811 protein-coding genes, 8 tRNA genes, 1 rRNA gene, 1 other RNA gene and 3 pseudogenes are annotated in these 922,746 nt (G+C 49.4%); 481 read left to right on the top strand and 343 right to left on the bottom strand.

Features of this window, described 5'->3' with window-relative positions:
• Nucleotides 1-48: 48 nt before the first annotated feature.
• Together JUB14_RS15050 and JUB14_RS15045 are read right to left on the bottom strand one after the other, a co-directional pair.
• A complete protein-coding gene (locus JUB14_RS15050; protein ID WP_207507116.1) occupies nucleotides 49-405 on the bottom strand; it encodes a SpoIIAA family protein in 357 nt (118 codons plus the stop codon).
• Nucleotides 406-434: 29 nt separating this feature from the next.
• On the bottom strand, nucleotides 435-1,997 hold the full coding sequence (locus tag JUB14_RS15045) for a hydroxymethylglutaryl-CoA reductase (RefSeq protein ID WP_207507115.1): 1,563 nt from the start codon (nucleotides 1,995-1,997) through the stop codon (nucleotides 435-437).
• 81 nt (nucleotides 1,998-2,078) lie between these two features.
• Between JUB14_RS15045 and JUB14_RS15040 the strand changes: the two genes are divergently transcribed.
• Nucleotides 2,079-2,828, top strand: a complete 750-nt coding sequence (locus tag JUB14_RS15040) for a TIGR04283 family arsenosugar biosynthesis glycosyltransferase (RefSeq protein ID WP_207507114.1) — start codon at nucleotides 2,079-2,081, stop codon at nucleotides 2,826-2,828.
• A 4-nt stretch (nucleotides 2,829-2,832) separates the two neighbouring features.
• Here JUB14_RS15040 and JUB14_RS15035 read toward each other — a convergent pair whose 3' ends face one another.
• From JUB14_RS15035 to JUB14_RS15025, 3 genes are all read right to left on the bottom strand, one after another.
• Nucleotides 2,833-3,318: a vitamin K epoxide reductase family protein gene (locus JUB14_RS15035; RefSeq protein WP_229367845.1), complete on the bottom strand. Its 486-nt coding sequence runs from the start codon at nucleotides 3,316-3,318 to the stop codon at nucleotides 2,833-2,835.
• Between the two features lie 84 nt (nucleotides 3,319-3,402).
• A complete protein-coding gene (locus JUB14_RS15030; RefSeq protein WP_207507113.1) occupies nucleotides 3,403-4,092 on the bottom strand; it encodes a haloacid dehalogenase type II in 690 nt (229 codons plus the stop codon).
• A gap of 157 nt (nucleotides 4,093-4,249) precedes the next feature.
• Complete coding sequence (locus JUB14_RS15025; protein ID WP_207507112.1) at nucleotides 4,250-5,932, bottom strand: L,D-transpeptidase family protein; 1,683 nt, start codon at nucleotides 5,930-5,932, stop codon at nucleotides 4,250-4,252.
• A gap of 269 nt (nucleotides 5,933-6,201) precedes the next feature.
• Here JUB14_RS15025 and JUB14_RS15020 point away from each other — a divergent pair, with 269 nt between their 5' ends.
• Complete coding sequence (locus JUB14_RS15020; protein ID WP_207507111.1) at nucleotides 6,202-6,591, top strand: nuclear transport factor 2-like protein; 390 nt, start codon at nucleotides 6,202-6,204, stop codon at nucleotides 6,589-6,591.
• A 54-nt stretch (nucleotides 6,592-6,645) separates the two neighbouring features.
• On the opposite strand, the gene JUB14_RS15015 is transcribed toward JUB14_RS15020, so the two are convergent.
• From JUB14_RS15015 to JUB14_RS14995, 5 genes are all read right to left on the bottom strand, one after another.
• Nucleotides 6,646-8,352, bottom strand: a complete 1,707-nt coding sequence (locus tag JUB14_RS15015) for a glycoside hydrolase family 15 protein (RefSeq protein ID WP_207507110.1) — start codon at nucleotides 8,350-8,352, stop codon at nucleotides 6,646-6,648.
• A gap of 392 nt (nucleotides 8,353-8,744) precedes the next feature.
• Nucleotides 8,745-8,987 carry a hypothetical protein gene (locus JUB14_RS15010; protein ID WP_207507109.1) on the bottom strand — a complete coding sequence of 81 codons (243 nt, stop codon included), beginning with the start codon at nucleotides 8,985-8,987 and terminating at the stop codon, nucleotides 8,745-8,747.
• A gap of 290 nt (nucleotides 8,988-9,277) precedes the next feature.
• The gene (locus JUB14_RS15005) at nucleotides 9,278-10,177 is read right to left on the bottom strand and encodes a carbon-nitrogen hydrolase family protein (protein WP_207507108.1); all 900 of its coding nucleotides are present in this window, start codon (nucleotides 10,175-10,177) and stop codon (nucleotides 9,278-9,280) included.
• A gap of 35 nt (nucleotides 10,178-10,212) precedes the next feature.
• Nucleotides 10,213-10,818: a GNAT family N-acetyltransferase gene (locus JUB14_RS15000; RefSeq protein WP_207507107.1), complete on the bottom strand. Its 606-nt coding sequence runs from the start codon at nucleotides 10,816-10,818 to the stop codon at nucleotides 10,213-10,215.
• Nucleotides 10,818-11,219: a nuclear transport factor 2 family protein gene (locus tag JUB14_RS14995; protein ID WP_207507106.1), complete on the bottom strand. Its 402-nt coding sequence runs from the start codon at nucleotides 11,217-11,219 to the stop codon at nucleotides 10,818-10,820. The genes JUB14_RS15000 and JUB14_RS14995 overlap by 1 nt, the downstream gene beginning before the upstream one ends.
• Before the next feature lie 775 nt (nucleotides 11,220-11,994).
• Between JUB14_RS14995 and JUB14_RS14990 the strand changes: the two genes are divergently transcribed.
• A complete protein-coding gene (locus tag JUB14_RS14990; RefSeq protein WP_207507105.1) occupies nucleotides 11,995-12,411 on the top strand; it encodes a response regulator in 417 nt (138 codons plus the stop codon).
• 303 nt (nucleotides 12,412-12,714) lie between these two features.
• On the opposite strand, the gene JUB14_RS14985 is transcribed toward JUB14_RS14990, so the two are convergent.
• The 10 genes from JUB14_RS14985 to JUB14_RS14940 all read right to left on the bottom strand — a co-directional run bounded on the left by JUB14_RS14985 (nucleotide 12,715) and on the right by JUB14_RS14940 (nucleotide 26,249).
• On the bottom strand, nucleotides 12,715-13,146 hold the full coding sequence (locus tag JUB14_RS14985; RefSeq protein WP_207507104.1) for a response regulator: 432 nt from the start codon (nucleotides 13,144-13,146) through the stop codon (nucleotides 12,715-12,717).
• 482 nt (nucleotides 13,147-13,628) lie between these two features.
• On the bottom strand, nucleotides 13,629-14,906 hold the full coding sequence (locus JUB14_RS14980) for a Y-family DNA polymerase (RefSeq protein ID WP_207507103.1): 1,278 nt from the start codon (nucleotides 14,904-14,906) through the stop codon (nucleotides 13,629-13,631).
• Nucleotides 14,907-14,909: 3 nt separating this feature from the next.
• Nucleotides 14,910-15,308 (bottom strand): LexA family protein, encoded by a 399-nt coding sequence (locus JUB14_RS14975; RefSeq protein WP_207507102.1) that lies wholly within the window; start codon nucleotides 15,306-15,308, stop codon nucleotides 14,910-14,912.
• A 262-nt stretch (nucleotides 15,309-15,570) separates the two neighbouring features.
• Entirely contained in the window at nucleotides 15,571-18,009 is a 2,439-nt protein-coding gene (locus tag JUB14_RS14970) for a TonB-dependent receptor (protein WP_207507101.1), read from the bottom strand.
• Entirely contained in the window at nucleotides 17,990-19,339 is a 1,350-nt protein-coding gene (locus tag JUB14_RS14965; RefSeq protein WP_207507100.1) for an HTTM domain-containing protein, read from the bottom strand. Before JUB14_RS14965 ends, JUB14_RS14970 begins: the two co-directional genes overlap by 20 nt.
• Nucleotides 19,340-19,366: 27 nt before the next feature.
• Nucleotides 19,367-20,509 (bottom strand): imelysin family protein, encoded by a 1,143-nt coding sequence (locus JUB14_RS14960; protein WP_207507099.1) that lies wholly within the window; start codon nucleotides 20,507-20,509, stop codon nucleotides 19,367-19,369.
• Nucleotides 20,510-20,598: 89 nt separating this feature from the next.
• Nucleotides 20,599-21,759 (bottom strand): DUF4856 domain-containing protein, encoded by a 1,161-nt coding sequence (locus JUB14_RS14955; protein WP_207507098.1) that lies wholly within the window; start codon nucleotides 21,757-21,759, stop codon nucleotides 20,599-20,601.
• 205 nt (nucleotides 21,760-21,964) lie between these two features.
• Complete coding sequence (locus JUB14_RS14950; RefSeq protein ID WP_207507097.1) at nucleotides 21,965-22,318, bottom strand: hypothetical protein; 354 nt, start codon at nucleotides 22,316-22,318, stop codon at nucleotides 21,965-21,967.
• Between the two features lie 411 nt (nucleotides 22,319-22,729).
• The gene (locus tag JUB14_RS14945) at nucleotides 22,730-24,889 is read right to left on the bottom strand and encodes a cation:proton antiporter (protein ID WP_207507096.1); all 2,160 of its coding nucleotides are present in this window, start codon (nucleotides 24,887-24,889) and stop codon (nucleotides 22,730-22,732) included.
• 262 nt (nucleotides 24,890-25,151) lie between these two features.
• Nucleotides 25,152-26,249 (bottom strand): Ldh family oxidoreductase, encoded by a 1,098-nt coding sequence (locus JUB14_RS14940; RefSeq protein ID WP_207507095.1) that lies wholly within the window; start codon nucleotides 26,247-26,249, stop codon nucleotides 25,152-25,154.
• Between the two features lie 864 nt (nucleotides 26,250-27,113).
• Here JUB14_RS14940 and JUB14_RS14935 point away from each other — a divergent pair.
• Nucleotides 27,114-27,440, top strand: a complete 327-nt coding sequence (locus JUB14_RS14935; protein ID WP_207507094.1) for a hypothetical protein — start codon at nucleotides 27,114-27,116, stop codon at nucleotides 27,438-27,440.
• Nucleotides 27,441-27,477: 37 nt separating this feature from the next.
• Here the strand turns inward: JUB14_RS14935 and JUB14_RS14930 are convergent, their stop codons facing one another.
• Entirely contained in the window at nucleotides 27,478-27,924 is a 447-nt protein-coding gene (locus tag JUB14_RS14930) for a response regulator (protein ID WP_207507093.1), read from the bottom strand.
• 477 nt (nucleotides 27,925-28,401) lie between these two features.
• Nucleotides 28,402-28,827 (bottom strand): response regulator, encoded by a 426-nt coding sequence (locus JUB14_RS14925; RefSeq protein ID WP_207507092.1) that lies wholly within the window; start codon nucleotides 28,825-28,827, stop codon nucleotides 28,402-28,404.
• 427 nt (nucleotides 28,828-29,254) lie between these two features.
• Here JUB14_RS14925 and JUB14_RS14920 point away from each other — a divergent pair, with 427 nt between their 5' ends.
• From JUB14_RS14920 to JUB14_RS14910, 3 genes are all read left to right on the top strand, one after another.
• Nucleotides 29,255-30,301 (top strand): SDR family NAD(P)-dependent oxidoreductase, encoded by a 1,047-nt coding sequence (locus JUB14_RS14920; protein ID WP_207507091.1) that lies wholly within the window; start codon nucleotides 29,255-29,257, stop codon nucleotides 30,299-30,301.
• A 175-nt stretch (nucleotides 30,302-30,476) separates the two neighbouring features.
• Entirely contained in the window at nucleotides 30,477-31,148 is a 672-nt protein-coding gene (locus JUB14_RS14915) for a Rossmann-fold NAD(P)-binding domain-containing protein (protein WP_207507090.1), read from the top strand.
• Nucleotides 31,149-31,270: 122 nt separating this feature from the next.
• Nucleotides 31,271-32,053, top strand: a complete 783-nt coding sequence (locus JUB14_RS14910; protein WP_207507089.1) for a sulfite exporter TauE/SafE family protein — start codon at nucleotides 31,271-31,273, stop codon at nucleotides 32,051-32,053.
• Nucleotides 32,054-32,151: 98 nt separating this feature from the next.
• On the opposite strand, the gene JUB14_RS14905 is transcribed toward JUB14_RS14910, so the two are convergent.
• A complete protein-coding gene (locus tag JUB14_RS14905; RefSeq protein WP_229367843.1) occupies nucleotides 32,152-32,559 on the bottom strand; it encodes a GNAT family N-acetyltransferase in 408 nt (135 codons plus the stop codon).
• Nucleotides 32,560-33,023: 464 nt separating this feature from the next.
• Between JUB14_RS14905 and JUB14_RS14900 the strand changes: the two genes are divergently transcribed.
• From JUB14_RS14900 to JUB14_RS27705, 3 genes are all read left to right on the top strand, one after another.
• Complete coding sequence (locus JUB14_RS14900) at nucleotides 33,024-33,641, top strand: TlpA family protein disulfide reductase (protein ID WP_310586145.1); 618 nt, start codon at nucleotides 33,024-33,026, stop codon at nucleotides 33,639-33,641.
• A 189-nt stretch (nucleotides 33,642-33,830) separates the two neighbouring features.
• A complete protein-coding gene (locus JUB14_RS14895) occupies nucleotides 33,831-34,454 on the top strand; it encodes a methyltransferase family protein (RefSeq protein ID WP_207507088.1) in 624 nt (207 codons plus the stop codon).
• A gap of 54 nt (nucleotides 34,455-34,508) precedes the next feature.
• Nucleotides 34,509-34,685 (top strand): NrtR DNA-binding winged helix domain-containing protein, encoded by a 177-nt coding sequence (locus JUB14_RS27705; RefSeq protein ID WP_310586151.1) that lies wholly within the window; start codon nucleotides 34,509-34,511, stop codon nucleotides 34,683-34,685.
• A 104-nt stretch (nucleotides 34,686-34,789) separates the two neighbouring features.
• On the opposite strand, the gene JUB14_RS14890 is transcribed toward JUB14_RS27705, so the two are convergent.
• The 3 genes from JUB14_RS14890 to JUB14_RS14880 all read right to left on the bottom strand — a co-directional run bounded on the left by JUB14_RS14890 (nucleotide 34,790) and on the right by JUB14_RS14880 (nucleotide 37,148).
• A complete protein-coding gene (locus tag JUB14_RS14890) occupies nucleotides 34,790-35,647 on the bottom strand; it encodes a sugar phosphate isomerase/epimerase family protein (RefSeq protein ID WP_207507087.1) in 858 nt (285 codons plus the stop codon).
• A gap of 102 nt (nucleotides 35,648-35,749) precedes the next feature.
• Nucleotides 35,750-36,553: an SDR family NAD(P)-dependent oxidoreductase gene (locus JUB14_RS14885; protein WP_207507086.1), complete on the bottom strand. Its 804-nt coding sequence runs from the start codon at nucleotides 36,551-36,553 to the stop codon at nucleotides 35,750-35,752.
• 214 nt (nucleotides 36,554-36,767) lie between these two features.
• Nucleotides 36,768-37,148 carry a hypothetical protein gene (locus tag JUB14_RS14880; RefSeq protein WP_207507085.1) on the bottom strand — a complete coding sequence of 127 codons (381 nt, stop codon included), beginning with the start codon at nucleotides 37,146-37,148 and terminating at the stop codon, nucleotides 36,768-36,770.
• 484 nt (nucleotides 37,149-37,632) lie between these two features.
• On the opposite strand from JUB14_RS14880, the gene uidA reads away from it, so the two are divergent.
• From uidA to JUB14_RS14835, 9 genes and pseudogenes are all read left to right on the top strand, one after another.
• On the top strand, nucleotides 37,633-39,501 hold the full coding sequence (uidA, locus tag JUB14_RS14875; RefSeq protein ID WP_207507084.1) for a beta-glucuronidase: 1,869 nt from the start codon (nucleotides 37,633-37,635) through the stop codon (nucleotides 39,499-39,501).
• 93 nt (nucleotides 39,502-39,594) lie between these two features.
• Nucleotides 39,595-40,323 (top strand): NUDIX hydrolase, encoded by a 729-nt coding sequence (locus JUB14_RS14870; RefSeq protein WP_207507083.1) that lies wholly within the window; start codon nucleotides 39,595-39,597, stop codon nucleotides 40,321-40,323.
• A 218-nt stretch (nucleotides 40,324-40,541) separates the two neighbouring features.
• Nucleotides 40,542-40,757, top strand: coding sequence for a DeoR family transcriptional regulator (locus JUB14_RS14865; protein ID WP_207507082.1), 216 nt, complete (start codon nucleotides 40,542-40,544; stop codon nucleotides 40,755-40,757).
• A gap of 30 nt (nucleotides 40,758-40,787) precedes the next feature.
• Nucleotides 40,788-41,330, top strand: a pseudogene (locus tag JUB14_RS14860) (DeoR/GlpR family DNA-binding transcription regulator); the annotation flags it as partial.
• A 12-nt stretch (nucleotides 41,331-41,342) separates the two neighbouring features.
• Entirely contained in the window at nucleotides 41,343-41,690 is a 348-nt protein-coding gene (locus JUB14_RS14855) for an L-rhamnose mutarotase (protein WP_207507081.1), read from the top strand.
• A gap of 31 nt (nucleotides 41,691-41,721) precedes the next feature.
• Nucleotides 41,722-42,657, top strand: a complete 936-nt coding sequence (locus JUB14_RS14850) for an aldo/keto reductase (RefSeq protein ID WP_207507080.1) — start codon at nucleotides 41,722-41,724, stop codon at nucleotides 42,655-42,657.
• Between the two features lie 13 nt (nucleotides 42,658-42,670).
• Complete coding sequence (locus JUB14_RS14845) at nucleotides 42,671-43,702, top strand: zinc-binding alcohol dehydrogenase family protein (protein ID WP_207507079.1); 1,032 nt, start codon at nucleotides 42,671-42,673, stop codon at nucleotides 43,700-43,702.
• 6 nt (nucleotides 43,703-43,708) lie between these two features.
• Entirely contained in the window at nucleotides 43,709-44,518 is an 810-nt protein-coding gene (locus JUB14_RS14840) for a sugar phosphate isomerase/epimerase family protein (protein WP_207507078.1), read from the top strand.
• Between the two features lie 237 nt (nucleotides 44,519-44,755).
• The gene (locus JUB14_RS14835; protein WP_310586150.1) at nucleotides 44,756-45,103 is read left to right on the top strand and encodes an acyl-CoA thioesterase; all 348 of its coding nucleotides are present in this window, start codon (nucleotides 44,756-44,758) and stop codon (nucleotides 45,101-45,103) included.
• Nucleotides 45,104-45,161: 58 nt separating this feature from the next.
• Here the strand turns inward: JUB14_RS14835 and JUB14_RS14830 are convergent, their stop codons facing one another.
• Together JUB14_RS14830 and JUB14_RS14825 are read right to left on the bottom strand one after the other, a co-directional pair.
• The gene (locus tag JUB14_RS14830; protein WP_207507077.1) at nucleotides 45,162-46,550 is read right to left on the bottom strand and encodes an aldehyde dehydrogenase; all 1,389 of its coding nucleotides are present in this window, start codon (nucleotides 46,548-46,550) and stop codon (nucleotides 45,162-45,164) included.
• 84 nt (nucleotides 46,551-46,634) lie between these two features.
• A complete protein-coding gene (locus JUB14_RS14825) occupies nucleotides 46,635-47,144 on the bottom strand; it encodes an ester cyclase (RefSeq protein WP_207507076.1) in 510 nt (169 codons plus the stop codon).
• A gap of 91 nt (nucleotides 47,145-47,235) precedes the next feature.
• On the opposite strand from JUB14_RS14825, the gene JUB14_RS14820 reads away from it, so the two are divergent.
• A complete protein-coding gene (locus JUB14_RS14820) occupies nucleotides 47,236-48,132 on the top strand; it encodes a LysR family transcriptional regulator (protein ID WP_207507075.1) in 897 nt (298 codons plus the stop codon).
• A 75-nt stretch (nucleotides 48,133-48,207) separates the two neighbouring features.
• Nucleotides 48,208-49,767, top strand: coding sequence for an arylsulfatase (locus tag JUB14_RS14815; RefSeq protein ID WP_229367842.1), 1,560 nt, complete (start codon nucleotides 48,208-48,210; stop codon nucleotides 49,765-49,767).
• Between the two features lie 389 nt (nucleotides 49,768-50,156).
• Here the strand turns inward: JUB14_RS14815 and JUB14_RS14810 are convergent, their stop codons facing one another.
• Both JUB14_RS14810 and JUB14_RS14805 read right to left on the bottom strand, forming a co-directional pair.
• On the bottom strand, nucleotides 50,157-51,518 hold the full coding sequence (locus tag JUB14_RS14810; protein ID WP_207507074.1) for a site-specific integrase: 1,362 nt from the start codon (nucleotides 51,516-51,518) through the stop codon (nucleotides 50,157-50,159).
• Nucleotides 51,519-51,527: 9 nt separating this feature from the next.
• Nucleotides 51,528-52,376, bottom strand: a complete 849-nt coding sequence (locus JUB14_RS14805; RefSeq protein ID WP_207507073.1) for an XRE family transcriptional regulator — start codon at nucleotides 52,374-52,376, stop codon at nucleotides 51,528-51,530.
• Nucleotides 52,377-52,518: 142 nt separating this feature from the next.
• Between JUB14_RS14805 and JUB14_RS14800 the strand changes: the two genes are divergently transcribed.
• Complete coding sequence (locus tag JUB14_RS14800) at nucleotides 52,519-53,091, top strand: helix-turn-helix domain-containing protein (RefSeq protein ID WP_207507072.1); 573 nt, start codon at nucleotides 52,519-52,521, stop codon at nucleotides 53,089-53,091.
• Nucleotides 53,092-53,220: 129 nt separating this feature from the next.
• A complete protein-coding gene (locus tag JUB14_RS14795) occupies nucleotides 53,221-53,475 on the top strand; it encodes a hypothetical protein (protein WP_207507071.1) in 255 nt (84 codons plus the stop codon).
• A gap of 13 nt (nucleotides 53,476-53,488) precedes the next feature.
• Here the strand turns inward: JUB14_RS14795 and JUB14_RS14790 are convergent, their stop codons facing one another.
• Nucleotides 53,489-53,734 (bottom strand): hypothetical protein, encoded by a 246-nt coding sequence (locus tag JUB14_RS14790; protein ID WP_207507070.1) that lies wholly within the window; start codon nucleotides 53,732-53,734, stop codon nucleotides 53,489-53,491.
• Between the two features lie 47 nt (nucleotides 53,735-53,781).
• Here JUB14_RS14790 and JUB14_RS14785 point away from each other — a divergent pair, with 47 nt between their 5' ends.
• The 7 genes from JUB14_RS14785 to JUB14_RS14755 all read left to right on the top strand — a co-directional run bounded on the left by JUB14_RS14785 (nucleotide 53,782) and on the right by JUB14_RS14755 (nucleotide 59,204).
• Entirely contained in the window at nucleotides 53,782-53,985 is a 204-nt protein-coding gene (locus JUB14_RS14785) for a hypothetical protein (RefSeq protein ID WP_207507069.1), read from the top strand.
• Nucleotides 53,986-54,004: 19 nt separating this feature from the next.
• On the top strand, nucleotides 54,005-54,241 hold the full coding sequence (locus JUB14_RS14780; RefSeq protein ID WP_207507068.1) for a hypothetical protein: 237 nt from the start codon (nucleotides 54,005-54,007) through the stop codon (nucleotides 54,239-54,241).
• 45 nt (nucleotides 54,242-54,286) lie between these two features.
• Nucleotides 54,287-55,015 carry a hypothetical protein gene (locus JUB14_RS14775; protein ID WP_207507067.1) on the top strand — a complete coding sequence of 243 codons (729 nt, stop codon included), beginning with the start codon at nucleotides 54,287-54,289 and terminating at the stop codon, nucleotides 55,013-55,015.
• A 62-nt stretch (nucleotides 55,016-55,077) separates the two neighbouring features.
• Nucleotides 55,078-55,398 (top strand): hypothetical protein, encoded by a 321-nt coding sequence (locus tag JUB14_RS14770; RefSeq protein ID WP_207507066.1) that lies wholly within the window; start codon nucleotides 55,078-55,080, stop codon nucleotides 55,396-55,398.
• A gap of 86 nt (nucleotides 55,399-55,484) precedes the next feature.
• Nucleotides 55,485-56,861 (top strand): DUF4942 domain-containing protein, encoded by a 1,377-nt coding sequence (locus JUB14_RS14765; protein WP_207507065.1) that lies wholly within the window; start codon nucleotides 55,485-55,487, stop codon nucleotides 56,859-56,861.
• 237 nt (nucleotides 56,862-57,098) lie between these two features.
• Nucleotides 57,099-57,620 (top strand): hypothetical protein, encoded by a 522-nt coding sequence (locus JUB14_RS14760; protein WP_207507064.1) that lies wholly within the window; start codon nucleotides 57,099-57,101, stop codon nucleotides 57,618-57,620.
• A gap of 384 nt (nucleotides 57,621-58,004) precedes the next feature.
• Entirely contained in the window at nucleotides 58,005-59,204 is a 1,200-nt protein-coding gene (locus JUB14_RS14755; RefSeq protein WP_207507063.1) for an AbiH family protein, read from the top strand.
• 60 nt (nucleotides 59,205-59,264) lie between these two features.
• On the opposite strand, the gene JUB14_RS14750 is transcribed toward JUB14_RS14755, so the two are convergent.
• Nucleotides 59,265-60,725, bottom strand: coding sequence for a toll/interleukin-1 receptor domain-containing protein (locus JUB14_RS14750; protein ID WP_207507062.1), 1,461 nt, complete (start codon nucleotides 60,723-60,725; stop codon nucleotides 59,265-59,267).
• Nucleotides 60,726-61,256: 531 nt separating this feature from the next.
• Between JUB14_RS14750 and JUB14_RS14745 the strand changes: the two genes are divergently transcribed.
• From JUB14_RS14745 to JUB14_RS14650, 20 genes are all read left to right on the top strand, one after another.
• A complete protein-coding gene (locus JUB14_RS14745; RefSeq protein ID WP_207507061.1) occupies nucleotides 61,257-62,327 on the top strand; it encodes a hypothetical protein in 1,071 nt (356 codons plus the stop codon).
• A gap of 797 nt (nucleotides 62,328-63,124) precedes the next feature.
• Complete coding sequence (locus tag JUB14_RS14740; protein WP_207507060.1) at nucleotides 63,125-63,835, top strand: hypothetical protein; 711 nt, start codon at nucleotides 63,125-63,127, stop codon at nucleotides 63,833-63,835.
• Between the two features lie 8 nt (nucleotides 63,836-63,843).
• Nucleotides 63,844-64,323, top strand: coding sequence for a hypothetical protein (locus JUB14_RS14735; RefSeq protein ID WP_207507059.1), 480 nt, complete (start codon nucleotides 63,844-63,846; stop codon nucleotides 64,321-64,323).
• Entirely contained in the window at nucleotides 64,323-64,523 is a 201-nt protein-coding gene (locus JUB14_RS14730) for a PilZ domain-containing protein (protein WP_207507058.1), read from the top strand. Before JUB14_RS14735 ends, JUB14_RS14730 begins: the two co-directional genes overlap by 1 nt.
• Nucleotide 64,524: 1 nt before the next feature.
• Complete coding sequence (locus JUB14_RS14725) at nucleotides 64,525-66,564, top strand: DNA cytosine methyltransferase (RefSeq protein WP_207507057.1); 2,040 nt, start codon at nucleotides 64,525-64,527, stop codon at nucleotides 66,562-66,564.
• Between the two features lie 8 nt (nucleotides 66,565-66,572).
• The gene (locus JUB14_RS14720) at nucleotides 66,573-66,914 is read left to right on the top strand and encodes a LytTR family transcriptional regulator DNA-binding domain-containing protein (RefSeq protein WP_207507056.1); all 342 of its coding nucleotides are present in this window, start codon (nucleotides 66,573-66,575) and stop codon (nucleotides 66,912-66,914) included.
• 22 nt (nucleotides 66,915-66,936) lie between these two features.
• Nucleotides 66,937-67,236, top strand: a complete 300-nt coding sequence (locus tag JUB14_RS14715; RefSeq protein ID WP_207507055.1) for a hypothetical protein — start codon at nucleotides 66,937-66,939, stop codon at nucleotides 67,234-67,236.
• A gap of 117 nt (nucleotides 67,237-67,353) precedes the next feature.
• On the top strand, nucleotides 67,354-67,779 hold the full coding sequence (locus tag JUB14_RS14710) for a hypothetical protein (RefSeq protein WP_207507054.1): 426 nt from the start codon (nucleotides 67,354-67,356) through the stop codon (nucleotides 67,777-67,779).
• Between the two features lie 63 nt (nucleotides 67,780-67,842).
• On the top strand, nucleotides 67,843-68,550 hold the full coding sequence (locus JUB14_RS14705; protein ID WP_207507053.1) for a hypothetical protein: 708 nt from the start codon (nucleotides 67,843-67,845) through the stop codon (nucleotides 68,548-68,550).
• A gap of 62 nt (nucleotides 68,551-68,612) precedes the next feature.
• The gene (locus JUB14_RS14700; RefSeq protein WP_207507052.1) at nucleotides 68,613-68,903 is read left to right on the top strand and encodes a thioredoxin domain-containing protein; all 291 of its coding nucleotides are present in this window, start codon (nucleotides 68,613-68,615) and stop codon (nucleotides 68,901-68,903) included.
• Entirely contained in the window at nucleotides 68,903-69,580 is a 678-nt protein-coding gene (locus tag JUB14_RS14695) for an ASCH domain-containing protein (protein WP_207507051.1), read from the top strand. Before JUB14_RS14700 ends, JUB14_RS14695 begins: the two co-directional genes overlap by 1 nt.
• Nucleotides 69,581-69,615: 35 nt before the next feature.
• On the top strand, nucleotides 69,616-69,756 hold the full coding sequence (locus JUB14_RS14690; protein WP_207507050.1) for a hypothetical protein: 141 nt from the start codon (nucleotides 69,616-69,618) through the stop codon (nucleotides 69,754-69,756).
• Nucleotides 69,753-70,298: a hypothetical protein gene (locus JUB14_RS14685; RefSeq protein WP_207507049.1), complete on the top strand. Its 546-nt coding sequence runs from the start codon at nucleotides 69,753-69,755 to the stop codon at nucleotides 70,296-70,298. The genes JUB14_RS14690 and JUB14_RS14685 overlap by 4 nt, the downstream gene beginning before the upstream one ends.
• A gap of 213 nt (nucleotides 70,299-70,511) precedes the next feature.
• Entirely contained in the window at nucleotides 70,512-71,114 is a 603-nt protein-coding gene (locus JUB14_RS14680; RefSeq protein ID WP_207507048.1) for a hypothetical protein, read from the top strand.
• Nucleotides 71,111-71,659, top strand: coding sequence for a hypothetical protein (locus JUB14_RS14675; RefSeq protein WP_207507047.1), 549 nt, complete (start codon nucleotides 71,111-71,113; stop codon nucleotides 71,657-71,659). Before JUB14_RS14680 ends, JUB14_RS14675 begins: the two co-directional genes overlap by 4 nt.
• Nucleotides 71,660-71,907: 248 nt before the next feature.
• On the top strand, nucleotides 71,908-72,348 hold the full coding sequence (locus tag JUB14_RS14670) for a hypothetical protein (protein ID WP_207507046.1): 441 nt from the start codon (nucleotides 71,908-71,910) through the stop codon (nucleotides 72,346-72,348).
• The gene (locus tag JUB14_RS14665; RefSeq protein ID WP_207507045.1) at nucleotides 72,332-73,156 is read left to right on the top strand and encodes a DUF5131 family protein; all 825 of its coding nucleotides are present in this window, start codon (nucleotides 72,332-72,334) and stop codon (nucleotides 73,154-73,156) included. Before JUB14_RS14670 ends, JUB14_RS14665 begins: the two co-directional genes overlap by 17 nt.
• 234 nt (nucleotides 73,157-73,390) lie before the next feature.
• A complete protein-coding gene (locus JUB14_RS14660; RefSeq protein ID WP_207507044.1) occupies nucleotides 73,391-73,789 on the top strand; it encodes a hypothetical protein in 399 nt (132 codons plus the stop codon).
• Between the two features lie 132 nt (nucleotides 73,790-73,921).
• A complete protein-coding gene (locus JUB14_RS14655) occupies nucleotides 73,922-74,116 on the top strand; it encodes a hypothetical protein (RefSeq protein WP_207507043.1) in 195 nt (64 codons plus the stop codon).
• Between the two features lie 38 nt (nucleotides 74,117-74,154).
• A complete protein-coding gene (locus JUB14_RS14650; RefSeq protein ID WP_207507042.1) occupies nucleotides 74,155-74,526 on the top strand; it encodes a hypothetical protein in 372 nt (123 codons plus the stop codon).
• An 85-nt stretch (nucleotides 74,527-74,611) separates the two neighbouring features.
• On the opposite strand, the gene JUB14_RS14645 is transcribed toward JUB14_RS14650, so the two are convergent.
• Nucleotides 74,612-75,472, bottom strand: a complete 861-nt coding sequence (locus JUB14_RS14645; protein WP_207507041.1) for a hypothetical protein — start codon at nucleotides 75,470-75,472, stop codon at nucleotides 74,612-74,614.
• A gap of 144 nt (nucleotides 75,473-75,616) precedes the next feature.
• Between JUB14_RS14645 and JUB14_RS14640 the strand changes: the two genes are divergently transcribed.
• Together JUB14_RS14640 and JUB14_RS14635 are read left to right on the top strand one after the other, a co-directional pair.
• Nucleotides 75,617-75,892 (top strand): hypothetical protein, encoded by a 276-nt coding sequence (locus tag JUB14_RS14640; protein WP_207507040.1) that lies wholly within the window; start codon nucleotides 75,617-75,619, stop codon nucleotides 75,890-75,892.
• 22 nt (nucleotides 75,893-75,914) lie between these two features.
• Nucleotides 75,915-76,280 carry a hypothetical protein gene (locus tag JUB14_RS14635; protein ID WP_207507039.1) on the top strand — a complete coding sequence of 122 codons (366 nt, stop codon included), beginning with the start codon at nucleotides 75,915-75,917 and terminating at the stop codon, nucleotides 76,278-76,280.
• Nucleotides 76,281-76,752: 472 nt separating this feature from the next.
• Here the strand turns inward: JUB14_RS14635 and JUB14_RS14630 are convergent, their stop codons facing one another.
• From JUB14_RS14630 to JUB14_RS14525, 22 genes are all read right to left on the bottom strand, one after another.
• Nucleotides 76,753-77,211 (bottom strand): D-Ala-D-Ala carboxypeptidase family metallohydrolase, encoded by a 459-nt coding sequence (locus tag JUB14_RS14630; RefSeq protein WP_207507038.1) that lies wholly within the window; start codon nucleotides 77,209-77,211, stop codon nucleotides 76,753-76,755.
• 2 nt (nucleotides 77,212-77,213) lie between these two features.
• Complete coding sequence (locus JUB14_RS14625; RefSeq protein WP_207507037.1) at nucleotides 77,214-77,780, bottom strand: phage holin family protein; 567 nt, start codon at nucleotides 77,778-77,780, stop codon at nucleotides 77,214-77,216.
• Complete coding sequence (locus JUB14_RS14620; RefSeq protein WP_207507036.1) at nucleotides 77,777-78,127, bottom strand: hypothetical protein; 351 nt, start codon at nucleotides 78,125-78,127, stop codon at nucleotides 77,777-77,779. The genes JUB14_RS14625 and JUB14_RS14620 overlap by 4 nt, the downstream gene beginning before the upstream one ends.
• Complete coding sequence (locus JUB14_RS14615) at nucleotides 78,042-78,356, bottom strand: hypothetical protein (RefSeq protein WP_207507035.1); 315 nt, start codon at nucleotides 78,354-78,356, stop codon at nucleotides 78,042-78,044. Before JUB14_RS14615 ends, JUB14_RS14620 begins: the two co-directional genes overlap by 86 nt.
• Nucleotides 78,353-79,864, bottom strand: a complete 1,512-nt coding sequence (locus tag JUB14_RS14610) for a hypothetical protein (protein WP_207507034.1) — start codon at nucleotides 79,862-79,864, stop codon at nucleotides 78,353-78,355. Before JUB14_RS14610 ends, JUB14_RS14615 begins: the two co-directional genes overlap by 4 nt.
• A 1-nt stretch (nucleotide 79,865) precedes the next feature.
• Nucleotides 79,866-80,744 carry a hypothetical protein gene (locus tag JUB14_RS14605; protein WP_207507033.1) on the bottom strand — a complete coding sequence of 293 codons (879 nt, stop codon included), beginning with the start codon at nucleotides 80,742-80,744 and terminating at the stop codon, nucleotides 79,866-79,868.
• Between the two features lie 84 nt (nucleotides 80,745-80,828).
• On the bottom strand, nucleotides 80,829-82,070 hold the full coding sequence (locus tag JUB14_RS14600) for a hypothetical protein (protein WP_207507032.1): 1,242 nt from the start codon (nucleotides 82,068-82,070) through the stop codon (nucleotides 80,829-80,831).
• 43 nt (nucleotides 82,071-82,113) lie between these two features.
• Nucleotides 82,114-82,977, bottom strand: coding sequence for a hypothetical protein (locus JUB14_RS14595; RefSeq protein WP_207507031.1), 864 nt, complete (start codon nucleotides 82,975-82,977; stop codon nucleotides 82,114-82,116).
• A gap of 91 nt (nucleotides 82,978-83,068) precedes the next feature.
• On the bottom strand, nucleotides 83,069-83,509 hold the full coding sequence (locus tag JUB14_RS14590) for a hypothetical protein (RefSeq protein ID WP_207507030.1): 441 nt from the start codon (nucleotides 83,507-83,509) through the stop codon (nucleotides 83,069-83,071).
• Nucleotides 83,510-83,521: 12 nt separating this feature from the next.
• Complete coding sequence (locus JUB14_RS14585) at nucleotides 83,522-84,361, bottom strand: hypothetical protein (protein WP_207507029.1); 840 nt, start codon at nucleotides 84,359-84,361, stop codon at nucleotides 83,522-83,524.
• Nucleotides 84,361-86,250: a hypothetical protein gene (locus JUB14_RS14580; protein ID WP_207507028.1), complete on the bottom strand. Its 1,890-nt coding sequence runs from the start codon at nucleotides 86,248-86,250 to the stop codon at nucleotides 84,361-84,363. The genes JUB14_RS14585 and JUB14_RS14580 overlap by 1 nt, the downstream gene beginning before the upstream one ends.
• Nucleotides 86,251-86,314: 64 nt before the next feature.
• Entirely contained in the window at nucleotides 86,315-87,271 is a 957-nt protein-coding gene (locus JUB14_RS14575; RefSeq protein WP_207507027.1) for a hypothetical protein, read from the bottom strand.
• Between the two features lie 5 nt (nucleotides 87,272-87,276).
• A complete protein-coding gene (locus JUB14_RS14570; RefSeq protein ID WP_207507026.1) occupies nucleotides 87,277-87,603 on the bottom strand; it encodes a hypothetical protein in 327 nt (108 codons plus the stop codon).
• A gap of 26 nt (nucleotides 87,604-87,629) precedes the next feature.
• Nucleotides 87,630-88,592, bottom strand: a complete 963-nt coding sequence (locus JUB14_RS14565; protein WP_207507025.1) for a hypothetical protein — start codon at nucleotides 88,590-88,592, stop codon at nucleotides 87,630-87,632.
• Between the two features lie 62 nt (nucleotides 88,593-88,654).
• Nucleotides 88,655-90,745, bottom strand: a complete 2,091-nt coding sequence (locus JUB14_RS14560) for an SGNH/GDSL hydrolase family protein (protein ID WP_207507024.1) — start codon at nucleotides 90,743-90,745, stop codon at nucleotides 88,655-88,657.
• 224 nt (nucleotides 90,746-90,969) lie between these two features.
• Nucleotides 90,970-91,347, bottom strand: a complete 378-nt coding sequence (locus tag JUB14_RS14555) for a hypothetical protein (RefSeq protein ID WP_207507023.1) — start codon at nucleotides 91,345-91,347, stop codon at nucleotides 90,970-90,972.
• Nucleotides 91,347-93,236 (bottom strand): hypothetical protein, encoded by a 1,890-nt coding sequence (locus JUB14_RS14550; RefSeq protein WP_207507022.1) that lies wholly within the window; start codon nucleotides 93,234-93,236, stop codon nucleotides 91,347-91,349. Before JUB14_RS14550 ends, JUB14_RS14555 begins: the two co-directional genes overlap by 1 nt.
• A gap of 131 nt (nucleotides 93,237-93,367) precedes the next feature.
• The gene (locus JUB14_RS14545; RefSeq protein ID WP_207507021.1) at nucleotides 93,368-95,752 is read right to left on the bottom strand and encodes a hypothetical protein; all 2,385 of its coding nucleotides are present in this window, start codon (nucleotides 95,750-95,752) and stop codon (nucleotides 93,368-93,370) included.
• Nucleotides 95,749-97,422: a hypothetical protein gene (locus JUB14_RS14540; RefSeq protein WP_207507020.1), complete on the bottom strand. Its 1,674-nt coding sequence runs from the start codon at nucleotides 97,420-97,422 to the stop codon at nucleotides 95,749-95,751. Before JUB14_RS14540 ends, JUB14_RS14545 begins: the two co-directional genes overlap by 4 nt.
• Nucleotides 97,419-97,637, bottom strand: a complete 219-nt coding sequence (locus JUB14_RS14535) for a hypothetical protein (RefSeq protein WP_207507019.1) — start codon at nucleotides 97,635-97,637, stop codon at nucleotides 97,419-97,421. The genes JUB14_RS14540 and JUB14_RS14535 overlap by 4 nt, the downstream gene beginning before the upstream one ends.
• Nucleotides 97,634-102,328 (bottom strand): tape measure protein, encoded by a 4,695-nt coding sequence (locus JUB14_RS14530; RefSeq protein WP_207507018.1) that lies wholly within the window; start codon nucleotides 102,326-102,328, stop codon nucleotides 97,634-97,636. Before JUB14_RS14530 ends, JUB14_RS14535 begins: the two co-directional genes overlap by 4 nt.
• Before the next feature lie 342 nt (nucleotides 102,329-102,670).
• Entirely contained in the window at nucleotides 102,671-104,047 is a 1,377-nt protein-coding gene (locus tag JUB14_RS14525; protein WP_207507017.1) for an SNIPE associated domain-containing protein, read from the bottom strand.
• Between the two features lie 235 nt (nucleotides 104,048-104,282).
• On the opposite strand from JUB14_RS14525, the gene JUB14_RS14520 reads away from it, so the two are divergent.
• Nucleotides 104,283-104,822 carry a collagen-like triple helix repeat-containing protein gene (locus JUB14_RS14520; protein WP_207507016.1) on the top strand — a complete coding sequence of 180 codons (540 nt, stop codon included), beginning with the start codon at nucleotides 104,283-104,285 and terminating at the stop codon, nucleotides 104,820-104,822.
• On the top strand, nucleotides 104,822-105,058 hold the full coding sequence (locus tag JUB14_RS14515) for a hypothetical protein (RefSeq protein WP_207507015.1): 237 nt from the start codon (nucleotides 104,822-104,824) through the stop codon (nucleotides 105,056-105,058). Before JUB14_RS14520 ends, JUB14_RS14515 begins: the two co-directional genes overlap by 1 nt.
• 83 nt (nucleotides 105,059-105,141) lie before the next feature.
• On the opposite strand, the gene JUB14_RS14510 is transcribed toward JUB14_RS14515, so the two are convergent.
• The 5 genes from JUB14_RS14510 to JUB14_RS14490 are packed head-to-tail and all read right to left on the bottom strand — an operon-like array spanning nucleotide 105,142 to nucleotide 108,176.
• Nucleotides 105,142-105,888 carry a hypothetical protein gene (locus JUB14_RS14510; RefSeq protein ID WP_207507014.1) on the bottom strand — a complete coding sequence of 249 codons (747 nt, stop codon included), beginning with the start codon at nucleotides 105,886-105,888 and terminating at the stop codon, nucleotides 105,142-105,144.
• 19 nt (nucleotides 105,889-105,907) lie between these two features.
• On the bottom strand, nucleotides 105,908-106,405 hold the full coding sequence (locus JUB14_RS14505) for a hypothetical protein (protein ID WP_207507013.1): 498 nt from the start codon (nucleotides 106,403-106,405) through the stop codon (nucleotides 105,908-105,910).
• Nucleotides 106,402-106,689 (bottom strand): hypothetical protein, encoded by a 288-nt coding sequence (locus JUB14_RS14500; protein WP_207507012.1) that lies wholly within the window; start codon nucleotides 106,687-106,689, stop codon nucleotides 106,402-106,404. The genes JUB14_RS14505 and JUB14_RS14500 overlap by 4 nt, the downstream gene beginning before the upstream one ends.
• 43 nt (nucleotides 106,690-106,732) lie before the next feature.
• A complete protein-coding gene (locus tag JUB14_RS14495) occupies nucleotides 106,733-107,200 on the bottom strand; it encodes a hypothetical protein (RefSeq protein WP_207507011.1) in 468 nt (155 codons plus the stop codon).
• A 13-nt stretch (nucleotides 107,201-107,213) separates the two neighbouring features.
• Complete coding sequence (locus JUB14_RS14490) at nucleotides 107,214-108,176, bottom strand: hypothetical protein (RefSeq protein WP_207507010.1); 963 nt, start codon at nucleotides 108,174-108,176, stop codon at nucleotides 107,214-107,216.
• A 236-nt stretch (nucleotides 108,177-108,412) separates the two neighbouring features.
• Here JUB14_RS14490 and JUB14_RS14485 point away from each other — a divergent pair, with 236 nt between their 5' ends.
• The 13 genes from JUB14_RS14485 (at nucleotide 108,413) to JUB14_RS14425 (ending at nucleotide 113,461) form a co-directional block, all read left to right on the top strand.
• A complete protein-coding gene (locus JUB14_RS14485) occupies nucleotides 108,413-108,616 on the top strand; it encodes a hypothetical protein (RefSeq protein WP_207507009.1) in 204 nt (67 codons plus the stop codon).
• A 106-nt stretch (nucleotides 108,617-108,722) separates the two neighbouring features.
• A complete protein-coding gene (locus JUB14_RS14480; RefSeq protein ID WP_207507008.1) occupies nucleotides 108,723-109,103 on the top strand; it encodes a RyR domain-containing protein in 381 nt (126 codons plus the stop codon).
• 150 nt (nucleotides 109,104-109,253) lie between these two features.
• Nucleotides 109,254-109,799, top strand: coding sequence for an Ntn hydrolase family protein (locus JUB14_RS14475; RefSeq protein WP_207507007.1), 546 nt, complete (start codon nucleotides 109,254-109,256; stop codon nucleotides 109,797-109,799).
• A gap of 125 nt (nucleotides 109,800-109,924) precedes the next feature.
• A complete protein-coding gene (locus JUB14_RS14470) occupies nucleotides 109,925-110,113 on the top strand; it encodes a hypothetical protein (RefSeq protein WP_207507006.1) in 189 nt (62 codons plus the stop codon).
• A 4-nt stretch (nucleotides 110,114-110,117) separates the two neighbouring features.
• Nucleotides 110,118-110,462, top strand: a complete 345-nt coding sequence (locus JUB14_RS14465; RefSeq protein ID WP_207507005.1) for a hypothetical protein — start codon at nucleotides 110,118-110,120, stop codon at nucleotides 110,460-110,462.
• Entirely contained in the window at nucleotides 110,459-110,653 is a 195-nt protein-coding gene (locus JUB14_RS14460) for a hypothetical protein (protein WP_207507004.1), read from the top strand. The genes JUB14_RS14465 and JUB14_RS14460 overlap by 4 nt, the downstream gene beginning before the upstream one ends.
• Nucleotides 110,654-110,679: 26 nt before the next feature.
• On the top strand, nucleotides 110,680-111,006 hold the full coding sequence (locus JUB14_RS14455; RefSeq protein ID WP_207507003.1) for a hypothetical protein: 327 nt from the start codon (nucleotides 110,680-110,682) through the stop codon (nucleotides 111,004-111,006).
• A 1-nt stretch (nucleotide 111,007) separates the two neighbouring features.
• Nucleotides 111,008-111,244: a hypothetical protein gene (locus tag JUB14_RS14450; RefSeq protein ID WP_207507002.1), complete on the top strand. Its 237-nt coding sequence runs from the start codon at nucleotides 111,008-111,010 to the stop codon at nucleotides 111,242-111,244.
• A gap of 13 nt (nucleotides 111,245-111,257) precedes the next feature.
• Nucleotides 111,258-111,623, top strand: coding sequence for a hypothetical protein (locus JUB14_RS14445; RefSeq protein WP_207507001.1), 366 nt, complete (start codon nucleotides 111,258-111,260; stop codon nucleotides 111,621-111,623).
• A gap of 33 nt (nucleotides 111,624-111,656) precedes the next feature.
• Nucleotides 111,657-112,244, top strand: coding sequence for a hypothetical protein (locus JUB14_RS14440; RefSeq protein ID WP_207507000.1), 588 nt, complete (start codon nucleotides 111,657-111,659; stop codon nucleotides 112,242-112,244).
• Entirely contained in the window at nucleotides 112,241-112,816 is a 576-nt protein-coding gene (locus tag JUB14_RS14435; protein ID WP_207506999.1) for a hypothetical protein, read from the top strand. Before JUB14_RS14440 ends, JUB14_RS14435 begins: the two co-directional genes overlap by 4 nt.
• Before the next feature lie 28 nt (nucleotides 112,817-112,844).
• Nucleotides 112,845-113,099, top strand: coding sequence for a hypothetical protein (locus JUB14_RS14430; RefSeq protein WP_207506998.1), 255 nt, complete (start codon nucleotides 112,845-112,847; stop codon nucleotides 113,097-113,099).
• A gap of 17 nt (nucleotides 113,100-113,116) precedes the next feature.
• Nucleotides 113,117-113,461: a LytR/AlgR family response regulator transcription factor gene (locus JUB14_RS14425; protein ID WP_207506997.1), complete on the top strand. Its 345-nt coding sequence runs from the start codon at nucleotides 113,117-113,119 to the stop codon at nucleotides 113,459-113,461.
• Here the strand turns inward: JUB14_RS14425 and JUB14_RS14420 are convergent, their stop codons facing one another.
• From JUB14_RS14420 to JUB14_RS14385, 8 genes are all read right to left on the bottom strand, one after another.
• On the bottom strand, nucleotides 113,462-114,754 hold the full coding sequence (locus JUB14_RS14420; RefSeq protein WP_207506996.1) for a terminase large subunit domain-containing protein: 1,293 nt from the start codon (nucleotides 114,752-114,754) through the stop codon (nucleotides 113,462-113,464).
• Nucleotides 114,754-115,254: a helix-turn-helix domain-containing protein gene (locus JUB14_RS14415; protein ID WP_207506995.1), complete on the bottom strand. Its 501-nt coding sequence runs from the start codon at nucleotides 115,252-115,254 to the stop codon at nucleotides 114,754-114,756. The genes JUB14_RS14420 and JUB14_RS14415 overlap by 1 nt, the downstream gene beginning before the upstream one ends.
• A gap of 843 nt (nucleotides 115,255-116,097) precedes the next feature.
• Nucleotides 116,098-116,167, bottom strand: a tRNA-Ser gene (locus JUB14_RS14410).
• A 108-nt stretch (nucleotides 116,168-116,275) separates the two neighbouring features.
• A tRNA-Ser gene (locus JUB14_RS14405) sits at nucleotides 116,276-116,346 on the bottom strand.
• A gap of 46 nt (nucleotides 116,347-116,392) precedes the next feature.
• A tRNA-Met gene (locus JUB14_RS14400) sits at nucleotides 116,393-116,464 on the bottom strand.
• A gap of 56 nt (nucleotides 116,465-116,520) precedes the next feature.
• Nucleotides 116,521-117,597 (bottom strand): DNA cytosine methyltransferase, encoded by a 1,077-nt coding sequence (locus JUB14_RS14395; protein WP_207506994.1) that lies wholly within the window; start codon nucleotides 117,595-117,597, stop codon nucleotides 116,521-116,523.
• Complete coding sequence (locus tag JUB14_RS14390; RefSeq protein ID WP_207506993.1) at nucleotides 117,585-118,295, bottom strand: methyltransferase domain-containing protein; 711 nt, start codon at nucleotides 118,293-118,295, stop codon at nucleotides 117,585-117,587. The genes JUB14_RS14395 and JUB14_RS14390 overlap by 13 nt, the downstream gene beginning before the upstream one ends.
• Complete coding sequence (locus JUB14_RS14385; RefSeq protein ID WP_207506992.1) at nucleotides 118,243-118,770, bottom strand: ParB N-terminal domain-containing protein; 528 nt, start codon at nucleotides 118,768-118,770, stop codon at nucleotides 118,243-118,245. The genes JUB14_RS14390 and JUB14_RS14385 overlap by 53 nt, the downstream gene beginning before the upstream one ends.
• 125 nt (nucleotides 118,771-118,895) lie before the next feature.
• Between JUB14_RS14385 and JUB14_RS14380 the strand changes: the two genes are divergently transcribed.
• Nucleotides 118,896-119,945, top strand: a complete 1,050-nt coding sequence (locus tag JUB14_RS14380) for a TIGR03299 family phage/plasmid-derived protein (protein WP_207506991.1) — start codon at nucleotides 118,896-118,898, stop codon at nucleotides 119,943-119,945.
• A 186-nt stretch (nucleotides 119,946-120,131) separates the two neighbouring features.
• Here the strand turns inward: JUB14_RS14380 and JUB14_RS14375 are convergent.
• The 3 genes from JUB14_RS14375 to JUB14_RS14365 all read right to left on the bottom strand — a co-directional run bounded on the left by JUB14_RS14375 (nucleotide 120,132) and on the right by JUB14_RS14365 (nucleotide 121,159).
• A tRNA-Arg gene (locus tag JUB14_RS14375) sits at nucleotides 120,132-120,205 on the bottom strand.
• Nucleotides 120,206-120,927: 722 nt separating this feature from the next.
• A tRNA-Pro gene (locus tag JUB14_RS14370) sits at nucleotides 120,928-121,001 on the bottom strand.
• Between the two features lie 71 nt (nucleotides 121,002-121,072).
• Nucleotides 121,073-121,159, bottom strand: a tRNA-Ser gene (locus JUB14_RS14365).
• Between the two features lie 122 nt (nucleotides 121,160-121,281).
• Between JUB14_RS14365 and JUB14_RS14360 the strand changes: the two genes are divergently transcribed.
• The 12 genes from JUB14_RS14360 (at nucleotide 121,282) to JUB14_RS14305 (ending at nucleotide 139,885) form a co-directional block, all read left to right on the top strand.
• Nucleotides 121,282-122,244 (top strand): vWA domain-containing protein, encoded by a 963-nt coding sequence (locus tag JUB14_RS14360; protein WP_207506990.1) that lies wholly within the window; start codon nucleotides 121,282-121,284, stop codon nucleotides 122,242-122,244.
• A gap of 42 nt (nucleotides 122,245-122,286) precedes the next feature.
• Nucleotides 122,287-122,997, top strand: coding sequence for a hypothetical protein (locus JUB14_RS14355; protein ID WP_207506989.1), 711 nt, complete (start codon nucleotides 122,287-122,289; stop codon nucleotides 122,995-122,997).
• A 33-nt stretch (nucleotides 122,998-123,030) separates the two neighbouring features.
• Complete coding sequence (locus JUB14_RS14350) at nucleotides 123,031-123,972, top strand: phosphoribosylaminoimidazolesuccinocarboxamide synthase (protein WP_207506988.1); 942 nt, start codon at nucleotides 123,031-123,033, stop codon at nucleotides 123,970-123,972.
• A 66-nt stretch (nucleotides 123,973-124,038) separates the two neighbouring features.
• Complete coding sequence (locus JUB14_RS14345; protein WP_207506987.1) at nucleotides 124,039-124,461, top strand: STAS domain-containing protein; 423 nt, start codon at nucleotides 124,039-124,041, stop codon at nucleotides 124,459-124,461.
• Between the two features lie 111 nt (nucleotides 124,462-124,572).
• Nucleotides 124,573-125,493: a ribonuclease Z gene (locus JUB14_RS14340; RefSeq protein ID WP_207506986.1), complete on the top strand. Its 921-nt coding sequence runs from the start codon at nucleotides 124,573-124,575 to the stop codon at nucleotides 125,491-125,493.
• 317 nt (nucleotides 125,494-125,810) lie between these two features.
• Nucleotides 125,811-130,385: a glutamate synthase large subunit gene (gltB, locus tag JUB14_RS14335; protein WP_207506985.1), complete on the top strand. Its 4,575-nt coding sequence runs from the start codon at nucleotides 125,811-125,813 to the stop codon at nucleotides 130,383-130,385.
• A gap of 61 nt (nucleotides 130,386-130,446) precedes the next feature.
• The gene (locus tag JUB14_RS14330; RefSeq protein ID WP_207506984.1) at nucleotides 130,447-131,961 is read left to right on the top strand and encodes a glutamate synthase subunit beta; all 1,515 of its coding nucleotides are present in this window, start codon (nucleotides 130,447-130,449) and stop codon (nucleotides 131,959-131,961) included.
• 201 nt (nucleotides 131,962-132,162) lie between these two features.
• Nucleotides 132,163-133,431 carry an alkaline phosphatase family protein gene (locus JUB14_RS14325; protein WP_207506983.1) on the top strand — a complete coding sequence of 423 codons (1,269 nt, stop codon included), beginning with the start codon at nucleotides 132,163-132,165 and terminating at the stop codon, nucleotides 133,429-133,431.
• Between the two features lie 111 nt (nucleotides 133,432-133,542).
• A complete protein-coding gene (locus tag JUB14_RS14320) occupies nucleotides 133,543-133,998 on the top strand; it encodes a GNAT family N-acetyltransferase (protein ID WP_207506982.1) in 456 nt (151 codons plus the stop codon).
• A gap of 157 nt (nucleotides 133,999-134,155) precedes the next feature.
• Complete coding sequence (locus JUB14_RS14315) at nucleotides 134,156-137,611, top strand: ATP-binding protein (protein ID WP_207506981.1); 3,456 nt, start codon at nucleotides 134,156-134,158, stop codon at nucleotides 137,609-137,611.
• A 134-nt stretch (nucleotides 137,612-137,745) separates the two neighbouring features.
• A complete protein-coding gene (gene ggt / locus JUB14_RS14310) occupies nucleotides 137,746-139,434 on the top strand; it encodes a gamma-glutamyltransferase (protein ID WP_207506980.1) in 1,689 nt (562 codons plus the stop codon).
• A 193-nt stretch (nucleotides 139,435-139,627) separates the two neighbouring features.
• Nucleotides 139,628-139,885, top strand: a complete 258-nt coding sequence (locus tag JUB14_RS14305; RefSeq protein ID WP_207506979.1) for an SWEET family sugar transporter — start codon at nucleotides 139,628-139,630, stop codon at nucleotides 139,883-139,885.
• A gap of 60 nt (nucleotides 139,886-139,945) precedes the next feature.
• Here the strand turns inward: JUB14_RS14305 and JUB14_RS14300 are convergent, their stop codons facing one another.
• Nucleotides 139,946-140,368 carry an OsmC family protein gene (locus tag JUB14_RS14300; protein WP_207506978.1) on the bottom strand — a complete coding sequence of 141 codons (423 nt, stop codon included), beginning with the start codon at nucleotides 140,366-140,368 and terminating at the stop codon, nucleotides 139,946-139,948.
• A 143-nt stretch (nucleotides 140,369-140,511) separates the two neighbouring features.
• On the opposite strand from JUB14_RS14300, the gene JUB14_RS14295 reads away from it, so the two are divergent.
• The 4 genes from JUB14_RS14295 to JUB14_RS14280 all read left to right on the top strand — a co-directional run bounded on the left by JUB14_RS14295 (nucleotide 140,512) and on the right by JUB14_RS14280 (nucleotide 144,231).
• A complete protein-coding gene (locus JUB14_RS14295; protein ID WP_207506977.1) occupies nucleotides 140,512-141,108 on the top strand; it encodes a collagen-like triple helix repeat-containing protein in 597 nt (198 codons plus the stop codon).
• 380 nt (nucleotides 141,109-141,488) lie between these two features.
• Nucleotides 141,489-141,932, top strand: a complete 444-nt coding sequence (locus JUB14_RS14290) for a DinB family protein (RefSeq protein ID WP_207506976.1) — start codon at nucleotides 141,489-141,491, stop codon at nucleotides 141,930-141,932.
• Between the two features lie 159 nt (nucleotides 141,933-142,091).
• Nucleotides 142,092-143,336: a pyridoxal phosphate-dependent aminotransferase gene (locus JUB14_RS14285; RefSeq protein WP_207506975.1), complete on the top strand. Its 1,245-nt coding sequence runs from the start codon at nucleotides 142,092-142,094 to the stop codon at nucleotides 143,334-143,336.
• 103 nt (nucleotides 143,337-143,439) lie between these two features.
• On the top strand, nucleotides 143,440-144,231 hold the full coding sequence (locus tag JUB14_RS14280; RefSeq protein WP_207506974.1) for a queuosine precursor transporter: 792 nt from the start codon (nucleotides 143,440-143,442) through the stop codon (nucleotides 144,229-144,231).
• On the opposite strand, the gene JUB14_RS14275 is transcribed toward JUB14_RS14280, so the two are convergent.
• Complete coding sequence (locus JUB14_RS14275; RefSeq protein WP_207506973.1) at nucleotides 144,217-144,978, bottom strand: TrmH family RNA methyltransferase; 762 nt, start codon at nucleotides 144,976-144,978, stop codon at nucleotides 144,217-144,219. The genes JUB14_RS14280 and JUB14_RS14275 overlap by 15 nt on opposite strands.
• A 35-nt stretch (nucleotides 144,979-145,013) precedes the next feature.
• On the opposite strand from JUB14_RS14275, the gene tamL reads away from it, so the two are divergent.
• The 6 genes from tamL (at nucleotide 145,014) to secG (ending at nucleotide 152,486) form a co-directional block, all read left to right on the top strand.
• The gene (gene tamL, locus JUB14_RS14270) at nucleotides 145,014-147,443 is read left to right on the top strand and encodes a translocation and assembly module lipoprotein TamL (RefSeq protein WP_207506972.1); all 2,430 of its coding nucleotides are present in this window, start codon (nucleotides 145,014-145,016) and stop codon (nucleotides 147,441-147,443) included.
• Between the two features lie 207 nt (nucleotides 147,444-147,650).
• On the top strand, nucleotides 147,651-149,096 hold the full coding sequence (miaB, locus tag JUB14_RS14265) for a tRNA (N6-isopentenyl adenosine(37)-C2)-methylthiotransferase MiaB (RefSeq protein WP_207506971.1): 1,446 nt from the start codon (nucleotides 147,651-147,653) through the stop codon (nucleotides 149,094-149,096).
• A gap of 149 nt (nucleotides 149,097-149,245) precedes the next feature.
• Nucleotides 149,246-150,541 (top strand): sigma-54 interaction domain-containing protein, encoded by a 1,296-nt coding sequence (locus tag JUB14_RS14260; RefSeq protein WP_207506970.1) that lies wholly within the window; start codon nucleotides 149,246-149,248, stop codon nucleotides 150,539-150,541.
• Between the two features lie 87 nt (nucleotides 150,542-150,628).
• The gene (locus JUB14_RS14255) at nucleotides 150,629-151,126 is read left to right on the top strand and encodes an LptE family protein (RefSeq protein WP_229367840.1); all 498 of its coding nucleotides are present in this window, start codon (nucleotides 150,629-150,631) and stop codon (nucleotides 151,124-151,126) included.
• A 59-nt stretch (nucleotides 151,127-151,185) separates the two neighbouring features.
• Nucleotides 151,186-152,019, top strand: a complete 834-nt coding sequence (locus tag JUB14_RS14250) for a DUF8458 domain-containing protein (protein WP_207506968.1) — start codon at nucleotides 151,186-151,188, stop codon at nucleotides 152,017-152,019.
• A gap of 98 nt (nucleotides 152,020-152,117) precedes the next feature.
• Nucleotides 152,118-152,486: a preprotein translocase subunit SecG gene (gene secG, locus JUB14_RS14245; RefSeq protein ID WP_207506967.1), complete on the top strand. Its 369-nt coding sequence runs from the start codon at nucleotides 152,118-152,120 to the stop codon at nucleotides 152,484-152,486.
• Nucleotides 152,487-152,563: 77 nt separating this feature from the next.
• Here secG and JUB14_RS14240 read toward each other — a convergent pair whose 3' ends face one another.
• Entirely contained in the window at nucleotides 152,564-153,271 is a 708-nt protein-coding gene (locus tag JUB14_RS14240; protein ID WP_207506966.1) for a hypothetical protein, read from the bottom strand.
• Between the two features lie 226 nt (nucleotides 153,272-153,497).
• Here JUB14_RS14240 and JUB14_RS14235 point away from each other — a divergent pair, with 226 nt between their 5' ends.
• From JUB14_RS14235 to JUB14_RS14220, 4 genes are all read left to right on the top strand, one after another.
• Nucleotides 153,498-153,794, top strand: a complete 297-nt coding sequence (locus JUB14_RS14235) for a co-chaperone GroES (protein WP_207506965.1) — start codon at nucleotides 153,498-153,500, stop codon at nucleotides 153,792-153,794.
• 70 nt (nucleotides 153,795-153,864) lie between these two features.
• A complete protein-coding gene (gene groL, locus JUB14_RS14230) occupies nucleotides 153,865-155,493 on the top strand; it encodes a chaperonin GroEL (RefSeq protein ID WP_207506964.1) in 1,629 nt (542 codons plus the stop codon).
• Between the two features lie 169 nt (nucleotides 155,494-155,662).
• Nucleotides 155,663-156,112 (top strand): DUF4174 domain-containing protein, encoded by a 450-nt coding sequence (locus JUB14_RS14225; RefSeq protein WP_207506963.1) that lies wholly within the window; start codon nucleotides 155,663-155,665, stop codon nucleotides 156,110-156,112.
• A gap of 183 nt (nucleotides 156,113-156,295) precedes the next feature.
• Nucleotides 156,296-157,246, top strand: coding sequence for a glutaminase (locus JUB14_RS14220; RefSeq protein WP_229367839.1), 951 nt, complete (start codon nucleotides 156,296-156,298; stop codon nucleotides 157,244-157,246).
• Here the strand turns inward: JUB14_RS14220 and JUB14_RS14215 are convergent.
• Complete coding sequence (locus JUB14_RS14215; RefSeq protein WP_207506962.1) at nucleotides 157,243-157,920, bottom strand: ABC transporter ATP-binding protein; 678 nt, start codon at nucleotides 157,918-157,920, stop codon at nucleotides 157,243-157,245. The genes JUB14_RS14220 and JUB14_RS14215 overlap by 4 nt on opposite strands.
• Nucleotides 157,921-158,174: 254 nt before the next feature.
• Here JUB14_RS14215 and sucC point away from each other — a divergent pair, with 254 nt between their 5' ends.
• Nucleotides 158,175-159,398: an ADP-forming succinate--CoA ligase subunit beta gene (gene sucC, locus JUB14_RS14210; protein WP_207506961.1), complete on the top strand. Its 1,224-nt coding sequence runs from the start codon at nucleotides 158,175-158,177 to the stop codon at nucleotides 159,396-159,398.
• An 86-nt stretch (nucleotides 159,399-159,484) separates the two neighbouring features.
• On the opposite strand, the gene JUB14_RS14205 is transcribed toward sucC, so the two are convergent.
• The 5 genes from JUB14_RS14205 to JUB14_RS14185 form a co-directional block, all read right to left on the bottom strand.
• The gene (locus tag JUB14_RS14205) at nucleotides 159,485-160,624 is read right to left on the bottom strand and encodes a hypothetical protein (protein WP_207506960.1); all 1,140 of its coding nucleotides are present in this window, start codon (nucleotides 160,622-160,624) and stop codon (nucleotides 159,485-159,487) included.
• A 146-nt stretch (nucleotides 160,625-160,770) separates the two neighbouring features.
• On the bottom strand, nucleotides 160,771-161,646 hold the full coding sequence (locus JUB14_RS14200; RefSeq protein ID WP_207506959.1) for a helix-turn-helix domain-containing protein: 876 nt from the start codon (nucleotides 161,644-161,646) through the stop codon (nucleotides 160,771-160,773).
• A gap of 12 nt (nucleotides 161,647-161,658) precedes the next feature.
• Nucleotides 161,659-162,078 (bottom strand): nuclear transport factor 2 family protein, encoded by a 420-nt coding sequence (locus tag JUB14_RS14195; RefSeq protein ID WP_207506958.1) that lies wholly within the window; start codon nucleotides 162,076-162,078, stop codon nucleotides 161,659-161,661.
• A gap of 67 nt (nucleotides 162,079-162,145) precedes the next feature.
• Entirely contained in the window at nucleotides 162,146-162,703 is a 558-nt protein-coding gene (locus JUB14_RS14190; RefSeq protein WP_207506957.1) for a carboxymuconolactone decarboxylase family protein, read from the bottom strand.
• A 113-nt stretch (nucleotides 162,704-162,816) separates the two neighbouring features.
• Complete coding sequence (locus JUB14_RS14185; RefSeq protein WP_207506956.1) at nucleotides 162,817-163,941, bottom strand: alpha/beta hydrolase family protein; 1,125 nt, start codon at nucleotides 163,939-163,941, stop codon at nucleotides 162,817-162,819.
• 222 nt (nucleotides 163,942-164,163) lie between these two features.
• On the opposite strand from JUB14_RS14185, the gene JUB14_RS14180 reads away from it, so the two are divergent.
• From JUB14_RS14180 to JUB14_RS14170, 3 genes are all read left to right on the top strand, one after another.
• On the top strand, nucleotides 164,164-166,893 hold the full coding sequence (locus tag JUB14_RS14180) for a TonB-dependent receptor (protein WP_229367838.1): 2,730 nt from the start codon (nucleotides 164,164-164,166) through the stop codon (nucleotides 166,891-166,893).
• 210 nt (nucleotides 166,894-167,103) lie between these two features.
• Nucleotides 167,104-167,637: a gluconate 2-dehydrogenase subunit 3 family protein gene (locus tag JUB14_RS14175; RefSeq protein ID WP_207506954.1), complete on the top strand. Its 534-nt coding sequence runs from the start codon at nucleotides 167,104-167,106 to the stop codon at nucleotides 167,635-167,637.
• Nucleotides 167,638-167,735: 98 nt separating this feature from the next.
• Nucleotides 167,736-169,460, top strand: coding sequence for a GMC oxidoreductase (locus tag JUB14_RS14170; protein WP_207506953.1), 1,725 nt, complete (start codon nucleotides 167,736-167,738; stop codon nucleotides 169,458-169,460).
• A gap of 93 nt (nucleotides 169,461-169,553) precedes the next feature.
• On the opposite strand, the gene JUB14_RS14165 is transcribed toward JUB14_RS14170, so the two are convergent.
• Nucleotides 169,554-171,092 carry a M20/M25/M40 family metallo-hydrolase gene (locus JUB14_RS14165; RefSeq protein ID WP_207506952.1) on the bottom strand — a complete coding sequence of 513 codons (1,539 nt, stop codon included), beginning with the start codon at nucleotides 171,090-171,092 and terminating at the stop codon, nucleotides 169,554-169,556.
• 256 nt (nucleotides 171,093-171,348) lie between these two features.
• Between JUB14_RS14165 and JUB14_RS14160 the strand changes: the two genes are divergently transcribed.
• Nucleotides 171,349-171,987, top strand: coding sequence for an NAD(P)-dependent oxidoreductase (locus JUB14_RS14160; protein WP_207506951.1), 639 nt, complete (start codon nucleotides 171,349-171,351; stop codon nucleotides 171,985-171,987).
• A 280-nt stretch (nucleotides 171,988-172,267) separates the two neighbouring features.
• Here the strand turns inward: JUB14_RS14160 and JUB14_RS14155 are convergent, their stop codons facing one another.
• On the bottom strand, nucleotides 172,268-173,509 hold the full coding sequence (locus tag JUB14_RS14155; protein WP_207506950.1) for an aminotransferase class V-fold PLP-dependent enzyme: 1,242 nt from the start codon (nucleotides 173,507-173,509) through the stop codon (nucleotides 172,268-172,270).
• 154 nt (nucleotides 173,510-173,663) lie between these two features.
• On the opposite strand from JUB14_RS14155, the gene JUB14_RS14150 reads away from it, so the two are divergent.
• Together JUB14_RS14150 and JUB14_RS14145 are read left to right on the top strand one after the other, a co-directional pair.
• Nucleotides 173,664-174,539: a DUF4349 domain-containing protein gene (locus tag JUB14_RS14150; RefSeq protein ID WP_207506949.1), complete on the top strand. Its 876-nt coding sequence runs from the start codon at nucleotides 173,664-173,666 to the stop codon at nucleotides 174,537-174,539.
• Nucleotides 174,540-174,717: 178 nt separating this feature from the next.
• Nucleotides 174,718-174,927: a zinc ribbon domain-containing protein YjdM gene (locus tag JUB14_RS14145; protein WP_207506948.1), complete on the top strand. Its 210-nt coding sequence runs from the start codon at nucleotides 174,718-174,720 to the stop codon at nucleotides 174,925-174,927.
• An 89-nt stretch (nucleotides 174,928-175,016) separates the two neighbouring features.
• Here the strand turns inward: JUB14_RS14145 and JUB14_RS14140 are convergent, their stop codons facing one another.
• Nucleotides 175,017-178,433 carry a DUF7133 domain-containing protein gene (locus tag JUB14_RS14140; RefSeq protein ID WP_207506947.1) on the bottom strand — a complete coding sequence of 1,139 codons (3,417 nt, stop codon included), beginning with the start codon at nucleotides 178,431-178,433 and terminating at the stop codon, nucleotides 175,017-175,019.
• Nucleotides 178,434-178,690: 257 nt separating this feature from the next.
• Between JUB14_RS14140 and JUB14_RS14135 the strand changes: the two genes are divergently transcribed.
• The gene (locus tag JUB14_RS14135) at nucleotides 178,691-179,050 is read left to right on the top strand and encodes a cupin domain-containing protein (protein ID WP_207506946.1); all 360 of its coding nucleotides are present in this window, start codon (nucleotides 178,691-178,693) and stop codon (nucleotides 179,048-179,050) included.
• Nucleotides 179,051-179,070: 20 nt separating this feature from the next.
• On the opposite strand, the gene JUB14_RS14130 is transcribed toward JUB14_RS14135, so the two are convergent.
• On the bottom strand, nucleotides 179,071-179,961 hold the full coding sequence (locus tag JUB14_RS14130) for a diacylglycerol/lipid kinase family protein (RefSeq protein WP_207506945.1): 891 nt from the start codon (nucleotides 179,959-179,961) through the stop codon (nucleotides 179,071-179,073).
• A 54-nt stretch (nucleotides 179,962-180,015) separates the two neighbouring features.
• On the opposite strand from JUB14_RS14130, the gene JUB14_RS14125 reads away from it, so the two are divergent.
• The 3 genes from JUB14_RS14125 to JUB14_RS14115 all read left to right on the top strand — a co-directional run bounded on the left by JUB14_RS14125 (nucleotide 180,016) and on the right by JUB14_RS14115 (nucleotide 183,182).
• Complete coding sequence (locus JUB14_RS14125) at nucleotides 180,016-181,053, top strand: App1 family protein phosphatidate phosphatase (RefSeq protein ID WP_207506944.1); 1,038 nt, start codon at nucleotides 180,016-180,018, stop codon at nucleotides 181,051-181,053.
• A 128-nt stretch (nucleotides 181,054-181,181) separates the two neighbouring features.
• Nucleotides 181,182-182,342, top strand: coding sequence for a trans-sulfuration enzyme family protein (locus JUB14_RS14120; RefSeq protein WP_207506943.1), 1,161 nt, complete (start codon nucleotides 181,182-181,184; stop codon nucleotides 182,340-182,342).
• Nucleotides 182,343-182,780: 438 nt separating this feature from the next.
• Nucleotides 182,781-183,182 (top strand): response regulator, encoded by a 402-nt coding sequence (locus tag JUB14_RS14115; RefSeq protein ID WP_207506942.1) that lies wholly within the window; start codon nucleotides 182,781-182,783, stop codon nucleotides 183,180-183,182.
• Between the two features lie 50 nt (nucleotides 183,183-183,232).
• Here the strand turns inward: JUB14_RS14115 and JUB14_RS14110 are convergent, their stop codons facing one another.
• Together JUB14_RS14110 and JUB14_RS14105 are read right to left on the bottom strand one after the other, a co-directional pair.
• Nucleotides 183,233-184,135: a sugar phosphate isomerase/epimerase family protein gene (locus JUB14_RS14110; RefSeq protein ID WP_207506941.1), complete on the bottom strand. Its 903-nt coding sequence runs from the start codon at nucleotides 184,133-184,135 to the stop codon at nucleotides 183,233-183,235.
• 18 nt (nucleotides 184,136-184,153) lie between these two features.
• Nucleotides 184,154-186,301 (bottom strand): outer membrane protein assembly factor BamB family protein, encoded by a 2,148-nt coding sequence (locus JUB14_RS14105; RefSeq protein WP_207506940.1) that lies wholly within the window; start codon nucleotides 186,299-186,301, stop codon nucleotides 184,154-184,156.
• 151 nt (nucleotides 186,302-186,452) lie between these two features.
• Here JUB14_RS14105 and JUB14_RS14100 point away from each other — a divergent pair, with 151 nt between their 5' ends.
• Entirely contained in the window at nucleotides 186,453-187,163 is a 711-nt protein-coding gene (locus tag JUB14_RS14100) for a 3-keto-disaccharide hydrolase (protein ID WP_207506939.1), read from the top strand.
• A 218-nt stretch (nucleotides 187,164-187,381) separates the two neighbouring features.
• On the opposite strand, the gene JUB14_RS14095 is transcribed toward JUB14_RS14100, so the two are convergent.
• Together JUB14_RS14095 and JUB14_RS14090 are read right to left on the bottom strand one after the other, a co-directional pair.
• On the bottom strand, nucleotides 187,382-188,920 hold the full coding sequence (locus tag JUB14_RS14095) for a BCCT family transporter (protein ID WP_207506938.1): 1,539 nt from the start codon (nucleotides 188,918-188,920) through the stop codon (nucleotides 187,382-187,384).
• Nucleotides 188,921-188,963: 43 nt separating this feature from the next.
• Nucleotides 188,964-189,245, bottom strand: coding sequence for a DUF427 domain-containing protein (locus tag JUB14_RS14090; RefSeq protein ID WP_207506937.1), 282 nt, complete (start codon nucleotides 189,243-189,245; stop codon nucleotides 188,964-188,966).
• A 210-nt stretch (nucleotides 189,246-189,455) separates the two neighbouring features.
• On the opposite strand from JUB14_RS14090, the gene JUB14_RS14085 reads away from it, so the two are divergent.
• The 3 genes from JUB14_RS14085 (at nucleotide 189,456) to JUB14_RS14075 (ending at nucleotide 191,929) form a co-directional block, all read left to right on the top strand.
• On the top strand, nucleotides 189,456-189,839 hold the full coding sequence (locus tag JUB14_RS14085; RefSeq protein ID WP_207506936.1) for a VOC family protein: 384 nt from the start codon (nucleotides 189,456-189,458) through the stop codon (nucleotides 189,837-189,839).
• Between the two features lie 117 nt (nucleotides 189,840-189,956).
• A complete protein-coding gene (locus JUB14_RS14080) occupies nucleotides 189,957-191,165 on the top strand; it encodes a multidrug effflux MFS transporter (RefSeq protein ID WP_207506935.1) in 1,209 nt (402 codons plus the stop codon).
• Between the two features lie 383 nt (nucleotides 191,166-191,548).
• Nucleotides 191,549-191,929 carry a VanZ family protein gene (locus JUB14_RS14075; protein ID WP_207506934.1) on the top strand — a complete coding sequence of 127 codons (381 nt, stop codon included), beginning with the start codon at nucleotides 191,549-191,551 and terminating at the stop codon, nucleotides 191,927-191,929.
• 26 nt (nucleotides 191,930-191,955) lie between these two features.
• On the opposite strand, the gene JUB14_RS14070 is transcribed toward JUB14_RS14075, so the two are convergent.
• The 3 genes from JUB14_RS14070 to pgi all read right to left on the bottom strand — a co-directional run bounded on the left by JUB14_RS14070 (nucleotide 191,956) and on the right by pgi (nucleotide 195,751).
• Nucleotides 191,956-192,126, bottom strand: coding sequence for a hypothetical protein (locus tag JUB14_RS14070; RefSeq protein WP_207506933.1), 171 nt, complete (start codon nucleotides 192,124-192,126; stop codon nucleotides 191,956-191,958).
• Between the two features lie 5 nt (nucleotides 192,127-192,131).
• Nucleotides 192,132-194,012, bottom strand: a complete 1,881-nt coding sequence (locus tag JUB14_RS14065) for a sialate O-acetylesterase (RefSeq protein WP_207506932.1) — start codon at nucleotides 194,010-194,012, stop codon at nucleotides 192,132-192,134.
• An 89-nt stretch (nucleotides 194,013-194,101) separates the two neighbouring features.
• Complete coding sequence (gene pgi, locus JUB14_RS14060) at nucleotides 194,102-195,751, bottom strand: glucose-6-phosphate isomerase (protein WP_207506931.1); 1,650 nt, start codon at nucleotides 195,749-195,751, stop codon at nucleotides 194,102-194,104.
• Nucleotides 195,752-195,903: 152 nt separating this feature from the next.
• Here pgi and JUB14_RS14055 point away from each other — a divergent pair, with 152 nt between their 5' ends.
• Nucleotides 195,904-197,427: a glycosyltransferase family 39 protein gene (locus tag JUB14_RS14055; protein ID WP_207506930.1), complete on the top strand. Its 1,524-nt coding sequence runs from the start codon at nucleotides 195,904-195,906 to the stop codon at nucleotides 197,425-197,427.
• Nucleotides 197,428-197,632: 205 nt separating this feature from the next.
• Here the strand turns inward: JUB14_RS14055 and JUB14_RS14050 are convergent, their stop codons facing one another.
• From JUB14_RS14050 to JUB14_RS14035, 4 genes are all read right to left on the bottom strand, one after another.
• Nucleotides 197,633-199,384, bottom strand: a complete 1,752-nt coding sequence (locus JUB14_RS14050) for an arylsulfatase (RefSeq protein ID WP_207506929.1) — start codon at nucleotides 199,382-199,384, stop codon at nucleotides 197,633-197,635.
• A 90-nt stretch (nucleotides 199,385-199,474) separates the two neighbouring features.
• Nucleotides 199,475-200,260, bottom strand: a complete 786-nt coding sequence (gene rluF, locus JUB14_RS14045) for a 23S rRNA pseudouridine(2604) synthase RluF (protein ID WP_207506928.1) — start codon at nucleotides 200,258-200,260, stop codon at nucleotides 199,475-199,477.
• Nucleotides 200,261-200,308: 48 nt separating this feature from the next.
• Entirely contained in the window at nucleotides 200,309-201,112 is an 804-nt protein-coding gene (locus JUB14_RS14040; RefSeq protein WP_207506927.1) for a glycoside hydrolase family 25 protein, read from the bottom strand.
• A 149-nt stretch (nucleotides 201,113-201,261) separates the two neighbouring features.
• On the bottom strand, nucleotides 201,262-201,897 hold the full coding sequence (locus tag JUB14_RS14035; protein ID WP_207506926.1) for a peroxiredoxin: 636 nt from the start codon (nucleotides 201,895-201,897) through the stop codon (nucleotides 201,262-201,264).
• Between the two features lie 384 nt (nucleotides 201,898-202,281).
• Here JUB14_RS14035 and JUB14_RS14030 point away from each other — a divergent pair, with 384 nt between their 5' ends.
• Together JUB14_RS14030 and JUB14_RS14025 are read left to right on the top strand one after the other, a co-directional pair.
• Nucleotides 202,282-203,742 carry a PAS domain-containing protein gene (locus JUB14_RS14030; RefSeq protein WP_207506925.1) on the top strand — a complete coding sequence of 487 codons (1,461 nt, stop codon included), beginning with the start codon at nucleotides 202,282-202,284 and terminating at the stop codon, nucleotides 203,740-203,742.
• On the top strand, nucleotides 203,742-204,140 hold the full coding sequence (locus tag JUB14_RS14025; RefSeq protein ID WP_207506924.1) for a response regulator: 399 nt from the start codon (nucleotides 203,742-203,744) through the stop codon (nucleotides 204,138-204,140). The genes JUB14_RS14030 and JUB14_RS14025 overlap by 1 nt, the downstream gene beginning before the upstream one ends.
• Nucleotides 204,141-204,240: 100 nt before the next feature.
• Here the strand turns inward: JUB14_RS14025 and JUB14_RS14020 are convergent, their stop codons facing one another.
• On the bottom strand, nucleotides 204,241-205,344 hold the full coding sequence (locus JUB14_RS14020; protein WP_207506923.1) for a 3-keto-disaccharide hydrolase: 1,104 nt from the start codon (nucleotides 205,342-205,344) through the stop codon (nucleotides 204,241-204,243).
• A 129-nt stretch (nucleotides 205,345-205,473) separates the two neighbouring features.
• Here JUB14_RS14020 and JUB14_RS14015 point away from each other — a divergent pair, with 129 nt between their 5' ends.
• On the top strand, nucleotides 205,474-206,349 hold the full coding sequence (locus tag JUB14_RS14015) for an AraC family transcriptional regulator (protein WP_207506922.1): 876 nt from the start codon (nucleotides 205,474-205,476) through the stop codon (nucleotides 206,347-206,349).
• A 1,161-nt stretch (nucleotides 206,350-207,510) separates the two neighbouring features.
• A complete protein-coding gene (locus JUB14_RS14010; RefSeq protein ID WP_207506921.1) occupies nucleotides 207,511-207,684 on the top strand; it encodes a hypothetical protein in 174 nt (57 codons plus the stop codon).
• 225 nt (nucleotides 207,685-207,909) lie between these two features.
• Here the strand turns inward: JUB14_RS14010 and JUB14_RS14005 are convergent, their stop codons facing one another.
• The gene (locus tag JUB14_RS14005) at nucleotides 207,910-209,805 is read right to left on the bottom strand and encodes a hypothetical protein (RefSeq protein ID WP_207506920.1); all 1,896 of its coding nucleotides are present in this window, start codon (nucleotides 209,803-209,805) and stop codon (nucleotides 207,910-207,912) included.
• Nucleotides 209,806-210,147: 342 nt separating this feature from the next.
• Nucleotides 210,148-210,221: transfer RNA gene (locus JUB14_RS14000), tRNA-Ala, on the bottom strand.
• Between the two features lie 273 nt (nucleotides 210,222-210,494).
• Between JUB14_RS14000 and JUB14_RS13995 the strand changes: the two genes are divergently transcribed.
• Nucleotides 210,495-211,607, top strand: coding sequence for a fatty acid desaturase family protein (locus JUB14_RS13995; RefSeq protein ID WP_207506919.1), 1,113 nt, complete (start codon nucleotides 210,495-210,497; stop codon nucleotides 211,605-211,607).
• Nucleotides 211,608-211,698: 91 nt separating this feature from the next.
• Here the strand turns inward: JUB14_RS13995 and JUB14_RS13990 are convergent, their stop codons facing one another.
• A complete protein-coding gene (locus JUB14_RS13990; RefSeq protein ID WP_207507211.1) occupies nucleotides 211,699-211,842 on the bottom strand; it encodes a hypothetical protein in 144 nt (47 codons plus the stop codon).
• A gap of 603 nt (nucleotides 211,843-212,445) precedes the next feature.
• On the opposite strand from JUB14_RS13990, the gene JUB14_RS13985 reads away from it, so the two are divergent.
• The 4 genes from JUB14_RS13985 to JUB14_RS13970 all read left to right on the top strand — a co-directional run bounded on the left by JUB14_RS13985 (nucleotide 212,446) and on the right by JUB14_RS13970 (nucleotide 226,847).
• Complete coding sequence (locus JUB14_RS13985; RefSeq protein ID WP_207506918.1) at nucleotides 212,446-214,932, top strand: PKD-like domain-containing protein; 2,487 nt, start codon at nucleotides 212,446-212,448, stop codon at nucleotides 214,930-214,932.
• Nucleotides 214,933-214,987: 55 nt separating this feature from the next.
• Nucleotides 214,988-222,844 carry an Ig-like domain-containing protein gene (locus tag JUB14_RS13980; protein ID WP_207506917.1) on the top strand — a complete coding sequence of 2,619 codons (7,857 nt, stop codon included), beginning with the start codon at nucleotides 214,988-214,990 and terminating at the stop codon, nucleotides 222,842-222,844.
• A 130-nt stretch (nucleotides 222,845-222,974) separates the two neighbouring features.
• Complete coding sequence (locus JUB14_RS13975) at nucleotides 222,975-225,413, top strand: cadherin-like domain-containing protein (protein WP_207506916.1); 2,439 nt, start codon at nucleotides 222,975-222,977, stop codon at nucleotides 225,411-225,413.
• A gap of 153 nt (nucleotides 225,414-225,566) precedes the next feature.
• Nucleotides 225,567-226,847 (top strand): DUF11 domain-containing protein, encoded by a 1,281-nt coding sequence (locus JUB14_RS13970; protein ID WP_207506915.1) that lies wholly within the window; start codon nucleotides 225,567-225,569, stop codon nucleotides 226,845-226,847.
• A 75-nt stretch (nucleotides 226,848-226,922) separates the two neighbouring features.
• Here the strand turns inward: JUB14_RS13970 and JUB14_RS13965 are convergent, their stop codons facing one another.
• The 4 genes from JUB14_RS13965 to JUB14_RS13950 all read right to left on the bottom strand — a co-directional run bounded on the left by JUB14_RS13965 (nucleotide 226,923) and on the right by JUB14_RS13950 (nucleotide 228,989).
• Nucleotides 226,923-227,462, bottom strand: coding sequence for a 3'-5' exonuclease (locus tag JUB14_RS13965; protein WP_207506914.1), 540 nt, complete (start codon nucleotides 227,460-227,462; stop codon nucleotides 226,923-226,925).
• 182 nt (nucleotides 227,463-227,644) lie between these two features.
• Nucleotides 227,645-228,040 (bottom strand): hypothetical protein, encoded by a 396-nt coding sequence (locus JUB14_RS13960; protein ID WP_207506913.1) that lies wholly within the window; start codon nucleotides 228,038-228,040, stop codon nucleotides 227,645-227,647.
• 50 nt (nucleotides 228,041-228,090) lie between these two features.
• Nucleotides 228,091-228,441, bottom strand: a complete 351-nt coding sequence (locus JUB14_RS13955) for a PadR family transcriptional regulator (protein ID WP_207506912.1) — start codon at nucleotides 228,439-228,441, stop codon at nucleotides 228,091-228,093.
• Between the two features lie 74 nt (nucleotides 228,442-228,515).
• The gene (locus tag JUB14_RS13950) at nucleotides 228,516-228,989 is read right to left on the bottom strand and encodes an Lrp/AsnC ligand binding domain-containing protein (protein WP_207506911.1); all 474 of its coding nucleotides are present in this window, start codon (nucleotides 228,987-228,989) and stop codon (nucleotides 228,516-228,518) included.
• Between the two features lie 568 nt (nucleotides 228,990-229,557).
• Between JUB14_RS13950 and JUB14_RS13945 the strand changes: the two genes are divergently transcribed.
• The 6 genes from JUB14_RS13945 (at nucleotide 229,558) to hslV (ending at nucleotide 236,899) form a co-directional block, all read left to right on the top strand.
• Complete coding sequence (locus tag JUB14_RS13945) at nucleotides 229,558-230,793, top strand: DUF819 family protein (protein ID WP_207506910.1); 1,236 nt, start codon at nucleotides 229,558-229,560, stop codon at nucleotides 230,791-230,793.
• Nucleotides 230,794-230,960: 167 nt separating this feature from the next.
• Nucleotides 230,961-232,748 carry a translation elongation factor 4 gene (gene lepA, locus JUB14_RS13940; RefSeq protein ID WP_207506909.1) on the top strand — a complete coding sequence of 596 codons (1,788 nt, stop codon included), beginning with the start codon at nucleotides 230,961-230,963 and terminating at the stop codon, nucleotides 232,746-232,748.
• A 113-nt stretch (nucleotides 232,749-232,861) separates the two neighbouring features.
• Complete coding sequence (locus JUB14_RS13935) at nucleotides 232,862-234,523, top strand: pyruvate dehydrogenase complex dihydrolipoamide acetyltransferase (RefSeq protein ID WP_207506908.1); 1,662 nt, start codon at nucleotides 232,862-232,864, stop codon at nucleotides 234,521-234,523.
• A gap of 127 nt (nucleotides 234,524-234,650) precedes the next feature.
• A complete protein-coding gene (locus tag JUB14_RS13930; RefSeq protein ID WP_207506907.1) occupies nucleotides 234,651-235,613 on the top strand; it encodes a helix-turn-helix transcriptional regulator in 963 nt (320 codons plus the stop codon).
• Between the two features lie 54 nt (nucleotides 235,614-235,667).
• Nucleotides 235,668-236,177: a DinB family protein gene (locus JUB14_RS13925; protein ID WP_207506906.1), complete on the top strand. Its 510-nt coding sequence runs from the start codon at nucleotides 235,668-235,670 to the stop codon at nucleotides 236,175-236,177.
• 182 nt (nucleotides 236,178-236,359) lie between these two features.
• Complete coding sequence (hslV, locus tag JUB14_RS13920; RefSeq protein ID WP_207506905.1) at nucleotides 236,360-236,899, top strand: ATP-dependent protease subunit HslV; 540 nt, start codon at nucleotides 236,360-236,362, stop codon at nucleotides 236,897-236,899.
• A gap of 47 nt (nucleotides 236,900-236,946) precedes the next feature.
• Here hslV and dacB read toward each other — a convergent pair whose 3' ends face one another.
• Entirely contained in the window at nucleotides 236,947-238,416 is a 1,470-nt protein-coding gene (gene dacB / locus JUB14_RS13915) for a D-alanyl-D-alanine carboxypeptidase/D-alanyl-D-alanine endopeptidase (RefSeq protein WP_207506904.1), read from the bottom strand.
• 196 nt (nucleotides 238,417-238,612) lie between these two features.
• Here dacB and JUB14_RS13910 point away from each other — a divergent pair, with 196 nt between their 5' ends.
• The 5 genes from JUB14_RS13910 to JUB14_RS13890 all read left to right on the top strand — a co-directional run bounded on the left by JUB14_RS13910 (nucleotide 238,613) and on the right by JUB14_RS13890 (nucleotide 243,488).
• Complete coding sequence (locus JUB14_RS13910) at nucleotides 238,613-240,037, top strand: MBL fold metallo-hydrolase RNA specificity domain-containing protein (protein ID WP_207506903.1); 1,425 nt, start codon at nucleotides 238,613-238,615, stop codon at nucleotides 240,035-240,037.
• A 98-nt stretch (nucleotides 240,038-240,135) separates the two neighbouring features.
• Complete coding sequence (locus tag JUB14_RS13905) at nucleotides 240,136-241,089, top strand: acetyl-CoA carboxylase carboxyltransferase subunit alpha (RefSeq protein ID WP_207506902.1); 954 nt, start codon at nucleotides 240,136-240,138, stop codon at nucleotides 241,087-241,089.
• Nucleotides 241,090-241,129: 40 nt separating this feature from the next.
• Nucleotides 241,130-241,762, top strand: a complete 633-nt coding sequence (locus JUB14_RS13900; RefSeq protein WP_310586142.1) for an HAD family hydrolase — start codon at nucleotides 241,130-241,132, stop codon at nucleotides 241,760-241,762.
• Complete coding sequence (locus JUB14_RS13895) at nucleotides 241,752-242,891, top strand: site-2 protease family protein (RefSeq protein ID WP_207506901.1); 1,140 nt, start codon at nucleotides 241,752-241,754, stop codon at nucleotides 242,889-242,891. The genes JUB14_RS13900 and JUB14_RS13895 overlap by 11 nt, the downstream gene beginning before the upstream one ends.
• Nucleotides 242,892-242,894: 3 nt before the next feature.
• Nucleotides 242,895-243,488: a 1-acyl-sn-glycerol-3-phosphate acyltransferase gene (locus JUB14_RS13890; RefSeq protein WP_207506900.1), complete on the top strand. Its 594-nt coding sequence runs from the start codon at nucleotides 242,895-242,897 to the stop codon at nucleotides 243,486-243,488.
• On the opposite strand, the gene JUB14_RS13885 is transcribed toward JUB14_RS13890, so the two are convergent.
• From JUB14_RS13885 to JUB14_RS13855, 7 genes are all read right to left on the bottom strand, one after another.
• Nucleotides 243,485-244,789 carry a sensor histidine kinase gene (locus tag JUB14_RS13885; protein WP_207506899.1) on the bottom strand — a complete coding sequence of 435 codons (1,305 nt, stop codon included), beginning with the start codon at nucleotides 244,787-244,789 and terminating at the stop codon, nucleotides 243,485-243,487. The two genes, JUB14_RS13890 and JUB14_RS13885, sit on opposite strands and share 4 nt — an antisense overlap.
• Nucleotides 244,789-246,159 (bottom strand): sigma-54-dependent transcriptional regulator, encoded by a 1,371-nt coding sequence (locus JUB14_RS13880; protein ID WP_207506898.1) that lies wholly within the window; start codon nucleotides 246,157-246,159, stop codon nucleotides 244,789-244,791. The genes JUB14_RS13885 and JUB14_RS13880 overlap by 1 nt, the downstream gene beginning before the upstream one ends.
• A gap of 88 nt (nucleotides 246,160-246,247) precedes the next feature.
• Nucleotides 246,248-247,414, bottom strand: coding sequence for an ABC transporter permease (locus JUB14_RS13875; protein WP_207506897.1), 1,167 nt, complete (start codon nucleotides 247,412-247,414; stop codon nucleotides 246,248-246,250).
• A 60-nt stretch (nucleotides 247,415-247,474) separates the two neighbouring features.
• Nucleotides 247,475-248,722, bottom strand: coding sequence for an ABC transporter permease (locus JUB14_RS13870; protein WP_207506896.1), 1,248 nt, complete (start codon nucleotides 248,720-248,722; stop codon nucleotides 247,475-247,477).
• 41 nt (nucleotides 248,723-248,763) lie between these two features.
• Nucleotides 248,764-249,462: an ABC transporter ATP-binding protein gene (locus JUB14_RS13865; protein WP_207506895.1), complete on the bottom strand. Its 699-nt coding sequence runs from the start codon at nucleotides 249,460-249,462 to the stop codon at nucleotides 248,764-248,766.
• On the bottom strand, nucleotides 249,459-250,922 hold the full coding sequence (locus JUB14_RS13860; RefSeq protein WP_207506894.1) for a TolC family protein: 1,464 nt from the start codon (nucleotides 250,920-250,922) through the stop codon (nucleotides 249,459-249,461). The genes JUB14_RS13865 and JUB14_RS13860 overlap by 4 nt, the downstream gene beginning before the upstream one ends.
• Nucleotides 250,923-250,938: 16 nt before the next feature.
• The gene (locus JUB14_RS13855) at nucleotides 250,939-252,183 is read right to left on the bottom strand and encodes an efflux RND transporter periplasmic adaptor subunit (RefSeq protein WP_207506893.1); all 1,245 of its coding nucleotides are present in this window, start codon (nucleotides 252,181-252,183) and stop codon (nucleotides 250,939-250,941) included.
• A 423-nt stretch (nucleotides 252,184-252,606) separates the two neighbouring features.
• On the opposite strand from JUB14_RS13855, the pseudogene JUB14_RS27700 reads away from it, so the two are divergent.
• From JUB14_RS27700 to JUB14_RS13820, 8 genes and pseudogenes are all read left to right on the top strand, one after another.
• A pseudogene (locus JUB14_RS27700) lies at nucleotides 252,607-252,981 on the top strand (DinB family protein); the annotation flags it as partial.
• Between the two features lie 306 nt (nucleotides 252,982-253,287).
• Nucleotides 253,288-253,545 carry a single-stranded DNA-binding protein gene (locus tag JUB14_RS13845; RefSeq protein ID WP_229367835.1) on the top strand — a complete coding sequence of 86 codons (258 nt, stop codon included), beginning with the start codon at nucleotides 253,288-253,290 and terminating at the stop codon, nucleotides 253,543-253,545.
• A 73-nt stretch (nucleotides 253,546-253,618) separates the two neighbouring features.
• Complete coding sequence (locus tag JUB14_RS13840; protein WP_207506892.1) at nucleotides 253,619-253,924, top strand: hypothetical protein; 306 nt, start codon at nucleotides 253,619-253,621, stop codon at nucleotides 253,922-253,924.
• A gap of 15 nt (nucleotides 253,925-253,939) precedes the next feature.
• Nucleotides 253,940-254,128 (top strand): annotated as a pseudogene (locus tag JUB14_RS28005) (phage integrase N-terminal SAM-like domain-containing protein); the annotation flags it as partial.
• On the top strand, nucleotides 254,105-254,722 hold the full coding sequence (locus JUB14_RS13835) for a tyrosine-type recombinase/integrase (protein ID WP_207506891.1): 618 nt from the start codon (nucleotides 254,105-254,107) through the stop codon (nucleotides 254,720-254,722). The pseudogene JUB14_RS28005 and the gene JUB14_RS13835, both read left to right, overlap by 24 nt.
• Before the next feature lie 184 nt (nucleotides 254,723-254,906).
• Nucleotides 254,907-255,626: a hypothetical protein gene (locus tag JUB14_RS13830; RefSeq protein ID WP_207506890.1), complete on the top strand. Its 720-nt coding sequence runs from the start codon at nucleotides 254,907-254,909 to the stop codon at nucleotides 255,624-255,626.
• A gap of 215 nt (nucleotides 255,627-255,841) precedes the next feature.
• On the top strand, nucleotides 255,842-256,462 hold the full coding sequence (locus tag JUB14_RS13825) for a dihydrofolate reductase family protein (protein ID WP_207506889.1): 621 nt from the start codon (nucleotides 255,842-255,844) through the stop codon (nucleotides 256,460-256,462).
• A 171-nt stretch (nucleotides 256,463-256,633) separates the two neighbouring features.
• Entirely contained in the window at nucleotides 256,634-257,575 is a 942-nt protein-coding gene (locus JUB14_RS13820) for a proline dehydrogenase family protein (protein WP_207506888.1), read from the top strand.
• A gap of 137 nt (nucleotides 257,576-257,712) precedes the next feature.
• On the opposite strand, the gene JUB14_RS13815 is transcribed toward JUB14_RS13820, so the two are convergent.
• A complete protein-coding gene (locus JUB14_RS13815; RefSeq protein ID WP_207506887.1) occupies nucleotides 257,713-257,892 on the bottom strand; it encodes a hypothetical protein in 180 nt (59 codons plus the stop codon).
• A gap of 70 nt (nucleotides 257,893-257,962) precedes the next feature.
• On the opposite strand from JUB14_RS13815, the gene JUB14_RS13810 reads away from it, so the two are divergent.
• Nucleotides 257,963-259,099 (top strand): FAD-dependent monooxygenase, encoded by a 1,137-nt coding sequence (locus tag JUB14_RS13810; protein ID WP_207506886.1) that lies wholly within the window; start codon nucleotides 257,963-257,965, stop codon nucleotides 259,097-259,099.
• Nucleotides 259,100-259,218: 119 nt separating this feature from the next.
• Nucleotides 259,219-259,782 carry a DUF4256 domain-containing protein gene (locus JUB14_RS13805; RefSeq protein ID WP_374757811.1) on the top strand — a complete coding sequence of 188 codons (564 nt, stop codon included), beginning with the start codon at nucleotides 259,219-259,221 and terminating at the stop codon, nucleotides 259,780-259,782.
• Between the two features lie 34 nt (nucleotides 259,783-259,816).
• Here the strand turns inward: JUB14_RS13805 and JUB14_RS13800 are convergent, their stop codons facing one another.
• From JUB14_RS13800 to JUB14_RS13790, 3 genes are all read right to left on the bottom strand, one after another.
• Nucleotides 259,817-260,782 carry a c-type cytochrome gene (locus JUB14_RS13800; protein WP_207506884.1) on the bottom strand — a complete coding sequence of 322 codons (966 nt, stop codon included), beginning with the start codon at nucleotides 260,780-260,782 and terminating at the stop codon, nucleotides 259,817-259,819.
• A gap of 76 nt (nucleotides 260,783-260,858) precedes the next feature.
• Nucleotides 260,859-261,974, bottom strand: coding sequence for a lipid-A-disaccharide synthase (lpxB, locus tag JUB14_RS13795; protein WP_207506883.1), 1,116 nt, complete (start codon nucleotides 261,972-261,974; stop codon nucleotides 260,859-260,861).
• Between the two features lie 114 nt (nucleotides 261,975-262,088).
• Nucleotides 262,089-262,508 (bottom strand): 6-pyruvoyl trahydropterin synthase family protein, encoded by a 420-nt coding sequence (locus JUB14_RS13790; protein WP_207506882.1) that lies wholly within the window; start codon nucleotides 262,506-262,508, stop codon nucleotides 262,089-262,091.
• A gap of 189 nt (nucleotides 262,509-262,697) precedes the next feature.
• Between JUB14_RS13790 and rfaD the strand changes: the two genes are divergently transcribed.
• From rfaD to JUB14_RS13775, 3 genes are all read left to right on the top strand, one after another.
• Nucleotides 262,698-263,663 (top strand): ADP-glyceromanno-heptose 6-epimerase, encoded by a 966-nt coding sequence (gene rfaD, locus JUB14_RS13785; RefSeq protein ID WP_207506881.1) that lies wholly within the window; start codon nucleotides 262,698-262,700, stop codon nucleotides 263,661-263,663.
• A 127-nt stretch (nucleotides 263,664-263,790) separates the two neighbouring features.
• Nucleotides 263,791-265,236 carry a Fe-S cluster assembly protein SufB gene (gene sufB, locus JUB14_RS13780; protein ID WP_207506880.1) on the top strand — a complete coding sequence of 482 codons (1,446 nt, stop codon included), beginning with the start codon at nucleotides 263,791-263,793 and terminating at the stop codon, nucleotides 265,234-265,236.
• Nucleotides 265,237-265,344: 108 nt separating this feature from the next.
• Entirely contained in the window at nucleotides 265,345-267,576 is a 2,232-nt protein-coding gene (locus tag JUB14_RS13775; protein WP_207506879.1) for a monovalent cation:proton antiporter family protein, read from the top strand.
• A 2-nt stretch (nucleotides 267,577-267,578) separates the two neighbouring features.
• Here JUB14_RS13775 and JUB14_RS13770 read toward each other — a convergent pair whose 3' ends face one another.
• The gene (locus JUB14_RS13770; RefSeq protein WP_207506878.1) at nucleotides 267,579-268,484 is read right to left on the bottom strand and encodes a 1-aminocyclopropane-1-carboxylate deaminase/D-cysteine desulfhydrase; all 906 of its coding nucleotides are present in this window, start codon (nucleotides 268,482-268,484) and stop codon (nucleotides 267,579-267,581) included.
• 56 nt (nucleotides 268,485-268,540) lie between these two features.
• Between JUB14_RS13770 and JUB14_RS13765 the strand changes: the two genes are divergently transcribed.
• A complete protein-coding gene (locus JUB14_RS13765; RefSeq protein WP_207506877.1) occupies nucleotides 268,541-269,575 on the top strand; it encodes an RluA family pseudouridine synthase in 1,035 nt (344 codons plus the stop codon).
• Between the two features lie 81 nt (nucleotides 269,576-269,656).
• Nucleotides 269,657-270,100: a GNAT family N-acetyltransferase gene (locus tag JUB14_RS13760; RefSeq protein WP_207506876.1), complete on the top strand. Its 444-nt coding sequence runs from the start codon at nucleotides 269,657-269,659 to the stop codon at nucleotides 270,098-270,100.
• A gap of 66 nt (nucleotides 270,101-270,166) precedes the next feature.
• On the opposite strand, the gene trmD is transcribed toward JUB14_RS13760, so the two are convergent.
• The 18 genes from trmD to JUB14_RS13670 all read right to left on the bottom strand — a co-directional run bounded on the left by trmD (nucleotide 270,167) and on the right by JUB14_RS13670 (nucleotide 289,843).
• Entirely contained in the window at nucleotides 270,167-270,844 is a 678-nt protein-coding gene (gene trmD, locus JUB14_RS13755) for a tRNA (guanosine(37)-N1)-methyltransferase TrmD (RefSeq protein WP_207506875.1), read from the bottom strand.
• Nucleotides 270,834-271,409 carry a ribosome maturation factor RimM gene (gene rimM, locus JUB14_RS13750; RefSeq protein WP_207506874.1) on the bottom strand — a complete coding sequence of 192 codons (576 nt, stop codon included), beginning with the start codon at nucleotides 271,407-271,409 and terminating at the stop codon, nucleotides 270,834-270,836. Before rimM ends, trmD begins: the two co-directional genes overlap by 11 nt.
• A 100-nt stretch (nucleotides 271,410-271,509) precedes the next feature.
• Nucleotides 271,510-272,001, bottom strand: coding sequence for a 30S ribosomal protein S16 (locus JUB14_RS13745; protein ID WP_374757810.1), 492 nt, complete (start codon nucleotides 271,999-272,001; stop codon nucleotides 271,510-271,512).
• 192 nt (nucleotides 272,002-272,193) lie between these two features.
• The gene (locus tag JUB14_RS13740) at nucleotides 272,194-273,702 is read right to left on the bottom strand and encodes an OmpA family protein (RefSeq protein WP_207506872.1); all 1,509 of its coding nucleotides are present in this window, start codon (nucleotides 273,700-273,702) and stop codon (nucleotides 272,194-272,196) included.
• 54 nt (nucleotides 273,703-273,756) lie between these two features.
• Nucleotides 273,757-274,162: RNase P RNA component class A (gene rnpB, locus JUB14_RS13735), an RNA gene on the bottom strand.
• A 98-nt stretch (nucleotides 274,163-274,260) separates the two neighbouring features.
• Entirely contained in the window at nucleotides 274,261-275,571 is a 1,311-nt protein-coding gene (locus JUB14_RS13730) for a DUF4403 family protein (protein WP_207506871.1), read from the bottom strand.
• Between the two features lie 133 nt (nucleotides 275,572-275,704).
• Nucleotides 275,705-276,700 carry a Smr/MutS family protein gene (locus JUB14_RS13725; protein WP_207506869.1) on the bottom strand — a complete coding sequence of 332 codons (996 nt, stop codon included), beginning with the start codon at nucleotides 276,698-276,700 and terminating at the stop codon, nucleotides 275,705-275,707.
• A 70-nt stretch (nucleotides 276,701-276,770) separates the two neighbouring features.
• Nucleotides 276,771-277,685 carry a DUF2279 domain-containing protein gene (locus JUB14_RS13720; RefSeq protein ID WP_207506867.1) on the bottom strand — a complete coding sequence of 305 codons (915 nt, stop codon included), beginning with the start codon at nucleotides 277,683-277,685 and terminating at the stop codon, nucleotides 276,771-276,773.
• Nucleotides 277,686-277,692: 7 nt separating this feature from the next.
• Nucleotides 277,693-279,771 (bottom strand): VWA domain-containing protein, encoded by a 2,079-nt coding sequence (locus JUB14_RS13715; protein WP_207506865.1) that lies wholly within the window; start codon nucleotides 279,769-279,771, stop codon nucleotides 277,693-277,695.
• Nucleotides 279,772-279,944: 173 nt separating this feature from the next.
• Nucleotides 279,945-280,691: a 3-oxoacyl-[acyl-carrier-protein] reductase gene (gene fabG / locus JUB14_RS13710; protein WP_207506863.1), complete on the bottom strand. Its 747-nt coding sequence runs from the start codon at nucleotides 280,689-280,691 to the stop codon at nucleotides 279,945-279,947.
• Between the two features lie 175 nt (nucleotides 280,692-280,866).
• Nucleotides 280,867-283,404 (bottom strand): ATP-dependent Clp protease ATP-binding subunit, encoded by a 2,538-nt coding sequence (locus tag JUB14_RS13705; protein ID WP_207506861.1) that lies wholly within the window; start codon nucleotides 283,402-283,404, stop codon nucleotides 280,867-280,869.
• A 52-nt stretch (nucleotides 283,405-283,456) separates the two neighbouring features.
• The gene (locus JUB14_RS13700) at nucleotides 283,457-284,140 is read right to left on the bottom strand and encodes a WbqC family protein (protein WP_207506859.1); all 684 of its coding nucleotides are present in this window, start codon (nucleotides 284,138-284,140) and stop codon (nucleotides 283,457-283,459) included.
• 117 nt (nucleotides 284,141-284,257) lie between these two features.
• Nucleotides 284,258-284,881: an L-threonylcarbamoyladenylate synthase gene (locus tag JUB14_RS13695; RefSeq protein WP_207506857.1), complete on the bottom strand. Its 624-nt coding sequence runs from the start codon at nucleotides 284,879-284,881 to the stop codon at nucleotides 284,258-284,260.
• Between the two features lie 12 nt (nucleotides 284,882-284,893).
• Nucleotides 284,894-285,904: a glycosyltransferase gene (locus tag JUB14_RS13690; protein ID WP_207506854.1), complete on the bottom strand. Its 1,011-nt coding sequence runs from the start codon at nucleotides 285,902-285,904 to the stop codon at nucleotides 284,894-284,896.
• A gap of 319 nt (nucleotides 285,905-286,223) precedes the next feature.
• Nucleotides 286,224-287,147 carry a YihY/virulence factor BrkB family protein gene (locus tag JUB14_RS13685; protein ID WP_207506853.1) on the bottom strand — a complete coding sequence of 308 codons (924 nt, stop codon included), beginning with the start codon at nucleotides 287,145-287,147 and terminating at the stop codon, nucleotides 286,224-286,226.
• Nucleotides 287,147-287,575, bottom strand: coding sequence for an acyl-CoA thioesterase (locus JUB14_RS13680; protein WP_207506851.1), 429 nt, complete (start codon nucleotides 287,573-287,575; stop codon nucleotides 287,147-287,149). Before JUB14_RS13680 ends, JUB14_RS13685 begins: the two co-directional genes overlap by 1 nt.
• 47 nt (nucleotides 287,576-287,622) lie before the next feature.
• A complete protein-coding gene (gene mltG, locus JUB14_RS13675; RefSeq protein WP_207506850.1) occupies nucleotides 287,623-288,657 on the bottom strand; it encodes an endolytic transglycosylase MltG in 1,035 nt (344 codons plus the stop codon).
• A gap of 109 nt (nucleotides 288,658-288,766) precedes the next feature.
• On the bottom strand, nucleotides 288,767-289,843 hold the full coding sequence (locus JUB14_RS13670; protein WP_207506848.1) for an Ldh family oxidoreductase: 1,077 nt from the start codon (nucleotides 289,841-289,843) through the stop codon (nucleotides 288,767-288,769).
• 339 nt (nucleotides 289,844-290,182) lie between these two features.
• On the opposite strand from JUB14_RS13670, the gene JUB14_RS13665 reads away from it, so the two are divergent.
• From JUB14_RS13665 to JUB14_RS13610, 12 genes are all read left to right on the top strand, one after another.
• Nucleotides 290,183-290,812, top strand: coding sequence for a DUF502 domain-containing protein (locus tag JUB14_RS13665; RefSeq protein WP_207506846.1), 630 nt, complete (start codon nucleotides 290,183-290,185; stop codon nucleotides 290,810-290,812).
• A 92-nt stretch (nucleotides 290,813-290,904) separates the two neighbouring features.
• Nucleotides 290,905-291,516: a hypothetical protein gene (locus tag JUB14_RS13660; protein ID WP_207506844.1), complete on the top strand. Its 612-nt coding sequence runs from the start codon at nucleotides 290,905-290,907 to the stop codon at nucleotides 291,514-291,516.
• A gap of 108 nt (nucleotides 291,517-291,624) precedes the next feature.
• A complete protein-coding gene (locus JUB14_RS13655) occupies nucleotides 291,625-293,514 on the top strand; it encodes a helix-turn-helix domain-containing protein (protein ID WP_229367831.1) in 1,890 nt (629 codons plus the stop codon).
• 319 nt (nucleotides 293,515-293,833) lie between these two features.
• Nucleotides 293,834-296,803: a SusC/RagA family TonB-linked outer membrane protein gene (locus tag JUB14_RS13650; protein WP_207506842.1), complete on the top strand. Its 2,970-nt coding sequence runs from the start codon at nucleotides 293,834-293,836 to the stop codon at nucleotides 296,801-296,803.
• A gap of 45 nt (nucleotides 296,804-296,848) precedes the next feature.
• On the top strand, nucleotides 296,849-298,420 hold the full coding sequence (locus tag JUB14_RS13645; protein ID WP_207506840.1) for a RagB/SusD family nutrient uptake outer membrane protein: 1,572 nt from the start codon (nucleotides 296,849-296,851) through the stop codon (nucleotides 298,418-298,420).
• Nucleotides 298,421-298,445: 25 nt separating this feature from the next.
• Nucleotides 298,446-299,753, top strand: a complete 1,308-nt coding sequence (locus tag JUB14_RS13640; RefSeq protein ID WP_207506838.1) for a SusE domain-containing protein — start codon at nucleotides 298,446-298,448, stop codon at nucleotides 299,751-299,753.
• A 70-nt stretch (nucleotides 299,754-299,823) separates the two neighbouring features.
• Nucleotides 299,824-301,218, top strand: a complete 1,395-nt coding sequence (locus JUB14_RS13635) for an alpha-amylase (protein WP_207506836.1) — start codon at nucleotides 299,824-299,826, stop codon at nucleotides 301,216-301,218.
• A 27-nt stretch (nucleotides 301,219-301,245) separates the two neighbouring features.
• Nucleotides 301,246-303,084 carry a glycoside hydrolase family 13 protein gene (locus JUB14_RS13630; RefSeq protein ID WP_207506834.1) on the top strand — a complete coding sequence of 613 codons (1,839 nt, stop codon included), beginning with the start codon at nucleotides 301,246-301,248 and terminating at the stop codon, nucleotides 303,082-303,084.
• Nucleotides 303,085-303,310: 226 nt separating this feature from the next.
• Nucleotides 303,311-304,555, top strand: a complete 1,245-nt coding sequence (locus tag JUB14_RS13625; protein WP_207506832.1) for a 3-phosphoshikimate 1-carboxyvinyltransferase — start codon at nucleotides 303,311-303,313, stop codon at nucleotides 304,553-304,555.
• Nucleotides 304,556-304,635: 80 nt separating this feature from the next.
• The gene (locus JUB14_RS13620) at nucleotides 304,636-306,231 is read left to right on the top strand and encodes an FMN-binding glutamate synthase family protein (RefSeq protein WP_207506830.1); all 1,596 of its coding nucleotides are present in this window, start codon (nucleotides 304,636-304,638) and stop codon (nucleotides 306,229-306,231) included.
• On the top strand, nucleotides 306,228-306,929 hold the full coding sequence (locus JUB14_RS13615) for a hypothetical protein (RefSeq protein ID WP_207506828.1): 702 nt from the start codon (nucleotides 306,228-306,230) through the stop codon (nucleotides 306,927-306,929). The genes JUB14_RS13620 and JUB14_RS13615 overlap by 4 nt, the downstream gene beginning before the upstream one ends.
• Nucleotides 306,930-306,942: 13 nt before the next feature.
• A complete protein-coding gene (locus tag JUB14_RS13610; protein ID WP_207506825.1) occupies nucleotides 306,943-308,616 on the top strand; it encodes a S8/S53 family peptidase in 1,674 nt (557 codons plus the stop codon).
• 714 nt (nucleotides 308,617-309,330) lie between these two features.
• On the opposite strand, the gene JUB14_RS13605 is transcribed toward JUB14_RS13610, so the two are convergent.
• The gene (locus JUB14_RS13605) at nucleotides 309,331-309,885 is read right to left on the bottom strand and encodes an NUDIX hydrolase (RefSeq protein ID WP_207506824.1); all 555 of its coding nucleotides are present in this window, start codon (nucleotides 309,883-309,885) and stop codon (nucleotides 309,331-309,333) included.
• A gap of 80 nt (nucleotides 309,886-309,965) precedes the next feature.
• On the opposite strand from JUB14_RS13605, the gene JUB14_RS13600 reads away from it, so the two are divergent.
• Nucleotides 309,966-310,892, top strand: a complete 927-nt coding sequence (locus tag JUB14_RS13600; protein WP_207506822.1) for a DUF2911 domain-containing protein — start codon at nucleotides 309,966-309,968, stop codon at nucleotides 310,890-310,892.
• 243 nt (nucleotides 310,893-311,135) lie between these two features.
• On the opposite strand, the gene JUB14_RS13595 is transcribed toward JUB14_RS13600, so the two are convergent.
• The 6 genes from JUB14_RS13595 to JUB14_RS13570 all read right to left on the bottom strand — a co-directional run bounded on the left by JUB14_RS13595 (nucleotide 311,136) and on the right by JUB14_RS13570 (nucleotide 320,003).
• Nucleotides 311,136-314,315, bottom strand: a complete 3,180-nt coding sequence (locus JUB14_RS13595) for an efflux RND transporter permease subunit (protein ID WP_207506820.1) — start codon at nucleotides 314,313-314,315, stop codon at nucleotides 311,136-311,138.
• Between the two features lie 64 nt (nucleotides 314,316-314,379).
• Entirely contained in the window at nucleotides 314,380-315,504 is a 1,125-nt protein-coding gene (locus JUB14_RS13590; protein WP_207506817.1) for an efflux RND transporter periplasmic adaptor subunit, read from the bottom strand.
• A gap of 52 nt (nucleotides 315,505-315,556) precedes the next feature.
• Nucleotides 315,557-316,906 carry a TolC family protein gene (locus tag JUB14_RS13585; protein WP_207506815.1) on the bottom strand — a complete coding sequence of 450 codons (1,350 nt, stop codon included), beginning with the start codon at nucleotides 316,904-316,906 and terminating at the stop codon, nucleotides 315,557-315,559.
• A 292-nt stretch (nucleotides 316,907-317,198) separates the two neighbouring features.
• On the bottom strand, nucleotides 317,199-318,902 hold the full coding sequence (locus JUB14_RS13580) for a sodium:solute symporter family protein (RefSeq protein ID WP_207506813.1): 1,704 nt from the start codon (nucleotides 318,900-318,902) through the stop codon (nucleotides 317,199-317,201).
• Entirely contained in the window at nucleotides 318,899-319,045 is a 147-nt protein-coding gene (locus tag JUB14_RS13575) for a hypothetical protein (RefSeq protein ID WP_207506811.1), read from the bottom strand. Before JUB14_RS13575 ends, JUB14_RS13580 begins: the two co-directional genes overlap by 4 nt.
• A gap of 175 nt (nucleotides 319,046-319,220) precedes the next feature.
• The gene (locus tag JUB14_RS13570; RefSeq protein ID WP_207506809.1) at nucleotides 319,221-320,003 is read right to left on the bottom strand and encodes a helix-turn-helix transcriptional regulator; all 783 of its coding nucleotides are present in this window, start codon (nucleotides 320,001-320,003) and stop codon (nucleotides 319,221-319,223) included.
• A 713-nt stretch (nucleotides 320,004-320,716) separates the two neighbouring features.
• On the opposite strand from JUB14_RS13570, the gene JUB14_RS13565 reads away from it, so the two are divergent.
• The 3 genes from JUB14_RS13565 (at nucleotide 320,717) to JUB14_RS13555 (ending at nucleotide 323,934) form a co-directional block, all read left to right on the top strand.
• Nucleotides 320,717-321,487, top strand: coding sequence for a LuxR C-terminal-related transcriptional regulator (locus tag JUB14_RS13565; RefSeq protein ID WP_262897608.1), 771 nt, complete (start codon nucleotides 320,717-320,719; stop codon nucleotides 321,485-321,487).
• Between the two features lie 349 nt (nucleotides 321,488-321,836).
• A complete protein-coding gene (locus JUB14_RS28115; protein ID WP_374757809.1) occupies nucleotides 321,837-322,196 on the top strand; it encodes a LytTR family transcriptional regulator DNA-binding domain-containing protein in 360 nt (119 codons plus the stop codon).
• Between the two features lie 484 nt (nucleotides 322,197-322,680).
• Complete coding sequence (locus JUB14_RS13555; protein ID WP_207506803.1) at nucleotides 322,681-323,934, top strand: Rossmann-fold NAD(P)-binding domain-containing protein; 1,254 nt, start codon at nucleotides 322,681-322,683, stop codon at nucleotides 323,932-323,934.
• 23 nt (nucleotides 323,935-323,957) lie between these two features.
• Here the strand turns inward: JUB14_RS13555 and JUB14_RS13550 are convergent, their stop codons facing one another.
• The 5 genes from JUB14_RS13550 to JUB14_RS13530 all read right to left on the bottom strand — a co-directional run bounded on the left by JUB14_RS13550 (nucleotide 323,958) and on the right by JUB14_RS13530 (nucleotide 328,993).
• Nucleotides 323,958-325,076 (bottom strand): MlaD family protein, encoded by a 1,119-nt coding sequence (locus tag JUB14_RS13550; RefSeq protein ID WP_207506801.1) that lies wholly within the window; start codon nucleotides 325,074-325,076, stop codon nucleotides 323,958-323,960.
• Between the two features lie 5 nt (nucleotides 325,077-325,081).
• Entirely contained in the window at nucleotides 325,082-325,855 is a 774-nt protein-coding gene (locus tag JUB14_RS13545; protein ID WP_207506799.1) for an ABC transporter ATP-binding protein, read from the bottom strand.
• 12 nt (nucleotides 325,856-325,867) lie between these two features.
• Complete coding sequence (locus JUB14_RS13540; protein WP_310586140.1) at nucleotides 325,868-326,650, bottom strand: MlaE family ABC transporter permease; 783 nt, start codon at nucleotides 326,648-326,650, stop codon at nucleotides 325,868-325,870.
• A 162-nt stretch (nucleotides 326,651-326,812) separates the two neighbouring features.
• Nucleotides 326,813-327,856 carry an SDR family NAD(P)-dependent oxidoreductase gene (locus JUB14_RS13535; protein WP_207506797.1) on the bottom strand — a complete coding sequence of 348 codons (1,044 nt, stop codon included), beginning with the start codon at nucleotides 327,854-327,856 and terminating at the stop codon, nucleotides 326,813-326,815.
• Nucleotides 327,857-327,940: 84 nt separating this feature from the next.
• Nucleotides 327,941-328,993 carry an endonuclease/exonuclease/phosphatase family protein gene (locus JUB14_RS13530; RefSeq protein ID WP_207506795.1) on the bottom strand — a complete coding sequence of 351 codons (1,053 nt, stop codon included), beginning with the start codon at nucleotides 328,991-328,993 and terminating at the stop codon, nucleotides 327,941-327,943.
• Nucleotides 328,994-329,314: 321 nt separating this feature from the next.
• Here JUB14_RS13530 and JUB14_RS13525 point away from each other — a divergent pair, with 321 nt between their 5' ends.
• From JUB14_RS13525 to JUB14_RS13490, 8 genes are all read left to right on the top strand, one after another.
• Nucleotides 329,315-330,688: a DEAD/DEAH box helicase gene (locus JUB14_RS13525; RefSeq protein WP_207506793.1), complete on the top strand. Its 1,374-nt coding sequence runs from the start codon at nucleotides 329,315-329,317 to the stop codon at nucleotides 330,686-330,688.
• Nucleotides 330,689-330,961: 273 nt separating this feature from the next.
• The gene (locus tag JUB14_RS13520; protein WP_229367823.1) at nucleotides 330,962-331,684 is read left to right on the top strand and encodes a DUF1361 domain-containing protein; all 723 of its coding nucleotides are present in this window, start codon (nucleotides 330,962-330,964) and stop codon (nucleotides 331,682-331,684) included.
• 170 nt (nucleotides 331,685-331,854) lie between these two features.
• A complete protein-coding gene (locus JUB14_RS13515) occupies nucleotides 331,855-334,251 on the top strand; it encodes an ABC transporter permease (RefSeq protein ID WP_207506791.1) in 2,397 nt (798 codons plus the stop codon).
• A 100-nt stretch (nucleotides 334,252-334,351) separates the two neighbouring features.
• A complete protein-coding gene (locus JUB14_RS13510) occupies nucleotides 334,352-336,775 on the top strand; it encodes an ABC transporter permease (protein ID WP_207506789.1) in 2,424 nt (807 codons plus the stop codon).
• A 146-nt stretch (nucleotides 336,776-336,921) separates the two neighbouring features.
• Entirely contained in the window at nucleotides 336,922-337,404 is a 483-nt protein-coding gene (locus JUB14_RS13505; RefSeq protein WP_207506787.1) for an amidohydrolase family protein, read from the top strand.
• 182 nt (nucleotides 337,405-337,586) lie between these two features.
• Nucleotides 337,587-338,471 carry an ABC transporter ATP-binding protein gene (locus JUB14_RS13500; protein ID WP_207506786.1) on the top strand — a complete coding sequence of 295 codons (885 nt, stop codon included), beginning with the start codon at nucleotides 337,587-337,589 and terminating at the stop codon, nucleotides 338,469-338,471.
• A gap of 50 nt (nucleotides 338,472-338,521) precedes the next feature.
• On the top strand, nucleotides 338,522-342,187 hold the full coding sequence (locus JUB14_RS13495; RefSeq protein ID WP_207506784.1) for an ABC transporter permease/M1 family aminopeptidase: 3,666 nt from the start codon (nucleotides 338,522-338,524) through the stop codon (nucleotides 342,185-342,187).
• Between the two features lie 328 nt (nucleotides 342,188-342,515).
• Entirely contained in the window at nucleotides 342,516-343,676 is a 1,161-nt protein-coding gene (locus JUB14_RS13490) for a mannonate dehydratase (protein WP_207506783.1), read from the top strand.
• 103 nt (nucleotides 343,677-343,779) lie between these two features.
• On the opposite strand, the gene JUB14_RS13485 is transcribed toward JUB14_RS13490, so the two are convergent.
• The 4 genes from JUB14_RS13485 to JUB14_RS13470 all read right to left on the bottom strand — a co-directional run bounded on the left by JUB14_RS13485 (nucleotide 343,780) and on the right by JUB14_RS13470 (nucleotide 346,439).
• The gene (locus tag JUB14_RS13485) at nucleotides 343,780-343,944 is read right to left on the bottom strand and encodes a lmo0937 family membrane protein (RefSeq protein WP_207506782.1); all 165 of its coding nucleotides are present in this window, start codon (nucleotides 343,942-343,944) and stop codon (nucleotides 343,780-343,782) included.
• A 208-nt stretch (nucleotides 343,945-344,152) separates the two neighbouring features.
• Nucleotides 344,153-344,923: a hypothetical protein gene (locus JUB14_RS13480; protein ID WP_207506781.1), complete on the bottom strand. Its 771-nt coding sequence runs from the start codon at nucleotides 344,921-344,923 to the stop codon at nucleotides 344,153-344,155.
• 163 nt (nucleotides 344,924-345,086) lie between these two features.
• Nucleotides 345,087-345,950, bottom strand: coding sequence for an SDR family NAD(P)-dependent oxidoreductase (locus JUB14_RS13475; RefSeq protein ID WP_207506780.1), 864 nt, complete (start codon nucleotides 345,948-345,950; stop codon nucleotides 345,087-345,089).
• A 66-nt stretch (nucleotides 345,951-346,016) separates the two neighbouring features.
• A complete protein-coding gene (locus tag JUB14_RS13470; RefSeq protein ID WP_207506779.1) occupies nucleotides 346,017-346,439 on the bottom strand; it encodes an ester cyclase in 423 nt (140 codons plus the stop codon).
• Nucleotides 346,440-346,899: 460 nt separating this feature from the next.
• Here JUB14_RS13470 and JUB14_RS13465 point away from each other — a divergent pair, with 460 nt between their 5' ends.
• Both JUB14_RS13465 and JUB14_RS13460 read left to right on the top strand, forming a co-directional pair.
• Complete coding sequence (locus JUB14_RS13465) at nucleotides 346,900-348,555, top strand: alpha-amylase family protein (protein ID WP_207506778.1); 1,656 nt, start codon at nucleotides 346,900-346,902, stop codon at nucleotides 348,553-348,555.
• A gap of 115 nt (nucleotides 348,556-348,670) precedes the next feature.
• Nucleotides 348,671-349,396, top strand: coding sequence for a 3-keto-disaccharide hydrolase (locus JUB14_RS13460; RefSeq protein ID WP_207506777.1), 726 nt, complete (start codon nucleotides 348,671-348,673; stop codon nucleotides 349,394-349,396).
• 12 nt (nucleotides 349,397-349,408) lie between these two features.
• On the opposite strand, the gene JUB14_RS13455 is transcribed toward JUB14_RS13460, so the two are convergent.
• On the bottom strand, nucleotides 349,409-350,452 hold the full coding sequence (locus tag JUB14_RS13455; protein WP_207506776.1) for a dienelactone hydrolase family protein: 1,044 nt from the start codon (nucleotides 350,450-350,452) through the stop codon (nucleotides 349,409-349,411).
• Between the two features lie 177 nt (nucleotides 350,453-350,629).
• Here JUB14_RS13455 and JUB14_RS13450 point away from each other — a divergent pair, with 177 nt between their 5' ends.
• Nucleotides 350,630-352,765 carry an alpha-amylase family protein gene (locus tag JUB14_RS13450; RefSeq protein WP_229367821.1) on the top strand — a complete coding sequence of 712 codons (2,136 nt, stop codon included), beginning with the start codon at nucleotides 350,630-350,632 and terminating at the stop codon, nucleotides 352,763-352,765.
• A gap of 5 nt (nucleotides 352,766-352,770) precedes the next feature.
• On the opposite strand, the gene JUB14_RS13445 is transcribed toward JUB14_RS13450, so the two are convergent.
• Nucleotides 352,771-353,886 carry a glycoside hydrolase family 43 protein gene (locus JUB14_RS13445; protein WP_207506773.1) on the bottom strand — a complete coding sequence of 372 codons (1,116 nt, stop codon included), beginning with the start codon at nucleotides 353,884-353,886 and terminating at the stop codon, nucleotides 352,771-352,773.
• Between the two features lie 278 nt (nucleotides 353,887-354,164).
• On the opposite strand from JUB14_RS13445, the gene JUB14_RS13440 reads away from it, so the two are divergent.
• Together JUB14_RS13440 and JUB14_RS13435 are read left to right on the top strand one after the other, a co-directional pair.
• Complete coding sequence (locus JUB14_RS13440) at nucleotides 354,165-354,737, top strand: SRPBCC family protein (RefSeq protein WP_207506770.1); 573 nt, start codon at nucleotides 354,165-354,167, stop codon at nucleotides 354,735-354,737.
• Nucleotides 354,738-355,056: 319 nt separating this feature from the next.
• The gene (locus tag JUB14_RS13435) at nucleotides 355,057-355,620 is read left to right on the top strand and encodes a matrixin family metalloprotease (protein WP_207506768.1); all 564 of its coding nucleotides are present in this window, start codon (nucleotides 355,057-355,059) and stop codon (nucleotides 355,618-355,620) included.
• Here the strand turns inward: JUB14_RS13435 and JUB14_RS13430 are convergent.
• The 6 genes from JUB14_RS13430 to JUB14_RS13405 form a co-directional block, all read right to left on the bottom strand.
• Nucleotides 355,617-356,108 (bottom strand): hypothetical protein, encoded by a 492-nt coding sequence (locus tag JUB14_RS13430; protein WP_207506766.1) that lies wholly within the window; start codon nucleotides 356,106-356,108, stop codon nucleotides 355,617-355,619. The genes JUB14_RS13435 and JUB14_RS13430 overlap by 4 nt on opposite strands.
• Nucleotides 356,109-356,115: 7 nt before the next feature.
• A complete protein-coding gene (locus JUB14_RS13425; protein WP_207506764.1) occupies nucleotides 356,116-356,664 on the bottom strand; it encodes a hypothetical protein in 549 nt (182 codons plus the stop codon).
• Nucleotides 356,664-359,390 (bottom strand): hypothetical protein, encoded by a 2,727-nt coding sequence (locus JUB14_RS13420; protein WP_207506761.1) that lies wholly within the window; start codon nucleotides 359,388-359,390, stop codon nucleotides 356,664-356,666. The genes JUB14_RS13425 and JUB14_RS13420 overlap by 1 nt, the downstream gene beginning before the upstream one ends.
• Before the next feature lie 97 nt (nucleotides 359,391-359,487).
• Nucleotides 359,488-360,279, bottom strand: coding sequence for a COG1470 family protein (locus tag JUB14_RS13415; RefSeq protein WP_207506759.1), 792 nt, complete (start codon nucleotides 360,277-360,279; stop codon nucleotides 359,488-359,490).
• A 148-nt stretch (nucleotides 360,280-360,427) separates the two neighbouring features.
• A complete protein-coding gene (locus tag JUB14_RS13410; RefSeq protein ID WP_207506757.1) occupies nucleotides 360,428-361,006 on the bottom strand; it encodes a hypothetical protein in 579 nt (192 codons plus the stop codon).
• Between the two features lie 265 nt (nucleotides 361,007-361,271).
• The gene (locus JUB14_RS13405; protein WP_207506755.1) at nucleotides 361,272-361,847 is read right to left on the bottom strand and encodes a hypothetical protein; all 576 of its coding nucleotides are present in this window, start codon (nucleotides 361,845-361,847) and stop codon (nucleotides 361,272-361,274) included.
• Between the two features lie 403 nt (nucleotides 361,848-362,250).
• Between JUB14_RS13405 and JUB14_RS13400 the strand changes: the two genes are divergently transcribed.
• The 5 genes from JUB14_RS13400 (at nucleotide 362,251) to JUB14_RS13380 (ending at nucleotide 366,770) form a co-directional block, all read left to right on the top strand.
• Nucleotides 362,251-362,496, top strand: coding sequence for a hypothetical protein (locus JUB14_RS13400; protein ID WP_207506752.1), 246 nt, complete (start codon nucleotides 362,251-362,253; stop codon nucleotides 362,494-362,496).
• 6 nt (nucleotides 362,497-362,502) lie between these two features.
• On the top strand, nucleotides 362,503-362,988 hold the full coding sequence (locus JUB14_RS13395) for a YybH family protein (RefSeq protein ID WP_207506750.1): 486 nt from the start codon (nucleotides 362,503-362,505) through the stop codon (nucleotides 362,986-362,988).
• A gap of 425 nt (nucleotides 362,989-363,413) precedes the next feature.
• The gene (locus JUB14_RS13390; protein WP_207506747.1) at nucleotides 363,414-364,277 is read left to right on the top strand and encodes an SDR family NAD(P)-dependent oxidoreductase; all 864 of its coding nucleotides are present in this window, start codon (nucleotides 363,414-363,416) and stop codon (nucleotides 364,275-364,277) included.
• A gap of 155 nt (nucleotides 364,278-364,432) precedes the next feature.
• Nucleotides 364,433-365,923: a flavin-containing monooxygenase gene (locus JUB14_RS13385; protein ID WP_207506745.1), complete on the top strand. Its 1,491-nt coding sequence runs from the start codon at nucleotides 364,433-364,435 to the stop codon at nucleotides 365,921-365,923.
• A 163-nt stretch (nucleotides 365,924-366,086) separates the two neighbouring features.
• Nucleotides 366,087-366,770, top strand: coding sequence for an MCP four helix bundle domain-containing protein (locus tag JUB14_RS13380; RefSeq protein ID WP_207506743.1), 684 nt, complete (start codon nucleotides 366,087-366,089; stop codon nucleotides 366,768-366,770).
• A gap of 85 nt (nucleotides 366,771-366,855) precedes the next feature.
• On the opposite strand, the gene JUB14_RS13375 is transcribed toward JUB14_RS13380, so the two are convergent.
• Nucleotides 366,856-367,410: a hypothetical protein gene (locus tag JUB14_RS13375; protein WP_229367818.1), complete on the bottom strand. Its 555-nt coding sequence runs from the start codon at nucleotides 367,408-367,410 to the stop codon at nucleotides 366,856-366,858.
• A 228-nt stretch (nucleotides 367,411-367,638) separates the two neighbouring features.
• Here JUB14_RS13375 and htpG point away from each other — a divergent pair, with 228 nt between their 5' ends.
• Both htpG and JUB14_RS13365 read left to right on the top strand, forming a co-directional pair.
• Nucleotides 367,639-369,465, top strand: a complete 1,827-nt coding sequence (gene htpG, locus JUB14_RS13370; protein ID WP_207506742.1) for a molecular chaperone HtpG — start codon at nucleotides 367,639-367,641, stop codon at nucleotides 369,463-369,465.
• Nucleotides 369,466-369,780: 315 nt separating this feature from the next.
• Entirely contained in the window at nucleotides 369,781-370,842 is a 1,062-nt protein-coding gene (locus JUB14_RS13365) for an AI-2E family transporter (RefSeq protein ID WP_207506741.1), read from the top strand.
• A 68-nt stretch (nucleotides 370,843-370,910) separates the two neighbouring features.
• Here JUB14_RS13365 and JUB14_RS13360 read toward each other — a convergent pair whose 3' ends face one another.
• From JUB14_RS13360 to JUB14_RS13350, 3 genes are all read right to left on the bottom strand, one after another.
• Entirely contained in the window at nucleotides 370,911-371,087 is a 177-nt protein-coding gene (locus tag JUB14_RS13360; protein ID WP_207506740.1) for a hypothetical protein, read from the bottom strand.
• Nucleotides 371,088-371,266: 179 nt separating this feature from the next.
• Nucleotides 371,267-373,057, bottom strand: coding sequence for a transcription termination factor Rho (gene rho / locus JUB14_RS13355; RefSeq protein WP_207506739.1), 1,791 nt, complete (start codon nucleotides 373,055-373,057; stop codon nucleotides 371,267-371,269).
• Between the two features lie 273 nt (nucleotides 373,058-373,330).
• A complete protein-coding gene (locus JUB14_RS13350; RefSeq protein WP_207506738.1) occupies nucleotides 373,331-374,494 on the bottom strand; it encodes a mechanosensitive ion channel family protein in 1,164 nt (387 codons plus the stop codon).
• Nucleotides 374,495-374,924: 430 nt separating this feature from the next.
• Here JUB14_RS13350 and JUB14_RS13345 point away from each other — a divergent pair, with 430 nt between their 5' ends.
• The 3 genes from JUB14_RS13345 (at nucleotide 374,925) to lptC (ending at nucleotide 377,594) form a co-directional block, all read left to right on the top strand.
• Nucleotides 374,925-375,653: a type III pantothenate kinase gene (locus JUB14_RS13345; protein WP_207506736.1), complete on the top strand. Its 729-nt coding sequence runs from the start codon at nucleotides 374,925-374,927 to the stop codon at nucleotides 375,651-375,653.
• The gene (gene bamG / locus JUB14_RS13340; protein WP_229367816.1) at nucleotides 375,631-376,923 is read left to right on the top strand and encodes a BamG family beta-barrel-assembly machinery protein; all 1,293 of its coding nucleotides are present in this window, start codon (nucleotides 375,631-375,633) and stop codon (nucleotides 376,921-376,923) included. The genes JUB14_RS13345 and bamG overlap by 23 nt, the downstream gene beginning before the upstream one ends.
• An 86-nt stretch (nucleotides 376,924-377,009) precedes the next feature.
• A complete protein-coding gene (gene lptC / locus JUB14_RS13335) occupies nucleotides 377,010-377,594 on the top strand; it encodes an LPS export ABC transporter periplasmic protein LptC (RefSeq protein WP_207506734.1) in 585 nt (194 codons plus the stop codon).
• 43 nt (nucleotides 377,595-377,637) lie between these two features.
• On the opposite strand, the gene JUB14_RS13330 is transcribed toward lptC, so the two are convergent.
• The 11 genes from JUB14_RS13330 to JUB14_RS13280 form a co-directional block, all read right to left on the bottom strand.
• Nucleotides 377,638-378,078, bottom strand: coding sequence for a c-type cytochrome (locus tag JUB14_RS13330; RefSeq protein ID WP_310586139.1), 441 nt, complete (start codon nucleotides 378,076-378,078; stop codon nucleotides 377,638-377,640).
• Nucleotides 378,075-378,740, bottom strand: a complete 666-nt coding sequence (locus JUB14_RS13325) for an SCO family protein (RefSeq protein WP_207506721.1) — start codon at nucleotides 378,738-378,740, stop codon at nucleotides 378,075-378,077. The genes JUB14_RS13330 and JUB14_RS13325 overlap by 4 nt, the downstream gene beginning before the upstream one ends.
• A 44-nt stretch (nucleotides 378,741-378,784) precedes the next feature.
• The gene (locus JUB14_RS13320) at nucleotides 378,785-379,219 is read right to left on the bottom strand and encodes a viral A-type inclusion protein (protein ID WP_207506719.1); all 435 of its coding nucleotides are present in this window, start codon (nucleotides 379,217-379,219) and stop codon (nucleotides 378,785-378,787) included.
• 48 nt (nucleotides 379,220-379,267) lie between these two features.
• Entirely contained in the window at nucleotides 379,268-380,968 is a 1,701-nt protein-coding gene (gene recN / locus JUB14_RS13315) for a DNA repair protein RecN (RefSeq protein ID WP_207506718.1), read from the bottom strand.
• A gap of 232 nt (nucleotides 380,969-381,200) precedes the next feature.
• A complete protein-coding gene (locus JUB14_RS13310; protein WP_207506716.1) occupies nucleotides 381,201-381,428 on the bottom strand; it encodes a hypothetical protein in 228 nt (75 codons plus the stop codon).
• 18 nt (nucleotides 381,429-381,446) lie between these two features.
• Nucleotides 381,447-382,361 (bottom strand): type IX secretion system protein PorD, encoded by a 915-nt coding sequence (porD, locus tag JUB14_RS13305; RefSeq protein WP_207506715.1) that lies wholly within the window; start codon nucleotides 382,359-382,361, stop codon nucleotides 381,447-381,449.
• Complete coding sequence (gene coaBC, locus JUB14_RS13300; RefSeq protein WP_207506714.1) at nucleotides 382,358-383,566, bottom strand: bifunctional phosphopantothenoylcysteine decarboxylase/phosphopantothenate--cysteine ligase CoaBC; 1,209 nt, start codon at nucleotides 383,564-383,566, stop codon at nucleotides 382,358-382,360. The genes porD and coaBC overlap by 4 nt, the downstream gene beginning before the upstream one ends.
• Nucleotides 383,567-383,699: 133 nt before the next feature.
• Entirely contained in the window at nucleotides 383,700-384,017 is a 318-nt protein-coding gene (locus tag JUB14_RS13295) for a DNA-directed RNA polymerase subunit omega (RefSeq protein ID WP_207506713.1), read from the bottom strand.
• Nucleotides 384,018-384,052: 35 nt separating this feature from the next.
• Nucleotides 384,053-384,973 carry an outer membrane protein assembly factor BamD gene (locus JUB14_RS13290; protein ID WP_207506712.1) on the bottom strand — a complete coding sequence of 307 codons (921 nt, stop codon included), beginning with the start codon at nucleotides 384,971-384,973 and terminating at the stop codon, nucleotides 384,053-384,055.
• A gap of 74 nt (nucleotides 384,974-385,047) precedes the next feature.
• Nucleotides 385,048-385,665 (bottom strand): T9SS type A sorting domain-containing protein, encoded by a 618-nt coding sequence (locus JUB14_RS13285; protein WP_207506710.1) that lies wholly within the window; start codon nucleotides 385,663-385,665, stop codon nucleotides 385,048-385,050.
• A gap of 199 nt (nucleotides 385,666-385,864) precedes the next feature.
• Complete coding sequence (locus tag JUB14_RS13280; protein ID WP_229367813.1) at nucleotides 385,865-387,475, bottom strand: OstA-like protein; 1,611 nt, start codon at nucleotides 387,473-387,475, stop codon at nucleotides 385,865-385,867.
• Nucleotides 387,476-387,628: 153 nt separating this feature from the next.
• On the opposite strand from JUB14_RS13280, the gene tilS reads away from it, so the two are divergent.
• The gene (tilS, locus tag JUB14_RS13275) at nucleotides 387,629-388,966 is read left to right on the top strand and encodes a tRNA lysidine(34) synthetase TilS (RefSeq protein ID WP_207506706.1); all 1,338 of its coding nucleotides are present in this window, start codon (nucleotides 387,629-387,631) and stop codon (nucleotides 388,964-388,966) included.
• A gap of 211 nt (nucleotides 388,967-389,177) precedes the next feature.
• The gene (locus JUB14_RS13270) at nucleotides 389,178-391,442 is read left to right on the top strand and encodes an OmpA family protein (RefSeq protein WP_207506704.1); all 2,265 of its coding nucleotides are present in this window, start codon (nucleotides 389,178-389,180) and stop codon (nucleotides 391,440-391,442) included.
• Between the two features lie 89 nt (nucleotides 391,443-391,531).
• Here the strand turns inward: JUB14_RS13270 and JUB14_RS13265 are convergent, their stop codons facing one another.
• Nucleotides 391,532-392,542 (bottom strand): SDR family oxidoreductase, encoded by a 1,011-nt coding sequence (locus JUB14_RS13265; RefSeq protein WP_207506702.1) that lies wholly within the window; start codon nucleotides 392,540-392,542, stop codon nucleotides 391,532-391,534.
• Nucleotides 392,543-392,619: 77 nt separating this feature from the next.
• On the bottom strand, nucleotides 392,620-393,084 hold the full coding sequence (locus tag JUB14_RS13260) for a hypothetical protein (RefSeq protein WP_207506700.1): 465 nt from the start codon (nucleotides 393,082-393,084) through the stop codon (nucleotides 392,620-392,622).
• 1,137 nt (nucleotides 393,085-394,221) lie between these two features.
• Here JUB14_RS13260 and JUB14_RS13255 point away from each other — a divergent pair.
• The 4 genes from JUB14_RS13255 to JUB14_RS13240 all read left to right on the top strand — a co-directional run bounded on the left by JUB14_RS13255 (nucleotide 394,222) and on the right by JUB14_RS13240 (nucleotide 398,097).
• Nucleotides 394,222-395,958, top strand: a complete 1,737-nt coding sequence (locus tag JUB14_RS13255) for a M14 family metallopeptidase (RefSeq protein WP_207506698.1) — start codon at nucleotides 394,222-394,224, stop codon at nucleotides 395,956-395,958.
• A gap of 63 nt (nucleotides 395,959-396,021) precedes the next feature.
• Nucleotides 396,022-396,513, top strand: a complete 492-nt coding sequence (locus JUB14_RS13250; protein WP_207506697.1) for a hypothetical protein — start codon at nucleotides 396,022-396,024, stop codon at nucleotides 396,511-396,513.
• Nucleotides 396,468-397,763, top strand: a complete 1,296-nt coding sequence (locus JUB14_RS13245; RefSeq protein WP_310586138.1) for a DEAD/DEAH box helicase — start codon at nucleotides 396,468-396,470, stop codon at nucleotides 397,761-397,763. The genes JUB14_RS13250 and JUB14_RS13245 overlap by 46 nt, the downstream gene beginning before the upstream one ends.
• A gap of 28 nt (nucleotides 397,764-397,791) precedes the next feature.
• Nucleotides 397,792-398,097 (top strand): rhodanese-like domain-containing protein, encoded by a 306-nt coding sequence (locus JUB14_RS13240; protein ID WP_207506696.1) that lies wholly within the window; start codon nucleotides 397,792-397,794, stop codon nucleotides 398,095-398,097.
• A gap of 79 nt (nucleotides 398,098-398,176) precedes the next feature.
• Here the strand turns inward: JUB14_RS13240 and dapF are convergent, their stop codons facing one another.
• Nucleotides 398,177-398,959 (bottom strand): diaminopimelate epimerase, encoded by a 783-nt coding sequence (gene dapF, locus JUB14_RS13235; protein WP_207506695.1) that lies wholly within the window; start codon nucleotides 398,957-398,959, stop codon nucleotides 398,177-398,179.
• A gap of 123 nt (nucleotides 398,960-399,082) precedes the next feature.
• The gene (rplS, locus tag JUB14_RS13230) at nucleotides 399,083-399,445 is read right to left on the bottom strand and encodes a 50S ribosomal protein L19 (protein ID WP_207506694.1); all 363 of its coding nucleotides are present in this window, start codon (nucleotides 399,443-399,445) and stop codon (nucleotides 399,083-399,085) included.
• Nucleotides 399,446-399,691: 246 nt separating this feature from the next.
• Between rplS and JUB14_RS13225 the strand changes: the two genes are divergently transcribed.
• Both JUB14_RS13225 and JUB14_RS13220 read left to right on the top strand, forming a co-directional pair.
• Nucleotides 399,692-401,173 carry an NAD(P)H-hydrate dehydratase gene (locus JUB14_RS13225; protein ID WP_207506693.1) on the top strand — a complete coding sequence of 494 codons (1,482 nt, stop codon included), beginning with the start codon at nucleotides 399,692-399,694 and terminating at the stop codon, nucleotides 401,171-401,173.
• 147 nt (nucleotides 401,174-401,320) lie between these two features.
• Complete coding sequence (locus JUB14_RS13220) at nucleotides 401,321-401,575, top strand: hypothetical protein (protein ID WP_207506692.1); 255 nt, start codon at nucleotides 401,321-401,323, stop codon at nucleotides 401,573-401,575.
• 17 nt (nucleotides 401,576-401,592) lie between these two features.
• On the opposite strand, the gene feoB is transcribed toward JUB14_RS13220, so the two are convergent.
• Both feoB and JUB14_RS13210 read right to left on the bottom strand, forming a co-directional pair.
• The gene (gene feoB / locus JUB14_RS13215; RefSeq protein ID WP_207506690.1) at nucleotides 401,593-403,791 is read right to left on the bottom strand and encodes a ferrous iron transport protein B; all 2,199 of its coding nucleotides are present in this window, start codon (nucleotides 403,789-403,791) and stop codon (nucleotides 401,593-401,595) included.
• Between the two features lie 37 nt (nucleotides 403,792-403,828).
• Nucleotides 403,829-404,056, bottom strand: coding sequence for a FeoA family protein (locus tag JUB14_RS13210; RefSeq protein ID WP_207506688.1), 228 nt, complete (start codon nucleotides 404,054-404,056; stop codon nucleotides 403,829-403,831).
• Between the two features lie 268 nt (nucleotides 404,057-404,324).
• On the opposite strand from JUB14_RS13210, the gene JUB14_RS13205 reads away from it, so the two are divergent.
• The 6 genes from JUB14_RS13205 to JUB14_RS13180 all read left to right on the top strand — a co-directional run bounded on the left by JUB14_RS13205 (nucleotide 404,325) and on the right by JUB14_RS13180 (nucleotide 410,022).
• The gene (locus JUB14_RS13205; RefSeq protein ID WP_207506686.1) at nucleotides 404,325-404,987 is read left to right on the top strand and encodes a heme exporter protein CcmB; all 663 of its coding nucleotides are present in this window, start codon (nucleotides 404,325-404,327) and stop codon (nucleotides 404,985-404,987) included.
• Nucleotides 404,988-405,020: 33 nt separating this feature from the next.
• Nucleotides 405,021-405,683 carry a cytochrome c biogenesis protein CcsA gene (ccsA, locus tag JUB14_RS13200; RefSeq protein ID WP_207506685.1) on the top strand — a complete coding sequence of 221 codons (663 nt, stop codon included), beginning with the start codon at nucleotides 405,021-405,023 and terminating at the stop codon, nucleotides 405,681-405,683.
• 36 nt (nucleotides 405,684-405,719) lie between these two features.
• Nucleotides 405,720-405,950: a CcmD family protein gene (locus tag JUB14_RS13195; RefSeq protein WP_207506679.1), complete on the top strand. Its 231-nt coding sequence runs from the start codon at nucleotides 405,720-405,722 to the stop codon at nucleotides 405,948-405,950.
• A gap of 59 nt (nucleotides 405,951-406,009) precedes the next feature.
• Nucleotides 406,010-406,444, top strand: coding sequence for a cytochrome c maturation protein CcmE domain-containing protein (locus JUB14_RS13190; protein WP_207506677.1), 435 nt, complete (start codon nucleotides 406,010-406,012; stop codon nucleotides 406,442-406,444).
• Complete coding sequence (gene ccsA / locus JUB14_RS13185; protein WP_207506675.1) at nucleotides 406,441-409,041, top strand: cytochrome c biogenesis protein CcsA; 2,601 nt, start codon at nucleotides 406,441-406,443, stop codon at nucleotides 409,039-409,041. Before JUB14_RS13190 ends, ccsA (JUB14_RS13185) begins: the two co-directional genes overlap by 4 nt.
• 201 nt (nucleotides 409,042-409,242) lie before the next feature.
• The gene (locus JUB14_RS13180) at nucleotides 409,243-410,022 is read left to right on the top strand and encodes a sugar phosphate isomerase/epimerase family protein (protein WP_207506667.1); all 780 of its coding nucleotides are present in this window, start codon (nucleotides 409,243-409,245) and stop codon (nucleotides 410,020-410,022) included.
• On the opposite strand, the gene JUB14_RS13175 is transcribed toward JUB14_RS13180, so the two are convergent.
• Entirely contained in the window at nucleotides 410,019-410,408 is a 390-nt protein-coding gene (locus JUB14_RS13175; protein ID WP_207506665.1) for a VOC family protein, read from the bottom strand. The two genes, JUB14_RS13180 and JUB14_RS13175, sit on opposite strands and share 4 nt — an antisense overlap.
• A gap of 81 nt (nucleotides 410,409-410,489) precedes the next feature.
• Between JUB14_RS13175 and JUB14_RS13170 the strand changes: the two genes are divergently transcribed.
• Both JUB14_RS13170 and JUB14_RS13165 read left to right on the top strand, forming a co-directional pair.
• Nucleotides 410,490-411,953: a M20 family peptidase gene (locus tag JUB14_RS13170; protein WP_207506663.1), complete on the top strand. Its 1,464-nt coding sequence runs from the start codon at nucleotides 410,490-410,492 to the stop codon at nucleotides 411,951-411,953.
• Between the two features lie 160 nt (nucleotides 411,954-412,113).
• Nucleotides 412,114-413,382, top strand: a complete 1,269-nt coding sequence (locus JUB14_RS13165; protein WP_207506661.1) for a DUF2254 domain-containing protein — start codon at nucleotides 412,114-412,116, stop codon at nucleotides 413,380-413,382.
• Here the strand turns inward: JUB14_RS13165 and JUB14_RS13160 are convergent.
• Entirely contained in the window at nucleotides 413,379-414,659 is a 1,281-nt protein-coding gene (locus JUB14_RS13160; protein WP_207506659.1) for an acetyl-CoA hydrolase/transferase family protein, read from the bottom strand. The genes JUB14_RS13165 and JUB14_RS13160 overlap by 4 nt on opposite strands.
• Nucleotides 414,660-414,844: 185 nt before the next feature.
• Here JUB14_RS13160 and JUB14_RS13155 point away from each other — a divergent pair, with 185 nt between their 5' ends.
• From JUB14_RS13155 to JUB14_RS13135, 5 genes are all read left to right on the top strand, one after another.
• Nucleotides 414,845-415,138, top strand: a complete 294-nt coding sequence (locus JUB14_RS13155; RefSeq protein WP_207506657.1) for a DUF3817 domain-containing protein — start codon at nucleotides 414,845-414,847, stop codon at nucleotides 415,136-415,138.
• A gap of 147 nt (nucleotides 415,139-415,285) precedes the next feature.
• The gene (locus JUB14_RS13150; RefSeq protein ID WP_207506656.1) at nucleotides 415,286-415,786 is read left to right on the top strand and encodes a peptide deformylase; all 501 of its coding nucleotides are present in this window, start codon (nucleotides 415,286-415,288) and stop codon (nucleotides 415,784-415,786) included.
• A gap of 208 nt (nucleotides 415,787-415,994) precedes the next feature.
• The gene (locus JUB14_RS13145) at nucleotides 415,995-418,124 is read left to right on the top strand and encodes a DUF5916 domain-containing protein (RefSeq protein WP_207506655.1); all 2,130 of its coding nucleotides are present in this window, start codon (nucleotides 415,995-415,997) and stop codon (nucleotides 418,122-418,124) included.
• A gap of 69 nt (nucleotides 418,125-418,193) precedes the next feature.
• On the top strand, nucleotides 418,194-419,363 hold the full coding sequence (locus JUB14_RS13140) for a L,D-transpeptidase family protein (RefSeq protein ID WP_207506654.1): 1,170 nt from the start codon (nucleotides 418,194-418,196) through the stop codon (nucleotides 419,361-419,363).
• Nucleotides 419,364-419,555: 192 nt separating this feature from the next.
• Nucleotides 419,556-420,740 carry a L,D-transpeptidase family protein gene (locus JUB14_RS13135; protein WP_207506653.1) on the top strand — a complete coding sequence of 395 codons (1,185 nt, stop codon included), beginning with the start codon at nucleotides 419,556-419,558 and terminating at the stop codon, nucleotides 420,738-420,740.
• Here the strand turns inward: JUB14_RS13135 and JUB14_RS13130 are convergent.
• On the bottom strand, nucleotides 420,695-421,495 hold the full coding sequence (locus tag JUB14_RS13130; RefSeq protein ID WP_207506652.1) for a murein L,D-transpeptidase catalytic domain family protein: 801 nt from the start codon (nucleotides 421,493-421,495) through the stop codon (nucleotides 420,695-420,697). The two genes, JUB14_RS13135 and JUB14_RS13130, sit on opposite strands and share 46 nt — an antisense overlap.
• A gap of 399 nt (nucleotides 421,496-421,894) precedes the next feature.
• Between JUB14_RS13130 and JUB14_RS13125 the strand changes: the two genes are divergently transcribed.
• Nucleotides 421,895-423,082 carry an MFS transporter gene (locus JUB14_RS13125; protein ID WP_207506651.1) on the top strand — a complete coding sequence of 396 codons (1,188 nt, stop codon included), beginning with the start codon at nucleotides 421,895-421,897 and terminating at the stop codon, nucleotides 423,080-423,082.
• An 8-nt stretch (nucleotides 423,083-423,090) separates the two neighbouring features.
• Here the strand turns inward: JUB14_RS13125 and JUB14_RS13120 are convergent, their stop codons facing one another.
• The 4 genes from JUB14_RS13120 to JUB14_RS13105 all read right to left on the bottom strand — a co-directional run bounded on the left by JUB14_RS13120 (nucleotide 423,091) and on the right by JUB14_RS13105 (nucleotide 429,113).
• On the bottom strand, nucleotides 423,091-424,005 hold the full coding sequence (locus JUB14_RS13120) for an EamA family transporter (RefSeq protein ID WP_207506649.1): 915 nt from the start codon (nucleotides 424,003-424,005) through the stop codon (nucleotides 423,091-423,093).
• Nucleotides 424,006-424,168: 163 nt separating this feature from the next.
• Entirely contained in the window at nucleotides 424,169-425,581 is a 1,413-nt protein-coding gene (locus JUB14_RS13115) for a leucine-rich repeat domain-containing protein (protein WP_207506647.1), read from the bottom strand.
• Nucleotides 425,582-425,729: 148 nt separating this feature from the next.
• Nucleotides 425,730-428,525 carry a M16 family metallopeptidase gene (locus tag JUB14_RS13110; RefSeq protein WP_207506645.1) on the bottom strand — a complete coding sequence of 932 codons (2,796 nt, stop codon included), beginning with the start codon at nucleotides 428,523-428,525 and terminating at the stop codon, nucleotides 425,730-425,732.
• Nucleotides 428,526-428,645: 120 nt separating this feature from the next.
• Nucleotides 428,646-429,113 (bottom strand): DUF2147 domain-containing protein, encoded by a 468-nt coding sequence (locus tag JUB14_RS13105; RefSeq protein ID WP_207506643.1) that lies wholly within the window; start codon nucleotides 429,111-429,113, stop codon nucleotides 428,646-428,648.
• A gap of 56 nt (nucleotides 429,114-429,169) precedes the next feature.
• Between JUB14_RS13105 and JUB14_RS13100 the strand changes: the two genes are divergently transcribed.
• Together JUB14_RS13100 and JUB14_RS13095 are read left to right on the top strand one after the other, a co-directional pair.
• Nucleotides 429,170-429,583 (top strand): hypothetical protein, encoded by a 414-nt coding sequence (locus JUB14_RS13100; protein ID WP_229367809.1) that lies wholly within the window; start codon nucleotides 429,170-429,172, stop codon nucleotides 429,581-429,583.
• A gap of 66 nt (nucleotides 429,584-429,649) precedes the next feature.
• Nucleotides 429,650-430,171: an acyl-CoA thioesterase gene (locus tag JUB14_RS13095; RefSeq protein WP_207506641.1), complete on the top strand. Its 522-nt coding sequence runs from the start codon at nucleotides 429,650-429,652 to the stop codon at nucleotides 430,169-430,171.
• Between the two features lie 2 nt (nucleotides 430,172-430,173).
• On the opposite strand, the gene JUB14_RS13090 is transcribed toward JUB14_RS13095, so the two are convergent.
• The gene (locus tag JUB14_RS13090) at nucleotides 430,174-434,781 is read right to left on the bottom strand and encodes a translocation/assembly module TamB domain-containing protein (protein WP_207506639.1); all 4,608 of its coding nucleotides are present in this window, start codon (nucleotides 434,779-434,781) and stop codon (nucleotides 430,174-430,176) included.
• 74 nt (nucleotides 434,782-434,855) lie between these two features.
• On the opposite strand from JUB14_RS13090, the gene tsaD reads away from it, so the two are divergent.
• The 6 genes from tsaD (at nucleotide 434,856) to JUB14_RS13060 (ending at nucleotide 441,213) form a co-directional block, all read left to right on the top strand.
• The gene (gene tsaD, locus JUB14_RS13085; protein ID WP_207506638.1) at nucleotides 434,856-435,854 is read left to right on the top strand and encodes a tRNA (adenosine(37)-N6)-threonylcarbamoyltransferase complex transferase subunit TsaD; all 999 of its coding nucleotides are present in this window, start codon (nucleotides 434,856-434,858) and stop codon (nucleotides 435,852-435,854) included.
• 49 nt (nucleotides 435,855-435,903) lie between these two features.
• Nucleotides 435,904-436,704 (top strand): MOSC domain-containing protein, encoded by an 801-nt coding sequence (locus JUB14_RS13080; protein ID WP_310586137.1) that lies wholly within the window; start codon nucleotides 435,904-435,906, stop codon nucleotides 436,702-436,704.
• A gap of 29 nt (nucleotides 436,705-436,733) precedes the next feature.
• Nucleotides 436,734-437,576, top strand: coding sequence for a hypothetical protein (locus JUB14_RS13075; RefSeq protein WP_207506637.1), 843 nt, complete (start codon nucleotides 436,734-436,736; stop codon nucleotides 437,574-437,576).
• Between the two features lie 171 nt (nucleotides 437,577-437,747).
• Entirely contained in the window at nucleotides 437,748-439,460 is a 1,713-nt protein-coding gene (locus tag JUB14_RS13070) for an FAD-dependent oxidoreductase (protein ID WP_207506636.1), read from the top strand.
• 326 nt (nucleotides 439,461-439,786) lie between these two features.
• Nucleotides 439,787-440,251 carry a YsnF/AvaK domain-containing protein gene (locus JUB14_RS13065; RefSeq protein ID WP_207506635.1) on the top strand — a complete coding sequence of 155 codons (465 nt, stop codon included), beginning with the start codon at nucleotides 439,787-439,789 and terminating at the stop codon, nucleotides 440,249-440,251.
• A 53-nt stretch (nucleotides 440,252-440,304) separates the two neighbouring features.
• Nucleotides 440,305-441,213: a YsnF/AvaK domain-containing protein gene (locus JUB14_RS13060; RefSeq protein WP_207506634.1), complete on the top strand. Its 909-nt coding sequence runs from the start codon at nucleotides 440,305-440,307 to the stop codon at nucleotides 441,211-441,213.
• Nucleotides 441,214-441,293: 80 nt separating this feature from the next.
• Here the strand turns inward: JUB14_RS13060 and JUB14_RS13055 are convergent, their stop codons facing one another.
• A complete protein-coding gene (locus JUB14_RS13055; RefSeq protein ID WP_207506633.1) occupies nucleotides 441,294-442,484 on the bottom strand; it encodes a hemolysin family protein in 1,191 nt (396 codons plus the stop codon).
• A complete protein-coding gene (locus JUB14_RS13050) occupies nucleotides 442,481-442,735 on the bottom strand; it encodes a hypothetical protein (protein ID WP_207506631.1) in 255 nt (84 codons plus the stop codon). The genes JUB14_RS13055 and JUB14_RS13050 overlap by 4 nt, the downstream gene beginning before the upstream one ends.
• Nucleotides 442,736-442,995: 260 nt before the next feature.
• On the opposite strand from JUB14_RS13050, the gene fbaA reads away from it, so the two are divergent.
• From fbaA to JUB14_RS13020, 6 genes are all read left to right on the top strand, one after another.
• Nucleotides 442,996-444,075, top strand: coding sequence for a class II fructose-bisphosphate aldolase (gene fbaA / locus JUB14_RS13045; protein ID WP_207506629.1), 1,080 nt, complete (start codon nucleotides 442,996-442,998; stop codon nucleotides 444,073-444,075).
• Between the two features lie 167 nt (nucleotides 444,076-444,242).
• Nucleotides 444,243-445,397 (top strand): AI-2E family transporter, encoded by a 1,155-nt coding sequence (locus JUB14_RS13040; RefSeq protein WP_207506627.1) that lies wholly within the window; start codon nucleotides 444,243-444,245, stop codon nucleotides 445,395-445,397.
• Between the two features lie 113 nt (nucleotides 445,398-445,510).
• A complete protein-coding gene (locus JUB14_RS13035; RefSeq protein WP_207506625.1) occupies nucleotides 445,511-448,078 on the top strand; it encodes a DUF5686 and carboxypeptidase regulatory-like domain-containing protein in 2,568 nt (855 codons plus the stop codon).
• A 133-nt stretch (nucleotides 448,079-448,211) separates the two neighbouring features.
• Entirely contained in the window at nucleotides 448,212-449,363 is a 1,152-nt protein-coding gene (locus JUB14_RS13030) for a lytic transglycosylase domain-containing protein (protein WP_207506623.1), read from the top strand.
• 183 nt (nucleotides 449,364-449,546) lie between these two features.
• Nucleotides 449,547-449,888: a hypothetical protein gene (locus JUB14_RS13025; RefSeq protein WP_207506616.1), complete on the top strand. Its 342-nt coding sequence runs from the start codon at nucleotides 449,547-449,549 to the stop codon at nucleotides 449,886-449,888.
• Nucleotides 449,889-449,922: 34 nt separating this feature from the next.
• Nucleotides 449,923-450,828, top strand: coding sequence for a metallophosphoesterase family protein (locus tag JUB14_RS13020; protein WP_207506615.1), 906 nt, complete (start codon nucleotides 449,923-449,925; stop codon nucleotides 450,826-450,828).
• A gap of 88 nt (nucleotides 450,829-450,916) precedes the next feature.
• On the opposite strand, the gene JUB14_RS13015 is transcribed toward JUB14_RS13020, so the two are convergent.
• Nucleotides 450,917-451,216: a hypothetical protein gene (locus tag JUB14_RS13015; protein ID WP_207506614.1), complete on the bottom strand. Its 300-nt coding sequence runs from the start codon at nucleotides 451,214-451,216 to the stop codon at nucleotides 450,917-450,919.
• A 377-nt stretch (nucleotides 451,217-451,593) separates the two neighbouring features.
• On the opposite strand from JUB14_RS13015, the gene JUB14_RS13010 reads away from it, so the two are divergent.
• Nucleotides 451,594-453,978, top strand: coding sequence for a TonB-dependent receptor (locus JUB14_RS13010; RefSeq protein WP_374757814.1), 2,385 nt, complete (start codon nucleotides 451,594-451,596; stop codon nucleotides 453,976-453,978).
• A 75-nt stretch (nucleotides 453,979-454,053) separates the two neighbouring features.
• Here the strand turns inward: JUB14_RS13010 and JUB14_RS13005 are convergent, their stop codons facing one another.
• The 4 genes from JUB14_RS13005 to JUB14_RS12990 form a co-directional block, all read right to left on the bottom strand.
• Nucleotides 454,054-454,458 carry a lipocalin family protein gene (locus JUB14_RS13005; protein WP_207506612.1) on the bottom strand — a complete coding sequence of 135 codons (405 nt, stop codon included), beginning with the start codon at nucleotides 454,456-454,458 and terminating at the stop codon, nucleotides 454,054-454,056.
• Between the two features lie 68 nt (nucleotides 454,459-454,526).
• The gene (locus JUB14_RS13000; RefSeq protein ID WP_207506611.1) at nucleotides 454,527-456,383 is read right to left on the bottom strand and encodes a M1 family metallopeptidase; all 1,857 of its coding nucleotides are present in this window, start codon (nucleotides 456,381-456,383) and stop codon (nucleotides 454,527-454,529) included.
• Nucleotides 456,384-456,565: 182 nt separating this feature from the next.
• A complete protein-coding gene (locus JUB14_RS12995) occupies nucleotides 456,566-458,020 on the bottom strand; it encodes a DUF5723 family protein (protein ID WP_207506609.1) in 1,455 nt (484 codons plus the stop codon).
• Between the two features lie 104 nt (nucleotides 458,021-458,124).
• A complete protein-coding gene (locus tag JUB14_RS12990; RefSeq protein WP_229367807.1) occupies nucleotides 458,125-458,910 on the bottom strand; it encodes an OmpA family protein in 786 nt (261 codons plus the stop codon).
• Nucleotides 458,911-459,098: 188 nt separating this feature from the next.
• Here JUB14_RS12990 and JUB14_RS12985 point away from each other — a divergent pair, with 188 nt between their 5' ends.
• Nucleotides 459,099-459,260 (top strand): DUF1328 family protein, encoded by a 162-nt coding sequence (locus tag JUB14_RS12985; protein ID WP_207506607.1) that lies wholly within the window; start codon nucleotides 459,099-459,101, stop codon nucleotides 459,258-459,260.
• Nucleotides 459,261-459,339: 79 nt separating this feature from the next.
• On the opposite strand, the gene guaA is transcribed toward JUB14_RS12985, so the two are convergent.
• Nucleotides 459,340-460,869, bottom strand: a complete 1,530-nt coding sequence (guaA, locus tag JUB14_RS12980) for a glutamine-hydrolyzing GMP synthase (RefSeq protein ID WP_207506605.1) — start codon at nucleotides 460,867-460,869, stop codon at nucleotides 459,340-459,342.
• Between the two features lie 233 nt (nucleotides 460,870-461,102).
• Here guaA and JUB14_RS12975 point away from each other — a divergent pair, with 233 nt between their 5' ends.
• Nucleotides 461,103-461,294: a cold-shock protein gene (locus JUB14_RS12975; RefSeq protein ID WP_207506603.1), complete on the top strand. Its 192-nt coding sequence runs from the start codon at nucleotides 461,103-461,105 to the stop codon at nucleotides 461,292-461,294.
• Nucleotides 461,295-461,452: 158 nt separating this feature from the next.
• Here the strand turns inward: JUB14_RS12975 and JUB14_RS12970 are convergent, their stop codons facing one another.
• Nucleotides 461,453-462,838, bottom strand: a complete 1,386-nt coding sequence (locus JUB14_RS12970; protein ID WP_207506601.1) for a Gfo/Idh/MocA family protein — start codon at nucleotides 462,836-462,838, stop codon at nucleotides 461,453-461,455.
• A 123-nt stretch (nucleotides 462,839-462,961) separates the two neighbouring features.
• Here JUB14_RS12970 and JUB14_RS12965 point away from each other — a divergent pair, with 123 nt between their 5' ends.
• From JUB14_RS12965 to JUB14_RS12930, 8 genes are all read left to right on the top strand, one after another.
• The gene (locus JUB14_RS12965) at nucleotides 462,962-463,465 is read left to right on the top strand and encodes a YdeI/OmpD-associated family protein (RefSeq protein WP_207506599.1); all 504 of its coding nucleotides are present in this window, start codon (nucleotides 462,962-462,964) and stop codon (nucleotides 463,463-463,465) included.
• Nucleotides 463,466-463,675: 210 nt separating this feature from the next.
• On the top strand, nucleotides 463,676-464,158 hold the full coding sequence (locus JUB14_RS12960; RefSeq protein ID WP_207506598.1) for a hypothetical protein: 483 nt from the start codon (nucleotides 463,676-463,678) through the stop codon (nucleotides 464,156-464,158).
• A gap of 183 nt (nucleotides 464,159-464,341) precedes the next feature.
• On the top strand, nucleotides 464,342-465,367 hold the full coding sequence (locus tag JUB14_RS12955) for a 3-hydroxyacyl-CoA dehydrogenase family protein (RefSeq protein ID WP_207506597.1): 1,026 nt from the start codon (nucleotides 464,342-464,344) through the stop codon (nucleotides 465,365-465,367).
• Nucleotides 465,368-465,912: 545 nt separating this feature from the next.
• Nucleotides 465,913-467,670 carry an SGNH/GDSL hydrolase family protein gene (locus JUB14_RS12950; RefSeq protein WP_207506596.1) on the top strand — a complete coding sequence of 586 codons (1,758 nt, stop codon included), beginning with the start codon at nucleotides 465,913-465,915 and terminating at the stop codon, nucleotides 467,668-467,670.
• 89 nt (nucleotides 467,671-467,759) lie between these two features.
• Complete coding sequence (locus JUB14_RS12945; protein ID WP_207506595.1) at nucleotides 467,760-468,089, top strand: hypothetical protein; 330 nt, start codon at nucleotides 467,760-467,762, stop codon at nucleotides 468,087-468,089.
• Nucleotides 468,090-468,320: 231 nt separating this feature from the next.
• Nucleotides 468,321-470,060, top strand: coding sequence for a P-loop ATPase, Sll1717 family (locus tag JUB14_RS12940; protein ID WP_207506594.1), 1,740 nt, complete (start codon nucleotides 468,321-468,323; stop codon nucleotides 470,058-470,060).
• Nucleotides 470,061-470,123: 63 nt separating this feature from the next.
• The gene (locus JUB14_RS12935; RefSeq protein ID WP_207506593.1) at nucleotides 470,124-471,830 is read left to right on the top strand and encodes a rhamnogalacturonan lyase family protein; all 1,707 of its coding nucleotides are present in this window, start codon (nucleotides 470,124-470,126) and stop codon (nucleotides 471,828-471,830) included.
• 107 nt (nucleotides 471,831-471,937) lie between these two features.
• Nucleotides 471,938-472,495, top strand: a complete 558-nt coding sequence (locus tag JUB14_RS12930; protein WP_207506591.1) for a VanZ family protein — start codon at nucleotides 471,938-471,940, stop codon at nucleotides 472,493-472,495.
• 113 nt (nucleotides 472,496-472,608) lie between these two features.
• On the opposite strand, the gene JUB14_RS12925 is transcribed toward JUB14_RS12930, so the two are convergent.
• Nucleotides 472,609-473,079, bottom strand: coding sequence for a hypothetical protein (locus tag JUB14_RS12925; RefSeq protein ID WP_207506589.1), 471 nt, complete (start codon nucleotides 473,077-473,079; stop codon nucleotides 472,609-472,611).
• Nucleotides 473,080-473,392: 313 nt separating this feature from the next.
• Between JUB14_RS12925 and JUB14_RS12920 the strand changes: the two genes are divergently transcribed.
• The 25 genes from JUB14_RS12920 (at nucleotide 473,393) to JUB14_RS12800 (ending at nucleotide 494,569) form a co-directional block, all read left to right on the top strand.
• Complete coding sequence (locus tag JUB14_RS12920; RefSeq protein ID WP_207506587.1) at nucleotides 473,393-473,881, top strand: DUF2306 domain-containing protein; 489 nt, start codon at nucleotides 473,393-473,395, stop codon at nucleotides 473,879-473,881.
• Nucleotides 473,882-474,616 (top strand): carboxylesterase family protein, encoded by a 735-nt coding sequence (locus JUB14_RS12915; protein ID WP_207506584.1) that lies wholly within the window; start codon nucleotides 473,882-473,884, stop codon nucleotides 474,614-474,616.
• A 49-nt stretch (nucleotides 474,617-474,665) separates the two neighbouring features.
• Entirely contained in the window at nucleotides 474,666-475,430 is a 765-nt protein-coding gene (locus tag JUB14_RS12910) for an SDR family oxidoreductase (protein WP_207506582.1), read from the top strand.
• Nucleotides 475,431-475,477: 47 nt separating this feature from the next.
• Nucleotides 475,478-475,798, top strand: coding sequence for an EVE domain-containing protein (locus tag JUB14_RS12905; RefSeq protein WP_310586149.1), 321 nt, complete (start codon nucleotides 475,478-475,480; stop codon nucleotides 475,796-475,798).
• Entirely contained in the window at nucleotides 475,791-476,252 is a 462-nt protein-coding gene (locus tag JUB14_RS12900; RefSeq protein ID WP_207506571.1) for a MarR family winged helix-turn-helix transcriptional regulator, read from the top strand. Before JUB14_RS12905 ends, JUB14_RS12900 begins: the two co-directional genes overlap by 8 nt.
• 238 nt (nucleotides 476,253-476,490) lie before the next feature.
• Complete coding sequence (locus JUB14_RS12895) at nucleotides 476,491-477,801, top strand: mechanosensitive ion channel (RefSeq protein WP_207506569.1); 1,311 nt, start codon at nucleotides 476,491-476,493, stop codon at nucleotides 477,799-477,801.
• A gap of 229 nt (nucleotides 477,802-478,030) precedes the next feature.
• On the top strand, nucleotides 478,031-478,351 hold the full coding sequence (locus JUB14_RS12890; RefSeq protein WP_207506567.1) for an ArsR/SmtB family transcription factor: 321 nt from the start codon (nucleotides 478,031-478,033) through the stop codon (nucleotides 478,349-478,351).
• On the top strand, nucleotides 478,348-478,851 hold the full coding sequence (locus tag JUB14_RS12885; RefSeq protein ID WP_207506565.1) for an SRPBCC family protein: 504 nt from the start codon (nucleotides 478,348-478,350) through the stop codon (nucleotides 478,849-478,851). Before JUB14_RS12890 ends, JUB14_RS12885 begins: the two co-directional genes overlap by 4 nt.
• A gap of 351 nt (nucleotides 478,852-479,202) precedes the next feature.
• Complete coding sequence (locus JUB14_RS12880; protein WP_207507186.1) at nucleotides 479,203-480,813, top strand: hypothetical protein; 1,611 nt, start codon at nucleotides 479,203-479,205, stop codon at nucleotides 480,811-480,813.
• Nucleotides 480,814-480,949: 136 nt separating this feature from the next.
• The gene (locus JUB14_RS12875) at nucleotides 480,950-481,543 is read left to right on the top strand and encodes a GNAT family N-acetyltransferase (RefSeq protein ID WP_207506564.1); all 594 of its coding nucleotides are present in this window, start codon (nucleotides 480,950-480,952) and stop codon (nucleotides 481,541-481,543) included.
• A gap of 208 nt (nucleotides 481,544-481,751) precedes the next feature.
• Nucleotides 481,752-482,705 (top strand): DUF4886 domain-containing protein, encoded by a 954-nt coding sequence (locus tag JUB14_RS12870; protein WP_207506563.1) that lies wholly within the window; start codon nucleotides 481,752-481,754, stop codon nucleotides 482,703-482,705.
• A 104-nt stretch (nucleotides 482,706-482,809) separates the two neighbouring features.
• The gene (locus tag JUB14_RS12865) at nucleotides 482,810-483,175 is read left to right on the top strand and encodes a DUF2200 domain-containing protein (protein ID WP_207506562.1); all 366 of its coding nucleotides are present in this window, start codon (nucleotides 482,810-482,812) and stop codon (nucleotides 483,173-483,175) included.
• Nucleotides 483,176-483,241: 66 nt separating this feature from the next.
• Nucleotides 483,242-483,658, top strand: coding sequence for an NAD(+)--rifampin ADP-ribosyltransferase (arr, locus tag JUB14_RS12860; RefSeq protein ID WP_374757813.1), 417 nt, complete (start codon nucleotides 483,242-483,244; stop codon nucleotides 483,656-483,658).
• Between the two features lie 54 nt (nucleotides 483,659-483,712).
• Complete coding sequence (locus tag JUB14_RS12855; RefSeq protein ID WP_207506560.1) at nucleotides 483,713-485,071, top strand: serine hydrolase domain-containing protein; 1,359 nt, start codon at nucleotides 483,713-483,715, stop codon at nucleotides 485,069-485,071.
• A gap of 453 nt (nucleotides 485,072-485,524) precedes the next feature.
• Nucleotides 485,525-485,968, top strand: coding sequence for an L-2-amino-thiazoline-4-carboxylic acid hydrolase (locus JUB14_RS28110; protein WP_207507185.1), 444 nt, complete (start codon nucleotides 485,525-485,527; stop codon nucleotides 485,966-485,968).
• 159 nt (nucleotides 485,969-486,127) lie between these two features.
• Nucleotides 486,128-486,655, top strand: coding sequence for a GNAT family N-acetyltransferase (locus tag JUB14_RS12845; protein ID WP_207506559.1), 528 nt, complete (start codon nucleotides 486,128-486,130; stop codon nucleotides 486,653-486,655).
• Between the two features lie 157 nt (nucleotides 486,656-486,812).
• The gene (locus tag JUB14_RS12840; protein WP_207506557.1) at nucleotides 486,813-487,961 is read left to right on the top strand and encodes a C45 family peptidase; all 1,149 of its coding nucleotides are present in this window, start codon (nucleotides 486,813-486,815) and stop codon (nucleotides 487,959-487,961) included.
• 124 nt (nucleotides 487,962-488,085) lie between these two features.
• Nucleotides 488,086-489,150: an NAD(P)H-dependent flavin oxidoreductase gene (locus tag JUB14_RS12835; RefSeq protein ID WP_207506555.1), complete on the top strand. Its 1,065-nt coding sequence runs from the start codon at nucleotides 488,086-488,088 to the stop codon at nucleotides 489,148-489,150.
• 47 nt (nucleotides 489,151-489,197) lie between these two features.
• Nucleotides 489,198-490,112 carry a DUF6454 family protein gene (locus tag JUB14_RS12830; RefSeq protein ID WP_207506553.1) on the top strand — a complete coding sequence of 305 codons (915 nt, stop codon included), beginning with the start codon at nucleotides 489,198-489,200 and terminating at the stop codon, nucleotides 490,110-490,112.
• Nucleotides 490,113-490,313: 201 nt separating this feature from the next.
• Complete coding sequence (locus tag JUB14_RS12825; protein WP_229367804.1) at nucleotides 490,314-490,850, top strand: LVIVD repeat-containing protein; 537 nt, start codon at nucleotides 490,314-490,316, stop codon at nucleotides 490,848-490,850.
• Nucleotides 490,851-490,862: 12 nt separating this feature from the next.
• Nucleotides 490,863-491,639, top strand: a complete 777-nt coding sequence (locus tag JUB14_RS12820) for an LVIVD repeat-containing protein (RefSeq protein ID WP_207506551.1) — start codon at nucleotides 490,863-490,865, stop codon at nucleotides 491,637-491,639.
• The gene (locus tag JUB14_RS12815) at nucleotides 491,636-492,331 is read left to right on the top strand and encodes a DUF3575 domain-containing protein (RefSeq protein WP_207506550.1); all 696 of its coding nucleotides are present in this window, start codon (nucleotides 491,636-491,638) and stop codon (nucleotides 492,329-492,331) included. The genes JUB14_RS12820 and JUB14_RS12815 overlap by 4 nt, the downstream gene beginning before the upstream one ends.
• An 89-nt stretch (nucleotides 492,332-492,420) precedes the next feature.
• Nucleotides 492,421-492,915, top strand: a complete 495-nt coding sequence (locus JUB14_RS12810; protein WP_207506548.1) for a heme-binding domain-containing protein — start codon at nucleotides 492,421-492,423, stop codon at nucleotides 492,913-492,915.
• A gap of 83 nt (nucleotides 492,916-492,998) precedes the next feature.
• Nucleotides 492,999-493,874 (top strand): dienelactone hydrolase family protein, encoded by an 876-nt coding sequence (locus tag JUB14_RS12805; protein WP_207506547.1) that lies wholly within the window; start codon nucleotides 492,999-493,001, stop codon nucleotides 493,872-493,874.
• Nucleotides 493,875-494,017: 143 nt separating this feature from the next.
• Nucleotides 494,018-494,569 carry a cupin domain-containing protein gene (locus JUB14_RS12800; protein ID WP_207506546.1) on the top strand — a complete coding sequence of 184 codons (552 nt, stop codon included), beginning with the start codon at nucleotides 494,018-494,020 and terminating at the stop codon, nucleotides 494,567-494,569.
• Nucleotides 494,570-494,645: 76 nt separating this feature from the next.
• On the opposite strand, the gene JUB14_RS12795 is transcribed toward JUB14_RS12800, so the two are convergent.
• The 3 genes from JUB14_RS12795 to xth all read right to left on the bottom strand — a co-directional run bounded on the left by JUB14_RS12795 (nucleotide 494,646) and on the right by xth (nucleotide 498,282).
• Nucleotides 494,646-494,960, bottom strand: a complete 315-nt coding sequence (locus JUB14_RS12795) for a ferritin family protein (RefSeq protein WP_207506545.1) — start codon at nucleotides 494,958-494,960, stop codon at nucleotides 494,646-494,648.
• Nucleotides 494,961-495,329: 369 nt separating this feature from the next.
• The gene (locus tag JUB14_RS12790) at nucleotides 495,330-497,063 is read right to left on the bottom strand and encodes a hypothetical protein (protein ID WP_207506544.1); all 1,734 of its coding nucleotides are present in this window, start codon (nucleotides 497,061-497,063) and stop codon (nucleotides 495,330-495,332) included.
• A 439-nt stretch (nucleotides 497,064-497,502) separates the two neighbouring features.
• Nucleotides 497,503-498,282, bottom strand: a complete 780-nt coding sequence (gene xth, locus JUB14_RS12785) for an exodeoxyribonuclease III (protein ID WP_207506543.1) — start codon at nucleotides 498,280-498,282, stop codon at nucleotides 497,503-497,505.
• A 202-nt stretch (nucleotides 498,283-498,484) separates the two neighbouring features.
• Between xth and JUB14_RS12780 the strand changes: the two genes are divergently transcribed.
• The 3 genes from JUB14_RS12780 to JUB14_RS12770 all read left to right on the top strand — a co-directional run bounded on the left by JUB14_RS12780 (nucleotide 498,485) and on the right by JUB14_RS12770 (nucleotide 502,055).
• Entirely contained in the window at nucleotides 498,485-500,638 is a 2,154-nt protein-coding gene (locus tag JUB14_RS12780) for a S46 family peptidase (protein WP_207506542.1), read from the top strand.
• Nucleotides 500,639-500,886: 248 nt separating this feature from the next.
• Entirely contained in the window at nucleotides 500,887-501,516 is a 630-nt protein-coding gene (locus JUB14_RS12775) for a DinB family protein (protein ID WP_207506539.1), read from the top strand.
• An 83-nt stretch (nucleotides 501,517-501,599) separates the two neighbouring features.
• Nucleotides 501,600-502,055: a Gmad2 immunoglobulin-like domain-containing protein gene (locus JUB14_RS12770; protein WP_207506537.1), complete on the top strand. Its 456-nt coding sequence runs from the start codon at nucleotides 501,600-501,602 to the stop codon at nucleotides 502,053-502,055.
• A 59-nt stretch (nucleotides 502,056-502,114) separates the two neighbouring features.
• Here JUB14_RS12770 and JUB14_RS12765 read toward each other — a convergent pair whose 3' ends face one another.
• Together JUB14_RS12765 and JUB14_RS12760 are read right to left on the bottom strand one after the other, a co-directional pair.
• Nucleotides 502,115-502,828 (bottom strand): hypothetical protein, encoded by a 714-nt coding sequence (locus JUB14_RS12765; protein WP_207506535.1) that lies wholly within the window; start codon nucleotides 502,826-502,828, stop codon nucleotides 502,115-502,117.
• Nucleotides 502,829-503,228: 400 nt separating this feature from the next.
• Complete coding sequence (locus JUB14_RS12760; RefSeq protein ID WP_207506533.1) at nucleotides 503,229-503,996, bottom strand: cupin domain-containing protein; 768 nt, start codon at nucleotides 503,994-503,996, stop codon at nucleotides 503,229-503,231.
• 90 nt (nucleotides 503,997-504,086) lie between these two features.
• Here JUB14_RS12760 and JUB14_RS12755 point away from each other — a divergent pair, with 90 nt between their 5' ends.
• The 3 genes from JUB14_RS12755 (at nucleotide 504,087) to JUB14_RS12745 (ending at nucleotide 507,003) form a co-directional block, all read left to right on the top strand.
• On the top strand, nucleotides 504,087-505,064 hold the full coding sequence (locus tag JUB14_RS12755; protein WP_207506532.1) for a helix-turn-helix transcriptional regulator: 978 nt from the start codon (nucleotides 504,087-504,089) through the stop codon (nucleotides 505,062-505,064).
• A 204-nt stretch (nucleotides 505,065-505,268) separates the two neighbouring features.
• Complete coding sequence (locus JUB14_RS12750) at nucleotides 505,269-506,003, top strand: acyl-[acyl-carrier-protein] thioesterase (RefSeq protein ID WP_207506531.1); 735 nt, start codon at nucleotides 505,269-505,271, stop codon at nucleotides 506,001-506,003.
• A gap of 79 nt (nucleotides 506,004-506,082) precedes the next feature.
• Nucleotides 506,083-507,003, top strand: a complete 921-nt coding sequence (locus tag JUB14_RS12745) for an aspartate carbamoyltransferase catalytic subunit (protein WP_207506530.1) — start codon at nucleotides 506,083-506,085, stop codon at nucleotides 507,001-507,003.
• A gap of 22 nt (nucleotides 507,004-507,025) precedes the next feature.
• Here JUB14_RS12745 and JUB14_RS12740 read toward each other — a convergent pair whose 3' ends face one another.
• Together JUB14_RS12740 and JUB14_RS12735 are read right to left on the bottom strand one after the other, a co-directional pair.
• On the bottom strand, nucleotides 507,026-507,730 hold the full coding sequence (locus JUB14_RS12740; protein WP_207506529.1) for a DNA alkylation repair protein: 705 nt from the start codon (nucleotides 507,728-507,730) through the stop codon (nucleotides 507,026-507,028).
• Nucleotides 507,731-508,244: 514 nt separating this feature from the next.
• Nucleotides 508,245-509,369, bottom strand: a complete 1,125-nt coding sequence (locus JUB14_RS12735; RefSeq protein WP_207506528.1) for a trans-sulfuration enzyme family protein — start codon at nucleotides 509,367-509,369, stop codon at nucleotides 508,245-508,247.
• 388 nt (nucleotides 509,370-509,757) lie between these two features.
• Between JUB14_RS12735 and JUB14_RS12730 the strand changes: the two genes are divergently transcribed.
• The 3 genes from JUB14_RS12730 to rlmB all read left to right on the top strand — a co-directional run bounded on the left by JUB14_RS12730 (nucleotide 509,758) and on the right by rlmB (nucleotide 512,834).
• Nucleotides 509,758-510,657, top strand: coding sequence for an SDR family oxidoreductase (locus JUB14_RS12730; RefSeq protein WP_207506525.1), 900 nt, complete (start codon nucleotides 509,758-509,760; stop codon nucleotides 510,655-510,657).
• A 231-nt stretch (nucleotides 510,658-510,888) separates the two neighbouring features.
• Nucleotides 510,889-512,085: a GWxTD domain-containing protein gene (locus JUB14_RS12725; RefSeq protein WP_310586148.1), complete on the top strand. Its 1,197-nt coding sequence runs from the start codon at nucleotides 510,889-510,891 to the stop codon at nucleotides 512,083-512,085.
• A complete protein-coding gene (rlmB, locus tag JUB14_RS12720) occupies nucleotides 512,061-512,834 on the top strand; it encodes a 23S rRNA (guanosine(2251)-2'-O)-methyltransferase RlmB (RefSeq protein WP_207506521.1) in 774 nt (257 codons plus the stop codon). The genes JUB14_RS12725 and rlmB overlap by 25 nt, the downstream gene beginning before the upstream one ends.
• A gap of 76 nt (nucleotides 512,835-512,910) precedes the next feature.
• Here the strand turns inward: rlmB and JUB14_RS12715 are convergent, their stop codons facing one another.
• Nucleotides 512,911-513,372, bottom strand: coding sequence for a hypothetical protein (locus JUB14_RS12715; protein ID WP_207506519.1), 462 nt, complete (start codon nucleotides 513,370-513,372; stop codon nucleotides 512,911-512,913).
• A 1,530-nt stretch (nucleotides 513,373-514,902) separates the two neighbouring features.
• On the opposite strand from JUB14_RS12715, the gene JUB14_RS12710 reads away from it, so the two are divergent.
• Both JUB14_RS12710 and JUB14_RS12705 read left to right on the top strand, forming a co-directional pair.
• Entirely contained in the window at nucleotides 514,903-515,754 is an 852-nt protein-coding gene (locus JUB14_RS12710; protein WP_207506517.1) for a sensor histidine kinase, read from the top strand.
• 25 nt (nucleotides 515,755-515,779) lie between these two features.
• Nucleotides 515,780-516,484, top strand: coding sequence for a response regulator transcription factor (locus JUB14_RS12705; RefSeq protein ID WP_229367802.1), 705 nt, complete (start codon nucleotides 515,780-515,782; stop codon nucleotides 516,482-516,484).
• Here JUB14_RS12705 and JUB14_RS12700 read toward each other — a convergent pair whose 3' ends face one another.
• Complete coding sequence (locus JUB14_RS12700) at nucleotides 516,485-516,877, bottom strand: RidA family protein (RefSeq protein ID WP_207506515.1); 393 nt, start codon at nucleotides 516,875-516,877, stop codon at nucleotides 516,485-516,487.
• Nucleotides 516,878-517,024: 147 nt separating this feature from the next.
• On the opposite strand from JUB14_RS12700, the gene JUB14_RS12695 reads away from it, so the two are divergent.
• The 3 genes from JUB14_RS12695 (at nucleotide 517,025) to JUB14_RS12685 (ending at nucleotide 520,785) form a co-directional block, all read left to right on the top strand.
• Complete coding sequence (locus JUB14_RS12695; protein ID WP_207506513.1) at nucleotides 517,025-518,362, top strand: NAD(P)/FAD-dependent oxidoreductase; 1,338 nt, start codon at nucleotides 517,025-517,027, stop codon at nucleotides 518,360-518,362.
• 86 nt (nucleotides 518,363-518,448) lie between these two features.
• The gene (locus JUB14_RS12690) at nucleotides 518,449-520,023 is read left to right on the top strand and encodes a 4Fe-4S binding protein (RefSeq protein ID WP_207506511.1); all 1,575 of its coding nucleotides are present in this window, start codon (nucleotides 518,449-518,451) and stop codon (nucleotides 520,021-520,023) included.
• Between the two features lie 81 nt (nucleotides 520,024-520,104).
• Nucleotides 520,105-520,785, top strand: a complete 681-nt coding sequence (locus JUB14_RS12685) for a type 1 glutamine amidotransferase domain-containing protein (protein WP_207506510.1) — start codon at nucleotides 520,105-520,107, stop codon at nucleotides 520,783-520,785.
• Nucleotides 520,786-520,831: 46 nt separating this feature from the next.
• On the opposite strand, the gene JUB14_RS12680 is transcribed toward JUB14_RS12685, so the two are convergent.
• Together JUB14_RS12680 and rfbC are read right to left on the bottom strand one after the other, a co-directional pair.
• Complete coding sequence (locus JUB14_RS12680; protein ID WP_207506508.1) at nucleotides 520,832-521,560, bottom strand: tyrosine-protein phosphatase; 729 nt, start codon at nucleotides 521,558-521,560, stop codon at nucleotides 520,832-520,834.
• 180 nt (nucleotides 521,561-521,740) lie between these two features.
• Nucleotides 521,741-522,274, bottom strand: coding sequence for a dTDP-4-dehydrorhamnose 3,5-epimerase (gene rfbC, locus JUB14_RS12675; RefSeq protein ID WP_207506507.1), 534 nt, complete (start codon nucleotides 522,272-522,274; stop codon nucleotides 521,741-521,743).
• A gap of 106 nt (nucleotides 522,275-522,380) precedes the next feature.
• On the opposite strand from rfbC, the gene pyrF reads away from it, so the two are divergent.
• The 4 genes from pyrF to JUB14_RS12655 all read left to right on the top strand — a co-directional run bounded on the left by pyrF (nucleotide 522,381) and on the right by JUB14_RS12655 (nucleotide 525,915).
• On the top strand, nucleotides 522,381-523,208 hold the full coding sequence (gene pyrF / locus JUB14_RS12670) for an orotidine-5'-phosphate decarboxylase (protein ID WP_207506506.1): 828 nt from the start codon (nucleotides 522,381-522,383) through the stop codon (nucleotides 523,206-523,208).
• Between the two features lie 56 nt (nucleotides 523,209-523,264).
• Entirely contained in the window at nucleotides 523,265-524,494 is a 1,230-nt protein-coding gene (lysA, locus tag JUB14_RS12665) for a diaminopimelate decarboxylase (protein ID WP_207506505.1), read from the top strand.
• 75 nt (nucleotides 524,495-524,569) lie between these two features.
• A complete protein-coding gene (locus tag JUB14_RS12660) occupies nucleotides 524,570-525,298 on the top strand; it encodes a pseudouridine synthase (protein WP_207506504.1) in 729 nt (242 codons plus the stop codon).
• 74 nt (nucleotides 525,299-525,372) lie between these two features.
• Entirely contained in the window at nucleotides 525,373-525,915 is a 543-nt protein-coding gene (locus JUB14_RS12655; RefSeq protein ID WP_207506503.1) for a hypothetical protein, read from the top strand.
• A gap of 78 nt (nucleotides 525,916-525,993) precedes the next feature.
• On the opposite strand, the gene JUB14_RS12650 is transcribed toward JUB14_RS12655, so the two are convergent.
• The gene (locus JUB14_RS12650; RefSeq protein ID WP_207506502.1) at nucleotides 525,994-527,424 is read right to left on the bottom strand and encodes a circularly permuted type 2 ATP-grasp protein; all 1,431 of its coding nucleotides are present in this window, start codon (nucleotides 527,422-527,424) and stop codon (nucleotides 525,994-525,996) included.
• Nucleotides 527,425-527,846: 422 nt separating this feature from the next.
• On the opposite strand from JUB14_RS12650, the gene JUB14_RS12645 reads away from it, so the two are divergent.
• The 4 genes from JUB14_RS12645 to JUB14_RS12630 all read left to right on the top strand — a co-directional run bounded on the left by JUB14_RS12645 (nucleotide 527,847) and on the right by JUB14_RS12630 (nucleotide 534,070).
• On the top strand, nucleotides 527,847-529,319 hold the full coding sequence (locus JUB14_RS12645; protein ID WP_229367796.1) for a DUF5723 family protein: 1,473 nt from the start codon (nucleotides 527,847-527,849) through the stop codon (nucleotides 529,317-529,319).
• 118 nt (nucleotides 529,320-529,437) lie between these two features.
• Complete coding sequence (locus JUB14_RS12640; protein WP_207506500.1) at nucleotides 529,438-530,775, top strand: alkaline phosphatase D family protein; 1,338 nt, start codon at nucleotides 529,438-529,440, stop codon at nucleotides 530,773-530,775.
• A gap of 148 nt (nucleotides 530,776-530,923) precedes the next feature.
• Nucleotides 530,924-531,421, top strand: coding sequence for a peptide-methionine (R)-S-oxide reductase MsrB (gene msrB / locus JUB14_RS12635; protein ID WP_207506499.1), 498 nt, complete (start codon nucleotides 530,924-530,926; stop codon nucleotides 531,419-531,421).
• Between the two features lie 81 nt (nucleotides 531,422-531,502).
• Nucleotides 531,503-534,070: a penicillin-binding protein 1A gene (locus JUB14_RS12630; protein WP_207506498.1), complete on the top strand. Its 2,568-nt coding sequence runs from the start codon at nucleotides 531,503-531,505 to the stop codon at nucleotides 534,068-534,070.
• Nucleotides 534,071-534,143: 73 nt separating this feature from the next.
• Here JUB14_RS12630 and JUB14_RS12625 read toward each other — a convergent pair whose 3' ends face one another.
• Complete coding sequence (locus JUB14_RS12625) at nucleotides 534,144-535,916, bottom strand: ABC transporter ATP-binding protein (protein ID WP_207506497.1); 1,773 nt, start codon at nucleotides 535,914-535,916, stop codon at nucleotides 534,144-534,146.
• A gap of 170 nt (nucleotides 535,917-536,086) precedes the next feature.
• On the opposite strand from JUB14_RS12625, the gene JUB14_RS12620 reads away from it, so the two are divergent.
• The 9 genes from JUB14_RS12620 to JUB14_RS12580 all read left to right on the top strand — a co-directional run bounded on the left by JUB14_RS12620 (nucleotide 536,087) and on the right by JUB14_RS12580 (nucleotide 544,103).
• Nucleotides 536,087-536,656 carry a DUF4126 domain-containing protein gene (locus tag JUB14_RS12620; RefSeq protein WP_207506496.1) on the top strand — a complete coding sequence of 190 codons (570 nt, stop codon included), beginning with the start codon at nucleotides 536,087-536,089 and terminating at the stop codon, nucleotides 536,654-536,656.
• 18 nt (nucleotides 536,657-536,674) lie between these two features.
• On the top strand, nucleotides 536,675-537,613 hold the full coding sequence (locus tag JUB14_RS12615) for a helix-turn-helix domain-containing protein (protein WP_207506494.1): 939 nt from the start codon (nucleotides 536,675-536,677) through the stop codon (nucleotides 537,611-537,613).
• An 89-nt stretch (nucleotides 537,614-537,702) separates the two neighbouring features.
• The gene (locus tag JUB14_RS12610; protein ID WP_207506493.1) at nucleotides 537,703-539,097 is read left to right on the top strand and encodes a glycosyl hydrolase; all 1,395 of its coding nucleotides are present in this window, start codon (nucleotides 537,703-537,705) and stop codon (nucleotides 539,095-539,097) included.
• Nucleotides 539,098-539,197: 100 nt separating this feature from the next.
• On the top strand, nucleotides 539,198-540,013 hold the full coding sequence (locus tag JUB14_RS12605; protein WP_207506492.1) for a sugar phosphate isomerase/epimerase family protein: 816 nt from the start codon (nucleotides 539,198-539,200) through the stop codon (nucleotides 540,011-540,013).
• 121 nt (nucleotides 540,014-540,134) lie between these two features.
• The gene (locus JUB14_RS12600) at nucleotides 540,135-541,280 is read left to right on the top strand and encodes a Gfo/Idh/MocA family protein (RefSeq protein WP_207506491.1); all 1,146 of its coding nucleotides are present in this window, start codon (nucleotides 540,135-540,137) and stop codon (nucleotides 541,278-541,280) included.
• A gap of 2 nt (nucleotides 541,281-541,282) precedes the next feature.
• Nucleotides 541,283-542,053, top strand: a complete 771-nt coding sequence (locus JUB14_RS12595) for a 3-ketoacyl-ACP reductase (protein ID WP_207506490.1) — start codon at nucleotides 541,283-541,285, stop codon at nucleotides 542,051-542,053.
• 123 nt (nucleotides 542,054-542,176) lie between these two features.
• Nucleotides 542,177-542,695, top strand: coding sequence for a hypothetical protein (locus JUB14_RS12590; RefSeq protein WP_207506489.1), 519 nt, complete (start codon nucleotides 542,177-542,179; stop codon nucleotides 542,693-542,695).
• 158 nt (nucleotides 542,696-542,853) lie between these two features.
• Complete coding sequence (locus JUB14_RS12585) at nucleotides 542,854-543,420, top strand: DUF2911 domain-containing protein (protein ID WP_207506488.1); 567 nt, start codon at nucleotides 542,854-542,856, stop codon at nucleotides 543,418-543,420.
• Between the two features lie 71 nt (nucleotides 543,421-543,491).
• Nucleotides 543,492-544,103: a class I SAM-dependent methyltransferase gene (locus tag JUB14_RS12580; RefSeq protein WP_207506487.1), complete on the top strand. Its 612-nt coding sequence runs from the start codon at nucleotides 543,492-543,494 to the stop codon at nucleotides 544,101-544,103.
• A gap of 66 nt (nucleotides 544,104-544,169) precedes the next feature.
• On the opposite strand, the gene JUB14_RS12575 is transcribed toward JUB14_RS12580, so the two are convergent.
• The 5 genes from JUB14_RS12575 to JUB14_RS12555 form a co-directional block, all read right to left on the bottom strand.
• Nucleotides 544,170-545,162: a sugar phosphate isomerase/epimerase family protein gene (locus tag JUB14_RS12575; RefSeq protein WP_207506485.1), complete on the bottom strand. Its 993-nt coding sequence runs from the start codon at nucleotides 545,160-545,162 to the stop codon at nucleotides 544,170-544,172.
• Between the two features lie 117 nt (nucleotides 545,163-545,279).
• Nucleotides 545,280-545,681 (bottom strand): VOC family protein, encoded by a 402-nt coding sequence (locus JUB14_RS12570; protein WP_207506483.1) that lies wholly within the window; start codon nucleotides 545,679-545,681, stop codon nucleotides 545,280-545,282.
• A 57-nt stretch (nucleotides 545,682-545,738) separates the two neighbouring features.
• Nucleotides 545,739-546,605, bottom strand: a complete 867-nt coding sequence (locus JUB14_RS12565) for a ThuA domain-containing protein (RefSeq protein ID WP_207506481.1) — start codon at nucleotides 546,603-546,605, stop codon at nucleotides 545,739-545,741.
• Between the two features lie 98 nt (nucleotides 546,606-546,703).
• Nucleotides 546,704-547,135 carry a VOC family protein gene (locus JUB14_RS12560; RefSeq protein WP_207506479.1) on the bottom strand — a complete coding sequence of 144 codons (432 nt, stop codon included), beginning with the start codon at nucleotides 547,133-547,135 and terminating at the stop codon, nucleotides 546,704-546,706.
• A gap of 80 nt (nucleotides 547,136-547,215) precedes the next feature.
• Nucleotides 547,216-547,746: an SRPBCC family protein gene (locus tag JUB14_RS12555; protein ID WP_229367793.1), complete on the bottom strand. Its 531-nt coding sequence runs from the start codon at nucleotides 547,744-547,746 to the stop codon at nucleotides 547,216-547,218.
• A 178-nt stretch (nucleotides 547,747-547,924) separates the two neighbouring features.
• Between JUB14_RS12555 and JUB14_RS12550 the strand changes: the two genes are divergently transcribed.
• The 4 genes from JUB14_RS12550 (at nucleotide 547,925) to JUB14_RS12535 (ending at nucleotide 551,796) form a co-directional block, all read left to right on the top strand.
• Nucleotides 547,925-548,908 carry a GlxA family transcriptional regulator gene (locus JUB14_RS12550; RefSeq protein ID WP_207506477.1) on the top strand — a complete coding sequence of 328 codons (984 nt, stop codon included), beginning with the start codon at nucleotides 547,925-547,927 and terminating at the stop codon, nucleotides 548,906-548,908.
• Nucleotides 548,909-548,986: 78 nt separating this feature from the next.
• Nucleotides 548,987-550,570 (top strand): glycoside hydrolase, encoded by a 1,584-nt coding sequence (locus tag JUB14_RS12545; protein WP_207506476.1) that lies wholly within the window; start codon nucleotides 548,987-548,989, stop codon nucleotides 550,568-550,570.
• Nucleotides 550,571-550,849: 279 nt separating this feature from the next.
• A complete protein-coding gene (locus JUB14_RS12540; protein WP_207506475.1) occupies nucleotides 550,850-551,227 on the top strand; it encodes a hypothetical protein in 378 nt (125 codons plus the stop codon).
• 143 nt (nucleotides 551,228-551,370) lie between these two features.
• Nucleotides 551,371-551,796 (top strand): hypothetical protein, encoded by a 426-nt coding sequence (locus JUB14_RS12535; RefSeq protein WP_207506474.1) that lies wholly within the window; start codon nucleotides 551,371-551,373, stop codon nucleotides 551,794-551,796.
• A gap of 231 nt (nucleotides 551,797-552,027) precedes the next feature.
• Here the strand turns inward: JUB14_RS12535 and JUB14_RS12530 are convergent, their stop codons facing one another.
• Nucleotides 552,028-553,374 carry an FAD-binding protein gene (locus tag JUB14_RS12530; RefSeq protein WP_207506473.1) on the bottom strand — a complete coding sequence of 449 codons (1,347 nt, stop codon included), beginning with the start codon at nucleotides 553,372-553,374 and terminating at the stop codon, nucleotides 552,028-552,030.
• A 428-nt stretch (nucleotides 553,375-553,802) separates the two neighbouring features.
• On the opposite strand from JUB14_RS12530, the gene JUB14_RS12525 reads away from it, so the two are divergent.
• A complete protein-coding gene (locus tag JUB14_RS12525) occupies nucleotides 553,803-555,137 on the top strand; it encodes a peptidoglycan DD-metalloendopeptidase family protein (protein ID WP_207506472.1) in 1,335 nt (444 codons plus the stop codon).
• Between the two features lie 167 nt (nucleotides 555,138-555,304).
• On the opposite strand, the gene JUB14_RS12520 is transcribed toward JUB14_RS12525, so the two are convergent.
• Both JUB14_RS12520 and JUB14_RS12515 read right to left on the bottom strand, forming a co-directional pair.
• Nucleotides 555,305-557,506, bottom strand: coding sequence for a xanthine dehydrogenase family protein molybdopterin-binding subunit (locus JUB14_RS12520; protein ID WP_207506471.1), 2,202 nt, complete (start codon nucleotides 557,504-557,506; stop codon nucleotides 555,305-555,307).
• The gene (locus tag JUB14_RS12515; RefSeq protein ID WP_207506469.1) at nucleotides 557,487-557,972 is read right to left on the bottom strand and encodes a (2Fe-2S)-binding protein; all 486 of its coding nucleotides are present in this window, start codon (nucleotides 557,970-557,972) and stop codon (nucleotides 557,487-557,489) included. The genes JUB14_RS12520 and JUB14_RS12515 overlap by 20 nt, the downstream gene beginning before the upstream one ends.
• Before the next feature lie 181 nt (nucleotides 557,973-558,153).
• On the opposite strand from JUB14_RS12515, the gene JUB14_RS12510 reads away from it, so the two are divergent.
• From JUB14_RS12510 to JUB14_RS12500, 3 genes are all read left to right on the top strand, one after another.
• Nucleotides 558,154-559,173, top strand: coding sequence for a threonine aldolase family protein (locus JUB14_RS12510; protein ID WP_207507181.1), 1,020 nt, complete (start codon nucleotides 558,154-558,156; stop codon nucleotides 559,171-559,173).
• Between the two features lie 328 nt (nucleotides 559,174-559,501).
• Nucleotides 559,502-561,058 carry a bifunctional GNAT family N-acetyltransferase/carbon-nitrogen hydrolase family protein gene (locus JUB14_RS12505; RefSeq protein WP_207506467.1) on the top strand — a complete coding sequence of 519 codons (1,557 nt, stop codon included), beginning with the start codon at nucleotides 559,502-559,504 and terminating at the stop codon, nucleotides 561,056-561,058.
• A gap of 196 nt (nucleotides 561,059-561,254) precedes the next feature.
• Nucleotides 561,255-561,932 (top strand): hypothetical protein, encoded by a 678-nt coding sequence (locus JUB14_RS12500; RefSeq protein WP_207506466.1) that lies wholly within the window; start codon nucleotides 561,255-561,257, stop codon nucleotides 561,930-561,932.
• A 66-nt stretch (nucleotides 561,933-561,998) separates the two neighbouring features.
• On the opposite strand, the gene JUB14_RS12495 is transcribed toward JUB14_RS12500, so the two are convergent.
• A complete protein-coding gene (locus JUB14_RS12495; RefSeq protein ID WP_207506465.1) occupies nucleotides 561,999-562,865 on the bottom strand; it encodes a glycerophosphodiester phosphodiesterase family protein in 867 nt (288 codons plus the stop codon).
• Between the two features lie 417 nt (nucleotides 562,866-563,282).
• On the opposite strand from JUB14_RS12495, the gene JUB14_RS12490 reads away from it, so the two are divergent.
• Together JUB14_RS12490 and JUB14_RS12485 are read left to right on the top strand one after the other, a co-directional pair.
• A complete protein-coding gene (locus JUB14_RS12490; RefSeq protein WP_207506464.1) occupies nucleotides 563,283-563,663 on the top strand; it encodes a hypothetical protein in 381 nt (126 codons plus the stop codon).
• Between the two features lie 177 nt (nucleotides 563,664-563,840).
• Nucleotides 563,841-564,131: a hypothetical protein gene (locus JUB14_RS12485; protein WP_207506463.1), complete on the top strand. Its 291-nt coding sequence runs from the start codon at nucleotides 563,841-563,843 to the stop codon at nucleotides 564,129-564,131.
• A gap of 138 nt (nucleotides 564,132-564,269) precedes the next feature.
• Here JUB14_RS12485 and leuS read toward each other — a convergent pair whose 3' ends face one another.
• On the bottom strand, nucleotides 564,270-567,080 hold the full coding sequence (gene leuS, locus JUB14_RS12480) for a leucine--tRNA ligase (protein ID WP_207506461.1): 2,811 nt from the start codon (nucleotides 567,078-567,080) through the stop codon (nucleotides 564,270-564,272).
• A 263-nt stretch (nucleotides 567,081-567,343) separates the two neighbouring features.
• Between leuS and JUB14_RS12475 the strand changes: the two genes are divergently transcribed.
• Both JUB14_RS12475 and JUB14_RS12470 read left to right on the top strand, forming a co-directional pair.
• Nucleotides 567,344-568,162, top strand: coding sequence for a porin family protein (locus JUB14_RS12475; RefSeq protein ID WP_207506460.1), 819 nt, complete (start codon nucleotides 567,344-567,346; stop codon nucleotides 568,160-568,162).
• A gap of 164 nt (nucleotides 568,163-568,326) precedes the next feature.
• The gene (locus JUB14_RS12470) at nucleotides 568,327-568,878 is read left to right on the top strand and encodes a hypothetical protein (protein ID WP_207506459.1); all 552 of its coding nucleotides are present in this window, start codon (nucleotides 568,327-568,329) and stop codon (nucleotides 568,876-568,878) included.
• On the opposite strand, the gene JUB14_RS12465 is transcribed toward JUB14_RS12470, so the two are convergent.
• From JUB14_RS12465 to JUB14_RS12455, 3 genes are all read right to left on the bottom strand, one after another.
• Nucleotides 568,879-569,886, bottom strand: coding sequence for an MBL fold metallo-hydrolase (locus JUB14_RS12465; protein WP_229367788.1), 1,008 nt, complete (start codon nucleotides 569,884-569,886; stop codon nucleotides 568,879-568,881).
• A gap of 266 nt (nucleotides 569,887-570,152) precedes the next feature.
• Complete coding sequence (locus JUB14_RS12460) at nucleotides 570,153-571,583, bottom strand: hypothetical protein (RefSeq protein ID WP_207506457.1); 1,431 nt, start codon at nucleotides 571,581-571,583, stop codon at nucleotides 570,153-570,155.
• A gap of 19 nt (nucleotides 571,584-571,602) precedes the next feature.
• Nucleotides 571,603-572,121 carry a hypothetical protein gene (locus JUB14_RS12455; protein WP_207506456.1) on the bottom strand — a complete coding sequence of 173 codons (519 nt, stop codon included), beginning with the start codon at nucleotides 572,119-572,121 and terminating at the stop codon, nucleotides 571,603-571,605.
• A gap of 252 nt (nucleotides 572,122-572,373) precedes the next feature.
• Here JUB14_RS12455 and JUB14_RS12450 point away from each other — a divergent pair, with 252 nt between their 5' ends.
• Nucleotides 572,374-572,871 carry a GtrA family protein gene (locus tag JUB14_RS12450; RefSeq protein WP_207506454.1) on the top strand — a complete coding sequence of 166 codons (498 nt, stop codon included), beginning with the start codon at nucleotides 572,374-572,376 and terminating at the stop codon, nucleotides 572,869-572,871.
• A gap of 78 nt (nucleotides 572,872-572,949) precedes the next feature.
• Here the strand turns inward: JUB14_RS12450 and JUB14_RS12445 are convergent, their stop codons facing one another.
• On the bottom strand, nucleotides 572,950-574,131 hold the full coding sequence (locus tag JUB14_RS12445; RefSeq protein ID WP_207506453.1) for a thiolase family protein: 1,182 nt from the start codon (nucleotides 574,129-574,131) through the stop codon (nucleotides 572,950-572,952).
• Between the two features lie 284 nt (nucleotides 574,132-574,415).
• On the opposite strand from JUB14_RS12445, the gene JUB14_RS12440 reads away from it, so the two are divergent.
• The 7 genes from JUB14_RS12440 (at nucleotide 574,416) to cobA (ending at nucleotide 583,074) form a co-directional block, all read left to right on the top strand.
• Nucleotides 574,416-575,597: a sulfite exporter TauE/SafE family protein gene (locus JUB14_RS12440; protein WP_229367786.1), complete on the top strand. Its 1,182-nt coding sequence runs from the start codon at nucleotides 574,416-574,418 to the stop codon at nucleotides 575,595-575,597.
• A gap of 60 nt (nucleotides 575,598-575,657) precedes the next feature.
• On the top strand, nucleotides 575,658-576,848 hold the full coding sequence (locus JUB14_RS12435; protein ID WP_207506452.1) for a trans-sulfuration enzyme family protein: 1,191 nt from the start codon (nucleotides 575,658-575,660) through the stop codon (nucleotides 576,846-576,848).
• Nucleotides 576,849-576,923: 75 nt separating this feature from the next.
• Nucleotides 576,924-577,637 carry a phosphoadenylyl-sulfate reductase gene (locus JUB14_RS12430; protein WP_207506451.1) on the top strand — a complete coding sequence of 238 codons (714 nt, stop codon included), beginning with the start codon at nucleotides 576,924-576,926 and terminating at the stop codon, nucleotides 577,635-577,637.
• Nucleotides 577,638-577,754: 117 nt separating this feature from the next.
• Nucleotides 577,755-578,693: a sulfate adenylyltransferase subunit CysD gene (gene cysD, locus JUB14_RS12425; RefSeq protein WP_207506450.1), complete on the top strand. Its 939-nt coding sequence runs from the start codon at nucleotides 577,755-577,757 to the stop codon at nucleotides 578,691-578,693.
• Nucleotides 578,694-578,715: 22 nt separating this feature from the next.
• Nucleotides 578,716-579,960 (top strand): sulfate adenylyltransferase subunit 1, encoded by a 1,245-nt coding sequence (locus tag JUB14_RS12420; protein ID WP_207506449.1) that lies wholly within the window; start codon nucleotides 578,716-578,718, stop codon nucleotides 579,958-579,960.
• Between the two features lie 83 nt (nucleotides 579,961-580,043).
• Nucleotides 580,044-582,239, top strand: a complete 2,196-nt coding sequence (locus tag JUB14_RS12415; protein ID WP_207506448.1) for a nitrite/sulfite reductase — start codon at nucleotides 580,044-580,046, stop codon at nucleotides 582,237-582,239.
• A 73-nt stretch (nucleotides 582,240-582,312) separates the two neighbouring features.
• Entirely contained in the window at nucleotides 582,313-583,074 is a 762-nt protein-coding gene (cobA, locus tag JUB14_RS12410; RefSeq protein ID WP_207506446.1) for a uroporphyrinogen-III C-methyltransferase, read from the top strand.
• 28 nt (nucleotides 583,075-583,102) lie between these two features.
• Here cobA and JUB14_RS12405 read toward each other — a convergent pair whose 3' ends face one another.
• A complete protein-coding gene (locus JUB14_RS12405) occupies nucleotides 583,103-583,453 on the bottom strand; it encodes a hypothetical protein (RefSeq protein WP_207506444.1) in 351 nt (116 codons plus the stop codon).
• Between the two features lie 115 nt (nucleotides 583,454-583,568).
• On the opposite strand from JUB14_RS12405, the gene JUB14_RS12400 reads away from it, so the two are divergent.
• From JUB14_RS12400 to JUB14_RS12390, 3 genes are read left to right on the top strand one after another with little or no spacing between them, the layout of a single operon-like run.
• On the top strand, nucleotides 583,569-584,477 hold the full coding sequence (locus tag JUB14_RS12400) for a lysophospholipid acyltransferase family protein (RefSeq protein WP_207506442.1): 909 nt from the start codon (nucleotides 583,569-583,571) through the stop codon (nucleotides 584,475-584,477).
• Nucleotides 584,470-585,456, top strand: coding sequence for a glycosyltransferase family 9 protein (locus tag JUB14_RS12395; RefSeq protein ID WP_207506440.1), 987 nt, complete (start codon nucleotides 584,470-584,472; stop codon nucleotides 585,454-585,456). Before JUB14_RS12400 ends, JUB14_RS12395 begins: the two co-directional genes overlap by 8 nt.
• A gap of 57 nt (nucleotides 585,457-585,513) precedes the next feature.
• Nucleotides 585,514-586,392 (top strand): carbon-nitrogen hydrolase, encoded by an 879-nt coding sequence (locus JUB14_RS12390; protein ID WP_207506438.1) that lies wholly within the window; start codon nucleotides 585,514-585,516, stop codon nucleotides 586,390-586,392.
• A gap of 83 nt (nucleotides 586,393-586,475) precedes the next feature.
• Here JUB14_RS12390 and JUB14_RS12385 read toward each other — a convergent pair whose 3' ends face one another.
• Nucleotides 586,476-587,171 (bottom strand): outer membrane beta-barrel protein, encoded by a 696-nt coding sequence (locus tag JUB14_RS12385; protein ID WP_207506436.1) that lies wholly within the window; start codon nucleotides 587,169-587,171, stop codon nucleotides 586,476-586,478.
• Nucleotides 587,172-587,659: 488 nt separating this feature from the next.
• On the opposite strand from JUB14_RS12385, the gene JUB14_RS12380 reads away from it, so the two are divergent.
• Nucleotides 587,660-588,457, top strand: coding sequence for a DUF3050 domain-containing protein (locus JUB14_RS12380; protein ID WP_207506434.1), 798 nt, complete (start codon nucleotides 587,660-587,662; stop codon nucleotides 588,455-588,457).
• Nucleotides 588,458-588,707: 250 nt separating this feature from the next.
• Here JUB14_RS12380 and JUB14_RS12375 read toward each other — a convergent pair whose 3' ends face one another.
• On the bottom strand, nucleotides 588,708-589,373 hold the full coding sequence (locus JUB14_RS12375) for an SGNH/GDSL hydrolase family protein (protein WP_207506432.1): 666 nt from the start codon (nucleotides 589,371-589,373) through the stop codon (nucleotides 588,708-588,710).
• A 447-nt stretch (nucleotides 589,374-589,820) separates the two neighbouring features.
• On the opposite strand from JUB14_RS12375, the gene JUB14_RS12370 reads away from it, so the two are divergent.
• Nucleotides 589,821-590,198, top strand: a complete 378-nt coding sequence (locus tag JUB14_RS12370; RefSeq protein WP_207506430.1) for an MmcQ/YjbR family DNA-binding protein — start codon at nucleotides 589,821-589,823, stop codon at nucleotides 590,196-590,198.
• Here the strand turns inward: JUB14_RS12370 and JUB14_RS12365 are convergent.
• Nucleotides 590,195-591,151 (bottom strand): DUF2279 domain-containing protein, encoded by a 957-nt coding sequence (locus JUB14_RS12365; protein ID WP_229367783.1) that lies wholly within the window; start codon nucleotides 591,149-591,151, stop codon nucleotides 590,195-590,197. The genes JUB14_RS12370 and JUB14_RS12365 overlap by 4 nt on opposite strands.
• Before the next feature lie 264 nt (nucleotides 591,152-591,415).
• Here JUB14_RS12365 and JUB14_RS12360 point away from each other — a divergent pair, with 264 nt between their 5' ends.
• Nucleotides 591,416-591,979 carry a cupin domain-containing protein gene (locus JUB14_RS12360; RefSeq protein WP_207506428.1) on the top strand — a complete coding sequence of 188 codons (564 nt, stop codon included), beginning with the start codon at nucleotides 591,416-591,418 and terminating at the stop codon, nucleotides 591,977-591,979.
• Between the two features lie 144 nt (nucleotides 591,980-592,123).
• On the opposite strand, the gene JUB14_RS12355 is transcribed toward JUB14_RS12360, so the two are convergent.
• Nucleotides 592,124-592,918, bottom strand: coding sequence for an SDR family NAD(P)-dependent oxidoreductase (locus JUB14_RS12355; protein ID WP_207506426.1), 795 nt, complete (start codon nucleotides 592,916-592,918; stop codon nucleotides 592,124-592,126).
• Nucleotides 592,919-593,152: 234 nt separating this feature from the next.
• Between JUB14_RS12355 and JUB14_RS12350 the strand changes: the two genes are divergently transcribed.
• From JUB14_RS12350 to JUB14_RS12340, 3 genes are all read left to right on the top strand, one after another.
• On the top strand, nucleotides 593,153-593,626 hold the full coding sequence (locus JUB14_RS12350) for a DUF2243 domain-containing protein (protein ID WP_207506424.1): 474 nt from the start codon (nucleotides 593,153-593,155) through the stop codon (nucleotides 593,624-593,626).
• Between the two features lie 6 nt (nucleotides 593,627-593,632).
• Entirely contained in the window at nucleotides 593,633-594,439 is an 807-nt protein-coding gene (locus JUB14_RS12345) for a cytochrome c oxidase assembly protein (protein ID WP_207506422.1), read from the top strand.
• 104 nt (nucleotides 594,440-594,543) lie between these two features.
• Nucleotides 594,544-595,533, top strand: coding sequence for a phosphotransferase (locus JUB14_RS12340; RefSeq protein WP_207506420.1), 990 nt, complete (start codon nucleotides 594,544-594,546; stop codon nucleotides 595,531-595,533).
• Between the two features lie 18 nt (nucleotides 595,534-595,551).
• Here the strand turns inward: JUB14_RS12340 and JUB14_RS12335 are convergent, their stop codons facing one another.
• From JUB14_RS12335 to JUB14_RS12315, 5 genes are all read right to left on the bottom strand, one after another.
• Nucleotides 595,552-596,487: a sterol desaturase family protein gene (locus tag JUB14_RS12335; RefSeq protein ID WP_207506418.1), complete on the bottom strand. Its 936-nt coding sequence runs from the start codon at nucleotides 596,485-596,487 to the stop codon at nucleotides 595,552-595,554.
• A 126-nt stretch (nucleotides 596,488-596,613) separates the two neighbouring features.
• Complete coding sequence (locus JUB14_RS12330; protein ID WP_207506417.1) at nucleotides 596,614-598,521, bottom strand: sensor histidine kinase, YfiR-like protein-associated; 1,908 nt, start codon at nucleotides 598,519-598,521, stop codon at nucleotides 596,614-596,616.
• A gap of 9 nt (nucleotides 598,522-598,530) precedes the next feature.
• Nucleotides 598,531-599,112 (bottom strand): TOL_0243 family YfiR-like periplasmic protein, encoded by a 582-nt coding sequence (locus JUB14_RS12325; protein ID WP_207506416.1) that lies wholly within the window; start codon nucleotides 599,110-599,112, stop codon nucleotides 598,531-598,533.
• Entirely contained in the window at nucleotides 599,109-600,896 is a 1,788-nt protein-coding gene (locus tag JUB14_RS12320) for a TOL_0244 family TonB-dependent receptor (RefSeq protein ID WP_207506415.1), read from the bottom strand. The genes JUB14_RS12325 and JUB14_RS12320 overlap by 4 nt, the downstream gene beginning before the upstream one ends.
• Before the next feature lie 153 nt (nucleotides 600,897-601,049).
• Nucleotides 601,050-601,451, bottom strand: a complete 402-nt coding sequence (locus JUB14_RS12315; protein WP_207506414.1) for a response regulator — start codon at nucleotides 601,449-601,451, stop codon at nucleotides 601,050-601,052.
• A 398-nt stretch (nucleotides 601,452-601,849) separates the two neighbouring features.
• On the opposite strand from JUB14_RS12315, the gene JUB14_RS12310 reads away from it, so the two are divergent.
• The 7 genes from JUB14_RS12310 (at nucleotide 601,850) to JUB14_RS12280 (ending at nucleotide 610,717) form a co-directional block, all read left to right on the top strand.
• Nucleotides 601,850-602,929 (top strand): agmatine deiminase family protein, encoded by a 1,080-nt coding sequence (locus JUB14_RS12310; protein WP_229367779.1) that lies wholly within the window; start codon nucleotides 601,850-601,852, stop codon nucleotides 602,927-602,929.
• 22 nt (nucleotides 602,930-602,951) lie between these two features.
• Nucleotides 602,952-603,644: a hypothetical protein gene (locus JUB14_RS12305; RefSeq protein WP_207506413.1), complete on the top strand. Its 693-nt coding sequence runs from the start codon at nucleotides 602,952-602,954 to the stop codon at nucleotides 603,642-603,644.
• A 127-nt stretch (nucleotides 603,645-603,771) separates the two neighbouring features.
• Nucleotides 603,772-606,087 carry a peptidylprolyl isomerase gene (locus JUB14_RS12300; protein ID WP_207506411.1) on the top strand — a complete coding sequence of 772 codons (2,316 nt, stop codon included), beginning with the start codon at nucleotides 603,772-603,774 and terminating at the stop codon, nucleotides 606,085-606,087.
• 30 nt (nucleotides 606,088-606,117) lie between these two features.
• Entirely contained in the window at nucleotides 606,118-607,488 is a 1,371-nt protein-coding gene (locus tag JUB14_RS12295) for a peptidylprolyl isomerase (RefSeq protein WP_207506409.1), read from the top strand.
• 57 nt (nucleotides 607,489-607,545) lie between these two features.
• On the top strand, nucleotides 607,546-608,508 hold the full coding sequence (locus JUB14_RS12290; RefSeq protein ID WP_207506407.1) for an AAA family ATPase: 963 nt from the start codon (nucleotides 607,546-607,548) through the stop codon (nucleotides 608,506-608,508).
• A 136-nt stretch (nucleotides 608,509-608,644) separates the two neighbouring features.
• A complete protein-coding gene (locus tag JUB14_RS12285; protein ID WP_207506405.1) occupies nucleotides 608,645-610,234 on the top strand; it encodes an aldehyde dehydrogenase (NADP(+)) in 1,590 nt (529 codons plus the stop codon).
• 63 nt (nucleotides 610,235-610,297) lie between these two features.
• On the top strand, nucleotides 610,298-610,717 hold the full coding sequence (locus tag JUB14_RS12280) for a lysozyme inhibitor LprI family protein (protein ID WP_207506403.1): 420 nt from the start codon (nucleotides 610,298-610,300) through the stop codon (nucleotides 610,715-610,717).
• Between the two features lie 6 nt (nucleotides 610,718-610,723).
• Here JUB14_RS12280 and JUB14_RS12275 read toward each other — a convergent pair whose 3' ends face one another.
• On the bottom strand, nucleotides 610,724-611,314 hold the full coding sequence (locus tag JUB14_RS12275) for a nucleotidyltransferase family protein (protein WP_207506401.1): 591 nt from the start codon (nucleotides 611,312-611,314) through the stop codon (nucleotides 610,724-610,726).
• A gap of 234 nt (nucleotides 611,315-611,548) precedes the next feature.
• Here JUB14_RS12275 and JUB14_RS12270 point away from each other — a divergent pair, with 234 nt between their 5' ends.
• A complete protein-coding gene (locus tag JUB14_RS12270) occupies nucleotides 611,549-612,328 on the top strand; it encodes a DUF1835 domain-containing protein (RefSeq protein ID WP_207506399.1) in 780 nt (259 codons plus the stop codon).
• Here JUB14_RS12270 and truA read toward each other — a convergent pair.
• Entirely contained in the window at nucleotides 612,323-613,081 is a 759-nt protein-coding gene (gene truA / locus JUB14_RS12265) for a tRNA pseudouridine(38-40) synthase TruA (RefSeq protein WP_207506397.1), read from the bottom strand. The two genes, JUB14_RS12270 and truA, sit on opposite strands and share 6 nt — an antisense overlap.
• A gap of 408 nt (nucleotides 613,082-613,489) precedes the next feature.
• Here truA and JUB14_RS12260 point away from each other — a divergent pair, with 408 nt between their 5' ends.
• From JUB14_RS12260 to JUB14_RS12235, 6 genes are all read left to right on the top strand, one after another.
• A complete protein-coding gene (locus JUB14_RS12260) occupies nucleotides 613,490-615,163 on the top strand; it encodes a glutamine--tRNA ligase/YqeY domain fusion protein (RefSeq protein WP_207506395.1) in 1,674 nt (557 codons plus the stop codon).
• A gap of 242 nt (nucleotides 615,164-615,405) precedes the next feature.
• A complete protein-coding gene (locus JUB14_RS12255) occupies nucleotides 615,406-616,503 on the top strand; it encodes a T9SS type A sorting domain-containing protein (protein ID WP_207506393.1) in 1,098 nt (365 codons plus the stop codon).
• A 90-nt stretch (nucleotides 616,504-616,593) separates the two neighbouring features.
• A complete protein-coding gene (locus tag JUB14_RS12250) occupies nucleotides 616,594-616,959 on the top strand; it encodes a DUF6686 family protein (protein WP_310586136.1) in 366 nt (121 codons plus the stop codon).
• A gap of 113 nt (nucleotides 616,960-617,072) precedes the next feature.
• The gene (locus JUB14_RS12245; protein ID WP_207506391.1) at nucleotides 617,073-617,609 is read left to right on the top strand and encodes a ferritin; all 537 of its coding nucleotides are present in this window, start codon (nucleotides 617,073-617,075) and stop codon (nucleotides 617,607-617,609) included.
• A gap of 210 nt (nucleotides 617,610-617,819) precedes the next feature.
• Nucleotides 617,820-618,533 (top strand): SDR family oxidoreductase, encoded by a 714-nt coding sequence (locus JUB14_RS12240; protein ID WP_207506390.1) that lies wholly within the window; start codon nucleotides 617,820-617,822, stop codon nucleotides 618,531-618,533.
• A gap of 411 nt (nucleotides 618,534-618,944) precedes the next feature.
• Nucleotides 618,945-619,556, top strand: a complete 612-nt coding sequence (locus tag JUB14_RS12235) for a c-type cytochrome (RefSeq protein ID WP_207506388.1) — start codon at nucleotides 618,945-618,947, stop codon at nucleotides 619,554-619,556.
• 99 nt (nucleotides 619,557-619,655) lie between these two features.
• Here JUB14_RS12235 and JUB14_RS12230 read toward each other — a convergent pair whose 3' ends face one another.
• Nucleotides 619,656-620,723: a hypothetical protein gene (locus JUB14_RS12230; RefSeq protein WP_207506387.1), complete on the bottom strand. Its 1,068-nt coding sequence runs from the start codon at nucleotides 620,721-620,723 to the stop codon at nucleotides 619,656-619,658.
• A 52-nt stretch (nucleotides 620,724-620,775) separates the two neighbouring features.
• Complete coding sequence (locus JUB14_RS12225) at nucleotides 620,776-621,411, bottom strand: ABC transporter ATP-binding protein (RefSeq protein WP_207506386.1); 636 nt, start codon at nucleotides 621,409-621,411, stop codon at nucleotides 620,776-620,778.
• A gap of 129 nt (nucleotides 621,412-621,540) precedes the next feature.
• Here JUB14_RS12225 and JUB14_RS12220 point away from each other — a divergent pair, with 129 nt between their 5' ends.
• Complete coding sequence (locus JUB14_RS12220) at nucleotides 621,541-622,380, top strand: sterol desaturase family protein (RefSeq protein ID WP_207506385.1); 840 nt, start codon at nucleotides 621,541-621,543, stop codon at nucleotides 622,378-622,380.
• 44 nt (nucleotides 622,381-622,424) lie between these two features.
• On the opposite strand, the gene JUB14_RS12215 is transcribed toward JUB14_RS12220, so the two are convergent.
• The 3 genes from JUB14_RS12215 to JUB14_RS12205 are packed head-to-tail and all read right to left on the bottom strand — an operon-like array spanning nucleotide 622,425 to nucleotide 628,289.
• Entirely contained in the window at nucleotides 622,425-623,522 is a 1,098-nt protein-coding gene (locus tag JUB14_RS12215; protein WP_207506384.1) for a DUF4249 domain-containing protein, read from the bottom strand.
• A gap of 43 nt (nucleotides 623,523-623,565) precedes the next feature.
• On the bottom strand, nucleotides 623,566-624,645 hold the full coding sequence (locus JUB14_RS12210) for a DUF4249 domain-containing protein (RefSeq protein ID WP_207506383.1): 1,080 nt from the start codon (nucleotides 624,643-624,645) through the stop codon (nucleotides 623,566-623,568).
• Nucleotides 624,645-628,289, bottom strand: coding sequence for a TonB-dependent receptor domain-containing protein (locus JUB14_RS12205; protein WP_262897607.1), 3,645 nt, complete (start codon nucleotides 628,287-628,289; stop codon nucleotides 624,645-624,647). The genes JUB14_RS12210 and JUB14_RS12205 overlap by 1 nt, the downstream gene beginning before the upstream one ends.
• 187 nt (nucleotides 628,290-628,476) lie before the next feature.
• Between JUB14_RS12205 and JUB14_RS12200 the strand changes: the two genes are divergently transcribed.
• Nucleotides 628,477-630,366, top strand: coding sequence for a GEVED domain-containing protein (locus JUB14_RS12200; RefSeq protein WP_207506380.1), 1,890 nt, complete (start codon nucleotides 628,477-628,479; stop codon nucleotides 630,364-630,366).
• Between the two features lie 3 nt (nucleotides 630,367-630,369).
• Here the strand turns inward: JUB14_RS12200 and JUB14_RS12195 are convergent, their stop codons facing one another.
• Together JUB14_RS12195 and JUB14_RS12190 are read right to left on the bottom strand one after the other, a co-directional pair.
• Nucleotides 630,370-632,082 carry a helix-hairpin-helix domain-containing protein gene (locus JUB14_RS12195; protein ID WP_207506377.1) on the bottom strand — a complete coding sequence of 571 codons (1,713 nt, stop codon included), beginning with the start codon at nucleotides 632,080-632,082 and terminating at the stop codon, nucleotides 630,370-630,372.
• Between the two features lie 214 nt (nucleotides 632,083-632,296).
• Nucleotides 632,297-632,821: a DUF2062 domain-containing protein gene (locus tag JUB14_RS12190; protein ID WP_207506375.1), complete on the bottom strand. Its 525-nt coding sequence runs from the start codon at nucleotides 632,819-632,821 to the stop codon at nucleotides 632,297-632,299.
• Nucleotides 632,822-632,957: 136 nt separating this feature from the next.
• On the opposite strand from JUB14_RS12190, the gene JUB14_RS12185 reads away from it, so the two are divergent.
• The 9 genes from JUB14_RS12185 to JUB14_RS12145 all read left to right on the top strand — a co-directional run bounded on the left by JUB14_RS12185 (nucleotide 632,958) and on the right by JUB14_RS12145 (nucleotide 643,500).
• Nucleotides 632,958-634,064, top strand: a complete 1,107-nt coding sequence (locus JUB14_RS12185; protein ID WP_374757808.1) for a Gfo/Idh/MocA family protein — start codon at nucleotides 632,958-632,960, stop codon at nucleotides 634,062-634,064.
• A 61-nt stretch (nucleotides 634,065-634,125) separates the two neighbouring features.
• Nucleotides 634,126-635,409 carry a beta-1,2-mannosidase gene (locus tag JUB14_RS12180; RefSeq protein ID WP_207506373.1) on the top strand — a complete coding sequence of 428 codons (1,284 nt, stop codon included), beginning with the start codon at nucleotides 634,126-634,128 and terminating at the stop codon, nucleotides 635,407-635,409.
• A gap of 409 nt (nucleotides 635,410-635,818) precedes the next feature.
• Nucleotides 635,819-637,207, top strand: coding sequence for a S41 family peptidase (locus tag JUB14_RS12175; protein WP_207506371.1), 1,389 nt, complete (start codon nucleotides 635,819-635,821; stop codon nucleotides 637,205-637,207).
• Nucleotides 637,208-637,275: 68 nt separating this feature from the next.
• Complete coding sequence (locus JUB14_RS12170; protein WP_207506369.1) at nucleotides 637,276-638,313, top strand: LA_2272 family surface repeat-containing protein; 1,038 nt, start codon at nucleotides 637,276-637,278, stop codon at nucleotides 638,311-638,313.
• 197 nt (nucleotides 638,314-638,510) lie between these two features.
• On the top strand, nucleotides 638,511-639,131 hold the full coding sequence (locus tag JUB14_RS12165; RefSeq protein WP_207506367.1) for a sensor histidine kinase: 621 nt from the start codon (nucleotides 638,511-638,513) through the stop codon (nucleotides 639,129-639,131).
• Between the two features lie 248 nt (nucleotides 639,132-639,379).
• A complete protein-coding gene (locus tag JUB14_RS12160; protein WP_207506365.1) occupies nucleotides 639,380-640,978 on the top strand; it encodes a sensor histidine kinase in 1,599 nt (532 codons plus the stop codon).
• Nucleotides 640,975-641,733 carry a LytR/AlgR family response regulator transcription factor gene (locus tag JUB14_RS12155; RefSeq protein WP_207506362.1) on the top strand — a complete coding sequence of 253 codons (759 nt, stop codon included), beginning with the start codon at nucleotides 640,975-640,977 and terminating at the stop codon, nucleotides 641,731-641,733. Before JUB14_RS12160 ends, JUB14_RS12155 begins: the two co-directional genes overlap by 4 nt.
• Nucleotides 641,734-641,942: 209 nt before the next feature.
• Complete coding sequence (locus tag JUB14_RS12150) at nucleotides 641,943-643,091, top strand: acyltransferase family protein (RefSeq protein ID WP_207506360.1); 1,149 nt, start codon at nucleotides 641,943-641,945, stop codon at nucleotides 643,089-643,091.
• Between the two features lie 229 nt (nucleotides 643,092-643,320).
• Nucleotides 643,321-643,500 (top strand): CsbD family protein, encoded by a 180-nt coding sequence (locus JUB14_RS12145; RefSeq protein WP_207506358.1) that lies wholly within the window; start codon nucleotides 643,321-643,323, stop codon nucleotides 643,498-643,500.
• Nucleotides 643,501-643,590: 90 nt separating this feature from the next.
• Here JUB14_RS12145 and JUB14_RS12140 read toward each other — a convergent pair whose 3' ends face one another.
• Both JUB14_RS12140 and JUB14_RS12135 read right to left on the bottom strand, forming a co-directional pair.
• Nucleotides 643,591-645,843, bottom strand: a complete 2,253-nt coding sequence (locus tag JUB14_RS12140; RefSeq protein ID WP_207506356.1) for a PAS domain S-box protein — start codon at nucleotides 645,841-645,843, stop codon at nucleotides 643,591-643,593.
• A gap of 382 nt (nucleotides 645,844-646,225) precedes the next feature.
• Complete coding sequence (locus tag JUB14_RS12135; RefSeq protein ID WP_207506354.1) at nucleotides 646,226-646,642, bottom strand: response regulator; 417 nt, start codon at nucleotides 646,640-646,642, stop codon at nucleotides 646,226-646,228.
• Nucleotides 646,643-646,893: 251 nt separating this feature from the next.
• On the opposite strand from JUB14_RS12135, the gene JUB14_RS12130 reads away from it, so the two are divergent.
• The 7 genes from JUB14_RS12130 to JUB14_RS12100 all read left to right on the top strand — a co-directional run bounded on the left by JUB14_RS12130 (nucleotide 646,894) and on the right by JUB14_RS12100 (nucleotide 650,701).
• Nucleotides 646,894-647,118, top strand: a complete 225-nt coding sequence (locus tag JUB14_RS12130) for a hypothetical protein (protein WP_207506353.1) — start codon at nucleotides 646,894-646,896, stop codon at nucleotides 647,116-647,118.
• A gap of 162 nt (nucleotides 647,119-647,280) precedes the next feature.
• Nucleotides 647,281-647,511, top strand: a complete 231-nt coding sequence (locus JUB14_RS12125; RefSeq protein ID WP_207506351.1) for a hypothetical protein — start codon at nucleotides 647,281-647,283, stop codon at nucleotides 647,509-647,511.
• Nucleotides 647,512-647,683: 172 nt separating this feature from the next.
• The gene (locus JUB14_RS12120) at nucleotides 647,684-647,914 is read left to right on the top strand and encodes a hypothetical protein (protein ID WP_207506350.1); all 231 of its coding nucleotides are present in this window, start codon (nucleotides 647,684-647,686) and stop codon (nucleotides 647,912-647,914) included.
• Between the two features lie 362 nt (nucleotides 647,915-648,276).
• On the top strand, nucleotides 648,277-648,717 hold the full coding sequence (locus JUB14_RS12115) for a response regulator (protein ID WP_207506349.1): 441 nt from the start codon (nucleotides 648,277-648,279) through the stop codon (nucleotides 648,715-648,717).
• A 377-nt stretch (nucleotides 648,718-649,094) separates the two neighbouring features.
• The gene (locus JUB14_RS12110; protein ID WP_207506348.1) at nucleotides 649,095-649,544 is read left to right on the top strand and encodes a response regulator; all 450 of its coding nucleotides are present in this window, start codon (nucleotides 649,095-649,097) and stop codon (nucleotides 649,542-649,544) included.
• 246 nt (nucleotides 649,545-649,790) lie between these two features.
• Complete coding sequence (locus JUB14_RS12105; protein ID WP_207506347.1) at nucleotides 649,791-650,216, top strand: response regulator; 426 nt, start codon at nucleotides 649,791-649,793, stop codon at nucleotides 650,214-650,216.
• A gap of 251 nt (nucleotides 650,217-650,467) precedes the next feature.
• Nucleotides 650,468-650,701, top strand: a complete 234-nt coding sequence (locus JUB14_RS12100; protein ID WP_207506346.1) for a hypothetical protein — start codon at nucleotides 650,468-650,470, stop codon at nucleotides 650,699-650,701.
• Between the two features lie 134 nt (nucleotides 650,702-650,835).
• Here JUB14_RS12100 and JUB14_RS12095 read toward each other — a convergent pair whose 3' ends face one another.
• Both JUB14_RS12095 and JUB14_RS12090 read right to left on the bottom strand, forming a co-directional pair.
• On the bottom strand, nucleotides 650,836-651,264 hold the full coding sequence (locus tag JUB14_RS12095; protein ID WP_207506345.1) for a response regulator: 429 nt from the start codon (nucleotides 651,262-651,264) through the stop codon (nucleotides 650,836-650,838).
• Between the two features lie 678 nt (nucleotides 651,265-651,942).
• Nucleotides 651,943-652,030 (bottom strand) — tRNA-Ser (locus JUB14_RS12090).
• Between the two features lie 203 nt (nucleotides 652,031-652,233).
• Between JUB14_RS12090 and purL the strand changes: the two genes are divergently transcribed.
• Nucleotides 652,234-654,528: a phosphoribosylformylglycinamidine synthase subunit PurL gene (gene purL, locus JUB14_RS12085; protein WP_310586135.1), complete on the top strand. Its 2,295-nt coding sequence runs from the start codon at nucleotides 652,234-652,236 to the stop codon at nucleotides 654,526-654,528.
• Between the two features lie 317 nt (nucleotides 654,529-654,845).
• Complete coding sequence (locus tag JUB14_RS12080; protein WP_207507174.1) at nucleotides 654,846-655,037, top strand: cold-shock protein; 192 nt, start codon at nucleotides 654,846-654,848, stop codon at nucleotides 655,035-655,037.
• Nucleotides 655,038-655,207: 170 nt separating this feature from the next.
• On the opposite strand, the gene JUB14_RS12075 is transcribed toward JUB14_RS12080, so the two are convergent.
• Both JUB14_RS12075 and JUB14_RS12070 read right to left on the bottom strand, forming a co-directional pair.
• On the bottom strand, nucleotides 655,208-655,567 hold the full coding sequence (locus JUB14_RS12075) for a YrdB family protein (protein WP_207506343.1): 360 nt from the start codon (nucleotides 655,565-655,567) through the stop codon (nucleotides 655,208-655,210).
• A complete protein-coding gene (locus JUB14_RS12070; protein ID WP_207506341.1) occupies nucleotides 655,564-656,487 on the bottom strand; it encodes an alpha/beta fold hydrolase in 924 nt (307 codons plus the stop codon). Before JUB14_RS12070 ends, JUB14_RS12075 begins: the two co-directional genes overlap by 4 nt.
• 333 nt (nucleotides 656,488-656,820) lie before the next feature.
• Here JUB14_RS12070 and JUB14_RS12065 point away from each other — a divergent pair, with 333 nt between their 5' ends.
• The gene (locus JUB14_RS12065; RefSeq protein WP_229367776.1) at nucleotides 656,821-657,951 is read left to right on the top strand and encodes an alpha/beta hydrolase; all 1,131 of its coding nucleotides are present in this window, start codon (nucleotides 656,821-656,823) and stop codon (nucleotides 657,949-657,951) included.
• A 107-nt stretch (nucleotides 657,952-658,058) separates the two neighbouring features.
• On the opposite strand, the gene JUB14_RS12060 is transcribed toward JUB14_RS12065, so the two are convergent.
• Nucleotides 658,059-658,577: a hypothetical protein gene (locus JUB14_RS12060; RefSeq protein WP_207506339.1), complete on the bottom strand. Its 519-nt coding sequence runs from the start codon at nucleotides 658,575-658,577 to the stop codon at nucleotides 658,059-658,061.
• A 465-nt stretch (nucleotides 658,578-659,042) separates the two neighbouring features.
• Here JUB14_RS12060 and JUB14_RS12055 point away from each other — a divergent pair, with 465 nt between their 5' ends.
• Entirely contained in the window at nucleotides 659,043-660,827 is a 1,785-nt protein-coding gene (locus JUB14_RS12055; RefSeq protein WP_207506337.1) for an ABC transporter ATP-binding protein, read from the top strand.
• Nucleotides 660,828-660,911: 84 nt separating this feature from the next.
• Here the strand turns inward: JUB14_RS12055 and JUB14_RS12050 are convergent, their stop codons facing one another.
• The 9 genes from JUB14_RS12050 to JUB14_RS12010 all read right to left on the bottom strand — a co-directional run bounded on the left by JUB14_RS12050 (nucleotide 660,912) and on the right by JUB14_RS12010 (nucleotide 668,063).
• Nucleotides 660,912-661,790 carry a manganese catalase family protein gene (locus JUB14_RS12050; protein ID WP_207506335.1) on the bottom strand — a complete coding sequence of 293 codons (879 nt, stop codon included), beginning with the start codon at nucleotides 661,788-661,790 and terminating at the stop codon, nucleotides 660,912-660,914.
• Nucleotides 661,791-662,030: 240 nt separating this feature from the next.
• Nucleotides 662,031-662,639, bottom strand: coding sequence for a trimeric intracellular cation channel family protein (locus JUB14_RS12045; protein ID WP_207506334.1), 609 nt, complete (start codon nucleotides 662,637-662,639; stop codon nucleotides 662,031-662,033).
• Nucleotides 662,640-662,688: 49 nt separating this feature from the next.
• Nucleotides 662,689-663,153: a GNAT family N-acetyltransferase gene (locus tag JUB14_RS12040; protein ID WP_207506332.1), complete on the bottom strand. Its 465-nt coding sequence runs from the start codon at nucleotides 663,151-663,153 to the stop codon at nucleotides 662,689-662,691.
• A gap of 81 nt (nucleotides 663,154-663,234) precedes the next feature.
• The gene (locus JUB14_RS12035) at nucleotides 663,235-664,341 is read right to left on the bottom strand and encodes a hypothetical protein (protein WP_207506330.1); all 1,107 of its coding nucleotides are present in this window, start codon (nucleotides 664,339-664,341) and stop codon (nucleotides 663,235-663,237) included.
• Nucleotides 664,342-664,478: 137 nt separating this feature from the next.
• The gene (locus tag JUB14_RS12030) at nucleotides 664,479-664,955 is read right to left on the bottom strand and encodes a DUF4188 domain-containing protein (RefSeq protein WP_207506328.1); all 477 of its coding nucleotides are present in this window, start codon (nucleotides 664,953-664,955) and stop codon (nucleotides 664,479-664,481) included.
• A gap of 73 nt (nucleotides 664,956-665,028) precedes the next feature.
• Nucleotides 665,029-666,645, bottom strand: coding sequence for a tetratricopeptide repeat protein (locus tag JUB14_RS12025; RefSeq protein ID WP_207506327.1), 1,617 nt, complete (start codon nucleotides 666,643-666,645; stop codon nucleotides 665,029-665,031).
• A gap of 547 nt (nucleotides 666,646-667,192) precedes the next feature.
• Nucleotides 667,193-667,420 carry a HepT-like ribonuclease domain-containing protein gene (locus tag JUB14_RS12020; protein WP_207506325.1) on the bottom strand — a complete coding sequence of 76 codons (228 nt, stop codon included), beginning with the start codon at nucleotides 667,418-667,420 and terminating at the stop codon, nucleotides 667,193-667,195.
• Nucleotides 667,420-667,701: a nucleotidyltransferase family protein gene (locus JUB14_RS12015; protein ID WP_207506324.1), complete on the bottom strand. Its 282-nt coding sequence runs from the start codon at nucleotides 667,699-667,701 to the stop codon at nucleotides 667,420-667,422. The genes JUB14_RS12020 and JUB14_RS12015 overlap by 1 nt, the downstream gene beginning before the upstream one ends.
• A gap of 89 nt (nucleotides 667,702-667,790) precedes the next feature.
• A complete protein-coding gene (locus tag JUB14_RS12010; protein ID WP_229367774.1) occupies nucleotides 667,791-668,063 on the bottom strand; it encodes an acylphosphatase in 273 nt (90 codons plus the stop codon).
• 129 nt (nucleotides 668,064-668,192) lie between these two features.
• Between JUB14_RS12010 and JUB14_RS12005 the strand changes: the two genes are divergently transcribed.
• The 3 genes from JUB14_RS12005 (at nucleotide 668,193) to JUB14_RS11995 (ending at nucleotide 670,645) form a co-directional block, all read left to right on the top strand.
• The gene (locus tag JUB14_RS12005) at nucleotides 668,193-669,878 is read left to right on the top strand and encodes an N-acyl-D-amino-acid deacylase family protein (protein WP_207506322.1); all 1,686 of its coding nucleotides are present in this window, start codon (nucleotides 668,193-668,195) and stop codon (nucleotides 669,876-669,878) included.
• A gap of 176 nt (nucleotides 669,879-670,054) precedes the next feature.
• Nucleotides 670,055-670,336 carry a 2TM domain-containing protein gene (locus tag JUB14_RS12000; RefSeq protein WP_207506321.1) on the top strand — a complete coding sequence of 94 codons (282 nt, stop codon included), beginning with the start codon at nucleotides 670,055-670,057 and terminating at the stop codon, nucleotides 670,334-670,336.
• Between the two features lie 48 nt (nucleotides 670,337-670,384).
• Nucleotides 670,385-670,645 carry a 2TM domain-containing protein gene (locus tag JUB14_RS11995; protein WP_207506320.1) on the top strand — a complete coding sequence of 87 codons (261 nt, stop codon included), beginning with the start codon at nucleotides 670,385-670,387 and terminating at the stop codon, nucleotides 670,643-670,645.
• 76 nt (nucleotides 670,646-670,721) lie between these two features.
• On the opposite strand, the gene JUB14_RS11990 is transcribed toward JUB14_RS11995, so the two are convergent.
• Both JUB14_RS11990 and JUB14_RS11985 read right to left on the bottom strand, forming a co-directional pair.
• Nucleotides 670,722-671,516, bottom strand: coding sequence for a thymidylate synthase (locus JUB14_RS11990; RefSeq protein ID WP_207506319.1), 795 nt, complete (start codon nucleotides 671,514-671,516; stop codon nucleotides 670,722-670,724).
• 77 nt (nucleotides 671,517-671,593) lie between these two features.
• A complete protein-coding gene (locus tag JUB14_RS11985; RefSeq protein WP_207506317.1) occupies nucleotides 671,594-672,025 on the bottom strand; it encodes an OsmC family protein in 432 nt (143 codons plus the stop codon).
• 167 nt (nucleotides 672,026-672,192) lie between these two features.
• On the opposite strand from JUB14_RS11985, the gene JUB14_RS11980 reads away from it, so the two are divergent.
• The 3 genes from JUB14_RS11980 (at nucleotide 672,193) to JUB14_RS11970 (ending at nucleotide 674,458) form a co-directional block, all read left to right on the top strand.
• Nucleotides 672,193-672,972: an NYN domain-containing protein gene (locus JUB14_RS11980; RefSeq protein ID WP_207506315.1), complete on the top strand. Its 780-nt coding sequence runs from the start codon at nucleotides 672,193-672,195 to the stop codon at nucleotides 672,970-672,972.
• Between the two features lie 46 nt (nucleotides 672,973-673,018).
• A complete protein-coding gene (locus tag JUB14_RS11975) occupies nucleotides 673,019-674,122 on the top strand; it encodes a sialidase family protein (RefSeq protein ID WP_207506314.1) in 1,104 nt (367 codons plus the stop codon).
• Nucleotides 674,123-674,194: 72 nt separating this feature from the next.
• Entirely contained in the window at nucleotides 674,195-674,458 is a 264-nt protein-coding gene (locus JUB14_RS11970; RefSeq protein ID WP_207506313.1) for a 4a-hydroxytetrahydrobiopterin dehydratase, read from the top strand.
• A gap of 112 nt (nucleotides 674,459-674,570) precedes the next feature.
• Here JUB14_RS11970 and JUB14_RS11965 read toward each other — a convergent pair whose 3' ends face one another.
• The gene (locus JUB14_RS11965) at nucleotides 674,571-675,032 is read right to left on the bottom strand and encodes a DUF4112 domain-containing protein (protein ID WP_207506312.1); all 462 of its coding nucleotides are present in this window, start codon (nucleotides 675,030-675,032) and stop codon (nucleotides 674,571-674,573) included.
• A gap of 135 nt (nucleotides 675,033-675,167) precedes the next feature.
• Here JUB14_RS11965 and rsmI point away from each other — a divergent pair, with 135 nt between their 5' ends.
• The 10 genes from rsmI (at nucleotide 675,168) to JUB14_RS11915 (ending at nucleotide 684,750) form a co-directional block, all read left to right on the top strand.
• The gene (gene rsmI / locus JUB14_RS11960; RefSeq protein ID WP_207506311.1) at nucleotides 675,168-675,836 is read left to right on the top strand and encodes a 16S rRNA (cytidine(1402)-2'-O)-methyltransferase; all 669 of its coding nucleotides are present in this window, start codon (nucleotides 675,168-675,170) and stop codon (nucleotides 675,834-675,836) included.
• Between the two features lie 73 nt (nucleotides 675,837-675,909).
• Nucleotides 675,910-677,034: a lipoprotein N-acyltransferase Lnb domain-containing protein gene (locus tag JUB14_RS11955; protein ID WP_310586133.1), complete on the top strand. Its 1,125-nt coding sequence runs from the start codon at nucleotides 675,910-675,912 to the stop codon at nucleotides 677,032-677,034.
• Entirely contained in the window at nucleotides 677,031-677,822 is a 792-nt protein-coding gene (locus JUB14_RS11950; protein WP_207506307.1) for an inositol monophosphatase family protein, read from the top strand. The genes JUB14_RS11955 and JUB14_RS11950 overlap by 4 nt, the downstream gene beginning before the upstream one ends.
• Nucleotides 677,823-677,976: 154 nt before the next feature.
• On the top strand, nucleotides 677,977-678,369 hold the full coding sequence (locus JUB14_RS11945) for a sugar 3,4-ketoisomerase (protein ID WP_207506305.1): 393 nt from the start codon (nucleotides 677,977-677,979) through the stop codon (nucleotides 678,367-678,369).
• A gap of 30 nt (nucleotides 678,370-678,399) precedes the next feature.
• Nucleotides 678,400-679,494 (top strand): DegT/DnrJ/EryC1/StrS family aminotransferase, encoded by a 1,095-nt coding sequence (locus JUB14_RS11940; RefSeq protein WP_207506303.1) that lies wholly within the window; start codon nucleotides 678,400-678,402, stop codon nucleotides 679,492-679,494.
• Nucleotides 679,494-680,420, top strand: a complete 927-nt coding sequence (locus JUB14_RS11935; protein WP_207506301.1) for a glycosyltransferase family 2 protein — start codon at nucleotides 679,494-679,496, stop codon at nucleotides 680,418-680,420. The genes JUB14_RS11940 and JUB14_RS11935 overlap by 1 nt, the downstream gene beginning before the upstream one ends.
• A complete protein-coding gene (locus JUB14_RS11930; RefSeq protein WP_207506299.1) occupies nucleotides 680,413-681,174 on the top strand; it encodes a class I SAM-dependent methyltransferase in 762 nt (253 codons plus the stop codon). Before JUB14_RS11935 ends, JUB14_RS11930 begins: the two co-directional genes overlap by 8 nt.
• Before the next feature lie 34 nt (nucleotides 681,175-681,208).
• A complete protein-coding gene (locus tag JUB14_RS11925) occupies nucleotides 681,209-681,742 on the top strand; it encodes a YfiT family bacillithiol transferase (protein WP_207506297.1) in 534 nt (177 codons plus the stop codon).
• Between the two features lie 43 nt (nucleotides 681,743-681,785).
• Nucleotides 681,786-681,941: a FeoB-associated Cys-rich membrane protein gene (locus tag JUB14_RS11920; protein WP_207506295.1), complete on the top strand. Its 156-nt coding sequence runs from the start codon at nucleotides 681,786-681,788 to the stop codon at nucleotides 681,939-681,941.
• Between the two features lie 328 nt (nucleotides 681,942-682,269).
• Nucleotides 682,270-684,750, top strand: a complete 2,481-nt coding sequence (locus JUB14_RS11915; protein ID WP_207506292.1) for an AsmA family protein — start codon at nucleotides 682,270-682,272, stop codon at nucleotides 684,748-684,750.
• A 47-nt stretch (nucleotides 684,751-684,797) separates the two neighbouring features.
• Here the strand turns inward: JUB14_RS11915 and acs are convergent, their stop codons facing one another.
• The 3 genes from acs to JUB14_RS11900 all read right to left on the bottom strand — a co-directional run bounded on the left by acs (nucleotide 684,798) and on the right by JUB14_RS11900 (nucleotide 688,769).
• Nucleotides 684,798-686,687 (bottom strand): acetate--CoA ligase, encoded by a 1,890-nt coding sequence (gene acs, locus JUB14_RS11910; protein ID WP_207506290.1) that lies wholly within the window; start codon nucleotides 686,685-686,687, stop codon nucleotides 684,798-684,800.
• An 81-nt stretch (nucleotides 686,688-686,768) separates the two neighbouring features.
• Nucleotides 686,769-688,469 (bottom strand): sodium:solute symporter family protein, encoded by a 1,701-nt coding sequence (locus JUB14_RS11905; RefSeq protein ID WP_207506288.1) that lies wholly within the window; start codon nucleotides 688,467-688,469, stop codon nucleotides 686,769-686,771.
• Nucleotides 688,470-688,505: 36 nt separating this feature from the next.
• Nucleotides 688,506-688,769 carry a DUF4212 domain-containing protein gene (locus JUB14_RS11900; protein ID WP_207506286.1) on the bottom strand — a complete coding sequence of 88 codons (264 nt, stop codon included), beginning with the start codon at nucleotides 688,767-688,769 and terminating at the stop codon, nucleotides 688,506-688,508.
• 208 nt (nucleotides 688,770-688,977) lie between these two features.
• Here JUB14_RS11900 and JUB14_RS11895 point away from each other — a divergent pair, with 208 nt between their 5' ends.
• On the top strand, nucleotides 688,978-690,225 hold the full coding sequence (locus JUB14_RS11895; RefSeq protein ID WP_207506284.1) for a THUMP-like domain-containing protein: 1,248 nt from the start codon (nucleotides 688,978-688,980) through the stop codon (nucleotides 690,223-690,225).
• Between the two features lie 23 nt (nucleotides 690,226-690,248).
• On the opposite strand, the gene JUB14_RS11890 is transcribed toward JUB14_RS11895, so the two are convergent.
• Both JUB14_RS11890 and JUB14_RS11885 read right to left on the bottom strand, forming a co-directional pair.
• The gene (locus JUB14_RS11890; RefSeq protein ID WP_207506282.1) at nucleotides 690,249-691,253 is read right to left on the bottom strand and encodes a glycoside hydrolase family 18 protein; all 1,005 of its coding nucleotides are present in this window, start codon (nucleotides 691,251-691,253) and stop codon (nucleotides 690,249-690,251) included.
• A gap of 58 nt (nucleotides 691,254-691,311) precedes the next feature.
• Nucleotides 691,312-691,668, bottom strand: coding sequence for a Spx/MgsR family RNA polymerase-binding regulatory protein (locus JUB14_RS11885; protein ID WP_207506280.1), 357 nt, complete (start codon nucleotides 691,666-691,668; stop codon nucleotides 691,312-691,314).
• 136 nt (nucleotides 691,669-691,804) lie between these two features.
• On the opposite strand from JUB14_RS11885, the gene JUB14_RS11880 reads away from it, so the two are divergent.
• Both JUB14_RS11880 and JUB14_RS11875 read left to right on the top strand, forming a co-directional pair.
• Entirely contained in the window at nucleotides 691,805-692,143 is a 339-nt protein-coding gene (locus tag JUB14_RS11880; protein WP_207506278.1) for a hypothetical protein, read from the top strand.
• Nucleotides 692,144-692,253: 110 nt separating this feature from the next.
• Nucleotides 692,254-692,691, top strand: a complete 438-nt coding sequence (locus tag JUB14_RS11875) for an SRPBCC family protein (RefSeq protein WP_207506276.1) — start codon at nucleotides 692,254-692,256, stop codon at nucleotides 692,689-692,691.
• Nucleotides 692,692-692,747: 56 nt separating this feature from the next.
• On the opposite strand, the gene JUB14_RS11870 is transcribed toward JUB14_RS11875, so the two are convergent.
• Together JUB14_RS11870 and JUB14_RS11865 are read right to left on the bottom strand one after the other, a co-directional pair.
• The gene (locus tag JUB14_RS11870; protein ID WP_207506275.1) at nucleotides 692,748-694,166 is read right to left on the bottom strand and encodes a dicarboxylate/amino acid:cation symporter; all 1,419 of its coding nucleotides are present in this window, start codon (nucleotides 694,164-694,166) and stop codon (nucleotides 692,748-692,750) included.
• 158 nt (nucleotides 694,167-694,324) lie between these two features.
• Nucleotides 694,325-695,623 carry a dicarboxylate/amino acid:cation symporter gene (locus tag JUB14_RS11865; RefSeq protein WP_207506274.1) on the bottom strand — a complete coding sequence of 433 codons (1,299 nt, stop codon included), beginning with the start codon at nucleotides 695,621-695,623 and terminating at the stop codon, nucleotides 694,325-694,327.
• A gap of 248 nt (nucleotides 695,624-695,871) precedes the next feature.
• Here JUB14_RS11865 and JUB14_RS11860 point away from each other — a divergent pair, with 248 nt between their 5' ends.
• From JUB14_RS11860 to JUB14_RS11830, 7 genes are all read left to right on the top strand, one after another.
• Entirely contained in the window at nucleotides 695,872-696,300 is a 429-nt protein-coding gene (locus tag JUB14_RS11860; protein ID WP_207506273.1) for a hypothetical protein, read from the top strand.
• Nucleotides 696,301-696,448: 148 nt separating this feature from the next.
• Nucleotides 696,449-696,847, top strand: coding sequence for a YkvA family protein (locus JUB14_RS11855; protein WP_207506272.1), 399 nt, complete (start codon nucleotides 696,449-696,451; stop codon nucleotides 696,845-696,847).
• 118 nt (nucleotides 696,848-696,965) lie between these two features.
• A complete protein-coding gene (locus JUB14_RS11850) occupies nucleotides 696,966-697,421 on the top strand; it encodes a DinB family protein (RefSeq protein WP_207506271.1) in 456 nt (151 codons plus the stop codon).
• Nucleotides 697,422-697,474: 53 nt separating this feature from the next.
• A complete protein-coding gene (locus JUB14_RS11845; RefSeq protein ID WP_207506269.1) occupies nucleotides 697,475-698,497 on the top strand; it encodes a hypothetical protein in 1,023 nt (340 codons plus the stop codon).
• A gap of 257 nt (nucleotides 698,498-698,754) precedes the next feature.
• Nucleotides 698,755-699,669, top strand: coding sequence for an ABC transporter ATP-binding protein (locus tag JUB14_RS11840; RefSeq protein WP_207506267.1), 915 nt, complete (start codon nucleotides 698,755-698,757; stop codon nucleotides 699,667-699,669).
• 118 nt (nucleotides 699,670-699,787) lie between these two features.
• Entirely contained in the window at nucleotides 699,788-701,119 is a 1,332-nt protein-coding gene (locus JUB14_RS11835; protein WP_207506265.1) for an ABC transporter permease, read from the top strand.
• 221 nt (nucleotides 701,120-701,340) lie between these two features.
• Nucleotides 701,341-704,310, top strand: a complete 2,970-nt coding sequence (locus JUB14_RS11830; protein ID WP_207506263.1) for a glycosyltransferase family 117 protein — start codon at nucleotides 701,341-701,343, stop codon at nucleotides 704,308-704,310.
• A gap of 95 nt (nucleotides 704,311-704,405) precedes the next feature.
• On the opposite strand, the gene dnaJ is transcribed toward JUB14_RS11830, so the two are convergent.
• Both dnaJ and JUB14_RS11820 read right to left on the bottom strand, forming a co-directional pair.
• Nucleotides 704,406-705,563: a molecular chaperone DnaJ gene (dnaJ, locus tag JUB14_RS11825; RefSeq protein ID WP_207506261.1), complete on the bottom strand. Its 1,158-nt coding sequence runs from the start codon at nucleotides 705,561-705,563 to the stop codon at nucleotides 704,406-704,408.
• An 82-nt stretch (nucleotides 705,564-705,645) separates the two neighbouring features.
• A complete protein-coding gene (locus JUB14_RS11820; RefSeq protein WP_207506259.1) occupies nucleotides 705,646-706,206 on the bottom strand; it encodes a nucleotide exchange factor GrpE in 561 nt (186 codons plus the stop codon).
• 117 nt (nucleotides 706,207-706,323) lie between these two features.
• Between JUB14_RS11820 and queG the strand changes: the two genes are divergently transcribed.
• Both queG and JUB14_RS11810 read left to right on the top strand, forming a co-directional pair.
• Nucleotides 706,324-707,271, top strand: a complete 948-nt coding sequence (queG, locus tag JUB14_RS11815; RefSeq protein WP_207506257.1) for a tRNA epoxyqueuosine(34) reductase QueG — start codon at nucleotides 706,324-706,326, stop codon at nucleotides 707,269-707,271.
• A gap of 191 nt (nucleotides 707,272-707,462) precedes the next feature.
• A complete protein-coding gene (locus tag JUB14_RS11810) occupies nucleotides 707,463-708,305 on the top strand; it encodes a universal stress protein (RefSeq protein WP_207506255.1) in 843 nt (280 codons plus the stop codon).
• A gap of 60 nt (nucleotides 708,306-708,365) precedes the next feature.
• Here the strand turns inward: JUB14_RS11810 and JUB14_RS11805 are convergent, their stop codons facing one another.
• Nucleotides 708,366-708,674: a hypothetical protein gene (locus JUB14_RS11805; protein ID WP_207506253.1), complete on the bottom strand. Its 309-nt coding sequence runs from the start codon at nucleotides 708,672-708,674 to the stop codon at nucleotides 708,366-708,368.
• A 93-nt stretch (nucleotides 708,675-708,767) separates the two neighbouring features.
• Here JUB14_RS11805 and corA point away from each other — a divergent pair, with 93 nt between their 5' ends.
• From corA to JUB14_RS11790, 3 genes are all read left to right on the top strand, one after another.
• Nucleotides 708,768-709,853: a magnesium/cobalt transporter CorA gene (gene corA, locus JUB14_RS11800; protein ID WP_207506251.1), complete on the top strand. Its 1,086-nt coding sequence runs from the start codon at nucleotides 708,768-708,770 to the stop codon at nucleotides 709,851-709,853.
• A gap of 45 nt (nucleotides 709,854-709,898) precedes the next feature.
• Nucleotides 709,899-712,373: a bifunctional UDP-N-acetylmuramoyl-tripeptide:D-alanyl-D-alanine ligase/alanine racemase gene (locus tag JUB14_RS11795; RefSeq protein ID WP_207506249.1), complete on the top strand. Its 2,475-nt coding sequence runs from the start codon at nucleotides 709,899-709,901 to the stop codon at nucleotides 712,371-712,373.
• Nucleotides 712,374-712,808: 435 nt separating this feature from the next.
• Entirely contained in the window at nucleotides 712,809-713,303 is a 495-nt protein-coding gene (locus JUB14_RS11790) for a YciE/YciF ferroxidase family protein (RefSeq protein WP_207506247.1), read from the top strand.
• Nucleotides 713,304-713,387: 84 nt separating this feature from the next.
• Here the strand turns inward: JUB14_RS11790 and JUB14_RS11785 are convergent, their stop codons facing one another.
• Nucleotides 713,388-714,854, bottom strand: a complete 1,467-nt coding sequence (locus tag JUB14_RS11785) for a glycine--tRNA ligase (RefSeq protein ID WP_207506246.1) — start codon at nucleotides 714,852-714,854, stop codon at nucleotides 713,388-713,390.
• Nucleotides 714,855-715,194: 340 nt separating this feature from the next.
• Here JUB14_RS11785 and JUB14_RS11780 point away from each other — a divergent pair, with 340 nt between their 5' ends.
• Nucleotides 715,195-715,746, top strand: coding sequence for a hypothetical protein (locus tag JUB14_RS11780; protein WP_207506245.1), 552 nt, complete (start codon nucleotides 715,195-715,197; stop codon nucleotides 715,744-715,746).
• Between the two features lie 65 nt (nucleotides 715,747-715,811).
• On the top strand, nucleotides 715,812-716,786 hold the full coding sequence (locus JUB14_RS11775) for a ComEA family DNA-binding protein (RefSeq protein WP_207506244.1): 975 nt from the start codon (nucleotides 715,812-715,814) through the stop codon (nucleotides 716,784-716,786).
• Between the two features lie 55 nt (nucleotides 716,787-716,841).
• Here the strand turns inward: JUB14_RS11775 and JUB14_RS11770 are convergent, their stop codons facing one another.
• Nucleotides 716,842-717,615, bottom strand: coding sequence for an LOG family protein (locus JUB14_RS11770; protein WP_207506243.1), 774 nt, complete (start codon nucleotides 717,613-717,615; stop codon nucleotides 716,842-716,844).
• Between the two features lie 124 nt (nucleotides 717,616-717,739).
• Between JUB14_RS11770 and rpiB the strand changes: the two genes are divergently transcribed.
• Entirely contained in the window at nucleotides 717,740-718,174 is a 435-nt protein-coding gene (rpiB, locus tag JUB14_RS11765) for a ribose 5-phosphate isomerase B (RefSeq protein WP_207506242.1), read from the top strand.
• An 80-nt stretch (nucleotides 718,175-718,254) separates the two neighbouring features.
• Here the strand turns inward: rpiB and JUB14_RS11760 are convergent, their stop codons facing one another.
• Nucleotides 718,255-719,664 carry a hypothetical protein gene (locus tag JUB14_RS11760; RefSeq protein ID WP_207506241.1) on the bottom strand — a complete coding sequence of 470 codons (1,410 nt, stop codon included), beginning with the start codon at nucleotides 719,662-719,664 and terminating at the stop codon, nucleotides 718,255-718,257.
• A gap of 245 nt (nucleotides 719,665-719,909) precedes the next feature.
• On the opposite strand from JUB14_RS11760, the gene rbfA reads away from it, so the two are divergent.
• The 5 genes from rbfA to JUB14_RS11735 all read left to right on the top strand — a co-directional run bounded on the left by rbfA (nucleotide 719,910) and on the right by JUB14_RS11735 (nucleotide 726,431).
• Nucleotides 719,910-720,311: a 30S ribosome-binding factor RbfA gene (gene rbfA, locus JUB14_RS11755; protein WP_207506239.1), complete on the top strand. Its 402-nt coding sequence runs from the start codon at nucleotides 719,910-719,912 to the stop codon at nucleotides 720,309-720,311.
• An 18-nt stretch (nucleotides 720,312-720,329) separates the two neighbouring features.
• Nucleotides 720,330-721,559: an ABC transporter permease gene (locus JUB14_RS11750; protein ID WP_207506238.1), complete on the top strand. Its 1,230-nt coding sequence runs from the start codon at nucleotides 720,330-720,332 to the stop codon at nucleotides 721,557-721,559.
• Nucleotides 721,560-721,736: 177 nt separating this feature from the next.
• On the top strand, nucleotides 721,737-724,352 hold the full coding sequence (locus JUB14_RS11745) for a M1 family aminopeptidase (RefSeq protein WP_229367772.1): 2,616 nt from the start codon (nucleotides 721,737-721,739) through the stop codon (nucleotides 724,350-724,352).
• 167 nt (nucleotides 724,353-724,519) lie between these two features.
• Nucleotides 724,520-725,923, top strand: a complete 1,404-nt coding sequence (locus tag JUB14_RS11740; RefSeq protein WP_207506237.1) for a Gfo/Idh/MocA family protein — start codon at nucleotides 724,520-724,522, stop codon at nucleotides 725,921-725,923.
• Nucleotides 725,924-725,996: 73 nt separating this feature from the next.
• Nucleotides 725,997-726,431, top strand: a complete 435-nt coding sequence (locus JUB14_RS11735; protein WP_207506236.1) for a hypothetical protein — start codon at nucleotides 725,997-725,999, stop codon at nucleotides 726,429-726,431.
• 140 nt (nucleotides 726,432-726,571) lie between these two features.
• On the opposite strand, the gene JUB14_RS11730 is transcribed toward JUB14_RS11735, so the two are convergent.
• Nucleotides 726,572-727,129 carry a hypothetical protein gene (locus JUB14_RS11730; protein ID WP_207506235.1) on the bottom strand — a complete coding sequence of 186 codons (558 nt, stop codon included), beginning with the start codon at nucleotides 727,127-727,129 and terminating at the stop codon, nucleotides 726,572-726,574.
• Between the two features lie 182 nt (nucleotides 727,130-727,311).
• On the opposite strand from JUB14_RS11730, the gene polA reads away from it, so the two are divergent.
• A complete protein-coding gene (gene polA / locus JUB14_RS11725; protein WP_207506234.1) occupies nucleotides 727,312-730,149 on the top strand; it encodes a DNA polymerase I in 2,838 nt (945 codons plus the stop codon).
• Nucleotides 730,150-730,192: 43 nt separating this feature from the next.
• Nucleotides 730,193-730,975 (top strand): OmpA family protein, encoded by a 783-nt coding sequence (locus JUB14_RS11720; protein WP_229367769.1) that lies wholly within the window; start codon nucleotides 730,193-730,195, stop codon nucleotides 730,973-730,975.
• A 403-nt stretch (nucleotides 730,976-731,378) separates the two neighbouring features.
• On the opposite strand, the gene JUB14_RS11715 is transcribed toward JUB14_RS11720, so the two are convergent.
• The 5 genes from JUB14_RS11715 to JUB14_RS27890 all read right to left on the bottom strand — a co-directional run bounded on the left by JUB14_RS11715 (nucleotide 731,379) and on the right by JUB14_RS27890 (nucleotide 735,447).
• Nucleotides 731,379-732,290, bottom strand: a complete 912-nt coding sequence (locus JUB14_RS11715; protein WP_207506232.1) for a sugar phosphate isomerase/epimerase family protein — start codon at nucleotides 732,288-732,290, stop codon at nucleotides 731,379-731,381.
• A gap of 6 nt (nucleotides 732,291-732,296) precedes the next feature.
• A complete protein-coding gene (locus JUB14_RS11710; RefSeq protein WP_229367767.1) occupies nucleotides 732,297-733,580 on the bottom strand; it encodes a Gfo/Idh/MocA family protein in 1,284 nt (427 codons plus the stop codon).
• A gap of 244 nt (nucleotides 733,581-733,824) precedes the next feature.
• Nucleotides 733,825-734,445: a YceI family protein gene (locus JUB14_RS11705; protein ID WP_207506230.1), complete on the bottom strand. Its 621-nt coding sequence runs from the start codon at nucleotides 734,443-734,445 to the stop codon at nucleotides 733,825-733,827.
• A gap of 63 nt (nucleotides 734,446-734,508) precedes the next feature.
• Nucleotides 734,509-735,123 (bottom strand): YceI family protein, encoded by a 615-nt coding sequence (locus tag JUB14_RS11700; RefSeq protein WP_207506228.1) that lies wholly within the window; start codon nucleotides 735,121-735,123, stop codon nucleotides 734,509-734,511.
• A 192-nt stretch (nucleotides 735,124-735,315) separates the two neighbouring features.
• On the bottom strand, nucleotides 735,316-735,447 hold the full coding sequence (locus JUB14_RS27890) for a hypothetical protein (RefSeq protein WP_262897605.1): 132 nt from the start codon (nucleotides 735,445-735,447) through the stop codon (nucleotides 735,316-735,318).
• Nucleotides 735,448-735,617: 170 nt separating this feature from the next.
• On the opposite strand from JUB14_RS27890, the gene JUB14_RS11695 reads away from it, so the two are divergent.
• The 13 genes from JUB14_RS11695 (at nucleotide 735,618) to JUB14_RS11635 (ending at nucleotide 753,464) form a co-directional block, all read left to right on the top strand.
• Complete coding sequence (locus tag JUB14_RS11695; RefSeq protein ID WP_207506226.1) at nucleotides 735,618-736,769, top strand: sensor histidine kinase; 1,152 nt, start codon at nucleotides 735,618-735,620, stop codon at nucleotides 736,767-736,769.
• Nucleotides 736,770-736,858: 89 nt separating this feature from the next.
• Nucleotides 736,859-737,638: a LytR/AlgR family response regulator transcription factor gene (locus JUB14_RS11690; RefSeq protein WP_207506224.1), complete on the top strand. Its 780-nt coding sequence runs from the start codon at nucleotides 736,859-736,861 to the stop codon at nucleotides 737,636-737,638.
• Between the two features lie 71 nt (nucleotides 737,639-737,709).
• On the top strand, nucleotides 737,710-738,444 hold the full coding sequence (locus JUB14_RS11685) for a carbohydrate-binding family 9-like protein (protein ID WP_207506223.1): 735 nt from the start codon (nucleotides 737,710-737,712) through the stop codon (nucleotides 738,442-738,444).
• 45 nt (nucleotides 738,445-738,489) lie between these two features.
• Complete coding sequence (locus JUB14_RS11680; protein ID WP_207506221.1) at nucleotides 738,490-739,629, top strand: YncE family protein; 1,140 nt, start codon at nucleotides 738,490-738,492, stop codon at nucleotides 739,627-739,629.
• A gap of 185 nt (nucleotides 739,630-739,814) precedes the next feature.
• Complete coding sequence (locus JUB14_RS11675) at nucleotides 739,815-741,059, top strand: MFS transporter (RefSeq protein ID WP_207506219.1); 1,245 nt, start codon at nucleotides 739,815-739,817, stop codon at nucleotides 741,057-741,059.
• Between the two features lie 221 nt (nucleotides 741,060-741,280).
• Complete coding sequence (locus JUB14_RS11670; protein ID WP_207506217.1) at nucleotides 741,281-741,871, top strand: RNA polymerase sigma factor; 591 nt, start codon at nucleotides 741,281-741,283, stop codon at nucleotides 741,869-741,871.
• A 68-nt stretch (nucleotides 741,872-741,939) separates the two neighbouring features.
• A complete protein-coding gene (locus JUB14_RS11665) occupies nucleotides 741,940-743,022 on the top strand; it encodes a FecR family protein (protein ID WP_207506216.1) in 1,083 nt (360 codons plus the stop codon).
• A gap of 239 nt (nucleotides 743,023-743,261) precedes the next feature.
• A complete protein-coding gene (locus JUB14_RS11660) occupies nucleotides 743,262-746,600 on the top strand; it encodes a TonB-dependent receptor (RefSeq protein WP_229367765.1) in 3,339 nt (1,112 codons plus the stop codon).
• Nucleotides 746,601-746,660: 60 nt separating this feature from the next.
• On the top strand, nucleotides 746,661-748,130 hold the full coding sequence (locus JUB14_RS11655) for a RagB/SusD family nutrient uptake outer membrane protein (protein ID WP_229367762.1): 1,470 nt from the start codon (nucleotides 746,661-746,663) through the stop codon (nucleotides 748,128-748,130).
• Between the two features lie 22 nt (nucleotides 748,131-748,152).
• Nucleotides 748,153-749,526 (top strand): FAD-dependent oxidoreductase, encoded by a 1,374-nt coding sequence (locus tag JUB14_RS11650; protein ID WP_207506215.1) that lies wholly within the window; start codon nucleotides 748,153-748,155, stop codon nucleotides 749,524-749,526.
• 60 nt (nucleotides 749,527-749,586) lie between these two features.
• Entirely contained in the window at nucleotides 749,587-750,753 is a 1,167-nt protein-coding gene (locus JUB14_RS11645; RefSeq protein WP_207506214.1) for a hypothetical protein, read from the top strand.
• Nucleotides 750,754-751,122: 369 nt separating this feature from the next.
• On the top strand, nucleotides 751,123-751,641 hold the full coding sequence (locus tag JUB14_RS11640) for a gluconate 2-dehydrogenase subunit 3 family protein (RefSeq protein ID WP_229367760.1): 519 nt from the start codon (nucleotides 751,123-751,125) through the stop codon (nucleotides 751,639-751,641).
• Between the two features lie 107 nt (nucleotides 751,642-751,748).
• Nucleotides 751,749-753,464 (top strand): GMC oxidoreductase, encoded by a 1,716-nt coding sequence (locus JUB14_RS11635; RefSeq protein ID WP_207506213.1) that lies wholly within the window; start codon nucleotides 751,749-751,751, stop codon nucleotides 753,462-753,464.
• A 137-nt stretch (nucleotides 753,465-753,601) separates the two neighbouring features.
• Here JUB14_RS11635 and JUB14_RS11630 read toward each other — a convergent pair whose 3' ends face one another.
• Entirely contained in the window at nucleotides 753,602-754,120 is a 519-nt protein-coding gene (locus JUB14_RS11630) for a DsrE family protein (protein WP_229367757.1), read from the bottom strand.
• A gap of 28 nt (nucleotides 754,121-754,148) precedes the next feature.
• On the bottom strand, nucleotides 754,149-754,319 hold the full coding sequence (locus JUB14_RS11625; protein ID WP_207506212.1) for a DUF1059 domain-containing protein: 171 nt from the start codon (nucleotides 754,317-754,319) through the stop codon (nucleotides 754,149-754,151).
• Nucleotides 754,320-754,817: 498 nt separating this feature from the next.
• Between JUB14_RS11625 and JUB14_RS11620 the strand changes: the two genes are divergently transcribed.
• From JUB14_RS11620 to JUB14_RS11595, 6 genes are all read left to right on the top strand, one after another.
• Nucleotides 754,818-755,498: an RNA polymerase sigma-70 factor gene (locus JUB14_RS11620; protein WP_207506211.1), complete on the top strand. Its 681-nt coding sequence runs from the start codon at nucleotides 754,818-754,820 to the stop codon at nucleotides 755,496-755,498.
• A 61-nt stretch (nucleotides 755,499-755,559) separates the two neighbouring features.
• Nucleotides 755,560-756,585, top strand: coding sequence for a FecR family protein (locus JUB14_RS11615; RefSeq protein WP_207506209.1), 1,026 nt, complete (start codon nucleotides 755,560-755,562; stop codon nucleotides 756,583-756,585).
• A complete protein-coding gene (locus JUB14_RS11610) occupies nucleotides 756,582-759,947 on the top strand; it encodes a SusC/RagA family TonB-linked outer membrane protein (protein WP_207506207.1) in 3,366 nt (1,121 codons plus the stop codon). Before JUB14_RS11615 ends, JUB14_RS11610 begins: the two co-directional genes overlap by 4 nt.
• Nucleotides 759,948-759,975: 28 nt before the next feature.
• Nucleotides 759,976-761,658 carry a RagB/SusD family nutrient uptake outer membrane protein gene (locus JUB14_RS11605; protein ID WP_207506199.1) on the top strand — a complete coding sequence of 561 codons (1,683 nt, stop codon included), beginning with the start codon at nucleotides 759,976-759,978 and terminating at the stop codon, nucleotides 761,656-761,658.
• Between the two features lie 94 nt (nucleotides 761,659-761,752).
• Complete coding sequence (locus JUB14_RS11600; RefSeq protein ID WP_207506198.1) at nucleotides 761,753-763,117, top strand: polysaccharide pyruvyl transferase family protein; 1,365 nt, start codon at nucleotides 761,753-761,755, stop codon at nucleotides 763,115-763,117.
• Nucleotides 763,118-763,122: 5 nt separating this feature from the next.
• A complete protein-coding gene (locus JUB14_RS11595; protein ID WP_207506196.1) occupies nucleotides 763,123-764,409 on the top strand; it encodes a polysaccharide pyruvyl transferase family protein in 1,287 nt (428 codons plus the stop codon).
• 133 nt (nucleotides 764,410-764,542) lie between these two features.
• Here JUB14_RS11595 and JUB14_RS11590 read toward each other — a convergent pair whose 3' ends face one another.
• On the bottom strand, nucleotides 764,543-765,901 hold the full coding sequence (locus JUB14_RS11590) for an alpha/beta hydrolase family protein (RefSeq protein ID WP_207506195.1): 1,359 nt from the start codon (nucleotides 765,899-765,901) through the stop codon (nucleotides 764,543-764,545).
• A 305-nt stretch (nucleotides 765,902-766,206) separates the two neighbouring features.
• On the opposite strand from JUB14_RS11590, the gene JUB14_RS11585 reads away from it, so the two are divergent.
• The 5 genes from JUB14_RS11585 to JUB14_RS11565 all read left to right on the top strand — a co-directional run bounded on the left by JUB14_RS11585 (nucleotide 766,207) and on the right by JUB14_RS11565 (nucleotide 774,643).
• Complete coding sequence (locus JUB14_RS11585) at nucleotides 766,207-766,764, top strand: RNA polymerase sigma factor (protein WP_207506194.1); 558 nt, start codon at nucleotides 766,207-766,209, stop codon at nucleotides 766,762-766,764.
• A 23-nt stretch (nucleotides 766,765-766,787) separates the two neighbouring features.
• Nucleotides 766,788-767,786, top strand: a complete 999-nt coding sequence (locus tag JUB14_RS11580) for a FecR family protein (protein WP_207506193.1) — start codon at nucleotides 766,788-766,790, stop codon at nucleotides 767,784-767,786.
• A gap of 116 nt (nucleotides 767,787-767,902) precedes the next feature.
• Entirely contained in the window at nucleotides 767,903-771,310 is a 3,408-nt protein-coding gene (locus JUB14_RS11575; protein WP_229367753.1) for a SusC/RagA family TonB-linked outer membrane protein, read from the top strand.
• Between the two features lie 55 nt (nucleotides 771,311-771,365).
• Entirely contained in the window at nucleotides 771,366-772,799 is a 1,434-nt protein-coding gene (locus tag JUB14_RS11570; protein WP_207506192.1) for a RagB/SusD family nutrient uptake outer membrane protein, read from the top strand.
• A gap of 158 nt (nucleotides 772,800-772,957) precedes the next feature.
• Nucleotides 772,958-774,643, top strand: coding sequence for an FAD-dependent oxidoreductase (locus JUB14_RS11565; protein WP_207506191.1), 1,686 nt, complete (start codon nucleotides 772,958-772,960; stop codon nucleotides 774,641-774,643).
• 117 nt (nucleotides 774,644-774,760) lie between these two features.
• On the opposite strand, the gene JUB14_RS11560 is transcribed toward JUB14_RS11565, so the two are convergent.
• Together JUB14_RS11560 and JUB14_RS28105 are read right to left on the bottom strand one after the other, a co-directional pair.
• Entirely contained in the window at nucleotides 774,761-777,691 is a 2,931-nt protein-coding gene (locus JUB14_RS11560) for a purple acid phosphatase family protein (RefSeq protein WP_207506189.1), read from the bottom strand.
• A gap of 235 nt (nucleotides 777,692-777,926) precedes the next feature.
• On the bottom strand, nucleotides 777,927-778,238 hold the full coding sequence (locus JUB14_RS28105) for a LytTR family DNA-binding domain-containing protein (protein WP_374757812.1): 312 nt from the start codon (nucleotides 778,236-778,238) through the stop codon (nucleotides 777,927-777,929).
• Between the two features lie 707 nt (nucleotides 778,239-778,945).
• Here JUB14_RS28105 and JUB14_RS11550 point away from each other — a divergent pair.
• The 9 genes from JUB14_RS11550 (at nucleotide 778,946) to JUB14_RS11510 (ending at nucleotide 788,485) form a co-directional block, all read left to right on the top strand.
• Nucleotides 778,946-780,607 carry a glycoside hydrolase family 140 protein gene (locus tag JUB14_RS11550; protein ID WP_207506185.1) on the top strand — a complete coding sequence of 554 codons (1,662 nt, stop codon included), beginning with the start codon at nucleotides 778,946-778,948 and terminating at the stop codon, nucleotides 780,605-780,607.
• A gap of 468 nt (nucleotides 780,608-781,075) precedes the next feature.
• Entirely contained in the window at nucleotides 781,076-781,564 is a 489-nt protein-coding gene (locus tag JUB14_RS11545; protein WP_207506183.1) for a hypothetical protein, read from the top strand.
• Nucleotides 781,565-782,089: 525 nt separating this feature from the next.
• Nucleotides 782,090-782,299, top strand: a complete 210-nt coding sequence (locus JUB14_RS27885; RefSeq protein WP_310586132.1) for a nucleoside hydrolase-like domain-containing protein — start codon at nucleotides 782,090-782,092, stop codon at nucleotides 782,297-782,299.
• 77 nt (nucleotides 782,300-782,376) lie between these two features.
• A complete protein-coding gene (locus JUB14_RS11535) occupies nucleotides 782,377-783,384 on the top strand; it encodes an aldo/keto reductase (RefSeq protein ID WP_207506181.1) in 1,008 nt (335 codons plus the stop codon).
• A gap of 90 nt (nucleotides 783,385-783,474) precedes the next feature.
• Nucleotides 783,475-784,371: a helix-turn-helix domain-containing protein gene (locus JUB14_RS11530; protein WP_207506179.1), complete on the top strand. Its 897-nt coding sequence runs from the start codon at nucleotides 783,475-783,477 to the stop codon at nucleotides 784,369-784,371.
• 166 nt (nucleotides 784,372-784,537) lie between these two features.
• Complete coding sequence (locus JUB14_RS11525; protein ID WP_207506177.1) at nucleotides 784,538-785,014, top strand: hypothetical protein; 477 nt, start codon at nucleotides 784,538-784,540, stop codon at nucleotides 785,012-785,014.
• Nucleotides 785,015-785,081: 67 nt separating this feature from the next.
• Entirely contained in the window at nucleotides 785,082-786,308 is a 1,227-nt protein-coding gene (locus JUB14_RS11520) for an exo-beta-N-acetylmuramidase NamZ family protein (RefSeq protein ID WP_207506176.1), read from the top strand.
• Between the two features lie 84 nt (nucleotides 786,309-786,392).
• Entirely contained in the window at nucleotides 786,393-786,941 is a 549-nt protein-coding gene (locus JUB14_RS11515) for a 2'-5' RNA ligase family protein (protein ID WP_207506174.1), read from the top strand.
• A 134-nt stretch (nucleotides 786,942-787,075) separates the two neighbouring features.
• Entirely contained in the window at nucleotides 787,076-788,485 is a 1,410-nt protein-coding gene (locus JUB14_RS11510; protein ID WP_207506172.1) for a Gfo/Idh/MocA family oxidoreductase, read from the top strand.
• A 167-nt stretch (nucleotides 788,486-788,652) separates the two neighbouring features.
• Here JUB14_RS11510 and JUB14_RS11505 read toward each other — a convergent pair whose 3' ends face one another.
• Nucleotides 788,653-789,633 carry an SMP-30/gluconolactonase/LRE family protein gene (locus tag JUB14_RS11505; RefSeq protein ID WP_207506170.1) on the bottom strand — a complete coding sequence of 327 codons (981 nt, stop codon included), beginning with the start codon at nucleotides 789,631-789,633 and terminating at the stop codon, nucleotides 788,653-788,655.
• Between the two features lie 254 nt (nucleotides 789,634-789,887).
• Here JUB14_RS11505 and JUB14_RS11500 point away from each other — a divergent pair, with 254 nt between their 5' ends.
• Nucleotides 789,888-791,414, top strand: coding sequence for an alpha/beta hydrolase family protein (locus JUB14_RS11500; protein WP_207506168.1), 1,527 nt, complete (start codon nucleotides 789,888-789,890; stop codon nucleotides 791,412-791,414).
• Between the two features lie 163 nt (nucleotides 791,415-791,577).
• Complete coding sequence (locus tag JUB14_RS11495; protein ID WP_207506167.1) at nucleotides 791,578-792,477, top strand: sugar phosphate isomerase/epimerase family protein; 900 nt, start codon at nucleotides 791,578-791,580, stop codon at nucleotides 792,475-792,477.
• 161 nt (nucleotides 792,478-792,638) lie between these two features.
• Here the strand turns inward: JUB14_RS11495 and JUB14_RS11490 are convergent, their stop codons facing one another.
• Nucleotides 792,639-793,070 carry a universal stress protein gene (locus JUB14_RS11490; RefSeq protein WP_207506166.1) on the bottom strand — a complete coding sequence of 144 codons (432 nt, stop codon included), beginning with the start codon at nucleotides 793,068-793,070 and terminating at the stop codon, nucleotides 792,639-792,641.
• Nucleotides 793,071-793,338: 268 nt separating this feature from the next.
• Between JUB14_RS11490 and JUB14_RS11485 the strand changes: the two genes are divergently transcribed.
• Entirely contained in the window at nucleotides 793,339-794,787 is a 1,449-nt protein-coding gene (locus tag JUB14_RS11485; RefSeq protein ID WP_207506165.1) for a Gfo/Idh/MocA family protein, read from the top strand.
• A gap of 92 nt (nucleotides 794,788-794,879) precedes the next feature.
• Here JUB14_RS11485 and JUB14_RS11480 read toward each other — a convergent pair whose 3' ends face one another.
• Together JUB14_RS11480 and JUB14_RS11475 are read right to left on the bottom strand one after the other, a co-directional pair.
• Nucleotides 794,880-795,266: a hypothetical protein gene (locus JUB14_RS11480; protein WP_207506164.1), complete on the bottom strand. Its 387-nt coding sequence runs from the start codon at nucleotides 795,264-795,266 to the stop codon at nucleotides 794,880-794,882.
• A 61-nt stretch (nucleotides 795,267-795,327) separates the two neighbouring features.
• A complete protein-coding gene (locus JUB14_RS11475) occupies nucleotides 795,328-795,573 on the bottom strand; it encodes a FixH family protein (RefSeq protein ID WP_207506163.1) in 246 nt (81 codons plus the stop codon).
• 268 nt (nucleotides 795,574-795,841) lie between these two features.
• On the opposite strand from JUB14_RS11475, the gene JUB14_RS11470 reads away from it, so the two are divergent.
• The gene (locus tag JUB14_RS11470) at nucleotides 795,842-796,573 is read left to right on the top strand and encodes a hypothetical protein (RefSeq protein ID WP_207506162.1); all 732 of its coding nucleotides are present in this window, start codon (nucleotides 795,842-795,844) and stop codon (nucleotides 796,571-796,573) included.
• A gap of 164 nt (nucleotides 796,574-796,737) precedes the next feature.
• Nucleotides 796,738-797,496 (top strand): type I methionyl aminopeptidase, encoded by a 759-nt coding sequence (gene map, locus JUB14_RS11465; protein WP_207506160.1) that lies wholly within the window; start codon nucleotides 796,738-796,740, stop codon nucleotides 797,494-797,496.
• A 78-nt stretch (nucleotides 797,497-797,574) separates the two neighbouring features.
• Here the strand turns inward: map and JUB14_RS11460 are convergent, their stop codons facing one another.
• The 6 genes from JUB14_RS11460 to JUB14_RS11435 form a co-directional block, all read right to left on the bottom strand.
• Complete coding sequence (locus JUB14_RS11460) at nucleotides 797,575-798,822, bottom strand: hypothetical protein (RefSeq protein ID WP_207506158.1); 1,248 nt, start codon at nucleotides 798,820-798,822, stop codon at nucleotides 797,575-797,577.
• A gap of 103 nt (nucleotides 798,823-798,925) precedes the next feature.
• Nucleotides 798,926-800,176, bottom strand: coding sequence for a hypothetical protein (locus JUB14_RS11455; RefSeq protein WP_207506156.1), 1,251 nt, complete (start codon nucleotides 800,174-800,176; stop codon nucleotides 798,926-798,928).
• A gap of 65 nt (nucleotides 800,177-800,241) precedes the next feature.
• Nucleotides 800,242-800,850 (bottom strand): hypothetical protein, encoded by a 609-nt coding sequence (locus tag JUB14_RS11450; RefSeq protein WP_207506154.1) that lies wholly within the window; start codon nucleotides 800,848-800,850, stop codon nucleotides 800,242-800,244.
• A 235-nt stretch (nucleotides 800,851-801,085) separates the two neighbouring features.
• Nucleotides 801,086-801,877: a LytR/AlgR family response regulator transcription factor gene (locus JUB14_RS11445; RefSeq protein WP_207506152.1), complete on the bottom strand. Its 792-nt coding sequence runs from the start codon at nucleotides 801,875-801,877 to the stop codon at nucleotides 801,086-801,088.
• A 12-nt stretch (nucleotides 801,878-801,889) separates the two neighbouring features.
• Complete coding sequence (locus tag JUB14_RS11440) at nucleotides 801,890-802,972, bottom strand: sensor histidine kinase (RefSeq protein WP_207506150.1); 1,083 nt, start codon at nucleotides 802,970-802,972, stop codon at nucleotides 801,890-801,892.
• Between the two features lie 243 nt (nucleotides 802,973-803,215).
• Nucleotides 803,216-803,629: a DUF2511 domain-containing protein gene (locus tag JUB14_RS11435; RefSeq protein WP_207506148.1), complete on the bottom strand. Its 414-nt coding sequence runs from the start codon at nucleotides 803,627-803,629 to the stop codon at nucleotides 803,216-803,218.
• A gap of 512 nt (nucleotides 803,630-804,141) precedes the next feature.
• Here JUB14_RS11435 and JUB14_RS11430 point away from each other — a divergent pair.
• Complete coding sequence (locus JUB14_RS11430; RefSeq protein WP_207506146.1) at nucleotides 804,142-805,026, top strand: alpha/beta fold hydrolase; 885 nt, start codon at nucleotides 804,142-804,144, stop codon at nucleotides 805,024-805,026.
• A gap of 169 nt (nucleotides 805,027-805,195) precedes the next feature.
• Here JUB14_RS11430 and kynU read toward each other — a convergent pair whose 3' ends face one another.
• From kynU to JUB14_RS11380, 10 genes are all read right to left on the bottom strand, one after another.
• Nucleotides 805,196-806,473, bottom strand: a complete 1,278-nt coding sequence (kynU, locus tag JUB14_RS11425) for a kynureninase (RefSeq protein ID WP_207506145.1) — start codon at nucleotides 806,471-806,473, stop codon at nucleotides 805,196-805,198.
• Nucleotides 806,474-806,576: 103 nt separating this feature from the next.
• Entirely contained in the window at nucleotides 806,577-807,983 is a 1,407-nt protein-coding gene (locus tag JUB14_RS11420) for a hypothetical protein (protein WP_207506144.1), read from the bottom strand.
• Between the two features lie 371 nt (nucleotides 807,984-808,354).
• A complete protein-coding gene (locus tag JUB14_RS11415; protein WP_207506143.1) occupies nucleotides 808,355-808,714 on the bottom strand; it encodes a heavy-metal-associated domain-containing protein in 360 nt (119 codons plus the stop codon).
• A gap of 58 nt (nucleotides 808,715-808,772) precedes the next feature.
• The gene (locus JUB14_RS11410) at nucleotides 808,773-809,027 is read right to left on the bottom strand and encodes a heavy metal-binding domain-containing protein (protein ID WP_207506142.1); all 255 of its coding nucleotides are present in this window, start codon (nucleotides 809,025-809,027) and stop codon (nucleotides 808,773-808,775) included.
• Nucleotides 809,028-809,069: 42 nt separating this feature from the next.
• Nucleotides 809,070-809,636: a helix-turn-helix transcriptional regulator gene (locus tag JUB14_RS11405; RefSeq protein ID WP_207506141.1), complete on the bottom strand. Its 567-nt coding sequence runs from the start codon at nucleotides 809,634-809,636 to the stop codon at nucleotides 809,070-809,072.
• A 5-nt stretch (nucleotides 809,637-809,641) separates the two neighbouring features.
• A complete protein-coding gene (locus JUB14_RS11400; protein ID WP_207506139.1) occupies nucleotides 809,642-811,867 on the bottom strand; it encodes a TonB-dependent receptor in 2,226 nt (741 codons plus the stop codon).
• 117 nt (nucleotides 811,868-811,984) lie between these two features.
• A complete protein-coding gene (locus tag JUB14_RS11395; RefSeq protein ID WP_207506137.1) occupies nucleotides 811,985-812,434 on the bottom strand; it encodes an HYC_CC_PP family protein in 450 nt (149 codons plus the stop codon).
• Between the two features lie 179 nt (nucleotides 812,435-812,613).
• Entirely contained in the window at nucleotides 812,614-812,820 is a 207-nt protein-coding gene (locus JUB14_RS11390) for a heavy-metal-associated domain-containing protein (RefSeq protein WP_207506135.1), read from the bottom strand.
• 105 nt (nucleotides 812,821-812,925) lie between these two features.
• Nucleotides 812,926-815,160 (bottom strand): heavy metal translocating P-type ATPase, encoded by a 2,235-nt coding sequence (locus JUB14_RS11385; RefSeq protein ID WP_207506134.1) that lies wholly within the window; start codon nucleotides 815,158-815,160, stop codon nucleotides 812,926-812,928.
• Nucleotides 815,161-815,482: 322 nt separating this feature from the next.
• Complete coding sequence (locus tag JUB14_RS11380; RefSeq protein ID WP_207506132.1) at nucleotides 815,483-815,821, bottom strand: tRNA-binding protein; 339 nt, start codon at nucleotides 815,819-815,821, stop codon at nucleotides 815,483-815,485.
• An 83-nt stretch (nucleotides 815,822-815,904) separates the two neighbouring features.
• Between JUB14_RS11380 and JUB14_RS11375 the strand changes: the two genes are divergently transcribed.
• The 6 genes from JUB14_RS11375 (at nucleotide 815,905) to JUB14_RS11350 (ending at nucleotide 825,025) form a co-directional block, all read left to right on the top strand.
• Nucleotides 815,905-817,131: an ABC transporter permease gene (locus JUB14_RS11375; RefSeq protein ID WP_207506131.1), complete on the top strand. Its 1,227-nt coding sequence runs from the start codon at nucleotides 815,905-815,907 to the stop codon at nucleotides 817,129-817,131.
• Nucleotides 817,132-817,245: 114 nt separating this feature from the next.
• Nucleotides 817,246-818,295, top strand: a complete 1,050-nt coding sequence (locus tag JUB14_RS11370; protein ID WP_229367749.1) for a lactonase family protein — start codon at nucleotides 817,246-817,248, stop codon at nucleotides 818,293-818,295.
• Nucleotides 818,296-818,443: 148 nt separating this feature from the next.
• Nucleotides 818,444-821,020, top strand: a complete 2,577-nt coding sequence (locus JUB14_RS11365; RefSeq protein ID WP_207506129.1) for a calcium-translocating P-type ATPase, PMCA-type — start codon at nucleotides 818,444-818,446, stop codon at nucleotides 821,018-821,020.
• Between the two features lie 728 nt (nucleotides 821,021-821,748).
• Nucleotides 821,749-823,062, top strand: coding sequence for an aminotransferase class V-fold PLP-dependent enzyme (locus tag JUB14_RS11360; RefSeq protein WP_207506125.1), 1,314 nt, complete (start codon nucleotides 821,749-821,751; stop codon nucleotides 823,060-823,062).
• Between the two features lie 84 nt (nucleotides 823,063-823,146).
• Nucleotides 823,147-823,644, top strand: coding sequence for a GNAT family N-acetyltransferase (locus JUB14_RS11355; RefSeq protein ID WP_207506123.1), 498 nt, complete (start codon nucleotides 823,147-823,149; stop codon nucleotides 823,642-823,644).
• Nucleotides 823,645-823,837: 193 nt separating this feature from the next.
• The gene (locus JUB14_RS11350; protein WP_207506121.1) at nucleotides 823,838-825,025 is read left to right on the top strand and encodes a hypothetical protein; all 1,188 of its coding nucleotides are present in this window, start codon (nucleotides 823,838-823,840) and stop codon (nucleotides 825,023-825,025) included.
• 148 nt (nucleotides 825,026-825,173) lie between these two features.
• Here the strand turns inward: JUB14_RS11350 and JUB14_RS11345 are convergent, their stop codons facing one another.
• A complete protein-coding gene (locus JUB14_RS11345; RefSeq protein WP_207506119.1) occupies nucleotides 825,174-825,524 on the bottom strand; it encodes a winged helix-turn-helix transcriptional regulator in 351 nt (116 codons plus the stop codon).
• Between the two features lie 106 nt (nucleotides 825,525-825,630).
• On the opposite strand from JUB14_RS11345, the gene JUB14_RS11340 reads away from it, so the two are divergent.
• The 15 genes from JUB14_RS11340 (at nucleotide 825,631) to JUB14_RS11270 (ending at nucleotide 838,167) form a co-directional block, all read left to right on the top strand.
• Nucleotides 825,631-826,260, top strand: coding sequence for an NAD(P)H-dependent oxidoreductase (locus tag JUB14_RS11340; protein ID WP_207506117.1), 630 nt, complete (start codon nucleotides 825,631-825,633; stop codon nucleotides 826,258-826,260).
• 203 nt (nucleotides 826,261-826,463) lie between these two features.
• Nucleotides 826,464-827,465 (top strand): glycoside hydrolase family 43 protein, encoded by a 1,002-nt coding sequence (locus tag JUB14_RS11335; protein ID WP_207506115.1) that lies wholly within the window; start codon nucleotides 826,464-826,466, stop codon nucleotides 827,463-827,465.
• A 305-nt stretch (nucleotides 827,466-827,770) separates the two neighbouring features.
• A complete protein-coding gene (locus tag JUB14_RS11330) occupies nucleotides 827,771-828,778 on the top strand; it encodes a hypothetical protein (RefSeq protein ID WP_207506113.1) in 1,008 nt (335 codons plus the stop codon).
• A gap of 101 nt (nucleotides 828,779-828,879) precedes the next feature.
• Nucleotides 828,880-829,713, top strand: a complete 834-nt coding sequence (locus tag JUB14_RS11325; RefSeq protein WP_207506111.1) for a hypothetical protein — start codon at nucleotides 828,880-828,882, stop codon at nucleotides 829,711-829,713.
• Between the two features lie 602 nt (nucleotides 829,714-830,315).
• Nucleotides 830,316-830,498 (top strand): hypothetical protein, encoded by a 183-nt coding sequence (locus JUB14_RS11320; RefSeq protein ID WP_207506109.1) that lies wholly within the window; start codon nucleotides 830,316-830,318, stop codon nucleotides 830,496-830,498.
• Between the two features lie 112 nt (nucleotides 830,499-830,610).
• The gene (locus tag JUB14_RS11315) at nucleotides 830,611-831,450 is read left to right on the top strand and encodes a helix-turn-helix domain-containing protein (RefSeq protein WP_207506107.1); all 840 of its coding nucleotides are present in this window, start codon (nucleotides 830,611-830,613) and stop codon (nucleotides 831,448-831,450) included.
• 80 nt (nucleotides 831,451-831,530) lie between these two features.
• Entirely contained in the window at nucleotides 831,531-832,148 is a 618-nt protein-coding gene (locus tag JUB14_RS11310; RefSeq protein WP_207506105.1) for a cupin domain-containing protein, read from the top strand.
• Between the two features lie 205 nt (nucleotides 832,149-832,353).
• Nucleotides 832,354-832,944 (top strand): Crp/Fnr family transcriptional regulator, encoded by a 591-nt coding sequence (locus JUB14_RS11305; protein ID WP_207506103.1) that lies wholly within the window; start codon nucleotides 832,354-832,356, stop codon nucleotides 832,942-832,944.
• Nucleotides 832,945-833,073: 129 nt separating this feature from the next.
• A complete protein-coding gene (locus JUB14_RS11300) occupies nucleotides 833,074-834,246 on the top strand; it encodes an MFS transporter (protein WP_207506101.1) in 1,173 nt (390 codons plus the stop codon).
• 103 nt (nucleotides 834,247-834,349) lie between these two features.
• Nucleotides 834,350-834,727 (top strand): nuclear transport factor 2 family protein, encoded by a 378-nt coding sequence (locus JUB14_RS11295; RefSeq protein ID WP_207506099.1) that lies wholly within the window; start codon nucleotides 834,350-834,352, stop codon nucleotides 834,725-834,727.
• 168 nt (nucleotides 834,728-834,895) lie between these two features.
• Entirely contained in the window at nucleotides 834,896-835,495 is a 600-nt protein-coding gene (locus JUB14_RS11290) for a hypothetical protein (protein ID WP_207506098.1), read from the top strand.
• A gap of 63 nt (nucleotides 835,496-835,558) precedes the next feature.
• Nucleotides 835,559-835,927, top strand: a complete 369-nt coding sequence (locus JUB14_RS11285) for a VOC family protein (RefSeq protein WP_207506097.1) — start codon at nucleotides 835,559-835,561, stop codon at nucleotides 835,925-835,927.
• A 34-nt stretch (nucleotides 835,928-835,961) separates the two neighbouring features.
• Nucleotides 835,962-836,480: a VOC family protein gene (locus JUB14_RS11280; RefSeq protein ID WP_310586131.1), complete on the top strand. Its 519-nt coding sequence runs from the start codon at nucleotides 835,962-835,964 to the stop codon at nucleotides 836,478-836,480.
• Between the two features lie 299 nt (nucleotides 836,481-836,779).
• Nucleotides 836,780-837,478 (top strand): GNAT family N-acetyltransferase, encoded by a 699-nt coding sequence (locus JUB14_RS28000; protein WP_207506096.1) that lies wholly within the window; start codon nucleotides 836,780-836,782, stop codon nucleotides 837,476-837,478.
• 116 nt (nucleotides 837,479-837,594) lie between these two features.
• A complete protein-coding gene (locus JUB14_RS11270) occupies nucleotides 837,595-838,167 on the top strand; it encodes a dihydrofolate reductase family protein (protein WP_207506095.1) in 573 nt (190 codons plus the stop codon).
• Between the two features lie 30 nt (nucleotides 838,168-838,197).
• Here the strand turns inward: JUB14_RS11270 and JUB14_RS11265 are convergent, their stop codons facing one another.
• The 4 genes from JUB14_RS11265 to JUB14_RS11250 form a co-directional block, all read right to left on the bottom strand.
• A complete protein-coding gene (locus JUB14_RS11265) occupies nucleotides 838,198-839,235 on the bottom strand; it encodes a serine hydrolase domain-containing protein (protein WP_207506094.1) in 1,038 nt (345 codons plus the stop codon).
• Nucleotides 839,236-839,547: 312 nt separating this feature from the next.
• Nucleotides 839,548-840,048 carry a GreA/GreB family elongation factor gene (locus tag JUB14_RS11260; protein ID WP_207506092.1) on the bottom strand — a complete coding sequence of 167 codons (501 nt, stop codon included), beginning with the start codon at nucleotides 840,046-840,048 and terminating at the stop codon, nucleotides 839,548-839,550.
• A gap of 100 nt (nucleotides 840,049-840,148) precedes the next feature.
• On the bottom strand, nucleotides 840,149-841,039 hold the full coding sequence (locus tag JUB14_RS11255) for a Nif3-like dinuclear metal center hexameric protein (protein ID WP_207506090.1): 891 nt from the start codon (nucleotides 841,037-841,039) through the stop codon (nucleotides 840,149-840,151).
• Nucleotides 841,040-841,140: 101 nt separating this feature from the next.
• A complete protein-coding gene (locus JUB14_RS11250; RefSeq protein WP_207506089.1) occupies nucleotides 841,141-841,443 on the bottom strand; it encodes a DUF1330 domain-containing protein in 303 nt (100 codons plus the stop codon).
• A 352-nt stretch (nucleotides 841,444-841,795) separates the two neighbouring features.
• On the opposite strand from JUB14_RS11250, the gene JUB14_RS11245 reads away from it, so the two are divergent.
• Nucleotides 841,796-842,671, top strand: coding sequence for an SMP-30/gluconolactonase/LRE family protein (locus JUB14_RS11245; RefSeq protein ID WP_207506088.1), 876 nt, complete (start codon nucleotides 841,796-841,798; stop codon nucleotides 842,669-842,671).
• Between the two features lie 265 nt (nucleotides 842,672-842,936).
• Here the strand turns inward: JUB14_RS11245 and JUB14_RS11240 are convergent, their stop codons facing one another.
• The 6 genes from JUB14_RS11240 to JUB14_RS11215 all read right to left on the bottom strand — a co-directional run bounded on the left by JUB14_RS11240 (nucleotide 842,937) and on the right by JUB14_RS11215 (nucleotide 848,378).
• Nucleotides 842,937-843,476, bottom strand: coding sequence for a porin family protein (locus JUB14_RS11240; RefSeq protein WP_207506087.1), 540 nt, complete (start codon nucleotides 843,474-843,476; stop codon nucleotides 842,937-842,939).
• Nucleotides 843,477-843,562: 86 nt separating this feature from the next.
• Complete coding sequence (locus tag JUB14_RS11235; RefSeq protein WP_207506086.1) at nucleotides 843,563-844,612, bottom strand: hypothetical protein; 1,050 nt, start codon at nucleotides 844,610-844,612, stop codon at nucleotides 843,563-843,565.
• 27 nt (nucleotides 844,613-844,639) lie between these two features.
• Entirely contained in the window at nucleotides 844,640-845,371 is a 732-nt protein-coding gene (locus tag JUB14_RS11230) for a hypothetical protein (protein WP_207506085.1), read from the bottom strand.
• Nucleotides 845,349-845,903: an RNA polymerase sigma factor gene (locus tag JUB14_RS11225; protein ID WP_207506084.1), complete on the bottom strand. Its 555-nt coding sequence runs from the start codon at nucleotides 845,901-845,903 to the stop codon at nucleotides 845,349-845,351. The genes JUB14_RS11230 and JUB14_RS11225 overlap by 23 nt, the downstream gene beginning before the upstream one ends.
• Before the next feature lie 256 nt (nucleotides 845,904-846,159).
• Nucleotides 846,160-847,281 carry an ATP-binding protein gene (locus tag JUB14_RS11220; protein WP_207506082.1) on the bottom strand — a complete coding sequence of 374 codons (1,122 nt, stop codon included), beginning with the start codon at nucleotides 847,279-847,281 and terminating at the stop codon, nucleotides 846,160-846,162.
• A 101-nt stretch (nucleotides 847,282-847,382) separates the two neighbouring features.
• On the bottom strand, nucleotides 847,383-848,378 hold the full coding sequence (locus tag JUB14_RS11215; RefSeq protein WP_207506080.1) for a DUF1028 domain-containing protein: 996 nt from the start codon (nucleotides 848,376-848,378) through the stop codon (nucleotides 847,383-847,385).
• A 164-nt stretch (nucleotides 848,379-848,542) separates the two neighbouring features.
• On the opposite strand from JUB14_RS11215, the gene JUB14_RS11210 reads away from it, so the two are divergent.
• Nucleotides 848,543-849,424, top strand: coding sequence for a sensor histidine kinase (locus JUB14_RS11210; RefSeq protein ID WP_207506077.1), 882 nt, complete (start codon nucleotides 848,543-848,545; stop codon nucleotides 849,422-849,424).
• 6 nt (nucleotides 849,425-849,430) lie between these two features.
• Here the strand turns inward: JUB14_RS11210 and radA are convergent, their stop codons facing one another.
• Entirely contained in the window at nucleotides 849,431-850,798 is a 1,368-nt protein-coding gene (gene radA / locus JUB14_RS11205) for a DNA repair protein RadA (RefSeq protein ID WP_207506076.1), read from the bottom strand.
• Nucleotides 850,799-850,988: 190 nt separating this feature from the next.
• On the opposite strand from radA, the gene JUB14_RS11200 reads away from it, so the two are divergent.
• Nucleotides 850,989-851,711 (top strand): porin family protein, encoded by a 723-nt coding sequence (locus tag JUB14_RS11200; RefSeq protein ID WP_207506074.1) that lies wholly within the window; start codon nucleotides 850,989-850,991, stop codon nucleotides 851,709-851,711.
• A 232-nt stretch (nucleotides 851,712-851,943) separates the two neighbouring features.
• Here JUB14_RS11200 and JUB14_RS11195 read toward each other — a convergent pair whose 3' ends face one another.
• On the bottom strand, nucleotides 851,944-852,357 hold the full coding sequence (locus JUB14_RS11195; protein WP_229367746.1) for a LytR/AlgR family response regulator transcription factor: 414 nt from the start codon (nucleotides 852,355-852,357) through the stop codon (nucleotides 851,944-851,946).
• A gap of 326 nt (nucleotides 852,358-852,683) precedes the next feature.
• Between JUB14_RS11195 and pheS the strand changes: the two genes are divergently transcribed.
• Nucleotides 852,684-853,724 carry a phenylalanine--tRNA ligase subunit alpha gene (gene pheS, locus JUB14_RS11190; RefSeq protein ID WP_207506072.1) on the top strand — a complete coding sequence of 347 codons (1,041 nt, stop codon included), beginning with the start codon at nucleotides 852,684-852,686 and terminating at the stop codon, nucleotides 853,722-853,724.
• A 111-nt stretch (nucleotides 853,725-853,835) separates the two neighbouring features.
• Here pheS and JUB14_RS11185 read toward each other — a convergent pair whose 3' ends face one another.
• Nucleotides 853,836-854,567 (bottom strand): esterase family protein, encoded by a 732-nt coding sequence (locus JUB14_RS11185; protein WP_207506070.1) that lies wholly within the window; start codon nucleotides 854,565-854,567, stop codon nucleotides 853,836-853,838.
• A 376-nt stretch (nucleotides 854,568-854,943) separates the two neighbouring features.
• Between JUB14_RS11185 and clpB the strand changes: the two genes are divergently transcribed.
• Nucleotides 854,944-857,550, top strand: a complete 2,607-nt coding sequence (gene clpB / locus JUB14_RS11180; protein ID WP_207506068.1) for an ATP-dependent chaperone ClpB — start codon at nucleotides 854,944-854,946, stop codon at nucleotides 857,548-857,550.
• 206 nt (nucleotides 857,551-857,756) lie between these two features.
• Here the strand turns inward: clpB and JUB14_RS11175 are convergent, their stop codons facing one another.
• The gene (locus JUB14_RS11175; RefSeq protein WP_207506065.1) at nucleotides 857,757-858,464 is read right to left on the bottom strand and encodes a hypothetical protein; all 708 of its coding nucleotides are present in this window, start codon (nucleotides 858,462-858,464) and stop codon (nucleotides 857,757-857,759) included.
• A 128-nt stretch (nucleotides 858,465-858,592) separates the two neighbouring features.
• Nucleotides 858,593-859,027 carry a CHRD domain-containing protein gene (locus JUB14_RS11170; RefSeq protein WP_207506063.1) on the bottom strand — a complete coding sequence of 145 codons (435 nt, stop codon included), beginning with the start codon at nucleotides 859,025-859,027 and terminating at the stop codon, nucleotides 858,593-858,595.
• A gap of 199 nt (nucleotides 859,028-859,226) precedes the next feature.
• On the opposite strand from JUB14_RS11170, the gene JUB14_RS11165 reads away from it, so the two are divergent.
• The 3 genes from JUB14_RS11165 (at nucleotide 859,227) to JUB14_RS11155 (ending at nucleotide 861,034) form a co-directional block, all read left to right on the top strand.
• Complete coding sequence (locus tag JUB14_RS11165) at nucleotides 859,227-859,484, top strand: hypothetical protein (RefSeq protein ID WP_207506061.1); 258 nt, start codon at nucleotides 859,227-859,229, stop codon at nucleotides 859,482-859,484.
• Between the two features lie 197 nt (nucleotides 859,485-859,681).
• On the top strand, nucleotides 859,682-860,245 hold the full coding sequence (locus tag JUB14_RS11160) for a type 1 glutamine amidotransferase domain-containing protein (RefSeq protein WP_207506059.1): 564 nt from the start codon (nucleotides 859,682-859,684) through the stop codon (nucleotides 860,243-860,245).
• Nucleotides 860,246-860,464: 219 nt separating this feature from the next.
• Nucleotides 860,465-861,034: a type 1 glutamine amidotransferase domain-containing protein gene (locus tag JUB14_RS11155; RefSeq protein ID WP_207506057.1), complete on the top strand. Its 570-nt coding sequence runs from the start codon at nucleotides 860,465-860,467 to the stop codon at nucleotides 861,032-861,034.
• A 68-nt stretch (nucleotides 861,035-861,102) separates the two neighbouring features.
• Here JUB14_RS11155 and JUB14_RS11150 read toward each other — a convergent pair whose 3' ends face one another.
• Nucleotides 861,103-862,803 carry a response regulator gene (locus JUB14_RS11150; RefSeq protein ID WP_207506054.1) on the bottom strand — a complete coding sequence of 567 codons (1,701 nt, stop codon included), beginning with the start codon at nucleotides 862,801-862,803 and terminating at the stop codon, nucleotides 861,103-861,105.
• Between the two features lie 705 nt (nucleotides 862,804-863,508).
• On the opposite strand from JUB14_RS11150, the gene JUB14_RS11145 reads away from it, so the two are divergent.
• Complete coding sequence (locus JUB14_RS11145) at nucleotides 863,509-864,483, top strand: DUF4382 domain-containing protein (protein WP_207506053.1); 975 nt, start codon at nucleotides 863,509-863,511, stop codon at nucleotides 864,481-864,483.
• A 97-nt stretch (nucleotides 864,484-864,580) separates the two neighbouring features.
• Here JUB14_RS11145 and JUB14_RS11140 read toward each other — a convergent pair whose 3' ends face one another.
• Nucleotides 864,581-865,024 carry a CHRD domain-containing protein gene (locus JUB14_RS11140; protein ID WP_207506051.1) on the bottom strand — a complete coding sequence of 148 codons (444 nt, stop codon included), beginning with the start codon at nucleotides 865,022-865,024 and terminating at the stop codon, nucleotides 864,581-864,583.
• Nucleotides 865,025-865,449: 425 nt separating this feature from the next.
• Here JUB14_RS11140 and JUB14_RS11135 point away from each other — a divergent pair, with 425 nt between their 5' ends.
• Nucleotides 865,450-867,741 (top strand): GH92 family glycosyl hydrolase, encoded by a 2,292-nt coding sequence (locus JUB14_RS11135; protein ID WP_207506049.1) that lies wholly within the window; start codon nucleotides 865,450-865,452, stop codon nucleotides 867,739-867,741.
• A gap of 115 nt (nucleotides 867,742-867,856) precedes the next feature.
• A complete protein-coding gene (locus JUB14_RS11130; protein WP_207506047.1) occupies nucleotides 867,857-868,273 on the top strand; it encodes a c-type cytochrome in 417 nt (138 codons plus the stop codon).
• 69 nt (nucleotides 868,274-868,342) lie between these two features.
• On the opposite strand, the gene JUB14_RS11125 is transcribed toward JUB14_RS11130, so the two are convergent.
• The gene (locus JUB14_RS11125; RefSeq protein ID WP_207506045.1) at nucleotides 868,343-869,824 is read right to left on the bottom strand and encodes a gluconokinase; all 1,482 of its coding nucleotides are present in this window, start codon (nucleotides 869,822-869,824) and stop codon (nucleotides 868,343-868,345) included.
• 311 nt (nucleotides 869,825-870,135) lie between these two features.
• Between JUB14_RS11125 and JUB14_RS11120 the strand changes: the two genes are divergently transcribed.
• A complete protein-coding gene (locus JUB14_RS11120; protein WP_207506044.1) occupies nucleotides 870,136-870,348 on the top strand; it encodes a hypothetical protein in 213 nt (70 codons plus the stop codon).
• A gap of 24 nt (nucleotides 870,349-870,372) precedes the next feature.
• On the opposite strand, the gene JUB14_RS11115 is transcribed toward JUB14_RS11120, so the two are convergent.
• A complete protein-coding gene (locus JUB14_RS11115) occupies nucleotides 870,373-871,602 on the bottom strand; it encodes a metallophosphoesterase family protein (protein WP_207506042.1) in 1,230 nt (409 codons plus the stop codon).
• Nucleotides 871,603-871,763: 161 nt separating this feature from the next.
• Between JUB14_RS11115 and JUB14_RS11110 the strand changes: the two genes are divergently transcribed.
• The 5 genes from JUB14_RS11110 (at nucleotide 871,764) to JUB14_RS11090 (ending at nucleotide 883,234) form a co-directional block, all read left to right on the top strand.
• Nucleotides 871,764-872,846: an endonuclease/exonuclease/phosphatase family protein gene (locus JUB14_RS11110; protein WP_207506041.1), complete on the top strand. Its 1,083-nt coding sequence runs from the start codon at nucleotides 871,764-871,766 to the stop codon at nucleotides 872,844-872,846.
• A 627-nt stretch (nucleotides 872,847-873,473) separates the two neighbouring features.
• Complete coding sequence (gene pgeF / locus JUB14_RS11105) at nucleotides 873,474-874,217, top strand: peptidoglycan editing factor PgeF (protein WP_229367743.1); 744 nt, start codon at nucleotides 873,474-873,476, stop codon at nucleotides 874,215-874,217.
• Nucleotides 874,218-874,487: 270 nt separating this feature from the next.
• Nucleotides 874,488-877,742 (top strand): SusC/RagA family TonB-linked outer membrane protein, encoded by a 3,255-nt coding sequence (locus JUB14_RS11100; protein ID WP_207506039.1) that lies wholly within the window; start codon nucleotides 874,488-874,490, stop codon nucleotides 877,740-877,742.
• Between the two features lie 104 nt (nucleotides 877,743-877,846).
• On the top strand, nucleotides 877,847-879,586 hold the full coding sequence (locus JUB14_RS11095) for a RagB/SusD family nutrient uptake outer membrane protein (RefSeq protein ID WP_207506038.1): 1,740 nt from the start codon (nucleotides 877,847-877,849) through the stop codon (nucleotides 879,584-879,586).
• Between the two features lie 87 nt (nucleotides 879,587-879,673).
• Nucleotides 879,674-883,234 carry a VCBS repeat-containing protein gene (locus tag JUB14_RS11090; protein ID WP_207506037.1) on the top strand — a complete coding sequence of 1,187 codons (3,561 nt, stop codon included), beginning with the start codon at nucleotides 879,674-879,676 and terminating at the stop codon, nucleotides 883,232-883,234.
• A gap of 139 nt (nucleotides 883,235-883,373) precedes the next feature.
• On the opposite strand, the gene JUB14_RS11085 is transcribed toward JUB14_RS11090, so the two are convergent.
• The 4 genes from JUB14_RS11085 to JUB14_RS11070 form a co-directional block, all read right to left on the bottom strand.
• Nucleotides 883,374-885,059 carry a lamin tail domain-containing protein gene (locus tag JUB14_RS11085; protein ID WP_207506035.1) on the bottom strand — a complete coding sequence of 562 codons (1,686 nt, stop codon included), beginning with the start codon at nucleotides 885,057-885,059 and terminating at the stop codon, nucleotides 883,374-883,376.
• A 78-nt stretch (nucleotides 885,060-885,137) separates the two neighbouring features.
• Nucleotides 885,138-885,497, bottom strand: a complete 360-nt coding sequence (locus JUB14_RS11080) for a cupin domain-containing protein (protein ID WP_207506032.1) — start codon at nucleotides 885,495-885,497, stop codon at nucleotides 885,138-885,140.
• A 17-nt stretch (nucleotides 885,498-885,514) separates the two neighbouring features.
• The gene (locus JUB14_RS11075; RefSeq protein WP_207506031.1) at nucleotides 885,515-886,036 is read right to left on the bottom strand and encodes a hypothetical protein; all 522 of its coding nucleotides are present in this window, start codon (nucleotides 886,034-886,036) and stop codon (nucleotides 885,515-885,517) included.
• A gap of 111 nt (nucleotides 886,037-886,147) precedes the next feature.
• On the bottom strand, nucleotides 886,148-886,684 hold the full coding sequence (locus JUB14_RS11070) for an RNA methyltransferase (protein ID WP_207506030.1): 537 nt from the start codon (nucleotides 886,682-886,684) through the stop codon (nucleotides 886,148-886,150).
• Between the two features lie 214 nt (nucleotides 886,685-886,898).
• On the opposite strand from JUB14_RS11070, the gene JUB14_RS11065 reads away from it, so the two are divergent.
• The 4 genes from JUB14_RS11065 to JUB14_RS11050 all read left to right on the top strand — a co-directional run bounded on the left by JUB14_RS11065 (nucleotide 886,899) and on the right by JUB14_RS11050 (nucleotide 893,390).
• Complete coding sequence (locus JUB14_RS11065) at nucleotides 886,899-888,569, top strand: zinc-dependent metalloprotease (RefSeq protein WP_207506029.1); 1,671 nt, start codon at nucleotides 886,899-886,901, stop codon at nucleotides 888,567-888,569.
• Between the two features lie 139 nt (nucleotides 888,570-888,708).
• Nucleotides 888,709-891,318 carry a DNA mismatch repair protein MutS gene (gene mutS, locus JUB14_RS11060; RefSeq protein ID WP_207506028.1) on the top strand — a complete coding sequence of 870 codons (2,610 nt, stop codon included), beginning with the start codon at nucleotides 888,709-888,711 and terminating at the stop codon, nucleotides 891,316-891,318.
• 103 nt (nucleotides 891,319-891,421) lie between these two features.
• On the top strand, nucleotides 891,422-892,732 hold the full coding sequence (locus tag JUB14_RS11055; RefSeq protein WP_207506027.1) for a Gfo/Idh/MocA family protein: 1,311 nt from the start codon (nucleotides 891,422-891,424) through the stop codon (nucleotides 892,730-892,732).
• Nucleotides 892,733-892,913: 181 nt separating this feature from the next.
• A complete protein-coding gene (locus tag JUB14_RS11050) occupies nucleotides 892,914-893,390 on the top strand; it encodes an META domain-containing protein (protein WP_207506025.1) in 477 nt (158 codons plus the stop codon).
• Nucleotides 893,391-893,445: 55 nt separating this feature from the next.
• Here the strand turns inward: JUB14_RS11050 and JUB14_RS11045 are convergent, their stop codons facing one another.
• The 10 genes from JUB14_RS11045 to JUB14_RS11000 all read right to left on the bottom strand — a co-directional run bounded on the left by JUB14_RS11045 (nucleotide 893,446) and on the right by JUB14_RS11000 (nucleotide 906,583).
• Nucleotides 893,446-894,348 carry a sugar phosphate isomerase/epimerase family protein gene (locus JUB14_RS11045; RefSeq protein WP_207506023.1) on the bottom strand — a complete coding sequence of 301 codons (903 nt, stop codon included), beginning with the start codon at nucleotides 894,346-894,348 and terminating at the stop codon, nucleotides 893,446-893,448.
• 128 nt (nucleotides 894,349-894,476) lie between these two features.
• Complete coding sequence (locus JUB14_RS11040; RefSeq protein ID WP_207506021.1) at nucleotides 894,477-895,799, bottom strand: cytochrome P450; 1,323 nt, start codon at nucleotides 895,797-895,799, stop codon at nucleotides 894,477-894,479.
• Nucleotides 895,771-897,123, bottom strand: coding sequence for a cytochrome P450 (locus JUB14_RS11035; RefSeq protein ID WP_207506019.1), 1,353 nt, complete (start codon nucleotides 897,121-897,123; stop codon nucleotides 895,771-895,773). Before JUB14_RS11035 ends, JUB14_RS11040 begins: the two co-directional genes overlap by 29 nt.
• An 82-nt stretch (nucleotides 897,124-897,205) precedes the next feature.
• Nucleotides 897,206-898,096: an FkbM family methyltransferase gene (locus JUB14_RS11030; protein ID WP_207506018.1), complete on the bottom strand. Its 891-nt coding sequence runs from the start codon at nucleotides 898,094-898,096 to the stop codon at nucleotides 897,206-897,208.
• Nucleotides 898,097-898,111: 15 nt separating this feature from the next.
• Nucleotides 898,112-900,394 carry a lipase maturation factor family protein gene (locus JUB14_RS11025; protein WP_207506017.1) on the bottom strand — a complete coding sequence of 761 codons (2,283 nt, stop codon included), beginning with the start codon at nucleotides 900,392-900,394 and terminating at the stop codon, nucleotides 898,112-898,114.
• Between the two features lie 16 nt (nucleotides 900,395-900,410).
• Complete coding sequence (locus JUB14_RS11020) at nucleotides 900,411-902,699, bottom strand: lipocalin-like domain-containing protein (protein WP_207506016.1); 2,289 nt, start codon at nucleotides 902,697-902,699, stop codon at nucleotides 900,411-900,413.
• Nucleotides 902,700-902,712: 13 nt separating this feature from the next.
• Nucleotides 902,713-903,864, bottom strand: a complete 1,152-nt coding sequence (locus JUB14_RS11015; RefSeq protein WP_207506015.1) for a glycosyltransferase — start codon at nucleotides 903,862-903,864, stop codon at nucleotides 902,713-902,715.
• A 586-nt stretch (nucleotides 903,865-904,450) separates the two neighbouring features.
• The gene (locus JUB14_RS11010) at nucleotides 904,451-904,618 is read right to left on the bottom strand and encodes a hypothetical protein (protein ID WP_207507210.1); all 168 of its coding nucleotides are present in this window, start codon (nucleotides 904,616-904,618) and stop codon (nucleotides 904,451-904,453) included.
• A gap of 189 nt (nucleotides 904,619-904,807) precedes the next feature.
• Nucleotides 904,808-905,590 carry a 3-keto-disaccharide hydrolase gene (locus tag JUB14_RS11005; RefSeq protein ID WP_207506014.1) on the bottom strand — a complete coding sequence of 261 codons (783 nt, stop codon included), beginning with the start codon at nucleotides 905,588-905,590 and terminating at the stop codon, nucleotides 904,808-904,810.
• Nucleotides 905,591-905,644: 54 nt separating this feature from the next.
• Nucleotides 905,645-906,583 (bottom strand): sugar phosphate isomerase/epimerase family protein, encoded by a 939-nt coding sequence (locus JUB14_RS11000; protein ID WP_207506013.1) that lies wholly within the window; start codon nucleotides 906,581-906,583, stop codon nucleotides 905,645-905,647.
• Nucleotides 906,584-906,862: 279 nt separating this feature from the next.
• Between JUB14_RS11000 and JUB14_RS10995 the strand changes: the two genes are divergently transcribed.
• The 7 genes from JUB14_RS10995 (at nucleotide 906,863) to JUB14_RS10965 (ending at nucleotide 921,274) form a co-directional block, all read left to right on the top strand.
• Entirely contained in the window at nucleotides 906,863-909,211 is a 2,349-nt protein-coding gene (locus tag JUB14_RS10995) for a PAS domain-containing sensor histidine kinase (protein ID WP_207506012.1), read from the top strand.
• A 108-nt stretch (nucleotides 909,212-909,319) separates the two neighbouring features.
• Complete coding sequence (locus tag JUB14_RS10990; RefSeq protein WP_207506011.1) at nucleotides 909,320-912,466, top strand: PAS domain-containing protein; 3,147 nt, start codon at nucleotides 909,320-909,322, stop codon at nucleotides 912,464-912,466.
• A 189-nt stretch (nucleotides 912,467-912,655) separates the two neighbouring features.
• Nucleotides 912,656-916,675 (top strand): PAS domain-containing protein, encoded by a 4,020-nt coding sequence (locus JUB14_RS10985; protein ID WP_207506010.1) that lies wholly within the window; start codon nucleotides 912,656-912,658, stop codon nucleotides 916,673-916,675.
• A gap of 420 nt (nucleotides 916,676-917,095) precedes the next feature.
• Nucleotides 917,096-918,313: a DUF2264 domain-containing protein gene (locus JUB14_RS10980; RefSeq protein ID WP_207506009.1), complete on the top strand. Its 1,218-nt coding sequence runs from the start codon at nucleotides 917,096-917,098 to the stop codon at nucleotides 918,311-918,313.
• 106 nt (nucleotides 918,314-918,419) lie between these two features.
• Entirely contained in the window at nucleotides 918,420-919,637 is a 1,218-nt protein-coding gene (locus JUB14_RS10975) for a nucleoside permease (RefSeq protein ID WP_207506008.1), read from the top strand.
• A 205-nt stretch (nucleotides 919,638-919,842) separates the two neighbouring features.
• Entirely contained in the window at nucleotides 919,843-920,607 is a 765-nt protein-coding gene (locus JUB14_RS10970) for an exodeoxyribonuclease III (RefSeq protein ID WP_207506007.1), read from the top strand.
• Nucleotides 920,608-920,728: 121 nt separating this feature from the next.
• Nucleotides 920,729-921,274, top strand: coding sequence for a pseudouridine synthase (locus tag JUB14_RS10965; RefSeq protein WP_207506006.1), 546 nt, complete (start codon nucleotides 920,729-920,731; stop codon nucleotides 921,272-921,274).
• Nucleotides 921,275-921,276: 2 nt separating this feature from the next.
• On the opposite strand, the gene JUB14_RS10960 is transcribed toward JUB14_RS10965, so the two are convergent.
• From JUB14_RS10960 to rrf, 3 genes are all read right to left on the bottom strand, one after another.
• Complete coding sequence (locus JUB14_RS10960; RefSeq protein WP_207506005.1) at nucleotides 921,277-921,609, bottom strand: GNAT family N-acetyltransferase; 333 nt, start codon at nucleotides 921,607-921,609, stop codon at nucleotides 921,277-921,279.
• Nucleotides 921,610-921,653: 44 nt separating this feature from the next.
• The gene (locus JUB14_RS10955) at nucleotides 921,654-922,154 is read right to left on the bottom strand and encodes a PAS domain-containing protein (protein ID WP_207506004.1); all 501 of its coding nucleotides are present in this window, start codon (nucleotides 922,152-922,154) and stop codon (nucleotides 921,654-921,656) included.
• Between the two features lie 327 nt (nucleotides 922,155-922,481).
• A 5S ribosomal RNA gene (rrf, locus tag JUB14_RS10950) occupies nucleotides 922,482-922,593 on the bottom strand.
• Between the last annotated feature and the right edge of the window lie 153 nt (nucleotides 922,594-922,746).

The following is a 922,746-nucleotide window of genomic DNA, read 5'->3' as shown; positions in this document are numbered from 1 at the left end:
GGTTCAGCATGCTGAACCGGCCTCTGCTTTTAATTCCACTTCCAGGTACTATTCCTGTACCCAGACCATGGCCAGCTCACGTTCTTCAGGGTCGAAGAACTTTACCTCGGCATCGCTGAATGGCTTCATGAGTTGGGTGAGCCAGTCTTCCCATTTCTTAGCGCCGACCATCGCTACACGCCTGAAATCATTGGCGTGCTTGATATCCAGTTTCAGGTCCTGCAGGGCGCTGGCCATATTCCAGCCTTCAAAACCATTCATTTCCCAGTACAGGTTTATCTTCCCGTACTGACGGATCTTTGCTTCTACATGGGGAATCAGCTGGGTGTAGTCTTCTTTTTCCAGGGTGCCCGATACGACTACGGCCACCAGGTCTTTTTTATCTGTATCCAGGTACTTTACCATTGTTCAACGTGTTTTATTAGTAGTACCACCTAATTTTCATTTTGTTTGCGACTGGCTTCGTGACTAGACACCCAGTCAAGCGATGAGATAGCGGCGGCCAGTGACAGTTCACCCGCTATCACTACCCCGGCCATGATCTCAGCCAGTTTGTTGACTCCTCCGGCACCGTAGCAGCCCATCAGCTCGAGGCATTCGCGCTGGGTGGGCAGGCCGGTACCTCCCCCGTAGGTACCCACGACCAGGGATGGCAGCGTCACGGAGGCGTACAGATTCCCTACCGGCGTAATCTCAGAGTAGGTAATGGCCGCCGATGACTCGGCCAGACAGGCGACATCCTGTCCCGTAGCGATAAATAAGGCCGCCAGTCCATTGACCGAATGAAGACCGTTGTTATTGGTACCCGACAGCAACGATCCTACGTGGCCGATGCGGGCGTGACGATCCAGTGTTTCGGGCTCGACCTGCAACTCCCGTACCAGCAGGTCGCGCGGAATCAGGATCTCAGCCGTTACCCGTTTCCCCCTTGTTTTCAGGATATTGATCTGCGAGGGCTTTTTATCCGTAGCCATGTTGGACTCCAGATAGAAATGCTCGATGCCTTCGTAGTGCTGCAGTATCCAGTTGCAGGCTGACAGCGTAGCCTTACTGACCATGTTCTGTCCGGCGGCATCGCCGGTCGTGTACCCAAACCGCAGAAAAGCCAGCCGCCCGTTGAGATAGCTGTCTACATAGATGAGCCTGGCGTAGTTGGATGTAATCTCCGCCTCAAACCGGAGCTCGGCCTGGTGCTCCTCTATCCACCTCACAAAATCACGGGCGGCACGGGCATTAGCCAGTTGGAACACCGGAGCCCGCTGCATGCCCTCATCCTGAATGGTACAGGTTACTCCCCCACTCTTGTTGATCAGCTTCATGCCCCGGTTGTAGGAGGCCACCAGGGTACCTTCCGTCGTAGCCATCGGGATCAGGTACTCCCCCCGCGCATACTCACCCTTCACCAGCAGAGGACCGGCCAGTCCGATGGGTACCTGGGCTACGCCGATGAAGTTTTCACAGTTGCCTCTTACGGCTCCGGCTTCAAAGGAGTAACTGGCAAGATGTCTGGGCTCCGTTGATGTAAATTCCTGCATATACCGCTGCCGCTGGCGGATAGCTTCCGGTGTAAAATCATCTAACGCATCACGGGGGATGCCCACCGTGGATTCCGACTCAGTCTCAGATGTCTGTAGCTCGTCTTCCACTTTGAGGGTAAGTGTACCAAAGGGCTCAGTATACAGCGTTATTTCCAAGGTATGTTTTCCTTCCGGTAGCTGCATACCCAGGGCCCTCACCAGCACTGACCGGCGCAGCGGGAACGACAGGGGATGTTCTCCTGATATGCTACTGACCTGTACCTCCTCCCCTCCGTCCGGTTCCAGAGTGAACGCCTCGGCCGGGTACTCGCGGCCATCAATGAGTGCCTGCTGCAAGCCCGTAAACCGGGCGTCGGCCAGGCGGTTTTTTAGGGAGAAAGAAAATCCATCGATTGTATTTCGGAGACTGTTACGGGTGTAGAGTTGCTTTAACAGTACATTCGGGAGAAATTTGAACATGAACTGAGGGATGAGGTTAGGTAAGTATAACCCTTCTACCCGAACTTAGTTTATCAGGTACTACCAAACGGCCCATACTCCGTGATATCGGTTTCTATTATAATCCCTACCTTCAATGAAGAAACGGCGCTGCCCCGTACGTTGCGGCTGATACGACAGCTATCGCCCGCCCCTTACGAAGTGATTGTGGCTGACGGGGGGAGTACTGACCGTACGCTGGAATGGGTTATGGCAAAACAGCCGGAAATGCCCTACCTGAAACTGGTACAATCAGAAGTAGCCTGTCGTGCTACCCAAATGAATCGGGGTGCCCGGGCCGCCTCTGGTGACATCCTGTGCTTCCTGCACGCCGATACTACCCTACCCGACGACGCCCTGCTGGTAATCCGGCGGACACTGACTGATACCCGTACAGCCGCCGGGGGCTTTATATCCCTGATGCGCGGCCCCCTGCGTACCTGTTGGATTACGTCCTTCCATAACTATATCAAGAGTTACTACGCCCCCCTTCTGTTCCGGCCACATCTGTTCTTTTTTAAGGGGGCCCGGCTGCTGTTTGGTGACCAGGTGATATTTTGTCGTCGAGAGCAGTTCATGGCCTGTGGCGGCTATACTGACGGCCTTCCCATCATGGAAGAAGCCGACCTGATGCTGAAGCTGGTCCGGTACGGCCGGATACGACAGGTCAACCGCATCGTGGAGTCGTCGGACCGGCGAGTGGCGAAGTGGGGGTTCTGGCGGGCCAATGCCATCTATCTGTACGTAGGTTTTTTGTGGGGAGTAGGTTACTCCCCCGAGAAGCTAAAAAGGTTCTACGCGGATATCCGGTAGTGGCTTACTTTCTGGCCTTATAGAGATCAAATAGAGGCTTGACGGCCGCGAAGTTCAACATGGCTCCTGCTACGCAGTATAGACATACCTTTTTCTGCACCTTAACCATGTTGTAGAGGTAGTGAGCCCCTCCGGCAGCCTGCCCCAGTACAATCCCTCCCATAAGGAGGTCAAAATACTTAGAGTAAGGGGTTCGACGCGAAGCCGCCGTAGCCAGCAGCATTGTAGCTGCATACATAAACAGACTGATAGGACCATCTGGGATGCCCAGCAGTACGGCATCTTTGGAAGAATTAACCTTTTCGGAGTCGAATAGCTCCCCGGGCAGGTCGGGCATGTGCTTGATATAGCCCATCTGATACAGGGATATAAAGCTAAAGTCTACCAGTCCGGTGGCGGCCAGTGCCGCTATCTTACGCCGACTCTCTGTGGCCTCACTCCGGTCTTCGCGCATGGCGTCTATTACGGATCTGTCCTCTGCTGTGATCATTTGTTCTTATATGATTAGTGGATATATGTATAGCATTTTTTCTTAACCAGCTGTGCCTGGGTTTGTTTACCTCCTTCCTGTACCTTATAGCCGAATGAGCTTTTCAGCCAGGTCCACCAGACTGACTCCAACCAGTTGTGGTTCAGGCGCCAGCGGATATAGGGTCTTGCCCGAGCGGGCTATAAATCCAGCCTGCAATCCTGCTCGTACGGCTCCGGTTATATCCCAGCCGTGGGCGGCAATCAGCATGGCCTCGGAAGGCTTTGCACCCAGCGCATTCAGCACATACCTGTAGGGGTCCGGAGCTGGTTTGTACTTTTTGACGGAATCAACCGAGAAAAGAAAATCAAAGTATCCGGCCAGTCCGGATGATTCCATTTGTTGCTCTAGGGCTTCGTCGGCACCATTGGTAAGAGCAACTAGTTGAAAACCAGCGTCGCGGAGCATGGTCAGCCCTGGCTCTACATCCGGATGCGGTGGTAACTGCCGGATCATGCCCAGTAGCTCCTGCGCCTCCTCATCCGGTATCTTATTTCCATAGATATCTTCTACCATCTCGAAGGTAGCGTGTCCGATCTCACCGAAGCTGTGGTACTGGTTGGTAACGGTATCGATCAGCGAGTACTGCAGCATCAGTGTAAACCAGTGCGTAAAAGCGAACTCATTGCCAATGGTCTCGTTCATTCGGCTCTTCATCTCACTTAGATCCAGGAGTGTTTCGTTGACATCAAACAGCAGTAGTTTGGGTTTAGTAAGACGTTGAGCGGTAGGCATAGATCAATAGTAAAAGGTGAACAACCAGTTGTGGCAGGGACTATTAGGTGAGCCTGCCTGCCAAATTATTAACCTGCTGTACCCTGATAAGTTTTCCCGCTAAGGCAAAAGGAAAGGGGCTCCTGTGCAGGAGCCCCCTTTCTCAACTTTACTTCTATTAGAGTACACTATCAAACTCCGAGGTCAGGCGCTTATCCAGTTCGTAGATGTCCTGCCGGAAGTTTACCTGCCCGTTATTGTCTTCAAAAGCTGTCATGTAGAAGATGTAAACCGGTATCTTTTCATCCAGCTTTACTACCTCGTGCTCCAGATTGCTCATTTTCTGCTCTACCTGCTGGCGGTTAAACTGCGGGAAAAGCCAATCGGCAAACCAGGCCGGCTCTTCGATCCGGATGCACCCGTGACTGTACGCCCGGTGCGTTTTTTCAAAAAGATGATCAGACGGAGTATCGTGCAGGTAAATAGCAAAATCGTTTGGGAACATAAATTTCACGTTACCCAGTGCATTCCAGGGCCCGGGCTTTTGCCGGATGCGGTAGCTATCCAAGTTACCCCAGTTCACCCTGCGAGGACTGACTACCTCGGCATTGGGTCCCCAGCCATCCAGGATTTCGTAGTGGTTCCGGCTCAGGTAGCTATGGTTTGACTTGATCTTGGGCCACAACTCCTCATTGGCGATGCTATTAGGTACATTCCAGTAGGGGGAGAATTCGACGTGTTCAATCATATCGCTGAACACCGGCGTTGAGTTCATTTCTTTACCTACTATTACCTTCATCTGTTTGATCTCATTGCCATTCTCCACGACCCGAAGCTTATACTCCGGAACATTCACCAGTACATACGTCTTTGGCATTTCGCCGGAGGCGAACCAGCGGATCCGGTCCAGGTTCAGCATGATCTGCTTGAGGCGTGTTTCGACAGGTACATTCATTACCTCCACCATAGAGCTGGTGATTTCGGGCTGTACCTCCAGTCCGTTGCGGGCCTGATACCGGTTCACAGCACTGATCAGAGATGAATCGTACACGGCCGGTCGCTGCCATTGCCCGGGGGCGGTAGTCAGGTCACCGGTCATGTGGAGCCTTTTGCGGATCGCGACTACCCGCTGGCTTGAATCGCCGAGCGAGAGCTCGCCCCCTTTCTCGATAGCAGGCCATCCTCCTTCTTCCATGATACGGCGGTAGGTTTTCAGGTGCTGCTGCAGTTTGTCGTACTGCGCCAGACTTGGTCTAAAGCTATCCAGTGAAGCATCCACCTGCCCCTGCACAGCCTGTTGAAGATGAGTAAATAGGGTGTCCGGTTTTTCAGGCTTTATATGCCACGAATCAGATAGCTTACCAGACTTCACCTTTCCGGTAGCGATCATATCAGCCAGCTTGAGGTAGGTAGCCGATAGCAGCACATCCATGCGGGCGCCGGTTTCGGCGCCTGCCCCTTTGCTGTTGGCGCTATCGATCAGGCTACGTAGTTGGTTGTGCGGGAATGCATCCGGATTAAGCCCTTCCTGATCAATTTCATTAATTATAGTCAATAAATCCTTTGCAGAGCCTTTGGTCCAGGCGGGGCTAAAATCGCGACTGCTATAAAAAGCAAAAAGCTCCGGAGCAACGCGCTGCTCGTTGATCTTCTGAAAGTCCTGATTGATACCGGTAGAGTCTAGCCACTCCTTAATGACACTACTGGCGTCATCCTGGGGGTAGTTAAAGTCGCTTTGGGAAATTTCTGACCCACCACTCAGGGCCACTCCATTCTGCTCAGTTTGCTTGCCCTTGCCTTTCTCGCAAGCCACAGTTGTGACCAGCACCAGTAAAAGCGCATATATAGTTGATAATTTCATACGTGTACATTTAAATTCGACATAGAGATAAGAGCCCTAAAACACTGTTTCTAAGCTCACTAGACTGTCCTACTAAGTAAACAGAAGAAAAAAAGAGTCAGGCTCCACAGGCGGGATGCGCCCATTAGCGGAGCTACCTAACCGGCAGATCTCCAGCCTACGTAGCCAGAAGAGATTATTGAACAGCCTGTACCTTATTACTGTTAAAACAATGGTGCCTCTGTGCACCCGATGAAAGATAATTTGGAGATAAATCAGGCACTTACACAATGGAAGATGGACTATTGCAAAGTCGCAACTCCTATGAGGTATTTGAGGACCACCTCAAGCTGGCACAGGAAGAAAGGCTTGAAGAAGACCTTCAAAGAAATGCGGCGGAGGATAAAGTTCTGCTTACTAACTATGGTAATTTTTATGGTCATGATGGAGTCAGGCAGGCCGCCGCTCTACTGGCCCGACAACTGCCTGATGGTACCTATGAATACAAAATCAAGCAGTGCCACGGGGCTGTCTGCTTTCTGCACTGGACGGGAAATTCAAAGGAAACAGCTATTGAGGATGGTGCTGATTCCTTCCTGATTGAAAACGGAAAAATCAAAGTTCAGACGATCTACTATACCGTAAAAAAGAAAAATTCGTCAGCAGGTGGCGAGCTCTGAAAAAATATAGTCGGTTGGCCATTTGGTATGAAACTGAGCGTACTTATCCGGTAGTTATTTATTATAAAAAGAATTTTTATAGTCAACTACCACCCCTATCAGTGAGGCGTGTACAAAGGCCTGCGGAAGATTACCGAGCCATTCGCCCGTTACGGGATCACCCTCTTCCGGCATAATGCCCACATCATTCATGAAGCGCAGAGCCGCAGCCATAATCTGCCGGACTCTCTCCTGATCACCTCGCATGACCCAGTACTGCGCTACCCAGAAAGTCCCGGCCAGGAAAGCTCCTTCTTTCTGTGAGTCAAAATCAACCAGGTGACGACGGTAGAGGTGGTTCTGGCAGTAGTCTTCTTCCAGCTTTTTGACGGTCTTCAGCATAGCGGGGGTATCGGCCTCTATAAAACCCCATATAGGGAATAGCACAGCACTCACATCGACATCATCACTTCCCGCATAGACCGCGTACGCTCCATCTGGGGTCATACAGTTTTCTTCAACATACTGTCTGATCCGTTCGGAAGCATCCTGCCAGCGCTTCTTTTCCTCTGCATCCGTCGACTGCTCGGCAATGTACTTCAGACACACTGATGCCACTACTTTGCTGGAGGTATACTGGAAGGGGCGCGTTTCTTCCCATAGGCCATGATCAGGTCGCTGCCAGTTTTCGACCAGAAAATTGGCTAGTTTCTGAACAGTACTCCAGTGCTCTCGGGTGTCGAAATGGTTATAGATTAGCTTGGCCGCCAAGATAACATTACTGTTTGCATCCAGCTGCAGCTGATTATTGGCACAATTCCCGTAGCGAACGGGACGGCTGTCGCGGTAACCCGCCAGATCGAGCTCTATCTCGGTACCGGCGGGTTGCTCATCCAGGGTAAGCATAGGTACTACCGGCTCAGGTATGCGATGCATAGCCGAGCATATAAAACTCAGGAATTTGCGTTCTTCTTCACCGTCGCTTCCGGCACGCGTCAGGGCGCTAACAATCATAGCGGCATCTCTTAACCATACGTAGCGGTAGTCGTAGTTACGTTTACTGCCCAGCACTTCGGGTAGTGACGTAGTAGCCGCAGCAATGACGCCGCCATTCTGTACATAGGTAAGCATACGGAGCTGGCGCAGCGACTTACGTACCTCCTCCTCGTAAGGTCCCCGGTAGGTAACATGGCTGGCTATGCTACGCCAGTTCTCGAGGGTAAGCTCCCGGGACTGGTCTAGTACCTCCTTCGGATGATCCAGGGCTTTTTCGGCGAATATAAACCAAGCCTCCTCACCGGCGGGTACCCGGCAGGTAACTGATCCATCGCCTACCTCCATCGGATGCGAAGCGTAGAAGTGGTAGTCGTAATCAAGGGTAGCGTGGGTTGTCCCTTCCCCTTCGAGCCGCGGTGCCTGCCGGGCATAGTTGGGCCTGGGATAGATGCGCATGGTATAAGGTACCGGCGACGCGGAGAGTTTTCGGCAGATCCCATAAAAACTACTCACCAGCGGCATCCAGTCTTCCAGTACCAGCTGACCGGCCTTACCCTTAAAAAAGGTCTGCAGGATGGCACTTTCTTCCAGGTACGTCCGCTTTTCACATTCCATGTCCGGCAGCTCCAGTTGCCAGGCTCCCCCTTTTTCAGCATCCAGGAGCGAAGCGAATAAAGAAGGTTCATCAAAGCGTCGGGGGCAGTACCATACGATGGTGCCTTTTTTGTCAATCAGGGCACAGGTACGTCTGTCCCCCACCATACCTAAATCCTGTATATTGGTCATTTTACCGAAGGTAGCTCTGTGATATCAACCAAAATAGCTACCAGTGGTTTAGAGAGGAGTATTTTCAGACCAGGATTCAAGCCTATAACCTATTCATTTGAATTATAAAGTCTGCTTCTTTGTGCCAGTCCGAGCGGAGCGGCAGCGGGCGGAGCGCCCCCCGCTGCGGTCGAGGACGAGTAGGGCTTCAACCGCCAGGTGGCCCTGTACGCTCAGCCTGACAGTAGTTTACAAATTAATTCATCTGTCAATAATATAGATCGTAAATCATTTCCAAAAAGCTACTTACTAACTCATTATAGAGCCAGATGTGTAAATGCTATGAAAGCAAAAGCCTACCCGCTTTGACGGATAGGCTTTTGCTTTTTAACCTATAAATATATTGAAGGCTTCTAAGCCATCTCCATAGTTTCTTTGACTACGGCACAGTGTTCGTACATTTCCAGTTCTTCGAAGTACTCAAGGTACCAGGGCAGAGTTTCTCTGTCCAGCGTTTTGCATTTTTCACGGAAACTATCCATCTCCGATAGAGGTAATGATTTTCTAACGTACTGATCTACTCTCTCGGATGCATCATTAACATTCTGGATAGCCCCAAACAGCTTATCCAACGGATTGGAGGGATTATTACTCATGATTCTTACAATTATACAGTTAGGAGGTTACATTCAAATATACTTAATCTGCATAATATAAACATAGATCTTCATTACAAAACCTACATTATATTTTGCAATTACTCTAATTGGACATACAAAACGTAAACAGGTTTAATCTGGTATCTGTAGTTTTTAAAAAACAGGAAGTATTGACGTGCCAAAGGAAGAGTAGCTAGTGGAAGAATGTGATGTACTGCAGAACCTTAATACAGAAAGAAAAAAGGCGGGACAACTGTGTCGTCCCGCCTCCGTAATGCTATATACTTCTATACCTGTCGCCTCACGACCTCGACTGGTTCATCTACGAATCCGGCTGCCAGTCGACTGTGGTGCTTGAAGTTAAATACCTGCCCATCCTGACGTACCGACTCGATCTGTGTAAAGTCCAGGGTCTGCACGAGCCAGCCCGCTTTCTGCGGCGTATAGGTACTGATGATCCCTTCTTCGGGCATATCCTTATCGGGGGTACAATAGAAGGCTGCATAGCCGTAGTTGACATCCACGACCGGTGACCAGGGAGCAACGCCGATCGTTTGGGATACGACGGTGAAGGCTTGGTTTTCGAGAGCCCGGGCCCGGGCTCCCACGTGTACCCGTGTAGACCCGCGAAGGGATTCGGTACAACTGGGAGCCAGTATAAGCGAGGCCCCGGCTGCACTCAGCCATTGCGAACCCAGCGCAAACTCCACATCAAAGCAGATCTGAATACCAAAGCTTCCCCAGGGCGCATCAAACAACGTCAGCGTCTTTGGGGCGCTGTTGATCCCCCACTCCTCGTCTTCAAAGCGGGTCATAAAAAACTTATCCTGATACCCTACCATCCCCTTCGCAGAAAACACGTAAGCACGGTTTAACAGGTTACCCTCTTCGATCACCGGCAAGGTAGGTGCCACTATGATCAGGTTATATTGTCTGGCCAGATCAGCAAACGCCTGGCAGAAATCCTGTCTTAACGAATCAAGCTCACGTACCTGCCGGGTCAAATCAGTTTGTACCTCCGGATTAAAAAGACTTACCAGCTCCATGGACCCGTACTCCGGAAACAGCACCAGTTGTGCCTGCTGCCGGGCCGCATCAGCCACCCACTCTTCGATATGGGTACGCCAGTCGGCAAATGTCTTATGTTCAGTTATAGGATATTGCGCTGCCGCAATCGTTACTTTCATCTCGTATATCTCTTTAACGGGTACAATACCAACATTTACAGGTCACGCAGCCAGAACGTCATCGTCTTGGGCGTGGATTCCGACTTGCCTATATCGGGCCAATCGAGGGTAGCTTGCAGCGATGGTACCTTACGGTAGCCACGTTTCTGCCAGAAGGAGTCGTTGCTCCGGTAGCTGACCGGTCGGTCGGGATGATGTTCGTCCCGCTCTACCGCACAGAAACAGGTAGTTCGGTAGAGAGCCAGCCTCTGAGCGTGGGCTTCGCGCTCATCGAAAAAACGGTGCCCCAACCCCAGCCCCCGGTACTCAGGTAGCAACAGACTCTCCCCAAAATAAATGATCCGGTCCAGATCGTAGCCTGATTCTATAAATGGGGCCTGTAACTCCGGCATTTCATCCCGAAGTGGCAGACAGGTAGTAGCCCCGACCATCTTTGCTCCATCATACACTCCAAACAACATCGACTGCTCCGACTTTACGTAGGTCTGCAGGTACGTCTTTTCGTACTCGGCGGAGCCTTCGTACAGGTACGGAAAGTCCCGGAACACTGCTATGCGTAACTCCGCCAGCGGGTCAAATAACTCTGCAATGGCCCTGCCTTCTTTGGTTATATAATGGAGTGATTCTTTGGAAACCGCCATTACTCCGTAACCAGTTGAATCCAGTGCGTCAGGTTATAGTAGGTAGTTACGCGACTGATCTTACCGGCAGTTACCTCCAGAAACGCCGCTGCGGGTAGCACGTACTTCTGACCATGCGCGGCAGGTAAGCCTTCCTCAGCTTTCTTATAGGTACCGTTCACCACAAACTCGGCGGCAACCCGGTTGCCGTTGGCCTCTGTCATAAATACCATATCCGTCAGGGTTTCGGCGTAGCTTTCATCCATGTTACGCATAAATTCGGTAAATTTTTCGATCCCAATACGCGGCTCACCCTGGTTAGGCTCGTGGCGGATTTCCGGATCTACAAGGGCCAGCATTCCGTCCCAATCCTGACGATTAAAAGCGTCGTAGTAGTTTTTTACGGTTTCTAAAGCGGTCATTTATGTTAGAGTTTATTAACTGAGAACTTAAAACAGAACACCCCCCTATCCAAATCGGTTCATGCGTACCTGCATTCTTCCCCTGAGGTACGAAGTACCAAAAACGGGCAAATAGTCATAGAAAGCGCTAAACAGGAAGTAGAACTGCCGGGAAGAATACCCTCAGAATGGGTATTCTGAGGGCTGTTAATCAGACCTATAACAGGTCGATCAGTAGTAGTGATTATCAAAGAATGCAATTAGTACTCTTCCTATAAATTCGAGTAGTCGGAGCGGTCCCCAAATCCCAGTTCGCCGTCGGCTTGTCCGACGGGTACTACGTCGGGGTCCCGGTCTGCGACGGCGGCTTCGTAGTTGACGCTTCATTGCTCCGAAATTAGGCAAATCAGTAGAGGCAGCCAAGTTGCAAAGACGCATTTCAGCCCATCCGGCTCCTATCATCCAGGCTACTCTTTGAGAATCAACCTTCTTTATCAGTAAAATTTTTTCAGGGGTAGCCTTACCAGATCCACCTCTTCTTTCGTTCCTCTTCTGCCAATTATATATACTAAAAAATAGACATTAATCCATAAGAACGGTGTAAGCCCGTAGCAGCTATCCGGCGGAGCCAGTTGACCCTGTAACACCCTCTTTTTGTGCCCATTAAGACACAAAAAGAGACCCACTATTAATTTCTTTTTTAACAGCTATAACGTTACCTTTGCAGCGTATTTTGTATACAGATCCAAAATCTGCAAAACACCTTTGCACGTATATCCTCCTTAAAAGAAAAACTATGATTAAGAATTTGTTGCTGATTGATGATGATGAAACTACCCTTGAACTTATAAAGCTTACAGTTATCCGAAATCATTTTGCTGAGAATGTAATCACTCTGAAAAATGGTCAGGAGGGGGTAAACTATTTCCATCAGTTAGCTACCAGCCAGGAAGGGGTAGCACCGGACCTGATCTTCCTTGATATTTTTATGCCGGTAATGGATGGTTGGGAGTTTCTGGATGAGTTCTCCAAGAAGTTCCAGCCACAGTTTCCCAACACTCCGATCTGCATACTTACCTATTCGCTCGAACCCGAAGATCAGGATAAGGCTCAGGAGTACCCCGGCATTATTTACGCCTGGAACAAGCCTCTTTTCATCGAAGATCTCGAAAAGATAAAGAACCACGAGCAATTGAAGCACCACTTCGTATAGATACGCCTTACATACCGTAGCAGCAGTGTAAGATTTACCCTGCTGCTACTGGACATGAGAGAATACCAGCCTCCGACCAGTACTCTCATTATCTATCTATCAGCCACAAGCGTACTGCTACTGCCGGTGGTTTTCGGACTGATACCTTACCAGTAGCCGCCTGCCCTGTGCATAGCTAGCTGGCTGCCCATAGCGATGCTTCTTCCCGGATAGCGGGGAAGTGCTAAGTGCTGTTCGGAGTAAAGAAGTGATAAGTTGGAAACACCAAGAGACTTAAACTGGCAGCAGGGCTGTCAGGCCGGTTTAGTTTAGCGAATCCTTATTAAAAAAGAAGTGGGTATGGCTGTGGGTAACGACATTCAGAACCCGATTTAGGGTTTGTACCAGTTCACTATAATGGTCAGGCTTGACCATATAGCCGGCAGAGCCCATTTTTTGGGTTTCGTTCACATCCTGGGTATTGGAAGAGGTGGAGTAGATAACAATGGGTACCTCTTTAAGGCGGTCAATCTTTCTGAGTTCGGCCAGACATTGCTTTCCATCCATTCCCGGCATATTCAAGTCCAGAAATATAACTTCCGGCTTGATCGACAGATCAACATAAAGCTTTTCTACGGCTTTCCTTCCGTTATCTTCCAGTACACATCCCAGCTCGGGATTTATATCGCGCAGAGCTTTTTCGAAGAGAAAATGTTCATCGACATCATCGTCAATAAGTAGGCAGGTCGTAGTCATGTGTATAGTTGGATAGAGGTGTGAAGGCTGTTGCACTAAATATATAAAATATCAAAACAATAATCAATGGTTTTCAGCGACTTACTCAAAAACACTTCTCATTAACCAAAAGCTATATATCGTACAGGAGGAATCTCATGAGGAGCTTTTTGATAAATACATACCATCGCCACCCAAAATATCGTTACAAATACAGAAAATGGCCTTCACAGGTGCAGGAAGGTCTATTTTAAAAAGTTACCTACTTCCACCTGCCCAACGATCTTAAGGCTTATACGGGTGTTTGTTTACCGTCTCCTGGTACTAGACAAGCAGAAGAATAAATTGTAACTATTAAATAGTTTTACTATATACCCGTTACTTATACATAATCATCACGTATATTTACACTACTTTTTAATAACAATTATAAAGTTATTGAAAGGTGGGTAAACTAATAGAATTCCCTAATGGCCTTGCCAGTAGGGAATTTTTTGTAGTGACTACCGTAGCTCATTGGCCCCTATCTCCAGCAGTTCAGCCCAGCGTGTCGTATAACAGCGTGATTTCCTCTCCTGACGCAAGTGCCAGGAGCTATTATACCCCTGCAAAGCCACCCGCACCGTATCGCGCCCCATGCGCCGGTTGATCTTATCCAGGGCTACCAGGGCTTTTCGGTCCAGCTCCCGCTTTCTTTCATTCATGGCAAATAGATCGGTCTGTACCTGGTCTTCGGGTACGAGGCCACTGACCATGATACCCGCTTTCTTATAGTAATATCCTTTGCGGAATATGAGTTTCAGGCCCCTCATGGCTACTTCTATCATCTCCATGGTCGAGTTGGTAGCGACAGGCAGATGTAGCACTTTAGAGCCGTAGTACTGGGGCTGGTCGGGGCGGTGCCGGTTGGTGAAGGTAAATACGTGCATCAGGTGAGCCGCTGACTTTTGCTTTCGTAGCTTTTCGGCGCAGCGGGCCGTGAAGGTGGCCACAGCCTCCTGCAGTATCGCGTAGTCGGTCACGGGTGTGCCAAAACTGCGACTGGTAATGATACCTTTTTTAGGCTGAGGCTGCTCGTCCAGATCGTAACAGGGCTCTCCGCGCAGCTCCCGTACCATTCGCTCCCCCACGACGCTCATGTGCTTCTTAATCCAGTTTATATCGGTTCGGGCCAGATCAAGCGCCGAAGAGATACCATGCTCCTCCAGGAGCTTGCCGTACTGGCGCCCCACTCCCCAAACATCCCCAGCGGCCGTTGCCGCCAGCGCCTGATCCCGTACCTGATCATTGTCTATCAGGAATACGCCCGTTTTCGTGTACTCCTTGACATAGCGATTAGCTAATTTAGCCAGAGTCTTGGTGGGAGCTATACCCACACAAACGGGGATACCAGTATACTGCCGTACGGTTTTGCGAATACGCCGGGCCAGCTTGTCCAGGTCTGTGTAGGGCATATTGCGCAGGTCCAGAAAAGCCTCATCAATAGAGTATACCTCCAGGGCCGGTACCAGCTCGTGCAGCGTACACATAACGCGGTTGCTCATGTTGCCGTACAGGGCATAGTTACTCGAAAACACCTGCACCTGATGTTTTTCCAGTACCTCCTTCATCATAAATGCCGGAGCGGCCATGTTAATGCCTAAGGCCTTGGCTTCATTGGAGCGGGCAATGACGCAGCCATCATTATTAGAAAGAATAACCACCGGCTTATCTTCCAGCGTAGGATCAAATACCCGCTCGCAGGAAGCATAGAAATTATTACAGTCAATGAGAGCGAACATAGCTTATTGCTTATGAATGGTATAGGTGACGACGCCCCAGATCTGGAAGTCCATGCCGGGTTCGATACGGATGGGATCATAGGCAGGATGTTCGGCCTGCAGAAAAGCACCTGCCGAGGTAATCAAAAGCCGCTTGACCGTAAACTCTCCGTTCAGAGCGGCCACAATGACCCGCCCGTTGGTAGGAGTCTTGGAGCGATCCACAATCAGGATGTCATCTTTTCGAATCAGTGTACCTTCCATGCTGTTGCCTTTGACCCGCACACAGAACGTCGAATGAGGTTTGTCGATGAGGTAATCGTTCAGATCGAGGTCCAGCTCGATGTAGTCGTCCGCCGGAGACGGGAAGCCGGCCTGTACCGGACTAACGTACAACGGCAGACGAATCGTAGTCTTTTGCATAGTCTAAGAGGTGTAAAAATGTTAGCTATATATTCTATTTTTTACACAACTATAACAAATATCAATCACATTTGTCTATTTATTTTAATCAATAGTTAATTATCACAGCCACTCATCTATCTAAAAACAGAGCTCGCCTTTCTGCCTAACTCGCTAAGGTTGAACAGATTTCAATAGGTACATCCTTGTAGTGACAGCCATAAAAAAATGGCAGCCCTACCAACTCGTAGGGCTGCCGTTGCAGTAATATACTAAGTACGTCTTATAACTTTACCTGTAGGGTAAGGTAGTACCCTCTCCCATCCGAAGGCAGGATACCCGGCCCCGGATAGCCCGTAGCCCGGCGGGTGAAGTACATGGTGTTGGCCAGGTTATTGACGCTGCCTTCCAGCCGGAAACGCTTAAAGTCGTAGGAAGCACTGGCATCCATAATGGTATAGGCCGGTATGACACCTACTACTCCGGCCACGCCGCCATCCACCGCGTTGGTGGCCTCCGTAAACTGGTCGGACAGGTGTGTGTACTGCAAAGAGGCCTTCAAGCTACGGTACCCGATCCGCAGTCCCGACTTCAGATTTACCTTAGGTACAAACTCCACCTGTTTACCGGCTACGCCCACCATCTCACTATTCCGGTACTCCGACTGGATCAGAGCCAGGTTGGTAAATAGCACACCGCTCAGTTCCGGCTTCTGGGGAAGGAAGTAGTGCAGCACATCGCCTTCTACATAGGACTCTACTCCCATGATCACAGCCTGACCAATATTGCCCCGCTTCCGCATGACACGGTTGCTCTCGTCATAGAACTGCACCTCACCGATGCGGTTGTTGTAGTTGAGGTAGAAAGCACTCAGGTCGAAGTTCAGGAATTGAGTCTGGTGGCTACGAATCCCGACATCCACCGAATGCCCCTTTTCATCTTTCATGTTCGGATCAATCACCTGCGAAGGATTGGCAATTCGCATATCGCTGAATGTAATGGAGCGGTAGTTCTGAGAAGCATTGGCGTAGACATCCACGTACGGGACAGGCTTGTAGCTTACCCCCAGGCCACCCAGCAGGAACTGGCGGCCGTTGGTACGGCTCTCGTCGGTACGCTGGATAGTGATGATGTTACCGGCCAGATCACGGGATATGCTGCCGTAGTATCCATTGGCGGTGGTATGAATATACTCGTAGCGCAGCCCCGGTGTCAGGCTGAGCTTGTCGTTGAGGTAAAAGATATTCTCCAGGAACAAGGATACGTTTTTGTTCGGGAAGCTGTAATCGTAGGTAATAAACCGATCCGGCTCCACAAAGGTAAAATCAGCCCCCTTACCAGTACTTCCCAGCCCCTGCATACTATGATTGTAGCCCGAGTAGTAGCGGGCGCCGATCAGCAACACCGACTGGGCTGGTCCGACGAAGTAGCGCTTCAGGTACCGTGCCTCCGCGCCCCAGTTCGTAAACTCTCCCTTGATCAGATCACGCTCACTGTTATCATCGACGGTAGCTACCCGGTTGGGGCGGAAGCCCAGGGAGTAGCGATGCGCCGCCAGACCAAACACACGCAGATTGAATTCATTGAAGGCATTGAACTTATGATCAAAGTGCAGGGCCATCATGTTCCAGTCTACCTCAAACCAGTTGCGTTCGCGGTTGCTCTGGCGGGGGTCCTGCCTAAACATGGCGTCGGACAGCCCGCCCGGTTGCTGAGCCAGGTAGTCCATGTGGGTAACATCAATACCTATGGTGGTATTTTCAGAGATCTTATAGTCTACATCCGCAAAGAGATTCAGGTTGTTGAAGCCGGAGTTGGGCCGCCAGCCGTCTCCCCGCTTGTACTGGGCAAAGCTGTAGTAGCTTACCTTGCCTACCGTACCGCTGGCGCTGACAAAGCCGTTGTAGAAGCCAAACGAACCACCCGTCTGACGAACCGTCAGCTCGAGCTTGCGGTCCTGTACGGGCTTTTTCATCACGAAGTTCAGCAGGCCGCCAAACTGCGTACCGTACTGCAATGAAGCCGCTCCCCGTACAATCTGGATCTTTCCTACGGCTTCGATGGGTGGCGTATAGTAGCTCTCGGGATACCCCAGCGCATCGGCGCTGATGTCGTAGCCATTCTGCCGTACGTTGAAGTTAGAAGTACGGTTGGGGTCCAGGCCACGCCCGCCGATGCTCAGCTGCAGACCGGCTCCGTCGTTTTCCCAGATATTCAGACCGGCCACCCGGGCAAATACCTGACGGGCATTGTTGGTAGCCAGGTTGGCCGTAAGCTTCTCGGGCAGAATCACCTCCGTTTTTTTTCCTTCGTAGATACCCATACTCTCCACGCCCCGCATACGGGTAAAGCTCAGCTCCCCCTGCTTCTCTTTGACCAGTACCTCATCCAGGTTCTCGTCGCGTGTCATCAGCTCAATCCGTAACTGTATGGGTTGCCCCTGTACCTTTACCGTCTGCTTGTAGGCTTTGAAGTCGGGATGGGTAACATGCAGGTCATAGGTACCATTGGGGATGTCTACAAACCGGAACTCTCCTTCCGTTTTAGTGCTGGCAGTACGCTGTCCGTTTCCCAGATATAAGGTACAGCCGGATAGTGGAGTATTACTATTTTTTGAAATAACTACACCCCCTACCAGTACTCCCGTCTGGGAGGGTGACTGTGCCAGCGTGCAGGTGGCAAGCAGACAGAGGAGGAGGCAGTTAAAAACCTTTGATTTCATCGTTGAAGGGGGTAATCCAGGATTTGGGACTGAATGTTTCTGTTTCATTAGCCAGATTGACCTCAGGGTCTATCAGGGGACGCCCAAGGCGTCCATTGAGCGTTACGTAGGAGTCGGCAAAGACCTGCGGGCGGTCAAAGCCCTGCTGCGTGTAATAGTCACGAAGGATGTGGGCGTACTGCAGGATCATGTCCGGCTGGGTAGCCATCATCTTCTCCTGCAGGGGCGTCAGGAACTCACTGTTATTTACAATTACTTTTTTGCCAGCCTGGTCCCGCACCGTAAACTCAGTATGGCCGGCCTTCTCTATCAGCATAACCCTCCACGAAAACCGGTACCCCTGCTCGGTCCAGAACAACTCGCCGGGATACAGCAGGTACCTGAATGGCAGCACCAGTTGCGTAGCAAAAAACACCACAAATACCCCAGCCAGTACATAGTTCAAAGCCGGGTGCATGCGGTAGATCCTGCGCGGGAGCAATTGATCCCCCCGCAGCCGTAGCATCCGGCCCAGGAAGTTGATAATGCGCTGGTGAAAACCGGCGGAGAAGAAAATCAGTGCCGTCATAATCATGACGTAGGGAAACATCCCGATCGGGAACAGCAGAGCCGTCAATCCGTGAAATACCACTACCGCCGCATAGGCCCACGGACGGGTACTGCGGTTCCAGAGCAGGAACGGAATACTCAGGTCGTACAGGCAGCCAAACCAGCTAAACAGGTAGGCCACCCACGTGTAGTTGAGCAGGAAACCAGCTACCGGCAGGTCATTGTGGGCCGGTAGCCAGATCCGGAGCGGCTGGGCCTGCAACAGCCAGTCGCTGTTGAGCTTGGCCAGTCCGGCAAAAAAATACAGAAAGCCCACAAACAGCTTTACCACATCCAGACACCAGGCCGGTACCTGATCGGCCCGTAGCTTCGGGTTGCGGTAGGCATCCACTGAGAAGTAGACATGGGCCGGCAGGAATATCAGCATAAGGCACATCATGCTGATGAAGTAGTAGTGGTTGAGGTAGGTAGTCTTGTCGATGAGCTCGATGTACGTAAAGCTCAGAAACAGCGTAGCCGCCGCCAGCCTGTAAAAAAGCCCGAGGGCTACCAGCAATGCCGATAGCCCACAGACCGCAAATAGTATATAGGTAAATTCTCCCAGTGGCTTTACAAACTCAAGGCCGTAAAAGGGGAAGAAGTACTTGGGCCTGATATACAGTTCATAGATCCAGCCGTAACTCCAGAATCGTACAATACCCCCCAGCAACAGGAGCCCGAACAGGATCCTGAAAACGGCTAACGGAGCCGCGGAGGTAGTTGTATGTAAGTATCTCTGCATGTACTAGCGGAGCCTTTTGCCTCCTGATTAGTCGCCGTCGTTATCCACGTAGGTAATGGTGATACTCATGGCAGAGGCCATGTCTACTTTCAGCATCCGGACCGCCTTCTGCATCTCGGTGTATACATCCTTTACCGCCTGGTTATTGGTTTTGATCTCATTGTACAGATTAGGCTGCAGGGCATCCATCTTGGCCTTGCTGGCAGCGAACTGGGCATTGATGAGTTCAGCCAGCGTCTTGCCGGTGCTGCTATCCTTAGCGCCCAGTGCGGTGAGGTAGCTACTGAAGGAAGGACCGGTTTCGCCGGTTTTTACATTCTTTCCATTAAAGAAATCCACGACAGCCTGATGAGCTGTTTTGGCCAGTGTCAGTGACAGATCTTTCTTATAAAAAGCTTCCACTTTTTCCGGAGCCACTACCCCATTCAGCATGGCCCCCGATGGGATACCAAACTTACCCGAACGAACGTAGCGCTCAAAGTGCATGACGTAGCTGTTAACCAGGTTGGAAGTAGAGGAGCTGATATCCAGGCCGGTCTTGCTGATGAAGGAGTCACGGTAGCTGCCTTTCCACTCGTTGATTACCATAGTCAGGAGGCTATTCATCCGGTCGGTGACGCGCTTGATGTAGGCACGACGGGCTGCCGCCTCCGGTGTGGTGGTATAGTAATCTACGATCTCGGCGTCAGTAGCTCCTACCCCGTTGATCAGGTAGTCCAGCGCCGGGAAACCCTGACGGGCAAAAGAAGTAGGTAGTTCCAGATCCGAAGCGGGATTGGCTATGTTGGTAGCGATGCCTTGTACATCGGCCGGATAGATATTGAAGTAGTAGCGCATGGTATGCACCTCGCCCGGACCAATATCAAACAGTTCTACCTTCTGCCACTCAATGTAAGCCTCTTCCCAGGCCTTACGAAAGGCAGTCAGCGTAGTCTGATTAGGCGTAGCTGCAAATGCGTCCGAAGCGGACTTCATGACATCAAACTTTACCCTAAAATTATCGTAGGAAGGAATGATGATGTTATCGGCCATGTGGGTAAGCATAGCCTTCCGGTCCATATTGTCCGTGTCGGTACCGGGTGTAGGCTCTTCACCTCCGTTACCACAGGCCCAGATGATGGCCAGCATCACACAGAAGTAGGTGGTATTTTTTACCAGTTGTCTTAACATATTGAATAGATCTTTCAACAAACAGAAGCAGAGTACCTCATGCAAGGCACTCTGCTCCATTAGCAGTAGCTTATATTCTTATAATACTATTAGTTGATCCCAAATTTGGTACTGATCGTCTTGATAGCCTGCTCGATCTGGTCATTCTTTACTTTCCACATACCATCAGTAGTATACGCCAGGCTGTTCAGGATTGCATCCGAGAAAGCAGCATCAGCACCCGCTACTTTGGCATAACGAAGTGAGTAGATAAAGCCCAGTCCTTCGCTGTAAGCGTGTGCACGGCGAGCCGGATCAGTAGCATTTTCGCGGGTCTTTTTGAGGTAACCAATAGCGGCGTTAGCGATAGCTTTTTCAAGTTCGGTCCGGATTATACGAGCCTGCTCCTGGTAGGTAGTTACGTCGTTATTTACGATAGCGGCACGACCTTTCAGGAAAGCCTGGTGCATCTTGGGGTATCCTTCTTTGTTATACTCCCATACGTAAGCACCCAGGAAAGTCTCTCCACCGTTTGAAGTAGCAGTAGCATCACCGGCATATACAGGCTTCAGAGTAAAGTTAGCATAAGCTTCGTCCCAGTTGTGCTCCAGTTGGGTGTAAGGCTTACCAGCTACCAGCGTATAGTTATCAGCTTTCAATCCTTCGTTCAAGAGTACGTTGCCGATGTAGTCCAATTGATAGGCTCCGATCAGCGACTTGGCGATTACCTGTCCCCATTCGATACCTTGTGCATCTACCAGGTAGTTACCCAGCTTACCGGCTTTTCCTGCTTCGGCAACAGCCGTTACAGACTTACTGGTATTAGCCAGCATAACCATTGATTCATCAATGAGTTTGCGATCTTTCTCAGGATCAGCCGCCGAAACAGCCGTAACACTGCGTAGCTGTAAACCAGTAGAGTTCAAGTTGGCGTAGTCGCCGGTAAAGGGATTACCTGAGTTGGCATACATGTTCTTCAATACAGTGGCATCCAGAGGCGTAGTAGCACCGGCAGCGGTCACTGTCTTGGCGTAAGCATCCCACGCTCTGAACATATTGATACGGGCATTACCAGCCGTAAGATCTACTGTACTGGCTCCGTTTTGGTCTACAAACAGGGAAGAGTAAGGAGTCGTAGCGGTAAGTTTAGTGTAGTCAATGCTGGAACGGAGATTCTCTTTCGGCTCCACCTCATTGTTACAGGCTGTAACTCCCATCACCGACAGAGCAAGTACTAATGCAGAGCGCAAGGGTAAAGTTTGCTTTTTCATTTAGAACAGAATAATGTTTGTAAACTTCATGAACAGGTAATCCATCCACTTGCTTATTTAGACTAATTACAAATGGTGCCGCAAACATAGACACTATTTAGAATTGGTACAAATAAAAGTGAATAAATAATTAGGAGCCGTTTAGCTCCTATCCCGTCTGATGTTTAAGAATAAAATTATCCTGTGTTATAAAGTATCTTATCACCTATACCGGTATACGATTTTTATTCCGGTACTTCTGCATCAGCATGTACCCTTTGACCATACGGTTATCCCACAGCCACCACCATTTTTTGGCCGAGAATGTAAAAAGGATATGACCGTTGGGCTTGTCCAGTACGAGTAGCATTTCTACGTCAGGTACCTGCATGATCGTTGTGGTGGCATTGCTGTACTTGGTTCTTTCCTGCTTCCAGTCTTCCAGTTGTGCTCGCAGACACCGTTCTATTTTTGAGATTGAGCTTTCTTCAGTAGCTAGTTTCTTCCCAAATTCCTGCAAGCTGTACTCCAGGCTGTTCAATTGTATTCCGTTACTGCATTGAATATGTATATTACTCATAGCCTCACAAAATTTAAATGTCACATCTCCATACCTCCTTGGCTGGCTTGGAACTGACTCTTCATAGCAAATACCTCAGATCCTGAATGGTGAAGAGTCAAAGATGGAAAATAAAAAATCGAACCAGTCATGTATAATAGACGCATTAGCCGTACCCTTGCCTAAGCACCTACAAGATAAGCATCTATTTTACAACCAGTTAGCCGTTAGATAAAATTGTAGAGGGCTGACTACTATAACCAGTAGCCGGTAGTAAAGCTCCTTCTGTGGAAAATATAGGAATTAGCTTCCCCACTCTTACGGCTCAGCAACGTATAGCCAAGAAAAATCGGGAAACAGGAAGGCGTATATAAGTAAATATTAGCAGATAATCAGCTACTTATCGCCATTGTAGATATCAACAGCGGTTTACTAGGGATTTTCATCCCCAGGCTTTCTTCCGAATAGTCTGTTGAAGTCCTCCCGTAGTTTCCGCATGGTAGCATTCCCTACATTCGTAGGGCTAGCATTAATAGGTTTAAAGCCTTTCCCGGTTCGCAGACCATTCTGATGGGGATAGATAAGTACCTTACTGATATCTCCAAAGTAGCGCTGCATCTTGAAGGGAAGATTATCCAGTATGGGTAGGTGTGAAACGGATCCCCTACGCGCCGAGGCAAATACAAACAGGTCATCAACACGTATGGTATCCGATAAGGCTGAGAATTCGGCCCAGTTATCAAACGTTTTAAATTCAATGGGAATATTAATCTGCCATCGCTTCATCAGTTCTCTGACAGCGTCGCCGGTTGCCTGACCGCAGAAGTAAGTAATAGGAATAGACAGCTCCTGCGATAGCTTCACGATTTTGGTAAACCACAGCTCAAAGCCATTTTCGCGCTCGGACAGCGGCAAGGCCGCTATGAACATACGTTTATGGATAGCCAGCGGCTGAGCAAAGTCACAGATAAATGCGGTTTTGTCGGCACTGTCAATGATACTGTATATTTTCTCGCCAAAGATCTTGTCCACCACTCCCGAACGCCCCGGCCAGCCCAGCACAATGATATCCGCCATCACCTCAATAGAGGTCCGGGCAATGCCACTGGCTACATTATGGTCAATCGTGGCAATGAAACTTACATCGGTTTCGGTCGCGGAGGCGTGGTGTACAAAGCTGGCCATGCTGTTCTTGGCCTTGATGATGTTCAATTCTGCTTCCTCGTCGTTGGGTACTACGGACAGGATTGATATGGGATTCTGGGACTTCCGGTCTTTGATCAGGATGGAAAAGTCCAGCAGCTTTTCAAAGTTATTGATATTGGCAATGGGTAGTAGTATATGTTCCGCATCCCCTCCGTGAGTGGCGTCCTGCACCGGCTCACTCTCGGAGGCTACTACGATCTTTTTAGCGGCTTTCTCCGTCGCGAAGGACGAAACGATACAGGTAATCAATATCAGGATGATCGTGCCATTGAGGATGTTTTCATCCAGGATTTTGGCATTGTACCCTACCAGGATCACGGCCAGCGTGGCCGCTGCATGAGCACTACTCAATCCAAATATAAGCTGTCGCTGCACCGTCCTGTACTTAAATATCAGCTGGGTGGTCAACGCGGCCAGCCACTTGCTTAGGAGCGCCACCACGGTAAGAGCTCCGGCAATGATCAATGCCATGGGACCATTGAAGATAACCGACACATCCACCAGCATACCGACACTGATCAGAAAGAAGGGGATAAACAGGGCATTACCGATAAATTCAATGCGGTTCATTAGGGCCGACGAGCGCGGAATCAGGCGATTGAGGGCCAATCCGGCGACGAAGGCTCCAATGATCGGCTCGACACCGGCTACCTCCGCCAAAAACGCGGCAAAGAAAACTACCGACAGCACAAAGATGTAGTGGGAGTGCTTCTCTCCTTCCAGCTTACGAAAAAACCATTCGGCTACGCGAGGTATCACCAGGAACATGATAGCCGCAAAAATCAGGAGCGAAATCCCTAACGTAATCCAGAAGCTTTCGGTAATACCACCATCCCCTGAGCCGGTGATCACGGCCAGCAGAATAAGCACTGCTGTATCGGTCAGGATGGTGCCTCCCACCGTGACGGCTACCGCCTGGTTATTGGCAATGCCCAGTCGGCTTACTATGGGATAAGACACCAGCGTATGGGTGGAAAACATACTGGCCGTCAGGAAACTAGCCTCAAAATCGTAGCCGAGCAGGTAGTAGCATACCGGATAGCCTATCCCCAGGGGGATGATGAAGGTAAAGAAACCAAATACAAGGCTCTTGTTCCGGTTGGCTTTGAACTCAGCCATGTCCAGCTCCAGACCCGCGATGAACATGATGTAGAGCAGCCCGATCGTTGAAAATAGATCAACGGCCGAGTTCTTGGCCAGTAAATTGAGTCCGTTAGGCCCTACTACTACTCCTGAAATAATCAGGACAATGATACCAGGGATATTGAACCGCCTGAGCAGTATGGGGGATAGCAGAATAATGAACAGAATCAGGGAGAATACCAGTACCGGGTTGTGTAACGGCAGATCAAATTCGTTCACCAAATGATCGAAGAAACGTGGCATAGAGGCTGGATTTATACACGCATCTTTAATAACAGAGATCTGGTTTTTATTACATCATCAGTGATGAACCTGATGCAGTAAAGTGCTCAAAACTACACAGAGTTCTTTACGTTTTATGAAGTAGCTGCTGTTTCTGATACGTTGGGGCGAAATTGATTTTAAAAGCCCAATTTTTTCGTTGAAAAAGCCTGTAAAACGCTTGTCTGCTCCCCTATTCCAATCAGCTACTTACTTTCAAGACAGAAAAGAGCTACTTTGACTACTACTCAAATGGAATACCCGTCTCCTCAGCAATGACCCGCAGGGAAGCTACCACTTCTTTATTAACCGGTATTCCACTTTTCATTCTGAGCTGGTAGGCGTGCCTTTCGGGATCACCGGGGATAAGTACTCCCTCCGTACCGGGCATAGGCTTAGTGGCACGCATGGTGTGTATCCATTCGTCGATATCTTTCTTGAAATCGAGTTTATCACGGAAGCCTTCAATATCCATCGCTCCAAAGAAATGACCAATCCCTTTGCCAACCTGCTTGCCCGAGGGTGCAACATGAATCGCGAAAGGAGCTGCGAACGGCCCCCAGTTGGCTCCGCTCAGTACCGCCGACAAGATATCTACCATACTGGCCAGGCAGTATCCCTTATGTCCGCTTCCGGTGTCAGTACTACCCAGGGGCAGCAGTGCTCCGCCCTCTATCATCTCGGCTGGCTCGGTGGTAGACTTGCCGTCTTTATCAATACACCAGCCTTCGGGTATCTTCTCCCCTTTTCTTTTAGCAATCTCTACCTTGCCGTACGAGACGGCACTGGAAGCAAAGTCAATGATAACAGGCGGCTCATGCAGTCCCGGAAAAGCAATGGCCACGGGGTTGGTACCCAACATCTTCTCAGCTCCATTAAAAGGGGCTACGCCTTTGGTTGTATTGGTCATGGAAATACCAATCAGATCTTCCTGCAGGGCCATGACCGGATAGTAACCGGCCGCGCCATAGTGGTTGGTATTACAGACACTGACCCAACCGGAGCCATGCGCGTTGGCTTTGCGCATGGCTATCTCCATGCACTTTGGCCCTACTACCAGCCCCAGTCCATTATCACCATCTACCGTAGCGACGCTTCCCTTCTCCCGTACTATTGTTAGTACCGGCTTCGGATTGATGCGTCCTGCTTTTAATAAGTCGTAGTAGGTCTTAAGGCGAGCTACCCCGTGGGAGTCGATGCCATGTTCATCACTGTAGGCCAGCACATCGGCCGCCAGCGCGGCATCATCGTGAGGTACGCCAAAATACCCGAAAACCTCTGTGGTAAACCGGCGCAACTGCTCCGCTGAAATAATGACGTTCTGGTGGTCTTTCGAAATCATTGCATAATGTTTTTTAGCTGATCTGGTATCTAGCTAAAATGTCCTGCCCTCCTGTTTTTACTTCAAGTACCGATAGCAGAATTTCTTCACCATCCTTAGACTATGATAACAACCTACTGCTAAGGCTTATAAAAAAGGAGTCATAAACCAGGTTTATGACTCCTTACAATAGTAGTGAGTATTAAACTATCGAGTAGAAAATTATGTAGCTAATTTTCGAATCCTGAAATAATAAGTTAAAAAAACTGTGCCACAGCTTCATAGAGTGCAGGCCCCGACCCCTGTTTCTTTTCAGGTACTTTAAGTAAATCAGTCCTCACTTTGCACCTGACTCCCCTGCTTAGTCTACTACCCAAGGTTTACCTGAGGCATTCTACTAATCACTCCCCGGAATAGCTACACAAATTGTATTAATATAAGTATAGTTAGTTTTAACTATACTGATCTTCTATTTCATTAGTACTACAAGTACCTTCTCCATACTAGTAAAAAAACTTTCACAATGGCTTAGCCGGCCGTAGTAATGGTACTATTCCAACAGATTCAAGGGTAGTTCCAAGAAAGCAGAGCAAGTGTTATTTATTTATCTTAAATTCATAATTCGTTGATAATTAAGGCTCTCAACAGAGCCAATATTTAGACAAGTACTTCTGTTGATCATCTAGTCAATGACTATGCCTGCAACAGTACCGGAACAGTTATGGATACCTATAAGCATACCAGGTAATATTGAGTGTACTATATAACAGACTCATTTCAAAAAACGCATAATTGTACTTTATCAACAACGGCTTCCGGCGCCAGAAAAACTAAAGAACCTAGTCAGAACACTTCATTCTAATAAACATATTTCCACAACCCACTATGAAAAACTCGCTCCCGCACCAGCATATTACTAACTTATCCCAAGGAGCCGCCACTAAGCGTTATTCTGTAATATACCTTCATGATGAAGAGTATCATCAAATTGGTTGTGATACCTACCTGCAGGCTCAGACTATTCTGGAGGGACTATCTGCTGATGCCGCTCAGAAACCCGTTGGTATCTTTGACGCCAAGACTGAATTATTCGAGTGGGAGCCCGAACGTCAGCAACTCTATAACCAGGCTTCAATCGGGGAGCAGGGAAAACGTGCGGAAGAAATCATCAATATTGCTCAGGTACTACGACTGCATGATAATACCAATTAGTAAGCAGCCAGTATACGGCTTTTAATCTGTAACTACCTTACTGAGTAGGAGAACACAGGCTAGAACTGCTGTCGGAGAAAAAGTAGCTGGTATTGCGGATTGGTTTTTCCAGGAGTGAGTAGATGGTTTTAACTATCTCTGTGAATCCGGTTGGCTTCACTATATAGCCTGCGGCTCCAAGTTCCCTGGTCTCGGATATGTCGCGGGGATAGTTTGAAGTTGAATAAATGATAATGGGCACCTCCTTTAGCCGGTCAATCTTTTTGAGCTCGGACAGACATTGCTTCCCATCCAGCCCCCTCATATTAAGATCCAGAAAAATAACCTCGGGGGTAAAGCTTTCTTCTTTGTATAGCTTTTCTAAAGCACTCATACCGCTGATCTCAGTCACACACTGAAGAGTAGGATTTACATCATGCAAAGCAGAGGAGAAGAGATACTGATCATCCGTATCATCATCTATTAATAACCAGGTAACGCTCATAATCACTTTCCTTTTCTAACCAAAGCTGGTAGAAGTCACTCCTGTAACCTTCCTCCCTACACCACAACTCTCACACCCAAAATATGTTGTGACTTTTCTATATAATGTCCTCCTTAATAAAGCATCCTCTACCAATCCCCGTCCCCTGCCAAGCTATTCAGAAAGTACTGGTAGTTGTCTGAATCCATATAGAGGCTCCGCATCTATTCCTGGTAACTCAATCTATTCAATTACTTATTTATCAGCGTATAAAAACAAAAGAGTCAAAGGCTAGTATCCTTTGACTCTAGATCATCTATACACACTTTATGTATGAAAGTCTCATACAAATATGTTCATATAGAGCAAATACAATGCCAATTTTATATTTCCAGTTTTTAAGCTATTAGAAAAAAGCAGGAAAGTATATCATGCTGTAACGTTCGTACAGTCCTTCCGGTCTTCGAATCCTTTCCCGGTTGAAGTTTTGAGAGTACTCTAGGCTCTCTTGGGATAGTAGAAGTAGCTATTGTCCCAGGTGGGGGTAGCTATAACTTTATTCAGGGTATCTACCAGATCCGAAAACGCATCAGGCTTCACTACATAGCCTGCCGAACCCAGTTCTTTTGTTTCGGACACGTGCAGAGGATTGATGGAAGTTGAATAGATAATGATAGGTACCTCTTTAAGACGATCAATACTTCTAAGCTCAACCAGACACTCTTTTCCATCCATACCCGGCATGTTCAGATCAAGAAAAATAAAGCCGGGAGTCAGGCTTTGTTCATTCTTAAGCTTTTCAACAGCCTTAATTCCACTATCCAATACTACACAACTCAGATTAGGATTGACCTGATGCAAGGCAGTGGTGAAGAGATCATGCTCTTCAACATCATCGTCTATAAGTAAGCAGGTTGCGTTCAATTGTGTATTTAATTTAGTAAGCTGAGGAAAAAACACCCAAATATACAATTTGTTTGAATTCTTTTTTAGGAATAATCGGCGTCTGCCATCCTATTTATTCATGTATTTCTATCTTTTCTTTCTGATTTAAAGCCATTAAGCCTTTACCTGTATCCTCAATCAGGAGGCTGATGCCATAAGCCCTTTCAGAATGCTTTTAAATACTCTATTTAATTACCTACCAGATAGATGAGCTTACAACAGCCTGATTCGGCAGCCTCCCCAATAGTACATACTACCCTGACAATTATTCATTGTTTTAAAATGAGGTTACGGCTACCACTATACGCTTATGGTAAGACAGTGTAGTATGTCACCAGTCGAAAACATTCCTGCTAGCTAGCTGTTAATCAACAGGAAACATAGGTCACGTAAACACACAAAAATTATGAACACAGAGACAGTGAAAACGGCGTTGATTACCGGAGCCTCAAGCGGTATAGGTAGGGAACTGGCAAAACTATTTGCTAAGGATAGTTACAACCTGGTGTTGGTATCCCGCGGTGAAGATACACTACAACAACTTGCTGACGAACTTAAGCAAAAACATAATCTAGATAAGGCCCTGGTCATCAAGAAAGATCTGGCAAGGGAAAATGCAGCTCAGGAGCTTTATAATGAAGTAAAGCAAAAGGGAATCACGGTTGATGTACTGGTCAATGATGCCGGTGTGGGTGTTCATGGAATATTTGCTACCGAAACGGATTGGGAGAAGGAAAGTGCCATGATTCATCTGAATACAATCTCTCTGACTCACCTGACCAAGCTGTTTCTGAAAGATATGGTGGCCCGTGACGAGGGAAAGATCCTGAACCTGGCATCCATTGTATCCGTCATGCCTTCGCCGCTGATGGCCGTTTATGCCGGTACCAAGGCCTACGTCTATAACTTTACCCAATCGCTGGTCAACGAGCTCAAAGATACCAATGTGACCATCACGGCTCTAATGCCCAATGCTACCGATACGGACTTCTTCCGCAAGGCCGGAGCCGAAAACGCCCGGGTTACTGAGCAGCTGGACGATCCGACTATGGTAGCCCGTGATGGATATAAAGCCCTGATGAAAGGAGAATCCAAAGTAATCGCAGGGGGTTTAGTGAATAAATCGTATGAGGTACTATCTCACCTGCTTCCGGAGGAAGCTTTGGCAGCAATGATGCGAAAATACATGGAGCCTAAGGATGGTAGCTCTCCCCTTATGTCCAAGGGAACTCAGAAGCAACTAGCCTGGGGACTCGGACTGGTGGTAGTCGGACTGGTAGGCTACTCCATCCTGAATACGATCAATAATATGAGCGATTACGACAAAGCGAAGTACCGCTATAAGTTGAACCGGGCTAGCCGCGGTGCCAAGCGATCCATTCACGACGCCGGCGAGAACTTATCAGACACCATTGCCAGCGCCAAAGCCTCCGTATCGAGCGTGCTGGCTTAACCATCATTGGTAGCTCTTGTGAGTGAAAACAGCTGGCAGGGTTGAGCTACCTGGCGATGGATTGATAAGAATAGATAAATAATAGAGCGCTGTTACAGACTAAGTATACCCCGATCAGGGTCTTATTCGGTAGCAGCGCTTTATATTTGCCCCCTACACCAGCTATACTACTTCCATGAATACTTATCCCCTCAGAGTAATTATTACCGGCGCCACCGGCATGGTTGGAGAAGGTGTCATGCATACCTGCCTCATTCACCCCGACGTAGAAGCCGTACTGGTCATCAATCGAAAGCCCTGCGGGGTGGTACATCCCAAGCTTACGGAGGTAATTCACAGTGACTTCTTTGATCTTACACCCATTAAAGACCAACTGAGGGGCTACAATGCCTGCTTCTTCTGCCTGGGTGTATCATCAGTAGGTATGAAGGAAGAGGAATTCTACCGGCTCACCTACACCCTGACCATGCACGTGGCTCAGACACTTAGCCGGCTGAACCCTGACATGACCTTTTGCTACGTATCCGGCGCCGGTACCGATAGTTCTGAGAAGGGGCGCATCAGCTGGGCCCGGGTAAAAGGAAAAACTGAAAATGACTTGATGAGGCTGCCCTTCCGGCAGGTATATGCCTTTCGACCCGGATTTATCCATCCAATGAAAGGTATGCGGTATACCCATAGCTACTATAAATACATCACCTGGCTCTTCCCGGTGGGGCGGTCCTTATATCCAAAAGGATTTTGTCGGTTAGATGAGCTGGCTCTTGCCATGATCCATGTCACCAAAAATGGGTATCCCAAAAACATCCTGGAAGGAAACGACATCATCCAGGCTGCTAAAGCCTAAGGCTCCCTGTATGACAGTTGAGAGGTTTACAGGCAAAACTTTACCAGAAAGAGACTCGATCCATACAAGTCAGACCGCTGGTAAGTACTTTTGCAGCCACGTTATGGTGATCACCTCCTGCTATGCCTGAAATTCCCTTAGAGTTACTACTGTTGTGCCTGGCTTCGTTCGGAGCCGGATTTATAGATTCCATTGTGGGCGGCGGCGGATTGCTGCAGACTCCCGCCATGCTCATTATACTTCCTCAGTATCCGGTAGCTACCATACTGGGTACGACCAAGATTCCTTCGCTCAGTGGTACTACCCTGGCGGCGTTCCGCTACGCCAGCAAGGTCAAGATCAACTGGAAGGTCCTCCTGCCGGTCATAGGGATCGCTTTTCTGGGTGCACTATTAGGTGCCTACTGCATCACCCTGATCAGCAGCCAATTTATTAAGCCCGTCATACTGGTGATCCTGGTCCTGGTGGCTATCTATACCTACTCCAAAAAGGACTTCGGCCTCCACCAGGAAAAAAGCTACTCTACTCTGAAGCAAATCCTGATTGGACTGGTCTTTGGGCTAACTATTGGCTTTTATGACGGGCTGATTGGCCCCGGTACGGGCGCTTTTCTGATGCTGGCTTTCGTCTCTCTGATCGGCAATGATTTCCTTCACTCCACTACCAACGCCAAGTTTGTCAATGTCGCTACCAACGTGGCAGCGATCATCTACTTCAGTCAGTCCGGTCATATCCTGTACCAGTACGCGATTCCTATGGCTATTTTCAATGTAGGTGGCTCCTTCCTGGGTACCCGGCTTACGCTACTCAAAGGCAACAAATTTATCCGGACCTTCTTTCTGGTAGTAGTATTTGGCACCATCGTTCGCTTTGCCTACGATCTGTTCATAAAGCCCATGCTGTAAGTACTTTATCAGGATAAATGAACTCCATATTCTATACGAACCGAAGCCAGCGCTACTTGCGCTGGCTTCGGTATAAATGGCGATAGGCAGGTACTTAACTACTTAAGAATACGCTCCATGATTACGTATTCGATCCCTGCTTTTACAAACGTAGCCTCTGTACTTTGCAATCCGAATTTTTCATAGAAGCCCATCTTATCCCGCCTGGCATTGCACCACAGCCGTCTGATCTGTTGTTCACGGGCTACATCAAGTACATGGTTCAAGAGATAGGTACCTAATCCCTGCCCCTGTTCATCTACCAACGTTGCAAACTTCCTGAATTGCATTTCGTCACCTTCATTAAAACAGGAAATAACCGACATGAGCTTGTCACCTTTATAGAGTCCATAATGCTGGGCCTCTTCATCCCCCCTGATCTTTACAAATTCAATGGGCTTTTCCGGCCACATCACAAGCTGTCGTATAGGCCAGGTATCTTCCGCGGCGATTTCTTTTATGATCATATTTTTAAGAATGTGTAATATACCCGAAGGCTGATCAGTACCTGCCTCTCCATTTTTAAATATCCTCCTACTTTCATAGGCCTATTATAAAAGCATGAGATCAATAGTGCGTATAGCAGAACAAAACAAGTCTGCTGCTGCCTGCGGGCAGAAGCACGAAGTACTTCCAAGATCGTAGAGAATAGCCAGGAGTACATGTATCGAAGTGGCACTTTATCAGACTGAAATGGAGAGGTACCTACTTTATTACTTTTATAATACCCTCATAGCAAATTTAGCCACCGGCACCTGCTTCTACTAGCCTGGAGACAACTATTTTATTAAGTACCTAATGACTACACCACGACCAACACCTACCTATAGGTACTACTGAATACGGAAGTACTTCAGCATATACCTTATATTTGAGAGCAGAAATAGAATGAGGCTTTGTCAATTAAAGTACCCTCCAAAAAGATACAACCGTGGATACCATAAAGAGATTGTTTAGGAAAGTACCTGATTGGGTAGTAGTACTTGTTGTTTTTGGATTCCTATACGTAACGGGGCTGCACACTCCGGTCATTGGGCAAGTGCAACGGTTGATTCTGGCCACTGGCCTGATGAACCCATCCATTCCTGAAACCACTCAACTGGAAGCGGCACATCGCTCCGATGCAGCTACGTATTCCCCTGGCTACCAGTTTACAATGACTACGCTTGATGGGCAACAAGTTACTCTGGAGTCGCTACGGGGAAAGGTTGTATTCCTAAATCAGTGGGCTACCTGGTGTCCTCCCTGCCGGGCCGAGATGCCGGCCATTGAGAAGCTGTACCAGTCTATGGATAAGGAGAAAGTAGCCTTTGTGATGCTATCCCTGGATAAGGACCCTGCCAAAGCCGAGCGGTACTTAAAGCAGCAAGAGTTTTCATTCCCAGTTTATATTCCGGCTAGTTCGTTACCCCAGGACTTCATTTCCCAGGCCATCCCCACTACCCTGATTCTCGACACCCGCGGACAAATTGTGCATCGCATTGAGGGAATGGCTAACTACGATACGGACGGATTTCGCCAGTACCTGAATGATCTTGCCGGCCAATAATCACTGTACTACTTTTCCTGTGGTAGCTACTCAAATGCTATGAAACAGTATGTTCAGCTACCAGGTACAGTGCATGTTAGCTAAGTGCTCTAAGTACTTCATCAACAGATATGGGAAAATCAATCCCTGGGTTTGTCTCCATTTTTGTAATATAGTGTACTCACATTAGACAAATACCTTTCACTTGCTATGTCCTCCTATTGGTCTATCATTATTGCATGGCTGTTGTTCGGAAGTCTTCATAGTGTCACAGCCTCTACCGTTGTGAAGACCTGGCTTAGTAGTAGAATGGGTAAACTCTATCACTACTACCGTCTGTTCTACAATCTGGTGGCTTTGGCTACTTTTTGGGTAGTGCTGGATTGCCATCGCCAGGCACCTGTTGACTACCTGTGGTCACCAGGCAGATGGGAGCAAATAGTAGGATCAACCGTGCTGGTTGTAGGGCTAATAGTACTCTGGCTGGCCTTACGGCAGTATGATCTAAGAGAGTTTACCGGGCTGAATGTAGTTTGGAAAAGCCCACCTACGTATGCCTCACAATTGAAGCAGGGAGGAATACTGGGATACGTCCGCCATCCACTGTACAGCGGTACCATACTCGTGACATTTGCTCTATTCATCATCAGTCCTACCATAAGTAATGGCCTTCTGGCTGTATTTACAACTCTATACATCAGGGTAGGCATCTACTTTGAAGAGAGGAAGCTCATCCAGACTTTTGGAAACACCTACAGACACTACCAAAAGCGAGTACCTATGCTTTGGCCACTCTTAAGGTATAGAAAGGCCCAAAAGGATCATGTAGTATAGCCACCATATCTTCTATTTACTGCTACTCCCGGGAGCCAGGTAGGTTGTCCGACCATCCTAGGTAAGACCCTGGATCAGCGTAACTTTGCTAAGAAGCTGGTGAGTCTGGGGTTGATCAAAAAGCTGGATGAGCAGCGCCATATCGGTGCCCATCGCTCTCCATATCTGTATCAATTTGAGAAGGAGGCGTATGAGGAAGCGCTAAGACAGAGTATTGTGCATACGTATTAGCCGGAGTTATAATCATCTTAAGGCGTTGATTACAACCATACAAAAAGCGGTGCCTGCTCTTGCAGGCACCGCTTTTTGTATCAGGCAAACTTTTGATCTAGATTCTACACTTTTAATTTACCTACGTTTTTGTAGCTGAGGGCAATGGCCTCCAGCGGTGTACCTTTGGTCACGGCATCCTGCTCCACAAAGAAATGCTTGATACCGGCCGTCTTACGTGCATCGAGGATACGCTGAAAATCAATGGAACCCGTACCTACCTCGGCAAACTCACGTTTTTCGGTTTTGGCCATATCTTTCAGGTGAACCAGCGGGAAACGTCCGGGATTCTGTTTGAACAGTTCAACGGGATCTACACCTGCATAATTAGCCCAGTACAGGTCCAATTCCATTTTTACCAGCTTTGGATCGGTTCCTTTCAGCATCACATCGTAAGGTACCTGCCCGTCTAGCGTCTGGAATTCAAAATCGTGGTTATGGTACCCAAACTGGATACCGGCTTTCTGGCAGACTTCACCCGCCTCGTTGAACGTGTCGCACAACTTCTTATAATCATCTATCGTCTTACGGTCGTTAGGGAACAGAAAGGCTAACATCATGAATTTCTGACCCACTTCAGCCGCATGATCTACCGCTACGTTCCAGTCTTTCTTCAGGTTGTTAGGCATATAGTGACCGCTGGGCGTTGTAAGGCCCAGGCTATTGAGTAGCGCTTTGAATTCACCTGGTGTCTTGCCGAAGAACTTACCACCCGAGTAGCCAAAAGTCTCCACTTCCTTGTAACCTATTTCGGCTACTTTTTTGAGCGTTCCATCGGGATCTTTACCTAACTCATTGCGGAGGGTATAGAGTTGCAGACCGACGTTTTTGATAGGTTTGGCAAAAGCGTCTACCTTGTTGAGTAGTGGTAATGTCAGCGCCAGAGCGCTGGTTTTAAGAAATTCTTTACGGGAAATGTTCATAGTACTTATTGATTGATATAAATGCCGGACTGGCAACACCTGCTATATTAATGGATTTCGAGAGAAAATAAATTAATCAATATACTGCTACTTCCTGACAGCTTAGATGGCTGATACGCTTTTCATTTTTTGAGCAATCATTCTGGCGGCCGAAGCCGGATTGAAGCGGTAGTATAGATCCATCATTTTGGCATCATTACCTACCAGCACCCGGTATCGGTTCTGTTCCATGCCTTCAATGATGATTTCAGCGGCTTTGTCTGCGGATAACACCTTCATCGACTTACTGTTGGAGGTAGATCGGTGTGGTGTGCTCGCTCCTGAATTCTGGGTTATGTTGGTACTTACCGCCCCCGGAAATACAATAGTCACATGTACCCAGGTATCGGCAAGCTCTGAATGAAGTCCTTCGGTAAATAGTTTTACAGCCGCCTTGGAGGCACCGTATATAGTCTGGCCCGGCACGGGCAGGAAACCGCCCATACTCGATACATTCACGATATGTGCTTCGGGACGGGTTAGCAAATGCGGCAGGAACGTCTTGGTCATGTACAGGGTACCGTAGAAATTGACGTTAAATACCCGCTCTATTGCCTCATAGCCCAGCTGATCTACCTTGATAAATGGCTGGATAATACCCGCGTTGTTGATGATACCATCCACCGCACCGACTTGATCAAAGATATCACCCAGCAATTTTTCAACAGATGCCTTATTAGTAATATCCACCGCAAAGGTGCTAAGTGATTGGCTGTGATTAGCTAACGCCACCGTTTCCTTCAGAGTAGCTTCATTGATATCAATAGCCACCACGCTGGCCCCCTTGGACAGGAGGTGGAGTACGATTTCACGTCCCATTCCACTTCCTCCACCTGTCACGACAATGGTTTTGTTTTGGACTTCCATTTACTTATAAGTACCTGAGTTGAAACATTGGAATTGACAAATTGAGAGTCTTAAATGGATGGTGAGCTAGTTGGAAAACATTCATAAAAACCGTCGGCCGGCATTGAAATCCGGCCGACGGTTGCTCATTTAAGATAATCAGTACTAGATACTGGGTGAAGCTCAGGAAAAAGCAGATTTTGCAGGTACCTGGTTTAGCAGGTACCAGTATTCCTTACTTTCCTTTACGAACGGCAGTTGCTTCAAACATACTCATCAGTTGCCCTTTCAGATGGTCCTCGTCTACTTTGGCCAGTTCAATACCTATGTCACCCACCTGATCATTATCAAAATGAATGATGATAGTGTCGCCATTCTCCTCAACCTTCGTAATAGGAACTGCCGGTCTGGTACCGGTAGGGTCTTTCAACTCTCCCGTCAGTTTACCATCCTTGCGGGTCAATTCCGTAATAAATTTTACATCTCCATTGGGTACTCCTGTTACCAAAATCTCCCATTGACCGGCAAAGAAGTCGGGTGCCGTTGTGGTTTGCGAAAAGCCATTTACACAAACTCCAAGAATAAAAATGAACAGAAACAAGCTTACTTTTTTCATACTATAAATTGATTAAACGTGAAACTTCATTACTTACTACCCTTAAAGGACATCCCCTGAACATCCAGGATCAATGTCAAAACCTGTTGATCCGAGCCTCTTTCAAACCGGAGTACTATACCATTTATTTCCTACGTTGAATATAATCGCTTCATTTCCACGTGTTAGCCTACCTTCATGTACAGCTTTCCTTCTTTAGGGTGATTTCGATTTATTCACAGGGTAACCCGCTCACTGTATATTTCCCCGAATAACACTTCCAACTGCTGAGCCGAAGGAGCTGCTAACAAAGCAGTCTCCGCTATAAGTACTTATGAACCAGCAGTTACAGTCGCACCTGCTCGTTGAATTTCGCTATCGATGGCCAAAGGTAGAAAAAGAATTTTATCATTGTCTAACTTTTAGACAATAACTTTTAGCCAATTATATACCTTTGTAATCCAATCCTAATTCAGACTAAGTCGTACTCTTACCAATCAAGAAAATGAAGTCCATCTATCTGGTATCCTTACTCCTCCTGCTGAACCTGGCCCATTCAGGCCAAACCCAAACCTTCGCCTCTGCTGATCCGGACCGGATTGCCCTGTACCCACTGCAGAATGATTACCGCAATACCCTGAGCCTGTCGGGCATGTGGCAATTCAGGAAAGACTCCCTGGAAGTGGGTGCAAAAGAAGGATGGCAAAATGGCTTAAAAGAATCAAGGTCTATAGCAGTACCGGGTAGCTGGAACGAGCAGTTTACGGATATGCGTGACTACCTGGGTATGGTATGGTACGAAAAGCAAAGCTACGTACCCAGCTCCTGGAAAGGGCAGCGTATTTTTATCCGAATCGGCTCGGCTAACTATGCCGCCAAAGTCTGGATCAATGGTCAGCCGGTAGGGATGCACGAAGGGGGACACCTACCCTTTGCGTTTGAGGTGAGCCCCTATATCAACTGGGGAGCCGCCAATCGGATCTCCATCCAGATCGAAAACCATCTGAAGCCTTCACGGGTACCTACGGGTAATGTACAGGGTGGGCCTTTTTCCAACTTCCCCAAGTCCAACTACGACTTCTTCCCCTACGCCGGTTTGCATCGGGATGTATGGCTGTACTCTCTGCCAGCCGTAGCTTCTATCAAAGATATTACCGTCAAGCCCGGTTTTACGGGTACGACAGGTAGCCTGGAAGTAGCCGTCGCCACCGAGGGTAAAGCCACCCGGGGTACCATCACGGTTACTGGCAACGGCAAGAAATATGAGGCTCCTATCCGCATAGCGGGCAATGCCGCCACGGCTACTGTTTCTATCCCGGATGTACGGCTGTGGTCACCCGAAGACCCGTACCTGTACCAGGTAGAGGTGACGGTTGGCGATAACAAGACTACCCTCGACCGCTATACCCTCGAAACCGGCGTACGCACCATCTCTACTACTAGTACCCAGGTGCTGCTTAATGGCAAGCCGGTGTTCCTGAAAGGATTTGGCAAGCACGAAGACTTCCCCATCTTCGGCCGGGGTGCGGCCAATCCGGTTATTGTTAAAGATTTTTCACTGATGAAGTGGGCCGGAGCCAATTCGTTCCGTACCTCCCACTACCCCTACGATGAAGAGTTTATGCGCATGGCCGACCGGGAGGGCTTCCTGGTGATCGATGAAATCCCGGCGGTAGGACTCTACTTCCACGGCGACACCACCGAACTGGCACAACGTCAGGTCATGGTGAAGCAGTACATCAACGAGCTCATCAAGAGGGATAAAAACCACCCGTCGGTGGTCATGTGGTGCGTAGCTAATGAGCCCTTTCCAAGAGAGGTAAGTGTCACCGGAGGTCCAGGCGGCCGGGAGGCAACTCCCAAAAGTATTGAGCTGTTTCAGGAGATGTTCTCTCTGGTCAAACAAAAGGACCCAACCCGACTGGCGGTACTTGTGGGAGTGATGGGCGGCCCCTCCGAATGGGTAGGTATGTCGGATATCATCTGTATCAACCGGTACTATGGCTGGTATACCCACGCGGGTGACATGAACGGGGCCGTCAAACTACTGTCGATGGAAATGGATGGTTTGCACAAGAAATTCAACAAACCTGTCATGGTTTCGGAGTTCGGTGCGGATACCTACCCCGGTATGCACTCGGATGAACCGGAGATGTTTACCGAGGAGTTCCAGACCAACTTCATCAAGGCCTACCTCGACGTGGCTGCTACCAAGGACTACGTAGCCGGTATGCACGTATGGGCGTTTTCTGATTTCAAAACCGGACAGGGTATTATCCGTTTCGGGGGAGTCAATTACAAAGGAGTTTTTACAAGAGATCGTAAACCAAAAGCTGCCGCCTTCTATCTACGGTCGCGTTGGAATAAGAAATAAATGTATACCACAAAAACGCGGATCACCCATACCGATAAGGAGTCAGGATATTTATCTTTGAATCCTGTCTCTTTACCGGAAAACCAGCTTCCCATGCATAACCCCAGTGAGCAAAACTATATTCAGCAGCTTTCTATTGATTGCGTTATATTTGGCTACCAAAATAAGCAACTCAAAGTACTGGTACCTAAGCTTATATTCAAAGGGGACTTTTGGGCGCTGCCTAGTGGATTTATCTACCAGAATGAGAGTATAGATGAGGCCGCCCGTCGAATACTGGAAGGCCGAACCGGTTTTAAAGATATCTATCTGGAGCAGTTTCGGGTATTTGGTGAAACAGGGCGTTCCAGCAGACAATTTTTGGAAAGACTCGTAGAGCTGAATCAGGGAGATTTGGGAGCTGAGCGGTTTAACAATCAGGAATTTGAATGGTTTACCCGGCGCTTCATCTCCATTGGCTACTACGCTCTGGTGGATATTAATAAAGTCACACCTCAGAAGAATAATATAGATGAATCCATTGATTGGTATGACATCAAGCATCTACCGGATATGATCATGGATCATCATGAGATCGTAGCCAGAGCCCTGGATACCTTACGGCTCAACCTGGACGAGAAACTGATTGCCTTTAACCTGCTTCCCGAGACATTTACGATGAAGGAGGTGCAGGAGCTGTATGAGGCTATCTATGACAAACCCTTTGCCCGAAATAACTTCCAAAAGAAGATCCTGGACCTGAACGTGCTGGAGCGTCTGGAGAAGAAGTTCACAGGTGCGGCCAATAAGGCTCCTTACCTGTATCGCTTCCAAAGATCGTAACTAGTTTATCCTGATAAGAACATCTTTACTTTCCGGGTTGGCAGAAGCATTCTTGCTTCTGCCAACCCGGATTTTATGTATCAATTCAATCATATTATGATCGAACCAATAAATGTGTTCAGAATTTGAGCCTACTATGAGTATATTTAGCTACTTCGATGCCTCATATAGATATTTAAGTACTAATTTATACAAGTAGTTAAAAACGTAGCCTACCCATGACCCAGCGCCAACGTCTTCACGAGATTACCCGATACGTCCGGGAGCACGGCGATCTATCGGTCGCACAGGCTTGTGAACTGTTTGGTACCTCACCGGCCACCATCCGCCGTGATTTTGGACTGCTCATGGAGAAAGGAGCCGTCAGCCGCACCTGGGGAGGTATCTCGCGAAGGCAAGAGGAGGCTAGCGATCCGGCGGGGCAACCAGCCTAGCTTCGTGAAACGCTATTTGCCGACGAAAAGAAAAAGATTGCCGCGAAGGCCGCCTCTCTCGTCGAGGATGGCGACGTGGTGATTATTGACGGCGGTACCACTACATATCACATGGCAAGGTACTTGGCTAACCGGCCGGTAACCGTCATTACCAACTCAATCCTTATCGCCAGCCAGATAGACCTGGAACGCCAGAGCAAGTACGGAGCCGAGGTACTGCTGACAGGGGGGCTGATCTACCCCGAAGCAGGAATGCTGGTAGGGCCGCAGGCCATCAGGAACATCCGGGAGTACCATGCCCGCTGGGCGTTTCTGTCGGTCGGGGGTATTGAGACCGAAGGGGCTACTAATTCGAGCCAACTGGTTGTAGAGACGCAGCGGGCCATTATGGACCAGTGTGAAACCCGTGTCCTGTTGGCCGACCACAGCAAGTTTGGTCGAAAGAGCCTGTGCCGTCTGTGCGGGATCAACGAAATGGACCTGCTGATTACCAATATGCACTCCGGTCAGGCCGACCTGATCGACAGCCTGAGGAGCCAGGGACTGGATATTATACAAACCAATGAATCCTGATATACAACCCTTATGAAACGCTACTGCCGCGCCCTGGATCTGGTGGATGATCCCGCTCTGATTGAAAAGTACATCTGGCACCACGCTCCCGAAAACCACTGGCCGGAGCTGCAAACCCTACTGAGGGAGTCTGGAGTTGTGAGTATGGAAATCTATCGCTTCGGTACCCGGATGTTTATGATCATTGATGTGGAAGATACGTTCAGCTTTGAACGCATGGAGCAGGTCCATCAGCATCCCATATCTAAGGAATGGGAAGAGCTGATGTGGCAATTTCAGAAGCCGGTACCCGGCGCCAAAGAGGGTGAGAAGTGGGTCCTGATGGAGCGGGTATTTCAGTTTCCCGCACAGGAATCCTAAGCATAGAATATTCTAACGACGAACCGATACTATGGAATACAGACAGTTGGGCCAAACGGACATGCGGGTATCAATCCTGGGGTATGGGGCCTCTCCCCTCGGAGATGTATTCGGCACGACCGACGAGCACGAAGGCGCCCGCGCCGTGCATACCGCCCTGGATGGGGGCATCAATTTCTTTGATGTAGCCCCCTTCTACGGTGATACCCTGGCCGAAACCCGCCTCGGCAAAGCTCTGAAAGGTAAGCGAAAGGACGTGTACCTGGCTACCAAGTGCTGCCGCTACGGGGACGGTAGCTTTGATTTTTCGGCCAAAAGGGTACTGAGCAGTATTGATGAATCACTGGCGCGCCTGCAGACCGACTACGTAGACCTCTACCAGGTACACGATATTGAGTTTGGCGACCGGGAGCAAGTACTCAACGAAGCCATACCGGCCGCCCTGCGGGTGAAGGAGCAGGGCAAAGCCCGCTACGTGGGCTTTTCGGGCCTGCCGGTACGCTACCTGGCCGACATTGCCTGTCTGGTGGAGGTGGATACGGTACTATCGTGGGGGCACTACACCCTGCTCAACGACCAGATCAACGACGAACTGGTGCCCCTGTCGCGGCAGCGGGGCTTTGGGCTGCTCAACGCGGCTCCGCTCATGCAGCGCATCCTGTCCGACGCGCCCGTTCCGGCCTGGCAACAGTCGCCTCCGGCGGTGAAGGCCATCCGTCCCCGGCTGCTGGAGCTGTGTCGGGAACACGGTGTAGCTCTGAGCGATGTAGCCTTGCGCTATGCCCTTGACCACCCCAGCATCGCCACCACGATTGTGGGAATGGCCGAACCCGACTATGTAGCCCAAAACCTCCGGGTTCTGGATTTTAGGATTCCAGATGGGTTACTGGAAGCACTAATGGGAACGATCGCTCCCGTCAAAAATCAAATGTGGTACGAGGGCAAGCCCGAAAACAACCTCTCCTAATCCCTACCCTGATATGAACCAACAGCAGGCATTTGTACTGGTTGAGCCCGGCCTGACCGAAGTAAGAACCATAGAGGTACCCGTTCCGGGCGAAGGAGAAGCCTTGCTCCGGGTAAGCCAGGTGGGCTTCTGCGGAGGCGACCTGAACGGGTACCGGGGACTGTTCGAATTGCAGGAGTACCCCAACATACTGGGTCACGAGATCGGGGCTACCATCGAGGCGGTGGGACCGGGTGTACCTTCCGACTTCCAGCCGGGCCTCAGGGTCACGGTCAATCCTTATCAAAACTGCGGCGTGTGTCTATCGTGCCGCAAAGGCCGCACCAACGCCTGCCAGGACAATAAGACCATGGGGGTACGTCGTCCGGGAGCCATGACGCACTACATCACAGTTCCCTGGCACAAACTGCACTCTTCTGACAAACTAAGCCTGCGGGAGCTGGCACTGGTGGAACCCCTGACAGTAGGCTTTCACGCAGCTAACCGGGGGCGCGTTACGGCCGATGATACGGTAGCCGTGATGGGTTGTGGTATTGTAGGCATGGGGGCGCTGGCTGCGTCGGCCTATAAAGGAGCGACCGTGATTGCCATAGATATTGACGACGACAAGCTGACCATTGCCCGCAAGGCAGGAGCTCATCATACAATTAATGCCTCTACCTCCGACCTGCAGACCGAACTTCGTAACCTAACCGGTGGTGATGGCCCGGATGTCATCATTGAGGCGGTGGGACAGGCCGCTACCTACAGGGCCGCCGTGGACGCCGTGGCCTATACCGGCCGGGTGGTGTACATCGGGTACGCCAAGCAGCCGGTGGAGTATGCTACGGGTACTTTCGTTCGAAAAGAAATAGAAATATTGGGCTCTCGCAACTGCCTGGGCGAATTCCCAGAGGTAATCCAGTACCTGGAAGCGGGAAAATTCCCGGTCAGTGAGGTGATCAGCCGAACGGTCACGCTGGATGAGGCCGGAGCGGCTCTGGCAGAGTGGTCGGCACAGCCCGGCCCGATTATCAAAATGATGTTAGACCTCCAGGAAAATTAACCCTATATGAAACCTGCCGTAACCATTGCACTGGTCCCCCAGATCCGGAAAGGCCCCTGGATCTACTGGGACGACCTGGAAACCAGTATGCAGAAAGCCGCTGAACTGGGCTTCCCGGCCGTGGAGCTATTTACTCCGTCGCCCCTCGATGCAGAGCAGATCAACAAGCTGTGTATGACGTATGGGCTGCAGATTGCCGCCGTGGGTACCGGAGCCGGTAAGGTACTACAAGGGCTCACGCTTACTGATCCAGACCCGCATGTGCGGCAAAAAGCGACCGGCTTTATACAGGAGATGATCCATTTCGGCGCCCAACTCGGGGCACCGGCCATCATAGGTTCCATGCAGGGCAACGTGCCGGTGGATGTCAATCGGGAGCAGGCGTTGGAATGGCTGGCCCAAGGGTTGAATCACTTGGGTAGCTATGCTGAATCGCAGGAAGTACCCCTGATCTACGAGCCCCTCAACCGTTACGAAACCAATCTTATCAACCGTCTGGGTGAGGGGGCCAGGTTTCTTAACGGCCTGGGCAGTCGCAACGTCCGCCTGCTGGCCGACTTGTTTCACATGAACATCGAGGAAACTTCCTTAGCCGACAGCATCCGGGAAGCCGGGTCGCTGATCGGGCACGTCCACTACGCCGATAGCCACCGCGGTCCCATGGGCACCGGACATACGGAGGTACCTCCTGTGATGGAGGCCCTACGGGCTATCGGGTATGACGGCTATGTGTCAGCGGAGGCTTTTCCCTGGCCTACTCCCGACGAGGCCGCCCGGAAAACTATAGCGTCTTTCCGCCTTCACTTTGTATACTAACCAGGATCAAGTTCCAGTAGTGCATAGCCCTATATCATCACGCTGAACAGAAGTCATGACCGCAGATGAACAGAAGAATCTTAGGACGTTAAGGCGACTTCGTGTAGTTTTGAGTGAGGATATCAACTTATGGAATTAGAAACTTTTCAAACTACAATCATCTGGGCTCAGATTGATGGAAACATGCATTTGCGTCATTCGGCCTATGCAGATATTGCCGCTCACGCGCGCGTTTAAATCCTGAATCAGATAGGTCTTGACCACAAAACCTTCACCTCTCTTCAGCTAGGTCCCATTCTGTTCAGAGAGGAGTTGATCTATATGCGGGAAGTAGTACTGAACGAAACCATCTCCGTCAAAACGACTCTGACCCAATCTACCCCTGATGCCTCACGCTGGTCGTTCCGGCACGAGCTGTACCGCTCCGATGGGGTAAAAGCGGCCATCGTCAACGTAGATGGAGCCTGGCTGGATCTGACCAAAAGAAAGCTAACTACCCCGCCTAAGGATATAGTGGCCCGCCTGCTCGACCTACCAAAGAGTGAAGACTACAAGCAAACCGATGTACCGGGTAAAGCTCAGTAGCACCAATTACTCTTTTAACCTTTAAGGCATACGTCCCTCAACAAGCCGCCTGGGCTGTTTACTTCATGAACATCTTCATGTACTTCTCTTTCTTTTCGGTATAGGGAGGATAGCGGAACGGGATGTCAAGTAGCGTGGTGGTTTTGAGAATACCCTTGGCGTGGGTAAAAGTGTCAAAGCTGTACTTACCATGGTAGGCACCGAAGCCACTGGTACCAATCCCGCCAAAGGGAATAGCAGGGTTGCCCAGGTGCATGAGAACATCGTTGATACAACCTCCTCCGAAGCGAATCGTATTCAGGATGTAGTCCTGATTCCTGTTGTCATCGCTGAAGAAGTATAGCGCCAGCGGGTAGGGATTTTTGCCAACGATGGCGGGGACTTCTTGGAGCTTATCAAAGGTTAATATGGGTAGTACGGGGCCAAATATCTCCTCCTGCATGATTGGATCATCCGGGGAAACTTCATCAAGCAAAGTGGGAGCGATGTACTTTTCTTCCTCCTTAGCCTGACCACCCAGTAGTATCCTGCCCTGGCTGAGGTACTTCACTACCGCATCAAAGCGCTTCTTATTGACCATCCTTGGATAATCCGGACTTATGGAGGGATCGTCACCGTAAAACTTCCGGATGGCTTCGGCCACGTTCTGGACAAATTCCTCCTTTTTCGAGTGATGGACCAGTACATAATCCGGGGCCACGCAGGTCTGACCCGCATTCACAAATTTACCCCAGGCAATCCGGCTGGCCGCCTTTTCCAGATCAGCGGTTTCATCAATGATGCAGGGACTCTTTCCGCCCAACTCCAGGGTAACCGGTGTCAGGTGTTTGGCGGCCGCGGCCATGATAATCTTACCTACCGGTACACTTCCGGTAAAGAATACATGGTCAAAGGCGAAATGATCCATCAGTTTAGGTACCACCACGTGACCCTGTCCCTGCACAACAGCAATGTACTCCTCCGGGAAGAACTCCTTCACGAGAGCTTCCGCAACCAGTGCCGTTTGAGGTACCTCTTCGGATGGTTTCAGGATGGCGCAGTTCCCCCCAGCAATAGCACCAACCAATGGACTAAACAGGAGCTGAAAGGGGTAGTTCCAGGGCGCGATAATAAGAGTGAGCCCCAGCGGGTCATGATAGATCCGGCTTTTGGAAGGCTGAGCCACCAGCGGAGTCCTGACCTTATCTGGCCGCATCCAATCCTTCAGGTGATTAAGAGTGTAGTTGATTTCCTCGTGAAGAAAGCCTATTTCGGTAGCGTACGCCTCGGCCGAAGCTTTGTGCAGATCGTCGTACAGCGCCTGCGTAATGCGGTCCTCATACACTTCTACCGCCTGCTTGAGCTTCTTAAGCTGCTTTTTCCTGAAACTGTAAGACCGGGTGGCCCCACTTTCAAAAAACTGCTTCTGCGCAGTAAATATGGCGGAATACGTTGAGTTAGCTACCATCTTGAATCTTTCGTTTTGCCGGAACAGACATGACTATGTCCTGTTACAACCTCCATAAATTCTAAATGTTAGAAGAAGCGCTATTCACCTTTTGCTCACCGCCTGTCGCTTTAGCTGTTCCTCCATACCATACCGGTCTACCTGAATCCAGTATTCGACAATCTTACCCCCTACTAACCTATACGTAGCACTGGCAATTTCAACCAGTGGCTTACCCGTCGGCTCATAGCCATCCAGTGTAGTTAGATGATTACCAGTCTGCTTCCAACGGGCGTATACTTTGTCCCCATCGGCTAAGAGTTCGGTAATCTCAAAAGTGAAAGCACCGTAAATCACCAGGAATTCCCGCACGTGGTTAGCATAGTTTTGCGGCGTTCGCTCAACCACTACTTCATTTTCAGCATTGAGCTGGTGAGCGATTACCCGCTCCGCCATAAATAAGGGAGCGCCTTCGGGCCCTTTACCGGAACGTACCTCTTCCAGAAAAGCCCTTACTATTTCTTTGTTTGAAGGTGACACTTTCAGGTGCCCAGCATCCTGTGCTATGGTAGCTACGTTGTTCATTAGTAGAATGATGATTAAGATTTTCTTCATGGCTATGACTCATTTTACCACAAAGGAAAAAGGTTGCCACTAATACCGGAAATACTATTTTTGTCAAATACTAATACCAAAAAGGTATAATATGGACCTGCGACACCTTAGCTACTTCCTAGTGCTGGCAGAGGAATTACATTTTGGCCGGGCCGCCGATCGCCTGCACATTTCACAACCACCCCTTACCCGGATGATCCAGCAGATAGAGTCTGACCTGGGCGTGGTACTTTTTGAACGAACCAAGCGAAGTGTCAAACTGACTCCTGCCGGAGCCGACCTACTGAAAGATGCCAAACAGATGGTACAGCAGATGCAAACCCTGAAGAAACGCCTGGCCACACACGGACAGGCCCTCCGGGGTAGCATCAGGGTCGGGTACGTAGGAGCCGTTATGCACAGTCCATTACCTACTCAGTTAGCAGATTTTTCCCGAAGTAATCCCGATGTACAACTCCATTTTGAAGAATACCCCAACCAGAACTTGCTGCATGAATTGAATAACGGAACGCTCGATGCCGCCTTCGTCCGGACCTGGCTACCTACCGACAACCTGCAGGAGGATCTGATCCTGAGCGAGTCTTTTGTAGCGGTACTGCCCGCTCATCACACATTGGCTGAGAAAGAAACAATTAGCGTTAGTGAGTTACAACAGGAGAAGTTTATCACCTTTAGCCGCGAATGTGGCCCTACTATATTTGACAGCTTTGTGGCCTTATGTACCAAGGCAGGGTTTTCACCACAGATCCTACATCATGCCTCGCAGCTAAACTCGGTATTGAGACTGGTCGAAAGTGGCTTTGGTGTCTCACTGCTACCCCAGCATACTCAGAGAGGATACAACCTTAATCTTGCCTATATACCACTCGAAGATGCTACCGAAACAGTGCCCTTGCTAATGCTCACCCGCAAAGAGAATCCCAATCCGGCTTTAAACAAGTTGAAGCTACATCTAAAACCAGTATCTACTCCCGGACAGTATGAGTAGCAACAGTACCCTCATATTCTTTATCGTCTTTGAGGAGGCTGGAACAGATAGGCAAATCTAAAAATTAAGGTTATAATGAAGACAAAATCAGTACTAACCATTTTACTGATATACCTGGCTCTTATTGCCAAAGCTCAAAAGCCAAATATCATCGTCATTATGGCGGATGATCTTGGGTACAGCGACATTGGATGTTACGGCTCCGAAATTCACACACCAAATCTGGATGCACTGGCCGCCAAAGGCGTAAAGTTCACCCAGTTTTACAACGCCGCTCGCTGCTGCCCCAGCCGGGCCTCACTACTTACGGGCGTGTACCCTCACCAGGCAGGTATGGGTCGCATGGTAGTTACCTCGGCCATCAAAAACCGTGATCCTGAAACACCCAACCAAGGCTGGCTGAGCCGTAACACCGTCACAATAGCCGAAGTACTTAAGCAAGCCGGCTATCAGACCTATATGTCAGGTAAATGGCACGTGGGCGAAGAGCGGCCTGACTGGCCCCTACAGCGGGGTTTCGATAAGTACTTTGGCCTCATTAGCGGAGCCAACAGCTACTACCGCCTGCTGCCGGGAAGACTGATCCTCGAAGGCAACGAGCCCTACGAAATACCCGAAGGATTTTACTTCACCGATGCCATCTCCCAAAAAGCCGTAGACTATATTGACGCCGCTGCGGGCAAACCTTTTTTCATGTACGTAGCCTACACGGCTCCCCACTGGCCGCTACACGCACCCGATGAAGAGATGGCGAAGTACCGGGGCAAGTACCTCAAAGGATGGGACAAACTACGGGAGGAGCGCCACCAGCGACAGAAGAAGATGGGACTGCTTCCCGCCAATTCGGTGCTTTCAGAACGTGATCCAGCTATCCCGGCCTGGGAAACGGCGCCAGATAAGGACGAGTGGGACCAGAAAATGACAGCTTACGCCGCCATGGTTACCCGTATGGACAAGGGTATCGGAGAGATTGTAGCCAAATTGAAAGCGACCGGTCAACTGGACAATACGCTGATCATGTTCCTGTCGGATAACGGCGCTTGTGCCGAAGAACTGGACGGACGGGCCAAACGTGATCTGGGTGAGGAGGCCTACGAACGCTCGTTGGTCACCACACCGGGCGAGAAAGGCTCTTATGTAGCTTACGGAAAAGAGTGGGCTAACCTGGGCAACGTGCCGTTCCGGCTGTACAAGAGCTACACGCACGAGGGGGGAATATCCACTCCCATGATTGTGCACTACCCTAAAATGGTAAAAAAAGCTTTTCAGACCGATCAGGCGGGGCACATCATGGATATCATGCCTACCTGTCTGGAACTGGCCGGGGCCAGCTACCCGACCACCTACAATGGCCACACCATCAAACCTGCGGAAGGCAAAAGTCTGATACCGATCCTGCAAGGCAAGGTCCGTCCTTCCCATGAGTACATAGCCTGGGAGCACTTCGACAGCCGGGCTATCCGGCAAGGTAACTGGAAGATGGTATGGTCCAAAGAGGGTAAGAAATGGGAGCTGTACGATCTATCCAAAGACCGCTCGGAGTTGCACGATCTGGCAGGTACTATGCCCCAAAAGGTGCAGGAACTACTTAAGCAGTACACGGCCTGGGCTAGCCGCGTGGGAGTGAGTGAATGAGAAGGGGTGAGGGATGATTTAAATTAAAAAACTTGTAGCCTGATATAGATTTGAATAAAAGCGATACAATCTATCTACTACTTGTCAGTCCCCCCCGGCGATTATGCCTATTAATCGAGGCTTTATAATACTTAATTGCCTCCTCTCAACATTCCTTTTGAATCTATATTCACTTTGAGTTTGCACCAAAAGAAAAAACCACTCACGCTTTAATACGTAAGTGGTTGATTTACAAGTGATCCCGACAGTATTACAACCTTGATAATCTATTTCTTTCTCTTGTTATCAGGATTTATAAATAATTGCCACACTTGCTTAATTCTGATCATTCTTATAGTATCACCACTTATCGCAAATGTTTCAGTCATGTTTCAGTTGAGGCCCAAGTTTCAGTCATGTTTCAGTAAAGTTTCAGTTGCCTCCGATACCTTCTTGTCAGATGGATCACTGCCATTCTGCCGCTTCCGGTAGACACTATTCAAACTATTTACCGCCTCATCATCAAACGAAGATAGGTAGGTTTCCGTAATTTTGATACTACCATGCCGAAGCCCCTTGCTGATATCATAAATACTGGCTCCCGACTTACGGGCCAGCTCCGCAAAAGAGTGCCGCGCCACGTGGCTGGATATATTGCTGGGGTCATCCAGTTTGGCACTCTTGGCTATCTCCTTCAAATCCCGGTTGATCAGATAGGTCTTTGACTCAATCTGGGATTCCAGAAAATACTTATCCGAAAAGTCCTTGTCGTCTGATAAGTACGGAAACACAAACTGATCCTTCTTCTTCCCATCCAGGTAGGGCTCAAGAATCCGCACTGCCTCCTCCACCAGTAACAACCCTCTTATCCCGGCATCGGTTTTTTCCATGGTATACCTCATCTGCAGGCGCCCATCGGCATCCCTATAAAAATCACCTACTTTCAACATAAGACAATCCCCGATCCGCATGCCGTGTACGTAGAACTGAAGCAGAAAGACATTCCGGGCGTGGTACCGCTTCTGGGTAGGGTCCAGTTCCAGGGCGGCAATGCGCTCTATTTCCTCATAGGTTAGTTTTCGGCGATTGGGTTTATTCTCCTTCTTGCGCTTGACCCGCTCAAAGGGATTCCGCATATCGATCAGCTCCTCATTCAAGGCTTCATTGAATATCCTGGTGAGCCTTTCCAGAGATTTATTGACTGTACTCTGCTTATTGCCCTTGACCGTCCGCTCCCAGCTCTCGTAGTCCTTTACCAGCTTCACAGTAATTTCCGTAAAGCCGATAGTTTGCAACCCAAGAAATTCTTTAAACTTCGCCAGCGTAGCATCAAAGTTTTCGGCGTGCCGGGGTTTTTCCTTCCTGATACGTTCTACCTCCTGCTCAAAGAAGGCCAGGTAGCAGGTATCAGCGGTTGGTTTGTTAGTTGATGAGGGCGCAGGTAGTAAGGGTTCCGCCTGGCGTTTTAGTTCAGCCTGAATCTGCTCCACCGTCAGATCACCGTTCTCCTTCTGCAACCCCTCCACCACTTTGTAAATGGCTTCAATCCTGTTTTTGAGCGTCAGGTTAAATGCCGTTGCCTGCGGACAGGATGCACTGATCCAGTTGGCCTTATCAAACGCCGCCTTCGGGTTGAAGTACTTCTGTTTGGATAGTCTGATGACGGTACCCTCCCGCTTGTGCTTACGCTGGGCGGTATAGCGAATCATCACCGAATAGGTACCATCTGAATTGGGTTTGCTATTCAATTCAGCTTTCACACTCACTGCCATAGGCTGCTTTTACTTTGGAGGTCCGTAGAATATTGACTCAATCGTCCAGATCTTTTGAATATCTTCCTTTACAACACTGACCGTAGGCCCATCCTGATCATCACATTCGAGTGTCAACCAGCCCTGGGTAACCAGTTCGTTCTTCCGAATCCTACGGACCACAATTTCACCCGCAAAGTGTACGACCACCAGACCCGTGGTGTACTTCCACCGCTCCTCGGGCACTTCGGCGGCGATCACCTGCCAGCCCGGCAACAGAGCCGGCTGCATGTAATCATTGCCAATCTCGACCAGGATGGAATTCTTGGGTACCGGCCGGTTCCCCAGATCGACGCGCCCCATCTTATCCCAGTCCGGGTTACGGCGCTGCCCCACCTTGACCAGCGGTACAAAATTGGCTACATAATTGCCTCCCCCCTGGCGTTTGTTCATTATAATATCTTCGGTTACGCCCAGGGCCTCCAGAATTCGTTTTAAGGCATCGGCCCGAAAGCGCTTGGTCTTCATATAGCTGTTGACCGAAACAGTACTAACCCCCAGCTTTTCAGCCAGCTCTTTCTGAGGTATCCCGTGGCTTTCCAGGTATTTCCTTAACTGATCCCCCTCGTGCAGATCTGGCGACAGCATACCACTCGTGGCGGCCCTAAGGTCTTCGGGCAATGTTTCGTCCGTGAATCCCAGCTTGGTATGGATACGCTGCCACATCCTGTTACTGATGGGACGCTTGCCGGATAGCATCATGGAGAGGTTGGCGGGAATAATTCCAACTAGCTCAGCAAAAACAGTTTGCTTGCCATCAGCATACTGATCGATATACCGTTTGAGCTTGGCCGCCCGGACCACATTGCTATCTGTCATATCAATTTTTATAAGTTTATATATTTTATGATAATTTAGGTTAATTTTGCTAGTACAAGAATAGATATACCCTTAGAAAAGGTACTAAAAACTTTGATAACGCAATAGTTTTCGCCTGTGGGCGGTATAAATCAATAGACTTATGGCAAATGCAAATCAACAAAGCTCCCCAAAAAATGCGCTAACCGTCCCCCGGTCCAGCGTAAAAGAAAGAGTGAAAGTCTTTGGATATGAGCGAGTTTCGAAGGAAGCGGGCTTGAGGTGCTACCAAACGCTGTTAAACTACTGCAATGGTAACAAAGCCCATACTTCAACCGAAAATGCGATCCTGTCCGCCCTGGAACGACTGGAGGCTGATCGCATCCGACAGACCAACCAGATAAATAATACCTATAATCAGACCGCCTTTCAGGTTGTCCCCCTCAATGATTTTAATATCTTGAAAGAAGAAGTGAATCTTCTGAAAGGACAACTGGAGATCCTGATGAAGAGTCAGCTGGCTGCTCACCAGTGGGTCAATACGAAGAAGGCGTCTGCGATCCTGAATTGCAGCCAAATCACGCTACACAGGAAGAAAGACGCGGGAGAGCTGGAATTCCGGATGGTGGGACGGCGAGTAGCTTACAACATCAACAGCCTTATTAAATATCTGGAGTCGAAGCACTTCAAGCCCGAGGTGATCAACGAGCGCGTCATGACCGCGCTCTCTAACTGAAAAAAATTATCTGTTTTATTTTTTTATATTAGATATTGTATTAATTTTGATAAGTCAAGTATGACAAAACAGCCCGAGAGCAAGACCCCCGGGCTGTTTAATTCAAATCAAAATTAATAGACAAAGATCATGAAAAACGGCAACAAAATCAACTACATGGTATCCCAGGGAAAGGGCCAGTACTTCAAGCGGGACGGCGACTTCGTCAAGATCGTCTGTATCTACGACTTCAATCCCTCCATCGAGCGGACCAAGTATAATCAGGCTATGATAGAAGCCCTTCATTGCGAACCCTGCACCGAAGAGGACTTTCTGGCCGCTGAGCGTAGTGCCTGCCAGCTCCTTGGCCTTCCAACGCTGACTCCAACAATCTCTCATAACTAGGCCGATGAATCTATCATCCGCCGAACGAACTGGCCTGATCCTGCTTAGTGCAGGATCGGCTTACCTGCTCTCCCGTGTACTCGTCGGTATCTGGGTCCATCCGTTCCCACTTCCCGCCCGAGGTATTCTCAGTGTTATGCTGCTGCTTGTTATCCTTATCCTCATCTGTATTTGTTATGATCAAGCCAAATACACGTTCCAGCGATATCGCCGCCCTGTTTCGTTTCCTGGCCTTCGTATTCTTATTGTCCGTTGGCACCGGTGTCTGGACTATTTACGTCCTGCTCTGCAACTATTCAGCAAGTCATGAACAGCAGCAACCTAACGCCAAGCCTCCCACCCGACAGACCACGGCCCTGCGATGACTGCAGCTGTCCCCTGGGTATTTGCCGACGTAGTGAAGCGGCCTACCAGCAGCAGCAGCTCCATTATCAGGCCTTACAGCAGGGAGGCATTGATCTCTACGATACGAAAGGAGATTATGCCCTGACGGAATACTATTCAGAATAATCTTTAACCACACAATTTTATGTCAGCAGTTATAGACCTCCCCATGGAGGCCAGGGAAGCTATTGCCCTTCCCGCCCCACCCAAAATATTGCCCCAATGTGACAAAAACACGGTCCTGCGTATCACCTACCTGCTGCGGCATGTCCGGGAGGAATATGAGTTTGAAACCCACAGCCTGGGGGAGATGAAAGAGGAGCTGGATAACAGTCTGAGCGAATGGGAAAACAGGTTGCAACAGGCCATCCGCTACGAATAGGGCACTACTACATTATCATTCATTCACTTTATACACTCAGCACTTATGGAAAATCAGAAAGAAAAAACCCAGGAAATCACCATACAGACCCAACCGGAAAAAATTGAGGTCGAGCACAAATCTTATCAGATTGTCAGATCCGATGAGGAATCGGGTGAAATGCTTGTCATGGATAAGTACCTGTACTTTGAAGGTCGTCCGCGAGAGTATCGCTTCAACGGACAGAGCGGCCAGTTCAACCTGTACGGTGATCGTATCCTGACTGATGAGAAGGGCCGTACATTAACCAGCTTCTCATTTTTGCCTATTGCCTACCGGATCTTCGAAGATCAGTTATTTGGCCGTACGGTTCGCGAATTATGGGCGGAGATATTCTTTATAGATGACGAGGATTGTGTATCGTCCATCATGTTCAATAACACTTCAGTCAACGAGCTATATCGTATGATGGAGCCGATTCTGTACGAGCGGCAGACACTATGTGATGTAACAGTTACAGTACGGCCGGAGAAGGTATTCAGCAAGGCCGATCCTACGAAGTCTTGGTTCATTGCCCGCTTCTCCTACGAGACTGCACCGGCGCATAAGGTGCGGGAGTACCGGGAGTACGCCCGTGATCATCGGGTATATCGCAGTGAGACCCTGACCAGTGGGGCCAAACACAAGCTCATTTCCCGGACCTTCTACAATGCGATAGAAACCCTGGAAGATTACCATAATACGTACGATTCAGCACTTGGCACATCATCCCCTGATAGCCAGGGAGCGGCCTAAAATATCACTTCTCAACAACTAAACAGCGGGCTCCACTTTGGGGCCCGCTTACATCTTATACTATGGACGCATTACAATGTGATATACTAGGAGTGCCTAATGCCCCTAAACCAGCTATGGTACCAGACCATACAGCAGCGGAAAATAAGAGCATACCCCCTCCCAACGAATGGACACCCGTAGCCCAGCTACCAGAGCTTTCCTGCCGGGTACTCCTGCTATTCGCTCAGCATGGCATTGGGGGAGAGTACCATTGGTCTACGGGTCATTGGGATCACAGACATAAATCCTGGCACGTCGACTCAAAGCACTACCTCGGCATGGAAATCACCCACTGGCGAAATGCCAAATCACTCAACGTTCCTCCTGTCACCTACTCATGAGTAACAAGGAAGACAAGTCAAATTAAAATATGAGTACTATGTTTTCACCCGATTTTTACCCAACTCCTCCTGAAGTTATTGCTCACATGATTGGCACAAATGACATATACGGGAAAACCATATTAGAGCCTTCTGCGGGCAAAGGAGACCTGGTAGACGCCCTGAAAGCACAGGGAGCTACGGTCTTGTGTTGTGAAATGCATCCAGAGCTGGCCGAAATTGCCGCCAGTAAGGCCACCTTTCTTGCGTACGACTTCCTTGGATTGCGATCCGAACAGATCAGCCACATTCATGCCATCTACATGAACCCCCCCTTTTCCAATGCCGATAAGCATATCCTGCACGCCTGGGAGATTGCGCCGGATGGGTGTCACATTGTAGCTCTATGCAATGCGAACACATTGGACAGAGACCATACACAGGGACGCAGACAGTTGACCGCGCTACTCCGCAACTACGGCACCCGCATCAGCCTTGGTAATTGTTTTGCTCAGGCCGAACGTACCACCGATGTGCAGGTGGCGCTGATCAATCTCTATAAGCCCGCCTCTGCCGACAATTTTGATGGGTATTTCTCGGATGAAGCCGACGATGAGCTTCCGGAAGGGAACGGCCTATTGCCCTACAATGCGGTCAGGGAGGTAGTACAGCGATACGTCAATGCCCTACGCCTCTATGATCAGGTAATAGACAATGCCGTATCAATGAATAGCCTGGTTGGAGAGTTTGGTATTGAAAAGTTAACATTCACCTGCCGGGAGGGCGAAAAAGACCGCAGCCGGGAGGAGTTCCGGCGGGGCCTGCAGAATAAAGCCTGGGAGTGGATCTTCCGCAAGATGGATATGGAGAAGTTCGTAACCAAGCGGCTTCGGGATGACATCAACCGCTTTGTAGAGCATCAGACCAAAGTTCCCTTTACCATGCGGAATATCTACAAGATGATGCAACTAATAGCCGGCACGCATAGTCAGCGCATGGATAAGGCATTGATTGATGTCTTTGACCGCCTGACCCAGTACCACCATGATAATCGCTATAACGTAGAAGGCTGGAAAACCAATAGCCACTACCTGATGGGCGAAAAGTTCATCCTGCCTTATATGGTAGCTCCTGCTTACCATGGTGGTATGACCCTAAGTATCAGCTCTCACAATACCGATCTGGTGGAAGACTTGGTAAAAGCTTTATGTTACATCACCGGTCGAAACTACACCCATATAGGTAGGCTAAACGCTTATCTGCACGAGGAGCTACCTCTGGCCCCTAACGAAAGTACCCGCCGGTACAGGGTATTTGAATACGGCAAGTGGTATGAATGGGGCTTCTTTCGGATCAAGGGCTTTAAGAAAGGTACGATGCATTTTCAATTTCTGGATCTGGATGTGTGGGCCTTGTTTAATCAACACATTGCCAGGATCAAAGGGTACCCCCTTCCTGAAAGTGTAAGTTGGAAAGCTGCTTGAATGACTACAAGAAATAAAGTATATGCCCAAACCCAATGAGCAAAACAAAAGTAAGCTACGATAGAACCTCCTTCCTGAATCGATGGCGTGAAAGACGTTACTCTCGTCCTTGTACCTGGGTAATTATTGGAGTACAAGAATATTGGTTCGGACCCGAAAGCTTCTGTTATAAAATATGCTTTTTCGGGTTAGAAGTGCAGGTATGGTTCAAACGAAAGTTCTTATAGAGGGTAACACATGAAAGATAGTCTCATTATTGGCTACGTTGGCCCCAGCTTCACTACGCTAACAGCCCAGGCTATTGAAGCGGCAAAAGCTCTTGAACTGGCCAGGGTGCATTGTCCACAGCTGATCATTATAGACCCTGCCCGGGTGGAGCTGGATAAGTTGAACGAGGAGCGAATGGAAGAGATCCGTACGATGAATCGCGATTCTTTTACCCCTGTCATATCATGGGATGAGTTTGCCTCCTTGTCAGATCAGGAATTTAAGGAGCTGGCAAGGCAGTTGGAGCCGCCTCCGCCTCCCGTATCTCTATTCCCGGATGAAGTAAAGCAAACGATAAGGAAGAGGGGTTACACCACGGAGATGGTACTACCCGTAGTGATACCTCCCGAACCCAAAGGCTTCCGAACGTTTGTTGTGGATGGTATCGAAGTCAGAGCAGCTACCTGGAAGGCTGCCAGAAAGAAAGCCAACCGTCTTAACGACCGCAGCGGCGGCCGCACTAATGTCGTCAACATCAATTCAAAGATTTAGCCTTATGGAGCAACCTCTAAACCACTTCTCATTCACGATCACGAAACAGGGACCGCCTCCGGAGTACAATACCTATATGTGTATTACCCCGGAGTCTGTTCCTGTATTACACCCCTTCGTTGAAATTGAAGCACTCCAAGGCGAGGTAAGACAAATATCTGATGGCAGGACTCTCTATAAGCTAAATCTTACAGCAGAGAAGCAGCATATTTTCAAAGAAGCACTTATCAAGGCAATTTATCCCACATTAGACAACTGATCCTTGTCAGCAATATCCTGAAGTTAAACAATACATATATATACTGTATATTGTGCACAAATGCGACTAGGCATAATTAGTCGGTCGAACTCCCTAAATATTTTAACTAGCCTCCCAAAACCACCATGAACAGAATAGTAATATTAGGAAACGGCTTTGATATGGCCCATAACCTTGCTACTGGCTACCGAGACTTTATTAAGTATTTAAAGGCCGAGTTTATTGATTTCGTAAACACTGGTAGTGAACAACAAATAGTAGTCGAACACAAACTATTCTATTTTACACCTGGGGAGGGAGTTCAAATTAATGAAACTATACCCCTAAAGGCGGTATTTGATCCTCCTAAACCAATTAATTCTTGGGACGAGCTTTTGAATAACGCGTTGATAAAATACAACAACAACCTTACAGTTAAGGCGCAGGTATCTTACAAAAATAGGTTACTTGGCTACGTATTTAATAGCTCAAATATTGTAACATGGGGTGGCTTTGAAAACGACTACAAGGAGGTTCTAACTAACATTATGCTGGGCAGAACCCCAACTAAGAACGGGCTTAACTTTAAGGGTTATACTGTCGAGATGCTGAATAAAGATCTTGGAGAGATTATAGAGCTACTATATATTTATTTAAAGGAACATATTACCATTCCCAAATCATTGGATCAGGAAATACTCCCACGATTGTTAACACAACCGATGAGAGAGTGGAGAACTAATAGCAATTCTATTTCAAAATATGGTAAAATTTCATTGATAGATAAAAATGGCGAAGCCGAAAAGTTAGAACATGTGCTATTTCTAAGCTTTAACTATACTTCTACAATTCAAAATTACCTATTTAAGGATAGTAATTTTCCCGCTATTGACAATTGTAACTTAGATTATAATAGTAGAAACAGAATTACTACCTCATTAAGGTACATCCATGGCGACTTAAATGATGGTGTCCCAAACTCTCTTATATTTGGATATGGTGACGAGCTAGATGAAAATCAGGCCCTTCTTGAAACATTAAATGATGAATTTTTAAGGCACATAAAATCCGTCCTATATACTCGCAGTCCCTACTATCGCGAAGTCATTGATTTCTTAGATGCGGATGAATTCGATATCATCATTTATGGACATTCATGTTCCAACACTGATAGGACGCTTTTAAATACATTGTTTGAGCACGAGAACTGCATCTCTATTCAGCCTTATCTTCACAATAAGAGTGATATGTCTATATACACGAATATTTACCGTTGTTTCAAAGACAAAAAGCTGATGCGTTCCCGTGTAGTCGATCAAACCAATACAATACGGGGCTGGGCATAACTATACTTCCGTAGCATCTCTGATTTTCTCCTAAAATTTGAGCTGACCCCACTACCCAATTTATTTTGATGTTGCAATATTGTTTACGTCAATTATTGTGTACAACGGAATTACATCCCTGGCAGTAGTGGTAAAGCCTACTCCTTTTTTGCCAAATCTCTCCTGCTTTAACCCTGTTAAAATTCCTCTCATCTCCTCAGGCGTCTTTACCTGAAACAGTACTTTGACCTTATCGAAATGGCGCCTTGAAGTCATTCTATGGAACAACTCAAAGAATCCACTCGTCTTGAAGGTATAGGTAAACGGAAACCATTCTAACTCGTTTAAATCAGCTATATAGTGGCAAAGCAAGTCTGACTCAATGAGAAGATCTTTTGTAAACCCATCTGGAATCCGTTTTAAAATGATTTCAGCAGTAGCGCTATAATAATTCTTTGAGTAAATCATCTTATAATACCTCTCAATTGCTTTGCTCTCAAAGTTAAGTTCACAATATGATTCTGCGGTTCTTTTTGATGTTGATCCATTCGCGAAATAGTACCTATTGTACAACAGCTCTTCCACTAGTACATATTTCTCATTCTTTATGCCTATGGCCACCAGGTACAAGAATAACTCATGAGCTATAAATCTAAAATTGTCAAATTCAAAGGTAAGATAGCCATTCCTTTCTGCTGAGGGATAGAACAGTATCGTTATTTTTTCGAGAAACTTTAATAGAATATCAATATCGAATTTATACTCATCCCTTAGTAGCTTATCAAAGAACGTAATGAAGTCATCTCGTAAGGGCAAGTATTGATTAATAGAATCAAACAGGAGCTTTTCATAAGTTACATTTTCTGACACTTTACTGTGTATTGAGTACTCTTGAAGAGCTGTAAAGAACTCATTTAGGAATTCTTTAACAATGGGGTTTACCCTTTGAGGGTTCTTACTTACCTGGCTATCGAATCCCCTGATGATAAATGAAGTTTTAAACGTAGAAGATGCCTCTTCAAATAAATATGCAGGAGGTGTACCTAACTTAGGTTTTACATGGGCAGGTCTATTATAAATGCTTCTCAGTAATTTTTCGTAATTTATTTGATACTTTTCATTGGTACTAAAGTCTATATATACACTGCCTTTAAGGAATGTAGGGAGGTAAGCCATCTCATTTTCATCACACTCGACTATGATAGGTATAAATTTATTCTGCTTTGTATTATTATAAATATTTGGACTTATAATCATAGTTTCTGTACCAACGCCTCCACTTCGTTGATCCGCCTTCTCTGCGTATTTTTTATCCAGGATCATTAATACCTTATCGGTCTTCTCTGACTCCACATTAGATTCCATGAAGTGATACTTATCATTACCTTCCTTCAAATCCCATTTGTCAAGGATTACATCTACTCCATCAGACCTTAATCTTTCAGAAAGGTCTAGAACCCAGGTTTCATGATCGGGACTGGACCAGCTGTAAGAAATAAAGACCCTTCTGTATAGTAATCCTTCTTTTGTTGCTACCTCCATTAAAACAGTATGTATAGTTATTATTTGATTATCCTCCCGTATCCAAGCCAGATCCAGCGGTTTGTACCATACACTTCTTACCCCTGCCCTAATCAGGGCAATGAAAATGAGGTTAGCAATTGGCTGGTATAGCTACTACAACTGGCTTGGTGTGGGATGATGCAATATACTCATATTATCTATCAGGATCTGATTTGAGAACCACTTCAGTTAGCACTTTGCCCCTGATACTGAGCAGAATAAAAGGAAAGTAAAAAATATTTTAGATATAGTATTAATTTTGATAATTCATTTTTATATATTTGGACTATCAATTTGTACTGCAAAGCGACGCGGAGGTAGGAGCCCGTATCGCCTTGCATAGTAGAAACTTATTGCAAGTTTCTTGCCCCGTAGCTGCTCCTACCACTACGGGGTTTCTTTATGCCATTGATTAAATAATTATCTAATTATGATAAGTTTACATCAACTCCCCTGACCGCACCAGCGGTCAGATCTAACTCTATCTGCAAATCTTGAACATAGTATGGTATGAATGGCTATTCAATTCAGAAGAGGTGGTTTAAGTTCTCGTTAGAACATCCCGAAGAGCCCATATTGGGCAATCACGGTCACCTGCTCTGGTTTATCTCGGAAGAGTTTAATGGTAAAGGCTGGCCGGATCGCCTACGCCACGATGTGACAACCGGTATGAATACCCTGCACATCGGTTCCTGGAACACGTATAAGAAGTGTCTCGAGGATCTGGAAGGCTGGGGCTTTATCTCGATCCTGCAGCGGGGACGAAATCAGTACGTGGGTTGGATCATTACCCTGGCGGAGAACGAACAGAACTATACGCCCAAGTTTGCTTCATCAAAAAATGACAAAGCACTTGACAAAGCTGACTGCGCTTCATCAAAAATTGAGGAAGCACCTGACAAAGCTCCTGATGAAGCAACCATTCTGCCCGCTCTGTCAAAAAATGACAAAGCATCTGACCAAGCAACCTTCTCCGCTTCGTCAAATATTGATAAAGCACCTGACGAAGCAAACCCCGTTGCTCTGTCAAAAATTGACGAAGCACCTGACGAAGCAAAAGATCCCTCTATAGATATATTAAATAAAACTATTAAAACTCTGGAGGAGGAAAACATTTTAAACGAAAATTCCACCTCCTCCTCTGAGAGTGAAGTTCCGGATTTTGTCAAAAAAAATCGGGAGGGTGCCGTCCCTTACACCCCTACCCCCGTCCGGGATCTGGACTACTACCACCAGGAAATGCAGAAAAGTGTCAAGCTCAAAGATGCGGCCTTTATGTGGGCCAATCGGGAAGGGTACGAGCTGACAGACGTCCTGTACTTCCAGATCATGGCCGACTTTATCCAGGAAAAGAAAGGCCTTGATTACGTCCCTCAGCCCAATGACATCAAGCCCCATTTCATGAACTGGCTACGCATACGCATCTCATATCTACAAAAAAATAAACACCGCAATGGAAACAGTAATCACACAGCACCAAGAAGAGGCAGTACTCTACGCCCTACGTCCATCGCCCATTCTGACTACGGAGGAACAGGAAGTCGTTGCACGGTGGACCTCCAGCGAGAGGGTACTTCCTGAACTGACCGAGGAAGAAACCCGTCAGGTCATTGAAAAAGCCCGTTTTGATAAGGGTCAGAGTCTCTATAATTCCGCTTACAACAAGATCATCAAGGGAGATGTGACCTACCCTACTATTACCCCACACGAGTTTCTGGACCTGATTGTCAAGCGCGCCAATGCCCGGTTTGCTGATCGTGGGCAGGACCGGACCTTCTCGGTAGATGACGACAATCGGGATGTAATCAACCTGCTCTGTATGTACTTTACCGATGACCCGCGGTTTGAGGAACAAACCGACTCTTCGGGTAAGAAGTACTCCCACCGTAAGGGGATCATGCTCGTCGGTAAGAGAGGATGCGGAAAAACGCTACTTATGGAGATGTGCAGCTTCAACCCGAAGCTCCCCTACTCGATTTCAGTCTGCCAGAATATCGTCAATGAGTTCCTGAAGAAAGATCAGGCTATGTCTACCCTGAGTAAGTACTCCGACAACCCAGCCAATCTGGATGCCTACTCACACTGGGGGCATACCTGGATGGGCCGCTTCTTCGATGACTTCGGCTCAGAAAGTCAAGCTATAACCTACGGCAATGAGCGCAACGTCATGGATGATATTCTGATGGAGCGTCACCGGTCTCTGCCCTATATCAGTACCCATATCACCAGCAACCTTACTTTGAAACAGTTAATGGACATCAATTTTTATGACGAACGCCTGCTGGATCGCATGAAGGAGATGTTCAACGTCATTGAATTCCCCCCTACTGCTCAATCACGCCGTCAGTAATCACTATTGCCATACTACTCAATCATCCATGAAAATCACCAAACTCACCAAACAGGAACTAGCCGAAGGTCTGACTCTTGAAATGGTCAACCGCGTGAATATGTACAAAGGGTACAGCCCCATCCAGCTACGGCAAGGCGATGAACCCATCCACCTGCTCAAATGCTCTGCCGGCTACTGGGTACGTAATCCCGAAGGGGAAGGATATCTGCGCGATGAACGGGGTACCCTGCTGGTATTCGACGAACGCGAATGTCAGATCGGCCGGGCCCGCTACCTGCAGCACTACGGTTTCGAAGAGAAACAACTGAAGGCCGAGAAACTCATTGCCTCCTGGCTGGAAGAGGTACGTCAGAAGCTGGACGCGCTGAAACTACGGGTAGAGGTTCTGGAAGGTAGCGTCAACGGCCGGGAAGGTATGCTATCGCAGATCCTCAAACAGCATAACCCCACCGCCTGGGCCAAACAGCAGGCACAGGATGAAAAGGAGCTGGGCCGCCTGAAACCTCAGTACGAAGAACTGGAAGCCATGTACCAGCAAAAAGAGTTTGTTGGTCTGCTCGGGATACTGGATATCAAAAAGTTCGATAGCCTGATGCTGGTAGCCCGGCTTAATAACTCATCCGAAATGGAGGTCCTGAAAAATACCTTCAGTCGCACCCAGATCGACAATTGGGATGGAGATACCCTACTGATGTACGCCCGTCTGGAAGTAGAGAAAGAATACGCCGGAATCTAATCTGACCCATGCAGCATACCATTCACTTTCCCGATGCCCGGTTTGTGGGCGCCATTGATCCCGATCTGCATATGCCCGGAGTTGCCATCTGGGACCGGATTCTTAAAAAATGGCTCTGTCACCAGTCCATTTCCAACGATGAAGTACTGGGCTTTCTCCACCAGAATTACAAGCGGAGTGAGCTGGTGATCTTTCTGGAAGCGGGCTGGGTCCACTCGAAGGCCAACTTCCGGGGAGGCTTCGGTACGGATGCACATACCATTGCCAAGAATGTCGGGGAAAACCACGCCATGGGTAAGTTCCTAAGCGGCCAGCTCAAAAAGGCAGGCTTTCAGGTGGTCGAGATCGCACCGCTGGTAAAGAAGGTACTGAAGGTAAAAGGGAAGTGGACACCCATCGGACGCCGGCACGTGGATACTGAAAGTGGCATCAAAAGAATGAATGATGATGTCAGGGATGCAGTTTGGATCGTCATGCGCTACCGGTAATGTTCCCCTATGCCCAACCCAGTACGGAGCAGCCCATTCGGGAAGGCCAGTCGGTAGAGATCCGGTACGAGCCCTCCCACAGTGGCGACCCTATCACCATACCCGGTACCGTCGTCAGGGTTGATCCCCCCTACTGTTACATCGATACTCCCAATCAGAAAAATCAAAAAGTACACCGCAAACATTTATCCCCTCTTTGAAATGAAAAACACAACATTTACACACATTCTCAGACAACTAAATGACCCTCGGGTTCAACTTGCCTACATAGATCTTTTTTGTGGAGCTGGCGGTACCTCGACCGGAGTTAACCGTACTGACTGCGCCCGGGTAGTGGCCTGCGTCAATCATGATCCCATGGCCATTGCTTCTCACAGTGCCAATCATCCCAATGCCATGCACTTTGTTGAGGACATTCGTGTCCTTAACCTCAGCAGCCTGGTGCATCTGGTACAGGCCATCCGTAAGCAGTACCCACACATCAGGATCGTGCTCTGGGCCAGCCTTGAGTGTACAAACTTTTCTAAGGCCAAAGGAGGCCAGCCCAGGGATGCCGATAGTCGTACCTTAGCCGAACACCTCTACCGCTACGTGGAGGACCTACAGCCTGATTATATTCAAATTGAGAACGTAGTAGAGTTCATGAGTTGGGGGCCGTTGGATGAGAATGGAAAGCCAGTTTCCCGGAAAAATGGCAGGGACTGGCTACACTGGCGGGAGCATATTTGTGAATACGGATACCGCGACGACTGGCGGGAACTCAATGCCGCAGACTTCGGCGGCTATACCTCCCGCAACAGGCTATTCGGCATATTTGCCAAATCAGATCTACCCATTGCCTGGCCCAAACCCACGCATGCCAAGAATCCCCAAAAGGACAGCCTTTTCGGCTCTTTACAGAAGTGGAAGCCCGTTCGGGACTGCCTTGATTTTTCCGATGAGGGAGAAAGTATTTTCGGCCGGAAGAAACCTCTTGTAGAGAAAACACTGGAAAGGATCTATGCCGGGTTAGTAAAGTTTGTGGCGAATGGCGACGATAGTTTCATTACCAAATTCTTTTCAGGACGACCCGAAGGCAAAAACACATCTTTGAACGTTCCGGCTGGTACCATAACCACTGCTGCGAATCAGGGATTAGTTAGCGCTACTTTTCTAGTCCAAAGCAACGGAGGTTTACCCTCAGCCAAGGTAACCTCAGAAGAGCAACCTGCCCGAACCATCACCACTACTGATAACAAGGCAGCTGTGTTTCTCACCAAGTACAACTCTACCAATCCGTCCTCTATGAAGGTAAGCCCGGGTGTAGATATAAATGATCCGGCTCCTACGCTGGGTTGTCAACGTTTACCCTCTTTTGTACGTGCAGAGTTTATGTACAAATACTACGGGAATGGACATAACCTTCAGGATTCGGATGTGCCGGCCGGTACCATTACTACCAAAGATCGGATCTGTGTTGTCTTCCTCGATCAACAGTACGGTAACTCTAAGCCAGCTTCTACTGATCATCCTTCAGGATCTATTACAGGTACCCCAAAAATGAATCTGGTTACCTGCAATCAATGGCTGTTGAGGTATCAGTTCGATGAGTCAGGGAGATCTATTGAGGAGCCCTCACCAACCATCCTAACATCAGGGAAACAGAACTCTCTGGTCACCTGCGAGCCTTGGATCATGAACTACTATTCTGGTAGTCCTGAGTGTCGGAACAAGTCATTGGATGAACCTTGCAACGTGGTACGTACTGAAAATTGTCAGTACCTGGTAGCCCCCCAGTGGATTCTTCAGAATCAGCATGAAAACAAGGGTAAGTCATTGGAAGAACCAGCCCCCACTTTACTAACAGGTACTCACCACTACCTGATGAGTACCCAGTTCAATAATATAGGCCGAACATTGGACGAACCTTGCCAGGTTATTACGGCCAACAGGAAGCACCACTACCTGGTACAAACCGAAACCGGTGAAGCCGCCATTCTGATCTACCCTGAGGACAGTCCGGCCATGCAGCGCATCAAGGTATTCATGGCGGCTTACGGAATTATTGATATCAAGATGCGGATGCTTAAAATTCCAGAACTTAAGCTTATTCAGGGCTTTCCCTCCAACTACATTCTAAAGGGTACACAGACGGATCAGAAAAAGTTTATCGGCAACGCTGTCCACTCTGATGTGGTGGAGGCCTGGTGTCGTACCCTTAGTCAGCAGCTAAATTCTTTCGTAAAAAAACTAGTAGCCTAAGAAATTCAATGGTACACACAACCATCTATCCCCATACCAACCGCAAGCATCGAAAAGGACACGTACTCCCCTTTGCTCTCTCGGATGTCCTTTTTATCCGTGGAGGATCCAACTGCTCCTACTTTATACTCAAGGGTGGTAAAGAATGGCAGTCTACTTATACAATGGTGTTCTACGGGCAATACCTGCCTGATCACTTTGTTCGCATCCAGCGCAGCTACATTATCAATCGGTGGGAGGTGAAGCGAATCTGTGAAGACACGAAGAAAGTACAACTGAGTGACGGTACGGAACTGTCTGTTTCGCATCCACAATGGAAGGCAATTAAATATCAATTACAAAGGCAGTAAAATTTCCATTTCGATTAATAACATGAAAAATTCCCATTATCCCTTCTACCTTGAATTCCCCGACGTAGCCAGTAAGGTAAGAAGGCATCTGACTGAACAATTCAAAAAGCAATTTGGCCCCTACTTCGCCGGCACCACGCCGGATGGTAAAATTTGGTTCTCCTTCGACTCCCCCAAACAGCTAGAAGGCTTCCATGTTAGCACCCATCTGCTTTACAGAGGCATGTTAGGATTGCAGACAATTGATGAATCAGTGAGCGCGGAAACCGTGGGCTTTTCGCGCGTTGGATTTAAATGGGAAGTCTACGACAAAAAGAAGTAGCGCTACGATTATTTTTTTGCCCAATAAATTATCATAATTATAGTTTTATTTAATTTTAACATTAACTTTGATAGCCAATTAAATAAACATCCCCTTACACTATTACCAACATACCCCATGGAAAAACAACTGTTTGCCGACGTGCCCGAGGAGGAGCGCTCGAAGTACCTGCGCGATAATTGCGACCGCGTAGAGCCCACTACCTACATGAAGACCTTTGAATCCGAAGAAATCAGCGGTTTCAAGGATGAACTCTCTGAGCTGGACATTGAGATGGAAAACATCCAGGAGGCCAAAAAGGAAGCGATGGAGGAGTTTAAGCTACAACTCGAACCTGTTAAAGCGCGTCGTAAGGAACTACTCAGCAACATCCGTTTGCAGTCCGTAGAGGTCAAAGAGGACACCTTCATGTTTGTAAATGAAAAGGAGCGGATGGTAGGTTTCTACAACGCCAAAGGGGTACTTGTCAAATCCAGACAAGCCCGCCCGGGTGAGATGCAGACAACCATATTCTCAGTCACCCGTACCGGTACCGACGACTAATCCGGCCCTCTCCCATTTTACCCAGACCATCCATAAACTCATCCATCTGAAATAAAGCCATTCATGAAACCAGAATACCATTTTGATATTAAGGTAGAGGGTGATACCCTTACCATCCGCGAAGGCAAAGCCCTTGAATTAAAAGAGCCACAGTCGGTAGTCCTCAAGGGTGTATTGGACACTCCGCTGGTGTGGCTGCAAAAGCGTATCGGCCTGATCAACCAGCATCACTGTCACATAAAGGTAGACCGCCACCTGATGATTATCGTGATGTTCATTGAAGAGCGTGATCATTATCAGGATGTGATCACAGGTATGTTGGAATATCACCCAAAATTCCTGGAATTTGGCATTAATAGCGGAAAGTATAAGTCACACTTTGAGATGGCTGACTTCTTCAAGATGAACCGCTCATTCTTTGAGAACTTTGAAGTGGCCAGTAAACTGGTATCGGATCTACGGAATTTCAAGGCAAAGGTTAGTAAGGAAGTAGAAAAGTCTGACGACAATCGGGGTAACATTTCAGAGAAAACTCAACAGATCGTTGAAAGCAATCTACCAGAAGCCTTTAAGCTAAACCTCCCTATATTCAAAGGCACTGATAGGCAGACCATAGAGGTAGAGGTTTATATCCGCGCCTCGGACTTCTGCTGTACGCTCATTTCCCCCCAGGCCAATGACATCATTGAGCAGATGCGTGATTCACAGATAGATCAGGTATTGAAGGAGATACGCGAATTAGCACCGGACATTGCCATTATTGAGTGCTGATTCTACACCTCCGGGCACTTCCTCCGGAGGTCTTTCCCTCTATCCCAATCTATTCCCCCACCATGAAAGTACATATCAAGCAAACCTGTCCGGCTTGCCAGGGCAGTGGAAAACCAAATAATCCAGCATGGGAAGAATTTAAGCAGTGGAGCAAGACCGTGGGAGTCAGAACGCTGGAACAGGAGCACCATAAAATGAAGGAGCTGGGCCTTACCTGGGATGGCCCCAACCGCCCCTCCAATACCTGTACCCCCTGCAAAGGTACCGGTGAGATAGAGCAGTGGGTAGAGCTGGAAGAGATAGCCCCTCAACTAAGTAGTATGCACCTGGCCGAGAAAGGAGGTCTGTCGTAATGGAATACCCTGTACAATATACTGCTGAGCAGATTCGCGCAATTCTGGCCGGTCAGAAGACACAGGATCGGGTACCAGTCGAGCCCCAGCCGATCTGGAATGTAGAGGTAGATGGAAACCTCTACGCTGGTGATTACACTGACTATGTTAAAGTGGATGGGCATCCGGATTGGGCCACTCGCTTTACCAATAAGAACTGCCCTTACAAGGTAGGTGATACCCTTTGGGTACAGGAGGACTTCGCACTTCATTTTATGTGGGCTGGTGCGGAGATACAAGAATGGATCCCTGGACCACTATCTGGAACTCCATGTATTTGGTATAAGGCTAATAACAGTTCAGTAGGCGGATGTACAGATGGGCAAAAAGAAAAAGGCTGGCGTAACGCTGAAACTATGCCCCGCGAAGCCTGCCGACTGGTACTGGAGATTACTGATATCCGCTTAGAACGACTACAGGAACTTTCAGACGAGGATGCGAAAGCGGAAGCTCCATTTATATCATCTATCATGAAAAAGTATTGGCCACAGTTAAAGGACAGTATAGAACGATCAATTGAATTCGTGGAGTTCGGTCACCGCTGGGAGGAAATCTACGGAGAGGGTAGTTGGGGACGTAATAATTGGGTATGGGTCAGAACCTTTAAAGCCATTCAGAAAGGAGGTGCGCTGTGCTAGTAAGAATCTTATTTGAGTACCTCACTGAGCTTATTATGGCCGCTTTTATTCTGGCAGTAGTGGTTGGCTTCATTTATCTGTTCAAGCTGCTGTTCCCGCTGGATATTATCGCATTGGCCGCCTATATCGGCTACGAGATGTACCGCTCATCCAAGGAGAAAGGAGAGGAAGAATGAGAAACACGCAGCTACGTAGGATGGAAGAACAGGTACTGCTTCGTCAGATCTGTCTGGAAGGGACCACAACCACTGAGGAAAAGCTACTGAGTATTCGTGATGCTGAATTTATTGAGCATTGCCTAACTGTGCAGACTGCCCGCTCCCTGATGGGTTTAGGCAAACAGGTCAGCAACAGGCAATACCGGCAGGTACACAGTCATCTACTGGAAAAGGAAATAGCAGAGTGCTATGAATTGGGCCTGATGCCAACCATCCCAGTAGGTGCAGAGGATATTATCAGCCTTGAGTACCTGTTTCGATTTCGGTACAGCATCCTTAATGCATCTGGCCAGCAGCGTACTAATTATAAATCTGAAATCATGGCAAGTACAGAGGACACGGCTTTATTGGTACTGCAGGATCAGCTTAGAAAGAAAAGTCAGCGGCTAAAATCCGTGGATGAGGTAGATAAGCAGATATACTCCATCACCATCCGGGACGGTAGCGTATACCGGCCGTATCAAATAGAATTGATTGATGAGAAAGGAGAGGAAGAATGAAAAGGTTTGTGATGTGGTTTGAGGCCCATTTCCTTGGCTATCCCTACTACCGTGTAACCTATCAGGATAGCAGGATTACCCGACTGCTTACTTACAGTGAAGCAAAGGCATTGACCGAGATCTTCCATGGAAAACTTTGGCTTGACTACAATGCGCCTCTTTACGGGCGGACATAGGGACAATGTTTCATTAAGACTAACCCCACTACCTCTTATGGATTTAGAAGTAAAACAAGTAAAGGTTTACAAGTTCAAAGATGGAGCCAACCTGGTAAACATCTACATCGAGCCGCTGCCCGAAGGCAAAGGGCGGCTGATCGTTTCTACCCAGTACAAGATATTCCAGCGCTACTTTGACGGCTGTAATCCGGACATCTGCTCCTTTATTCTGAATCGGGGATTATATGGTATTTGCTACGCCTTAGATAATGGGTTAGTGGGATCGGTTGAGTACTTGGTAACACAACTTACTCCAATCTGGGATGAGTTTGAGGAGGAGCTTAGAAAGGAAGTAGAGCAAAAGGATACTCTCTACCTTACCATTCCATTTCGTAAGATATGGTATAAGACAGAGAAAGGATTCAAGTCCAATAAGATAGGTCTGGGATTGACTCAATCAAGGGTTGATGTAAGTGACGAAACCGGAAGTAATTGCGGGTATATGATTGCTCGGTTGGGAGGAGGGTTCGAGGTTGGCCTAAATAAAGACAAAGATTCAGCCTACTTCGCGTATCCTGTTGATATATGGAACTCTTACTCTGTGGCTACGAATCGTCCCTTTGTTGCCATAGAAAAGAAAGGAGGTGATGCCCAATGAACCTCCCATTCAGCACCAATTATAAGGACGGCCAGCTCAATCATTTCGTAGAGAAGATCATGGCCTCACTGCCCTCTTCCAAGCCTACGTACTATGATAACCGCTTTGATGAGTATAGCGATGATCTGATTCAGTACGGCCAGTGGATCAAGCCCCTATCCGATAAGGGAGTCAGGTACCGGCCCGATATGAAGCTGGATAATGTCCTTCCGAAACTACACACGTTCCGCAGAGATGAGAACGGACGATGGCAGGCCGGTAAAGTCATCCACGCTACGCTGTTTAACCGGACTAAGTTTTCCTGGCAGTTTGCCATTATGCCCTGTATTCGTGTCCAACCGGTCCTAATGACCCGGGAGGCTCATAAACGCATGGAAGTACGATTTGGCTTTGCCAATGCTACCCCATACAGTACCGAGGAGGAGCTACTGCCCATCGCCATCAATGATGGATTTGAGAATCTGGATCAGTTCGAAGAATGGTTTCTGCCCAAGCCCGGCCAATGGGATGGACGAATTATTCACTGGACGCAAAAAGTCTACTAGCCATGCCTTACTACTGTACGAAAAAGCCCTACCCAAGTCAATTAGAAGCCCAGGCCGCCCTGGGAAAGATCAAGATTGGCCTCAAGAATAAGCCCCTCAAAAAGGCCTATTGCTGTGAATTCTGTGGATTCTATCATGTAACATCTATGACCAAAGGAGACCTCAAAAAGGCGAAAAGAGGGGAAACCAAACCCAGTGTAAATTTTTATCAGAAGCCTAAGAGGTAACACCTAAAAAACGAACATACTATGAAAGCTGAAATAACTCCCATTGAAGAGATTATTCAGGTCATCCGCAGCCTGAATACTACTGAACCCGTCACGTCGGACAATGCCTATATGGCCTCCCGGCAGATGCACCACCTCCTATACCCCATGAAGCCTCTGCAAAAGCTGCAGCACAACGTAGAGCACTGTAGGGAGCTGTTCCTGCTTATCACCCAGCAGAGCGCAAAAGCCAAGATCAATGTCCATGCTCTACCCACCGAGCTGGTACTTGTAGGAGAGTCGGCTAATCCCACCAAACACCATATGGTAACCATCAACTACAACGGTTCGGTAGATTACACCATAGATAACAGTCGGGCTGTGGTCAACTGCTTTCAGGTTGCAGATAAGATTCGGGCGCTGGGCTATGATGCAATGGGCTATACAGCGAAAGGAGGTGAGCTCCATGGGAAAAGAATCTAACATCGAATGGACAGATGCTACCTGGAACGTTGCCCAGGGTTGCACGAAGGTAGATGCCGACTGTAAGTATTGCTATATGTACCGGAATAGCTACAACAAAACCCGGTACAACCCGATGGAGGTGGTAAAGACCAAAACGGTTTTCAAGCTACCCCTCCGAATCAAAGAGCCCAGCAAGATATTCACCAGCAGCCTGACTGACTTCTTTCACGAACAGGTAGACCCATTTCGGGAGGAAGCCTGGGATATCATCGAACGCTGCCCGCAACATACTTTCCAGATTCTAACGAAGCGCCCCGAGCGGATTAAGGACTGTCTGCCCAAGAATTTAAACGTATTTGATCCAAATGCTAAGAATTTCCTCAATAACGTTTGGCTCGGCACCTCGATTGGTAGTGAGTCCGGAGTGAATCGGATCGACCAACTCACGCCGTACTGGTGGTGCGTCCCAGTCCTTTTCCTGTCCCTTGAACCGCTACATGGCCCGATCGCCCTGGGTGATATCCCTGAATTTAATATGATCGACTGGGTGATCGTCGGCGGCGAATCTGGCAACGACTCGGGTGCCTACCGCTACCGTCCCTGCCAGGTCGAATGGATCGAACAAATCGTCGAGGAGTGCAAAATTGAAGGTATCCCAGTCTTTGTCAAACAGCTGGGCACCCACTTGGCTAAGGAGTTGAAGCTAAAAGACCGCCACGGCCGTAACATGGAAGAATGGCCCGCTTACTTGGATCATCTAAAAGTTCGCCAATTCCCTGAAATCAGTATTTCAGAATCAACTCCTGATAAAGGTTTAACCGTCTAACCGAACTCTATGGAAAACCTATCTTTTGTACTGTGGATGCTCCTGTTTCCGGTCATGTGTACCCTAAGCGAATACATATCCTCAAAAATTGATAAGCCCCGGAAAGAGTATAGTGATGAAGTTGAATGGCATGCTTTACTATGCCTAATAGCCTTCTATATTCTGATTGGCTGCACACTTTACCGCCCGTAAATCACTCAGTTAACAAGCTATCTAACTCATAAATAAATCTCCATGAACACAGATCAGTCACCCCCACCAGTACTCCTCTGGGCCATTGTCTCCATGATGGGACATCAACAGATAGCCGGCATGCTGGATGAATACCAGATCGGCGGTCAGTCTTTTATCCGGGTAACCGTACCCGAAACAAGTAAACAGCCTTCCTTTACCAGGCTGCTGACCTCTAACGCCGTGTACAGCATTGATTTCTGTGATGAGCAGACCGCCCGATGGAAAGCCGAGAATCTTGATGCGGCTCCTATTGCCTCCTGGGATGCCAACCAGATGATAAGGCAAAATCTCGAAAGAACAGGTCAGGTTATCATCAAGCGCAGTCTGTTGCCTGAAACTGCTCAGGATACCAGTACTCCATCAAGCAGTCAGTCTGGGGAGGAAGATGATGACTTCTGACCTCCTAAACATAGCGACTACCCGTACGATCAATTCAGATAACTGATAGTACTATAAACCAATAAGTTTCAATCCAGTGACCGACCGCAGCGGCGGACCGCATCAATGTCGGTCACTCATTTTAACTTTCAGATGGAAAACACACCCACAGCCCGTCCCCTACTATCCCCTGATTGTCGTTTACGTGACCGTTCTTTCGAAGCGATGCTGATCCAACGCCGGCTCCACCCACGGGAAACCGAAATGATCATCGTTCCCCGTCAGGGTGAACCGAACCGTCATTACCAGATTCCGCCCATTACTACCTTTCTGTATCACCTGAATTAAGCCCCGAAGATTACTACCACGTATACTCACAATACTCAATGAAAAGCCAAAGAGAAGTAGAAAGAGAGTATAATAAGCTCTTGCAGGACGTTGCCACAAAAGACTACTACAAGGTAGATTTAACCAACCGTGTGAACTGCTATTTGTGCAGCTGCGGTCAAATCACTAAGACAAAGGATCTGGACGCAGGCACTACGCCTATGTTCATAAAGTGCGAAACCTGCGGGAAGGATGCCCGTTCCACTTTTTACCAGGACATACGCCCTGATCAGGAGCCTACCTATGAGTGGTACCGGCCGGCTTTGAAAGAAGTGCTAAAGCTACGGTCCAAGGAAACGACACTTGATCACGTGCTAAGTGGTGGTTTGCTACTTCGGAAATGTAATCTTAGCCTGACAGTACCAAGGTGAACCTATAAATTAGTATAGCGCCCTGGTGTTGCTTCGGTGCTATGCTATTCTTTTCGGGAATTGGGATGTAGCTTAAAGTAAATAGTTATGGCGCTTCGTAGGTCACTGTACCTACGTAAATCATGGTGTCCCTACGTAGTCTTTGATAACTTATTTCCCTGGCCTCATTTGATTGAAAGGAAATTCCTACTTTAACCGATTTTTCATTAATTATGGAGATGCTTACACCGGTAAAGCCTACAAAAAGAGAAGTTAAATAACCTTCCAGAGCGTTTAGATCCTTAAAGTGTTCGGGGTTATATTCAATTATAGCCGACATAAATTTGGTATCTCTAACTGTTACTGGAAATGATCCAGTATTCACCCCTCTTGCATATAAGGATGATACCTGTGAGGCTAAATCATCAATCCTACTTAGAAGTATTGAATCAATGTCACCCGGATCTATAGAGTCTTTTATGATCTTCGTCTGGATTACCCGGTAAATTGGATTGTCTACCTCTTTATCTGCCATTGCCTCAATAACCGATCTCATTAATCTGGGCTTTAGGTCTTCCACCCCAAACATATCATTCTCATAGAACAGAGTCCTTTCGGTAAGAATATCAAAAGGAAGCTTTGTAGTGTTCTCGGCCAGCACGACTACAGGTAGACGAACCGCGTGTCTAACTGCTAACTCATACATTACATTAGGGTTTAGGTCGGTCAGATTCGCAATAACCAGATCATTGTTAAGTAGCCGCTCAATAACTTGATTGGTAATTGACCCGCTTTGATAGATGTGATGCGCCGCATAGGCTTCAAATCCAAGTTCGTTCAGAACAGGTTGTATAACGGCCAAAAACAATCCTTCTGCCTTTTTACGGGTTTCACTACCATCGGCCCCGATTGGGGTAACTATAAAGCAGGTTTTGCCACTGAATGGCTTTTGGGTATCTGTACTCATATTTTTACGGTATGGGTTATGTCCCGAAAAGTCTGAAAACTAGAGCAGTTTTCCAACTAAGTTCTTTTTGTACGCACTCCTGGTATAAACTAATTACCCATTTGTATTTAAAATGTATTATAGTTGCAGTCACAACTATACGACATGAAGCAACAGGTTTTAGACATCGCAAATCAGGCCATTGGGGAGCTAACGGCCCGGCTCGAAGCATGCCGCAAAGAGGATAAAGACCACTTTGTGCACGAGAACTACCAGTTGTACTTTGAAGGAGGAAAGGAGGCTATCGCTATCGTTGAAGCCTGGGCCGAGAAAAACGGTCTCGTTATGTCGTGTGGCGGGATGTTCGGCAACTACCCGCCCCACTGGATTGAGTTGGTTATTCCCTTTGCAAAGCGGCACAGCGTTGCAAAAAAGTCTTAATGGTTAAACGCAGATTGCACACATGAAAGATATAGCACAGAAAGAAGCTGAGAGTATCTACGCAAACATAACGGGCTATGCCAACTACTCCCAGATGAACGGGATTGAAAAGGAGTGGATTATTAAGTGTATTACGGAAGGATTAATTCAATCCAAAATCCACGCTCCATCTTCTGGGATAAAATGGATCCAAATCGACAAAGATAATTTACCCGAAGGGCTAGTATTGGCGGCGAACTTCACCCCTGACACCCAAAGCTACAAAGAGAAGATGATGGGTAGCTTACATGTTATGGATGGTGTGGTTTGTTGTGTGCACGATTATGATATGCTCTCTAACTGCACCCACTACATCGACATCCATAAGTTCGATGTACTAGAGGGGTAACCGAGCAGATGCAGAAAAAAAAATCAAAAATTATTTTCTGGAAAATCACCCCACTTTACCCTCGTTTTCTACCCTTAGATGAGGCTTTTTCTATTATATAGCAAAAGCCCACATTTATAGCAAAAAGCGCCTTACCGCCAGTGCTGTGGCCTTGACAAGACTTTTTGGAATGGGTAATTTAGTGGTGTAAATAAACCCCATGCTCCATGACAACATGTTTCCAGGTTGGAATTTGGCCTCCTCAACAAGTAAAACCCACTGCGATTTCCAGTGTAGATTTTCTTAGAGGTGGCTTCTTAAACATCAATTCAAATGGTGAATGTCTCACAGAGAGTGAAGCGATTGCCAAAGTAAAAGAGTTTAGTCATAAGTACCCTATTCTTACATTCTGTATAATAGAAGGCTAATACAAAAAGGAGGGAACCAAGCGGCTCCCTCCTTTACAACTACTCAATCGAACATACTTCACATTTTATATTGGTCGGTAGCGCACCTTACCTGCATCCCGGTAAGCTACCAGTACCTGACGGCGGTTTCTGGCTGAAAAGCTCACATGAACCCATTTGGGATTTCCCTGCTCATCGGGGAATTCACTGATTAGCTGATCGTACGGCAGTTGCAAGGCGATGATCCGGTCCAGTACCTCTTTATTCGTTACGCCATCAGCTTCGATATCCGCCGCCTCCCCTACCAGATGCTGGCTCTTTGCGGCTCCGCCAATGGCCCGGTTCAATCGGGCGCAGCGGTAACCTGACGTAATTCGTATAGGAACGTTTAGGTTTATACGCAGCGGTTCCAGGATATTTACACAGAGGGCGTTCAGATTCTGTACGATCTGGGGCGATGGCTCAAACTGCTCGGCAATGCCCTTGCGGGTCGCCTCCTGGCTAAACAGGAATTCAGACAGACGGAAGTGGGTGGTTAGATTCATAATTAGACTCCCTGATTGTTTTCTATCTGATCAATCCGGTCCATGGTTCGCTTTCCCAGAAAAGGGAAACCTACTACGCCCAGATTGCGATGAATGCTTTTAATCTCCCGCGCGATAAAGGCCAGTACGGTACTGAAGTAGATGGCCTTTTCCAGATTCAGCTCAATCCCCAAGCCTTCTATATTTACGCCCTGCAGGACAGAGAAGGGGCGTATTCCCATGATCTCTACCGAAATCAAAGCATTCAGGGTCACCAGCGCAATGAAATAGGAAATAAGCTTTGACGCCATTTTATCCCGAAAAGACTCACCCGTAGGTGGGGCGGTGGTTGGGTCGATTCTATGGAGGTGTTTGGCAGCTCTGAAACCAGCTAGTCCATCCATAACAATGAAGATACCCAGCCAGGGTAGCAGCGATGTATCCCCAAACAGATACGTTTTAAACAGGCTGCTCAGGATGCCAATGATACCCCACGCAATGGCCACGGTCTTATCAGTCATATAGCTGAAAATGTCCATCAGGTTCACAATGGACCCGATGAGAATATTGGAAATTGTTTTTCTGATCATGATGAGATGACGATGGCGGTTAGCATAGTGGCGCCGATCACCTTGACGGGATCGAGCCATTTATGACGATTAATTTTTTTCATCAGCTTACCGACTTCTTTCTTGTGGTGGTCCTCCATGAGATGGATCTGTGTATCCTTCATCCGGATGGCGTTTCTTAGTTCCTCTACCTCTTTACTTTGACTGTTATAGGCAGTCTGCAGGTATACGTGTGCCTCTTTCAGTTGCTGGTACCGTATCAGGCTATCCAGCAGGGAATTTTCATAGCGTATCCAGGCCGAATCTTGCCCTTTGAGCTGAGCGTAGGCTGTCCCGGTGCCGCTTATAAGCATCGTTATCCACAGCATGGCTATCATACAGATCTTTAGCCCGTAGGTATTTTTCATAGTAGAATTGGGTTGAGTCACGGTGCTCATTGGCTTTCTGGACGTAGATAAAGGCACTATCGGCAGCCTGCTTGATTGGATCAGGCTTGGGCTTACGGCAGTGCCTGACGAGAATGAACAGGGTCAGCAGCACAAAGACCAGGGAAAGGATAGCCGGGATGGGGCGGAGTTTGGTTGCGATTACGGTCATTGCTGTATAAGAGTTGCGTGAACACCATACCCTGATACCGTCCCCCCATATACTTTTGAGGGATTCCGCGGGTCCCTAAACTCGACCTTGTGACGTTGGTTGTCAGCGAACGGATTCAAATACATGAACATAATTTTGTCGTCCTTCCACCGTGCACGAAGGATACCCCGCTTCTCGTACCATGCCCCAATTACGTCACTGCCGTTGGCACTGGTCTTTACCCAGGCTCCACCGTCCACCCTGAACTCACAGTACGCGGTCTGTCCTCCGGCCACCTGCCCCGACGTGCGATTCCACAGCCATATACCGAAATGCGTAAAATCACCAATGTACTGATTCAGTGAGGCCCCTCCTTTAATACCGTCACGTACCTTGAAGTCGTAATACGGGAAGTCCTGGGTATACTGACTACTGCCCTTTGGAAGCCACCAGTCACCGCCTTTGTGCATGGGTTCGTAGAAGGTGATACCTTTCATATCCTCCCTTACGCGTCCATGCAATCCCCAATCTACATACACATCGCCATACTCCATGGCGAGGAATGACCAGGTGTAAAGTAGCGCCGGATCCTGAACGAGTTTGTCCTTTCGAAAAAAGGTACCGTCAGGGTATTCGTAACGACTGGTATAACCGGGATGCCACTCATGGTAGCCGAAAACGAACATACCGGTTTTCTTACCCATACGGGTATACAACTCCATAGCCTTTATCTTATCCAGAATACTCCGCGGCGTATCACCGGGTTCGTTGGAGTAGATCGCCTCGACGACGGTATTCGTTTCAGCCAGGTTGGTTTGATACATCGTCTGTTCCGGCCACTGGGCAGGAGGCAGAGCGTAGTACTTTTCGAGTTTTTCCCGACTGGCATAATTTAAACCGGGGGGACCACCCCGCGAAAAGTAGTTATGACACAGGATGTAGGGAATTCCGTCGCGTTGGTACTGTTCCTCGAACCGTTGTTTGAGCCGAGTATAAAATATTTTATAAAGCCGGTCGGACTCCCAAATGAAGTCGGATCCCTCCATGGTTTCCCCAATGAATACCCGACACCGGATATCCACACGGTTTGCCGCGTCAATAATTTCTTTTTCAGACCACGGCCAATGTTTCCACCACGCCAGATTCACACCGTCCACCCACCGATCCGGACCTTCGTAGTTCAGGTTAAATATTTCCCGGACCCTCGGGGCAGCATTGTATTCACGGTCACGGTACCTGGGGTCATTGCGAAACCTGGCTTCGCCTCCCTCGGCTTGCACCGTGAATTTGTCCCAGTGGGTCACCCCCGCCTGGAATAGGGTGTCTTGTGTCCAACGTGCGTTCGTTACCGTTTTGACGTATACTTTGCCCGAGGGCAATGTCATTTTCGGTAGTATGGTCGCGAATTGAGGAATCGCACTTTTGGCAGCGTTGTAGTTAGCCGGAATCGGATTGTAGAAATCGACCGGCGTTTGGGCTACCGTGACAATCTGTGTCAACAGTAGCCAAAGGACTAAGAACTTTCTCATGTTATCCGGTGATTACCCAACTGACAAAACCACCGGTTTCACCGTGACCAAAGTATTGGCCCGCGTTGTGATCAAACCACCCCTTTTCATTCGGGTTCAGGGTCCACCTGGCTAATGTGTCGAGTCCTTCTTTCACGATGACCAGTACGACCCTGCCCGGGTGGTCACCTCCCCACACGTAGTTTTTAAGTCGTTGCTTCGTCCTGATTTCCTGACCACCCACAAAGTACCGATATTCATAACCGGGACTCGGTTTCAAGGTACCCTGGTCCGTGATCAACCATACGTCGGCAGAGTCCCGAAACTGCAAATTGATTACATAGTCATAGCCCTGACTTAATATGTGCACTTTCTTTTTACCGGTCGGGCCATTAGGTGGATTGACAACATCAGGCCCCGTAGGACGGTCGGTACTACCCGTCTCCCACGGCTTAATCGTGACCGTCTGGGTAACCTTCCAGCCTCTTGCTACACTCTGTATCGTTATCTCCACCGCGCCAGTTGTCGGCAGGTTTTGGAGCCTATACGGCTGGAATAGCTCCTGCCTCTGATCCCTATAAGTCCATACATCGTTGCCCTTCCGGATCGTGACCGTATAAGGCTGAACGCCCGCATGGCGGGAGTAGAGGTCAAATTCCAGTTCATTACCTTTCTGAACGACGCTTATAATCCGAAAGTCATTATCAGGATCGTCAGCAGGCTTATCAGTTGTAGGCTTATCGGGTCGCTTGCCCTGCACCGAATCCAGATACGCCTTGACATACTTCTGGACGTACTCTTCGGTCGCCAGCTTGCCCGGCGGAATAATCGTTTGAGCGGATGCTACGGCACAGGATAGTAGCAAGGCCTGGAACAGGATAAATTTGAGTAGTAGTTTCATGGTTAAGTAAGGAAGTAGGGGCCGGTGGGTTGTTCCGGCCCCTGATTGATCAACAGATAGAAGCTAATAGCCTAATGGAGACGATTAGGCAGGGGTGTACGTCTTCATCTTAAAGCCAAAGACACCCGACACCGCATTCAGGATGTTTCCGGTATCCGAAGTGTGGTAGCCCAGCGGACGGATGAAGTTACCCGCCGAGATGGATGGCTTCCAGATCTTGGTGGTCAGATCGTTTGAATCCATTTTACGCTCTACGCGCAGATCCATCGCGAAAGGCAGCGACGAAGGAATGTTCTGCAAGCCCGGCTCGAGCTCATTGTACTGAGCAATGTTGAAGTAAGCCAGACCCAAAGAGGTATTGTCTGCCTCAAAGTCCTCTGCCTGCAGGTACGTGTACCGACGATCGTGAGCTGATACCTGCTCGAATGCCACCGCACCCGGATCGATGTAGATGGCCTGATCCTGTCCGTACTCGGTGTCAATGTCCTCGTCGTAGTAGAATACCCACGGCAGCTGATTGTACACCTTCGCAAAGTCCACCCCGTCGTTGTTGGCCGTCATGTAGCCCATTGAACGGTGCCACTGCATCCAGATAGAGCCGCCGATGAGAATACCCTTACCTCCGAACTTGTTCATGGTCTTGGTATTCATCAGGGCTTCACGCGGATTGATCAGAGGCAGAGTAGCTGCTCCTTTCACCTCGTAACCGTTCACCTCCACCAGCGGAGCGCCCGCTGTTGGCAGTACTACCGCCGGATAAGCCTTGTTCTTCCCGATGCGGGCAATGAGCTGCTGCAACACGTACTTGTTGTACGGACGGAACAGCCAGGGCTCCATATCCCGGTACATCTTATCGCCAATATTGGCCATAGCCGAGGCCAGGTTGGCATCCAGCGTCATCTTACCGCGGAGGTAGTCCTGAATGAACTGCTGGGCACGTGGCTCCAGTAGCTCCTTACGAACATCCTGCTTGAAGTGCTTTTCCACGTGGTAATCGTACTTCACGGTTACAGTAGTGGCTGCTGTGGCTTCCACTGGTGAGGCATCCACCCGGGTACGCTCGGTTAGCACGGTACCTCCTACTCCCTGGGGATGGTAGTTGACATCTACGTGCAGGATAGGAACCTGACGGGTTCCGATATTACGCCAGGCGCGGCTGGTGGGATCAGCCTGAATGGGGTTGATCGCCGAGCGAATCGAGTTGAAAGCCGGATCCTGAACAGCGGCTACGGCTCCCAAAGTCTGGAACTTGTAGTCGTTGTTGAACGTGTGGCGGATGGCCGCCATCATTACGCGGGCGGTGCCCAGGTTGACATTGTTTGTCATTGTCTTACCAAAATTAAAAGTTTACCTAACTTGTTTCCTGCGATTAACCCATCGCATCGGCCTGCCAGGCATCGGCCACACTGACCGACCTGGAACCGCCTCCGCTGCCACCTTTGCCTGGATCGAAGTGACTACCACCTCCGCCCCCGCCACCATCGGACTTACGTACGTAGTCCTTCGTGGCTTCCATGAGCAGATCGTCAATGGCGTAGTGTTTACCATCGACTACCAGTGGCGTGCCGTTCTCGTCGAGCAGATCAAAGCCGCCTTCTTCCGAGCGTTTCAGGTTTAGCTTTTTGGTCTTAGCCAGGTTCATCAACTTGGGGATCATCACTCCTCTGATAATTTCCTCCTTGTTATACTCACTGGCTATATCCTTCACCGAAGCCACCTTTGTAAAAAGAGCCTCATTCATCAGCTTGGACTCGTACCGCTCCGTGATTTCCTTCTCCTTGGCCTCAATAGCCTGCTTGCTGTTGGTTTCCAGTTCGCCGATCTTTTTGGTCAATTCGATAATCTTCTCGTTGGCGGCTTTGCCATCTTCCTGATTTCCTTCTTTCCTGGCTTTTTTGGCTTCAGCGTAGGCTTCGGCCAGGTCGTCGGCCAGTATACCTAGCTTGGCAATGCCCTGCGTGGATTTAATCTTATTGAACTTTTCCTCCCCGATGATTCCCTTCAGCACGTCGAACTTATCGCCCAATTTGGCATCCATTGCATTATAGATTTCGGCCCGACCTGCCTCCTTATGCTCGTTGGCGAACGCCGGAATATGGTTGGACAGCTTATCAAAAAGCGGGATCATGTCCTCCTCGTTTTCGATGGTTTCGAGTTTTGCAGTTTCCTCTTCGGAAAGCTTTAATCCGATTGCCTTAGCGGCCAGTTTAAATGATGCTACGATCTTTTTCATTGTCGATTGCTCCTCTCAGAGCCGTATTTGAATAAGTTATACAATTGCCCTAATGGGCCTTTTTGGATTATTAATGGTGTAAATAAGGTCGCTACTCTTCCAGCTTTACCAGCTCACCACCGTCGATAAAGCCGATCAGGCGGGCGTTGGTCAGGTGCATGGGCTGACCTTTGCGGGAGCCTTTGTCATGGCGGGGCAGCCCTTCCCAGTGCCCTTTTGTACAGGACGGCGTGAGCTTTTTGGTAACCACCTCCGACTCACCATCCACGGTTTTGGTATCCGGCCCATCACACTCATACACGACCGTAGCCGAGTACGGCAACTCCTCATAGCGCTCCCTGGCTGACTTCTGGGGAGTCTCCTGGGGGACTTCCGGAGCCTGCACAGGTGGATTGCTTTCTGAGGCATTGGCGGCACTGGCCGCTGCACCCTCCCCCAGGCTTTGAATCGTCGCTTCTTTTTTTTCGGGATCAGAAGGCGCCACTGCGGCCGGCTTCACTTCATTGGCTTTGCTTTCGTCTGTTCGTGCCATTGGAATTTAGATTTAGTTAAGATGTAACAGGTATTGTTTTATCAGGTAATCGTACATACTCTTCGTGATCGGCAGCAGGCGATGGCGGCAGTTATAGCCCCCCACGTACCAGAATATACTCTGGGCGGTTGTGCCGGGAATCTTCCCCTGCCACCTCTCATTCGCCCAGCTCTCTACTTCCTCCTGCTTCCAGGCCCGGCCCAACCGGCTGGAGCAAAAATTCCTTGTGGTCTTAATGCGGGTACCCATGTAGTAGTAGTACTGGGTACCTACCGTCTCCCCCACATTCAGGGTATAGCTCCGGCTGAACTGGTACAGCGCATCCGAGGCGTAGGTCGAAATGTTCCGGGTACTGAGTCCTTCCTTCAGCAGCAGTTCTTTCAGGGAGCGTCTGAACTCCGCTTTTGTACTGCGCGTCAGAATATGCTGCTGCAGGGCCTGCTCAATGGGCGTTACGTACGTGGCCTCTATGCCTGATCCCAGCAGGGTACTGCGTACACTCTGGGCGGCCAGCCGAATCTCCTCCATCATCCGTCTGGACTCTCCTACCGAATCCGGGAACACCCGTCCGAAATAGCGGTCCAGTACTTCCAGTGACAGGTCCAGCTTTCCCATCAGCCCATCCACCATTGTCGCGTAGCCCGAAGCGGCCAGAATAACCGGAATCTCCGTCCGGATACTGGTCAGCAGCATGAGATTGTTCATCAGCGGGGCCGCTACGTCCATCAGATCCACATAGCCGTAGAGCCTTTCCAGCAGGGACTGATTCAAGCGGGCAAGCTGCTCGGTCCATTCAGACAGAAACGCTTCCAGCTCCTCATCCAGCTCCTCTATGTCCTCGAATTCATCCATCAGAGCTGTTTGTTATTCTTGATGTCCACCGGGGCGTTCAGTACCATATCCGGCATCAACGTATCCGGGATGCTATTGGCAAGCTCGTCGGTCAATTCCCAGAGAACTTTAGCCACCTGATCAATGGGCAGGTCCAGAAAGTTCTCATTCTTCACCAGGGCTTTATTGACATTTCGGTCGAAGTACATGCTGAACATATACTCCCTCACCAACAGCTTGTACTCGGGACTTCCCAGCTTGGCGATACGTGGCAAAAAGGCAAAGGCATACATCTTGGCCTCATTGGTCAGGCTCAGGAAAGGATCAAGCTGCGTACGCAACTGATACCGCTTGTAGTAGTCGGAGTCTTTACTCGTATTATCCTCCAGTACCTTTTTTTCAAGCAAAAGAACCGTTTCTGTCGCATAGCCATTCTTCTTGGCATCGTTGAGCATCGACCGGGTTTCCTCGGCGTTGCTCAGGTCGAACCGGATCGGCATTACCACCGAAGGAATACCGTTATCGGCTTCTTTGAGCAGCATCCAGCGGGCGCCCATCTCGTATTGCCATTGCAGTAGCCCGCACAGGTGGGAAGAGTGCTTCACCAGCATGCGGTACATTTCCTCCCGGTCCTTAGACTTGGCAACGCCTGACTGTACTTCGGGTGTCTGCAGTGCAAAGAGCATCTTCATACCGGCGTACACCTTCTTTTCCAGCCGTTCGTACTCCTTAACCAGCTCCTGCAGGGATTCAATGGGACGGGGAATGAAACCGCCCGGTACCTGCGGCAGGCTCACACTTCCCTGCTCGGGCGTGTAGCCCATTTTCTTGGCCATGGAAAAGATCAGCACGTCCAATCCGGAATTGTTCAGATCATGGCCGGTACCCTTACAGTCCGGGCACTGTACCTTTACATTAGGTAGCAACCGTCCCTCCTCATCCCGCTGCGGAATATCACCGTCCTTACACTCTTTGTTCGAGCACTTATTCAAGGCTACCCGCCATTCCTGGGCGTGGATGTGGTGGATGATCTCCACCTGAATATCGTTGTAGCGGGCCTGGGCATCTTTGATGTGCGGATACACCCGCTGGAACAGCGTGTTGTACAGCTCATTGCCGTAGGCATCGCGCTTTTTAAGCTTCTTGCCTACCTTACGGGCGGGCAGGGTGCCGCATTGGTGACGCAGCGGACTGAAAACCTGCTGGGTCTGTTGATTATCTACTAGTACCTCACGAAGGCCCCATACCTTCCAGACTCTACGCCCATCCACACTTACCTCCTCGGCGACCGTAAAGCTCTCGTGATCCATGAAGTACAGGATACGCCCATCCCGGATGGAGTGGTTGCCCGACTGTATCAGATTCTTGCGCTCACTTTCCAGTACAGCAAACTTGTCCCGCTCAAATCGCAATACGTTGGCCGAGGGAATGATTTCCTTAACCGGCTGATAGCGCTCCACCTCAGATTTGGGCTGCACGACCGGCAGGACGACGAGGACCGCGTTAGGGTCCTGTATGTAGGCATCCTTAACATTCTCAAAGAAGAACTCCTCCCAGGTACTGGCCCCTCTCGGCTCCATGTAGCTTTTCAGCAGTTCCGCCTCCTCATTCTCCGCCCAGATTATGGCGTAGTCATCCGCCTCCCGGATGTAGTCCAGTGCATCTTCGATATCATCCAGAAGCGTCAAAAACGGATTCTTATAAATATCCGCGCGGTACTGCTTAAACCGCGGCTTTTCGTTCGGACGGTTCTTATCCAGGTAGTCCGGATACGTTTCTCCAAATACCTTATCAAATTCCTCTTTGATCTCGATGGCCTTGGTCTGAAAAGGGCACATCAGATCATCCGAATTTGTGACATTCTTCGAACGGCTCAAAAAGGGCTGTATATGGAGCTTAAAACTTAGCATGTCAGATAGAGGAATAACGGGAGCAGGCTGGTGGGTAAAGCCTGCTCCCTGAACTGGATATGGTTTAGGCGGTAGCCACTACGGTGAAGCAGTGGCTCCCCCAGATACCTACCTCATTTTCGTAGGCGACGGTAAACTTGTGGGTACCGGCTGGCAGAACGGTGATGCTAACCGCTCCCGTAGCCGCGTCCACGGTTCCGGTGATCGTAGCGGGCAGGGCATCGTTGCAGTTGTAGTACAGGCTGTACGCCCCACAACCACCAGCAGCTTCCTTGATGGCGCGGGTAATGCCAATGGCGCCAGCGGCGGTACGGTTGTACTTCTTACATTCTCCCTCACAGCCTGCAACCAGCGTAAGGTTGGTAAGACCAGTGGCATCAGCGAACGTGTACTTTAAAGAAGAGGCATCCAGATCCGCCAGGTTCACGCCCTGGAATGGCTCCAGTTCTCCGCGTAGGCCCGTCCAGACCACGGCGAAAGAACCTTCAATGGACTTCTGGATATCGTCCTCGATCACGTGGCCGATCTCTTTAAAAATAGGCTGATGCTCATTGGCCCGGAGAATCTGCACCGTCGCATCAGTGAACATGAATACATCCCGTCCCCTTGAATTCTCCCGCAGGTCGTTGAAGAATTTAATATTCAGGAAGAAGTGCTCAAAATCGAATTCTGCCTTTTCGTTTACCTCACCGGTCGGCTTGGTTTCTACCTGGGTACCACGAGCCTTGGACGTCATTACCTCAGTAGGCTTACCCTTACGGCCTGAAATGGTCGGATTGCCGAAGAAATGAGCGGCCCCCTTAAAGGCCATATCACGCAGCACCTTCGCTACGTTCTTGGCATCTACCGTGACAGCACTACCTCCACCCGAATACGTGTAGGAGTCCCCGAATTTTACCGCATCCGGATCGGTAAATACCAGTGCCACAAACCGGCTCCGTGCATTTTTGTTGTTGACGTTGCTTCGCAGAATGCGGGTTTCACTACCGGTACACCCCAGAATGTCTTTGATATTCGACATGGTTGTTAAGAATTAATTGGTTGAACATAAGTACGGATGCGGTACGTAGCGGGCAGCTTATAGCCACGCACGACCGTAAGGGGGGACTGCAGGGCAGCCTTCGCCCAGAAGGTTTCGTTGAGCTCCACGACGAGTTCCGAATCTGCCTGGGGAGTAGGCTCTACCGCAAAGGACAGCGAATCACCGTTGAAGGCTCCCGTAAACCGAATGGGCTCAATGGCCTCGGTAGTGACAGCTTCGGCAGTGATTGCTTCGGCAGGACTGGATTCCTCCCGGCTAATTTCCTCCTGTATCTCCTCGGCGGGCAGAAGCCATTCTGATTTCTTTTTCATCTTATCGGTATTAATAATATATCTAATCAAAGCTTGATATCGAAAGCCTTCTGATCGGCCGTGTTGGACTTGATGCGAACCCGGGCTGTGAAATCACCCGTAGAGGGCAGTAGCAGGATGCGCGCCCAGAAGTTGGTTTTATACTGATGCCCCGTCACCCACGAACCATTATGCTCCCCTACCGGAATATTGGAAAACTGTGACACTCCGTCCACCGAGAATTCAACCTCCTGCGTAGCGTAGGTAGAAAGCACGACTACCGGACCATCCGGGGCTGTGGGTTGTGGATCAAACCACAGCAGCTTGATGCTGGAATTCACCGGAGCCGGAGCGGACAACAGCGCAATTTCAAATTCTACTTCCTTGGCATTCTCCGAATCTTCGGCATCCATCACCAGTACCTTAAAGGTACCATTGGCGGTATAGCTCTTGGAGTTAGTATTACCAGCCGTAGCCCCGTCAAAGCTGTACAGGGCACCACCTGGTGCATGCTGTACTTCTTTTACCACGACGATAGCCGTAGGGACAGTAGCAATGACTGTATTCTGAATCTCAACCACAAAGGACAGGCACTCCTGATGCAAGGCGGCTTCGATATCAGATTCATAGGCTTGTGCTCGGTTATAGCAGGCATCCGGTTCGTAGGTACTGGCAATGGGTGCTCCTCCATCACTGAGATAATCGGCATAAGGGACACCATCCACCATGTCAGGTACTTTCCAACCGGTCCGCTGCGCATGGCTGGCTACGACGTTGACCGCCCCATAGGTCTTTTCACCGTAATCACCCAGATAGGCAATCAGACGCTGACCTTCCTCCAACGGTGTACTTAGCGAGATGATAGCCTTACCGGAAAGGATGGGTTGTTGACCCAGTTCCGCTTTGGTTATATCATCGTAGAGCAGGGTCAGGGTACCATCGGCCACATCAGCCCGGATGACTACCTCCTGACTCTCGTCGTAGAACCCGCTTTCTATAATGGCAAGCATATTTTTTAAAATTTTCATTAAAATCTATTATTACACACCGCAATGGTGGGCAGGCTCATTGATCAGATTACAGGATTAACCGTCAGCCTCAATAGCTCATCTGGATACCCAGAAGTACCGGATGTTACCACAAATTCAAATAGTTCGCCTTCTGCCACAAACTGAGCACCTATATTACTAGGAATAGAGGCCAGCGAACCGCTTGCGGCATTAGCAGCAATGGTAATTGTACCGAGTGACGTTCCCCGTCCGGTAGGATATACGTACCTGTACACCTCTAAGGTGATAGCCGAAGGAACCTGTACCGTAGGGGCTGCTGTGATTGAGGCAATACCTGTTGAATAAGCAGTAGGTAGCACTACCCGTCCTTTGGCCCCGGTTAACATTTCACATACACCACGCCCCGGACGCTCCACTTCAAACCCTGCCGGATCGGGCGTGTTATCATCCACATACAATAACACTTCGGCTCCTATGTAAGAAGCGTACTCTCCCGTTTTAGTTATACGCAATACACGGTTGGCCGCTGTTCCATTCATAAAGAATGTGGCACCCGAAAGAGAAAGAGGTGCTTGAATGTTTCCACCTATTTCCAGAACCAGCTTACGGTAATTATCAATACCCATGTTCTTCAGGTAGCGGCTTGTGCCCCGCCCTCCATCATTATTGAAGGTTATATCTAGGAAGCCGCTATTCCCATTCGTGACAGTGCCTCTAAAATACTTACGAGGATTTGCCGCTGTGATACGCCCCATCAGATAGGGGCTGGATGGTAGTTTGGTCCGGATTGTATTTACCCGATCCACATAGATCCGGCAACGCCCCGTAGTTCCCTGCATTACTGCCGGTGGTATTACATTAAGCAATCGTGTGACCGAAGCCGAATGAACATTGGCGGTATAGTTGGCTGGGAGGCTGTAAGCTACCACCCCAATCACTTCTACATATGCTCTCACACCGTTAGGCACAAGCTGATTCCATTGTGCCTGTGATACACCCAGATCAATATGGCCTACCCCGCTCGATACTAGATTGGCATCTAATACCTGCTCATAATATTGGTTATCATTGTAGTATCCCGAATAGTAATCCGCAGCATTTCCCCCTCTGGCACTGGCAGTTTTTTCTGCATTGTATCTCCGTGATACTTCTCCCTTAGCATAAGGGTTTAGCAGCAAGGCAAATTCTGTCAACATCGATACCTGACCATCTGTATTTGGGTGTACCATATCCCCCAATAAGGGCAGCTCGGTAGTTGCCAGCTTAGTTGTATCGGATACACCGAAAACTTTCTCCCAGGTATCAAACAATATAGTTCTGGACAAAGCTCGATAGGCTATTAAGTACCCATTTCTAAGGCCCTGGTTCCATTTTTCGACCAGCGCCTGATCAGCCGCAAGGTCTTGCCCGAATGTTGGGTACTGAGTGCTGGATGGATAAGTTCCGGTCCAGGGCCGGGCCGTCATGGGATTGGGTATTCTGAAAATAATAATAGCTTCAGGATTGGCCACACGAATACGAGTAACTGCTTGTATTAGACGTTCCGCAATGTAATCTGAAATTTCTGCCTGTGACAGATTGCCGACAGCAGCATTAAGGATGCAGTCATTTATGCCATAACAAAGCATCCATATATTGCCTTCTACCTTCAGGGCATCGGCCAGTGGTACGGCACCGACTGGCTTTTTTAGATTATAATCCCAGGTAGAAGAGCCTTCGCTGGGGCCTACAAATGCAGGGTTGCCTGCATTATTTAGAAATCCGTTCAGGGTAAAACCACTTCCTCCCAGGTTAACAATACCTTTGATATCAGCGAAAGGCATTCCAGGCTTACGCAGCCCGGTGCTTAATGCTATCATGTTTGCACTCCCCCCTTGCTCAACCGTACTATCACCACACATTTTTATTACCTCATTCTTTAGATTTATTTTTTGCGGAGTCTCGGTGGGGGTGGAGATAGCTACCTGAGCGGCCTCAACCAATACCTTTTTGGCATAGTCTATAGTATCATCTAGACTTTGCTTTACCCAGTCTACCTCTTCAGTCAGCACCTCCCGAACTCCGGAGGCTAAAATCCGCTTGCTGTTATTGGTAGGCAGCTTGGCAATAATGCTTTGCTTTATGGTCGTGTCGTTAATCTCCGGAGCGGACATAAATAGTGGCTATGGTTATATCGTCGTATCGTGGGAATAGTCGTTTTTGTATACACCGTAGGGTGGTATTTTTACCGTCTCGCATATGCAAATACGTATTGAGAATCTGTCCAATCAGTCGTAGTTACTGTCAGAAAAGGCACCAGCAACGATATTAACCAGATTCCACCTTTACTTAATAGTGAGTTCGTTTTATTAAACTTTTGCCTTTGCATATATTTCGATTATTCTAAATCATTTTGTAAGCTATCTGGAGGCACTACGGCGGGCATAAAGCCCAGTATAGCCACTATCTGCTCACCGATCTCCGGAAATTTATTAAGGGCGTACATGAGCATATCAAACACTATGGCATCGGGAATATTGACATCCTGCTTAATTTGACTAACTACTTCTACCGGCACACCTCCCTCGGGTCTTAATCGCGTAAACTCCTGAATACTCATCCCCCCCTGCACCCACCCCCGATCTATTTGCATCACCGCCCGAATATTCACATCCCGCGTCAGGGGAAGTTCGGCTTTCTGCTCTTCGGTCAAATGCGGAAAGAGCGAATGGATCAATTGCGGCTGTGTCTTGATTAAATCAGTAATCTGTGTCATTAAATAGTTTGATTCGAATCATAGGATAAACGGCGCACCTCAAAGCGGAAAGGGCAGGCACTGGTCAGTGACTCACCGGTTAGTTTAAAGTCCAGTGACTGATTATAGGCACTACCAGTCCCCTGCCAGGTGCGTACCGTAAGGCTTTTGCCATCGGTATTATTGGACATGCTTTCCATGTTTTTACTGTAATCGGCCAGCTGGTTAACCAGCCCCGCAAACCAGGGAAAACGGCACGTCCAGACAGCTCCCTGCATGGTTCCTCCGTAGCCTTGCGTTTTGGCGTAGCAGCTTAATACATAGTAGCCCGACAGCAGCGCGTGATCATCACCCCCCACAATCTCATTCCATACCTCATTTTGCGCCATCACCGAGCGGTAAAATACCATGTGTTTGAGCCTTCTTCCCAGGAAGGCCTTTGTCCCCAGGGTAATCAAGGAAGCAATGGCAGGGGTGCTTTCCAGGTACTCCACCCCGTTATTCAGGATACTGATCCCCTGATGATGACCTACCAACGTTGTATAGTTCCCCAGATTCACCCGGGCGCCATTCACAAGCCTTCCAGTCAGGTACCCTCCGTACTGCGAACTACCCAGACGATAGGCACACTGGTTATTCATGAAGTCAGCGGAAGTTGTAAAATCAGCGTCCGTAGGAGGAGCCGAAAGGGCCTCGGTTCTGACCTCCGAACCCGCCCCGGTACCGTTCAGGAATACATTCCGCATACCAGTCAAGGCAAACGTGCCTTCCTTCCCGTTGACCGTTTTTCTCCGGTGGTAAAGCTGGAATCCATTCAGCAGGATCTCTACATCATCCACGTTGGACAAATCCACATCCTCTGTAACTTCGGTGTTCCCCATCAGCTGGATCCGGATATTCCTCAGCTGAGGATTACGTCGAACGGTCTCCCCTACCTGCCGCATGGTTTTTAACGGCCGGGCCAGTTCAAAGCCTGACCAGCCGTCATTGCCGCCCACGCCGTTGACGTATATCGTAGCATTCACCGCATTTTCGGGGCCATCGATCATGCCCTGCTGCTCATAGGAACCCGTCCCCAGGGTAAGGGTGCCTGAGAGTACACTACGGCGATAGCGATATTCCTTGGAACCGTACCAGTTGGTACCATTGGTGCCGGGAACAAAAAGCGTGGTATTGTTGCCCACGACCACTGATCCTCCATTACCCAGTAATAGGGAAACCTGTGAGCGTTCCGGCGTCCAGATGGTAATATTATTGCCTGTATTAGAGGCTCCCACCGGATTGGCCAGATTGATCGCACCCACGTTATTTCGGTAGTAGAACTGATCACCCGCACCGGTACTGCCCGTCGCGTTTTCGGTTTCCAGCACGCCATCCACCCGAACATTCAACGAGTAGCCGTGATGAACAAGCCTGTATTGTCCCTCCCCCACGTTCACGGCTCCGTCATCCGACAGGGTCCGCTTCCGGAAGTAGAGTTTATTGGTGACACCAGCAAGTATGTAGATACTCAGGGTAGGTACGTAGAAAGTGACATCCCCCCCGTTGGCTAAACTTACCTCCACGGTACCGGTGATACGAAGCTCCACCTGGCTAAACTTGCCGTTGACAATCTGTGCCGCCCGGTTCAGTGTCCTGATCGGGTTACCACTGCTACCGGTTCCGGAATCATTGCCACTCGTACCGTCGATAAACAGGATAGTCGCCAACGTCGAAAAGCGGTTAGGGTACTCCGCCATCAGCCCCTCAGCATAAGAATTAGTTTGGGTTAGGGCTGCCTCAATCCAGTCTACCACCTTGAAGAGAATCCCTCTGGCGGTATATGCTTTTATACTCCTGAGGATGTTATCGGGTAGCTCGGACTCGATATCCTGCTTGATCGTTGCATCATTAATCTGGGGGGCAGCCATAACAGACAGAAGAAAGGATACGGGTTTTGGTAAAAGTATTCTTCCGTACTTCAGCTAGTCAATAGGATAGTAGCCACTATTTTTCAAAACCCTTGCAAGGCTCAGAATATCAGAGCGTTACAAGGACTTTGTTAGATGGCAAAATCTTCGCTCCAATCGTCACTGAACTCACTTCTATACTTCTCATCCTTAATGGCGAAATCTTCACCCCAATCGTCCGAAAACTCTCCTACCACGTCTTTTCGTACAATCTCACAACTGTACGCTACTGCCTCGGGCTGGATCTGTACCAGACAGGTTTCCTCTACATACTCTTCCTGAGCCGGTACCAGACGCAGAGATGTCAGGCCGTGTGGCTCGATCCGGATCAGCGTAGACGGACGACTGCGTACCTGTTTAGGTGCCCTGAAACAGGCGGAGGACTCCCCATTCACAAATACCTCCACCACCGAGACATCCGCGGCCCCAATGACCTCCAGCTGGTATTCTCCCGCCCTGAGCGACATTTCACGAACCACCGGAAGGATTGCCCCATCTGGTCTAAGTAAATACAGCTGTACGCCATGCGTAGGAGGCAGCCATTCCAACCGTCCAAAACCCAGTTGTACCCCACTGAGGTACCGCCCCCGGTTATGCCGGATCTGTCCCGACACCGTGAGTCTGGCACTAAACTGCAAACGCTTACTGGCCGCGGACAGGATGGTCGTATCCATGCCATCGCGCATGCTGTATTCTACGCCATCTATTACTACCTCTTCGTGCTGCAGCCAGGCAGTCAGCGTATCACAGAAAGCCTCGGATATAGGATCACTCACCAGCTCCACCGTCTTAGTGATGTTCACCGCCCGCTTGCGCTGGTAGCCATCCAGTCCCCGCTGCGTGACCGACTCAAGGAAAGGCTGAACCGTACCCAGAGATACGGGAAGCCGGAGGCGTTGCGAAAGTCCCGGTTCGTGGTACTCATAGCCAAACACCTCATTGGGCGCCAGTACCTCCACCAGGCAATCCTGCTCGTGGGAGCCGACATTGAGGTAATTACTCACGGCTTTCAATGCATTGTCCCGAAGGTCTACCAGCCCTAATTGATAGCTTCCCGTATAGTCTTCCGGTAGGGTGACCTCCAGTACGACCTGTCGGCTCCTGCGCATCAGGGGGCCTTCCAGAATCTGTACATCGGCAATGTGAGAGGCATTATACCGGTCTCCGCGTTTTGCGTAGGCCGTAACCGGTTGCCCATCGGGCCGGGTGATAACACTGTACGCCCCGGTAAGTCCCAATGCCTGGGCTACACTGGCGGCATCATCTCCCAGCTGGGCGGTATAGCTCTCTTCTTCCAGGGTATAGATGTTTCCGGGCAGTACATCGGGGGAGACACTGATCTGCCATCGGCGCATGAGCTGAGGCGGAATCTCAGCCTCGGACAGGGCCGTGAGCGTTGGATAGTTCGTATTGGGTACCTTCTGGGTGCCCGCTAACACGGTGATCACGGGTACCACTCCCGAGTTGGTCCGGTACTGACCCGAATTAGGATTCAACGCCGCTTCCAGCGTGGTCACGGTATCGCTATCCGCTACCGTACGGGTAAGGGATGTTCTTCCTTCGGCGGTAATCTGGATGGAGTTACCCGACTGCCAGTCTCCCTGGACCTTGACTTTCCAGTAATCATAGGTACCGTTATTGCTGATCCACTGGGCTACGACCGTAGGCTTGGTGGTATTCTGAAACGTACGCTCTCCGGCCAGTGCCTGGGTTTCTCCCAGCGTTCCGCTTTCGATGGTCAGGGTATCAAGTCCCCCATTCAGTACCTGCAGAATGGATTCAGAAGTATCTCCTACTACCGCCGTGTAGCTCTGGCCGTTCAGCTTGAATATATTTCCCGGCTGTACATCTTTTCCCACGCGAATTTTATACCTGGTCTGGGCGGCCTGATTAATGGTGTTCAAGGGTCTGGCCAGTAAGGAAGGACTGTTCTCATTGCTCTCCAACACCGTACCCAGTCCCACCCGCAGGGGCTCATCGGTCAGCCGGAACCGTCCGGTACGGAATATCCGGAGGGAAAGCACATTGCCGTTTACCTCGCCCAGCACCGGGGCATAAGGGTAGCCTTCGAAGAATTCCTTTAACGCCTGCATGTACTTTGAAAGCTCCGTCTGCTGACCGCGAAAGGTGCCAATGACCTGCTTACCGTTCTCCCGCAGTAGTGCAAACTGCCGGTAGCTGTCGGCCGTAGGCAGATCATTGACCAGTAACCGTAAAAAGGTGTACAGCTCACTTTGCTGAGGGCGGATGGTGCCTATATCTTCCAGTATCTCATAGCCCGGCTCCCCTTTGTTCTCCCGGATCAGCACGACCTTACACAGTTCCGGGAGCAGGCCCGCCAAATCGGTGCGGGGAATCAAGAGCCGGAAGTGGTCACCCGGGCGTGCCGGCAGACAGCTCAATGAAGTGGGTGCATCCAGCGAACGAGGGGTACCCGTAAGCGGAACAAAGCGGAGGAAGTTAGAATACTGATTCATGGTTGTAAAAGTTTTCCGGTCACGACGGCCACGCCGTCTTCAATGCTATATGTAGCCTCATCCACCTCCATGTGGTAGGAAGTGCCATCAGAGGTCCACTCGATCTGATCCCCGATCGCATGGTAGTCACTCAGGCTTAGTTGCGTTTCAATCGAAGCCACGTACGGAGTGTAGCGGCTCTGAAAGCTGGAAAGGGTAGAACCTGACGTCTGCCCGTCCTGACTGAGAAGCCGCAGCGGATAGTTATAATATAAGTCGGAGGCCCACGCCTGCTGCTGCACGGAAACCAGATCGTGGGAAGTGAGCAGAAACAGCCGGTCGTCAAAGTCGGCATCCTCCTTCTCTCCTACCTGGCTGTAACGCATGCGGCGAAGCTTCTCGATCAGGTACTGACTTCCCACCAGGTACGACAGCGACAGGTCCAGCTCGCTCAGAGTATCAAAGCCGGTACCGTAGGTAAAGCGTCCATTAGGCTCCCCATTCCCCTGTACAGTTTTGGACTGCCACGTCTGAAAACCGTACACGATGGATGAATACATTAGCGGAAGAGGATCTAAGGCCATTTTCTCCACGTGCCGGATGTACTGTTTTCCGGTAGCTGCTGCTTTGACCGTAAGAGTCAGATCCGAATGGCCAATCTTCAGGTTCAGCAGCTTGCGGATATCCGCAAACAGCAGGTCCATATTCACCTTCATCATACGGTCCACGCCCCGCAGCAGTGCCCCGCTGGTCAGGTAGAGGTCAGACAATAGGGAGCCACCCGTCAGGGTAAGCCCATTGGCGGTAGCCCAGCGGTTCAGCAGGGTATCCAGCCTCAGACAACGAACGGCCGTTACCTCATCAGGTACCTCGGTGAGGCTGATGCCGTTTTCGGTGGAATAGGTAAAGGTGTAAACCTCCTGATTGCACTGCACCCATATCCCTACCGCATAGCCCTTGCTGATCAGAAGGTCGGAAGCAAAGAGCCATTGCACCGCCCCTGCGGTATAGGTACCCACCAGCAGCTGATCTACCACCTTATCCGCCTGATCGTAAATCCGCACATATACCACATAGGAATTGGAATTGCGTATGACGACCGACACGGGTAGGAGCATCTCCAGCCGGATGGTCAGATCGTAGTCCGTATTATTGCGCCAGAAGGGCAGCGTGCCATCGGCTTCCAGGTACAGCCCCAAACCTTCTTTGCTGGTCGCTTTGACCGGAACCGCATGACTGGGCGTATGACCGGATACCAGTGTTTTCTCAGCGGGTACTGTAGCCGTGATAGCTCCCCCAAGCGGCAAACCGTGTAGTGTATACGTTTCCGTCGCTTCCCATTCCGAAACCGTCTGAGCCGCGGTGATGACCTTACGGGCGGAACGATCTACCAGCCCAATGCTGATACCCTCCTCCCGGATCTGCATGGTATTCCAGTCCAGGGCGCTCTCCCAGGTGGAGCCTCCTTCTTCAATGCCCAGGATGATCCTGGCCGCGTGCCGCTCCTGCTCCCATCTCGTACGGATGATGCCCACCGCCAGCGGGTCCCGAAAGAGCAGACCGTCCTCTTCCAGCACCCCGCTGGTATTCTCCACGATGCCCCCCCACCCTGCGTCCCTCTTTTTAAGCAACCGGAGATTCTCCCAGTTCAACGGCTCTTCAATAACCGTTTTGTTCAGATAGATCTTCATGAAGCCATTGGGGTTTTAAAGAAACGTTTGCTTTCGAGCGCTTTGGCTTTTAGCTTATCGCGCCATACCCGATTTGTTTGTATCAGTCGGGTTTGCTCTTCCGAACTGGTACAGGTTTCAATTAAGTACAGGAGCGTGCGGAGCCCTTCGGTTTCCTCGACGGTGAGCATCACGGGCAATTTTTGGGGATCGAAGACAGAGGCAGTTTGGGTCATCTTTTGTAGCGATTAGTATATATGTGATTGAGTGAGTTAGCGCGACGTTCGGTAATGCTCAGACCAGTTTTGGTAGCGTTGACAATCACCCCCGGCTTATTTTCCAGAGTAGTGTTCAACTTACGTACTTCGCTCAGCAGGGCCGGATCATAGGCAAAATCCAGCGAAGGCAGGTCCTGTACATTATTCAGCTTCATGGATAGCTGAGGCATGGCCAGGTCAAAGAGCTGGGGAAATTTCTCTTTCAGCTCATCGTACTTGATGTAGCCATCCACCAGCTGACGGGTGGTTGGTGGCATCCTCAGACGACGGAGGCGCATGTTCTGGTAGGTGGGAATAATGGCCTCCCCTTCGTTCATATTCACCGGAATGGTATCCCGTCCACTGGGCTGACCTGCTTCTCGTTTCAAATACTCCGTACCGTGGTATCGGTTGCTGCGCCCCCCGCCATTGTTGACCTGATCAGCACCGTCGCCGTTACCGCGCCCGCTACCTCCGTCCTGGTTACTCTGTCCGCTACGATCAGGTATAACAGGCGGGTTACCTTCATTAAAGTCAGGACCGTGGTAGTGTGACGCATCCAGATTGCCTTTCAGGGCGTGCAGTTCACTAATGGCATCATTCAGGGCTCGTTTGTTGGAGAACAGACGGTGCTTGGCTGCTTTGAGCTTGACGATCTCCATGTCGATTTCAATCATAGCCAGGTGCTTCTGAGCGTTAAACATGGCACCGTTCAACCCGTTGACGATTTCGGCATGGCGGCGGTTCTCATCCGTACGGGCCTGCACGGCCTCCCGTTCCGCTTTTTCAATCGCCTTCTGCTGTCTTCGGATATAGGACTCCAGCGTATCGGCCAGTTGCTGTATCCGATTGTTTGCCGCCTCCTCCCTGGCCTCCATCTCACTTTTTACCTGATCGTGGTGGTCCTTCTGCCGATTATTCAAGGCTTCAATAGCCAGGGTAGTCTCTGCTTCCTTGTTACCCTTGGCATTCTGGTACTTCTCGTGAACATTGGCCTTTAACTGCTCAAAGGCATTATGAATATCGGCCAACTCCTGCTGGGTAGCACCGCTGGCAATGGCGGCCGCCACTTCCCGGTCACGGGCTTCGTTCAGCAGACGTATCTCCCTAGCCTCCCCTTCAGTCAAGAGCTGTCCCCGGAAATTATGATCCTCCTGAGCCCGGAGTTTTTTATCTTCAATGGACTGATTGTAGACTCTCAGCTTTTCCTCTTCGGCTTTCTTAAAAGCAGCGAGTTCTTCATTGATCAGTTCAACCGCCTTATCGTGCCGGGCCTGATTAAGAGCTATCTGCTTATTGATAGTATCTCGTACCTTTTCCTCTTCGGCGTTGATGCGATCCATGTTAGCCTTATGCAGGGCATCCTCAGCAATCATCTTGCTCTGGATCATCTGCATCTCGGCTTCCAGCGAACGTTGCTTTTCCAACAGCATGGACCGCTCCTGCTGCAGGCGTTCCTGGGCCTGCTTATAGAACATAAGATTAACCTGCTCGATGGCGGTACCAATAGCCCCCACTACATCCCCACTGACAAGCTGCCCCAGTGCCTTCATAGCCAACTGGGACTCCTGCATAGTGAGCTGCATCTGCTCATTCACGTCCTGGATCTGCTGCCTGGTAGCCAGCATGGCCGACTTCTGTTTCAGTAGTTCCTCTTCGTTAGCCAGGTAATGCTTGACCGCCGCCTCCCGCTCCTGATAGCTCATGGTGGTATCGTTGAGCATCTCCTGCATGGCGCCCTGGTTGGCATCTACCAACCCATCGATGACATCCGTAATTTTATCGATGGACTCCATAGCCATCTCCCCCGTATCGATGAACGTCTGCCGGATCCTGCTCATGACATCCACGATCTGCTGCCCGATCTGCACCATGCCCTGGGCAATGGCCATGACCATACTCGCCGTAGAGGCCGCTGCCTGCGTAGCCGCCTGGGTGGTCGCGGTCTTGGCGGCTTCCAGGTTGTTCATAGCCTGCTGGGTGAGCGGATTGTTCTCACCGTAGCGGGCCAGATTCATCATATACTCGGCATTGGCCCGGGCCTCCCGACCTTTGGCTTTCTCCAGTTCCTGCTGGGCCAACTGGTCGAAGTGGACGCTCATGATCACCTGCTCCTGTCCGGTGAACTGCGCCACGTTGGCCAGCCGCTGGGTCTGGTAGTCCTGCTGAGCGGCCAGTAAATCCCGATGGAGTTGCACATACTCAGCCTTCAGCTTATCCATCAGCTCAAGACGCTTATGGAGCTCCTCCCGATGAGCCTCGGTTTCCTTATCCAGTTCCTTATGAATATCTTCTGTTAACTTTTCTCTTGATTTGAGCAACTTATGGTGCTGATCATCGATCAGGGCGGATAGTTTTTCATTGGCCTGCTGCTGTGCCTGCTCCCGTTTGGCATCATAGAGGTCATTGACCGCCTGGATAGCTTCCTCTTTTACTTTCTCATCCGCTACGGATTTCTCAATGGCCGCCAATTTCTTAGCCCGCTCCTGCTCAATATCCCACTCCACCTGATTGAGACGCCCATTGGACAGGATCTTCATGTGCTCCATGTGGATCTGCTCCGTCTCATCCAGCATCTTGGTCGTAGCATTCTTTCGCTTCTCCTCCTCCCGCTTCTGGGCTTCGGTCTGGGTATTGCCCAGATCTACAATCTTCGTGACCGTCTTGCCTTCCAGTTCCACCAGAGCCTCCTTATGCCGACTCATTTCGGCGTTGTACGCCTGCGAGCCTTTCTGCAGGGTTTCCAGCAGGATGGCGTGCTTGGCGTTTTCGGCATTGACCGCCTGTATTTTCTCAGACTCGCGAAGGTTGTTGGTGTTAATGGCGGAGGTAGCCATGGCCTTATCAATCTCCTTCATGCGCTTATCCAGATCCAGCGCCACGTTGGTGATCTTGCCCTTGGTCAGCCCATCCCACGCCTCGCCCAGACTGCTTACCCCCGATAGGGCCTGGAACTGCTGCAAGTTCATACCCCGGATTGCCTCGGCCAGCTTATTGACATCGCCCCCCACTTTCTGGTAGAGTTCGGGAGCCTTTTCTTTCAGCCGGTCCATCAATTCAGCCTCCTGCTGGAACAGCTTATTACGTTCTTCCTGTAGATTATTGAGTCGGTAGTTTTCCCGGGCCAGCCCAATGCGGGTATTTAGCGAATTATTCAGCTGATCAATAATACCACGCAGTTGTGCATTACTGATCTTCTCTGCATCAATACCGCTGAGGTATTCCGGATATTCGCTGATCATGGTCTTGATCGCATCAATACGACGCTTGGTACCCTCCTCGTGGGAAGTCGCCACGTTGACCAGCTCGGCTAGCTTGGCCCGCTGGGCTTCCAGTTCCAGTTGCTCGTGACCGATGGCCTCGGTATGAGAAGCGGTGGCAACATTTACCAGTTGATAGGCCGAGTAGAGGGAGGATAGCAATCCAATGACAAAGCCCAGTGGATTGGCCCGCATAGCTACCCACAACGAATTGACCGCCCCTGACAGTCCGGTTGTGGCTACGGTACCTGCTGCCGTAGCGGCCGTATTGGCCGCAATGCCGGCTGCTGTGGCTTTGGCCTCGAGTGCCAACAGAGCTTTTGTTTTAACTACCGTTTCAAGTATGGTTTTATAGGCAATCCAGCCCGATACACCAGCTTTTACTACACCGATAGCTATTTCCATATTTCGGCTGCTGTTACCCAGCCAGTCGAAGAATTCCCGCAGCGCGTCGGTCGTCCCGGCAATCAGGCCCGTACGGCTGGTACCCAGACGGGCAAAGAACTGGTAGACCGAATCTGATAGGTTAGACAGTTTTCCGGTGATGGTGGTAGATTGCCGCTCCATCAGCCCCGCAAAGCGCCCCCCTTCCTCACCCAGCGAGAAAAGTGCCTTCTGTACGTCGGTGTAACTTATAATACCCTTGGATATATCTTTCTGAATAGTGGAGACGCTTTTGCCCGTTACGTTAGACAGGGCTTCGAGCATATTGACCCCTGCTTCCTGAAACTGCCGGAGTTCAGCCCCGGTGAGCTTACCGGCTGCCCGAACCTGACCAAAGGCCAGAATCAATTGAGGTAGTTTTTCGGTACCTACGGCGGCCGATATATTACCCAGTGCGCCCAGGGTACGGATTACCTCATCAGAAGCCACCCCGTAGGCCAACAGGCGTTGGGTAGCTTCCTGGGTTTGTTCAAGTGTAAAAGGTGTCTTTTTGGTGAATTCAATGACCTCCGCCATCAGCTTATCCGCCTTGGACTTGCTTTGCAGCATCACCTCCAGGCTGATTTGAAACTGCTGCATATTCCCAGCGGCTTCCAGCACCCTTTTGCCGTAGTTAATCAGCTGATCCACCGCGAAGGCGCCCAGCATGTAGGCTTTGAAGGAAGCTACCTGATTGGATAGGTACCCGTACTGGCTTCCTATCTGTTTTAGGGCTCGTTCGTGATCAGCGGAGGCCTTTTCCTGTGCCTTCTGCGCCTGGGTCTCTGCAACAGTGCGCTTATTGATGGATTCCGTCAGATCCCGGATTGCCAGCGATTGAGTTCGATAAGCGTTATCAATCTTGGAATTTCCTTCCCCTACCTTGGCGGTAAGAGCTTCCTGAGCCTGAGAGACCCGGTTGAGTTGCTGTATAAGTTCGGGGAGCTCCGAGTCAACGGAGACCTTAAATCTGGTTTGCTGATCCACCTTGTAATAATTAGATATATTACTAATTTTATGGACGCGTACCCGATTCTATCTTGTGGTGTTTATTGCAGCAAAAACCGCTCATTTGAAGCGGTTTTTCTTATATAAACCTATTTAGTTGGAGCTGTGGTGTGATCTATGCAACGGCTGGGTTGATAAATACAGCAGCAATATCTATCCAAATACTAGCAATTGAATAAAAGCGCTAGCAATTTTATTTATTCGTATTAAAACTTTTATTACTTTTGATAATAACACCCTGTTGTGGTGGAATTAGAGGAGTAATAAAAAAACGGCACTCTGGTAGATCAGAGTGCCGTTTTTCTGTAAGCTAATTTGAAGTTAAATTAAATCCTCGTCAAATAAATCCTCTGGGAATGCAAAAACTGGCTCATCTGACGACTTCTCAACAGTAACCCTGTTCATGAGTGATAGCGTTTCTCTATACTCTTTTGCCTCTGCTAATGGTATAAACTCAACATCGTCCTTGTAATTAGTTTTGATGTATTCTTCAATCTCATCCAATCCGACTTTAAAGAACTCCCGCCGATGATTAGTCATGTTAACTCGCCGACCGGCAAAAGCCTTGTGTATATTGTATTCGAGCTGGGGTGCATCTTCGGAGAAGATTATTGCGTGAACATCAAAACGGAAGGGTACGGATGCATCTCCCAGTTCCCGCACCCGGTCCATAGGTTCAAGTCGCCTCGTCATACCTATTTTGTATACCCCCTCTCCAAATGAGCCAATATTTGATATGACATAGATATGCCCCGCTCTGGTGAGCTGTGCCATGGATATGGCTCGTTCTTTTTTATCGTGAGCATTTTTCAGGTTTTGCTCTAATAGGGCAATTTTTTCATTAAGCTCATCTAGGTCCTTCTGATCAGCCTTTCCTAAGTCGCTCATCGCTTTTTCCAAGGCCTTTTGATAGCGCCTCTCCTCCTCCGCTGCCTCACGCTTCGCTTTTTCATATTCCATCCTAGCCTTTTCCTCCTCCCGCATCTGTTCCCTTACCCTGCGCTGTTCCTCCTTCTCTTCGTACTTCTTCCGTTCATATTCATAGTACAGAGCTAACTCTTCATATTTCAATTCTAAGTAACTGTCCTGTATACTAGTATTTTGAACGCGGCCCAGTCGGTTGATTGTAAAAAACGCATTTTGAATTTTTAGCTCTGTCTGAGCAAAGTTATGCCACTTTACCTTTGCTATCAGGCTATCACACTCTCCATTGAAAGCAAACATCATAAGTTTTTTATACTTGTTAACCAATTTAGTACCCTCTGATGTATCACCATTAATGGACCATTGACCAATACATACAGCAGCAGTGTCGCTGGTGATTGCCATCTTTTGTTTTTTGTGATTCTCAAGTATTCTGTCCTTATATTCTTGTGATGTTTCAAAGTCAAACCGTGGCTCATAGAGCCCGTAATCATAAAGATCTGTCGTCTCCTTATTTATCGCAATTAAGTCCTCAATCTCATTATATGTTATCAAGGCTTGCTTGTATTTGGTACTTAGAGTCTCGCATGATTGCCTGATCTCGGTGGCTGATTGTTGGAGTCTTGCAACCTCTTCATTAACTGAAATAATGTTAGAATACTTAGCTATAAGCTCTTCCTTCTTCTTATTCGTAATGAAGAGAAAGTAGAGGGCCAGGAATAAGGCTGCGAGTAGTAGGGTAACAGTAAGAATAATTGGTAAACCTAGTTGCATAACTTAAGAGGATTGGTACATAAATCCACAAAGTACCCTCCCCCTGGCTTCTCCCCAAAAATTTATTTAACGGCACCCAGGGCTAATATTCCCAATAGATTTTAGTACCATAAGTGACCGATCAACAGCAAATAATATCTTAAAATCAGCCATCCAGACCGTTGGATAAAATTTTTTGTAGGAAGTAGTCAAAGGGGGTACTTTGAAGAGTTATAAACTAACTTTAATCATTTCTATGAAAAGATTTATTTACCCTCTTTTAGCTATTGTATTAATTGTTTCTTCCTGTAAGGGACCTGCCGGGGAGGATGGAAAAGACGGCGCACCTGGTCCAATGGGGCCAAAAGGAGAAACCGGAGCTACCGGGCCAAGAGGGCCAGCGGGAGCGGCCGGGCAGAATGGACAAAATGGAACTACGGCAAAATATTACGACTTCCAGCTAGATGTTACAGAGGCCCTAGGAGGCCACAGGTTCAAAACTGAGGTAGCTAATGATGAAATGGTTTTTGTGTATCTCCAAAAGAGCCAATATTTCAGAGTACTCCTTCCTTATAGCGGCTACGCGTTTGATGTAAACAAGAGTTTTCTAAGGGTAGATATGAATTACGAATACTCGGACCTGACCCTTTACGTAGACAACGAGACAACAATTCCAAGTGGAACCACCTTTACCTTCCGCGCAGTGGTGATTAAAGCATCTCCCGGCGCTCGCCTGAATGTGGAACGTTATCAGGACTACAACAACTTGAAAGCAGATTTCAATTTACCGGATTGATGAAACAATTTCTCTCGGACGCCTGGCCCATCCTGCGGTTCTATCTGGTCATGTTTATGCTTAGTCTAGTACTCGGCTGGCTGTTTGGCACAGATCGACAAAGCCGCAAAAGTTCAGACTACTGGGACGAAGAAGAGCAGATCCACCGCGGTCTGGATGAAATGTACCGGGAGGAAATTCAACAGGATTCAATCAAGCGAGCGAAACAGGAAAGATTTACCATACCTACCATATAGGGAAATATAAAAGACATAGTAAAGCCGCTGTACACGATGTACAGCGGCTTTCTGTTATTTTATCTGGCTCCTCCTGGCCTCTTCTATCTTTCGCTCATGCTCTCTTCGGTAGGCGGCAACGTAATCGAAGTATTCCTCAATAGGTAGATTAGAGAAGTAGCGTATCCTTTCAGGACTTCCGTCTGCGACTCGATAAAGCTCATTGTATCGCTCGTCGTATCGGTGTAGTCGTACCGCGACGATAGATTCTGTAATGTCGAAAGCATTAATCGTAGTGACTGGGCCGCAGAGGTCAGGGTATCGGGCTGCGACAGCCTGCCCAAGGGCACGTGCCTGTTTAAGTCCATGCTCAAAAAAAAAGTGTACAGGTACGGATATGGTCGCCACATGTCTTTCTTTTTCCGGGCCTCGGTAATGTCGTACGTAAATGGATCCTCGTCCTCATGAAAGTAGAGCACCGAAGCCATATCATAGACAAACTCGATGGTGGAGTTATAATGCTCGATCCGGTCCCGCACATTAGTCACGGTATTCAGCATGATGGGTGCATTATGCTTAAACCAGTCGGGATTATTAAGATTAGCCAATGAACCGATGACAAAATCCTGAAAGACATTCATGAACATCATCAGGCTATCGCGGTCCATCTGCCAGGCTTCGTGCTCAAAACTAGTTTCGGCAAAGGCATGAAAGCGATGAGGACGGGTAGGTACTCCCCCATCCTTGTATTCATAGTACTGCGTCCCTTCCAGTTCGAAGAGTTTACCATCCTGCGTTTTGGCCGGCACAATATCACCTGCCTCTAAAAGTTGCTTAAAGTTTCCGTTCATTAGATAGTAGGTGATTGGATTAACAGACCGACATAAGTTGCACCTGGGCAAACTGGCACCGTACGGCCCAGGCATACAGGGATGGGTCATAGTTCTTTTCCTGCCCTACCTCCATCAGCCACCCCTCCCGTATTACCCGTAGGGTATTCAAATCTACGTTCGTCACCTGCACGTCATAGGGGCCAGCCAGGGCGGTGAGCAGCGCTTGCAGCGTCTCTGACTTCCGACTCAGTACCAGCAACGTAAGGGTAGCGGTGTACTGATCCCTGCCCCCGGTACCATAGGTTTTTGCTTTGGTAACAGGCTGCATGGATTCCGCGAGCCACGCCAGCTGCGTATCGGCTTTGCTTTCTATTCCTACGATCTGGATAGGTTCCGTTAGTGTCTGCAGGCGGTTGCGCTTATCCCCCTGGTGGTAGACGGACTGAACCTGCCCGTGGTGAATAATCTGCTGCTGACAGAGAGGAGTAAGTGAGGATTTTAGCCCCTCACTTACCTGGGTAAGATTTAATTTCATACGACTACTTCTTGTTTGGATTTCACTAATTCGCAGAAGATATACCGGTTCTGTCCCAGAAACAGAAAAGCATCGGGATAGTAATCCAGCATGGTTTTAAGTCCTTCCAGCTCAATCATGTGCCTGAACTGCTCGGGCGAAAGACCGTAATCGGCTACGGTACGATCACAAAAGGGACAGAAAATCTGACCGGATGGATCTACATGAAATAACATGTCAGCAATAACAAAAGTAGATACTTCCAATGACTCATGGTCTGAAACATAACGTACTAACTGAAGCATAGAAACAAGGGTGGGATAAAAATGAATTTATAGAGTGAGGGTATTAATTGAAATGATTGAAAACTTTGATTGATAGGGAATCCATGACGACTTTCTGTTCCTCCACCGACAGGTACCAGGCGGCCCCGAAGTAGGCTTCCAGATACAGGGCAATCTCATTCATATCCGCATCCATAAAACCGACCACTACTTCACGCATGCCCCGGTAGATGATCTGGTAGTTGCGCATCAGATCCCCTTCCATGGTAAAGTCTACCTTACCGATTTGGCGCCCCTGCCTGGATCGGTAGGCGGCGTAGGCCCGGCTGTAAGCACCGCTACGCTTAGCGCTTTGGGTGATCATCTGATTGCCACTGGTGTTTTCTCCCTTTTGCTGGATGCGATGAGTAACGGCGGCAATGCCATCCCCGGCCGCCTCCACGAGATGATCTCCCCAACTATTTTCCAACAGCTGGGCTTTCTGGGAGAATACCAGCGCGATTTGGGTGAGGTCTGATTCAATTCTGAACATGCTTCGTCTGCGATTAAATAAGACCAGCCTTCGACCAGCCTCCCGTTTCATCCGGCGTAGCCTCCAGCGTATAGCTGTTTTCCAGCTGCTTGGCAATGACCGCCGCGCCCCGGGTCAAATAGGACTTAAACTGTTTCTTATAGCTGTCCCGATTCTCTTCGGTAACGATCAGGTTCGTATTGGTAAAGAGATTGAAGTTGTGGCTCGAAAGCTTTTCCAGCATAAACTGATAGCCACAGGCATACTGATAGGCAGGGGCCAGTAGCTCCGCGTTACGTTTAACAAGGGCAGAAAGATCTCCACCTAATTTTATAGAAGCGTCCATGAAAGGATTGGATACAGCATCACCAAGGTTATTGTCCTGAATACATAGTGCAGCTGCTATACACGTATGGGATTCAGGGGAAATTATTCCAGAAAAATCCACTAGACCGGCCGTAGAACTCACCTGCAAGAGCAGATTCAGCCCACGGTCATTGGTTATATCGCAAGGAAAGGGCAGGTCGGTTATATCTGCAACGTGCTCAAAGATAGTTTCGTATAATGACTTAGTAAGAGTGACATCAATCAGCTTAAGGGTAACCACCCCTTCTTCTACTGTACGTACGGTGACCTGATCTATCTTCAGTCTGGTAAAACGCATGGCGGAGGTTTCTATACGGTACTCATATACGTTACCGGCCTCCAATATATTTTGACCCAGAGCCAAAGGCTTCGTATACACCAGTTCGTGACGGAAGGCTCCCTTTTCGGAAAGGATACATTCCAGCTCCAACAGGAGCATATCATACGCTAACCCACTGATCCTATTCCATACGCCTGCCAGTCCTTCCTGCCCGGGATCATCCAGTTCCTGTACATCTTCCCGACGCACCAGGGCACTACCTAATTCCTCACTAATGCCCGGCAGCGCATTTACCAACAGCCGCCCGGTGGCAACGGGAGCAAATCCCACCAGTTTATTGAAAGGATTCATAGTATTTATTATGATAGATTAGATATAATATTAATTTTGTTAAGGCAAATTAGTAATTATATATGAACATACAACACGAGATAACAAAACGTATTGACGCGTCCCCCACACGTCGGTATTTCTTTCGCTTAGAGCCAGATAAACCCAAGGTGGTCAATCCCTTCAAAACCCGGCGCAGCGTAAAGGTCTTCCTCCACATCGGGGGTACGGTCTACGAGTTTGTCCACCACTGGGACGTGAAGCAGCCACCTCACTTTTTTTACATGGATGTCCCGACGAATGCGACCTGTACGAAGATCGAGTACGTCATGCTCAATGAGAAGGGCAACCCCATCCCTCCGTATAAGAGCATAGCCGTATCGGAGAAGTTTGAAGATGTCTTTGAAAAGGAGCTCTTGTTTAAGAAGCCTGATCCCGAAGAAGAGAGCGAACTAATCTGATAGCACACTTTCCCATTTCTGAAACACTTTCTGCCTATTCTGATACGCTTTCGGGCGTCTCTGATACACTCTTTCCCAAAATTGAAACACTTAACTATTTCAAACTATGTCAGCTATAAGCAATTTCAGTACAGAAACACAAAGACTAAGTAAGATCGTATACATCGCTATGGTTTGCCATCAGGCCAATAAAGCTTGGTGTGAGGCAAATGACGATCAATCCCAGAAAGATTGGAATGAAGCCGAAGCGTGGCAGAAAGAGTCTGCTATCAAAGGGGTAGAGTTTCGGATAAACAATCCGGAATCGGGCGAATCAGCTCAGCACGATGCATGGATGGCTGATAAGGTTGCCAATGGGTGGAAGTACGGACCGGTGAAAGATGCTGAGAAAAAGGAACACCACTGTATCGTACCCTTCGAGCAGCTCCCGGAATTCCAGCAGAAGAAAGACAAACTCTTCTGTGCCATTGTAGATGCCTTGAAATAATTAAGCTCCGCAATTTTCTGAGGCACCAAAGACATGTTAACGACATTCATGTTCCCGACATCAATGTCGTTAACTTCGGAATAGTCCAACAAAAGCAATAGCTCACCTTAATAGTACCTTAATAAAATTCAATTTATAACCTCTATCTACATGACCTGCATCGTAGGCCTCATCGAAAATGAATCAGTTTACATAGGCGGTGATTCTGCCGGAGTAGACGGATTGGATATCATTATCCGAAAAGACCCCAAAGTATTCAAAGTAGGCGAATTTGTCTTTGGCTGTACCTCATCTTTTCGCATGATGCAGCTGGTTCGCTTCTCTTTCTTCCCTCCCACCAGACCCCCGGAAATGGACGTATACGAGTATATGTGTACCTCCTTCGTGAATGCCCTGCGTACTACATTAAGAAACGGAGGGCATGCCAGAATAAAAGAGGGAGAAGAGGAGGGCGGTTGCTTTCTGGTAGGCTACGTTGGTAGGCTATTCATCATTGAAGAAGATTACGATGTAGGTGAATCCATTGATCGGTTCGCTAGCGTAGGGTGTGGTTCTCCCTATGCCCTGGGTGCAATGACTGCCATGGAAAGACTGAAAGTAGACCTAAGTGCCCGCGAAAAGGTGACCACCGCCATTAGCATCGCCTGTAACAGATCAGGCGGAGTAAGGCCTCCCTTTGTCATTGAACACACATAGCCAAATTGTAACCTCTAAAAAGGTACATTCTTACTCAAAATGTTGCGTTTTTGAGAAACTACGCAACTATTAACCAAATACCCCATTAGTGCCACCTTTTGTGCCACCTCAAAATAAACCTCACTATGTCACACGAATTACCCCACTACTCTACCGAGGAGGAAGCCTCCCGGGATCTGGATACCAAAGGATTTGCCTGGCGCTGGCGTGTCGCCAAAGAGAAGCATGCCCCGGACTGGAATAAGGTCAGACTGTACTTCCTGGAATCGGGCGGACGGTACAAGGAGAGGTATACCTGGGCCTATACGCATTGATCCTATGAAAGATAAAACCCAGGTAAAGCCCGAAGGCAAACCCGTATTCTACGCGGTCCTGTACAATGATTTCAGACGTGCCGCCTTAGACTGTGGCTATGCCCTTGCCCTGCATGGTAGCATGGCCAGAGACATGGACCTTATTGCCATAGCCTGGACAGAAGATGCCGCACCGGTTGAAACATTAGTGGCCGCCATATCAGACTGCATTGGTCAGACCATTTGGAAGGACTACCACTTGAAAAATCCAAGCCAACGCCCCCACGGCCGTATTACGTATACACTTAGCATCATGGGAGACTGGTTTATTGATCTGAGTATTATACCACCAACCAAGCCGCTCGTATGAACCATACCTGGTCTCCCTCCACCAAAGCCACTACGCTAGAAAAAAAGGTCAAAGTAGAAGAGTGCACGATATGCGGATGTGAGAAGCTCATGTTCCCAATCAATACCTACTACCGCCGTAGTGGTATGCTGTTTCAGTCTGCTCCTGAATGCATTGATTGGGCGGTAGAGAATGCGAAAACGATTGATTGACTATCACCAATATCACACGTAATACTATGGGACTTTACATGTTTGTAAACGAAGATGATAGAATAGCAAAAAGAAAGGTATCAGATAAGGACATAAATGAATCGTTTCAGGAAGCGTTGAAGTGCGACTCGTCCTTAATGATTGAAGAACATGTACATGTTAAGAAGGGTGGATTTTTACGAAAAGACAAGGTAGAAACAACGTATACCCTTTTTCACGAAACACCTGCCCTTGATGGATCTCCTTATCAGGCAAGGTATCAATTTTCAGGGTCGGGAGAAAAACAGGTCGTAATGGCATATCTACACGGCATAATTAACGGAGTCGCCCATATTCATAAACACAGCCATTAGTATGCCTGACTACAAAAACGTTTTATCGGCCTTTGAAAAGATGTCTCTCGCAGATATAGCCATTATTCGTGATGAGGCAAAGGCACTATCGGAGTCGATGAAGCAATCCAAAGAAATAACACCTGATAAGGCAAAGGCATTAGAATACGATAATGAAGCAACCCAGTACAATGATTTATCAAGACTCGCCGAAGTTTTCATAAAGAGAAAAGTACATGAGCTCCGCCAAATGATGTAGCGCACAAGAAGATATGAAAAACATCCTGACCACCATCCCCAAATCCAAGTTCCGTGACTGGCCCACCTGTGAACGGGTACTGCAACGCTGTGATGGATTGACGGATTTGAATGGTAATGGTGAATGGTTCTGGCTGATCAATACCAAAGCGCTACCAAAAGATTCGGGTACCGGTGCGGTCTGCTATATGATCTATGACGGACTGATCCGCGGCTACATGGACATAGTTGATACGGATATTTCAGAGAACTGGCGCGATGCTCACGACATAGGAAAGCCCAGAACAACCAAGTGCCTGGTAATGGCTAACTGGCACCCGATTACCCCCCAACCACATACCGGATTCCAGGGCTACCGGTACACCCAACTCAAACCCTGATTACCATTACCTCTACCTGTAATTCACAAAGCAATGACTACCCGCAGAATCGAATTGATTGAAGAAAAGGCCCAGTTCCTAAAAGGAAAGATCTGTACCATTGGTACTAGTAAAGAGCCCTTCCTTGTCCAGGAGTATACCTATAAGGATGGACAACTCACCATGATCACCGATAAGAAAAACCTGGTGTATGATGCCGTGAATGCTTTGAAGGCACTGGAAGAGTTTCGGCCAGTTCCTCAAGATCTCCCAGCTCCTGATCAGAGCAAGGAGACCAATGATCCTCAGCAACCAGCAATGGAAGAGATTGAGCCTACTTCCGAACCCCCTCTTCCAGTACAGCAAAAGCCAATGACACTACTCGATCTGAATACAGAGCTGGAACCACTGGTAAGGGCATTCAAGAAATTAGGCAACCGTCTGGAAGATCTTCAGTTTGGGGCAGATCACAAGTATTCTGTCAGCTTATATCACGCCCAGTCACTGGATGAGGAATTCAGTGCAGAGATATATCAAAAGGCTATTGCCCAGACTAGGGGGCAGATGGATGAGATAGAAGGTCAGTATATCCAAAAGGTATCCAGCTACCTACAACAGAAACCCGTACAGGTAATACAATGAACCCTTCGGAGCAATCTTACCAATCTGCTCACCGGAAGCTTGTTGAAATAGCTTACAAGTGGGTACTGAATAATGCTAGCTGTGGCGTAGCATTTAAGGAGCTGGTAACTACGGCCTGTAACGGCGAATGTCCTGATGTGATAGGATTTGGGGCATGGGGATACTCAGTACTGATAGAAGTAAAGGTAAGCCGTGCCGATTTTCATGCTGACAAAAAGAAGTCATTCAGACAGCATCCGGAATTGGGGATGGGTTCCCGTCGCTTCTATTGCTGCCCTACCGGAATGATAAAGAAAGAGGATTTACCCCAGGGATGGGGCTTAATCTATGTCAATGAGAAGGGCCGGGCTACGTGTGTGTACAATCCATACCGACAGTTCCTTCAGGTACCCCCTTCGGTGGGACATGATGAGAGAATTGAAGCCTTACCAAAGAACATCAAAGCCGAGCACGGTCTAATGTATAGCGCTTTGAGAAGATTGCACATTAGAGGTCGAATTGATGAAATATACGATCAGCCAGGCAAGAGTGAGGTGTCCAGGTTATCCACTGAGGTGTCCAGTTTATTCTGATAAGGTGTCCATATTAACCAAATAGCAAATGAAACAAGCAATCATCTCACTTTGGAAGAACACCACCTTCCCCCTATTCCTCATCGCGGTCATCGTGTGGTCTCAGATAATAATTTACCTACTCAAATTAACAGAATACATCAGATGGGAGTGGCTGTGGGTATGGGCTCCTCTGTGGCTACCATTAGCCTGCCTCTGCTATGGAGTAGTTGTATTTATACTCTGGGTAGCCTTCACCGTGGGTAAGGTTCGTTCGGAGACAAGAATAGAAAATAAAATCTAATTCTATGATAAGCACCCATGGAAGAGTTACAATACATCCAACTTGATAAGATAAAGAATCATGCAATCCCGTTTCAGCTGGAAGAGATCACCTATCTGCAGGGAGCCCATAACTATACAATATTTTCCAGCCACCTGGGTAAACAGTCGGTATCTTCCAGGACTCTTAAAGCGTACGACCAGCATTTACCCAGCTCATTCATCCGGATTCATAAAAGCTTCATTGTGAATCTACACCAGGTAGAGGGTGTAGATTCAGAAACACATACCATACATCTGAATTGTGGTAAGTCGGTTCCAGTTTCACGGCGCAGGTGGAGCTCAATCAGTGAAGTTATAGCAGATAGCCTAAAACGGGAGTAATTAGGCTGCATAGCCCAGGGAAGCAAATACCTCCATATCAAAGTTCATCAGGTCATACCTGAATGTATCTCCCATATGTCCGTAATCTTCCTTATTCATATCCGACTTATCCAGCCCTCCCTCAATTGTGGTCTTCATTCGCTTGATATCTGATATCAGCGTCACACAGGATGGATCAATACTGATGTTATCTCCGAAGAACTTGGTCAGTGCATTACAGATCAGGCGGCTATTGACGTGCTCTGGATTGGATGTTGGATAATAATCAAAGTACACCCACTCCGCCCCGTACTTCTGAAAGTACATCTCGATCAGGGCCCTACCTCCTCCACTGCCCGAAGTAAAGGCAGACCGTGCATTCCCCGAAGCATCCCCTGTTATATAGATGATGTTATTCCTGTACTTCAGGGCCAGCTCCCGTACCAGGGCTTCCAGATCTTCCCCGTCACCTCCGAGCATATAGTACTCTTCAAGGTACCGACGCTCCCCGTCTGCAGTACGCTGTGCCACCAGACAGGAGTTACGAATGTTATAGTCAAAGCTGAGGTATACCGGCAGGCGTGGGTCATAACTTACCGGCCGTACAACCTTATTCAGATCGATGTGGCGCCAGAACGGATTCCCATTCAACTCGATCCACTTCACTTCATAAAGAGCCGCGAATACATCATCAGGTAGCTCTCGTTTAGCCGCTTCAATTTCCTCCCGGCTCAGGATTCCTTCATCTACCGCATCCCAGGCCGTAATCTTATGGTACTCCCAATCCACCATCTTACCCTTTTCCACATCCTCCACCAGCTTGGAACCCCAGTGGTTGGGATTGGTCTTGTTCCCGATGAACTTTACCATGGCCCTCGTCTTGGTAATCGTCGAGCGCAGCGCAAACCAGGCGGTTTCCTTCGCCCGGGTAAATTCATCGAATACCGCGGCATAGACATCCTCCCCATAGAGTGAATCAGGCTTATCCGCCGACTTAAACCAGATACGTGCCCCATTCCACAGCTGCACATAGAGTTTGGACTTATTGGTCTTAACGAGCCTTCGATTGATCAGTACGCCCAGGTACCGCTCCATCCTATCGAACGCTATTTCAGCCTGAGAAGATACGGGAGCTACCCACCAGTAGTTTCTACCCAGTTCCCCCTCGGTAACCGCCTTATTCAGTAGCCACACGATATGGCTATACGTCTTACCTACTTTCGTACTGGCCTCGGTAATGGTATACCGGCACTGGGATTCCAGTATCCGGCGCTGGTAGCTGGCCAGGGGAGAGAACTGCAATTCAATTTCCATCAGGCTTTGATCGTCACGGTAATCTTCTCATTGGTCTGCAGGCCGGCATCCATTCCAAGTAACTTGGATCGTCGCTCCATCAGCTGTAAGAGTGCGACCATAAAGCCCACATTCGGTTCCTTTTCCTTGGTAATCTTGGTCACCTCCCCCTGTAAGGAATTCTGGGTCTCCTCTCTTCCTTCCTCCTCCCCTTCCTTCTTCTTCGCCTTTCCTTTCCCCTTAATTCGCGTCTCCTTATAATCAAGCTTACTACGGTCCCATGCCTCCCAAAGCTCCTTCTCCATTACATCGAGCTTATTGAGCTGCTCGAGAATAATGTCGTTCATATTATCCATATTCACCTGCCTCCACCTATCCCGCAACATATCCAGATCACGACTCACCTGGGAGGGCGATACCCCCACCTTCTCGGCGATCTTATATTGAGGCATTCCTTTCAGATACAGGGCAGATACCTGATTCAATCGGACCTCTAATTCTTCTTCAGTACTGAACGGCATGTTGCAAGTTGTTATGGGTTGCAAGTAAACTTATCAAAGTTAGCACTATGGGTAATACAGAAAACACCCCCCTCCTCCACTTTTTTCACGGATGGGTATAAAAAAAGCCTCAGACAACCGTCCGAAGCTTTTCAGAAGTAAACCCTCCTCTTTATGTGATTGCCGATGGAAGTCAGCTGCCTGTCTTTCCAGGCTGTCAGTCTTTCCCGATCATGCACTTGCTTTCCTTGCGTTGCGCACCATGCACTACCATACAGTAAACCAAAAGCATTGAGGCTAGCTACTGTACCTATGATCGGGCTTGAGCGATAAGACATCATCCGCTTTGCTTTATGCGCAAACCTCCTAGGGTTGCCCGGAAAACCTACCACCGCAAAATAGTAGCCGGGACTTAATCTTATTACCCCCGTCCTCTCCTGGATCGGGGGTGTTGCTATCTATCAAAAACAAACGGGCATCAAAGGGAAGAAAATACCCGGCATTAGTTGATTAACCATGTGGAAGTTGAGTTGCCGGGCATTTTACCAATACTATACACACACTATATAAAACTCCTGGATTCGAAAAATAGCCCTAGCTATCCGCCTACCTATGATCACTCAGTTCTTGGAAAAAGATTCGTAGTGCTTGCAATCACTACCAAGCTCGGTTCACCAGGGCGTTCGGTCTGTCAAAAAGTGTTGCCTTTCAGGTTTAAAAACTGTCCCGACAAAAAGCCGGGACATTCTGACTATTCCTAAACCTTTAACCTACTCATACTCCTCGGCAGCTGGCCTTGACTGCGTCTTCCTTTGCAGGGTTCGGACGGCCCGTCAGCCCCCCTGCTCTGGGTTTCGGAGTAGTTGCGGAGCTGGATTCGAACCTACGCCTCTAGATTAGCTGTCTAGCGCTCTACCAAATGAGCTATCTCCGCCGTGTTGTCCAAACTATTAAAAATTGCCTCGGCTACTTACCGAGACAATTTAACCATTACAAACCCAATATCATTATAAGCGTAAACCACTCACATTTGAATGATTGTAGTGGAGCTGGATTCGAACCTAACCTCCAGGCATCTCCCGGCCCAGTGCTCTACCGTTAAGCTATCTCCACCCCTGCCTGCCCTTAGGGCGTACGGACCAAGTCCGAAGGACTTCTGTTGCGGGGAATGGATTTGCACCATTGACCTTCGGGTTATGAGCCCGACGAGCTACTACTGCTCCACCCCGCATTGTTTATGCAACAAGTATAGGGCAGTATTTTCAATTATCAAAATTATATTTTTATCTAATTATCATTCCTTTTGATAGTTTCCCCAATATCCTTCCTGATCCCCTCCGCAATCGCCTTCATCATCAGGGGAGGCACGGTCCTGCCACAGGCTTCGTACTGGTTTGCCAACGTACCCAGCAGAATAAAATCATCCGGGAAGGTAGTGATACGCTTCATTTCCGATACAGTCAGTACCCGCGGCCGGTCCCAGTGGTAGTAGGTCGGGCTGGTGGTCAGCGTGGGTGCTGGCTTGAAGGGGGAGAGCCGGTAGTGGGTGTACATGTTCCGCTTCCCAAACGCTTTCAGGTAGGCTGTATCAAACTTATCCCCCACCTTCGTAAGCTCGTATACAGTCAACCCCTTCCCCCGCAGAGGTTTGAGCGGTTCACCAGGTAGAGGCAGCCCATGCATGACTTTGCCGAGCGGAATGACATACCGGCTGGGCGCAGGATGTTTGGGTACCATGCCCAGGTCCTTCCGATAGCCGATAAAGATCAGACGCTCCCTCCCCTGGGAAACACCGTAGTACTTGGCGTTCAGTACCCGGGCCTTCACCACATACCCACAGCTTTCCAGCTCCCGGAATATCTTCTTAAAGTATCCCTTCGCTTTCCCCATCACCAGACCCTTTACGTTCTCCGCCACAAAGGCCTTCGGCTGCATGATCCTCAGGAAGCGGGTGTACTCAAAGAAAAGGTCATCCGTCCGTTGCGTCCGGTTGCCGTAGCTTTTCTTCTTTCCCCACAGCTTCTCCCGCTTGCCGGCCGTCGAGAAGCTGGAGCAGGGAGGGGAGCCATCCAGAATATCCAGCTCCCCCGGCCTCAGCCCCAGCTCCGCCATTACCTTGTTTGGATCCATCTTCCGGATATCCTGCTCATAGACCCGGGTACCGATATGATTCTTTCGGTAGGTCCGCGCCTGGTAATCCAGAAACTCTACCGAAGCCAGTACCTGCCATCCCGCCATTTTGTAGCCCAGGGAGCTGCCCCCCACCCCACTGAATAAAGAAATGACCTTTCCGGATTTGGGTAGCGCATTCACCTCGGCCATGCTGGGTACGTATCCGTATCCTTGTGGTGTTATTTGACGCATAGCCAACCCTTAAAATTCAGGTTCTGATAGAAGGTCTCCACCTTCGTGAATCCGGCCGCGTAGAACATCTGCAGGTTCTCGGCCTCACTCAGGGGCTTCATGATCTGACGGAGGACAAACTGCTTTTCCAGAATCTGATCATGGGTAAAGTGCTCGGCCTTCATATCGTAGTGAGAGAAGGTAAATATCTCCTGAAACAAGCCCATCGGCAGGTATACCTTTTCGGTCACGATCAGGGCGCCATTGGGCTTCAGGGCATCATAAGCCGCTTTGAGTACTTTGGGCCGGGCTTCAATCGAAAGGAACTGCAACGTGAACAGGGAGATGATGACGTTCACCCGCCCCGTCATAAAAATACCAGGCTGGGTAATGTCCTGGCAATGGTAAGTAATCGGCGGCTCCGATCTGGCAGGCAGCAGGTTCTGACTTATATCGAATCCCACGTAATGATGATCAGCACCAAATCGCTCGGCCAGGCGGCGAAGTGTTTCACCAGTGGAGCATCCCAGATCATAGACCACCGACCCCTGCTGATCCAGAAAGTAAGAGACAATGCCCCGCACCGCCCGCTGAATATCCTTATAGGCCGGTACCGACAGGGCAATGTGCTCGTCAAAGCCTTCAATGCGATCGAACGAAAAGTCCTTACCATTCGTATCCACATTCGGGGCAACGGTGTTTGGTTTCGATGTCATCATCAAGTTCTTTGGTTTCTTTGGGGTCTTCCTCTATGATATCTAAATCATCCGGTATATCCAGATCCAGCAGGCCATCAAACGTGGTAGCCAACTTGATAAACTCGGCGTCCAGACCGGCCATGAACTCGGCAAAACCATCCTTGCTTTCGGTCCCGTACCTGGAGGATATCAGCAGGACCAGCTCTTTGGCTTCTTTCAACGTGGCAGCCTGCACGAAGACCACCGGGAAGGCTGTCTCGGCGAACCCCTCCTCCGACAGCAGGAGATGACGCTGGTGACCGTCTACGATCCAGTTGTACTGACCGTCCTGCCAGATAAAGAAGGGTACCTTAAAGCCGCGCTTTTCCAGACTCTCTTTGAGCTTTTGCCGTTCGTTAGGCAGGAGCTCTTTTAACTTCCCCTGTAGCCACTCCATCTCCGAAAGCCGAAGGGTCGGTAAACTATCAAGTAGCTTCTGATCAATGGTAAGTTCCATATACTGTTTTTGGGGTAATGTTATGGTCATTTGATAATTACACCAAAAAAAAGAACAGATAACTTTTTTCTTTATTAAATATAGTATTAATTTTGATAAGTCAAATCAAAATTAATAGAAAGAATATGGGACACAACATTGAACGAAACAGTGACTTCGTGTCGCTGAGGGAAAAGCCGTGGCACAACCTCGGTACCATCGTCGAGCAGGAAATGAGTATCAACGAAGCCCTGCTGCTGTCGAATCTGGACTTCACCGTCGAAAAGCTCCCCAACCACCACCATTTGCCTTCGGGAGAGATCGTAGAGAGTACTACCAGCTTCTTTTCCTTCCGGACCGACAACGAACGGATACTGGGTGATCAGCTGGGACGCAAGTACACCCCCCTGCAGAATCGGGAAGCTTTCGGGCTGATCGATGAAGTCGTGGAGAAAGGCGAACTAATCATTGAAACGGCGGGCTGCCTGGAAGGCGGCGCCAAGGTATTTGTCTGCTGCCGGCGCAAAACCCCAATGGTGATCGGCAAGCAGGATGAAGTCTATCAGTATATGGTCATGGCCAACGGCCACGACGGTCACCTTTCGGCCATGGCTTACTTTACCACCGTTCGTGTAGTCTGCAACAATACCCTGAATCTGAGCTTACGAAAGGGAAAGTTCACGCAGAAGATTGTCATCCGCCATACCCCACAGGTCCAGTCCAAATACTACGAAGCCCTCCGAATACTGGGAGCGCTGCCACAGAATGAAGAGCGCGCTACCTATATATATAATAGGATGGCAAAGACCCGTCTTACCCAGAAGCAGTTCTACGATTATATAGGTAATGTATTCTTTGACTCGGACGAGATCAAACAGGCCGCCCAGGGTGTCAGTCATAAGGAGTTGCTCAGTACCCAGAAAAAGAAAATGGTCACGGACGTCATAGCCTACTGCCATCAGGGGGTAGGTCAGGACATAGCTCCCGAAATGTCTGCCTGGTGGGCTTACAACGGGATCACCTCCTACCTAAACAACTTCTATGAATACAAGTCGGAGGAGCGGCGTATGACCGGCCTGCTCTGGGGCAAGGAAGCCGACCGGATGGAAACGGCCCTGGGCCTGATGGCCGAACCGGAACGGATCATCCCGGTTTCTGCCGATCTGTCTACTTCGCTGAAATTTTCGCTGAACTAAAAAATTAACAGGATTTAAAATTTTGATAAAGTGGCTGATTTGCCATTGAGCAACAAAAGAGGGGAAATGGCTGCCTGAATCGGACAAATGACTGACCTTTTGGAGAAATGTTTCAGTCATGTTTCAGTAATAAAACAAGAATGGCCTGCAATCTATTGATTTACAGGCCATTTGTTTATCTGTTTGTGATCCCGACAGGATTCGAACCTGTGACCGTCTGCTTAGAAGGCAGATGCTCTATCCAGCTGAGCTACGGGACCCCATTGAGTGCTTTGGCTTTCTAACTAAGGAAGCTAAGGCGTCTTAACTGCGCACAAAAGTAATACATTAAATCAATTTTGAAAACCCTAAGGCAGATCAGAGCTGTATTAATGCATCTTTTTAACAAATAAACATCGTCAGAACGACGAAATAGAGTGAATGTTACAGGGTTATAAAGCGGCCCGAGCCCTTACTCTTTTATAGATTACTTCCCCAGTACCTCCTGCTAGCATTGTTAATTTTAGAATCTACCATTCCGCCGTCTGCACTACATAGACCTATGACCTGATACGTCACTACACTTCAAATACTCACTACTGTTGAAAGCTGTATAGTGAAACACCTGTGAGATTTCTTTTAAAGGATTCGAACGGAATCAGAAGGCGCCGCTGCCATGGTGGCCGCTGCCGCTTCAACACAGTGGCTCCTCCGGCCGCCTACTTAGAAGGCAGATAATATAGAGATATTACAGATTCTTGTAAAGACAGCTCTGTAAAGCAAAAACCTGTATGGTTGCTCTTACAGGTTTTCTTTTTGTATCGGGAGACAGGGTTCGAACGACAGCGGGAGGCGTCGATGCCATGGTGGCCCTCCAGCCGACCGTCTGCGATCCTCTGGTCCCAGTCCAGATGGGATACCTAGTCAATACCAGCCCTTGTTTGGTAAAGTGTATAAAGCAAAAAATCCTGCAAGATTGCTCTTACAGGATTTTCTTTTTGTGTCGGGGAGACAGGATTCGAACCTGCGACCCTCTGGTCCCAAACCAGATGCGCTACCGGGCTGCGCCACTCCCCGAGACTTGTATAACCGAACCAGGATTTTCAACTTCCCGGGATAAACGCTTGCGGGTCATGCACGTTTATCAGCGGAGAGAGCGGGATTCGAACCCGCGGTACCCTTACGAGTACGGCAGTTTAGCAAACTGCTGGTTTCAGCCACTCACCCATCTCTCCTCCTTTCGTGCCACAAATATAGAGGGTTAATTCTCATTAAAACAAACATTGCTCTAAAAAAAACTTCAACAGAAATCGCTATTCCCTATTTTTGAGGCACTTTACTGATAAACTTTTTTTTGATGAACTGGAATTACCCGCTCGGGGCGACTGAATATATCTTCATTTTTCTGTTTTTGCTTGCCTATGTTACCTACTTCATCCGGATGATCCGGATCACCCGACTACTTAATACCACTACCCGGACCCTCTTCCTTAAATTTTTCCTGCGGTCTATCGCCTTTGCGCTGCTGGTGGTGGCTCTACTGGGGCCGTCTTTCGGGGAGGCAGGGCGTGAAGTACAGGCCGAGGGAAAAGACATATATCTATTGACGGATCTGTCGAGATCTATGGATGCGACTGATGTAGTACCTACCCGTCTGGAAAGAATAAAATACGAAACAGCGCGGCTCCTTAGCAATGCTGGCAACAACCGCTTCGGATTGATCGTATTTTCAAACGATGCCTTCGTCCAGGCACCGCTTACGTTTGACCAGCCCGCCCTGGAGTTATTTGTGCAGTCGCTCCGGACGGACCTTCTTCCCCGCTCAGGTACCAACCTGTGTAGTGCCCTGGAGCTGGCCTACCAGAAGATGCTCAACGATCCTACGGCGGCCAACCACGCCAAGATGATCGTGCTATTAACAGACGGCGAAAATTCAGGCAACTGCAGCGCCAACCTCTTTAACAATATCCGCCGGTTTGGCCTGCGTGTATTTATTGTAGGAGTCGGAACCCGCAATGGCAGCTCTATTCCCGACAACGGAAAGGTACTGCGCACGAAGGATAATGAGGTAGTCGTTACGAAGCTGGACCCCGCTACGCTGCAAAGGCTCGCCGAACAAACCAACGGCAGCTACTATGAGGTCAATAATGAAACGAATGATATGCCTCGCTTGATCGCCGATATTAATGCCGCGTCCGGCAGGCTCATCGACAGCCGTACCGTGACCGTCACCTCCAATAAGTACTACTATTTTCTGGGGGTAGCGCTCTTTTTATTAGTCTTAGATGTACTGGTTACCGTCCGAACATTCCGACTTTAAGATTCAATTACTAATTTTACCCTCTGATTTCGGCCAACGCCTATGACTGCCTTCCTGCTTTACTTGTTACTCTGGATCTGGGACAATCGCTCGTATGAAGCGATCAGCCGGTTCAATCGTATCAAGACTCAGGCCGAACAAGCCTATCAGGACAAGCAATATGGTCAGGCGGCGAATCACTACTACCGCATTACCTACGGTTCGTTTTTCTCGGAGCCTGCGGCCCGCCTTAACCTGGCTCACTCCTACTACCAGGCTGGCAGGTTACAGGAAGCCCTGCACCACTACCAGCTTCTGGACCACGTCCAGGACCGCCAGGTAGCCTCTAAGGCCAATGTCCAGATAGCGCTGATAGCGGCAACCCGAAAGGATACAGCCCAGGCACTGGACCGGCTCGTAACGGCGCTACGACAGGATCAGGAAAATCTGTCGGCCCGCTATAATTACGAGATACTCAAGAAAATCTATTCAGGGAGTACTCCTCCTCCCAAATCTCAGCAGGAAACGACACCTCCGCCCCGGGAAGAGACGAAGGAAGCCCCTGCCCCACCTCCACAGCAGGAAGGGCAGTCACCCGAGCTGGCCGAACAGCGTGAACAGCTCCTGCAACAGCTGCGCCGGCTCCGGATGTCCGAAGAGCAGGCCCGAAGTATCCTGGATGCAATGAAAACCAACGAAATGCAGTATATCTACCAGCTACGGCGCCGCCAATACCGTAAAGAGTCCGATAAAAGCGAGGATGTAGAATGGTAGCTCCATTATTTATAATTACTCATATCAACTTGTATGAACGCCCTAAAAGAAACAAATTTTCAATTTCCCGGTCAGACAGGCTTTTACCGCGGTAAAGTACGTGACGTATACGCCTTCGAAGACCGGCTGATAATGGTGGCTACGGATCGGATATCAGCTTTTGACGTGATACTACCACGCCCTATCCCCTACAAAGGGCAGGTCCTTAATCAGATTGCAGCGCACTTTCTGCGGTCCACTAGTGATATACTTCCCAACTGGCTGCAGGATACTCCTGATCCTAATGTTGGTGTTGGACTGCGTTGCGAGCCTTTTGCGGTAGAAATGGTCGTTCGCGGCTACCTGGCGGGCCACGCCTGGCGTGAGTACCGGGCCGGCAAGCGTACCCTGTGTGGTGTAGACCTACCCGAAGGCTTGAAGGAAAATGATAAACTGCCTACTCCGATCATTACACCAACGACCAAAGCCCACGAGGGACACGATGAAGATATCTCACGGGAAGAAATACTGGCCCAGGGCATTGTGGAAGCTCAAGACTACGAACAACTGGAACGATTCGCCCTGGCGCTGTTTGAACGGGGTACACAGATGGCGGCTGAGCAGGGATTAATCCTGGTAGATACTAAGTACGAGTTTGGAAAACTGAATGGCATGATTTATTTGATTGATGAAATACATACACCTGATTCTTCAAGATATTTTTATAAAGATACCTACGAAGAAAATCAGGCAAAAGGAGCTCCCCAAAGACAGCTTTCGAAAGAATTTGTCAGGGAATGGCTCATCGAAAATGGCTTTCAAGGCAAAGAGGGTCAGCAGGTACCTGCTATGGACGACGCCTGGATCAACACCATTACCGAGCGCTACATAGAGCTGTTTGAGAAGGTAACGGGTACTGCTTTTGTAAGAACGGAAAGTGGAGATATTTTGCAACGAATCGAAGAAAATATTCTTCGTTCATTAAATTCGCATTGATACAAACACTTTTGAACCGGATTCTTAAAGAAATAGATCCACGAAAACAATCAACTCTACTAACGGATGAACTACAAACTGGAACGAAGCGAGCAATACGCACTAATCGATCTGAAAGAAAATTCTTTCGCGGATGAGATACCCACTTCTTTTGAGGAGTTGGCTCGTAAATTATTCCGGGAAGGTTATCATAACCTGATCGTTAACATGAACGAAACCAAATCTATTGACACCACAGGTGCCGGTGTACTTAGAAAAGTCAATCGTTTGTGTATCAACGACCTGGGCCTTTTAGTAGTAGTAACCAAGGATGATGATTTTATAGATCTGCTGGAAGACTCCAAGATCCCGGACCTGACTATAATGCCTACCCTCGAAGAAGCGGTAGATGCTGTATTCATGAATGATCTTGAAAATGAATTCGGCTCAGGCGATGACGACTATGACGAAGACGACTACGGTGGAGTAAGCGAAAGCAAAGAGCCGTAAGAATCTAGCAGAAAGCCATAACTCATCTCTGCCATAGCACGTAAGTCAACCCACTGGATCGTCGAACTTCAATTTTCTTAGAAGATATAATTACAAACCAGCTGCACAGCATTGACATTTCAGGTTACCATATTAGGCTCCGGCTCGGCTTTACCCCAGCCGGGGCGTCATTTTTCTTCGCAGTTATTAACGGCTGGGCACGAGTGCTTCCTGATTGACTGCGGAGAAGGTACCCAATACCGTCTGCTTGAACAAAAGTTTCGCCCCAGCCGCCTGCGGGCTATTTTTATATCGCATCTCCACGGTGACCACTACTTCGGCCTCTTCGGGCTGCTCAATACCCTGAGTCTGGGCAAGCGTACCGAGGAGTTGTACCTGTTCGGCCCCAAAGGCCTGGGAGATATCCTTACCGAGGTATTCCGGCACTCCAGTACCCGCCTCAGCTATCCCCTTCACTACCACGATCTGGATGCTGACAATCCCGGGCCCATCTGGTCTACACCTACCCTAACCATACATACTTTAACACTCCGGCACCGGGTGCCCTGCACGGGTTTTGTGTTTCGTGAGAAAAGCCGGGCTCGTCGGATCATTAAGGAGAAGATCACCCTGGACATGACCTATGAGCATATGCGCCTACTCAAGGAAGGGCAGGATGTATACGACAAGGAAGGTAAGCTGCTATACACCTACGAAGAGTATACCCTTGCTCCCCCCAAGCCCCGCTCCTACGCCTACTGCTCGGATACGGCTTACCTGCCCGACCTGGTCCCTTACTTACAGGATGTAGATCTGCTGTATCACGAAGCTACCTTTCTGGATGATCTGACCGAACGCGCTAACAAAACCTTTCATTCTACGGCCGCACAGGCTGCACGCATAGCGGAGCAGTCCAACATCGGTAAGTTACTGATCGGACACCTCTCCTCCCGCTACCTCGATAGTGATGCCTCACTACTGGAAGCACGCTCCGTATTCCCCAATACCTTCATGGCTGCCGAAGGAGTTACCTTCGAAATCGCTGCCCAATAGTCAACTTTTCATCACTTTTTTGGGCTTCAGAAAGCATTTCTGATTATGGAATTGCTATCAAATAAAGTTACTAGTTAATACTTTATCAATATTTCGATATATAGTATAAATTAACTAGCAACTTTTAACTATATCTATAATATTTCGTGTTTGGCCTATTTAGCCAAATATTTTTTATTATTATCTTGCATCAGTTTACCTCATCCGCATCCTCGTTATCAGTTTCACCTTATATTGATTTTCGCTTTTCAGGTGAACTGATTTATGATTTTTTCAATTAGAACATTTGTAAGTAATATACCAATAACATTACAGGAATGTCAGAAGTAGTAGTAGACCAACCAGGCCTCTATCGGTCAGAATTTGAGCACGACGCGTGCGGAATCGGCTTCCGTGCCAATATGAAAGGTCGCAAGTCACACCAGATTGTTGCCGATGCGATCCATATGCTGGAACGCATGGACCACCGTGGTGCTTGTGGCTGTGATCCCAATACTGGTGACGGGGCAGGTATATTAATCCAAATCCCCCACGAGTACTTTGTGGAGGAGTGTACGCGACTAGGTTTTCAGCTACCTGCGGCTGATGAGTATGGCGTTGGGATGATCTTCTTCCCAATGGATGAGAAGGTACGCGAAGAGTGCCGCGACATACTTAACCGCAAGATCAAGAAGCTGGGACTAACCCTGCTGGGCTACCGCAAGGTACCTACTCTGAACGAAACACTGGGTGAAGGTTCTCTATCCGTAGAGCCTCACGTAGAACAACTGTTTGTGAAGCGTCCTGATCTGCTCGACGACATGGGCTTTGAAAGAAAGCTGTTCGTACTGCGTCAGGTAGCTACCCGTCTGATTAATGACACGGTAAAAGGAGCGAAAGAATACTTTTACTTTTCGTCGCTTTCCAGCCGTACTATTTCCTACAAAGGTCAACTTACAACCGCTCAGCTTAAATATTACTTCCCTGATCTGGAGAACGAATCGGTGGTGTCGGCATTTGCCGTAGTACACTCCCGCTTCTCTACCAATACATTCCCATCGTGGAAGCTGGCTCAGCCTTTCCGGTATATCGCCCACAACGGAGAGATCAATACTGTAAAAGGAAACGTCAACTGGATTCGCGCCGGAGAGAAGTCATTCAGCTCGGAGTACTTCACGAAGGAGGAAATGGACATGATCCTTCCGATTTGTGATACCAAGCAGTCTGACTCGGCCAACCTCGACAACGCCATTGAGCTTCTGTACCTGACCGGACGTTCACTGCCGCACGTAATGATGATGCTGATCCCCGAAGCCTGGGATGGCAACGAGCAGATGGATCCTGTACGTAAGGCATTCTATGAGTACCACGCTGCTATCATGGAACCATGGGATGGTCCTGCTTCTATCTCATTTACTGATGGTAAGATCGTAGGTGCTACCCTGGACCGTAATGGTCTGCGTCCTTCCCGTTATTGGGTACTGGATGATGATACTGTCATTATGGCTTCTGAAGCCGGTGTACTCGAAGTAGACCAGGCCAAAGTCGTAATGAAAGGCCGCCTGCAGCCCGGACGTATGTTCGTGGTGGATATGGAGCAGGGCCGTATTATTCCTGACGAAGAACTCAAAGCAGATATCTGCTCACGCCAGCCTTACCAGGAGTGGCTTGACGAATACAAACTGCGTGTAGACGACCTGGAGCAGCCTATCCGGATGTACCGCCAGTACGACGATCATGCCCTGCTGAAGCGTCAGATGGCGTTTGGATTTACTTCGGAAGACATTCGTATGATCCTGGCGCCGATGGCCCAGTCGGGTGCCGAAGCCATAGGTTCTATGGGTACTGACGTACCTCTGGCCGTGCTTTCTGACCAGAGCCAGCACCTGTCCAACTACTTCAAGCAGCTGTTTGCGCAGGTAACCAACCCTCCCATCGACTCTATTCGTGAGCGCTCAATCATGTCCTTGATCTCGTTTGTGGGAGCTACCGAGAATATTCTAAATGAATCACCTAAGCACTGCCGTCAAATCGAACTTGCTCAGCCCGTACTGACCGTTCAGGAATTTGATAAGCTGCGCTTTGTAGATAAAAATCATTTCCAGGCTAAAACTATCAATACCTACTTCCGCGCTGACGAAGGCGGTAAAGGTCTGGAGAGAGCGCTGGAGCGTATCTGTCGTTACGCCGAAGATGCCATCGAAGATGATTTTGAAATCATAATCCTGTCGGATCGTGCCATTGACTCTGACCACGCTCCTATCCCGTCGCTGCTGGCTACATCAGCCGTACACCATCACCTGATCCGTAAAGGTCTGCGTGGCAAGGTAGGTATCCTGGTAGAAACCGGCGATGCCTGGGAAACCCACCACATCGCTACGCTGATTGGCTACGGTGCATCAGGTGTTTGTCCGTACATGGCGTTTGAAACCCTTTCTTACATGAACCGTAAGAATCTGGTGGATGGCGAGTTTACCGACGAAAAACTGCACAAGAACTATATCAAGGCAGTAAACAAAGAGCTTCTGAAGATATTCTCGAAGATGGGTATCTCTACCTTCCAGTCGTACCAGGGCGCTCAGATTTTTGAGTGTCTGGGTCTGAATAAAGAAGTAGTTGATAAGTACTTCACCGGTACCATCTCCCGTATTGGTGGTATGGGACTGGACGAACTAGCCAAAGAGGTACAGATTCGTCATAAAGTAGCTTATCCTGAGCAGCCTGTACTGAATCCTCGTCTGGAGGTAGGTGGTTTCTACCAGTGGAAGCAGCGTGGTGAAGCACATACGTTCAACCCGCAGTCAATCCACCTGCTGCAGCAGTCTACCAAGACGAACAGCTACGATCAATACAAGAAATTCTCTAAACTGATCGACGATCAGAGCCAGAAGGCCATGACGTTGAGAGGTCTGCTTCGTTTCAAGAAAGGAAATGCTATCCCCATTGAGGAAGTAGAACCTATCGAAAATATATTCAAGCGTTTTGCTACGGGTGCTATGTCCTTCGGATCTATTTCGTGGGAAGCCCATACTACCCTGGCTATCGCGATGAACCGCATCGGCGGTAAGTCTAACTCAGGTGAAGGTGGTGAAGACGAACTGCGTTACAAACCGCTGGAGAATGGCGACAGCCTCAACTCCCGCATCAAGCAGGTAGCATCGGGTCGCTTTGGGGTAACCAGCCACTACCTGACCAATGCCGAGGAACTACAGATTAAGATGGCTCAGGGTGCCAAGCCTGGTGAAGGTGGACAACTCCCCGGCCACAAGGTAGATGACTGGATCGGACGTACCCGTCACTCAACACCGGGTGTAGGTTTGATTTCGCCTCCTCCTCACCACGATATCTATTCGATTGAGGACCTGGCCCAGCTGATCTTTGATCTTAAGAACGCTAACCGCGCGGCTCGTATCAGTGTGAAGCTGGTATCCGAAGCCGGAGTAGGTACTATCGCGGCGGGTGTGGCTAAGGCACACGCTGATCATATCCTGATCGCCGGACACGACGGAGGTACCGGAGCTTCACCTCTCAGCTCAATCCGTCATGCGGGTCTGCCGTGGGAGCTTGGTCTGGCCGAGACGCACCAGACTCTGGTTAAGAATAAACTACGTGGCCGCGTAACTGTACAGGCCGACGGACAACTGCGTACAGGTCGTGACCTGGCTATCGCAGCCCTGTTGGGCGCGGAAGAATGGGGTGTGGCTACCGCTGCCCTTGTCGCTGCCGGGTGTATCATGATGCGTAAGTGCCATCTCAATACCTGTCCGGTAGGGGTTGCTACCCAGCGCAAAGAACTCCGCGCTCTCTTCACCGGTAAGCCTGAGCACGTGGTGAACATGTTTACGTTCATGGCCCAGGAGCTGCGTGAGATCATGGCTCAGCTTGGCTTCCGTACCGTCAACGAGATGGTAGGTCAGGTACAGTACCTTGAGCTACGCAACGACCTGAAGCACTGGAAATATAAGAACCTGAACTTCGACGCGATGCTGCACAAAGAAGCAGCCGGACACGAGGTAGCTCAGTTCAAGCAGGAAGAGCAGGATCACGGTATCGAAACGGTACTGGATTGGGATCTGATGAGAGCTGCTGAGCCTGCTCTGGAAAGATCTGAAGAAGTATACGCTGACTTCACCATCAACAACCTCAACCGCTCCGTAGGTACGATGCTCTCTAATGAGGTGTCGAAGCGGTTCGGAGGAGCAGGTTTGTCTAAGGGTACGATCCACTTCAAGTTCAGAGGTACCGCCGGACAAAGCTTTGGCGCCTTCAACACCACCGGTCTCCGTCTGGAACTGGAAGGTGACGCCAACGACTACTTCGGTAAAGGTCTTTGCGGTGCTGAGCTGGTAGTATATCCGGATCGCGACGCGAAGTTCAAGCCCGAAGAAAACATTATCATTGGTAACGTGGCCTTCTACGGAGCTACTTCCGGTGAAGCGTATGTTCGGGGTACGGCCGGCGAGCGCTTCTGCGTACGTAACTCAGGTGCCAAAGTAGTAGTGGAAGGTGTAGGTGACCATGGCCTGGAGTACATGACAGGTGGTGTGGCGGTGATCCTGGGTGAAACCGGACGCAACTTTGCCGCGGGTATGTCAGGAGGTGTAGCCTATGTACTGGATAAAGCTGGTGATTTCAAAGAGAAGGTAAACTTTGAAATGGTAACCCTTGAAACGCTCACCGACGAAGATAAAGGTATTCTGCGTGAGTTTGTTGAGAAGCACTTCCAGCTCACTACCAGTAACGTTGCCTTCCAGATCATGCAGAACTGGGACGAGGCGGTGAAGCAGTTTGTGAAGGTACTGCCAACTGACTTTAAGGTAGCACTGGAAAGCCGCGGGATTACCCTGGCTCAGCAAATAGCCGATAAGAATGTGGTGTACAAAGACATTGTTGTTGATGTAGCCCATCAGTAAGCATTGCCCGTCTGTGTAAGTTATTATTCAAGTTTAGACCAAGAGATAAGTATATATAGGTATGGGAAAGCCCACCGGATTTTTAGAATTTGATCGCGAACTGCCTAAGAAGCGTAGTATTGAACAACGCGTAAAAGATTACCAGGAGATCGAAACGCAGCACAGCGATGAGCAGTCACAAAAGCAGGCTGCCCGCTGTATGGACTGCGGTGTCCCCTTCTGTCACAATGGCTGTCCGCTCGGAAACATCATTCCTGAGTTTAATGACGCTGTGTACGACCAGAACTGGGCTCTTGCGTATGAGATCCTGTCTTCAACCAACAACTTCCCTGAGTTCACCGGACGTATCTGTCCGGCTCCGTGTGAGGCTTCGTGTGTACTGGGTATTAATAAGCCACCGGTTGCCATTGAGTTCATTGAGAAATCAATCGCTGAGAAGGCCTTTGAATTGGGGCTGGTAAAACCCCGCCTTCCCAAGAAGCGCACCGGCAAGAAAGTAGCCGTCATTGGTTCAGGACCTGCCGGAATGGCCGCTGCTTCGCAGCTCAACCAGGCTGGTCATACGGTAACGCTTCTGGAGCGTGCCGATCAGATCGGTGGTCTGCTGCGCTACGGTATACCTGATTTTAAACTGGAGAAACGCTTTATTGACCGTCGCCTGGAAGTAATGGCGCAGGAAGGCGTTGAATTCCGCACCGGCGTTAACGTTGGCGTAGATATCAAGGTTGATGAATTGCTCCGCGATTTCGATGCTATTGTACTGTCTACCGGCTCTACCGTACCCCGCGACCTCAAAATCCAGGGACGTCACTTCAATGGCGTGTACTTCGCAATGGAATTCCTGAGCCAGCAGAACAAGCGGGTGGCCGATATCGCCCGCGTAAAAGATCACCGGGGTGCTGCCTACCAGAATGGTGAACTACTGGCTACTGACAAGCATGTAGTAGTGATTGGTGGTGGTGATACCGGTTCTGACTGTGTAGGTACCTCTAACCGTCACGGAGCTAAGTCCGTAACCCAGATTGAGCTGATGCCAATGCCATCTGCTACCCGTGATATCACAACACCATGGCCTAACTGGCCGATGATGCTGCGTACCTCTACGTCGCACGAAGAAGGTTGCGAGCGTCAGTGGGCTATCAATACCAAAGAGTTCATTGGTGACGAAAACGGTAATCTGAAAGCCCTGAAGATCGTTAAACTCGACTGGCAGAAAGATCCTGAGACAGGCCGTATGAGTATGCAGGAGATTCCTGGTACCGAAGAAGAAATTCCTTGTGACCTGGCTCTGCTAGCCGCCGGATTCCTCCATCCACAACAGGAAGGCCTGCTGAATGACCTGGGACTGGAATTTGACGAGCGTGGTAATGTCAAGACCAAAGTCAACGGCTACCAGACGATCAGCAACGAAAAAGTGTTTGCAGCCGGTGATAGCCGTCGCGGTCAGTCGCTGGTCGTATGGGCTATCAGCGAAGGACGCGAAGCCGCCCGTGCCGTGGATGAGTACCTGATGGGTGAGTCACTCCTGGAAGCTAAGGCCGTATCTATGCTGAATCCTACTTTCGCTCACGTGTAAGTAATAGAATATAGTTTTTGAAAAAGGGAGGCTCATGAGCCTCCCTTTTTTGTTATTCATACTGAAGGTACTCCAGTGTCAGCCCCTGCCTTCGAAAATTATGCACTATCATCAGCCACAAAAAGTAATATTCCCGTAACGTTGTTTTACTAACGTTTTTGTTATTTTGAATAATCAACCCCGATCATAAAAACATCTATAATGCTAATACCCCGAATACTTTCTGTCTACTTACTGGCTACTCTATTCTTTACCGGCGTAGCCAATGGGCAGGACCTGACCCAGAAGGTAGTACCTAACCGGACCAACAGTACTCAGCAACAACAGAAACCCTACATTATACTTATCTCAGCGGATGGTTTCCGGCATGATTTCGCCAAAAAGTATGGGGCTCAAAACCTGCTGCGACTGAGCGGACAGGGAGTAGCCGCGTCGGCTATGCTTCCCTCCTTTCCTTCGTTGACCTTCCCCAACCACTATACGATCGTAACAGGGCTGTACCCGGCGCACCACGGCCTGGTCAACAACACCTTCTACGACGAAAGCAAAAAGATGCGCTACTCGATGAGCAACAAGCGGGCCGTAGCGGATAGCTCCTGGTACGGGGGGACTCCTTTGTGGGTACTGGCGGAGCAGCAGCGTATGCTGAGTGCCAGCTTTTACTGGGTAGCCTCGGAGAGTGCCATCCAGGGCACCCATCCCTCCTACTACTATATCTACAATGAGAAGATCCCCATTGATACCCGTATTCAAACCGTGAAGGAATGGCTGCAGCTACCGGAAGAGAAGCGCCCTCACCTTATCACCTTCTACTTTCCGGAAGTGGATCACGAAGCCCACACTTATGGTCCCGATTCCAAAGAAGCTGGCGAAGCTGTCAGATTTGTGGACGAGAGCATAGGCAAGCTGGTGGCAACGGTTGACTCCCTGCAACTACCGGTTAACTATATTTTTGTATCCGATCATGGTATGACACAGGTGGATACTCAAAATACCCTGTCACTGCCAGCGTCCATTGACACCAGCCAGTTTATCATCCCCTCCGGTGATGTGATGCTGCACCTGTACGCTAAGGATAAAAAAGCGGTTAAGTCGACTTATGAAGCGCTTAAAAAAGAGGCTAAAGACTATGATGTGTACCTGACCGAGTCAACACCGGCCCACTGGCACTACAGCAAGAAGGATGACCGCTACAACCGCATCGGCGATATCCTGCTGGTACCTCGTCCTCCCAAGGTCTTTAACATCTCAAACCGGAAGGTTACTCCTGGTAAACACGGATTTGATCCCCGGATACCTGACATGCATGCTACCTTCTACGCCTGGGGGCCATCTTTCAGGGAGGGAGTCAAAATTGACACTTTTGAGAATATACACGTATACCCGCTGGTAGCTAACATCCTGGACCTGAAGTATAAGAAGAAAGTAATTGATGGGAAAAAGAAGGTACTGCAGCAGATCATCAAATAGCTCGGGGAAATAGCCCCAGGGCTTTACTCTATTTTCTTTGTTTATTTTCACAGGTAAAGGAAGCGTCTGTCTTCCTTTATTTGTTTTTGACCATACCATCACCAAAGCCCTATGCATTTTCGCGAAGCACTACCTTCCGACTTCCCTGCTATGATGGTCGTGCGGCTTACTGTCAAAGAGAACCAGCTTTCTGACCTGAGCCTGGTTACGGAAGATCATTACCTGTCGATACTCCGGAACGGTGGAAAAGGGTGGGTTTGTGAAGCAGATGGACAACTCGTAGGGTTTAGTATTGTGGATCTGCAGCAGCACAACATCTGGGCCTTATTTATCTCACCAGACTATGAGAAAAGAGGCATCGGCCGGAAGCTCCATGACTTGATGCTCGACTGGAGTTTTGAGCAGCCTGTTGATAGATTATGGCTTGGTACCGAAGTGGGATCACGCGCGGATGTCTTCTACAACAGGGCTGGCTGGACTAGGGCAGGTATACAACCCAATGGGGAAGTACGCTACGAGATGACTAAAATCCAGTGGAATACGATACGCAGTGGCATATTTATCTAATGCATAAGGCATCCTGCTTTTTTTTATTATACCTATTTGACTTAATTTGAAAGCCCTTCTCTATAAAGTATTTCCTGAATCTATCGCTCCGATGTAGTACGGCTTTCCGGGTACTATGTCCGCTTTTTCTTTCTGAACCCCTTACGCAGTCCATACTATGAAACAGGCTGAAACTACGCATCAATTTCTGTCGGGAGGTGGTGAATTAGGCGAACTGATACGTTCCATGGACTGGAGCATGACTCCGCTTGGAGAGGTAGATTACTGGCCCCAAAGCTTACGATCCGCTCTAAGTATCTGCCTGGGTTCAGGTTTTCCGATTGCATTGTACTGGGGACAGGAACTGACGCTATTATACAATGATGCCTGGAGTCCAATACCGGGCAAGAAGCACCCCTGGGCACTGGGGCGTCCGGCCCGGGAAGTATGGCCGGAGCTGTGGGATACCATTGGCCCCCTATTTGAGCATGTTGTAAAGACTGGTGAGGCTACCCGGTCAAAAGACGAACTGCTACCGATGCAACGGCATGGCTACACCGAAGAGTGCTACTTTGACTATACTTTTACTCCCATTCGGGGCGAAGGTGGCTCGGTAGAAGGTATTTTTAACGCTGTTATAGAAACTACCTACCGCGTTATCAGCGAACGACGTACGCACATACTGCAGACGCTGGTCGAAAGCACGAACAGATGCCGGTCGGTCAATGAGGTCGGCAAGCTGGTAGTCAAGGCGCTCAAAGGTTCAGACAAAGACCTACCCTTTTTTCTGCTGTACAGGTTGGGAGAAAAATCAGGATTCCAGCAGGAAGCTCATCTGATAGCGACCACCGGTATTACACTGAGTGAAAATATCTGTCCTAGAACACTTTCATTATTGGAAGGTGAGGAAGACCGGGTATGGCCGCTATCGGAGGTACTAAAAACGGGTCAGCCTAAGTATATGAGTGATCTGTCGGTCCGCTTTGGCAAAATACCCGAAGGCGTGTGGCCGGAGCCGATCAACGAAGCACTAATTGTACCCATAAAGATGGCATCTTCCGGCCTGTCGGGTTTTATCATTACCGGTATCAGTTCACGCCGGGAGCTTGACAAGGAATATCAGGGATTTATTGAATCCATAGCCAGCCATATTTCTACCGCCTTTATCAACGCCCGGGCGTACGAAGAAGAGCGGCGGCGCGCCGAAGCGCTGACTGAGATTGATAAAGTCAAAACCGCCTTTTTCAGCAATGTCAGCCACGAATTCCGTACACCCCTCACCCTGATCCTGGGTCCACTTGAGGAGTTGCTGGGTAAAGCCGAAGAGCTACCTGCTCCACTCTCCCAGAATCTGGAAGTCTCCTACCGCAATGCGCTACGGCTCCAGAGGTTAGTCAACAGCCTGCTTGAGTTTAGCCGGCTGGAAGCGGGCAGGGTTCAGGCTCGTTACGTACCAGTCAACCTGGGAGCTCTCACCAAAGACTTGTCCAGTGGCTTTCGGACTATTATCGAGAAGGCGGGGCTACAGTTTGAAGTAGAGTGTGAGTCGCTCGGCTGCCCGGTGTACGTTGATCGTGAAATGTGGGAGAAGATTGTCCTTAATTTACTATCCAATGCCTTTAAGTATACGCTCAAAGGTAGCATTCATGTAAGTCTGAAACGTGAAGGTGACTGGGCGGTATTCTGCGTAGAGGATACGGGCGTAGGTATACCTAAGGAAGAGTTACCCCGTATGTTTGAGCGCTTCCACCGGGTACCTACTACAGTAGGCCGCACCCATGAAGGTACCGGTATCGGCTTATCCATGGTACATGAACTGATCAAGCTGCATCAAGGGCAGATCCAGGTACAAAGTACCAGCGGACAGGGCAGTACCTTTAGGGTATCTATTCCATTGGGAAAGGCCCACCTGCCGCCGGAGCAGGTTTCGGAGCAACAGGTACAAACAGAAGGCTCTTACCTGCTGCGGGCTTTTGTGCAGGAGGTAGCTCCATTGGTAGAAACCGAAACAGTTAGTCCAAAATGGATTGCGCCCGATCCGGGTTATATCTCTGAAGACGATACCCTGTCCAGACAGGAACCGGTGGCGAATATTCTGATTGTGGATGACAACCATGACATGCGTGCGTACCTGCAGCGGCTGCTTGCGCCACACTTCCTGGTACGCACGGCGGCCAACGGCAGGTCGGCTCTGGACCGGATAGGCCGTCAACTACCGGATCTGATCATCAGCGATGTGATGATGCCAGTCATGGGTGGCAAGGAACTGCTGAGCCGACTCAAGCGTAAGCCCGAAACAGCCCGTATACCGGTTATTCTGCTATCTGCGCGTGCCGGTGAAGAAGCCCGTCTTGATGGACTGGAAGCGGGTGCCGATGACTACCTGGTGAAGCCATTTTCGGGTAAAGAATTAATTACAAAAATCAAGTCTCAGATCAAGATAGCCCGTGTACGCAGCCACAATGAAACCCAGCTCAGAAACCTGTTCCTGCAGGTACCGATGGCGGTTGCTATTACCCGTGGTGTTAATCATGTAATAGAACTGGCCAACGATCGTGCGCTGGAGATATGGGATAGAACCGCCGAACAGGTCCTTAATAAACCGGCGATGGTTGTATTTCCGGAGCTGCGGGGGACCCCACTCGAGGAAATTTCCAATCAGGTATACAGCGAGGGCAAACGCTTTGTAACGGCTGAATCTCCCGTCAACCTCATGCGCAACGGCAGCCTGACGACTATCTACGCGCAGTTTGTTTATGAACCCATGCGCGACGAAAACGGCAAGGTAACCGGCATCATGATCGTTGGTCATGAAATTACGGATCTGGTCCGGGCCAGACAGCTGGCTCAAATCAGTGCCCATGAGCTGGAAAAGAAAGTAGAAGAAAGAACGGCCGAACTGGAAAAGAAAAACCAGGAACTGAAACGGACCAATCAGGAGCTCGAACAGTTTGCCTACGTGTCCAGCCATGACCTGCAGGAGCCTCTGCGGAAGATACAGACGTTTTCGGACATGGTACTGGCCAAGGTGAAAGATCCCGCTTTCGACGCCACCAGCTACTTACAGAAGATCAATGCCTCAGCCCAGCGCATGTCAGTACTTATTAAGGACCTGCTCAACTACTCGCGGGTCAATAAGGCCGAACTGCACTTTGAACCGGTTAATCTTGATCAGATCATGGAATATATCAGGGAGGATTTTGAGGTACTGATCCGCCAGAAAAACGCTAAAATAATCAGTACGCCACTTCCGACGATCATGGGGGTTCCCGTTCAGCTCAACCAGCTGTTTTATAATCTGATCAGTAATGCGCTGAAATTTACCGAACGCGCCCCCGTCATCAATGTAAGTGCCCGTACCGTTGCTTCCCCCAGCGAGACTCCCCACCTACCTCAGGAAGCCGAAGGCAACTACCTCGAGCTCACTTTTGAAGACAATGGTATTGGATTCTCGCAGGAATACGTGGATAAAATATTCACCATTTTTCAGCGGCTCAACGACCGTCAAAAGTACAGTGGTACCGGTATCGGACTGGCTATTTGTAAGAAGATAGTCGAGAACCACGGCGGGTACATTACCGCCACGGGTGTAGAAGGCCAGGGTGCCACTTTTACCATATACTTACCTATGTAAACCACGGTGCATGCCTGAGGCAGATTAATTTACATAGCACAGAAGGCGGAAAGAACGCTGCAAAAGAGTAAAATCAAGGCTCCGGATACTTCTGCTGGTATTAATCCCGCATTTCTCCAGGTACCTAACATTTCATGAAAAAAGTAGTAGCAGTAGTATCCATTCTCTTTATTTCCCTCTTTTCTCAGGCACAGGACCGGCTTTCTGGCCGTAGCTTTGCTACCCGCTCGGAGGTTATTGCCCCCCACGGTATGGTCGCGTCGAGCAATCCGCTGGCCAATCAGGTAGGGATCGAAATCCTGAAAAAAGGAGGCAGCGCTGTAGACGCAGCCATTGCCATTAACGCCATGCTGGCACTGACCGACCCAGCCATGTGTGGTCCGGGCGGGGACCTGTTCGCTATTGTGTGGGACGCGAAGCAAAAGAAGCTCTTCGGGCTGAATGCCAGCGGACGCTCTCCCCAAGCCCTCTCCATGGAGTACTTTCAGGAAAAAGGGCTCAAACAAGTACCTATTCGTGGCCCTCTGTCTGTAACAGTACCCGGCTGTGTGGATGGCTGGTATCAACTCCACGGTCGGTTTGGTAAGCTCCCTATGCCGGCCCTGCTTTCCCCCACCATTACCTACGCCCGTGAAGGGGTACCCGTAACGGCCGAGGTAGCCGACTGGATGCGCATTACCTACGATGCCCAAAAAGAAGCCTTGGATAAACGATCTACCTTCCGGCAGGTGTACATGCCCAACGGGAAGTTTCCCGTAAAAGGAGAACTATTCCAAAATCCTGATCTGGCCCGTACGCTGGAAGCTATAAGTAAGGGCGGGCGGGATGCCTTCTATAAAGGTCCCATTGCCAAAGCCATCGCCGATCATGTACTCAAAGAAGGCGGGTTTCTGTCAGCAGAAGATCTGGCACGTCATTCTTCTGAGTGGGTCGAGCCGGTGTCAACCAACTACCGGGGGTATGATGTGTGGGAGCTACCCCCCAACGGACAGGGCATCGCCGCCCTACAGATGCTCAATATACTCGAGGGCTTTGACCTGAAAGCTGCCGGCTTTGGTAGTGCAGATTATCTGCACCTGCTGGCCGAAGCCAAAAAACTGGCATTTGAAGATATGGCTACCTACTACGGTGACCCGGCTTTTTCCAAGCTCCCTACCCAACAGTTAATCTCAAAGGAATACGCCGCCGAACGCCGCAAGCTGATCAACAAAGACAAGGCTGGCGTGTACCAGGCTGGCAAACCCGGACCTCAGCATACCGTGTACCTGACTACCGCTGACGCGGAGGGCAATATGGTATCGCTTATTCAGAGCAACGCGTACGTATTCGGATCGTTTGAGGTACCTCAGGGAGTTGGCTTTGTGCTCCATAACCGTGGCAGTGGCTTTGAACTACAGGATAAGCATATCAATGGCTACGCACCGGGCAAGCGTCCCTTCCATACCATTATACCCGGCTTCGTTACCAAAGAGGGGCTCCCCTACCTGAGCTTCGGTGTACTGGGTGGCGATATGCAGGCACAGGGGCACGTACAGGTACTGACCAATATGATTGACTTTGGTATGGATGTGCAGGAGGCTGGGGACGCTCCCCGGATCAACCACCACGGTACCTTCCCCGCTCAGGGACACACGACTACCGTAGGTACTACAGCGGTTGAGTCGGGCTTTTCGTATGAAACCATTCGTGAGCTTATGCGGCGGGGCCATGTGGTCCAGTTTGACTATGGATTCTTTGGTGGCTACCAGGCCATCCGATACGACGGAAAAGTATACTACGGTGGCTCAGACGCCCGAAAAGACGGACAGGCTACCGGCTATTAACCGCTTTTACAGCAGCTATTTATACAGGTATACGCCTACATTAGGACCTCCTGAATCTGTGTGATTCAGGAGGTCTTACATTTTTAAGCCCAGTTATTGTACTTTATAAAGAATCATAGAAGATATACAACCAGATCCTATAATTATCCCGCTATCTTTGCTTCAAGTAACACCACCTATTCAAGCACAGTAGATGTTAGAAGTTTTAGGATATCTGGCCGGATGCCTTACCACGCTGGCTTTCGTACCCCAGGTTATACAGATTTATAAAACCAAGTCGGCCAAAGACGTTTCACTGGCGATGTTTTTGCTCTTTACGCTGGGAGTATTCATGTGGCTCACCTATGGCCTGATGACCAACTCCTTCCCGGTAGTAGCCGCCAATGCCGTAACGCTGTTGCTATCACTGGTCATTCTTTTCTTTAAGTACAAATACAGGAATGTAGCCTGAGCTATAACAGGAAAGGCCCGCACTGCAGCGGGCCTTTCCTGTTAGTAATGCCTAATTATTTTAAGAAACCAGCTGAGCATCCAGTGTCAGCTCCGCGTTGAGCAACTTGGATATAGGACAACCTTGCTTAGCTCCTTCTGCCAGTTCCTTAAATTTATTTTCATCTATCTCCGGAATCCGCGCTTTCACTAGCAGATGACTTTTCGTAACGGCTCCCTGTGATGGGTCCAGAGTTACGGTAGCGGTGGCATTGATCTCATCCGCCGTAAATCCTGCCGCGTTCAGGTCAAAGCTTAGCTTCATGGCAAAGCAGCCCGCGTGAGCCGCCGCGATAAGCTCTTCGGGGTTGGTACCCTTGCCCTCAGCAAAACGGGTATTAAATGAATACTGCGTATTTTCAAGCACGGTACTCTGAGTACTGATTACTCCTTTTCCTTCTTTTCCGGTGCCGTTCCAGACGGCGGTAGCTTTACGGTTGATCATGTGATTGTAATAGAGGTGAAAGTTGAAGATCTATTTCCACTACTAAACTACAGCTTTATATTAATGTTCAACTATAAAACATATTATGTACTTCATGAGTAGATATAGGGTATACACAATTAAAATCCTTAACTCATTCACTCATGAAAAAACTATTTTTTTCTCTCTTACTGTCCACGTCTGTCCTGTTTTTAGGATGTGAAGGTCCCGAAGGACCACAGGGAGTACCCGGCCCACAAGGACCGGCTGGCCCGGCTGGTCAACCCGGTCAGAATGGTCAAGCCGGCGTTAATGCCATTTTTGATTTTGAAGGATCTCTCAACAGTGGAAACGATTACCGTGTCTACTTTGACTTCCCACCTGAGGAGATTGAAGTATTTGAAACAGATGCCGTATTGGTATACCGCCTATGGGAAGAATTGGAGGATCCATCAGGTCCCATACCGGTCTGGCGCCTGCTTCCCCAAACAGTATTAATGCCGCAGGGAATTATGCAATACAATTTTGATCACTCCTTCCTGGATGCCAGCGTCTTCATAGACGCACAATTTGATAGGGCTACCCTTGGTGCTGAATGGACTCAAAATCAAACCTTCCGGGTAGTTATTATCCCGGCCAGTTATACCGAAAATTTACGGGTAAAAGGGGTTGACCTTTCAAACTACGAGGAAGTGAAGAAGTACTATCAGATTGACGAGAGCAGTATCAAGAAGTACAAAGCCAGAACCAAGCAGCTTTAATATCAGAAAGGCCGGGTACTAAGCCCGGCCTTTTTTATTTATATAGGATACTTTTGTAAGGTATAGCACACAAAAAAGCCAGCTATGATCTGACACAACTGGCTTTTCTAACCTATGAAAACAAAAATTCTACTTGCAGTAATACTCAGTTAGCATGTAACTGTGTCATCGAGTATAGTACTCATTCTTTTTAACAAGTGACTATCGACACAGCTATGATTTTTATTAAAACAAACATCCTGTACGGATATGCGTCTTTAGTATAGGAGACGTAATCTATAAGAATATACCCCTACAATATTTTAACATTTAATAGAATATACCGTAAAATATCAAGAAAAGGGCCATAGTAGTCTACTATCCAGCAATTTTGATTTACAATGAAGGAGGTAATCAACAAGATTGAACAGACTGTACGCCAGTCGTTACCGGCGCTGCGCGCCATTCCGGAAGAAAAATTAGGCTTTAAGGACTCTCCTCTGAAATGGAGCAGGAAGGAAACCATCGGACATCTGGTGGACTCAGCGCAGAATAACATTCAGCGTTTTGTCCGGAGCCAGTACGAAACTACGCCTAGGATCATCTATAATCAGGATGAGTGGGTACGCCTGCAGGATTATGAGCACTACCCCACCGAGGAGTTACTGCAATTGTGGGAAGGACTGAATAACCACCTCTGCCGGGTACTGCGGGCCATGCCGCCGGATCACTACTTCAAGACCTGCAACATCGGAAAAGACCTGGCCGAAGAACATACTCTGCTATTCCTGGCCGAAGACTACCTGGCGCACATGGAGCACCACCTACGCCAGTTGGTTGAATAATCCATAGCTAAATCCTCAGGAGCACGAAGCACTACATTTCGCCCCATCTATACCTTCCATTCTCTCCAAATTCCCTACCTTTGCTTATAGCAGTATGACTGCTTGGCAGAGGTTTTATTTGCTAAGCTTCAGGTAAGCATTAACTATTCCCGCGTACGTATGGATTTTTTGAAAAGTCACCGACTTGACCACCTTAAATACGACATCAGAGGACCTGTATATCAGAAGGCACTGGAACTGGAAAGCCAGGGCTATAAAGTTATCAATCTGAATATTGGCAATCCGGCTCCGTTTGGTTTTGACGCGCCCGACGAGATCGTTCACGACATTATCATGAACATCCGTAACGCGCAGGGCTATGCCGACTCGCGGGGCTTGTTTCCGGCCCGGAAGGCGGTGATGCACTACACGCAGACACTGGGTATACCGGATGTCGAAATCAACGATATTTTTATCGGGAATGGCGTCAGCGAACTGATCCTGCTATCCATGCAGGCCCTGCTCAACCCGGGCGACGAGATCCTGGTACCTTCGCCTGACTACCCCCTCTGGACTACCTCGGTAGCGTTGAGCGGTGGTAAGCCTGTTCACTACATCTGTGACGAAGAGTCGGACTGGAATCCTGATCTGGATGATCTCGAAAGCAAAATTACTCCAAAAACACGTGGACTGGTACTAATCAACCCGAACAACCCAACCGGTGCGGTATACGATAAGGCCATCCTGGAACGTATAGCTCGCATTGCCGAAGAGCATAACCTGATTGTGTTTTCAGACGAGATCTACGACAAGATCCTCTACGATGGAGCCGTACATTACCCCATGGCAACTATGGTACACGATACCCTTTGTGTGACCTTTGGTGGTTTATCCAAAAACTACCGGGCGGCCGGCTTCCGCGGGGGATGGATGATCCTAAGTGGTGCCAAGCAACGCGCTAAATCCTATATAGAAGGTATCCTGTTTCTGGCCAGTGCCCGCCTTTGTGCCAATGTACCTACGCAGTTTGCCATACAGACGGCCCTGGGGGGCTACCAGAGTATCAAGGACTTGGTACTACCTACTGGCAGGCTACATAAGCAGATGAGTCTGGTGTACGAGAGGCTTACGGCCATACCGGGTATAACCTGCGTAAAGCCAAAGGGCGCTTTGTACCTGTTCCCACGGATCAACCTCAAAAAATTTGATTTCAGGAACGACGACCAGTTTGTGTATGAGCTACTAAGTGAGCAAAAAGTACTGGTCGTATCAGGTACCGGATTCAACTACTTCCGCGACGACCATTTCCGGATTGTATTCCTGCCAACGGCCGATGAACTAAACCAGGCCATGGACAAAATAGAAATCTTCCTCGACTCCCGGCGTATCCATTCGTCCCGAACTCTAGAAGAAGTAACAGCCTGATACAAAAAGCGGCCCGGACCTACAGTCGGGCCGCTTTTTGTATGTGGAAGTTTTATAAATTGCATTATTCATCACACTTCCCATTTATCCCTTTCTTTCAGCAATGGAACAGCACTCCCTCTATGAAAAAAAACGGCAACGTCTGTTTCTGTTTCTATGTGGCTTATTCCTTACCAACACCCTAATTGCCGAGATTATCGGAGCCAAGATATTTTCGGTGGAAGACCTGCTGGGAATTGCTCCTTCCCAGATACCCGTCGGTGGACAGTTGTATGACTTTAATATGACCGCGGGGGTGGTTACCTGGCCCATCGTGTTTTTGAGTACTGACATCATCAATGAGTACTTCGGACGAAAGGGCGTTCGCCGGATTTCTTTTCTCACGGCCGGCTTCATTGTGTACCTATTCACAGTCATCTACATGGCTACCCTGTTGCCCCCGGCTCAGTTCTGGCTGGATGTCAACAATGTGGATGATGCAGGCAACGCATTCAACATCAATTCGGCCTTTTCCCGCATATTCCGTCAGGGGATGGGTATCATGATTGGCTCCATCGTCGCGTTTCTGCTGGGGCAGTTGCTTGACATCTCTATTTTCAGCTGGCTCCGTAAGCGTACCGGCCCCAAGCACATCTGGCTGCGCGCCACCGGATCTACCCTGTTTTCCCAGCTGATTGATAGCTTTGTGGTACTCGGCATCGCCTTCTTCGTATTTGGTAACTGGAGCATTCAGCAGGTACTATCGGTAGGAGTTATTAACTACCTCTATAAAGGAGTTGTCGCCATATTGGCCACACCAGTCCTGTACCTGGCTCACTACGTGATCGACAGCTACCTCGGCAAGGAGAATGCCGAAAAGCTAACCGAAGAAGCCGCTGTCTCAACCTTTGTGTAATTGTCGGCGCAGGTTATCACAAATAACGGCTGTAGCAATGCCTACATTGAGCGATTCCGCGCCACCAAAGCGCGGAATCGTCACTTTATGGGTGACGTATGCGCCTACGGCTTCACCGATTCCCTGAGACTCGTTGCCCATTACCAGGTACCCTCCCTGCGTCGGGTACCGGAAGTCATACAGCGACTCGCCTTCCAGAAAAGCCCCCACCACGGCGGCTCCGGCCCCATGCTGGCTCAGAAAATCGGGCAGATCGGTGTAGTAGGTATCGATGCGGGTAAAGGAGCCCTTGCTGGCGGCTACTACCTTGGGATTGTACAGATCGGTAGTACTTTCGGAGCAGATAACCTTGGTGATGCCGTACCAGTCGGCGATCCGCAGAATGGTACCTAAGTTGCCCGGATCACGAACATCGTCCAGAAGCAGGACATATTCGCCCGGATCGGCAGACAAAAACCGGTTCTCCTTTGTTTTAGCTACGGCCAGGCAGGAGTCATTGCTCTGGAATGATCCCAGCTTTTCGAGTTCAGAAAGAGTGACGGTCTCAATGGATACCTGACTAATTGCCAGGGTGCCCTGGTGTTGTTGCAGAAACTCCTTGGTGGCCCAGATGGTCTCAACTTCGTAGTCTGAAGCCAGTAATTCTACGACACTTTTGGCTCCTTCTACCACGAAGGATTGGTGCTGCTGACGATACTTCTTAATTTGCAGCGAATTTATATACTTGATCTGATTCTTAGATAGCATTGAATACCAAGCGTTGTGTAATACTGATATGCCTTATGGCCCTGTTTCTGTCGGGGTTGTCAGGCTGTGCCCCTCAATCCGTTACCGAATCCAGACGTTACCTGTTAGGTATTTCCACCATTAAGGGAAATAAGGTTATCAAAGATGATGAGCTGGAAGCTCTGATTCCTCAAAAAGCCAACCGACGTTTCCTGGGACTGCCTATATTTCCGTACCTGGCCCTCTACCAGGTGGGGCAGGTGGCCTATAACCGGGAGGAAAAGCAACGCAAATTAAGTGAGATCACCCAAGAATACCAGCAAAAGGCCGCACTCTACGCCGATGATCTGGACAAATTGAAAAGAATACAGCGTAAATACGGCAAACGAATAGAGAAAGCCCGGCGCAAGGTGGAAGAAGGTAACTTCATGATGCGGGTACTGGGGGAAGCGCCTGTGTACTTCGATGAGAACGAAGCCGCCCGCAACGCCGATAAGATGCGCAACTACCTGTTCAACAACGGCTTTTATAACGCTAGTGTAAATTTTAAGACCGACACCATCTTCCAGCGTATCAAGGTAGACTATCATGTACAGGAGAACCGTCCTACCCACCTGCGCACCATATCTTATCAGGTTAGGGATTCTAACATTGATAGTTTACTCCAGAATACGAAGAAACAGGCTGAACTGAAGCCCCTCCAAAGGTATGACGGAGATGCGTTTGAGGCGGAACGTATTCGTATTGAGACGCTTCTGCGCAACAATGGCTACTACGGATTTTCGCGCCAGTACGTTTCGTTTCTTGTCAATGATACCATCAGCTCCCCCGATAGCTCCCATAAGGTAGTCGATATACTGGTACGGGTGAATAACCCGCCCGCGCAACCGGGGCAGAGCCAGGCCAGGCACACAGCCTATACCGTAGAGTCGGTTACTTTTGAGGTACTCCCTCCCGCCGCGCTGCCCGATACGTTGTTCCGGAAAGACTCCACTACCTGGAACGGCATCAACTACATATTTACGGGCAGGAGATTTTCGCCCCGCATTCTGAACAGTAAGATTCGCATTCGCCCCGGACAACTGTACAGCCAGGAGGACGAGCGGCTTACCCAGCGTCAGTTGTCGCTGATGGATCAGTTCCGCTTTGTCAACTACGGCTTTGACTCAACCGGCAACCGCCTGCATGGTCACTTCCGGGCCATACCGCTAGACAAATATCAGCTATCAGCGGATCTGGGACTTAACGTCATTCAAATCCAGCAAACGCCCGGTCCCTTTGCTAACCTGTCCTACAAGATACGAAACGTGTTTAGTGGTCTGGAAAACTTTGAGGTTAACCTGCGCGGGGGTATCGAAGCTGTAACCGGTTTTAGTGACGCCCGCCTGTACCGCAGTCAGGAGTTCAGCCTCAGCTCTTCGCTGCAGTTTCCGCAGTTATTGGCTCCCATTGGTGGTATCCGCTATCAGTTAGGTAAGTTTAGTCCGACTACGCAGGTCAGTGCTGGTTATAACTATGTCAATCGACCCGAGTATACCCGTACCAGTGTCAAGTCAGCGTTGACGTACTCCCTGCAACCGTCCCTGACCCGCTTTTACAATCTGTCGATCATTGACCTGAACATCATCAACACCAGCCGCCTGAATCCCAGCTTCCGCAACCTGCTGGACACACTACAGCTACAGGGCAACAACCTGATCAACAGCTTCCGGAAATCATTCGTGTCAGATATTAACTTTTCATATGTCTATAATACCAATACGCTGCTGGGCATACCCACCAAAGCACAGTACCTACGCCTGGCGGTGGAGTCGGGAGGTACCACGTTGGGTATATTTCCCGGCCAGCAAAAGTTGATTCAGAACCTGTTTGGTGATCTGCAGTTCTTCCAGTACATCCGTCTGAACGCCGACTACCGCCGCTACTGGCCGGTCAACTCCCGTGCCTCATTTGTAGCCCGGGTCAACACCGGCAGTGTACACAGCTACGGGGTCAGCTCGGTACCTCCATATGAGAAGTACTTCTTCGCGGGGGGCTCCAACAGCATCCGGGCGTGGCTCCCACGCCGTCTGGGTCCGGGTTCTACGCGCCCCCGTATTACATCCAGCAACCTGTCGGTAGAGGCACCGGGAGAACTCCTGCTGGAAGGTAACCTGGAGTACCGGGGATTTCTGGCCGAATTTTTCGGTAATCTCAACTACGCCCTCTTTATAGATGCGGGTAATGTCTGGAACTTCCCACGAGCCAGCTCTGATTCACCCGGCGACTTCGACTGGCGTACCTTTACCAGCGAAATAGCCGTAGGGACCGGCTTCGGTATCCGCTATGACTTCTCCTACTTTGTACTGCGGTTTGACTTTGGCGTGAAGGTATACGACCCCTACCTCAAGGAGTTTGTGCTGGACGACCTGAACCGCCGCCGGCTGTTTGACACCCGACAGACCAATTTCCTGAATCTTAACCTGGGCGTTGGCTACCCCTTCTAGTCTTCTTTCTTGATAAATTTTACGTGAAGTCGCTCTGCCACTTTGTCAGTACTATCACAATAATTAGTACCTTTGCGACTTGATTTAATGAGCAAGAGGTCCTTATATACCTCAGCAGCCCCACTCATACGATTAGGTGTTTATATAATTTTTAATTCTGATTAATTACGGTTCCCTACCGCTTATAGATTACTGTTGACTTTTGATATGGAACAACGAATCACCGAAACATTAAAAATACTGACCGAAGCCGATAAAGAAGCGTGCGAAATTGTAAAGGTTTCTGAAAATGAACCGGCTCCTTTGAATAAAAAACGTTTGTTCATCGAAAGCTACGGCTGTCAGATGAACTTCTCGGATAGCGAGATAGTGGCATCGGTGATGCGTAACGCGGGCTTTGCTACTACCTCATCAGAGGACGAAGCCGACCTGATATTTCTGAATACCTGTGCCATCCGTGATAATGCCGAGCAAAAGGTACGTAACCGTCTGCAGCACCTCAATGCCCTTAAGAAGAAGAGGCCGGGCATGCTCATCGGTGTACTGGGCTGTATGGCCGAGCGCCTGAAGGCTAAGTTTTTGGAAGAGGAAAAGATGGTGGATATCGTGACGGGACCAGACGCTTACCGCGACCTGCCCCGCCTGGTAGAAGAAGCCGAAACCGGCCAGAAAGGCGTTAACGTGTTCCTGTCGCGTGAGGAAACTTATGCGGATATCTCTCCCATCCGCCTCAATTCTAACGGTGTTACTGCATTTATCTCCATTATGCGTGGCTGTGACAACATGTGCAGCTTCTGCGTAGTACCCTATACCCGGGGCCGTGAGCGCAGCCGCGATGCCCACTCTATCATCAAAGAGGCTCTTGACCTGTTCCGTGACGGGTATCGTGAGGTAACCCTGCTGGGACAGAATGTTGACAGCTACAAGTGGACCAGCGCCGATGGCACCGAGCACGTCAACTTTGCCCAATTACTCGAGCAGGTAGCCCTGGTAAGTCCCGACCTGCGTGTACGCTTCAGTACCTCGCACCCCAAGGATATTACGGATGAAGTACTGTACACTATGAAGAAGTACGACAATATCTGTAACTACATCCACCTGCCGGCACAGAGTGGCAACAGCCGCATCCTGCAACTGATGAACCGTACCTACGACCGGGAGTGGTACATCCAGAAGATCGACCGCATCCGCGCCATACTGGGTGACGACTGTGGCATATCCCACGACATGATTTCGGGCTTCTGCTCCGAAACCGAAGAAGAGCACCAGGATACACTTACTCTGATGGAGTATGCCCGCTACGACTATGGGTACATGTTTGCCTACTCGGAGCGCCCGGGTACTCCTGCCGCTAAAAAACTAGTCGACGATGTACCGGAAGACATCAAGAAGCGCCGGCTCAGCGAGATCATCGCTCTCCAGCAGAAACTATCCCTGGAACGTAATCAACGGGCTGTGGGCAAGGTACACAAAGTACTGGTAGAAGGTACCTCCAAGCGCTCGAATGAGCAACTGCAGGGCCGCAATGATCAGAATAAAGTAGTCGTATTCTCGAAGGAAAACTTCAGAAAAGGAGATTACGCTTATGTACTGGTTACGGAATGTACCGCCGCTACGCTGATTGGCCATGCGGTTGAACTGGCGACTGTCTAATAAGTATTAAATTCCGGACTCAGGCATAAAGCCACTGGGTCCGGTAAAGATTTATATAGCTTTCCTGCACGAGGTTTGGGTACGTGTATTCGTAGCAGAGAAAGTACTAGCAGAATAACCCATTCGGGCTATTCTTTAAGGATGATTACATGAATATAAACGAAATTCAAGCCATAAAGAACCGGTTCGGGATTATTGGTAACTCGCCGGGACTCAATTACGCTATCAATGTAGCCATACAGGTAGCTGCCACCGATCTCACGGTACTTATTACCGGGGAGAGTGGTAGTGGTAAAGAGTCATTCTCCAAGATTATCCATAGCCTGAGCTCTCGCAAACATGGTCCTTTTATTGCCATCAACTGTGGAGCTATTCCCGAAGGCACCATTGACTCCGAGTTGTTTGGTCACGAAAAGGGAGCTTTTACCGGAGCCCTGGATGCGCGTAAGGGATACTTTGAAACCACCAACGGAGGTACTATTTTTCTGGATGAAATCGGTGAAATGCCCGTAGGTACCCAGGCTCGTCTGCTACGGGTACTCGAAAATGGAGAGTATATTCGGGTGGGTTCGTCGAAGGTCATGAAGACCGATGTGCGGGTAGTAGCAGCTACCAACGTAAATCTGCGCGAGGCTGTAAACAATGGCAAATTCAGGGAGGACCTTTACTACCGGCTCAATACTGTACCCATCTTTGTACCACCCCTGCGTGAGCGGGGTGAAGATGTACTGATGCTATTCCGCAAATTTACCAACGACTTTGCTGAGCGCTACCGTACCAAGCCCGTCCGCCTGACTGCCGACGCCCGGGAAATGCTGATGGCCTACGAGTTTCCGGGTAATATCCGTCAGCTCAAGAACATCGCGGAACAGATTACCATTCTGGAAACGAACAACGACACCCAGATTACTGCCGAAACCCTGCACCGCTATCTCCATCCGGTTCAGAACTCGAGCCGTCGGGCTTTGGTACCATTGGGAGCCGGAGACGAAAGCACGACATCTTTTTCGGAGCGCGAACTACTCTACAAGGTACTCTTTGATATGCGCCGGGATGTAAACGAGCTAAAGAAACTGGTCCGGGAAGTACTGCAGAACGAGCATTACGGCGGCGATATCCTGAATGACCACAAAGAGCTGTTCAGTACCCTGAGCGCCCCAGACAGCCTGGTTAACACGCCACCGGTCGAAACACCCAGACTGCTCTCTCCTCCCCCTCCCCGCACGGTAGACCTGGATCGGTACTCCGACGCCCGTAGTGAGATTGAGGACGTGATCCACGAGACCGAGGAGGACGAATCACTTTCGCTGGAAGAGAAAGAAAAGGAAATGATCATCAAGGCCCTGCGCAAGAATAATAATAAGCGCAAATATGCGGCTCAGGCACTGGGTATTTCTGAACGGACCCTTTACCGGAAGATCAAACAGTACAATATTGAAGAGTAAAATGGTGTTGTATAACACCTGACATAAGATTCTCCCCTATCAATGAGGCAGTTACCTGTTTTACGTTCATTACATAGATACCGCAGTATGGGTATCACACTCACCTGCTGCCTGGTCCTGTCCCTGCTAAGTGGCTGCGGGATTTACTCCTTTACGGGTACCAGTCTGTCTCCGGATATTAAGACGTTCACTGTTAATAACTTTAACATGGGTACAGCCGGTGGTCCATCCAACCTGCCCCTGCTGCTAACTGAAAAAATCAAAGAATATTTTCAGCGAAATACCAACCTTACCCTGCTTCCCTCGGGAGGAGACCTGCTGCTGGAAGGCACCGTTACAGGCTATGATGTAGTACCCGTAGCCCCCACTGCCAACGACCAGGCCGGCTTTAACCGCCTGAACGTGACGGTACAGGTCCGGTTCGTGAATACCCTGGATGAGACGAAGAACTTCGACCAGGCTTTTACCTTCTATGCTGACTTCCCGCAGAGTCAGACGCTCAATCAAAACGAGGCGCGTTTACTGCCCACGATCCTGGATCAGATTGTTCAGAATATTTTTAATAAATCGGCGGCAGATTGGTAAATTGCACGTCTTTGTTGTAATTTCATTGAATACTTCTGACACATTTGCCTCCTTTTGATATGAGTACTGTAGATAGAGAAACCTTTTCGTATTGGGTCATGAGTCCGGCTGATACCAGCCCTGCGGATATAGCACGGCTGGAAGCAACCGTAAAAGCCTACCCGTACTGCCAGATTTCCTACGCGCTACTGGCCAAGGCATCCTCCCAGAAATCATCCTACTCACTGTCCGAAGTAGTACCCCGTGCGGCGGTATACGCGCTAAACCGGAGCGCCTTGCGCCGAATGGTGGAGAATGAATTTGAATGGTCGCAGTCGTTGCTTGGCCGCCTGTCTGACCTGCCTTACGGCCGGAACGAGTCTCGTGATAAAGCCGCTCCGTATGGGCTGGAAAAACCTATATCCCTCATTCGCTTCGAAGATCGTTTTAACTCTACTGCCGACGCTACTACCGACAAAGAGAGCCAGGCAGCCGCGATAACACCACTTCCGGTGGACGATACCGTAGTCACTGAGAAGGTCATTGAAGACGAACTAACCTACAAGCGGCTGAAAGTAGCTCCACTGCCGACGATTGAACTCCTGCCCTCAGCCGAACCACGTGATAATAGCCGCCGTCAGCAGCAGGAACTGATCGAACGATTTATTCAGAATGACCCCCGTATTGGACCTATTCGAATAAATCTGGAAGATAAAACCGAACCGGAAGATCTGACAACCCGCACACAGGCAGCTACTCTGGACTGTCTGGCCACCGAATCAATGGCGAAGATTCTGGTACGACAGGGCAAAATTGACAAGGCTATCGACGTATACCAGAAACTTGTTTTGAAAAACCCAGAAAAAAAGGATTACTTTGCGGAAAAAATTAACGAGTTGATGACGGACAAGTAAGCTAACCCTTTGCTTTTCAAGACCTCACTGTAAGAATAAATCCAACGTACTATATTAATAATTTTCAATCATTCACCTTTTTATTTTAACGTAAACGCATGTATCTGGCTCTTGTAATTTTAGTTGCGATTATCGCTGTGTTGTTGATTCTCGTGGTGTTGATACAAAACTCAAAAGGAGGCGGTCTTTCCAGCGAATTCGGCGGAATGGGCTCTTCTCAAATGTTTGGTGTAAAGAAAACAACCGATCTGCTCGAGCAGATCACCTGGGGACTGGCTGGCGCTATTATGCTCGTCTCCCTGGTTTCATATATTTTGGTAGGTGATGGCTCACAGGCGGGCGAAGGTATCAACAGTATCAACGTTGACCGCGCTCAGAACACCACACTTCCCGGAGGTAGCGTAGCTCCTGTACCTAATGCGACTACTACACCAGCTGCTCCGGCTCCGGTTGACAGCGCGCAATAAGACGAACTATACTGGTAACAAGTAAGAAGGCCAGCCCATTGGGGCTGGCCTTCTGCTTTTATAGCTAAGACGCCGGACTAGGCTGCCCCCAGGTGCCGTACCACTAGTTGCTTGGCTACAGGCAGCAGGGTCTCGTGCAGCGGATAGTCGTGCCGGCTCTCGACCATGTAGGTTGCCGGGTTGGGCAGTGAGCGGTACTTCCGGGCCAGCTCCACTTTCAGGTTTTCAAAGGTAGTACCTATCCCCTTAGTTACGGAGTCCACCCAGAAGGTATGGATATAGCGCTGCCTGCCGGAGTCGTACAGGGCCAGCTGGTAGCGGAATATCGCCGTTTCGTGCTGAGAGGACCGGTGAATAAACAGGTATCCTTCTTCGGTACGAAGTGGGATGATGCCAACGGGTGCGAAGGTCAGATCGGCCTCCACCTCCTGGAACCGCTCCTGCCCCTCTGACAGGGCAGTCGAAAAGCGTGGAATGGCAAATTCCAGAATGCCGTTTAATTCTGACAGATAATCATCGTCTTTATACATTTCCTCGTACTGCAGTCGGAGCTTTTTCAGGTCTACGCCTGTCAGCTTTTTAGGAAATGATGACTTTATACTCTTTTTCTTCTCTTTAAAATGGAGGCTACTCTCATAATGGCTCCGCAGTTCTGGCAGGTACGGAAACAACCGGTGCTCCGTAAACTGACTCTGTACGTGCTGTAAGTATGCCAGTAAGACATATTTTTTATACTCGAAATCCAATATTCCTTCTGTCAACCAGTCACCATGAAGCTTTGTCATAACACATACGAAAAGGTTAATGATGAAAATATAACATTATTTTTATAAACGCCAAACGTTCTTTTACGATTGTTCATTATACCTTGCTTTTATTCTTTTAAAATCACAAATAGTCAAAACTGTCAGTTTAATTCTGAAAAAATGACAGAAAAAGCGGCTGGCACAACTTATGTAGCACTGAGGTTGTCAAATACATTACTGACAACCATAAAAACGTTTTATACCTATGTCAACTGTAACAGAAGTACAAGTGAACGTACAACCCTTAGCGGATCGGGTTCTGGTAGAACCTGCACCAGCCGAAGAAAAAACAGCGTTCGGTATCATTATCCCTGATACCGCCAAAGAAAAACCACAGCGCGGAACTGTAATCGCAGTAGGTCCTGGTAAGAAAGACGAGCCAATGTCTGTGAAAGTTGGTGATACCGTTCTTTACGGAAAGTACTCCGGCACTGAGCTTGCCGTTGACGGTAAGGACTGCCTCATTATGCGTGAATCTGACATCTATGCCATCATCGGCTAAGATTGACGGGATTCCCGCATTTTTTGTTACTATCCAGTTCAAACACTAACATTTTTTAACATTTACAAGTATGTCTAAGAAGATATTTTTCGATGTAGAAGCCCGCGACAAAATTAAGCGTGGTGTTGACACCCTTGCTGATGCCGTGAAGGTAACTCTCGGTCCCCGTGGTCGCAACGTAGTTATTGATAAGAAATTCGGCTCACCTACCATTACTAAGGATGGTGTGACTGTAGCTAAAGAAATTGAACTGAAGGACGCCATGGAGAACATGGGTGCTCAGTTGGTAAAAGAAGTTGCTTCCAAGACAGCTGATCAGGCTGGTGATGGTACTACTACTGCTACAGTACTGGCTCAGGCCATCTACACCATTGGTGTAAAGAACGTAGCCGCCGGTGCCAACCCAATGGACCTGAAGCGTGGTATTGAGAAAGCTGTTGCGACTATCGTAAAAGACCTCGAAAACCAAAAGAAAAATATCTCTACTTCCAGAGAGATCGCCCAGGTGGCTACCATCTCTGCCAACCATGACGAGGAGATCGGTCAGATGATCGCTCAGGCTATGGAGAAAGTAGGTAAAGAGGGTGTTATCACAGTGGAAGAAGCTCGTGGTACCGAAACCGAAGTAAAGACTGTAGAAGGTATGCAGTTTGACCGCGGTTACCTGTCGCCTTACTTCGTAACCAACACCGAGAAAATGGAAGTTGAAATGGAGCGTCCTTTCATTCTCATCTCTGAGAAGAAAGTATCTTCTATGAAAGAACTTCTTCCGGTATTGGAGCAGGTAGCTCAGACTGGCCGTCCTCTGCTGATCATCGCTGAAGACGTTGACGGTGAGGCCCTGGCTACTCTGGTAGTTAACAAGATCCGTGGTGCCTTGAAAGTGGCTGCCGTTAAAGCTCCTGGCTTTGGTGATCGTCGTAAGGCTATGCTGGAAGACATCGCTATCCTGACCGGTGGTACTGTTATCAGCGAAGAGCGCGGTTTCAAATTGGAAAACGCTACGCTTGACTACCTCGGTACCAGCGAAAAACTGATCATCGACAAAGACAACACTACTATCGTTAACGGTAGCGGTAGCTCAGAAGATATTCAGGGTCGTGTAAACCAGATCAAAGCTCAGATCGAGAATACGACATCTGACTACGATCGTGAGAAGCTGCAGGAGCGTCTGGCTAAGCTGTCAGGTGGTGTAGCTATCCTGTACATCGGTGCTGCTACCGAAGTAGAAATGAAAGAAAAGAAAGACCGCGTTGACGATGCTCTGCACGCAACCCGCGCCGCCGTTGAAGAAGGTGTGGTAGCTGGTGGTGGTGTAGCGCTGATTCGTGCTGCTGCTTCTCTGAATGATCTGAAAGGCAGAAACGAAGATGAGACAACCGGTATCAACATAATTCGGGTTGCTATCGAAGCACCTCTGCGTACCATTGTTGCCAACTCAGGCGGTGAAGGCTCCGTAGTGATCCAGAAAGTGAAAGAAGGAACAGGTTCTTATGGCTACAATGCCAAGGACAATACCTTCGAGGACTTGCTGGAAGCAGGTATCATTGATCCTAAGAAAGTAACTCGTCTGGCCCTAGAAAACGCTGCTTCAATTGCTGGCTTATTGCTGACAACGGAGTGTGTGATTGCTGATGAGCCTGAGGAGAGCAATGCTCCTTCTATGCCTCACGGTGGTGGCATGGGTGGCATGATGTAATCCTGCACCTATTCATAGCAAAAAGCACGGGCCATGGCCCGTGCTTTTTTATTTGTACCCCTTCTGACCTTCCCTTACAAAATTCTTCCCAAACTATTTGCTTTTAGTACCAGTTTATGTTATTCTTAACAATAATTTAATATTGAGATAACATTATAGTAATACTGATATGCGTAGAGCGATGGTACGAAAAAGTCTGGCAGCCCTGGTTATTGCCCTGATAGCGTTAGGAAACAGTACAATGGCACAGCGGGCGTCTCTTCCGGCCTTCCTTGAACAAAAGCAGGTATGGAATGAAAAGCTGATCATCGTCTATGCTCCCGAAGAGCAGCAGCACCTGGTCAAGCAACAACTGGATGCCTTGCACCCCTATATACAAACCCTGCATCAGGAGAAAATGGTTGTAGTACTAATCCCTACCCGCCTGAGCAAAGCTGACCGTACATACCTTCAGCACAAACTACACTACCAGCCCGAGCGCTTTAATGTATGGGTGATTGATGAAAAGGGTACTTTGCGGATGACAGGTACCAAGCCCGCTCAGGCCAATCAGTTGCTTCAGATACTCAATATACAGGAGCGTCCCAATGCCGTAGCCAAAGCACAGCTATTCTGGTAGTACTAAGCTTTATACTTTATAGCAAGAGCCGTCTGAACAATCAGGCGGCTCTTTTTATTGGTATATAAGTCTCAAAAAAGTAAAATTCGCCTACTTTTGGAGCCAAGAACTCATTTAGGTCTGTTTACATCAGATAGGTTTCCTGCTAGTTCAGCGCATTACATTTTCATTTTTTAAGTACCAATGAATCCCCTGCCGATTAACGACGATATTGATGTGATACATTTTGGATCAATACTGGAAGAGATACAAGAAGCCATTGCGAAGGAGGAGCCCGAGGGACAGGTGGCACAGTACATCCCTGAACTAGCCAAGGTAGACCCAGCTAAATTTGGTATGCATCTGTGCCGGCTTGATGGAGAAAGCTACTCGATTGGTGATAGCGACGAGAAGTTTTCGTTGCAGAGTATTACCAAGGTACTTACTCTGACTCTGGCCATTTCATTGATTGGAGACAAGGTATGGGACCGGGTTGGCGTTGAGCCCTCTGGTAGCGCATTCAACTCCCTGACGCTGCTTGAAGTTGAGAACGGTAAGCCCCGTAACCCACTGATCAACTCCGGTGCCCTGGTTATTGCTGATATCCTGGTGAGCCACCTGTCAGACCCTAAGAAAGACTTCCTGCACTTTGTCAGAAAGCTGGCCGGTAGTGCCGATATTCATTATAACTACCAGGTGGCGCAGTCCGAAAAAGACTGGGGCTACCGCAACGCGGCCCTCCTGAACCTGATGAAGTCATTCGGCAATGTTGATAATGATATAGATACCGTACTGGACCTGTACTTCCACATGTGCTCCACTGAGATGAGCTGTGCCGAGCTGTCACGTACCTTCCTCCTGTACGCCAACGGTGGGAAACTAGTCGATACGGGAGAGCGGATCCTATCCCGCAGCCATACCAAGCGTGTCAACGCCATCATGCAGACCTGCGGGTTTTACGACGAAGCCGGTGAATTTTCGTTCAAGGTAGGCTTGCCCGGTAAGAGTGGGGTCGGCGGAGGTATTGTAGCCATCCATCCTGGTCAGTACAGCGTAGCGGTATGGAGCCCCCGTCTCAACAGGAAAGGTAACTCAGCCCTGGGTATGCTGGCTCTGGAGCGGCTTACTTCGCTAAGTGGTTTGTCAATATTCTAATTATTGGGAATCTCCCCTTCCATGAGCCCGTCCCGCATGGTCAGGCGGCGGTCAGCCATTTCGGCCAGGTGCTCATTATGGGTCACGATGACAAAGGTCTGATCCAGTTCATCGCGTAGCCGGAAAAACAGGCGGTGCAGGTCTTCGGCATTTTTGGAATCCAGGTTACCGCTGGGTTCGTCGGCCAGTACTATAGCCGGACGATTCATCAGGGCCCTCGCTACGGCCACCCGCTGCTGCTCTCCACCCGACAATTGGGAGGGTAAGTGATCCATCCGGTCAGGTAGTCCCAGAAGCTTCAATAGGTCGGTTGCCCGCTTTTTGATAGCATCCTCACTCTCCTTCCCCCCTATAAATGCGGGCATAGAGACGTTTTCTAACGCTGTAAATTCAGCTAACAGGTTGTGAAACTGGAAAACAAAGCCAATTCGCTCGTTTCGGAACAGGGCCAGCGACTTGTCATTCAGCGATGACACATCCGTTCCCTGTATCATAACAGAACCTTTATCCGGACGGTCCAACGTACCTATAATATGCAGCAGAGTACTTTTACCGGCTCCCGAAGCCCCCACAATAGCGACAATCTCTCCTTTCCGGATTTCCAGATCTATTCCTTTTAATACTTGCAATTCACCGTATTTACGGGCTATTCCGTTGGCTTGGAGTAAGGTCATAGTCAAATAATAGTAAGCGTATCGCCGCCGCGATATCAGAAGCGTATAAGTGCTCCTATTAGGTTATCAGTCAAACCCGAAGGACCCGCCTCTTTATAGGCTCGTTATCATCAGGTTTCCCTTTAATAAATCAGTTGTGCCGGCTTTTGTTTATGGGTCGGCAAAGGCTTTCTCGACAAAAGCTTTGCAAAACTACCTGCCGTTTTGAATAATTCGTTAATTTGCCGTGAAAATACCAATTTACTATAACACTCATGAATATTCACGAATACCAAGCCAAAAGCATCTTAAAGAAATACGGCGTACGTATCCAGGAAGGAGTCGTGGCTGATACGCCCGATAAAGCCGTAGAAGTGGCCCGTGAGCTTAGCTCGCAGACCGGTACCAAATGGTACGTGGTAAAGTCGCAGATTCACGCGGGTGGACGCGGTAAGGGTAAAATAGTTGGTAGCGAACAACGTGGGGTAGCCCTTGCCAAATCGGTTGAGGACGTACGTACTATTTCAAAGAATATTCTGGGAAAGGTACTTGTTACACACCAGACGGGTCCCGAAGGGAAGCGTGTTAATAAAGTACTTATAGCGGAAGACGTATACTACCCTGGCGCCAGTGAGCCCAAGGAGTTCTACCTGTCTATTCTGCTTGACCGTGCCAAGAACTGCAACGTGATCATGGCCTCTACCGAAGGAGGTATGGATATAGAAGAAGTAGCTGAGCACACTCCCGAGAAAATTATGAAGGAGTGGATTGACCCAACCGTAGGCCTGCAGGGCTTCCAGGCCCGCAAAATTGCTTTTGCATTGGGGCTGGAAGGTGATGCTTTCAAGGAGATGGTGAAGTTCGTATCGGCTCTTTACAAAGCATACATTGAAAGTGATTCGTCGATGTTCGAGATCAACCCGGTTTTGAAAACATCTGACAATAAGATCCTGGCGGTAGATGCCAAGGTAAACCTGGACGACAACGCTCTGTTCCGTCACTCTGAGCTGGCCGAAATGCGTGATACCAACGAGGAAGATCCTCTGGAAGTAGAAGCAGGCGCCAGCAACCTCAACTACGTCAAACTGGACGGTAACGTAGGCTGTATGGTAAACGGTGCGGGTCTGGCGATGGCTACCATGGATATCATCAAACTGTCGGGTGGTGAGCCTGCCAACTTCCTGGACGTAGGAGGTGGAGCTAACGCCAAAACCGTAGAAGCCGGTTTCCGTATCATCCTGAAAGATCCTAACGTAAAAGCTATCCTAATCAACATCTTCGGAGGTATCGTACGTTGCGACCGCGTAGCCGCCGGGGTGGTAGAAGCCTACAAAGCAATTGGTGAAATACCTGTACCGATCATTGTTCGTCTGCAGGGTACTAACGCCGAAGAAGGAGCTCGCATCATCAACGAGTCAGGTCTGAAAGTATACTCAGCCATCGAGTTCAAAGAAGCCGCTGAGAAAGTATCTCAGGTACTTAAGGAGCTTGGCTTATAATTACCAGATTACTACATAGAAAAAGGCGGTCCAATGGGCCGCCTTTTTCTATGTAGGCTCCTACTGAGGTACTTTAGACAGAGCATTTATTTCACCAATTTAAATGCACGTTGATTATCCCCTACCCATTTGTACTTATAGACAGTACTCTGTTGCTGTCCGTCTTTATCCTTGCTGTTATGAGACATATAAAATAGTCCATCGCCCAAAGGACATAGACCGGTAGCTCCCCATTTAAAATGCCAGCCCCGAATGCCTGATGCCGGATCTTTGGGACCTGCGTTCAGCAAAGAGAGTGTTTTCACCTCCACTTTTTTATTGTCAGACGTTACATACCCTTTGACTGGCTCCTTCTTGCCATCAATGACAAACAAGTCATAATTAGGAAACTGAGTTTTCGATCCCTGGTACACTGCCGCAAAAAGATTTCCGGTAGATGGGTCATAAGCCAGATTCTGGATGCCATACCGAGTGCTGCCTGTTTTCACAAAGTATTTTTCCAATGGCTTGTCCGGCCCCGAATGGTGCAGCTTATCCTGTGATAGTTTCTGCGCATACCGGTCCCAATCACTGACATCGTATTTTAAAATCACCTGATTATCATTATCGGTTCTTGACGTATCACCATATACTCCGTAGGCTACATAAAGAAACTTCTTAGTACCCTTAGAGCTTCCGATAGCCGGAGCAAATGCCACTCCGTCAATTCCTGAACAGGCGAACCGATGCGGCCTTTCTTCATCACCATCTTTCACCTTTGCGGCATAATCATGTACAGCCTCCTGGATATACACTGTACGTAACACATCTTCTTTTTCCACATTCATGTCCGGACGTACAATCCGTGATCCATCAAATATAGCAATATAAAATCCGTCTTCATTCTCGGTGTCAACTCCCAGCTCTTTATGTATGCCCTTGCCTATTGCATCGTTTTTGTATTCCAAAGAACCGTAGATCTTCCCGTCATCGCTAATATCCAAATCACCAAGATGTCCGACAAAGCCGGTTACACTGCCTATCAACTTACCCGATAGATCCGTTTTTACCAACCTGTCTGTAAAGGAAAAGTAAACATACCCCTTTGCTTTATCCACCACAACTCCCTGCACATGCATTCTGCCTTGTTTACCTGAATAGATAGAATCAGGCAGGCTTATTGTTTGAGACTGAGATCGTAGTGATAGTGACGTTAAAGCGATGAGACATAAAATGAACTTCTTCATCCGTTGTATAGCTAAGTTGAATTAGCCAAATATACTTGTTCCTGGATTGAACACTGCGGAAGGTCTAAAAGTAAAAGCCTTTTAGAATAACCCAAGTACTGCCCTTTCGTTAGGGAGGTCCATTCTATATTTGTATGATTCTCTACTCATTCTGCTAATGCCCTTGAAAAGCCAACGGTTTCGCGGTAAAGCTGGGGGGAGACATCTGCCCTGTTTTTGAAAAAGCGGCTAAAGTAGTACTCATCCTCGTAACCCAGTTCCCAGGCAATCTGCTTTACAGGCTTATTGGTAAGATACAGCTCCCGCTTCGCTTCGATGACGATACGCTCAGCAATCAAGTCCGTGAGGGTTTTATTGAAATGCGTTTTTGCCAGTTTGGCGAGTGCTTTGGGCGAAATATTCAGAAGCCCGGCATAATCACTAGCCGTATGGAGACTCTTGTAATGTGCTTCGATATAATTTTTTAGGTTTTTTAAAATGAAAGGTTCCTGCCCTTCAATCGCCGACTCTTCCCGTTGACCTGTTTTCTGACGGGTAGCTGTAATCAGAAAGATCTTCAGGTACGAAACCAACAAGTCGTGGTGGGTCAGAGCCGGAGTTTGCATCTCGTCCCGGATTTGGGAAAGTACCATTTCGAATGTACGCTGGGCTTGCTCATCCACCGAAATATAGGGCGCCTGATAGATATTGTTGAACAACACCCCATGGCAGGCTATTTCCTGCTGGTGCTTATGGATACAGAAAAAATCAGGATGAAACTGGAGTACAGTACCGCTTACTCCGCCCTCCATCTGAAGCATAAACGGCTGATAAGGTGAAAAGGCAAAGAGCATTTGCTCGTTTACCGGATAGTCAGCAAAATCGGCCGTAAGGGTACCCTTTCCCTCTTTTATCCAGATGAGCGAATAGTAGTTGAGACGCTGCAGATGGTCAAAATGGACACCATCATCAAACGAAAATAACTTGAAAGCCAGGTGGCCGGTCTGTTTGTTTATAAGCGTAAAGGTAGTAGGGTGAGTCATGGAGGGAGCGTATTAGTGCAGCTTTTGTTCATTTTCCAGAATGGGTAGATCATTGATACTGGCGTAGCGTTTGGTCATTAGCCCCTGCTCATCAAACTCCCACAACTCATTGCCATAGCTACGGTACCACTGCCCGTCGGCATCATGCCATTCATATTCAAACTGGACGGCCATCCGGTTATTCCGAAAACCCCACAACTGTTTCTTTAGTTTGTAGTCCCGTTCTTTCTCCCACTTCCTTTTTAGAAATCTTTTAACCTCTTCCCGTCCGTTTATAAACTCCGCGCGGTTGCGCCATTCCGTATCAACGGAGTAGGCCAGACAAACCTGCTCAGGGTCACAGGAGTTCCAGGCATCTTCGGCCAGTTTAACTTTTTGCAGAGCAGTTTCTTCGGTAAAAGGAGGAACAGGAAATCTTACTTCAGTAGCCATATGTGTAATGATATAGTGTAGAAAGGTGCATCCGGCCCCAATGAGAGGCCGGATGCACCGAATAGATTTAAGAAAGTGTTGGAGCCAGGGGAAAATCTACCGGAACCTGGGTCAGGTTGTGCAGATAATTCATGGCTATTTTATCGCTGATCTGAAGGATGAGGTCCACCAGGTGTTCACGGGTGTATCCTTGCTCAAAGAAAGCGGCTACCAGATCAGGCAATACATAGCCCCGGTTTTTTGTAACATCAGCGGCCAGAGCTACCAGCGCGTTCAGCTTGGGGTTGGCGCTTTTACCCCGGCGTATATCCAGAAGCTGCTCATCGGTAAACCCGTTCATCTTGCCGATGACGGTATGTGCACTTTGGCAGTACACACAGCCATTCACCTGGCTCACCACCAGATTGATGGCTTCTTTCTCCCGGTTGGATAAGGAGGTTTTTGTATTTTGATACGCCAGATACCGTGCCAGGCCATTGCCAGAATAGGCAATGGTGGCGTACAGATTAGGGACGAATCCCAGAGCACTTTGCAGATTGTCGAAGATAGCCTGATTAGCGGGACTTACTTCGTCGCGGGTGGGTACTGAAAAAGTGATGCCTGGTGTTTCGGTTAGATGATCCATGTTTTTGGTTGCCTTGTGATGTCGATATTGACATCACAAAGGTGGGCTGATTAGGCCCCGGCTAACATGGAAGATTCACGCCATCAGATAGACAATTTTCCTTCATCACTTTATTACAATGCTCCCAGCACCGCCTCATCTCCCTGTAGCGCGTTGGCCGGACGAGGATGAGCTTCATCAAATACCGCCAGTACTTTCCGGTCCAGGACTTGCACCTTGTTCTCGTCTACCTGCTTCTCGTCCAGCTTGAGATACTTTGCCATGAAGGGGTACATAGCTGCGCGTTTGTTGGGGCCGAAGTCGTGCTTCTCGTTGGCTAGGTGTACGTTCGAGACCTTGTCCTTGGCGTTGTAGAGGCTGTAGATATTCTGGATGTGGGGGTACTCTACTTCCGGGGTATTCTTGGTCCAGTCGCCACCGTCGGAAATCAGCAGGAGCGGACGGGGAGCGGCCAGGGCGGCTATCTCAACGTTGTTGGTCTGGAAGTCGCCTTTCTTATGAATAGGCATGCCGCTCTCGCAGGCGCAGCCTCCAAAGAAGTATGACGATACCATCACTGTAGGCGCTGCCACCTTCACCCGAGGGTCCAGAGCCGTGAGCACGAACGTCTGGGTACCTCCCCCCGATTCACCCACTACCGCTACCCGCTCCTTATCCACATCAGGTAACGACAGCAGGAAGTCCAGCGTCCGGATGTTGTTAATGGTCTGCAGCTTCAGGGCCTTGCTCAGTTTGTGTTCACACTGCTTTGAGTCGCCCTGCCCGATCATGTCAGGAGCGAATACAATGGCTCCCATCCGGGCCAGGGTACCGCAGCGCTTCTGGGTCTGCTCATGGAAGCGCATATCAGGGCCATGACCGTGCGGGCTTAGGATCACCGCGTATGATCTTAATTTCTTAGCAGGCCGGTACAGGTTGCCTGTTACATAGATACCGGGCGTACTTTCAAAGGCTACATTCTCTACGGTGTATCCGTCCATCTCCCGGCGGCTGTGGATGATCGGAGCAGAGGTAGGTCGGGCAGGCATAGTGCGCAGATCCATCCCATCAATAACCCGGTCTTTTACCTGCTTAGAGCGGGTCTGCCATTCCGCCAGAGAATGCGGAACATGGCTTGCCAGAAAAGAACGCCCCTGCTCCTCGTTGAAATAAGGTCCCTGACACAGCTCATCCTGGGCATATACAGATGTAGTTATCGCTGTTAGAAAATATGACAGTGCAATAAAAGTGTGTTTCATAGGGTTTGCTGTTTTGGAAAAGCTTTCAGAATAAAGAACGGGCGGTACTTCTACTACTTATTCACCACCAGCTAATTACACAGTGGCTCTTTTACAGCCTGCTGCTCTTTCTTCACAATTTCATAAAACTGGAGGTACAATGATGCTTACCTCCTAACTTCGCCGCTCGAAACATGTGTTTATTCTATGCGTAAAAGTTACAAAATGATTATTTGGGTAGCAATGGCTTTGTCCTCTCCAGTAGGGGCGCAGACTCTACCAAACACTACTCAAAAGCGTGACAGTATTAACCGTGACGGCGGTCAACGTGACGATGTTCACCGCGACGGCGGTACCTTTAATGAAATAATTGTATCGGCTTCGCGTACGGCGGAGCGGGTGATGGAAACACCCGTTACCGTTGAGCGCATCAGTGGAGCTGAACTACAACGCCTGCCGGGTACTGAGCTTATCTCAAGCCTCTCCCGCTATAAAGGGATAGATGTGAACCAGTCGAGCTGGTTGATTACCAGTTTTAGTACGCGTGGCTTTAACAGCTCCAAAGCTGAGCGCGTCGTGCAGCTGATCGACTACGTGGATGTGACCTCACCTACGGCCTCCCTGTACTACGGCAACTGGATGGGCGTACCGGAGCTTGATCTGGAAAGTGTTGACATTATTCACGGAGCCAACTCAGCCCTGTACGGATCTAATGCCATCAACGGAGTACTCCTCCTGAATACTAAAGATCCTTTCCAGACACCGGGTCTGGCGGTGTCGGTGCGGGGGGGAAGTCACAGCCTGTTGGATGGACAGGTACGCTATGCGAAGGTACTTGGTGAGCGGCTGGCCTTCAAACTAAACGCCAACTACTTCACGGCGGATGAGTTTATAGCGTCCAGCGAAGCGGCCATCAAACGTGTTACTTCGGGTGGACTGGCCGGAGCAGACCCCGTCAATAACCCGACGGGCTCCGCACTGGGCTGGAATGCCATCAACCGTTACGGAGATATGGGTTCGACGGTTACCAACCCTACATTAACGGCGTTAAATAATGGAACACCCTACCGGATATACGCTCCAGGCTATTCTGAGGCCGAAATGCTGTGGGCCAATGCGCCGGGCGACCTGTTCAGCCTGGGAGGAAATCAGTACAAAGCCGGTAACTTCCGGATCAATCCTTCGCTGCACTGGCGGATCAATGACCGCATGAAGGCCATCTATGAGTACCGTTATTCATTCAGCAACGGAGTCTTCCAGAGCAGCAGCCGTTACGCCCAACGCGCTATGCAGTACGACCTGCACCGGGCCGAGCTCAGCGGCAAAGACTGGTTCGTACGCGCCTATACCATGTTCGACTACGGCGGCAAGGCCTACGACCTGAGCTCTTTGGGCAATGGGATCATGGGCGCTCCGATAGCAGCCGGTACCCAGGCCAATGGCACCCGCTACCCTACCTTTGCCCAGAACTACTTTACCCTCTGGAACCAACTTTTCAGCGCCGCCCGTACCGGCGGGCTGCCCTCGGGTGCTCCAGTAGCGGGTGTATACCTACCTAATCCTAACGGTGGTCAGCCTTCTGCCTATGCGCTTCCTCAGGCCATCCCCGGCGGACTAAGTGTCGAAGAAGCGCAGCGCCTGGCTTCGCAACTCGCCGCAGGAGTACAACTACCGGTGGATAGTCCGCTCTTTAACCGGATGCGCGAGCAGATTGTGAGCGGTGTAGGTACCATCGATGTCAACGGTACCCGTACGGTACGCGGAGCGGCATTCGCCAATACGGCCCGCTTCTGGGACATCAGCGGACAGCGCGAATGGCAACTAGCCACCAAAACCCATCTGATAGCAGGAGCCTCTTACCGCACCCATATTCTACAGTCGCAGGGTACACTGTTTTCGGATGGAGATAAATCACCGATCAACCCCGGTACCGGCGAAGTTCAACGTCGCGACAAGATCGTCAACTGGGAAGCAGGTGCCTACGCCCAGGTACGTCAGGACCTGTTCAACGACCGCCTGCGCCTGGCATTTGCCGGACGCATTGATCAGTTCCGCAATTTTGGAGCCCGCTTTTCTCCGCGTATTTCGGGTGTATTCTCCCTCGGAGAGAACCGTGAGCACAACATCCGACTAAGCTATGCTCAGGCGTATCGCCAGCCGGCCCAGCTGGACCAGTTTATCTACCTTGACTTTGGTTCGCTGCTGGTACAGGGTAATATTGACAATGGATATGAAGGATTGAATGCCGTTTCGACTTTACCTAATGGCCAGCCCAACCCCAACTTCCTGAAACCACAGCGCATTAACAACCTCTCCCCTGAAAAGGCAAATACCTGGGAACTAGGCTATAAGTCTCAACTGGTTAAAGGACTTTACGTTGATGCCAGCTACTATCGCTCTAACTACCGCGACTTTATAGGTACCCTTCGTTTCTACGGACGTGAAGACGGACTTCCGGTGACAGGGACTCCTCTGCCTGCTCCAACCGGCGACTTTGCCAAGCCTGCTACCGACCGTACCCGAGGACGACTGATTCAGGTATGGGCTAACGCCACCCAGCAGGTTAAAACGCAGGGCGTAGTGCTGTCGACGGAGTATTTCCTGACTAAAAGCCTGCACCTGTATACCAACTATACCTGGTCACACATCAACGAAGCCGATGTACAGGGGTTGATTCTGGGCTTCAATACACCTGAGCATAAATTTAATGTGGGGCTGGATGGTCAGTTCAAGCAACTGACGTATGGTGTCAACTACCGCCGCCAGACTGGCTACACCTTCTTCATGCCGTTTGACGAAGGCTACATTGATTCTTTCGGAACAGTAGACGCTCAACTCGGGTACCGTGTTCCTTCATTAAAGAGTACTTTGAAATTAGGAGGTACTAATCTTACCAACTCCAACGCCATCTATGCGTACGGCTCGGCCCCTATAGGCCGGGTGGTATATCTGGGGTGGGTATACGGCTTATAGTATATAGTTCTACGTTCATTTCAAGAGCCGCTCCTTGGGAGCGGCTCTTGATGCTTTAGGCTACTGCAATCATAGCTAAATGCTACTTTTTACCGTAGAAAAGTCGCCACAACTAAAAAAAAGCCAATTTTATCGCACTTTTTTATCGAAAAAACGTTAGAAAATGGAAGATCTTTCTTTACTTAGTAAATAAAAATTTTTAATAAATAGATGAAAAGACGTTCAGCCCTTAAAAGTATGGGTCTGGCTTTGGGAGGTTTGGTAAGTCTGCCTGCGTGGGCTACCAATTGGACACCCGAATCCATTGGCCGTACGACTACCCTTTCCGAAAATCAGGAGTTGCTCCTGTCTGAAATTGTTGAAGCCATTATTCCGGAGACAACTACCGCTGGTAAAGTCTCACCGGGTGCCAAATCCCTTAAAGTACACCAGTTTGCTGCACGCATGATCAGTGATTGCTACCCGGCTTCTGCCCAGGAGATTCTACAGAAAGGGCTGGCAAACATCGACGCGGCAGCGAACAAGACCTACAGCAAATCATTTACAGCACTGACTCCTAAAGAGCGGGTATCCGTACTGACAGCTATGAGCACTGCTTCTGACGCCACGGAAAAGCAGTTCGTCAATATGATCAAGAACCTGACTATCCAGGGCTATACCAACTCGGAGTACTACATGAACAATGTACTCAAGTACAACATGGCTCCTGGCTTCTATCACGGCTGCGTACCAGTAGCTTCATAAGTCAGTGAGTGAATGAGTGAAGATCAATATTTAATCGATCCTAGTGGTCGCTCATTCATCCAATAAATAATTCAGCATTCCTAATTCAGAATTTTGATATGTCTTATTTCAATATAGACTCCATAAAAGAGCGCACCTTCGACGCCATCGTGATCGGCTCGGGCATCAGCGGAGGCTGGTCAGCCAAAGAATTGTGCGACAAAGGCCTCAAAACCCTGGTACTTGAGCGTGGACGTGATGTACGCCACGTAACCGACTACCCTACTACCATGATGCAGCCCTGGGAGTTTGAGCACAACGGGCAGATCACTCGCGAAGTCCGGGAGGCAAATCCCATTGCCACCAAGTGCTACGCTTTCCACGAAGGTTCGCAGCAATTCTTCCTCAAGGACTCCGAGCAACCTTACATTCAGGACAAACCCTTCGACTGGATTCGTGGAAATCAGGTAGGTGGTAAGTCGCTGATGTGGGCGCGGGGTACCCAGCGTTGGTCGCAGTACGACTTCGATGGCCCTGCGCGGGATGGCTATGCGGTTGAATGGCCGATTGGTTATAAAGATATCGCACCCTGGTACAGCTATGTAGAGAAATTTGCGGGTATATCTGGCAATAAAGATGGCCTGGCTCAACTACCCGACGGTGAGTTCCTGCCGCCGCATGAGCAGTCGTGTGTGGAGAAACATTTCTCTAAGGAGATGGCTAAGCACTACAAGGGGGCTCGTCCGGTTATCATAGGTCGTGCAGCGCACCTGACCAAGCCGCAGCCTATTCACCTGAAGCAGGGACGTGGTCAGTGTCAGCACCGCAATATCTGCGAGCGGGGTTGTCCGTTCGGAGGGTACTTCAGCAGTAACTCGTCAACACTACCATGGGCAGAGAAGACCGGCAACATGACCCTGCGTCCTCACTCAGTCGTACACTCCATCATCTACGATGAGCAGAAAGGTAAAGCTACGGGTGTACGGGTGATTGACGCGAATACCAAGGAGATGACCGAGTACTACGCCAAGATCATTTTTGTGAATGCTTCTACGCTAAACTCTAACCTGATCCTACTGAACTCGATATCAAGCCGCTTCCCCAACGGGTTAGGCAACGACAACGGTCTGCTGGGTAAGTTCGTCGCTTTCCATAACTTCCGGACCACCATCTCGGGCGAGTACGAAGGCTTCCTGGATACGACCACGGCTGGTATCCGCCCTAACGGTAGCTACATTCCGCGTTTCCGCAATATGTTCAAGCAGGATGATAGTGCTGACTTTATCCGTGGCTATGCCGCCGGATTTAGCGGTAGCCGCATCACGTACAACGATCGCTCAGGATTCGGTGAGGACCTGAAATCAAACCTGATGCAGCAGAAGTACGGCAACTGGCGCGTAGGCTCGCACATGATGGGCGAAACTATACCGAAAGAGACCAACTTTGTAGCGCTCGATAAAGACCTGAAAGATCCGTACGGTCTGCCTCAGCTCCATATTAATGTGGGCTACGATGATAACGATGAGAAGATGATCAAGGACTTCCACCAGCAGATGACCGAGATGCTGACGCTGGCGGGCTTCACCAACATCAAGACCCACGACAAGCCCGATAAGGCTCCGGGTCTGGATATCCACGAAATGGGTGGTGTACGTATGGGTAAAGACCCCAAGACGTCACAACTGAACAAGTGGAATCAGATCCATCAGGTGAAGAACGTGTTCGTGACAGACGGTGCCTGTATGACTACCAACTCGACTCAGAACCCGTCGCTGACCTTCATGGCTATCACCGCTCGCGCAGCCAACCATGCTGTGGAAGAACTGCGTAAAGGAAACCTGTAAGGGAGTACCTGATACATAGAATACAACACAGGCCTGCGACTATATCGCAGGCCTGTGTTGTTACTATTAATAGTACACTTCCAAAAAGAGTGATTATTCTATCCCCCCTCTGCGAGCCGGAGCCCGTTTGGAAGGCCAGGACATCGGCGCTCCGTTTGGTCCTAGGGGTACCCGCACCTCTTTGTTCGTAGCTTCGTCTTCACTGGCCATGTAGGCCAGTATGGCGGCCAGAATCACATTGCTGCGTACGTCATCAAAGACAATCTTATCGTAGGTGTCCAGGTTGGTATGCCAGGTGTAGTTAGAGTACGCCCAGCTCAAAGAACTCAACGAAAATGCCGGTACTCCTGCTGCCAGGAAGGAAGCATAGTCTGAACCTCCCCCACCCGGATTACCGGGAAAGGTGTACTTAATATCCTTAGTAATCTCATTAGGTACCTTGGATAGCCAGCGGCCCAGGAAGTCATAGGCGTGCACAAAGCCCTGACCCGAGATATTAGCCACCCGGCCGGTACCATTATCCTGATTGAACAAGGCCTGTATCTTGGGCATCATCTCAGGGTGGTCCTGCACGAAGGCGCGTGACCCGTTAAGCCCCTGCTCCTCGCTTCCCCAGTGTCCGACCAGGATCGTCCGGCGTGGATTGGGATATACCTTTTTCAGGATGCGCATCACCTCCATCATCATGATAGTACCCGTGCCGTTATCAGTAGCTCCCGTGGCACCATCCCACGAATCAAAATGAGCCGACAGCATCACGTATTCATCCGGCTTTTCACTACCCTTAATCTCTGCTATGGTGTTGAAGGTGGGTACTACACCTGTTTCTTTGGATTCGGCAACCAGATTGATGGTGGGCTTCCTGCCACTTTCAGCCAGCCGGTACACCAGTCCGTAGTCTTCCAGACTAAGGTCTATGGTAGGTACTTTTTTGGTGGAGGCACTGAATATTTTATTAGCGCCAAAGCCCTGTGACCAGTATGAAGTCACGATACCAACGGCTCCTGCCTTTTCCAGGGCTAGTGGCAGAGTTCTTCGGTCCTTGCCGGTTTTCTGCAGACGCAGTGACCAGTCCCGGCTCATCTCCTCCCTTTCCTTTCTCATTTTGGCAAATGACTCCTCCGTTGCGTACTCCTTCCAGTTATAGTCAGGGCGGCCGGTAGGCTGGTTCATCGAGATCATGACAAAGTTTCCCTTCACTGTGGGCAGCCACTGCTGGAAAGCCAGTGAATCGGCAAACTCAGGCAGAATTACTACCTCGGCCTTTACGCCTCCCTTAGGGGTAGACGGGCTCCATGCCAATTGGGTACCCGACAGGGTCTTCACCCACGGGCTGATCAGGTCAATGTGGGTGACGCCTCGCTGCCAGCCCCGCCATTCACCCCACTTTTCGTTACGGGCGGGTATACCCCAGCCTTCGTACTTCTGTACGGCCCATTCGTGCGCCTTCTGCATCTGAGGAGTGCCTACTAACCGCGGCCCAATGCCGTCCATCAGTTCGTGCGCGATAGATTCCAGTTGTGAGTTGGCGTTAGCCTCTTTGATGATGTTGTTGATAGTTTCATCCTGCGCCCGGACTGTAGCAGACTGCCAGACCAGCAGGACTAAGAGTAGGAAATTTCGTTTTAACATGGGTTAGATTTTATTTAACAGTTAAATATATCTGCTCCAGGTGAGACTACCATATTCTATATAGATTTAGAACGTATCAGTACCCATGTAGCCACATATACTGAACAAAGTACTTGCGTATCTAAACAAATAATTAGTACCTTTAACCCATTAAAATCTCTCTGTAACATACGATCATCTGGCGGCTACAATGGCTGCTCGCGCTTTTGCTCCAAAAGCGCCGTGAATCTTTATATCATACTTTTCAGAGAGAATAATGAAACAACATACTACAATTGCCATATTGGGTGGTGGAGGTAAAACCGGCACCTACCTGGTCCATGAACTCCTCAACCGCGATTATCAACTCAAACTCCTTCTCCGCCAGCCGGACCACTTTACTATCAGTAGCCCTTCTATACACATCTGTAAAGGCGATGCGATCCAGTACGAGTCTATACGTGAGCTGGTACAGGGCTGTGATGCCATTATTAGTACAGTAGGACAACGCCCCAACGAGCCCCTAGTAGCCAGTCAGGCTACGAATCATATACTGCGGGTGATGGAGGAGTTTCAGATCCGACGGTACATAGCCGTAGCCGGACTAAACCTGGATACTCCTACCGACCAGAAAAGCACCCGTACTCAAATGGCTACCGACTGGATGAAGACTACCTACCCGATTATACATGAAGATCGTCAAAAGGCTTATGAAGTCCTGGCAGAAAGTCCGGTGGACTGGACACTGGTCAGGGTACCCTTCATCGTATTTACGGAAGAACGTGGAACTACGGAGGTGGATCTGGTAGATTGTCCGGGAGAGAAGGTGCAAGCCCCCGATCTTGCCTCCTTCCTGGCTGACCAGCTAACGGATACCCGTTACTACCAGCAGTCTCCTTTTGTGGCTAGTCTATAAAAACAGTTCGCGGTGAAGGTGTTTGGCCCTGCTTTTAATTTAAATTTTTATTAGCGAATTAATAGCCAGGTTACAGGAGTAGTGGTATGGACCGGTGCCACGGTTGAAACCTTGGCACCGGTAGTCACAGAAAAAAGAGTCCAGCCACTAACTTCAAAAAGAACTAGTTTCTAGGCGACCCCCAGCTCCAGCGATTATCATTTATAAGCCAATCTTAAAAGACAAGCCTCCGTTAAAGCAGCTTAGTTTCTTTAACGGAAGCCTGTTAACTATTTCATAATCAACTAGTAAGTAAATTCCTTAACCCTGCTATACACCGCTCTACCTCCTCCCTGGTATTATAGTGAGATAGGCTAATGCGGACTACCCCGTCGTTCAGGTCCTCCACGCCCATTGCTTCCAATAAGCGGTAAGCGTAGAAGTGTCCGTTCTTGGCAGCGATGTCATATTGCACCAGTCCATCCGCTAAGGCCTTTGAACTTACAGTGGGTGAAGTAAACACGATATTGGCTTCACGCTGTTCGGTAGTAGGCCGGCCAAATATCCGGACGGGTAGTTCGCGCAGATGGTCCAGCAGGTACTGACACAACCCCATTTCGTGCTGGTGCATCAGGCCTGATACCTTACGCGCCTTCACATGGAGCGGTACCTCGTCCGCCCCGAAATGATGCTCATAGACGGTACTGAAGTAGTCGCCTATGCCCGCCAGGGCAGCAATGGCCGCGTGATCAGGACCGGCCGCATCCAGGCGTTTGTTCTTGTAAGGTACATTGAAGAAATGGCTCTGTGGCTCGAGCTCTTCCAGAAAATCCTCCCGTACTACCATCACCCCCTGGTGCGTTCCGTAGGTCTTGTAGGTACTGAATACGTAGGCGTCCACATCCAGCTCATCCAGGTTGGGCCAGCTGTGTGGGGCGTACGAAACGCCATCTACTACCACGCGGGTATGGGTACGACGGGCCAGCGCTGCAATCTGATTAATAGGGTTAACGGTACCAATGATATTGGAGCTTTGGGTCACGCACAGGATCACGGTCTGAGGCGTAAGCAGTGCTTCCAAACTATTCAGGTCCAGCTCGCCGGTTTCGGGATTTACTTTCCAGATTTTGAGCGTAGCCCCCTGCCGCTGACACAGCCTTTCCCAGCCACCAATATTTGATTCGTGGTCCTGCTCCGATACAATTACCTCGGTTCCCTTCTTCACCAGCGGTGTACAGGCAATGGTGAGGGTATTGAAGTTCTGGGTGGAGGAAGCCCCCAGTGTAATCAAGTCCGAAGAAACATTCAATAGGGCCGCCATGGTACTTCGTCCTTCATCCATCGCCACCCCGGCCCTATTGGAAATAGGGTTGGCCCCGTAGGGCTGTACTTTATAATTAGTGTAAAAATCGGTGAGACGATCAATAACGTCTCCGGCTACGTAGCTCCCCCCGGCATTATCCAGAAAACCAACTTTACGACCGAGTTCTGTATTGAATACAGGGAATTGCTTTCTGACGAAATATATATCTAATTCTTTCATACGATGCTGGCTCTTGGTTAATCTATGAAGCAGCCAAAATAGTAAAAGATTACCTACCGCTACTACCAAAATTTTTCGGCTGCTTTTACACAATATGTAATTTATTTATATATTAACAAAAACTTCATGTCTCATCCTTACTCCTACTAGACCTATGAAAACCTATCGCAACATCCAGCTAGCCTTACTTACAGGCCTCATGCTCCTGACTTCCTGTAGCCAATATCAAGGACCCGAAACTAGTGAAGAAGCAATGTTAGAGGTAGACTTGATGCGAGTACCTTCCAAGACGGACGAAATGGTAATGCATCCCCAGCCAACTGAGGCTCTCCCCCCTACACAAGAGGCAGCTCCACAAAAAATAGAGCGGAAAATAATCCGTAAAGGAAGGATATGGTTTGAAACCAATGATGCCACTCGTACCCGTCAGCTCATTGATAAGAACATCCATGATTTTAAGGGATATATATCAAACGATGAAGTTGATAAGAGGGAGGAAAGGGTTAACTATTCACTGACAGTCAGGATACCATCGGAGAACTTCGAATTATTTTTCGACTCTATATCAAAAAGTACCTCTCTGTTTGTGAATAAGAGTATAGATGCAGAAGATGTCACAGAAGAATACATTGATGTAGAGGCCCGGCTCAGGACCAAGAAAGAGCTGGAAAGCCGCTATAAGGTACTTCTTCAGCGGACAGGTAACGTGCAGGAGATCCTGGCCATTGAAAAGGAAATGGGCACTTTACGGTCCGAAATCGAATCTATTGAAGGGCGATTCAGGTACCTCCGTGACCGAATTGCCTTCAGTACTGTACAGATCGAGTATTACGTAGTAACGGGTCAATCCCTTGCCTTCCTGTCTCAGGTTGGAGCTGCATTTCAGAAAGGGTGGGATAACCTCCTGACGTTCCTCCTCTCCCTGATCAGTGTATGGCCCTTTGTACTGGCCGGACTGGTACTTGTAATCAGCTTTATCAGTTTCAGGAGGAGTCGCACAAAGCCAGTTATTCAGAGTTTACAATCGTAGGCTTCCAGGTAATTTAAGAACTTAATTAAAACCGGCTCCCATTTTCTTTATTGCCTTACCTGATTCGTCTGGGATATATCCGGGGGTTACCTACCTTTGCCAAACGTCCCGGAATCTAACAGCATTTAATTTCTGAACGGCACGTATAGTAGCGATTTGTAAACCCAATTCTAAAGCAATGGAAGTAAAAGATAGCAATGGCAACCTACTCAAAGAAGGTGATTCAGTAACCCTGATCAAAGATCTGAAAGTACGAGGTTCCTCGGCCGTCCTGAAAAGAGGTACTATGGTAAAGAATATTCGCCTCACGGATAATGAGGAAGAGGTAGAAGGCAAAGTGGATCGTACCGTGATGGTACTTAAAGCAGCTTTTCTGAAAAAGGCGTAGGTAGTAGAATCATTTTATAAGCACTATTTAAAAGCGGAAGTCCGGATCTTACGACCCGGACTTCCGCTTTTTATGATTTCTAAAATCAACTACTGCTTCCGCAGGCTTGACAGGAACTCTACTACATCACGGATCTCGCGCTTGGACATGATATAGCCCATTGGAGGCATACTCGATGGCATGTTCTCACGCTTGGCGATACGGGATACGGCTATCTTCAAAGGCTCAGCTTCGGAAGTCTTCAACTCAAGCTCCTTATCCGACTCGTGTATCAGCGTACCGGTGACGCTCTGTCCGTCTTTCAGCGTAAGCGTAACCATACCAAATCCGGGAGCCAGACGAGCACTGGGCTCGATCAGCGCCTGCAGGATTTGATCACGGGTCAGTACATCGGCAATGGAAGTCAGCTCAGGTCCTACGGCTCCGCCGCGTCCACCGATCGAGTGACAGCGTACACACTGTCCGGTAGAGTTGGTGAAGAAGTACCGGGCGCCCTGCTGACGGTTACCCCCAAAGAGTGCTTCCTGATAATCCGCTACTCCCGAACCAGCCGGCTTAAAAGCAGCCAGTCGGGTCTTAAGTGCTTCCGAATGCGTAGAGTCTACGGCTTCGGCCAGTTCCAGATTCAGGCTGGGCGAAAGCTCTTTATTACCCATCCGGGTCACCAGACCTTCCAGGATACGCTCCGTCTTGGTAGCCGGCATGGTACTAAGTACCCGCAGCATCTGCTGTTGTTCCTTAACGGTCCCCTTATCAAAAATAGCCTTAACCACATCAGTTAGCGTCTCCTGCGTTGGATTCAGCCCGTTAACCAGGCCCAGAGCCGTTGTACGTACATCTTCGTCCGCATCGTTCATCCCTTTCTTAATCACCGTCTCCATATCACTATACTTCTGCTTGTACAGGGCAGTCAGCAGGGCTGAGCGTACCTCGGGAGCCTTATGCTCATTCAGCACCCGTACCAGACTGGTGTTGCTTTCCGGAATGTTGAGCTCGCCCAGCATCTGCGCCGTAGCTACTACCACCTCGTTGCTCTTGTCCTGCAGCAGGTCATTGATGTGCGGCATTACCCTACCTCTTACGGCCACCGGATCACGGGTTATCACTCCCCGATAGCGACCATCTACACGGTCCAGTACCGAAGGGTTAGCCCAGGTACCTAAGGTAGCCAGGGCCTCAGCACGAAGCTCTTTAGACACATCGGTACGCTTGGCAAAAGCGATCAGGTCATTGAGCTGCTCTTCACCACCTACGCGCAGCGCCGCATTGATAGACCGACGTAACAAAGGCTCCGAGCTGAAACGCTTCTCTTTGAGCGTAGCGGCCAGGGCCGATAGTGCCGCCTTGATAGACTCATCGTCGTTGATAGCGCGGGCGGCTTCGGCAACGATGTACTCGTCCTTATCCTGCAGGAACAGGGCTACTTTGTCATTCTTCAACTGACGCAGTACCAGTACCCCAGCCAGTCGAAGTGCCTTATTGGGATTAGTAGACAGAGCTACGATAGGTGCTACTTCGCCAATACGAGCCAGAGCCGTAACACCCGCGTGACGCAGGTATACATCCTCATTGTTGTTGGTTTCAATCATTTGCAACAGGGGAGCTACCGCATCCTTGTACTCGATACGTCCCAAAGCCTGCGCACTGAAGAACTTCACCCGGGGGTTAGGGCTTGATAGCAAAGATACCAGTACCGAACCTGCTTCTTTGATGTCGGCATCGCCGATAACTTTAGCTGACTGAGCTACTATTTCAGGATCAGAATCTTTCAACAGGGGAAGTAAGGTACCCGCGTAGGATTTATCCTGACGAGCCAGTTGTCCCAGGCCCCAGACTCCATGAATACGAGCCATCTGATCACCGGTCTGAGCGGTGGCTTTGCTCAGAATCAAAGAACCTTTCTTGCCACGCTTCACCAATTCAAACTGCGCCTTCTGACGAATGCGCATATCCGGATACGAAAGCAGGGTAAGTAGCTTGTCTTCTGATTGTGCTGAGTAGTCCTGCTGCATCAGTTGTTTGGTCTGAGCACGCAGGTCCTTCATATCATTTTTAGTATCACTCACGTCCAGTCGCCATACACGTCCGGCGTTTTTGGTATCCCAGCCGTTTAGCCAGTCAGCTACGTACAAGGCTCCATCCGGACCGAAACGAATACCGGTAGGCAGTATACCGCTCAGTACTTCCTTCTCTTTGTCCAGCACAAAGGAGGCTCCTTTGGGCTTCAGGCTAAACGACCAGATGGGCGAACGGGCGGGATTCCCGACGAACTCCACCAGGAAGAACTTGTTCTTCCACTCCGAACCCAAAGCAGTACCGGGGTTGTATACCATACCGGTAGGGCCGTTGTGGAAGTTCTGGATGGGAGGCAGTATATAGGCTGCCTGACCTTCCCAGCGTGGAGTGTACAGCTTCTCATCCATCCACACCTTATAGGAGTTATTACGGGGATCGGTGTACTTACCGAACTGCCAGTTGGTACGCCAGCCGGTATCCGAGCCATCCACCAAGTGTACCAGACGCTCGCTTTCACCGGGGTGGTCACCGTCGTTGTCAGAAGTAATCAGGTTGCCGTATTCATCGAATACAAACTCGTGGGTGTTGCGCAAACCGTGGGCAAATACTTCAAAGTTGCTACCGTCTGGTTCTGAGCGTACTATGACCCCTTCGTTAGAGTACTTATGGTTCACACCATCCTTGGTGGTGATGTTGGCTCCGATATCACCGATCCCCCAGTAGATACGTCCATCGGGTCCTTCAATGGCACCAGACATACCGTGACCACCAAAACCTATGTGTACGCCGTACCCGTGGCTGATGGAGGTTTTCTCATCTATAACTCCGTCGCCGTTGGTATCTTTGAGTCGCCACATATCCGGCGCTATCCCTACAAACATATCCTCCGCACGTACCAGCAGAGCACCGGCCACATCGGTCACCTCGGTGAAGAAGTCGCTCAGGATGCGCATGGAAACATCGGCCAGGCCATCGCCATTGGTGTCATCCAGGCGCCATACCTCGTCTTTCTCTACCGCCAGATCGCGCCAGTCGTGGGAGCCGTCTTCGTTCAGGTCTTTGAGCCACTCATTCTCCTTGCTTTTTTCGGGAGCGAAGGTACTGCGCAGAAATGCCCGACGATCCTCCACCGATTGCAGACCGATGGATGGCGTCATCCAGTTGACGTGTCCCCGGATATCAAACTCTGAATTCTTCTGCCGGTTGGTACGGGTCAGATATACCCTGCCCTTGTCATCGATGGACATCGCGATAGGGTCCGGAGCCAGCGAGTCAGTCGCCCACAGATCTACTTTGAGACCATCAGCCAGTTTGATGGGTGTGTTTTCCCGAATCTCTTTGGCCCGCTGACGCGCCTGAGCGGGATCTTCCTTGACGATGAGTGCGGATGATTTCGAACCCGAAGGCGAAAGCTTCATACATGACACCACTACCATGGCCGTTAATGCCATGATGGGTATCGGTTTTCGTAGTACTTTTTTGGAAATCATGAATGATTACTTTTATACAAGACTTGTTGATCCGGGCAGTACCAGGACCTTAATGATAATAGAGCTAAAATACGGGCTTTTATACTATAAAATGAGTAGTATTTACCTTACCACCTACTAATAATCTGATATGAACCCCGTCTTACCGGATTTTGCCTTATTTTTGAAACTTATACCTGGATTAAGTTTTGTTGTGTAGTCATAAGCCGGAGGTATATAAAAATGCTATCCGAAAGCTATAAACACCGTTTTTTACCATGGATAAAATAACTATCACTGATAAATTAGCCCTTTTCTCTGACCATTGGAATCCACGCATAGTGGGTGAACTCAATGGGCAACACGTAAAGCTGGTGAAGTTTAAGGGAGAATTTGTATGGCACAAGCACGACCACGAGGATGAACTCTTCTATGTACTGGAAGGCAGTTTCCAGATGGAGTTCCGTGACCGGACGGTGGAGCTGGGCAAAAATGAGTTCCTGATCGTCCCACGAGGAGTCGAACACCGGCCGGTTGCTGAGCAGGAAGTGTCAGTAATGCTATTTGAACCGGCCACCACGCTGAATACGGGTGACACCAAAGGAGAACTGACCAGAGAAACGCTGGAAAAAATATAGTGTACTACCGGGCTATCAGATTATACCGTCTGTGGCTCCGGTATGGCTACTGACAGGAGTTGGGGGATCATCTGTGCTGTTATTTTCCGGACCTGCCCTTTGTATTCGCCGTCAATCTGAAAGTCCACTTCCTGGTCCAGGCATTCAATTTCAGCATGGGTCACCGAAAACATAGTTACCACCTCCGGATCAAACTCGGTACTACCCGCTATGAGCTTGACCAGCTCGATTACATCCCACTTTTTGGCTATAACTACTTCAAACAAACCATCAAGAATATTGCCGTAGGGATTGATCGCGACGCCGGTACCGTACTTTTGGGCATTGGCAATCACTACCATCACCGCCTCGGTTTCCAGTACTTCCTCCGCAGTACGGATTCTGACTCTGAACGTTTCGTGTTCAGTCAGCGTCTTTATGACCTCCTTAGCATAGCCTAATTGTCCGCGGGTATCACCTTCTTCAAAGTTCTTAACGAGCAAGGCATTCAACCCCAGATCACTCAGATGCAGGCTTATTTCCCCATTGATCCGGACACCATCTATGCGGGCTACCTTACTACTCAATGCTACATCAAGCGCCTCCATAAAATCAGTAGGTACGTTAAAGCTGGTAGCTAGCCCGTTGGATGAGCCCGCCGGCAGGATACCCATCACCGCCTCCCTACCCTCCAGCGCATGAGCTGCTAAGCTGATGGTACCATCACCGCCCGCCACCAATACCCGCGAAGGCTTGTATTCATCTAATAACCTGATGATAGACTGAAGATCATTTTTGCCGGTAGTTGTGTATATTTCCAACTGCCGGCTGGAAGTCTTACAGTGGCTTTCAACCAAATCAACAATGTCCTCTTTTTCCAGGTTACCTGATATAGGATTAACAATGAGCAGCACCTTCTCTTCCGATGGCATATTCTTTTACTGTTATGGTAGGTATCAAAAAGTCAGTAACGAATTTATGAATGCATGAAAAAATGTGAACTTAAACTCTACCGCGGCTACGCCAACCCTAACGAAATGGTTGTATTCGGACATGCCTTCAGGAGATATCCTTCGGCCAAGGATCTGTACGACCGGAAGGGATTCAAGTACATCAATTCTATACTACAGCTTTTTACTATAAAAACTATTGCCAACGCTCGTGTGATCCTTAAGTTTGGCGATATAAAAGTAGAGACCCGTACCCTCAAAGACGGCTTTTTCGAATTTAACCTGCCTCTGCAGCAGCCGCTGGACTGCGGCTGGCACAACTACGAGGTCTGTTTTGAGGATGAGGTTGATGGTGAAAAGCATAGTTTCAGCCGCAAGGGTGAGTTGTTAGTTCCTTATGAAGGTGCTTATTCTATTATATCGGATATTGATGATACCTTTCTGATCTCATACAGCGGGCACTTGTTGAAAAAACTCTACGTAATGTTAACTAAAAATGTGGAGTCACGGATGCCTTTTGAAGATGTTGTTAAACACTACCGCCTGCTTAGCTTCGCCGGACGCGAAAAGAGTGACACCGAAGGTAATACGTTTTTCTTTGTATCCAGCAGCGAGTGGAACCTGTACGAATTTATAGTTCGCTTCACGCACTACAACGGCCTCCCCAAAGCGGTACTCAAGCTCAAAAGTGTGAAGGATAGTCTGGGAGATTTCCTAATGACCGGTCGAGGGTCACACGATCATAAAGAGCGTAAGATCCGGAATATCATTAAGTTTTATCCCCACCTGAAATTTATTCTGCTGGGTGATGATTCGCAGCGCGACCCGCACATCTACGAAGTAATCTGCAAAACGTTTCCGATGAGTATTCGGGCGGTGTATATCCGGCAAACCGAAAGTTCGCCGAAGCAGGTAATCACGCAGCATATGGAAACCATCAGCGGACTGGGAGTAGATACCTGCTATTTCCGCCACAGCAGCGAAGCCATACTACATTCAGTAAAGGTTGGCATCATTACCCAAGATCAGGTTATGGACTTCGAGCGAAAGGAAGCCGAACTGCACATACAGTAATTTCAGAGTATTTAGTCCTACTCCCTACGATGATTAGGCATGGCTTGGTTATCTTGCAGGCCGGGAAGCCGGTGGTTCGGCTCCTGACTATGTCCTGTTCTTAACTAACCCTGTCACACCCATCCGGCATGGACCTTTCGTATATTATTAATGAATTGGGCGAAGACCGCTCAGCGTACTTCAATGCGGTAGCCCCTCCTATCATCCAGACCAGTAACTTCGCGTTCACTTCCTTCGCTGATCTGCGTGGTGCCTTTCAGGACGAAATGTCTACCTATGTATACTCCCGGGGGGTGAATCCAACGGTAGATATACTACGCAAAAAACTGGCGGCCCTCGACGAGGCCGAAGACGCTCTGGTATTCAACAGCGGTGCCTCCGCCATATTCTGCGCCGTACTGGCCAACGTTAAAGGAGGTGACCATATCGTATCGGTGGAGAAGCCCTATACCTGGGCTTACCGGATGTTTGACATTATACTCCCCCGCTTTGGCGTCAGTACTACCTATGTCGACGGTACCCGCATCGAAAACTTTGAGGCAGCTCTGCGTCCTGAAACGCGTCTGATCTACCTGGAGTCGCCCAACACCCTTACCTACGAGCTGCAGGACCTGGAAGCCCTAGCGAAGCTGGCAAAGAGCCGGGGCATCATCACCATCATTGACAACAGCTACTGTACTCCTCTGCACCAGAAACCTCACACCCTGGGCATAGACCTGAGCCTGCAGTCGGCCACCAAGTACATCGGCGGACATAGCGATACCGTGGCGGGCGTACTGACGGGTACTAAGGAAATGCTGGCTAAAATATTTAACGAACAGCTGCTGAATACCGGCTCGGGTATTATGCCGTTTAACGCCTGGCTGCTGCTGCGCGGACTGCGTACCCTACCTATGCGCCTGGAGCGTATCAGCCAGAGTACCCAAAAAGTACTCACCTATCTCAAACAACATCCCAAGATCGAACGGGTATTCTTTCCGCTGGACGAGGATTTCCCACAGCTGGAGTTGGCACGCAAGCAAATGACCGGAGCCTGTGGCCTGCTGACCGTGCAGCTAAAAGCGGATAGCGCTGAGCGAATCGAAACCTTCACCTACGCGCTGAAGCATTTTCTGGTGGCGGTTTCATGGGGAGGCCACGAATCGCTGATCCTGCCGCAGGCGGCTGGTATACCTCCCGAGGAGTTTGACGCGTCCAATGAGCGCCACCGCATGGCCCGCATATACATTGGACTGGAAGATGCCGATTACCTGATCAGGGATCTGGAGCAAGCTCTGGAAAAGCTTTAAAAGTATCCGCTGAATCAGGGTCAAACAAAAGTTACACATCGCTGGTTTTGGTGCTACTGCTTTAGGAAAGTAAAAAGCCTGATATAAAAAGTCTTTTTAATACCTTTTCAGATCAGGCTATAACGGGTACTTTAACGCTATACGATGGAAAAAAATTTACTGCTACAATATGTTAGTCAGGTTTAGTAAGGAAGAAATATAGAGTCTGTCCTTCTTCCTGTTCATTCAGTACTACTGCAATGACTCTTAGGGTCCTTGGGTAGATTCTATCCATCGCAGATAGTCTTTTATAGCTCTATGACTGCTTTCTGTCCATCCACGCTAGCTAGTATGAAATGGTGCGAAATTAGGTTTCAAAAGTGCAGCAACAGCCAATTTTATTTCTCTGATTTACATGTAACTTTACACTGTTAAGGACTACCAGCCAACACTCAAAATATGCCTACCCCCATTACCTGTTTTTTGATCGATGATGATCAGGACGATCAGGAAATTTTTGCCCTGGCGCTGAATAAGGTGGATCCGACCATTCACTGCGTGACAGCAGATGATGGACTCGATGCCATACAGAAGCTGAACAAAAACTCAGAGTTCGTGCCGGAGTACATATTCCTGGATCTGAATATGCCCCGTATGAACGGTAAGCAGTGCCTGACCGAGCTGAAGAAGATTGAGCGCCTAGACCACACGCCGATTATAATCTACTCCACTTCGTCGGAGCCCAGAGATGTACTCGAGACCAAACAACTCGGAGCTACGGATTTTATGACCAAGCCTTCATTTATCGATGCCCTGACCGCTTCGCTGGCTAAGGTATTTGTTGAGTATCCTAAATCGTAGGTATGAAATAAAACTATACTTTCTTACCCAATATACCGGACGGGAGGCTGTTAACGCATAGCCTCCCGTACCTCCGCCAGAAAACGCGGAATTTGCACCCGTGGATCGCCCGAAAGGGTTTCTAATGGAATGTACCCCCGATATCCCACATTCCTGATAATCTGGATGATCTTCTTCAGGTCTGTCTTTTCTTCCTTGCCGTTGCGGTACACATTCTCCTTGATCTGCCAGGTATAGGCGTAAGGAGCCAGTTTGGCTACCTCTTCATACGGGTCCCCTGCCCTAAGGCTACCAATATCCAGGTTGATACCCAACCAGTCGGAGGGGATCTTGTTTCGGATGTAGAGTACCTGGTCTACGGTCTTGAGCAGCTCGTTGTGATTCTGCAGTACGATCATCACGCCTTTCTGTTTTCCGTGCTCCACGCACTGCCTGATACTATCCACCGCCCAGTCCATTACCTCCCGTTCGGCGTACCCCTCCGGCACTCCCTTACCGGCAAATACACGCAGTACCGGCGCATCCATTTTGGCAGCTACGTCTACCCACCTGCGTACCAGCTCCACATCCGCCTCCCGCTTGCTTTTATCGGCAGACGAGAAGTCCGTCCGGACGCCGGTACCACTGATATCTAACCCCAGCAGGAAGGCCTGTTTCTTGATCTCATAGACATAGTCATCCTGTGGTACCTCAGGGTAGCCGGGAAAATAGTACCCGGTTGGATCAACAGCATTAAACCCCAGATCCGAGCAGTAATGGAGTACATCGCCCAGCGTCATCTCTCCTTTACGAAGCGGATCATTAAATGAATATAAGTTACAGCTGAGCTTGATATGGGCAGAGGGGTTGGCAGTATGAGTCAAGGGTACTCCTCCGGCCTCTTTCAAACTCGCTGCCATGGCTACTCCCCCCAGGGGTACTGCTTTCAGAAATTTTCTTCGATCAAATTGCATAGACAGGCAGGTGTAAAGTTAAGGTAGTGCAAAGGCCACGTATTTATCCCCGGACCTGGTTTTCAGTTTTCCACCCCCACAGGCTATTACCACGTACTGTTTGCCATTGACGGAGTAAGTACTGGGGGTAGCATAACCCGCGGCGGGTAGCGGTGCCTGCCAGAGCGTTTTGCCAGTACGGCGGTCAATGGCCCGGATCTGCTCATCGCGGGAGGCTGCGATAAACAGGAGCCCTCCCCTCGTGACTACCGCTCCTCCGTAGTTGTCGGTGCCGGTAGGCGGTACTCCCTGCGCCGTAAGCTCAGGGTATTCACCCAAAGGTACTTGCCAGAGGTGGTCACCCGTATGCATGTTAATAGCCGTGAGGGTACCCCAGGGCGGCTGGCTAATGGGATAGCCCTTGGAGTCGTACCAACGGTTATACCCCGTGTGCGAGTAAGGTACCATAGTACGGGTAGGCTTTGCTTCGGAGGCTACGGCAGATTCCTTCCCGAACAGAAAGTCTACTATGGCTTTCCGCTCCGCTTCCTTAAGGTGCGTAAAAGCAGGCATCATGCCTCTCCCCTTACCCAGTAACTGATGCACCGCGGGCTCATTGCTACGGGCAGATACGTTGAGTAAAGAAGGATAGGTACCATCATGACTTCCCTCCCGGGTAGCTCCGTGGCAGGCCCCGCAGTTTACCTCATAGAGCTTTTTACCTGTCACTGAGGCCGTAGTTCCCTGCTGTTTGGGAGCGTCTTTGATAGCCGAGTACACCGGATTTTCCTTGGCCGGCACATACAGAATACTATTTTCGTCCACCGCGGCACCTCCCCACTGCGGTCCTCCATCGGTACCGGGAAAGAATATAGTACGTTCCCAACCCAATGGAATGAAGGGCTGACCGGTTTTAGCTTTTCGTAGCTCTACCAGTATCTCCTCCCGCTCACTTGCTGACAGTAAAGGACTTAGATCCTTTTCGGTAAAGCTCTGGCGTGTAAAGGGCGTGGGTTTAAGGGGAATGGGTTGGGTAGGCCAGGCCTGTTCACCGGGTATATCCGAAGCCGGAAATGCCCGTTCTTCAATAGGAAACAGCGGCTTACCCGTTACCCGGTCAAATACGAATAAAAAGCCCTGTTTGCTCAATACGGATACAGCGTCAATTTTTCTACCACCGTGAACTACCGTAAAAAGGTTAGGCGGAGCCGGTATATCACGGTCCCAGATATCGTGATGAACAGTCTGGAAGTGCCACAGCCGCTTGCCGGTAGCAGCATCCAGCGCCAGTAGGCAGTTAGCAAACAGATTGGAGCCGTGCCGGTTGCCGCCGTAGAAATCAAAAGCCGCCGACCCCGTAGGCGCATACACAATACCCCGCTTGCGATCAATGGCCATGCCCATCCAGTTATTGGCCGCTCCTACGTTCTTATACCCGTCTTTTGGCCAGGTATCGTAGCCGTACTCACCAGGGCGTGGTACCGTGCGGAATGTCCATACTATGCGCCCCGACCGAACATCGTAGGCGCGGATATCACCGGGAAGGGCAGCGGCGCTTTCGTTCACGCGCGTACCCATGATGATCAGGTCTTTATAGATAACACCCGGTGTGTTGGATATGACATAGTCATCGGCACCGGGACGTTCAAGTCCATCCCTCAGGTTGATCTTTCCTGCGGTTCCAAAAGTACTAACAGGCTTACCCGTACGGGCATCCAAAGCGTACAGGTAGGAGCCATACCCAAAGAAAATACGACTGGCTTTGCCATCGGTCCAGTAGGTAACGCCCCGGCTGGTCATGCTGAAGGTTTCATCGGTGATGTTAGTCTTCCAGAGTTCACGTCCCGTGGCGGCGTCCAGCGCAAAAGCCTGCGAACCGGCCGAAACGCCATAAAGTACCCCATTGATGATAATAGGATTACTCTGCATCTGCGTCGTGTTTCGTATGGTATCCGCTCCGCCCGAAGCATACTCCCAGGCTACTTTGAGCTTTGATACGTTACTGGTATCAATCTGGGTCAGCGGAGAATAATGGTTCCGGTCAGGGCCGCCGTTGTACTCCGGCCAATCGTGGCCATTCTTGCCAATATCTAATTGACTATCATTTCCTATGGGCTCTGAATGTATACTTAGTAGTGTAAACATCAGTACCGCCGGACTTAGTAAGTATAGAAGATTTCGAAGCATGAAACAGAGCTTAGTGGTCGTAAAGGGGCAATACCACATTTGGTATATAAAGGAGAAGGAGAGTCAAGTCTACCACATTATCTTTTAGTATGATAGTAGTACCGGACCATACCTAGCTTTGTTAGACATGCTCAAAATCCAATAGACCATCATGAATAAATTTGTAGTAGCGGCCTCCTTCGTAGCCGCCAGCTTTTTTACCTCGCTTTCTCCTGTACAAGCCCAAACCAAAAGCCTCTTCAACGGTAAAGACCTGAAAGGCTGGCATACCGATGTACCGGAGCAAGACAAGAACCCTAATGCCCGCAATCCCTTTATCGTACGCGACGGAATGCTGGTAAGCCTGGGTACTCCCGGCGGTCACCTGATTACTGATTCCAGTTTTCAAAATTACCGCTTAGAGCTGGAGTATCGCTTTGCAGGTAAGCCCGGTAACTGCGGCGCTTTGGTACATGTTTCCACACCCCGGGCATTGTATGATATGTTTCCCAAGTCCATTGAAATACAGATGATGCACCAGAACGCCGGTGATTTCTGGTGTATAGAGGAAGACATAGTAGTACCTGACATGGAAAAAAGACGTGGCCCCCGCGAAAAATGGGGTGTTAACGGGGACAAGCTACGCCGCATACCCAACCTGACCGATGGCTCAGAAAAACCCGTTGGCGAATGGAATACTATGAAAATTCAATGTCTTAATGATGCAATTACTGTTTGGGTCAATGATGATACAGTAAATATGGGTTGGAATGCTACAGCCCAAAAAGGACAGATAGCACTTCAGGCAGAGGGCGCTGAGGTAGAATTCCGAAAAGTAGTTCTTATCCCACTTACTCCAGTTAAAACTATGAAGGCTCATTGACAAACTTCGTGTCTAAATTATTCTGCCAATAGCCCCAAAATTTTATATAGTTATGGGGCTAGATAATGCTATACCCTGACCAGCATTTGGCCTTTGTTCTTGCCCGAAAACAAACCCAGAAAAGCCTCCGGTAGCTGAGCAAATCCTGTTACTATGGTTTCTTTGTACCTTAGCTTTCCTTCCTTTACCCAACCCGCAGCACATATGTAGTCGTAAGCTCACTTATCTCTAAGCCTCTCCGGATTCAGCATCAGCTTTATAATACCCCAGGCTACCAGCAGCATCAGGATTAGAGCCGGAAAGCCTCCCAGATTAGAGAGAATACGTACTCCATCCAACCCCTTGTTCTCACCTTCCCCGGCAAACGATACCATCACCCAGGCGATCAGACCAATGAGCCCTCCCCAGGCTACTTTTACTGGTAAGGGAGGTTCTACGTGTGTATTACCCGTCTTGTACACGCTGATGTCGCTCATAGCAGCCGTGTTGGAGTCGGCCGCGGTTACGTACGAAAGAAAGGCCGTACCGAGAAAGATAAAACTGGTAAGTGTGGACAGGGGCAGTCGCGCCAGGATTTCGAAGATGACCTGACTGGCTCCTCCCTCCCGGCTGACAACCTGGTACAGGGGCGAGCCTACTCCTGCCATGTCTATCTGAATAGACGTTACGCTGAATATCATGATCCAGACGCAGGCAAACAGGGCCGGAAAGAGCAGGTTGAAGTGAATGAACTCCCGTACGGTGTAGCCCACGGCAATACGCCCCAGGAACAGGGCCGTAATGGGCGTCCAGGCCAGCCAGTTGGTCCAGTTGAAGAGGGTCCAGCTTTTGGCCCAGGCGGTATCATCAGTTATGGTGCCGATCAGGCTCCGCTCAAAGAAATGGAGTACATATTCGCCCAGGGCCTCCGCGCCAAAAGCCAGCATATAACCCGTCGGTCCGGCTATAAGCATAAATACAGCCAATAGAATAAATATCGAAACATTGATCTCCGATAGGATACGTATCCCCCGCAACAGGCCACTCGCCGCCGATAGTATAAAGCAGGTAATAATACTAAGGGCTATAAGTCCAAGTGTAGTAATAGTAGAGGGAATACCAGCCAGTTGCTGCAAACCTCCGGACAGGATGAGTATGCCCGCACCTAACGAGGCCGACATACCGGCCACCAGACAGAACAGACAGATAGCATCGATCAGACCGCCTACCGAACGATGTACTCCTTCGCCCAGCACCGGGTACAGCATAGAGCCCAGACTAAACGGCTGACGAAGGTTGTAGTAGCAAAGGGCAAACGTAACTCCGGCCAGGGTGTAGATTCCATAGGGGATCAGCGACCAGTGCATGTACATGGTCGACACCGCAAAAAGTGCGGCCTCGTGGCTACCAGGCTGTATACCCAGACTGGCCGGTGGAGCATGCAGGTGAAAAAGAGGCTCGGCCGTACCCCAGAATAAAATACCGGTGGCGATGGTTGTGCAGAGTGTAATTGCAAACCATCGCCACCGGTCCAATATAGGTAGTGCATCAGCCCCTCCGATACGCACTTCACCTAAGGGGGACAGGTACACCACTATACATAGTGCAAAAAAGAAAAGAGCTCCCAGCGAAAACAACCACCCAAACCCATCCATCATGGCGCTATTCAGAGCAGTTATGCTTTCTATCATCCGGGCCGGGTCAAGTAAGCTATAAGCAGCTACCAGAATCAGAATAAGGAAAGGCGGCCAGAATACACGGTGACGGAGGGTAGGCATCAGGGAGATTGGATCGGTTGAGTGAACTGACCAATATAGTGAGTTACTCCGTAACTTCCACCCCTTTCCAGAAGGCTACCATGTCTTTCAGCGGCTTGGCCTTATCGGTTGGATTAGGATAGTACCAGGCGGCATCCTTGTTCACTTCCCCATCCACCTCAACATCATAGTACGAAGCAGTACCTTTCCATACACAGGCGGTCTGGGTATCAGACTCCTTAAAGTACTCTTTTTTTACTGACTCGGCCGGAAAGTAGTGATTGTTTTCAATCACCATGGTCTCGTCGCTCTCGGCTAATACTTTATTATTCCAAATGGCTTTCATAGTAGATAACAGTAAGTTTTTAATGCAATAGTTAAGTCTTATAAAGCAGTGGCCGGAGGTGTGGCACGGGGTACTATCCCCTACCTCCGTTACTTGCTTCTCCAATAAAGCTATAATTCTGTGCCAGTGTTTTGGCTATATTTGAAGCCGACATGCCAGTTGCTTTCTTCGGGCCTGTTGCCGATCCAGTTCCTAATCCTTCATTCACCCATGCTCAGCCACGTACACCACATTGCTATTATCTGTTCTGACTATGCCCGGTCCAAGGCTTTCTATACCGATATTCTAGGTTTAACCATCATCAGGGAAGTATACCGTGAAGCCCGGGAATCTTACAAACTGGATCTGGCTCTCAACGGTCACTACATCATTGAGCTGTTTTCTTTTCCCAATCCCCCCTCCCGCCCCTCCCGACCCGAAGCAGCCGGGCTACGTCATCTGGCTTTTGCGGTGGAAGACCTGGAAGCCTCCATAGCCCATCTTACCAGCAAAGGCGTTGAATCTGAGCCTATCCGCACGGATGAATTTACCCAAAAACGCTTCACCTTCTTTGCTGATCCGGATGGACTCCCGATTGAGTTCTACGAGGTATAGCACAAGCACGTTATTGGATAAGTACAATTTAACGTTAGCATTATATAGCTATTTTTCAAGCATTTCCGGCTAATTTTGCAGTAACAAAAATTGGTATTTATCCACATCAACAAACACATGAGCAAGAAGGAGTTAAACAAGGTAATTTTGCTCCTGGGGGTACTGTCGGCACTGGGACCATTTAGCATAGATATGTACCTGCCGGGCTTTCCGGCTATTGCCAAAGATCTTAATGTTAGTATAGCCGATGTAGGTCTGTCGCTGACCAGCTACTTTATCGGAATAAGTGTAGGTCAGTTGTTCTACGGACCCATCATAGATCGTTTTGGTCGCAAGGCTCCCCTCCTTTTTGGTCTGTCGCTCTACACAGTGGCAGCCGTTATCTGCGCCCTGGCTCCGACTATACACTGGCTGATTGCCCTGCGGGCGGTGCTTGCCTTGGGCGGATGCGCCGGTATGGTGGCCGGACGCGCCATAGTGCGGGACTTGTTCCCTCCGGCCGATACCGCCAAGGTTTTTTCTACGCTGATGCTCATCATGGGAGTAGCTCCGCTCATCGCCCCTACCATGGGTGGCCTGATCGTAGCCTCACTAGGCTGGCGGTATATATTTGCCTTCCTGGCAGTGATCAGCGGACTTATGCTGGCGGCCGTGTATTTCTTCCTGCCGGTGAGCCGCCAACCTGACCCTTCCGTAACGCTACGCCCGGCCGCTGTACTGCGCGAATACTGGATAGTGCTCACAGAACCGGCTTTCCTGAACTATGCCATGGCCGGAGGCTTTGCCATTGGAGGCTTATTCGCTTACGTAGCGGGGTCGCCTTTCATCTATATGGATCTCTTCCATTTTACAGATACACAGTACGGATGGTTGTTCAGCTTTAACGCGCTAGGCTACATAGCGGGTAGTCAGTTCAATCGCCTCTGTCTGCGTACCTCCACCACGGCCCGGATAGCCGAACTGTCAGCGCTGAGTATAAGCATAATTGGTTTTCTGATGATAGCCGGAGTTGCTACGCACTCGCTGCCCTGGATAGGATTCCTGACCCTGTTATTTCTGTACCTGTTTGCCCTGGGCTTCCTGACTCCCAACACCTCGGCCCTTACCCTGGAGCCCATTACTCGTAATGTTGGTAGTGCTTCGGCCTTTATGGGCTTTGTCCAATTGATATTCGGGGCACTGGCATCAGCTATGGTAAGCTACCTGCACAACGGTACTGCCCTACCTATGGCCGGTGTTATGGCCTTCTGCGCCATCGCCAGCTTTACCCTCCTACTGGTTCAGAAATTCAAAGCTTCAGGCCGTAATGTAGAAGCCGCAGCCTGATCAGCTATATTGAGTATACTACTATAAAAAGGGCCGCTCTGACGTAGGTGTTAAAGCGGCCTTATTTCATTTTAGCCGGGTCAGTCGTATATTAAGTACATCAACCTATCTACTGTAAACTGGTACTAATACGGTTTATGTTGCTACGGGTGTTTTGCTGTCTACCATATTCATTATCTGGGCTATTTATAAAGTATTTATCAGAAAAGACAAAGATTATAACGACATCATAGCCGGGCTTTTCTTTGTTGTAGTCTTCTTCCTGGTCCTGTACTTTTTGATATCTATTGCCTGACCAAATGATAACTTGCGGTTAAATTTTGGCCGAACGGGCACGAAAAGTGTATATTGACTGCATAATCCGACCAGTAACCTTATCTGAAATGCTTGCCTCTTTAATCTTTTGGTTTTCCCGCCACCGCTGGCCCGCCTGGCTCTGGACATTTCTGATCCTGGTAGCCTGCACCTGGCCGGGCAAGGATTTGCCAGATGCACCAGTCACCTATTTTGATAAGATTGTGCATGTCGGTATGTTCAGTGGCTGGACCCTACTCTGGACTCTCCTAAAGCCCAGACAGTCTGCAATAGTGGCGGCAGTTGGGCTTCTATTTGGAATTTTAATTGAATTTTATCAGCAGATGCTCCCCTTTGACCGAAGCTTTGACCTGTGGGACATCGTAGCCGATGCAGGAGGCGTGCTATTGGGATATATATTATACATACTACTAAACAAATACGCTGATCTATCCCAACAAGGGGTCTAAACCAGCGTAGGTTATACAACTTATATTCATAGATCAGGAGAGGACTTCCCTCCTGAAATTTTTTGTTCAGTGGTTTCCACAGCTTCTTCCGGCTCCTGGTCATCGGATTGAGGCCAGGCATAGGGGAAGCCTTCCTGCTCATTTTCTTCGGACCACTTCCGGAACGACTCGTTGAATGTTTTCAGATTGATACACATAGCTTCTACTGATTAAACTGTACATTCCCGCCATTCTTGACTTCCAGCTGACCACCATTTAACCGGAGCATTTTAGCATGGGTTAGTACCCCATCAACAGTTATAGTATGTCCGGCGTTCAACACTACCTCTGTATCTATACCCGGTACACAACCGCACGACCAGGTAGTTGTACTGTTCCAGTTGCCGCTGGCTATGGTTTCTACGCTGGCTATCACTGATACGTTCAGGGCGGTTTGGGCCTGGCAGCCATAACTGTTCGTTACCTTTACCTGATAGGTACCAGCCCTTGCAGTAGTCGCATTGGGAATAGTGACATTGCGGGAGGTACTACTAAAGCTCTGCGGGCCGCTCCAGTTAAAATTACATCCGTTAGTTGCCACTACTTCCAGTACAATACTTCCCCCCGCCGCTACAGTACGATCTCCGTTGGTTGACACCGTGGTAGCCGTAGAGGCTGGTACCCGTACCCGCGGGGAGAAAACCGTATTGTGGAGAGCATCCTTTGCTTTGAGCCGGTAAGTACCCGTGGTACCTGTCCACTGTGGCTGATCGTTCAGTACCTGATTACAGTCAGCCTCCGCGTACCATTGGTAGGAAGTCCAGCCCGAAGGCGCACTAAATGAGAGGGCATTGTCTCCCCCACAGCTAGCAAGTAGGGAAGGAGGTGGAGTGGGCAGATAGGGAGTAGATCCACCCGTAAAAAAAGCAGCAGGAAGCTGATCAACCCAGGCCTGAGCCAGCGCGATCTGTACAGTACTGGTAAAATGAATTTCGTCGCTGGTCCGGTAGGCGCTCCCTACCATCGGGTCAGTTTCGGGACCGGGAAAAACATGGGCTAAGGCCACAGCCGCATCAGAGCTATTCAGCCCAATCACATCGTTCTGTGCATCTATGACGGGTGGCCATATACGGGAGGTACCGTCTACAGTAAATCGGGAAGCCCTGGCCACTACCCAGGCCAGATCCGGTTTACCACTCAGCGAGCGACTATTGAGGATGAGTTGTCTGAGATCATGCCGATAGTCTTCGCGGGAACGCTGCTCATAGTTATCCGACTCTCCCTGGTGCCACAGAACCGCCCGATAGCCCTGCTGAGCTATGTAGTAGTTGAGGGCCAGCCTCAGATGGCCAAACGGCATTCCGGGAGGATAAGGATAGCCAAAAAAACTAACGGAGGAGAACTGGGTATCAATGGACTCGCGCCAGTTGCGTATACCTGTACCACTCCAGCCAGCATTGAATATCATAACCGGCACATTGAGTTTACTCACCAAACGATCCCCGAATGCCCCCCAGCACCAGGCATAACTACCAAAGGGAGCCGTTTTGGTTTCCTGATCCAGATGCACAAAAACCGGGCAGGGCAACTGTGTGTTGGCATAGCTGATAGGGCCCTGCTGACTAAGATTCTGGAAGTCTACGCTGTTGACACGATCGTCTGCGGCTCCGGGGCCACTGGGCAAGCCATCTCCTCCTGACGCGTTGGACTGCCCTGCCACCAGAAACACCTCTCCCACTCCTACCCGATCTACCACATCCTGCCCCACCACCGCTTCATCACGGATCGCCCGTACCTGGAGCTCGTACCAGCCACCACGCACCACCATAGAACCATAGAACTGTCCACCCGATGGAGTATGATGAATGGCCTGCCAGCCCCCTCCCAGAGGTGCCTCCACACCTTGTCCAGCCACACGGGGTACAAATCGGGCTTCTACTCTATCTACACAATCTGAATAATAGCCGCCAATATTTACGGTGGTTTTATTAAAATTATCCCGTTGAAAAACGGCTCGTGACGTAGGAAAGGTCACAGTAACCTGGGCATAGCCTACCAGAGGTATACTAATGAGTAAGTAAAGAATACCATACAGGAATCGCATAGCTATAAGAAGATAAAGCCACTACACGAAGCTACAATTATTTAAATAGCTTCCGAGTAGCGGCTTTAAAAAATATATGATAGGTACTTTTACCTCCAGCGCTTGTACTGGTTGATCAGTCCGTTGGTTGAGCTGTCGTGATCCGATACCGGCCAGTCGTTCTGTAGTTCAGGATAGATTTTGTTAGCCAGCTGCTTGCCAAGCTCCACACCCCACTGGTCAAAGCTGAATATGTTCCAGATAACCCCCTGCACGAATATCTTATGTTCGTACATAGCGATGAGGCTACCTAATACCCGTGGGTTGATCTTCTTTACCATGATCGAGTTCGTAGGGCGGTTTCCTTCGAACACTTTGAACGGTGTCAGGTAATCTACCTCCTCCTTGCTCTTGCCCGCGGCTACCAGTTCCTCTCTGGCTTCGTCATAGGTCTTACCATTCATAAGGGCTTCAGTCTGGGCGAAAAAGTTTGACAGCAGCATCTTGTGGTGCTCACCGATGGGGTTATGACTATTGGCAGGTGCGATGAAGTCACAAGGGATAAGCTTGGTACCCTGGTGGATCAACTGATAGAAAGCATGCTGGCCATTGGTACCGGGCTCCCCCCAGATGATAGGTCCGGTCTGGTAACTGACAGGATTACCGTCGCGGCCTACTGACTTACCGTTGCTCTCCATATCACCCTGCTGGAAGTAAGCGGCAAAGCGGTGAAGGTACTGGTCGTAGGGTAGAATGGCGTGCGACTCGGCTCCAAAGAAGTTGTTGTACCAGATCCCCAGTAAGCCCAGCATCACGGGTATATTCCGCTCAAACTTGGTATTCCGGAAGTGGTTGTCCATATCGTGAGCACCAGCCAGGAGCTGTTCGAAGTTCTGGTATCCGATAAAGCAGGCAATGGACAGACCAATAGCCGACCATAGCGAATAACGGCCACCTACCCAGTCCCAAAAGCCAAACATATTTTCGGGATCTATACCAAATTTCTCTACTTCCTTGCGGTTGGTCGAGATAGCGACAAAGTGCTTCTTAACGTGCTCGTCGTTTTTTGCCTTCTCCAGGAACCAGGCACGGGCCGTATGCGCATTGGCCATAGTCTCCTGCGTGGTAAAGGTCTTGGAGGCAATCATGAACAGGGTTGTCTCGGGATTCAAGCCCTTTAGCGTTTCGGCCACGTGTGTACCATCCACATTTGAAACAAAGTGTACGTTCAGCCCTTTCTTGCCGTAGGCTTTCAGCGCCTCGGTTACCATTACCGGTCCCAGGTCACTACCACCGATACCGATATTTACCAGGTCAGTGATTTCCTTACCGGTGTAGCCTTTCCACGATCCCGAACGCACGCTGCTGGAAAAAGCCTTCATCTTTTCCAGCACCTCGTTTACCTCAGGCATTACATCCTTATCATCCACCATAATAGGTGTGTTGGAACGATTGCGCAGGGCTACATGAAGTACCGCACGACCTTCGGTCGCGTTGATTTTCTGCCCGGTAAACATCTGCTCGATGGCCTCCTGCAGGCCACACTCCTCTGCCAGTTGTACCAGGTAAGCACGGGTACGGCTGTTTATGCGGTTTTTGGAATAGTCTACCAATATATCCCCCAGACGAATCGAAAACTTTTTGAAACGGTTTTCGTCTTCCTCAAAAAACTCCCGCAGATGTTTCTTTGCGATAGTCTTGTGGTGAGTTTTGAGCTTTTTGTAAGCAGCGGTCTGGTCAAAAGGAGTAACTGAAAGCATGGGTAACTTTATAATGAGTTGAAACAACTAATCTATGAGTACAACCTGAACTTCGGACGATTGTGTATTGCAAAAGTAGCTGTTTACAGGATTTATTAGGAGCTTTTAACAGATTTTGTATATTCGCATCTACCATACACACTTATTGCTCAATGCATACTCCCGTCAGGCTCCCCTGGTTAGTTTGGCTACTGGCGTTAATCAGCGTAGCGCTACACCTTGTATTCTTTAATAATCTCGGGTACCACCGCGACGAACTTCTTTACTTTTCACTCGGCAAGCATCCGGCCTGGGGCTACGCTTCGGTACCTCCGCTGGTAGGTCTGCTGTCCTGGCTGATCCAGTCTCTGCTGGGCGATTCACTTTTTGCGGTGAAGCTGGTACCTGCCCTGATGAGTGGTGTCATGGTAGTACTGGGGGCGTTTCTGGCTCAGCAGTTGGGCGGTCGCAAATACGCCATGAAGTTAGCGGCAGTAGGTATGATCGTCCCTCCCCTGATGCTCCGGGCGTACTTTCTGTACCAGCCGGTATTTCTGGATATTTTTTTCTGGACCCTCTGCTACTACTGGTTTATCCGGTATCTCAACACCGACGCCCCCCGGTACCTGTACTTCCTGAGTGCTACGGCCGGGTTGGGCTTCTTAAATAAGTACCTGATCCTGCTGCTGATTTTCTGCTTGATTACCTCCCTGCTCCTATCAAGACGACGGATTATACTGCAAAGCAAGCATTTTGTGGGCGCTCTGCTGCTTGGGTTTGTTGTAGTACTACCTAACCTGATCTGGCAGTTTGCACATGGCTTACCGGTAACTCAGCACATGAATGCGCTGGAAACTACCCAACTCACTCACGTAGATCGGGTAGCGTTTCTGGTAGAGCAGGTACTGATGCCCTTTGCTGCCATGCCCCTGGTCATTACCGGTGTAGTGTACATGCTGCGCATGCGTCGCTTCAAAGCGGTAGCGATGAGTGCCCTGCTGGTGGTGGCGGTTTTGTTTTCGGTACAAGGCAAAAGCTACTATACCGCCGGAGTATTCCCCTTACTGATTTCCTGCGGTACTATATTCTGGGAGCGGGTTTTGAAAACACCCCTTACTCGTATAGGCCTACCCGTGCTGATGATTCTGGTGACGCTTCCCCTGCTGCCACTGGGTCTGCCAGTATTTGGTACAAAAGGATTGGTAGCCTACTTTAACGGACTGGAGGAAAACTTCGGGATCGACTTCGGACGACGTTTTGAGGATGGTACCGTACATCCTCTCCCGCAGGACTACGCGGACATGATTGGCTGGGAAGAGCTCACCACTATAGTTGACAAAGCGTATCAGCAAACGCAGGACAAAAGCCAGACACTCATCTACTGCGAAAACTACGGACAGGCCGGTGCCGTCACCATTATAGGCAGCAGGTATAACCTACCCGAACCCATGTGTTTTAATGAAAGCTTCCTGTACTGGGCACCCAGGCTCCTCGATAAAGATATACAGGAGTTTATCTATGTAAATGACGAACTGGGCGAAGACATCCCCGCTCTGTTTGCCGACATTAAAGAAGTAGGCCGCATCACCAACCCCTACGCCCGGGAGCGGGGCACGCAGGTATACCTGTGCCGCCAGCCCAAAGTCAACATCAGCCAATTCCTTCGTAAACGCATAGCCGAGGAAACGCCTTTTTAATGGTGAATGAGAGAGTGGTGAATGAGTGAATGAAAGTTATTACTTACGATGGTTCGCTGGAGGAGTACTTTCCACAGCGGTTGCAGAATGTATGATTATCTAATCGAGAATCGCGGCCGTGTACCTATTGGAATCGACAATCCGAAATCGACAATCGAAACTCCTTTTTCACCCTTCCTTCCTTTCTCCTTTCCTCCTTTACCCACTACCTCCTCTTCAGGATTACCTGATAGGGGCCGACTTCTTTTTCACCGTTGGATAGGGATACCTGCAGATCGGTTTTTCCGGCGGGAAGAGTGATGTTTGGTATAGTACCTTTGGTACCATCATTGGTAATCGTTCCTCTGAATGTCTTTCCACTACCCGATATACTGAGTTGCCAGCCGGGGTGAGGCTTGTCTAGAACTACCTCAGCATCGAAGCTGGCGGGACGGGCCACCTCTACTTTCCAATGCCCCTGCTCACCCCAGCCCTGTCCTTGCGTAAGTACCCAGTCCTGCTGACTCAGCCGGGTGGTAGTTTCGTGGTCGGTACCTAGTACGATGTGGGGCTTGGCGTAGTTGTCAGGGCGGGTACCGGATACATCCCGGAACCACGTCATATAATCGGCCTTCATCTTCTCCACTACCTCCGGCAACTGATCCGCCAGGTTCTGCTTCTCGCTGGGGTCATTCTGGATATCGTATAGCTCAAACTTTTCGCCGTTGGGGCTAAGTAGCTTGTAGCGGGGTGCCCGGGCGGCAAAGGCTATAAAGGGTTTGGGTTCATCGCCCCGGTGCCACTGCATATATAACGTCCGCTCCGGCCACTCCACCTCCTTACCTTCAACCAGAGGCAGAAAGCTCCTTCCGTCAATGATCCGGTCCTGAGGTAGTGAGGTACCGGCAGCTTCCAGTAAGGTAGGCATGATATCGATGTGAGCTACCGGGCGGTCACTGACGGTACCCGCCTTCAGGCGTTCGGGCCAGCGCATAAAGAAACACGTACGGATACTCCCCTCCCACACCTGGCCCTTGCCTCCCCGGAAGGGGCCATTGTAGCGGGTAGTCTGGGGCCCGTTATCCGTCATGAATATGACTATGGTATTTTCGGATAGGTCCCACTCATCCAGTTTCCGCATGAGCTTGCCTACATTCTGATCTACATTGTCCACCATGGCATAGATACGAGCCAGGTCTTCAGCACGCTTTTCGGGATTGGGAAAATCACCCCGTAGTGCCGACGATACTCCTTTCTTACGGTACTTAGCCAGTAGCTCTTCGGGTACATCATGAAAGGGATCGTGGGGGGCGTTTGTTGCTATGTAGGCAAAGAAGGGCTTTTGCTGCTGTTGGCTTTGTTCGATGAAGGAGAGAGCCCTATCGAAGTACACATTGGTGCAGTAGCCTTGGGTCTGGACCTCCTCCCCGTTGTGGTACAGAATCGGGTCAGTGTAGCGCCGGTTATTGTGCAGGGGCTCGGAAGGCTGGGCTAGTCCACCGCCAAAGTGAACCAGCGCCTCGTCGAATCCCTGATCGTTGGGGCGCATGGGATAGGCATCGCCCAGGTGCCATTTACCAAATATACCTGTCCGGAAGCCCCGCGTTTTGAGGGCTTCGGCCAGTGTTACCTCTTCGCTATCCATCATAGAACGGCCTACGTAGGTATCTACCACCCGGGTACGGTAGTTGTAGCGGCCCGTCATGAGGCTGGCGCGGGTCGGGCTGCACACCGGACTCACATAGAAGTGACTCATGCTGGCACTCTGCTTAGCCAGCGCGTCGATATTAGGGGTTTCAATCACCGGATTGCCCGTTACGCCCAGGTCGCCATAGCCCTGGTCGTCGGTCATAATGAGTATGATATTAGGGGAGGCGGAAGTGGCTGTCTGTTTATGACCAGACGTGTTACGATGGCAACTCAGAATTGAGGCGCCAACAAGAAAAACGGCTACTGTATAAAGGGCTATGCGCTGCATGATTCCGGAATTGTTAGATCAACAAAGCATGAACCAGCCCATAAATACTACCTCAGCAGGATACATCTGCCATGCCCCCTACGCATCTGGCTAGTCGTAAGCTTCCAGATCCTCACCACGCTGGGCGAACAGGTAAGAGCCTTCCTCGGTCTTGGTCGAGGTAGCCACCATGCGGTTGATCTCCTCCATTTCGGCTGCGGTAAGGTTGCGCCATTTCCCCACGGGTAGGTTATGCAGAGTTACGTTCATGATACGGACCCGTTTCAGGCGGGTAACGTTATAGCCCAGGTAGTCGCACATCCGTCGGATCTGACGGTTGAGGCCCTGGGTCAGGATGATGGTAAACACGTAGCTGCTCTCCTTCCGGACGTAGCACTTTTGCGTGACCGTATCCAGGATAGGTACACCGTTACGCATGCGGTTTATGAATTCCGGCGTGATGGGCTTATCTACCGTGACGACATACTCCTTCTCGTGATTATTACCCGCCCGCAGTATCTTGTTGACAATATCGCCGTCGCTGGTCAGGAAGATGAGTCCCTCAGAGGGTTTGTCCAGGCGACCAATAGGAAAGATGCGTTCCGGGTGCTTGATGTAATCAATGATATTTCCCTTGATGTGCCGCTCCGTCGTACAGGTAATACCTACCGGTTTATTAAAGGCGATATATACCTCCGACTTCCGCTTCGCTTTCAGTGGCTTCCCATTGATCTGAACATCGTCCTGATCGGAAGCTTTATCACCCAGCACCGCCTTCCGGCCGTTGAGCGTCACCCGCCCCTGTTCGATGAGCTTATCGGCTTCCCTACGCGAGCAGAATCCAGTTTCGCTAATGAATTTATTCAAACGGGTTGATGATGCGCTTTCTTCTGCCATTGTATTCTTTATATAAGAGAAGGGCTCATAGTAGCACCTCCCGCTCCTCTAGTTTTTTCCTACTTCCTCCCAGGTTTCCACATCATGCAGGTATACGTTGAAGTCAACGTAGCCTTTTACACCATCTACCCACCCTCTTTCGCTGTGCTGCCAGAAAAGTACATGAGCGTTTTCGGCCAGGTCATCGAGGTGAGTGCGGGAATAGCCGGCCAGCCAGAGTGGGTACTCATCAAAGTTGCCGGCTATGTACTTCTGGTAAAAGTGCTCGTTGGTATAGATAATAGGCTTTACTCCGTAATGATTTTCTATGATAGTAAGCCAGTTCTTCACACCTTTAATGATGATATCGGCTGGCTTACCGGCCTCAATCTCCAGGTCAAGTACCGGAGGCAGGTCCCCTTCCTCCATCCTGACCCGCTTTATAAAGTTGTCGGCCTGCAGGCTTGAGTATACTCTGGGGTTATAAAAGTGATAGGCTCCCCTCCGGATACCTACCCGACGGGCTTCTTTCCAGTTGCGCACGTACTGGCGGTCGGCGTGGGTGGCTCCTTCGGTTGCTTTGATGTATACAAAGTCAACTTTGACCCCTTCAGACTTTACAGCCTTCAGCTTATCCCAGTCAATACGGGCATTATGGTGCGACACATCAATGCCATGTAAAGGATAGCGCATAGGTAGCCTGATCCCGAACCGCTGGACGTGCCTCCACTGGTTCTCGTTGCGATGGCTCATCCACCAGGCTATGCCCCCGATCAGCAAGCCTATTCCTACTATAATTCCCCACCCCATCAGCGGAAGAGGTTTTTTATCGGGTTCTTTATTCGTTTTAAATTGTTGTGCTTTACGCGCCATACCGCCACAAAAATACAAATAGCCTACAAATATGATTGACACAGTATCAGTAAATCATCATACCTGCTTTCGGGTACTTAAGTAAAAAGCCCTTCTCTCATAAAGAGAAGGGCCATATATAATATAAATCCGGCTACGTAAAAGCCAGATTACTTATTAGGCTGAGGCGTGTAGCGCAGGTATGGCTTCACAATACGCAGACCTTTTGTAAACTTCTTCTCGGCATCCTCGGTACTAACCGCAGGTACTACGATCACATCTTCTCCGTCTTTCCAGTCGGCAGGGGTAGCTACCGAGTGAGTAGCCGTGAGCTGCAGCGAGTCTACAACGCGGAGCAACTCGTTGAAGTTACGACCCGTCGATGCAGGGTACGTCAGTGTCAGTTTGATCTTCTTGTCAGGACCAATGATGAATACCGAACGAACGGTTGCTTTTTCGCTGGCATTGGGGTGAATCATATCGTACAGCTGGGCTACCTTACGGCCTTCGTCCGCAATGATCGGGAAGTTTACATCCGAGCCGGTTACCTCATTAATATCCGGTATCCAGCGGTTGTGCGACTCCAGGTCATCTACGCTTACAGCTATTACTTTTACGTTACGTTTTTCAAACTCACCCTGAAGAAGGGCCGTTTTGCCCAGCTCAGTGGTACATACAGGGGTAAAATCGGCCGGATGTGAAAAAAGCATTCCCCAGCTATTGCCGAGCCATTCATGAAAACGGATGGTACCCTGGGTGGTATTAGCGTCAAAATCAGGGGCAACATCTCCTAAGCGTAGTGACATAGTTGTGTAGGTTTGAAGTTTGGAAAGATTAATCTATATAACTTATAGACTATGTAAACGCAAATATAAAAGATATGATTCAATACGAAAGGGTCTTTTTCAGAACTACCGGTAGCTCTTAATCTTTCTACCAGATGGTGTAGTTGAACGGGTATGGAAAAGTACTGTAGTATGTTACCGATTTTTACCCGACTTAAACCAATAATACCGAAAATGGTACTGTTCATCGAATATTTCTGTTGCACTATTGCCTAAGTAAATACATTTAAGTCTGCAAAATTATAGGTTGTTTATACTATACTGATACTAGTACTAATAGTGAAGCAGGTGTAGGCAGCAAGTATCTCCATGGAGACGAGTAACTATATGAATACTTCCGGTTTATTGGAAAACGCAAGCGAGACGCTTTCCCTACTTGTTGAGGGGATCAACGCGGGCGTGTGGGAGTGGAACATCCAGACCGGACAGGAGTGGTGGAGCAAACGCTTCTATGAACTGCTCGGGTATGACGACCAGGAGATTGAAGCAACCAACGAAAACTTTCTGACTGTACTTCTGCACCCTGATGAACGCCACCGGATTAGTCAGGCCCAGAACAATCATATCTATCATCATCAGCCTTATAAGCATAAGATTCGGCTGAAGCATAAGAGTGGTAGCTACCGCTGGTTCGAAACGACCGGCCAGGCTAAGTTCGATAAGGCCGGTAATCCGGTATATATGGTAGGTACTGCTATCAATATTGATCAACAGGTAAGGAATCTGGAGGAACTCGAACGAAGCAGGCAGCTACTGGAAGAAACCCAGACGCTCGCCCGAGTTGGGGGCTGGGAGTATAATCTGGCCCGGCACGAGCTAAACTGGTCCAGTACCATGTACGATATTTTTGGCTTACCCAATGGCCAGGATGTAGAGGTGGAGGAGGTTATAGCGCACTTTACCCCCGACTCGCAGCGCACCATCAGGGAAAAGTTTACCAGTGCCTACGATGGGAAAACACCTTTTGATCTCGAGCTGCAGCTGATTACAAGGCAACAAAAGAAGGTTTGGGTACGCGTAGCCGGTAAACCCCTAAATGATGTACAGGGTCAGATGACCGGATTCAGAGGTACCGTACAGGATATCCATGCGCAAAAGCTGAGAGAGATCCAGTTTACGGACTCCCTCCATACCATTTCCAGGCAAAACAACCGCCTGCTCGACTTTGCCTTCATCGTCTCGCATAACTTACGATCGCACGCCGGTAATCTGGAAATGATGCTGGAAGTAATGAAGATCAGCAACAGTGAAGACGAAAAAAATCGGATACTCACTTTTATTGAGCACATATCCGCTGAACTTAATCAGACCATCAACCAGCTCAATGAGGTCATCTACGTACAGCAGGACATAAACCCGGAGCAACAGCCTATTGATTTCCCGGAGTATATACAACTCACTAAGGAAGCCCTAAATGACGAAATACAGGAACATCAGGTACAGATTGTAGAAGACAACCTTGAGTGTACGACCATTACTACCAATCCCTCCTTTTTACAGAGTATCCTGCTAAGCCTCGTGCTCAACGCTATCAGGTACCGCCACCCCGAGCGTTCGCCGGTGATCCGCATAAGTACCTCCCTTACTAATAACAGACCCGTCCTTACAGTAACTGATAATGGTGTAGGTATGGATCAATCCAAGTTTGAAACTGACCTGTTTACCCGCTATGAGACCTTTGGCGCAAGTACGGAGGCGAAGGGGATCAGCCAGTACCTTACCAAAAGCCAGGTGGAAGCCCTGGGGGTAGCTATAGATGTCAGGGCTATACCCGACAGTGGATCTACGTACCAAATAACATTCTGATGAACAAGATTAACACGGCCTATATTATCGACGATAGCCATATCTATGTATTCGGGCTATCCAAGATCATTGAAACCTATAAGCTGTGCAATAATCTGATGGTTTTTGAAGATGGAGAAAAGGCCATCCGACATATTTCTGATAATCTCCACGATAACACCGTACTACCCGAGATCATACTCCTGGATATCAACATGCCGATTATGAATGGCTGGGACTTCCTGAATGAGTTTGCAAAGCTAAAGAGCAACATCAGCAAGAATATCACCATTTACATGATCAGCTCATCCATTGACCCGGAAGACCTCGAAAGGGCCAAAAGCTACAAGGAAGTGTCGGAATATATCATCAAGCCCATCTCCATCAGCCGCCTCAAAGAACTACTGAGCGCCGCGTAGTGACCTGAATACCTTGAAAACAAAAATAGATCGATTGCAGAAATGAGGGGTACCGGAAACCGGTACCCCTCACTGATTTACTACTCACTGAATCTTACAGTTACTTAACCTTCAGGTTTACTGCAAAGTCATTGACCGGTCCCAGCACGGTTTCAAGTCTGAACTTGACGTTATTGCCCGATGTACTTCCGGCTCTGGCCTGGACGGGTATCTTTAGCTTTTCGCCCTTCTTGAGGGTAAGCGGGAACTTCGGCAGCTTTACATCAAACTGCTCCAGCTGCTTACCGATCAGTTCGGCCGCTATCAGTTCAACTTCCTCGCCCTGGTTTTCTATTTCGATGGTTTGCGCTCCTTTGTCCGACACCTGTATATCCTTACGGGTACTTACCAATATAGGACTTCCCTTTTGTTCAAAGCGGACGGGGCGCAGCTCGATGTCTTTCAGGAAATGCTCAGCGCCTTCGCTCTGGAACTGGATCTGCCCGCTGGTAGTCTGCTGCTGCAGATCATCGCGGTAGATGTTATACAACCGGTTCACCACAAATCCATTCACGATGAATACCGCATCGGCTCCGCGAGCCACCAGTTCACCGGTTGTCCACTCGTCGGGTTTACTTTCAAAGTTGCCCGAGCGAAACACCCGCTTATCCGTAGGCTTGAGGGGTGAATAGGGATTGTACTGATTGACATCATCGGCGTCGTCTTTGGCCGGTGTAAAAGCCAGCAGTGGTACCCCCGCTCCTACGTTGTGGTAATCTCCGATATCCGTTTCCTGAATCTGCATCTCAATACTGCGCATCCAGCACTTGGAGCCGTAATCATACGGTAGCGAGCAGTGAAAGAGCAGCCCTCCGTCGGCGACCGCATTCTCGCGCGGCGCCCATTTCTTTTTACCGAACTTCACCAGGTAACGGAGGTGGTAGTTGCCGTATGACTGCTCCGTAAATACCCCGCCCCAATCCTGACCGGAAACATGGATCATCCCGTCCGTCACTTTGAATACCCCGTGCGGATCTTTATTGAGTCCGATGGGGGTCTGATCGGCGGCCGATCTGGACGGTACCAGGTAGGTACCCCATCCGGTGAAGTCCTTTCCGTTGAACAGGCTCTGCCACGCAGCTGCACTCTGAGCCTGAACAGGGGAGCCTGTATGAAGCAGTAATACAGCAAAAAATGCAGAAAGAAGATTGATTGGTTTATTCATAAACATGAACAGGTTAATGTGCCGGTACAAATAGTACCTTTGATTGATTGGATAAGTATAGGTCAAAAGTAGAAAAGCGATGTACAAGTCTTGTTGTAATAATCCACTGCAAATCGGTAGATACCCCTTATGAAGCGCTACATCCAGTACGAACCCTTTAATATTTATGTATTTGAAGCCGATGAGTGGCAACATCCGGTACATAATCACAGCTATTTTGAGATTATTTTTATCCGGGAAGGCCGGGGAAAGCATTGTATCAATGACAATATATTCTCCTATGCCACGGGTGATGTTTTCCTGCTGGGACCGGAAGACTACCACTATTTCGATATAGAGGCACACACCCATTTTTGCTATATCCGGTTTACCGAAGTATTCCTGGAAGACCACAGCCAGCCCAAGTCACCCGGCTGGATCCGGACGGTAGAGTCACTGCTTCATTCGCCCTACCAGTCGAGGGGGTCGGTCGTATCCGATAGTGAGCAGAAAGCACTACTCGAACACCTGCTGACGGTACTGATCCATGAGTACACCCACCGGGAGGAGGGATCGTACGAGCTTATTATGAATGGGATTATGAAGGCCATCCTGGGTATACTGGCCCGCAACATGGTACAGCAGGATCTGGTCCCACGCAAAGAGACCCGAAGCAAACGCCTGATCGAAGAGATAGTCCTGTACATAAGGCAACACATACGGCAGCCTGAGCAGCTCCGCATCGAACAGCTGGTAGCCCGGTTCAACTATTCGGCCAGCTACCTGAGTACCCTCTTCAAGGACCAGACCGGGGAGTCGCTCCAGCAGTACATCATGAAGTACAAGCTCAAGCTGATCGAAAACCGCCTTCTCTACAGTAGTCTCAGCGTCTCGCAGATTACCTACGAGTTTGGATTTACGGATGGCAGCCACCTCAACAAGCTGTTCAGGAAGTACTATGGTATGACTCCCAACGAATTCAGAAACTCTCTCACCAAAAAGTCCGATGATACACTGATCCCCTAGCCGGGTTAGGCCTTACTACAACGGGCCAATAATTATAAATAGGTACTTAACTAAGTCTCCTCCTCAAACGGATGGGGGCTTTCTTTTTAATAGTACTCCTCCCCTCCTGCTCTCCCAGATTTCAAGCAGGAATTCTCAGATCGGGACATACTAGTGGTAGTAAGAGAGCGCTTATGACCGGCTCCTGTATTCCTAAGCCTACCCTGCATGTACAAACCACTCATCCCCCCGGGCGTTCCTGTTTCTTAGTACCTGTCCTTCGGGGAGGCTAAGGCAGCCCGGAAGTACCGGAGGTGAGGGGACGTTATGTACAGGCTCAAAAAAATGAGGCACGCATGGATACCCATGCGTGCCTCATCTATACTATAAATGACTACTTTAATCTGACTATTGCGATCAGCTTAGAAATTACCTGCGCTGCTCAAATCAAAATCTACATTCTCGAGGGGCTCTTCGTGAGCTTCGGCCTTATCAGTACTGATTGTACTACATGCCGCCACAAATGCAACTAATGCCACTAATAATAACAAAGTCAACTTCTTCATAATAATTGATAGTTAGGGAGGGGTATTGATGGTACTCTTTTCACAGATTGAGTAACATAAAGCAAGTGGCGTGCCAACTTTTATTTTTCTCTAAAAATTATTCATAAAGGTGACATATGATAATCCAGCATTCAACTTGATTGAAAAATTAATACAGGCAAATAATTGATTGACAGGCCATTACCATCAATTATTTCAATATTATTCTGATGATAAATCAGCTCTTTGTTCTGGCAAAGTTTTTATGAATTAGTTGAAGGCAACCAGTACTGAATCTGGTCCTTATATCTTGTATAAGCCATACTCACAGTACTGACCAGGCAGCCTTTTGCCTGCCTGCTTTCACCGGTTGAGTTGAGAACATACCAGATAACTACTAGTGGGTACAGTAGCATACCTGCGTGAACTGGGGCCTGGCTGCTGTCAGGAACAGTAAAAGTGGTAGAGAAAGACTCCCTGCTACTCAGAAGACCGCTCGGTGGTGTATTAGAGTTGCGAATGATTAGTGCCAGGGGTAACTTTAAGCCCTTTACTTAGTAGAGTAACCTAGATTGCCGTTCCAATGATTCAAAAAAGAGTTACATGGTATACTATTGAAGAGAAAAAACCATGGAATATGGAACTGGTCATTGTAATCAATCGGACAGGGATGAAGTTCGAGCCGGCCATTTACTACCATGATAAATATGAAGGCGGCTTCTTCCGATTAATTGATGAAGTAGGCGATGAAGAGAGAATCCCCTTTGAAGTAGCCTTCTGGTCCCCTTTGAATTTCTTTCCGATAGATTAGGAGTAGGGGTATCTGTGAAATATTCTACTGGGTATAGTTTGCTGCTCCTTTCTGCCTTTTAAATATTAGATAAAATGCCCACTGGTATCCGGCTTCTGCCTGTGGAGCGAACTATCCAGCCGTCGCTTTTATGCCTCCATGGCCTGGACTAAGACTGGGCTGGTGAAGCAGAGTGTGTGGGATCGGTTTGTGTTGTTGAAGGGGCAGCGGGTTTAACAACCTTTATTACTTTTTACCATACTTCCGAAAGGCTTGGATGAATTGATAAATAATGAAGCCATTAACTAAACGCCCTATGAAGTCAATAAACATAGCCAAACCGTTTGCACTTATATTATAATCTTCCCCAAGTAAATGTGCCGATAAAAAATCAACCTTATGAACTGGGGATAAGAATTCAAAGAAGGATGGGTATATTTTCAGGAAGTTCTCAAAATATTTTCCAAACATCTTAAAAGTTGGGTAATAACCTAATGAGCACACGTATAGGACATATAATGGCACAGACACTAATGGAACCCACAGTAATGCCTTCACCCAGTTTGTACCAAACTCATTCGAGTACTTATTTAGAAACAAGGTAATACGCTCCCTATCTATCTTTTTACGTTCTGAAACTACATCATAGTGTGCATCTAACTCTTTTGCTAAATAGTTCAATGCTTGAACAGAATCCCCTTGATTCTCTGCAACCTTTTTTAACTGATAGTACCCTACCTGTCTTGAATCTGCATCACCTATTACCTTCCTAGGTAACTTTGAGCCGGATAGATATATCTCATTAATCTTCGATCCTCTTATGTTTAGGCTCATTAAGGAAAAATCACTTGTAATAAAGTTTATTTTACCTAAATCAGAGTTTACAAACAATAGTTGCTGGTGGTCACAATTAATTTCAACCCCTTCAAATATATCTTTACTCCTTTCGTTAATAAAGGGTAAAGAAGTTCTGTTATCCCAACTCAACTCATCGAAAACAGACTCTTCCCCTCTTAAAGGCCACTCATTTACACTTACATTAGTTACATATATATATGACTGATTTATAAATTCATGTATAGAAAAATTCGAGATTGAGAAATCCCTTAATTCCATAATCGCTCTATCAACGCTTACTCCCTTTAACAAAACCCCGTCTGAAATAAGCAAGCTACCAACCCTTAATTGTCTATCTGATAACCCTTTAAGCTCAAATTTATCAAATTTAAACTTATCAACTACCAGTGCAATTAGACCAATCCTAATAGGTGATATTGAAACATTATCGACTTTCCCGCTTACTAATGAGATATGACCTATATGCGAATAGCCATCGATCGTCAACGTATGTAAAATCACATTATTACATATAAGATTACCTACCTTAACATTATTCATATGTATCACATTCTTAATTGGAGGACCTATATTAGATGTAGGAACTGTTACATCAGTCATTTCAAGGCTTCCAATCGTAGAGTTCTCTACTCGTATATTATCGATTAGTGATCCAACACGCATTTCATCTATAACACTACCATTGATTAAAATATGATCAGATTGCAATGGCTGATATATAAAATGTTTTATATAGCATTCAGTAAAAGTAAGCTGCACTAGCATATCTTTGACGCTGAAAACGTCAATATGCTCAACCCTGTTTATTGAAACAGGTAGAGTAACCCTTCTTGAAGACCAACTTGGATTGTTACTACAATCAAAAATCAAAGAATCGATTTTTGATAAATTACCACCTCTTATTTGCAGTTTAGTGATATTTCCTTTTACAAGTATCGAACCAATGTCTCTTAGCTCTTCAACTTTAACATTCAAACTTGCAATATCTCCAAGTGTCAACTGCTTAAAATTACACTCAAACACATTCAAAACTCGCGCCCCATTTAATTGCGCATCCAATACTTGAACGTTTTTAAAGTTTACACTATAAAATAAAATATTCCTAAAATTTGAACTAGCATACGATATTGTCAGATCATCTTTAAAATCAACAGAATAAATACGTATTGTTGATTGTTCAGTATTAATTTTAATATTATGCTTATACATACCATGGCTAACACTCTGATTTCCAAGCAAAATAGAATTTAGAGTTTCAGAAGTAATTTCTAGTGGGGTAGACATTGGTATTATCATTTAGTCCTTTGAGGGCAATGCAAATCAAAGAGTTTTGCCCTAAAAAACTACTAGATGATTGACCCCTTAGCTACTGACCTTTCGTACCTGAACCTGAAATTCAGCCAAAATAAGCTGACCCATACCCTTCCGCAGCTGACACCGCCCTAGTAAGCCTGAAGTACTTCCTGACACTGCTATACTTGGATTTTCAGCTTTCGAGTCGATAGGATATTCTATACATCTATTATGTTCGGTACTAAAAGAATTAGTGTCACCGAATATGCCTACTGAAGAAGGTAATAAAAACAACAAAAAATGCCCTTCCTGATATCAGGAAGGGCATTTAGGTGGAGAATATCGGATTCGAACCGATGACCTCTTGCATGCCATGCAAGCGCTCTAGCCAACTGAGCTAATCCCCCGTGGTTGCTTGGTGTCCCAAACGGAGTGCAAATATGTTCGGTAGTTTTTAGATACGCAATAGTAGCCTCAACTTTTTTTGAAAATTTTCTTATTCTCCCGGTCACCGGGCTACCCCAGCAGTAACAGGATCTTGCCTCAATATACACTTTATCCGGCCTTTACCGTTATATTTGAAATTGGCTTTCAGGTAGGTTCGATCATTCAGCAGTTTGTTCATTCTATTTGTAATTTTGCCCCACAATCAATGAACAACTAACACAGCTCCTCCCTCCATGGTACGTAAAGGTCAGGTAAAGTTTGTCAGCAAAGACAAAAATCAATTCTTCAACACCCTTCGAAAGCGCGTTGATCAGCATTTTGCAGATACAGGGCAATCCAAACACGCCAACGGCACCATGATCCTCAAGTCGGTAGTGCTGTTAGCCGCTTATGTACTACCATTTGTAGCCCTGCTGGCTTTTAATCCTCCCTTTGCACTGAGTATGGTACTGTGGCTGGTAATGGGGCTGGGCGTAGCCGGTATCGGTATGAGTGTGATGCATGATGCCAACCACGGCGCTTACTCGGCTAACTCCAGGGTGAACCAACTCATGGGCTACACGCTGAACCTGGTGGGAGGTGGTGTCCTGAACTGGAAACTGCAGCACAACATACTGCACCATACCTACACCAACGTAGTACCCATGGATGAAGATATTCAGGACCGGTTGGTAGTTCGGTTGTCTCCGCATACCACCACCCGCGCCATTCATAAATTCCAGTGGATCTATGCCTTCTTTTTTTATGGCATTCTTACCCTCTACTGGGTAATAGCAAAGGACTTTATCCAGTACGTATCTTTTATCAGATCTGGAGTCAATACCCAGACCCGGACCGAAAACCTGTCTTTACTGGTAAGACTGATCGCCCTGAAAGTAATGTATCTGTCGGTTATGCTGGCCGTACCGGTCGTGTACTTCTCTATACCATTTTCGGAAGTACTGTCGGGATTTCTGCTGATGCACTTCGCGGCGGGCCTGATCCTGACGGTGGTGTTCCAACTGGCGCACACGGTGGAGGGTACTCACCACCCGCTCGCCAACGACCAGGGCATTATCGAAAACGACTGGGCTATCCACCAGCTGCAGTCTACGGTTAACTTTTCGCGTCAGAACCGGTGGCTGTCCTGGTATGTAGGCGGCCTTAACTTCCAGATCGAGCACCACCTTTTCCCGCGTATCTGCCATGTACACTACCCGGCCATAGCACCGATTGTAAAGCAGACCGCCGAGGAGTATGGACTTACCTACATGGAAAACGAAACTTTTGGAGAGGCATTACGCTCGCACATCGCCACACTGCAGCGCTTTGGTACCTTACCGGATATCAATGAGGCGATCGGATAGCCTTATCAGGCCATACCGTAGTACCCGTTTATAATTTTGGCTCCCTTATATCTAAGGGAGCTTTTTTATTTTCAGGCCCCGGTACTACCGGCTACCGCTTGCCTCCCATGAATTTTGCAAAAAGCCAGATGACCGCCACGATCACCAGGATGACCATGATAACTCCTACATAGACACCGCCCTTGAATATGGTGCCGATGAAGTCACAGCTGGTTAGTCCTAAGCTAAGTAGCACAAGGAGAAGTAAATTCAGGTAAGATTTCATAGTCAGGATGAATGATTAGTGTGAAGCTATACCTCCTAAAAAACCATTCCAATAAGCCAAAAAAAAGCTTTTACCGTCCCCTCCGGGCAAGATTGGTATAAGTATTGTACAATATATACCGCTTCTTCCTGACTATCGGACGAGCGTGTTCTATATCCACTACCTGCAAGTATCAGATTTTTGTATTCCAGCCTTTTAGCCTGTTTTTTCGGCAGAATCACCCTTGGCTGCTCATACAGCAACAAATTCGGTACAGTTATTGCTCCCCAAGGGATGTGTACCTGTACAGGCAAGTACCCATTGCAACCAGTAATTTAATCAGCACACACACACAACTATATAACACCGTGGCCTACTACAGCCTTTACCAGACTGACTGCCATTACCTGCCTTTGCACAGGTTCGCAGCTGGTTTTCCGGAACGCAATGCATGCAGCTCCCTCTGGAACTCCCCCATCCACACCCATCGCTCATTTGCCACATATCATCCCTTGTTTCAATAGCCTATACATACATAAGCACTGGCTTATGCCCTCTATTTTATTGATGTGATTGACCAGTAAGTAAACCCACATGAAGAAATTCTACCTCTTTTTAACTCGTTATCATTATCTGTATTTTATCCTGTCGGGAGCCCTCGGGCTGCTCACTCAGCAGGAGTCCCGGGCCCAGATCCTCCAGAATGGTGCCGTAAGAGCCAACTTCGGAGTGGATGCGGGCGTATACTCCGGTATCATAGAGTATGGAGCAGGCACACCCGCCGCCGGTACCGTGGACTGGTTCAAAGGAACTACGGGCCGGGGAGTCATTAATGAAACCACCCCTTCGACCATAACTACCCTGCTGCAAACCAGCGCTAACCCTATCTACGAGCGCCGGATGAATGGCAACATGAGCAGCTATGTGGATGCATCAGGTACTAAGAAACAGTTGCTGATTGATGCCGTATGGGCGCGGGACCTTTTTGGAGGTACCGGTGGCATCGACCAGACTTCATACACTACGGCCAGTAAGAATGGGGAAGATCCGGCCATATGGAGCCCCGGACCAGCCAACGTACTGGGTAAGAATGACCTGCTGGACATCGGAGGGCACATGGTACGGGACGTTGATACCGGTAAGGATGACCTTTGGTTTTTCGGACTGATCAACCGGGCCGAACCTGGTGGAGACGCCTACATGGACTTTGAGTTTTTTGCTAAAAGCATATCGTACACACCCGGTAGCGGCTTCAGTTCCGGTGGACCTGACCTGGGACATACAGCCTTTCAGTTTGATGCGCAGGGTAATATCACCAAGGTAGGAGATTTTATTTTTAACGTTTCGCTGACAGGTGGAGGTGAAAACGCCAATATAGAAGTTAGAGTATGGGTGAGCCGGGCCGTTTATAACTCCATCACACCCAAGACATTCACCTGGGGCGGCAGCTTCGACGGCCCCTACACCGGCTCGCCTTTTGGCTACGCTACCATTGAACCTCTGCCTGGCAATACCGATGCGGTAGGAATTGTAAATAAGGATGGTCAGAATCCGGCGGCTCCGCCCTGGGGTACCAAGGGCACCAAATCCAACGCCTGGGGGACCTCCTATATTTCTTTCTCAGTGGCTGAAGTAGGTATCAACCTCACCAAGTTTGGTATGGACCACGCCAGCCTTTCGGGTCTGGACCCCTGTCTGTTCCCCCTGCATACCTTTATTGTAAAATCCCGTGCATCCGCTTCCTTCACGGCTCAGCTCAAAGATTTTGCCGGGCCTTATAAGTGGGGACAGCCTACCATCGATCCTATCATAGTAGGTAACGCGCTACTATCCTGTAATAACCTGACCACTACCCTATCGACAGACATTGACCGATCTGACGTAACTTATACGTGGTCAACCGTAGATGGCAAGATTGATTCCAATCCTAACCAGCGAACGATTACGGTAAGTAAGCCAGGCACCTACGTACTGGATGTAACCCTGCCTAACTCCTGCCACGTTCCGAAGAAAAGTGTCACCGTTACCTACGACCCGACCAAGCCTTTCCTGAATACGCCTACGGCCACTTCTCAGGTAGCCTGTAACGGGAATGATGGTTCCATAAAACTGGCTATTACCGGCGGAACCGCTCCTTACAGCTACGCCTGGTCGAATAGTGCTACTACCAAAGATATAAGCGGCCTGTCGCCCGGTACGTATAATGTACTCGTCACTGATGCGGTCGGTTGTACCATCAATGGCTCCGCCACCGTAGGCAGCCGTACTACTGCCACCATTACCCCTACTACCACCAATGCTACCTGCTTCGGATCAAACAATGGTTCGATCACGTTGGGGGTAACGGGTAAAGCCCCCTTTACCTACTCCTGGTCCAACAGCAACATCACTAAAGATATCGTCAATCTGCTGGCGGGTACTTACACCGTCACCGTAAAAGATGCGGATGGGTGTTCTACTGCACTTCCGGTCACTGTATCGCAGCCTGCGGCCGTTACAGGTACTATTACTAAAACCGACGACACCAATCCCGATCCGGCCATCGCCACCGGTAGTGCCGACCTGACCGCCTCCGGAGGCACGCCCGGCTATACCTACCTCTGGTCCAACGGAGCTACCACCGAAGACCTCACCGCTCTGACCCGCAATACCTACTCAGTAACTATCACCGATACCAGAGGCTGTACCGGTACCGCTTCTACTCAGATATGGGAGCCCGAAATCTGTAACGATGGTATTGACAACAACGGCAATGGATTGACTGACTGCCAGGATGGCAACTGTACACCGGCGGCACCAACGGCTATCACGGCCAATAAACCGAAGCCCTGTGTCGGCGAAGATGTCATATACTCGGTGACCAATGCATCAGTCACCCTGGCCTATACCTGGACAGTACCTGTCAATGCCACCATCATTAGCGGCCAAGGTACCGGTAGCCTGACCGTACGCTGGAATAGCACCACCCCGGGGCAGATATGTGTAGCAGCTGATAATGTAGGATGTGTAAGCGCTGCTACCTGCTACTCCGCCACTCCCAGAGAGGCACCTGCCACCCCTAGCTATATCATGAAAAACTAAACTGAGTGGGGCTACCCTTCCAACCCTCCTGACGATGTTAAAAGCACAGTATTTGATGAATATTTCTACGCTTATCATATCCCGGCAAAGGCAGCACAGACTAGTACGAGGCACTATTCAGCTTGTAGCCCTGGTGGCGTTGCTGCTGGTGAGCACAGCTGACCTCTTTGCCCAGACGGTCAATAAACAACTCTATTTCCGAAACCCCTCCCTACTCAGCCGTACAGTTCCTACAGCGACCACTTCTACCCCTACTATTGAGCTGTTAAAGAATACGGCGCAGGTAACGGCCAGCGGTACGTTTAATACTTCTAACAGTGGAACCTCGGCCGGAACCTTGTCAAGTACCGGCACCTTTACTCCCACCGGAGTCAACCGATTGCTCCTGGTAACGATCGCCTCCACGCCCGGAGCCAATAACGCTATATCGAGTGTGACGTTCGGAGGAGTGGGACTGACCAAGCTCCGGGACCTGACTACCGGAACCGATGCCAAGTCAGAGCTGTGGTACCTGGTAAGCCCAGTGACTAGCGCCGGTACAGTCACCATCAACTGGCCCAGCGGGCAGCTTCTGGAAGCAGTAGTGGGGGTAGCGCTCATTAATAACGTGGATATCTCGGCTCCCTTTGGAACAGTAACAACAGCTACGGGCACTACCACTCCAGCCTCAGTATCCGTATCTTCGGCACTTGGGGATATTGTAGTAGACGTTGTGGGAACCCGAGCCAAAAACAACACCATCGGGGCCGGTCAGACGTCCATCTTTAACGCCAGTACCAACAGCATTGGTGCGGTATCCAGTTACAAAACGGCGACAGCGGGTACATCCGGTATGACCTGGACGCTGAGTGGTGGACAAAGCCAGTCCTGGGCGCACATCGGTGTAGCCGTAAAAGGGATATCCACCGATGCCAGCTTTACCCTGACACCTGCTCTGTGCAGCAGTTTTACCATTCCGGCCAATCAGACAATAACCGTTACGGCCTATGCCAGAATAACGACTGGTACGGTTGCCACCACTAACACGCTTCCATTTATCGCCACTCTCCGACACGGTAGTACTACCTTCTTCACGCGGAGTGTTGCTAGCTGGAATGCAACTACCGGTTTGATAACCCTGACTGGTACTCTGACCAGCCCGGTCACCATTCCGGCCGGAGAAAGCATCATGCTGGATCTTTCCAATGACTTTCTGGGAACAGGTATCACGGTCGACTACGACGCGACCACCAAAGCCTCTCAACTCGTACTACCCACCAGTACCTACATCAATATCAACAGCATGGATGCCTATAGTGCTGCCTATGCTTCGGGAGGTTCGATAGTAAGCCAGCCATCAGTAGGCAGTACCGTATACATCCGCTCCGTAGTCAGCGATCCCTTCGGCGTCAATGACATCACGGGCATGAGCCTGCAGATCAGTCAATCGGGTGGTGGCAGCACCACCGTAACGCCTACTTCGGTGGCTACGGTTGGATGTACCCGTATATATGAGTACACCTGGACGCCATCCGTTGCAGGTACTTATACCCTCCTGGGTACTGCCCGGGAAGGTACCGAAGGAACCGTTACGCATACTTCTACCAAGAACTATACAGTAGTAGCGCCTTCTGTATCGGTGACCAAGACCCGTAGCTCACCAGCCTCCGGCCCCATCACAGTGGGTACCAATGTGACTTATAACATTGCTATTGCCAATACCGGCCAGTCGAATATTACGACCCTTCCACTAAAGGATATTTACACGACCACTAATCTGCAGTATGTAAGTGCATCAGTAACACCTAATAATATTTCAGGAGGTACCATTACCTGGAACAACCTCGGCACGCTGAACGCCGGTAGTACCCGCAACATTACAGTTACTTTTAAGGTCATCGGTAACGTTGACCCCGCCACTAACACCGCCAGAGTAGAGGGCGCCGTTGATAACCTGGGGGCTTCTGTACCTACCCTAAACAGTACAGTGGAATTTAATGTGGAGGAACCTCCAGTGGCCAACAGCGATAAGGCTTGTTTACAGGGAGCTACTGACATCAATGTACTGGCCAACGACACCGATCCCGACGTAGTGGGCTTCCTCTCTGCCCACACCGGCTCATACAGTGTTTCTATCGTAACGCCTCCTACCGCAGGTAAAGCTACCGTAACGGTCAATGCCGACAATACCATCCGGTTTACTCCGGGTACCATAGCCGAAAACGAGTCAGTAACCTTTGTATACCGTGTTACGGATGCAGCCAGCTATACCTCTGACGCCACGGTAACGGTACTGTACTCGCAGACCAATGATGCCCCGGTAGCTCAGAATGACGTCGCCACTACTACCACCGAACGCCCCGTAGTGATATCAGTACTGGCTAACGACAGCGACGCCGATGGTATCCTGCAGATACCTACTATTGCCGTCAAGGCCAAGTATGGTACTGCAGTAGTCAATTCAGACAACACCATTACCTATACCCCTAGTCCCGGCTTTACCGGTACAGATGAATTTACCTATCAGGTATGTGACGATGGCTGCCCTACCCCATCCAAGTGTGCAACCGCTACCGTAACCATTACGGTTGATTTTGCCCTGTATGTATGTACCTCCGGCCCCAGTACGCTGACGGTTCCGGCCGTTCAGGATGCCATCAGCTATACCTGGAAGCTGCCTACCGGCGCCGTGGTCGTTAGCGGAGCCAATACCAACGAATTAACCGTCAACTGGAGCAGCGTAGCCCCCGGCTCTTACAACGTATGTGTAACATCGGTCAACGAGTGCGGTGAGAGTGCTGAGCAATGCGTAAATGTCGTAGTGAATACCCTGCAGTTAGCCTTTACTCCGAAGAATGCTTCCTGTTTTGGCGTAAGTAACGGATCCATTGATCTCACTATTACCGGTGGTATTGCCCCCTATACCTATGTATGGTCCAACGGCGCCTCCGTACAGGATCCGGGGGGTCTGGCTCCCGGCACCTATACCGTAACGGTAACCGACAAAAACGGATGTACCGTCACGGGTAACGCTACCATTACCCAGCCGGCCACCGCTATTACTGTTTCGGGTAATGTTACCAATGAGACCTCCCCCAACTCAGCTAATGGTACTATCACCATCAGCGTAAGCGGAGGTACTCCTAACTATACCTATCTGTGGTCCAACGGGACTACTACCAAAGACCTGACCGGACTGGTAGGTGGTACCTACACCGTAATTGTCACTGACGCGGCGGGCTGTACCAAAGAGATGAGGTTTACGGTCAATACCATCGGGGCTGCTTTGAAAGTTAGCTCCATCACTAAGACTGACGTACTTTGCAACGGCAGCAGTACCGGAACAATTGACCTGGAAGTAATAGGTGGTACTGCCCCCTATACCTACACCTGGTCCAACGGAGCCACTACCCAGGACCTGACCAACATCCCTGCCGGTACCTACTCGGTAACGATTAAGGATAATGTCAATGCTACTACTACCACAAGTATCACCGTCAGTCAGCCTGCTGCTGCTCTCAACCTGACAAGAACCGCTACTAATTCTACCTGTAACGGAGCCGATAACGGAAGTATAGACCTGACTGTAACAGGTGGTACCGCCCCTTATACCTACAAATGGTCCAACGGAACCACTACTCAGGACCTGAGTAATCTGGATGCAGGTACTTATAGCGTAACCGTAACTGATGCCAACGGATGTACCGCTACCACCTCGATTACCATTACAGAGCCCGCGGCTCTGACGCTTACGGGGGTAGCTGCCAATACCTCCTGCAACGTACCCAATCAGGGATCGGTCAACATTACTGTAACGGGTGGTACGGCTCCCTATACCTACGCCTGGACCAACGGAGCCACTACCGAAGATATCAGCGGCCTGGCCCCCGGTAAGTATGCCGTTACCATCACGGATAATGCCGGATGTACTACTGTACAGACCTTCATTGTCGAGAATGTATGTGTCGGAATAGCCAAGACCATCAGCAGTGCCCCTGTCAACAACAAGAATGGCTCTTACACGATGACCTACCAGATCAGAGTGAAGAATATGGGCACGACTAATCTTTCGAATGTACAGATAGTCGAAGACCTGACGGCTACTTTCGCGGGTGCTACCTCTTTTACTGTCAATAACATTACCAGCGCGAGATTCACCGTTAATCCTGGCTTCAACGGCAACGCAGACAAGAACATGCTAGGCGCCTCACAGAGTCTGGTGGTGGGTGAAATGGGAATAGTAGAGTTTACGGTTACGGTAGTACCTGGCGCGAAACTAGGTACTTATACTAACAGCGCCGTAGGCTCCGGTAAGGACTCCGGCACCGTAACTACCACCGACAAGTCACAGAATGGTACCGATCCCGATCCGAACAAGAACGATACCCCTACCGATAATGACGATGACACCCCCGTAACCTTTGCCGAAACGCCGCTTATAGGAATCGCAAAGGCACTGACCACAGGTCCGATCAGCAACGGAAACGGCAGCTATGATCTGTCCTTTACCTTCACCGTGCGTAACATGGGTAATGTGCCCCTGAAAGAAGTACAGGTTACGGACGATCTGGCAGCTGCCTTCAACACAACGGCCATGACCGTTAAAAGCATAACGTCCAGCTCCGGATTAAGTGTTAACCCTGGCTACAATGGTACCAGCAACCTGAACCTGCTGGCCGGAACAGATGAGCTGCAGGTCAACGAGATCAAGACCATCACGCTGAACCTGACGGTAGCCCCTGTTGGCCTTGGACCTTTCAAAAATACCTCTATAGCTACGGCAAAAGGTCCCGGTAATACTTCTACTACCGACAAGTCGCAGGATGGTACCGATCCGGATCCCAATACTAACGATGATCCCAAGGACAACGACGAAGATACACCCGTTACCTTCCCCGAGAAGCCGGGTATAGGTCTGGCGAAGCAGGTAGTGAGCACTCCGGTAAGCAACAACGACGGCAGCTATACCTTTACCTACCTGTTTACAGTTAAGAACACCGGAGATGTAGGGCTGAAAGATGTACAGATTACCGACAACCTCTCTACCACATTTGGTGGTAATCCGGTAGTAGTAAGCAGCATCAGCAGCGACAACCTGGCCGTCAACAATGCCTACAACGGCACTACCAACACCAACCTGCTGTTGGGTACCAATACCCTGGCCGTAGGTGAACTGCAAACCGTGCAACTGACCATCCGGGTTTCACCGGGCTCGAACCTAGGTCCTTACAATAACCTGGGGGTTGCTACCGCCACCAGCCAATTCAACACGCCGGTCAATGACACCTCAACCGATGGTACGGACGTTGACCCCGAAAATGACGGCCCCGGTGATAACGATGATCCTACTCCGGTTACGTTTACCGAAGCTCCTAAGATTGGGGTAGCCAAAGAAGTAGCCAGCACAGTTAATAACCAGAATGGTACCTACTCCCTGACCTATACCATCAAGGTACAGAACATGGGGAATGTACCTCTGAATAGCATCCAGGTAACAGACGATCTGTCCAATACCTTTAGCGGTGCTACTACCTTTGCGGTTACCAATCTGTCGGCTACCTCAGGGCTGGTTACAAACAACTCGTATAATGGTTCATCCAACACTTCACTCCTGGCTGGAGGTAGTTCGCTGGCCTCCGGCGCCACCGGTACTATTACACTGACCGTACAGGTAACACCGGGCAGCAAGCTGGGTGTGTACTACAACACAGCTACCGGAACGGGCGTATCGCCGGGAGGAACTACGGTTACCGATAAGTCACAGACCGGCACAGATACAGATCCTGACGACGATGAAAATCCTACCAATAACAACGAAGATACGCCGGTAACATTCACCGAATCTCCGCAGGTAGGTCTGGCCAAGCGGGTAGTAGGTACGCCGGTTAATAACAATAACAATAACAACACCTACACCTTTACGTATGAGATAAGGGTAGAGAACGCCGGCAACGTACCGCTTCATAATGTTCAGATTGTCGATAACCTTAGCGAGACATTTGCAGCCGCCTCGTCCTTTACCGTAAATTCATACAGCATTACACAACAGCCCGCCAGCACTACACTAGCTACCAACCCGACCTATAATGGTACCAGTGCAGCCCCTGAGCTACTGAACGGAACCGGCACCCTGCAGGTGAATGAATTTGCGCTGATCCAGCTTACCGTAACGCTTACCCCCGGAGCAGTGGGTGGTCCGTTTGAGAACTCAGCCGTGGGTACAGCCCAAAGCCCCGGAGGTACCTATGTTATCGACTACTCAGAGGACGGCACCAACGTAGATCCGGATGCGAATGGAAAAACCTCCGACAACAATACCCCTACCAAGATTACCCTCTTTGAGAATCCTAAGATCGGTATAGCCAAGAGTGTAGTCAGTGTAGTCGACAAGACCCCTACCACCAAGGAGATCACGCTACGCTTCATCCTCCAGAACTATGGTAACGTAGAGCTTAAGGACCTGAAAATATTTGACGATATAGCTACTCAGTTCAGTACGGTATCTCCAACCAGCTACACCGCTATTGAAGGGAGCTTGTTTGCCAACGGTAGCTGGGATGGTACCTCTACCTCCAATATTCTGGCGTCGAATCAGACCCTGGCCGTAGGAGCAGTTGACTCGGTATTTGTAAGCTTCGTGATTACACCCGGTGGCACGGCTACCCTGTATAATATAGCCACTGCCGAGGGTACCGGTCCTTTGGGAGGCAAAACCACTGATAAGTCAACGGATGGTACTGATCCTGACCCGAACAATGATGAGGATCCCAAAGAGGAAGTACCTACCAAGGTAGATCTGTACGGCTCATCAATTGCAGCTACCTATGATAACCTGGGTACAGTGACTCTCGGTGGCACCATTACCTACCCTATCCTGGCTAATGATACCCTGAACAAGGTGACCCCCATAGACCCGGCTCTGGTCACCATCACTATTTCAACACAGCCCACCAAAGGTACTGTCACCATCAACTCCACCACGGGTCAGGTAACCTATACCGCCGGTACTACCCAGTCTGGAAAAGATACCTTCATATATACCATCTGTGATTTGGCGAACGGAGTAGTGTGTGATACGGCACTGGTAGCAGTCACGATCGAAGGAGCGTTAAAATACCAGCCCCGCGTGTACCTGCAGGGCGCCCTTTACGGTGTGACTTACTCAGATTCCCCGGCTAACACAACGGTAGACTCGCTCATGCGTGACGACCTGCGCGTACAAGGAGTACTTCCGACGACGACACCATACAGCACCTGGAATGCTACCCTACCGGCTTCGGCACTTGATGCGGCAGTACTAACTACAACCGGACGCGACGCCATTGTTGACTGGGTATTTGTAGAACTCCGCAACGCAGCCGATCCGACTCAGGTAGTACAGAGCCAGTCGGCCCTCCTGCAGCGCGATGGGGATGTGGTAGGTCTGGACGGCATATCGCCCCTGGAAGTAACAGCCCCTAGCGGAACTACCTACTACATAGCGGTTCGTCATCGCAACCACCTGGGTGCCATGACGGCTTCGGCACTGCCACTTACCCCGACCAATACAATCATAGACTTCCGTACTCCCGCTACGGCTACCTACGTCAAAGTAGCCTCTGACCCGATCCACCAGTCGCAGGCGGTGGTCGTACAGGGTAGAGCTCTGTGGGCTGGTAACGCGCAGCAATACGACAAAGTAGTGTACCAAGGTACCGGCAATGAGACAGAAGCGGTCAGCCGCCGCATCATGGGTGCCGCCGGTAACCTCCTCAATGCCCCGTATTACAAACAATCCGGCTACCTCATGGAGGACATCAACCTCAACGGGGAGGTCATCTACCAGGGTAATACGAACGACCTAGAATTTATATATCAGAACATCATAAAAAATCATCCCGGCAACACATTACCAGCAAACAATTTCATCATCCAGGAACAACTCCCCAAATAATAGATACCGGGGGGAAGTGCCATAGTACCCCCAGCATCATAACCATGAATAACTAACTCTATGCAATACCAAATGAATGTCAAACAACTTTCCTCAGCTTATTAAAGAACAACTACACACAAACTATTCTATGAAACACCTCCGACTGTGGCTGTCTTTTATAGCCCTCCTCTTTTTAATGACCACAACAGTATGGGCTCAGACTTCTGACAATACTGTAAAGTACCGGGTTACTTACGACCCGGCCGAATCCAAGTATACGGTATGGGTGGTACCCCAGTACTCAACCCCCAGCAGCCATAATACCAGCCAGGATGAGTACGGATCGACAGCTCAGGTAACCATTAAAGTGCCAGCGGCCTTTAATATCCTGGCTATAACCGACATCAAAGGTACCTGGGACAAAAATCCGATTAAACTAGGCGACCAGGCTAACTTTGCCCCCATGGGAACGTCCCGCTACTATACGATAGGCAAGTCTCCCGAAGAGACCAACTACGGAAAATTCACAGCCAATGAGCCCGTAGCTATTTTCTCTTTTACGGGTAGTGCCTGTGCCGGTGCGGTGGAAATTATGCCCTTCACTGATAGCTTTATCGCCAAAGCCCAGACTGCCTACCAGCTCAACATTCAAGGTAGCTTTTACTCCCGCTCGGGACAACCCGCCGGTGGTAACATAGTCCCTCTTGAGCAGTACATCGGTGTGGATGGCAAGCCTGCTTACTGTCCGCCAGTGGCTACCAATGACCTGCTTACTGGTATAAAGCCTGGTGCAAATGCCGTGGTATCTATCCTGACCAACGACAAACTTAGCGACAGCGAGGTGCCTGAGCTTGACTCAATAACTATAGCCATGTCAGTAGTTATTCCTTCCGGTGCTAACGCTGGTACGTACAACAGCACAGAAGTAGGAGGAAAAGTGGTAATGGAAGTACCTGGTGAAGGTACCTGGACGTACGATCCGGCCACGGGTGAACTGACCTTTGATCCGATTCCAGGTTTCACAGTCAATCCTACGCCGATTACTTACAAACTGACCGAGAAGGCATCCGAACTATTTGATGATGCTACTGTAACAGTTGAATACGACAAGTTGCCACCATTGGCTGTTAACGATACCAACGCTGCTGATCCTACAGATCAGGCCCAGCTATCCAAGCCTGGTGATGCGGTAGTACTGGCGATCCTTGACAATGACAAGCTAGCCGATGGAAGTACTGCTACTTTTACACTGGCTGACGCGGATATTGATACTACTCAAGCCGGTGTACAACATGTATTCACAGTGGCTAACGAGGGTACTTATACCTATAACCCTGCTGATGGTAAACTGACCTTCCAGGCATTGCCTACTTTCACCAGCGATCCTACACCACTCAGGTATATTCTGATCGAGAAATCTACTTCTCTATCGGACACTGCTACGGTAACTATTTATGTTAACGATCCGCCGGTGGCTGTTAATGATACCTACGAAACCGATGAAGATACCAAACTGACAATACCTACACGTGGTATTCTAGCTAACGATACCGATAGCGATACACCAGACAGCGGATTGTCAGTAGTTAAGATGGTGACAGCTCCTGCCAATGGTACCGCTACTGTTAACGCAGATGGTTCATTTGAGTACATGCCTAATTTGGACTACAATGGTACTGATACCTTTACTTACTTCATCACTGATGGCGTATCGAACAGCGACACTGCTACCGTTACCATCACCATCAAAGGTGTTGATGATATCTTGAGTCTGCGTCCGAAAGTATACCTACAGGGAGCTCTCTATGGTGTAACCAGCGGCGGCTTGATGCGTGACGATCTACGTACCAAAGGCTTACTGCCAACTGCATCACCATACGCAGCCTGGGCACCTAAGCAAGGAAAAGGTCCGGCCGCTGAAAGCGTAGCTTCTACTGCTATATTTGATGCTACCGGTGATGATGACGACATCGTTGACTGGGTGTTCGTTGAACTTCGCGATGCCACCACCCCTGCTACAGTAGTATTCAGCCGCTCAGCGCTTCTGCAGAGAGACGGTGACGTTGTAGCCGTAGATGGTACCTCAGCGGTTGAGTTTGTAGCCGACAAACTGGGTAGCTACTATGTGACTATTAAGCACCGCAACCACTTGGCCGTAATGACTGCTGCTGCCGAAGCACTGTCACCAACACCAACGGTAGTTGATTTCCGTCAGGCAGGTACTCCAACTTACGTGCAGGTAGCCAACGACGCTATCCATCAGGCACAGGTAGTTGTAACCCAGGGTAGAGCTATGTGGGCAGGTAATACGATCAACGATGGTAAGGTAGTCTTCCAGGGTACCGGAAACGACGTTGAAGTTATCTACAACCAGATTATCAACGCTACCGACAATACTGAGTTCAAGTTCCCGAACTACGTACTGAAAGGCTACCATAACGGTGACGTGAACATGAATGGTGAAGTGATCTTCCAGGGTACTAAGAATGACGTCGAGTTTATCTACCAGAACGTTATTAAGAACCACCCGGGTAACACTACACCTGAAATCAACTTCGTAATCCAGGAGCAGTTGCCTAGTAACTAATAAATTATTGGATGGGAGCAGTTTTTATCTGCTGCTCCCATTCTTTCTTTATATTGACCACCCAATGTCTGTGTACTTCCTTGGTGAAGATGCACAAAACGCGAAAGAGAGTCGGTACTACTAGTTAAGGCTCAAAATTCATATCCAGCAGAAATGAGAAAATTCACCCTTATCATGGCACTTGCCGGCTCTCTCTTACTGGGGGCTTTCAGTTCGTTTGCTCAGGACTTATCAACGAATCAGGTAAAGTATCAGATAACCTTTGACCAGGCTACTCAGTCGTATACCGTTTGGGTAATCCCTATGTATAATACTCCCAATGCCAATAACCCTAGCACGGACGAAATGGGAAGTACGGCACAGGTTACACTGAAAATACCTAAGGACTTCGTGATGAAGAACCTGACCAGCATTCATGGAAGCTGGCGAAAGCCGCTGACGATATTGGGTAACCCTGCCACACACCCTAAGTTCGCCAACTATACCTACGACAAGAACTTCTACTACTGCTCCGTAGGGAAAGAACCTGGTGAAAGCAGCTATGGGAAATTTACGGCCAATACACCGGTGGCTTTGTTTTCATTTCAGACCACGGGTTGCACCGGCCCTGTTGAAATCCTGGATAAGAGTGATCCCTTCATTGCAGCTGCTTATAAAGCTTACTCCCTTAATGTGGAATGTAGTTTCTACTCCCGCTCTGGGCAGTCATCCGGCGGTAACGGATTACCTACTGAGCAGTTTTTACAAATGCTTGGTCCAGGGGCCCAATGTCAGGAAGCGCCCAAGAAGATTGACCTGGTGCTGACTACCTCGCTGGATAACAAGCTACCGGAGGTAGGTGATAACGTCAAAATTACGGTTGTGGTAAAGAACAATGGTCCGGATAATGCTACGGGAGTACAAGTAAAAGACGCTCTGCCTTCGGGATTAGAAATAGCTGGTTCCAGCTCTACGCAGGGTAGCTACGCCAATGGTATCTGGACGATCGGTTCTCTGGCGGTTGGTGAATCAGTAGTACTGACACTTACTACCAAAGTGGTAGCCACCGGTATACAGTACTATGTGGCGGAGGTATCCAAAGCCGATCAGGAAGATATCAACTCCACTCCTGACAATGGTATACCTGACGAAGATGATTACGGACAAACCTGCGCGGGAGCACCTATCCTGCTTTGTGCCGGACAAGCCGTGGAACTGAGCATTGCCAGTACCTATACCAATGTTCAATGGTTCAAAGATGGTACCTCCATCTCCGGTGCCAATAGTACTACCCTTAAGGTAACTTCTACGGGTACATATACCTTTACCGCGACCAATGCCGGATGTTCTACCGGTGCCTGCTGCCCGATCATTGTGGTGGAAGGAAATTGTTGTCCGGCCGAGATATGCGTACCGGTTACGATCAAGCGGGTACGTACGGCTGCCAAGAGGTAGGTACTTCAATACCGCAAATACAAAGAAGCCCTCCCCAAACCGGGGAGGGCTTCTTTATTATAAAACTAATTGTTTCTACTGGAAGAGTGTCGGCTCGGTATTCTTCGGGATCAGACTCTGGTCATCATGCCGAAGCAGCATCTCGAACAGCGTCACCGTAGCGGCCGCATCGCCGGCCGCCCGGTGCCGGCCATTCAATACTATATCCAGGCTTTGACACAGATTCCCCAGACTATACGATTTGTAGCCCGGCAGTAGGCGGCGACTCAGCCGAATAGTACAGAGCTGCTCACGATGGTAGTGCTCGTCGAGCCACAAAAACTCTTTCTTGATGAAGTTATAGTCAAACTGCACATTGTGGGCCACAAACCAGGCATCCTTAGTAATGGAGCGAACAGAGTCAGCTATTTCGGCAAAGAGGGGCGCATCCTGCACCATCTTGTCTTCAATACCCGTAAGGCGAGAAATAAAAGGGGGAATATTTGTCAGCGGATTTACCAGAGAATGAAATTCGTCTACTACCTGCTGACCGTCGTGTTTATAAATAGCTACCTCAATAATACGCGTAGGGCCTTTAATACCTCCGGTCGTTTCAATATCCACAATGCAATACATGTATCTAAAAAGGGTATGTCTGGTACGGAGTGCCTGCTGTCATTGGGCACTCACGCTATGGTTACTATCCAACTTGAACACTACAAAGTAAGAAAAAAATCCAGGGGATAATCAGGATTAAGAAAGGGTATTTTGTATATGGTAGTAAAAATAGCGTGTATGTGGTGGAATTACGGGCCCGCCTACACAGAGAAGTAGTGAAATAAGGCAGGCAGCACAAAGATCATCGAGAAAACAATAACCCCCAGCACCGTGGCCATCATTACATGGCTCGGGTATTCGCGGCGAAGGACATAAGCGCCGTAGAGGCGGTTCCGGTTCTCGAATACGATATCCGTCAGCGACGCCTCCGACACCAGCAGATGCTTATGCTCGATCTGCAGATGCTTCAAAGTGGGCGGACTGGCCTCCTGAAACAGCTCCTGCTTCACCTGTTCGAATGCATATCCCTCCCACAGAAGCTCCTCTGCCTCACTAGCCATATGATCCAGTAGCTCGGGCAGTAGTTTGCTCTCGACACCGCTCTTCTCCAGATAACGGCGAAGTTCATACAGGCGTTGCTCGTTAAGAGACTTCATAGGCAGTGTATAATTTATAACGTGCGATTCTAGATGATAACTACCTGGTATTATTCAAGGGCCAGTTTAGATGGCTTGATCAGCATCTTCATGGCTTCCATAAACCGTTCCAGCTCGTGGGTCTTGGTGTGGGCGGTCTGAGCGCCTTCGTTCGTGAGGGAGTAGTATTTTCTGAGCCGTCCGTCTACGGCCTCCGACTCCGTTAGCAGCAGTCCATCCTGCTCGAGCTTATGGAGTACCGGATACAAGGCTCCGAAGGTAAGGGTGATGCTACCATCTGTCCGTTCTTTTACTTCCTGGGTTATTTCATAGCCATACATTCGCCCGCGCTCAGCCAGAAGGTTCAGCACTATGGTTTTCAGAGTACCCCGTACGTACTCATTACTTCCGTTGTTTTCCATGATAGGTTTACCTGTTACTACACAAATATATAAGAATTCGGTATATATCGACTCTACTCGGCAAAAAAGTTTACCTATTGCTCCTCATTCAACGGGATAGACCGGTTGATCCGCTCTTCGAGTGAGATGAATGTCTCAGTGCGCTGGATGCCCTGTACCCGCTGGATCTTATCGTGCAGCACCTCGCGCAGGTGTTCGGTATCGCGGCATACGATCTTGGCAAATATGCTGTATATACCAGTTGTATAATGGATATTGACGACTTCAGGAATACGCTCAAGCTGTTCGGCCACCTCTTCGTACAGGGAGCTTTTATCCAGGTATATACCCAGAAAGGCATTAATGTCCCAGCCCAGCCTGGCGGGATCAATGATCAGTTGAGAGCCTTTCACAATCCCCATCTGTTCCATTTTCTTCATCCTCACGTGTACCGTTCCTCCCGACACAAATACTCTTTTTCCGATTTCGGTATAGGGCAATCCTGCGTTTTCCATCAGTAAGGCCAGAATTCGGAGGTCAGTATTGTCAATTTCTAAATTTTTGTTCATTTTTGGACCCTGATTTAGATACCATCTAACAATGTGGCGCAAATTTTAAAAATTATCTAAATTTTAAGAAATTTTACTGCAAATATTTTAATATTCCAGAGAAGCGCTTTACATTTGTATCATCAATTCAACGAAAGAACAACGGTTCTGGTCAGAATTGAAACGTTTTTTGACTACATTGTAGGATGATGAAACTGGCAGCCATGCCCTCCTGTCTCGGGGGTGGTGAGTCCGGGATAAACGCGGTATAATGCCGGCCTCAAGTCGACTGGGGTTGACCACCAAGCTTTTGTACCGCAGCTAACCGCACCGTGGGTGGTTCGAATCCCCCTCCTACAGCACTAAGAAAAACTTATTAAGCGATTGTTATCGCAAGTAGTTTTATTTGGTTTTTAGTTTGTTGATGAAGTGTAATTTGACACGCGGGTTCATTTTGAAACCTGCGTGTTTTCTTTTGTAGCCCTTGTCGCTCCTTCCGTCCATACCGGGTACTCTGTACAGTAGGTACTTTATAAGTCTGTTACTTTGACTATCTTGCGCCTTTACCCGTTTCTACCATTTTATCTTCATGATTCAGAATGACGCTATAGTACTGGGTATCCTGATGCTCATACTGGCGCTGGTATTTTATACGGCCTCCCTCCCGCAGCGCGGCTGGCAGCGATTCTATGGCGTTGTTCCTCCCCTGTTGCTCTGCTACTTCATACCGGGGGTACTTAATTCACTGGGTATCATCGATGGAGCTACCTCGCAGCTCTACCCCGTCGTATCCAGGTACTTTTTGCCCGCCTGTCTGGTACTGTTCACCCTAGGTATGGACTGGCAGGCTTTGTGGAAACTGGGTCCACAGGCGCTCTTAATGATGCTGGCCGGTACCGTAGGTGTCATGATTGGCGGCCCTATAGCCCTCTGGATTGTGAGTGCCGTCAGTCCCGAAACGGTAAGTGGTGAGGGGTCCGAGGCGGTATGGCGCGGCCTGGCCACCATAGCCGGTAGCTGGATCGGGGGCGGAGCCAACCAGACGGCTCTGCGGGAGGTATTTACTCCCAGCGACCGGTTGTTTTCGCAGGTAGTGGCGGTAGATGTACTGGTAGCCGAACTCTGGATGGCCGTGCTGATCTACGCAGCGGGTTACACCGCTCGTATTGACGCCCGGCTCCGGGCCGACAGCAGCCACATTACGACCATTCAGAAACGGCTGGAAGAAATAGAACTTTCTAACCAGCGCATACCTGCTACCCGTGACCTGATGTACCTGGGTGCGGTAGGCTTCGGAGCAACCGGATTGGCCCACTGGCTCTCCGAGCAGATCACGCCCTTCCTGGCGACCAACTTTCCTGAACTGGAAAAATACAGCCTTACCTCTCCATTTTTCTGGATTGTATCTCTGGTAACTATCATCGGCATCTTATTGTCGCTAACGCCCCTGCGCCGGCTCGAATTTGTAGGGGCCTCCCGGCTGGGCAGTGTATTCTTATATGTACTGGTAGCCACCATTGGGATGCAGATGGACCTGGGGGCCGTAGCCGACAATCCGGGCCTGTTTGCCATTGGGTTAGTCTGGATGCTGATTCATGCCCTCTTTATTATAGGAGTAGCCCGGTTGTTCCGGATTCCATTCTTCTTTGCGGCGGTAGGTAGTCAGGCCAACGTGGGAGGTTCGGCTTCGGCTCCGGTTGTCGCCGCGGCCTTTCATCCCTCACTTGCCCCGGTAGGGGTATTGCTGTCTATCCTGGGCTATGCCGTAGGTACCTACGCCGGCTACCTTACCGCTATTATGATGCAATGGGTAAGCGAGATGTAACAGGAAGCCTCCCTGGTACGTTATTGCACTTAGGGATGATGAGTCGTATAAATTATACAGCCCTATTATTATAATCCCCGTAAGGCGTGTAATTTTGTATTCTTAAAATAGGAAACCCCTGTCAAGTACTTTAAAACTCCCCCTCGGGGTTGGGGACAACAACATACATGAAAAATATTCGCAATTTTTGCATTATAGCTCATATTGACCACGGAAAGAGCACCCTGGCCGATCGACTACTGGAATTTACCAAAACGGTAACCAACCGCGAAATGCAGGCGCAGCTTCTGGACGATATGGACCTGGAACGTGAGCGGGGAATCACCATCAAAAGCCACGCCATTCAGATGGACTATATGCTGGATGGTGAGAAGTATACACTCAACCTGATTGATACTCCGGGTCACGTAGACTTCTCGTACGAAGTATCGCGTTCCATTGCGGCCTGTGAGGGAGCCTTACTCCTGGTAGATGCGGCTCAGGGTATCGAAGCCCAGACTATTTCCAACCTGTACCTGGCCATCAACCACAACCTGGTGATCATACCGGTACTGAATAAGATAGATCTGCCCGGTGCTATGCCCGAGGAGGTTAAAGACCAGATCGTGGACCTGATCGGTTGCGACCGCGAGGACATTATCCACGCCAGTGGTAAGGAAGGTATCGGTATTGAGGATATCCTGCACGCCATTGTGCATCGGGTACCGGCTCCGCAAGGCGATCCCGAAGCACCCCTGCAGGCGCTGATCTTTGACTCGGTATTTAACTCCTACCGGGGTATTGAAGTAATATTCCGGATCAAGAACGGAAGCGTTCGTAAGGGTGACCGGGTAAAGTTTATGGCGACCGGTAAGGAATATATCGCGGATGAAATTGGTACGCTCCGCCTGCAGAAACAGCCCAAAGATGTGGTAGAGTGCGGCGACGTAGGCTACCTGATATCCGGGATTAAAGTCGCTCGTGAGGTAAAGGTAGGTGATACATTTACGCATATACACCGCCCCTCGCCTACTATGATCAAGGGATTTGAGGAGGTGAAGCCCATGGTATTTGCCGGTATCTATCCGGTGGAGACCAGCGAGTACGAAGACCTGCGCGATGCCATGGAGAAACTGCAGCTTAATGATGCAGCCCTTGTATGGGAACCTGAAACCTCGGCAGCCTTGGGATTTGGTTTCCGTTGCGGCTTCCTGGGTATGCTGCATATGGAGATCGTACAGGAGCGTCTGGAACGTGAGTTTGACATGACCGTTATTACTACCGTTCCTTCGGTACAATTCAATGTGATCAATACGCGGGATGAAGTACTGAAAGTGAGTGCCCCTTCGGAAATGCCCGAGCCGAACCATATCAACTGGATCGAAGAGCCCTTCATCAATGCTCAGATCATATCCAAGTCCGAGTATGTAGGGGCTATTATGACCCTCTGTATGGACAAGCGCGGGATGCTCAAGAACCAGATCTACCTGACCTCTGACCGGGTGGAGCTCCAGTTCTCGATGCCCCTGGCCGAGGTAGTATTTGACTTCTTTGACCGTCTCAAGACCATCTCCCGCGGCTACGCGTCGCTCGATTACGAGCTCAGCGGCTACGAAGAATCGGACATGGTGAAGCTGGATATCATGCTTAACGGTGACCGCGTAGATGCTCTTTCGGCCATTGTTCACCGTACCAAAGCTTACGAGTGGGGAAAGAAACTGTGCGAAAAGCTCCGCGAACTGATCCCCCGCCAGATGTTCGAAATTGCTATTCAGGCGGCTATCGGACAAAAAGTTATTGCCCGCGAAACCGTTAAGGCCATGCGCAAGGATGTACTCGCCAAGTGTTACGGGGGTGATATCTCGCGGAAGCGCAAACTCCTTGAAAAACAGAAAAAAGGAAAGAAGCGGATGCGTCAGGTAGGTAACGTGGAGATTCCGCAGGAAGCCTTCATGGCCGTACTCAAGATTACCTAATATATCGGCATATAGACAATTTTAACAGCAAAAGGACGAGCGTTCGTCCTTTTGTTGTATTTTTGGCTGACCAATAAATAAGAATTCTGAATTAAATATACTACTGAATTAATATGGCAGAAGCAATCCGTATGCCCAAGATGAGCGACACCATGGAAGAAGGTGTCATTGCCGAATGGCACAAAAAAGTAGGTGATCAGATAAAATCCGGCGATCTTCTCGCCGAAGTGGAAACCGACAAAGCTACCATGGACCTCGAATCGTACGAAGAGGGGACCCTTCTTTATATTGGTGTAGAAAAAGGAGCTTCTGTACCTATTAATGGTATCATAGCCGTAGTCGGCAAAGACGGGGAAGACTACAAAGTGCTGCTGGAAGGTGGAAGCAATGGCAGTTCAGCCCAGAGCGAACCCGTAGAGGAAGTGAAGCAGGAGAAAGAAACCGTAGCTCCAGCTGCTAAAAAGCCAGCCGCTTCCAATGAAAAAATAAACGCCACTGTGGTACGCATGCCCAAAATGAGTGATACCATGGAAGAAGGTACGCTTGTATCGTGGCAGAAAAAAGTAGGTGATAAGGTAAAATCAGGTGATATACTGGCCGAAGTAGAAACCGATAAGGCTACGATGGAACTGGAAGCCTACGAAGAAGGTACCCTGCTCCATACCGGCGTTAAAGAAGGTGAAGCTGTACCCGTCAATGGCATCATTGCTGTCATTGGGGAAGAAGGCGCCAATGTAGAAGCGCTGCTGGCCCGCGAAAACGGGGAGTCCGGACCGGATAGTGACGTAGAAGACATTACGGATAAAGAATCTAAGGTTTCCGAAGTACCTACGGTAAGTGCCTCCGCTCAGGGAACGGTGTCTGCCAATGACTCTGACCGTATCAAGGCGTCTCCCCTGGCTCGCAAGCTAGCCGAAGAAAAAGGCATTGATATTAACCAGATCAACGGCTCCGGCGATAACGGTCGTATTGTGAAGCGTGACATTGACAGCTTCGTACCTGCCGCCAAACAGGCTGCTCCGGCCGCCGCCGAGGCTCCCAAGCATGCTGAATCCAAAGCTCCTGCCGTTTCGCCCGAACCGGTTGCCGCGGGTGACTACGAAGATATCCCGGTATCGCAAATGCGTAAGACCATTGCTCGCCGCCTGAGCGATAGCCTCTTCACCGCGCCGCACTTCTACCTGACCATGGAGATCAAAATGGACAAGGCCATGGAGCTGCGTCCGGTGCTGAATGGTGTTAGCCCGGCGAAGATATCTTTCAACGACATGGTGATCAAAGCCTGTGCCCTGGCGCTGAAGCAGCACCCTGCTGTGAACTCGGCCTGGTTGGGTGATAAGATCCGTCGCTATAAGTATGTCAACGTAGGGGTAGCCGTAGCCGTTGAAGATGGTCTGCTGGTACCTGTAGTACGTGACGCTGACAAGAAGACACTCTCTACCATCTCGGGTGAAGTGAAAGAGTTTGCCGGTAAAGCCAAAGACAAGAAACTGCAGCCTAAGGACTGGGAAGGTAATACTTTCTCGATCTCTAACCTCGGTATGTTTGGTATTGATGAGTTTACCGCTATCATCAACCCACCAGACGCCTGTATCCTGGCCGTAGGCGCTATCAAGCAGACTGCCGCTTTCAAAGAAGATGGTACTCCTTACCCGGTTAATGTCATGAAGGTAACGCTGTCGTGTGATCACCGCGTGGTGGACGGAGCTACCGGATCAGCCTTCCTACAGACCGTGAAGAAGCTGCTCGAAGAGCCAATGAGCATGCTGGTGTAAGCAAAATAAATTCTAGTGGAAAGAGGGTTAGACTACGTTTAACCCTCTTTTTTGTAGGATAGTAAGTACATCCATTCCGGTACTTTTGAAGTACAAGGTACTACCCTACCACCTAACCCGCCCAGCCATGAATCGCCTCGACCGCATTACTGCCATCATGATACAACTGCAATCCAAACGGATTGTAAAGGCACAGGATATAGCTGACCGCTTTGGCATCAGCCTGCGTACCGTATACCGCGACATCCGGACGCTGGAAATGGCCGGGGTGCCTCTGATCAGTGAAGCCGGAATCGGCTATTCAATCATAGATGGATACCGGCTGCCACCGGTACACTTTACCAGCGAAGAGGCCATGTCGTTTGTAACAGCTGAGAAGCTGGTAGATAAGCTTACTGATACCGCTACCCGTACCTCGTACCAGTCGGCCCTGTACAAGATCAAGGCGGTACTGCGGACCAGCGAGAAGGAGATGCTGGATAGTGTCAGTCAGCATATTAAGGTAGTAGAGAATCCTTACCTGCCTAAGGACCGCCACAAAAACCTGCACATCGAGCTGGTCCTGAACAGTATCCTCCACAAAAACGTACTCCGGATCAGGTACTTCTCTACGGCTCATCTGGATACGACGGAGCGAGACATCGAACCAGTAGGTACGTACGCCAACGGCTCCTACTGGTACCTTATTGCCTACTGTCGGCTTCGCCAGGCCTACCGCAACTTCCGTCTGGACCGGGTGGAGTCCATCCAGCGCCTTACTGAACGATTTCATACCCAGCACCCCAGCCTTCAGCACTTCATAGAAGAAACCTCGCGGCAGCAGGATCTGCATAAAGTAGTACTCCGGCTGGATAAGCGGGCTTATAAGTACCTGGGCGACCAGCACTACTACCATGGCTTTGTTTCACAAACCGATAGGGGGGAGCAGATCGAGATGACCTTCCTAACTACCAGCCTGACTGGTATGGCGTACTGGTTTATGCTGCTGGGTGAAGCTGCCGATATCGTAGAGCCCGCCGAACTGAAACAGTTAGTACTGGATAAAGTAGAAAAAGTACGGCTCAGAATTTCTGAAACTCTGCTGACATAGGGCTGTCACTCCCCTGCCTGATCTTTGTAGCATCAACTAAACAAACGATCAGCTATGTTATCATTTATCGAAGCCTACCAGAAAGAACTCGAACAGGAAGCCGTTCAAACCCGCAAAATGCTTGCCATAGTACCTGCCGATAAGATGGACTGGCAGCCTCACCCCAAGAGCATGACCATTAAGGCGCTGGCTACGCATCTGGCCGAGATTCCCATAATGATCACCATAGCCGTCAGCAAGGACAAATGGGATTTCTCAGAAAGTCCCTACAATCCGGCTGACTACCCCGACGCCACAGCCCTGGTAGAGCGATTTGATGAATGCCTGTCGGAGGCACAGGCTGCTTTGGCCAACGCCAGTGACGACATACTCAGGAATGAATGGGTCCTGTGCGACGGGGATACCATCTACGGCGAGTTTGAGAAGTGGGAAGCCATCCGTCATGCTTTTGGTCAGAACGCCCACCACCGCGCCCAGCTGGGTGTATTTCTCCGCCTGCTTGACATCCCTATCCCCGGTCCCTACGGGCCAAGTGCAGACGAAATGCAAGCTGCCTACGTATAGCCCGGGCTGCTATTTTTCCTGAACGTAAATGTACTAATACAGAGCGAGAAACATTCCGAGGATGTACTACCCGCCTGTCAGCTGGCGCCAGAACCTGAACGTTAGCCTCTGGTTTGTAGTTATACTAGCTGTTTATAGGTAGATACATCTTTCAGAAATACGCATTATTTATACATTTGTTCATGGAAAAAATTCACGCAACTACCGTCCTGGGTGTACTGCATAATGGTACCGTAGCTCTCGGAGCCGACGGACAGGCTACCATGGGAAATACCGTAGCCAAGAGTAACGTCAGGAAGGTACGTACCCTCATGGGAGGTAAGATTCTGGTGGGCTTTGCCGGATCAACGGCCGATGCTTTTACTCTACTGGAAAAATTCGAAGAAAAACTGAACGGCTACGGCGGTAACATGAAGCGCGCCGCCATTGAGCTGGCCAAAGACTGGCGTACCGACCGCTATCTGCGTAAGCTGGAAGCTATGATGATCGTTGCCAGTAAAGAGGAGCTACTGGTGATATCGGGTACCGGCGATGTACTTGAGCCCGAGAATGGCATAGCCGCTATCGGGTCCGGAGGTAATTTTGCTCTGTCCGCTGCCCTGGCATTACACAAGCACGCTCCCCAGCTCACAGCCGAAGAGATGGTGCGGGAAGGCCTCAGCATAGCTGCCGACCTCTGCATCTATACCAACCATAATCTGGTGCTGGAAAAAATAAGCTAACACCATTCATCACAAATACCTCCGGGGCTAATGTTCCGGAGGTATTTTTATAAGCTGGCCAGCTGGATCATCAGTTGCACCAGCTCCCGGCTGATCTGACGACTATTCTCAGGCTGGTACTTGTGCGCGATGATGGAGAAGCTAAGCCGGTCGCCGGAGCGGGTGTTGACATAGCCCGCATACGCACGCGTACCTTCAATACTACCACTCTTAGCCCGGACATTACCCGCCGCCCGGGTACCTTTCCCCATATTACGTACCGTTCCCGACTGCCCCATCACGGCTATACTCCTATAGAAGTCGTTGTAGGCTTTGTCTTTGGCCGCCGCGTTGAGTATATCGGTAATGTTCTGGGTAGTCAGTGAGCCAGTAGGCGACAATCCGCTACCATCCTTGATATAAAAACCGCTAACGTCTACTCCTTTCTTCTGCCAGTAGTTTGCCACTGCTTCCGTCGCACCATCAAAGTCAGAGCGGTCGGCCAGTTGCTTCCCCGCGGTCTTGAGTAAGGCATCCGCATATAGGTTGATACTCCACCAGTTAGTTTCCTTAGTTATATCCCGCAGAGCGGGTGAAGTGTAGGTGTCCAGCACTGTACGGTTATTCTGCGAATTAGGTACACTACTCCATACGGCAGCGTCATTCGCTACTTTGATCGAGTCACTCAACAAGCTCTGCTGAAGTGTTGAGACTACGTAGTAAGCGGCATCGGGTATGGCTCCTTTGACTGAGAAGGAGGCGACACCACGGGGTACCGTACCCGTCAGGACGGCTCCATTTCCGATGGGGCTGCTGTATATGATCACCTGGTCACCTGATCCGGCTTCGCCCGTAGTCACCCGGTTGGTGAAGGTCAGGTAAGGCATTGACGGCGATGTACCGATTACCTCCGTAGGGTCGCCCTGGTTCTGGCCCGGCCGGAAGTACACCCGGTACAGGTTTTCATTGAAGTTAAGTCCACGTACCCCGGCCCCATAGTAGTTGCCTACATCTCCCCAGATCCAGCTATCGGCCAGGGGCTGATCATCAAAGTAGCTGGCATCTGCCACGATCTGCCCTTGTACATAGCGTATACCCGCTTTCCTGACCGCTTCGGTCCAGCGCCGCAGTAGTGCCGCATCGCTGGGGTACCCCTTAAACCGGTCACTGCCCAGGGTGGGGTCGCCGGTACCTCGCAGGTAGAGGTTCCCTTTGAGGGTATCGTTCTCCACTTTCCCGTCGTACTCCAAATAGGTTTTATACGTAAAGTCGCCTCCTAATGCCGACAAAGCCGTGGCCGTAGTTACTAGTTTAAGGGTTGACGCCGACGGCAGCGATTGCTGATGATTCATCGCCGACAGTACCTTGCCTGAGCTCACCTCCTTCACACACACTGAAAGAGTGCCGTGACGCATCAGCTCGCTATTCTGCAACTCTACTACCGCATCCTTAAACTGGTCCAGCGCTGCTGAATCAATGGTATCGGGTCGGGTTGCATCAATAATCAAAAGCCATATAATAAGACTAAGCTGTTTCATTTTAGTAGGTATATAGTAGAGTACCTCTTTCCTCCGTTATACGATTTTCTTGCCTGCTCCCCATAAACATGGGGTAAACTGCGCCGTTTTTGGTACTTTTGTAGGAACCATCTTAACTTAACAAACGAATGTCGTTTGATGTTAATGACATTTAAGTTTAGGTAAATCAGACCTATAATATTGAGTAACCATATATATGAAATTGACGTTTTGGGGAGCCACCCGCCAGGTAACCGGTAGCATGTATCTGCTGGAAGTAGATGACTACCGCATCCTGATAGACTGTGGCTCCGACTTTGATCGCGACGAAAAAGAGAAAGACTTACTTTATCAACAACAAAAAAGCGTTTTCCCGTTCGATGCTTCCCTGATAAATACCGTACTTCTTACCCACGCCCACATTGACCACTCCGGTAACATCCCCAACCTGTACAAAGAAGGATTTGAAGGAAGAGTAGTATGTACTGATCCTACTTACGGACTGACGGCTCTGCTCCTGAAGGATGCGGCCATGCTACACCAGAAGCGCCTGAATACCCAGAATGGCAGTACCAACCGTAAGCGGGGCAAGAAAGCCAAGGTAGTACCGAAGGATTTCTTTCTGGAAAAACAGGTAAACGAAGCGCTTGATAACTTTGTACCCGTGGCCTTTGGCCAGCGCTACCGCATTGCCGACCATGTAGCCGTGACTTATATCCCGGCGGGTCACCTGCTGGGTGCCGCTCATATTTATGTTGAGGTTTGGGAAAATGGGGAGAAAAAGACCTTGTGCTTCTCGGGAGATATTGGTCGCAGAAACTATCCCCTGCTTTTAGATCCGCAGTCGGTCCCACAGGTGGATTACCTCATCTGTGAAAGTACCTACGGCAACCGGTTGCACGAAGATAAACGCTCACCCGAAGTAGCACTGGCCGATGTTATCCAGCGTACCTGTGTCGAGATACCGGGGCGACTGATCATCCCTTCATTCAGCGTAGGCCGTACTCAGGCGCTGCTGTATACGCTCAATCGCTTGTATGTGGAGCACAACCTGCCCCCCATTAAGGTATTCTCGGATAGTCCGCTGGCCTATGGTAGTACCAAGGTGTACCAGAAGCACGTACGGCTGATGAACAAGGAAGCCCGGGAGTTTAAGGAGGATAATGATATGCTCTTTGACTTCGAAAACCTGATCTACCTCGAAAGCACCGATGCCAGCCGTGCTATATCCAACTACAACGAGCCGTGCATCATTATATCATCGTCGGGAATGGTGCAGGGAGGACGCGTAGAGCAGCACGTAGCGGCTAATATTGGTAATCCGTACGCAACTATCCTGATGATCGGGTATGCCTCGGAAGGTACCCTCGGCTGGCGCCTGCTCAACGGTCAGGACAATATCATCATCAAGGGCAAGAAGATGCCGGTCTTGGCGAATATAGAAAAAATTGACGTATTTAGCGGCCACGGAGACCGTGAAGACCTGCTGACATTTGTAAAGAACCAGGATGCCAGTCGCTTGAAGAAGATCTTCCTGGTCCATGGAGAACACCAGAGTATGCTTGATTTTCAGAATACTCTGCACTCAACCGGTTACCAGGAGGTAGCTATACCCGAGCGCGGGCAAACCTTTGAATTATAGTCGGACCGTTGTGTTGTCGGACCACCGAAGTGTCGGACCACCGAAGTGTCGGACCACCGAAGTGGTCGAATCTGTAAGTATCGGACGTAACCTAAATTATGAGAACGTATCTCGATTTTGAAAAACCTATTGCCGAGCTTGAAAGCAAGCTCGCAGAAATGAAAAAGCTGGCTGAGGAAAACAATGTTGACGTGTCGACGGCTACCTCTTCTTTAGAAAGCAGTATTATTACTCTTCGCAGAGAGATTTTTGAAAACCTCACCCGCTGGCAGCGCGTTCAGCTATCACGGCATCCCGATCGCCCCTACACGCTCGACTACATCAAGCTCATGTGCGATGAGTTTATTGAGCTGCACGGCGACCGCCAGATCCGCGACGATCCGGCCATTATTGGTGGATTTGCCAACATCGGCGGCCAGAGCGTACTGCTCCTCGGACAGCAAAAAGGACGCAATACCAAAGAGCGTCAGCACCGTAACTTCGGTATGCCCAATCCCGAAGGGTACCGCAAAGCCCTGCGCCTGATGAAGCTGGCTGAGAAATTTAACAAACCCATCGTTACCCTCATTGATACGCCGGGTGCGTTTCCCGGTCTCGAGGCCGAAGAGCGCGGACAGGGCGAGGCTATTGCCCGCAACCTCAAGGAGATGTTCATGCTGAAGGTACCTGTCATCTGTATCGTGATCGGTGAAGGAGCATCGGGTGGAGCCCTGGGTATCGCCATTGGCGACCGGGTACTGATGCTCGAAAATACCTGGTACTCTGTAATATCTCCTGAGAACTGTTCGACCATCCTCTGGCGTAGCTGGGACTACAAAGAGCAGGCTGCCGAAGCCATGAAAGTAACGGCCCGCGATATGAAGGAAAACAAACTGGTTGATGGTGTTGTTCCTGAGCCGCTGGGAGGTGCCCACCTGGACCACGACCGTATGGCTGAAATCCTGAAAAAGGTGATCCTGGAAGAAATAGCCGAGCTGTCGAAGCTGAGCGCTGAAGAGCGGATCGATCAGCGTATTGAGAAGTTCTGCTCAATGGGTGTGGTCATTGAATAATAAGAACATAGTATTAACCTAAGAAGTAATATCAGGAGCTGTGCAAGAACAAATAAAGAATATCATTTTCGATCTGGGAGATGTAATCATTAACATAGATGTTCCGCTGGCAGCCCGGTCATTTGCCGAACTATGCGGGCAGGAGGAAGCCGAAGTCATTGAGCTATTCAGGGAGAAGGATCTTTTCCGGCAGTTTGAGACGGGGGAGCTTGACGAAGCCGCTTTCCGATCGTATGTACGCCAGATCCTGAAAAAGGAAGACTGGGACGACGCTACGATCAACAAAGCCTGGAACACCCTGCTCCTGGACATCCCTCCGGCCCGCATAGAACTTCTTCAAAAGCTGCGTGAGCGGTATAATTTATTCCTGCTCAGCAACACCAGTCCTATCCATATTACAGAAGTCAACGCTATTCTGGAAAAGGCTTCGGGAGTACCCCGCCTTGACGAGCTATTTAACAAGCTGTTTCTTTCCTACGAAATGGGTGTCATGAAACCCGATCATGCTATTTATCTGAAGGTACTGGAAGAAGCCGGTATCAAGGCTGAAGAAACGCTATTCCTGGATGACAATGCCGCTAATATCCAGGCTGCTTCTGAGCTTGGCATCCATACCATCCACGTCCAGAAACCAACTACCATACTGGACTACCTGAAAGACTATGTCGCCTAATACCCGTACCTACCTGATCCAGGGACTCCTGTTTGTTGTTACCATTATAACAACCACGCTCGCTGGAGCAGAGTGGATATTCGGGAATTTGTTTGTATACGTGGATAACCCTCTGAGATGGTCTCATTTCCTGCAGGGGTTCCACTTCTCCATCCCTTTTCTGTTTATCCTCACCGTACACGAGTTTGGCCATTATTTTACGGCCAAAGCGCATCAGGTAGGAGTAACGCTTCCGTACTACATCCCCATCTGGTTCGGAATTACGCAGAGCATAGGTACCATGGGCGCCTTTATCCGCATTACCTCCATCGTTCGCTCACGTAAGAAGTTTTTTGATATTGGTATCGCCGGACCATTAGCCGGCTTTGTGGCGGCCCTGGGAGTACTATGGTACGGATTTACGCACCTACCTCCGCCGGAGTATATTTTTACCATTCACCCCGAATACGAGCGCTACGGATTCAGCTATCCACAGTTTGCATACGAAAATGCGGCCGGTAACCTTCGGTTGGGTGATAACATTCTTTTCTGGCTGTTTAAGACGTACGTGGCTGATCCGGCCTTGCTGCCCCACCCCAACGAAATAGTGCATTACCCGTACCTGTTTGCGGGTTATCTGGCGCTATTCTTTACTTCTCTTAACCTCATTCCTATTGGTCAGTTGGATGGCGGCCATATCCTGTACGGCCTGCTGGGCCGGAAGCGGTTCAGTGCCATTGCTCCGGCTCTGTTCGTTCTATTTGCGACCTATGCCGGCCTGGGGCTATTTCGTCCGGAAGAGTTCTCGGTACCCGATGATGAGGAGTTTTTCACACTGCTGGCCTACCTGTTCTTCTATATTTACTTTCTGTACATCTGTCTGGGAAAGGTTGCTGACAATCCACGCACCGCGCTCATGCTGAGCCTAATGATTGTGCTGGTACAGTTTGCCCTGGCTTTCCTCCGCCCCGAGTGGGATGGTTATCCGGGCTTCCTGCCGTTTATATTTATTCTGGGCAGGTTTTTAGGCGTGTATCATCCCGAAACGGAGCAGAATGAACCTTTGGGTATAGCACGAATCATATTGGGTTGTCTGGCTTTGCTCGTCTTTATCATCTGCTTTAGTCCAAAGCCTTTTGTGATCATATAGCCTATGTTGCGATCACTCATTGCCTATATCTTTCGAATTGCGGGTTGGAAAGTAGTAGGTCCACCTCCCCATCAAGTACCAAAAGCAATTTGGGTAGTTATACCCCATACCTCTAACTGGGATTTTCTGGTGGGTCTGGGTACACGGGCAACTCTCAAAATCTGGATTGGGTACCTGGCTAAGCAGGAGCTTTTCAAGTGGTACTCAGGCTGGTTGTTCCGGGCACTTGGAGGCTATCCGGTAGATCGTTCCAGAAATAAGAACCAGGTAGATGCGGTAGTAGAAACCTTCCGAAACAATAGTTCGATGCATATCTCACTGGCTCCCGAAGGTACCCGTTCGGATGTAGCGCGGATCAAGACCGGTTTTTACTTTATGGCCCTGGGCGCCGAAGTACCCCTTATACCGGTCGTCTTCGACCATAAAAGTAAGACCGTGACGGTACGTTCGCCCCTGTACCTGACTGGTAACTATCAACAGGATATGCGGGAGCTATACGACTTCTACCTCTCCGCGGATAGTATCCATAAATCCTGGCTACAAGAATACAAACGCACAGGTAATATCCCCGAACCGGGACGCTCCTCCTCTAACTAATCAAGCTCCCTATGTAGGTCAATGGTGAACTCCGTCCAGCTGTCGGGCTTGGAACGCAGGGAGAAGGTGTAGCCATGATTGAGCAGGATATCACGGGTAAGGGTGAGGCCTATGCCCTGTCCGTCGGGCTTGGTACTGAAGAAAGGATTAAAAAGCTGGGACTCTACGGCCACGGGTATTGGTATACCATTATTACGGATTACGATTCTGTACTCTGATACCGCGACCCGGATTTCATTCCCGCTCTCGCAGGCTTCCATGGCATTCTTAAAAACGTTGACCAGTACCTGCTCGATTTGTCCCCTATCCAGTGCAACCTGAATACTTGAATCGACACTTGAAGTCTTTATAACTACACCACGTTGCGCAGCCATGGGTTGCATAAACAGGGCCACATCCATGATCAGCTTGTTCAGGTCGGTCAGTTCACGATGGGGCAGCGGCAAACGTACTACATCCGCAAAGTTGCGCATAAAGCGGCTCAACTGTCGGTTGCGTTCGGTAGCAATACGCAGGGCATCTTTCAGCTCCTTATACTCCTCGTCGGGCAGGTAGCTGAGGGTAGTCTGAATGATGGAATCCGTGGCTCCCATGGTATTGTTGACCTCGTGGGCCATCATCCGGATCACCTTGCCGTAGGCCTTTTTCTCTGACTCAAGTATATCCGCCGTCAGTTCTTCCACCATCAGGAAAGATCTGCGGAAGCCCCGGTCCATGAAGTGCGAGCGCTGTACTTTGTAGGTCTCTACCCCGTTATTTTTGATGGTGCGTGACTGACCATCCTGGATGCCGGCCAATTGATTCAATATGGGAGTCTCCAGCTCATCCAGCCCCTTTCCCTCACAATCGAGCCCCCCCAGGCTCAGCATAGATCTGGCGCGGCTGTTGACAGTCGTAATCTTTTCGTCAAAGTCCAGGATCAGGATAGCGATGGGTGATGCTTCAATCAGCTTTTCGAGAAAGTAGTGCTGCTCGTTAAGTTTTGTACGCTCCAGTCGGAGTTGATCAATCATAAGGTTATACACATTGATCAGTACATCTATCTCGCTCTTACCTGAAGGTACAAACTTGATGGTAAAATCGCGATCCTTGATCGCCTCGATGCCCGCCCGTACAAACTCGATGGGCCGTAGAAAATCGCGGTAGATCTGAATGGAGGCGAGAATCGAAAGTACCAGTAGTACCTCAGAAGCGATAAACAGGAGTTGATCTTCCTTGAGCCAGTTGAACGTCAGAAAGATGAGCGCCGCGTGCAGGAGGACAACAAACAGGATGTAACGGGTACGGAGAGAAAACTTCATCAACTTTCTGAATCGTAAGAGATACCGAACTTCTCAAGTCGGCGGTACAGGGCAAATCGGGTAATACCCAGCGAACGGGCGACCTTGGATACTTTATTGTGGTGAAAATCCATAGCCCGCCGGATCATCTGGTACTCGATCTCCTCTAGCGTCATGGTACCTACCTCGGGCAGCGACTTCTGCACGGAAGGTACCGGGCCGGAGGTAAGGTTACGCTGAAATTCTGCCGCTTCAAGCAAGTCCTGGTTAGATAATAGTACCGTCCGCTCCACGATATTCTTCAACTGCCGGATGTTGCCTGGTAGCTGCAGGGTAGCCAGCCACTTCATAGCGGCGGGACTGATTCGGAGGTTAGGCCGCTCGTAGATGGTCTTCAGGTTATTAACAAAAGACTCTGCCAGTACCGGTATATCGTCGGGGCGCTCGCGCAGAGCGGGTAGTTTTACAGTAATAAGGTTGATACGATAAAAAAGATCTTCCCGAAAAGTACCCTGCGCTACCATTTCTTCAAGATTCCGGTTCGTGGCGCACACTACCCGTACATCTACCGTCCGGCTCTTACTGCTTCCCAGTGGCTCGAAGGTACGCTCCTGCAATACGCGCAGTAGTTTCACCTGACTTGACAGATCCAGTTCTCCTATTTCATCCAGAAAAATAGACCCCTTGTGCGCCATTTCAAAACGCCCGATCCGATCCGACTTGGCATCGGTAAAGGCCCCCTTGACGTGACCGAAGAGCTCACTTTCAAACAGTGTTGACGATATACCTCCCAGATTGACCTTGATAAACGGCCGCTGGCGACGCTTACTGTTGAGGTGAATGGCCTCGGCGATGAGTTCTTTACCCGTACCACTCTCGCCCGTAATCAATACCGGTGCTTCGGTATTGGCAATGCGCCCGATGGTTTCGAGAATGTCGAGGAGCTTCGGGTCATTACCTACTATGTGTTCAAACTGGTACTGTTTGTCTAGTTTGGCGCGCGTAGCTGATTGGGGCTTCTGATTGGCCAGGTTCAGCGCCGTTCGCACCGACTGCAGCAGGTGCTCGTTTTGCCAGGGCTTCGTAATAAAATCACGCGCTCCCACTTTCATACCCTGCACTGCCAGGTCTATGCTCCCCCAGCCCGTAATCAGGATGACAGGAATAGCTGGGTACTTGCCGCGGATGATACCCAGTAGCCGCATCCCCTCCTCCCCTGACGTCTCGATGGAGAAGTTCAGGTCCAGAACGATCAACTCAGGGGTATTACTTCGCAAAAAGTCAAGGGTTTCGGTGGGTGAGCCACAGCTTTTTACGTCAAACCCCTCCTTCCTGAACAACAGTGTCATGGAGGTACGGATCGCTATATCGTCATCAACTATGAGGAGCATCGGGTTGTAATGTATAATTGATAATGTAGAATGTATAATTGCTGGCTGCTTTGTCCACCATTATACATTCTACATTATTCATTCTTAATTATTCAGCGTGCAGCGCCACCGCCGGGTGGATCCGCGATGCCTGCTGACTGGGATACCAGGCGCAGAGGGTTACGATGAGGTACACCACGCCCATTGCCAGCGCCATGGCCACTACATAGATACCACCCGCTATATCAAACACATGGAGCAGCGGAAACTGTACTGCAAACAACAGGCCCAGCAGCATACTGATGGTAGCCAGTACCCATATCTCACCCAGGAACTGACGGGTTACGGCCTTTTCGGTCGCTCCCATGGCCCGGCGCAGACCGATTTCGTCCTTGCGCTTGGCTATGTTGAGGTTTAGGATTCCGAAAAGTCCCAAAGCCACGTTTACCAGCAGAAAGCTACAAATAACCAGGAATATAACCACAGGTACCAGCGTCAGTGAATGCTGATTTTTGCGGGAATCGGTCATGTAGGTGACCTCCACGTTCCAGTCCTTGACCATACCGGCTATGTCTCTTACCAGTTTGGCTTCAAAGTTAGCATCGGTACCGGGCTTTACTTTCAGGATAAATTCTTTTTCCCAGGCGTTTTTATCCTTAATAAACGTAAACAGTCCTGGTTCATCACTCATAAATTCGCCTTTCGCTTTATAGTTATCCACCACTCCCACTACCCGCCAGAATGACTTGTCATCCCGCTTCACCAGCTTGCCTATTGGGTTTTCAGTACCAAACAGTTTCTCGCGGGTAGCATTGTTGATCACAATGGGTTCGTGCTTTGCCACCGCATCGGCTTTGTTAAACCAGCGACCTGCTGCAACAGGCAGGTTCATTGTTGTGGCGTAGTTTTCATCCACCGGATAAAAGTTAGTGAGTGTGCTGACATCCTTATAGCTGACCGAATTATTCATCGTATTCATCGAAAAGGGGGTATTTGAGCCCGTACGGGTCACCTCCTCCACTTCCGAGTACTGGTTCAGTCGCTGGATGATGCTGGCTACTTTATCGCCAACAGCTACGGTATCCTGGTTGTTGGACAGATTCAGTACCCAGCGGTCTTCGTAGTCGAAGCCAATTGGCTCCATGTAGTTGCGGACGTTGTACACGATCAGCGACAACACGCCGAATAAGACCATAAAGGAAGCCCAGATCTCCACCATCAGCAGCGAGTGCGCCCTCTTTTTATTCCATATTAATTTAAATAAATGCCGGATCATAGTAGGTGTTAGTTATTAGGTGTTAGCTATTAGCTTCTTAACACACGGTGATTAATGGATTTACGCTTTGAGCGCATCTATAATTTTCATTTTAGACATACGCATGGCGGGTAGTACTCCTGATAGCAGTCCAAATACCAGACATACCCCCATACTGACCGCAAAGACGTTGAAGTTGATGGTCAGGTCGGCGTAGGCAATCCAGCCGCTGGTATTGATGAGCTGAATGATCAGGAAGGACAGCAACAGGGCCAGGAGTCCGCCGATAAACGTGATGAAGATATTCTCGATGATGAACTGCCACAGCAGGGCGCGTGACGGTGCACCGAATGACTTACGTACCCCTATCTCCGAAGCCCGCTCCAGGATACGGCTCACGTTTACATTCACCAGATTGATAGCGGGCAGCCCCATCACCATCAGCATGATCAGTCCTATGATAGTGTAGAATATGGCTTTACGGGAATCAGCATCCTGAAAGAAGGTACTTATAAAATCATCCAGGTACTGGTTGGCCTCGACTTTAACGATATGGAACTTAAAGCCATTTTCGGTACCCGGCAAAGGAATCCGGCTCACGGCACTGTTAAATTCTTCCTGGATAGCGGGTATATCCGTTTTATCCTTAGCCAGTACTATCGCCATGTAGCCCCCTCTTAAACCAGCCCCCTGGTAGTTGCTCTTAGGTGCGGTATACGGAAAGTACACATCTCCATAGGTGTACGGACGTGTAGCCGGGCTCCCCTTAATAACACCGATAATCCGGTAGTTTATATTTTCGATATCAATACTTTTGCCTATAACCGACTCATCGGTGTCTTCAAAGTACTGTTTCCGGAGATCGTCGGTAATCACCACCACCTGTTCTCCATTAGCAATATTCTGATCGTTAAAGGGCTTCCCTTCCAGAAACTGGAAGTCTGTCACATACCAGAAGTCTGCGTCGGTGTACTTGGTGTTCAGCTTGATGCGCTTGCCATTGATATAGGTATTGGCAAAGCCAAACATGGTAGATATACCCACCCGCTCCGGAGTCTTGAGGGTTTTGGCGTATTCCTTCAGAAACTTGTAGCTCACCGGCCCCATATTGCGGCCATTCTGGGAGGTATCCTGCTGCATCATGCGGGTAATGTACAGGGAGCGGTCGCGTTTGCCTTCGGGGTAGTGCGTCCCGAACAGGTGGTCCAGGAAGGAGGTAAGTACCATCAGTACCGTGAGGGTAAGGCTAATGCCAAACAGAGTGATGAATGTATAGAAAGGATGCCGTAGCAACACTTTCCAGGCTATTTTTATATAGTTTAAGATCATGGCTTTTGTAGCTGTTAGGTAGTAGTTTTATCTATTAGTTGCTACACACCAGTAGCCAGGTTAGTAGATAGTACTGAATCCGTTACCTGGGTACCGTCGAAGAGGCGAATCAGGCGGTGGGTCCGTTTGGCCATCGCTTCGTCGTGTGTTACCATCACAATGGTAGCTCCTTCTTTATTGAGGTTCTGCAGGATGCTCAGGATCTCATTCCCCATGGCGCTGTCCAGGTTTCCGGTAGGTTCATCGGCCAGGATGATCTCGGGCTTACCTACAATGGCGCGGGCAATGGCTACGCGCTGCTTTTGTCCGCCCGATAACTCCTTCGGGAAGTGCTTCATGCGGTTACTCAACCCTACTTTTTCCAGAGCCTCCTGCGCCAGTTCGCGACGCTCCCGGGCCGAGCCCTTACGGTACAGCAGCGGTATCTCCACGTTATCCAGTACTGACAGGTCGCTGATCAGGTGAAAGCTCTGGAATATAAAGCCCAGCTTCTCGTTGCGCAGGCGCGCCAGCGCCTTGTCCTGGTATTTGTCTACGGTACTACCGGCTATTTCCACCGTACCCTTCGAAGGCTCGTCGAGCAGCCCCATGATGTTGAGCAGGGTACTCTTGCCGCAGCCGGATGGTCCCATGATGGACACAAACTCGCCCTTGCGGATGTGGATGTTGACGTTGTTCAATGCGAGTGTTTCGATGGAGCTGGTCCGGTACACTTTCTCGATGTTCTGTAGTTTGATCATGGCTGGTACTTGATTTTTTGGTTTAGTTCAAAGTCGTAAAGGGTGAGTAATCGTAAGGTATAGTAGGCCTGCCAGTAGTCCCGCAGGGCCAGTATGTAGTCACGCCGGGCGCGGTCTTTTTCCTGCGTGGCGATGCCCAGGTCCGTCACACTCAGGTTGCTCAGTATAAAGCGCTCCTGGGCGATCTGGTACCGGTTGGCTGCGATCTGATCGGCCAGGGCGGTGAGCTTTACCTGCTTTTGCAGCATCTGTAGAAGCGTCACCTGGGTGAATATTTCCTGCTCAAAGGTAAGCTTGTTCTGGGCTACCGACTGCTGGGCCAGCTCCTGGTTGGCCTTGGCTACTTCGGTACGGGCCTGGTTGCGGCCCCAGGTCATGATAGGTACCGTAAACTGCACCTCCACAAACTCCCGGTCCTGCGGCCGCTGGTATACGTCGGTCGGGCGGGCGCCGCGGTTAGACAGTCCAAAAGCCACATTAAGCGAGGCATTGATTCCGTTTTCCTTTTTTGCCTTGTTCACGTCGCGCTCCGCTTCCAGCAAGGTTCTCTGGAAAAGGATAGCATCGGAACGATTCGCGAAAGCCTCCGCCAGAGCCATCTGGGGGTCTACTTCAATATCATTCATCTCCTTGGGAATTTCCAACTGCAGCTCGCGCTCGTCCCGCGAATTGAGGTACATTTTAAGGCGGAGCGAGGCTACCGCCGCGGCCTGCCGGGATGAAGCCAGGTCTTTCTGAGCGGTCAGTACGCCCATCTGCAGTTGCAGCAGGTCGTTCTGTGATATCTTGCCGAGTTCCAGGCGCTGCTGCGCTATTTTATAGAGTGTATCGTTGTTGCTCAGGTTCTTTTCAGCTATTTGTAGATTTACCTGCGCCACCAGTAGCTCAAAGTATAAGTCCGTAGCAGTAAGGGCTACCTGCTCGAGCGATTCGATAAACTGCTGATTCCCTTCCTGGTACTTCAAGGGCTCGATCCGGCGCTCCCACTTCATGGGGTTGAAGCGTAGCAGCGGCTGGTTGAGGCCAATGGCGAAGGGTATACCGTTGTAAAGCGTGTTGTTACGGGCAAAGTCATCAAAACGCTGCAACTGCTGCTGCACGAATACAGTACCTCCCGTCATGGGCAGGCTCTGACTCAGCGCCAGGTTCAGCATAGAGTTGTTGTTGGAAACCGGCTGAAACGATATGGTACCATCAGGTTGAAGAACCTCCACAAACGAGCGGGTAAAACCGGGCAGGGTACCATTAAGACTGAGTTGGGGCTTGTAGTCCGCCAGGAACGAGCGGTACTGCCAGTAGTTGTTTTTCTTCTGGGTAGTAGCCTGCTTGGCTGCAATAGACTGCTCACGGGCCAGATCCACGACCTGGTGCAGGCCGAGGCGCTGCGTCTGAGCCAGGAGCTCAACGGGTGCCCACAGTAGCCCCAGCAACACCAGAATAAGGAGTAGAAAGTTTTTCATGGCTAAGAGCGCAGGGTTAGATGATGTCCAGTTCTGACAGGTGCTCAAACTGACTCAGGTCAGTCAGGATTACCTTTTCGCCCGCCTGTACTCCACTCTTGATTTCTACGTAATCGAAATTGGAAAGCCCTACCTCTACCTCCCGGCGCTGAGCCTTACCCCCATTCATCACGAATATAAACTGCCGGCGCTTGCCCTTGAAAGCTGGCCCGTTGGCTACCCGCAGGCTGCGTGGACTACGCTCAGTCACCACGAATACCTCCACTTTCATATTGGGACGTAATGACGCATTCTGAGCATCATCCAGCTGAACTACAAACTCCACCACCCCATTCTTCACCACCGGCTTGATCTGCGTGATGGAACCACGGAGTGTCGTTTCATTAAGTTTGATTATGACGGGCAGGGCCGCTTTTAATTGATCGGAGTACACGTCCGAGCAGGAGCCTTCGATGCGGAAGCTACCCAGGTCGGCCACCTTGGCCAGCATCTCTCCTTCGTTCACCGACGAACCGATATTTTCATTCACCCAGGTTAGTACTCCCTTACGGTCGGCAATGATGTCGGCCATACGTAGCTTGTGCTGCATTTCTTTCAGGCTCTTTTCCTCAATCTGGGCACTGAGCTGGGTTTCGCGGAGGCTGGACCCCATGGACTCGCGGTTGTAGGTAAGATCGTTTTCGAGTTGCTTTTTTTCCAGTTCCGCGATGCGCAGTGCGTTCTCGGCCCGGGTTACATCTTCGGCGGTGCCCCCTCCTACTTTCTGCAGGCGTTTGGCATCTTCGTAGTCGGCACGAAGCTTGTTGATGTTTAGTGATTTGATCTTATCGTTGATCTCGGCGTCATACAGGTTTTTGTTGAGCTTCATCCGGAGTTGATCGATGCTGTTGCGCTTGAGCGCCAGCTGATCCTGCATTTTCTCAAATTCGATCAGGGTAAACGACTTGTCCAGTTCCACAATGGCCTGACCAGGAGCTACCTGTGTGCCGGGTGTAAGCAGGATGCGCTTGATGCTGGCTTTGATGGGGCTGGTGATGATCTGCTCAAAGGCGGGTATGACTTCGCCCGAGGCCGTCAGGGTATTCTCGACATCACCTACCTCCACCGTAGCGGTGCGGATGCGGGAGGCTTCAATGGAGCTGCGTAGGGAGTTACGGAAAGCATACACGACGGTAAGCAGGGCCACCAGAGCTACGGCGCCCACCAACCAGCGTCGGCTTCTCTGTTTTTTAAGGTACTCGGGGGCTACTTCTCGATCCATGGCTAAGGCGGGGTTATTTCGTGAAAATTTTCATGGCTAATACCCTTATAGATATACCATTGCCGTGCCAAAAGTTAAGTTATTGCATTACAGACACTTACATAATACATAAAAAGAAAAAACCGTGCGGTTTCGCACGGTTTGTGTGATTTGGAACGGGAGAGTTAAGTGAATATAGGCATTGATAAAGAAAAGAGTTGTCACCTCTCAGGAAGCAGTAAATTTACGATAATGATAAATTTTATCCTGCCTAGTTCCAGGCGATATAAACTTTTCCTTATGTTTCGGTAACATTCACGAAACAGCATTGAAACAGGCGGTATGCGTATCATTCAGCGGCTTATTCAGGAGGTAGCTACCGCCCGAGCGAGATACCTCGATCAATTGGACAGAATTTCGGATGACTAGGCCCGGTGGAAACCAGCCCCTGATCGCTGGAACCTCATCGAAATTACTGAGCATCTTTTCTGGGCCGAACAGGGAGGTATTAATGGCATGTGGAAGACCCTGCACGCTATCAGGGGGGGTACTATGGAACGAAAGTATGAGTCCAATCACAGGGAGATGCCCATTGAACAGGTTATCCAACTTACCTGGCAGCCGAAGGAGCAGGTACCAGCAGTGGCGGTTCCCCGGTTTGGAGGGCCTATGTTATTCTGGAAATCTTCACTTCACAGTTTGCAGGAAGTATTGGATACCTTTGGAGAGGACTTAAAGGAAGACGAGCTACGCGTACAGGCTCATCCTCACCCTATTTTGGGAGCCCTGGATTTTCAGCAGCGGCTGGAATTTTTGTGATTTCATATAGACAGGCATAAGGGGCAGGTCACCAAGCTGCTGGAATCTATGAATGGTTTGTGACGGCTTTCTGATACCGCCGTTGCTGGTGTTTTTCACCTGCGACCAACTACTAAGTACCTCTTTCGCCGGTGATAACACCGGCAAAGGCTAAAAGAAACCAGTAAAGGCTAGAAAGTTTACCGTAGGATAAATTTTTGGGACGGGTGTGCCCGGAGACGATTCTTTTTAGTATGTTAATGGCATCTTTTTCCGGGCCGGATATTCAAAACCTATCTTTTATTTAAATACCTAACTATCTACCCCATGCGCGGCCTCAATAAAGTAACTCTTATTGGGAATCTAGGGAATGATCCAGAAGTCCAAAAGTTACAGGATGGAGTGACTGTAGCAAAGTTTTCGCTAGCAACAACTGAATCGTATAAAGACGCGAAGGGGCAGACACATAGTACCACAGACTGGCATTCCATAGTTCTTTGGCGTGGCCTGGCTGAACTGGCTGAAAGGTACCTGCGCAAGGGGAGCCTGATCTACGTAGAGGGTAGACTTAAAACGCGCTCTTAAGACGATAAGGAAGGCAACAAACGCTAGGTGACCGAAATAATAAGTGATCAGATAATTATGCTTGACAAACGAGATGAATCGTAGTACTCTTCCCGCTTCTGCTTTTGAGGTACCAGCCGAATGGAATTTTGATACCGTTAACCACCATAACCAACCTATTATTCTCATTCGTTTTGAGTATAGTGCCGAATTAAATACCCGAGTGCGGAGCTTGCAGGGAGCACGCTGGAGCCGCACTCTCCAGTCCTGGTACCTACGAGACATTCCCGCCAATCGTCAGTTGCTTGGCATACAATTACCGATGGCCGGTAAGGAAGTACTCAGCCAAATTCACCCAGTCAATCAGGAAGCTCTTCAGCGATTCATCGAAACGCTGTAACTCAAAGCATACAGCGAAAGTACCCTCAGGACCTACCGGAATGAGTTTGCACAGTTGCTGTACGTTCTGAAAGCCACTCCAGCCGAGTCCCTGGATGCGGGGCGTCTACGCAGCTATTTCCTGTACTGTACAACTACCCTGAAACTATCTGAGAACACATTGCACAGCCGGATCAACGCGGTGAAATTTTTTTATGAGCATGTACTAAAGCGGGAAAAGTTTTTCTTTGAAATACCACGGCCTAAGAAACCATCTATTCTCCCTAAAACTATTCATGCTGATGATATAAAGCGCCTATTTGAAGTAACAACAAACCTAAAGCATAATACGATGCTAAAACTCTGCTATGGAATGGGACTGCGAGTAAGCGAAATTGTGAATTTAAAAATTACGGACATTGACAGTAAGAAGATGCAAGTGTTTATTGAGCGAGCAAAGGGTAAAAAGGATCGTTATGTTAACTTGCCGGAAAGTATTTTGGTGCAGTTCCGCACTTACTTCAAAGAATATCGACCTAATAAATATCTATTTGCAGGCCAGTATGGAGAACAATATAGTATTAGAAGTGTCCAAAAGGTATTTTCAACTGGTCTCAAAAGAGCAGGTATAAACAAAGTAGTGGGCATACATGGCCTTAGGCATAGTTATGCGACCCATCTTTTAGAACGGGGAACTGATATTTCATATATACAAAATCTGCTGGGCCACAATGACATAAAAACCACCTTGCGATACACGCATGTCAGTAAAAAAAGTATTCAAAATATTAAAAGTCCGCTGGATACAATGGATCAGTAAGTGTATCGGAATAGTACGCGTTTTGCATTGTTGAAATGGGCAAATGTTAAAATAATACAATAAATTGTAATTTCATTAACCCATAAAGCGATAATTCACTTAGTAATGTGCTATTTTTCTAAGCAGGTGAATTACAAATAGTATATAATAAATATTCGTATATTAACACGTTATATGCCACTTTATGAAGACCGAGCAGTACGACATAAAGACTAACATCGAGATTGGAAAACAATTTTTTGAGAACCTACCTAATGACATACGACCTGGTTGGGCAGGACTTATTTTATCACGCTTTGACACTTACATTCAGGACGTTCCGGCATCAATTCTTGAACTATATCCAATCGTTGACAACAAAGACCGTTGGAAAGAAGCACACGGACAGTTTAATAAAATCAGACGCTTTCTACTTGACAACAAAAACTATCAGCCCGAAGCATATTTACTTTTAGCAGAACTTGTTGCCAAAGTGACTTACAATGCTTCGGGACAACCTGCACCTTTTGACAGCGACAGTGGACACTACATTGCAAGTTTTGCTTTTAAAGCGACAGAACATTTTGACGACAACAGACTTGAAGAAGAAGTAAAGTCTGCAATCCTCTTATTCAGTCGTAACAAAAAGTTCAAGGACAACTTAAACGCCGCCAAGGACTTTTTACTTTATAAAAAAATTGACGACATACTTTGGTTTGACTGGGATCCGATTGGCATCAACGACCTTGCCCCAAGAGACGAATATCAAAGCTATGTGCCTGAAATTTTTGGACTGATTAAAGCAGGTGCAGACAGACAGCAAATTGCTGAGCAACTTTTCAAGTTGGAAACGGACAATATGGGATTGGGCGGCTCAATGGAAAATTGCTTGACTGTTGCGGAAAAGATATTAAATGCCAAGTGACCAAAGCGGCATATAACAGCGGTTTGCTGCAATACAGGCTGACGAATAAAAATCAACAACAAATCGCTATTTTGCTATAGAACAAAGGCTAAGCTGACGGAACATGAAATGCCTGTACTGACAGCAAGCCGATAAACGTTAGCGGTCATTGTAAAGCGACAGTCAAAACATTTTAAACTGACAGACAAAAGCCAAACAAAAAAAGAAATAAACTAGTGAGCAAAATAATATTTGACAGCGGAATTTCACTTGACGGTTTTTTCGCAGGAGATAACAGAAGCCCCAAAAATCCTATGGGTGGAGTTTCAGGACAAATCCATTCGTGGATGTTTAATCAAAAAGCTTTTTGGGAATATCTAGGGTTTGAAGGAGGAAAAGAAGACGGTGCAGACGGAAAATACATTAGAGAAACAATCGCAAGAACAGGTGCATTTATAATGGGTAAACGAATGTTTGAAGAAGGCGAAGCAAGTTGGCCAAATGACTTATACAAAGCAGACGTATATGTATTAACTCACGAAATACGAGAACCTTGGGTACAAGAAGGTACGACAACGTTTTACTTTATAAATGACGGAATAGAAAATGCTTTGGACAAAGCAAGACAATCCGCAAAAGGAAAGGACATAAGAATACAAGGTGGTGCAAACACCATCCAACAGTTTTTGAATGCCGGACTCATAGACGAGTTTTTCATTCACATTGCACCAGTTTTTTTAGGTAGCGGTATCCGCCTGTTTGAAGGTATTGACAAAGACAAATATGACATGCAAATTTCAGAAGTTATACCATCCGACTTGACAACTCATTTGAGATATAAACTGATAAAAAAATAAAAACAACGAACCGCTAACAGGAGCTTTGCAATAGTGGGGCTGACGAACATAAGCGCAAGTTCAGTTTTCCAATTTGGCTTTTGTGCAAGGTTGAGCTGACGGAATTCTATCTCCCCACCATCGCAAAGCCCTGTACGTTGTGTGTAACCCAATCATGACCAAAATTTTAAAATGACAGATTTACAAATCAATGCAAGTGAAGCCTTGAAACTTGCAGCGCTCAATGAATCGGCTAAGGACTTTCTTCTAAATAATCCACAACTTTTCGCTGTACTCTTAAAAGCTGCAAAAAGATACATTGGGGGTGAGAATTTGCAAGAAGCGATTCAAACAGCAAAAAAGTTTAATTCGGCTGGACTCCCAACCTCTTTAGAATTTATGGGAGAAAGTATTTCTTCTACAAATGAAGCTAATGAAGTAACTCAAGAGTTTTTGACCCTAATTGAGGCGATAAAAAAGGAAAATATCACTTCAATTGTTTCTTTAGATTTATCACATATTGGCTTAGCTGTTGACAAAGAACTTGCACTTGATAATTTTAAACTAATTGCCCAAACTGCAAAACAGAGTGAAATAGATGTTATTATTAGTGCTGAAGGTGTTGAAAGGACAGATGAAATCATTCACACCTTTTGTAAAATTTCACCGGATTTTCCAAATGTTGGTCTCACTTTACAAGCATATTTATACAGGACACCGAAAGACTTGGAGCGAATTTTAAAAGAAACTCAGGGAAAAATCCGTGTGGTAAAGGGGGCATTCGCTACACCAATTGGACATTCAATAGGGCGAGGTGACCAATTAGACGATGTTTATATCAATACAGTTGAGACTTTACTTGTGAACAATAGGAAATGTTCAATTGCAACACATCATGACAAAATACAAGATAGGGTAAAAAGATTATTGGATAAACATCAAACCCCCAAAACAAATTATGAGTTTGAAATGCTTTTGGGAATTAGAGAAGATTTATTAAATGATTTAAAAAAAGAAGGATACCCATGCAGAAAATATATTGTATACGGTAAAGAATGGTATTTGTATATGTGTAATCGTATAGCTGAAAATCCTGACAATATATTTCAAGCAATAATTGACATTGTGATGTAAATGGGCTACACACAACAAGGGGCTTTCTGCTATGCTGGTTGACAAATATATCCTGATCGTTCCGTTCGCTTATCATCTACAGTCCGGGCTGGACGAAACAAGCCGGGCAACAGAATATAACATCATCTGTATCAACTTTACTCATCAGCAGTTTGAGCTGACAAATCACGGAATACCAGCACAGCAGAAAGCCCTGACCGTTGTACGGTCCAGAACAAGAATACCCCGGTATCAGTAACCGCTGTCCCCTCAAATACATCGCCTCTTACCTCAACATCACCCAGGTTAGCCTCAGCCGGATCAGGGCGGGTATGCAATAATTAACATATGTAAAATAGATTCCGACCATTTCGGCTGACCTTTGTGAGGTAATCAAATACAGCTCACATGGAGATAGGAATTACAGGTGGCGGCATAGCAGGACTTACAACCGCCATCGCTCTGAAAAGAACAGGTATACAGGCCGTCGTGTACGAGGCGGCTCCCGAAATAAAAGCCGTGGGTGCCGGTATAGGACTGGCCGCCAATGCCATGAAGGGCTTCCAGAAGCTGGGGATTGATCAGGCCATTATGCAGGAAGGCCGGCTGCTGGATGCCCTGGTCATCAAAGACGAGCGGGGAAGGCTAATTACCAAAACAGATACCCTGGCTTCCAGCAAAAAGTACGGAGCTGACAACTTCACCATCCACCGGGCCAGGCTGCACCAGGTACTAATGTCGTACCTGGACGCCGCAGCTGTCCATACCAATAAACGACTCCTCCACTTCGAAAGAAACGGAGATAAAGTCCACCTCCACTTTGCCGATGGCTCGCAAGGATCTGTTGATTATCTCATAGCCGCAGATGGCATTCACTCGCCCGTACGGCAAAAGCTACTGCCTAATGTTAGTACCCGCTATGCCGGATATACCTGCTGGCGAGCGGTAATTGATTATCCTACCGATCACCTGCGGGAAGCGAGCGAAACCTGGGGGCCCAATGGGCGCTTTGGTGTAGTTCCTCTCAAAGACAACAAGCTATACTGGTATGCCTGTGTCAAAGCGAAAGAGAACGATCTGCAGTATAAAAACTATACGGTGGAGGATCTGCTCCAAAATTTTGGCAGCTACCACCACCCCATCCCGGAGGTACTTCAAAACACCAAAACTGAGCAGTTGATCTGGAATGACATTGCTGACCTTTCTCCTTTACCGCAGTACGCTTTTGACACTATCCTCCTGATCGGGGATGCGGCCCACGCCACCACACCCAACATGGGGCAGGGAGCCTGTCAGGCCATTGAAGACGCTGTAATCCTTGCCGATACCATAAAGAAAGCACCTTCCTTACTCGATGCCTTCAAAGAGTTTGAAAGGCTCCGCATGGCCAGGACGCAATACATCGTAAAGCAGTCACGACTCATAGGAGAAGTGGCGCAGCTGCAAAACAAGCTGATCGGGGGGCTCCGGAATAGCCTCATGCGCGCTCTACCCGCCAGTGCGCAGCAAAAGCAACTTGATAAAGTATTAGGTGTAGAGTTCTGATCAAATGGTGCAGTAAAGTGGTAGGGTGAGACATGTCCAAGCCATTGCTATATTGATTAACCCATTGGACTTTTATATTTTCCCTGCGAAATTCATATACGAAAAAAGTAAGCATGACCATGGAAAATAGTAAAGAACTATCACCCGAAGAGCGGGACGAGCTCCTGCGCACGTTGAAAACACGGTTTGAGAAAAACAGAAAACGTCATGAAGGGCTGGAATGGCCCCAGGTTCAGGCAAAGCTGGAAGCCAGTCCGGACAAATTGTGGTCTCTCCACCTCATGGAAAGTACCGGGGGTGAACCGGATGTGGTAGGTCAGGCCAGTCAAACGGGTGACTACCTTTTCTATGATTGTTCCGCCGAAAGTCCTAAGGAGCGCCGAAGTGTTTGTTATGACCTCGAAGGCCTAGAGTCACGCAAAGACCATCCACCAGCTGATAACGCCGTGGATATGGCAGCTGCCATGGGTATTAAATTATTGACTGAAGAACAGTACCGGGAGCTTCAGCTGTATGGGAACTTTGACATGAAAACATCAAGCTGGCTGCAAACACCTGCTGCTATTCGGAAATTGGGTGGTGCCCTCTTCGGTGACCGCCGCTATGACCATGTCTTTGTGTACCACAACGGAGCACAATCGTACTATGCCGCCCGGGGATTCCGTGGCTTGCTTAGAGTCTAACAATTGCACAGTCAGCGAAGAGGGCTCCACCTCCTTATCCTTTACGGACAGGCTTGAACTTCACCACCTCCTGCTTAATGGGCTTTAAGGTCCGCAGGTAGGTGTACATGGCTCCCAGATCCTGTTCGGACATGCCACTGTAGAAAGTCCAGGGCATGATGGTGTTGAAGCCTTCTTTGACTTCAAAAGGATGGAAGGTACCCGGCTGGTAGGATTTGAAACGAGCGATAAAGGCTTCGCGGGTCCAGGAGCCCAGGCCGGTTTCATTATCGGGGGTAAGGTTGGCGGAGGTGAGGGTACCTCCGGTCATCTTGAGGCTAACACCGCCCGCGAAGCCCTTGCTCTTGATGGGCATCCCCATACGGCGTTGGGTGTGGCAGTCGTAGCAGCCAGCCGCACCTACCAGGTACTTCCCGTAGGCGACAGTATCCTGAGGTGATGGCATAGCCTGATGCTCCGCCTTACGGGTCATTTTTTCAAAGACAGGTTTTACTAGAGCCATGGGTCTGGACTCAGGTACTTCGTTGGCAACGGCGGGTAGTGTACGCAGGTAGGCAATGATGGATTTTACATCCTCCTGATCCATTTTTCCGTAGGCAAGGTAGGGCATCATAGGTACCATGGCTTTGCCATTTTTTGAAACGCCGGAGGTAATAGCCCGGTAGATCTCCCCATCGGTCCAGCTGCCGAGAGAGTGGGGCGTGATATTCCTGCCGTAGAAGGTACCCGGCAAACCCATCTTTTTATCGAATACATCGCCCCCTCCTCCGAAGGTACCTTCTTTGGCCGGGCCGGAAAACTTCGTAAAGTCGCGCTGGGAGTGGCAGTCCATACAGGCAGCTACGTTGTTGGCGAGGTACTTGCCGCGCTCGACGCGCTGGGGAGTGACTTCTACTTTGAGGTCCGGAGCGGGACCGATTCGTTTTTGATAGCTGGTACAACTAACGGCCGCAACAAGGCAGCCCATCAGGATTAATGAGTGTACACGTACTTTTTTCATGGCTAAGTTATGATTCTACTAAGCCACAAAAGTAACTGATCTCAATCTTGAATTAATTACCGCTCATCCACCTGTTTCAGCCATTCAACAGGTACTTCACCATCAGCCCCCCCGCCCGCTGCGAGGCTCCCGGTCCGCCTACCAGCTCCTGGAGTCGGGCGTAGTCGTGTAGCTGTTCCTGGCGCTTCGTACCACCGGGTAGTAAGGCGCGTAGCTCTTCCACCAGTTGCTGGGTATTCAGTTCATCCTGAATCAACTCCCTGACCACTTCCTTATTCATGATCAGATTGACCAGCGAGATGTAAGGTACCCGAATGAGTCGCTTGGCAATGGCATAGGAAATTCCGCTGGTGCGGTAACAGACTACTTCGGGGATATTGAGCAATGCCGTCTCCAGCGTAGCGGTACCCGAGGTCACGAGGGCCGCTTCGGTTATATGGAGAATATCATAAGTAGCTTCAAAAATGACCTGCACGTTGGGCAAGGCCTGGTACTTCTCGTAAAGTGAAGCAGGTAAGTTACTCACCCCGGAAATAACAAACTGATAGTCCTGAAAGTGAGGCTGCACCGTCAGCATGGTGTCCAGCATGTTGACGATCTCCTGACGGCGGCTACCGGGCAGCAGGGCCACTACCGGTTTATCAGCAGCTATACCGTGTTTGGCTCTGAAATCCGGATCGGGCCGGAAGGCGGCAATGGCATCCATCAGCGGATTACCCACATAATCTACCTTATACTCGTACTTGCTGTAAAAGTCCGTCTCAAAAGGAAAGATCACGAACATCCGGTCTACAGTAGCCTTGATCTTCAGCGCCCGCTTCTGATTCCAGGCCCATACCTTGGGCGAGATGTAGTAGAAAACCTTAATACCGTGCTGTTTGGCAAAGGCGGCTATACGCAGATTAAAGCCGGGGTAGTCGATCAAGATCAGGGTGTCGGGGCGCTGAGCCAGCAGGTCTTTCTTACATTTTTTGAGGAAGCCACTGATCTTATGCAGGTTCATAGCCACTTCCAGAAAACCCATAAAGGCGGTATCCTTATAGTGGGTTACCAGCTCCATTCCTACCTGCTCCATCTGGTCTCCCCCCCACCCTCTAAACTGCGCCTGCGGGTCGTGCTGCCTGATACCCTTAATCAAATTGGCTCCGTGAAGATCGCCCGAGCGCTCACCGGCTATGAGGTAGTAGGTCATGGTACTTTAATAACTAATTGATAATGCAGAATGTATAATTGGGGCGGGTGTTAATCCTCATGCAACTGCGAAATTCCATTATCAATTTTCAATTATACATTATTAATTATAACCCTATTCCCCATAGTACTCTACCCAGTTCTTAGGGGTTTCGATGAGTTTGATGTAGTGGAGTTGGGCATTGGGTGCCGCCTGGGCGATGGCCGGTGCCAGTATCTTCCAGATCTCCATGACGAATATTTCGCAGGAAGCCATTTTGCCCTGCATGAAGTCTACATCGATATTCAAATTCTTATGGTCCACTTTCTCAACTACTTCCTGCTTGATAATATCACCTAGTACCTTCAGGTCAATCACAAAGCCTGTATCGGGATCAGGCTTCCCTTTCACCGTTACTATTATCTCGAAGTTATGTCCGTGAAAATTATGATTGGCACAGGGGCCGAATACCTCCCGGTTTTTTTCATCCGACCAGTTCGGATTATACAGCCGGTGGGCTGCATTGAAATGCTCTTTTCTGGTTACATATATCATGATACTCTTTCCTTCTAAATCAGCTACAAAATTACACCTTATCCCGGTAGTTCGGAATCATTTAGGCCATCGGACTAAAAAAAATCCTACTTTTAAGACCTGAATATGGTAGATTGATAGCCGTATTTATTTTAACTTTACCTTTTGAACAGAATTGGCGTTCTTACTATATACTCATAATCTACACGTATGATCGTTGTCACGGGTGCTGCCGGTTTCATAGGCAGTTGTCTAATCAGTAAACTAAACCAGGAAGGTTTTAATTTCATCATCGCCGTTGATGATTTTTCCAAGACAGAAAAGCTGGATAATCTGGAAGGGAAAAAGATACAGGAGCGGGTTGAGCGTGACCAGTTTTTTCCGTGGCTTGATCAGAATCACGAGGATGTCGAATTTATCTTCCACATTGGTGCCCGCACCGATACCACCGAGTTTGACCGGGCTATTTTTGAAGAGCTGAACGTCAACTACTCCAAAGAAATCTGGAAGCGTTGCGTATCGTATCAGATTCCGCTCGTGTATGCCTCATCGGCCGCTACCTACGGCCTGGGTGAACTTGGCTACGACGATAACGAATCAGTTATCCCCCAGCTTAAGCCTCTCAACCCGTACGGCGACTCCAAGAATGAGTTTGACCAGTGGGCACTGGCGCAGGACGAGAAGCCCTTCTTCTGGGCCGGTCTGAAGTTCTTCAACGTATACGGACCAAATGAATTCCACAAGGCTCGTATGGCTTCGGTGATCTTCCATGCCTACAACCAGATCAAGGCTACGGGCAAGATGAAGCTGTTCCGCTCCCACCATCCCGACTTCAAAGATGGCGAGCAGATGCGTGACTTCGTGTACGTAAAGGATGTCGTGGAGGTTTGCTCTTTCCTGATGCACCACCGCAAAAACTCCGGTATCTATAATTTGGGTAGTGGCAAGGCCCGTACTTTCCTGGACCTGGTGAAGAATACATTCTATGCCATGGATATGGAGCCCGATATTGACTTTATTGATACGCCGGCCGATATCCGTGACAAGTACCAGTACTTCACGCAGGCCAATATGAGTAAGCTACATTCGATTGGGTACCCCAAGCCATTCCATACACTGGAAGAAGGGATCGAAGATTACGTCAAAAACTACCTGATCCCGCACAAATACTATTGATTCACAGGCCTGGCCTATTTAACATTCATACCTATTCCAATTTTTTACGTAATTTTGGCATAGTCCCAAACTCAAGTCTCCTACTCTTTGTTATCCTTTTGAGCAAATGTAGGTGACAATTAATACTATGAGCAAAGAAGCAGAATTATTAGAAGAGATCACCAGTTCGGAATATAAGTATGGCTTTGTTACTAACATTGAAGCTGACGAAGCCCCTCCCGGTCTGAGTGAAGATATAGTACGGTTTATCTCGGCTAAGAAAGAAGAGCCCGAGTGGATGCTGGAATGGCGTCTGAAGGCTTTCCGTCAGTGGGTTCAGATGGTAGAGCCCAAGTGGCCCAACGTATCGTACCAGCCGGTAGATTTCCAGGCTATCAAATACTATTCCGCTCCCAAGAAGACAAAGAAGGTTGAAAGCCTTGATGATATAGATCCCGAACTACGTAATACGTTTGAGCGTCTGGGTATTTCCCTGGATGAGCAGAAGCGTCTTTCGGGTGTAGCGGTAGATGCCGTTATGGACTCTGAGTCTGTATTTACGACTTTCAAATCAAGCCTCAGGGAAAAAGGGATTATTTTCTGTTCCATTTCCGAAGCCGTACGCGAGCATCCTGATCTGGTAAAGAAGTACCTGGGATCGGTAGTACCTCCCAAGGACAACTTTTACGCCGCGCTTAACTCGGCCGTATTCTCTGATGGTTCATTCGTATATATCCCTCAGGGTGTACGGTGCCCGATGGAGCTCTCTACTTACTTCCGTATCAATGCATCCGGTACCGGTCAGTTTGAGCGTACGCTTATCATTGCCGATGAAGGCAGCTATGTAAGCTATCTGGAAGGATGTACCGCTCCGATGCGCGATGAGAACCAGCTACACGCAGCGGTTGTAGAGATATTCGCCCACGGAAGCTCAGAAGTAAAGTACTCCACTGTACAGAACTGGTATCCTGGTGATGCCAACGGTAAGGGTGGTATCTATAACTTCGTGACCAAGCGGGGTATCTGTGACGGTCCTAACTCCAAAATCTCCTGGACTCAGGTAGAAACCGGTTCGGCTATTACCTGGAAGTACCCCTCGGTAATCCTGAAAGGTGATAACTCCATCGGTGAATTCTACTCGGTAGCCGTAACCAACAACATGCAGCAGGCCGATACAGGTACCAAGATGATCCACATTGGTAAGAACACCAAGAGCCGGGTAGTATCAAAGGGTATCTCAGCCGGGAAGAGCCAGAACTCTTATCGTGGTCTGGTACAGGTATTCAAGCGTGCCGAAAATGCCCGTAACTTCTCGCAGTGTGACTCGCTCCTATTGGGTGATCGCTGCGGAGCCCATACCTTCCCGTATATCGAAGTAAGTAATCCTTCGGCAACAGTAGAGCACGAAGCAACTACTTCCAAGATCGGAGAAGATATCCTGTTCTATTGCAACCAGCGCGGTATTCCTACCGAACAGGCCGTAGCCCTGATCATCAATGGGTACGCCAAGGAAGTACTTAACCAGCTTCCGATGGAGTTTGCGGTAGAAGCTCAGAAACTACTCGAAATAAGCCTTGAAGGTAGCGTAGGTTAATCTATGCTGCGTCGGATATATCCTATTTAGTAAAAAAGCCTTTGCCTCTGGCAAAGGCTTTTTCTATTATATTGCAAGATGTACAAAGTGCCCTAGCCCGAATACCTTATGAACCACGTTCCACAGCTAATCATTGATCTGGCCCTGATTTTGGGAGCTGCGGGAGTCACTACGATTATTTTCAAAAGACTAAAACAGCCACTAGTACTAGGATACATCCTGGCTGGTCTTTTGGTAGGTCCTAACTTCCCCCTCTTTCCAACCATACTGGATCTTGAATCCATCAGGATCTGGGCCGAGATCGGCGTCATATTTCTGCTTTTCAATCTGGGTCTTGAATTTAGTTTTAAGAAACTGGTAAAAGTAGGTAGTACCGCTGCCATAAGCGGCCTCTTTGAAGTTTTTTTCATGCTGCTCTGTGGCTATACAGCCGGTCGTCTGATGGACTGGTCTTTTACCGACAGCTTGTTTCTAGGCGGTATTTTAGCCATTTCCTCCACCACCATTATTATCAGGGCCTTTGACGAACTACGGGTCAAGACTCATCAGTTTGCCAGCGTCGTGATGGGTATACTCATCATTGAAGATCTGGTAGCAGTGTTGCTGATGGTATTACTTTCTACCATGGCTATCAGTCAGCAGTTTGTGGGGGTCGAAATGCTGGCCTCCGTGGGTAAGCTCATGTTCTTTCTGATCCTGTGGTTTCTGAGCGGTATATTCCTATTCCCCTCTTTCCTCCGGTCCTTCAAGAACCTGATGAACGACGAAACCATCCTGATCACCTCCATCGCCCTGTGCTTTATGATGGTGGTAATTGCTACCAAGGCGGGCTTCTCAGCGGCCTTAGGAGCATTTATCATGGGATCAATATTGGCCGAAACTACGCAGGCCGAAAAGATTGAGCACCTGCTCAAACCCGTTAAGGAGCTATTTGGTGCTATCTTCTTTGTATCCGTTGGGATGCTGATCGACCCGTCGGTACTGGTAGAGTACGCGCTGCCCCTGTTCTTCCTGGTCCTGATCGTTATGGTAGGAAAGACGGTGTTTGTATCTATCGGTTCACTGATAGCTGGCCAGCCGTTACGTACCTCCATACAGGCCGGATTGAGCCTTTCGCAGATCGGTGAATTTTCCTTTATTATTGCTAATCTGGGCCTATCTCTGGGGGTTGTGAGCGAGTTTCTCTACCCGATAGCTGTGGGGGTTTCGGTCATTACTACCTTCACTACTCCCTACATGATCCGGGCGGCTGATCCGGTCTATAACCTGGTGCGGCAGAAAATGCCGGAACGCTGGTACAAGGCCCTGAACCGGTATACCAATACGACGCAGACCATCAACGAGTCCAGTCACTGGGATGAGGTACTCAAAGATTACGCTCAGGTTATTGTTACCAACTCAGTGGTGATAGTAGCGTTGCTCCTGATTGCCTCCAATGTACTGTTCCCCATTATACAGCAGCGCATGGCTAATCCAGTCCTGGGAGGAGTACTTACTGCTATACTTACCTTGCTGACGATGGCTCCCTTCCTGTGGGCGCTCATTTTCAAAAGGTCCAATCGTAGTTCATATAAGGCCCTGTGGGTAGACCGTAAGTTTAACCGGGGGCCCCTGGTACTCCTCGAGCTGCTGCGGGTAAGCCTGGCTGTCCTGTACGCCAGCCTGCTGCTCAATACCTTTTTCTCCATTGGGGTAGCTACCGTTATTACGGGCCTTATTATAATACCTGCGTTTGTACTTTTTTATCAGAAGTTACAGCAGTTTTATCACCGGATCGAGTCTCGTTTTATCCAGAATCTGAACTCCCGTGAGCAGGATGGGAAATCGAATTACATACTGCCCCCCTGGAACGCGCACCTTGCTTTCTTCAACATCAGCGCTGATTCTCCCCTCGTAGGTAAATCCTTGAATAGCTTACAACTGCGCGAGAAATACGGCATCAATGTGGTGATGATCGAGAGAGGGAGTAAGCGTATCCTGCTACCCAACCAGTACGAGGTACTCTTCCCCAGTGACCGGATAGAGGTGATCGGAACCGATGAGCAGTTAAGTGTGTTCCGAACGCTGGTAGAGACAGTTAGTGCTGATGGAAAGATCTTACTGGCCGACGACAATCCCATTTCACTCGAGCATATTAAGGTACTTAGCTCTCATACAATTACTGGCCAGACCATTCGGGAAAGCCGGATCAGGGAGTATACTAACGGGCTTATCGTAGGACTGGAGCGGGAAGGTACCCGTATTTTAAATCCGGATTCAACGGAAATTATCAATCCGGGAGATGTCATCTGGATTGCCGGGGATCGAAAGCTAATCCGACAGATATTCCAGATCAGCTAAACTTACTTATCCAGGCTGGCCAGCCGCCCTTGCAGGCCTCCGGTATGTACTGCTACCAGCGTACTGCCGGGGGTAAAGTACCCTTTCTGCATCAAATCATACAGCCCAAACATCATCTTGCCGGTATATACCTGTTCTAAGGGTATACCATGCTGCTGCTCAAAGCTTCGGATAAAATCAAGCAGCTCGGAAGTATAACGGGCGTAGCCACCGAAATGGTAGTCAGTAAAGAGCTGTAAATGTTCTACAAGCGCTGTATCACCGACTAGTGTACGGATTTCTTCCCGTAAAAATTCTCCTCTCTTTAAGGCCGAGAATGCCAGTACCGGAGCCGGGGCTGATAGTATACCGGCCGCAGTACCTCCAGTGCCGGCTGCCACGGCAAAGTAGTCAGTCAGGTGAGTTAGTTGCTGTTCCACCTCTTGTACCATTTCCCCCACTCCCGGCAGGGCCAGCTCGTTACTTCCTCCTTCGGGTACTATAAAGATATCCCCCCGCTCCTTCAGTAGATGTTTTACCTGTTCAGAACACTCCTTTTGCCGATAGGCCTCCCGGCTTATAAAGTGGAGCTGCATTCCCTGCTTCTGGCAATATTGTAGTGTAGGAGATGAATAAGCCGTGAGTTCGTCTCCCCGCACTACCCCGATCGTATTCAGGTCGGCGGCTTTGCCGGCTGCCGCCATGGCAAACAGGTGATTGGAGTAAGCACCGCCAAACGTTAAAACAGAATCATGGCCTAGCTCTTTGGCCCGGATCAGGTTGTACTTAAGCTTTCGCCACTTGTTACCCGACACCGCCGGATGAATCAGATCATCGCGCTTGATATATAGCCTTACTCCTGCCTCTTGAACTACCTCATCACGAAGCTCTTGCAAAGGGGTTGGTCGGGTTGGGGTCAGGAAATCCATGTTTTCTGCTATTTTTGCGGTTTGCAAAGATACGTAACACAACAAAGCCGAGCTGAATGTCGCAGGAAGATATAGACCATAACGGTACCGACGAGGACGAAGACCTGTACGAGCATTACCGCATTGTAGCCGATAAGGGTCAGGGCCTGATGCGCCTGGACAAGTACCTGAGTCTGCACGTGCCCAATGCTACCCGTACCAAAATACAGACAGGTATCGAGACCGAAGCCGTAAAGGTCAATGATAAGCCCACCAAAGCCAGCTACAAGATCAAGCCGGGGGATGTTATCACGCTGTCACTGCCCGAGCCTCCTCGCAATACGGAGCTTATTCCTGAGAATATTCCTCTGAATATACTTTTTGAGGATGATGAACTGATCATTGTAAATAAGCCGGCAGGAATGGTCGTACATCCTGCTCACGGCAACTGGAACGGTACACTGGTAAACGCTCTGGTGTATCATTTCCAGCAATTGCCTACTTCACGCAACGGAGAAATTCGTCCCGGTCTGGTACACCGTATTGACAAGGATACCTCGGGTCTGCTGGTAATTGCCAAAACCGAGTATGCAATGACGCACCTGGCCAAGCAGTTTTTTGATCATACCATTGAGCGTACCTACCACGCGCTGGTCTGGGGGGAACCGAAGGAAGAAAGGGGTACTGTCACGGGTCATATCGGCCGCAGCCCTAAGGATCGCAGAGTGATGGCTGTATTTCCGGACGGGTCACAGGGTAAGCATTCGGTCACTCACTACGAGGTACTAAAGCCACTCCGGTACGTGGCTCTGATCAAATGTAATCTTGAAACCGGACGTACCCACCAGATCAGGGCGCACATGCAATACCTGGGTCATCCCCTATTCAGCGACGCTACCTACGGCGGCGATAAGATCCGGCGGGGTACTACCAGCGGTAGCTACAAGGCCTTCGTCGAAAACTGCTTCCAGATCATACCCCGGCAGGCCCTTCATGCCAAGTCCCTGGGCTTTGTACATCCAAGAACCAAAGAATGGATACAGTTTGATACCGAACTCCCACAGGATTTTCAGGATGTTCTGGCGAAGTGGGAAAGCTTTGTAAAAGTGTAGCTTTAACTATTCCATTTAAAAATTTATAAATTATTCAATATTTTTTTAGCTTCACAGCTCATTCAACTACTAAAACCACGCATGAACGTTATTACCCGCCAAGGCACCCGCCATGATATACCCTCCGTTTTTGAGCTTGTAAAAGAGCTGGCTATCTATGAAAAAGCTCTTGATCAAATAGCGAATACTCCTGATCGGATGGCTCAGGATTACGATGATAAGCTGTATGATTTCTTTGTGGCGGAGGCCGATGGAAAGATTATCGGTTTATCCCTTTACTACTTCCGCTACTCAACCTGGAAAGGCAAGCGATTGTACATGGAGGATATCATAGTGACTGAAGCCATGCGGGGCAACGGCATTGGTAAGCTCCTGTTCGACGCTACCGTACAGGCCGCCCGGGATACCAACTGTACCGGCATGATGTGGCAGGTACTCAACTGGAATGTTTCAGCCGTGGGCTTTTACCGTAAGTACGGCACCCGCTTTGACGACGAATGGGTTAACTGTAACCTGGACTTTTAAGACAACTCATAAAGTAGAAAGGCCCGCAGTGTTGCGGGCCTTTCTGGTAATATATATATTATCGTTCTATTCATTCAGCAGATCAGGGCGCCGCTCACGCGTACGTTCAACCGATTGCTGATAGCGCCAGTCTTCAATCCTGGCTTCGTGCCCTGAAAGTAGTATATCGGGTACCTTATGCCCCTCAAATTCGTAGGGACGGGTATAAACCGGTGGAGCTAGCAGATTGTCCTGAAAAGAATCTGTTAAGGCCGAAGTCTCATCATTAAGTACTCCCGGTACTAATCGGATTATGGCATCGGCCAATACGGCGGCCGCCAATTCGCCTCCCGAAAGTACATAATCGCCGATACTGATCTCTTTGGTAACGAACAGGTCCCGCACCCGCTGGTCAACGCCCTTGTAATGGCCGCACAGCAGGATCAGGTTTTGGTTTAGAGACAATCGGTTCACAATACCTTGCTGCAACCTTTCGCCATCTGGTGTCAGGTAGATCACTTCGTCGTAAGTACGCTCATTCTGCAGATTCCTGATGCAGCGGGCTATGGGTTCAATCTGAAGTACCATACCGGCTCCTCCCCCAAATGCGTAGTCATCTACACTCTTGTGCTTATCGGTAGAGTAATCACGAATGTCATGTATATGTACCTCGGCATGCCCCTTGTCCTGTGCGCGCTTCAGTATAGAATGCGCAAAAAAGCTATCCAGCAAGCGAGGTACACAGGTAATAATATCAATCCTCATCTTCGTCGGCTTCGGGTAATTCATCGTTATCCGATCCTGAATTCAGGTATACTTCCAGCAAGCCTTCTGGAAGCTTTACCAGCACCTGCTGCTTTTCGTGGTCAGCACTGATTACAATATCATCAACGATCGGAATCAGTACCTCACTGCCCTGGTAGTCCATTGCTATTAGGTCCTGGGTATTGGGCGTATAGATGGCCCGGATTATTCCCAGCTCACCCTTCGTTTCATCCACTACAGTATAGCCCTGGATCTGATGATAGTAGAATCCTCCCTCTCCCAACTCTTCCAGCTCTTCGATGGGTAAGTATAAAGCACTTCCTACCAGAGCCTGTGCCTGCTCGATAGTATCTACATCTTCCAGTCTGACGATGGCCTTATTCTGCTTCTGGATATTCATATCCTCCACAAAGTACGGTACTAGCTCGCCTTTGATTTCTACAAATAAAGACTCTACGTCTTCGTAGTCTTCCGGATAGTCTACATCCAGATGTATGGTTACATCCCCCTTGGTACCGTGGGTTCGAACAATGTACCCCAGCAGGTAATGGTTGTCGTGTGCCAAGATTTGTTCAGTTTATAGTGTTAAAAAACTGCCTCCTATAAAACAATATGAGTCTGTACGGCAAGCCGACAGACCCATATTCATACTTAGTATACCGAGATTATTCCGCCGCTTGCTCTTCGGTTGCCTCATCAGCCGCTGCCTCTTCGCCAGCTTCTTCTGTTGCAGCCTCTTCAGCTGGTGGGGTGTTCTTCTTAGTGATAGCTTCCAAACGAGCCTGGTTAACTTTACGCTCAGCGGCAAGTTTGCTTTCTTTTTCAGCATCCTGCTTCTGGGTTTTAACATCCGCAGCTGCAGTCTTTCTGTCTTCTTTTGATTGCTTCCACTCTTCAAAGCGAGTATCCGCTACATCCTGAGAAATAGCTCCTTTGATTACACCTACCTGTAGGTGCTTGCGCAACATTACTCCTTCGTGATGAAGAATCGAACGTGCGGTGTCAGTTGGTTGAGCACCTTTCAACAGCCAGTCTACAGCTTTGTCCGTAGCCAGTACAACCTGCGCGGGATCGCTGTTAGGGTTGAAAGTACCAAGCTTCTCGATAAAGCGACCATCACGTGGTGCTCTGGCGTCAGCTACTACGATGTCATACATCGCTCTTTTTTTGCGTCCACGACGCGCTAATCTAATTTTTACAGCCATTCTGCTAAAATTGTTATGGTGGGGATCTCGTCCCCGGGTTAAACAGGGTGCAAATTTACGAAATCTTTCGGTAACTATACTATATGGCTATCAAAAAAGGGATCTGATTTTCCAGATCCCTTTTTTGATGTATTTGTTATTTTTTTAGTGCTGCTCGTAACCAGCAGGGTACTTAGAGCGCAGTGTGTTCATAGGCTCAATCTTGATCTCAACACGGCGGTTGGCCTGCAGACCTTCGGCTGAAGTATTCGGAGCCAGCGGGCGATACTCACCATAGTGCTCAGTTAGAATACGAGAGGCATCAGTCAGACCTGAACGGATCAGGAAGCGCTTAGCTGCCTCAACACGGCGGCGTGACAGTGACATATTATATCCATAACCAGCACGGGCATCCGCGTGACCTACAAGTACTATACGGCAGTTAGGACGCATGTTCAGAAGCTCAATTACTTGGTTCAACACAGTCTGTGAAGCCGAACGAATAGTAGCTTTGTCAGTATCGAATTCGATGTTGCTGAACAAGGCTTCGCATTCATCCTTAGGCAGGTTGTTTCGAATTGCATCACGGATGTACTTATCCAGATCAATGGCTACCCCACCACCCGATACTACGCTTCCAGCTGGTGTATTAGGCTCTTTATCGAACAGGTCAGCTACGCCATCGCTGTCGGAGTCAGTATACAGACGTGGATCAACCGGAGCAGGCATGTTTGCCTTGGCAATAGAATCAGCATCCTCCATGGTTGGATTGTATGGCGGTGGAATCAAAGCTCTTGGATCAGCCCAACGCAGGTGGTAACGACCTTTAGATATGTCATACTTCCCATCCTTGGACATGACAGCATTACGGCCAAGCTTATAAGTCAGGGCTATTGCTCCGTATCCCCACTTATCCAGTTTTGACTCTCCTTTGTAGAAACCAAAGATGCCCTGTGAAGTAGCGTGACGGGTAATGTCGCTGGCAGTCAGGTCAAGCTTCTCGGTGTTGACGTGATTGATAGTGAAGTCTACACCAATGTCGAAACGGCGGGTAAGTTCATAATGAATAGCCAGACCCAGCGGAACAACGTATTCACGGGTATAGATCGTACCATTACGATCCCATTTACCGGCGGTAGTTGAGCTTGCTTCTGTATTAGAAGACAACAGAAGCAGGTCGGTATTCATGTCATACACATCGGTATGGAAGTACATAACTCCAAAACCAGCATGAGCATCGAATTTCCAGCGGCGCAGCTTGTTGAATCCAAAAAGCAGGCGGTTCAGGTTCATGGTACCATCAATGGTAGCCTGCACAAACGAAGGACTTTTGAAGTACAGGTCACGAGAAACTGGCACAGTTTCGCCCGGAGCCAGGCTTGTGTAGTCCATTCTGGACCCCATAAGGCTACCGTTGAACAAGGTAAGCTGGGCTCCAAAAACCGGCGTAATCTGCTTGTTTAGTGATAGGCCCCACATTCCTGTAATATCCTCCCTCTCGCCCCGTTTGAAGTCATACTGGCTCAAATCACCAAAAAAACGTGATACACCACCATATCCGGTAATAGACCACGTATTCATTTTGTTATTCCCTTCGTAAGTGTACTGAGCGAAAGCATTCGAAGCGAACAACGACAAGCAGGATAAAACAACGTAAAGTTTCTTTTTCTTCATGAGGAAACACCAGTTATGTGATTCAATTAATTCAGCTTTAATAGCGCAATCCGAAAGTAAAATAAGCCTGTAAGCCGGATTCTGTCCCCCGAATTGCTTCGGAGCTCCTATCATTTGTCTGGGACTCCGGTCACCCGAAGCCTCTAACGACCTACCCGTACTGATGCCTCGCCGAAGCGAGAGCTGGAACGAGCAGCCCCAAAACTCAGTACCTATTTGGTCTTTCAGCCCGTAAGGTTTACCCTGCCTCTATCGTCACCGATAAAGCGGTGGTCTCTTACACCACCTTTTCACCCTTACCCAGCATTAAAATATCATGCCAAGGCGGTATATTTTCTGTGGCACTGGCTGTCAGCTAATCGTCACCAATCAACTGCCTTCCCGTTAGGAAGTACGACGCTCTGTGCTGTCCGGACTTTCCTCCCCGACGTTAAATCGGAGCGATAGGACGGCTTATTCACTTCCGTTGGCTACAAAGCTAAGAAATGTTTGCTTTGATTGGCGGCGAATATACTACAAAAACTAATTAATAATTGTTTAGAGCCACTTTTGCATTGTCTACATCAGTCCCTCTATTTTGAGATTTACCCTACCCGTCGCAAAGACAATCGCGTATATATGCTTAGGGGTCAGGTACACCCGGTCGGGAGTTATCTCATTGAGTGACCCGTTCAGTGCCACGCCTTTAGTAACCTGGTAGTGAGTTAAAGCCTGCTGAATAGTCTTACGCGCTTCTTCGATCTGATCCCCTACCGGAAAGATCATCTTTTTTTCAAGCATCCGGCTAAAAGTACTTTGCAAAAGCCAGCTGGCAGTCCTGAACATGACACTACGCGTATCCAGGTCGTAATCCAGGTGCTTCAGGGAGAGCATGCGGGTCTGAGGGTCGTAGTGCGGGATACCTCTCAGGTATATATCGCCATTGATACTTCCTTTAAGACCTGCTTTGATAATCAGCATATCTTCCTGCCCATACATGTGAATACCCGTTATCTGTACCGAATAGCGATCACCACTAAATGAGAAGGTCTCTCCGACTAACTTTTGGCTGGCCAGCCGGGCGGCATCCTGATAAGTAACAGCACTGATCAGACCGACCCGGAAGTTCTCAGGGACTTGATCTACAATCTGAAGGTCAGGGAGCTTGCTACTGCTGGTTACCTCAGGCTTGGTAGCGGAGGTAACGGTCTGGGTATACCCCTTGAGGCCAATGGTAGTGCGCAACAGCTTATTAGAGGCTACCAGAGGAGTCATCACAACGGAGGTAGGAACTACTACCAGCCAGGTGTTGTAATCCTCCGAGAGGAGTACCGGCTGCCGGGCCAGATCCCACGCTTCCTGTACATACTTTTTCAATTCAATGTTTTTGCTGACCTGCTCATCAATCGCTTTTGTGATCTTCTCAAAGTTCTTGTTGAGCAGCCTGCTCACCATTGACTTGATAGGAATGGATAATCCGGCGACTTTGACTGATGGCTCTGATATCCAGTCGTAGCTTTCTACCTGAGTAGTAGATACAACCTGCCAGTCAGGTGTCATATGAACTTTTGAAACAAACCGGATACGGAGAGCGAACTCAGTATCTTTGTAGCCGGACATCGTAAAACCCATAGGGCTGATCTTGTAGCCGGCGCTAACCCATATCCTGATGGGTACATCGAACAGGAAGGTAGAATCCTGGGCAGACACCCGGATATCATTCAACTTCCATACTTTTGCTTTCAGGTTATCGTTTCCCTCGTCCTCGTAGCTATTGTCCTCGTAGATAAGTCCTTTGAGCTGCGCATTGATTTGTCTTTCCAACTCTACAATGGGCATTTCAACCGGTACGTTTAGTACCGATATGTGTTTTTCGTTCTGGATTTGCATATCCGAATAGAGGTATTTCTCCGCAGGGGCCTTAGGTTGCTGATTGTCCCTGGGCTGGCACTGCCAATGCAAACTACAAACAATTACTATAAAAAACAGCCACAAAGACCTGTACGTCCCTGATCTGTACTTTTTACTTGATTTTAACGAGGGTAGCACCGTATCCAAATTTCTCTTTTTGGGCATCTTTAAAAAAATCAACATTCTGATGACGGCTCAGGCGGCGATGCAACTCGGCCCGTAGCACTCCATTTCCCACCCCATGAATAAAAGTAATTTCATCCATACCACTGGCGATGGCCTGTTCCAATTGCTGCTCAAATACCAGCAGCTGAGCTTCCAGTATTTCGGCTTTTGAAAGTCGGGCGTAGTCAGGGCGAATCTTTTCGATGTGCAGGTCCACTACTGACTTTACACCTCCACCCTTAGTAGCTGGTGCAGGTGTGGGCTCAGCAGTCAGCATCTTCTCCCTAAGCTCCTGGGCGCTTAGAGGAGCCTGGGCCTTTGGGCTATCTCCTCCCTCTTCATCCAACTGATACACATAGGCTTCTTTAAGCAGAACCGGTACCTGCTGCTTCCGCTTGTAGAAAGACTGAGCACGGCACTTGAGGCGCTTCTGGAAGGGCTCTTTAGCTTCGAAGGACCCTTCTTTGTGGAACAAGGCCTGCAGGTCAAACGTCGGCCAGGACTCAAAGTCTTTGATCAGCAGGTCGGTCATTTTCTGTGAGGCACGTGGGGATAGTACTCCGGCTCCTAATCCAGTATAACGTCCTTCATGGCTAGCCGTAAAAGTAAAAGGTAGTAGCCAGTCGGTATTATTAATAACGTGTACAGTAAACTCCCGATCATTGATAGGTACAAAGGCCAGGTAAATCCCCTTCTGAGCAAAAACACCGGTGGCTCTGGATGGAGTACTCGCTGCTGATGATCTGGATCTTGGCTCTTCCTTCACCGGGGGCTTGGCCAGGCGCTGCGCCTCCATCGGAGACACGACTACTACCTCCTGACGTAGTACCGGAATACGAAATCCATCTTCAATTTCTATTTCAACCTGGTTGCCCGGCAGAAAACGCGAGATAATACCCTCTTCGCGTCCGTGCACCATTCTTACTTTATCACCTATATTCATCTTGTGTATCTAGTTAATCATGCAAAAACAAAAGCTCCAACCGAGGCCTCTGAACTTCTAAATTAAATTATTAATAGTAAATGGGACGAAAACTAAAGCCTCTCTGACTGAATTCCAGGGCGGGTGCCGGTACCTTCAGCGAATTAAGCATAAACCCAACAGTACGAACAAATTTATTGCGGGTTTTGATCTTGGTCAGATCTACATCAAGCGACAGGTAGTACTGCCGGTAAGGTCTGTATCCTAGTTCAATGCTTTTAGCTGTCTCACCTGCTACCATATCATGAATACCATAACCTGCTGATAGACACAGCCAGGCTGGCCAGTTTGACTCCGGAAAGAAGGACCGTGGGCTCCACGAGAACCAATAGGTCTGGCCGTTGTAATCTTTCAGCCACCGCTCAGCTTTATTGCTTCCCAGTAGCTCAGGCCGCTGCTGAGCCAAGGTGGTATAATGAAAGGAAAACTTAGGTTGGATGCGTATCTCGTCCCACAAAAGAACCTGCCCGGCATACAGCACAGGCCCAGCCAGATTGGCTACCATATCGCCCGGTGAAAAGCCATAGTCCGACGAAAAGCCATCCAGAATTTCAATTGGAGTCTGAAAGAAAAAGCCAGAGATAGCTCCGTAAATGACAGCTTGCTTCTTGCTGACACCTGTCCAGCTGTACATCTGGGCGGTGTGGCGCGAGATCTGATAAGCAGTGTAAAGATGCCCCACTTTGTCCAATTGTTTCCACTCGTGAGTATCATCTGCGATATTGAACCGTACCAGGGGGTTCTTATACCATGTCTTGCTAAGGCCGTACAGGCTCCCAGCGTACAAAGCCGTCTGCGCTGCGAACAAACCGTGCAACTGCCGGTAGTTGGGCCGACGAAGCTGGGTTGAGTCCGGATTTGAAAGGTAAATCTCCCCTTCTCCTCTTACCGAAACGGGGTATATACTTATTACTAATACTAAAAAAAGAAATCTTCGTAGAATCATGTAAACGTTAGTAGCTACCGCTATACTTCCTGAGCCCCCATTCGGTTGTAGCCAGGAGCAGCAGAAGGAAGAACAGCCATTTGAGATGTACCAGTTCTACCATTTCTTCGCTACTTTCCAGTCGATCAGGAGGGCGGTTAGCAGTCATCATCTGTACCAGGGTTTCCAGGGTATTTGGCTGAACAAACTCCCCACCCGTACGCTGCGCCAACTCCCTCAATAGGCCAAAATCGGCCGTTGTATTCAATGCTTCTATCTCAATGTCCCGCACCACAAACTGTCCGCTTACTTCCTGCTGTCCACCACGCATATTAGCAGTAGCTTTGAAGCGGTATACCCCCTCCCCTAATCCACTGATTTCAAAACGCGGATTCTCAGCCGAATGGGTATAGGTATAAGTTTGGGCCTTGCCGGACTCATCTGTTATATCCAGGCGTACTTCCTGACCATATATCTTCTCGTAAATATCATTGTAAATTTCAGTCTGGAAAGCAACCGTCTCCCCGGCATCGAACTCCGCACTTACCGGATATACCCTGAATTTGCGCTTATCTTCCTTGACCGACAGCAGTTGGATGACCTTACGGAAGAGTTCGTCCACGATAACCTGCTTCTCGGTGATGGAGAATTCTTCCTGACGCCACTGCCACAGCCCTTCTCCTGCTAGGATGGCTACCTTGCGATCGCCGGCAGTATTCAGGGCCAGCAGCGGCTTGGTAGTAGCCACACTACCTACACGCTGGTATAAGACTACTTCACTACCCGGCACCAGACGGTACTCACCGAAAGGAACCGAAAGAGGAGGAAGCCGCTCGAGCAGATCCAGACCGGAAGCATCCAGATTCAGAAGCTGAAAGGAGTTGTTAAAACGCCCGGTTACCTTGTCGATCTGACCTGGGTTACCAGCGATCTGTACCGTACGGCTCAGCGTACTGGTAGCTGCGGGAGCTGATTGGTTTCCGAGAATAAAGAAAATAGGGGTGTTCTTCTGCATCAGCCGCCGTACGTACTCATTACCTACTCCACCGGCATCAGGAAGCTGGTGCAGGATGACCAGATCATAGGGCTTTTCCAGAATCTCATTCAGGTTATTCGCTGCTGACAGAGCCCGTACGTCCAGTTCATAGTTTTCATTCTGCTCTATAATACTGCGCAGTGCCTTGATGTCAGGATGTGGAGCCAGCGCTAGTAGCAGGATTTTTTCGCGCCCGTCAATAACGTCAATGTACACCTCCCGGCGATTGTTGCGGGTTGAGAATTCACCCGATATACCTCCTACCTCAACAGTATAATGCTGTACTCCCTTCTGGGTAGAGGAGGTATTAAACGTAACTGATTTGAAGAAGTCGTTTTTATCAATAACTACGTTCTGAGTCGCAATGGTACGACCGCCCTGACGAAGACTGACCGTAGTACTCCGTCCGGCAAATCCAGTGGCCACAATATCAGTCTGCACCGGAAATTGATTGCCCATGTAGGCTACCCGATTGGCAGTCACATTGCGTATCTGCACATCACGCTTAGGAACGGTATCCCCGATGGCTACGGTATGTACTTTAAATGGATAGTTGCCATAAGCCGGCGAAACTCCCTGATTTACAATACCATCTGATAGTAGTATAACATCCGTCAGATTACGACCTTCGTAATTACTCCTAACGTTGTTCAGAAGAGCCGACAGATCTGTCGTTTTCTGGTTGAATTTGATAGAGTCCAGTGCTACTTCAGCCGCTGCCTGATCAAGCGTCTGCACGCTCACTTCATATCCCTGTTCAGCTAATTTTTGCCTTACTTCATTAAGAGCTCCGAGTGTAGGTTGCCCTTGCTGAGCGGTAGACTGCGAGTTATCTACAGCCAGTACTATCTTAGCCTTGTCCACGCTGGTTTCGGTACTTCTGACCAATGGGCTTAGCAGCAGAAAGCAAATAATAGAAACCAAGGTCCCTCTCAGAACCGCCAAGAAAATATTGAGTTGCTTACTCCACGATGGCTCCGGCTTATACAGCAGGTACGCATACAGTACACCTACCAGTAAGCAAAGCAGTATAAACCAGGGTGAAGTAGTAAAGAAAAGTTCAGATCGCATGGGTGAGGCTTAGGTCTCGGGTATATATGGGTATCAGTAAGGTCATCAACAAGATACAACCATAACGATGAAAAACCCTATTGTGGTTTTCAGTTGTTTATAAAAACCCACTGAAAACCACAAAACTATACTATAATAGTAAATAGTAGCCTCTATTATTGCTAAGGCTTTGACTAGGTAAGCATACCCCCATCTACCTGCAACACCTGTCCAGTAATGTACCGTGACATGTCAGAAGCCAGGAACACACAGGCATCAGCCACTTCTTCAGCCTGTCCGCCGCGTTTCATCGGAATTGACTGTTTCCAATCCTCAATAGCCTTGGCATCAATGGCATCGGTCATTTCGGTTTCAATAAATCCGGGAGCTACGGCATTGGAACGTACATTACGCGAGCCTAATTCGAGGGCTACGGATTTAGTAAATCCAACAATACCCGCCTTGGAGGCAGCGTAGTTGGCCTGACCGGCATTACCTCGCAAGCCTACTACCGATGTAATATTAATGATTGAACCACTCTTGGCGCGCATCATAGGTTTGATGGCACCTTTGGTCAGGTTAAATACCGACTTCAGGTTGGTGTTGATAACAGTATCCCATTGCTCTTCGCTCATACGCATCAGGAGGCCATCACGGGTCACACCTGCATTATTAACGAGTACATCCAGTTTTCCAAAATCAGCAACTACATCGTTGATGAGTGTATCAGCAGCCTGAAAGTCGGAGGCATCCGAACGATACCCTTTGGCTTTGATACCATACTGCTGGAGCTCAGCTTCCAGAGCCTGGCCTTTTTCTACATTTGACAGATAGGTGAAGGCTACGTTGGCTCCCTCCTGGGCAAAACGGATAGCAATAGCACGACCGATGCCGCGCGAAGCTCCCGTCACGAGAGCCACTTTATTTTCCAGTAATTTCATGAAACTAGATAAATCAAAAAGTAAAACCGGGCGCAAAAATAAGCGAATGAACACAACTGGACAAAAAAGCTTTCTACGTGATGATGATTGACAAATATTAAGTACGTATAAATAGCCCTAAAGACAAGAAAGGCAGGTCATAAGGCCTGCCTTTCTGTTTATTTATTTTATAGAATTACCCGTTGTTGGTAACTTCTTCTTCTTTCTTTCGAACACTAATAGTTAGTTGTTCACTGCTACCGTCATGATCAGCTACCAGGATATCTCCTTCGCGCAGATCTCCTTTCAGAATCTCTTCGGCAATTGGATCTTCGAGGTACTTCTGAATAGCTCGGTTGAGCGGACGAGCACCGTACTGAGGATCATAGCCCTTCTCAGACAGGAAGTCTTTGGCAGGAATGGTCAGTTCAATCTCGTAACCCAGCCCCTTCACACGGTTGAACAGTTTGCCCAGTGAGATATCGATAATCTGGTGCAGATCTTCGCGCTGCAGTGAGTTGAACACGATCACATCATCAAGACGGTTCAGGAACTCCGGAGAGAATGCCTTACGAAGCGCACTTTGGATGGTGCTTCGCATGATCTCATCCTGATTTTCAGACTTGGCTTTCGTTGAGAAACCAATACCGGTACCAAAATCTTTCAAGTCACGCGCTCCGATGTTGGAGGTCATGATGATAATGGTATTACGGAAGTCTACCCGGCGACCCAGACCATCAGTCAGGATACCATCATCAAGTACCTGCAGCAGGATATTAAATACATCCGGGTGCGCTTTCTCGATCTCATCCAATAGTACTACACTGTATGGCTTACGACGGATCTTCTCGGTCAGCTGACCACCTTCTTCGTAACCTACGTAGCCCGGAGGCGCTCCCACCAAGCGAGATACACTGAATTTCTCCATGTACTCACTCATGTCAATACGTACCAGCGCATCGTCTTTATCGAACAGGTAGGTAGCCAGTACCTTAGCCAGCTCGGTCTTACCAACCCCGGTAGGTCCAAGGAAGATAAACGAACCAATCGGCTTCTTAGGATCTTTCAGACCTACGCGAGTACGTTGAATAGCCTTCACAAGCTTCTCGATAGCTGGGTTCTGACCGATTACTTTGCCTTTCAGCTCATCAGCCATGTGTAGGAGTTTCTTCCCTTCATCCAGCGATACATTGGTTACAGGAATACCAGTCATCATCGCTACAACTTCCGCTACGTTTTGCTCAGTTACGGTATAGCGCTTCTTCTTGGTCTCCTCTTCCCAGGCTTGCTTAGCACGCTCAAGCTGATCGATTAGTTTCTTCTCACGGTCACGAAGCTGAGCAGCCTCTTCGTACTTCTGGCTCTTAACAACCCGGTTCTTCTCCTGCTTGATATTCTCGATCTGCTCTTCGAGCTTCAGGATATCCTCAGGAACCGTGATGTTGCTGATATGTACACGGGCACCTACCTCATCCAGTACGTCAATGGCTTTGTCGGGCAGGAAGCGGTCGGTAATATAACGCTCCGATAACTTCACAGCTGACTCGATGGCATCGTCAGTATAGTTTACGTGGTGGTGATCCTCGTATTTATCTTTGATATTTTCCAGAATCTGGATAGTCTCTTCAACGGATGTGGCATCTACCATTACCATCTGGAAACGACGGGCCAGAGCACCATCTTTCTCAATATACTGGCGATATTCATCCAGAGTAGTAGCACCGATGCACTGGATTTCTCCACGGGCCAGGGCCGGCTTGAACATGTTGGAGGCATCCAGTGAGCCAGAAGCTCCACCAGCACCTACAATCGTATGTAGCTCATCAATGAACAGGATCACATCCGGCGATTTTTCCAGCTCGTTCATCACGGCCTTCATGCGCTCTTCAAACTGACCGCGGTACTTGGTACCTGCTACCAGCGAAGCCAGATCCAGCGTAACTACCCGCTTACCGAATAGTACGCGTGATACTTTCTTCTGTACGATACGCAGGGCCAGACCTTCTGCAATGGCGGTCTTACCTACCCCTGGTTCACCGATCAGGATTGGATTATTCTTTTTACGGCGGCTCAGGATCTGTGCTACCCTTTCAATTTCTTTTTCACGTCCTACTATTGGGTCGAGTTTACCAACTTCGGCCAGTTTGGTCAGATCGCGTCCAAAGTTGTCCAGTACAGGTGTGCGAGATTTCTCTGCTCCCTTGGACTCTTTGCCTGATCCGCTTCCACCAAACATACCACCCCGTGGGTCGTCATCGCCATCGTCGGTTTCGGGTCCCATATGCGGACGAGTACCTGATGATTGATATTCCAGCATCTCTTTAATGACTTCGTAGTTAACATTAAATTTATGGAGTATCTGGGTAGCCACGTTGTCCTCATCGCGCAGGATTGAAAGCAACAAATGTTCAGTGCCGATAAGTGGGCTCTTGAATATCTTAGCTTCCAGATACGTTATCTTCAGTACCTTCTCTGACTGACGGGTCAGAGGGATATTCTGTAGATTCTTGACATTATTTGTAGCGGATCCCTTCGTTGCCTGCTCAATAGTAACGCGGACTTCGTCCAACGAAACACCGAGCTTCTTTAGAAGACCTATTGCTACACCTTCTCCTTCACGTATCATTCCTAGCAATAAGTGCTCCGCCCCAATATAATCATGACCCAGCCGGAGCGCCTCTTCGCGACTCAGGGAGATCACTTCTTTGACTCTATTTGAAAATTTTGCTTCCATGTATAGGCAGGAGTATTTTAGTATCTCTTATATAATTTGTAACGAATATTTTTCAGGCTTTGTTCAATTCGGACCAAATTGTTGGCTGAATGGATTCGGTAAGAATGCGGCGTGCTTCGGGCCCCTGATTGAACAGCAAATCAACAATACTCAAATTAGGTACAAAATCGTTGCCAAAGGTCTGGTAATAGGCGGCACTTTTATAAAAAACCTTCTCAGAATCCTGTTTTTTGTCGTTAAGTAACGATCTGGCATCAAAAATATTTAAAGGAACATCTTCGGAGTATGACATATTGTACCTTAGCTCCTTCTTTATGCCTATAAGTCGCAGACACAATGTCAGTAACTCGTAGTTCAGATCAAAAAGGTACTCTGGCTTACGCCGGTATGTTTCTTCCAGATAGGGAGCGTAGTATTCAAAGTAAGGCGACTTACCATAGGCTGATTGAAAACATCCCCAGTGTCTCCGGATCCAGTCCTGGCTATAATCAATTCTGACTTCGCGGATCTGGGCCTTCTTACTTCCCGCCTGTACTGGTACTGTCAGCACATCTACTTTATTTGTAGTCAGTACATAGCACCGGTTTCGGTAGGTCTGCTTGGGATAATTTTCCTGCGTCTCTAACCAGACTACTTCATGACTCATCAAGCAGGTAAAGTAAGCCAGGCTGGGCAGGTAATGCAGTTCGATCAGTACTTCTCGGGGGGCGTCAATCTGAGTTGCTAATTCTGCCATAACCAAATATGGCGAAGTGGAGGGAATTTATCAAAAAAATGATAGAAAATTATTTACAAAACCTTTGCTCCTAACTCCCAGACACTTTTCGATACAATTTATAATGACTGTATTTCTCTAATACGTCTCGATCTGTCCCAGCCCCTCACGAATCACCTCAAAGTTATCGTCAGTAGCGTCAATGATAGTAGAGGGGACGTTTCCACCGTACCCGCCATCCACGACAATATCGACCAGGTTCATAAATTTTTCGTAGATCAACTCGGGATCAGTAGAGTATTCGATCACTTCGTCGTCGTCACGAATAGAAGTAGTAATGATAGGATTGCCGAGCTCGCGCACGATCTGGCGGGGGATGTTATTATCAGGCACGCGTATACCTACGGTCTTCTTACTGGTATTTAGTAGCTTAGGTACTTTACCGCTGGCCCAGAGAACAAATGTGAAGGGGCCGGGCAAAGCCTTTTTCATTAGCTTGAAACCAGCATTGCTGACCTTAGCGTAGTCAGCGATATGACTCAGGTCGTAACAGATAAATGAAAAGTCGTTCTTCTCTGGCTTAATACCTTTTATGCGGGCAACTTTTTCAACAGCCTTTGCATTGTGGATATCGCACCCCAGCCCATAAATGGTGTCAGTAGGGTAGATTACAAGACCTCCGCCCCGCAGGCATTCGGCTATCTGACGAATCTTTTTTTCTTCAGGATTGTCCGGATATAGACGTATGAGTTCTGCTGCCATAGAATTGTTATATCAGGTTTCTGATATAACAAAGTTAGGGACTATTTCCTTTGAACGAAATTGAGATTTCTGAAAATAAGTAAGATACAATCGGTACAGACCGGAAACCGGGAGTCGTAGACGGCATAGCAGCACGATGGCTTCGGTAAGTAGATCAGGGTCTTCGATGTAGTTAAGGAGCTTACGGTAGCGCATAGCCAGCTCAAATTCCTGGGCATAGAAGCATTTCCGTATAAAGGTCCGGATCCGGCGCGCCAGGATATCAAACTCTTCCTGGGTGCGGTTCAGATCATAAGCTTTGTTACAGACCGCATAGGTAGATTCCAGAATACCGCTGTCCTTCTTATATACATAGGTAGATAACGAATCAGCCACAACTCTTTTGTAGGTCAGTACTTCGTCCTGGTAGAAGTACTTGTACTTGACAGACGATCGGACCCAGAAATCAAAGTCTTCGTACGTCAGGGTTTCGTCATAACCGCCGAGCTCTTCCAGTACGCTCCGGCGCATCATCATGGTAGGTGTACAGATGAAGTACTTCTTGAGTATCTCCTTATAGACATCTCCCGACGGTACAGGTACCTCTGTTTTTTCTTCCTCATCTACCTGGTAGTGGTAGTGAAGCAGCCGGTCATTGGCATCCATGTAGCGGGCGTTGGAGAAAATAACGCCGTATTCATACGAAAGCATTTCGAAAGCCTCTACCTGCCGTTCGATCCGGCGAGGCAGCATGACATCATCACCGGACAGATCAATTATATATTTACCGGATGCTAACCGTAATCCCTGATTAAATGCTACACATAATCCCCTGTTTGTGTCGTTTTTGATAAATTTTACGGTAGGATAGATATTGAGGATATCTTCAATGATGGAAACGGAACCGTCGGTACTGCCATTATCAATTACTATAAGTTCGATGTTGGGGTAAGTTTGATTAAGTACCGAACGCAAGGCAGCTCCCACAAAAGAATGTTGATTATAAACTGTACATATAACAGATACAGGGGTATATCTTGCCATACTTTTAGTGTTTTTAAGTGTGTTGATTAGTCGGGAGATACTTCAATTTTTTTCCTAGTTACAAGTAATGTTTTAAAAAACATAAAAAATTGTGTGTACGGTAAAGGTCCAAACAACCACATGAACTTAGTAAACAAATATTAAACATTTAAAGTATTATATATCAATTACTTAAAACCCGAAAAACTAAACAAAACTAAGTTTTGGCACGATATTAGCTCTACATCAGGTGGAATTGATGTGTTACGGTGCCACCGGACATCTGTTTTTATGGGTTAGGGTAATACATGAAATGCCGGACTTACAATAAGTCCGGCATTTATTCTTTTTGGGCAGCACGAGTACGCCTGGCCAGGATGATACTCGCATTGATCTCAAAACCGAAAATAAGGAGGAGCGCAATCAGGTACAACCAGATCATCAGGGCAATCATGGTACCTATTGAACCATACAGCTTATTATAGGAACCAAAGTTGGACAGATAAAAGGAGAAGGCATACGTAGCCAGTACAATAAGACCGGAAGCTACTATTGATCCTACATTAAAAAACGACATCCGGACCGACCGGTTTGGCGCGAAGCGATAGATAATAGAAACCGCCAGTGTCAGGGTAGCAAAGGTAATCAGATACCGCGTGATGTTGACCAGCATGATGATCCAGGCTTCACGGACAATGTTCCAGTCAGCCACAACGGCCATAACCCGGTCGCCTACAATAAGCAGCACTACCGATACGAATAGCACAATGGCCAGCAGCAGGGTCAACATAGTGGCAATGGCCCGTGTCTTCAGAAACCCACGGTTCTCTACATCCCGGTATACCATATTAAAGGCCCGCATCAGCGACACCATGCCGTTGGTAGCAGTAACGACGGTTAGAAGAAAACCAACCGAGAGGACTCCCTTGCGTGGACGGCTCACAATATCCTGAATCGTATGGTTGGCTTCAGCATAAATACCTCTGGGCATCAGTTCCCGCAGAAACTCCATAATCTGCGCATCGAGGTCTTCTATGGGTATATACGGAATGAGGGTAAACAGGAAGATGACTGCCGGAAACGCGGCCAGAGTCAAACTGAAAGCTACGGATGTAGCACGCTGGTCGATGTCATGGACCAGTATCTTGTCCGTAAGATTGACCAGTATATCGTACAGGGAGACAGTCCCCCGAAAGAGTTTAGTATTGCGTAACCATTGGCCAATTCGCTGCTGAACAGGATGATTCAATAGTTTCTGGAACATCAGGCTTTCTTGTTAGCATCCTGAAAGTACGGACGCAGTTTGTCTAACAAAGCCGGCGGGGCAGCACATAAACGGCCCGTATCCCGGCGCTGAAAAACCAGCGTGGTTTCACCAACATTCAGCAATATACCATCCTGATTCCGAATTTCATAGTCAAATACGACCCGAGCCGTCGGAAGTGTACGGATAATCACCTTAATTGTAAGCAGATCATCGTACCGTGCTGGTTTAAGGTAGCGAAACCGGCTCTCATACACGGGCATGATCACGCCCGAATCTTCCATTTCCTTATAATGATAATCAAGAGTACGTAGTGCTTCCACTCGTCCTATTTCGTAATAGCGGGCGTAGTTGCCATAGTATACATACCCCATCTGATCGGTATCGGCGTACCGGACTCGGATTCCTGTTACTTCGTAGGTAAACATGAACTTGTTATTAAAAACCTGTGGCCCCTGGTGGGGCCACTTACTACTTATTGCTTTATGTTCAGTCGGTTGAGTGCCTGCTGGTATTCACGGGCATTTTTCATATGCTCCTGGTAGTTTTCGGCAAAGGCATGGTAGCCCGAGAAATCAGCCCGAGCACAGAAGTAGATATACTTATGGTCCTCGTGATTGAGCACGGCATCAATGGATGATGGCGCCGGTAGATTAATAGGTCCGGGAGGCAATCCGGTATTGCGGTACGTATTATAAGGAGACTTGATCTCCGTGTGGTAGTTGAGTACGCGACGGATGGAGAAATCACGCCACGCAAACACGATGGTAGGATCAGCCTGCAGAGGCATGCCCTGCTCAATACGGTTGAGATACACACCAGCTACCCGGGGCTTCTCATCATTTTTCTTGGTTTCGGCCTCTACAATGGATGCCAGTACTGTTACCTCAACGGGGCTCATCCCCATAGCCTTGGCCTTGGCCTTACGCTGATCAGTCCAGAACTTCTCGTATTCACTGTGCATCCGGTCCAGAAACTTCTCAGTGGAGACATCCCAGTAAATTTCGTAGGTGTTTGGCAGAAACATGGATACCACCGTCACGGTATCAAAGCCATACTTCTGACTCAAAGCCGGATCATTAAGCGCCTGGCGGAGCCCTTCTTGCCCAAAGGCAAACTTAGGCCCAATCCGCTCGACGAGGTCATCCTTCAGGCGAATGTTGTTAAAGGTAAGCTTTACGGCATCCTGGTCGCCCGCTTTCAGTTTTTTGATGATCGGGTAGTTAGGAGAATCAGCTTTGATCACGTACCGTCCGGGCTTTATGCTTTCGGGATAGTCCAGCAGTTTAGCCAGGAACTGAAACGAAACATAATCATTTACTACCTCATTCTTCTTCAGGGTATCCAGTACTGACTGGTAGGTAGCATTTTCGGGAATATACAGTACAAAGCTTTTATCCTTCTCTACCTGCAGGTTAGGCGTTTTGAAAATCTGCCAGAAATAAAAGGTAAAGGTAGTGGTGAGTACCGCCAGGGTTAAAAATACACCAATTTTGATGTTACGAGACATACGTATCCTACAATTTGAATCTATTTATTTATGTATAAATCAGGAGCTAAGCTTCTCTTTGCTAGCCTATAATGATCTTTTCTTTTATAAAATTTTAGCACCAGCCCGGCTACTGTACTTCAAACTCAAGCCCGAACCGTTGTGCCAATTCGCTGAGTGACTGTACTACCGGAGGCAGTAGGTCGATTCCCTCCTGTCGGCGCAGTGCCTCGGTTTCTCGCTCGGGGTCACCCGGTATGAGTACCTGCTTACCCTCAACGGCTCTGGCTTTACGGAAAGCCCGGATCCAGTTGTCCATGTGACTCTTAAATTCGTCGGCCGGCCGAAATCCATCAACGCGCATTGCACCCAAAAAGTGTCCGGTTCCCTGGCCTACTCTCTCCTGGACAGCCATAAAGCCGGCGGTCGCGAAGGGTGGTACCCACGGACCGTAGTTGGCACCCGACAGTACACCCGAAAGTATATCTACGATAGCTCCCAGGCCATATCCCTTATGACTACCGTGCTCCCGATCCGATCCCAAAGGAAGTAATCCTCCCCCACTCTTCACGGCGTTGGAGTCAGTAGTAGGCTCCCCGTTGGCATCCTGCGCCCAGCCCAGCGGAGCGGGTAGCCCCTTGCGCTGCAGGATCTCAAACTTACCATAGGCTACGGCGGTAGAGGCAAAGTCAGCTACAAAAGCGGGCTCATCCTGCGTAGGTACTGCTACGGCCAGCGGATTAGTGCCCAGCATCTTATCCAGTGAGAAGGTTGGTGTTACCAGCGGAGCGGCATTGGTCATCGTCCAGCCGATCATGTCCTTCTCGAGGGCCATCATAGCATGGTACCCCGCTATACCGAAATGGTTGGAATTACGGACGGATATCCAGCCCGAGCCTACCTTTTCGGCTTTTTCTATGGCTATTTGCATAGCTTTGGGCGCTACCACCAGCCCTAATCCACGGTCACCGTCAACCACAGCCGTGCTGGGCGTCTCGTGTACTACCTGTATGTTGGGGGTAGGGTTAAGCCGACCATGATCATACAGACGAACGTATCCGGCCAGGCGAGCTATACCGTGTGAATCAATTCCCCGCAGGTCGGCGCTTACCAGTACTTCGGCGGCCAGAGCGGCCTGATCATCCGGACAACCTATACTTTTGAATACGTCCTCCGTAAAACGTTGTAAATAGTCGGCCTGATACATATAAATAATTATAAATGAGGCGTTAAATCCTTCTTATTAAAATGAATTATTTTCAACTTTGTAAATAGATTGCAGCAAATATCCGAATAGCCTGACTTGTTACAAAGTACCTTTCAAAATAAGCTTCGCTAATCCGTAAGGTGGGAGGCAGTAATAGAGGTGACTACGGGAAAATACAATTTATTTAACGGTATCATATTCTTGTCTTTTTGGGGAACCTACTCCGGGTATGGAGAGTTGACTACTACAGCAGGAGCAGCTCCCAAAAGATAGATGTGTGGCAGATAAATGAGCATTCTATATAGCTATAACTAACATTTACATATTCCTCCGCAATCTATGGAGATCCAAAATGCTTTTTTTAAACGAATCCTCAACTACTTTGTAAGAGGACTTGTACTGGTAGCGCCCACCTACTTTACGCTCCTGATCATTTGGTCAGGGGTGGAGTTTCTGGATAGTATCCTTCCTATCTACATACCTGTGTCCGAGCAACGGTCGGTGTATCTGCCGGGGCTTGGGGTCCTGATCATCCTGTCGGGTATTATTCTGCTGGGTTTTTTCTTCTCCACGGTAGTCCCCCAGTCTTTCTTTAAATTTAGCGAAGGACTACTCCGCAAGATTCCCCTGGTAAGTATCATTTACTATTCCATCAAGGACTTGATTACGGCCTTCGTGGGTGATAAGAAGAAATTTAACCAGCCCGTACTGGTGACCATTAACCGCGACTCTGACATCAAGAAGTTGGGCTTTATTACCCAGACGGACCTGAGTCACCTGCATATTAAGGATTTCATAGCCGTGTACCTGCCCCACTCCTACGCTTTCTCGGGCGAGTTATTCATCGTTCCAATCGAAAGTGTAACATTGCTCAATGCCTCCAGCGCCGATATCATGAAAATGATCGTATCCGGTGGTGTATCAGTAAAAGCCGCCGTAATCGAAGAGAAAGCCGAAGAAGTGAGCTAGGCGGATTTAGGCAATTATCCGCAACAAAGCTCGCTCCCTGCCCGTTTAGTTTTTAGAAGGAAGTATCCTATATTTGAGCCAAGCGGACAAGAATGAGACAACTACTCACCCTATATCTTGTAGTACTAGCAGCGATTCCCCTTGCCGCTCAGGATCATTATAGCCCTGAACGGGCTCTGAGCAGCGAAGAGCTGCTGCTCAAACGGAATCCTTCTACCCGGGCCATCACTCAGCCCGGTCAGCGCTATCTGGTACTTGATGCTTCGCCCGTAATTGGTCCTTTCAGAAGATATCGCTATTTCTCCGGAGATGATATCCGGTTCAGGCTCCGCAAAGACCGGAAGAAGTACAACGAAAGCATCCACACTGTATCCGACAGCACATTCAGTATAGTCGTCATCAATGAAGCGGCTCGTCGGATGAACTACGTCCCCATAGATTTTACACAAGTCAGAAAGATCAAGGCAAGCCACCGCATTCCCTGGGTTACCGAGGGCGCGTTTCTGTTTCCTATCGCCGGGCTGCTTTATTCCGCAGCTGACTTTCTCAATCCCGGTATCGATAACCAGCGTTTTACTACTGATGTCCGTTCACTGGCCGTCGGCGGCGGACTCATCGCCACGGGAGTATTATGTTACAAACTCAGCTTCCCATCGTACCGGATCAACAACCGGAACCGCCTCAAAGTACTACAGACCTACTAAATCAAGATTTTTCTCTTTCTCCGGCATTTTACCTCTCCGGCTGGTGTTACTAGGCTACATGCCAGGCAGTTGTTGCCCCTATGGCTTGTTGGGCTGTTTTAGATCTCTATGAATAAATTGTTCTTCTATATAGTATTACTTTCTGTTTTTGTAATTAGTACCCCTACTAAAAGTCAGGCGCAGGCCAGGATAGAGGTAGCCCTGGAAGCCGCGCTACCAGCCCCCGAAAGGCCGCTTTACCTGGTTGCTGATTTCAACAACTGGAACCCCGGTAACCCCGACTACGCCCTCACCCGCAATCCGGATGGTACCTACTACATAGTACTTGATAATGTACCGGATCGCTTTTCGTATAAATTCACTCAGGGGAACTGGGATCTGGTAGAAGGTACTGCCGCGGGCAAGCCACTTCCCAATCGTATTTATAATCAATCGACAGACTCAGGTACTATTAAGGTAGCTATTGAGGGCTGGGAGAATGGCTATACCTTCGTGGTCCGCCAGATTCCGGAAACAACACCCCACGACGCCAACCTGTACATTACGGGCAACTTCAACAACTGGAACCCCGGCGATAAGAACTTTCAACTGAATAAGAAGGTAGATGGTACCTATCAGGTAAAGGTGTATACGGACCTTGATAAGATTGAATACAAATTTACCCGCGGGAATTGGGAATCCGTAGAAGCCAGAGAAAGTGGCAAAGCGCTGCCGAACCGCGTATTTTATCCTAACGATGGTATAGATGATACGACTGTACAGGTAGAGATAGCCGGCTGGGAAGATATGATGGGTACGCTGCATTTCTTCTCCCTCTACGACTTGCTACTGGTATTCTCCGTTTTTCAGGGTATTTTGCTCATCGTAGCTATCCCCTCCATCCATTCGTACAACCGCGATGCTAATCGCTGGCTGATGATCTCTCTGGGGCTATCGTCACTGATGATCCTGCTGTACCTGATGAGTAACTACCAGGTGTTTGTCAACGTATCGCCCAAGCTGATCCTGCTGCCGGACTTTATCCTGTTCTTGTATGCGCCGCTGTTTTACTTCTACCTGATCAAGCTGCTGTTTAACGTCAGGAGGCTTCCGTCCCGGTGGTACCTGCACTTTATACCGTTTCTGATACAGTTCTTTGTGTATCTCCCCTACCTGCTCAGGAGCGACAAGATATTCCTGCTGAACCTGATGAATCAGCAAACGGATATTCTGCTCCTCTTTATCACCTTTGGGTTTCTGGGGTTACTATGGAATGGGTATTACTGGCTGCTTTTCCGCCGTACCCTCAATACCTACCGGGCTGACTTCCAGACCAACCAGTCATACGACCAGAATCTGCAGTACCTCAATACGGTACTTATCCTGCAGTTTGTGTGCCTGTGCCTGTGGGGCTTTATGTACGTGCTCCTGTCGGTACACTGGTTCTTCCAGGTTGACCTTACTTTCCTCATCGAAAGTAGCGTGGATGTGATCTGGCTGGCCTTCTCGTTTATCCCCTACTTTGTGGGGTACTATGCTATTCATCAGCCCGAGACATTCAAAGCAGCTCCTCGTCCCTTATCCATATTTGATGATGTGCTGGAGACATCGGTGGGGCAAAGTATGCTCAAAGATGTCAAAGTAGAAACAGACCTGACTGAAGAAAAAGAGAACCTGGCTCCATACATCGAGAAGCTGGAAAAACACATGGACGGCACTAAGCCCTATGTCAATCCGAAGCTGAGTCTGGCGGAGCTGGCCGGCCAGGTAGATATGCCTACACACCTGCTGTCCCGGATCATTAATGAGCACTTCGAGAAGAATTTCTTTGACTTTATAAATTCATATCGGATTGATGAATTCAAGAGGCTGATCAATGATACCCGGAATCATAATCTTACCTTCCTCAGCCTGGCGTATGAGGTCGGCTTTAACTCCAAGACGGCCTTTAACCGATCCTTCAAAAAGATCACCAACCAAACGCCGCGCGAGTACTTCGAATCGGTCACAAACGGCTAAAAACAGGTACCACTTTCGGAATTCGGCACTTGTACCACCATCTAATTAGCTAGTACATACTCGATTACACCTAATTCTATTTTTTAGGGGTTAAATGCAAAATGGGGCGATGCCCGATTGTGGCTACTGTATTTTTGCAGCATTAAGTTTCATTAAACTGCTTTGGGAATGGAGCCTTGTTATCTCGCCAGGATTCAGAGTAGCCTACGGCAAGGTACAGATCAGCATTTTCCAGGCTTAACCTAATCATTAATTTACCCTAGTAAAATCCAATTAACCAACTAATCATCAAAGTCACTTTTCTCATTTTGATTAAATCATGCTTCAACAAACTTTTGATTGTATTAAGAAATACAGATTGCCCTCGGCGCTACTACGAGCGTCACTGATTCTGGTCCTTTGCGGACTAACAAACCTGGCTCTGGCTCAGACCACCGTTACGGGTAAGGTCACTGATGTGGATGGGAGTAGTCTTCCGGGTGTAACAGTACTGGAAAGAGGTACTTTTAACGGTACTCAAACAGATGTCGAAGGTAACTATTCGATCGCTGTTAAGAGCGACACGGCGGTATTGGTGTACAGCTTTATCGGTAAAACCAGTAAAGAGGTACCTGTAAGAAATCAGGCTACCATCAACGTACAACTTACAGATGATACGCAGTCACTGAACGAGGTGGTTGTAATCGGTTACGGAAGCCAGCGTAAAAAAGACCTGACCGGATCGGTAGCTTCGGTATCATCCGAAGACTTCGTAAAGGGACAGATCACTACCCCTGAGCAGCTCGTAACCGGTAAGATGGCCGGTGTACAGATTACTTCCAACGGTGGTGCTCCCGGTGCCGGAAGTACTATTCGTATCCGGGGTGGTTCGTCACTCAATGCGAACAATGATCCACTTATCGTACTGGATGGTGTACCCCTGGATAACTCGGGTATCTCAGGAGCGGCTAACCCACTGGGTATGATTAACCCGAACGATATCGAAAGCATGACGGTACTGAAAGATGCTTCGGCCACGGCTATCTACGGTTCACGGGCTTCTAACGGTGTTATATTGATAACCACCAAAAAAGGTAGCTCCGGACGTCCTTCTATCAACTTCAGTACACAAGCTTCGGTAGCGCAGCCTGTTAATACCGTTGATGTACTTTCGGCAGATGAGTACAGAGACCTGATCAACACCAGAGGTAATGAAAATATGAAATCCTTGCTGGGCACGGCCAACACCGACTGGCAGCAGCAGATCTACCGCCAGGCCTTTACTACTGACAATAACCTGAGCGTGAGCGGAAGCATCAAGAAGCTTCCCTACCGGGTGTCACTGGGCTACCTGAATCAGAATGGTATCCTGAAGACATCGAATATGGGTCGTACGACGGCTTCGGTTGGTTTGTCACCTACCTTCTTTGACAGTCACCTCAAAGTGGATGTAAACCTGAAAGGAGCTCTTACCAACAACCGCTTTGCCAATCAGGGCGCTATCGGGGCAGCGGTATTCTTTGATCCTACTCAGCCTATATATAGCGGCAATGAGACATTGGGTGGCTATTTCGAATGGCTTGACCCTGCTACCGGCAATCCTAATACCTTGGCTACGCTGAACCCACTCGGCCAGTTGATGCTGAGAGATGACCGCTCCAATGTGAGCCGTAGTATCGGTAATATCGTATTTGACTACAAGTTCCACTTCCTGCCGGAACTGCGGGCTAACCTGAACCTGGGTTATGACATCTCAAAGAGCGACGGAACGATCAATGTACCATCCAATGTAGGGATGATGTTTGCCCGCGGCGGACAGGACAACTTGTACTCGCAGAACAAGACTAATACAACGCTGGAGTTCTACCTCAACTACGTGAAGGAGCTACCGGGTATTAATAGCCGTATTGATGTAATGGGAGGATACTCATACCAGGACTTCCTGCGCGACAGCTATACGCTGGACCGCAACATCAAGGGTGATGTCTTTACGGACTACTTCTACAAGTCACAGAATACACTGGTATCCTTCTTCGGAAGAGCTAACTACTCGCTACTGGACAAGTACCTGGTGACCTTTACACTACGAAACGATGGTTCGTCACGCTTTGCACCTGAGAACCGCTGGGGCCTGTTCCCGTCACTAGCGCTGGCCTGGCGCCTCAACGAGGAAGGCTTCCTGAAAGATGTGGAGGCTATCTCAGACCTGAAACTACGTATGGGCTACGGGGTAACCGGACAGCAGGATGTACTGGGTGACTACCCTTACCTGCCCCGCTATACCATCAGCCAGAGTAATGCCCAGTACCAGTTCGGAAACACGTTCTACAATACCCTTCGTCCCGAAGGTTACGATGCGAACATCAAGTGGGAAGAGACCGAAACCTATAACACGGGACTTGACTTTGCCCTTCGAAAGGCTCGTATCTCAGGTAGTATTGAATACTACTTCCGCAAGACCAAGGACCTGCTCAGCGTGATACCGGTACCTGCCGGCTCTAACCTGACCAACCAGATCCTGACCAACGTCGGTAACATCGAGAACCGCGGTATAGAGCTAACGCTTAACGCTACTCCTGTTCATACCTCAGACTTCAACTGGGACCTGGCGTTTAACATCACGCGAAACGTCAATACTATTACGAACCTGACCAAGGTACCTAACCCAACTTTCCCGGGTATACTGGTAGGTGGTATCGGCGGTGGTGTGGGTAATACTATTCAGATCCATACCGTAGGCTATCCAACCAATACCTACTTTGTATACCAGCAGGTGTACGATCAGGCAGGTCAGCCGCTGGAGGGAGTGTATGTAGACCGTAACGAGGATGGTCAGGTTACTCCTGATGATCGCTACCGCTACCAGTCACCCCAGCCGGACTTCTTCCTGGGTCTGTCGTCGCAGTTTACGTACCGTAAGTTCTTCGGTGGATTTGTATCGCGGGCCAGCATTGGCAACTACATGTACAACAACATCAACTCTACAGCTGGTGTATTCAGAGTGAGTTCCAATGCGTACCTCAATAACCTGGGCCGCAACGCCCTTGCCTCAGGCTTTGGCAACGCGCAGTACTTCAGCGACTACTACATGGAGAATGCTTCGTTCTTCCGTCTGGACAACCTGAACGTAGGTTACAGCGCAGGAAAGATACTGAACAACCGCGTAACCGCTACGGTAACTGCCAACCTGCAGAACGTATTCGTTATCACCAAGTACTCAGGCCTGGATCCCGAAGTAGGAGGTGGTATAGATAACAATATTTATCCTCGTCCACGTACGTTCACCCTGGGTCTGAACCTGGGCTTCTGATCCGGAACATACTGTTTGACACAAACCTGTTTTTAAGAAATCAAGATGATAATCATAAAGAATATAGGAAAAATCGGGGCGCTGGTCTGTGGTCTCTTTCTTACACAATCGTGTGTTGAGGACCTGGATCGCCAACCGTTCATTGAAGTGACTTCGGCTACGGTCTACCGTGACCCGGCCAGTTATAAGCAAGTACTGGCCAAGCTATACGCCGGACTGGCCGTTAGTGGTCAGCAGGGTCCTGCCGGACAGCCCGATATTACGGGTATTGACGAAGGATTCTCTACCTACCTGCGTCAGTACTGGCAGGCACAGGAGCTACCTACCGACGAGGCCGTTATCGGCTGGAACGACGGTAGCCTCCGTGACTTCCACGACATGGACTGGACCTCCAACAATGAGTTCCTTACTGCCATGTACAACCGTATCTACTACCAGGTAACGCTTTGTAACGAGTTTATCCGCGAAACTACGGATGCCAAACTGGCCGAACGTGGTATCAACCTGCCCGAAGTAAAGGCGTATCGTGCTGAGGCTCGTTTTCTGCGTGCCTTGAGCTACTACCACGCGCTGGATATGTTTGGTAATGTTCCCTTCGTGACTGAAAACGACGCGGTAGGTTCAGCCCTGCCTCCTCAGATCTCACGCGCTGATCTGTTTGCCTATATCGAATCTGAATTGAAGGCCATTGAAGCGGATCTGGTAGCTCCCAAGCAGAATGAGTACGGACGTGCCGACAAAGCTGCCGCCTGGACCCTGCTGACTAAGCTGTACCTCAATGCCGAAACCTACATCGGACAGCCTAAGTATACCGAAGCCATTGAGAATGCTAAGAAAGTGATCGGTACTGCCTACAAGCTCGATCCGGTTTACGCGCATCTTTTCATGGCCGACAACCATACGTCCAGCGAGATCATTTTCCCGATTGTGTTTGATGGAAACCGTACCAAAACCTGGGGGGGGATGACCTTCCTGGTACATGCTCCCGTAGGAGGCTCCATGAACCCCGCCGAATTTGGTATCAGCGGAGGCTGGGCCGGAGTACGTACCACCAGGAACCTGGTGCAGAAGTTTCCTGACGTAACCGGTCAGGCTGACAACCGTGCGATGTTCTACACCCAGGGACAGACGCTGGAAATCAACGACCTGTTCAACTTCAACGATGGCTACGCTGTAACTAAGTACACCAACGTGACCTCAGGCGGACAAAAAGGCTCTGATATCGAAGGCAACTTCCCGGACACTGACTTTCCCATGCTGCGTCTGGCGGATGTGTACCTGATGTATGCTGAAGCAGTACTAAGAGGTGGCTCGGGTGGAGACCGTGCAACGGCCATTGGGTATATCAATCAGCTACGCCAGAGAGCTGACGCGGCCACTGTCACTGACATTAATCTGGACTTTATCCTGGATGAGCGTGCCCGTGAGCTGTACTGGGAGGGACACCGTCGTACCGACCTAATCCGTTTCAACAGGTTTGTGAGTGGTGCTTACCTGTGGCCATGGAAGGGTAATGTCAAAGAGGGACAGGCGGTAGCCGACTACCTGAGGCTGTACCCGATTCCGGCTTCGGATATTGTGGCTAACCCCAACCTTAAACAGAACACTGGTTATTAATCCTTACGAGTAGCTTAGAGACGAAATGAAAACTTTTTTAATAAATAAACTATATATGATTCTGGGGGTAGCCCTGCTCATGATGTCTTGTGAGAAAGACGAAATGAGGGCTATTCTTAACCCGGAAGCACGCCCGGAGGTAGCACTATCCTCCCCTGCTATTGTCCTGTACAGAGACGAAGCCAACAATGAGGTACTGACCATTTCCTGGCAAAAGCCCGACTATGGCTTCCAGGCCGGAGCCGCCTACTCCATTCTTTTTGACAGAAAAGGAGGCGATTTTAGCAAAGCGGTGGCCATAGCTACTGGTACTCAGCTCAAGAAAAGCTTTACCGCCGCTGAGTTGAACCCAATTCTGCTGCAATTAGGTCTGGTGGCTGGTTCGGCCGCTGACCTGGATATCAAGGTGCAGGCCAAGTTGGGTGAGGCTACTGTACTGGTATCGCCACTGGCTACCTTACAGGCTACGCCTTACCTCGACAAGCTCGACCTGTCCACCCCGTGGGGAATAGTAGGTAGCGCTGCTGTCAATGGTTGGGATGGTCCCGATATGCCATTCTACCAGACTGACAAAGAAAACATCGTGGTAGCTTACGTAACCCTGGCCACTGGCGACATCAAGTTCCGTAAGGACAACAAGTGGGACCTCAACTATGGTGATGACGGAGCCAATGGTACTTTGGAAGTAGGAGGTGCCAACATCGCCGTCAAAGCAGGTACCTATAAAATAACGCTGGATTTGAACGCGCTTACCTACACCATCACCAAGTACGCATGGGGACTGGTGGGTAGTGCTACACCTAACGGTTGGGATGGTCCGGATGTACCTCTGACCTACGACCCCAGTTCGGATCAGTGGCGCGCAGTTGTTACCCTAAAGGAAGGTGAATTAAAGATTCGTCAAAACGGGGACTGGGCCGTTAACTACGGTGGTGCCAATGGTACCCTCGAATTAGGTGGAGGTAACATTGCTGTTACGCCAGGTACCTACCTTGTTTCAGTAAACTTTGCTAAGGGTACCTATACCGTTGAAAAAATAGATGTATGGGGTGTGGCAGGAAGCGCCGCTCCTAACGGATGGGATGGCCCGGACGCTAAGTTCCGTCCTGACTTCGCCAACGATGGCGTATGGATCCTGGACCGTGTTACGTTGAAAGCCGGAGAGATCAAGTTCCGTCAGAACGACAAATGGGACGTTAACTACGGCGACGACGGAGCGGATGGCATTCTGGAAGCCGCAGGCGCTAACATCGTGGTTGTGGCTGGCACGTATGGCATCACGCTGGACTTCAGCAATCCCGGTGCTCCTACGTACAAGATTACTAAGAAATAATTAAGTATATTGAAGGAGGTACGTAGTCATCAGTGGCTTGTACCTCCTTTTATTTTCATCAGATAGTCCTATGCTCAACCTTCGTACCCTATTTCTAGCCGCGGTTCCCTTCCTGCTTTTCGCTTGTAAGAAGACCGAAGTAGATCAACAACCCGACACGGCTCCGGTAGATCTTACCCAATACACCTCCACATCAGGTGTGATGATGCAGGCCTTCTACTGGGATGTAGAGCCGCGCGGTGAGTGGTGGAATACTGTTTCATCCAAAGTTGAAAACTGGAAAAAAATAGGCGTAGATCGTATATGGCTACCGCCTGCCTCTAAGGGTATGTCGGGCGGGTACTCCATGGGCTATGATCCGATGGACTACTTCGACCTGGGCGAGTACGACCAGATGGGTACCGTCGAGACCCGCTTCGGCTCGCGCACCGAGCTGGAAGGTCTGATCGATAAAGCCCATCAGAACAACATACAGGTTATTGCTGACATAGTACTCAACCACAATAGTGGCGGTGAGCTGGAGTTTAACCCCTTCCGCCAGAAAAACACCTACACACTTTTTCAACCCAAGTCCGGCCGCTTCTTCCGAAATCATGAGCATTTCCATCCCAATGGTCTTCATAAGAATGATGCTGAGGCGGCATTCTTCGAAGAGCAGGACCTGTGTCATGATCAGATCTATGTCCAGCGGTGGTTGTGGCAGTTGGATAACTCAGTAGCCAAATACTACAAGAATACCATGAAGTTTGACGGCTGGCGCTTCGACTACGTCAAGGGCTTTGACTCGTGGGTCATCAAGGCATGGATGGATGCCGTGGGAGGCTATTCAGTGGGGGAACTGTGGGACGGCAACGCTACTACCCTTCATAACTGGGTCAAAGATGCGGGTAGTCCGGCCTTTGACTTCGCGGCCTTCTACGCCATGGAAAACGCCATTGATGGTAACAACATGAGCATCCTGCGGGACCGTCCGCAGCTATGGAAGCTCGATCCGAAAATGGCCGTGACCTTTGTCAACAACCACGATACCGAGAAAGAAACCAATCAGGGCAACCGGATCTCTACTAAGGAGGGTAAGCTGCTAGCCTACGCCTACATCCTTACCCATGAAGGTTACCCCTGTATCTTCTACTCCGACTACGAGCAGTTTCTGGACAAGTCGAAGCTCGACAACCTGATCCTGATCAACCGCTCGCTGGCGAAGGGTAGTACTGCAGTACTGCACGCTGACAACGACCTGTACGTAGCCCAGCGCAACGGCGAAGGAGCCATTCCCGGACTGGTGGTATTCCTCAACAACAGCAACTCCGTACAGAGCCGACAGGTAACTACCCGCTGGAAGAATGCTACCCTGTACGACTACTCAGGTACTACTACCAAGACAATCACGACCGATGCCAACGGACGGGCTACCCTGGAAGCACCTGCCAAGGGATATAGCATCTGGTCACTCAAAAACTTCTAATCAAGAACTCACAGGAGACTAAATAGAATGAAAAAAAGTATAATAGCCTTTCTATGGATTTTACTGGCTCCAATGGCAGTCAATGCCGCCAGGCTGGTAGAACGCATGGAACCCGCTTCCTGGTGGATCGGGATGAAGAACCCGGATGTGCAGCTGATGCTGTACGGGAAGAACATCGCTACCTACCGTCCCACCCTCAACTATCCGGGCGTTACCCTCAAGCAGGTAGCTAGCCTGGAAAACCCCAACTATCTGTTCATTACCCTTTCCATTGCGCCCACTGCCAAACCGGGTACCGTTGGGATAGAGCTAAAAAAGGCCAATGATACGCAGAAAGTTGATTTCACCCTGCTGGAAAGACGTAATGGCTCAGCGGAGCGTAAAGGGTTTGATGGCTCCGACGTCATCTACCTCATCACCCCTGATCGATTTGCCAATGGCAATCCGTCCAATGATACTACCCACGATACCACCGAGAAAACGGACCGTAAGAATGAGCACGGTCGCCATGGGGGCGATATCCAGGGCATTATCAACCACCTCGACTACATCCGGGACATGGGCTTCACCGCCATCTGGAACATGCCCCTGCTGGAAAACAACCAACCTCAGTACAGCTACCACGGCTACGCCATCAGCGATTTCTACAAGGTTGATCCCCGCTTCGGTACTAATGCTGACTTTTCAAAGCTTTCGGCTCAGGCCAAAGACAGAGGCATCAAGACCATCATGGACGTGGTATTGAACCACTGCGGCATAGCCCACTGGTGGATGAAAGACCTTCCCTCAAAGGACTGGATCAACTTCCCGGACAACTACCAGCAAACCAATCACCGCCGCGAAACCCACCAAGACCCGCACGCCTCACAGTACGACAAGACCCTGGAGTCGGACGGCTGGTTTGTACCTACTATGCCTGACCTGAACCAGCGCAACCCGTTTATGGCTACCTACCTGATCCAGAATACCATCTGGTGGATTGAATATGCGGATTTGGGTGGACTGAGGGTAGATACCTATCCCTACTCTGACAAAGCTTTCCTGACCGAGTGGAGCCGTCGGGTGATGGAAGAGTACCCCCATCTGAATGTAGTGGGTGAAGAGTGGTCACTGAATCCGGCACTGGTCGCGTTCTGGCAGCGGGGCAAGCAGAATGCCAACGGCTACGTATCGCACCTGCCCTCGCTGATGGACTTCCCATTGCAGGCGGCTACCATACAGGCCCTTACCAGCGACGATGCTCGCGGATTAGAGAAGCTTTATGAAGTACTGGCCAATGATTTTCTTTATCCTGAGCCGGACAACCTGGTTATCTTCCTGGACAACCACGACATGAGCCGCTACCATACCCAGATTAAGGAAAACCTGGACCTCTACAAGATGGGACTGGTGTACCTGCTGACCACCCGCGGTATTCCACAGATCTACTACGGTACCGAGATATTGGCAACCAATCCAAAGAGCGACTCCCACGGTGAGATCCGGATGGACTTTCCGGGAGGCTGGACCGGTGATAAAACCAACGCCTTTGCCGGCAAAGGACTATCCGCAAAAGAGCAGGAAGCGCAGGCTTTTATGCGCAAGCTGCTGAACTGGCGTAAAAATACTACCGCCATTCACCAGGGTAAGCTCATTCATTACGGGCCTGAGCAAGGGGCTTACGTGTACTTCCGCTACGATGATAAAGGTAAGTACATGATCGTCCTGAATAAGAACAAAGATCAGGTAGCTCTGCCCCTGGCTAAGTACTCTGAGGTACCTACCGGTCAGCGTACCTTCACCGATGTACTCAGTGGTGAGAAGCTTACTAATCCCACTACGGTACCGGTTGCGGCACGAGGTTTCCGTATCCTGAAAGTGGAGTAAACTCGTATTACTCCCAAAGATCTAATTACACTTCATCTAGCTCGGCAGCTTTTCTGATCTTCGAAAAGCTGCCTTTTTTCTTTGGCAACCGTACAATTAGGGAGAATCCTGACCCACCTTTAGGCCTCCCCTGCCAAAAAATATGTACCTTGCAGCCGTTTTTCCGGCCCTGCGCAGGAGCGCTGGCCAATAGTGCTATCAGTTACAGACTTTAGTAAAAGATCCAGTGAAAGCTATCCTTGTACACCCGCCTCAGCAACCCATCCGGGCCGTTATACGCCTGGCCGCATCCAAGAGTGAAAGCAACCGTGCGCTTATCATCAATGCACTTACCAACTTCCAGAGCGAGCTCTCTAATGTATCAGAGGCCCGCGATAGCCAGACCATGATGCGCCTGCTCGACTCAAAAGACCAGACCGCTGATGTACTGGATGCTGGAACTACCATGCGATTTCTGACGGCTTACTACGCCATTACGGGCCAGCAGAAAATCATGACCGGTACGCCCCGAATGTGCGAGCGCCCAATTGGCCTGCTGGTAGATGCCCTGCGTACCCTGGGAGCTAATATTACCTACATAAAAAACGAAGGCTTCCCACCAATGCAATTAGATGGCTTTACCTACTCCGGCCAGTCCGAAGTATCCATCCGTGGCGATGTGAGCAGCCAGTATATATCGGCTCTGCTGATGGTAGCTCCTACCCTGCCCGAGGGCCTGACGCTCCGTCTGACCGGTGAAGTAGGCTCCCGCCCGTACATCGAGATGACCCTGCAGCAGATGGCTCAGTTTGGCATATCCTACGAAGCGAACTGGGATGAAAAGGTAATCAAAGTACCTGCCCAAGCGTACAAGCCTACCTCCTACGCCGTAGAGTCAGACTGGTCGGGTGCCAGCTACTGGTACAGCATCGTGGCTCTGGCTGCTGATGCCGAGGTTGAGCTACTGGGCCTGAAAGAGAACTCCCTCCAGGGTGACAGCGCTATCGTTCAGATTATGGAACAACTGGGTGTGAAGAGTACCTTCACCGGACGCGGCGTACTGCTACAAAAGATCGAAGCGGCTCCTTCTCTCAGCTGGGACTTTACCGACTGCCCTGATCTGGCGCAGACCGTGGCCGTATGCTGCGCGGTGAAAAACATCCCTGCATCCATGACCGGACTGGAAAGTCTTAAGATCAAAGAGACAGACCGTATCTATGCTCTGCAGCAAGAGTTAGCCAAACTGGGCGCTGAACTGACCGAAGTAGAAACAAACCACCGCTACGAAGTAAAGCGTACGCAGGAGGCACTCCCTGAGCAGCCGGCCAGCATCCATACGTATGATGACCACCGTATGGCCCTGGCCTTCGCTCCCGTAGGTATGGTTACTCCCATTATCATTGAGGAGCCGGGTGTAGTAGTGAAGTCGTATCCGGGTTACTGGCACGATCTGTCCTCCATCACCAATCTGGAAGAATTACAACCTTCGTGATGGTTTAAGGGTTGAAGTATAAGCAAAGGGATTGTAGAATTAGTCTGACAACCTGTTCGTTTCAACAACCTAAACCTATCATGAATCAGTACGTAGATTATATTTATGGTTTGCCCTGGTGGGTTTTATTTCTGATCCCGCTGGTACTACTCGCCATCTGGGATGTTAGCCAGAAGAAGCACACCATTCTCCATAACTTCCCGGTTATTGGTCACCTGCGGTACCTCATCGAGACCATCGGTCCGGAGCTACGGCAGTATATCGTGGCTAATAACCGGGAAGAACTTCCCTTCAACCGCCGGCACCGTTCCTGGGTATATGCCTCATCCAAGAATGAGAACAACTACCAGGGCTTTGGTACCGATCAGGATATCATGAGCGCGGGCTATGTATTCATCAAGCCATCACTGTTACCATCCAAGTTATCGCAAAGGAAGCCCAAGGGGATAGATCCCCGTCTGCCCTTTCAGTACGCTATTCCGTCGGCCAAGGTCATTGGTCTGGCCCACAACCGTAAGCGCCCATACCGTCCCCGCTCCATCGTCAATGTAAGCGCGATGAGCTACGGCTCTCTCTCGGCCAATGCCATCGAAGCTCTCAATAAGGGTTCGCTGAAATTTGGCAACTACCACAATACCGGTGAAGGCGGCTTATCGCCCTACCATAAGTTCGGAGCCGATGTAGTATTCAATATGGGGACAGCTTACTTCGGAGTACGCGACGACGAGGGTAACTTCGTCATGGAGAAGCTCGTCCGGATGACCGAAGCCAACCCGTTTATCCGGATGATTGAGCTAAAACTATCGCAGGGGGCTAAGCCCGGCCGGGGTGGCCTGCTACCCGCCAGCAAGATCACTCCGGAGATAGCAGAAATACGACACGTACCTATGGGAAGAGATATTATCTCCCCTCCCTTCCACAATACCTTTTCGGATGTAAGGGGTATGGTAGACTTCATTGAAGAAATGGCCGCAGCCACGGGTCTACCGGTTGGGATCAAGGCGGCCGTCGGTAAGCTGGAAATGTGGGAAGAGCTGGCCGACATTATGGTACTGACCGGCAAGGGGCCTGACTACATCGCCATTGATGGAGGTGAAGGCGGTACCGGTGCGGCTCCTCCATCTTTTGCCGACCACGTAGCCCTTCCGCTGGTGTACGGCTTCAGCAGCGTGTACAAAATCTTCCAGAAACGTAATCTAACCCACCGCATTACCTTCATCGCGGCCGGTAAGCTGGGGCTACCCGCGCAGGCGATTATGGCCTTTGCCATGGGAGCCGATGTAGTAAATATAGCTCGTTCGGCTATGCTGGCCATTGGTTGCATACAGGCCCAGGCCTGCCACACCAACCGCTGCCCAACGGGTATAGCCACCAATAATCCCTGGCTGCAGTCGGGCCTTGACCCAACGCTGAAGAGCGAGCGCTTCTTTAACTACATGAGAACCCTTTCCAAGGAAATCATGGAGATCACCCACGCGGCCGGATACGAACATCCGTGTGAGTTTGGAATGGATGATGTAGACGTAGCCATGGGCGACAACAACCATACGCAGTCACTCCGCCTGACCTACGGCTATTCCAAGGATAAAGTACCGCACGAAGGCATGACTGAAATGCTGAATTGTCAGCACATTGGAGGGGTAAATCAACCCGTACAACCCATAGCAAGTAAGTGAACCGCTCTTACAAAATAGCTAAGCGCCTGTTGCTGCTCATGATAGCAGGAATGGCTTTCTCGTGTCAGACGGATAAGCAACCCACTCCCAATATGGGGTACGACTACTTTCCCCTCGAAGTGGGGCAGTATGTAGAGTATCAGGTTCAGGAAACACGGTATTCATTAGCTCAGTCGCCTGCCTCACGTACTTTCCAGCGCCGTGAAACCATCACTGACACGTATACCGATGCCACCGGGCAGACAATATACCTCATAGAGCGCTCCGTTCTACAAATGAATGGGGAGTGGAAAACCGATTCTCTAATGACATCCTGGCGTACTACCGAACGAGCGATGCGTACAGAGAACGGGAGAACGGAAGTAAAACTGTTTTTCCCAGTCACAGAGCGGCAGCGCTGGAACGGCAATCTGTACAATCAGCAGGAGGAAAGGATATTTGAGGCAACACAGGTAGCAAAGCCGATCACGCTGGGGACTCAGCCGTTTGAGCATACGGTTACGGTAGTTCAACAGAATGACTCTACCTTAGTAGCGCTTAGGCGCCTGCGGGAGGTTTACGCAAAAAACGTGGGCCTGGTGCAACGGGAGCGGGTATTTCTGCAGTACTGTAGTACACCGGACTGCGCCGGACAGGGGAAGATTGATTATGGAATAAAAGAGATAAGTACTATTAGTGGGTACGGAACACGTCAATAAGATACAGCTCTACATGAAAAAATATATCACCGGACTACTCATCGTAGCTGGCTTGCTGACCGCAGAAACCTTGCTGGCTCAGCAGGCCCCCCGTTACCTGGTGTTGTTCAAGGATAAAGCCAATTCTCCTTATTCCATTCAGAATCCGGAGGCCTTTCTATCCGAGCGGGCCATCGCCCGTCGTCAGCGACATACTATTCCTGTTACCACGCAGGACCTTCCCGTTAATCCGGCCTACGTGGCGGCAGTGCGACAAACAGGTGCGCGGGTCATTAATACGACCCGTTGGTTCAACGGAGTGGTAGTGGAAGCTACGATGAGTCAATTGTCCGCGATCCAGAACCTGCCCTTCTATCAGGGATTAGAAAGAAATCTCCCCTTAGCTAATATCAATGGTACTGCTACCCCCGGATTAGCCAGAATAGCAGCCACTACTGACAAGCTGGAAACCCTTGAAACCATTGATTACGGTCGTACCTTCGATCAGCTGGCCCTGCTGGGAGTACCTACCCTGCACGAGAAGGGGATTCAGGGACAGGGAGTACTCATTGCCATTTTCGATTCGGGTTTTTCGAGGGCCAATCAACTGGGGTACCTCAAGCACCTGTTTGACGACAAACGTGTTCTTGATACGCACGACTTTGTAGCACGTGACGGGGATGTTTACGATGATGATGACCACGGCCTCAATGTACTTTCCACCATTGCGGCCTATGAGCCAGGTACTTTGGTCGGAGCGGCTTTCAAAGCGAGCTTTGCCCTCTACCGTACCGAAAATGAAATCAGCGAAACACCCTATGAAGAGGTAGCGTGGTTACTGGCTGCCGAGCGATCTGACAGTCTGGGTGCTGACATTATCAACAGCTCCCTGGGCTACTCCACGTTCCTGGGCGAGTTTGATACACCTGCCTACAACTACACTTACGCCGATATGAATGGGAATACCACCATAGTATCCCGGGCGGCCCGGGTGGCGGCTCGCAAGGGTATCCTGGTGGTGAATGCTGCCGGTAATGACGGTGATGAAATCTGGCGCTTTATTTCCGCTCCGGCCGATGTGGATTCGGTACTGGTTGTAGGAGCTACCTATCTCAACCGTTCCTACGCTCCTTTTAGCTCCGTAGGGCCTACCGCCAATGGCCTCCAGAAACCTGATGTCGCTGCCGTAGGTGTAGGTACCGTAGTGGGCAATGACCTGGGTTCAGGCGGTGCCTCTACCGGTAACGGCACCTCCTTCGCTACGCCACAGATCGCCGGGCTGGCTGCTTTGCTAATGCAGGAGTACCAGACTCTTACCGCTCAGCAACTCATCGATGTGCTGGAAAGATCAGGACATCAGGCCAACCGACCAGACAATCTGCTCGGCTACGGAGTACCTTCGGCTGAGCGTGCCCAAGAAATCATCCAACGGGAATTTGGGCCCTTGGGTATGGAACCCGGTGGGATCAATTTTCAGCTTTATCCCAATCCGGTAACGGAGGAAATAGTAGTCAGGTGGGGGAACACGCCGTACAAACCCGGCAACGTGTATCAAATCCTAAGTACAACAGGAAGTGTACTACTAGAAATCAAGGAAAGCGAAAAGCCACTTTTATCTATACCCGTAAAACACCTGCCATCAGGTCTGTACCTTCTGCGTATTACCAATGAGCAGCACGTCCGGACGTATAAATTTGTGAAGCAGTAGGCAGTATTCATATAACCCCTTATTGTACTGTCAGAAGTACTAAAGTCTAGCTCTTATTCGGTAAAACTCAGTAAACAGAGCGGCCTCTCCCTTTTACCAAAGGAGAGGCCGCTCTGTTTTGATAGTCTACACTTCACTATATGTCTGATATTGAGCAGCGATAATTACATCTTTTAGTTAGACTACTTAGTAGCTACTGATTAACTATATACAGGAATAAGGCTAAGAAGCCTCATCCCAGTATCATTGCACCAAAACCTACTCTCTGCTTCCGGGGGTAATCCATTGATGCAGATTTGAAATATAACGGCTTTATTTCCTGCAGCTTTTTAATCACAAAATAGGTAATAGCTATTAGGGGAGAATGAAGACTTATTACAATGAAGTATAAAACCAGAGAGTTCTTAAATCCTGAATAGTGTAATTTATCTATTCTTACTACAAAGAATAAAATCATAAAGTAATAAGGCATAAAGATTCCTGTTAACAACGCAGGATAGCCAAACCACCTCTTCGCAGTAACCCGGCCATTTATATTTGAGTAACGTACGTAGGCAAAGTCTCTTAAATCCAGTAAAAAGTTTAATATAAAATTCTTCAATACCTTAGTTGTTATCCTGGTGTACTACCAAGAGCAATGACCGGGCAGATGTAGCAGATCCAGAACAGAGCTGTTCACCTATTATGATCTGTATCTGATGCGGAGTAACCCTATCACATAGGTGAAGCTGTAACCTGCTGCACCTTACGTACCATCCGGAGGATAGATTCAGAATTGTTGTACTCTGCCACTTTATCCAGAGAGATCCACTTTACTTCTTTAGACTCGGCATTTCGCTCGATGACTTCCTCAGGATCGGCCTCCAGCAGGAACCGGATGTCGTAGTGGTAGTGAGCGGCTTCTTTGGCATTGCCCGGGATCAGGTGTACATCCACGTCAAAAATAGTATCGCTGACGGGGGTTATGTCCCTAACTCCGGTTTCTTCCGTAGCTTCTTTCATGGCTACATTTAATACGTTGGGATCACCGTCACAATGTCCACCCGGCTGAAACCACATATCCAGCTTGGCGTGGTGCATCAGCAGAACCTGCAAACGATCCGGCGACACCACCCAGGCAGATCCTGTTACATGACCTATTGACAAACTACGCTCAAAACATTCGGCATACGCCCGGACAAACTCTTTTGTATTCTCACACATTTCCAGTTCATTAGTATCCAGTGGCTGGTGCTGATCCAGCCGGGTAAGTAACCACTCTCTTCTCATACGGGTAGATATTGTTGTATTTTCCTTCTAATTTAGCCGCTAAGATCAATGGTCTGACTTGAAAATAAAATTTTAAAAACATGAAAAAGTATTTTTTGTCATTTGCTTTCGCCCTGGCCGTAGCCGGTACTTCCCTGGCCCAACGGACTCCTCAGCCTAGTACATCGGCCGGAGTGATGCAGTCGGTTGGAGTAACTGACTTCACGGTAATGTATTCACGCCCTAATGTCAAAGGACGTACTATTTTTGGTGACACATCTGCCCGGGCCGTAGTACCCTATGGAGAGCTATGGCGTACCGGTGCCAACATGGCTACTACGCTGGAAGCCTCTACTGACTTTACATTCGGTGGCAAAACAGTCCCGGCTGGTAAGTACGCGCTGTTTACCATGCCTGGTGCGGGAGAGTGGACGGTTATTCTGAACAAAAACTGGAACCAGGGAGGAACTGGTGCTTACAAGCAGTCCGAAGATGTAGCCCGTGTTACCGCTTACCCTAATTCATCAACATTCAACGAAACCTTCCTGATCACATTTACCAATGTAACGGATAGTACTGCTAAGCTGAATGTATCGTGGGCGGCATTGAATCTGTCTGTACCGGTTGGTGTAAGTACAAATCAGCTGACGATGGCCGGACTAAACAAAGCCGTAGCCGAGAAGCCGGAAGATCCTAACACGCTGATGACTGCCGCTAACTATATCCTGTCGACCGGCAGAGACCTGGACAAAGCGCTGGCTCTGACCGACAAGGCTATCGGCCTGCAGCAGAACTTCCGTAACCTGTGGCTGAAAGCCCAGATCCTGAACCGGATGGGCAAAGTAGCCGAAGCACTACCACTGGCTCAGAAAGCCTTGGCGATGGGAAAGACTTCTAACGACGGTGCCTTCTCATTCATGGGACCTCAGATCGAGAGTGGCATTAAAGCCATGCAGGCTAAACTCCCTGCTGCTGCTAACGCTGCGAATGCCGCTTCATCAGCCGCCAAAGGCAAAAAGAAGAAATAATCTGCTGTACCAGTAATAGTATCTTGCAAATGCGCCACACTGAGCTAGTGTGGCGCATTTGCTTTTTAAGCTACTCCAACCTTTTACAGTGTCTACCCGGTATCCAGCCTTGAACGGCATTCCCCTAATCAGGTAACATACGATCAGCCTGCTGACTTAGTGGCTCCAAATATCCATATATCAAAACAAAACGCGATGCCTCAACAGCTTCGCCTTTTGTTTATTCAATGATATAGCTCGTACTTACACGTGCTTTACTTCTTCTTCGACACCGGCAGGTACAGGTCCGGCTTCATGCAGGCTCTTACGTCCGTAGGCGAATTTGGCAATAATGGCGAATAGTACGGGTACTATAAAGATTGCCAGCAGCGTAGCGGCCAGCATACCTCCTAGCACCGTCCAGCCGATGGTGTTACGGGCGGCAGCTCCGGCTCCACTTGATAGTGCCAGCGGAAGTACCCCCAGAATAAAGGCAAGTGAAGTCATGATAATCGGACGCAAACGCAGCCTTACCGCTTCCAGGGTACCATCCCAGATCGAGTCACCGTGGTCTACCCGCTCTTTGGCAAATTCCACGATCAGGATAGCATTCTTAGCGGCCAGACCGATCAGTGTCAACAGACCGATCTGCGCGTAGATGTTATTACTGATGGCCGGGAAGAACATCAGCGTCAGGATAGCTCCAAATGCACCGATAGGTACCGCCAGCAGTACCGCAAAAGGTACCGACCAGCTTTCGTACAAGGCCGCCAGGAACAGGAACACAAACAGGATCGAAAGCCCGAATATGTATACTGTACTGGATCCGGAGTTAATCTCTTCTAAGCTCAATCCCGAAAACTCATAGCCATACCCAACGGGTAGTACCTGATCGGCCACCTCGCGCAGGGCCTGTATGGCTTCTCCACTACTGTATCCCGGCGCAGGGTTCCCGTTGATCTCCGTAGAGCGGAAGAGATTGTAATGCGAAATCAGCGGTGCACTTTCCACCACCTTATAGCTCACTATAGTATTGATAGGTACCATCTCACCGGCTTGGTTACGTACATAGTAGTTGCCCAGCTCCTGTATATTGGAGCGGAAGCTGGTATCAGCCTGTGCCACTACCCGGAAGTTACGTCCATAGAGGGTAAAATCATTGACATAGCGGCTCCCCAGGAAGGTCTGCATCGTGCTGTACACATCCGAGATATTTACACCCAGTTTCTTGGCCTTGGCCCTGTCTACCGTAAGTTCATAACTGGGTGTTTTAGCGGTGAAGAAAGAGAAGGCCCCATTTATCTCTGGCCGTTTGTTAGCCGCGGCGACGAAGTTTTGTACTACGCCTTCGAAGGTCTGGATATCGTCATTACTTTCCCGTTGTTCCAGTACAAAGCTAAAACCACCCGTCCGGCCCAGTCCCGGAATAGCCGGCGGCGTAATAACGACCACATTCGCTTCTTTCAGGGAAGCAAATCGCTTCCGCAGACTAGCTGCTATATTATCAAGCGATAGCGAATCGGCCTTACGATCACCCCAGGGGGTCAACTGCGTAAAGATGGTACCACTGTTGGATTTGGAAGCAAAGGTTACTACGTTTAATCCACCCAGACCCGCATAGTGGTTGATACCCGGCGTCTCGTCCAGGATCTTCATGATGCTGGTCAGCGTCTCGAGGCTTCGGCCGGTAGAGGCTGCCTGCGGTAGTTCGTAGGTAATGAACAAACGTCCGCCATCTTCCATCGGTATAAAGCCCGTTGGCTTGGTCTTGAACAGCAGCCCCGTACCTACATACATGACCACCATACCAACTATCACCAGCGGAGCCCTCCGAATGGCCTTCTGTACCCCAAGCGAGTACTTAGATGTAACGCGTCGGAACCATTCGTTGAATCGGTAGAAGAAGCGGTTGAGGCCTCTGGACTCCCGGTCCAGCTTCATCGGGCGCAGCAGCATGGCACATAACGCCGGAGTCAGCGTAAGCGCGACAAAGGCCGAGATAAGTACCGAGATAGCAATGGTGATAGCGAACTGCTGGTACAAGCGGCCTACGATACCGGGGATAAATCCTACCGGCACGAACACCGCCGCCAGAATAAGCGCAATGGCTATAACCGGCCCGGAGATGTCCTTCATAGCCCGGAAGGTAGCTTCCTTGGCCGAGAGGCCTTCTTCATCAATATAATGTTGCACAGCTTCCACTACCACAATGGCGTCATCCACCACAATACCAATAGCCAGTACAAACCCAAACATGGTCAGGGTATTAATAGTAAAGCCCAGCGGAATAAAGAAGACAAAGGTACCAACAATGGAAACCGGAATAGCGAGCAGCGGTATAAGGGTAGCCCGCCAGCTCTGTAAGAACAAGAACACTACAATGATTACCAGTATCAGGGCTTCGACCAGCGTCTTTAGTACCTCATCGATCGATACCTGAATAATAGAAACCGATTCAAAAGGTACTATATAGCTCAGGTCGTTGGGGAAGGTCTTGGAGATCCGCTCCATGGCATCGTATACTCCTTGCGCCGTCTCAAGGCTATTGCTTCCGGGGGCTTCGTATACAAGCAGGTAAGCCGCTTCCTTGCCATCCACGTAAGAGTTGGAGGCATAGCTAAACTTACCCAGCTCCACCCGGGCTACGTCTTTCAGGTACACGATAGAGCCATCATCCGGACGAGTCCGTACAATTACATTCCCAAACTCCTCGGCGGTACTTAACCGGCTGTTGGTAAATACGGTATATTCAAATGCCTGTACTGAGTTCTGAGGAGGTGCTCCTACCGAACCTACCGCCACCTGCAAGTTTTGCTCCTGCAGGGCAGCCAGTACTTCGCTGGAAGTAAGGCCCAGTTGAGCCAGTTTGTCGGGCTGCAGCCAGATCCGCATACTGAAGTCATCGGCCCGGCTAAATATATCTCCTACCCCTTTGACCCGAAGTAAGGCATCCCGTACGTAGATATTGGCGTAGTTGTTAATAAAGTTGACATTGTGGGTACCTTTGGGTGAGTAAATAGCCACCAGCATCAGGATACTCGGGCTACGCTTACGTACGGTAAGCCCCAGACGCGTTACTTCGCTGGGTAGTTGAGGAGTTGCTACGCTCACGCGGTTCTGCACGTCCATGGCCGCTACGTCCACATCAGTACCTACATCAAATACCACACTGACCGAGGTACGACCATCACTGGTACTGTTACTCTGCATATAGGTCATGCCGGGCGTACCATTGATCTGCGTTTCGACAGGGGTAGTAACCGTCTGCTCCACGGTAGAAGCATCCGCCCCGGTAAATGTCCCCGATACCTGAATGGTCGGAGGTGTAATATCCGGATACTGGCTAATGGGTAGGTTCATGATAGCCAATACTCCCACCAACAGGATCACCAGGGAGATCACTATAGCCAGAATTGGCCTGTTTATAAATTTATTTGCAAACATAACCCAGATTTAAAACCTAAACTTTCACTCTATATTCTAGGACTTTTCTCATCCCCTACTCCGATCATTTCCCCGCTACGGGTGCTGAGGTACTTACTTTGGCTCCGTTTCGAAGCTTCTGAATACCCTCAGTAACAATTACCGTATTTTCATCAATACCTTCCCGTACCACAATCTTATCTCCCGCCTGATTTCCAAGCTGTACCAGTTGCTGTACTACACTATCGCCCTGTACCACGTATACAAAGTACTCACCCATCTGCTCCATGACCGCTTTGTTCGGAATGAGCAGTGTAGGTCCATTATTGCCTCCTTTTACGCGTACATTCACGGTCATACCTACCTTAAGCATACCCTCCGGATTAGGGAAGACAAGACGTACCTTGATGGTACCGGTCTGTGGGTTGACAGCCCTGTCAATCAGATCAATCTTGCCGGTATAGGCATACAGACTACCATCCGGCAGCGACAGCGTAAAGGTGGAGTCTTTGCCATTGCCCCGCTGCATCAGGTTGGTAAAACGAACAATATCTTTCTGGTTTACCTCAAAATCAACCGCCATCGGACTATCCGTTGAAAGCGTATTCAGGAGGGTCTGGTTTTGGGTAACCAAAGCGCCCATGCGTACCTGCGATATGCCAATTGTACCCGCAAACGGGGCATAAATGTTGGAGTAGTTCAGGCCGGTTCTGGTCTGGTCTACGGCGGCTTTTGCAGACTGTACCTGCATCTGGGCCGTTTCCAGATCGGCCAGAGCATTGTCAAGTATCTGCTTAGCTATGGCCTCCTGCTTGTCCAGAGCTCTATAACGATCTGCCTCCCGCTGTGCCCGGCGCTCATTGGCCTCGGCTACACGTAGCTGAGCCACCGCCTGATCCATTGATGCCTGGTACTGCTGCTGATCTATCTGATACAGTCGCTGGCCTTTTTTGACCTGCTGACCATCCTCAAAGTAGATACCCGTTACGTAACCGCTGGCCATAGCCCGGAGCTCCACCTGCTTAAGGGGAGCTGCCGTAGCCGGATATTCATCAAAGTAAGTAGCCTCACCCCGTTGTACCTGGTACGTCGCTACCTGTACTGGTGGGGGTGGAGCCTGTTGTTGCTGAGCGTTCTTATCGCCACAGGAAACGATAAAACCCGATAAAGCTACCAGAGCCACTACTGATGGGCGTACTATCTTATTCATTGTATAAAGCTATTTATAATCTCTGCTAGGTTAGGATGTTGGTTAAAGTATATCAGGGTCGGATCGTACCCAGTGACCGTTCTACATCAAGCCGGCTGCTGATCAATTGATACAGCGCATTGGTATAGTTAAACTCGGCAGTCTGCAGGTCGGTCTGGGCTATAATCACCTCCAGGTACGTCTTCACTCCCGACTTGTACTGGAGCTGGATAACGTCATAGACCTCACGGGCCAGATCTACGTTTTCTTTAAGAGTCTGGTAGTAGGTAAGGTTGGCTTTGTATTGGGCCAGTGCCTGCTCATACTCGGCATTGACGGCATTTCGCAGCCCGGCAAACTCCCAATCCAGGCGATTGAGCTGCAGTTCGGCGATCTTTATATTATGAATGCGCTTTCCTCCCTGAAAAATGGGAAGCGCCAGCGTGAGTCCAAACAGCGAGTTCGGGAATGCCCGGCTGTACAGTTCGCCAAATTGCTGGTTCTGGAATACGTTGTTGTAGTTCAGGAAAGCAGACACTGTCGGCAGGTAGCTCCACCGCTCATACAGTAGCTCTGCCTGTAGGAGGCTGCGCCGGGTCTGGAGTAGCTGGTACTCGATGCGGTTATCGTAAGTGAGGCTGCGGGTAGTGTCCATCAGCGCTTCCTGCTGTATAGAGGCGCTGTTCAGTTCCAGGTTAATGGCTCGATCGGCCGGATACCCCATCAGGCTCTTCAGGTAAGCTTTCTTAGCGTTCAGCTCTTCGGCGGCCTGCTTGTAGCGGGCTTTGGAATTATTCAGCGCTATGGTAGCTCTCTTATAATCGGTTTTATCTACAATACCTCCCTGAAACTGGTTATAAGCGTCCCTCAGGTTTCGCTCTGACCTCAGAATCTCTGCCTCTACGATTTCCAGTTGCTGCTGGGTAAGTAGTACATCATAAAATGCCTTACTCACATCCACCACCACATCAATCTTGGTGTTGAGTGTATTCTGAGCAGCCTGCCGGTATACATCCTGCGCCGTACGATTGGCCAGGAGCAGATCCCGGTTAAACAGGGACTGATTCACCGTGAAGCCAAGGGTAGACGTATTGGCTACGCCTGACTGTACTTCTCTACGCGCTCCCGAACCTGGATTAGCAAAATCGGGCAGGATAATAACGGGTAGCTTAAGGAAGTGCTGGATGTTGTAGGTAAGGTTGAGCTGGGGGTACCAGTCGGCAAGGCGACTTTTGACCGTACGCGATACGATCTGCTCGTCGATCTGTAACTGCTTAACAGCAGGCTGGTGACTCAGTGCGTACTCTATACATTCCTGTAGGGAAACACTCTGCGAAAGGGAATCCGCCGCCGTCTGCGACTTTACGGTATGGGGAACAGTAAGAAGGGCCGCTCCCCAACAAAGCATTAGCAATGCTCTCATTGAGACAACAAGTAAAAGAAGTGGGCAATAGTATTTGTGACTGAATATCCAGGCTAAGTTAATTAACCATCGGTCACATGAACGGGTATTCTTTTAAAAGCACATGTTGGAAAGAATAGTTTCAAAAATAGAGGGAATAAACATCTATTCGTGAAACATACTTCCTTAATCCTATTTTCAGTAAATATTGTCCCAATGGCAGCTGCCTTTGCAGCTGCCTGACTAATAAATACAATAGAGAGGATGGATTAAATAACTAGAAGTCAGCTATTTACTTATAATACTCAAAGAGTTACTTAGTTGTTGTAGTTACGCTTGATTGGGGCCATATCATTTCGATAATCCAGGCAAAGCCAATAACCAGGACACAGCCAATCAGATTGAGCCACAGGAAAGCAGTCAGTTCAATCCAATAGCTGGCGATTACGAATATTTCGCCAATCACAGCACCCCAGAATACGGCCCGGCTCCCAATACTTTTGAAGTAAAAGGCAACCAAGAACACGCCCAGTATTACGCCATAAAACAGAGATCCCAGCACATTAACAGCCTCGATCATACTACCCAGACGGCTGGCATACTGAGCCACAAAAATACAGAAGATGCCCCACCCAAAGGTAACCCAGCGGGAGACAGTTACGTAGTGCATATCAGAAGCATCGCTCCGGATCATGCGTTTGTATATATCAACTACCGTTGTAGAAGCCAGAGAGTTATAGGCTGCCGCTACCGATCCCATCGATGCCAGTAGTATAACGGCAATCAATAGCCCGACCAGCCCCACCGGCAGGTACTCGATCACGAAACGGAGGAAGATGTAATTGACATCATTGACTTCCTCCCCATTGGCTTTGACGAGTAGTTCCTGTGCTTCCTTTCGAACACCCTGTACATCTACTTCCAGACTTCCCAGAATAGCCCGGGATTTCTCAATGCCCACTTCATCTTCCCGCTCCAGTGCCTGGTGAAGCGCCAGCACCTCTTTTGACTTTTCCGTTTGAATTGCGTCATGGCGTGCCTCCAGTTGCTGGTATGCTCCCGCGTACACTGTTTGCTGTATCCGATCTACCTGTACCTGATTAAAGAACAGAGGTGGATTATTGAACTGGTAAAAGGCAAAAACCAGCACCCCCACCATCAGGATCAGGAACTGCATGGGTATCTTCAACAGACCATTCATGGCTAAGCCAAGGCGGCTCTGCCCTATGGAGCTTCCCGTCAGGTACCGGCCCACCTGCGACTGATCCGTACCGAAGTACGACAACTGCAGAAAGAAACCTCCGATGATACCCGACCAGACGTTGTACCTGTTGTTCAGGTCAAAGGAAAAATCGATCACATTGGTCTTTCCCATTTTTCCGGCTACGTGAAGGGCGTCCGTAAATGACACATCTTCTGGTAATAGATGCACAACCATAAAGCCTGCGATCACCATGCCGAGTGTTACTATGCCCATCTGCAGCAAATGCGTATGAGAGATAGCCTTAGCCCCACCTGTGACGGTATATAGGAGCACCAATCCTCCTGAGATAATATTAGTGATTGTAATATCCCATCCCAGTATGGACGATAGAATGATAGCCGGAGCATAAATCGATAATCCGGTAGAGAGCCCCCGCTGAAGCAGAAAAAGTCCAGCTGTGAGTCCACGCGTCCTTAGATCAAATCGTCCTTCCAGAAACTCATAAGCCGTAAATACCTTCAGCTGGTGAAAGCGGGGCACGAACGTAATACACAGGACTACCATCGCCATCGGTAATCCGAAGTAAAACTGCACAAACCGCATACCATCGGTATACGCCTGTCCGGGTGCCGATAGGAATGTAATAGCGCTGGCCTGGGTCGCCATCAGCGAAAGCGTAACGTGGTACCAGGGGAGCGACTGATCTGCCAGCAGGTAAGATTCAATATTTTTATTTACACGGCTGCGGTAGATCCCGTAGCTGATAATAAAGGTAAGCGTAAGTACCAGAACAATCCAGTCGAGGTAGGTCATTGAAAATGGGTCATAAATAGGTAGAACAACACAATCTGAAGCACCAGTACACCTATAATCAGAGTGTACATCTGGGGCCAGGATTTAACAAAAGGCGGTAAGCCATCCTGCTCGTGCTGGTCTGGGAGGTTAGGGTTAGTCATGGCTGTGTTGAATGGATATAACCTAAGCTGGCAAGGTACCGAATAGGAACCAGGCAAAAATAGAACGCTTTTTGGAAATGGGTAGTATTTTTTTGTGATAAGCGAGGAGAAGGCTTACATTTTATCCTGATGCTATTTACCTGGTAAGTATACCGGTCAGGAGTTATTAACCATTTTAAATAAAACGGTATACAGAAAGAAAATTAATGAGCTCAAGGGTATCAACCATGTCCAGTTTCTTTAACATGTTATGCCGATGAGTATTGACGGTATGTGGACTTAAAAATAACTTACCGGCGATCTCTTCACTTGTCATTTTTTTACCCATAAGCCTGGCTATTTCTAATTCCCGACTACTTAGTACTTCCAGTTGACGTACTGTACCTGTTTCATTATCTACTTCATAAATCAGGTCTTCTTTTCCATTGGAAAGTCGCAGATGTTGCCTGCCGTCCCGCTTCAAATGGGATATATCCGAAGCCAGGGCCAGCAGAAACAGGATATTACCCTGATCATCTCTTTTGAGGCATAGTGTATCCTGTATGATACGGCCCAGACTGCCATCGGGCCTAATAATTCGGTAGTCCAGAATTGCCCGGTATTGTTTGCTCTCGGCATCCGATAAATCTTTTATATGCTGGATTATCCGCCCATGCATATCTTCAATAGCCTGGATATCACCCGGAGGTATTCTTTCAAGTAAAAATGCCACTCCTCCGTCAAGCAGATGCTGCTGGCTCCATCCGAATACTTTGTCTACATCGCCATAGATACACGTGTACAACTTAGTCTTCAGATCCACTATAGCCATAGCCGTCCCACCAAGTATAAGTACTTCGTTTAGTAAAGTATTCCCGTGAAACAAGTCTTTTGATTCAACTACCTGAGACGTCAATAAATCAGATCGCCATATATCTTTGAAAGAGGATACATCAAAGGAGGAGCTAATGGCTGCCATAAATTGTTGACTGGTAGATAACCAAATTACTGAATGATAAGTATTGCTGCTATTACTTTTAAAGTAGATATTTACAAATCATTCCATGATCTAAAAAGATCTTTTTTATAGATCTTCATTAATTGAAGTACTAACCCACTACCACAAACCATGCCACACTACACATGTAACCAATTTTTACTACAATATTTTAGTTGGCTAGTTCAACCTTCTAGTTCTAATCACCTTCTGCATTACACATAAAAAGCACAGTACGATCTGAAAGTTTATCAACAAAAACTTATGCTTTTTATTCTTTATATCTGCACCAAATAGAGTTAAAATCCTGTATTATAAGTAGTATCAGACACTTTATCAGACTAGTGTAACTGCTTAACCGGATTAATGCTACTTATAGCGTTTTAATGAAATCCTGGTAGATAAATGCATATTAAATACCAACGCAGGCAGTAAGTATCGAACCGAAGATAGTTATTGTAACCAGCTGTAAACTAGCGTGTTACTTTATAGGGTTATTCAAATACTCTTAAATATTTTTCACTTTATTAAAATTATTTATTAGTATATTGACGTGACAGTATAGCTCAAATTCCGGCATACTTATATCAACAGTAAGTTACTTACACATAACTGCGTTACCAATAGATCAAGCTGTACACGTAAAAACTGTATAGTCCTTACAAAGACACACCCACTAATACACCTTTTAAGGAATGAATTTGGAAACTGTAAAGCTAAATGAGTTACAAAAAGTATGGAAAAAAATATCAAAAGAATCAGTTGCCCCGGATTATAACTTTGAATTAGAAGATCACCACAGGTTACTAAATTTTTTCCAGATAGGCGACTACTACTTTTATATTTTCAACTACACTAATTCAAACATCGAACATTTGAGTAGCAGTTTATGTGAGATACTTGGTTACCAGTCTAGTATGATTGATATCCAATTTTTACTGGATATTATTCATCCGGAAGATCTGCCGTATGTAATGAACATAGAGTATACAATAAGTGACTTTTTTGATCAGTTACCTGCCGATAAAATCCTGAAATATAAAGTACGATACGACTACCGAGTCAGAAAATCGACAGGCCATTTTATCAGGGTACTCCAGCAGGTGATACCTATCCAGACTGACGATCAGGGGGCTATTCTACGTACTCTTGCCATACATACAGACATATCTCATCTTAAAGATAATGGCAGACCTGTACTCTCTTTCATCGGTTTTGACGGTGAGCCTTCCTTTGTTAATCAGGAAATCTCTGACCTGTTTCTTCCCTCGCGGGAGCTACTAAGTAAGCGGGAAAAACAGGTACTATCGGCTATGATTGAAGGAAATCAGAGTAAGGACATTGCCACCAAACTAGACATTGCTAAGGAGACTGTTGATCGGCATCGCAAGAATATGCTGATTAAGACAGGTGCGCGTTCTACCGCAGAACTTGTAGCGCTGGCTCTCCGTGAGGGGTGGGTTTAATTATAATTTCAGATGCAATTATATTGGTTATGTAACCAATCAAAGCCACTAATACTAAAAGCTACTATACTTGTTTTTTCAATATTTATATAGATAGTCGGCCCATAAGGCCAAAGACAGCATCTATCTGATATTCAAGTAATTAAGAATAATATGTAAAAATTTAGGCAAATGTATACCCATTAATGGGTATTGACACCCATTCTATTCCTGCCTTTATTTGCATATAGCTTTACCGACAAAAATAAAGCAATAACAATGCCAAGTTTTTTTCGATTGAGTTCTTTTTATTAACTTTTTTAAACATATATCCACACTATTTTTTCACACACTATTTTCTATACACACTATGCACTTGTATCCATCAATCAGCGCACCTAAGGCGCCATCAGTTCACGTAGGAGCACACACTCATGTCAATCCTAACACTATTGTCAGAATGGTTGCTTTAAGAAACTACACGCAGCTTTTTTTTACTGACCGCAAATCTTTCATCGTTTCACGTACTCTAAAGTATCTTGAAGAGACACTGCAACCACACGGCAACTTTATCAGAATCAACCGACATGAATCTGTAAATGAGTTGTACGTAAAAAAATGCATGAAATCGGGAGTAGTTATCCTGAAAGACGACAGTAGAATTGTTCCTTCCAGAAGGAGAGCAAAGAAAACGTATGAATATTTTAATGGTATGTCTAAGCTATACTGATACGTACTTCTCATCAACAAAACAGGCCTTCCGGACATCCGGAAGGCCTGTTTTGTTTCCTCTCATTCGCTCTTGTACTCGAGTAGTAGTATGTACCTGATCAGTATCAATCGATATCGGAAGCACGGGTACAACGGTGGAAACCAGCATTTAGGTGCCAGTCTTTATCACCTCCCCTGGTACCTGACTACCTATATTACTGGTATACATGCCTAAACATATTGGCCTCTTCATCAGTAGTTTGAGATATTCAATTTCTTTTTTAGCTTTGGTATACGGAATGTCACCTAGGTAATAGTGTATTCCTATTTTACCCTCCAGTCATGCCTCTTGTAAGGTGTAGGTAGTACATCATGCTACTGTTACAATGGCATAGCCTCAAAATTCGGGAAGAAGTTAAGTGGAGTCAGGAATTTTTCATCCAAGTATAAATAAATACTAACTGGTATTGTCGCAGTAGCGACTACCTTCAATGGATAGGCTTATGTTAAAAATGTACTTTACAATCCTGCTGGCATTACTCTGCACTACCAGCTTCGCTAACTCCATCCTGATCCCGATGGATGATAAGCAGGCCAACCACCTCAAAGCGTACGGCATTGCTTTCTCCATCCTGAAACAGGATCTTGATGTAGACTGGCTCCTCAACTACCGTGGAGGTAGTTTTATGATTAAGTATACATCAACGGCCGAAAAGGAATGTCGCGTGCGGGGGGTATCTTATGAAGTTATTTCGGATGCAAGTGCCAACACTTTACTGGAACAGATATCCGTGCCGGAAGTGAATATGAACGTGGTGAAGCTTCAGAAGGCCCCCCGGATCGTAGTGTACTCCCCCATCAAAGTAGGTCCTGCTACCTTCGAGTCCAATGATGCGGTACTGCTGGTACTCAAGTACGCCGAGATACCATTTGATGTAGTCTATGATGATGAAGTACTTAAAGGAGATCTGCTAAAATATGACTGGCTGCACCTTCACCACGAAGACTTTACGGGCCAGTACGGACGTAATCTGCGGCGTATGTCGCCCGAAGACATCAAAGCGCAGGAAGATATTGCCAAAAAATACGGCTATGGCAAAGTATCACATATGAAGCTGGCCGTAGCCAAGACCATCCGGGACTTCTGCGCCGGTGGAGGGTACCTGTTCGCCATGTGCTCAGCCGCCGAAACCTTTGACATTGCGCTGGCGGCCGAAGGGGTAGATATCGTAGACAGCCAGTTTGATGGAGATGGCATTGACGCCAATGCACAATCAAAACTGGACTTTAACAAAACCGTAGCCTTTGGCAACTTTATACTGGATTATGAAGAAGGCTACGGTGGAATGGCCTTCTCTGATATTAATTCCTCAGCCGGAGGCTATGGCTACGGTCAAACAGAAGAGTTCTTTTCCCTGTTCGACTTCTCTGCCAAATGGGATATTATACCCAGCATGCTGGTGCAAAACCACGAGAGCTTTGTCCGTGAATTTATGGGACAGACCACTGCTTTCAATAAGAAAACCGTTAAACCCAACGTATTGGTCATGGGTCAGAGCAAATCATCGGACCGGTACCTGTACGGTGAGCTAGGCCGGGGACAGTGGACCTTCTATGGAGGCCACGACCCCGAAGGGCGCCGGGGCGGACACCGTATGACAACCGATCTGAACCTATTTCCTCATTCACCAGGCTACCGCCTCATCCTGAACAATGTGCTGTTTCCTTCGGCCCGCAAAAAAAAGAGAAAGACCTGATTTCTCTATATAATAGCAAAGAGCTACTTATAAATCAGCTCAACCTTAACGGGAGTTTTGGCGGTATCAGCCTCAACTCCTTTTTTTATGATAACTGTCTCCTTCTGGTCTTTTTGGTTCTTCTGGTCTTTCTTGGCTTGCCGCTCTTCACGTTCCTCCTGCTTAGCTTTGCTACGGATGAATGTACGGAACAGAAAGCTGCCCTGTAGTGCTTCAAGCGTACCGTCAAGGCGTTGCGAACCACTATTCAGGTTATCAAGCGTGCTGCGTAAGTCGGCAGCGGCCTGTTGATCATTCAGCATTACTCCTACCGGACTGTCGGTGTCAGTCTTTAATCTTTCGCTGGTCTGTTTCAGGTTGTTGACCATGGCATCTGCCGTAGAAGCCGTTTCGCTGAGTTGGGAAAGGGTCTCGCGGGCCTGATCCATCGCTACCCGCAGGTCAGGCATCATGGTAGTATCCGTTACCAGTTCATTAGCAAAGTTGCCCTGTTGATTTAGTTTGGAGGTGAAGCGAGCCAGCGAAGCTGACATAGTCTGGGCATTGTCGGCAGTCCGCTGCAAGCGAGCCATGGTGGCTTCCAGATCGCGGTACAGCGTCTCATCATTCAGAAGTTTACCTACGGTCCCCTCCCCCTCACGAATACGGGCGCTTATGGCTTTGAAGTCATTCGTAATAGCGAGAATATTTCGGTTGTTTTCCTGCAGGGTTTTCATCATCTGCTCAGTACCTTCCGTTTGTTCAACGGCTAGTCGGGCTCCATCTTCAATTGGAGGTACGGTAGGAGTACCTCCATAGATTACTACTATCTTATTTCCGATTAGTCCATCCGTACTTATCTTGGCTTTAGCATCCTGCCGAATGTATTCCTGCGACTTTTCTTCAATATTCATAGTCACTTCTACCTGAGACTTGCCATAGAAACTGATTTTCTGGACAGTACCTATTTTTACCCCTGAAAACCACACATTATTTCCGGCCTGTAGTCCTTCCACATCACCAAAAATGGCAACGGCAGTCACTTTCCGTCCAAATGCTTTTCTGATACTCCCAATGGCAAGTACCCCTACCACCAGTACCACCAGACCCAAAAAAACGAAAATCCCAACCTTTATTGCACGTTTATTTTTATTGGATTCCATATATATTATTCTGTAAAGTTATAGTCGTAAAAACTTCTGACTCTTTCTTCGTCTGTGTCAAATACCTCTTCGAAAGTACCTACCCGGAGGAACTGTCCGTCAAATAGCATGGCGATACGGTCACCGGTTATTTTTGCACAGGTCAGGTCGTGGGTGATGATGATAGAACTGGTATGATACCGCTCCTGTACCTCGTTGATCAGTTCATTAATTTCTATTGAAGTAATGGGGTCCAGACCAGCAGTGGGCTCATCATAGAGCATGATCTCGGGTTTCAGAATCAGGGTACGGGCTATGCCGATCCTTTTTCTTTGTCCACCGGAGAGTTCAGAAGGCATCTGGTTGATGGTCTGTAACAAACCAACCGCCTCCAGTACGGACTCCACCTCCTTGTTTACTTCGGCCCGGCTCAGATTCTTTACATGCCGGACGAGCGGAAACTCAAGATTCTCCCGAATAGTCATACTATCGTAGAGGGCACTATTTTGAAAAGAGAAACCTATCTTTAGGCGTAGCTCCATCAACTGTTTCCGGTCCAGTTGGTCTACATCCCTCCCCAGTACATTTACTTTCCCTTTATCCGGCATGAGCAGCCCGGAAATAATTTTTATCAGAACCGACTTTCCAGTACCCGATCGCCCTAACACCACTACGTTTTCTCCTTTGAATACTTTCAGGTCCACGCCACGCAGTACATGCAGGTCACCAAATGACTTGTACAACCCCCTGATATCAATGACGGTTTTACTGGTATCTATATATGATTTATCCTTTTGCATACAGTAGATTATCTAATAGCCCCGGATGGAGTTGGCAATCTGTACTATTATTACCTCTTCTATGAATATCAGGAACATGGAAAGCACCACCGACGAGTTGGCCGCTTTGCCCACTCCCTCGGTTCCTTTATTAGCATAGTATCCCTTATAACAACCTACGATACCAATGGTAAAACCAAATACGATAGCCTTGATGACGGAGGCCCATACATCCAGGAAGGTAATCTGGTCAAAAGCACTCTCCCAGAAAGCCACAAAGTTGGTTTCCTCGTTTTGAGATACATTCAGAAAGGCCCCCAGCATACCCACCAGAGCGCAGTAGAGCATCAGTATCGGGATGGTAATAGTCGTTGCCAACACGCGGCTCACCACCAAAAACTTGAAAGGGTTAACCGCCGACACCTCCATGGCATCTATCTGTTCGGTAACACGCATGGAGCCCAGCTCAGCACCAATACTGGACCCTACCCTACCCGCACTGATCAGGGCAGTTATAAGGGGAGCCAGGGCACGTACGATGGCAATGGCTACCAGCGACGGCAACCACGAAGCGGCCCCAAACTCAATGAGTGAGGGACGCGACTGCTTGGTAAATACAATACCTGTAATAAATCCGGTGAGGCTGATAAGCGGCAGTGATCGGTACCCAATCTCGTAGCATTGCCTTACTATTTCCTGAAACTCATATGGAGGCTGGACTGCTTCCTTGAAGAAGCGTCCGATAAAAAGAATTGCATCATAAATACTGTAAAAAAAGGAATCAGCCTTTTTTGAAATAACGTATGGTCTGCTCACGATGTATTAATGTTTTTAACCGGCTTTGCAAGTCGATCGGTTGCACTCCAAAGAATGAAACAGCTCTACCCCAGTCAGAGAGTTAAAGAGGTAGACTAAAATGAAAGGAACAGGAGGAGCAACTTCTGTAATTATTTACTACTAAAAATTACGTGCCAGTTGCTACAACTCATTATTCTTAAGGGCAGCCTGATCAGTCAGTGTATTGACCGAACTTCTGGATGTCTCGGTTTCACTTTCGTACCCGCGCTTAGTTTGATCGCCTCCCTCCACATTATCAGGAAGGAACTGATTTACCAATCCCATAGTGGTATTCAGGAAACCGGGAGCAAGCCCTTGCAGGAAGGTAGCTACCCGCGCCGTAACGGTAAGAATTACCTCTGGTTCAGCGTATTCCAGGGCTTTAATGATAGACCTTGCCGAGACTTCGGCATCCTGGGAAAATAAAGGAGAAGAATCAAGAAACTTGAAAATGGCGTACTCTACCTCATGATCACCCTTGATGTAAGCATTGCGCGGACTACCGGTACGCATCAGGTGGGGAACTACGGTAGTTACCTTTATATTGTATTGTTTAAGCTCATTGTGCATCCCCTCCGACAGTCCCACTTGTGCGAACTTACTGGCCGAATAAGGCAACAGGTGGGGAACCGATATCTTCCCACCGATCGAGGTAATATTCACAATTCGGCCACCGCCCCGCTCTTTAAAATGAGGTACCACCGCCAGTATGGTATAAAGGGTAGCCCAGAAATGGGTCTTCATGGCGTAATCATATTCTTCTATACCCATTGTATCCTGAGGACCACCAATGATAATACCGGCGCTGTTGATGAGTACATCCAACTGGCCGTAGTGCCCGATGACCCGCTGAACCAAAGCCTCTACTTCTTCCTGACGGGTTACGTCTACGGTCAGGGCAAGTACCTCGGCCCCTTTCTGCTCCAGTTCCTGACGGGCGCGTTCTACCTGCTCTTCAGTACGGGAGCAAATCACCAGCTTAGCACCTTTGGCCGCTAGCTGACGGGCCATCAGCAAACCCAGCCCCCGGGAGCCTCCCGTGATGAGTACTACTTTTCCGTTGAGATCATATTTGGTAAATTCATTGTAGATAGCCTTGGCAGCCATGAAGGCGCCGGCACCCAGGGCCGCCCATCCCAGGGTTCGGCCTAAAGAAGAGCTGGATTCAGTATTATTTTGGGCCATAGCAGATAAGGTTCTGAAGTTGTTAAAGACTTTGATAAGCTTTACAACCTCTAAAAACCTATGCCATGTCCGTCCCTGTTGTTGCTAGGCTCCTTCTTCCAGTACTTTTAGCTTCTTCTCCAGGTACTCTGAGGAGTAGTCAATCTTGATCTCTACCCACATAGGCAAGTGATCTGACATCTGAAAGGTACGCCAGGTAGCGTACGATGCGTTGGCAGGCATGAGCGGTGTATAGAGTTCTGCCTCATCTTCCCTGAATACATACTCAAAATAATCAAAAATACCGGCCCGCTCTTTGGCTCTGAACTCTTCACCATCTACCTTGAAAGCGATCTGATCATAGAACTTGTCTTTTTTGACATTGCTGCCCGTCAGCTTGTTCTTGACCAAGGCATCTGGTACTTTGAATCCAGCCTCTTCGATAGCCTTCATGGTAGCATCCGTCTTCGCAAAGATATTGAAGTCGCCCAGCAGGATCCAGTTACGGGTGTGAGCATACTTCTCTTCACTACGGTCCCGGATAAAATTAGCTACATCAGTAATTTCCTGCAGACGCCGGGGATCATCAGGAGTACTTTGACCGTAATAAATATGTACAGTGGCCAATACAAAGTCAGTCCAGCCGGCTTTGAAACCGCACATAAAGGGCGTCCGGGCAAACTGCTTCTGTTCCAGCCGAGGTGGAAGTACTATTTCACCCGTCAGGCCACTTAGCCTGACTTTCCGGGTGTCAAAAATAAAAGCCATTCTTTCCTGATTACCTCCGTTGGCAAAAGCTGACACATCAGTAAACACACACTGCCAGTCACTGCCCAGTATCCGCATCACCTGCTGGAGCGCCGTCAGATCATCACGTACTTCTTGTACCGCTACCAGATCAAAATAGCTGATGATCTCGGCAATAAAGAAGTACGAGTCCATGGTTCGCTTTCCTCCCTTATTGGTCGGTGCCAGTTCACGAATATTCCAGGTAGCCAGGAGCAGACTCTCTGTTTGGGTACGTTGAGGTACGGAGGTAGATAGGCCAGCCCTCAGCCTGAGCAGCCCCTTGACGATTCGGATGCGGTCTGACTTTTTCAGTCTGTCAAGCTCGGTCTCCACCTTGCTGGCCAGTACCAGATCTTTATAGAAAGGCATGTGGTAATAAATAGGATGTAAGGATAGTACCAATTGTAAGTTAATTCGTATCCGGAACAGTTACGAATCTACCCTCCGGTTTTTATCAAGCGGTAGCTTTACTTTATTATGCATATCACCAGTGGCTCATCCTGTTTGTTTGGTATCAACCAGGATTAAGTTTGATTTTATATTCTTAGAATAATTATGTATATTTGTAGAAATCAAGCGGTTTGCTGACCAGAGAGAGTATAAGGTCAGCCATGTAGTATATAAAAAAGCTGAACTTTGCATTTTCAAGATTTAGATATCCACGACGATCTAATAAGCGCCGTGGACTCCATGAGTTTCAAACAAGCAACCCCTATTCAGGAACTTGCTATTCCACGCATCCTCCAAGGCAAAGACCTCATTGCCTGTGCTCAAACGGGCACAGGCAAGACGGCTGCCTACCTTATTCCGATCCTGAATGAGATCGCCAAAAATCCGCAGGAACATATCAGTACGCTGATACTGGTCCCTACCCGGGAACTGGCCCAACAGATCGATGAACAGGTACAAGGCCTGGGCTACTTTGTAGGAGCTACCAGTATTGCGGTATATGGGGGTAATAAAGGCCCGGAATGGGACCAGCAGAAAAAAGCCTTAACACAAGGAGCTGATATCATCATCACTACGCCCGGCCGACTGATCGCGCACCTACAGCTAGGATACGTTAAGTTTCATAAGCTACGGCACCTGATCCTGGACGAAGCTGATCGGATGCTTGACATGGGCTTCCTGAGCGATATCATGAAGATCCTGAGCTTCCTGCCTGAAAAGCGCCAGACCCTTATGTTTTCGGCTACCATGCCTCCCAAGATTGGTGAACTGGCCAAGCGCATTCTGCAAAATCCGGAAGAGATCCGCCTGGCGGTATCAAAACCGGCCGAAGGTATTGATCAGCAGTTTTACATGGCGTATGATCAACAAAAGCTACCCCTCTTGTCTCATCTGCTCAAAAAGGCCGATAACCCAAGCATGGTACTTTTTACATCACGTAAGTCTTCGGTCGACACCATTGTACGTGCACTGCGTAGATTGAAATTTGAGGCAAGGGGTATTTCCTCCGATTCAGACCAGTCGGAGCGGGAGGCTGTACTTCGGGATTTCAAGAATCGTAAATTCCCGATCCTGGTAGCTACCGATGTACTTTCGAGAGGAATAGATATCGATAACCTGAGCCACGTAGTGAACTTTGATGTACCCCGCGATCCGGAAGATTATATTCACCGGATAGGCCGTACGGCCCGGGCTGCCACTACCGGTACTGCCATCACATTCATCACTGATCAGGACCAGCACTACGTACAGCGGATAGAAAGGCTCCTGGAACGTGAAGTAGAAAAGACATCCATTACTCAGGAGCTGGGACTAGGTGAATCACCCGAGTATGACCCTCGTCGCTCTAAAAGCAACAGAGGAGCGGGTCAGAACCGGAAGAAGACTTCTAAAGATACAAGAAGCAGTACCCCACGGAACAAAACGCCCCGTCCACCGAAAGATCAGGGAGTGGCTACGCCCCCCGTTGCTTCTCAGAGTGTGGTGGCCGAGGGAGACGTACAGGCACCAAAAGCAAATAAGTCACGGCGCCGTAAGTCCTCTCGGAAGAAGTCTCAAAAGCCTAACGATTCACAAGTACATGCTACTACCCCTGTACAGGAAAGTAACTTGTAAAAGTACTGTAAATTAATTATTTACAGGCAATTATAAAGCGGGGATCAGTATAACGGGTCCCCGCTTCTCCTTTAAGTCTTCACTCCCACACACTTCACACCAAAGGCTAATTTCCTCATGAACAATTAGTTCTATCGAGGCATTAGTATTCTTTTGGGTACAATAAGAACAACTTATATAAAATAACATATAATTAACCTGACTTATAAACCTGTACAGGTTTATTATACGTTTTATAGCTTTGTATGTTCTAACATATAAATAAGCAGGCAGTTGAAATACCTTATACTACAACTCAATAGATTCGGCTATCGGGTATTTATTTCCGATCCTCCTATCATCACGCTGGCTGGTCTGTACCCGCTGTTACTTCTGTTGGTACTGAGTTCAGCGGCTCTGGCATTTCACCTGATCAGGATCCAGTTCAACGCACCCGTTGACTTCTCACTGGACTGGAACCTGTTTCTGAGTTGGGTACCGCTTGTTACAGCTTTCATTGCAGATGTCCTCAGCAGCCGTTTCGGAAAACTGCCCTTGACAATAAGTATTCTGAGTATACTTTGGCTCTTATTCTTCCCTAACGCTCCTTACATGATTACCGACCTGGTACACCTGTCGGTTGACTACGGGAGAGACCTCACCTGGCACGATGTGATCATGCTCTTTTACTACGCACAGGTCAGTATGATCAATGGACTGGTATCGTTGTACTGGATACACCGTACCTGGCACCGTACCTTTCCCCGCTTTCTGGCGATTGCCATGTTTGCGGTAAGCATACCTCTGGCCGGATTCGGCATCTTCCTGGGACGTATTGGGCGCTGGAACAGCTGGGATATCCTGCATAATCCTTCAGAGCTATTTGAAGCCCTGCTGATGGGACTGACGGACCGTACAGCTATGCTACTAAGTCTTGAATTCGGATTGCTGATCAGCGTATCGTACCTGGTTCTGTGGTCATTACTCCGTTTCAGGATTCGCTCCTCCAACAACTAATTTTGAGCCATCGAATCAACTTTCCAAATCTCCGCCCCTAATCCTTAGGCACCTTGATATAATGTGGTAGTACTGAAGATACGCTTTGTGCTTAAGGCTTAACTTTTTTTAACAGTCTGCCTATCACTATTGTCTGTACCTTGAATCGCCATTCAACGTACAGATGCATTATGTTAAAAAACTACCTCAAAATAGCCTGGCGCAACCTGCTGGCCCATCGCAGCTATACCTCACTAACCACAGTGGGTCTTTCGATAGGTATGGCTGCCGGTATACTTATCTTCCTGTTTTTAAGGCATCACCTTAGTACTGACCGCCACCACCAGAAGCTGGAGCGCACCTACCGGATCAATACAGATCTGTACCTGGAAGATGGCTCCGTTGAGTATAATCCCGAAGCCCCACTTCCCATGGCTCAGGTACTACGTACCGAGTACCCTCAGGTAGAGCAGGCCGCGTTTTTTATGATGAATCGTGAACTGACCGTCACGGCAAGACGAACAGGACGTTCCGAGCCACTGCGCTTCCGTGAATACAAGGGTACTGCCTTGGTGGAGCCTGAATGGTTTGAGATACTGGATTATGAGTGGCTGCATGGCCAGCCCAATACAGCCCTCAGTGAACCCAATACGGCAGTACTGACGCAGTCACAGGCTAGCAAGTACTTTGGGGATACTGATCCCATAGGACAGGTGCTGACCTTAAATAATAAGGTAGATGTAACGATAACGGGTCTGGTGGCCGATCCACCTCCCATGACTGATACGGATGTGGGTCTATTTATTTCCATGGCTACGCTTAAGAATCTGAATCCTGACTACGAAGTATCGAACTGGTACTACCTTAACAGTACCAACCGACTCTACGTCACCCTCAAATCGCCGGGTGCCTTAGCCGGACTTGAACAGTCACTCCCGGTACTTTCAAAAAAGCATTACGGGACTGATGCGGCCATATTTCGCTTCAATGTACAGCCGCTGAGTGACATTCACTACGATGTACAGCGGAGTAGCGATACCATTCGCCCGGCCTTGCTCTGGTCCCTGGCAGGTGTAGGTCTGTTGTTAATTATTGCCGGCTGTATCAACTTCATTAACCTGACTCTCGTAAAGGCCATTCGTCGTAGCAAGGAGGTAGGTATCCGCAAGTCGCTGGGTAGCTCACGTCGTCAGCTGGTTGGGCAGTTCCTGCTCGAATCAGCCATTATTATTCTCCTATCTACAGCTTTTGCCTTCTTGTTGGTCCTGGTGGCCCGGCCTGTATTCAACGATTGGGCGCAGGTAGAGCTAGCCTTCCGGGTTGACTGGCAGATGGTGGTTTTTCTGGGGCTGTTACTAGGTGTAGTTACAGTGCTTGCCGGTGGGTATCCGGCACTGATACTTTCCGGTTTCTCGCCCTGGACTATCCTGCGGGGCCAGCTTCCTGCCACATCGGTCAGTAGTACTACCGTCAGGAGCGTTCTGGTTATTGGTCAGTTTGCGGTTTGTCACGTCCTGATTCTGTGCTCGCTGGTAGTGGCTAATCAGATAAAGTACATTCAAAATGCCGACCTGGGCTTCCGAAAGGATAATGTGGTGGTAGTGACATTGCCCAATCAACAAAAAGGCAACCGCGAAGCATTCCGGCAGCAGCTCCTGCAACAACCCGACATTCAGTCGGTCAGTTTTAGTCACCGCCCGCCTTCCAGTGAACAGCAGTTTGGCGGCTCCTTCAAATTCAACGGCAGCTCCGAATGGGCTACCTATCCGGTACGCGACCGGCTGGCTGATGCCAACTACCTCTCCACCTATGGCCTCCAGCTAGTGGCAGGTCGTAATATTATGCCCAGCGATACCATCCGGGAGTACTTGATCAACGAAGCCCTGCTCCACAAACTGGGCTATCAGGACCCAAAAGAGGTACTGGGCAAAAAGCTGCAGTACTACCTATCGGCCACGCCCCTCCCCATCGTAGGGGTAGTCAAAGACTTTCATCAGAAATCGCTACGGGAAGAGATTGCCCCCTGCTTTATAGCCAGCCAGTCTGATTGGTTTGAACGCGCGGGTATTCGTATCACTGGACAAGATCCGGCCGGTACATTAGATCATATACGCCGGGTGTGGCAGCAGCTTTATCCCGATGAAGTACTGGAGTATCAGTTTCTGGATGAGCAGGTAGCAAAATTCTACGAAACCGAAACCCTCATCTCCCGCTTCATCAACACCTTCACCATCGTGGCTATCCTGATCTGCTGCCTGGGATTATATGGCCTGGTATCACAGGTTGTGGTACAACGTACCAAGGAAATTGGCATTAGGAAAGTACTGGGAGCCTCGGTGAGCAGTATCGTGGGGCTGCTATCCCGCGACTTCGTCCGACTAATAGTCATCTCCATTGTACTTGCCTCACCCGTCGCCTGGTACATCATGCACCTATGGCTGCAGGACTTTGTCTATAAGGTATCTATCGAATGGTGGGTATATGTAGTGGCCGGGGCCATGGCAGTAGGTATAGGTATCTTATCACTAAGCTACCAAAGCATCCAGGCCGCCCTGATGAATCCGGTAAAAGCTATTAAAACAGATTAAAGTAGAAAAGCGGCTGCCGCGCGGGAGGAAAGCAGAAAAATACCGTAGGTATTAATACAGCTCTTACTTTCCTCCTTTTGTATATTAAACCTAAAATGCCATGATAAAAAACTACTTCAAAATTGCCTGGCGTAATTTGCTGCGGCGTAAGTTCTACTCTCTGTTGAACATTGCCGGTCTGGCCGTAGGCATCACGTTTACCTTACTCATAGCGAGTTATATCTGGGGTGAGTACCAGATGAACCGCCAGCTGAAAAACGCCAGCCAGCAGTACCTGGTACAAAGCCGCTGGAGGCAGGAGAACATGGGAATGGACATAACTGTCCTGGCCCCCATTGGTCCGGCCTTGAAAGAAGAGTACCCCAGCCTGGTGGCTAACTACTACCGCTTCCACGGCGTAAATGCGACCATTTCAAAAGGAGCAAACCACTTCCGCGAATCCATCCAGATCGGGGACTCTACCCTACTAACGATGTACGGATTTAACCTCCTGCACGGTAACCCACACACTGCCCTGACCGGCCCTAACGCTATAGTCATCACCGCTACCAAAGCCCAGAAATTCTTTGGCAGGACCGATGTACTCAACGAATCACTGACAGTTGAGACGCCGCAGGCAGGCAAGCGGGAGTTTATAGTAACGGGTATCCTTAAACCTCTGCCTCCCAACTCGGTATCACAACTACTCCCCGAGGACAACGAGGTGTTCATGGGCATGGGGGCCCTACCTTACTTTGGTGCCAGTATGGACTCCTGGCTCAATCCGTACATCGTCAACTACATTGAGCTGCAGCCGGGGGTAAATCCGCAGGATCTGGACCAGCCACTGGCCCAACTCATCAGGACCAATGCTACTCCCGACATTCAAAAGAATCTGACGGCTTACGTCACCCCACTCTCGGAGTACTACCTGGAAAGTAACAACGGACTAGTCCGCAAGATGATCGTTACGCTGATGGCGGTGGGGCTGTTTATCCTGCTGATGGCTATTGTTAACTTTGTCAATATCTCCATTGGTACGTCTACCTCCCGCTTGCGTGAGATTGGTGTCCGCAAAGCATTAGGTGGACTGAGATGGCAACTTACGGCGCAGTTCCTTACAGAAGCCCTGGTACTGACACTGATTGCCGCTATTCTTTCTGTTGGTCTTTACTTTCTGTTCCGACCCTTGTTTGGTGAAGTAGTAGGTAAGCCGCTACTAGCCATAGCTGATATTCCCTGGCGTTACAGCTGGATGATGGTACTGCTTATCCTACTTATTGGTGGATTGGCAGGCGGCTATCCGGCTCTGTACTTATCTGCCTACTCGTCGATAGACTCGCTGAAAAGCAAGGGAAACTCCGTACGCGAGGGAAAGTTCGCGGCTGGTGTGATCCTGCGACGGGCACTGGTAACGGTACAATACACCATCGCCATCGTGGTGTTTGTGGCCGCCATTATTGTATCCCGCCAGATCGCCTACTTCTTCAACAGTGATCTGGGCTTCCGGAAAGAGGCCGTTGTAACGGTATCTTCCTTACCCCGTACCTGGTCTGCCGAAGGCGTAACCCGGATGCAGGCCGCACGTGAACAGTTGGCCATAATACCCGGTGTACAGTCGGTCAGCCTATCCTTTGAGATTCCAAATGGGAATGTAGGCAATAGTGCCAGTATCTATGCAGAAGGCCGGGATTCTACGCAGTCCGTCAGTGCCCTTATCATGACTACTGACGAGAACTATGCCCAAACCTATCAGATACCTATGCGGGCAGGCAACTTTTTTAACTATAGTCAGGGCGCTCTGGACTCCACCAGTCTGGTTCTTAATGAGGCCGCTACCAAAGCCCTTGGCTTCCCAACCCCGGAGGCGGCCGAAGGTCAGTCCGTTAAGTTTTTGGGATTTCCAACCGCTTTCCGGGTCAAGGGGGTTGTGCGGGACTTTCATACAGGCTCTATGCACCAGACCATCCGTCCCCTGATTATTTCCCACGTCCAGCTCCGGCCCTTATACCGCTTCTACTCGTTCAGGCTGGCATCCAATACTACTAAACAAACTATGGCAGCCATCGAGCAGAAATGGCACCAGTTGTTCCCGGATGCTCCGTTTGATTATGCCTTCATGGACCAAACCCTTCAGAAGCTGTACCAGACCGAACTCCAGCTGGAAAAAGCGACCTACCTGGCTACGGGCCTGGTCCTCCTGATCGTACTATTGGGTGTGGTAGGTATGGTATCTCTCAGCGTAGCCCGGCGCACTAAGGAAGTAGGGATTCGCAAGGTACTGGGGGCATCAGTCTCCTCCATCGTCACTCTCTTTCTGAAAGAGTACGTCTGGATCATGATTATTGCTAATGTGATAGCCTGGCCCCTGGCCTACTGGCTCCTTTCTGACTGGCTGGCCGACTACGCCTACCGTATACATGTGAACTGGCTCCCTTTTGCACAGGTAGGTATAGCACTGGCTGTACTGACCAGTACAGTAGTAGGTATACAAGTACTTAAGAGTGCCCTGATGAACCCGGTCAAGAGTCTGAGTACGGAGTAGTACCTGCCCCATTCACCCAGGGTTATACAAGAGATACTAACTGACTATCAGTTACTTTTATAAAGATAATTTTAAAAGCGGACTATACTACGATAGTCCGCTTTTTTATTACCTTGGTCGCTATTTTTCACTCAAATCACCCTCCAATGAAAAAACAATTCTCCTCTTACGCACTGCTCCTGGGCGTCTTACTGCTAGGTACGCTCACCTCGGCTACGGCACAAAAGACCTATGAATGGGAGCACTATAAGTTACAGCTTACGGTACCTAACGATTTCAGAGTAAAGAAGAATACCGACGAAACATTCGAAATGTCCGGCAAGGGCATGGAGCTGATTATGGAACTGGTCGAGGAAGATATTACCCTGGACGACCTGGAAGAAGCCACCATTGAGGGGGCCAATGAAATGGAGCTGGATGAGATAGATGAAGCTACCGCCGTTAATTCCAATGGATTGAAAGGCTACTACGTAGAAGGTTTTAAGGAAGGCTCCCGCATTATGTTTGCCGGTATGATGGACCCACGCACCAAAACGAACTTCTTTATTGCCATTATATTCGATGATGAAGACAAACAGGCCGAGAAAGACGCCCTCGCGATCCTGAACAGCATGAAGCGGATGCGCTAGTACCTGCACCTTGTATAATACTGTTTTTTGAAGGCATCGGGGCTCATCAACCGGTGCCTTTTCTGTTGGCCTTTGGTCAGCTATATAGGCCGCTTGTACCCCAGATTATATTCTTAAGGCTGCTAATTTGTATATTAGCTTTACTAATACTCACTTGATAAACCTTCACAACCTACCCTTCTATGCAACTGATTATCCAACATCTCAACAAGACGTACTCCAACGGGGTGCAGGCCCTCAAAGACGTAAACCTCACGATCAATCAGGGGATGTTTGGTCTGCTGGGACCTAACGGTGCCGGTAAGTCCTCCCTGATGCGTACCATAGCTACCCTGCAGGAGCCTGACTCGGGTAGTATACAGCTGGGAGATACCAATGTACTGACCCAGAAAGATGAAGTACGGAGGGTGTTGGGGTACCTGCCGCAGGAGTTTGGAGTATACCCTAAGGTGGATGCCGAAACGCTCCTCAACCACCTGGCTGTACTCAAAGGAATCACCAACAGCGGCGAACGGAAAGAGGTAGTGAAGGCGCTGCTCCAGAAAACCAACCTGTACGATGCCCGCAAGAAGAACCTGGGAGGCTACTCGGGAGGGATGAAACAACGCTTTGGCATAGCACAGGCCTTGCTGGCCAACCCCAAACTGATCATTGTGGATGAGCCTACGGCTGGTCTTGATCCGGCGGAGCGTAACCGTTTTCTGAACCTGTTGAGTGAGATCGGCGAGAATACCATCGTGATACTTTCCACGCATATCGTAGAAGACGTGAAGGAACTCTGCTCCGACATGGCTATTATCAATAAGGGGCAGGTACTGTATAAGGGAAGTCCGCTGCAAGCACTTCTGGATATTGAGGGTAAAATTTGGGAAAAGCGGGTACCTAAGGCGGAGCTGGAAGCCTACCGTCAGCAGTACACCATTATCTCTGAGAAGCTGGTGGGAGGTACCCCGGTGATTCATGTCATGGCGGATACGGCTCCGGGTGATGGCTTCGTGGCTATTCCCGGTGACCTGGAGGATGTGTATTTCTCTCACATCTTTGGGCGGCAGGCAGTAGCTGTATAGCAGTTGCTCCATCGGATCTAATCACCCTCTCACCCTAATCTACCAAGAGAATGATGAAAGAAATAATACGTTTCGAGCTGGACTACCGCAAGAAACGCCCCGCTACCTACCTCTACTTCGGCATCCTGTTCCTACTGTGCTTCTTCGCCGTTACCTCTAAGTACGTCGTCATAGGTGGCGTAGCCGGTGGGCAGATCGTCGAAAACTCGCCCTACAACCTGGCGTTCATGACCACCATCATGACCTTTGCCCTGACGTTCATTGTGTCCGCTATTATGGGAGTACCTGTCCTCCGTGACTTTGAGCACCGGACCGACTCCCTGATGTTTACTACGCCCGTATCTAAGTTTGCCTACCTGTTTGGGCGCTTCTTCGGCTCCTTCCTGGTTACCGTACTGGTGTTCTGTGCCGTCTGGATCGCCTTCATCCTGGGCTTCGCGGTCGGGAAGTACCTACCCTGGGAGCCTTCCTGGGCTTCTAAAGAGATCTTACCCTTCAACTTCTGGCACTACATCCAGCCGTTCCTGACGCTGGGCATTACCAGTATCTTTATTCAGTCGGCGCTGTACTTCGCAGCCGGTACCCTCAGCCGTCAGACCATCGTCATCTACGTGCAGGGGATCGTTCTGCTGGTGCTGTACCAGGTAGCCGACACCATGCTCGAAGACCTTGACAACAAAACCCTCGCTGCCCTGCTGGACCCCTTCGGCATGCGGGCTTTCCAGATCTACACCGAGTACTGGTCACCTGCGGAGAAGAATAGCCAGCTGGTCCCCCTGGAAGGACTGCTGCTCTGGAACCGCCTGATCTGGCTGGGATTCGCGCTGCTGGTCCTGGCGGGTACCTATTGGGGCTTTAGCTTTAATGTAGTACGTAGTGGCTGGCGCAAGGCTAAAGCCGTGGTAGCCGAGAAGACCAGCTTCCGCCCTGAGTCGGTTACCATTCCAGTCGCACAGCAGGTACTTAACGCGGGTAGTTACATGAAAATGCTCCTGCAGCAGGCCCTGTTCTACGCCCGTATGATCATGCGCGATGTACCGTTTGTGGGAATAGTGGTAGTAGGTCTGATCAACCTCATCGTGGGTGCTTTCTACTTCGGTAAGATGTACGGGACCAGCTCCTACCCCATCACGGCCAATGTACTGGGTCTGCTCAATGAGTTTGACCTATTCTTCCTGATCATCGCCATTTTCTACTCGGGCGAACTGATCTGGCGTGAGCGCTCGGTCAACTTCAACCTTATTATGGATGCCCTGCCCGTACCCGACTGGGTCAACCTGGTCGCTAAGTTCATCGGGCTGCTGATCATATACCTGGGTCTGTTGCTGGTGCTGATCGTGGTGGGTATGGGTGTACAGGCGGCTCATGGGTACTTCAACTTCGAACTGCCCCTCTACTTCCAGACCCTCTATACCTCCACGCTGTTCTTCCTGGTGGCCTACACATTGCTGGCCTTCTTCGTGCAGATCATGGCCAACAACAAGTTTGTAGGCTATGCGCTCATGTTTGTGTTCTTCATCGTGACGTTTACCATTGGCGCCATGGGCATCCAGCACCCGCTGTTTATGTTCAACAGTGGTAGCCTGGGTGAGTACTCCGACATGAATCGGTACGGTCACTTTGTCACCCGTTTTTCATGGATGAAGCTTTACTGGTTTAGCTTTGTGTGTATCCTGTTTTCGGTATCTGTGGTGCTGGCCGTCCGGGGCTCAGAAGCCGCCATGCGTACCCGTCTACGTATCGGAAGGCTGCGTCTGTCGCGTCCGCTGGTCACCTTTACGCTGGTAACCATAGTCGCCTTTACCGGTACCGGTTTCTACGTATACTACAATACCAATCAGCTTAACACCTACCGTACGCAGGAGGAAGAAGAGCAGTGGGCGGTAGATTACGAAAAGACGCTCAAGAAATTTGAGTACCTCGCCCAGCCTAAGATTGTGGAAAGCAACCTGAAGGTAGAGCTGTACCCTGGTAACCGCGACTTTTCGGCCGAAGGCTTTTACTGGCTCAAGAATAAGACCGATCGCCCCATTACGGATATTCATATTCAGGAGGATGTAGTGAATGGCGTTAAGACTAACTACCTCAACTTTGGTGGGGGTGAAGCTAAAGTTAAACAGCAGTGGAAAGACTTTGGCTACACGATCTACCAGCTACCTCAGCCCCTCCCCGCAGGTGATTCGGTAAAGATGAACTTCAAGGTCAGCTTTCTGACCAAAGGCTTTGAGGCCAGAGGTAGCAATACCAGCGTCGTGCAGAACGGTACTTTTATCAACAATACCTACTTCCCCTCCATCGGTTACGCCGAACAGGCCGAGCTGGGTGACGACGACCTCCGCCGCAAGCACAAGCTCCCCGAGAAGGAGCGTATGATGGAGCAAACCGACCCGCGGGGTCTCAGCCAGAGCCTCTTTGGCGACGATGCCGACTACATCCGTTTCCAGATGGTAGTGGGTACCGAGCCCGAGCAGATTGCCATTGCGCCGGGTTACCTCCAGAAAGAATGGACCGGCAAGGATAGTACCGGTACCGACCGCCGCTATTTCCACTACCAGATGGATGTACCGATGGTCAACTTCTACTCTATCGTGTCAGCCCGCTACGAGGTGAAGCGCGACAAGTGGGTGGGGCCGAATGGTAAGACGGTCAATCTGGAAATCTATTACAACAAAGGCCACGAGTACAACCTGGAGACCATGCTCACTTCCATGAAGAAGTCGCTGGACTACTTCTCTAAGAGCTTTGGCCCGTACCAGTACCGCCAGCTCCGGATCATGGAGTTCCCGCGTTATTCCAGCTTTGCACAGTCGTTTGCCAACACGGTACCTTTCTCCGAGGGCATTGGCTTTATCCAGAAGATCAGCGATCCGGAGAAAGACCTGGATATGCCTTACTACGTCACGGCCCACGAGATCGGTCACCAGTGGTGGGGACACCAGGTACCCGAGGCGGGTGTAAAGGGAAATGCCATGCTTTCCGAAACGCAATCGCAGTACTCGGCCCTGATGGTAATGAAGCACACCTTCTCCCCCGAACTGATGCAGAAGTTCCTGAAGTACGAGATGGACAAGTACCTGCAGGGACGCGCTATGGAGCGTAAGAAGGAGCAGCCTCTCGTACTGACCGAAGGCCAGGGCTACATCCACTACAACAAGGGTTCAGTGATCATGTACGCTCTGCAGGACTACATCGGAGAGGATAAAGTCAACACCGCCCTCCGCAACTTCCTGGCCGACTGGCAGTACCCAGGCCCGGACTCCAAGCAGAAGCGCTACCCTACCAGCCGCGACCTACTGGGCTACTTCAAGGCCCAGACGCCCGACTCGCTGCAGTACGTCATCACCGACTGGTTTGAGAATATTACTTTGTATGAAAACAAAGCTACGGAGGCTAGCTACACCAAGAAGGGTGATAAGCAGTACGAAGTAACGCTCAAATTCACCTCGGAGAAGTACGTAGCCGACAGCGCTGGTAACGAGAAGCCCGTGTCACTGGGTACCCAGTGGGTGGATGTAGGAGTATATACCAAGGGGGAAGACGGAAAAGATAAGCTAGTGTACCTACAGAAGCACAAGGTAACGGGCAAGGACAATACAGTGAAGGTACTTGTGAACGCCCTGCCTACCAAAGCCGGTGTGGACCCGATCAACAAGCTCATTGACCGTCACCCGGATGACAATACCAAGTCCGTCAGTGAAGGTAGTCCTACTACGTAGGGAATTCTGAATGCTGAATTATTAATTTTGAATAGTACCTGTTGCCTCCCCGTCAGCCATAGTGCTTTCGGGGAGGCTTTTTATGTTTATTTAGACATTCACTTCTCAAAAATTCCTAATTCAGCATTCATATTTTAAAAATTACCTACTTATTGCCTGCGACGTTTACAGGGACCGTAGTATATGTAGAATGATGAGTAGCATTTAAAAGCGGGCTGCCAGCTTTTTTGCTGTAGTTCCTCCATTGTTAAGACTTTTCCTGAAAGAGTAAAGCAGCCAGGGGATAGCCTTCTCTATTAAGAAACAGGCTTTGATCCATAGCTACTCCATGGAAAACAACCGCAGAGACTTTCTCAGGAAAAGCGCTTCCCTCGCCGCCCTTTCCTTAACAGGGCCAGACAGTCCTCCTACCGTATCCAACCAGGTTAAACCCAAATCAGCAGCTACCAACGAATTTATCAAAGATGCCGGGATGCAAATGTGTCTGGCGTATTTCTGGGGCATCGAGGAGCGGAAGGCTGCTCTGGCACGGCAGATGAATGTACTGGGTGCCGTTGGAGGTATCAATCCCCGTATGAAAGGATCAGGTATAGCCGGGCAGTCGGATGTTAAGCCCTGGGATTATAAAGCCGTGGTAGCCGTCAAAGAAGCCTGGGATAGCGTAGGACTGAAACTGAAAGTAATAGAAGGACCTCCCGCCCTGGGTACTCCCACCAAGCTGGGACTGGCGGGACGCGATGAGGAGATCCAAAACTTCATCACCCTGATGCAGAACCTGAGCCGCGTAGGCATTGATACTATCTGCTACAACTGGATGCCCGTCATCAACTGGGCCCGTACCAGCCTCGATCGCCCCAGCCGGGGAGGAGCGCTGGTGAGCGCTTTTGACATAGATGCCGTCCAGGATCAGGCTCCAATCACTGAGTACGGTGAACTCACGCACGACAAAATGTGGAAGAACCTGGAATACTTCCTGAAAGCGGTAGTACCCGAAGCCGAAAAGGTGGGGATGAAGCTAGCCCTCCACCCCGATGATCCTCCGATCGACAGTATACGTGGTATACCCCGCATCATGACCTCCCCCGAAGCATTTAAGCGCCTGCTGGACCTCTACCCCAGCCCTAGCAATGGGATTACCTTCTGTCAGGGAAGCTTTGCGTCTATGGGTGCACAGGGGCAGGGGGTAGATATACCCGCTACTATTGAGTACTTCGGCAAGCGCAAGGCAATTCACTTTGTTCACTTCCGGGATGTACGCGGCTACAAAGACCACTTCGAGGAAACCTTCCACGACGATGGTAAGACCGACATGTACCGGGCCATGCAGGCGTACTACAACGTAGGGTTCCGAGGGCCTCTCCGCCCCGACCACGTACCTACCATGGCCGGCGACAGCAACGAACACGCCGGATATAGTACCATAGGTACTTTGTTTGCGATAGGGTATATACGTGGTTTAATGGAAGGAGTGGTAAAGAGCCGGGTATAAGCTGCCCATAAAAAAGCAGCTATCCGGGATAGTACCCTGGATAGCTGCTTTGTAGTCTGTTCCTACTGATGCTCAGTATAACAGCAGTTTAAAGATCGTTGTACTAGACTATTCGTCCTCCGCCTATAACGCGCAGAAGAACAGCAATGATAGCGATTACCAGTAATATGTGAATAATATTACCAAGTCCGAAACTTCCAAAACCCAGGAAGCCGATCAGCCATAGTATCACGAGTATGATGGCTATCGTATACAGCAAGTTTCCCATTTTGTTGTTGATTAGAGTTAGAGTGATGTTTGTGTTGCTCTAATTCAATTACTAAAAATAGGATACCAGACTATATAGCTCGCTTTTAGCTCAAAATCATAGCTCAGTTACACAATTATGCAGCTAACTTTCCCACTATTGATCTAAACGAAACAATATTTGTAGAAAAAAGAGCACAATCTACTGGAAATCAACTTTCCCAACAGCTCTATTCTACAATACTGTTTGCCAGCTTTACCTGTAGGTTAATATTGACATCACGATCAGAAGTGCCGTTACGGTTGCCGGTACCGAGTCCGACGCCAACACCACCACCTCCCATACCAAAGCCGCCCATGCCTGTGCCCATTCCGACACTAATTCTTGGTGACAGGCCCGACTGGGATGATACACCTTCTACCTGAATACCCAGGTCCAGCGTAGAAACCTGATTGGGGTTCATACCGAGTAAGGCAAAAGGTATCACCAGCTGCTCCGACAGTTCACCATTCTGATTAACGGATATGTGCGAACGCAGACCTGTATCGGTCGTAACCAGGTTGATGAATCGTTGGCCCAGCGGCCCCTTCCATAAGGCCTCTTTATTAAATACATCAAGCATGCGATTCAGACTGATGCTATTAGGGATGTCGACATCAATTTTCTGCATAGCCTTGCGGTCTTCCCGGCTTACCACCGGAAAAAGGAGTGAGTGGCCGCTTTGGCGGGCTCCCGCCGGTTTGAAGGATATCCGCAACCCATTCTGCAGGATCTGTTGCACAGTACGCAGGTCCTGCGTTTTGAGAGTCAGATACAGATACTGATCATCGTTGATTATGCCATACTTCAGTCTGGACTTTTGGTCCTGCTGATCTGGCTGCAGACCATCCGCATAATTAAACGGCGCGTTCCATTTGGCCTGGTAAGGTACTGGTTTGGTGGTAGAACAGGCTGCCATTCCTAACAGCAGCAAGAGGAGCCATTTCGTATTTTGTTTCATAGGGTATGATGCACTGATAATAGTTAGTGTCGTAAAGAAAAACGAACTTCTACCGTATTCAGTACTTAAAAGTGGATTAAATCGCGGCACCTGTTATAAATAAGGAAGGCCAGCAGATATCCGCTGGCCTTCCTGCCCTATTTAAGGCTTGCTATATATAGTCTCACCTACGAATAGACGTATGCCCATCCATAGCATGCTCCAGGTCCAGTTCACCTTTGGGCTGCTGGCTCAGGGCTTCGTCGGCCTTCTCCCCAATGGGTCCTTTTCCGATGGTAATACCACCATCCACCATGTATACCGCTCCGGTCACATAGGAGGCTTCATCCGAAGCCAGGAACAGGTACACGTTAGCTACCTCCTCGGGAGTACCCCGGCGCCCCAGCAGGTTAGCCTGGTTGTTAGTCTTCTCCATTTCCTTATCCATCGGCCCGGTTTCCTTGTGGGTCCAGGCGGTATCAATGGGCCCTGGCCCTACTACATTGCAACGCACGCCAAACGCGGCCTGCTCGGCGGCCAGTCCCTTCGAAAAGGCTATATTGAATGCTTTGGTACCTCCGTAAGGCGTGTTCTGCGGAATACCCAGTACTCCGGCTTCCGAACCCGCCGTCACTATATTCCCCTTGTTTTTCTGAAGCTCCGGCAGCGCCGCCTTAGACATCATGAAGGTAGTTTTGACATTGTTCCTGATCATGTAGTCAAAGCTTTCTTCGGTGAAGTCGGTCAGGTAGTTAGTCTCCACAAATACCCCCGCGTTATTAATCAGGATATCCAGCTTTCCGTACTCCTGCACGGCCCGTTGAACGCATTGCTGTGCCTGTGCCCACAAGGACAAATCTCCCTTAAAAGCCACGGCAGCACCTCCTTTTTGTTGAATTTCACTTGCCACTTCCTCCACGGGATCCTCCGGCAGGCCGGCGACTACCACCTTGGCTCCTTCGCTGGCGAATTTTTTACAAATGGCTTCACCAATTCCACTTCCGCCACCCGTTACAATCGCGACTTTGCCTTCTAATCTATTAGCCATAACTCAAATAAGATTTTTAAAATGATTGATGCAGTTGGTCTTACCATTGACCATTTTTGGTTTTGATCAATGATGCTCTTCTACATGAGCGCCCAGCTGCTTCATAATACCCAGCTCATCAGAACTACCCCATCGCTCTACTAACTGGCCATTTTCAAACCGACCTATCTGTACACCCCGCACACTTATTTTGTGTCCGGTCGCTGCGATTCCTTTGAAGTTACCCTTATGGGTTCCGGTCAGGGTATAGGCAATAGCTACCTTATCCTCATCGGCGACCATCTGATCTACCTGTATATTCATATCCGGAAAAGCCGAACGCATTTTGCTAAAAAACTGAATGTATCCTTCCGGACCCGGCTCTTGTCCCGGTGCCGGATCATGGTCAAAGGCGTTGGGAGCTACTACTTCACGTAGTTTGTCCAGATTACCACTATTTACAGCTTCTCCAAATTGTTTTTGTGCCTGTACAGCGTCTTGCTTGCTCATATCTTTCTCACATTTAATTAGTAAACATCCATTTATTTACAGAACTGCAGCACAAAATAGATACCATGCATCTGCCACTCCTGACGTATAGCTGGAGTCGTCACCACTGATAAAAATGAAACAATCCGCATACAACAAGCTGACAATCAATAGTATTATGATTTAATAAAATAATAAAAGTATAGGTACTTTATCTACTGCTCCCCATCTGTACAGGTAATTCGACAAAGCAGGCAATATACTGGACATAGAGGACTGGATATCGCCTGCACTCACATCGGTGAGATATCCCCCTGTTCGTTTCAGAAACTAAAAAGCCATACTACGAACCACTCAAATTGGACGGACCATTTCAACCTTTTTTACTAAATATCCCTGTGTATAAGCACAAAATAGTTATTGAATAGTTAACATAGTATAAGGTGATGTATTTCGAAACCGGCAACTACTTCCATAAACTATGATACAAGATCTCTGGTACAAGAACTCTATTTTTTACAGTCTCGACCTCGAAACCTTCATGGACCTGAATGGAGATGGCGTTGGTGATTTTGAAGGATTGACCCGCCGCCTCGATTACCTGCACGCTCTGGGAGTTGACACAATCTGGCTAGCCCCGTTCCAGCCCACGCCCAACCGCGACAATGGATATGATATCAGGGACTACTACGGGGTGGACCCCCGCCATGGTTCCAGCGGCAACTTCGTAGAATTCATGCACCAGGCTAATCGAAGGGGAATCAAAGTCATCATAGATCTGGTAGTTAATCATACTTCGGATGAACATCCCTGGTTTCAGGATGCCCGAAGCAGCCCGGATGCCAAACACCGCGACTGGTATATCTGGTCGAAGAAAAAGCCATCGGACTGGGATGAGGGAATGGTATTTCCGGGGGTGCAGGAGCGCACCTGGACCTACGACAAAAAGGCTAAGTCCTACTTTTTCCATCGCTTCTACGACTTTCAGCCCGACCTGAACATCGATAATCAGGAGGTACGTGAAGAAATAAGCCGTATCATGAGCTATTGGCTACAGCTAGGTGTGGCCGGGTTCCGGGTAGATGCGGTTCCTTTTATTCTAGAGACACCCGCTCCGGGAGCCGCAGAGCCCGAGATGCGCTTTGAGTACCTGCGGGACTTCCGCAGAATTCTGCAGTGGCGTAAGGGTGACGCCATACTGTTGGGTGAAGCCAATGTACTCCCCGATGAAACCCGAAAGTACTTTGGTGATGAAGGAGAGGGCATTCATATGATGTTTAACTTCTACGTCAACCAGCACCTTTTTTATACGCTGGCTACGGCGGATACTGAACCACTCAAAAAAGCACTGGAAGAAACCCGCTGCCTGTTCCCGACCTCCCAGTGGGCCAATTTCCTCCGCAACCACGATGAACTTGACCTGGGTCGTCTTACCGACGAGCAGCGTCAGAAAGTATTTGCACGCTTCGGTCCCGAAGAAAACATGCAATTGTACGATCGGGGTATTCGGCGACGGTTATCGACCATGCTTGGTAACCGGGCTCAGAGCGAGCTGGCCTACAGCCTGATGTTTTCGTTGCCGGGCACACCTGTTATCCGCTACGGTGATGAAATCGGGATGGGCGACGACCTGAGCCTTAAGGAACGTAACGCCGTACGCACGCCCATGCAGTGGTCCAATGATCCGCAGGCTGGATTCTCGGAAGCTGATGAGCTGATTCATCCTGTTATAGACGAGGGACCTTATTCCTACCAGCACCTGAACGTGGAAGCCCAGAAACGCGACCCCCATTCGCTGCTCAACTGGATGACCTCCCTGATCCGGCTCCGAAAAGAGTGTCCGGAAATAGGCTGGGGCGAATGGGAAATTCTGGATACGGGGGAGCCAAAAATTCTGGGGATGATATACACCTGGCAAAGAAGCTCACTAGTGGTCCTCCACAACTTTGACGAAAAAGCTCATGAAATAATGTTGAAAGTGGACCAGGCACACCAAAATAAGCTGATCGACCTCATGAAGGACAACGAAAGCGTAGCCGAAGAAGGCAAGACCCACCGGATTACGATGGAGGCCTACGGCTACCGCTGGTTCCGTGCGAGTGATCTGAGCGACCTCATTCACCGGCAAAACAAATAGCTCTGCAAGATTGTCTGCCGATAGTACCGGCATACTCAGGCAAGTATGTATAGTGAGAAAATGCTTTTCTGTAATAGAACAGCTACCAGGCCGGTAGCTGTTCTATTATACTATCATGAAAAGATACTACACCTATATCCGCAGTGGCCTTTTAGTGCTGTCACTGCTCTTTGTAAGTAGCTTGGTAAAAGCTCAGGATGAATTTAATAAACTGGCCTTTCGTCCGCTCTTTAACGGAAAGAACCTGGATGGCTGGGTGGATGTAAATACCTCTCCCGAAACCTGGAAGGTGAAGAAAGGTACCCTGATCTGCTCGGGCAAGCCCATTGGTGTTATGCGCACCGACCGGCAATACGAAAACTTCATCCTGGAGATCGAATGGAAGCACATGGAGGCCGGAGGCAACTCGGGTGTATTTGTGTGGAGCGAAGGTACTCCCTTTGGGGATGATCCGCTCACCAAGGCCATAGAGGTACAGATGCTGGAACTGGAATGGGCCACGCAGAACAACCAGACCGATGCCTATGTACACGGTGAATTATTCCCAACTATGGGGATGAAAGCCATCCCGGATAACCCCAGAGGGCCGCGTAGTAAATCGCTGGAAAAGAGGGCTCTCGGCAAAGGTCAGTGGAACAAGTACGTAGTCGTGTGCGTAGATGGTACCGTAAAACTATCTGTCAATGGTAAGTTCGTGAACGGGCTCCGGGGCTCCGAACGCAAGAAAGGCTATATCTGTCTGGAAGCAGAAGGTGCCGAAATCCATTTCCGCAATATCCGCATTCTTGAGCTTCCACCCGGAGTAACATCTCCTGAGCAAACCGCTCCCCTCGTAGACTAGGCTATAATCCGCTTACAGCCACTTCTTAAAGAAGGCCATGATATCCTGCCGCATCTCGGCATTTTCGAGGTGAGGTACGTCGTAAATGCGGAGCTGCCAGGCATCGGGAGCACCTTCTTTCCGGTATACCTCTTTTAGATTTTCGTCGATAATAGCCAGCCCTTTCAGCGGCGTAAGCGGATCCTGGCTACCGGCTACGCCCAGGTGCGGACGTGGCGCAATGAGGGCATTTATGCTTGACGTTGAGAAATGATTGAGCAGGTCGGGTACGTAGTAGTAGATCCCGTGCCGGTTGAGCCCCTTCTCCTCGATGAGGGTCTGGTAGTCGGTCAGGCAGTTCATATCCACGCATACTTTGATTCGCTCGTCCAACGCGGCCAGCCACCAGGCCATAGTACTTCCCATGGACATCCCCATAGTACCTACCCGTTTCATATCCACGTCGGAGCGGGTTTCGAGGTAGTCTAGTGCGCGCAGGTTGTCGTAGACCATCATGCCCCACATCACCTGCCCTTTCCAGAGCATCTCCTTGAATATATCCAGTTCGGAAGGTCCCTTGCGCTCACCAAAGCCCCAGCTATCCAGGCATAGCCCCGCGTAGCCCGCCCGGGCTAGCGCCAATGCATACGGTGGACTCTGCATTTCCTTGCGTCCCTTTATGAATTCATTCTTGCCTACCTCGTACTGCCCGAAGTGGGAATGGTTGAAAAGTATCACCGGTACCTTACCCGTACTATTCTTGGGTTTAGTAAAATAAGCCGGTACCTCCTGCTGTCCATTGATATCCATCAGCAGCTTTTCCACGATCATCTCATCCGTTTCTTCCCTCGACACCACCTTTACCGATATAGGCCGGTTACGATCAGGCAGTCGGCCCAGTAGCTGATACAGCTCTTTGCGTTGTTTCTTCTTATCAGCGGGCTTATCCGGATCCGGCACGGGCAGGTTCATAGAGGTTTGAAAGGAGAATGAAGTACTTGCATTTTTAGCATTAGCCAGACCGTTGGGAGCCACAACGGATACTAGCAAGCTCAGACAAAGTAGTGGGTAGTTCATAGTCTATTTAACTGATTACCTGGTCGTGCAAGTGGTTGTAAGGAGAACTTTTCAGTTAAAGATGAGGCCCCCGTCGTTTATACTGATTCCCAACACCTGCCCCACCGATCAGTAATGTAGGAGGCCCCTGTACTTTAAGTAGTATAGTCTACACTCAACACACCTCCGTTCCGGTCTATGAATCTGAAAGTTTTTTACCTGCTATATATGCTTTTAGGGGCTGTTTCGTGCCTCGCTCAATCCAAGAAAGGTGCTAACGCACCGGTGACCTGGCCGGCTGATGTACCCTGGTGGAAGGCCAACAACCTCCGCCTGATCCAGACCAACCTGCCCGCCTACGAGGCCGCTACCCTTAACCCTGACTCGCTGGTCAGGGACCTGCTCGACCACTCAGCCAATACCCTTATCATCAACGCCGGTGGTATCATGGCCTTCTACCCTACCCAACTGGACTTTCAGTATACTAATCCGTACATGAAGCCCAATATGCTGGGGGATGTAGTCCGGAAGTGTCACGAAAACGGTATCAAAGTCATTGTACGGTTTGATTTCAGCCGGGTGCATGAGAGCATCTTCAAAGCCCATCCGGACTGGTGCTACATCTCACCGAAGGGCGAGCGGATCATCAATACGGATATGTACGTAGTATCCATTAATGCTCCCTACGTACAGGATAAAGCTTTCAGGATTATTGAAGAAGTCATAGATAAGTACCCGATCGATGGTATATTCCTGAATATGCCCGGCTACCAGGTCAACAACCCCTACGAGGGTAAGTACCACGGCATCGATCAGAACCCATACGACCAAAAGGCCTTTGCGGCATACAGCCAGGGACAGAAACTACCTACCGAGGAGAACAAAGCCGATGCGACGTACCAGAAGTACCTGGCCTTTAAGAAGCATACCGTGGAGGAGTGGTCGAAGAAGCTGCACGAGCTGGTTAAGTCTAAAAACTCTCAGATTGCTATCTGTACCTACCTGGATCGCTACGTCGATATTATCCGGCACGAATCCCAGACCAACAGCCTCCCCTACTGGCCCTACATGTCGTCGGACAATGTCAGCAATGCCGTACAGTCTTTCCCTGACCATATCGTCAGCAACAGCAGCATCCAGCAGATCTCGTTTCAGTCGCGGTATAACGCCGTAGAACCCGAGGAGGTGACCATCCGGCTTTACGAGAATATAGCCAATGGTTCCGGCCTGGACATTAGCCTCATGGGTGACATGCGGGGCTACGAAGACGAGCGGAACTTTGAGGCCGTGAAGAAAGTATACGGCTTCCACAAAAAGTACGAGCCTTACTTTGGGCGCTACACGTCCGTGGCGCAGGTAGCCGTGGTAGCACCGGGTGCCTGGCCCAGCGGAGAGCCTATGCAGGAGTACCGCGGCATCCAGCTCATGCTTAAAGAAGCGCATATCCCGTACGATATCATTGAAGATGCTCAACTGGGGAATCGGGCCGAGAAACTCAAAAAGTACCGGCTCATAGTCCTGCCTGATATTACCTACCTGAGTCAGGAGTCGGTACAGGTACTGAAAGAGGCCAACCACCGGGGCACCCACCTCATCGCCACCAACCGGGCTCTGTTTGACAATCCCCAAGCGCAGCTGGACCTTTTCGGAGCTAAGATGATCCAGAAAGACAATGACGGGGCCGGTAACTACCTCAAGCCCGACGACAAGTCGGTATTCAAGCGGTTCCCCGGGCAGTCGATGCTCTTCTGGAAGTTTAACCTGGGGCAGTATGATTTTTCAGCATCCGATCAGCGTTTTCTCCCCATACTGACCAAGGGACGGCCGGGACCACCCGAGATCATTGGTGGCCACGATCCGTCCGGCTACTATGCCATGGGAGTAAAACAACACCCTGCCAGTAAGGCCGCGCTGCTACCTATTAACCTGGGGCGCCTGTACTACCTGCACGGCTACGAGCAGCACAAAAACATCCTGCTGGACGTCATTGATTATGTAGCTCCGGAAGTTACCCAACTGATTCAGACCAACGCTCCCGAACGGGTGGAAGCAGTGCTGCAACGATATGTGCGTAATACCCCCGACAACTATACAAAGAAAACGGATGACGGTATGATCCTGCACCTGGTCAACCTTACCGGATTCAGTGGAAATACCTACTTCTCCCCCCTACCGGTCCGGGATCTTACTTTCAGGGTGAAGTCTGACTTCCGGCCGACCCGCTTGTTCTCGATGGCGCAGCAAAAAGCCGTCCCTTTCAAGTGGAAGGACGGCTATCTGGACTTTCAGCTTGACCGGCTGAATGAATTTGACGGTCTGGTGATGGAGCGCTGATCCCGTTACTGCGGGGTACGGTAGGCACTTATAGTCTCTATGCTTCCGTCGGGCAGGTGCTTCAGCTCGGTCATCTTGATATTACGCAGATGGGTCTGTCCGCCGGAGAGTACGCTGTCGTGGTAAAAGAGGTACCATTTGCCCTTGAACTCAACAATGGAGTGGTGGTTGGTCCAGCCAATTACCGGATTCAGGATGACTCCCCTGTACGTAAAGGGACCATAGGGGCTGTCGCCCGTAGCATACGCTATGTAATGGGTATCACCCGTAGAGTACGAAAAATAGTACTTTCCGTTGTACTTATGTACCCAGGCTGCCTCAAAGAAGCGGCGATCGTTTTCACCCGCCAAGATGGGCATTCCGTTGCTATGCAGAAGTTGTACATCCCTGACCGGCTCGGCAAAGCTCAGCATGTCTTTATTTAATCTGGCTACCTTGGGCGTAATCGCGGGTTGGTCTTTGGGCGGAGTGGTTCGGGCTGTGTCGTAGGTATTGTCTACCCAGCGCTCCAGTTGTCCGCCCCAGATCCCTCCGAAGTACATGTAGTACGAACTGTCACTGTCTTTAAACACAGCAGGATCTATGCTGAAGCTACCTTCAATGGGCTTAGGCTGCGCTTTGAAGGGGCCCGCAGGAGAGTTGCCCGTAGCCACACCTATCCGGAACACTCCATCCTTGTCCTTTCCAGGAAAGTAGAGATAGTACTTTCCGTTAGCTTCAGCAGCATCGGGAGCCCACAGCTGTCGCTTGGCCCAGGGGACATTCTTGACATCCAGCGCTACTCCATGATCCGTCACCTTACCACCTATGCTATCCATAGAAAACACATGGTAATCTTTCATTGCGAAATGATCGCCGGCATCATTGGGCTTGACGTCCGTTTCCTCATCATGGGAAGGATAAATGTAGATTTTCCCATCAAAAACATGAGCCGATGGATCAGCCGTATACATGTCGGTAATGAGTGGCTCCGAGATAGCATTTTTACCAAGAGTATCTGCGTTTTGTTCGGTAGTCGCTTCTTCCTCACTGTCCCGCGAGCTTTCCTGACAGGAAGTAGCGAAGGCCGATGCGAGTACTATAATAAGAAGTACGTTTTTTGAATGTTTTAGTCCGGACATTGGAAAGAGAATTGTCAAATTTAGGTTGTAAGATATAAAGTATAAGTAGTTTTCGGTCCTACTCAATTTCAGTTCTACTGATTAGCTACAACTAGATTAAGCCATAATTATAAACGGGTTCAGCTCTGATTAGCGTGCCCGGACCCCTGCTTTCATTCTCTCTCCACTTCTCCCTCTCACCTGTACACATTTGCCTGAAAATGAACCTAAAGAAAACAATTAGGGGCGGATGCTTTTTTATAATATATAACAAATTAATGAAGTAACGATTTAAAGACATGATACAAGCACTCTTATTTATTGCTTTTCTTATAGCACCGACTATCGATGACTGGAATAAAAAATATACCAGAAACAACATTACCGTGTATACACGGGAGGAATCAGGCACCAAATTCGTCACCGCCAAAGCAGTAAGTACCTTCAATACTTCCCAGCAAAATCTGGAACAGCTGCTTCTGAATCCGGATGTTTATTCCTCGCTGATCAATAACTGCGAGTCATCTAAGCTGATCGAATCTACTGACCAGCAGAACTTTGTCGCCTACCTTACATTCGACTCTCCTTTCCCATTTAAGGACAGGGATGTGTACATACGCTTCAGCACCGAGAGAAGAAACGAAGACCTGATTATTAACCTGAATGATGACAAGAGCTACCCCAAAAAAGATGACTACGTCCGAATGGATCGCTTGTATGGCCAATGGGTAATAAACAACGCAGGGAGTGGTACACCCGTGGCTTTTACGTTCATGATGGATCCGGGTGGTAATGTATCGGCCTGGATGGTGAACAGAAAAGCAGATAAAGTAGTGTATAACATACTTTTGAATATACAAAACAGGCTTTAGCAGTTATTTCTACTTCTCTGGTTGAACTTTGCAAAATATCTAAAGGTTGGGTTATTGGATTTGTAACTTTCTGTACTTATTTTCGGTCAAAGAAATACACGAATAACTTAACCCTCCTGCCCAACAGGATATCCCTTAAATCAATAATACCTGAAGCTCTACTGCCGACTGGCGTTAGGTGATAGAGCTCCTTAGGACTATATAGCCGATTGTAAAGGAAGGACTGCTGAGGTAGCACTGTGACAGAGAAATGAGAAACGCCCTTTTTGTTGGATTAATAGCACTTTTAGTTTCTTTTACTGGTACACCCTACAAAAAATTGGCTTTACAGCCATTTGATGGCTTTGACAAAGCTTTACTGGATACAGTAAAGCATACCATAAGGGACGTATATGGCTATCAAGTGGTCGTCCTTGAAGAGATTGATATGCCCCAGGAGTCGTTTGTGAATATCAAGCTTCCCCGTTATCGCGCCGATTCCCTTATCCGTTTTCTCAGAGAGAAAGACTACGGCTCCATGGACTATGTGATGGGTCTTACGCCCAATGAGTTATCACATACCAAAAAGGACGCTGAAGGACAGGTCAAAAAACCGGCTTTGAAGTACATTGACTGGGGGGTACATGGGCTGGGATACTGCCCGGGCCCGACTTCGGTTGCTTCCACGGCTAAAATCGAAAGCGAGAATCACAAAGAATTTATAAGCAGGTTGAAGAAAATATGTATCCATGAGTTTGGCCATAACCTGGGCCTCCCCCACTGCCCTACCGAAAAATGCGTCATGCAGGATTCGGGAGAAAAAATGAGCACTATTGATGAAGCTGAACTGAAGCTGTGTCAAAACTGCCGGGAAAAGCTCAACTCATTCAATCTCGCCCATTAATTCAAAAAGGTGTAGGTAATGTTGGTGGTGTAAGCTTTTACGGGTATCAGCACTGTCAGCCCTGAGACCATATACTGTATAGGTATATTATTATACCCTCCTCTCCCAGAAAAAAATGCTGAAGGTGTGGCAGAAACAGTGGTATAGGTTGTCCCTCCGATAATCGAATTGTTGGAAGAATTAGGTGTACCGGTGCCGGTACGCCGGGCCGAGATAATCAAACGACCATCCCAGTCACTGTCTTCTTTGCTAATGTACACATCCCAGATGCCGTTCCTGTTCTGTCCATTGTTCGTTCCGGGCACCAGGTTCATGATTGTCTGATCCGTAGCACTGGCGATTGCCTGCGTATAGTTATTTCCGGCTTCCGTAATGGTGGAGGCCGGTACCGAAACCACCCAACTTCCCGTAGTCGAGAAGAACTGAGCTGAGGCTATATGATGGATCAACATCACCAGTATAAATATATAACGTCCCTTCGGGTTCATATCCTCTTTAATTATCAGTAAGCGTATAGGTAACCATCAACGTGGACGAAGCCTTAACCAGGCTACCATAATTGGATATACCCAATGTATAAGTCAGCTGGTGACCGTTATTGATCCCATTGCCGGTAAAGGCTCCCCCTATACCACTCAGAATAGTCTGCGCTGAACTGGTTAGTGCCAGGTTGCTAATAGATCCCCCTCTGGACCCTCCTCCTGCGCCCACGGGGCTACTTACACTTAGTAGTAATCGTACCCCCGGAGGCACCGACCCTGATGATACGTGAGCTGTGATACGGCGGGTACTTCCTCCGGCCAGTATGGCTGAGGTGTAGTTGATCCACTTTGAGCTGTTTGAGGTCATGGATAGGGACATACCGGCTTCGGTCGTAGCCGGTATGGTCAATACTACTGCATCGTTAGATGGCTCGATATCAAGCAGCGCCACCACCGGCAGGGAAATCGAAGTCGGAGCATGTGAAGTCGCTACTACAGTAGTCTGGCTGTACCCCCATATTGGTAGTAACATCACTAGTACCATCCCAATCGATAACTTCATTACTTATTCTGTATTTTAATGGTTTTGCCCCCATTCATATGAATCTTCCGTTCCTTAGGTGTCAGCATGAACTTCACCTGGGTTTCTTCGCCGGCCACAACGGTGACCTGTCGGTAGTCAGCATCAATGGTGAAGTCGTTAGACCAGGCACCTGTCTTCACTACCGAAATGGTCCAATCACCGGAGCGTACTTCACCGAAGGAGAATTTACCACTGGCGTCCGTTTCGGTATAGAAGGTATTTTCATTATTGGTTAGTTTTAAGACCACCGCCTCCCACCTCTTTTCGGATGCCTGCGAGCCTGCCTGTACCGCCACTCCTACTTCAACGATACCTCTCACCGATGCTGATTTTATGACGGGTATCTCTAAATCCGTAATTTCGTTAGCTTTCACCTTTACCTCTAAGGGCAGCGGTATGTCAGCGATCTCATCTACTTTCAGGGACGAGCGTCTGATGGTAACGTAGTAGTCGCCGGGTACCAGATCATTAAACTTAAAGCTGCCGCTTTCGTCCGTGATCGTAGTTTCCTTCCCTAGCTGCACGATTACTCCGCTTATTTTTTCGTTTGATTTTCGGCTGAGTCTACCGTAGATTCCCCCCAGACTCTTGTCTTTCTTGATGGGCGCATTAATCAGCAGAGTGTACCGGGCCGTAGCCAGCCAGCTTTTCTCAAGTCTGTTTTCGCCCGGAAAAGTGGCGTAGCTCCCCCTCAGGCTCAACTTGTGCCTGTCGTTTAGTTTCAGGATCAGCTCCGAGTTCAGGAAGTTTCGGCTTTCGGTGAGCTCGTCGAGTGCATAGTTGTTGCGGTAGTACAGGTTGAAGCTCAGGTAGTCCTTCAGGCGTATCATCGCATTGGCGCCATAAAACAGGAACTCTTCTGTCTTATTCTGGGTAGAAAACCGGTTGGTCTGCAGATACTCCAGATTACCCCCCAGAGTAAGATTTCTGAAAAAGGTGTAGTTAAGCATGAGCCGGTTCTGTAACGTTGTCCGAGGTGCGGAGTCCTCGGTTGCGATCAGGTTACGAGTCCTTCCCACTTCACCATCCAGCCACACATACACCCTCTTACCCGTGTGGAAATAGGAGTACCGGGCCGCGTTCTCTTTGTAATTGAACTGTTTCTGGAGAGCCCGGTCCTCTTTCTCGCGATAAGTATAGTTAAACCGAAGCTGATTCTGCGAATTAAACTGGTAGGACGCTTCCCCAAAGTAGTTACTGTAGTAAGGCAGCGTACTGTAAATGGTCAGGTCCAGGCTCTGATTTACCTTTGTAATGTTCTGTCCCGCCCCGATCATTATTTTACGGGTAACCTTACTGTACAGCGAGTTGCTGATGAGGGTACTGTTGGTGTAGTAGCCATAAAATTCCTTTCCGGCATAGACCAGATTACTGCTAAACCGGAACCACTTCGGCGAGTAGTACAACCTCATAAATCCCGCGACGTCTGTTTTGCCAGCGGCTGTATTGACCGCCGCTTCCGTTTCGACCCACAGGTCATTTTTCTGGTAGTTAGTACTTATACTGGCTATATCCGTCGTGACCAGCTGATCACGCAGCGCCATATTCTTTGAGACTATATTCAGATTGATATCCAGGTACTCGGTCGGACGGTACGTCAGTACGCCTCCGTAGGTACTTTTGATATCGGCAAAAAAACGGGGCTTGCTGTAGAAACCGGTAAGTTGGATATCGCCCGTATTATAACTCATCTTAAGTCCCCGGCCAAAACGGCTGAACTCCGTAAGGTTTGACACCTGAAGAGTATAGTCCAGGGCCGACACCGCAACCTGTGAATTAGTGTAAACTATAGAGTACTGGTCAAAGCTACCAAACTGGGGCAGGTTGACCTGGTTGGGGCCGTGCAGAACAAAGTCCAGATAGTGTTGCTTTGCAAAGTCGAGGTAGCCCTGCCCCCGGATATCAAACTGGCCACCTGTGTACTGCTGCCCATTGTTTGAAACGGCATTATAGATACCACTTACTTCAATGGGAAAACGCAGGTAGGGGTCACTTTTTTTGGTACTATTCGGATAAGCTTCCACCAGCTGGCTTTTCTGGACCCTCTGCTCTGCCCCGACCAGGAGGGCGTTCAGGTCCACTACCAGGTATGTCTTCTGGGACAGGTTGGGCGGAATAGCATACTGTACTTTTACCGTGTGGGATGTATAAGGTTCAAGGGTAATCCGCTGACTCCCGCTAATCAATCCCTGAGTGGATGAAAGCTGGATCTCTTCCACGGTATTACCCAAATTCTGCACCAGATATACACAGGTAAAGCTGGTACCCTCCCGCAGGAAATCCGGCACTACCACCGGGGTGATCTCTACCTTATGTACCTGATCGATTTCCAGCCACACTTTTTCTTCCATCACCACCCGCTGATCAACCAGTATCTGGAGCGTGATATTACCGGTACCTACCCTGGCGTTCCTGGAGGGCCTTAGTGTGAAGAAAATCTTTTTGGTTTCGCCGGGGCTTACTTCCGAAAGTTCTTTTCGGGTAACTACAATCCAGCCTTCGGGCAGTACCAGATTGGCTCTGGGGTTAATACTGAAGTTATCGTTGTTGGTGACGTCAAAGAAAAGGGTAAAGTACTCATCAGGGGCTACCTTTCTGGGCGCATTGACCAGTTTTATTTCAAAGGGCGCTGCTGCCACGGCCCCAAAACAGAGCAGCAACAGTACTACCAGGAGAACTGTGTTACAAAGTCGAAACCGTTTCATCAATTTGAACCTGTAAAGTTCTGATAAGTAAAATTGATTTGGTGAAGGAAATTCTGAGCTGGCAGGCTGGGTATCAGATTAGTAGTACGTGCCAGCCTTATTCTATATCCAGACTGGCGTTCATCCCAAACAAGTCTTGACCGTAGTCGGCTACCAGTACGCAGTCATACGATCCTTTGGGTATACCCGTAATATCTACTTCATACAGCTTGCAGCTACCCGGATAGATTTTTCGGAAGGGCACTTCGATCTTCTTTACCTTGTCGCCGTTCTTATTGAATAGCTCAAACACCAGCACAGGGTTAACCACGAAGAGCCCGTTGTTTTTTAGCACTACCTGTACCGTTTTACTTTTACCTTCCTGTTTTTCCAGTTTAACATCCTCGTAGCTAAGGGGAGATATCTTGTAGGGACCTACATCCGTAATGACCTGAATGGCGTAGCGGATCTTGGAACCTATTGTAACGCCGGAGCTTGTTTTCTCTTCCTTGATCGGGTCTACTACCTCTACCATTATCAATGACCAGAAGGAGCCATTGAAGGTAGTGTCCTTGGGAATAGCGATACTATATACTATTTCGTAGCTTTCTCCGGCGGCTAAGGTTCGCTCGTTCAGGTTCAGCTTTATCCATTCAGCCGAAGAGTTAGGCTGGCTGTTTGGCTCTGCAAACATGTTGGAATTGGCACAGCCCTGCACGAGGTCATTCTTAAATATCAGTATACGTTCTGCTTTTTTACCGGAATTAGTAAGCTTTATGGTACCGGTCAGTTCATCTCCCCAATTCCCTCTGAAAATATGGGTAAGTCCGTTTTCAACGGTTACACTGGCAAAGGCCTCTGAACCAATAATAATAAGAAAGAAAAGCGTAAATAGTATAGAGGGTTTCATAGGATAACGCCTGTTAAATTCATGAAGGAAAATAAAAAGCAGCCCATATCAGATTTACTTTTTATTATTTCCTCCAAAAAGAAAAGGCCTACAATAATTAGGCCTTTTTTTACTCTTTTCGAAAATATATTTCTTCTAACAGAAGCTCTTATTGATTGATGATGGTATAAGTAACCTGTACTGTATTAGTCTGATCAAAACGAAGGTTTGCGTAATTTGCATCATCTACAAGTGACAGAGAGTACGTTAGCTGATGGCCTTTATTAGCTCCGTTGTCCGTGTAAGAACTACCGATTCCATTGATCAGGTCCTGGGGAGTAGCTGACAGAACAACACCGCTGGCTGCGGCTGTACCACGAGTACCTCCACCAGTTGTAGAGCTTCCAGCCACTACTTTTAGTTGTACACCTGCGGGTACTGCACCAGTTAGTTGTGCGGTGATTTTACGTGCAGTATTGGTTGTACTTACGATAGATGAATAATTCAGCCAGAGGTCCGAATTGCTTACACCAGTAAAACTGATAGGATCCCCCGCTTCGCCTGAGTGCTTAGCCGCCAGCGTAACAGCACTCGTAGAAGTACTGGACTCAATATCAAGAAGGGCTACTTCGGGAATGGTGATAGCTACATTGTGATTAGCTGAATTATTATCACTCTGAGCGTTTGCAGTAAATGCAAAAAATGAAACTGATAGTAAAGAAACTAGTGTGTAAGAAAACTTTTTCATGATTAGTCGCGAGTTTATTGATCTGGTATATCTTTTCTGAACTTTGATGAAACAAAGCTACATCAGGTTCACTCGCGCTTTTGGGTTATTTCGATGTATTGAATCTTTAGAGAGTTTTTTGGCAAAAAAAAGCCGATAAATAATTTGTAACTAAATTTAAATTAAGATCTTCAACAGACCCGCTATAACTAATTAAGACCTAAAAGCTTACCTTTAGGTCTTAACAGATGTAGTTACTTCGGATGGGATACTCTTTAACATTCCATTAATAATCAGTAATCGTATACAGAATACCTAAGGTAGTACTTTGGTCAAATCTAAGCTTCTGGTAGGCTTCCGCTCCATTAGATTGAATGGTATAAATAAGCTGGTGTCCATTAGCCGGGCCATTCCCTGTATAGGAGCTACCAATACCTACAATCAGATCCTGGGCTGAGGCATTAAGCATGATCCCTCCCGTAACGGGTTGACCTAGTTTTCCGCCCCCCGATCCGGTGGCCGTAGTAGCTGCCAGATTAATCGTAATACCATCAGGTACTGTACCGGAAGCAATCTGAGCCGTAACCTTTCTGGATGTCCTTGTCGCCGCTCCCACAATGGACGAATAGTTGAGCCACAGGTTCCTGTTGGTTTGCCCGAAGGTCAAGGCATCACCGGCTTCGGTAGGCGCTGCTACCTGCAACATGATGGCCTGGGGGCTGGATGATTCAATATCGAGTATTGCTACTTCGGGAATCACAATAGCAAATGTGTGACTACTTGAGTTACGGTCCTGAGCCTGGGCCCGGCATCCTACTAGTAACACTAAGAATAGCAGCGTTATGTGGGGGTATCTTCTCATACTATTTACACAGCATGTATTTATTTACTTTTCCCAAATATGCTTTTTTTCAAACTCTTTTCATATAGTCAAAATCACCTTTTTTCCTGTAAAAAATCAGTTTTTTAACTTAATTATCACATTTCAAAAAGGTTATGCCAGATGGTTCCAGGCAATGCTATGAAAAATATTTTAGGAGCAGTTGTAACCGCTCAAACGGTTGATTTTACATCAATTTGTATATCTGACACTTACAAGAAAATAAATAGAGGGCGTATTCACAAAAAAATATAAACAAAAAAGATGGTTTTCTGCCCGGGATCGACCACCAACGGCTCCAATAGCAATATCCTGATCGAGAACAAGGCATAGTTTTTTATCGTAAACGGTAATGAATATACTATCATCTTAAATGCCAATCCCTATGGACAAGCCAAACTATAAAGATATATCGGCTCAGACTCCGGCCCGCCCGGAGGAAAATCCGGCTCGCCCTACCGATCCGGGCGCTCCGGCCCCCGTTACCCCCGGGAAGCAACCCGAGGTGGAGCCCCAAAAGGACGAACCGGAAACAAGGCCCTCATCTCCCGACCCGGAAATACCGGAACTGAATCCTGACCCCATGCCAGAGCAGGACCCCGTCCGGCCACTGATGCAAAACCTGTGTTAGTACCCAATGGATTATAGTCCGCTTGACCGCCCGGAAAGCATTCCGAAGGTATTTATGGAGGCATGGAACCATCGGGATGCTGCCAAACTAGCTTCTCTGTTTGATCCGGATGCTGAATTCGTTAATGTAACGGGGCTTTGGTGGCACACCAGGGAGGATATTGAAAAAGCTCATGCTTATGGACTCGGTACTATATTTAATAAGTCCAAACTCAGGCTGCTGTTCACGAGAGTAAAGTACCTTTCGGAGCATATTGCGGTGGTACAGGCAAAGATGCAACTTACGGGACAGACGCCCATAGAAGGTGTTTCAAACCCGGGTATCAGGAAGAATATATTCACCTTTGTAGTACATCATCAGGGCGGTAGCTGGAGCTGTGCATCGGCTCAAAATACAGACATCATCCCCAATATGGAAACGCATGTACGGGATGAGAAAGGAAATCTGAAACCAGTTGATTACCGGCAAAATGATAACGATTTTCAACTATAACAACTGCACCAGTTGATGTACAAATATAGATTGATACAGTGCTGATAATAAATAGGTTGTCGTCACCAACAAAAACAAACGTATAGTACTTAGGGTAAACAAATTTAATGGATTTGATAGTAGTTTTGGGAATGAGGAGGTCGATATGAACTGAAGGATGAAAAAGGCTCTGGAAGAATATAAGACTGTTATTGCAGTACCTGGAGAGCGCCCCTACAAACCCTAATGGTACCCGACTATACTATCGTCAACCAGCCACCAGCCATCTATACTATCGGAATTATAGCCTAATTATCGATTTAATTCCATCCACAGACAGTGAACCAGGTCTTTGCTTGTTAAGTCAGGTGAGGACCTGGTTTTGTATATAAACTAGTACTCCACTGAATAATTTAGTATCTTCCTTTACTATCAATCCATTAACTATGTCATCCAGCACTTTTCAGGATTCGGTTATACTTATTACAGGGGCCGCCTCGGGAATAGGCAGGCAACTTGCTATTCAGGGAGCGGCCAGGGGGGCTTCTATACTTGCCACGGATATAGATACTACCGGCTTGCGAGAAACGAAAACCTTAGCATCCCAACAGGGACAGGTGATAGAGATTCAGGAGTTGGATGTAGCCGATCCGGAAGCTATTCAATCTTTTGCGGCGCAGGTTATTCTCGGATTGAGCGGCCGAAAGCTAATACTGATCAATAATGCCGGGGTTGGCCTGTTTACGGGCAGCTTTGAACACACCAGTCTGGAGCAATTTGAGTGGCTCCTGTCCATCAATCTCTGGGGGCCTATCCGGATGACTAAGGCTTTTTACCCTTACCTGCTGCAACAAAACCGGGGACATATCGTCAATATATCGAGTGTGTTCGGGCTGGCGGGGGTGGCTAACCAGAGCGCCTACTGTACTTCCAAATTCGGCATTCGGGGCTTTACCGAATCCCTCCGTATGGAGCTGGCTGGCACGGGTATCCACACGACAACGGTACATCCCGGTGGCATCAGGACCAACATAGTTCGAAACGCTACGCCTCGCGGGCCGGTAGCTACCGCGGCTATGCATCAGCAATCGATCAGTAACTTTGAGCAGGCGGCTCAAACTACTCCCGAAAAAGCGGCCCGCCTGATACTGGATGCCATTGCCAATAAAAAGGAGCGACTCGTTATAGGCCCCGATGGCCGGGCGCTGGATCTGGTAACCCGGTTATTTCCGGTCAGGTATTCACGTATAGTAATGAAGCAGATAGAAAAAACGTTTACAAATCCCTATAAGGACCAAAGCAGCCAGTAGCAGTAGTTTTATTTAACCACTTTTGCTGTTTTATTCGTTATTAGTAAACACAAACTTGTTTGCATTAGATGGTGGAAGGAGGTACCAATTGATTGTATTAGGTAGTACAATGATTGGCTACCACGGGTATCACCATTCATTCACTCACTATAATTATGAAGCCAGCGTATCAGGTAGGAATTGTTGGTGCTGGATTTGCCGGACTGGTAGCTGCCCTCCGGCTCCAGAAAGCGGGCAGGGATTCATTTATTATCTTCGAGCGGGCCTCCGAAGTGGGAGGTACCTGGCGTGACAATGTCTACCCCGGCTGCGCCTGCGACATCCCCTCCCCTCTTTATTCTTTTTCTTCCGAACCCAATCCTGACTGGAGCCGCCTGTTTTCAGGTCAGCCCGAGATATTTAACTACCTCAAAGGAGTAGTAACCAAAAATAGTCTGCAAAAGCACATCCGGTACAATGCCGAAATAGTAGAAGCCTGCTTTGATAAAGAGGAGGGCTACTGGGCGGTCAAAACCCGAAATGGGCTAGCTACTACCGTGAAGGTACTGCTACTGGCCGTAGGACCTCTCAACCGCCCCCACATCCCTGATATAGCCGGCCTGACTGACTATACAGGTACCTGGTTTCATTCCTCCAACTGGAGTACCCACTACAACCTCGCCGGAAAGCGCGTGGCTGTAATAGGTACCGGAGCCAGCGCCATTCAGATCGTACCTGCCATCGCGCCGAGTGTGGCCCAGCTTACGGTCTTCCAGCGTACGCCCGCCTGGATCACTTCCCGGTTCGATAAGCCTATGAGGTCTTCAAGTAAAGCAGCCTTCCGTAAGTACCCTCTGATCCAGCGGATGCAGCGCGAATTTTTCTACTGGCTCAATGAGTTTTTCGGCCTGGGATTCGTGGGCAACAAGACCATCAACCGGCTTATGACGTGGGCTGCTCTGCGCAAACTCAAAAAAGAAGTGAAGGACCCGGAAACTCGCCGCAGGCTAACGCCCAACTACACTATTGGATGCAAGCGCATACTTAAATCCGATGACTTTTATCCTACATTCAACCTTTCGCACGTTAATCTTGTAACGGAGAGAATCGAACGCTTTACTGCTAAAGGAATACTAACTCAGGACGGACGGGAACATATACTGGATGCGGTTATTTTCGGAACCGGGTTCGTAGCGGCGGATATAGAAATGGACACGAAGATTATCGGCCTCACGGATCAAAACCTTATCAATCACTGGCGGGAAAGCGGTGCCGAAGCCTACCTGGGTACTACCGTAGCGGGCTATCCCAACCTGGCGTTTGTACTTGGACCCAATACCGGCCTCGGACACAACTCAGTAGTACATATGATGGAATCACAAATGAACTACATCATGCAGTACATCGACTACCTGGAGACCAGCGGGCCGGGCAGCTATCTGGATATCAAGCCGCAGGCTCAGCAGGATTATAATCAGGAGATACAACAAAGGCTCAAAGATACCGTGTGGGCTTCGGGCTGTAAAAGCTGGTACCTCAACGCGAAAGGAAAGAATACTACCCTGTACCCGGGGCTGACGGTCCGGTTCAGAAAAGAAACCAAACAGTTTAACCAGGAGGTATATGAGCTGGTTAAACAGGAGGAGATAGCCGAAAATGCAAAATAATTGCGGACTTATTCGTTAGCATCTTTACATATAGCTTTTCCTGTTACTGATCCATTACACTTTTAGTATATTTAGTGTTTATTACTATAAAATACCTGAAAATGGCCGACAAGCTTATTTTTCAAATCTACTGATTTTCTAAAACGAGCATACCTGTAGTATTATGAAATGGACATTTGTAATTCAGCAAAAACTCAAAGCAGCTTTGCTTCTGGGGGGGATTATGCTCGTGGTAGTGGTCAGTACCATTCTTACCCGTAATAACATAGAGGGTATAGATAAGTCCTTTTCCTCGATCTATCAGGACCGCCTCATGCCGGCAATAGATATCGTATATCTGTCGGAGAACCTGTACAACAAACGGCTCCTGGTCGAGAAGCACCTGTTATCAGACGAAGGACTTAGCCCGGCACAACTTGAGGTACAGCTTCAAAAACATAATTATAAAATAGACTCCCTTATCAGTGTCTTTAGCCAGACGCACATGGTAGACGAAGAGTCCAAAAGTCTGATTGCCTTTCGGCAACGGGTACATGAGTATTCCGATATCGAGCAGGAAGTACTTCGCTTCAGCGAGTCAGGTAATAAGAAAGCCGGACAGCAACTCTTTGAGGAGAAAGGCGGTGCCACCTTCCAGCGTACCATCGTTCGTCTCAACGAGCTCACGCAGATCCAGTCTGTCATTGGACAGGAACTCGTCAAAGAGTCGCATACCTGCGTAGCCCGATCCAATAATATATCTACCCTGCAGATATCGCTGGCCGTAGTAATAGGACTCATGGTACTGGGCCTCATCCAGAGTGCCAAGATCATCAAGCCTGATCGGCAGCCTTTCAATCTCAACTGACCGAGCAGCATTAGGCCTTAAACATCAAGAAGCCCCGTTCCGGATGGAACGGGGCTTCTTGATGTTATCTGGTAGCAGCAACTCATTACTGTCCACCCACACGGCGCCCCTTCTGGGTTTCGCGCTGTACGTTTACCTGCTTTAATAGGTCTTTATTAACAAATAGCCGGGTACCAATGCCGCTCTGAATATCAAAGTGGCTTCCTTTGTAATCCAGTTTAGAGTCTTCGGTAGTAGCCAGGTAGTACTGGTTTCCATTCAGGTTAAAGCGCATTCCTTTGGTATCCTGCTGCGTATCATCCCAGGATACGTTCAAAGAGCCGTTTCCGGTACCTAGTACTACACCCGGTGTAAACGGTCGTACATTAATGGTCTGAATAGTCTTACCATTCTGGATGCTGATACTCCCCTCCGAATTGACGTTGATGTCGTTCGGGTTGATACCCTCCCGCTTTACCGTTATAGGCTTATCGTTATAAAACTGCACCTTTTCCAGCGAGATCCCAGCATTTTCAAGATCACGGCGCAGCTCTTCGGTAAAAGCGGTAAAATTAGTGAAGGGTACCTGACTAGGAGCACAGGCTGTCACGCCGGACATGAGTACTACACCTAAAAATAAGTTCTTAAAGTTCATTTTCATGACAAAGGGGTTCCGGATTGATTCGATTTTAAAAGTTCAATGGATGTACCTCTATGCGCAATATTAGTAAAAAACCTGAGCAGATACCAGTATTCCTTGATCGTATTAGCTGCGGCTGTCAAACTGTCAGCGAGGATGAGGCAAATCGCTAATGGAACGCAATTTTTCGGGCTGTATTGCAAAGACGAAATTTTTCTAATTAAAATATAATCCTAAAACGACACTATTATGGAATCAGTGGTACAAGAGAAAGGTAATCTCAGCATCCACACGGAGAACATCTTCCCTATTATCAAGAAATTCCTCTATTCTGATCACGAAATCTTCCTGCGGGAGCTGGTGTCTAACGCCGTGGACGCTTCACAGAAGCTGAAACAACTGGCTTCTTACGGAGAATTCAACGGTGAGCTGGGCGAGCTGAAGGTAACGGTAAAGGTAGACGAAGAAGCCAAAACGATCACGGTAAGCGACCGCGGTATCGGTATGACGGCTGATGAGATCAAGAAGTACATCAACCAGATTGCCTTCTCGGGAGCGGCCGAATTTGTTGAGAAATACAAGGACAAAGGCAACGACAAGGGCATCATCGGACACTTTGGCCTGGGCTTCTACTCGGCCTTTATGGTAGCCCGTCAGGTAGAAATCATTACGAAATCCTACAAAGAAGATTCAGAGCCTGCTCGTTGGGTCTGCGACGGATCTACTGAATTTGAACTAACTACAGCCGAAAAAACGGACCGTGGTACTGACATTATCCTGCACATAGCGGAAGATTCAGCCGAATTCCTGAGCCCTCATCGCCTGCGTGGTATCCTGGAGAAGTACGGTAAATTCCTGCCCATTGAAATTGAGTTTGAGGAGAAGGTTATCAATAACCCTACTCCGATCTGGACCAAAAATCCGGCTGACCTGAAAGACGAGGACTACCTCAACTTCTACCGTGAGTTGTACCCCTTCTCTGAGGAGCCCCTCTTCTGGATTCACCTCAACGTGGATTACCCATTCAACCTGACGGGGGTACTCTACTTCCCTAAGCTCAAGAACGACTTCCAGGTACAGCGTGAGAAGATCCAGCTGTACAGCCGCCAGGTTTTCATTACCGACGAGGTAAAGGATATCGTACCCGACTTCCTGCAACTGCTCCACGGAGTCATTGATTCACCGGACATTCCGCTGAACGTGTCACGTAGCTACCTGCAGTCTGACAGCAATGTGAAGAAGATCAACGGGTACATCACCCGTAAGGTAGCTGACAAACTGTCGGAGCTTTTCAAAAATGACCGAGAAGGATTCGAGAAGAAATTTGATGATATCGACCTGTTTGTAAAATACGGTATCATCAGTGACGAGAAGTTCTCCGAAAAAGCAAAGGATTTCTGCCTCGTGAAGAACACTGAAGGGAAGTTCTTCACTTTTGAAGAGTACCGCGAAGCCATTAAGGAAAACCAGACTGACAAGAATGATAACCTGGTGTGGCTGTATACCTCCGATCCGAAGAAGCAGGATGCTTTTATTGAGTCGGCAAAAAAGCGCAGCTACGATGTACTGGTATTGGATACCGTAATTGACTCGCACTTCATCAACGCCTTGGAAAGCAAGCTGGAGAAGGTAACCGTCAAACGCGTAGACGCCGATACGGTAGACAAGCTGATCGAGAAGGACGTCAAGCTGGAAAGCGTACTCTCTACCAATGACGAGGAGAAAGCTAAGAAGCTATTCGAAGAACTATTGACCGGCAAGGGCAGCACGGTAGTAGTCGAAGCGATGCCTACTGACGAACTGCCGGTAGTCATTACATTCCCTGAATTCATGCGCCGTATGACCGACATGCAGGCTTCATCCGGACAGCGCTCTATGTTTGGCGATATGCCGCTGATGTACACCGTATCAGTAAACGCCAACCACCCGCTGACTTCCCGCATCCTCAATACTGAAGATGCCGAACAGCAGAAGGCCCTGGCCAAGCAAGCCTACGACCTGGCGTTACTCTCGCAGGGGATGCTATCCGGTACCGAACTGACCCAATTCATCAAACGCTCGGTAGAGGTACTTTAAAATTTTTATATTGGTCTATAAAAAGGGAAGCCCCGGCACTGGCCGGGGCTTCCCTTTTGCTTTCCTGCTTCATAATAAACTTATTACAGTGTCGGGATAGTGTAGCTTTCCACCCCGGAAGTGCCCATTTTAAAAAATATAGCTTCCCTCAAAAAGTGACGCTTCTACAGGCTGTTACGGCATTAGAGAAGGCCCGGCGAAGACAGCCTCTCCTACTTTCGACAGCAGCAGCCGGTAAACAATCGTCAGGCAGAGGTGTTACATACTTATAGATACATGGTACGTATATCCACCAACTGAACGGCTTTACCACCCATGAATTCCGATACAACCCCACATCACAAGCAGGAAACCAACCTGACCCAGCGGCGGCTCATCGCGCTGGGCATGTTTCTCCTGGTGGTGTTTCTTCTGGCCCGGGCCTTCAATGTCCTGCTGCTTATTTTGGCCGGTACACTCTTTGCGGTGTACTTCCGGGGTACATCTAACCTACTGACCAGGCATACCAAACTGTCGGATGGCCTGTCGCTGGGGATAGTGATTGTAGGTACCTTACTGCTGCTGGGCGGACTCGTCTGGCTGCTGGCCCCCCAGATTTCTCAGCAGATATCTCAGCTCAGTCAACACCTCCCCAACTCGTACGAAAAAGTAAGGACCCAGTTAAAAGGTACATCCTGGGGCGAACCGCTGCTGAACAACCTGCCCCAAAACATTAACTTATCGGATATTAACAAAAGCTGGATCCAGAAAAGCATGGGGGTGTTTTCGGCTACGTTTGGCGTGCTGGCGGATATGTACATTATCTTATTTATAGGAGCATTCTTTACCGCTCAGCCGGGGCTATACAAAGAGGGCATCGTACTACTTTTCCCCCTTAGCAAGCGCCCAAGGGCCGCCGAGGTACTCAACACACTGGGTTCAACACTATACAAGTGGCTGCTCGGCAAGTTGTTTTCCATGCTCATAGTGGGTGTATTTACTATTGTAGGGCTGTACCTGATCGGCATACCTATGGCGCTGGCTCTTGGCATTATAGCGGGCTTACTCTCCTTTATTCCTAATTTTGGCCCCATCCTTGCCCTGATTCCAGCTGTTCTGATTGCCCTTACCCAGGGCACCAGCCAGGCACTGTATGTGGTACTGCTATACGTGGGTATCCAGTTTGTAGAAAGCAACCTGATTACGCCCCTGGTGCAGCATAAGATGGTAGAAATTCCACCCGCGATGGTTATCATTTCACAGGTTTTTATCGCTGCCTTTGCCGGACTGCTGGGGCTGATCCTGGCTACTCCCATTGCCGTAATTATCATGGTACTAGTCAAGATGGTTTATATCCAAGACTACCTGGGCGATAAGAATATTCAGATTAGTAAGTAGGCTGGCTGGTCAACACAAAAGGGCTGACACTGGTGTCAGCCCTTTTGTGTTAGGTTTACTTTACCTATTTACGATATAGCATTCTGCCCTTTGGTACCACCTGACTGGTCGTCTTCGGCGTTGCGGCTTTTGCTTATTTTCTCGCTGGCTTTGTTCTTCAGGTGGCTATCCTGTCCGGGCACTTCCTTTACATCCTCTTTGGAACGATGCATATCGTTACTCCCTTGATTGTGTCCTTTTTTCATAGCTTTAACTAGTTTGGTGGATACTATATACGTAACTATAACCCAGCTCTATTGTTAATTACATTTCTTAGTCAAACCAGTAGTTAAGTTTAATGATTAGGTTGCTCATCGGGTACTTCCCAAAAAAGCCCCGCCGGTGTACACCAGCGAGGCTATCAAGAGGAAGGATTTACAATATCTTAACGATTCATTGAAATCAGGAATTCGTCATTGTCACGGGTCCCCTTCATGTTGCTGAGCAGGAAGTCCATTGACTCCATCTGATTCATGTCGGACATATGCTTACGCAGGATCCATACTTTCTGAAGGGTCTCCTTGTCGAGCAGCAGATCCTCACGGCGAGTACCTGACGTCATCACGTCAATGGCAGGGAACACCCGCTTGTTCGACAGCTTACGGTCGAGCTGGAGTTCCATATTACCGGTACCTTTGAATTCTTCGAAGATTACCTCATCCATCTTGGAACCCGTATCGATCAGAGCCGTAGCGATGATCGTCAGCGAGCCACCGTTTTCGACGTTACGGGCCGCACCGAAGAAACGCTTAGGTTTGTGCAGTGCGTTGGCATCCACACCACCCGATAAGATCTTACCGGACGAAGGAACGACTGTATTATACGCACGAGCCAGACGCGTGATCGAATCCAGCAGGATTACCACATCGTGACCACACTCCACCATACGTTTGGCTTTTTCGAGAACAATGCTGGCAACCTTTACGTGGCGGTCGGCCTGCTCATCAAATGTAGAGGCAATAACCTCCGCCCGTACGCTACGCTGCATATCAGTCACCTCTTCCGGACGCTCATCGATCAGCAGGATCAGCAAGAACACCTCAGGGTGGTTACGGGTGATAGCGTTAGCAATTTCTTTAAGCAGAACGGTTTTACCGGTCTTAGGCTGAGCCACGATCATACCACGCTGACCTTTACCAATTGGGGCAAACAGATCAAGAATACGGGTTGAAAGCTGATCGGGACGAGTACTCAGGTTGAGACGCTCTTCGGGGAACAGCGGTGTCAGGTACTCAAAGGGAATACGGTCACGGATCTGCTCGGTAGTTTTACCATTTACGGTTTCCACGCGAAGCAGCGCAAAGTACTTCTCCCCTTCTTTAGGCGGACGTATTTGTCCTTTAACCGTATCACCGGTTTTCAAACCAAATAGCTTGATCTGCGAAGGAGATACATATATATCATCCGGACTAGCCAGGTAGTTATAGTCAGCTGAGCGCAGGAAGCCGTAGCCACCATCCTGCATGATTTCCAAAACGCCTTCGTTCAGGATCAGTCCGTCAAACTCCCTTACGTAGTTGTTGTAGTGGCGTTTGATCTTATTGGTATGATCCTCACGGGATTGAGAAGGAGCAGCAGAACGCTCGTTATCTTCCTGACGTGATTGCTGCATGTTTCTATCGTCTTCGCGGTGACCGTTTTCTGATACTGTAGGCTCAACCGTCACATTACGTACATCTACCTGCGCCTCCTCCGGTAAATTGGTACCAAAGTCATCCGAAATGTCCAGATCTTCACCTACATCAGCCGTTGTATCCACTACCTTGGAAGTAGGTGCCGCTGGCCTGTTGCCGGGCTGACCGCCTTTATTGGCAGGACGTCCGCGACGGGCTGCATTCTTGTCCTCCCTGGGGCCTCTGGCTTCTCTGGGTGCCAGATTAGCAGGAGCAGGAGTAGCAACAGCAGGGGCTGGTGCCGGTATAGGTGCAGGAGCAGATTCAGCGATTGGCTGAGTATCATCATCGGCAGCTTCTTTGGGACGACGTGTCCGCTTCCGCTTCGGCTCTTCCTCTGACTTATCAGTGGACTCTTCGGCGGGCATTATGGCCTGTTGGCTAAGTATTTTGTATACGAGGTCTTTCTTGGTGAGCTTGTTGTAGTCTTTTATACCAAACTTCTCCGCGATTTCCTTTAACTCTGATAAAAGTTTAAGGTTCAATTCATCAATTGTAAGCATACAGAAATGGGAAGTAAAGTAAACTTTACCAGGATAAATGATTGATTATGATAGTAGAAATAATAAGTTAAACAGACAGGTATGTTGAGGGATCACGTGTTGGAACTAATTCGTGAAATAAGAATACAGGTGGTGTGTATCGGCAACCGACAACTTGAAACTTGATAGGAAATTATAGGCTGGAATCGGCCGCAATGTTAGTGCGAAAAAACCGTGATGTCAATAAAGTATCGCCTATTTTTTTCTTATGTAACGCTTTCGATAGAAAAACGTTCAGAAGCCCTCTTTATTTTCAGCTTCGGCAGAGATATGAGGATTGTATTCATTGCGAATATACAGTTCCCTTGCCGGAAATGCAAACCTTGCTCCATGTTTCTCAATTATTTTTATAATAGATAGGTTTATTTCCTCTTTCACCTGGTTAAACTCCCTGACATCCTGGGTCAATACGTAGAAAATAACGAGTATATCCAAAGAGCTTTCACCAAAAGAATCGAAGCGTACGATACCCGGCTCCTGTCGGGTTTTCTCATGTTCATCAATAAGGGTCTGAATGGCTTTTACAATATCCTGCAGTACTTCAGAGGGTGTTTCGTAGCCTATTTTTACAAAGTAACGGGCACGCCTTAAACGTCGTTCGGTCAGGTTATCGAGGTTCTGTGAAGTCAGTAAGCGGTTGGGGATAGTCACGAGGCTCCCGTCGAACGTGCGGAGGCGGGTACTCCGGAAGCCAATGTTTTCGATGGTACCTTCGGTGCCGCCTACGTTGATGGAGTCACCCAGCGTAAACGGCCGGTCCAGCATGAGGGCAAAAGAAGCAAACAAGTTTTCGAGCGTTTCGCGGGCGGCCAGGGCTAAGGCCAAACCTCCGATACCCAAACTTGTCACCAGCGTCAGTACATCTACCTCGAATACTTTACCCAGTATAATAAAGATAACACCTATGACAAAGAAAAGTATAGATAGATCTCTGAAAAAAGGCACCAACTGATCATCCACCCTCGACTCGGTCTTTTCAGCTTTTCGGACGAATACCAATCCGACAAACTTTATGATCCGTACACCGCCCCAGCCAATGCCCAGGATCAACGCCGCCAGGTATAGCTTGTCGATCATCATCCTGAGGGCAGTTTTTCGGACATCGAACCATCCCCACACTTCAGGTACCTTTAACCGCTCAAAAGCAACAAACACGATCAGCAGAACCAGCAGGAATTCAACGGGAGGCCGGATCAGACGCAGAAATTCGGATAGGGGAACGCCCTCGGAGTCATTCCGGAATATCCGGAACACCCACTTGCTCATAAGGCGGGAAAGCGCTCTTTTGATCATGAATCCCACTACCAGAATACCTACTGCCCACAGGTAGTCTTCTACGGTATTGCGCCACACCACCGTCCTGAGCCAACTGCTTACTTCTGTCAGATCAAATTTCATTCGTCACTACTTGCGGTTAATTTTTATTCAGGAAAGTAGCCCATTTCTACACAGAGTCTCGCGCTCCTACCTGGCTACTTAGAGAGTATATAATAAGAATGTGCAGATACATAGCCGGAATTGCTTATCAGAACCAGCCTCACTTGAAAAACCAAACTTACTGTACATACTCAATGTTTGCAAGACTTCGCCCTAAGCACTACCTACACCTGATCCGACGCCGACTTATGATCGGTACAGTCAGAAACAAACGACCAACGCCTCATAGCCAGGTTAAAAAATGTTAATTAATTCATGCTCATAACGTATTCCACCACCTCCTACCTATCTTTGAGCCTAACTCATCATTGACTAAATACCCATACCAGATGGTGTATTTGTATTAAGAGGCTTTTCATTTGTCATCACAAAAGAGGAATTTTGCCAACCTATGAATATTGTAGTTGATTCTGGCAATACTTTCTCAAAAATCGGTTGGTTTTTGGGAGATCAACTCGTTGAGTATCGGGTGCGGCTCCACTTTGATGAACTGGTGTCAGCCATTCGCTCCTACCCCCCACAGCATCTTATTTATTCGTCGGTGAGTCGTCCGGTGGAAGAATTCCAGGCAGCACTCCAACTTGACATTCCTGTTCTGGATCTTAACGGGTATACACCGGTACCCATCACTAAAAACTATGATACACCTCATACGCTGGGGGCTGACCGGGTAGCGGCGGCAGTGGGGGCAGCATCCCTGTTTCCCAACGAGGACCTGATCGTGATAGATATGGGTACTTGTATTACATACGACTATGTAGATAGCGGCGGTAACTTTCAGGGAGGGCTGATTTCGCCCGGCCTGCGTATGCGATTTAAAGCCATGCATTCGTTTACTGAAAGGCTCCCCCTCGTCGAATCAGATGAAATACCTCCGCTGGTAGGCAAGAATACGACCCACGCCATGCAGAGCGGCGTCATGAACGGCCTGCTGGGAGAATTGAACGGAATTATTGAATCATATCGTCAAATCGCACCAGCCAGTAAAGTGGTGATGTGCGGCGGCGACGCACCTTTTTTTGAAAGTCGTCTGAAACCGACCATATTTGCAGTGCCAGAACTGGTACTGATTGGACTGAACCGAATATTACTACACAATGTCGCTTTACAGCAGGATTAAATCTCTCTCCGCCGGGCTTATGCTGGCGGGCCTCTTCTCCACCTCATTTTCAGCACTCTACGCACAGGGCTTAGGCAATTCGCCCTATTCAGTACTGGGTCTTGGTGAATCATACAGTGATGCCTTTGCCCCCAGCCAAAGTATGGGCGAAGCCGGATCGAGCGTCAGCAACGGTATCCATATTAACAATCTTAACCCTGCTCTCTGGGTTCGTAACCGTTATACAACATTTGAGTTTGGTACGATTGGTCAGTACAAGCAAATAGCCAGTACTACCGCCACTCAACGTGACCTTGGCGCCAACCTGGCTTATCTGGCCATTGCCTTCCCGGCTGCTCCCAAGTGGACACTGGGCTTCAGCCTGAAACCATACAGCTTTGTTGACTTTGAAAGTCGTACAACTGCTAAAGTACCTGGCACCATTTACGATGCCTACTACTACTATACAGGGCGTGGTGCCGTCAATAAGGCCGCCTTTACCAATGCTTTCCAGATTGGTAAGTACCTGAGCCTAGGTTTGGAAACTTCCTATCTGTTTGGTAATGTCAAAAGATCTTCCGAATCGCAGTTACTGATTGGTGACGGCAAGGACTACCTAGTAAGCCGCAACGAACGTACCAGTTATGCTGACGTTTCTTTCCGGGGAGGAGCCGCGCTTCGTTTTCCTCTCAAAAAAGATAATAAGCTGAACCTGAACCTGGGTGGCTCATATAGCTTCGGTACCAACCTCAATGCCCGTCAGACCACCAGCTTTGACCTAACTCAAAGTTCGTTCCCCATCGGACAACCTGATACGCTGACGAATAATGCGCAGGGAAGTGTGTACCTACCCTCCCAGTACCGTATGGGTGTCAGCCTGGAGTGGCCGTTCCGGTTTACCATTGCAGCGGACTATGAGCACCAGTCATGGGGCGCATTCCGCAGCTTTGCCAATACCAATGATGGCTTTGCCAATTCAAACAAAATACACATAGGAGCTGAGTATATCCCCCGCTTTACCTCTACCCGCTATCTTGATCTGGCTGCTTACCGGGTAGGCTTTACCCACGGCAAGTCTCCCTATAGTCCCGCAGGTAACCAAATCAATGATACCAGCGTAAGTATGGGTATTACCCTGCCTATCGGGCGTGGTGGTAACTCCTTTACTCTTAGCTTCATCGGAGGACAGCGTGGCGTCATCAGCAACCAGGCTATCCGTGAGCGTTACGGCCGGGTTCTTCTTGGGCTGTCTCTGACGGATGTATGGTTTGTGAAGCAACGTATTGACTAGTATCCGGGTCTAACTTCAACCTCTTTAGCTGTAAAACAAGGAGACTAAGGAAACGTAGTTACGCTGACAGGTGTTAAGTACACAATATGGTATGGTCTAATAAAATAGCATCAGTAGTACCTTTGGGAGGTAAGATACTGTCTTCTGTAAGTATAGTATTGTTATCCTGGCTGTTTGTAGCCTGTGATGATGATAAGAACAAAGTAGCTGTGCCTTATAAGGGGCCCGTTGAGGAAGTTAACGATGTACGGGTACTATACAGTGAAAAAGGGAATCTTAAAGTGGAGATGAAGACTCCCAAGCAGTTTCGGTACGAGAACGAAAACAAGATATTTCCGGATACGATCAACATCAACTTTTTTGATGATACCGGCAGTAGTGTAGTAACTACCCTCCGGGCTGACTCGGGCCGATATGACAACTCCAAGAGCCTGTATGTAGTGAAGGGAAATGTGCGGGTGGTGAACTCACAAACGCAGGAACGCCTGGCTACGACTGAACTCTACTGGAACCCTAATACAAAGAAAGTCTACACGGATAAGGCCGTTACCATTGAAAAACGGCTGACCGGTGATATTGTCAAAGGTATTGGGCTGGATGCGGAGCAGGACTTCTCCCAGACTTCAATACGCAAACCAACAGGTATATTTAGCATTGAAGCTCCTTACTAGGAGCTTCAATGCTTTTATGACTACATCCTGTAAGTACTTCTTTCTATTTATTCTCACACTGGTTAAGTACCTCTACCACCTTCTCCGTATTGGTATAGGTACTGTCTTTTCCCCAGGTGTTGTACACGTACGTAGCGATCTCCGCTATTTCCAGATCTTTAAGGTTGGGATTTGCGGGCATGGGCCGGTTGTACGTTTTTCCATTCACCGTTATTTCACCGGACATCCCATAGCGGGTAATACAGATAAACCAGGACTTGTCATTGAGGTAATCTGACCCGGCCAGGGGTGGATACAGGTTAGCCAACCCCTGCCCATCGGCCTGGTGGCAGTTGGCACAGTGGGTGGTATACAACTGGTAGCCTTCGGCGTAGTACTGATCCCTTTTGAGCTCCTCAGAACTTTGGCAGGCAGCCAGTAAGGCCACTAATGTGCCAAAGGCAAAGGCAAAGGCGCTGACTTTTTGTAAGCGAAATGTAATCACGATTGTTTGTACTCAGCTAGTAGCGTTTTGAGATCCTGTATAAGTTTTTGGGTGCCGTCTTCGGTGGTACCGTCATATATGCCGCGTACCCGTTTCTGCTTGTCCACCAGGATAAACGCTCCACTGTGTATATAGCCTCCTTCGGCCAGGGAGTCTTCGTTGGCAGTTACCATGTAGCTCCCCTGCCCTATCTCATAGATCTTCTCCTTGGGTCCCGTTACAAACTGCCACTGCTTACCCGTCACACCCAGGTCCTTGGCATACTCATTAAGTACCTCAGGCGTATCGTGAGCGGGATCAATGGTGTGCGACAGGATCATCACCTCCGGATTTCCCTTGATCTCGTCATATACCTTAATCATCTGCTTCTTCATGACAGGGCAGATAGTCGGGCAGGAAGTAAAAAAGAAATCACTTATATAGATTTTCCCGTCCAGGTCCTTCTGAGTAACAGTATCACCGTATTGGTTAACAAAGGCGAAGGAAGGGATGGTATGGTATACGGTATCTACTACTTCCTTGCCATCTACCGTTTTGGTGACCGCGTCCCGCTCCCCCAGTATAGGCAGTTTTTTATCTTCAGTACTGCAGCCAGTAGCCAGGACAACTAAAGCAATTGCCGTCAGACTGGCTATCCATTCTTTTTTATTTATAAGCATCATTGGTAATCATTTGGTCAACACTCCGAAGGCACCAATAGCTTCGGCTATTTTTTCAGAAAACCTTCCGCCTCCTGAATACTTTTCAGGGTTTTATCCTTTACCACTGTTATCTTCCCTTTCTCATTATTGAAGTACTTCAGTGCCTGGTCAGCAGGTAGCGCCTTGGCCGAATCCCCTTTGTACTGGTACATCCACTCCATCATCAGGCTATCTGCCAGCACAAGCTGACGAGAAAGATCCGCTGCTTTCAGACGCTCCTCAGCTACGGTATTGCTACTTACTCCTTCCTGCTGCATACTATCCAAAGAAGCGATTTTAGCGTTGAGGTTATGTTTCAGCTTCATTACATCATCCATTTTGGGCATTACCTCATCGTGTATGGTGAGTACTTCTTTCTCGGCTTCCTGTACCTGATCTTTTTCCTGATTACAACTCCAGAGAGCTACTAACGATAGAACAGCAAGTGTCTTAAGATTCATAATGTGGTATGTTGATTGAAGGGGGTATTGTATAACAGATTAGTATCGTCAGGATAATTTGGGTTGTTTTTTCTTACCAGTACTGCTACTGCTGTAGGTTCCGTTCAGGATTTCGCGGGCGTTATGTACCACAGTCTCCGATGGAGTACGTCCTCCGATCATTTGGGCTATCTCCATCACGCGCTCCTCAAAGGTGAGTCTGCGGATGCGGCTTACGGTTCTGGCCGATGAGTTGTCTTTATATACAAAGTAATGAGCAGTACCCTGGGCGGCGATCTGGTGCAGGTGCGTGATGGCAATGATCTGATGGCTATGGGCCATGTGCTGCATCATATTACCCATCTTGATAGCGATCTCACCCGACACACCGGTATCAATCTCGTCAAATATGATGGTAGGTAGCTTACGCTTATCAGCCAGGATGTACTTAAACACCATCATCAAGCGGGAGAATTCACCTCCGGAGGCTACGTTACGAAGCTCCTGCGGACGAATCCCCTTATTAGCGCTGAACAGGAACGATATAAAGTCAGTACCATCTACCGTAGGAGCTACCTGCGATACTTCAATAGAGAGTGAAGCATTGGGCATACCCAACTCAAACAGCCAGCGGCAGATCTGCTGCTCAATTTCAGTCGTAACCGCCAGACGGGAGGCGGAAAGCTTTTCAGCACTTTTTGCCATGCGCTCCTGGGTAGTATCTACGTCCAGTTTTGCTTTCTGAAGCTCATCATCAAGGTTAAGTACCTTGCTTACTTTAGCCTCCAAATCGTGCTGAATGTCCAGTAGTTCCTGTAGGGTACGTACCTGGTGTTTTTGCTGAAGTTGATACAGTTGATCCAGACGCTCACGTACCACGATGGTACGCTCATCATCAATATCAACCATACTCCCCGCGTTGCTGATTTCGTCGGCCAGATCGCGTAATTCAATGAGCGCGCTCTGTGCCCGCTCACGCAGTAGCTCGTAATCCGACACCAGGCGGCTTGCCTGCGTCAGGGTACCTATGGTGCTTTTCAGCATGTCCAGTACCGATTGCTCCGGATTGTCGAGGTAGTCGTACGCCAGCTGCAGACGCTCTTTGATCTCGACGGCATTTTCCAGCAGATTGAGCTCACGCTCAAGCTGATCCTGCTCATCAGGCTGAATATTAGCCTCGCTCAGCTCCTGGTAAAGAAAGTTGTTGTAGTCAAATTCCTTCCGCATCCGGCCGGCCTCTGAGTTGAGTCGTTCGTAGGTATCGCGGGCCTGCTTGTAGGCGCGGTAGTCGCTCCGGTACTTCTTAAGCAGGGCATCGTTGGTGGCGTAGGTATCTACCACCTGTAGCTGGAATTCGTTATTACCCAGCATAATGGTATCGTGCTGGGAATGGATATCCATAAGCTGGTCAGTCACCCGGCGCAGTGTATCCAGGTTAACAGGAGTGTCATTCACAAAGGCGCGTGACTTACCCGACGGGCTGATTTCGCGACGTACAATACAGCTCTGGGTGAAATCCAGCTCCTCTTCATCAAATATATGTTCAACCGCATAACCCGATACATCAAATGTACCTTCTATGACACATTTCTGAGCTGGGTCGTACAGTGATTTACTATCGGCCCGGTTGCCCAGCAACAGACCTATAGCACCCAGCATGATAGATTTTCCGGCACCCGTCTCACCCGTGATGATATTCAACTGCGGATCAGGCGATAGCTCAAGGTGCTCAATAAGAGCGTAATTCTTGATCAGTAAGTTTGAAAGCATGTTGTTGTGGACTGTTAAAGAGCGGTCCGTCGAGAATGCAGGAAAATACAGTACGGGCAGTTAGACAATCTACCTCAAACCGAAAAAAACACCAGTCAGATACCTCTAGTACCAGCACCGGCGCCCATGGCTTATTTACCTGTTCTCCCTGCGAAGTTAATCAAGTATTCAACAAATCAGAAGCTGCAGGGGTTCGGTATAGGTAAAAGATATTCAATAAAATAGCAGAGGCTCAGTAGGGGCTTTTTTTGTCGTAGATAACTTCCTCCATTTCAGCTACCGATATAGCATGGCGGTGTCCCCGTGAGTCCTGTACCGTTAGTAGATCAGGCGTAAAAGACAGCAGTTTGCCAAAGTGGGTATGGCCGCTACGCAGTACCACGTGGAGGTCATGTCCGGATAGTTCGTTAAGCCGGGCGGGTACATCCGCCGCAAAAATCCGGATCAGTCGTTTACTCATAAATAGAGGTAGGTATTCTTATTGAATCAGTTTACGATACAGTTCGGTTTTGGCCGGGTCCATCGAAGACAGCAGGGTGTATACTTGCTGACGCTCCTCCGGGCCAGCCTCCTTCATCATATTATATAGCTCCTCCGACTTGGCATCAAAAAAGGAATTGATCACGATAGCGCCCGGACGGAGTTGTGATACCTGCTTGATAGTACTGAGTACTTCCATCACCTTCTTTCGGGTCTGGCCGGGAGTTTCGGTAGCGGTATCGAGCCCCTGACGATGGTAGGCATAAAGACCTTCGCGAAAAGGAATAAACTGCTGACTCATGAGGTTCTCTATAAGCCAGTAGCGGTTGCGCGTATCCGTATTGTTCCAGGCTTTCTGGAAGGTTGAGGCGTTTCGGGCCAGCGTAGCCAGATTGAAAGCCCGCTGAATAAATGGACTCCCCCCCTGCTTACTGAACGAGTCATAATCCAGCGCCAGCGCTATATAGGCATAGTACGCCAGCGTAAAAGGTAGCTCGTCGGTATAGTTATTTTCGTTAAAAAACATCGGGCTGTTAGGCAGGTACGTAAAGTTGAAGAGACGGTCAACGTACGTAAACAGAACCGATTCATAGGTGGAGTTATAGACCGGACGGGTGATAATCAGCTGGGCGTTGGCCTCATAGCTCCCCTGCGTCACCGACCGGATCAGGTTAATATTCAGCTTGCACTTAATACGCTCTTCGGGAGCAAACTGGTCGTTGGTCCAGCGGGTATTGTTCAGGAAGTCAGTAATGTACGTCTTCAGCTGATCCATCGTCTGCGCGTCCGTTTTCTGCTGCGCAAACAGCTGGTCATAATTCAGGTTGACAGTAAAATTCAGTTCCTGAGCCTGTACTGATGCCCCCCCAATCCATAACATAATACAAAGCCACCGGAAAAGTCCCTTTTTCATACTTCACTCCATTTATCTATAATAATCTCCATAATATCGCGGGCTGCCTTCTGCTTGGATTTCAGCTCGTACTGCCGGATACGTTCTTCTTTGTCAATAACGGTAATTTTGTTGGTATCGTGTGCAAAGCCCGCTCCTGCATCATTCAGAGAGTTCAGCACGATGTAGTCCATATTTTTGCGCATGAGCTTATCCATGGCATTGGCCAGTTCATTGTCAGTTTCCAGGGCAAAGCCTACCAGCAACTGCCCCGCACGCTTTTGAATACCCAGCGTAGCCGCAATATCAACGGTCTTTAGCAGCTCCAGATTCAGTACTTCCTCTTTCTTTTTGATCTTTTGCGTAGCAGCCTGAGCCGGTTTATAATCAGCCACTGCCGCCGTCAGGATGGTAAGGTCACTTTGGGAGAAATGCTCCTGTGCCGCCTCGTACATCTCCTGCGCCGACTGTACTTTTATAATCCGGATCGTGTCATCAGGACTAGGCAGTGAAGTAGGTCCACTCACCAGCGTGACCTGTGCTCCTGCATAGGCGAAGGCCCGAGCCAGGGCAAAGCCCATTTTACCCGTTGAATAGTTACTGATGTACCTTACCGGATCGATGGCTTCCTGCGTAGGACCGGCCGTAATAAGTACCCGCTTCCCTACGGCCACATCCCGCCGGAAGAAATGCTTCTCCAGTAGGGCCAAAATGGCTTCGGGCTCGGCTAAACGTCCATCCCCTACCAGTCCACTGGCTAATTCACCATAGCCGGCCTCAATGAGGGTATTTCCATAGGATGCCAGCCGTTGCAGATTACTTTGGGTGCTGGGGTGGTGATACATATCCAGATCCATGGCGGGAGCAAAAAATACCGGGCAGCGGGCCGAAAGGTACACCGCCGTCAGCAGATCATCGCACAGACCATTAGCACACCTGGCCAGCGTATGGGCAGTAGCCGGGGCTACTATCATAGCATCAGCCCAGAGGCCCAGCTCCACGTGATTATTCCAGGTACCGTCTTCCCCTTTTGTATAAGTGGTTAGAGCTGGTCGCTTTGAGAGAGTAGCCAGGGTAAGTGGCGTGATAAAATCATGGGCCGACTCGGTCATCATGACCTGTACCTCAGCCCCTGCTTTAATCAGTAACCTTACCAGCAGGGCCGACTTATAGGCAGCGATACTACCCGATACTCCTACGATTATTTTTTTACCTGACAGAAACAAGGTTGATCAAGATTTAGATGATTGACCTATTGACTAAGCGGACGCTTATACTTGTGACAAGGCAATACTAAAAAAAGCAGCCGTACGAACAAATTATCGGTTCGTACGGCTGCTCCTTTAATACATGATACTCTTAGACGTTGTCCTCTTCAGCGTTGCGGTGAGCGAAGTAGGTCTTGCCTTCAAGGAACTCATCGATGGCAATGCTGCTGGCCTTAGGCATACGCTCGTAAAACTTAGAGATTTCGATTTGCTCACGGTTTTCGAACACCTCTTCGAGGTTGTCAACGCCCGAAGCAAACTCGGCCAACTTATTATTAAGTTCTTCTTTCATCTTGCTTGAAATCTGACGGGCACGCTTCGAGATGATCGAAACCGACTCATACAGATTACCCGTACCAGCAGCGATTTTGTCGGTGTCACGAGTTACAATAGATGGATTCGTTGCCATAATCTTATCTTATTTTTACTTTTAGTTATAGTCTGTTATTTAATTGAAGACGAGGCTTCCGAGGTAGTTACCCTACCTGGCTTGGTAGCCGGATCACCTTCTTTTTCCTTCTTCTGTAGTTTTGCTTTTTCGGCAGCAGCGATACGATCCAGTTCCTGCATGCTCTCGCCGTATAACTTTTCGGCAGTACGAACGTATTGGCTCTGAGGATATTTATCAATAAATGATTGGTAGTACTTAACTACGTCCTCGTAGCGCTCTTTCTGCTTTGATGCAAAGCTGCTCTTAGCCAGGTTGTACTGAGCATCTACCCGCAGGTACGAAAGCTCTTCGTTAAAGTTGGAATCAGGAAAATCCTTCTGGAAATTTCCGATTGATATCACGGCTGACTTCAGGGAAGCCAGGTTAAAATCACTGATCTTGTAGTATAGCTTTGCCTTTTCGTAGGCTTTCAGCTCAAGCTTGTTGCGCAGCTCCATAATAAAGCGGGTACACTCATTACGGAAGGGGCTTTCAGGATAGGTATTGATAAAGTCCTGCATAGCTGAGATAGCCGTCAAAGTACTCGTCTGATCCAGGTTGTGCGGGGCTGAGTCTTTATAAAGGGAGAAAGCATGCATATACAGGGCTTCGTGGGCATACTCACTACGTGCATACGTGTCGTAGAACTTCTTGAACAGGTACTGGCTCATATTGTAAAGCCCCTGATGGTACTGTGTGTAGGCGTAGTAAAACTGCGCCATTTCGGACTCTGTACTGCCTTTCAGGATTGGAATCAGCTCTTCAAAAAGCAGTCCTGCCTTATAGAACTCCCCTTTTTTGTAGTAGTTGACAGCCGCCTCATACTTTTCCTGGTCGGTACCTGACTTCTGCAGCTTAGCAAAAGGGCTGCACGAGGTAATAAATAATACGGCGATTATCAGTAAGAAATAACCCGCAGTTGTGTTCTTTCGCATAGGGTTGCAAAGATAATAAAAAAAGCTACACCAATCTAACGAAAGGGTAGCTAAGAAAGTGCCTTAAAGTAAAGTTATTGCTGATGGCGAACAAGCATTTTCTTGGTAGCCACTTTTTTACCCTCAACGGCCAATTGGTAGAAGTATATTCCCGTAGGTAGTTCACGGGTATTGACATTGAGTTTAGTATCGTTTTTGTCCAGAGAAAACTCCGCCACTGGCGACCCTAACACATTGTATATAATGAGCTTAGCATCACGCACCGACGAACTCAGCGTATAGTCGATTTCGGCAGATTCATTGGCCGGATTAGGATAGATATTCGATACAGTAATACGGTCGCTGGAGTACAGTTTTTCTTCTACCCGCTCCTTATCCTCAAACCCATAACCACGACGCTCACTACGATCAACCTGAGCTACTACGGGAGCAGCCTCACGTGGCGTTGCCAGCTGAGCCGCTGACGGATTAGCAAACATCAGTGACCGATAGTAGTCGTTCAGCGCATTATGCTTAGGCAGTGCCAGGGGTTTGTATTCTATAACGGCCGGCTGTCTGACCAGCGTCGGCCGATCCAGCCCTGCCGGCTGCTTTTTATAAGCCATATCCAAACGGCTGCGGGTCGCAGTAGTCTGGGCCTGAGCAATGGCTGCGGTGAATACTATATATGCAATAAGTAGAGTTTGTTTCATGGCATTTATTTAGGTACGCGCCAGTAAATAGAGTGTAAGTACTGGTCCTTTTTACAAAAATATACATAAAAAATTGTACTATCAAAACTTATTGTGTAACAGGGAGCAAATTTTTTGAAAATTTCGTAAAAGGTTATTTTTCAGCCCACTATTACCTGAAGGAACAAAAAGTATGCTAAAAGGTTTTTGAGTATTTATCTCAACGTTTTACTGTTCCAATAGCTCCTTTTGCCTTTTTTAACTCGCTCTTACTCACTGGTTCTGCGGCGGGTGGCACCTCAGCCCAAACTGTTTGTGCCCGGGTAGGTTTTTCATTAATCCGCCAGTTAAAACCATCCAGTGTCCTCTTGTCCGATTGTATTTTTTGGGGAGGAATCAGTTCTCCGTCCGGTCGGCCGACAAATGAGATCCGCTTGACCCGGTTATCCAGAAACTGTATATTCATCTTACCACATTCAACTCTGTTTAAGCCGATTAGCTTTTCATCTTCTCCTACGGCATAATAAACACTCTGCCCATTTCCATCTACTAATACCTGCCTCAATTTATTTTCAGAATTGAAATATGCCTGAATCGTCCTTCCCTTGACCTGGTTGTGCTGGTTAAGCAAAGTATCCTCCGAAATCACAAAAGAGTTGCTTTTCAGCAGCATCCGGTTGATCTTATTATTGACCAGATAAGCATTAATTGAGTCCGCTTCTAGCTGATAGTTGTCACTCCACAATATGGGGTTGCGGAAGAACAGGATTGTGGAATCAGCCGTATTGTATACCAGCGAATCACACTTCCCCTGAAAATCGGTCTTGAACATATAGATGTTCTTGTTCCCGATCAGCCTACGGGTACTGTCCAGCTTGTTTTCGTAGGAGTACAGCGTATCAGCCCTTATAAACAAGGTATCTTCCTGTACCACACTACGCACCAGCGCCCGACCGTATACTTTTGAGAACCCTTCCTTCCCTCGGTAAAATCCTTCTTCACCGGTTAGTAACGTCTTGTCGTTTTTGGCATAGATCTCAACATTCCCCTTAGCAAATCCCAGTTCCTTCGTATTGTCAAAGAAAAGAGAATCACCCGTCAACGTATAGGATTCATTATCTACCGACGTGCGGGTATTAAATATAGCTTCCCGGGTTTCGGTATTATAGCGTCCCTTATTAGCTACCAGCGTACCGTCTTTACTCTCTATACGCGTTTTACCCTGAAAGTGTGACCACTTCGTGATAGAATTATATAATAACGTATCCGTAGTGAGCGTATACTTGGGGTTAACCAGCTTTACATTACGGTAATACGTAAATTCCTTGGTCTGGGTATTATAGAACCCCTCCTCACTGGTCAGGATACTTTCCTTATCTACGGTACGACCCGGTACGGGATAACTGGCTATACCCACTGTCATATCGTACACCAGTTTGCGCGAGGTGAGGGTAATTTTCTTATCCTTCAGCATGGCCTTACGACCACTTACAATAGCCAGTCGGGAATCGCCGTAGTAGTACAGCGTATCACCGGTAACCGTGATGGTATCCCCCTGCACAATTTTTACATTACCATACGCTTCAATCAGGTTAGAGGCTACGTTGTGTACGGCCAGGTTACAGTATAGTACGGCTCCTTTATGACGAAAACGTACGTTATTTACGACCCGACGGATCTCTACGCCTCCTTCGTTTATAATAACCAGACTATCTGCTCCAGGAAGCAGCTCTACCCGCTCGGTAGGACCACTCACTCCTCTTGGAGGAACTCCCTGTGCCCATGTATACGACGAAGCAAGCAGCAAACCAAAGAACAATATCAGTTTCATCCCCCGTTTGACTATATGGAGTCCTGAAAGTTTAAAAAGGTTGCCTGAAAGGGGTATTTTTTTTGTTTGCTTCATGCGGTGGAGGTTTCTGCCTACCTTTGAATTATTGCTCATTGAACTCCCAAAATTACATCATTAACCTCAGCCCGGTTTATGCTGGATGCTTTTTTAACGTTTATTAACGCTCATAAGATTCCACTACCACAGGATAGGACCTTATTAACCGTAAGCGGAGGGATTGATTCGGTCGTTATGGTAGACCTTTTTATAAAAGCAGGACTTACAATAGGCATCGCACACTGTAACTTTGGACTGAGAGGAGAAGAATCCGATGCCGATGAGCAATTCGTTAAAAAACTGGCGGAACAGCACGGGGTACCCTTTCATTCAAAACAATTCGATACCCTGGCTTACGCCCGGCAGCAGGGCATATCAACACAGATGGCTGCCCGTGATCTTCGTTACGCCTGGTTTGAGGAGCTGCGTACAGACGGATCATACGATTATATTGCCACGGCGCACCACAGCAACGATGCCATCGAAACCGTACTGCTCAATCTGGTACGGGGTACCGGGCTGACCGGGCTCAAAGGCATTACCTTTCGAAACGGAGCCCTGATCCGTCCCCTCCTGTTCGCCTCCCGACAAGAAATAGAACAGTATGCCGCTGCCCAAAACCTGCCCTGGCGCGAGGACAGCTCCAATCAGAGCTCATACTATCGTCGGAATTTGCTGAGGCACCAGGTGGTACCGGTATTGAAGCAGATCAATCCTTCGCTAGAAGATACGTTTCAGCTCACCGCCGAGCGACTCCGGGCCGCCGAAGCACTACTGGCGGCTCACCTGAAAGAATGGCAACAACAGGTCATGTATACAGAAGGAGGCATTCAGAAGATAGCCATAGCCTCACTACAGCAGATTACGGAGCCGGTATTCAGGCTGGCCGAGCTGCTGCAGCCCTACGGATTTAGCTATCAGCAGGCTCAGCAGATCGTAGATTCGCTGGATGGACTCGCTGGGAAGTTGTTTCTGTCACCTACCCACACACTGGTCAAGGACCGGACCGAACTATTGCTGATGCCTACCCCACCCGCTGCAACGGAAGAGGTACTTATCGATAAGTTCAGTACCACGGTCCAATTTGGTCAAAGTACCTTTACCATTGAGCATGTGCCCCGTACGCCACAGTTTCAATTTTCTACCCACTCCCATACCGCCACCTTTGACACAGCCACGCTACGGTATCCCCTGCGGCTACGCTCCTGGCGTCAGGGCGACTGGTTTTGTCCGTTAGGAATGGGGGGTAAGAAGAAAAAAGTCAGTGACCTGCTGGTGAACCTGAAAATTCCCCGCACGCTGAAAGATACCATACCTGTACTGGTAGATAGTCAGGACCAGATCGTGTGGGTAGCAGGCCTGCGGGCTGACCATCGTTTCCAGATCACCGACGGTACCACCGACGTGACTATTATTACCTTCTTACAGGAGTAGTACCAACAGTGCCCACACCCCGAAATAACACTGGCTATTTCGTCCACCCATTTACTCATCTGAAAACTAATTTTCAAAGAGATGTTTTTCCTTTATTTTTGGCACAGTAAGGCTTAGCTCCTCAAAGCCTGAGCATTAAAAATAGGCACTATATTTGCTCCTTAGCCAACTCTAAGGATAATTTTATTACCCTCTCATCTATAAAACACACATGAAAGGTTTTTACCGACATACATTTCTACTGCTGGCGGCCCTGCTATTTTCATTTGGGGCAATGGCACAAAGTGCCCGTCTGCGATCTGCCAATAAACAGTTCGACGACATGAGCTACACCAGCGCTGTGAGATTGTATGAGGAGTTTTTGCGTATTGACAGAAGACGAGACCCTTCCGAAACGCGGGAAGCCCTAATCAAGCTGGGCTACAGCTACCGCCGCCTGCAGGACACCCGCAACGCTGAGCGTGCTTACAGTGAACTGGTCAATAGCTTTACGGATCTGCCGAGTGAAGTGTACCTCTACTATGCACAGTCACTGGCCTCCAACCGCAAGTACCGCGAATCGCAGAAAATGTACGCCAAGTACGGCGAGAAACAGAAAGAAGACCTGCGCGGTCGCCGCTTTACGGTTTCCTATATGGATATGAGTCGCTTCTATCAGGACTCTTCTTCCTACAAAATTGACTATGTACCTATCAACTCCCGCCAGGCTGATTTCAGTCCGATGTACTATCAGAAGGGACTTGTGTTTGTATCAGCCCGGAACGAAAGTGGACCGGTAAAGCGGGTATTTAGCTACAATCAAACGCCCTTTCTGGATCTGTACTTCCATCCCGACACTGCTGAACTAAGAGCTGTACCTGAATCAACTACTGCCGCTTCATTGGGAGGCTCTGCCATCAATAATACATCGGAAAGTACTACCAATAAGCCTCTCAGTAAGACGGAGGAATTCAGCCGTACGCTCAATACCAAGTATCACGAAGGCCCTATGACTTTCTTTAATGATCAGAAGCGGATGGTATTTACCCGTAACAACGATGACAGGGGCAAATCCGGGAAAAGCGACCAGGGAGTACGTAAGCTGATGCTCTATTATGCCGAACAGAATAGTAGTAGCAAGTGGGGCAATGTAAAAGAACTACCCTTCAATAATAAGGAATACTCATGCGGCCATCCGGCTCTCTCTCCCGATGATTCCAAGCTGTACTTTGTTTCGGATATGCCCGGAGGCTACGGAGGTACTGACCTGTACGTGGTTAGCTACACCGACGGACAGTGGGGTACACCGGTTAATCTGGGACGGGAGATCAACACCGAAGGCAACGAGATGTTTCCGTATATGGATGCTAATGGTATCCTGTACTTCTCGTCGGATGGTCACGAAGGCATCGGTGGTCTGGATGTTTTCATGGTGGAGCTGAAGGATGACATCCCCCTGAGCAATGTCCAGAACCTGGGCGCCCCCATCAACTCCCCCCAGGATGACTTTGGTTTTATTGCCGACGCCAACCGTACCTCAGGCTACCTGAGCTCCAACCGGAAACGCGGTGCCTCAGATGATAACATTTACAGCTTCCGCAGAATATGCAAGCAGCTCAATATCTACGTATATGATGCCAAGACCAAAGAGCCACTGGAAACAGCCGATGTACGCATGCTGAAAAACGGGGTCAATCAGGCACTCCAGCAAACCGGACTGGATGGTAGCATCCGCCTGTGCCTTGATGTAGCTACGGAGTATGAGTTCAGAGCTATCAAGGAAGGCTATGCGGCCAACAGCGTTCGTTTCTCATCGCAGACTCAGTCCTCGCAACCGACTATGGGACTTTCTATCTACCTGGAACGTAGTGAAAACACGATTGTGAAAGGGGTAGTCCGTAAGGAAGTAAACCAGCAGCCGGCCGAAGGAGTAAAAGTGACCTTGCGTAACGAAAAGAACAATGCGGAAAAAACCGTCACTACCGGTCCTGATGGAAGCTATGAGTTTGATATGGACCCTAACTCCAAGTATACCATCGTAGCGGAGAAGGATCGCTACGCTACCGATAAGAATCAGCTCAAGACGAAGAAGCGTGCCGGCGTAGTAGAAAACAACATAGGTATGTACGGAGAAGGAGATGTATTCAGGCTAGACAATATCTACTATGACCTTAACAAATTCAATATCCGATCTGACGCCGCCAAAGAGCTAAATCGGGTACTGGCTCTCATGAAAAAATACCCGGACCTGACCATTGAGATTCGCTCCCATACGGATAGCCGGGCTAATGCTGAATACAACCAGACGCTTTCTGAGCGTCGGGCCCGGGCGGCATTCGCTTACCTGCAACGGAAAGGCATTGACCCTAAACGTATGACAGCCCGCGGCTACGGTGAAAGTGAATTGCTGAACGACTGCGCCGATGGTAAGGAATGCACGGATGCGGATCACCAGCTCAACCGCCGAACTGAATTCAAGATCTTAACTGTAAAATAGTGAAGTAAAAGTGCCTGAATAAGAAAAAGCCTCTGTCGTATGACAGAGGCTTTTTTTATGGCCAGTGGTACCGGTCCCTTAGATTACTATCAAGACCACCGGCGTGTAGCCAGTACTCCGAACGTAAAGGCCAGCGAAGCGAGTGCCCCGTATACGACAGCCTTATGCGTAGCCGCCCATACCTGCGGACTGAAGTCCCAGGACTGCGCGTCAAAATTACCGTGGGCACCATAGTCACCCTCCAGTGGCTCGTACAGGTTATTTTTCCGGTTTGGATCTTTGGGCTCCTTGGTCTGCTGTCCTTCGTACCCTATTTTACCCAGGTACATATCCAGCAACCCCGGAATAAACTTGTTACCCAGTATGGCCTGTACGGTCGGGTATCCTACATACAGCTCACGCTGCGGATGCTTCGCAACGTGTACTATGGCCCGCGCGGCAACCTCGGGCTGATAGATGGTACCCATCGGGCGGGGCTTGTTGGGCAGGTGACTTTTTACAAATTCAAACTGGGTAGTATTCATGGCCGGTAGCTGTACCATACACAGTTCAACGTTGGTATTATCATGATACAGCTCCGATCGCAACGAATCAAAGAAACCCTGTATACCGTGCTTGGCCCCACAGTAAGCGGACTGTAACGGTATACCCCGATACGCCAGAGCCGAACCTACCAGTATGATGTTACCCGAGTTGCGCGGCAGCATTCTTTTCAGAGCTGCCTGGGTACCATATACCTGACCCAGGTAGGTTACTTCCGTAACACGTTTGAAATCTTTCAGATCAAGCTCTTTAAAAGGACCGAATACACTAATCATAGCATTATTGACCCAGATATCGATCGGCCCCAGTTCTTTTTCGATCTGCTCGGCGGCTGCTTCGACCTGTTCAGGATCGCCTACGTCGGTAGGTATAGCCAGTGCTCTTCCACCCATTTCTTCTACCTCCTTTTTAGCACCTTCCAGACCGTCCTTACCACGAGCCAGCAGTCCCACGTTAGCACCATGTTTGGCAAATTCACGAACAATAGCCCGTCCTAGCCCGGCCGAAGCCCCGGTTACTACTACTACTTTTCCTTTCAAATCGCTGTTGTCCTCCATTGTCAGTTTAGTTTTTATACTTGATGTGAGATATAGGTCTTATTGTGTTTTTTATATGGAATAATCCATTCAGGATATCAATCCTTTTCCATAATAGCATCATAGACGAGGCCGGTGGCAATAGCGTATACCGCATGGTGCATGGCATCGATAGCTATGGTCTTAGGCTCCTGCTCCTGTACGGGTGGGGCTACATCCAGGCTGGGCAACATTAGTAGCTCCGTCCCCCAGACAGAGGCAAAATGTACCGCTGTCGCCGGTAGACCTTTGAGTCCGGCCAGTGATATGAGTCCTCTGGGTACTCCCCAGCTTGTGCCGTACGTCCAATGGATTTCCTGAATTACTTTGGGCTTCTTGTCTTTATTCACAGGTTTTACATCCAGTACTTTGGATACCGCTTTCGTAGGCGAATCACTGCCTTTACGCTTCGTAATCTTCATTTCGATCATTTGTGAAATAGTAATAGCAGCCGTACCAGCCAGACCGGCCAGTATGCCTACACCGATAGCAGTACCAATTTCTTTGAGTGGATTGTTGGTCATAGTAGGTATATCGTTTGGTATGAGTGAAGCTGTCCGATGGCAATTAACCCGGACCCTTGTCATATCCACCAAAATATCCTGCCACTGCCATAGGATCATCTTCTACTTCAACTTGTTGATAGCCAACGTATATGTATTACAACCATAACAGCCCTATACCATACCACTACTCTGGTTGCAGAAATCTTACACCTACCCTGAAGCCCCTTAACAGGCAGGTACTTTCTGAGTGTATCCCGAAGACTGCTGCCTACTATCTGCCTTATCAGGATCGCCCTTAGCCATAGCCCTGATTCAGTTCATGATTTGGTTCATGCGGATATAAGTTGAATGTTGGGTACATTTAAGTACCAGGATGATCAGGCACGGGTTGCTCCACTGTTTCCAGTACACAACTACGGTGAGGAATCCATAGATACACAGCATCAGTATAGCACCATCCCTACCCATGCAATATCTTTGCGATCAGAATAGGCAAACTTGATCGTAACGGCATACAGTACTCCCGGGCACATGATAGCCTTACAACTTCTACCTCACCAATTAAACTTCGCGTGAGCACAAGCCATGAAGCTGGTCATCTCCTCGTGCCGTACCTGAATAAACTATATCTGGTCCTGGTCCCGGTTCAGTGCCTCATAAGACCGTTGATTTTGTAGCCTCGAAAACCGAAGAGTAGGGTTATCCCCCACCCATCCATTCTGCTAATTAGATATTAGCCAACCTGAGTTAGGTGTGTAAGTAGGTTGTAGGTATATGGTATAGTTGGAGCTGTTGTTAGACTTAATTGCTCCTCTTTTTGTCAATATTTAGCTTTTATAAAATCGATCAAGATGTAGCAGAAGGGCAAACATATTACCATCAGCCCAAATCCCTAATTGCACCAACGAAAGGATGAAGTTCTGTGTAACTTTCCCCCTTCTTCCTTGGCAGGGGTACGATTACCCACCACTGTGTATTTTCATCCACAAGTATTCTAATACCTGATTCTATATTAGTAATAAATGGTAAGAATTGCTGGGAAGCAAAGGCATCAAGCCTTCCATCTTATAAATCAGAGAGGAGGTGCCAACGCAGTAGCTTTTTGGATGGATTATCGAATTGGCGTACCTTGAACACTATTTGTTACCTATCAATATGTTCAAGTCAGTTCTCAGCCTCCTTTTTCTACTTATAGCAGCCTCGGCTTTTGGTCAATACGAAACCCGCTTTGAGAAGAGCCGGGGCACCCAGACTCCCACCTATGAGGAAGCTATGGCCTACTACCAGAGGTTAGCCAGGGACTTTCCCCAGATTCGTATCAGCCAAAAAGGCCTGACCGACAGCGGGAAGCCCCTTCACCTGATCCTGTACTCCCGAAGCCGTGTATTTGATATGGCTAAGCTGAAAGCGCAGGGGAAAGCAATTCTGCTCATCAATAATGCTATTCACCCGGGTGAATCAGATGGTGTCGATGCCTCCATGATGCTGCTTCGTGACGTAGCGCTGCATCCGGCACGCTTTCCGCAATTGGATAGTGTTGTACTCGCTATTATACCTTTCTATAATATTGGTGGCGCCCTCAACCGCAACAGCACTACCCGCGTTAATCAGGAGGGGCCTGACGAGTACGGCTTCCGGGGTAATGCCCGCAACTACGACCTCAACCGTGACTTCATCAAAGCCGACACCCGCAATGCCCGCAGCTTTGCGGCTATCTTTCACGAGCTGGACCCGGACCTGTTTGTAGACACGCACGTAAGCAACGGGGCAGACTATCAGTACGTGATGACGCTGGACTACACGCAGGAGGATAAACTGGGAGGGCAACTGGGGCAGTTCCAGCGCAATACCTTCCTCCCCTACCTGTACCGCCACATGAAAGAGGCTGGCTACGAGGCCACTCCCTACGTCAATGCCTGGGGACAAACTCCTGATAAGGGCTTCATACAATTCCCCGACTGGCCGCGCTACTCCACCGGCTACGCCGCCCTGTTCCATACCATCGGCGTCATGACCGAGACGCACATGCTCAAGCCTTACGACCAGCGGGTAAAAGCTACCTATGCGTACCTGGAAGGTACTACCAGGCTACTCAGCCAGTACCGTCGCCCCTTGCTCCGGATGCGCCGGGAAACGAAGGAAGCGGTGAAAGCTCAAGAAAGATTTGCCGTGACGTGGCAGGTCAACAAGGAGAAGCCTTCTATGATTGAATTCAAAGGCTACGAGCCGGAGTACTACCCCAGCCAGGTAAGTGGTCTGGAGCGCCTGCATTACGACCGCACCAAGCCCTTTACCAGGACCATTCCTTTCTACGATACCTATGAACCCGTAGATGTAGTGGATCGTCCTGCTGCTTACGTGATCCCCCAGGGCTGGCACCAGGTAGTAGATCTGTTGAAGCTGAACCGGGTACAGATGCAGGCACTGCCACGGGATACGGTGATGGACGTAGAGGCATACCACGTACAGGATGTAAAGACCGCTGCTCAGCCCTACGAAGGGCACTATTGGCACACCAGCGTTGACCTCCGCAAGGAAAAACAAAAAGTCGCTTTCCGGAAAGGCGACTGGTACGTGCCGGTCAATCAGTGGACGAACCGGTATATTATCGAAACCCTGGAGCCCAAGGGCGTTGATTCTTTCTTTAAGTGGAATTTCTTTGACACCATTCTCCAACAAAAGGAAGGTTTCTCCTCTTATGTATTCGAGGATCTGGCGGCGGAGCTGCTGAAAGAGTCACCGGAGCTACAGAAAGCCCTGGCAGAAAAGAAGAAGCAGGATGCTGACTTTGCCAAAAGTGCCGAAGCTCAACTTGATTTTATCTACGACCACTCCCCCCACCGCGAAAAGGAGTACCTTCGCTATCCGGTATTCAGGGTACCAGCCCGATAATGTGTACTTTCGATGATCAGATATGGATTGTCGGATAGCAAAATCCAAAAAAACTAATTGTATATGTCCCGATCTATCCTGCTCATCACAGTAGTACTTGCCGCCTGCCAGGCTGAACAAAAAGAGACTGCTCGGGAGTCAGGGGCCGACAGCTACTGTTTCCGCACAACCTTTCCGGCTGGTGCTCCGTCTGGACAACAGGATGTGACGGAGCTAAGGTGGGAAGTAGCCGAAGATGGGAGTATCAGTGGCATCTATAACAGGATACCCGCAGAAAAAGACAGTCGTACGGGTACCATCACCGGAAAATTGGAAGAAGAGCCTATTGATGGTCTGGTGGTACATGCTACCTACAAGTACCAGCAGGAAGGCACTCAATCGGAGGAAAAGATCAACATTGTAGTCCGGGAGAATCAGGCCATAGTACTGCCCGTAGGGGAATATGTGTGGGTAAATGGGGTTGCTTACCCCCGCGAAGCTGCCCTCAACGATACGCTCCGCCGGGTAGATTGCAGCGAAATAACAACCGCGGCCTCTACACGGCCGAACGAATAAATGCGCGTCAGCGTTACACCAAAGGCCTACGGGTCAAATTTTCATACTCCAAGGCTTTCTCGGACTTTAAGTACCTGAGCCGGTCTTACTACTTTTTATACATGACATTTCAGGATTTAAATCTCATTGAGCCTATCCGTAAGGCTCTGAACACCGAAGGCTACACACAACCAACTCCCATTCAGGCACAAGCCATTCCCCTACTGCTTCAAGGTAAAGACTTATTAGGCTGCGCTCAAACCGGTACCGGTAAAACAGCGGCCTTTGCTATACCCATCTTACAGTTACTGTACGAAAAGCAAAATAGCGACCGGGGAAAAGGCCGTAAGCAGATCAGAGCACTCATTCTGACCCCAACGCGCGAGCTGGCCATCCAGATTGGTGAAAGCTTTGCAGCTTATGGACGCCATACCGGCATCCGCCATACCGTTATTTTTGGGGGAGTAGGTCAAAAACCTCAAACCGATGCCCTGACCCAGGGTGTAGATGTACTGATAGCCACACCCGGCCGCTTATTGGACCTGATGAATCAGGGCTTTGTCCACCTGAAAGGGCTGGAGATGTTTGTATTGGACGAGGCGGACCGCATGCTTGACATGGGCTTTGTACATGATGTTAAGAAAGTGATAGCGGTACTTCCCTCTAAAAGGCAGTCGCTATTCTTCTCGGCTACCATGCCTCCGGCTATCACCAAGCTGGCAGACTCCATTCTGACCAAGCCTGCCAAGGTTGAGGTAACTCCGGTATCCTCCACCGCTGACACCATCAATCAGGCAGTATACTACGTCAATAAGTCGGATAAGAACGCCCTGCTTCTACACATACTCAAAGATAAATCTATTGAAACGGCGCTGGTATTTACCCGCACTAAACACGGTGCGGATAAAGTGGTTAAAGTCCTGAAAAAAGCAGGTATTTCAGCCGAAGCTATTCATGGTAATAAATCACAGAATGCCCGCCAGAACGCTCTTTCTAACTTTAAGAGCCGGAAGACGCGTATCCTGGTAGCTACTGATATAGCAGCCCGCGGTATTGATGTGGATGAACTGACGCACGTAATTAACTTTGAAATACCCAACATACCCGAAACCTACGTACACCGCATAGGTCGTACCGGTCGTGCCGGCGCCAGTGGTATAGCGTTTTCGTTCGTAGATGCAGAAGAAAAGCCGTACCTCAAGGACATTCAGAAACTGATCGGAAAGCAGTTGCCGGTGGTGAAAGATCACCCTTATGCAACTAAGGGGTAACTGCCAGGAATAACCAATACAGCCCATCATGCCACGCAAAAACTATGTAGATGTTTCGCGCGCAGAAATGGAGGAGCTTCGGGATCAGCCCCGTACGCTCATTGTGGATGTGCGCGAGCAGTGGGAATTTGAAGAATTCAACATCGGAGGAGTGAATATTCCCCTGGCATCTATCCGGGACAAACGCCCTGAGCTGGAGCCCTACGATACTATTATTGTTATCTGCACCAACGGGGCTCGTAGCAAGGTAGCGGCAATGGACTACTGCCGGGTACCCGAGTGGCCTGATAAGAAAGTATTACACCTGAAGGGGGGAATACTGGAAGCAGAATAGCAGCTATAAAAAAGCAATGGCGGATATACAACTGGCCCATCTAAGGCAAGTCGTGTATCCGCCACTTTTATATCGCACTCTATGAAAGGTCTACCGATCCATCAAATACCCGAACGGCCGGACCAATAAGATAGATATCGCAATACTGATCTGGGGCGGTCTGGCTGTAGGTCACCTGCAGGGTACCTCCCAGGGTTTCGATCGTAATCGGGCCTTCCCATCCATACTGTACATGGGCCGATAAGGCGCAGGCGGTTACCCCGGTTCCGCATGAATAGGTTTCGTCCTCAACGCCCCGCTCATAGGTACGTACCTTCAGGTAGTTTTCATTCAGTACTTCCACGAAGTTTACGTTGGTACCTCCCTTAGGGCCAAACTCATCACCGTACCTGATGGCACGACCAATGCCTACTACATCCGTCTCGTCGACACTATTCACGTATGTAACGTAGTGAGGAGAACCAGTATTCATAAAGTGGTAGTTGTCCTGGCGGTCTACACCACTCACGTTGCTCATCTTCAGGCTGATCAGCGTAGGGGTAGCGGTTGCTTTATGCGGACCATCCACCGCTATGAAAGTAGTCGTATCTTCAAATAGCCCCAGATCGTTGGCGAAGCGTACAGTACAGCGACCGCCGTTTCCGCACATACTTCCTTCGCGGCCATCGGCGTTGTAGTACACCATCCGAAAGTCGTAGCCGGGCTCCTGACGAAGCAGGATCAGGCCATCCGCTCCGATACCGAAGCGACGGTGACACAGGCGTGCAATTTCTTCCTGCGTAGCATGAAAGGTACGTTCACGATCATCAACCATGATGAAATCATTGCCGGTACCCTGGTACTTATAGAAATGGATTCTCATTTTAAGTTAAGGTATAGAGGCAGTCAATTCCGCCCCTGTTTCGATAAGATTAGCTGATATAAAACAAAGCCCTGACAGGAAAGAGTCCTGCAGGGCTTTATTTTTAGATGTAAAAGCAGTGACTTACTTAGTAGTCTTAAGTTCTTTGATACGAGCTGCTTTACCCTGACGACCACGTAGGAAGAACAGGCGTGCACGACGTACTTTACCACGACGCAGCAGTTCAATCTTAGCAATACTGGGGGATAGAATAGGGAAGATACGCTCTACACCAATTCCGTTAGAAACTTTACGTACTGTGAAGGTTTCGCCTACATCGTTCAGGTTGCGACGCTGGATTACAGTGCCCTGGAACTGCTGAACACGCTCCTTGTTACCTTCTCTAATTTTAACGTGTACGTTAATTGTGTCGCCCGCCTTAAATTCGGGATACTCCTGCTTACGATTCTCGATCGTAGCCTCTACGAGTTTAATCAGTTCGCTCATGACGAATTTTGTATAAATAGATTTGTTTGAAATAGGTCTGCTTCCAGCGGACGGGGTGACGCCCCTTCATTCAAAACAGCCTTCGCGAAAACGAGCGCAAATATACCTCTTCTTTTTAGCTTATAAAAGGTTTCGTCTTTTTTTATCACCTTTGGTTGAGTAGAAAATAAGCCACGGCTAACTGCCCCGCTGCTGGCAAGTACTTTTCAGACACTACTACCTATCTCTGACCAATCTATACTACCTATGAAAATCTTCACCGTACCACAGATCCGGGCTCTTGATGCCTACACCATCCAACACGAGCCCATTGCTTCCATAGACCTGATGGAGCGGGCCTCCCAGGCTTTTGTGGATTGGTTTTGTGATCAATTCGAAGCCCGGCAGCCCGTAGTAGTCTTCTGCGGCATGGGAAACAACGGGGGTGACGGACTAGCCATAGCCCGACTGCTGAGTGATCGGGCCTATGAAGTACAGGTATGGGTCGTAGAGCACTCAAAAGAGGGATCGGCAGACTTTCAATTGAATCTGGATCGCCTGCCAGACAGTATTGACTGCCGGTACATCAAAGAGCAGAGCGATATACCGACTCTGCCTGCTGGTACGCTGCTCATCGATGCCCTGCTGGGTTCAGGCCTTACCCGTCCCCTCAGCGGACTAGTAGCGGAGGTAGTCAGTGCAATAAACAACAGTCAATTAAAGATAATATCGGTAGATATTGCCAGCGGCCTCTACGCTGACCAGGCTAATCAAAAGAATGATGTCATCATTCAACCCGACTACACCGTTACCTTCCAGCTACCCAAACTGGCCTTCATGATGCCGCAGAACAGCTTGTACGTAGGCAAATGGGTTGCAGTCAATATTGGTCTGTCGAAGGAGTTTATCGAGAATGAACCTACCCCCTACTACTACACTGACCAGGATGCCGCTCAGCGGCTGATTAAGCCGAGGGGGAAGTTTTCGCACAAGGGTACGTATGGCCACGCCTTAGTAGTAGCCGGAAGCTTTGGAAAAATGGGCGCGGCCTTGCTGTGCGGGAGGGCCTGCCTCCGGTCAGGAGTGGGATTACTGACTATGCACATCCCCGGCTGCGGCTACACCATTATCCAGACGGCCGTTCCCGAGGCCATGGCTTCTGTCGATACTCACGAACAGCTTATCACTACCCTCCCCTCTCTTCAAACTTACGATGCGATTGGGATGGGGCCGGGCATCGGGAAGGACCCGCAAACGCTGCAAGCCCTCAGAGAGCTGATAACCCGCAGCAACATTCCCCTGGTACTGGATGCTGATGCCCTTAATCTGGTATCAGAGAATCCGGATCTGCTGGAACAGCTTCCCGAAGATACTATCCTTACCCCTCACCCCCGGGAGTTTCAGCGGCTGGCGGGCGAAAGCCAGGATGAGTACCAACGCCTGCAGACAGCCCGCGACTTTTGCGCCAGTCATAAGGTCATTATATGCCTGAAAGGTGCTCATACGGCGGTAGTGCTACCGGATGGGCAAGTCCACTTCAACTCAACCGGGAATGCAGGGATGGCTACCGGGGGTACCGGCGATGTACTGACCGGTATAGTTACCAGCCTGGTGGCTCAGGGATACGCTCCGGCTCAGGCCGCTCAACTAGGTGTATACCAGCATGGTGCAGCCGGCGACAGGGCAGCTCATACGCGGACAGAAGTGGGGATGATCGCGTCAGATATTGTGGAAATTTTGGGATGGTAGAAAAGGGCCAAGGAAATTAATTCCACATTTTGAGTAATGCGGCGAGACCTACTTGGGGCTATATGTAGATTTTTTTTAGGCGGTTACAACCATTCTTAAGCTTAAATGCTCTTTTAATCGTATCTTTAGTAGCATTTCATATAAATAATGGGAAAAACCCGGGCCAGCCTGTTCCCTTGTTTTCCCCAGCAGGCATATAAATTGTATAAAAATATTCGCACCGTTAAAACAGATAAAGAAATGAAAGTAGCTCACCGCTGGGAAGGAATTAACTCCTCAAGAAGAAACGCAAAATTTACGCTGGACCAGTCTACACTACTGGGCGGTTTGGCTTTTTTAATCTTCGTTTACATTATTTTTCGCTTTATATACCCACTGCTCACTAAAGGGGTTCTTTTTTAGCCTTTAGTGTTGAGTTATCAGCTCAACAGTTGGTATACAACGAAGGCCGATACATAGGCCAGGGTCATCATGTACGCTAGCTGTACAAGAGGCCACTTCCAACCATTTGTTTCACGTTGCACTACCGCTAACGTGCTCATACACATCATTGCGAACGCATAAAATATCAACAGGGAAAAGGATACCGCCGTACTGTACATAGGTGCGCCGGTATCCGGATTTCTCTCTTTCCGCAGCTTCTCTTTAATAGTCAGTACATCTTCTTCGGCATCTCTGCCAATACTGTATATAGTCGCCATAGTACCTACAAACACTTCGCGGGCTGCAAAGGAGGAAATAAGCGCAATTCCTATCTTCCAGTCGTAACCAAGGGGGCGTATAGCCGGCTCAATGAATTTGCCGAAATGACCAGCGTAGGAGTTCTCGAGCTGAGCCGAAGCAATGGCGGCATCTTTTTCCTGGGGTGATGCGGCCGCATGCTCCACGGCAGCACGCTCAGCGGCTCTCTCCATTTTGTCACCCGGACCGTACGAGGCCAGTACCCACAATACTATAGATATGGCAACAATGATCTTACCGGCTTCGAGTACAAAGGACTTTACGCTCTCAAACATCATAATACCTACGTGATTCCAGCGGGGAAGCTTGTAAGTAGGCATTTCGAGGATGAAGTAGCTGGTCTCGCGGCGGGGAATAAAGGTAGAGAACAACCAGGCCGATAGCAGCGCCCCCACCAGTCCTAATAGATAAAGTCCCAGCAGCACCAGTCCGGCCAGGTTCAGAAAGCCCAGCACGGTACGATCAGGCACTACCAGAGCAATGAGTATGGTGTAGATAGGCAGACGCGCTGAGCAGCTCATCAGGGGCGTCACCAGGATGGTAAGAAGGCGTTCGTAGCGGTTATTGATACTACGTGTAGACATGATAGCCGGCACGGCACAGGCCACCCCCGATATCAGTGGTACCACACTCTTCCCATTAAGGCCAAAGCGACGCATAAGACGGTCCATGATTACCATCACCCGCGCCATATACCCAGACTCCTCCAGCAAGGATACCAGGGCGAACAGGAAGGCTATCTGCGGAATAAAAATCACTACCCCACCGATACCAGCCAGCAGGCCGTCTGTAAGCAAGTCGTTAAGTACCCCTTCCGGCAGTACCTCCTTCGTCCATTCGATCAGTTGCGCCATACCCGCGTCCAGCCAGTTCATGGGGTACTCGGCCCAGGCAAATACTGCCTGAAAAATCACCAGCAGTACCAGCAGGAACATAGCGTAGCCCCAAATAGGGTGCAGCAACAGGCGGTCGAGGCGACGGGTCCATACCGGCTGTTCGGTTTTGCCTTCGGCCTTCACAACCTTGGCTACGATGGGCTTCAGGCGCTCATAGCGCGCGATGGTCTCATCGGCCAGAAACTCCGTCTCATCAAAGCGGTACTTCTCGATCAGGGTATCCAGTCGAGCCCGCCTGGGCTGATCCAGAAAGGTAAAGTTGTCGTGCTGACAAACGTACTGGAGCGCCAGGTAGTTGTTGGTCAGGTCGTAGGTCTGCTTCACCTCTTCGATCAGGTCAGGCACTGCCTCCGACGGATCAAAAAAGTAGCCCGATGGCTGTACAGAATCGCCGTTGAGCACCTGACGCAGGGCGACTTTAAGATTTTCCTTGCCTTCACCGGTACGGGCGTTGATCTTTACCACCGGCACTCCCAGTTGCATAGCCAGCTGGGTAGCACTGACCGTCAATTTCATGCTGCTGGCAATGTCCAGCATATTCAGAGCCAGGACGATAGGCAGCCCCAGATCCGCAAGTTCGGAGTGCAGCAGCAGGTTACGCTGCAGATTGGATGCATCAGCCACTACAATTACCGCATCCGGATAGTCAGGATGGGACGGATTGGCCAGGATATCCATTACGACCTGCTCGTCGTAAGACTTGGGATAAATACTGTATATACCCGGCAGGTCCACCAGAAGGGCTTCATTATTAGAAACAGAGATCGGAGCCTCCGTAGGAGTAGTTTCAACCACCACTGGCTCCGGTACGGCCACCTCAGCCGCAGCATGACTCAGACGGAACGTACCAAATTTCCGCTCAACCGTTACTCCCGGAAAGTTTCCGGTTTTCTGACGAAGACCAGTCAGCTGGTTAAACAGGGATGACTTCCCACAGTTGGGGTTCCCTACCAGCGCCACTATATATCTATTTGATTTCAAAGGAATTCAGGTTCACCGTATGGTATTCAACAAGTGGCTATTCTACAATGATTGTAGCTGCTTCGTTGAGCCGTAAGGATAATGAATAAAAGCCCCCAATGCTAACACAGATGGGGTCACCAAAAGGAGCTACCGCATCGAGTCGTATTTCACTACCCGGCAGGCATCCCATTTCAAGAAGTTTGAGAGACATCGGGCGATCTGTAAACGACTTGATGATGGCTCTTTCACCTTTTTTCAAGTCAGCCACACTTCGTTTAGACATAGCAGCCGCTTAGCTTATTTAGAATTAATATAATTAATGCAAAGTAACTACTCAAAGATGATATTATCAAATGTAGTACGGGGAATTACGTACTACCTGATAAAAGTCTGCTAAAAACATGGCAGACGTCTTACCACCCTACGATTTTATAGTGTACTTTTGTGGCAAAAACAGGTAATAGCACCTATTGATAAAGTCATAGAAGCTATTGAACAACCGGAAAGAAACCTTCGATCCCGTATACCTGTCAGCTAATTATTTTAAAGTCTTGAACGAAGTTAAGACCCTCATCTGGAAAGAAATAACCCTCGAGTGGCGGCAGCGCTACGCGCTTAACGGGATGTTACTTTACGTGGTAAGTACGGTCTTCGTGTGTTATCTTAGCTTCAACCTCCAGCGCAACCTCCTGACACCCATTGTCTGGAATACCCTCTTCTGGATTATCCTACTTTTTACGGCTGTCAACGCCATAGCCAAGAGCTTTGCCCAGGAGCGGTACGGCCGGTTGCTCTACTACTATACCCTGAGTAGCCCGCAGGCCATTATTATCTCCAAGATCATCTACAACTGCCTGCTGATGCTGGCCCTCTCGATTACCGGTTTTGGATTCTATGTGTTAGTGATGGGTAATCCGGTGGGTAGCCTATCGATGTACCTGACCAGTATTATACTTGGAAGCGTGGGCTTTGCTTCTACGCTTACGCTGGTGGCAGCCATTGCCTCCAAGGCCGAAAACAACGGCGCCCTTATGGCGATCCTGAGCTTTCCGCTCATCATCCCCATGCTACTGATGGTCATAAAACTTGCCAAGAACGCCTTAGATAACCTGGATATGAGCGCCAATCAGGATGAGATACTGGTACTACTGGCTATTGATGCCATCGTAGTAGCTCTTTCTTTGGTATTATTTCCTTATTTATGGCGATCTTAGGATAAATTTGTTACAATTTTTTGTTAGTAAAATATGAAAAAGAACTGGTGGAAAATATTGACGGTGGTCCTGCTCATCTACGTGCTCGTGATGGGGCTGGTAGGACGGGTACCCCGGCAGCCAATCCTGAACGAAACTGTACGTAACCTGTACTTCCACGTGACTATGTGGTTCGGGATGGTAATCTTCCTTTTTACATCACTGGTGTACGCCATTAAGTACCTCCGCAGCAGCAATATCACCGACGATGATAAATCGGCCGAGTTCGCCAAGACCGGTATCCTGTTCGGCCTGATTGGCTACGTAACGGGTGCCCTATGGGGAAGTGCCACCTGGGGTGATCCGCTGCCCAAGGATCCTAAGATCATCAGCGCAGCCATTGCCATGCTGGCGTACTTTGCGTACCTGGTACTACGTGGGGCTTTCGAAGACGAACAAAAAAGAGCCAGAATATCAAGTACTTATAATATATTTGCATTTGTAATCTTTAATGTACTGATCTGGATCCTTCCGCGGCTCACCGACTCGCTGCATCCCGGCAATGGCGGTAACCCCGGATTTAAGATCTATGACTCAGACAACGTCATGAAGCCGGTGTTTTATCCGGCCATTGCCGGTTGGACGCTCCTGGGTGTATGGATAACAACCCTGCGTGTTCGGATGAAGAATCTTGACCGTAAAGTATCAGAATATTAATAACAACCTTCCTCCATTTAGTACCTTATTTTTGAGATGATACCCCTAAAAAGAATAGTTGCAACAGTAGTTCTGTTTCTGACAGCAAGTATAAACCTCCTGGCCCAACAAGCTGCCTCTCAGGAAATTGAAATGGCGGATAGGCTTCGTGAAGATGGTAAAATATGGGTAGTGGTAGGTGTTATAGTATTGATATTTGTCGGAATAGTACTTTACCTGGTCCGGCTGGACAGTAAAATCAGTAAATTAGAAAAGAAAATCCATTGAGGAACGTTTCTCCTCCGAAGGTTGTGTATAATCATATTAATTTATAGTAGTACCTGACTATGAAAAAGACCCATATTTTCGCCCTCATTATTATCGCCATTGCCGCCGGCATTATCCTTTCTACCGCTGGTGACGCCAGTACCTATGTTGACTTCACGCAGGCCGAAGAGCTGGCTCTTAACGGAGACAACGGGAGTATTCACGTTGTAGGTAAGCTCAAGAAGGACTCCCACGGACAGATTATGGGTATGCAGTACCAACCTGAGGTTGACCCCAACTATTTTGCCTTTACGCTGCAGGATAATAATAACCGGGAGCAAACAGTAATTTACCAAAGCCCCAAACCCCAGGACTTTGACAAATCAGAGCAGGTGGTAGTGATCGGACGGATGGAGAAAGACCATTTTGCTGCCGAGAAGATCCTGCTGAAGTGTCCGTCCAAGTACGAAAACGGAAAGCTCGAAACTACTGAATTCAAGGCTGCTAAGTTATGATCCATACCGCTGTGGGCCAATTTGGCCACTTCTTTGTAATTTTATCCTTTGTATCGGCCCTAGTAGCTACATTTGCCTACTTCAGAGCCGGTCTTACCACAACTGCTCCCGATGAGCTGAGCGCCTGGCGGCGCTTTGCGCGTGTAACGTTCTATGTACACGCTGCCGCGGTACTGGGTGTGGTCTTTTGTCTTTACTGGATTATTGGTAACAACTACTTTGAGTACCACTACGCCTGGGATAACTCTTCCATCTCATTGCCTACTGAGTTTGTCATATCCAGTTTCTGGCAGGATCAGGAAGGTAGCTTCCTGTTGTGGATATTCTGGAACGTAGTACTGGGACTGGTTCTGATCGTTACCAATCGCTCGTGGGAGGCACCGGTCATGACTGTGTTTGCCCTGGTACAGGCTTTCCTGGCTTCTATGATCCTGGGGGTAGTTATTCCCGGTCTGGACCTCAAAATCGGCTCTACGCCTTTCCTGTTGCTGCGCGAGTCGATGCCTAACCTGCCGGTATGGAAGATGAACCCTGACTTCATCCCCGAAGACGGTAACGGCCTGAACCCCCTACTCCAGAACTACTGGATGGTGATTCACCCGCCTACCCTGTTCCTGGGTTTTGCGTCTACGCTTATACCATTCTCATTTGCTATTGCCGGTTTATGGCTTCGCAAGACCAGCGACTGGATTCGTCCGGCTCTGCCCTGGGCCCTATTCTCGGCGTTGGTACTGGGTGTAGGTATTCTGATGGGAGCTTACTGGGCTTACGAGACGCTGAACTTCGGTGGCTACTGGAACTGGGACCCTGTTGAGAACACCTCTTTTGTACCCTGGTTGGTACTGATAGCAGCCATTCACACTATGATCATTGGTCGTAAGAATGCCACTGCTCTAAAGACTTCCTTCATCCTGGCTATTGCTACCTTCATCCTGGTATTGTATTCTACCTTCATGACGCGTAGTGGTATCCTGGGCAATGCCTCGGTTCACTCCTTTACGGATCTGGGGCTGTCGGGACAACTATTGCTATATCTGCTGACATTCACCATAGCCGCGATTGGTCTGCTGATCTACCGCTGGAAAATGCTTCCCTCTGACGAGGAAGAGGTATCTTCTTACTCACAGGAGTTCTGGATCTTTATTGGTGCTACCGTACTGTGTCTGTCGAGCTTCCAGATTCTGGCGACTACCTCTATTCCGGTCTATAACAGTATAGCCGAAGCCTTTGGCGTGGTACTGAACCTGGCGCTTCCTGCCGATCAGATCGCCCACTACAACAAGTTCCAGCTCTGGTTCTTTGCCCTGATCATTATCCTGACGGGTGTAGGACAGTACTTCTGGTGGAAGCGTGCTGGTAAGGATAAGCTACAGGTACTTTACATTCCCCTGATGATCACCCTGATCATTAGTGCTGCGGCTATCACCATAGGTAAGATCAACAACATCTCCTACATCGTACTACTGACTGCCTCTATATTCGCCGTTATAGCCAATGGTAGTATCCTGTTCGATATCATTCGGGGTAACTACCGCATCTCGGGAGGAGCCGTAACGCACATAGGTGTAGCCCTGATGCTGATTGGTATCCTGTTCTCATCGGGTTATTCAAAGGTAATCTCTATCAATAACTCGGGATTGATGATCTCGCGTTCGGATGAGTTTACGGCCAATGACAATAAGGAAAACAAGGAAAATATCACACTCTGGCGTAACCGTCCTGAACGGATGGATGACTACCTCCTCACCTGGCGTGATGTCAGAATAGAGGCACGGGAAGTACCAGGCTATATTCCTAAGGACTGGGTAGATATTATCGAAAACGACTTCCGGGCGGTAGCCATGAAAGATATCGTCGTTGATGAGAAGCGCTACTACGAGAAAGGCGACACGCTTGAGATCTATCCCGAGAACTACTACTACGAGATTGAGTACCGTGAGCCATCGGGTAAGGTATTTACGCTGTTCCCACGGGTGCAGATCAACCCCCAGATGGGAGGTATTATATCATCACCTGACATTCAGAGCAAGTACAACAAGGATCTGTATACCTACGTAGCCATGGTAACCAATCCGACGGCTGAGCCTCAGTGGAGCCCAACGGAGGAGTTTACGGTAGCCATGAAGGATACTTTCTTCGTAAATGACTACGTAGCGATCCTGGATAACGTAGTACGTACCGACGAAGTAGAGGGTGTAGCTCTCGGACCTAACGATGCCGCCGTAAAGGCCATTATCCGGGTACTGGACAAAGAGCAGGAGTTTATCATCACTCCGTCGTTCATTATCCGTGACCGGGCCATTGGCCGCAAACCGGAAGTAAGCGAAGAGTTGGGACTCCGAATTCAGTTCAACGAGATCAACCCGCAGACCGGTAAGTTTACATTTGCAGTCAATACTACCCAGCGTGAATTTATTGTGATGAAGGCACTCGAAAAGCCATTTATCAACGTACTCTGGTTAGGTACTTTCGTACTGGTTATAGGGTTTGTTTTAGCTACCATCCGACGTTTCCGTGACTTTGTGAAGATGCGGGATAAGGAAAATCAAAAAACAGCCGCTCCTAAAACACCTAAGCTGAAGCCTCAGCGGGTGTAGTAGATTTGAGTGATTCTGGTAAGAGCTATCAGCACTTACCAGAGAAAATACAAGCCGAAGTACCCGCGGGTACTTCGGCTTTTTTATTAGTGCGTTGAGTACATCTTCTCAGGCAGTCACTTTTTGTAAATGTTTACATACACGTCAGCCTACTACTACATCCTTTAAATGAAAGTACTCTTCTACTGCCCTTACTGGGGTATGGAACACCTAAACTATGCTGAAGCCGCCCAGCGGGTAAAAGCCGCCGGCTACGACGGTATGGAGATAGCCGTATGGGATAATAAGTACGACGAAGCCGCCCAGGCCGTTAAAGAAAGGGGTCTGGACCTGATCCTGATGGCATTTTCGATGGGTGACACCTTCGAGGAAATGCAGCAGAACTACCGCGCCTGGCTCGAGAAGGTAACTTCATACCATCCTCGCTTCATCAACTCCCACACCGGCAAGGACTGGTACAGCTTTGAGCAAAACTGCGAGATGATCCGGGTAGCGATGGAGGTACAGGAACAGACAGGCGTACCAGTCCTGCACGAGACCCATCGCGGCCGGCTTACGTACAGCGCGCCCACGATACTGCCTTATCTTGACGCCTTCCCTCAGCTACGCCTGACCGCTGATTTTTCTCATTGGGTCAATGTAGCCGAATCCTACCTGGCGGATCAGGAGGATACTATTCAGCGGGCCATACAACATACCAGTCATATCCACAGCCGGATAGGCCACCCACAGGGGCCGCAGGTAAATGATCCCAGGGCACCGGAATGGCAGGAAGCCCTGAACGTACACCTGGCCTGGTGGGACGCTATTGTCGAAATGCACCGGCAAAAAGGTACCGACACGTTGACCATTACCTGCGAGTTTGGACCGGCGCCGGGGTACCTCCCTACCCTGCCTTACACCAATCTGCCCGTGGCCAGTCAGTGGGACATCAACCTGTACATGAAAGAGCTGCTAAGCGAGAGGTACAATGAGGGTTAAGCCGTAATTTCGATGCGATTACCGTCAGGGTCCAGCACTACACTTTCGTAGTAGCCGTCCCCGGTTGTGCGGGGTTCGCCTACTACCCGGTACCCGTCGGCTCGTAGCTGCTCGGTCAGGCTATCTACCGCTTCCTTAGTACCTGTCTGCATGGCCAGATGGGTAAGTCCGGTATATTCGCCGCCTGATTCGCCAGCATACTCGGGTATACTTTGCTTTTGCATTATCTCGAGGCGGGCACCATCTGCAAAGCTCAGGAAATAGGATTCAAAACCTTTTGCCGGATTTATGTATTTTTCGTTGGAGGTGGCTTCGAAGTACTTCATATAAAAGTCCCGAAGTACCTCCAGTTGGCGCGTGTAGAGAGCAATGTGTTCCAGTCGCATAGTAGTGAAATAGTGGCAGTATATTTGGTAGCAGTTAAAGTAGTAATCAGTTTTAGTATAACCAAAATCAGTTCGTCCTTCATGCGTAAAGTTTTAGTAGGCCTGGGTCTGGCCTTGCTGGTAGTAGTAAGTATTCTGCTCTGGAATACATTTACTTTTGAATCAAGACAACTCACTGATGTTCCCTCTGCTCCACCAGTCGCGGTAAGTGATTCGGTCATCAGCCACCTTAGCCGGGCTGTTCGATTCCGGACTGTTTCCTATCAGGATGCTTCACTTACCGATAGTACCCAGTTCCAGGCTTTTTTATCCTTTCTCACAACTACCTATCCTAACGTTCATGCAAAACTCTCCCTGGAACGAATCAACAATTTTGGGCTACTGTACCAGTGGAAGGGGAGTGATGCCACTCTGAAACCCATGCTCCTGATGGGGCATTATGATGTAGTACCCGTCATACAGGGTACCGAGCGTATGTGGAAAAAGCCTCCATTTGCAGGCGTGGTAGAGGATGGATTTATCTACGGACGGGGTACACTGGATGATAAAAGTACCGTGATAGGGATTCTGGAGGCGGTAGAATATCTAGCAAGTACCGGTTATAAGCCTACACGTACGGTTTACCTGGCCTTTGGGCATGACGAAGAAATAAGCGGCAGGCAGGGTGGCAAAGCCATAGCGACTACCCTGGAGAAACGCGGAGTACAGCTGGAAATGGTACTTGATGAAGGAGGTACTATCAAAACGGACGGTGTAGCCGGTCTGAAGTCATCAGTAGCACTGGTAGGGATAGCCGAAAAAGGCTACACCAGCCTTGAAATTACCGCCCGGGGTGAAGGTGGCCACTCATCCATGCCTCCCCACAAGACAAGCATCAGTATACTAGCCTCTGCCCTTAATAAACTCCAGCAAACCCCTTTTGAATCTTCATTGAAAGGTACCGTAGGAGAAATGCTCAAGTACCTCGGACCTGAGATGCCCTTCGGGCAAAAGCTAGCCATTGCCAACCGCTGGCTGCTGGAGCCTGTACTAATCAATATTTTTAGTGCTACTAACGCCGGGGCTGCCAGTATCCAGACCACCATTGCCCCGACCATATTGAAAGCCGGTATCAAGGATAACGTACTACCCATTGATGCCACTGCTATCATCAACTTCCGCATATTACCCGGTGACTCGGTAAAGGGAGTACTGGAGCACGTTCGCAATGCTATTGACAATCCAGACGTTTCGGTTAGGACGCTGGGAGAATTTGATACGGAGCCTTCACCGGTTTCTTCTCCTGACGCCGAAGCTTTTCAGCTCCTGAATCGTACGATCCGGAGCTGCTACCCTGACGTGGTCGTGACTCCTTACCTGGTTGTAGGGGCTACGGATGCCCGGTATTTTCGCAAGGTAAGTAACAATATATACCGCTTCACGCCTTACCAGCTCAACGATGATGACCTTAACCGGGTGCACGGTACTAACGAACGTATTGAAGCCACTACCTTCAAGGAAATGATCCGTTTCTACGCAACTTTGATTCGTAATGTAGCTCGCTGAGGCTTTCAAATACAATGAAACAGTAGTAGCGACTCCCAGTGGGAGTCGCTACTTTTTTTGATGGAGGAACTGATACTGGCACGACTGAAATGACAACGAAGAATAGACAAACCTGCCTTTTTATAGTTTAGTAAGAAGTAAAAGTATCTATCGTAGCTTTATGATCACCAGAATACTGCAATGGTTTCGGCTCCACTACTATAATATTCTAAATAGTATTGCCTTCTTTCCAGCGTTAATTGCAATAGGCTTTCTCCTCCTGTCGTACGTAGCCTTGGAGATTGATTTCTCGGACTATGGTAAAAGCCTGAAAGCCCGCTGGGACATCATCAGCCTCAAAGATGCCAGTACTGCCCGTTCCATTGCGGCTACAGTAGTGGGAGGTATATTGTCTCTGGCGGTATTCAGCTTCTCTATGGTCATGATCCTGCTCAACCAGGCGGCTTCCAACATGAGTAACCGCGTGCTGGACAGCATGATCGGCAACCGCTTTCAGCAGGTGGTTCTTGGCTTTTATATCGGTACTATCGTATACGCGCTGGCTCTGCTAAGTACCATTCGCGATATCCAGTCGGGCATTTATATTCCGGCGCTTAGTATATACCTGCTGATGTTCCTTACCATCGTGGACATCTTCCTGTTTATATACTTTCTGCACTATATCACGCAGTCGGTAAAGTACGAGATTATTATAGAGCGCCTGCACCGGAAAACGAAGTCAGCACTGGAGGACACCAAAGAAATATCGCCTGAATCACCCGAAGAGGCATACGTCAAAATCAGCGGAAAAGCTATCAAAACAGAGCGATCTGACTACTTTCAGGGATTTAACCAGAAGGCTCTCCTGCATTTATGCGAAATAAACGACTGGGTAGTAAGCTTTCCTCATCCGGCCGGAAGTTATCTTCTGACCGGTACTACGTATGCCATTATACAATCAAAGGATGAAGTTACGCCCGATCAGGTGAAAGACCTAAAAGTCCAGGTGGATCTGCACCGGGGGCACCCCATTACCAGAAACCCTTACTATGGCTTTGAACAACTTGTAGAAGTAGCCCTAAAGGCACTCAGTCCGGGTATTAACGACCCTGAGACTGCGGTTCTGAGTCTGCACGCCTTGACCGATCTGCTGGCGTTCCAACTGGTACATCGCCCTGACCCGGTGATCAGGGATAGCAACGGCAAGCCCCGGATACTGGTCAGCTTACCTTCGTTCGAAAAACTGTTTGAAAGTTGCTTTCTTCCGATCTGGGACTACGGCAAAGAGGACCGCATGATGCGGGTAGAGCTAATACTAATGCTCGAACAGCTATACGGTGTAGTTTCCTCCGCGGAGCATCAGCTACTCATTACCAAACTACTGGATCAGGTGAAGAAGGCCGTCAAACAGAATACGCTCAACAGCCTCTCCTACTCCAAACCAGACTAAGCATTAATATTCTTGAACCGATCAAAAGCGGCCCTTTCCAGCTCCTCGCGGTGGTCGGGGTGAGCGATATTGATCAGTGCCCGGGCGCGCTGGCGCAGGCTTTGCCCAAACAGGTAAGCTACCCCGTACTCCGTCACTACGTAGTTGACGTGGGCGCGGGTAGTAACTACCCCGGCCCCCTGCTTCAGCAGAGGTACTATCTTGGATTCACCCCGCGTAGTAGCTGAGGGCAGGGCTATGATAGCTTTACCTCCCTCCGACAACGAAGCTCCCCGGATGAAATCCATCTGCCCGCCTACCCCTGAGTACAGTCGCGTCCCTATTGAGTCGGCGCTCACCTGCCCGGTCAGGTCTATTTCGATGGCGCTGTTGATCGCAGTAACCTTTGGATTGGAGCGGATTACGGAGGTATCGTTAGTATAGTTGGCTTCCAGCATGGCCAGCATGGGATTGTCATGTACAAAGTCATACAGACGTCGGCTGCCGATCAGGAAGGTAGATACCATCCGGCCCCGGTATTTCTTTTTCATGCAGCCATTGATAACTCCTTTTTGTACCAGATCTATCACTCCGTCCGAAAACATCTCCGTGTGCAGTCCCAGATCTTTATGGTTAGTCAGGCAGCTAAGGGTCGCGTTAGGAATACCTCCGATACCTACCTGTAGGGTGGCTCCATCCTCCACCAGACTGGCCACGTTTCTGCCTATGGCCATTTCAATATCGGTAGGCTGCTTTGGTTCGTGTCCGAGCAGGGGACGCTCTTCGTAGTACAGGGCACTAAACCGACTCACGTGTACCTGAGCATCACCGTGCGTACGGGGCATCAGCGGGTTGACCATACCTATGACGTAGCGGGCCGTTTCAACGGCGGCCTTCGTTACATCTACCGATACGCCCAGTGAACAGTAGCCGTGCAGATCAGGTGGGGAAACGTGTACAAGCGCTACATCCAGCGGCCATATCCCACGACGGAACAGGAGCGGCGCTTCGCTCAGAAACACCGGAATATAGCTGGCCCGTCCTTCGGCCACCGCCTGCCTCAGATTGCTTCCGATAAAAAGCGCATTGGGGTGAAAAGCCTCATGACAATCCGGATCGGCGATGGGCATGGGACCTTCCATGTGCAAATGGATGGTCTGGACGCCCCGAAGCTCGTCTTTGCGGGCAGCCAGTGCCTCGATCAGAGGCGTAGGTGTTGCGGCAGCGGCCTGTATAAATACCTTATCATTACTTTTTATCAGTTTGACGGCCTCTTCGGCACTTGTAAAATTCTGCATGGTTGTAGTATCCTGTATAGTTCTGAAAATAAGTGGAACATCAGTAAAAGATCATGCCGCAAGTAGTCCAAATTGCACGGGGATGACTATGAGTAAAATCATAGATCAGGCGTGTCATCCTCAGGATTTATTTTAACTGTTTGAAGGTTATATTTGTAGTTTCAACCCATATCTCACTATTCATCATGATTGATCTGATTAAAACCTCCCTCGGTCGCTTACGGATTGTTGGTTTTCTGGAAGGTATCTCCTATTTGGTACTGTTAGGCATTGCGATGCCTCTTAAATATATGGCCGGTCAGCCCGAAGCGGTTAGAATCACCGGTATGGCGCACGGTATTCTGTTTGTGATGTATGTACTGCTGGTCGCTCAGGTAGCGTACGAACTAGTCTGGTCGTGGAAGAAGACGGCACTGGCACTGATCGCCTCTCTCCTGCCCTTCGGTACCTTCTATGCCGACGCGAAGTGGTTTAGGTAGAATCTAATTGTGAATTGGAGGTTGAGTGATTTAGCGAATGGTTTGAGTTTGGTATCTTCTGATTCTAAATTCAGCAATCGATATTCGACAACCATACTCACCGCGCCTATTCACTCATTCTCTCATTCCCCAAATCACTCATTACTTATGAAAGGCCTTAACGATATCCTGCTGCTGGGTGATGCCCGACTGTATGAAGTGTGTGAACCGTTGCAACCGGAAGATCAGGAACTGATTGATACCATAGTAGCGGATCTGCACAATACACTCATGGAGTTCAGGGCGAAGTACCAGGCTGGTAGGGCCATCGCGGCTCCTCAGCTGGGGTATATGAAGAGGCTCATCTATATGAATATCAACGATCAACCTACTGTATTCATCAATCCTGAACTGGTGTATAAGAGTCAGGAAATGATGGAACTGTGGGATGATTGTATGAGTTTGCCGAATCTGCTGGTCCGTCTTCAGCGACACCAGCAGATTCGCATCCGCTTTTATAACCAGAGCTGGCAGGTACAGGAGTGGGATCTGAGCGATGACCTGTCGGAGCTGCTCCAGCACGAGTACGACCACCTCGACGGCATACTATGTACCATGCGGGCTATTGATGAAAAATCGTACCGCTGGCGCCCTACTCCCGAAAAGTAGCCTCCCCTGTATAGTTTTCTTTTACACGTTAAAACTATCAAAAACTAATACTATATTCTGCAAAGTGGCTTTTTGTCACCTAATTGTTTTACAGGAGTTAGGAGTATAAACCATTTCTTCCGAGCTTTGCTTTTCAACTAGTTTTATTAGAATTCCTAGAAAAGTGCAGCAACGTTTACTACCCTTATTCCTTTTAGCTCTTTCGCTAATGTGGCCCGCGCTGGCCCAGAAACCCAACGAAAATTACAAGTACCACATTCATGCCGCTACATCAGACATCAAAATAGACGGTGTAATGGATGAAGAAGCCTGGCAGTCGGCCGAAGTAGCCAGCAACTTCTTCATGATCCAGCCCATGGATACCAGCTACTCCCGCGCCCGGACAGATGTACGTATGGCCTATGATAAGCAGTATCTGTACATCTCGGTAGTTAACTTTAAACCAATTGCGGGTACGTTAATCGTAGAGTCGTTGAAGCGGGATTTTAACTTCGGCAAGAACGATAACTTCCTGCTATTCATGGATACCTTTAACGACCGTACCAACGGATTCTCGTTTGGGGCCAATGCCGTAGGAGCTCAGTGGGACGGCCAACAGCACGACGGTGGAGCGGTAGATCTGAGCTGGGAGAACCGCTGGTTTTCTGCTGTAAAAAACGACGATGAAAAATGGATCTGGGAGGCCGCTATTCCCTTCAAGAGCATCCGTTATAAGCCCGGAATCACCGAGTGGGGCGTCAACTTCAGCCGCCTGGACCTGAGCATAGCCGAGAAGTCAGCCTGGGCGCCCGTACCCCGGCAACTGGCCTCAGCCTCGCTAGCTTATACCGGAGTACTGGTATGGGACCAACCACCACCAAGCCCCGGCCCCAACATCTCTATCATCCCTTACGTAGCTACTCGCCTTAACCGTGACTTCCAGCGCGAAAACTCAATGGGTCGGTCACTCGATGTGGGTGGTGATGTCAAAATTGGTATTACTCCGTCTATGAACCTGGACCTAACGGTAAACCCTGATTTTTCGCAGGTAGATGTGGACGTACAACAAACCAACCTGGACCGCTTTGAGCTGTTCTTTCCGGAGCGTCGTCAGTTCTTTCTCGAAAACGCTGATCTCTTTGCCAACTTTGGCTATTCAACCATCCGTCCTTTCTTTTCGCGGCGTATAGGTTTGGGGGTACCCATACTCTTCGGATCTCGCCTGAGTGGAAAACTGGATAAAAACTGGCGCTTAGGATTACTGGATGTACAGACTGCGGCACAGGATGATCAGCCCAGCAACAACTATGCGGTATTTGCCCTGCAGCGTCAGGTACTGGCTCGCTCCAATGTACGGTTCATGATGGTCAACAAAGAAGCTTTTCAGTACAACCCGGAGATGCATCCGGGTACCAGCCGCTACAACCGTAACGTAGGAGGAGAATTCAACTTGGCCTCGGCCAATGACCTCTGGGCTGGTAAGGTAATGTTCCTAAAGTCATTTAGTCCGGGATTGAAAGGAGACGACTTTGCTCACGCGGCTAACCTGAACTACAACAAAGCGAATTTCTTCTGGCAGTGGCAGCATGAGTATGTGGGTACCAACTACAATGCGGAGGTAGGCTATGTACCTAACGCAGCCCGGAATGGCTATTATAAGATCAATCCGATGATTGGGTACCTGTTCTTTATCAAATCACCACTGGTTATCAGCCACGGTCCGAGGTTCATGAACACGACATACTGGGATAAGCAGCGACAGCTCAGTGATAACGAAATGGTACTGGTATATAATGTTAATTTCAGAAACCGGGGTACCGCTTCTGTCTGGACGGCTACTAACTACGTACGCCTGCTGAGTCCTTTTGACCCGACTAACTTCGGCAAAGAGAGGTTGGCTACAGGTACTGAGCACCGGTGGAGATCAGCAGGATTTGACGTAGTATCAGGGCCACAGAACCTGTTTACCTACGCCGTAAGCGGGCGTTTTGGTGGCTACTACGCTAATGGTACCCGTACGAACTTCAACGCAGAACTAGGATACCGTTTCCAGCCTTATGTAGCTATTGCACTCAGAAGTACTTATAACGATATACGGATGCCAGCTCCCTGGAACCGTACGGAGTTCTGGCTGGTGGGACCACGGGTGGACGTAACATTCCGCAATAACCTGTTCCTAACTACCTTCCTGCAGTACAACAACCAGGCCGACAACGTAAACCTTAATACCCGACTGCAGTGGCGTTACAAGCCGGCATCAGACCTGTTTATAGTATACACCGACAACTACCTGCCCGAAAACTTTATGGTCAAGACTCGTGCCTTGGTAGTGAAGTTCACCTACTGGTGGAATGTCTGACATTCGTCATACTTTGCACGTAGGTTTGTCATAGTGCTCCTTACTATTCATAGGTACCTTGCGTGCATTATGACAAAAGCACTCCTGACACTTTGTTTCCTGGGCATTCTGATAGCCAGTCCGGTTTTAGCACAAAGCCGGACTGGCTTTTCGGCTATAGGAGGTCTCTCACAGGCAGCCCACCGGCAGCTTATTACCCGGCAACTCCTGTCTTATGCCGATTCTGTTGGGGTTGACGTTGCCGACCTGAAAGTACCGGCTGGTACCGATACCCTATATGCCCTTCTGCACGAGCTTCGGTACGGCCGCCGTCCCCGCTACCTTTCGCATCAGGCCCTCCCCGAGCGCATTGATTCCGCAGGTATTCAAAAAGTACTACACCTTTTGCTCATACCCGGATCTGGCACTATTTCACAGGCAACATCTGACTTTGTACCAGTACCGCGACAATACTATCAGCTGGTAAATCACTACCAGCGCCTGCGTCGGGAAAATCAGGTGGATAGTCTGCCCTACCTCCGTACTACTCTCAATCAATTAAGGTGGATACAGCGCTTCACCGACAGCACATTTGTACTGGTGAATGTACCTGCGGCTGAGCTTACTGTGCTGGCTCCGCAAGGCGACGAACTACTGCGTATGCGGGTCATCGTCGGGAAGAAAGGGAACCAGACTCCTTCTATGGTTACCTATTGTTCTACCATTACCCTGTACCCCTACTGGAATGTACCCCGCAGTATAGCCATTGGAGAAATGCTCCCCAAGATCAAAAAAGATTCGGGTTATCTGGACCGGAACCAGCTGCAGGTTATAGGAGCCGACGGCAGGGAAGTTGACCCAACCCGGGTAAACTGGGCGATCATGGACGCCAAGACCTTTACCTACAGGCTTCGGCAATCTACAGGCTGTGATAACGCCCTGGGTGTCGTGAAGTTCAATCTAGACAATCCATTCTCGATCTACCTGCACGATACCAACGCACGCGGGCTTTTTGCTCAGAAGAACAGATGGCTGAGTCATGGGTGTATCAGGCTACAAAAGCCTACCGAACTGGCCAACCTGATGCTGGACAAAACCTACCTTAATAATGACTTCCTCAACAAATGCCTTATAGACGCCAAACCGGGTACAATCAAGCTTCCCCGTCCCTTCCCCGTTTTTGTTCTCTACCAGACGGTGGATCTGGACCAGCAGGGTAATCTGAGATGGCATCCAAATGTATATGCTTGGTCTATGTAGGCGTATATATACCCACTTCTTTGGCGCAGTTTGTATACTTATTTCCGCATACTATTAGCTATACGTAATATATCTTCATTATACAAAAGGCCGTAAACTGCTCATTTACGGCCTTTTAACATATAATCCGGTTTATCCTTTTCAGTTAGCACAACAATTTAAATACAGGTAGTAAGACTATTTACTATTTATATGAAACCGATTATAAAGGCACTAAGCCTATTCACCATATTGCTTGCAGCCGCCAGTGCCTGCCAATTCAAAGGTCCTGATGACATGACAGATGAAGAGCTGGTAATGGAACTGAGTGAGCGGAAGGAATATGAGAAACTACTAAACTACGCTAAGAGTGTAGGACTAGATAGTGCTAAATATGCGTATAAAGAGGGAGGTGCTCCTATATATGGGCTACTGGAAGAGATTGCCTTTGGTCATAAGCCGTCGTACATCAAGTACATGGTTAAAGCCAATGAGCCTGACTCGGCCCGTATCCGAAATGTAGTTAGAAGCCTGGTTAAGGGAGATCCTATCGAAGAAGTAATGGCTTCGCTCGAACCCCAGGCTATGTCGTATCAGCGCTTAAAACAGCACTACCAGCGACTACGGACTGAGAATAAGCGCGATAGCGCCGCTATTGTAGCCAACTCACTGAATGCCTACCGGTGGATGAACCGCCAGGCTAATGGAGCCGAACGAATGGTACTTGTAAATATTCGGGGCGCTTATCTGAAAGGTATTGACTCAACGGGTAAGGATGCACTGAATATGCGGGTGATTGCGGGTAAGAAGGACACTCCAACTCCATCCATGGACACCTACGCTACGCAAGTAATCACCTATCCATACTGGAATGTACCTCAGAGTATTGCTACCAAAGAGATTCTTCCTAAGGTAAAGAATGATGTGTCGTTTCTGGAAAGAAACAAATTTGAGGTTATCGATAGCAAAGGAGAACGGATAGATCCGTACGAGATCGACTGGTCCGGGATGGGCGAATCAGATTTCCCCTATCGGTTCCGTCAGGATACCGGTGAAGATAACTCATTGGGACTTCTTAAGGTGGACATTGAGAATCCGCATGCCATTTACCTGCATGATACAAATGCCCGGTACCTTTTTACAAAGGATCAACGGTGGAGAAGTCATGGTTGTGTACGAGTACAACATCCAGCTGACCTTGCCAACTTCATGGCTGGCGAACAGCTACTGGAAAATGATTTCTTACAGGACCCCAAGGAGGATCATCCCCCCAAGCACCACAAGCTGAACAAAAAGGTACCGGTATTCTTACTGTATCTGGGAGCCGACGTTAATGAGGCCGGCCAACTGGTTTACTTCGAGGATGTGTACGGCTGGGAAAGACGGCCTACTATCTGATCACCTAACTGATCGATACCAGCCAGCAGGCTAGATGAACGCAGATAGTTGTTATCAGGATAATAAAGAAAAAGCCCTGCTCCGCCGTTGAGAAGTTCGATTATCTTCTGATGATCGGCCATAGAGATGGCGGGGCAGCCAAGGCTACGACCCAGGCGACCGGTGCGACGAATAAAATCCTCGCTTACGTAGTCGGCACCGTGCATAACAATTGCCCGCTCAAGAGCGCGATCGTTGTAGCCTTTTTCCATTCCCTGCAAGCGCATGGAAAGACCATGCTTGCCCTGGTAAGTACCTAAGGTGCGGTAAAAACCGAGGCTTGACTGATAAGAAGAGTTTTCATTAGAGAAGCTCTTGGCGTATTCACTACCTGAATTACGGCCATGGGCTACATGCGTATTATAGATAAGCTTTCTGGTAGCCATATCAATAATATATAAACGTTTATTGCGGGAAGACTGGCTGAAATCAGCAATTGCAATGATTGGCTTACGGAGATTCATTTTCTGAAAACCAGCCCAGGCATAGTAAAATGTCTCTTTGGAAAGACCTTTTTTATCTAGTTCGAGAGATTCGTAAAGGGAGATCCACTCGGGAAGGGATTCAACTTCAGGAACAATGGCATCTGAATCTACTTGTGAGGAAATTAATTTATCCGTTGTAATAGAGGGAGGGGTTGAATTTACATTTCTGAAACCAAACAACACGCCTAGAGTTATTACGGCCATCACCAGCACTACCGAAGCCTTCTTCATTTACAGAGAATTTTAGTTTAATGATTGATTACCAGATGCACCTGCTACTTTTTTTCTTAACGCACTTTTACTTCTAAGCTTGCCCAAACGCGCTACTTTTTGCAGCCACTATACTTCACAAACTACCACTTTTATAACACAAGTATTTGACAGAAAGGATATTACTACTAGTAAATAAGCAGGTACATACTATCAACTTCATCCCGAAATGAATGGTTCCCCGGGCTGTCTACTTCAGAAACATCCGGCAAATCTACTTGCACGGTATTCCTGCTAGTACAGTGTCTGTACCTGTCTGTTTTATAAGGTAAATATACTAAAAATTAAATTTCAGTAAACCTGAGGTACCCTTAGCAGGTGAGTTTGTACTTTTGCAGCCTAAACTCTTTATCGGTAGTTGTGTCCAATATTTCTTATACTACTCCTGACCGTTATACAGTCATACGGTCTTTACAAGTATTCTTCACTAACCCTTATACCAGAGCGGTCGGGCTGGTGTTTGCCACCGACAGCCTGCTTTTTGGTAGCTGGGTAGCACGCATCCCCTTCCTGAAGTACCAGCTAGGACTCAATGACGCCCAGCTGGGGCTATCCCTGTTTCTGCTACCGATTGGCTCTATTATGTGCAACCCATTTTCTGGTCGGCTGATCCGTCGGTTTGGCTCAGCCAGGGTGTGCCTGTGGAGTGCCTTTGGGTTCTTTTTGAGTGTACTTATACCCATCAATGCACCTAATGTATATGCTATGGGAGCCGGTATGGCCGTCATGGGTGGCTTTGCCGCTATACTGAACGTGGCCATGAATACCTGTGCTTCCAATCTGGAAAAGAGCCAGGGGATTCGGATCATGTCTGCCTGCCACGGCATGTGGAGCCTTGGTGGAATGCTGGGGAGCACCCTGGCCGGTCTGATTATCTGGGCGGAAGTCAGTGCCCCTGTGCATATGCTAATTATCACGCTGCTCCTTTGTACACTTACAGTGCTGATCCAGCCACTCCTACGCGAGATACCCGAAGAAAAAAATGAGAATGAGACTTCCTTTGCCCGCCCTACCGTTACGCTTGTAATCCTGATATTTATTGGCCTTACGGTTTCGATGGGAGAAGGCGTATCCTTTGACTGGAGTGCGATCTACCTCCGTGAAATCGCTCATGCTACGCCATCAGTATCGGCGCTGGGCTTTGGCTGCTTTGCCCTTACCATGACCCTTGGCCGATTCCTGGGTGATACCATCATCCCGCGCTATGGTGAAAAAAGGCTACTCATACTGGGAGGTATAGTGGGAGCACTGGGCATAGGTATAGCCGTAATCTTCCCCTACCCGTTCACTACGTTGCTTGGCTTTCTAATATTAGGAATGGGATGCTCACTGGGTGCCCCTATGCTGTACGCCATTTCGATGCGGCAGCCCAATACCCCACCCGCGGCAGGTCTGGCTACTTTTGCGACATTCAGCTTTATTGGCTTTATGGCCGGTCCACCATTGATAGGCTTTGTGGCCGAGGCATATGGGCTTCAGTACGGTTTCGGACTGGTAGCGATACTCCTGCTTATGGGCTCCTTACTGAGCCGCTGGGCGCGGGTATAGTACCGTACCTAGCGCTTCTTGCCCAGCGTGATCAATACTACACCAGAAAGGATAATCAAGCCGGCAACTATGGATTGACCCGTCAGAGACTCCCCGGCAAATGCCCATCCCAGTAGCATGGCTACAACGGGATTGACATACGCGTAGGTCGACAGCAACTGCGGAGGTGCGTTGCGGGCCAGCCAGGCGTAGGAAGAAAAACCAATGATTGATCCAAAAATGACGAGATAGATCAGCGCTCCAATCGCCTTCGTAGGTGCGTGACTGATGCTAATGAGGTTAACGGGCTCCACGATCAGACTGGTCAGCAGCAGGAGTCCCCCACCAACCAGCATCTGAATAGCGCTGGAAACAATTTGGTTGGGTAAGTTCACGCGGCCAGACAACAACGTACCGGTAGCCCACGATAGATTGGAGAGAATAATAATAGTGATACCAATCCAGCTTTGAGACGAAGTAGCTTTAAAGCCTCCTGGCTGTACCAGCATAATAATACCCGCCAGTCCGACCAGCAAGCCCAACGAAGCCAGCTTGGTAGGCCGTACTTTACTAAAGCTAAGCCAGTTAAGAACCATGATAAAAAGGGGTAGCATACCACCCATCAGAGCTGCTATACCCGTAGGTATATACTGAATGGCCATGGTCATTCCGCCATTGGCGATGGTAAGAAGCAATACTCCAATCATACCGGCCGATACCCATTCCTTACGGGTAGGTCGCGCATTGCCGGTCAGGCGGGCATAGAGGTATAGGATCAGGCCCGCGGTAAGCAGACGACAGCCCGCCATATAGAGCGGCGGCATCCGCTCGGTCATGAAGTGTATAAACAGATAAGTAGACCCCCACAGTGTATAGACCGACAGGAGGTTTAGCACCAGTTTGGTGCGGGAAGAGCTTTCAGTGGTAGATGTAGATAATGCCATGACTAAGGTACTTTGCCAACTATATTTGCCCATAAACGAGCCCTTCGGCTGACGAAGTTCCTGAAAATCTGTGATATTTTGTACAGAAATTTATTATGGTACTCTACTTATATAATTCATAATTCTTTCTACCTACCAAAGCACCTAACTATCACTATTCCAATTAATAATATACCTCGGTGGCATTGGTTTTCATTTGGTCCAGCAGCAAGCTGTACTTCTTGTCCAGTCCCTTCTTCAGGAATGGATTGCCACGCAGGTAGAGCTTCTCAAGTTGCTTCATTTCCAGAAGCGCTTCAGGAAATTCAGAGAAATTATTTTCGGAAATATCCAACTCTTTCAGCTTGGTTAGCTGCCTGATTTCCGGGGGAAAGGTAGTGTACCAGTTATATCCCAGGTCCACCAGCCGAAGCGAGGACAGCCGGACCATCTGATCGGGCAAATTACTGAGCCGGTTGTGGTGGGCGTACATCACCTGCAGGTCACGCAGGCGATCCATACGACGAGGTAACTCTGTAAGCTGATTGTGCGATACCGCCAGATGATTCAGCTTACGCAACCGGGTTATGGAAGCCGGAAGCTCTGCCAACTGATTATAATAGAGATCGATCACCTCCAGACGGCGCATCTTCCTGACTCCCTTAGGCAGAGCTGTCAATCCACCTTGGTATAGATTCAGATCGTGCAGGTGGCGCAGCTTTCGGAAGCTCTTATTGGATAGATCGGTCAGCCGGTTACGGCCCAGCCACAGGCTCGTCAGTCGCCGGCAATTGCGTACCGCATCAGGAATATCTGTAAACTTGTTCTGCTGAATGTTCAGTATCTGAATGGTCTTATTCGGTGTAATCGTGAGGCTCTCATTAGCTAGTTGATTTTCTCTCAGATCCAGCCTCTTAAGGCGGGGCAGCCGGGCCGCATCAATAAAAGCAGCAGTCAGGTTATTGCCATGTAGATCAAGCTCCTCCAGATTAGGAAAACGATAAATGACCGAGGGTACTTCGGTCAGCTCCAGCTGGTTCAGAAACAGCCGCTTTACTTTGGCAGTATCCACCATGGCCGTGGCTTCAGGTAAGGTAGTAAGAGTACTGTCGCCCTTTCTGACCCGGCGGGCGTTCCAGTTGGGGACAGTATTTAGGCCTTTGCCGGGTATAGTACCAATTGAGATACTATAACCAAACCGGTACGGCTGTTTTTTGCTGTTTTCCAGTTCCCAGCCCGCCAGCCCTTCGGTGAGTTTAACCTTTACGGCATTTCTTAGCGAATCCCGGGCAGGATGATCCGATATGAGTTGATAGATGAGGTAGTCGATCTTTCCGGTTTCGTTGACATAGAGAGCCCCCAGCAGATAGAAGCCTGGATTCGGAGTTCCTTTGAAAAGCTTTACTATTTCGTTCTGAAAGCCATTGATGGCTCCCATGCCTCGTTCATTGAGCCAGTACGGAGGATACTTCCGAACCAGTTCGCTTTCATCAATTTTAAGCTGCCCTGCTTCCTCTCTCGATACCACGCGGGTTTGGGCAACTGAAGCACTATATCCTACGGTAAGGACTAGCAGGATTATTAGTAGCGTTTTCATAGGACCAGGCGTTAGTCTACACGAAAATAACTAATATCATAGTAGTTTATTTTTATTTCCTGTAACAATATTTAGAGAAGGATTAAAAAAGAAGAAGGCGCTGAGGTAATCCCCAGCGCCCTCGTCGTAGTAACGAAATGTAAGCCTGTTAGTTTTTAGGACTTCCGCCCATTGTAGCGGGAGCACCACCCGTAGCAGGGGCGCCTTTACGGGCTTTCTCGAAGTCTCCAGCCTTGATGACCGTGATCTTGGAGTAGTCGATATGCTTATTCATAGCGGCACGGATCTGGTCAGGTGTCAGAGCCTCCACTTTCTTCTCAAACTCCGCATCCCACTTCATGGTGCGGTCGAGGTAGAGATTGTTGTTCAGGGCACCGGCCAGCGACGCATCCTGCGCCCGGCTCACCTGACGCGACTGCAGGTAGCCTGACTTGGCCGCCTTGATCTCATCGGCTGTGAAGCCTTCTTTCAGCGCTTTCTCAAGCTCTTCCTTAAAGGCCTGCTCCAGCTTTTCTACATTCTGAGGAGCATAGATCGCGTAAGCCAGGAAGGTACCATTCTTGTCAAGCGAACTGGCGCTGAACTGTGAACCTACCCCGTAGCTAAGGCCTTCCTTCTGACGGATACGTGTAGCCAGACGGGAGTTAAGGAAGCCACCACCCAGCATGTAGTTGGCCATCACCAGCGCCGGGTAGTCAGGATCAGTATCCTGCAGCGGCATAGCCATACCCGCTACAAACATAGCGTTGGCTTTATCGGGTGTTTCGAACGACTTGTTCTGTGCTTTTACGGTTTGATACGGTGAAGCAACCCGCTTGAATGGCTTAGCGCTCTTCCAACTGCCAAATTCATCCGTAATGATTTTCTGAATTTCAGCCTGATCAAAATCACCTACAACGGCTACACTAGCATTATTGGCTCCGTAGAAGTCTTTGTAGAAAGCCTTTACCTGATCCAGGGTTGCGGCATTGACATCGGCTACATCTTCATCGAATGTTGTCACATACCGGATATCGCCCTTTGGATAGGGGCTCGTAACCCGACGGTACTCGTTGATGGCAATGGCCTGCGGCTCACTACGCTGCGATTCGATCTGGGCCAGTTGCTCCTGCTTGAGTTTTTCAAATTCGTTGGCATCAAAAGCCGGTTGCTTCAGTACCTCAGCCACCAGTTTCATCACGGCAGGCAGGTTTTCACGAGTCGTTTCAATATTGACTCCCGCCTGGTTACCACCACCAAAGAAATTCACACGGGCTTTCAGACGGTCAAACTCATCCTTGATCTGCTGGCGCGACTTGGTCTTGGTACCTTTATCCAGCATACTTCCTGTCAGACTGGCGATGGTAGCCTTGTTCATGAGGCTCTTCTCATCGCCATAACGGAGTGTCATACGGGCTGCCACTACATTACCTCTAGTCTGCTTGGGCAGCAGGGCCACTTCGATGGTATTGGGCTTCTCTACCAGGGTAGTGCGGCTGTCGATGTTAGTCGGAGAAGGATCAAACGCTTCACCCTCCGCCATTACAGCTTCTCCTTTATAGTCTTTAACCAGATCAGCTACGTTCGGAGCAGCGGGAATTTCAGCACGCTCAGGAGCGGCCGTTGGTACAAATGTACCCACGGTACGGTTAGAGGGCTTCAGGTAGTGCTGAGCAACGCGGTATACATCGTCAGGAGTTACTTTACGAATGTTGTCACGGAACAGGAACGCCAGACGCCAGTCACCAGTAGCGATGTACTCGCTGATCCCCAATCCAACGCGCTCAGAGTTACGGAACTGAAGGTCCCAGTTTTTCAGAATAGATGCCTTGGCCCGTTCTACATCCTCCGCCGAGGGCTTCATACGGGCAGCCGAGTCAAGCGTAGCGATAAGGGCATTACGTGCTTCATCCAGGGATTTTTCTTTAAGTACTTCGGCACCAAAGTAAGCAAAACCGGGATCATGCAAGGCAAAGCTGAATGCGTACTGTGAGGAAGCTTTCTTGGTATCCACCAGATTTTTATACAGCTTACCATTGGGCTCCGACGATAGTACCTCTACCAGTACATCCATAGCGGGGTAGTCAGCGTGGGAACCGGGCATGATGTGGTAGGCACAGGCTACCATCTGTACATCACCTGCCCGCTTCAGCTCTACAAAACGCTCTCCGTCCTGTGTAGGCTCGGAGGTATAGGTCACTGGTAGTACACGTTCGGGCTTTTTGAGTTTGCTGAAATATTCATTCACCAGGGCCAGCGTTTTGGCTTCGTCAATTTTACCCGCCACCATCAGGACCGCATTGTCGGGCTGGTAGTACTTCTTGTAGAAAGCCTGCAGGTTTTCAATGGGGACATTCTCGATATCCGAGCGGTTACCGATCGTGGACTTGCCGTAGTTGTGCCAAAGGTATGAGCCTGACAGTACCCGCTCCATCAGCACCCGGAATGGGCTGTTTTCGCCTGATTCAAACTCGTTCCGCACCACACTGAACTCACTCTCCAGATCCTTCTTGGCAATGTACGAATTGACCATCCGATCCGCTTCCAAATCAAGCGCCCACTTGAGGTTTTCTTCGGTAGCCGCAAAAGTTTCGTAGTAGTTGGTACGGTCGTACCAGGTAGTACCATTGGGGCGGGCACCGTGCTCGGTCAGTTCCTGCGGGATGTTAGGGTGCTTGGGAGTACCCTTGAACACCATGTGCTCTAGCAGGTGAGCCATTCCGGTTTCGCCGTAGCCTTCGTGCCTTGAACCTACCAGGTAGGTAATGTTAACGGTAATAGTAGGCTTGGACGGATCGGGAAACATCAGTACTTTGAGGCCGTTGTCCATCTGATACTCGGTGATACCCTCCACCGAAGTGACTTTTTTCATCCCCTTCGGCAGCTCCTGCGCCCACACCGGCGTTGCCGCCAGCAGTCCCACCAGCATCCAACCGGTCAGTTTTTTGGTAGATACATTGATCATTTGTGTTGTGATTAGTCTTAGAGATAGTCGTAATAATATAAGAAAAACGCCGCTTGTCAACCAAATTAGTGACAAGCGGCGCAGAATCTCAATAAGCAGAATACTGGTGATAAAGCATGCTTACCTGACCCGAACCCAAGTATCGGTTCGGCCAATCAGCGAAATACCTACATAGCCCCGTACATCCAGTTTATTGGGATTTTGCAGCGTCATCTTGCAGCTATATTCCTTACCGTTTTCGGGATCGTATATCTTTCCATCTTCCCATACGTTATTTCCGGCATAGGTAAAGTCACTGAGATTGACCAGTCCGATAAGCGGCTGCTTCTTTTTACCCGCTGCAGGATTATTTTTATCTAACTTAGGCGCTCCGGTAGCCGGCTCGTTGGGCTCTTTGAGCCACACGATTTTTCCGTAGTACTTAGTACCTTGCTTGTAAATTTGCACGTGTCCCTTCTTGGAACCCGTCAGCCAAACCCCTAGGATATCGTCTGAATCAGCAGCCGGACGAAAAGATGAAAGAAGGCTAACACTGCATAATACGAGCAGGAATAAGGAAAAGGTAGAGCGAAAACGGGATCTTTGCATATATACTTGAATTGATAACTGGTCAAAACGGTTTTGTAAATCACTTAACGAAGTAAATGAAAAATACATTTATGACAATCAAAAAAAATCTAAGCATAGTACTATTTATTTTCATCCAGGCTGCTTTGAGTGGGTGCTTTCGTCCGTCTATTCCCATCTCTGGTGGGGCAGTGTACCCTATTGATGTATTTTTTGAGAATCAGTCTCCCGATCGCCCCTTTTCAGAGCTACAATGGGTGGAGATAAGCGATGAGAATAAACTAAACGAGCGCCAGAAGAAGAGCGACGAACGCCTGCTATATAGGGGCAATAATGCTGAAACCAAGGAACTCCTCACAGCCCAACTTGTCCTAAAAGCTCAGAAACTAGGGGCTGATGCCCTTATGAATGTACAGTATAAGTACTACACCACCGCCACCACCGAGGGCTATACCATGCGTGGACTAGCCATACAATACCGGGGTGAATAAGGCAGAATGTACCTACACCACCTAATCCAATTAACAGACAAAAATCAATAGAATCATAGTAGCTATATGTTTTACAAAGGCGACCCAACCAACTTACCAACCGAGGCCGAATCAAGGGTAATCATCCGTTTTCAGGATTGTGACCCCTTACAGCACCTCAATAACTCCAAGTACTTTGACTACTTCTTCAACGCCCGGGAAGATCAGGCTTCCAAGCTGTATGGCTTTAGTTTTGAGGCTATGTTCCGGGAGTTGCGCACCAGTTGGGTAGTATATCAGCACCAGATCGCCTACGTACGGCCGGCCGGGATCAGTGAATGGGTACGAATTATCACCAGGGTTATCTATCACGACGAGGATACTATGGTAACAGAGTATGTAATGACCAACGACGACCGTACCCAGTTGAAGACGCTCCTGTGGGTAACCTCCAAACACGTCAGCGTCACGACAGGAAAACGTACCCCGCACCCGCCCGAACTCATAGAGTACCTGAAGGCGATCCAGTTGCCGGGTGTTGACTTCCCGTCCATGGATTTCAACGAGCGTATCCGGGAGATAAAGCAGTCACTGGTACCGGTATCTTAAGACTACTTCTTCGTAGTACTATCGGGGGTGAGAGCGCTGGATGTTAGTTTACCCGACGAGTCAGCGTCGTCCGTATCGGTCGAATCCGGTTTGGCGGGCGTCGCGGCAGGAGCCGCCGGGTTGGACTTAGGCATTACAAAGCGGTTGAAGCTATGGGTAAACTGCATACTTACCCCACCGGTAGTCAGCGTGTTACTCAGGAGGAGTGGGTTCTGGATGTTGCGGTTATAGGCTTTCAGGCGTACACTGCCCGTCTGGGTGAGCCAGTACTCTAGTGTCCACTCCCCTACCAGACTGGCAGCGTCATTCTGAATAATACCGTAATTGAAACGTCCATCGCGCGTTACCCGGAAGCGGTCGTTCAGGAACCGGTATGAGAAGCGTAGCTGCAGGTTGTTCAGGGCATTCTGGTCCAGCGACAGACCCGTCAGACCAACTTCCAGGTTTTCGTTCAGCGCCGATGCCCACTTACTTACCTGATTCGTCACCAGCTCACTGATACTGTTACCAATAAAGGACTGACTCTGATTGGACTGGGCCAGCAGGGCATCCTGCGGAGTCAGCAACTGGTTAAACAGGATCAGGCTACTTACCTGACGGCTCAGTTCCTGCTCATCACTGCGCAGACGGTTTTCAAATGCCGCCACGGCACTTCGGTACTCGCCCGAGGCCGGATATTCCACTATCCGCATATCATAGGCGATCTGGGGCGACATGAGGCGGTCGGTCAGGGTGATGGTCACCTCTACCGGATAGCGTCGCGACAGGGGATTGGAAGCATTGTTACTATTAGTAGTAATACCCGGAAGTACCCCGGCCAGCGATGCCAGCTGTGTATACCCCGCCTGTACATCCAGAATAGCCGCGTACGGATCGCCCGACCAGGTAATACGGCTGCCGGGCTTGATCTCAAACTTCTTGTTCAGGGCATTCTGGAAGGTAAAGGTGTAGTCTCCGCGGGCTATCTCGTACGTACCGGACATTTCGAAATCCCCTTTGGTATCTATTTTCATATTCAACAGGCCGCTCCCGTAGGCTTTAATGATATCACCGGCCTGACGGTCCAGTTGTATCTCGCAGTAGGCGTCGGGTGTAATGTTGAAGTTAAAATCCATCTTGATCCCCCCCATGTCTACCGATCGTTGCTGTCCCTCATCCGTATCGGTTGAGTCTTCTTTGGGAAGCTGACTCACAAACTGAATATAATCCTGGGTAGCCACCTCAGTAGCGCCGTCCAGAGGTATATAGATCCGCGTTCCGCGGTTACTGGTCACGTTGGCTTCAATGGTCAGGTTGTCTATGGGACCAAATAGGGATGCCTTACCGGTCACGTAGGCTGTACCGTAGAACAGGTCGTTGTCGGTGGCATTGGTATTGAGGATTTTGAAGTTGCGCAGGTCAGCGTTAAAGCCCAGGTTGAAGTATTTGAAGCCTTCGTGGTATACTCCCCCGCGCAGGGTAGCGGTATTTCCATCCTGGTCGGTCACTGTCATGTTACGGGCCGCTATTTCGCTTTCACTGAAATAGATCTTATCACTGAAGGTAAGTACCGACTGCAGGTAGTCAAACCGCAGACGTCCATTATCCACCATTACCTCACCCTGCAGGATCGGGTGCTCAAGGTTACCCGTTACCTGAACGGTTCCTTCGGCCTGTCCGCTAACATCCGATACCAATCCCTCCGAAAAAGGCTCAATCACCTTCAGATCTGTATCAAGGAAGCGGGCCTTCATATTAAGAGAGTTCTCTTTCAGGTTAGGATTATACGAGCCGGTCAGAGAGAAAGTACGACGGGCGTTTTTATCCAGGTGCGCATCCACGTAGAACTGGTCAGTCAGTTCATCCCAATCCCCTACCCCTTCGAAGTTACCCAGCTCGTACTTATCGTAGCTGAGTCCCTCGACGTTAAACTCCGCCTTGAGCTCGCTAAAATTCTGTACGCTGCGAAGCTGCGCCGTGCCATCCATCACGCCCCCCAATTTAGTAGCAAATACAGGATTCAGGGTAGCCAGTTTAAAATTGCGGGTTTCCAGCAGTAGACTCTGATCAGAGCCCTGAGCATAGGTACCATTGAGAGCCAGTCGCTGCTTGTCATTGACCAAAGCCAGACTACTAAAGCGGACACTCTGCCCGGATATAGAGATCAGGTTGTTAGGAGTCACCTGCCAGACTTCATCCAGCAGGTTGAGCCGGGAGTTCTGGAGGCGAACATCGAAGCCATCCGTCAGGAATCGTATTTCACCACTCAGATTAGCGCGGTTGCTGCTGCTGACCTGCCGCAAACCAGTCCGAAAATTAATATGATCTTCGTCCCAGGTCGCTTCTATCTCAAGTCGCTCGGTGGGAGCCAGCAGGCTTATTTTATGCTTGGCAGAGGTAACAAAGGCCGAGGCAAGTACCTCCTCACTATTGACAAATTTAGAGGTAGTAACATCTACTTCGGAATTGATAAACTGGTTGCCACTAACCCGTACGGTATCCGCTTTGGCATTCAGCGTAAGGAGGGCGGTATTATCCATCCTGAATTCCCCTTCGGCATGCGCTCCCGGCGATACGTGGGCATCCGGGTACAGAAAGGCCAGTACCTGCGAGAGATCGCGCGTACGCACCTCGTAGTTGATTTCGTAGCGCTTGTTTACTTCGTGGTTGGTCTTTTGCGTATAGTACTCTTTACGGTCCTTTTCATCCCTGAAGAAGTACAGCTTATACTCCTTCAGCACCCGGTTCAGATCCTCAACGGCCGGCGTCAGTACAAAGTCGCCTTTGACCCAGGCTGTCATAAATTCACTTTGCAGCTCCATGGTACGCTGGTCTCCTTCCTGAACCGAAGTAAGCTGCAGGGTATCTATTACCAGATTTCGCTCATTAGCGGGTGTAAGCAGGTGGGTATTCAGGAAACGGGCCCGGCCGGTCAGTGCATCTATGGAGTTACCTACCACCTGTACATCCAGCTTGGTCCCCAGGGTAAAGGGATCCTGGGTATAGCCCAGCGCAAATAAGTTTGCTTTTTCTATTACCCCCTGAATGTCAAAGGCATTCCTGGCACCGGACAAATCAAATTCCCCGTCCAGATTAACCACCAGATTGGTATCACGGGTACTTACCTGCCCGTTGAAGTAGGCTTTCTGTAGATTACCCCGTACCCGTATCGCCCGATAATCATAGTTTTCGAAGCCAAGGCGACTGATGGAAGCGTTAAGATTGGCCGACGAAGACGCCAGATCAAAGCCCCGCCCATTGATGGTACCGGACATATCCAGCTTCTGCCACCGCTCGGGTTGGTCCAGCAGTACTCCCAGGTCTAGGCTCGAGGTAGTCAGTTGACCATTATAAGTAGTATTGTGACTATCATCAATGTGGAATACCAGATCAGGCGTCAGACTTCCGATGTCCGTATCCAGGTGCCCTTTCAGACTAAAATCTTCGAAGGTACCTTTGAAGGTACCCGCCATATGCACCATACCGAACTTCTGGAATGTCTGGTGCAGGTCTGTTTCGGGATAGTACTGTACCAGGTCGGGCGTATGTACCTGCGAACGGTCCAGCCGGAAGTTCATGGACATTCCTTTTATTTCGGGCAGACCTTTGAAAGCCAGATCCCCCACGATGCGACTGTTCTTCCCAAACCTCAGATCTGTATTCCGGACCCGGAAGTTATTGACAATCCCGTCAAAATTCCCGGAGACTTTCCAGATTTCGTCCAGCGTGAGCAGGTACTCTGCAAATAGCCCCAGGTCATCGGAGTGTACCCGACTGTTATCCAGGTGACCTATCATGCGTACCCGGCTGTTGAAATAGCCCAGATCGGCCGGAGTATCGTAGTTAAAGCTGATGTAGTTAGTCAGGTAAGAACGACCTACGTAGGCACTTAGCCCGGCCAGCTCCATCCGCTTGACGCAGTACAGAAAACGCGTATCCAGATCGTGTACTTTGAGCTTAGTCTGCTTGTCAATGGTAGTAAGGTCATTGGCCTGAAAGCGTATGGTATCACCCACCAGCAGAAAATTATCCAGACTGGCATTCAGCTGACCCAGTTCAAAGTGATTGTAGTCAAATACGGTTGAAGTCTTGATACGGGGCTCCCGGGGATCATCGTACTTAAAGGTACCTTCTACCAGGTGCGCTTTTCCGATCGTGAAAGGGATATTCTGGTTGGGAATATAGTTGGTGGTATCGCCGGAGGTAGTGAGCTCGTTGATGCGGGCGATAAAATCATCAATATTCAGATCGCCGTTCTTAGGGTTCTTGATCAGGTGGACATCTGGCTGAAACAGGGTAACCTCGTCAAGATGGACAACACTCCTTCTGTTTTCAATGATCTTGCTTAGGCTCAGGTTGACGTCTATACGCTCCACCTCGATCATGTGGCGGTCCTGAGCATCCCGTATACCTACCCCTCCCAAAGATACAACATCAAACCACTTGATATGGAGCTCCCGGATAGAGATAGGGTATCCCATAGCCTCTGAGACTTTCCGTGCGGCTTTATCTACCGCCCAACTCTGCACGGTCGGAAACTGAAAAGCAACCGTAATGGCCTCCAGCGCCAGCAACGCGAAGATCATTACAACCACCAGCCCATTCACTACCGATCTCAGAATGTTTATCATCTATTGATTCAGGACCATCCACTATCCCGACTTGGAGTAATTTATGTAAATTTGTACAAATTTTACCTATTTACATGAATATTCTAGCCATAGAGTCGTCCTGCGACGAAACCTCGGCAGCTGTCATATCTAACGGCAAAATCTGTTCTAATGTTGTTGCAACCCAGCTCATTCACCAACAGTATGGTGGCGTAGTACCCGAGCTGGCTTCAAGAGCCCACCAACAGCATGTACTGCCGGTTGTTGAAAGAGCGCTTAGTGACGCAAAAGTAACTAAAAAAGACCTGCATGCCATAGCTTTTACGCGCGGGCCGGGTCTTTTGGGTGCCTTACTGGTAGGAACTTCCTTCGCCAAAGCCATGGCGCTGGGCCTGAACATACCCCTGATCGACGTCCATCACATGCAGGCGCACGTACTGGCTCACTTCATTGAAGACCCCAAGCCATGCTTCCCCTTCCTGTGCCTGACCGTCAGTGGCGGCCATACCCAGATCGTAAAGGTGCGTGACTATCTCGACATGGAGATTATAGGTCAGACGATGGATGATGCCGTGGGCGAAGCCTTTGACAAAACGGCCAAGCTCCTTGACCTGCCCTATCCGGGTGGCCCGCTGATCGATAAGTACGCGCAGCAGGGCAATCCGCTGGCGTTTGAATTTCCGCCCGTCGAGATGCCCGGCCTGGACTACTCGTTCAGCGGTATCAAGACGTCGTTCATGTATTTTCTGCAAAAGAAGACCAGAGAGAACCCTAACTTTGTGCAGGAAAACCTACCGGACATCTGTGCCAGTATCCAGCATACACTGGTCAGAATACTGCTCAAAAAGCTGAAAAGAGCCGCGAAGGAAACCGGTATCCGTGAGATAGCCATTGCGGGAGGAGTGTCGGCCAATTCGGGGCTGCGTAAGAGCCTGACGGAGCTGGGGGAAGAGATGGGCTGGAACGTCTACATTCCACGCTTTGAGTACTGTACTGACAATGCGGCCATGATCGCTATCGCTGCTCATTACAAGTACCTGCAGAATGACTTTACGGACCAGAAGGTAAGCCCCCTGGCCCGCATGGAGTTTTAGGTTCCACGCAATTTCACATAAACTCATACACTCTTAACTCATAAACTCCTTGCTGACTCTATCTGAAATCTGGATATACCCGATCAAGTCGCTGGGCGGCATTCGCCTGGATGAAGCTCATGTACAGCTACGTGGCCTTCAGTACGATCGGCGCTGGATGATCGTCGACGAAGATAATCGCTTTGTGACCCAACGCAGCCTGCACCGCATGGCCCTGCTGGACGTAACGCTGGATCAGGAGCGCCTACTGGTAATAGATCGTACCAATCCGGCCGATGTACTCGAAGTACCCATGCAACCTGTTAGCAAAGAGGTACTACAGGTAAGTATCTGGGACGACCACGAGGTAGAGGCCCTGACCGTATCAGATCAGGCCGACCAGTGGCTTAGTACCAGGCTGGAGCGTCCGGTCAGGCTGGTGTATATGCCCGACTCCACCGAGCGTCGCGTTGATCCGAGATACGCTAAGGATGAAGAGAACGTAAGCTTTGCGGATGGCTACCCCTTCCTGCTGATCGGGCAATCATCCCTTGATGAACTAAACAGCCGTCTGCCCGAGTCGATCAGTATGCGTCGCTTTCGTCCCAACCTGGTTGTTACGGGAGCTGCTCCTTTTGCCGAGGATAGCTGGAAGGATATTCAGGTAGGAGCCCTTTCATTTCAATTAGTCAAACCCTGCGCCCGCTGCGTACTTACCACCGTTGACCCGGAGACGGCCCAGACCGGGCCCGAGCCCCTGAAGACACTGGCAACCTACCGTAAACGGAACAATAAGATATACTTTGGACAAAATCTGCTGACCCATACCACCGGACAGATTGCCGTAGGTGACCCGATACAGATTATATAAGAGTAGGCTTTTATAGGAACATAATTACAATGCCTGAGCATACACCCTATCGTTTTCAGCCTATTCACCTGCATTGGTTAAGTCTTGATGTAGTGGCCGGGGCCGTGGTATCGCATATCGCGGCCAGCCGCCTGCCCACCGGCCGCACGCCCCTCAACGTATGGGTGACTATCATATTGGGACTGGTGGTACTGGGAGTTTATTCGCTGGACCACCTGCTGGACAACCGACGAACAGAAAAACCCAAAACTCAGCGACACCAATTCAACCGCGAATACGAGCCCCTGGTCTGGCGGCTTGTGATCGGGACTTTTGTTGTGGCAACCGCACTTTCGTGGCTCATCCCTAGCGACCTCTGGAAGTTTGGGGGCGGTATGGTAGCCTTTGTGGCGCTATACCTATGGGGAGTTTCCAAACTACCCATCAAGAGTCACCGTCAGGCTATGAAGGAGCCCATTACCTCACTTATTTATGCCTGCGGTGTATGGGCCAGTACGTGGTTTCTGGGGTATGAGGTAACCTGGGAGAGCATTGTACTGGGTATCCTGTTTTATCTCATTACTGTTCAGAGCCTGCTACTCTTCTCCCACTTTGAGGCCATCAAGTACCGCGAGTCCTACAACCTGGCCCGCTGGCTGAAACGCGCTAACACCATGAAAGTACTGAAAGGTATTACCATCGTAGCGGCGATAACCTGCGTCACGGTCTGCCTCATGACTGATTACCGTTACGTACAAAGGCTGGCAATCATCCTGCTGAGCATGTCGCTGGTACACCTCTGGATGTGGCGAAATCCGGAGAAGATCATTGCTAATGAACGCTTCCGCATCTGGGGCGAACTCGTATTCGTCATGCCCTGGCTTGTTTTATAATGGTGAATGAGCTGCCGCCGCGCGGTGGGTTATGATTGAGTGAAGGGGGCAGTTACTAACAGAAAATTAACTAGTTAGAAACTTAAGCCTGGCTTCTTTTGCTTTTATAGCAGACTTTAATTCCTAATCCAGCATTCATAATCGCACCGGCGACCCGGTCATAATTCAAACGTGTCTTATATTCATATAGATAGCACCAAAGCCCGTACCTACGATGCCATTGTGATTGGCTCGGGGATCAGTGGAGGATGGGCGGCGAAAGAGCTTTCTGAAAAGGGGCTAAAAACGCTGGTACTGGAGCGTGGGCGCGATGTAAAACACGTAACCGACTACCCCACTACCAACCTGAATCCCTGGGAACTGGAGCACCGCGGCCGGGTACCCCTGGCCATTCTGAAAGACTACCCCATTGGCAGTAAGAACTATGCTTTCCGGGAAGATTCCGCCCACTTCTTTACCAAAGACGCCGAACAGGAGTACATCCAGGACCGCCCCTACGACTGGATCAAAGCCTACCAGGTGGGTGGTCGTTCATTGATTTGGGGGCGGCAGACCCAGCGCTGGAGTGACTTTGATTTTGAGGGACCGGCTCGCGATGGCTTTGCTGTCGACTGGCCCATCCGCTACGCCGACCTGGCTCCCTGGTACAGCTACGTAGAAAAATTCGCGGGCATTACGGGTAATAAGGATGGCTTGCCTACCCTACCCGATGGCGAGTTTCTGCCTCCGCACGAAATGAGCTGTGTAGAGAAGCACTTTCAGAAGCAGGTATCCCAGCTATATAAGGATAGACACGTCATCATTGGCCGGGCCGCTCACCTGACCCAGCCGCAGCCGATCCACCACCAGCAGGGCCGGGCCCAGTGCCAGCACCGTACCCTCTGCGACCGGGGGTGCCCGTTTGGAGGGTACTATAGCAGTAACTCTACCACAATCCCCTGGGCTGCCAAAACGGGTAACATGACCCTGCGCCCCCACTCGGTAGTACACTCTATTATTTACGACGATAAGAAGGGTAAGGCCACGGGTGTACGCGTGGTTGATGCCCACACCAAAGAGATGATCGAGTTCTACGCCCGCATCATCTTTGTAAATGCTTCGCCACTCAATACTAATTTGATTCTGCTCAACTCCACCTCCAGCCGCTTCCCCATCGGGCTCAGCAATGACAATGGACTGTTGGGCAAGTACATGGCCTTCCACAGCTACCGGGGGCGGGTACTGGCCGAGTACGAGGGACAGCTTGATACAACCAATGATGGCCGTCGTCCCAACAGCAGCTACATCCCCCGCTTCCGTAATGTATACAAGCAGGAGACCGATTTCCTCCGGGGCTACGCGGCTTCGTTCTCCGCTACACGTGGTACCTACCAGCGCCAGGAAGGGCTCGGCTTGGCGCTTAAAGAAAATCTGCATAATACTCAATTGGGCAACTGGCAGATCTATGCCGGTATGATGGGAGAAACCATTCCTAAGGAGAGCAGTACCGTCCAGTTGGATAAGCAGCTAACGGATCTATACGGTCTGCCCCAGCTACGCATCTCAATCGGGTACGACGACAACGACGCCCGGATGCTCAAAGATTTTCACGAGCAATTTACGGAAATGTACGAGAAGGCGGGCTTTACCAACATAAGGCCTGTTGATACCAAACGTACCCCCGGCAACGAAAACCACGAAATGGGTGGTGTACGCATGGGAGGCGACCCGAAGACATCACTCCTGAACAAGTGGAATCAGTTGCATAGCTGTAAGAATGTATTTGTTACCGACGGCTCCTGCATGACCTCTACCTCCACCCAGAACCCCTCGCTGACCTACATGGCTCTTACAGCCCGTGCGGCAGACTACGCCGTCAAACAGATGAAGGCACTGGAGCTATAAATACAGACTAGTACAGAGACAAGCCCGTCCCCCATCGGGACGGGCTTCTTTGCTTTCACCTGCACCTTACACTCTGGCGGCTACGAATAATGTATTGAATATCTGACTTGTGTCCGTACAGCCGGTAGACCAGGCAGCTGCTCTGCCTATTCCTGTGGCCTTACAGAAACAGAAAAAGAATTCCCTAGGTACCTATTTGTACTAATCGTGGAACTAGCTACGCACTACCGGTTACAAAACACTGCGTATAAGCCTTTAAAGACAGAATAGCCTGAGGGTACGATATTTTAAGAGTATAGTTTAGAAAAGCTTACTCAATTGTTACCATGAAAGATACGAAAGAGGCGTCAAAGGAGGGTCAACAAAGCGAACCTACAAACGGAGAACTTGAGAAAGAATCCATAGTGATTCCGGTAGTTGAGGAAAGCGTTCATCTGGACCGGAAAGTAATAGAAACCGGAAAAGTGACGGTCTCTAAAAAAACGGTGGAACACGAAGAAACCGTTGAGGGGACCTTCAAATTTGACGACATACAGGTAGAACGGGTAGAGATCAATGAGTATATCAAGGATCAGCCGCCCGGCGTACGTCACGAAGGCGATACCATGATCGTGCCCGTTTACAAAGAGGTGCTAGTGGTAGAAAAACGTTTGCTTCTGGTTGAAGAGCTGCATATAACGAAAAGGCAGACTGAAAAACCTTACCATACCACGGTAATTCTCAGAAAAGAAGAAGTGACCGTCAGCAGAAGTGATCCTGACTCGAATAGTACTCTTTCAGACAAGGAGTAGCTTAACCTGGTAAATTAAATAATGTTAAACTAAACCTTAAAGAAAGAAAAGTTATGAGACAGACCATCGTAGGCATGTTTGACTCCTCTGAGGAGGCAAGGAATGCAGAGAACAAATTAGTAGAGCGCGGTTTTGACCGTTCAAGAATAGATATTTCAGACAGACATGAAGGGTATGATACCCAGCATACCAGTACTGATAGAGATAACGATCACAAAGAAGATTCTATCGGGCATTTTTTCCGTTCCCTTTTTGGAGATACCTATGATGATAATGCCGATAAATTAACCCACGTGGCCCGAAAGAGTGGCTGTATCGTAACCGTACATGCTGATTCCAGAGAAGAAGCGGAGCGGGCGGCCGATATCCTGGATGATGCCGGTGCTATTGATATAGATGATCGGGCAGCACAGTATGGCTACGCAGGAACAACAGGAACTACGACCCATCGTGAAGGATATACAAACATGGAAATTGATCCTGCCACCGGTACCACCGGTCGTGTGAACAACGACCTGACTACAGGACGCGGTACAGACAGAGATTCAGCCTCTATGAAAGTAGTTGAAGAGAATCTGCAGGTAGGCAAGCGTACTGTGCAGACTGGTGGAGTTCGACTGAGAAGCCGCATTATTGAGCGTCCTGTTGAGGAGCATCTGCGTCTGCGTAAAGAACATGTAACAGTTAATCGTACTCCGGTTAATCGTGCCGCTACGGATGCCGAACTAGGTACCTTCAAAGAAGGTGAAGTTTCGATGACAGAACGAGCCGAAGTACCGGTAGTAGCCAAAGAAGCACGGGTAGTGGAAGAAGTTTCACTGAACAAGGAAGTAGAAGTTCGTGATGAAACCATCCGTGATACAGTAAGAAAGCAGGAAGTAGATGTTGAGCAGCTGCGAAATGACAGCGACGATCATCTAACAAACGATAATACCCTGAACCGGGATAATCGCAAGAACTAGTATAGTACTTCAACCTTGACAGCAAGAGGGGCTGCGCAACTAATGCGCAGCCCCTCTTGCTATATGCAGGAATAACTCTCCTACTGCGTATCCTCAATCGTCAGTCGTACCAGTTCGATACGGGTATCCTGCATGGATACGATCTTGAACCTGTAAGGCGGAAGGCTGATTTCGTCATTGACCTTAGGTAAGTCCCCGTGGATATTGATCAGCAGGCCTGCCAGCGTGTCGTAGTCACCTTCGGGTAGTTCCCAATCGTACTTATCATTAAGATAATCTATTTCGTGACGGGCACTGAATATAAAGATATTCTCATCCATCTGGCGTTCCGTCCAGTCCTCGGTACTATCATATTCATCCTGAATTTCTCCGAATATCTGCTCCACAACATCCTCCACGCTCACCAGACCCGAGGTACCTCCAAATTCATCCACGACCAGGGCCAGGCTTTTACGCTCTTCAAGGAAGCGCAGCATGAGGTCGCTGGCCGGCATGGCTTCGGGCACAATCAGGATAGGTGTAATAATGCTGCTGATCTCCTTGGGCTTGCGAAACAACGCCAGTGAGTGGCAGTACCCTACTACCTCATCCACCGAGTCGCGGTAGACGATAATCTTGGAGTGTCCGCTGGTGATGAATGCCTGCCGCAGGTCCTCAATGGAATCTTCCAGACTCACGGCCGATATTTCGGTACGCGGAATCATACAATCCCGGATACGCACATCTTTAAAGTCCAGCGCGTTGATAAACATCCGCTCTTCAATGCTGTGGTCCTCAAACTCGGGATCATCAGCCGAAGCCGTTTCGTCACGTGCACTGGTAGCTTTACCGTCCCCCAACTTCTCACTAATAAAAGGCTCGAGCAGCCAGTAAACAGGGGTCAGTGTCCATTCGGCAAACCGGATCGGAAAAGCTTCAATGCGGTAATGTCTCTTACGTCCTACATTCATCCATAGCATATAAGACGATAACCATAGTACCAGTGCCACCAGCAACAGTACCAGCACGGCCAGTGCCGGATGCAGCTGCAGATCAAGAGTAAGCAGGGAATAACCAGCCGCCACCAGGAAGAAACAGCCCAGCGCTACTACCAGCAACCGGGCCATCCTGAGCATCCGGCGCCAATATACGGCCTTGTGAAAATGAGGATCGTCCTCATGCCGGAGCCGGTGCCAGTCAAAGGGAGCCTCGAGCAGCAGGGCCCGAACGGCGCCATAGTAGCCGGCCAGCAGAAAAAACAGGATTACCAATATCAACTGAGGTACTATCATTTCCTTTTACGTTTGGTAGGCGATGCTTTTTTGGTACCCGTCGTACCGGTATCCTTTGGTTTTTCGCCCGTAGGTACTCCCGTTTCGCCCCGCTTGATCCTATAGTACTGAAATGAGAGCAGACAGGTAATACACAACAGAATAAGCCAGTAGCTATTCTTCATATCGGTACGCTGAAGCTCGAGTACCCACATAATAAAAAAGCCGATAGCACCGGCAATGAGAAGGGTTTTGATCAATTTTGGATTCATGAGAAACTACTCTGTTAGGACCATAAAGGCATAGGGTACTTTTGGTAAAAACAACAAACGGTCCGGCCTTGTTACCGCCAAAGATATACAGATTGGGTGAAACTCAACTGCGACTCCACCGCATGGCTAGTTTACACTACCAATAACAGTCAGAATGTGCTTCATTATCCCTGAAAATAGCTAACTTGCAACGGATAGCTAAAATTTGGCCATAAGCCAGTTTTACAAAATTATTTCTTGAAATAATCTCTTTAATTACCATGAGCGAAACCATGACCCGCTTTCAGCCCGGAGTAGTAACGGGCGAGGGAGTAAGTGAAATCTTCCGTCATGCCAACGAAAACAACTACGCCCTACCCGCCGTCAATGTAGTCGGAACTAACTCTGTAAATGCTGTACTCGAAACCGCCCGCGCGGTGAATAGCCCTGTCATTATCCAGTTTTCCAACGGTGGTGCCAGCTTCTACGCTGGTAAGAGCTTATCCAATACAAATCAGCAGGCTGCTATCGCCGGAGGTATCTCAGGCGCGATGCACGTTCATCAGATGGCTGCCCTGTACGGAGTACCCGTAATCCTGCATACTGACCACTGCGCCAAGAAGCTCCTGCCCTGGATCGACGGCCTGCTGGAAGCTGGTGAGCGCTACTTCGATCAACACGGGAAGCCCCTTTACAGCTCACACATGCTTGACCTGTCGGAAGAGCCTCTGGAAGAGAATATCGAGATCTCTTGCAAGTACTTCGAGCGCATGGCTAAAATGGGCATGACAATCGAAATCGAGCTAGGTGTAACAGGTGGAGAAGAAGACGGCGTGGATAACAGCGACGTGGATAGCTCCAAACTATATACTCAGCCCGAGGAAGTAGCTTACGCGTACGAAGAGCTGCTGAAGATTTCTCCTAACTTCACTATTGCGGCTGCTTTTGGTAACGTACATGGTGTATATAAGCCGGGTAACGTTAAGCTTGAGCCGAAAATCCTGAAAAACTCACAGGAGTTTATCCAGCAGAAGTTCAACACGGAGGCTCTGCCCGTTAACTTCGTATTCCACGGAGGATCAGGTTCAAGCCGCGAAGAGATCCGTGAGGCGATCGAGTACGGTGCCATCAAGATGAACATCGATACTGATATGCAGTGGTCTACCTGGGAAGGTATCCTGAAGTACTACCACGCAAAAGAAGCGTATCTGCAGACTCAGCTGGGTAACCCTGAGGGTGATGATGCTCCTAACAAGAAGTACTACGACCCACGCGTATGGCTACGTAAGGGCGAAGAAAGCATGGCTGATCGTCTGAAAGTTGCATTTGAAGACCTCAACTGCATCAACCGTCTGGCTTAATCAGCTGACGATTACCTGATTCTAATAGATAAAGGCGGCTCTCAGGAGCCGCCTTATTTTTTTGGTCAGACCTGAGTACCCGGAACAAATGCCCCATTTATACCCTATTACGCTGACAATTCCTGACGTAGAGCGTTATACTTTTAACACACTAAGCTCTGCACATCATGATTCGATATATACAGCGTAAAATAGGACTTTCATCCAGGAAAGCAGCCCAACCGTTAGAAGTACCCAGGCTGGCTCCGGTACCGCCCCTTAAAGAGACAGATCCCCAACCGACACCTCTGACCAGAGCCGAGTACAGCTACCCCAAAAAAGTCACCATTGCCGTAGGTATTACCATTATCATGGGTATGCTGGTGCTGCTCTTGTGGGCCAGCCAGAGTATACTACTGCTTGGCTTTGGTACGGTACTCTTCGCCGTCCTGCTAAGGGCTATCGCACATAGTATTCAGAAGCTGTCGCCTCAACTGTCAGACCGCTGGGGGGTAGGCATAGCTACGCTGCTACTGTTCGGGTCAATAGGCGGCTTCATTACCTACGCCGCGCCACATATTTCGGAACAGTTCACTACCCTGACCGAAAAAATTCCACCGGCCATCGAACAGGTAGAAAGCTCATTGAATCAGTCTGGCGTTGGTCGATTTGTACTATCTTATTTTCCATCTAATCCCCAACCACAGCTCAGAAATACATTTGGCCAGCTGACGGGTATAGTAGATGGTTTGTTTGTTTTTATCACGTACCTCCTGGTAATCCTGGCGGGTGGATTCTTTCTGGCCATCAACCCTAAGCTGTACGTAAGCGGCTTTGTCAGTCTGTTTCCTATACCAGCCCGGCAGAGAGCCCACCAGGTCATTGGCCGGATTGCTAAAAAGCTGGAGGGGTGGTTGCTGGGACAGTTTATAGCCATGCTGACCGTAGGCTTACTTACCTGGATCGGGCTGGAGATCATAGGGGTACCCCTGGCTCTGGTACTCGGCGTTATCATATTCATCTTTGACTTTGTTCCCTTTATTGGCCCTCTGGTAGGTGCTTTACCGGGCATACTTGTCGCCTTCTCCTACGATCCGGAGTCGGTAATCTGGGTAGCCCTGGTGTATATTATAGTGCAACAAATTGAAAGCCTGCTGGTAGTACCTCTGGTTCAGCAACAAACGGTATCCCTCCCCCCTACGCTCCTGATGCTGGGCGCCCTGCTGGGAGGTGCTATCTTTGGCCTGCCCGGCACTGTCATCGCTATTCCCGCGCTGGTAGTCATGATCACGCTGGTACAGGAGGTATATATAAAAGATACCCTTGGTGATCCGATGGAGTAGCGTCAATAGAATACGTGTGATATAGGGGTAAGTCAATATCCTTCGTACCTTGATCGTTCTTACAACCTAAACCCTATTGGTTGCATCTTCTGTCCGATGACTATTTATTACTTATGCGAATTGTAGCAGTACTTCTATTCCTTCTGAGTTCCCAACTCCTACAGGCCGGAGGTATACGCGGACGTATTACTACTACCCAGGGCGAGCCACTCCCTTACTCGGGTATACTGGTACAAGGCACCAGCATAGGTACTCTGTCCAATGCCGAAGGCCGCTACGAACTTGATCTTGATCCCGGTCGCTACGACATCCTGTTCCAGTACCTGGGCTTCCGCACGGTGACCCGCTCCGTAACGATAGCTACTGACTTTATTGACCTGGATATAGTCCTGGAAGAACAACCTCTCAACCTCGGTGAGGTACAGATCGGCAAGGGAAAGGAAGATCCGGCGTATAGCATCATGCGGCGAGCCATCGCCAAGTCCCGGTTCCACCAGTTGCAAGTGCGGGGCTATACGGCCCGCGCCTATACTCGCAGCACTGCCCTGCCGACTAAGATTCCCTTTCTGCTCGAAAGAAAATTAAAGAAAGAAGGGGTACAGGAAGGAAAAGTATTCCTGAACGAGAGCGTGGCCGAGATCAGCTACCGCCGTCCCAATACCTACAACCAGCGCATCCTCTCTACCCGCAATAGCCTCGACAACAGTACCCCTACTCCCAACCAGTACGTACTGGCCAGCTTTTACAGCCCTGAGGTTGCTGATGCCGTTACGCCCCTTTCGCCCCGGGCATTCAACTACTATAAGTTTGAGTACGAAGGTTTTTTTGAAGACCGGGGAGAAATAGTCAATAAGATACGGGTAATACCCAGGGCCTACGGCGAGGGTGTATTTAAGGGGAGTATCTATATCATCGAAGACCGCTGGGCCATCCATAGCTTTGATCTGAAGACCACCCGGCAGGGACTCAATATAGACGTTAAGCAGCTATTTACCCCCATTCAGAATGTGTGGCTGCCCGTCAACCAGCAGTTCAGGCTGGAGGGTGGGTACCTGGGCTTTGCGGGAGAATTCAAGTACGTCGTATCCATGACCTATCAGAAGCTGGATATAGACCCAGCCCTACGCGAAGAGATCACTATCAACGATCACAAAAAAGAACCCGAAACAGCTCAGACCAATCGGAAGGCGGACCTGGAAAAGATGATTGAACAGCAGAAGGAGTTCTCCACCAAGAACTTCCGCAAGATCATCAAAAGCTACGAAAAAGAGCAGCGAAAGGAGCGCAAACAGCAGGGGGAAGATGTACGCGCCGTACGGCAGGACTCCATCATCGTTGACTCCCTCGCTAACAAGCGCGACACTACGTACTGGGAACAACTGCGGCCAGTGCCCCTGACTCAGCTGGAGGTAAAAAGCTACGAGATTCAGGACAGTATCAAGGTAGTAAAGCAGGCTAAGGCTGATAAAGACAGTACCCGCAACGACTCCACATCATTCCAGCCCATCCACCTGCTCATAGGCCACGAGTATCGCTTTGCCAACCGTCATTCACTCACCATACAGAGTCCGCTGCAAACCCTGATCTACAACACGGTAGAAGGCTACGGCTTTGATGCGTCGCTGGAATGGACCAAGCGCTGGAAGGACTACAGAGCCAGCCTGCGACCGCTGGCGCGCTACTCCTTCGGCCGCGAACGCCTCAGCGGTACGCTGCGTACGCAGGTGGGTAACCGCAAATGGACGCTGGGGCTAGAAGGTGGCGAGTACATCTACCAGTTCAACACCAACAATCCCATTACGCCCGGCCTCAACAGCATTACAACGCTGCTCTTCGAACAAAACTTCATGAAGATCTATCAGAAGCAGTTTGCGCGGGCCGACTATACCTACCGCTACCTCGGTGATATACTAAGCCTGACGGGCGGTCTTGAATACGCGCAGCGCAGCGAGCTCTTCAACCTGGAGTCGCCCAACCGGTACATCAACTGGAAAGGGCGGGGATTTACCGACAACCGTCCCGACAACATCGAAGCGGCCGATACAGGCTTCCCCACGCACGAAGCGCTGCTCCTGGACCTGGACCTGAACCTGCGTCCCTGGCAGCGGTACGCCATCCGCAACGGCCAGAAGCGCTACTGGTATAACAACGGCCCCACCTTCCAGGTCAACTACCGCAAGGGTATCCCGGCCGGTAGTAGTACCGTAGACTATGATTTTGTACAGGTCGGGATGCGGCATAATCTGGATACCGGCCCGCGCAGCGGCTTCCAATACGCCCTCAGCGGCGGTGGCTTCCTGAATGCCCGGCAGCTGTACTTTCCGGACTACCGGCATTTTATGGGTAACCAATTCTTCTTCCAGACCGGCGACCAGCTGACCCAGTTCCGGATGCTGCCCTACTATGAGTACAGTACCCGCAGAAGTTTTCTGCAGGCCCACCTGTTGTGGTCTTCGCAGCGCTTTCTGATCACCCGCCTGCCCTTCCTGCGCTTGGCCGGACTGAAAGAAACTGTACAGACCCACTACCTCACTACCCCCAGCGCCAACCACTATACCGAGCTGGTGTACGGGGTGGATGGCCTGCTGAGGCTGTTCCGGGTCGAGGTGGTATCGCAGTTTAAAGGGAGCAACTACCAGGGAATGGGCTTTAGAATAGGGACGACTTTAAATATAAGGTAGCGACTCACAGGTCTCTTGATAAGTAGGTACGAGTGGCTGGTGCAAGTTTTTTATGGTACCTGATTTCAGGCTTACAGAGCAGCTATTCACTCTACTGTGGCCCTGATAAGTACTGAACCTAATCATTTCATAAATGAGGTACCTGCCATTTACCTGTATATTCCTTTTGCTGACTACTACCGGTTGTGCGGTAAAGCCGGGTACAGCTCAATCCGGGACAGACTCGCATGGGAATAGCCAACCAGAAATTACGCGGTCAGAAACATCATCTCCTGACGTTACCCAACCAGGTACTGCCAATCCGGATACGGCCCAGCTTAGTGACGCACAACGTCCAGCTGACCAATCAAGTGCTGATCAAACGGCCAAAGCCCAACCGGCCACAACCCAGCCTAGTACGGCCCAGCCGGGTGCGGCCCAGCCAGGTGTGGCCCAGTCAGGTGTAGCCCAGCTAGGTGCAGGAGTACCCTACATTCCACAGCAACTTTCCTTTGCCGGTGAGACTGTACCGCTTACTGACCCGATCGTACGCGACCGGCTGGAACGGGAGCTAATCAAAAACGTATACAGGCACTCAGGTACCTTAACTGCCCTAAAGCGGGTGCAGCGGTATCGCGAGCCCATTACCAGTATCCTCACCAAAAATCAGATTCCCGCCGACTTTCTGTACCTGGCCGTAGCAGAAAGCGAACTGTCGCCCATTGCCGAGTCGCCCAGGGCCGCGGTAGGATTCTGGCAGTTTCTGGAACCGGTGGCCAAAGAGTATGGGCTGGAAGTAAATAAATACGTAGACGAGCGCCGCCACCTCGAGCGCTCCACCGAGGCCGCCAGCCGGTACCTCAGCAGGCTGTACCGCACCTTCGGCAGCTGGACGCTAAGCGCGGCAGCATACAACGGCGGCCCCACTACGGTCACCAATAATCTCAAAGGGCAGCAGGTCTCCTCCTACTATGATCTGTACCTTACCCCCGAAACCTATGACTACCTGTTCCGCATTCTGGCCCTGAAACTCATCCTCGAGAACCCCGAACGCTACGGATTCAGTGTACCTGAGCCGGAATATACTGCCCCTACGCAGGAAATTGAGGTAAGGCAGGACTTGAATCTGATAGAACTGGCCCGACAGTACAACATGACCTACAACCAGCTCAAGTACTTCAACCCCTGGCTCCTGTACCGCTCCGTCTGGTCTACATCTGATAAGTACTACGAGCAAAACAAGGCCTTCAATGTAATGCTGGAAGTACCAGCGGGTAAGGTATATCGGATACAGGTACTTAAATAGAAGCTTTGGTCTAAGACCTATATCTTAATGGGACTATTCAAGAAGTAGTACCTGGTCAAGAAGCATAAAATTAAAGAGTCAAAACAAAGGATAAAGAAAGTAGCCCCGTCTTTAGGTTAAAGAGTTCTGGAGCTACAGGGGCATCGAATGCAATGGTCATAAATTCATAATCCACAAAATACCATGATACGCTACTCCCGATTTATTTTTGCAGGACTGATCCTGTTGACCGAAGTGTCGTGCAAGAACGAGCTTGCTAACGATGAGAATTACCCTATGCCCTGGCGTGATCCGGATGCCGGTGAAGTAGAAGCCATCGGAGAAGCTCTTGCCAAATCCCGGATTGCCGGCTGTAAAGAGTTTCAGGTAAGAGAAAGTACCGAAGCGGGCTCTGGTGACTACCTGATCGGCTGCTCGCTGGATGACCAGACCTGGTCGTACTACCAGGTGTCGGTGGGCGACCAGCGTGTAACCCCATTAACCAGTAATACCGTATCACAAGCACCCGAACCCAAAAGCGAATAATCTTAACCCAAAGTACCTCCTAACAACCACTCCCATGCCCCAGCTATACTACAAACATAACCGCCGCTCTTTTCTGAAATCATCTGCTCAGGCAGCCGGCCTGCTTACCGCCTATGGTATGGGCGTCACCTCTGTACTGGGAGAGACTACTACCGCCGGTGCGGCCGACGAAGTAAAGCTGGCGCTGCTGTCGGATACGCACATTGCGGAGGATGTACAGAATACCTACCGGGGCTTCTTCCCTTCCAAAAACCTGCAGGAAGTAGTACCGGGGGTACTGAACGCCAGGCCGGATGCGGTACTGATCAACGGTGATGTAGCTAGACTAACCGGCGAAAAGGGGGACTACGCGCAGGTAAAAAAACTACTGGCTCCCCTGGCAGAGCAAAAGCCGGTGTATATGACGCTGGGTAACCACGACCACCGCGAAAATATCCAGGAAGCATTTCCGGCTCCCAAAGGGATGCAGAATGTAAAAGACAAGCAGGTGATGGTGATTGAGCAACCCGCCATGCGGTTCGTATTGCTGGACTCAATGATGTACGTCAACAAATCGCCCGGCCTGCTGGGACAGTCCCAGCGGAGTTGGCTGGAAGGATTCCTGCGCCAGTCCGATGCCAAACCTACCATTCTGTTTGTACACCACACGCTCTCTGATTCGGACTCCTCCCTGCTGGATGCTGACCGGCTCTTCCAGATCATCAAGCCCCATCAGAAGGTAAAGGCTGTCTTTTACGGACATTCGCACCAGTACAATTATGATATACTGGATGGGATTCATCTGGTGAATCAGCCGGCCATAGGCTATAACTTCTCGGACACCGAGCCCGTAGGCTGGCTCACCGGTACTTTCGGAAAAGAGGGAGCTGATCTAACGCTACATGCCTTTGCCGGAGATAAGAAGGAAAACGGCAAGAGCAAATCATTAGCATGGAGATAACCGGGAGGATTATCCTCAGAACTGTTAGGGCACAAAAAAAGGAAGCTAATGCTTCCTCCTTTTATTTTTGATATAGCAGGCCTATGGCTTACTTATCTTTTTCAAAGCCTTGTACCTTCACAATCTTGTTGTAAAGACCCAAAATCAGGAAAGTTGGAGCCCACTGTCCAACGAAGAGCGCACCCTTGTCCTGACCGGCGATTTTTAATGTAGCAGACAGAGCCATTGAGCCTAGTGCTGCCCATAAATACGTATCCGAAGGAAGGCGAGCAGTATAATCTTCAATTGCAGCTGCTACGGGGCCTTCCTTGTGATCAGGGTTGAAGCTATCTGCCTTTGATTTCAGATCTGCTGCTTTTGTTTTTACGTCTTCGGTTGTAGTTGCCATAGTTGTTAACGGTTTTAAAGTGTGGTAAATATTCGTAAAACCCTTGTGTTAAGTGTTTGTTATAAAATTCTCATGAACAACAAGTTCCACAGGACTTACTTACGCTACCATACGGTTAAAAAACTGTACCAACTATAAGCCTAGGTTCGGCATTGGTCGAATATATCTTAATTTTGGTCGATAAAATCTGCCTTATTATATAAAATAGTCGCTTTGCCTCCTGCCGGTCGAGTAAAACAACGCCTTTCCGTTACTTTCTTTACCATTGGATACCTTTTTCCTTTTTTACCTTTTTAATTTAACCTATTGCCTTAATGCTCCATTTTTACACCACTTTTTACCGAAATTTCTACTCTTTAGTGCTGCTGTGCCTGCTGATGAGCCTCTCTACCACTGTTACCAGGGCTCAGAGCGGCGGCAAACTGAAAGTAACGGGTAAGATATTCGACAGTCAGAGCAACGCACCCCTGGGCTACGCGAGTGTACGACTGTTCAGACAGGCCGACAGTACCTTTTCGTCCGGAGCCATCACAGACGACTCCGGTAGCTTTGCGATTGATGCCGCCCCCGGCACTTACTATGCTTTGTACGAATTTATAGGCTATAAACCTTTTACTACGAAGGACATCCGGCTATCGGCAGCCAATTCACCGCTTGATCTGGGTACTGTTAAGCTTACTGCGACATCAACTACACTGGATGAGGTAGTAGTGCAGGCCGAAAAAAGCTCTATGGAGCTTACACTGGACAAAAAGGTATTTAACGTGGGGAAAGATTTGGCCAATGCCGGAGGGACCGCCATTGATATCATGCGTAATGTACCCTCACTGGCCGTAGACGTTGAAGGAAATATCAGCCTGAGAGGAAGTAACAACGTACGAATCCTTATAGACGGTAAGCCTTCGGGGCTGGTAAGTTTCAAGGGAGGAGCCGGATTGCAGCAGCTACAGGGTAGCATGATCGAGCGCATCGAGATCATCACCAACCCATCGGCCCGCTACGAAGCCGAAGGTATGGGTGGAATTATTAATATCGTTCTGAAAAAAGAGCGCAAGGAAGGAATTAACGGTTCATTTGATATTATCACAGGTTACCCCACCAACTTTGGTGCCGCAGCCAACGTCAACTACCGCCGCAAGAACCTCAACTTCTTTATTAATTACACCGCATCGTTCCGCAATACCCCCGGACGTACTACCCAGTACCAGGAGCTGTACCGCAACGATACTACCTTCATTACCCAGCAGAGCTTTACGCACAAGCTGAAAGGAATGAACAACAGCGCGCGGGGTGGATTAGACTACTTCTTTTCACCCACCAGCGTACTGACCGGTGCCTACACCTGGCGGATCAGTAAGGGCAAGCGCCTGTCGGACATCCGGTACTACGACTATATATCGTCGCTGAATAACCTCCAGAGCTATACCTTCCGTACCCAGGACGAAACCGAAACAGAACCGAACTCGGAGTACGCCCTCACGTACAAAAAGTCATTTAAACGGAAGGGACACGAGTTTTCGGCCGACCTTCGCTACCTCGACAACTGGGAAAAATCGGATCAGTACTTTGGCCAGCGTACGTTTGATCCCAATGGTACACCTTCGGACATCCCCTACCTGCTTCAGCGCTCGGTCAACGACGAAACCGAAAAGCAGCTACTGGGCCAGCTCGATTACGTACATCCATTCGGTAAAGATGGCAAGTTTGAGGCCGGTTTACGCAGCAGTTTCCGTGACATGACCAATGACTTTACCGTTACCGAGCAAACCGAAACGGGCGGTTGGGTACAGCTCCCCGGCCTGACCAACGACTTTCTCTACGAGGAAAATATCAACGCGCTGTACGGTATCGTAGGTAATAAAGTAAAGAAGTTTTCGTACCAGATGGGGCTAAGAGCGGAGTGGACCTCTGTGACTACAACCCTTAGAGAGACCAACGAGGTCAATCCACGGTCGTATAATAACCTGTTCCCCAGTGTACACGTTACGTACGACCTGCCCCGCCTGCACGCCCTGCAGCTCAGCTATAGCCGCCGGGTACGTCGTCCCCAGTACAACGATCTGAGTCCTTTTATGACGTTCAGTGACAACCGCAACTTTTTCAGCGGTAATCCGGATCTGAATCCTGAGTTTACGGATGCCTTCGAATTGGGTCACATCAAGTACATCGAGAAAGGATCCCTGAGTACCTCCGTCTACTACCGCCATACCACCGGCAAGATCATCAGGATCCGGCGGGTCAATGACCAGGGATTCTCCGTGACTCTACCCCAGAACCTGGCTACCGAAGATGCCTGGGGGGCTGAGTTTACCGGCTCCTATGCGGCATATCAATGGTGGAAGCTCGACGGTAGCCTCAACTTCTTCCGGGCGGTCACCGACGGAGGCAATCTGGATGCCAACTTACAGAGCGATACCTACAGCTGGTTTGCCCGGGGTTCTTCCCGCTTTACCCTCTTCAAGACCACTGATCTGCAGTTCCGTGGTAACTACGAAGCGCCGCAGCTGACGCCGCAGGGACGTCGCAAAGCCATTGCTACCCTTGATCTGGCAATGAGCCGCGATATACTAAATAACAACGCGACACTTACCCTTAACGTACTTGACGTATTCAACTCACGTCGCTTCCGGACCATTACCGAAGGCTTTAACTTCTATAATGAGACCAACTCCCAGGGGCGCCTGCGTCAGATCAACCTGACCTTCCAGTACCGGCTGCACCAGGCCAAGAAGAAAGTACCTACGGGCGAAGCGGATAACTAGGATATACCCGATACAAAAATGGAGCGAGGCCGGTGATATCACCGGCCTCGCTCCATTTTGTATGGATCAGCGTAGCTACTTCTTTTTCAGTTCAAGCAACTGTACCTGGTTATTACCGTCGGTAGAGCGCCATCGTTGGGTAGTGCGTTCATCATCCACCACAATCCAGGTCTTCGCAAATTCAGATTGTCCCCCCTCCAGGGTAATGAATCCCTCAGACTTGGACCAGGTAAAAGACAGAGTGTCTCTGAACTCCTGATCCAGTACCTGGTACTGAATATCCGCTTGCCCAGTCTGGTCAGAATTAAACGTGATGGTACCTATGTTCTGGACGCGGACTCCCTGCTGACCGGGGCGCTGCATTTCGTAGGCAGCTACCTCCCAGGTACCTACCAGCCGATCGCCTACACAGCCCGCCAAGGTCATTACCAGTGCCAGTCCGAAGGTCCATCCTACTACTGCTGATTGTCGTATTTTCATATAGCGTGGATTAAGGTTGAATAAGTATATAACTACTTATAGACCTTATTTTGTTTTGACCACGCCCTTTACTGTACCTTCTCTCCCTGCAATCGTGGTGATACTGTAGGAGCTGCCGGATACACATTATTTTCATACTCCATATCAGCCAGACGCTGGGTAGGATCAATCACAATACGGGTAATATCCGACGGGCTGCGGTTGATCGTAAAGCTGTATTCAGGATAGGTCCAGCCCCAGTCGGTAAGCAGGGTTCTTTTCTGATAGGCGCCTTCTGTCTTCTCCCCCCGCATAATCTCGAGAGGGATGTAGAAATTTTCCTGAGTGCCATCTTTATAGGTCACTACCACATCCAGCGGCATAGGCATCAGGCCGATCCGCTCCAGCGTCACGTTGGTGTTGGTACCAGCCGGTGCTACCTGCTTCACGGCATAGTCAATGGTCTTGGTAGTACCTACCCAGTTTTCCCAGTACCAGTCCAGTTCCAGTCCGGACTCCTTCTCCATGATACGCTTCAGGTCGGTCGGGTTCGGGTGTTTGTACCTCCACTCGTTGTAGTAGCGCTTCATACCGCGGTCAAAGGTCTCCTGCCCGATGATGTAGCTAAGCTGGTGCAGAAATACAGATCCTTTGACATAGCTGGCTACGCTATACGCCCGGTTGGTATTGTAGTGATCCGAGTGGGTCGTAAGCGGCTCTTCCAGTCCCGACTGCACCAGGCTGCGGTAGGCTGCATAGGTAGCCTGGTGGGGATTGGTACGCGACGGGAACAACTGGGCCATTACTTCATTCTGGGCGTAGGTAGTAAAGCCCTCGTCCATCCAGGGGTACTTCGACTCATTAGTACCTAACACCATCTGGAACCAGCTATGGATAGACTCGTGTACCGTTACGCTCACCAGTCCGCGGAAGCTGGTGTGGCTGGTGATCAGCGTAGCCATAGGATACTCCATACCTCCGTCACCACCCTGGATAACCGAGTACTGCTTGTACGGATAACGGCCAAACCTTTGGTTCATAATCTGGAAGCACTTCACCGCGTAGGGCTGCATCTGCTTCCAGTTGTCGGCCAGAGTATCAGTCTGGTAAAAGAAGTGCAGGTCCAGGTCATTATCTACCTTTACCACATCGTGCTTGTAGTCCGGGTCGGCCGCCCATACAAAGTCATGTACATTAGGCGCTACAAAGTGCCAGGTCAGGCGTTCGCCTTTTTTATGGGTGACGTTCTTCTTGCTGTATCCGTGTCCGATCTTGTCGGGATTCTGCAGGTAGCCGGTAGCAGCTATGACGTACGAGGCGTCCATGTTGATCTTGACGTCGTAATCGCCCCACACACCATAAAACTCACGGGCTATATAGGGGTTCGCATGCCAGCCTTCGTAGTCGTACTCGCTCATCTTGGGGTACCACTGCGCCATGGAGTAGTCAATACCTTCCTTGTTGAAGCGGCCCGAGCGGCGGATCTGCTGAGGTACCTGTGCCTCAAACTCCATGTCAAAGGTATGTTGCGTGCGTGGCATCAGAGGTTCCGTCAGGGTTACTTCCAGGATAGTACCTACTACTTCGTACTTGACGGGCTTTCCATTATGCTGCAGAGAGTTGATCTTCTGGTAACCGATTTCGGTAGATGATAACTTGGAGATGCGATCCATCACCCGCGCATCGGGATCTTTGATGGTACGTGAGCGTACATCCATCTGACTACCGGGCTGAAAAGCATTAAAATACAGGTGATAAAAAACCTTATGTAGGGTATCGGGTGAATTATTAGAGTACGCTAACTTCTGGGTTCCGGTGAAGCGGTGCGTCGTGGCGTCGAAGTTGATATTCATGTCATACTTGACCCGTTGCTGCCATCGATCTGTCTGCGCTGACGTCACACTAGCCCAACCGCCCAGAAGCATTACAATGAGGAGTTTTTTCATTATTTGGTTTATTAGTTTATTATAAGATTTTGTTCGCAAAATAACCTAAATAGACGATTTAAGCCGTAAACAAAAGCTATAACGTAAAAAAAAGGGTATGTCAGACATACCCTTTCCATTGTTTTTATAGCAAAGGACTATTCTTAAAACTCAATCCTCAGGCTTAATACCTCAGTGCGCCCCTATTTTTCTGACCTTATACCAAAGCTAATACCAGCGTATACATCCGCTCCCTGGGCTTTGATATTGCCATTCCGGGCAAAGAGTCCCAGCAGGTTATCTGATCCTATCATAAAGGCTCCTACCCTGGCGGCACCGCCGACTGCCCAGGCACCGTTCTGCCGTATGATCGGGAGCGACACGCCTATCTTATCAGCATCCAGTCGAGGAGTAACAGCCAGCAGCGACGAGGCCCGTAAGCCCGGTATCGACGTTACACGCATGCTTTTGATCCAGGTAGTATTGACGTATATATTTCTCATCAGGCGCAGGTCAGCGCTCATGTTCAGTGCCTGCGGAGTAGCCAGTTGAAACTCACTGGTACGGTCGGTTTCGGCTAGTCCAAACTGTTCCTCCAGTACCCGGCCTACTGTACTTAGCCGACTTTCTCCCTCGCGGGGTGTTGTATAGTTGGCCCATTCTGAGGCTGTAATCTGCTTGTCCTGGCTATCTATCGTATACTTTCTGGCCCGCTGATCGCTATAAGTAATACGCCCGATATCGGTAACGGAGGCACTCAGGCGCAGAACATGCTTATCATCCTCACCCAGCAGATCATAACTCATCCCCAGATCAAGCCCCCAGCCCTTACCAGCCGCGTTTCGTCCCAGAAGCCAGCTGGGCGACAGAACTGACATATCATTGACACTGGTATATCCCAGATCAGCATTGAACCGATCTACCTGCAGGAGTGCCGCGTTAGCCATCGAGCTATCGGGTACAAGCCGGTAGCGCAGACTATGGTTCTGGACATACGCACCCGCATAGCCGAAGTACCGCTTAATGGTCACCCCACCCATCAGGCGATAATAATCGCTCTCCGTCAGTACCTGTCCCAGCGACAGTGCCCACTCCGAGTAGGCCTGCGTTACGCTATTGAACTGGTTGTCGGCGTGCGAAGCGTACAGAGCCAGGTACTCAAGGTTCTGGTAGTTCTCGACGTTGGCCAGCCCCAGCCTCACCACACCTAGTAGCTTTTCGGAGGCATTGGTCACCTGTGCCCCGCTTCTGACACGGGTCATAAGCGCTACGTGCGTAGTAGGACTTATCTTAAAAGCCACAGCAGGTCCGCGTAGCTCAGCGGCCAGGGTACCATGCTTGGGTTTGCCATTCCGGATCTCTTCCAGGTCATACGCGCTGAGTGGCCGGGAATTTCGGCCCAGCATCAGATCTACCATTGAAAAAGGTGCCGCATATTTTACATAGTTATTATCAATATGAACACCTCCCGATACAGCGTGTACCCGCAGGGAGTACTTATCATTGACCAGAAGCGCGGGGTTCTGATACACCGACCACAATCCGGAATTCTGCTGTGAAGTAATACCCACAAATCCCTGGGATATCCCAAGCCGAGCCGTCAGCAGCATGATAATGAGCAAACAGTACTTTTTACTATATGAATGAGTTGTGCGCATAGGTTCTAATTGATGTTTTGTTGACTATTCTCCAAAAGTGTGCCTGCACACCAGCAGTGTATAATGGCCTCCCCTGCCTATATAAGGAAGCCCATCAGTGGGTACTAATTTTCCAGCACCACAAACTCTACCCTACGGTTACGGGAGCGATTTTCTTCGGTATCATTGGGTAAAACAGGCTGCGTATGACCATATCCTTTATGAAAAAGCCGGTTAGACGGGATGTCCATTTGCCGGAGAAAGGTATAGATTACCCTGGCCCGGTTCTCTGAAAGAGCCAGGTTCAGCCGCGGGTCACCTACGTTGTCGGTATGGCCGGCTATCTCTATTTTCAGTTGGGGATTCGTACGTAAAGTGCGGTAGAGCTTTTCGAGCTGATCGCGCGATTCGGGCCGTAGCTCGTAGCTGCTCTGGTTAAAGTAGATTTTATCCAGTTGGATACGGTCATTGGCTTTCAGATTAACAAAGACGGAATCTTCGGCCTTTTCCAGCATAGCTGTATACTGGTAGTATTCGCAGGTATCACAGGAAACCAGCATAATCTCCTCCACCGAGTGGTACCCTTCCGACGAGGTCACGATAGTGATAGTATCTGACTCCAGTAGTTTGAATGAAAAAGGGGACTGTCCCGGCTTGCTGATTCCCTGTATACGGGTAGCAGCCTTGTGTACCAGTACCTCAAATCGGCCCGGTACTTCCTGACCGGAAGCCTGGTCAAAGGCTGTAACGGAAAATTGCGTAACGGGTCGGGACCGGGCTACGACCTGCCCGTATACCTGGGGAGAAGCAATCAGAACCAAGAAGAAAAGGGCCAAGCGCATGAATACCAGCAGACTGATTAAGGGCCGGGCCTCCCTGTCTCCTTCTCCACCTGCCTGATAGCCCAACATCTAGATAACGTACTTTTAAGCAATTAATTTGCCAGAAGCGGGGACATTTTACCCCGTATATACACCTAAGTGACGAATTTTAGTCAGGATATTTATACAGATAGGTCTATACGAGCCTATTTTGTGATGGCACAGACTTTTAATTCTATTAAGCATATTGATTTTTTTAACCTTAATCTTTTTCAATTATGCTTAAGTGGACCGTAATATTCCTGATAGTTGCCATCATTGCCGGTGTACTCGGATTTGGTGGTGTTGCTGCCGGAGCTGCCGGCATAGCTAAGATACTTTTCTTCGTATTCCTGGTACTTTTCGTAATCAGCCTGATCAGCGGACGTGTGCGAGGATAGCGTTAGCTAACATGTAGAGATCTTATATAGCAACTGAATAGAAAAGCGGACCCTGAGGGTCCGCTTTTCTATTTTATACTTATTCCCACTCGATCGTTGCCGGTGGCTTTGACGAAATGTCGTAGACTACGCGGTTAACGCCTTTGACGCGGTTGATAATATCGTTGGATACTTCGGCCAGGAAGGTATAAGGCAGGTGCGCCCAGTCGGCAGTCATACCATCCACGGAGGTTACCGCCCGCAGAGCGACTACGCTTTCATAGGTACGCTCGTCGCCCATTACCCCTACACTCTGTACTGGTAGCAGCATACTACCTGCCTGCCATACTTCGTCATAGAGGCCACTCTTCTTCAGACGGCTGATAAATAGGTCATCTACCTCCTGCAGGATGGCTACTTTCTCGGGAGTTACTTCACCCAGGATACGTATAGCCAGTCCCGGTCCGGGGAACGGATGCCGTCCCAGAATATTAACCGGTACGCCCAGCGTACGCCCTACCGCCCGAACCTCATCTTTAAATAAGGTGTTCAGAGGCTCTACTACCTTCAGGTTCATCAGGTCCGGCAGACCACCCACGTTATGGTGCGATTTAATAGTCACAGAAGGGCCATTGACTGATACCGACTCGATCACATCCGGGTATATGGTACCTTGTCCCAGCCACTTCACGTCCTGGATCAGGTGCGCTTCGTGGTCAAATACTTCAATAAAGGTTTTACCGATGGCCTTACGCTTAAGCTCCGGATCAGATAGTCCCTTGAGGGCGTTGTAGAAGCGCTCCTTAGCGTCTACTCCTTTTATATTTAGGCCCATATCCTCGTAGGAGTGCAGTACCTGCTCGTATTCATTCTTACGAAGTACCCCATTATCTACAAAAATACAGAACAGTTTATCACCAATGGCTTTGTGTACCAGCGAGGCCGCTACTGTGGAGTCAACACCTCCCGAAAGCGCCATTACGACGCGGTCGTTGCCAAGCTTCTCTTTAAGGTTCTGGATGGTCATTTCAGCAAATGACTCCGATGTCCAGTCCTGATGGCAGCCACATATATTGACCACAAAATTGTGAAGCAACTTCTTCCCATCGTTAGAGTGCGTTACCTCGGGGTGGAACTGTATCCCGTAGGTAGGCTCATTATCTATCTTATAGGCAGCTACCCGTACCGATTCGGTAGAGGCTATAACCCGGAAGTTGTCAGGGATACTTACTATGGTATCACCGTGCGACATCCACACCTGGGACGCATTTGTCATCCCTGCAAACAGCGGAGAAGTCTCATCAGCCAGATCGAGCCGGGCCCGGCCGTACTCGCGGTGAGCCGAAGGCAGTACCTCCCCTCCCAGCACCTGCGACATGAGCTGCGCTCCGTAGCAAATACCCAGTACAGGTAGTTTATTTCTGAATTGTTCCAGATCAACGCGCGGAGACTCGGCATCCCGCACGGAACATGGACTTCCTGACAGAATAACGCCTTTAATATCAGGTGTTATCTCAGGGATTTTATTAAAAGGATGGATTTCGCAGTACACATCCAGCTCGCGAACCCGACGGGCAATCAATTGGGTGTATTGCGAGCCAAAATCGAGGATAAGAATCTGTTCAGTCATGAAATAGCGTCTAAAACGCAAAGGTAGGGAGAAACCGTCAAAGCACGAAAAAAGATTCCTCTTTCCATTTTAAACACTTTTTACGCTGGCTGGTTATAGAGAGTACGTTAACGGCTGGTACTTAGTCGGTAGAAAGATCTTGTGGGGGTACGCTGCTCAATATTTTGCTAAAAAAACTTGTAAATCAATAATTTAATGTACCTTTGTTTAAATTCTTTTATAAAACAATTATCATGAATCAAGGAGTAGTAAAGTTTTTTAATGATTCTAAAGGTTATGGATTCATTAAAGATGCAAAAACAGGACAAGATTATTTCGTACACATCTCAGGTTTAGTAGATGAAATTCGCGAAAACGACGAAGTGACATTTGACCTGCAAGAAGGAAGAAAAGGGTTGAATGCAGTTAACGTTAAGCTTGCTTAATCTGAGACATACTCATACACCCAACACAAGAAAGGCCTCACCACATGGTGAGGCCTTTCTTGTTATAGAGAGTTTATTTTCTAACCAGGGTCTAAAAGCAAGAAAGCTCCCTGCATCAGCAGGGAGCTTTCTTGCATAAGTATATAGATAACAGTTACCTAGGCTTTTACCTTCCGTTCCTTCATCGCAACCGGATCCCAGTTGATCACTTTCTTCTCAAAGTAGCTCTTGTTGCAGGCCAGTACGGGAGCAGCAGCGCGATATCCGAATACAGGATCTTCGATGGTACCCTGGCTTCCTTTTTTGACATTCTCAAAGAAATCCTGGAAATGGTTGGCGTGCGCATCATCCTCTTTGGGCGACTCAAATTTCACCACCTTAACCGGCTCAGCTTTTCTGGTTTCGGGGGGGTACTTCGCATCGTACTGCTTCTCAAATTCTTTCTGAACTGCTTCCGGGAAAGTAAATACGCTGTCGTATCCACCATATCCGGGTGCTTCGGGGAGTTTCTTCTTGGTAAGTATCAGGCTGTTTTCCGAAAACTCTATTTGCCCCTCAGTACCTATGATACGGGTATTATTATTGATAGCCCCGGCGTTGGCAAAGTTTACGCGTAGTACCATCTGGAAATTAGCGTGCGCGTCTGTCTTGGGATAGTCCAGGATGGATACCAGTACATCGGGTACATCACGGCCATCTTTCCAGTAGCTAAGTTCACCCGACGAGAATATGCGCTCCGGTCCCAGCGAGTTAGTCACGAAGTGAGCGCCCGTAATCAGGTGGACAAACAGGTCACCGGCTACCCCGGTACCGTAGTCGCGGTAGTTGCGCCAGCGGAAAAAGCGGGTCGGGTCGAAAGGTACCTTGGGCGCATCGCCCAGGAAGCGGTCCCAGTCAACCGTCTCACGCGAGGCATCCGGCGGTATAGAGTAGTTCCAGGCGCCGATGGCCCCGAAGCGGTCGTTGTTTGATTCGATGTAGTTGATCTCCCCGATATCACCGGCTGCCACCATACGCTTAGCCTCTTTGAAAGGGGCACTGCTGATACGCTGGCTACCTACCTGCATGGTCTTACCGGATTTTTTCCAGGCATCAATTACCGAAGGCCCTTCTTCGATATGGTGTACCATCGGCTTTTCGCAGTACACGTTCTTACCAGCTTTCAGGGCATCTTTGGTGATATGGTCGTGCCAGTGGTCAGGCGTCACCACGAGTACCGCGTCAATATCCTTACGCGACAGGATCTCACGATAATCACGGGTCGTAAATATATCCTTCCCGTAGACTTCTTTTACCCGGGTCAGGCGGCCGTCGTAGAGGTCAGCGGCGGCTACAAGTTCTACGTCCTTGGAGCTACGCAGGGCTGCGCGAGTATCCATGTGTCCCTGAATACCCATCCCGATGGTAGCGAAGCGGATTTTGTCATTGGGACTTATTTTCTTTAAATCACGAATGATGTTAAAGGGCTTGGCTATACTTTCCGTGGCCAGGAAGGCCGAAGTAGCCGCCACTCCTTTAATAAAATTTCTGCGGTTAGGTTTCATACAGGAATAAAAGGATGTATTGTACTTTTACATTTAAGGCATCTAATATACTTTAATTAAAGCCTGCAACCAATCAGATTTACTTACAATACCAAACTTCTCCGACTAAATCTTACCCCTGCCATGACCTCCCCTACTCTCTTTACCACCCACATACATAACCTAGACTATCTGATGGGAATGACCTATCTGGAAATACCACCCGAGGTAGTACAGCAACTGGGCGGAAGTTTTAGTACCCGACTAGTCTGTACCGTCAATGGTACCCTTAGCTGGCAGTGTGGCCTGGTAGCACTGGGGCAGGGGGCCGCCTACATCAGCATCAGTGCCAAACGCATGAAAACCCTCAAGGTACGACTGGGCGACGAGGTACAGGTATCATTGGTCAGAGATGAAAGCGAGTACGGGGTGCCGGTACCGGAAGAGTTGCAGGAGCTTTTTGAGCAGGACCCGGAAGGGTACGAGCGTTTTCAGCAACTGGCACCCGGTAAACAGCGATACATTATTAACTACGTAGCCACCGTCAAGAACAGCCAGCTCCGGGTAGACCGCGCCATTCGCCTGATCGGGAACCTCAAACGCCTACCCGCTGGCAAGGAAGCTTTCCGGGCCATCCTGGGAAAATAAGGTACTTCTTCTACTTCTTGTAGAAGTTCAGATACATTTTGTAACTCTAGTAAAATAAGTGGGGATTTATACAATATGCCCTCTGCTGATTCAGAATACCCTTTTTCATCTCTTTTACCGTAACTTGCTAATTAACAATTATTTAACATAGCACCAGGCATAGTTTTAATAAGTTGACGAGCAGTGTTAACCTTTAAATAAACTATGCTTATGAAAAAGCAAATTTGGGCAGTAGGGCTAGTATGTGTGATGGGGATTGCCGCTCCATTTGTTTCAGAAGCTCAGACCAATACGAACAAACCGAGACAGAATACCAATCAGCCCCGAACCAATCAGCAGACTGGTGGCCAGCAGACTGGTGGCCAGCAGACTGGTGGCCAGCAAACTGGACAACAAGCCGGACAGCAGACCAATGATCCGGTAGGGCAAATGATACAGGGACTAACGCAGGTGGACATGACTACCATGAACTATGATAACATGGGTGAGCAGAACTTTGTAGATGTAAGCGAAGTACTGCAGGAGGATCAAATGAGAGGACTGGATACCCAGATGAGAGGCAATCAGAACGCCACTGACATACAGAATCAACTCAATACCCGATTCCGTGAAAGAAATCTGATACGAGCCAACCAGGAAGTTGTGGGAGTACACTCTGATGGAAGGTATATCATCCGGAACAGACAAGAATAAAACAAGTAGTATCCATTGATAAAAGCAGCGGCAGCCGGGAGATTCCCGGCTGCCGCTGCTTTTATATTGAGCTATCTACTGAGACAGTTGCCTCATTTTATACTATCATTGGGCTACCGAAGGAGAAACTTTCCTCATAAAGCCTCGTTACCGGATCAACCTAACCACAACTTAACTCTTACTATGAACGACTCTATACACGTACAGCAGATACCCGTCGGGGTAGTTGGCTTGGGACTAATGGGATGCAGCATCGCTACCTGCCTGCTTATAGCCGGACACCCGGTGGTAGCCATCGCCCCCATACCCGCCGACCTGGACCACGCCGAAAGGCGCATCCGGGAGCATCTGACCAAAGCCCAAAAAGAAGGCCTGATCAGCGAGGCCCCTGACCACTACCTCGCCCATCTGACCATCACGGAAGATTACGAAGCGCTGAACCCCTGCGGTCTGGTGATCGAGTGTACGATAGAGAATCTGGACATCAAGAAGTCCGTATACGAGAAGATAGAGCGCAACATCTCTACGGATGCGCTGCTTACCAGCAACACCTCCGCCATACCCATCAGTCTCCTGCAGCAGCAGACCAGCCGCCCGGAGCGGTTCTTTGGGCTGCACTGGTCCGAGCCTTCGCACACCACCCGCTTTCTGGAGATTATCTGCGGAGACCAGAGCGACCAGACGCAGGCCGAGTACCTCTATGACCTCTCGCACTACTGGGGCAAGGAACCCACGCTGGTACGCAAGGATATCCGGGGCTTCATTGCCAACCGCCTGGCCTATGCCATGTACCGGGAGGCCTTCTACCTCGTAGAGAATGGCTACGCGACCGTCGAAGATGTAGACCGCGCCTGCCGCAACAATACCGGCTACTGGATGACGCTCGTCGGGGTATTTGGCTGGATGGATCTGACGGGGGTACCGGCCTACCATACCGTCATGAAGGACCTCTTCCCTACCCTTTCCAACAGTACCGAGGTACCCAAGCTCATTGATGACATCGTCAAGGCCGGTGGCAAAGGCGTCGCCAACGCCCACGGTTTTCATAAATATACCCTAGAAGAGGCTAAACTTTGGGAGGAGACCTACCAGGAATTCGCCTACGACATCCGCAAGCTAGCCCTCAAGTACCCCGCCGATGTCGTTAAACGTAAACTCGCTGAAGGGCATCTGGCTGAGGAGCATCTGAAAGATGATAAAGCTAGTTAAATCGAATTTCAAGCTCAAGTTCAGGCTTTTCTGGGTAATGCTGTCCCTTGCCCTTATCCTAGCTTTCTTGGGTAATGCTGTCTTTCGCCCTCACGGCCGGGCAGGCCCCGCCCTCTCAACGCCTCTTAATTTTATTGGCACCTGTCGGGCCATAAAATAAGGAGGCTTATGAGAGGGCTGTTAGAACTTGCCTAGTTCATGTTTGCGACAGTACTTATTTTTTAATTTAATTACGTGTACTACCATTACCAGAAGGTACTCTGCCAAGTTTCTCAGCTCTCCCCTAAGCCGCCCTGAGCCTGTGGGCCTATGTGCGGTTGGTTTTGCGCAGGCCCGCAGGGTACAGAGGCGTGGGGAGAGCGCCGCCCGCCCGGCGGAGGAGGGCAAGCGATAGTAATACCCAGAGAAGTTGAATAAAGCCAATCGATTGCATGGCCCTGAATAGCCCACCAAAATCGAAAACAAGACGTAAGGCATTACCAATCAAATTAAATCTAGCGACTACCTTTATACACCAAGTCAAAAAGCAATACCCTTAACCCTTTATGCTCCGCATCACCACCACTACCCTACTACTACTACTAACCCTTACCACCGCCGTACAGGCGCAAAGTACCTTTACCTGGTGGAACCCCGCTACCGCTTCGACTCCGGTACTGGAAGGCCAGGCGTGGCCGCAGGAAGTCAAGAACCGGTATGATCGCCTACCGGCCCGGGCCGAGGGCAAAGTACGCCCGGTGGTATGGAACCTGTCGCGGCAGTCGGCGGGCCTGATGCTACGCTTCCGCTCCAATGCTCCTGAAATAAAGGTACGCTACGTAGTCGAAGGCAAACACGCCCTGCCCCACATGCCCGCTACCGGAGCCAGCGGGGTAGACCTCTACGCCATCTCGAGCGACGGCGACTGGCGCTGGTGCTCGGCCAGATTCGCCTTTGGCGACACCATCGAGTACCACTACCGGAATATTGAACCCAACGATGCCTACCACAAGCTGGGCCGCGAGTACCGCCTGTACCTGCCCCTGTACAACAGCGTAAAATGGATGGAGATAGGTACTCCTGAGGGTACTTTGTTTTCCTCCCTGCCCGCCCGCTCGGACAAACCCATCGTCGTATACGGTACCTCCATCGCCCAGGGCGCCTGCGCCAGCCGCCCCGGCATGGCCTGGACGGGCATCCTCTCCCGCAAGCTGGACCACCCGCTCATTAACCTGGGCTTTTCGGGCAACGGGCAGCTGGAAAAAGAAGTACTTAGTATGCTTACCGAAATAGAGGCCAAACTGTACGTGCTGGACTGCCTGCCCAACCTGGTCAACCGCGAGTACTTCTCGCTAGATGAAGTCAAAACCCGCATCCTAAACGCGGTGAGGACGCTTCGGCAGAAGCAGGCCACTACGCCGATCCTGCTGGTCGAACATGCCGGCTATACCGACGAGGCCATCAACGCCAGGAGCCGCCAAAACTACTCCGAAGTAAACGAGGTACTGCGGGCGGCCTTCGCCCAGCTACAGACCGAAGGTATAAAGGAGCTGTACCTGCTCCCTAAGCAGGACCTGGAACAGGACATCGAAACCATGGTGGACGGCACCCACCCCAACGACCTGGGCATGATGCGTTACGCCCAGGGCTACGAGAGAAAAATCCGTGAGATCCTGAAAGAACCCGTAGGTACCATCAGTACCACCCGCCCCGTAATACAGATGCGCGAACCCGGCAACTACGACTGGGACGCCCGCCACCGCGAAATACTCCAAATGAATAAGACCAACCCGCCCAAAGTACTCCTCATCGGTAACTCCATCACCCACTTCTGGGGCGGCCTGCCCCAGGGCCCCCGCGCTACCGGTGCTGACTCCTGGAAGGCGGTATTCGACCCCATGGGGGCACACAACCTCGGCTACGGCTGGGACCGCATTGAGAACGTGCTCTGGCGCGTGTACCACGGCGAACTGGATGGCTATGGGGCCCAGAAGATCTACGTCATGATCGGTACCAACAACTTCCACCTCAACACCGACGAAGAAATTCTGACCGGCTGGCGCCAGCTCATCGAGGCAATTAAAGTACGGCAGCCCGCCGCTACCTTGACGATGGTAGGCGTATACCCACGTCGTAAGGAGGAAAAACGGGTGCGGGAGCTGAACCTGAAACTGGCGGCGCTAACACAGGAGATGGGCGTAAAGTATCTGGATGCTGGAAAGGTACTGGTAAAGCCGGATGGTACCATTGATGAATCACTCTTCACGGATGGACTGCATCCCAATGCGGAGGGGTACCGGAAGGTGTCAAAGGAGTACCGGTAGATAAGCTTCTGCATTAAGGTTTGTTATTTTTGAAAAAAATTAAAATTATTTGCAAATCATAAAGAGTTAACCTAAAATCATATTGAATTATGTTTTACGCATACCCAAACCATCCTAGTTCTGTTGGAGCCACAATAGAAGCAACGATTGAAGAGTTAAAAAAGCTAGACATTAATATAGCTTCATGGAAAGAACTAAATATTACGGGTAACTTCATAAGAGATAAGGTTTTAGAGAGCATTGATTTGAACTCCATCTTTATTGCCGATATATCTACTCTTAACGAAAATGTTACATTCGAGATAGGATATGCTATTGGAAAACAGAAAACAGTAATACTAACTAAAAATAAATCTATAAACGACTCTAATTTATCAATAAAAGAGGTAGGAATATTTGACACTATTGGCTTTCTTTAATATGAAAACACTAATAAACTATCTTCCTTCTTAAAAAATAACAATTCACAAAAACAGAAATTTGAAGTTATTCATTTAAATAATAAAGCCCCTGTCTATTTATTAGAGACAAAGAATAAAACAGACGAGTCAAGTAGAATTACTTCAAGAATAAAAAAGGCTAGGCTACTATTTAGGACTTTTGACCCAAATGAATCACCACGACTATCTGCTCACGATGCAATTGCACAAGTGGCCCAATCCTATGGTGTTGTAGTTTCAATTCTTGGAAAGGAAACCACAAACTATTTAATTCATAATATAAGAGCCTCTTTTATAGCTGGATTAGCCACCGGCATGAATAAAAAAATATGTATATTACAATATGGAGACTCTCCGATTCCGCTAGATTTCCGAGATTTTGTAAATATTTATTATAATATAGATGAGATAAATATTCATTTAGCATCTTTTGCAGAGGAAGTTGTTGAAGCACTCCAAACATCTACGATTGAGACTGATGAGAATAACTATTCTTATTTACAGAAATTAGATTTGGGAGCATCTGCCGCGGAAAACGAGATGCGTACTTTGGAGTCATATTATCTAAAAACGGACGCATATCTTAGATCAAGAAGAGGCGAGAATCAATTAGTTGTTGGTAGAAAGGGCTCTGGAAAGTCTGCTCTCTTCTTACAAATCAGAGATAAAGAAAGAAGTTCTTCAAAAAATGTTGTTCTAGATTTAAAACCAGAAGGATATAAACTAATAAAATTTAAGGAGGTTATACATGACTATCTAGAAGAAGGAACTTATGAACATACAATTTCTGCCTTTTGGGAATATTTGCTTCTGCTTGAAATATGTTATAAGATACTTGAAAAAGACAAAAAATTACATATGGCTAACCCTGATTTGTACGAACCATATTTAAGGCTTGAAGAATTGTACAAAAATGAGAAGTATACAAGCGAAGGTGATTTTTCTGAAAGATTATCATTCTTAATGCAACGTTTCACCACAAACTTTTCTGAAAAATATGGCGAAAACTCAAAAAATCGATTAAAAACACATGAACTTACAGATCTTTTATACAAAAATGATATAAATATCCTTAGAGAAAACCTAGCTCAATATTTAATACATAAAGAAAAGGTTTGGTTACTCTTTGATAATATCGATAAAGGCTGGCCCTCTACTGGGCTAAAAAATGATGACTTAACAATCATTAGAAATCTTATTGATGCTTCCAGAAAGATACAAAGGCAGTTTCTAAGGTCTAGGATAGAAGTATTTCCAATAATTTTTTTACGAAACGACGTTTATGAGCTTTTAGTTAAAGGAACCTCTGACAGGCAAAAAGAATCCAAGGTTCTACTTGATTGGATGGATGCTGATTTATTAAGAGAGCTTGTTAAATTAAGAATTTTAGCAAGCATAGATACTGACGAAGATACAAGCTTTGATAATTTATGGAGAAAAATATGTATACCCCATATAGATGGAGAAGAAACCTCGCAATATCTAATAGAAAGATCCCTATATAGGCCTCGTTTTCTAATCAACCTAATTAATCAGTGCAAAAGTTATGCTATTAACTTAAATCACAAAAGAATTGAAAAAGAGGATATTAAAAAAGGATTATCCTTTTTTTCAACTGATATATTAACAGATATTAGTTATGAATTACAGGACATTCGTCCAGAAACTGAAAATATACTTTATAACTTTATTGCTTGCAAATCCGAGATATCAAGTAAAACTTTATTAAAGATAGTAAGTGATTTTGATTCCGGCAACACGCAAGAAATAATAGATCTACTGTTATGGTATGGATTTTTAGGCATCAAAATTAACCAGGGTGAAACTAAATATATTTATCACTTTAATTATAATATGCAAATTTTAAGTGGGTTCATAAATAGAAAGAATTCTGATATAGTTTACTGCATAAACCCAGCATTTTGGCCATCCCTGATGGTTGAAATGTAATTATTTACTGCTGCGGGTAGACGCCACTCAATTATCCTTTCCAGAACGACCTGCATTTAAATTATGAAACACCCCATTTCTTTATTCTTATTATTCTTCCTTATAACCCAAGCCAAAGCCCAAGTCCTGTTGCCGGTTCCGGCTTCTTCATTTTTGGACGAAGTACCCAAAGGGAACGTGATTACAACGGCGGCCGAACAGCGGGTGCCCTGGCTGTTTAATAACACCGGCATCCGGCTCAATTCGGCTACGAACCTGATGACGCAGGTGAGCGTGGCCGAGGAAGGCACCTATCATCTTTTTGTACGGAGTGGAGGCGACAAGGGTAGTTTCAAAGTGGCCGTCAACGATAAGGTAACAGATGCCCAATTTGGGAATGCCCTGTGGGGCTGGAAGGAAGGGGGGCGCTTTCAGCTGCACAAAGGACTGAATTACGTAAAGATTACCCGCATCCAGCCGGGTGCGGTTTTCGATGTACTGGTGTTGAGCAAGTCGCCCAGTCTGAACGAAGAAAGCGTGTTGGCGCTGCAATTACATGGAGACGTAAAGTTGCTGAAGGAGTACCAGATCCCCCGCTCCAATGCGGTGAAATTTGGGGATGTAAACGGGGACGGGCAAACTGACTTCCTGGTGCTGGAGCCCGATTTTTCGGCGCGCCTTTTTGACCATAGCGGCCGGGAACTCTGGCAGTGGAAAGCGCCGGAGGAATACAAGAAGGAGCGGTCGGAGTTTGAAGCACCGGGCCTTTTGTGGGATTTTGATGGCGATGGACGGGCCGAAGTGGTGCACTGGCGCATGGAGGAGGGAAAAGAATGGCTGGTGATGGCGGATGGGGAAACGGGCCGCGTAAAAAAGCAAACCGGTTGGCCTACCGGGCCTCTGCCGCACGTCTACAACAACTTTCGCCTGGCCGTGGCGAAGCTGAGTGGGGACGCGCCCAACGAACTGGCCGTATTTACCGACTACGGCGGCACCATGACGGTCAGCGCGTACGATGCGGACCTGAAGCAACTGTGGCAGCACACCGAACAGCGGAAGAAAGATAACCTCGGGCACTACATCTATCCGGTGGATCTGAATGAGGACGGGGTGGATGAAATACTGGTGGGGTCGTTGCTGCTCGATGCCAACGGCAAAGAAATATGGAACCGCTTTGACTTGCTGCCCGACAACCACGACCACGCCGACAGCTACAAGTTCGGCGATGTGAACGGGGATGGTAAACTGGATATCGTGACCGCCAACAGTGAAGTCGGCATTTTCATCTACGAAGCCATGACAGGAAAAATTATCTGGCAGCAGGTAGCCGAGCATACCCAGCAAATACAGGTAGGTAATTTTCTGAAAGGTACGCCCGGCCCGCAGGTAGTAGCCGGGGGCAGAGTCTATGGCAACCGTCAGATCGGCGAGCCGTACCTGTCCAGCCAGCTCTACTGGTTCGACAACAAGGGTAACGCCCTGGGCAAGTGGCCCGGCCAGCCCCTCAACGGCAACCCGGACTTTGTGAAAGGCGACTGGCGGGGTGATGGGAAGGAGGAACTATTCTGGTACAAGTTCCGCATCAATGACAGAGGCAAGGGAGAGCTTTATTTTCCAGACCCGGTCTTTCATCAGTTTGATTTTATGGGCCAAGGTGCGGAAGAGGTGATCACCCTAAGCAACGGCCTGCTGCGGGTATACGGCAGTGCCACAGCTACCTACACCAACCGGGACCGCAAAAAGGACAAAATGTATCTGAAAAACAGCGTTGTGAACCATACTCACTACTAGGCCCGCTGGTTCCACTAGTTGTCTGCAGTACCTGGTATTTTTGACCAGCCACTTTACCACAAAGTACCTCATCTGCCAATGCTATCGCCGACTACGCTCAATGCTATATGCAAGAGAAAGAATACAGAAAGAAAAAACTGGGAGCAGGTCACCCGGGCGATGTCCTAACCTATGGGTTATTCATCATTTATCTAGCGGCTCTGGTGTGGATACTACTATTCAAACTTGGGGTACAGTTCGATTACATGAAAACCCGGAGCGTGAACCTGATTCCTTTTGGAGGCCCGTCACTTTCGCAAGGCCGAATCGACTGGAGTGAGCTAATCCTGAACGTAGTAGTCTTTGTGCCGTTCGGCATCTATGCAGGCGTTATATTCAAACGATGGAGTGCAAACAAAGTATTATTTCTGATCCTGGCACTCACCCTGCTGATCGAGAGCCTGCAGTATATCCTTAAGATTGGCGCTTTTGATGTTACTGATATACTTACCAATACCACCGGCGGAGTATTGGGCTGGTTCCTGTTTCAAGCCATTAAAAGAGTAATACAGGATAGTACCAGGGCACAAAACTTCGTCAATATCGTTGCCCTGATTGGCACGCTACTAATGATTGTATTGCTGGTACTATTAAAAACGAACAACCTCGGGATCAGATACCAGTGATAGGTTGCGGTCTACTGCGGCAGTAGGTGTATCAGGCCCAGGCGCCAGTCCAAATCATAAACAACAAGGGATTTACCGTAGTCTGTGGGGACACAGACCACGGTGACGAGGCACTATTTCTTTCTGACGGCCCGTAAACCGTAATGCTTAACCTGCTTTATTTTGAGCTGGTTGTCTACAATCTCTACTTTTTTCAGATCCATGAACTCGCCCTTGGCGTCGAAGAACCCGATCATGCTGGAGAGCGCATTCTCATGCTTCCGCACGTCTACTTTGGGCTGGTAGCCGAAGTTGGGTATATCGATGCTATCCTGCACTTCCATCATTTTGTAGGTCACATCCACCCGGTAGCGGAAACGCAGCGGTGTTTCGTATAGCTTCACTGTGAATTTAAAATCATTCAGCTTATCAGGGTCAGGGACGGGCGCGGAGTAGGTGGCTACTGGCTCAGGATTGACGTTGGTCCGCTCATGGGGAATCGTGTCGTTTACGAAGCCTCCATTTTCTGAAGCCTCTTTTTTCTTTTGGGTTTGGTTGCAGCCAGCCGTGAAAGCCAACAGGGAAAGTAAAATCAGTACTCTCATGCGTAGGTACAAATGGGTGGTTAATGGTTGAGGATGGTTAAAGCGGGGGTAAGTTAGGTATTTTTTCCTCGCACTCCGTCGCTCCCTATGTTACCAATCTGTGTTTTATGCATGGAGGATTTTAGTATATTTATGAGTTGGGCGTCAGGCGGGCGGTTCGCCTATTCCGGCTCACAGGTGTACCTTCCTGCGTACCAGATCCAGAATACCGTTGCAGTCTTGGCAGAAATCCCTATATAGTGTGGTCATATAGTCAGTTAGTACAATTGACCCCTGCTTACCCAAACCGTTAGTACGCCTAAAAGAATAACCAATGGATTATGTATACGGAGACACTTACGGGTTGATTCACCTGATTGCCTCCCTACTTGCTTTGGTAACGGGTACCCTGGTACTTGTTATGAGAAAAGGAACCAGGCAGCACCGGCAAGTTGGATACGGGTACGTAGTAAGTATGGGGGTACTGATCCTGACTGCCTTTATGATCTATCGGCTGTATAATGGCTGGGGCGTATTTCATTATACCACCGTCGCGATCCTGATCACCATGGCATTGGGCATGGTACCTATCTGGCTTAAAAAACCGGTCGGCAAATGGCAGTACCGGCATTTTTCATTTATGTACTGGTCGGTGATCGGCTTGTATTCAGCCTTCGCGGCCGAAGTGTTAACCAGGGTACCCCAGACTCCCTTTTTTGGAATGGTCGGATTGGCCTTTGTAATACTAATGATCGCAGGGGGAGTAGTCTTTGCGAGTAACAGATCAAAATGGTCAAAACAGTTTAGAAAAGAGAAAATCTGAATGAAACACTACCCTTCTTTAACAAGCTCTGTTCTGGTCACCCTATTAATTTTTCTTCTGGCTCCTGCTACGAAGTCCCTTGCTCAAACCCGGCCCAAGCCCAAAGCCAATTACCCGTACCTGCTCTATCTACCTGAGGAGTATTCAACCAGTCAGGAGCAGTTTCCCCTGGTTATTTACCTGGGCGGTAGCTCACAAATGGGTAAAGACTTAAATAAGTTAAAGAGCTACGGAATCCCCCACTATATAGAGCAGGGACAACAGTATCCTTTTATTGTTGCCTCCCCCCAGTGCCCGGGCAACAAATACTGGACCACCGAAAACTGGTTTGATTCCCTGTACCTAAACCTAACCACCAACTACCGGATTGATACTACCAGGATATATGTTACGGGTATCAGCATCGGGGGATATGGTACCTGGCAGGTCGCCATGGACTATCCCGAAAAGTTTGCGGCCATCGCTCCCTTATGTGGCGGCGTCAATGATGGTGATACGGCTAACATCAGCCGATTAAAGCAGCTTCCTGTCTGGACCTTTCATGGCACCGCCGATACTATAATTCCCATTGATGAAACAGAAAGGGTAGTCACCAAGTTGGAATCCCACCGGGGAAATGTCAAATTTACCCGATTGGAAGATGTAGGGCATGGTATCCAGTACCTGTACGCAGATAATACCCTATTTGACTGGCTACTTAGCCATCAAAAAAAGAACAACTTACCCAAGAAGTAAGGCTTTGCTATTAGTCAGCTTTGGGACAAACTAATCACATCAACCAGCTATGCAAACTACTAAGAATACCATCTTGATTACCGGAGGCAGCTCAGGAATTGGACTGGCAATGGCTGAGGTATTTGTAAAGGCCGGCAATGAGGTACTCATCTGCGGTAGGAGCGAAAGCAAATTGTCCGAAGCAAAACAGAAACTTCCGCAGCTTCATACCCGCGTCTGTGATGTTGCCAAAAAAGCAGAACGTCAGGAGCTGTACCAGTGGGCTATATCCGAGTTTCCCCACATCAACATGCTCGTTAACAACGCGGGTATTCAAAGAGAGATTGATTTTCTGACCGGCGCGGCCGAGCTGGATGATGAAGAAAGTGAAATCGAAACCAATCTGACGGCCAGTATTCATTTGTGCGCTCTGTTTATCCCCCATTTTCTTACTCAGAAGACTGAATGTGCCATCCTTAATGTAACGTCCGGCCTGGCATTTATCCCGCTGAAAATAGTACCCGTTTACTGTGCCACCAAAGCGGCTCTCCATTCTTTCTCTATTTCGTTGCGCTCCCAGTTGGCCAAAACCAACGTTCGTGTCTTTGAAATTGCTCCTCCCATTGTAAAAACAGATCTTCATCGGGAAGCCAAGGCCCGCACGCAGGCGCAGCGCGGTATACCTGCCTCGGAAGTGGCGGATGCAACGTTAAAAGCGTTACAAAATAATCAGTACGAAACAATCGTCGGCCGGGCGAAGGCACTGAAAGGGGCCTCCCGCATTGCACCGGGATTTTTTCATAAGCTACTTAACAAAGTAGCGACCGGGGAATAAACCGTAGCTTACTACTGGGAATTGACGAGTTTTTGTTGTAGCGTAATATCTATTTTCTCCCCTGGCTTTTCTATTCTGGAAAGCAACAGTTGGGTAAGCCCGAGAAATGCCAGGAGTTTACGGCTATAGGTACCATTGCGGATGATGACGTGTACGCCTTTCAGATGACGGCTGAATTTTGCCCATCCAGGCGAAAAGTAGATTTTCTGGAAAGTGAGGACATTTCAATTCTACCCCTCATCAATGATTTAGAGTTCATCCGGAATAAGAAAAACTGGGGCTACGCATTCCGGTTTGGCTTCTTTGAGATCAACCAGCACGACTTTGACCTGATTTCGTCACAAATGCTTGTAACCTGCCATGACTAACCCACCTGAATTCCACTTTCAGAGTCCGGAAGAGAGCTCGGGGTATCTGCTTTGGCAAGTCACTATGCTTTGGCAACGTCAAATGAATCGTGCTTTAAGCGAATTGGATCTAACGCATACACAATTCGTAATTCTGGCAACCCTGGGCTGGCTAATTAAAGACAAATCAGAAGTGACGCAGGTGGATATCTCGAACCACAGCAATACCGACCGCATGATGGTCTCGAAAGTAATTGCCAACCTGCAGGACAAAAACTTTGTACACAGACAAGAACACTCTACCGACACAAGAGCGAAATCCGTATCGCTCACCAGAGAAGGAAATAGTATCCTACAAATGGCACTGAAAGTGGTTGAGCAGACAGACAATGCTTTTTTTTCTCATCTGGCTAGCCAACAATCTTCGTATAACAACATGATGAAGGTACTATATAAAAACAATGAGCAATCATAAAGTACTTTCCTGACTTATGGGCAGTAGCTTTCTGGAGTAAATTGAATTTGTTCAAATCGGATTTTTTTCGAAAACCAGGCTTACTATATAAAAAATTTTATATATTAGCTCGACCCTATCCTATTTCTGTCCGGCACCGGGACAGATCCCTCCACTTCCCGGGAAATCTACCAAACCCTCTTCTAATGGTATCTTACAAATTTGGCTAATCAATTTTTAACCACAATTTATACATACTATGGAAAGACAATTTGAAATTCTTGGAAACCGAATCGCAGATTTCCTGCCCGGATTGTTAGGCGCCATCATCGTTTTACTGGTGGGCTGGCTAATCGCCAAAGGCTTAAAGGCCCTGACAGTCAAGCTACTTACTAAGACAGGATGGGATGAAAGGGTATTCAAGGGAGAGACCATAAAAGACACTAATGAGTTTCTGGGCAATATAGTTTACTATATCATCATGATCATTGTGATCATGATTGCCCTGGAAATCCTGGGTATCAACCAGGTGCTGGTGCCCCTGCAAAATATGGTGAATGAGTTCCTGATGTTCATTCCTAACCTGATTGCGGCTATTCTGATTGGCTTTATAGGGTACCTGCTTGCCAAGTTTGTTTCGAATCTGGTAGAAATGGCGGGTAGCTTTATTGATAAATGGGCTCAGGAAACCGGCTATCATGACACGGCCCGACTGGTGCGTATCCTGAAATCCATTGTCTTTATCGTCATTCTTATTCCGTTTATTATTCAGGCGCTCAATGCCCTGCAACTGGAAGCAATTTCAGCCCCTGCCAATAACCTGCTGGCTTCCTTTTTCGATATGATCGGCAATATCCTGGTCGCCGGCATTGTTGTGTTCCTTTTTATCTGGGGAGGGAAGTTTATGGCCAACTTCCTGGCCGATCTTCTGAGGGGTCTTGGTTTGGACAGCGCCGCCGAAAAAATTCAAATTGAAAATATGATTGGGGCCAACCAGTCGCTTTCCCGGCTCATTGCTAACATCCTGTATTTCTTTCTGGTCTTTGTGGGTGTGATCACGGCTGTAGAAATCCTGGGCCTGATGAGGCTTTCCGAAGTACTGGGCGATGTCCTGGAAATAAGCGGACAGATCCTGTTCGGGCTGGTGATCCTGGGCGTGGGTAACTATATATCGCTGCTCATCTACAGCACCATGACCAAGGGCCGCGACAACCAGTTTATAGCCGGGGTGGCCCGGTGGGCTTCGCTGGGATTGTTCTCGGCCATTGCCCTCCAGACCATGGGTATCGCCAACGAAATTGTGGAACTGGCCTTTGGTCTGACCCTGGGGGCTATTGCCGTGGCGGTGGCCCTGAGTTACGGACTGGGTGGCCGGGAAGCCGCCGGAGAACACTTCAAGGATATAGTGAAGAGGTTCAGAAGTGACGCGGACAACATGTCTTCGTCCGCCGGTTCAAAAATTATCTCCCCTCCGGAAAGTAATTCACCTTCTACCCGGACCTCACCCGGTAGTCCTCTGGACCCCAACCGTCCCTCTCCCCTGGGAGATGACAAACCCGATCTGGTGTAGCGTAAGTACTATCAACAAAAAACCCCGTGGTAGCCACGGGGTTTTTTATTTTCTTATCACGCTCTAAGGAGCATTGGAACCCAACAGAATGGTAGTAGTACTTAATACTGTCCGCCCGTTGCACAATCCCCAGACCGATATTTATTATCTAATCTGAAAAAAGATTTGCGAAACCGAATAGTTGCATATATATTAGCAACCAATTGGTTTCTCAATAGCTATATATACCATGAGACGAGACATATTTCAGGCCATAGCCGACCCGACCAGGCGGGCCATCATCGCCCTGATTGCCATGCAGGCCATGACACCGAACGCCATTGCTGATAATTTCAATACGACCCGACAAGCTGTTTCCAAGCACCTCCGCATACTTACCGAATGTGACTTGGTAAAACAGGAACAAAAAGGGAGAGAAATTTACTACTCGCTTGAAATTGAAAAAATGAAAGAGATAGATCGGTGGCTAAACCAGTTCAGAGAGCTTTGGGAAACCCGATTCAATCAACTTGACCATGTATTATCAACCATTAAAAAACAGAAAAAATGAAAAACAGTCTGCTCTTTGATTTTAACGTTGACAAAACAACCAGAACCGTATTTGTTAACAGGGAATTTGACGCTGACCTTTCGCTGGTTTGGGATGCTTTTACCACACAGGAAATTCTTGATCAATGGTGGGCGCCCAAACCATGGGAATCCAGAACTAAATCCATGAATTTTGTAGTCGGTGGACGCAGAATTTATGCCATGGTGGGGCCAGAGGGACAGGAGCATTGGTCCGTTCAGGAGTATACTTCCATTAGTCCGAAGACTAATTTTAAAATGCTGAATGCTTTTGCAGACAAAGATGCAAAGCCTGATCTACCCGGTTCTGAGTGGAATCTGGATTTCAGCGAACAAAACGGAACGACGAGGGTCAATATTACTATCAAAAATGAGTCCCTTGAACGTATGGAGAAGATGATTGAGATGGGCTTCCAGGGAGGATTTACTATGACATTGAACTATCTGGATACGCTGTTACCCACTTTATCGCAACGACAGTAGGAATAAAATCTGCTACTACCATTAGTGGTAAATCCTTCCATATGTTCCTGATAGTTTAACGCTTCTTTATGAATAGTTTAAGTACTAAACAAGTAAAACAAAAACAGATCACGGATACCGACCATTCCACCGTTTTGTAATTCGTATATGCATTCAGGCCGAATCGTTACCATACAATCGAATTCCGATAGATTTCATACGGGCCATTCTTTATAGTATTGATATCAATCAATACTATCCCTTAAAGAATACAACCTTATGAACCGATCGCTCGAACTTGTCAACGCATCAAGACTAGGGTACCTACTGCAATGCACCCTTTTATGGCTCTGTCTGGGGGCGAAGGCAGCCATGGCCCAAGGGCAGGGCTCAAGTCTATCGGAACAGTCCGCTGTCGTGATAACCTCCACTAATCAGAAAACCGAGGTAAGCAGCGACAACAATGGGGTACTACGGGTAAATGTCTCTCCCAAAGATGCGCGAACCTTCAAAAAACGGGGCTGGGTCAGGTACAGTGACTTTGGTGCGCGGGGTGACGGCAAGATCGATGACATCGACGCTATCGCGGCGGCCCATGCCTATGCCAATCAGCAGGGGTTGCCGGTCAAAGCGGACAAGGACGCTACCTACTACATCGGCGGAAAGGAACGCACCGCCGCGATCCAGACGGACACCGATTTCGGCACGGCGGCCCTTATTATCGACGATACCGAGGTAGAGAATCGGAACGCGCCCGTTTTCCTGGTCAGTTCCAGCCTGCAATCGTTTCCCCTGAAAGGAGTCCATTCGCTGAAGCGGAATCAGGAACGGATCGACGCTACCCTACCCGGCCCCTGTCTTATCACAGTCACCGACGCTAACGTGAAGCGCTACATCCGGTATGGCTTGAACCAGAACAATGGCGCATCGCAGACGGATATTTTCATCGTGGATAAAAACGGTAAGGTGGACATGGATGCACCGATCATCTGGGACTTTGACCAGATTACGGAGATCAGTGCGCTCCCTATCGACGAAAAGCCCCTGACTATCAAAGGAGGGAAATTTATGACGATTGCCAATAAGGCAGAATCGAAGTATACGTATTATAGCCGCAATATCACAGTAAAGCGCTCCAATGTCCTGATTGACAGACTCGAACACCGCATTACGGGCGAAGGCGACCATGGCGCACCCTACGGCGGCTTTCTTGGTTTTCGGGACTGCGCCAACGTAACCGTTAAGAATACCGTCCTAACGGGTCACAAAACTTACAGTACCATTGGCGCGGCCGGAAAGCCCGTTTCTATGGGTACCTACGATCTCTCTGCCACCCGTGCCCTTAATTTATCTTTTATCGACTGCCGCCAAACCAACGACATCAACGACCGCACCTATTGGGGCATTCTGGGATCCAGTTTCTGTAAGAACATCCTGTACGACCGCTGTACTTTTTCCCGGTTCGATGCCCACATGGGAGTGGCCAACGCTACCATCCGCAATTCAACGCTGGGACACATGGGCATCAATGCCATCGGCAGCGGGACTTTTCTCGTGGAGAATAGTACCATCCGCGGCGGTACCCTCATCAATCTGCGCTCCGACTACGGTAGCACCTGGCAGGGAGAATTCATAGTCCGCAACTGTACCTTTGTACCATCGGGTGGCCGCCCCGTCAGCGCTTCTCTGATCGGGGGTTCCAATTCCAGTCAGCATGATTTCGGCTATACCGCCTATATGCCCGAGAAGATTCTCATTGAAAACCTCAAAATTGATGACTCCAACCACCCGGAGAACTACCAGGGCCCGGCTATCTTTGCGAATTTCAATCCTCAGATGACTGACGAGTCTTATCAGGAGAAATTTCCGTATGTTATCACCAAAGAAGTCATACTCAAAAATGTGACCACCGCCAGCGGCAAGCCCCTGCGCATCAGCGACAATCCATTCATGTTCAGGAATGTAAAAGTGGCGACCCAATGAGGTAGGGGAAATATCTCATTCGCAGCTGCCGTGGTCTGTGTCCCCACAGACCTTTCTGCCGTTGCTGGTGTTTCTCACCAGCAACTTCATACCTCCATATCAATAAAAGTTAACATCTATTAACCAGATCACATCAATGCATTTTCCTTTTGACGAAGAAATAACCCTTGAAAATACGGTTGCCTTGCTCAGGCCCTTACGTGAAACCGACGATGAAAATTTAGCAAAGGTTGCCACCTCAGACCAGGACCTGCTTCAGTTTTCTCCATCCCCTATTTACAATCCGGAGTTGCTGAATAAATATATTAATAAAGCCATTGAGGATCGCCACAATAGGCTTCGATATGCCTTTATCGTGTTTGACAAAACCAAAAATGCGTATGCCGGAAGCACCAGTTTCTTGAACATATCCAATGCAGACGACCGACTCGAGATTGGAGCCACCTGGTACGGCAAAGAATTTCAAAGAACAGGGCTGAATAGAAATTGTAAGTACTTGCTGTTGGAGTATGCATTTGATAGACTTGACGCTGAGAGGGTTGAATTCAAGACCGACGAACGAAACCTGGCGTCACGACAAGCTATAGAAAAGATAGGCGGGCAATTTGAAGGGCTTTTGAGGCGTCACACGCTAATGCATGATGGATTCAGAAGGAATACAGTATGTTATAGCATCCTCAAGTCCGAATGGAAAGAATTAAGGAAGCGATTTTTGGACTATAAGCGGTAAATACAGCATCAACAACCACGATGAGGGTATAGCAAAAACGACCTTTGCCTCGGTATCTAACTAAAGCAGAGAAGAAAGGCCTAACCACCGGTAAAAACTCTTGCATAAGCGAACCAGTAAGTAATGGTAACAATAAGTATTACCTGTCAGTATAGAACAACCTACCAAAGGTCTTCTAAATAAACCTTTATCAATCCTCAACCTGCGTATGCTATCTTTTAGAAAAAAATTAAGCTGGATCCTATTCTTCCTTGCAGCGATCACCACCGTTCAGGCTCAGTCCTCCCGGGTTTCGGGTACTGTGGGTGTACGTCCTACTCCCACCGATACCCTACACCTGTTTCTGATTGGTAACAGCTTCTCGCAGAATGCGGCCCGGTACCTGCCCCAATTGGCAAAGGAAGGTGGACACCCCCTCGAAATTGGCCGGGCCGAACTAGGTGGCTGCTCACTGCAGCGACACTGGGAGCACGCCGCTGCCGCCGAAGCCAATCCCGACGACCCGAAGGGAAAACCCTACAAAGGAAAATCCCTGCGCATGCTGTTGTCTGAAGGTACCTGGGATGTCGTAACCCTGCAGCAAAACTCTATGAACTCGGCCGATCCGGCCACCTATGAGCCTTACGCCCAAAAACTGTATGATTATATTAAGTCTATACAGCCCAAGGCGGAGGTAGTATTTCACCAGACCTGGGCCTACCGCTCCGATTCGAATGACTTCTCACAAATTGCCCCTAATACCTTTGCCCAAACCGAAAAGGAAATGTGGGAAAAATCCAGAGCCGCCTACCATACAATAGCTCAGAAATTAGGGGTACGTATCATTCCCGTGGGCGATGCCTTCTGGAAAGTTAGCTCCGACCCGACCTGGGGGTACCGAAAGGACCCCAATTTTAACTTTAAGAATCCGGAGTACCCCTCCCTACCCGGCCAGACGCATTCGCTGCACGTAGGCTACCGCTGGACCAATGATCAGAAATGGGGATTTGATTCGCATCATGCCAACGAAGCCGGTTGCTATCTGGGGTCTCTGGTATGGTACTCGTTCCTGTTTGGTGAGTCGCCCCGCGAGCTAACCTTTACGCCCGAACAGGTACCCGCTGATTTTGCGGTTCAGCTAAGAAAGGTAGCCGAAACGACCCAGAACCCTGTCAGAAAATAAGATAAAGGTAGAACTAGTAAAGACGCATGTATGACAACCGTTCAATAAGAAGAAGTCAATCAGAAAGGTAAAATAGATTAAGCGATCCTATCCAGGTACTAGCTATGAACAACGCAAACAATCACGATGAGCGTATGGCAAAAATGACCTTCGCCTCGGTCTATCCACACTACCTGACCAAAGCAGAGAAGAAAGGCCGGACAAAAGAAGAACTGCATCAGGTCATTGAGTGGCTGACCGGGTATGATGAAGAAAAGCTGCAGGCACTTATTGCCGATAAAGTAACTTTCGAAACCTTCTTTCAGCAGGCTACCTTACACCCGAATGCTCACCTGATTACCGGCAAAATCTGTGGCTACAGGATAGAAGAAATCGAGAATCCATTAACACAACAGGTAAGATACCTGGATAAGTTAGTGGATGAATTGGCGAATGGACGTAAGATGGAGAAGATCTTGCGGGTTGCGTAGAGCTATTGACCAAATACATCTTTAACTAAGACGTGAATGAATACAGACAGAAGCGAAGAAAAGCCAATGGAGTCTGCCAATGAGCAGAGTTCACAGCTATTCTATCATGGTACGAAAGCCAATCTGAAACCGGGAGACCTGCTTGAACCCGGATTTAATTCAAACTATGGTCAGAGAAAGAAGGCCTCTTTTGTCTATCTAACCGCCACTTTGGATGCGGCTACCTGGGGAGCTGAACTGGCTCAGGGCGAAGGCCCCGGCCGGATTTATATAGTAGAGCCGACCGGCCCGGTTGAAGATGACCCTAATTTGACGGATAAAAAGTTTCCCGGTAATCCAACCAGGTCATACCGCTCCCGCAGTCCGCTACGGGTGAGGGGTGAGGTAACCGATTGGCAGGGGCACCCACCCGAGCAACTTAACGCTATGAAGGAGAACCTTGAACGGCTTAAAGCGCAAGGTATTGAGGCCATTGATGAGTAAGAAAATGTAAAATCACCTATGCGTTAAAGTATTCTCAACTACCAGGGTACGACAATGCGACTTGTTAAGTGGCTACTAATTTTCCTGGTTTGTCTGGCCCTGGTAGGTATCGGGAGATATAGCTATTACATGCTTCCGGTATTTAGTGCAGGGGCAGCCAAAACTACCTGCTCGTGTATGTACGTCGGAGGTCGTACCCTGGAAAGTATTCAGGAATTTGAACTGGCCCACTTCCCTCTAAACCTCGCTACAATTCACCTGGATAAAGAAAACCAAACTGTAACGGCTTCGGTATTCGGGCTTTCTGCCAGAAAAGCCATTTATAGAAAAGGCCTAGGCTGTACGTTGGTAGTGGGCATAACTGAAGAAGAAATAAGGGAGCAAAAGATTCCCCTCCCTCCTGCCATGACCTATGATCCTGATACCTTGCCCTGGCCCACGGGCAATATCATTGACAGTACCCTCCTTCGGACAGCAACTTCAAGAAGGGTTCAGAAAGCCATATCACAGGCTTTTGTTGAGAAGGACCCGGACAAACCTGTGAATACGCGGGCAGTTGTAGTAGTCTACAGAGGTCAGATCCTGGCCGAGGCCTATGCTGATGGATATGCCTACGATCAGCCGCAATTAGGCTGGTCCATGACCAAAAGCCTCTCAAATGCTTTGGCGGGTATTCTGGTCGATAGAGGGAAATTGAGTTTAACCGCTAAGGGTATTTTGCCCGAATGGTCAAACCCAGAAGATCCGCGCTACAACATTACGCTAGACCATTTACTAAAAATGACGAGCGGACTGCAATGGGACGAAAGCTATTTTTCGTGGAGCCCGGTTACCCGAATGGTGTATACCGAAGCCAACATGAGCGCATTTGCATCTTCTTTACCCCTGGAGGCGCCTCCCGGACAGGAATGGAAATATTCAAGCGGTACCACCAACGCTATATTTGACCTTATAAAAAACACCACAGGTAGAAACTACCATACCTTTCCCTACAAGGAGCTATTTCATAAAATCGGCATGACCAGTACACTCATCGAGCTGGATGCATCGGGACAATTTGTGGGCTCCACCTTTGGGTGGGCTACCACCCGGGACTGGGCCAGGTTCGGTCTACTATATCTCAACGGAGGCATGTGGGAGGGCCAACAAATCCTTAGCAATGAGTGGATAGCCTATAGCCGTTGTCCAGGTACGCAGGCTCCGGATGGAATGTATGCTGCCCACTTCTGGCGTGCTGGATTTGATACGCCTCCACATATACCCGATGACCTTTACTTTGCACAGGGCTTTGATGGGCAAAGGCTTATGATCATTCCATCCAAAGAATTAATAATCGTACGACTCGGACAAACCCATTTTGAGAATTTCGACTGGGATGGTTTTATATCTTCGATTCTGATAGCCCTGGATTAGCATCCATATGGATTAAGAATTGGTACCTTAGTCAAAGTGCATAAAAACTGAGGCAGCCATTCGCTACTACCTTGAGGGGTTAGGTTAGCTTGCCAGTGCAGGACTACCGTTAGATAAAATTCTTAGAGCGGATTATTCTTTCATACTGCCGCTCCCTAGCTTCATGCGCGGAATGATTAAAGAGATGGAAGGTATATCCAGATGAAGCTCTCAGGCAGATGAAGTAACAGAATTTCTCTAACACACGAAGCAAGTCAATTAATCGACGGATAAGATGAATAACTACAGGAAGTACTTTATCAAATCTATTAAGGACTATTATCTGAACGAGTTTGACAGAGTGATTGCCGACACGGACAATCATTATGCGACTATTTCAATAGATACCAAATTTGCTTCTACTTCGGGGAATCCGATCGACAAACGACTTGATTTTAGCGCTTACTTTTTAGCATTCATCAAACCCTGGACGAAAAGGGTGAAACGTTTGACACAATCAGAAAGATTTGTCTTGAAATAGTTACCGCCTACGTACAACCTAAAAATGGGGCTCAGGCCTTCGTCAAACGACTTGTCCCTAAACTGATTAGTACCTGGCCCGGACAAATACTTATCAGATCTTTTCATAAAAAAACGAGTGCTAACCCACATCCTGAAGGCTTCATTGCGCATATTATTACTGACAGAGAAGAAACATTCGGACTTGGCTACGGAGTAGATATTCTGGAATGTGGGATATGTAAGCTATTCAGGAAACATAACTACTACAAATACGCTACGATCCTTTGTGAAGTAGACCAGATTACTTCTGAACTGGCCGGACTTACGTTGATCAGAACGGGAACTATTGCCAACGGAGCAGCAAAGTGCGACTTCAGATTTAAAGTGGAATCTTAACTAAGCAGTCTTAAGTAAATGGACTATACCTTGTATCCTGCTTCGCTTTGAGTGCATTAGTTTCATTATGTACACAGTAGTACCTGCGTCTAATTCCAGGCAGCAGATCTTTACTACCAATAAAAAGTTCAAAGGATATGAAAACGCAGATCATACCAGATGAAATTTGACCACTATATCATACGCCCGTTAACGACCGACGACCTGGTACCTTATTTTGACATGGTTGAGCGGAACCGTAAGAGACTGGAAGATTTCTTTACCGGTACCGTATCACGAACCCAAAGCCTGGATGCTACCAGGGAGTTTCTGGCCGATATAACGGAGCGGGCCAAAAGCCGGACCTACTTCCCCTACCTGATCATTGACGAACGGGATGGACGGTTGGCGGGCTTTCTGGACCTGAAGAATATAGACTGGATGGTTCCAAAATCAGAAATAGGTTTCTACATCGATAAAGAATATGCCGGTAAAGGGGTCGGTACAAAAGCCCTGCAGACCTTTTGTACCTATTGCTTCACAACTTTCGGTTTTCGAAAGCTTTTTCTCAGAACCCATGTGAGCAATACCGCGGCCAGACGCATGGCCGAAAACAGTGGCTTTGAACGGGAAGGTGTGCTGCGCTGCGATTATAAAACTACTTCCGGCGAACTCATTGACCTGATCTACTACGGACGTTTGAATTAATATTGCCCTAAAGTACCTACTCCACAAGGCCGTCGTAAGTACAGGAAGTATACCTTGTAATCTGCTTCGCTTTGAGTACATTAGCTCCATCAAGTACCCATAAGTACTTACACTCCAGATAGCTGGCCTCACTACTACCTACAAGAGCTCAAAGAATATGAAAAAGATATTGATGAAGGGAATCTTCACTTTTGTAATAGGTGTGGTGCTCGCTGTTCCGGTGTACGCCTGCACCATTTTCGTCCTCACCGATGCCGAAAGAACCCTGTTTTTTAACAACGAAGATTATTCGAATCCAGCTACCCGAATCTGGTTTCTGCCCGGCAGTAAGGGGTACTACGGCATTGCCTACGTTGGGTTCGATAATGACTGGGCGCAGGGAGGTGTCAACACCGCCGGATTGGCGTTTGACTGGGTAGCAGGGGTAAATGAGCAGTACGTACCGGGTCCGAACCTGTTGAAACCACGGGGTAACCCCAGCGAACGCATGCTGGAAAGCTGCGCCACCGTGGAGGAGGCCATTGCCTTCTATCAGAAGTACCAGGAGCCCAGCTTCTCCTACGCCCGCATTATGATCGCTGACAAATCCGGTGCATCGGTGATTATTGGCGCCCGCAATGGTCAGCTGTATTTTGACCGATCCAGCCAGTCCAGAGGATTTGGTTATGGTAAAAAGGCCTTAGATGATCACCTGGCTAAAGCCCCCCAACCCACGGTGCAGGGTGGCTTGCCGATTCTGCAGGCCTGTTTGCAGCAGGGGCAGTATGCTACCAAGTACTCCAGTATATACGATCTTCGGTCGGGCGATATCTACCTGGTACCTCCGGGTGATCAGCCGGCGGAAATAAAGCTCAATCTGTCAGCCGAATTGGCAAAAGGGGGACATTACTACGATATGCCTCAGCTAAACAACCAGCTAAACCAGTCGCCATTGGCACTGAGGCCCGGCATGCGGCGCTTTCTACATGATGGATACACGCAAGTACCTGACCCAGATCCCGCCATTGACCAACGATTCAGGACTCTATTTGAAAGCAATGCCACCGGTTCTATGAAGGCTGAGGAGTTCAGTCCGGAACTGTGGCAGCAAATTGCCCCTAATGTAAAGGAGATTCAGGAAGAGGCTAAAAAACTGGGCAGGATTGAAGCATTTACGCTGCTGGAGCGCATAGTAACAGACCAGCAGCGGAGCTATCTCTATCTGATCGAGTACGAAAATGCTACTATTCTGCAGCGCTTTGTTCTCAATGATAAAAATCAGCTGACGGTGGTAAAGTCCGAAGGCTGGGAGCAGAAATCAAAGTAAGTCTTTGGGTACATGGCTGGCAGTAGAGCAGGTACTATGGGCAGAACTACTATATTACAATACCAGCAAAGGTGAATCTTTCGTATGTTTAGGAGTTGACTGTAAGCTATAAATAGTAACTACTATGAGCTGGAAAAGCACGGTAACTGACATCCTGAAGCTGGAATATCCTATACTACAAGCTCCGATGCTGGGAGTATCTACACCCGAAATGGCCGCTGCCGTATCCAATGAAGGTGGACTGGGTTCGTTGGCTGTTGGTGGTTTATCACCGGAAGTAACCCGACAACTGATCCACAAAACCAAAAGCCTGACCAATAACCCCTTTGCTGTTAACTTGTTTGCTCATGCGGTTCCTCCCTATACAGAGGAAGACCTGGAACCCATGCGGCAACTACTTATGCACCTGGCCAGCCAAAGAGGCTACCAACTCGATGCAACGGACCTGTCAGACTTCCGGTTTTATACCTACCACGACCAGCTAGACATCCTGATTCAAGAGGGCATCTCCATAGTCAGTTTCACATTTGGATGCTTAGACAGTACAAGCATTCAACAGTTAAAAAATGGGGGTTGCACACTCATTGGCACCGCCACTTGTGTAGAGGAAGCCTTGTATTTGCAGCAGCATGACATTGACATGATTACGGTTCAGGGCATTGAAGCCGGAGGACACCGGGGTACATTCCTCGATCATATCCCTCTGCCTCAGGTGGGACTTTTCTCTTTACTGCCACAGGTCAAGAGCGCGGTACAAGTACCCTGTATTGCCGCAGGTGGGATAAACAGTGCACAAACCATCAAAGCAGCCTTTGAACTAGGTGCTGATGCCGTACAAATCGGAACAGCCTTTATCGGAACAGACGAAAGTTTGGCCATTGCTTCGTATAAAGACAAACTCATGGCAGCAAAAGATACAGACACAACCCTAACCCGAGCTTTTTCAGGGAGATGGGCAAGAGGGATTCGCAACGAGCTCATGAGTGAAATTGAGAAATCTGGCGTCTCCATCCCCCCTTATCCACTGCAAAATAGTATGATAGCAAAACTGAGAAAACTAGCCCAGCAGGCAGGCGATAGTGACTACACAACCTTGTGGGCAGGACAATCCGCCGGAAGAACAGAAAGAGGGTCAGCCCGTGAAGTATTTCTAAATCTGGTTAAACAGTACAAAACACTATATAGCTAATTAGCCTGCAACACTGGCTTTGAAACCTTTCCACACTTTCATTCCCGATGCATCAGTCCGTAGCAAAGCTATTACTGTCAAGCTTAATCACGCTGCTTTCGTACGGTCCGGTATGGGCTCAGGAAAAAGCTCCCAGTGACCTCATAAGAAAATTCCGAGCCCTCCGCGACACCAGTACCTGGAGGCAGGTAGCGCAGGTACCTCTCCGATTTCCGGTACACCACCCGCAGGGCATGGTCAGGGTTGGTGATGACTTCATTCTATCGTCCGTGGAAGTACTGGACCGCTCGGCTGGAAAGGGTGTGGGACACTTGTTTAAATTTGACGCTACAGGCAAACTCCTGGCGGATGTAAAGCTGGGTGAAGGGCCCAAGTACCACCCCGGCGGCATTGACTACGATGGGCAGCATATATGGGTACCCGTAGCGGAGTACCGGCCCAACAGTAGCTCGGTAGTCTACAAGGTACATCCCGAAAGCCTGAAGGTAGTTGAAGTATTCCGGTTTGACGACCACCTGGGTGGCATCGTCCACAACACCGATGCCCACTCCCTCCACGGTATCAGCTGGGGTTCCCGAAATTACTATGACTGGAAACTGAATGCACAAGGCCAGGTACTTGCCGCCAACCAAAGCCCCGACCAGCTCCGCGTTCCGAACCCCTCCTACTACATCGATTACCAGGACTGCCACTACGCTGGCAGCCACCTGATGCTGTGCGGCGGTTTGAAAAGCTACCGCCAGGGTAATAATCTCTTTCGCCTGGGCGGCCTGGATCTAGTGGACTTGACCACGCACCAGCCCGTACATCAGGTACCGGTACCACTGTGGGCTCATTCGGGCCGCCCCATGACCCAGAATCCTTTCTGGCTGGAAAATACCGCGGAGGGGCTACGTGCTTACTTTGTTCCGGATGATGGGGAGGTCGCTACTCTGTATGTCTACGAGGTACTGGTGAAGTAGCCGTTTAAGCCCTCTATAACTTGATTCAGATAGTACCGGCCTCATCAATCCGCTTTCTCCGTACAGCAAGTTATCCAAAAGTTACATTTCAACCAGCAAATACAACGGTTGATTCGGCATGGTGCTTGCTGTGACTACTTCTTTATCTAGGTTTACAACCATAAGCCACAAAAGTAGCTCCTAGAAGAAACTATTATTCTTATGAAGATACCTGTCTACTCACTACTACTAGTGCTGACCATGACGGCCTGTAATACCGCTATGGACGAAGCCCCCCCCGGCCCCCGGTTTGATGGCACGGCCTATCGGCCTATCTATGCTACGGCTCAGGAGCAAAAAGACATTAAGTCTTTACCGGCCCGGCCCCTCCGCAATCCGGGCAAGATCTACCTGCTGGGGAGCTTCCTGTTCATCAACGAAATGGGCACCGGAGTCCATATCATCAACAACAGCGATCCCAAGAACCCGGAGAACCTGGCCTTTGTGTCCATACCCGGTAACTACGACATTGCCGTCAAGGGCCAATGGCTCTATGCCGACAATGGTACCGACCTGGTGGTATTTGACATCAGCAACCCGACAAATGTTAAGCTTGTCAAAAGGGTGGAGAAGGCTATCCCGCTCAGCAAGTACCCGCCTTTTCAGAATACCTACTTTGAATGTGTAGATGATACCAAAGGAGTAGTAGTAGGCTGGGAGAAAGTAGCCATGACCGTACGGCCCAATTGTTACCGCTAAACCACCCCACTCATGAAAAAAGTCTTCCGAATATTCTATATAGCCTTGATAGCGGGCGTAGTACCCCTGGTGATGTGGCAGTGCGAAACGGCCAACTCGGCCGACGTAGGTCCCGGCGTGACCGGAGTAGGTGGCTCTATGGCCCGCTTTGCCATTACCGACAACACGCTTTATATCGTCACCCACAACATCCTGGATGTGTATGATATTGCTAGTCCTTCCGAGCCGGTCCGTAAGGGTAAGGCCGACCTGGGCATGGGCATCGAAACCATATTCCCCTACCAGAAAAACCTGTTCGTAGGTGCCAACGACGGTATGTACATCTTTGACAGCCGTCAGCCTCAGTCACCTATATTGCTCTCCAAGTACCGGCACGTTATGAGCTGTGATCCGGTGGTGGTACAGGGTCAGTATGCCTACGTGACGCTGCGGGGAGGAGCCGCCTGCCGTCAGTGGAACAACCTCAGCTCGCTGGATGTGGTGGACGTATCCAATCCAGCCAATCCTCAGTTGCTTAGTTCCCAGCCCCTCGAGACACCCTATGGGCTGGGTGTGGATGGCAACAAACTGTTTGTGTGTGAAGGGGACAAAGGCCTGAAAGTATTTGATATCACCAACCCGGCCACCCCGACCCAGACACAGTTTCTGACGGATGTACCTTCGTACGATGTGATACCTAATAAAAATACCCTGATCGTAACCGGGAAGAACGGTCTGTACCAGTATCGCTACGACGGACAAAGTACCGGCACTTCTCTGGAACTACTCAGCAAAATACCTGTGGAATGAAAAAGCCCTATTTAATATTACTAGTAGCGCTGTGGGCGGGATTTAACGCAGGTTTTGCCCAGAGACCAGATTCACTAAACAGGCAGCCCATTATCAAGATCACACCACTCACACTTTTTGATCTGGACAATACCGTGCAGGCAGGCATTGAGATACCGCTGCCCAATCCTAAGTACAGTGTACAGCAGGAAATAGGCTACGGACACACGTCATTCAATGTCTTCCCAACGGAGCGCGAAGAGTACCCCAACAAGGAAACGTGGCGCTTCCGGACGCAGCTCCGTATGTACTACCGCCAGAACCGAAACGGAGCGGGGTACTTTGCGGCCGAGTATATGTTCAAAAAGAACAGCCTTCGGGAGTGGCGTGCCCAGGGCATGGATTGTACCAACCCATGGCAGTGTGCCTACTTTGAGAACCGTATAGTCAATCTGGGGCGCTTCCTCAGCGCCTACCATATCAAAATGGGCTGGCAGTATATACTCTCCCCCCGTATGAACCTGGACTTCTACTGGGGGCTGGGCCTGCGCTCCCTCACCGTACGGAATCTGAGTGTGGAGAATGAAACCCTGTTCACCGATGATGAACCAGTATGGTTCAGACCGGATAGTCCCGGCCGCTATGGGCCGGCTCCCAGTCTGAGCCTGGGTTTCCATCTGGGCTGGCTACTGGGGCCTATTCAGGTACGATAGCCGGTTTTGAGTAAGCCTGGGGATAAACCTGCTTATGGAAAGGTATATTTTAGTACCTTATCCATTCACTCAAAACTCCTCATTCTACTATGATCGGTAAAATCTTTCTGGGCGTACTCGTTTTGCTCGTTGTCATCCAACTCATTCGTCCTACGCCTAATAATTATAACGACCGTACCTATGACATCGCTACCCGCTACAGCGTGCCCGAAGATGTGCAGCACATCCTGAGCGTAGCCTGTAACGACTGCCACACCAACCAGACTACTTACCCCTGGTACTCTAATGTGCAGCCAGTAGCCTGGTGGATGGACCACCACATACAGGAAGGTAAGCAGCACCTTAATTTCTCGGACTTTACCCGGAGGCCCCTGGCGATACAGTACCACAAGCTGGAAGAAATTGTGGAAGTAGTGGAAGAAAGTGAAATGCCCATGAAGGAGTACACCTACCTGGGTATGCATCCGGAGGCTAACCTGACTGAGGTACAGAAGCAGCGCCTGATCCAGTGGGCCCGCGCGCAGATGGATACGCTCAAGGCCAACTACCCTGCCGACAGCCTGGTACGGAAGCGCCGCGGCTAGTTGATGTAGGTATCAAAACAAATAAGCTACTCCCGGTGTAATAGGTGACGTAGCTGTATTTAACCAAAATTTATATTCAACTTATGTCAAGACTTCTGATCATACTCCACCTGCTGCTGGTAGGTAGCCTGAGCTTCTGGGGCTGGCGGCCCGCTGCTCCCGTAACAGAGACGGCCATACCGGTATGCTTTACGCCGGCTATTGCCGAAGATGGCATGAAACAGTTTGCGCTGGACCCGGCTTTTCAGGCGTTGCACCCGGCTCCCCTCCCGCTCCAGTACCAAGCAAAGGGCCAAAACATCACTTTCAAGACTCCCGACGGGAAAGAGGCCAACGGGTACCTGATCAAAGCCGCTAAGGCGAGCGACAAGTGGCTGTTTGTGTACCAGGAGTGGTGGGGACTCAACGACTACATCCGTCGCGAGTCGGACCGCTACTACGACGACCTGCGCGGAGATGTGAACGTACTGGCGCTCGACATGTACGACGGACAGGTGGCTACCACGCCCCAGGATGCCGGTAAGCTGGTATCGAGCGTAAAAGAAGATCGCCTAGTCAATATCGTGAAGGGCGGACTGGCCTATGCCGGACCTAAGGCGCAGGTAGCCAACGTAGGCTGGTGCTTTGGGGGAGGCTGGTCGCTGCGCTCAGGACTGCTGGGTGGTAAGAACACCATCGGGGTAGTGATGTACTACGGTATGCCGGTGCAGGATGTACAACAGCTCAAGACTCTTAACAGCGATGTACTGGGCGTATTCGCCACCGAGGAGCGTATCTCGAAGGAGGTGGTTGAGCAGTTTGACGCCAACATGGACAAGGCAGGTAAGCAGCTTATCTATAAGATTTTTCCCGGGGTACACGGCTTTGCCAACCCCAGCAATCCCAAGTACGACCAGCTCAACGCCGAGCAGGCCTACGGTATGTCCATCGCCTACCTGAAAGATAAGTTTAACGTATAAGACCAGAGTATATCTATACAGGGCATACCGGTCATGAACAGACGGTATGCCTTTTTTTATGGCCTAACGTCCAGCAACCAGCCATGACAATTACCAAAATTGAAGTACAATAAAAGTTTTCGTCTATTAGCTAACACAGAAAAATGGCCTACCAAAACAAGACAATTTCGAATCCCAGAACACACCAGACCATCCGATTTCTACGGACAGGCAAGGACACCAATGGGCAACTCCTAGAAATGGAAGCTACTTACAATGCTTTCTCCAAAGAACCGGCTGCCCACTACCACCCCCATCAGGAGGAAGAGTTTATCGTTTTAGAAGGGGAAATGACCGTACGGATCGACGGTGACCTAAGAGTATTGACAAAGGGAGATAAACTACATGTCCCAAAGAACAAAGTCCACTCGATGTGGAACAACACCACTACCAAAACCGTCGTAAACTGGAAAGTGCGCCCTGCTTTGGAAACAGAGCACCTGCTCGAAACGCTCCACGGGTTGGCCAATGACGGCAAAACCAACGAAGCGGGTATGCCTTCTCTCCTGCAGGTGGCCGTTTTGATCGATAAGTACAATCATGTGATGCGACTGGCTAAGCCCTCCTATGCCGTTCAGAAATCTTTATTCACTATCCTGACTCCCTTTGCCTACCTGCTGGGATACAAGCCAACGGATAAGAAGTACCTTGATTAAGACTATGCCCTCTTAGTACCAGACACTACGAAAGCAAAGGCGGCTGTCCGTATATGGGGCAGCCGCCTTCTTGTTCCTACTCTGCCTCTTCTTCGGCTTTTTCTCCCAGATCGACAATGTCACCTTCCTGAAAAAGGATCATCTGCATAATCTGTCGCCACTTGGGCTTTTTCCTGAGCAGAAATTCCAGATCCATAGCAAAGTGTTTGAACTCTTCCTTCTGTGCATTCTGCATAATGCGTTTGGCCTGATCGTCTTTCTCAACCGATATGCGTTGCTCATACCAGTCAATGGCTTCGGCCTCCTCGATCACGGAACGTACCATGCGGGCAAAGGTGCGGGTTTCTTCCGATAGCTCATGAGGTGGTTCGTGGTACTGGTCAAATCCCATTTTTCTTGTTGTTTAAGATGAGTATATACCTAAAACAACCCATTCTGCAACCAATGGTTTTTGAGAGTTCCTTTGTCCCCTATCCGAATTAGTCCGCTCCTACTAGGGCCGTCTCTTACTTATATTCATGTTCTCCAGTACATATCGGTTGATCAACGATATACCATCATCAAATTGGAATGCAATAGTAGGACTGGCAGGATTAGCATATAATAAAGGATCAGTATATAGCAGGGGTCTATGGTTAACATTGATATTCTCGCCGCACTTGCCAATTGCCAATCAGGCTAACTAAAACCTACCTACCATAGACGAGGTAGGTAGGTTGATCGTGGCAGGTCTATAGTGTGATTAAGGTATCTCTTTGCCTTATTCTGCCTCAGAGTTGGTCCGTCCTCCCTTAAAGCTCTCAAACAACTTGGTATAGCGATTGACTGTAGTACCAAACGATTCCAGTGCAAAACCTACTGCGACTTCCACCCCCCGTGCTGACACCTTATCCATTGACTTTTCAATCTCTTCCAGCCGTTGTGGGTCCGGATCCGGAAATTCTTCCCGCAAAGCTGCCAACGCTCCCCCCAAAGCTATGTCCAGTACCAGTTCAGGATCCAGCCACGGTACGGGATCAGGACCAGGCTCGGGCCCGCGCGGCGGCAGTGGTAGCCAGGGATCTACAAGATCCAGCCATGGTTTAGGGAAGACACGTTCAATCTCGTACAGGATGATTCTTCGTGCCTGGCATGCACCTACGTACTGGCCAAGAACATCGCGGGCGTGACGGCCAATATCCAGCAGGTTACGGGTATCAAGTTTGGCCAGTGGAATGTCCGCCTTGGTCATTACGGCTTCCATCACCCGGTCAGTCCAGATCACTCCCCACTTAAGCCGACGTTGCATACACACGATCTGCGATGGCCGGGATAACCATACCGCTATATTTCGGAAATACGTTTTAATCTGTTCCAGATGGGCCATACCAGCGGGAGAAGCCAGATAACCTAACCGCTTGGGATCACCGAAAGGTGCTCCCTGATCACCAATCAGGTTAATATTCACGAAGTGGTGCCAGGTGGGGTCCGTCACTACCCTACCGACTTTAGCCAGATGTCCATCGTAAGCACATATACCTCCGAATGTCTGTGCTACTGTCGGATCTTTTGTCGCCGATGCTGTATTACCGGCAGGTACGCTACTGGTGGAGATTATTTCCGGTAGGGGACGAGTCCCACCCCCAGCCGCCGGAGGATATTCGGGAACGGGCGGATTAACATAGTTAATTTGCTGGTTCGGATTAGCCGGAGCCACACATTCCCCCTCGTGTGGGTGGTCGGGCATTACCCGAATTACTCCACCAGGGCTACAAAGGAGCGGATGTGGATACGAGAATCTGAAGATGCCCATCCGCCGATGGTACATCTTAGGCTCTATTGGTTGGGGAACATCATCGGACTGGTCATTAAACTGACTTCCCGGACTACTACCCTGACGGTTGGTATCGTTACGACGTGAATGTGTCATGCTCACTTCACTACCTACGGCATCCCCGGCAGGTCCCCACAACCGCATAGATCGGGCTCGTGGTACTGAACCTCCCAGACAAGCGCCCAGCGACCCGTGGTCACCCGTTGCAAACAGTCCACCGCCACCATTCATGAACTGCGTGATGGCTGCCAGTTCTTTGTCACCTAGTCGGTCCGTTGGATATCCATTGCGCTGACGATAAATTGTATCTATTCCAAACAGCCACACCTGATCGTACTTGTCAGGACCAAAGTGCTCGGGATTGTCAAATTTAAACTGGGAGATTCGTCTTGTTATCCGGGTGTCCGGATCCATCATTTGTCCTCCTGAGCGAGCATGAATGTGTGCGAGCGTAATATCAAACTTTACGTGATACCCCGGCATATCAAGCAGACTTTCTACAAATGCCCGAAGACCAAATCCTCCAATCGAAAAGTCGAGGCCACCATCTGCAACAAGCAGCACTCTGACCCGGCATGGGCGAAAAAGTATAGGATAAAGTTTGTTCGGATCGAATGTTAGCAGATGGTCACGTTCACGGACCAGATCTAGCAACTTTTGATTGGTAAGTATCTCTTGCATGGCTTTTAAGATTTAGTTATTCTACACACTACGTCCATAGCTCTGCGTGACCGTTAGACTGGTGGGTGAAGGAGGAGGTACTACAAGTGCTTAGGTGCACTATCAACTTCTCCTGCCTGGTTCACCACCATTTACCGGTCACAAAGCATTATAGGGAGCAATAAAAAAATACTTAATAAGCGCTGCAGCTCTTAATTGTTGATAAAAGTAAGTACAATAGGTACCTACCTCAAGTAAACTTTAGGGAGTGGTAAGGACAGGGAAAACAGAGACTACATTTACCTTATACATTTGATGGCCAGAACTATGGAAGATATATACTAAATGGCTTAAATAGAAGGCAAAACGCTACCTTTTGAGCGATTATGACCACTCAATCAAAAGTTATACACAGTACTAGTCCGAAGCAGTAACGAGCATTAAAAGCTCCTTCTTGACGCTACACTCCCTCAGACAACTCCACCCACACCGGAGCGTGGTCACTGGTTTTCTCCCAACCCCGTACATCCCGATCTACCCCAGTGGCAAGTAGGCGGCCCCTAAGCTGGGGACTGAGCAGGAAGTGGTCTATACGCAATCCTGCATTACGGCTGAAAGAGGTTCGGAAGTAGTCCCAGAAGGTGTAGATGGTCTCGTCCGGGTGGAGGTGCCTGATGGCATCTACCCAACCCTGGCTAAGGAGGGAATGAAAGGCCGAGCGAGACTCGGGTCGGAAGAGGGCATCATCCAGCCACCGATCCGGCCGGTACACATCCCGCTCGGTAGGTATGACATTGTAGTCGCCGGTCAATACTATGGGTTTATTGAGGGTAAGCAGGTGGGCTGCGTAGCTATTCAGCCGCTCCATCCATTGCAGCTTATAGTCAAACTTGGGCCCGGGAGCCGGATTGCCATTGGGCAGGTACAGGCAACCGATCAGGATACCATTCACTTCGGCCTCAATGTAGCGGCTCTGCTCGTCGTTCGGATCACCCGGCAGTCCCCGCTTTACTTCCCCGATATCGTGGTGGCGGGTCAGGATGGCTACTCCATTCCAGCTTTTTTGCCCGTGCCATACCGCCTTGTACCCTACCCCAGTGATGGCTTCCTCCGGAAACTTCTCGTCCGGGGCTTTCAGCTCCTGCAGACAAACTACGTCCGGTGCAGTAGTCTGCAGCCAGCGAAGCAGCACCGGAAGCCGGGCGTTGATTCCATTAACATTGTACGTAGCTATTTTCATAGGTATAGTAGTATGTACGGCTCACGTCGGTTTATGTAGTCCCAGCGTGTGGTTTGAGATAAATTAGCAGACCTTTTAATTGACCTACTAATCATTTATCTATTTTTAGGCTTTTTAGTTTATAACATAGAATACAGTAGGGAACTGCCACCTGGGTGGTAACTATCCCTACCAGAACGATTGTTTTATAAAACTTCATCCTATGAAAAAAGTAACTATTACGTTTTTACTCAGCATCACCCTCGTATTCAGGGCCGCCGCCGACGAAGGTATGTGGCTCCCCCTACTACTGGGGCAGCAGGTCTACAACGACATGGTCAAGAAAGGACTTAAACTTTCTAAAGAACAATTATACAGCATCAACAAAGCCTCTATTAAGGATGCCGTAATTATTTTTGGCAACGGCTGTACCGGTGAGATTGTAAGCTCCAAGGGCCTGATCTTTACCAACCACCACTGCGGGTATGGCGCCATTGCCAGCGCCAGCTCCGTGGAGCATAACTACCTTCGTGATGGCTTCTATGCCAAGAGCAACAGCGAGGAGATTCCCACTAACCTGACTGTACAGTTTCTGGTCAGGATTGAGGACGTGACCAAAGAGGTGAATGATTCGCTGATGGGCTTGTCCGGTGCGGCCAGAGCCAGCAAGCAGGCCGCGGTAATGAGCCATATCAACAGCCGGATGAGCGACCTTTCCAAAAACCTCGAGACCCGGATCAGTCCACTCTTCAAGGGCAACCAGTTCCTGGCATTTGTGTACCAGCGCTACAATGATGTGCGCCTGGTAGGTACTCCGCCGGAGAGCGTAGGTAAGTTTGGGGGCGATACCGACAACTGGGAGTGGCCCCGCCACACCGGCGACTTTTCGGTATTCAGGGTGTACGCTACTCCCGATGGCAAACCGGCTCCGTATGCCACGACCAACGTACCGCTCAAGCCTAAGTACCATCTGCCCATTTCGCTGAAAGGCGTTAAGGAAAATGACTTTGCGATGATCTTTGGCTACCCGGGCGGTACCAATCGCTACGAATCATCGTACGGGGTACAACTGGCAACCGAAGTGAATAACCCTACGCTGGTCAAGCTGCGGGACATGCGCCTTAAGTACATGTTTGAGCAGATGAAAAATGATCCGGCCATCAAGCTCCAGCTGGCTTCGGACTATGCCTCCATTGCCAACTACTGGAAGTTTTTTAAAGGCGAAACCGAGCAACTGCTTAAGTACGATGTGTACGGACAGAAGAAAAAGGAAGAAGAGGCTTTTATCAAGTGGGCGCAGTCTAAGCCTGAGTACAAGGAGATATTCGCTGATCTTGAACAGACCTACTCAGCCTGGAGCCCCTATGCGCTGCACCGGGTATATATCAACGAAGGTATTCTGGGCTCTCCGCTACTATCCTTTGCGGCCTCGCTACAGCAACTGGAAGCCACTATGGCCCAGGCCAATACTGCTGATGTGCAGAAAGCACTGGAAGCCGCCACTAACGCCCGGCAGAACTTCCTGAAGGGCCATAACAAGCCGTCGGACAAGAACATAGTCACATCAGTACTGCAGATGTACTACAACGATGTACCCAAAGACCAGCAACCCACTGTACTATACGGAGCCATTGGCAATGAATATGGTGCACTGGACAAAGCTTCAACCTATGAGCGGTACGTGGATCAGGTATTCAACAGTACCATCATCCTGAATGATGCGAAGTGGAACCAGTTTGTAAAGAACCCTGATGTGACCACTCTACGGCAGGATCTGGCCTACAGCCTGTCGAGCGCATTCATCCGTAACTACCAGAGCAAGTATCTGCCCCTGTACCAGCAGTTTGTTTCCAAAAACAACGAGTGGGGACGTCTGTACCTGAAAGGAGTCCGGGAGATGAATCCGGGCAAAGCCCTGTATCCCGATGCGACCTTTACCATGCGGGTATCGTACGGTAAGGTGGATGATTACCAGCCCCGCGATGCCGTCACGTACCAGAACCACACGACCATGCAGGGAGTATTGCAGAAGTACAAACCTGGTGATTATGAATTTGACCTGCCGGAAGAACTGGTCAAGCTGGCCCGAGCTAAGGAGTATGGCCCCTACAAAGACCCCCGCACCGGCGACCTGGTTGTGAACTTTATCACGAGCAATGACATCACGGGAGGTAACTCCGGCTCGCCCGTTATAAACGGCAACGGCGAACTGATCGGCCTGGCCTTCGATGGAAACTATGAGGCGCTCAGCCACAAAATTGCCTTTGACAAAGATCTGAACCGGACCATCAACGTGGACATCCGCTACGTACTTTGGCTCATTGACCAACTAGGTGGTGCTGATCATATCATCAAGGAACTGACTATTCGAAAATAACATTCTCTCTCCCAACAAAAAGCCCCGCCGGAGCGGGGCTTTTTTTATTCATTTCTAATTCTTCTACATCTAAATACATAATCTGAATCTGATGGCGGAATAGCCTAGGAGTTTAGGGTGAAGGTGAAAATTATCCGGTAAAACGGCGTAGGCCTGGACGGAGAAGTAACGGTCTAAAAAGTCGTTTTTTTACAAGCTGACTCTATAAAATCTGCTGAACTTGCCAGCGTACTCTTAAATCATCAGCCATGAAACTCTTTTATTTTTTAATTCTTTGCCTGGCAACAACTACAGCAGGCGCACAAACAACCCAAAAGCTATGGACAGAGCAGGACAGGCAGGTTTTGCTACTTGGACTGGACAGCACACAGAAGAACCTGCTGCATGAAGTCAGTGCTCTGAATGAGAAGCAAATGCACTTTAAGTCCGACAGCAGCCAGTGGTCCATCGCTCAGGTACTAGAACACCTGGGTGTTTATGAAGAATTACTGTACTGGGACCTCCTAAACAACCAGTACACACCTGAGATGCCCGAACTCGCCGCCCAAGTAAAAGGCGTAGACTCCATCATGATTGCCTACACGCACGACCCTATCAAGCTGAAGGCACCCTTAGTAGGGCAGCCGCTGGGCCGTTTTCATCGCAAGCAGGAGTCGATAGATTATTTCAATCGCTTCCGGGATGCCGTCACGGATTTAGTAAAAGTAACAGAGGCTGATTTCCGCCTGCATTTTATTTTTCGATCAGAGGAGGTCGGGGTTTGGCATATTCGGGACTTGCAGCAGTATACCTTACTCTGGATTGCACACACCGCCCGGCACACCAACCAGATCAGGAGGATTAAAGCCAATCCTGCTTTCCCTAAGCCTGCTCAATAGAACCTGTTGACTGGTTCCGGAATTTTGAATAAATAGCAGGTAACATAGCATCTGCTATTTATTCAAAATCTTTTAGTCAGGAAATGAAGAAAGCTATTTGTCTATTTCTTACCATGTGTCTGCTGGCCTGTAATCAGAATAGTGACAGTACTACCACTACCCATGATGTGCAAGCCGACTCTGCCGGAGCAGAAACGGCCACACGACCATCCGCGCCCTCCGCAGATAGTACCAGTACCAGCTATTCCAACGAGCGGTTCAGAGATGTGACGGTCAAGAAAGTGGACGAGCACACGTACCAGGTACAGGGTCAGGCTCAGGTATTCGAAGCGGCATTTAGCTGGGTGGTGGAGGATGGTCATAATGAGCTCAAGCAGGGCCACCAGATGACCAGTGCCGGGGCGCCTGCCTGGGGCTCTTTTGATTTTACGGTTGAAGTACAGAAACAAGAGCCCAACTCTACCCTCATGCTAGTCCTATATGAGGCCAGCGCTAATGATGGAAGTCGACAGTACCAACTACCGGTCCGTCTGGACTAAATACATGTAATTAAATAATCCTACGCCAGCTCCATCCACTCAGTAAGTACTACACTTCATTATGGCCGCTTCTTGCTTATATACACGTTTTCTAAGACGTACTTATTACCTGAAAACTCGGTGTCGGAATATCGGAAATGAATAGAGGGACGAGCTGGATTAGCATAGGACAACAGATCAGAATTGATCAGAGGTCTATCGGTGGCCGTCAGATTGCCACCACTTTTTATAATTGTAAGATTATACTTACCAGCCCGTACATTTACGGTGAATATGATAGTATGCATAGTTCCTGGCGGAATTGTACCCACTTCATAGGTTTCACCAGACGGAAAACTAGTAACCAGGATAACTCTACCAGACCTTTCGATGTGCATACGGGCCATCGTAGTGGCTGAGCCATCATCGATATCTACCATTAATCTGTCAAAAGTACCTGTTTGTATTCTCGTATAATAAAAATAGATTGGTTGTGTAAGATTAGTCCGGACTCCCTTAAATGAGAGCCATTGATTATGAGCTGTGAGGCCCGGGGCAGAGGCTGTGTTGAATTCTAATGCTTTTTCAGAAGCAGATGACGATGCCACCACTCTAATACGGGGCTGCTGTTCTCTCGTATAAAGGATGGAGTCTCCACTGGGTTCGCCGGGGATGTTTTTTTCTGGTAAACTGCCTATGGTCTGACTTTCAAAATCAGATTTCAAAAGTAAGGAGGAGCGGCACGAGGTCATCATCCCAACCAGCAGCAGAAGAAGTGGTAAGTCTCTTTTCATGTGAATGTTTTTTTGACTTACACGATAAGTTGATTTAGATAGCAGCATGATATACGGCTCCATCTGAACAGTTAGTCGCAAAAAACAAGAATAGGGAAACAAACGTAGTAGAGTTACTTCAAGCGGATTTAGCAACAAATCCATTTTGAAGTTAACTTAGCGCCCCAAAAAGTTAAAAAGGCTGAATGATTCACTCCGAAACATACCGTAGCCGAAACTATGAAGCTGCAACTGAAAGCTAATTGAGCAATATAATTAAGACAGCCCCACTAACGCGGCTGGGCATTAGTGGGGGGGCTGTCTTAATTATACACTTTTTATCAGGTACTAAAAAGTAAGAGGTGAAACTACTCCGCTGCTTTATTCGCTCAAAGCCACTGCCTCTACCTCTAAACTTCCGTTATTTGAAGTACTTCTCAAGTGCCTTGTCCTCGCCTTTCCACTGGGCTATTTTCGCCAGAGCATTCACAAGAGGCTCCTGAATAAAACCCGGAATATCGGGCAGATAGGTACCGCTATATCCCAGCAACAGCGCCATGTGCCAGGGATTATCGGTTATACCCCCCTTAAACAACCCATCGTTGGCGAGGCCATATACCACCCGGATGCTTTTCTCAAGGCCTCTAGCCGGCATGGTCTTAACCAGTAGTACGGTAATAGATCCAGTAGGGTTACTAAAGTAGTGCATTTCACCTCTCCGTGCTATGGCCTTGCCCCCTCTCTCCACTATTAACTCCTGCCCTTCTTTGCCCACCAGCGCTTTACCTTGCAGCACCGTAAAGTACTCATCAAAAGCCTTATGGTAGTGCAAACTATTGCCCCCGTGCGGCTCTACCTCTACCCTGATCAGTTCGTATGCCCCGCCGGTTTCTTTTCCGGTCTTCAGGAACGTCGACTTATAGTTGCCTTCGCTATTGATCACGGTGCGGTCAGTGCGATTGCCTACACTCAAATCCAGCGGGGGCAGGAATAGCGCAAAGCCGGTAATGGTCAGAAAAAGGGTGATAAAAAGGAATAGAGGTAAGCCCACAAGCGTATAGAGCAGCCTGATCCACAGGCGGTAGTTGCCCTTCCAGATACTAACAACTCCGGTGGGGTAAAATACAAATTCAATCCATTTCCAGGGGCGGGACTGACTGGCCGCGGGTGTAAGTGTTACTTCATTCATGGCTATTATTTGTTTTGGTTATTGTACCGGCAAATTTGTACCTTAACCTCCTCATTCTGTTACGGCTAAACGGATTATGATTACGGCAAAATGGATACAATAGCAAATCATAACTGGGGTGATGTTTTTAGCGACATTACGCACCAGGAAGTCTTCCGTAGTAGTCGCTATGCTGAGGTAGTAGGCTACTTTAACGAACCCGAACTAGCCTGTGCCCGCATTGCCACCATCCACACCCCGGGCGTCGAAATCATCCGCGCCGATATCCATAGCCAGCGTAAGCTGGTCCTGGTTGATCCCGAGAGCGTCGAAAAGATCAGCTCCTCGTTTATACTGGGGGGCGGTGTCGAGTCCCGCTTTTCGCTGAATAAAAGCTCCGTACGCCACTGGGACAGTACCCACTGCTTTCAGTACACACCCGACTTTCAGGGCGAGCACATTATACACAATCAGCAGCTACATGCTATATCGGTCTCTTACGACAAAGCCTACTTCCATAGCCTGGCTGAATCGGCAGGAATGCCCTATCTGGACCAGGTACTGAACTGCATGGAGCGAAGCGAAACCCTGCTGGTACCTCCCGGCATGTTAGAGCTTCAGCCCCGCATGGCCGAGCTGCTGCATGCCATCGAGCTATGTCAGTTTCAGGGCCTGACCAGGTACTTATTTTTAGAAGCTAAAATACTGGAACTGTTTGCCCTGCAGATCGAGCAGCTCAATGCTGGACAAACCAACAAGGATCCATGGAGTATCGCTGATCGGGAGCGTCTGAAAGCAGTTCATGAATATATCATCCGGCACCACCTGGAGTCCCTCTGCCTGGCAGATCTGTGCCTCCGCTTTGGCCTTAATGAATTCAAGCTTAAGAAAGGGTACAAGTACCTATTTGGTCAGACCGTTTTTGGGCATGTTCATACCTTACGGATGCAGTCAGCCCGGCACCTGCTTAGTTCAGGGCAAATGAATGTATCGGAGGTCTCCTTCCACATCGGGTACCAAACCATCAGCAGCTTTTCGGAGGCGTTCAAAAAGTACTTTGGCTATCTGCCGGGTAAGATCCGTACATAAGTAAACGCCATACCTACGGCTAAACACAACAGAAGTATAATGAGCATTATACCAGCTTACATCCTGCTGCTAAATCACTGCATTAGTGCAAAACCAGATGTAGTCAAGCCAAACTGGATTTAGCTGCTGCCGTTGTGAGAAGCCTGTAAGCGCTCCCGCCTCCCAAAATTTATCTACCTTTGTGCCCAAATCCAATTGGGCCTTATGATTCACTCAGAAACATACCGCATCCGAAATTACGAAGCTGATACCAATGGTAACCTGTGGCTGTCCTCCCTGGCGAACTACCTGCAGGACGCCGCCAACCGCCACGCCATCGAACTGGGTGCCGGAGCCCCCCAACTCCTGGAACAGGGGCTGGCGTGGGTGCTGTACCGGATGAAAATTACCATCCATCGCTGGCCCCGCATCCCCGAAGAAGTAACGGTAACTACCCACCCATCCGGCGAGGAGAGGGTGTACGTCTACCGCGACTACCGGATGTACGACAGTGAACATAACCTGCTGGTGTCGGCTACCTCTACGTGGCTCTTGTTTGACGTGATCAAAAGAAAACTCACCTCCCCCTCCCCCGATCTGAAGCAGTATTTTGAGCCCTATCACAACTTCCCTCACTTCCCCCGGGCTAAGGAGAAGTACCCCGCTCTACCTACTTCCTGGAAGTACCAGACGCAGGTAACGGCCCGCCACAACGAAATAGATACTACCCAACACGTCAATAATAGCGTGTATTTTCAGTGGCTGCTTGAGGCCCTGCCGGTGGAGTTTATTCACCAGCAGCAGTGCCAGACGGTAGATATTACTTTCAAGGCTGAATGTCTTCGGGGTGAACAGGTTACCTCCCTGTGTGAACCTTTATCTGATGGAGTATACCTGCATCGATTACAGAATGAACGGAGGGAGGAAATCGTGACCGCACTTACCACCTGGCCAGGCTGATATGGGTGCAGAATGAAAATTCTGTTTTCTGTTTGGGTTGGCTGTGCTTATCTTTGCAAAACTTTCCTGTAAAATCGCAATGGCACAACTTTCGGTTCGGCACCTCCTTGGCATCAAAAACCTTACTGAGAACGATATTCAAACTATTTTAGATACCGCTACCCAGTTCAAAGAAGTCATCAACCGACCGATCAAGAAAGTACCTTCCCTACGTGATATTACCATTGCCAACGTTTTTTTTGAGAATTCCACCCGTACCCGTCTTTCTTTTGAGCTAGCCGAAAAGCGGCTTTCGGCTGACGTGATCAACTTCTCGGCCTCGGGCAGTTCGGTAAAGAAAGGAGAAACGCTACTGGATACCGTCAATAATATCCTGGCGATGAAGGTGGATATGATCGTAATGCGACACAGCAGCCCCGGGGCACCGCACTACCTGTCGAGTCGCATACCGGCCAACGTAGTCAATGCTGGTGACGGTACTCATGAGCACCCTACACAGGCCTTGCTGGATGCCTTCTCGATGCGGGAAAAACTAGGCAACCTGGCCGGAAAGAAAATTGCAATCATTGGGGATATCCTGCACTCGCGGGTAGCTCTTTCTAATATATTCTGCCTGCAGAAGCTGGGCGCTGAGGTGATGGTATGTGGCCCTACTACCCTTATCCCAAAGTACATTGGCGAGCTGGGAGTAAAGATCGGTCATAATGTACGGGAAGCCCTGCAGTGGTGCGACGTCGCGAACGTCCTCCGTATACAGCTGGAACGTCAGCAAATCAAGTACTTCCCCTCCCTACGCGAATACTCGTTGTACTTTGGTATTACGAAGCAGATGCTGGACGAAGTAAATAAAGAGATCGTACTGATGCACCCGGGCCCTATCAACCGGGGGGTTGAGCTCTCGTCAGATGCCGCCGACTCGCAACATTCCATTATCCTGAATCAGGTCGAGAATGGGGTAGCCGTGCGAATGGCGGTTCTTTACCTGCTGGCTCAGCAGTAAATCAGCTATTTAGTGACTGTACTTATTCTGATCCTTTTTCGGTACCAGGTTCTCCGGCACCCTTGATCTTTTTTATCTGATCGGGTGCACTGGGGGCTTTAAATTGATTTCCTTCCAGTTCCACAATTACATCTCCGATTTCCTTAGCTACCTGCATAGCCTTTTCGCTCAAGGGACTGTACAGTCCTCCCACTGCTATAATAAAGTTATTCATACTGTACCGTACCCGATTTGCCTTTTCATGAATCGTAGTCCGTACGGTATCCAGTAACTGATCTATCTCCTGCTCGTCCAGCTCATCATCCGGCAAAAACGCCACCAGATGCGCCCAGGTAGCCCAGCCGGCATTGGCAACCATTTCCTGATCAGAATTGATCCACTTCCGGGCCATATCTGTACCATAAGGACTTTCGGCGGCTACACCGGCCACTGCATATTCACTAAGTATATACCAATTGGCTGCATTGACCCATTCTTCAAGAAGTTCCGGAGTCATTTGCTGGGGGTCAGCCATCAGCCCTGCCAGATACATGGCGTCAGAGTTACCGGTCCGATAAAGGGCTAGTGCAAGGGTGTGTTCGTGTTTGTAACGCTTTGCAATTTTTTTCAGGTCTCCGATTTTAACACCATATAGAGGTTCCCGAGCTCCCTGACTAAGGTATACTTTTTTATATGAGCTGTTGCCGTACCTGGCTAGCTCATTCATTACTTCTTGCACTTCTTTCATTAAGGTTTGGGTGTGGTAGTAGTCTAACTAAGTAAATTTACTTATTTATTATCAATAATATACGTTCTTTTACCCGTTTTAAATTAGTAAAATTAGTAAGTGGTTATAATTCCTATTGACTCTAGATCAATCAGACTATTTCTTTCCTTTATTTAACTTTTACAATACGAGACGCTTTATTTTAGTAAACAAGAGTTACAAAAAAGTTAGTAATCTAAAAGAATGATTGAGTCTACTTAAAGCCAATTTCTGGCTTTAAGTAGACCTGAAGGCAGGTTTAACCAGACATCACCACCGTTTGTTACTATTCCTGGCGCAGCCCAGACATAAAACGTTGAATAGAACTATTTTAATATAAAAGGAGGCCGGATCTACTTTAGAAGCAGAAGCGTGATTGATGAGGGTCTTGGGAGGCATAAAAAAGAAATCCCCCAGCAACTAACCGTGCCGGAGGAATATACAGGCCAATAGCCATTGATCTGGCGCTTTACCAGAAGAAATAAAGGTACATAAACTATAAGTTTGAAAGTGCCTGACGAAGGTCTCCAATCAGATCATCAGGATGCTCGAGCCCTACCGATACACGCAACAGGTTCGCTGGGGTGGTACTTTCAGGCCCCTCTACCGAGGCCCGGTGTTCAATCAGGCTTTCTACTCCCCCAAGACTGGTTGCTTTTGTAAATAGCTGCAGTTTATTGATGAAGCGAAGAGCTTCTTCCGCTCCTCCTTTTACCTGTACCGAAAGCATAGCACCGGGCATGGTCATTTGCCGCTGAGCAAGGAAGTACCCCTGGTGACTGGGTAGCCCCGGATAGTGTACCTGCTCTACGGCCGGATGTTCGCTCAGAAAGTCCGCCAGCCGCTGTGCATGGATAGATTGCTGACGAACCCGCACCGCCAGGGTCTTGATCCCCCGGGAGAGGAGCCAGCAGTCAAAAGGAGAAGGAACAGCTCCACCCAATGTCTGTACTAGTCTGACCCGCTGGACAAAAGAATCATCCTGCTTAAACACCAGTGCCCCGCCCAGTACATCACTATGGCCCCCTAGGTACTTGGTTGTGGAGTGCATCACCACATCACACCCCAGATCCAGTGGTCGCTGCAGGATAGGTGTACTCCAGGTATTATCACACACGGTGAGGGCACCTCTACTACGGGCCAGGTTAGCTACGGCTTCAATATCAGTTATTTTTAGCTGGGGGTTTGAAGGCGTCTCCAGCCAGACCAGCCTCGTTTCGGGCCGAAGGGACTCCTCCACCGCCGCCAGATTGGTAGTATCCACTTTTGAGAAGCTCATCCCCCAGTCTGCAAATATACTTTGTAGTAAGGAGGGGGTACCATAGTACGCGTCATCGGGTACGATTACATGATCTCCCGGCTTCAGGCTTTGAAAAACGGCCATAGTAGCCGCCTGTCCCGACGCAAAAGCCATGGCTGTCGCTCCGCCTTCCAGCACTGCCAGCGAGCTTTCGAGCTGTTGTCGGTTGGGATTATCGGCACGGGTGTACAGATACCCCTTTGAAAGTTCGTAGTTGGCATCCCGCTCGTACGTGGTTGAGAGGTACAAAGGAGGTACCACAGAGGCAACATTCGCGTCTGGAAAATGAGTACTTCTGAGAGCTAAGGTTTCGGGATGCATCGTTCTACGGCTTTGATTACATTAGATATCTGACTTTCAAATTAAACAGAGTAGCCTCAGATTCTCACCTCTATACTTTTTAAAGAAAATTTTTTCTCTGTTTATTACAAATTATATTTCTTGGTTGTATATTTGTAACAGTATGCCTGCATACTATTAGCATCCTAACGTTCACTAGTCTAACTAGTTTTGCCTCTTTAAGGAAATACTAGATGTAAACCTGCTCACGAAGATTCTAGCTGATCCAGGTCGAAGCGTGGTAATAGAGTCCCTTCTACTGCCTGCAAAACAAGTTTCATTTTCTTAACCTCTATATATATGGGTAGTAAGGAATCATTTGATATCTTACTACCCGATTTTTTTACTCACCATTTAATCGAACTACAGCATGAACCATACCCAGGGTATGCTCCGGGAAGGAGCTCTTGACGGCAAAACCATAATCGTAACCGGTGGAGGTACCGGACTAGGAAAATCCATGAGCCGCTACTTCCTCGAACTGGGTGCCAACGTAGTCATATGCAGCCGCAGGCTGGCTATACTGGAAGATACTGCCCGTGAGCTGGAAGCTGCTACCGGGGGAAAAGTACTACCGGTAGAGTGTGACGTTCGTAATCCGCAGCAGATTGAGCAGGTCCTGGAGCAGGCCATTAGCCGGTTCGGCCAGGTGGATGGCCTGGTCAATAATTCGGCCGGTAACTTTATCAGTCCTACCGAGCGGCTCTCATACAAAGCCGTTGACGTAGTTGTAGATATAGTACTTAGAGGCACCTATTACTTTACACTGGCCGCAGGTAAGTACTGGATCGAAAAGAACATAAAAGGTACGGTACTTAATATCTCTACTACCTACGCCTGGACCGGCTCGGGCTGGGTTGTACCTTCGGCCATGGCCAAGGCTGGTGTACTGACCATGACTAAGTCTTTAGCCTTTGAATGGGGCAAATACGGTATCCGACTCAATGCCATTGCTCCGGGGCCCTTCCCTACCAAGGGTGCCTGGGATCGCCTGTTCCCGGAAGAGCTGGCCGAAAAATTTGCCTTTGAAAACAGAATCCCTCTGCAGCGGGTTGGCGACCACCAGGAGCTAGCTAACCTGGCAGCTTACCTGATGTCTGACTTCTCGGGCTACGTAACCGGAGAAGTCATTACCATTGACGGGGGTGAGGTACTATCAGGCGGCCAGTTCAACTTCCTGCATGAAGTAAACGACGAGCAGTGGGATCAGATCGGGGAGCAGATCAAGAAAGCCAATCGAGCCAGCAAGAAAGAAGGCACGGGTGACTAGCCCCTTCCCTAACCGCTTGAAATCCGGCCAGAATAGCTACCTTTGTAGCCTTGGCCGTACAAATTCAGGTATATTATACTTTTTCTCCGCGGTTTTTGGGTAAATAGGTCACTTCGTTCGTTATTTGAAAAAAGAAGGACCAATGGTATGAAAACACATTATCTATTAAGCGGCTTACTGCTGGCTTCGGTACTAGTTGCAGGTTGTTCATCTTCCCGTAATGCAGCCCGTATGCCCGAGTCCCGCGGTGGATCAGCAGCTACTCCCCTCTCTTCTGAAAATGAACTTTCACTGGTAGGTGTCCGGAGCAAATTTCTGGAAAAAGACTCTGCCAATATGAGGGTATTCCTGTACGTAGATGCGCTAAAAGGCGGCAAACCCATTCCTGCCGAAGAGTTCGCCAATCTGTATACGCTGAACTATGTCATCTATTCAGATTACGGTACCCGCGACCGCCTGGGCTACGGCAATGTTCCTCTCAGTAGCGGCAATCTTTCGCAATCCGGAGATCAGGTTGTAATCCAGTTTGATGTAAAGAAGCCCGACCGTGACTACGGAGTGTTACTGAGCGAAATTAGCCAGACCGGTACGCTCAAAAAAGTACTGAACGACCTGCCGATCCGTTTCCGTGAACAGCGGGCCAGTGATCGGTACGGAGTTTTCAGCGCCAATGGCGAAGTTCCACTACAGCGCCACTACGTCAATCAGGGAGAAACCATGCAGATCAAAAATCTGAAAAATGATGCGGAACGTCTGTATGTATACTATTACAGCCATCCGTTTGATCCGGCTGGATCTCCCATGAATACGGTACCACGCTCCGTGTCCAAGACCCTGAAAGTTGACAGTCTCTTTACGATCACCACCGGCGAACCTGTTTCCTTCGAGAAGGAAGGGCTCTACTACATGCTGTCAGACACAACCAAGACCGAAGGTTTGGGAGTACTGGTAACTAATGAGCGTTACCCCAAGTTAACCCGGCCTGAAGACTTGGTGGAACCTCTGCTGTACATGAGTACTAACCAGGAGATTAATGAACTCCAGACTGCCCAGAATCATAAAAAAGCGCTGGACAAGTACTGGCTGTCGCTCATGAATGGCAATCCTGACCTGGCCCGTCAGGTTATTAAGAATTACTACCAGCGGGTCGAAGATGCCAATCGCCTCTTCACCAGCTATAAAGAAGGGTGGAAAACTGATAAAGGCATGATTTACATCATCCTGGGCCCACCCGATAAGGTACAGCGTAGCAAGGACAAGGAAGTGTGGGTATATGACCAGCGCGCCAACGCCAGCAACGTTAATTTTACTTTTAATCGTCGAACTAATCAATTTGTGGATGACCACTATGAACTGGTACGCTATGTAGAGTATCAGCCCATCTGGTATCCAATCGTAGAAGCATGGAGAAACGGAGCTATCCGATAAGAAAACCGGCCCGCCCCCAGCAGGCCGACATGGTATTTGGCACACAGTCGGTACTTGAAACGCTCCGCTCGGGTAAAGAAATCGAGCGGTTGCTGATCCAGCGGGAGCTGGGTATGGGTGAAATTGTAAAACTGGCTCAGGAGCTGCAGATACCTTACCAGCGGGTACCCGTTGAGAAGCTAAATCGTGTTACGCGCAAAAACCACCAGGGAGTCATTTGTTTTGTATCTCCTATCCGGTATGTACCGCTACACAATGTACTTACACAAGTATACGAAGAGGGAAAGACGCCCCTACTGCTGATGCTGGACCGTGTAACTGATGTCCGAAACTTCGGTGCCATCACCCGCACAGCCGAGTGTGCTGGTGTACAGGCGCTGGTAGTGCCACAGAAGGGAGCTGCCCAAATCAATGCCGATGCTATGAAAACATCGTCGGGTGCTCTGAACTACCTACCTATCTCCCGCGAGCCTAATCTGGTAGAAACCTTAAGGTACCTGAGCGAAAGTGGCCTACAGATAGTAGCCTGTACTGAGAAAGCCAGTACAGAACTCTATGATGTAGATTTTTCTACCCCTACGGTAATCATCATGGGGTCCGAGGAAGATGGTATTTCACCTGAGCTACTCCGGGCCTGCAACCACCGCGTCAGGATACCGCTTATGGGACAGGTAGAATCCTTAAACGTTTCAGCAGCTACTTCTATAGTATTATACGAAGCCGTACGCCAGCGGGCAACTACTAAGTAATCTCCCGGCATTCAAAAATCAGAAAGCCCCTCACCGATCGGTGAGGGGCTTTCTGATTTTTGAATGCGTCTGACTATCAGCCACACATTGATGGACAAATAGGGCCATCTCCACCTGTTGATCCTTTTCCATCAGAAGTACGACCAGCGGCATTTGAATTAATATCTTTGCCGTTCTTGTCTACACCTATAAAGACAACAGTAGTTCTGCCTTCAGCGTCCTTAGCCAGGTAGAAGCGAATACCAACACATCCCTTTTGACTCAGAATTTCTTCCAGTACAGGAGCACCGTACATAACAGCACGCGTATCAGTTGAAGAAATACCTTTCTGATAGGCCTTTGTCATCTTCTGGAACTCACTCATAGGAATTATTCTACCCATAGCATCTGCTGCAGCTCTCTCCTCACTTGTCAATACTCCTGTTCTTCCTGAAGCAGATTTCTGTTGTTCCAAAGGTGAAACCTCTTTCTGAGATTCCTTTTCGCAAGCCCATAGAGAGCCCGCTAAAATAAGTAAAGTAAAGAGTAGCTTTCTCATAAATAAATGAAATACAGTGGATAATAAATGGTTAATTGATTTATACTAAAATAAAAAAAACATGGTAAGATAAGACGTTACTTTCCTTTTCGGCCATCATCAATTACCGTGCCAAAAATCACAAATACTTAAATTAAATTTTTATTAGCAGGCAATTTTTTTTCGCAAACATAATTGATGTAAATATAGAAAACGAATGACAAAAAAAAGTACGAACTACATTAAATCAATATTAAAAAGTACAACTGCTGCTCAAAATGTAACGTTTTTTATCTGCTTAAACTTTTTCAACAGCATGAAGTAGACTATCACTTTTCCTTTAATCAACCTAGCAGTCTTTCTTGGTTTTCCTTTACGGTTCAAAGATAAAATTAATAAACACTTATATTACAGTGCTCAAGTACTGTTTACAAAAATAGCGTAGTTTACCCCATAAATCGCGTAAAAATACGTATGCACTTTTAATAAATAATGGTTACAGCAAAGACCAATGGTACTTCGTCTTTCTTTACACAACAGAAAACGGAATAGCCCCCCCTATCACGAAATCTTAAGGGCTAACGATCAGAATTATATGTACAAGTAGCCAGCAGACCTGCTACCCGCTCTACCTGCATTCCCATCTTGCCCATAGCAAAATCTGGTTCTGTTACACTTCCAGGTCCAGTAACTTAACTGTAGTAGAAGTGTCTATATCATTTGAGCAATAAAATTTGTATTATTGCCGTTGGAAACCCTTATCTGAGCTACTTCAAAAGATAGAACTGATACCTTAGCCAATAGGGCTGTCGGCTTTGACTCAAAACCACCTACAAATAAACTTTATCTGCTGAATCATAATTGGCCTAATGAATAATTATACTCAGTTCTTTCTTCGCCAACCCCTTTCAAGCTTGTCGGTATTTATTACTCTTTTACCAATAGCCATAATCTGGTACAGACGAGCATATAGCAATAAGGCATTACGTGTTCTATTTTATTATCTTATAGTGAAGCTAGCTATTGATATGGTGATGCTACATTATGCAGCATATAACCTGAATAACCTTTTATTCTATAACATCAATATTCCAATCAGGTATATCCTACTCAGTAGTATGCTGTATCACTACTTTGATTCGAAAAGATATAAACAACTGTTGCTTTTTTCAGCTATATTTTTTGTTCTGTTTTCGATCTGGGATATTGTAAGTGCCAATAAAGATCTAACTGATACCTACAACCATACCATCATACGTTACTCAGCCACTATTGAAAGCGTACTTATGATATTCTGGTTGCTAGCCTTTTATTATGAAGCAATACAATCACTAAAGATAGACAATCTTTTAGCTTTCCCCTTCTTTTGGATTTGTGGAGGTTTGTTACTCTTTTACTCTAGTTTTGTTTTTATTGCACCTCTCATGCATTATAATGCCAGAAGGATTGGTCCTTTGGACTTAGGTTTTTTACTGTATGTCCCTTACTTATTCGAAATAATAAGTATTGTGCTCATTGCTGTAGGTATAATGTACTATTCTCCTCGCCCCTATGATAGATCCTGAACAAATACGCTGGGCTATACTGATAGCAATGCTGGCCATGCTGATGATGGCGGTCTTTGTTATTACGTTCGTGATCCTGTATCAGAAGAGACAGTTGGCCCAGGAGAAAAATCTGCGCGAAATGGAAAAGGAGTACCAGCTCAAACTCCTCGAAACGGCACTGAACTCCGAAGAGTCGGAACGAAAGCGCATAGCACAGGATCTGCATGACGATATTGGTACCATGCTCTCCCTGACTAAGCTGAGTCTTAACCAGTTAATGAAGATCATCAACAAAGATGAACCTCAAACTGAATATACAGCTAATAAGGTACAATCTTTGCTGGAAGAGACTATACTGCATGTCCGACGGATCACGCGGGAGCTGGTGCCCACGACACTGAAGCAGTTTGGCCTACCTACGGCCATTGATGAGTTTGTTCAAAAACTTGACGCTAATCATTCTATATCTATCCATTTTAACTGTATCTTCGAGAATATTCCACGCCAATCCCAAAAAGTAGAGCTGACCCTGTACCGGATCATGCAGGAGTTGGTCAACAATGCACTCAAACACTCCAACGGTGATGAGATAGTGGTTGACTTGCACATGGAGATGGGGAAAATCGAGCTACAGGTAACTGATAACGGAAAGGGATTTGATGCAAAGGCCATGAAGGAAAGTAAAAAAGCCGGATTAGGTCTCCATAGTATAGACAGCCGGCTTAGCGTAGTGTATGGTACCGTATCTTACCTAACCCCCGGAGCCAAAGGGTGTCGGGTGAAAGTACAGGTACCAGTAGAACCTGAAAAAGCAAACAAGGCTGAACCCCTGCATCCATTCAGAAAAAGTGCCTGATATCATACGACTACACTGTTAATTTATGCTACATATTATTCCTGACCATAAAGAAACGTACGATTACAAGAATACTAATATGCTAAAATTAGCTATTGCTGACGATCATGAATTGTTCCGGAAGGGGTTCATCTCTATGCTGAACGCCGTACCCGATTTTGAGTTTGTGCTGGAGGCTTCGAACGGACAGGAACTACTTGACAAGCTTCCTACTAATATGCCGGATATTGTGCTGATGGATCTGCAGATGCCTGTCATGGATGGAATGCAGGCTACGGAGATTATTTTTGAAAAGTATCCTGATGTCAAAGTCATAGTAGTTTCTATGTACGACGAAGACCGCTTCGTTATACATATGCTTGAAAAAGGAGTACAGGGCTATCTGCTTAAGGATACATCCCCCGATGAGGTTGAAAAGGCCATACGTCGGGTATCCGAAGAGGGTTTTTACTATAGCGACTTTGTATCCAGAGCCATGCACCGCAAAATGGTGAACCGCATGCCTACCAAGCAGCCGTTCTTTAACAGCGCCAGCAACGTGGGTCTGTCTAACCGGGAGCAGGAAGTACTGCAGCTTCTTTGCGATGGCTTGTCAACGACCGAGATTAGTGAGAAGCTTTTTATAAGCTCCCGTACTGTGGAAGGACACCGTCTGCGTATCCTGGAAAAAACCGGCACCAAGAATACCGCCGCTGCAGTAGCATTTGCCTATAAAAATCATTTGATCTAGTCATGCATCCGGGATGTAGGCGGTAGCCTCAATTTCGATCATATATTCAGGAGCTATCAGTGCTGATACCTCCACCATAGTGGTACAAGGGCGTATCTGGCTGAATACTTCGCCGTGCGCCCTTCCTGCTTCTTCCCACAAGCTGATATCCGTCACAAACATACGGGTTCGGACTACGTCTGCGTAAGTGGCTCCAGCCTCGGCCAGTACAGTTCCGATCTTTTCAAGCGCGTAGCGGGCCTGCTCGTACATATTGTTTTCACCGACAACTTTCCCCTCACAAGAGGCTACTGTACCGGTTACCTCTACGACATGGCCGATGCGAACGGCTCTCGAATACCCTACTATTGATTCCCAGGGGGCACCCGAAGCAAAATTAGTTCTCTTGTTCATGGGTAATGGCTAATGGAGGTAATTGGGATTACACGATCTAAATGTAGTACTTTGATCGTATGTTACCTAAATTAGTCGCACAGAAGTAAATCAGCCAAAACGTAGTACACACTTCGCCCGCCTGGTCTACAGGCTACCACCTCCAGCATGAAACATATTGTAATCCTCGGAAATGGCATCAGCGGTATTACAGCAGCCCGCCATATCCGTAAGCATAGTAACCATCGCATCACCGTTATATCGGGTGAAACTGAGCACTTTTTTTCGCGTACAGCCCTGATGTACATATACATGGGGCATATGAAGTACGAGCACACCAAGCCTTATGAAGACCATTTCTGGGGAAAAAACCGGATTGAGTTGAAGAAAGCCTGGGTCAGTCGCATAGAGTTTGACAAGAAGGAGCTCGTTCTGGTGGGGGAAGCTCCCCTTACCTATGATATACTTATTCTGGCTGTTGGATCAGAGCCCAACCGGTTTAGCTGGCCGGGACAGGATCTGGAGGGCGTTCAGGGGCTGTATAGCTATCAGGATCTGGAAAAAATGGAAGTATATACTCATGGTATCAAGAGAGGTGTCATAGTAGGAGGCGGGCTAATCGGAGTAGAAATGGCCGAGATGCTCCTGAGCCGGGGCATAGAGGTCACGCTCCTGGTCCGGGAAGAGTCGTATTGGAACCACGTACTGCCGACCGAAGAGTCAGCTCTGGTTACCCGACACATTCAGGAACACAGCATTGATCTCCGGCTTAATAGGGAACTAGCCGAAATCAGACCTGATAGTAGCGGTAAGAAGGTCGGGAGCATTGTCACTACCAATGGGGAGACCATCGAGTGCCAGTTTGTGTGCCTGTCGGTGGGGGTACATCCATTTATACGTATCCTGGCGGATACAGCACTGGAAACGGATCGGGGGATACTGGTGAATGAGTACCTGGAAACAAACCTGCCCGATGTATACGCCATTGGTGACTGCGCCCAGCATCGCCAGCCTCCGGCCGGACGCAAAGCTGTGGAGCAAATCTGGTACACCGGCCGGATTATGGGTGAAACCGTAGCCCGTACTATATGTGGTTCCCGCACGACTTATACACCGGGTATTTTCTTCAACTCTGCCAAGTTCTTTGATATTGAGTACCAGACCTACGGAGAAGTGACAGTTCCCTTACCAGACGATACCGATACGTTCTACTGGGAGCATTCCAACGGCCGGGTAGCCCTGCGAATAAATTATAAAAAAGGGTCAGGCGCGGTAGTTGGTTTTAACGCTCTGGGACTGCGGCTACGGCATGAGGTATGCGATCGATGGATCAAGGAGGGGCGATCTATTAATGATGCGCTTGCTCACCTGAGAGAGGTACATTTTGATCCGGAGTTTTTCAGACGTTACGAGGAGGAGATTGTGCAGGCCTACAACAGCAGCCAGTCCGAACACGTTGTATTACAGAGGGGAAAGAAGTCATTCTTTAGCCGACTTTTCTCCTGATTTACTAGTGCTATAGTACTCGCTTAAACGCTCTGTACATAGAGTCCAAGCCTACTCACCAAGCTTTACATATAGATTTTCATAAAATGAATAAAATACAGAGAATCGGCCTGGGCCTTTTCATTATTGGGTTTCTGGTCTGGATAGCGACCCTGACGATGGGAAAATTTACGCTGACCGATCAGGTCCTGAAAGACAACCTGAAGCCCGAGCATTACGAGCAGTTACACTCTTCGCTGGCGCCCATGCTCAACAAGACCTATGATACACCTTTTGGTTTTAATAAAGATTTGAGTCATACCATTGAGCAGGTCAATGAAGGGTACAAGGTCCAGAACCAGATGGATAAGGTCATCAACGACAGCTATGCCTTTGCCCTTACCAAGGCGGCTTCGCATGGCTATATCCGTGACTCTAACTTATTGCTGTTTTGGGCGAGTATTGGATTGTCCATAGTGGGCGCGCTGATTTATATACTGGCAGGTCTGCGGAAATTACCGGGTAACAAAAACGATAATATCTACCACAATCCGGCTACCTCACGGGGCTGGGTGGGAATCATCATTGGTACCTTTTTGATCCTGTTCTATATAGTCATCTATTTCTTTCCCCAGTACATCGTCAATTGGACGCTGCTCGTTGACCCGCTCAGTAGGGTACTCAGCGGTACTCCGGCCGGGCAGTGGTTTCTGTACGGAACATTGTATACGTTGGCCATCCTGGTGATGGGAGTCCGGATGCTCATCAAATACCGTCACAACCGCTATCAGCAGGTACGTACGGTATCGGTTATGTTCTTCCAGCTGTCTTTTGCCTTTATCATTGCCGAAATACTCATCAGCCTGAGCCTACCCTACTACGACTTCAAGAATATGTGGCCGCTTGACTATGACTTTTTCTTTGAGTGGCACCTCGACTCTCTCACCAGTAGTGGCCAGTTGGGTCTTTTCATGCTGGTATGGGGAATAGCACTATTCACAATTGGAGTCCCCTTATTTACGTACCTCTATGGTAAGCGCTGGTATTGCTCATGGGTGTGTGGCTGCGGTGGCCTGGCCGAAACCCTCGGCGACCCTTACCGCCAGCTCTCCGACAAGTCCCTCAAGGCCTGGAAGGTGGAGCGGTATATGGTGTATGGCGTCTTGGTTTTTGTGGTGGTTATGACGGCGATGGTACTCTATACCTACTTTACCGGTCAGTCCAATATTGGTCCTATCAGCAGCTACAGTGTGCGCAGCATCTATGGGTTCTGGATCGGAGCGCTGTTTTCAGGCGTAGTGGGGGTTGGTTTTTACCCGCTTATGGGTAACCGGGTGTGGTGCCGGTACGGGTGTCCGCTGGCGGCTTACATTGGTATCGTACAGCGGTTCAAGTCGCGCTTCCGGATCACGACCAACGGAGGTCAGTGTATCTCCTGCGGCAATTGCTCTACCTACTGCGAGATGGGGATTGATGTACGCTGGTACGCTCAGCGGGGCCAGGATGTAGTTCGGGCTTCCTGTGTAGGCTGCGGTATCTGCTCGGCGGTGTGTCCACGGGGGGTACTTAATCTTGAAAATGCTGAACCGGGCAGCCGGGTAATGATCGCACCGGAGGTACTCATGGGCAATGACATGCCTGTGATAAAAACTCAGGCTCGCACTACCGGCTCACAGAACTAACGCTTTGATAATGGGCAAACCTTCGGAGTTAGTTTGTTTTTTCCTATTTTTCGGAACAAACTATTCCTACTCATCGACGCCATGAAAGCCCTTATCGTTTGTACCAACCATAGTACCTACCCCACCAAGTCCGGCAAAACCGGCCTGTGGCTGAGCGAACTTACCCACTTTTATGACGAACTGGCCCGCCGTGGGATACAGATGGATCTGGTAAGTCCAAAGGGGGGAGTCATCCCCCTGGATGAGCGGAGCCTGGACCTTAAGGACGAAACCAACCGTAAATACTATGACGATCAGACTTTTCGTCAAAAGCTGGAAAACTCGTTGAAACCATCCGATATTAACCCCAATGACTACCGGCTAGTCTACTATACGGGCGGACATGGTACCATGTGGGACTTCCCCGATAACACCGAGCTACAGGCCATCACCCGCTCCATCTACGAAAGTTACGGCATGGTAGCCGCGGTATGTCACGGACTAAGTGGGCTTCTGAACGTAACCCTGTCTGACGGTACCCTGTTTATCAAGGACAAGTACCTGACCGGATTCTCTAATGTGGAGGAAAAACTGGTAAGCTTTGTCGCCGAAGTACCTTTTTATCTGGAAGACAAGCTCACTGAGAGTGGCGCCCATTATACAAAAGGGATGATTCCTTTTGTCCAGTTTATTGAAGTAGATGAGCGGCTCGTGACGGGACAGAACCCTAACTCGGCCCGAAAAGTGGCAAAAAAAGTACTTGAAGAGATGTATGAGAAGTAGGAGGTTATAGAGACATGCTCTCCTACTCTACTGCCATTGATCAGGCCTATCTGAGTTCATTATTGAGCAACCCAATCTCAGTCATGAGGCGAAAGTAAGGCTGGCTGGCGGCATCTATGAGTTGCGGCATCTGGTCTTCGTTTCGGAGGTTGGTACCCACAAAGGAAACCATCCGGTAGTCTACCATTCGTTCGACGAATTTTTGGATGTGCCGATCTTCTCGGCCGTGGAACGACTGCCAGTCCACCTGAAAAAGTACTCCCATTCTGAATAATTCAATAGCCCTTTCGAAGTTATTCTGAAGGTACACGTATCGTTCGGGATGTGCCAGCAAAGGAACGATATTACGTTTTACCAGACCCTGTATCAGGGCTTCCAGTTCTTTAGGCTCTTCCAGTATACCTGTTTCCATCAGTAAATAGGGCTTTTTTCCCCGCACCCCAAAGGTGAGCAGGGGTTCTCCCTCATTTACCTGATGCAACAGTTCTTCTCCTACGTAATACTCCGCCGCCAAGTCTACCACAAGGGTAATTTTCCGCCTCTTTAGCTCCTCCACCAATTCGGCCTTGGCCTGCTGGATACGCGGCAACGAGTTTTCATAGTACCCCTTCATGATGTGGGGCGTAGCAACTACTCTGGTGATACCGGCATCTACAAGCACCTGGGCCATCCGGATGCTGTTGTCCAGCAGCGGAGCTCCGTTGTCTAAGCCGGGTAATATATGTGCATGAACGTCTACTCTTATTGATGAAATGGGCTTTCCGTAACTTGCCACTGAATTGGATTTACGAGAAAAAAAAGAAAAAGTCATATAGAGGAATTTGACTTTATCTGGGCAATGAGCGTGCCAATCTGAAGCAGAAAATTGTATTAAAAAAAATATCCTGTAATCTGCTGGATTACAGGATAAGGCTATTTTATGGTATATTTATTGTACTATTAGCAGTTCCTACTGTTAAGCAAATAAGGATTTGAAGGTAGGTAACACTATATCTTTTTCGGATACAATAGGATCTTTGACACCCCAGTCAATAGCCAGATCCGGATCATTCCAGATTATACCTGACTCCGAAGCTTTACTATACAGGTTGGTACACTTATAGCTAAAAATGGTGTCTTCCAGCGTCACAAATCCGTGGGCGAAACCTTCGGGTATATAAGCCAGGTTATTCCTTTTTCCATCCAGCTCAAATACTTCATATTTTCCGAAAGTAGGTGAATCGGGACGAATATCAACGGCTACATCCAGTACCCGGCCGCTGATCACCCTCACGAGCTTACCCTGCGCAAAGGGAGCATTCTGGAAATGTAGCCCTCTAAGGACTCCTTTGATCGAGAAAGACTGGTTGTCCTGAACAAAGTTGGTAGGCAATCCGGCTTTACTATACGTCTCCTCATTGTATGATTCAAAAAACGCCCCTCTCTCGTCCTCAAATACCCTCGGAAATATTTCGACTAATCCTTTAATTGACGTTTCGCGAATCTGCATAGATGTTCGATTAATTAATTAAAATCTTACTTGCACAGGTAATCTCCGCGCAAATTTATGAATCTATTGGTAGAGGTTGTAATTTCGGCGAATTATTTCACGCATCATGACCTACCAAGAGCTTTTTCAACATATACAGCAGAAAAAATCCTATCTCTGCGTGGGGCTGGATACCGACATCCGCAAGATACCCGCCCACCTTCACAACGAGGCCGATCCTGTCTTTGAATTTAACCGCCAGATCATAGACGCCACCGCTGACTACTGCGTGGCTTATAAGCCCAATATCGCTTTCTACGAAGCCATGGGCGCCCGTGGCTGGGAAAGCCTGCAGAAAACGCTCGAGTATATACCTGAGAGCCAATTCACCATAGCCGATGCCAAGCGGGGGGATATAGGAAATACCTCGGGCCTTTACGCCCGTACCTTTTTTGATCCTGCTTCGTCCGGATTGGATTTTGACTCAGTGACAGTAGCTCCTTATATGGGTCAGGACTCGGTGACACCCTTTCTGGACTTTGAGGGTAAGTGGGTGATCCTGCTGGCACTGACCTCTAACGCCGGTAGTGCCGACTTCCAGCGATTGACCAATTCCGATGGTACTCTGTACGAACAGGTCCTGCGCACCTCGCAGACCTGGGCGGGCGCTGACCGGATGATGTACGTGGTAGGCGCCACGCAGGCAACTGCTCTGGAACAGATCCGTTCCATAGTACCCGATCATTTTTTGCTGGTACCCGGTGTAGGAGCACAGGGAGGAAGCCTGGAAGAAGTATCACGCTACGGCATGAACGCCCACTGCGGGCTACTGGTCAATGCCTCACGCAGTATCCTCTATGCGGGCAATGGTGCCGACTTTGCTGATGAGGCTCGTAAGGAAGCGCAACGGATGCAGCAGGAGATGGCCTCTTACCTGGATCAGTTTCTGAAATAAGCCCTCCTCACTCTACCTAATTAACATAAGTCATTATAGTAAGTACTCGTATACAAATGCAAGTCATAGATAACCAATATTCAATTCAGGGAGTCAATCCCGTTGAGCTGTGCCAGCAGTATGGCTCCCCCCTTTATGTATACGATGGCGGTACCATCCGCAGGAAGGTACAGGAGCTACAGGATGCCTTTGCCGGCGTTAAAATGAAAATTAAATACGCCTGCAAAGCCAATACTAACCTGGCTGTCCTGCGCCTGATGCGTGAGCTGGGCGTAGAGCTGGACGTAGTATCACCGGGCGAATTCGCCATGGGACGTCGGGTAGGCTACGAAGGCCACCAGATCACTTTTACGCCCAGTGGAGTACCTTACCACGAAGTAAGCACGGCAGTAGAAGAAGGTGCTACTGTGAATGTAGACAGTCTGCCCCTGCTCGAGTGGTTTGGCCAAACCTACGGCAACAGCAAGCCCTGCCTCATCCGCCTGAAACCCAACGTAGCCGCCGGCGGTAATATCAAGATCATGACCGCCCATACCGACTCTAAGTTTGGTATATCAGTAGCCCTGCTGGATAAAGTTATTGCCACCGTACAGAAGTACAACATCAAGGTTGTTGGACTGCACCAGCACACGGGTTCGGATATCAAGGAGGCGGAGCCTTTCCTGCGGGCGGCCAGCGTTATTTTTGAAGCCGCTATGCAGTTCCCGGATCTGGAAGTGATTGATATGGGGGGAGGCTTCAAGGTATCATACCACCCTGAGGATACCCTGACCGATATGAAAACGCTCGGTCAGCAGATCACCGCCGGATTTAAGGACTTCTGCGCCCGCTACGGCCGTGAACTGGAGCTGTGGTTTGAGCCGGGTAAGTTTCTGGTTAGTGAGTCGGGCCACCTGCTGGTTACAGCAACCGTACTGAAAGATGATCCCGCACGCTTTTTCGTACACGTTGACTCCGGCCTCAACCACCTGATCCGCCCCATGATGTACGGCTCCTACCATCACATCCTGAACGTATCTAATCCGGAGGGCGAAAAGCGTACCTACACGGTAGTCGGATATATCTGCGAAACGGATACGTTTGCCACCGATCGCGAACTGCCCGAAGTCCGGCCCGGTGATGTACTTGCCTTCCTGAACGCGGGTGCCTACGGCTTTACGATGAGCTCTAACTATAACGCCCGGGTACGTCCGGCCGAAGTACTCATTGACAACGGACAGGCCCGCCTGGTACGTCGTCGCGAGACGCTGGATGATCTGCTACGTACGCAGGAGGAGCTACTATAAGTACCTGAACATTACATTTTCTTTCTGGCAAGCAGGGCCGTCGTAGGGTGGTCCTGCTTGTTTTACTTAGTACCTGTGAGCTTTACTCCTCTTTCCATACTTTACCAGTCAGCTGAACTGGTAGCTATCAACAAGCCACACGGCCTGCTGGTACACCGGTCGCCTATCGCCAGCGATGCCAGTGAGTTTGCGGTGCAGCTACTCCGCGACCAGTTGGGACAAAGAGTATATCCGGTCCACCGGCTGGATCGCAAGACGGGGGGAGTACTTCTATTCGCGCTGAATGAAGAGGTCAACTCAGCCATGCAGGTACTCTTTGCGGAGAGTAAGGTACAGAAGCGGTACCTGGCCATTGTGCGGGGTCATACTCCGGACTCGCTGGAAATAGACTACCCGCTGCGGCGGGAAGATGGAGTAGTGCAGGAGGCATTCACCTATCTCAAAACTCTGGAGCGAACCGAAGTGGCTATACCTTTGGGCAAACATGCTACCTCACGATACTCCCTGGTCGAGCTCACTCCTACCACGGGCCGGATGCACCAGCTACGTAAGCACATGGCGCACATCTTTCACCCGATCATAGGCGACCGTCCCCACGGCTGTAACAAGCAGAACAAGCTCTTCAAGGAGCGATTTGAAATGACTACGATGCTCCTGCACGCCCAGTGGGTCCGCTTTTCTCATCCTGCTACGGGTGAACCGATACAGATTACGGCTCCGGTACAGGCTGAGTTTCAGCGGATGCTGCAGGAACTGTTTCCACTTGCTAACTTTTCTGCTCTGGCGGAGCTAGTTACGCTGTAACAGATAGGACTAGTCTTTCTTTTGTTTAGCTTTGTGATTCCTGTTTGATTAATCACCAACCCTCTTGTTCACTCATGAAAAAACGTCTCCTCTCCGTAAGCCTTGCCCTGACCGGTATGCTCACGCTTTCCTCCTGCCAGGATTTCCCTACTGTGAAGGCAACAGCCAACTTTGACGAAACTCTGACTATCAATACCAACAGTACTTCGTACAGTGAAAGCAAACTGGTTGACGCCAACAGTGACAGTGATTTTAGTAAGTACAAAAAGAAGATTAATAGCATCGACGTAGAGCGCATTACGTATACCGTTACATCCTTTGGCGGACCTTCTGATCAGGTACTTACTACCGGCACCATTGAAGTAGGCGATCAGGACGGTAACAACCGGGTAGTACTTCATACTATGACTAATGTGAACCTTCCCGCCATTGCTGGTCAGGAAACCGATGTTACAGCCTCTGCCGCTGACCTCAAGAAACTAGAAGACTTCGTGCTGAACGACCCCAACAAATTCACCACCTTTGTTACCGGTAAAGTCAACAAAGGGCCGGTAAAAATGGCCGTTAACCTTAAGTTTTATTCCAAGATGAAAGCACGCGTTATAGGTTCTAACTAATATATGCGCAGGCATTGTATACAGTAAAAAAGAGCGGCTTCTAGAAGCCGCTCTTTTTTATTTTAACTCCACAGGTTATCAGTACAATACCCAGGTATCTTTGCCACCACCTCCCTGGGAAGAGTTTACAACGAGCGAGCCCTTGCGTAAGGCTACCCTCGTCAGTCCTCCTGGTATCACGTGGATATCTTCTCCATACAGGATGTAAGGGCGCAGGTCCACGTGCCGTCCCTCTGCATGGTCATCGATCATACAAGGTACGCGGGAGAGTGAAATGGTTGGCTGCGCAATGTAGTTACGCGGATTGTCCTTGATCTTTTGCCGGAACAACTCATGCTCCGCTTTGGTCGCCTTAGGGCCAATGAGCATACCATAGCCACCGGCCTCGTTGGCTTCTTTTACCACCAGTTGTTCAATATTTTCAAGTACATACTTCATGTCACTTTCTTCACGACAGATGTAGGTCTGCACGTTGGAAATAATAGGGTCTTCCTGCAGGTAGTACTTAATAATGCGGGGTACGTAGGCATAGATCACCTTGTCGTCGGCCACACCCGTACCGGGGGCATTGGCCAGCGCTATCCGGCCCTTCTTGTACACATCAAATATTCCGGGTATACCAATGAGCGAATCCGGATTGAAGACTTTCGGGTCCATAAATGTATCATCAATTCGGCGGTAGATGACATCCACGATCTGTAAGCCATTGGTCGTACGCATTTTTACATATCCGTCCGACACGACCAGGTCGCGTGCATCTACCAGCTCGACACCCATCTGCTGAGCCAGGTACGAATGCTCAAAGTACGCGGAGTTATAAATACCCGGTGTCAACACCGCTACCGTCGGGTTAGGGCGGTCGGCCAGGTACTGAAGCATGGATAGCAGGCGTGTCGGATAGTCCGATACGGGCCGTACGCCGGTGCGAGCCAGCACATCCGGAAATATCTGCTTGGATAGCTCACGATTCTCCAGCATGTAGGAGACCCCCGAAGGACAACGCAGGTTATCTTCCAGGACCATAAATGAGCCATCATCTCCCCGTATCAGGTCAGTCCCTGTAATATGGCACCAGACTCCCTTAGGAGGTTTCAGGCCCATACAAGCCGGCAGAAAGCACTTGCTGGACTCAATCAGGTCCCTGGGTACTACCCCATCTTTCAGGATATGCTGCTTGTTATAGATATCGTGAATAAACATGTTCAGCGCCTTGATACGCTGCTTCAGTCCCCGTTCCAGGTGCTCCCATTCACTATTGGGTACTATTCGTGGAATAATGTCCAGCGGCATGATCCGTTCAGTCCCTTGCCCTTCGGAATATACATTAAAAGTAATCCCTAGGGAAAGCATCGCCCGCTCTGCCGTAAGCCTCCGGTTGATCAGATCCTCACTGGTCAGTAGTTCAAACTTATTCTTAAGATATTCGTACCCGGGCCGTATGGATCCCTCCGGAGCAAACATTTCATCATAAAAACTTTCACTCTGATAACTGGAGAAGGAAAAATTCATATTCACAAAATATGATTAGGTTCTACTACAAATACTACCGAACAATTTATTGCACAAGAGCCATATTACCAAACTAGCTACTAACAATTAGCTCTTAATTAAAATAATAAATTAACAACTTTAGTCAAATTACATTTTTATACCATTTAAACACAATTATTCTGGTTTTTAGGCTTGGTTGTATAAATTTCGCCTGATGTAGCCAGTCTTATTCCGACTAGTACTTATAAAGTTTTATAAAACGTTTTAGCAGGTATCCTGTTAGTATATATTGTATTATTTATAACTTTTAGTTTGATATCTGTTCCTAACGTGCAGGTGATTCCTTCAAGGCTTTTATGCGCAAAATCCAAATAGTATTAGTAGTAAGCTGGTTAGGAATAGCATCAATGGGAAGGGCGCAACATTTGCCGGGAGCTGCCATGAGTAATTATGCTGGTACTCAGGCACTGTATCACAATCCTGCCTTTGTCGCTGACTCACGCCATAGTGTCTTTCTGAATCTGGTGGGAGCTCAGGTATATATGGCTGGCAATCATGCCAAGTACAATGCTCCGTTTTCAATAGCCTCACTGCTTACTAACACTGTACCCGACCAGTATCGTAATGAGCGGGGAGCGATCCGCTTTCCCCGCAGCTATATTGGCGAAACATCCAATGGTAATCTTAAACGCCTCAACGTGGGAGCAGAAGTACGATTACCTTCTCTACTGGTCACCTTGCCCGGAGGGCGCTACGGGATGGCTGTCACCTCCCGTACCCGGATGCTACTCAATACCACTCAGGTTACTGAACCAGTAGCCAGACTGGCGCGTGGTGGTACCCGCGAAAGTGAACTGATGAATCAGGAATTTGATAACCAGAAGGGTAATCTGCATTTTAACGGATTAGCCGAGGTAGCCTTCTCTTTTGGGGGAGTTGTACTCGATGATGAAACCGATTTCTTTAAGGCTGGCGTAACCGTTAAGCGACTAGTTGGGCTGTATAACGCCCACGCCGAGATCCAGGACGCCAGCTTTGAGGTAGTACCTGATCCGGCCTATAATAATAGAAAAGAAATAATACGCCTACCAAATATTACGACCCGCTACGGCTATACTTCGGAGGGGGCTTTCCAGAACTTCCGGCCTACACCGGGCTGGTTGCTGGGTGGTAATCCGGCCGGTAGCGGCTGGGGGCTGGATCTGGGGGTAGTGTATGAGTATCGTCCGGATGTAAATAAGTACAGCTACACCGAAAAAGGAATACGCAAGCGGGATGGCACTAAAAATAAGTATCTGTACCGACTGGCGGTTTCGCTGACAGATATCGGCCGGGTCAATTTCAACAATCCTACTTATGTAAAACAACAGGAAGTCACTGCCGAAGACAAGGAGTTCCGATATGATAACTTTCAGAAACTTCAGGGAAGTGATGGATTTTTTGCCGCGGTAAGTAGCTCTTTAGGCGCTCCTGCTCCACAACCTGCCAGCTTTAAATCCGTTCTGCCTACGGCTTTCCAGGCTAGTCTGGATTATAACATCAAACCTAATGTGTATGTCAATACACTATGGGTACAGAATCTGCGTAGTCCATCCGCCTTTGGTATGAAAGCCGAATCGGTATTGGCCTTTACCCCCCGCTACGAGCACCGCTGGTACGAGCTGTCGGTACCGGTGTCGCTCATGAACCGCTACAGCTCGCTGGGGATCGGCCTGGCCGGACGGGTAGGCCCCCTGTGGTTCGGAACTGACCACCTGACGTCCCTGCTCAATATCGGCAAACCCAAGGTATTCAATTTTTATTTTGGAGTGTCGGCTGGGTTGTTTCGTCGTCCTCCCCTTTCGCCCACCCGCTGCTGGCCGTTAGAGACACCCTGGTGGAAACGCCTGTTTCAGAGAAATGAGTACCGCTAGCCACTATTAAATAATTGATTCCATCTGCTAGTAATTACCAGCTTCCATTTTTCTTCCTCATTTTTGCATTGTACTATTTTAGAGGTACATCAGCCTCTGCCATTTCCTAGTTAGTATTATGCATCATTCATTATCCTCTATCAGGCACTTGAAGTTAAGTCTGCTTGTAGTACTTGTTTCACTCAATAGCGCTTTTGCTCAGCTCAAATCCGGACCTATGGTAGGCTATTCGGATATGCTGGAAGTAATGCTATGGGCTCAGACCGCCCAGCCCGCCAAGGTTAAGATCCAATACTGGGAAGAAGGCAAACCGGCTCAAAAGCGAAGTACCGACGAAGTACTGACTCGGAAAGAATCTGCCTACGTGGTCCGTTTGTTTGCGGATCAGGTTACACCCGGCAAAAAGTATGAGTATGAGGTACATGTTGATGGTAAAAAAGTAGCCATCAAGTACCCGCTACGGTTTCAGACGCAACCACTCTGGCAGTGGCGAAGTGACCCGCCCGCCTTCAGGTTTGCCATCGGTAGCTGTAATTATGTAAATGCCCCCCCTTATGACCGTCCCGGTCGTGCCTACGGTGATGGCTACGAGATATTCGGGAGTATCGCTGATAAAAAGCCCGACTTCATGCTGTGGGGTGGTGATAATACCTACCTGCGCGAGCCCGACTGGAACTCCCGGACCGGCTTCCTGCACCGCTACACCCATACCCGCTCCCTACCGCAGATGCAGCCCCTCCTGGGTAGCACCCATAACTACGCCATCTGGGACGACCACGATTATGGCCCCGACGACTCCGACCGCTCCTTCTGGCTCAAGGAAACTGCCGCTGACGTATTCCGGCTATTTTGGGGCAACCCCAACTTTATATTTCCAGGGGCTACCACGGGTACTTTCACCTGGAATGATGCCCAGTTTTTCCTGCTTGATGATCGCTGGTTTAAAGCTCCTAACAAGTTAGTTAGTCCGCAGCGCGACTACTTTGGCGAAGCACAGATCAACTGGTTGCTGGATGCGTTGGCCAGTAGTACGGCTTCTTTTAAGTTTATCGTTTCGGGTGGGCAAATCATCAATCCAACGGCCGTTTTTGAGAATTACGCCAACTATTCTGCCGAGCGGGAACGGTTTCTAAAAGCCATCACCGATGCCCGGATACCCGGTGTCCTATTCCTGACCGGTGACCGTCACTACACCTCGGTTCATAAGCTGGATCGGGCTGGTACTTATCCGCTGTATGACTTTACTATTTCGCCACTTACCTCGGGTAGCGCCAATCCGGTAGGACCAGAACTCACGCAGCCTACCCTCGAGCCCAGCACTGTAGTCATCCAGCGTAACTTTGCCACCTTCGACATCAGCGGCCCCCTCCAGGGCCGTATTCTGAAAGTTACAGTATACGATGTAAAAGGGCAGGAGCTGTGGACCCGCGAGCTGAGAGCTGCTGAATTGAAGTAGAATAATCCTGTTGGCCGGCAGTAAACCATTCTTTTCGTTTCAACGTTTATTTATATAAGCCTTAAGAGCTTATCATATACCTCCGCACGTACTAAATCGGGGGATCTGAGATAAATAAACAACAACCATAAACCAGGAAGACCTATCCATGAGAAGAATACGATTAATAACCTTGGCCAGTACCATTATAGGATTACTTTCTTTTTCGTGTACCACCAATGCGCAGAAGCAGAAAGAACAGGAGAAAGAGCCCGTTCGTCAGGTACAGAAAACGAAGGAGGAATGGAAAAATCAACTTACCGCCATGCAGTACACTGTACTGCGCGAAAAAGGAACGGAGCGAGCTTTTAGCAGTCCCCTGAACGCCAATAAGCAGAAAGGAGTCTACAAGTGCGCCGCCTGCGGTACACCTCTGTTCAGTTCCCAGCACAAATTTGAATCGGGTACCGGCTGGCCCAGCTTTTACAAACCACTCCACGCTAACAATGTAGAAGAGAGAGCGGATCATGAACTTGGGATGGTCCGGACCGAAGTACTTTGCAAGGTTTGTGGAGGTCATTTGGGGCACGTATTTGAGGATGGTCCTGCTCCTACGGGGCTTCGTTATTGCCTGAATGGGGTAGCTTTGAACTTCGAAAAGAAATAATATACACTATGTAATGAAGCCGAACGTACCAGTTATCGTTCGGCTTTCGTTATATTTGACCCCAATGAACTAATTCGATTAATGGAAGCTATACGAGCTTTTTTTAGAAAACTAAGTACCGTACTCCACCACTTTGTACATCAGATTAAGGCCTTTCTGAGCAATCTTTTCTATGGTTTAGCCAACAGGATTGCTGGTAAAGAACGAGTTGATCGATTCAGGTCACAGGTAGATTACAGATACAGCCGGTTGCAGCAATACTGGGATCGTAACGTTGACCGCAACTCCCCCTACTACCGCCCCATAGTACGCACCTGGAAGTTCTTTGCGTACGGCTTACTGTTCGCTGCTTTTTACATCTTTTGCGTCGAGACCAACTTCCTCTGGCTCATGGGCAGCATGCCCAGCGTAGAAGACCTGCAGAACCCCAAGGTAGCGCAGTCGTCGGAGATCTATACATCAGACGGCGTGATGATCGGTAAGTTCTACACCGAAAACCGTACTCCCGTACCTTTCGAAAAGATATCTCCACACCTGGTAGAGGCACTGATCGCTACCGAAGATATTCGCTTTTTTTACCACTCGGGCATTGACTACAAAGCGCTTGGCGCTGTGGCCGTAGGAATAGTCACGGGCGACACCGACCGCGGAGGTGGAAGTACCATTACCCAGCAGCTGGCCAAAAAATTATTCAAAACCCGCAGGTCAGCGGCCCGCGGATTACTGGGCTATGTACCCGTAGTACGTACCATTATTTACAAAACAAAAGAGTGGCTGACGGCTATAAAACTGGAGCGTAACTTCACGAAGCAGGAGATCCTGACCATGTACTTCAATACCGTCGATTATGGTAATAACACCTACGGTATCAACACAGCCACCAAATCCTACTTTAGCAAAGCACCGGACAGCCTTAATGTACAGGAAGCCGCCGTACTGGTAGGTCTGCAGAAGGCAACGACTACCTATAACCCCATCCGTAACCCGAAGCGCTCCAAGGAGCGGCGGGATGTGGTAATTAACCAGATGGCTAAGTACGGCTATATCAAGCCTCAGGAGGCGGACTCCATCAGCCAGCTACCTATCGAACTGAAAACCAATTTTGAAACCCCTTATGACGGCAACGCCAACTACTTCAAAAATGCGGTGGTGGACTTTGTAAAAAAATGGGGGGAGGAAAATGGCTATGATCTCTACACCGACGGGTTGAAAATATATACCACTATTGACTCCCGGATGCAGGCCCACGCCGAAGATGCCGTATCGCAGAAAATGCAGCAGCTACAACGTGTGTTTGAGGATCACTGGGGAAATAAGAATCCGTGGGTTGACGAAAGCGGGAAAGAAATTGAGGACTTTCTGGAAAACGTAGTGAAGCGTACCCGCCGCTACCAGACTCTGGCCGCCCGCTTCCCTAATCAGCCTGACTCCGTCAACTACTATCTTACCAAGAAAGACACGATGGTTGTGTATGACTGGAAGACCGGTGGCGAGATGACGAAGTTCTGGAGCCCGATGGACTCGCTCAACTACTACAAGCGGGTTCTGAGAGCCGGTATGATGGCCATGAATCCGTATACGGGCCACATCAAAGCCTGGGTAGGTGACCTTAACTACGACTTCTTTAAGTATGACCACGTAAAGCAGGGACGCCGCCAGCCGGGTTCAACCTTTAAGCCTTTTGTGTACGCCACGGCCATTGACGACTCCACCTATAATCTGGGCCCCTGTGACCGGATTCAGGATAAACCCTTCGAGAAAGAAGTGGAGCAGGATGGTAAAATGACGGTATGGAGACCCAAGAACTCAACGGGTTACTTTTCCTACTCCAACATGACCTTACGGAGAGCCCTGGCCCAGTCAGTTAACTCCATTACGGCCTCCCTCACGGATCAGGTAGGTGCCTCCAACGTAGTCCGCTACGCTAAGAAACTAGGTATTAGTAGCAAGCTGGATCCAGTACCTTCCATAGGTCTGGGGCCATTTGATGTCAGTCTGTACGATATGATTGCCGCATATAGCGCCTTTGTCAACAGTGGTATTTACACCGAACCTATTCTGGTAACAAGCATCGAAGATCGTAATGGTGCTGTCATAGAGGAGTTTGTGGCTGAGCACCGCCAGGCTATCCGGCCCGAGTCGGCCTACCTGATGGTGCATATGCTAAAAGGAGGCGTAGAAGAATCGGGAGGTACTTCTTCGAGCATACGCTGGCTGTATCCGGAAGTAGCCAAGGACGGTAATGAAATCGGTGGCAAGACCGGTACGACTTCTAATAACTCCGACGGCTGGTTTATCGCCATTACCCGCGAACTGGTAGCCGGTGCCTGGGTGGGTGGAGATGACCGCAGTATTCACTTCCGAAGTACCCGATTGGGTGAAGGTGCTAAGACGGCCCTGCCTCTGGTAGGCAGCTTCCTGGAGAGGGTATATAAGGATAAGGCCGTTGGACTGGAGCGGGGCCCCTTTCCCAAGCCCAGCTTCCCGATCAGCAAGGATATTAATTGTACACCCGTATACGAAGCCCGACCTGATTCACTGGAATTTGAGCCGGATAGTACCGAAGTTCAAATTGACGAGGAAGAGATTGACTTTGGTCCGCCTCCACCACCGCTGCCGGGCTATGATTCCATCCGCAGAAACTTCTGATAGCATAACTAAAAAGGGAAGGCCGCTGAGGCCTTCCCTTTTTTATATTTCTAAGCTTACAGTAAGCTCCTAGTTAACCGGCTATTTTCAGAACATCCTTGTACTGCATCCGGTATAGGTTAGCATAGAAACCATTCTTCTCGAGTAGTTTTTCGTGGGTACCTTCTTCCTTGATTTCTCCTTTATCTACTACTATGATCTTATCTGCCTCCTGAATGGTTGAGAGCCGGTGAGCAATCACAATGGCCGTACGGCCTTCCATCAGTTTTTCAATGGCCTTCTGGATCAGTTCCTCCGTTTCGGTATCTACCGACGACGTAGCCTCATCCAGTACGATAATCCGGGGATCGTGTACCATCGCCCGCACAAACGAAATCAGCTGCCGCTGCCCTACTGATAGCGTCGAGCCCCGCTCCATCACGTTGTACTCATAGCCGCCGGGCAGGCGCTCAATAAACTCGTGTACTCCTACCAGTTTGGCGGCCTCTATGATCTTTTCGTGTGTAATATCCGGATTTCCCAGGCGAATGTTATTCTCGATGGTATCCGAGAACAGGAATACATCCTGTAGTACTACCCCTATATTGCGACGAAGAGCACCCAGTTCAAAATCATGTACTTCGACATCATCGATGTAGATATTGCCCTTATTGATATCATAGAAGCGGCTCAGCAGGTTGATAATGGATGATTTACCCGCACCAGTAGCGCCTACAAAGGCTACTGTTTCGCCTTCGTTAACCTTAAAGTTGATATCCTTAAGTACGTAATCTTCGTCATTGTAGGCAAACCAAACGTTTTTGAATTCCACATTCCCCTTGATCGTATCCGGATTATGCGTACCCTCGTTGGCAGTATACTCATCACTATCCAGTAGTTTCAGAATACGATCGGTACTTACGATCCCCATCTGTAAGGTATTAAAGCGGTCAGCCAGTTGCCTGATGGGGCGGAAGAACAGGTTAATGAACATCACGAAGGCCGTCACAGTACCGAATGTAACCTCGTAGTTCAGGATCTGCTTTGAGCCGTACCATACCACCAGACCCGTACCCGCCGCGGCTATGACGTCCGCTACCGGGAAGTAGATAGAATAGTACAGGATAGACCGGATGTTGGAGTCGCGGTGCTGCACGTTGATCTCTCTGAACTTTTCGTACTCGATCTTTTCGCTGCTGAATATCTGGACGATGCTCATACCTGTAATATGCTCCTGTACAAAGGAGTTGAGGTTAGAAACCGCCGCCCGTACTTCGTTGAAGGCATCCTTGATCTTCTCCTTGAATACATAGGTACTGAATAGCATCAGCGGGATCATCGAGAGACTAATCAGTGACAGCTTCCAGTCGGTATAAAACATAACGGATATGATCAGGACCAGCTGCAGGATATCACCCGCGATGGCCGCCATACCGTCACTGAATACGTTTGAGAGGGTTTCGATGTCCGAAATAGTCCGGGTTACTAACCGGCCGATGGGCGTATTATCAAAGAACTTAAGACGAAGGTTAACGATCTTCTCGTACAACTGCACCCGGATATCGCGGATGATGTACTGCCCGAGCCAGCCCGACAGGTACGTATTGACAAACTGTACCAACCCCTGTACCACCAACACCACGATCATGATCCCCAGCATCAGGGCCAGCTGGTCGTAATTACTATTAGCGATCGGCTCATCTATGGTATACTTGATCAGCAGCGGAATGACCGGAGCCAGTACCGCACTGACCATAATGATAAAGATCAGCAGGTAAAATTGTTTTTTGTACGGCCCCACGAAAGTGTAAAGACGCTTCAGTGTAGGCAGATCGAATATTTGGCCGCTTTTGGTTTCCTGATTCACGAGTGAAGAAAAGTAGTTACTGGTATGTTTTTTCTAACACAAAAAAATGAACGAAAGTTACAGCTAACCTCTCAATGCTACAATCTATGGGTGAGTAGTAGTCACTGTGAGGGTAGATTTGGGACATATATCTATTTTACTTGTGTAATTCATCCAAAGGTACTCTTTCTATGGAACTCTTCCTTAGTATTTGTCTGGGTTTGGGGCTAAGTGCCAGTACGGGATTCCGCATTTTTGTGCCCATGCTACTGGCCAACATCGCCACCATGAACGGATGGATTACCCCCACCGAAGGCTTTGCCTGGCTTGCCACCTGGCCGGCTTTCTTTGCCTTGCTGACGGCAACCATCGTCGAGATAGGTGCCTATTATATCCCCTTCATTGATAACCTGCTCGATACCATAGCCACTCCCCTGTCGGTGGCAGCGGGTACACTACTGACCACTTCATTTGTAGAAGTAGATAGTCCGGTACTCCAGTGGGGCCTGGGGCTGATCGTAGGTGGAGGTAGCGCCGGGCTCATACAGGCAGGTACTGGTTTGCTACGGCTGGCTTCTTCTAAAACCACCGTCGGGCTGGGCAATCCGGTTATTTCTACATTTGAAAATATTGCCTCCTTCTTTCTCTCCGGAATAGCTATATTTCTACCAATTATTGCTTTTCTGCTCGTTGCGGGTCTACTTTGGTGGCTATTCCGGCGCATAGACCGGTGGAGAAAAAAAACCGTGCAGCCCCAATAGCCAAGCCCTCACTACCCTATGGAGCAATTAGTCCTGAGTAATACACTGCCTACCCATAACCTGCCAAAGGCTGCCGGTGAAGCTCCCGTCCTGAAGATATTTCGGTTCAAGAATAGTCCGGAACCTAAAACACAGACAACGGGTCTGCTGCCCGTCACACCCTTACCTACCAATACCCCCCACCGGCACAGCTACTACGAGATCCTGTTCTTTGAAGAAGGCCAGGGCTTTCACGAAGTAGACTTCCGTACGTATCCGGTCAGTGCGCCCAGTGTTCATTTTCTACCGCCGGGTAAGGTACATCTGCTCACTCCTACCGCCGATTGCCGGGGCTATATAGTAGCGTTTTCAGAAGGGTTTTACTCGTTCTATGGCACTCCGCAGTCCCTCCCCTTGTCGCAGGTACCATTCTTCCAGACGGGCCTCCACGAACCGGTACTCTCCTTACCGGAAGAAACCAAGAAGTACTTTCAGCACATGCTTGAAAATATGGTAGGTGATTTCTTAGAGAACAGTACCGATAATAGCGCTGTACTCGGTTCCTACCTCCACATCTTCCTGCAAAAGTGCCAGCGGCTGGCCGCCCGCCAGACCGAAGTACGTACCCAGTCACCTGCGCCTACGTCGGACCTGACGGGTAGATTCCGAGAAATGGTGGAGAAGAACTTTCGGGAAATGCACGAAGTACAGCAGTACGCCGCCGCTCTGGACGTGTCGCCTGACTACCTAAGTAAAACCATCAAGAAGCATGTAGGCGTATCAGCGGGCGAATATATCCTGGATAAACTCCTGCTGGAGGCCAAGCGGCTGCTGGTATTTACCCAGTTGAGCAGCAAGGAAATCTCGTATCACATTCATATAGAAGACCCTTCTTACTTCGGCCGTATTTTTAAAAGAAAAACCGGCCTCACTCCGAATGAATACCGGGTATCAGTTCGGAAAAGTGCCAGTCACTAGCAAAAAAGTACCTTGAAGCCCCTTTCATACAGTTCTACCTTTGTATTATCCAACTAATACATCACGTAATAATACTATCGTAGAACCTTATGAAGATCAGAGAAGACCTCTCAGCGGCTCAATTGCAGCCCAAGATCGACCGGTTGTGGCAGCTCTCGGCCGAAAAAATCCGGTTAATCAACCAGGAATACGACATCACCAAAGGCTCGCCGGTATTTACGGTGCAGGGTAAGTACACCACCCGCGGCTGGACCGAATGGACCGAAGGGTTCCGTTACGGAGCCGAGGTACTGCAGTACGATGCTACCGGAGAAGAGGAATTTCTGGAAGAAGCTCGTAAGCATACCGTAGCACAGATGGCTTCACACGTAGGACATTTTGGTGTACACGACCATGGCTTCAACAACGTAAGTACCTACGGTAACCTGCTTCGTCTGATGAACGAGGGGCGCATCCCCGAGAACAAGTGGGAGCGCGACTTCTACGAGATTGCTCTCAAAATATCCGGTGCGGTACAGGCTCGTCGCTGGACAAATATCAAAACCCTTCCCGTGGAGAACGGCGGTTATATCTATTCGTTTAATGGTCCGCACTCTCTCTTTGTAGATACTATTCGTTCGGTACGCGCCCTGATGGTATCGCACCGACTGGGCCACAGCCTCATGGGCGAAAACGACCTGAAGGTAAGCCTACTGGAGCGGGGTACCAAGCACTCCATCGCTACGGCTATGTACTCGGTGTACTACGGCGAGGGCCGCGACAGCTACGACCTGCGCGGACGTACCGCTCACGAAAGTATATTCAATACCAACGACGGCAACTTCCGTAGCCCCAACTCACAGCAGGGCTTCTCGGGCTTTACCACCTGGACCCGCGGACTGGCCTGGGCGATGGTAGGCTTTGCCGAGCAACTAGAGTCACTGGCGAGCTTCTCTGACGAAGAACTGGCTTCCTTGGGAGGACGCAGCGCCATTGAGTCTATCTACCTTAAAGCTGCCAAAGCTACCTGCGACTTCTATATAGAAAATACAGCCGCCGACGGTATCCCCTACTGGGATACCGGAGCCCCTCAGCTCTACAAACTCGGCGACTATACCGAGCGCGCCTCGGACCCGTACAATGCTTACGAACCGGTTGATAGCTCAGCGGCCGCCATTGGCTCACAGGGACTCCTGCGCCTGGGTAAGTACCTCCAGGATCAGGGCCAACAAGAAGACGGCAACCGCTACTGGCAGGCCGGACTTACTGCGGTGGACTCGCTATTCCAGGAGCCCTACCTGTCTGCTGATGCGCAGCACCAGGGGCTACTCCTGCACTCGGTATACCACCGCCCCAATGGCTGGGACTACATCCCCGAAGGACAGCAGGTACCTTGTGGCGAATCGAGCATGTGGGGCGACTACCACGCCCGCGAGGTAGCGCTGTACCTGCACCGCATCAACAAGAACCAGCCGTACTATACCTATCTGGGAGCGGTTAAATAATTTTGATTGAGAGAATGAGAGAATTGTGAATGATGAAAGGATTCTCTCATTCTCTAACTGAAGTACTCATTCTCTCATTCTCTAAATCACTCATTCAAAAATGAATCTAGATAGATGCTGTGTGCATACGATTACCACCAAGCCCTGGGGGTTGTCGGAGGCCGTGGAGAATTATGCCGCGGCTGGCATTAAAGGAATAAGCGTGTGGCAGAATGCCATTGAGGGTATAGGGCCGCACCGGGCTGGCGAACTGATCCGTAGTGCGGGACTGGATGTGGTATCGTACGTACGGGGTGGCTTCTTTCCCCACACCAGCAGTACCGAACGCGCCAAAGCCATTGATCACAACCGCAAGCTGCTGGAAGAAGCCGCCGCGCTGGGTGCTCCTCTGATCGTGCTGGTGTGCGGAGCTTCACCCGACCAGTCGCTGGACGTATCGCGTCAGCAGATCCGGGACGGCATAGAAGCTGTACTGCCCCTGGCCGAAAAACTGAACGTGAAGCTCGCCATCGAGCCCCTGCACCCGATGTACGCCGCAGACCGCTCGGCTATCAACACACTGAAACAGGCCAACGATATGGCCGAAGCCATTGGCTCGGCGCACGTAGGGGTAGCGGTGGATGTATATCACCTCTGGTGGGAGCCCAACCTGCAGGGTGAAATAGCCCGCTGTGGTGCCAACGGCAACTTGCTGGCTTACCACGTATGCGACTGGAAAGTCAACACGCTGGACCTGCTCAACGACCGGGGCCTGATGGGCGAAGGCTGCATTAACCTGAAGCAAATCCGTCAGTGGGTGGAAGAGACCGGCTTCAAGGGCTTCTGCGAAGTAGAGATATTCTCCAACATTTACTGGCAGCAAGACCAGCACGAGTTCCTGAAGAAAATTACGGATTCATTCGTAGCGCATGTGTAGGTAGTTGTTAGCTAGTAGGTGTTAGCTTTTAGCTCCGCCAGATCACTGCTTCCAGGATTTAATCGACATTCAGAATTCGAAAATTGACAATTCACTAATTCACTAAATCAAAAATATTCTCATGACTCAGCATACCATTGGTATTATCATGAACGGCGTTACCGGCCGTATGGGTACTAACCAGCACCTGTTGCGCTCTATTAAGGAAATCATCGCGCAGGGTGGTGTTAAGATTTCTGACGACGAAGTCATCATGCCCGATCCTATTCTGGTAGGTCGTAACGAAGCCAAGCTGCAGGAACTTTGCAAGCGCTCCGGGGTACAGAAGTATACAACCGATCTGGAATCCGTTCTGGCTGATCCTAACTACCAGGTATACTTTGATGCCCAGGTAACTGGTCGCCGTGCACCCGCTATCAAAAAAGCCATCCAGGCGGGTAAGCATATCTACTGCGAAAAACCAACCGGTACCACTACCGAGGAGGCTCTGGAGCTGTATGAACTCGCCGAAGCTGCCGGTCTGAAGCACGGGGTAGTACAGGATAAACTGTGGCTGCCCGGCATGCTCAAGCTTAAAAGATTGATGGAAAATGATTTCTTCGGAAAGATCCTGTCGGTACGGGGTGAGTTTGGCTACTGGGTATTTGAAGGACATAGTGTACCTGCTCAGCGCCCATCCTGGAACTACCGCAAGGAAGATGACGGAGGTATCATTGTAGATATGCTTTGCCACTGGCGTTACGTACTGGACCACCTGTTCGGTAATGTGAAGGCGGTATCCTGTCTGGGTGCTACTCATATTGAAGAGCGTATTGACGAAAAGGGTAACCCCTACAAGTGTACCGCCGATGACGCCTGCTACGCTACTTTCGAATTGGAAGGTGACGTGATTGCCCACTTCAACTCGTCCTGGACCGTACGTGTACGCCGCGACGACCTGCTTACCCTACAGGTAGATGGTACCAAGGGATCGGCCGTAGCCGGTCTGCGCGAGTGCTACATCCAGCACTACGGCAACACACCAAAGCCCGTATGGAATCCCGACATCGAGCAGCCGATCAATTTCTACGAAGGCTGGTCTAAAGTACCTCAGCAGGAGCCTTTCGACAACGCCTTCAAAGCGCAGTGGGAGCTGTTCCTGAAGCACCTGGTAAAAGACACTCCGTTCCCATGGGGACTGAAAGAAGGTGCTAAGGGAGTACAGCTGGCCGAAAAAGGCATCGAGAGCTGGGAAAAGCGGTGCTGGGTGAACATTGATGAGCTGTAAGCATGAAAAAAACAGCATTAGTTACAGGCGGTAGCCGGGGCATTGGCCTCGGCATCGCCAAAGCCCTGGCCCGCGAAGGGTACAATCTGGCTATTAACGGAGTACGACCCGAAGAGGCCGCTCAGGAAACGCTGAATGAGCTACGGGGTATGGGCGTGGAAGTTGTGTACTGCCAGGGTAACATAGCCGTAGCCGAAGACCGAGCGCAGATCATTGAAACGGCCTATTCAGCTTTCGGTCAGCTCAATGTCCTGATCAATAATGCCGGTATTGCTCCCCGTCAACGCCTCGACCTGCTCGAAACTACTCCCGAGAGTTATCAGGAAGTGATGCAAACCAACCTGGAAGGCCCTTTCTTCTTCACCCAGGCCATTGCCAAACGCATGGCCGAAGCCCGGCAGGCTGATACCAGCTTTCAGGCTACGATCGTGTTCGTAACTTCTATTTCGGCTACGGTGGCCTCTATTAATCGGGGTGAGTACTGTATTTCCAAAGCCGGACTAGCCATGACGGCTTCGCTCTTTGCTGTGCGGATGGCGGAATATGGCATACCCGTTTACGAAGTACGTCCGGGCATTATCGCTACCGATATGACCTCCAAGGTACAGGATAAATACAACCAGCTATTTGAGAACGGACTGGCCCTGCAGCCTCGCTGGGGTACTCCGGAGGACATTGGTAAAGCTGTAGCGGCCCTCACTCGCGGCGATTTCCCCTACTCGACCGGACAGGTCATCGGAGTAGACGGAGGTATGCTGATTGACAGGCTCTAAAGGCTATTACCTTTACTAATATATTCCCTGCCTCTTCCTTTTCCGGAAGGGGCAGTTTTTTTATGGCTCGATTTTTTTAGAGATATAGCTACTCATATATGTCCAATCAAAGCGATTAATACCATGAAAAAAGGAATAATGCTGGCCCTGACCCTTTTTAGTCTGGCAGCCTGTACCAATAATAACGAAACTCAGAACCTGGCTGATAACGAAACTCCCGTAACCAGGCAGGATGAGGTAGAGCAGGAAGACAATCCACTTGATACCATAGCCACCAGCGAGGCCCTGGGTGAGATGAGTATGCAGTACCTGGATAGCCATATTGGCGAAACGCCTACTCAAAACAACCTGCTGGAAACCGAACCTTTGAACACGCGTCTCAAGGTTATACTGGGTAATCGACTCAATGAATTCAGAGATGTAATGAAAAACGGGGAGCCCCTGAAAAAGGATCAGGTGTACTATACCATGAGTACTGCCGGGAATAAATCAGGCTTTCTGCTCATCGATCCAAAAACCAATGTAATACAGGCTACTCTCATTGGTCCTAACGGACGGGAAGATTTTCCTAAAAGTACGGGGGAGAGTCCGCTTTATGTACCTACAACGGTTAATGCCCGTATGAAAAAGCTAACACCATAATAAATGAATATATATAGCTGACCTTTCAGTTGGAAGGATAGCAAAATAAAAAATACCGGCCCTTACCGGTATTTTTTATGTCCTGACCACACAAAAGATTCGTATTTTACCGCTCTTATTATTTATAACCCTTATCAATTCCAACTCGTATTATAATTATGAAAAAGACACTGTTACTATTTGGATTTCTAACCCTGAGTACCTTCTGTGCACAAGCCCAGACCTTCCGGGGCCTGGACAAGAGTCCACTGGAAATGGCCTACTACCCGGATGATTTTGCCCATACCCGTAAAACTGGTGAAGAAAAGCCACTGGCACGGGTACTTTATAGTCGTCCCCCCAAAAAAGACCGTGAGGTATTCGGCAAGCTGGTACCCTACGGAAAAGTATGGCGTACCGGTGCTAACGAAAATACAGAGATCAAGCTGTATCAGGATGCTACCATTGGGGGTAAAAAGGTAAAGGCAGGTACTTATTCTCTATTCACGATCCCTGGTGAGAATGAATGGACCATCATCCTGAACAATGAAACAGATTACTGGGGTGCGTTCCGCTACAAAGAGCACGAGGATGTCATTCGGGTAACGGCACCGGTTAAAAAAGCCAGTGAGCACATTGAGAACTTCTCTATCCAATTTGCCAAAGCAGGAAATGGTGCAAATGATGCTGTCATGCGTATGGGCTGGGATCAAACGATGGTAGAGGTACCTGTTTCCTTCCAATAATATTAAACGAAACGCTCCTGCTCCCCTGCTTAGGATGACAGGAGCGTTTTTGTGTCATTTTTTAGTAGAGAATGAATACTACACTACAACAGGCCTTCGGAAACATTGATATCTACCTATTTGATCAACTGCTTAAAGGTAGGTTTGACTCGTGCCGGAACGTACTGGACGCGGGCTGCGGTGGCGGACGAAACTTGCTGTACTTCCTGCAAAATGGCTTTGAGGTATATGGTGTAGACCTGCACGAGCAGGCCATCCAGAATGTACAACATCTGGCTCAGCAACTTGCCCCTCAGCTCCCTCCTGATTATTTTCAGGTAGCTCCCGTCGAAGACATGCCATTTCCGGACAATACCTTTGATCTGGTAATTTGCAGTGCGGTGCTGCACTTTGCCCGGGATGAAGCCCACTTTGATGCCATGGTGCGGTCGCTCTGGCGGGTACTGGCGCCCGGAGGGTACCTCCTTGCCCGGTTGGCCTCTACCATTGGTATTGAGGATCGGGTAGAGAGTCTGGGCAGGGGTCGGTACTACCTGCCGGATGGATCAGAACGGTACCTGGTCGATGAGCAAACCCTGCTATCGTATACGCAGGAGCTTGGCGGAGAGCTTTTTGAACCCATCAAAACCACTAATGTCCAGAACCTTCGCTGCATGACTACCTGGTGCGCACAGAAGCTATAAAACAAAGAAGAGCCCGGTTCCTTATGAGGTACCGGGCTCCTTTATAGTTATAGTATTCAAGTATTGCTAGGTAGTCATCAGTGCTTTACGGGCAAACTCCACGCACTTCGCTACTTCCTTAACCGCATCCGAACCGGCCGGAATCTCGTACTCAAGCTCCACCGTAGCCGGGAATTTGTACTTGTTCTTCCGCATCAGCTGCAGTACCTCTACGATGGGCGTATCGCCCTCACCCCAAGGCAGGTTGGCGCCACCATTCTCCTTATTTTTGCGGTCCTTTGTGTGCATGCTTACGATATGCTGATGCTTCTCCTTAATCAGGGGAATGGGATCATAACCAGCGGCTACGTAGTGTCCCATGTCGAAGTTCATCGCATTGTAATTGGACTGCCCCAGGGCCTCATCCCACCAGGTAGGAGTCTGCTGGGTATGGCCGTGGTAGCCTACGTATACCTTGTTTCTGGCTGCAATGTCACCCAGTCGCTTGGTCTGATCACCGCTGGTAGGTAGTTCTATCGTCACCTGATTGGCTCCCAGCGCTTTGGCCGCACGCATAGCGTAGTCTACCTCTGCGTCGGTATTATTTACACCCAGGGCATTGGGCTTAAAACCGTAGATACTCACACCGGCCTTGTTGTACATCTTCCGGAGCTGCGTAAACTTATCCATGGAGACCTTCGAGCGCCAGTCAGCCATCTTTTTCTGGTACTCTGCCATCTGAGCTTTCTGCTCGTCGGTCAGGGGCTGACGCGGACCTCCGGGACGCGGTGGTGCTGCCGGTGCTCCGGCAAATTCCTCGGCAGCAGGGCCCATCAGCTCAATGGCGCTCACGTTACAGTCAATACAGTACTGCAGGATGTTTTCGGCACTGCCGGGCATGCTCCGCCATGAGTAGGTAATGGCTCCTACCTGCACCCCGTTGAACAGGGAGTTGGGCTTACCCAGGTTCTTAATATAGGCCGGTGCGCCAAATGCAGTTTCGGTAAGAAGGCTAAAGCCAGCCAGAGCCAGCGCTGATTTGCCAAAGAACTGCCGCCGTGAAATCTCTTGATTTTCCATAGATTGAATGGTTTTGAAGAAAGTACTACTAGGGCATAAAAGCAGAGAAGCCGGCAAAGCTAACCGGCTACTACTCTACTATTTATTTTATCAAGCCTCTAATTGTCAGATAACCAGTCAGACTGGCTGCTCTACGGGCTCAATCAGGTCCCAGAGGTTGCCATAAAGGTCACTGAATACAAGGACTTTTCCGTACGGCTCCTGCACCGGTCCCCTCATGATTGGGATTTGGTGATGGAGTAAGTTCTGGTAATCCCGCTCAAGATTATCGGTGTACAGGAAAAGAAACACCCTACCACCGGTCTGATTCCCGACCCGGCTTTTCTGTTCCTCGTTGGCGGCTTTGGCCAACAGTAGCGCGCATCCCTCGGACCCCGGCGGAGCTACCCGTACCCAGCGTTTGGTTTCACTTAGTAAAGTATCTTCCAGCAATACAAAATGGAGTTTCTGAGTATAGAATTGGATTGCTTCGTCGTAGTCGGCCACGACCAGTGCGAGTTGAGCTAGTCTTTGTTTCAAGGTGTATCTGTTTGATGTTGATTAAATAAAAACGATTTTGAAAATCGGTAACACGGCCTACTTCCTCCTTTCCTGCTTTTTGCCACCAAGCCACAATAGTCCATCCAGGATCAGGGTATTCTGTACCTCATTTTCAAATGTATAGGACAGGGTCTTGTTGGTCCCTTTTTCGTAGTCGATATCGTTGTGCCCCATGTTCAGGTAGAGCATCTGGTACTTTTTGTTGGTCCAGACAACCGGGTAGTAGCCACTGTGCCATATTTCGTGCTGCTTGGGGCCGGTACCCAACGGAAAGCTGGTCGGGTCAATGGACAGCAGGATCTGAATATCCGGATTGGTACGCAAGTCCTTTTCCCATCGGTACCATTCGTTTGGTGAAGATTTGAAAGTGCGGGGCAGGTGCCGGGTAGCCGGATGCTGTTTTTCAACCCGCAATACCGCGGAAGTAGGTCGCCAGGTATTACTACCGTAGGAGCCCGAGCCCAGGAACTCATTGTGGTACCAGTCCCAGTTTTGAGGATAGGCTGAGGGCGTAAGGGCAAAGGCCGCAAAATGAAATCCCATCCAGCCTCCTCCCTTCTCCATGTAGGTCTTAAAAGCTGCTCGCTGCGCCGGATCTTCCGGCCGACTATCCAGAAACAAGACTACTTGGTAGTCTGACAGGAAAGCTTCGTTAAGATTAGTCCAGTTGGAAGTAGTATCATAGCTAAAATGGTGTGTTGCCGACATCCTGGAAAACCACTGATTCGCCTCCTGCACAAAGCTGATATGGGCCTGGTCGCGCTGGGCGGTGAAAAAGGCCACAACCTTAAAGGAAGAAGTATGGCCCTGGGCAAGGGCATGGTAAGTAGTACTTAGAAATATCAGGCAAAAGCCTGTAACGAAGAGGAGTAACCTGGAGAGAGATAGGGTAAATTGGGGCATCGTGTTAATTAAAAGTTTTGACAGCAAAAAGCCTGCGTACAAGGTAGCATGATGCGCTTGTAAGCAGGCTGCAAAATGGAGTAAATCTTTATATTTAATTAATTCTGCGAGTTGTAATCGTAGTTGACCATCCATTGAATACCGAATCTATCCGTCACCATACCGAAGTAGGCATTCCAGAAAGCTTTCTCGAGTGGTACCGTTACCTGTCCTCCCTCAGCCAGTCGACCAAATAGCTGATCGGCCTCCGACTCACTATCGGCATTAATGGATATAGAGAAGTTATTACCAACCGTAAGAGAGTGCCCCATGGATTCCAGAGCATCAGTGGCCATGAGTACATTGCCAGCTCCGATGGGCAAGGCTACATGCATGATTTTGTCCTGATCTTCAGCTGGTAGTCTACCCGCCTCCGGGGTATCTTTGAACCGCTGTAAGGCCAGGAATTCACCTCCAAATACGGTTTTATAAAAGTTGAAGGCTTCTTCGGTGTTGCCCTTGAAGTTGAGATAGGTGTTAACGGTAGCCATGGTAGTAGTTGGTTTAGGAATTAGAAATTAAATATAGAATGATAGATAGTATTCCACTATTCAGAAGCGATAGTTTGTGATTAAGAATTCAGCACACTATCCAGATGCGCTTCCAGTTGCTCGAAGGTGCCGTTAAAACCCTGTTCCAGCGACTTGTGCATCCCCTGAAATGTCCTTTGCTCCTCCTCCGTAGCATTGATGGGTATGCTTCTCTGAGTCAGGACTGTTTTGCCCCCCTCCTCTTTCAGTGTAAGCGAATTGTGAACTTCCATCGGCCAGGTTGCGCTGAATGGGGCACGGGCGAGACCTCCCTCCTCATCCGAGAAAGAACTGATATACAGAATCTGCTCAGGAGCCAGGATGTCAAGATAGATGAATCGCCCCCACATTTTCATACCATTGGGAGCTTCCATGTTATAATGAAACATACCACCGGGGTATAGCTCTAACTTTGACACAGCCAGGTTCATGCCCTTAGGTCCCCACCACTCGACCAGATGCTCCTGCTCCGTCCACACCTTGAATACCAGCTCGCGCGGAGCATCCAGAACACGAGTGATTATAAATTCCTGTGCTTCTACACCACGCATAGTTTCGGTTACTGCTTCCATTATTCTAAAAGGTTTAGTTAAAGTTTTCTTTTGTACAAAATCCCTAACTCTCAGATCAGCTATACACTTTCTCTGGTTTGGATAGTACAAACTTATAGCTATTCAGCTTTTTAAAAGGGGTGTCAGTACGGCAATTGAGGGGTTGATTGCGACAACTTTTTTGGATAGATTTGAGCCTATGAAACACATCTCCATCCTTGTTCCACAGGGCGCTATTCTAGGTAGCGTCGAAGGCCCCCGACAGGTACTTACCGAAGTCAATAAGCTACTCAAAAGTAAGGGAGCTCCTGCCATGTTTGACGTACAACTGGTAGGACTAGCCCGCGAAGTGACCGTAGCCGGGGGTATTTATACCGTAAATACAGATCTGCTGATCAGTGAGGTCACCAATACCGACCTGATCATCATTCCGGCGCTGGATGGAGATATGGTCAAAACGCTGGAAGCCAATGAGGGCTTTATCCCCTGGATCGTCAGCCAGCACCAGGCAGGTACCGAGGTGGCCAGTCTGTGCGTGGGTGCTTTTCTGCTGGCTACTACGGGCCTGGTCAATGGTCGCAAATGTGCCACGCACTGGATGGCGGCCCATGACTTCCGCCGGATGTTCCCGGATGTGGAGTTGGTGCAGGACCGGATCATTACCGACGAACTGGGTATCTACTCCAGCGGCGGTGCCTTCTCGTACCTTAACCTGATCCTGTACCTGATCGAGAAGTACGTGGGACGTGATGTGGCCGTATTTATGTCCAAGGCTTTCCAGATCGACATTGAGCGCCGCAGCCAGTCGCCCTTTGTGATTTTTAATGGGCAGAAAGACCACGAGGACCTCGAGATCAAAGCTGCTCAGGAATTCATTGAGCAAAACTATCAGGAGCGCATTACCGTAGAAGAACTGGCCGATCGGCTGGCACTGAGCCGCCGCAACCTGGAACGCCGGTTCAAGAAGGCTACGGCCAATTCGATCGTAGAATACATACAGCGGGTAAAGATAGAAGCGGCCAAGATGAGCCTGGAGACGTCGCGCGAGCACATCAACGAAGTGATGTACAACGTAGGCTACACAGACCCGAAGGCATTCCGAACTACTTTCAAGAAAATTACGGGGCTCTCACCCGTTCAATACCGGCAGAAATACAACCGGGAAGAAGTCGTATACGAGTAGTCGTGGTGGATTATTGCCTCTTCCTGAAGCCGACTACCTGACCAAAGCCGGTCCGTCTACTCCCCATTTACCAAATTCATGAAAAAGTACTTTATCCTATCTTTAGTAGTCTTTACTGCTCTTTCTACACAAGTAAGCCAGGCACAAAAAGCAAGTCAGAAACCACTGGTTATTACTATTGACCCAAAGAAACGGGCTCAGCTGATTGATAATTTCGGAGCCGCGGGCTGCTGGTACGCCGAAGGCATCGGCAAACACTGGCCGGCCGAGAAGCGAGAACGAATTGCCGAATTGCTTTTCAGCCGGGAACGTGACACAAAGGGCAACCCCAGGGGTATTGGGCTATCGGCCTGGCGCTTCAACATCGGCGGGGGGACAGCCGAGCAGGGCGACAGCAGCGGCATCAGGGACGTGAACCGTCGGGTGGAGGGCTTTCTGAATGAGGATGGCACCTACGACTGGAACAAACAAGTAGGCTATACCTGGTTTCTTAAAAAAGCGAAGCACTATGGCGTGGAAAATCTCATTGCCTTCTCAAACACGCCACCGGTACAGTACACCAAGAACGGTCTGGGTTTTAAAACGGAAAAAGACTACCGCTCCAACCTGAAAGATGACAAGTACGATGCCTTCGCCAATTTTCTGACGGAGGTACTTCATCATTACGAAGCAGAAGGGTTAAAGTTTCAGTACATCAGCCCGGTCAATGAGCCCCAGTGGGACTGGACCGGCAAAATCGGGGAAGCCAAGCAGGAAGGCAGCCCCTGGCGAAATGAAGAAATAGCGCGAGTAGTAAAGGCGCTGGATCAGTCGCTGGAACGAAAAAAACTGTCTGCTCAGATCATTGCCCCCGAAGCCGCCCAGCTCAATTTCCTGTACGGGGGTACCTCAGGTACTTCGCGACAAATCCAGCATTTTTACGGCAAAAACAGCCCGTTGAATCTAAGCAGTCTGAACCATCTACGTAAGCTAGTGGTGGGCCACAGCTACTTTACTGATAACGGCGACAGCGCCATAGTAGCCATCCGACAACAGGTAGCTGATACGGCGTCGAAGTATGGGGTCAGATTCTGGCAATCGGAGTACTCCATGCTGGCCGACGGCTTCCGGGAAGGTACCAAGGCCCGACGCTCCGCCATGGACTGCGGTCTGTTTCTGGCCAAGATCATCCACCAGGACCTAACCGTAGCCAACGCCGGGGCCTGGCAGTTCTGGAACGCCTTTGAACCTGGACGGGCTGAATTTGATACCCGGTACTACCTCATAGCCCTGCAACCGAATAGTGACCATACGGACGGTACCTTCTCCCAGACAAAAAACCTCTGGGCCCTCGGGCATTATAGCCTGTTTGTAAGGCCGGGCATGCACCGGGTACTGACCCAGCGGAACGATAACCTAACCGCCGTAGAAGCAGCACAGCAGGTGATGGTATCGGCTTTTGCGGGAGAAAAAGGTAAACTGGTAGTGGTAGCTATTAATTATGAACCGCAGGCCCGAAGCCTGCAACTGGATGTAAAGAATAGTAAGAAAGGTACTACCTATACCCGCTACGTTACCACAGCTGATCCCGACGAAAACATGAAGCCCTTTCCGGGCGGAAAACTAAATCAGGCCATTAGCCTGCCTCCGCGCTCGATTACTACGCTGGTCGTGAATGAGTAGGTGCATTATTATGGATAATTCAATTAGTACCAAATGAGTTAGCTTGTAGCTACTGGCAGGCTGAGCGGACAGGACCGCCGCTTGGACTGACACTATTTTATCCAAAACATCTTGGAGTTAAAAACAGAATTGACAACCCAATGCACTAATCAATAGCAAACAGCAATTTTAATGTATCGTTAAATCTTATGGATGGTTTGGGAAGTGACTTTTTAATTGAAGTACTTGGCGAAATTGTAACAGGAATTTATAAAACTATAATTGAAGCCATCTAAGCTATTGAGATATCCCTTTTTCTTTGTCGCCCTTTCCATACTCCTATTCACATCTTGCAAAGAGCCAGTAATATCTGGTATCGATCTAGACGCGCAGATCCACCTCATTGTTAAAGATACACTAGGCCTGAATTTATTAGATCCCTCCACGCCAAATCATTATAATCCTGATGATATCCGGCTGTACTACCTCGTTGATGGACAGAAGGTAGAGCAGTATTACCCTAACCTTTCTTCCCCGCGCCATTTTGCAGTAATGCGTAACGAATCCATTGATGAATACTTCATTCGTATTTTTCTTCATGATGGAACGCTGAACCAGGAAGTAACGACTACCTACATTCAGTGGCGAAAGGGTGACGAGGATACTATTCGCAGCTAGATTTAACGAATGCCTCAGTCAGTTCGGAGCAGCAAGGTGTGGTTCAACGATCAGTTGAAGTATGATCAGGAACTATCTTCTTACACTACCTATTGGGGGAATGGCATCTTTCGTAGACTCATAGAAATCACTAAATGATAAGCTTGAATCGGAAGTTATTAAAACGAGTTACGCTCGGCTTTTTGCTTTTCTTCACACTTGCCTTTTTATGGTACAAATTTGAAACAAGCCACATTCAATATGTGCCAGTAAAGGATTGTGACAAAGCCTCTGCACAAAGTTTGAAAGCGCTTAGTGGCATGGTAGAAGACAGTTGGTTTCAAAGAAAACATTACGATGTTGTTGCGCACACCAGTGGTCTATGTATGTTCTATATGTATTATCAAGAATATAACGCACTGTATTTTGGAGAAGAAATGAGTAGCGGTAATATAATAGGCGTGGCTATGACTCCAGACGAATTACATGAGTTTGCGGATACGATTTCCACAAATACAGATTTTCAGAAAATGCTGGACTACTTAGAAGATATAGAAAAGGCAAAACCTGCACCAGTACATGAGTTCTAGTGCAAGTGTTTTAGAATACTTCCATTCAATAAGAGCGTTTCAGAGTAGTGTGTAGCTACCAAATAATATTTAAAAGTACGTCAAATGTCACAAATCAACGTACTACTAACAAAGTTGAATTTTAATTAATAGGATACTGTCTTATTCTATATTGGGTGCTACCTGAAGTTATACTTATTAAAGGTACTCCTGCACATCAGTTCTAGCTACTGCATACAGTCTGTAGTGTAGTTATTGTAAAGCAAGAGTGGTATTCAGAAACTCATTCCTGAACTTCCCTTGGTGGTCGTACTGACTCACCAGCTTTTTGAATTCCCGCAATCGCTTATAGCGAGCCGCTAGTACGTCAGGAGCCATTGTAAACAGCTTACCCCAATGGGGCCGGGCTCCGAAAGGTGCCAGCTCCTTTTCAATAATTGGCAGAAGTTTACTCACTGCCGGCCAGTCCTGTTTCCAGGTAAAATGGATGGCAACGCTGGGCCGCCCGTAGCAGGGGCTCATCCAGAGTGTATCGGCCGCAATGGTCCGTATTTCCGAAATCAGGAGGTGAGGGCTGACTTGTTTGCCCAGTCGGGCTACCGCCTGGATCGCCTCCATCGCCTGCTGGCGCGGCACAAAGTACTCCGACTGTAACTCTACCCCGCTGCTGGGCGTAAAGCCCATTTTGAAGTGCGGCAACCGCTCGTACCAAGGACCAGGAACGCCCATCTGTTCGGTGCAGTTTTCGGCGGATAGTTCGGCAATCGGGTGCAGGTGCCGGGTTGCGGCTTTAGCTCCATAAAAGTCCGTTTTTGTTGCGTAACGTTCTCCTTCCTCCTCCCTGCACTTGATCCAGACTTCGTTCACCTTATCAGTGCGCCAATCGGTAAAGAGGCTGACACTATATCCGGCGGAGACTATCGCTTCAAAGTTGTCTTTGAGCTGATCCATCGGCAACTGCTCATACACATACTGCCGCATCTGAAAAGTAGGCTGCAGCGCCAGCGTCACTTTGGTGATGATTCCCAAGGCACCCAGTCCAACTACTGCACCATCAAATTGATCCGGATCTTTCTCTTTTGACAGTTGATGGACTTGGCCTTCGGCATCCACCAGTTCCAGCGCAACTACCGATGTAGCCAGGTTACCGTTGGCTACGCCGGAGCCGTGGGTACCGGTGGTAACGGAGCCCGCCACTGATATATGGGGTAGCGAAGCCAGGTTGGGCAGCGCATAGCCTTTTTCGTGCAGGTAAGGAGCCAGTTCGCCGTACTTAATGCCTCCCTCTACCGTAACAGTACCGGCTTTTGCGTCCAGCTCAACCACTTTATTCAGCTCCCGGGTCGAAAGCAGATGCTCCCGGCTATCGGCAATCCGGTTAAAACAATGGCGGGTACCCAGCCCTTTCAGCTTAGGAAGTTTCCTGACCAGTTCCTTTACTTCTTCAGTCGAGCCAGGATAAGATACATTAGAGGTGCTGTACGTTATGTTTCCGGCCCAATTCTTCAGGGGGTCAGCCGAAAACCAGTCAGTAACCGGCACCAGGGTACTTCCGGCAGTAACCGTCGACGATAGCTTTATAAAGGGTCTTCTTTCCATTGGAGTCTATATACATTGGGTAGGACAGAATACATACAAGGAGCTACGTCTGCTTCACAGGGGCTGCTCTTGAAAATATTTTAAGTAAAAGGACGGCTTTATTCCTGGTTACCCTCTTAGAAAATTACCTACAATTTAACTTTAAATAAGACATAGTACTCTCCTCCCTTTCCGTCTAAAAGCTTACTCAAACGCTTTCTCCTGATTTGAGTAATACTGACTCTTTTCTATACCTTCTGACAGTAAAGTACCTGAAAATGTAAACGTTATAGTTACTATTCTACAATTTTATCTTTAATATATCAAAGTTACATGCAATGCAACTAATTAACAATCAGATTATTGTGCAAATTTTAATTTTTTGTAAACTCTTTAAGTGGTAGTTTTGCGGCCAGTGAACCCAAGTGTAACCCCAGGATTTTTTTGTGATGATCAGACGTAGTAAAGGTCTTGCCCTTGTAGTTGCCTTAGTATCCCTCTTCATTTTTACTGCCGCTCAATCTATTTTATTCGATTTTAGCGGCCCTGTTTTTCAATCCGAAGAGCCCGAAGTTGTGGTGGTACCTAAGCCCGCCGCTCCGCCCCCCCGAAAGCCGGCTCCGGTAGTGTATGGTATTCGCACCGACTCCTTGTCTATCGTGGAAGGTGAAGTAAAATCGGGAGAAACCATCTCAACCATACTGGCCGCTTACAACATTGACCCGGCTACGGTTCATGAGCTGGCCCAGAAAGCCAAAGAGGTATTTAATGTAAGAAACATCCGCCCCCGCCGTAATTTCACACTGCTGCACGCCCAAGATGCAGCCCGTACGGCTCAATATTTTATCTATGAGCCGGATGATGTACACTATGTCATCTATGATCTGCGTGACAGTCTTAACGTAATCAAACACCAGCGCGAAGTAGAAGTAGTAGAGCGCGAACTGGTCGGTGAGATCAGGGGCTCTCTCTACCAGTCTGTACTGAAAGCCGGAGGCTCGGCTCAACTGGTGAATAAGCTGGCGGATATCTACGGCTGGCGTCTGGACCTGAACCGTATCCAGGCGGGAGATACCTTCAAACTGATCTTTGAAGAAAAACAGGTCAATGGCAAAACTATCGAGCAGGGTGAATTGAAAGGTGCTTTTATCGAGCATAAGGGCCAGCAGATGTACGCCATCGGCATTGATCAGGGCAACGGCCTCAGCTACTACGACCAGGACGGCAAAAGCTTCAAAAAGGCTTTTCTGAAAGAACCGGTTGAATACAGCCGTATCAGCTCCCGCTACACCAAAAGTCGGTTCCATCCAGTACAGAAGATATTCAAAGCGCACTTAGGTACTGACTTTGCAGCCCCCCGGGGTACTCCTATCCGTACCGTTGGCGATGGTGTAGTTGTAGAAGCAGGTTATTCAAGCGGGAATGGCAACTACGTTAAGATTAAGCACAACAAGACCTACACCACACAGTACCTGCATATGTCGAAGTTTGCAAAAGGTATTCGCCGGGGTTCCCGCGTGGTCATGGGACAAACGATTGGCTACGTTGGTAGTACAGGTCTTTCTACCGGACCTCACCTATGCTACCGCTTCTGGAAGAATGGTGTGCAGGTAGATGCCCTGAAAGAAAAGCTCCCACTGGCTGAACCAGTCGGCAAGAAGTACCGGATGGCCTTCCAGGCCGCTAAAGAAGATATCATCGGACGCATGGAAGCCATGGATGTGAATGGTTCTAAGCAGGATATGCTGGCTGCCAAAGAATCAGATCCTGACGAGAAGATATAGATTTTAGTTGTTAGGTATTAGGTGTAAGCTAGAATACATTGAGTTAATGTACCTACCCTACCAAAAGAGAGCGGCCAATCCCACAGTAGGATTGGCCGCTCTCTTTTTATATACTTTACTCTATTCTAATTTTTAGATGCTAACGGCTAATAGCTATTAGCTAACACCTAACTAAGCTTTGAAAGATCAAAGGGCAACTTACGGATGCGCTGACCGGTAGCCGAGAATATAGCGTTACAAAGGGCGGCGGCCACGGGCGGTAGTCCGGGCTCTCCTACTCCACCGGGCGCTTCTTCGTTTTCGATGATATGGATCTCCACCTTAGGCATCTCATTCATCCGCAGTACGCGGTACTGGTGGAAGTTGGACTGTTGTACCTTACCATCAGCAAAGGTGATACCGGGCTTGGTAGCCGCCGAAATTCCCATTACGATGTTACCTTCGGTCTGAGCGCGGATATTATCCGGATTGACGTACATACCGCAGTCAATCACCGACACTACACGGTCAATCTTTACGCCGGTACCTTCCTTCTTCACATAGACCACATGGCCACAGATACTGCCAAATGATTTGGTAATGGCTATACCTTTACCCATACCGGCGGGTAGCTTCTGGTTCCAGTTGGACTTCTCCCCCAGCGTCTTGAGTACATTCAGGAAGCGAGGCTGGTCCTTCATAAGTTCCATGCGTACCGCCAGCGGATCTTTCCCGGCGGCGTGAGCCAGTTCATCTACAAACGACTCGTGACCGAAACCACTGTTGGACGCGTACACCGAGCGCCACCATACGATAGGGATATCGGTGGTAACGCGGGTAAAGCCTACTTTGGCGTTGGGGAAAGCATAAGGACTCTCCTCGTGGCTGATGCCTTCACCCGCCCAGGGATCGGGCTTACCTTCGGGAAAACTCTTGAATACCTGACCGGATATAGACTCACCAATGAGCGTATGCTCAAAAGCAACGATATTACCATTAGCATCTACCCCACCACGCATAGCGCTGAGCATACCCGGGCGGTAGGGTCCCTGCTGGATATCATCCTCCCGCGTCCAGACTACCTTTACGGGAGCCTTGGCCTGCTTGGATAGGTTAACGGCTTCCAGCACAAAATCCAGATAAGCTTTACGACCAAAAGCTCCACCGAGGAAAGGTACATTCACCTTCATCTTCTCGGGAGCAATACCCAAGTACTGCGACACCTGCTCGATGGCTCCGTCGGGTCCCTGTACCGGAGCCCATATTTCGCAAGTACCGTCCTCCTTTACGTGGGCGACGGCTACTTCCGGCTCCATCGGCGCGTGGGCCAGGAAGGGAGTCTCGTACTGAGCTTCCAGCTTCTTGGCGGCCTTACCGATGGCCTCACTAACATTGCCTATGTTGCTGTACGATGGGGCCTCCTTCTTAGCTGCTTCGCGTAGCTGAGCAAAGTACTTGTCGGTAGTCATCTCGGCAGGATAGTTGCCATTATCCCATTGTATCTTCAGCGCTTTGCGTCCCTGCAGGGCCGCCCAATAGTTGTCGGCCAGTACGGCTACACTTTCCAGCGTTTTGTAGGGCAGCGGGCGTTCAGCCTTTACTACCATCTTTACACCGGCTACTTTTTTGGCGTTGGTATCATCAATCGAAACTACCTTGCCGTGGATGGCCGGGCAGCGCTCGATCGAAGCAAACAGCATACCGGGTACCTCCACATCCATCCCGAACTGAGCCTGGCCCGTTACCTTGGAAGGTACTTCGGGACGAGGCAGCGACTTACCCAGTACTTTGAAGTCTTTCTTGGCTTTCAGAGGGATGTCCTTCGGTACTACCAGTTTGGAAGCATCCTCCACCAGCTCTCCGTACGTTAAGCTCTTGCCGGTAGGTTTGTGGTATATTTTGCCTTCCTTGGCGTAGCAGTCGGCCTTATTAGCATTCCAGCGCGTGGCAGCGGCCTGTACGAACATCTCACGAGCCGCGGCTCCGGCCTGACGCAGACGCCCCCAGCCGGTACGGACGGTACTACTACCACCCGATAACTGACCACCATACTTACGTAATCCGTCGGACTGCTGTATTTTGATCTGATCCAGGCTTACTTCCAGCTCTTCGGCGATCATCATCGGTACCGCCTGCCAGGTAGCCTGTCCCATATCAGGGCGGTGGTTGATGAGGGTGATACCTCCGGCGTTATCGATAACCACAAAAGGGAGAAGCTCGAATGACAGTACGGCAGCTGGTGCCTGCTCACTGATGTTGACTACTGAGGCTACGGCTCCGTTGGCCTTCGTAGTAAAGCCCAGCATAAGGCCTACTCCTGACAGCCCGGCGATCTTCATAAAATCGCGGCGCGTTGCGTTTTCTGCTCTCTTATTTACCTGTGATGCCATTGCCTTTCTTGTTTGCTGCTGCTGAATGGATTGCTTTACGTACGCGCTGATAGGTACCACAACGGCATATGTTACCGCTCATAGCATTATCAATGTCTTCGTCAGTGGGCTTGGGCTTGCTTTCCAGCAGAGCTACCGCACTCATGATCTGGCCGGACTGGCAGTACCCACACTGGGGTACCTGCTCTTCGATCCAGGCCTTCTGCACCGCGTGCAGATTATCCTCACTGCCAATACCCTCAATGGTAGTGATCTTCTTACCGGCGGCGGCTTGCACCGGGTAGGAGCACGAACGTGACGGTTTGCCGTCGATATGGACCGTACAGGCACCACACTGGGAGATACCACACCCAAACTTGGTCCCCTTCAGGCCCGCTACATCGCGGATGGCCCATAGAAGCGGCATCCGTGGATCAACGTCCATTTCGTGCGACTTGCCGTTGATGGTTAAGGTAATTGCTGCCATTATATATAGTTGAAAATGGTAGATGAATACACGTCGAAGTAAATAGTGAGCAATTTAAAAATTCCACGTAGGAATAGCAAAATATAAAGGATGAGCGGATGTTACCTGACTAAGTACGTTCTTTGTGGTTTAATAAGTTCTGGTTACTACACTTTATTAACTAAACAGGATAATTTAGATGATAACGATTGATCTTCGCTCCGATACCATCACCCGACCTACCCCCGAGATGCAGCAAGCCATGTGGGCGGCTGAGGTAGGTGATGATGTACTCGGAGATGATCCTACCGTCAATGCCCTCGAAGAAAAAGCGGCTCGCCTCTTCGGTATGTCGGCGGCGTTGTTCTGTCCCTCAGGTACCATGACCAACCAGCTGGCCATCAAAGTACATACGCAACCCGGCAGTGAAGTCATCTGTGACAAGCTTTCGCATATATACCTGTACGAAGGCGGAGGTATCATGCAGAATTCGTTCTCTTCGGTACGATTGCTGGATGGAGACCGGGGACGACTCAACGCCCGTCAGGTGAAGGATGCCATCAACAATCCGGATGATGTACACGCGGCTGTTACGCGGCTAGTGTCGCTCGAAAATACCATGAATAAGGGAGGAGGCTCCTACTACGATTTGGAAGAGATCAGAGCCATTCGCCGGGTCTGCGACGCCTATAACCTACCCCTGCACCTGGATGGTGCGCGTCTGTTCAACGCTCTGGTCGAAACGGGTGAATCACCCGCTCAGTACGGACTGGAGTTTGACTCGATCAGTATCTGTCTGTCCAAAGGGTTGGGCTGCCCCATAGGGTCGCTGCTGCTGGGCAAGACAGACTTTATCAAGAAAGCCCGTCGCTTCCGTAAATCTATGGGGGGTGGCTGGCGTCAGGCCGGGTACCTGGCCGCGGCGGGTATCTATGCACTCGATCACCACGTGGACCGCCTGAAAGAAGACCATGCCCGCGCCCGGACCATTGGCGACATGTTCCGTCAGAAATCCCAAGTAGAGGATATCTACCCTATTGATACCAACATTGTCATTATACAACTACCCGAAACCATCACGGCCGAGGACTACGTACGTCGGCTCGAAATGCTACGGATCAGGGCAGTCCCCTTTGGTAAGCATCTGGTACGCTTTGTTACGCACCTGGACTTCACCGACGAGCACCTGGAAGAGATGGAAAAGCGTCTGCAAAAAGTATAGATCTATCCTTTTCCGCCAGCTCGCCATGTAGTTGCATTCTACCTGGCAACATTACTTTTACAGCCGTAGCGAAACCTTCGTTACGGCTTTTATTGTTATATTTGAAGAAATACAGTTTTACTGTTTGTGATTTCTGCCCTCTCTCTTTTACCTGTATTGTTTTACTGACACCTGCTAACAATACATCTCAGCAAAGAAGAGCTGTTTAATCCCAGATCCATTTTTTGCATTTTCCTTCTGGCTTTTTTCTTACCTTACTACCAGGGCAAGTAGCTACCAAATGATGCATTAAAGAAGTAAAACCACACAATATCAATACATTGCATTTATGAAGATTATAACCAGAAACCTTACAAAGGAAGATTATCAAGACCTAAAATCCTCAATGATTGAAGCCTACCGGGGCATAGGTGGACAGTACTGGGGCGAAAACAAAATAGATATCCTGCTGGATAAATTTCCGGAAGGACAATTATGTGTGGAGGTGGATGGCAAAGTAGTAGCCTGTGCCTTATCCATTGTTGTTAAATATGATAAATACGGGGACGAGCACACGTACCAGGAGATTACGGGTAACTATAGCTTCCGCACCCATGACCCCAAGGGCGATGTACTCTATGGTATTGAGGTATTTGTACATCCCGGCTACCGCGATTTGCGCCTGGGACGACGCCTGTATGATGCCCGTAAAGAAGTATGTGAGCGCCTGAACCTGCGCAGTATCGTAGCGGGTGGACGTATACCCAACTATAACACCTACTCTAATGAACTGACTCCTAAGGAGTACATAGAAAAAGTAAAGCGGCGGGAAATATATGATTCGACGCTGACTTTCCAGCTGGCCAATGATTTTCACGTCCGGAAAGTACTGAAGAACTACCTGCCCGGAGATACCGAGTCTAAGGAGTTTGCCACGCTGCTGGAATGGAACAATATTTACTTCCAGCCTGATAAGAACCGCACCAATCCCTCCGACTCTATTATCCGGATCGGAGTAGTGCAATGGCAGATGCGTACATTTAATAACGTTCAGGCTTTTTATGATCAGGTAGAGTTCTTTGTGGATGCGGTAAGCTCCTACAAAGCGGACTTTATCCTGTTCCCTGAGTTTTATAATATGCCTCTGCTGGCTGAATTTAACTACCTGCCCGAGCCCCAGGCCATCCGACAACTTGCTAGCTATACGGAGGAGGTTAGAAATAAAATGCAAGAATTCGCCATCTCCTACAATGTGAATATTGTGGGGGGCAGTATGCCGCTGATGGACAACGGACAGCTCTATAATGCAGCTTACCTCTACCGTCGGGATGGTACCTTTGAAGAGTACCGCAAGATTCACATCACACCCAATGAGGTACGTCACTATGGTATGGTGGGTGGCGACGATGTACAGGTATTCGACACCGACTGTGGCAAAATCGGGCTGGTGATATGTTATGACGTAGAATTTCCGGAATTGAGTCGTCTGCTGGGTAAGCAGGGCATGGAAATCCTGTTTGTACCTTTCCTGACTGATACCCAGAACGGGTACATGCGCGTCAGGAACTGCGCACAGGCGCGGGCCATCGAAAACGAATGTTACGTGGCTATATCGGGCTGTGTAGGTAACCTGCCGGGCGTAGAGAACATGGATATTCACTACGCGCAGTCGGCGGTATTTACGCCTTCTGACTTCCAGTTTCCAACCAATGCCATCAAGTCTGAGGCTACGCCTAATACAGAAATGATGCTGATTGCGGACGTGGATCTGTTCCAGCTGAAGGAACTGCACGAGCACGGCTCGGTACAGACTATGAAGGACCGCCGTACTGACCTCTACGACGTGACCATGAAAAAGCCCCGTCGCAAGCCTAAAGTAGTTATCAACCGGACCGAAGAGGCCTGATCATTATAATATAGTGTCACCCATGTTACCAAAAGCGCCTACTTTAAAGAAGGCGCTTTTGCTTTTGGATCTATATTATTCTAAGAAAATTTTGTATCTTAGAGTAGCCATTTCAACTACTCATTAGTTTATCAAATAGCTGTACTTGAATGGCTTACTGCTAGTATACCCGAAGAAGAAATAAATCTAAAACGTCATGAAAGTGTTACATGTGCTCGTGTTACTGTTGCTGCTTTCAGGCCTGAAAACTGCCTTAGCTCAACGTACTAAAGAAGTAGCGTACGATTCGCTTACAGATATACACTACTACAACTTCATTGGCCAAAACCACGACTACAACCGGAATTCGCAGGATGGAGGCTCTCACACCATAGCCATCAAGGGCTCTGCATTTCTTTATAACGGATGGCCTAAAGGGCATATCCAGCTTGACAACGGCAAAAAGCTACACGTACACCTCAACTACGATGTCATGGAAGACAACCTGGTGGTACACTGGGAAGGAAAGGAGATGAGGGTAACACCTACCCAATTCTGGATAAACAACCGGGAGTTTGTCAAAATCAAAGACCATTACTTTGAATTGATCCATAAAGGAAAGATCAGCCTCGTCAAACAGCACAAAGCCCGTCTGGACAGGATTGAAAGAAATGGCTACAACGATGCCATTAAATATGACTTTGAATACTTTAAGATAGAAGCGCTGATGCTGCACATGGAGAACGATGACCTCATCCCCATCCGCCTCAACGAAAAGTACATCCTGTCCCGGCTTCCGGAACAGCAAAAAACCGCCCGCGCCGTAGTCAGGGACAAAAACCTGAACTTAAAGCAAATGGATCACCTGGTAGATCTGCTCCAGGCGCTGGAATAAACAAAAGGAGGAAGGTACCACTATAGCTACCTTCCTCCTTTTTCTATTTTCTCCTTCTACACTACTTTACTTCACCAGCCCAAGTACACGCCCAGCTTCGATGGGGCGGTCGGTAGACAGGATGTCTGCTCCGTTCTCCACGAACTTTACGTACACTTCATCACCACGGGCAATGGCCATTTTGTCTAGGTTACCCAGCGTACCCAGAATACACATGATGCCCTTCTTATGTAGGAAATCATAGAGTTCGGCAGGCGCTTCACGGGTACCTACAAATGCCACCATCCGGTTGTCAGGTACGCCAGCCTCGTGCAGACGCTGGTACTCATCCCTGTTACGAATAGTTACGGATATCATCAGGGAAGGATCCAAACGATGTACCAGTTCGGCCTGCTGCACCGAATAGGTGATGATGGCGGCGTAGTCGGCTGCCCCGGCTCGTTGTACGGCCTCCACCACCCTATGCAGCGGTACACTGCGCTTGACATCCAGCGTATATACAACCTTGCCCCTGCCCCACTTCAGTACTTCATCCAGGGTAGGTATCCGGTAGCGGGTGCGGGTGCCTTTGTTATCCTCCAGGTACAGCGTTTGGGCGTACTCCCAGTCCTGATCCGATACCCTGCCGGTGCCGGTGGTGGTACGTTCGTAAGTATCGTCGTGCATCATAAGCAGTACACTGTCACGAGTCATGGCTATATCCGTTTCGATCACGATGGGCATCCGGCGCGCCAGAAAAGCAAAGGATTCGATACAGTTTTCGGGATATCCGTTGTAATCCCCACCACCACGGTGGGCACTGATCTGCGGCTTTTTGCCCGGCTGGTAGTGCAGGTACTCAGCCAGGTTATCTACATGTACATAGGTACGGGGTGAACAGGCGCTGATACCAAGCGCAAAAGCGGCAATCAGGAAAGACTTTAAAAACTTCATTAGGAGCAATCAACTTTAAATAAATACAATGACTTTTTATGTTTTGCTACTTGCTAGTGATGTAGTTCATTCCAGTCAAGTAGTGTAATCTCATTATCCCGAACCAGCATACAAGCTACTTCACTCTTACCTCCTGTTCCGTAATGATCGAGTTACTTCTATGCATGGATATAGTAGTATGAATAAAAACTGTTAGCTCCTCCCAGATAAAAGGTATAGTTACAAAGGTATTGTTTTCACCTTGAACCGGGGGCTAAAAAAGCTTCAGGACCAGATTCCATCAATATATCCTTCAGTACCACTCATCCTTTTCAGTCTCCATTCGTGTACTATGCAATACAAAGTACCTCGTTATGCCTATATATTTGTACAGTCAATAACGACAATTATTAGCCACTTTTAAAACTATATAAAGCCATGAAAACTATCTTCAAAACCATGATCTGTGCCTTAGCACTTAGTACTTCTGTAGCATTTGCCGGTCCTGATAAAGAAGCCGCTAAGCCTACTTCATTCGCAACGGGTGTTTATACTACCATTGACGGCAAACTGGCTGTGACTCTGGTCAAGAATAGTAACATCCCTACTACTGTTGTGATCCGTAATGCCAAGGGCGACATACTATCCAAGGAACTTGTAGGAAAGAAGCATCTTAAGCACTATTTCAGGTACGATCTGAGTGACCTGAGCGAAGGAGACTATACGCTGGAAATAGTAGGTAACGGAGAGGTAGAGGTAAAATCCTTTGCTATAACCAGCCAAAAACAGGTAATACAGCGCAAGCTGACGATTGAGTAAACCGACCGGACATAGGGCGGACGTTATCAGACCCAATACCATTACTCATATGATAACGTCCGTTTATCCAACACCTTATCCGTTCATTTACTTATTAAAATACAATTCTGATTACTGATATACCTTTGTAAAGTCGATTAAGACAATACTATTAGCCAAAAGAAAAATTTAAAAGCCATGAAAAATCTAGTAAAAATCTTCGCCTGCGCTTTAGCGCTTAGTACTCCGGTCCTGAGTACATCTGCGGCTTACGCCGATAACACTTCCAGGGACACTACTACCATTCAGACATCTACCCGACTAGACGATAAGTCGGCCGCAACGAAGGCCATTCAAAGCCTGCCGGCTTCGGTACCCGCCGAGGAAACACCGGCTCCCTGCAAGGATCGTCTGACTGTAAGCAAGAAATATACACCCGAGCAGAAAGCCGCCATTACTGGTATGCAGCTTTCGGGCCGGTCAAAATAATCAAAGATTAGATTTGGTTACTACCGAAGCTCTTTCCATCAGGAGCCAAGGTAGATAGGTTGTGAACCACTCACAAGTGGAGAATTAAGGGAGGTAATAAGCAAACAGGGAGAGGACTAGCCTCTCCCTGTTTTGTTTCTAAATTACTACGTTGACAATCCGCTTTGGTACCACGATGACCTTCTTAGGGGTTTTTCCTTCCAGCCAGCGCTGTACGATTTCGTTGGCCAGTACTTCCTTTTCGATATCCGGCGGTGCGGTATCCAGGGCAAAAGGCAGCGTAGTACGTACTTTCCCGTTGATCTGGATCGGGTACTCAAATACATCGTCCACCACGTACTGCTGCTCCCACTTCGGAAAGTCAGCTTTGGACACGGTACCTTTCTCATTACCCAGGGCCGCCCACAGCTCTTCGCTGATATGGGGAGCGTAGGATGACAACAGTACTACCAGTTCCTGTAAGATGGCTTTCTTATGGCACTTCAGGCTGCTCAGTTCGTTGACACATACCATGAAGGCACTCACAGCGGTATTGAATGAAAAGTGCTCAATATCCTCTTCGACCTTCTTGATCGTTTTGTGCAGCACGCGCAGTTCTTCGGCTTTGGGAGCTTCCTCGGTTACCAGCCACTGCCCGTTGTCGTTGTAGAACAAGCGCCAGAACTTACGGATAAAGCGGAAGGTACCATCGATGCCGTTAGTATTCCAGGGCTTGGCCTGCTCGAGGGGTCCCAGGAACATTTCGTACAGACGCAGCGTATCAGCTCCGTACCGTACTACGATATCGTCGGGGTTAACTACGTTAAACTTCGACTTGGACATTTTCTCCACCTCTACCCCACACACATACTTGCCCTGCAGAGACCCCGATTCTTCCAGGATAAACTCGGCGTTCTCACCAGCTATATCCAATCGGGTAGCTTTGAACTTCTCTATATCAAGTACATCATTTTCTACGATGTTCACATCTACATGCAGCGGTGTTACCTCGTAGCGGTCCCTCAGTCCGGCGCTCACGAATACAGGCTTGCTGTAGTCGTTGCTCTTGACGCGGTACACAAAGCTGCTCCGGCCTTGGATCATCCCCTGGTTGATGAGCTTCTTGAACGGCTCCTCCTCGGGTACATAGCCACGGTCTTTCAGGAACTTGTTCCAGAAGCGGCTGTACAACAGGTGACCGGTCGCATGCTCGGTACCTCCTATATATAAGTCGACGTTGCGCCAGTAGTTAATCGCTTCATCGGAGGCAAAATTCTCCCCATTCTGAGGGTCCATGTAGCGGTACCAGTACCAGCTACTGCCGGCCCATCCGGGCATGGTACTTAGTTCATATTCGTATTCTCTCTGGTACTTCCAACCTTCGGCCCGGCCCAGTGGTGGCTCACCCGACTCGGTGGGCAGGTACTTATCTACAGCAGGTAGTTCCAGCGGCAGTTCGCTCTCCTCGATCAGATAAGGTACCCCATCCTTATAGTATACAGGTACGGGCTCACCCCAGTAGCGCTGACGGCTGAATACCGCATCACGCAGGCGGTAGTTGATCTTGCCTTTACCCAGGCCTTTTTCTTCCAGCCAGTTGATGAGGGTGGTAGTTGCCTCCTTGTACCCCATGCCATTGACTATGCCGGAGTTGATGTAGCGGCCTTCTTTGGTTGCGTCCGCTTCTTTCTCGGTGTCTTTCTGCGCATCCAGAATGGGTACTATAGGCAGCCCAAAATGACGGGCAAAATTCCAGTCGCGCTGATCGCCTGAGGGTACGGCCATCACGGCTCCCGTACCGTAGCCCGCCAGTACGTAGTCGGCTATGTATACAGGTATTTTCTCTCCGTTGAATGGATTGATCGCGTAAGCACCGGTAAATGCACCTGATACCGTCTTGACATCAGCCATGCGGTCCCGCTCCGACTTCTTCTTAGTCTGATCCAGGTAGGCATCTATCTCACCTTGCTGCTCCGGTGTAGTGATCTCGGCCACGAGCTCGTGCTCAGGGGCCAGTACCATAAAGGTCACCCCGTATATCGTATCAACACGGGTGGTAAATACTTCGATAGTACGATCAGGATGCTGATCTACGGCGAACTTCACCAGCGCCCCTACAGAGCGTCCAATCCAGTTGCGTTGCTGCTCTTTCAGTGATTCAGTCCAGTCCAGTCCATCCAGCCCGTCCAGCAGGCGCTGAGCGTAGGCGGTAATCCGCATCATCCACTGACGCATCAGCTTCTGCTCTACCGGGAAACCACCCCGCTCAGATACTCCATCCTTTACCTCGTCGTTGGATAGTACCGACCCCAAGCCCGCACACCAGTTTACGGTCGCATCAGCTACGTAGGTAAGGCGGTACTTGAGGCTGATCTGGTATTGCTCTTCTTCGCTCATGACCCGCCACTCCTCAGCCGTAAAGATGGGGGTATCCTCATCACAGGGGGCATTTACTTGCCCATTCCCCTTTACTTCAAATTGAGCCAGCAGGGTTTCGATAGGCTCAGCCTTGTTGGTATCGTTGTTATACCAGCTGCGGAACAATTCCATGAATATCCACTGCGTCCAGCGGTAGTAGCCGGGGTCAGAGGTACGTACTTCGCGGCTCCAGTCATAGCTGAACCCAATGTTTTTGAGCTGCTCGATGTACCGTGCTATATTCTGCTCAGTAGTGATAGCCGGGTGCTGTCCGGTCTGGATGGCGTACTGCTCGGCGGGCAAGCCAAAGCTGTCAAAGCCCATCGGATGCAGAACATTAAACCCTTTGAGCCGCTTGTACCTCGAGTAGATATCGGAGGCTATGTACCCCAGTGGGTGCCCCACGTGCAGCCCCGCCCCGGATGGGTAGGGAAACATATCCAATACATAATATTTGGGCTTACCGGTTTGGGTATCTACCCGGTAGGTCTGGTTCTCATCCCAGAACCTCTGCCAGTTACTCTCAATTTCGCGGTGATTGTATTCACTCATTCGCTCTTTCTATTTCGTTGATTGTTAGAATCAATAGGTAGTGTGGCCGCAAAATTAGCGTTTTTGCCCACAAACTCTTACTGCCGCCTTACCTTCACCTCATCTGCTCCACCAAAAAACATGTAGAACTTCATGGGGAAACGGCTACCCATCCTTCTTTTTTACAAGATTTAGCAGGTTACTCTACTGTATGGTATAGATTTTTTCCTACTTCTATCAAACCAAACTAATCATTCTTAACACACTTTAAATTTTAAATGGCTATGAAAAAATTATTCGCTGTGGCTTTCTCCACATTAATCAGTTACGGGACATTTGCTCAATCTCAAGATAGTACAACTGTCGACAGTTCGGCTACTAACTATAGCGTTACTACGCGGACTGTAACTACAACTACTTATGGTTATGACCAAAACAGTAGCAGCAATAGCAGCAGTACCAACACTAATAACTATAAGGCTAATGATGATACCTGGGATCCATTCTTCCGGTTTGGTATCAAAGCAGGTGCTAACTTGTCCAACATTCGTGGCAATGATCTGTCATTGAGCAACAATGGTACTGCTTTTAACTTCCGCGACATGTCTGATCGTGCCTTTGGCTTTGTTGGTGGTGTATTTATGCGCTTTGGTCGTGATTTCTATGTACAGCCTGAAATACTTCTTTCCCAAAAAGGGGGAAAATTCAGTGTTTATGAAAACGGAGTTACTGATCCAAGTGGCGACGTAGACGTACGATTCACTAATCTGGATGTACCACTGCTCTTGGGGGTACGTATTGCTAAAACTTTCCGGATCAATGCTGGACCGGTAGCTACGTTCCGTATGTCTGATAATGGTAAGATTAGCGATAGTTTCCGCCAGTACACCGGTGATAATACTCAGGAAGTACTTGATAACCGTACTGCATTTGGATATCAGGCTGGTGTAGGTTTTGACTTTGGACGTCTGAGTCTGGATGTTCGGTACGAAGGTAACTTCAATGATGTAGTTAACATTCAGTATGGCAACCAGCAGACCCAATCACAGTTTGGACGTAAGAGCAACCTGTGGCAGGCTACTCTGGGCTTCGCCCTGTTTTAATGGGTGATTACTTATAGGACTTACAAAAAAGCCGTCCCTGATCGGGGACGGCTTTTTTGTAAGTCCTAAACATCTATATCTACTATACGTTTTAAACCTTGTATTATATTTATCATCTAACTTATGTGTAAAGGCACAAAACACGATATTAAATAAAAAAAGCCATGAAACAGATTACGGTGTATACGTTTTGGATAGGATTAGCCATGATCCTGACCCAGTGTGTGAGCAGCCAGCCTACTACTACTACCTCAAAAGGTGGCAGTACTGCCCGCACCGCCGCTACTACTAATGACCTTGAGAACGGGTGCCCCCTGGACAAAATGAACTGGCTGGTAGTAGGTAAGGAATTTAATGAAGCGGAACTTGCACAACTAGCCAACCGACTGTCGGATGCCGCCCGCTCAGATGCTCAGCAGCTCAACGAGATGATTGCTCGTGGTGATGCTTCACCCTTGGCGATAACCTCGTCCTTAAAAAGTATAGTAGAGGGTGCTTCTCAGAGCAAAATGCAGGTCAACGACGAATTTTATAAAGAATATGTGAGTAACCGTATGGCTATCTGCTCCATTCTGGACGCTCTGCGTAAAGGGTCGATCAAGAAAGATGAAAGCGTAAAAGCCACCGAAAACGCGTTCCGGAACGTAGCTCAGTCTTTTGATGAACTTAGCAAGAACTTAAAGGAGAAAGCGGCAAGAAAAGCTGCGGGTAACTAATTATAGATTAACTACCTCACCCACCGCCGCCAGATAGATAAGATCTCTATTGGGCGGCTCTTTTTTTAGCTCCGCAAGACTTCGATATGGGTCGCCCAGTGGCTCGTCTGACAAATCAAAAGTACCATAGTGCATAGGGATAAAAGTACGGGCCCTAATTTCGTGAGCTGCCCGTACGGCATCAGTTGGCCCCATGTGGCTGGGCCCCATAAACCACTCGGGTTTGTAGGCTCCTACTCCCAGTAAAGCCACATCTACCGATCCAAATTGGTTATGGAAGTCGGCATAATGGCTGGAGTAGCCCGAATCAGCTCCGAAATAGATGCTTTTACCACCCGACCGGATCAGGTAGCTGCCCCAGAGCCGTACGTTAGTATCATTGAGGTACCGCCGTCCCCAGTGATGAGCCGGCAGGTATATAATTTCAATTTTATTCCTATCTGTTACATACTGCTGATACCAGCCCGCGGCTTGGCACCTTATAGTGGGTACCCACTTTTTCAGTAACTGATCAAGCTTTAATCCAGTTAATATCTCAACCCGCGGATTTTGACGTCCCAGCATCTGGATACTCTTCTGATCGCAGTGATCACGGTGGTCATGCGATAGCAGTATGTAGTCCAGATCTGTAAACTTAGCAGGGTCAACGGGTAGTTGTGAATGCCGCTTCATGAACCGGGAAGGAGTAGTCAGAACCGGATCGGTAATAAGAGTAACACCGTTGAGCCGTATAAAGAAAGAAGCATGTCCCAGCCATACAATACAGTCCTGATTGGAGTGCAAAAAATAGTCATCTTCAACCACCAGAAGCCGAAAGTCCTCCCGCTTTTTCTCTTTCTTTTGTGGATTAGTTTCCGTCTGCCAGCGCCATAAGTCCGCAAAGCCCGGTACGGGTTGAGCATCTTCGTTCAGGAACCGCCCCTGTTTATTAACTGGTGTACCCGGCCAGTCCGGCCCTATCGTTTTCAAATGTTCATTGTGCGTTACTCCGGCTTGTTTCCACTCCATATTTTCATAGATAAATAAAAAGTAAAGCACGAACAAAACAGCAAGTAGTAAGAGTACTATGGCTATCCACATAAAATAATCCGTAAAGCAATCATATAATGTACTAACTCCTACCAACAAGTCATTGTGACTGTATTGTTCAAAAATATTGAGCTTCCTTAGTGAGTTGTCTTCTGATAGTATCTTATGATGAGAAAGGTATAAAAAAGGCGAAGTACCATATAAGTACTTCGCCTTTTTGTTCTAGAATTAAACCAGATAGGTTATTACATATTATCCTGTTCGTTTCTGATGCGCTGCAGAGTATCTCTTACATCATGGTCTACCGTCTCCATGTCATTTCTACCATCCCGGTAGATTTTCATATGTGCCTGGTATAGATCCATACGGACTCTTTCGAGACCTTTCAGTTGTTTTTCTATCTGCTCACGCTCTTTACGTGTTCCGTTCTTGGCCTTCTCGGCCAGGTCTTTCATTTTTCTTTCTACGTGATCAATCTCGTACAGTACCAGATCGCCCAGGCGGTCCATGTTAGTACGGTTCGTATTTGCATAGGCATTACGGTCCTCATTCCGGTACGGATTAGGATAATTGTCATTCATGTAGGACTGATTACCATTGTTGCCCTGGCGATTCATCTGATTCGCATTGCTGCGATTATCGCGGTAGCCATATTGATTATTAGGCTGATTCTGGTATCTCCCGTACGTATCGTTTCCGTAACGGTAGTCATACATGACCCGCGGATCACCCGGATTCATCTGATTATTGTTTCCAGCGTTACGATAATTGGGATTATTGTACTTTGCACTTCCGGGTCGATTCTCATCGTAGAAATTATTCCGACGGTATTCAGCATTCTCCTGGATATTACGGTTAACGCTGCTTACCTCTGGTCTCATTTTCTGATTACTGCTAAATCCATTTTCGTAGTTATCAGCATATTCCCGGTTGTTGTACTGGTTGTTCTCGTATGAATAGTCACCGTAGGCTCGGTTACCGTGTCTGAAATCATCAGTCCGGGTTTCGCTATTCCGAGAATATCCATTCTGGGAATTTCCATTCCGGGCATTACGGTTATTGTTGTTCTGACTGTACCGGTTGTCATAGTTACCATCCTGTTTCATGGACTGGTTGTTGGTACCCTGCTGACCATACTGTTCTTTATAGTCACTCCGTCGGTAATTAGGGTAGTTTCCGTCGTCATACCCGACGTTTTGATCATTTCCGGTGTACTGACGGTTATTACGGTTATTGTACTGGTTGTTGCCGTCGGTCTCACTATACTGACTAGTACGGTCCATCCGGTTATTCATGCTGTAGTTATTGTCCCGGCTGTTCTGCTGATTGTTATGAGCAGTTCGGTTATTCCTGTTCTTCTTATCCTTTGTAGAGCTTTTATCCGACTCATCTGAGTTACGGGTATTTTGTGAATACATAGCCCGGTTATTGTTCTGACTGGAATCACCTTCGGTGTTATAATCTATTCCGGTATTATCATCGGTAGAACGGGTGTAGTTGAAGTCTTCGGTCATAGATCTGGAGAATCTTTCATCGCCGTTAGACCGATCGCGCCTTTCCGCTACATTTTCACTATCATTTCTTTTCAGACTATCTGACATGTCCCTTACTGTCGAGCAGGAAGAAAACATCAGCATTGCTGAAAGTACTGAACCTATTAATGTTATCTTTTTCATGATTGTTCGCTTTTAGTAATTAAAAATTGTGTCTAATCCCTGCACTTATCTGCGGACTTAGGAACAGAAATGCCGGTAGCAATTCTACATAAGTACCTCCCTCTACAAAATACGACGAAGCACTGCGGGCTGAGAAATACTCTAATCCGGCCGTTGCTGAGGGCCCTATCGAGATATTGTTGGTATAGGCTCCCACATTACTGAACCGATCCGGATAGTACCGGCGTGAATTTAATTGCGCTCCTACCCCTGTATAGACAGTCATACGCTCTGCCAGTAAAGGAGCATACCACAGGTATGAGGCATTCAGCATGACCCCCGCATTGCGATAGGAACCATTACGATACGATCGGTCCATTCCCAGGATACCCCCGTATGTTCCTACGGTTATATCCAGCGCGTTACGGTCTCCGTACTTACGCAGGTTTAGTCCAGTAGGCTCTCCTAACTTAAAGCCAATTGCCCAACGTTGAGTCTGAGCGCTGGCCAGTGTGACTACTGATAATAAAAGGATTATGGTAAATACTTGCTTTTTCATAATATCTTATCGTTAGTAAAAGAATGTGACCACATAGTTGTGTAACTGTAAGATATTACCTGAAAACACTGTACCATTACCTATGTACCCATCTGACTATTAAGGCTATGTAGGTCATGAACCCCATTATGTGGAGTCACCTCAACGGCTTTGAATTTTGATAAATTATACGTATGAACATTGTTTTAAGGGGTATTTATTCCTAATATTGGGGCTGTCAAAATGTATACATTAGCCTAACTACACCAACTAGTGATATCCACAGCAAGAACTAAAGTATTCAACAAGAAGGACCTTGTAGCCTATTTCCTGGTAGCTGGTACGGGAGCCGTCGTACAGCTCATTTCAAGTAGCTTATTGCAGGACTGGTTTGGCCTCACCTTTCAGCAGTCCATCTGGCCCTCTTACCTTGTTTCGCTGATTGTAGGATTTACTCTGACCAAGTTGTTTGCCTTTGACGCCCGGCGCACCAACCAGACCCGCCGCGAGATGATCAAGTTTTTTATGGTGGCTATTTTCTCCGGATTTGTAACGGACCTATTTGCCCGCCTTTCCTACATGATTTCAAACGCCTACTTTCAGACCTACGAGTTTCATCTGCCCGGCTCCAAAACCATAAATGTTAATGAGATGGTCTGCTACGTGATTGGTATGGGATTCAGCTTTATGAGTAACTACATTCTGCACAAGACCTTTACTTTCAAGAGTACCGGTTTCTACGATCGTCTGAAAAACCTGATCGAGGACTAACCAGATCAATACCTTATAAAATAGAAAAGCGGGATGCCCTATAAGGACATCCCGCTTTTTTGTGTAGCTGACTAACGACTAAACTCTTTCGATAATAATAGCCGAAGCTCCGCCCCCACCGTTACAGATGGCCGCCAGGCCGTAGCGCCCCTGCTTCTGACGAAGTACGTGAGCCAGGGTAGTGGTGATACGGGCGCCGGAAGCTCCCAGCGGGTGCCCCAGTGACACCGCTCCACCGTGTACATTGACCTTTTCAGGTGCTACCTGCAACTCCTTGATATACGCCAGTACTACTACGGCAAAGGCCTCATTGACCTCAAAGAAATCAATATCAGCCAGCGAAAGTCCGGCTTTCTTGAGTACCTTCTGCGTGGCCAGGATTGGCGTAGTCGTAAACCAGGTTGGCTCCTGCTCGGCGTCAGCGTAGGCTACTATGCGGGCCAGTGGTGTTAGCCCCAGTTCCTTTACCTTAGAAGCTCCCGCCAGTACAAAGGCCGCTGCACCGTCATTGATTGTGGAGGCGTTGGCTGCCGTCACGGTACCTTCGGCCGAAAACACCGGCTTCAGCGTAGCAATTTTATCAAACTTTACCCGCTTGTACTCTTCGTCCTCCACTACCAACAGGGACTCACCCTTTTTCTGGGGTACCTCAACGGGTATAATCTCCTCTTTAAAGAAACCACTCTGGGTAGCTTCGGCACTACGCTGGTACGAACGAATGGCAAACTCGTCCTGCTCTTCCCGACTGATCTCATGCTTGGTGGCAGTGCGGTCACCGCATACGCCCATAGCGCAGCTGTCGTATACATCTGTCAGGCCATCTTTGAGGAGTCCGTCCACTATCTCACCGTGTCCGTAGCCATAGCCGTTGCGGGCCTTAGGCAGGTAGTAGGGTATCTGTGACATGCTCTCCATTCCGCCGGCTACCGCTATACTAATGTCTCCCAACCGGATAGACTGCGCAGCCATAATAGCCGCTTTCATACCCGAAGCACATACCTTATTCACAGTTGTACAAATTACTTCTTTGGGCAAACCTCCGTATAGAGCCGCCTGACGAGCCGGTGCCTGGCCCACATTGGCCGACACTACATTGCCCATGTATACTTCCTCCACCAGAGAGGGATCTATCCCAGCTTTCTCCACCGCCCCTTTGATAGCCTTACCACCTAAGTCTGTGGCGGACAAGCTGGATAGTACTCCTCCGAAGCTTCCAATAGGCGTACGGGCCGCTGATACTATAAATACGTCTTCCTGCATAATGATGTGTAGTAGCTTGATCTACGCCAAAAATAACCTTTCCTGTTTAAAATCCTCCCGGTACTGACTGATGAGTACTTTAGCAGATCAAGCGAGTTGATGAATGTTTTCTATTAAACAAACGTTATACCTCCAATTCTGATTCCCCCAAGCCATGCTACTGTCTAACTTTTAGCCTGTTATTCTTGGAAAATCAACAATTTGCCACTACGTTTGTGGTGTCGTTCCCGTAACGACTATATTTTTAGATTATTACTCTACAAGAATACTATACTTTATAGACTTTGAAGACGTCATTCTCCCAAATAACCACCGCAGAAGAACCGGAAAAAGCACCATGGCAGTCCATGCAGGTGGCTTATATCGCTACCGGTGATCTGGAAGAAGACAGACGCCAGGCCGAACAAGCCCGGCAGCAAGGATATGTGGTTTTGCTAAGGGACTTACCCGAAGAATCTGACCCCGTTTTCAATGGAGTGGTTACCTCGCCTACCCCTTCTACTGATAGTGTAGAAATATCTAAAAATAATACAAAAGAAAAAATAGATTGGCGCGTTCTTCGCAGTAAGGTATCAGCGGTAGCGCTACGTCAGCGGAGCCGTACTGAGATTGCTTTAAACCTGTTTGCGGCTATTTCGCTGATGATCGTAGGCCACCTGTTATTCAGCTACTTTACCTATGATCGCATTGTAGTTGGTATTAATGCCCTGCTGCTGGAAGAAGACTTCTTTTACTACCTGCTGGGTGGTTTTATAGCTCAGATGATCGACGGAGCTTTGGGAATGGCCTACGGCGTAACAGCTACTACTTTCCTGCTTTCAGTAGGCTTACCTCCTTCGGTGGCTAGTGCCAGTGTCCATACGTCTGAGATTTTTACCAGCGGAGTATCGGGTTATATGCACCTTAAGTTCGGCAACGTCAACAGTAAGCTGTTCAAGACTTTGCTTATCCCGGGAGTAATCGGAGCCATCGTGGGCGCTTATGTACTGACCTCACTTGAACAGTATGTCTATATCATCAAGCCTATCGTAGCTGTATATACTCTGATTCTGGGTGTGCTGATTATCAAGAAAGCGCTGAAAAAGCGTATTCAGAAGCGCCCTGTCAAAAATGTAGGCTGGCTGGCTATGGCCGGTGGCTCACTGGATGCCATTGGTGGTGGGGGCTGGGGACCCATTGTATCGTCTACCCTGATAGCCCGTGGCCGTCACCCCAAGTACACCATTGGGTCGGTAAACCTGACTGAGTTTTTTGTCTCCCTGGCCAGCTCGCTGACCTTCATCACACTCATTGGATTTTCACACTGGCAGGTAATAGTAGGACTTATTCTAGGCGGAACAGTAGCGGCTCCAATCGCGGCTTCTTTATCCCGTCGACTGCCCATAAAAACCATGATGATCCTCGTGGGTATTGTAGTAATTGTGGTAAGTTTGAGGATTATTTTCATGGTACTAAGCAGTCTTTAACAATGAGTAAAGTACCTGCCTTGTGCCCCATTTAATATCCTGAGTAAAGAGTCATAGATTATGAAAAAACAAACCAAAGCCATACGCATTCAGAGCAAGAAGTCGCAGAATCGTGAGCACTCTACCCCCCTGTACCTGACCAGCAGCTTCACCTTTGAGAGCGCTGAGCAGGGCAAGGCTATTTTTGACGAAACCGAACAGGGTAACCTGTATAGCCGTTTCTCGAACCCCTCGGTGCAGGAATTTGTTGATAAAGTATGCATGCTCGAAGACTGCGAAGACGGTGTAGCTACGGCTACCGGTATGGCGGCGGTATTTGCCAGTATGGCAGCTCTGCTGCAGTCTGGCGACCATATTCTGGCTAGCCGGGCCTTATTTGGGTCGGCTCACCAGATCATCACCCAGATCCTGAGTAAGTGGGGCATTACCTATACCTACCTGGATGCCGATGCCAGCGAGAACGACTGGGAGGCAGCCGTAAAGCCTAACACGCGTATGGTGTACCTGGAGACTCCCTCTAACCCGGGCCTGGATCTGGTAGATCTGGAAATGATCGGTCGCCTGTGTAAGAAGCATGGTCTGATCTTTAACGTAGACAACTGTTTTGCAACACCAGCCATTCAGTGTCCGGCCGAGTTCGGTGCTGACCTGGTGGTACACTCTGCCACTAAGTTTATGGACGGTCAGGGTCGCGTACTGGGCGGAGTAGTAGTTGGTAAAGAAGAATACATCAAACCCATACGCTTTTTCTGTCGCCAGACCGGCCCTTCGCTATCGCCTTTCAATGCATGGGTACTGAGCAAGAGCCTTGAAACGCTGGAACTTCGCATGGAGAAGCATTCATCCAATGCCCTGCAACTGGCCCAGGCACTGGAAAAGCATCCTGACGTGAAGCGGGTGAATTATCCCTTCCTGCCGTCGCACCCACAATACGACCTGGCCAAGAAGCAGATGAGTGCCGGTGGCGCTATTGTGACCATCGAACTGGAAGGCGGATTTGAGCGCGTGAGCGCGTTCTTTAACGCCCTGCAGATCCCATCGCTTTCGTCTAACCTGGGCGATACCCGTACCATTGTTACGAATCCTTTTACGACTACCCATTCCAAACTGAAAGCCGACGAAAAGGCGGCGCTCAGTATCACCGAAGGTCTGATCCGTATATCGGTAGGGCTGGAAGCCGTAGATGACCTGATTGAGGATTTTGAGCAGGCAGTTGCTGTTTCGGCTGAGAAAGTGGCTGTTGATAAATAAGCTTTCCCTCTTCGGGTAAGGGGACCATTGATTAGTAGTTTATTGAATCTGGAAACAATAAATAATTCATATAGCATGATAACTGGTGCTAACTTAGAATTGGAATCACTACAGGCGGCGATTGCTGGCAAGTCAGAAGCTGAGGCTCTGGCAGTTCTGGCGGATCTGTTCCCCGGTGAGGTAGTGTTTTCGACCAGCCTGGGCTACGAAGATCAGGCCATCACTGACCTTATATTCCGTAATAACATCAACATAAAGGTATTCACGCTGGACACCGGACGACTCTTTAACGAGACGTACCTGACCCTGCAGAAAACTAATAACCGCTACGACACCAAGATACAGGTATACTACCCGCAGACAGCTGCCGTAGAACAACTCGTAAGTGAGAAAGGTCCTCTGAGCTTCTATGACTCCCTCGAGAGCCGCAAGGAGTGCTGCTTTATCCGTAAAGTAGAGCCCCTGAATCGTGCGCTGAAAGGTGCCAGGATATGGGTAACCGGTATCCGGGCTGAGCAGTCAGGCAACCGTCATGATATGCCTCAGTTGGAATGGGACGAAGCGCACCAGCTCTTCAAATTCCACCCTATCCTCCACTGGTCATTTGATCAGGTAAAAGAGTACGTCAAGGTGAATAACGTACCTTACAACCCGCTGCACGACAAAGGCTTTGTAAGTATCGGTTGCGCCCCCTGTACCCGCGCAGTACGCGAAGGAGAAGACTTCCGCGCCGGCCGCTGGTGGTGGGAAGACGAATCCAAGAAGGAGTGTGGACTGCACGCCAAGTAAGTATTGAATCTATAACTTCCGAGGGTTCTGAAAGCTGCCCCACAGTAACCGGTCAGCGTCACAACCTTCCCTGATAACACAGCTGTCTTTACAGCATCAAATTCGTAGTAAAAAACTATGTCAGTAGCCGTTAATCAAACCCAAACCATCGAACGTCCCAGCATGGATTATCTGGATCAACTCGAAGCCGAGGCGATCTATATCATGCGTGAAGTAGCCGGGCAGTTCGAACGCCCTGCTCTGCTGTTTTCGGGTGGTAAAGACTCTATCACGCTGGTCCGTCTGGCTGAGAAGGCTTTCGCTCCCGGTAAGATTCCCTTCCCGCTGGTACACGTAGATACCGGACATAACTTCGCCGAAGCGATCAGGTACCGCGATGAGCTGGCTGCCCGCACCGGTGCCAAGCTGATTGTACGTTATGTTGAAGATACCATCAAAGCCAAGGGGTTGAAAGAGCCTACGGGTAAGAACGCCAGCCGCAACTGGCTGCAGACGTACACCCTGCTGGACACCATCGAGGAGTTTGAGTTTGATGCCTGTATAGGTGGCGCCCGCCGCGATGAAGAGAAAGCCCGTGCCAAAGAGCGTATCTTCTCTTTCCGTGATGAGTTTGGTCAGTGGGACCCCAAGCGTCAGCGTCCCGAGCTGTGGAACCTGTTTAACGGACGGATCCACAAGGGTGAAAACGTACGCGTGTTCCCTATCTCCAACTGGACTGAGCTGGACGTATGGTCATACATCCATCGTGAAAATATCCCTCTGCCCAGCATCTACTTTGCCCACGAGCGTGAGTGTATCCTGCGCGATGGTCGTCTGCTGGCTAATACCGACTTTATCCAGAAAGACGTGGACGACCAGATCGTAACCCGTCAGGTGCGCTTCCGTACGGTAGGTGATATGACCTGTACCGCTGCGGTTGAGTCAAGCGCCGCTACTCTGGAAGAGGTAGTTGCCGAAATTACCGTGTCACGAATCAGTGAGCGTGGTGAAACCCGTATTGACGATCAGCAGACCGAAGCGGCAATGGAAGACCGCAAAAAGGGAGGATATTTTTGATATAGAACGCTTTTATTAAGACATGGATTTACTAAGATTTATAACAGCAGGTAGTGTAGACGACGGCAAAAGTACGCTGATCGGACGTCTGCTTTTTGATACAAAAAATATCCTGGCCGACCAGATGGAGGCCATTGAGAAGGCCAGCAAGACCCGTAATGCCGGCGAAATCGACCTGGCGCTGCTTACCGACGGACTTCGTTCGGAGCGTGAGCAGGGTATTACCATCGACGTAGCCTACAAATACTTCCAGACGCCCAAACGTAAGTTTATCAGTATTGATGCACCGGGACACATCCAGTATACCCGTAACATGGTAACGGGTGCTTCCAACGCAGATCTGGCTATTATTCTGGTAGATGCCCGTCACGGGGTAGTTGAGCAAACCCGCCGTCACTCGTTGATCGCGTCCCTGCTTGGCCTGCCGCATGTAGTAGTGGCCGTCAATAAGATGGACCTGGTAGGTTACTCAGAAGATAAATTCCTGGCCATAGCTAAAGATTACCAGGAGCTAGCCAATAAACTGAATATTAAAGACCTGACCATTATCCCGGTGAGCGCCCTCAACGGCGACAACATCGTGGATAAGTCAGAAGCAATGGCCTGGTACCAGGGCGAAACCATGCTGTCGGTTCTGGAGAATGTCAACGTACTAAAAGACGTTAACCTCACGGACGGTCGCTTCTCGGTACAGTATGTGATCCGTCCTCAGACCGACGACCTGCACGACTACCGTGGCTACGCCGGACGTATCCAGAGCGGTATGTACCGCAAGGGAGAGTCAATTGTGGTACTTCCTTCGGAGCGTACTTCCCGTATAGCCCGAATAGAAGTTGGTGGAAAAGAGGTGGAGGAAGCCTACGCTCCTCAGTCGGTGACCATCCTGCTGGAAGATAATATTGATATCAGCCGGGGCGATATGATTGTACCGGCCAGTAACCTGCCTAACCTGAGCCAGGATATTGAGGCACTGGTGTGCTGGATGGATGACCGTAAGGAACTGAAAGTTGGAGGCAAATTTACCCTCCAGCATGGAACTACTCGTACGCGTTGCTCGGTTCGTAGTATTGAGTATCGGGTTGATATCAACAACTACGAGCAGCTGGAAGACGTTGAGAGTTTGAAACTGAACGATGTGGCCCGCATAGTACTGCGAACAGCCCAACCCATTGCCTACGACCCCTACCAGAAAAATCGCTCAAACGGAGGCGCTATCCTGATAGACGAAACCTCTAACGTGACGGTAGGTGCCTGTATGGTAGAATAAATTTTAGAACGGGGTACTTGTACACCGTTTTACTGCGACTTTTTAATATACTAATCCGATAGAGTTTAAGAAATTTCGAGCTAATGAAAAATCTGACTATTACCGACAACGTTTCAGAAGCTGCAAAGCGTGACATTCACGAGCTGCAGAACAAGATCGGTGTCTTTGCGACAGGCGAAGTACCAGAAGAGGCATTCCGTAAGTACCGCCTAGCCCGCGGTGTATACGGTCAGCGCCAGCCAGGCGTACAGATGATCCGCATCAAACTGCCACACGGCCGCGTTACGGCCGATCAGCTGGTGCGTATTGCTGACTCTTCGGATAAATACGCCACTGGAAACCTGCACGCCACTACGCGTCAGGATATTCAGCTTCACTTTGTAAAACTTGCTGATTCACCCCAGCTATGGGCCGATCTGGAAGATGCTAAGGTAACCCTTCGCGAAGCCTGCGGTAACACCGTACGTAACGTGACAGGCTCAGCCCACGCGGGTATCGATCCGGAGGAACCCTTTGATATAACTCCTTACGCCCACGCCATATTTGAGTACTTCCTGCGCAACCCTATCTGCCAGGAGATGGGACGTAAATTTAAGATAGCCGTTTCTGCTTCTGAGAAAGACTCCGCCTTTGCCTTCATGCACGACGTAGGGCTTATCGCCAAGTGGGGTGTGAACGAAAAAGGGGAGAAAGTAAAAGGCTTCCGTGTACTGATTGGTGGTGGACTGGGTGCCCAGCCTTTCCCTGCTCAGGAGGCGTATGATTTCCTTGAAGATAAATACGCTATTCCATTTACCGAAGCTGTCATTCGTGTATTTGATCGCTATGGCGAGCGTACCCGCCGTCACAAGGCTCGTATGAAGTTCCTTCTTAATGACCTGGGTCTGGAAGGCTTCATGGAGAAAGTACGGGAAGAGTGGCCGGCGCTGAAGAATAAGGAATTTATTGTAAATGCTTCTGACGAAGGTGCCGCTTACGGTATCCGTGAGTCGCTAAGCAAGGAAGCGATCATTGAACTGGGCCGCAACAGCCTGGATGCTTCTCAGCTGGAGCAGTATACCCAGTGGGTAAAGACTAACGTATTCGAGCAGAAGCAACAGGGATGGTATGGTATAAATATCCGCCTCCTCCTGGGCGACATGCACTCGTCTACCGCTCGTCAGCTGGCTGATATTGTACGCCAGTACGCTGCCGACGATATCCGGGTGACGGTTAACCAAGGGTACCTGCTTCGCTTTATCAAAGGCGAAGACCTGCCAGCGGTTTACGAAAAACTCAACGCGCTGGGTCTGGCTGATCCCGGCTTCGACAGTACCGCCGACATTACGACCTGTCCCGGTACCGATACCTGTAACCTGGCTATTTCGAGCAGCTACGGTATTACCCGTGCCCTCGAAACGGTAATGAAGGAGGAGTTCCCTGACATTATCTATAACAACGATATCAAGATCAAGATCAGCGGCTGTATGAACGGTTGCGGTCAGCACAGTGCCTGTAACATAGGCATGCACGGTAGTTCGATCAAGAACGGCAAGTACGTGCTGCCAGCCATGCAGTTCCTGCTGGGTGGTGGATTTGCGGGTGTAGGTGGAGATGGTCAGATTGGTGATAAGGTGATCAAGATCCCTACCAAGCGTGGACCTGATGCCCTGCGTCTGCTCCTGACCGACTATGATGCCAACGCTTTGGAAGGCGAGTACTTCAACGACTACTACCAGCGCCAGACCAAGAACTACTTCTACCAGCTACTCAAGCCACTTGCTGACCTGACCACGGTAGTAGAGAGTGACTACCGCGACTGGGATCACGATGAGCTGTTCAAGACGGAGATTGGTGTGGGTGAGTGTGCCAGCGTAATCCTTGACTTGGTAGCGACTACCATCATCGAGGCTGACGAGAAATTCATCCTCGCTAACGAAAACCTCGAGCTTCAGGTATGGGCCGATGCTATCTACCACGCGTACAATGTGTTCATCACGGGTGCTAAAGCGGTACTGATCAGTAAAGGCATCGCAGCCAATACTCAGCACGGTATTGCTAAAGACTTTGACGAAAACTTTGGCGACCAGTTCTTCCCGGTAGCCGAAGGCGCTGAGCAGCGGGGCTTCCGTGACCTGGTATTCAGCATCAACAAGAACGAACCTACCGAAGAGTTTGCCCGTCAATTTATCGCGGCAGCTTCCAAGTTCCTTTTCGATCTGAAAACATTCCGCGAAAAACAACTGGCCGAAGAAGGAGAGCCTACCTTACAGGAACTGTCTTTTGGTCAGGATAGTTAAGAGTATAGTTGCGTAACCGGGCGGTTGCTTACGGTGCATACCCTGAGCAACCGCCCGATAACTATAATCCAGAATGAAATTAACCCTGATAGGTGCCGGCCCCGGCGATCCTGAACTCATAACCCTTAAAGGAATCAAAGCCCTGCAGAAAGCACGGGTAGTCCTGTACGATGCTCTGACGCATCCCGATCTGCTGGACTACTGCCCCGATGACTGCGTGAAAGTACATGTGGGCAAGCGCTTCGGAAAACATAGTGCCAACCAGGATGTCATCAACTACATGATCGTGGAGTACGCGACACAGTACGGTGAAGTAGTACGCCTCAAAGGCGGCGATCCCTATGTATTTGGCCGGGGCTACGAAGAAGTAGAATTTGCGGCTCAGTACGGTATTGAGTCGGAAGTGATTCCGGGTCTGTCCAGCAGCTATGCGGTACCGGCGCTGGCGGGTATTCCCCTAACGACCCGTGGTGTCAGCGAGAGTTTCTGGGTTGTGACCGGTACTACCAAGTCTCACCTGATGTCTTCTGACTTGATGCTGGCCGCTCAGTCAACGGCAACCGTAGTAGTACTGATGGGAATTAATAAGCTTCCGGAAATCGTGGAGATCTACACACAGCTGGATAAGCTGGACGAACCTATCGCTATCATTCAGAATGGCTCACTTCCTGAGCAGAAGATTGTAACGGGCAAGATCAGTAACATACTACCCCTGGCGCAGATCTGCTGTATAGCTTCACCGGCTATTATCGTAATAGGTAAGGCCGCTTCCCTACCTGATCATCTCAACCAGTGCGTTCAGGAAATCACTCAGAACAAAGATTTAAATTCTTAAGGATTAAGAGGTTGTTGTGCTGGTTATACTACGACAGCCAGCGTAGCAGCCAGGTCCAGTCCAGATCCGGTGTAATACCCCGACCTTTGAATTCCAGAAAATAAATGATAGCTGCCAGGAACAGGTAGCTCACGAACAGCCACTTCTTCTTCTGTTCGTACACCTGCGGGTGATGGAAGTACTCGTATACCATGGAGGCCGAAAATCCTACTACCATCAGCATGATGGACAGCATCCCACAATCAGACCGATAGTGTTTATACAGAGCCAGTGCTGGGGCTCCCAGCACCAGATACATCAGCCACATCCCAAATCCCATTCTGTACAGATACATGCTGAGGCGACGGTCGTTCTTTATATCAAATAATCCTTCAAACATAAGTACTTATAGCATGTTGGAATAAGTGAAGGTATCAACTATACCGTACAATTCCAATTTCTGCTGAATCCTTACGGATTTAGCGTATTTTTGTAAAAATATTTCCCTACGAAAGTTGCTTAACAACCTGTTCATAGTATTACTTAATGCCCTTTCGCACCTGTCGTGGAGTGCCTTATACCGCATTTCAGATGGTCTGAGCTGGCTTATTTTCAACGTAGTCGGGTACCGAAAGAAAGTGATCTGGCAAAATCTTCGAAATAGCTTCCCGGATAAAAACGATCAACAGCTCCAGCCTATTGCCAAAGCATTCTACCGACACTTCACTGATCTTATTGTAGAAACCCTTAAATTACGCCGGGCCTCCGCTCAGGAAGTACAGGAACGACTCGTAGGGAATACCTCTGTCATTGATGATCTCTACGCCCGTGGTAAGAGCGCGGTATTTGTACTGGGACACCGGGGCAACTGGGAACTGGCTAATCTATTCGCATCAGCTACGTTTAAGCATGAGTGTATAGTAGTATATAAACCGCTCAGCAACCCGACGTTTGAGGAGTGGTTCCGGCAGATGCGTACCCGTTTTGGGGGTACTATGGTACCCATGCGCGAAATTTACAGTGAGCTACTCACGCCCCGTACCCGGCCGTACCTCCTGTTCCTGGTCAATGATCAGTCGCCCAATCCTAAGTCGGCCTACTGGACGCGCTTCCTTCATCAGGATACGGGTGTATACCGGGGGGTGGAATCCATAGCCCGTAAGTACGAATTACCCGTAGTATATGCTGACCTCCGCCGGGATGAAGAGCGCCGGGGCCACTATTGGCTGGATATTACCCCCATTACCGAACATCCGGAGGAAGTACCACTTAATGGAGTGCTGGAAAAACAGATAACAATACTTGAGCGTGATATCATAAAGCAGCCGGGCAACTGGCTGTGGAGCCACAAGCGCTGGAAACACCAGCGTCCGGCCAAACTACAACCCGAACAACTACTGGAAGTCAGACAAGATCGTGAGTAGTCCAACCAAGTTCCTGATCCTACGGTTTTCATCCATTGGGGATATTGTCCTTACAACGCCCGTTATACGTTGTCTGAAGGAGCAGTACCCCGGTGCCGAAATCCACTTCTGCACCAAAGCCCAGTACCGGTTTACGCTGGAGGCTAACCCGTTTATTGATAAACTGTGGTGCCTTGATGGGAGCCTGGGCGATCTGATGTCGCAGCTCAGGAAAGAGAAGTTTGACTATATCATTGACCTTCACAATAACCTGCGCACGCTCCGCATCAAGCTGGCACTGGGGGTAAAGGCATTCAGTTTTCCCAAGCTCAACGTACAGAAGTGGCTGCTCACGCGCTTCAAGATCAATACGCTGCCGCAGGTACATATTGTGGACCGTTATATGTCGACGGTCACTCCTCTAGGGATGATCAATGATGAAAAAGGCCTTGACTACTTCATACCCTACCGCGACGAGGTAGAGCTGGAATGGATACCTGCCACCCACCGCAAAGGCTACGTAGCCTATGCCATCGGGGGCCAGCATAACACCAAGAAACTACCCACCCGGCGCATTATAGAACTATGCCGCAAGATCAACTACCCCATCATTCTGCTCGGAGGGAAGGAAGATGCCGAGGCCGGTGAAGAGGTAAGTAAGTACCTGGGCGATGCTCTTATATTTAACGCTTGTGGCAAGTGCAACTTTAATCAGTCGGCTTCGCTGCTCAAACAGTCTCGTCTGGTATTTACGCACGACACTGGTCTGATGCACGTAGCTGCCGCCTTCAAGAAGAAGACGTACTCCATCTGGGGTAATACCATTCCGCACTTTGGGATGTACCCTTACAAGACACCTTTCGTAGTACTGGAAAATACTACGCTCAGGTGCCGTCCCTGCTCCAAGATCGGCTACAAACGCTGCCCGCTGGGCCACTTTAAGTGCATGAACGATATTCCCTTCAATTTTGAATTAAGAGAACTACGAAGGAGAAAATAGGGTTATCAAGGGAGCAATCTTGTAGTATTAAACCGTTGATATTCCAACTACTGATCAATGAATAAAAAAGTAAACGTAGGGATCGTACAGATGAGCTGTACGGATGATGTACAGGCCAACGTGCAGAAAGCCTCTGAGAAGGTACGCGAAGCCGCGGCCAAAGGCGCTCAGATCGTGTGTCTGCAGGAGCTGTTTACCTCACTGTACTTCTGTGATGTCGAAAGTCACGCCAACTTCAGCCTGGCCGAAGCCATACCCGGTCCTACGACCAATCATATGAGTGAGCTGGCCAGGGAACTGGGCGTGGTTATCATCGCGTCGCTGTTTGAAAAGCGGGCCCACGGACTTTACCATAACACGACCGCTGTACTGGATGCCGATGGTACCTACCTGGGCAAGTACCGCAAGATGCACATACCCGATGATCCGGGCTACTACGAGAAGTTCTACTTTACACCCGGTGATCTGGGTTATAAGGTATTTAAGACCAAGTACGCGACCTTTGGTGTACTGATCTGCTGGGACCAGTGGTACCCCGAAGCAGCCCGTATTACCAGTCTCATGGGTGCCGAGATTCTCTTCTACCCTACCGCGATCGGCTGGGATACCAATGAAACAGATCCTGCTACTAACGAGGAGCAGTACGGAGCCTGGCAGACCATCCAGCGCGGCCATGCCGTAGCCAATGGCGTATACGTAGTAGCCGTCAACCGCGTAGGCCGCGAAGCCGACCAGCAGTTCTGGGGGGGATCATTCGTAGCCAATCCGCACGGACGCCTGCTTTATCAGGCCCCGCACGACGAAGAACTGGTACACGTACAGGAGCTTGATCTGGAAAAGCTGGATCACTACCGCACTACCTGGCCATACTTCCGCGACCGTCGTATTGACTCGTATCAGCCTATCACCAAACGATATATCGATCAGGAGGATTAATCCATTACCTGCTCAAAAGAGAAAAAAGCACGCCTCTACCTGGAAGCGTGCTTTTATTATTTATAGCAACCTAACTCTCAATATCAAAAACCAAATCCGGCTGTCAGCTGCCAGAGTGACGAACGGACCGCCAGCGGATCTTCCACCGTTGAGATACCCTTCAAACTACTCATGCTGCCTTCACGACGGAGGTCCAGTTGTACCCCCTGAAAAGTAAAACCTATGCCGGCCTGGTAGCCAAACTTAGCCTGCTGGCTGGTCTGGGCGATAGACTGGTTGGAGTACTTCTTCACCGCTTCTTTCAGATTACCATCCATTACCGTCAGCGAAGCCATAGGTCCGGCGTTGATCCGGAAAGAGCCCAGCCGGAGTCCCAGCAACAGAGGCAGATCAATGGTACCTACCTTGGCGTTGAACGACTGGGTTTCGAGGCCATCCCGGATCAGGTTCATCTTACCACCCTTTACCGACAGTAGTACTTCGGGCTGCAGGTAAAGCATCCGGCCGATGCGGGCATAGATACCACCAACTATACCCGTCGAGTGGCTGTCGTTCTGCTGAAAGAAGTCATAGACTACATTCCCGCCCGACATGACCGGTAGTCCGTCCTGGGTCAGGCGGGGAGTCTTGTACGACAGGTCATCAATCTGGGAATAGTTAGCACCTACCTTCAGACCCACTGTAAACCGGGGGCCTTTGGACTGGGCGTAGCTATTCAGGGACAGCAGGAGAATCATCCCTGCCAGAGACAGGGCACTAGTAAAGATTTTAAAGTTCATGGCTAATAGATGTATTGGACTCATAGCGTATAGCTACGATACAAAAGTAGCTGCCTCCCGAGTACCTGCACAGAGCATATGGTATCAACTGGTAAATTATAGACTTCAATGGTAGATTTTCCTGTCCAAAGTGACACGGACCACCCATGAAACGTACTCTCCATTCCATCTGATAATCTTACTACTCCTTCCGGGTGGTACTCTATATGTTCAGATACATCTACCTGATACTAGCACTTCCATCCTCTTTCTGGAACAGGTTTTTCAAACTCTGTCTTTTCAATTCTTACTCTAAGGACACAGTCATGAAAAAGCCAGTTACCCGGAGTACCTAATACGAAGTAGTAAAGCGAGTCTGTTTAGTAGTAAGCCTTATGGGATAGTACTACGCACCTTCTCAAGAAGAAGGGGTATTTATTTCAAAACCTTTTAGTACTCTAGTCTATTTTACGGTATACCATCATTGATGGCCCTAACTATCCATATCTATGAGTCAGACTTTCAGCCCCCGAATTCAACGCCTACGCGACGACATAGAGCCGCTGCGCCAGCAACTGGTCAGCCACCCCGTATACAACCACATCCGGTCGCTGGACGACCTCCGTATCTTCATGGAGATCCATGTCTTTGCCGTGTGGGACTATATGTCGCTCCTGAAAGCTCTGCAGCGCGCCCTGACCTGCGTGACACTGCCTTGGATGCCTGGCGGAGCCCCACATATACGTTACCACATTAACAAGATAGTACTCGAGGAAGAAAGCAATATAGACCCGCAGGGACGGCACCTGAGCCACTTTGAACTGTACCTGGAAGCCATGAAAATAGCCGGAGCCAGCACCAGTCGTATTCAGAGCCTGCTGGATGACCTGCGCTCGGGTACTCCGTTGATTGATGCACTGGAGCAGGCCCATACGCCGGCGCAGGAATTTGTGCTTCAGACTTTTGATATCATCGACAATAGTGTGGTACCGGTGCAGGCGGCAGTCTTTACTTTTGGCCGCGAAGATCTTATACCCGATATGTACCTGAGCATCGTCAGGAAACTCAGCGAAAGCTTTCCCGAGCAGGTGGGGCTATTTCAGTTCTACCTTGAGCGCTTTATGGAAATAGGAGTCGACCACCACTCACACCTGGCCTACCAGATGACCGAGGAGCTGTGTCTGGACGATGATACACTCTGGCAGAAAGCCACTGAGGCCGTACAAAATTCCCTCACCTACCGCCTCCGCCTCTGGGATGCCATTATGCTGGCCATTACGACCAAGAAGGAGGAATATCTGGCGTAGGTAGAATTCAAGGTACATTGTAAAATAGCAAAAGCCCCATCAGTAGATCAGATGGGGCTTTTGCTATTTTAAGTTCTTTGAAGATAAAGCTACGGAGCATTTCTTCTATTCAACAGGCAGAAGCAAGGAGCTTCAGAATCAAATATGGGAATTAAGGGTTAGGAAGAGATATTTGGTATCGTTAAAGCTTCTTTAATTAAGCTACTTCATATTTTCTTCCGCTCACTCCTGGAGATTAGAGTAGTACTTATTAATTACTAGCCACTTCAAACTGACTTATAATTTCTGGAAAAAGTATATCCGTAATCATTTTCTGACCTTCCGAATTAAGGTGGATATAATCTACAAATAAGTCATCGGACTGCTTATTGATATCCATCACCATCCGTATATTATTCCTATTACAAAACTCTATAATCTTTTGACCTTCCTGATCATACCTTTTATTATGTGCTTCTTCCTGCGTCGCATGGAGGTATACGATCAACGGTATGCCTTTCTGGTTTGATAATTCATAAAAAAAAGTCCATCCCGGATTAAGCTCAGAAACCATCTTTTTGCTGGACGCAGGCTCTTCCTTATGTAAGAAGGTACTAATCCTTGGAAGCACCATCCGTTTGAAAAAAGCTATTGTCGCTAATGATTCATTCTTATCAGGTTTCTGCAGCTCTACACCTACTACTTTGTTAAACTCCATAGTATCACCGGCATCATGGCTGTTGTAGACCAAGCAAATAAGATCGGCATCAAAATCACCGTGCTTTTGAATGAAAGCCATACCGTTATCCGGTCCCCAGGTACCTGCCGAAATATTCAGGACCTGAAAAGAGTCAGTATTAAAGTACCCATTGATACTGTTTTCTAGTAAGGTCGAAGCCAGGTTTTCATTAGGTACCAGATTACCTCCGTTTAACACGCTGTCACCTATAAGTAGTATCTTTCTTTTTGAAGAACTTACTGGCTGGCTCCTCATGCCATAGCTATTTGTAAAGAAGTGATTCCGGTAAATAAATAGGTCCTGGTCAGCACGCTGGATATACTCGTACTGGGAATCCTCTTTGTATAAAGGAAAGTTGTGAAAGCCTAACCATCTTAATCCAAGTTCCAGTACTAGTACTAAAACCAGAAGGGTAAGAATAGATATTCTAACGTACTTCATGAAGCTACTTATTGAGTGTGGATGTGTAATATTACTAGGTCAGCCTACTGCTTACAAGCGAATATTATCTAGTGGTCATATTGATGCATAATCAATAAATACCTGTTTCTTTATTACTGAAAAGCCTGTTCATAAAGAGAAATGAGTACGTATCAGACTCCCGCTTTACTAATTTGCTTCACTTTTACAACTGATCTTATTAGGATGATATCTACTGAAACCTTCCGCCAGCTAGCCCTCTCGTTCCCGGAGGCAACGGAGCAGCCGCACTTTGAGAAGCCTTCTTTTCGGGTAGGCAAACGGATCTTTGCCACACTGGATGTGCCGAATCAACTGGCTACGCTTAAACTCTCCGAACGGGATCAGGATCTTTTCTCGGTATATGACCGAACCATTATCTACCCTGTACCCAATAAGTGGGGCAAGCAGGGCTGGACGCGGGTAGACCTGGCGCGGGTACCTGAGCCTATGCTCCGTGACGCTCTGACGGCTGCTTACTGCGAAGTGGCTCCTGCCAGGCTGGCCGCTGCCACGGTGGCCGCTGCGGTGAAGTCACAGACTCAGGCAGAGGGGGAAGGTTAGTAGAAGAGGGGCCGAAAGACAAAGCCTTGCTTTCGGTTGTACTCCAGGGCCGGTGCGGGCAGGTGAAAAGCACTGACGATGTTGAATACCGTTTTCAGTACCTTACTGCGGGTTTTGATATTCATCAGGTTCAGGTCCAGCGTGAGGTAGTACTGTCGGTACGAGTCATAGCCCAGCCTCCGGTTTTCGGCCGGACTTCCGGCTACCATTTCACTGGCTCCATAGCCCACCGCTATATTCAGCCACTTCGGAAAGCGGTTTCCTTTGGGCAGAAAAGCGGACAGATCCGCTGCCAGCCAGTAGGTCTGTCCGTTGTAGTCTTTCAGCATCTGTTCAAAGTAGTGGTCACCCACCTCCATGACGCGCGCCGTTTCGATATTCGTTTTATGGAATGAAAACTTGGGCATGATCCGTACCTCGTCCCACAGGTGGTACTGCGCCCATACAGCCGCCGACCCTAGCGTATTGGCCCCAACGTCACTGATCGAGGCCCCGTAGGTTTCGCTATATGCATCAAATATCTCAATCGGCGTCTGGAGTACTACTCCTACCAGACTACCGTACAGGATAGCCTTCTTATCGGGTACTCCCGCCCAATGGAGTACGTCTATCCCCGCACGGCTCTGATGAAAGGCCGTCCAGAAGTGTCCCGCTTTATCCACCTGATTCCAGTGGGGAAGGTCGTTGTGGAAGTAGAAGGTAGAGCGTGGTTCGTCCTGCTGGTACCAGGCATTGTTCAGCAGGATAAGGCTGGTGGTATAGCCGGCAGCAAAGCCGGTAATGACACCAATCTGACGATTTCTTTTTTGTATGCGGGTCAGGGAGTCGGACTGAAAGGCAAACGCCGACGTAGCAGATAACAGGAGCGCCGTAAAAATAACGTAGATCCAGCCGAGGGACAATCCGGATTGCTTTCCTATGGAAGTAACTGCTAACGTACTGTTTCTGATCAACCTGGTTTGCTTTTAATTTAAAAATACCTCTTAGAAACTGGTACTAAGGGTAACCTGCTGTTCTAAAGTAATGTTTGACGGGGTGCAGTCGCTATTAAAGAACTACCGCCAGCGGCACTTTACTTTTATTTTCATTATCAGTACCTTAGAGTAGCTATTTATCTGCCTCCAACTGCCCTCCCTATTCCTGACAGGTCTGCCTGTACTTACCTTCCCTACTAAGTGTCGGGTCTGTTGCAAATTCACCCCTGAAAAGACTTTGCTATGAAAAGAAGAAAGCTGATTTCGGCAGTACTTTCCCTCGTTCCAACTCTCATTACTGCCTCTGCCCTAGCCCTTCGAAAGCAGCGGCCGGAGGAAGGGTTTAAGGTCAATGCGGGAGAAGGACGGTACCACGGACACATCCGGCTGAAAGGCGTCAACTCCAATATACTGGATGTAAAAGTGTCCGGAAAGGATACGGATGGGGAGCTGGCAATTTTTGAACAAACGGGGCTGTCGCCCGGACGAGGTACTCCTCTGCATATACATCCTTTTCAAGACGAGATATTTTATGTACTGGAAGGAGAATACTTTTTTAAAGTAGGTGGTGATACGCATCGGCTGCGGCAGGGCGATACTATCTTTCTGCCGCGCAAGGTACCTCATGCCTGGACACAGGTAAGCGTACAGGCCCGGATGTCGGTAACGGTGCAGCCGGCAGGTAAGCTAGAAGAGTTTTTTGTAAAGATGGCCTCTCTGGACCAAGAACCTACCCCGCAGCAAGTGGCTAAGCTATTCTTGGACCATCAAATGCAGGTAGTAGGCCCACCGCTGAAAGTAGAGTGAATATAGACTTGGTACGAACAACAAGCTTTCTTCTATCTATACAGGCGACTATTACTGGTACCCAGCTATTTATATAGTACTATAAACAAAGAAGGTCGGGAGTTCCCGGCCTTCTTCATGGTTACCACATTTTTATATATGCTTCTAGAAAGCTGATTTAAAGACTCCTCCATCCACTCGTAGGGCCGCACCATTGGTAGCTGATGAGAGCGGACTGGCCACATAGGTAACTAGATTGGCTATCTCGTCGACCGTGGCGAAGCGCTGGATGATAGAAGAGGGGCGCGCAGTACGGAAGAAATCAGCCTCCGCCTCTTCGGTAGTAACTCCTTTCTCACGGGCCAGGCTGGCTACAAAATCCCCTACTCCTTCGGAGCGGGTGGGACCGGGCAGGATAGCATTGACCGTTACGTTGGTACCACGGGTAAGTTCAGCCAGTCCCCGGCTTACGGCTAGTTGGGCGGTCTTGGTCATTCCGTAGTGGATCATTTCCTCCGGAATATTAATCCCTGACTCGCTCGAAATAAAGATAATCCGCCCCCAGTTGGCTTCCAGCATCCGGGGCAAATAGTGCCGCGACAATCGAACACCGCTCAGTACATTGATCTCGTAGAAACGTAGCCAATCCTCATCGGGTATGTCGGTAAACTGCTTAGGCTCAAATATCCCGACATTATTAATCAGGATATCAACGGAGGGGAATTTCTGTGTGATAACGGCAGCCTCATCGGCACTGGCAAAATTGGCTGCGACACCATCCACAGTAGCATTGGGATATTCGCCCTTTAACTTATTGATGCCCTCATCCACCCGGGCCTGGGTACGTCCGTTGATAATGACTGATGCGCCTTCCCGTATGAGATGACGGGCAATAGCAAAACCAATTCCACCGGTGGAGCCGGTTACGAGGGCGGTTTTCTCCTGAAGCTGTGTGTTCATTAGAGTTGAGTATATGAGTTAGTATAGCCTTATTAACTCCTGCCTGTTTGTTGCAGTTCGCGCTTCTGCTGTTAAATATTCCTGCGCTGGCTCCTACATAGGCTTGATGGTGCCGTTGCTTTTCCTATGCGCTGTGGTAGTGTCTCCCGGATTCTCAGCCTGTATAAGTCCGGTAACAAAAAGCAGGTTTAGCGGTTAGACCTTATCAAACAGGTGCAGTTAAACTCTTTCAGGATGGATACGACACAGAAGGGAAATCTGGAACCGGCGCGATCCATGCGGGCCGCTCTGCTGATTGGTATTGGTATCATGGCCGCCCTGGACGAAATCATTTTCCATCAGTTCCTGGGCTGGCACCACTTCTACGACCGCTCTACTACCGAAGTAGGGCTGCTGACCGACGGACTGTTGCACTCCGCCGAACTGGTAGCCATTGTAGCCGGTTTCTTCCTGTTTTCGGACTTGCGTCGCCGGCATAGCTTTGTACCTTTGCGGGGCTGGGCTGGGTTTTTCATCGGGGCGGGGGGCTTTCAGCTTTTTGATGGCATAGTAGATCATAAGTTGCTGCGCGTCCATCAGGTACGGTACAATGTCGACATTCTCCCCTACGACCTCGCCTGGAATGGGGCTGCCCTGATCCTGCTTATTATCGGTTTGGTACTGTTAAGGCGGGCCAAAGCCACCGAACGATCTGGAACCGTTGCCTGATGTACCATGCATGAGCATCATCCACACCATGCCGAGTCGACTACACTCGGAGCTTATTTGCCCCTGGTACTACTGCTCTTCGTAGCGGCTATATACCTGTCGGCGGTATGGCGACTCATACAAAGGCACCGGAACTGGAACCTCTGGCGTACAATGAGTTTTATAAGCGGTATAATACTGCTTGCCGTAGCCATGTCGCCCGCTATGATGAGCTACGCGCATGCTGACTTCCGGGGACATATGCTGATGCACCTCCTGATCGGAATGCTGGCGCCGCTGGGCCTGGTACTGGGGGCTCCTATTACGCTGGCGCTCAAATCGCTACCACTCAAGGGGGGCCGTACCCTGACCGCCATCCTGCGCAGTCAGCCCCTTTACTTCCTGAGTCACCCCATCACAACGCTCCTGCTGAATATCGGTGGGATGTACCTGTTGTACCTGACGCCCCTGTACAATGCCACCCTGACCAGTCCCGCGCTGCATTACCTGATTCATATTCACTTTCTGACGGCGGGTTTCCTCTTTACCTGGTCCATCGCGGGTCCCGATCCTGCCCCATGTCGTCCTGGCCTTCAGCTCAGGGTAATGGTACTGTTTGTTAGTATAGCGGCCCATGCGTACCTGAGTAAGGCCATGTATGCCTACCTGTATCCACGCCACTCGCCGCACCCGGCCGAAGAGATACAGGCCGGAGCTAAACTAATGTACTACGGGGGCGACCTTTCCGAACTCCTTCTGGCCGTTGCCCTTTTTTCTATCTGGTACCAGAAGCGCCGACACCCACGGTATAGGATGGGCCTGCTGCTCGACTAATTCCCCTTCTTTGTAGGATTAAAAGTAGGTATCAGCTGCTGTTTATTTGCCAGACTGGCGCCTACCTGTATTTCCTGTACCTTTGCCCTCTAATCGCTACGCACATGTCCGTTTTTCCCGTCACCAACTCTACCCTCTCAGCCACTCATGTCGGTCAATTCCTCATCAATACCTACGGATTAAGCCCGGAAACTATATGTACCCTATTCCGTACAGGTATCAATCACTCCTATATCGTGACGGATGGCTCGCGCAAGTTTGTTTTCAGGGTGTACAGCCTCAACTGGCGAACTGAGCAGGAAATAGCCGAGGAACTCCGACTGTTAGACCTCTTACAGGTACAGGGCGTATCGGTATCGTACGCGGTAGCCGACGCGAATGAGCAGCTGATTCAATCTTTACCGGCCCCCGAAGGCCTCCGGTACGGGGTACTATTTACCTTTGCCGAAGGGAAGAAAGTACGGGATTTCTCACTTGAAACCAGCTATCAGCTAGGTGCCCTGATAGCCCGCCTGCACCAGGTAACGGAGGGCCTTATCCTGGACCGGGCTACATACGATCTGGATACGCTGGTACACCTGCCCTATACATACGCCCGCCGCTTCTTCGCCGAAGATAACCCAGAGATGCAGTACATCCGGAAAGCAGAAGACTATCTACGCGCTGAGTTTGATAAGATAGACGTTTCACAGGTTAGACGGGGCGCCGTTCACCTAGACCTGTGGTACGACAACATGAACATTACCAACACCTTGGAGATCACTCTGTTTGATTTTGATTTCTGCGGCAATGGGTACCTGTTCTATGATCTGGCCTACACCATTATGCAGTTGTATTATACCGAACCGGACAAGGAGAAGTACCAGAAAAAGCTCGAGAGTTTTCTGGCGGGCTATGAGTCTATAACTCCTATCTATGCAGAGGAGAAAAAATGGCTCTCCCTGGCGGGGTTGGCTATCTGGATATTTTACCTGGGGGTACAGTCACAGCGATTTGACAACTGGTCCAATGTCTTTTTGAGTGAAAACTACCTGAAGAGGTACATCGGGATGGCTAAGGAGTGGCTCCACTATAATGAGGTCCAGATCCAGTAGCCTTTACATTATCTTACATTATCTATTCGTTTCAGCGTAGGGTGAAGAAATTTCATTGACCTGCTTTACCCCGATCTTTGGTTCTGAACCAATGGCTTGCCGCATCTGCCCGGTAGTCTGCCGGGAGCCGTCGTGACTCCATCCCGGAGGGCCGAATACATATCCCAGGGCAGCCCGTAGCGAAGGGGCTTTGACTACATCCCGGCCTATATCCATCCACTCGTGCAGCGCAATCTGGAAAGGGTTGTAGGTATTGATATTTGTAGTGAGCCCGTAACGGGGACGTTTGCCTTCTTCCTGAAACGTACCAAACATCCGGTCCCAGATGATCAGGATACCCGCGTGGTTTTTGTCGAGGTACTCTACGTCGGAGCCGTGATGAACGCGGTGGTGCGAAGGGGTATTGAAAATAAACTCAATCAACCGGGGTAGCTTTCCAACGGCTTCGGTATGGATAAAAAACTGGTACAACAGACTGATGGACTGCATCAGGATTACATCCACCGGGTGGAAGCCCAGCAGCGGCATCCAGAGGTAAAAAATAAAACTTCCGGAGAGGTTGCCGGTCCAGGTCTGCCGCAGGGCCGTTCCCAGATTATAAAACTGCGACGAGTGATGTACTACATGCGAAGCCCAGAAGTAGCGTACCCCGTGGCTGGTACGGTGAAACCAGTAGTAGCTGAAATCGTCGGCGAAGAAGATAGCCACCCAGTACCACCACTGCATACGGTCCGGCTCAAAGAGTCGGAACTGGTAAAACAGCGTAACGGCCCCGAATACCACTGCCTTGGACACAATGCCCGTGATCACGTTACCAATGCCCATAGACAGGCTGCTGACCGTATCTTTGGTCTGGTAGTGGTCGTGGTGCCGCTGCAAATGACGCAGGTACAGAACTTCAATGATAATAGACCCTACAAAAACCGGAACGGCGTAGAGAATGATGTCTTTCATAGTATGATGAAGTATAGTGCTTTATAGCAATAATGTCTTTCTATTTAATCTGGTCGCTCTATCGGAGCAATTGATATCAAGTACCTGATAAACAAGATCTTTCAAGGATTGATTGCACCTGGTTTGTCAGAGGGCTGCCTTAGGTATCGCTACTTCTGAATAAACGGGGAGTACAATAGTAAAGGTGGCTCCCTGCCCGGGTATACTGCTGGCCGTAATAGTACCTTTATGATTCTCGGCAATTTTCCGGCAGATGGCCAACCCAATACCAGTGCCCGCGTATTTCTTCTGGTCGTTCAGGCGCTGAAAAATCGTGAATATTTTCTGGCTGTACTGGGCTTCAAACCCAATGCCATTATCCGCCACTTTGATCACCCAATACTTCTCCTCCCCGGGTAGATTTGGAAAGAGCTTCCGGGAGCTATCCGATAACTCCTCCACCGTAATCCGGATGATGGGACTTTCCTGACAGAATTTCAGGGCATTACTGATCAGGTTAGCGAATAGCTGCCCCAGTTGATGAGGGATACCTTTCACGACCGGTAACGCCGGACAAATAATGGTGGCTCCTTTCTGCTGAATAAGCATTTCAAAATCAGATTTAACCAACTCCATCGTCTCGTTCAGGTCAGTTTCGACAAATCCTTCTTCAATCCGGGACAAACGGGAGTAACTAAGCAAATCTCTGATCAGCAACGTCATACGCTCGGCCGAGGCGTGTATCTTTTCCAGGTACTTTGATGCTTCCTCCCCTTCATGCCGCCTGCTCTTTACCAGATCAGTAAATATCTGAATCTTGCGGAGCGGCTCCTGCAGATCATGCGAAGCCACGTAGGCAAACTGCTCCAGTTCTATGTTGGACTTGACCAGCTCTTCGTTTGCTACTTTTAACTTTTCATTGGCCTCCATGATATTCGAGATATCATGCAATATGAATAAAACGCTATATACCTTTCCGGCCTCTTTCAGCGGAACAAAATGGGATTCAAAATAACCGGGGATTATCGCTGAGCGCGTATTTGGGTTGTGCACATAGGTACCCTGCAGGGCTTTCTGAATATCCTGATGTATATTAGAGCCAACCGTTTGCGGAAAAACCTCCGTATACTTTCGTCCCACTATCTCGCTGCGATCTATTTTATAAATCTGTTCAAAACTTTTGTTGACAATGGTATAGCGCATCTGGGTATCCATTACTGCTATCACATGGACCGAGGATTCCAGGATCGTTTCAACAAAATCGTTTTTCTTGAGTAGCTCCTGATTGGCTACCTCCAGCTCCAGGGTTCGCTCACGTACTTTCTGTTCCAGTCTTGCATTGAACGAAGTGATCTGACGGTTCTGCTCCTCTATCTGCCTGAGCATGTTATTAAAAGCATCGGTCAGATTACCTATCTCATCGTTCCCTACTTTGGTAGCCCGTACCGAATAATCAAAGTTTTGTGAAACCTTCCCGGCCGTCTGGGCCAGAGATAGTATGGGACCCGATATTTCTTTCTGAAGTTCCTGAGAAAGAAAATAAGCCAGCAGGAAGGAAACTGCAATTACCCCAAGCGCTATCAGGCCATACAGCTGAAACCGCTGGTACATGGCGAACATATCCTGTCTGATAAATAACGTACCCAGCCGTCTTCCTCCCTGTACCACCGGCTGAAAGCCTTCCAGGTGCGTAGCCGTAAACGAATAACCATCCGTCCCCGGAGCAGGTGGAAACTCCTGCGCTGAAAGGGTATCAGGGTACTTTGAAAAAAGGTTACCCTGCACATCATACAAGGCGGCTGCGACGATATGCTCTTCGGCCAGTAAGGCATGCAGAATCTCGTTGCCTTCCCGCGCATCATCGAAAGCCAGAGCCGCCGAACTATTGGTGGCGATAATCTTGCCAATGGTAGAAAGCTGTGACCGGGTAGACTCGCGATAGGTAATGGACTCGTAAACAAAAAAAGAAGCACATGTCAACAACAGAACAGCTCCGCTTGTCAACAGAATGACCCGCATCAGCTTCTTTTGAATAGGTATATCATTCAGCTTCATAGCCATAGATTATTGCACATGTATATCCGCCAGACGGAGTAGTTTAGAGCTGATAGTAAGGCCGGCCCGCCTGGCAGGCTCAGGATTGATCACCAGTCTGATTTTACTGTTCACTGTATAAAATCGAATCATACCCCCCTGTTTGATAAAATTGGGTGAATCACTCACAGTAAGTACGCCCCGATTGGGCGTAAGTATAGGTACTTCCTTGAGAGAATGATTGAAATCAGGATCAATAAACAGGATATGACAGGGCTTGATGTCTTTTAGCTCCGGGTACTGCTCAACTACTATCGGATGGCTTCCTATCTTTTCGCCCGCGACGGTCTCTCTCAGGTACGTACCAAAGGGATTCTCACCTAGTACGCCAATGACCAACGGGGAGTCTACATTTGTAAATGCACTCTCAGGCCAGCTAATAAACTGAGTAAAATTAAAAAGAAATACGGCCTTCACCTTATACTCCAGAGTTGGCTCCGGTTGCGCCCGCAGGGAGAATATAGTACTAAAAAACAAAAGAGCATACCACACCACCCCCATCTTCAGATCGGCCCATGTACCCCCCGAAAATGGCAGAGTCCTTTTGCTCAAAATCGTCCGGTTATTTTAAAATAAACGCTGCGTGGAAATAGAAGTGGACCAAATTCAGCGTGTCGGTCCTTCCACAGGTTCTGCCCGACTACCGCCAACTCCACCTGCTTTATGTTATAAGCCAATCGGGTGTCAAATGTAAAGTAGGCAGGTACACGGGTAGTAGCAATGGTTTGGGGTAAATAATCGAGGTACCGGCTGACAACATCCAACTGCCAGTTGTTTGACAGATCCAGGATGGACTGAAGCAGTACCTGATTCTTTGCGTCGTTACCCAGATAGGCCGGGTCAAAGTTATGGCCGGGCTTGGCGCGCAACTCCTTCATAAAATAGGTATAGCCCCCTCTTAACCGCCACTGGGGAAGCAGCTGGTAATTACCAGCAAACTCAATGCCCCATGATTCCCCCTCGGAGCCATTCTGTATCTGGTAGGTCAGCGTTCCGGGCAGCGCCTCAACACTATATACGTTTCGGTAAATATTGTAAAAGCCCGCCAGTGAGAGAGAAGAAAGCGTGGTAGGCTGGATGCGGTAGCCTACCTCATGGGCAAGAAGCTTCTCTGAATCAAAGTTAGGCCCGCCCGCTACGCTTGGCTTATCGCCGGGAACCGGATAAGCAGGCAGAAAATAATCCACATCTAAGCGTGTTGGCGTTCTGGCTGCCCTTGATACCGCGCCCCATAAGGTACTTGACTCCCTGATCCAGGCCAGACGTACACTGGGCTGAATCTCCCAGCCTGAATATACATTGTGCTGCAGCTTGGTACCCAGGGTCAGCCGGGTCTGACTTCCAAGTTTTATTTCATCCTGAATAAATGCGGTATACAGGGGCAACTTTTTGAACCGGGGCAGAATACCTACGGCATCTGAGCGGAAGTAAGCATCATCACTAGCTAAGCGATACCCGCCCCCCCAAAGAATAGTCTGTTTGGTACCCAGGGCAAAGCGGTGCTGAAAGTCAATATCATAGGTCTTCAGCTCGTCAGAGCCAGCGGATGGGACATCATCACGGTAATACCGGTCAAAGTACAGCTGCAGGCTCAGATCGGAGGTTTGAGAGAAGGCATGTTGCCAGCGACCTAGTATATTCTGTCCGTTAAAATTGGAGTTTTCTCCCGCCGTTTTTCGTATTCCACCGTGCCAGTCCCCCTGCAGGGTATAGTTGTCGGTAGCCGAAGCGTTCCAGTCGGCTCTGAAACCTCCCTGGGTCATGTTCCAGGCGTCACTGTTGGCTGTACCATCCGGCATAAAAGTATAATCCCGGTCAAAGCGCTGACCATAAACCCGGTACGTTAGCTTGTCGCCGATTTTACCTCCGTAGCGAAGCCCCACATTATCCTTAACAAAGGTACCCACCGAGGCGCTAGCGTACAGCCCCTGTGTACCGGCAGCCGATTTGGTAATAATATTTATTACACCGTTTACCGCGTTAGCCCCCCACAGGGTTCCGCCCGGTCCGCTTACTACTTCAATTTTTTCAATATCTTCCAGCAGTACATTCTGTAGCTCCCACAGTACCCCCCCAAAAAAAGGAGTATATACCGAGCGTCCATCAATCATAACCAGAAGCTTATTAGCAAATATAGTGTTGAAGCCCCGGGAGCTGATAATCCAGCCACTCGAGTTGAGCTGGGCCACCTGCAGGTTAGTTACCAGCCGCAGCGCTTCCGGTAAGTTGGTCGCTCCCGAACGCCGTATGGCCTCGCCCGTAATCACCTGAACTGCCGAAGCCGCCTGCGACAGTTTTTGGGGTGTCCGGGAAACCAGAGAGACCTCTATGTTCATGAGTTCTTCCATGGATAATCTTTATAAGATCATCCACAACAGCCGTGTCATCCTGCTGGGCAAAGCCAACCAGCGGCAACAAAACTAAAGATAGCAGACTAGGATAAGGAAGGTACTTCGAAAAACAACGTCGGTAAAGGTTTTTATTCATATTCACCGGTTAGTAGGGTTTGAAAACACCTGACTCAAAATGTCCGAAAGTTTATCGATACTGGGAGGTTTTACAAAAAAGTCGACTGCTCCCAAACGTCTGCATTCCTCCACTGCTACCGGATCGGCCGAAGTAGAGTAAATATAGGTGGGTACAGCAACCAGTCGCTCTATATTTTTAATTTTTAAAAGGCAAAGGAGTCCGTTGCTACCGGGCATATTCATATCAATAAAAATAAAATCCGGTGTAAATGTCGGATTAATTCTTAGCCTTTCTAGCGTGTTATCACCATTTCCTTCGTATATACAGTCTATGGATTCATTCACCAAAGTGAGTGCCAGCCTGAATATTTCCCATTCATCTTCATCATCGTCAATCAGTAAGCATTGTAATGGGTAGTTCATGATCCGTAGTTATGAGGTTGAATATAAAAATAATATTAAAATTTATAAGATCTCTCGATTACCATATTACCCCTAAGCCGTTCCTAACCTACTAGCTGGGTACTTTGTTTCAGACTTGAGTTATAGATCATAATCCATAAAAGTGAGCTTTAAAATGCCTGGCGCAGACAATGAATGTACCCTACCGGAGGATAAAAGGGTAGTAATGTTGGGATTAAATAGAATCTGGTCAATCTGGTAATCACTAATTACAGCAGCTTTATTTCTTACCGGATCAGAACAACCTTTTATAAAAAGGGCAACTTCCTGATGAGGTGACACTTTTTAGCTGGTATTTTGTTCTTTCATTTAGAACTTTGCAGAAAACTAAAACGAAGGATTCTATAAACCATATAGTTTTGGAAAAGACCATACTTTCAGATCAGACCATAACTCCCAAGCAACTGGGCTTCTTTTTCCCGGCTGAGTGGCACCAACACCGGGCTACCTGGCTTACCTTTCCGCATAACGATGCTTCGTGGCAGGATGATAAGCTGGACCGGATGCGTCCGCAGTACCTGGAATTCATCAAGGCCATCAGTCAGGGTGAAAATGTCGGAATCGTAGCCAATGATGAACAACTGAAGCAGTTTATCAGCGAAAGGCTGGATTCCATTGGGGTGGATCTGAATAAGATAGAGTTTGTGGTAAAACCCACCAACGACGCCTGGTGCCGCGACCACGGTCCGGCATTCCTGATTAATCCTGAAACGGGCCAGAAGATGATCATCGACTGGGGGCACAATGCCTGGGGTGGCAAGTATCCTCCCTACGACGATGATGACCGTACCCCCATTGCCATAGCACGGCACCTCGAGCTCCTGGCCATACAGCCGGGTATCATCATGGAAGGTGGCTCGGTAGACTTTAATGGGGCTGGCTCCCTGCTGACCAGTCGTTCCTGCCTGCTCAACCCCAACCGTAACCCCCACCTTAACCAGGGACAGATCGAAGAGTACCTCTACAACTACTACGGCGTAGATCAGGTACTATGGGTGGAAGATGGCATCATAGGCGACGACACCGACGGACATATTGATGATACGGTACGATTCGTGAATGAAGATACGGTGGTTGCCTGCGTGGAGCAGGATAAAAATGATGAGAACTACCAGGTACTGCAGACCAACCTGAAGCTACTGCATCAGATGCGCCTTGTCAATGGCAAGCAGCTCAACGTCATTGAGCTACCTATGCCCAAAGCGGTACTAATAGATAACTTCCGGGCACCCGGCTCTTACGCCAATTTCCTCATTTGCAACGCGGGTGTGATCGTACCGGTATTTAATAATCCCAACGATCAGGTAGCTGTAAATATACTGGAAGAAGCCTTTCCGGATCGTAAGATCATCCCGCTTCTGGCTTCCGAGATTATCTGGGGACAGGGTAGTTTCCACTGCCTCAGCCAGCAGGAACCCGAAGTTACCAGCGTAAAATAATCCGGATTGTTGAGTCCCCTCTATGCCTGAAATAGTAAGTATTTTAAAAAGTGGAGTACTGGCGGGAGTGGCCCTGGCGACTATGGCCTCCTGCCAGGCTCCCAAGCAAACCCTAACCAGCCTGCAGGTTACCTCACTCAAAGCACTGGACCTGGAAGAAACGGTAACCCGCAGCGACGAACTGCTCATGGCCTACTCCCTGACCTCAGTGGATGCCAATGGCAGAGCCATTGAAACCATAAATGGCAGTTGGGGCATCCAGGATACCCGCAAGGGACAACAATTTGATGAAAAAGCTTTTCAGTCTATTCAGATCCCCATCCCCAAAGACGGTAAGCTGATAGCCTCGCTGGTACTGGTGGAGGTAGATGACTACGACCAGGCCCAAAAGACCCTAACCGAGATCCGGAAGTACCACGATATCGTAAAGGTACCCGCCGGCCTGGCCGAGTTGGCCGACATCGCTCTTACGCCCATTAAGTACCTGTCACTGGGCTTATCGGCGGCGGGAGTGGCCTTTCAGCTGGCCGACCGGCTTGACAACGACGACATTCTGGGGCAGCACAGCACCGAGCTGGCTTATCAGAAAGCACTGGTGACGCCACTCGTGCAGGTACCCCTGCAGTTTAAGGGAAATAACCTGGGTAATACCTTCCATTACGAGCTGGCGTATGATCTGCGGACAAGTACGGTACGCCTGAAACCAAAGCGCTGATTTATTGTGTTTTTATCCTGTACCAAAAGCTCCTAACTTTGGGGGCTGTACAATATTTGAACGCTGAACTTGTTTATTATTCTACATGCACACGTTCAGCTTTGCCTAAGAATTTATTTTTGAGTCTATGCGTACCCCCCGTTTGCTTTGGGCACTATCTGCCACTGTTCTTATCGGTTCCTGCAAAACATCAGCTCCTCCTCAGCAGCAGAAAACAGAGGCACCGGTATTGCTTCAGTTAGGTAACCGTACCTTTTCCACCGACGAATTTTTCCAATCCTATACCAAGAATCGCTTTTCGGCCGATTCATCCACGGCTCTGAGCGCCAGTGAGTATTTTGATCTGTATACCAACATGAAGCTGAAAGTACTGGCCGCCCAGCAGGAAGGCCGGGATACTACGGCGGATTTTCAGGAAGAAATAGCTTCTTATAAAGAGCAGCTGGCCAAAAACTACCTCGTAGATAAAAACCTGGTGGAAGAGCTGGCCTCTGAGGCCTACGAGCGCCTCCGGCAGGAAGTACACGCCTCACATATACTGGTGGCTGTACCTCTGGATGCCTCTCCGGCCGATACCCTGTCGGCGTACCGGGCCGCCGTAGTCATGCGGGGGCGCCTCCTGGAGGGAGCTGACTTTGCCGATATGGCCGCTCAGTACTCTAAAGACCCTACGGCTCCCACCAACCGGGGCGACCTGGGGTACTTTACGGCGTTCCAGATGCTGTACCCTCTGGAGACGGCAGCCTATACCCTATCCGTGGGTGAAATATCCCATCCGGTACGTACAACCTCGGGCTACCATCTGATCAAAGTACACGACCGCCGGCCCAGCCGGGGTAAGGTGCGGGTAGCACATATCATGACCCGTACTAATGCCACCGAAGCCGATAAATCCAACGCCAAAAAGCGAATTGACGAAGCCTACGCCCGCCTTCAGAATGGCGAAACCTGGGAGAAAGTAGTAGAGGTGTATTCGGATGATTTCCAGTCGCGCAAGGCGGCCGGTGTGCTCCCGCTCTTCGGAACGGGTGAGATGGTACCTGCCTTTGAGCAGGCGGCCTATGCTCTCGCTGCGCCGGGCAACTACTCTCAGCCCATCCAGACGCCCTACGGCTGGCATATCATCAGGCTGGTAGAGAAGAGAAATCTTGATCCTTATAATATAGTAGCTCCGACACTCCGCCAGAAGGTAGTGACGGATACCCGCGGAAAGCTTATTGACAGAAGTCTGGCCAACCGGCTGCGTGGTCAGTATACCATACGGGAAAACCCCGACGTACTGGCTCAGGCAACCCGACTGGCTGATAGTACGCTGGTAGCCGGTAAATGGACCTATCCCGATCCGCTCCCATCAGCGCTGGCCGGTAAGACCATCGTTACTATTGAGAAGCAGGCAATTCCGGTCAAAGATTTTCTGGAGTACATCCGTACCCACCAGGACCGCCGTACCTCCGGCCCCGCCCAGACCCGTCCTGCGGCGGAGAGAATTTCCCCGGAGGTCATGGTCAACCGCTTTTACAACGATTTCCTCAACGAGCGACTCATTACATACGAACGGGAGCACCTGGAAGAGAAAAATCCTGAATACCGCGCCCTGATCAACGAACTGCGGGAAGGAGTACTCCTTTCGCAGGTTATGGAAAAGAATGTATGGGAGCGCTCCCTAGCCGATTCGGTGGGTCAGCGTCGCCTGTACGAGCAGAATATAGCGAAGTACCAGTTTCCCGAGCGGGCACTAGCCACCGTAGTGGTAGCGACCGATACGGCAGTGCTGCGCGAGGTACGTACTACCCTGTCACAGAACCCCTACCCACTACAGCGTAAGGCGGAGGAGTTACTTTATGAAGCAGGTAAGAGTGAGGTATCGCCCCGGATGCGGGAAAAACTGTTTGAAGTTATGGCGATCATGCTGCGGAATCCGGAGTATGTGGTTGAAGTGTCGGCCTACCGTACCGCCAACGAGCCTGACTCCGTGTCGGCAGCCCGCCTGCGGAATGTAGTCAGATACCTTACCAGCAACAATATTCCGCTTACGCGTATTATGGAAAAAGACCACGGCTCGTTCCGTCCGGTACCGGAGCAGGATCGCAACCGCCGGACTAGTTTCCAGTTTTATAGCCGTTCGAAGCAGGACGTGGAAAGGTCATTCAATGCCCGGAAGGAAGGCTCGGTACGCATAGCCGAAGGATACTTCAGCCGCGATAACGAATACCTCAGCCCGGCACGCTGGGAAACGGGCGACCAAACATATACCCGTAACGGTGAAGTAGTGTGGGTACAAGTCCGGACTATTGAGCCGGCCCGCGCCAAAACATTTGCCGAAGCACGGGGAAGCGTGATCAACGATTACCAGAAAATTCTGGAAAAACAGTGGCTTGATTCGCTTCGGGCCAGGTATCCGGTAAAAGTCAATGAACAAGAGTTAGAAAAACTCGTCCGATAACACTATTTTAGCCAAGCTATTAATCCTTTTATGAAAATCAACCAACGCCTGTTTCGCAACCTTCTGGCCATAGTCCTGTTAGGTATCTCCCTGACCGGATTCGCTCAGCAACAAAAAGGGGTGAGCATTGACAAGATCATTGCCCGCGTCGACAACTACTATATCCTGAAGTCAGAGCTGGAAGAGCTGTACCAGAGCTATGCCGCCAATGGACAGAAAGCTCCCGATAAGTGTCAGCTGCTGGAGTCGCTCATCATTAATAAGATGCTGCTGGCCAAAGCCGAGATTGACTCCGTAACCGTAGACGAAAAAATGGTAGAAAACCAGCTGGGCGGCCGTATGGACTACATGATCCAGCGCTTTGGCTCAGAAAAGAACATTGTAGAAGCCTACGGCAAGAGCATCGACGCACTCAAGACTGAGCTCCGCCAGCAGGTCAAAGAGCAGATGACCGTGGAAACCATGCAGGAGAAGATTGCCGGTGACGTTAAGATTACGCCCAGCGAGGTTCGTAAGTTTTTCAACGCCATTCCCAAGGATAGCTTACCGTACATTCCGGCGGAGGTAGAAATCGGCCATATCATACGAATGGCTACCGTTACCAAAGAGCAGAAAGAAAAGCTACGCAACCAGCTTATTGAATACAGAAAACGCGCGCTGGCCGGCGAAGAATTCTCGACACTGGCACAGATCTACTCCGAAGACCTAGGCTCAGCCAAGAACGGTGGTGACCTCGGGTTCGCCAAGCGTGGTATGATGGTACCTGAGTTTGAAGGAGTCGCCCTGGCGCTCAAGCCCGGCGAAATCTCCGACGTAGTGGAGAGCCAGTTTGGCTTCCACCTGATTCAGCTGATCGAAACACGTGGTGCTGAATACCGCGCCCGTCACATCCTGCTCCGTCCTGACTACAACCGGGGTACCGACGTCAGCGAAGCTACCCGCCACCTCGACAGCCTGCGCACGCTGATCCAGACGGACTCACTGACATTTGCCAATGCTGCTAAGGATAACTCTGAAGATAAAATGACAGCCGACGCGGGAGGTATTCTGAAAGATCCTCAGACGGGTGTTGGACGCCTGGCCCTGGATGCTTCTATGGATCCTGCCCTGTACTTTGCTATCGATACCATGAAGGTAGGTAGCGTTAGCCCTCCTATCTCCTATCGTACCGAAGATGGCCGCAGTGCAATGCGTATCATCTGGTACAAGAGCAAGAGCGAACCCCATACGGCTAACCTCCGCGACGACTACGAAAAGATTGCTCAGATCGTGCTGATGAATAAGAAAAACAATGCGCTCGAAGATTGGTTTAAGAAAGCGCAGGGCGACGTGTTTATCAGTGTAGAGCCCGAGTTTCAGAACTGTCGCATATTTGGACTTCCGCATTCGGGGAACCAGTAGCGGTGGTTCGGCAGCTTTTCTAATCAGTACTCATCCTAAACCCCAAGTAACAGTATCGTGAAATACCAATCGGACGTAGAGGCCGCCCAAGCTATGACGCAGGCCTACCAAAAGCTCCGCACGGAGATCGGACAGGTGATCGTAGGACAGGAAGAAGTTGTAAAGTTGTTGCTCACCGCTATATTCTGTCAGGGACATTGTCTTCTCGTAGGAGTACCGGGACTGGCCAAAACCCTGCTCATTCAAACCATTGCCTCTTCGCTTGATCTGAGCTTTAACCGGATTCAGTTTACGCCCGACCTGATGCCTTCGGATATCGTAGGTTCCGAGACACTCGATCAGCAGCGTAACTTTAAATTTATCAAAGGGCCCGTGTTCGCCAACATTATCCTGGCGGATGAGATCAACCGGACTCCCCCCAAAACCCAGGCAGCCCTGCTGGAAGCCATGCAGGAGTACTCAGTAACGGTAGCCGGTCAGAAGCATGATCTGAGTCGTCCGTTCTTTGTACTGGCCACCCAGAACCCCATCGAGCAGGAAGGTACCTATCCGCTGCCCGAAGCGCAGCTGGACCGCTTTATGTTCATGATCCAGCTGGACTATCCTTCGTATTCGGAGGAAGTTAACATTGTAAAGAGTACCACCATGGACAGACGGCATCAGGTACGCGAGGTGATTACCGGCGCTGAGATCACCGAATTTCAGCAATTGGTACGGCGGGTACCTGTTACGGACAATGTCATCGAGTATGCTGTTAAGATGGTACACAAGACGCGTCCGAACACAGGCATGGCCGACAAAAACGCCAACGACTACCTCGAGTGGGGAGCTGGCCCGCGGGCTTCGCAGGCGCTTATCCTGGCAGCCAAGTGCAACGCACTACTGTCCGGTAAGTACTCACCCGATATTGAAGATGTCCGATCAGTAGCCCTACCGGTACTACGTCACCGGATCGTCCGGAACTTCAAGGCCGAGGCCGAAGGCATAAGCGTCGATGATATCATAGGCCGACTGGCCTGACCCATACTTCAAAGCCCCTGCTGATGCAGGGGCTTTTTTATTTTTCTCCCATCTATTCTAACTTAGCGGATGAGCCACAGCTCGTATAGTATCCTGTCCGCAAATAGTACTTTTAGTTATACCAAAACCTAATCCCATGCCCATACAAGGAAAAAACTTTATTGGATATTCATTATCTGCGCAAAATACTGACAACTTCCAGTCGTACGTACCTGCGCAGCATACCTATCTACCCGAAAAATTTCATCCCGCTACTCCCCGGGAAGTAGAGAATGCTATGCAACTGGCTGAGCGTGCGTTTGAAGAATTCGCGCTGCTGCCGGCCTCCCGCCGGGCCGACTTCCTGGTAGCCATCACGGAAGAAATCACAGCCCTGGGTGACCAGCTGCTCGAAAGAGCCCAGCAGGAAACGGGTCTGCCCATGGGCCGTCTGCAGGGCGAGCGTGGTCGTACCGTAAATCAGCTCCTGCACTTTGCCAGCATTATTCGGGAAGGCTCCTGGGTAGAGGCTTCCATTGATACCGCCGATCCTGACCGGGCACCCCTTCCCAAGCCCGACCTGCGCAAGATGATGATCCCCATCGGCCCCATTGTTGTATTTGGTTCCAGCAACTTCCCCTATGCCTTTTCGGTAGCCGGGGTAGATACCGCACCGGCCCTGGCGGCGGGCAATCCAGTCATCGTCAAAGCACACCCGGCTCACCCCGGCGTAAGTGACCTCACGGCCCAGGCCGTCGTAAAGGCCGCCAGACGTACCGGGATGCCCGAGGGGGTATTCTCGATGTTATACGATAATGGCTACGAAGTAGGTGCTACGCTGGTCAAGCACCCAGTCACTAAGGCAGTAGGCTTTACGGGATCGTACCGGGGAGGTATGGCCCTGTACAAGATGGCCATGGAGCGCGAAGAACCGATCCCGGTATTTGCCGAAATGGGAAGCGTAAACCCTGTCGTAATCCTGCCCGAAACACTGGAAAGAAAAGCGAGTGAGCTAGCCAAGAGCCTGGCCGGATCCATTACCCTGGGTGCTGGTCAGTTCTGTACCAATCCGGGCTTGATCATGACCGTACAGTCTCCTTCGCTGGACAACTTCCAAGAGCAACTACTCGCCGAAATGGCACAGATCGCTCCGGCTACCATGCTTACCCAGGGAATATGCCAGAACTACCACAAGCTCCGCGACGAAGCTCTTCAGCAGGATGGTGTAGAGGTAGTGTATAAGTATGAGTCGGATGCCGAAGGAAACAACCAGGCTCAGGCTACCATTGCCCGGGTGGAGGGACAGGTATTTATTGATAATCCCAGATTGCAGGAAGAAGTATTCGGTCCCTTCTCGCTGCTGATCGTCTGCAAAGATATGGAGGAGCTTGAGGCGGCTTTCCAGAAGCTGAAAGGCCAGTTAACTACCTCGCTCATGGCCGATGCCGACGAAGCCGCCCGCTACCCGAAACTCCTCCGCCTGATGGGCAGCCGGGCCGGTCGCTTTATCATGAACGGGGTACCTACGGGTGTAGAGGTCAATGCCTCCATGCACCACGGCGGTCCGTTCCCGGCTACTACCGACTCCCGCTTTACCTCGGTAGGGCGTCACGCTATTCTACGCTTTGTACGTCCGCAATCATTCCAGGACTGGGATGAGAAACTCCTGCCTGACGAGCTCAAGAGCCACAATCCGCTTGGTATATGGCGCCTTGTGAATAACGAGTGGACGAAAGAAGCAATTTGATCAAGTATATTATCGTGTGAGCTGTGTACCTACACAGCTCACTATTATTTCCCTCCTTCCTTTATGATACGCGCACTGCCCCTCCTGATTTTATTTTGCTGTACAGCCCTGGCAACCACCGCCCAGAATGATCCTCAGCCCCACCCGATTGATGTATTTGTTGAAGGTTGCTTAGATAAAAATGCCTCTACCTTAGGCATGATGCAGTGCTTTGAGCAGGGTTATACCAAATGGGACGCTGAGCTAAACAAGCAGTACAAGCAGCTAGCAGCCCGACTCAATGCCGATCAGAAGGCTACCTTACTGGCAGCACAGCGCCAATGGATCGCCTACCGTGACCTCGAGTTCAAGACCATGGCATCTATCTACGCCGGTATAGAAGGTACCATGTACCGCCCCATGCACGCCAGCGATCGGATGGAGCTGGTCAAAAAGCGCGCCCTGGACCTGAAAGCCTACAACGATCTCCTGGATTCAAAGTAAACTTGTCTACTCGGGTCTGAACTGCCGGTAGTCGTCGGGCGTGTCAATGTCAATATCACCCTGATCAAAATTCACGAAGGCTACCTCGTTGATGTGTTTCTCGAGCAGTGGCTTGGCTCCTTGTTCGCCTTTCAGGTGCGTCATTTCCTCAAATAGCTGATTACCGATCAGGACCGGAACACCCCAGCTTTCACCGTAGCGGCAAACTACGGCTTTTTTACCCGACTCATTCAGCGTGACCACCATGTGTTCCAGCAGCGAAGGAGTAATATAGGGTTGGTCACACACCAGCATCAATACCGCCTGTAGGTTTCTGTCAGTCAGGTAAGCTCCGACCAGCCCCATTCGTACCGAGGATGCCATACCTTCCTGCCACAGTGTATTGTCAATGATAGTAACGGGCAATCCTTCCAGCTCAGGTACCACCTCTTTCTTATTGGCTCCGACTACCACTACCACGGGACGCAGGTCGGTAGCCAGCGCGGTTTCGACGGTTTTCTGAAGGAAGCTTTTGCCGTTTTCTATGGGGAGAGCCTGCTTGGGTGTCCCCATTCGCTGGGAGGCACCCGCGGCCAGTATTATAATTCCTATGGGCATAGTCAGTAAATAGTAGCTGTCAGCCCCAGGCCACAGCCAACGTTAATATAATAATGAGGCACCTCTATCATTCGGAGGGTGCCATTGTACAAGTATAAATAAAAACCTCAGGATATGACTACTTGTTGTGACTAAACCACAGAGGAGTACCTCCGCCAGTGTAATTCTGCTACTATTTTTCCAGCCAATTACCTACCTTACCGGCAATAATGCCTACTACTTAACATCCCAGCCATGCAATCTACTTCATCCACACCGATGTCATCCAGTTACCACATCCTCAACGGCGACGCCCTGCTTGACGGCTTCCCGCACGATACCGTACCCGGCCAGTGCCTGGTGGCCCGCGAATGCCTGGTGGTAGGTGATGTGAGTGGAGAGCCACTAAGCGAATTCTGGGAGAACAGGGCCCGCTTTATCGGCCAGACCTACGGCGCGTCGCGTGAAGACTACTATCAACGGGTGGTCAGTGAGTTTGAGCAGATACAGGCTATACCGGCCGGTTCGGAGGTAAACCTGTGGTTTGAAGAAGATCTTTTCTGCCAGGTCAATCTGTGGTTTTGCCTGTCAATCCTGCGGGAGAAGGCTTCCCAACTCAAGCTTTATATCGTGAAGCCCCGTACGCTAAACGGCCAGCCCGACTGGCGCGGCTTTGGCCCTATGACACTGCAAGACCTGGCAGTAGCTTACCGGGAGCGGGAGGCTATAACGCAAAGCGATGTAGAGCTACTCAGCCAGTGCTGGCAAGCTTACAAGGCCGATGATAGGGAGAAACTACGGGATTTAGGTACTACCTATTCAGACACCTTCCCCAACTTACAGACCGTCTGTGAAGCCCACCTGGATCGCTTTCCGACCGAGGATGGAGCCGGGCGTCCTCAGCGGGTACTCCGGGATATTATTTCCGAAAAGCAGACGGATGACTTTCTCACTATTTATAATGAGTTCTTCCAGCGGGCCGGAGTCTACGGCTTTGGTGATACTCAGGTAAAGCATCTGTTGGATACTTTATAGCTCCGCGTCGGGCAGCAGCCCATCCGGGTAGCCTACCTCCACCAGGAACAGCCCGTGCGGCGGGGCCTGAGCGCCGGCCTCCTTGCGATTTTTGGACAGGATGATCTTTTCGAAATCAGCTACCGATAGCTTACCCAGCCCTACCTGCATAAGGGTACCCACCAGGGCCCGCACCATCCCCCGCAGGAAGCGGTTGGATTGGACCGAAAATATTAGCACCGGCCCCTGCCAGTACCAGCGGGCCTCGGTGATCTGACACAGGAAGGTATTGACGCTGGTGTGGATCTTACTGAAGCTTTCAAAATCATCGTATTGGAGCAGCAGCGCCGCCGCCTCATTCATGGTAGTAAGGTCTAGCTCGGGACGAAAGACGTGGGCCTCATGGGTCAGGAAGGGATTCTTCTGCCGGATGATCCGGTACTCGTAGCGTCGGTGGGTGGCTATAAAGCGGGAGTGAACGTCGTCGGCAACGGGTACTATCCTATGTATAGCTATATCGGGAGGAAGCAGGGCATTAAGACTATGTACCGCCCGACCGGGATCAGCCATAGCCGCGGGCAGATCAAAGTGGGCGTACTGCTGGGTGGCGTGTACACCGGTATCAGTGCGGCTGCTACCTACTATCTCTACCGGCCCCCTGAATACCTTTTCCATAGCTTCTTCGAGTACCTGCTGTACCGCCACGGAGTTGGGCTGCCGCTGCCAGCCGTTGTAGTGGGTCCCCTTGTAGCTCAGTTCAATAAAATAACGCATGGGGCAAAGATAGAGAGTCCGGCGGGTAAGCGACAAAAAAAACGTCACTCCCAGAGGGTCGTGGCGTTTTTAACTATTCCCGGTTAAAAAGAAGTAATGTTTTTATATCATCTCCTGATAGTGAGTTCCTCAACCCTTCCCTCCTGTATCAGCTCCGTATACTAGTATACAGCTATGAATGAAATCAGGAAGAAATTCGTTTAGCTTTATAGTATCATGCAATTAGTCTCACACTCGCTATACAGGTACTATGCCAGCCTATAACGAGCATGTGAATGTACACTATATCTATTATTTTTCAAATCTATTTTTGCACAATATTTACACTTTTCCCGTTCCATCCAAAAACATTGTAACGTTGAGTGTAAGTACATTAACTTTGAAGATTCAATTGTTTTTCCAGACTATATGACTACGGAAGAAAAAAAAGAAAAGTCCCTCAACTTCCTTGAAGAGATTGTAGAAGAAGATGTCCGCGAAGGTAAGCACGGTGGCCGCGTACTTACGCGCTTTCCTCCTGAGCCTAACGGGTACCTGCACATCGGACACGCCAAATCCATCTGCCTGAACTTTGGTCTGGCTAAGAAGTACGGCGGAGCTACCAACCTGCGCTTTGACGACACCAACCCCGTAACGGAAGATACCGAATACGTGGATTCGATCAAGCACGATGTACGCTGGCTGGGCTTCGAATGGATTAATGAGCTGTACGCCTCTGACTACTTTGATAAATTATACGAATTTGCTACTGAGCTGATCAGGAAAGGTCTGGCGTACGTAGATGACTCATCGGCCGAAGAAATCGCTGCCATGAAGGGTACACCTACTGAACCAGGTACCGAAAGTCCCTACCGCAACCGTAGCGTAGAAGAGAACCTGGACCTGTTTGAGCGGATGCGCCATGGTGAGTTTGCCGAAGGCAGCCGGGTACTCCGCGCCAAGGTAGATATGGCATCGCCCAATATGCACCTGCGTGACCCGCTGATGTACCGGATCAAGTTTGCCCACCACCACCGCACCGGCGACAAATGGAAGATCTATCCGATGTACGACTTCGCGCACGGACAGTCTGACTCCATTGAGGGCATTACGCACTCGATCTGTACGCTTGAGTTTATTCCCCACCGCGCGCTGTACGACTGGTTCATCAATCAACTGGAAATATTCCCGTCGCATCAGTACGAATTTGCCCGCCTCAACATGACGTATACCGTGATGAGCAAACGCAAGCTGCTGCAGCTCGTCAACGAGAAGCACGTCAGCGGCTGGGACGACCCGCGTATGCCTACTATTTCGGGTTTGCGTCGTCGTGGGTATACCCCGGCGGCCATCCGCGATTTCTGTGACCGCATCGGAGTAGCCAAGCGTGAAAACCTGATTGACGTAGGATTACTGGAGTTCTGTATCCGTGAGGACCTAAACAAGACCGCGCTACGCCGTATGGTGGTACTGGACCCGCTGAAGGTAGTCATTACCAACTTCCCCGAAGGAGCCACCGAGATCTGCCACATCGAAAATAATCCGGAGGATCTGGATGCCGGTACCCGCGAAGTACCCTTCACCCGTGAAGTATATATCGAGCGCGAAGACTTCATGGAGAATCCTCCGAAGAAGTACTTCCGCCTGGCTCCCGGTCAGATGGTACGTCTGAAAGGCGCATTCATTGTTCGCTGTGATGAGGTGATCAAAGACGAAAACGGTGAAGTGACCGAGGTACATTGTACCTACCTGGAAAACAGCAAGAGCGGCAACGATACGTCGGGCATCAACGTAAAAGGTACCCTGCACTGGGCACCGGCCACCAATGCCCTGCCCGTAGAGATCCGCCTGTACGACCGTCTGTTCCGGGTAGAGGATCCGTCGTCAGAAGAGGGTGATTTTAAGGATTATATTAACCCGGATTCGTTGACTGTAATTACCGGCTATGCCGAGCCCGCCCTGCGCGAAGCTCAGGCTAGCGACCGCTTCCAGTTCCTGCGCAAGGGCTACTTCTGCGCCGACCTGGAAAGCACGCCGGACCATCTGATATTTAACCGTACCTCCACCCTGCGCGACAACTGGGCTAAGGAATCGGGAAAATAAAGGCACCCGCCGCGTGGAGGAAGGGAGGAAAGGTACGAGAGGAGAAAGGTTTCCGGTCAGCAAGTACCCTACTAATAGCCCCAGTGGCAACCGATGCTCAGGGCGATACATATCAAAAGCGGCTGCTGAGAGAGATCTCCAGCCGCTTTTTTATTGCCTCGTCCATAAAATAACTTTTTATGGACATCCGTTGTCAGAGTAAGCTCCCACACTCATTATCACCACTTTACTCTGTACACACCATGAAGCAGTTCTCTCCGCTTGTCCTGTTTCTGTGCCTCAGCCTTTCGGCACACGCCACGCATTTTCTGGGTGGTACTATCCAGACCCGCCACGTATCCGGCCTTACCTACGAATTCAAGGTCCAGCTCTACTTTGACAGATTAAATGGCAGTCCAGCCTCCGATGCTCAGAATGAGGTAAGGCTCTGCCTGGGGGACGGCAAAGAACTAAATCTACCACGAAATAGGGCTGAATCAGTACCCGTTTCAGATCGGATCACCAAGGGAATCTACACCGGGACCTATACCTACTCAGCAGCCGGTCTGTATTCAGTGGCAGTAGCCCTAAACAACCGCAGCAATGTCGCAAACATACAGCAGGGCCAGGAGGTAGCAGCCTACCTGTACACCCGAATTAATACTGCCTTTCCTAACACAACACCCCAATTACCCCTACCTACCTTAGAAGCAGGTGTGAACCAACTCTACACTACTAACCTGGCGACCAGTGATCCGGATGGTGACAGATTGGTATATAGATTAGTCAGGATTATGGTACCACTCAGCGGACAGTGCAACGAGCCTTCGGTAGCCTCCAGCTACCAGTTCCCTAACGAGGTATCGCGCCAGGGAACATTCACCCTCCAGGATCAGGTACTTAATTGGAATGCTCCTACGCAACTAGGTACCTTCATATATGCCTTTGTGGTGGAAGAATGGCGTAACGACACCAAGATAGCGGAGTCAATTCATGAGCATTCGGTATTTGTACAGGATAAGGCAGGTACTCAGGTGACCATTCCACCCTATCAGGCCGTTGAATTCGGAGATGTCATTACCGCCCTGCCCGTACAGGACTTTCTCCCCAAAGCGCTATTAGTAAATGTGTACCCGGTGCCGAGTCAGGATTGGGTGACCGTGGAGGTACAGAGCCGTCAGCCTTCACCTGTCCACATCCAACTCATTGACCTGCAGGGCCGGGTGCTGCAGGAAGTGGCCTTTCGGGAGCCTTCGCTACGCCGGGAGTACCGCTTTCATATTGAGCCACTTGCCAGAGGCAGCTACCTGATCAGGGTAACTGGTAAGCAGGATACCATCACCCGAAAACTGATCCGTTAAAAATTTATTTAGATTCATTAAAAATTACTCTTGCGCAGAAGAACGCCGAATTGTATTTTTGCGTTACTGAAAAAGACATCCGTTCTCAAAGTGCAAACTATACTATCATTTAAGTCAGCTCAGGAATTGTTCCGCACCGCCAAGGGTGCCAGCTATCAGTGTGACCGTAGCTCCCGGATCATCCTTGAATTTGGTGATCTTGTAGCCGCCTTCCGGATCAATGAATTTCTGAACTTTCGTCGCCACGTTAACAGCATCGACATCCACAGCAAGCTATTTGATCTGTCGGATGAATGTGACTACGAACTGATCGAAGCTGCTCAGCAAAATATATCTCATAAGCTTACGCTTTGTGAGGTTATTCAGCTCCGCGAACTGGTCAATGGTACCCACTTCGCCCTCGAGCTTAACTCCCTTTTGCACGAAGTACTTAGCGCTGAAATTGGCGTATACTAGCCTCTATCCTTCATTATTAGACCAATTCTAAATTTTAGTAATTCATTGGTTTCCTGAACCAATTGAGTTATTTTAGGTTTAGATTTGTATCGAATTAAAAACGAAGTTTAGTTATGAAAGATCTGCTAAGACAACATACTTCTTTGAAAGAAGAAATAGAAATTCTGCTCAACAACCAGGTAAAGATGGAAGCCGAAGCTTCGGCCAAGTACCTGGCGATGGCCTCATGGTGTGACCGCAACGGATTTAAATACAGCTCGGCTTACTTCCTGCGTCAGTCGGAAGAAGAGCGTCAGCACATGCTGAAGATATTCAACTACATCATGACTGTAGGTGGTACAGCGGTATCGCCCGAAATAGGCGGTATCAAGCAGGACTACCCTACATTCCGCTCTATATTTGAAGCAGCTTTACAGAGTGAAATCGCTGTAACCCAATCTATCAACCGCATCGTTACGGCCAGCCGCAACGTAGAAGACTATGCCACGGAAGCTTTCATGCAGTGGTTTGTAAATGAGCAGGTTGAAGAAGAAGACAACGCACGCCGCGCTCTCGAACTCTTCGACGTGATTGGTGAAGAAGGCACCGGCCGCTACTTCATCGACAAAGCGATCAAGAAGTTGGGTGATGGAGGCGGTGACGAAGTTTAGTCATTCCTGAAACGTATAAATAAGAAGAGCCAGACTGTTGCAGTCTGGCTCTTTTTTTACTTTTTAGCTTAGTACTTAGCGGTGGCACCCTGGTGCCACTACTCTTTTTTCTTCACTCTATATGCAGTACAATAGAGCAGCAAATCAAGAAACAGGAAACCTTCCCCGGATTTTGGAGGTTTTTGACCTATTACTCATATCAATTTACTTATGTCAGATACTACTATAAAAACCGCCCTCGTGACCGGAGGCTCCAAAGGCATTGGCTACGGCATAGCCGAAGTACTAATCAAAGAAGGCATCCGAGTTGCAATCACCAGCCGCTCACAGGAAAATGCGGATGAAGCGGCTGCCGCGCTCAATAAAATAAAAGAAGATTACGCGCTGGGCATTGAGTCGGATGTGCGTGATCTGGACTCTCAGCAACAAGCGGTGGATGCCGTGGTACAGCAGTGGGGACGTCTGGACTATATGGTAGCCAATGCCGGTATCGGCCATTTCGCTCCACTCCAAGAACTGAGCTCTGATCAGTGGCAGGAGACTATTGACATCAACGTGACGGGGGTGTTTAACAGCGCCAAGGCTGCTATCCCGGCCCTCAAAGAGACCAAGGGCTACTTCATTACCATAGCCAGTCTGGCGGGTACTAATTTCTTTGCCGGTGGTGCGGCCTACAACGCCAGTAAGTTTGCGGTGGTGGGCTTTACCCAAGCCATGATGCTGGACGTACGCAACGATGGTATTAAAGTTACTACCATTATGCCCGGTTCGGTAGCTACCCACTTCAACGGACACGAGCCCAATGAAAAGGATGCCTGGAAGATTCAGCCCGAGGACATCGGCCAGATCGTCCTGGACCTGATCCGGATGCCGGCCCGTACACTGCCCAGCAAGGTAGAGGTACGACCTACCATGCCTAAGTAGAGCTACTACACAACAGTTTACTATATCAATCGCCCGGACTCTATGGAGTCCGGGCGATTCTGTTTACGAGCTGCTCATATCCACCTATCTATATTGACCTTTTCTAATAAATAGTTGCACCCAGCTATTGCATATGTAGCAACTGTTAGCTAACTTTACTGTATATCAAGCCCTTATAGCCCTACACGTACCGTTATTGATACGTAAAGAGTTACCCTCAACAGCCCCAAATGCGCTCTTGCAGGTAACTTTTGTTGCTTTTTAGAGGTACCTGTTCCTCCCATTGATGAGCAGGAAAAGACGTAACGTAGTACCAGTGGCCATTTCTCAACTTCTGCAGGCCACACCTGTTCCTATTCAGGATCTCTCCGGCGTAACGCGTGTTTTCATCAACAATAATTCCACTCGAGTATGCTTAAAAAACTACTTACATGGACGGGTATTGCTCTTGGTAGCCTGCTCGGTCTGCTGATTCTTTTTTATGCGATGGCTTACTTCCAAACCCAGGCCCGCATCAAAAAAGTATACGAAGTAAACGTTCAACCCCTGGCCATACCCGACGATCCTAACTCTTACGCTATGGGTAAACATATAGCCGAAGTGAGGGGCTGTACCGGCTGCCACGGCAGTGATCTGGCCGGTGGTAGGGCCTTTTCGGATTCCACATCACCACTGGGTACCTTGTATGCCTCTAACATCACTCACGGCATCGGAGGTATTGAATATACCAGTCAGGATTGGGTGCGGGCCCTACGCCACGGGCTAGACAAGAACTACCGCTCGCTCTGGTTTATGCCCTCGCACGAGGTATATCATATCTCTAATAATGAAATGGCGGCACTGATCCACTTCCTGCAACAACAGCCACCTGTTGATAGGGTCATACCTGCCAAGTCCCTGAAGCCCCTGGGCAATGTACTTACGTATCTGGGCCAGTATCCGCTGCTGACCGCGGAAAAGATCAATCATGAAGCGGTTATTCCCAAAGAAGCGCCCTCCTTTACGGTCAATGCTAATTACTGAAAGTACACCGCTACAACCTGACAGGAGTGCATACGTACAGATAATACACAACTCACGAGTTGCGGCTGAGCCAGGGGCTCAGCCGCAACTATATTATACCTACCTACTACGCTTCCACAGCCAAAAAGATACCCCCAACAGACCTGCGGTCAACAACCAGACGGGTGTATGATATAGGATGATGAAGGTAAGTACTACATAGGCTATAAAAAGCGGACGAATGGTGTCTTCGAGCAGACGATCCTGCTGGTACAGCTGGGTATAGTACAACAGCAACGATCCCAGCCCCAGACCATAAAGTTGAATAAGGTCTGGTAGCGTAAGCTGTCCACCCAGGTACCGCGGAGCGATCAGCGTTTCGGGCAGGAGGAGTACGGCGTGCAGAAGTGCCGCCTGTATGTAACGCCTGAACTCCGATACCGGTAAAGACCTCCCCCACAGCCAGATCCTACTCTCCCACTGGTAGATCTCGTAAGAAAGACCCACATTGAGCAGATACGCGAAGGTACAACCAATGGCAGGCAGGCGCAGATCATAGGTACCCGTACGGAAGTAAATTAGGGTCGCACTCATGAACAGCATCGCGCCGGCTTTGCAAAGCAGGATTGTAAGTCCCCGCTCACGAATGAGCCACTCCAGCGTCCAGAAGGTCCAGTTATGGGGCCTCGAAAAGGGAAGCCTGAAGCTCCGGGCTTTCTGCTTTTGTACTGTATCAGGATTACGCAGCCGACTGTCGGCTACTACGACAACCAGTAAGGTCAGCAGCAGCCAGTAAACAGGTACAGGCCACGCGGCAGCTAGAGCAGTGTCCTGCCGGGCAATAAGGAATAGGTAGACACCGTAATAAAGTATAGGCTGTAACAGCCCCATTCCCACTGCAGCCAGGTAGTAATACCGGCGAACCCGCGGAAGTAATCGGGTATGATAGATAAAGGTATACTCGGAACGTACCCACAGCTGCCATACAAACTGGCCCACCATCAGCGCGTACATCACCCAGATCAGGAACAGGTAAATCATACCGAACCGGTCGGTCAGGAAAAACAGGGCAAAGGCACGATGCTCGCGACCACTCAGAAAGCCGAACAGCAGCCCCAGCAGTACAAAGAAGAAGCCCGCCCGCTGCCTGAAAAACTCCCGAACCGTAGAGATAAGCAGTACTTTCATAGCACGACTATCCTCCGGCTGATATAATTATAGTGTAAAGTTTGACTAGTCACTAGACAGGCAGCGGTTGAAGGGTTTTATTCACTAAGGCAAAGCGGGCTGTCAGCAAGAGGTCACTGTGCTCAAAAGGCTGGTGGGACGAAAGCAGGAACGTCACTCCCTCGGCATGGTACCTCTGGATCAGGCTGAATAAAGCCGTACGTGCCTCCTGGTCGATGGTGATCAGGGGTTCGTCCAGGATGATGACCCGTGGCTCACCCAGGAAGGCCAGCGCCAGCGACACTTTCTTGACCATACCGCTGGAGCAGGCTCCCATCGGCTGCGTGAGGTAGTTGATTCCCAAAGCAGTGGTGAGCCCTTCCACTTGTCCGCTCGGGCTTTGTTTGGTCTGGGCCACAAAACCCAACAAATCGGCCGGTGTCAGAAAGGAAGGATAAAGTGGCTCGGCTTCCCCTATATTTACCCGAAGCCGGTACTCGACCGGATGGCTCCGCAGGTCAAACTGCTCATCCAGCCGGATAGTACCTTCGTACGACAGCATACCCGACAGGGTACGGAAGAAAGTAGACTTTCCGGCTCCGTTTTCTCCCTGTATCCAGTAGATTCCGTGCCCTACCTGCCAGTGCGGGATATCCAGTACCTGGTGGGTACCATAGCTCTTACGGAGGTTACTAATGGTCAGGGTCATACAGGAGGAGGTTCTGTGGGTTTAGCGTCTGCAAAATTGTTATTTTTATTGAAGAAGCAGGACAATTTCAACCCTTAAAAATTGTTAATTTAGAGTAAAACTTCTTCTTACACCCCTACTTCAGGTACTATGGAGGCGCTAATTGAGTACTTCGAACACATACCTTCCTCCCACCGCTCTGCTATACTAGTGGGCGGCATTGCCCTATTCTGGCTAATTGAAGGAGCCTTTCCCCTCTTTCGTTTTGAATATAACAAGTGGAGACACGCGGGTACCAATATTATCTTTACCCTTACGACCATTATCATCAATTTCCTGATGGCGTTCGTACTCTTAAAGTCCAGTGATTGGGCCGTGGCTAAGGAGTTTGGTATTCTGCAGTGGCTGCCCGCTCTGCCGCTGTGGGCCTTCACGCTCATAGGCCTGATGCTGCTCGACCTGATCGGAGCCTGGTTTATCCACTGGACTGAGCATAAGGTAAAATGGATGTGGAGGTTCCACCTGATTCACCACTCCGACCTCCACGTCGATACCACCACCGCCAACCGCCACCACCCCGGCGAAAGTGTATTCCGCTTTGTGTTCACTACTATGGCCGTCGTCATAGCCGGAGCTCCCATGTGGATGGTATTCATGTACCAGTCCATATCGGTAGCGCTTTCGCAGTTTAACCACGCCAATGTCACCCTGCCTACCTGGCTCGACCAGGTACTTAGCTGGGTCATTGTGACGCCCAATATGCACCACGTACACCACCACTACGTACAGCCTTATACCGACTCCAACTACGGCAATATCTTTTCCATCTGGGATCGTATGTTTGGTACCTTCACCCGCCTGGAACACGACAAGATCGTGTACGGCATTGATACCCACATGAAGGTCGAAGAAAACGCTCATGTGGGTAACTTGCTGAAGATACCTTTTCAGGAATATCGCCCGCCGGTAGGTACCAAATTAGCCGAGTGATTTCAAAAGAGAAAGCCCCGCCTTAGCGGGGCTTTCTCTTTTGCCTATTCCCAAAACTGGGGAATCTTAGCTGTTCGGTACAGACTTTCGTTACAGGCAGAGCATGGTGGTGGTACTCCGCCCGCAGGAGGGTACGGCAGACCAGGGTCACAGTTAGACCAGTCAGCTCCGGTACGGTCTACGTAGTAGCCTACCCGCTCTACACCAATCGCTCCAAAGAAGCCAAATACCTCTTCGTCCGGATTGGTCAGGCAGGTAATATTGCCGGGAATACTCGAGGGAGTTACATCAAACAATCCTCCGGTATTCTGCAGCGTACGTTTAACAGTATTCCAGAAAATGTAGCCATCCCGTGACAGGGATTGCTGTTCTATCTCGATGTAGTATTTGTCCAGGCACTGTACAGGTACCTCAGCTATCAGCTGACGGGTGATGTCCCTGCCATTGATAAGAGCATCGTTGGCTACGTTGATACAGTTGGGCCCCATACAGCGTACGATGTCCCAGCAGTTGGTGGAGCAGCAGAACAGGCCGTAAAGGACATTGCCCTGGCGATCTTTGACATCTCCACAAAACAAAGTCCGCTTATAGTGCTTCCAGCTCCAGCGGTAGTAGTCGCCGCTCTCGGCCGGATCTTTGGTATCAATGTATACTTTCCATCCGCCCTGTCTGTCCTGCTTCGTAGTGGGATCAACAGTTCGGAAGCTTTCATCATAGACCCGCTCAATCTTACTCACAGGACGAATGGTCTCCGGTTTGGACTGGTACTTCTTTCCATTGGCCTCTATATGCAACTGATAGGTCTGCCCGATTACACCCCGTAATGTCTGGGTCACGTATTCGCCCTGCCCTTTATGCAGCAGATCCTCCCGCCGGCCCTCATTATCTGTGATGTACACAGTGGCCTGTTCGATGGCATAATTGAGGCCTGCATAGGTATAGTTGGCAGCGGTAGTCAGTTTGACAGTATATGGGCCTTCTTCGTTAGAGATAAATCCCTGCACGACTATGCCAGGAGGTACTTCTTTAATTTCCCCGTCATAGGGAGTTATACAACCGGCAAGTAACATCAGACACCAGCCCGTCAGACGGGACAACTTAAGTGCCGGTGTAAAAAATTTGGGGACTCTAACAGCGCGCATGAATGGGTATATAAAAACTTAACTATCAAGTTGTGTAAAATAATCAAAATTCCCAGAAATCCGGTGCTTTAGCCGTCCGGTAACGGCTTTCTTCGCAGGGAGCACAACCCACTACTCCCCCCGCAGGAAGTGGGAGAATCGGGGGGCAGTTGGAATATTCTGCCTGGGTACGATCCACCAGATGCCCCTTGCGGGTAATGCCCGCTACTTCAAAAAGCCCGAATACCTGCTCGTCCGGATCAGTAGTACATACAATATTACCCGGAACAGCCGTTGGGGCTGAGTCAAATACACCACCGGTATTCTGCAGCATCTGCCTGGTAGCTTTCCAGTAAACATAGGCATCACGCGAGATCGACTGTTGCTCTACTTCCAGATACACACGATCCAGGCACTCTACGGGTACTTCGGTAATGAGTTGCCGGTTGATGGTATTGCCATTAATAAGGGCATCGGACCTGAGCGAAATACAATCCGGCCCCAGGCAACGCAGAATATCCCAACAGTACCCGCAGCACGGGAACCGAAAGGCCGGATTGCCGGGAGGAACATCTATGGTAGCACATACATCGGTCAGTTTGTACCTGATCCAGTTCCAGCGGTAGTAGTTGCCCGATTCGGAAGGGTCTTTGGTATCTACGTACACTTTCCAGCCCCCCAGCCGCTCTCTTCCGGTCAATGGTTCAAATGATCGAAAGGTCTCATCATACACCCGCTCGATGGGATTGACGGACCGCAATAATTCCGGTTTTGACTCGTACTTCTTACCCTTCGCCTCAATGTGCAGCTGGTACACGCGCCCGGTTACACCCTGCAGGGTAGTAGTCTGGTATAAGCCGGGTTCTTTCTGCTCGACGAGGTCTTCGTGGTTGCCTTCGTTATCCGTGATGTACACCTTTGCTTTCTCAACCCCAAAGCTCAGTCCCTTGTAGGCATTGCTGGCAGGTACTACTATTTTAATGGAATAAGGCCCCGGCAGATTAGTTATCCTGCCCTGCACCACAATACTCGCCGGGGGATCATGGATCTCGGCCTCGTAGGGTGTCACACAACCCGACAGAATCATAAGTCCCCACGACAGGTACCGTTCAAATCGCTTTATGTGTGGTAGCACCGGTTTCATCAAAACCTGAAATTGTAGGTCAGTGAAGGGAATATAGTGCCAAAAATACTGAGCTTGTAAGCCGAGGCCAGCGAATACGGCTTTATACTATAAAATACCGAAAAGGCATTCTTGTGCGCGTATACATTGTAGATCGAAAACACCCAGCTCCCTTTCCAGCGGCGGTCGGGGTGCTCGTCAAACGTAATGGAAAAGTCGAGTCGGTGGTAGTTGGGGATGCGCCCCTGGTTACGGTCGGTATAGATGGGTACGTTGGCACCAAAGATGGTAGGCTCGTAGAGTACGTAGCGCCCCTTCGGAAAAGTACCGGGGCGACCGCTGCTGAATGTAAAGTTAAATGAAAGTGTAGTGGTCACGTTGGGCCGGTACACAGCCATAGCGTTAAGCGTGTGGGGGCGGTCATAGTTAGCAGGGTACCAGCGTCCGCGGTTGATTCGCTCTTCGGGAAAATCGCCCTGGATCTGTAGAAAGGTACGTGCGTAGGTATAGCTGACCCAGCCGGTCCAGAACCCGGTATTTTTCTTAGCCATCATTTCCAGTCCGTATGCTCGTCCATGACCTTGTAGTACAGCCGTCTCCAGCGCCGGGTTCAGTATGATGTCCGCTCCGTCCTTGTAGTCTACCGCATTCTGTAACTTCTTGTAGTATACCTCGGCCGAAGTTTCATAGGTGTCGTTTTTGAGATTCCTGAACAGACCTATCGATACCTGGTCGGCCACCTGCGGGCGCAGGTACGGGCTACTCGTTGCCCAGCGGGCAGTAGGCAGTGCGGAGGTCGTATTGGATATCAGGTGCAGGTACTGGATCATCCGGTTGTACCCCATCTTTACCGAAGTAGCCGGGTTGAGGGTCCAGCGTAGGGCCAGTCGGGGCTCAAAACCACCGTAGGATTTAACCACCTCCCCCGCAGCGTATTGCTCTATCTCGGTGACAGCATCTTCAGAACGCGGCAGGTCCGGCGAGTACCGGTAGACACTGGCATTACCCAATCGCAAAAAATGCGAGTACCGTAGCCCCGCAACGACCGACATCTGCTCCGTTAGCTTCCATTCATCTTCGAGGTAGAGGGCGGCCTCGGCAGCCCGCTCCCGCTCCAGATCTACCGGCAATACGTTAGAAAAGGGGCCTGGCGTCAGTGTATTGGGCTGGATACCGTAGCTGATGGCGCTGACTCCCATCAGAAACTTGTGACGCTCACCGGAGCGGTTGGTATACTGTACCCGCGCATTGGCATACATTATCCCGGATTCCAGATCGAGTGCATTGGAGGAGTCCGGTATACTGATGCTGGCTGTATACTTGCTGAGTACTCCTACGGCCTCCAGGGTCTCGTCATCGCGCAGCGTGTGTTGCCACCGCAGGGTACCACTCCGGGTGCGGTAACCGTAGAGCGACGAAGAAGCATTGACCTCTACGTTGGAGAGGGAGTCCGAAGGTATCTTGAAGTTGTCATCGCTGTAGTAGCCGGTCAGGGTTAACTCATCGCGTTCGCTGATCTTCCAGTACCATTTGTTAGTGATATCGTAGAAGTTAGCCTTGGTACCACGCAGACTGGCAGGCCCCAGTTTGAACAGGAAATCATTGAAAGAGGCACGTACTGCCAGGAGCGTAGAAAGCTTGCCATTGACAATAGGGCCTTCCAGCGCCAGGCGACTGGCTACCAGGCCTATTCCGCCGCTTCCCGTAAACTTCTCCGAGTTGGGGTACTTAAGGCGTACATCCAGTACCGAAGAGGCCCGGCCACCGTATTGGGAAGATATCCCTCCCCGGTTCAGGGTTACATCCCGCACGGCATCCTGATTGAATACCGAGAAAAATCCGAATAGATGAGAAGTATTGAACAGCGGGGCATCATCCATCAGGACCAGGTTCTGATCAATGCTCCCTCCCCGTACATTAATCCCCGAAGTACCCTCACCTACCGTAGTCACACCAGGCAACATCAGCAGACTGCGCATTACATCCACTTCGCCCATGAAGGCGGGGATACGCTGGATACTCCGGATATTGAGCCGTGAAGCCCCGATCTCTACCTTCTGTACATTCTCTTCGGGCTTACCGGTGGTAACCGTTACCTCATCAAGTAGTCGTGTATCTTCTTCCAGTTGAAAAGTAAAACGATTTTCCCCCTGTTTTAAGACTACCTCCCGCAACAGGGGTTTAAAGCCCAGATAGCTCACCTTTATATTGTAGGTACCTGGCTTTAAGGTTATAAGAAAAAAGCCATCCCGGTCTGTTTGCACACCCTTTCGGGTTTCCATTACAAACACATTCGCATTAGAGATGGGCTGCCCGGAAGAAGCGTTGGTCACCGTACCCATGAAGGCTCCTGACTGGCCCGCCTGAGTTTCTTTGCGATCCGGGACAGACACCGCCTTTTCCGTTGGTTTAGCTGGCTTCGGTTTATCGGTCAGCAACTGGTAAAGGCCAAACATCTGTTGAGCCCGAAGGCTGTCCTTCTGAACAAGGGCAATACTCGCCTGGCTGCTGATTTCTTTAGCATAAAACGTGCGGTGCGGTTCGTTCTGCGGACTCGTCAGTTGCGCCTGCAGTTGATCCACAGGGAGCCGGTAGTTTACTGGTTTAAAACCTGAATCCTCATTGAGCCAGTACTTGTAGAGCAACTGGCTCACTGGCGAGGTAAATAGGTCACCGTCGCCAATGGGAAATGGCTGGCTCAGTCGGTCTGAATTGGCCAGCACCACCAACGTTACCTGACGAGCCGGCACCTTGACTAACAAGCCTGACTCACCCGTAGTCTGACCGTAATGCCAATAATAATCCAATCCCTTATAGTTCTGTACGTACCAACCCAGCCCATAAGGCGTAGGCTGGCCAGCCGTGGTTCGGTTTGGGGTAAAGATATTTTTTTGGGTCTGGGCACTTACGAATTGATGGCGATCAATGGCCTCTGAATATTTTACTAAATCCAGAACAGTCGTAGCTAACCCACCGAAGGCGCCAAATTCATCCAGGTACTCGGTCGGCGTGACGGCACCCTCAGCGTTTAGGCCGTAAGGTTTGGCTAATCTGGAAAAGGCCTGCTCGAAATAAGGCTTCAGTTCGGGCCGTTGGCTCACAAGGGGAAAGTAAGCGGCCAGGGAAATGCCAGGCGCTGTGGAGGCCATCCCCAGCGGATGGACGATGCGTTCCATCAAGAGTTGATAGAATGGCTGGCCAGCCGCTTGCTGGATGATGGACCCTAACCGGCCATAACGATACCCATTGTAATGAAAATACGTGCCGGGTGCCCCCTCCGAAGTGTGAGTCAGCAAGTGCTGAACCTGAATGCGGGGATCACCAAAACTCAAACCGTACTGGGCGATAGGCGTGTCCAGGCGGAGTTTGCCTTGTTCTACCAGTTGCATCAGCAGTGTCGAAGTAAATGTTTTGGTAATGGAGGCTACCCGAAAAGACGTTTGCGGGGTAGCCCGTACTTGACGCTCCAAGTCGGCGTAGCCAAATCCTTCGGCCAGTACCAGTGAATCGCCCTGCTTTAGGGCTACGGCCATAGCAGGAATCTTCAATCGTACCCGAATAGAATCCAGTTCGGTTCGAAAAGCCGGTAAATTCGACTGTGCCGCTGCCAAACAAGTAAAACATCCAATTAAAACAGTGACAATCAGGCAGCGAAAAGTGAACATCTAAGGGAAAATGTGTGTAAGTTTAATACTTTATAAGAGGCTGCTCAGCCTATTCTACTTGCAAGTTTCCACCGCATTTAAATAACATTTTAACCTCTTTGTTCTGGCAGAAATATTGATTTAGTTTTTAACTTTAACTTTTGAATCCTTCTATCGAAGAAGAGTTACAAAACGCCCTCCTATCCTGATGAATTTTCGTGTATTAGCTCTGCTGACAGGGAGCCTGTTGATGTATATTGGATTTTGTGAAAGTGTAATGGCTCAGAAAGTAAAAGCACCTACTGATCAGGCCATTGGTGAATGCGGCACTACTCCCCCTCCTCCCGAAAAAATCAGAAAAATTGAGGATGCCATTAAGAAGAGAAAGGCTCTGGGACCAGCTATCAAAGAATCTTCTCCGCTCCTTGTCCCCATCAAGGCGCATATCGTGCGAAAAAGCAACGGGTCGGCCGGATTGCCTGTAGAGGTGCTCATTACTGCCATTGACACCATGAATAAGCAGTACCTCCCGATGAATATGCAGTTCTACCTGTGTGGACCTATTCACTATATTGATGATGATAACCTGTCCAGCTGTGACGTTGAGCAGGATGACAAGCCCCTTTCGCAGCATAATGTCAATGATGCTGTAAATGTTTATTTCTGTGATGTACTTACCTCAGGCACAGCGGCACTGAATGGTATATCGGCTTTCCCAAGTGATAATTCACTCGACAACCGGATCATCATGCACAACCGGGCCACCCGTAATGGTACTACCCTGGCTCACGAAATGGGCCACTACTGGAACTTGTACCATACGCATGAAACCTTCTTTGGTGCTGAACTGGTAACGCGGGAGAGCGGAGCAAACTGCACCTCTGCCGGCGATCAGGTATGTGATACACCAGCCGACCCATACAGCAGCAGCTACGACTTTACAACCTGTAAGTATACAGATACGGTAAAGAAGGATGCAAATGGGGAACTCTACAACCCCGACCTGACTAACCTGATGTCGTACTACCAGTTGTGCCGCTATCGCTTTTCGCCCGGGCAGTTTGACCGAATGCGGGATGGGTACCTCTATCGAAAGTCACTCATGGATCAAACGGGTAACTACACCATTGCCTGCCAGTCTGATGTGACCACTCCTACCAACCTGACCGCGGAGTACCTGAACTGTGCTGTTACCTTGAGATGGACTGACAATGCCGACAACGAAGGAGGATATATCATTGAACGCTCCACGAATCCGGACGGTAATTTTGTAGCCGTAGGAAGAATGAAAGCCAACGTTACTGAATTTACGGACATAAGTATCGTTGCACAGCCGGGACGAACCTACTTTTATCGGGTTGTCGCTGCCAATTCCAACGCTATATATAGCTCACCGGTTGCCGTTCCTTTTGATACACAAGCGATATACTGCTACTGCACACCTGGTAGTACTGACTGTAGTGACTCCGATGTAATTACCGGTTTTTCTATTCTGCATGACGCTACCCCTCTGCTTAATAATACCAGTGACTGCTCACCCAACGGATACATCAACTACACCTCTACGGTAGCTCCCGCTACCCTCACACGTGGACGTGACTATACATTCTCCCTTCAGAATCCGGGCAGATACCGGGAGGGTTTGGCCATCTGGCTTGATTACAATCAAAACAGAGTATTCGAACAAGAAGAGATTATATTCTCGCTCCAATTTGTAAGTACTGAACCTATTATTAAGGGAAGCTTCACCGTACCTGACAGTGTGAAACTCGGAACTACCCGTTTACGCGTCAGACTACAGTACAACCAGACTCCTACGGACCCCTGCATAAGTAGTGGCAGTAACTGGGGAGAAACGGAGGACTATGCCATCACTATTGCTCCAAGGCCTGCCATCAGTTCCGCGGCTTCGGGTAGCTGGAACGCTACCAATACCTGGTCATGCAACTGTGTACCTACCATCAAGGACCATGTAGTCATAGAGGCCGGACATACTGTAACGGTAGATACAGGTAACGCACGTGCCAGAAGTCTTGAAGTAAAAGATGGCGCTTCAATCCATCTCGGTCAGGATGTTCAGCTCAACTTTCAGGAATAACCTCTACCGGCTATTCCTTTTCTTCAGGTACTCCTCTATCTCTGCCAGCGTGAGCGCGTTGTAAGTCATCTGCCGGGTCAAACCTGCTTTACGACCCACGGCTACTCCGTAGTGCATATCGTAGTAGCCTTCCCGCACGTGGGCGTCAGGGTTGATGCTCAGCATCACGCCTTTCTCCATGCAGTACCGGACCCAGCGCCAATCCAGATCCAGTCGCCAGGGGCTGGCGTTGATCTCGATGACCACGCCCCTTTCGGCGCAGGCATCTATGACAGCTTTGTAGTCGATGGGGTATCCTTCACGCGACAGGAGCAACCGTCCGGTAGGGTGACCCAGTATGGTGGTATAAGGATTTTCAATCGCGCGTATGAGGCGGGCAGTGGCTTTGTCCTGCGTCATGGTTAGGTTGCTGTGCACCGACGCTACCACGTAGTCAAAGGTAGCCAGTATATCATCCGTGTAGTCAAGGGAGCCGTCGCCCAATATATCCGACTCGATACCTTTCAGGATCTTGAACGGACGCCATGGGTTTTCCTGCGCGAAGCGTGTGTTCAGCCGATCTATCTCTTCGTGCTGCCGCTCCACTTGATCGGGTCGTAGGCCGCTGGCGTAGGTAGCACTTTGCGAATGGTCGGCCATACCCAGGTACTCAAAGCCCAACTCCCGGCAGAACAGCGCCATTTGTTCCAGTGTATTCTGTCCGTCGGAGTAGGTACTGTGGTTGTGCAGGATACCTTTCAGGTGGTCCCAGGTAACGAGGTCATCAGTAGTATTCTCCAGAGCCCAGGCCCATTCACCCAGCCCTTCGCGCATTTCAGGTACTATGTAGGGCAGTCCGGCCTTCTGGTACAGCTCTTCCTCCGTCGTGACCGGCTCTGCCAGGGCCAGTTGCAGCAGGGTACCTCCACCAGCAATTGGCTGCGCCAGGTGAGCTTCGGCACCCGTTTCCAGAACAAGCCCATTGGCAAAGCGTTCCTCAGGTACTATCACGATCTCTACCCGTACCTCCACGTCCATCGCTTTTCCCCGCCACACAAAGGGTGACGATAGCTTCACGTCCTGAGTCAGAAAATCCAGTCCATTGAGCTTTTGCTGTACCGCCACAGGCGAATCAGCTCCCACCAGCAGCCTCACCGTCTCCACGATCTCGGTCTTACGGCGTACTTCACCGGTTATTTCTACCTTATCGAAATGCCTGACCAATTCGTCACGCAGCGCTCTGGCCAGCGCGTCGGCTACATCCATCCGTATTTTACCTGCCTGTACTTTCAGGAACACCAGCGAGTCCAGGATCTTCTGCTGGGTACTTTCACCAAAACCTTTCAGCTTGGCGATCTGTCCGCTCTGGCAGGCCAGTTCCAGATCGCGCAGGTTATCGATGCCCAGCTCCCGCCAGATAACCGCGATCTTCTTAGCTCCGATACCTTTTACCTTGAACATCGCCAGTATTCCCTGCGGTGTCTTATCCATCAGTTCTTCCAGCTCCCGTAGCTTACCGGTCTCCAGCATTTCCTGGATCTTTGCGGCTACGCTCTTGCCTATGCCCGGTATGCGGGTCAGGTCGGCGGGAGACATGTCGGCGATATTCCTGTCAGCAAGCCGGTCCAGGTTAAAGGCAGCCGAACTGTAGGTTTTTATTTTGAATGAATCGGCTTCGTGCAGCTCCATCAGCTTGGCCGTAAGCTCGAGTATATCTATGATTTCAGAATTGGTCATGGAAGAAAATAGTCAGCAGTTAGCGTGGTACCTGAGGTACCCCGTAAAATTGGTCAAAATTTTCTTCCGAAGCTTTTTTCAGGAAAGGATTTCTGACGGAACATGCCACTACTACATCGCTGGTGTAGCCTGTTTTGTAGTAGTGGTACGATCGGGAAGTGAAGAAAAAACGACACGGGTACCTGAAGGCAGATACCCGGCTAAGCCTGGGCTATCAGCAGGCATTTGTTAGTACGTTGGCTGGTGCCGGAGCTGTATCGGTCTGCTGTTCCTTCTCCCACCGCGCAGGGAGGGTTTTCCGGAGGATAAATTTAAAGCAATAATTGAGCGCACTAAGGACCAGCAGGCTTGTCAGCAACCAGCCCACCGTCGAAACCAGCAGCGCGCTACCAAACTTATTCACCATGGGCAAAACTCCCAGGCCAAAGCTTACTTTCAGCTCCTGCCAGCTTAGGGGGGTAGCGCCCACACCCAGTACCTTTTCTCCAATGCGCAGGTAAGGTACCAGCAGCAGGATCTGAACTGGGTACAGGGCGTAGCTAATGGCAAACATCAGGGCCATGTTCAGCCGGAACTTCATCGCCAGCAGCGCTATTAAAAGATTATTAGTACCAATTAGTGGAAACACCCCCACAAGAATGGAAAGGGTAATACTCCATGAAAGTTGATTGATGGAAGTATCTTTCGTTAGAAAGCTCTTCCATTTAGTAAACTGTTTGTGTAGCCAGGGCTGTGTCATGTAAATAAGCCGTAGGAAAGATTGTTTCCTGTAACTTTACATAAACTGTACCTGCATAATCCGGTCCGCTCAGAAAATAGTAAAGCAGCTTCGGTTAGTGCTTTTAGGAAGTAACCAAAAAACTAGTCTACTCCTGATGAACCTACTTTTCTTCGCTTCCGAACCTACTACCCGCCGCGATTTCTTAACCGGAATGGCAGGCTTAACCGCTGCTAACCTGCTGTCTTCCCGAGTCTTTGCTAAAAAACAGACAAAAGACAAATTGGGAATTGCTCTGGTTGGTCTGGGTTACTACAGTACCGACCTGCTGGCTCCGGCGCTGCAAAAAACACAGCACTGTTACCTGGCCGGAATTGTGACGGGTACACCCGCTAAGGCTGAACTGTGGAAGAAGAAGTACAACATACCGGATAAAAATATCTACAACTACCAGAACTTCGACCAGATCGCCAACAACCCCGACATCGACATTGTGTACGTGGTACTACCGCCTTCCATGCATAAGGAGTACACCGTACGGGCGGCTAAGGCCGGTAAGCATGTATTTTGTGAGAAGCCGATGGCGATGAGTGTAAAGGAATGTGAGGAGATGATCAAGGCCTGCCGCGACAACAAGCGCAGCCTTTCGATCGGATACCGCTGCCAGCACGACCCCAATACGCAGGCGTACATGAAGATCGCGAAGGAAAAGCCGATGGGAAAGGTAAAACTGATCCACAGCTCGGCAGGTTATAACGAAGGCCGCACCGACCACTGGAAGCAAAAGAAAGAAATGGGCGGCGGTGTCATGTACGACATGGGCGTGTACGCCCTGCAGGGCGCGCGGCTAGCCGCGGGTGAAGAGCCCATACTGGTAACGGCCAGCCACCTGACCAACCGTCCGGAGATCTATAAGAATGTAGACGAAACGACCATGTTCCAGCTGCACTTCCCCAGTGGGGCCGTTGCCAACTGTACTACCAGCTTTGGCATCAATACCAACTTTCTGAAGGTGAACTATGAAAAGGGCAGCCTGTTTATGGAGCCCGCTACCGCTTACAGCGGAAACAAAGGATACAGTACGCTGGGAGAAATCAACTTTCCGCTGGATAGCCAGCAGGCCCGACAGATGGACGACGATGCACTCGCTATTATAAATAACAAGCCCATGCTGGTACCCGGTGAGGAAGGACTGCGGGATATTCGGGTAGTAGAGGCCATCTATCAGGCAGCCAGGACCGGTAAAGCTGTACGACTGGGCTAATGTAAAACACCCATTCATTTATACATTAATTTCCCTAAACCCAACACTCATACCACTCTGAATGAATATTGAACAGCTCACACAGTACCGACAGGAGGCCCACCACCACCTGACGCAGGAACTCCTGCCCTTTTGGGAAAAACGTTGCGTAGACCGAGAGAACGGAGGTTTCATCACCCACTTCGACAAAGACGGCAACGACACCGGTGAAGATGAAAAATCCCTTATAGCCCAGACCCGCAGCATCTATACCTTTTCATCGGTACACCGGGCCGGGTACGGCGAGGGGCGATTTGCGGATATGGCCCGACACGGAGTGGACTTCCTGCTCAACAAGATGTGGGATCACGAGCATGGTGGTTTCTACTGGCTCATGGACCGTAAGGGCAACGTTAAGATTGATGAGAAGATCGTCTACGGCCATAGCTTCGCCATTTACAGCCTTAGCGAGTACACGCTGGCTACCGGCGACCCGCGCGGACTGGAATACGCCCAGAAATTGTTTGACCTGCTGCAGAAGTACGCCGTCGACACCTACTACGGAGGATACTTCGAGATGTTCCAGCGTGACTGGACGCTCAAAGGTCCCGGCTCCGCCGGAGGTGACCGCAAAACCCTGGACGCCCACATGCACCTGATGGAGGCCTTCACGACGCTCTACGAATGCAGTGGTCAGGATGTACACCGTCGTAAGCTGCTGGAAGTGATACAGCTGCTCACCAACAAGATCATGCACCCCGACTACGGCACGGGCATTCCGCAGTTCTGGGCGGACTGGCGCGTGGCTCCGCAGATCAAGTTTGACATCGTATGGGGTTGGGACCGCTTTACCGAAGACGGTACCAAGAGTGCCGCCGAAGACAACACCAGCTACGGGCATAATGTGGAGTTTGCCTGGCTGCTCATGCACGCCCTGGACATACTGGGCATCCCGCACGAGGACTTTCGCACGCAGCTCCTGCAGTCGTTTAACCATGCGGTGGACTACGGCATCGACTGGGAGTACGGAGGAGTATTTGTCGAAGGCTCGCACGCGGGTGAGGTCTATGACCGGGAGAAGGAATTCTGGCAGCAGGCCGAGGTACTCATTGGCTTGCTGGATGCCTACCGGGTCTACGAGGATGAGCGTTTTCTGGAGGCCTATCATGCCGTGCATCGCTTTGTCTTTGACTACATCATTGACCACCAGGTAGGTGAATGGAAGCCCCTGCTTACGCGCCAGGGTGAGCCCATCTGGACGCACATGAGCCACTCCTGGAAGATCAACTACCATAGCGTCCGGGCCATGGTGCAGAGCATAGTCCGGCTGGACAAGCTGATTGAGCAAGAGCGAATGAACGACTGAGCGGCCGCAGCGGTGAGTTAGGAATTTTTAATTATTGCTTGTTGAAGATTTGTCGCTTTACAAAAGGTTGTTAGGCTGCCTGGTGACTGACATACCCGACATTTTTTTAGCTCTTACCAATTCGGTAAAGCAGAGCCGCAATAGCCCGCTACCATTAAGCCCCTGCGGGGCAGTACTTAAGTAGAATCATAAGGTACCCAAAAGCCTTTTGAGCCCCAGCGGCGGCGACACATCTTTATCTTAAAGCCCCGGTAGTACTACTGCCGGGGCTTTATTTATCTCCATTCCATCGTCACCCCAGCAAGGTACTTCATCGTCCAAAATTGCCACTTCGGTCACACTGTTTTTTCAACCTGCTATCCGCCAGGTAACTTTGAACCATCAAACCAATCAACACGAAACAAAAGCCATGAAAAAGATACTCACCCTGGCCTGCCTGTTTAGTACCGCTTCTTTTGCTATGGCACAGCAAGGTACTACCTCTAAAACGCTGTACGAGCAGGGTGCCCGCTGGAACAGCCCCGTCTGGGAAAGCACCTACAAGGAAAACCTGACCGAGCAGGAGAAACTGGCGGGGCTGTCGCTGGTGTGGTCAGAGGCTAAATATAACTTCGCCTTCTTCGACAAAGTACCTCATCTGGACTGGGACAGCCTGTACGTCAGCTACATCCCGAAGGTCCAGAAAAGCAAGAGCACCGTTGAGTACTACCTGACCCTGCAGGAGATGTTTGCCCAGCTGAACGACGGCCATACGGGTGTGTATCCTCCCATGGAAGTCCAGAACCAGCACGCTAAGGTAGGTGTCGTCACCGCCCTGGTGGAAGGCAAGGTACTGGTGCTGGACGTAGTGAATAAAAAACTAGCGGCACAGGGCGTGCAGAAGGGCCTGGAGATTACCCACATCAACGGTGAAGAGGTACACGCCTTTGCCAACCGCACCATCCGCCCCTACGTAAGCTCCAATACCGAGCAGTACCGTCTCAATGCAACCTATGGCTTCCAGTTCCTGCTGGGCAAAAAGGAGGAACCGGTAGATGTTACCTTCCGGACCGCCGACGGCAAAACATTAACCCGCACACTCAAGTATGACGTACCTTTCATGGATTTCTTTACGTCACGTCGCCTGCTCGAGTACCGCATGCTGCCGGGTAACGTAGCTTACGTAGTACTTAACAGCTTTCACGATGAGAAGATCAAAGCTGAGTTTGACTCTATATATCCTCAACTCAAAAAAGCCGGTTCACTCATTCTGGATGTGCGTGAGAACGGGGGTGGCAACAGTGGCAACGGCTGGGACATCCTGGCCCGGCTGACCAACAAAAACTTTCCGCTCGTAAAGTGGGAAAGCCGCAACTACCAGCCCGTTAAGCGAGCCTGGGGCAGTACCCAGAGCTGGTTTGGTGATACCTACGACTACAAGATCACCAACCCTGACACCACCGATTACTTCCACGGCCCGGTAGTGGTACTAAGCAGCTCCTACACCTTCTCGGCCGCCGAAGACTTCCTGTCGTCGTTCAGGCAGGCAAAGCGTGGGCTTATTATTGGCGAACCTTCGGGAGGTAGTACCGGACAGCCGTTATTCTTCCGGTTGCCGGGAGGTGGATCAGCCCGCATCTGCGCCAAGCGTGACTACTTTTACGACGGTACAGAATGGGTAGGTACTGGTATCCAGCCCGACGTGTACGTAGCGCCTACTATACAGGATGTAAGAGCCGGAAGAGATACCGCACTCCAAAAAGCACTGGAAGTACTAAGCAAAAAAAACATAAAAAAAGACAGGGGAAACCGCCAGTAAGGTGTCCTGAATAGAAACAGAACTATTTTAAATAAAACTATCAAAGAGTTTTAACAAGTAAAAAAGCCATGAAAACATCTATTATCGCCCTCACACTAGCGTCAGCCATCAGCATCAACTCCTTTGCCCAATCCGATGCTACTCCTGAAAAAGAACTATCAACACGCCTGGCTCAGGTGAGCTTTGTCCCTCCTCTGAGTACCAACGGGATCTATAGTACCCGATACATCAATAACTTCTCCCTGAACATGCTGGGTGGAGCCGCCGGAGGCCTGAATGGAGCTGAGTTTAGCGGCCTGTTTGCAATCGAAACGGATAATGTACGGGGTGCTCAGTTTGCCGGAATATTCAATGCCGTAAGAGGCTCCTTCAAAGGCGCTCAGTTTGGTGGTATAGTCAACGTAGCTGGTAAGGAGGTAAACGGTGCCCAGTTTGGTGGAATTGCCAATATAACCGGTAAAGAGCTGGATGGAGCGCAGTTTGCAGGCATAGCCAACGTAGCTACATCGGTGGAAGGCGCTCAGGTAGCGGGTATTGTGAATGTGGCAGCAGGCAATGTAAAAGGCGCTCAGATTGGCCTCATTAACCTGGCTAACCATGTTGATGGTGTACAGATAGGACTCATCAACGTAGCCAAAGATGGTTACCGCCGCGTAGAGCTGTGGGGAAGCGACGTGCTATACGGAAACGTAGCGCTGAAGATGGGCGGTAACCGCAAGTTCTATAACATATTTGCGGCCGGTGCTACCCTACCCGAGACCAAAAATACCCGCTGGGGCTACGGCTACGGAATAGGTACCAATTTCTTCATCGGAAAAAAGAGCCAGCTGAGCATTGAAGGAATGTCCTATCAGATCCACGAACACAGAACCAGCTGGAACGCCCTGAACCAGTTGAATCAGCTACGTGCCAGCTTTATTCTGCCCCTTAAAAACAACTTTGCTCTGACGGTGACACCTACCTTCAATGTACAGGTAACGCAACTCCGTACCAACGATGGTACTATTGGTACCGAGTGGGTAAGCTACAATGTGTACAACAAGCTGTTCAACAACAAGACGCGAGTCATGATGTGGCCGGGCCTGAACGTAGGTATCCAGTTCTGATCATTCTCTGACTACACCTTCACTTCATCAGCAAGGGTCTGTTTGAAAAAAGAGGTATATCTTGGTCGGCCTCACCGCCGGTTCATCCGGAAATATCGCCACTTTGGTATACCTTTTTTTTCAAATAACCTGAAAACTTAGAACTTGCATCTAATCAGAGCTCACCCGCTCTCTATTGTGCCAATGAAATGATCTCCATGTCGGATTCAAAAGATATATTACCTAACGTACACTTCCAGGCTCAGTTCGCCGCCTTGAAGAATCAGGTAAGCCCGCATTTTCTATTCAATAGTCTGAGTGTGCTTTCATCGCTGGTTCGCAAAGACCCTGACTTGTCGGAGCAGTTCATTGACCATATGGCCCGGGTGTACCGCTACCTGCTCGAGCAGAAAGACGACCAACTGGTCACCCTGGGTATGGAGCTGGATTTTGCCCGTTCGTACGCGTTCATTCAGGAAGTACGTTTTGCCCGCAAATTCAAGGTCCTGTTTCAGTGTGACGAATCGGCTACCAAACGGACACTGCTCCCGTTTACCCTGCAGCTACTGATCGAGAATGCCATCCGTCACAACAGGATGTCGGCCTCCGAGCCGCTCACAGTAACCATCTCGACCCGGACCGACGGTCAGCTGGTAGTCTCCAATAACTTACAGATCCGGACGGTACCTGATCGTACCATTCCACAGGGGCTTTCGAGCATCTGTCAGCGTTACGAGATGTACACCGATCAAGTGGTAAGCGTGGAGGAAATAGCGGACCAGTTTCAGGTCACAGTGCCGCTCCTGCCGCCCAATTATGAGAGAGCAGAAGCTTTCTGAAACGATATTGAACTCTAAAACACGAGCAGCCTCTGATAAAAAGAAACTCTTGCTAACCCGGCCAACACTTGAATACTTCTATTCAGAAAATTACCATACTCCTGTTCTTCAATATACTACTGGTATGCCAAACGAGGTACAGTACCATAACCTTTGGAAGGTGATGTTTAACTACGTAACTTTCCGTAAAATACCCCTGATGCCCCCCAACACTTCATTGGTATTTTATGGATAACCCTCTAATACAAATGTACGTACCCCCCATGAATAATGAAGATAGTGGTATAACCCCTGAAGAGATCCACCGTCAATCTGAGCTATTCAAAGCCCTGATCGAACATAGCTCGGATGTCATTGTTATATCCGATGCACAAGGAATAGAGCGCTACGTAAGCCCATCTGTCAAGCGGGTACTTGGCTACGAACCCGATGAATTCCTGATGCGGAGTCAGTACCTTCTCCATCATCCTGACGACCGGGACCGGGTACGCGATACATATTTCGGATTTGTGAACCAATGCTGCGAGAAGCCAACCCCTATAGTATTCAACTGGCGTTTTCTGCACAAAAATGGAACCTGGCGCTGGGTAGAGGCCACCGCTTCTAACCAATTGGACAACCCACTGGTCAACGGCATCATCCTGAATATCCGGGATATACACGAGCACAAGGAAATGGAAGCCCGGCTGGCCGAGAGTGCTCAGCGCTTCCAGACGATCATGAGTAGCATCAAAGATGCCATTCAGATCTTTGACGCGGAAGGAAAGATCCTGTTCACAAACCGGGAGAACCACCTGCTCGACTTTACGATGGAGAGCTTCAACCAGCAGCAGGAGCCTCTCTGGTGGGTTCATCCTGACGATCGCCCCCGGGTACTGGATCTGTTTACGAAACTGGTTATGGGCGACATGCAGGAAGTAACGGTGGAGTACCAGGTGCAGGACGCCAACGGATACTACCGTCACCTGGAAACCCACGCCTCCAGTCAGCTCAACAACAAGGCTATTGGCGGAATACTGGCCAACGTGCGGGACATAACGCAGCGGAAAAAGCTGGAAGAGTCGCTCAGGCTGGCCAAGGAAAAAGCCGAAGAGGACGCTCGTAAAATCGAACAGAACAACCTGGAAATAAAGCTTAAGAACCGGGAGCTTAAGAAGCTGAACGAAGAAAAGAACGAGTTGCTTCAGATCGTATCGCACGACCTGAAAAACCCGCTGTACAACATCCAGCACCAGGCCAACCTGATTCTGGATCATCCTGAAAGCAGTACCGGACAGGCTCAGAATATCCTTCAGTGCGCTGATAAAATGCTCAGTCTGATCAAAAACTTCCTGAGTATCCATGCCATTGAGTCGGGCAAGGTACAGCTACACTGGCAGCCGGTTGACCTCAGGAAGAAAGTCAACAAAGTACTGGGAGTATATAAAGATGCCCTGGCCGCCAAAAACATACAGGTAGACGCTCAACTGCCTGGCGTATACCCACACGCGTGGGCCGACCCGGATGCCGTGTATCAGATCATGGATAACCTGATCTCGAATGCCATTAAGTACTCCCCCGTCAATAGTACGATCCATGTAGAGCTGGCTACGTCCGGCGTGTACCTGGTCACCCGCATACAGGATGAAGGCGCCGGCGTACCACTGGATGAAGTAGATAAATTATTTCAGAAATTTACCCGCCTATCCACCCGACCCACCGCGGGCGAAAGCTCCAATGGTTTGGGACTGGCCATAGCCAAGAAATTGACCCAACAACTCTACGGCGACATCTGGTACGAACATCATCCGGGCCGGGGCGCCACCTTTGCCTTTGAATTACCCATACACTCTACCGAACCCTTATGAACGTACTTATTATAGAAGATGAAGACCTGACCGCCGAGCGGTTAGAAAGCCTGCTGCTCCGCTATGATTCCGGCATTCAGGTACTTGATAAGATTCCTTCCGTCAGGGAGGCGATAGAGTTTCTGCAGAACCGGGCTCAGGAACTGGACCTGGTGTTTATGGATATTCACCTGGAGGACGACCTCTGCTTCCGTATCTTCGATCAGATCAACCTGCAGGTACCGATCATATTCACGACGGCCTTTGATGAGTACATGATCCGGGCCTTCCGGGTCAACAGCATTGATTACCTGCTTAAGCCCGTGAGCCTTGAGGGCCTTACGGCGGCCATTGATAAGTTCAAGTCCATGAAGCGTCAGTTCTCCAAAGCCGACCTGGATACACTCCTGATGGCCATCGGGCAGAACAAGCCGGAGTATAAGACCCGCTTTATGGTAACAGTAGGTACTCGTATCCGGACTATTGAGGTTGCCGAGGTAGCCTACTTCTTTTCCGAAGAAAAAGTAACATTCATGGTTACGCAGGATGGCCAGCGACTCCCCATCGACTACAGCCTGGATAAGCTGACCACGATGCTCAACCCGGATGATTTTTTCCGGGCCAACCGCCAGTTTCTGGTGTCCCTTTCCTGCATCAAAAACATCCATACGTACTCGCAGAGTAAACTCAAGCTGGAACTGGCTCCGGCTCCCAAGCCTGAAGTCTTCATTGGCAAAGAAAAAATAACGCCTTTTAAAAGTTGGCTGGATAAGTAGTTATATAAATTCTGAATGATGAATTCCTGAATTCTGAATTAGTCTGATAATGATAAAAATGCCCTGGTAGCCATTGCTTCGGGGCTTTTTTATAAAGCTGTCCCATTGCTCAGCGATTAAGAGCACTGCTATCAGGTAGTAGTATGAATGTCAGCGCTTTTAGTAGGTATAGTAAGATATTGTTCCCAGTACAACCCCTACCCTGACCTATGCATACCGTTACCACCCCTGTACCACCTGCCCAGGAGCCGGTTATAAGCACCAGGCCCGCCCGGCTCCAGTCACTCGATGCGCTCCGGGGCTTCGACATGCTCATGATTGCCGGCGGGGGCGCGTTTATCTCCCTGCTTCACGGCAAGACCGGCTGGGGCTGGGTCGATACCCTGGCCGGACAGTTTGAGCATCCGGCCTGGCACGGTTTCTCATTTTATGATTTTATCTTTCCGCTGTTTCTGTTCATGGCGGGCGTGTCTCTGTCGTACAGCCTTAGCAGTGGAGTGGCACGGGGTCTTTCCAAAAATACCCTATTCAGCAAGGTCGCGAAGCGGATGCTGATCCTGATTTGCCTGGGTATTCTCTATAAGAATGCGCCCGTTGATCCGTTTAATCCGGCGGGTATCCGCTACGGTAGCGTACTGGGCCGCATAGGTATGGCTACTTTTTTTACTACGCTTCTTTATCTCAACATTTCACTCCAGCAGCGCCTGTTGGTGGTGGCTGGTATCCTGCTTACCTACTACGCAGCCTTGTTTTTAATACCGGTGCCCGGCTACGGCGCCGGCGACCTCAGCTTTGAAGGCAACCTCATCGGCTGGCTTGACCGGCACATCATGCCGGGGCGCCTTCTGCAGCATACCTACGACGAGCTGGCGCTAAGTACCCAACTACCCGCTTTTTGTCTGACTATTTTGGGTTCTGTAGCCGGTGACTCTCTACGTATGGGTACCGGCTCTACTACTATACTGAAAAGGCTGGTGCTATTCGGAGTGGGTGGTGTCGCGCTCGGACTGCTGTGGAACCTTCACCTACCCATTAATAAGCACCTATGGTCCAGTTCCTTTATACTCCTCACGGGAGGCATGGCTTTCCTGTTTCTGGCAGCCTTCTACTGGGTTATAGATGTGCAGGGGTATACCCGCTGGGCGTTCTTTTTCAGGGTCATTGGCATGAATTCGCTCGCCATCTACCTGGCCTATCGCTTTATTGATTTCGGCAAATCCTCCAGTCTCTTGTTTGAAGGACTCTATAAGCATCTGGCCGAACCCTGGCACGAGGTAGCCAACGCCCTGGGGGCGCTGGCACTGGTGTGGCTATTTTTGTACTTTTTATATCGAAGCAAAATCTTTGTGAAGGTATAAACAGACACATCCAAGCTAGATCTTCTACATCAGTAACCTCAAAATTAGATTCAGACATAATTTAACTAACCTCTTCAAACTGTGACCTGATTGCACATTACCGTGAATCAGATTACCCACAAACCGCCTAAATTAGCTCATTTTTGTGTTTTAACTGTCTGGAATGGTTTCTTTACTATATATAGTAATTAGTAAAGGAAATAGATTATTCACTAAAACGATATAAGCCATGAACGAGCAAAGAACAAAAGGTAACTGGAACGAAATGAAAGGTAAGTTAAAGCAGAAATACGGTGAATTGACCGATGATGATCTGACCTACGCAGAAGGTAAAGAAGATGAAATGTGGGGTAAGATCCAGCAGAAAGTAGGTAAGTCGAAAGACCAGATACACCGCGAATTATCATAGAGTATAGAGTACTGTATATATACCAACGAAAAGAGTCCGAAGCCAGTAGCTTCGGACTCTTTTCGTTGGTCGCCTCTCAGGAAGCGAGTCTCAGAATAACTTATCTGTACTACCAAGACTCTTCTCACCGTACAGGGAGTATGCTTTCATGGCTACCTCCCGCACGATCCGATCCAGGTTATGAGCAGCTTCATTGACCAGCCCATATAATTCAACTTTTTCTAATTCGCTATCGGAGTCTTTGATCAGGTACATCAGTCCCATGATCTCCGTAACGGGGCGTCGGATCTCGTGGGAGTTCAGCCAGGATATTTCTTTGAGTATCCTTACGTGTTCCTGTAGTAATACCTCTCTCTCTTTCCGCTCAGTCACGTCATTCTGGATGGCTATGAAGCCCTGGTGGTTGCCAAAGTCGTCGTAGATAGGAGTGCAGTCGATCTGCATCCAGTACTTACGCCCCTCCCGGGTGTAGTTGATGATCTCGACCGAGAAGAATTGCCGGGCACGGATCGCTTCGCCCATGTGCCTTACCGTCTGCGGGTCTGATTCAGCGCCCTGCAGTACCTCACCCGGCTTCCGGCCAGCTACCTCCTCGAAGGTATAGCCGGTCACTTCCGTAAATCGTGGGTTAATGTAGCTGATCTTCCCTTCCACATCCGTAATCACGATCACATTATTCACCTTGGTGATTATTTCGGCCAGTCGTTTATTCTCCGCGTTAGCCTTAATAAGCTCATCAATATCCCGCAGAGAGCCTATCATCTGTACGGCTTCCTGATTACTATCAAAAATAATGTGGCCACTATCCTCTACGTATTTATAAGTCCCATCGGCACATCTGAACCGGTACTGTTCACTCCAGAAAGTGGACCCATTCCTGATGCCTTTATCCAGACTTTCACTAGCCCTCTGCCGGTCTTCCGGATGCACTCTTTCCTCCCACCAACTCAGTGGCGTTTCCTGGTATTCCGGCCCGTAGCCGTATATCCGCTCCAGCCCCTGGTTCCAGATCAGCATCATGGTCTTCAGATCAAAATCAAAAATGGCCTCACTGGTTGCTTTGGCCACCGACTCGTAACGGTGTAACCATATACGCACCTGCTCTTCGTTCCTTTTATGCTCCGTTATATCCTTAAAATATACCGCTATGCCTTCCTGCGTGGGTATTGCCGTTACAAAGAACCATTGCTCCCGGCTAGCGTAGTACTCTTCAAACCGGCTCACGCTGCCCTTCTCCATAACATTGGTATACTCCGGAAAGGACTTCAGCGATACTGCATCCGGGAATACATCCAATACAGCCAGGCCTACCACTTTACCGGCCTCTATCTCCAGAAGTTTTTCGAAGGCCTTGTTGACACGAGTCACCCGCCAGGATCTGTCCAGTTCTATGACTCCGTCCGTAATACTATCCAGCGTTCGGCTCAGGGTACTTCCGGCCTGGTCACGCTCCTTCTCCATATTTTTCATGGCAGTGACGTCCTGTACCATACCCCTCAGTATGCGTACCCCGTCCAGCAGGTCGGCTTCGCCCACCTGCCGCAGGTACCGGAGCTGCTCATTCCACCTGATCCGGTATGATACCTCCGTCTTCTGCCCGGTTCGCAGTAGTTGCTTGTTAGCCCGTAGTACCTTGGGCAGGTCTTCGGGTATGATAGCTTCAAACAACTCCGCATACGTAGGCGAGCCTTTGTCTTCAGCAGAAAACAGCCCCAGTATCTCATCCGCCCCCACCAGACGATCCTCATCCGGGTAATACTCCCAGCCGGCTACCTTGGCTAGCTTCTGTACATATCTCAGCCTTTCTCTCTTTTCAAGAAGCTTTTCATTCAACTCTTCCAGCTTTTTGCTTTTTTGCTCTGCCTCCTGTTCCGTTTTTAATCTTTTGGTTATATCCTCAGCTATCACCAGCGCGGCTTCTTCACCGTTAAAGTCAACCGGGTAGGTGTTGATGGTCACGTAGATAATCTCTCCGTTATTAAGGCGGTGCCTCCATGTACCCGCCGTCTGGTACTCATCATGAAATGTACCCACGAAATTCAGAAACCGCTCCACATCCTCCTGAGGCCTTAACTCCAGGCAAGTCATGCTCAGGAACTCATCCCGGCTGTACCCGTACTTCTGCACAGCCGCCTCATTGACCGCCAGAAACCGCTGATCAGCTAGCTTGTATATCCAGGTGGGGGAGGGATTATTCTCAAACAAGGCCCGGTACTGCTTTTCCGACCGCCTCAGCTTCCGGTAGTTTTTCCTGATCATCAGGTACAGCATCAGAGAAGAAACCGCAACAAACAGCAACCCTTTGGCAATAGCAACCGTAAGTCCCCGATCAATCTGAAACACATAATGAAGCAGTAAATCCGTGGCCACTATCCCGGTCGTCCCTACTATAAAGTAGATAAGTGAGGTTCTTAAAGGAATCCGATGCATGAAAAACAATTACAAATTTACCTATGCAAACTCTTCAAAGGTGTGGCTAAAGCCATGAACTGTGGTGTATAGATAAATTCTTCCGTATGATCGTATCCGGGTGCCTGGGTACTAGTATAATTAGCCACTAGTATCGATCTACCCTGTCCTTTCAAAGAATTTTTTATTCAGTGGGCAGAGTCCCTGAGTTAATATGCCGTTTTCGCATCAGCCAAACGATGAGCAGTAGCCCCTCAGGTCAAGTATAGAAAAGGGGCAGGTGTTAGCTCTGCCCCTTCACAAAATTATTTCGCTGCTAGTACAAGCGCTTTCGGTGTACCTGAAACTGTCGGAGATAAGACAGGTGGTTCCTCGATAATGGTTTCTGTATCAACTCCACTACGCAGGAGTAGCGCGAAGCCTGCTGCTGGTACTTAGGGTCATCAGATACCGTGATCATACAAACGCTGGTATTGGGAAACTCCTGCTTATGACGTATCGTAAACCACTCCAGAAAGTCCCAGCCATTCATTTGAGGCATGTGTATGTCAAGCAGCACCAGATCCGGGGCATTCGTATTCTTTTCCAAAGTCAATGTCTCAAAGTAATCAATACCTTCTTTGCCGTTCCTGAGCACATGAATATTCTTGGCAAATTGATTAGCAGACACTAGCCGCTTCAGGATACTGATGGTATCTTCTTCATCTTCTATTATAAGCAGATTATCAATCATCACTAAGAGCTGTCATTAATACATTATTATACAAATATGCGATATAAATCCTGACAAACCTACACTTGTAACCGCGTTTCTGATGCCGCCCCCGATAGTTGTTATCCAGATCTACCAGTTATTACTCTCTCACCTGTCGGCAGGAAAATGGTTTGACACCAGTTCATTATAATCTTTTTTATAACGCTTTTTGTGGAATATTCTTTAAACAAAATTTATATATTTGTTTTAGGATAAACTGATGCAGATCTATGAAATTCGTTTCGTTGACCGGAACTGTATTTGAAGGAAATACGCCTACCGAAGTCCTGTTACAAATAAGGAACGACTTCTGCTACGGAGCCGAAATGAAGGTCTTTCTGGACCGTTTCGCCTGTCACCTCAATACCCACTACCAAATCAGCATTACTACCCGGGACCCGGACGAAGTCCTTGAGCAACTCCTTGACCAGGCTTACCTACTTAAAATCAACTAGTAGCGTCTGTTTAAGCTTTCCTGAACAAGTAGCGAACCTTTTACTGGCTATCCCCCTGCCCTTCCTATGTTCTAGGTCCGTCGGGACTGAATTAATCAAAGATTTTTTTAAACATATTTAAGCAGGTAGTGTTAGTGCTGTGAGAGACTAAGGCAGAGACAGATGCGGTACTTAACAGCACACGGAACTATACTCACAGGGTATTCTCACTGGGATATTCTGGAAGAGCTAAAGAACTCATCGCCCAGCGATGCGCACCTTCACATGGATCACTTCATGGAGGATCTGATGATGCGTGTGCAGTGGTTCTTTGACAAAGAGATCAAAGAGTGTTGCCACCGCCAGATTCTAAGCCATCTGGAGGAAGCCGGCCTGCTGCTAAGAATCGAGTAATCCAAATAATGATTTGAGTATAAGGTTTATAGAGTAATGATTCCCTCGTCAGAGTTGCTGGCGGGGGAATTTTATTTTTTATAGGAAATTTTCTAATTATTTTCTAACATTAACACTCAACAGCGGTTACATACAAGATTGTTAGTTAGTAGTAATGAAAGTTGTAGCGAAGATGAGATACCTAACTGCAAATGGAAAGATCATATCGGGCACGTCTACACTGGATGTCCTTAAAGACTTGAAGAACTCGACGTTCTATGATGCTAATCGCCAATGGGAAAAGTATCTGGAATCCCTGTCGCTTCGGGTATATCTGTTTTACGGTGAGCACCTTGATGAACGGGACGACCGCCTGATCGTCGATCAGCTCGAAGAACTGGGTTTCCTGCTGAAGCTGGAGTAATACCCTTAGTTCTTCCATACAATCATAACATACTTTACATACGTAGGTAATCCTGATGGAGTAGTACATCTACTGCCGATTAGTAATAACAAGGGGGCATATCCAATAACCCCATTGCTCTGAAAGAGGAGATCTTCCACCGGATGGAAGATCTCCTCTTTTCTGTGTGTCATCTCTTCCCGCCCACAAACTTACTCCCTTTGAACTGACCCTAGTGTACTAGGACTCAGACACCCACCGTGCACATGACTAAAATCATTTTCACATTTTCTAAATTTGTTTTAATTTTTGCGCACAATCTTTGTATACTTTTGGTTACTATATACCAGTATATCCATGATCATTACTCCTTTACTAATAGAATGAAAAACGGCCTTTGTCTACTAATTGATGATGATGAGGAAGATCACGAGATCTTCACCATAGCCATGATACAGACAAACCCGCATATAGATTGCGTAGCTGTAACTAGTGGGGCAGCTGCAGTCGAAAAACTTCGCAACGATCCCGACTTTATTCCCGATATCATATTCCTGGATATGGATATGCCGGGTCTGAATGGAAAGCAGACGCTCGTTGAACTAAGAAAGATAGACCGGCTGGACCACGTACCGATCATTATCCTGTCAACCTTTGAGGATGAAGGTTTTGTAGCCGAAACTAAAAAGCTGGGTTCCATTGGCTATGTAGTGAAGCCTACCTCGATCCGGGAACTGACCAAAACCCTGACCTGGGTACTTGAAAGTCCCTTCCTGAAGGAGAATCATTTTTTCTGCCCCCGCAATCCATTCAGCCTTTTCTGACTGCGCTACTAATCCGGTATATCCATTCAGGCAACGCTAAAAGAGCCTGCATTGCCACCAGACTCATGGCATCGAAAACTGGTTGCGGCCCTTTATTCAGCTCAAAATAAACAAACCTAGTACCTAAAGGTTACTATATCATTAGTTCTCTGAATTCCTATACAGTGATGTCTAATGGTTAATTCCCCCCACTGATGTATTATTTCAGTGGGGGGATTCTATTTTAGATCCCCTACCTACCCAACCATTATCAGCCCCAATTGCCTTATTTCGCTGTTTATCAATAATTTAATGACATTTTAACTCACTTCATGGTACAGATATGTTACCTTTTCAGTTACTTTGTGTCGGAATTACACCTTTTACCCTCTATCCGATTGAATACTATTTGTTTCCTGATTGACGATGATGCGGATGATAGTTATTTTCTGTCCACTGCCATCAACGAAGTGAGACCTGATCTGCTGTGTGTTACTGAATTAAGTAGTCAAATCGCCCTAACGAAACTGTACGAAGCCGCTCATCAGATACCTGAATTTATTTTCCTTGATCTTAATATGCCCGTCATAGATGGCAGGGAGCTTATTACGCGAATCAAACAGATAGAATGGCTGGCGGAAGTACCTATCATTGTTTTCTCGACTTCGAGCATCATGAAGGACATAGATGGAGTAAAAGCCCTGGGAGCGGCCGGTTACATGGTCAAACCCGGTGGCTACCATGACCTAGTCAAAGCGGTGGCGCTGGTACTGAGCCAACTGCCCGAAAGCGCTGACTTCATCCTGTACAAGGAAGGCCCCCAAACCATGTCAATCTACGAGGACTAGTGGCTGATACGCCTGCTATTGAAATAAGAAAAGCCCCAAAACGTATCGTTTCGGGGCTTTTATATTATAGGTATTTCTGTATGAAGCAGTACCTGATTATGGACTATATACAGGCTATGACTTCAAAAAAGTCACCAATTTTAGTGAATTAATAAAATTTATTAAGAAATCATCAGGCAAAATTAGTTGATAGTATCTACCTTTGTTATACCCCGGTATACTTAACCTACTAATTTAGTCCACACCTTGAATATTGTTTGCTACTTCATCGATGATGATTTTGATGATCATCATTTTTTTAAGTCGGCTCTGACCACAATAGATCCTAACATCGAATTGGTTATTGAGAGTAGTGGGCCTGCGGCCCTGCATAAGCTGGAAAGTGATGAAAGCTTTACCCCGACTTACATCTTCCTGGACTTGAATCTGCCCCAGATAAATGGTAAGCTGCTTCTGGCCGAGCTAAAAAAGCTACATCGGGTCAGGGACATTCCTGTCGTGATTTATTCTACCAGCAATTATCCCGGTGATATACTGCTTTGCCAGGAACTCGGAGCAGTAGGGTACATTATCAAGCCCAATGGGTATAAAGAAATTATCAATACACTACGCAACACCCTTGCTACTCTTTCCACTAACACAAATCACTTCTTTACTACTACGGATGAGTAATCGCTACTGCTAGGCAAGTATAGACTTTCAATACAATCACGCTAAATCATATCATTCTGTAAGGATAAGTGCCGGAAGCCTGGTTGATAAATATATCTTCAATAGAAGAGCAGAATCAGCTACATTAGTAGTTGCTTTATTATGAGCGTACTCAATGCAGGAGTACGTAGTATTATCTACATTATTCGGGGCTGAACTACAAACAATACGCATATACGTTGGTTCCAAACAGAAGAGTAAGAGGTTTGCCAATGACATACATAACAAACAAGGGAGACATTATCTCAGGTGAAACACCAGTAGAAATATTCGAGAAGTGGAAAGAGTCATCTCCATTCCACTCACGACTAACGTTCTGGAGTTACGTCGAATATCTGACCCTGCGGGCTCAATTTTACCAAAACAAGCGTACTCTTATACGCAGTGGACTATTTCAACTATTGGATGAGTTGGAAGAGGTGGGGATCATTGTAAGAGTACAATAGGTATATTCTAGAATAAGACAATTCCGGACTCAATCAGATCGAATCGTGTAGATCGGATCGGGCAGCCCCAATCGGGCGGTTTCTTCTTATCAGCTATTACCTATACATACCTTATTTGGTAGACAAGACCGGCGCTACTTACCCGTATTTTTATTGAGCGACTTCAGGAACACCTGTTGTTTTAACTCCTCCAGATCAGGAAAGAAACAAGGTTTTTTCAGGAAATAAGAGACTACTGGATATTCTTTGGCGCGTTTATAATCCTCTTCATCTACGGAAGTTGTCAGAATGCAGATCTGCGTGTGAGGAAAGTGATGCATATACAGCCGGGTATACTCATCCAGAAACTGCCATCCATCTATAACGGGCATATCCAGATCCAGCATGATAAGGTCCGGCACCAATCCTTCCTGCCCGGCAGTAACCTGTTCTAAATAATCCAAAGCATGCATCCCGTGCTTCAACTCAATAATGTTCTCAGCCAGGCTGCACCGTAGAATTGTTTTTCGCAGCAGGTGCATGGTGGTATCATCATCTTCAATCAGAAAGATGTTCTTGACCATAATGATAAGTGAGAAGGAGTTTGGTGAAGGTAGCCACAACGAACTACTCAGCTCTAGTCAGGATCGTTCAGAGTCAGCGGTACCTTACAAGGTGCGGTCGGCGATGAGGAAACTAATGTTTCATGGAAAGTCTAAGACTTCTCTATTTTAAAGGTACATATATTTTTGGTCAGAAGTTCATCTAATGGCATAAATTACCTTATAATCAATCACTTAATTTACCATAACTGCTATAATAACACATGAGAGCAGTCTAAAAGCTCTTCGTAATCTCACAAAAGCAGTATAACGGCAGGGATCAGACTCTTCCTTCATCACATTATAGTACAGTTATAAGACAGGGGAGCTTACATGCGTTCAATGCCCTCCACTACCTCATTGAATTCCACCAGATTACGAATTAGATGGTTAGATATTGGTCCATAACAGTCTCGGGAACTGTACTGGTACAAAGTCTAATTGACACATTGCTAAGTTATCTCATTAGCTAAGAAAAATACAATTATAGAATTGGGCACTGGATACTTAGAGGTAAATTGAACCTTGACTCAGAACCTTATAATAAGTAGATTAAATAGACAGATAAGTCATTCCTTAGAAACGAATTTTGGCGATGATATGCCGACAAAAAAGACAAACCCCCGTAAATGCTTGATTTACAGGGGTTTAATTCTAGGGTGGCAGAGGGAGAGGGATTCGAACCCCCGGTAGGTTGCCCTACAACGGTTTTCAAGACCGCCGCGTTCGACCACTCCGCCATCCCTCTAAGAAGATCTGCTGTGTCGCAAACGTGGTGCAAAATTAAGAATGAAATCTTTCCAGTCAATAGTTTGCCAGAAATATTTCTCAGAAATTGTCTTGTGTCGAGCTAAAAGCCTAATTTTGCGTGAGTAAAGAGGTCCGAAAATTTTTGGTACCGTAGCCATATACTACGTACCACGGGCTATGTACCTGTAAACTGAGAAAAAAGTGTCATCTACCGAAGTTCTGGACGGCAATGCCCTCCCCACTGTCGAAACCGCCCGCAAGCTGGGTGTACTCCCCGAAGAGTTTGATCGCATCAAAGAAATACTAGGTCGTGACCCTAACTTCACCGAGTTGAGTATCTTTTCGGTGATGTGGTCAGAGCACTGTTCCTACAAGAACTCCATCGTATGGCTCAAGACCCTCCCCCGCGACAGCGAACGCATGCTTGCCAAAGCCGGGGAAGAGAACGCCGGTCTGGTGGACATCGGCGATGGCCTGGCGTGTAGCTTCAAGATCGAATCACATAACCACCCCTCGGCCCTCGAGCCCTACCAGGGCGCCGCTACGGGTGTAGGTGGTATCAACCGCGATATATTCACGATGGGCGCGCGTCCCATCGCTCAGCTCAACTCCCTGCGCTTCGGTAACCCCAACCTGCCCAAGACCAAGTGGCTGGTAAAGGGTGTCGTGAAGGGTATCGGTGACTACGGCAACGCCTTCGGTATCCCTACCGTAGGTGGCGAGCTGTTCTTTGATGAGTCATATAACACCAACCCGCTCGTCAACGCCTTCTCGGCGGGTATCGTGGAGGCAGGTAAGGTAGCCAAGGCTACGTCGTACGGTGTAGGTAACCCCGTATTTATTGTGGGATCGGCTACGGGTAAGGATGGTATCCACGGCGCTACGTTTGCGTCGGAAGATATCACTGACAAGTCTAACGAAAAACTCCCCGCGGTACAGGTAGGTGACCCCTTTATGGAGAAACTTCTGCTGGAAGCTACGCTGGAAGTAATTGCTACAGGCCACGTGATCGGTATCCAGGATATGGGTGCCGCCGGTATCATCTGCTCTACGTCCGAAATGAGCGCCAAGGGTGAGCACGGTATGATCATCGACCTGGATAAGGTACCTACCCGCCAGCAAAACATGCATGGCTGGGAGATACTACTGTCGGAGTCGCAGGAGCGTATGCTGGTAGTAGTAGACAAAGGCCAGGAAGATGTTATAAAAGGCATATTTGATAAGTGGGATCTGCACTGCGTACAGATTGGTGAAGTAATAGCCGCCGGTGCTAACGATACGGGACGTCTGTACTTCTACCAGCACGGTCAGCTGATCGCCGATGTACCCGCGCACGACCTCGTGCTGGGTGGTGGCGCTCCGCAGTACCACCGCGAGTACCGCGAGCCGGCTTACTATCAGGAGTTCAAGAAATTCAGCATCGACAGTGTACAGGATGTAGCGGGCAATGAGGTGTCAGCTGTAGCGAAGCACCTCCTCTCCCACCCCAACATCTGCTCACGCCGCTGGGTAGCGGAGCAGTACGACTCGATGGTAGGTACGGCGACGCGCACCACCAACGAGCCTTCGGATGCCGCCGTGGTACGTATCCGCGACGCGGCCCGTCCTGACTACGAAAAATCACTGGCGATGACCGTCGACTGTAACAGCCGCTACGTCAACGCCGATCCCTTCATAGGTGCTCAGATCGCCGTGTCGGAAGCAGCGCGTAACCTGACCTGCGCCGGCGCCGAGCCCCTGGCCGTGACCAACAACCTCAACTTTGGTAACCCTTACGTACCCGAGGTATACTGGCAGTTTGTACAGGCCGTGAAGGGTATGGGCAAGGCCTGTGAGAAATTTGGCACTCCCGTAACGGGCGGAAACGTGAGCTTCTACAACCAGAGCTCCGACGACGGACCGGTATTCCCGACGCCAACCATCGGTATGATTGGTCTGGTGGAGAAGCCCGAGCTTCAGACGCCGCTGGCTTTCCAGGCCGAAGGTGACCTGATCTATCTGGTAGGTACCCCTAAGAATGACATTGCTTCATCCGAGTACCTGTACAGCTACCGTGGTGTGAAGCAGTCGCCCGCTCCGGCCTTTGATCTGGACGAGGAGTACAGCCTGCAGCAGGCCGTGCGTCAGCTCATCACCTCCGGTGTAATAGCATCGGTACACGATCTGTCGGATGGTGGTCTGTTCGTGGCCCTGGCCGAGTCAGCTATGTTCCGTAAGCTGGGCTTTGACATCACCACAGACGAAGGCTTCCGTAAGGATGCTTACCTGTTCGGCGAAGCGCAGAGCCGCGTACTGGTGAGCGTAAAGGCTAATAAGCAGCAGCAGTTTGAGCAGCTACTAGGCGGCCTCAACACAGCATTCCGCCAACTGGGTACTGTGACCAGCGAAGGTTTTGTAGTAGATGGTCAGACGCTGATCGGTACCGCCGCCGCCAAAGACCTGTACGACAACTCCCTGGCCAACATCCTGGAAGGAACACCCGAGGTAGTTCGGTAAGAAGCTAAATAAGCGACATAAATCATCCTCAATCACAAGGATGGAGTAATAAGGAAAGCCTTCCGAATGTAGTACGATCTACTAAACGGAAGGCTTTCTTATGTCCGGAAACTCCACTAGAAGTCTATAATCGGACGGTGGAAGTCAGGCAGAAGCTTCAACCACTGAGCAGGAGTTACAGATATATTTTAGCTATTTTTCTTGCTATTGAAGCCTCTGGAGGCACTTTAAAGACTTTTCGATGCATTGGGGCAAAAAAAATAATGAACTTATGTACTACCTGGGATGTAGTACCTATGTATTATAAAAACAACAGCATGAATAACGGAATAGTAAAATTCTTTAATGACACGAAAGGATTCGGATTCATTAAGGATGACAAATCAGGTCAGGAGTACTTCGTACACGTTTCTGGACTAGTAGATGAGATCAGAGAAAGTGATGAAGTGTCATTTGACCTTCAGGAAGGAAGAAAAGGACTAAATGCAGTTAATGTTCAGCTAGTTTAGTCTTAGCAACATATAATAAGCAAACAAAAAGCCTTACGGAAACGTAAGGCTTTTTGTTTGCTTTGTCTTGTCCTGATTATAGTTTACTACCTTTTAATTGTTCTGGAATAAATCTACAGGGTTTCACTATCACCTTACCTACTTCCGATACACTTTTCAGTAGAGTTTATTTACTGCCTCAGCAGCCACTGGACCCGGTCGTACGACACCAGGTAGTGTACTACCAGGATTCCCGCCAGGAACAGGCTATTACGCAGTTGTCCCAGGTCATAAAGAGCGGCAATGGCTGATCCGAATACAAAGGCTTCTATCAGGAGGCGTACCATGCCCGATACCTGCACCGGAGGAGTACCGGGGTCATTGGGTACCCTGAATACCCCCCACATGGCCGCCAGGAGAACCGGCAGCAGTACTACCAGCAGATATTTTATATTTCCCTCGGGCTTTTGCCAACCCCACATTCCTACGGCTACCAGGGCGGCTATTTCCAGTAAAAAACGTACTCCCAAGTTGATAGGGTTCTGGCTCATTGGATTGGGTAGTTTGATCTTGTTTTTTGTTCATCCCTGTTCACCTGCTCCAGGAAAGCTACTGCATCACGGATAGGCTCCGCACTTTCAGGCCCCAGCCAGAGCATGTGGCCCCACTTATTATTGTAGGTACGCAGGGCGGAGCCTCTGATGAGGCTGTTGGCGTACAGGGCATGCTCAAGATCCACAGCGGCATCGTTGATACTATGGAGGATCAGGGTAGGTACCTGCACCCGGGCCACCGTCTCCCGGCTCACGCGCTGGTCCAGATCCACCATGAAGCCCGCGTACGAACGCAGCTTGCTCACTACCCCGTACAGCTCAGCGATTTCTTCCTTCGAGATAGCTGCTTGGTTGATGCTGGAAAACTCCGCAAACATGGTTTTGGCCATAAGACGAGGCAGCAGCCTGTACAGCCCTCGGAACAAGCCCCAACTGTACTTCTCCATTGTTTGATTAAAAAGCAGCTTGCCCTTTCGGTACCTGGGGTTATCGGGAGTGAGCCATTCTTTGGTAACAGCCGATACCAGGAGCAAGGCGGATACCCGGTCCGGATAGTGAGCGGCCAGCTCCAGCGCCGCTGGGCCGCCGGCCGATATACCTACGACTACCGCCCGATCTATATTCAGTTCATCCAGCAAGGCCACAAACAGGTCGGCCGTAGTACGGGGCGTGGTAGTGGCGAGTAGGGGTGTATGTCCATAGCCCGGCCGCGAAGGGGTGATGAGGTAGTACTTGCCGGTGTCAAAGCCCTTATGGAAGAGGGTTTCGTGGCAGTTGCCCTGTCCACCGTGGATATATAGCAGAGGGGTACTATTTCCATAGGGGCCATTTCCATGGGGGCCATTCCCATGGATGTTCTGTCCATAGGTACTGACCTCCACGCTACCCCGACTTGTATGTAGTATTTCACATTTCATAATGCTTCATGGCTAATAGATAACCAAAGCTACACAGCCCTTAGGCCGGGTGCCAATCTTTGATGGTGAAGTGGAAAAATAACCGGATGAAGACTCTCTCCGACCTGATGAATCAGACCAGCACTAGGCAGGTACCTCGCTGATAATCAGCAAAAAAACTGACCCTTACGTATATGCCGAGTATATTACCCTTCTCCGGCAATAGAATCCCGTCACCAGACTATTTTGTTTAAGGCTTCCTACTTAGTATCCCCTTTCCCCATCAAAAGCTTCAACAAAAGCAGCTGGCACTATTATACTGAGCTGTGTACCAGACCTTTAAATTTACAACTTATGAAGACAAATAAACTACTCAGAAATAGCCTGACCGTAGCTGGTGCCACCTGCCTGTTGTTACTTTCTTCCTGTGCCACTAACAACACCATGTCCGGATCTGACAATCTGGGTAACATGGAAGCCAGTTCAGCCGCAGATCTTGAACCGAATCAGCCCAAGCCCGACTGGGGTAAAAACATGACTGATCCCATGGCCGTAGTCATAGAGCAACTGGCCAGCTACAAAGCTCCCCCCCTGACTACCCTGACCGCCGAGCAAGCCAGAAAACAACCTACCCCCGCTCAGGCGGCCATGGCCGTAATGAAAGAAAACAATATTCCCAAGCCCCCCAGCAACGTAGACACCATGGGCCGGAAAATCCCGGTCGACGGAGGTCAGATCCATATGCGGATCTATACTCCCAAGACCGGTAAGGACTCTTATCCGGTCATCGTATACTACCACGGCGGAGGCTGGGTCATCGCAGATCTTGATACGTACAATGCATCAGCGGAAGGGCTGGCCAATAAAGCCGAAGCCGTAGTGGTGTCGGTAGCCTACCGGCAGGCGCCCGAATACAAGTTTCCAACCGCCCATAACGACAGCTACGCTGCCTACGAATGGACCGTTAAAAACGCGGCTTCCATCAAAGGAGATCCTAACCGGATAGCCGTAGTAGGTGAAAGCGCCGGAGGCAACCTGGCCGCCGCGGTTAGTATGATGGCCCGGGATAAAGGAATGCAACTGCCTATCCATGAAGTACTGGTTTACCCCATAGCGGGTCATGACTTTACTACTGAATCGTACCGGGAGAGTGAGAATGTAAAGCCTCTGAGCAGTGGCCTGATGAAGTGGTTTTTTGACAAGTACCTTAATAGTCCGGCTGAAGGTGACAATCCTATGATTTCTCTTGTAAATGCTGATCTGAAAGGTATGCCTCCTACCACTATTATCGGAGCGCAGTACGATCCGCTACGGACAGAAGGTAAAACACTGGCGGACAATATGGAAAAAGCAGGTGTACGTACCAGTCACAAAGTGTACGACGGCACGACCCATGAGTTTTTTGGGATGGCAGCCGTAGTGTCCCAAGCCAAAGATGCCCAAGCTATGGCGGTATCTGAATTAAAAGAGGCCTTTAATAAATAAGGGCTTCTCTAAATAAATTATAAAGCGGGGGAGACTGCTCTAAGGCAGTCTCCCCCGCTTTGTATAAAAGTTTTCGTTCGTATACAGATCTGATCCCGCTTCAGGACTTAGATCGACTTTGTTTTCTTATAGTAGTAAGGGCTGTTCTGACTGGCCATTCGCATCATATCGTCGACCAGGGTAGCAGGGGTACTTTTGATATCTCCATTCAGCCGGTTGCTGTAGTCCCACACCATGCGACCCGTTTCCTTATCAAAGATCTGCAGGCTTACTGCCGTTTTGTTGGTCGGGCCGCCCATTCCTCTCGGGGCACCTACTCCTGCCCGCCATACCGCCAGTCCCAGGGTCTTCGCCTCTGCATCACTCATTACTTTCTTAACCAGATAGTTGGACACAAGGATAGCATCTACCCCCAGAATATCACACATCTGGGCGGGAGTGAGCGGCTGGTCGTCGAAGTGCCCGGCCGCCGCCAGACGATCATTGGTATCCTGCAGCTTCTGAATGGAAACAAAAATGCGCTTCTCAATCTTCCCTTTCAGCATCCAGCTGTACATCCGCTGCTGAAAATTCAGCGACTCTTTCCGTTGCAGTTCACTGATGGACCCGTTACTAACTTTTTTCATACCATTGATAGCTACTTCCGGCGGGACAATGGCAATTACCTGATGTTTGGCCACCTGCGCGTACACCTCTGTATTCTGAATCTTTTTTGTGCACCCGCCTATACACAGCACAGCACTTACCAACACAGCTAAGGAGAGTAGTTGTTTTTTCATCATTGCAATAATTAAAGTTGAGGTTTATTATGGTTAAAAAGAGATTTACAGAGGTATTAAAAGGCAGGAAGTGGGCTGTGCTGCATCAGCCCCTGCGCTGCCTATTGTTTTCAAAGGTAACAAAGGGAGGCGGCAGTTAAATCTATTTATTCACAGGCGATTAAAAATTATAATTCTGCAGAAGAAAATCAAAAAACGGCTTCCGGAACGATAATTCACCTTTTGAGAAAAGCCCCAGAGCAGGTAAGCTATTGCAATCAGGAAGACTGAACCATTTCAGGTACTGGTAGTTCTACGTAATAAAAAGGAGACGTGAGTATCTGGGATATTTTTAAGCGACTGCAGCCTTTTGTCCGACCTTACCGCAGCCTTATCCTATTTGCATTGTTGCTTACACTGCTGGGCGCACTTACGGCCCAGGTCAACCCCATTGTACTGCGCTATACCGTAGATACCATCCAGAGTATGCTGGACAGAGGCTGGGGAGTAGCACAAAGTACCCTATTACTGAGTCAGATTTCGCTGATCCTGTTTGCTAAGGAAGTTATTAATACCTTCATCGTATTCGGGCAACGCTACTACGGCGAAAAAATTCGTATTCAGGTATCCAGCGAACTGTCACAGACGGCCGTTGACCGAATTCTTACCTACGGACTGAGCTTTTACAGCGAAAACACCAATCAGAAAGGCAAACTTCAGACCCGCATAGACCGGGGTGTAGAAAGCCTGACCAAGCTCATTCAGAACTTCTTTATTGATATACTCCCCCTTTCGGCCAATGCAATCGTAGCCCTTGTCATCATGTTTTCGGCCAATGTCTATGTAGGTAGTATAGCCCTGTCGATACTGCCCGTCTATTTCTGGGTTAGCTACAAACAGGCGGAAAGGCTACAGGGGGTACGTCGGAAGTTAAAAACTCAGCGCGAAAATAAGAGCAGCGGTCTCATCAACCTTATTGAGTCCGTACTGGTGATCAAATCATTTGTCAGGGAGAAGTATGAGGGAAAGAGGCAGTACCAGCTCCAGCTGGATCTGATGGAGTCACAACTCAGAACCCGCCGTACCAACTTCCTCTTCGACGGTATCAAGAGCTTTATTGAACAGATAGGCGTTGTACTGATCATCATCCTGACGGCCTACCTGGTACTTGACCAGCAGATGTCGATCGGGGCCATTATGTTTCATATTCTGCTTTTCAATAACGTATCAGCGCCTATCAGGCAGTTGCACCGCATCTACGACGAGATGAACGACGCCCTCACCTATTCGGAAGGGTTCTTCGATATTCTGGACGACGCCGGGGCCGTCGAGACCGGAGGCAGCTACGTACCCAGCCGGATCAGGGGAGATATAGAAATGCGCGATGTGTCATTTACATATCCCAATGGTACCAAAGCACTTCACAATATCTCTATCAATATTCGGGCGGGACAAACCGTAGCACTGGTGGGGCTGTCGGGTGCCGGCAAAAGTACCCTCATCAACCTGCTGGTGAGGTTTTACCCGCCCGACTCTGGTCAGATCCTGCTGGATGACATGCCGCTTGACCGCTACGACCTGCCCGAACTACGGGATGATCTGGGGATGGTACTACAGAAGAATCATATTTTTAAAGGATCTATAGCTGAGAATATCCGCTACGGCAAAATGGATGCTACCTACGACGAAGTGGTTGAAGCCGCCCGCCAGGCCTACCTGCACGAGCAGATCATGGAACTACCCGACCAGTACGAGGCGGATGCCCAGATGCTGTCGGGTGGGCAGCAGCAACGGATCGCCATTGCCCGATTGTTCCTGAAGAACCCTTCCGTGATTTTTCTGGACGAACCTACCGCCAGCCTGGATGCCATTGCTACCGAACAGATAAAAAACAGCCTGGATGCTATCAAGCAGGGCCGAACCGTAATTATCATCTCCCACAGTCTGTCGCAGATCATAGATTCGGACTGTATCTACGTCATGAAAAAGGGGCGCGTGGTGGAACATGGCACGCACGATGAACTCTACGAAATGAACGGTACCTACCGCGAAATCTTTAATGCTTCGGCCCGTAGCCTCAATCTGGATAAAATAGCCCGGACGCTGGACAAGGAATAAGGTATAGTCTACTAGCCCGGAAAAACAACGGGGAGACTACCGATTGGCAACCTCCCCGTTAGCAATCGTTCAATTGTACCTATACTAGCTAAGCTTCTCTTTGATCTTGTTGAGCATGCCATCCCCGGCTCCATCCATCATTTGCTCCTTCTGGGCATAGCCCTTCGGATCGGGAGCGCCAAGATTGGGCTCCTCCCCGTGCGGCATGGCGTGTACAAATGAGAATTCGCCTTTACCATCGATGGACCGGCCACGGGTCCAGCGTCCCAGCGGTGGCTCGGGACGATTAATATTAGTAGATATAAACGCGTAGCTAAATTGTGAGTGCTCCTCAGCCTGCGGGAAGCTGTTCGGTATGGGGTGGTTGTTTTCCGGTCCGCCCAGTTCTTCCAGTACCGCCATCCACTGGTTCTGGTGCATGGTATCGCGGGCAATCAGAAAAGCCAGCATATCTTTCATACCCTTGTCTTCGGTCGACTCCCAGAGGCGGGTTGCCAGTACCCTACCACTCGACTCCGCCATAACGTTGGCGTGCATATCGGCCGCCAGATTACCAGTTCCAACTACCCATGAGCCATTAAAAGGTACTCCGTTGCTGTCGACAGCCATGGCCGCCATACCAGACGAAAGTACATGGCGTGGATCCATACCCCCCATGATACTACCTACGATAGGATTTTCGCCCGCTATTTTATCTTTCAGATCGTGATTGGCACCTTCCAGATTCAGAGCTACTGCAGTGGCCAGCATTTCAATATGAGCCATTTCCTCGGTACCTGTTTCCAGCAGCATGTCCCGGTACTTTGCCGGTCCCCGTGAGCCCCAAGCCTGAAACATGTACTGGAGACATACACGGATCTCCCCCTCGATTCCACCGATAGCCTGCTGAAGCAGTTTCGCAAATGCCGGATTGGGCTTGTCTACACGTACCTTGTACTGCAACTTCTTATCATGGTAAAACATACTGAAATTATTTTGGTGTGAAAAAACTGGTTACATGGCAAGAACCTGAGTACCAACCGGTTGTTTTGAAAAATGTAAAACAGAGTGACAAATAAAAATATAACACCTGATTTACAGGCAGTTATAAACATTAAATTTTTATTATGTACTTTCACGGGTACACTATCAGATTGTAACTGATCGCAGGTGCGAATTATACTACCGCACCGGATCTGCTACACGAAGAGAAGCCAAGAAGAACTAGCGGAAAAAGCGGGGAACCCGCCAGTGGTACCGCACCGCCAGGATACGGATCAGGATAATAACGGCCGAAGCCAGTATGAAAGCGGTGTTACGCTCAGCACCCAGGTAGTCGAGCAGCAGGTAGCAAACAGCCCCTGCCAGACAGGCCGTGGCGTATACCTCCTTCTGATAAATAATAGGAATGTCGTTGCTCATGGTGTCGCGGATCACACCTCCCATGACGGCCGAAAACACCCCCATGATTGCAGCAATCTCGGGTTGTACGTCCATGTTCAGGGCCTTCTCGGTACCTACGATGGTGAAGAGGGCGATGCCGAAGGTGTCGAACAGGAACAGGGTACGGCGCAGCCGGAGCAACTGCTTGTAGAAGATGAAAGTAGCCAGTACCCCCAGCAGGATGGCATACACAATGGTGATATCGCTGATCCAGACCAGCGGGTAGCTGCCCAGCAGTACGTCCCGCACGGTACCTCCGCCAATGGAGCTTACAAACGCCGTGAAAGTAGCCGCAAACCAGTCCTGATGTTCCTTATCCCGTACCGCCAGTGCCCCCGATATGGCAAATGCAAACGTACCGACGATCTCAAGGATATATTGGATGTTCATGGGTGAGGTTTTCTAGCGGACAGCAACAGCCGTAGCTTTTTTGGCGAATTTAGGAAAGTAAGTCCAAATGTAGCTTCATTCCTTCGTGCGTTGCCTCAAAGCCCAGCTTTTCGTAGAATCGAATGGCTTCCGGCCGCTTTTTGTCGGTAGTCAGCTGAAGCACATGCGCGTTTCGCTCCCGGGCTCTCTGGATGGCCCACTCAAATACCTGCTGCCCGATGCCTGCTCCCCTGACCTCTTCCCGCACCCGGACGGCTTCAATCTGAGCCCGTATGCCTCCCCGGTACGTCAGGTAGGGTATAAAGCTCAGCTGTAAGGTAGCTATAATCTCCCCCAGCTCATTTTCTACTACCACCAGTTCCTGATTCTGATCCCGGCTGATCCGCTCGAAGGCTTCGTAGTACTCGTCGGGCAGAGGGTCCCGGTAGTCTTCTCTCAGTTGCCCTAGCTTATCATTGGCCAGGAGCCGGACGATCACCGGTACATCTTCTCTGGCTGCTTTTCTGAATATCATGCTGGCTGTATATATCCTCCGATACTAGTAGTGGAATAGATCTGTTGGGGGAACAAAGTAAAAAATAGTAGGAGACTGATCCTACTCCTCCAGAAGATTTAGGATATACTGCCGGGCTCCTTCCAGAAAAAACTCCGGTTTACGCTTTCCAAAGAACACCTCATACCGCTTCCTCTTTTCGGTGATAAGTTGATCGTTGGGATCACCATAGTCTACTACCACGATGCGGGCATCTTTCCGGACCATTCGGGCCAGTAGCTGGCGCATCTCAAAGTCGGCCTGCGGTAGCGAATAACCAATGAATACAATACGGGTGGCCTCTGACAGTTCAATACCTGCAGCCTGCCAGATCAACTTGTACTGCGGGTTGGAGAAGTTTTTCAGGAAGGTCGGCATGATAAGGTTGGATATCAGCTTGTGCGAACCCTGCTTGCCAAACTGGGCGTCGCAGTACCTGCAGTTGACGGGAGTCATGTACTGCTCGATGGCGATGCGGTTATGGAAGTCGACGTAAAGCCGGAGGCACTTGGGGCACTGCAGCCAGTTGAGCGAGCCGTGCAGTTTGAGAAGCTTAACGCTGAACCCGCCCAGTCCCAGCATTTCCAGTCCCGGCATCACCGACTGGTCATTGGGCTCAAACGAGCTGAAATGGCAGCAGTAGTCTACCACGGCATTGTTGGGGTAATGGGTACTGATCTGGGATTTGATGGAGTCGTCCAGCAGCGTGTCCCAGTTGGTACTGATCACACTGACGGGGTCCAGGTTGGCATAGCGGTGGCCTTTCCGGGCGGATGACTTATCGGTGATGTACTTCGCAAACTGGTCGATGTAGTCTTTGGCGGAACTGCGCAGGGTACATTCGAGGGTTTTGCCGATCAGGTAGTAAATCAGGTCACGGGTATTCAGGGTATCTTTGACACTCAGATTCCTGAACGACACATTATCGGCTATACAGCGGTCCAATGGGGTGAAGATATCCTCCAGCGGAATACTGTCGTGCAGTTTACGGGGCACCAGCAGTACATTGGTCAGAAACGCCCTGAACTTCTGTACACTATTATCCTCAAACTCCTGCGGATGGTCACGATCTATCTCAAATATTTTCTTTACCAGGTCTTCCTGCGCGGGCGCGGAAGCTTCCTTCGAAAACCCTGCCCCTACTATATATACGGTCTTATCAGTCACCATCAATCACTAGTCAGTCGTGTGGACGGAGGTAGTTGTACTACCTTCCTGCCTCAACAAACTAGTTTCGACGTATAAGGGTTATGGAGGTACGTTTAAGAAAATAGCCGTTACCCGGTAGTGAAGGCCTGGACAAGTACTTATTCTGCCTTCAGTACCCTACCAGCGGCGGTCTCATTTCTTCCTGATACCGGCACCAGCTCACCTACTTTGCCAAGCCCATATACTGGCATATTATTATAAATACATTCATACGCTCCCGCCTCCACCTTGTAGGTTTCGTGCCAGATCCCTACGTCTCCGTTACTTCTGATATTCTGGTTGAAAGCCTTCCAGGCCGGATAATGCTGTCCTGTACGATCCTTCGCATAAGCCTCCAGATGCTCGAATGACCTCCAGTACTGTGTTATGACGGGCGGTACTCCTCCGTACATCTGAAAACCCAGGAAGCCGCTCTCCGGCTTTTGAGAAAGTTCTTTGAGCATTTTGGGCATGGCCATAGCGACTGGTACCCATTTGTGAAATTTCCAGAAACGATTGATGCGCATGCCAATCATGAAGACAACAAAGCTTCCTTCGATTTGTACAGTCATGCGTTGATTGATAGTGTTAGGCATAGAAAAAGTTGGCAGTAAGGTAAAATTGAATTAGTAGACATAGTTTACAAAGTGACAGCAAAGAATCCCATCTTCACCCTTTCTTTACCTTCTCGTCGGCATGCTTCAGGAGCCCTTCCAGTTGTTTTTCGACTTCTGTTGCCTTCTGGAGGTCATTCATCTTTCTGGCACTTACTAGCTTCCCCTGCAAAGACTGAATACGGTTTGGAGCCATCCGGAGAGCCTGTTCAAATTGACTAATAGCTTCCTGCGGACGGTCTGCAGCTAACAAAAACTCACCATATACCTCATGCAAGGGTTTGAATAAGCCCGGTGGCCCGTACAGGTACCCTTCCTCCTGAGCGGTAGCCTTCTGAAACCAGCTATCGGCTTCTTTCAGATCATTATTCATCCAGGCCTGCAGGCCGAGTAATTCCATCCTGATGGCATCGGCCTCCCGGATATCCAGTTCAGAGGGAATGTTTTCAGCGTAGCGGCTCACTCCACAAACTGGAATACCGGTAGTATTATTCCTGAGTAAAGACGCCTTACCCAGATCCGACTCCAACTCCTGTACTACACGGGCCAGTGCAGATTTATCTCTTTGTTTAAAAGCTTTGGTACCTTCGATGAGGTACCCGGCAGTACGGGTACTAAGCGTCAGATCTTTTGTATCTATACCCAAAACAGCCAGATCGCCCTCCCAGTCCCCGGTTTCAAAAAGATAATGGCCCTTCATCTGTAGCAGATGATAGCGGGCCAGGGCCGAGGGCAGCTCCTTAGCATACGTAACCTGATTCTCCAGCAACTGCCGGGCACGATCATGCCGTCCCTGCTGAAGATAGCCATACTCCAGCCACAGATGCGCATGGTAGCTCAACGCGTTATTGGTAAGTTTTCGCTTTGCCTTCCGATCTACACTCGCCTGCCATGATACTTCGTTGGCACGAACTACATCATCCCACATCCCCAGAGCCAGGTAAATATGAGAGGGCATATGCAGCGCATGCCCGGCATAGCTTGCTACTTTATCGTATTTATTGGCAGCAGCCAGTGCATTTCTGGCGTGGTCCGGATGATCTTCGGAATGTATAAAGTAATGGAGTGCTCCCGGATGATCGGGGGCTCTACTCAGGATGGCTTTAGATATAGTAGCCGCTTTTTCATTCACACTCTCCCACTTACTCCAGTCCTCTTTCAGCCCAAGCAAGGACAAGGCATAAAAAGCGGCAGTCTCTATATTGGTAGGGTACCGCTTGTACACCATTTCCATATGGGCAGCATGGGCTTTGTCACGATCAGGCTTGGAGCCTTCTCCATAAAGAATATCAACAGCAGCCAGGAAATCTTTTTCCATGGAAGTTTTGGCTTTGCTGACCCGTTCAGCCGGAGTACTTCCGAGCTTCTGCAGGGCAGCACGCGCCTTTTCAGTATCCACATCTCCCCAAACCGGGTGGTTGTAGGTCATGGCTTCTCCCCAATAGGCCATAACAAAATTGGGGTCAATCTGCTGAGCCTCAACAAAGGCCTCCGCGGCATCTACATATTCAAAATTATGCAGTAACAAGAGCCCTTTCTTAAAGTGAGTCATGGCTCTCTCCGAGCCTGCTACATCCAGTTCCAGGCTTGCTGTTTCTGCGCTTTTAGAACTTTGGGGCTGTGTGCAGGTAGTAAGAACACATATACTAATGAGTAGTATAGGAATTTTCATAGCAGCACCGGTTTTATGTGAGAGACGTGAATGAAATATGTTGGTGATTTTTGAAGAAGGCAGCAGAATGTAGCAATCCAGTAGCAACCAATCCCTCACAGATATGAGGTCAATGCGCCAGGCAAGTAAGCAACCTTGCCTACGACATATATCTATTGATCAACAAGTTAACTTTATTATCAATCTATTCCTAGAAACTACCGCTGAAAATATACCTGCGCCAGCTACTCTCACCAAAGCTTCTTTTGAAAATCCTGCCCCTACTACATATATGGTCTTACCAATCATTATCAGGTACTAGTCAATGGTGTAGATAGGGCTAGCATTGCTACCTGACTCAATAATTAGTTTGGACGTAGACGTATAAGGATTATGGGATTGTACTTGCTTAGCTGCGGGTGCATCTGAAAACAATACATGAAGCTACCTAGGTGCACCCTTTTACTTTTGAATTATTACTTCAATCTGCATCGCCAACTCAGATAGTATACCTTCAACGACTCCCCATACCGCCCACAAATCCACTCCGATGTAGTCATGAGTTAGCTTATCTCATTCCCGCGATCTTTTTCCATTCAATATCCGGATATCTTGATCGGAATTCAATGTCAAGTTGTTTCGTTGCTTCTCCGATAATTTCAAAATTTCTTATTACAGCGTCCTGAATCAGGTTATGCTGTAAGAATCCCTCTTCATCCAGTCCTTTGGTGTATTCTCGAATCTTTGCAATGCAGTCAGCAATATGTTCTAAGTAGATAACAGGGTTTTTCATCATTAGACAATCCTGATTAAGTCCCTTTGTATATATGGCATAAGACGTTCATTTACAGAACGAATGGTTATCAAATCCACTTTAACCCCCAGTACCTCAGACAGTTCCTGTTCCAAACCGATCAGGTCAAGAAGATTAACCTTAGTATTGAAATCAATCAGAATATCCAGATCACTTTCCTTTGTTTGCTCATCCCGTGCATAGGACCCAAATACACCAACTAATATAGGATCATACTTTCCTGTTATTTCCCTGATTACCTTTTGTTGTTTGGGAGTTATCATATTCTTACCTGAATTTGATATTTATAATCCAATGGCTCTACATTCTGCGTTAGAAGTACAGCTTTTTATTCCTTATTTTCCTTCTACTTCTACCGCCTAAGCTCAAACTCCGTAAACCCCTGCACCTCTCCGTCCTCTACTTCCACATGATCTACCCGGGCCAGCATGGGGCCCTTATGGCACCAGTATAGTAGTTGTTCCAGTGCCTCTTCGGTCCCTTCGGCTTCCATATAAACGTCTCCGTTGGGCTGGTTCAGGACGAAGCCTTTCAGGCCCAGCTCAAGTGCTTTTTCCTCGGCACTGGCTCTGAACCATACCCCCTGGACCCGTCCCTGAACGGTAATGTTGAGATGTTTTTTCATGGGTGAATCTATAATTAAAATCCGCATTGCTAGTGCAATACTGCTATTTACAAATGTCTGATGATTATTTTTCATATTTTGCCCGCTTTCCGTGCTGCGGCCTATTCCCTGAAACAAATCCAGTTGAAGATGAAGAACCTCTACCTATATACTATTTGTCTCTGTCTTTGTTTGCTCACGCTGCTGTCCTCCCCGGGTCAGGCCCAAACCTACGACCTCCTAATCCGCAACGGCACCGTGTACGATGGGCTGGGTGGCACCCCTTACGTAGCCGATGTAGCTATACAAGGTGACCGCATCGCGGCTATCGGAAAACTAAAAAAAGCCAGAGCCCGCGAGATAGTAGATGCAGGAGGGCTGGCCGTAGCGCCGGGCTTCATCAACATGCTCAGCCACGCCTATACCTCCCTGCTGCGGGATGGACGCTCACTATCAGGCATCAAGCAGGGTGTCACGCTGGAAGTATTCGGTGAGTCGTCGATGGGCCCACTCTCAGACCAGATGAAGCAGGATATGATCAGCCAGCAGGGGGAGTTTAAGTACGATATTCCCTGGACTACCCTGGGTGAGTTTCTGGAACATCTGGAAAAGCGGGGCGTCTCGACCAACTTTGCTTCTTTCGTGAGTGCCTCCGAAGTCAGGGAGAATGTCATTGGTATGATCAACCGCGCCCCTACTCCCGACGAACTGGAACGCATGAAAGCCCTGGTACAGCAGGCGATGGACGAAGGGGCCGTGGGCCTTACGACCATGCTGATCTATGTACCGGCGACCTTTGCCAAGACGGACGAACTCGTAGAACTGGCCAAAGTAGCTGCCCGGTACAACAGCCTGTTTACGGCCCACATGCGCAGCGAGGGCGACCGTATCGAAGCGGCCGTAGACGAAATGCTGCGGATAGCGAAGGAAGCCAACATCCCCGTAGAGATATACCACCTCAAAGCCGCCGGAAAGCACAACTGGCACAAACTGGACCCAGTACTGGCCCGGATAGACAGCGCCAACCGGGTCGGTCTGAAAGTAACGGCCAATATGTACAACTACATAGCCGCCGCCACCGGACTGGATGCCGCCATGCCACCCTGGGTACAGGAAGGCGGCCTGCAGGAGTGGCGCCGACGCCTGCAGGACCCGGCCATCCGGGCCCGGGTAGCCGAGGAAATGACCCGCCCCGCGGACTGGGAAAATCTGGCGCTGGGCGCGGGGCCGGAGGGCATGATCCTGACTAGCTTCAGACAGGACTCACTGCGCAAGTACACCGGCAAAACGCTGGTCGAGGTAGCCGCCCTGCGGGGTAAGTCCTGGTACGAAACGGCTATGGACCTGGTAGTACAGGACGACTCACGTATCGGAACCGCCTACTTCCTGATGTCGGAAGAGAATGTGAAGAAACAGATCCGGCAGCCCTACATGAGCTTCGGCTCCGACTCGGGTTCCCAGGCTCCCGAGGGGCTATCCTTGAACTCTAACCCCCACCCACGAGCCTATGGTAACGTGGCTCGGCTGCTGGGCAAGTACGTACGGGAAGAGAAAGTCATCACCCTGCCGGAGGCCATCCGCCGCCTGACCTCGCTCCCCGCCACCAACCTGCACCTCCGGGACCGGGGCCAGCTCAAAGCCGGCTACTACGCCGATGTGGTGATATTTGATCCGGCCAGGGTTCGGGACCTGTCTACCTTTGATCATCCTCATCAGCTATCTGAAGGCGTACACCACGTATGGGTGAATGGCACACAGGTACTAAAATCGGGAGAACATACGGGCGCTACACCCGGCCGTGCCATGCGGGGCACGGGCCGCAAAGGGCAACGCTAAGGCGCTATATCCGGGCCGTCGGGACAGGAAATAATTTATTCTCAAATTTTATGAGGTTTGTCCTGAAAAACGGGAAGTTCGTCGGATTCAGATAGCTATTGGGTAGTATCAGGTAGTATCTTTGAATCAGATAATTACAACGACCTATATACTACTAACCCTATACCCCTACAACCATGGAACCTCAACGCAACGAACACCTCTGGAAACTAGCCCAGAACCGGGCCGCCTTCAAGATCCACCTGCGTACCTACCTGGTCATTATCAGTGGCCTCTGGCTCCTGTACCTGATCATGTACCTGCAGTCCTGGGGCAAAGGGTTGCACCCCTGGCCGATCTGGCCTATGCTGGGCTGGGGTATTGGTCTGGCGACCCACTATTTCTCGGCCTACCGGACTATCGACCAAAAAAGCATGACCGAACGCGAATACGAAAAACTACTACGCGGAAGCCACTAAGCGACCTGGTACCACTACCCTTTTAGCAAAATAATACCTTGTATAGTCATGGAAAACCGCAACGAAAGACTCTGGAGGCTCGCCCGGCTGCGCGCCAAATTTAAAAACAATGTGATCGCCTACTGCATCGTCAACCCTTTCCTGATTGCCATCTGGTACTTCAGCAGCGGCGGGGACAGCTTTTTCTGGCCCGGCTTCCCACTCTTCTTCTGGGGGATCGGACTGGTTTTTGAAGGCTACAATGCCTATTACAGCAAAGGGGATCTGGTCGAGAGGGAATACCAGAAACTACTCAAAGAGCAACGCTAACTATTCTATACACGCATAAAATAAGGAAGGGCTGACACACAACATGTCAGCCCTTCCTTATTTTGTATGATTAGTACTACACCGCTACGGGAGCTTTGATGCCCGGCCAGGGGTCATAGTTCTCGAGGGTAAAGTCTTCGTATGTAAAATCAAAGATGCTCTTCACGCTAGGGTTCAGCTTCATCGTCGGCAGCGGACGGGGCTCGCGCGTCAGCTGCAGATTGACCTGCTCGAGGTGGTTGAGGTAAATGTGAGTATCACCGCCGGTCCAGATAAAATCACCGAGCAGTAAGCCGCACTCGTGCGCGATCATCTGGGTCAGCAACGCGTAGCTAGCTATGTTGAAAGGTACCCCCAGGAACACATCCGCGCTGCGCTGGTACAGCTGACATGACAGTTTGCCATTGGCTACGTAGAACTGGAACAGCGCGTGGCAGGGCTGCAGGGCCATAAATGGCAGATCGGCCGGGTTCCAGGCCGATACGATGATCCGGCGTGAATCCGGATTTTTCTTCAGCTGGTCCAGGATATCCTTCATCTGGTCAATAGTAGCGCCATCGGGGGCCATCCAGCTGCGCCACTGCTTGCCGTATACAGGTCCGAGGTTGCCTTCTTCGTCGGCCCATTCGTCCCATATACTTACACCGTTTTCCTTGAGGTACTTAGTATTGGTATCACCCTTCAGAAACCACAACAGCTCGTGGATCACCGATTTCATGTGCACTTTCTTGGTCGTTACCAGCGGAAATCCTTTCTGCAGATCAAAGCGCATCTGGTACCCGAATACACTCAGGGTACCCGTGCCGGTACGGTCAGATTTGCGGTCGCCGTTTTCCAGGACGTGGCGAAGTAGATCGTGATATTGTTGCATGGTTATTAGCAAATAGGGATTAGGTAGTTAGCTTTTAGCTTACTTAGTTCTAAATTAAAAGCAGGTCAAAGCCCTTCTTAGGCCTCTTCCTCAATGGATACCTGATGAGTAATCTGGGTAGTGGACTCAAACTGAGCCGTTGCGGAGCAGTACTTCTCCATCGATAGTTTCACCGCCCGGGCCACCTTAGCCTCATCCAGGCCAACGCCTTTCAGTTTGAAGTGCAGGTTCATGGTGCGGTACGGCTTGCGCTCGGTGTCGGGCTCTTTTTCCCGGTCGCCTTCGGCTACTATACGAAAATCGGTGATTTGCTGGCGCTGCTTTTTCAGGATCAACACAATGTCAATGGCGCTACAGCTGGCAAGTCCCATCAGGAGGAGCTCCATGGGCCGTACTCCGGCGTTATGGCCCCCTATCTCGGGCGAACCATCAATATGTACTATGGCATCGGACGAACCGGTAGATTCAAAATGAAACGCGTCGTCTACGCGTACGAGTTCAACTTTCATGTGTCAGTAATAGAGTTTTATCCGGGAGCGAACGAGAGATCATTATCCCAATCTTATGACTACAAAAGTCCGATTAGTTTCTGTAAGTTCAAATAAAAGCTTAAATACTAAACAGGCATAGTTATTTTGCGGTACTTACTATGATATAAACATTTCAGATACACTTCATGATAACTACTGATAGAGATCTGCGCCTGGCAGTTCTGATTGATGCTGACAACGTTCCCTACTCTACTTTGCAGGAGATGCTGGAAGAGATAGCCCGCTACGGCACCCCTACTTTTAAGCGTATATATGGCGACTGGACCAACCCGCGCCTGGTGGGTTGGAAATCGGCGTTACTGGAAAATGCCATTACACCTATACAGCAATACAGCTATACCTCCGGCAAGAACGCCACGGACTCGGCCATGATCATTGACGCGATGGATATACTGTATACGGGCCGGGTAGATGGCTTTTGTATCGTATCCAGCGACAGCGATTTTACCCGTTTAGCCATACGACTCCGTGAGGCCGGTATGAAGGTATTCGGGATGGGCGAACAGAAGACCCCGGTTTCTTTTACGTCGGCCTGTGACCGCTTTATTTATATTGAGATTCTGCGGCGCGATCGTGATCAGGAACCAGTCAGCAACGATCAGCCCGATCAGAATGGTACTAAGGCTAAGCCCGCCTCTAAGAAAAAGGCTCCCAAGAGTGATTCATCTGACAAAAAACTGAGAAATCTGATAGCGGGCAGCATCAATGACCTGGCCGATGAAGATGGTTGGGTATTCCTGGGCGACTTGGGCAATCTGCTGATCAAGAAGCGACCCAGCTTTGACTCCCGCAACTACGGATATTCTAAATTACTCCCCCTGATCAAGAGCATTGATGCTTTTGAAGTAGATGAGCGCGAAACCGGCAAATCAAATATTCGTCACGTATACGTTAGAAATAAGTAGATTTAGGACTAAAACTTCCTTCTCCTACTAACCTAACGTGTACTTTATGAAGAAATCATTCTTGCCCCTGCTGGTCGGTGGACTCACTTTTCTCTTTGCTATGCAAAGCTACGGACAGACTCATGGACAGTCATCTAGGGGGGAGCCGGCCGCCGGGGATCCGGTCTCCGGACAGCCGGCCCAATGGAAGAAGGTAAGTCAGGAAATGATCTTCAACAATCCGCCTTTCAAAGAGTGTCACGCGTCTACGATTGAAGAGGTACGGCCCGGTGAACTGGTGGCTGCTTGGTTTGGTGGTCCACACGAGGGACATAAGGATGTAGGTATCTGGCTGGCTACCCAGAAACAGGGAAAGTGGAGCCAGCCTAAGCTCATGGCGGAAGGTATCATGGATGCGAATCTGCGCTACCCCTGCTGGAATCCGGTGCTGTTCAAAACCCGCGAGGGGAAGCTGTTCCTGTTTTATAAAGTAGGCCCGTCGCCGAGGGAGTGGTGGGGCATGGTCATGAGTTCCGACGACAACGGCAGTACCTGGTCGAAGCCTGAACGCCTGCCCGACGGGATCCTGGGACCGATTAAGAACAAACCCATCCAGCTCGCTAACGGAGATATACTCAGCCCGACCAGCACCGAAACCAAAGAGGCGTGGCGGGTACACCTTGAGCGCTCTTCGGACCTGGGTAAGACCTGGCAACTGGTACCGGTGGACCCAAACACGACACTCGATGTAATACAACCCAGTCTACTGACTTACCCCAACAACCGCATGCAGATCCTCTGCCGCAGCAAGCACGACCGGATCGTAGAAGCCTGGTCAGAAGACGGTGGAAAAACCTGGGGAGAGCTGAAAAAGACGGATATACTGAACCCTAACTCCGGCACCGACGCCGTTACACTACGTGATGGTACCCAGGTACTGGTATATAACCCGACTACCCGGGGTAAGGAGTGGGACAAGGGACGCCAGAAACTCCACGTAGCTACCTCCCGCGATGGCCGCACCTGGACCGACATAGTCGTACTGGAAGATAAAGAAAAGGGCGAGTACAGCTATCCGGCTGTGATCCAGACGCAGGATGGTAAGGTACATATCACCTATACCTGGGAGCGAAAGAACGTCAACCATGTGGTACTGGAGATGAGCAAATAGCCGACAGAAAACATCCGGTAGCCTTTCGTCGTTGAATAGTTATCAATTACTATTCATCAACAAAGAAACGATATGGATCAGGCAGTTATGTGGGTTGAACAAGACAATAAACTCAAACGGAGCTTTGAGTTTGAAGATTTCAGGGAAGCATTCGCTTTTATGTCCCGGGTAGCCGAGGTAGCCGAACAGATGAATCACCACCCCTGGTGGTCCAATGTATATAATAAGGTAGATATTGAGCTAAGTACGCACGACGCCGGTAATACCATCACCGAAAAGGACCAGCAGCTGGCCGAAGCCATTGATACCATCTACGATGATTTTGATGATCTGTAATGGAATGTCTGGGGTAAATATCTAATCATGGAGGTACCTTTATTATAAGGTACCTCTTTTCTTTTGGAAGCTATGGTTTTGAATCATTAACAAAGCATTTAAACTAAATAGATTAATTAAATAACCAGACAAAGAACCGGTAGCTCAACCAGGCTAAAAACCCAACCACCAGTAGGAGTACTAACAGAATGGGAATCACTATCTTCCAGGCTCCGCCTTTATGTCGGCCTTCCACATAATGCTCGCGCATGAGTTTCACATTGCGAACATTTGCCTTAAAAGCCACATCAAATAGATCACCTATAATAGGAACAGAACCCAGCAAGGCATCTATCAATACATTGAGGGTCATCCTGGCCACTACATATCCGCTGGCTCCGTTTTTTGCCATGATTGAGATCATATAGCCTGATACAAGCAGGGTAGCGAAGTCACCGACACCGGGAATAAGCCCTACCATGGCATCCAATCCGAACCGGATGTTAGTGCCGGGAATTGTAAAGCGGGAATCCAGCCATTTGGCCATTGACTCCATATCCGATATAGCCGTCTTTTGCTTTGAAACTGGGTGCATAGCTGGTCATGAGTAGTGAATAAAAATATAGCTACCAATAGTGTGCCACCGGTAAGGGAGACAGGTATACTCCCGGTATAATTGCCATCCTCGCCCCTATTCACTACTTTCGGTGCTTATTATCTGATTCCATTCATGAAACTATACATTGTCCCTACACCCATCGGTAACCTAGAGGATATCACGTTACGGGCCATTAATGTGCTCAAAAGTGTGGATGTAGTGCTGGCTGAAGACACCCGTACCTCGGGCAATCTGCTGCGACACCTGGGCATCAACAAGCCCATGCAGAGCTACCATATTCATAACGAGCACCAGACCATTACACGACTGCTGGAGCGGATGCTCAAGGGCGAGACCATGGCCCTGGTATCCGACGCGGGTACGCCGGCCATCTCGGATCCGGGCTTTCTGCTGGTGCGGGAGTGCATCAAGTACAAGATACCGGTGGAGTGCCTGCCCGGCCCGACGGCTTTTATACCGGCGCTGGTCAACTCTGGACTTCCCTGCGACCGCTTTACGTTTGAAGGATTTTTGCCCCATAAGAAGGGCCGCCAGACCCGCCTGAAAGAGTTGGCCGAAGAGGAGCGTACAATGATATTCTATGAATCGCCCCACCGACTGGTCAAGTCGCTGCAGCAGTTTGCGGAGTACCTCGGAGCGGAGCGGCAGGCTTGCGTATCGCGGGAGCTGACCAAATTATACGAAGAGAACGTGCGTGGCACGTTACAGGAAATAATTACTTATTTTGCTGAAAAAACTATCAAAGGTGAAATTGTTATCGTCATTGCCGGAAAAGAATAAACGTATGGTTATCAGCCTCCCCCTCAGGCTCCTTTTCATTCTTCATTTTGCATTTTTCTTTATTCATTCCTCTGTGGCTCAGTCCCTGAGTCCAGATGCCCGGGTCAGCCTGGTGACGGTCGGGCCGGGTCAGGAGTTGTACTCGAGCTTCGGCCACAGTGTACTTTGGATCTCAGACCCTGCTACTGGCATCGACAAAGCCTATAACTACGGTACCTTCAACTTCAACACCGAGAACTTCTACATCAAGTTTATGCGGGGTACCCTGCCCTACCAGCTATCGGCAGGTCCGCTGATGCCGCAGGTGTACTACTGGCAGGCTGAAAACCGCTCCGTACAGCAGCAGTTACTGAACCTTTCCCCGGTACAAAAGGACCGCCTGTACCAGTTTCTGGAGCGTAACTTCCTACCCGAAAACCGTGAGTACCAGTATAAATTCTTCTACGACAACTGCTCCAGCCGCTTACAGGATGCCATTATCGCGGCCTGCGGCGACAGCCTCTACTACCCCGGCTATACGCACGATACGCTAAGCTTCCGGCAGTGGATAGACCGTTACGCTCATACTCAAAAACCCTGGGCCGACTTCGGGATGGACCTGGCTATTGGAGCACCGTCGGACGAGATAGCTACGCCCATGCAGGCTACTTTTCTGCCCTACAACCTGAGTGCCGCCTACGACGACTCCCGGGTACTGATCAACGGACAAACGCTTCCGCTGGTAGCCAACACCATAGACCTGTATACGGCCGTACCCGTCGAGGATGATGACGCCTGGCTTACCCCGCAGATATTCTTCTGGGTATTGGCGGGCCTCGTGCTGCTGTTTACCATGTGGCAGATGAAGTACAATAAGCTCAACTTCCTGTTCGATAAGATCCTGTTTACGGTTGTTGGCCTGACGGGTTGGTTGATCGTGCTGCTGTGGTTTGGGACCGACCACGGTGTTACAACCTGGAACTACGATATTCTGTGGGCCTTCCCGCTCTGGTTTCCGTTTATATTCTCCATTTCCAAAACCAACAAACCCGCCTGGTTTCAGTTTGCTTTGATAGGATACGCTGTGTTGCTGCTTATAGCTACCGGCAACCTCCTGAAGCATAACTACGTAGTCATACCCATCCTGGTGACGCTGATCATCCGGGTATACTACATGAATAATTCACTATCCAAAATTCCACAAAAGAAGACAGCATGAATCTTGAAGCACTCACCCAGCAAGCCATTGAGGTAGTCAAAAAGGCCTCCGCTTTTATCCAGCAGGAAGCGAATACATTCAATACAGACCGCATCGAGTACAAGGATATCAACAACCTGGTATCGTACGTCGATAAAGAAACCGAAAAACTGCTGGTAGCGGGTCTGCGGGAGATACTGCCCGAAGCAAGTTTCATCACAGAAGAGGGTACCACCGGTGAAGAAAAGGATACCGAAGCCCTGAACTGGATCATCGACCCGCTCGATGGAACCACCAACTTCGTACACGGCTTGCCGATCTATTGTGTGAGTGTAGGACTGGTGCGCGGTAAGGAGCCTCTGATCGGTATTATACACGAGCCCAGCCTGGATGAACTGTTTTACGGCTGGCAGGGCGGTGGAGCCTGGTGTAATGGTAGGCGTCTGCAGGTATCAAAAGCTCAGCACCTTAGCGATAGCCTGATCGCTACCGGATTCCCCTACCGTAACTTTGAGAAGCAGAGCAAGTACATGGATATCCTGAGCACGCTGATGCGCAAGACACACGGGGTACGCCGGTTAGGTGCGGCAGCCGTGGATCTGGCCTACGTTGCAGCCGGGCGTTTTGAGGGGTTCTATGAGTACAATCTGCATTCGTGGGATATGGCGGCCGGAATACTGCTGATCAAGGAAGCCGGAGGTACCGTCACGGATTTCGAAGGTGGCGACGACTACCTGTTCGGTGGCAATATAGTAGCGGCCTGTGCCATGCAGAAAGAGCTGGTAGCCGTTATCAAAGAAATCTTCTAAAGTAACTGATCTATACTTAGTTAGAAATAAATATTTAATATATTGTAGATTGATCTTGTATGTAAAAAAACAGCTATTTTAGATCCCTGAATTGGGTAAAGCTTTATTACCGTTCAATGCATACTGTTTGTTAGTGACACTATTTTACATGTCCATGCCCAAGTGTATAAAGCTAGATACCTACCCCGCCGATTCTGGTAATCTTACTGTATTTGAAAATATTATCCCTGGTCCCATCAGACGCGTATTTTACATCTATGGAGCCGGGCACATACCCAGAGGCGGACACCGCCACAAAACAACCTGGAACGCGCTGATCTGTCTGCAGGGGCACTGCAAGGTATACGTAAACAATGGACAGGAAGAGAGCAACTACCTCCTGGATACGCCAAGTACCTGTCTGATTCTTGAGCCCCAGGACTGGCATACCATGGAGGCTTTCTCCCAGGAAGCCATCCTGCTGGTACTTTCCAACCAGTACTATGACAAGAGCGACTACATCTACGAGCCTTATCCTTCTACCACCAGTAAAGCTTTTTTTGATTAACGGCTGGCCTGCCCGGTTCTCCCCTCATATATGATTCCATTTCTGGACCTCAAGCGTATTAATGAACGTCACCAGTCAGCCATAGAAGAGGCCAGCCTGCGGGTACTCCGGTCGGGCTGGTACATCATAGGAAAAGAATTACAGGCTTTTGAACGGGATTTTGCCAGCTACTGTGGTACTGACTACTGCCTGGGCGTAGCCAACGGCCTGGAAGCCATCGAGCTGATCCTGCAGGCCTACTCTTTTCAGCCGGGCAGCGAGGTAATTGTACCGGCTAACACGTATATAGCCTCGGTGCTTCCCGTGAGTTATCTGCAGCTGGTGCCTGTATGGGTAGAGCCCGATCCGGTTACTATGCTGATTGATCCCGCCCAAATAGAAGAAAAGATTACTGACAGGACCTGCGCGATCCTGACGGTAGACCTGTACGGCCGCTGCTGTGAGATGGAGCCGATCCGGGCGCTGGCTCAACAATACAATCTTAAGATAATAGCCGATGCGGCCCAGGCCCACGGCGCCCGCTACCAGGGCCGGACAGCCGGCAGCCTGGCCGACGCCACCGCGTTTAGTTTTTATCCCACCAAAAACCTGGGAGCCCTGGGCGATGCCGGAGCCATCACTACTCACGATCCAGTCCTGGCCGAAAAGATCAGGTACCTGCGCAACTACGGCTCAGGGGTCAAGTACTACAATGAATACCAGGGCATCAACAGCCGTCTGGATGAGATACAGGCTGCGATCCTGAACATCAAACTACCCTACCTGGATGAAGACAATAACCGCCGGCGGCAGATAGCCCGGCGCTACCTTCAGGAGATCAGGGTACCGGGACTGGTGCTTCCCCCTGCCGATAGCCTGGAAGACGATGCCTGGCACCTGTTTGTGGTCAGGCACCCCGACCGCCAGCGACTTAGGGAGTACTTACAGGGTGAGGGCATCCTGACCGAGATCCACTATCCGCTGCCGATCCACAAGCAACCGGCCTATGCCGCTATCAACCACCTCCACCTGCCGGTTACCGAGCAGATCCATAATCAGGTGCTGAGCCTGCCCCTCAACCCGGCCATGACCGACGCGGAGATGGAGCGGGTGATTGAGGTACTTAACCAGTTTGAAAGAGCCTGATGCAGCTATCCGTCATTATACCGGTCTATAACAGTGAGAGTACCATCGGCTCGCTGATCGACACCTTACAGGAAGCGCTGGCCGGGGTTGATTTTGAAATCGTACTGGTCAATGACGGCAGCCGTGACCGGTCAGAAGTAGTATGTACCCGGCTGGCCGAGCTGCATCATAATATCCGGTTCATCTCGCTGCGACGCAACTTTGGGGAGTTTAACGCCGTGATGTGTGGCCTCAACTACGCCCGGGGCGAGTACTGCGTCATGATTGACGACGATTTTCAGAATCCTCCCTCCGAAATCATCAAACTGATAGATACCGCCACGCGAGGTGATTATGATGTGGTTTATACTTATTACCCTAAAAAGGAACACGCTTCCTACCGCAACTGGGGTAGCCGACTTGTCAACTGGCTCACCAGCTACCTGCTCGACAAACCCAGGAGCCTGTACCTGTCCAGCTTTAAGCTGATCCGGCAGGACGTAGTGCAGGAGATCATCAACTACAAGGGCCCCTACCCCTACATCGATGGGTTGATCTTTCGGGTGACGCGCAACATAGGTACCGTACAGGTAAGCCATCAGAAGCGGCAACAGGGGGAGTCAAGCTATACGTGGCGCAAGCTCATTTCGTTGTTTCTGAATATCCTGTTCTGCTACTCGGCCTTGCCCATCCGGCTGTTTATGCCCGTGGGGCTGAGCCTGGTTGGGCTCGGGAGCCTGCTTCTGCTGTTCCTGTTTGGGCAGTGGGTGATAGGTCCCAACGACCCAAAGGGTTGGCAGGTCGTAACGGCAACACTCATCCTGATTGGCGGTATACAATGTACCCTGCTGAGTGTACTGGGCGAGTACATCGGCAAGAGCTTCATGGCCCAAAGTGGTCAGCCTCAGTATATCATCAAGAAAACCCACTTGAACCGCCATGATTGACAACAGGCTCGAGTACCAGCGTATGTACGACGTAGAACGCCGCCTGTGGTGGTACCAGTCGCTGCACGGTCGGGTCCTGCGGCAGATCCGGCGGCAGTTTGGCCCGAACAACCGCTCCATCCGCATTCTGGATGCAGCCTGTGGCACCGGAGGGCTGCTCTCCTACCTGCGCGAGCAAGGCTACCCACACCTGACCGGCTTCGACTACTCCCGCCATGCCATTGATTTTTCGCAGGAGCGCGGACTAGACGTGAGCTTTGGCGATCTGCGGCGGGTGGATGACTTCCGGCCCAGTGAGCACTACGACGTTATTACCTGCAACGATGCGCTGTACTTCCTGACGGATGAAGAAATAACAAACGCGCTGACTTCTATCCGCAAACGCCTGCTCCCCGGAGGGCTGCTGCTGGTCAATATCCACGCGTTTGAGGCGTTTGCGGGCACCCATGACGTAGCCGTAGGTAGTTCCCGGCGCTTTCAGCACGCCGACTTCGAGCGATACGCCGGGCAGGCAGGGCTGACTATTCAGCGCCATACCTATTGGCCCTTTGCGCTGTCGGTACCCATCCTGGCCGTCAGGCAGTGGCAGCAGTACCAGCTCCGGCAGGGCCGGGTCAATATCCAGGAGGTAGACTCGGACGTCAGCTATCCCGGCGACCTTATCAACGGTCTGCTGCGGGGTATCATGAAGCTGGAAGAAACCGCCCTGTCGAGCGCCCCCTTTGGCAGCTCTTTGTTTTTGGTGATGAAATAGAATATTTTTAGGCGTACTACTCTACCAACTCCTCATGGAACTCGAACAACTACGCTACCCGATCGGCCAGTTTAGAGGCAAGGCCAGCTATTCGCTGGATGAAGTCAAAGCCAACATTCAGATCATAAGCGCCCTGCCCTCCAAGTTCATCAATCTGCTGGGTAGCTGGGATAACCACAAGCTGGATACTCCCTACCGTCCCGACGGCTGGACCGTCCGGCAGTTGATTCACCACGTTGCGGATAGCCACATCAACGCCTATACCCGCCTGCGGCTGGCCCTTACGGAAGACAATCCCACCATCAGGCCTTACGAAGAAGGACTTTGGGCAGAGCTTCCCGACGCTCATACCGCTTCCATCGAGTACTCCATCCAGCTCCTGCGATACCTGCACCTGCGATGGGTACTGCTCCTGAACTCGCTGGATGAAAGCAGTCTGGCCCGTACCTATTACCATCCGGCCAGCAAACAGACCGTACGGATGGATGAGTACATCGCCATGTATGCCTGGCACAGTGAGCACCATTATCAGCATGCTTATCAGCTAGCTAAGCGGAACAATTGGTAGGCTTAAGTGTGTTTGTCTAATATCAATTGACCATTACCTATCCATGACTCAGCAGATCATAGTTATCCTGATTTTTGTGGTTGCCCTGGGCTACCTGGGCTGGCGTACCTGGAAGTCGCTGGACCGTCGCAATAGTAGTGGCTGCGGCAAGGGCTGTGGCTGCGAAGTGGATAAGGTGACCATCAGTCCCCGACGGTAAATCATTTACAGATTTGATATAAAAAAAGGAGTACTCTCAACGGTGAGAGTACTCCTTTTTTCGTTTGATCTAACGGTCCACTTACATTGGGGAAATAATTGTACAAATCTAAGGCAGCTTTCTCAACTTCATCAACATCTACAGCCGACAAAGTGCTGACTGTTTTCACAACGCCACTATGAGGCCACCCTAGAAGTATCCGGCGGAGTGGCACAGTTTTGTAATAATACATCAGATACCCGCTTTGGGTATGAAGATCAGGCTGTTCCTGAGTGGATGATGTATAGCCTCCTATAAGCTGTCGCCTCCCGGATTACTTCTTACTTATATGTATTCGAAATTGTTAAAAGGCTTCGCACTGGTAGCCCTGAGTCTCTTTCTGCTCATCGGCGGAATAAGTGTATGGGCGTGGAGAAACCAGGATGAGGTCTTTGAACAAATCAAAGAGTATATCAATGAGAATATTGACGGGCAGTTGGAAGCCAGCAAGTTTACATTCGCTCCCCTGCGGAGTGGAGTAGGATTTACGTTTTCGCTGCACAACGTCACTTTAGATGATACCCTATACCCTGCTCACAAAGTACATCTGCTGCAGGCCCACCGCCTGAATGTAACCCTGGATATAAGGGAGTTTATGAGCCGTCGGGTGAAGGTAAAGAGTCTGGCCGTTGAAGATGGGAAGGCTACCATATTTACACGCAAAGATGGCTACTCAAACCTGTCCGTCATCACTTCGGGCAAATCCAACCGAAAAAAGACGCAGAAAATGTCCTCCACCGACTTCTTCGGCGGTATCAGTAATCTGTCCTTCGAGAACTTTAGCCTTTCCTACGCCGACTCACTCAAAGAAAAATATTTTGGTGGGACGCTACGTGATGTCAGCTCCCGGCTGATGCGGAAAGACTCGGTCTGGAATGGCACCACCGAGGGGGACATATACTTCGAAGGCCTTACCTTCTCCCCCAAAAAAGGCTCTTTTCTAAAAAAGCAGGAAACCAGCCTCCAGCTTTCTTTTGCTTATAATCAGTCAAACCGCCAGTTGATCGTCCATCCCTCCGAGCTTCTGATTGCTTCGGGACATCCCATACAGCTATCGGGGCACCTTGACCTGGCCCAGAAGCCGGGAAAAGTAAAAGCAGATTTCACTACCGATACCATTGCCCTTCCCACCGCACTCAAACTATTACCCGGCTACATTGAAAAGATGGTGACCCGGGTAAAAATACTACCGGTGGTAAAGGCCAAAGTACATCTGGACGGAGAAATGGGCCCAGGTACTCCCCGGGTAGAGATTGCCTACGAGTCGGGTCTTTTTGATTATAACCTACCGATTGGCAAGCTCCGGAAACTAAAAGCAAAAGGTACTTTTACGAACCAGGCGGACCTGTCACGCCCGGTAGGTGATGCCAACTCGCGCCTGACGGGTACTCAGGTCAGAGGGTACTTTGAATCAATTCCGCTGGAAGGCAGTATCATTGTCAAAGACTTTAAGGATATAAAGACAGTCATCGAAAGCTCACTACAGGCTAGTCCGGCTGCGCTGAATGCCCTGCTCGACCCCAGCCGCTATCGGGTCCGGAGTGGCTCCATTAGTGTGGGATTTCGCTACCAGGGCGACCTGCTTTCCTACTACGACAAGACAACCAACCGCCCCACCGGCAAGCTGGCCGGAAAGATCATTATGAACAATGTAGCCTTTGCCTACCTGCCCCAGAATGTAAATCTGAGCAGTATCAAGGGTACCATCTCCATTGATGAAGATGAGCTACAAAGCAAAGATCTGCGATTTTCTGATGGAAAGAATACCTACTTTGTCTCTGGAAATGCTGCCGACCTGCTGACTCAGATCATGGGTGCTCCCATTACTCCCAAAGCCAATCTGCACGTTAAGATCCCGGACTGGGAACTGGCCTGGCTTGACTTCTTTCTGAAGAAAAAATCAACCGAGCAACCACTCGCGCCCTCCGGATTCAGGTTGTCACAAGTACTTGATAAAGTAATAGATCAAACCGAAGTAGTAGCCACGCTGGAATCAAATAAGGCCCGGTACAAGCGTTTTTCGGCTCAGCAGATACGCGGTAAAATGACGCTGACGGATACAAAGGTGAGCCTGAATGATATTTCGATGAATGCCTTTGGGGGTAGCCTGAAGGTAGCGGGCTATATTAACAACATTAGTACAACCGGACTACCCTTCCTGCATGCACAGGGGAAACTCACTAATACCGACGTGCAATCCGTATTTTACTCCTTAAATAACTTTGGTCAGAAGGCTATTACGGATCAGAACATTCAGGGAAAGCTGGACGCAGATTTTGTATTCGAGTCCAGCCTGACCGATAAGGCGGGTCTCCTGCCTGAGTCCATGCGGGGGAAGCTGGACATAGCGCTGACTGGGGCCGAAGTCAAGCAGTTTGAGCCATTTCTCAAAATCAAAAATCTCCTATTCAAAAGCCGCAACTTTGACCATGTCAGGTTTGCCCCCATCCGGAAGCAGTTTGTGCTGAAAGGGCAGGAAATTGAAATTCAGGAGATGGAGATTGAATCTAACGTACTTACCCTATTCGTAAACGGGATATACAGCTTCGGCAAGAAAACGGACCTTAGCATACAGCTTCCCCTTCAGAACCTAAAAAAGCGGGACTCTACCTACCAGCTCGCTCAGCACGACATGGAGTATATGAAAGGGATGAACGTATTTCTGAGGGCGGTGGACGAAGGAGGAGAAGTAAACATCAAGTATGACCCATTCAAGCGGCTCCGCAAAGAAAAAGACGAAAAAGCTCAGATACCAGAAGAGGGACGGTAGTACTACCGTCCCTCTGGGTGTTGACTATATAAGCGTTCTGCAACTACTTACAAAGCTCCTTCCCGGATCTCATCCACAATACCCGGATCAAGCAGTGTGGACGTATCGCCCATGTTGGAAGTATCGCCTTCGGCTACTTTTCGTAGGATACGGCGCATGATCTTTCCGGAACGTGTCTTGGGCAAGCCGGTCACAAACTGCATCTTGTCAGGTCTGGCGATGGGTCCAATAATGCGCGTTACGGTAGCGGCAATATCCTTACGTAGGGATTCAGCATCTTCGGGCTTTGTCTCTGTAATAACGTAGGCGTATATACCCTGCCCTTTAATGTCGTGCGGGTACCCTACTACCGCTGACTCCACCACGCCCAGGTGCATATTGATGGCATTCTCAACCTCAGCCGTACCGATGCGGTGACCCGATACGTTGATCACGTCATCCACCCGGCCGGTTATACGGTAGTATCCATCCTCATCGCGCAGACAGCCATCCCCCGTGAAGTACATATTCTCGTAGGTAGAGAAGTAGGTCTGGCGGCAGCGCTCATGGTCGCCATAGGTAGTACGGATAATACCCGGCCACGGAAACTTGATACACAGGTTACCACTCACACCATTACCTTCTATTTCCTGCCCGTTTTCATCCACCAGTACGGGCTGTATACCCGGCAGCGGCAGCGTAGCATAGGTAGCTTTTTCGGGAGTAACACCCGCCAGCGACGATATCATGATACCTCCCGTTTCGGTCTGCCACCAGGTATCTACCAGCGGTGCCTTGCCTTTACCGATGTTCTGCTTGAACCAGTGCCAGGCTTCGGCGTTGATAGGCTCCCCTACCGATCCCAGTTTCTTGATTGATCCCAGGTTATAGTCTTTGACGTACTGCAGACCGAAGCTCATCAGCGAGCGAATGGCCGTAGGAGCCGTATACAAGATATCAACTTTGTGCTTGTCGGCGATCTGCCACAGGCGACCGGCATCCGGCCAGGTAGGTACTCCTTCGAACATCAGCGAAGTAGCTCCGGCGCAAAGAGGACCGTACACAATGTAGCTATGACCCGTAATCCAGCCGATATCGGCCGTACAGAAATGGATCTCTCCCGGCTCGTACTGGAATACATTCGTAAAGGTATAAGTAGCGTACACCATGTAGCCCCCGCAGGTATGTACTACCCCTTTGGGCTTACCCGTAGAGCCGGATGTATAGAGGATAAAGAGCATGTCCTCGGCATCCATTTCCGCGGCTACGCAATCTACCTCCACGTGTTTTACTTCTTCCTCCCACCAGTGGTCGCGGCCTTTCAGCATAGATACCGGCGTACGGGTACGGGTCATTACGATCACGTTCTCTACCGTTGGGCAGCGCTCAAGCGCGTCATCTACGGTCTCTTTCATGGGGATTACCTTCGAACCCCGGTAGGCTCCATCAGACGTAATGACCATGGTACAGCCAGCATCGTTGATCCGGTCGGCAATGGAGCGGGCCGAAAAGCCTCCGAATACTACCGAATGAACGGCTCCGATACGGGCACAGGCCAGCACGGCAATGGCCAGCTCGGGTACCATCGGCAGATAAATACAAACCCGGTCACCTTTTTGGACACCGTATTTGCGGAGTACGTTAGCAAACCGACATACCCGGTCAAACAGGTTGCGGTAGGTGATCGTAACGGGGCGGTCGCCCGGATCGTTGGGTTCCCAGATAATGGCCGGCTGGTCACCCCGCTCCTTGAGGTGGCGATCCAGCGCGTTTTCGGTTATATTGAGCTTCCCGCCGACAAACCATTTTATGTTCGGCTCTTTAAAATTCCACTCCAGTACTTTTTTCCAGGGTTTACGCCACTGAAACTGCTGCGCTACCTCCGCCCAGAATCCCTCCGGATCTTCTACGCTTTGTTTATATGCACTCTGGTACTCTTCAAAAGTTTGTATTTTCATGATATTTACTAAGGGTTAATGAATAGCTGGGTGACTGCTCTAGACAGTATGTGCAAAGTTAAAAAAGAAAAGTACTTTTCATTAATGCGCCACCGCTTCACCTGCTCCCATGGGCAACCGAATATCCTCTACAATCTGCTGTACATCTTCCGGAGGAGCAGGTGTAAAGGAGTTAACGGCTATTGCAACTACAAAATTTACCAGCATAGCCACGGAGCCGAAGCCCTCCGGCGATATGCCAAACCACCATTCGTCTTTGGTAGGTAAGGTAGCATCCAGCCAGCCCATTTTGTACTTTACCATGTAGTACAGCATCAGCGCTATTCCTACGACCATCCCGGCCACGGCTCCTTCCTTATTCATTCGCTTATAGAATATCCCCAGTATAATAGCCGGAAAGAACGAAGCCGCCGCCAGTCCAAAGGCCAGGGCTACTACCGCCGCCACAAAACCCGGTGGATTGATACCAAAGTACCCGGCCACGCACACCGCCACCACGGCCGACAGGCGGGCCGCAATCAGCTCACTTTTCTCACTAATATCAGGCTTGATCATCTTCTTGATCAGATCATGCGAGACAGAGGAAGAAATCACCAGCAGCAGACCAGCGGCCGTAGACAGGGCCGCGGCCAATCCTCCGGCGGCTACCAGCGCGATAACCCAGTTGGGCAGATTGGCAATCTCGGGATTGGCCAGTACCATGATGTCGTTGTCGATCGTCAGCTCGTTCTGGGCCTTGTCGGCTACGTACTGGATGCGTCCGTCGCCATTTTTATCGTCAAATACCAGCAGACCCGTTTTCTCCCAGTTACTAAACCACTGAGGTACCTCCGTGTAGGGCCGGTCCCGCACCGTTTCGATCAGGTTAGTACGGGCAAAGACCGATACCGCGGGTGCGGCAGTGTACAGGATGGCGATGAAGAGCAGGGCCAGTCCCGCGGACATGCGGGCATCTTTTACCCTTTTTACCGTAAAGAAGCGAACGATCACGTGCGGTAGCCCGGCCGTACCTACCATCAGGGCCAGCGTAATCGCAAATACATCGATCACAGACTTGGTACCGCGTGTATATTCAGCAAAACCCAGCTCGGTAGACAGGCCATCGAGCTTATCCATCAGGTAGGTACCTGAGCCATCGGCCAGAGTACCACCCATCCCAAACTGGGGAATGGGGTTACCCGTCATTTGAATTGAGATGAAGATAGCCGGTACCATAAAGGCAAAAATCAGGACGCAGTACTGGGCTACCTGGGTGTAGGTAATTCCCTTCATCCCACCAAGTACGGCGTAAAAGAGTACGATGATCATCCCGATCACGACCCCCGTATTAATATCTACTTCCAGGAAGCGGGAGAACACCACGCCTACGCCGCGCATCTGCCCGGCTACGTAGGTAAATGACACCAGCAGGGCGCAGACTACTGCCACCGAGCGGGCGCTCTTGGAGTAGTAACGGTCACCAATAAAGTCGGGTACCGTAAACTTACCAAACTTGCGTAGGTAGGGCGCCAGCAGCAGGGCCAGCAATACGTAGCCGCCCGTCCAGCCCATGAGGTATACAGCTCCGTCGTAGCCCATGAAGGAGATAATACCCGCCATTGAGATAAACGAAGCGGCGGACATCCAGTCGGCAGCGGTAGCCATACCGTTGGCCAATGGAGATACCCCTCCACCCGCCACATAAAACTCCTTGGTAGAGCCCGCCCGCGACCAGATGGCAATACCTATGTACAGGGCAAACGAAAGCCCTACGATAATATAAGTCCAGATTTTGACGTCCATAAACAGGATGAGTTGAAGGAATGGAAAGAGGAAGATTTATTCTTGGTCGTATCCGTATTTTTTGTCGAGCTTGTTCATCAGGTACACGTACACGAAGATCAGCACGACAAAGATGTAAATGGAGCCCTGCTGCGCAAACCAGAAGCCCAGCTTGAAGCCCCCCAGCCGGAACTGATTGAGCGCATCAGCGAAGAGGATGCCGGCCCCGTAGGATACAAGAAACCAGATTGATAATAAAATACCGAGGTAGGTAAGGTTTTCTTTCCAATAGCGTTGTGCCTTCTGCACTTTGTCATCCATAGATCTAAAAAAGTAGGGATTGAAGTAAGAGTGTATGCTATTAAAATTGGACAAGTGACCATTTATACTGACTCTTACCCCTAACTTATCCGAACGGATGACTAAAAAATAGTGATTTATAGAGTGTAAAAGCACTTTTGTGGCTGATCTGTTCTCCAGATGCAGGCCTAAGAGTGACATATAAGCCGCCACCCGTTATTTTTGAGGCATGACAAATCCATCAACACCCGAGGGAACTGGCTCAACCGGCCTGACAGAAGCCGAACAGAACTTTGTACTGGAGCATATTCAGGATGACGTGGCTACACTGCTGCTGAAACACCGCTCCACTCAAGACCTGGACATACCGAAGGTAGTAAAGCAGATAGCCGCCCGCCAAAAGGCTCGTTACAAGCTTCCCGAGTGGTACTGCAATGAGCAGTTGCTATTCCCGCCGCCGCTGTCGGTAGAGCAGGGCTCGTCGCAGGCTACGGCCCGCTACAAAGCCGGACTGGTAGCCGGTCAGCACCTTGCCGGCAGGCACCTCATCGATATCACCGGAGGGATGGGCGTGGATTGTTACTACATGAGCCAGTCCTTTGCGCATACTACCTACTTTGAGCAGCAGGCCGAAGTAGCCCGGTCGGCGGCTTATAACCTGAAGGTACTGGGAGCGGACAGCATTACCATCCGAAACGAAGAAGCCCTCTCGGCCCTCAGCCAGCACCCCCTCCCGGCCGACTGGATTTACGCCGATCCAGCCCGACGTGACGAGCAGCAGCGCAAGGTCGTACGCCTCGCCGACTGTACACCGGATATTGTCACGGCGCTGCCCCTATTGCTGCGGTGCGCCCCCCACCTCCTGGTCAAAACCTCGCCCCTGCTGGACATTGACCTGTCGGTCAAAGAGCTGCGGGGAGTACAGGAGGTACATGTGATAGGTCTGGAAAGTGAATGCAAGGAAGTACTGTACCTGATCACGACCGATACTCCATCTACGCATGAGCCGACGGTGAAGGTACGTATCCTGAATGCCGGAGGCAGTACTGCCTCCGGACTTGACTTTACCCGAACCGAAGAAGCGCAGGCGGAGGTACAGTGGGGAGACCCCATGAGCTACCTGTACGAACCCCACGCGGCCTTACTCAAAGCAGGGGCATTCCGCAGTGTAGCCAGCCGCTTTGGCCTTACAAAGTTAGCCCCCAGCAGTCACCTCTATACTTCGGATACCTGGCTACCGGACTTCCCCGGCCGGGGATTTGCCGTAGTGGCGGTTTGTAAGCCCGATGCCCGTGATCTGCACGCCTACCTGCCCAAAGGCAAGGCCAACCTTACGCTGCGCAACTTTCCGGCTACCATACAGGACCTCCGCAAGAAGTGGAAAATAAAAGAGGGGGGTGACCAGTACCTGTTTGCTACGACGCTGGCCGATGGCCGTAAAATAGTAGTGGTGGCCCAAAAACCACCACTATCCTGATTTATCAAGAAGTATTTAAGAGATTATTTTCCTCCCTTGGCGCGGTTGATAGCCCGCAGCAGAGAGCGGTCGTCGTTGACATCTAAGCCAATCTCCCAGATCATTACACCCGGACAGCCCCGCTCAATAGCCAAGCGAGTTTTAGCCTCGGTTGTAACGATACCGTTGTAGAACGAGCCTTTCCAGTAGTCATCGTAGGCGCTGGCGCCGTCGGCCAGGAGCTGTTTGTAGCCGGGACCGTACTGTCCAAATCCTTTCTTAGCGTAGAAAGGTAAGCCCAGTACCGCTTTGGAAGCCGGTAGCCCCCGCTCCTTGATCCAGTAGTCGAGACTCTGCATAGCCAGTACGTAGGGAGAGTGAGCAGCCAGGTAGTCTTTGCTGTAATCGTCGTCGTAGGCCATCAGGTTGAGCCAGTCCATGGCATCGAAGGCTTCTTTCTTAATCCCGTAGCCTTTCTTGCCGTAAGACACCACCGCAGCCGTCAGCTTCTTACCTTCGGCGTGCAGTTGCTTACTCAGGTCCCGTACCAGCGCTACGTAGTGGTCGGCCGAAGGATGGTCCTCATCGGGGTACTCCCAGTCCAGGTCCACTCCGTCCAGGTTGTACTTCCGCACAAACTGCATGGTACTTTCGATAAAGGCACGACGGCCTTCGGGGCGCTCGGCCATCCGGTGAAAACGGCCGTCTTCTCCCCCACCGTCACCGATGCCCCAGCCTCCGATGGAGATAAACACCTGCTTGCGGTTGTCGTGTACATGTTTGACGAGGCGCTTCAGGATGGAATCATCTTTGAGCGGAATGAGGGTATCACCCGTTGGAGCCGGTATGGCAAACGAATAGTTTACATGCGTGAGCAGGTCCATGGGTATGCTCTCCGGAGAGGCAGATCCGGGAGTGTAGTAGCCTATCACCATGAAATTCTTAGGCGCAGATTTACTACTGGTAGAAGCAGTTCGTGACAGGCTCGAACAGCCGGCCAGTGCTACAAAGGCTACTAAAAGGGCAATTTGTTTAAAGGTACGGGTCATTGGATAGTCAGATACGTAAAATCGTGTAAAGGGTTAGGAATATCAGGTACTAGATTCATTATTTCTGTAAAGCTTCACCGTAGGCTTCTTCCGAAAATCCCAGCGCTACAATAGTACCGCTTTCATCTTCGATCAGGGGACGCTTGATCACCGAGGTTTTCTGGAGCATCAGCTTAGTGGCTCCCTCCTTACTACCCGCCTCGGCCTTTTCAGCATCCGATAGTTGTCGCCAGGTGGTACCCGCTCGGTTAACCAGCTTCTCCCAGGGCTCCTGCCTGAGCCAGTTGTCTAGTTTTTCGGCGGTGATGCCCTTTTTCTTATAGTCATGAAACTGGTAAGCTACCCCCTGTTCGTTTAGCAAGGTTAGCGCTTTCTTAACCGTGTTGCAATTAGAGATTCCGTATACAGTGTACATCTTCTTTTTCTAATATATTTTACAATAATAAAAATAGTTAATAATATTTTTTAATAATTTTTGGTCTAAATGTTTCTGTAGCTAAATAGTGCAACATTTTCCAGAAAGCGGTGTCTTTTATAGGAAAGACGAAAAGATGAGATTTGCTGTACTTACCATTTGGCTACTACTACCAGGAGGCTCACTGCTGGCCCAGACGGATTTCGCTCCCAGAATTCAGCCCCTGGATTCCGTACCGGAACTTCAGTACCGTTATATACCTCCCAGTCAAAAGCCCTGGCTGAACCAGCGTGACACCAGCCAAATTACCTACTCCGAATGGGACAACATGCCCATCCTGCGTCCAAAAATGGTGGAACCCATGCCGGGTGCCTTCCCACAGCCAGCTCCACAGCTTCAGGAGCGGATGGCACCTATGCCTAACCCCATGCACCCCAGACGCCGGGACAGTACAGAAGAAAAACCTATTCATTAATATCGGATATCGCTAAACTCTTTGCCCCCACAGGATGTTGACCGGTTACTAGTAACCGACACTTAACTCTATGATGACTACTAGTCGCTGATTACTGGTCATTAAAAAACATGAAGATCCATATCAATACTCCCGTGTCGGCTCCCATCCGTAAGGTTTGGGAAGGCTTTGACAAATCGCTGTTCCTGAAACTGAATCCCCCGTTTCCACCCGTACGGCTGCTGCGGTTTGATGGTAGTCATAAAGGCGATACTGTAAGTGTAGAACTCAACTTCCTACTCTTCCGGCAGCAGTGGACCAGCCTGATTACTGAACAGGAGTCGGATCAGGAAGAGATATTCTTTATAGATAAGGGCATCAAGCTTCCGTTCTTTCTGACGTACTGGCGGCACAAGCACCGGCTGTTGCGTGATAATACTGGTACAGTCATAGCCGACGAAATAGAGTACCGTACTCCTTTTACTATACTCGACTACCTGATGTACCCTATCTTATGGGCACAATTTGCGTACCGTAAACCTATCTATAGAAAAGCTTTTAAAGTTTAAATAAAAACTCCCGACCAGTAGCTGGCCGGGAGTTATACTATATCTATACTATATGATTAGATCTGATCTGCCTGTTCCAGTTCCTGCACTACACCATTGGCAGGGATCTGATCAGAAGCCTGCATTTTGGCGTCATCCAGTTCCCCTTCCCAGCGGGCAATCACTCCCGTAGCTAAGCAGTTACCTATTACATTTACCGAGGTACGGGCCATATCCATCAGCTCGTCGATACCCATGATCAGTAGTACGGGCCACTCAGGTAATCCGAAGTTAGCTACCGCTCCCAGTAGGATTACTAGCGTAGCACGCGGTATACCGGCCACGCCTTTACTGGTCAGCATAAGCAGGAACACCATGGCAACCTGCTCACTGATCGGGAAGTTGGTACCCGACGCCTGGGCCACAAATATGGTAGCCAAGGCCAAGTACAGGGTAGATCCGTCGAGGTTGAAGCTGTAGCCGGTAGGCATTACGAAGGATACGATCTGACGAGGTACCCCGAATTTTTCCATCCGCTCCATAGCCTTGGGCAGAGCCGACTCCGAGCTAGTGGTAGCAAAGGCAATGGACACGGGCTCGGCGATATTCTTGGCAAACTTGATAATGGGAATTCGGGCAAATAGTGCCACCGGTACCAGTACCAGTCCCAGGAAGGCCAACAGCGCGCAGTACAACGTCGCCAGCAGCATAGCCAGGTTCTTAAGTACATCAATACCCATGTGGCCTACGGTTTCAGCAATGGCGGCTCCAACCCCGATCGGAGCAAACAGCATCACGATCTTGGTGAACTTAAACATCACCTCAGCCAGGAGCTCTACGCCACCTACAAACTTCTTCTTTTTCTCTTCCGGTAGCATAGCCAGCGCCACACCAAACAGGACACTGAATACTACGATCTGCAGTACCTCACCATTATAGATCGACTTAGCGATATTCTCGGGGAAAGAGTGTGTAATGATACTCTGCCAGCCCTGCTGCTCTACCTTGGGAAGTGCTTCGTTCAATGCAGCCGGCGGAATGATACCTTCACCGGGCTTAAACCAGTTGGCAAATATCAGCCCGATAAACAGGGCAATGGTCGTAACTACTTCAAAGTACAGCAGGGATTTCCAACCCATGCGCCCGACCTGCTTCAGGTCCGAGTGGCCAGCTATACCCGCTACCAACGTAGCGAACAGCAGCGGAGCGATGATCGTCTTGATCATCTGCAGGAATATCTGACGCAGGAAGCGGAGGTTCGTAGCCAGTTCGGGGAAATCGTAGCCAACCTCGGTCCCGATCAACATAGCTACCAGAATAGAGGTAGTCAGGTTTTTCTTTATGAAAGCATACACCAGCAGACCTGCCAGCGCCAGCCATCGCAACGAAAGCAAAACCGGGTCCGCAATCGCGAGTATACCGTATTCACTTAGTACTGTAGCCAGGGCGGCTACTGAAATCAGCCCCCAGTTGAGGAGCAGCAAATTTTTCTTCATACGATTAGTAAAGGGAGGCTACAATTTCTGTTACAATTAGCAAACATAGAAAAAAACAGGAAAGATAAAAGCAGACCTAGCCCCGCTTACTAACAATTACTTACGTAAGCCAACTTAACTACAGAATAATACAATTGTTAAGACAAATAGTTGAAATTTCATAGGTTATCATCCCAGTTTTTGGGATGCGGCTGGGTGAGTTTGCCGAGGCTTTTGCCTACTATGATCGCTACTGTGGCGTCACTCGTAATGTTCACTACGGTGCGGCACATATCCAGCGGACGATCAATGGCTAGTATCAGAGCTATACCGGCCGGATTGACCCCAATAGACTCCAGCACAATCACCAGCATCAGGATACCTGCTCCCGGCACAGCGGCCGTGCCGATGGAAGCCAGCAGGGCCGTAAGTACTATGGTGAGCTGCTCCATGATCGTGACATCATCCCCAAAGGCCTGCGAGATGAATACCGCCGCCACGGCCTGGTACAGGCTGGTACCATCCATGTTGATGGTAGCTCCTACCGGCAGTACAAACGACGTTATTTCTTTCTCCACCCCAATGTGCTCCTCTACCCGCTCCATGGTCACGGGCAGGGTAGCCGCGCTGGAACTCGTGGAAAAGGCCAGGAGCTGGGCCGGCCCCATCCCCTGAAAAAACCGGCCATACGATACCCCCGCAAATAGCCGAACCAGCGTGGGGTAAAACAGGAAGATAAGCGCCGCCAGACCAATCAGCACCGTCAGGGCATATACCCCCAGCGCCTTAAATATATCGGGTGAAGGCGACTCCGCCACCAGGGCCGCCAGCAGAGCGAATACTCCGATGGGAGCGATGAGCATGATCAGGTCGATCATTTTGAGGATAACCTCATTGACACCATCAAAAAAACGCTTGACCGGCTCCGCCTTTTCGGTGTCTATAAGGATAAGCCCAATGCCGAAAAATACCACGAAGAAGATTACCTGCAGCATATTGCCGTTGGAGCCCGCCGCCCCGATGATATTATCAGGTACTACCTCCACCAGCGCCGTGAGCGGCCCCCGGTTTTTACTGGCCGCGGCAGCGGACATGCTTTGATCCGCGTTGGCACCAAAACTTCCCATCAGCTCCGTACGGGTGGACTCCTGAATAAAGCTCCCAGGATTGATCAGATTCACCACCAGCAACCCTATGGTGATAGCAACTATGGTCGTAATCAGGTACATTCCGATGGTACGGGTACCCAGGCGGGACAACTGACGGATATCCTGCAGATCAGATACTCCTTTGATGAGCGAAGATACAATGAGTGGTATAGCGATCAGCTTCAGCAAATTGATGAAAATGGTACCAAACGGCTTGACCCAGTCAATGACAAACCGGCCCCCCCAGGTAAAGGAGGAGAGTAAATATCCGGCGGCAATACCGGCAACCATACCAATCAAAATCTGCCAGTGTAGAGCTAATCGTTTCATAAATCAGGGTTAGGAATATTTAGATTGTTTAGGCTAAAGGGTACAGACCACAAGACATAATCGTAGCTGTACGTACCACTAAACATAGCCATAAACGGACAAATATCCATTATAGTCTCTAATCCGGCTCCTATCCTACCTGTTTCCACTCAATATATCCACCAGCTTAATCTATTGACAATCTGCTATTAATACTGTAGCTTACAAACCCAAACCACTCTTTTCATACACTAAACCCTACATCCCTCATGGAACAAAAACTGCTTCTCGAAAAGGAACTGGAGCCTATCTTTCTGGGCAAATTCCCGGACTTTCCGGACGAAGTCAAAGAGTTTCTGGTTAAGTACGGCCCTTACCTTATGCTAGTAGGAGCAATCCTTGGTCTATTGGGTATCCTGACCGCCCTGGGCATTGGTACCGCCGCAATTCCTTTTATGCCTTATGGCAGTTCGGCCGTATTCTGGGTGGGGATGGTACTTACTGCTCTGGTACTTGTCATGTACCTGCTGGCATTTTCACCACTTCGTAACCGCCGGATTCAGGGTTGGCGCATCCTGTACTACGCCCTGCTGCTCAATCTGCTCGGCAGCCTCATCCAGCTCAACATTCTGAGCCTGCTCATCGGTGGTGCTATTGGCTTCTGGGTCTTATTCCAGATCCGGAGCAAGTACTCCTGAGCCACCAGGGGTTCGGGCGGGTGCTGCTACTGCGCCCGACCCCTTTTCGCACCAGCTTGTTCTGGTGTAGTCCTGGCTGACTAATGGGCATCCCGGCTCTGCAAAAGGACACGCACTGATTACCAGGATCCACCATCCGGAAAGTAACGTGAATTTTATAAAAAACTTAAAGCAGAAGGTACGCGAGTTAAAAAAGGAAATTCAGGTACTGCTGCTTGCCTACACAGACTCCCGCACCCCACTGATCGCTAAGTTAGTTATTGGGCTCACCGTCGGCTATCTACTAAGCCCCATCGATCTGATCCCTGACTTCATCCCTGTCATCGGGCTCCTCGACGACCTGGTCATCGTCCCGCTCCTTATTCTGCTCTCCATTAAGCTTATTCCGCCGGTGGTGCTGAACGAGGCCAGGCAACAAGTACTGGTCCATCCCGAACAACTAAAAAAGAATAACTGGATAGCAGCCACCGCCATTGTACTCCTCTGGGTGCTTATTCTGTACGTAACCTACCGGAAGTTTGGGTACCTGATAGAAACGAAGAGCTAGCCAGGGGGCAATGGCAGAAGATTATGTAAGGCTCTCTACCAGCTCAGTTCAAAAATTTGGCACCTGCCCCTATTTTTTATGGACAACCTTTCTACAAACCGTCTGAACTAACTAACCAATGGAAGCAGTATTAAAAGCCTGGAAAACCAGCAGGACTATCTACCTGGATTTTATTAACAACTACACAGCCGAGCAACTGAACAAAATACCGGATGGCTTTAACAACACCCTCATCTGGAACATCGGGCATGTCATAGTGGCCCAGCAGTCCCTGATATACAGAGGCTCTAATCTGCCTATGAATATATCTGATAGCCTGGTTGACCTCTATAAACCCGGCACTAAGCCTACTGCACCTGTATCACCGACTGAGATAAATGAGCTGAAATCTCTGTTAACTTCCCTTATAGAGCAGACGGAGGAAGAGTTAAAGAGTGGGAAGTTTGTCACGTACAACGAAAGAATGACAGTAACTGGATTTCATCTTGGTTCGCTCAAAGATGCTCTTGAATTTAACAACTACCACGAAGGTATACACCTGGGGTACATGATGAGCCTCCGAAAGTTTGTTTAAGCGGCACCGGCAAGTGCTTTATCATGTAGAGAATAGTCAACCCTTGAAATATCATGCGTCTACTTTCAGTCATACTATTGATATTTTTGTCCAGCTACAGCTTGGCTTGTGATTGTGATGATCAAGGAGAACTCTCCCAACAGGATATTGAACAGAATGACTATATCGCCTTAGTCAGGATAAAAGAGATTATTCCCGCAAAGGCTGAGGATCTGAGAACTACCAACAAGACCTACTACTATGCTATCGTAGTGGAGGAGCTGACGCATTATAAAGGTGATCGAGTTTCAGAGATCGTCGTAGCTGGAGGCAACAAAAAGTTTGGAACCTGGACTTCCTGCGACTTTGGAATGAACGAAGGACAGGAATGGGTCATTTTTGGGAATTACTATAAAAGAAAGCCTTTTGTAGGGCTCTGCGGGCGAACAGTACGGTACAAAGATGAAAGAGGATTTCGGGATTGGCAGTTTCAGAGAGGATTTAAAGAGCTTACATTCCTGGATACCTTTTTTCAGAAAACACAAGAAGCTTTGAAATTAGTACCCGGGACAGATACGACCCTGTACTCAAGCGGTAGCATTGAAAGAATAGCTCCCTATCTGCAAGGTCAGCTACATGGTACTGCTGAATACTTCTTCCCGGACGGGTCACTCTATGGAAAAACCAACTACCTCAATGGTAAGCTACATGGAAAGTCGTACTGGTACTACGACGACGGTGCTGTGGAAACCGAAGCTACTTACCTGAATGGTGTGCGAGTTGATACATCCATCTATTTCATTAAAGTAGGAGTTGGATACAAACCAATGATCGTTCAGGTATTCGACCGGGAAGGAAACGTGCTACTCTTCCAGCACTATACCGGAGATTACCAAAACTGGTATGTCTGCAATGAGGATAGTTACGAGTCATCAATAAAAAAAGTAAAGCACGTGTTCTATCACAAGAATGGACAGATTAAAGGCATTAGTTATACACTAGATGGGAAAAACTGGGGTACTTACAGGGAGTATGACACTCAGGGAAGGATAGTGAAACAATGGGAGTATGATGACCAGGGAAGGGTGATTAAGTAATTCACCTTAGCTTTTGCTGGTGTTTTTTCACCAGCAAGGCTTTATATACCAATCGCCGCAAGTACCTGTTCAGGCTACTGTCGCTCCATTAGGCCACTCAGTCCTCTTTTAAGCCATTCATCCTTTGGGGGGATTATTTATCCGGTAAAAGTTGTGTAAGGTGACGCTTCTTTGCAATTTTGAAAAGTACCCCTTCCTGCTATATATAAATGTGGGGTATCTGCGTACATTACTCACACACCCCCTACTGTTATCGTATGAACATTCTTGAAACGCACAACATCGTAAAGGAATACGCAAACCACCGAGCCCTTGACGATGTGAGTATTTCGATTCCAAAGGGCTCCATCTTCGGACTTCTGGGACCGAATGGTGCCGGCAAAACCTCCCTGATCCGGATTATTAACCAGATTACCGGCCCCGACAGCGGCCACGTTCTATTTGACGGCAAGCCCCTCAGTGAGCGGCATATCGAGCGGATCGGGTACCTGCCGGAAGAGCGCGGTCTTTACAAAAAGATGAAGGTAGGTGACCAGCTCCTGTACCTGGCCCAGCTCAAAGGCCTGTCGGAAAAGCAGGCCATGGAAAAGCTGAAAAGCTGGTTTATCAAGTTCGATATCAAGACCTGGTGGGACAAGAATGTTTCGGATCTCTCAAAGGGGATGCAGCAGAAGGTACAGTTTGTATCGACGGTCCTGCACGAGCCCGACCTGATCATCCTGGATGAGCCTTTCTCGGGCTTTGACCCCATCAATGCCAACCTGATCCGGGACGAGATACTGGAATTGCGCCAGAAAGGCAGTACGGTGATATTCTCGACGCACCGCATGGAGACCGTAGAAGAACTCTGTGACTACATAGCCCTTATTCACAGGTCCAAGAAAGTACTTGACGGGCCTAAGAATCAGATTAAGGAACAGTTCAAGACTAATACCTATTATGTCGAATATATGGGTATACTTAATGGACTGGCGGAGCAATATGCCGTGAGCGCTACCCGTGAAGTAGAACCCGGTTTTCACCGTTCTGATATTCAGCTCCCCGAAGGCGTCAACTCCAATCAGTTGTTACGGGACCTGATCAACCAGGTAGAAGTCCGTGCCTTCGGCGAAAACATCCCGACCATGAATGATGTGTTTGTACGGGCCGTCAATGAAATTCCCGAAGCGTGATAAAGAGTTTATGAGTTCAGAGTCTATGAGTACTCTAAGCATAGCAGTCACCTAATCAGGGTCATGAATACAAAATAAAGCTTACAGCATATAGCCTAAAGCATACCGCAACCTACACATGAAAAATATACTACTCGTTCTTAAACGTGAATACATGGTCAGGGTCAAGAAGAAATCCTTCCTGATCATGACCTTCCTGGCCCCGCTCCTGTTTGTCGGTTTTTATGCTACCGTGATCTGGGTAGCGGTGGGCTCCGTCGAATCCAAGACCGTACAGGTACTCGACCAGAGTGGTCTGTTTACCGGTCAGTTCCAGAACTCCAAGACCATTAACTTCCAGTACCTCACCATGTCGCTGGATTCGGCCAAGGCCAGCCTCAAAGCTACCAAGTCCACGGCGCTGGTGTACATCCCGGAGGATGTCATGGAAAATCCCAAAACAGTCAAGATTTACGCCCCCAAGAACGTGAGCCTTGAGCTGCAGTCAGACATCGAGAAAACCATTGAAAAGCAGATAGAGAGTATCAAGCTGACAGAAGCGGGTATTACTCGCCGGGTACTGGAAGACTCACGCATCAATGTCGACTCCCAGACCATCAGCCTTAGCGAAGAAGGAGAAAAAAGCAGTAGCTCGGGCGCTGCCACCGCCATCGGGGGTATCTGCGCGTTCCTGATCTATATCTCCGTATTTGTGTACGGTACGCAAGTCATGCGGGGTGTCACCGAAGAAAAAACCAGTCGGATCGTAGAGGTAATCATCTCGTCGGTGAAGCCTTTCCAGCTTATGATGGGTAAGATCATCGGGGTAGCGCTGGTAGGTCTGACGCAGTTTGTGCTGTGGATACTCCTGACGGTAGCCCTTACCTCGGTAGCCGGTGCCATGCTGGGTGACCAGCTCCCCAAAGATCCCCAGCAGATCGAGCAGCAATTCAATGATCTTAACAAGAATATGCCTGCCTCAGCCTTAAAAGCTAACTCAGGTCCCGCAAATCCGGTATCAGAGGTACTATCTGCGGTCAACAGCCTGAACCTGCCCCTGATCATCTCCTGCTTTCTGTTCTACTTCCTGGGAGGCTACCTGCTGTACAGTGCCCTCTTTGGGGCGGTAGGGGCAGCCGTAGACAACGATGCCGATACGCAGCAGTTTATGCTCCCTATTACGTTGCCTATTATCTTCTCATTTGTATTCGCCCAGTTTGTTCTCCGCGACCCCGACGGTAGCCTGGCCTTCTGGACCTCCATCATACCCTTTACCTCGCCCATCATCATGATGGTACGGATTCCCTTCGGCGTCCCCGGCTGGCAGATAGCCCTTTCGATGGTGCTGCTGGTACTGGGCTTTATGGGTACCACCTGGCTGGCGGCCCGTATCTACCGGATCGGTATCCTGATGTACGGCAAGAAGGTATCGTACAAGGAGCTGGCCAAGTGGGTATTCTACCGGGGATAATCCAGGCCACTATTTTTCTATACAAAAAGACCCGCCGCTGAGGCGGGTCTTTTTGTATGCTACCCGCCCCTACCCCTTGTTTAACACTTTTTAAGACATTCCGAAAGGGATGGTTGAGGTTATTTTGCTAATTTTGAACCGGCTGTCATAGTAGACGCTTGCGTATGCGGTCACATCCACCTCTATTTGATCAGCCATTGTAAACTGTAAACCAATTTTACATGACCCAATTCACTCGTTACAACAACCTAACCGGTTGGATTGTATTTGCGATTGCCTTACTTACTTATTCCATTACCGTCGAGCCTACGGCTAGCTTCTGGGACTGTGGTGAGTTTATTGCCTGTGCTTTCAAGCTGCAGGTACCCCACCCACCGGGGGCTCCTTTCTTCCTGATGATCGGACGGCTATTTTCAATGTTATCTTTTGGTGATCTGGATAGTGTAGCCTTCTGGGTCAATATGGTATCGGTGGTAAGTAGTGCTTTTACCATTCTTTTTCTTTTTTGGACCATCACACTGCTGGGTCGTAAGCTTCTGGGCAGATCCGACGAAGCCCTTACCACCGCTGATACTATTCTGTTGCTGGGCTCGGGTGTAGTAGGAGCTCTGGCTTATACCTGGTCTGACTCCTTCTGGTTCTCGGCCGTAGAAGCCGAAGTATACGGTTTGTCATCATTCTTTACGGCTATTGTAATCTGGGCCGTATTCAAGTGGGAGCGTATTGAAGATGCCGCCGCCGAAAACCGCTGGCTGATCTTTATTGCTTATCTGGTAGGTCTTTCGATCGGTGTCCACTTGCTCAACCTCGTTACACTGCCGGCACTAGCCCTGGTGTACTACTTCAAGAAGTACAAAAATATCAGTGTTTTTGGTGGTATCCTGGCGTTTGGCGCCGGACTGGTAGTACTCGCTATTATCAACTCAGGTATAATACCCGGCTTGCCTAGTATGGCGGGTAAGTTTGAGATCTTCTTTGTCAACACCCTGGGACTTCCTTATACTTCAGGTGTCATATTCTTTGTGATTCTGTTCCTGGGAGCTCTGGTATGGGGTATTCGCTACTCGGAAAAAAATAACAAAACGATTCTGAACGTAGGCCTGCTCTCCCTGACCTTCGTACTGATCGGGTACTCGAGCTACCTGATGGTACTGGTACGGGCCAACTATAACCCGCCTATTAACGAAAACAGCCCTGAGGATGTACTAAGCTTTGTATCGTACCTTAAGCGCGAGCAGTACGGCAGCCGTCCGCTGTTGTACGGTCCTACATTTGTGTCACGTCCTGTCAGTCAGAAACGCGGCGAGCCTATGTACCGTCGTCAGAATGGCAAGTACGTTGTGTACGACTATAAGCCGGAGTACGAGTATGAGCCTAATGCCAATGTACTATTGCCACGTATGTACAGTACCCAGGGAAGCCACCCGCAGCTCTACCGGGATATGACTGGCCTGGCCGAAGGGCAGAAACCGACCATGGCTGATAACGTAGGCTTTATGCTGTCGTACCAGATCGGACATATGTACTGGCGCTATTTCCTCTGGAACTTTGTAGGTCGTGAAAGCGACGAAGAAGGTGCCGGTAACCTGCTGCCGTGGGATGTGGCCAAGGACTATCCTTCAACGATTTCTAACAACAAAGCCCACGACAACTTCTTCATGCTGCCCTTTATACTGGGTCTGCTGGGCATTGTTATCCAGTACTTCCGCAACCGCCGTGACCTGCTGGTATTGGGTCTGCTGTTCCTGCTCACGGGTGTAGCGCTGGTTGTATATCTTAACTCCCCACCGGTGGAGCCACGCGAACGTGACTATATCTACGTAGGTTCGTTCTATATCTTCTGTATGTGGATAGGCTTCGGGGTGATTGCCATTGCCGAAGGTATGGCGGCATTCCTCAAGAACTCCACCTCCCGCTCAGCCGTAGCCGCCGCGCTTGGTCTGGCGGTACCGATTATGATGGGCTTCAAGGGCTGGGACAACCACGACCGCAGCAACCGCTACCACTCCGTAGACTTTGCCCGGAACCTGCTCAACTCCTGCGCTCCCAATGCCATCTTATTTACGGGTGGGGATAACGATACTTTCCCACTCTGGTACGTACAGGAGGTAGAAGGCTTCCGGACCGACGTACGGGTGTGTAACCTGAGTCTGTTGGGTACCGACTGGTACATCAACCAGATGAAGCGCCGTACTTACGAATCAGAAGCGCTGCCGATTTCGCTAGAAGCTAACAACTACGCCTTTGGTAAGAATGACATCGTACCTTTCTATGAGATACCCGGCGTAAAAGGCGGTATTAACCTGAAGGAGTACATGAACCTCGTGAAGCAGGAGAACAAAGCCATCCAGGTACCTCTTACCAGTGGCGACATGACTTCGATCCTGCCTTCGTCGGTGCTGTTCCTGCCTGTTAATACGGAGGAGGTGCGTAAGATGAATATCATCAAGAGCGACTTTGCTCCCTTCCTGAGCGACTCGATCAGCTGGACCATCGGTAACCGTGACCTGTACAAGTCAGACCTGATCATGCTGGATATCATTGCGACCAACGACTGGAAGCGTCCTATATACTTCTCGTCGACTCTGGCCGGCTCCAACTACCTCAACCTGAAAGAGTACATGCAGCTGGAGGGTTACGCCTTCCGCCTGTTGCCGGTACGGGTACCCGGTGCTACCGATGGATACGTCAACTCCGACATTATGTACAAGACCATAATGGACAAGATGTTCTGGCGTGAGCTCAACAACCCGGATGTATACTATGACAATACGTACCTGGGGTCGCCGATCTTCACGGCCCGTATTTCGTTCCTGCGCCTGGTAGGTCAGCTACTTTCTGAAAACAAGGTAGAAGAAGCCCGTAAAGCAATGGAAAGAGCCCTGACGGTTATGCCGGATAAGAGCATCCCGTATGACCAGATCTCAGCTAATTTTATCCGCCCACTCTTCCAGATGGGTAGCAACAAGCAGGCTCTTGAGATCGCGGATACCATGGCACGTCGTTCTGACGAAAACCTGGAGTTTGTGAAGAAGTATGGTGCAGTCAACCAGCGTGACGCCAACATCGATCTGTACATTCTGCAGACCATTGTGGCTGCCTGCCGCGAGTCCAACCAGACTGAGGCCGCTACCAAGTACGACGCTATATTCCAGAAGCACATCGCGGGCTTTAACGTAATGGGTCAGTAGTTAATAAACTACTGAAATAAACAGAGAGCCCCGACAGCATGTGCTGTCGGGGCTCTCTGTTTATTTCTGCTACTAATCTAAATCTATGATACTGATCAATGGAAGAAGTCTTTCATCTTATCAAAGAAGCCTTTCTCATTCTTACCTGGCTTGGGCTGGAAGTTCGGCGAGTTGCGTAGCTTCTCAAGGGTAGCCCGCTCGTCGGATGAAAGCTGTTGAGGCGTCCATACATTAACGTGCACCAGCTGATCACCCTTACCGTAGCCATTGAGGTCTTTGATCCCTTTGCCTTTCAGGCGCAGGATCTTACCCGCCTGGGTACCCGGCTCTACCGTAATACGTGCTTTGCCATCGATGGTTGGGATTTCCATGGAGGTACCCAGCGCCGCATCCACAAAGCTCAGGTGCATATCAAATACCACGTTGTTGCCATCACGCTTCAGGTGCTCGTCTTCCTCCTCCTCGATCACGATGAGCAGGTCGCCGGCCACACCCCCGCGTGGCGGTACGTTACCTTTACCTGACATGGATAGTTGCATACCATCGGCTACACCACCCGGTATGTTGAGCGCGATCAGGTCGTCCTGTAGCTGACGTCCTTCACCCGCACACACTTCGCAGCGCTCGCTGATGATTTTGCCATCGCCGTTACAGGTCGGGCAGGTATTGGATGAGACCATTTGGCCCAGCATGGTGTTAACTACCTTGCGTACCTGGCCACTACCATTACAGGTCGTACAGGTACTAAGTGCTGTACCATGTTTGGCACCATTACCGCCACAGGTATTACACGAGACATGGCGCTTCACTTTTATCTTCTTCTCGACTCCGTTGGCTACCTCCTGCAGGTCCAGCTTCAGCTTAATCCGCAGGTCAGAGCCCCGGCGTACCCGGCGTCCACCGCCTCCGCCAAAGATATCTCCGAAAGGACTTCCTTCACCACCGAAAATATCACCAAACTGGGAGAATATATCGTCCATGGTGAATCCACCGGCTCCGTAGGCACCTCCACCGCCTCCGTTACTACCCACTCCGGCATGACCGAACTGATCGTAACGACGACGCTTGTCTTCGTCGCTCAGGATACTGTAGGCCTCAGCCGCCTCCTTGAACTTGTCTTCGGCAGAAGGGTCGTCCGGATTTTTGTCGGGATGGTACTTGATGGCCAGCTTCCGGTATGACTTCTTGATTTCGTCAGCCGATGCTCCCCGGTCTACCCCAAGTATTTCGTAGTAATCTCTTTTCTGTGCCATTTTTTTCAGTCCCCAATTGACTGCTCCAGTCAAAAGTTATGGTTTTTTATGATTTGTTCCTCCGTTCGGAGGAAGAGGGTTTCTAAGCTCCAATTACTACTTTGGCGTACCGTAGTACCTTATCGTTGAGGTAGTATCCTTTCTCGATCTCGTCTACTACCTTGCCTTTCAAGTCTTCGGTTGGTGCCGGAAACTGCGTCACTGACTCGTGCAGCTCAGCATCAAAAGGCTGACCTTTGGCATCCATTGGTTTCAGACCTTTGCTTTCGAGCATCTTGTACAGCTTGTTATGAATCAGATCAACTCCTTCTTTAAGAGGCTCTACTTCGGTTGTGGTTTCGAACGACTGCTTAGCCCGCTCAAAATCATCCACCACCGGCAGAATCGACCGCATCAGGTCAGCGTTGGCGTTGGCAATAAGCTCCAGTTTTTCCTTAGCGGTACGACGACGGAAGTTTTCAAAGTCGGCATACAGCCGTATATATTTATCTTTCAATTCTGCTAGTTCAATTCTCAGCTCCTCCACAGGATCTTTCTCCTGAGCTTCGACGGTAGCTTGCTCCTCCGCCTCGTTGTCAGTCACTTTTTCCATTTCGGGTTCTTCGGCGTGAGTTTCCTGGTTGTTCTGCTTATTTTCGGACATAATTGACTTATACTTTGGTTGCTTATATTCAGCAAGTATTGTGCTAAATTACTTTGCCAGCTCACAAATACTGACATCTTGGCACTAAAAGGCCCAGTTGCTTCGTAATTTTGTGATATGACTACTCAAGATATAATCAGTCAGCAGCGCAGTAAGTTCCTTAAAGCCAAAGCCATCGAACTCGGTTTTGACTTTTGTGGCATTTCTAAGGCGGAATTTCTGGAAGAGGAAGCGCCCCGGCTGGATGAATGGCTTACGCGCAACTACCACGGTCAGATGGCCTGGATGGCCAACCACTTCGACAAGCGCCTCGATCCCCGCAAGCTGGTGGATGGCGCCCGGTCGGTCGTGACTGTACTGCTTAACTACTACCCCGAGCAATCACTCCCTACTACCGAAGAAGATTATAAGATTTCAAAGTACGCCTACGGCACTGACTACCACTATGTACTGAAAGACAAGCTCAAAGCCTTGCTGGATGCCCTTAGGGAAGAAATAGGTGAAGTCGATGGCCGGGCCTTTGTAGACTCAGCGCCCGTCATGGACAAGGCCTGGGCCGCCCGGAGTGGTCTGGGCTGGATCGGTAAGCACACCAACCTCCTCAACCGCGACCTGGGAAGCTTTTTCTTTATCGGTGAACTCATACTGGATGTAGAGCTGGCACCGGATGGTCCGGTCAAAGACTACTGTGGTACCTGTACCCGCTGTGTAGATGCCTGCCCTACTGATGCCATCGTAGAGCCCTACGTAGTTGATGGCAGCAAGTGCATCAGCTATTTTACGATTGAGCTGAAAGAGGCCATACCTGACGAGGTACGCGGTAAATTTGGCAACTGGGTGTTTGGCTGTGACATCTGTCAGGATGTATGTCCGTGGAACCGGTTTGCGCGGCCACACCGAACTTCCGAATTCAATCCACCGGCTCAGCTTGCAGAACTTACCAACAAGGATTGGGAAGAAATAACCGAAGAGGTATTCCGGGAAATATTCCGACGCTCGCCTGTTAAACGCACCAAACTGGAAGGATTAAAACGGAATATAGCCTTTGTAAAGTCAGCCGAGTAAGTACAACTGATCTTCATAAAGGTACTCATCAAACTGATATCCCAAAGCTCGTATAGAAGGAGTAAAGCCCGGATTGAAAGTCTGAGGGTATGTTACTGGCATAATAATTTTTGCTATTTCAAAAGAGGCAACTAGTCATTCCCTGGTTAATAACCTTAACTTGATGCTCAGAACATACACTCATCCAATCCATGAAAAAAATCCTTGTTCCCATTGATTTCTCTGAAAATGCCGACCGGGCGCTGGCCGCTGCCAAACTAATGGGCAGCCAGGCTGACACCCAACTCATCATCCTGCACTCCTACCAGCCTTATATTCCGGATGCTACCGTACCGGCGGGGGTAGGTGCGCTACCGATTGAGAACGGCACAGAAGAGGCATTTCGTAACCGACTAGAAGACTACGTGGCCCGGGCCCGGAATGAAGGCTATCAGGCCGAAGGAATCTGGGCTGTCGGAGGAATCCATCCGGCAGTATTCGATGCCATTGAAGAGTACCGCCCGGATATGGTAGTCATGGGCCGCACCGGCACCGGTGGCTTTCTGGACAAGCTCGTTGGCAGCAGTACTACCAAAATAGCCCTGGACGCTCCTTGTCCGGTCATGATCATCCCTCCCCAGACCGAGCCTAAATCCCTGCGCAAAGTTGTATACGCCACGCAGCTAGAGCACGATGAAATTAATATCCTGCGGAAAGTGATGCGGAATGTAGAGCACTGGGGCGCCCAACTCACCTTCCTGAAAATTCGGGGAGCGGTACAACCCAACATACAGCCCGACCACCAGTACATGGAAGAAATCCAGTCTGTATTTGGAGTACCCGATGAAAGCTTTGTTATCCGGGAGTCTGATTCGGTCAGAGGCGGCATCGAAGCTTACTGTGATGAAGTAGGAGCCGACTTACTGATCGTGTCGTCGCGGGAGCGGACATTCATAGAGGCCTATATTACGAATCCCAGCGTGACAAAGAAGCTCATTCTTGATACCCATATACCCGTACTGGTGTATCATATGAAAGATGATGACCGGTTATAAAGATTGCCACTCATCCTCGGGTGAGTGGCAATCTTACCAGATAAGCACTGTTTCTTTTACTTATGGATTGACCTGTGTCTCTTCCACTGCCGATAGGTTTACCGGTTTGCTGTTGTGAGATAACTTTCGGGGCATATTAGGGCTAACGCAAGGTCTATAGATAGCTCCGGTCGCAAAGTCCACTATCGCACCTGGCCAGAACAATACAATATCCAGGATGAGGGCTTCTACTCTGATCTCACGCTGTGGCTGCCCCGCTTGTGGCTTACTACGCTGACACTGGGTGATAGAACCGCCAAAAAGAGTGGCACATCCGGTCATGGACAATGACATACATACGCCCAAAACGGCGCAAATTATTTTTTTCATAGAGGATGAGTGAAACGCTAAAAATTAGGGATCGCATAGTTAAGAGATTTTACCTGAAATCCTTTTCAAGCCATACAAAATAAAGATTCGTTAATGTCAAAACGCCGTCATCGACCCAATAAGAAAAATCTGCTGACCTCACCGGGTACCCTTACCTACGTTGGGCCTGACGTTGAACTCAAAACCCAGATCAAGCGGGTTGATTATAGTGAGCGTTTTCACCGGGAAGAGATAGTTAAAAGCGTTGCCGCCTGTACACCTGACTCTCACGTCAAAGAGCCCCATGTTACCTGGATTGATGTAGACGGTATCCACGAAAGCCACGTAATTGGTCAGTTAGGGCAGCTTTTTCGCCTGCACCCCCTCCTGCTCGAGGATATTATGAATACGGAGCAAAAGCCCAAGCTCGAGTACTACGACGACGGGGGCCGGCTGTTCATGACGCTCAAAATGCTCCATATTGAAGAAGAAAAACCTTTTTGCCTCAACGCCGAGCATGTGAGTTTTGTACTGGGTGAAAGAGCTCTGATCTCGTTTCAGGAAGAGCGCACGGGGGATATATTCGTACCCGTTATTGATCGGTTAAAAGCCTCTGTGGGTAAAACCCGCCGCTACGGAGCTGACTACCTGCTGTACGCCCTCATGGATATCATCGTGGACAACTACTTTCTGATCCTGGAAAAGATGGGTGAAGAATTGGACCTGATGGAGGAGGAAGTTATTAGTGGCAATCAGAATCTCTCCCTGGCTGATCTGTATTCGCTAAAAAGGGAGCTGACCCTATTCAGACGGGTGGTATGGCCCCTGCGCGAAATCATCGTTCAGCTCATGCGGGATGATAATCCACTCATTACCCGCGACGTATCGCCTTACCTGCGTGACCTGCACGATCACATCATGCAGGTTATTGATACCATTGATTCTTACCGCGAACTTCTGGCCAGCTTAGTGGACGTACACCTGTCGACGCTCAGCAATCGCATGAACTCGGTCATGAAAACGCTGACGATCTTTTCGGCCATATTTATGCCCCTGACCTTTATTGTAGGGGTATACGGTATGAACTTTGAGTTCATGCCGGAGCTCACTACCCGCTACGGGTACTTTGTGGTGTGGGGGATCATGATTGTAGTGACCATTGCACTTATAATCTACTTTAAGTGGCGAAAATGGATGTAGCGGGCTAAGGAAATATCTACCTTTGCCGGCAAAGTATTACATCCTATGAGTCTTGTTGAAACTACTCCTTCGCAGATCACTACCTCAGCTTCGTACCTGCTCACCGACAGCCGTCAGCTGAGTTTCCCAGAACAAACCCTTTTCTTTGCCATCCGTGGAGAACGACACGATGGTCACCGCTTCCTGGCGGACCTGTACCAGCGTGGTGTACGGGAGTTTGTGGTAGAGCAGGATGCCTTACCTACCGACCTTAAGGCAGAGATAGCAGGCTGGACCGACGCGACGGTATGGGCAGTCCCTAATTCCCTGCGGGCACTGCAACACCTAGCGGCCCGGCATCGGGCACAGTACGACCTACCGGTCGTAGGCGTTACGGGCAGCAATGGCAAAACCATCGTGAAGGAGTGGCTGGCTCAGCTGCTAACCCCCGACCACTACGTAGTAGCCAGTCCCAAGAGCTATAACTCGCAGGTGGGGGTACCCCTGTCAGTATGGGCACTCAACGAAAAACATACGATTGCGGTGTTCGAAGCAGGTATCTCGCGTCCGCACGAGATGGAGTACTTACAGCCCATCATCCAGCCTACTATTGGAATATTTACCAACATAGGATCTGCGCATGATGAGGGATTCCGGAGTCAGAAACAGAAGATCACCGAAAAGCTCCGCCTGTTTACCAAGGCTGATAAATTAATCTACCGAAAGGACTATACCGCCATTGAGGAAGAGGTACGGCTGATCCTCTCCCCCGTTAACCGGCACCTGCAGACACTGACATGGGCTACCCATACCGAGGCCGATGTACAGGTACAGCTTACGCCCGGTACACAAGGAGTGCAGATTCGGCTATCGGGTGCGCTGGGCGAGCATAGCTTTACAACCCATTTCCGCGATGATGCTTCACTCGAAAACCTCATTCACTGCCTGGTATTCCTGCTGGACCTGGGTATGGCGGCGGAGGTCATCCGGGAGCGCATCCAGCGGATACGGTCAGTTTCGATGCGCCTTGAAATCAAGGAAGGTATCAATCGCTGCTACGTCATCGACGATACCTACAACAATGACCTGCAGGGCCTTACGATGGCGCTTCACTTCCTGGCTCAGCAGGAGCACCGCCACCAGAAAGCAGTAATTCTGTCGGATGTACTGCAGACGGGACAGCCCGAAGAAGAACTGTATGGACAGATTGCTCAGCTTCTGCAGGAAAAAGGCGTGCAGCGACTAATTGGTATCGGACCTAAACTACAGCAGAATCAAAGCCTGTTTCAGCAGCTGTCGCAAACGGAGTTTTATGCGGATACCGCTTCTTTTCTGAAGGAGTTTTCTTTCCCCTCTCTTACCGAAAGTGTAGTACTTGTCAAAGGGGCCCGAACTTTCTCTTTTGAGCAGATCGTCAATCGTCTTCAGCAGAAAGTACACGCCACGGTACTGGAGATCAATCTGGACGCTCTTACTCATAACCTCAACTACTACCGCGCCAAAGTAGGCCGCCAAACCAAGGTAATGGTGATGGTGAAGGCCTTTGCCTACGGTAGTGGTAGTGCCGAAGTGGCTAACCTGCTGCAGTTTCACCGGGTCGACTACCTGGCTGTCGCCTACGCCGACGAGGGAGTAAGCCTGAGGCAGAGTGGAATCACGCTACCGATCATGGTCATGAATCCCTCCCGCCCTACCTTCGATACCCTATTGGAGTATAACCTAGAACCTGAGCTATACAGCCAGCGCATCCTGACCGATTGGCTCGACTACCTCCGCCAGCGTTCCGATAGTAGTCAGGCTCCGGCGGTACATGTCAAGCTAGATACAGGTATGCACCGGCTGGGATTTATGGAAGAGGAACTTGAGGGCCTCCTGGCTCAGCTACAGGCCAATCCATCCCTGCGGGTAGCGAGTGTATTCAGCCACTTGGTGGGTGCCGACGAGGGGGAACATAACCCATTCTCGCGGCTGCAGTACCAGCGCTTTATAGAAGGTGTTACCCGGATCGAAGAGGTACTGGGCCGAAAGGTCATCAAGCACATCCTTAACTCGGCCGGTATAGTACGCTTCCCCGAGTTCCGGCTGGATATGGTACGGGTTGGGATCGGGTTGTACGGTGTGGAAGCCACCGGACAGGAGCAGCGCTTCCTGCAGTCGGTAGGTACCATGAAGACAGTAATCTCTCAGATCAAAAAGATCAAGGCCAGTGAGACCGTAGGATACAGCCGGCGCGGACGCCTGACCCAGGACACTGTACTGGGTACCCTAGCCATGGGCTATGCTGACGGCTACGACCGGCGCCTGGGCAATGGCGTGGGCCACGTGTGGGTGAACGGTACCCTCTGCCCTACTATAGGAAATGTATGTATGGACATGACCATGGTGGATCTTACTCACGCCACCGCCGAAGAAGGCGACGAAGTAGTTGTATTTGGGAAAGAGCTCCCTCTGATTGACCTTGCTTCCCGTATCGGCACCATCCCGTACGAGCTCCTGACCGGCGTAAGCGAGCGGGTCAAGCGGGTCTTTTTTAAAGAATAACTCCCTGCAATTAGCCGGAAGAATAGACGTCTGTTCTTCCGGTACTATACGTTAAATCTTTGTTAAATTATGCTCTGAGGCCTCTTTAGCCAACTGACGCTTTTTTTATACGGTGTGGCTGTTGTCAATTTTCACCCAGTTGTGGATGATTACCCACGTCTTTCTCTCTCCGCTGCTGCAGATTAGACATCTGCGGTTACAAGATATTCTCCTTTAAAGCTTCTCTGGGTCAAGTATGCCCACTTTTTGGTATTATTTCCTATTAATTTAGACTTGGTCAGGTCTTATGGCATACTCTTTTAACTATTAGTTACGAAGTGGGCGCATGAGTGAAAGATTAGTTTAGTAGTGATCGCGTCCACAAATCAGGGAGTCTTTTCTTATGGCTCCCTGATTTACAAAACATTAAATAATAAACCTTAAACCAACTAAGTTATGTCAGGCAAACTGAAAAATTTGAATGATCTGCTGGAACACCAGCTACAAGACCTTTACAGCGCAGAGAGTCAAATCATTGAAGCTCTGCCTCTTATGCAAGAGAAAGCTTCAAACGACAAATTGAAGAAGGCTTTCCAGATGCACCTGGAGCAAACCAAGAAGCAAAAAGAGCGACTGGAAAAAATAGCTCAGCTACTGGATATCAAAATTCAGGGAGAGAAGTGCAAGGCCATGGAAGGTATCATCAAAGAAGCTCAATCTTTCCTGAAAGAAGATGCCTCTCCTGAGGTAATGGACGCCGGCCTGATCGCCGAAGCCCAGCGCGTAGAACACTATGAAATAGCTGGCTACGGTACTGCCAGCCACTACGCAAAAGAATTGGGTCATAGTGAGGCAGCTAAACTGTTGACTCAGACGCTCGAAGAAGAAAAAGATACTGACGAGAAGCTTAACGATCTGGCTATTCAGCGTATCAATGTGAAGGCTGAGTAGTATTACAGTTGATTTATATATAGATAAATGCAAAAGAGCGACTACCCGTAGGTAGTCGCTCTTTTATTAGTAACACTGTAAGGATCAGATAACTTCCAGGATACGCTCCATAGCTACTTCATATCCTATCTTATCTTTCAGCTCACTGATATGTACCCGCTCCTGCTCCATCGAATCGCGGTGACGGATGGTAACGGTGTCGTCTTCCATAGTCTGGTAGTCAACGGCAATACAGTACGGCGTACCGATCAGGTCCTGACGGGTGTAGCGCTTACCGATAGCGGCGTTATCATCATATACCGTCCTGAACGATGACTTCAGCGATTGAGCGATCGACTGAGCTTTCTCGGCCAGTCCATCCTTCTTCACCAGAGGAAGTACGGCAGCCTTCACCGGTGCCAGCGCAGGGTGTAGTTTCAGGTACACACGCTCCTTCTGTCCTTCGCCTTCTCCTACCGTTTCGCGGGTGTAAGCGTTGCAGAAGGTAGCCAGGAACAGACGGTCAGCTCCTACGGAAGTTTCTACTACGTAGGGTATGTAGTTCTGGTTGATTTCTGAGTCAAAGTACTGCTGCTTCTTCTTGGACAGTTCCTGGTGGTTGCGCAGGTCAAAGTCAGTACGGGAGTGAATACCTTCGATCTCGCGGAATCCGAAGGGGAATTTATATTCGATATCCACGGCGGCGTTGGCATAGTGGGCCAGTTTCTCGTGGTCGTGGTACTGGAGGCTTTCGGCCGGTAGTCCAATCGCCTTGTGGAATTTCATACGAGCCTCTTTCCAGGTGTTGTACCACTCCATTTCAGAGCCGGGGCGAACAAAAAATTGCATCTCCATCTGCTCAAACTCCCGCATCCGGAACGTAAACTGACGGGCTACAATCTCATTACGGAAAGCCTTACCAATCTGGGCAATACCGAAGGGTACCTTCATCCGGCCGCTCTTCTGTACGTTCAGGAAGTTAACAAATATCCCCTGAGCTGTTTCGGGACGCAGGTATATCTGGCTGGAATCTTCGGCTACGGAGCCTACCTGTGTACTGAACATTAGGTTGAACTGGCGTACGTCGGTCCAGTTGGCAGTACCTGACACTTGACATTTAATGCCTTCGGCAATGATGAGGTCACGTACTCCGGCCAGATCTTCGGCACCCAGCAGGCGGCCCATTTCATTGAGCAACTCCTGGGCTTTTTCGGGCTGACCGGCTTCACGGTACTCCTCGGCTTTACCTTCCAGCAGTTGGTCAGCACGGTAGCGTTTCTTGGAGTCCTTGTTATCGATCATGGGGTCATTAAACCCATCCACATGGCCCGATGCCTTCCAAGTTAGTGGGTGCATAAATATCGATGCATCTATCCCCACTATGTTGTCATTCAGCTGGGTCATGGCCTTCCACCACACAGCTTTTAAGTTATTTTTCAGCTCTACGCCATTCTGACCATAGTCATACACGGCCTGTAACCCATCGTATATTTCTGAGGAAGGAAAAACAAAGCCATACTCTTTGGCATGACTGATAATGTCTTGAAGTGAGGTAGCAGGTGCCTGGCTCATCTTTATTCTATATTTATATCAATGTGTATTTTGAAATCCTACTCTAGACAGAGAATAGCCGCAAAAGTAGGCATTTTATGGAGATTCTTGGTAATGTGTATGATTTAAGTATTTTTGATATATAGTGTATAAATAGAAGACTATGAAGGCAAACACGGATATAGCTGAGAATAAATCAGAGCAAATCCAGCCGTTGTATTTTCTATGAAGATAAGGAAATAGGTTATTGATCCGGCTCCTGATGATCCACTTAGTGTCTTAGGGATGCAGCATTCGGGGTAGCTGCTACAAGAAAAAATAGCAAACATTAATACAAAGCCACACTAATCATTCGACCAAGATGAAGTATATTAACTACCTAATTCTTTTTCTCCTTACAGCCTCTATATCTATATCCTGCAAGGAGAAGAACGATCCGGTAACGCCCCAACTGGACTTTTATGGTATTATAAGCGGGCATAATCCACAGGGGAGAGAGTGGACTCTAACTCATTTTTACTCCCGACCAGCCAGCCTGAGTTCCTATGAAAATACGGTCAGGAATGGAACCGATGGAGCCCTCTACTGGTCCGACTGGATTAAGGATAACTACTATCGCTTTGGCCCGGATGGATATGGAGTATGCTATGAAGTAGGAGTTGTTAGCCCCTATTTAGATGAAGAACTCTCTAAATCATGGGATGATTCCGTCAAAGCTTTTCGTTACGAATACATCCAGTTTACCTACCGGGGTGGAGACAGCGTAGAGATTATTAATCGAGTTCAAAAGCCGGCTTTTTTTGGCACCTGGCAAATCATCAAATTAGAAGAAGATGAAATCATACTCTATCAGCAGGATAAGGAGTTCAACCAGGAGCATGCGCTTGTTTTCAATCCTCATACAGGTGATTAATAGGAGATCCGCTGCTCCGCCTATTGCTACCTGACAGTAACCTAACAGGACCTTATTTCCACATCATGCTGCGCCGCCTTCTTTACCATATTCAGGATTTTTTTGGTATCTCACCCAAGGAGGCCCGCGGGGCACTTTTGCTCATTGTATTTAGTTTGGTACTGCTCTGGACGCCAACGCTATTCAGGCACTGGGTACTCCCGTACCTGTCCGAACCGTTACAGCCTGTTCAGCAAATAGCATTGGATAGTGTAGCGGCTAGCCTGGCGACTGCACCTGCAACCGCTGAGGAACATGAAGCCCCTACCACCAGCCCAGGCACTGCAACTACCTCAAAACCCGCGCGCCTCTTTGCCTTCAATCCCAATGAGGCCAGTACGGAGCAACTCCAGGAACTGGGGATCCCTCTCTTTCTGGCCCGACGCATCGACAACTATCGGCGCAAGGGTGGCAAGTTTCGACGGAAGCAGGACCTCCGCCGCATTTATGACTTCCCGGATGACTTGTACCAGCGGCTGGAGCCGTACCTGGTACTGGATGAGTCCCTCCCGACTACTGCCAGCGCCAGCGCGTCGGCTCCCGCCGAGCGAAATCCCGCCAGTCCTCTACCCACCGAAATCAGAGCCAGCTCACGACCCACCATAGTACCCTTTGATATTAACACAACGGACACCTCCCAACTGATCAGGCTCAGGGGCATTGGCAGTGCCTTGTCACTGCGGATAGTACGATTCAGGGATGCGCTGGGCGGATTTCATTCACCGGCACAGTTCAGCGAAGTGTATGGTCTGGACTCACTGGCCCTGGCCGAACTTCACCGCTACGCCCGCATACAAGCCAATGTACAGAAACTGAATATTAACACCGCCACAGCCGAAGATCTGACTCGGCATCCGTATCTGAGAAACAAGCGGCAGGCTGAAGTCATCATCAGGTACCGTGAGCAGCACGGCCCCTACCAGTCGGCGGATGATCTGAAGAAGGTAAAGGTGCTGGATGAGAAGACAATCAGTAAAATTAGTCCGTATCTGGCCTTCTGAAAAAGAGTATTCATCAGATGACACGCCGGCCATCCGATGAATGAGTGAGATAGTACTAGAAGTTGGGTTTGAGCAGGTACTTCGAATAGAATTCGTCAATAACCCTAACCGCCTCATCGGGGGTATCTACCAAGCTAAACAGTTTAAGATCCTCAGGGCTAATATTTCGCTCGCCTTCCATCATGGTCTCTTTGATCCAGTCAATCAGGCCGGACCAGTAGCTGCGGCCAACCATTACAATAGGGAACCGACCGATTTTCTTGGTCTGGATCAGCGTGAGGGCCTCGAAGAGTTCATCCAGGGTACCAAATCCACCAGGCAACACGATGAATCCCTGCGAATACTTTACAAACATTACTTTTCTGACAAAGAAAAAATCGAAGTTGATATTCTTGTCGGGGTCTATGTAGATGTTGCTATGCTGTTCGAATGGTAGTTTTATGTTCAATCCTACTGATTTTCCACCTTGCTCATAAGCTCCTTTGTTACCGGCTTCCATGATACCCGGTCCCCCACCCGTGATAACACCGTACCCGTGGCGTACCAATTTGGCAGCGATCTCCTCGGTAATGGTATAGTAGGGGTTGTCAGCCTTGGTACGGGCCGAGCCAAATATCGATACGCAGGGCCCAATCCTGGCCAGCTTATCAAAGCCTTCCACGAATTCGGCCATTACTTTGAAGACCACCCAGGAATCAGCACTCTTGATCTCGTTCCAGTTACGGTCTTCAAACGCTTCTTTTATACGCTCTTCGTCTTCCGGAATGGTAGGGTTAAGTAGAGAAATATCTACGTTAGCCGGTCCCGGATCTTTCAATTCTTCATTCATATTCAATGATGTGTTTAATTATACAATTTCAACTCCGTAACTTTACACCGCTTGCTAGTAAGCAGGATAGTTACAACGTCAATGTAGCTATTTTAGTTATTCGGCAATTATAATTAACAATAAAATGAGCAAAAAGATTGCCATAGGCGCCGACCATGCCGGTTTTCCTTATAAGGAACCCATCAAAGAGTGGCTTACTAACAACGGCTACGAGGTCACAGATTACGGCACAAACAGCGCTGAATCAGCTGATTATCCGGACTTTGCGCATCCGGTAGCCAGTGCCGTAGAAAACGGTGAATTCGAAATGGGAGTACTCCTGTGTGGCAGTGGCCAGGGCGTATGTATCACCGCCAATAAGCACCAGGGTATCCGGGCGGCTCTGGTGTGGGAACCTGTCCTGGCTGAGCTGACGCGCCAGCATAACAACGCCAACATTATATGCCTGCCCGTACGCTTTATTGAGCTGGACAAGGCCCTGGAGTGCGTCGAAAAGTTTCTGAATACAGAGTTTGAAGGAGGCCGTCACCAGACGCGCGTCGGCAAGATCGCCTGCTAAGAAGGAGTAAGCTCCAAAGAAAAAAGCCCACCGAACAGGTTCCTAACCAATTCGGTGGGCTTTTTAGGTGAATGTCCCCACTACCCTACTTTCTCATAGATACCCTTCCACTTGCTGGGCTTGTAGCGCCTTTTGAGTGCCGGTACCCGCTCAAACAACTTGGGCATGATATTCTGCTTGTCGATCACGTACTCCGGCGGGTCTTGACGGAAGTTGTCGTAAACGTGGATTACGCTGTCAAAGTTATCCAGGTTCTCGAGGTCATAGCTAGCAAGGTCCCAGTTGAGGTAAGGCGTAGCTGAGAAGTTATTCATGTACTCGCCTTCGTCTTCGCCCAGTACCAGTATGTGCTTCCCTTTGATCTCTTCCGGGAGCAGTGCCTGCTTGGTCCGGAGGTTTTCCAGCCGCCCTACCGATAGCTGAGGTACCAGATCGAGTACGCCCTGGTACTGGATCAACAGGATACCTCCCATCACACCCAGGAATATCAGCTCAGCCGCCCACTGTTTCTTGAAACTCTGGAAATAGTGCGTTGCGAAAAAAGCCGCCGGAGGGATAAATATCACAAACTGCATCGGCGCCAGGTACGACATAAGCGGGATGGTCAGAATGGAAGTAAAAAACCAGATGGCCATGATCTGCTGTACCCGCGACTGGTAGTTGACAAAGCGGGCCGAACTAAACAACCGCATAAAGCCCATCACCCCCACCACCAGTGGAATAAGTAGTGAGATCAGCAGCGACGAAAAATCATTTAGGTTATACTGCCTTACCTGAAATACCGAGGTGAGCAGGTTACGGTTAAGACTATAGATACCATCATTGAGGTAGAAAAATAAGACCACCATCAACAAGGGGAATGCGGAGCCGAAAAAGCCCAGCAGGTAGTGCCGGAATGTAGCACCGGTATAAAACAAGAGCGATACCGAAGCCCAGACCACAAATACCGAGGCTGGCAGATAGAAAAGCGTAGCCACCCCGATGTACATCCCCAGCTCGAACACCTCGTTGGTGACCTGACGACGGGTAATAGTCTTGACCATGGTACCAAAGGCCAGCACCAGGAAGGTCGTCGCCATCAGCATGGGGGACAGCGTAGCCAAATCAAAGGAAATATTCAGCATGAGGGCGTAGATAGCCCCCGGTACGTAGCTCCGCTCCGTGAATAGCTCGCGGGAGTGAATAACGTAGTTGAAGTAGAGAATCTGAAAGATGGAAAGTACCGCCGCAATAATCTGATAGGTCCACTGCGACCGCCCAAACAGCGTGTCAATAGACCAGTAAACCAATCCCGAAAAAGGACTCACGTTGTCCCAGATATCACGGTACAGCATAAAGCCCCGGCTCATCTGCTCTCCCACCAGCATCCAGTTCAGCTCCGGCACCAGCAGAGGAACATCAGTCAACACAAAGGGTAGCCGCAATAACAGGAAGAACAGCACCAGGCTGATGTTCTGATATACGGCATTAACTCTAAAAAAACTCAGCAAGGCAGTTTCGGGTTAATGAGGATATGCGAATTGTTTTACGAATTTACGGCTCAGGGTCCCACAAAAACAAAATAAGTACGGATATTTGTATTAATTGAAGAGAATAAGGTTACAGATGTGGATTGGGCTTAGAATTTATCTAAAGAAGCGACATCAGGTCAGCCCCCTATACCTGGTTATTGACTACTCATTTTTCGATCGCTTCTCAACCTGCCACGTCCAGCCTATACTATTATTAAAAACGAATGGAATCAAAAAGACAACAAAAAGTAGGTCGCCAGATACAAAAAGACCTGGGTGATATCTTTCAGAAAGAAGCACGGCATCTGATCAATGGCTCGTTTGTGACCGTGACGGCTGTACGGATGACACCCGACCTGGGTATAGCCCGGGCGTACCTTAGCTTCCTGCCCGAGAAAAATAAGCGCATCCTATTGGAAGGTATTCAGGAAAACACCAAGTTTATCCGTCAGAAACTGGGCGAAAGAGTTCGCCATCAGCTACGGATCGTGCCCGAGTTACAGTTCTTTATAGATGATACCGCCGAGTACGCAGCGAAGATGGATGCCCTGTTTGCCGGCCTGGATATACCTCCGGCTCCTGATGAAGACGAAGATGAAGAGGTTGGCGAAGACGAAAACGCTTGATCCAGCCGTTGAAGGAATATGAACCTGCCCTTTCGGATAGCCCGCCGGTACTTCCTGTCGCGTAACAAACGTAGCTTCATCAGTATTATCGCCCTTATCGCCATGATTGGCGTGGGCGTGGGTACGATGTCTATGGTGGTGGTACTGTCGGTATTTAACGGTATGGAGGATCTGAACCGTCAGATTTTTAAAACCTTTGACGCGGACATCAAGATTTCACCCCGCGAGGGGCGACGGTTTGAGGTCGATGATTCGCTGTTGATGGCCGTCCGGTCGGTGCAGGGGGTAGCCTTCGTCACACAGGTGATCGAAGATAACGCCCTGGCTCGCTACCACGACCAGCAGACCATCGTACGCCTCAAAGGAGTAGACAGTACCTTTGAACACAGAAAACAGCTTGACACAGCCCTGATCGAAGGCTCTCTTCAATTAAAGGGTCCTAACGGAACATCTTATGCCGTGATATCTGAAGGGGTCCGGAACGCGCTCCTCATATCGCTGGAAGACTACCTGACCCCGCTGGAGCTGTGGTACCCCCGCAGCGACCGCCGGACCCTAAACCTGACGTCTCCCGATGCCTTCAACCAGGTATCAGTACGGCCGGGTGGTACCTTCTTTATCGAGAGCCGCTACGACGACTACGTCATAGCCCCTCTGTCACTGGTGGCGTCACTCCTGCAGTATGGTAATCAGCGTACTTCTCTCGAAGTACAGTTGGGCCCCAACGCTTCGCCCGGCAGTGTACAACAGCGGTTGCAAAAGGCGCTGGGCGCCGAATTTAAAGTACAGGACCGTGACTCGCTCAACGCAGATCTGCTGCGGGCGATCCGGGTCGAAAAGTTGTTTGTGACCATTACGCTGTCCATGATTATCCTGGTGGCCGCTATCAATATATTCTTCTCGCTGAGTATGCTGGCTATTGAGAAGAAAGGTGATGTAACCATGCTGTATGCCATGGGCGCCACTCCGGGACTGGTCAGACGGATATTTCTGGCCGAAGGAGCTATCGTAGCGCTCACGGGAGCTATTTTAGGCTTACTGGGAGGCATAGGCCTGTGCTGGCTTCAGCAGCAGTACGGGCTGGTATCTATGGGGATGGTTAGTTCACTGGTAGATGCCTACCCCGTCAAACTGATATGGAGTGATGTACTGCTTACCGGAGTTATCATAGTACTTATTACCATAGCCGTTTCGTACGTACCGGCGCGTCGCGCGGCCAAAACCGGCCGACTCGCTACCGTAGGTTAACCATCTATAAATCAATTAGTATAGCCAAATTTACCAGCTATACTACCGGTTGTCTATTTATATTTGATGCGACTGTAAACATTTGTCTAAATTTACTCTTTAACGTTAAGCAGCGAGCATCCGGCCCTGGCCGCCCCGAGTCTGTAAAACCCACTAAAGCAAGTAACACCCCTGTATATGATTGTTGAAAGAACCAACCGAATGAGCGAAACGATGTGTACCTGGTTCAAACCATTCTCTTTTATCTTCATGCTCAGCCTGATGGCACCTGCCATACAGGCGGCTGATCTGACTATGGCTCAGCGGGACACCGTTGTTCGCCGGGTACCGGGCGCCGTTTCCAAAGCAGGTCCCTACCGCCCCAGCCGCACCTTAAAGAATGATATACTGCACACCCGGCTGGACGTGGGTTTTGACTGGCTGCGTCAGCACGTACTTGGCAGCGCCCTTATCACCTTTAAGCCTTATTTCTTCCCGCAGTCGACCCTGGAGCTTGACGCCAAAGGATTTGACATCCAAAGTGTAGTCCAGATTGATACCCTGCGCCGGATTGACTCCCTGTCGCAACAATCCGTGATGGAGCCTATTCAGGATCAGCTGGAGTATACCTATGACCGTCGTAAGCTAACCATCCATCTCAAGCGCAAGTACACCCGCAAGGATACCCTGTACGTGCTGATCAACTACACCGCCAAGCCCAATGAACAACCCCGAGACGAGCCCGACGACCATCCGACCGACAAAGGCCTGTACTTCATCAATGCCGACGGACTGGAAGAAGGTAAGCCGCGCCAGATATGGACCCAGGGCGAAACGGAGGCTAACTCCGCCTGGTTTCCGACGGTAGATGCCCCTAATGAGAAAATGACCCATGACTTCTATATCCGGGTCGATAGTACTTACAAGACACTTTCGAATGGTCTGCTTGTAAACAGTACCATCAACGACGATGGTACCCGCACCGACCACTGGAAGCAGTCACTCCCCCACGCTCCCTACCTGGCTATGTTAGCCGTAGGTGATTTTGCGGTAGTAAAGGAAACCATGCCTACTGGTCTGGAGCTGAGCTACTACGTAGAGCCCCAGTACGCCAAAGACGCCAAGGCCATATTTGGCCGTACGCCCGAGATGATCGCCTTCTTCTCCAACACCTTCGGTATAGAGTTTCCATGGGAGAAGTACGCGCAGATAGCGGTGCGTGACTTTACGGCCGGTGCCATGGAAAACACCACCGCTACGGTACACGAAGAAGGCGTACAAGCCGACACCCGATCCCTGGTGGATGGTAACTCCGATAATGTGATCGCCCATGAACTGGCTCACCACTGGTTTGGTGATCTGGTTACCAGCGAAGAGTGGGGACAGCTCCCGCTCAACGAGTCATTTGCCAATTACTCTGAGTACCTCTGGAACGAGTACCACAAAGGTAACGACGAAGCCGACTGGCTCAATCTGCAGGAAGTACGGCAGTACCTGGCGGAGGCGGACCAGAAGCAGGTGCCTCTGATCCGGTACTTCTATAAACACCGCGAAGATATGTTCGACAGCCACTCCTACGCCAAAGGAGGCCGTGTACTACATATGCTCCGCCGCTACGTAGGTGATGACGCGTTTTTCCTGGCTATCCGTCGGTACCTCAGGAATAACCGCTTCGGATCAGCCGAAATCAATGACCTGCGTCGTGAGTTTGAAGCCGTGACCGGTGAAGACCTTAACTGGTTCTTCGACCAGTGGTTTATGCGTCCGGGCCACCCCGTGATCAAAGTGGAGCAGGAATACGCTGGTTCTACCGGTAAACTTCGCCTGAAAGTAAGTCAGATGCAGGATACGCTGGCTACCACAGTTTATCGCCTTCCCCTCAAAGTAGATGTATGGGTAAATGGTCAGAAAAACCAGTATGATGTAGAGATCAACAAGGCGCGGCAGACGCTGGAATTCCCGGTGAGTAAGCGCCCTGACCTCGTCGTATTTGACTCGGAGGCTCAGCTCCTGGGGCCCGTCGAGCACGAGAAGAACCGTCCGGAGTGGGTGTTCCAGTTTTATAATTCCGACAAATTTGCCCATAAATACGAAGCCCTGACGCGCCTGGAAGGGAAGATGATAGACTCCACCGCCCGCCATCTGATGATGCGGGCCATGAGTGATCCTTTCTGGAAAATACGTCAGGTAGCCGTCGCCAACTTCGCCGAGTACGACGGAGCCGAGTTTGTGGAGGCCGAGCGACTGGTACAGAGCCGGGCGCGCATTGACCCCAACTCACAGGTACGGGCGGAAGCCATACTTACGCTGGCTTCTTTTGGCGACAACGCCAATGACCCGATCTTCCGCGAAGCCCTCAATGATACCTCCTACCTGGTAGTATCGGTGGCGCTGGATGCGTACCTGATCGGTAAGCCCGGTGACGCGGAAGAGATAGCCGCCCGCTTCGCGAATTCACCCAACGATGCCATCGTAACTGCTGTAGCCAACTACTACGCCAGTCTGACCAAGCCTGAGCAGTTTGACTGGTTCCTGGAAAAGATGAAAGACATGAAGCCTGCGGACAAGTATAACTTCCTGCAGGTGTTTGGTAAGTACCTCATCAAGTCAGCTCCCGAGATACAGCGCCGAAGCATCCCGATCCTGGAAAGTCTGGCCCGCAACAACCCCGCCTACTTCGTCCGCTTCGGAGCTTACCAAGTACTTGGTTTGCTGACGGATATTCAGGGGGTAGCCTCGATCCGGAAAGATATCCGGTCCAGTGAGCGCGACGCTAAGCTCAAAGAAATGTACGCCCAGTTTGGTGAGTTTTAATTCTTTATCATATTGATACAAAAAAGAAGGAAGCCGGACGCTTCCTTCTTTTTTGTATAGGCTGTCTCTGCTTTTGATTCTTAAAATAATTTAATTAACTAGTGTATCGTTAAGTAAAATAGACCCAATCGCCACTTATCTATCTTTATCCTAATCCCTTTTATCTCATGAAAGATTTCTTGCAGCGTCGCTCATTCCTCAAAGCAACGGCCTTATTGGGTTCAGCGCTGGGTATACCCCTTACCTCCAAAGCCAAAGATACGGTCGAGGCTCAGATTGAAAGCACTACCTACATCCCCAAAGCCGTGGGCAAGTCAGTGATTGGGCTGAAGGTGGCCCCCATCCAGCAGGTTCGGGTGGCGATCATTGGGGTAGGAAACCGGGGGAACGGTCATATGAAACTGGTACACGGTTGTGGTGAAAAGGCCAAAATTGTGGCTATTGCAGACATACGTGAAAAGTACGCGAACCGCGCCAAAGAGTGGCTGGACAGCAAAGGGATAAAAGACGTCACCTACTACTCCGGTAAAGAAGATGCCTGGAAAGAGATGGTCCGCCGTGATGACATAGATCTGGTCATCGTTGCTACTCCCTGGGAAGACCACGTACCCATGGCGGTCTACGCTATGCAGCAAGGCAAGCACGCCGCCGTAGAGGTACCCGCCGCCTATACGCTGGAAGACTGCTGGAAGCTGGTCAATACCGCCGAGCAGACCCAGCGCAACTGCATGATGATGGAAAACGTCTGCTACGGTGATGAAGAACTGATGCTGCTCAACATGGCGCATCAGGGCGTATTTGGTACCCTTACTTACGCTGAGTGTGGCTACATACACGACCTGCGCGAATCTCTGCTGAGCGAAGATACCTACTACAACATGTGGCGGATCAAGCATAACGAGACCCGCGACGGTAACCTGTACCCCATGCACGGGCTGGGACCGGTGTCGCAATACCTGAACATTGATCGCGGCGACCGCTTCAACCATCTGGTGTCCATGAGCTCACTGGAAGCCAGCCTCAGTGAAGATTCATCTACGCTGGCCAAGCCTGGCAACCCGTACTACGGTAAGAAGGGCTTCAAGCACGGCGACATGAACAATACCCTGATCAAGACGCACCTGGGCCGCACTATCCTGATCCAGCACGATGTCGTGACCGCACGCCCCTACAACCGCATCAATATGCTGGCCGGTACCAAAGCCTTTCATGTAGGATATCCCAGCCGGATTTCTATCAAAGGTCAGGACAGCCATAACTACCTGAAGGAAGCTGAATACAAAGAGGTAAAGGATAAGTACACCCACCCCATCTGGAACAAGATGAAGGAGGAAATTGCCAAGAACGGCGGCCACGGCGGTATGGACTTTGTGATGATGTATCGGATGATCGACTGCTTTAACCGCGGTGTGCCCCTGGATATGGACGTGTACGACGCTGCCTCCTGGTCGGCCGTTACGCCGCTTTCGGCGCTTTCGATCAAAGGTAACAGCGCCTCAGTGAAGTTTCCGGACTTTACCCGCGGCCGCTGGAAAGAACCCCGCCAACTAGGTATGCTGGCCAGCGTATAATAATCAGCAGGAGTACGTTACAACCTTTTGCCGGACCGGGAGGTCTTGTTTCCGAACCTTATCTCCAATCCGTATGAAAAAGATTTACGTACTCCTGCTCCTTGTTACTGGCGCCTTATCGGCCTGTGATATTGATGCTACCCATCCGGTCACGATTACGTCGCTCGAAGGCCAGTACAAGACCAATGGCTTCCTGGATCCCCTCTGTATTGCCATCACAGACGAGCGACAACTCCCCAGCCTGGAAATTAAAAAGCAATCAAACGGCCAGTACCTGATTACCCGCACAACCTTCATCCCCCAGAAAGACATACAAACCCTCTCCGGCGTCAGGGTTCAGGCTGCTTCGGATAGCGTCAAGCTCTTCTACCAGAACCAGTCCATTGGTTACTATACCACGACGGAGTGGTATAACGGTAAGAAAGAAGTCAAGTCACCCGTCCTGCGCATCTCCTACACCGATCCCCAAACCCAGTCATTCATGTACTTTGCGGGGGTGAAAAAGTAGTGAACAACGATCAGTGACCAGTGATGAGCTTTATATAGTTCAAAAAGCACTACGTGCTCGCTTTTACAAATGCACAAAAACGGAAAAGCAGCCTCCGTCCAGAGACTGCTTTTTTATCAATAGTACCTAGAAATAAGTTATTAATCCGGCAGATTAAACATTGCCTTTGCTTCGTCGTAGGTCAGCTTCTCAAAGTTCATACGGCTGGCTTGTCCACCCGGAATCAGCACGTAACGGAATTGAGTATTTGCTTCGGGTGTGACGGGGGGCCTTACCGGTGTGGACCATACGCGTACGACACCTACCCGCAGAGAGTAGTCGATTAGCTCTTCAGTAAATTGAGATATGATCGATACAGGTAACTGACGTACCTGATTATTCTCAACACTTAGCTTGGTATACACCAGCACAACGCCCCGGTCCAGGATTTCCTGTGACAGACGCGCTGCCGTTATATCAATGTAGAATTTGTCTACGCCGAATACATTGGTCCGGTTCCAGGCACCGGCAGCAGCCCAGTTAGAATAGATAACATTGGCAGTACCAGCAGGTCCGGCAGGTCCGGTTGTACCGGTGGGTCCCTGCTGGCCGGCGGGTCCGGCGGGTCCGGCAGGTCCCTGCGGGCCTTCACAAGCTCCCAGCCAGGTTATCATAGTAGCCATGAATACGCATCCGGCTAATAGTCTCAGTTTTTTCATAGTATTAGATAAAGTAATGGCTTACATGCCCCGAATATCCTGATTTGGCTACACATAAGCAAAATATGTGCCTTTTTTAATCCATTCTGATTCAGCCTCTGCCCGAACCTTATTAGAGCGGCGCACTGTTTTTCTTATAGAGAACATTATCTTTGAAAGTAGATCCAACAAACCAAGCAGCAATGCCGCAACCAACCCAAAAGCTCTTTCTCCTCGACGCGATGGCGCTCATTTACCGGGCCCACTTCGCTTTCATAAAAAACCCGCGCATCACCTCCAAAGGCATGAATACCAGCGCCGTATTTGGCTTTACCAATACGCTGCTCGAAGTACTTCAGAAAGAAAAGCCTACTCATCTGGGTGTAGCCTTTGACACGCCCAAGCCTACCTTCCGTCATGTACAGTTTGAGGCGTATAAGGCGCAACGCGAGGCCATGCCGGAAGATATCTCCGTAGCCATACCGTACGTCAAGAAGCTGGTACAGGCCATGAACATCCCGCTGCTGCTACTGGATGGTTACGAAGCTGACGACGTAATTGGTACCATTGCCAAGCAGGCTGCCCGCCAGGACTTTGAGGTGTTCATGATGACGCCTGACAAAGACTTTGGACAGCTCGTGGAAGAGCATGTGTACATATATAAGCCTGCCTTTATGGGCAAGGGGGCCGAAAAGCTCGGAGTAAAAGAAGTACTGGATCGCTGGGAGATAGAGCGGATTGATCAGGTAACGGATATACTGGGCCTGATGGGCGATGCGGTGGATAACATACCGGGCATACCCGGCGTGGGCGAAAAAACGGCTAAAAAGCTCATTCAGGAATTTGGCACCGTAGAAAATCTGGTCGCCAATGCCGATAAGGTTAAAGGCAAAATCGGGGAAAAGATCAAAGAATACGCCGAGCAGGCACTACTCTGCAAGCAGCTGGCTACGATTGACATCAACGTACCTATCACCTTCGACTCCGGAGACCTATCGTGCTGTCCGCCCGCCCGTGAGCAGATCGTTGACTTGTTTGAAGAGCTGGAATTCCGTACCCTGCGTGACCGCGTACTGGGCGACTCTCCCATTCGTCCGGTAGCTACCAAAATCGCTACTCCCACTGCCAAGGCTCAGTTGGACCTTTTCGGCGGCGGACAAGACAGCGATACAGCGGCTCTACCTTCCTTCCCGGGCGATGAAGAGACAGAGTCGGTACTGACACCTAAGCGTACCCTAGCTACCACTGCTCATCGTTACCATATTGTAGATACTCCTGAGCTGCGCCAAAACCTGGCTTACTACCTCAGCCAGCAGGAGCAGTTCTGCTTTGATACCGAAACCACTTCACTGGATGCCCTGGAGGCCGAGCTGGTGGGACTGGCTATATCGTACTTGCCGGGCGAAGCCTTCTATGTACCCTTTCCCGCCGACCGCAGCGAAGCGGAGGTAGTACTGACTGACTTTCGGGAGGTACTGGAAAATGAACATGTTGGAAAGATTGGTCAGAACCTGAAGTACGACCTGCTGGTGCTGCGTAACTATGGCATTGAGGTCAAAGGCAAACTCCAGGATACCATGCTGGCCCATTACCTGCTGGAGCCCGAGAAGCGCCACGGGATGGATATGATGGCGAACACCTACCTCCATTACGATCCTGTCACCATTGAAACGCTGATCGGGAAGAAGGGGATTAAGCAGAAAAACATGCGCGATGTATCCGTAACCGAGATAGCCGAATACGCCGGAGAAGACGCCGATGTTACCCTACAGCTACACCAGGTACTGCTGCCCGAACTAGAAAAGAAACAGGCCGTAAAGCTGTTTGAGGGAGTAGAGATGCCCCTGCTCAACGTACTGGTATCCATGGAAAGCGAGGGAGTCCGGATTGATACACAGGCGCTGAAAGATATGTCCGGCTTACTTGAGACGGACCTTAAGCTACTCGAAAACGAGATATTCACCATAGCGGGTCAGGAGTTTAATCTGAGTTCGCCCAAGCAGCTGGGTGAGGTACTTTTTGACAAGATGCAACTGGTCAAGAATCCCAAGAAGACTAAGACCGGCCAGTACGCTACGGGCGAAGAAATCCTTTCGGACCTTGAAAGCGAGCACGAAATAGCCCGTAAGATCCTGGATCACCGGGAGATTCAGAAACTCAAATCTACCTACGTAGATGCCCTACCCGCACTAATCAACCCACGTACCGGTCGTATCCATACGTCGTACAACCAGGCCGTGACGGCTACGGGTCGCCTTAGCTCTACCAACCCCAACCTGCAGAACATTCCTATCCGTACAGTACGGGGCCGGGAGATCCGGAAGGCCTTCATCCCCCACAATGAAGAGTTCCTGATCCTGTCGGCTGACTACTCCCAGATCGAGCTCAGGATCATGGCGGCATTCAGTGGTGACGAAAGTATGATTGAGGCCTTCAATCAGGGGCGCGACATCCACGCGACTACCGCCAGCAAGGTATTTAAGGTAGGGTTGGATGAAGTAACTTCGGATATGCGGCGCAAGGCCAAGATGGTCAACTTCGGGATCATCTACGGTATCTCTGCCTTTGGACTAGCTCAGCGGCTGGGTATACCGCGCAGTGAAGCCTCCACGATCATCATGGCCTATTTTGAAGAGTTCCCGGCCGTGAAGGAGTACATGGACCGCATGATCCAGAAAGCACGGGAGTGCGAATACGCTGAGACTATACTGGGCCGCCGCCGGTACCTGGCGGACATTAACTCCCGCAACCAGACCAACCGCAGCTTTGCTGAGCGCAACGCCATCAACGCGCCTATTCAGGGCTCCGCGGCGGATATGATTAAGTTGGCGATGATCAACATTCATTACTTCATCAAAAAAGAAAAGCTCCGCTCACGCATGATCCTGCAGGTGCATGACGAATTAATATTCGATGCCCACCGCGACGAAATAGAGATACTGAAGCAAAACGTAGACGATCTTATGCGCAATGCCATACCGATGGCCGTCAAGATTGAAACGGGCATTGGCGTCGGAAGCAACTGGCTGGAAGCGCATTAATATATTGATTGAATTAGTGATTGAGAGAATAGCGCCAGGTGGTATGAAAGTAATTCATAGAATACTTTTCGTCATAGCTGTTGTGCTTAAGGCCAGGGGGATAGTAGTGGCTCAGGGTGGAGGTGCCAGTAGCTCCGGAAAGGCGATGGTGACGATACAGGCCTTTGACCGGGCTACGCTTAAGCCCGTACCCGCCCGCTTCCTGATCCGTGAGAAGAAAACCGGTCGTCAGTCTACTTACCAGAGCAGCCGCGAAAGTCCTGAATTAAAGCTCTCTTTCGCCGTCACCGATTCGCTGCTGATCGTGGCCACGGCACCCGGCTTTCAGGTCCAGCGGGAATCGCACTGGGTGGATACGCTCACGGCTTTGAACAACCAGTACAACTTCTGGATCTTTCTGAAGCCTACTGCTCAGGTAGCACCGCCCGCCAAAAAGCCCGTGGCCGAAGTACCTGACTCCCGGTTTGAAAACCTCAAGCCGGGCGAGACCATTCAACTCGACCGGGTGTACTTTGACCAGAGTAGCTATGTACTCAGAAAGGAATCCTACCCCCAACTGGATCTACTGGCGACCAGCCTGAAGAAGACTCCCACCTTAAAAATAGAAATAGCCGGCCATACCGACAACGTCGGGGATGACCGGCTCAATCAGTATCTTTCTGAAAACCGCGCTCTTGTCATTGCCAGCTACCTACGCAATAAGGGCATCTCCTCTACCCGTCTCGTAGCCAAAGGCTACGGCTCCTCCCGCCCCCTGGCCGACAACGATACCGAAGCCAACCGCGCCCGTAACCGACGGGTGGAGTTTACAGTGGTGAATGAGTGAATTGTGAATGAGCGGAGAGTGTTATTATTGTCGACTTTCGATTTCAGACAGTCGAGTAGAATTTCAAATTTGACAATCCCCAATCGGAAATCAGTAGTGTACTAAGAATATATTTACGTTCAAAAAGTGGCCCCAGCGGGACTATACCTTAGTAGCAAATTAGTAACCAAGGTCGTTTCAAGCCCCATCGACGGTCGGCCGTTGCCGGGCGGCACATACACATTTAGGTGCCGCTCCTACGGACCTTGAAATCTTATTTTGACGCTAATTCTACTAAAGTACCGCCCCGCTGGGGCCAACGTGTAGGACCACCGAAGCGGCAGCGGCTGAATGGAAATTCCTTCGTACACTACTGATCGAAAATCGACATTATTCTCTAATTCTCTCATTCACTAATTCAAAATCAAACTACCCCCGCTTTGAACACCTCGTCCATTTTCTGGCTGATGGTCTGGAGGCGTTTGCGGTCGCCGCCTTTTACTTCGGCCGAAGCCCAGCCCGAATAGCCGATTTTTTCGAGGGCTTTGTTGACAACTGGCCAGTTGCAGTCGCCGTCCATGAGCTCTACTTCAAAGCCTTTCCAGAGCCCTTCATCCTGTTGCTTTTTCAAGCTAAATTCCTTGATATCGAGCTTCATGATGCGCTTATCCAGTACCTCGATCCAGTGGGCGGGATAACCGTAGCGCAGGATATTACCCACGTCAAAGTACCATCCCACCAGCGGGTGGTTGATCTCATCCACAAAGCGGGCCGCCTCTATGGGACTGATCAGGAAGTTATTCCAGACATTTTCCAGAGCGATCTTGATGCCTGTCTGTTCCGCTACCGGCAGTAGCTTACGAATTTCGGCTTGCGAGCGTTCGTAGGCTTCTTTGTAGGTAATGCCGTCGTTGACCACGCCCGGCACCAGCAACACGGTAGTACCTCCGTATAGCTTGCAGTCGCGCAGGGCCGTCTCCATCGACTTCACACAGGCCTCACGCTTTTTGGGGTCCGGGTCCGATAGGGGTGACTTCCAGTGCAGCGAGTTTACGACGCCCGGTATTTCCAGCCCGGTCTTGTCGCGAGCCGCCAGTACTTCCTTTGGACTGAGGTCACTAGGCGAGTCTAGCTCTACCCCATCAAAGCCTAGGTCTTTCAGCATCCTGAACTTGTCCATGATGGACAGGTTCTCGTTGACCATGTTGTACTTGAGGCTTTTCTTAATCATGGGGCGGGCCTTGGAAGCAGCGGCTCCCATCACCTCCATTCCCGACAGCCCGACGGCCGCCGTAGTAGCCAGGGCGGTATTTTTTATAAATTCTCTTCTGTCCATGAGTGCTTATATGAATGGCGTGATACCCGGACGGGCTACTTCATACGTCGGAACCGGGAGATTAAAACCATACTTATCGGGTCCCAGCTTTTCGGCTGAGTTCAGGGCCTGGTCAAACGTGATTTGCTTACCGGTATAGGCAGCCATGCGTCCCATGATAGCCAGCAGCGTACTGTGTGCCATGTACTCACCATCGTTGAGCGGCTTACTTTGCCGGATTGATGCAAATAACTCGTCATGCTCGGTCTGGTACATATCGTTGTTGGGGCCCGTGTACTTCCAGTTGGTAGTACCCATAATCTCGTGGTGATTGCGGGAACAGTTGACAATAGCCCGCCCTTTAGTACCCAGTGCCTCTACGGCGTAGCTACGCTCGGTGTTGTCCTGCTGGCGCGAGAAGTGGAAGCCCTTGGCACCGTTATCGTATTCGTAGGTAATGGCAAAGTGGTCGTAGATATTTCCGGAATTCGCGTCGGTACGCACCTGCCGCCCGCCCGTACCCATGGCACTAACAGGTAGCTTGCCGCCCATCGCCCACGACATCATATCTAAACTGTGTACCGCCTGCTCTACGATATGGTCGCCCGACAGCCAGTGCTGGTAGTACCAGTTGCGGTACTGGTTTTCGGCCTCGGTCCACTCGGGTAGGCGCGGCTTTGACCACACGCCGCTGGTGTTGTAGGTATTATATACGGTAGAGATATCTCCGATGGCTCCGTCCAGTATACGCGCAAAGCTGGCCCGCTTCGGCTCGTGGTAGCGCCAGCAGAAGCCGGACATCAGCGACAGATTTTTATGCTTAGCCAGCTTGGCCGCCTCCAGTACCTTGCGTACACCGGGAGCATCCACGGCTACAGGTTTTTCACAAAATATATGCTTACCGGCCTGTACGGCAGCCATCAGGTGCTCGGGGCGGAAGTGTGGCGTAGTAGCCAGTATGACTACATCTACGCCTGAGTCCAGTAGTTTTTGAAAGGCATCAAATCCCAGGAACTTACGCTCCGCATCCACCTTCACCCGGTCGCCGTGTACCTTGCGGAGGCTGTCCAGAGAGGTTTCCATCTTGTCTGAAAAAATATCCGCTACCGCGTGCAGTACCACATTGGGGTCCGCTTTGAGCGCCTGGTTAGCGGCACCGGTACCTCGTCCGCCGCAACCTACCAGCCCTACCTTGAGCGTATCCACATTAGGGATGAAGGCCCCGTCGGCTCGGACTAAGGAAACAGGCAGGGTACTGCCAGCTATGGCCAGTCCTGCCATCTTTAAAATGTCTCTTCTTTTCGTATTCATGATTAAAGGTTTAGTTATTGACGGTAAGTTAATTAATACGCATCATTCTGTAAAGTCACGAATACCAAGTCTTTACCTGTGTCAGTGAGTGAATGAGTGATTAAGTGAATTAGAGATTATGCGGTCACTGCACGACGAATTAGAAAAGAAAACAGCAGGAGCTCCGCGTAAGGGTACACGGAGCTCCTGCTGTTCTGCCTAGTACATCGACATTCAGCACTCGAAAACCGACTTTCTGCCTCTACTATTCTGCCTGCATGGCACCGGCTACCTTCAGGTGAATCGCTACCTCCGGCAGGATGTAGTGTCCTTCGGCTTTGGGATCGGTAGCATAGTTCATTCCCCACCTGGTGCGATCCAGTTTGAACTTGGCTTCGGTCACCAGCTTCTGCCCATCCAGTTGGATCTTAGCCGGGAAGGTAATCGGGTTTGTCTTACCGAGCATAGTGAAGTCACCGGTCACGAGGTAGTTGGCTCCTGCCACCGCGGCAGTATCCTTTTTGTTGTACGGAGTTAACTTAGTGATGGTAAAGGTCGCCTCAGGGTGCAGGGCCATGTTAAAGAAATCAGGGCTCTTGAGGTGATCCAGCAACTGAGGTTTTACCGCGTCAGGCAAATTAAAGTTCTTGATCGAAGCAATGGGTATAATGAAGGTACCGCCTTTGATTTTGCCTCCTTCGGCTTCCAGGCCTTCACTCTTCACCGAAAACGATCCTTCGTTAAAAGTACCCGGCATAAAGCCTTTCCATTCTACAACGGAAGTCTCCTCGTTCAGCACGTACTGCTGCTTTTTGTTTAGTACTTCCTGATTAAAACTGCTCCAGAGAAATGATGCGACGATGGCGGAAATAAATACTATTTTCATGGCTATTTGATGGTTTTGATAGGTATAAAATTGATTTAAAAGATTGTATTCAGGTGTAGTACGTTATTCCAGATTCCCTTCCAGTTTGAGGTGGATATCTACTTCAGGATAGATGTAGTGCTCCGGAACGGATGGGTCAGTAGCGTAGTTCATCCCCCACTTGGTGCGGTCAATCTTGAAAATAGCTTCTGTTTTCAGCTTCTTGTTCTGGACGTCAATCCGGGCAGGGAAGCTGATGGTGTTGGTCTTGCCAATCATGCTGAAGTCTCCGGTCACCAGGTAGTTGGCTCCTGAGATGGCTCCTTCACCCGGGCTAGTCAGAGGTACCACACTCTTGATGGTAAAGGTAGCATTGGGGTGCAGCGCCATGTTGAAGAAGTCAGGGCTCTTAAGGTGATCCAGCAGTTGGGGTTTTACCGCATCGGGCAGGTTGAAGTTCTTGATCGAAGCGATGGGAATGACAAAGGTACCCTTCGTTACTTTTCCATCCGCTACTTCCAGATCCTCACTCTCCACCGCAAACGATCCGTTGTTGAAGGTGCCTGCATTGGAGCCTTTCCATTCGGCCACGGATACTTCTTTATTGAGCGAGTACTGTTCTACCTTAGTTACTTCATCGGGGTTACAGGCTAGTAGTAATAAGCTGGCGGCAAGGGCTGATAAAAATTGCTTTTTCATGGCTTGATGTTTGTTTTGGTTTGTGAAACTTTTTGACAAATCTCTCCCGAAAACCTCCCCGGGAAAAGGCCAATGGAACTGAATTGGTGATAGCTTCTACTGAATTGTTGAGAACAAGACTTAATCCGGCAAAAGCCTTATTAGAATACGTTAGTACCTTTGTCACTTGCTTCACAAAATCGACAAGTAGCTTTACAGCAGACACATACGCGTATTTGGAGTACTTCCTAATGGTACCCTGGGGCCGTGAGACAGATAGTCCCCGTACGTATACGTGTGAGCAGGTCCGGCTCTTACCTGATACTTTGCAAGTAGTGCTTTCATGGATTGTATTGACTTATCAGATGTTGAAATTTTCTGCAAAGGTGCAGCTATGCCGGCAGAGGTTGTTTAGGCTAAACGGAGGATGATTTAGGGAAAATGGAGTCTATCGTCAATTCAGTTCCAAAAAGTAACAGTACAGTAGGCTACCCATTGCCTTTCTGTCAGAAGTAATGAAATTTTACAACAGGATACGGGACCGCATACACCTCCCTATATACGCCCAGGATATGTCCAGATTAAAGCAAACACTGACCAGAAAAGTAACCACGCAGGATATATGGGTAGGCTTTCTCTGCCTTCCCTTCTACATCAACCTGATCTACCTGCTGTATGGCAGTAGGTACTATAAAGACCAGACTGTGTTCCTGTACGCCACCTTGATTGCTGTCATCACCTGGTTTATATCATGGAGAACACATATTGCGGTGGGGCATTATGTGCGGGTAGTCATGCAGGACGTACAGCAGACTTTTCTCCGGCTCATGATTTCCTGCGGTATCTATGTAATCCTGACGGGCTCCATCACCTGCCTCCTGACGTACATCCTGCACGTGACGGGGTATCTGGGGTTCCGGTTCAGCATTGATAGCTTTATACTAGCCCTGCTAACCGGACTCATTATCAACGTAGTAGCAACCAGCGTTTTTGAAGGATTTTATATCTTCCAGAACTGGCGCGACGCCCTTCTGCAGGCCGAGAATTTTAAACTGGAAGCCGAAAAGTTGAAGAAAGCCAACCTGCAGAGCCAACTGGATGGATTGAAAAGCCAGGTTAATCCGCACTTTTTGTTCAATAGCCTTAACTCACTTTCGGCCCTGATCAGTAAAAATCCGGACAAGGCGGAGGAGTTTCTGGATGAGATGAGCAAGGTATACCGGTACCTGCTCCGCACCAACGAGCAGGAACTGACTACCCTGTCTGCTGAGATCAAGTTTGCCAACTCCTACTTTCACATGCTCAAAACCCGCTACGGCGATGGTATTGCTATGGAAGTAGAAATAGGCAGAGAATATGATGACTACCTGCTACCTCCGCTTACCCTGCAATTGCTGCTGGAAAATGCGGTAAAGCATAACGTAATCCTGAAAGAAGATCCGCTGGTAATCACCATCCGGACGGATGCGAATGATAACCTGATCGTGAGCAATACCCTGTTCAAGAAAAGGCTGATGGTACATTCCAACAAAGTAGGATTGGCCAATATCTCGACCAAGTACCGTCTGCTCAATCAGCCGGATATTGTGATAGATGAAACCGAGAAAGAATTCATAGTAACGATCCCGCTTATTAAGAGCCTTAAGGAAAGGGAGGTCTCCGTATAGGGACACCCTGCATTAGTACATTTGAACAGATTCATTAAAGAAAACTATTAGCTAACGGCTAGTACCTTACCACTAAATGCTACCTACCCATGAACATACTAATCGTAGAGGACGAAGATCTAGCGGTTGAAAAGCTAAAGAAGACGCTGGAAAAAGTAGACGACAGCGCCCAGGTTATTGGAGTGACCGGCAGTATATCCTCCTCCATTGACTGGCTCAACAACAACCCCAATCCCGATCTGATCCTGATGGATATAGAACTGGCCGATGGTCAGAGCTTCGAGATTTTTGAACGCATCCGGGTGAAGAGTCCGGTGATATTCACTACTTCGTACGATGAATACGCTCTGCGTGCCTTCAAGGTCAATAGCATCGACTACCTGCTGAAGCCCGTTCAGACCGAAGATCTGGAGGCGGCGCTGGCTAAGTTTAAAGAATTCAAGGATAGCTTTACCCAGGCTCCGGAGCACCAGACTACCAACATCGAAAACCTGATCCGGGAGTTACAAAACCAGTTCCAGCCGAAGGAGTACCGCAAACGCTTCCTGGTCAAGCACGTTCAGAAACTGGTCTCGATCGAAGTAGAAACCATCTCCTACTTCTACAGCGAGGAACGTTTCAGCTTTTTCAAGACCTATGATGATAAGCAGTTCATCGTCGACTACAACATGGACGAGCTGGAAGACCTGCTCAACCCGGATGACTTCTTTCGGATCAGCCGGTCGTTTATTGTATCAGTCAAATCGGTGGATCAGATCAGTGACTACTTTGGCAACCGCCTGGCTCTGAACCTCAAACCCGCCATCAGCAAGGAAGTCATTGTGAGTAGGGAAAAAGTAGCGGCTTTTAAGAAGTGGTTGGGGAAGTAGTGGCCGGATACACAAGTAAAGCAAAGCCTCTTTTGCTTTTACTGGAGTAGTCTCATCCCTACTTTTCATCTATGAACTTAAAAAATCTGGTAGCCGGTCTGGGGGCTGCCTTACTACTGGTAGCTGGTATAACCCCTTCCGCGTGGGCTGCATCGGATCCCGACTCGCTCCTAACCGTACGTAAGACACCCGACTTCGAAGTGAACGGGCAGGGTACCCACGCCAACTGGGGCCGCACTGACTGGTTTAATCTGACAGCGCAGCGGGTGTCCGGCCCGAAGATGGCTACGCGCGCCAAGGTACTTTACTCCGAGAAGGGTATGTACTTCCTGATGGAATGCGAGGATCGGAAGCTGACAGCTACTCTCACGGAAGACTTTGCCGACCTGTACAAGGAGGACGTGGTAGAGGTATTCCTCTGGACGGACCAGTCGGTACCCGTGTACCTGGAGTACGAACTATCGCCGCTCAACTACGAGCTGCTCATCATGGTACCCAACCTCAAAGGCAAGTTTTTTGGCTGGCGGCCCTGGCACTACGAAGGTGACTATAAGGTACGACACGCAACCAGCGTGAAGGGAGGCGACAAACAATCAGGAGCCAAGATCACCAGCTGGACCGCCGAGTTTTTTATTCCCTTTGGTGTGATGCGCCCTATTGTACAGGCTCCTCCTACCTCGGGGACCCGCTGGCGGGGCAACCTGTACCGCATCGACTACGACGGGGGCATGTCTACCTGGACCTGGCAACGGACCCGCACCAACTTCCACGACTACCAGAGCTATGGTACGCTGGTGTTTGAGTAGAAGCCCGTCTGATAATCTCTTACCTACCATAAAACCGGCCCATCAATGAAAAAGAATCTCCTCCTTACCCTTTGGCTAGGACTTTGTATCCTGCTAATGGCTGCCCTGCCCGCAGCATTTACTCCAGATATAGTACCCGATGAGCCTTCCGCCCCGGTAAAAAGGTACCTGTACGTAGCCACTCCCGGTGTCAGGAACTACCTGGAGTACGGAGGGCACGGGCTGCTGGTATATGATATAGACAACAACTACCGGTTGGTTAAACGCATACCTACGGCCGGATTGAATGATAAAGGACAGCCCAGCAATGTGAAGGGTGTTGGCGTGAGTCTGGCTACTAACTGCATATATATTACTACCCTGGAAGCGCTGCAGTGCATTGACCTTACCACTGAAAAACTCCTATGGGAGAAGAAATACGAGGGCGGTTGTGACCGGCTAGCCATTTCGCCCGATGGCAAAACCATCTACCTGCCTTCGCTGGAGAAAGAACACTGGAACATTGTTGATGCTAAAACCGGCGATGTAATCAAGAGGTTGGAAACTAACTCTGGCGCCCACAATACCCTGTACGGACCGGACAATACAAAGGCTTATCTGGCTGGCCTGCGTACGCCTACCCTGGGTGTTGCCGATACCCGTACTCACACTGTCACCAAACAGGTGGGTCCATTCAGCGCTGCCATCCGGCCCTTTACCATCAACGGTAGCCAGACCCTCTGCTTTGTCAACGTTAATAATCTGCTGGGTTTTGAGGTAGGCGATATGGTGAGCGGGCAGAAGTTGCATCAGGTGGTAGTACAGGGTTTTGAGAAAGGACCGGTGAAGCGTCACGGCTGCCCCAGCCACGGCATTGGCCTTACTCCTGACGAGAAGGAAGTATGGGTGGCGGACGCCTATAACCAGCGGATGCACATTTTTGATGCGACAGTTATGCCGCCCAAACAGGTACACAGCGTGGTCCTTCGTGATCAGCCCGGCTGGATTACGTTTAGTCTGGATGGAAAACATGCGTTCCCATCTACGGGTGAAATTATTGAAATAAATACCCATAAAATCATTACTGCTCTACAGGATGAAAAAGGAGCTCCGGTGCAAAGCGAGAAAATGGTAGAGATTCATTTTAGTAACAGCAAGCCAGTAAGAGCCGGTGATCAGTTCGGGATCGGGCGTGTGACCAAATAATTGATTTATAGCAGGTTTATCTAATCAGCTAATTTCAGCTTATCCCGGAATAATTCCCCCTGTTTAGCTGATCTTAAGATACTAGTATGGTTACAAACAGAAAAATGTAAGGGTAAAAGGCCTCAGGAAAGTCTAATTATAAATTACATTTGCCATTCCTAATCTAAACCCTACCAAAAATTTTGATGACTACTACAATTCAATCAGATCGTTCTGCTGCCTCTCATTTATTAAGTGCGCCTGTGATTGTAGCCGCGCTGGGCTATTTTGTTGACATTTATGATCTCCTGCTCTTTGGTATTGTCCGCCTGCCCAGTCTGATTTCGCTGGGGCTATCGGAAGAAGCCGTTTCTTCGGTAGGAGCCAGTATTCTTAACTGGCAGATGACGGGTCTGCTACTTGGAGGTATCCTGTGGGGTGTATTAGGCGACAAAAAAGGCAGGCTATCGGTCCTCTTTGGCTCTATCATTACCTACTCCCTGGCCAATATTGCCTGCGGATTTGTGCAGGACCCGACAACATATAAAGTACTTCGTTTCATAGCCGGTGTAGGTCTGGCTGGCGAATTGGGAGCCGGTATCACACTGGTATCCGAAATCCTGCCGAAAGAGCTGCGGGCTATCGGTACTTCACTGGTTGCGGGTATAGGCCTGCTGGGAGCGGTAGTTGGTTACTTTACCGTTGAATTCTTTGACTGGCGCAATGCCTATTTTATCGGAGGTGGTCTGGGTATAGCCCTGCTGCTTCTCCGCATTGGCGTATTTGAGTCAGGTATTTTTGAACATGTAAAAGGACAGAAACACGTGGAGAAGGGTAACTTCTTTGCACTATTTACCAACCGGGAGCGTCTGATCAGGTACCTCAAGTGCATTGGTATGGGATTACCTACCTGGTTTGTAATCGGTATTCTGGCTACGTTCAGCAACGAATTCGGCAAAGCTCTTGGCATCGCCGAAGCTATCAAGCCGGGCCTTGCCATTATGTGGTGCTACGTAGGTCTTTCGGCCGGTGATTTTCTGAGTGGTTTTCTGAGTCACTGGCTCAAGTCACGCAAGAAAGCGGTCTTTATACTAATGCTCTTTACGGCTTTCTGCAGTGTAGGCTTCCTGTACGCGGGTATTAATACCGCCGCTCAACTGTATACCGTTTCTGCATTACTGGGCTTTGGTATTGGCTACTGGGCTATGTTCGTAACCATTGGAGCCGAGCAGTTTGGTACTAACCTGCGGGCCACAGCCGCTACTACTGTACCCAACATGGTACGTGGTACTGTCGTACTGATGACAACGCTTTACGCTTCTTTCAAGGGTACTTTCTCTATTATTGATTCAGGCGCTCTGGTAGGTCTAATTTGCTTTGCCATCGGGTTTTACTGCATCCTGACCATCCCCGAAACGCACGGACGCGATCTGGATTTTATTGAGGAATAAAGGTACCTTCAAACTTCGGGCACCTAGCCAAAGGCCACTTGTGTTTTATCAGGTGGCCTTTTTTCATGCTCCTCCTGCGATTTATGACGATAAATAACCAACACTAAAAATATTTTAAGAAAAAATAGGATTAAAGTTCAGCTTTATCTGCATTAGTATATAGAATCAGGGAGTGATTCTTTCAAAGCCCGGTAAGTACTTCAATAAAAGCGTTGACTACTGTGATACCAAAACAACCAACCAGTGTACTTTGGAACGCCTTTCGTGAGGGTGATCAGGACGCTTTTCAGCAGATATACCGGCTATACGCCAAAGAGTTGCTGAGCTATGGCTATAAGGTAACAGGCAACGTACAACTCATTGAGGACAGTATTCACGACTTATTTATTGAGCTATGGCAAAGCCGGGCCCAACTGAGCGAAACCGACTCGATAAAGTTTTACCTGTTTCGATCCCTTCGTAACAAGATTGTCCGGGCGCAAAGCCAGGATGTGTTGTACAAGGCGGCAGATGTAGAGCGGGTTGGAGAAAACCACGATGAGTTTTCCATTGAAAAGCACCTGATTGAACTGGAGGGACAGGAACAGCTACTCCGACAACTCCGAAAAAGCTATGAGCAACTGAGCCCCCGTCAAAAGCAGGCGCTCGACCTCCGGTTTTCCCAGCATTTCAGCAATGAAGAAATAGCCCAGATCATGGGGATCAACTACCAGTCGGCCTGTAAGTTTATTTATTCAGGTCTGAAAGTCCTACGCGAAACGGTGCGCATTTTCTGTTTGAGCCTGATTGCCTTTGGCAGCGATCTGCTTTAAAAACCAAACTATACTGATACCTAACATAGCATCCGGTATATATCCATGACCGTTACCTGTTCCCAAATATGAATTACTATCAATATAGCGCCGAAGATTTTGCCGCCGACGATGACTTCAAGGAGTGGGTGCTGGTACCTACCCCTGAAACAGACGCCTACTGGCGGAGCTTTCTGGCGGAGTATCCCGAGCGCTTTTATCAGATTGAAGAAGCCAAACGACTGGTACTGGGATTGAGCCATATCCAGAAGGAGCCGGTTACGGACTGGCAGGTGGAGCGGATATGGTCCCGCATCGAGAATACAGTTACCAGCAGCCAAACGACCACTCCACAGCGATGGCTATCGTGGGGTGCGGGTTGGAAAGTAGCCGCTGCCATTGTCGTTATGGCCGGTGTAGCCTGGCTTGCGCAGCCCCGTTTTCTGAGGGGTAATCTGGTAGTATCTGTATCAGGCATTGCAAGTACCCCCGAATGGACAGAAGCCGTTAATGAGAATGACAAGACCATGCTCATTCAGCTTTCTGACGGCAGTACCATTCAATTGGAAAAGAACAGCCGACTCAACTACCCGAAAGAATTTGCAGAGAACAACCGCGAAGTATACCTGACAGGTGCCGCTTTTTTTGACATCCACAAAAATCCGGAAAAACCGTTTCTGGTTTATTCTAATGGCCTTGTTACTAAAGTACTGGGTACCAGCTTTTATGTACAGGCCCATACCGAATCGCCGGATGTAACGGTTTCGGTAAGGACGGGACGCGTATCCGTTTATGCCGATAAGCCCAGCCCTACCCAGGACCCCGAGTCCAAAGGTGTGGTACTTACCCCCAATCAACGAGCTGTTTACCAACGAAGTGAATCTACGATCAGTAAGGTACTGGTGGATGCTCCCGTACTGCTGATTCCGAAAAAGCAGGTAAACCTGTTTGCCTTTGAGGCGACTCCGGCCGGTCAGGTATTCGCTGCCCTGGAAAAAGCCTACGGTATTGAAGTTGTATACGACGAAGAACTTTTGAAAAACTGCTCCCTTACCATTAATCTTTCCGAAGAGAACCTATTTCAAAAGCTGGAAGTAATCTGTAAGGTACTGGGGGCGCAGTACAAGCTCATAGACGGGCAGGTTATTATATACAGCAAAGGCTGCGACTAAACAGACAGTACCTCTACCAGCCTATTACTCCTGAATCAAGGGTAACTAACCACTAAACCCTAAACTCCAAATACCCATGAAACTACGACTATTCCTGCCCTGAAAACAAAAACACCGGTAGTGTTGCGAGCGCTACCGGTGCGGTTTTCCCTTTTTGATTTTTCCGATCATGCGACGTCTGTTTCCAGATGTACAGGGAAGTGTTTTTGCTCATTTTATCACAAAAACAACTAAAACTAATGAAAAAACCACTACGTTTCAAACTACTCTTTTATCACCTCATGAAAATATCACTGATACAATGCCTTCTGGCGGTGATTTTTGCGGGTGCGTCCCTGGCGCGTGAAGCCTCCGCCCAGGAGCTGCTGCAGATGCGGGTAAATTTGAAAATAGAAAACCAGGAGGTCCGCCAGGTACTGACGGCCATTGAAAAACAGACTAAAGTCAGGTTTGCCTACCGGCCTAAGCTTATACCGGTCAATCAGCGGATTACTATTAGCAGTACCAACGAATCACTGGCCGATGTACTGGATAAGATTATCCGACCGCTGCAGCTCCAATATGAGGTAGTAGGCCAGCAGATTATCCTGAGTCCCCGACCCGAATCTACCTCTTCTTCCTCCGTCAATATGCTCCAGCGATCGGTTACGGTACCAGCCGACCGCCGGATAACGGGCCGGGTCACCGACGAAACAAACAACGGACTACCGGGGGTTAGTGTGATCGTAAAGGGGACCACCCGCGGTACGACCACCAACGTAAACGGAGAGTTTGACCTGAGTGTGCCCGAGAATAGTCCGGTACTGGTCATTAGTTTTGTTGGCTATATGACGCAGGAGGTGGCAGTAGGTAGTCAATCCCAGATTACAGTAGCCCTGAAAGTAGATACCAAATCGCTGGATGAAGTAGTGGTAGTGGGCTATGGTACAGTCCGAAAAAGCGATCTGACAGGATCGGTAGTCCAGGTGAAGGCCAAAGAAATTAATGCGTTCCCGGCGGCCAATCCATTACAGGCCCTTTCGGGTCGGGCGGCGGGGGTACAGGTGATCCAGAATACGGGCGCGCCCGGCGGAGCCATGAGTGTACGTATCCGGGGTACCAATTCCATCCAGGGAGGCAACGAGCCTCTTTACGTCGTAGATGGCTTTCCCATCGCCGGCAGCAATCCGACGGTATTAAATAATGCGGACATTGAAAGCATTGAGGTACTTAAAGATGCTTCGGCTACTGCCATCTACGGCTCACGGGGTGCCAACGGGGTGGTCATTATTACAACTAAAAAAGGGAATGCCGGCACGACCAGAGTTGACTTTGAAACCAGCTACAGTATGCAGACGCTCCGCAAAAAGCTGGACCTGATGAACGGCCGGGAGTACGCTATTTTTTATAACCAGCAGGCGGCCAATGATGGCTTAGCGCCCTATTTTACCCAGGACCAGATCAATGGGTTCGGCGAGGGATTTGACTGGCAGGACCTGGTCTTCCAGCGGGCACCCATGAAAACTGTGGCGCTGAACATCAGTGGAGGTACCGACAAAACCCAGTACTCCATTTCGGGTAGCTACTTTGGGCAGGATGGTATCATTAAAGGCAGTGACTATAACCGCTATTCCATACGGACCAATATCAACCACCGCATCAGTAATAAATTCAGCCTTACTTTCTCCAACACGCTATCCCGTTTGAAAACCGACCGGCGGGACAGCGAAGGTGGGTCACGCGGAAACTCTATGATATCGGCCGCAATCTCAGCGCCTCCTACGCTCACCCCTTACAACGAAGACGGCAGCTACCGGACGCTCGCCATTGCCTATCCATTCGTAGCCACTGATCTGATCAATCCGCTGAATTTCATTAATGAGCAGACCAACCAGGTCAATGCTAACCGGGTACTTACCAACGCGGCTTTTCTATTCAACCCCATTCCTGAGATTACAATAAAAATATCAGGAGGTATAGAAAACACCGACGAGCGAAATGATATCTATACCACCCGAAAATTCTTTAATTCGCCGGGTCGCGCCAGTATCAGCACTACGCAGTCAACGAGTCTGCTCAACGAAAATACCATCAGCTATAATAAAACCTTCAACCAGCTACATAGCTTTTCAGCCGTAGCCGGTTTTACGTACCAAGACTTTGTCAACAAGTTTCTGTCAGGCAGCGGCAGTGGATTTTTAAGTGATATCACCGAAACCCACAGCCTCGGCTCGGCCATTACCCCGGGTATTCCTGCCTCGGGCTATTCCAAATCAGTCCTGCTCTCTTACCTGGCCCGAGTCAACTATATCTACAACGACAAGTACCTGCTCACCGCCAGCATCCGGCGGGACGGTTCCTCGCGGTACAGTGAGGGCAACAAGTGGGGGTACTTTCCGTCGGGAGCCATAGCCTGGAAAATATCAAATGAAGACTTCCTGAAAAATAACGGCAGTATTTCTGAGTTAAAACTACGAGCCAGCTGGGGATTGACCGGTAGCCAGGCAATTAGTCCCTACGCTACACTGAATGAACTGTTTACGGGGCGTACAGTATTTGACGATGCTCAGTTTACTACTTTCGCTCCAGGAACTCGTTTGCCGGGCAACCTGAAATGGGAAACTACCGAGCAAAAGGACGTGGGTATCGACCTTGGGCTCCTGAACAACCGCCTGTTTATAACCGCTGACTACTACATTAAAAATACCCGCGACCTGCTCAATACGGTCACACTTCCCTCTTCGCTGGGCTTTACGTCCACTATTCAGAACGTTGGCGAAATCCAGAATAAAGGTTTTGAGCTAGGAGTAGACGGCCGCCTGTTTACTGGTGATTTTAAGTGGAACCTCAACGCCAACATTTCTCTGAACCGGAATAAGGTGGTAACTCTGTACGGAGGAGATGATATTCTGGGGGGTAATGTCAGTGTGGTAGTGATCAATGACGTGACTAATATCCTGCGCGAAGGCCAGCCGTTGGGTCGTTTCTGGGGGTACCTGGAAGACGGCTACAACGAACAGGGCCGTATTAAGTACCAGGACCTGGATGGCAACGGAGTTATTAACCAAAATGACAAGACGTACATCGGCGATCCTAATCCAGACTTTATTTACGGACTTAACTCGTCCATGTCCTACCGGAACTTTGATCTGTCGCTGTTCTTCCAGGGCGTGCAGGGCAACGACCTGTTCAATGTCAGCTCAATTGTCAATACCATTGACCACGGCTTCGGTCTTAACATGACGCGGGACGTATACCTGAACAGCTGGACTACGGCAAATCCTAACGCGAAGTACCCGGTTGTAAGCCGGACTACCAACTCCCGGGTATCCAACCGCTTTATTGAAGATGGCTCCTATACGCGCCTCCGGAACATACAGCTGGCCTATAACTTTCCGGTAGAAAGCTGGGGCATCAGCTGGATGCGGAACCTGCAGCTCTACGCCAGCGGTCAGAATCTGCTTACGTTCACTAAGTACTCGTGGTGGGACCCGGAAGTTAACTCCCGCGGAGGCGCTAATTCCTCCATGCAGGGGATTGACCATAACAGCTATCCGACTGCGAAGTCTGTCACCGTCGGAGCCCGGATTGGTTTCTGATTCGTATCCGCAAATTAAGTCTAACAAGCCCTATCAGGTCATATAAAATCATTATCTATAATGAGAACTACCAGACTCTATACCATACAATTAGCGAAAATGGGTACGCTCTGTTTCGCTCTGTTGCTGACCCTTGCTTCCTGCGAGGAGGCGCTCGTGGAGGATCCTAAATTCATGGTGGCAGAAAACTTCTTCAATACCGCCGCTGAGGTCGAATCAGTTGTTAATTCTATTTATGTCCCATTACGCAATACCAACTATACCGTGTATGAAACCACCCTGGAAGTACAGGCAGACTACGCCTACGGCCGGGGAAGCTGGGCACCACTGCATGAGCACCAAGGCCTGAACGACGCGAATATCAACCGGGTAGCTGGCTTGTGGAACGCCTTTTACCTCAGCATACGCAATGCCAACTTGGTCATAAGTAACGCCCCCAAAGGCAACGCGATCAGTGAGGCTGATATCAATAAGTACGTAGGTGAAGCCAAATTCATGCGGGCGCTGAACTACTTCCAGCTCGTGCGTAACTGGGCCGGAGTACCCTTGCGTACTGAGGATAACATGACCGAGATTGACCTGAAGAAAAGTACGCCCGAAGAAGTATATGCTCTGATAGTAGCTGACCTGAAAGACGCCGAACAAAACCTGCCGGACCAGCCCGCCCAAAGTGGCCGCCCCTCACGCTGGGCAGCCAAAACCATGCTGGCCGACGTGTACCTGCACCTGGGACGATACGCCGAAGCGCGTGACAAAGCGGAGGAAGTTATAAAAAGCAATAAGTTTTCGCTCGTACCGGTACAGTCTGCAGAAGACTACCAATACAAGGTTTTCGGACCGGAAGTAGTCACTACGCCGGAGGAGATCTTTAGCTTTAAGTACACCCGCCAGGTCAACCAGGGCAACTACATGCTCTGGATCACCAACCACCCCAGTACCAAGCTATTCAACTTTGGCGGAGCCTATGTCGTATATGGCCTGACCTCTGAGCCCTTTTATAAGAACTGGGACAAAAACGATCTCAGGAATGCGTTGTGGGAGAATGTGAACATCGGTTTAGGCCCTAATACCCTTATCAGCTCCAAATTTGTTGACCCTAACGCTATTAGTACGCAGGGAGCCGGCAACGACGACCCGGTGTATGGCTACAACGACGTCCTGCTGATTTACGCCGAAGCCGCCGCCCGGGTCGCTAATGGCCCAACTCCGGAAGCATTGGAAGCACTTAATCAGGTACACCGCCGGGCCTATGGCAAAAACCCCTTAGCCCCCTCAGCTGTAGATTTCAATATGACCGATTATACGCCCGCCACCTTCATTGATCTGATCATCCAGGAACGGGCCTACGAGTTTCTGTACTTGGGCAAACGCTGGCTCGACCTGAAGCGCATAGGTAAGGTAAAAGAAGCGGTTAGAGCAGTAAAAGGCATCGAAGTAGCCGATAAGCACCTGCTGTGGCCTATCCCGGTATCAGAATTGAATTTTAACAAAGCCCTGAATCCGGCTACGGACCAGAATCCGGGTTATTAACGACTAGCTATTTATGACAAAGATGAAAAGAAGATCCGCCCTTGCCTCCCTGGGTTCCATCTCACTGGGGATAAGCTCGAAGGGATTCCTGGTTAAGGAAAAAGAGGTAGCCGTCAGTGATACCTACAAAATAAAAAAGCAAACGCTGAAGACCGATATCCTGATCATCGGCGGAGGCACAGCCGGTGTAGTAGCAGCCATACAGGCGGGCCGGGCCGGAAAAAAGACCATATTGGTCGAAAGTGGCAGCCAGCTGGGAGGTACCACCACCACGGGTGGGGTGGCTTTCCCGGGTATCTTTTTTGCCTGGGGCCAGCAGGTCATTTCCGGTATTGGTTGGGAACTGGTACAGGAGGCGGTGGCTATGAACGACGACACCTTGCCTAACTTTTCCATTCCGCACGGAAAAAATCACCCCCGGCACCAGATACGGCTGAACGGTCAACTGTACGCCATGCTCATCGAAGAAAAATGCGTGCAGGCCGGGGTACACATTCGGTATTACGAGTCACCCACCCGCATCACGTTTAAGAACAACAACTGGACGGTTGAAACGATGGGCAAAGGGATGCATACCGAAATCCAATGCAACCAGCTGATCGATTGCTCGGGCAACGCCTTTGCTACTACTCTGGCGGGCTACCCGGTGCTGAGGGAGTCAGTTACGCAACCGGGCTCGCTCATGTTTCAGATTGGTGGTTACGATTTCGAACAACTGGACCTAAACCTGATTAAGCAGAAGTACGAGGAAGAAATAAAAAAAGGTACGCTGGATAAGTACGAGTTCCGGAACAACGTTATCCAGATACTCAAAAGCCAGGGCGACAACATCAGTCACGTTATGGGGGCCGACTCAACCACCTCCGAGTCGCATACGCTGGCCAATATCAAAGGCCGGGCGTCCCTGCTGAATACGGTACGGTTTCTGAGAACATTACCAGGCCTCGAAAAACTAAAAATCATCGACGTGCAGAACGAAACGGCGGTACGGGAAACCTACCGGATCGACGGGCACTACCTGGTTACTCAGGAAGACTATGTGACCGGAAAAGTATTCGAAGACGCGGTTTCCTACTCCTACTACCCCATTGACCTGCACGATGAGCACGGCATTATTCCGAGGCACCTGAACGAAGGTGTTATACCCACGGTACCATTGCGGGCACTGGTCCCTAAAAACAGCCGCAACCTCATCGTGGCAGGTCGCTGTATCAGCAGTGACCGGTTGGCCAATTCGGCCCTGCGGGTACAGGCTTCGTGCATGGGTATGGGTCAGGCGGCGGCGGCCGCAGCGGTACTGGCTCATACGTACAAAACGACCCCACTGGAGGTACCTTTTCAGGATCTACGAAATCTTATAGAAACCCACGGTGGTATAGTACCCGGCCTTACCTAAAAGGTAGGCCGGGTCGGGCCCTAGTAGTTGATTTTTCAAAGTTTAACAGCTGGAAAGAAAATGCAGTTTAAGAGATTGGTAAAGACGCTGGGTACCTGTACCTTTTTACTTTTGCTATTCACCGGATACCATCGCTCCTATACAATCAGGTACCTGCACACCCCTACGATTCAACTACCCGTCGATACGACCGTATTTCATATAGTTGATTTTGGGGATGAAGTCTCCAATGATACCCTGCTGCAGTCCCTGTCCAAAGAGGGATACCCGATCCGGTACTCCCGGGCTATCCGAACGGGCGTGTGTTTTGATAATAAATGCCGGCCGCTGGATGTGGTATTACACTGGAACGTAACGGGGCGTTACCTGGGATTTGAACTCCCAAAAAAAGAATTCCTCAGTAAGTACGACCACGAACCATTTACGGAAAAAGAATACCAGCGGCTGCACGAACTCCTGACCGACTCCCTCTCGCCACTTGGTGGATTTTACTACAATGAGGTAGTACCTCAGGCCGACTCTACCTACAACAAAGTAGACGCCGTGTCCGGGGCTACCTCAGCCAATGTACTTGAATACGTAGTGGAAGGTGCCGCTTTAACTACCTACAAGCTCTGGCACCTGGTCTACGGCCCGACCCAACCAAAAATTCAGGCACTGACCCGCCAGAGGCTTAGTCCCGAACTGCTTTACCTGATACTCACTAGCTCCAACATGAACGACCGCATGTGGGCCCTGAACCACGTCCAGGGATATGTAGCTTCCACGCCCGAAATGCAGGCACTGGTTTTGTCCTATATCAGCTCTTCCAATTATAGCCTGGCCGAGAGAGCTATCAATTCTATTAACCAAACTGACCTGCAGTCTGACGTTTTGCAGGCCCGATTGATGACCATCTTCCTAAAATCCGGCCATAGTACTAAAAAGCTGCTTTTGTTAAAATTAAAAGAAGCGCCAAAATTAAGTACTGAGGTTGCCGATGTACTGCGTAATAACCTACAACTTCTCAATGGAGAACTACTGGCCACTACCCTGGATTTATTTATTCAGCAGGGTAGTATTGATCTGGAAACCAGCCGGGCAGTTTCTGAGCTGCTAGTGAATACGAACAGCTATGTTTCAAAAATGGCCTTTTCTTTTTTGGAAAAAGTAAATTCTACCGATGAAACTATCAAAAAAAGGCTTACCGATTACAGGGCAAAACAGGCTGGTTCCGGAGTCAGATAATTTATTCCCAAAACCTACCTCAACTACTCCCTTCTGCTACACCCCCTAAAATTCAACTTGCTTAAACAGTGACTTGCCTACCCAGGGTGCACCAGATAGGGGTGTTTTTCTTTGCTACTGGCTTTTTTAAGGCATCCTGATTTTCTCCAAAATCTAGGGTTAAGACTTGTATTTTCTTAGAAGAGTAATATTTTGGCTATCAGGAAACTATCTAACAACAAAGTAATGTTACTAAGGCGATAAGCGCCGAAATCAATAGATATGATACTATTTTATCTTTCTTAAAGTATTAAATTGCGCATAGTTTTATAATAGCTTTCATATTATTCCCTTTGTAGTAAAGACTTACCCTTACAAATATATCATTTCATGGAAAGACGTGCGGCGCTCAAAGGTTTGGCCACAGCAATCGGTGGATTAGTTGCGTTACCATCCTGGGCCTCTAACTGGAATCATACCACGCTTCAACCTACGGATCTGCTATCAGCCGAAGAGGTACCTCTGCTGGCGGGTGTAGTAGACACTATTATCCCAAAAACGGATACTCCGGGAGCCAAAGAACTTGGGGTGGATCGCTTTATCCAGCTCATGGTTAAGGACTGCTACGACAGCAATGCGCAGGAAACCCTGAAAAAAGGCCTGGCTACCGTAGAAGAAGACAGCAAGGAAACCTTTGGCAAATCGTTCACGGCCTGCAATGCCGCCCAACGCATGCATATCCTGGAAGGGATGAGCCTTAGCGATGATGCTACCAGCAAGGGCTTCTTTGGCATGGTAAAAGGCCTGACAATCCAGGGCTATATGAGCTCAGAATACGTCATGACCAATATTACCAAGTACCAGATGATTCCGGCCCGCTGGAACGGCTGCGTACCTGTCACACAATAGTGAAAGAGCGAATGAGTAAAAGAGTGAATGTAAAGCTCTAAGTACCTCTGTACGTCACTCTATTTCCTCTGTGGTAAATAACTTATAATTCAGAATTCAACAAGAAGATGTCTTATTTCAATATAGATAGTCAGAAAGCCCGCACCTACGATGCTATCGTGATTGGATCCGGAATTAGTGGAGGCTGGGCCGCCAAAGAATTATGTGATAAAGGGCTGAAAACGCTGGTACTGGAGCGGGGGCGCGATGTAAAGCACAATGTAGACTACCCTACTACCATGAAAATGCCGTGGGAATTTGAGCACCGCGAGCGTATGCCTCTGGAAGTAGTGAAAGAGAACCCGATTCAGAGCAAGTGCTATAACTTTAAGGAATCAGCGGCTCACTTTTTCATAAAGGACAAAGAACACCCCTATGTACAGGAGAAGCCCTTCGACTGGATCCGGGGCTACCAGGTAGGTGGTAAATCCCTGCTGTGGGCGCGTCAGACTCAGCGCTGGAGCCAGTTTGACTTTGAAGGTCCGGCTCGCGATGGCTTTGCGGTTGAGTGGCCCATTAGTTATAATGATATTGCTCCCTGGTACAGCCACGTAGAGAAATTTGCGGGTATTACGGGTAATAAGGATGGACTGGATAGCCTACCGGATGGTGAGTTTCTGCCTCCGTACGATCTGAACTGCGTAGAGAAGTACTTCAAAGAAAGTGTAGCCAAGAAGCACAAAGACCGTCATATTATCATATCACGCGCTGCTCACATCAGCCAGCCTCAGCAGATCCACCTGGATCAGGGCCGTGCCCAGTGTATGAGCCGTCAGATGTGTGAGCGGGGCTGTCCGTTTGGTGGGTACTTCAGCAGTAACTCGTCTACCATACCCTGGGCGGCCAAGACCGGTAATATGACCTTGCGCCCCCAGTCGGTAGTACATTCAATCATCTATGATGAGAAGAAAGGAAAGGCTACCGGTGTTCGCGTGATTGACGCCAACACCAAAGAGATGATGGAGTTCTACGCGAAGATCATATTTGTGAATGCCGCCGCTCTGAATACCAACCTCGTACTACTGAACTCTACCTCGTCGCGTTTCCCTAACGGACTAGGTAACGATAGCGGAGTACTGGGTAAATACGTGGCTTTCCATAACTACCGCGCCCGTATCTCGGCGGAGTACGATGGTCACCTGGATACGACTACTGCTGGTGCACGTCCTAACGGTGGTGGGTATATTCCGCGCTTCCGTAATGTATACAAGCAGGATACGGACTTCCTCCGTGGCTATGCGGCGGGTTTTGGTGCTCACCGTATTTCCTACAACAGCCGCGAAGGCCTGGGCGAGGACTTGAAAGCTAATCTCTTTAAAAGAGAGATGGGAGGCTGGGGCGTTGGCTCACACATGATGGGCGAAACCATCCCAAAAGAAAGCAATTACGTAGCGCTGGATAAGAACCTGAAAGATCCCTTCGGTATTCCTCAGCTAAAGATATCAATCGACTACGACGACAACGACGATAAGATGGTGAAGGATTATCTGGAGCAGATGACTGAAATGTTTACCGAAGCCGGATTCAAAAATATCCGTTCTTCTGACAGCAAGCAGGCTCCGGGTCTGGATATCCACGAAATGGGTGGTGTACGTATGGGTAAAGATCCCAAGACCTCCATGCTGAACAAGTGGAACCAGATCCACTCAGTACCGAACGTATTCGTTACCGACGGTGCCAGCATGACCTCTACTTCCACGCAGAATCCATCGCTTACCTACATGGCCCTCACCGCCCGCGCGGTTGACTATGCCGTGAAGCAGATGAAAGCAAAGAGTCTGTAAGGCTTGATATAAGTACAAAAAAGAAACCGTCTTATGCTGAGCATTGGACGGTTTCTTTTTGTGGTATACCTGCCAATAAACAAGGAGCAGAGGTACCTCCAACTATGGTGCTAATCATTGGTTCCTTTTATATACGGCTAATAGTTAAACATCCGGTCGCTATCCACAGAGAGTTGAACAAGTACTTTCGGCATCGCAAACTCCGCAGGCTTTCCTTTGATATCCTCCTCGGTCATTCCTCTGGCTTTGGCCGACATACCCGACAGGTAGAAACGCCCTCCTCCCCTGACAATGGCTTCGTAGTGTTCTCTGAGATTTCCTGTACCTACCCCTACTACTTCCCCCATTTCCTTGTCGCGAAGCAATAGCACGGCATTGCCCGCCAGAAACAGAGACACCGAGTGTCCTTCTTCCAAAGCAGCCTTTGCTACCAGAAACCCTAAGGCCGACCGGGTTGGCTCCTCCGGCCCGTGTGTGATATGAACCAATATTTTCATCTTTTCGGTAGTAAGCATAAATCCATCAGGTAATTCTTTTTCCTGAGTAGTTCCATCAGGCTGAACTCCTACCACCGATCCAGTAGTGGTAATAAGGGGCTGAGCCCATGTCCCAATTGCAGACAGGGCTATGAGTAAGACAATACAGTATGTCTTCATGCTCTTGGTAGCTTGTACGGAGAGGCAGCTACTCCTCTTTAATCTTAGTTCTGATCTGCTCGGCCATTTCGGGAGTGACCTGTACCTGATGAACCTGACTGGCATGTTGGGCAGCCATTTGTAGTACCTGATCATCACTTTCGGCTTTGATGACGCCGGGGCAGTCAAAGCCCACATCCTGGCAACGTAATACTTTCATAGAAGTAGTGGTTAAAGATTAAAAGTAAGCTATAAACAACACGCTGAGATACAGCATGTAGTCAACTCCAGGAGGTACTTATCACATTTTGACTCGATGGCGACTGATCTGATGCGAAACGGCTTTGACTCCTCTACCTCCACAATTAACTAGTTAACAATTATAACTATTACAGTTACAAATATCAAATAATATTATCGAATGGTTAGTTACCTAACAATACTGATAATGAGGCTTATGAGTCTACCTTCTGCTTGGCCGTAGGGAGTTAGGGTAAATGCTTTCGGCTAGACTATATTTTTCATTGCTTTTATCATCTACACTCAGTAGATAGGAGCCCTAATCTCAATATTCTAAATTATTTTCAATTTTTTCTATAAATAAGTAAGGGAAAAGAAGGAAGTGTGAGTCATAGGGGTACTTATCGAAAAGAATTTCCATATGGTACATCCTTTACCCAGTAAACCTAGTTCGGACCAACCCGTCCTTACCCCTGTCATGGATGATAATTCACGGGATGGCGATTCCCGGAATGGCGATTCCCGGAATGGCGATTCCCGGAATGGTAATTCCCGGAATGGCAATTCGCGGGATGGCCACCCCCGTCAACTCGACGCGGAACTCCTCCTCCGGGAAACTTTTAAACAAGACCCCCGCAAGGGACTGGAGCTCCTGTTCAGGAAGTACCACGCCCCCCTATGCAGCCATGCCGTCCGCTTCGTATACTCAAGGCAGGTAGCCGAAGACCTAGTCAGTGAAGTATTCTTTCAGTTTTACAAGACCCAAGCTTACCAGAATATTACCACCTCTTACCTCAGCTACCTGTTCCGGTCGGTACGGAATGAAGCTTTTACGTACCTGCGCCGGGAGTTTGGCCGGACCATGCCGCTGGACACCTCAAGCGAAGATCAACCTGACTCCCAACAGCTGACTCCCGAGACCGAGATCCAGTACAACCACCTGTTTCTGAAAGTCAATGAAGCCATCGCCCAGCTTCCGACCCAGTGCCAGCGGGTATTTCTGATGAGTCGCTTTGATAACAAGAAGTACCACGAAATAGCCGAGGAGTTGAAGATTTCGCCTAAGACCGTAGAAGTCCATATATCCAAAGCCCTCCGCCACCTGCGCGATGCTTTACGAGGCGAATGGCTCCTGCTCCTACTCTTTTTATTCTGCTAAACCTGTCCACACTAAGGGAAAATCTCTTACGGAGAGTCATTAGCCCGCAACCACTACAAGCATGGAACATCTAATTTCAAAACATATACTTTTTGGGTACCTGTCGGGTCGTGCGACCCCACTCGAAAAACAGGCCGTTGATGAATGGCTGAAACAGGAAGTGAACGGGGAACAGTTTCACCACTGGCTCCTCGAATGGGAGTTGCTGCAACCTCAATACGTCCCTGACTCTGAAGCAGCTTTTTCTGCTCTGCTACAACGCATTGATGAGCAGGAGGAGAAAGAAGTCTCTCCTCCATTAAGGTCGATACCAACCGTTCAGCGGCTCCCCCACTTCAACTGGCAGGTGGCAGCTTCCATAACTATCCTGCTCTGCCTGAGCGGATGGCTACTTCGTAAACCGCTCCTCTACAAAACGTACCAGACCGACTACGGACAGACCAGCGCCTTCACCCTGAGCGACGGTAGCCACGTCACCCTTAACGCCAATTCCAACCTGCTGGTACCCCGCTTTGCCTTTGATGGTACCACCAGAGAAGTACTGCTGGAAGGAGAGGCAGAGTTCTCGGTCCGGCACACGCACGATCACCGTCGCTTTGTGGTCCGCACCTCCGATGAATTTCAGGTGGAGGTATTAGGCACCGAGTTTACTGTCTATGCCCGCCCCCGGGCCACCCGGGTAGCGCTGAGCCGGGGAAAAATCCGCCTGGACTATACAGAGGGCACCCGGAAACGCCAACTGCTCATGAAGCCCGGCGAACTGGTCACTATGAACGAGGCAGGAACGCTTACGCTGCAAAAAATCGAAAAGCCGGAACTGCAGTCGGCCTGGAAAGAGCAGCGCTTTGTCTTTAACAATACCTCGGTGCAGGAAATCTGCGCACTGCTCCATGAAAACTTTGGGGTAATCGTACACGTAGCGGACTCCAAAATCGCGGAACGTACTATCACTGGCAATTTCAAAGCCCAAACCGCTGACGACCTGCTGGATATACTGAAAGAAGTACTGGACCTGCACATTAGAAAAGAAAAGAACAAGCTATTCCTGCACAATTCTGAATCAAGCATCAATCTGATCTACCAATGAATATACTACTACTCCTAACCCGACACCTTAGCCTGGTTCTTCTGCTGACCTGCCAGTTCACCCCGTCGTCCTTTTCGCAGACTCTGGCTTTTGTCCAGCAGCGGTCGCCGACTACACCAGCCCAAAAATCTGTCCAGCTTAAAACTGTTCTGCTTTCCCTTCAGGAGCACTACGGTATTGAAATTGTGTTTGAAGATCGGCTCATTAGCAGCCGCACCGTCACTGGCCAATCCATTGACTACTCGTTGCCGGTAGAGAGTAACCTGGAAGCTATCCTTCGGTCGACGAGTCTGCGTTACAAGAAAATCCGGAAGGGTACCTACGTCATAACCGAAGCAAAACCCGACCGGGAGGTACCCGCTCCGGAAGTAAAGAGCCAGGCTGACACCCGAATGCAGTCGGAAAAGCATACTGTGCCTTCCCCGCTTTCGATGACTGAGGGCAGTGCTGCCTACGAAGCCGCCGAGCTTACAGTTTCTGGAAAGGTAACATCCTCCGAAAACAATGAGCCGTTGCCGGGCGTAAGCATTCTCATTAAGGGGTTACAGCGCGGTACCACTACTAATGCGGACGGAGAGTACTCGCTAGCCGTTCCGGACGAAAATGCAGTACTTGTGTTCAGCTTTGTGGGGTACATGCCCCGAGAGGTTGCCGTAGGAAATCAAAAGCAGCTCAACATTAGCCTGGAAACTGATACTAAAGCGTTGAACGAGGTGGTAGTAGTAGGCTACGGTACCCAGCGCAAGAAAGACCTGACCGGGGCAGTAGTGCGGGTGGACCCCAAACTCAACGCCGCCAATCCCAACGTCAATGTATCGCAGGCCCTGCGGGGTTCAGTGGCGGGCGTAACCGTGGTCGATACAGGTCGGCCCGGTGCGGACGGTTCTATCACGATACGGGGAAATACGTCCATCTTGGCCAGTAACGCGCCGTTAATCATTCTGGATGGCATTATTTATACCGGAGGGCTTTCGGATATAAATTCCAATGATATTGAGTTCATTGACATTCTGAAAGATGCCAGTTCGGCCAGCATATACGGGTCCAGGGCTACCAACGGGGTTATTTTGATTACGACAAAAAAGGGTACTACCTCCCGCCCCAAGTTAACTTACAATACCTACTTTGGCCTATCAGACTTTGCCAAAACTCCCCGCATGATGGGCCCCGACCGGTACCTGACCATGAAGGAAGACGCGGCGGCTTTTCTGGGTCGCCCCCTGATCCTGAACCCCATTGAGGAGGCAAACAGGGCGGCCGGACGTACCATTGATCCCTGGGTGGCAATATCGCAGGATGCCCCCATGTACAACCACGAACTAAGCCTGTCGGGACGGACCGAAAAAGTAAACTATTATGTATCAGGCTCCTATACCAACATGAAAGGGAGAATTATGGGGGACAATTTCAGCCGGTTTTCATCCCGACTCAATCTGGACATGACCATAACCGACTGGCTGAGTATAGGTACCCACACGGGCTTTACCATCAAGGACTACTCGGGTATCCGGGCTAATTTCGAAAGTGCAAGTTATCTCAGTCCCTTCTCTTCGCTGTACTACGACGACGGCGAACTGAAAAGCCTGCCGATGGACGATGGACTGGCGCCCAACCCGATTTTCAGTACCGTACGTAACGATCATCTGAGTGTATCCAATACTCTGTTCAGCAATGTATACGCAGATATCAACCTGCCCTTTCCGGGCCTTACGTACCGGCTGAACCTGGGCAATAACCTGCGGTATAACGACGATGCCAACTTTACGCCGTCCGTCAACGAGCCCCGCGACAACAACTTCCGGCTGGCCAGCGGCAGCAAAGCCAACCGTCGGCACCATTACATTACCCTGGAAAACATTGTGAAGTACAACAAAGCCCTGGGCGATAACCACGAACTGGATGTGACCTTGCTGCAAAGCTTTGAACGTACTCGCGAAAGTGGTTCTTCGTTGTCGAGTAACAATATTTTCAATGATGCCCTGTCGTACAACGGACTGGGTATCGGCGAAAATCAATTAGTGTCTACCAGTGCTTCCGAGTCGCAGGCTACTTCCTACATGGGCCGTATTGGATACCGACTTCTGGAAAAATACCTCTTTAACTTTACCATCCGCCGGGATGGGTACTCAGCTTTTGGCTCCGAGCGAAAATTTGGAAATTTCCCTTCTGTGGGCCTGGGCTGGCTCCTGTCCGAAGAAGAGTTCATTCGTTCGCTACCCTGGGTCAGCTACCTGAAAGTAAGGTACTCGTACGGAAAAAACGGCAACCGGGGCATTCCCCCCTACTCTTCGCTCAGCAACATGACCCAATCTGGTAATCAGTACGTGTTCGGGGACAACGGTACCACCAGCATTGGTATCACGCCCACTTCCATGGCCAACCGCCTTCTGGGCTGGGAAACCACGGTGGCCTCTAACTACGGTCTGGATTTTAGCCTGTTCAAAAACAAAATTTCAGGTTCTGTAGAGTACTACTCTATGAATACCTCCGACCTGCTGCTCGACCTGCGGATTCCCAACATGACCGGCTACGAAACCTTTTTTACCAACGTGGGCGCTACCAGCAACCGGGGCGTGGAAGTAACGGTTAATTCTAACAACTATACCAAGGGCAAATTCAACTGGACCACGAACCTGGTTTTTACCCTGAACCGTAACAAAATAAGGAGTCTGTCGGGTATCGACCTCGATGGCGACGGAGTAGAAGACGACGATATTTCCAACGGAAGGTTCATCGGAACGCCACAGGGCACCAATTATGACTACGTATGGGACGGCATCTGGCAGGTTGGGGAAGACAACTCCATTGATCCGGGAGCCAAGCCGGGCTTCGTCAGATTCAGGGACATCAGCGGCGACGGGCGCATCGGCCCCGAAGACCGGCAGGTACTTCACTCCTCACAGCCGGACTTTACGAGTGGCCTCACCAACCGGCTTTCGTACGGCGGACTTTCGTTCTCCTTTTTTCTGAACGCCCGCGTGGGCGGCTACAGCGGCAACTCGCTGCTCAACCACGGAAACAACTTTTTCGACCGGGCCAATCTGATGGACCTGCCCTACTGGACACCCGAGAATCCGCTGACTGATCGTCCGAGTATCGGGTACCCCAATCCGTTGGGTTATGGTTTTTACCAAAGCCGCACTTTTCTGCGCTTACAGGATGTCAGTCTGGGTTATGATGTACCCAAAGTTTTACTCGACAAGGTACGGATGGACAAGGTCAATATTTATGTAAGCGGCAAGAATCTCCAAACCTGGACCGGCTGGGATGGCTGGGACCCCGAGCATGGCTCCGGTGGGCGTAACGTATCAAACGGGCCGCTGCTCAAATCCTGGGTCGTTGGGTTAATCATTGGATTATAACAGTATCTACTCTGAAAAGTATATGATCATGAAATTCAAAATAACGCCTTCCATTCGCATAGTGCTTATACTTCTGGCCTTCGGCCTGACGATGAGTGCCTGCAACGAATCCTTTCTGGACGAAAAGCCGCTGGACCGGTTCAGCCCCGAAAACCTGCTCACTACCAAGGCTGGGTTTGAAACCATCCTGGTCGCGCTCCACAAGAGTGCCCGTGACGAACGAACCCTCGACCGGCCCGATCAGATGGGTACCGGTACCGACGTAGCCACCAGCGGCGTAGCCGACGGGCGCTTTATGAAGGATTACAAGCTGGTACTCCCCACCGATCAGGTCGTGGTGTACTACTGGGACTGGGCGTATGCCAATATGCTCAAAAATGCCAACCTGATTATTACACGAGCCGAAGACCCTGGAATCAGCTGGACCGAAAATGAAAAGAATGAGGTACTGGCTGAGGCAAAATTCTTCCGCGCTTTTACCTACAATGTACTTGTCAACCTGTTTGGAGGCGTTCCGATCGTAGACCGGGAACTAACCGAACCGCGCTTTGACTTTGAACGGGCTACCCGGCTAGAAGTACTGGAATTTGCCAAAAAAGATCTGGAATTTGCCGCGGAGCACCTGCCTAATGTAGTAAACAACCCCACCAAAGATGGCCGGATTTTTAAAGCCGCCGCTCTGCACCTGCTCACCGAAGTATACATTAGCCTGGGTATAGAAACCAAAGACGCCTCTTACTACGACAAAGCCATAGCGGCCGCCACCAAAGTTATAGACGGCTCGTCCGGGCAGTACCAGCTCATGACCAAGCGCTTCGGCAACACCAGCCGCCCCGGCGATGTATTCTCGGACCTGTTCTGGACCAATCAGCAAAACCGTTCATCGGGCAACCTGGAAACGATATGGGCTGTTCAGTACGAATTCCTGACCGTAGGCGGTGCCGAAGGCCAGAACCATGACCTGCGCTGGTGGGGACCGCAGTTCGAAAACGTTCGTTCTCCCGACAACAAGCGCATTCTGGTCAGTGACAGCATTGGCAGAAGCCAGGGTGGCAACCGTCCCACCAACTACTTTTTCTACGATATCTGGAAGGATAATTTCAAGAATGACATGCGGAATTCGCACTATAATATCCGGCGGGACTGGTATTACAATGATAAGTCCTCCTCCTATTTTGGCAAGAAAGCGCGGTATACTGTGGTCAACGGCAAAGCGTTCATTGCCAACGAGGACGGTTCACCCACCTCGATCGCCGTGGATACCCTGCGCTGGTTTTATCCCATGATCCGCAAAATAGAAGGGGAACTTCCCGCCCCGCTGTCGGGCCGGACCAATAACGATCAGATCCGGATGCGCCTGGCCGAAACCTACCTGCTGCGGGCCGAAGCGTATATCCACAAGGGTGATATGCAGAATGCCGCCGCCGATATCAATGTAGTGAGGGCTCGCGCCAATGCCAAACCCGTATCCGCCGCTGACGTGACGCTGGACTACCTGTTGGATGAGCGCGCCCGCGAACTCACTATTGAAGAGGCCCGCCGCCGCACCCTGGTACGCCTCGGACTCCTATACAAGCGTGCTACCAAATACAACTGGGACGCCAAAGCTACCATGGAACCTTACCACGAGTTGTGGCCTATCCCTCAGAAAGCCATCGATGCCAACCGGGAAGCTAAACTTGCTCAGAATCCGGGCTATCCGGGCGCCTGACAGGAAGGTAAAACCGGTATTTCAAGTACTCTACTTACTTTATAAAGCATCCGGTCAGGGTAAGCCAACCGGATGCTTCTTACCACTACTGATTATGAAAACTACTGCTCAATCAGCCCGCCGGGACTTTCTGAAAAAATCGGCTTTATCGGCCCTACCCTTATTCTGGCAGAGCGACCTACAAAAGCCGGAAGTACTTAGCGCGGCTCTCTCCGATAAGAAAAATCCCACTATACTTATACGTTCGTCCTGGAATGATAAAAACATCGGGGATATTGGCCATACGCCCGGTACCCTGCGCCTGCTGGAACGCCATATTCCGGAAGCCCGGGTTATCCTGTGGCACGCGGCTCCCCGACCCGTTACCGAAGCACTCATCAACAAAAACTTTCCAAAGGTAAAAATCGTACAGGGCAGCTTTCCCAGTGGCGACCCCGACGACAAAGGAGAGGTCATGGACGCTTTCAGGCAGGCGGATGTATATATTCACAATTCGGGTATGTCCATGAATTATGGCCTGTTTAACTACGAATGGGGCAGTACCATGTCTAATCTGGCGCCCATGTACTACTGCATCGAGAACAAGATACCCTTCGGACTGTACGGGCATTCGTTTGACAAATTTGCCCCGCCTTCCCACCTGATTTACCGCGATGTCCTGAGCCGGGCCTCCTTTATTTTTACCCGTGATACGGAGTCATTGAAGTTTATAAAGGAATTAGGATTCAAAGCGCCGGTCATGGAGTTTGGCCCGGATGGCTGCTTTGGAATAGATGTACGTGACGAAGCCAGGGGGCTGGACTACCTGAAACAAGCCGGTCTGGAAGATGGTAAGTTCCTGACGGTGGTACTGCGAACCAATACCCCCCACCTGGACGATACTGGTAAGGGCAACTTAATGAATCCCGAAGCTACTCCAGAAAAGCAGGCGGAAGACCACCGACGGCTGGACAAGGTAAAGGCCCTGATTAACCACTGGGTACGCACTACCGGCCAGCAGGTACTTATAGCTCCCGAAGCTCTAAAGGAAACCAGGTATGGAAAAACCATGCTGTATGACCAGCTGGATGAAGCTGTAAAAAAGAAAGTAGTATTCCGGGAGGCCTTCTGGAGCGCCGACGAAGCCATGTCGGTCTATGCGCGGACGCATACTATTTTTGGCATGGAACCCCACTCCCTCATTATGGGGCTGGCGCTGGGGGTACCCATCCTGCACGCCCGTCCGGTGGCGCATGGCCGCAAGGGATGGATGTTCCGGGACATCGGTTTGCCCGAGTGGTTGTTTGACATTGACCAGGCTCCCGCTTCGGCTATGATTGATGAGTTAATAAAAATCCACAAGGACTATCCCCTCGCCAAAAAAAAAGTAAAGGACGCCATGGCAGTAGTAGCCAAACGCCAGCAGGAAACTATGGCCGTGGTAAAAAAACTGGCAACATCCTCAACCCGTAGCTCCTGAGCCTTATGAACCGTAGAGACTTTTTATACCAAACCGGGGCCTTCACAGCCGCCGCAGGGCTGGCACACGTTGATTCGCTGGCGGAGCAGCTGGGAGCTTCGGGCAAAGAAGCGCCCGTGATTATGATTACGTCCGGCTGGCAACCCGTCAACATCGGGGATATAGCCCACACGCCTGGTCTGATCGGACTACTGAAAGAGCGTTTGCCCAAATCCCGCCTGATCCTGTGGAAAAGAAGTAAAAATCAGGGGGTGGAAGATATGCTCACGAAGCACTATCCGGGCTTAAAGATTATTCACGGCAGTGTTAATAAAGAATTTGAACCGCAGAGCGAGGAGGTAAAGCAGGCCTTTAAAGACGCTGACTTTTTTATGCACGGTTCGGGTCCTTCGGTAATAGCGGCCGACTACCTGGAAGCCTGGCACCGTCAGACCGCCAAACCCTTCGGGATTTTTGGCGTGACAATCGGCAGTGTTTCGCCCTCCCTGAAAAGTCTTCTTCAGAATGCTTCCTTCATCTTTACCCGTGAAACCGCCTCCATTGAGGTACTGAAAAAAGCCGGTTTGCATGGCGACCACATTGCTTTTGCTCCGGATGCCACCTTTGATCTTGACATCCAGGATCAGGCCAAAGCCCGGGAATTCATGCAGGCCAATCAGTTGGAAAGCCGTAAGTTTATCTGCGTGGTACCCCGCCTCAGAATGACGCCCTATTATAAAATCAATCCCAATAATGCGGGCTGGAGCGCCGAAAAAATAAAGCAGGTCAACGAGCTGAATGACAAACATAAGGAAACTGACCATGCCAAACTGCGTGAAGCCATGGTAGCCTGGGTACGCAGTACAAAAAACAAAATAGTGGTGTGCCCCGAAATGACTTACCAGGTGAACATCATGGACGAGTTACTGATTGACCCTCTGCCTGATGACGTAAAACCGTACGTGGTAAAGCATGGCTACTGGTATCCCGACGAGGCCGCTTCGCTGTACGCGCAGGCGCATACGGTACTTAGCTTTGAATGCCATTCGCCCATCATAGCGGCGGCCAACGGTACTCCGGCCTTCTACCTGCGCCAACCCGAAGACACCATCAAAGGCCAGATGTACTACGACTTAGGCCTGGCCGACTGGACTTTTGAAATTGAGCAAAGTACCGGACAGCAGATCTCGGACCGCCTGATGCAGGTACATGCTAACTATAAAGTCGCTACAAAAAACGTCAAACAATCGCTGGACAAAGTTGACAAACAGTACGATGAGGCTTTTAAAATTATGAAACGCACTATGGCATAAGTACTTCGCTGGGGGAATACCCACACCGAAGTACCTGATGAATTGTAAATAAAGAAAAACACGCTCCATAAAACAGCCCGTGGTGACAAGGGCTGTTTTTTATGCTTAAGGCTATTACCCAAGTACCTATCCCCTACTTGAAGTACCTCTCCGCAAATCGGATAAAAGTAGGCCAGTTGGGACCGGGGTAGTGGCCGCCCGCGTGCTGGCGAAAGGCCAGATCACCATTGATCAGCTCAGTCTCTACAACCGGTAACTCCTGGGTACCTAAGCCTTTTTTGCCCAATAACTCGTATACATTACCGGCCGCAGCCGCAGCCATAAACATTCCTCTGGCATCGGCCCAGGCATCTCCCTTATCGCCGTTACCAATAAAGACCGGACGCGGCGCACAAAGGGCAATGAGCTGGTGGGAGTCGACGGGCAGGTCATTCCAGCCCAGCGGACCGGCGTACTTAATGAAGTTACCGGCCATCCAGTGGTACTCGCTGGCCGCCGCTACGTTCTCTACTACCTCACCCCAGTTGCGACGGTGCAGTTTAGCTCCGCCTTCCCCCGATGAGCTGATGTAGGCAACGGCAAAGCGCGGCTCGTAAGCCATCGCCACCAGGGCCGCCTTACCAAAGCGCGAGTGCCCTTCTATACCCACTTTCTTTGCGTTTACGTCTTTATCTGTTTCGAAGTAGTCCAGCGCCCGGCTGGCTCCCCAGGCCCAAGCCCGCAGGGTACCCCAGTCGTCGGGCTTGCGGCGCTGGCCCTTGTTCATAAGGCCAATGATGCCTTCGGTCAGGCCCGCGCCGTTGTCAGCCTGAAAACTGGTAGGTAGCAGTACGGCCGCACCCCATCCCTTCTCGAGGAGTTGCTGCTGCCAACCCGGTCCGGTAGGGGCCTGCGCGGGCATCCGGAAGCCCGGAGGAAATACAAACCCAAACTCCATCATGACGGGTACTGGCTGGGTAGCCTGGGCGGGCGTCAGCAGGGAGAGCTGGATATCGACCTTAATGTCGGGGTAAGACGAGTTATCCACGTGCCCTACGAGTTTCTTCATTTTAGTAGGTACCGCTCCTATGACCGTATCGCTGACACTTACTACCTCCCACTGTACCTTGGGTGTATTGGCGGGCATACGACCGTAGATCTCCCGGTCAAACTCCTCCACAATTTCGGGGCGGCGGCGGTTCCACCAGTCCTTGGCCGTCTTTACTTTCTGACCATTTTTGAGCGTCAGGTTTTCAGGTAGCTTCGGGAAGGGGTTGGCTTTGGTCTCGTCGTAGTTGGCAGCATTGGGGGCTTGCGGATTGCTCCCATTCACCCCGGGACGCAGTTCCTTAATCCCCAACTGGTCCAGCATGTGCTGGTGGTCGGCGCGGGTTTTGCGTTGCGTGCGAGCTATAAGACTGTCCTGCTCGGGCGTTCGCGCGGGCATCTGCGCCAGCAGGGAAGAAGAGGACAGCAGAAGGCATCCCAGCAGGATATGGTTGAAGGCGCTCATGGAAGGTGGTTCTCTATAGGTGCGATAGTTATTTCGTAGCTACCAAAAGGAGGAAGTGAAAAGGAAATACTTTAATAAATGATTACTGGAAAACTTAGAAGATTGCAACCCGAAAAACACACTGATACTAATCCCCATCAGTACCCTCTTTATAGTAAATACAACTCGAATGCCCCCTCTGAAGCCGATCCAACGCCTTTCTACGCCTGTCCAAATAAAATAATTCAACTATTTTTTAAAATTATTTAGGGATAATAGCTACTTCCTCTACTATACAGGTACCTAAGCCCTTATACATTACCACCATGATTTTTAAACAGCTAGACGACGAACGGTTGGTAGGATTACTTAGAGATGGTCAGATGGCCGCCTTCGAAGAAATCTATCGTCGGTACTGGTATAAGTTGTACTGCATTGCCTACCACCAAACCGGCATTCGGGAAGATGCCGAGGAACTGGTACAGGAGGTATTTCTGAAACTGTGGAGCCGCCGTTCGGAGGTACTGATTCGGCACCTGGGCATGTACCTGACCATTGCCGTCAAAAACCAGGTGTACGACTACATCAAATCGCAGATCAGCTACCGGAAGTACCAGGAGTACCTCATTTTTCAGGAGATCCACCAGAACCACAATACCGACGAAATCATCAACTTCACCGACCTGACCGAGGCCGTAGAGAAGGTGCTGAATCAATTGCCGGAAAAAAGTGCAGAAGTATTCAAGCGCAGCCGTTTCGAGAACCAGTCTGTTCGTGAGATCGCCAAAGGGCTTAATCTGAGTGAAAAAGCCGTTGAATACCACATTACCAAATCGCTACGCTTCCTGAAGGATAATCTCAAAGAATATCACTCGGATAACTAGGTAGTTTATAGCTCCCACCACCTATGAGTCAACACGAATTCAATCAACTACTAAAACGCTACCTGGAAGGCAAAACCACCGAGCAGGAAGAACAACTGTTGTCGGAATGGTACAATTCACCGGCCAACCAGGTTGAAGTAGACCTGCCCAGTGAGCAAAAAAAGGGTGTTGAAAAGCGGATGTGGCAGAATATCCGCCAGCAGATACGTCCCGTAGCCAGCACGCGCACCGTTAGGCTTGCATGGCTTTCGGGCATAGCCGCCTGTCTGGCTCTGGGTAGTATCTGGTTCTTTACTCTCCCTACCCACCAGCCAGAGTCGGTAGTAGCCACCACCCTCAAAGGGCAACAGGGCATTGAAGTAAAAAATACCCTCGCATCCGAACAGGAGGTGGGACTGCCGGATGGCACCGTTGTAGTACTTTCTCAGAATAGCAGCCTGGTCTACGACAAGTCATTTAATCAGGCCAAACGGGAGGTGTATCTCAAAGGCGAGGCCTTCTTTAAAGTAAAACGGGATGTTACCAAACCCTTTGTGGTGCATGCCGGTGACCTGGTTACCGAAGTACTCGGGACGAGTTTCAGAATCAGGCAAAACGAACAAGGGAAGAAAACGGAGGTATCCGTCCTGACAGGAAAAGTATCAGTATATGCCCGGGAGGATAATCCGGAACGCGAGCGCAACGGCGTGATCCTTACCCAAAACCAGCGCGTACTGTACGACGAAGTAACCCGCAACATCGTGCCTACCCTGGTAGAAGATCCCCTACCCAGGGTACCGGTTGAACAAGTGCGCGCGGCCCTGGCCTTTCAGGAAGTCTCGCTGGACGAGGTACTCTCTCAGCTAACCCAGCTCTACGGGATTGAGTTTGTCATTTCTACCCCAAAAGCCAAAGACTGCCACATCACCGCCGATCTCAACGGATTATCCCTTTTTACCCAGCTTGAGCTGATCTGTAAATCCATTGATGCTACCTACGAGAAAAGGGGTACTGTGGTATTTATCAACGGCGACGGCTGCTAACAAAAAAGCCGAAAATGCTGGACACATTTTCGGCTTACTGGAATACCCTCTACAAACGCCAATCTGTGGGAGGGTACTGTTTCTCAATTCTTACCAATTAAAAAACAAGTAAACTTATGAAAAAAACATTACCGGTCCCCAAAAACCTGTGGAAGGTTATGAAAGTCTCATTGTCACAATTGCTCTTACTCGTGATCTGCGGTAGCCTGGCCATGGCACACGATATCCATGCTCAGGAAGTACTCAATCGCCCCATTACCATCATTGGTGAGAAGCTAGAATTAAAGGATGTTCTGAATAGGATTGAGAAAGAAGCGCGCGTAAAGTTTGTATACAGCACCAAGATCAATTCAAATCAACGTCTATCCCTCAACGTGAGCAACCGCAAGCTGTCGACGGTACTGGATGAGGTGCTGAAGCCCATTGATGTGGAGTATGAAGTAATCGAAAGCCGGATCTTGCTACGAAAAAGAAAAGCGGAACCAGAACTAACACCGGACCGACAGCAATCCAATGCAAATGATATAAGTATTGATAAAACCATCAGGGGCCGGGTTACCGACGAAACCGGTGCGGGCCTGCCGGGGGTCAGTGTGGTACTCAAAGGTACCCAGCGCGGTACCACCACCAATACCGAAGGCCGTTTTGAGCTCCTGGTACCCGAACAAAATGCGGTGCTGGTTTTCAGCTTTGTGGGCTACTCGAGCCAGGAGGTACCGGTAGGCAGTCAATCTACCCTGTCGGTTTCTCTTGAACCTGAAAATAAAGCACTCAACGAAATAGTGGTAGTAGGCTACGGCCAGGTTCGTAAAAGCGACCTGACCGGATCAGTAGCCACGGTGCCGGTGGATGAAATTAAAAAGATAGCCGTTACCTCGCTGGACCAGGCCCTGCAGGGACGGGCGGCGGGCGTGCAGATCACCCAAAACTCAGGCTCCCCCGGAGGAAGTACTACCATCCGGATACGTGGCGGTAATTCGATTAATGGAGACAACGAACCTCTGTACGTAATTGATGGTATTCCTTTTAAGAATGATGGCGCGGCTACCGGTTCCAGTTTTAATGTACTGAGTACCCTCAATCCGAGTGATATCGAAACTATGACAGTACTCAAAGATGCTTCTTCTACCGCTATTTACGGTTCAAGAGGGGCCAACGGAGTAGTGATCATCACCACCAAGCGGGGCAAAGCCGGCCGTTCGTCTATTAACTTTGAAACCTACTACGGTATGCAGGAGCCACGCCGGCTATATCCAGTGCTGAATGCCCGTGAGTATGCGCAGTTTGTCAATGACGCCAATACCAACGAAGGTCGTCAGCCCGTATACACGCAGGCGCAGGTAGATGCCTTTGGTGAAGGTACCAACTGGCAGAAAGAGATCTTCCGTTCGGCTCCCATATCCAACTACCAGCTATCAATCAGTGGTGGGGATGACAAAACCCAGTACGCACTGGCAGGAGGCTATTTCAAGCAGATGGGTATCGTTACCAACTCCGATTTTGACCGTTATTCACTCCGTCTGAATCTGGACCGGAAACTGACCAACCGGCTCAAAGTCGGCAACAGCCTGACCGTTAACCGTACCCTGACTAACCAGTCCCGTACGGATGGTGATCTGGGAAGTGCGGGCCTGGTTACCATCGCGGCCTTACAGTTCCCCCCTATACTACCGGTCTACAACACCGACGGATCTTACCTGATTAATGATCCTGCCCTTACGTTCACGGCCGACAATCCCGTGGCCCTGGCTCGTGAATCAAAGAACACAAATACCGCCTTTCGTACCTTTGGTAATGTATTTGGTGAATATCAGATCATAGAGGGGCTCAGTCTGAAAGTACTATTAGGAGTAGATGCCGTACTGCAAAAGCAGGATTCTTACCTGCCCCGCAGTGTATCCAGCGGCCTGGCTCAGGGAGGCTCCGCAGCTATTTATAACGGTGAATCAGTAACCTGGCTGAACGAGAATCTTCTTAACTACTCCAGAAGTTTTGGAGAAGCCCATAGCGTTAGTGCCGTAGTAGGTTTCACACAACAGGCCAACCGCTTTGAGAGCAGCCGGGCAGCTGCCCGCAACTTTGTCAATGATAACCTGGGCTCTGGCAACTTAGGTGCCGGTTCGGTACCTCTGACTCCTTCATCAGGAATAGGTACCTGGGGTCTGCAGTCCTACCTGGCTCGGGTCAACTACAGCCTGTACGACAAGTACCTGTTCACCGCGTCGTTCCGGGCGGATGGGTCTTCCCGCTTCGGTGAGAACAAACGCTATGGCTACTTCCCCTCAGCGGCCGCCGCCTGGCGTATCTCAGGAGAGCCTTTTATGCAGGATGTCAAATTCCTAAGCGACCTGAAGCTACGTGCTACCTACGGAATGACCGGTAATCAGGACGGTATCGGTAACTTTCCGGCCTATTCGCTGCTGGGTACCCAGAATTATATCTTCGGCAACGCCGTTTCGACGGGTATCGGACCAGCTCAGATTGCCAACCCTGATCTATCCTGGGAAACAACCAGTCAGGCGGATATGGGTCTGGATGTAGGCCTGCTCAATGACCGGATTACCCTGACGGCGGATGTGTACCTCAAGCGTACGCGGGATCTTCTGCTCAACGTGACCATCCCCAGTACATCGGGCTACTCGAGCGCTATCAAGAACCTGGGCCGCGTCGAGAACAAGGGGATTGAGCTAAGTATCTCTTCGCGTAACCTCGTGGGTGCTTTCCGGTGGAATACCGACCTGAACTTTGCCTCTAACCGCAATACGGTGCTGGACATTGGCGGTACCCGTCAGATCTTTGCCGGACAGGTAGCCAACATCGCTCAGAATACCAGCTCAGGTATTATCCGCGTAGGCGAACCACTGGGTTCGTTCTTCGGATACGTCACCAATGGCCTTTACCAGTCTACCGACGAACTGGCAGCGCTGGCTGATCCACAGGCGCGCAAACCCGGTGACCGCAGGTACCTGGACCTTAACGGCGACAAAAAGATTGACGACAACGACCGTACCATTATTGGACGGGCTCAACCCAAATTTATCGGTGGTATTAACAATACCTTCTCCTACGGTGGCTTTGAGCTGACGGTATTCCTGCAGGGCGTCTATGGCAATGATATTCTGAATGCCAACCGCTTTGAACTGGAATACCTCAACGGTACTACCAACCAGAGCCGCGACATGCTCAACCGCTGGACGCCTACCAACACCGATACGGATATTCCAAGGGCCTCTACCACCCGTCCGGCCAACCGCATCTCCACCCGTCAGATCGAGAATGGTTCGTACCTGAGGCTGAAGAATGTACAGCTGGCGTACAACCTGGCTCCGTCGGTACTGAAAAAGATCAACATACAGTCGCTGAGGCTGTACGTAACGGCGCAGAACTACGCCACCTGGACAAGGTACTCAGGCTACGATCCAGAAGTAAACCGCTTTGGTCAGGACAGCCGCAGCCAGGGGTTTGACTACAGCAGCTACCCGGCTGCCAAGACCCTGCTCTTTGGTCTGAATGTAGGGTTCTAAGCAGGCCCTTTTCTATAATATCTTTCTTTTTGACAACTACTAGAATATTTGAAATATGAAAAAGTCGACTACCCTTTTTCTCTTTTCGCTATGGGTACTGACCTCCTGCGATGTACTGGAGCAAAAGCCTGAATCCAACTTTACACCAGCCAACTTTTATAAAAATGCCGAAGATGCCAAGGCCGCGGTAAGTACCGTATATGACCCACTGAACTCATCTGATCTATACGGTCAGATCATGTGGATCATCCAGGATCAGGCTACGGACGATGCCGAATGGGGAGGCGGACGATCTACCGCGAACCAGGCCAAGAACGACCTTGACAAGTACACCTTTACCCCGGCTACTACCACGTTTCAGTCACTCTGGTCGGCAGTCTATCGGGGCATCAACCGGGCCAATACCGTCATCGACCGCGTACCCGGTATACTCATGGACAACGACCTAAAAAATCGCTACGTAGCCGAGGCCAAATTCATGCGGGGCTTCTACTACTTCACGCTGGTACGTCTGTTTGGTGGTGTACCTCTGGTGGTTAAAGAAACTACTTCGTTGAACGATCTAGCCGTTCCGAGGGCTTCCGTGGATGAGGTCTACAACCAGATCATTCAAGATTTTACGGATGCCGAAGGCGTACTACCTGCTACCTACACCGGGGCTGACCGTGGCCGGGCTACCAGAGGTGCCGCCAAAGCCTTTCTGGCCAAGGTGTACCTGACCCGTCAGGAGTGGACCAAAGCCGCCGCCAAGGCCAAAGAAGTAATTGACTCGGGTACCTATGACTTGTGGGCCAACTACGGGGATGCTTTCCAGATCGCGAATAAGAATGGAAAAGAAGCGGTATTTGAGATGCAGGCTCTGGGCGGAGGCTTTGGCGAAGGCAGCTGGATGCAGGGCTACATGCGCCCTAACTTTGACCGCGTCAACGGCATCGCCGGCTTTGGTGACGACCCAGTTACGGAGAATCTATACAAAACTTACCGGGAAGATGACAAGCGCCGTAATGTGGCCATCCGACTGTACTCGGCCACCAGTACTCCCGCCGCCCCTGCCAGCGTTGCCTTTCCAGGCTATGTATATAAGTACCTTGATCCATCTGCCACCGCGAATGGTGACGGTTCCAACAACTACCCCATTATCCGCTACGCGGATGTACTGCTGATGTACGCCGAAGCCCTTAATGAAATATCCGCCGGAAATCCCGAAGCCTACACCGCCATCAACCGCATTCGTAGCCGGGCCGGACTTCCTGAACTCGCTCCTACACTGAGTCAGGCCGAGTTTAGAGATAGTGTGTTGCTGGAAAGAAGACTGGAACTGGCCTTTGAAGGTCACCGCTGGTATGACCTTGCCCGCACCAAGAGGCTGATCAGCGCCATCAATGCCCAGAACCCGACCATTAAGGTGGAGGAGCGGCACTACCTGTTCCCTATCCCTCAGACCGAAATAGATGTTAATCCGGCACTCACACAGAACCCTAACTACTGATCCATCAAGTACCTTAATCCTGCCGTCAGTATTTTTCCGGTTCCGCAGGTAGTAGTGTCATCCACTTAAAAGCTTATATAAGAGGACAGCTAGTTCAGATTCGACCCATGTTAACCTGAACTAGCTGTCACTAAGTACTAAATCCAGATTCTTGATTTATGAGAATAAAAAATTCACTCTCCCTTTTAGCCCTGCTCTTTGCATGTACAGCGGCTACCTCTCCTACTGTAGATGATAACCCGCAGCACAAGGTCACTCATCAGACTGCCGTCCGACGGGCCGACGTCATTATCTACGGTGGTACCTCCGGGGCCATTACCGCCGCTGTCCAGGTCAAGAAGATGGGCAAGTCCGTGATCGTAGTGTCGCCGGATAAGCACCTGGGCGGACTGTCGGCGGGTGGATTGGGCTTTACTGATACGGGTAACAAGTCGGTGATTGGGGGACTGTCACGGGAGTTTTATCACCGCCTCTACCAGCACTACCAGCAGCCCGAAAACTGGACCTGGCAGAAGCAGTCCGAATATGGCAATAAGGGCCAGGGTACTCCCGCCATGGACGGCAGCAACCGCACCATGTGGATCTTTGAACCGCACGCCGCCGAGCAGGTATTTGAAGATTTCGTTAAAGAAAATAAGATCACCGTCTACCGCGACGAGTGGCTGGACCGCTCGGCAAAGGGTGTAACCAAAAAGGGCACAGCCATACAATCGTTTAAAACCCTGAGCGGCAATACCTACCAGGGCCAGATGTTCATCGACGCTACCTACGAGGGGGATCTGATGGCCGCCGCGGGTGTCAGCTTCCACGTGGGTCGTGAGGCCAACAGCGTCTACGGCGAAAAATGGAATGGCGTGCAGGCGGGCGTATTTCAGCACGGACACCACTTCAAGAAGCCTGTAAGCCCTTATAAAGTACCTGGCGACCCCAAAAGTGGTTTACTACCCGAGATTTCCTCCGAGCCCATTGCCGAAAACGGCACCGGCGATAACAAGATCCAGGCGTACTGCTTCCGGCTGTGCATGAGCAACCATCCCGACAACCGTATCCCCTTCCCGAAGCCCGAAGGCTACGACCCGGCGCGCTACGAGCTGCTGCTGCGGGTGTATGATACCGGCTGGCGCGAAACCTTCCAGAAGTACGACCCCATCCCCAACCGCAAGACCGACACCAACAACCACGGCCCGTTCAGCACCGACTACATCGGCAAGAACTACGACTATCCCGAAGCCAGCTACGAACGTCGTCGCGCGATCATTAAAGACCACGAACTGTACCAGAAGGGCCTGCTGTACTTTATGCAGAATGATCCGCGTATGCCTGAGGACGTAAAAAAAGAAATGCAACAGTGGGGACTCCCCAAGGATGAGTTCAAAGACAATGGCCACTGGCCCCACCAGATTTATGTGCGCGAAGCCCGCCGCATGACCGGTGAATTTGTGATGACTGAGCCGCACACGCTGGGTAAGAAAGAGGTACCTCAACCCATTGGCATGGGCTCCTACGCATTGGACGCCCACAACGCGCAGCGCTACGTGACCAAGGAAGGCTATGTACAGAACGAAGGCGACATAGGGGTACATCCTGATAAGCCCTACTCCATCGCCTACGGCTCTATCCTGCCTAAGGAAAAGGAGTGCAGCAACCTGCTGGTACCCGTAGCCATGTCGAGTTCGCACATTGCCTATGGCTCCATCCGCATGGAACCCGTGTTCATGATCCTGGGACAGTCAGCGGCCTCGGCGGCGGTACTGGCCATTGACAACAAGGTATCTCCCCAGAAGCTCCCTTACGAAAAGCTACGGGCAGTACTGCTGAAAGACCAGCAGCGGCTGGAATTGTAGAAGGTTAATCCTGTTAGTAGTCAGCCCTGTTTAAACAAGGTTTAAACAGGGCTGACTACTACAGACTTCCTACTGCATACTGTACTTTGAAATCAATTCACAGCTTAGAACGTACAATCAATACACAATTTTATGTCCGTTCTGAAACTGTAACGTCCCCCCGCTCATAATAAGCTTCTTGAGCGTCGCATCTCCGGTACTAATGGTTACCGTATGTGAAGAATTAATTTGTACTTCCTGATTTTGGTTAGGTATACAGTTGCAACTCCAGGTAGTTGAGTCGTGCCAGCTACCCGACTTTAAACTTTGTACAGTCTGATTCAGTACATTAACCTGAAAAGTATCCTGCAGATGCCCGAATCCGTCACGCACATAATAGGTGGCAGTTACGGTAGGAGACACAGTCAGGGTTCGGCTGGTGGCCAGATAGGGTTGGTTTGGCGATGCAGATGATGTCCATTGATAATTACCTACCCAGGATGCCCTTAATGTTATCGGAGCACCAGCATTCGTGTTAAGGGTGGTCGTTTTGTTTACATCCTTCATCACCACAAACGAGTCGGCTACAAAGTAGTTAGGTGAGGCATCCAGTTCCTTGATATACTTAACATCCAGCCGGTTTTCCCTGAACAGTAGCTCTATAGAGCCTCCCGTAACGTGGTAAAAGGCGGTTGAATTATCTCCGGTAAGATTATCCAGGGGTAGCTCAGAGGTGCTCGGATGTTTGACCTTTCCCGCGTCCGCATCATTAAAACCGGCATCCTGTTGACTTTCGCTAACATACCAGCCCCTACCCGACGATCCTAACATCAGGTACGTGTAGGCTGTTTCGGCATTGGTCTTGATGTGCGGGGGAGAAGCCGGATAACGACCCAGATTTCCAGACTGAACAAAATCTGTTTTACGGGGCTGCGTACCTGTTTTCCTGATCATCCCAGCCCGAAGGTAGGCGTGTGAGTGCGATACAAGCAAGGCATCAATACGGTACTCGGGTTTTTCCAGAATAGGCAGTAGTCTTTCCCGGACCCTTTCTATATCATGTTCGTGCTCAAAATGTCCTATGGTGGTGAAGGGCGGCAGGTGGAAAGTAACGATCGTCCACTTTTTCGTATTAGCACTTAGATCCTCTTTCAGCCACTTTACCTGGGGCAGCGAGTCAATGGGCGTGTCATACGTATTGTCCTGGGCAATGGAATGCTTACTGAATATTTCATGAGTACCACTAAAACTTGGCTGTAACCAGATATCATTCTTATTCAGATCCTCAATCAGGTAAGGATTCAACACTACAAAGTGGATGTCTCCCTGGTTAAAGGAGTAGTACCCCTTCTTATTATACGTAGGCACTCCGCCGATCTGGGCGCTGTCCGGAAAGGCAAACGCAGTATAACTGGCCGCGGTCTGGTTATGGTAAGCTTTCCGGATGGTATACGTCAACCCATCGGAATGAACATAGGGGCCGTGGTGGTTGTAGTCGTGATTCCCCATGACCGTCCAGGAAGGCATGTATGAAAGCAGTTGTTTGTCTTCGGGTCGCCCGTAGAACTTGAAGAGGGTTTTATCCAGGGCGGGCTGGTAGCCTTCGTAGACCGTATTGGAATTATCTCCCAGAAACAAGATTCCATCCACCTGCGGATTATTACGGGAATTAAGATAGGCCAGGTACGCGTCCCGGACCTTATAAGGCCGCGGATTATCCGGTCGGGAGGCACCCGAGTCTCCCAGCAGCCAGAACCGCATGGTATGCGTAGTATCAGTAGGGTCCGGCAGGGTCCTGAAAAAGGTAGCTGCGGGGTTATACTGCAACTGCTGAAAAGCATTGCCGCTGTTATAGCCAACACTATAGTAGTACTTCGTATCCGGATTCAGGTTTTTCAGAATAACCCTGTGCAGCGTATCAACCTTCGAAACATATATCTCCGTAAAGCCCGAGCTCAGGTCGGAGTTGGTACTATACCGCACAGTAGCCGTACTGGGAATCGTAGTATTCCACCAGACCTCCATCCGGTTATGGGCAGCTATTTGCAGATAGGGATACCTAAACAGCGACACTACCGACGTACTGCCTTCCAGCTGCAGATCAAAAAGTAGATCCGAACTGGTCTCCCCGACCTGGTGTACCTCCACGGCTATCAGGTTGCTGCCGCTCTGAAAAAGCGAAGCGCTCAGCAGCGTGTCGATGGTCAGCGAGTCGCCGGCCGTTCGGGTGTAGGGGTCGCTGGGGTTAGGGTTCATGTTCTTACGCGCTACCTCCACCCCGTTAACGTAGATCACGATGCCGTCGTCGAGGAAGGCCCGCAGGCGGTAGCCGCTGTAAGCTCCCGCGTCGGCAATACTGAGGGTCTTGCGGAAATAAAAGGCCGGGTAGTTGGGCGTGCTGTTGCCCGGTCCCCGCTCGAGCTGCGTGTTATAGGTATGGCTGCCAAAACCAAAGGCGCCCTGGCCGCTTTCCCAGCCGGCATCGCTGAAGGCGGCTGTTTTCCAACTGGCAGCCGGAGCGGTATTGCTCTCGGGGGCATACTTCCAGACCGACTTGTAAGGAAGCAGAGCACCTCCCGAAGTAACTCCTTCCAGCTGCAGATCAAAAAGTAGATCCGAGCTGGTCTCCCCGACCTGGTGTACCTCCACGGCTATCAGGTTGCTGCCGCTCTGAAAAAGCGAAGCGCTCAGCAGCGTGTCGATGGTCAGCGAGTCGCCGGCCGTGCGGGTGTAGGGGTCGCTGGGGTTAGGGTTCATGTTCTTACGCGCTACCTCCACCCCGTTAACGTAGATCACGATGCCGTCGTCGAGGAAGGCCCGCAGGCGGTAGCCGCTGTAAGCTCCCGCGTCGGCAATACTGAGGGTCTTGCGGAAATAAAAGGCCGGGTAGTTGGGCGTGCTGTTGCCCGGTCCCCGCTCGAGCTGCGTGTTATAGGTGTGGGTGCCAAAACCAAAGGCGCCCTGGCCGCTTTCCCAGCCGGCATCGCTGAAGGCGGCTGTTTTCCAACTGGCAGCCGGAGCGGTATTGCTCTCGGGGGCATACTTCCAGACCGACTTGTAAGGAAGCAAGGCTTGAGCGTTCGTTTTCCCAACTCCCAGCAAACAAAGAATGAGACAGACTATTATAAAATAGGAAAAGGACAATTGGCCGGCATACTTCTCCTTATTTAGGGTTGAATAAAAAATTTCCATAGTGAAGAATGGAGAAAAACATTTGGATAGATTAGTCTTGAAGGGCATGTCAGAATAGATTAGGATATAATCTTTCTCTACGTAGTGCAGCCTCCGGAAGTATATAAATCAATCAGTTACCCGTGGAGGCAAGTAGGGAGTGGACCTCTTTTAATTTTCGTCGGCTTATTACCCACCGGCTACCGTCAATCAACACTACACAGGTTTTACCTACAGATTTAATGTAGGCCCTGTTTACTGCATAAGCATTGTGGATGCGGATAAATGCATCAGGAGGAAGTTTTGAGAGCAGAGAACATAAGGAGAAGGAAGATAAGTGTTCGCCACCATTGTAAAAGTAAATGTGAGTATAGTTTCTCTCGCTGCGTAGTACTACGATCCGGTGCGTTTCAATAAAGTCTCTCCCATAGGAAAAAAGCAACATTAACCCACCCGGGTCTCGTTTAGGAGCAGGTAAGGCAGGTTTCGTCATTGGTTTAGTGTGATGCACTTCATTGGTAGTCATAGAATTAAATTTGCAGATACCGTGATACATACAAATTCAGTATAAAACCCGGAAGACATTCAGGAAGTATATCACCCTATGATGATGATACTTCTTAAGGAAGTACCTGACAAGAATCAGGAGTAAAAGCAGCCACTTTGAAGAAAATATTCCTATATAGCATACAGACAACGGGACTCACTGTTCACTAGCAGGAAGTGAGTCATCCGAAAAGAGAATGTAGACTATGCAGAAAAAGTGAACTACACCAGTGAAACATACCTGGCCAAAGTACCTGGCGCCGCTTTTAAAGCATAGCTGCATTGAGCGCGGAGGCTGTAAATTAAGGACTAAACTGGTCGCGCCTCCAAAATAGTTCGACAAAGATACTATAAGTATCTTTTATTGCTATATAAGTAACATATTTTTTTAAATATTATCTGCTGGCTATCAGGTACTATATTGGAGCCACCTTCTGCATTAAGCCATCGAAATTAAAATTTAGATCAGCAACAAAAGTTACTTAAAAACCGGGTCTGGCAAGGACGGTACCTTCCCTAAAAATCATCCTGTCGAGCAGGGTAAGCCTGCAGGTAAGTTGACTTTCAATAACAGGAACATTTCCCTTTTCTGTACTATTTATTCCCATGAGGACACCCATCTTAAAAAAACAACTACTCACTTTTATTCTTGCCTTTGCTTTCAGCCTCACCTCCGCCCTCGCCCAGACTCCCCTTTGGTCCCGGTACGAGCACAGCTTTACCAGCAGCAAAGACTACGAAAACCCAATCTACAACGTTCGCAACTTCAGTATACGCTTTACTTCACCCAGCGGACGTACCAAAAATATCCATGGTTTCTGGGACGGAGCCCGCAACTGGAAAGTACGTATGGCCCCGGACGAAACCGGTACCTGGACCTGGGAATCCCTCTGCTCCGACACCACCAACACCGGCCTCCACCGCCAGCGGGGTTCTTTTCAGGTAGCTGCTAACCCCAGCAAGCACGACATTTACCAGCACGGCAGCATTGTACGCCCTAAAGGCAGCTACCACCTGACGCACGCCGACGGTACCCCCTTCTTCTGGACCGCCTGTACCGCCTGGAACGGTACCCTCAAATCCACCGAACAGGAGTGGGATACGTACCTGGCCCACCGCGCCCAGAACGGCTACAGCGTCATCCAGTTCGTGACGACCCAGTGGCGCGGCGGCGACAAGAACAGCCGCGGTGAAGTGGCCATCGAGGGCAGTGGCAAGATCAGCATCAATCCTTCCTTTTTCCAACACCTCGACGGCAAGGTAGACAAGATCAACGAGTACGGACTGGTGGCTGCTCCCGTACTGCTGTGGGCGCTGCCCGCCTCGCAGGGCCGCGAGCTGAGTCCCGGCTACTACCTGCCCGAAGAGGAGGCCATCCTGCTGGCCCGCTACATGGTAGCGCGCTATGGTGGTAATCAGGTGATCTGGATCCTGGGGGGCGACGGCAAGTACACTGATCAGTACGAGCAGCGCTGGAAAAGCATAGGGCGGGGTGTATTCGGCGACGAGCAAGGGAACGCCCGACCGCCGGGCGTAGTGGCCCAGCACCCTGGCGGCGGCTCCTGGATTGGTGAGATATACGCCTCCGAGCCCTGGCTGGATATTGTTGGGTACCAGTCTGGTCATAACCGCTCGGACCGGGCCGTAACTTTTATGACAAAAGGCCCCGTAGCCCGTATGTGGGACAAGCTGCCCGCCCGCCCCTTCATCAACATGGAGCCGGTCTACGAAGAAACCAGCCCGAACATCAAAGCCATTGATATCCGGAACGCCAGCTATTGGAGTATCCTCAACGCTCCCACCGCCGGGATTACCTACGGCGCCTACGGTCTCTGGCCCTGGCTGCGCAAAGGGGAGGATATCCTGAACCACGCCACCAAGGGCGAAGGCATGAGCCGCTGGGACGAGAGTATGAAGCTCCCTGGCAGCGTACAGGTAGGGTACCTGGCCAAATTCATGCGGCAACTGGAATGGTGGAACCTCAAGCCTGCCCCCGACCTGCTGGTAGAGCAACCCGGTGACAAGCAGTACAACCACTTCGTATCGGTATCCCGCACCGACGACGGCAACCTCCTCGTCGCCTACCTGCCCACCTCCACCCCCATCCAGCTCTATGACCTGACCAACGCTACCTACACCGCCCAGTGGTTCAACCCCGTCAGCAACCAGACTACTTCCGGCAAGGTCCAAAAGGCTAATGGAAAGCTGACCGCTACACCTCCCGCAGGCGGTGATGACTGGGTGCTGGTGCTGAGGAGGGGGAGGTAGAGATAATGAATTAAATCAATAGTCACCGCAGCACCCCATAAAGTATTATTGAATATAACAAAATTTTAACCTGATCATCATTTCAAAAAACTACAAGATGGGGTATAAGCTCCATAATAATTTTACCATCATAGATAAGTACTAAAGTAAAATAAATTACTAAGCCTCTATTGAAATGTTCATAAATATGTTAAAAGTTTAAAACATTAAATATGTAATCTATAATACTCTATTCCATATGGAACATAAGAACTATTTGTTTTAAAACAGACACTTGACCCTTTTTCTGCTTTTAGCTATGTCGACTATATAAGGCTATTTATCTGGCAGCTTGAACATATAGAGTATGATCTCGAAGACGAAGTACAAAAACAGATTCTAATTGAAGATTTATTCGACTTAGCTAATAGAACAGTAACTTATGATATAGACAGAATTGATAGTTTACAAACAGTTTATGCTAGTTATTTGAACGAAAAAATAGAGAATAGAGATTACAAAGAATATTTAGATGAATTATATCAAAATGTAAGACTAAGACCGTACGCATCTATATTACTTTACAATTACTATACAAAATTAGGAGAATATGAAAAAAGCTTGCCATATATTGATGAGATGGAGTATATGCAAGAAAACTTTGAAGTAATTAAATTCCTTTTAAAGGTATATGGAAGAAATTTACATGATGTAAATACAAGGATAAAGCTTCTCAGGTTAACACGAACAAACCCTCAGCTAGAAAAAGACAATCCACTAAGATATAACTATTTTATCTTTATTGCAGAAAACTATAACCGAAATTATCATGAAGGCAGAAGCTATCTAAAAAAATTCAAACGAAGTTCCATAATCTCAACCCAGAATTTCATTATAAATGGAAGTAATCAGATGGTAACGTTTCAACTTTTGAAGCAGCAGTTATTAAAAGTTCAGGAGAAAGATATAAAACAATAAAAGTCTTGTCTATGCAATTAACAGTAAGACTAGTGAAAGGAAACTACGATAAATATCCGATTGGAAGTAAAGTTAATGTTAAGCTTCATTTTTACTTATATGGCCTTATGGCCGAAATAGTTAATACCCAAAATAAATCTAATGAAGAATCATCATTATTAGAACTCGAATAACGATATCTACCTAATTTCTATATAATGAATATATCTTTAATTAGAATACAATAGATGGATTGGAAACTTTACTTTACAGACAACCATGAAAGAGCAGGTTGTAACCAGTTCTAAACTTAATTAAGATTACCAATGTAATTATCAGGAAATGACTGCATATAAATAAGTAGCGGCGGAGCAGATTAAAAGACGTCATGTCTTAATGTCACCCCCACACATTACGATCCCCCGTCACGAGATTTACCAATTTCATGTTTATTCAAGTTTAATAGAATGGTAAATGAATAAATCAATCTTGATTATCACATTGTGCTTTCTAACAACCTTCACTGTAGCACAAACTCCTGTGCCTGTGAAGCCTAGGATCCTGATCAGTACAGATATAGGCGGCACTGATCCTGATGATAATCAATCCATGGCCCATTTGCTGATGTACAGCGATCGGTTTATGATTGAGGGACTGGTTCTTTGCAATCAATCATTCAACAAAAATACAGATTACAAGCCAACAAGATCAGTGCTCCGTCGAAGCTCCAGGCAGCATCTTGCCAACTACCGGTAATATAGCTACAACCATCCATGATTTGAACACAGTACCCGTTGCCTGCTGCCGGATATTTGTAGTCTAAAACTGACAACATGGAACAACTAAAAAAAGTAGCGCTGGGCACACAGGGTTTGAATGTGCCACAAATTGGTTTGGGCTGTATGGGCATGACGGGTTTAGGTGAAATGCATATGTATGGACCCGCTGAGGAAAAGGAGGCCATTGCCACCATCCATCGTTCTTTCGAGCTGGGTGGCAATTTTCTGGACACAGCAGACTTATACGGCCCGTTGGAGAATGAACGGTTGATTGCCAGGGCGGTAGGAGCGCAACGCAGCCAGTACATCATTGCCACCAAGTTTGGCTGGGAAATTGACGATGCCGGGCAGATGACCTGGCAAATCAACGGCAGGCCGGATTACGTACACAAATCCGTAGAGCGATCACTCAAAAACCTGAACACCGACTACATTGATCTGTACTACCTGCACCGGCTGGATAAAAGCACGCCCATCGAAGAAACCGTAGGTGCGATGGCGGAACTGGTGAAAGAAGGGAAGGTTCGTTACCTGGGGCTGTCGGAGATGTCGGCGGAAACCGTACAGAAAGCCCATGCGGTGCATCCCATCACGGCCCTGCAAACGGAATACTCCCTGTTTGAACGGACGGTGGAAGCCCGTGGCATCATGAAAGCAATGACTGATATGGGCATAGGCTTGGTAGCTTATTCGCCGTTGGGCAGGGGCTTTCTTTCCGGCCACATCCGAAGCATTGACGATTTACCAGCTGATGATTTCCGGCGCAACATTCCCCGCTTCCAACCGCAATATTTTGGTAAGAACCTGGAACTGCTTCATGCCATTGAAGCGCTAGCTAAAGAGAAAGCCATTACACCTTCACAACTGGCGCTGGCCTGGGCACTGCATAAAGGTACCTTGCCTATACCCGGCACCAAACGCAGAGCCTACCTGGAACAAAACATCGCTGCTGCCCCGGTAGTACTAACCGATACGGAGATGAAAAGCCTGGAAGGCATTGTGCCGCTTGGGATCGATACCGGTGACCGGTATGACGAATTCAGCATGGGCTTGCTTGACTAAGGGTCGCACACCTAACATCTCTATAGCTGCTGTTTGCAGGCATGCCTGCAAACAGCAGCTATTTACCGTAATTCAATGTAATTTTACAGCATGATCAATATTCAAACCATCACCCAGTTTCACCGGTTCACATCGTTGCCAGAGCCGCTGCATCCGCTGGTTAGCGTAGCCCGATCTGAAGACTGCCGGTATCAGGCCGATGGCACCTGGGATCAGTTTATCAGCCAGTTTTACTGTATTGCCCTGAAGCGGGATGTAAAGGGAAAGATCCGGTATGGCCAGCAGTTATACGATTACGACAAAGGCGTGATGAGCTTTACAGCACCCCACCAGGTGCAATCGCTGGATGTGTCAACTATGGAATGCGGTGCAGGTCTGCTCTTATTTTTTCATCCCGATCTGCTGCTGAAACACCCGTTGGCAAAGACCATTACGCAGTACGGTTTCTTTTCCTATGCGGTGAATGAGGCCTTACACCTTTCCGCGGCTGAGGAGGAGGATATGGTGGCGCTCATTCACAAGATTGACCAGGAATGCCGACATATTGACCGGCATACACAGGACATTATTGTCTCGCAGATTGACCTGTTGCTGGCGTACGCCAACCGCTTTTATGAGCGGCAGTTTATCACCCGCAAAAACAATCAGAGCGATTTGTTAACCCGCTTTGAAGCTATTGTGGACACTTATTTTGCCAACGGCGAACCCGGGGAGAAAGGCTTGCTGACTGTCCAGCAAGTAGCTGCTGCCCTGCATCTCTCACCCAACTATTTAGGCGACATGCTCCGCACGCTAACCGGACAAAACGCACAGCAGCATATTCATGAAAAGCTCATTCAGCATGCTAAGGAAAAACTTTCCACCACATCGTTATCCATTGGTGAAATTGCCTATGAATTAGGCTTTGAACATTCGCAGTCGTTCAGCAAATTATTCAAAGCCAAAACAAACGTTTCGCCTTTGGAATTCAGGCAGTCGTTTAATTGACGAGCCATTAGCGCTAACAGTAATTTGCGGCAGTACTGTCTGACGAACAAAGAATGCCTGTACTGACGCAAGGCTGCCCTACTCCATTGAACCGGTGTACAGGCCAGGCAGAAAGCCAACCGGAGCATATGTAATCTGACTTATCGACTCTGACTCTCTAAAAGGTATGCAAGATATGATGGAAGGCGTTCCTAAAGAAAATAGGTCAGAATTTGAGTGGGCCTATTTTTGGGTGGTGTGGGGATTTATAATAATAGCCCTACCAGCGATGTATGTGAGTTTCAAGAGTACCCGTGAGAAGAAAGAAATAATTAAAAATCAGACCTACGAAACGGCAACAATAATCAATATCGAAAAAGTACACAAGTCCAGGGCCTCGATACTTTTTATAAGATTCCACTACCAGTATTCCTACCAGGGCCAGCTTTTTAGAGACTATCGCGATTACAAATATGGCCGCTATTTTGTCCATTTTACCGAGGACAAATGGAGGTTCGTAGAGGGCAGGGCCTTTCCTGTAATTCTTTCTGCAGAAGATCCCTCCAAAAACAGTATATTGATGTTTTGGTCCGACTTTTCCCAATACAGTCTCCCTTTTCCGGATTCGTTAAAATGGAGCGAAAGCGTCTTTTATAATCAATGACGAATAGAGGTAAGAGGTTCGGCACAACGGGCTTATCAACTTTATCACAAATTTCAGAATTATAGCCATGAAACTTCTCCTTTCCCTTTTTGCTCTATTGAGCTTTTGCCTGGTTGGTAAAAGTCCATCTCCTTCCGCTGCGGTCACCGAAGTGGCCACCAAAAAAGATCAGATCCAAACCGGTGCAGAACAAACGGATCAGTACGTACCCTACCTGAAAGGCAAACGGGTAGCTATTATGGCTAATCAAACTTCTATCATTGGCAGGACTCACCTGGTGGATAGTCTCCAAAAATTGGGCGTTACCATCGTAAAGGTGTTTGGTCCAGAACATGGATTTCGCGGCAAAGCCAGTGCCGGTACAGCCGTAGCCGATGAAGCTGACCAGGCCACGGGCATTCCGATCGTATCCTTATACGGCCGGAAGAACAAACCCACCAAAGAGGATTTGGCTAATGTAGATATCCTGATCTATGACCTTCAGGATGTAGGCTGCCGCTTCTATACCAATATCAATGCTCTGTCGCGCCTGATGGAGGCTTGCCATGAAAACGGAAAGGAATTGCTGATTCTTGACCGGCCCAATCCAAATGGGTACCTGATTGATGGCCCGATACTCGATATGAAATTTAAGTCGGGGATCGGCATGTTTCCGCTGCCTATGTCCCATGGATTAACCGTGGGTGAATTTGCTCAGATGGCTAATGGGGAAGGATGGCTGACCAATAAGGTAAAGTGCAACCTACGGATCATTAAGGTAGCCAACTATCACCACGATATGCCTTATGATCTGCCGGTAAGTCCGTCGCCCAACTTGAATACGCAGCAAGCGGTTATGTTGTATCCATCTACCTGCTTATTTGAGGGTACTTACCTCAATCATGGGCGAGGTACTTATTTTCCTTTTACCGTAATGGGTAGCCCGGAGTTGAAAGGCAAATACGAATTCTCCTTCACCCCGACCGGTATCAAGGGCATGGCCGAAACGCCGCTTTTCATGAACCAGGTTTGCTACGGGCTTGACCTGCGCAACTACGATATTGAAAAACTGAGACAAAAGAAACAGATTAACCTGCAATGGGTCATGGAGCTGTACCAGGCTTCTCCCCACAAGGAAAAGTTCTTTGACTCCAGTCTAAGCAAAGAGATGGGTGTTATTGAAAGATTGGTTGGTAATGCCTTATTCCGGCAACAGATTATAGATGGCAAATCCGAGAAAGAAATCCGCGCAAGCTGGGAGCCGGGCCTGACGCAGTACAAGGCTATGCGTAAACAATACCTTCTTTACCCCTGATAGAAAGGCAATAAACCGGTTCACTGCCACCTCCAACCCTTTTATCCGCTATTTGTTAGAACAGCAGAACTAACCTGCTAAGCCATGTCTGTACCCGCCGCTGAATCACTTTACTTCGTTGCGCTGCTGCCGGATGAACCCATTCAGCAGGAAGTGACCCAATTCAAACAAGTAGCGGCGGAGCAGTTTAACAGCCGCCACGCCATGAAGTCGCCCCCGCACATTACCATCATCCCACCATTCAAGCTATCGGCGGAGGAGGTCCCTACTCTACGGGAAACGATGGCAACTGCCGCTTCCCGGCTGGCTCCCTTTCCGGTACAGCTCAAAGGATTTGATCGGTTTGGTCAACGGGTTATTTTTGTGGATGTAGTCATGGATGAGGCGCTGCGTAACTGCTACCAGGTCACGGCCGAAGCATTCCACCAGCAACTGGGTATCAAGCCCGACGATCGCCCCTTCCTTGCCCACATGACCGTCGCCTTCAAAGACCTTCATCGCAAGGTATTCGGTAATGCCTGGGCCTACTTCTCTCAACAATCCTACGAGCGTACTTTCAATGTACAAAGCCTTACGCTACTGAAGCACAACGGGCGGTGGGAGGTAGAGAAAGAACAGGCCTTTGGCCGCTAGCGCTAAGTCTCCCCTGACTTCTGTTCACCGGGGCAGAAGTATAAGCGCGGTAACAGGTGATAATGGGTAGGTATATTTGGGGGCAGAAGGTACTTTTTGTCGTCAATAGGTCAAAAGTGGAAAACTAATAAAAAATGAATAGAAGAAATTTTGTCAAAGCGGGTGCTTTGGGAGCCGTTGCGGGAGTCTCAGTCATTCCGTCCCGGGTACTGGGAAAGCCGTTGGGCCACGTAGCGCCCAGCGATAAAGTAAATCTGGCCTGCATCGGCATCGGCAACCGGGGAGGTGAAATTACCCGAGCCCTCCACGCGACGGGCCTAGCCAACATCGTGGCTGTCTGCGATGTGGACATGGGGGCGCCCCAAACTCTGGAAGTATTGAAACTGCTGCCGAATGTACCCCGTTTTCAGGACTTCCGGGAGATGTTCGACAAGATGGGTAACAAGATTGAGGCTGTAAGTGTGGGTGTACCTGACTTTGCCCACTTCCCGATCACGATGCTGGCTATGTCGCTGGGCAAGCACGTGTACGTGGAAAAACCTATGGCGCGTACCTTTAAGGAAGTAGAGCTGATGATGGCCGGAGCCAAAAAGTACAAGGTAGCCACCCAAATGGGAAACCAGGGGCACTCGGAAGCCAACTACTTTCAGTTTAAGGCCTGGAAGGATGCGGGGATCATCAAGGATGTGACGGCTATCACGGCCCACATGAACAGCCGCAGGCGTTGGCACGACTGGGACCCCAAAATGACCAGCTACCCCAAAGCGGAACCTATTCCGAAAACGCTGGATTGGGACACCTGGCTCACCACCTCCCATCCCCTACACTATCAGAAAGACTTTGTGAACGGGCAGTGGCGTTGCTGGTATGATTTCGGTATGGGAGCCCTCGGTGACTGGGGTGCACACATCATTGATACCGCCCACGAGTTTCTGGACTTAGGACTTCCCTATGAAGTGGACGCGGTGATGCTGGACGGCCACAACTCTTTTTTCTTCCCCATGTCTACGACGCTCTCTTTCAAATTTCCGGCGCGGGGTAGCATGCCTCCGGTAGAAATAACCTGGAAGGACGGCCTGAACAACATTCCGGCAGTGCCGGCGGGTTACGGCGTATCCGAACTGGACCCCAACATTCCCCCACCCAGCAACGGGCAAATGCAACCGGCCAAGCTGAACCCGGGCAAGATCATTTATAGCAAAGACCTGACTTTTAAGGGAGGTTCGCACGGCAGTACATTGTCCATCATTCCGGAAGATAAGGCCAAAGACCTGGCCTCCCGACTACCGGTGGTACCGGCGAGCCCGTCTAACCACTACGCCAATTTCCTTAAAGCCTGCAAAGGCGAAGAAAAGTGCCGGTCTTCCTTCGAGATAGCCGGGCCTTTAAGCCAGGTATTTGCTCTGGGAGTACTGGCGCAAAGGCTGAATACGAAGCTGGTTTTTGACCGGGAAACCAAACAAATCACCAACAACCCATTAGCCAACTTCCTGCTCGAAGGAGCCGCGCCGCGCAAAGGCTGGGAGGAGTATTACCGGCTGTAATAGTAGTTGGTAAAGAGCAGCCTGAGCCACCCTAACAAAAAATGGGGTGGCTCCTGCTTTTTAAATCACACAGAACGCGAAGTACTAATACTGCCAGACCGCAAAAGCATTACTACCTACCGCGCCTCCTTTCTTCCCTTCCTCCTTCCTCCCTTCCTGCTAAACTTCTACTTAAACTGCTGAATGCTGTATGTATCGGATTGTAGTTTGGATGGGTCGCCCATGGCTGCGCCTATTTCCCCGATGCGCGCGTTGAGCGTGTATATATCTCCGTTGACATAGGTACTGGTGGTAGCCATGGAGTAGCCGGTTTGGTCCATTTGCACTACTGAGGCCGTCGCGAAGTTGTCGTTACTCTGAACCAGCGCCACCCGGCTTCCACTGCCTGTCACCACGTACAGGTCGGTGGTACCTACGAGCGTCAGACCGTCGCCCGGCAGACTGCTGATGCCTCCTACTTCAGTTACGGCATTACCATTATTTAGGTCTACTTTGTACAGCTTACCGGCTCCCGTATTGGCCACGATCAGGTACCCGTTGGGGTGGTACACAATACCATTCAGGCCAAAGCTCGGGCTTGAGAAACGGGTCTCATCCCGTACCAGTACACTGGCCTGTCCGTTGGCATCTACCTGGTAGATTACCGGCGAGAACGAATCCGTAACGTACACCTTACCGGCAGGGTCCAGAGCCAGGTCGTTGGCAAAGTGGTTTTCGCCCGGTACCAGATCGTCCAGGTCCACCCGCCGTTCCAGCGTGCGGGTACTGAGGTTGAACACCAGCAGCTCCGCCGTTTTGCGGGCAGTTTGCGGACTGCTTTTGATCGAGACTCCATTGTCGCTGTTGGCCACGAATATACGACCATTGGCCACCTTCACCCCTACGCCACTGATCAGCTCAGGAGCCGACAGCAGGTCCTGGTACTGACCAGTAGTACTTACGGTACCTAGCTTGCCCTGGGTGAGAGAAGTGATGATAAAGCGGTCCAACTGCGATGAGTAGGCAATACCCTCGGGATACTGCCGCTCCGCCACAAATTCAATCCGCTCAGGAAAGGCCGCCTCCGGGCTGTCGCGATGGTCTTCGCAGGCCGTCAAACCAAAAACCGCTGCCAGGAGCAGCGCACTGAAAATAAAGTTTTTTTTCATTGTGTTGTTAGTAAACGTGAACGTCAGGATCTCCAAAAGGATCATTCCTGATCGGCTTCTGAGGCCGCTCACGTCTTATTATACGTTGTCTATCAATGAGATAAACAATAGTAAAGACCAGAATAGTCCAACAATTTTTCCGGATTATACTAGAACTACCAGCTCTCCGGCTTTTAGAGTATATAGCCTATTCCAAAACCATTATTCACACTATACACCAGCCGTAACAACGTCTTTCTCCCTACCAGTCAACTATGAAAATCTACCTGGTCTCTCTGATGCTTTTGGGCTCAGCCTCCTTTGCTTTTTCCCAAACTACGCAGTCCAAAAAGAGCGCTTATCCGCTGCCGGTCACCTTCACCGCCGGGCAGGACCACGCTAATATGATGCAACAGTTGGGCATTAAGACGCTGCGTCCGGGCCCCAGCGGCAACGAGTCGGCTCCCAACCATGCTAATTACGACGAAGCACTGGCCAACCCGTGTCCGCAACTGCCGGAACTACTTACTACCAAAAGCGGCAAGAAAGTAACGACTCCGGAGCAATGGTGGCAGCAGCGCCGTCCGGAGATAGTGGAAGAATTTGAGCGGGAAGTGTACGGACGGCTTCCGAAAAATATCCCGAAAGTAACCTGGAAGGTGGAGATCACAGATCGGGAGTGGGTGGGATTTATACCCGTAATTGCCAAAAAGGTGGTGGGCCACGTTGACAACAGCGACTATTCATTGATTGATGTCAACATCAATATGATGGTAGTACTACCCGCCAACGTCAAAGGCCCCGTACCGGTACTCATGATGTTCGGGCGGCCTTCCTTTCCGGCACCTGCGCAGCCCTCGCCGGAGCAGATGGAGCTGATCAACTCGGCCCTGAAGGAGTTGCTCATCAAAGAGCATCCCGAACTAAAAGCTATTTTTGACCAGTACCCGGCCTACTCGCCTTTTACACGTGCTACTCCCTCCTTCGGCCCGTCGGCCGGTGAGCCGTCGCCCACACAGCAACTGCTGGCGGCGGGCTGGGGCTATGCGACCATTGATCCCGGCAGTATACAGGCTGACAACGGCGCGGGCTTAACCCGGGGTATTATCGGGCTGGTTAATAAAGGACAACCTCGCCAACCCGATGACTGGGGTACCCTTCGTGCCTGGGGAGCCGCCCGCGGCCTCGACTACCTCGAAACCGACCCCATGGTGGATGCCAAACGGGTAGGTATCGAAGGCGTATCGCGCTACGGCAAGGCAGCCCTGGTGACGCTGGCCTTTGAGCCCCGCTTTGCCCTCGGACTGATTGGCTCATCGGGCAAAGGCGGTACCACGCTGCACCGCCGGGTGTTTGGCGAAGCCGTCGAGAGCCTGACCGGTAGCGGCGAGTACCACTGGATGGCCGGCAACTACCTAAAGTACGGGGCTGAGGAAGCCACCTTCGGCCGCAAAACCGGCTGTGACCTATCTGTAGATTCTCATCAGCTCATTGCTCTGACTGCTCCCCGTCCGACCTTTATCAGCTACGGTATCCCCGAAAAGGGCGATGCCCGCTGGCTCGATCAGCAGGGAAGCTACATGGCCACTGTGGCAGCCGGACCGGTATTCAGGCTACTCGGGGCCAAAGACCTGGGCGTTTCGGGCAGCTACCAGACCGAGAAGATGCCCCCGTACAACACCGACCTGCTGGATGGTAACCTGGCCTGGCGGCAGCACGACGGCGGCCATACCGATGCGCCCAACTTTACCTACTTTATCCCCTGGGCCAATCGGGAACTGGGATATCAGGTGCAAAGGTGAGTGAAGGCGCGATCGCGCACCACTGCTCTCTCTTTCCTGTCAGGGTACTTTTGTCCCATTACGTCTAAGGAGGCAGGCAGACTGTCAGGAGATTTACGCCACAATCTGCTTTTATCGTTAAACCGGCTGAGCGCCGACTACTGTTAACCTTTTATTAGAAAGTATGAAAAAGATTCTTGTAATGGCCCTCCTGCTGGGTGGTATAGCCAGTACTACCTTTGCCCAGAAGGGAAAGCCACTCTTTACCGACAAAGCCAACGACCTGAAGCTGGGCATGGTCTCCTACACCTACCGCAAGAGCTTCCAGAAAGACGTAGGTGCTACGCTGGATACAATTAAAGCGCTGGGAATAACCAATATGGAGTTCTCGAACCTGTTTGGCCGTACGGCGAAGGATATAAGAGCCATGCTTGACGAGCGCGGCATGCGCTGTACTTCTTTCGGTGTAGGCTATCCGGACCTGGAGAATAAGATCGGAGAGGTAGCCTCCAACGCCAAAACCCTGGGTGCAGAGTTTGTGCGGGTAGCCTGGATCCCCCACAAGGGAGACTTTACGCTGGATCTGGCCAAGAAAACGGTAGAGGATTTTAACCGCTTTGGCAAAACTTTGAAAGACGAGCATGGCCTCACCTTCTGCTACCACAACCACGGCTTCGAATTTCAGCCTGTACCGGCCGAGGTAGCTTCTGAAGTAAAAGGTAAGGACGTGACGCTGTTTGACTACATCGTACAGAAAACCGACCCGAAGTACGTAAGCTTTGAAATGGACGTACTTTGGACCTTCTTTCCCGGTAAGAACCCGGCTGAAATCCTGAAACGCTACCCCAACCGCTTCAAGCTCATGCACGTGAAAGACCTGAAGAAAGGCGTGCAGGGTAACCTGTCGGGTGGTACACCGGTCGAGAATGACGTAGCCCTGGGTACCGGTCAGCTGGACCTGCCGACCATCCTGAAGGCCGCTGACAAAAGCAGTATCAAGTACTACTATATCGAAGACGAAAGTCCGAATATTAATACACAGGTACCCATCAGTATCGCCTACCTGCGTAGTTTGAGAATGTAGGAGAATGAATTCTGAATTATTAATTAGCAGTCAAGGAGTCTACTTCCCTTGATACTTTGATAAAAGTCAAAACGGACTGTCCATAATAGCATGGGCAGTCCGTTTATTTTTAGATCTATCTATTCTCTATTCAGCATTCATAATTCAAAATTCAGCATTCCCTAAAGAGGTACCGTCAGAATGGGGATGCGGGCTTTTTTGACCAGGGCGAGGGCGGTGTTTTCGGAGAAGGCGTTGTAGAGGAAACCGTGTTCGTGGGCGCCGATGATGACCATATCTACCTCCAGCTTCTGCGCTTCCAGCAGGATCATATCTACGGTAGGCCCCTGAATAAGTAGTGCCTCCGCCTCTACGCCCCTATCCACCAGGCTCCGGCAATACTCCTGCAGGTAGCGGTGCTCATCGCGGATATCCTCCGCCCGCATATCACGTATGTACTGCGGTCCCACGCCGTAGCCGACAAAGTCCGGCTCGGCGGCAGTAACGTGTACGATCCATACCCTGGCTCCAAGCTTTTCGGCCAATTCAGAGGCCATCCGTACTAACGCCCGGGATTCATCATCAATGTCGACGGCAACCAGTAAGTTCTTCATAATGTGCGGCCTTGTTTGACTACCTGTATACGTACTCTACTAGTTACCTCTATCGGCTCAAATTGTTTGTGGCCGTTGTGCTTTCAGAAAAAATAATTTCGTCAACCGACTAGTCCTTCCCGCGTTCGTGTCAGTAGTTTATTTCTAGAATATGCTTCTGAATTCATATTCCTGAGTATAAGTACCTTTTCCGTCGAGTGCCCCAGTACGTCATTGCTTTCCATCGGTTCTCAACTCTTAACTATAACCTACCCCCTTTCCCCATCTTATGGAAAAGAAAACTACCTCCGGCACCAGTACTACCCGCCGCGACTTCATGAAAAGCTCGTCTCTGGCCGCCACCAGCTTCTTTATAGTACCCCGCCACGTACTCGGCAAAGGCTTCGTAGCTCCCAGCGATAAACTCAACATTGCAGGTATCGGAGTGGGCGGCAAAGGCAAAAGTGACCTGGCCTCCTTTGCCAAAAGTCCTAATGTCAACATAGTATCGCTCTGTGACGTGGACGACCGGAGAGCAGCCGACTCGCGCGCTGCCTTCCCCAAGGCGACCTACTACCGCGACTTCCGGGAGATGCTGGCGAAGGAAAAGAATAACATTGACGCCTGCTCTATCTCTACCCCCGACAATACCCACGCCGTGGCTACGCTGGCCGCCATGCAGCTGGGCAAGCATGTATATACACAAAAGCCTCTGACCCACGACATCTACGAGGCGCGTATGCTGGGGCAGGCGGCCAAGAAATACAAGGTAGTAACCCAGATGGGCAACCAGGGAGGCTCCGGCAACGGCGTACGACGCATGAAGGAGATCTACGACAGCGGCATTATTGGGGATGTAAATAAAGTACTCTGCTGGACCAACCGGCCCGTTTGGCCGCAGGCTATTCCTACCGATAAAACCTACGAAGTACCCAAAGAACTAGACTTTGACCTCTGGCTCGGCCCCGCGCCGAAGGTACCCTACAACGAGGCGTACCTGCCCTGGAACTGGCGGGGCTGGTGGCCCTACGGTACCGGTGCCCTGGGTGATATGGCCTGCCATATCATGGACCCCGTGTTCCGGATCCTGCCCATCGACTACCCTAAATCCGTAGAGTGCAGCGTGGGAGGCACCTGGACCTTTACCCTGCGTGAGCAGGATCACAATCCCGACTGGACGCCCTTTACTACGTCCATCCACCTCGACTACCCCCGCCAGGACAACAAAGGCAATATCAAAGTGAGCTGGTACGATGGGGGTATCTTGCCCGAACTACCCGAAGAGCTAAACCCGGGCGAGGCCTTTGGTAATCCGGACGGAGGGGTACTTTTTATTGGGTCCAAAGGAAAACTGATGGCTGACTGCTACGGGGCTAATCCGCGCCTGCTGCCACTCAAAAACAACGAGGGGCTCAACATACCTGAGACCATTGCCAGGGTTCCCGATGAAAACCACTACCTGCAATGGGTCAATGCCTGCATAGCCGGCCACGGCAAAGGCGTTACCAGTTCGCCCTTTGAGTATGCCGCTCCCTTTACCGAGAGCATCCTGATCGGGAACCTGGCTCTGCGTAGCTGGATGCTCCGTGATAACCCGACCGCCAAGCGCCCCAGCGACCGGTACAATGGTCGCAAAAAGCTGTACTACGATGCCCCTAACATGCGGATCACGAACTTTGAACCTGCCAACCAGTACGTGAAGCGCGAGTACCGCCCCGGCTGGAGTCTGGTGGTATAAATACAACAAAAGAGAGGGCTTCCTGATACGCAGGAAGCCCTCTCTTTTAAATAGCTAGTAGGCCCAACAGCCTGATGCTGAAACTTTAAAGATCAGAACTGCGGCTGCGCCACCACAAACTGCCGGATGTTGTCCTTGAAGCTCTGGTAGTTGCTATGGAAGGCATCCATCTGCTCACGCAGATACTTGTGGTTAGCACGGACCTGCTGATCAAGTACCTGGTTGCGCTGTACACCCTCCGCTACCCGTTTGTCCACCTCCTGCACTTCATTCAGTAGTACCTGGCTGAGCCGCTGAAAATGGTTCAGTTGGCTTACCTCTTTAATCACCTCATCATGGATTGAGGGCTCCTGCTCTTCCAGGGTTGTAAGTAATTTCTCCCAAAACCCCAGCTCCATCTGTGCCAGCTCCAGTTCATTCTTCCAGATCAGATGCTGTACGTGTACATCTATCAGCAGTTTAAATTTCTTCGTTTCCATAACATTATAGTATATAAAGATAAATACCGAAAGCGGTAGTGAGAACGGGTGAAGGTACTCCCTATACCACCACGATCACCTTTTCGTGGTAGTAGTGCAACCGCCCCTCCGACCAGTTGAGCTGAGCCAGCCAGGTACCTTTGGCCAGTTGCGCCGTTGACACGACCTGCCGCGGTTTGGGTCCGGGTTGGATGGGTACATACACATCTTCAGCAGTATCGGACCGGCGGGTGAAAGTCAGTTCGGCCTTCCGGATAGATGCCGGCAGTACAAAGGCCAGCTGCTTCTGGGTAGGTTCAAAGGTCATAGTTATAATGGTTAGAGTGGAGAGGTACTAGGCTTACCCGTGTGTCACTCTGCAAATTTGGCGGGTAATGGCTCCGCTATCCAATGACCTGGGTCAGCTACCCGTATGACAGGTATCAGCCTGCGGCGGAGCGGTTCTACATGACACAGGAGCGGCGGTGGAATCGGGAAAACTGGTAGTATAAAAGCCTACCTCAAACAACTGCTTCACCTATTTGGTGAATCGAAATATTCTCTATATTAGAGGAAAGTAAACCCTCTGAAAAAGTATGAGAACTATTGTGTTGTATGACAATCCGGCTACGCCGGAGGAGCTGTCATTTCTGAACAGCGTGTTTGAGAGTGTGGGCCACCCGGTAGAGGACATTACGCTGGTACCCTACCGCTGGCTGATGAGCTTTAACCAGGCTGAAGTATTTGTGTCGCTGGGAGTACCGCTCAGCAAGTTTATGTATGATCTGAATAGCTCCCCTTACGAAGAAACCAAGGTAGGCAACAGTACCTTTCTGCTGGTGGACCCGCTGGATCAGCTGGTCAACGACAACAACCGCAAGAAGCGACTGTGGCACTCGATGCAGGGCATCTATCTAAGCAACATCCCCGGCTACAAGCAGATCAACCACGATTTTCTGCTGGATGCGGGCTTTACCGTCGGAAGGCAGTTTGACAATGGCAGCAACCGGTTTAGCTTATACTATAAAATGCAGGGTACCAGCTGTATGATCGAACTGCACGTGGGTTCCCGCCTGCTACCGGCCAGCAGCCCCGAAGAAGCCGTGGAAGAGTACTCAGATTTGGACCTCCTGATCGCTCACGCGCAGGATACCTACACCGTATACGGCGGTCAGACTCCCATCACTACCATCCGGTACCGGGCCGAACTGATGCAGTTGCTTTCGTATATGGCCGATAGCTCACACCCTACCCTGCAGCTAGCCTACCAGAAAATGGGGATTCCGATTCCTAAGCGCGTGCAGGTCCAGACGGGAGTAGCCGCCTAAAAGTATATCGCTGACCGTTGGTAACTCCTCCGGAAGCAGCCCCTGAAAAAATAACTACCTTCGTGGCGGAACATTTACGCCTTACGGAGGTAGTTATACTTTTATAAGTAACATCCATGCCTAATTCCACAATTTATATACAATAACTATTTTACCATTACACTATGTCCATTACCACCTATACTGAACTAGAGGGGATGAAAAAGATTAGTGAAGCGGTAGCGGCGACACTAAGACTTATGCGCGAACATGCCCGCCCAGGTATGACCACTAAAGAACTGGACGAATACGGGGCTACGGTACTCAAAGAATACGGAGCCAAATCTGCGCCTAAACTTACCTACGGATTTCCAGGCTGGACCTGCATTAGCCTCAATAATGAGATTGCCCACGGAATACCTTCTGACAAAGCTGTCCTGAAGGAAGGAGACCTGGTCAATATTGATGTATCGGCCGAGCTGGATGGCTTCTGGGCCGACAACGGCGGATCATTTGTACTAGGTAATGATATCCATCAGCACAATGCTCTTGTGGAGGCCTCGCGGGCTATTCTCTATAAGGCCATCCAACGCATCAAAGGCGGGGTACGCATAGCAGATGTGGGTAAGTTTATCGAAAACGAAGCAAAAAATGCCGGCTATAAGGTAATCCGGAATCTGGTGGGGCACGGCGTGGGGCGTAGCCTGCACGAAGCCCCCCGCGAAATCCCCTGCTTCTACGATAGGGAGAATACCATGCGGTTTAAGAAAAACTCGACCGTGGCCATTGAAACGTTTATATCTACCAAAGCGGCCTATGCGCACGACAAAGGTGATGGCTGGACGCTCATAACCAGGGATGGCAGCTTTGTAGCCCAGCATGAGCACACCATACTAATCACCGACGACGTGCCGGTTATCCTGACGGAAGCAAATCAGATCTGATCCTACCAGGGTTTTCAAGCCTGAAAGTCACTAAATATCTGTAGCCCCGCTGAGACTTACACCTTAGCGGGGCCTATTTTATATACCCGGTACCAGAGTCCTGGCTGACATCACATAGAAAGATCCACTGATAGCCGGACCCGCCTTAGTACATTGGTCATCGTACTTGATCAGGTTACCCGAGAAGGTACCTCTGGCGTATTTGCCCGGTACGTACTCTTCAAATACTACCTGTCCGTCGGCTATCATGTCTTCTCCATTGCACCAGTCGTGTCCACTATCGTACTGCTGGTTACCCCCCAGCGTGAAACTGACGCGGCAGTTGTTCCCTTTGGCGCTATACCAGAAGGGGTAGCTGCCCTTTCGGCCGTTACTAAATTCAATCTGGAGTACCTCCTTTGGGGTAGCGCCTACTACGCTGGAGTAATTAGGGTCTTCGTCGTCCAGAACGGTCATCGAACTAAATACGTAGTCTTTTCCGAGAAAGTTGACCTTTACAAAGCCCGAACCGATGTATAGCTCCTTCACCAGGATAAGTTTGGTCGGATTATTTTTAAAGTTAAGCCCTACGGATATCGTCACCGGATTAGGATTAGCAGCGCTTCGGGGTGCCGTATACGTAGCCGTCGAACCGGAGGGTTTTAAGGTACCTCCACCCACCAGCGACCATTTGAGGCCGTTGTTGGCTCCGCTGGTTTTCTGAATCAGTGGCTCCTCCTTCGTCTCCGTCAGCGGTGCCAGTTCCATGATCTGCATGGTTACCGATTCGCCATAGGATAGCAGGGGCTTGCCGGTCGACGTGACTAATCTGAAATTTTCGAAAAGGCTCCAGTCGCTGAAGTGCGGCATGGGTACGGTTACCTCCTTCTTCTGCTTATCCAGGCTCTTGCCCGGCACGTTGTACCATACCTTGTCTGTACGCTGGTAAGCTATACCCAGCGCCTCAGGAGCACTGTCGGCTACCTCCGCGTCAGTGTACTTCAGCTTCAGCGTAGCAGGCTTGGCAAACTGCTGCCCGTCGGGCATAAAGCGGTACGAGGTACCTACGCCGTTGGGGGTATGGTTATGGATAGGCTGGATGGAGATGTTCGTTTCCTGCGCCAGGGCTCCGGCCGGTATGGTCAGCTCAACCAGGCCATCGGTGGTCGCGAGGGTACCTCCCTGCGGGCCGATGGACTTACTCACGGCCTGCCCCTGCGGGGCTCCTACCTCGGTAGGCTTTCCGATAAGATCCACCGGATCGGTTCCATCGACTGTTTCCAGATCACATGCCGTCAGGCTTAGTATAATCCCTATGGTTACTGCTAGTAAATGATGTGTTCTCATGGCTAAAATAGTAGGATATTGACTTTGACAGATTTGAGCAGGTAATCCAGATAAGTTACCTGAATCACCTGCTCATAAGAAATTATTTGAAGTTCAGGAGCCGTTAATCACCGGGCATAAGTACCAGGAAGGACGGTACATAGAATATTCCACTAATAGAGGGGCCTGCAATGGTACATTCGGACCGGGAGTTAATCAGGTTGCCGGAGATGGTACCTATGGCATATTGGCCCCTTTCAAACTCTTCGAATACCACTTGCCCGCTGGCAATCATATCCTTGCCGTCACAGTTGTCGTGTCCGCTGTCGTATTCATCCCCGTGCAAAAACTGGAAAGTGATTTTGGCTTTTCCGGGTTCTGACACGTCATGGAAGGGGAAAGCGCCCTTTCGACCGTTTTCGAAATCTATACTAAAAAGTATATCGTCCGTTGTACCCGCTATATAAGACAGCCCCTCCTCATCGTCAAACAGGAACGCTCCCTTATTGAATACATACTCTTTACCGAGGAAATTTACCTTAATAAGTCCACTGCCAATGTAGAGCTGCTTAACCAGGATGAGTTTGGTGGGATTATTCTGGAAGTTAATCTCTACGGATATCGTTACCGGATTAGGATTAGAAGCACTACGTGGCGCTGTATACGTAGCCTCTGCACCCGAAGGCTTCAGAGTACCACCTCCGATTAGCGACCATTTGAGTCCGTTGTTGGCTCCGCTGGTTTTCTGAATCAGCGGCTCCTCCTTCGTCTCCGTCAGCGGTGCCAGTTCCATGATCTGCATGGTTACCGATTCGCCATAGGATAGCAGGGGCTTGCCGGTCGAAGTAACTAACCTGAAGTTTTCGAAGAGGCTCCAGTCGCTGAAGTGTGGCATGGGTACGGTTACCTCCTTCTTCTGCTTGTCCAGGCTCTTGCCCGGCACGTTGTACCATACCTTGTCTGTACGCTGGTAAGCTATACCCAGCGCCTCAGGAGCACTGTCGGCTACCTCCGCGTCAGTGTACTTCAACTTCAGCGTAGCAGGCTTGGCAAACTGCTGCCCGTCGGGCATGAAGCGGTACGAGGTACCTACGCCGTTGGGGGTATGGTTATGGATAGGCTGGATGGAGATGTTCGTTTCCTGCGCCAGGGCTCCGGCCGGTATGGTCAGCTCAACCAGGCCATCGGCAGTGGCGAGGGTACCTCCCTGCGGGCCGATGAGTTTGCTGATGGCCTGCCCCTGCGGGGCTCCTACTTCGGTAGGCTTTCCGACTTGTTCAACCGGATCTGGCCCCTGACCCTCATGATCGGGGTTACAGCTAAACAGGCTCAGGAAGAGCCCCAGTGTGAGAACGGATAAATTAAATGGTTTCATGGCTATATTATGTACTCTTGATAAAGGTTAACGTCTGGTGTAGAGCAGGTCGTTACTGCGATCGACTATTCGGGCAGGTTATACGCTTTGCGAACTTCCTCGTAGTTGCTCAGGTCCAGATCCGCATGCAGGCGGGCGTTCTGAGCCGGTACGATCACCACCCGGATATCCTGCAGTAAGTACTTCTCCCCTCCCCCTTCGAATACATGCACCGTACTGATCATACGACCATCCTGTATCCGATAGGCAAACAGCACATCTCTGATGACTCCATTACCGTCCCTCTCTGTCGGGATTCTAATCTTACTTGGTATCGGAAACCACACATTCCGGGTCTTAACGTAGGCCTGTACCAGCCCTTTCTCAACCGCCGCCAGGTTTTTGTAGGTGATAGCCGTGGTATCTATGAAAGATCCCCATTCGGTAGAGGTAGATGGCCCCATTGAGAATTGGATAGCACCGGCCGATTCGCCGGCTTCGCCTTTGTCTCCCTTATCTCCTTTGTCCCCTTTGGGGCCTTGGGTACCTGACTGTCCCGTAGGACCCTGAGGACCTATTTCGCCCTGAGGGCCTTCGCAGGAATATAGAGTGGCGGATAGGGAAAGAGTGGCAACAAATAGGAATCGACTGAAGGTACGCAGTAGGCCTGGGCCTGTTACATTACTTTTTTTCATGGCTGACTGAAGATGAATTAATAGTAAGGATTAGATTGGTTACTTGATTTCGGACACTAAATTGAGCTATTTGAGGGCCGAATACCAGTACTGAATTACCAACTAGCCAAAAGGCCATATCATCTGTCATAAATAAGGGATGAACCGTACATCCGTGTGAAGCCCCCACGGCACAAAAAAGCCCCACACCGGGTCGGATGTGAGGCTTAATAATAAGTAAGCGGGCTGTGTGCTGCTACTTACCCATCCATATTTTGAAGTCCGATACTTTTTCGCGGCTCACGAGCGCTTCCTTATCAATGGACGGATTCAGTACCAGCGACAGGCGGTTGCCAAAGTACGGATGAATCTGGTGTACCGACTGGTGGGATACCATGATGCCCCGGTTGATCCGGTAAAACTGATCCGGCTCCAGGGCCTTTTCCAGTTCATCCAGCGTATAGTCAATCAGGTACTTCTGGTTAGTATAAGTTCTGAAAAACGCAAAGCGATCTTCGGTATAGAAGTAGGCGATGTCCTTGACCTCAATAGATACCATACGCTGTCCCTGACTGACCAGAAATCGCTTCCGGTACTCCTTGGACGACTTACCCTGTAACTCCTGGAGTAGCTTCTCCAGATTGATAGTGGGCGTGGCGGCTCCCGAGGCCGCTTTTCCGCGCAGGTCGGTAAACTTCTTCAGGCTACGGGCCAGATCCTCACGCTGTATGGGCTTGAGCAGGTAGTCTATACTATTAACCTTGAAGGCCTGCAGGGCGTACTCATCGTAAGAGGTTGTAAAGATGACCGTGCTGGCAATATGGGTCCGGTCAAAGATTTCGAAACTCTGTCCGTCGGCCAGTTCGATGTCCATAAAGATCAGGTCCGGCGGAGGGTTACCCTGTGACTGGTAGCTGTTCAGCCAGTCCACGGTTTCATCAATCCCGGCCGTTGCGGCCAGTATATCAATGGACTCATCCACCTCCATGATCAGCTTTTTCAGCTTCCGGACGGCCAGTTCTTCATCTTCCACTATGAGTGCCTTCATGGTAATCTATACTTAGTTGTGTTGGTTAAAAAGGGGTAGCGTTACTGTAAAAAATTCTGAGGTTTCCTCTATATTAATATCTGAGACATCGGTCTGCCGCTGGGCCAGTAGCTTATACTTGGACGATATATTGCTCAGGCCTACCTGATTGGACTGCACCCGTACAATGCGCTTCTGCAGGTTATTCCTGACGATGAGCTTTCCTTCCGGGGTAGTCTTTATTTCGATATGGAGCGGCTTACTGGTCAGCGTGATGTTATGCTTTACCGCATTCTCCACCAGTAGCTGCAGCGTGAGTGGCGGCAGGTAGCACTGCTTCAGGCCTTCCTCAATATCAATGTTTACGGATATTCCCCTGCCGTAGCGGGTAGTCAGCAGGTGAATGTACGACTGGATAAACTGCAGCTCAGTAGACAGGGGTGTCAGCTCGGCTTCGTTGGTCTGCAACAGGTAGCGGTACACCTTCGACATTTCATCCACGAACCGCTCGGCCTTTTCGGGTTCATCCGCGATGAGCGACGAAAGCGAGTTCAGGGAGTTGAACAGGAAGTGCGGATTCACCTGACTTTTTAATCCATCCAGCTGGCTCTGCAGGTTGCTCTTCTCGAGCTGCTCTTTTTCCAGCATACTCTTTTTCCATTTGTCCGTCGAATAAAAACTCTCGTAAATACCAATGGAGATCAGATTGGCCGCCAGGTTCATGAGCAGCAGCTTGATGAGTGACTCGATGCTATAGCTATAGCCAAACAGATGAAAGTAGTCATAGATAAATACCGACCCCAGCACCGCCATAGGCGTAATGGTACATACAACCCAGAGCGTCATGACAATGCGGGTAAAGGTCTGTTTCAGGTCAGGGTATCGGTGGGTAATATCTTCGATCAGGTAGTCCAGAGACACAAAGACACTACTCACCAGGACGAAGTTAAGGGAGGTTGACAGTATGAACGCCACTGGGTCATAGAGGTAACGGTCACCTACCAGAAAGTAGCTGCATAATATAACGTATATGGGTACCAGAAGCAGAAACTGCCACTTGGTGCGGGAAAGAAATCGTAACCAATGCATACGGATGTGATGCGTGATCTTTGCCATTTTAGTAGTATAAAGGTCCCCCGTAATACGCTAAGCTGCTACCTGTTCGTGTGTGAGCTGCCGGATGCGATGATTGAAGTGAGATAATGCGTTAGTGAAATGTTAGAAAAAATGGTGATAAATATCCGAAATTATCGGGAATTATGGATGCATTGGGACCGGTACCTAACAAGTAAGCCGGACCTCTACGAGATCCGGCTTGACATGTACCCATTAAACGACTACTGCATCATAAAAAATAAGTTAGTAGCTTGTGTAAGAGGCTATAGTATGCTGATGATTTACATTCGGATTATTTTCACAGTGTTTTACTCCTTCATCAATAATGACCGACAGGTCCATTTTCTTACTGGGGCGATTGGGGTCAAACACCCATATTTTGTCAATCACTTCCCAACCCTTATCACGCCCATAAACTTCAGCGGCTTTATTGATAGCAAATATCCGGTCGCGTGTCTGCAGGAACAGATACTTTCCTTCTTTGCAACACATCTGAACGCTATCTACTGCCAGGGGCCATATTTGTCCAAAGTCTTTTTTGTGTAACCATTTTCCCTCGATCTTCAAGGGTTGAGCTCGTTCGTTGATAAGATCGTTTGCACCTACTCCTAAGCACACAACCAGTACAATTAATAGGGGATACGATATCTTCTTCATGGAGCACTCTTACATTAGTTGTGGATGGTAAAAAAAGTTTTAAAGCCACAGCAGAGGTTATAAATCCATGCCAGAGCTGTATAAATCCCACTATTAAAAAAATATTAAATATCACATCTTCAAACCTGCTGTTGCTCTAAGAACAAATTGTATTTTTTTAATATCTGTTGAATGAAAGTAAAACATCAGGATTCCACAGTTGTGGAATAGGAAAAGTGGGCAACAGAAGCATGTGGATATATTTACCCAAATTAGGAGAGCAAGGCTCCTTTAAAAGTACTATTTGCTTAGTATGCCTTACCACTAATTTAGCTCTTTTAGGGCCCTGAGTGAGTATGCAAGCCATATCCGCTGTACAGAGGTTACCCATTTATCCCATTTTTGCCCCTTTGGGACTTTAATACCTGCTTTTGAGGGTAGCATTTTCCCCAATTCGTTATAAGCGTATCAAATATCTCTTAGATTTACTCATAGCATGCTATTTATGAGACATTTAACAAATAAAAAGGGCTATGGATATAGAAGAAAGTGTACAAAAAGTCATCAGAGCTCACGAAGTCGCCGGTAAGTATACTACAGTAGACAATTATAAAATTTTCTATAGAGACGAAGGTACGGGCGAGGTTGTATTTTGTATACATGGTGTACCTACGTCCTCTTTTTTGTATCGCAAAGTAGTCGGTGAAATAGCCCGGAGAGGGATGCGGGCAGTAGCCCCCGATCTGCCCGGACTAGGTTTGTCGGCGCGCCCCGAAGCATTTGAGTACCTGTTCAGTAACTTTGCGCGGGTATGCCGGCAGCTACTTGACCAGCTCGGTATCGCTAGCTTTCATCTGGTAGTACACGACATAGGTGCCCCCATCGGGATGGCGCTGGCGGCCCAAAATCCCGAGCGGGTACAGTCGATCACGGTGCTTAATTCCATGCTGGACATTCAGCATTTCACGAAGCCGCTGCCGATGCGTCCTTTTGAAAAACCCGTCCTGGGAGAAGCCGAGCTAGCTACCCTGAACTACACTACCTGGAACCTGATGATGAAATACTCGGGGGTAGAAGATACCGATACTATACGCGACGCGGAGCTGGGTGCTTACATGGACCTGCTGAAGAGGGAAGATGGTGGTAAGGCTTTCCTGAAAATCATGCGAAACTTTGAACAGACTGAGGAGTTCAGCCGCTTGTGCTACTCAGCCATTCATGGAGCTCCTTACCCAATCCAGCTAATCTGGGGTAAGAATGACCGCTTTCTGGACTATGATACCTACGCGCAGGAATTTCTGCGGGCAGCTCCGAAGGTTACCGCCTACCAGGTAGAGAGTAAGCATTTTCTGCAGGAAGATTATCCCGAATTTATTGCGGAGAAAGTGGTAGAACAAGCCAGGGGCCTGGCTATATAAAGACTAGAATTAAAAACATTACTACCACCAGAAGTACCGCTACCCACTGAAGCCAGGGTGCCTGTCTTGGAAACTCGTAGCTGCAGATAGGGCATATTCTTTCCTCCACATCAATATTCATAGCGCAACCCGGACACTCTTTCTTGTTCATAGCTCTGGCAATAGTTGTTTAGTTCTGTGAATAAAAGTGGTCTAGTACCTGACCTACCCTCCATACTTCCTCAAAGGTATTGTACAGGGGTGTAGGAGCCAGCCGGATGCAATTGGGCTCCCGCCAGTCACCAATGATTCCATTCCGGACCAGTTCATCAAAAAGCACCTTACCCCGCTCCTCTACCAGCAGCGACAGCTGGCAGCCCCGCTCGCTGGCACCAGCCGGAGTCATCATTGTAACCGGGTTACCGTACTTATGGTTGATCTCCCGCAGTATAAATTCCAGGTACCCTGTCAGACGCTCGCTTTTTGCCCGCAAATTCTCCATACCGGCTTCTTCAAAGATAGCCAGTGAAGCCCGGTGTACTGCCAGCGCCAGGATGGTAGGCGTGCTGAGCTGCCAGCCATCCGCACCGGCCATGGGTACAAAACCTTTGGTCATTTCAAAACGGCGTTCCTCCTGGTAGCCCCACCAGCCCGCCAACCGCGGCAGGCCAGCCTGATGGTGCCTCTCGTGCACAAAGATACCGGACACACCGCCGGGACCGGAATTGAGGTATTTATAAGAACACCACACTGCAAAGTCTACCTCCCAGTCGTGTAGCTGCACAGGGTAGTTACCCACTGCGTGCGCCAGATCAAAACCTACCGGTATATGGTACCGATGCGCTTGGTGGGTGATAGCCGGCATATCCAGTACCTGTCCCGTGTAGTAGTGCAGCCCGCTCATGACCACCAGCGCCAGCGAATCGGCATGCGTGTCTATAACCTGTAAGATATCCTCTGTTCTCAGCGTGTACTCCCCCTCTCTTGGCTTTACTTCCACGAGGGCTTCTTCAGGATTATAGCCACGGGTACGCAGGTGGGTTTCCAGGGCATACTGATCTGACGGGAAATCGCTGGCTATAGTAAGTACTTTTAAGCGCTCCGCCGTAGGCCGGTAAAACGACGTCAGCATCAGGTGCAGGTTGACCGTCAGGTTATTCATGGGGCATACCTCCGAGGGTAACGCGCCTACTACCTTGGCCAGCGGCTCTTTGCAGTAACGATGGTAGTACAGCCAGGGCTCCTCGCCTTCAAACCAGCCTTCCACGCCGTGCCCCTGCCATACTTCCAGCTCCCGGTTCAGCGCCTCCCGTGCCGCCACAGGCTGGAGACCCAGCGAATTACCACACAGGTACGTCAAGGGCAGGCCATCTCTTTGGGGAATCAGAAACCGGTCACAAAAAGGGCTGAGCGGATCAGTCTGGTCTTGCTGTTGGGCGTACTGGAGGGTGTTCTGGTAATCGTACATGGCGGGTTGTATCGGCTGGTGAGTGCTGACAAATCTATATAAAAACCAGGAGCTACCCCAGTTGTTTAGGGTAGCTCCTGATTAAAAACAGGTACTGTAACCACTACATACCCATGCGCATCAGGCCGGGCGTCAGGCGCAGATACACCTGGGCCGATAGCGGGTTTTTACCGTAGTAGGATTCCAGGGCAGCGTCCTGAGTGTAGAAAGTAGCCTGTCCCCCCAGCTGGAGCAGCGTGTTGGCAAAGCTGGCGATCTGTCGGGTTACTCCCAGCGTCAGGCCCGACACCGGAAATAGTTTATCATGGGGAAAAGTTTCGGGTGCTTCTATAAACAGTTCCTCGGGTGATTTCTGTACCCACTCATAGCGTCCGTAGACTCCCCACCTATCCAGCTGCAGGTTTGATTCCAGCAGGGCCGAGTGCTCGACGTGTCCATGTCCTGCATCATTGAGCCCCCATACCAACGTGGAAGAGATCCAGCGGGAAGGACTACCCAACAGCGGTACTGAGTGCTGGGCCGAAGCGGTGGTCCGATGTACATCTTCATCGGGATGTGACACCTCCGGGCTTCTGATAAAGCCACGGGACACCTGGAAGGCCCAGTTATCGGTCGGGTTATACATTAAGCGATAGCTGTACGAATCAAAACGGGGACGGTCAAAGTCAAAGCGGTTTTCGTCGGGCTCACGACCGGTAAAGCGGGAGGCCTCAACCTTAAAATCACCGTAGCGTACCCCGGCCGTCACTACCCCAAAGGTAATGTGGGTAGCATCCTGCCAGTGGTGTCCCAGGGTAGCGTTGGGATTATTAAAAGCTGACATGCGGTGCATAAAGGCCGTGGGACCCAGCGCGGGCTCACCCGGGTACCCTACATATACGGAGGCATCCACCTTAGGACCAAAGCGCTGGGTGTATCCGACGGCCAGCTCCGAAATAAAGTCGTGGGGGTGCTGGCGGTCGATGAGCGGCTGGTCTTGCCAGGTTTCGCCCGACTGGTAGAGGAGCGGATAGCCCGCCCCACCATCAAATACACGGTCTAGCGATACCATGCTCCGGACCGTTACCAGACCATTCTGCCCCACCTGCCGCTGGGCCATCCCCATCACCCAGTTAGGTACATTGAAGGCGCTTTCGGAGCCTTTGCGGCCTTTGTTGTTGATATTCTGTCCGTTGTACTGCAGGAACACGCTACCGTGTACCATGTAGTTCCAGTTGCGGCCGTGGTGCATGTAGGCGTACATAGGGGTAGCGTCGGGCTGCCAGCTGGTACCCGATCCGTTACGGGTCATGGGCAGGCTGAGCGAAAATGCGTGCGTCATGTGGCGCATTCCTCCCATTTGCATACCTGCGTCCCCATGCATGTTGTGTCCCCTATGCATAGAGTGGTCAGTAGTAGTGGTATCGGCTTTGGGAGTGGGTTGCTGATGGTGTTCATGCTGAGCTATGGCTGGCCCGGCCGCCAGTATACCGGCAACTATGGCTACTAGATTTAAATAATGATTCTTCATGGTTTGCTAGTGATTATGTGAGTTGTGGTCTCTCCTTCCCCTCATTGAGTGATCTACCAAGCCAAGCGATAAATAACTATGCCCATGCGGCTAGTTCAGTAAGTACCTCTCTGGCTGGTAGAGCAGCCAGATCAAAACAAAGCTTCCCTTACCCATTGACCGACAAAGTCATTGGATAAAATGAGAATACAGAGATTTGTGAGAGGGAGTCCAGGCTAGATTTCGGACCACCTGATCTGATAGCTACTCATGATGTGGGGATTCTACCCTCTAAGGCTATCATCAGAAACAGGTACGGAAAGGAGGAGCAATAAGTAAGTAGTGCAAAAATAAAAGCCGGATGAAAGTCTGTTCCATCCGGCTTTGTACTGTTAGTGCTTCATATCGCTGTGAGGAGCTGCTGTTTTACGGCAGCACTTAGGCAGCTTGTCATGCGCCTTCTGATCGGCTACCATCCCGTCAGCATCATAGCCGGTATTGACAATGATAGACTTAATAGACGCTTCGTCGGTCTTCTTGGGGTTATACCTTACCGTCATAACCTTGTTATCCAGGTTCAGGTCGGCTTCTTTCACTCCCTTCGACAGACCCAGATTACGCTCCAGACGCTCTTTACACATTTCACAAATAGCCGAGGTTTTCACCTTTACTACTTTTTCCTTGTCATCTGCCTGAGCAAAGCCAAACGTCACGCCTAAGGCGAATAGTATTGAAAAAAGGGTTGCTTTCATGGGTATCAGTTTATTGGGTTTATGAATTAGATACTAGTTAGAGCTATTGGTTTAATGCTCAATGGGCGTGATCATGATCGTCCCCTTCGGTATGGGCTGCGGCCACTTCTTTCAGATCCATTTCGCAGACCGGACATTTACCCGCCTCGGCGTAGGTTTTGTCGCCTTCGCATTTCATCGGACAGGCAAACTGCTTGCCATCGGCTACCTGCTCCACAGCGGCGGGAGCATCGGTAGTTTCAGTAGTACTTTCGTTATTTCCTGAACAGGCTACCAAGGCACCAAACGACAGCAGGAATAAGACTTTTTTCATTTACTTCTAAAAGGATTACGTGTATTAAGTGATTATACTATTCTATACTTGATCGAGTGTCTTACGTGCCAGTACGGCTCCCTTCTTATACTGTCCGGGCGTTTGTCCCGTCAGCTTCTTGAACTGGTTGGCCAGGTGAGCCGAACTGCTGTATCCCAGGCGCCAGGCCATTTCGCTGACGCTCAGTTCATCGTACGACAGCCACTCTTTTACTTTCTCTATACGCTGGGCGATCAGGTACTGCTCAATAGTCGTGCCCGTTTCGGTCGAAAAAAGATGACTCAGGTAGGAGTACTCGTAACCGGTCTTTTCGGCCAGGTAGTCCGAGAAGTTCATCGTATCGGGCTTTTGGCCTTTGAGGTGCTGTACTTCTTCGATAACCAGGGTCTTTATATATTCAACAAGAGCCAACCGACGATCGTTCAGGAGTTCGAATCCGCTTTTCTTCAAGGTTTCCTCTACTTCCAGGAGCTTCTCGGCGGAGGGTTCTCCCTCCACCTCTACCTCACCCAGCGCTACGTCCTGCACCCGCAGTCCCAGCCCTTCCAGCTCCTCCCGCACTACCCGTCGGCAGCGGTCACAGACCATATTTTTGATGAGTAGCTTCATGTGGCTTAGCGTATAATTTTGTAACGTATTCCTACGTAGATAGTACGCCCTACGACGGGTCCCCAGGCCATACCGGCATCAAAGCGCTGGCCGAACGGATCGTTAGCACCGATAATCGGATTCATCTGCCGGAAATTATTCAAATTCTCGCCTCCCAGATAGATGTCCCACTTCGGAAAGGTACGGGTCACCTGCGCATTGACATTATAGAAAGCCGGGGCAATATCCGTAGGCATATTCTCATAGGTCGTATGGTCGTAGCCGGGGTCCAGGTTCGGGATGCGGCGTTTACCATTCCACTGTACCGTCAGGTCAAACTTCCACTTGTCGTAAGGCAGGGCATAGCCCGCGTTAAACAAGACCCGGTCGCGGCTGATCATCATGCGGGGCAGTAGTACCTGCTCGCCGTAGGGCTCACCCATCGTTTGCTTCACATCGAACAGGCGGTAGGCCAGTTTGAGCTCAAAGCGCTTAATGGGCGTCAGGTTTACTTCGGCCTGGAAGCTGTTAGCAAAGGCCTTATCCTGCAAATTGTAGAAGTAGGCAAAGCCGGGATGCTCAAAGTCCGCCACCAGTTGGTTCTGGAAGTCAGTACGGTAGTAGTCTACGATGAAGTTACCATCCATGCCTCCCAGGTCAAACTCCTGCGTCAGGCTGGCTCCGTAGTTCCAGGACACTTCCGGACGGATCTGCTCCCGGAACACCACCGCCCGCGAACTCACCAGGTTGCCGTAGTACTCGGCCAGCGGGTTACTCACCCGGAAGCCTTTACCGGCCGAAGCCCGTAGCGTAGTATTGGGGTTCAGGCTGTACTTGAGGTGCAGACGGGGTGTAACCTGCGTCCCGAACAGATTATGAAAATCGACCCGTGAACCCGCTACCACGACAAACTTGTCCAGGTTGTTGTAGGTGTACTCAAAGAAAGCTCCCGGTACTGACTCGGTACGAGCCAAGGTAGTATCGCGGTACTTCTCGTTGTAGTCATCCAGCATATAGCTCGCGCCGGTCTTGAACGAGTGGTTGGTATTGCCAATGATGGACTGGTAAACCAGATTGCTGTACAGGGTCTTCTGCACGCCATCGTAGTTAGTAAAACCAAAGTAGGAGCGTGAATCGTGCATGGATGCATTCATGATCAACCCCAACCCCTTGTAAGGCTTCTCCGGGAACAGCTTGGCTACCTTGGAAAATACCTCAAAACGGTTGACGTCAGAGCCATACCCGTATGAACGGTACGTCCCACGCATCTCCGGCTGGAAATTAGTCTGTCCACCTAGCCGGCTCTCGTGCAGGCCTTTTACACCAAACTGCGCCATCATCCGCTCACTCTGGTACTTCCAGCGATTCATACCGTTGAACTGCGTATACAGCGGCAGATCCAGGAAGCCGTCGCCATTGTTGTCTACGCGGTTGCGCAGGGTACTGGCGTGCGACAGAAAGCCGGTACTCCACTTATCGTTGAGCTGGTGGGCCAGGTTGAGGTTCACCTCGGCCCGCCCGAAGTTATTGACGTAGGTATTGAAGTACAGCTTCTCACGGCTATCGGGCTTCTGCAGCTCTACGTTGATCTGGCCTGTCATGGACTCATAACCATTCACCACCGAGCCCGCTCCCTTACCAATGTCAATCGACTGTACCCAGGTACCCGGTACGTAGTTGAGGCCGAAGGTAGTAGCCAGTCCCCGGATGGTCGGGATGTTCTCAACGTTGGTCTGGATGTAGGTCCCGTTCAGTCCCAGCATCTGGATCTGCTTGGCTCCCGTTACGGCATCCGCATAGGATACGGATACCGAGGCATTGGTCTCAAAGCTCTCGGACAGGTTACAGCAGGCAGCCTTAGCCAGTGCCCGGGTCGTGATGATTTCGGTCTGAATAGGATTGAGGCGGTCGACGGTGGTCGCATTGCCTTGTACCACTACCTCATTAAGCGTTTGCTCACTCCGTAATATAGCCTCCACTTCGCTTTCGGCTCCAATGCTGATGGTGTCATTGACATAGCCCACAAAGCTAAATACCAGCTTATTGGACTGCGCGCTGCGGGGAATGGAGAATTGTCCGGAGGCGTCGGTACTGGTACCCAGCGTAGTGCCGGCCCAGAATACACTGGCTCCGATTAAAGGTGTTTTTTCGGTATCTGCTGATGGCTGCTCGTATACCGTCCCGGTGACACGCTGCGCTTCAGCCACGCCTGCGAGCAGGGCCAGTAGCCCTACCAGAATATATCTATACATGATGCTATTTAAGTCTGTTGATAGGAAATCCGGTGTGATTAGATCCACACGTAATGGAGTAGTAAAAGTACATACCCGTACATCTACAACTCACCTTGGTTACTCTATATAAACGGCCTAAATCAGAAAGGACTGGACGAACGAAAGCATACTTCGCCCAAAGAATAAGGAAGAAAAGGAATGGACTACAACATTGATGGTAGATGCAGGCAAGAGCCAGTCAGCAATGGATACAATGACTGCTTTGACCGCAAATAGGAGTGCTTCAGCAAAGGACTTGCTTATTTTGGCTAACAATTGCGAGAACGAAGAGACAAAATCTACCTTCTGGTATTTCTGCTCCTCTTTGCAGCAATCAGCCTTTTTGACGATGGTTTCGTGAGGCTTTACATGGCTCACGTTCTTCTTCACACAGCTCTTACACAATCCCTTACTCTCAACGGCCATCAGCTGTAGCGACTTACCACGCATCATACAATGATGCTCCACCAGCCCGAATCCCGTGCTGGATAGCAGCACCAGGCAGGCCATAAATACGGTAAAGGATCTGTAAAGCGCTTTTTTCATGATTAGCTGTAAGCCGTATAGGCTATTGATTCAAGGACAAGACTATTCGTACTTTCCCTACTCCTATCAACTCCTCTGTACGAAATTACTCAATTAATATGAGATTACAATGGTATCGGAGGGTTATTTAGGTGAAGGAGGATCACTACTAACTGCCCCTCCTTCACCACTTTGAACTATTATACAGGTTCTGCTGTAAAGCCGGCCTGCTTCACCACCTGGGCTACTTCTTCGGCCGACTTATCGGTTTCAACGGTCAGGATGCGCTCAGGGCTCTGCAGGTCTACTTCCCAGTTTTTGATCGCTTCATCGGCGTTGAGGTGAGGGGTAACTCCGGCTACACATCCTCCACATTTGATATTGGTTTTGAATTTTAACGTTTCCATAGTCTACAAGATCAATCGCCCCGCTGGGGCTTTATGGTTGAAAATTTATTTTTGTTATAATGGGCTACAATATTGGGCGCCTCTACGAGGGAGGCTTTTAAGGTACTACAACTTCTGGTTGCGCAGGCGCAGACTGTTGGTTACTACTGATACTGAGCTGAGTGCCATGGCCGCTCCGGCGATCATCGGGTTGAGCAGGAATCCGTTGATGGGGTACAGTATACCGGCCGCAATGGGTATCCCGATCAGATTATAGATGAAGGCCCAGAACAGGTTCTGACGGATGGTACGTACGGTCCGGCGGGAGAGCTTTAAAGCCTTAGGCAGCGTCAGCAGATCCGACGTGATCAGAGTCATTTTGGCTACGTCCATGGCTATGTCGGAGCCTTTGCCCATCGCTACACTTACATCGGCCTGGGCCAGTGCCTGCGAGTCGTTGATACCATCGCCCACCATGGCTACGGTTTTGCCCTCGGCCTGCAGCTTGATCACAAACTGCATCTTGTCGTCGGGCTTTACTTCAGCCTGGTACTGGCTGATGCCTACCTGCTTCGCCACGGCGGCAGCAGTCTGCGCATTATCTCCCGTAAGCATGTACACCTCTATCCCCTGCTCCTGCAATTTCCGGACAGCTTCAGCGGAGGTTTCTTTGAGCTGATCCGCAATGGCAATCAGTGCGATCTGCTGCCCCTTCCACCCTACTCCGATCACCGTCTGGGCCTGCAGGAGGTGCTGCTCGGCCAAAGCATCCAGTTCAAGGCTTAGCGTTACTCCTTCTTCTTTAAGGAAGTTGAGAGTACCGATCAGGTACCTTTCGCCGGCTACCTCGGCCTGTACTCCGCGTCCCACCACAGCCTTAAAACCTTCTACTTTTACATCCTGCGCTGAGCCGGCAAAGTCTACTACCGCCTGCGCCAGGGGATGCTCGGAGCGGGCTTCGATGGCCCGGATAGCGGCGGCATGACGCTCTGCTGCGTCCAGACCTGTCGGCCAGTGCCAGCCTGTTACCTGTGGGTGTCCCTGAGTCAGGGTACCGGTTTTGTCCAGGATCACAGCGTTTACTTCATAGGCTTTTTCCAGACTCTCCGCATCGCGGATCAGGATATTGTTCTCGGCTCCCTTACCCACTCCCACCATAATGGCCGTTGGTGTAGCCAGCCCCAGCGCACACGGACAAGCAATAACCAGTACTGACACGGAGGCCAATAAGGCGTGGGTAAGGGCATTTTCACCACCCAGTACCATCCAGACCGCAAAGGTCAGCAGGGCTATACCTAATACCACGGGTACGAATATTCCGGCTATCTTATCCACCAGGCGCTGGACAGGGGCTTTGCTGCCCTGGGCTTCCTGCACGGTTCGGATAATCTGTGACAGGACAGTATCTTTTCCTACTTTTTCGGCAATGAAGGTAAAGCTCCCCTGCTGGTTGATGGTACCGGCAAATACCCGCTCTCCGGTCTTCTTCTCGGCCGGTACCGGTTCTCCGGTCATAAGGCTTTCGTCAACGTAGGAATGTCCGCTGATGACCTTACCATCTACCGGGATCTTCTCCCCCGACCGGATCACTACCTCATCACCCATCAGCACTTCTTTAACGGATATCTCACTTTCTACACCCTGACGTACTACCCGTACCGTCTTGGGCTGAAGGCCCATTAGCTTTTTCAGCGCATCCGATGTATTGGCCTTGGCCCGTTCTTCCAGCAGCTTTCCCAGCATAATGAAGAAGACGATCATAGCCGCCGCTTCAAAGTACACGTGTGGGTGTAGACCGCGGGCATGCCAGAATTCGGGATAAAAAGTATTGAAGGTACTGAACAGGAAAGCGATTCCGGTACTCAGCGCCACCAAAGTATCCATGTTGGCTTTGCCGTGGTTGGCCTGCTTCCAGGCATTGATGAAGAAGTCACGCCCCAGGACTACCAGTACCGGCAGGGTAAACGCCAGCATGATGTAGTTGCCGTAGGGCATATCCATAAAGAACATACCAATAATTACCACTGGCAGCGTAAGTATCCCCGTCCAGATGGTGCGCTGCCTGAGTGTGTTGTAACGCTCGTGCTGAATCTCCTCCTGCTTAACGAGTGCCTCGTCTTCCTCGGCGGTTAGTATAAGTCCGTAGCCTACTCCCTGCAGTACCTTGTCCAGTTCAGGGAGCGATACTTCCGAAGGCTCGTACTCCACCCAGGCTGACTGATTGGCAAAGTTCACCCCCGCGTCGGCGACACCGGCGGTATGCTTCAGCATGGATTCCACGCTGGCAGAACAACCCGCACAGGTCATGCCCGTCACGGGCAGCGTTACTTTCAAAGTATTTGGTTTGGTTGTAGTATCCATAATTCTCTCCATGACTAACTGTGTAAAACTCGCCAGCCAGTTTTTACTCTTACTGACAACACAAAGGTACTACCTACCTGTTCGCCAGGTATTACACAATTATGGACCAGAATTACATGATTTTGGTATAAGGTAGCCACCAAATTTTCTCAGCACTCCCCTAAGCCGACCTTTTTATTTTGCCATTTGTGCGGCTGACTTGCGCAGGGCAAAATAAAACAGAGGCGTGGGGAGTGCGCCGCCCGCCCGGCGGAGGAGGGCAAAAGACAGCATTATCCAAAAATGTTGAAATGAGTCTAATTGTATGGAAAAATCACACTTATTAGGCCAACCTTGTCCCGTTAGGCACCGGCCGATCGGGCTGGGTCAACACCACCTCCCCGTCGGGCAGCACAAAACCAGTCGTAAGTACCTCTGAGAAGAAGTTGGCGATTTGCCGGGGCGGGAAGTTCACGACACAAAGTACCTGCCGACCAACCAGCTCCTCCTTTGTATACAGCTTAGTAATCTGGGCAGAAGAGGCTTTGATCCCCACCTCCGGCCCCAGGTCTATCTGGAGTTGGTAAGAAGGTTTGCGGGCTTTGGGGAAGTCTTCCACCTTAATGATAGTACCTACCCGAAGGTCTACTTTCTCAAAATCAGCCCAGGTGATGGTATTCATGGATAAAATAGTTGCGTTCGTACCAATTAAGTTGGAAATGTAAGAAGATTAGACAAAATAGCCCTCTCCTTAAGAAACCGCTTATGTGGAAGAACACCCTTAATTCCTTTCTGTCAGCTATTCAGAATATCCGCTCCCGATTTTTTCATACCGTACTCTCTGTGCTTGGTATTGTTATTGGCGTAGCCTCCCTGGTAGGTATCCTGTCGCTGATCGACGGTATGGAGCAGTTTGCCAACGAGCAGATCAGCCGGACTACCTCGCTCAAAGGCATCTTTATCGTAGCCCAGCCGGATAGGATGGTCAATGACGTGCGGGTGCCCAAAGATACCATACCCCGGCTGACCTACACCCAACTGGGCCAGCTACACGCCTCCCTCACCCTACCCAGCGAACCCTACATGGTCACCTCCCGGGGCATGGAGGTAGCAATGCAAGGCGACACCCACCGTATAGGAACCGTCGTGAGCGCCGCGCTTCCGGCTCTGGAACCTAACGGTACCATCCTGGTTGGTAACCGATTCACACAGGAAGACATTACCCGGAAACGACCCGTAGCCGTAGTGAATACCAAATTTGTCTGGAAAGCAGCAGGAAAGGGCAAGGCCGCTACCCTGATCGGTAAGAAGCTACGGGTGCAGGACCAGGAATTAACCATAGTAGGTGTACTGGTAGCGGATACAACCCGCCCCGCGCAGATCTATTATCCCATTTCCCTGTTTCCCGAGGCAGAGCTGCGAACCCAGCGGGTCGACTACGGTCTAGAGGCAACCCGCGTGGAAGATGTCACGGCCCTGAAAGAGCAAACCGAAGCCTGGCTGCAAAAGAACGTCCGCAACGGCAAGGAAGACTTCCGCATCATGACCAATGAGTTCAGGGTACAGCAGGCGGCGCAGGGATTTCTGCTATTCCGTATTGTGATGGGGTTGATCGTGGGTATATCAGTGGTAGTTGGGGGTATTGGCGTCATGAATGTACTGCTCATCTCAGTCTCCGAGCGTACCTCTGAGATAGGCGTACGAAAGGCAGTGGGAGCCAAGAAGCGCGACATTCTGCTGCAGTTCCTGTCGGAGTCCGTGACGATCTCTACCTTTGGCAGCCTGCTGGGACTGTTACTGGGCGTATTAGGTACCATGGCGGTGATTCCTATCATCAAAGCGGTCACCAAAGTACCCTTTCAGGCAGCCTATACCTGGAACACCTTCCTGACCATCTCCATCATAGCCGTGGTAGTAGGGGTAGTATTTGGCACCTATCCGGCCCTGCGGGCCGCCCGCCTGGACCCGGTAGAGGCCATCCGAAGGGAGTAGATCAGGCGAACCTATTGTTTTAACTAGATAATACCATCGAAGCTATCCATAACTACTATGAAAAAACTTTTGGCGCTTACCTTAGTTCTTTTTTCAAGTCTTGCTTTTAGGTCTATGAAAAACGATACGGTACTCTTCTACATTGGTTCACTGGCCAAGGAGGGCGATTCGCCCATTACCCTGTGTGAACTGGATCTTAAAACCGGGAAGATCACCCCTAAAAGTACCTTCACTGAATTAAAAGGCCCGGGCTACATCAGCCTGTCTCCCGATCAGAAAACCTTGTTTGCCGTTACGCAGGAGAATAAAATCGTCTCGCTGTCTGTAGGTACTGACGGACAACTAAAACTAATCAATAGCCAGTCGTCGGAGGGGCAGAATCCGGCTCACGTATCCGTACATCCCTCGGGTAAGATGGCTTTTCTGGCCAACTATACCGGTGGTAGCATAGCCGCCTATCCCGTTAGGAAAGATGGTACGCTGGAGCCCGCTTCCGCGACGGATCAGTATACCGGCAGCGGCCCCGATAAGTCACGCCAGGAAAAGCCCCACGCGCACAGTGCCATACCTACCCCCAACGGCAAGTACCTGTACGTAGCTGACCTGGGTACCGACCGGGTGATGAACTACGTTGTTGATGCCAACTCAGGCAAACTGACACCTAACCCGGCCCAGAAGTACTTTGAGTCTAAGCCCGGAGCCGGTCCTCGTCATATCGTCGCGCATCCATCGGGCAAGTACCTGATTGTCCTGCACGAGATGGAGCCTATCGTTACTTCTTTTTCTATTGATGATAAGGGAGTCCTCAAGCCCATCCAGACGGTCAACTCTCTACCGGCTGATTTCAAAGAATCCAACAAGGGAGCGGCTATCCGCCTGCACCCCAATGGCAACTTTGTGTACGTATCCAACCGCGGCTACAACGGCATCACCGGCTACCGGATTACCGACAAAGGTGGACTGGAAGAGGTAGGCAAAGTGACGCAGTCCATTGATACACCCCGTGACTTCAACATTGACCCCAGCGGCAAGTACATGCTCGTGGCTAATATGAATACCAACGATCTGGCGGTGTATAGCCTGGATGAAAAAACAGGCAAGATGACGTTCCGCGATAAGGCTCTATCGGTCAACACCCCCACCTGTATTGAATTCCTGAAGTAGGCCCAAAGTGGGTTCATGTCATAACTAAACATTACAAAAGCCTCAGTGTTCTTACACTGAGGCTTTTGCTGTATGAGGGGCAGGTTATTACCATTTAAGGAGTACTTTACCACAACTATTGTCTATTCAACACAACATCAGCACCACTATGAATTGGTACCTGTCAGAGATCAATGATGTATTCAAAGAATTAAGTACGCATAAAGAGGGCCTGTCCAACGCCGAAGCCCAGAGCCGGCTGGAACAGTATGGTCCCAACGAGCTACAGGGTACCTCCGATAAGTCTGTCTGGAAGCTTGTCATTAACCAGTTCATGGACGTCATGATCCTCATCCTGATTGCGGCGGCGGTAGTGTCGGTAGTGCTCGGGGATATCAGCGACGCCATTGTAATTCTGGTCATCGTCATACTAAATGCCATCATTGGCTTCGTGCAGGAGTACCGGGCGGAAAAGGCCATCGAAGCTCTCCGCAACATGTCCGCTCCCCAGGCCCTCGTACGCCGGGGAGGTACCGAAGCCCGCGTAGAAGCCTTAGACCTGGTACCCGGTGATGTGGTCCTGCTGGAAGCTGGTAACCTTGTACCCGCCGATATGCGCCTCTACGAAGTCTCCTCCATGAAGGTAGAGGAAGCCTCACTGACGGGTGAATCCGAAGCCGTAGACAAGAACAGCGCTCCGCTTACCGAAGAAGATCTCCCTCTGGGCGACCGCGTCAATATGGCCTACCGGGGTACCATTGTCAAAGACGGACGAGCCGAAGGCGTGGTCATAGCCACCGGTATGCAGACCGAAATGGGACGCATAGCCCAGATGCTGCAGGAGAGCGACAGCCAGACGCCTCTGCAGAAACGACTCGCCAAATTTGGCAAACAGCTATCGGTGATCGTACTGGTTATATGTGCCCTGCTGTACGGCGTGGGCCTGCTACGCGGTGAAGACCCGCTCCGGATGCTGCTGACCTCCATCTCACTGGCCGTAGCGGCTATTCCCGAAGCACTACCCGCCGTGGTGACCATTGCCCTGGCGCTGGGAGCGAAGCGGATGGTGAAGCAGAATGCCCTCATCCGTCAGCTTCCGGCGGTGGAAACCCTGGGTTCCGTCAGCTATATATGCTCCGACAAGACGGGTACTATTACCCAGAACCAGATGACCGTCATGGAAACCTGGCAACCGGATACTATAGCCGTACCGGAACTGGAAAACCTATCGAAGGAACAACTGCTCCTGCTCTGCATCAGTCTGAACCACGACGTCAAGCAGGACGAACAGGGGGAGTACCTGGGCGACCCTACTGAGGTTGCCATGGTGGACTTTGTAAAGCAGGAAGAAGGCTACCAGGAGGAATGGCTCAAACAGTACCCTCGGGTCAATGAAATTCCCTTCAACTCTGACCGAAAGCGGATGAGTACCATCCACCAGTTCGGACCGAAGTACCTGGTCGTGACCAAGGGTGCCTCCGAAGCTATGGATGATGTGTCAGTGGAAGATCCCGGCCCGATCCTGAAGCAGGCCGAAGAACTGGCGCAGGAAGGAATGCGGGTAATATCGTACGGCTATAAGCTGCTGGATGAGGTACCTGATATGGTCAAGGAAGAGCTCATCGAGTCGGACCTCCATTTTGTAGGCCTGGTAGCCATGATCGATCCACCACGCGAAGAGGTCAAGGAGGCCATTGCCGAATGTCTGGATGCCGGTATCACACCCGTAATGATCACGGGCGACCACCCCGCTACGGCCAAAGCCATTGCCTCGCAGGTAGGTATCCTGCGCAGCGACAAGGACCTGGTAGTGACCGGACGGGAGTTGGCTAAGCTATCCCAGGAGGAATTTGAGAATAAGGTAGAGTCCATCAAGGTGTACGCGCGTGTATCGCCCGAACAAAAATTGAATATCGTCACGGGTCTTCAGAAGAAGGGCCACTTTGTATCCATGACCGGTGACGGGGTCAACGACGCACCAGCCCTTAAGAAAGCCAACATCGGGGTTGCGATGGGTATTACGGGTACGGACGTGACCAAGGAAGCCTCACACATGATCCTGCTGGATGACAACTTCGCTACCATTCTGAAAGCTGTGCGCGAAGGCCGACGTATCTTCGACAACATCCGCAAGTTCATCAAGTACACCCTGACCAGTAACGCGGGCGAGATCTGGACCATCTTCATGGCGCCCGTACTGGGTCTGCCCATTCCCCTGCTCCCCATCCATATCCTCTGGATCAACCTGGTTACGGATGGATTACCGGGACTGGCCCTGGCGTCTGAGCCCGTCGAGAAGAATACCATGAAGCGTCCGCCGCAAAAGAGCAGCGAAGGTATCTTCAACCGGAGCCTTAGTATCCACATTGGCTGGGTTGGCCTGCTGATGGGGGCTCTTTGCCTCGGCACGCAGGTATGGAGTATGAATTTGGATAATCCCAAGTGGCAGACCATGGTGTTCACGGTACTGTCTCTCAGCCAAATGGGGCATGCGCTGGCCATCCGCAGCGACTACGTATCGCTGTTCAAGCAGGGGCTTATGAGCAACAAGCAGCTTACTGCCGCCGTCCTGTTTACCCTGCTTCTGCAGCTAGCGGTCATCTACGTCCCCTTCCTGCAGGATATGTTTCATACCCAATCTCTGACCTGGGGAGAACTAGGTATCTGTCTCGCCATCTCCAGCATTATCTTCTTTACGGTTGAAGTAGAGAAGTGGGTGAAGCGCCGGAAGATCAGTGACCAGTGAGCAGTTGCCAGTTACCAATGTAAGCAGTGACCAGTTACCAATTTGATGTGTGGAATTGGGGGTAGGTACCTATCTATGTTTTAGGGGAGCATCCCTGCTTCTTTAGCTTATTTTGCTCCTAATTCTAGTTTTACTGGGTAATGCTATCGCTTGCCCTCGCGGCCGGGCGGCCCCGCTCTCCCCACGCCTCTGTGCTCTGCGGGCCTGCGCAAGGCTAGCGCACAAATGCCCACAGCGCAAGGTCGGCTTAGGGGAGAGCTGAGAAATTTGGCGAACTGCCTACTAGTAAAGGAAGTGAAATAGTATTTTTTTAATTAGGTACTGTCGGTACTAAACATGAACCATGCAGACTCTAACAGCCCTCTCATAAGCCGACCGCCGGACGGCCCCGCTTATTTTACAGCTATATGTGCGGCTGGTTTGCGCAGAGCTGTAAAATACAGAGGCGTTGAGAGGGCGGGGCCCGCCCGGCCGTGAGGGCAAACGACTGCATTACCCGGAAGAGCCAGAACTAAAACCCATAAATATTACACCTGCCATAATCCTCCTGGCGCAGGATACAGACACCCTTCTCCCTCGCCAATAGGGAAAATAGCAGCATAAGTACCTGCCTTGTACTTAAAATTCAGAATAAGCTTCTAGTAAACCTAGAATTTGCGTAGAATTGTAGTAGTGGCTATTCCATGGCGGCCGCCTCCCATAACCCTATACCCCTAATTTACCAAAACATGACCTCCCGTCGATCCTTTTTCCGCCAGGCAGGTAGCGCTGCTGCCGGTGCTGTGGCTTTACCTGCTTTCCTTGAACAAGCTTACGCAGGCGAGCTGGCCTCCCGTACCAAACAGATAGCCGGATTGAACCCCGCCGAAGCGGCCCGGGACGAAGACTTCTGGGCCTGGATCAAGAATGAATATACGGTATCCCCTAACGTCCTGAACTTCAACAACGGCGGGGTGAGTCCCCAGCCCCGGGCGGTACAGCAGGCGCATATCCGTTTTTATGAGTACTCCAATGAAGCCCCCAGCTACTACATGTGGCGTATACTGGATCAGGGTAGAGAAGCACTCCGGGCCAAACTGGCCGATCTGGCCGGTTGCGATGCCGAGGAACTGGCCATCAACCGCAACGCCACCGAGGGCCTCAACACCATTATCTTTGGCATCAACCTCAAAGCAGGCGACGAAGTAGTACTCAGCAAGCAGGACTACCCCAACATGATCAACGCCTGGAAGCAACGCGAAAAGCGGGACGGCATTAAGCTGGTGTGGATCAACCTGGAGCTGCCCCGCGAGGACGATGAGTACTTCGTCCAGAAGTACACCAGTGCCTTCACCTCCCGCACCAAAGTAGTCCACATCACGCACCTTATCAACTGGATCGGACAGGTTACCCCCGTGCGAAAGATCGCCGATGAGGCCCGCAAGCGGGGCATTGAAGTCATAGTGGATGGGGCCCATACTTTCGCGCATATTGATTTTAAGATACCCGACCTGGGCTGCGACTACTTTGCCACCAGTCTGCACAAGTGGCTGTGCGCCCCCTTCGGCAGCGGGATGATGTACATCAAAAAGGACAAGATCAAAAACGTGTGGGCGCTGCTGTCCAGCCCGGAACCTGACAGCGGAGACATCCGCAAGTTTGAGAGCCTGGGTACCCGCTCCTTTGCCTCCGAAATGGCCATCGGTACGGCCGTAGACTTCCACAACGGCATCGGCACCGACCGCAAGTTTGCGCGGCTGCACTACCTGCAGCGCTACTGGACCGACAAGATACGCCAGATACCGGGTGCAGCTATACATACGCCCAAAGACCCGAAGTACAGCGGTGCCCTCGCCCTCTTCTCCGTAGACGGCATGACGCCCGGCGATGTGGGCAACGCCCTCTTCAACAAGGCCCGCATCCACACCAGTGCAACCGTCTGGGAAAACATCAGCGGCGTTCGTGTGACGCCCCACATCTACACCAGTACCAAAGACCTCGACCTGCTGGTCAACACAATCAGCAACATCGCTGGTGAGGCTCGGAAGAAGGGGAAGAGTTAGGGGTTTATGAATCGGCAGAAAAATTCACTTGGACTACTATAAAACTCCTACATACTTTTCATCAAATTAAAAGACTATCTGTAGATGAATTTTAGACAAGGAAGTTATGGCGATGTAGAACAGCTACGCCTACTGGGTTTGGCGTCCTGGAAGCAGTTTCAAAGTGATCTAACACCCGATAATTGGCAGAAACTATTCAATAACCTCAATCATACTGAAATGTATGCTGAGCTACTAACACAGTCACACTGTATTGTTTGCGAAAATGCTGTTGGAGCCATTATTGGAATGGCCTTTCTTGTTCCAAGGGGTAATCCGACAGACATATTTCAGGCCGATTGGTCTTACCTACGGTACGTGACCGTTCATCCAGACTTTAGTGGGCTTGGGATTGGCAGACAATTAACCGAGAAGTGCATCGAAATAGCAAAACGCAACAAGGAACACACTGTTGCCCTTCATACTTCTGAAATGATGCACAAAGCACGGCATATATACGAGAGCTTAGGCTTTACAATATTGCGGGAAATCGAACCACGACAAGGGAAGAAGTATTGGTTATATACACTTGCTATCGCTTGATTGAATATTTTTACCATAGTTGGCGATAACTCTAACAATCATAAGAAGACCTGGACCGGCTGGTCAAAACCATCAGCAGCATCGCCAGCAAAGCACGGAAGAAGGGGAAGAGTTAAGGAAAATTCAGGAACTACATTGGTAAAATGAAATGACACATTACTATAGAAAATCAATTATTGAACTATTGACACTTGTGAATCAAGCCAAAGTCGACCCTTTTAACCAAGTTGAGACATGGCATCTTATCCAAGAGACATTGATTAAGCAAATATCAAAGATTGAATATAAAATTAGAAATATTAAATATGAAATAAAGGAGTTAAACCTTAGCAGAAAGAATCCACAGAGACAATTATCAAAAGATGAGTCTAATATTGTTAAAAGCTCCTTAGATTACTTAGATTATAAATTAGAAGAATATAGACGTCTTATAAAGATCTATAAAAGTATAGGTGATTCAGTTGCCTTTACTTTCATTCACAAGCTGGACATCAAGCCTCAAAATTTCAAGCAATCATCAGGATTTATAACAGACAAAGTCGGGTTCAGAAGAGAAAAGCAAATGTTTCGACAAGCCTTCAAAATGGGTAGTATTGCCATTCTGAACGATTTAACATCTGTTTTAAAATACTGTGATATAACATTAGTTCTTGAAGGTGGCTTTGTCCCGATAGAAGTAAAATCAAGTAAGAACAAGAATGCTAGAGTTAAAAGGCAGGAATCAAATGCTAATAAACTCTTTTCTTATATTTTCACAGATACGACTGATAGCTTGTATGGCATTGAAGGTATTATGCATAGGGTTTCAATTCAAAGCCAAGAAATTAACTACATACAAGTTATTAACAAGTTGATCGAAAGTTCGAAAAAGAATGGATATGCATACAAACTTGTAGAACCCGGTGTTCTATACTTCGTTGCTCATCAGGCTCCGAACAATAAAGAAGACTCAAAGAGTATATTCAAAGAATGCAATATTGTAAATCCGACAGCATTCTTTTTGAATACTATGAAATTCAATGAGTTGGGATACTATCCTTTTTCATTGAGTATAGCTACTCCTGAAAACTACTTTGACTTTCTTCAAGGGAAGTTCGTGATTAATATCTTCATTGATTTTAATATTGTAAGCCAACTGGCTCAAAAATATGGATTTACTTTCCATGAACGAAATGATTTAGACTATCCTTACGAATTTAAAAACTTGAATGAGGAAGAAAACTTAAACTCTTTCAAAATATCTTCCCATTACTTTGGGAGGATAATAATTGAATTTGTTTCATTAAATTGGCTACTAAGCGAAGCTTTTGAAAAATACTCAAGACTATCAAAAAGCGATATGCACAACAGCGGCTTGGGAGAACCCAACAGAAGAGCATAGGTTACGCTTTATTATTCTATTCTACATCTACGTACAACTATACCGTCATGACTATATTTCATGGTAATAGCCAAGTCCCTCTACGTTAGCGCCTGATACTAATATCTCCTACTACGACAGCCCCCCTCCACTACCTCCCAAAAAGCACCTAATTCCCCATGATCTTATTACGGTGCTCGATCCCCCAGATCGCCAGGTGATCAATCACCGTCCGGAGTTTATGCCCATACTCCGTTAGTTCGTACTCGACGGTAATGGGCTGCGTAGCGAGTACGGTACGCTTCACCAGATCATTCATCTCCATATCCTTCAGCTCCCGGCTCAGCATCTTGCCGGATATGCCCTGTACTTCCCGTAGTATCTCCGAGTACCTTTTCTTCCCGAAACTAAGCGAGGCTACAATGGAGATGGTCCATTTGCCATTGAGTACATCCATCGCGTCGTGAATCGCTAGAATGGTCTTCCTGCATTCATGCGTACTATGCTTTACTTCCTCCATAGGTTACTAGGTTACCTGAATGTCACTGTTACTTTTTGTCACTATGTGTCAAATGTAAACAATCTTTCCTGAACTTTGAGCCAGCAAAACAAAAAAAGTAACAGACATGGACTTATTAGAAAGCCTGAACTGGCGATATGCCACCAAAAAATTCAGCAACAAAAAACTGGCAGCCGACAAGCTGCAGACCATCGTAGATGCCATCAACCTGTCGGCCTCATCCGCTGGCATGCAACCGTACCGGCTCTTCGTGATCGAAAACCCCGAACTAAAAAAGGAACTAGGCGTCGGTTCGTTCAACGCCCAAATCGCGGAAGCCTCCCATCTGCTGGTATTCGCCGCGTATGCTGCCGTCCGTGAAGAGGACATTCAGAAGTACATTCAGCTGATAGCCAGGGAGAGAAATACCACCGAGGAAAGTCTGGTTGATTTCAAAAACGCGCTGGAACGTGGTTTCCTGAGCCGGACCGACGAAGAAAACTTTATCTGGTCAGCCCGACAGGCCTACATAGCCCTGGGGACGGGTATTATCGCGGCGGCCGAACTGAAGGTAGACGCTACGCCTATGGAAGGCTTTGATGCCGAGAAGTTCGATACCCTGCTGGGGCTGAAAGAAAAAGGGTTGAAAAGCGTGGTGCTGCTGGCATTGGGCTACCGTGATGAGGAGAAAGACCCGTTCGCCAAGATGAAAAAAGTACGATTGCCCAAAGAGGAGTTTGTTACAGAATTCGCTTAGTACTACTACTAGTTGTATAGATAGAAGCAAAAGCTGAGGGAGATCCCCTCAGCTTTTATGTTTCATGCCCACCAGCTACCTACTACACTATCTCTCCCAACTACCTGCCTATATACGCCCGCCAACTCACCGGAAGCTACACTTTTACATTAGAACCTGTATCTTAGAGGCTTTCCTATACACATACTACGTAACTAAAAGACATGAAAAGGTTTGGATGGGCGCTACTGGCGTGCTTGTTTTTCTCAGGGGTACTGAAGGCCCAGGAAGGCCGGGTACCGGCCTTCCGCAAAGGAGTACCACTGGACTCCATCGTACTGAGTGATCCCTTCATCCTGGCTGATAAAAAGACCAGCCTGTACTACATGACCGGCACCGGCGGCATGCTGTGGAAGAGCAAAGACATGAAAGCCTGGGACGGCCCCTACTCCATCACCCAAACCGACCCCAACTCCTGGATGGGCCCCAAGCCCATGATCTGGGCGGCCGAAATCCACCCCTACAAAGGCAAGTACTACTACTTCGCGACCTTCACCAACCGGGACGTCAAGATTGATACCGTCCAGGGCCAGGTAATCGAGCGCCGGGCCTGCCATGTACTGGTAAGCGACCAGCCCGACGGCCCCTACGTACCCATGCAGGACCCTACCTACCTGCCCGCCAGCATGCCTACCCTCGATGGTACCCTCTGGGTAGATACTGACGGAAAGCCCTACATGGTGTACTGCTACGAATGGCTGCAGAACCTCAATGGTACCATGGAAAAGATCGAACTGAAACCCGATTTGAGTGGCTCGGTAGGTACCCCCAAGTTGATGTTCCGGGCCAGTGACTCACCTTGGAGCCGTGAAAAAGACGACAAGGGTAACGACAAGCCGAATAAGGTAACCGATGGCCCCTATCTATTCAAAACCGGAACCGGGCGGCTGGGCATGATCTGGACCAGCTGGATCCATGATGTATACACGCAGGGCGTAGCCTACTCCCAAAGCGGTACCCTCGACGGCCCCTGGGTACATGAGAAAGAACCCATCACCCCACTCAACTTCGGCCACGGTATGCTGTTCCATACCCTGGATGGCAAGCTGCTGATGTCCATCCACAGCCATAAAAGCATCAACGGCCGCTACCGCCGCATCCCCCATTTATTTGAAGTAGATTTATCGGGCGATAAGTTGGTAGTTGGGAAGCTGTATAGGCCTTGATTTTTTGTAACTGTATTTACTTTTTGAAGCGTATAGCGTAAGTTCAGGTGCTGGATGAGAAATAGGAGTTGTGTTTATATTCACTAATTCATAACTGCTGATTGATACAACTAGTACTATTCCATATAAGTGCTTAGGAAGAAAGTTTGTCGCTTATACGGAAACGACGTTTGAATGTACCTATAAAAATAAACAATACACTAAAAGCAATTTTGTGGGTACATAAAGTTCTAATAAATCTAACAATAACTACAAAAATTAATATATTTAATAGCTAGCCCACATTAAAATTGATACAACCTTCGATGAAAAACCTTTACCAATATATTGAGGAATTGACAATTGATAAATGGCACTACTATTATGGTATCGACAACGATTTAGAAGCTATAAAACCCTTTATAGACCATATAGACTATCTAAAATTTATTTTAGACTATTTCAAAAAGGGAGGAAAGGTCAGAATATTTGAGTTGAGCGATATTAATCCCGACGAACTAAGACTTCCTAACCATATCTGCTCAGTCTTTTTCCTTGGAATTATATTGTACAATGAAACTGAACTTTTGAAAACATACAAATTTGAAAGCAGCGATGTAGGTTATTCAACCTTCCCATTTATCTGGTTTCTTATAGCATTGTTTCATGATAATGCATATCAAATGGAAGACAAGAGCCAATTACAGAACATTTCTTCTATTTCTGACTTGGTTAAGATGTTTAATATTGAGCATTCGCTTCTGGATAGAAAATTCACAAAATGCAAAAGTCTATTAAACAGTCGTAACAACTACTTTCTTTTCCGAAAGAAAGAATGGAAAGTAGTTGACCATGGAATCTTGGGAGGAATGCTACTTTTTGATAGACTAGTCAAAATAAGACGAGAGAAGAAAAGAATGAACGAAGACTCGCTTTTCTGGGGCAATAAATTAGAGAAACATTACGAGACAGCAGCTAATGCGATAAGCATTCATAATATTTGGTTACAATCAGAGAGTATTTGTAATGAGTTCAACTTGAAAGAATTACTAAACTTCAAGCCAATTAAATTCAAAGAATTTCCGTTGTTTTATCTTTTAGGCATAATTGATACAATTGAGCCTTTAAAGACGTACAAAGATGATAACCTTTCGGACATTGAAATTTTAAAAAGTATCAACTTAGAGCTTAAAGGAAAGCATATGCGAGTTACTGAAAGCGACAATTCAAAAATAGACTTTCGAAAACTTATCAGAAAAGTAGTAGACCTCGCTGGTTGGTTAGATGTTAAAATTGAAATTGAACATAAAGGATTTAAAGTAACATTCAGATAAACATCGTCTAATAAGGTATGACTAAAAGCGCGCAAAAGCAATGCTATGGAGCGGAATAATGAATTGTAAACCGAATAACTTCAGAAATTTTTAAGAATGCCATGTCCTTGCCTTCAGCAACACCTGACACGTTAACCGCAAATCAATCAACCTTCATTATGGAGCGCCCCTTTGTAAACAATGTGGAAGATTTTATTACTAAATTTGTTCATTCTACAAATGGACAACTTGTAAGTGAATACCTAAACAGCACACCTGACTTTGAGAATGCTGACTATTTCTTTAAGAGCGACAACATAATTATTGAGTTAAAATGCTTAGAAAAGGATTTGTTTTCGGATGAAGATTTTGAAAGAAATGAAAGATTAATTGATAGATGGATTGAGGAGAAGTTAATTACAAAGTCTGACATTATTGCGATATTTCTTCGAAAGAAACAAATTCCTGAAAAGTGCCTTCAAGAGATGTTCAAATTAGCAAGGCGAACTTTTCAAAAGGTGATTGAAAAAGCGAATAAACAATTAAGAGAAACTAAAACCAAAGCCGGAAACGCAGACACAAAGAAGGTTTTAATGATTTGTAACGATGGTAATTATCTTTTCCCTAATGCTCTGCTATTTTCATTGGTATGTGACATCATCTCCACAAGGAAAGAAATTGATATTGATTGTACAGTTTACTTTACTGTAAACCAAGTTTCATTTATACCAAATAGCGACCTTGATTGGGGCTTGTGGTTACCAGCTTACGGAGAGAACGCTAATGAACATTTACATCAGTTTATAAACGATCTTGGATTAAAATTCAACAATTTCTACAACGATACTTTTGGAATTGAGAATACAGAATACAGAGATTTTCCAGATACAGAAGTTGGTATTAATGCCATTAGCGAAATGAATTATATCCCAAAGGATGTTATTTATAAACAGTAATCTGCGGCCACATCGGTTTGCTGCTATGGCGACAGTCGAAACGAAGCATCAACTTTTTATTCGTTAATCGGCAACAGTTCCGCGACAATATGCTATTGAGCAACTCAATATATTCTATGCATTTGTTTTTCAAATGGTTTCAATTTCGAGCCATCGAACATAAAATGCCGGTACAGCAGCAAGCTGATGTTAGCCTCGGGTAATATACTCTCTTTCAGAACTGCCCCGCTCTTATTATTATCCTGACCTATACCTTCTATTACATCTACCCTACATCAGGAAGATCCTTAACTGCTGCAGTACTTACACTATCACTGCTGGCAGCGACTAACAACACCTACGCACAAACCCTGGCAGCCATATTCTCCAAGGGAAATAAGCCCATAGGTTTCTGTTTATGGCACTTACTGGGCTAGCTCTATTCTTAGCGCTGGCGGTCCATGAGCTAGGGTATCTGGTGGTGGGGCTGCTGGGCGTCAAAAGAGCGGCACTTCCATGCGGGTACTTCCATAGAGGTATACTTGAATAAGAACCTAGGCTTTTACTTTGACAGCAATAACAACTGGGACATTAACAGATATATTTATTTAACATTAAAACTTATGAGCAATAAAAAAGGATTGCCATTTCCTTTGATCATTATAGTAATCATTTTAGGAGGGGCCATATTTAAACAATTTGATTCTGAAAATCTAAAACTTAAAGAACCAGCCTTAGCAGTTGTATATATATTAACATTCCTGGTATCTGTATATTGGCTTGTTAAGCACTATAAAGCAAAATAACAGTAGCCACTTTATGGAAAGCGCTCAACATCGATGCAGCACCAGTACCCAAAAGCTCCTGACAGAAACACGCTTTTATATGCCTACTTTCTAAAAGCTAAATGACTGACCTATGGAACCGGTACTTCTTAAAGACATCTATCCTGGCGTGGCCCTGCAGGAGTATGTGCAGAAGTACCAGGTCATCCGATTCGTATTTGATACAGCTGTTGTTCCGCCCGTAAAATTTCACACCCCCAGGCCAGAACATACCATTACTTTTTATACACGGGATGCCCAACGGTTCAGTCCTGTCAGGTCTGATCACGCTATCACCTATCCTCACTGTGTTGTTAATGGCATTTATACCATACCTCTCAAACGGTACGGCGGGTATGATTTTCTGGCCATCAAGGTGGTTCTTCAGCCCACTACGTTATCACGTTTAAGGATAGCGGAGGTCAAAGAATTAACCGATACGTTCAAAGACGCTAGAGATTGTCTGGGCATCGAGCTTTCCGTGCTGCAGGAAAAGCTATTTAGGATGAATGAGCTGAGAAGTATGATCAGTACGATTGAAGTTTTCCTCCTTGACCTGATTAAGAAGAGGTGTAAACCCGCGGAACCCATTGATAAGGCGAGTATATACCTGATCAGGCACGAAAACAGGGTATCCATAGACTGGCTGGCCGATCAATCCTGTTTGAGCGTCCGCCAGTTTATCAGGAGATTTGAGGAGCAGGTCGGCGTGAGTCCCAAGATGTTTCAGAAAATCCTCCGGTTTGACCGGGCGTATCGCCTAAAAAACAACCACCCGGAGTTAGACTGGCTACACATAGCCCTGGCCTGCGGATACTATGATTACCAGCATCTGGTGAAAGACTTCAAGGAGTTCACCAATCTTACCCCTCCGGCCTTTTACGAAGTAGAAAAGGCCTCGCCGGAAAGGACATTCGCCTTACATGAAGGGTAAAGAATGTCACTTTTTTACCACCACTCTATTCCAATAAGTAGGTAGGTTTGACAAGATTTTTAACTCAAACGTACTGCACTATGAAACGCAAAGATTTTCTTCCTGTCGGCGTACTGGGTGGATTAACTATGCTTAGTTCACCGGCATTTTCATTTACACAATCTGCTAACCCTAAAGACCAACTTATGCCTTTTTATATACCGCCCAGAGAACCACTTACCCCCGGACCATGCAATACGGATGTTCGGACTATCATTCAGTCAAAACAAACCAGTAACCAATTTTCTAATGTAGAAGTAGCAGTAGCACCTAAACAAATGGGGCCATCTCCGCACCTACATAAAGATCTGGATGAACTAATGTATGTTCTGGAAGGCACCGCTACGGTTATGATAGGCGAGGAAATTTTTGAAGTGAAAGCGGGGGGCTGGAATTTCCGTCCGCGTGGTATTGTGCATTCTTTCTGGAATGCGGGCGACACGCCTTTGCGGTTTGTAGATTGTTTTTTTAATCAGAGTTTCGAGGATTATCTGGAAGAACTATTCCATGAAATACTCCCTCATATGGTACAGAATAACCTGACACCAGCAACCCCGGAAGTGGCTAACAAAATGGCTGCGCTTGATAAAAAGTATGGTGTCGTATGGTTTCATGAGCAACGCCAGGCCATCATAGATAAATATGGGCTTCGGGGATAATGCGCTCTTTCTTACTACATAGGTCAGACTGTAGGGGCTTTGCAGAGTAGCCGCTTCGATAGGGCAGCTCGTTTGCAAAGCTCCTCTCCACAACTCTACTTTCCGGCTTTTCGTCTTTGCGGGTGTTATCCCCCTGGCCACTGCTCCTAATCAATCTCCAAAGAAGTTTTTTATATTGGCAGAGAGAAACACTCCACTTTGCCCAATGACCGAGTATAACCAATTAGAGCAGCATGTACTCCGCAGAGTACTCTTTACGGAGGAACAAATCACGGAGTTTTGTCAGGCTTTCAGGCTGGAACGGATCAAAAAGAGACAGTTTATTATCCAGCCCCGGTTTACGCCCGGCCAACGGTACTACGTGGTCAAAGGCAGCTTCCGGGCGTACGTGGTAAACGAGGAGGGCCAGGAACACACTATCCAGTTCGCGATTGACGACTGGTGGATCACGGATTACAACAGCTATATCTATCAGCAGCCGGCCACCCAATTTGTAGTAGCCCTGGAAGACAGCGTAGTCCTGCAGATTGACTACGACGTGGAGCAGAAGCTAAAAAGCAGCAGCCATGCCTATGAAACCTTCTTCCGGATCCTGGCGGAACGTACCGCCGCCTACATGGCCCGCCGGGTGATTACCAACCTCACCCAATCGGCCGAAGAGCGCTACCTGCTCTTTCTGGGAAAGTACCCTGACGTGGCCAATCGGGTACCTCAGTACGCGTTGGCGTCCTTTCTGGGCATGACCAGCGAGTACCTGTCGAAGCTCAGAAAGAGGAGAGCTACCAAAAAAACTTGAACTGGTTCAACTTTTTTACCCGAACTGCTTCGCCCCTTTTTCCTAAACCAGTTCATTGATACACAGGAGGTTTTATACTGAACTTTGCCCTGTCGCTTTTGACACCAGAACAGCAAAACTTTCAGTACCATGTACCTGACCAAAAAGCAGATCGCTATCATGGCCGTAACGGCGGGCATAGCCGTGGCCAATGTATACTACAGCCAGCCCATCCTCACCGCCATCGCCTACACCTACCATATTGCCCCTGAAAAGGCCGGCGTGATTTCGGTACTATCACAGATTGGCTATGGCCTGGGCCTCTTCTTTCTTACCCCCGTTGGCGATATGATCGAACGAAAAAAACTTATCCTTTATCTGCAAGCCGGACTGATCGCTTCGCTGTTGATCATGGCATTGGCTACCAACCTCTGGTTGCTGTACGCGAGTAGTTTCTTGATTGGAGTGTTCTCGGTGGTAGCGCAGGTTATCCTACCCATGGCTGCCAGTCTGGTGACTGAAAACAAGGGGAAGGTCGTGAGTCTGATATTTACGGGTATACTCGTAGGTATCCTGATGGCCCGGGTATTCAGTGGGCTGGTAGCGGGCTGGCTGGGCTGGCAATATGTGTATGGCATTTCGGCCGGATTGGTGCTGTGTACTGCTATCCTTATGCAAACTGACTTCCGGGCTGTACCTAACCGGTTCAACGGCAACTACCCGGACCTGCTGAAGTCAACGATCACGCAACTGGGTCGTTTTCCCCTCCTGCGCCGGACGGCCCTTACTGGTATGCTGGCCTTTGGTACATTCAGCGCGTTTTGGGTGGTACTTACCTTTCACCTGAGCGGACCCGACTTCCGCTATTCGGCCTCACAGATTGGTCTATTTGGATTGCTGGCCGCGGCCAGTGCCCTGATCGCTCCCCTGTTCGGCAAGTTGGCCGACAAAGGCTCCTCATTCCGGTCGCTGCTATTCTCCACCGGCATCACCTTGTTCAGCATCTTATTACTGAAACAGTTTGATCAGTCCGTGGCTGCGATCTGGGTGGCGGTTATCCTGCTGGATATTGGGGTACAGGCTACGCAGGTGACCAATATCGCCGTTATCTATACCCTGGATCATACAGCCAACAGCCGCATCAACACCGTGTACATGACATCTTACATTATAGGCGGTGCGCTGGGAGCCTATGCCGCCATACTATGCTACGAATGGGGAGGATGGCAGCTCGCCACTACCCTGATGGGTACTTTGGGGGTACTGGCGGCGGTCAATGTAGTACTGGCCAAAAGACATTACGCTCTGAAAGTAGCTGTGTAAACTCACTCCTTTTCGTAGTTTTAAATAACTTGTACGCAGGAGTGAACAGATCAAATTCTCACTACCTGTTCTGCAAAGCGGAAACTCTAACGAAAGCAAACCAATGAAAAACCGGGAAGAGATAATCAGGAACTACGTGGAAGCCTACAACCAGTTTGACGTGGATCAGATGGTCGCCGACTTTGACGAAGCGATCGTATTTGAGAATATTTCAAACGGCGAAACTACCCTATCACTAACGGGACTACCCGCTTTCAGGGAGCAGGCCGTACAGGCCACTACCTACTTCTCTTCCAGGACCCAAACGGTACTATCTTTTCAGCACCAGGATGACCAAACCGAAGTAGCGATTGACTATCAGGGTATATTGGCTATTGACTTTCCTGATGGGTTGAAGAAGGGAGACTCTATATCCCTGAAAGGAAAATCCGTTTTTACGTTCTCCGGTAATAAAGTAGTGAAGCTGACGGATATAAGTTAAGGCGTTCAGGAGTAGCAGAATAAAGTAGAATTGGGTACATGGCCTGCTTCTGGTAAACGAAAACACAAACCAATGATCATAAGTACCCCGACCGGCTGGTCAGGGTTATAAATTGTATGTGTAGCAGTGATTTCTCCGTATAACTCTAAACCTTAAACCTGTTTACGTATGAACGTGCTCCTTAGCCTTACCAACAGATTATCCTTGCTTAGCCATACGCTTTATTTTATAAGAAAACACCTGCTGGTACTCGTCGGGCTCGGGCTTATCGCGGCAGTGGGACGGGTTATTCAACTGGGAGGATTCGGACCCATCACTTCCGGGTTTCATATCTTTCTGGAAGTAATCATTGAGGTAGCCCGGGGAGTATTGTTCGTATACGTGCTGGGGTTAGCCAGTTTGAAACATGGGGCTTCGCGAATAAAACACCTTTTTACCGACAAAAGCAGCCGGAAGCACTATTGGAGAGTAGCGCTGCAAAAGGGTAAAAAACAATGGGCGGAGATTCTGCTGAATTTCCTTTTATTTCTGGGCATCGCCTGGGTTTTTAATTACCTGATTGATACCTTAGCCTATCAAACCTGCCTGTATCTGGCTTTGAAGAAGAACGAAATCATTAGTCAGACTTCTTCCGAATGGACCATCATCCTGTTCTTTAAAAATCTGTCCGTGATTCCGTTTACGCTGACTTTCCAGGCTCTCTTTTTACTCTGGATAATAAACAAATCCCGTGGTCAGGCCATCGTAAAAGCAGTTCAACCTAAATAATCGCAGCCAACTACCTTATACAGAGTACACCCGCACCAGCAGCCCCAGCTAAACCCTACCCTTATGGAACACAACCCCAGATCGATCAGGCCTTTTATCGGGGCCAAAGACTTTGAACGTTCGCGGCAGTTTTACCGCGACCTGGGCTTTGAGGAAAGGGTACTATCGCCCAACATGTCGCTGTTCCGGACCGGTCAGCTGGGGTTTTACCTGCAGGATTACTACGTGCGGGACTGGGTGGATAATACCATGGTCTTTCTGGAAGTAGACGACGTAGAACGCTATTGGGCCAGACTGGTGGCGCTGGACCTGACGGCCACCTATGAGGAGGTAAGGCTGGTACCTATCCGGCACTATGACTGGGGCAGTGAGTGCTTCCTGCACGACCCATCGGGTATTCTCTGGCATTTCGGACAGTTTAATTCACGCTAACTAAAGGCCATACAACACGCTAAACATAAACTATATGGAACAGAACAGACGAAAGTGGCTGACGAGAATCGGAGTAACTCTTGCCGGCATTGGATTAGCGAAATTCAAACTGGCTGCCTCACCCACGCAGGGCTCTCAACAGGAGGAGAGCAAAAGGGTACCCAACCAGGTAGCGGATGGAATGAAGCTAGGCGCGTTTTCAGTAAGCCTTAATGTGAAGAATCTCCAGGCTTCGAAGCAGTTTTACGAACACCTCGGTTTTACGGCTTTTGCGGGGGCGCCGGAGCAGAACTACTTCATCATGAAGAACGGTAATGCCCTGATCGGACTGTTCCATGGCATGTTTGAGAAAACCATCCTGACTTTCAATCCCGGCTGGGACGAAAACGCCCAAAAGGTGGAGAAGTACAACGATGTCCGGAACATACAGCGACACCTGAAAAGCAAAGGGATCAAACCCGTATCCGAAGCGGATGAAAAGACCAGCGGCCCTGGTAGTCTGATGGTAGTGGACCCGGACGGAAATCAAATCCTCATTGACCAGCATGTTTAGGATACGAGTGAGTTAAAGGCAAAAAAGGCCCTGAGAGCTTCACAAAGCATTTTCAATCAATAAAATAGCCCCTGGTACTGGCTACCGACCTCAGCCCGGAAGAAAAAACCCCAATTAACTGGTAGAACTGAAACCCAATACCCGTATCCAGATTGGGAAAAGAACCTACATCGAACTGGTCTAGAGAATAGTACCTGAGGTGTACTGCCAAAGAGGGGAAGGGAAGCTTACCCCTCTTTCTTGCATTTAGCCCCCAATGAGTACCTTTGCTGGCTAAAACGAAAGCTAAGCACAAACCAGTGACCCATATACTTGATAACCCCATCTGGAATGCCCTAAGTACCGGCAGCAAACCTTTTAGCATTGGCAACGAGCAGGCTAAGTACATGCGCAGAGATATAGGCTTTTTTGCCGGTCTGAGGGCCAACAGCGAAAGTGATTTAGATGAGCTGCATGCCTTGGTGCCCGAGGGAAGTATTGTTGTTCTCTTTACCTCGAATGAAGTCTCTGTACCTGCCGGCTGGCGCTTGGAGATCAAGAAAGATCTTATACAGATGGTGTATCCGTCGCAGGATATGCACGAGGCAGAGGCCCAGGAGCTGATCTCCTTACAGGACAAGGATATTCCGGCCATGCTGGAGCTGACTGACCTCACCAAGCCCGGCCCCTTCCTGCCCCGTACCATTGAACTGGGGAACTACGAGGGAATAGTTGAGGGGGATAAATTAATTGCCATGGCCGGGCAGCGCCTTCAGCCTGCCCCTTATACCGAAGTAAGCGCGGTATGTACCCACCCCGACCATACCGGAAAGGGTTACGCCGCAAAACTGATCCGCAGCCAGATCCGCAGTATCATAGCCGCCGGACGCATTCCTTTTCTTCACGCGGCCCCTGAAAACACCAACGCCATCAGACTATACGAAAAGCTGGGCTTCCAAATCAGGAAAAGATTGCTGATCTATGTACTCGAAAAACAGAGCCAGCCGGACGAAGCCTAATCGCTAAGGCTGGTGCTCCAAATTTGTCGCAGTCGGCCCCCTCGTATGCCGCTTCTACACCGCATGAGAGTCGGGGTTTAGCCGGATATTTGTATTGTCAAAACAGATAACTACCAATGAGAAAGCTAAAACTTCAGGTACAGATCACCCTCGACGGGTACATAGCCGGACCGAACGGCGAAATGGATTGGATGACCTTCGACTGGGACGAAGCCCTCAATCAATATGTAACCCAGCTCACGGAGCCGGTTGATATCATTGTACTGGGCCGCAGGTTAGCCGAAGGCTTTATTCCCCACTGGGCTTCCGTAGCGGCTGACCCGGAAAATCCGGAGCAAGTAGCGGGCAAAAAGTTTACAGACACGCCTAAAGTAGTATTTACCAGAACCCTTGATCAGTCAGCCTGGGAGAATACGGTACTGTCTAAAGGTGGTCTTACGGATGAAATCACCCGACTCAAAAATGGGGACGGTGGCGACATCATCGCATACGGTGGTGCCACGTTTGTATCGGGGCTTATCCAGCAAGGGCTGATCGACGAGTTTCACCTGTTCGTCAACCCGGTTGCTATTGGTAGCGGTATGAGCATTTTTGGCGAGCTGAAACACCAGCAACATCTGACCCTGGTAAAGGCTACCCCTTTTGCATGCGGGATCATCGTTCTCCATTACGAGCCGAAGCGTGATTAACGGATTACATCGGGCATAAAGGAAATTCTCTTACAACAGGTTCACAATGCGGATCATGGTCTGAAACAGGAGCTGGGGATTGCTGGTCTGGTTGATGGTACCGGTAATGAACACGTCCTTCTGGGGTACATAAAAGGCTGCAGTACCTACCGAGCCGCAGTGACCTACCATTTCCGGAATGGGCTTGAACGGAGAAAAGATCCAGGGCATGCGGAACTGCTGCATCCCTACCCCATACCGGAACGGGAAGAAGACGCTATTCCACTGTTCCAGCTCCGGTAACTTGTCTTTGGGATAAAAGTACCCTCCAAAGAAAGCCCTCAGGAATGCCATCAGGTCATGCGTGGTGGATACAATATCATACTTGGATGAAGCAAAATAGCGGGGCAGATGAACCTGATTCTTCCTGGCGTACACCGACACAAACTCCCGGGTAGTATCCGGACGGATCACAAAGGTACTTGTCAGGTCCAGCTCCTCAAATAGTTGGGTCAGTAGTCTATCCAGCGATTTGCCGGTCACTATTTCCAGCACCCGCCCCAGCAGCCTGAAGTTGGTGTTGCCGTAGCTGGCCTTCCCCTTCTGACCGGGCCGAAACTTGGGCTTCATCCGCTTTACCTGAGTTACGACCTGATCTGTCGTCCACGCCTGGTCGTGGCCCGAGAGCAGCTCTTCCATCACCTTGGGGCCGTTGGGACGCTTGTCAATCAGGTAGCAGGGCAAGCCCGAGGTCTGTGTGATGAGGTGCTGTATCGTAATCTCCTCCGAATAGTCCTGCCCCTGGTACACGTGCAGCCCCAGCATCAGGTAACCCGGCAGGTACTTTGAAATAGGATCCGACAGGCTCAGCCTCTTGTCCCTGACCAGGCGTAGCGTCAGGGCAGCAACAAACAGCTTGTTGATACTGGCAATGTAAAAGGGGCTGTCGGGGCCGATATTTCCCGCTGCACTGGTCAGGGCCACCGACTGGTCGGGCGTAGCAACCCGGAAGGCAGCCCCGAAGATGTCTTTTTTGGCTACGGTGTCGGTGACGATCTTGTCCAGCTTTGACTGACTGAGCGCATTCATTTCCTTTGTAATTGATTTTTCATGGCTAATTCGCAGGTGAGTAATTATGGCTAATAGTCCGCTGCGAATTCTTATACTACAAAGGTAGCCCGGCACTATCTACCCGGCTAATCCATTTGTACTCAGTTAGCCTATTTAGTGTATGAAGGCGCCAAAAGAGGTGATGAAGAATTTAAACAACAGGAGCAGTAGTCTGCCTGGAAAGTGAAGTAACTACGGCTATTCCCAGAAGTAAGCTCACTCTTTCTGCTCAATAACTCTGCCTATACATTTTATGAAAGGCTGGCCTTTCAAACCTCAAAGCGGGTAGGCTCACCAGGATACTTCCAGAATTTCCAGCTTACGGATTTTACTACCTAGATTCAGGTGGGCTACGTCACCCGCTTTTTTGCCAGTAACAGCCCGGGCAATGGGAGCGATAAAAGCAATTTTCTGATTTTTCACATCGGCTTCGTCCACCCCTACAATCTGGAATTGCTGAACCTGATTTGTGTCGGTAGCCCTCAGGGTAACTTTTGCGCCAAAACGTACTTCATCCCTTGTGGCATCTTCCGGATTAAGTACAACCGCCGAATTTATCCGCTCCTGTAGCAACAGCAGCCTGCCATTTAGTACCATCAAAGCCAGCCGCTGCTCCTTTTCACTTTCAAGCGACAGACTACTCTTTTCCTCTTCCAGTTGTTTCTGTTCTTCCAGCAGCTGTGCCATCCCATGGGGAGTCACGTAGTTGGTCACGCCGGGCGGAAGCGCGGCCCGAGGTGGAATAATAGGTACTTCTTCCTGATCTCCTTCTTTTACAAATGCACTGCTCATACTCTCTTTTTAGCAAAGAGCTTACAAAAAGCAGACCACCGGCTATATGATAATCGTAGTACCTAAGTTGGGGTTTTAGTAAAGAAAAGAGAATTCTGATTTACTTCACCGGCTGACCGGGGCGCCAAAACGGCTCCTTTATGGCAATGTACTCGACGGGTACTTCCTTGATGAAGCCTTTCAGCCAGTCGGCGGCGTACTTCATACCCGCCTGCTCGGATACCACGTGCCCCATGATGATCAGCCCCTTCTTCTGCCCCGACGCGATGGCATCCTGAACGTACTCCACCAGTTCCCACTCGTTGGTCTCCCCGATGATCAGGGCATCAGCCTGTGCCAGGAAGGGTACTCCCGGAAACAGACTCACATTGCCCCAGCTGGCCATGAGCCGCTTCACCGGCAGGTTCGGGTCACCCAGCACCCGCATGGTCCGGATGCCCAGCTTCTTCTCCACGCTCTGGGCCAGTTGGGCCAGCGTCATGTTCTCGAAATGAAAGAGCCGGAGGTTCTCCGGGTCGTTGTATTTCTCCCAGCCCAGCTCCCGGATCATCCCCGTGGCGATGCCGTCGGGCTTGCGTCCGTGCCAGTGATCGTGGAAGTGGAACACAGCCATCCCGTTCTTTTCCAAGAAATCACGCTTCTGCTGGAACAGCGGGTCCTGCTGCACCGGCTCGATGCGGTCCTGGTGCGAGTAGTAGGTAGGCTCGTGCGTAACGACCATATTCAGCCCCTTCGCCGCGGCCTGCTGCAGTACTTCCAGCGTCGCCATCATCACGGTCGCTATGCCTTTTACTTCCTGCTCCCGCGCCCCCACGATGAGGTTATCCACCGTCTGCTCCCGCCAGGGAATACCTACCTGGGCCTTGATACGGTCAATGACCTGCCCTACAGTAAGAGCTTCGCTCCCATCAGGTAGGGTCAACGTAGTAGCGGCAGCCAGGCCAAGAGAGGTCTTGATAAATGTGCGGCGGTTTTGGGGGTAAAGTGGCATAGGGCTATCAGTTTTGAGCAGAAGTAAAAGAGGGCTTAGGGCTCAGACTACTTGTTACTGCCCCTGCTCAGCCAAACGCTTTACTACATGCGGAGCTCCAATTACAGCTTCGTTCCTTTAATGAGCCAGACTGATTTGATGGATTGCTCTTTCAAATGAACCCATCTTTTTCTCTCCTCATCCTTAAAAAAGTCATCTAAATCCTGCTCACTCTTAAACTCCACCAAGTGGATTTCGTAGGGAGTTTCTATGTTTTGTTCTATGATACTATCTGCATTGGGCCTGTATCTTAGCAGGAGTTGCCCGTTATATTTGGCAATCAATGGCATCGCTAACTCTTCAAATTCGTTAAAGGTCTGCTCCTGTCCATCCAGGATATAAATGAGTTGAGTTATATAGATCATTTATGTAGGGGGTTTGAGTTTATCAACGTAATTCAAACTGGGAAATAAAAGCAGACTATCTTGAATCTCCTTTAACGCCTCTCCTATACAAGCAGGGCTTTATGTACCCGGTCGGCGTTAGCCAGCGGTACGGCTGTTCTGTACTACGTTATAGGGGTATCCGGCCCCAAAACCAGCAGCAATAGGCAGCCTATAGGGAGCCCAACTGAGTACATAAGAAATTGGGTTACGGGTTTAACAAATATAAACAACAACACGAAAAAGAGGCTATTCTGATTAGAAGAAGCCTTTCTGCTTCTTTGGTACTAGTACTTTGTAATCAATTTTTCACTTTTACCAACTACTCTACTCCATGAATACCAAACCTTACCTTTTTGTTGCCTCCCTGGCGCTTCTGGCAGCCTGCTCTTCCGAAAAAGAAGGCGCCTCTGAAAGCAACGCGGATTCTACTGCCGTAGCGGAGGCTTCGCTGGAACAGATCTGGGCCACGGATTCGACCTTACAAACGCCTGAATCTGTGCTATATGACGGCACGAATCAGATACTTTACGTATCTCAAATCAATGGGCAACCCGATGGAAAAGACGGGAAGGGGGGTATCGCCAAAGTTGGCCCCGATGGAAAAATCATTGATCCGAACTGGATAACAGGTTTGAGTGCTCCCAAAGGTATGGGGATGGCCGGAGATCAACTATACGTTACCGATTTGACCGACCTGGTGCAGATCGATATTCCTTCCGGAAAAATAGTAAAGAAAACACCCGTGGAAGACGCCGTTTTTCTGAATGATATCAGCGTTGACAAGCAAGGCGCGGTGTACTTCACCGACATGCGGGCCGGAAAAATTCATATGCTGAAAGATGGTCAGGTAACAACCGTACTCGATAGTCTTAATAACCCTAATGGAATATTGGCGGTTGAAGACGGACTGCTGTTTACTGAAAGCGGTATGCTCCAAAAGCTGGATGCCCAGAACAATAAGACTACCCTGGCTCAGGGTATGCATGCCAGCACCGATGGTATCGAACAGGTAGCTCCTGGTGAATTCATTGTTTCCAGCTGGGCCGGAGAAGTATATCATGTTAAGCCCGACGGAACTACCACAACCTTGCTGGATACAAAGAGCAGCCAAACCAATTCGGCTGACATCGGCTACGATGCTGCTAAAAAGATCGTATATGTACCTACGTTTTTTAAGAATAGCGTAGTAGCGTATCAGTTGAAGTAAGCTACACGGTTGCGCTGCTACAAGCTTCTGGCCTTAGATTTTACCTATTGCCCACAGCTTATAGCAGCGCAGCTACAAATATTCCTTCTCCACCACAAAGTCAGCCTTGTAGACTGTCAGGAACGAGGTGCTAGTGGTAAAATGAGTAGTTTCTATCCGTCCGGATTACTTATGCCTGTTACTAAATCAACCAGGCGCGTAGGAAGAAAGAAAAGCAAAGAGCTTCTAAGAAGAAAACCTGACCTAACTACACCCCTGTTGATAGCTACCTGAGCCTAAAGCCAACCCCTAAGGTCACGTTGCTATTGCCAAATCGGGAGACATTCTTTTCCACCTGCCCATCAATAAACCAGCGGGAGCCTAACCGATACTGCGCTCCTACCCCCAGATTTAACATCCCGTAGTTATACTTCTCTGTATTCCTTTGACCTTGAATACCTAATCTAGTAAACATATATTTACTAGCTTCTTCAAACCCATAGAAATAGCCAGCCTGGGTGTACATTGAAAACTGATAAATTTTCAGAAAGTGGTATCTTGTAACCACCCCTGCCCCCACATACCAGTTCTCCTTAGGCCCATAGATTTCATAACGACCTTCCGCTCTGAGTGACCAGCGCTCCGTTAGAAAATAATTGGCGTAGGGTGTAGCCCTGAGTAAGCCGCCGGTACGGGTATTCACACCTGCCCCTGTTCGTATTCCAATCTGCCTCTGCCCCTTTTCTGCCCACTGCGCTTCAGCAGGTGATTGTGCCCGGCTGCATATCGAATATAGGAGAGCTACTAACAGCAAGTAATTTTTCATAGGAAGTACTAGTTTGGAGAATGAAACTTCTTAGTTGGTATGTGATGATAAAAGGAGACTTGATAAGTGGTACAATGTACCTTGTACTAGCGTCCTAGTCTAATGCCAAAGGAAGCATAACCTAGCCTCCCCTGTTGCCCGGCAGTAAAGCCTGAATCCGTTCTGACATTGCTACCTAATGCTCGGGTATGGAGTGGAAGATAATCCGGGTTATAAGCAAAGAAAACTCCGATTGCCTTGTAGCCTAACTCCGCTATATAACTAATACTATAAGCTTTATCTGCACTATACACCCCATAGCCGCCACCTGTAATGATTGGCCCCTTGCTCCTCCTCGTATAGCCATTAATAGAATTGCCACCACCAGGATTCACTCTTTCAAAGTTCCTATTGAAATTTAACCTTGCCCCAAGGCTTAGGTAAAATGTAGACATGCCCTTCTTGTTCTTTAGTGAAAATTTAGGAGAGAGCTGAAAGAAGGTTTGAATGGAGGTAAAGTCCGTCTGTATAGGTGTAATTCTCTCATCTGACAGAAGCATATGGGCTCGTTCTATTACCCCTCCGGTACTATCATATGATGTGGGTCGCAAGTGATTTACATGTCTATATCTTTGCATGTTAAAGCCGACCCCTACACCATAGCGTAAGGCAACGGCAAACCTGGGCCGGTCAATAAATCTGGCATCATGAACTACTGACAGACTACTCGTAAATGGATTGCGCAGGACGATTTCGGTGGATAACCGGGCAGTAGGGTGATCTAACAAAGCTGAGGGCGGCTGGTAAAACACGTAACGGTTGATATGTACTCCGGTACCTATGTGGAGGTTCAGGAAGGTATTCTCAAGGTACTTCTGTACCCATACCAGATCTTTGGGGAGCTGAGGAGCCATAAAGTTGTCCCCATCCATAACCACCTGTTGTCTGGGTACAGAGTCAGTCTGGCTTTGCTTGTCATTGAGTTCTTTAAGAATCTTGTTCAGATCAAGCTTTTCCAAATCTTTAAGGTCCTGTACGGACTTGCCGTAGAAGATGACCTTGCTGTTCTTTCCGGCATTCAGGATAATAGTGTCGGGCAAAGCAGGGCCAGAGAGAGACGTCAGGAGCGTCCCAATTGACAGGATAAGTACGTGCATGGTTTGTATATTTAGTCAGGAAATATCCTATTTATTGGCTGGAAGATATAAGGGTTTGACATCCGAAGGATACTCCACAAAGCTATGATGGACAAAAGACCATAAACTGGGCTTCCGGCCGGTCACGCTCAGCCTCGTACGCATTTTGCGAGCTTCCCTATCTTGCTTCACCTGATCATACATCTGCCGCAGGGCCGAAAGCTCTTCCTCCTTTTGTTCAGGAATAGAAATATAGGCAACCAGTACCTTTTCGGTAGCCTTTTCCAGATTTGTCGCAGCAGGTTGTTCCAACTTCGTGATATCAGCCATCACCAACGCCACTTCTTCCGTAACTACTTCCTTAACCGGTAGCGCATCCATCACGGTGTCCAAGCTTATGTACTCACTTTCTTTGGCAAACTGGTTGGAAGTAAGGTACTCTTCTGGCTTATGCTTCTTTGGTACCTGATCCATTTTGTGAACTACTACAGTACCCTTCTGAATGGATAGCTCTTTGGTAGGTAGTGGCCGTTTTAAGATAACTTTATCTGCTTTTGAAATAGTTAAAGCGTTTTCATTTTGCCTATTTGATAGTCTCACAAACAGTCCAAGTACCAGTAACACAGACGCGGCAGCAAGGGGTAGCCACAGCCATACAACGCTACGACTTCTCTTCTTCCCCACCTTAGCCCATGCCCTTTCAGGATTCCATTCCTCTACATCCGGTGTTTCCGTAAGAGCTGTATGCCTGATCTTATTATATAACCTTTCGTTTTGCATAAGCCGGATTTAAATCAATGATCTTCTTCTGAAGTATGCCCTTCGCTTTGCTCAACTGGGACTTGGATGTTCCGGAGCTAATGCCGAGCATGTCAGCAATCTCTACATGAGAGTACCCCTCTATTTCGTACAGATTAAATACAGTTCGGTAGCCCAGTGGCAACTCCTCTATAAGCCTGAATATTTCTTCGGCGGTTAGATGCTCGATCAGTACATCATCTACACTATAATTTTCACTCACTGAATCAGTCAGTATATCATATCGCTTGTCCTTTCGGATCACCTTCAGGCACTCATTGACAACTATTCTTTTCATCCACATCTCGAAGGGTGGAATGGCCAGAAAGCGGCAGGTTTCAATGGTCTGAAGTAGTATATAGAATGATTCTGCAACGGCATCTTCTGCCTTAGCCGGATCGCTAAGATATCTCTTTGCCAATCTGTAAAGAATCTTCCCATACGTATCAAAAAGCAACCGCTGCGCCCTGGCATCTTTCTTCTGAGCTTCATGAATGGTGGAAAGAGTGATCAAAACAGCTTAGGGATGAATCGTGGTAATAATGCAATCAACACTTGAAGGGTTGCCTCAACTAGTAGATTTTTTTTAGTAGTCTAATTTGTTCTCCAGTACTATTAAGAAGAGATTGATTAAAACAGCAACAAGTACCCTTTTACAAATCATGCTAGCTATTGTAGTAGCCGACCGATTGGTAAAGATTTAAACAAGGTTGATTTTGTTTGGGACCGGGTGTTATGAGTATTGAGTTAAATAGAAGTAATACTTCTTGTTACCCTAAAAACTCCTCAAAATTATCTCTGCTGATAACCTGCGTGGTCGCATCGGGGTAGGCGTCGGTAAAGGTCCGGGAGAAGCGGGCCTTTGCCTGTGGATTCCACTTGAACTCATAGGCATGGAGCCCTCCTCCATACTCTTCCAGGTAGTCTATTTCCTGCTGCGCGTGCGTCCGCCAGAAGTAGCGTTTTCCATAGGCTCCTGCGTATTCGTTTCGCTTCATGCGTTCACTGATCAGGAAGTTTTCCCAAAGGGCTCCTGTGTCATTGCGCAGCGCCAGCGGGTTAAAATTGTTAATGATAGCATTTCGGATGCCATTGTCGTAGAAGTATACTTTTCGGCTGCTGCTTATTTCGTTGCGGACGTTGCGGCTGAAAGGCGGGAGCCGGAACACCACAAAAGCCTGTTCCAGCAATCCGATGTATTGCTCAACGGTGTTCCGATCAATCCGAAGCAGATTGGCCAGCTCATTGTAAGATACCTCTGAACCTACCTGTAGCGCCAACGCTACAAGAAGCTTGGACAGCATTTCAGGCTTCCGGATGCCGTGGTAGTTCAGCAGGTCTTTGTACAGGTAGCTGCTCGCTATCTGGCGAAGTACGGCCTCTTCATCTCCCAGGCTATTGATTACTTCGGGATACATACCGTAGACCAATCTGGGCTCCAGCTGTTGCCGCGCTGCCAGGTACCCCGCATGTCCTACCAGTTCATTCCAGCTAATTGGATATAGATAATGTTCCCATTTTCGTCCTGTTAGTGGTTCACTGACACTGCTGCTCAACTCCAGCGCCGATGAGCCACTTACTACTACCCGTACGCCCTTTATTCGGTCATGAATGAGCTTGAGAAGCAGCCCCACCTCAGGTATGCGCTGTGCTTCGTCTATAAAAACCGTATGGTGCGAGCCAATCAGTTGCCGCAGGCGCACTTCACCCATGTTGGCCAGTATGGCCTGTGTGTCAAAATCATCTCCATTAAAAAATAAATAATCTCCTCCGGTCCTACACATTTCTTCCAGCAGCGTAGTCTTTCCTACCTGTCGTGGCCCCAATACAATCAGAATCTTCCCAGAGTCCCACCGCTTCTGCAAGACCGTTCGTAATGCTCTTTCAATCATACCAATAGGAGAATATAGCTCTAATCCATAAATTTATATAAAAACATAGATCACAATCTACAAATTCATAGTAAATTATTGAATAGAGTTTAGGACTCCTCCTACTTCCCGCTATCTAGTATCTTCTTCAGGTCCGCTTCAGATACGGTGAGCATCCCGTTCGGGACAAGGCGTTTGGTGAGAAGTACCCAGTTGGGCTCCTTGCGGAATACCTCACGAAATATCGGCAGTGCCTCATTCAGGCGCTTAGCGTTGGCCAGCGATACGGCCGTCCAGTACTTCATCTCCAGGTTGTTGGGGTACTTCTTCATAGCAGCGCCGTAGTGCTTTAGGGCGCCAGGTACGTCGTTGTGCTCCATAGCCAGGTCGCCTCGGTTCATGTCTTCGTAGGCGTAGTGTACGTTCAGGACGCGCTCCATTTCAGCCACGGCGTTGGGATGATCTTCCACGCGCAGGTCCACAACTCGGTCTTCCCAAGGCTTGTCAGACTTCTTACCCTTTACGACCAGGATCGTAGCCGATTGCTGTCCCCGGATATCACCACCGACCGACTGCGCTGCTTTCAGGGCGGCCATAATGCGCGTAGGGAGTGGCCCCCGGGCAGCCTTATAGGCCTGCTCCATGGCGGCAGGTACTTTATCATTGAGCATCATGTTGGCCTGCACCGAGAACTGCCGCCCCTGCCGGTGCCCTGCCTCTTCGATACACTTAGCTCCGGTATAGGTAGCTACGTTACCATGTATATCCACTATACCCACCTGCCTAAACTCCCGGCCTTCGTCGTCACTGATGAGCTTGTCCAGTGTCTGCTGTGCCGTCAAGCCTGACTTCAGGAGTTCCAATCCGCGGGGGCCGAAGCTGACGTTGACCATCGACTGCGTAGCAATGGCTCCTACTCCGGCCTCGGCCCAGGCCACGACCGACCCCACCGAGAACCAGTGCGACTGTACGGCTACCCCTAAGTCACCCGTTACACTATCGCGGGCGACAATGGAAAAGGTATGGGCAAAGGCATCGTCCTGAAAGGGGCGTTGTGCAAAAAGGGGCTGTATTGACAGGAATAGAGCCACCAGCAATAGAAAATTAGATTTTTTCATAGTACATCGGGTACCACTACCGGAGTACATAGCCGTAGTGATACTTATTTATCTGTTTTTACCTTTCACTAAATTGTCTGTAAGACAACTCTTCATTATGGAGCTAAAAATAATCAAATCCGTATATTAGCAGAACGATAAACCAATTGCGTCACTCTATTCTAATGAAAATAAGGAAGGAGGCATGGGGATTCATTAGCTTGGGAGTAGTGGCTATACTATGTGTAGTGGCTTTTTTAAGTAGTTATCCTTCTTCTATTTCTCGGTCTGATTTCACTGACTATCAGGTACTACTGGTAGGGCTCTTGCTCTTCTCGATCGTGGGACTGGTAGCACTGGGCTTGTATGCCCTTAGGTCTACCTCCAATTCACAGCATCAGATGGACTTTATGTGCCAGATGACCCACGAACTGCAGACTCCGGTAGCCAACATCCGGCTGGCGGCCGATATGCTGGTATCGCCGGTTGTGATGCAGACTCCCGATAAGCTCAAAAAGTACGTTCGTATCATCAAGGAAGAAAGCCAGCGCATGCAGTGGCACATTGAGAACGTACTGAACATAGCCCAGGCCGAAAGCAGCACCCTGAAGCTAAATCTGGAAACCACGCCGCTCAACGACCTGGTGTATAGTGTAGTAGAAAGATACAATGGTGCAGTAAAAGCAGAGTACCGGGCCCAGCAGTCCCTGGCCAGGGTAGATCGCCTCCACCTGATCAATGTGCTGCACAACCTGATGGAGAATGCCATCAAGTACTCGCCCGAAAATCCGGATATAAAGGTATGTACCTACGACAAGGATGGCAACTACGTCATAGCCGTACGGGACAACGGGATCGGAATTCCACCGGAAGAAAAAGGAAAGATATTCCAGAAGTTTTACCGCATAGGACGTACCAGAGGTAGTGTCAAAGGCTTTGGACTGGGGCTCAGCTATGTACAGCAAATCGTGAACGCCCACCGCTGGCAGCTCGAGCTGGATAGTGAACTGGGAAAAGGCAGTGAATTCAGAGTTGCTATTCCCCAGTATAAGACTAACAGCTTATAGATCTGCTTAGCCCATCAGCTCCGCAAACAAGTCATCCAGGCGGGCTACGGGTACCACTTCTATCTTATAATCCGATAAGGGTAGTCCCTTGGCGTTGTACTTGGAGATATAAATCTTCCTGAAGCCCAGTTTTTCGGCTTCCGAAATCCGGCTGTCAATCCGGTTGACCGCCCGTACTTCGCCCCCCAACCCTACCTCAGCCGCAAAGCATGCCGACGCCGGAACGGCTATATCTTCGTAAGAAGATACTATTGACGTAGCCACCGCCAGGTCAATGGCCGGGTCTTCTACCCGGAGTCCGCCGGCTACGTTGAGGAATACATCCTGAATACCTAATCTGAATCCACCCCGCTTCTCGAGTACGGCCAGCAGCATCTGCAGGCGCTTGGCATCAAAGCCGGTACTGCTACGTTGTGGGGTTCCGTAGTTAGCCACACTCACCAGCGACTGTATTTCGATCTTAAGCGGACGGTTACCTTCCATCATGGAGCCGATGGTGATACCGCTCAGGGGCTCGTCGCGCTGTGAGATCAGAATCTCCGACGGGTTAGTCACCTGCCGCAGCCCCGTTCCCAGCATCTCGTAGATACCCAGTTCGGAGGTACTACCGAAGCGGTTCTTGACCGTACGCAGGATCCGGTAGGTGGTATGGCGGTCGCCCTCGAACTGCAGTACCGTATCCACCATGTGCTCCAGTACCTTGGGGCCGGCCAGCGAACCTTCCTTGGTAATATGGCCGATCAGAAATACGGGTGTACCGGTTTCCTTGGCATACTTCATGATTTCCGAAGTACATTCCCGCACCTGCGACACACTACCGGCGCTGGACTCGATCAGCGGCGACTGCATGGTTTGGATGGAGTCAATGATGACTACATCGGGCTGAAACTCTTCTATCTGGCGGAAGATATTGGTAGTGGAGGTTTCGGTCAGGATAAAACAGTTCTCACTTTTGGTATCCAGGCGCTCGGCGCGCATCTTGATCTGCTGCTCCGACTCTTCACCCGATACGTACAGGACGCGCTTATTCGAAAGGGTAAGGGCGATCTGCAGCATCAGGGTAGATTTACCAATGCCCGGCTCGCCACCGATCAGCACCAGAGCCCCCTGTACAATCCCACCACCAAGTACCCGGTTGAGTTCCTGGTCCGTAGTCAGGATGCGGGGCTCTTCTTCGTAGCGAATTTCACCAATGGCCTTGGGCCGGCTGGCCAGACTAATGGACTTCCAGCCTACCTGTGCTTTTTTATCTTCTTTTTCGACGATTTCTTCAACGAAAGTATTCCATTCGCCGCAGGAAGGGCATTTTCCCAACCATTTGGGAGAGTTATAACCACAATTTTGACAGAAATAGGCACTTTTGGCTTTAGCCATAGGGGTATTTACTTTTTTGATTGTCTTAGGGGTACCTGTACGATACCTGACCTTCATGAGCCATGGAAGAATCAGCACCTGAAAGTACAAACTTTATTAACATCGTGTATCTAAAAAAGGTGCCGCAGGTATGTAAGCAGTAGTGATCATTTCGTTATTGAACAAACGCATCTATTAGATTAAAAAAACCATGAAAAACACTCACCTCGGGCTGCTTGCCCTCATGCTATGCCTCGTCGCTCCTCAACTCTCATTCGGACAGGCCAAAGGTTTTGCTTTTGGTATTAAGGGCGGTGTTAACCTTTCCAAACTCTCCATGGGTGAAGTACTGACCACCCGGTACGACAGAAACGGTAATCCTTACCTGGGCTACAACGGCCAGGTAGTACGGGACAACCTGCGCGAAAGCTACGATACCCGTACCGGATTTGTGGGCGGTGTGTACGCCCGCTTCGGCAAAAACCTCTTTATTCAGCCCGAAGTACTGGTTTCGACCAAGGGAGGCAGTTTCGACATTATAGATAACAGCGGTCCAACTCCCCAGACCAGCAATGTCAACGTTACCTTCAGCAACATAGATGTACCCATTCTTATTGGTTTGAAGGGCGGACCACTCCGGATCAACGCCGGCCCAATGGCTTCATTCCGTATTGGTGATAACCAGCGCCTGCGCGATGCCTTTGAGCACTATACTTCAGGCAGCTTCAATGACGCCATGTCGCAGGCCGTATATGGGTATCAGTTTGGTGCCGGACTGGATATTCTGGGCTTCAGCCTGGATGTTCGCCGCGAAGGCTCTTTCAATGATGTTGCCGCTTTCAGGGTCAACCAGAACCAGGTAGGTGGTAGCTCTTCTACCGTACGTCAGCGTCTCAACTCATGGCAGGTAACGCTGGCGATGAAGCTCCTATAGAAAAGCTTTAAATAGCTTTTTAGCAGCGAGAGCCGCTCCGGTACCGGAGCGGCTCTCGCTGTATGTATACCTGTTACTGAGTACTGATACGCTTTAAATGAAGTAAAAATAGGTATGGATATAGCCGGTAGGATTGCTCTAAAGAAACAAGCAGCCACCGTTCTAGCGATGGCTGCTGTTCTCGATTTAACCCACTAAAAATGAAGCTTATGATATACTCATGCGTATACTATCAGGCACTGATACGGCTCTGATACGCGTTGAGTTGTTCGGCAATTTCTTTGATCTTACGACGAGCTACCACTACTTCTTTGCCGCACACCATCCGGATTACCCGGTCGTCGTCTACGCGGTCAATGATGAATCCGGTATTTACGATATACGACTTATGTACACGTAAGAAAGAATCGTTAAGATGTTCACTAAGGCTTTTGAGTGTACGGGATACCAGATACCGCTTTCCACGGCAGGTATATATGTAGGTATAGTTACCCTCTCCTTCCAGGCAAGTAATCTCGTCAGGTGAGAGCCATTGGATCTGCCCCATTATATGAATAGCAATATCAGTGCCCTGCAGTGTATGCGTATAGCTGGTAGCAGTTGCGGCTGTCGCTTTATTTATCGAGTAGTTTGCAATGGTATCCATGATTTCCTGAGTATATAAGTGAGCTTGTGATTTCTGTATCAAAACTACTCCTTTAGCCACTTCCAGAAAATACGTATAACTACGCGCCAAAAATTAAATCATTGTATATCAGCACATTACAAAATAGCTAACCACTCAAATGACGTAGCGCCACTTACTAAAACAGGTGTTCCTACGTATTGCATATCTGTATTTAATAATATAGCTAATAAGTAAAAAAGCGGGCTCCTGCTGCGTCATCTCCCTTGTACATCCACAGTTTCTGGTTCGCCCTCCAAACTTTATATATCTTTGCAGCCAAATAGCCTTAATAAAGCAGATACGATATGATTACCGAACGGGTAAAAGAACTACTCACCGAGATCGAGAACAGTACGGTAAGTAACAAGGAACAGCTGGAAGCCTTCCGTATGCGCTACATTAGCCGCAAGGGAGTCGTGACTGAGCTGTTTGATCAGTTAAAAAATATACCCCAGGAAGACCGCCGGGCGGTCGGCCAGGAGCTTAATACATTAAAGAATGCGGCCCAGGATCGTTTTCAGGCCTTTACTACCCAGTTGGAAGAGCAGTCGGACAATGGTGCCGACTCGCAGATAGACCTGACGCTGCCGGTAGTACCTAACCAGTACGGCAGCATACACCCGCTGACCATAGTACGTCGCCGGATCATCGAGATATTTGAGCGCATGGGCTTTAATGTATCAGACGGTCCCGAGATCGAGACGGACTGGTACAACTTCAGCGCCCTCAACTTCCCTGACAACCACCCTGCCCGCGAGATGCAGGATACCTTCTTTATAGAGAAGAGCGCCGGTGAGGTAAAGGACGACGTACTGCTGCGGACCCATACCTCCAACGTACAGATCAGACTGATGGAGCACAAGAAGCCCCCCCTGCGCTCAATTATGCCGGGTCGGGTATTCCGCAATGAGGCCATTTCGGCCCGGGCGCACTGTGTGTTCCACCAGGTTGAAGGTTTGTACGTGGATAAAAACGTAAGCTTCAAAGATCTCAAAGATACCCTGTACCACTTTGCCAAGGAGATGTTCGGTCAGGACTCCAAGATCCGTCTGCGTCCCTCCTACTTCCCCTTCACCGAGCCCAGCGCTGAGATCGACGTGACCTGCTTTATATGTAAGGGCGAAGGCTGCAATGTGTGTAAGCATACCGGATGGGTAGAGATCGCCGGATCGGGTATGGTAGACCCTAATGTGCTGGCCAGCTGCGGCATTGATCCCGAAGAGTATACCGGCTTTGCCTTTGGTATGGGTATCGAGCGCATTACCATGCTTCGTTACGGTATCAAGGACCTGCGCCTGTTCACCGAGAATGACGTCCGGTTCCTGCGCCAGTTCGAAGGAGCTTAAATAAAGAAAAAAAGGAATTAATAACTACAAAGGGGAGTTGCTAACGTTAGCAACTCCCCTTTGTAGTATACAGCAACTTTCAGATAGCTTAATTCCTAACACTTATCGCTTTCAGAACCGCGTCTCCAGGTACACACGCATCATCTGGTGCCAGGTAGGCCAATCATGAGGATACTCAGGCCCCCAGATATCCAGCTCATGAGCCACACCTTTAGAGCTCAGTATAGTAGAGATATGGCGTGACGCGTTGGGATCTTCGTATTCACCGGAGCCCGAGATAAAGTGGATGTGACGGCTCTGCCGGTACTTGCACAGGTGCCACTCGGCGTTGAGGTTGGGCAGGTAGTGTACGGGTGAATTGAAGTACACGTTGTCGTCATGGTAGCCCTGGGTATAAACGGTTAAGTCATAGCACCCGCTCATAGCAATGATGCCATTGACCAGATCAGGATGCTTAAAAAATAGGTTAGCCGCGTGCAGGGCACCAAACGAAGCTCCACCAGCTATGATAGGGGTTTCCTCACTGGTTTTTTCCTTGACAAAAGGAATTACCTCTCTGAATATGTAATCATTGTAGTGTTGGTGCCGGATGGCTTTGTCCCTGCCCTCCATGTAGTGGTTCATCCAGCTCTCAGCGTTAATGCTTCCGATACAAAACACCTTCAGCAGACCAGCGTCGATAAAGGGCTGGATGCTCTCGATAAGACCATGCCGCTCATACTCCATAAAATCAGAGTCAGCCGTAGGGATCATCAACAGCGCAAACCCGTAGTGACCATATACGGCCACATCCATGTATTTATCAAGTGCCGGGCTGAACCAGCCTGTTACCTCACGTTGCATAGGTATACTTCCTTTCTATAGTAATGGTGTTTACTGATGAACAAGGGTACTATTATACTACTAATTACACCCCTATTTGTTCAGACTTTTAAAGGAAGAAATGCCCTCTACATAGCTGTACAGGCGGTTTGTATAACAACTAATATACTATATACGCATTTAAAATAAATGTAGCTACCAGACTATACGTCAGGAAGGCTACTGGGGAGCCTCTTCCCTACTGTCCCTTTTTATCTATCATTCTGACTAACAAGCTATGACGCTTTGTCATTAAAGCTATCAGTATCTCTATAAACACCGCCATTTTAACAGGTTTTAGCCTTAGGTACATAGTTTGATAGTATATACCTATAATAGCAACCAAAACCAATAAGCCATGAATTTTAATCAGTATACCATTAAAGCGCAGGAGGTGATCCAGCAGGGTGCTCAGATTGCCCAAGGCAATCAGCAGCAGGCCATCGAAACGGGTCACATTCTGAAAGCAATATTAGAAGAAGACGGAAATACGTCGGGCTTCCTGATGAAGAAGCTCAACGTGAATCAGCTACGCCTCCAGCAGGCTCTGGACGCCATCATAAGCGGATATCCTAAGGTATCAAGTTCACAGGTTTTCCTGGGGAACGACCTGTCGACCGCGCTGACCAAGGCACAGAGCTACCTGAAAGAGTTCAATGATGAGTTTGTAAGTATTGAACTAATACTACTGGGCTTAGTCGGCGGAAAGGACTCCGTCGCTCAGTTGATGAAGGACGCTGGTTTTAGAGAAAAAGAACTGAAAGAAGCTATCAAGGAACTAAGAGGTAAAAATAATCCCGTGAAAGATCAGAACGCAGAAGCCAAGTACCGTTCGCTGGAACGCTACAGCAAAAACCTGAACGAACTTGCCCGCGCCGGTAAGATCGACCCCGTGATCGGTCGTGACGAAGAGATCCGCCGGGTACTACAGATCCTGAGCCGCCGCACCAAGAACAACCCCATCCTACTAGGTGAGCCGGGGGTAGGTAAGACGGCCATCGTGGAAGGTCTGGCCCAGCGCATCGAGCAGGGCGACGTTCCCGAAAACCTGAAATCCAAGATTATCGTATCGCTGGACATGGGTCTGCTTATAGCGGGTGCCAAGTACAAGGGTGAGTTTGAGGAGCGCCTGAAGGCGGTGATCAAAGAGGTGACCGACTCCGAAGGTGAGATCATCCTCTTCATCGACGAGATCCATACCCTCATCGGAGCCGGTGCCGGTGGTGAGGGCGCAATGGACGCCGCTAACCTGCTGAAACCCGCGCTGGCGCGTGGCGAGCTGCACGCGATCGGTGCCACTACGCTGAAAGAGTACCAGAAATATATTGAGAAGGATAAGGCCCTCGAGCGTCGCTTCCAGGCAGTCATGGTCGACGAGCCGGACGTAGCGGATGCCATCAGTATCTTGCGGGGTATCAAAGAGAAGTACGAACTCCACCACGGGGTACGTATTCAGGATGATGCCGTGATCGCGGCCGTAGAGCTGTCAAACCGCTACATTACGGACCGCTTCCTGCCCGACAAGGCAATTGACCTGATGGACGAAGCGGCTTCCAAGCTGCGTCTGGAAATGGACAGTGTTCCCGAGGAACTGGACGAACTGAACCGCCGGATCATGCAACTGGAAATTGAGCGCGAAGCTATCCGCCGGGAAAATAACCATGAAAAAGAAATGGTACTGAATAAAGAAATTGCGGACCTCAGTGAGCAGCGTAATACTCTAAGAGCCCAGTGGGAAACCGAAAAGGGTATAGTGAACGAAATCCGTACGCTGAAAGAGCAGGCTGACCAGCTACGTTTTGAAGCTGAGCAGGCCGAACGTGCCGGTGATTTCGGTAAAGTAGCCGAAATTCGGTACGGCCGTATCCCGGAGGCTCAGAAAAAGCTGGAAGAGCTACAGAAGTCGGAAGGAGAGCGCAAGCTGATGCAGGAAGAAATTACTTCGGAAGAAATTGCCGAGATAGTAGCCAAGTGGACAGGTATACCGGTTAGCAAGATGCTGCAGAGCGAGCGCGAAAAGCTGCTCAACTTGGAAGATGAGCTGCATCGCCGCGTAGCCGGTCAGAACGAGGCCATTCAGGTAGTAGCCGATGCGGTACGCCGCAGCCGGGCCGGCCTGCAGGACCCCAAGCGCCCGATTGGTAGCTTCCTGTTCCTCGGACCAACTGGTGTCGGTAAGACCGAGCTGGCCAAGACCCTGGCTCAGTACCTCTTCAACGATGAGAATGCCGTAGTACGTATCGATATGAGTGAGTACCAGGAGCGTCATGCGGTAAGCCGTCTGGTAGGAGCGCCTCCGGGCTACGTAGGCTACGACGAGGGGGGTCAGCTGACCGAAGCTGTACGCCGCAAGCCCTACAGTGTAGTACTGCTCGACGAGATCGAAAAGGCGCATCCTGACGTATGGAATATCCTGCTGCAGGTACTGGACGAAGGACGACTGACCGATAACAAGGGTCGAGTGGCTAACTTCAAGAACACGATCATCATCATGACGTCCAACATCGGTAGCCATATCATTCAGGAGAAGTACGCGGAAGACGAAGGCTGGAACCACTCCCTCATTATGGAGGAGGCCAAGCAGGCCGTACTTGACCTGCTGAAAGCCTCGGTAAGGCCGGAATTCCTGAACCGTATTGACGAGATCGTACTCTTCGAGCCACTGACTCAGGGCAACATCCGAAAGATCGTGGATATCCAGTTCCGTCAGATTCAACGTACGCTCCTCGAGCAGAGTATCACGCTGGATGCTACCGATGAAGCGTTGACCAAGCTGGGTGAGGAAGGTTTCGATCCGGCCTTTGGTGCCCGCCCGCTGAAGCGAGTCCTGCAGCGTCGGATACTCAACGAGCTATCCAAGGGTATCCTAAGCGGCCAGATCGCTAAAGATGCCGTGATCATGATGGAGGTCAATGACGACGGTGAGATCGCCTTCGAGAACGTCGGCGGTGGTGTCGAAATCTAATAAATAGTACCTGCTATATATGCATAAGAGGTGCAGCCTACGGGTTGCACCTCTTTTTTTGTTCTGCGTGAATAGCTATTTTACCTATATCTTTTTGGCTAAAAACACCCGATGTCACGCAACCCGATTGTAAATCGGGTTGCTATCACATTTGCATTTTAAACCGGGACACGTAGTTGCAGCAAGATAGCTAAAAGCTACTACCTCTATTTAAAGTCCCGTAGCTCTTTTAGCATTTGCTCCATTGTCATAATTTTTAGTTTGGGATCAATCTGAAAAAGCTCATCAGGCAGGGGCTGGGATGTCACGGATTCCAACGTATATCGCACCAGCCATCCGTACTGTGATTCAGTAAACTGTAAAGGCGTACCTTCAACACCTTGAAGGTGTTCAAAAAACTGCTTTACCGGAACATCCAGAGCCTTAGTCACCTGAGCTTCCAGGGGTTGACTTTTGTCTGAACTCATAATAATCACCTCCTCCACAGGCATGGACAGAATGGTTGATCTTGAGCCTGTCTTCCTGCTCGTATAGCTCTTTACCAGTCCTTGTGATGCAGCCTTGGATTTATTTATCCTTTCTTCATCATACGACATAAACATAGCTACCGGGGGTGCCGAGATAAACTTTGACTCTCCCGTAATGTAGACTCCTTTCTTGTTTCTTATCTGGGTACTTACTTCTTTGGTAGCAGGCCTGTATTGATTAACCCTCGTACTTTCAATACGTATCAGATCTCCTTTCTTGTAAAGCTTAAACTGAGCCCCTATAAAAGCGGACGGATGTCTTTGAAGACTGCGTATTGTATCTACACGATAAATGAGTGTACCTTCTTCAAAGACAGTCTGAGCATGAGTCTTGCTGATCTGAATTCCTGATAGCAGAAGTATCGGAATAAGTATCCGAAAAAGCATTATTAGTGATTATGAACGAGGAGGGTTTACAATAATAGACTTACGTGGGCAAGTTAGGGCCAAGCCTGCGCTATTCCATACAACGCTCTAGTATTTTATCCAACGGTCTTACTAATTGCCCGCCTCCCCTACTCGTCCACACTCAGCTGCCCCCGTATTTCACCGCCTTTATAAGTAGCTGAGTGAATATTGACGTAGTACATTCCCGCTTTCAGGTCGGCTTCCTGCTCTTCGGTCAGGGTTGTGGTGTAGTTGTAAGGAGAAGTAAAGGTGTTTCCAAAGTCAAAAAGTACTCCTCCGTTGGTACCGGCCGCAGCCTTGTGGATGTGCCAGGCTGTGGGGGTAACGCCCTGGTAGGTGATTGTAAGCTTCAGCTCGTTGGTGTCGTTGTTGTAAGTACCCTCGGCCTTGCCGGTAGCGGTTGAGGGATTTGCGGGTACTTCAGAGGCCCCCGCTAAGGTTGCCATTACCGGCACCTCCGGCGATACTTCCTCTTCCTTGTCCTTACAGCTCACTGTCAGCAGCAACAGGCTTACCATCCATAGTAACATGGGCTTTTTCATCGTATTCAGATGTTTAAGTAAAAATTAGACCTTATCATTCACCATGAATACGTAGTAACTTAATCAGAGGTTGCTTCACCTACTAAATTAATACCGGACTGTATGAAAAGGCCAGGAAAATCAGCAGCAGGCACGCAATTTTTAGAAGAGCCACAGAAAGACAAACCGGTACCTGAGGTACCCCAAACACAGAAAGTACATGGCTTATTCATTTGAAATACCATTCAGTGATGATCCTAACTCAATCATCAACCGGGCCCGTAATACCATACAGGGAGCACAGGGTTCTTTTACAGGAGATACCAATACAGGAGAATTCGCGGTACCGGCCAAGATCGGAACCGTAGAAGGCAACTACGCTATCCAGAACAATGTGCTGCGGGTCACCATCACCAAAAAGCCTTTTATTGCTCCCTATTCCATGATCGAAGATGCCTTACGAAAGTACCTGGCCTAGGCGGGATTTTCTGTTATGGCTAGGCTAGAAGGAAGTACACAGAGATCTGCCGGAGGGTGGATCTTTTTTCTGTGAAATATCCTCTCAGTAGGTGCATTAAATCCCCGCTATAACGCTCATTACACTTTAAATAGCTTTGGAATAATCTTTTTTCTATCTACTGTACATATAGTAGAAATTTAAAGTAAATGTGAGTCATGGAAATGAAGTTGAAAGGAAAAAAGGTAGCGATACTGGCTACGGATGGATTTGAGCAAGTAGAATTGACCGAACCAAGAAAAGCTCTTGACGAACAGGGAGCCGAAACATATATAATCAGTCCCGAAAAGGGTACCATCAAAGGCTGGGATAAGACCAACTGGGGTGACTCGTTTGAGGTAGACAAGTCAATCGATGAGGTAAATGTCGATGAGTATGACGCCTTGCTACTACCCGGAGGAGTACTTAATCCCGACCAGCTCCGTACCAACGAAAAGGCGGTGCAGTTTGTCCGGGAATTTTTCGATGCCGGCAAGCCCGTAGCGGCCATTTGCCACGGCCCTCAGATGCTGATCGAGGCCGATGTAGTTCGGGGCCGAAAACTGACCTCTTACCCATCTGTCAGGACGGACCTGCAGAATGCCGGAGCCAACTGGGTAGATGCCGAGGTAGTAACCGATCATGGCCTGGTGACCAGCCGTAAGCCGGATGACATACCTGCCTTTAACCGCAAGATGGTAGAGGAGTTCCGGGAAGGTGTACATGAGCAGCAACACGCCTGATCCAGCTTACTCAGGTATCTGTCATTGTATATAGATCAGCAGAGGAAGAGCGTAGCCCAACCGGGATACCTCTTCCTCTTTTTTTATCTTACCCCTCAATCTGCCCTTGGCTTTTTCACTACTAAAAATATTTTAGGAACAACAACAGTAGTTACGTACGTACTGGTACATTTTTTATATAAAATAAGATTTTATCATTCCTCGTAAAATCAAAAACTGATGAAAGTACCAGCCAATTTAAAAGGCACACGTATTGCCATCCTGGTTGCCGATGGGTTTGAGCAGGTAGAGATGACCGAACCCCGAAAAGCACTGGATATGTGTGGAGCGACCACGCATATTATCTCCCCCAACAAGGATACCGTCAAAGGCTGGAATCAGATTGAGTGGGGAGAAACTTTTGAAGTGAATGTACCCCTGGAACAGGCAAGGGCCTGCTACTACGACGCCCTGCTGCTACCGGGAGGAGTAATGAATCCGGATACACTGCGTATCAACGCGCGGGCGGTTGAGTTTGTGCGTTCCTTTTTTTTGAATCAAAAACCCGTTGCTGCTTTATGCCACAGCTTGCATCTGCTCATTGAGGCCGATGTAGTACGTGACCGCACGCTTACCTCCTACCCTTCATTACGCAAGGACCTGGAAAATGCCGGTGCCCGCTGGGTGGACCGGGAGGTAGTAGTGGATCAGGGGTTGGTAAGCAGCCGCAAGCCCGACGACATACCCGCTTTTAACGAGAAGATGATCAAGGAGATAGCCGAAGGTATCAATTGCAGGCAGCACGCCTGATGTACTGTAGAATCAATACACTAATTGTATAATACAAGAGGGAGCCGGCGTACCGGCTCCCTCTTGTATTATACATTCTCTACTTTCGCTTTGATAAGGTACTGCGACATTACCTGGTATAGTTGTCTGACGGCGTAGGGCTTAGGCAGGTACCCATTCATCCCAACTTCTCGGGTGAGTCGGGCCGTCTCGGGACTATGATCGGCCGAGAGAGCCACTATGGGTACCTCCTCATCTAATTTTCTGATTTCGGTACTTAATACAAATCCGCTCATACCCGGCATCTGAAGATCCATCAGGATGAGGTCATACCTTGACTCCCGGGCCGCCTCCAGCGCCTTAAGGGGGGATGAAAACAGTTCATACCTGATACCCTTTCGGCCCAGTGAGTGGGCGATCAGCTTGAGGTTAAGCTCACTGTCATCCACAACCATGACCTTAAATCCAGAGAAGTCGTAATCCTGTTGTTCCTCATCAACGGCCACTTTGCCTCTTGCTTTTCGGAAGGCTATTTCAAAGGTAAAAGTCGAGCCTTTGCCTACTTCACTGTTCACCCGGATCGAGCTGTCAAACAAGCTCAGCAACTTTTGGGTAATAGACAGCCCTAGCCCGGTGCCGCCATAGTTACGGGTAATCTCAGCGGAGGCCTGCGTATATTCATTAAAGATAACCGCAAGTACCTCCGAAGACATACCTATACCGGTATCAGCTATCTGAAAATGAACAGTTATCTGATCACTGGTATCATCGGGCACAGTGATGAGCTTAATCTGGATCAGTCCTTTCTCAGTAAACTTGATACTGTTAGATACCAGGTTATTCAATATCTGAAGCAGCCGTGTAGGATCGCCCAACAGGCAGGTCGGCAAGGTAGGGTCTGATACTATTTCAATGTGGTTGCCCCTTTTGCTGGCCCGGTGCAGGTTTGACTGCACCACATTATTGACCAGTTCTACCAGATTGAAAGGAATGGATTCCAGCTCGACTTTGCTTGCTTCCAGCTTGCCCAGATCCAGAATATCGTTGACCAGCGAAAGCAAAGTTTCGGCCGAGAAGCGCAGTGCCTTGAGGGGCGGCTGCTGGTCGGCCCGTGGGGTTTCTTCGATCAATAGATTGGTATAGCCTACAATCGAATGAAGTGGATTCCGGATCTCATGGCTCATCACCGACAGAAAATCGCTTTTGGCCTTACTGGCCTGTTCGGCCTTTAGCTTCGCCTCCATCATTTCCAGGTTGGTAGCTTCGAGCTGTTTCTTTATAATCTCCAGCTCCTCCGCTTTTTTGCGCAGCTCCAGCTGGTGCATGACCTGATTGGCCAGTGCCAGCAGGGACAGCCTTTGCTTTTCAGTAAGCTCTTTGGGTTTTTGATCTATGACACATAGTGTACCCAGCGCGTGGCCCTCAGATGTAGTAAGCGGTGCCCCGGCATAAAATCGCACATAGGGATCACCGGTCGTAAAGGGATTATCAAAGAAGCGGTCATCCGAAAGGGTATCAGGTATCTCCAGGATTTCCTGCGGATTCAGAATGGCATGGGCACAAAATGCATAGTCGCGGTGGGTTTCGGAGGCATTCAGCCCATGAGCTGACTTAAACCACTGACGTTCTTCGTCAACCAGTGAAATCAGAGAAATAGGAGTACCACAAATCTCAGAAGCAATCAGGGTAATATCGTCAAAGTCCTTTTCAGGGAGAGTGTCCAGGATATTATACTCCTGTAACACTTTAAGTCTTTCCGGTTCATCAGAAGGTATCAATGCTGACTTCATGCAAGCTATTGTTATTCGTACAAGTCTACCACACAATAAGTTATTTCATCTTTCCGGCGCACCATTATACATGCCTACTACTGCTTTACTCCCCTCCAGCTAATCAGGGTCGTATTTCTGAATAATAGTATGCACAATAACGACAAAGTGTGTGTAGAACCCAAATCAACAGCCCATAAAAATACGTATTATTACGTATTGTATTTGCAGAAACTACCTACTTAGTACAATTATAATACCAAAGTGATTACTTAGATACATCTTCTGTAAATTCTCCTCCTGAATAAATCTTTACCGCTCACTGGTACTAGTACAGGCGTACATCAACTGCCACAATCCATTGACACTCTGCCTTTATCTTGAAATATCCCCATTCTCCTTTTCACTTCCATAAACCGCTTTCACTTTACCGTTCACTAAATAGGCCGCTCCCAATCATATACATTCTTAGAAGCCGCGAAGCTTAACCTTCCATTAAATATCTTACTATCAACCTATTAAAATATACTAGACTAAATATTGCCGTTCGCTCAATGGCCTAACTCTCCAAAAATATAGCGCACCATCTCTCGTTCTCTTCCTGAAAGCCCATGTAAGCTACGTAGACAATATTACTAAAATACAATTTGCCAGTATATGTTAAAACCTTTACCCATGATGTACCCCACTTCATGAATTATGTTCAACTCAAATCACTTTTAATGTATGTTAATTAAAAAACTCAAGTGGACAGCCTTAGGATTTATCAGTGTACTGGCAATCAACGCGTGTGACATGGAGGACGACACCACAATTGATCCCTCGGGTACCGGTGGCCGTCTGAAAGTCGAAATGACCGATGCTCCCATTGATGAGGCCTCAGTACAGGGTGTATTCGTGACCGTAACCGAAATCAGGATCGACGGTAAGAAATGGGAAGCCTTTCAGGGTCCTAAGACAGTCAACCTACTGGAACTACAGGGCGGCAAAACCGTAACACTGACCGAAGGGGATGTATCAGTAGGTTCTTTTGACAAAATGACCCTGGTACTAGACTACGAGCGCGACGCCAGTGGCAACGCCCCCGGTTGCTACATCCTGCGTCAGGATGGCACTAAGAATAAACTGGTGGTATCGGGTAATGCTCGTACAGACATTGAAATCAAAGGCTCTAAGGTAGATATAGCCGAAGGACAAACCCAGACCCTGGTGATGGACTTTGACCTGAGAAAAGCCATCAAAGAACAGGGTGGTGCTTCAAAAGACTATGCCTTTGTTACTTACGGAGAGCTTCAGTCCTCTATCCGATTCGTCAAAAAGGAAAACACCGGCTCAATCACCGGCAAGCTGAGCAACTACAACCCTTCCACCAATGGCAAGGCTGTCGCTTACGTTTATACGAAGGGGTCATTCAAGCAAAATACCGAAACCGGCGGTCAGGGTGAAAGCCAGGTCAAGTTTAAGAATGCCGTTACCAGCGCCAAGGTAAACAGCGACGGTAGCTTTACGGCTGCTTTTATTCCCGAAGGTGAATACGAGCTACACGTAGCCACCTACCGTCAGGAAGGGGCCGGAGGGCTGAGCCTGAATACGTTCCTTGACCTGAACAGCGAAACCAACCTCAACGCGATTTCGGTAAAGGCCAACGCACAAACCAGCCTTTCGCTCTATATCAAGGGTATACTGGGAGGTATTTTATAAATCTCTTTTATAAAAGCAGAAGTCTGGATGTAAAATAAGAGCAGCAGGTATTGGATACCTGCTGCTCTTACTTTAGGACTTATGTGAGAAGTTAACTTTAGTCATCATCTGCTTCATTATCGGTAAGCTGCCCGCGGATCTCACCGTCGGGGTACTCAGCCGAGTGGATGTCGATATAGTACATACCATCATCAAGTTTCTCTTCCTGCTCCTCCGTAAGGGTGATTGTTGTTTCGTACGGAGACATAAAATTGGTACCCAAGTCAAACACGACCGGTCCCTTCTCCCCAAACTCGGCCCGGTGAATGTGCCAGGCAGTAGGATTGATACGTTCATAGGTCACCATCAACCGGAGCTGATTTGATTCAGAATTATAGATAGCATCCGTAGTTCCGGTGGCTGAGGTGTTGTTGGTAGGTACTGTGGTAGCTCCGGATAGTATAGCCAGGTAGGACTCCTCAGGAGTAACATCATCATCGTCATTGTCGCAACCAGTTGCCAGGAACAACAGGCAGGTTGCCATGCATAAGTACTTTTTCATAGCTTCAGTAGGTTAAATTAAACATCCGAGAAGAGACTTTCTCTTACTATACCATTGATTGTCAAAAAGTTATTCCTAACGAACTAAACTACTACGATTTTTTAAGTAGAGCTCTTAATGAAACTTTCTCAGCAACATGATCCTTATACCAGTAAGAATGTTCATAGATCGCTGTATATCAAAAGCTTATGCTACTGTACTTTACCAGATGGGTGCAGTAGTAAGGGAAAGATCTAGGTTCATGGCAGGCTGACCCAGCTACTTCAAGGTGGGCAAGTACCTCTACGTGGAGATTAATAGACTGTATTATAGGCCACTAGCCTTGGTATGGCCCATCAAAAAAGCGGCATAGCCGGGTTTTACTTCTTAAGTATTCGAATGCAAAGTGTAACTTTGTCGACCTTTTTCCTTATTTACATAGTATTATGAAAAGAGTCCTCCATCAAATTTTTATTTTAGCCCTCACCGTTACTAACACCTTTGCCCAAACCGTCACGCAGGTAGCTGACCCGACCGAGTGGGTCAATCCGCTGATGGGTTCGCAGTCCAAGTTCAGCCTGTCGGCTGGCAATACCTATCCGGCCATAGCGCTACCCTGGGGGATGAATTTCTGGATGCCCCAAACGGGTAAGATGGGCGATGGCTGGGGATATACCTACGACGCCGAGAAGATCAGGGGCTTTAAGCAGACCCACCAGCCCAGCCCCTGGATCAACGACTACGGACAGTTTTCGATCATGCCTGTAACCGGCAAGCTCAAGTTTGATGAAAACAGCCGCTCGAGCTGGTTTTCGCACAAAGCCGAGACCGTGAGGCCCCACTACTACAAGGTATACCTGGCCGACTACGACGTCACGACCGAGATCACGCCCACCGAGCGCGCGGCTCAGTTCCGTATTACCTTCCCCAAGACAGACAGCGCCTATGTGGTACTTGATGCCTTTGACAAAGGCTCGTATGTAAAGGTGATCCCGTCGGAGCGCAAGATCATTGGCTACACCACCAAGAACAGCGGTGGCGTACCTGCTAACTTTAAAAACTACTTCGTATTGGTATTTGACAAGCCATTTAACCTCTCGGCTACCTGGCACGGCAAACAACTGGCTAAGGATACCTTAGAGTACAAGGCCGACCACGTAGGAGCCGTAGTAGGTTTCAAGACCCGCCAGGGTGAGCAGGTAGGCATCAAGGTAGCCTCGTCGTTTATCAGCTACGATCAGGCCGAACTGAACCTGCGCCGCGAACTGGCCAACGATACTTTTGAAACGACCAGGCAGAAGGGACATGCTATCTGGAACAAGGAGCTCTCCCGCATAGCCGTGGAGGGTGGAAGCCGCGAACAGACGCAGACCTTCTACTCCTGCCTGTACCGGGTGATGTTGTTCCCCCGGAAGTTTTACGAGCTGGATGCTAAAAATCAGGTGGTACATTACAGTCCGTTCAACGGGGAGGTACTGCCGGGTTATATGTTTACGGACAATGGCTACTGGGATACCTTCCGGGCCGTGTTTCCGTTTTTCACGCTCATGTACCCCACTCTCAACGCCCAGATTATGGAGGGCCTGGTCAACACCTATAAGGAGAGCGGCTTTTTGCCTGAGTGGGCCAGCCCCGGTCACCGCGACTGTATGATCGGTTCCAACTCGGCCTCCCTCATCGCCGACTCCTACATGAAGGGCATCCGTGGCTATGATATCAATACCCTGTACGAAGCCGTCCTGAAGAATACCGAGAATGCCGGACCGGTAAGCTCGGTAGGTCGCTTCGGACATGAATACTACAACGAGCTGGGTTATGTACCCTACGATGTAAAGATCCGGGAGAATGCGGCCCGTACCCTTGAGTACGCCTACGCCGACTTCTGTATAGCCCAGGTAGCTAAAGAACTAAAGCGTCCGCAGGCCGAGATAGATCTGTATACCAAGCGTGCCCAGAACTACCGTAACCTGTTTGATCCCGAAACGGGCCTCATGCGGGGTAAGAATCAGGATGGTCAGTTCCAGAAGCCATTCAACCCATTCAAGTGGGGCGATGCCTTTACCGAAGGCAACAGCTGGCACTATACCTGGTCGGTATTCCAGGATGTGCAGGGACTGGTGGAACTGATGGGTGGCCGCGAAGCCTTCGTGCAGAAGCTGGACACCGTATTTGCCATGCCCCCGGTGTACGACGATAGCTACTACGGCTTCCCCATCCACGAGATCCGGGAGATGCAGATCATGAACATGGGACAGTACGCCCACGGCAACCAGCCCATCCAGCACATGATCTACCTGTACAACTACGCCGGAGCCCCTGCCAAGGCGCAGTACTGGCTGCGTCAGGTGATGCAGCGCCTTTACCAACCTACGCCCGACGGCTACTGTGGCGACGAAGACAACGGTCAGACCTCAGCCTGGTACGTGTTCTCTTCGCTGGGCTTCTACCCTGTGACGCCCGGTACTACTCAATATGTTATAGGTACTCCCCTGTTCAAGAAGGCTACCATGACTCTCGAAAATGGGAAGAAGTTTGTAGTACAGGCTCCCGCCACCAGCGACCAGAACCTGTACATCCAGAAGGCTACGCTCAATGGCAAGGCTTACACGCCTACCTACCTCGACCATTTTGACATTCTGAAAGGGGGTACCCTTATTTTTGACATGGGTAGTCAGCCCAGCAAGACCTGGGGTACCAGTAAGAAGGATGCGCCCTGGTCATACACGGCGGTCAAATAGTTGAGTGAAGTAACAACCAATGGAACAGCAGCACCTTCAACTCTGTTGTGAAAGGGAGTTAATAATTAGTACCTGTTTTAGGATTTGCATCAATTAATTAGTACTTACTAAATATATGAAACTAGCTTTTGTAGCCCTGACCGGAGCCCTTTTTTATTCGGCGGTACTTCCCGGACAGGACGATGAACTTCAAAAGAGCATAGCCCGTGGCAAGGAAGTGTATACCAACAACTGCGTAGCCTGCCACCAAGCCACAGGTGAAGGAGTCGAAGGGGTATTCCCTCCGCTGGCCAAGTCAGACTACCTCATAAAGACTCCCGAAAAGGCTATCCATGCTATTAAATTTGGATTGCAGGGAGCTATTGAGGTAAATGGAGTCGAGTATGACAACATGATGCCCGAGCCGGGACTAAGCCAGGCAGAAGTGGCTGATGTGATGAACTACATTATGAACTCCTGGGGTAACTCGTCCAACAAGAAGATGATTACCGTGAAAATGGTAGAGTCGGTAAAACAGGAAGAGGAAAAGTAAGCCGTACAGCTGTAAAGCAAAAGAGCAGGGTGGATGCCCTGCTCTTTTGCTTTATGTAATACTATGTAATTACTCAGCAGAAGGTACTCTTTCTTTGTGTACCTGATCCAGCAGGAGTTGCGCCATCTGGTTGAAATTATCGGAGACTCCGGCATAGGCCCGGTGCGCGGTAGCATTAGGCTCTACTACCTGCTCAACAGGTGTAAATAACGGTACCTCGGCGTAGTCTTTGATAAGGCCAAGGGCTTTGAGTCCTACCATGGCCGCGCCTACCGAGCCCGTGTCGACCGTATCGTTGAGGCGGACAGGGATGCCAAATACATCGGCCAGCATCTGTACCCATACCGGGCTACGCGCAAAACCGCCGTTGGCGTAGATAGATGTTACGGAGCGGTCCTCCATGAGTACCTTTCCGATGCTGTACAGATTCAGCAGAATTCCCTCCATCACCGCCCGAGCAAAGTGAGCCTTGGTATGCTTGATGTCCAGCCCCGTAAAACCACCCCGCACGGCAGAGTTCCAGAGGGGCGCGCGCTCACCCAGCAGGTAGGGCAGAAACAGGAGCCCATCCGCACCGGGAGCTATCTGGGCCGCAGCCCCAAACAGCGTATCGTAGTCCCATTCGGCAAAGAGAGCGTCTTTCAGCCATTGGAATATTACACCTCCATTGTTGGTAGCCCCTCCCACTATGTATGTTTTCTCATCCAGCAGGTAGCAGAAGGTACGCATCTGCTCATCGGTATAGGGGCTTCTAGAAATAACCCGGGCCGCCCCGCTGGTACCAATGGTAACAGCCATCGAATCGGGTGTCATAGCCCCGCTACCCAGGTTGGCCAGGCAGCCGTCACTGGCCCCCATGATCAGGGGTGTACCGGCAGGCAATCCCATCCCGTTATCGGCGGCTAGTTCTTCTATATGAAAGGGCGATACAGCTTGCGGGAGTTGCGCCTCGTCAAGATGCAGGAAGTTGAGCGTCCAGTTGTCCCAGCGGAGCCGGCGTATGTTGAACAGCCCCGTAGCCGAGGCCAGCGAATAATCGGCCAGGTACTTACCGGTAAGCTTATATAGGATGTACTCTTTGATCCCTACGTACATGGGTGCCCGTGCGAATAAATCGGGCTGGTGCTGACGCAGCCACATCAGCTTACAGGCGGGAGTCATGGCGTGAATGGGAGTACCATTGCGGTGGTACAACAGGCGACCATCTGCAGAATGCCGCAGCGCATCCGCTATGTCGGCACTGCGATTATCTGCCCAGATGATGGACCTGGTAAGCGGCCGTCCCTGCTCATCAAGTGCAATAAGGCTATGCATGGCCGCGCTGAATGCTATTCCTTTCAGCTCGCCCTGCTTCTTGCACATTTCATATACAGTCTTAATACTTTCCAGCGTAGCCCTCAGCATCTCATCCGGATCCTGCTCGCTCCAGTCGGTCTGGGGGTAGTAGATGGGGTACCCTACACTATGTGAAGCCAGTATATTGCCTGATAGGTCAAAAGCAACGGATTTTACGTTTGTGGTCCCGATATCGGCTCCAATTATGAACGGCATTGTAGTTTTTTTATGGATAAGGTGGGAAGGAAAGACAAACATTACGCTGTGAAGTAATAGCATTCCACCCAACCATCAAAATATATTCCCCTGGGCTCCCTCCTTCTATTGTACAATTTGTAGATAATGCCTGACAAAACTTCCTGACGAGGTGGAACAGATTTTGTAAAATAGGCTAAACCGGAAACTCAGAACAAGGCCGGGGTGATCTGTGCCGTTTGCTTTACTTTAATAGTAAAGGTTCTGTATCATATTAGTTTATTTATTATTTTCGCCCCCATATTTAATGCTATTCTAACTTTAATCGACTTATGACTGTTACAGATACCAAAAATGCATCGCCTGATCTGCCAAACTGGGCCAATATATCCATCTATATTCTCCTGCTGATCATCCTGGCTGTCTTTGGTGATTTGCTGGTTTTTATTGTGGGCTTTTTAGGAATAACTATTGCTTTTGCCTCTTACTACAGTGGCAGAACATCTGAGCACGAACTGCACGATTCAGATCACACTCTTCACTAATACTACCAGTATAAAGGGATTGTCTTACACGACCAGCTCAGGCAGGACATGCGTCACGTCCCAACTGAGCTGGCCGTTTTGTATATCTACCAGCCATTCCTCTTCCATTACCCGGTTATCCTCCAGGTCGCGGTATTCGGCTACCAGCTTATTCTCCCTGAGGTGTAGCATCACAAACCCATTATACCCCACCGAGTGGCGGCCGATCTGCTTCCGGATACGGCGGTCGTAGTACAGCATCCGGTCCTGCTCCTGCTTGGTTTTGGGCATTTTGATCTCTACGGGCATACCACTGTGTCCTATACAGCGGCCGTAGGCCTTGGGCCCTTCCCGGTTTTGTTCCTGATGGTATACCACCAGCCGATGGTCGTGTCCCCAGAACCACACCAGAGGCCGGTCTGCCTCACCCAGCAGCTCGCAGATCTGTTCGCCCGGCTTGAAATAATCATCTCGAAAAGAAGATATGTTAGGATGGTGGCTCATTAGCACGATACCCCGCTTATCGTTGGGATCTCCGAGGCGTACTATATCCCGCAGCCAGTCGACCTGCTCCTTACGCAGGTGGCAGTCGGGCGGTGAGATCACCTCCATAAAAGGACGCCCTACCGAGGTATAGCCGGTATCCAGCCCGATAATCCGCCAGTGGTCATTTTCAAGACAGAAAAAACCGGCCTGCTGGGTTTTACGCTCCTCTCCCTCATATACGTACATAGCCGGCAGCAGATTCTGAAAATAGGCATCGCCGTTGGAGTACATTTCGTGGTTACCGGCCAGAGCCAGACTGCCCGATGCTCCGTAGTACCATGAGGCATGGGGAGAGGTAAAGTTTTCTTCTACCTCCTGGGGAGTACCCACAAAATATATGTCGCCCAGATGTATAGTATAGTCAGGAGCGTAACGTGCTACCAGGTGCGCTACGGCATCGGATTCATCGGTATCACTACCCCAATCGCTCATCAAAGCCAGGGTAATAGATTCACGCGAGGGAATGGATGACTGTAACCTGTACACCCCGGAGTCCCCAAAACGGGGATAGGCCTGGTACGGGTGCCGGGGGCCAAACCGGCTACGCATGTAGTGGTACGTAAAGCCAAAAATATTCGTCTTGAAGAATTCGGAAATAACCCGGGTTACTACGGTCGATCGCGCGACGTGTTCCTCATATTGCTTTTGCTGGGCCCTGGCGTGATTTTCAACTTCTGAATGACCCAGTTCCAGGTACTTCTCCGCTTTCTTATCGGAAGTTTCGGGCATAGTGTAAGGTTTAGTAGAGATCAATTTTAATAATCGAATAGGGCCCTTTTTTGTTTAAGGTAGTAATTGATCATAAAATAGGTCACTGCTGCTGTGGCATGATACTTTTGATCACCTTTTTACCTAATTTACATATAAAGCACTCATTAGCTCATACTCTCATGATAGGTTTGTACATTGTGTATGCCGTTGGCGGATTCGTGTTAATTGCCTCGCTGCTTCCTATGGTCCGGGCCGATTATTGGATTTTCAGAGTTTTCGAATACCCCCGTTTACAGAAATGGGTCCTGGTTGCTCTTGTCCTGCTTCTATTTATTATTATTGATGATTTTACTGAATGGTACGAATGGGCCTTTGGCGGGGCACTCCTGCTCAACCTGGGGTACCTGAGTTATCAGATCCTCCCCTTCCTGCCTTTTTCGAACATCCAGTTGCTCAATGCCAGTACGTTTGACAGGGACCGCACCATCGGGATCATGATTGCTAACGTATACCAGTACAATACACTTTTTGACCGGTTACTAAAACTTATTGAATCCTGTGATCCGGATGTACTGGTCCTGTCCGAAACCGACATGGCCTGGGCAGAAGCCATGTCACCCCTGCACGACAACTATCCCTACCGGATCGAAGAACCACTTGACAATACGTACGGGCTACTGGTATTCTCGCGCTACGAACTGCAGGATAGCTCCGTAAACTACCTGGTCGAAGACGACATACCTTCTATATTCACCAAAGTCAAACTGCCCTCGGGCGAGCTCCTGCAGCTTTACTGTGTACATCCGACACCACCCGTTCCACAGGAAAATCCGCGTTCGACCGAGCGTGACAAAGAAATACTCATCGTAGGCAAACTGGCCAAGGCAGCAAAGTACCCGGTTATAGTAGCCGGCGACCTCAACGACGTAGCCTGGAGCTACACTACCGGATTATTCCAGCGGATTAGCGGCCTGCTTGATCCCCGCCGGGGTCGCGGCTTCTTCAATACCTTTCACGCTAAGTACCCATTTATCCGCTTTCCGCTCGATCATATTTTCTGCTCCAGGGAGTTCAGGCTGATAGATATCAAGCGGCTCCCGTATTTCGGATCTGATCACTTCCCCATGTGGGTGCAGCTTGAGTATGAGCCAGAAGGAAAAAGCCAACAGGAAAAGCCTATACCTGATGAGGAGGACCTGGAAATAGCCGACGAAAAAATCAAGGAAGAGACCCGCGACGAAAAACAAAAGAAAGAGGAGTAGCTGGCCAGCTACCTGATAATCCATGCGGTACTACCCTGGTAGGTGGTATCGGCTTCCAGGTGTGAGCCCCCATAGGGCTGAGTATTTCTTTATAATACCCATACCGGTCCATTGAACAGTGCAGCTGTATGATCGTATCCCAGATCATTACTTATGATCCGAATTGCTTGAGATCAGATTAAAAGTCCAGAGAAGATTTGGAATCTATGAAGTCTAATTTATGGCCCTTAGTACCTAAGGCTCTGTTACCGCGCGTCTGCGCTCCTACAGTATCCCTATTCTCGCAGTTCCTGTTAGATTCGCTATACAATGAAATAGTACTATATAAGCTATCGTTGTACCCGACAGCTCCGTGTTGCCAGCCCTTATCTTCGACTATTTGGTAACAGTATCCTCCTATTGCCGTTGTAGAACCTAGTAGACTATTGTCCGCACAGTATTGCTAGCACAGAGTTTACTGCGCAGGCAGCAATACTGCATACCTAATAGTAATTATACACGATGCAACACGTATATAGTATAAGGAAAGTGAGGATGCGGATGTACTACTGCGGATCTTGACCATCCCTATTCATTTAGTTAATAATAGCAACCAGCATGACTTTGAAGACATTACCATCAAAACCAATGTTTCGCAGCCCCGAGCTGTTCAAGCAATTTCCCGAATTAGTTGCCGCTGAAAGCACCCGACATGGTGGTGTTAGCCCTGCCCCCTATTCATCCCTCAACCTCGGCGGCTCCACCGCCGACTCCGCTGATAACATTGAGGAAAACCGCCGCCGTTTCTGGCAGGCCCTTCATATATCTGCCAGTCAGGTAGCTTCATCGCACCAGGTTCATGGCTCCGAAGTGCTCGTGGTCACCCGACCCGGTCGCTTTGAAGGATATGATGCACTTGTCACCAATCAGTCAAATATCGTACTAGCTGTGACCGTAGCTGATTGCACACCAATACTCATCTACGACCCGGTCCGGAAGGCCGTAGCTGCTATCCATGCGGGCTGGCGGGGTACAGTACAGCAGATAGCTATCAAAGCCATCCAAAAAATGCAGGAAGAGTATGGTACCAATCCGGCCGACTGCTACGCGTACATCGGTACCTGTATTGACGAATGTTCCTTTGAAGTAGGTGAAGAGGTAGCCGCGCACTTTGACGGTGAGCACAAGCGGTATGACAGTCAGCTGCAGAAGTATTTTGTTGACCTTAAAGCAACCAATCTTAATCAGCTAAGACAGACAGGCCTACCTAAAAATTACATAGAAATTTCTGCTTATTCAACTGTCCTGCACAATGACGACTATTACTCCTACCGGCTGGAGAAAGGCCTGACGGGCAGGTTACTTGCCGTAGTCGGATTATGTAACCGGTAATTACATAACTGAAAACTACCCTCATTTTCTTCAAATTAGGCCTTTTTGGACTATATGATTTAAATTTTTCATTTTTCTTTTAGCCTGCTTTGCACTTTATTACCTAAAAATTTACTTATTTTGTTCAGTAGAATAATCAAAATTCTACCTTAAAAGTGTAGTTCGGAAAACTGCCCTGTTCATCCATAGTTAGTTAGCAGCCTCTATTGGATACTTCAGAAGTACTTTTTCGGGTTACGATTTAATTCACTTAACCAATCAATCTTTTTTATGAAAACAAAAATCTACTGGTTGTTACGTAGTACCCTTTTGGTACTGCTTATTACAGTAGCTTTTCAGGACTTGGCTATGGCCCAGTCCCGCAGAGTTACGGGTAAGGTAGTAGGGGCGAGCGACGGACAAGGCGTACCAGGCGCCACGATTGTTGTAAAAGGTACTCAAAAAGGTACCACGACGGATGGTGAAGGTAACTTTGCCATCGATGTAGAATCTGCCAACCCTGTTTTAGTAATCAGCTTTGTGGGTTACCGTACTCAGGAAGTTACCGTAGGCAACCAGAGCAATGTTACTGTTAACTTACAGGATGATGTTTCAAACCTGGAAGAAGTAATTGTTACGGGTTACTCTATTGACAGCCGCCGCGAAACAACCGGTTCGGTATCAACAGTAAAGCCTAAAGACCTTACTGTGACTCCATCTGGTAACGTAGAGCAGCAGCTGCAGGGACGTGTAGCTGGTGTGACCGTTATTACCAACGGACAGCCCGGTACTGCCAGCCAGATCCGCGTACGTGGATTTGGTGCATTCGGTGGTAACGAGCCTCTGTACGTAGTAGATGGTATTCCGGTTGGTTCTACCGACTTCCTGAACCCTGATGATATCGAGTCTACTACTGTACTGAAAGATGCCGCTGCGGCTTCTATCTACGGTGCCCGTGCTGCTAACGGTGTAATCGTATATACTACTAAGAAAGGAACAAAAAGCGCTAAGAAACTAACTGTTTCGTATGATGGTATGTACGGTGTTACTGATCCGGGTCGTGGCCAGGAAATGCTAAACCCACAGGAGTTTGCTGAGTGGACCTGGCAGGCTGAGCGCAATCAGGCTATGCAGGAAGGAAGAGCCCCTGTTTTCAACCACCCACAGTTCGGAACAGGTGCAACTCCGGTTATTCCTGACTATATCCGCGTTGGTACCCGTTCAGGTGTAATTGGTTCTGTTGATTTGGCTGCTGAGCAGGCAAAATACAACGTTGACCCCAGAGCCGGTGCTATCTATCAGGTTGTACGGGCCAACAAAGAAGGTACCGACTGGTACGATGCTATTACTCGTGTAGCTCCGCTGCAGCGTCACACACTGGGCTTCTCCGGTGGTGGTGATAACAGCCGTTTCTATTTTGGTTTTGGTGCTCAGGATCAGCAGGGTATCCTACTGTACAACAGCTTTAAGCGTTACACGTTCCGTGCTAACTCAGAGTTCAATATCCTTAAGAACCTTCGTTTTGGTGAAAACATCCAGCTGACTTACCGTCAGGTACTTGGCCAGGGTGGTGGTGCAGGTGGTAACGGTGTAGCTGCTGATGAAAACAGTATTTTGGGTGCATTCCGTATGCCATCTATCATTCCTATATATGACGAGTTTGGTGGATACGCCGGTACTGCAGCCTCTGGATTTAACAACCCACGTAACCCCGTAGCTGAGCGCGATGGTCTACGCAACAACCGTGGATTTGGTACTAATGCTACTGGAAACATTTATCTGGAGTTTGATCCTATTCCCGGTTTGACTCTACGTACAAGCTTAGGTGGTAACTACGGTAACTTCTATAACTGGGGATATAGCCGTCTGCAGTATGAAAACTCCGAGAACAACTCAGCCTTTGGATATAACGAAGGATCTGGTCAAAACTTCGGCTGGACATTTACCAACACAGCTACCTATAAGAAGCAGTTTGGAATTCATAACGTTGAAGTACTGGTAGGTCAGGAAGCCCTTAACACCGGCTACGGCCGCAACATGAATGGTAACGGTTTGAACCCATTCTCTCAGGACATTGACTACGTTACTCTTACTACAGTAGCCGGTAGCGGTAAGCAGGTGAACAGTAACCTGTTTAAAGGAGTTAACTTCTACTCATTGTTTGCCCGCGCCAACTATATCTTCAACGACAAGTACATCCTGACCGGGGTTATTCGTCGTGATGGTTCGTCACGCTTTGGTATCAACAATCGCTACGGGGTATTCCCAGCGTTCTCGGCGGCCTGGCGTGTGTCGTCTGAGGAGTTCATGAAGCCTCTGACCTGGATCACCGACCTGAAAATCCGCGGTGGTTACGGTGCCATGGGTAACTCTAACAACGTAGATCCTAACAACCAGTATAGCTTGTACGGAACCAGCCTTGGCGAATCTGTATACGATATCAACGGAACCAACTCAACCGCAGCTGAAGGTTTCTACCGGACTCGTATCGGTAACCCTAATGCGAAGTGGGAAACTTCAATCACCAAGAACATTGGTATTGATGGTACCTTCTTCAATGGTAAACTGGACGTAATCCTTGATTTGTGGCAGAAAGATACCCGCGACCTGTTGTTCCAGGTGCCCATCACCCAGACAGCCGGTTACCGTGCCTCAGCTCCTTCGGTTAACGTAGGTGAGATGTTGAACAGAGGTATTGACCTTCAGATCGTGAACCGCGGCCGATTCAGTGAAGACCTAGGTTATGAACTGAACACTACCTTCACTATTCTGGAGAATAAAATTCAAGCACTGGCTCCTGGTCTGACGTACCTGACAACAGTTAACCCTGGCTTCCGTGGTATTAACCCTATCCGTAACCAGCTTGGCTACTCCCTGTCTTCTTTCTACGGCTATCAGGTACTGGGTCTGTTCCAGAATGCTGAAGAAGTTCGTAACGCTCCTACTCAGGCAGGTGCCGCTCCGGGTCGTTTCCGCTATGCCGATCTTAACGGCGATGGCGAAATTACTCCTGATGACCGTACTTACCTGGGCAGCCCTGTACCTAAGTATACAGGTGGTCTTAACTTCACTCTGACATACAAGAATTTCGACCTTGCTACTTATATGTATGCATCGATCGGTAACAAGATCTTCAACGTGTCAAAGTGGTTTACCGACTTCTATCCTTCATTTGCCGGTGCCGCTATCAGCGAACGTGTGAAAGACTCTTGGACTCCTGAGAACACTGATACAGATCAGCCAATATTTGAGAAAGCTTCTAACTTTAGCACCAACACCCAGGCTAACTCCTGGTACGTAGAGGATGGATCATACCTGCGTCTGCAGAACATCTCACTTGGTTATACACTACCAGGTAATCTGCTGAACAGAGCTGGTCTGTCACGACTACGGGTGTTTGTTTCAACTAACAACGTATTTACCATCACCAAATACAAGGGTCTTGACCCATCAGTTGGTGGTAACGCGGATACTAACTTTGGTATCGACGTTGGAAACTACCCCATCACAAGAAGCGTAACAGGTGGTATCAACCTGAGCTTCTAACAAGCACAACGCCAGGAGCAACAGCCAAAATATGACCAGCTGCTCCTGGCGAAATAAAACAACTACACTAGTCGTTTTAGAACATAATTTCTTAAAAACTTACTATGAAAAAACTAATTACAAAAGGAGCCGTAGCGACCACCATGTCGTTAATGCTTCTTGCAGTATCATGTAATGAAGACTTTCTTGTTATCACACCTACGGGTCAGTTGGGCCAGGCTCAGCTAGCCAGTAAGAATGGTCTGGAGGGAGCTTTGATAGCCGCTTATTCTCAGTTAAATGGTCGTGCCAACCGTATGGCCAGTGCAAACAACTGGGTATTTGGTACAATTCGCGGAGGTGAAACCAACAAGGGTACTGACCCTGGTGACTTTTCTGACATCAACCCTATTCAGCGCTATGAGTACCAAACTACTCAGGGTGTAATCGCTGACTCATGGGGTGGTTTGTACGAAGGGGTAGCCCGCTCTAACAACGTGCTTAACCTGCTGACAATGGCACAGCCCGAAGTGACCGACGCTGAGAAAACTCGTATTGGTGCTGAGGCTCGGTTTTTACGCGCGCACTACTACTTTGAGCTCCGTCGTAACTTCAAAAATGTTCCTTACGTAGACGAAACAGTAGATGTAGGTACAGGTATCGAAGCGATCAAGAACGATCAGGACATATGGCCTAAGATCGAAGCTGATGCGAAGCATGCTTTCGATAACCTACCTGAAACTCAAGGTGCAGTAGGTCGTGTAAATAAGTGGGCTGCGGCTGCTTTCCTGGGTAAAATTTATCTGTATCAGAACAAGTTTGCTGAAGCCAAAGCTATGTTTGACCAGGTAATTGCTAACGGAAAAACTTCTGATGGCAAAAAATACGCTCTGGTACCTCGTTATGCTGATATCTTTAAGGCATCTAACGATAACAATGCTGAGTCAATCTTTGCGATTCAGGCAGCGGCTAACACGGGAAGTGTAAACAACGCTAACCCTCAGTTTGACCTGAACTTCCCGTACAACACCGGTCCTAACGGTCCAGGTAACTGCTGCGGATTTAATCAGCCAAGCTTTGACCTCGCTAACTCATTCCGTACCGAAAATGGTCTACCTCTGTTGGACAACTCGTACCGCCAGCCTTCCAATGAGCTGAAAACGGATATGGGTATTACAGCTGACCAGGCTTTCACACCTGATACCAAACCAGTGGATCCACGTCTTGATCACACAGTAGGTCGTCGTGGTATTCAGTACCTTGACTGGGGTCTGCACCCGGGTATCTCCTGGATTCGTAACCAGGTTAACGGTGGTCCTTACTCGCCTAAGAAGTTTACCTACTACAAATCAGACATAGGTTCTCTACAGGATAACAGCTCATGGACACCTGGCTATACTGCTCTTAACGTACCTATCATTCGCTTTGCTGATGTACTATTGATGGCCGCTGAAGCGGAGATTGAAGTAGGTAGCCTGACTAAAGCACTGGAGTATGTTAACATGGTACGTGCTCGTGCTGCTAACCCTGCTGGCTTTGTAACAATCAATGGTACTCCTGCTGCTAACTACATGATCAATCAGTATACTGCTGCGCAGTTCGCTTCCAAAGACGCAGCTCGCAATGCGGTTCGTTTTGAGCGTAAGCTGGAGCTTGCAGATGAAGGGCACCGCTTCTATGACCTGGTTCGCTGGGGAATTGCTGAGCCTTATCTGAACAGCTACCTGCAGTATGAGAGCAAGTACCTGCCAAACGCATTGGGTGGAGCAAAATATACAGGACCAGCTGATGATTATCTGCCAATCCCTCAGGCTCAGATTGACCTTCTGGGAGCGGATGTTCTGAAGCAGAACCCTATTCAGTAGTCAATAATTTAAATTAATACTGAACGTTTTAAAAGAGATGGTATTAATTTACCATCTCTTTTTTAATTACCCTTACTTGAACAAGTTATGTGCAGGCTTACCCCCTATCTGTTAGTACTTATCACAGGACTTTTAGTGGCTTCGTGTAAGAATAACGACACGCTGTTTACCTCATTATCACCAGATGACACCGGTATCCGGTTTGCCAACCGCATCGCCGAAAACGATACCATGAATATTCTTTCGTTCGAGTATGTATACAATGGCGGAGGTGTAGCCCTGGGAGACTTTAATAATGATAGTCTGACGGACGTCTACTTTACCGGAAATACTACCGGTAACAAGCTGTACCTGAACAAGGGTGATTTTAAGTTTGAGGATATTACCGATAAAGCCGGTGTAGGCGCCGAGAAGAATTGGTCGTCGGGGGTAGCTCTCATTGATATTAACAACGACGGTCTGCTTGATATCTATGTTTGTGCTACGGCCCGGAAAGGTGCACAGGACCGCACCAATATGCTATTTGTGAACCAGGGAGCCGGTAGCGACCGGACACCAACCTTCAAGGAAATGGCTCAGGAATATGGGGTAGCTGATACCACGCATACTACTACAGCCGCTTTCTTTGACTATGACAACGACGGAGATGCTGATCTGTTCCTGGTGGTAAATGAGATGGACGACCGCAACTTCCCGAACAAGTACCACGAGAAAATCCGGGATGGCTCCTCCAAGCGTACCGACCGCCTCTACCGCAACGACTGGAATGAAGCCCTTGGACATCCTGTATTTACCAACGTCTCCAAAGAAGCAGGCATACTCATAGAAGGCTATGGCCTGGGAGTTAACATTACCGACATCAACCAGGATGGCTGGAAGGATATCTACGTGACCAACGACTACCTGACCAACGACCTGCTGTATATTAATAACCGTAACGGTACCTTTACGGATCAGGCCGCTGCGTACTTTAAGCATACTTCCCACTCGGCTATGGGTAACGACATCAGTGACATTAATAACGATGGACTGGTGGATGTGGTAGCGCTGGACATGATGCCGGCGACCAACTACCGCAAAAAAATGATGACCCCGGCCAGTAGCTACATTACGTACCAGAACAACGACAAATTTGGCTACCAGCACCAGTACGCCCGTAATACGCTGCAGCTCAACCAGGGTATAGACCCCGTTAGCGGTCACCCGGTATTCAGCGATGTTGGCTTGCTATCAGGTATTGCCGAGACTGACTGGAGCTGGGCCCCAATGGTCACTGACTTTGACAACGATGGCAAGCGGGATATGATCATCACCAACGGCTTTCCGAGGGATATAACCGATCTGGATTTTATTGCTTACCGGGCGGAAGTAGCAAGCCTGATGCCGAAAATGGAAATGGTCCAGTACATCCCATCGGTCAAACTTAAAAACTTTGCCTATCATAATAAGGGGGACTTGCAGTTCGAAGATGTAACGGATCAGTGGGGTATCACAGAGCCCAGCTTCTCTAATGGAGCTGCCTATGCCGACCTTGATAATGACGGTGACCTGGACTACATCGTCAACAACATTAACGACTCTGCCTCGGTATACCGTAACAATCTGGTGCAGCAAAAGCCGGAAGAAAGTAACTACCTGCGGGTAAAGCTGAAGGGCAGCAAGACCAACCCCATGGGTCTGGGAGCCTGGATAGAGATCCAGTACCAGGGTGGCCAAAAGCAGGTGTATGACTTTACCCCTTACCGTGGCTATCTCTCGACAGTAGAGCAGGCCGCACACTTTGGACTAGGTAAGGTACAAAAGGTAGATCAGCTGAAAATAGTATGGCAGGGTGGAAAAACCCAGATCATCAAAGATGTAAAGGCCAATCAGGTACTGGTACTTGACGAAAAGAACGCCGCTACAGACACCAGCCAGGCCATAGCGGGTACAGCCCCTTCTGCCCTTTTCAATGATATTACCAATACGCTTAATGTAGGCTACAAGCACGAGGAAATGGACGTGATAGACTTCAACGTCCAGAAACTGCTCCCCCATAAGCTATCGCAGTTCGGACCAGCACTGGCCGTTGGCGATGTCAATGGTGATGGTCTGGAGGATATCTTCGTGGGTGGCTCGTACCAGCATAAGGGACGCTTTATGATCCAGAATACATCAGGCCAGTTTGCCGTAAAGGATCTCCTGCCGGGTACAGACGGTATTGAAAAGATTTCGGAAGACATGGGCGTAGTACTCTTTGACGTAGAGAATGATGGCGACCTGGACCTGTACATAGTTAGTGGTAGCTATGAGCATCAGGCCAACTCCCCTGCCCTGCTCGACCGATTATACCTCAACGATGGCAAAGGCAACTTCCAAATGGCTAACCAGGCCCTACCGCAGTTCCTGAGTAGTGGCTCCTGCGTCAAAGCGGCCGACTACGACCGGGATGGCGACCTGGACCTGTTTGTGGGTGGCCGGTTAGAACCGGGGGCCTATCCCAAGCCGGTATCCAGCTACATCCTCCGCAATGATTCGTCCAAAGGCCAGGCTAAATTCACCGACGTCAGCACACAGGTAGCTCAGAACCTGAACGGAATCGGACTGATCTGTGATGCGTTGTGGACCGACTACGACAACGACGGCTGGATAGACCTGCTACTGGCGGGGGAATGGATGCCGCTGACTTTCCTGAAAAATAATAATGGCAAGCTGCAGCCCGTAACCAGCGGCCTGGAGTCGTATAAGGGGTGGTGGAACAGCCTGTCCGCCGGTGACTTTGACAACGATGGCGATATTGACTACATAGCCGGTAACTTAGGTACCAATACGCTCAACCGGGCCAATGACCGTCAGCCGATTAGTATGTACGCCAAGGACTTTAACAACGATGGGTTCTTTGACGCTATTCCGACTGTCTACTACAAGGCTCAGGATGACACGTATAAAGAATTCCCGTACAACACCCGTGACGAACTAGGTAAGCAGATTATCCAGGCTCGCCAGCGCTACCAGGAGTATGGCAAGTTTTCACAGGCTACCATTAACGAGATTCTGAAACCGGAGGAACTGAAAGATGCCCTAGTTCTGAGAGCCAACTGGATGAAGAGCAGCTACCTCGAAAATCAGGGGGATGGTACATTTAAAGTCAAAGAACTACCTATACAGGCTCAACTTGCCCCGCTATTTGGTATGGTGACTGAGGACGTGGATCAGGATGGTAATCTGGACGTAGTACTAACCGGTAACAACTATGGTTCTGAAACCTCCATTGGCCGGTACGATGCCTTCTACGGACTGGTGCTGAAAGGTGATGGCAAGGGCGGTTTCCAGCCTCTCCTCCCCCAGCAAAGTGGTTTCTGTATAGGTGGAGATGCTAAAGGAGCGGTACGATTGGCCGATGCCAAAGGACAGCTGATGATCACAGCCTCCCAAAACCGTGACCAGCTGAAATTCTTCATTGGTACTATTCCAGTTAAACGGGTACAACTCAACCCCATGGAAACTACCGCGCTCATCCGCCTGAAAAACGGACAGACCCGCAGAGAAGAAGTTGGATACGGTTCTTCGTTCCTGTCCCAGTCCTCGCATTCACTCTTACTAGGCAAGGATGTAGTCAGTGTAGAGGTCATTGACCATAAAGGAAAAAAACGAAAAGTAACGTTATAAGCAGCAGAGGGAGCTAATAGCTCCCTCTGCTTTTTTATGGTAGTAGGTAGAAGGTTGAACGCAAACTATTAAGGAGTTAGGATATATAGAAAAACTTTCCTCCTCTCCTCCCTTCCTCCTTTTCTTCTTCCCCTTTCATCTACCTCCTCACTACCACCACCCGCTTTTTGTACTGCCGGGTATTGCCAGTGGCGTCGAAGGTATCGATCAGCAGCAGGTAGTAGCCCATACGTACAGCTTCACCTCGCTCGTTGGTTCCGTCCCAGCGTACATCTCCATAAGTACCTATCAACTGATTCTGCACCAGATTTTTTATAAGCCGGCCGCTCAGGTCAAAGATACGGATAGTAGCTACCTGCCCGGCGGCAGAAAGTGTGTAACTAATGGCTACGTAATCGTCCATACCGTCACCATCGGGAGTGAAAGCCTCGGGCTCTACCACAAAACCATCCTGTGCCTCCTCCCGTACTCCCTGCGAATTGGCATAACCCGGAGTAGCGTACCCTACCGTGGAGGCGGCTGAATGCCAGTTGGAAGGCGTATTGGCCGGACGGTCATAGTACATACGTTCCAGAGACACCCCCTCTCGGCTGCCCAGCAGCGGTGAGTGATAGTTTTCTTGGTAGTCAAACCGATCAAACAGCCGCCCCTCCTGATCCAGTAGTACTACCCCACCCTCCGTATTAGGGAATGATGGCAATGAAGGTACGCGTAGCAGCCTCCGCGGCCTGTCCGACGGATAATGTTCCTGTACCAGAGCGGGATCGGTCGTAAAGGCCAGGTACTCATTGGGCGCAAGCAGCAGGTCATCCGTGGTCAGAGGACGAAGGGTAGCCGGCTGGCCAGCACTACTATTTCCCAACGCCCAGTTTTTGAGATTGAAGTAGCTGGATGTACGATTGTATATCTCCACAAAATCCACTCCACCGGATCGGGGATTGAACAGAATTTCGCTCAGCACCACATCGCCCGAGTCCGCCCGGGTAGGCAGTCCCAGCGTACGCCTTTCCTCCCGCAGCAGATTACCCGCACAGTCGGCTATGTTACGCACCGTTAGTTCATACGACTGCTGCTCCTGCAAGGGAGCATCCAACGTAAGCGTTACTTTACAAAAATCGGGAGTATCCAGGGTACGGTCTATAATCTGCCTTCCTGATAATGTAAATGCAGCCGCTTGAATGGTACTTAAACTATCCAGCCGCTCACTGAACTGAATAGTTATCTGGCTGACAGTAGCTATATCTACCCGCTCGATGGTTGGCGGTCGTAGATCCGGATTAGACGCTTTTACCGAGTTAGTAGTTCCCGGAGTACCTCCTCTTGGATCAGACGATACCCGCCAGTTATTAACCTCTCCGCAGGGATTATCCTTATCTACCATTTCGATAGCATACCCTCCCTGCCGCCGGTCTGAAGGCCACCAGTTGAGCGAATAAGTGACAGCATAGACCAGTTGCCCTTGGGCGTTTCGTAAAGCCAGCGTAGCCCCATCGTTGGGCAGAGTGACCGAGCTCAAAGCAATGGTTTTGCCGTAGGTACTTAGCAGGGAGAGGGAGGCGCGGCCACACACAACAGCGTACTGACCGGGTGCCAGTACGGAATCAGGAAAAACCGCGGATCGATTGCCCATGATGAGCCGCCAGCCGCGCAATAATAGGGGCTGCTGACTACGATTATACAGCTCGATGTATTCGGCATCGGGCAGTCCCACTACCGGAGTCGGATCAGCCATCACTTCACTGACTACCACACTGTTGTAGCCCTGCCCATAGGCATACGGGAGTATCACCGTCAGTAGCAGTACTGGTAGTAGTCTCTTGATCATGGTGTGTGTTTGAAACCAAAAGATGCAGACTCCCCACGAAATCTGCATCTTCTGTTTATTACTGTTATTCAGTTCCTGTCAGTCCTCTCGATGTACCGAATCCGGCGAAAAGGCCGGTACGCACAGTGACCAGTACTCGGTGGGCTCATCGAAAGGATTGGAGTATCGTACCCGCGTCCCGCGCTGGATCAGGATTGTCTCACCAGCTTGCAGTATAATCGTTTCTCCGTCCACCTCTACCTGTTTCTGACCCTTAACCAGGATGGTTACCTCATCGAACTCGGGGGCCTGAAAAGGCTCGCTCCAGCCCGGTGGGGCTACCATATGCGCTACGCTGAATGCGCCTCCATGTGCCGAAGCATGACCATAATGTTCCTCGATCAGTTTCCCGTCGGTAGTAGGTACTACGATTGGCTTTGTTTGCTTGATATAGGGCACTGTACGTAGGTTGGTTACTATTGTTCAGTATGATTCACCTGCTTATCCGTCTGCTCGTCAGTTGTTGCTTCCCCATTGGCACCGGCAGTTGACTTGCGGGCACGTCCGGTGCTTGGTTTACGTCCCCGGGTAGCAGTCGGCGTCGACTTAGAGGCACCTGCTTTTGCTGCCCTGCCGGGTGACGCAGCGGTAGCCGACTCGGCCGCCAGTGTCACTGCTGCGGGTGATCCTTCCGCTTCACGCTTTTTAGCCAGCTTACCGGCTGCACGTGCGGCGTTCTTCTGAACCTTAGCTTCTCTCTTGGCAGCTTTCTTCTGACCTTTCTTATCCTTTTCCTCTTCTTTCTTTTTAGACTTCTTCTGATCTTTCTCCTTCTCTTTTTCCTCTTCTTTCTTCAGCTTAAGTACCTTCTTGGCTAGCTTGTCAGCTGCTTTCTCAACCGCTTTCTTTACTTTTTTAGCATTGGTGTCTATTTCACCGAGCTTGCCTTCCAGAGCGCTGGCGATCTCAGCGGCTAATTTTTTCTTGGTAGATTTCATAAAAGTGATTTGTAAAAAAGAATAGTTGGTCTACGTACGAGAATTTCCGGTTACAGCAACGGAAAATGTTAAAAGTACTTGCCCGATGACTGAAATTCAAATGAGGGTAGGTTAAGAAATTATTAATTGTTGTTTAACAAATTCCCACAATACAATACCTGCAGAAACCGATACATTGAAAGAATGTTTTGTTCCGAACTGAGGAATCTCTAAGCAGGTATCAGCCAGTGCTATCACTTCATCGGCTACCCCTTCTACCTCATTACCAAATACAAAGGCGTATGGCACGTCCTTTTCGGCCTGAAAGTCCTGCAGGAGCTGACTGCCCTCGGCCTGTTCGACGGCCACGATCCGGTAACCTTCTGCTTTCAAACGTTGTACAGCGCCCAGGGTATTTTCTACTTTTTCCCAATCCACCGACAGCTCGGCTCCCAGCGCACTGCGGGTAATTTCGCGGTGGGGAGGGCTCTGGGTAAATCCACAGAGGTAAATCTTCTGCGCCCGGAAGGCATCACCCGTCCGGAAAAACGAACCTACGTTATTTAGACTCCTGATGTTGTCCAGTACGATCACAAACGGAAACTTGTCGGCCGTCTTGAACTGATCCACCGACAACCGATCCATTTCTTCAATTGATAATTTACGCATTAAATAGTACAGTCAAAATATTTTTATCTGCTTTCACTCCCCAAACCTACGACGAAAGTAGTATACATAGAAACATCCGTGCCGGATCCACGCCCTATTGACGGAGTGTTTGCATCGCTATCGGGCTTTTGCTCGTATATTTAACCACACTTATTACCAACCCGGTTTTGCTGCTATGCGGTCTGTATGTACCTTTCTGTTTCTGCTATACCTCTTGACTATCCCTGCCTGGGGCCAGGTAGAGACTCCTCGTGATCCGGCAGAAATATGCGGTACACCTGCTATTTCTGAGCAGGATCGACAGACGTATCTGAGCGCCTATCAACAGTTTAGCCAGAGGCAGCAGGTTACGGCGCGTCGGCAGGCTACTCAGATAGCCATTAAAGTACATAATGTACTGACGGCGCAGGGTGTAGGTGATGCTTCACCCTATCTTGAGCAGGTCTTTGCGGTGCTGAATGCTAAGTTCGCTCCCATGGGTATCAGCTTTTTTCAGTTGGGAGAAGTAAACTTCATCCGGAACGACAACTTCTATAATCTGGCTATGAGTAGGGACCACGAGCTTACCTCCGCCCACAGTGTCCAGAATGCCATAAACCTGTACTTTGTGGGTAGTGCCGATGGATCTAATGGCTATGCTTATCCGCCTAACCTTGACTCAACCCGTAACACCCGCTCCTGGAATGCCCTGTTTATATCAACGAATCTGAATGTATCTACCACTCAGATTATCAATGAGGTGATTCCGCACGAGATGGGGCATTACTTTGGCCTGTTGCACACCCACGAGCACGGCAGCTCCGGCAATCTGGATCCTGCGACGAGAGAGTACGTAACCCGCGGTGCCGGTGCCAACTGTACTTACGCCGGTGACCAGATCTGCGACACCCCCGCTGACCCGTACCTGCTATTGATCACTTCGGACCGGCAACTGGCTCAGTCATCCTGCTCGTCGGGATTTATGAGTACGATGGACCCGCAACGTGAAGTGTACCGCCCCGATGTTACCAACCTGATGTCGTACTACCGGGGCTGCCGTACCAGCCTGACCCCGCAGCAGTACGACCGCATGAAATGGGGGCTATCGCTACGTAATCAGGTCAACCCGGACCCATCGGACCGGTACTACATAGATGGCCAGGTGAGGCTCCTGCACCAGCCCGTTGCTACCAGATACTGCGCCGGTGCGGCCATGGAAGTGGCTTTGTGGCAGTACGGACAACTCCAAAGTGGCAGCCAGCTTCGCCTCCGGCTCACCAGGGCAGACGGTAGTAGCCCGGTAGAGCTTCCCGCTACCTCAGTGGAGGGTAGCAGGCTACGTGTCACACTACCAAACAGACTCGCCTCGGGCTCCTATAAAGTACAGGTCATAGCTACCAACTCAGCGGTGGCATCGGCGGCAACTAGTCTAGTTATTGTTGGGAAGCCGACCATAACGGTACAGCAGACAGGCGGTAAGCTGATGCTGCAATCCAGCAGTACCGGTACCAATCAGTGGTACCTTAATGGGGTGGCGCTGAAAGATTCAGTACGTCAGCAGCTTTACCCCACCGAAGCGGGCACCTATACTGTACAGGCTACCGAAGCCGGTTGTACGCAGGCATCAGAGCCCTTCGTAATCACATCAACCGAGCCGACGGATAAGCCATCGGTAGTCCTTTATCCCAATCCCAATAGGGGCTCTTTTTGGGTGGAGCTCCCCTCCCATTCGGGGCCATGGCAGGCGGATGTTTTTTCGATGAATGGCCAGCCTATCTCTCAGACAAGATCTATACCCGAAGTACCTGGACGACGCTCAGTAGCTGTCAAAGCCCCTCCTGGCACGTACCTGTTACGGATCACAGCAGGTGGGAAGAGTACGCAGGTAAAGTTTGTGGTTGAATAAGCCGGTTCCCCTTTTATTTGCCTTGTCAAACCATTTAGAAGGGTTAAATTTGTAGAACGGCTCCTGATGATTGATCTGGGAGCTGCAGCTATTCAGGCTTGTTTAGATATCACGTACTTGTACTAATTCCCATATAGTTTTGGCAAAGTCACCAACGAAGGAAACCCCTCTCAGCAAACAATATAACCAGATAAAGGCGAAGTACCCGGGCGCGCTCCTACTCTTCCGGGTAGGTGATTTTTATGAAACTTTCGGAGAAGATGCCATCCGGGCCTCGCGTATACTTGGCATCGTTCTGACCAGACGGAATAACGGGGGTGCACATGAAGAACTGGCGGGCTTTCCGCACCACTCCCTGGACAACTACCTGCCCAAACTGGTACGGGCGGGTGAGCGCGTTGCTATCTGCGATCAGCTGGAAGACCCGGCTACGGCCAAGGGCATCGTAAAGCGTGGTGTTACCGAACTCGTTACGCCCGGTGTATCGCTGAATGACAACGTACTGGACATTCGCCGGAACAACTATCTGGCGGCGGTACACTTTGGCAAGGATGATCTGCATGGGATGTCTTTTCTGGATATATCAACGGGTGAATTTCTGACTACACAGGGCAGTGCGGCCTACGTGGATAAAATGCTGCAGGGCTTCTCCCCCTCAGAGGTACTATTCTGCAAAAAGGAAAAGCAACAGTTTGTGGAGCGCTTTGGTGACAAGTTCCATACTTTCCAGCTGGAAGACTGGTGCTTCGGCTACGACTTTGCCTACGAGCAGCTTACCACGCATTTCAAGACGACTACACTGAAAGGTTTCGGTATCGAAAATCTGCCGCTGGGTATCACGGCGGCGGGTGTAATCCTGCACTACTTACAGGAAACCGAGCATAAGGAAACCAGCCATATCAACCGCATTACGCGACTGGAAGAGGAAAAGTACGTATGGCTGGACCGCTTTACGGTCCGGAACCTTGAGCTCGTATACCCCCAGCAGGAAGGGGGTGTGCCCCTGATCCAGATCATGGACCAAACCGTAACTCCCATGGGGGCACGTCTGCTGCGCAAATGGATCGTACTGCCCCTGAAAGAGAAGTCGCCCATCGAAGAGCGGCTCAATACGGTAGAACTGCTGCTGGAAGACGAAGAGCTGCACGAAACGCTCACGAACCATCTTCGGCAGATAGGCGATCTTGAGCGGCTTATTTCCAAAGTGGCCGTGCGTCGGATTAGTCCCCGCGAGATGGTACAGCTCAAAAAGTCGCTGAAGCAGATAGCGCCGATCAAGGAGCTACTGGCTACCTACGCCACCAAAAACGGAGCTTTCAGAAAACACGCCGATCAACTCAACTCCTGTGAATACCTGCTGGAAAGGATTGAAACAGAACTGCGTGAAGATGCCCCTATCGTCACCAACCAGGGCGGCATGATCAAGAGTGGTATAGATGCGGACCTGGACGAACTGCACGCTATTGCCTACGCAGGTAAAGACTACCTGCTCAAGCTACAGAACCGCGAAATGGAGCGCACGGGTATCCCGTCGCTGAAGATTGCCTACAACAAGGTATTTGGCTACTACCTGGAAGTAACCAACGCCCATAAAAATAAAGTACCCAACGACTGGATCCGTAAGCAGACCCTGGTCAATGCGGAGCGGTATATCACACCTGAACTGAAAGAGTACGAGGAGAAAATACTAAGTGCGGAAGATAAGATATTTGCCATTGAGCAACGTATTTTCAACGATCTGATCCTGGCGGTGTCGGAGTACCTGGCGGCCATTCAGCAGAATGCCCGCATCGTGTCGGTACTGGATGTCCTGGGCTCATTCGCCGAAGTAGCCCGTAAGCAGAATTACGTACGTCCGGTTATCAGCGAAGGAAAGGAACTGGACATCAAAGAAGGTCGCCACCCGGTCATCGAGCAGCAGCTCCCGTTGGGCGAAAGCTATGTACCTAACGACCTGTTCCTCGACGACCAGACCCAGCAAATCATCATCATCACAGGCCCCAATATGGCAGGTAAATCCGCCCTGCTTCGCCAGACGGCTCTCATCGTACTCATGGCCCAGATGGGCTGCTATGTGCCGGCCCGCTCAGCCACCGTCGGGCTGGTTGATAAGATCTTTACCCGGGTGGGAGCCAGTGATAACCTGAGCCGGGGTGAGAGTACCTTCATGGTAGAGATGACCGAAACGGCCAGTATCCTCAACAACCTGAGTGACCGAAGCCTAGTACTTATGGATGAGATCGGGCGGGGTACCAGTACATACGACGGGGTATCGATCGCCTGGGCCATCGCGGAGTACCTGCACAACCATCCCAACTCACATCCTAAAACCCTTTTTGCCACACACTACCACGAACTCAACCAGTTGGCAGAGGATTTTCCCCGCATAAAGAACTATAATGTAGCCGTCAAAGAGGTAGATAATAAGGTTATTTTCCTAAGGAAACTGAAGCCGGGCGGCAGCGAACACAGCTTTGGTATTCACGTAGCCCAGATTGCCGGTATGCCTCAGCCCATCGTGCTGCGGGCCAGTGAGATCATGCAACACCTGGAAAAGGACCACGTACCGGAGAGTCGTCAGCAAAAGGTGCGGGAGATGCCTAAAAACAACTTCCAGCTCAGCATTTTTGAACCCGCCGACCCAAGGCTGGAAGAGGTAAAAGAGAAACTATCGAGCATTGATGTAAATACGCTATCACCAATTGAAGCACTACTGAAGCTGAATGAGCTGAAGAAGCTGGTATCGTAGCCCCTTTTTACAATACGCATAGAGGTTCGTAAATGAGTAAGTAAACAGATAGAAAAACGCCCTTTTTGAATATATCTGTTTTATACTCATTTACCTTCTACCCATGAACCGAAGACATTTTCTCGAACAAAGTACCCTTGCCGCCGGAGCTATGCTACTGGTACCTGATTTGAGCAGAGCTGAGCGGGTGCGCCCGTCTGCAAACGAGAAAATAGTAGTAGGGCTGATTGGCTGCAACAGCATGGGCTACGGCATTCTTAATCATGCTCTAAATCAGCCCAATGTAGAGTGCGCCGCTCTTTGTGATATTGATGAGAATGTACTCAACCGTCGGGCGGAAGATGTACTGAAAAAGCAGGGCAAAAAGCCCCAGCTCTACGGCGACTTCAGGAAGCTACTCGATAATAAAGATATAGACGCGGTGATAGTAGGTACTCCTGACCACTGGCACTGCCTGGCCATGACCTACGCCTGCGAAGCGGGTAAAGACGTATACGTCGAGAAGCCCATGGCCAACTCTATTGGTGAATGTAACGCCATGGTGAGGGCCGCCCGACACTATAACCGCGTGGTGCAGGTAGGCCAGCAGCAGCGGAGTGGCGAGCTGTGGCAGAATGCCATCGGATTCATGCAGGCCGGTGGCCTGGGCCCCATCCGCAAGGTACATAGCTGGGCCAACTTCAACTATGCCGCCGGACGCCCTAAGGTACCTGACCAACCCGTACCCGCTGGCGTGGACTTTAACCAGTGGCTGGGCCCGGCTCCGCAGCGAACCTTCAACCCGAGCCGGTTCCATGGTTCGTGGCGGATGTTCTGGGACTACGGTGGGGGCCTCATGACCGATTGGGGCGCACACCTGCTGGATATAGCCCTGTGGGCAAAGGATGTAAAAACCGCCCCTCTCTCAGTATCAGCCTCGGGTGGTAATTTTTATAATCCTGAATTTAACCACGAAACCTTCGACACCCTCAGCGTACTATACCAGCTCCCCGACTACACCATTACCTGGGAGCACTCGGCTGGTCTACAAAAAGGTCCCTACGGCCGCTCGTACGGACTCGCCTTTATTGGGAACGATGCTACGATGGTCATCGACCGCAACAGTTGGGAGGTATTTGCTGAATCAGATAAGGGTACTTTTAAAGCGCCTGAGATGGCTCAGAAAGGCTGGAAAGAAAGCCACGACCGCCACGTACAAAACTGGTTTGAATGCATCCGGGAACGTAAGGAGCCTAACTGCCCCGTCGAAACGGGTCGGCTGGTAGCCATGTACGCACATATGGGTAATATAGCCCTGCGTACCGACAGTAAGCTGGTATGGGACGAGCGAAGCCAGTCGTTTGGGAAGAATAAAGCAGCTAACGCCCTCATCACGCCCAATTACCGGAAGCCCTGGGTACTACCTAAGGTATAAGAGTAGTACTTAAAAATCTGATAATCTATAAGAACGCTGAGAAAAGAATAGCTACTTAGAATGAGAGCAAACCCATTTATTCTAAAAAAGAAGATTCTTCTTACAACCATTTTCTTGTGGTATGAATCTTATTGGTGTATTCTCAATTATAGATTCAACACGTTGTAACGAAGGAGTAGCTATGAAAAAAGTGTTTTTAGTTCTGAGCCTGGGATTGCTGTTCATGATGGGTATAGCCTGTCAACCTGAAAGCGTCGATGCCGATGCTCAAAAGAGTGAACGACTCTCTGCCAATGCTAATCTTACGGGTACCTGGAAGTTTAAGCACTTCGGTGATAAGGCCGAGTCTCCCTATGAAGTTACTCTGGAATTTAAGGGGCAGGCTGATGAAAATGGGAAGCTGATGCTTTCAGGTCGTTCGTCGGTTAACCATTACTTTGCAGCTTATCAGGCCGACGCTTCCAAAAACAAATTAAATATAGCCGACCTGGGAAGTACCAGGATGGCAGGTTCGCCCGAAGCTATGCAGTTTGAGCAGCGGTACTTTGAGCTCCTGAAAAATGCAGCCTCTTATGAGATAAAAGATGGGGGCCAGACCCTGATTATCATGACTAACGGACTTTCATCTACAGGTCTGTACTACGAGCGGGTCAAGTAATTTAACATCTAGAAAAGCAGAAGCGGGAGGCCTAAGGTCTCCCGCTTCTGCTTTTCTAGCTCTTGCCCGTTTTCTTCTGGGCACTAGCCACCATATCGTTGAATATTTTCTTCTGCTCTTTCATCGCCTGTACCTTATCGGCGGGGTCGGTGCGGCATTCGAGCAGGATCCATCCATCATAGTTCATACCTACGAAAAGATCCATAAGCTGCTGGTACGGATAGCTGGTATCGTTCAGCTCACGCACGTGTACGATATCACCAAAGCGGTCTTTGACCAGGTTGAAGTTATGTACCAGTCCTCCGTCTTTCAGGTCTTCGGGGTTGCAGTTCCAGCAGACGGTGGCGTTGGGGTGGGTGGCCACATCCATCATAGCCTTAATATTGGGGAGGTCCTGGGTTTCGTTGCCGTGTACTTCCAGCCTGATCTGCTGTCCGTAATCAGCGGCGTACTTAGCCAGCTCATTCAAGGCTTTACCGATCTGCTCAATGGTCTGCTCGTGCGGTACCCCCTTATGAAACTGATTGGGCTTTACCTTTACACCCGAGCCTCCTATATCAGCACTCAGCCGGACAAACTCCTTCGTTTTCTCGATAGAATCCCTCAGTTTGACCTGATCGGGGGAGTCGTACTGCTGATTGGTACCCATACCTACTATTTTTACGGGGCTGTCCGCAAACTTCTTCTTTACCTCCTTACGCTCCGCCGCCGACAGGCCAGGCATCACCCCGTGGGCGTGGTCCACACGTAGTTCTACCCCGCCGATACCTGACGCCGAACAACTTTTGATCAACGTAGGTACATCCATATCTTTACCCCAGAGGTAGGTCACCATACCCAGCTTCATCCGGCTGGCTTTCAGATAGGTATCGGAGGCCTGAGAAAAACCTGGAATAGCCGCCAGCCCTGCCAGCAGCGACAGGTCTTTGAGGAACTCATTTCTACTGATGTTTTTCATGGATACTAGATTTAGGATGTATAGTCGTTAGGTACATTCAGAAATAACTTACCGCTAACTAACATAAACGCCATCCGGTCTGATATCTACTTAAAAGACTCCCCTACTACCAGTTTGGATACACCTATTTAATTAAGGCGGGTAAAAGTACAGGCTAATTCACGCTCAAAACGAGGCATCATGTAAGGAGCCAGAGCTACTTCGCGATCATGTACTTGTATGTCAAAGCGCTGAAGTACCACATTCAGCACCAGTACAAAATTGAGCTCGGCCAGATGACGTCCAATGCAGTGCCGGGGCCCTTTCAGGAAGGGAACGTAAGCGTAGGGTACCCGTGGCTCCTCTTTCCATCGGTCCGGATTGAAGACGTCGGGCTGATCCCAGTAGTCGGGATGGTGGTGCAATGCGTGCAGCAGGACCAATACTTCCTGACCCGCCGGTAGCGTAAGCTCCCCTACCCTTAGCTCTTCGCCGGTTCGCCGCGATACCCCCATTGACACCGGATAGCAGCGGAACACCTCTTTCATAAAGCGGAGCGTGTGAGGAAGTGCCTGAAAGGTATCGCGTGTGGGATACCCCTCCGGACCAAGTACCTCTGATAGCTCGTTACGCAAAAGTACCGTCCACTCCGGATGCTTGCCCAGTTCATAGAAGGCACCTGTGATGGCGTAATCCAGCGCATTGTAGGCTCCGTACAAGTGATTTACCTCGTTGGTTACCTCCTCATTAGAAAATCCCGCCTCACGTAAGGTCTGGAGCCAGTTAAGTCCCTGGGCGCACCGGTTGTCGACTTTTACCGTTTCTACCACCTTACGCAATTGCCGCACTTTTTGCCGCCGTCGCCACTGCGCCTTCACGAATTGGGGCAGGCGCCAGAGCTGCTTTTCCGAAAAGCCAAACCAGTCCAGCCGGGCATTGGGGTCCATCAGATCAAATTTATAGTCGATCAGTGCCTTTCCCAGCTCCCGTGCGCACTCCGTCTGTATATCAAGTCCCAAACCCGCTCTGAACAGGTGCTCGGCATTCAGGTGTACCATTTCACAATACAGATCAGGGATAGTTGTAGTAGTTCCCCATTGCTCTACATACCTGACTATACAGTCGTGCATGTAGCCAGCGTAGGTATCGACCCTGGCTTTGGTGAAGGCAGGCATAATAGCCTGCAGGCGGCGCTGCCACGGCTCTTCGTCCATGAAAAGCAGTCCCGGAGCCAGGGGGATAATCTGGTTTAGTTTTTTGTAAACCAGGGAGCGCGTACGGGTATGTACCCGCTGCATCAGTAGCTGCTCTACCAGTTGGGCATCGCAGGTTACCAGGGTACCCTGGTAGTAGAAGCTCTTACCGTACCGTTGTACCAGCTCCGTCCAGGCTCCGTTCTTATGCGATTGTATCAGCCGTTGTGCCTCCTGCACGCCAGGCCCCTTAGGCTTTGCGGACAGTGGGCTCGGCATGGGGCTGTAAAGTATGCATCTGGAACGGAATGGCTTTGGCAAATCGGGGAATCAGGTATGGGAGCAGTGGCACGTCATGGTCCAGTACCTGTATATCGGCGTGCCGGAGGATAGCGTTAAGTGTCACAACAAAGTGCAGCTCAGCCAGGTGTCGCCCGATGCACTGACGCGGCCCGGTTAGGAAAGGAATGTACGCCTGGGGTTCACGCAGGGGATGGCGCCAGCGATCCGGATTGAATACCTCGGGCTCGTCCCAGTAGTCGGGATGGTGGTGCATAGATTGCAGTAGTATAAGTACCTCCTGGTCAGTTGGCCATTCGCCCCCCTCTACCGGTAAAGGCTCGCCGGTACGACGCATCACCGCTATAGCTACCGGATAGTACCGGAATACTTCCTTCATGAAGTGGATGGTATCGGGTAGCTGATCGAAATCATCCCGCGTAGGGTAGTCTCTATCTCCTAATACACTATTCAGCTCATCCCGGATACGCTTAGCCCAATCAGGCTGTTTACTAATCTCATACAACCCGCAGGTAATGGCGTAGTCGATGGCATTGAAGGCGCCGTAGATGTGGTTTAACTCATCAGTCACTTCCGATAGGGAAAAACCGCCTTTAGACATGAGTGATATCCAGTCGTGTCCCTGGTGGTTGTTCTGCCGCCGTTCCTCCATGATCTGCGTTACCAGCCCCTGCTGTCGGTTCACTTGCTTCCGTAGTTCCCGCCTTTCCCTGATAAAGGCAGGTAGCTGACTTAACTGATCCCATGAGAAGCCAAATTCATCCAATCGGGCGGTAGCGGTCATAGTCTTCCGTTTGTAATCCATGAATTCATACCCAAAACGGGCTGCTACCTCCTGGTCAGGGTCCAGACCGTAGCCAACTTTAAGCACCACCCGAAGCCCTATTTCTGTAACAGCCTGAAACAGGTCATGCAACGGTTGGCCATCCGGCCAATCCTGCACGCGAGTCATCACCGTTTCATGAATGGTACGGGCCTGGGCCTCTACGTGCGCTTTGGTAAATACCGGCATCACGGCCTGCACGTGCTTATGCCACTCTTTGCCATCCATAAACAATACCCCCGGAGCGCCCGGTATAATCCGGGACATCAACTTATAAACGGCGGAGCGCTTCCGGGTGTGGGACCGGTTCATCAACAGTTTCTGTACCACCACCGGATCACAGGTGGCCAGACTTCCCTGGTATACAAATGTCTTACCGTACTTCTGTACCAGTTCCACCCAGCCTTGCTGAGGACTATTTTTTAGTAATTCCTTAGTCTCACGGGTACCGGGACTTTGTAGGGAGGGCTTTTTACTCATATATTTTTATGATTCAGTAGTAAGGCCCTGCTGGCTAATCAGCTCCAAGGCCAAACCGCTCTATGTACTTTTGAAAGTATGATTAATCAATGCGGCGGGCATACAGGGTGTGGATGCGCATAAGCCGATGCAGACTCCAATCTTCCTGATCGACGATGACTTCGTAGCCCCGGGTCTGCAGGAAATCCGTCATGTCTGCCACGCGGTTGTGCAGGTCGTGTACCTCAATGACGAGCTGCCGCAGGCGGGGCCAGTCGTCGTCGTGCACGCCACGCAGTACATCCCATTCGCCCCCTTCTACATCAATCTTCACCAGATCTACCCGAGCGACTTGCTGCTCGCGCAGTACCTCAGACAGGGTGCGCAACTGGCAGGCCACCTGCCTGGTGCTACGCTTGAGGTACCCCAGGAGCAGCACTAGCGGCACCGACAGCAGCACCAACACCGGCAGACGAAGTCCCGGCGTGGTCAACAGTCGATTCAGGCCCCGCGCGGCCCGGGCGTTGAGCTGCCCGGATCGGGCCGCGTCAGCCACCATGGCCTGTACCCAGGCATAAGCCGAAGCCTGTCGGTCGACACCAGCCTCCAGCTCCTTGGAGTACATACCTGCCGTCATGCTCAGCGTACGGTTGAAAGCAAACGTGGCAGTGCGGGAGGTATCAGAGAGGCCAATGTTCAGCAGGTACGAGGTGGCAGCCGGGGCTACGTGGCGGGCCGCGTTGTGGCGCAGCAGCTCAAACATAGCGGGCACCGGCTCAACGGAGTAAATGGTGAGGTCTGGGTAGTGCTGGGCGAGGTAGATGGAAAACAAACCCAGGTTGGCCCCCACATCAAACACGCAGTCGCCAGGCTGCACTACGATACCGTGCTTGGCGTAGGCTTCGGTGGCGAATATTTCATGATAGAGCACCTGCGGCTCCAGCCGGTTGAAGGCTTGAACGGATAAGCCATTTGGCAAAACAACTGATTTCATAAGCGGTTCCGGGTGTTAAACGTAGGTGCGTTGGTCGATGGGCTCTTCGATTACCCACTCGCCGTTATCAGGCTGTCGGTGCATGCGGGGCCAGTTCTCTTCACCCATACCCCTAAACTGTTCACTCAGGAACGGAATCAGCCGGACGAAGCCGGGAATTACCTCTTCGGTATAGTCGGGCTGTACCTGACGCAGCCAGCGCAGCTTACGGGCGTGGAATACCTGCGTGTCGAACCGGAAAATGGCATTAAAGTAAAAACCGTCCTGAGGCGTAAAATCAGCCAGATGGTCTAGGGCTACCTCCGGGTGAAGAAGTACCTGCTCATACGTCTCCCTGCCCTTGCCCACAACGTGGTTCAGAAACAGGCCAAAGTGGAAGTAGGTCTCTATCTTCAGCTGAGGCTCCTGCTGCCCCAGGTAGTAGAGCTCCAGCCGTGCGGCCAGCATAAGCACCAGCTGATTCCAGAAAATCTCCAGGTTCCGTAGCTGGTCAAAGCTGTACTCTTCTTTGAGCTGCTCCACTACCTCCGGTAGCTCCTCCCAGCTACGTCCATCGGACCGTAGGCCCGGCAGAAACTTGTTCCAGAAGTAGTCTGCGGATAGGCTTAGTCCCTCTTCGGCGGTAGCCTGTACCAGTTCGGGTAAGGCTGCCCTTCCTATCCGATCCAGCTCCTGCATACGCGGACTCCACCGACGCCAGTATACCGCATCAAAATGAAAGAGCTCCGGCTGTGTAGATCGCTTTTTCTGCATATCAGTGTCCAGGCTGCGCGGGGACAGGTGGAGGCCAGCTACCTGCTTCACCCACCACTGCCCGGTGCTCCTACGCTCCGCCGGGGTAGTCGGTTGAAATCGGTACAGCATGACCCGCACGCTCTGAGGCGGCTCCGAAGCCGGGAAAGGTACCTTCCGGAAAATTTTATATACTTCTCTATTCCCCTCAAGAACTTTCTGCAGTACCCCTTCCAGGGAGGAAGCATGTGTAAAATCATAGGGATTGCCGGTACCTACTACTCCCCACATATAGTTGGCGTCGTTGGTACCAAAGGCGTCGTAGAAGATAGCATGGTCCCAGCGGGGATGGTAAGGAGCCACAAAGCGGGGCGGGGTACTCTCGGAGGTGGTAATGTACTGGTACTCGTACGGCTCCCAGGTTACGCCGTCGCGGCTCCCTTCAATGACGGGCACCAGCTTAATGGGTGGCGAACTGTAAGAGGGAAACACCCCGTACGAATGGGTAACCCGAAAACGGACAAGTACCCGGTAAAAGCTCAGCAGCCCTGCCATAAAGCGCGATTTGATAAAGAGCGCCGTGGGCCAGTGCATCCAGGTAAAGGTACACCAGGTATTGAAGAAGAAATTGAGGAAGCCGCCCGTTACCAGTACAAGCATGACTACACTGGTCAGTACATGACCCGGTGTCGCATATAGATCCTGAGCCTGTAAGTCAAAGATAGATGATTGCACATCCAACAGGGGCAGACACAGTACGATGGTCAGTATATTAAAAAAGCCAAAGTTACTGATGCCCTGGATACCTACCATGAGCAGGCTGATAAGCAGTGCCGCCACCAGGCGAAGCTCGCTACTGGAGAAGATAAAAAAAGGCGCTATGACCTCTACGACAAAGCTAAAGGTAAGGATAGCCTGAAAAAACCAACCCGGCAGACGGTACAGGTACCAGGCCGGATAAGCAGGCAGCGGAATATTGACCATGAAAGCCCGAAAGTACCCGGTATCGCGCAGATTAGACTTCCAGAACTTGAACTTCCCAAATCCAAATATCAGCCGGAACATCAACAGACGGAAGCCCCAGGCTACCAGCGGGTGCGGCAACACCGTCACCGATACATCAGGGAAATGATGTAATTCCGGCAGGAACAGGGCCAGAAAGCCCGCCTCCAGCAGCACACTGTCCCAGGGGTACGAAAGTGAAAGTGGCAGGTCAAACGACAGGTACACCAGCCAGCATACCAGCAGCGCCAGACCCGCGAATGGTCCGCCGTACATCACCACCAGCGCCGATACGCTTCCCAGTACCACCAGTCCTTTAAGAAAACGGTCACTGTGGTCCAGCCAAAGCAGCGTCGGGAAGTACAGCCACTTGCGCCAGCCGGGGTAGTCAAGCCGGATTTGAGCCAGCTTCGGCCCGATGGGCGAGGCACCCATCGAGCCGGCTAGCGGTAGTACCTGGTGGTACAACTGCACAATGGCAATAAAATAGATCAGACCCAGCCCCCGGAGCAATAGCCCCCATACGGTAGCCGGGTCCAGCAGAGCAGCCGGTAAAAAGTCCATAGCTTGGGAGCAACTCTTAGTAGTGGCGGTTGAGTACGTACCAGCTAAAGGCCCGGAGGCGGATCTTTACGGCCGAGTCAGGTACCAGTCCATCCAGCCTCTTCCAGGCTTCCTCGACCAGATCTTCGGCCTGCTGCTGACAGGCATCAATGGCTCCGCAGGCTTCCAGCTTTTCGATCACCGCACCAATGGTTGCACGATCTGCTGGCATGGAGCTTACCGTCAGCCACAGCCACTTCCGGTCCGGCTCGGACAGATAACTCATAGCCTTGGCCACGGGCATAGTTATCTTCCCGGCGGTGATATCTTCTCCCTTATCTTTAAGGTCATTCTTGAAGCCACGCAGGTTCAATACATCGTCAATAATCTGAAAGGCCAGTCCCAGGGCTTCAAAAAAGTCACCCAGACCGGCTATCTGTTCCTTTGTTCCTCCTCCCTGCATAGCACCCAGCTCGGCCAGCATACTAGCCGGCACGGCTGATTTCAGGCGATGAACCGCCAGAATACGCTTTTCCAGTTCCTGACTTTTTCCACTCGCTACCACTCCGGGCATAAGGTCATAAAAGCCACTGATATCAATGGACTGTCCGGCGTGAGCGGCCCGCATGGTCTCAAAGTACAGCTCGTACACTTTGAGCTTCAGCTCCGGCGTCAGGCGGTCGTCCAGCATGAGTATCTGCCCAATAAAGTAACAGGCGTTACCGGCGTTGATAGCCAGCGCCTCACCGTGCACTTCGTGGCAGGAAAGACCTCCCCGACGAATGGTCGAGCGGTCCTGTACATCGTCGATGATCAGGGAGCCAGTATGCAGCAACTCAGGCCATACCAGCCAATCCATAAAATTCTGCGAGTTGCCACCCACTACGTCCATACAGGCAAGTACTGCGTACGAGCGCCAGCACTTGCCCCCCCGGTCAATGATCTCGCGGATGGGTCGAATTACCCGCTCCACGTACCGCTCCTTGTCCAGGCCATTAAGGAAATGTTTGTTGGGTTCGCTGGCCACCAGCCGCAGAAACTGCTCATCGGTAGGCTCCAGCGGCAGCATAGCTTCCACGGATTTGCGGGTTTCCCGGGTGACGGCTTTGAAAAAGTCTTCCAGCTTCTCCACGTTGGCAAAACCACTTCTTTCAATAAATCCAATACCTGTGATAGCAGTCTCTCCGAAAGTACCCTCCGTCCGGATACGTCCTTCCCAGAAGGCTGGTTTTGATATGATGGTCATAAACTCCTGCTCCGGAAACTCCGCCTGAATCTGCAGGTCCACCCCCAGTTCGGGAATCTGGAGCTGCCAGTGGATGGGGTACCGGGTGAAGGTACGTGAGCTGGTCCAGATCCTGGTAGGTGTAAAGCTAAAGTCGGTGATGTTACGGCTGTTACCCTCCGGGTCAATGATGATAGCCCAGCGCCCGCAGCCTTCGCCCCCTTTGGTGTTGTCAAATAAGTCATAGCCCGATAGCTGATAGCCGTTGCTTAGCTGCAGGGATACCCAGTTCCAGGCGATGTCGTGGTGAATATCTACGTCAGGGCTTTCGCTGGTAGGCTTGCCAAACTCGTGGTCGTACCAGCCGCTACCTTCCACCTCATGTACCTGCTGGTCGGGGGTAGTAATGGTACCGTGTACCTCGCACTGCGGAATAAAGTAGTAGAACATGTCTTCTCCACCAGTACCTTTTACTACGCCATCGTCTCCGTGGCGTACCGGGTTGATCAGCGGTGTGAATATCAACTCGCCCGCAACGCCCTGCTCCGGATGATCCAGAATCAGCTGATAGGTACCGTCGTCCAGCTTCCTGAACCGGTTGGTATCATACACCAGGTCCAGCGTTTCTTTACTAACCTGAGCCTGCGCTTGCAGCATACGGTCCGGCAGTGGTACGTTACCCTTTTCAAATACTTCCTTCAGCGCCCGTTGCAGCAGCTTATCGGACGTATCTTTTCCTCTCTCTATCATTTTCAAGCCCTCCACCGGCGCCACCTGGTCCACTACTGAATCCATCAGATAGGTCTTTTTGTCTACATCTACCAGCGCCCAGGTAATGGAGTGCGCATAGGTAAATTGCTTCGTAACTTCATCCCTGCCAATGGCCATTCTGAAAAAGGAGGCAAAGAGGGAGAAGGTACGCCCCGTGGTACTGGCTACGTGGGCATTCTGGTACCACCACTCAATCGTGGACGAGTCATGGGGAAGGTCATGTACCTGCAGATCAATCGGGCCACTATCGGGCCAGTCGCTGGGATACGAATCAATTACGGGTGTAACTTGTACTTCGGTACTCTGAGGAGGGTTTACGGGAACAGACATAGTAGTAGAAATATTATATAGTATAGGGTTCTTTTAGTTGCATGATCAGGTCTATCTTATTGACAGCTTCCAGAATGGCTGTATGCCGGTGGCGTTGAATAGCACTGTGGATGGAGGGGTCACTGAGTACGTCCCGGATAGCCGGTACCAGGTCCTGCACCCGCTTCACTACTCTACCGGTACCTGATTGCCTGATCCACTCTTCGTTTCCTTTCTGTACCGGCTTCATTCCCCGGCTCTCAATAGCCAGCATGGGCGTATGAGTGATCAGTGCTTCGGTGATGGTCATGGCGCCGGGCTTACCCACGGCAAAATCAGCCAGATGCTGGTAGTGAATGGGCGTTTCTTTGAGGTAACTAAATACTACTTTGGGGTACGGTGTGTCGAGAGCAGATAGCTGCTGGTACAGCTTTTCGTTCTTTCCACACATAAACAGGATATTGGCCTGCAGCCGCTGCCGGGCCATCTCTCTGGCAATATCCAGCACGATGGCAGAGCCCTGCCCTCCGAAGGATACAAATCCTGTCGGCAGGTTTTCATCGAGTTCCAGGCGTCGTAGCTCGGCTTTTTTATCCAGATGGCTCTCCTGGTAGGATTCCGGGTCGGCTATCATGCCGCTGATGGAGTGTATGTACTGCTCGGGTATACCGGCCGCCCGGGCCTGCTCCGACAGGCGGGGAGTAGCATTGAGGTAGTGCTGCTCGACCAGCGGCGTAAACCAGTACCGGGGCTTAGCCTCTTCAAAATCTACCGGTATGGTTACACACTGTACCTCGGGATTGACCAGTCGGGCGCTGCGGTATAGTACCGGGTTGTACATGGGCGTTACGGATACAACCACATCGGGCACAAAACCCTTCCAGTACCCACTGATCCGTTCCAGCCCTTTCGGTCCCACCAGGTCATGACACAGCAGCGACAGATTGATCAGTCCTTTCAGATCAAATACTTTGTCCCGCCTGATCATCCAGTTAAAGTAGTTGATACCCTTGTGCACGATGCGTCCGAATGGCGGGTGGTAATCAAATATTTGGGTGATGTTGATAATGCGGGCGTTCCAATCAGGATGCCGCTGCCGGATTGCTTTCTCCAGAGCTACCGCCGAGGAACGATGTCCTGACGCTGCGTCAAAGAATACAATGGCAACGTTTTTACGATTGCTCATACAGGTACTAAATAGTCAAAATAGTAAAGTCAGGAAGTGGTGATAAGCAAGGGATGCTCGCTGAATTAAAAGTGCCGGCTGAGTACGAAGTACAAAGCGTGAAGTGTGTATAGACTGAAAGCAGAATCATTATATTAACTTATTTTCCAGACGGGCACAAGCTATCCAGTCTTACTGATTAGTCAGAAACGGGAAAGCCTTTGGAACGATTATCTTATGCCCAACAGGATAATATAATAATGTCAGTGGGGATAACAGGAAGTTGATGGAAGGGCCACATTGCACGGAAGTCAGCTACATGTAGTAGCTCTCCCTATCTCTACATATTCAGTATTTCATCAAGCGTTCTGCTACGCTACTGGCAAAATAATCCCATAATTAAATAAAATTACCCACATTTGAAAACCTTTCGATAATAAGATATTGGCTTTTAACAAACCAAACGGTGACCATAGCTCAACAAAAAAAGAGGCTTATAACCTGTATTCTAACAGGTTATAAGCCTCCCGCATCTACGACTAACTTTTCAAAAATATAAAGTCAATTCTTTATACAGGTACAGTAAGCAGGCTTGGCTACAGCATTACTAGCCGTTGTCCCTAAGCATCCGGATAAAAGCCTCATCGTATTCTTTGATGGCTTTCAGTAGTTCGTCCAGCTCTTTCTTCTCGGGCGTACCCGGCTTGGCGTTATAGATCTCCTCGACCCGCTCAGAGGCCTTTTCGTATTCGCTTTCGTTATTGATCTTGATCATGACAGGTCGTATTTTTTGTATAGTCTTATTCACCCGCTTCTCCACTAGCTCAGGACCACTGCCTGGCATGTAGTCCCTGCAGGGAAAGCTGTAAATTTAATACCTGAGTCAGAAAAAGATGACCTTTTTAGCTTCAACAGGTGTAAAAAATAAAAGCCCCGGCGAGCGGGGCTTTCTGATACCTACTGGTTAAAAGTTGGTATCAGCTTGTTTCAGATCCAGCTCTTTGATCCAGATGTTGCGGTAGAGCACGTTGTGGCCTTCGGCCTGTAACTTGATTCCACCGGGCGTGTCCGTGATACCCTTACCTCCGTCGTTGCCTCCGTCAATACCTGAGTTAGGCCCGCCCCATACCTGGTTGATGGTTTGGTTGGTATGAACCTTCTTGCCGTTAAAGTACATGGTCACCATGGCTTTCTCAGTGCGTTTGCCGTTCTCAAAGCGAGCCGCTCTAAACACGATGTCGTAGGCATTCCACTTGCCCAGGCCATTGTAGGCATGATAAGGCGATGGTGATTCGTTGATAACGGCCGCCATACCGTGCGAGGTAGTATCTCCATCAAGTACCTGTATTTCGTAGCGGTTCTGGAGGTATACTCCACTATTGCCGCCTGCCTCGGGGATATAGAACTCTACGTGCAGCCGGAAGTCCCGGAACTTCTCTTTGGTCACTATGTCAGCGGCACCGTACTTACCACCGGCTCCGGCGGGATCGTTGCTGTTGAGAGCCATGCCCTTCCCGGTCGGATCATTCACCACCGTCCACTTGATCGGCAGCGTAGCCGCCAGGCGGGGTCCTTCCCAGTAGGTCCACTTTTCGTCGAGCATCTTGCGGGAGCCGTCAAAGAGTACTTCTGCTCCCTTGACAGGCTTGGTACCCACTCCTACCTGGGCCTGTACATAGGTAATCATTCCCAGCCCTAGTATCAGGGCGGAAAACAGGGCAATTGCTTTCAAGATTGATTTTTTCATTGGTTTTTATTGGTAGAGTAATGAGTAGTTTGAATGTAGTGGGGCTGTATGTGGCTACACAGCTATTCCTTCTTTTTCTCCTATGGATCGTACATAGGTAGCCGCCTGCCGGTACTCCTCCTGCGTACGCAGGTGCTCAAGCATCAGAGGAATATTAGGAAGCTTACTCAGTTCGCTCAGGAAAACTCCATAATCAAGACTGCCCAGGCCCGGCTGACATTCGAAAAGCTGCGGTGTATAGGCATCTTCCTTAAGTATGATATCTTTTCCGTGGCAACTGCGGATATGCGGCCCCAGTTTCTTAAAGCACTCTTTGATCAGTTCGCCATTGCCATAGAAGGTTCGGGGGCTAACTACCAGGTTCATAGGGTCCATGTGTACCCCGAAGCGCTTGTGGTTGATGGCTTTGATGAGCCGCAGGTACGAATCGGCCGAGTCAGGGTAGGTCCAGGGCATGGGTTCCAGGGCGAAGTAGGTGCGCGTAGGCTTGACTTCGTTCAGGACCTTTCGGGTTACCTCTACGATCTCATCAAAGGTACCCTGCGTTATATTGTCTTTATGCGGCCCAGCCCACTGGACTGGATTTTTAGATCCGCTGATATTGACGCAGCAGTTGGCTCCTATGGCTTCCGCCAGGGCCAGTGAGTCCACGCATTTCTTAAAGGCCTCCTGCGCCATCTTCGGATCAGTACTTATAGGATTGCTCCACGCGCCGACCTCTGAGATGACGATGTCCGCCTTTTTGGCCGCCTGCTCATAGGCTCTGATCTCATCGGCCGGTGCCCCCGGCTGTACCGGACAGTAAGCGGCCCGGTACCCCTCATTTTTCAGAGCGGCTACCCACTCGTCAGGACTTTTGTACTTGTCAAATACGGGTCCACCCAGCCGGACAAACGATTTGGCACCAGCCACTGAAAGCCCCGGAATAGAAGAAGCCACACCGGCTAAGGCAGCCGTCTGAAGAGCTTTTTTAGTAAAAGTTCGGCGGTTCATAAGCAATGGGGGTAGAGAGTATTTCCTCTTAAAAGCAGCAACAGCTGTAAAGATACTTGTACCCATACTACAGTCCGAAGTTAGTCTATTTAGTAGTAGGTGCTACCTGTTCCGGCCTCGTTCACTATTTTTGCGGGATTAGCACAACATATCGATCCGGTTAGTGGTTGCTCTGTTATCCGATGTACCTTTATATTGACTTAACAGCTTCCTTATAAAGTCCCAGCCATCAGCCGTACCTGTTATAGCGCTTGCCTCTATTACTACTTTACGAATTAAATGGATCAAAAGGCCCTCTCTCTCATCATGCAACTCCCGATAGCCGTGGGGGTATTTCGCGGTAAGGAATATACCATTGAACTAGCCAATGATTTAGCGCTTGAACTTTGGGGAAAGACCAGAGAAGAAGTCATGGTCAGACCTGTTTTTGAGGTTTTCCCCGAACTGGTAAGTCAGGGCTTTGAAGAGATACTACAACAGGTAGTATACGAAGGCATACCTTTCAAGGCCAAAGAGCATCCCGTTGAACTGGTACGTAATGGCACCAGAGAAACAGTGTATATCAACCTCTCGTACGATCCGCTGCGCAATGACCAGGGAGCAATAGTAGGATTTATCGGAACGGGCACTGATGTGACCGAGCTTATACTGGCCCGCAAATACCGGGACGAAGCGTACTCTCAGCTACGCTTGCGCGATAGTATTGAAAGCGAAAAGCAGGAGTTCATGCAGCGTACGATTCTGGAGTCATTTCCCCTGATGGCCTGGACTACCCGGCCCGACGGTGTGGTAGACTACCTCAACAAACGCTGGTACGAGTATACCGGTCAGACCGAACAGGAGGCTCTGGGGAACGGCTGGGCCAATGTGCTGTCACCCCGAGTAGACGCCGAAGTTCTCGAAAAGTGGAAGCATAGTCTGAAGCATGGTGTCCCCTATGAGGCAGAGCTCCAGTACCGCCGCCACGATGGAGAGTACCGCTGGCACATCACGCGCGCCATACCGATCCGGGAAGGCAACGACATAGTTCAGTGGGTAGGTACCTGTACAGACATCCATGAGTTTATAGAGTTACAGAACTCCCTGAAGCTACAGTCCAGAGTACTCGATAGTATGGACGAAGGAGTATCCGTATCCGATGAGAATGGCTATATTCTGTTCACCAACAGAGCCGAAGACCGCATATTTGGGTACAGACCGGGAGAACTTGTAGGGAAGCACGTAACCGTTCAGAATGCTTATAGCCCGGAGGAGAACCAGCAAAAAGTAGCCTATGTCATAGAGCATATCCAAAAAAACGGCTACTGGAACGGTGAGTGGCACAACCGACGCAAAGACGGCACTGACTTTTATACCTACTCCCACATTACTTCCATCCAAAACGGTGGGAAAACCATGCTGGTGTGCGTACAGCGGGATATCACCGAAGAAAAACGCCGCAAGGAGGCGATTGACTACCAGAACCTCCTGTTTCGCACCATGACTGACAATGCGACGGCTACCCTGTTCATGATGGATAAGACCGGGCACTGTACATTTATGAATGTGGGGGGAGAAAAGATGTTCGGCTATACTCAGGAAGAGATCCGGCAGAAGCCCCTGCACTACCTCATTCACCACCACCGCCCCGACGGCTCCTTCTATCCCATGCATGAGTGTCCCATCGACCGGGCCTTACCCGAAAACTTTGATGTGCGGGCCCACCGGGACTTGTTCTTCCGGAAAAATGGTACATCACTCCCGGTCACCTGTGCCGCCAGCCCTATTTTCGATGAGCATGGTGTACCCATCTCAACGGTTATCGAAGTACGGGATATTACGCTGGAAATTGAGGCCGAACAAGCCCTGCGCCGAAGCGCCGAAGAACTGGAGCAGCTGGTTCAGAAACGGACCGAAGAGCTACGTGTAGTCAACGAACAGCTAAAGCAGTTTGCCTACGCCGCCTCCCATGATCTCCAGGAGCCCCTGCGTAAGATCAGTTTCTTCATTGACATGCTGCAGAACAATCTGGGGGATTCGCTGGATGAGCGTAATAGTCAGATCATCGATCGTGTTCAGGCTACTACCGGTCGGATGCGTGCGCTGATCCATAATCTGCTGGATTACTCCAACGCTACCCTGGGTACTACTGCCTTCGAGGAGGTAAATATAAATCAGCTGGTCGAGGGAGTAGTCAGTGATATGGAGGCTACCATTATCGAAAAGAACGCCCTCCTGGACATCCAGAAGTTACCTGTCATGAAGGGAGATGAACGGCAGCTACGACAGCTATTTCATAATCTGATTAGCAACGCACTGAAGTACAGCAAGCCTGGTGTCTCACCTAAAGTCTCGGTGAGCTGTAACACTATACCCGGAAAAGAAACAGGACTACCCGTGTCCGCCGAAGAGATGCAGAAGAAGTTTTACTTCATAACCGTTAGTGATAACGGCATCGGTTTTGAGCAAAAGGATGCGGATAAAATATTTAATGTATTTACGCGCCTGCACAGCAAAATGGAATACAAAGGTACCGGAGTAGGGCTATCAATAGTACGGAAAGTGGTTGATAACCATAGAGGGTACATAACTGCTGAGGGGCACCCGGATCAGGGAGCTACTTTCAAGGTGTACTTACCAACGTACTGACCCTACTGCTTATCCGGTCTCTGTCACTTTTATGTTTGTAACCAAAACATTCGTTAGCATATAATGATTATTTAAGTCCCCAATTATAATAAGTAATATATTATTTCAGTGATAGAGACCTCGGTAGATTTCAGGGCTGCTTTCGAAGCTATGCCTGGCATTAGTACCCTTTTACGGGCCAACTCCCCCTACTTTACGATACTGGCCGTTACCGACGGAGTTGTAACTTCAACGGGGATACAAAGAGAGGATTTGATAGGCAAAAATCTTTTTGAAGCTTTTCCGGGCGACCCGGGTGATCCTACCGGTGAGCAAGAAGCCCGTGCGTCGCTGGAATACGTGCTGGCGCATAAGCAGCCGCATGAGTTGCCCATACTTCGTTATGATATCCCCGAAGGGGATGGTTCCTACAAAGAGCGGTATTGGAAAGTATATCGCAAACCAGTCCTGAATAGCCAGGGCGAAGTACTCTACATCATCCATACAACCGATGACGTAACCGAGCAGGTGAAAGCCGAGCAGCGGGAAGCCAAGATCAAGGACATTGAGCGGGTCTACAATTTCTTTATGCAGGCCCCGGTCATTATAGCCATTGTCAGAGGGCCTGAATATACCATTGAGCTGGCTAATAAAGATATGCTCCACCTATGGGGACGGGGCCCCGAGGTCATAGGCAAGCCACTACTCGAGGCTATTCCCGAGCTGGAGCACCAGGGCTTTATCCCCCTGCTGGACCAGGTACGATTGACGGGCGAGCCGTATTATGCCTACGAAAGCCCCTCAACACTTATCCACGACGGAAAAGAAGAGGTACGTTACCTGGACTTTGTGTACCAGCCCTACTACGACGATCCATCCGAGCCTGTAGCCGCGGGAGTGATCGGGATGGCGCACGACGTGACTGAGCAGGTACTGGCCCGGCAACGGGTTGAAGAAGTAAATGAGCGACTGGACTTTCGTAATGCGCTTTTTGAAGCTGAGAACGAAGTCACACCCGACGGAGTACTTATCGTAGATCCCCAGGGAAACATGGTCCTGCACAACCGGCGGTTTGCCGATATATGGAACCTCCCACAGGATGTAACTGATAACAAAGATCGGGAAGCGGCCCTACGCCATGCCTTAACTATGGTGGCCGATCCGGCGAAATTCATTGCCAGTAATGAGCAGATGTACTCTAATAATGGTAAAAAAGCCTACGATGAAATACTCCTCAAAGATGGCCGGGTGATTGAGCGCCGGGGTACACCCATAATTGCCGAAAGTGGAAGCAACTACGGTTGGGCGTGGTACTTCCGGGATATTACTGACCGCATAAAGCAGGAACAGAAGTTCCGGAACGTGGTAGAGCAGGCTTCAGACCCTATACTTATTCTTAAAGGTGAAGATCTGATACTCGAAGTAGCCAATCAGGCTCTGTTTGAACTTTGGCAGGTGGGACCTGAGGTGATCAATAAGCCATTTCTGGAGATCCTGCCGGAGATGAAAGACCAGGTGTTTGTGGGGCTGCTTCTTAATGTATTACGTACCGGCGAGCCTTTCTATGGCAATGAGGTTCCGGCTGTTTTCAAGCGTAAAAATGGCGATATGGAAACCCGCTACGTCAATTTCAGCTATAACCCTTACCGTGAGGCCGATGGAACCATAACGGGAGTACTGGTGATGGCCAATGATGTAACCGGGCAGGTAATGGCCAAGCAGCAGCTTGTGGAGAGCGAAAGGAACTTCCGTAATATGATTCTGCAGTCGCCGGTAGCCATGTGTATACTCAAAGGTGCCAACTTTACGGTAGAGATCGCCAACGACCGCATGTATGAACTGTGGGGTCGGGGTGCCGACGAGCTCCTACGTAAACCTATCTTTGAAGGTCTACCCGAAATTAGGAAGCAGGGACTGGAAGACTTACTTACCCAAGTCTATACCACGGGTGAAACCTTCTGGGCCAGTGAACGGCCGATTAATCTACCCAGAGGCGGAAAGACAGAAACACTGTTTATCAACTTTGTATATGAACCTTTACGTGAAGGTGATGGTAGCATTGCAGGTATCATGGTCGTAGCCACGGATGTCACAGAACAGGTTCTGGCCCGGCATGAGATAGAAATAACAAATAAGGAACTGCAGTTTGTACTGGAATTCATGCCTCATCTGTTATGGCATAGCCTACCCGATGGTACCGTCAACTTTTTCAACCAGACTTACCTCGACTACACCGGTCAGTCTATGGAGCAGCTTTTGGGCAACGGCTGGTTTGACTTTATACACCCGGACGACCGGGAGACTACTAACCAGGCCTGGCAGAATGCCCTGGCGGGTAGGGGCAAGTATGTAATCGAGCACCGCCTGCGCGGCAGAGATGGCTCCTACCACTGGTTCCTGTCGCGGGGAGTACCCCTCCGGGACGAAGAGGGCAAGATCATCAAGTGGTACGGGACCTCGACTGATATACAGGACCAGAAGACGGTAGCTGAACTATTGGAAAGCCGGGTTGAAGAACGCACCCGCGAGCTGCTGGAAGTAAACAATACCCTGCGGCGAATCAATGCTGAACTGGAGCAGTTTACCTACGTGTCACACCATGACCTGCAGGAGCCCATCCGGAAGATTCAGATCTTTACCGAAATGGTAAAGTCAGATAGCTACGATAAGCTTACCGAAGCCTCCCAGAAGCGTCTGGACCGGGTATCAGCCGCGGCCGAACGAATGAGTGCTGCTCTGAAAGATGTCCTCAACTACGCCAGCCTCAACAAAGAGGAACAACCTGACCTCGTAGACCTGAATGAGGTACTGGAGGCCGTACAAACAGATCTGGAAGTAGTCATTAGTGAGAAGCAGGCTACTGTCTCGGTGTCTGCTCTTCCGACCATCCAGGCCGTACCCCGGCAAATGCACCAGCTATTCTATAACCTGCTGAACAATGCCCTTAAATTTTCCAAACCGGACTCCCTGCCCCTGATATCTATTTCCAGCCGCAGAGCGTATCCTTCCCAGCTCCCGGAACAGCCGGATCTGGATAGCAGCAAAGACTACTACGAGATCTCCGTCAGGGACAATGGTATAGGTTTTGATCAGGATTACGAAAGCAAAATATTCCTCATGTTCCAGCGGCTCCACAGCAAAGATACCTACTCAGGTACCGGTATCGGGCTGGCGCTGGCCAAGAAAGTAGCCCTTAAACACGGCGGAAAGATATGGGCCGAGAGCAAGACGGGGGAAGGAGCTGTGTTTAAGGTATTATTACCCGCTAATTCATAACAACATAGATACGAATGGGTTAATTCTCTTTATCAAGAGGCAACTACCCATTGATGATAGTATCGGTTAAGAGTATGAAAGAGGCCCCCCTTTACGTTTATTATCTTTGTTACAACAGTACCTTATAAGGCACATACCTCATTAATAGATATGTACCGGCAGTAGTTATGTTTTGCTGATTTTCCCCGTATGAGTTTCGAAAATTCCGATTCAGCCATCAAGCCTTCTGTAGATTTCAGAGCTGCTTTTGAAGTAATGCCTGGTAATAGCGCATTACTACTGGCCAATCCGCCTACCTATACTATTCTGGCTGTAACCGAAGACTTCGTCCGTACTACTCATATGCAGCGGGAAGACCTGATGGGAAAGGGCTTTTTTGAACCATTTCCCGAGAGCCCGGACGATCCCAATTCCACCGGTGAGAAAAATATACGTGCTTCTCTGGACTATGTCATCAGCCATAAAGTACCCCATCAGCTAGCTGTCCAGCGATACGATATACCTAACAGCGATGGTACCTTCACGGAACACTACTGGCGGCCGGAGCACAGGCCGGTCCTGAATCAGGAAGGAGAAGTTGCTTATATCATTCAAACATCCGTAGAGATTACGGATCAGGTCAAGGCGAAACAGCGGGAAGCTAGAATCAGGGATATTGAGAAGGCCTACAACCTCTTCATGCAGACCCCGGTTATTATCGGTATCGTAAAGGGCGATAAATATGTAATAGAACTGGCTAATGAAGAGCTGCTCCTCGTCTGGGACCGCACCAATGAGGTAGTGGGCAAGCCCTTGTTTGAAGCGCTACCGGAGCTACAGGAGCAGGGGTTCAAAGCCCTTCTGGATCAGGTACGTATAACGGGAGAACCTTTCTATGCCAATGAATTCCCCATTGATCTGGTCCGCAACGGCAAGCGGGAGTTACGCTACCTGGACTTTGTCTATAAGCCTTTCTACGAATCTTCAACGGACACGGTAGCCAGCGGCGTTTTTGCGCTGGGGCACGATATAACTGAGCAGGTCCTGGCCCGTCAGAAAATAAAGGAAAGCGAAGAGGAGCTACGCCTGGCCGTAGAAGCAGCAGAGTTAGGTACATTCAGGCTGGATCTTCAGCTTAATAAGGGTACCACTTCAGATCGTATTGATGAGTGGTTTGGACATAAAGTACAGGGATTTAGCCGTGAGGAAGGCTTCAATCCTATTCATCCTGATGACCGGTCTCTTGTAGATCAGGCCATTGATCAAACGCTCCTATCCGAATCGAACAGCCGCCATGATGTTACCTATCGGGTTATTCACCCTACTACCGGTACCATTCAACACCTGCGTTCATTTGGGAAAACGCTCTTCAATAACGAAGGCAAGCCCTACCTGATCCTGGGCATTATTCAGAATATAACACCTCAGATTCTTTATCAGAAGCAGATAGAGGAAAGCCAGGAAGCGATGAAGCGGTTTAAGTACATGGCTGATCATGCGCAGGACCCCTTTATCCTGATGCGCGAAGACGGCACCTTTGCCTACCTCAACCATAAAGCCCTCGATGCCTGGGGCTATACCGAAGAAGAAGCCCGGCATTTACGCGTCCCTGACGTTGATTTAATTTTTCATGACGAAAAATTCAATGAGGCATTTGCCCTGGCCCAAAGAGAGATTATCCCTCAGTTTGAAACCTTGCACAAGCGCAAAGATGGGTATATATACACCGTTGAGGTTAATATGGGTGGGCTGACTCTGGCCGGAAAACCACATCTGTTCGCTATCGCGCGGGATATAAGTACCCGAAAACAGACTGAGGAGGCCCTCAGGCAGAGCAATAAGCGCTTTGAACTGGTTTCCAGGGCTACCCAGGACTCTATCTGGGACTGGGATATCACCACCGGCCAGACCTACCGGGGCGAAGGGTTTGAAGAAATTATGGACTTTAAACAAACGGAAACACCTTCTAACCCGGACTTCTGGCATTCCTTTGTACACCCTGACGACGCCCAGCGTATTTATGAAAGTATACAGGACACACTGCAAAGTCAGGCAACCCATTGGGAGCAGGAATACCGCATCCAAAAGAGAAACGGTGAGTATGCGTACGTAAAAGACAGAGGGCTGGTAGTAAGAGATACCGAAGGGAAAGCCCTCCGAATGATAGGTGCGATGAGGGACATCTCCGAACACCACTACTACCTGGCACTTGAAAAGCTGGAAAGGGAGATTCTGCGGATGAATGTAGTGAAGGAAACAAACCTTCAGAAAATTGCTGAATACTACTTACTCCAGATCGAAGGACTGCATCCCGGAATGCTTTGCTCGATCCTGGAAGTAAAGAACAACAGAGTTTATAATCTGGCTTCCCCTAATCTGTCTCCGGACTACCTCAACTCTATTGAAGGGGCAGAAATAGGAGAATACGCAGGTTCCTGCGGTACAGCCGCCTATCTGAAAGAAAAAGTCATTGTCACGGATATACAAACCGATGTCCGGTGGACTGGCTATCATGACCTGGCAGCGAAGCACAATCTGGAAGCCTGCTGGTCACACCCCATACTGGACGCTAACGGAGCCGTGATCGCTACCTTTGCCTGCTACTACCGCGAACCCAAATCGCCTTCTGTACTGGAAGAGAATACCATCAAGCGGACCGGAAACATCCTGCGGGTGCTTCTGGAAAGCTACCGAAAAGAAAAAGCCCTCAGTGAAAGTAACAAACGCTACGAGCTGGTAACCAGGGCCACCAGTGATGCCATCTGGGACTGGAACATACCCGAGGACAAGGTTTACTTTAACGATGCTTACACGCAGCTTTTTGGGTATGATAACTCAATTCTGTCAATAGATATAGCCTGGAGTAGCCATATTCATGATGAAGATAAACAAAGGGTAACGGACAGCTTTCAGACGGCCTTTGCGGACTCATCGGTACTTGCCTGGCAGGACGAGTATCGCTTTGTCAGGGCCGATGGTACCATCGCCTATGTACACGACCGGGGTATTATTATTCGTGACGCGGAAGGACGTGCCACACAGATGGTAGGAGCTATGCTGGACATTACTGAAAGAAAACAGTTTGAAGCGACCCTGGCCCAGCGTGAAGAGCAGTTTCGGACCCTGGCCAACTCTATATTCCAGCTGGCCTGGATGGCCGACGCTGATGGCTGGATCCATTGGTACAACGACCGGTGGTATGAATACACCGGCACCACCCTGGAGGAAATGGAGGGCTGGGGCTGGGAAAAAGTACACCACCCCGACCATATCGAACGGGTAGTAGCTTTTGCCAAAGAAGCCTGGCCGAAGGGAGAGCCCTGGGAGCTTACCTTCCCATTACGCGGAAAGGACGGTACCTACCGCTGGTTCCTGACCCGTGGGGTACCTGTTAAAGACAAAGAAGGCAAAGTAACCCAGTGGATAGGTACCAATACCGACATTGACGCTCAAAAACAGGCTGAGGTACTCCTGGAAGAGAAGGTAAAAGAACGAACCCTGGAACTGGAGACTAAAACCCGGGAGCTGGAGCAATTTACGTACGTATCGCACCATGACCTGAAGGAGCCCATACGTAAGATCCAGATCTTCACCGAAATGATACGATCTGACAGCTATGATAAACTATCGGAAGCTTCGAAGAAGCGGTTGGATAGGGTAACTGACTCGGCCCAGCGAATGAATGCAGCCCTGACTGATGTGCTGAACTTCGCCAGCCTTAACCAGGAGGAACAACCCAGGCAGGTGGATATAGGAGTGGTACTGACGGCAGTACAAACTGACCTCGAACTGTTGATTTCGGAGAAGAACGCTTCAATTACAGTTTCGGATCTGCCTACGATTGAGGCAGTCCACCGGCAGATTCACCAGCTGTTTTATAACCTGCTGAGTAATGCCCTCAAATTTTCGAAGCCTGGTGTACCACCCGTTATCTCGGTTACCTGCCAGAAGTTAAACAGGGATCTGGTAGCCCAACACCCGGATCTTGATAACCGGAGGAGCTACTACGAGTTTGAGGTGAAGGACAATGGTATTGGATTTGGGCAAAACTATGCGGATAAGATTTTTGTCATATTCCAGCGCCTGCATAGTAAGGATGCGTATTCAGGTACCGGTATAGGACTGGCACTGGCCAAAAAAGTAGTTATGAAGCACGGTGGAAAGATCTGGGCTGAAAGCCGGGAAGGCGAAGGAGCTACTTTTAAGATCATACTCCCCTCCAATTGGTAAGTACAATACAGCTATAAACAACAAGAGCGGAGGACTTTATCCTCCGCTCTTGTTGTTTATAGTCAATACTCCTTTTTTAAATAAGGCTTTGGTCTCAGGAGTAGCCCTTTTATTATAAGCCTCCTTTTCTGAGCCGGCACTGCTTCCAGCGAAAACAGAAGTACTACTACCGCCACTACTATATTCCTTTCATAAGGATACTACAGATTCACTATTATAGCTACTTTAAAAATAAGCGTAATACGAAGCAGCTATCTGTTTAAATAAAATTTCATATCCGCTTCTGTTAAAATAGTATCAGATTAGTCTTTACATCTTAGACTATTCAATAAAATATAGAACGCACCGGGATAGTCACCATACGTTTACTTGTATTTCTACCCTTTCCGGTTAATATTTGTCCTACTACCAATTATACCTATGCTCCGACGCCTCTTCCTCCAAACCCTCGGTACTTCCGGCCTTCTGGGCGCTAGTCATCTGCAGGCTTTTTCTTCCCCTCCCGTCCCTTCTGATCGTACCTTATGGCTGGCTCATCTGGACAAGCTGGCAAAGCCGGTACTAGGTAATCTGGCTAATGATACTCTCAAGGCCAATATGCCCGTTGAAGGTAAAACAGATGACCGCCCCCAGTATACGCATCTCGAAGCTTTTGGGCGGCTGATGGCAGGCATAGGCCCCTGGCTTAATCTCAGTACTATATCCGACCCCGAAGAAAAGAAACTACATACTACCTACTTCCGGCTGGCCCAGCAGGCCCTTAGCAACGCGACCAATCCTTCGGCCAAAGATTTCCTGAACTTCAATAAGGGAGGCCAACCTCTGGTAGATGCCGCTTTCCTCGCACACAGCCTGGTCCGGTGCCCAGCCTTGTGGAACAGCTTATCTGACGAAGTAAAGGCCAATGTGGTAAAGGCTTTCCAGAGCAGCCGCGTGATCCGCCCCGGGTTCAGTAACTGGCTTCTTTTTAGCGGTATGATAGAGGCCTTCTTTGCCAAATATGGTTACGAGTACGACAAGATGCGGCTCGACTACGCCATTCGCCAGCACGAGCAGTGGTACAAGGGGGATGGTATGTACGGTGACGGCCCAAACTTTCACTGGGACTATTACAATAGCTACGTTATTCAGCCCTTCCTTGTCGATATACTGGCTGTCATAGCCCCCATGGATAGAACCTACCAGAGCATCCATGAGAACGTGACCAAACGAGCGGTGCGTTACGCGGCTATTCAGGAGCGCCTGATTGCTCCCGATGGTACCTTCCCCATCATTGGTCGCTCGATAGCCTACCGCGCGGGGGCCTTCCAGCACCTGGCCAATATGGCGCTCCTGGGGCAACTTCCTGAAGGGGTATCGCCCGCTCAGGTACGTTCAGCCCTTACGGCCGTCATTCGTAAAACCATGGAGCATCCGGATACCTTTGATGCCAAAGGCTGGTTGCAGATTGGGATGTATGGGCATCAGCCGGCCCTGGGAGAGCGGTACATCTCTACCGGTAGTCTATACCTGTGTGCCGAGGTACTGCTCCCGCTTGGGTTGCCCCAGTCGCACGAATTCTGGTCAGCTCCGGCGGCAGACTGGACATCCCGCAAAGTCTGGGGTGGTACGGATATTCCCGCTGACCATGCCATTTAGAGGCTAAAAAGAGAGATAATGACTTTTTAAAATTTTTACATTAATATCTTATAGTGTACTTTTAACGTTACCATAAAACTAAAACCCCTTCTTTTCTTTTCACTATATGAAAACCAGCGTTCGCATTCAGTTGATGGTCATGATGTTTCTCCAGTTCTTTGTCTGGGGAGCCTGGTATGGCCAAATGAGTAAGTACATGTTTACACAACTCGGTGCCACGGGCGGACAGGTAGGTAATGCCTACGCTGCTTTCTCTCTGGCTATGATTGTGGCTCCATTTTTTGTAGGGATGATTGCGGACCGCTACTTTGCTGCTCAGAAAGTACTGGGTGTGCTGAATCTGGCCGGAGCCGCGGTACTGTTTTTCCTGATCCAGACCCGGGATGCCGATACTTTCTTCTGGATGATCCTGACCTACTGTCTGACCTTTGCTCCTACTCTGGCGCTGACCAGCTCTATCGCCATGCAGCAGATGAGGAACTCCGAAACCGAGTTCCCTCCTATTCGGGTAATGGGTACGGTTGCCTGGATCGTGGTAACCAATATCGTAGGGTACTATGCTATAGGTGATAACGTAGCGATCTTCCAGCTTTCAATGTACTCGGCTCTAATCCTGGGTATCTTCTCATTCTTCCTGCCCAACACGCCTCCCAAGCCATCGGAGGGTACTTCGTTTTCCGAAGTGGCCGGTCTGGATGCGTTCAGGCTGTTCAAGGATCGTTCTTTTGCCGTATTCTTCATCTCATCGGTACTGATCTGTATTCCTCTTTCCTTCTACTACGCCATGGCGAACCCTTCTCTGACCGACTCGGGTATGGCTAACGTAGAAAACAAAATGTCATTGGGACAGGCTTCTGAGTTCTTTTTCATGCTTCTGATCCCGGTAGCTTTTACCCGCCTGGGTGTGAAGTGGATGCTGGTAGTAGGCCTGATTGCCTGGATCCTGCGCTTTATTTTCTTTGGCTACGGCGATGCGGGCTCGGGCGAATGGATGTTCTACCTGGCTATTATTCTGCACGGTGTATGCTACGACTTCTTCTTTGTAACGGGACAGATCTATACAGACAACAAAGCGGGCGATAAGATCAAATCATCCGCTCAGGGACTTATCACCCTGGCTACCTATGGTATCGGTATGGGTATCGGCTCATGGCTGTCGGGTGTCACTGCTGACTACTATACTCAGGATGGTCTGAAAGACTGGACCGCCATCTGGATGGTACCTGCGGCTATTGCGGTAGTAGTACTGCTCCTGTTTATCCTGTTCTTTAAGGATAACAAGACTAAAGCCCCGGTAAAGGAAGGCGAAGTAGCAGTAGCCTAACCGGCTTCTGATATATACTAAAAAACCTCCCGGCCCCTTATGGTTCGGGAGGTTTTTTAGTATGGGTGCTAGGGTTTAGTTTAGTAGGTATTAGCTTTGCAGCCTAATTAAAATGTAGTGCTTCGATAGTCCTTTACTCATGAAATCAGCGGTACATGCCCTAAGAGACTTTAGTATTTTACCTAATCCCTACTAGCTACTACCCATGCAGATCCTCTCTTATAATGTGAATGGCATCAGGGCGGCAATCAAGAATGGCCTGCTCGACTGGCTCAGCGATAAATCTTATGATGTACTGTGCTTTCAGGAAGTAAAAGCGACCCAGGATCAGGTAGACCTATCAGGATTTGAGGCCTTAGGATATCAGGTCAGAGGCTGGCACGCGGCCGAGAAAAAAGGATACAGCGGAGTAGCCATACTCTCCCGTCCTACGCCTGATCTAATGGTTGATGGGTGTGGACTCTCTATCTATGATTGCGAAGGACGCGTCATACGGGCTGATTACGGAGACATTACCGTTCTGAACTGCTACTTCCCCTCTGGTACCAGCGGCGATGTCCGACAGGACCTAAAAATGCGCTTTTTGGACGATTTCTTTGAGTACGCTCATACCCTACGCCAGACACGCCCGAATCTGATCATCTGCGGAGACTATAATATAGCTCATACGCCCAATGATATTCATGATCCGGTTCGTAATAAGAATACTACCGGCTTCCTGCCCGAAGAGCGCGAATGGATGACAAAATGGTTCGATAGTGGCTTTACGGATGCATTCCGGCACTTAAATCCGGAACTTACTGAATATAGCTGGTGGAGCTATCGGGCGGGTGCCCGGGTGAATAACAAAGGCTGGCGGATCGACTATCAGTCTGTGACAAACACATTGCGAGATCGTTTGGTCAACTGCCGCCAGATCTGCGACGCCGTTCATTCCGACCACTGCCCCGTCTGGCTAGAAATTAGCTAGTTGGAAGCCGAATAACATCGCTCTATACCCAAAGTTAGTACAGGTAGTACCAGGCCGGATTCGTTTAACTTTTTATACAACTACTTTGCACCGTTACTTTTTGATTTACAAACCCTACGGGATGCTTTCCCAGTTTAGCCGGGAAGGTGATAAACCTACGCTGGCTGATCTGGACTTTACGTTTCCAAAAGATATATATCCCGTAGGTCGTCTGGATGCAGACAGTGAAGGGCTGCTACTACTTACGAATGACAATCATCTGAAGACCAGGCTGCTCGAACCGCGTAACCGACACTACCGCACCTACTATGTACAGGTAGAGGGACTTATTACAGAAGAAGCCTGCGAAAAGTTATCACAGGGCGTAAGTATATCAATAAATGGGAAAACCTACCAGACCCTACCCGCCCGTGCTGTTGTCATTGAAGAGCCGCAGTTGCCCGAGAGGAATCCACCAATCCGCTTCCGGCAGAATATTCCTACCTCTTGGGTCTCTCTCTCACTATACGAAGGAAAAAACCGTCAGGTACGACGCATGACAGCCGCCGTAGGTTTTCCTACGCTACGGCTGGTACGCTGGGCCATAGGTAACACACTCCTGGATACAATGCAGCCCGGTGAGGTCAAAGAGGTGGAAGGAAAAGACCTGATAAAGAAGATCCTTTAAGTTTAGGCTTCGTCCGACTGCTCATTGATCATAGCGTCAGGATCAAAATCATCCGCTATAAGGTGTCTATACTGCTGAGCATGGGCATGAATATATTCTTCCATAAACAGGCAGTAGGGTCTGATTTTGATCCCTTCCTTGTCTGCATATTCAAGGGTATACTTAGCTAGAGCGGTCCCGTATCCTTTACCTTCTAACTCTACCGGGACCTCCGTATGATTAATAGCCATATCTCCCTTTTCCCACTCATACATCTGAACCGCATCTCCGTACTCTGTATGGATTACAAATTGCAACTTATCAGGTTCATGTATTACAGTATGATTACTTGCCATAGATTCTTACACAATATGTATTCCAGATCTTTTAAGTACTACACCTACTTTTCTTCCTCAAGAGCCATGAAGTTTACCAGTTCCTGCCGCTTATTAAAAATAGGCAGAATATGAACATCACAGGTATAGAACTGACCGGACTTGCGGTAGTTAATGATACTACCTTTAAATACTTCCTGCTCGGTCAGGCATTCCCTGATCTTGCTTCTAATCTCTGGCTGGGTCTTTTCACCCTGTAGAAAAGAAGGTCGCTTGTGGTACACCTCACAAAAAGTATACCCGGTCATGCGGGTAAAACCTAAGCTTGTCCAGATAATCTGCTGCGAAGAGTCCGTCACCACAATAGCTTTCTTTCTACCTCTCAGATAAGATTTAGCTTGATCTAAGTCATAAAGCCAATCTCTTTCCATCTGCATTGCCTGTAACTCTTCCCACTCATCCTGCCTGGTAGGCTTACTAAAAAACTCCATCCCCAGCAGTAAAGGAGTCGTTGTTCTGATACCGGTGAAGGTATCGCAGTTGGTTTTTGGTGAAAGATCTAGCATAGGTCAGAAGTATTTTTAAAGGTACCGTAGTAGTTTTCTACAAAGCATAGAAGAGTGTCTACAAATTGCACAACAACCTGTATATACCTTTTGTTAAAGGCAAGTTAAACAAGAAGGGCAAATTTTAGTTACTTCCTGAAAGTTTTCTAGCAAATGGTAGTGATAAGGGCTAAAAAAATCTGAATAGATGATACAGAAGCACCATAAAGCAAGAGCCCCGCTGGTAGACAGGGCTCTCTTTGTTGTTGCTGAAGAGTAGTAGTAGGCAGGTGTATAAACAGCAAAGGAGCCGCAGCGTTAGCTGTGGCTCCTGTCTTGCTTTGTGGGTTGTGGCGGCTTCCTACTTTACCGGGCGAAGACCCAGTATCATCGGCGGTGCGGGGCTTAACTTCTCTGTTCGGGATGGGAAGAGGTGATCACCCGCCCCATAGCCACCATCAGGCTCTGGGGTTGCATTGGCAGTGGGCTGGTCTTACCCAGCATCGCACATCCGTTGCACCATCATTGTTTCATGTACATGCAGAAGAAAGAAGAATAGAAAGAATAATATAGACAAGCTCTTGGGTGATTAGTACCACTCAGCTAAACGCCT

The sequence above is a fragment of the Telluribacter humicola genome (assembly GCF_017355935.1).
GTDB classification, from domain to species: Bacteria; Bacteroidota; Bacteroidia; order Cytophagales; family Spirosomataceae; genus Telluribacter; species Telluribacter humicola.
Note: the sequence above shows the minus strand (reverse complement) of the source record. Positions and strands in the feature narration are given on the sequence as shown.

Excerpts from the sequence above, each read along its gene's own strand:
- JUB14_RS14130 (WP_207506945.1), bottom strand. The coding sequence starts at position 179,961 with ATGCCATCGGAAGAGAAGGTGCTGCTCATTGTTAATCCTATATCAGGT.
- JUB14_RS13805 (WP_374757811.1), top strand. The coding sequence starts at position 259,219 with ATGGAAAATAGTAAAGAACTATCACCCGAAGAGCGGGACGAGCTCCTG.
- JUB14_RS12225 (WP_207506386.1), bottom strand. The coding sequence starts at position 621,411 with ATGACCCTGACCATTAGTAACCTCCGTAAGAGCTATGGTACCCACCAG.
- JUB14_RS12595 (WP_207506490.1), top strand. The coding sequence starts at position 541,283 with ATGAAAAAAACAGCATTAGTTACAGGCGGTAGCCGGGGCATTGGCCTC.
- JUB14_RS12790 (WP_207506544.1), bottom strand. The coding sequence starts at position 497,063 with ATGCAAGAGATACTTACCAATCAAAAGTTGCTAGATCTGGTCCGTGAA.
- JUB14_RS13195 (WP_207506679.1), top strand. The coding sequence starts at position 405,720 with ATGATACCCCTAAAAAGAATAGTTGCAACAGTAGTTCTGTTTCTGACA.
- JUB14_RS10980 (WP_207506009.1), top strand. The coding sequence starts at position 917,096 with ATGCTCCGACGCCTCTTCCTCCAAACCCTCGGTACTTCCGGCCTTCTG.
- JUB14_RS14450 (WP_207507002.1), top strand. The coding sequence starts at position 111,008 with ATGCCTGACTACAAAAACGTTTTATCGGCCTTTGAAAAGATGTCTCTC.
- JUB14_RS14125 (WP_207506944.1), top strand. The coding sequence starts at position 180,016 with ATGAAAAAATGTGAACTTAAACTCTACCGCGGCTACGCCAACCCTAAC.
- JUB14_RS11770 (WP_207506243.1), bottom strand. The coding sequence starts at position 717,615 with ATGAATGAAGAATTGAAAGATCCGGGACCGGCTAACGTAGATATTTCT.
- JUB14_RS11320 (WP_207506109.1), top strand. The coding sequence starts at position 830,316 with ATGAGCAATAAAAAAGGATTGCCATTTCCTTTGATCATTATAGTAATC.
- tsaD (WP_207506638.1), top strand. The coding sequence starts at position 434,856 with ATGAATATTCTAGCCATAGAGTCGTCCTGCGACGAAACCTCGGCAGCT.
- JUB14_RS13295 (WP_207506713.1), bottom strand. The coding sequence starts at position 384,017 with ATGGCAACGAATCCATCTATTGTAACTCGTGACACCGACAAAATCGCT.
- JUB14_RS14615 (WP_207507035.1), bottom strand. The coding sequence starts at position 78,356 with ATGACCGTAATCGCAACCAAACTCCGCCCCATCCCGGCTATCCTTTCC.
- JUB14_RS12455 (WP_207506456.1), bottom strand. The coding sequence starts at position 572,121 with ATGAAAAAGCAAGTATTTACCATAATCCTTTTATTATCAGTAGTCACA.
- JUB14_RS11655 (WP_229367762.1), top strand. The coding sequence starts at position 746,661 with ATGAGAACTACCAGACTCTATACCATACAATTAGCGAAAATGGGTACG.
- JUB14_RS14255 (WP_229367840.1), top strand. The coding sequence starts at position 150,629 with ATGGGTATCACACTCACCTGCTGCCTGGTCCTGTCCCTGCTAAGTGGC.
- JUB14_RS13890 (WP_207506900.1), top strand. The coding sequence starts at position 242,895 with ATGTTGCGATCACTCATTGCCTATATCTTTCGAATTGCGGGTTGGAAA.
- JUB14_RS11110 (WP_207506041.1), top strand. The coding sequence starts at position 871,764 with ATGATAGGTTTGTACATTGTGTATGCCGTTGGCGGATTCGTGTTAATT.
- JUB14_RS14715 (WP_207507055.1), top strand. The coding sequence starts at position 66,937 with ATGAAAAATTCCCATTATCCCTTCTACCTTGAATTCCCCGACGTAGCC.
- JUB14_RS11070 (WP_207506030.1), bottom strand. The coding sequence starts at position 886,684 with ATGCGTAAATTATCAATTGAAGAAATGGATCGGTTGTCGGTGGATCAG.
- JUB14_RS11260 (WP_207506092.1), bottom strand. The coding sequence starts at position 840,048 with ATGAGCAGTGCATTTGTAAAAGAAGGAGATCAGGAAGAAGTACCTATT.
- JUB14_RS13930 (WP_207506907.1), top strand. The coding sequence starts at position 234,651 with ATGAATCGCCTCGACCGCATTACTGCCATCATGATACAACTGCAATCC.
- JUB14_RS12235 (WP_207506388.1), top strand. The coding sequence starts at position 618,945 with ATGCTTAAAAAACTACTTACATGGACGGGTATTGCTCTTGGTAGCCTG.
- JUB14_RS11665 (WP_207506216.1), top strand. The coding sequence starts at position 741,940 with ATGAATTACTATCAATATAGCGCCGAAGATTTTGCCGCCGACGATGAC.
- JUB14_RS15000 (WP_207507107.1), bottom strand. The coding sequence starts at position 10,818 with ATGGCGGTTTCCAAAGAATCACTCCATTATATAACCAAAGAAGGCAGG.
- JUB14_RS14220 (WP_229367839.1), top strand. The coding sequence starts at position 156,296 with ATGAATCCCCTGCCGATTAACGACGATATTGATGTGATACATTTTGGA.
- rplS (WP_207506694.1), bottom strand. The coding sequence starts at position 399,445 with ATGAGCGAACTGATTAAACTCGTAGAGGCTACGATCGAGAATCGTAAG.
- JUB14_RS11830 (WP_207506263.1), top strand. The coding sequence starts at position 701,341 with ATGACCCAATTCACTCGTTACAACAACCTAACCGGTTGGATTGTATTT.
- JUB14_RS14470 (WP_207507006.1), top strand. The coding sequence starts at position 109,925 with ATGTCACACGAATTACCCCACTACTCTACCGAGGAGGAAGCCTCCCGG.
- pheS (WP_207506072.1), top strand. The coding sequence starts at position 852,684 with ATGATTACCGAACGGGTAAAAGAACTACTCACCGAGATCGAGAACAGT.
- rluF (WP_207506928.1), bottom strand. The coding sequence starts at position 200,260 with ATGGCAGAAGAAAGCGCATCATCAACCCGTTTGAATAAATTCATTAGC.
- JUB14_RS14215 (WP_207506962.1), bottom strand. The coding sequence starts at position 157,920 with ATGACCTTACTCCAAGCCAACGGAATAGCCCGTAAATACGGTGAATTG.
- JUB14_RS12560 (WP_207506479.1), bottom strand. The coding sequence starts at position 547,135 with ATGGCTACCGTTAACACCTATCTCAACTTCAAGGGCAACACCGAAGAA.
- JUB14_RS14775 (WP_207507067.1), top strand. The coding sequence starts at position 54,287 with ATGGAAAATCAGAAAGAAAAAACCCAGGAAATCACCATACAGACCCAA.
- JUB14_RS11250 (WP_207506089.1), bottom strand. The coding sequence starts at position 841,443 with ATGATCTATATAACTCAACTCATTTATATCCTGGATGGACAGGAGCAG.
- JUB14_RS11605 (WP_207506199.1), top strand. The coding sequence starts at position 759,976 with ATGAAATTCAAAATAACGCCTTCCATTCGCATAGTGCTTATACTTCTG.
- JUB14_RS11400 (WP_207506139.1), bottom strand. The coding sequence starts at position 811,867 with ATGTATAGATATATTCTGGTAGGGCTACTGGCCCTGCTCGCAGGCGTG.
- JUB14_RS13545 (WP_207506799.1), bottom strand. The coding sequence starts at position 325,855 with ATGCAAAAGGATAAATCATATATAGATACCAGTAAAACCGTCATTGAT.
- JUB14_RS13695 (WP_207506857.1), bottom strand. The coding sequence starts at position 284,881 with ATGGCAGCAGAACTCATACGTCTATATCCGGACAATCCTGAAGAAAAA.
- JUB14_RS14150 (WP_207506949.1), top strand. The coding sequence starts at position 173,664 with ATGAAAACCTATCGCAACATCCAGCTAGCCTTACTTACAGGCCTCATG.
- JUB14_RS12330 (WP_207506417.1), bottom strand. The coding sequence starts at position 598,521 with ATGAAGCTGAATGATATACCTATTCAAAAGAAGCTGATGCGGGTCATT.
- JUB14_RS14025 (WP_207506924.1), top strand. The coding sequence starts at position 203,742 with ATGAACAAGATTAACACGGCCTATATTATCGACGATAGCCATATCTAT.
- JUB14_RS13945 (WP_207506910.1), top strand. The coding sequence starts at position 229,558 with ATGATTCAGAATGACGCTATAGTACTGGGTATCCTGATGCTCATACTG.
- JUB14_RS11305 (WP_207506103.1), top strand. The coding sequence starts at position 832,354 with ATGACCGAGTATAACCAATTAGAGCAGCATGTACTCCGCAGAGTACTC.
- miaB (WP_207506971.1), top strand. The coding sequence starts at position 147,651 with ATGGAACAACGAATCACCGAAACATTAAAAATACTGACCGAAGCCGAT.
- cysD (WP_207506450.1), top strand. The coding sequence starts at position 577,755 with ATGTCAGTAGCCGTTAATCAAACCCAAACCATCGAACGTCCCAGCATG.
- JUB14_RS12030 (WP_207506328.1), bottom strand. The coding sequence starts at position 664,955 with ATGCCTAACACTATCAATCAACGCATGACTGTACAAATCGAAGGAAGC.
- JUB14_RS14420 (WP_207506996.1), bottom strand. The coding sequence starts at position 114,754 with ATGGAAATTGAATTGCAGTTCTCTCCCCTGGCCAGCTACCAGCGCCGG.
- JUB14_RS13610 (WP_207506825.1), top strand. The coding sequence starts at position 306,943 with ATGAAAAAATATATCACCGGACTACTCATCGTAGCTGGCTTGCTGACC.
- JUB14_RS14360 (WP_207506990.1), top strand. The coding sequence starts at position 121,282 with ATGAACTGGAATTACCCGCTCGGGGCGACTGAATATATCTTCATTTTT.
- JUB14_RS14135 (WP_207506946.1), top strand. The coding sequence starts at position 178,691 with ATGGATAAAATAACTATCACTGATAAATTAGCCCTTTTCTCTGACCAT.
- JUB14_RS11950 (WP_207506307.1), top strand. The coding sequence starts at position 677,031 with ATGAATCTTGAAGCACTCACCCAGCAAGCCATTGAGGTAGTCAAAAAG.
- JUB14_RS13620 (WP_207506830.1), top strand. The coding sequence starts at position 304,636 with ATGAATCAGTACGTAGATTATATTTATGGTTTGCCCTGGTGGGTTTTA.
- JUB14_RS14940 (WP_207507095.1), bottom strand. The coding sequence starts at position 26,249 with ATGATTTCGAAAGACCACCAGAACGTCATTATTTCAGCGGAGCAGTTG.
- JUB14_RS12145 (WP_207506358.1), top strand. The coding sequence starts at position 643,321 with ATGAACGAGCAAAGAACAAAAGGTAACTGGAACGAAATGAAAGGTAAG.
- JUB14_RS12855 (WP_207506560.1), top strand. The coding sequence starts at position 483,713 with ATGCGACTTGTTAAGTGGCTACTAATTTTCCTGGTTTGTCTGGCCCTG.
- JUB14_RS14455 (WP_207507003.1), top strand. The coding sequence starts at position 110,680 with ATGGGACTTTACATGTTTGTAAACGAAGATGATAGAATAGCAAAAAGA.
- JUB14_RS13020 (WP_207506615.1), top strand. The coding sequence starts at position 449,923 with ATGCCCCAGCTATACTACAAACATAACCGCCGCTCTTTTCTGAAATCA.
- JUB14_RS13570 (WP_207506809.1), bottom strand. The coding sequence starts at position 320,003 with ATGGCAGCCATTAGCTCCTCCTTTGATGTATCCTCTTTCAAAGATATA.
- JUB14_RS13400 (WP_207506752.1), top strand. The coding sequence starts at position 362,251 with ATGGACAAGCCAAACTATAAAGATATATCGGCTCAGACTCCGGCCCGC.
- JUB14_RS14795 (WP_207507071.1), top strand. The coding sequence starts at position 53,221 with ATGAAAAACGGCAACAAAATCAACTACATGGTATCCCAGGGAAAGGGC.
- JUB14_RS10965 (WP_207506006.1), top strand. The coding sequence starts at position 920,729 with ATGCTTTCCCAGTTTAGCCGGGAAGGTGATAAACCTACGCTGGCTGAT.
- JUB14_RS13255 (WP_207506698.1), top strand. The coding sequence starts at position 394,222 with ATGTTCAAGTCAGTTCTCAGCCTCCTTTTTCTACTTATAGCAGCCTCG.
- JUB14_RS14080 (WP_207506935.1), top strand. The coding sequence starts at position 189,957 with ATGAGCAAGAAGGAGTTAAACAAGGTAATTTTGCTCCTGGGGGTACTG.
- JUB14_RS14160 (WP_207506951.1), top strand. The coding sequence starts at position 171,349 with ATGAAACAACATACTACAATTGCCATATTGGGTGGTGGAGGTAAAACC.
- JUB14_RS11630 (WP_229367757.1), bottom strand. The coding sequence starts at position 754,120 with ATGAAGACATACTGTATTGTCTTACTCATAGCCCTGTCTGCAATTGGG.
- JUB14_RS14980 (WP_207507103.1), bottom strand. The coding sequence starts at position 14,906 with ATGTTCGCTCTCATTGACTGTAATAATTTCTATGCTTCCTGCGAGCGG.
- JUB14_RS13830 (WP_207506890.1), top strand. The coding sequence starts at position 254,907 with ATGAAGACCGAGCAGTACGACATAAAGACTAACATCGAGATTGGAAAA.
- JUB14_RS13565 (WP_262897608.1), top strand. The coding sequence starts at position 320,717 with ATGAATTTGGAAACTGTAAAGCTAAATGAGTTACAAAAAGTATGGAAA.
- sucC (WP_207506961.1), top strand. The coding sequence starts at position 158,175 with ATGAATATTCACGAATACCAAGCCAAAAGCATCTTAAAGAAATACGGC.
- JUB14_RS12445 (WP_207506453.1), bottom strand. The coding sequence starts at position 574,131 with ATGCAGGAAGACGTATTTATAGTATCAGCGGCCCGTACGCCTATTGGA.
- JUB14_RS13480 (WP_207506781.1), bottom strand. The coding sequence starts at position 344,923 with ATGAAACAAAATACGAAATGGCTCCTCTTGCTGCTGTTAGGAATGGCA.
- JUB14_RS11920 (WP_207506295.1), top strand. The coding sequence starts at position 681,786 with ATGACTCAGCAGATCATAGTTATCCTGATTTTTGTGGTTGCCCTGGGC.
- JUB14_RS13025 (WP_207506616.1), top strand. The coding sequence starts at position 449,547 with ATGATACGCTACTCCCGATTTATTTTTGCAGGACTGATCCTGTTGACC.
- JUB14_RS14435 (WP_207506999.1), top strand. The coding sequence starts at position 112,241 with ATGAACCCTTCGGAGCAATCTTACCAATCTGCTCACCGGAAGCTTGTT.
- JUB14_RS11705 (WP_207506230.1), bottom strand. The coding sequence starts at position 734,445 with ATGAAAATAGTATTTATTTCCGCCATCGTCGCATCATTTCTCTGGAGC.
- guaA (WP_207506605.1), bottom strand. The coding sequence starts at position 460,869 with ATGACTGAACAGATTCTTATCCTCGATTTTGGCTCGCAATACACCCAA.
- JUB14_RS14165 (WP_207506952.1), bottom strand. The coding sequence starts at position 171,092 with ATGTTAAAACGAAATTTCCTACTCTTAGTCCTGCTGGTCTGGCAGTCT.
- JUB14_RS10985 (WP_207506010.1), top strand. The coding sequence starts at position 912,656 with ATGAGTTTCGAAAATTCCGATTCAGCCATCAAGCCTTCTGTAGATTTC.
- JUB14_RS14505 (WP_207507013.1), bottom strand. The coding sequence starts at position 106,405 with ATGAAATTAAATCTTACCCAGGTAAGTGAGGGGCTAAAATCCTCACTT.
- groL (WP_207506964.1), top strand. The coding sequence starts at position 153,865 with ATGTCTAAGAAGATATTTTTCGATGTAGAAGCCCGCGACAAAATTAAG.
- JUB14_RS14395 (WP_207506994.1), bottom strand. The coding sequence starts at position 117,597 with ATGCGTCAAATAACACCACAAGGATACGGATACGTACCCAGCATGGCC.
- JUB14_RS11500 (WP_207506168.1), top strand. The coding sequence starts at position 789,888 with ATGAAAATCTACCTGGTCTCTCTGATGCTTTTGGGCTCAGCCTCCTTT.
- JUB14_RS14550 (WP_207507022.1), bottom strand. The coding sequence starts at position 93,236 with ATGGCTGCCCCCCAGATTAATGATGCAACGATCAAGCAGGATATCGAG.
- JUB14_RS14110 (WP_207506941.1), bottom strand. The coding sequence starts at position 184,135 with ATGCAATTTGATCGAAGAAAATTTCTGAAAGCAGTACCCCTGGGGGGA.
- JUB14_RS12470 (WP_207506459.1), top strand. The coding sequence starts at position 568,327 with ATGAAACAGATTACGGTGTATACGTTTTGGATAGGATTAGCCATGATC.
- JUB14_RS11600 (WP_207506198.1), top strand. The coding sequence starts at position 761,753 with ATGAAAACTACTGCTCAATCAGCCCGCCGGGACTTTCTGAAAAAATCG.
- JUB14_RS11130 (WP_207506047.1), top strand. The coding sequence starts at position 867,857 with ATGAAACTAGCTTTTGTAGCCCTGACCGGAGCCCTTTTTTATTCGGCG.
- JUB14_RS13775 (WP_207506879.1), top strand. The coding sequence starts at position 265,345 with ATGAACCACGTTCCACAGCTAATCATTGATCTGGCCCTGATTTTGGGA.
- JUB14_RS12100 (WP_207506346.1), top strand. The coding sequence starts at position 650,468 with ATGACATACATAACAAACAAGGGAGACATTATCTCAGGTGAAACACCA.
- JUB14_RS11530 (WP_207506179.1), top strand. The coding sequence starts at position 783,475 with ATGATCAATATTCAAACCATCACCCAGTTTCACCGGTTCACATCGTTG.
- JUB14_RS14465 (WP_207507005.1), top strand. The coding sequence starts at position 110,118 with ATGAAAGATAAAACCCAGGTAAAGCCCGAAGGCAAACCCGTATTCTAC.
- JUB14_RS11160 (WP_207506059.1), top strand. The coding sequence starts at position 859,682 with ATGGAAATGAAGTTGAAAGGAAAAAAGGTAGCGATACTGGCTACGGAT.
- JUB14_RS11145 (WP_207506053.1), top strand. The coding sequence starts at position 863,509 with ATGTTAATTAAAAAACTCAAGTGGACAGCCTTAGGATTTATCAGTGTA.
- JUB14_RS12505 (WP_207506467.1), top strand. The coding sequence starts at position 559,502 with ATGAAGATTATAACCAGAAACCTTACAAAGGAAGATTATCAAGACCTA.
- JUB14_RS13015 (WP_207506614.1), bottom strand. The coding sequence starts at position 451,216 with ATGGCAACTACAACCGAAGACGTAAAAACAAAAGCAGCAGATCTGAAA.
- JUB14_RS11985 (WP_207506317.1), bottom strand. The coding sequence starts at position 672,025 with ATGAAAGTTGAACTCGTACGCGTAGACGACGCGTTTCATTTTGAATCT.
- JUB14_RS12875 (WP_207506564.1), top strand. The coding sequence starts at position 480,950 with ATGCATTTTCCTTTTGACGAAGAAATAACCCTTGAAAATACGGTTGCC.
- JUB14_RS11810 (WP_207506255.1), top strand. The coding sequence starts at position 707,463 with ATGAAAAAAATCCTTGTTCCCATTGATTTCTCTGAAAATGCCGACCGG.
- JUB14_RS11325 (WP_207506111.1), top strand. The coding sequence starts at position 828,880 with ATGTCCTTGCCTTCAGCAACACCTGACACGTTAACCGCAAATCAATCA.
- JUB14_RS11550 (WP_207506185.1), top strand. The coding sequence starts at position 778,946 with ATGAGGACACCCATCTTAAAAAAACAACTACTCACTTTTATTCTTGCC.
- JUB14_RS13955 (WP_207506912.1), bottom strand. The coding sequence starts at position 228,441 with ATGGAAAACAACGGAAGTAATGAGTACGTACGGGGTACTCTGAAAACC.
- JUB14_RS14950 (WP_207507097.1), bottom strand. The coding sequence starts at position 22,318 with ATGAGTAATATACATATTCAATGCAGTAACGGAATACAATTGAACAGC.
- JUB14_RS14185 (WP_207506956.1), bottom strand. The coding sequence starts at position 163,941 with ATGAAACACACTTTTATTGCACTGTCATATTTTCTAACAGCGATAACT.
- JUB14_RS13860 (WP_207506894.1), bottom strand. The coding sequence starts at position 250,922 with ATGAAAAACTTTCTACTCCTTATTCTGGTGTTGCTGGGGCTACTGTGG.
- JUB14_RS14105 (WP_207506940.1), bottom strand. The coding sequence starts at position 186,301 with ATGCTTCGAAATCTTCTATACTTACTAAGTCCGGCGGTACTGATGTTT.
- JUB14_RS14510 (WP_207507014.1), bottom strand. The coding sequence starts at position 105,888 with ATGAACGGAAACTTTAAGCAACTTTTAGAGGCAGGTGATATTGTGCCG.
- JUB14_RS12865 (WP_207506562.1), top strand. The coding sequence starts at position 482,810 with ATGAACAACGCAAACAATCACGATGAGCGTATGGCAAAAATGACCTTC.
- JUB14_RS11715 (WP_207506232.1), bottom strand. The coding sequence starts at position 732,290 with ATGGACAGAAGAGAATTTATAAAAAATACCGCCCTGGCTACTACGGCG.
- JUB14_RS12305 (WP_207506413.1), top strand. The coding sequence starts at position 602,952 with ATGCCTGAAATAGTAAGTATTTTAAAAAGTGGAGTACTGGCGGGAGTG.
- JUB14_RS13100 (WP_229367809.1), top strand. The coding sequence starts at position 429,170 with ATGAAAAATACATTTATGACAATCAAAAAAAATCTAAGCATAGTACTA.
- JUB14_RS13705 (WP_207506861.1), bottom strand. The coding sequence starts at position 283,404 with ATGGAAGCAAAATTTTCAAATAGAGTCAAAGAAGTGATCTCCCTGAGT.
- JUB14_RS12355 (WP_207506426.1), bottom strand. The coding sequence starts at position 592,918 with ATGAACACACAGCTTCAGGAGAAAACCGCCCTCGTAACCGGCTCCACC.
- JUB14_RS13460 (WP_207506777.1), top strand. The coding sequence starts at position 348,671 with ATGAAAAGATACTACACCTATATCCGCAGTGGCCTTTTAGTGCTGTCA.
- JUB14_RS14590 (WP_207507030.1), bottom strand. The coding sequence starts at position 83,509 with ATGGCACGAACAGACGAAAGCAAAGCCAATGAAGTGAAGCCGGCCGCA.
- JUB14_RS14050 (WP_207506929.1), bottom strand. The coding sequence starts at position 199,384 with ATGCAGCGCATAGCCCTTTATACAGTAGCCGTTTTTCTTGTTGGCGCC.
- dacB (WP_207506904.1), bottom strand. The coding sequence starts at position 238,416 with ATGAAACAGCTTAGTCTTATTATATGGCTTTTGATTATTGATGCAACC.
- JUB14_RS12765 (WP_207506535.1), bottom strand. The coding sequence starts at position 502,828 with ATGAAAAGAGACTTACCACTTCTTCTGCTGCTGGTTGGGATGATGACC.
- JUB14_RS12685 (WP_207506510.1), top strand. The coding sequence starts at position 520,105 with ATGAAAGCCCTTATCGTTTGTACCAACCATAGTACCTACCCCACCAAG.
- JUB14_RS12075 (WP_207506343.1), bottom strand. The coding sequence starts at position 655,567 with ATGAGCCAGAACCCTATCAACTTGGGAGTACGTTTTTTACTGGAAATA.
- JUB14_RS11790 (WP_207506247.1), top strand. The coding sequence starts at position 712,809 with ATGTCAGGCAAACTGAAAAATTTGAATGATCTGCTGGAACACCAGCTA.
- JUB14_RS13725 (WP_207506869.1), bottom strand. The coding sequence starts at position 276,700 with ATGAATATAGGTGATAAAGTAAGAATGGTGCACGGACGCGAAGAGGGT.
- JUB14_RS11115 (WP_207506042.1), bottom strand. The coding sequence starts at position 871,602 with ATGCCCGAAACTTCCGATAAGAAAGCGGAGAAGTACCTGGAACTGGGT.
- JUB14_RS13580 (WP_207506813.1), bottom strand. The coding sequence starts at position 318,902 with ATGACCTACCTCGACTGGATTGTTCTGGTACTTACGCTTACCTTTATT.
- acs (WP_207506290.1), bottom strand. The coding sequence starts at position 686,687 with ATGAAAATACAAACTTTTGAAGAGTACCAGAGTGCATATAAACAAAGC.
- fbaA (WP_207506629.1), top strand. The coding sequence starts at position 442,996 with ATGAGCGAAACCATGACCCGCTTTCAGCCCGGAGTAGTAACGGGCGAG.
- JUB14_RS14880 (WP_207507085.1), bottom strand. The coding sequence starts at position 37,148 with ATGAAAAAAGTAAGCTTGTTTCTGTTCATTTTTATTCTTGGAGTTTGT.
- JUB14_RS13555 (WP_207506803.1), top strand. The coding sequence starts at position 322,681 with ATGTTAAAAATGTACTTTACAATCCTGCTGGCATTACTCTGCACTACC.
- JUB14_RS11235 (WP_207506086.1), bottom strand. The coding sequence starts at position 844,612 with ATGCACGTACTTATCCTGTCAATTGGGACGCTCCTGACGTCTCTCTCT.
- JUB14_RS11975 (WP_207506314.1), top strand. The coding sequence starts at position 673,019 with ATGAAGAAATCATTCTTGCCCCTGCTGGTCGGTGGACTCACTTTTCTC.
- JUB14_RS14735 (WP_207507059.1), top strand. The coding sequence starts at position 63,844 with ATGCAGCATACCATTCACTTTCCCGATGCCCGGTTTGTGGGCGCCATT.
- JUB14_RS12915 (WP_207506584.1), top strand. The coding sequence starts at position 473,882 with ATGAAACACTACCCTTCTTTAACAAGCTCTGTTCTGGTCACCCTATTA.
- JUB14_RS12150 (WP_207506360.1), top strand. The coding sequence starts at position 641,943 with ATGCATACCGTTACCACCCCTGTACCACCTGCCCAGGAGCCGGTTATA.
- JUB14_RS11395 (WP_207506137.1), bottom strand. The coding sequence starts at position 812,434 with ATGAAAAAAGCGCTTTACAGATCCTTTACCGTATTTATGGCCTGCCTG.
- JUB14_RS11620 (WP_207506211.1), top strand. The coding sequence starts at position 754,818 with ATGGATGATAATTCACGGGATGGCGATTCCCGGAATGGCGATTCCCGG.
- JUB14_RS12945 (WP_207506595.1), top strand. The coding sequence starts at position 467,760 with ATGTTTTACGCATACCCAAACCATCCTAGTTCTGTTGGAGCCACAATA.
- JUB14_RS12385 (WP_207506436.1), bottom strand. The coding sequence starts at position 587,171 with ATGAACTTTAAAATCTTTACTAGTGCCCTGTCTCTGGCAGGGATGATT.
- JUB14_RS28105 (WP_374757812.1), bottom strand. The coding sequence starts at position 778,238 with ATGTTGCTTTTTTCCTATGGGAGAGACTTTATTGAAACGCACCGGATC.
- JUB14_RS12040 (WP_207506332.1), bottom strand. The coding sequence starts at position 663,153 with ATGATATTCAGAAAAGCAGCCAGAGAAGATGTACCGGTGATCGTCCGG.
- JUB14_RS11640 (WP_229367760.1), top strand. The coding sequence starts at position 751,123 with ATGGAAAGACGTGCGGCGCTCAAAGGTTTGGCCACAGCAATCGGTGGA.
- JUB14_RS12345 (WP_207506422.1), top strand. The coding sequence starts at position 593,633 with ATGCATGAGCATCATCCACACCATGCCGAGTCGACTACACTCGGAGCT.
- JUB14_RS12710 (WP_207506517.1), top strand. The coding sequence starts at position 514,903 with ATGATAGATCCTGAACAAATACGCTGGGCTATACTGATAGCAATGCTG.
- JUB14_RS13700 (WP_207506859.1), bottom strand. The coding sequence starts at position 284,140 with ATGGCAGAATTAGCAACTCAGATTGACGCCCCCCGAGAAGTACTGATC.
- JUB14_RS11880 (WP_207506278.1), top strand. The coding sequence starts at position 691,805 with ATGAGATTTGCTGTACTTACCATTTGGCTACTACTACCAGGAGGCTCA.
- JUB14_RS12735 (WP_207506528.1), bottom strand. The coding sequence starts at position 509,369 with ATGCATCCCGAAACCTTAGCTCTCAGAAGTACTCATTTTCCAGACGCG.
- JUB14_RS12520 (WP_207506471.1), bottom strand. The coding sequence starts at position 557,506 with ATGGCATCACAGGTAAATAAGAGAGCAGAAAACGCAACGCGCCGCGAT.
- JUB14_RS14655 (WP_207507043.1), top strand. The coding sequence starts at position 73,922 with ATGGAAAACACACCCACAGCCCGTCCCCTACTATCCCCTGATTGTCGT.
- JUB14_RS14415 (WP_207506995.1), bottom strand. The coding sequence starts at position 115,254 with ATGCCGTTCAGTACTGAAGAAGAATTAGAGGTCCGATTGAATCAGGTA.
- JUB14_RS12885 (WP_207506565.1), top strand. The coding sequence starts at position 478,348 with ATGAAAAACAGTCTGCTCTTTGATTTTAACGTTGACAAAACAACCAGA.
- JUB14_RS14545 (WP_207507021.1), bottom strand. The coding sequence starts at position 95,752 with ATGAATCAGTATTCTAACTTCCTCCGCTTTGTTCCGCTTACGGGTACC.
- JUB14_RS12500 (WP_207506466.1), top strand. The coding sequence starts at position 561,255 with ATGAAAGTGTTACATGTGCTCGTGTTACTGTTGCTGCTTTCAGGCCTG.
- JUB14_RS15030 (WP_207507113.1), bottom strand. The coding sequence starts at position 4,092 with ATGCCTACCGCTCAACGTCTTACTAAACCCAAACTACTGCTGTTTGAT.
- JUB14_RS12600 (WP_207506491.1), top strand. The coding sequence starts at position 540,135 with ATGACTCAGCATACCATTGGTATTATCATGAACGGCGTTACCGGCCGT.
- JUB14_RS11945 (WP_207506305.1), top strand. The coding sequence starts at position 677,977 with ATGCCCAAGTGTATAAAGCTAGATACCTACCCCGCCGATTCTGGTAAT.
- JUB14_RS14885 (WP_207507086.1), bottom strand. The coding sequence starts at position 36,553 with ATGGAAGTCCAAAACAAAACCATTGTCGTGACAGGTGGAGGAAGTGGA.
- JUB14_RS11000 (WP_207506013.1), bottom strand. The coding sequence starts at position 906,583 with ATGAACCGCCGAACTTTTACTAAAAAAGCTCTTCAGACGGCTGCCTTA.
- JUB14_RS13190 (WP_207506677.1), top strand. The coding sequence starts at position 406,010 with ATGAAAAAGACCCATATTTTCGCCCTCATTATTATCGCCATTGCCGCC.
- JUB14_RS11170 (WP_207506063.1), bottom strand. The coding sequence starts at position 859,027 with ATGAAAAAGCCCATGTTACTATGGATGGTAAGCCTGTTGCTGCTGACA.
- JUB14_RS13030 (WP_207506623.1), top strand. The coding sequence starts at position 448,212 with ATGAGGTACCTGCCATTTACCTGTATATTCCTTTTGCTGACTACTACC.
- JUB14_RS12120 (WP_207506350.1), top strand. The coding sequence starts at position 647,684 with ATGAGATACCTAACTGCAAATGGAAAGATCATATCGGGCACGTCTACA.
- JUB14_RS14475 (WP_207507007.1), top strand. The coding sequence starts at position 109,254 with ATGACCTGCATCGTAGGCCTCATCGAAAATGAATCAGTTTACATAGGC.
- JUB14_RS13240 (WP_207506696.1), top strand. The coding sequence starts at position 397,792 with ATGCCACGCAAAAACTATGTAGATGTTTCGCGCGCAGAAATGGAGGAG.
- map (WP_207506160.1), top strand. The coding sequence starts at position 796,738 with ATGTCCATTACCACCTATACTGAACTAGAGGGGATGAAAAAGATTAGT.
- rpiB (WP_207506242.1), top strand. The coding sequence starts at position 717,740 with ATGAGCAAAAAGATTGCCATAGGCGCCGACCATGCCGGTTTTCCTTAT.
- JUB14_RS11455 (WP_207506156.1), bottom strand. The coding sequence starts at position 800,176 with ATGAAACCATTTAATTTATCCGTTCTCACACTGGGGCTCTTCCTGAGC.
- JUB14_RS12585 (WP_207506488.1), top strand. The coding sequence starts at position 542,854 with ATGAAAAAGACACTGTTACTATTTGGATTTCTAACCCTGAGTACCTTC.
- ccsA (WP_207506675.1), top strand. The coding sequence starts at position 406,441 with ATGATCCATACCGCTGTGGGCCAATTTGGCCACTTCTTTGTAATTTTA.
- JUB14_RS11470 (WP_207506162.1), top strand. The coding sequence starts at position 795,842 with ATGAGAACTATTGTGTTGTATGACAATCCGGCTACGCCGGAGGAGCTG.
- JUB14_RS12770 (WP_207506537.1), top strand. The coding sequence starts at position 501,600 with ATGAAGAAAGCTATTTGTCTATTTCTTACCATGTGTCTGCTGGCCTGT.
- JUB14_RS11270 (WP_207506095.1), top strand. The coding sequence starts at position 837,595 with ATGAGAAAGCTAAAACTTCAGGTACAGATCACCCTCGACGGGTACATA.
- JUB14_RS11845 (WP_207506269.1), top strand. The coding sequence starts at position 697,475 with ATGCGTCTACTTTCAGTCATACTATTGATATTTTTGTCCAGCTACAGC.
- JUB14_RS13665 (WP_207506846.1), top strand. The coding sequence starts at position 290,183 with ATGGAGATCCAAAATGCTTTTTTTAAACGAATCCTCAACTACTTTGTA.
- JUB14_RS13060 (WP_207506634.1), top strand. The coding sequence starts at position 440,305 with ATGAGACAGACCATCGTAGGCATGTTTGACTCCTCTGAGGAGGCAAGG.
- JUB14_RS13390 (WP_207506747.1), top strand. The coding sequence starts at position 363,414 with ATGTCATCCAGCACTTTTCAGGATTCGGTTATACTTATTACAGGGGCC.
- JUB14_RS15035 (WP_229367845.1), bottom strand. The coding sequence starts at position 3,318 with ATGATCACAGCAGAGGACAGATCCGTAATAGACGCCATGCGCGAAGAC.
- JUB14_RS11485 (WP_207506165.1), top strand. The coding sequence starts at position 793,339 with ATGGAAAAGAAAACTACCTCCGGCACCAGTACTACCCGCCGCGACTTC.
- JUB14_RS12715 (WP_207506519.1), bottom strand. The coding sequence starts at position 513,372 with ATGAGAAAGCTACTCTTTACTTTACTTATTTTAGCGGGCTCTCTATGG.
- JUB14_RS11570 (WP_207506192.1), top strand. The coding sequence starts at position 771,366 with ATGAAAAAGTCGACTACCCTTTTTCTCTTTTCGCTATGGGTACTGACC.
- JUB14_RS11125 (WP_207506045.1), bottom strand. The coding sequence starts at position 869,824 with ATGCCGTTCATAATTGGAGCCGATATCGGGACCACAAACGTAAAATCC.
- pgi (WP_207506931.1), bottom strand. The coding sequence starts at position 195,751 with ATGCTTTCAGTTACTCCTTTTGACCAGACCGCTGCTTACAAAAAGCTC.
- JUB14_RS12380 (WP_207506434.1), top strand. The coding sequence starts at position 587,660 with ATGAGTCAGACTTTCAGCCCCCGAATTCAACGCCTACGCGACGACATA.
- JUB14_RS11535 (WP_207506181.1), top strand. The coding sequence starts at position 782,377 with ATGGAACAACTAAAAAAAGTAGCGCTGGGCACACAGGGTTTGAATGTG.
- JUB14_RS12220 (WP_207506385.1), top strand. The coding sequence starts at position 621,541 with ATGGAGGCGCTAATTGAGTACTTCGAACACATACCTTCCTCCCACCGC.
- JUB14_RS13820 (WP_207506888.1), top strand. The coding sequence starts at position 256,634 with ATGACAGATTTACAAATCAATGCAAGTGAAGCCTTGAAACTTGCAGCG.
- JUB14_RS12645 (WP_229367796.1), top strand. The coding sequence starts at position 527,847 with ATGAGTAATTATGCTGGTACTCAGGCACTGTATCACAATCCTGCCTTT.
- JUB14_RS14390 (WP_207506993.1), bottom strand. The coding sequence starts at position 118,295 with ATGATGACATCGAAACCAAACACCGTTGCCCCGAATGTGGATACGAAT.
- JUB14_RS11710 (WP_229367767.1), bottom strand. The coding sequence starts at position 733,580 with ATGAATACGAAAAGAAGAGACATTTTAAAGATGGCAGGACTGGCCATA.
- JUB14_RS11865 (WP_207506274.1), bottom strand. The coding sequence starts at position 695,623 with ATGAAACGATTAGCTCTACACTGGCAGATTTTGATTGGTATGGTTGCC.
- JUB14_RS12975 (WP_207506603.1), top strand. The coding sequence starts at position 461,103 with ATGAATCAAGGAGTAGTAAAGTTTTTTAATGATTCTAAAGGTTATGGA.
- JUB14_RS12700 (WP_207506515.1), bottom strand. The coding sequence starts at position 516,877 with ATGAACAAGAGAACTAATTTTGCTTCGGGTGCCCCCTGGGAATCAATA.
- JUB14_RS13160 (WP_207506659.1), bottom strand. The coding sequence starts at position 414,659 with ATGCAGAATTTTACAAGTGCCGAAGAGGCCGTCAAACTGATAAAAAGT.
- JUB14_RS14825 (WP_207507076.1), bottom strand. The coding sequence starts at position 47,144 with ATGAAGAAAATCTTAATCATCATTCTACTAATGAACAACGTAGCTACC.
- JUB14_RS14895 (WP_207507088.1), top strand. The coding sequence starts at position 33,831 with ATGTCCTCCTATTGGTCTATCATTATTGCATGGCTGTTGTTCGGAAGT.
- JUB14_RS14705 (WP_207507053.1), top strand. The coding sequence starts at position 67,843 with ATGAAACCAGAATACCATTTTGATATTAAGGTAGAGGGTGATACCCTT.
- JUB14_RS11290 (WP_207506098.1), top strand. The coding sequence starts at position 834,896 with ATGAACGTGCTCCTTAGCCTTACCAACAGATTATCCTTGCTTAGCCAT.
- JUB14_RS11450 (WP_207506154.1), bottom strand. The coding sequence starts at position 800,850 with ATGAAAAAAAGTAATGTAACAGGCCCAGGCCTACTGCGTACCTTCAGT.
- JUB14_RS11365 (WP_207506129.1), top strand. The coding sequence starts at position 818,444 with ATGAATTGGTACCTGTCAGAGATCAATGATGTATTCAAAGAATTAAGT.
- JUB14_RS12270 (WP_207506399.1), top strand. The coding sequence starts at position 611,549 with ATGCAATCTACTTCATCCACACCGATGTCATCCAGTTACCACATCCTC.
- JUB14_RS11440 (WP_207506150.1), bottom strand. The coding sequence starts at position 802,972 with ATGGCAAAGATCACGCATCACATCCGTATGCATTGGTTACGATTTCTT.
- JUB14_RS11895 (WP_207506284.1), top strand. The coding sequence starts at position 688,978 with ATGACAAATCCATCAACACCCGAGGGAACTGGCTCAACCGGCCTGACA.
- JUB14_RS13250 (WP_207506697.1), top strand. The coding sequence starts at position 396,022 with ATGTCCCGATCTATCCTGCTCATCACAGTAGTACTTGCCGCCTGCCAG.
- JUB14_RS10955 (WP_207506004.1), bottom strand. The coding sequence starts at position 922,154 with ATGCTAGATCTTTCACCAAAAACCAACTGCGATACCTTCACCGGTATC.
- JUB14_RS11230 (WP_207506085.1), bottom strand. The coding sequence starts at position 845,371 with ATGCAAAACGAAAGGTTATATAATAAGATCAGGCATACAGCTCTTACG.
- JUB14_RS12605 (WP_207506492.1), top strand. The coding sequence starts at position 539,198 with ATGAATCTAGATAGATGCTGTGTGCATACGATTACCACCAAGCCCTGG.
- JUB14_RS11245 (WP_207506088.1), top strand. The coding sequence starts at position 841,796 with ATGAATACCAAACCTTACCTTTTTGTTGCCTCCCTGGCGCTTCTGGCA.
- JUB14_RS14725 (WP_207507057.1), top strand. The coding sequence starts at position 64,525 with ATGAAAAACACAACATTTACACACATTCTCAGACAACTAAATGACCCT.
- JUB14_RS14385 (WP_207506992.1), bottom strand. The coding sequence starts at position 118,770 with ATGGAACTTACCATTGATCAGAAGCTACTTGATAGTTTACCGACCCTT.
- JUB14_RS11460 (WP_207506158.1), bottom strand. The coding sequence starts at position 798,822 with ATGAGAACACATCATTTACTAGCAGTAACCATAGGGATTATACTAAGC.
- JUB14_RS12970 (WP_207506601.1), bottom strand. The coding sequence starts at position 462,838 with ATGAAACCTAACCGCAGAAATTTTATTAAAGGAGTGGCGGCTACTTCG.
- JUB14_RS11925 (WP_207506297.1), top strand. The coding sequence starts at position 681,209 with ATGGAACTCGAACAACTACGCTACCCGATCGGCCAGTTTAGAGGCAAG.
- JUB14_RS13310 (WP_207506716.1), bottom strand. The coding sequence starts at position 381,428 with ATGAGTAAACGACTGATCCGGATTTTTGCGGCGGATGTACCCGCCCGG.
- JUB14_RS13635 (WP_207506836.1), top strand. The coding sequence starts at position 299,824 with ATGCTCAACCTTCGTACCCTATTTCTAGCCGCGGTTCCCTTCCTGCTT.
- JUB14_RS13285 (WP_207506710.1), bottom strand. The coding sequence starts at position 385,665 with ATGAAACAAACTCTACTTATTGCATATATAGTATTCACCGCAGCCATT.
- JUB14_RS12475 (WP_207506460.1), top strand. The coding sequence starts at position 567,344 with ATGAAAAAATTATTCGCTGTGGCTTTCTCCACATTAATCAGTTACGGG.
- JUB14_RS13135 (WP_207506653.1), top strand. The coding sequence starts at position 419,556 with ATGAAACCGATTATAAAGGCACTAAGCCTATTCACCATATTGCTTGCA.
- JUB14_RS13110 (WP_207506645.1), bottom strand. The coding sequence starts at position 428,525 with ATGATCAATGTATCTACCAAAAAACTGACCGGTTGGATGCTGGTGGGA.
- JUB14_RS14670 (WP_207507046.1), top strand. The coding sequence starts at position 71,908 with ATGAAAGCTGAAATAACTCCCATTGAAGAGATTATTCAGGTCATCCGC.
- JUB14_RS12295 (WP_207506409.1), top strand. The coding sequence starts at position 606,118 with ATGAAAATCAACCAACGCCTGTTTCGCAACCTTCTGGCCATAGTCCTG.
- JUB14_RS13690 (WP_207506854.1), bottom strand. The coding sequence starts at position 285,904 with ATGGCAAGATATACCCCTGTATCTGTTATATGTACAGTTTATAATCAA.
- hslV (WP_207506905.1), top strand. The coding sequence starts at position 236,360 with ATGGAAAAAATTCACGCAACTACCGTCCTGGGTGTACTGCATAATGGT.
- JUB14_RS11375 (WP_207506131.1), top strand. The coding sequence starts at position 815,905 with ATGTGGAAGAACACCCTTAATTCCTTTCTGTCAGCTATTCAGAATATC.
- JUB14_RS14005 (WP_207506920.1), bottom strand. The coding sequence starts at position 209,805 with ATGTCTACCCCACTAGAAATTACTTCTGAAACTCTAAATTCTATTTTG.
- JUB14_RS12015 (WP_207506324.1), bottom strand. The coding sequence starts at position 667,701 with ATGATAACTCCCAAACAACAAAAGGTAATCAGGGAAATAACAGGAAAG.
- ccsA (WP_207506685.1), top strand. The coding sequence starts at position 405,021 with ATGAAAAAGAACTGGTGGAAAATATTGACGGTGGTCCTGCTCATCTAC.
- JUB14_RS11730 (WP_207506235.1), bottom strand. The coding sequence starts at position 727,129 with ATGAAAAAACTGAGACTATTAGCCGGATGCGTATTCATGGCTACTATG.
- JUB14_RS14595 (WP_207507031.1), bottom strand. The coding sequence starts at position 82,977 with ATGAAAAAGATCGTAGCATCATTTAAACTGGCCGCTAAGGCAATCGGA.
- rfbC (WP_207506507.1), bottom strand. The coding sequence starts at position 522,274 with ATGCAGATTCGCGAAACGTCAATTAAAGGATTAGTCGAAATATTTCCG.
- JUB14_RS10975 (WP_207506008.1), top strand. The coding sequence starts at position 918,420 with ATGAAAACCAGCGTTCGCATTCAGTTGATGGTCATGATGTTTCTCCAG.
- JUB14_RS14845 (WP_207507079.1), top strand. The coding sequence starts at position 42,671 with ATGAACCAACAGCAGGCATTTGTACTGGTTGAGCCCGGCCTGACCGAA.
- JUB14_RS12870 (WP_207506563.1), top strand. The coding sequence starts at position 481,752 with ATGCTATCTTTTAGAAAAAAATTAAGCTGGATCCTATTCTTCCTTGCA.
- JUB14_RS13000 (WP_207506611.1), bottom strand. The coding sequence starts at position 456,383 with ATGAAAAAACTCCTCATTGTAATGCTTCTGGGCGGTTGGGCTAGTGTG.
- JUB14_RS13120 (WP_207506649.1), bottom strand. The coding sequence starts at position 424,005 with ATGGCATTATCTACATCTACCACTGAAAGCTCTTCCCGCACCAAACTG.
- JUB14_RS12175 (WP_207506371.1), top strand. The coding sequence starts at position 635,819 with ATGAAAAAGATACTCACCCTGGCCTGCCTGTTTAGTACCGCTTCTTTT.
- JUB14_RS12170 (WP_207506369.1), top strand. The coding sequence starts at position 637,276 with ATGAAAACATCTATTATCGCCCTCACACTAGCGTCAGCCATCAGCATC.
- JUB14_RS14490 (WP_207507010.1), bottom strand. The coding sequence starts at position 108,176 with ATGAATCCTTTCAATAAACTGGTGGGATTTGCTCCCGTTGCCACCGGG.
- JUB14_RS13630 (WP_207506834.1), top strand. The coding sequence starts at position 301,246 with ATGAAAAAAAGTATAATAGCCTTTCTATGGATTTTACTGGCTCCAATG.
- JUB14_RS14920 (WP_207507091.1), top strand. The coding sequence starts at position 29,255 with ATGAACACAGAGACAGTGAAAACGGCGTTGATTACCGGAGCCTCAAGC.
- JUB14_RS14200 (WP_207506959.1), bottom strand. The coding sequence starts at position 161,646 with ATGACTCACCCTACTACCTTTACGCTTATAAACAAACAGACCGGCCAC.
- JUB14_RS13605 (WP_207506824.1), bottom strand. The coding sequence starts at position 309,885 with ATGAGAAGAGAGTGGTTACTTACCCGGCTGGATCAGCACCAGCCACTG.
- JUB14_RS14205 (WP_207506960.1), bottom strand. The coding sequence starts at position 160,624 with ATGAAGAAGTTCATTTTATGTCTCATCGCTTTAACGTCACTATCACTA.
- lpxB (WP_207506883.1), bottom strand. The coding sequence starts at position 261,974 with ATGACCTACTACCTCATAGCCGGTGAGCGCTCGGGCGATCTTCACGGA.
- JUB14_RS12805 (WP_207506547.1), top strand. The coding sequence starts at position 492,999 with ATGTCAAGACTTCTGATCATACTCCACCTGCTGCTGGTAGGTAGCCTG.
- JUB14_RS11785 (WP_207506246.1), bottom strand. The coding sequence starts at position 714,854 with ATGAGCCAGGCACCTGCTACCTCACTTCAAGACATTATCAGTCATGCC.
- JUB14_RS13880 (WP_207506898.1), bottom strand. The coding sequence starts at position 246,159 with ATGCTCCTCATAGTTGATGACGATATAGCGATCCGTACCTCCATGACA.
- JUB14_RS14520 (WP_207507016.1), top strand. The coding sequence starts at position 104,283 with ATGAAAAGATTTATTTACCCTCTTTTAGCTATTGTATTAATTGTTTCT.
- JUB14_RS14635 (WP_207507039.1), top strand. The coding sequence starts at position 75,915 with ATGAAAGATATAGCACAGAAAGAAGCTGAGAGTATCTACGCAAACATA.
- JUB14_RS11445 (WP_207506152.1), bottom strand. The coding sequence starts at position 801,877 with ATGAAGGCACTCATAGTGGAAGATGAAGAACTGGCCGTCCGGAAGCTG.
- JUB14_RS12370 (WP_207506430.1), top strand. The coding sequence starts at position 589,821 with ATGATATCTACTGAAACCTTCCGCCAGCTAGCCCTCTCGTTCCCGGAG.
- JUB14_RS14430 (WP_207506998.1), top strand. The coding sequence starts at position 112,845 with ATGAAACAAGCAATCATCTCACTTTGGAAGAACACCACCTTCCCCCTA.
- JUB14_RS11005 (WP_207506014.1), bottom strand. The coding sequence starts at position 905,590 with ATGAAAAAATCAATCTTGAAAGCAATTGCCCTGTTTTCCGCCCTGATA.
- JUB14_RS14090 (WP_207506937.1), bottom strand. The coding sequence starts at position 189,245 with ATGAAAGCCATTTGGAATAATAAAGTATTAGCCGAGAGCGACGAGACC.
- JUB14_RS11140 (WP_207506051.1), bottom strand. The coding sequence starts at position 865,024 with ATGAAAAAGTACTTATGCATGGCAACCTGCCTGTTGTTCCTGGCAACT.
- JUB14_RS13730 (WP_207506871.1), bottom strand. The coding sequence starts at position 275,571 with ATGCAAATCCAGAACGAAAAACACATATCGGTACTAAACGTACCGGTT.
- JUB14_RS13180 (WP_207506667.1), top strand. The coding sequence starts at position 409,243 with ATGGAACACCTAAACTATGCTGAAGCCGCCCAGCGGGTAAAAGCCGCC.
- JUB14_RS14720 (WP_207507056.1), top strand. The coding sequence starts at position 66,573 with ATGGTACACACAACCATCTATCCCCATACCAACCGCAAGCATCGAAAA.
- recN (WP_207506718.1), bottom strand. The coding sequence starts at position 380,968 with ATGCTTTCAAACTTACTGATCAAGAATTACGCTCTTATTGAGCACCTT.
- JUB14_RS14540 (WP_207507020.1), bottom strand. The coding sequence starts at position 97,422 with ATGAAGATCTATCTGAACAAAACGGTTATTGAAGAGCCGTTGAACTGG.
- trmD (WP_207506875.1), bottom strand. The coding sequence starts at position 270,844 with ATGAGGATTGATATTATTACCTGTGTACCTCGCTTGCTGGATAGCTTT.
- JUB14_RS12800 (WP_207506546.1), top strand. The coding sequence starts at position 494,018 with ATGGCCTACCAAAACAAGACAATTTCGAATCCCAGAACACACCAGACC.
- JUB14_RS11635 (WP_207506213.1), top strand. The coding sequence starts at position 751,749 with ATGTCTTATTTCAATATAGATAGTCAGAAAGCCCGCACCTACGATGCT.
- JUB14_RS11415 (WP_207506143.1), bottom strand. The coding sequence starts at position 808,714 with ATGAAAGCAACCCTTTTTTCAATACTATTCGCCTTAGGCGTGACGTTT.
- JUB14_RS13495 (WP_207506784.1), top strand. The coding sequence starts at position 338,522 with ATGATGAAAGAAATAATACGTTTCGAGCTGGACTACCGCAAGAAACGC.
- JUB14_RS12955 (WP_207506597.1), top strand. The coding sequence starts at position 464,342 with ATGAACGACTCTATACACGTACAGCAGATACCCGTCGGGGTAGTTGGC.
- JUB14_RS13500 (WP_207506786.1), top strand. The coding sequence starts at position 337,587 with ATGCAACTGATTATCCAACATCTCAACAAGACGTACTCCAACGGGGTG.
- JUB14_RS14500 (WP_207507012.1), bottom strand. The coding sequence starts at position 106,689 with ATGCTTCAGTTAGTACGTTATGTTTCAGACCATGAGTCATTGGAAGTA.
- JUB14_RS13885 (WP_207506899.1), bottom strand. The coding sequence starts at position 244,789 with ATGAAGTTTTCTCTCCGTACCCGTTACATCCTGTTTGTTGTCCTCCTG.
- JUB14_RS12985 (WP_207506607.1), top strand. The coding sequence starts at position 459,099 with ATGCTTAAGTGGACCGTAATATTCCTGATAGTTGCCATCATTGCCGGT.
- arr (WP_374757813.1), top strand. The coding sequence starts at position 483,242 with ATGGAGTCTGCCAATGAGCAGAGTTCACAGCTATTCTATCATGGTACG.
- JUB14_RS11965 (WP_207506312.1), bottom strand. The coding sequence starts at position 675,032 with ATGCACCCAGTTTCAAAGCAAAAGACGGCTATATCGGATATGGAGTCA.
- pgeF (WP_229367743.1), top strand. The coding sequence starts at position 873,474 with ATGTTTCGCAGCCCCGAGCTGTTCAAGCAATTTCCCGAATTAGTTGCC.
- JUB14_RS13960 (WP_207506913.1), bottom strand. The coding sequence starts at position 228,040 with ATGAAGTCTCTTAACGAGCAACGCCTGTATGAACTTCGCCGTTATCTG.
- JUB14_RS11930 (WP_207506299.1), top strand. The coding sequence starts at position 680,413 with ATGATTGACAACAGGCTCGAGTACCAGCGTATGTACGACGTAGAACGC.
- JUB14_RS14280 (WP_207506974.1), top strand. The coding sequence starts at position 143,440 with ATGGAACAGCACTCCCTCTATGAAAAAAAACGGCAACGTCTGTTTCTG.
- JUB14_RS12545 (WP_207506476.1), top strand. The coding sequence starts at position 548,987 with ATGAAAAAGTACTTTATCCTATCTTTAGTAGTCTTTACTGCTCTTTCT.
- JUB14_RS11590 (WP_207506195.1), bottom strand. The coding sequence starts at position 765,901 with ATGAGCGCCTTCAACCATATCCTGCTGGGATGCCTTCTGCTGTCCTCT.
- JUB14_RS12165 (WP_207506367.1), top strand. The coding sequence starts at position 638,511 with ATGTCGGATTCAAAAGATATATTACCTAACGTACACTTCCAGGCTCAG.
- JUB14_RS11680 (WP_207506221.1), top strand. The coding sequence starts at position 738,490 with ATGAAAAAGAATCTCCTCCTTACCCTTTGGCTAGGACTTTGTATCCTG.
- JUB14_RS12360 (WP_207506428.1), top strand. The coding sequence starts at position 591,416 with ATGAAAAGAAGAAAGCTGATTTCGGCAGTACTTTCCCTCGTTCCAACT.
- JUB14_RS12190 (WP_207506375.1), bottom strand. The coding sequence starts at position 632,821 with ATGACACAGCCCTGGCTACACAAACAGTTTACTAAATGGAAGAGCTTT.
- JUB14_RS14955 (WP_207507098.1), bottom strand. The coding sequence starts at position 21,759 with ATGAAAAAGCAAACTTTACCCTTGCGCTCTGCATTAGTACTTGCTCTG.
- JUB14_RS11580 (WP_207506193.1), top strand. The coding sequence starts at position 766,788 with ATGAGTCAACACGAATTCAATCAACTACTAAAACGCTACCTGGAAGGC.
- JUB14_RS13010 (WP_374757814.1), top strand. The coding sequence starts at position 451,594 with ATGAGCCTCTCTACCACTGTTACCAGGGCTCAGAGCGGCGGCAAACTG.
- JUB14_RS14965 (WP_207507100.1), bottom strand. The coding sequence starts at position 19,339 with ATGCAGAGATACTTACATACAACTACCTCCGCGGCTCCGTTAGCCGTT.
- JUB14_RS14890 (WP_207507087.1), bottom strand. The coding sequence starts at position 35,647 with ATGAACATTTCCCGTAAAGAATTTCTTAAAACCAGCGCTCTGGCGCTG.
- JUB14_RS13910 (WP_207506903.1), top strand. The coding sequence starts at position 238,613 with ATGAAATTGACGTTTTGGGGAGCCACCCGCCAGGTAACCGGTAGCATG.
- JUB14_RS14115 (WP_207506942.1), top strand. The coding sequence starts at position 182,781 with ATGCCTACCCCCATTACCTGTTTTTTGATCGATGATGATCAGGACGAT.
- JUB14_RS14930 (WP_207507093.1), bottom strand. The coding sequence starts at position 27,924 with ATGAGCGTTACCTGGTTATTAATAGATGATGATACGGATGATCAGTAT.
- JUB14_RS11050 (WP_207506025.1), top strand. The coding sequence starts at position 892,914 with ATGAAAAAAGTGTTTTTAGTTCTGAGCCTGGGATTGCTGTTCATGATG.
- JUB14_RS11805 (WP_207506253.1), bottom strand. The coding sequence starts at position 708,674 with ATGAAAAAAATAATTTGCGCCGTTTTGGGCGTATGTATGTCATTGTCC.
- msrB (WP_207506499.1), top strand. The coding sequence starts at position 530,924 with ATGAGAAGAATACGATTAATAACCTTGGCCAGTACCATTATAGGATTA.
- lysA (WP_207506505.1), top strand. The coding sequence starts at position 523,265 with ATGCAAGTCATAGATAACCAATATTCAATTCAGGGAGTCAATCCCGTT.
- dnaJ (WP_207506261.1), bottom strand. The coding sequence starts at position 705,563 with ATGGCACAGAAAAGAGATTACTACGAAATACTTGGGGTAGACCGGGGA.
- JUB14_RS14275 (WP_207506973.1), bottom strand. The coding sequence starts at position 144,978 with ATGCTATCTAAGAATCAGATCAAGTATATAAATTCGCTGCAAATTAAG.
- JUB14_RS12780 (WP_207506542.1), top strand. The coding sequence starts at position 498,485 with ATGAAAAAAGTAACTATTACGTTTTTACTCAGCATCACCCTCGTATTC.
- JUB14_RS13600 (WP_207506822.1), top strand. The coding sequence starts at position 309,966 with ATGAAAAAGTATTTTTTGTCATTTGCTTTCGCCCTGGCCGTAGCCGGT.
- JUB14_RS13995 (WP_207506919.1), top strand. The coding sequence starts at position 210,495 with ATGGTACGTAAAGGTCAGGTAAAGTTTGTCAGCAAAGACAAAAATCAA.
- JUB14_RS12210 (WP_207506383.1), bottom strand. The coding sequence starts at position 624,645 with ATGAAACCGGTGCTACCACACATAAAGCGATTTGAACGGTACCTGTCG.
- xth (WP_207506543.1), bottom strand. The coding sequence starts at position 498,282 with ATGAAAATAGCTACGTACAATGTTAATGGAATCAACGCCCGGCTTCCG.
- JUB14_RS12065 (WP_229367776.1), top strand. The coding sequence starts at position 656,821 with ATGAAGACAAATAAACTACTCAGAAATAGCCTGACCGTAGCTGGTGCC.
- JUB14_RS14630 (WP_207507038.1), bottom strand. The coding sequence starts at position 77,211 with ATGAATCTAACCACCCACTTCCGTCTGTCTGAATTCCTGTTTAGCCAG.
- JUB14_RS11980 (WP_207506315.1), top strand. The coding sequence starts at position 672,193 with ATGATAACTACTGATAGAGATCTGCGCCTGGCAGTTCTGATTGATGCT.
- JUB14_RS13685 (WP_207506853.1), bottom strand. The coding sequence starts at position 287,147 with ATGTTCCAGAAACTATTGAATCATCCTGTTCAGCAGCGAATTGGCCAA.
- JUB14_RS11355 (WP_207506123.1), top strand. The coding sequence starts at position 823,147 with ATGAATTTTAGACAAGGAAGTTATGGCGATGTAGAACAGCTACGCCTA.
- JUB14_RS12005 (WP_207506322.1), top strand. The coding sequence starts at position 668,193 with ATGAAGAACCTCTACCTATATACTATTTGTCTCTGTCTTTGTTTGCTC.
- JUB14_RS12555 (WP_229367793.1), bottom strand. The coding sequence starts at position 547,746 with ATGGAAGCAGTAACCGAAACTATGCGTGGTGTAGAAGCACAGGAATTT.
- gltB (WP_207506985.1), top strand. The coding sequence starts at position 125,811 with ATGTCAGAAGTAGTAGTAGACCAACCAGGCCTCTATCGGTCAGAATTT.
- JUB14_RS12960 (WP_207506598.1), top strand. The coding sequence starts at position 463,676 with ATGAAAAAGCAAATTTGGGCAGTAGGGCTAGTATGTGTGATGGGGATT.
- JUB14_RS12335 (WP_207506418.1), bottom strand. The coding sequence starts at position 596,487 with ATGAAAGACATCATTCTCTACGCCGTTCCGGTTTTTGTAGGGTCTATT.
- JUB14_RS11345 (WP_207506119.1), bottom strand. The coding sequence starts at position 825,524 with ATGGAGGAAGTAAAGCATAGTACGCATGAATGCAGGAAGACCATTCTA.
- JUB14_RS14905 (WP_229367843.1), bottom strand. The coding sequence starts at position 32,559 with ATGATCATAAAAGAAATCGCCGCGGAAGATACCTGGCCTATACGACAG.
- JUB14_RS13740 (WP_207506872.1), bottom strand. The coding sequence starts at position 273,702 with ATGAAGAAAAAGAAACTTTACGTTGTTTTATCCTGCTTGTCGTTGTTC.
- JUB14_RS11100 (WP_207506039.1), top strand. The coding sequence starts at position 874,488 with ATGAAAACAAAAATCTACTGGTTGTTACGTAGTACCCTTTTGGTACTG.
- JUB14_RS14755 (WP_207507063.1), top strand. The coding sequence starts at position 58,005 with ATGAACAGAATAGTAATATTAGGAAACGGCTTTGATATGGCCCATAAC.
- JUB14_RS11595 (WP_207506196.1), top strand. The coding sequence starts at position 763,123 with ATGAACCGTAGAGACTTTTTATACCAAACCGGGGCCTTCACAGCCGCC.
- JUB14_RS13715 (WP_207506865.1), bottom strand. The coding sequence starts at position 279,771 with ATGCGATCTGAACTTTTCTTTACTACTTCACCCTGGTTTATACTGCTT.
- JUB14_RS14170 (WP_207506953.1), top strand. The coding sequence starts at position 167,736 with ATGTCTTATTTCAATATAGACTCCATAAAAGAGCGCACCTTCGACGCC.
- JUB14_RS12830 (WP_207506553.1), top strand. The coding sequence starts at position 489,198 with ATGCATCAGTCCGTAGCAAAGCTATTACTGTCAAGCTTAATCACGCTG.
- JUB14_RS13210 (WP_207506688.1), bottom strand. The coding sequence starts at position 404,056 with ATGTCTAAACGAAGTGTGGCTGACTTGAAAAAAGGTGAAAGAGCCATC.
- mltG (WP_207506850.1), bottom strand. The coding sequence starts at position 288,657 with ATGTCTCGTAACATCAAAATTGGTGTATTTTTAACCCTGGCGGTACTC.
- JUB14_RS11995 (WP_207506320.1), top strand. The coding sequence starts at position 670,385 with ATGGAAAACCGCAACGAAAGACTCTGGAGGCTCGCCCGGCTGCGCGCC.
- JUB14_RS12900 (WP_207506571.1), top strand. The coding sequence starts at position 475,791 with ATGACTAACCCACCTGAATTCCACTTTCAGAGTCCGGAAGAGAGCTCG.
- JUB14_RS14580 (WP_207507028.1), bottom strand. The coding sequence starts at position 86,250 with ATGCTAAGTTTTAAGCTCCATATACAGCCCTTTTTGAGCCGTTCGAAG.
- JUB14_RS13525 (WP_207506793.1), top strand. The coding sequence starts at position 329,315 with ATGAGTTTCAAACAAGCAACCCCTATTCAGGAACTTGCTATTCCACGC.
- JUB14_RS14625 (WP_207507037.1), bottom strand. The coding sequence starts at position 77,780 with ATGATCAGAAAAACAATTTCCAATATTCTCATCGGGTCCATTGTGAAC.
- JUB14_RS11405 (WP_207506141.1), bottom strand. The coding sequence starts at position 809,636 with ATGAAGCTACTCATCAAAAATATGGTCTGTGACCGCTGCCGACGGGTA.
- JUB14_RS11795 (WP_207506249.1), top strand. The coding sequence starts at position 709,899 with ATGAGTCTTGTTGAAACTACTCCTTCGCAGATCACTACCTCAGCTTCG.
- JUB14_RS12890 (WP_207506567.1), top strand. The coding sequence starts at position 478,031 with ATGAGACGAGACATATTTCAGGCCATAGCCGACCCGACCAGGCGGGCC.
- JUB14_RS13175 (WP_207506665.1), bottom strand. The coding sequence starts at position 410,408 with ATGCGACTGGAACACATTGCTCTCTACACGCGCCAACTGGAGGTACTT.
- JUB14_RS13745 (WP_374757810.1), bottom strand. The coding sequence starts at position 272,001 with ATGTATGACATCGTAGTAGCTGACGCCAGAGCACCACGTGATGGTCGC.
- JUB14_RS14800 (WP_207507072.1), top strand. The coding sequence starts at position 52,519 with ATGGCAAATGCAAATCAACAAAGCTCCCCAAAAAATGCGCTAACCGTC.
- JUB14_RS12285 (WP_207506405.1), top strand. The coding sequence starts at position 608,645 with ATGCCCATACAAGGAAAAAACTTTATTGGATATTCATTATCTGCGCAA.
- JUB14_RS12430 (WP_207506451.1), top strand. The coding sequence starts at position 576,924 with ATGATAACTGGTGCTAACTTAGAATTGGAATCACTACAGGCGGCGATT.
- JUB14_RS15020 (WP_207507111.1), top strand. The coding sequence starts at position 6,202 with ATGGAAGATGGACTATTGCAAAGTCGCAACTCCTATGAGGTATTTGAG.
- JUB14_RS11585 (WP_207506194.1), top strand. The coding sequence starts at position 766,207 with ATGATTTTTAAACAGCTAGACGACGAACGGTTGGTAGGATTACTTAGA.
- JUB14_RS11915 (WP_207506292.1), top strand. The coding sequence starts at position 682,270 with ATGTATTCGAAATTGTTAAAAGGCTTCGCACTGGTAGCCCTGAGTCTC.
- JUB14_RS12965 (WP_207506599.1), top strand. The coding sequence starts at position 462,962 with ATGACCTCCCCTACTCTCTTTACCACCCACATACATAACCTAGACTAT.
- JUB14_RS11990 (WP_207506319.1), bottom strand. The coding sequence starts at position 671,516 with ATGCAACAATATCACGATCTACTTCGCCACGTCCTGGAAAACGGCGAC.
- cobA (WP_207506446.1), top strand. The coding sequence starts at position 582,313 with ATGAAATTAACCCTGATAGGTGCCGGCCCCGGCGATCCTGAACTCATA.
- JUB14_RS14815 (WP_229367842.1), top strand. The coding sequence starts at position 48,208 with ATGAAGACAAAATCAGTACTAACCATTTTACTGATATACCTGGCTCTT.
- JUB14_RS13375 (WP_229367818.1), bottom strand. The coding sequence starts at position 367,410 with ATGAAAATGAACTTTAAGAACTTATTTTTAGGTGTAGTACTCATGTCC.
- JUB14_RS13265 (WP_207506702.1), bottom strand. The coding sequence starts at position 392,542 with ATGGAGGACAACAGCGATTTGAAAGGAAAAGTAGTAGTAGTAACCGGG.
- JUB14_RS14740 (WP_207507060.1), top strand. The coding sequence starts at position 63,125 with ATGAAAATCACCAAACTCACCAAACAGGAACTAGCCGAAGGTCTGACT.
- JUB14_RS14985 (WP_207507104.1), bottom strand. The coding sequence starts at position 13,146 with ATGACTACGACCTGCCTACTTATTGACGATGATGTCGATGAACATTTT.
- JUB14_RS14120 (WP_207506943.1), top strand. The coding sequence starts at position 181,182 with ATGGACCTTTCGTATATTATTAATGAATTGGGCGAAGACCGCTCAGCG.
- JUB14_RS12610 (WP_207506493.1), top strand. The coding sequence starts at position 537,703 with ATGAAGATCAGAGAAGACCTCTCAGCGGCTCAATTGCAGCCCAAGATC.
- JUB14_RS13765 (WP_207506877.1), top strand. The coding sequence starts at position 268,541 with ATGTCGCAGGAAGATATAGACCATAACGGTACCGACGAGGACGAAGAC.
- JUB14_RS13790 (WP_207506882.1), bottom strand. The coding sequence starts at position 262,508 with ATGATATATGTAACCAGAAAAGAGCATTTCAATGCAGCCCACCGGCTG.
- JUB14_RS12035 (WP_207506330.1), bottom strand. The coding sequence starts at position 664,341 with ATGGTGACTGATAAGACCGTATATATAGTAGGGGCAGGGTTTTCGAAG.
- JUB14_RS13035 (WP_207506625.1), top strand. The coding sequence starts at position 445,511 with ATGCGAATTGTAGCAGTACTTCTATTCCTTCTGAGTTCCCAACTCCTA.
- lptC (WP_207506734.1), top strand. The coding sequence starts at position 377,010 with ATGGTATGGTCTAATAAAATAGCATCAGTAGTACCTTTGGGAGGTAAG.
- JUB14_RS14015 (WP_207506922.1), top strand. The coding sequence starts at position 205,474 with ATGAAGCGCTACATCCAGTACGAACCCTTTAATATTTATGTATTTGAA.
- JUB14_RS11010 (WP_207507210.1), bottom strand. The coding sequence starts at position 904,618 with ATGATCAAGATCAATAACGAAAGCGAATACGAAAAGGCCTCTGAGCGG.
- JUB14_RS11030 (WP_207506018.1), bottom strand. The coding sequence starts at position 898,096 with ATGAAATCAGTTGTTTTGCCAAATGGCTTATCCGTTCAAGCCTTCAAC.
- JUB14_RS11420 (WP_207506144.1), bottom strand. The coding sequence starts at position 807,983 with ATGAAGAATCATTATTTAAATCTAGTAGCCATAGTTGCCGGTATACTG.
- JUB14_RS13420 (WP_207506761.1), bottom strand. The coding sequence starts at position 359,390 with ATGAAACGGTTTCGACTTTGTAACACAGTTCTCCTGGTAGTACTGTTG.
- JUB14_RS11025 (WP_207506017.1), bottom strand. The coding sequence starts at position 900,394 with ATGGACTTTTTACCGGCTGCTCTGCTGGACCCGGCTACCGTATGGGGG.
- JUB14_RS12045 (WP_207506334.1), bottom strand. The coding sequence starts at position 662,639 with ATGAACATCCAATATATCCTTGAGATCGTCGGTACGTTTGCATTTGCC.
- JUB14_RS11890 (WP_207506282.1), bottom strand. The coding sequence starts at position 691,253 with ATGACCCGTACCTTTAAACAAATTGCCCTTTTAGTAGCCTTTGTAGCA.
- JUB14_RS13075 (WP_207506637.1), top strand. The coding sequence starts at position 436,734 with ATGCCTGAGCATACACCCTATCGTTTTCAGCCTATTCACCTGCATTGG.
- JUB14_RS14380 (WP_207506991.1), top strand. The coding sequence starts at position 118,896 with ATGGGACACAACATTGAACGAAACAGTGACTTCGTGTCGCTGAGGGAA.
- JUB14_RS11685 (WP_207506223.1), top strand. The coding sequence starts at position 737,710 with ATGAACTTAAAAAATCTGGTAGCCGGTCTGGGGGCTGCCTTACTACTG.
- JUB14_RS13925 (WP_207506906.1), top strand. The coding sequence starts at position 235,668 with ATGTTATCATTTATCGAAGCCTACCAGAAAGAACTCGAACAGGAAGCC.
- JUB14_RS14515 (WP_207507015.1), top strand. The coding sequence starts at position 104,822 with ATGAAACAATTTCTCTCGGACGCCTGGCCCATCCTGCGGTTCTATCTG.
- JUB14_RS12745 (WP_207506530.1), top strand. The coding sequence starts at position 506,083 with ATGGCACAACTTTCGGTTCGGCACCTCCTTGGCATCAAAAACCTTACT.
- JUB14_RS12615 (WP_207506494.1), top strand. The coding sequence starts at position 536,675 with ATGGAGCAATTAGTCCTGAGTAATACACTGCCTACCCATAACCTGCCA.
- JUB14_RS13270 (WP_207506704.1), top strand. The coding sequence starts at position 389,178 with ATGAAAGGTTTTTACCGACATACATTTCTACTGCTGGCGGCCCTGCTA.
- JUB14_RS13510 (WP_207506789.1), top strand. The coding sequence starts at position 334,352 with ATGATAAAAAACTACTTCAAAATTGCCTGGCGTAATTTGCTGCGGCGT.
- JUB14_RS13365 (WP_207506741.1), top strand. The coding sequence starts at position 369,781 with ATGAATTCCGATACAACCCCACATCACAAGCAGGAAACCAACCTGACC.
- JUB14_RS12580 (WP_207506487.1), top strand. The coding sequence starts at position 543,492 with ATGAATACTACACTACAACAGGCCTTCGGAAACATTGATATCTACCTA.
- JUB14_RS14995 (WP_207507106.1), bottom strand. The coding sequence starts at position 11,219 with ATGACCGCTTTAGAAACCGTAAAAAACTACTACGACGCTTTTAATCGT.
- JUB14_RS13475 (WP_207506780.1), bottom strand. The coding sequence starts at position 345,950 with ATGGCTAATAGATTAGAAGGCAAAGTCGCGATTGTAACGGGTGGCGGA.
- JUB14_RS13660 (WP_207506844.1), top strand. The coding sequence starts at position 290,905 with ATGAGACAACTACTCACCCTATATCTTGTAGTACTAGCAGCGATTCCC.
- JUB14_RS12240 (WP_207506390.1), top strand. The coding sequence starts at position 617,820 with ATGTCAGATACTACTATAAAAACCGCCCTCGTGACCGGAGGCTCCAAA.
- JUB14_RS13225 (WP_207506693.1), top strand. The coding sequence starts at position 399,692 with ATGAAAATCTTCACCGTACCACAGATCCGGGCTCTTGATGCCTACACC.
- JUB14_RS12575 (WP_207506485.1), bottom strand. The coding sequence starts at position 545,162 with ATGGAAAATCAAGAGATTTCACGGCGGCAGTTCTTTGGCAAATCAGCG.
- JUB14_RS12550 (WP_207506477.1), top strand. The coding sequence starts at position 547,925 with ATGAAACACATCTCCATCCTTGTTCCACAGGGCGCTATTCTAGGTAGC.
- JUB14_RS13090 (WP_207506639.1), bottom strand. The coding sequence starts at position 434,781 with ATGATAAACATTCTGAGATCGGTAGTGAATGGGCTGGTGGTTGTAATG.
- JUB14_RS11875 (WP_207506276.1), top strand. The coding sequence starts at position 692,254 with ATGAAGATCCATATCAATACTCCCGTGTCGGCTCCCATCCGTAAGGTT.
- JUB14_RS12650 (WP_207506502.1), bottom strand. The coding sequence starts at position 527,424 with ATGAATTTTTCCTTCTCCAGTTATCAGAGTGAAAGTTTTTATGATGAA.
- bamG (WP_229367816.1), top strand. The coding sequence starts at position 375,631 with ATGTCGCTTTACAGCAGGATTAAATCTCTCTCCGCCGGGCTTATGCTG.
- JUB14_RS13360 (WP_207506740.1), bottom strand. The coding sequence starts at position 371,087 with ATGAAAAAAGGACACAATCAAGGGAGTAACGATATGCATCGTTCCAAA.
- JUB14_RS11220 (WP_207506082.1), bottom strand. The coding sequence starts at position 847,281 with ATGATTGAAAGAGCATTACGAACGGTCTTGCAGAAGCGGTGGGACTCT.
- JUB14_RS13220 (WP_207506692.1), top strand. The coding sequence starts at position 401,321 with ATGGGAAAAACCCGGGCCAGCCTGTTCCCTTGTTTTCCCCAGCAGGCA.
- JUB14_RS14010 (WP_207506921.1), top strand. The coding sequence starts at position 207,511 with ATGGAACTGGTCATTGTAATCAATCGGACAGGGATGAAGTTCGAGCCG.
- JUB14_RS11515 (WP_207506174.1), top strand. The coding sequence starts at position 786,393 with ATGTCTGTACCCGCCGCTGAATCACTTTACTTCGTTGCGCTGCTGCCG.
- JUB14_RS12920 (WP_207506587.1), top strand. The coding sequence starts at position 473,393 with ATGGATTATGTATACGGAGACACTTACGGGTTGATTCACCTGATTGCC.
- JUB14_RS11330 (WP_207506113.1), top strand. The coding sequence starts at position 827,771 with ATGAAAAACCTTTACCAATATATTGAGGAATTGACAATTGATAAATGG.
- JUB14_RS14560 (WP_207507024.1), bottom strand. The coding sequence starts at position 90,745 with ATGTCCGCTCCGGAGATTAACGACACGACCATAAAGCAAAGCATTATT.
- JUB14_RS12135 (WP_207506354.1), bottom strand. The coding sequence starts at position 646,642 with ATGATTGATAATCTGCTTATAATAGAAGATGAAGAAGATACCATCAGT.
- JUB14_RS13455 (WP_207506776.1), bottom strand. The coding sequence starts at position 350,452 with ATGAACTACCCACTACTTTGTCTGAGCTTGCTAGTATCCGTTGTGGCT.
- JUB14_RS13145 (WP_207506655.1), top strand. The coding sequence starts at position 415,995 with ATGTGGCCCGCGCTGGCCCAGAAACCCAACGAAAATTACAAGTACCAC.
- JUB14_RS12020 (WP_207506325.1), bottom strand. The coding sequence starts at position 667,420 with ATGATGAAAAACCCTGTTATCTACTTAGAACATATTGCTGACTGCATT.
- JUB14_RS13975 (WP_207506916.1), top strand. The coding sequence starts at position 222,975 with ATGAAACACCTCCGACTGTGGCTGTCTTTTATAGCCCTCCTCTTTTTA.
- JUB14_RS14445 (WP_207507001.1), top strand. The coding sequence starts at position 111,258 with ATGAAAAACATCCTGACCACCATCCCCAAATCCAAGTTCCGTGACTGG.
- JUB14_RS12280 (WP_207506403.1), top strand. The coding sequence starts at position 610,298 with ATGATACGCGCACTGCCCCTCCTGATTTTATTTTGCTGTACAGCCCTG.
- JUB14_RS12750 (WP_207506531.1), top strand. The coding sequence starts at position 505,269 with ATGATTCACTCAGAAACATACCGCATCCGAAATTACGAAGCTGATACC.
- JUB14_RS14320 (WP_207506982.1), top strand. The coding sequence starts at position 133,543 with ATGCATTTTCGCGAAGCACTACCTTCCGACTTCCCTGCTATGATGGTC.
- JUB14_RS12195 (WP_207506377.1), bottom strand. The coding sequence starts at position 632,082 with ATGACCAATTCTGAAATCATAGATATACTCGAGCTTACGGCCAAGCTG.
- JUB14_RS12515 (WP_207506469.1), bottom strand. The coding sequence starts at position 557,972 with ATGGCAGCAATTACCTTAACCATCAACGGCAAGTCGCACGAAATGGAC.
- JUB14_RS11430 (WP_207506146.1), top strand. The coding sequence starts at position 804,142 with ATGGATATAGAAGAAAGTGTACAAAAAGTCATCAGAGCTCACGAAGTC.
- JUB14_RS12255 (WP_207506393.1), top strand. The coding sequence starts at position 615,406 with ATGAAGCAGTTCTCTCCGCTTGTCCTGTTTCTGTGCCTCAGCCTTTCG.
- JUB14_RS13845 (WP_229367835.1), top strand. The coding sequence starts at position 253,288 with ATGCGCGGCCTCAATAAAGTAACTCTTATTGGGAATCTAGGGAATGAT.
- JUB14_RS13670 (WP_207506848.1), bottom strand. The coding sequence starts at position 289,843 with ATGTATCAGGCCGACTATTTACAACGTTTTACGGAGGACGTATTCAAA.
- JUB14_RS11970 (WP_207506313.1), top strand. The coding sequence starts at position 674,195 with ATGGATCAGGCAGTTATGTGGGTTGAACAAGACAATAAACTCAAACGG.
- JUB14_RS12415 (WP_207506448.1), top strand. The coding sequence starts at position 580,044 with ATGAAAAATCTGACTATTACCGACAACGTTTCAGAAGCTGCAAAGCGT.
- lepA (WP_207506909.1), top strand. The coding sequence starts at position 230,961 with ATGAAAAATATTCGCAATTTTTGCATTATAGCTCATATTGACCACGGA.
- JUB14_RS13950 (WP_207506911.1), bottom strand. The coding sequence starts at position 228,989 with ATGAACAAAAATTTAGAAATTGACAATACTGACCTCCGAATTCTGGCC.
- JUB14_RS11280 (WP_310586131.1), top strand. The coding sequence starts at position 835,962 with ATGGAACAGAACAGACGAAAGTGGCTGACGAGAATCGGAGTAACTCTT.
- JUB14_RS11095 (WP_207506038.1), top strand. The coding sequence starts at position 877,847 with ATGAAAAAACTAATTACAAAAGGAGCCGTAGCGACCACCATGTCGTTA.
- JUB14_RS12730 (WP_207506525.1), top strand. The coding sequence starts at position 509,758 with ATGAACCATACCCAGGGTATGCTCCGGGAAGGAGCTCTTGACGGCAAA.
- JUB14_RS14745 (WP_207507061.1), top strand. The coding sequence starts at position 61,257 with ATGAATGGCTATTCAATTCAGAAGAGGTGGTTTAAGTTCTCGTTAGAA.
- JUB14_RS13115 (WP_207506647.1), bottom strand. The coding sequence starts at position 425,581 with ATGAAAACGCTACTAATAATCCTGCTAGTCCTTACCGTAGGATATAGT.
- JUB14_RS13470 (WP_207506779.1), bottom strand. The coding sequence starts at position 346,439 with ATGAGCAAGCAAGACGCTGTACAGGCACAAAAACAATTTGGAGAAGCT.
- sufB (WP_207506880.1), top strand. The coding sequence starts at position 263,791 with ATGAGCAAAGAAGCAGAATTATTAGAAGAGATCACCAGTTCGGAATAT.
- JUB14_RS14605 (WP_207507033.1), bottom strand. The coding sequence starts at position 80,744 with ATGAAACTACTACTCAAATTTATCCTGTTCCAGGCCTTGCTACTATCC.
- JUB14_RS11490 (WP_207506166.1), bottom strand. The coding sequence starts at position 793,070 with ATGAAGAACTTACTGGTTGCCGTCGACATTGATGATGAATCCCGGGCG.
- pyrF (WP_207506506.1), top strand. The coding sequence starts at position 522,381 with ATGACCTACCAAGAGCTTTTTCAACATATACAGCAGAAAAAATCCTAT.
- JUB14_RS12185 (WP_374757808.1), top strand. The coding sequence starts at position 632,958 with ATGAACCTACTTTTCTTCGCTTCCGAACCTACTACCCGCCGCGATTTC.
- JUB14_RS11175 (WP_207506065.1), bottom strand. The coding sequence starts at position 858,464 with ATGCTTTTTCGGATACTTATTCCGATACTTCTGCTATCAGGAATTCAG.
- JUB14_RS13170 (WP_207506663.1), top strand. The coding sequence starts at position 410,490 with ATGCGTAAAGTTTTAGTAGGCCTGGGTCTGGCCTTGCTGGTAGTAGTA.
- JUB14_RS11185 (WP_207506070.1), bottom strand. The coding sequence starts at position 854,567 with ATGCAACGTGAGGTAACAGGCTGGTTCAGCCCGGCACTTGATAAATAC.
- JUB14_RS12460 (WP_207506457.1), bottom strand. The coding sequence starts at position 571,583 with ATGAAAAAGATAACATTAATAGGTTCAGTACTTTCAGCAATGCTGATG.
- JUB14_RS12095 (WP_207506345.1), bottom strand. The coding sequence starts at position 651,264 with ATGGTCAAGAACATCTTTCTGATTGAAGATGATGATACCACCATGCAC.
- JUB14_RS14070 (WP_207506933.1), bottom strand. The coding sequence starts at position 192,126 with ATGTGTATCAATCTGAAAACATTCAACGAGTCGTTCCGGAAGTGGTCC.
- JUB14_RS11435 (WP_207506148.1), bottom strand. The coding sequence starts at position 803,629 with ATGAAGAAGATATCGTATCCCCTATTAATTGTACTGGTTGTGTGCTTA.
- JUB14_RS13515 (WP_207506791.1), top strand. The coding sequence starts at position 331,855 with ATGTTAAAAAACTACCTCAAAATAGCCTGGCGCAACCTGCTGGCCCAT.
- JUB14_RS14315 (WP_207506981.1), top strand. The coding sequence starts at position 134,156 with ATGAAACAGGCTGAAACTACGCATCAATTTCTGTCGGGAGGTGGTGAA.
- JUB14_RS14350 (WP_207506988.1), top strand. The coding sequence starts at position 123,031 with ATGAACGCCCTAAAAGAAACAAATTTTCAATTTCCCGGTCAGACAGGC.
- JUB14_RS12390 (WP_207506438.1), top strand. The coding sequence starts at position 585,514 with ATGAATAAAAAAGTAAACGTAGGGATCGTACAGATGAGCTGTACGGAT.
- JUB14_RS13485 (WP_207506782.1), bottom strand. The coding sequence starts at position 343,944 with ATGGGAAACTTGCTGTATACGATAGCCATCATACTCGTGATACTATGG.
- JUB14_RS13505 (WP_207506787.1), top strand. The coding sequence starts at position 336,922 with ATGAAAAAACAATTCTCCTCTTACGCACTGCTCCTGGGCGTCTTACTG.
- JUB14_RS11055 (WP_207506027.1), top strand. The coding sequence starts at position 891,422 with ATGAACCGAAGACATTTTCTCGAACAAAGTACCCTTGCCGCCGGAGCT.
- JUB14_RS12080 (WP_207507174.1), top strand. The coding sequence starts at position 654,846 with ATGAATAACGGAATAGTAAAATTCTTTAATGACACGAAAGGATTCGGA.
- JUB14_RS14055 (WP_207506930.1), top strand. The coding sequence starts at position 195,904 with ATGCATACTCCCGTCAGGCTCCCCTGGTTAGTTTGGCTACTGGCGTTA.
- JUB14_RS11340 (WP_207506117.1), top strand. The coding sequence starts at position 825,631 with ATGGACTTATTAGAAAGCCTGAACTGGCGATATGCCACCAAAAAATTC.
- JUB14_RS11645 (WP_207506214.1), top strand. The coding sequence starts at position 749,587 with ATGCAGTTTAAGAGATTGGTAAAGACGCTGGGTACCTGTACCTTTTTA.
- truA (WP_207506397.1), bottom strand. The coding sequence starts at position 613,081 with ATGCGTTATTTTATTGAACTGAGCTACAAGGGGACCCACTACAACGGC.
- JUB14_RS13875 (WP_207506897.1), bottom strand. The coding sequence starts at position 247,414 with ATGATCCGGCATTTATTTAAATTAATATGGAATAAAAAGAGGGCGCAC.
- JUB14_RS12640 (WP_207506500.1), top strand. The coding sequence starts at position 529,438 with ATGCATCATTCATTATCCTCTATCAGGCACTTGAAGTTAAGTCTGCTT.
- JUB14_RS11020 (WP_207506016.1), bottom strand. The coding sequence starts at position 902,699 with ATGTCTGTTCCCGTAAACCCTCCTCAGAGTACCGAAGTACAAGTTACA.
- JUB14_RS14460 (WP_207507004.1), top strand. The coding sequence starts at position 110,459 with ATGAACCATACCTGGTCTCCCTCCACCAAAGCCACTACGCTAGAAAAA.
- JUB14_RS14645 (WP_207507041.1), bottom strand. The coding sequence starts at position 75,472 with ATGAGTACAGATACCCAAAAGCCATTCAGTGGCAAAACCTGCTTTATA.
- JUB14_RS14665 (WP_207507045.1), top strand. The coding sequence starts at position 72,332 with ATGGGAAAAGAATCTAACATCGAATGGACAGATGCTACCTGGAACGTT.
- JUB14_RS14285 (WP_207506975.1), top strand. The coding sequence starts at position 142,092 with ATGGATTTTTTGAAAAGTCACCGACTTGACCACCTTAAATACGACATC.
- JUB14_RS12130 (WP_207506353.1), top strand. The coding sequence starts at position 646,894 with ATGAAATTCGTTTCGTTGACCGGAACTGTATTTGAAGGAAATACGCCT.
- JUB14_RS14820 (WP_207507075.1), top strand. The coding sequence starts at position 47,236 with ATGGACCTGCGACACCTTAGCTACTTCCTAGTGCTGGCAGAGGAATTA.
- JUB14_RS12525 (WP_207506472.1), top strand. The coding sequence starts at position 553,803 with ATGATCAGACGTAGTAAAGGTCTTGCCCTTGTAGTTGCCTTAGTATCC.
- JUB14_RS14780 (WP_207507068.1), top strand. The coding sequence starts at position 54,005 with ATGTCAGCAGTTATAGACCTCCCCATGGAGGCCAGGGAAGCTATTGCC.
- JUB14_RS13425 (WP_207506764.1), bottom strand. The coding sequence starts at position 356,664 with ATGAAGTTATCGATTGGGATGGTACTAGTGATGTTACTACCAATATGG.
- JUB14_RS13870 (WP_207506896.1), bottom strand. The coding sequence starts at position 248,722 with ATGATCTTAAACTATATAAAAATAGCCTGGAAAGTGTTGCTACGGCAT.
- JUB14_RS11780 (WP_207506245.1), top strand. The coding sequence starts at position 715,195 with ATGAAGTATATTAACTACCTAATTCTTTTTCTCCTTACAGCCTCTATA.
- JUB14_RS12350 (WP_207506424.1), top strand. The coding sequence starts at position 593,153 with ATGGATACGACACAGAAGGGAAATCTGGAACCGGCGCGATCCATGCGG.
- JUB14_RS11240 (WP_207506087.1), bottom strand. The coding sequence starts at position 843,476 with ATGAAAAATTACTTGCTGTTAGTAGCTCTCCTATATTCGATATGCAGC.
- JUB14_RS13325 (WP_207506721.1), bottom strand. The coding sequence starts at position 378,740 with ATGATGCTTATAAATAAAAAAGAATGGATAGCCAGTCTGACGGCAATT.
- queG (WP_207506257.1), top strand. The coding sequence starts at position 706,324 with ATGACTACTCAAGATATAATCAGTCAGCAGCGCAGTAAGTTCCTTAAA.
- JUB14_RS13550 (WP_207506801.1), bottom strand. The coding sequence starts at position 325,076 with ATGGAATCCAATAAAAATAAACGTGCAATAAAGGTTGGGATTTTCGTT.
- JUB14_RS14690 (WP_207507050.1), top strand. The coding sequence starts at position 69,616 with ATGGCCGCTTTTATTCTGGCAGTAGTGGTTGGCTTCATTTATCTGTTC.
- JUB14_RS12690 (WP_207506511.1), top strand. The coding sequence starts at position 518,449 with ATGAATAAAATACAGAGAATCGGCCTGGGCCTTTTCATTATTGGGTTT.
- JUB14_RS11565 (WP_207506191.1), top strand. The coding sequence starts at position 772,958 with ATGAGAATAAAAAATTCACTCTCCCTTTTAGCCCTGCTCTTTGCATGT.
- JUB14_RS12760 (WP_207506533.1), bottom strand. The coding sequence starts at position 503,996 with ATGAATGAAGTAACACTTACACCCGCGGCCAGTCAGTCCCGCCCCTGG.
- JUB14_RS11335 (WP_207506115.1), top strand. The coding sequence starts at position 826,464 with ATGAAAAGGTTTGGATGGGCGCTACTGGCGTGCTTGTTTTTCTCAGGG.
- JUB14_RS11625 (WP_207506212.1), bottom strand. The coding sequence starts at position 754,319 with ATGAAAGTATTACGTTGCCAGGATGTGGGCTTTGACTGCCCCGGCGTC.
- JUB14_RS11150 (WP_207506054.1), bottom strand. The coding sequence starts at position 862,803 with ATGAAGTCAGCATTGATACCTTCTGATGAACCGGAAAGACTTAAAGTG.
- JUB14_RS14155 (WP_207506950.1), bottom strand. The coding sequence starts at position 173,509 with ATGAAAGAATTAGATATATATTTCGTCAGAAAGCAATTCCCTGTATTC.
- JUB14_RS13720 (WP_207506867.1), bottom strand. The coding sequence starts at position 277,685 with ATGATTCTACGAAGATTTCTTTTTTTAGTATTAGTAATAAGTATATAC.
- JUB14_RS11255 (WP_207506090.1), bottom strand. The coding sequence starts at position 841,039 with ATGCCACTTTACCCCCAAAACCGCCGCACATTTATCAAGACCTCTCTT.
- JUB14_RS13430 (WP_207506766.1), bottom strand. The coding sequence starts at position 356,108 with ATGAACCCGAAGGGACGTTATATATTTATACTGGTGATGTTGATCCAT.
- JUB14_RS12000 (WP_207506321.1), top strand. The coding sequence starts at position 670,055 with ATGGAACCTCAACGCAACGAACACCTCTGGAAACTAGCCCAGAACCGG.
- JUB14_RS13585 (WP_207506815.1), bottom strand. The coding sequence starts at position 316,906 with ATGAGAGCATTGCTAATGCTTTGTTGGGGAGCGGCCCTTCTTACTGTT.
- JUB14_RS13965 (WP_207506914.1), bottom strand. The coding sequence starts at position 227,462 with ATGTATTGCATTGTGGATATTGAAACGACCGGAGGTATTAAAGGCCCT.
- clpB (WP_207506068.1), top strand. The coding sequence starts at position 854,944 with ATGAATTTTAATCAGTATACCATTAAAGCGCAGGAGGTGATCCAGCAG.
- JUB14_RS14570 (WP_207507026.1), bottom strand. The coding sequence starts at position 87,603 with ATGAAAAAGAAATCAGAATGGCTTCTGCCCGCCGAGGAGATACAGGAG.
- JUB14_RS13465 (WP_207506778.1), top strand. The coding sequence starts at position 346,900 with ATGATACAAGATCTCTGGTACAAGAACTCTATTTTTTACAGTCTCGAC.
- JUB14_RS11210 (WP_207506077.1), top strand. The coding sequence starts at position 848,543 with ATGAAAATAAGGAAGGAGGCATGGGGATTCATTAGCTTGGGAGTAGTG.
- JUB14_RS11700 (WP_207506228.1), bottom strand. The coding sequence starts at position 735,123 with ATGAAAAAGCAATTTTTATCAGCCCTTGCCGCCAGCTTATTACTACTA.
- JUB14_RS13345 (WP_207506736.1), top strand. The coding sequence starts at position 374,925 with ATGAATATTGTAGTTGATTCTGGCAATACTTTCTCAAAAATCGGTTGG.
- JUB14_RS11850 (WP_207506271.1), top strand. The coding sequence starts at position 696,966 with ATGGAAGCAGTATTAAAAGCCTGGAAAACCAGCAGGACTATCTACCTG.
- JUB14_RS14180 (WP_229367838.1), top strand. The coding sequence starts at position 164,164 with ATGGCTTTGTCCTCTCCAGTAGGGGCGCAGACTCTACCAAACACTACT.
- JUB14_RS13590 (WP_207506817.1), bottom strand. The coding sequence starts at position 315,504 with ATGAATAAGATAGTACGCCCATCAGTAGTGGCTCTGGTAGCTTTATCG.
- JUB14_RS15010 (WP_207507109.1), bottom strand. The coding sequence starts at position 8,987 with ATGAGTAATAATCCCTCCAATCCGTTGGATAAGCTGTTTGGGGCTATC.
- JUB14_RS13530 (WP_207506795.1), bottom strand. The coding sequence starts at position 328,993 with ATGCCTTTCTATAAAGATCTGGTACTGGCCAGCAAGGTGGAGACCGAG.
- JUB14_RS11610 (WP_207506207.1), top strand. The coding sequence starts at position 756,582 with ATGAATATACTACTACTCCTAACCCGACACCTTAGCCTGGTTCTTCTG.
- JUB14_RS11195 (WP_229367746.1), bottom strand. The coding sequence starts at position 852,357 with ATGGATACCATTGCAAACTACTCGATAAATAAAGCGACAGCCGCAACT.
- JUB14_RS11935 (WP_207506301.1), top strand. The coding sequence starts at position 679,494 with ATGCAGCTATCCGTCATTATACCGGTCTATAACAGTGAGAGTACCATC.
- JUB14_RS12060 (WP_207506339.1), bottom strand. The coding sequence starts at position 658,577 with ATGAAAAAAGTTAGTAACGGGTCCATCAGTGAACTGCAACGGAAAGAG.
- JUB14_RS13970 (WP_207506915.1), top strand. The coding sequence starts at position 225,567 with ATGAGAAAATTCACCCTTATCATGGCACTTGCCGGCTCTCTCTTACTG.
- JUB14_RS14610 (WP_207507034.1), bottom strand. The coding sequence starts at position 79,864 with ATGAGAAAGTTCTTAGTCCTTTGGCTACTGTTGACACAGATTGTCACG.
- JUB14_RS14650 (WP_207507042.1), top strand. The coding sequence starts at position 74,155 with ATGAAAAGCCAAAGAGAAGTAGAAAGAGAGTATAATAAGCTCTTGCAG.
- JUB14_RS12630 (WP_207506498.1), top strand. The coding sequence starts at position 531,503 with ATGGAAGCTATACGAGCTTTTTTTAGAAAACTAAGTACCGTACTCCAC.
- JUB14_RS14935 (WP_207507094.1), top strand. The coding sequence starts at position 27,114 with ATGAAAAACTCGCTCCCGCACCAGCATATTACTAACTTATCCCAAGGA.
- JUB14_RS11745 (WP_229367772.1), top strand. The coding sequence starts at position 721,737 with ATGATTGTTGAAAGAACCAACCGAATGAGCGAAACGATGTGTACCTGG.
- JUB14_RS13575 (WP_207506811.1), bottom strand. The coding sequence starts at position 319,045 with ATGACTAACCCTAACCTCCCAGACCAGCACGAGCAGGATGGCTTACCG.
- JUB14_RS14640 (WP_207507040.1), top strand. The coding sequence starts at position 75,617 with ATGAAGCAACAGGTTTTAGACATCGCAAATCAGGCCATTGGGGAGCTA.
- polA (WP_207506234.1), top strand. The coding sequence starts at position 727,312 with ATGCCGCAACCAACCCAAAAGCTCTTTCTCCTCGACGCGATGGCGCTC.
- JUB14_RS13260 (WP_207506700.1), bottom strand. The coding sequence starts at position 393,084 with ATGACCAACAATCCACTCAAAGAAATTGGTACTGCTATCGGTGTAGGC.
- JUB14_RS15050 (WP_207507116.1), bottom strand. The coding sequence starts at position 405 with ATGGTAAAGTACCTGGATACAGATAAAAAAGACCTGGTGGCCGTAGTC.
- JUB14_RS13680 (WP_207506851.1), bottom strand. The coding sequence starts at position 287,575 with ATGTTTACCTACGAAGTAACAGGAATCCGAGTCCGGTACGCCGATACC.
- JUB14_RS12565 (WP_207506481.1), bottom strand. The coding sequence starts at position 546,605 with ATGCCCCAATTTACCCTATCTCTCTCCAGGTTACTCCTCTTCGTTACA.
- JUB14_RS13855 (WP_207506893.1), bottom strand. The coding sequence starts at position 252,183 with ATGGATCGAGAAGTAGCCCCCGAGTACCTTAAAAAACAGAGAAGCCGA.
- JUB14_RS12230 (WP_207506387.1), bottom strand. The coding sequence starts at position 620,723 with ATGAAAGTACTGCTTATCTCTACGGTTCGGGAGTTTTTCAGGCAGCGG.
- JUB14_RS11615 (WP_207506209.1), top strand. The coding sequence starts at position 755,560 with ATGGAACATCTAATTTCAAAACATATACTTTTTGGGTACCTGTCGGGT.
- JUB14_RS14425 (WP_207506997.1), top strand. The coding sequence starts at position 113,117 with ATGGAAGAGTTACAATACATCCAACTTGATAAGATAAAGAATCATGCA.
- JUB14_RS14915 (WP_207507090.1), top strand. The coding sequence starts at position 30,477 with ATGAATACTTATCCCCTCAGAGTAATTATTACCGGCGCCACCGGCATG.
- JUB14_RS13895 (WP_207506901.1), top strand. The coding sequence starts at position 241,752 with ATGTCGCCTAATACCCGTACCTACCTGATCCAGGGACTCCTGTTTGTT.
- JUB14_RS12050 (WP_207506335.1), bottom strand. The coding sequence starts at position 661,790 with ATGTTTTACCATGATAAGAAGTTGCAGTACAAGGTACGTGTAGACAAG.
- JUB14_RS14575 (WP_207507027.1), bottom strand. The coding sequence starts at position 87,271 with ATGTCGAATATCAAAGACATTCTGGGGTGTACCGGTAGTGAAACCCGC.
- JUB14_RS11820 (WP_207506259.1), bottom strand. The coding sequence starts at position 706,206 with ATGTCCGAAAATAAGCAGAACAACCAGGAAACTCACGCCGAAGAACCC.
- JUB14_RS12215 (WP_207506384.1), bottom strand. The coding sequence starts at position 623,522 with ATGCGCGCTGTTAGAGTCCCCAAATTTTTTACACCGGCACTTAAGTTG.
- JUB14_RS10960 (WP_207506005.1), bottom strand. The coding sequence starts at position 921,609 with ATGGCAAGTAATCATACTGTAATACATGAACCTGATAAGTTGCAATTT.
- JUB14_RS12205 (WP_262897607.1), bottom strand. The coding sequence starts at position 628,289 with ATGTTCACTTTTCGCTGCCTGATTGTCACTGTTTTAATTGGATGTTTT.
- JUB14_RS14325 (WP_207506983.1), top strand. The coding sequence starts at position 132,163 with ATGCTAATACCCCGAATACTTTCTGTCTACTTACTGGCTACTCTATTC.
- JUB14_RS11750 (WP_207506238.1), top strand. The coding sequence starts at position 720,330 with ATGAACCTGCCCTTTCGGATAGCCCGCCGGTACTTCCTGTCGCGTAAC.
- JUB14_RS12845 (WP_207506559.1), top strand. The coding sequence starts at position 486,128 with ATGAAATTTGACCACTATATCATACGCCCGTTAACGACCGACGACCTG.
- JUB14_RS11045 (WP_207506023.1), bottom strand. The coding sequence starts at position 894,348 with ATGAAAAACATCAGTAGAAATGAGTTCCTCAAAGACCTGTCGCTGCTG.
- JUB14_RS13905 (WP_207506902.1), top strand. The coding sequence starts at position 240,136 with ATGAGAACGTATCTCGATTTTGAAAAACCTATTGCCGAGCTTGAAAGC.
- JUB14_RS11155 (WP_207506057.1), top strand. The coding sequence starts at position 860,465 with ATGAAAGTACCAGCCAATTTAAAAGGCACACGTATTGCCATCCTGGTT.
- JUB14_RS13005 (WP_207506612.1), bottom strand. The coding sequence starts at position 454,458 with ATGAAAATACGACAATCAGCAGTAGTAGGATGGACCTTCGGACTGGCA.
- JUB14_RS10970 (WP_207506007.1), top strand. The coding sequence starts at position 919,843 with ATGCAGATCCTCTCTTATAATGTGAATGGCATCAGGGCGGCAATCAAG.
- dapF (WP_207506695.1), bottom strand. The coding sequence starts at position 398,959 with ATGAGAATCCATTTCTATAAGTACCAGGGTACCGGCAATGATTTCATC.
- JUB14_RS13280 (WP_229367813.1), bottom strand. The coding sequence starts at position 387,475 with ATGAAACTGATATTGTTCTTTGGTTTGCTGCTTGCTTCGTCGTATACA.
- JUB14_RS12275 (WP_207506401.1), bottom strand. The coding sequence starts at position 611,314 with ATGCCCATAGGAATTATAATACTGGCCGCGGGTGCCTCCCAGCGAATG.
- JUB14_RS12435 (WP_207506452.1), top strand. The coding sequence starts at position 575,658 with ATGAAAAAACAAACCAAAGCCATACGCATTCAGAGCAAGAAGTCGCAG.
- JUB14_RS14535 (WP_207507019.1), bottom strand. The coding sequence starts at position 97,637 with ATGACCCAAACTGCCTCTGTCTTCGATCCCCAAAAATTGCCCGTGATG.
- JUB14_RS14960 (WP_207507099.1), bottom strand. The coding sequence starts at position 20,509 with ATGTTAAGACAACTGGTAAAAAATACCACCTACTTCTGTGTGATGCTG.
- JUB14_RS12810 (WP_207506548.1), top strand. The coding sequence starts at position 492,421 with ATGATCGGTAAAATCTTTCTGGGCGTACTCGTTTTGCTCGTTGTCATC.
- JUB14_RS11905 (WP_207506288.1), bottom strand. The coding sequence starts at position 688,469 with ATGGACGTCAAAATCTGGACTTATATTATCGTAGGGCTTTCGTTTGCC.
- JUB14_RS14330 (WP_207506984.1), top strand. The coding sequence starts at position 130,447 with ATGGGAAAGCCCACCGGATTTTTAGAATTTGATCGCGAACTGCCTAAG.
- JUB14_RS14175 (WP_207506954.1), top strand. The coding sequence starts at position 167,104 with ATGAAAAGACGTTCAGCCCTTAAAAGTATGGGTCTGGCTTTGGGAGGT.
- JUB14_RS14355 (WP_207506989.1), top strand. The coding sequence starts at position 122,287 with ATGACTGCCTTCCTGCTTTACTTGTTACTCTGGATCTGGGACAATCGC.
- JUB14_RS12155 (WP_207506362.1), top strand. The coding sequence starts at position 640,975 with ATGAACGTACTTATTATAGAAGATGAAGACCTGACCGCCGAGCGGTTA.
- JUB14_RS13445 (WP_207506773.1), bottom strand. The coding sequence starts at position 353,886 with ATGTCCGGACTAAAACATTCAAAAAACGTACTTCTTATTATAGTACTC.
- JUB14_RS11695 (WP_207506226.1), top strand. The coding sequence starts at position 735,618 with ATGAAATTTTACAACAGGATACGGGACCGCATACACCTCCCTATATAC.
- JUB14_RS12125 (WP_207506351.1), top strand. The coding sequence starts at position 647,281 with ATGCGGTACTTAACAGCACACGGAACTATACTCACAGGGTATTCTCAC.
- JUB14_RS12260 (WP_207506395.1), top strand. The coding sequence starts at position 613,490 with ATGACTACGGAAGAAAAAAAAGAAAAGTCCCTCAACTTCCTTGAAGAG.
- JUB14_RS13980 (WP_207506917.1), top strand. The coding sequence starts at position 214,988 with ATGAATATTTCTACGCTTATCATATCCCGGCAAAGGCAGCACAGACTA.
- JUB14_RS11495 (WP_207506167.1), top strand. The coding sequence starts at position 791,578 with ATGAAAAAGATTCTTGTAATGGCCCTCCTGCTGGGTGGTATAGCCAGT.
- JUB14_RS13865 (WP_207506895.1), bottom strand. The coding sequence starts at position 249,462 with ATGATCAAACTACAGAACATCGAGAAAGTGTACCGGACCAGCTCCATC.
- JUB14_RS13535 (WP_207506797.1), bottom strand. The coding sequence starts at position 327,856 with ATGGCCCAAAATAATACTGAATCCAGCTCTTCTTTAGGCCGAACCCTG.
- JUB14_RS11775 (WP_207506244.1), top strand. The coding sequence starts at position 715,812 with ATGCTGCGCCGCCTTCTTTACCATATTCAGGATTTTTTTGGTATCTCA.
- JUB14_RS14870 (WP_207507083.1), top strand. The coding sequence starts at position 39,595 with ATGCATAACCCCAGTGAGCAAAACTATATTCAGCAGCTTTCTATTGAT.
- JUB14_RS13645 (WP_207506840.1), top strand. The coding sequence starts at position 296,849 with ATGATAATCATAAAGAATATAGGAAAAATCGGGGCGCTGGTCTGTGGT.
- JUB14_RS12200 (WP_207506380.1), top strand. The coding sequence starts at position 628,477 with ATGAATTTTCGTGTATTAGCTCTGCTGACAGGGAGCCTGTTGATGTAT.
- JUB14_RS11135 (WP_207506049.1), top strand. The coding sequence starts at position 865,450 with ATGAAAAGAGTCCTCCATCAAATTTTTATTTTAGCCCTCACCGTTACT.
- JUB14_RS12485 (WP_207506463.1), top strand. The coding sequence starts at position 563,841 with ATGAAAAATCTAGTAAAAATCTTCGCCTGCGCTTTAGCGCTTAGTACT.
- JUB14_RS14990 (WP_207507105.1), top strand. The coding sequence starts at position 11,995 with ATGATTAAGAATTTGTTGCTGATTGATGATGATGAAACTACCCTTGAA.
- JUB14_RS12115 (WP_207506349.1), top strand. The coding sequence starts at position 648,277 with ATGAAAAACGGCCTTTGTCTACTAATTGATGATGATGAGGAAGATCAC.
- kynU (WP_207506145.1), bottom strand. The coding sequence starts at position 806,473 with ATGTACGATTACCAGAACACCCTCCAGTACGCCCAACAGCAAGACCAG.
- JUB14_RS12995 (WP_207506609.1), bottom strand. The coding sequence starts at position 458,020 with ATGCGCACAACTCATTCATATAGTAAAAAGTACTGTTTGCTCATTATC.
- JUB14_RS11660 (WP_229367765.1), top strand. The coding sequence starts at position 743,262 with ATGAAAAAACCACTACGTTTCAAACTACTCTTTTATCACCTCATGAAA.
- JUB14_RS12930 (WP_207506591.1), top strand. The coding sequence starts at position 471,938 with ATGCAAGAGAAAGAATACAGAAAGAAAAAACTGGGAGCAGGTCACCCG.
- JUB14_RS12025 (WP_207506327.1), bottom strand. The coding sequence starts at position 666,645 with ATGAAAATTCCTATACTACTCATTAGTATATGTGTTCTTACTACCTGC.
- JUB14_RS12775 (WP_207506539.1), top strand. The coding sequence starts at position 500,887 with ATGAAACTCTTTTATTTTTTAATTCTTTGCCTGGCAACAACTACAGCA.
- JUB14_RS12990 (WP_229367807.1), bottom strand. The coding sequence starts at position 458,910 with ATGTTGGGCTATCAGGCAGGTGGAGAAGGAGACAGGGAGGCCCGGCCC.
- JUB14_RS14850 (WP_207507080.1), top strand. The coding sequence starts at position 41,722 with ATGGAATACAGACAGTTGGGCCAAACGGACATGCGGGTATCAATCCTG.
- JUB14_RS12245 (WP_207506391.1), top strand. The coding sequence starts at position 617,073 with ATGAAAGATCTGCTAAGACAACATACTTCTTTGAAAGAAGAAATAGAA.
- JUB14_RS11085 (WP_207506035.1), bottom strand. The coding sequence starts at position 885,059 with ATGATCAAGAGACTACTACCAGTACTGCTACTGACGGTGATACTCCCG.
- JUB14_RS14685 (WP_207507049.1), top strand. The coding sequence starts at position 69,753 with ATGAGAAACACGCAGCTACGTAGGATGGAAGAACAGGTACTGCTTCGT.
- corA (WP_207506251.1), top strand. The coding sequence starts at position 708,768 with ATGTCAAAACGCCGTCATCGACCCAATAAGAAAAATCTGCTGACCTCA.
- JUB14_RS14240 (WP_207506966.1), bottom strand. The coding sequence starts at position 153,271 with ATGACAAAGCTTCATGGTGACTGGTTGACAGAAGGAATATTGGATTTC.
- JUB14_RS11265 (WP_207506094.1), bottom strand. The coding sequence starts at position 839,235 with ATGAATGCGCTCAGTCAGTCAAAGCTGGACAAGATCGTCACCGACACC.
- JUB14_RS11650 (WP_207506215.1), top strand. The coding sequence starts at position 748,153 with ATGAAAAGAAGATCCGCCCTTGCCTCCCTGGGTTCCATCTCACTGGGG.
- JUB14_RS14020 (WP_207506923.1), bottom strand. The coding sequence starts at position 205,344 with ATGAATAAACCAATCAATCTTCTTTCTGCATTTTTTGCTGTATTACTG.
- JUB14_RS13410 (WP_207506757.1), bottom strand. The coding sequence starts at position 361,006 with ATGAAAAAGTTTTCTTACACACTAGTTTCTTTACTATCAGTTTCATTT.
- JUB14_RS13350 (WP_207506738.1), bottom strand. The coding sequence starts at position 374,494 with ATGAAATTTGATCTGACAGAAGTAAGCAGTTGGCTCAGGACGGTGGTG.
- JUB14_RS13320 (WP_207506719.1), bottom strand. The coding sequence starts at position 379,219 with ATGAATCTTAAGACACTTGCTGTTCTATCGTTAGTAGCTCTCTGGAGT.
- leuS (WP_207506461.1), bottom strand. The coding sequence starts at position 567,080 with ATGAGTGAATACAATCACCGCGAAATTGAGAGTAACTGGCAGAGGTTC.
- JUB14_RS11720 (WP_229367769.1), top strand. The coding sequence starts at position 730,193 with ATGAAAGTAATTCATAGAATACTTTTCGTCATAGCTGTTGTGCTTAAG.
- JUB14_RS14600 (WP_207507032.1), bottom strand. The coding sequence starts at position 82,070 with ATGACAAACAATGTCAACCTGGGCACCGCCCGCGTAATGATGGCGGCC.
- JUB14_RS11360 (WP_207506125.1), top strand. The coding sequence starts at position 821,749 with ATGACCTCCCGTCGATCCTTTTTCCGCCAGGCAGGTAGCGCTGCTGCC.
- JUB14_RS11940 (WP_207506303.1), top strand. The coding sequence starts at position 678,400 with ATGATTCCATTTCTGGACCTCAAGCGTATTAATGAACGTCACCAGTCA.
- JUB14_RS13770 (WP_207506878.1), bottom strand. The coding sequence starts at position 268,484 with ATGGATTTCCTGACCCCAACCCGACCAACCCCTTTGCAAGAGCTTCGT.
- JUB14_RS14620 (WP_207507036.1), bottom strand. The coding sequence starts at position 78,127 with ATGCTGTGGATAACGATGCTTATAAGCGGCACCGGGACAGCCTACGCT.
- JUB14_RS11735 (WP_207506236.1), top strand. The coding sequence starts at position 725,997 with ATGAAAAAGATTTACGTACTCCTGCTCCTTGTTACTGGCGCCTTATCG.
- JUB14_RS13155 (WP_207506657.1), top strand. The coding sequence starts at position 414,845 with ATGATTGATCTGATTAAAACCTCCCTCGGTCGCTTACGGATTGTTGGT.
- JUB14_RS13140 (WP_207506654.1), top strand. The coding sequence starts at position 418,194 with ATGACAAAAGCACTCCTGACACTTTGTTTCCTGGGCATTCTGATAGCC.
- JUB14_RS13415 (WP_207506759.1), bottom strand. The coding sequence starts at position 360,279 with ATGAAACCCTCTATACTATTTACGCTTTTCTTTCTTATTATTATTGGT.
- JUB14_RS14095 (WP_207506938.1), bottom strand. The coding sequence starts at position 188,920 with ATGCCTACCCTCCGTCACCGTGTATTCTGGCCGCCTTTCCTTATTCTG.
- JUB14_RS11200 (WP_207506074.1), top strand. The coding sequence starts at position 850,989 with ATGAAAAACACTCACCTCGGGCTGCTTGCCCTCATGCTATGCCTCGTC.
- JUB14_RS12315 (WP_207506414.1), bottom strand. The coding sequence starts at position 601,451 with ATGAACTACCCATTACAATGCTTACTGATTGACGATGATGAAGATGAA.
- JUB14_RS12935 (WP_207506593.1), top strand. The coding sequence starts at position 470,124 with ATGAAACACCCCATTTCTTTATTCTTATTATTCTTCCTTATAACCCAA.
- JUB14_RS11300 (WP_207506101.1), top strand. The coding sequence starts at position 833,074 with ATGTACCTGACCAAAAAGCAGATCGCTATCATGGCCGTAACGGCGGGC.
- JUB14_RS13040 (WP_207506627.1), top strand. The coding sequence starts at position 444,243 with ATGATTCGATATATACAGCGTAAAATAGGACTTTCATCCAGGAAAGCA.
- JUB14_RS13595 (WP_207506820.1), bottom strand. The coding sequence starts at position 314,315 with ATGTTTGCAAATAAATTTATAAACAGGCCAATTCTGGCTATAGTGATC.
- JUB14_RS14525 (WP_207507017.1), bottom strand. The coding sequence starts at position 104,047 with ATGCAACTAGGTTTACCAATTATTCTTACTGTTACCCTACTACTCGCA.
- JUB14_RS14565 (WP_207507025.1), bottom strand. The coding sequence starts at position 88,592 with ATGCTTGCCATTATAGAAAGCGGGTTCTACGACGAGAGTCAGGAGGTA.
- JUB14_RS11870 (WP_207506275.1), bottom strand. The coding sequence starts at position 694,166 with ATGAAGAAAAATTTGCTGCTCCTCAACTGGGGGCTGATTTCAGTAGCC.
- JUB14_RS11315 (WP_207506107.1), top strand. The coding sequence starts at position 830,611 with ATGGAACCGGTACTTCTTAAAGACATCTATCCTGGCGTGGCCCTGCAG.
- JUB14_RS12795 (WP_207506545.1), bottom strand. The coding sequence starts at position 494,960 with ATGGGATTTGACCAGTACCACGAACCACCTCATGAGCTATCGGAAGAA.
- JUB14_RS14975 (WP_207507102.1), bottom strand. The coding sequence starts at position 15,308 with ATGCAAAAGACTACGATTCGTCTGCCGTTGTACGTTAGTCCGGTACAG.
- JUB14_RS12950 (WP_207506596.1), top strand. The coding sequence starts at position 465,913 with ATGCTCCGCATCACCACCACTACCCTACTACTACTACTAACCCTTACC.
- JUB14_RS11035 (WP_207506019.1), bottom strand. The coding sequence starts at position 897,123 with ATGAGTAAAAAGCCCTCCCTACAAAGTCCCGGTACCCGTGAGACTAAG.
- JUB14_RS11390 (WP_207506135.1), bottom strand. The coding sequence starts at position 812,820 with ATGGAAACGTTAAAATTCAAAACCAATATCAAATGTGGAGGATGTGTA.
- JUB14_RS14910 (WP_207507089.1), top strand. The coding sequence starts at position 31,271 with ATGCCTGAAATTCCCTTAGAGTTACTACTGTTGTGCCTGGCTTCGTTC.
- JUB14_RS11840 (WP_207506267.1), top strand. The coding sequence starts at position 698,755 with ATGAACATTCTTGAAACGCACAACATCGTAAAGGAATACGCAAACCAC.
- JUB14_RS12825 (WP_229367804.1), top strand. The coding sequence starts at position 490,314 with ATGAAGATACCTGTCTACTCACTACTACTAGTGCTGACCATGACGGCC.
- JUB14_RS11015 (WP_207506015.1), bottom strand. The coding sequence starts at position 903,864 with ATGAGCAATCGTAAAAACGTTGCCATTGTATTCTTTGACGCAGCGTCA.
- JUB14_RS12895 (WP_207506569.1), top strand. The coding sequence starts at position 476,491 with ATGGAAAGACAATTTGAAATTCTTGGAAACCGAATCGCAGATTTCCTG.
- uidA (WP_207507084.1), top strand. The coding sequence starts at position 37,633 with ATGAAGTCCATCTATCTGGTATCCTTACTCCTCCTGCTGAACCTGGCC.
- JUB14_RS14100 (WP_207506939.1), top strand. The coding sequence starts at position 186,453 with ATGAATAAATTTGTAGTAGCGGCCTCCTTCGTAGCCGCCAGCTTTTTT.
- JUB14_RS14190 (WP_207506957.1), bottom strand. The coding sequence starts at position 162,703 with ATGGATCATCTAACCGAAACACCAGGCATCACTTTTTCAGTACCCACC.
- JUB14_RS14195 (WP_207506958.1), bottom strand. The coding sequence starts at position 162,078 with ATGGCTACTGAAGTAAGATTTCCTGTTCCTCCTTTTACCGAAGAAACT.
- JUB14_RS14840 (WP_207507078.1), top strand. The coding sequence starts at position 43,709 with ATGAAACCTGCCGTAACCATTGCACTGGTCCCCCAGATCCGGAAAGGC.
- JUB14_RS13800 (WP_207506884.1), bottom strand. The coding sequence starts at position 260,782 with ATGAAAAAAGTACGTGTACACTCATTAATCCTGATGGGCTGCCTTGTT.
- JUB14_RS13395 (WP_207506750.1), top strand. The coding sequence starts at position 362,503 with ATGGATTATAGTCCGCTTGACCGCCCGGAAAGCATTCCGAAGGTATTT.
- JUB14_RS12495 (WP_207506465.1), bottom strand. The coding sequence starts at position 562,865 with ATGAAGTTTTTAAAGTCTTTCCTGATTGCCGCTTTTGCGCTTGGTATC.
- JUB14_RS27890 (WP_262897605.1), bottom strand. The coding sequence starts at position 735,447 with ATGAAAGCACTACTTGCAAAGTATCAGGTAAGAGCCGGACCTGCTCAC.
- JUB14_RS11285 (WP_207506097.1), top strand. The coding sequence starts at position 835,559 with ATGGAACACAACCCCAGATCGATCAGGCCTTTTATCGGGGCCAAAGAC.
- JUB14_RS12340 (WP_207506420.1), top strand. The coding sequence starts at position 594,544 with ATGTCCGTTTTTCCCGTCACCAACTCTACCCTCTCAGCCACTCATGTC.
- JUB14_RS14865 (WP_207507082.1), top strand. The coding sequence starts at position 40,542 with ATGACCCAGCGCCAACGTCTTCACGAGATTACCCGATACGTCCGGGAG.
- JUB14_RS13760 (WP_207506876.1), top strand. The coding sequence starts at position 269,657 with ATGAACGTTATTACCCGCCAAGGCACCCGCCATGATATACCCTCCGTT.
- JUB14_RS14810 (WP_207507074.1), bottom strand. The coding sequence starts at position 51,518 with ATGGCAGTGAGTGTGAAAGCTGAATTGAATAGCAAACCCAATTCAGAT.
- JUB14_RS11385 (WP_207506134.1), bottom strand. The coding sequence starts at position 815,160 with ATGGATACTACAACCAAACCAAATACTTTGAAAGTAACGCTGCCCGTG.
- JUB14_RS11120 (WP_207506044.1), top strand. The coding sequence starts at position 870,136 with ATGACTGTTACAGATACCAAAAATGCATCGCCTGATCTGCCAAACTGG.
- JUB14_RS14695 (WP_207507051.1), top strand. The coding sequence starts at position 68,903 with ATGGAATACCCTGTACAATATACTGCTGAGCAGATTCGCGCAATTCTG.
- JUB14_RS15005 (WP_207507108.1), bottom strand. The coding sequence starts at position 10,177 with ATGAAAGTAACGATTGCGGCAGCGCAATATCCTATAACTGAACATAAG.
- JUB14_RS12070 (WP_207506341.1), bottom strand. The coding sequence starts at position 656,487 with ATGAAATGTGAAATACTACATACAAGTCGGGGTAGCGTGGAGGTCAGT.
- rho (WP_207506739.1), bottom strand. The coding sequence starts at position 373,057 with ATGCTTACAATTGATGAATTGAACCTTAAACTTTTATCAGAGTTAAAG.
- JUB14_RS11525 (WP_207506177.1), top strand. The coding sequence starts at position 784,538 with ATGCAAGATATGATGGAAGGCGTTCCTAAAGAAAATAGGTCAGAATTT.
- JUB14_RS14260 (WP_207506970.1), top strand. The coding sequence starts at position 149,246 with ATGAATATAAACGAAATTCAAGCCATAAAGAACCGGTTCGGGATTATT.
- JUB14_RS14700 (WP_207507052.1), top strand. The coding sequence starts at position 68,613 with ATGAAAGTACATATCAAGCAAACCTGTCCGGCTTGCCAGGGCAGTGGA.
- JUB14_RS14290 (WP_207506976.1), top strand. The coding sequence starts at position 141,489 with ATGAAGGAGGTAATCAACAAGATTGAACAGACTGTACGCCAGTCGTTA.
- JUB14_RS12925 (WP_207506589.1), bottom strand. The coding sequence starts at position 473,079 with ATGAGAGTACTGATTTTACTTTCCCTGTTGGCTTTCACGGCTGGCTGC.
- radA (WP_207506076.1), bottom strand. The coding sequence starts at position 850,798 with ATGGCTAAAGCCAAAAGTGCCTATTTCTGTCAAAATTGTGGTTATAAC.
- secG (WP_207506967.1), top strand. The coding sequence starts at position 152,118 with ATGTATCTGGCTCTTGTAATTTTAGTTGCGATTATCGCTGTGTTGTTG.
- JUB14_RS14305 (WP_207506979.1), top strand. The coding sequence starts at position 139,628 with ATGTTAGAAGTTTTAGGATATCTGGCCGGATGCCTTACCACGCTGGCT.
- JUB14_RS14225 (WP_207506963.1), top strand. The coding sequence starts at position 155,663 with ATGCGTAGAGCGATGGTACGAAAAAGTCTGGCAGCCCTGGTTATTGCC.
- JUB14_RS14765 (WP_207507065.1), top strand. The coding sequence starts at position 55,485 with ATGATTGGCACAAATGACATATACGGGAAAACCATATTAGAGCCTTCT.
- JUB14_RS11510 (WP_207506172.1), top strand. The coding sequence starts at position 787,076 with ATGAATAGAAGAAATTTTGTCAAAGCGGGTGCTTTGGGAGCCGTTGCG.
- JUB14_RS13935 (WP_207506908.1), top strand. The coding sequence starts at position 232,862 with ATGGCAGAAGCAATCCGTATGCCCAAGATGAGCGACACCATGGAAGAA.
- JUB14_RS11690 (WP_207506224.1), top strand. The coding sequence starts at position 736,859 with ATGAACATACTAATCGTAGAGGACGAAGATCTAGCGGTTGAAAAGCTA.
- JUB14_RS11040 (WP_207506021.1), bottom strand. The coding sequence starts at position 895,799 with ATGCCGAGCCCACTGTCCGCAAAGCCTAAGGGGCCTGGCGTGCAGGAG.
- JUB14_RS11380 (WP_207506132.1), bottom strand. The coding sequence starts at position 815,821 with ATGAATACCATCACCTGGGCTGATTTTGAGAAAGTAGACCTTCGGGTA.
- JUB14_RS12465 (WP_229367788.1), bottom strand. The coding sequence starts at position 569,886 with ATGGAGTGGAAACAAGCCGGAGTAACGCACAATGAACATTTGAAAACG.
- JUB14_RS13130 (WP_207506652.1), bottom strand. The coding sequence starts at position 421,495 with ATGAAGAAGGCTTCGGTAGTGCTGGTGATGGCCGTAATAACTCTAGGC.
- JUB14_RS14555 (WP_207507023.1), bottom strand. The coding sequence starts at position 91,347 with ATGACACAGATTACTGATTTAATCAAGACACAGCCGCAATTGATCCAT.
- JUB14_RS12590 (WP_207506489.1), top strand. The coding sequence starts at position 542,177 with ATGAAAAAAGGAATAATGCTGGCCCTGACCCTTTTTAGTCTGGCAGCC.
- JUB14_RS14785 (WP_207507069.1), top strand. The coding sequence starts at position 53,782 with ATGAACAGCAGCAACCTAACGCCAAGCCTCCCACCCGACAGACCACGG.
- JUB14_RS14295 (WP_207506977.1), top strand. The coding sequence starts at position 140,512 with ATGAAAAAACTATTTTTTTCTCTCTTACTGTCCACGTCTGTCCTGTTT.
- tilS (WP_207506706.1), top strand. The coding sequence starts at position 387,629 with ATGCTGGATGCTTTTTTAACGTTTATTAACGCTCATAAGATTCCACTA.
- JUB14_RS14770 (WP_207507066.1), top strand. The coding sequence starts at position 55,078 with ATGGACGCATTACAATGTGATATACTAGGAGTGCCTAATGCCCCTAAA.
- rsmI (WP_207506311.1), top strand. The coding sequence starts at position 675,168 with ATGAAACTATACATTGTCCCTACACCCATCGGTAACCTAGAGGATATC.
- JUB14_RS12755 (WP_207506532.1), top strand. The coding sequence starts at position 504,087 with ATGGATACAATAGCAAATCATAACTGGGGTGATGTTTTTAGCGACATT.
- JUB14_RS14585 (WP_207507029.1), bottom strand. The coding sequence starts at position 84,361 with ATGGATGAATTCGAGGACATAGAGGAGCTGGATGAGGAGCTGGAAGCG.
- JUB14_RS13165 (WP_207506661.1), top strand. The coding sequence starts at position 412,114 with ATGATCACCAGAATACTGCAATGGTTTCGGCTCCACTACTATAATATT.
- ggt (WP_207506980.1), top strand. The coding sequence starts at position 137,746 with ATGAAAAAAGTAGTAGCAGTAGTATCCATTCTCTTTATTTCCCTCTTT.
- JUB14_RS14660 (WP_207507044.1), top strand. The coding sequence starts at position 73,391 with ATGAACACAGATCAGTCACCCCCACCAGTACTCCTCTGGGCCATTGTC.
- htpG (WP_207506742.1), top strand. The coding sequence starts at position 367,639 with ATGGAATCAGTGGTACAAGAGAAAGGTAATCTCAGCATCCACACGGAG.
- JUB14_RS12405 (WP_207506444.1), bottom strand. The coding sequence starts at position 583,453 with ATGTTTGAAGGATTATTTGATATAAAGAACGACCGTCGCCTCAGCATG.
- rlmB (WP_207506521.1), top strand. The coding sequence starts at position 512,061 with ATGGAGAAACGGAGCTATCCGATAAGAAAACCGGCCCGCCCCCAGCAG.
- JUB14_RS12695 (WP_207506513.1), top strand. The coding sequence starts at position 517,025 with ATGAAACATATTGTAATCCTCGGAAATGGCATCAGCGGTATTACAGCA.
- fabG (WP_207506863.1), bottom strand. The coding sequence starts at position 280,691 with ATGAAATTACTGGAAAATAAAGTGGCTCTCGTGACGGGAGCTTCGCGC.
- JUB14_RS14495 (WP_207507011.1), bottom strand. The coding sequence starts at position 107,200 with ATGTTCAGAATTGAATCAGACCTCACCCAAATCGCGCTGGTATTCTCC.
- JUB14_RS12530 (WP_207506473.1), bottom strand. The coding sequence starts at position 553,374 with ATGGAAAGAAGACCCTTTATAAAGCTATCGTCGACGGTTACTGCCGGA.
- porD (WP_207506715.1), bottom strand. The coding sequence starts at position 382,361 with ATGAAAAAGGGACTTTTCCGGTGGCTTTGTATTATGTTATGGATTGGG.
- JUB14_RS12820 (WP_207506551.1), top strand. The coding sequence starts at position 490,863 with ATGAAAAAAGTCTTCCGAATATTCTATATAGCCTTGATAGCGGGCGTA.
- JUB14_RS11480 (WP_207506164.1), bottom strand. The coding sequence starts at position 795,266 with ATGGAAACGAAGAAATTTAAACTGCTGATAGATGTACACGTACAGCAT.
- JUB14_RS14065 (WP_207506932.1), bottom strand. The coding sequence starts at position 194,012 with ATGCGATTCCTGTATGGTATTCTTTACTTACTCATTAGTATACCTCTG.
- JUB14_RS12910 (WP_207506582.1), top strand. The coding sequence starts at position 474,666 with ATGCAAACTACTAAGAATACCATCTTGATTACCGGAGGCAGCTCAGGA.
- JUB14_RS11520 (WP_207506176.1), top strand. The coding sequence starts at position 785,082 with ATGAAACTTCTCCTTTCCCTTTTTGCTCTATTGAGCTTTTGCCTGGTT.
- JUB14_RS13385 (WP_207506745.1), top strand. The coding sequence starts at position 364,433 with ATGAAGCCAGCGTATCAGGTAGGAATTGTTGGTGCTGGATTTGCCGGA.
- JUB14_RS12835 (WP_207506555.1), top strand. The coding sequence starts at position 488,086 with ATGAGCTGGAAAAGCACGGTAACTGACATCCTGAAGCTGGAATATCCT.
- JUB14_RS11295 (WP_207506099.1), top strand. The coding sequence starts at position 834,350 with ATGAAAAACCGGGAAGAGATAATCAGGAACTACGTGGAAGCCTACAAC.
- JUB14_RS14970 (WP_207507101.1), bottom strand. The coding sequence starts at position 18,009 with ATGAAATCAAAGGTTTTTAACTGCCTCCTCCTCTGTCTGCTTGCCACC.
- JUB14_RS12725 (WP_310586148.1), top strand. The coding sequence starts at position 510,889 with ATGCCCGAGTCCCGCGGTGGATCAGCAGCTACTCCCCTCTCTTCTGAA.
- JUB14_RS12740 (WP_207506529.1), bottom strand. The coding sequence starts at position 507,730 with ATGAAAGAAGTGCAAGAAGTAATGAATGAGCTAGCCAGGTACGGCAAC.
- JUB14_RS12490 (WP_207506464.1), top strand. The coding sequence starts at position 563,283 with ATGAAAACTATCTTCAAAACCATGATCTGTGCCTTAGCACTTAGTACT.
- JUB14_RS11575 (WP_229367753.1), top strand. The coding sequence starts at position 767,903 with ATGAAAAAAACATTACCGGTCCCCAAAAACCTGTGGAAGGTTATGAAA.
- JUB14_RS14250 (WP_207506968.1), top strand. The coding sequence starts at position 151,186 with ATGAGTACTGTAGATAGAGAAACCTTTTCGTATTGGGTCATGAGTCCG.
- JUB14_RS11475 (WP_207506163.1), bottom strand. The coding sequence starts at position 795,573 with ATGACCTTTGAACCTACCCAGAAGCAGCTGGCCTTTGTACTGCCGGCA.
- JUB14_RS13290 (WP_207506712.1), bottom strand. The coding sequence starts at position 384,973 with ATGCGAAAGAACACAACTGCGGGTTATTTCTTACTGATAATCGCCGTA.
- JUB14_RS13065 (WP_207506635.1), top strand. The coding sequence starts at position 439,787 with ATGAAAGATACGAAAGAGGCGTCAAAGGAGGGTCAACAAAGCGAACCT.
- JUB14_RS14075 (WP_207506934.1), top strand. The coding sequence starts at position 191,549 with ATGCTTGCCTCTTTAATCTTTTGGTTTTCCCGCCACCGCTGGCCCGCC.
- JUB14_RS11885 (WP_207506280.1), bottom strand. The coding sequence starts at position 691,668 with ATGTACACTGTATACGGAATCTCTAATTGCAACACGGTTAAGAAAGCG.
- JUB14_RS13655 (WP_229367831.1), top strand. The coding sequence starts at position 291,625 with ATGAATAAATTGTTCTTCTATATAGTATTACTTTCTGTTTTTGTAATT.
- JUB14_RS13840 (WP_207506892.1), top strand. The coding sequence starts at position 253,619 with ATGAATCGTAGTACTCTTCCCGCTTCTGCTTTTGAGGTACCAGCCGAA.
- JUB14_RS12300 (WP_207506411.1), top strand. The coding sequence starts at position 603,772 with ATGCGTACCCCCCGTTTGCTTTGGGCACTATCTGCCACTGTTCTTATC.
- JUB14_RS13050 (WP_207506631.1), bottom strand. The coding sequence starts at position 442,735 with ATGAATCCAAAATTGATCAAAACCCTTCTCATTGCCGGTGCTATCGGC.
- JUB14_RS14345 (WP_207506987.1), top strand. The coding sequence starts at position 124,039 with ATGAACTACAAACTGGAACGAAGCGAGCAATACGCACTAATCGATCTG.
- JUB14_RS14680 (WP_207507048.1), top strand. The coding sequence starts at position 70,512 with ATGGATTTAGAAGTAAAACAAGTAAAGGTTTACAAGTTCAAAGATGGA.
- JUB14_RS14040 (WP_207506927.1), bottom strand. The coding sequence starts at position 201,112 with ATGGCGCGTAAAGCACAACAATTTAAAACGAATAAAGAACCCGATAAA.
- JUB14_RS12705 (WP_229367802.1), top strand. The coding sequence starts at position 515,780 with ATGCTACATATTATTCCTGACCATAAAGAAACGTACGATTACAAGAAT.
- JUB14_RS12840 (WP_207506557.1), top strand. The coding sequence starts at position 486,813 with ATGAAAAAGATATTGATGAAGGGAATCTTCACTTTTGTAATAGGTGTG.
- JUB14_RS14145 (WP_207506948.1), top strand. The coding sequence starts at position 174,718 with ATGGAAGTAAAAGATAGCAATGGCAACCTACTCAAAGAAGGTGATTCA.
- JUB14_RS14035 (WP_207506926.1), bottom strand. The coding sequence starts at position 201,897 with ATGTCACTACGCTTAGGAGATGTTGCCCCTGATTTTGACGCTAATACC.
- JUB14_RS12160 (WP_207506365.1), top strand. The coding sequence starts at position 639,380 with ATGTACGTACCCCCCATGAATAATGAAGATAGTGGTATAACCCCTGAA.
- JUB14_RS11215 (WP_207506080.1), bottom strand. The coding sequence starts at position 848,378 with ATGAAAAAATCTAATTTTCTATTGCTGGTGGCTCTATTCCTGTCAATA.
- JUB14_RS11835 (WP_207506265.1), top strand. The coding sequence starts at position 699,788 with ATGAAAAATATACTACTCGTTCTTAAACGTGAATACATGGTCAGGGTC.
- JUB14_RS12010 (WP_229367774.1), bottom strand. The coding sequence starts at position 668,063 with ATGAAAAAACATCTCAACATTACCGTTCAGGGACGGGTCCAGGGGGTA.
- JUB14_RS12655 (WP_207506503.1), top strand. The coding sequence starts at position 525,373 with ATGAAAAAACGTCTCCTCTCCGTAAGCCTTGCCCTGACCGGTATGCTC.
- JUB14_RS13380 (WP_207506743.1), top strand. The coding sequence starts at position 366,087 with ATGAAATGGACATTTGTAATTCAGCAAAAACTCAAAGCAGCTTTGCTT.
- rfaD (WP_207506881.1), top strand. The coding sequence starts at position 262,698 with ATGATCGTTGTCACGGGTGCTGCCGGTTTCATAGGCAGTTGTCTAATC.
- JUB14_RS15025 (WP_207507112.1), bottom strand. The coding sequence starts at position 5,932 with ATGAAATTATCAACTATATATGCGCTTTTACTGGTGCTGGTCACAACT.
- JUB14_RS12815 (WP_207506550.1), top strand. The coding sequence starts at position 491,636 with ATGAAAAAGCCCTATTTAATATTACTAGTAGCGCTGTGGGCGGGATTT.
- JUB14_RS13150 (WP_207506656.1), top strand. The coding sequence starts at position 415,286 with ATGAAAGGCCTTAACGATATCCTGCTGCTGGGTGATGCCCGACTGTAT.
- JUB14_RS11090 (WP_207506037.1), top strand. The coding sequence starts at position 879,674 with ATGTGCAGGCTTACCCCCTATCTGTTAGTACTTATCACAGGACTTTTA.
- JUB14_RS11075 (WP_207506031.1), bottom strand. The coding sequence starts at position 886,036 with ATGAAATCTACCAAGAAAAAATTAGCCGCTGAGATCGCCAGCGCTCTG.
- JUB14_RS14760 (WP_207507064.1), top strand. The coding sequence starts at position 57,099 with ATGAAAGATAGTCTCATTATTGGCTACGTTGGCCCCAGCTTCACTACG.
- JUB14_RS14480 (WP_207507008.1), top strand. The coding sequence starts at position 108,723 with ATGTCAGCTATAAGCAATTTCAGTACAGAAACACAAAGACTAAGTAAG.
- JUB14_RS15015 (WP_207507110.1), bottom strand. The coding sequence starts at position 8,352 with ATGACCAATATACAGGATTTAGGTATGGTGGGGGACAGACGTACCTGT.
- JUB14_RS11860 (WP_207506273.1), top strand. The coding sequence starts at position 695,872 with ATGGAACAAAAACTGCTTCTCGAAAAGGAACTGGAGCCTATCTTTCTG.
- JUB14_RS12620 (WP_207506496.1), top strand. The coding sequence starts at position 536,087 with ATGGAACTCTTCCTTAGTATTTGTCTGGGTTTGGGGCTAAGTGCCAGT.
- JUB14_RS28115 (WP_374757809.1), top strand. The coding sequence starts at position 321,837 with ATGCACTTGTATCCATCAATCAGCGCACCTAAGGCGCCATCAGTTCAC.
- JUB14_RS13105 (WP_207506643.1), bottom strand. The coding sequence starts at position 429,113 with ATGCAAAGATCCCGTTTTCGCTCTACCTTTTCCTTATTCCTGCTCGTA.
- JUB14_RS11165 (WP_207506061.1), top strand. The coding sequence starts at position 859,227 with ATGGCTTATTCATTTGAAATACCATTCAGTGATGATCCTAACTCAATC.
- JUB14_RS14750 (WP_207507062.1), bottom strand. The coding sequence starts at position 60,725 with ATGGAGGTAGCAACAAAAGAAGGATTACTATACAGAAGGGTCTTTATT.
- tamL (WP_207506972.1), top strand. The coding sequence starts at position 145,014 with ATGGCCCTGTTTCTGTCGGGGTTGTCAGGCTGTGCCCCTCAATCCGTT.
- JUB14_RS14855 (WP_207507081.1), top strand. The coding sequence starts at position 41,343 with ATGAAACGCTACTGCCGCGCCCTGGATCTGGTGGATGATCCCGCTCTG.
- JUB14_RS14235 (WP_207506965.1), top strand. The coding sequence starts at position 153,498 with ATGTCAACTGTAACAGAAGTACAAGTGAACGTACAACCCTTAGCGGAT.
- JUB14_RS11505 (WP_207506170.1), bottom strand. The coding sequence starts at position 789,633 with ATGAAAAAAAACTTTATTTTCAGTGCGCTGCTCCTGGCAGCGGTTTTT.
- JUB14_RS13810 (WP_207506886.1), top strand. The coding sequence starts at position 257,963 with ATGGAGATAGGAATTACAGGTGGCGGCATAGCAGGACTTACAACCGCC.
- JUB14_RS11675 (WP_207506219.1), top strand. The coding sequence starts at position 739,815 with ATGACTACTACAATTCAATCAGATCGTTCTGCTGCCTCTCATTTATTA.
- JUB14_RS11310 (WP_207506105.1), top strand. The coding sequence starts at position 831,531 with ATGAAACGCAAAGATTTTCTTCCTGTCGGCGTACTGGGTGGATTAACT.
- JUB14_RS12180 (WP_207506373.1), top strand. The coding sequence starts at position 634,126 with ATGAATATTGAACAGCTCACACAGTACCGACAGGAGGCCCACCACCAC.
- JUB14_RS11370 (WP_229367749.1), top strand. The coding sequence starts at position 817,246 with ATGAAAAACGATACGGTACTCTTCTACATTGGTTCACTGGCCAAGGAG.
- JUB14_RS13490 (WP_207506783.1), top strand. The coding sequence starts at position 342,516 with ATGGAAAACAACCGCAGAGACTTTCTCAGGAAAAGCGCTTCCCTCGCC.
- JUB14_RS13405 (WP_207506755.1), bottom strand. The coding sequence starts at position 361,847 with ATGAGAAGATACCCCCACATAACGCTGCTATTCTTAGTGTTACTAGTA.
- JUB14_RS13440 (WP_207506770.1), top strand. The coding sequence starts at position 354,165 with ATGATACAAGCACTCTTATTTATTGCTTTTCTTATAGCACCGACTATC.
- JUB14_RS14805 (WP_207507073.1), bottom strand. The coding sequence starts at position 52,376 with ATGACAGATAGCAATGTGGTCCGGGCGGCCAAGCTCAAACGGTATATC.
- JUB14_RS14440 (WP_207507000.1), top strand. The coding sequence starts at position 111,657 with ATGACTACCCGCAGAATCGAATTGATTGAAGAAAAGGCCCAGTTCCTA.
- JUB14_RS13095 (WP_207506641.1), top strand. The coding sequence starts at position 429,650 with ATGTTTTACAAAGGCGACCCAACCAACTTACCAACCGAGGCCGAATCA.
- JUB14_RS14675 (WP_207507047.1), top strand. The coding sequence starts at position 71,111 with ATGAACCTCCCATTCAGCACCAATTATAAGGACGGCCAGCTCAATCAT.
- JUB14_RS13055 (WP_207506633.1), bottom strand. The coding sequence starts at position 442,484 with ATGATAGTACCTCAGTTGATATTGGTAATCCTGTTTTTTCTGCTGGCC.
- JUB14_RS10995 (WP_207506012.1), top strand. The coding sequence starts at position 906,863 with ATGGATCAAAAGGCCCTCTCTCTCATCATGCAACTCCCGATAGCCGTG.
- JUB14_RS15045 (WP_207507115.1), bottom strand. The coding sequence starts at position 1,997 with ATGTTCAAATTTCTCCCGAATGTACTGTTAAAGCAACTCTACACCCGT.
- JUB14_RS12420 (WP_207506449.1), top strand. The coding sequence starts at position 578,716 with ATGGATTTACTAAGATTTATAACAGCAGGTAGTGTAGACGACGGCAAA.
- rbfA (WP_207506239.1), top strand. The coding sequence starts at position 719,910 with ATGGAATCAAAAAGACAACAAAAAGTAGGTCGCCAGATACAAAAAGAC.
- JUB14_RS12320 (WP_207506415.1), bottom strand. The coding sequence starts at position 600,896 with ATGAACATAGAGGTCTCTCTGGTTTCCCGGACACCCCAAAAACTGTCG.
- JUB14_RS11410 (WP_207506142.1), bottom strand. The coding sequence starts at position 809,027 with ATGAAAAAAGTCTTATTCCTGCTGTCGTTTGGTGCCTTGGTAGCCTGT.
- JUB14_RS14085 (WP_207506936.1), top strand. The coding sequence starts at position 189,456 with ATGCTCAGCCACGTACACCACATTGCTATTATCTGTTCTGACTATGCC.
- JUB14_RS14300 (WP_207506978.1), bottom strand. The coding sequence starts at position 140,368 with ATGATCAACCGTAAAGCTACCGCCGTCTGGAACGGCACCGGAAAAGAA.
- JUB14_RS14945 (WP_207507096.1), bottom strand. The coding sequence starts at position 24,889 with ATGCCACGTTTCTTCGATCATTTGGTGAACGAATTTGATCTGCCGTTA.
- JUB14_RS13640 (WP_207506838.1), top strand. The coding sequence starts at position 298,446 with ATGAAAACTTTTTTAATAAATAAACTATATATGATTCTGGGGGTAGCC.
- JUB14_RS11900 (WP_207506286.1), bottom strand. The coding sequence starts at position 688,769 with ATGGATGACAAAGTGCAGAAGGCACAACGCTATTGGAAAGAAAACCTT.
- JUB14_RS14730 (WP_207507058.1), top strand. The coding sequence starts at position 64,323 with ATGTTCCCCTATGCCCAACCCAGTACGGAGCAGCCCATTCGGGAAGGC.
- JUB14_RS13450 (WP_229367821.1), top strand. The coding sequence starts at position 350,630 with ATGAATCTGAAAGTTTTTTACCTGCTATATATGCTTTTAGGGGCTGTT.
- JUB14_RS12880 (WP_207507186.1), top strand. The coding sequence starts at position 479,203 with ATGGCCCAAGGGCAGGGCTCAAGTCTATCGGAACAGTCCGCTGTCGTG.
- JUB14_RS14830 (WP_207507077.1), bottom strand. The coding sequence starts at position 46,550 with ATGGTAGCTAACTCAACGTATTCCGCCATATTTACTGCGCAGAAGCAG.
- JUB14_RS14710 (WP_207507054.1), top strand. The coding sequence starts at position 67,354 with ATGGAAAAACAACTGTTTGCCGACGTGCCCGAGGAGGAGCGCTCGAAG.
- JUB14_RS14140 (WP_207506947.1), bottom strand. The coding sequence starts at position 178,433 with ATGATTTCCAAAAAAGTACTACGAAAACCGATACCCATCATGGCATTA.
- JUB14_RS11740 (WP_207506237.1), top strand. The coding sequence starts at position 724,520 with ATGAAAGATTTCTTGCAGCGTCGCTCATTCCTCAAAGCAACGGCCTTA.
- JUB14_RS13985 (WP_207506918.1), top strand. The coding sequence starts at position 212,446 with ATGAAGAAATTCTACCTCTTTTTAACTCGTTATCATTATCTGTATTTT.
- JUB14_RS13650 (WP_207506842.1), top strand. The coding sequence starts at position 293,834 with ATGCTTCAACAAACTTTTGATTGTATTAAGAAATACAGATTGCCCTCG.